This window comes from Pseudanabaena yagii GIHE-NHR1 (assembly GCF_012863495.1).
Classification (GTDB): Bacteria; Cyanobacteriota; Cyanobacteriia; order Pseudanabaenales; family Pseudanabaenaceae; genus Pseudanabaena; species Pseudanabaena yagii.
Genome location: NZ_JAAVJL010000001.1, coordinates 1,326,447 through 1,975,000, shown reverse-complemented (window position 1 = coordinate 1,975,000; position 648,554 = coordinate 1,326,447). Strand labels below are relative to the sequence as shown.

The 648,554-nt window shown below is 42.5% G+C and carries 559 protein-coding genes, 3 tRNA genes, 11 pseudogenes and 1 riboswitch (2 of these 574 cut by a window edge); of the genes and pseudogenes, 309 read left to right on the top strand and 264 right to left on the bottom strand.

Features of this window, described 5'->3' with window-relative positions; all coding sequences use genetic code 11:
• Positions 1–166: the end of a hypothetical protein gene (locus tag HC246_RS09155; protein WP_169363118.1), read on the top strand. It extends 743 nt beyond the left edge of the window; 166 of the gene's 909 nt are visible here — the last part of the coding sequence; the start codon falls outside the window, past its left edge; the stop codon is at positions 164–166.
• Positions 167–272: 106 nt separating this feature from the next.
• Positions 273–767 carry a pentapeptide repeat-containing protein gene (locus HC246_RS09150; protein ID WP_169363117.1) on the top strand — a complete coding sequence of 165 codons (495 nt, stop codon included), beginning with the start codon at positions 273–275 and terminating at the stop codon, positions 765–767.
• A 26-nt stretch (positions 768–793) separates the two neighbouring features.
• On the opposite strand, the gene kaiC is transcribed toward HC246_RS09150, so the two are convergent.
• The 3 genes from kaiC to HC246_RS09135 form a co-directional block, all read right to left on the bottom strand.
• A complete protein-coding gene (gene kaiC, locus HC246_RS09145; RefSeq protein WP_169363116.1) occupies positions 794–2,365 on the bottom strand; it encodes a circadian clock protein KaiC in 1,572 nt (523 codons plus the stop codon).
• Positions 2,358–2,657, bottom strand: a complete 300-nt coding sequence (gene kaiB, locus HC246_RS09140; RefSeq protein ID WP_009626105.1) for a circadian clock protein KaiB — start codon at positions 2,655–2,657, stop codon at positions 2,358–2,360. Before kaiB ends, kaiC begins: the two co-directional genes overlap by 8 nt.
• Before the next feature lie 191 nt (positions 2,658–2,848).
• Complete coding sequence (locus HC246_RS09135; RefSeq protein ID WP_169363115.1) at positions 2,849–3,715, bottom strand: circadian clock protein KaiA; 867 nt, start codon at positions 3,713–3,715, stop codon at positions 2,849–2,851.
• 163 nt (positions 3,716–3,878) lie between these two features.
• Between HC246_RS09135 and HC246_RS09130 the strand changes: the two genes are divergently transcribed.
• Both HC246_RS09130 and HC246_RS09125 read left to right on the top strand, forming a co-directional pair.
• Complete coding sequence (locus HC246_RS09130) at positions 3,879–6,272, top strand: ATP-binding protein (RefSeq protein ID WP_169363114.1); 2,394 nt, start codon at positions 3,879–3,881, stop codon at positions 6,270–6,272.
• A gap of 517 nt (positions 6,273–6,789) precedes the next feature.
• The gene (locus HC246_RS09125; protein ID WP_169363113.1) at positions 6,790–9,822 is read left to right on the top strand and encodes a transporter substrate-binding protein; all 3,033 of its coding nucleotides are present in this window, start codon (positions 6,790–6,792) and stop codon (positions 9,820–9,822) included.
• Positions 9,823–9,997: 175 nt separating this feature from the next.
• Here HC246_RS09125 and HC246_RS09120 read toward each other — a convergent pair whose 3' ends face one another.
• Positions 9,998–10,771, bottom strand: a complete 774-nt coding sequence (locus tag HC246_RS09120; protein ID WP_169364537.1) for an MBL fold metallo-hydrolase — start codon at positions 10,769–10,771, stop codon at positions 9,998–10,000.
• Between the two features lie 644 nt (positions 10,772–11,415).
• Between HC246_RS09120 and HC246_RS09115 the strand changes: the two genes are divergently transcribed.
• The 4 genes from HC246_RS09115 (at position 11,416) to HC246_RS09100 (ending at position 15,773) form a co-directional block, all read left to right on the top strand.
• Positions 11,416–12,876, top strand: coding sequence for an ammonium transporter (locus HC246_RS09115; RefSeq protein ID WP_169363112.1), 1,461 nt, complete (start codon positions 11,416–11,418; stop codon positions 12,874–12,876).
• Positions 12,877–13,058: 182 nt separating this feature from the next.
• Positions 13,059–13,733 carry a GAF domain-containing protein gene (locus tag HC246_RS09110; RefSeq protein WP_169363111.1) on the top strand — a complete coding sequence of 225 codons (675 nt, stop codon included), beginning with the start codon at positions 13,059–13,061 and terminating at the stop codon, positions 13,731–13,733.
• A gap of 127 nt (positions 13,734–13,860) precedes the next feature.
• Positions 13,861–13,977 carry a photosystem II reaction center protein I gene (locus HC246_RS09105; protein ID WP_071590106.1) on the top strand — a complete coding sequence of 39 codons (117 nt, stop codon included), beginning with the start codon at positions 13,861–13,863 and terminating at the stop codon, positions 13,975–13,977.
• Between the two features lie 2 nt (positions 13,978–13,979).
• A complete protein-coding gene (locus HC246_RS09100; RefSeq protein ID WP_169363110.1) occupies positions 13,980–15,773 on the top strand; it encodes an ABC transporter ATP-binding protein in 1,794 nt (597 codons plus the stop codon).
• Between the two features lie 25 nt (positions 15,774–15,798).
• On the opposite strand, the gene smpB is transcribed toward HC246_RS09100, so the two are convergent.
• Together smpB and HC246_RS09090 are read right to left on the bottom strand one after the other, a co-directional pair.
• Complete coding sequence (smpB, locus tag HC246_RS09095; protein ID WP_169363109.1) at positions 15,799–16,257, bottom strand: SsrA-binding protein SmpB; 459 nt, start codon at positions 16,255–16,257, stop codon at positions 15,799–15,801.
• Positions 16,258–16,277: 20 nt separating this feature from the next.
• On the bottom strand, positions 16,278–16,622 hold the full coding sequence (locus HC246_RS09090; protein WP_169363108.1) for a hypothetical protein: 345 nt from the start codon (positions 16,620–16,622) through the stop codon (positions 16,278–16,280).
• Positions 16,623–16,978: 356 nt separating this feature from the next.
• On the opposite strand from HC246_RS09090, the gene HC246_RS09085 reads away from it, so the two are divergent.
• Positions 16,979–18,775 (top strand): protein kinase domain-containing protein, encoded by a 1,797-nt coding sequence (locus tag HC246_RS09085; protein ID WP_169363107.1) that lies wholly within the window; start codon positions 16,979–16,981, stop codon positions 18,773–18,775.
• 262 nt (positions 18,776–19,037) lie between these two features.
• Positions 19,038–20,786 (top strand): zinc metalloprotease HtpX, encoded by a 1,749-nt coding sequence (locus HC246_RS09080; protein ID WP_169363106.1) that lies wholly within the window; start codon positions 19,038–19,040, stop codon positions 20,784–20,786.
• A 92-nt stretch (positions 20,787–20,878) separates the two neighbouring features.
• Here HC246_RS09080 and lnt read toward each other — a convergent pair whose 3' ends face one another.
• The 4 genes from lnt to metH all read right to left on the bottom strand — a co-directional run bounded on the left by lnt (position 20,879) and on the right by metH (position 27,974).
• Positions 20,879–22,471, bottom strand: a complete 1,593-nt coding sequence (gene lnt, locus HC246_RS09075) for an apolipoprotein N-acyltransferase (RefSeq protein WP_169363105.1) — start codon at positions 22,469–22,471, stop codon at positions 20,879–20,881.
• Positions 22,472–22,550: 79 nt separating this feature from the next.
• A complete protein-coding gene (locus tag HC246_RS09070; protein WP_169363104.1) occupies positions 22,551–23,189 on the bottom strand; it encodes a DUF3226 domain-containing protein in 639 nt (212 codons plus the stop codon).
• 3 nt (positions 23,190–23,192) lie between these two features.
• Positions 23,193–24,263: an AAA family ATPase gene (locus HC246_RS09065; protein WP_169363103.1), complete on the bottom strand. Its 1,071-nt coding sequence runs from the start codon at positions 24,261–24,263 to the stop codon at positions 23,193–23,195.
• A gap of 147 nt (positions 24,264–24,410) precedes the next feature.
• The gene (metH, locus tag HC246_RS09060) at positions 24,411–27,974 is read right to left on the bottom strand and encodes a methionine synthase (RefSeq protein WP_169363102.1); all 3,564 of its coding nucleotides are present in this window, start codon (positions 27,972–27,974) and stop codon (positions 24,411–24,413) included.
• Positions 27,975–28,199: 225 nt separating this feature from the next.
• Between metH and HC246_RS09055 the strand changes: the two genes are divergently transcribed.
• Together HC246_RS09055 and HC246_RS09050 are read left to right on the top strand one after the other, a co-directional pair.
• Positions 28,200–29,153, top strand: coding sequence for an NmrA family NAD(P)-binding protein (locus HC246_RS09055; RefSeq protein WP_169363101.1), 954 nt, complete (start codon positions 28,200–28,202; stop codon positions 29,151–29,153).
• A gap of 322 nt (positions 29,154–29,475) precedes the next feature.
• Positions 29,476–29,775 carry a DUF6825 family protein gene (locus HC246_RS09050; protein WP_169363100.1) on the top strand — a complete coding sequence of 100 codons (300 nt, stop codon included), beginning with the start codon at positions 29,476–29,478 and terminating at the stop codon, positions 29,773–29,775.
• 180 nt (positions 29,776–29,955) lie between these two features.
• Here the strand turns inward: HC246_RS09050 and HC246_RS09045 are convergent, their stop codons facing one another.
• Entirely contained in the window at positions 29,956–31,566 is a 1,611-nt protein-coding gene (locus tag HC246_RS09045) for a NupC/NupG family nucleoside CNT transporter (RefSeq protein WP_169363099.1), read from the bottom strand.
• Positions 31,567–31,690: 124 nt separating this feature from the next.
• Here HC246_RS09045 and rpsT point away from each other — a divergent pair, with 124 nt between their 5' ends.
• From rpsT to HC246_RS09025, 4 genes are all read left to right on the top strand, one after another.
• A complete protein-coding gene (gene rpsT, locus HC246_RS09040; protein ID WP_126389201.1) occupies positions 31,691–31,984 on the top strand; it encodes a 30S ribosomal protein S20 in 294 nt (97 codons plus the stop codon).
• 313 nt (positions 31,985–32,297) lie between these two features.
• Entirely contained in the window at positions 32,298–32,531 is a 234-nt protein-coding gene (locus tag HC246_RS09035) for a DUF7219 family protein (RefSeq protein ID WP_169363098.1), read from the top strand.
• Between the two features lie 332 nt (positions 32,532–32,863).
• Positions 32,864–34,393, top strand: a complete 1,530-nt coding sequence (locus HC246_RS09030; RefSeq protein ID WP_169363097.1) for a DEAD/DEAH box helicase — start codon at positions 32,864–32,866, stop codon at positions 34,391–34,393.
• Positions 34,394–34,601: 208 nt separating this feature from the next.
• Complete coding sequence (locus HC246_RS09025) at positions 34,602–35,858, top strand: MFS transporter (RefSeq protein WP_169363096.1); 1,257 nt, start codon at positions 34,602–34,604, stop codon at positions 35,856–35,858.
• A gap of 81 nt (positions 35,859–35,939) precedes the next feature.
• Here the strand turns inward: HC246_RS09025 and acsF are convergent, their stop codons facing one another.
• Positions 35,940–37,019, bottom strand: a complete 1,080-nt coding sequence (acsF, locus tag HC246_RS09020) for a magnesium-protoporphyrin IX monomethyl ester (oxidative) cyclase (RefSeq protein ID WP_169363095.1) — start codon at positions 37,017–37,019, stop codon at positions 35,940–35,942.
• A gap of 511 nt (positions 37,020–37,530) precedes the next feature.
• Here acsF and HC246_RS09015 point away from each other — a divergent pair.
• Complete coding sequence (locus HC246_RS09015) at positions 37,531–39,219, top strand: type I restriction-modification system subunit M (protein WP_169363094.1); 1,689 nt, start codon at positions 37,531–37,533, stop codon at positions 39,217–39,219.
• Here HC246_RS09015 and HC246_RS09010 read toward each other — a convergent pair.
• Positions 39,159–39,446, bottom strand: coding sequence for a hypothetical protein (locus HC246_RS09010; protein WP_169363093.1), 288 nt, complete (start codon positions 39,444–39,446; stop codon positions 39,159–39,161). The two genes, HC246_RS09015 and HC246_RS09010, sit on opposite strands and share 61 nt — an antisense overlap.
• 33 nt (positions 39,447–39,479) lie before the next feature.
• Here HC246_RS09010 and HC246_RS09005 point away from each other — a divergent pair, with 33 nt between their 5' ends.
• The 9 genes from HC246_RS09005 to HC246_RS25480 all read left to right on the top strand — a co-directional run bounded on the left by HC246_RS09005 (position 39,480) and on the right by HC246_RS25480 (position 48,152).
• Positions 39,480–40,085 carry a Uma2 family endonuclease gene (locus HC246_RS09005; protein ID WP_225902931.1) on the top strand — a complete coding sequence of 202 codons (606 nt, stop codon included), beginning with the start codon at positions 39,480–39,482 and terminating at the stop codon, positions 40,083–40,085.
• Positions 40,086–40,289: 204 nt separating this feature from the next.
• Positions 40,290–40,676, top strand: a complete 387-nt coding sequence (locus tag HC246_RS09000; RefSeq protein WP_169363092.1) for a GIY-YIG nuclease family protein — start codon at positions 40,290–40,292, stop codon at positions 40,674–40,676.
• A 40-nt stretch (positions 40,677–40,716) separates the two neighbouring features.
• The gene (locus tag HC246_RS08995; RefSeq protein ID WP_169363091.1) at positions 40,717–40,896 is read left to right on the top strand and encodes a hypothetical protein; all 180 of its coding nucleotides are present in this window, start codon (positions 40,717–40,719) and stop codon (positions 40,894–40,896) included.
• Positions 40,897–40,916: 20 nt separating this feature from the next.
• Positions 40,917–41,069 carry a hypothetical protein gene (locus tag HC246_RS08990; RefSeq protein ID WP_169363090.1) on the top strand — a complete coding sequence of 51 codons (153 nt, stop codon included), beginning with the start codon at positions 40,917–40,919 and terminating at the stop codon, positions 41,067–41,069.
• A 20-nt stretch (positions 41,070–41,089) separates the two neighbouring features.
• Entirely contained in the window at positions 41,090–41,242 is a 153-nt protein-coding gene (locus tag HC246_RS08985; RefSeq protein WP_169363089.1) for a hypothetical protein, read from the top strand.
• Between the two features lie 331 nt (positions 41,243–41,573).
• Positions 41,574–42,803: a restriction endonuclease subunit S gene (locus HC246_RS08980; protein WP_169363088.1), complete on the top strand. Its 1,230-nt coding sequence runs from the start codon at positions 41,574–41,576 to the stop codon at positions 42,801–42,803.
• A gap of 46 nt (positions 42,804–42,849) precedes the next feature.
• Positions 42,850–43,131 (top strand): DUF2281 domain-containing protein, encoded by a 282-nt coding sequence (locus HC246_RS08975; protein WP_169363087.1) that lies wholly within the window; start codon positions 42,850–42,852, stop codon positions 43,129–43,131.
• Positions 43,124–43,483, top strand: coding sequence for a type II toxin-antitoxin system PemK/MazF family toxin (locus tag HC246_RS08970; protein ID WP_169363086.1), 360 nt, complete (start codon positions 43,124–43,126; stop codon positions 43,481–43,483). The genes HC246_RS08975 and HC246_RS08970 overlap by 8 nt, the downstream gene beginning before the upstream one ends.
• 163 nt (positions 43,484–43,646) lie before the next feature.
• Entirely contained in the window at positions 43,647–48,152 is a 4,506-nt protein-coding gene (locus HC246_RS25480) for a DEAD/DEAH box helicase family protein (protein WP_211167658.1), read from the top strand.
• Between the two features lie 113 nt (positions 48,153–48,265).
• Here HC246_RS25480 and HC246_RS08955 read toward each other — a convergent pair whose 3' ends face one another.
• From HC246_RS08955 to HC246_RS08945, 3 genes are all read right to left on the bottom strand, one after another.
• Positions 48,266–49,951: an alpha/beta hydrolase gene (locus HC246_RS08955; protein WP_169363085.1), complete on the bottom strand. Its 1,686-nt coding sequence runs from the start codon at positions 49,949–49,951 to the stop codon at positions 48,266–48,268.
• A gap of 129 nt (positions 49,952–50,080) precedes the next feature.
• Entirely contained in the window at positions 50,081–51,694 is a 1,614-nt protein-coding gene (locus HC246_RS08950; RefSeq protein WP_169363084.1) for a sensor histidine kinase, read from the bottom strand.
• Entirely contained in the window at positions 51,687–53,075 is a 1,389-nt protein-coding gene (locus HC246_RS08945) for a TldD/PmbA family protein (protein WP_169363083.1), read from the bottom strand. The genes HC246_RS08950 and HC246_RS08945 overlap by 8 nt, the downstream gene beginning before the upstream one ends.
• Positions 53,076–53,423: 348 nt before the next feature.
• Between HC246_RS08945 and HC246_RS08940 the strand changes: the two genes are divergently transcribed.
• From HC246_RS08940 to adhE, 5 genes are all read left to right on the top strand, one after another.
• A complete protein-coding gene (locus tag HC246_RS08940) occupies positions 53,424–53,963 on the top strand; it encodes a hypothetical protein (protein WP_169363082.1) in 540 nt (179 codons plus the stop codon).
• A 9-nt stretch (positions 53,964–53,972) separates the two neighbouring features.
• The gene (locus tag HC246_RS08935) at positions 53,973–54,173 is read left to right on the top strand and encodes a hypothetical protein (RefSeq protein ID WP_169363081.1); all 201 of its coding nucleotides are present in this window, start codon (positions 53,973–53,975) and stop codon (positions 54,171–54,173) included.
• 306 nt (positions 54,174–54,479) lie between these two features.
• Positions 54,480–56,708: a formate C-acetyltransferase gene (pflB, locus tag HC246_RS08930; RefSeq protein ID WP_169363080.1), complete on the top strand. Its 2,229-nt coding sequence runs from the start codon at positions 54,480–54,482 to the stop codon at positions 56,706–56,708.
• A 50-nt stretch (positions 56,709–56,758) separates the two neighbouring features.
• Positions 56,759–57,499, top strand: a complete 741-nt coding sequence (gene pflA, locus HC246_RS08925) for a pyruvate formate-lyase-activating protein (protein WP_169363079.1) — start codon at positions 56,759–56,761, stop codon at positions 57,497–57,499.
• 91 nt (positions 57,500–57,590) lie between these two features.
• On the top strand, positions 57,591–60,221 hold the full coding sequence (gene adhE / locus HC246_RS08920; RefSeq protein WP_318655961.1) for a bifunctional acetaldehyde-CoA/alcohol dehydrogenase: 2,631 nt from the start codon (positions 57,591–57,593) through the stop codon (positions 60,219–60,221).
• Between the two features lie 125 nt (positions 60,222–60,346).
• Here the strand turns inward: adhE and HC246_RS08915 are convergent, their stop codons facing one another.
• From HC246_RS08915 to HC246_RS08905, 3 genes are all read right to left on the bottom strand, one after another.
• Complete coding sequence (locus tag HC246_RS08915; protein ID WP_169363077.1) at positions 60,347–62,416, bottom strand: thioredoxin domain-containing protein; 2,070 nt, start codon at positions 62,414–62,416, stop codon at positions 60,347–60,349.
• Between the two features lie 143 nt (positions 62,417–62,559).
• A complete protein-coding gene (locus HC246_RS26725; RefSeq protein WP_169363076.1) occupies positions 62,560–65,724 on the bottom strand; it encodes a PAS domain S-box protein in 3,165 nt (1,054 codons plus the stop codon).
• 130 nt (positions 65,725–65,854) lie between these two features.
• A complete protein-coding gene (locus tag HC246_RS08905) occupies positions 65,855–67,339 on the bottom strand; it encodes an MFS transporter (protein WP_169363075.1) in 1,485 nt (494 codons plus the stop codon).
• 218 nt (positions 67,340–67,557) lie between these two features.
• On the opposite strand from HC246_RS08905, the gene HC246_RS08900 reads away from it, so the two are divergent.
• Positions 67,558–68,124 carry a thioredoxin domain-containing protein gene (locus tag HC246_RS08900; RefSeq protein WP_169363074.1) on the top strand — a complete coding sequence of 189 codons (567 nt, stop codon included), beginning with the start codon at positions 67,558–67,560 and terminating at the stop codon, positions 68,122–68,124.
• Positions 68,125–68,152: 28 nt separating this feature from the next.
• Here the strand turns inward: HC246_RS08900 and HC246_RS08895 are convergent, their stop codons facing one another.
• The 3 genes from HC246_RS08895 to HC246_RS08885 all read right to left on the bottom strand — a co-directional run bounded on the left by HC246_RS08895 (position 68,153) and on the right by HC246_RS08885 (position 72,016).
• Positions 68,153–69,727, bottom strand: coding sequence for a serine hydrolase (locus tag HC246_RS08895; protein WP_169363073.1), 1,575 nt, complete (start codon positions 69,725–69,727; stop codon positions 68,153–68,155).
• A 77-nt stretch (positions 69,728–69,804) separates the two neighbouring features.
• Positions 69,805–70,548, bottom strand: a complete 744-nt coding sequence (locus HC246_RS08890) for an RNA methyltransferase (protein WP_169363072.1) — start codon at positions 70,546–70,548, stop codon at positions 69,805–69,807.
• Between the two features lie 82 nt (positions 70,549–70,630).
• Positions 70,631–72,016 (bottom strand): cation:proton antiporter, encoded by a 1,386-nt coding sequence (locus HC246_RS08885; RefSeq protein ID WP_169363071.1) that lies wholly within the window; start codon positions 72,014–72,016, stop codon positions 70,631–70,633.
• A 240-nt stretch (positions 72,017–72,256) separates the two neighbouring features.
• Here HC246_RS08885 and HC246_RS08880 point away from each other — a divergent pair, with 240 nt between their 5' ends.
• The 8 genes from HC246_RS08880 (at position 72,257) to HC246_RS08845 (ending at position 77,839) form a co-directional block, all read left to right on the top strand.
• Entirely contained in the window at positions 72,257–72,823 is a 567-nt protein-coding gene (locus HC246_RS08880; protein ID WP_169363070.1) for a sigma-70 family RNA polymerase sigma factor, read from the top strand.
• An 8-nt stretch (positions 72,824–72,831) separates the two neighbouring features.
• Entirely contained in the window at positions 72,832–73,638 is an 807-nt protein-coding gene (locus HC246_RS08875; RefSeq protein ID WP_169363069.1) for an anti-sigma factor, read from the top strand.
• Positions 73,639–73,910: 272 nt separating this feature from the next.
• Positions 73,911–74,183, top strand: a complete 273-nt coding sequence (locus HC246_RS08870; RefSeq protein ID WP_450091440.1) for a hypothetical protein — start codon at positions 73,911–73,913, stop codon at positions 74,181–74,183.
• A gap of 168 nt (positions 74,184–74,351) precedes the next feature.
• Positions 74,352–74,876 (top strand): DM13 domain-containing protein, encoded by a 525-nt coding sequence (locus HC246_RS08865; RefSeq protein ID WP_169363067.1) that lies wholly within the window; start codon positions 74,352–74,354, stop codon positions 74,874–74,876.
• Positions 74,877–74,926: 50 nt separating this feature from the next.
• A complete protein-coding gene (locus tag HC246_RS08860) occupies positions 74,927–75,544 on the top strand; it encodes a thioredoxin family protein (RefSeq protein ID WP_169363066.1) in 618 nt (205 codons plus the stop codon).
• A gap of 5 nt (positions 75,545–75,549) precedes the next feature.
• A complete protein-coding gene (locus tag HC246_RS08855; RefSeq protein WP_169363065.1) occupies positions 75,550–76,239 on the top strand; it encodes a cytochrome c biogenesis CcdA family protein in 690 nt (229 codons plus the stop codon).
• 56 nt (positions 76,240–76,295) lie between these two features.
• Entirely contained in the window at positions 76,296–76,895 is a 600-nt protein-coding gene (locus HC246_RS08850) for a cytochrome b/b6 domain-containing protein (RefSeq protein WP_169363064.1), read from the top strand.
• Between the two features lie 182 nt (positions 76,896–77,077).
• Entirely contained in the window at positions 77,078–77,839 is a 762-nt protein-coding gene (locus HC246_RS08845; protein ID WP_169363063.1) for a molybdopterin-dependent oxidoreductase, read from the top strand.
• A gap of 150 nt (positions 77,840–77,989) precedes the next feature.
• Here HC246_RS08845 and HC246_RS08840 read toward each other — a convergent pair whose 3' ends face one another.
• Positions 77,990–78,337, bottom strand: coding sequence for a DUF805 domain-containing protein (locus HC246_RS08840; protein ID WP_169363062.1), 348 nt, complete (start codon positions 78,335–78,337; stop codon positions 77,990–77,992).
• A 378-nt stretch (positions 78,338–78,715) separates the two neighbouring features.
• Between HC246_RS08840 and HC246_RS08835 the strand changes: the two genes are divergently transcribed.
• On the top strand, positions 78,716–79,825 hold the full coding sequence (locus tag HC246_RS08835) for an adenylate/guanylate cyclase domain-containing protein (RefSeq protein WP_169363061.1): 1,110 nt from the start codon (positions 78,716–78,718) through the stop codon (positions 79,823–79,825).
• On the opposite strand, the gene HC246_RS08830 is transcribed toward HC246_RS08835, so the two are convergent.
• From HC246_RS08830 to gap, 3 genes are all read right to left on the bottom strand, one after another.
• Positions 79,757–80,197, bottom strand: a complete 441-nt coding sequence (locus HC246_RS08830) for a hypothetical protein (RefSeq protein WP_169363060.1) — start codon at positions 80,195–80,197, stop codon at positions 79,757–79,759. The genes HC246_RS08835 and HC246_RS08830 overlap by 69 nt on opposite strands.
• 274 nt (positions 80,198–80,471) lie before the next feature.
• On the bottom strand, positions 80,472–81,533 hold the full coding sequence (locus HC246_RS08825) for an IS4 family transposase (RefSeq protein WP_169362074.1): 1,062 nt from the start codon (positions 81,531–81,533) through the stop codon (positions 80,472–80,474).
• A gap of 140 nt (positions 81,534–81,673) precedes the next feature.
• Complete coding sequence (gap, locus tag HC246_RS08820) at positions 81,674–82,699, bottom strand: type I glyceraldehyde-3-phosphate dehydrogenase (protein WP_169363059.1); 1,026 nt, start codon at positions 82,697–82,699, stop codon at positions 81,674–81,676.
• A 416-nt stretch (positions 82,700–83,115) separates the two neighbouring features.
• Here gap and HC246_RS08815 point away from each other — a divergent pair, with 416 nt between their 5' ends.
• From HC246_RS08815 to HC246_RS08795, 5 genes are all read left to right on the top strand, one after another.
• Positions 83,116–83,868 (top strand): DUF561 domain-containing protein, encoded by a 753-nt coding sequence (locus HC246_RS08815; protein ID WP_169363058.1) that lies wholly within the window; start codon positions 83,116–83,118, stop codon positions 83,866–83,868.
• A 239-nt stretch (positions 83,869–84,107) separates the two neighbouring features.
• Positions 84,108–84,350: a hypothetical protein gene (locus HC246_RS08810; protein ID WP_169363057.1), complete on the top strand. Its 243-nt coding sequence runs from the start codon at positions 84,108–84,110 to the stop codon at positions 84,348–84,350.
• Complete coding sequence (locus HC246_RS08805) at positions 84,337–84,789, top strand: HNH endonuclease (protein ID WP_169364534.1); 453 nt, start codon at positions 84,337–84,339, stop codon at positions 84,787–84,789. The genes HC246_RS08810 and HC246_RS08805 overlap by 14 nt, the downstream gene beginning before the upstream one ends.
• 87 nt (positions 84,790–84,876) lie before the next feature.
• Positions 84,877–85,104, top strand: coding sequence for a hypothetical protein (locus tag HC246_RS08800; RefSeq protein WP_169363056.1), 228 nt, complete (start codon positions 84,877–84,879; stop codon positions 85,102–85,104).
• Between the two features lie 300 nt (positions 85,105–85,404).
• The gene (locus tag HC246_RS08795; RefSeq protein WP_169363055.1) at positions 85,405–86,229 is read left to right on the top strand and encodes an abortive infection family protein; all 825 of its coding nucleotides are present in this window, start codon (positions 85,405–85,407) and stop codon (positions 86,227–86,229) included.
• 59 nt (positions 86,230–86,288) lie between these two features.
• Here the strand turns inward: HC246_RS08795 and HC246_RS08790 are convergent, their stop codons facing one another.
• Both HC246_RS08790 and HC246_RS08785 read right to left on the bottom strand, forming a co-directional pair.
• Positions 86,289–86,864 carry a Uma2 family endonuclease gene (locus tag HC246_RS08790; protein ID WP_169363054.1) on the bottom strand — a complete coding sequence of 192 codons (576 nt, stop codon included), beginning with the start codon at positions 86,862–86,864 and terminating at the stop codon, positions 86,289–86,291.
• 36 nt (positions 86,865–86,900) lie between these two features.
• Positions 86,901–87,551, bottom strand: a complete 651-nt coding sequence (locus tag HC246_RS08785) for a Uma2 family endonuclease (protein ID WP_169363053.1) — start codon at positions 87,549–87,551, stop codon at positions 86,901–86,903.
• Between the two features lie 191 nt (positions 87,552–87,742).
• Between HC246_RS08785 and nagA the strand changes: the two genes are divergently transcribed.
• Positions 87,743–88,798, top strand: a complete 1,056-nt coding sequence (gene nagA, locus HC246_RS08780; RefSeq protein ID WP_169363052.1) for an N-acetylglucosamine-6-phosphate deacetylase — start codon at positions 87,743–87,745, stop codon at positions 88,796–88,798.
• Positions 88,799–88,803: 5 nt separating this feature from the next.
• Here nagA and accD read toward each other — a convergent pair whose 3' ends face one another.
• From accD to HC246_RS08745, 7 genes are all read right to left on the bottom strand, one after another.
• Entirely contained in the window at positions 88,804–89,778 is a 975-nt protein-coding gene (gene accD / locus HC246_RS08775) for an acetyl-CoA carboxylase, carboxyltransferase subunit beta (RefSeq protein WP_169363051.1), read from the bottom strand.
• Positions 89,779–89,968: 190 nt separating this feature from the next.
• Positions 89,969–91,828 carry a molecular chaperone DnaK gene (gene dnaK, locus HC246_RS08770; protein ID WP_169363050.1) on the bottom strand — a complete coding sequence of 620 codons (1,860 nt, stop codon included), beginning with the start codon at positions 91,826–91,828 and terminating at the stop codon, positions 89,969–89,971.
• 127 nt (positions 91,829–91,955) lie between these two features.
• Positions 91,956–92,720, bottom strand: coding sequence for a nucleotide exchange factor GrpE (gene grpE / locus HC246_RS08765; protein WP_169363049.1), 765 nt, complete (start codon positions 92,718–92,720; stop codon positions 91,956–91,958).
• 143 nt (positions 92,721–92,863) lie between these two features.
• Positions 92,864–94,807: a pentapeptide repeat-containing protein gene (locus tag HC246_RS08760; protein ID WP_169363048.1), complete on the bottom strand. Its 1,944-nt coding sequence runs from the start codon at positions 94,805–94,807 to the stop codon at positions 92,864–92,866.
• On the bottom strand, positions 94,804–95,739 hold the full coding sequence (locus HC246_RS08755; protein ID WP_169363047.1) for a protein phosphatase 2C domain-containing protein: 936 nt from the start codon (positions 95,737–95,739) through the stop codon (positions 94,804–94,806). The genes HC246_RS08760 and HC246_RS08755 overlap by 4 nt, the downstream gene beginning before the upstream one ends.
• 66 nt (positions 95,740–95,805) lie before the next feature.
• Positions 95,806–96,147: an MgPME-cyclase complex family protein gene (locus HC246_RS08750; RefSeq protein WP_169363046.1), complete on the bottom strand. Its 342-nt coding sequence runs from the start codon at positions 96,145–96,147 to the stop codon at positions 95,806–95,808.
• 66 nt (positions 96,148–96,213) lie between these two features.
• Positions 96,214–97,017, bottom strand: a complete 804-nt coding sequence (locus HC246_RS08745) for a TIGR01548 family HAD-type hydrolase (RefSeq protein WP_169363045.1) — start codon at positions 97,015–97,017, stop codon at positions 96,214–96,216.
• A 60-nt stretch (positions 97,018–97,077) separates the two neighbouring features.
• Between HC246_RS08745 and HC246_RS08740 the strand changes: the two genes are divergently transcribed.
• Positions 97,078–97,377, top strand: coding sequence for a 30S ribosomal protein PSRP-3 (locus HC246_RS08740; protein ID WP_009627931.1), 300 nt, complete (start codon positions 97,078–97,080; stop codon positions 97,375–97,377).
• 79 nt (positions 97,378–97,456) lie between these two features.
• Here the strand turns inward: HC246_RS08740 and psbC are convergent, their stop codons facing one another.
• Together psbC and psbD are read right to left on the bottom strand one after the other, a co-directional pair.
• A complete protein-coding gene (gene psbC, locus HC246_RS08735) occupies positions 97,457–98,848 on the bottom strand; it encodes a photosystem II reaction center protein CP43 (protein WP_169363044.1) in 1,392 nt (463 codons plus the stop codon).
• A 221-nt stretch (positions 98,849–99,069) separates the two neighbouring features.
• Positions 99,070–100,137: a photosystem II D2 protein (photosystem q(a) protein) gene (psbD, locus tag HC246_RS08730; RefSeq protein WP_169363043.1), complete on the bottom strand. Its 1,068-nt coding sequence runs from the start codon at positions 100,135–100,137 to the stop codon at positions 99,070–99,072.
• A 575-nt stretch (positions 100,138–100,712) separates the two neighbouring features.
• On the opposite strand from psbD, the gene HC246_RS08725 reads away from it, so the two are divergent.
• The 4 genes from HC246_RS08725 (at position 100,713) to HC246_RS08710 (ending at position 103,730) form a co-directional block, all read left to right on the top strand.
• A complete protein-coding gene (locus HC246_RS08725) occupies positions 100,713–101,360 on the top strand; it encodes a type IV pilin-like G/H family protein (protein WP_169363042.1) in 648 nt (215 codons plus the stop codon).
• Between the two features lie 15 nt (positions 101,361–101,375).
• Positions 101,376–102,314, top strand: a complete 939-nt coding sequence (locus HC246_RS08720) for a pentapeptide repeat-containing protein (RefSeq protein WP_169363041.1) — start codon at positions 101,376–101,378, stop codon at positions 102,312–102,314.
• 20 nt (positions 102,315–102,334) lie between these two features.
• The gene (locus tag HC246_RS08715) at positions 102,335–103,129 is read left to right on the top strand and encodes a sterol desaturase family protein (protein WP_169363040.1); all 795 of its coding nucleotides are present in this window, start codon (positions 102,335–102,337) and stop codon (positions 103,127–103,129) included.
• 61 nt (positions 103,130–103,190) lie between these two features.
• The gene (locus tag HC246_RS08710; RefSeq protein WP_169363039.1) at positions 103,191–103,730 is read left to right on the top strand and encodes a rhodanese-like domain-containing protein; all 540 of its coding nucleotides are present in this window, start codon (positions 103,191–103,193) and stop codon (positions 103,728–103,730) included.
• A 35-nt stretch (positions 103,731–103,765) separates the two neighbouring features.
• Here the strand turns inward: HC246_RS08710 and HC246_RS08705 are convergent.
• Positions 103,766–103,839 (bottom strand) — tRNA-Pro (locus tag HC246_RS08705).
• Positions 103,840–103,922: 83 nt separating this feature from the next.
• Between HC246_RS08705 and HC246_RS08700 the strand changes: the two genes are divergently transcribed.
• From HC246_RS08700 to HC246_RS08690, 3 genes are all read left to right on the top strand, one after another.
• The gene (locus tag HC246_RS08700; RefSeq protein ID WP_169363038.1) at positions 103,923–105,038 is read left to right on the top strand and encodes a glycosyltransferase family 4 protein; all 1,116 of its coding nucleotides are present in this window, start codon (positions 103,923–103,925) and stop codon (positions 105,036–105,038) included.
• Positions 105,039–105,131: 93 nt separating this feature from the next.
• Positions 105,132–106,388 (top strand): Era-like GTP-binding protein, encoded by a 1,257-nt coding sequence (locus HC246_RS08695; protein ID WP_169363037.1) that lies wholly within the window; start codon positions 105,132–105,134, stop codon positions 106,386–106,388.
• A 235-nt stretch (positions 106,389–106,623) separates the two neighbouring features.
• On the top strand, positions 106,624–109,005 hold the full coding sequence (locus tag HC246_RS08690; protein ID WP_169363036.1) for a PAS domain S-box protein: 2,382 nt from the start codon (positions 106,624–106,626) through the stop codon (positions 109,003–109,005).
• Positions 109,006–109,044: 39 nt separating this feature from the next.
• Here the strand turns inward: HC246_RS08690 and HC246_RS08685 are convergent, their stop codons facing one another.
• Positions 109,045–109,377, bottom strand: coding sequence for a sterol desaturase family protein (locus HC246_RS08685; RefSeq protein ID WP_318655960.1), 333 nt, complete (start codon positions 109,375–109,377; stop codon positions 109,045–109,047).
• 42 nt (positions 109,378–109,419) lie between these two features.
• Here HC246_RS08685 and HC246_RS08680 point away from each other — a divergent pair.
• The 6 genes and pseudogenes from HC246_RS08680 (at position 109,420) to HC246_RS25850 (ending at position 112,289) form a co-directional block, all read left to right on the top strand.
• Positions 109,420–110,462, top strand: a pseudogene (locus HC246_RS08680) (IS630 family transposase).
• Positions 110,463–110,465: 3 nt separating this feature from the next.
• Positions 110,466–110,789 (top strand): type II toxin-antitoxin system PemK/MazF family toxin, encoded by a 324-nt coding sequence (locus HC246_RS08675; RefSeq protein WP_169364532.1) that lies wholly within the window; start codon positions 110,466–110,468, stop codon positions 110,787–110,789.
• A gap of 92 nt (positions 110,790–110,881) precedes the next feature.
• Positions 110,882–111,148, top strand: a complete 267-nt coding sequence (locus tag HC246_RS08670) for a hypothetical protein (RefSeq protein ID WP_169363035.1) — start codon at positions 110,882–110,884, stop codon at positions 111,146–111,148.
• On the top strand, positions 111,145–111,543 hold the full coding sequence (locus HC246_RS08665) for a type II toxin-antitoxin system VapC family toxin (protein ID WP_169363034.1): 399 nt from the start codon (positions 111,145–111,147) through the stop codon (positions 111,541–111,543). Before HC246_RS08670 ends, HC246_RS08665 begins: the two co-directional genes overlap by 4 nt.
• 111 nt (positions 111,544–111,654) lie before the next feature.
• Positions 111,655–111,891: a hypothetical protein gene (locus tag HC246_RS08660; RefSeq protein ID WP_169363033.1), complete on the top strand. Its 237-nt coding sequence runs from the start codon at positions 111,655–111,657 to the stop codon at positions 111,889–111,891.
• Positions 111,888–112,289, top strand: a pseudogene (locus tag HC246_RS25850) (putative toxin-antitoxin system toxin component, PIN family). Before HC246_RS08660 ends, HC246_RS25850 begins: the two are co-directional and overlap by 4 nt.
• 215 nt (positions 112,290–112,504) lie before the next feature.
• Here the strand turns inward: HC246_RS25850 and HC246_RS08650 are convergent.
• Positions 112,505–113,409: pseudogene (locus tag HC246_RS08650) on the bottom strand (IS982 family transposase).
• 237 nt (positions 113,410–113,646) lie between these two features.
• Here HC246_RS08650 and HC246_RS08645 point away from each other — a divergent pair.
• The 3 genes from HC246_RS08645 to HC246_RS08635 all read left to right on the top strand — a co-directional run bounded on the left by HC246_RS08645 (position 113,647) and on the right by HC246_RS08635 (position 116,633).
• Positions 113,647–114,843 (top strand): SGNH/GDSL hydrolase family protein, encoded by a 1,197-nt coding sequence (locus tag HC246_RS08645; RefSeq protein ID WP_169363032.1) that lies wholly within the window; start codon positions 113,647–113,649, stop codon positions 114,841–114,843.
• A gap of 199 nt (positions 114,844–115,042) precedes the next feature.
• Positions 115,043–115,966, top strand: coding sequence for a methylenetetrahydrofolate reductase (locus tag HC246_RS08640; protein WP_169363031.1), 924 nt, complete (start codon positions 115,043–115,045; stop codon positions 115,964–115,966).
• A gap of 148 nt (positions 115,967–116,114) precedes the next feature.
• A complete protein-coding gene (locus tag HC246_RS08635; RefSeq protein ID WP_169363030.1) occupies positions 116,115–116,633 on the top strand; it encodes a DUF3172 domain-containing protein in 519 nt (172 codons plus the stop codon).
• Positions 116,634–116,729: 96 nt separating this feature from the next.
• On the opposite strand, the gene isiD is transcribed toward HC246_RS08635, so the two are convergent.
• The 3 genes from isiD to HC246_RS08620 all read right to left on the bottom strand — a co-directional run bounded on the left by isiD (position 116,730) and on the right by HC246_RS08620 (position 118,215).
• The gene (gene isiD, locus HC246_RS08630) at positions 116,730–116,963 is read right to left on the bottom strand and encodes a protein IsiD (RefSeq protein WP_169363029.1); all 234 of its coding nucleotides are present in this window, start codon (positions 116,961–116,963) and stop codon (positions 116,730–116,732) included.
• Positions 116,964–116,984: 21 nt separating this feature from the next.
• Positions 116,985–117,076 (bottom strand) — tRNA-Ser (locus HC246_RS08625).
• 245 nt (positions 117,077–117,321) lie between these two features.
• On the bottom strand, positions 117,322–118,215 hold the full coding sequence (locus tag HC246_RS08620; protein WP_169363028.1) for a class I SAM-dependent methyltransferase: 894 nt from the start codon (positions 118,213–118,215) through the stop codon (positions 117,322–117,324).
• Positions 118,216–118,297: 82 nt separating this feature from the next.
• Here HC246_RS08620 and HC246_RS08615 point away from each other — a divergent pair, with 82 nt between their 5' ends.
• The 3 genes from HC246_RS08615 (at position 118,298) to HC246_RS08605 (ending at position 120,368) form a co-directional block, all read left to right on the top strand.
• The gene (locus HC246_RS08615; protein ID WP_169363027.1) at positions 118,298–119,413 is read left to right on the top strand and encodes an AAA family ATPase; all 1,116 of its coding nucleotides are present in this window, start codon (positions 118,298–118,300) and stop codon (positions 119,411–119,413) included.
• Positions 119,400–119,927: a hypothetical protein gene (locus HC246_RS08610; protein WP_169363026.1), complete on the top strand. Its 528-nt coding sequence runs from the start codon at positions 119,400–119,402 to the stop codon at positions 119,925–119,927. The genes HC246_RS08615 and HC246_RS08610 overlap by 14 nt, the downstream gene beginning before the upstream one ends.
• A 150-nt stretch (positions 119,928–120,077) precedes the next feature.
• The gene (locus HC246_RS08605) at positions 120,078–120,368 is read left to right on the top strand and encodes a hypothetical protein (RefSeq protein WP_169363025.1); all 291 of its coding nucleotides are present in this window, start codon (positions 120,078–120,080) and stop codon (positions 120,366–120,368) included.
• 44 nt (positions 120,369–120,412) lie between these two features.
• Here the strand turns inward: HC246_RS08605 and HC246_RS08600 are convergent, their stop codons facing one another.
• From HC246_RS08600 to HC246_RS08580, 5 genes are all read right to left on the bottom strand, one after another.
• Positions 120,413–121,252 (bottom strand): metal ABC transporter permease, encoded by an 840-nt coding sequence (locus tag HC246_RS08600; protein ID WP_169363024.1) that lies wholly within the window; start codon positions 121,250–121,252, stop codon positions 120,413–120,415.
• Between the two features lie 23 nt (positions 121,253–121,275).
• The gene (locus HC246_RS08595) at positions 121,276–121,602 is read right to left on the bottom strand and encodes a hypothetical protein (protein WP_169363023.1); all 327 of its coding nucleotides are present in this window, start codon (positions 121,600–121,602) and stop codon (positions 121,276–121,278) included.
• On the bottom strand, positions 121,602–122,093 hold the full coding sequence (locus HC246_RS08590) for a CFI-box-CTERM domain-containing protein (RefSeq protein WP_169363022.1): 492 nt from the start codon (positions 122,091–122,093) through the stop codon (positions 121,602–121,604). Before HC246_RS08590 ends, HC246_RS08595 begins: the two co-directional genes overlap by 1 nt.
• 144 nt (positions 122,094–122,237) lie before the next feature.
• Positions 122,238–123,554 carry a HEPN/Toprim-associated domain-containing protein gene (locus HC246_RS08585; protein WP_169363021.1) on the bottom strand — a complete coding sequence of 439 codons (1,317 nt, stop codon included), beginning with the start codon at positions 123,552–123,554 and terminating at the stop codon, positions 122,238–122,240.
• Between the two features lie 126 nt (positions 123,555–123,680).
• Positions 123,681–123,827: a DUF6888 family protein gene (locus tag HC246_RS08580; protein ID WP_169363020.1), complete on the bottom strand. Its 147-nt coding sequence runs from the start codon at positions 123,825–123,827 to the stop codon at positions 123,681–123,683.
• Between the two features lie 180 nt (positions 123,828–124,007).
• On the opposite strand from HC246_RS08580, the gene HC246_RS08575 reads away from it, so the two are divergent.
• A complete protein-coding gene (locus tag HC246_RS08575) occupies positions 124,008–124,409 on the top strand; it encodes a rubredoxin (RefSeq protein WP_169363019.1) in 402 nt (133 codons plus the stop codon).
• A 75-nt stretch (positions 124,410–124,484) separates the two neighbouring features.
• On the top strand, positions 124,485–125,486 hold the full coding sequence (locus HC246_RS08570; protein WP_169363018.1) for a photosynthesis system II assembly factor Ycf48: 1,002 nt from the start codon (positions 124,485–124,487) through the stop codon (positions 125,484–125,486).
• Between the two features lie 110 nt (positions 125,487–125,596).
• Here HC246_RS08570 and HC246_RS08565 read toward each other — a convergent pair whose 3' ends face one another.
• The 3 genes from HC246_RS08565 to HC246_RS08555 all read right to left on the bottom strand — a co-directional run bounded on the left by HC246_RS08565 (position 125,597) and on the right by HC246_RS08555 (position 127,347).
• Positions 125,597–126,268 (bottom strand): lysophospholipid acyltransferase family protein, encoded by a 672-nt coding sequence (locus HC246_RS08565; RefSeq protein ID WP_169363017.1) that lies wholly within the window; start codon positions 126,266–126,268, stop codon positions 125,597–125,599.
• Positions 126,269–126,399: 131 nt separating this feature from the next.
• Positions 126,400–127,029: a nuclease-related domain-containing protein gene (locus tag HC246_RS08560; RefSeq protein ID WP_169363016.1), complete on the bottom strand. Its 630-nt coding sequence runs from the start codon at positions 127,027–127,029 to the stop codon at positions 126,400–126,402.
• A gap of 21 nt (positions 127,030–127,050) precedes the next feature.
• Complete coding sequence (locus HC246_RS08555) at positions 127,051–127,347, bottom strand: BolA family protein (protein WP_169363015.1); 297 nt, start codon at positions 127,345–127,347, stop codon at positions 127,051–127,053.
• 260 nt (positions 127,348–127,607) lie between these two features.
• On the opposite strand from HC246_RS08555, the gene HC246_RS08550 reads away from it, so the two are divergent.
• Positions 127,608–130,085 (top strand): dynamin family protein, encoded by a 2,478-nt coding sequence (locus HC246_RS08550; RefSeq protein WP_169363014.1) that lies wholly within the window; start codon positions 127,608–127,610, stop codon positions 130,083–130,085.
• Positions 130,086–130,135: 50 nt separating this feature from the next.
• Here the strand turns inward: HC246_RS08550 and HC246_RS08545 are convergent, their stop codons facing one another.
• Positions 130,136–130,726, bottom strand: a complete 591-nt coding sequence (locus tag HC246_RS08545) for a Uma2 family endonuclease (protein ID WP_169363013.1) — start codon at positions 130,724–130,726, stop codon at positions 130,136–130,138.
• Between the two features lie 163 nt (positions 130,727–130,889).
• On the opposite strand from HC246_RS08545, the gene HC246_RS08540 reads away from it, so the two are divergent.
• From HC246_RS08540 to HC246_RS08515, 6 genes are all read left to right on the top strand, one after another.
• Entirely contained in the window at positions 130,890–131,177 is a 288-nt protein-coding gene (locus HC246_RS08540; RefSeq protein WP_169363012.1) for a type II toxin-antitoxin system TacA family antitoxin, read from the top strand.
• The gene (locus HC246_RS08535; RefSeq protein WP_169363011.1) at positions 131,177–131,683 is read left to right on the top strand and encodes a GNAT family N-acetyltransferase; all 507 of its coding nucleotides are present in this window, start codon (positions 131,177–131,179) and stop codon (positions 131,681–131,683) included. The genes HC246_RS08540 and HC246_RS08535 overlap by 1 nt, the downstream gene beginning before the upstream one ends.
• Positions 131,684–131,780: 97 nt before the next feature.
• The gene (locus HC246_RS08530; RefSeq protein WP_169363010.1) at positions 131,781–132,116 is read left to right on the top strand and encodes a KGK domain-containing protein; all 336 of its coding nucleotides are present in this window, start codon (positions 131,781–131,783) and stop codon (positions 132,114–132,116) included.
• Between the two features lie 171 nt (positions 132,117–132,287).
• Positions 132,288–132,512, top strand: a complete 225-nt coding sequence (locus HC246_RS08525; protein WP_169363009.1) for a KGK domain-containing protein — start codon at positions 132,288–132,290, stop codon at positions 132,510–132,512.
• A 33-nt stretch (positions 132,513–132,545) separates the two neighbouring features.
• Positions 132,546–133,013: a DUF29 domain-containing protein gene (locus HC246_RS08520; protein WP_169363008.1), complete on the top strand. Its 468-nt coding sequence runs from the start codon at positions 132,546–132,548 to the stop codon at positions 133,011–133,013.
• 8 nt (positions 133,014–133,021) lie between these two features.
• Positions 133,022–133,273: an HNH endonuclease gene (locus HC246_RS08515; protein WP_169363007.1), complete on the top strand. Its 252-nt coding sequence runs from the start codon at positions 133,022–133,024 to the stop codon at positions 133,271–133,273.
• 12 nt (positions 133,274–133,285) lie between these two features.
• On the opposite strand, the gene HC246_RS08510 is transcribed toward HC246_RS08515, so the two are convergent.
• Positions 133,286–133,996 carry a ribonuclease H-like domain-containing protein gene (locus HC246_RS08510; RefSeq protein ID WP_169363006.1) on the bottom strand — a complete coding sequence of 237 codons (711 nt, stop codon included), beginning with the start codon at positions 133,994–133,996 and terminating at the stop codon, positions 133,286–133,288.
• Positions 133,997–134,235: 239 nt separating this feature from the next.
• A complete protein-coding gene (locus tag HC246_RS08505) occupies positions 134,236–134,928 on the bottom strand; it encodes an NUDIX hydrolase (RefSeq protein WP_169363005.1) in 693 nt (230 codons plus the stop codon).
• A 109-nt stretch (positions 134,929–135,037) separates the two neighbouring features.
• Here HC246_RS08505 and HC246_RS08500 point away from each other — a divergent pair, with 109 nt between their 5' ends.
• The 8 genes from HC246_RS08500 (at position 135,038) to HC246_RS08465 (ending at position 142,169) form a co-directional block, all read left to right on the top strand.
• Positions 135,038–135,919: a protein phosphatase 2C domain-containing protein gene (locus HC246_RS08500; RefSeq protein WP_169363004.1), complete on the top strand. Its 882-nt coding sequence runs from the start codon at positions 135,038–135,040 to the stop codon at positions 135,917–135,919.
• A 149-nt stretch (positions 135,920–136,068) separates the two neighbouring features.
• Positions 136,069–136,842, top strand: a complete 774-nt coding sequence (locus HC246_RS08495; protein ID WP_169363003.1) for an ADP-ribosylglycohydrolase family protein — start codon at positions 136,069–136,071, stop codon at positions 136,840–136,842.
• On the top strand, positions 136,836–137,624 hold the full coding sequence (locus HC246_RS08490; RefSeq protein ID WP_169363002.1) for an ADP-ribosylglycohydrolase family protein: 789 nt from the start codon (positions 136,836–136,838) through the stop codon (positions 137,622–137,624). The genes HC246_RS08495 and HC246_RS08490 overlap by 7 nt, the downstream gene beginning before the upstream one ends.
• Before the next feature lie 10 nt (positions 137,625–137,634).
• The gene (locus tag HC246_RS08485) at positions 137,635–139,488 is read left to right on the top strand and encodes a hypothetical protein (protein ID WP_169363001.1); all 1,854 of its coding nucleotides are present in this window, start codon (positions 137,635–137,637) and stop codon (positions 139,486–139,488) included.
• A 19-nt stretch (positions 139,489–139,507) separates the two neighbouring features.
• Positions 139,508–140,560: a cysteine hydrolase family protein gene (locus HC246_RS08480; RefSeq protein WP_169363000.1), complete on the top strand. Its 1,053-nt coding sequence runs from the start codon at positions 139,508–139,510 to the stop codon at positions 140,558–140,560.
• 27 nt (positions 140,561–140,587) lie between these two features.
• On the top strand, positions 140,588–140,749 hold the full coding sequence (locus HC246_RS08475) for a hypothetical protein (protein ID WP_169362999.1): 162 nt from the start codon (positions 140,588–140,590) through the stop codon (positions 140,747–140,749).
• Positions 140,750–140,772: 23 nt separating this feature from the next.
• On the top strand, positions 140,773–141,285 hold the full coding sequence (locus HC246_RS08470) for an opioid growth factor receptor-related protein (RefSeq protein WP_169362998.1): 513 nt from the start codon (positions 140,773–140,775) through the stop codon (positions 141,283–141,285).
• Between the two features lie 110 nt (positions 141,286–141,395).
• Positions 141,396–142,169 carry a hypothetical protein gene (locus HC246_RS08465; protein WP_169362997.1) on the top strand — a complete coding sequence of 258 codons (774 nt, stop codon included), beginning with the start codon at positions 141,396–141,398 and terminating at the stop codon, positions 142,167–142,169.
• Between the two features lie 42 nt (positions 142,170–142,211).
• On the opposite strand, the gene HC246_RS08460 is transcribed toward HC246_RS08465, so the two are convergent.
• A complete protein-coding gene (locus HC246_RS08460) occupies positions 142,212–143,690 on the bottom strand; it encodes a BCD family MFS transporter (RefSeq protein ID WP_169362996.1) in 1,479 nt (492 codons plus the stop codon).
• A 209-nt stretch (positions 143,691–143,899) separates the two neighbouring features.
• On the opposite strand from HC246_RS08460, the gene HC246_RS08455 reads away from it, so the two are divergent.
• The gene (locus HC246_RS08455) at positions 143,900–144,370 is read left to right on the top strand and encodes an ankyrin repeat domain-containing protein (protein ID WP_169362995.1); all 471 of its coding nucleotides are present in this window, start codon (positions 143,900–143,902) and stop codon (positions 144,368–144,370) included.
• A 23-nt stretch (positions 144,371–144,393) separates the two neighbouring features.
• On the opposite strand, the gene HC246_RS08450 is transcribed toward HC246_RS08455, so the two are convergent.
• Together HC246_RS08450 and ykgO are read right to left on the bottom strand one after the other, a co-directional pair.
• Positions 144,394–144,987: a PAP/fibrillin family protein gene (locus tag HC246_RS08450; RefSeq protein WP_169362994.1), complete on the bottom strand. Its 594-nt coding sequence runs from the start codon at positions 144,985–144,987 to the stop codon at positions 144,394–144,396.
• A gap of 75 nt (positions 144,988–145,062) precedes the next feature.
• On the bottom strand, positions 145,063–145,188 hold the full coding sequence (gene ykgO / locus HC246_RS08445) for a type B 50S ribosomal protein L36 (RefSeq protein WP_126385240.1): 126 nt from the start codon (positions 145,186–145,188) through the stop codon (positions 145,063–145,065).
• Positions 145,189–145,497: 309 nt separating this feature from the next.
• Here ykgO and HC246_RS08440 point away from each other — a divergent pair, with 309 nt between their 5' ends.
• The 4 genes from HC246_RS08440 (at position 145,498) to HC246_RS08425 (ending at position 150,828) form a co-directional block, all read left to right on the top strand.
• Positions 145,498–146,622, top strand: a complete 1,125-nt coding sequence (locus tag HC246_RS08440) for a glycosyltransferase family 4 protein (RefSeq protein ID WP_169362993.1) — start codon at positions 145,498–145,500, stop codon at positions 146,620–146,622.
• A 78-nt stretch (positions 146,623–146,700) separates the two neighbouring features.
• On the top strand, positions 146,701–149,049 hold the full coding sequence (gene hsdR / locus HC246_RS08435; RefSeq protein ID WP_211167654.1) for an EcoAI/FtnUII family type I restriction enzme subunit R: 2,349 nt from the start codon (positions 146,701–146,703) through the stop codon (positions 149,047–149,049).
• A 6-nt stretch (positions 149,050–149,055) separates the two neighbouring features.
• Positions 149,056–150,480, top strand: a complete 1,425-nt coding sequence (locus HC246_RS08430; RefSeq protein ID WP_169362991.1) for a class I SAM-dependent DNA methyltransferase — start codon at positions 149,056–149,058, stop codon at positions 150,478–150,480.
• 60 nt (positions 150,481–150,540) lie between these two features.
• Positions 150,541–150,828 (top strand): hypothetical protein, encoded by a 288-nt coding sequence (locus tag HC246_RS08425; protein WP_211167653.1) that lies wholly within the window; start codon positions 150,541–150,543, stop codon positions 150,826–150,828.
• Between the two features lie 88 nt (positions 150,829–150,916).
• On the opposite strand, the gene HC246_RS08420 is transcribed toward HC246_RS08425, so the two are convergent.
• Positions 150,917–151,279 carry a DUF5615 family PIN-like protein gene (locus HC246_RS08420; protein ID WP_169362990.1) on the bottom strand — a complete coding sequence of 121 codons (363 nt, stop codon included), beginning with the start codon at positions 151,277–151,279 and terminating at the stop codon, positions 150,917–150,919.
• Positions 151,276–151,515 (bottom strand): DUF433 domain-containing protein, encoded by a 240-nt coding sequence (locus tag HC246_RS08415; protein ID WP_169362989.1) that lies wholly within the window; start codon positions 151,513–151,515, stop codon positions 151,276–151,278. Before HC246_RS08415 ends, HC246_RS08420 begins: the two co-directional genes overlap by 4 nt.
• Before the next feature lie 257 nt (positions 151,516–151,772).
• On the opposite strand from HC246_RS08415, the gene HC246_RS08410 reads away from it, so the two are divergent.
• Both HC246_RS08410 and HC246_RS08405 read left to right on the top strand, forming a co-directional pair.
• The gene (locus HC246_RS08410) at positions 151,773–153,419 is read left to right on the top strand and encodes a restriction endonuclease subunit S (RefSeq protein ID WP_169362988.1); all 1,647 of its coding nucleotides are present in this window, start codon (positions 151,773–151,775) and stop codon (positions 153,417–153,419) included.
• 60 nt (positions 153,420–153,479) lie between these two features.
• On the top strand, positions 153,480–153,818 hold the full coding sequence (locus HC246_RS08405; protein WP_169362987.1) for a hypothetical protein: 339 nt from the start codon (positions 153,480–153,482) through the stop codon (positions 153,816–153,818).
• Between the two features lie 137 nt (positions 153,819–153,955).
• Here the strand turns inward: HC246_RS08405 and HC246_RS08400 are convergent, their stop codons facing one another.
• From HC246_RS08400 to HC246_RS08375, 6 genes are read right to left on the bottom strand one after another with little or no spacing between them, the layout of a single operon-like run.
• Positions 153,956–155,485: a hypothetical protein gene (locus HC246_RS08400; RefSeq protein ID WP_169362697.1), complete on the bottom strand. Its 1,530-nt coding sequence runs from the start codon at positions 155,483–155,485 to the stop codon at positions 153,956–153,958.
• Positions 155,482–156,264: a hypothetical protein gene (locus HC246_RS08395; RefSeq protein WP_169362698.1), complete on the bottom strand. Its 783-nt coding sequence runs from the start codon at positions 156,262–156,264 to the stop codon at positions 155,482–155,484. Before HC246_RS08395 ends, HC246_RS08400 begins: the two co-directional genes overlap by 4 nt.
• A gap of 7 nt (positions 156,265–156,271) precedes the next feature.
• A complete protein-coding gene (locus HC246_RS08390) occupies positions 156,272–156,637 on the bottom strand; it encodes a hypothetical protein (RefSeq protein ID WP_169362699.1) in 366 nt (121 codons plus the stop codon).
• A 2-nt stretch (positions 156,638–156,639) separates the two neighbouring features.
• Complete coding sequence (locus tag HC246_RS08385) at positions 156,640–157,098, bottom strand: hypothetical protein (RefSeq protein ID WP_169362986.1); 459 nt, start codon at positions 157,096–157,098, stop codon at positions 156,640–156,642.
• Between the two features lie 56 nt (positions 157,099–157,154).
• Positions 157,155–157,514, bottom strand: coding sequence for a hypothetical protein (locus tag HC246_RS08380; RefSeq protein ID WP_169362985.1), 360 nt, complete (start codon positions 157,512–157,514; stop codon positions 157,155–157,157).
• Between the two features lie 6 nt (positions 157,515–157,520).
• On the bottom strand, positions 157,521–157,895 hold the full coding sequence (locus HC246_RS08375) for a hypothetical protein (protein ID WP_169362702.1): 375 nt from the start codon (positions 157,893–157,895) through the stop codon (positions 157,521–157,523).
• Between the two features lie 249 nt (positions 157,896–158,144).
• On the opposite strand from HC246_RS08375, the gene HC246_RS08370 reads away from it, so the two are divergent.
• Positions 158,145–158,741: a tyrosine-type recombinase/integrase gene (locus HC246_RS08370; RefSeq protein WP_169362703.1), complete on the top strand. Its 597-nt coding sequence runs from the start codon at positions 158,145–158,147 to the stop codon at positions 158,739–158,741.
• Here HC246_RS08370 and HC246_RS08365 read toward each other — a convergent pair.
• Together HC246_RS08365 and HC246_RS08360 are read right to left on the bottom strand one after the other, a co-directional pair.
• The gene (locus HC246_RS08365; RefSeq protein WP_169362984.1) at positions 158,721–159,254 is read right to left on the bottom strand and encodes a hypothetical protein; all 534 of its coding nucleotides are present in this window, start codon (positions 159,252–159,254) and stop codon (positions 158,721–158,723) included. The genes HC246_RS08370 and HC246_RS08365 overlap by 21 nt on opposite strands.
• Positions 159,255–159,313: 59 nt before the next feature.
• Positions 159,314–159,553 (bottom strand): helix-turn-helix transcriptional regulator, encoded by a 240-nt coding sequence (locus HC246_RS08360; protein WP_169362983.1) that lies wholly within the window; start codon positions 159,551–159,553, stop codon positions 159,314–159,316.
• Positions 159,554–159,949: 396 nt separating this feature from the next.
• On the opposite strand from HC246_RS08360, the gene HC246_RS08355 reads away from it, so the two are divergent.
• The 6 genes from HC246_RS08355 to HC246_RS08330 all read left to right on the top strand — a co-directional run bounded on the left by HC246_RS08355 (position 159,950) and on the right by HC246_RS08330 (position 164,268).
• Positions 159,950–160,168 (top strand): hypothetical protein, encoded by a 219-nt coding sequence (locus HC246_RS08355; protein WP_169362706.1) that lies wholly within the window; start codon positions 159,950–159,952, stop codon positions 160,166–160,168.
• Positions 160,155–160,757: a hypothetical protein gene (locus HC246_RS08350; protein WP_169362982.1), complete on the top strand. Its 603-nt coding sequence runs from the start codon at positions 160,155–160,157 to the stop codon at positions 160,755–160,757. The genes HC246_RS08355 and HC246_RS08350 overlap by 14 nt, the downstream gene beginning before the upstream one ends.
• A gap of 209 nt (positions 160,758–160,966) precedes the next feature.
• Positions 160,967–162,199, top strand: coding sequence for an IS110 family transposase (locus tag HC246_RS08345; protein ID WP_169362981.1), 1,233 nt, complete (start codon positions 160,967–160,969; stop codon positions 162,197–162,199).
• Positions 162,200–162,374: 175 nt separating this feature from the next.
• Positions 162,375–163,106, top strand: coding sequence for a translation elongation factor Ts (gene tsf / locus HC246_RS08340; protein ID WP_211167652.1), 732 nt, complete (start codon positions 162,375–162,377; stop codon positions 163,104–163,106).
• A gap of 173 nt (positions 163,107–163,279) precedes the next feature.
• Positions 163,280–163,888, top strand: a complete 609-nt coding sequence (locus HC246_RS08335) for a hypothetical protein (RefSeq protein ID WP_169362980.1) — start codon at positions 163,280–163,282, stop codon at positions 163,886–163,888.
• 50 nt (positions 163,889–163,938) lie between these two features.
• Entirely contained in the window at positions 163,939–164,268 is a 330-nt protein-coding gene (locus HC246_RS08330; protein ID WP_169362979.1) for a translation initiation factor, read from the top strand.
• A gap of 30 nt (positions 164,269–164,298) precedes the next feature.
• Here the strand turns inward: HC246_RS08330 and HC246_RS08325 are convergent, their stop codons facing one another.
• A complete protein-coding gene (locus HC246_RS08325; RefSeq protein ID WP_169362978.1) occupies positions 164,299–164,526 on the bottom strand; it encodes a Uma2 family endonuclease in 228 nt (75 codons plus the stop codon).
• 329 nt (positions 164,527–164,855) lie between these two features.
• On the opposite strand from HC246_RS08325, the gene HC246_RS08320 reads away from it, so the two are divergent.
• The 7 genes from HC246_RS08320 to HC246_RS08290 all read left to right on the top strand — a co-directional run bounded on the left by HC246_RS08320 (position 164,856) and on the right by HC246_RS08290 (position 173,240).
• Entirely contained in the window at positions 164,856–166,691 is a 1,836-nt protein-coding gene (locus HC246_RS08320; protein WP_169362977.1) for an NAD(P)H-quinone oxidoreductase subunit F, read from the top strand.
• Positions 166,692–166,720: 29 nt separating this feature from the next.
• Positions 166,721–168,238, top strand: coding sequence for an NADH-quinone oxidoreductase subunit M (locus HC246_RS08315; protein WP_169362976.1), 1,518 nt, complete (start codon positions 166,721–166,723; stop codon positions 168,236–168,238).
• Between the two features lie 91 nt (positions 168,239–168,329).
• Positions 168,330–169,646: a CO2 hydration protein gene (locus HC246_RS08310; RefSeq protein WP_169362975.1), complete on the top strand. Its 1,317-nt coding sequence runs from the start codon at positions 168,330–168,332 to the stop codon at positions 169,644–169,646.
• 116 nt (positions 169,647–169,762) lie between these two features.
• Positions 169,763–170,212: a fasciclin domain-containing protein gene (locus HC246_RS08305; RefSeq protein ID WP_126385063.1), complete on the top strand. Its 450-nt coding sequence runs from the start codon at positions 169,763–169,765 to the stop codon at positions 170,210–170,212.
• A gap of 476 nt (positions 170,213–170,688) precedes the next feature.
• Entirely contained in the window at positions 170,689–171,186 is a 498-nt protein-coding gene (locus HC246_RS08300) for a hypothetical protein (protein ID WP_169362974.1), read from the top strand.
• Between the two features lie 70 nt (positions 171,187–171,256).
• Positions 171,257–171,865, top strand: a complete 609-nt coding sequence (locus HC246_RS08295; protein WP_169362973.1) for a hypothetical protein — start codon at positions 171,257–171,259, stop codon at positions 171,863–171,865.
• A gap of 181 nt (positions 171,866–172,046) precedes the next feature.
• Positions 172,047–173,240: a hypothetical protein gene (locus HC246_RS08290; RefSeq protein WP_169362972.1), complete on the top strand. Its 1,194-nt coding sequence runs from the start codon at positions 172,047–172,049 to the stop codon at positions 173,238–173,240.
• Here HC246_RS08290 and HC246_RS08285 read toward each other — a convergent pair.
• Entirely contained in the window at positions 173,229–174,575 is a 1,347-nt protein-coding gene (locus HC246_RS08285) for a class I SAM-dependent methyltransferase (RefSeq protein ID WP_169362971.1), read from the bottom strand. The two genes, HC246_RS08290 and HC246_RS08285, sit on opposite strands and share 12 nt — an antisense overlap.
• Before the next feature lie 196 nt (positions 174,576–174,771).
• On the opposite strand from HC246_RS08285, the gene HC246_RS08280 reads away from it, so the two are divergent.
• The 5 genes from HC246_RS08280 to HC246_RS08260 all read left to right on the top strand — a co-directional run bounded on the left by HC246_RS08280 (position 174,772) and on the right by HC246_RS08260 (position 180,726).
• Positions 174,772–176,382, top strand: coding sequence for an IS1/IS1595 family N-terminal zinc-binding domain-containing protein (locus HC246_RS08280; protein ID WP_169362970.1), 1,611 nt, complete (start codon positions 174,772–174,774; stop codon positions 176,380–176,382).
• 151 nt (positions 176,383–176,533) lie between these two features.
• The gene (locus HC246_RS08275) at positions 176,534–177,298 is read left to right on the top strand and encodes a class I SAM-dependent methyltransferase (protein ID WP_169362969.1); all 765 of its coding nucleotides are present in this window, start codon (positions 176,534–176,536) and stop codon (positions 177,296–177,298) included.
• Between the two features lie 39 nt (positions 177,299–177,337).
• A complete protein-coding gene (locus HC246_RS08270; protein WP_169362968.1) occupies positions 177,338–178,558 on the top strand; it encodes an acyltransferase family protein in 1,221 nt (406 codons plus the stop codon).
• The gene (locus HC246_RS08265; RefSeq protein WP_169362967.1) at positions 178,551–179,168 is read left to right on the top strand and encodes a TVP38/TMEM64 family protein; all 618 of its coding nucleotides are present in this window, start codon (positions 178,551–178,553) and stop codon (positions 179,166–179,168) included. The genes HC246_RS08270 and HC246_RS08265 overlap by 8 nt, the downstream gene beginning before the upstream one ends.
• Positions 179,169–179,301: 133 nt before the next feature.
• Positions 179,302–180,726 carry a phospholipid carrier-dependent glycosyltransferase gene (locus HC246_RS08260; RefSeq protein ID WP_169362966.1) on the top strand — a complete coding sequence of 475 codons (1,425 nt, stop codon included), beginning with the start codon at positions 179,302–179,304 and terminating at the stop codon, positions 180,724–180,726.
• Here HC246_RS08260 and HC246_RS08255 read toward each other — a convergent pair.
• Together HC246_RS08255 and HC246_RS08250 are read right to left on the bottom strand one after the other, a co-directional pair.
• Positions 180,675–181,460 (bottom strand): glycosyltransferase family 2 protein, encoded by a 786-nt coding sequence (locus tag HC246_RS08255; RefSeq protein ID WP_169362965.1) that lies wholly within the window; start codon positions 181,458–181,460, stop codon positions 180,675–180,677. The genes HC246_RS08260 and HC246_RS08255 overlap by 52 nt on opposite strands.
• Positions 181,457–182,710 (bottom strand): glycosyltransferase 87 family protein, encoded by a 1,254-nt coding sequence (locus HC246_RS08250; protein ID WP_169362964.1) that lies wholly within the window; start codon positions 182,708–182,710, stop codon positions 181,457–181,459. The genes HC246_RS08255 and HC246_RS08250 overlap by 4 nt, the downstream gene beginning before the upstream one ends.
• 212 nt (positions 182,711–182,922) lie before the next feature.
• Between HC246_RS08250 and hpsA the strand changes: the two genes are divergently transcribed.
• From hpsA to HC246_RS08225, 5 genes are all read left to right on the top strand, one after another.
• Complete coding sequence (hpsA, locus tag HC246_RS08245) at positions 182,923–191,493, top strand: hormogonium polysaccharide biosynthesis protein HpsA (RefSeq protein WP_169361593.1); 8,571 nt, start codon at positions 182,923–182,925, stop codon at positions 191,491–191,493.
• Positions 191,494–191,645: 152 nt separating this feature from the next.
• Entirely contained in the window at positions 191,646–192,350 is a 705-nt protein-coding gene (locus HC246_RS08240; protein ID WP_211167651.1) for a prepilin-type N-terminal cleavage/methylation domain-containing protein, read from the top strand.
• Between the two features lie 93 nt (positions 192,351–192,443).
• Entirely contained in the window at positions 192,444–193,763 is a 1,320-nt protein-coding gene (hpsC, locus tag HC246_RS08235) for a hormogonium polysaccharide secretion pseudopilin HpsC (RefSeq protein WP_169362963.1), read from the top strand.
• A gap of 83 nt (positions 193,764–193,846) precedes the next feature.
• Complete coding sequence (locus HC246_RS08230; RefSeq protein ID WP_169362962.1) at positions 193,847–194,416, top strand: pilus assembly FimT family protein; 570 nt, start codon at positions 193,847–193,849, stop codon at positions 194,414–194,416.
• Between the two features lie 97 nt (positions 194,417–194,513).
• Positions 194,514–195,107: a type II secretion system protein gene (locus HC246_RS08225; protein ID WP_169362961.1), complete on the top strand. Its 594-nt coding sequence runs from the start codon at positions 194,514–194,516 to the stop codon at positions 195,105–195,107.
• Positions 195,108–195,146: 39 nt separating this feature from the next.
• Here the strand turns inward: HC246_RS08225 and HC246_RS08220 are convergent, their stop codons facing one another.
• The 5 genes from HC246_RS08220 to HC246_RS08200 form a co-directional block, all read right to left on the bottom strand.
• Positions 195,147–195,857: a hypothetical protein gene (locus HC246_RS08220; protein WP_169362960.1), complete on the bottom strand. Its 711-nt coding sequence runs from the start codon at positions 195,855–195,857 to the stop codon at positions 195,147–195,149.
• A complete protein-coding gene (locus tag HC246_RS08215) occupies positions 195,854–196,711 on the bottom strand; it encodes an ABC transporter permease (RefSeq protein ID WP_169362959.1) in 858 nt (285 codons plus the stop codon). The genes HC246_RS08220 and HC246_RS08215 overlap by 4 nt, the downstream gene beginning before the upstream one ends.
• A gap of 283 nt (positions 196,712–196,994) precedes the next feature.
• Positions 196,995–198,395 (bottom strand): NAD(P)(+) transhydrogenase (Re/Si-specific) subunit beta, encoded by a 1,401-nt coding sequence (locus HC246_RS08210; RefSeq protein WP_169364529.1) that lies wholly within the window; start codon positions 198,393–198,395, stop codon positions 196,995–196,997.
• Positions 198,396–198,413: 18 nt separating this feature from the next.
• Positions 198,414–198,704 carry an NAD(P) transhydrogenase subunit alpha gene (locus HC246_RS08205; RefSeq protein ID WP_126385158.1) on the bottom strand — a complete coding sequence of 97 codons (291 nt, stop codon included), beginning with the start codon at positions 198,702–198,704 and terminating at the stop codon, positions 198,414–198,416.
• 46 nt (positions 198,705–198,750) lie between these two features.
• Entirely contained in the window at positions 198,751–199,896 is a 1,146-nt protein-coding gene (locus tag HC246_RS08200; RefSeq protein WP_169362958.1) for a Re/Si-specific NAD(P)(+) transhydrogenase subunit alpha, read from the bottom strand.
• Positions 199,897–200,144: 248 nt separating this feature from the next.
• Here HC246_RS08200 and HC246_RS08195 point away from each other — a divergent pair, with 248 nt between their 5' ends.
• On the top strand, positions 200,145–200,303 hold the full coding sequence (locus HC246_RS08195) for a hypothetical protein (protein ID WP_169362957.1): 159 nt from the start codon (positions 200,145–200,147) through the stop codon (positions 200,301–200,303).
• A 138-nt stretch (positions 200,304–200,441) separates the two neighbouring features.
• Here HC246_RS08195 and HC246_RS08190 read toward each other — a convergent pair whose 3' ends face one another.
• On the bottom strand, positions 200,442–201,350 hold the full coding sequence (locus HC246_RS08190) for an O-fucosyltransferase family protein (RefSeq protein ID WP_169362956.1): 909 nt from the start codon (positions 201,348–201,350) through the stop codon (positions 200,442–200,444).
• Between the two features lie 554 nt (positions 201,351–201,904).
• On the opposite strand from HC246_RS08190, the pseudogene HC246_RS26885 reads away from it, so the two are divergent.
• A pseudogene (locus tag HC246_RS26885) lies at positions 201,905–202,126 on the top strand (type II toxin-antitoxin system HicB family antitoxin).
• Positions 202,113–202,256 carry a type II toxin-antitoxin system HicA family toxin gene (locus HC246_RS08180; protein ID WP_169362955.1) on the top strand — a complete coding sequence of 48 codons (144 nt, stop codon included), beginning with the start codon at positions 202,113–202,115 and terminating at the stop codon, positions 202,254–202,256. Before HC246_RS26885 ends, HC246_RS08180 begins: the two are co-directional and overlap by 14 nt.
• Positions 202,257–202,323: 67 nt before the next feature.
• Here HC246_RS08180 and HC246_RS08175 read toward each other — a convergent pair whose 3' ends face one another.
• Entirely contained in the window at positions 202,324–203,409 is a 1,086-nt protein-coding gene (locus HC246_RS08175) for an Mrp/NBP35 family ATP-binding protein (RefSeq protein ID WP_169362954.1), read from the bottom strand.
• Between the two features lie 189 nt (positions 203,410–203,598).
• On the opposite strand from HC246_RS08175, the gene HC246_RS08170 reads away from it, so the two are divergent.
• Entirely contained in the window at positions 203,599–203,922 is a 324-nt protein-coding gene (locus tag HC246_RS08170; protein ID WP_169362953.1) for an STAS domain-containing protein, read from the top strand.
• Positions 203,923–204,022: 100 nt separating this feature from the next.
• On the opposite strand, the gene HC246_RS08165 is transcribed toward HC246_RS08170, so the two are convergent.
• Positions 204,023–205,048, bottom strand: coding sequence for a 30S ribosomal protein S1 (locus HC246_RS08165; RefSeq protein WP_169362952.1), 1,026 nt, complete (start codon positions 205,046–205,048; stop codon positions 204,023–204,025).
• 431 nt (positions 205,049–205,479) lie between these two features.
• Here HC246_RS08165 and HC246_RS08160 point away from each other — a divergent pair, with 431 nt between their 5' ends.
• The gene (locus HC246_RS08160; protein WP_169362951.1) at positions 205,480–206,238 is read left to right on the top strand and encodes a Uma2 family endonuclease; all 759 of its coding nucleotides are present in this window, start codon (positions 205,480–205,482) and stop codon (positions 206,236–206,238) included.
• 21 nt (positions 206,239–206,259) lie between these two features.
• On the opposite strand, the gene HC246_RS08155 is transcribed toward HC246_RS08160, so the two are convergent.
• Positions 206,260–207,615: a 16S rRNA (cytosine(967)-C(5))-methyltransferase gene (locus HC246_RS08155; protein ID WP_169362950.1), complete on the bottom strand. Its 1,356-nt coding sequence runs from the start codon at positions 207,613–207,615 to the stop codon at positions 206,260–206,262.
• A 254-nt stretch (positions 207,616–207,869) separates the two neighbouring features.
• Between HC246_RS08155 and mraY the strand changes: the two genes are divergently transcribed.
• The 7 genes from mraY (at position 207,870) to HC246_RS08120 (ending at position 216,120) form a co-directional block, all read left to right on the top strand.
• Positions 207,870–208,970, top strand: coding sequence for a phospho-N-acetylmuramoyl-pentapeptide-transferase (gene mraY, locus HC246_RS08150; RefSeq protein ID WP_169362949.1), 1,101 nt, complete (start codon positions 207,870–207,872; stop codon positions 208,968–208,970).
• Positions 208,971–209,233: 263 nt separating this feature from the next.
• The gene (locus HC246_RS26720) at positions 209,234–210,841 is read left to right on the top strand and encodes an AAA-like domain-containing protein (protein ID WP_169362948.1); all 1,608 of its coding nucleotides are present in this window, start codon (positions 209,234–209,236) and stop codon (positions 210,839–210,841) included.
• A gap of 9 nt (positions 210,842–210,850) precedes the next feature.
• Positions 210,851–211,267 carry an element excision factor XisH family protein gene (locus tag HC246_RS08140; RefSeq protein WP_169362947.1) on the top strand — a complete coding sequence of 139 codons (417 nt, stop codon included), beginning with the start codon at positions 210,851–210,853 and terminating at the stop codon, positions 211,265–211,267.
• Entirely contained in the window at positions 211,255–211,590 is a 336-nt protein-coding gene (locus tag HC246_RS08135; protein ID WP_169362946.1) for a XisI protein, read from the top strand. The genes HC246_RS08140 and HC246_RS08135 overlap by 13 nt, the downstream gene beginning before the upstream one ends.
• Before the next feature lie 12 nt (positions 211,591–211,602).
• The gene (locus HC246_RS08130) at positions 211,603–215,283 is read left to right on the top strand and encodes an AAA-like domain-containing protein (protein ID WP_169362945.1); all 3,681 of its coding nucleotides are present in this window, start codon (positions 211,603–211,605) and stop codon (positions 215,281–215,283) included.
• 273 nt (positions 215,284–215,556) lie between these two features.
• Positions 215,557–215,814, top strand: coding sequence for a ribbon-helix-helix domain-containing protein (locus HC246_RS08125; RefSeq protein ID WP_169362944.1), 258 nt, complete (start codon positions 215,557–215,559; stop codon positions 215,812–215,814).
• 6 nt (positions 215,815–215,820) lie between these two features.
• Positions 215,821–216,120, top strand: a complete 300-nt coding sequence (locus HC246_RS08120; RefSeq protein ID WP_169362943.1) for a type II toxin-antitoxin system RelE/ParE family toxin — start codon at positions 215,821–215,823, stop codon at positions 216,118–216,120.
• Positions 216,121–216,808: 688 nt separating this feature from the next.
• Here HC246_RS08120 and HC246_RS08115 read toward each other — a convergent pair.
• On the bottom strand, positions 216,809–217,102 hold the full coding sequence (locus HC246_RS08115) for a helix-turn-helix domain-containing protein (RefSeq protein ID WP_169362942.1): 294 nt from the start codon (positions 217,100–217,102) through the stop codon (positions 216,809–216,811).
• A 166-nt stretch (positions 217,103–217,268) separates the two neighbouring features.
• Here HC246_RS08115 and HC246_RS08110 point away from each other — a divergent pair, with 166 nt between their 5' ends.
• On the top strand, positions 217,269–218,330 hold the full coding sequence (locus tag HC246_RS08110) for an IS4 family transposase (protein ID WP_169362074.1): 1,062 nt from the start codon (positions 217,269–217,271) through the stop codon (positions 218,328–218,330).
• Here the strand turns inward: HC246_RS08110 and HC246_RS08105 are convergent.
• From HC246_RS08105 to pruA, 6 genes are all read right to left on the bottom strand, one after another.
• Complete coding sequence (locus HC246_RS08105) at positions 218,327–218,611, bottom strand: type II toxin-antitoxin system RelE/ParE family toxin (protein ID WP_169362941.1); 285 nt, start codon at positions 218,609–218,611, stop codon at positions 218,327–218,329. The two genes, HC246_RS08110 and HC246_RS08105, sit on opposite strands and share 4 nt — an antisense overlap.
• Positions 218,612–218,836: 225 nt before the next feature.
• Positions 218,837–219,295 carry a DUF29 domain-containing protein gene (locus HC246_RS08100; RefSeq protein WP_169362940.1) on the bottom strand — a complete coding sequence of 153 codons (459 nt, stop codon included), beginning with the start codon at positions 219,293–219,295 and terminating at the stop codon, positions 218,837–218,839.
• Between the two features lie 108 nt (positions 219,296–219,403).
• Entirely contained in the window at positions 219,404–219,913 is a 510-nt protein-coding gene (locus tag HC246_RS08095) for a GNAT family N-acetyltransferase (protein ID WP_169362939.1), read from the bottom strand.
• Positions 219,904–220,200: a type II toxin-antitoxin system TacA family antitoxin gene (locus HC246_RS08090; RefSeq protein WP_169362938.1), complete on the bottom strand. Its 297-nt coding sequence runs from the start codon at positions 220,198–220,200 to the stop codon at positions 219,904–219,906. Before HC246_RS08090 ends, HC246_RS08095 begins: the two co-directional genes overlap by 10 nt.
• A gap of 32 nt (positions 220,201–220,232) precedes the next feature.
• Positions 220,233–220,367: a hypothetical protein gene (locus tag HC246_RS26325; RefSeq protein ID WP_263972458.1), complete on the bottom strand. Its 135-nt coding sequence runs from the start codon at positions 220,365–220,367 to the stop codon at positions 220,233–220,235.
• Positions 220,368–220,445: 78 nt separating this feature from the next.
• Positions 220,446–223,478, bottom strand: coding sequence for an L-glutamate gamma-semialdehyde dehydrogenase (gene pruA / locus HC246_RS08080; RefSeq protein ID WP_169362937.1), 3,033 nt, complete (start codon positions 223,476–223,478; stop codon positions 220,446–220,448).
• A gap of 281 nt (positions 223,479–223,759) precedes the next feature.
• Here pruA and HC246_RS08075 point away from each other — a divergent pair, with 281 nt between their 5' ends.
• The 6 genes from HC246_RS08075 to HC246_RS08050 are packed head-to-tail and all read left to right on the top strand — an operon-like array spanning position 223,760 to position 227,609.
• On the top strand, positions 223,760–225,859 hold the full coding sequence (locus tag HC246_RS08075; RefSeq protein ID WP_211167648.1) for a tetratricopeptide repeat protein: 2,100 nt from the start codon (positions 223,760–223,762) through the stop codon (positions 225,857–225,859).
• A 59-nt stretch (positions 225,860–225,918) separates the two neighbouring features.
• The gene (locus HC246_RS08070; protein ID WP_169362936.1) at positions 225,919–226,176 is read left to right on the top strand and encodes a DUF2281 domain-containing protein; all 258 of its coding nucleotides are present in this window, start codon (positions 225,919–225,921) and stop codon (positions 226,174–226,176) included.
• Positions 226,176–226,568 carry a type II toxin-antitoxin system VapC family toxin gene (locus HC246_RS08065; RefSeq protein ID WP_169362935.1) on the top strand — a complete coding sequence of 131 codons (393 nt, stop codon included), beginning with the start codon at positions 226,176–226,178 and terminating at the stop codon, positions 226,566–226,568. Before HC246_RS08070 ends, HC246_RS08065 begins: the two co-directional genes overlap by 1 nt.
• Positions 226,569–226,606: 38 nt before the next feature.
• The gene (locus tag HC246_RS08060) at positions 226,607–226,879 is read left to right on the top strand and encodes a hypothetical protein (RefSeq protein ID WP_169361592.1); all 273 of its coding nucleotides are present in this window, start codon (positions 226,607–226,609) and stop codon (positions 226,877–226,879) included.
• A complete protein-coding gene (locus HC246_RS08055) occupies positions 226,876–227,214 on the top strand; it encodes a type II toxin-antitoxin system PemK/MazF family toxin (protein ID WP_169362934.1) in 339 nt (112 codons plus the stop codon). Before HC246_RS08060 ends, HC246_RS08055 begins: the two co-directional genes overlap by 4 nt.
• A gap of 23 nt (positions 227,215–227,237) precedes the next feature.
• The gene (locus HC246_RS08050; protein ID WP_169362933.1) at positions 227,238–227,609 is read left to right on the top strand and encodes a XisI protein; all 372 of its coding nucleotides are present in this window, start codon (positions 227,238–227,240) and stop codon (positions 227,607–227,609) included.
• A 28-nt stretch (positions 227,610–227,637) separates the two neighbouring features.
• Here HC246_RS08050 and HC246_RS08045 read toward each other — a convergent pair whose 3' ends face one another.
• Positions 227,638–228,498: an Rpn family recombination-promoting nuclease/putative transposase gene (locus HC246_RS08045; RefSeq protein ID WP_169362932.1), complete on the bottom strand. Its 861-nt coding sequence runs from the start codon at positions 228,496–228,498 to the stop codon at positions 227,638–227,640.
• A 112-nt stretch (positions 228,499–228,610) separates the two neighbouring features.
• Here HC246_RS08045 and HC246_RS08040 point away from each other — a divergent pair, with 112 nt between their 5' ends.
• Complete coding sequence (locus tag HC246_RS08040) at positions 228,611–229,717, top strand: iron-containing alcohol dehydrogenase family protein (protein WP_169362931.1); 1,107 nt, start codon at positions 228,611–228,613, stop codon at positions 229,715–229,717.
• A 31-nt stretch (positions 229,718–229,748) separates the two neighbouring features.
• Here HC246_RS08040 and HC246_RS08035 read toward each other — a convergent pair whose 3' ends face one another.
• The 3 genes from HC246_RS08035 to HC246_RS08025 form a co-directional block, all read right to left on the bottom strand.
• Entirely contained in the window at positions 229,749–230,189 is a 441-nt protein-coding gene (locus HC246_RS08035; RefSeq protein WP_169362930.1) for a SufE family protein, read from the bottom strand.
• A gap of 132 nt (positions 230,190–230,321) precedes the next feature.
• Positions 230,322–230,705: a type II toxin-antitoxin system VapC family toxin gene (locus tag HC246_RS08030; RefSeq protein WP_169362929.1), complete on the bottom strand. Its 384-nt coding sequence runs from the start codon at positions 230,703–230,705 to the stop codon at positions 230,322–230,324.
• Positions 230,702–230,926, bottom strand: a complete 225-nt coding sequence (locus HC246_RS08025; protein ID WP_169362928.1) for a hypothetical protein — start codon at positions 230,924–230,926, stop codon at positions 230,702–230,704. Before HC246_RS08025 ends, HC246_RS08030 begins: the two co-directional genes overlap by 4 nt.
• A 163-nt stretch (positions 230,927–231,089) precedes the next feature.
• Here HC246_RS08025 and HC246_RS08020 point away from each other — a divergent pair, with 163 nt between their 5' ends.
• From HC246_RS08020 to HC246_RS08005, 4 genes are all read left to right on the top strand, one after another.
• Positions 231,090–231,332, top strand: coding sequence for an AbrB/MazE/SpoVT family DNA-binding domain-containing protein (locus HC246_RS08020; RefSeq protein ID WP_169362927.1), 243 nt, complete (start codon positions 231,090–231,092; stop codon positions 231,330–231,332).
• On the top strand, positions 231,326–231,661 hold the full coding sequence (gene mazF / locus HC246_RS08015; protein ID WP_169362926.1) for an endoribonuclease MazF: 336 nt from the start codon (positions 231,326–231,328) through the stop codon (positions 231,659–231,661). Before HC246_RS08020 ends, mazF begins: the two co-directional genes overlap by 7 nt.
• A 69-nt stretch (positions 231,662–231,730) precedes the next feature.
• Positions 231,731–233,041 (top strand): AAA family ATPase, encoded by a 1,311-nt coding sequence (locus HC246_RS08010; protein WP_169362925.1) that lies wholly within the window; start codon positions 231,731–231,733, stop codon positions 233,039–233,041.
• Entirely contained in the window at positions 233,038–233,634 is a 597-nt protein-coding gene (locus tag HC246_RS08005; RefSeq protein WP_169362924.1) for a hypothetical protein, read from the top strand. The genes HC246_RS08010 and HC246_RS08005 overlap by 4 nt, the downstream gene beginning before the upstream one ends.
• Here the strand turns inward: HC246_RS08005 and HC246_RS08000 are convergent.
• The 3 genes from HC246_RS08000 to HC246_RS07990 are packed head-to-tail and all read right to left on the bottom strand — an operon-like array spanning position 233,599 to position 234,342.
• Positions 233,599–233,778 (bottom strand): hypothetical protein, encoded by a 180-nt coding sequence (locus HC246_RS08000; RefSeq protein WP_169362923.1) that lies wholly within the window; start codon positions 233,776–233,778, stop codon positions 233,599–233,601. The genes HC246_RS08005 and HC246_RS08000 overlap by 36 nt on opposite strands.
• Positions 233,756–234,091: a type II toxin-antitoxin system PemK/MazF family toxin gene (locus HC246_RS07995; protein ID WP_169362922.1), complete on the bottom strand. Its 336-nt coding sequence runs from the start codon at positions 234,089–234,091 to the stop codon at positions 233,756–233,758. Before HC246_RS07995 ends, HC246_RS08000 begins: the two co-directional genes overlap by 23 nt.
• Positions 234,088–234,342 carry an AbrB/MazE/SpoVT family DNA-binding domain-containing protein gene (locus tag HC246_RS07990; protein WP_169362921.1) on the bottom strand — a complete coding sequence of 85 codons (255 nt, stop codon included), beginning with the start codon at positions 234,340–234,342 and terminating at the stop codon, positions 234,088–234,090. The genes HC246_RS07995 and HC246_RS07990 overlap by 4 nt, the downstream gene beginning before the upstream one ends.
• 155 nt (positions 234,343–234,497) lie before the next feature.
• On the opposite strand from HC246_RS07990, the gene HC246_RS07985 reads away from it, so the two are divergent.
• The 7 genes and pseudogenes from HC246_RS07985 (at position 234,498) to miaA (ending at position 244,086) form a co-directional block, all read left to right on the top strand.
• Positions 234,498–234,812, top strand: a complete 315-nt coding sequence (locus tag HC246_RS07985; protein WP_169362920.1) for a hypothetical protein — start codon at positions 234,498–234,500, stop codon at positions 234,810–234,812.
• A gap of 131 nt (positions 234,813–234,943) precedes the next feature.
• On the top strand, positions 234,944–235,540 hold the full coding sequence (gene clpP, locus HC246_RS07980) for an ATP-dependent Clp endopeptidase proteolytic subunit ClpP (protein ID WP_126384272.1): 597 nt from the start codon (positions 234,944–234,946) through the stop codon (positions 235,538–235,540).
• Positions 235,541–235,811: 271 nt separating this feature from the next.
• Positions 235,812–237,203 carry a phosphoglucosamine mutase gene (glmM, locus tag HC246_RS07975; protein WP_169362919.1) on the top strand — a complete coding sequence of 464 codons (1,392 nt, stop codon included), beginning with the start codon at positions 235,812–235,814 and terminating at the stop codon, positions 237,201–237,203.
• 134 nt (positions 237,204–237,337) lie between these two features.
• Positions 237,338–240,724, top strand: a complete 3,387-nt coding sequence (locus HC246_RS07970; RefSeq protein WP_169362918.1) for a PAS domain-containing sensor histidine kinase — start codon at positions 237,338–237,340, stop codon at positions 240,722–240,724.
• Positions 240,725–240,812: 88 nt separating this feature from the next.
• A complete protein-coding gene (locus HC246_RS07965) occupies positions 240,813–241,247 on the top strand; it encodes a response regulator (RefSeq protein ID WP_211167647.1) in 435 nt (144 codons plus the stop codon).
• A gap of 155 nt (positions 241,248–241,402) precedes the next feature.
• Positions 241,403–242,694 (top strand): annotated as a pseudogene (locus tag HC246_RS07960) (NF041680 family putative transposase).
• A gap of 468 nt (positions 242,695–243,162) precedes the next feature.
• Positions 243,163–244,086 (top strand): tRNA (adenosine(37)-N6)-dimethylallyltransferase MiaA, encoded by a 924-nt coding sequence (gene miaA, locus HC246_RS07955; protein ID WP_169362916.1) that lies wholly within the window; start codon positions 243,163–243,165, stop codon positions 244,084–244,086.
• On the opposite strand, the gene HC246_RS07950 is transcribed toward miaA, so the two are convergent.
• Positions 244,076–245,056, bottom strand: a complete 981-nt coding sequence (locus HC246_RS07950; protein ID WP_211167646.1) for an AraC family transcriptional regulator — start codon at positions 245,054–245,056, stop codon at positions 244,076–244,078. The genes miaA and HC246_RS07950 overlap by 11 nt on opposite strands.
• 189 nt (positions 245,057–245,245) lie before the next feature.
• On the opposite strand from HC246_RS07950, the gene HC246_RS07945 reads away from it, so the two are divergent.
• From HC246_RS07945 to HC246_RS07930, 4 genes are read left to right on the top strand one after another with little or no spacing between them, the layout of a single operon-like run.
• Positions 245,246–246,304 (top strand): NAD(P)-dependent alcohol dehydrogenase, encoded by a 1,059-nt coding sequence (locus tag HC246_RS07945; RefSeq protein WP_169362915.1) that lies wholly within the window; start codon positions 245,246–245,248, stop codon positions 246,302–246,304.
• A gap of 53 nt (positions 246,305–246,357) precedes the next feature.
• Positions 246,358–247,002 carry a TMEM175 family protein gene (locus HC246_RS07940; protein ID WP_211167645.1) on the top strand — a complete coding sequence of 215 codons (645 nt, stop codon included), beginning with the start codon at positions 246,358–246,360 and terminating at the stop codon, positions 247,000–247,002.
• Positions 247,003–247,037: 35 nt separating this feature from the next.
• Positions 247,038–247,889: an aldo/keto reductase gene (locus HC246_RS07935; RefSeq protein WP_169362913.1), complete on the top strand. Its 852-nt coding sequence runs from the start codon at positions 247,038–247,040 to the stop codon at positions 247,887–247,889.
• Between the two features lie 41 nt (positions 247,890–247,930).
• Positions 247,931–248,938, top strand: a complete 1,008-nt coding sequence (locus HC246_RS07930) for an aldo/keto reductase (protein WP_169362912.1) — start codon at positions 247,931–247,933, stop codon at positions 248,936–248,938.
• A 51-nt stretch (positions 248,939–248,989) separates the two neighbouring features.
• On the opposite strand, the gene HC246_RS07925 is transcribed toward HC246_RS07930, so the two are convergent.
• From HC246_RS07925 to HC246_RS07910, 4 genes are all read right to left on the bottom strand, one after another.
• Positions 248,990–250,198, bottom strand: coding sequence for a type II secretion system F family protein (locus HC246_RS07925; RefSeq protein ID WP_169362911.1), 1,209 nt, complete (start codon positions 250,196–250,198; stop codon positions 248,990–248,992).
• Positions 250,199–250,261: 63 nt separating this feature from the next.
• Complete coding sequence (locus HC246_RS07920) at positions 250,262–251,416, bottom strand: type IV pilus twitching motility protein PilT (protein WP_169364526.1); 1,155 nt, start codon at positions 251,414–251,416, stop codon at positions 250,262–250,264.
• A gap of 180 nt (positions 251,417–251,596) precedes the next feature.
• Positions 251,597–253,609, bottom strand: coding sequence for a GspE/PulE family protein (locus tag HC246_RS07915; protein ID WP_169362910.1), 2,013 nt, complete (start codon positions 253,607–253,609; stop codon positions 251,597–251,599).
• 363 nt (positions 253,610–253,972) lie between these two features.
• The gene (locus tag HC246_RS07910; protein ID WP_169362909.1) at positions 253,973–255,922 is read right to left on the bottom strand and encodes a D-alanyl-lipoteichoic acid biosynthesis protein DltD; all 1,950 of its coding nucleotides are present in this window, start codon (positions 255,920–255,922) and stop codon (positions 253,973–253,975) included.
• Between the two features lie 177 nt (positions 255,923–256,099).
• Between HC246_RS07910 and HC246_RS07905 the strand changes: the two genes are divergently transcribed.
• Entirely contained in the window at positions 256,100–257,071 is a 972-nt protein-coding gene (locus HC246_RS07905) for a sensor domain-containing diguanylate cyclase (protein ID WP_169362908.1), read from the top strand.
• 34 nt (positions 257,072–257,105) lie between these two features.
• Here HC246_RS07905 and HC246_RS07900 read toward each other — a convergent pair whose 3' ends face one another.
• The gene (locus HC246_RS07900) at positions 257,106–260,156 is read right to left on the bottom strand and encodes a DUF4114 domain-containing protein (protein WP_169362907.1); all 3,051 of its coding nucleotides are present in this window, start codon (positions 260,154–260,156) and stop codon (positions 257,106–257,108) included.
• A gap of 506 nt (positions 260,157–260,662) precedes the next feature.
• Between HC246_RS07900 and HC246_RS07895 the strand changes: the two genes are divergently transcribed.
• The 5 genes from HC246_RS07895 (at position 260,663) to HC246_RS07875 (ending at position 271,117) form a co-directional block, all read left to right on the top strand.
• Positions 260,663–261,604: a pentapeptide repeat-containing protein gene (locus HC246_RS07895; RefSeq protein WP_169362906.1), complete on the top strand. Its 942-nt coding sequence runs from the start codon at positions 260,663–260,665 to the stop codon at positions 261,602–261,604.
• A gap of 200 nt (positions 261,605–261,804) precedes the next feature.
• Positions 261,805–263,919, top strand: a complete 2,115-nt coding sequence (locus HC246_RS07890; RefSeq protein ID WP_169362905.1) for an ATP-binding protein — start codon at positions 261,805–261,807, stop codon at positions 263,917–263,919.
• An 11-nt stretch (positions 263,920–263,930) separates the two neighbouring features.
• Positions 263,931–264,632 carry a response regulator gene (locus HC246_RS07885; protein ID WP_169362904.1) on the top strand — a complete coding sequence of 234 codons (702 nt, stop codon included), beginning with the start codon at positions 263,931–263,933 and terminating at the stop codon, positions 264,630–264,632.
• Entirely contained in the window at positions 264,610–265,617 is a 1,008-nt protein-coding gene (locus tag HC246_RS07880) for a ComEC/Rec2 family competence protein (RefSeq protein ID WP_169362903.1), read from the top strand. The genes HC246_RS07885 and HC246_RS07880 overlap by 23 nt, the downstream gene beginning before the upstream one ends.
• 406 nt (positions 265,618–266,023) lie before the next feature.
• Positions 266,024–271,117 carry a diguanylate cyclase domain-containing protein gene (locus HC246_RS07875; protein WP_169362902.1) on the top strand — a complete coding sequence of 1,698 codons (5,094 nt, stop codon included), beginning with the start codon at positions 266,024–266,026 and terminating at the stop codon, positions 271,115–271,117.
• On the opposite strand, the gene HC246_RS07870 is transcribed toward HC246_RS07875, so the two are convergent.
• The 5 genes from HC246_RS07870 to HC246_RS07850 all read right to left on the bottom strand — a co-directional run bounded on the left by HC246_RS07870 (position 271,092) and on the right by HC246_RS07850 (position 277,574).
• Positions 271,092–271,949, bottom strand: a complete 858-nt coding sequence (locus tag HC246_RS07870) for a hypothetical protein (RefSeq protein WP_169362901.1) — start codon at positions 271,947–271,949, stop codon at positions 271,092–271,094. The genes HC246_RS07875 and HC246_RS07870 overlap by 26 nt on opposite strands.
• Positions 271,950–272,005: 56 nt before the next feature.
• A complete protein-coding gene (locus HC246_RS07865; RefSeq protein WP_169362900.1) occupies positions 272,006–273,391 on the bottom strand; it encodes a DUF2330 domain-containing protein in 1,386 nt (461 codons plus the stop codon).
• A gap of 78 nt (positions 273,392–273,469) precedes the next feature.
• Entirely contained in the window at positions 273,470–274,345 is an 876-nt protein-coding gene (locus tag HC246_RS07860; RefSeq protein WP_169364525.1) for an RnfABCDGE type electron transport complex subunit D, read from the bottom strand.
• Positions 274,346–274,522: 177 nt separating this feature from the next.
• Positions 274,523–275,008, bottom strand: a complete 486-nt coding sequence (locus tag HC246_RS07855; RefSeq protein WP_169362899.1) for an allophycocyanin subunit alpha-B — start codon at positions 275,006–275,008, stop codon at positions 274,523–274,525.
• Between the two features lie 220 nt (positions 275,009–275,228).
• Positions 275,229–277,574 carry a transglutaminase TgpA family protein gene (locus HC246_RS07850; protein WP_169362898.1) on the bottom strand — a complete coding sequence of 782 codons (2,346 nt, stop codon included), beginning with the start codon at positions 277,572–277,574 and terminating at the stop codon, positions 275,229–275,231.
• A 561-nt stretch (positions 277,575–278,135) separates the two neighbouring features.
• Here HC246_RS07850 and HC246_RS26320 point away from each other — a divergent pair.
• Complete coding sequence (locus HC246_RS26320; protein ID WP_169362897.1) at positions 278,136–280,076, top strand: sensor histidine kinase; 1,941 nt, start codon at positions 278,136–278,138, stop codon at positions 280,074–280,076.
• 187 nt (positions 280,077–280,263) lie between these two features.
• Here the strand turns inward: HC246_RS26320 and HC246_RS07840 are convergent, their stop codons facing one another.
• Complete coding sequence (locus tag HC246_RS07840; RefSeq protein ID WP_169362896.1) at positions 280,264–281,073, bottom strand: prohibitin family protein; 810 nt, start codon at positions 281,071–281,073, stop codon at positions 280,264–280,266.
• A gap of 60 nt (positions 281,074–281,133) precedes the next feature.
• Positions 281,134–286,248, bottom strand: a complete 5,115-nt coding sequence (locus HC246_RS07835; RefSeq protein WP_169362895.1) for a WD40 domain-containing protein — start codon at positions 286,246–286,248, stop codon at positions 281,134–281,136.
• A gap of 123 nt (positions 286,249–286,371) precedes the next feature.
• On the opposite strand from HC246_RS07835, the gene HC246_RS07830 reads away from it, so the two are divergent.
• Positions 286,372–287,703 carry a transporter substrate-binding domain-containing protein gene (locus HC246_RS07830; RefSeq protein WP_169362894.1) on the top strand — a complete coding sequence of 444 codons (1,332 nt, stop codon included), beginning with the start codon at positions 286,372–286,374 and terminating at the stop codon, positions 287,701–287,703.
• 450 nt (positions 287,704–288,153) lie between these two features.
• Here the strand turns inward: HC246_RS07830 and HC246_RS07825 are convergent, their stop codons facing one another.
• The gene (locus HC246_RS07825) at positions 288,154–290,100 is read right to left on the bottom strand and encodes a P-type ATPase (RefSeq protein ID WP_169362893.1); all 1,947 of its coding nucleotides are present in this window, start codon (positions 290,098–290,100) and stop codon (positions 288,154–288,156) included.
• Positions 290,101–290,112: 12 nt separating this feature from the next.
• Positions 290,113–291,453: a hypothetical protein gene (locus HC246_RS07820; RefSeq protein WP_169362892.1), complete on the bottom strand. Its 1,341-nt coding sequence runs from the start codon at positions 291,451–291,453 to the stop codon at positions 290,113–290,115.
• A gap of 228 nt (positions 291,454–291,681) precedes the next feature.
• On the opposite strand from HC246_RS07820, the gene HC246_RS07815 reads away from it, so the two are divergent.
• Positions 291,682–292,521, top strand: coding sequence for a glycosyltransferase family 2 protein (locus HC246_RS07815; RefSeq protein ID WP_169362891.1), 840 nt, complete (start codon positions 291,682–291,684; stop codon positions 292,519–292,521).
• Between the two features lie 439 nt (positions 292,522–292,960).
• Here the strand turns inward: HC246_RS07815 and HC246_RS07810 are convergent, their stop codons facing one another.
• On the bottom strand, positions 292,961–294,070 hold the full coding sequence (locus tag HC246_RS07810; RefSeq protein ID WP_169362890.1) for a DegT/DnrJ/EryC1/StrS family aminotransferase: 1,110 nt from the start codon (positions 294,068–294,070) through the stop codon (positions 292,961–292,963).
• 340 nt (positions 294,071–294,410) lie between these two features.
• Here HC246_RS07810 and HC246_RS07805 point away from each other — a divergent pair, with 340 nt between their 5' ends.
• The 5 genes from HC246_RS07805 to HC246_RS07785 all read left to right on the top strand — a co-directional run bounded on the left by HC246_RS07805 (position 294,411) and on the right by HC246_RS07785 (position 301,384).
• On the top strand, positions 294,411–295,718 hold the full coding sequence (locus HC246_RS07805) for a hypothetical protein (protein WP_169362889.1): 1,308 nt from the start codon (positions 294,411–294,413) through the stop codon (positions 295,716–295,718).
• Between the two features lie 114 nt (positions 295,719–295,832).
• A complete protein-coding gene (locus HC246_RS07800; RefSeq protein ID WP_169362888.1) occupies positions 295,833–297,485 on the top strand; it encodes a B12-binding domain-containing radical SAM protein in 1,653 nt (550 codons plus the stop codon).
• 351 nt (positions 297,486–297,836) lie between these two features.
• Positions 297,837–298,985: an FIST signal transduction protein gene (locus tag HC246_RS07795; protein WP_169362887.1), complete on the top strand. Its 1,149-nt coding sequence runs from the start codon at positions 297,837–297,839 to the stop codon at positions 298,983–298,985.
• A gap of 8 nt (positions 298,986–298,993) precedes the next feature.
• The gene (locus HC246_RS07790) at positions 298,994–299,980 is read left to right on the top strand and encodes a sensor histidine kinase (protein ID WP_169362886.1); all 987 of its coding nucleotides are present in this window, start codon (positions 298,994–298,996) and stop codon (positions 299,978–299,980) included.
• A 177-nt stretch (positions 299,981–300,157) separates the two neighbouring features.
• Positions 300,158–301,384, top strand: a complete 1,227-nt coding sequence (locus HC246_RS07785) for a diguanylate cyclase domain-containing protein (RefSeq protein ID WP_169362885.1) — start codon at positions 300,158–300,160, stop codon at positions 301,382–301,384.
• A gap of 23 nt (positions 301,385–301,407) precedes the next feature.
• On the opposite strand, the gene HC246_RS07780 is transcribed toward HC246_RS07785, so the two are convergent.
• Both HC246_RS07780 and HC246_RS07775 read right to left on the bottom strand, forming a co-directional pair.
• Positions 301,408–303,744, bottom strand: a complete 2,337-nt coding sequence (locus HC246_RS07780) for a CHASE2 domain-containing protein (RefSeq protein WP_169362884.1) — start codon at positions 303,742–303,744, stop codon at positions 301,408–301,410.
• A 217-nt stretch (positions 303,745–303,961) separates the two neighbouring features.
• Positions 303,962–304,840, bottom strand: a complete 879-nt coding sequence (locus tag HC246_RS07775) for a DUF928 domain-containing protein (RefSeq protein ID WP_169362883.1) — start codon at positions 304,838–304,840, stop codon at positions 303,962–303,964.
• Positions 304,841–305,377: 537 nt separating this feature from the next.
• On the opposite strand from HC246_RS07775, the gene HC246_RS07770 reads away from it, so the two are divergent.
• Positions 305,378–305,467, top strand: coding sequence for a cytochrome b6-f complex subunit PetN (locus tag HC246_RS07770; protein WP_126389856.1), 90 nt, complete (start codon positions 305,378–305,380; stop codon positions 305,465–305,467).
• A 55-nt stretch (positions 305,468–305,522) separates the two neighbouring features.
• On the opposite strand, the gene grpE (HC246_RS07765) is transcribed toward HC246_RS07770, so the two are convergent.
• Both grpE (HC246_RS07765) and HC246_RS07760 read right to left on the bottom strand, forming a co-directional pair.
• Positions 305,523–306,176, bottom strand: a complete 654-nt coding sequence (gene grpE, locus HC246_RS07765; protein ID WP_169362882.1) for a nucleotide exchange factor GrpE — start codon at positions 306,174–306,176, stop codon at positions 305,523–305,525.
• A gap of 253 nt (positions 306,177–306,429) precedes the next feature.
• Positions 306,430–307,659 carry an S-layer homology domain-containing protein gene (locus HC246_RS07760; RefSeq protein WP_169362881.1) on the bottom strand — a complete coding sequence of 410 codons (1,230 nt, stop codon included), beginning with the start codon at positions 307,657–307,659 and terminating at the stop codon, positions 306,430–306,432.
• A gap of 959 nt (positions 307,660–308,618) precedes the next feature.
• On the opposite strand from HC246_RS07760, the gene ribBA reads away from it, so the two are divergent.
• Positions 308,619–310,322: a bifunctional 3,4-dihydroxy-2-butanone-4-phosphate synthase/GTP cyclohydrolase II gene (gene ribBA, locus HC246_RS07755; protein ID WP_169362880.1), complete on the top strand. Its 1,704-nt coding sequence runs from the start codon at positions 308,619–308,621 to the stop codon at positions 310,320–310,322.
• Here the strand turns inward: ribBA and HC246_RS26315 are convergent.
• Both HC246_RS26315 and HC246_RS07750 read right to left on the bottom strand, forming a co-directional pair.
• Positions 310,273–310,404, bottom strand: coding sequence for a hypothetical protein (locus HC246_RS26315; protein WP_263972455.1), 132 nt, complete (start codon positions 310,402–310,404; stop codon positions 310,273–310,275). The genes ribBA and HC246_RS26315 overlap by 50 nt on opposite strands.
• Positions 310,405–310,563: 159 nt before the next feature.
• Positions 310,564–311,193 (bottom strand): HAD-IB family phosphatase, encoded by a 630-nt coding sequence (locus HC246_RS07750; protein WP_169362879.1) that lies wholly within the window; start codon positions 311,191–311,193, stop codon positions 310,564–310,566.
• Positions 311,194–311,416: 223 nt separating this feature from the next.
• Here HC246_RS07750 and HC246_RS07745 point away from each other — a divergent pair, with 223 nt between their 5' ends.
• Positions 311,417–312,628 carry an acetate/propionate family kinase gene (locus tag HC246_RS07745; protein ID WP_169362878.1) on the top strand — a complete coding sequence of 404 codons (1,212 nt, stop codon included), beginning with the start codon at positions 311,417–311,419 and terminating at the stop codon, positions 312,626–312,628.
• 98 nt (positions 312,629–312,726) lie between these two features.
• Here the strand turns inward: HC246_RS07745 and HC246_RS07740 are convergent, their stop codons facing one another.
• The 19 genes from HC246_RS07740 to HC246_RS07650 form a co-directional block, all read right to left on the bottom strand.
• A complete protein-coding gene (locus HC246_RS07740; RefSeq protein ID WP_169362877.1) occupies positions 312,727–313,098 on the bottom strand; it encodes a clan AA aspartic protease in 372 nt (123 codons plus the stop codon).
• Positions 313,095–313,370 (bottom strand): hypothetical protein, encoded by a 276-nt coding sequence (locus tag HC246_RS07735; RefSeq protein WP_169362876.1) that lies wholly within the window; start codon positions 313,368–313,370, stop codon positions 313,095–313,097. The genes HC246_RS07740 and HC246_RS07735 overlap by 4 nt, the downstream gene beginning before the upstream one ends.
• 112 nt (positions 313,371–313,482) lie before the next feature.
• A complete protein-coding gene (locus HC246_RS07730) occupies positions 313,483–314,772 on the bottom strand; it encodes a CHAT domain-containing protein (RefSeq protein ID WP_169362875.1) in 1,290 nt (429 codons plus the stop codon).
• Between the two features lie 409 nt (positions 314,773–315,181).
• Positions 315,182–316,543 carry a bifunctional UDP-N-acetylglucosamine diphosphorylase/glucosamine-1-phosphate N-acetyltransferase GlmU gene (glmU, locus tag HC246_RS07725; RefSeq protein ID WP_169362874.1) on the bottom strand — a complete coding sequence of 454 codons (1,362 nt, stop codon included), beginning with the start codon at positions 316,541–316,543 and terminating at the stop codon, positions 315,182–315,184.
• A 247-nt stretch (positions 316,544–316,790) separates the two neighbouring features.
• A complete protein-coding gene (locus tag HC246_RS07720; RefSeq protein ID WP_169362873.1) occupies positions 316,791–318,179 on the bottom strand; it encodes an aspartate ammonia-lyase in 1,389 nt (462 codons plus the stop codon).
• A 146-nt stretch (positions 318,180–318,325) separates the two neighbouring features.
• Positions 318,326–319,117, bottom strand: coding sequence for a DUF4335 domain-containing protein (locus HC246_RS07715; RefSeq protein ID WP_169362872.1), 792 nt, complete (start codon positions 319,115–319,117; stop codon positions 318,326–318,328).
• On the bottom strand, positions 319,117–319,704 hold the full coding sequence (locus HC246_RS07710; RefSeq protein ID WP_126384517.1) for a DUF3038 domain-containing protein: 588 nt from the start codon (positions 319,702–319,704) through the stop codon (positions 319,117–319,119). The genes HC246_RS07715 and HC246_RS07710 overlap by 1 nt, the downstream gene beginning before the upstream one ends.
• Positions 319,705–319,810: 106 nt before the next feature.
• Positions 319,811–320,419 carry a 30S ribosomal protein S4 gene (rpsD, locus tag HC246_RS07705; RefSeq protein WP_126384520.1) on the bottom strand — a complete coding sequence of 203 codons (609 nt, stop codon included), beginning with the start codon at positions 320,417–320,419 and terminating at the stop codon, positions 319,811–319,813.
• Between the two features lie 277 nt (positions 320,420–320,696).
• On the bottom strand, positions 320,697–321,989 hold the full coding sequence (locus HC246_RS07700) for a PDDEXK family nuclease (protein WP_169362871.1): 1,293 nt from the start codon (positions 321,987–321,989) through the stop codon (positions 320,697–320,699).
• Between the two features lie 92 nt (positions 321,990–322,081).
• Positions 322,082–322,294, bottom strand: coding sequence for a hypothetical protein (locus HC246_RS25835; protein ID WP_169362870.1), 213 nt, complete (start codon positions 322,292–322,294; stop codon positions 322,082–322,084).
• A 44-nt stretch (positions 322,295–322,338) separates the two neighbouring features.
• On the bottom strand, positions 322,339–322,599 hold the full coding sequence (locus HC246_RS25830; RefSeq protein WP_169362869.1) for a DNA-binding protein: 261 nt from the start codon (positions 322,597–322,599) through the stop codon (positions 322,339–322,341).
• The gene (locus HC246_RS07685; RefSeq protein ID WP_169362868.1) at positions 322,586–324,667 is read right to left on the bottom strand and encodes a ribonuclease catalytic domain-containing protein; all 2,082 of its coding nucleotides are present in this window, start codon (positions 324,665–324,667) and stop codon (positions 322,586–322,588) included. Before HC246_RS07685 ends, HC246_RS25830 begins: the two co-directional genes overlap by 14 nt.
• 116 nt (positions 324,668–324,783) lie before the next feature.
• A complete protein-coding gene (locus HC246_RS07680; RefSeq protein WP_169362867.1) occupies positions 324,784–324,963 on the bottom strand; it encodes a hypothetical protein in 180 nt (59 codons plus the stop codon).
• 592 nt (positions 324,964–325,555) lie between these two features.
• Positions 325,556–326,440 (bottom strand): LbetaH domain-containing protein, encoded by an 885-nt coding sequence (locus HC246_RS07675; protein WP_169362866.1) that lies wholly within the window; start codon positions 326,438–326,440, stop codon positions 325,556–325,558.
• A gap of 112 nt (positions 326,441–326,552) precedes the next feature.
• A complete protein-coding gene (locus HC246_RS07670; RefSeq protein WP_169362865.1) occupies positions 326,553–328,583 on the bottom strand; it encodes a ribulose bisphosphate carboxylase small subunit in 2,031 nt (676 codons plus the stop codon).
• A 146-nt stretch (positions 328,584–328,729) separates the two neighbouring features.
• Entirely contained in the window at positions 328,730–329,038 is a 309-nt protein-coding gene (locus HC246_RS07665; protein WP_169362864.1) for a EutN/CcmL family microcompartment protein, read from the bottom strand.
• 114 nt (positions 329,039–329,152) lie between these two features.
• Positions 329,153–329,494 (bottom strand): carbon dioxide-concentrating mechanism protein CcmK, encoded by a 342-nt coding sequence (locus HC246_RS07660; RefSeq protein ID WP_126384540.1) that lies wholly within the window; start codon positions 329,492–329,494, stop codon positions 329,153–329,155.
• Positions 329,495–329,608: 114 nt separating this feature from the next.
• Positions 329,609–329,917: a carbon dioxide-concentrating mechanism protein CcmK gene (locus HC246_RS07655; RefSeq protein ID WP_169362863.1), complete on the bottom strand. Its 309-nt coding sequence runs from the start codon at positions 329,915–329,917 to the stop codon at positions 329,609–329,611.
• 616 nt (positions 329,918–330,533) lie between these two features.
• Positions 330,534–331,280 (bottom strand): carbon dioxide-concentrating mechanism protein, encoded by a 747-nt coding sequence (locus HC246_RS07650; protein ID WP_225902930.1) that lies wholly within the window; start codon positions 331,278–331,280, stop codon positions 330,534–330,536.
• A gap of 361 nt (positions 331,281–331,641) precedes the next feature.
• Here HC246_RS07650 and HC246_RS07645 point away from each other — a divergent pair, with 361 nt between their 5' ends.
• Together HC246_RS07645 and fabD are read left to right on the top strand one after the other, a co-directional pair.
• Positions 331,642–332,649, top strand: coding sequence for a diguanylate cyclase domain-containing protein (locus tag HC246_RS07645; protein ID WP_169362862.1), 1,008 nt, complete (start codon positions 331,642–331,644; stop codon positions 332,647–332,649).
• A 392-nt stretch (positions 332,650–333,041) separates the two neighbouring features.
• A complete protein-coding gene (gene fabD / locus HC246_RS07640) occupies positions 333,042–333,923 on the top strand; it encodes an ACP S-malonyltransferase (protein WP_169362861.1) in 882 nt (293 codons plus the stop codon).
• A gap of 117 nt (positions 333,924–334,040) precedes the next feature.
• On the opposite strand, the pseudogene HC246_RS07635 reads toward fabD, so the two are convergent.
• The 4 genes and pseudogenes from HC246_RS07635 to HC246_RS07620 all read right to left on the bottom strand — a co-directional run bounded on the left by HC246_RS07635 (position 334,041) and on the right by HC246_RS07620 (position 336,140).
• A pseudogene (locus HC246_RS07635) lies at positions 334,041–335,200 on the bottom strand (IS110 family transposase).
• A 249-nt stretch (positions 335,201–335,449) separates the two neighbouring features.
• Positions 335,450–335,752, bottom strand: a complete 303-nt coding sequence (locus tag HC246_RS07630) for a hypothetical protein (protein WP_169362860.1) — start codon at positions 335,750–335,752, stop codon at positions 335,450–335,452.
• 20 nt (positions 335,753–335,772) lie between these two features.
• Positions 335,773–335,949, bottom strand: coding sequence for a hypothetical protein (locus tag HC246_RS07625; RefSeq protein WP_169362859.1), 177 nt, complete (start codon positions 335,947–335,949; stop codon positions 335,773–335,775).
• A gap of 2 nt (positions 335,950–335,951) precedes the next feature.
• On the bottom strand, positions 335,952–336,140 hold the full coding sequence (locus HC246_RS07620) for a hypothetical protein (protein ID WP_169362858.1): 189 nt from the start codon (positions 336,138–336,140) through the stop codon (positions 335,952–335,954).
• A 226-nt stretch (positions 336,141–336,366) separates the two neighbouring features.
• Between HC246_RS07620 and HC246_RS07615 the strand changes: the two genes are divergently transcribed.
• Positions 336,367–336,615, top strand: a complete 249-nt coding sequence (locus HC246_RS07615) for a helix-turn-helix transcriptional regulator (RefSeq protein ID WP_169362857.1) — start codon at positions 336,367–336,369, stop codon at positions 336,613–336,615.
• Between the two features lie 6 nt (positions 336,616–336,621).
• Positions 336,622–336,885 (top strand): hypothetical protein, encoded by a 264-nt coding sequence (locus HC246_RS07610; protein WP_169362171.1) that lies wholly within the window; start codon positions 336,622–336,624, stop codon positions 336,883–336,885.
• A 309-nt stretch (positions 336,886–337,194) separates the two neighbouring features.
• Here HC246_RS07610 and HC246_RS07605 read toward each other — a convergent pair whose 3' ends face one another.
• Complete coding sequence (locus tag HC246_RS07605; RefSeq protein ID WP_169362172.1) at positions 337,195–337,422, bottom strand: hypothetical protein; 228 nt, start codon at positions 337,420–337,422, stop codon at positions 337,195–337,197.
• A 606-nt stretch (positions 337,423–338,028) separates the two neighbouring features.
• Entirely contained in the window at positions 338,029–338,172 is a 144-nt protein-coding gene (locus tag HC246_RS07600; RefSeq protein WP_169362856.1) for a hypothetical protein, read from the bottom strand.
• Between the two features lie 263 nt (positions 338,173–338,435).
• On the opposite strand from HC246_RS07600, the gene HC246_RS07595 reads away from it, so the two are divergent.
• The 9 genes from HC246_RS07595 (at position 338,436) to HC246_RS07555 (ending at position 344,107) form a co-directional block, all read left to right on the top strand.
• A complete protein-coding gene (locus HC246_RS07595) occupies positions 338,436–339,497 on the top strand; it encodes a replication initiation factor domain-containing protein (protein ID WP_169362855.1) in 1,062 nt (353 codons plus the stop codon).
• A 293-nt stretch (positions 339,498–339,790) separates the two neighbouring features.
• Positions 339,791–340,126: a hypothetical protein gene (locus tag HC246_RS07590; protein WP_169362854.1), complete on the top strand. Its 336-nt coding sequence runs from the start codon at positions 339,791–339,793 to the stop codon at positions 340,124–340,126.
• 265 nt (positions 340,127–340,391) lie between these two features.
• Complete coding sequence (locus tag HC246_RS07585; RefSeq protein WP_169362853.1) at positions 340,392–340,700, top strand: hypothetical protein; 309 nt, start codon at positions 340,392–340,394, stop codon at positions 340,698–340,700.
• Positions 340,697–340,852 carry a hypothetical protein gene (locus HC246_RS07580; RefSeq protein WP_169362176.1) on the top strand — a complete coding sequence of 52 codons (156 nt, stop codon included), beginning with the start codon at positions 340,697–340,699 and terminating at the stop codon, positions 340,850–340,852. Before HC246_RS07585 ends, HC246_RS07580 begins: the two co-directional genes overlap by 4 nt.
• A 20-nt stretch (positions 340,853–340,872) precedes the next feature.
• A complete protein-coding gene (locus tag HC246_RS07575; protein ID WP_169362177.1) occupies positions 340,873–341,133 on the top strand; it encodes a hypothetical protein in 261 nt (86 codons plus the stop codon).
• A 76-nt stretch (positions 341,134–341,209) separates the two neighbouring features.
• The gene (locus HC246_RS07570; RefSeq protein WP_169362852.1) at positions 341,210–342,205 is read left to right on the top strand and encodes a hypothetical protein; all 996 of its coding nucleotides are present in this window, start codon (positions 341,210–341,212) and stop codon (positions 342,203–342,205) included.
• Positions 342,202–342,501, top strand: a complete 300-nt coding sequence (locus tag HC246_RS07565; protein WP_169362179.1) for a hypothetical protein — start codon at positions 342,202–342,204, stop codon at positions 342,499–342,501. The genes HC246_RS07570 and HC246_RS07565 overlap by 4 nt, the downstream gene beginning before the upstream one ends.
• A 260-nt stretch (positions 342,502–342,761) precedes the next feature.
• Positions 342,762–343,640, top strand: coding sequence for an ATP-binding protein (locus HC246_RS07560; RefSeq protein ID WP_169362180.1), 879 nt, complete (start codon positions 342,762–342,764; stop codon positions 343,638–343,640).
• Positions 343,640–344,107 carry a DUF192 domain-containing protein gene (locus HC246_RS07555; RefSeq protein WP_169362181.1) on the top strand — a complete coding sequence of 156 codons (468 nt, stop codon included), beginning with the start codon at positions 343,640–343,642 and terminating at the stop codon, positions 344,105–344,107. The genes HC246_RS07560 and HC246_RS07555 overlap by 1 nt, the downstream gene beginning before the upstream one ends.
• Positions 344,108–344,220: 113 nt before the next feature.
• Here HC246_RS07555 and HC246_RS26715 read toward each other — a convergent pair whose 3' ends face one another.
• Positions 344,221–346,584 (bottom strand): EAL domain-containing protein, encoded by a 2,364-nt coding sequence (locus HC246_RS26715; protein ID WP_169362851.1) that lies wholly within the window; start codon positions 346,582–346,584, stop codon positions 344,221–344,223.
• A gap of 415 nt (positions 346,585–346,999) precedes the next feature.
• On the bottom strand, positions 347,000–348,292 hold the full coding sequence (locus HC246_RS07545; RefSeq protein WP_169364407.1) for an NF041680 family putative transposase: 1,293 nt from the start codon (positions 348,290–348,292) through the stop codon (positions 347,000–347,002).
• 176 nt (positions 348,293–348,468) lie between these two features.
• Here HC246_RS07545 and HC246_RS07540 point away from each other — a divergent pair, with 176 nt between their 5' ends.
• On the top strand, positions 348,469–348,933 hold the full coding sequence (locus HC246_RS07540) for a pentapeptide repeat-containing protein (protein WP_169362850.1): 465 nt from the start codon (positions 348,469–348,471) through the stop codon (positions 348,931–348,933).
• Between the two features lie 49 nt (positions 348,934–348,982).
• Here HC246_RS07540 and HC246_RS07535 read toward each other — a convergent pair whose 3' ends face one another.
• The 8 genes from HC246_RS07535 to HC246_RS07500 form a co-directional block, all read right to left on the bottom strand.
• The gene (locus HC246_RS07535) at positions 348,983–349,591 is read right to left on the bottom strand and encodes a thermonuclease family protein (RefSeq protein WP_225902929.1); all 609 of its coding nucleotides are present in this window, start codon (positions 349,589–349,591) and stop codon (positions 348,983–348,985) included.
• A 144-nt stretch (positions 349,592–349,735) separates the two neighbouring features.
• The gene (locus HC246_RS07530; RefSeq protein ID WP_169362849.1) at positions 349,736–350,107 is read right to left on the bottom strand and encodes a 2Fe-2S iron-sulfur cluster-binding protein; all 372 of its coding nucleotides are present in this window, start codon (positions 350,105–350,107) and stop codon (positions 349,736–349,738) included.
• A gap of 50 nt (positions 350,108–350,157) precedes the next feature.
• Entirely contained in the window at positions 350,158–350,709 is a 552-nt protein-coding gene (locus tag HC246_RS07525; protein ID WP_169362848.1) for a LeuD/DmdB family oxidoreductase small subunit, read from the bottom strand.
• A 119-nt stretch (positions 350,710–350,828) separates the two neighbouring features.
• Positions 350,829–351,332 carry a DNA recombination-mediator protein A gene (locus tag HC246_RS07520; RefSeq protein WP_126384309.1) on the bottom strand — a complete coding sequence of 168 codons (504 nt, stop codon included), beginning with the start codon at positions 351,330–351,332 and terminating at the stop codon, positions 350,829–350,831.
• Positions 351,333–351,379: 47 nt separating this feature from the next.
• The gene (locus HC246_RS07515) at positions 351,380–351,916 is read right to left on the bottom strand and encodes a pyridoxamine 5'-phosphate oxidase family protein (protein WP_169362847.1); all 537 of its coding nucleotides are present in this window, start codon (positions 351,914–351,916) and stop codon (positions 351,380–351,382) included.
• Between the two features lie 4 nt (positions 351,917–351,920).
• Entirely contained in the window at positions 351,921–352,688 is a 768-nt protein-coding gene (locus HC246_RS07510; RefSeq protein WP_169362846.1) for an SGNH/GDSL hydrolase family protein, read from the bottom strand.
• 60 nt (positions 352,689–352,748) lie between these two features.
• Positions 352,749–353,918, bottom strand: coding sequence for a pyridoxal phosphate-dependent aminotransferase (locus HC246_RS07505; RefSeq protein ID WP_169362845.1), 1,170 nt, complete (start codon positions 353,916–353,918; stop codon positions 352,749–352,751).
• A gap of 288 nt (positions 353,919–354,206) precedes the next feature.
• Complete coding sequence (locus HC246_RS07500; RefSeq protein ID WP_169362844.1) at positions 354,207–355,118, bottom strand: NAD(P)-dependent oxidoreductase; 912 nt, start codon at positions 355,116–355,118, stop codon at positions 354,207–354,209.
• Positions 355,119–355,405: 287 nt separating this feature from the next.
• Here HC246_RS07500 and HC246_RS07495 point away from each other — a divergent pair, with 287 nt between their 5' ends.
• Positions 355,406–356,287, top strand: coding sequence for a class I SAM-dependent methyltransferase (locus HC246_RS07495; RefSeq protein ID WP_169362843.1), 882 nt, complete (start codon positions 355,406–355,408; stop codon positions 356,285–356,287).
• A gap of 49 nt (positions 356,288–356,336) precedes the next feature.
• Here HC246_RS07495 and HC246_RS07490 read toward each other — a convergent pair whose 3' ends face one another.
• The 4 genes from HC246_RS07490 to HC246_RS07480 form a co-directional block, all read right to left on the bottom strand.
• On the bottom strand, positions 356,337–359,048 hold the full coding sequence (locus HC246_RS07490; protein WP_169362842.1) for a CBS domain-containing protein: 2,712 nt from the start codon (positions 359,046–359,048) through the stop codon (positions 356,337–356,339).
• Positions 359,049–359,076: 28 nt separating this feature from the next.
• Positions 359,077–359,250: a response regulator gene (locus HC246_RS26880; protein ID WP_404822267.1), complete on the bottom strand. Its 174-nt coding sequence runs from the start codon at positions 359,248–359,250 to the stop codon at positions 359,077–359,079.
• Positions 359,251–359,405: 155 nt separating this feature from the next.
• The gene (locus tag HC246_RS07485; RefSeq protein WP_169362841.1) at positions 359,406–363,287 is read right to left on the bottom strand and encodes a GAF domain-containing protein; all 3,882 of its coding nucleotides are present in this window, start codon (positions 363,285–363,287) and stop codon (positions 359,406–359,408) included.
• A gap of 822 nt (positions 363,288–364,109) precedes the next feature.
• Positions 364,110–365,501 (bottom strand): aldehyde dehydrogenase, encoded by a 1,392-nt coding sequence (locus HC246_RS07480; RefSeq protein WP_169362840.1) that lies wholly within the window; start codon positions 365,499–365,501, stop codon positions 364,110–364,112.
• 89 nt (positions 365,502–365,590) lie between these two features.
• Here HC246_RS07480 and HC246_RS07475 point away from each other — a divergent pair, with 89 nt between their 5' ends.
• On the top strand, positions 365,591–366,388 hold the full coding sequence (locus HC246_RS07475; protein ID WP_169362839.1) for an E3 ubiquitin ligase family protein: 798 nt from the start codon (positions 365,591–365,593) through the stop codon (positions 366,386–366,388).
• 11 nt (positions 366,389–366,399) lie between these two features.
• Here the strand turns inward: HC246_RS07475 and HC246_RS07470 are convergent, their stop codons facing one another.
• Positions 366,400–367,782, bottom strand: a complete 1,383-nt coding sequence (locus HC246_RS07470) for a Fic family protein (protein WP_225902928.1) — start codon at positions 367,780–367,782, stop codon at positions 366,400–366,402.
• Between the two features lie 53 nt (positions 367,783–367,835).
• Positions 367,836–369,377 (bottom strand): family 10 glycosylhydrolase, encoded by a 1,542-nt coding sequence (locus HC246_RS07465; protein WP_169362838.1) that lies wholly within the window; start codon positions 369,375–369,377, stop codon positions 367,836–367,838.
• Positions 369,378–369,501: 124 nt separating this feature from the next.
• On the opposite strand from HC246_RS07465, the gene HC246_RS07460 reads away from it, so the two are divergent.
• A complete protein-coding gene (locus HC246_RS07460) occupies positions 369,502–370,458 on the top strand; it encodes a tetratricopeptide repeat protein (protein WP_169362837.1) in 957 nt (318 codons plus the stop codon).
• A gap of 63 nt (positions 370,459–370,521) precedes the next feature.
• Here HC246_RS07460 and HC246_RS26710 read toward each other — a convergent pair whose 3' ends face one another.
• Positions 370,522–372,183, bottom strand: coding sequence for a pseudouridine synthase (locus HC246_RS26710; RefSeq protein ID WP_450091439.1), 1,662 nt, complete (start codon positions 372,181–372,183; stop codon positions 370,522–370,524).
• Between HC246_RS26710 and HC246_RS07450 the strand changes: the two genes are divergently transcribed.
• Positions 372,184–373,611: a protein adenylyltransferase SelO gene (locus HC246_RS07450; RefSeq protein ID WP_169362836.1), complete on the top strand. Its 1,428-nt coding sequence runs from the start codon at positions 372,184–372,186 to the stop codon at positions 373,609–373,611.
• Positions 373,612–373,664: 53 nt separating this feature from the next.
• On the opposite strand, the gene HC246_RS07445 is transcribed toward HC246_RS07450, so the two are convergent.
• Positions 373,665–374,381 (bottom strand): ACT domain-containing protein, encoded by a 717-nt coding sequence (locus HC246_RS07445; protein ID WP_169362835.1) that lies wholly within the window; start codon positions 374,379–374,381, stop codon positions 373,665–373,667.
• A 385-nt stretch (positions 374,382–374,766) separates the two neighbouring features.
• Between HC246_RS07445 and HC246_RS07440 the strand changes: the two genes are divergently transcribed.
• The 9 genes from HC246_RS07440 (at position 374,767) to HC246_RS07400 (ending at position 386,184) form a co-directional block, all read left to right on the top strand.
• On the top strand, positions 374,767–375,264 hold the full coding sequence (locus HC246_RS07440; RefSeq protein WP_126390489.1) for a GNAT family N-acetyltransferase: 498 nt from the start codon (positions 374,767–374,769) through the stop codon (positions 375,262–375,264).
• A 96-nt stretch (positions 375,265–375,360) separates the two neighbouring features.
• Positions 375,361–375,588, top strand: a complete 228-nt coding sequence (gene rpmE / locus HC246_RS07435) for a 50S ribosomal protein L31 (RefSeq protein WP_126389807.1) — start codon at positions 375,361–375,363, stop codon at positions 375,586–375,588.
• A gap of 90 nt (positions 375,589–375,678) precedes the next feature.
• Positions 375,679–376,785 carry a peptide chain release factor 1 gene (prfA, locus tag HC246_RS07430; RefSeq protein WP_169362834.1) on the top strand — a complete coding sequence of 369 codons (1,107 nt, stop codon included), beginning with the start codon at positions 375,679–375,681 and terminating at the stop codon, positions 376,783–376,785.
• An 81-nt stretch (positions 376,786–376,866) separates the two neighbouring features.
• On the top strand, positions 376,867–378,390 hold the full coding sequence (locus HC246_RS07425; RefSeq protein ID WP_169362833.1) for an isochorismate synthase: 1,524 nt from the start codon (positions 376,867–376,869) through the stop codon (positions 378,388–378,390).
• 131 nt (positions 378,391–378,521) lie between these two features.
• The gene (locus HC246_RS07420; protein WP_169362832.1) at positions 378,522–378,698 is read left to right on the top strand and encodes a hypothetical protein; all 177 of its coding nucleotides are present in this window, start codon (positions 378,522–378,524) and stop codon (positions 378,696–378,698) included.
• A gap of 168 nt (positions 378,699–378,866) precedes the next feature.
• Positions 378,867–380,087 (top strand): HlyD family secretion protein, encoded by a 1,221-nt coding sequence (locus HC246_RS07415; protein ID WP_211167644.1) that lies wholly within the window; start codon positions 378,867–378,869, stop codon positions 380,085–380,087.
• Positions 380,088–380,612: 525 nt separating this feature from the next.
• Complete coding sequence (locus HC246_RS07410) at positions 380,613–382,880, top strand: glycosyltransferase (RefSeq protein WP_169362831.1); 2,268 nt, start codon at positions 380,613–380,615, stop codon at positions 382,878–382,880.
• A 109-nt stretch (positions 382,881–382,989) separates the two neighbouring features.
• Positions 382,990–384,288, top strand: a complete 1,299-nt coding sequence (locus HC246_RS07405; RefSeq protein WP_169362830.1) for an endo-1,4-beta-xylanase — start codon at positions 382,990–382,992, stop codon at positions 384,286–384,288.
• Positions 384,289–385,026: 738 nt separating this feature from the next.
• A complete protein-coding gene (locus tag HC246_RS07400; RefSeq protein WP_169362829.1) occupies positions 385,027–386,184 on the top strand; it encodes a coiled-coil domain-containing protein in 1,158 nt (385 codons plus the stop codon).
• Between the two features lie 468 nt (positions 386,185–386,652).
• Here HC246_RS07400 and HC246_RS07395 read toward each other — a convergent pair.
• The 6 genes and pseudogenes from HC246_RS07395 to HC246_RS07370 all read right to left on the bottom strand — a co-directional run bounded on the left by HC246_RS07395 (position 386,653) and on the right by HC246_RS07370 (position 393,744).
• Positions 386,653–387,695 (bottom strand): annotated as a pseudogene (locus HC246_RS07395) (IS630 family transposase).
• 86 nt (positions 387,696–387,781) lie between these two features.
• Positions 387,782–388,015: a hypothetical protein gene (locus tag HC246_RS07390; RefSeq protein ID WP_169362828.1), complete on the bottom strand. Its 234-nt coding sequence runs from the start codon at positions 388,013–388,015 to the stop codon at positions 387,782–387,784.
• Between the two features lie 46 nt (positions 388,016–388,061).
• Positions 388,062–388,469: a type II toxin-antitoxin system VapC family toxin gene (locus tag HC246_RS07385; RefSeq protein WP_169362827.1), complete on the bottom strand. Its 408-nt coding sequence runs from the start codon at positions 388,467–388,469 to the stop codon at positions 388,062–388,064.
• Positions 388,456–388,716: a hypothetical protein gene (locus HC246_RS07380; protein ID WP_169362826.1), complete on the bottom strand. Its 261-nt coding sequence runs from the start codon at positions 388,714–388,716 to the stop codon at positions 388,456–388,458. Before HC246_RS07380 ends, HC246_RS07385 begins: the two co-directional genes overlap by 14 nt.
• An 11-nt stretch (positions 388,717–388,727) precedes the next feature.
• Positions 388,728–392,339 carry a tetratricopeptide repeat protein gene (locus HC246_RS07375; protein ID WP_169362825.1) on the bottom strand — a complete coding sequence of 1,204 codons (3,612 nt, stop codon included), beginning with the start codon at positions 392,337–392,339 and terminating at the stop codon, positions 388,728–388,730.
• A 25-nt stretch (positions 392,340–392,364) separates the two neighbouring features.
• Complete coding sequence (locus tag HC246_RS07370; RefSeq protein ID WP_169362824.1) at positions 392,365–393,744, bottom strand: AAA family ATPase; 1,380 nt, start codon at positions 393,742–393,744, stop codon at positions 392,365–392,367.
• 184 nt (positions 393,745–393,928) lie between these two features.
• Here HC246_RS07370 and sbcD point away from each other — a divergent pair, with 184 nt between their 5' ends.
• On the top strand, positions 393,929–395,215 hold the full coding sequence (sbcD, locus tag HC246_RS07365) for an exonuclease subunit SbcD (RefSeq protein ID WP_169362823.1): 1,287 nt from the start codon (positions 393,929–393,931) through the stop codon (positions 395,213–395,215).
• Here the strand turns inward: sbcD and HC246_RS07360 are convergent.
• Positions 395,177–395,893 (bottom strand): TatD family hydrolase, encoded by a 717-nt coding sequence (locus HC246_RS07360; protein WP_169362822.1) that lies wholly within the window; start codon positions 395,891–395,893, stop codon positions 395,177–395,179. The genes sbcD and HC246_RS07360 overlap by 39 nt on opposite strands.
• Before the next feature lie 17 nt (positions 395,894–395,910).
• The gene (lpxD, locus tag HC246_RS07355) at positions 395,911–396,972 is read right to left on the bottom strand and encodes a UDP-3-O-(3-hydroxymyristoyl)glucosamine N-acyltransferase (protein WP_169362821.1); all 1,062 of its coding nucleotides are present in this window, start codon (positions 396,970–396,972) and stop codon (positions 395,911–395,913) included.
• Positions 396,973–397,320: 348 nt separating this feature from the next.
• Between lpxD and HC246_RS07350 the strand changes: the two genes are divergently transcribed.
• Positions 397,321–397,530 carry a chlorophyll a/b-binding protein gene (locus HC246_RS07350; protein WP_169362820.1) on the top strand — a complete coding sequence of 70 codons (210 nt, stop codon included), beginning with the start codon at positions 397,321–397,323 and terminating at the stop codon, positions 397,528–397,530.
• Positions 397,531–397,841: 311 nt separating this feature from the next.
• Here HC246_RS07350 and HC246_RS07345 read toward each other — a convergent pair whose 3' ends face one another.
• From HC246_RS07345 to HC246_RS07325, 5 genes are all read right to left on the bottom strand, one after another.
• Positions 397,842–398,291 carry a hypothetical protein gene (locus HC246_RS07345; RefSeq protein WP_169362819.1) on the bottom strand — a complete coding sequence of 150 codons (450 nt, stop codon included), beginning with the start codon at positions 398,289–398,291 and terminating at the stop codon, positions 397,842–397,844.
• 106 nt (positions 398,292–398,397) lie between these two features.
• A riboswitch (cobalamin riboswitch) is annotated at positions 398,398–398,568 on the bottom strand.
• 65 nt (positions 398,569–398,633) lie between these two features.
• Positions 398,634–399,761, bottom strand: a complete 1,128-nt coding sequence (locus HC246_RS07340) for an ISAs1 family transposase (RefSeq protein WP_169362818.1) — start codon at positions 399,759–399,761, stop codon at positions 398,634–398,636.
• Positions 399,762–399,898: 137 nt separating this feature from the next.
• The gene (locus tag HC246_RS07335) at positions 399,899–400,846 is read right to left on the bottom strand and encodes a DNA polymerase III subunit delta' (RefSeq protein ID WP_318655916.1); all 948 of its coding nucleotides are present in this window, start codon (positions 400,844–400,846) and stop codon (positions 399,899–399,901) included.
• Positions 400,847–400,848: 2 nt separating this feature from the next.
• Positions 400,849–401,373 carry a hypothetical protein gene (locus HC246_RS07330; protein WP_169362817.1) on the bottom strand — a complete coding sequence of 175 codons (525 nt, stop codon included), beginning with the start codon at positions 401,371–401,373 and terminating at the stop codon, positions 400,849–400,851.
• 127 nt (positions 401,374–401,500) lie between these two features.
• Positions 401,501–401,755: a hypothetical protein gene (locus HC246_RS07325; protein WP_211167643.1), complete on the bottom strand. Its 255-nt coding sequence runs from the start codon at positions 401,753–401,755 to the stop codon at positions 401,501–401,503.
• A 250-nt stretch (positions 401,756–402,005) separates the two neighbouring features.
• Here HC246_RS07325 and hisS point away from each other — a divergent pair, with 250 nt between their 5' ends.
• The gene (gene hisS, locus HC246_RS07320; RefSeq protein ID WP_169362816.1) at positions 402,006–403,301 is read left to right on the top strand and encodes a histidine--tRNA ligase; all 1,296 of its coding nucleotides are present in this window, start codon (positions 402,006–402,008) and stop codon (positions 403,299–403,301) included.
• On the opposite strand, the gene HC246_RS07315 is transcribed toward hisS, so the two are convergent.
• The 4 genes from HC246_RS07315 to HC246_RS07300 form a co-directional block, all read right to left on the bottom strand.
• Positions 403,240–407,055, bottom strand: a complete 3,816-nt coding sequence (locus HC246_RS07315; protein ID WP_169362815.1) for a PAS domain S-box protein — start codon at positions 407,053–407,055, stop codon at positions 403,240–403,242. The two genes, hisS and HC246_RS07315, sit on opposite strands and share 62 nt — an antisense overlap.
• A gap of 563 nt (positions 407,056–407,618) precedes the next feature.
• The gene (locus HC246_RS07310) at positions 407,619–413,894 is read right to left on the bottom strand and encodes a PAS domain S-box protein (RefSeq protein WP_169362814.1); all 6,276 of its coding nucleotides are present in this window, start codon (positions 413,892–413,894) and stop codon (positions 407,619–407,621) included.
• Between the two features lie 686 nt (positions 413,895–414,580).
• Positions 414,581–415,021 carry an RrF2 family transcriptional regulator gene (locus HC246_RS07305; protein WP_169362813.1) on the bottom strand — a complete coding sequence of 147 codons (441 nt, stop codon included), beginning with the start codon at positions 415,019–415,021 and terminating at the stop codon, positions 414,581–414,583.
• A 410-nt stretch (positions 415,022–415,431) separates the two neighbouring features.
• Positions 415,432–415,809 (bottom strand): hypothetical protein, encoded by a 378-nt coding sequence (locus tag HC246_RS07300; protein WP_169362812.1) that lies wholly within the window; start codon positions 415,807–415,809, stop codon positions 415,432–415,434.
• Between the two features lie 77 nt (positions 415,810–415,886).
• Here HC246_RS07300 and xseA point away from each other — a divergent pair, with 77 nt between their 5' ends.
• Together xseA and xseB are read left to right on the top strand one after the other, a co-directional pair.
• Positions 415,887–417,113: an exodeoxyribonuclease VII large subunit gene (gene xseA, locus HC246_RS07295; RefSeq protein ID WP_169362811.1), complete on the top strand. Its 1,227-nt coding sequence runs from the start codon at positions 415,887–415,889 to the stop codon at positions 417,111–417,113.
• Complete coding sequence (gene xseB / locus HC246_RS07290) at positions 417,097–417,312, top strand: exodeoxyribonuclease VII small subunit (RefSeq protein ID WP_169362810.1); 216 nt, start codon at positions 417,097–417,099, stop codon at positions 417,310–417,312. The genes xseA and xseB overlap by 17 nt, the downstream gene beginning before the upstream one ends.
• 155 nt (positions 417,313–417,467) lie before the next feature.
• Here the strand turns inward: xseB and HC246_RS07285 are convergent, their stop codons facing one another.
• Complete coding sequence (locus HC246_RS07285) at positions 417,468–417,902, bottom strand: gamma-glutamylcyclotransferase family protein (RefSeq protein WP_169362809.1); 435 nt, start codon at positions 417,900–417,902, stop codon at positions 417,468–417,470.
• Positions 417,903–418,278: 376 nt separating this feature from the next.
• On the opposite strand from HC246_RS07285, the gene HC246_RS07280 reads away from it, so the two are divergent.
• Complete coding sequence (locus HC246_RS07280) at positions 418,279–420,171, top strand: AAA family ATPase (protein WP_169362808.1); 1,893 nt, start codon at positions 418,279–418,281, stop codon at positions 420,169–420,171.
• 193 nt (positions 420,172–420,364) lie between these two features.
• On the opposite strand, the gene HC246_RS07275 is transcribed toward HC246_RS07280, so the two are convergent.
• The 4 genes from HC246_RS07275 to HC246_RS07260 form a co-directional block, all read right to left on the bottom strand.
• Entirely contained in the window at positions 420,365–420,649 is a 285-nt protein-coding gene (locus HC246_RS07275) for a hypothetical protein (protein WP_169362807.1), read from the bottom strand.
• Positions 420,650–420,929: 280 nt separating this feature from the next.
• On the bottom strand, positions 420,930–421,736 hold the full coding sequence (locus HC246_RS07270) for a hypothetical protein (RefSeq protein ID WP_169362806.1): 807 nt from the start codon (positions 421,734–421,736) through the stop codon (positions 420,930–420,932).
• Positions 421,737–421,890: 154 nt separating this feature from the next.
• A complete protein-coding gene (locus tag HC246_RS07265) occupies positions 421,891–422,607 on the bottom strand; it encodes a DUF3386 domain-containing protein (protein WP_169362805.1) in 717 nt (238 codons plus the stop codon).
• A gap of 397 nt (positions 422,608–423,004) precedes the next feature.
• The gene (locus tag HC246_RS07260; protein ID WP_169362804.1) at positions 423,005–424,717 is read right to left on the bottom strand and encodes a DUF3352 domain-containing protein; all 1,713 of its coding nucleotides are present in this window, start codon (positions 424,715–424,717) and stop codon (positions 423,005–423,007) included.
• 824 nt (positions 424,718–425,541) lie between these two features.
• Here HC246_RS07260 and HC246_RS07255 point away from each other — a divergent pair.
• Complete coding sequence (locus HC246_RS07255) at positions 425,542–426,774, top strand: response regulator (protein ID WP_169362803.1); 1,233 nt, start codon at positions 425,542–425,544, stop codon at positions 426,772–426,774.
• Between the two features lie 49 nt (positions 426,775–426,823).
• Here the strand turns inward: HC246_RS07255 and HC246_RS07250 are convergent.
• Positions 426,824–427,866 (bottom strand): annotated as a pseudogene (locus tag HC246_RS07250) (IS630 family transposase).
• A gap of 111 nt (positions 427,867–427,977) precedes the next feature.
• Between HC246_RS07250 and HC246_RS07245 the strand changes: the two are divergent.
• Entirely contained in the window at positions 427,978–429,237 is a 1,260-nt protein-coding gene (locus HC246_RS07245; protein ID WP_169362802.1) for an IS1096 element passenger TnpR family protein, read from the top strand.
• Entirely contained in the window at positions 429,209–429,352 is a 144-nt protein-coding gene (locus tag HC246_RS07240) for a hypothetical protein (RefSeq protein WP_169362801.1), read from the top strand. The genes HC246_RS07245 and HC246_RS07240 overlap by 29 nt, the downstream gene beginning before the upstream one ends.
• A 26-nt stretch (positions 429,353–429,378) precedes the next feature.
• Here the strand turns inward: HC246_RS07240 and HC246_RS07235 are convergent, their stop codons facing one another.
• Positions 429,379–430,857, bottom strand: a complete 1,479-nt coding sequence (locus tag HC246_RS07235; RefSeq protein ID WP_169362800.1) for a serine/threonine-protein kinase — start codon at positions 430,855–430,857, stop codon at positions 429,379–429,381.
• 101 nt (positions 430,858–430,958) lie between these two features.
• Between HC246_RS07235 and HC246_RS26705 the strand changes: the two genes are divergently transcribed.
• From HC246_RS26705 to HC246_RS07215, 4 genes are all read left to right on the top strand, one after another.
• Entirely contained in the window at positions 430,959–431,273 is a 315-nt protein-coding gene (locus tag HC246_RS26705) for a chlorophyll A-B binding protein (RefSeq protein WP_211167642.1), read from the top strand.
• Between the two features lie 172 nt (positions 431,274–431,445).
• Positions 431,446–432,444 (top strand): competence protein CoiA family protein, encoded by a 999-nt coding sequence (locus HC246_RS07225; protein WP_169362799.1) that lies wholly within the window; start codon positions 431,446–431,448, stop codon positions 432,442–432,444.
• Positions 432,445–432,624: 180 nt separating this feature from the next.
• Positions 432,625–433,980 (top strand): IS66 family transposase, encoded by a 1,356-nt coding sequence (gene tnpC / locus HC246_RS07220; RefSeq protein ID WP_169362798.1) that lies wholly within the window; start codon positions 432,625–432,627, stop codon positions 433,978–433,980.
• A gap of 191 nt (positions 433,981–434,171) precedes the next feature.
• Positions 434,172–434,921, top strand: a complete 750-nt coding sequence (locus HC246_RS07215) for a metal ABC transporter ATP-binding protein (RefSeq protein WP_169362797.1) — start codon at positions 434,172–434,174, stop codon at positions 434,919–434,921.
• Here HC246_RS07215 and HC246_RS07210 read toward each other — a convergent pair.
• Positions 434,910–435,224, bottom strand: a complete 315-nt coding sequence (locus tag HC246_RS07210; protein WP_169362796.1) for a hypothetical protein — start codon at positions 435,222–435,224, stop codon at positions 434,910–434,912. The genes HC246_RS07215 and HC246_RS07210 overlap by 12 nt on opposite strands.
• Positions 435,225–435,315: 91 nt before the next feature.
• Here HC246_RS07210 and HC246_RS07205 point away from each other — a divergent pair, with 91 nt between their 5' ends.
• Both HC246_RS07205 and HC246_RS07200 read left to right on the top strand, forming a co-directional pair.
• Positions 435,316–435,705 carry a tautomerase family protein gene (locus HC246_RS07205; protein WP_169362795.1) on the top strand — a complete coding sequence of 130 codons (390 nt, stop codon included), beginning with the start codon at positions 435,316–435,318 and terminating at the stop codon, positions 435,703–435,705.
• Complete coding sequence (locus tag HC246_RS07200; protein ID WP_169362794.1) at positions 435,706–436,158, top strand: GNAT family N-acetyltransferase; 453 nt, start codon at positions 435,706–435,708, stop codon at positions 436,156–436,158. It begins immediately after the preceding gene.
• Positions 436,159–436,814: 656 nt separating this feature from the next.
• Here HC246_RS07200 and crtH read toward each other — a convergent pair.
• Together crtH and HC246_RS07190 are read right to left on the bottom strand one after the other, a co-directional pair.
• Positions 436,815–438,329, bottom strand: coding sequence for a carotenoid isomerase (crtH, locus tag HC246_RS07195; RefSeq protein ID WP_169362793.1), 1,515 nt, complete (start codon positions 438,327–438,329; stop codon positions 436,815–436,817).
• A gap of 259 nt (positions 438,330–438,588) precedes the next feature.
• Positions 438,589–439,635 carry a hypothetical protein gene (locus tag HC246_RS07190; RefSeq protein ID WP_169362792.1) on the bottom strand — a complete coding sequence of 349 codons (1,047 nt, stop codon included), beginning with the start codon at positions 439,633–439,635 and terminating at the stop codon, positions 438,589–438,591.
• Between the two features lie 207 nt (positions 439,636–439,842).
• Between HC246_RS07190 and HC246_RS07185 the strand changes: the two genes are divergently transcribed.
• The 9 genes from HC246_RS07185 (at position 439,843) to tyrS (ending at position 448,178) form a co-directional block, all read left to right on the top strand.
• A complete protein-coding gene (locus HC246_RS07185) occupies positions 439,843–440,481 on the top strand; it encodes a CDP-alcohol phosphatidyltransferase family protein (protein WP_169362791.1) in 639 nt (212 codons plus the stop codon).
• A complete protein-coding gene (locus HC246_RS07180; protein WP_169362790.1) occupies positions 440,472–441,425 on the top strand; it encodes a phosphatidate cytidylyltransferase in 954 nt (317 codons plus the stop codon). Before HC246_RS07185 ends, HC246_RS07180 begins: the two co-directional genes overlap by 10 nt.
• The gene (locus HC246_RS07175; protein WP_169362789.1) at positions 441,422–442,075 is read left to right on the top strand and encodes a lysophospholipid acyltransferase family protein; all 654 of its coding nucleotides are present in this window, start codon (positions 441,422–441,424) and stop codon (positions 442,073–442,075) included. Before HC246_RS07180 ends, HC246_RS07175 begins: the two co-directional genes overlap by 4 nt.
• Positions 442,076–442,117: 42 nt before the next feature.
• Complete coding sequence (locus tag HC246_RS07170; protein WP_169362788.1) at positions 442,118–442,984, top strand: class I SAM-dependent methyltransferase family protein; 867 nt, start codon at positions 442,118–442,120, stop codon at positions 442,982–442,984.
• Between the two features lie 136 nt (positions 442,985–443,120).
• Positions 443,121–443,453, top strand: a complete 333-nt coding sequence (locus HC246_RS07165) for a type II toxin-antitoxin system PrlF family antitoxin (protein ID WP_169362787.1) — start codon at positions 443,121–443,123, stop codon at positions 443,451–443,453.
• Between the two features lie 2 nt (positions 443,454–443,455).
• Entirely contained in the window at positions 443,456–443,953 is a 498-nt protein-coding gene (locus HC246_RS07160) for a type II toxin-antitoxin system YhaV family toxin (protein ID WP_169362786.1), read from the top strand.
• A 237-nt stretch (positions 443,954–444,190) separates the two neighbouring features.
• Positions 444,191–445,903 carry an ABC transporter ATP-binding protein gene (locus HC246_RS07155; protein WP_169364516.1) on the top strand — a complete coding sequence of 571 codons (1,713 nt, stop codon included), beginning with the start codon at positions 444,191–444,193 and terminating at the stop codon, positions 445,901–445,903.
• Between the two features lie 32 nt (positions 445,904–445,935).
• The gene (locus HC246_RS07150; protein WP_169362785.1) at positions 445,936–446,835 is read left to right on the top strand and encodes an Rpn family recombination-promoting nuclease/putative transposase; all 900 of its coding nucleotides are present in this window, start codon (positions 445,936–445,938) and stop codon (positions 446,833–446,835) included.
• Between the two features lie 128 nt (positions 446,836–446,963).
• Positions 446,964–448,178 carry a tyrosine--tRNA ligase gene (tyrS, locus tag HC246_RS07145; RefSeq protein WP_169362784.1) on the top strand — a complete coding sequence of 405 codons (1,215 nt, stop codon included), beginning with the start codon at positions 446,964–446,966 and terminating at the stop codon, positions 448,176–448,178.
• A 45-nt stretch (positions 448,179–448,223) separates the two neighbouring features.
• Here the strand turns inward: tyrS and HC246_RS07140 are convergent, their stop codons facing one another.
• Complete coding sequence (locus HC246_RS07140) at positions 448,224–448,922, bottom strand: hypothetical protein (protein ID WP_169362783.1); 699 nt, start codon at positions 448,920–448,922, stop codon at positions 448,224–448,226.
• Between the two features lie 78 nt (positions 448,923–449,000).
• The gene (locus HC246_RS07135; protein WP_169362782.1) at positions 449,001–450,188 is read right to left on the bottom strand and encodes a hypothetical protein; all 1,188 of its coding nucleotides are present in this window, start codon (positions 450,186–450,188) and stop codon (positions 449,001–449,003) included.
• Between the two features lie 422 nt (positions 450,189–450,610).
• On the opposite strand from HC246_RS07135, the gene tilS reads away from it, so the two are divergent.
• Positions 450,611–451,549 (top strand): tRNA lysidine(34) synthetase TilS, encoded by a 939-nt coding sequence (gene tilS, locus HC246_RS07130; RefSeq protein ID WP_169362781.1) that lies wholly within the window; start codon positions 450,611–450,613, stop codon positions 451,547–451,549.
• Between the two features lie 250 nt (positions 451,550–451,799).
• Here tilS and HC246_RS25820 read toward each other — a convergent pair whose 3' ends face one another.
• On the bottom strand, positions 451,800–453,899 hold the full coding sequence (locus HC246_RS25820; RefSeq protein WP_225902927.1) for a SpoIIE family protein phosphatase: 2,100 nt from the start codon (positions 453,897–453,899) through the stop codon (positions 451,800–451,802).
• Between the two features lie 387 nt (positions 453,900–454,286).
• On the opposite strand from HC246_RS25820, the gene HC246_RS07120 reads away from it, so the two are divergent.
• The 5 genes from HC246_RS07120 (at position 454,287) to HC246_RS07100 (ending at position 461,234) form a co-directional block, all read left to right on the top strand.
• On the top strand, positions 454,287–455,294 hold the full coding sequence (locus HC246_RS07120; protein WP_169362780.1) for a VWA domain-containing protein: 1,008 nt from the start codon (positions 454,287–454,289) through the stop codon (positions 455,292–455,294).
• Positions 455,295–455,630: 336 nt separating this feature from the next.
• A complete protein-coding gene (locus HC246_RS07115) occupies positions 455,631–458,111 on the top strand; it encodes an OmpA family protein (RefSeq protein ID WP_169362779.1) in 2,481 nt (826 codons plus the stop codon).
• 234 nt (positions 458,112–458,345) lie between these two features.
• Positions 458,346–458,660, top strand: coding sequence for a DUF6679 family protein (locus HC246_RS07110; RefSeq protein WP_126388656.1), 315 nt, complete (start codon positions 458,346–458,348; stop codon positions 458,658–458,660).
• Positions 458,661–458,752: 92 nt separating this feature from the next.
• Complete coding sequence (locus tag HC246_RS07105) at positions 458,753–460,630, top strand: Rqc2 family fibronectin-binding protein (RefSeq protein WP_169362778.1); 1,878 nt, start codon at positions 458,753–458,755, stop codon at positions 460,628–460,630.
• A gap of 46 nt (positions 460,631–460,676) precedes the next feature.
• Entirely contained in the window at positions 460,677–461,234 is a 558-nt protein-coding gene (locus tag HC246_RS07100; protein ID WP_169362777.1) for a Uma2 family endonuclease, read from the top strand.
• Positions 461,235–461,299: 65 nt separating this feature from the next.
• Here the strand turns inward: HC246_RS07100 and HC246_RS07095 are convergent, their stop codons facing one another.
• Entirely contained in the window at positions 461,300–462,079 is a 780-nt protein-coding gene (locus tag HC246_RS07095; RefSeq protein WP_169362776.1) for an ABC transporter ATP-binding protein, read from the bottom strand.
• A gap of 124 nt (positions 462,080–462,203) precedes the next feature.
• Here HC246_RS07095 and HC246_RS07090 point away from each other — a divergent pair, with 124 nt between their 5' ends.
• The 13 genes and pseudogenes from HC246_RS07090 to HC246_RS07030 all read left to right on the top strand — a co-directional run bounded on the left by HC246_RS07090 (position 462,204) and on the right by HC246_RS07030 (position 475,234).
• Positions 462,204–463,223, top strand: a complete 1,020-nt coding sequence (locus tag HC246_RS07090; protein ID WP_169362775.1) for a FecR domain-containing protein — start codon at positions 462,204–462,206, stop codon at positions 463,221–463,223.
• 211 nt (positions 463,224–463,434) lie between these two features.
• Positions 463,435–464,478, top strand: a pseudogene (locus tag HC246_RS07085) (IS630 family transposase).
• An 85-nt stretch (positions 464,479–464,563) separates the two neighbouring features.
• The gene (locus HC246_RS07080; protein ID WP_169362774.1) at positions 464,564–465,595 is read left to right on the top strand and encodes a restriction endonuclease; all 1,032 of its coding nucleotides are present in this window, start codon (positions 464,564–464,566) and stop codon (positions 465,593–465,595) included.
• Positions 465,588–466,868, top strand: a complete 1,281-nt coding sequence (gene dcm / locus HC246_RS07075; RefSeq protein WP_169362773.1) for a DNA cytosine methyltransferase — start codon at positions 465,588–465,590, stop codon at positions 466,866–466,868. The genes HC246_RS07080 and dcm overlap by 8 nt, the downstream gene beginning before the upstream one ends.
• A gap of 61 nt (positions 466,869–466,929) precedes the next feature.
• A complete protein-coding gene (locus HC246_RS07070; RefSeq protein ID WP_169362772.1) occupies positions 466,930–470,217 on the top strand; it encodes a HEAT repeat domain-containing protein in 3,288 nt (1,095 codons plus the stop codon).
• Positions 470,218–470,249: 32 nt separating this feature from the next.
• Positions 470,250–470,624: a hypothetical protein gene (locus tag HC246_RS07065; RefSeq protein ID WP_169362771.1), complete on the top strand. Its 375-nt coding sequence runs from the start codon at positions 470,250–470,252 to the stop codon at positions 470,622–470,624.
• Positions 470,625–470,650: 26 nt separating this feature from the next.
• A complete protein-coding gene (vapB, locus tag HC246_RS07060; protein ID WP_169362770.1) occupies positions 470,651–470,896 on the top strand; it encodes a type II toxin-antitoxin system VapB family antitoxin in 246 nt (81 codons plus the stop codon).
• Positions 470,893–471,279: a type II toxin-antitoxin system VapC family toxin gene (locus HC246_RS07055; RefSeq protein WP_169362769.1), complete on the top strand. Its 387-nt coding sequence runs from the start codon at positions 470,893–470,895 to the stop codon at positions 471,277–471,279. The genes vapB and HC246_RS07055 overlap by 4 nt, the downstream gene beginning before the upstream one ends.
• A gap of 78 nt (positions 471,280–471,357) precedes the next feature.
• Positions 471,358–471,669 (top strand): hypothetical protein, encoded by a 312-nt coding sequence (locus HC246_RS07050; protein ID WP_169362768.1) that lies wholly within the window; start codon positions 471,358–471,360, stop codon positions 471,667–471,669.
• On the top strand, positions 471,662–472,099 hold the full coding sequence (locus HC246_RS07045; RefSeq protein WP_169362767.1) for a PIN domain-containing protein: 438 nt from the start codon (positions 471,662–471,664) through the stop codon (positions 472,097–472,099). Before HC246_RS07050 ends, HC246_RS07045 begins: the two co-directional genes overlap by 8 nt.
• An 8-nt stretch (positions 472,100–472,107) precedes the next feature.
• The gene (locus HC246_RS07040; RefSeq protein ID WP_169362766.1) at positions 472,108–472,800 is read left to right on the top strand and encodes a DUF433 domain-containing protein; all 693 of its coding nucleotides are present in this window, start codon (positions 472,108–472,110) and stop codon (positions 472,798–472,800) included.
• Positions 472,797–473,240, top strand: coding sequence for a PIN-like domain-containing protein (locus tag HC246_RS07035; protein WP_169362765.1), 444 nt, complete (start codon positions 472,797–472,799; stop codon positions 473,238–473,240). The genes HC246_RS07040 and HC246_RS07035 overlap by 4 nt, the downstream gene beginning before the upstream one ends.
• 203 nt (positions 473,241–473,443) lie before the next feature.
• Positions 473,444–475,234, top strand: a complete 1,791-nt coding sequence (locus tag HC246_RS07030) for a proline--tRNA ligase (RefSeq protein WP_169362764.1) — start codon at positions 473,444–473,446, stop codon at positions 475,232–475,234.
• A gap of 114 nt (positions 475,235–475,348) precedes the next feature.
• Here the strand turns inward: HC246_RS07030 and HC246_RS07025 are convergent, their stop codons facing one another.
• Positions 475,349–476,158, bottom strand: a complete 810-nt coding sequence (locus tag HC246_RS07025; protein ID WP_169362763.1) for a cupin domain-containing protein — start codon at positions 476,156–476,158, stop codon at positions 475,349–475,351.
• Positions 476,159–476,366: 208 nt separating this feature from the next.
• Here HC246_RS07025 and HC246_RS07020 point away from each other — a divergent pair, with 208 nt between their 5' ends.
• The gene (locus tag HC246_RS07020; RefSeq protein ID WP_169362762.1) at positions 476,367–477,605 is read left to right on the top strand and encodes an ABC transporter substrate-binding protein; all 1,239 of its coding nucleotides are present in this window, start codon (positions 476,367–476,369) and stop codon (positions 477,603–477,605) included.
• 673 nt (positions 477,606–478,278) lie between these two features.
• On the opposite strand, the gene HC246_RS07015 is transcribed toward HC246_RS07020, so the two are convergent.
• Together HC246_RS07015 and HC246_RS07010 are read right to left on the bottom strand one after the other, a co-directional pair.
• Entirely contained in the window at positions 478,279–479,001 is a 723-nt protein-coding gene (locus HC246_RS07015; protein WP_169362761.1) for a hypothetical protein, read from the bottom strand.
• 194 nt (positions 479,002–479,195) lie between these two features.
• Positions 479,196–480,830: a photosystem II high light acclimation radical SAM protein gene (locus tag HC246_RS07010; protein ID WP_225902925.1), complete on the bottom strand. Its 1,635-nt coding sequence runs from the start codon at positions 480,828–480,830 to the stop codon at positions 479,196–479,198.
• 734 nt (positions 480,831–481,564) lie between these two features.
• On the opposite strand from HC246_RS07010, the gene HC246_RS07005 reads away from it, so the two are divergent.
• Together HC246_RS07005 and HC246_RS07000 are read left to right on the top strand one after the other, a co-directional pair.
• Positions 481,565–481,927, top strand: a complete 363-nt coding sequence (locus HC246_RS07005; RefSeq protein WP_169362760.1) for a DUF1830 domain-containing protein — start codon at positions 481,565–481,567, stop codon at positions 481,925–481,927.
• 50 nt (positions 481,928–481,977) lie between these two features.
• On the top strand, positions 481,978–483,423 hold the full coding sequence (locus HC246_RS07000; RefSeq protein ID WP_169364513.1) for an MBOAT family O-acyltransferase: 1,446 nt from the start codon (positions 481,978–481,980) through the stop codon (positions 483,421–483,423).
• On the opposite strand, the gene HC246_RS06995 is transcribed toward HC246_RS07000, so the two are convergent.
• Positions 483,404–483,601, bottom strand: a complete 198-nt coding sequence (locus HC246_RS06995) for a hypothetical protein (RefSeq protein ID WP_225902924.1) — start codon at positions 483,599–483,601, stop codon at positions 483,404–483,406. The two genes, HC246_RS07000 and HC246_RS06995, sit on opposite strands and share 20 nt — an antisense overlap.
• A gap of 204 nt (positions 483,602–483,805) precedes the next feature.
• Between HC246_RS06995 and HC246_RS06990 the strand changes: the two genes are divergently transcribed.
• Positions 483,806–484,495 carry a DUF928 domain-containing protein gene (locus HC246_RS06990; protein WP_169362759.1) on the top strand — a complete coding sequence of 230 codons (690 nt, stop codon included), beginning with the start codon at positions 483,806–483,808 and terminating at the stop codon, positions 484,493–484,495.
• A 178-nt stretch (positions 484,496–484,673) separates the two neighbouring features.
• Positions 484,674–487,508: a HEAT repeat domain-containing protein gene (locus tag HC246_RS06985; protein WP_169362758.1), complete on the top strand. Its 2,835-nt coding sequence runs from the start codon at positions 484,674–484,676 to the stop codon at positions 487,506–487,508.
• 712 nt (positions 487,509–488,220) lie between these two features.
• Here HC246_RS06985 and HC246_RS06980 read toward each other — a convergent pair.
• Complete coding sequence (locus tag HC246_RS06980; protein ID WP_169362757.1) at positions 488,221–488,721, bottom strand: DUF427 domain-containing protein; 501 nt, start codon at positions 488,719–488,721, stop codon at positions 488,221–488,223.
• A gap of 215 nt (positions 488,722–488,936) precedes the next feature.
• On the opposite strand from HC246_RS06980, the gene HC246_RS27115 reads away from it, so the two are divergent.
• Positions 488,937–492,122, top strand: a complete 3,186-nt coding sequence (locus HC246_RS27115) for a CBS domain-containing protein (protein WP_169362756.1) — start codon at positions 488,937–488,939, stop codon at positions 492,120–492,122.
• Between the two features lie 2 nt (positions 492,123–492,124).
• On the top strand, positions 492,125–493,264 hold the full coding sequence (locus HC246_RS06970; RefSeq protein WP_169362755.1) for a hybrid sensor histidine kinase/response regulator: 1,140 nt from the start codon (positions 492,125–492,127) through the stop codon (positions 493,262–493,264).
• A gap of 287 nt (positions 493,265–493,551) precedes the next feature.
• Here HC246_RS06970 and ovoA read toward each other — a convergent pair whose 3' ends face one another.
• The 6 genes from ovoA to menE all read right to left on the bottom strand — a co-directional run bounded on the left by ovoA (position 493,552) and on the right by menE (position 499,688).
• The gene (ovoA, locus tag HC246_RS06965; RefSeq protein WP_169362754.1) at positions 493,552–494,871 is read right to left on the bottom strand and encodes a 5-histidylcysteine sulfoxide synthase; all 1,320 of its coding nucleotides are present in this window, start codon (positions 494,869–494,871) and stop codon (positions 493,552–493,554) included.
• A 39-nt stretch (positions 494,872–494,910) separates the two neighbouring features.
• A complete protein-coding gene (locus HC246_RS06960) occupies positions 494,911–495,948 on the bottom strand; it encodes an acyltransferase family protein (RefSeq protein ID WP_225902999.1) in 1,038 nt (345 codons plus the stop codon).
• A 118-nt stretch (positions 495,949–496,066) separates the two neighbouring features.
• Positions 496,067–497,077 carry an L-histidine N(alpha)-methyltransferase gene (egtD, locus tag HC246_RS06955; protein ID WP_169362752.1) on the bottom strand — a complete coding sequence of 337 codons (1,011 nt, stop codon included), beginning with the start codon at positions 497,075–497,077 and terminating at the stop codon, positions 496,067–496,069.
• A gap of 70 nt (positions 497,078–497,147) precedes the next feature.
• Complete coding sequence (locus HC246_RS06950; RefSeq protein WP_169362751.1) at positions 497,148–497,621, bottom strand: TspO/MBR family protein; 474 nt, start codon at positions 497,619–497,621, stop codon at positions 497,148–497,150.
• The gene (locus HC246_RS06945; protein WP_169362750.1) at positions 497,618–498,064 is read right to left on the bottom strand and encodes a thiol-disulfide oxidoreductase DCC family protein; all 447 of its coding nucleotides are present in this window, start codon (positions 498,062–498,064) and stop codon (positions 497,618–497,620) included. The genes HC246_RS06950 and HC246_RS06945 overlap by 4 nt, the downstream gene beginning before the upstream one ends.
• A 58-nt stretch (positions 498,065–498,122) precedes the next feature.
• Positions 498,123–499,688: an o-succinylbenzoate--CoA ligase gene (menE, locus tag HC246_RS06940; RefSeq protein ID WP_169362749.1), complete on the bottom strand. Its 1,566-nt coding sequence runs from the start codon at positions 499,686–499,688 to the stop codon at positions 498,123–498,125.
• 95 nt (positions 499,689–499,783) lie between these two features.
• On the opposite strand from menE, the gene HC246_RS06935 reads away from it, so the two are divergent.
• Positions 499,784–500,152 carry a phasin-related domain-containing protein gene (locus tag HC246_RS06935; RefSeq protein WP_169364512.1) on the top strand — a complete coding sequence of 123 codons (369 nt, stop codon included), beginning with the start codon at positions 499,784–499,786 and terminating at the stop codon, positions 500,150–500,152.
• Positions 500,153–500,190: 38 nt separating this feature from the next.
• Here HC246_RS06935 and HC246_RS06930 read toward each other — a convergent pair whose 3' ends face one another.
• On the bottom strand, positions 500,191–501,879 hold the full coding sequence (locus HC246_RS06930; protein ID WP_169362748.1) for an alpha/beta hydrolase: 1,689 nt from the start codon (positions 501,877–501,879) through the stop codon (positions 500,191–500,193).
• A 78-nt stretch (positions 501,880–501,957) separates the two neighbouring features.
• Here HC246_RS06930 and HC246_RS06925 point away from each other — a divergent pair.
• Both HC246_RS06925 and HC246_RS06920 read left to right on the top strand, forming a co-directional pair.
• Positions 501,958–502,029 (top strand) — tRNA-Thr (locus HC246_RS06925).
• A gap of 57 nt (positions 502,030–502,086) precedes the next feature.
• Positions 502,087–502,404 (top strand): hypothetical protein, encoded by a 318-nt coding sequence (locus HC246_RS06920; protein ID WP_169362747.1) that lies wholly within the window; start codon positions 502,087–502,089, stop codon positions 502,402–502,404.
• A gap of 208 nt (positions 502,405–502,612) precedes the next feature.
• Here HC246_RS06920 and HC246_RS06915 read toward each other — a convergent pair whose 3' ends face one another.
• Positions 502,613–503,074, bottom strand: a complete 462-nt coding sequence (locus HC246_RS06915; protein ID WP_169362746.1) for a single-stranded DNA-binding protein — start codon at positions 503,072–503,074, stop codon at positions 502,613–502,615.
• 507 nt (positions 503,075–503,581) lie between these two features.
• On the opposite strand from HC246_RS06915, the gene HC246_RS06910 reads away from it, so the two are divergent.
• Positions 503,582–504,154, top strand: coding sequence for a hypothetical protein (locus tag HC246_RS06910; protein ID WP_169362745.1), 573 nt, complete (start codon positions 503,582–503,584; stop codon positions 504,152–504,154).
• A 117-nt stretch (positions 504,155–504,271) separates the two neighbouring features.
• A complete protein-coding gene (locus HC246_RS06905) occupies positions 504,272–505,273 on the top strand; it encodes a zinc-dependent alcohol dehydrogenase family protein (RefSeq protein ID WP_169362744.1) in 1,002 nt (333 codons plus the stop codon).
• 28 nt (positions 505,274–505,301) lie between these two features.
• Here HC246_RS06905 and HC246_RS06900 read toward each other — a convergent pair whose 3' ends face one another.
• From HC246_RS06900 to HC246_RS06880, 5 genes are all read right to left on the bottom strand, one after another.
• A complete protein-coding gene (locus HC246_RS06900; RefSeq protein ID WP_169362743.1) occupies positions 505,302–505,985 on the bottom strand; it encodes a Crp/Fnr family transcriptional regulator in 684 nt (227 codons plus the stop codon).
• Between the two features lie 132 nt (positions 505,986–506,117).
• Entirely contained in the window at positions 506,118–506,894 is a 777-nt protein-coding gene (fabI, locus tag HC246_RS06895; RefSeq protein WP_169364511.1) for an enoyl-ACP reductase FabI, read from the bottom strand.
• Between the two features lie 60 nt (positions 506,895–506,954).
• Complete coding sequence (locus HC246_RS06890; protein WP_169362742.1) at positions 506,955–507,233, bottom strand: YggT family protein; 279 nt, start codon at positions 507,231–507,233, stop codon at positions 506,955–506,957.
• Between the two features lie 161 nt (positions 507,234–507,394).
• Entirely contained in the window at positions 507,395–507,715 is a 321-nt protein-coding gene (locus HC246_RS06885) for a hypothetical protein (RefSeq protein WP_169362741.1), read from the bottom strand.
• Between the two features lie 371 nt (positions 507,716–508,086).
• Positions 508,087–508,989, bottom strand: coding sequence for a DUF928 domain-containing protein (locus HC246_RS06880; RefSeq protein ID WP_169362740.1), 903 nt, complete (start codon positions 508,987–508,989; stop codon positions 508,087–508,089).
• A gap of 1,405 nt (positions 508,990–510,394) precedes the next feature.
• Here HC246_RS06880 and HC246_RS06875 point away from each other — a divergent pair.
• The 3 genes from HC246_RS06875 (at position 510,395) to HC246_RS06865 (ending at position 512,522) form a co-directional block, all read left to right on the top strand.
• Positions 510,395–511,405, top strand: a complete 1,011-nt coding sequence (locus HC246_RS06875; RefSeq protein ID WP_169362739.1) for an RNA polymerase sigma factor, RpoD/SigA family — start codon at positions 510,395–510,397, stop codon at positions 511,403–511,405.
• 320 nt (positions 511,406–511,725) lie between these two features.
• Positions 511,726–512,076, top strand: a complete 351-nt coding sequence (locus HC246_RS06870) for an NAD(P)H-quinone oxidoreductase subunit M (RefSeq protein ID WP_169362738.1) — start codon at positions 511,726–511,728, stop codon at positions 512,074–512,076.
• 38 nt (positions 512,077–512,114) lie between these two features.
• Positions 512,115–512,522 carry a DUF2996 domain-containing protein gene (locus HC246_RS06865; protein WP_169362737.1) on the top strand — a complete coding sequence of 136 codons (408 nt, stop codon included), beginning with the start codon at positions 512,115–512,117 and terminating at the stop codon, positions 512,520–512,522.
• 28 nt (positions 512,523–512,550) lie between these two features.
• On the opposite strand, the gene HC246_RS06860 is transcribed toward HC246_RS06865, so the two are convergent.
• From HC246_RS06860 to HC246_RS06845, 4 genes are all read right to left on the bottom strand, one after another.
• The gene (locus HC246_RS06860) at positions 512,551–513,351 is read right to left on the bottom strand and encodes a hypothetical protein (protein ID WP_169362736.1); all 801 of its coding nucleotides are present in this window, start codon (positions 513,349–513,351) and stop codon (positions 512,551–512,553) included.
• Positions 513,352–513,356: 5 nt separating this feature from the next.
• Entirely contained in the window at positions 513,357–515,231 is a 1,875-nt protein-coding gene (locus tag HC246_RS25815; protein ID WP_169362735.1) for a peptidoglycan-binding protein, read from the bottom strand.
• A 99-nt stretch (positions 515,232–515,330) separates the two neighbouring features.
• Positions 515,331–516,509 carry a peptidoglycan-binding domain-containing protein gene (locus tag HC246_RS06850; RefSeq protein ID WP_169362734.1) on the bottom strand — a complete coding sequence of 393 codons (1,179 nt, stop codon included), beginning with the start codon at positions 516,507–516,509 and terminating at the stop codon, positions 515,331–515,333.
• Between the two features lie 313 nt (positions 516,510–516,822).
• A complete protein-coding gene (locus HC246_RS06845; RefSeq protein WP_169362733.1) occupies positions 516,823–518,307 on the bottom strand; it encodes a DEAD/DEAH box helicase in 1,485 nt (494 codons plus the stop codon).
• Positions 518,308–518,445: 138 nt separating this feature from the next.
• Between HC246_RS06845 and HC246_RS06840 the strand changes: the two genes are divergently transcribed.
• Positions 518,446–519,414 carry a glycoside hydrolase family protein gene (locus HC246_RS06840; protein WP_169362732.1) on the top strand — a complete coding sequence of 323 codons (969 nt, stop codon included), beginning with the start codon at positions 518,446–518,448 and terminating at the stop codon, positions 519,412–519,414.
• Between the two features lie 63 nt (positions 519,415–519,477).
• Here the strand turns inward: HC246_RS06840 and HC246_RS06835 are convergent, their stop codons facing one another.
• The 3 genes from HC246_RS06835 to HC246_RS06825 form a co-directional block, all read right to left on the bottom strand.
• Entirely contained in the window at positions 519,478–521,733 is a 2,256-nt protein-coding gene (locus HC246_RS06835; protein ID WP_169362731.1) for an amylo-alpha-1,6-glucosidase, read from the bottom strand.
• Between the two features lie 70 nt (positions 521,734–521,803).
• Positions 521,804–523,288, bottom strand: coding sequence for a glycosyltransferase family 4 protein (locus tag HC246_RS06830; protein WP_169362730.1), 1,485 nt, complete (start codon positions 523,286–523,288; stop codon positions 521,804–521,806).
• 16 nt (positions 523,289–523,304) lie between these two features.
• Complete coding sequence (locus HC246_RS06825) at positions 523,305–524,381, bottom strand: glycosyltransferase family 4 protein (protein WP_169362729.1); 1,077 nt, start codon at positions 524,379–524,381, stop codon at positions 523,305–523,307.
• 246 nt (positions 524,382–524,627) lie between these two features.
• On the opposite strand from HC246_RS06825, the gene HC246_RS06820 reads away from it, so the two are divergent.
• The gene (locus tag HC246_RS06820; RefSeq protein WP_263972452.1) at positions 524,628–525,380 is read left to right on the top strand and encodes a sucrose-phosphate phosphatase; all 753 of its coding nucleotides are present in this window, start codon (positions 524,628–524,630) and stop codon (positions 525,378–525,380) included.
• 55 nt (positions 525,381–525,435) lie between these two features.
• On the opposite strand, the gene HC246_RS06815 is transcribed toward HC246_RS06820, so the two are convergent.
• On the bottom strand, positions 525,436–526,245 hold the full coding sequence (locus HC246_RS06815; protein ID WP_169364509.1) for a TPM domain-containing protein: 810 nt from the start codon (positions 526,243–526,245) through the stop codon (positions 525,436–525,438).
• A 138-nt stretch (positions 526,246–526,383) separates the two neighbouring features.
• Here HC246_RS06815 and ylqF point away from each other — a divergent pair, with 138 nt between their 5' ends.
• The 5 genes from ylqF (at position 526,384) to HC246_RS06790 (ending at position 533,918) form a co-directional block, all read left to right on the top strand.
• Entirely contained in the window at positions 526,384–527,223 is an 840-nt protein-coding gene (gene ylqF / locus HC246_RS06810) for a ribosome biogenesis GTPase YlqF (protein ID WP_169362728.1), read from the top strand.
• Between the two features lie 148 nt (positions 527,224–527,371).
• A complete protein-coding gene (locus HC246_RS06805; protein ID WP_169362727.1) occupies positions 527,372–530,671 on the top strand; it encodes a GAF domain-containing protein in 3,300 nt (1,099 codons plus the stop codon).
• A complete protein-coding gene (locus tag HC246_RS06800) occupies positions 530,661–532,400 on the top strand; it encodes a response regulator (protein ID WP_169362726.1) in 1,740 nt (579 codons plus the stop codon). The genes HC246_RS06805 and HC246_RS06800 overlap by 11 nt, the downstream gene beginning before the upstream one ends.
• A 176-nt stretch (positions 532,401–532,576) precedes the next feature.
• Positions 532,577–533,500, top strand: a complete 924-nt coding sequence (gene rnhA / locus HC246_RS06795; RefSeq protein WP_169362725.1) for a ribonuclease HI — start codon at positions 532,577–532,579, stop codon at positions 533,498–533,500.
• A 73-nt stretch (positions 533,501–533,573) separates the two neighbouring features.
• Positions 533,574–533,918: a XisI protein gene (locus HC246_RS06790; RefSeq protein ID WP_169362724.1), complete on the top strand. Its 345-nt coding sequence runs from the start codon at positions 533,574–533,576 to the stop codon at positions 533,916–533,918.
• A 42-nt stretch (positions 533,919–533,960) separates the two neighbouring features.
• Here the strand turns inward: HC246_RS06790 and HC246_RS06785 are convergent, their stop codons facing one another.
• Entirely contained in the window at positions 533,961–535,160 is a 1,200-nt protein-coding gene (locus HC246_RS06785; RefSeq protein ID WP_169362723.1) for a GNAT family N-acetyltransferase, read from the bottom strand.
• 1,313 nt (positions 535,161–536,473) lie between these two features.
• Between HC246_RS06785 and tpiA the strand changes: the two genes are divergently transcribed.
• From tpiA to tuf, 5 genes are all read left to right on the top strand, one after another.
• Positions 536,474–537,223 carry a triose-phosphate isomerase gene (gene tpiA / locus HC246_RS06780; protein WP_169362722.1) on the top strand — a complete coding sequence of 250 codons (750 nt, stop codon included), beginning with the start codon at positions 536,474–536,476 and terminating at the stop codon, positions 537,221–537,223.
• 198 nt (positions 537,224–537,421) lie between these two features.
• Positions 537,422–537,835, top strand: a complete 414-nt coding sequence (gene rpsL, locus HC246_RS06775) for a 30S ribosomal protein S12 (RefSeq protein WP_126384375.1) — start codon at positions 537,422–537,424, stop codon at positions 537,833–537,835.
• A 69-nt stretch (positions 537,836–537,904) separates the two neighbouring features.
• Positions 537,905–538,375, top strand: coding sequence for a 30S ribosomal protein S7 (gene rpsG / locus HC246_RS06770; RefSeq protein WP_126384378.1), 471 nt, complete (start codon positions 537,905–537,907; stop codon positions 538,373–538,375).
• 79 nt (positions 538,376–538,454) lie between these two features.
• Positions 538,455–540,533 carry an elongation factor G gene (gene fusA, locus HC246_RS06765; RefSeq protein ID WP_169362721.1) on the top strand — a complete coding sequence of 693 codons (2,079 nt, stop codon included), beginning with the start codon at positions 538,455–538,457 and terminating at the stop codon, positions 540,531–540,533.
• Positions 540,534–540,639: 106 nt separating this feature from the next.
• Positions 540,640–541,872 (top strand): elongation factor Tu, encoded by a 1,233-nt coding sequence (gene tuf / locus HC246_RS06760; protein ID WP_169362720.1) that lies wholly within the window; start codon positions 540,640–540,642, stop codon positions 541,870–541,872.
• Positions 541,873–541,921: 49 nt separating this feature from the next.
• Here tuf and devC read toward each other — a convergent pair whose 3' ends face one another.
• From devC to HC246_RS06745, 3 genes are all read right to left on the bottom strand, one after another.
• Positions 541,922–543,091, bottom strand: coding sequence for an ABC transporter permease DevC (gene devC / locus HC246_RS06755; RefSeq protein ID WP_169362719.1), 1,170 nt, complete (start codon positions 543,089–543,091; stop codon positions 541,922–541,924).
• 69 nt (positions 543,092–543,160) lie between these two features.
• Positions 543,161–546,328: a SpoIIE family protein phosphatase gene (locus HC246_RS06750; protein WP_169362718.1), complete on the bottom strand. Its 3,168-nt coding sequence runs from the start codon at positions 546,326–546,328 to the stop codon at positions 543,161–543,163.
• Positions 546,329–546,678: 350 nt separating this feature from the next.
• Complete coding sequence (locus tag HC246_RS06745) at positions 546,679–547,182, bottom strand: pentapeptide repeat-containing protein (RefSeq protein ID WP_169362717.1); 504 nt, start codon at positions 547,180–547,182, stop codon at positions 546,679–546,681.
• Positions 547,183–547,501: 319 nt separating this feature from the next.
• Here HC246_RS06745 and HC246_RS06740 point away from each other — a divergent pair, with 319 nt between their 5' ends.
• Positions 547,502–547,930, top strand: coding sequence for a YraN family protein (locus HC246_RS06740; protein ID WP_169362716.1), 429 nt, complete (start codon positions 547,502–547,504; stop codon positions 547,928–547,930).
• Positions 547,931–548,125: 195 nt separating this feature from the next.
• Here the strand turns inward: HC246_RS06740 and HC246_RS06735 are convergent, their stop codons facing one another.
• The 3 genes from HC246_RS06735 to HC246_RS06725 all read right to left on the bottom strand — a co-directional run bounded on the left by HC246_RS06735 (position 548,126) and on the right by HC246_RS06725 (position 551,459).
• Positions 548,126–549,439 carry a glycosyltransferase family 4 protein gene (locus HC246_RS06735; RefSeq protein ID WP_169362715.1) on the bottom strand — a complete coding sequence of 438 codons (1,314 nt, stop codon included), beginning with the start codon at positions 549,437–549,439 and terminating at the stop codon, positions 548,126–548,128.
• A gap of 202 nt (positions 549,440–549,641) precedes the next feature.
• Positions 549,642–550,589 carry a prolyl aminopeptidase gene (gene pip, locus HC246_RS06730; protein WP_169362714.1) on the bottom strand — a complete coding sequence of 316 codons (948 nt, stop codon included), beginning with the start codon at positions 550,587–550,589 and terminating at the stop codon, positions 549,642–549,644.
• 90 nt (positions 550,590–550,679) lie between these two features.
• Positions 550,680–551,459, bottom strand: a complete 780-nt coding sequence (locus HC246_RS06725) for an ABC transporter permease (protein WP_169362713.1) — start codon at positions 551,457–551,459, stop codon at positions 550,680–550,682.
• Between the two features lie 258 nt (positions 551,460–551,717).
• Between HC246_RS06725 and HC246_RS06720 the strand changes: the two genes are divergently transcribed.
• Positions 551,718–552,776, top strand: coding sequence for an AI-2E family transporter (locus HC246_RS06720; protein WP_169362712.1), 1,059 nt, complete (start codon positions 551,718–551,720; stop codon positions 552,774–552,776).
• Between the two features lie 122 nt (positions 552,777–552,898).
• Here the strand turns inward: HC246_RS06720 and HC246_RS06715 are convergent, their stop codons facing one another.
• The 6 genes from HC246_RS06715 to HC246_RS06690 all read right to left on the bottom strand — a co-directional run bounded on the left by HC246_RS06715 (position 552,899) and on the right by HC246_RS06690 (position 555,826).
• Complete coding sequence (locus HC246_RS06715) at positions 552,899–553,180, bottom strand: YciI family protein (protein ID WP_169362711.1); 282 nt, start codon at positions 553,178–553,180, stop codon at positions 552,899–552,901.
• Between the two features lie 72 nt (positions 553,181–553,252).
• Complete coding sequence (locus tag HC246_RS06710) at positions 553,253–553,426, bottom strand: hypothetical protein (RefSeq protein ID WP_169362710.1); 174 nt, start codon at positions 553,424–553,426, stop codon at positions 553,253–553,255.
• A gap of 150 nt (positions 553,427–553,576) precedes the next feature.
• Positions 553,577–553,915: a hypothetical protein gene (locus HC246_RS06705; protein WP_169362709.1), complete on the bottom strand. Its 339-nt coding sequence runs from the start codon at positions 553,913–553,915 to the stop codon at positions 553,577–553,579.
• A gap of 29 nt (positions 553,916–553,944) precedes the next feature.
• Complete coding sequence (locus HC246_RS06700; protein WP_169362708.1) at positions 553,945–554,808, bottom strand: IS110 family transposase; 864 nt, start codon at positions 554,806–554,808, stop codon at positions 553,945–553,947.
• Between the two features lie 209 nt (positions 554,809–555,017).
• Complete coding sequence (locus HC246_RS06695) at positions 555,018–555,611, bottom strand: hypothetical protein (RefSeq protein ID WP_169362707.1); 594 nt, start codon at positions 555,609–555,611, stop codon at positions 555,018–555,020.
• Complete coding sequence (locus tag HC246_RS06690) at positions 555,608–555,826, bottom strand: hypothetical protein (protein ID WP_169362706.1); 219 nt, start codon at positions 555,824–555,826, stop codon at positions 555,608–555,610. The genes HC246_RS06695 and HC246_RS06690 overlap by 4 nt, the downstream gene beginning before the upstream one ends.
• 399 nt (positions 555,827–556,225) lie before the next feature.
• Here HC246_RS06690 and HC246_RS06685 point away from each other — a divergent pair, with 399 nt between their 5' ends.
• Both HC246_RS06685 and HC246_RS06680 read left to right on the top strand, forming a co-directional pair.
• Complete coding sequence (locus HC246_RS06685; RefSeq protein WP_169362705.1) at positions 556,226–556,477, top strand: helix-turn-helix transcriptional regulator; 252 nt, start codon at positions 556,226–556,228, stop codon at positions 556,475–556,477.
• 44 nt (positions 556,478–556,521) lie between these two features.
• Positions 556,522–557,055, top strand: coding sequence for a hypothetical protein (locus tag HC246_RS06680; protein ID WP_169362704.1), 534 nt, complete (start codon positions 556,522–556,524; stop codon positions 557,053–557,055).
• Here the strand turns inward: HC246_RS06680 and HC246_RS06675 are convergent.
• Positions 557,035–557,631, bottom strand: coding sequence for a tyrosine-type recombinase/integrase (locus HC246_RS06675; protein ID WP_169362703.1), 597 nt, complete (start codon positions 557,629–557,631; stop codon positions 557,035–557,037). The genes HC246_RS06680 and HC246_RS06675 overlap by 21 nt on opposite strands.
• A gap of 249 nt (positions 557,632–557,880) precedes the next feature.
• Between HC246_RS06675 and HC246_RS06670 the strand changes: the two genes are divergently transcribed.
• From HC246_RS06670 to HC246_RS06620, 11 genes are all read left to right on the top strand, one after another.
• Positions 557,881–558,255, top strand: coding sequence for a hypothetical protein (locus HC246_RS06670; protein ID WP_169362702.1), 375 nt, complete (start codon positions 557,881–557,883; stop codon positions 558,253–558,255).
• A 6-nt stretch (positions 558,256–558,261) separates the two neighbouring features.
• Complete coding sequence (locus tag HC246_RS06665; RefSeq protein ID WP_169362701.1) at positions 558,262–558,558, top strand: hypothetical protein; 297 nt, start codon at positions 558,262–558,264, stop codon at positions 558,556–558,558.
• A 118-nt stretch (positions 558,559–558,676) separates the two neighbouring features.
• Complete coding sequence (locus tag HC246_RS06660) at positions 558,677–559,135, top strand: hypothetical protein (RefSeq protein WP_169362700.1); 459 nt, start codon at positions 558,677–558,679, stop codon at positions 559,133–559,135.
• A 2-nt stretch (positions 559,136–559,137) separates the two neighbouring features.
• Entirely contained in the window at positions 559,138–559,503 is a 366-nt protein-coding gene (locus tag HC246_RS06655) for a hypothetical protein (RefSeq protein ID WP_169362699.1), read from the top strand.
• A 7-nt stretch (positions 559,504–559,510) separates the two neighbouring features.
• Positions 559,511–560,293 (top strand): hypothetical protein, encoded by a 783-nt coding sequence (locus HC246_RS06650; RefSeq protein ID WP_169362698.1) that lies wholly within the window; start codon positions 559,511–559,513, stop codon positions 560,291–560,293.
• On the top strand, positions 560,290–561,819 hold the full coding sequence (locus HC246_RS06645) for a hypothetical protein (RefSeq protein ID WP_169362697.1): 1,530 nt from the start codon (positions 560,290–560,292) through the stop codon (positions 561,817–561,819). The genes HC246_RS06650 and HC246_RS06645 overlap by 4 nt, the downstream gene beginning before the upstream one ends.
• A gap of 195 nt (positions 561,820–562,014) precedes the next feature.
• A complete protein-coding gene (locus HC246_RS06640) occupies positions 562,015–562,317 on the top strand; it encodes a nucleotidyltransferase family protein (RefSeq protein WP_169362696.1) in 303 nt (100 codons plus the stop codon).
• Complete coding sequence (locus tag HC246_RS06635) at positions 562,307–562,654, top strand: HepT-like ribonuclease domain-containing protein (protein ID WP_169362695.1); 348 nt, start codon at positions 562,307–562,309, stop codon at positions 562,652–562,654. The genes HC246_RS06640 and HC246_RS06635 overlap by 11 nt, the downstream gene beginning before the upstream one ends.
• Before the next feature lie 97 nt (positions 562,655–562,751).
• Complete coding sequence (locus HC246_RS06630) at positions 562,752–563,132, top strand: Pepco domain-containing protein (protein WP_169362694.1); 381 nt, start codon at positions 562,752–562,754, stop codon at positions 563,130–563,132.
• 5 nt (positions 563,133–563,137) lie between these two features.
• Complete coding sequence (locus HC246_RS26700; protein WP_169362693.1) at positions 563,138–564,862, top strand: SUMF1/EgtB/PvdO family nonheme iron enzyme; 1,725 nt, start codon at positions 563,138–563,140, stop codon at positions 564,860–564,862.
• A gap of 498 nt (positions 564,863–565,360) precedes the next feature.
• The gene (locus HC246_RS06620; protein ID WP_169362692.1) at positions 565,361–565,957 is read left to right on the top strand and encodes a Uma2 family endonuclease; all 597 of its coding nucleotides are present in this window, start codon (positions 565,361–565,363) and stop codon (positions 565,955–565,957) included.
• Positions 565,958–566,007: 50 nt separating this feature from the next.
• Here HC246_RS06620 and HC246_RS06615 read toward each other — a convergent pair whose 3' ends face one another.
• The 9 genes from HC246_RS06615 to sfsA all read right to left on the bottom strand — a co-directional run bounded on the left by HC246_RS06615 (position 566,008) and on the right by sfsA (position 576,786).
• The gene (locus HC246_RS06615) at positions 566,008–567,624 is read right to left on the bottom strand and encodes a B12-binding domain-containing radical SAM protein (protein WP_169362691.1); all 1,617 of its coding nucleotides are present in this window, start codon (positions 567,622–567,624) and stop codon (positions 566,008–566,010) included.
• A 132-nt stretch (positions 567,625–567,756) separates the two neighbouring features.
• The gene (locus tag HC246_RS06610; RefSeq protein ID WP_169362690.1) at positions 567,757–569,343 is read right to left on the bottom strand and encodes a B12-binding domain-containing radical SAM protein; all 1,587 of its coding nucleotides are present in this window, start codon (positions 569,341–569,343) and stop codon (positions 567,757–567,759) included.
• A 90-nt stretch (positions 569,344–569,433) separates the two neighbouring features.
• Positions 569,434–569,895 carry a YlqD family protein gene (locus HC246_RS06605; protein WP_126384435.1) on the bottom strand — a complete coding sequence of 154 codons (462 nt, stop codon included), beginning with the start codon at positions 569,893–569,895 and terminating at the stop codon, positions 569,434–569,436.
• A 60-nt stretch (positions 569,896–569,955) separates the two neighbouring features.
• The gene (locus HC246_RS06600; RefSeq protein WP_169362689.1) at positions 569,956–571,842 is read right to left on the bottom strand and encodes an AMP-dependent synthetase/ligase; all 1,887 of its coding nucleotides are present in this window, start codon (positions 571,840–571,842) and stop codon (positions 569,956–569,958) included.
• A gap of 166 nt (positions 571,843–572,008) precedes the next feature.
• Positions 572,009–573,118, bottom strand: a complete 1,110-nt coding sequence (locus HC246_RS06595) for a hypothetical protein (protein ID WP_169362688.1) — start codon at positions 573,116–573,118, stop codon at positions 572,009–572,011.
• Positions 573,119–573,259: 141 nt separating this feature from the next.
• Positions 573,260–573,481 (bottom strand): Hfq-related RNA-binding protein, encoded by a 222-nt coding sequence (locus HC246_RS06590; protein WP_169362687.1) that lies wholly within the window; start codon positions 573,479–573,481, stop codon positions 573,260–573,262.
• A gap of 324 nt (positions 573,482–573,805) precedes the next feature.
• Positions 573,806–574,948 carry a tetratricopeptide repeat protein gene (locus HC246_RS06585; protein WP_169362686.1) on the bottom strand — a complete coding sequence of 381 codons (1,143 nt, stop codon included), beginning with the start codon at positions 574,946–574,948 and terminating at the stop codon, positions 573,806–573,808.
• A gap of 43 nt (positions 574,949–574,991) precedes the next feature.
• Positions 574,992–575,516 carry a hypothetical protein gene (locus tag HC246_RS06580; RefSeq protein WP_169362685.1) on the bottom strand — a complete coding sequence of 175 codons (525 nt, stop codon included), beginning with the start codon at positions 575,514–575,516 and terminating at the stop codon, positions 574,992–574,994.
• A 562-nt stretch (positions 575,517–576,078) separates the two neighbouring features.
• Positions 576,079–576,786, bottom strand: a complete 708-nt coding sequence (gene sfsA, locus HC246_RS06575; RefSeq protein ID WP_169362684.1) for a DNA/RNA nuclease SfsA — start codon at positions 576,784–576,786, stop codon at positions 576,079–576,081.
• Between the two features lie 487 nt (positions 576,787–577,273).
• Here sfsA and HC246_RS06570 point away from each other — a divergent pair, with 487 nt between their 5' ends.
• The 12 genes from HC246_RS06570 (at position 577,274) to hisG (ending at position 597,726) form a co-directional block, all read left to right on the top strand.
• Positions 577,274–578,161 carry an ion channel gene (locus tag HC246_RS06570; protein ID WP_169362683.1) on the top strand — a complete coding sequence of 296 codons (888 nt, stop codon included), beginning with the start codon at positions 577,274–577,276 and terminating at the stop codon, positions 578,159–578,161.
• 381 nt (positions 578,162–578,542) lie between these two features.
• Positions 578,543–580,486 carry a sensor histidine kinase gene (locus tag HC246_RS06565; RefSeq protein WP_169362682.1) on the top strand — a complete coding sequence of 648 codons (1,944 nt, stop codon included), beginning with the start codon at positions 578,543–578,545 and terminating at the stop codon, positions 580,484–580,486.
• Positions 580,479–580,931 carry a response regulator gene (locus HC246_RS06560; protein WP_169362681.1) on the top strand — a complete coding sequence of 151 codons (453 nt, stop codon included), beginning with the start codon at positions 580,479–580,481 and terminating at the stop codon, positions 580,929–580,931. Before HC246_RS06565 ends, HC246_RS06560 begins: the two co-directional genes overlap by 8 nt.
• Before the next feature lie 34 nt (positions 580,932–580,965).
• On the top strand, positions 580,966–582,090 hold the full coding sequence (locus HC246_RS06555; protein ID WP_169362680.1) for a sensor histidine kinase: 1,125 nt from the start codon (positions 580,966–580,968) through the stop codon (positions 582,088–582,090).
• Positions 582,087–582,509: a response regulator gene (locus tag HC246_RS06550; RefSeq protein ID WP_169362679.1), complete on the top strand. Its 423-nt coding sequence runs from the start codon at positions 582,087–582,089 to the stop codon at positions 582,507–582,509. Before HC246_RS06555 ends, HC246_RS06550 begins: the two co-directional genes overlap by 4 nt.
• 62 nt (positions 582,510–582,571) lie before the next feature.
• Positions 582,572–584,569, top strand: a complete 1,998-nt coding sequence (locus tag HC246_RS06545) for a response regulator (protein ID WP_169362678.1) — start codon at positions 582,572–582,574, stop codon at positions 584,567–584,569.
• A gap of 290 nt (positions 584,570–584,859) precedes the next feature.
• Positions 584,860–586,167 (top strand): DEAD/DEAH box helicase, encoded by a 1,308-nt coding sequence (locus tag HC246_RS06540; protein ID WP_169362677.1) that lies wholly within the window; start codon positions 584,860–584,862, stop codon positions 586,165–586,167.
• Positions 586,168–586,713: 546 nt separating this feature from the next.
• The gene (locus tag HC246_RS06535) at positions 586,714–588,930 is read left to right on the top strand and encodes a PAS domain S-box protein (RefSeq protein ID WP_169362676.1); all 2,217 of its coding nucleotides are present in this window, start codon (positions 586,714–586,716) and stop codon (positions 588,928–588,930) included.
• Positions 588,931–589,448: 518 nt separating this feature from the next.
• The gene (locus tag HC246_RS06530; protein WP_169362675.1) at positions 589,449–592,820 is read left to right on the top strand and encodes a CHAT domain-containing protein; all 3,372 of its coding nucleotides are present in this window, start codon (positions 589,449–589,451) and stop codon (positions 592,818–592,820) included.
• A 233-nt stretch (positions 592,821–593,053) separates the two neighbouring features.
• The gene (locus tag HC246_RS06525) at positions 593,054–593,989 is read left to right on the top strand and encodes a trypsin-like serine peptidase (RefSeq protein WP_169362674.1); all 936 of its coding nucleotides are present in this window, start codon (positions 593,054–593,056) and stop codon (positions 593,987–593,989) included.
• 103 nt (positions 593,990–594,092) lie between these two features.
• Positions 594,093–596,981 (top strand): CHAT domain-containing protein, encoded by a 2,889-nt coding sequence (locus HC246_RS06520; RefSeq protein ID WP_169362673.1) that lies wholly within the window; start codon positions 594,093–594,095, stop codon positions 596,979–596,981.
• 112 nt (positions 596,982–597,093) lie between these two features.
• Positions 597,094–597,726 carry an ATP phosphoribosyltransferase gene (gene hisG / locus HC246_RS06515; RefSeq protein WP_169364508.1) on the top strand — a complete coding sequence of 211 codons (633 nt, stop codon included), beginning with the start codon at positions 597,094–597,096 and terminating at the stop codon, positions 597,724–597,726.
• A 27-nt stretch (positions 597,727–597,753) separates the two neighbouring features.
• Here the strand turns inward: hisG and HC246_RS06510 are convergent, their stop codons facing one another.
• The gene (locus HC246_RS06510) at positions 597,754–598,659 is read right to left on the bottom strand and encodes a phosphoribulokinase (protein WP_169362672.1); all 906 of its coding nucleotides are present in this window, start codon (positions 598,657–598,659) and stop codon (positions 597,754–597,756) included.
• Between the two features lie 179 nt (positions 598,660–598,838).
• On the opposite strand from HC246_RS06510, the gene dusB reads away from it, so the two are divergent.
• The gene (dusB, locus tag HC246_RS06505) at positions 598,839–599,870 is read left to right on the top strand and encodes a tRNA dihydrouridine synthase DusB (RefSeq protein WP_169362671.1); all 1,032 of its coding nucleotides are present in this window, start codon (positions 598,839–598,841) and stop codon (positions 599,868–599,870) included.
• Here the strand turns inward: dusB and HC246_RS26865 are convergent.
• From HC246_RS26865 to HC246_RS06490, 3 genes and pseudogenes are all read right to left on the bottom strand, one after another.
• Positions 599,848–600,084, bottom strand: a pseudogene (locus HC246_RS26865) (type II toxin-antitoxin system RelE family toxin); the annotation flags it as partial. The gene dusB and the pseudogene HC246_RS26865 overlap by 23 nt on opposite strands.
• A gap of 4 nt (positions 600,085–600,088) precedes the next feature.
• Entirely contained in the window at positions 600,089–600,346 is a 258-nt protein-coding gene (locus HC246_RS06495) for a hypothetical protein (RefSeq protein WP_169362670.1), read from the bottom strand.
• A gap of 36 nt (positions 600,347–600,382) precedes the next feature.
• Entirely contained in the window at positions 600,383–600,724 is a 342-nt protein-coding gene (locus HC246_RS06490; protein ID WP_211167640.1) for a CU044_2847 family protein, read from the bottom strand.
• An 80-nt stretch (positions 600,725–600,804) separates the two neighbouring features.
• Here HC246_RS06490 and HC246_RS06485 point away from each other — a divergent pair, with 80 nt between their 5' ends.
• The 5 genes from HC246_RS06485 (at position 600,805) to HC246_RS06465 (ending at position 610,710) form a co-directional block, all read left to right on the top strand.
• Positions 600,805–601,887 carry a caspase family protein gene (locus HC246_RS06485; RefSeq protein ID WP_169362669.1) on the top strand — a complete coding sequence of 361 codons (1,083 nt, stop codon included), beginning with the start codon at positions 600,805–600,807 and terminating at the stop codon, positions 601,885–601,887.
• Positions 601,880–604,228 carry an nSTAND1 domain-containing NTPase gene (locus HC246_RS06480; protein ID WP_169362668.1) on the top strand — a complete coding sequence of 783 codons (2,349 nt, stop codon included), beginning with the start codon at positions 601,880–601,882 and terminating at the stop codon, positions 604,226–604,228. The genes HC246_RS06485 and HC246_RS06480 overlap by 8 nt, the downstream gene beginning before the upstream one ends.
• An 870-nt stretch (positions 604,229–605,098) precedes the next feature.
• Complete coding sequence (locus tag HC246_RS06475) at positions 605,099–605,614, top strand: transposase (RefSeq protein ID WP_169362667.1); 516 nt, start codon at positions 605,099–605,101, stop codon at positions 605,612–605,614.
• Between the two features lie 243 nt (positions 605,615–605,857).
• Positions 605,858–606,985 carry an LPS export ABC transporter periplasmic protein LptC gene (gene lptC / locus HC246_RS06470; RefSeq protein WP_169362666.1) on the top strand — a complete coding sequence of 376 codons (1,128 nt, stop codon included), beginning with the start codon at positions 605,858–605,860 and terminating at the stop codon, positions 606,983–606,985.
• 350 nt (positions 606,986–607,335) lie between these two features.
• Complete coding sequence (locus tag HC246_RS06465) at positions 607,336–610,710, top strand: PAS domain-containing protein (protein ID WP_169362665.1); 3,375 nt, start codon at positions 607,336–607,338, stop codon at positions 610,708–610,710.
• A 96-nt stretch (positions 610,711–610,806) separates the two neighbouring features.
• Here HC246_RS06465 and HC246_RS06460 read toward each other — a convergent pair whose 3' ends face one another.
• Positions 610,807–613,935, bottom strand: a complete 3,129-nt coding sequence (locus tag HC246_RS06460; RefSeq protein WP_169362664.1) for a CHAT domain-containing protein — start codon at positions 613,933–613,935, stop codon at positions 610,807–610,809.
• Between the two features lie 460 nt (positions 613,936–614,395).
• Here HC246_RS06460 and HC246_RS06455 point away from each other — a divergent pair, with 460 nt between their 5' ends.
• Positions 614,396–617,014 (top strand): cation-translocating P-type ATPase, encoded by a 2,619-nt coding sequence (locus tag HC246_RS06455; RefSeq protein WP_169362663.1) that lies wholly within the window; start codon positions 614,396–614,398, stop codon positions 617,012–617,014.
• Positions 617,015–617,082: 68 nt separating this feature from the next.
• On the opposite strand, the gene menA is transcribed toward HC246_RS06455, so the two are convergent.
• Together menA and HC246_RS06445 are read right to left on the bottom strand one after the other, a co-directional pair.
• Positions 617,083–617,997, bottom strand: a complete 915-nt coding sequence (gene menA / locus HC246_RS06450) for a 2-carboxy-1,4-naphthoquinone phytyltransferase (protein ID WP_169362662.1) — start codon at positions 617,995–617,997, stop codon at positions 617,083–617,085.
• A gap of 109 nt (positions 617,998–618,106) precedes the next feature.
• Positions 618,107–618,862 (bottom strand): Uma2 family endonuclease, encoded by a 756-nt coding sequence (locus HC246_RS06445; RefSeq protein WP_169362661.1) that lies wholly within the window; start codon positions 618,860–618,862, stop codon positions 618,107–618,109.
• 248 nt (positions 618,863–619,110) lie between these two features.
• Here HC246_RS06445 and pds point away from each other — a divergent pair, with 248 nt between their 5' ends.
• The gene (pds, locus tag HC246_RS06440; RefSeq protein ID WP_169362660.1) at positions 619,111–620,574 is read left to right on the top strand and encodes a 15-cis-phytoene desaturase; all 1,464 of its coding nucleotides are present in this window, start codon (positions 619,111–619,113) and stop codon (positions 620,572–620,574) included.
• Positions 620,575–620,578: 4 nt separating this feature from the next.
• Complete coding sequence (locus tag HC246_RS06435) at positions 620,579–621,466, top strand: phytoene synthase (protein WP_169364506.1); 888 nt, start codon at positions 620,579–620,581, stop codon at positions 621,464–621,466.
• A gap of 42 nt (positions 621,467–621,508) precedes the next feature.
• Here the strand turns inward: HC246_RS06435 and HC246_RS06430 are convergent, their stop codons facing one another.
• The 4 genes from HC246_RS06430 to ftsH form a co-directional block, all read right to left on the bottom strand.
• Positions 621,509–622,399, bottom strand: a complete 891-nt coding sequence (locus HC246_RS06430; protein ID WP_169362659.1) for a bestrophin family protein — start codon at positions 622,397–622,399, stop codon at positions 621,509–621,511.
• A gap of 14 nt (positions 622,400–622,413) precedes the next feature.
• Positions 622,414–622,821: a fluoride efflux transporter FluC gene (locus tag HC246_RS06425; RefSeq protein WP_169362658.1), complete on the bottom strand. Its 408-nt coding sequence runs from the start codon at positions 622,819–622,821 to the stop codon at positions 622,414–622,416.
• Positions 622,822–622,843: 22 nt separating this feature from the next.
• Complete coding sequence (gene crcB / locus HC246_RS06420; protein WP_169362657.1) at positions 622,844–623,227, bottom strand: fluoride efflux transporter CrcB; 384 nt, start codon at positions 623,225–623,227, stop codon at positions 622,844–622,846.
• Positions 623,228–623,386: 159 nt separating this feature from the next.
• Positions 623,387–625,273 carry an ATP-dependent zinc metalloprotease FtsH gene (gene ftsH / locus HC246_RS06415; RefSeq protein WP_169362656.1) on the bottom strand — a complete coding sequence of 629 codons (1,887 nt, stop codon included), beginning with the start codon at positions 625,271–625,273 and terminating at the stop codon, positions 623,387–623,389.
• A gap of 335 nt (positions 625,274–625,608) precedes the next feature.
• On the opposite strand from ftsH, the gene HC246_RS06410 reads away from it, so the two are divergent.
• From HC246_RS06410 to HC246_RS06400, 3 genes are all read left to right on the top strand, one after another.
• Complete coding sequence (locus HC246_RS06410) at positions 625,609–625,773, top strand: hypothetical protein (RefSeq protein ID WP_169362655.1); 165 nt, start codon at positions 625,609–625,611, stop codon at positions 625,771–625,773.
• A 252-nt stretch (positions 625,774–626,025) separates the two neighbouring features.
• Entirely contained in the window at positions 626,026–626,613 is a 588-nt protein-coding gene (locus HC246_RS06405) for a rhomboid family intramembrane serine protease (RefSeq protein ID WP_169362654.1), read from the top strand.
• Positions 626,614–626,791: 178 nt separating this feature from the next.
• Positions 626,792–627,370: a rhomboid family intramembrane serine protease gene (locus HC246_RS06400; RefSeq protein ID WP_169362653.1), complete on the top strand. Its 579-nt coding sequence runs from the start codon at positions 626,792–626,794 to the stop codon at positions 627,368–627,370.
• A 52-nt stretch (positions 627,371–627,422) separates the two neighbouring features.
• Here the strand turns inward: HC246_RS06400 and HC246_RS06395 are convergent, their stop codons facing one another.
• Both HC246_RS06395 and HC246_RS06390 read right to left on the bottom strand, forming a co-directional pair.
• Entirely contained in the window at positions 627,423–627,800 is a 378-nt protein-coding gene (locus HC246_RS06395; RefSeq protein ID WP_126388235.1) for a response regulator, read from the bottom strand.
• 137 nt (positions 627,801–627,937) lie between these two features.
• Positions 627,938–629,089 (bottom strand): UDP-sulfoquinovose synthase, encoded by a 1,152-nt coding sequence (locus HC246_RS06390; RefSeq protein ID WP_169362652.1) that lies wholly within the window; start codon positions 629,087–629,089, stop codon positions 627,938–627,940.
• A 403-nt stretch (positions 629,090–629,492) separates the two neighbouring features.
• On the opposite strand from HC246_RS06390, the gene HC246_RS06385 reads away from it, so the two are divergent.
• Positions 629,493–630,632, top strand: coding sequence for a hypothetical protein (locus HC246_RS06385; RefSeq protein WP_169362651.1), 1,140 nt, complete (start codon positions 629,493–629,495; stop codon positions 630,630–630,632).
• Positions 630,633–630,741: 109 nt separating this feature from the next.
• On the top strand, positions 630,742–631,380 hold the full coding sequence (locus tag HC246_RS06380) for a hypothetical protein (protein ID WP_169362650.1): 639 nt from the start codon (positions 630,742–630,744) through the stop codon (positions 631,378–631,380).
• A 25-nt stretch (positions 631,381–631,405) separates the two neighbouring features.
• Here the strand turns inward: HC246_RS06380 and HC246_RS06375 are convergent, their stop codons facing one another.
• Together HC246_RS06375 and HC246_RS06370 are read right to left on the bottom strand one after the other, a co-directional pair.
• Positions 631,406–631,696: a hypothetical protein gene (locus HC246_RS06375; protein ID WP_169362649.1), complete on the bottom strand. Its 291-nt coding sequence runs from the start codon at positions 631,694–631,696 to the stop codon at positions 631,406–631,408.
• Between the two features lie 2 nt (positions 631,697–631,698).
• A complete protein-coding gene (locus tag HC246_RS06370; protein ID WP_169362648.1) occupies positions 631,699–633,063 on the bottom strand; it encodes a DUF3084 domain-containing protein in 1,365 nt (454 codons plus the stop codon).
• A 362-nt stretch (positions 633,064–633,425) separates the two neighbouring features.
• Between HC246_RS06370 and HC246_RS06365 the strand changes: the two genes are divergently transcribed.
• Positions 633,426–634,364 carry an AAA family ATPase gene (locus HC246_RS06365; protein WP_169362647.1) on the top strand — a complete coding sequence of 313 codons (939 nt, stop codon included), beginning with the start codon at positions 633,426–633,428 and terminating at the stop codon, positions 634,362–634,364.
• Between the two features lie 56 nt (positions 634,365–634,420).
• Here HC246_RS06365 and HC246_RS06360 read toward each other — a convergent pair whose 3' ends face one another.
• The 5 genes from HC246_RS06360 to HC246_RS06340 form a co-directional block, all read right to left on the bottom strand.
• Entirely contained in the window at positions 634,421–634,753 is a 333-nt protein-coding gene (locus HC246_RS06360) for a type II toxin-antitoxin system PemK/MazF family toxin (protein WP_169362646.1), read from the bottom strand.
• Positions 634,737–635,009, bottom strand: coding sequence for an AbrB/MazE/SpoVT family DNA-binding domain-containing protein (locus HC246_RS06355; RefSeq protein ID WP_169362645.1), 273 nt, complete (start codon positions 635,007–635,009; stop codon positions 634,737–634,739). Before HC246_RS06355 ends, HC246_RS06360 begins: the two co-directional genes overlap by 17 nt.
• A 122-nt stretch (positions 635,010–635,131) precedes the next feature.
• On the bottom strand, positions 635,132–636,124 hold the full coding sequence (arsS, locus tag HC246_RS06350; RefSeq protein WP_169364505.1) for an arsenosugar biosynthesis radical SAM (seleno)protein ArsS: 993 nt from the start codon (positions 636,122–636,124) through the stop codon (positions 635,132–635,134).
• A gap of 28 nt (positions 636,125–636,152) precedes the next feature.
• Positions 636,153–636,584, bottom strand: a complete 432-nt coding sequence (locus HC246_RS06345) for an Hpt domain-containing protein (protein ID WP_169362644.1) — start codon at positions 636,582–636,584, stop codon at positions 636,153–636,155.
• Positions 636,585–636,755: 171 nt separating this feature from the next.
• A complete protein-coding gene (locus HC246_RS06340) occupies positions 636,756–637,913 on the bottom strand; it encodes a pyridoxal phosphate-dependent aminotransferase (RefSeq protein ID WP_169362643.1) in 1,158 nt (385 codons plus the stop codon).
• 223 nt (positions 637,914–638,136) lie between these two features.
• Between HC246_RS06340 and HC246_RS06335 the strand changes: the two genes are divergently transcribed.
• Both HC246_RS06335 and HC246_RS06330 read left to right on the top strand, forming a co-directional pair.
• Positions 638,137–640,149, top strand: a complete 2,013-nt coding sequence (locus tag HC246_RS06335; protein ID WP_169362642.1) for an NAD(P)H-quinone oxidoreductase subunit 5 — start codon at positions 638,137–638,139, stop codon at positions 640,147–640,149.
• A 672-nt stretch (positions 640,150–640,821) separates the two neighbouring features.
• The gene (locus tag HC246_RS06330; RefSeq protein ID WP_169362641.1) at positions 640,822–641,733 is read left to right on the top strand and encodes a class I SAM-dependent methyltransferase; all 912 of its coding nucleotides are present in this window, start codon (positions 640,822–640,824) and stop codon (positions 641,731–641,733) included.
• 11 nt (positions 641,734–641,744) lie between these two features.
• Here the strand turns inward: HC246_RS06330 and HC246_RS06325 are convergent, their stop codons facing one another.
• The 5 genes and pseudogenes from HC246_RS06325 to thyD all read right to left on the bottom strand — a co-directional run bounded on the left by HC246_RS06325 (position 641,745) and on the right by thyD (position 647,296).
• On the bottom strand, positions 641,745–642,119 hold the full coding sequence (locus tag HC246_RS06325; RefSeq protein ID WP_169362640.1) for an STAS domain-containing protein: 375 nt from the start codon (positions 642,117–642,119) through the stop codon (positions 641,745–641,747).
• 193 nt (positions 642,120–642,312) lie between these two features.
• A complete protein-coding gene (locus tag HC246_RS06320) occupies positions 642,313–643,638 on the bottom strand; it encodes an NF041680 family putative transposase (RefSeq protein ID WP_211167767.1) in 1,326 nt (441 codons plus the stop codon).
• A gap of 19 nt (positions 643,639–643,657) precedes the next feature.
• A pseudogene (locus HC246_RS06315) lies at positions 643,658–644,937 on the bottom strand (ISNCY family transposase).
• A gap of 86 nt (positions 644,938–645,023) precedes the next feature.
• Positions 645,024–646,094, bottom strand: a complete 1,071-nt coding sequence (locus tag HC246_RS06310; RefSeq protein ID WP_169362639.1) for an IS4 family transposase — start codon at positions 646,092–646,094, stop codon at positions 645,024–645,026.
• A 281-nt stretch (positions 646,095–646,375) separates the two neighbouring features.
• On the bottom strand, positions 646,376–647,296 hold the full coding sequence (gene thyD, locus HC246_RS06305) for a thylakoid membrane protein ThyD (RefSeq protein WP_169362638.1): 921 nt from the start codon (positions 647,294–647,296) through the stop codon (positions 646,376–646,378).
• A gap of 145 nt (positions 647,297–647,441) precedes the next feature.
• Here thyD and HC246_RS06300 point away from each other — a divergent pair, with 145 nt between their 5' ends.
• Positions 647,442–648,554: the 5' end (the start) of a response regulator gene (locus tag HC246_RS06300; protein WP_169362637.1), read on the top strand. The gene runs 1,818 nt beyond the window's last position; only the first 1,113 of its 2,931 coding nucleotides appear in the window; its start codon is at positions 647,442–647,444; its stop codon lies beyond the right edge, outside the window.

Here is a 648,554-nt window from a genome sequence, read left to right as displayed (position 1 = left end):
GGCGGCGTCAAACAGTGATTCGGTGATAACAGTGAGTTATGTTTCGTTGAATGCTAAGAAACAAGTAGAGGCTAAACAGCTATTGGAAGGTTTGATTTCGGAATCTCAGCGATCGCAACTTGTACCACAAATATCATCTCAAAATGATGAGAGCGTTGATGCCTAAAAATATAGACTGTAGTGAATTTTTGATGTTTCTATAAGTTGCCAAAAGAAGCTTTATACTGAAGGTTAATATTTATTAGCAATACAAAAATTATTCTTAATGGATTATGAAATATTACAGATTAATTGTAAGTGTCTTTGTGGCAGTAGTAATGTTTGTAATGCCATTGTCAGCTCACGCTGCTAGTTCTTCGAGTGTTACGAAATCAATTTTAAATGCAGTAGGAGGTGAAGACTTTTCGGGAAAAAATCTAATCAGAGCAGAGTTTACAAATGCGACCTTTAAGAATACTAATTTTAGTAATGCTGATTTACGCGGAGCAGTCTTTAACGGAGTTTTTCTCGATGGAGCTAATTTACATGGGATCGACTTTAGCTCGGGAATAGCTTATGTTTCTAGATTTAAGAATTCAGATTTAAGTGATGCGATTTTGGCTGACGCTAATATGCTGCAAGCAACTTTTGATGGTGTAAATATTATTGGTGCTGACTTTAGCAATGCACTTTTAGATGTGTTGCAGGCAAAAAAGCTCTGTCAAGTAGCTTCTGGTGTTAACTCTAAAACTGGGGTTGATACCCGTGAATCTTTGGGGTGTGAATAAAAAAGTGGGGCGAAAGCCCCACTTTTTTATTCTAGAGGTTCTACTGATACCCCACGAATGATTCGTGATAGTTCAGATTTTTCATCGACGGAGACTCTAGTGGGTGAACCGCTGAGAATTCTCTCGAAGCCTTGGAAGGAATCCTTAATCTGTGCGCCTTGATCGGTAATGATGTATTCACGAATGCGGCTGTCATGGCGAGATCCGCGCATTTTGAAGACGTTGACAGCACGAGACATTTGACCGCGAATTTCTACATATTGCAGCAGAATGATCGTGTCGGTAATTGTGGAAATATGGGATTCGGTAATCGAATGTGAACCCATGAATTGATCAGTGGTATTAGTAAACAAGCCAGTAATTTCTTCTTGTTTGACATAGCCAGTAAGACCAATCACAAATTGACGGAAGGTATTGTTGCTAACCCCTCTAGCAAGTGCTGAAAGAGAGTCGATCGCAATACGAGAGGGCTTAAAGGCTTCGATTTCGGACTTAATTACTTGTAAATGATCTTCTAATCCAGAGGATTCAGGATATACGCAGATAATTTTGAGTAAACCTGAACTTTCCCACTTGTCGAAGTCTGTACCCCAAGACGAGGCATTGCGTGTCAGTTGTTGCCGAGACTCCTCATAGGCAAACAGGATCGCCCGTTCACCATTTTCGCAACCATTTTCGATAAACTTACTGACCATCAGGGTTTTACCAGTACCTGTTGCCCCAGTAGTCAAGATGATTGAGTCCTTAAAGTAGCCTCCTCCACACATTTCATCCAAAGTGCTAATACCTGAAGATACTCTGGTGTTAGAAGATTTTTGGGTAAGTCGCATTGCACCTAGGGGGAAGATATTGATCCCTTTGCTGGTCATTGTAAATGGGAACTCGCCTTTCATATGAGTTGTGCCACGCAACTTGAGAATTTCGGCGGTACGGTGGCGGCGTTCTCCATCTAAAACGTTTCTTAAGATGATGACATTATCGGAAACAAATTCTTCAACCCCAAAGCGGGCTACTGGTCCATATTCTAATTCTCTCTCGGTGGTCATAACTGTAGTGACACCAAGGGATTTGAGCCGTGCAACTATACGGAAAATTTCTCGACGGACTAAGCCTAGAGAATCATATTGTTGAAATATAGCAGTCATCGAATCAATGGAGATTCGTTTGGCTTTGTACTTAATAATTGCGTATTGAATGCGTTCGATTAAAGCTGATAGATCGAAGTCCCCAACTACTTCTTGACCTTCAGGGTCAGGAGAAGCATCAAGAATAAATAATCTACCTTGATCGATTAATTCTTGAAGATCCCAGTTAAAGCTATAGGCATTTTTGATAATGTCTGAGGGAGATTCTTCAAAGGTGACAAATACGCCATGCTCATCTAACCCTGTAATGCCGTTGTAGAGAAATTGCATGGCTAAAAGTGTTTTACCAGTACCAGAAGTACCGCTTACCAGAGTCGATCGCCCCTTTGGTAGACCACCATGAGTGATGTCATCTAACCCCTCAATCATGGTGCGTAACTTCTGTACACCTAGCTCTTGCCTTTTGTTATCGTTAATTTCGTTGTTATTATTTGGGGTGGTTGAGCTAGTCATTGCCAATTAGTTCCTCATATAGTAAATCTAGTCCAATTAAAACCTTTTCGCGATCAGACAAATCGCCAATAATTTTTCTAACAGGGGGTGGTAAAACCTTAGCTAAAGTTGGGGTCGCCAATATTTTATCTTCTTCAGCTAATTGTGGGTTTTTCAGCACATCAATTACCTTTAATGTATAAACTCCTTGAAATTCTTTTTCAAGGATATCGTTAAGCATCTTTAGCGCCCTTACTGAGTTGGGCGTATTTCCTGCGACGTAGAGTTTAAGGACGTATGTTTTACGAATCATTTCATTAATTTGGTGTGCTTCGGCTATTTATAACTTAATCTCTTAAACTTCTATAGTTCTATAGATTAGATTTTTGCATTTAGTCTGGAGCTACGGGCAAATATTGATAAAGTTTCAAGATTTGAGATGGTTTTTCATATCGATACCAATTCTGATTAAGATTTTATTTGGAATTGGAATTATTAGTTGGCTTAGGATCTGGGGATAGAACGGCGGTATAGCTCGCAAAGATGAGCAATCATGTCAATCAACGTAATCCGATAATCTAATAAAATTTCATCATTTCTACCTTCTAGTCTTAACTGTTTAGCAAATTCGTCCATTAGTTCCATATGAATTTCGAGAACCTGTGAGACAGAAATATCTGCGAAAAAAGAGAGGTTAACGAATTCATCGATTTTCTGGTTTAAATCATTATTTTTTTCGGAGAAATATTCCAATATGATGGATCGATAGATGCTTCTTAAGCGTCCGAGATACTCCTGCCTATCCTCGGGAGATAGGTTGCGTAGGAATAACCGTGAATCGCGTTTGTAATACACCCCCAAATACCCTAATCGCTCATTGAGTTTATCAGCTAGTCTTTGTTGTTGGACACTTAAGGATTCAGAAACTGGAGTATCAGGAATATTGACATAGACTTGGTGGCGAACTTGTGGAGAAATCTTAATAAAGGTGGCGATCGCCTGATCGATAATGGTTGGTAAATCATGGAGCTGATCGAAGCTGATGCTGATACTGGCTCTATAAAAGTCTTTTGATTCGCTTTGTTCATGAGGTTCGCTTTGTTCATAAAGATCTTCTAGAACAAGTATGGTAGGCATAAAAATATTTAGCATACCGAGGTGCTCGACAACAGCCTCAACATCTCTGAATATAACTAAACAATCTTGTGCATTTTTGTTTTTTTTCAATAAACTTACAAGAGATTCTAAGTCCGAAACAACCGTTACGGTGTATCGATCCTCTGGCAAAAATTTTGCGAGATCTGATTTTGTTTGGTTGACATCAGTTTCTGCCACCAAACAGCATACTTGTAAATTAGTCAAAACAGGCACAGGCTATTGGTGGTTTGAATGGCACGAAGTTTATCTTAAGCTTTATTTTCGCACTTAAATAGCAAAATCATGTGAGATTGATGATCGTACTATATATAGAAATGTATCAGCCGTCAGTGACAAGTGACACTTAATTAACAATAACCTGTAAGGGTTTCAGCATATGGACTCCCTCGTCTTAAATCAGTCTTTAGAAATATATGGACAGTCTCTGGTGGCAATTTGCCGACTGCCTACCAGAACTTCTGAAGCATTAAACCTTCTGAAAAAGGGTTGGTCTAGTGTGGTGGTGCTGGATGCAAATGAGCTGCCTCAAGGTTTATTTAGTGCGCGTTGTTTATTAAATTGGCAAGATGAGTCTGATAGTTGTACTTTTGTTGCCCCTGCGATCGCTTTAGAAAATATTGATCTTGAGCCATTGCCATCCATCTCTCTCTCGATGACCGTGGCTGATTTTCTGCAAAGAATTTCACAATATCGGCATTCGGCGGAGACATGGGCTTTGGTAGATAGTGATGGCAAATTTGCAGGTGTTTTAGAGGTTTCTGTCCTATTAAGAGCCATTATCAAAACTGAACAAACTGATCAATCTGCCATGGCTTCATTATTGTTGCCGCTCATTTATCAGTTGCCTCTACCTGTGAGGGTGAGTGATCAAAACGGGGCGATCGTGGGGATGAATTCTTCATGGCGCAATAGTTTATATGATTTATCTCCTCGCTCAGGTGCTCAGAACCATACGATTTCGGGTGATGCATCTGGTGATTTTGTGGCTCCCGAAGATGCACACCAATTGCTTCAGACCCAGATCCCAGAAACCCATCAATTTTGTACAACTGATGGGCAATCCTTTACTTGGCAGGTGGTGAATGTCCCACTCCAAGGAAGTCTCCAAGGTCTAGAGCTATCGATCGCCTATGATATCAGCGCTCAAAAAAATCTGGCACAAGAGCTATCAGGTTTAAGCCGTCTCAAGGACGAATTTTTGACCTGTATTAACCATGAGTTAAAAACACCTTTAACTTCGGTGATTGGGATTGCCAGTTTGCTGAGTAACAATACTTTTGGGGAGTTGAACGATCGCCAAAGTCGCTACGTGAAAATGATCCATCAAAGTGGTCGTCAATTAGTTTCTATTATTGATAATATTTTTGACCTTGCCAAAGCTGAAGCAGGGCAACTAGAGCTATATTCCGAGACAGTTTCGGTTAAAGATGTTTGCCTCAAAAGTATTCAACAAGTGCGGAAATTAGTCCAGCAAGATTCAGCAATTTCTCGTAATTACAACTTTGAAGAAGGTTGGGAACTAGATATCAATTTGGATATCGATCCTACGATCCAGACAATTTCCGCAGATGAGACGCGATTACAGCAAATGCTCGTCAATTTGCTATCCAATGCGTTTAAATTTAGTGTGCTGCCATCGGGATTAGTTGGAGATTTGCCCCATAGCTCTCCTAAAATTGGTATTACTGTGCGTTGGTGGGAAGGTTGGCTGGCGCTCACCGTATGGGATCAAGGTATTGGTATTCCTGAAGAAAAACAATGTTTGGTATTTCAAAAATTTCAACAGATGGAAAATGTGTTAACCCGTCGGTTTGAAGGTACGGGTTCGAGTTTACTGTTAACCAGACATTTAGCCCGTTTGCATGGTGGTGATATTACTTTTGTCTCTCAAGTAGATGTGGGGAGCCAGTTTACAATTTTGCTGCCCCCTGAACCTACCAACTCTGATCAACAAACTTTGAGTAATAACGGTGTTCGTAGCCGCTTAGTATTAATTGTCGAAACCTCCTCTGAGGTGGTGGACTGGCTGAGAACGACGCTAGGGGACTTGGACTATCAAGTGGTAATTGCGCGATCGGGGACTGAGGCTTTGGAAAAGGCAAGACGTTTACAGCCTTGTTTGATTTTATTAAGTCCAGATTTGCCTATGCTGTCGGGATGGGATGTGCTCGCGCTGCTGAAAGGCGATCCGATCACACAGCATATTCGGATGGTCATGATGAAACGTGCGGATGAACCAAGAATTACTGTGCATCAGGCTGATGGTATTTTGCTGAAGCCAATCAAAGCCGCAGAATTACATGTTTTTCTGCCCCACTCCTTGACTATTCCCAAGCCCCTGAAATTTTTATATTTAAATCACAATCTGGATGATACGGTAATTAATTTGTTGCAGGATTTGGGGCATTGTTTGCTAGAAGCCGATGATTTGCCCCAATGCGAAGTGTTATCAAAAATTTGGCAGCCAGATTTATTTTTATTGGATGGCGATCGCCAACTCCTATTGACCTATTTAGAAACTATTAGTCAACTGGAAATGTTTGCTGATTTACCGATTTTGATAATCACGCGGGCATCGGTAGTAGAAATTGATTGGCTAAAAAATCGATTTGCAGGGTTAAGTTTGCATGAATGTGCGGGGTTAAGTCTAGAGGAGCTAGATACAAATCGGGCTGAAACTTTGTTAGTGCTACATCAGTCAATTGCCAAAGCGATTTATTTGAGGAATTCTCACTTATTGGCAAATACTGTAAATATTGGCAACATCTAATATTTACAGCATCTCAAAGCGTAATCTTTTGGCTTTTTTGGCAGAAATTTAAAATACGCAATTTGATTTCCTGTCCACGAGCAGGAAGTTAGTTTGAGCCATTTCGCCGAACATAATTTGTGGTAGATCGAGCTAAATTAAAACCGTGTAGGATATTTCCTAGGCAATTTTTTGATTTTTTTTGTAATTTATTTATTAATTATGAGGATTTAAATTATATTTTGAGACAAAAATTAAGATATATAGTCCATAAATCACTAAAAAAAGCCGCATAAATATATAGATCTTATAAATACACATTCATGCTTGTAGTGTAGTCAGTTTAACTATCATCTGCTTAGCGATCGTCTTAATTTAGATGGCATTAACAGATTTCCGCAAATATAGAAGATGCTCATGCACATATTACTCAGAAAAACTGTATCGCTAATACCAAGAATGATGTGAATATCACCCAGCCAACATTGGCATTTTTATGATTAGAACTCGCGTTAATGTTTAAGGAGTATCAGCCATCATGAATCAAGAGACTAAGTCCTTAAATACTGAAAGCAATCAGGGGACTGATGTCATGAGAGTTGGGATTATGCATTTTCTCAGTGGCAGCTTGGGTACTAGAGAGATGCTAGTTAAAGATGCGACATTGATGGCGATCGCAGAAATAAATCAATCTGGGGGAATATTAGGGAAAACGATTGAGCCAGTGGTGTTTGATATGGCTCCCCATGAGCAAAACATCGCTGTACAAGGGAAATACTTCCTTGATGAGTTCGGAATTAGTAATTTATTTGGAGTTTGTACATCGTCAGCGCGTAAAAGTCTGATTCCAATCCTCGAAAAACAGCATGTGCAACTTTGGTATCCCTATGCCTATGAAGGATTAGAGTTTTCTAAAAACGTATTTTATACAGGCGCATGTCCCAATCAAGTTGTGCAGCCAGTGATTACATGGCTGTCCCAAAATAAAGGTGATCGTATCTACATCATTGGGACGGATGGTATTTATTCCCGCACAGTTAACAAAATTATTCGCGCTCAATTAAAACAACAAAATGGCTTGTTGTTGTGTGAAGACTATGTGCCGCGCAATATTTATGAATATCAAGATAGTATTGCCAAAATTAAGAATATTGCCCCTGATATTGTTATTAATACGCTAACCCCCGACAATTCGATCGCCTTTTTGCAACAGTATGCCATTGCCGATATCAAAGCCAGAGATATTCCTGTCCTATCCCTTCGCTTGACAGATGTAGAACTCCATCAACTCACTCAAAGTCTATATCCATCATCGCTGGCTGGTCATCTGCTCAGTGCCAATTATTTTCAGGTTTTGGATAGTCCCCAGAATCAAGATTTTTTGCGTAAAGCCGCAGCTTGGTTTGATGTAGATAATGGTGCAGTTCCTGTAGTCAACACGCTGATGCAGGCTGCCTATGCTCAGGTGTTTTTGTGGAAGTTGGCTGTTGAAGCAGCGCAAACTTTTGATGTTGAAACAGTACGGCAATCGGTGTATGGTCAAAGTCTTTTGATTCCTGCGGGTAAGATTACGATGGAGCGTAACCATCACATTTCCACGGCTTGTCGGATTGCTGAAGTAACATCGACAGGAAAATTGGAAATTGTATATACCATTGACCCAATTAAGCCACTGCCTTGGTTAGGGGTGGAGGATCTGCAATCTAGTACCTCATCGGTGGTAACAGAAATGCTGGCAGAAATTCCTCAAAGTATTCACCAAACTTGGCAACTGGAAAAGGATTCCCAAGAACTAGAATTTACGATCGCTGAGTTACTGGGCAGAGGTCATGGAAAAGGTCGAAACCAGCTTGCACCTGAAATCACTCGCGCTGCGATGTCGAAATTGTTTAAGGCAAATCAGCGTTTGATCAAGGCACAGGCAGATCTACTCAATGTTGAGGGTGCTTTGCGTGAGGCAAATGAACTGTTAGAGCAACGCATTGAGCAGCGCACGATCCAATTACAAAAAACGATCAAGCGGCTTCAAAATGAGGCAGCGGAACGGCAACAGGCAGAAATACTACTAAGGGAGAGTCAACAACGCTTTTCGGCGATCGCGGACAATGTCCCCGGTGTGGTTTATCGAGCAGTGCTGCATCCTAATGGTGAAGTCTCTATGCCCTATATCAGTCCACGGACTCAGGAGATTTTCGGTATATCCGTAGAAGAATTTTCAGAGCATTTGGAATGGGTCTTTGATATGGCACATCCAGAGGATCGGGCAAAGTTGAATGAGATTGTGCATAAATCGGCTGAAGAACTAAGCTTTTTTGAGCATGAATATCGGGTTTCCAGCTTATTTGTGAACGTGAAGTGGGTACGCATCATCTCTCAGCCCCATCGTCATGAAAATGGCGACACAGTTTGGGACGGTGTGATTATTGATATTAGTCATCAGAAACAAATTGAAGACTCACTGCGTACCGCCGAAGAGAAGTATCGCAGTATTTTTGAACATGCGATTGAAGGTATTTTCCAAGCACAGCCCGATGGTTGCTATGTCAATGCTAATCCCGCTTTAGCAAAGATTTATGGCTATGAATCAACCGCCGAGCTGCTCACTGGTGTGGCTTTGGACGAATATCGCCTATTTGTAGAGCCTGAGCATTATCGAGAATTTTTATATCAGATTGAAACGCATGGCTCGGTCGTCAGTTTTGAAACCTTAGCTTACAAACGCGATCGCAGCATAATTTGGATATTGATTAGTGCTAGTGCCAATTATGACGAGGACGGTAATTTAGTTTCCTATGAAGGCATTGTCCAAGATATTACGGAGCGTAAACAATCGGAGCAGGCACTCAAGGCTGAGCAAGAAAAATCAGAAAATCTCCTATTAAATATTTTGCCTAAGGCGATTGTGCATCAACTTAAGCATGGTGATAGTACGATCGCTTCTAGATCTGATAATGTCACGATTTTATTTGCGGATATAGTGGACTTTACGGAGCTAGCGACAAACATTTCTCCTAATGAACTAGTCAACAAACTCAATGGTATTTTCTCCTCATTTGATCGACTGGCGGATCAGTTAGGTTTAGAGAAAATTAAAACCATTGGTGATGCCTATATGGTGGTAGGTGGATTGCCCACATCGCGACCCGATCATGCTGAAGCGATCGCGGAAATGGCTTTAGCAATGCAAAAAGAAATAGCGAACTTTAAACGCGGTGACGATGGAACTCCTTTCCGTTTACGCATTGGCATTAATACGGGTTCTGTTGTCGCAGGGGTAATTGGTATCCGCAAGTTTATCTATGATCTATGGGGTGATGCTGTAAACCTAGCTAGTCGCATGGAATCTCACGGTTTAGCTGGAGGTATTCAAGTGACAGAGGCAACCTATGACTTACTCAAACACAATTATTCTTTCTGGCATCGTGGCAAGGTGTTTATTAAAGGTCGCGGTGAAATGGAAACCTATATGCTGCTCGATAGGAAATCAAAATCTAAACCTCTTGAGCATCCTGCGGAAATGCCAGCAATATTTTTAGAAGAGCCACATTTAGTTACATCTAAGTTTCCATAAAAGAAGAGGGGCAATTGCCCCTCTTCTTTTATGCTTTACAGCACGTTGGGCTGAATTACAGCGCTTTGCGCTCAAAACCAAACCAAGAAAAATTTTGAAAGCCTTGCGAAGCAAGGCTTTCAAAATTTTTCTTGTGGTTCGTTTGATCGGAAATTGCTGTAAAAACAGAGAATTTCTAAGCTGCTATTTTTTGGAGCTTGACTTCAAAGCGTTCCCAAGGCTTAGGTTCGATGATTTGGGTTGCAAGGTTATTTGCCGCCAATAGCGATCGCAAGGATTCGGCTGTGCCTTCTGCTTTCAAAAACTTGAGCAAAAAGCCACTGAAGCTCAAATCACCGCCTGCGGCAGTGGGTAAGATAAATTGAGGCTTTAGCCACTGAGCTACTTTTACGGCGCTCTGTTGACCTTTAATGACCGTACCAACCAGAGGCAGCTTTAAATCAATAGTTGGCGTAATTACTACATCGACGGGTGCGAATTCTTGGATAGATTGGGTATGATATCCATGGGGTTCGTAATAAATAGCAGTTCCTGCTACCAAGTCTCGCAAAATATAGCCATTCTCCATTGTGGTGGGGCCAGTCGGAGAACCAATTACTGCTCTGATTTCTAAGAGATGGGGGATACTAAATACTTCACCATGATTAAGGGCTGTAACTTGCGTATAGCCTAACTCTTTGACTAATTTTGCTGCACTAGGTGAACCAACGACGGGAATTTGGCGATCTAGTTGCTGCAATGTCGCGGGATGTGCATGATCTTCCAATCCTTGAGATAACAAAATCAAATCAATATTTTGGGGGATTTCTCTAGGGGTGAGACGCTCGGATTTAAAGAACCATGCAGCATTACCAAACATCAGTGAACCAACTAGCCAAGGATCGAGCAAAATGCGTTTATCTGCAATTTCGATGAGCCATGAATTACTGTCTAGCCATGTTAAATACATAATTCCCTGCTTTATTCCTTGCGTTGGTAACTGTGCTTTCAATATTGTAACGAATTGTTTACAAAGACCGCTATAAAAAACCCGCAGGAGGCATTCTTGCGGGGAAAAATTATGTAGATACGTCGCTAGTAGTTGTAGTATCGTTTCTTCTTTGATTGTTCGCAGTGATGGCACTCACGCCTAACCTGCGATCTTAAAGCACTCTTTCTGTGACTGCGATCACAACAGCTTCAGCCTTTTACGCTGAACTAACAACGAGAGAAATTTTTGAAAGTGCTGCAAAGTGGCTCTTTCAAAAATTTCTCTCGTTGTTCTAATGATGCAAGGTGCTGCATGTAATGAGTTTGACTGTACTAATCGACACTTTTGCAGAGTGGTCTTAAACGTATAAGAAATAGTGGCTCTGCTGATATTACTAAATTCTAAAGGAATAAGTCTCAATATAGAAACATCTATTGAGCGTAGCTTTTCAAGCAAAATACAGAGGTTTGTGTTCACGCAAAAACGGGCAAACAAACCGCTAGATTGGAAAACGCTATGCTTGTGCGGCTGAATATGGGCTATTGCCGTAGATATTAGATAAATGTTAATCCTAATGAAAGGTAGTCGCTCGGTGAGTCAACTAGCGGTGTATGGATATAATCATGGCAAAGGTAATCAAAAAAAGAAATCATTGGGCACGTTTTGTGGCGATCGCGATCGGGGCAGCGATATTTGCCGCGTTTACGCCAACGATCGCTCAGGCGATCGACACGACTACATTAGAATCCGTTAGCAAAACTACTACTGAGCTAAGGCTTTCGGTTGATACAAGTTGGGTATTAATTACAGGCTTTTTAGTTTTCTTCATGCAATGTGGTTTTGCGATGCTAGAGGCAGGACTAGTGCGGCAAACCTCTGTGGTGAATACGCTTGCTGAAAACTTTGTGGATGCAGCAACTACCCTATTAGCATGGTGGGCTACTGGCTTTGCGATCGCCTTTGGCACAACTAGCAATGGACTTTGGGGGACTGACGGCTTCTTTTTAAGTAATGCCTTGAGTATCAACAGCAGTGGGGCGATCGAATATGCGATGGGGGCAGGTGGTTCCAGTGCTCCGATCAGTACATTAACTTTGTTCTTCTTCCAATTTGCTTTTGCTGCCACCTCCAGCACAATCACCACAGGCTCAATGGCGGAGCGTACAGATTTTAAAGGGGATTTAATCTACACCACGATCATGGGCGCAATTATGTATCCCATTGTGGTGCATTGGGCTTGGAATAGTGGCGGTTGGTTGAATAAATTGAGCTATCACGATTTTGCTGGTAGCTCCGTTGTCCATACTGTAGGCGGCTGGACATCGTTAGTCGGAGCCTATTTACTTGGTCCTCGTCCCGATCGCGTTTGGGGGCAAATTCCACCTGCACATAATCTTGGCTATGCCACGATTGGGGCAATGATTTTATGGTTTGGGTGGTATGGCTTTAATCCTGGTTCCGCATTGACGATGAGTAATCCTGGACTAGTGAGTCTCGTGGTTGTAAATACATCTTTAGCGGCGGCGGCTGGGGCGATGTCTGCTTTTCTTTATATCTATTTTCGCTTCCGTCAGTGGCACTTGTTTTGTGGTCTGAATGGTTCACTAGCAGGATTGGTCGCTATTACCGCAGGTTGTGCCTATGTCATGCCTTGGGCAGCAGCTTTGATTGGACTAGTAGCTGGTGTTCTAGTTTTAGTGGTGGTGGATATTATTGAGTGGTTTGAAATTGACGATCCTGTGGGTGCATTTGCGGTGCATGGTTCCTGCGGGACAATGGGAACGATCGCTGTTGGTTTATTTGGACATCCAGCCCTAACGATTAATAAAAAAGCTGGTTTATTTTTAGGCGGGGGATTTGATGTCCTTGGTGTGCAGCTTGTCGGGGTAGCAGCGATCGCCACTTTTTCCGTTATTTTTGCCTTTTTGATGTTTGGCTCTCTTAAAGCTTTAGGAATGCTCCGAGTTCATCCTGAAGCAGATCGAATTGGTATAGATGTCTATGAGCATGGTGCATCTGCTTGGCCAGATGTTTATCCGATTGATGATCTTCAATTTAGTGAAGATGAAGCTGAAGACGATTAAAAAGAAAACTTAAAGGGTAGTATTTAGCTCTACTCTTTAAGTTTTGTTTTTAGTGTTTTTCTTAGGCGATTTTGCTAGTATTGTTCGCATAGATTGTATTGCTGGCACTAAGACCTAATAATTTAATTTATTTAGGTTTTATTTAGATTTGCAGAGCATTACTACAGATATTGGCAATATCCATGACTCCTGATTTAGGTTGGCAAAAAGAAACATCTGAAGATCTGTCTCTCTTAGATCCTCAGGTACTAACAGAGCAATTGCATTATTACAAATGGTTGCTTAGTGATTTGCTTGCTTTATCTATGTCCTTGTCGAGTACTGATGACTTAAGAACTTTTTTGGAGTTTTCGTTAGAGACTACGCGGAAAATGACGAGGAGTGATGCAGGTAGTATTTATCTGATTGATCGCTCTGCCCCTGTGCATACGGTCTGTTTTGAAGTTTCTCAAAATTCTTCCCAGCCCGATCGCTCATTGGTTAACTTTGCTGTGCCATTGAATCAAGACAGCATTGTTGGCTATGTGGCGCTGACGGGAGAAACTCTGAACCTTTCGGATGCCCATGATTTACCAGAGAATGCTAGCTACCGCCATCACAAAACCTTTGATTACGATATTGAATATCACACTCGTTCGGTCTTGGCAGTGCCGATGTTTGATTCTCAAAAAAGAACAATTGGCGTATTTCAGTTAATAAATCGTAAAGTTCAGGATATTTCAATTACAAAAGAAAATGTGCAAGAAGTTACGCTTGCCTATTCAGCATTCGATGAAAAATTGTTGCTGGCGATCGCTAGTCAGGTGTCTTTATATATCGAACGATCTCAACTGCTAGGACAGGTCTTTAAGGCTTAAGCAGTACTGAGTATAAATACTCAAATCCAAATAGCTGTTCTGAAGTAAGTATAAGGAATTCCCATCTTTTCCTATAAGATTGAACATAGGATAAATTATTAGATATTTATACGGAGTTATTTTATTTATGCTCACTTTAAAAATAGTGGTCTACATCACCGTCATATTCTTCATCAGTTTGTTTGTGTTTGGTTTCCTTAACAGCGATCCTTCTCGTAATCCTGGTAACAGAGACCTCGAATAATAGTGGTACACACCTCCAAAGCTAGCTCTGCTAAGGCTCAACCTGTAAATCGTTCTAACAGTAATGATTGGCGATTGCTGTTGAGTTTATTGCCCTATGCAAAACAAAATTCTCAAAAGCTGATCATATCGCTATTTTTACTTGTACCTTTGTCGATCGCTAGTGCGGTGCAGCCTATTCTTGTGCAGCAGGCGATCGATGGTCCAATTAAAAGTGGCGATTTGTTTGGTTTGCGCTGGATTTGTGTGGTTATTTTGCTAACAATTGCAGTGAGACTCATGTTTCAGGCATGGCAGGGCTACTTGGTGCAAGAGGTTGGGCAAAAAATTACAGCGGATATCCGCCGAGATTTATTTCAGCACGTTACCTCGCTCTCGACTAGTTTCTTTGACCGTACTCCCGTAGGCAAATTGATTACGCGCTTAACTAGTGATGTTGAGGCGTTAGGTGATGTCTTTGCAACTGGGGCTGTCGGTGTGCTTAGCGATTTGGCGGCGATCGCTACCATTGCGGCGTTTATGTTTTTGCTGCGGTGGGATTTAGCATTGCTGCTGGTGATGATGGTCTTACCCGTCACGGCTCTAATCGTTTATTTTCAGTATGAATATCGCAAGGCGAATTTTAAAGCACGCGATCGCCTATCCGAACTAAACTCAATTCTTCAAGAAAATATTATTGGCGCAAATATTGTTCAGTTATTTCGCCGCGAAAAGTTTAACTCCACGCAACATCTTAAAGTTAACCAGCAGTATGCCAATGAGGTGAACCGCACAGTCTTCCACGATTCGGCAGTGTCCGCAACGTTGGAATGGATCGCCCTAGTAGCGATCGCGGGTGTACTCTGGCTTGGTGGTGGACAAATTGTGCAGAATAATCTTACCTTTGGCGAACTCTCAGCATTTGTTCTGTTTTCACAGCGTCTCTTTGATCCGATTCGACAACTAGCCGAAAAATTTACTACGATTCAGTCGGGATTTACGGCGGTTGAGCGAATCAATGTCATTCTTCAAGAACCGATTGAAATTCGTGATCCTGAACATCCTAAATCTTTACCCCTTGATGGCTCTGGCGAAATTTGTTTTGACCATGTGTGGTTTGGTTATAAGCCTGATGAATATGTGCTTAAGGATGTCAACTTTACTCTGAAAGCTGGTGAAAAAATTGCGCTCGTTGGTCCAACGGGAGCAGGTAAAAGCTCAATTATTCGTTTGATATCACGCCTTTATGAGCCAACTAAGGGCAGAATTTTAATCGACGGCATTGATATTCGCGAAATTACCCAAGCGGAACTGCGGAGATATGTGGGTGTGATATTGCAGGATGCCTTTTTATTTTCTGGGGATATCAAAGAAAATATTACGCTCGGTGAGGATTATGCGATCGAGCAGGTGATCGCAGCTGCCGAATTAATGAATGTCGATCGCTTTATCCAAGAGTTGCCAGATGCCTATGCAACGCAAGTGCGTGAACGTGGTACAAATCTGTCGGGTGGACAAAAGCAATTACTCGCCTTTGCTAGAGCAGCAATCCGCGATCCCCGCATTTTAATTCTTGATGAGGCAACGGCTAGCCTTGATGTCAGCACCGAATTTTTGATTCAACAGGCGTTAGATCGCTTGTTGCGCGATCGCACCACGATCATCATCGCTCACCGTTTATCGACGATCCGCAATGTGGATCGCATTCTTGTCCTCAAGCAAGGCGAAGTCATCGAATCAGGCAATCATGATCAACTAATCTCTAAGAATGGTTTATATGCCAGTCTCTATCAATTAGAAATGATGGCAACCCATTAAAAAAGCGGCGCATCGCGCCGCTTTTTTAACGATTTTTCATGACACGTTCGATATCGCGTTTATCATCACGCTTTTTCATATCGTCGCGCTTATCGTGGAGTTTCTTCTGTCTTACTAAGGCTAAATCAACCTTGATCCAGCCATCCTTTTGATAAACCTTAAGTGGTACGAGAGTTAAGCCCTTTTGTTGTACCGCCACGATCAACTTACGGATTTCGTCCTTATGCATTAATAGCCGACGGGTGCGGGTTGGCTCATGATTAAAGTACAAACTTGTAGTGTGGTGTGGGGCAATATACATATTTAGCAGCATAATCTGCCCCTTGCGGACAATGCCGTAAGCGTCTCTTAAATTTCCTTTTCCTGCTTTGATGGATTTAACTTCAGTACCAAGTAGCTCGATCCCTGCTTCGTGGGTTTCGAGAATTTCGTAATTAAATCTAGCTTGCCGATTCTCGGCGAGAACACGATAATAATTTGCCATTTATTCCCATTACAGACTGTCTAATATCCCGAAATTTCTAATAGCTTCCATTCTGTGCTGTCACTGAATGCTTTAGAAACGCGATCGGAGATGCCTTGACAGTGATTATTAACGCGCAGTGGTAATTCGGCGTTTTTGGTAACGCTAGTCAACTTTGCTTGATTGCCTTCGATTTCAGAGCGATGGATCAAAACTTCTACGGTCACGATTTTGGCGTGAGAAGTGGTTTCTGTCTCTTGGGCAATTACATAGTCGTCGGTTTCATAGGTAATTACCAAGCCGCAGGATTCCAACGTTTTGATAATCGTTGAATGCAAATTTTCGGGAGCGATTTCAACTAAGAAATGTTGAGTGTATCTAGCCATAAATCATCAAAACAACTGGTTCGGCTAGCAGTTTACTAGTCCTTGTCTACAAACCGTTTCTAAACGCTATATGTCTATTCTAGGCTATGTCATTTTAGGACATAAGCATTTTAAGTGATATAGACATTACAGCCTAACCATCATAAACCAACGTGTACTTGTATTGTTTAAGGATATGGGGCTAAAGCGAGTGCGGGATAATTTACAACTGGCTTTAGGAGAGGGTTAGTATCGTAAATCCTCTCCTAAAGCCGAGAACTAAAATCCTTGTGATGTGGAAGATCCTCCCATTGGTGCACTCTTCCACAAACCATTTAGGATTGCTATATTTATTGGAAAATTTGGAGTGAGCGAGCATGATTGGTCAATTACTAGATGGGCGCTATCGCATTGCTAGCAAACTAGGTGAGGGGGGCTTTGGGCATACATATTTAGCCCATGATACGCGCATACCCAATGAGCCACTTTGTGTAGTTAAGCACCTGAAGCCCGCTAGTGACGATCGCGAATATCTCAAAGTAGCCAATCGCTTATTTACCAGTGAGGCGCAAGTCCTTGCAAAGTTGGGCGATCACGATCGCATTCCGCGCTTACTTGCCTATTTTGAGCAGTCAGGAGAATTTTACTTAGTAGAAGAATTTGTCGAGGGGCGATCGCTAGAATTGGAATTAGTACGCGGCTATCGAATGGGTGAAGCCCAAGTAATTCAAATATTAGATGATTTATTAAGTATTTTGGAATATACCCATGCTCAAGGGGTAATTCACCGAGATCTGAAGCCAGACAATATTATTCGCCGTAAATCTGACGGTAAATTGGTACTGATCGATTTTGGTGCGATTAAACAGGTGCAAAATCAGATGGCGCAGGAGGGACAAACTGTTGCCACAGTAGCGATCGGTACTCTAGGTTATATGCCCAGTGAGCAAGCCCAAGGCAAGCCGCGCCCTAGTAGTGATTTATATGCGATCGGTGTAATTGGTATTCAGGCACTCACTGGTTTACAGCCTCGTGAACTGCAAGAGGACTATCAAACGGGGGAATTAATCTGGCAGCATCTTGTACCCAATAAAACAGGGCTAGTTGGTGTATTAACCAAGATGACTCGTTATCACTACAAAGATCGCTATGAATCGGCGGCGGAAATTCGTAAAGTGCTAGCAAATCTGGGTTCCCATCATTTACCAACCCATCAATCAGTGCAGTCTGCCAATGGTATTCAGTCCACGATTGTGAGTACCAATAGTGGTAATGATTTGGGGACTGAGATTTTACCTAAGGTTCCGCCGACGCAGCCCTATAATCCTGCGATCGCCCAATCGCCAATGCCATCAATTCAGCCTTTAGTCCAGCCATTACCTGCTCCGACCACACCATTACCACCACCCACTACTCCCGTTAATCTCCATTCTGCTCCCTCCGAAAATCCTCCACAGCATACGGTACAGGTGTCTGCTCCCTATCAAACTAGTGATCATAAAGGTAGTAATAAGGGCTTATGGATTGCGGTTTGGGTGGCTGCCTTTGCTACTGCGATCGCGATCGGTGCGGTGATGGCAACTCGTAATGGCTCTAGTACCTTGAGTCCTGTTACCAATAACTCAACTAGTAAGCCTACGGTTACACCTAGCCCCAATTCTCCACCTGTTGCCAGTCCTTCAACGCCTACTGAAACTACTAGTCCTACCTCTACTCCTAAGGCTTCTCCCTCTGCTACGGTTAGTCCCACCGCTACACCTACTACTAAGCCAACGAAAACAGCGATCGCGTCTTTATCAGAGTCGGAAGCGGTGGATCTTGTGAATAATTTAGTAGCGGCTAAAAATCAAATGTTTGCTCCACCCTTTGATCGGCAGCTATTAGCGGAACTGACTACAGGTGAAGCCTACGAAAAACGCAAAGGTTCGATTGACTGGCTGCAAAGCAATAATGCTTTTTATCGCTACGGTGACTTTAAGGTAAGTCGCGCAGGATCGTTTGGCATTCAAGATGATCAGGCAAATGTAACTGTGGAAATTTTTGAAAGTCCCACCCTTTATGTCAATGGCAAAATTGATCGATCGCAGTCGCAGCCATCAAGGGGGCGATATATTTGCAACCTAAAGTTTGAGGATGGCAAATGGAAAATTGCCAACTTAACTAAGGTGGACTAATACCAAAGATAACTGTGATGCAAAGCATCACAGTTATCTTTGGTGAGGCTTAATCTTGGTTAAATATCTTGATTTTGGCGATCGCTATATCATAAATGTATTGAATTTCATAACTAGAATTTGGGTACTGTTTTGTATAGCTTAAATTCTAGAAACCTATAGTTGAATTATGGTGATGTTTTTTAGCAATTGAGCAACAAAAACATTACAACACGGGACTAATTACTCAAACTAGGACTCAATAAACTGAAGAGAGGATTGTATGTCCACACCAGAATCAGAATTTCCCCATTCAGAATTACCTCATAAGGCGGGGCGTGCCGATCAAGTTGGTGCAAGCCTCGTCACAGCTAAAATTGCAGGTAATCTTGCCTTTGCCTCTAGTATTACGATCGCCCTACTTGTGGGGATTGTATTTTCCCTAGTCACGGCAACAATTTTTATCGTCAATAGCCCCAATCCGATCCTTGGATTTGGCGTTGCGGTAATCGTCACTGTTTTAGTCAATGCGATCATCTTCTTTGTATCGCCTTGGATCATGGACTTGACTCAAGGTTGGCTCTATCACACCCGCTGGGTCAAGATCGAAGAAATTGAACGCCTCAGTCCTGAATCAGCCCGTACCATTCAACGTGTGTGTAATCTCAAAAAGATTACCCAGCCACGTTTAGGGATCATTGATGATAACAATCCGACTGCTTTTACCTATGGGGCTTTGCCTAATAGCGCTCGTCTAGTGGTTAGTGCAGGTTTATTCAAATATCTTGATGATGACGAAGCTGCCACTGTCTATGCCCATGAGCTAGGACATATTGTGCATTGGGACTTTGCGGTGATGACCGTTGCCTCGACCTTGGTGCAAATTACTTATTTGCTCTATGTCACCATTCGCGAGGTTGGCAAAAAAATTAATGATGAACGGGCAGAAAATGCCGCTATGATTACTGCCTTTATTGCCTATGGTTTTTATATTGTTGGCACATATTTGCTGCTCTATCTATCGCGCACTAGAGAATATTTTGCTGACCATTTCGCCGCCGAGCAAACGGGCAATCCCAATGCTTTGTCACGCGCTTTGGTGAAAATTGCCTATGGCATTGTCCAAGAAACTGAAAAAGCAACGGAGCCAAGTCGTTTGATGCAGGGTACTCGCGCCCTTGGTATCTATGATTCTAAGGCAGCAGCTTCTACGGGTACGGCTTATCAAATTTCATCTTCTCCAGAAAAAATTGGTCGTCTCTTCCTGTGGGATTTGTTTAATCCTTGGGGTTGGTGGATGGAGCTAAACTCGACCCATCCGCTCACGGGCAAGCGAGTGCGTGCTCTCAGTAACTATGCTGAGCAGCTTGGGTTAGATATGGAGTTTGATATGGGGCGTGTGGTTGCCGAAGGTAAACGCCTCGACAAAAAACGGCTCTATGGAACTTTCTATCAAGATGTTCTGCTCTATGGTGCAGAATTCATTGCGATTATCCTTGGTTTAGCGATCGGTGCAGTTCTATTTAAGAGTATTGGTGGCTTAAAAGCATTTGTGGCGATTCCATTACTATTGTTAGGTGTCGTGATGATATTTAAGCGATCGGTCATGTATCCCAGTTCCAAGAATGCGCCAGCAACTGATGTAATTACCCTGATGTCCGATGCCTATGCTAGTCCTCTGCGTGGTCAACCTGTGCAATTGGAAGGAAATCTGATCGGTCGTGGCGATGCAGGTTATGTGTTTGGCTCCGATCTGAAGTTACAGGACAAATCAGGCATGATGTATCTGCTCTATGCTTCTCGTTGGGGACCTTTTGGTAATTTCTTTTTTGGTATGAAGCGGGTACAGGGTTTGATTGGAATGGAAACTACTGCTAAAGGTTGGTTCCGTCGTGGTGTTGCCTCTTGGATGGATTTAGAACTTCTATCTACTGCTAATGGCAATAAAGTATCTAGTCATCCCGCTTTTTGGGGACTAGTCTGGTCAATCATCTTTTTAGCGATCGGTGTATTGTTATTTCTTGCTAAGTAGCTCAGGATAGTTACAAACCCAGATTGTTTAGCATTCTGCTACGCAGGCGAAGCAAACAAAGAGAGGCGGCGCATTGCACCGCCTCTCTTTGTTTAGGCAAAACGATGTTTGGCATAGATTGCAACACTGGTAATGCAAAGCAAAGGTGTTAACCAGTCACCCCACATGACATATAGAGTCTTGGTATCGCGCAAATAAACCGTTTCTAAATGGGTTTCATAGGTATTCACATCCGATAGCCAAACTGTGCGCCCATTGGGATCGACAAAGCCTGAATAGCCTGTATTAGTTGCCCTCACCGCCCAGCGATCGCTTTCGATCGCTCTTGCCACATCTTGGGCATGATGTTGTGCCGACATATAGGAAGCGAAATGAGCATTATTAGATGCTGAGAGAATTAAGCGACCACCTGCGGCAGTTTGAAATCGGAAAGTGGCGGGATAAGCAGATTCATAACAAATGCCAACGATAAAACGTCCCCAAGGTGTATCGACTAGTTGCTCGCTGGAACCTGCTTCTACTTCGCCTCGTAATGGTGATAGACGCTTGATTAAACTTCCTAAAATTGGTTTAAAGGGAATATATTCCCCAACAGGAACGAGCCGCACCTTGTCATATTGACCGAGGATTTTATTGGAACCATCGATCAGAAAGAGGCTATTCGTATAGTTATTCGGGTCTTCAGTATTAGGATTGCGCGTTTTGCCAAAGCCTCCTAACCACACAGGAACGCGATATTTTTCGACTACTTGATCGAAAGGTTCGCGTCTGGCATCGTAATTGGGATAGAGAAAAGAAATCGCTGTTTCAGGGGTGACGATCATTTCTGCGCCCGACTGAGCTAGTTTCTCATAGCCTTTAGTGTAATTATTAACAGCGATTTCCCATCCTTTCGGCTTTACCGTCAGCGCATTAGGGAAGTTACCTTGAATGATTCCTGCTTTAATTGCTTGAGAGTTGGTGCTGATCATGCGATCGCTTTGCATTTCCCATGCGCCATAGCCAGACATTGCTAATAACATCACAATTGCGGCGATCGCATAGCGCCATTGCTTAGCCCAATTTAGTAAAACTATGGACTGCTTTTGTTGGTTCCATAGGGGCTGGCGATCGCGCCAAGGTTTATGTAATAGGGTTTCTGCTAATAATCCATTGATTACCACAATTGCAGAAGTCATCGTCTGTTGTCCAGAGAGTCGGCTAATTTGGAGCAACAGTAAATCATGGGGACTCTGGGTATAGCCTAATGCTGTCCAATAAAGGGGACCCCAACTCCAAACAATTTCTAATCCACTAAAAATCGCGCAAGCAATAATAATCCGACTTGGAACATTCAGTTTGTGCGTAAGTAAAGACATTCCGCCTGCCCATAGTCCTGATAATACGGCTCCCCATCCTGTAATCAGTAACCAAACTAATGTCGCAATCCAAAAGCTAGTCCACCAAGGTACGCCCATCCATTCCATCGGATGCACTGATGTAATCCAAAATAACGCCATGCCGTGATAGCAAAACCCCCATACTGCGCCCATTGCGATCGCGCTTTTGAATTTTAGCTTCTGAGCTAGCATCCAGAGAGGAATGAGAGCAATCCATGCTAGCCACCATTGACTAAAGGGATCGGGCGTAAGCCCCATGAGTACACCACCAAGGGCAGCAAATAGAAGGTTTTGCAAATTTCTCATAGGAACTAGTTTTCGGTGCTGAGGTGTTTATTGGGAGGATGTTGTCGTCGGGGAGTAGTTTTAGGATTTAGGCGATCGCTCACAATCCATACAAATCCTTAAACCATTTCACAAATTTCTGAGCATTAGGATGTTGAGGATCAAGAACCGTTTCTTTGACCGCTTGATGTAATTGCCGACCTGGGGGATCTTGCCAAGCAAGCCAAGTGTAAATATTAGCTTTGTCATATTGTACTTCTGTCAGTTTCGCGCCCCTGCTTATTGCTTCTTGGACTGACAATTGAGCAAATTGCCATAGCGGTTCGTTGTCGGCAGGAATCATATAGGCTAGAAAAGTCTCTAACATCCCTCGTTGAAAATTGTCAGGCATCAGCCAAACTCCAAATTTAAGCTCTTTTGTGACTTTGCAAATTAAGCCATCTTCAGGCAATTTATTAGGCAAATTTGGAATACTTGCTTGACATCGATTTTTGATGCTTTCCCAACGACCAAGAGGGTTATCATCTGCATCAATAATTACTCCAAGTTGAGACAGAGAAGATTCTTTTAAGCGAGGTTTAATCTGATTTAATAATTTGGGATATCCTCCGCATGAATGAATATGAGGAATGAGAGGATCGTCTTGAGTCCATGCCACGCCATTTTTTTCAATTAATTCAGGGATTACACGCTTATCGTCATCTCCTTCCACAAGCAAGAGCCTTGTTTTTGTAATCATGACCTAGCGTACCTCAATCCCTTCTTCAGCAGCGATCGCAATTTCATCTTCAGTAAAGACAATACTGTGAGTTTTCCCTTTCTCAACTCGATGAATCGTAATACCATCTTCACTAGGATTTTCAGCATTAGCAATATCCGCTAAACTCTGCCAGCAATCATTGCTATGGGTAGTCGCAAAAATCTGGACGTTAAGGCGCTTTGCAGTTTCCCAGAGCATTTTCCACATATCAGACATCACCGTAAAGTGCAGACCCGTATCAATTTCATCCACTAACAAAACGCCATCTTTTGCATTTACGATCGCTAAAGCAAGTCCTAAAATCCGCCACATTCCATCGCCCATGCTACCAATTGGTATACGTTGGGGTTCGTCAGTAAGTTGAACGATAAATCCACTATGCGCTCCTTCATACCGATACTTACCAGAACTAACATTTGCAATTCGTTTGATACGATGCTCAATTATTTTTAATGCATCTATTACAAGATCTTCTTCTGGTGTAATCACTATGCGCTCAAACAGCTCGATCATTTGTTCAGACGAAAAAGAAGATGAACTTACAAAGCGAGTTTTTGGTGGTAATCTACTAAAACTTTTTTCCCAATTAGCTTTTCTTTGTGAATCAATAACAATGATTCCATCTTGAGAAATTGGCAGACATAGGCTTGTATTTTGGACTCTATTTTCTACATCATCCCAATGTAAAACATACAATTCAGGAGATCCATCATCTCTATTCTTCTGACCTTTAAGAAGAGTTTGTTCTGATTTGCCAGAGCTATCTATGCCAGTAATCGAAATTTGAAAACCTTCATCGATTTTGTGATTGTAGAAAAGATGGCGAATAGCAAGATGAGTATCACTATTTTCATTGATATATTCACTACGATCAACAGTAATATCACTCAATATTGCGTGATTTGTTGGTAAAGCAATTAATAATTGAATGGCTTCTAGGATAGAAGTTTTACCACTGTTGTTAGTACCAACTATGAGATTTAACCTGCCAAGTTGTTGCATCTCAAAGGATTGGAAGCAACGGAAATTTTCGATTTTGAGGGATTTCAACATAATTGATTACTAGGAATATAAGTAATTACATGTAGGATGGGTTAGCGATCGCGTAACCCATCATCTTTAAATATTTAGAGATGCGTTACGTTACACTAACGCATTCTACAAATGATTAAGACTTCCTACTTATGACTTTTAATCGATTTAAGCACTGAAGTACTTAGCCACAGGATGATGCACAATCAATGCAGTAGTTGACTGTTCAGGATAAAGTTGTTCGCTCTCATCCATTTCCAAACCAACACGCTTGGCATCGAGCAGATCGAGAAGCTTGTACTGATCCTGCATATTCGGACAGGCGGGATAGCCAAAACTATAGCGAGAGCCATGATAGCGCTGGGCGAGAATATCGCGGATATTATCGGGATCTTCGCTACCAAAACCGAGTTCATGACGAATGCGTGTATGTGTCCATTCCGCCACTGCTTCCGCCATCTGCACCGCTAAGCCGTGAAAATAGAGGTAATCGGTATATTGATTCGCCTTGAATAGTCCTTGAGCAAACTCAGTGGCAATATGCCCAACGGTGACCGCTTGCAAGGGCAAGACATCAATGATTCCCGAATCCTTGGGTGAGAAGAAATCGGCAATGCAGAGACGGCGTTGAGACTTTTGGCGAGGGAATACAAAGGAATTGATTGGCTTCGCGTTCTTGATATTGTCGATATCTTGAGGATTGTAAACATAGACCGTATTTCCTTCCGCTAGGACGGGGAAATAGCCATAGATAGAGGTTGGCGCTAGTAACTTCTCATTGATGATCCGTTCTTTCCATGTATGCAGAATTGGATAAACGGTTTCTTGCAGAAATAGATCATACTCCTCGCGAGGCTGACCTTGGGGCTTGCGAAATTGCCATTGACCTGCAAAAAGTGCTTGCAAATCGAGATTCCAGAATAGTTCCTCAATAGGAATATCTGTACCTTGCAAGATCTTCGTTCCCCAGAAGGGAGGTGTGGGACGGGGAATGTTGATATCAACTGCATCAGAACGACCAGTATCTAAATAGCGTTCCGCAAGCGCCGCCTCTTTCTTCGCCTTATCCTCAGCCGCAGTGGTGGCACTTTCTGCCGAATCTAGCACCTCGTCAAGGGCAAGATTCTCATCTAAGAAGCCTTTAGTATCTTCCCATTTGCCTTCAGCCTTGGCTGGCATATATTTATCCATGAAGTTTAGGTCAGAGAAAGCATCTTTCCCATAAATGACCTTGCCGTTATAGACATTCTGACAGTCGTTATAGACAAATTTAGGGGTGAGTGCTGCGCCGCCGAGAATGACGGGAACAGTGATGCCACGGTTATTAAATTCCTGTAGGTTATCCTTCATGAAGGCTGTGGATTTGACCAATAAGCCACTCATGGCAATGCAATCTGCTTTGCATTCTTCATAGGCTTGAATGATGTTCTCTACCGATTGCTTGATGCCGATATTGACGACTTTGTAGCCATTGTTGGAGAGAATGATATCGACGAGGTTTTTACCAATATCGTGAACATCACCTTTCACGGTGGCAATCAGGAATACGCCTTTATTGGAACCTTCGGCTTTTTCCATGAACTTCTCTAGGAAAGCAACTGCCGATTTCATGGTTTCGGCAGATTGCAGCACAAAGGGAAGTTGCATCTGTCCTGAGCCAAAGAGTTCGCCAACCACTTTCATGCCATCAAGGAGGAATTGATTGATGATTGTCAGTGGTTCGTAGGTTTTTAGCGCCTCAGTGAGTGCGTCATCTAAACCAATGCGATCGCCGTCAATAATATGATTTTTGAGTTTCTCCTCAATCGTGAGATTATCATCAACGACTTTAACGCGCTTTGCCGAAACTCCTTCAAATAGCTTCGTAAATTCGCCAAGGGGATCGTAGGTGCAGATATCACCATCAAATTGACGCTGATCAAAGATTAATTGCCTTGCTACTTCTAATTCTCTTTCAGGAATGCGATTTAGCGGTACGATCTTGCTAGCATGAACAATTGATGAATCCATACCGACTTTCATCGCTTCATGCAAGAATACCGAGTTAAGAACAATCCGAGAAGCAGGATTTAAACCAAAGGAAACATTGGAAACGCCGAGCAATACATGGGTTTCGGGCATCGCTTCCTTGATGCGGCGGATTGATTCGATGGTAGCAGCAGCATTCTGACGATCCTCTTCGATCCCTGTCGAAATCGGTAAAGCCAGCGTATCAAAGAAAATCTCACTGGCGGGCATCCCTAATTCTTCCGTCGCCTGTTTGTAGGCACGGGAAGCGATCGCAAATTTTTTGTCAGCAGTTCGCGCCATGCCTTCTTCATCAATTGTACCGATGACGATCCCCGCGCCATATTGCTTGGCGAGACTTACAACTTTGCAGAAGCGTTCCTCCCCATCTTCGTAATTAGTCGAGTTGAGAATACATTTACCACCCGCAACTTTCAGTCCTGCTTCCATCTTTTCCCATTCGGTGGAATCCAGCATCAGAGGTAAAGTCACATTAGTGACGAGGCGCGATACTAGTTCATGCATATCGCGCACGCCATCGCGTCCCACATAGTCCACGTTCACATCGAGGATATGTGCGCCTTCTTTTACTTGCGATCGCGCGATCGCGACTAGTCCATCCCAATCCTCAGCATTGAGCAAATCGCGAGTTTTCTTAGAACCACTTGCATTTAATCTTTCTCCGACAATGAGGAAAGAATTATCTTGAATGTAGGGCTGGGAGCTATAAATGGAAGCTGCTGACGGAACGACTAGGGGTTCGCGCTTTTTGGGCTTGAGAGTCTTGGCAGCATCGGCTAGAGCTTTGATGTGGGCGGGTCTTGTGCCGCAACAACCACCGATAATCTGCACGCCTAAATCTTCGACAAAGTGAGCTAGATGTCCTTTGAGATCGTCGGGAGTAAGGCGATAAAAAGCTTGTCCACCAACATTTTCAGGTAAGCCCGCATTCGGTACGCAGGACACCACGAAGGGAGAATGGGCGCTCAAATACTGGATATGCTCTTTCATCAAGTCGGGACCTGTGGCGCAGTTCAACCCTAAGATGTCGATGGGATAGGGTTCGAGAATGGTCACAACGGCGGAAATGTCGGAACCGACGAGCATTGTGCCAGTAGTTTCCATCGTTACCGAAACCATGACGGGAATGCGGGGTTTGCCTTCGGCAGTTTTTTTGTCGAAAAATTCAGCGATCGCATTGAGTGCGACCTTAATTTGCAGGACATCCTGACATGTCTCCACAATTAATAGATCTGCGCCGCCATCGTACAGCCCTCCGATCTGCTCGATAAAAGACTCCTTCATCGTATCGAAATCAATATGTAGCAGAGTCGGTAACTTTGTGGTTGGACCGATCGAGCCTGCCACAAAACGAGGTTTCTCAGGGGTGGAAAATTCAGCAGCAACGGACTTGGCTAATTCTGTCGCCTTTTTGCTGAGTTCGTAAGCTAAATGCCCCAAATTATATTCATTCAAGACGATCGACGTACCGCCAAAGGTATCCGTCTCGATTACATCGGCTCCTGCCTCTAAAAAGTCACGATGTACTTTGGCGACTGCTTCAGGCTTCGTCATCACCAGATACTCGTTGCAACCCTCATACTCTGCGCCGCCAAAATCTTTGGCGGTAAGGTTTTGGACTTGCAAATTTGTTCCCATCGCACCATCAAAGACAATGACGGGGCGATCGCTGCTATGAAGACGTTCCAGAAACAGACTGGTCATGTGATGTATACCCTAGGCTAATGAAGCTACTCTACCAAAAAAACATGTAGTGATTTTGCGGGTAGGTGGTACTTTGTGCTGCCTTACCTCAAAATTTAGATCGCGTGACTCTCAACTCTATCTACAGCCAGATATCGCGATCCCTAGTCTCGCTTACCAAAAGATGTCACCAAATATCTGTTAGATTTATATATGTTTACAAAGTTATTTTAATAAAAAAATTTTATGAGCTTACTGATCGTAGGTGCGACAGGTACACTCGGTCGTCAAATAACCCGTCATGCACTGGATCGGGGGCTAAAAGTTAAATGTCTAGTTCGTTATCCTAAAAAAGCGGGCTTCCTCAGAGAGTGGGGTGCTGATTTAGCCGCAGGCAATCTGATGAACCCTGAAAGTATTGATGATGCACTAGAAGGTGTCACTGAGGTAATTGATGCCGCGACAACTAGGGCAACTGGTTCTCTGAGAATCAAAGATGTTGATTGGCAGGGTAAGGTTTCCTTGATCCAAGCAGCCGAACGAGCCAATGTTCAGCGATTTGTATTTTTCTCGATCCTTAATGCTGAGAAATATCCTGCTGTCCCATTGATGGATATCAAAAACTGTACTGAAAAATTTCTTGCATCTACTGATCTCAACTACACCATTCTCAAGCCCTGTGGATTTTTCCAGAACTTGATTGGTGAATATGCGATCCCCATCCTCGAAAATCAAACCATCTGGATTGGCGGCGAATCTTCACCGATCGCCTACATGAATACTCAAGATATCGCCAAATTTGCGATTCGGGCGCTAGAAGTTAAAGAAACTGAACGGCAATCCTTTGCGATCGCAGGTCCCAAAGCATGGCAACCCAGCGAAATCATCAAACTCTGCGAAAGAATGTCGGGACGCACCCGCCGCACAGCTAATATGCCCCTCGGACTTTTGCGATTTGCCCGTAAGTTTGCCCTAGGCTTTGAATGGGGTTGGAGTTTTGCCGAGCGCATGGCATATGCTGAAGTCCTTGCCAGTGGTATTCCCCTTGATGCCGACATGACGGAGACCTACAAAATCTTTGGTCTTGCGGAAGAAGACATGACTACCCTTGAGTCCTATATGCAGGAATACTTTAGCCGTATTCTCAAGAAACTGAAGGAGCTAGATTACAAAGAACCAAAAATTAAAGCTCCTTTTTAATATGTCTCATAGCATTTTTCAATCAAGGAAAGTATTTTCCCTCCTTTGGAGGGAAAATACTTTCCTTGATTCACTAGACTAGGAAACGCTATAAGTAGAAAGACTTAATTATAGGAGTCTTTGCTTTACCTACAGCACAATGGAAACTTCTATAAAAAGTGTTGTGTATTTACCACACCTTCTAATCTCTAACTTTATTGCTATATTTTTAAGTAGCAGTTAGACAAACAGCTTCCAAGCCAATTTCAATTGACGAGTGGTAACTAGTAGTTAAATCTAATACCTAATAATTTAGATTCATATAGATCCAATAATTAAAATTATGAGCAAAACTCCATTAGACGCTTTCTTTATTGGTAGAGCCACTGCTGAGGCTGTAATCGATCGCATTGAACATACCGTAACCGATGCCCTTAGTGCCTTGGGAAAATTTGATGCTGAGCAACGCGAACAAATCCGTATCTTTGTTGAAACCGTTCTCGAAAAGGCTGAGCAACAAAAGGGTAATGTAGTCACCGAAGATAGCGATATCGATGCCGATGAACTACAAGAAACTATTGATAACCTCCGCGCCGAAATTGCTCAACTAAAATCAGAACTACAGCAATATCGCGATCGCTAAAAAAGCCTAACAAAAAAGCCTCGCGATGCGAGGCTTTTTTGTTTTAACGTGAGTTCGGGATTTGAGAGAAGGGTTGCGTAGTAACCCCTCTCTTAAATCCCAAAAGTAAAAGCCTTGCTATGCAAGGCTTTTACTTTTGGGATTTTAAAATTTGCCAACTTAACCCGAATTGACGTTGTTTTAGCGTAATGAAGGTGACGCTTTGGGAGAAAAAGTCGGTGAAGCGGAAGGATTAGCACTACTCGGAGAATTAGGAGATGGACTAGGAGGGGTGCTAGGTGAAGTTGACGGGTTAGCACTAGGAGCAACTGTCGCCGCAGGTTTAGCCTGTGATGGATCAGCTTTTTTCTTCTCTCCCAAAATACTAGGACTGCCATCGTCAAACACCCCTGCAATACAAGCAATCATCATCGTTGCCAATGTGCCTACAAATAGAGCCTTCCAGCCCAAATCAGAAATATCACGCCGACGCGATGGGATCAAGGCGATCGTGCCACCTACGAAAATACCAACTGACGCAAGGTGAGCGAATCCCGATAAGGCATAGCTGACAATAATCACAGTGCGATCGCTAATCAGTCCATCTTTCGATGCTTGAGCCAAGGCTTGATAGGGTGGAATCGCTGTCTCTAACAAACGCCGACCAATAATTACCGAAGCAGTCCAAGAGTCATCTAGTGATACTCCAGTAAGCAAAGTCAAAGGATAAAACAAAGCGCCTTGGATATTGGGCAGATTAATCACTTTGAAAATATCGCTGACAGTAGCCAGTGAAGCAAAAATTTGATTGATCAGATCCACTAAGCCAACGATCAAAATCAAAATTGCAGCGATCGATGCTGCCATCTTCAAACCATCCAATGCGCCAATAATCGTGGCATCCATCGGACTCATTCGCTTCATCGTCTCGCCACCAGCATTTTCTAGCTCGCCATCATCTTTAGGCTTCGCTGACTTATCTTCCTTAGGAATCCCACCCATAGTTAAGGGGACTTCTGTTTCTGGAACAAGGATTTTCGATAGTACAAAACAGGCGGGGATCGCAATAATCGAGGCTGAAACTAAGTGTCCCAGAATATTGGGGAAAACTGGCTTTAAAAAACTCGTATAAATTGCCAAGGTCGAAGAAGCCGCTGTCCCAAAACAACAAGCCAAAATGGCACATAACTCACTGCGAGTCATTTTGGGTAAGTAAGGCTTAACCACGATCGCTGCTTCAATACCAACAAAAATATTTGCCGAGCCGCTTAGAGCTTCTGCTCCACTCAAACGCATCGTCCAGAAAAATATCTTGGCAAATACATTCACAATGATTTGGATAACTCCAAGATTTTCTAGCAACGCCATAAAACCTGAGAAAAAAATCACCGCAGGCAATGCCCGAAATGCAAATACATAGGACAAACGATTTGTCGTACAGTACTTCGCCGCCGCATTGGCTGCACTAGTGAGATCATCAAGCAAAACCTGCCCAGGGGCGCAAGTACCATCAGGCTTCACAGGCAGCAGTGCATATGGCTCCTGTCCTGTCGGTGGTACGAATAAGCGCCCAAACACAAATCTTGCCCCAGTATCCGCCGAGTCAAATAAAGCATTCAGCAAATCGCTAAATCTCTGCAACAGATCTCTAGTTGCAGGTAGCTGAAACACAAAAAATCCTAGAACTAATTGTAAGCCGATGCCCCAGATAATGACGCGCCAAGGAATGACCCGCCGATCCTCAGAAAAGATCCAAGCCACAAAGCACAAGCCAAAAATGCCGAAAAAAGAAACAAAATTCAGATAGGTCATTGGCGTTTGAGGAAGAGATTAGTCAAAGATTAAAAAGTAAATTGGTTTTACTATTGCAAAATCTAATCAAAATGTTACGATGATAAATGCTTTAAACCATGTCATTTCGTTAAAGGAATAAACTGTGGCAAATATCAAGTCCGCAAAAAAGCGCATTCAGATCGCTGAGCGCAACCGTCTGCATAATAGATCATATAAGTCAGCCGTCAAGACCCTAATTAAAAGCTATTTAGAAGCGGTCGATACCTATAAGGCAAATCCTACGCCTGAGGCTTTAGAAGCAGTGAACGCAAAACAGTCTCTTGCCTATAGCAAAATAGATCGCGCTGTCAAGCGTGGCGTGTTACATGGCAACACAGGTGCACGTCGTAAAGCAAAACTCGCAGTTGCTTACAATAAAGCTACTGCTGCCAAGTAAGTTCCATTGTCTTAATCAGCATTAAGCACTAATGTTGCCTGATCATGAGCATTTGCAATTAATCACTGGTGGAAACGCAGTATTAAATTGTATTTGAGTAGTCTAGATTACTAGCTTCTTAATATGAATTTGCTATGATTAATTTGGTAATGATTTGAGATTGATCAACTTAGATGATGGTCTGATGACATTTTGTTGATGACCTGCGTATTCGGGCAGGTTGCAGAATAATCGCTTTTCCCCACATCTGCATCCGTCTGCGATCTTGAGATCTTCTCAGCCTGTCCCGCTTACACCTATTGGCTAAACGCCCATGTCTAATATTGACAAAGATCGGTTTTTAAACCCTATCCCAAGTTATAGGGGCGAGTTTTCTCCAGAGAATTTAGCTTTTAATGCTAACTTGCAAGAATTTACGAATCGCGTGTCGATCATATGTGCCTTAGAAACTGGTGGTAAGATCTCACCCAATGAAGCTTATAAACAGATCAAGGATCTGTGGACAGAATTGGATCAATCCAAACAAAACCTTTTGGCTGATGACTAATTTTAATTTGAAATCTAGTCTCAGCAGTGACTATTGGCTCAAACTAACCCTTACCATAGGTATAAATCCTCGAAAAGTTTGTTTACAATCTTTAACATAGGTTTATACTAGAAACAATTAACTTCATTTTGCTGACTTCTCCCATTGCATGACTATCCAAAGCAATCTTAATCTTTGGAAGCTGAGGTTTTCATAAAAAAGCTCTTTTTAAACTGCTTAAAATTTAGGGCAGAGATGTCCTTCGGCTTTGTTATTGATTGTTTATCGCGTGCGATTGGCAGAATAGGCGAACTGTTCTTAGAACAAATTTGCTGCAAATCTTAGGATCATCCATGCCCTCATCTTTTATTTCTCTCGGTATTTCAGAAGCGCGAGTTGCTAAGCTCGAATCCATTGGCTTTACAGAGCCTACAGCTATTCAAGAACAAGCAATTCCCCAATTACTCGCAGGCGCAGATGTACTCGGTCAAGCTCAGACTGGTACTGGTAAAACTGCTGCTTTTGCTTTGCCGATTTTGGAACGTTTGGATCTCAATGACGACTCTTTACAAGCCCTGATCTTGACACCCACTCGCGAATTGGCGATTCAAGTCGGACAGGCTTTGCGTAGCTTTAATACAAAGCCCGGCGCAAAAATTCTCACTGTATATGGTGGCTCCGCAATCGATCGCCAAATGATTCAATTGGATCGTGGCGTTCATGTTGTTGTCGGTACTCCTGGTCGAGTCATCGACTTGATGGAGCGCGGCAAACTAAAACTAGATAAACTAGCTTGGTTCGTTTTAGATGAAGCTGATGAAATGCTCAATATGGGCTTCATTCAAGATGTTGAAAGAATCTTGGTAACAACTCCTTCAACTAAGCAAAGCACTTTCTTCTCGGCAACGATGCCTCCTGCGGTCAAGCGTTTAGTGAAGAACTTCTTGAAATCTCCTGTGACTGTGAAGGTAGAGACTCAGGATTCTACTCCTACTCGTATCGATCAACAGATTTATCTTGTTCCTTATCACTTGACTAAGGAAGAAGCTTTATTGCCTGTTTTGGAATATGAAGCGCCAACTTCGGCAATTATCTTTGTTCGTACTAAAGATTCTGCAAGTCGTCTGACAGAGATTCTGCAATCCTCTGGACATAGCGTTGATGAATATCATGGCAACCTTTCACAGTCTCAGCGTGAAAATCTCTTGCGTCGCTTCCGTAATCAACAGGTGCGTTGGGTAGTTGCGACTGATATTGCGGCGCGTGGTTTGGATATCGATGGTTTGACTCACGTATTTAACCTTGATATTCCTGATGATCCTGAGCGTTATGTTCACCGCATCGGTCGGACTGGTCGTGCTGGCAAGAAAGGGATTGCTATTACCTTGATTTCTGGAAAAGAGCGCTACAAGTTGCGTCAATTGGAACAACAAGTGGGAATGCCTCTTCCTCCTCAGCCTTTGCCTAATATTGCTCAAATTCAAGAACGCCGTATCGGTCGCTTTACTGAGCAAATTCTAGAAGCATTGGCAGGTGAGCGTTTGGCTTCTTTCTTACCTTTGGTATCGCAATTGGTTGAGGATTACGATCCCCAAGCGATCGCTGCTGCTGCCTTGCAACTCGCCTATACCCAATTGCAATCTGATAAGGCTGAGCAAGCTGCATTGCAAGTCTTGGCAAAACAGCCTCATAGTCCTTCTGGACGCGATCGCGATGGTGGTTCTTACAACAGTGGTAGACCCATCAAGCGCGGTCAAAGCGGTTACCGTGGTGATGGTGGTCGTTCTGGCGGCGGTCGTGATGGTGGTGGTCGTGATGGCGGCTATGATTCCCGTCGCCCTTCCCGCGATCGAGATCGTTCTTCCGCTCCAGTTAAATACTAGGAAATCAATTACAAGCTTTGTTTAGCAAAGCTTGTAATTGGAAAGTATTTCACCCTATCGCTTGATATTTTTCATTTGGAACTTAAGAGATAATCATAAGTACCGAATCTTAGCCCAAGCCGTTTGTGGAAGCTCCTTTCAAATGGAGTTATTACAAATTGCTTGGGTTCTATATTTTTGTGATCATTGAATGATCATTTTTGAGAACATGCAGTCCTTTAATACTTTTTCAACACTTGATACTGACCTTCGCAAAAATCTGACTGCGGTTTTTTGGGCAGGACTATTTTTCTGGTCGAGTATGGCATCACAGTTGCCAACTATTCCTTTATATATCAGTACCTTAACGCATTCCTATGACCAAATTGGGATTGTTATGGGTTCCTTTGCGATCGGTTTACTCATTTTCCGTCCCTATTTAGGTAGACTTTCAGATCGGAAAGGAAGAGTCTACACGATGCGTGTGGGTTTAATCGTGGCAGCGGTAGTTCCCCTATGCTATGCCCTATTGCCTTCTATTCCTTTGTTGATCTTCTTTCGAGCAGTGCATGGGATTAGTATTGCCGCCTTTGCCTCAAGTTATAGTGCTTTGGTTGCTGATCTTGCGCCAATTGAAAAACGTGGTGAAATCATTGGCTATATGAGTTTGGTGAATCCATTGGGGTTGGCGTTTGGTCCCGCAATAGGTGGTTTAATGCAGGAATTTTGGGGATATCAGCCTCTATTTGTCACAGCTTCATTGCTATCAGTGGCAGGGCTATTGCTGACAATGCAGATTGGTCGTGAGGGCGATCGCCAAGTGCTATCTTCTAAAACAACTGCTAAATTAGGCTTTTGGCAAACTTTCCTCAATCCTAGGGTGAGAGTACCTTCTACCGTTCTCTTATTGGTTGGGCTAGCTTTTGGAACTCTCAGTTCTTTTATGCCTTTGCTAATGCAACAGAAGCATATTCCGCTCAATGCGGGGCTATTCTATATGGCGGCGGCTTTGTCTGGATTTATCATTCGCTTTCCTGTAGGGCGGCTCAGTGATGAATGGGGACGTGGCATCTTTATTTCCATTGGGATCCTGTTTTATGGCATATCCATGGCATTAATCTATTTCGCTAGCCAAAGTTATGAATTTCTGTTGTCGGGCATTGCTGAGGGCATCGGTTCAGGAATTGTGATTCCTGCTATTGTCGCCTTGCTTGCCGATCGCACAGTTCCTCAAGAGCGTGGCTATGTATTTGGGATGACATGGGTTGGCTTTGATGTGGGAATTGCTGTGGCAGGTCCAATTATGGGCAAGCTAATTGGAGTTGTGGGAATCACAAATATCTTTGCGATCGCTACAGGACTTTGTATGGTGGGACTTGTGATTTTTGCTACCCAGTCTAATAAAACTGTAGCTGAGTCATTTAAATTTGCGATCGGTCAAACTAGCGATCGCTACGCAATCAAAGGCATCGTATCTCATGCTTAAAAAAATGAAGCACCGTAGCAATTACGGTGCTTTGTTACCCCAAAAAAGAAGCGGTACTATGTACCGCTTCTTTTTTGGTAATTAGAGAACTACGCCTTTGGGTGTAGGAATAGAAGGCTGAAGATACATGGTCAAGAATTGGAAACCATTATTAGCAAGGAGAGGAAGCTTTTGCAGCTTCTTCACCCATTCTGGAGCATTGGACTCATCAATCTTCGAGAGCTTTGCATTATTCTCTTCGCACTTCTTGAGGCAAGACCAGAACTTAGGATTCTCCAAATCCATAATTACTGGGAAAGCCTTGGCTGCATCACGATTAGTTTCACGAAGAACTTCATCGACATACTTTCTGGTATCCATGCCGATCGACTCGTAGAACTCATTGCGAACACAAATATCATTTAGATACATGGTTGCAAATACGGATAGTAAAAAGAACTTACTCCAGAGATTGGCTCTAATACCCTTGATATTATTCTTTTCACTGCGGAGCAACAAGCTGCAGAAGTCACCGTGGCGGCTTTCATCTTGACACCAATTTTCAAAGAAATTGAAGATGGGGTAGATGCGATATTCAGGATGGGCAAGGAAATGCTGGTGAATTTTGATATAGCGCCAGTAGCCAATCTTTTCCGAGAGATAGGTAGCGTAGAAAATAAACTTTGGTGCGAAGTAAACGTATTTCTTGGTTTTTGATAGGGTCGAAAGGTCAAGTTGCAGATCAAAGTCTGGCATGGCTTTATTCAAGAAACCAGCGTGACGTGCCTCATCACGGCTCATCAGACTGAAAATCTCTGCCATGAGAGGATTTTTGTCCTTGATTTTGACTGCAATTTCTTTGTATAGCAAAAATCCTGAAAATTCAGAGGTGCAAGAACCTTCTAGGAAAACACGGAAATGCTCTCTTACCTTAGGATCGATATGATCCCAGTTTTGGTTGAAATCAGCAGTACGGACAAAGTGACGACGGTTATAGTCAAATTTGAACTCTTCGAGGATAGCTTCATAGTCTGGCTTGAGGTCGAAGATGTCCATATTTGCCATCGCTTCAAAGTCAGTGGTGTAGAAGCGTGGAGTGAGGATGGTTTCGCGTCGGCCAGTCCCGTTAACCTTTTGTTGGGTTGACTGGCTTACATCGGGTTTAGAAGGAGTAGCTACCATAGTTCGTGCGTTTTCTTAAATTCTGTTAGAAGATTTTGCTGATAAATTGCAGTTTATATACCTATATAACTGCCTATTTTACGACTACTGTTTAGTTTATGGGTAGTTATATCTAGAAATAAGGTTTGCTTGTTAAGAAGCGTTAAGCAAGATCCCTGAAGCAAGCTGTGAGATTTGCAACTGTATAGCGGTTAGGGACTTGCTATTAATTAAAGTACCTGTGGCTTCGACTCCGCTCAGCGGCTTCGACTCCGCTCAGCGGCTTCGACTCCGCTCAGCCAACGTTAGCTTCGACTTCGCTCAGCTAGCTGAGCGGAGTCGAAGCTAACGTTGGTGGGACATTTTTTATCCGCAATAGCCTTACCAGCCTAGTGAAGTATGGGTTTGTTTCCTCCCCGAAGGCAGGGAAGCAAACCTCCGTACCCCGTTAAAAATCTAATAGCTTGTTAAAAGGGTGTAAAACTGTTAATTGCCCAGAATTTTTAGAATCAAGTAGATAAGCAGGCTAACTATGATCTCAGGGGAAATTAAGAGTCAAATCGATCGCATTTGGGATGCTTTTTGGTCGGGTGGGATATCGAACCCGCTTGAGGTGATTGAGCAAATTACTTATTTGCTGTTTTTAAAGCGCCTTGATGAGCTACATACCCTAGAAGAAAACAAGGCAAACCGCACCAAGAAACCAATGGAGCGGCGGATTTTTCCAGCGGGAAATGATGATAAGGGACGTGCCTATGATGAAATGCGCTGGTCTAGGTTTAAGCACGTTGCGGCAGCGGAGATGTATGAGCTTGTTAACGATCATGTGTTTCCGTTTTTGCGATCGCTAGGTGGTGACGGTTCAACTTACGCGCACCACATGAAGGATGCAAGGTTTACGATTCCGACTCCTGCGCTGTTGGCTAAGGTGGTGGATGCCTTGGATGGTGTGCCGATGGACGATCGCGATACGAAGGGCGATCTCTATGAATATATGTTGGGCAAGATTGCCAGTGCTGGTCAGAATGGGCAGTTTCGGACACCACGCCATATTATTCAGTTAATGGTGGAGCTAACTGCTCCGACGGCGGGGGATGTGATTTGTGACCCTGCGAGTGGGACTTGTGGCTTTTTGGTGATGGCGAATGAGTATTTGAGATCGCATTACCCTGAAATTTTGCGCGATACCAAGCTCAAGGATCATTTTCACCATCGGATGTTTCATGGTTTTGATTTTGATAACACGATGCTGCGAATTGGCAGTATGAATATGCTGTTGCATGGGGTGGAAAATCCAGATATTCGCTACAAGGATTCACTGGCTCAGGAACACGCAGGGGATGAAGGGGCTTATACGCTGATTTTGGCTAATCCTCCGTTTGCGGGTTCCTTGGACTATGAGAATACGGCTAAGGATTTGTTAGAGATTGTCAAAACTAAAAAGACGGAATTGCTATTTCTAGCGTTGTTTTTGAGGCTTTTGAAGACAGGCGGACGGGCGGCGGTGATTGTGCCTGATGGAGTTCTATTTGGTTCGTCTAAGGCTCATAAGGAACTTCGCCAAGCTTTGGTGGAAGAGCAGAAGTTAGATGGGGTGATTTCTTTGCCTAGTGGGGTGTTTAAGCCCTATGCGGGAGTCTCGACGGCGATCTTGTTATTCACAAAAACGGATTCGGGTGGAACGGATTTTGTCTGGTTTTATGATGTGAAGGCGGATGGTTTGAGTTTGGATGATAAGCGATCGCTTTTATTGTCTGATGATAAGCAGGGGGCTGTACCTGTGACACCGTTGACGGATGAGGAGCATTCTAAAAATAATTTGCCTGATGTGTTGAGGCGTTGGCGTAGTTTGTCTTCGACTTCGATGGCTTCGACTCCGCTCAGCCATCGGCAAAAATCTAGCTCCCTGAGCGAAGTCGAAGGGACGGTAAACGAAGCAGGAGATTCTGGTGAGGTTTTGGCTTCGACTCCGCTCAGCCAGCGTAGTTCTGAATACGATCGCCCTAGAACTGCTCAAAGTTTTTGTGTGCCGAAGGCGGATATTGTGGCGCAGGGCTATGATTTGAGTTTGAATCGTTATAAGGAGGTGGTACATGAGGAGGTCGATCATCGCGCTCCTAAAGATATCATTGCGGATTTGGCGAGGTTGGAGGCGGAGATTCAGGAAGGAATGAAGGAGTTGGAGGGATTGCTGGCTTCGGCTTCGCTCAGCCAACGATAATCTAGCTCTCTGAGCGCTTGCCCTGAGCTTGTCGAAGGGTAGACGGTAAACGAAGCAGATAAGTCTCTGCCGCAGAGATAAATGGTCTGTCTGCGTTGTTGTTCCCTTCGACTCCGCTCAGGGAACGGCTTTGTATTTCGCTCAGGGAATGGCTTTGTACTTTGCTCAGGGAACGGCTTGCTACTTCGCTCAGCCATCGGGCGATCGCACTCAGCTAGCCATCTCATATAATTACTACATAGCGCATAGAAGGAAAGTCGATGACTATGGCGATCGCAAAACCAACTTCTCCAGAGATCAGCCAAGAAAGTTCGCAAAAAATCACCTTTGAGGAGTTTCTTGAGTTTGATGATGGTACGGACTTTATGTATGAGTTGGAGCATGGAGAATTGATACAAATGGCTTCTGAGAGTGAGATCAATCAGCGTATTGCGTCTTTTTTGTTTTCTTACTTTTTGCAATTGGGCATACCTTACTATCGGCTCAGGATGAAGAGTGAGATCGCGGTAAATAGCCAAAGGGTAGGGGTGCGTGTGCCTGATTTGGTGATATTTTCTGAGGAGTTGGCGGCGGTGATGCAGGGGGCAAAGCGATCGCTAGTGATGTTGGATATGCCTGCGCCTGAGTTGGTGGTGGAGTTGGTCAGTCCTAGTCAGGAAAGTCGGGACTATCGCTATAAGCGCTCTGAGTATGCAGCGCGGGGAATTTTAGAATATTGGGTTGTCGATGCGATCGCGCAAAAGGTTACTCTTTTTCAATGGGTGGAGGGGTTTTATGATGAGTTTGTGTTTACAGACGATATGGTAATTAATTCGCCTTTATTGGGTGAGTTGACTTTGACGGCGGCGCAGGTTTTGCAAGGATAGCGATCGCGTTTTGGCTGAGGCGATTTATGTATAGAAATCTAGCTCCCTGAGCGAAGTCGAAGGGACGGTAAACGAAGCAGACAAACTACTGCCGCGCGGATAATTGGTCTGTCTACGTTGTTGTTCCCTTCGACTTCGCTCAGGGAACGGCTTTGTACTTCGCTCAGCCATCGGTCTTCTAGAAGAAGTAGCTTAAATGGATTTATGGCACATATGTATATTTTGGAGTGTGTGGATGGGAGTTACTATACGGGTAGTACTACGGATTTGGAGCGGCGATTGGAGCAGCATCAGCGCGGTGAGGGGGCAAGGTATACGGCGAAAAAGTTGCCTGTGAAATTAGTGTATTGTGAGTTTTTTGAGCATGTGGCGGATGCTTTTTATCGTGAGAAGCAGGTTCAGGGCTGGAATCGTAATAAGAAGCAGGCGCTGATTGCTGGTGACACGAATTTGCTGCATGAGTTTGCGGCTTGTCAAAATGAGTCACACTACAGTTGCCTGAGCAATTCTAGCGATCGCAATAAATCTAGCTCCCTGAGCGAAGTCGAAGGGACGGTAAACGAAGCACGAAAGTCTCCGCCGCGTGGATAAGTCGAAGGGACGGTAAACGAAGCAGGAAAGTCCCCGCCGCGTGGATAATTGGTCTGTCTACGTTGTCGATGGCTTCGACTCCACTTCGACAAGCTCAGTGCATCGCGCTCAGCCATCGGGCGATCGCATTCAGTCATTGAGGGATCGCAATAAATCTAGCTCCCTGAGCGGAGTCGAAGGGACGGTAAACGAAGCAGAAAAGTCCCCGCCGCGTGGATAATTGGTCTGTCTACGTTGTCGATGGCTTCGACTCCACTTCGACAAGCTCAGTGCATCGCGCTCAGCCATCGGGCGGATCGCATTCAGTCATTGAGGGATCTGATAAAATCTAGCTCCCTGAGCGAAGTCGAAGGGACGGTAAACGAAGCAAAAAAGTCCCCGCCGCGTGGATAATTGGTCTGTCTACGTTGTCGATGGCTTCGACTCCACTTCGACAAGCTCAGTGCATCGCGCTCAGCCATCGGGCGGATCGCATTCAGTCATTGAGGGATCGCAATAAATCTAGCTCCCTGAGCGGAGTCGAAGGGACGGTAAACGAAGCAGAAAAGTCCCCGCCGCGTGGATAATTGATCTGTCTACGTTGTTGATGGCTTTGACTCCACTTCGGCAAGCTCAGTGTATCGCGCTCAGCCATCGGGCGATCGCATTCAGTCATTGAGGGATCTGATATTATCTAGCTCCCTGAGCGAAGTCGAAGGGACGGTAAACGAAGCAGAAAAGTCCCCGCCGCGTGGATAATTGGTCTGTCTACGTTCATGTTCCCTTCGACTTCGCTCAGGGAACGGCTTTCTACTTTGATCGGCGATCAGGCGGATCTATAAATAAAGCAGTAACTTGCTCCCTGAGCGAAGTCGAAGGGAACACACTTGGTAAGAATAATTTAGATGAGAGGCAGAAATGAAAAGCAATAAATCTCTTCCACTTTCAGAGGCATATTGGTTTCAAGAAGGTCCAGGGGTTCGTAAATGGCAATTTACAGACTCAGGAATCAAGCTTTTAAACGTTGGAAATATTGAAAAAAATGGGACACTAAACCTTGAAAAGACTGATCGCCATTTAAGTAAGGAAGAAGTAGCACAGAAATATTCACATTTTTTAGTTGACGAAGGCGATCTTGTAATTGCTAGTTCAGGGATATCGTTTGATGATGATGGATTGCTGCGGACTCGTGGAGCATTTGTAGAAAAGCATCAATTGCCACTTTGTCTAAATACAAGCACGATCCGATTTAAAGCAGTTGAAGGTATTTCAGAGCTTTCATTTCTAAGATTTTGGCTTGATAGTCGTGAGTTTCGTTCGCAAATAACAAAATTAGTTACTGGTTCGGCTCAACAAAATTTTGGTCCATCGCATCTTAAAGCGATTAAAATCAAACTCCCTCCGATCGCTGAACAAAAACGTATAGCAGAGATACTCGATCGCACTCAGTCACTAATATCAAAACGCAAAGAGGCGATCGCAAAACTCGACACCCTCACCCAATCAATCTTCCTAGAAATGTTCGGCGATCCTGTCATAAATCCGAAAGGATGGAATGAAGACAAAACCTTAGGAGAAGTTGCTGATATAGTTTCAGGAATTACAAAAGGACGAAAGCTAAACGGTCAGAGTGTTCGAGAAGTTCCTTATTTAGCTGTTGTTAATGTTCAAGATCACAAACTTGATCTGAGTGTAATAAAAACAATTGAAGCCAAAGAAGATGAAATCGAACGCTATAGATTGCAAGTAAATGATTTAGTTCTCACTGAAGGAGGCGATCCTGATAAGTTAGGCAGAGGTACTATTTGGCATGGTGAACTACCTGAATGTATTCACCAAAATCATATTTTTCGAGTTCGCATTAAATTAAATGAACTGCATCCAAGATTTTTGATGTGGTTGATTGGCAGTAAAAGAGGGAAAAGCTACTTTCTCAAGTCAGCAAAACAAACAACAGGTATTGCATCTATCAACATGACCCAATTAAAAGGTTTTCCCGTTTTGATACCACCTCTCCAACTACAAAAAGAATTTGCTCAACGAGTCGAAGCCGTAGAAAAACTCAAAGCGACACATCGCGCATCCCTTAGCCAACTCGAAGCCCTCTTTGCCTCATTACAGCATCGTGCCTTTAGAGGAGAGTTGTAGCTTAGATAAAATTCATTTAAAGTATAGAAATAATGGAGAAAAAGCCATGCAAACCACCACAGCGATCGAGCAAACAATCTTAAATAACATCCGCCAACTACCACCCGAAAAGCAACAAGAAGTCCTCGACTTCACCGAAGCCCTTCGCAAAAAACTTGTACCAAAAAATAAGCTATCCATGCGCCAAATCGCCAAACTGCCTCTAGCCCAAAGGCATAAGTACCTCGCGCAATACATCCCCGCAACCGCCCAAGACTTTCGTAACGACCCAGAACTAACCGAATTTTCGGTACTCGACACCGCAGACTGGGATATTGGCTATGAGTAATCCCAATCGTGGTGAAATATGGCTAGTTGACCTCAATCCAACCAGAGGACAAGAGCTTCAGAAAATCCGTCCAGTAGTAGTTATTAGTGCTGAATCCTTTAACTCTATTCCTTTAAGGATTGTCATCCCGATTACAAGCTGGCAAGAAAAATTTAGCGATCGCCCCTTCATGGTCAAAATTGAAGCCAGTTCAGATAATCAACTAGACCGCGACTCGGCAGGAAACGTCTTACAAGTTCGCAGCCTGTCCACAGAAAGATTTGTCAAACAGTTGGGGCAAGTATCCGATGAAACTCTACAGGAACTCTTATCTTGTCTAATTGTTTGTGTCGATTATGAGCCAAGCGATTAGATAGCATCAGTATTAGTACGTTCAGCATCTAAAGCTCAAAACTAGCAATAAACTTTTTAAATTAAGGTTAACAAGTTTTCAAAATGCTGAATAGACAAGGTTTTCTAAAGCATACTCTTAAAACTTTCGGGCTATAGATTGCAGTTTACTAGGATATAGAAACATGGCACAATTCACCTTTCTCAAACCAGAATTTCCCGCAATCTACGAATCCGCCCACAAAGCCTTTAGAACCGCCTACCGCGATCCGCGTACAGCCTGTTTCTATGCCCGTCGCGCCCTAGAACTAACCGTAAATTGGCTATACAAATACGACACAACCCTGAGACTCCCCTATCAAGACAACCTCAGCGCCCTAGTCCACGAGCCAACCTTTAAAACCCTAGTCGGCGAAGCCGTCTTTTACAAAGCCAAATACATCATCCGACTAGGCAACCTCGCAGTCCATAACGAGCGAGCCGTCCCCGCCAACGATGCCATTAATGCAGTTCGTGAATTTTTTCATGTCGCCTACTGGTTAGCCCACAACTACGGACGCACCCACAAACCCGATCCATCCCTCAAATTTGATCCAGAATTAATACCCAAGGCTTCGACCTCGCTCAGCCAACAGAGACAACCTAGCTCCCTGAGCGGAGTCGAAGGGACGGCAACCACAGCCGCACAACTCAAAAAACTAGAACAAGATCTAAGCGATCGCGATGAAAAACTATCCATACTGTTAGCCGATAAAAATGCGATCGATGATGAACTAAAACGCCTCCGCGCCGAACTCGCCGAAGCCAAAAAAGCGAATACCTCGCAACCAGATACCCACGACTATTCTGAAGCTCAAACCCGTGACCTATTTATCGACCTGTTATTACAGGAATCAGGATGGGTATTGGCTTCGGCTCCGCTCAGCCAGCGTAGACAACCTAGCTCCCTGAGCGAAGTCGAAGGGACGACAAACGCAGCAGGAAATATTACAGGGAACGAAGGGACGACAAACGCAGCAGGAGATGCTAGTGGGGTATTGGCTTCGACTCCGCTCAGCCAGCGTAGTTCTTCACTCAGCCAGCGTAGACAACCTAGCTCCCTGAGCGAAGTCGAAGGGACGACAAACGCAGCAGGAAATATTACAGGGAACGAAGGGACGACAAACGCAGCAGGAGATGCTAGTGGGGTATTGGCTTCGACTCCGCTCAGCCAGCGTAGTTCTTCACTCAGCCAGCGTAGACAACCTAGCTCCCTGAGCGCCAGCCCTGAGCGGAGTCGAAGGGAAGTCGAAGGGACGGTAAACGTAGCAAGAGAATTCCAAGTCTCAGGAATGCCCAATGAGACAGGTAAAGGCTTTGTCGATTATGTCCTCTGGGGCAACGATGGCAAGCCCCTCGCCCTAGTCGAAGCCAAACGCACCAAAAAAGACCCAAGGATAGGACAACAGCAAGCAAAACTCTATGCCGATTGTCTCGAAGCCCAATTTGGACAACGCCCGATCATCTTCTACACCAACGGCTACGAGCATTGGCTATGGGATAACACCAACTATCCACCCCGACAAGTACATGGCTTTTACAAAAAATCTGAACTAGAACTACTTATCCAACGCCGCACCACCCAGAAACCTCTCGCCGAGGCAAACATCAATCCTGCGATCGCCTCCCGCCATTACCAAGCCCGCGCCATCCGCAAAGTCTCCGAAGCCTTCGAGCAGAACAAAGAGCGCAAAGTCCTAATTATCATGGCGACAGGCGCAGGCAAAACTAGAACTGCGATCGCCCTAGTCGATTTACTCATGCGTTGCAACTGGGTCAAACGCGCTCTATTTCTCGCTGATCGCATTTCCCTAGTCAACCAAGCGATCAACGTATTCAAAAAACATCTACCCGACTCCGCACCCGTCAACCTACTTACCGAAAAAGACACCGAAGGGCGCGTCTACGCCTCTACCTATGCCACGATGATGGGGCTAATCAACGGTACTACAAACGGACAAAAGCGCTTTGGTGTCGGACATTTTGACCTAATCATCATTGATGAAGCCCATCGCTCTGTCTTCCAGAAATACCGTCATATTTTTAATTACTTCGATTGCTTACTACTTGGACTCACCGCCACACCAAAAGATGAAATCGATCGCAACACCTACGGCTTATTTGACCTCGAAAACGGTGTACCTACCGATGCTTATCAACTAGAAGATGCTGTCAAAGATGGCTATCTAGTCCCTACACAAGCCATATCCGTACCCCTCAAATTTCAACGGGAAGGTATCAAATATGATGAACTTTCGGAAGCAGAAAAAGATGAATGGGATGCACTGGAATGGGATGAAGAAGGCAATATTCCCGATCGCATTGAAGCAGGGGCATTAGACCAGTGGTTATTTAATCAAGACACTGCGGACAAGGTGCTAGAGCATCTGATGACCAGAGGCTTAAAAGTAGCAGGAGGAGATCGGCTTGGTAAAACGATCATCTTCGCCAAAAATCAAAAACACGCTGAATTTATCGAAGACCGCTTTAATGCCAATTACCCACACCTCAAAGGTGAATTTGCCCGACTGATCACCAATAGAACTCCCTATGCTCAAAGCCTAATCGATGACTTTTCTAAAAAGGATAAAGCCCCACATATCGCCATCTCTGTCGATATGCTCGACACAGGCATCGATGTCCCTGAAGTCGTTAACCTAGTCCTTTTCAAACTGGTACGCTCCAAAACTAAATTTTGGCAAATGGTCGGACGCGGCACTCGTCTTTGCCCCGATCTATTTGGCGATGGTCAAGACAAACAATTTTTCTACCTATTCGACTACTGCCAAAATCTCGAATTTTTTAAACAGAATATTCCAACCATTGACGCGCCTATCCCTAAGTCTCTAGGCAAGCAACTATTTACCACCAGACTAGACCTAATCGCTGCGCTAGACAAAAAATATAGCTCCCTGAGCGAATCAAGATCTAGCTCCCTGAGCGAAGTCGAAGGGACGGCAAACGAAGCAGAAAATCTCGAAGGGAGTCAAGAAATAATCGCCGCAGTCGAAAATGCTAGTGAGGTTTTGGCTTCGACTTCCCTTCGACAAGCTCAGGGCATCGCGCTCAGCCAGCGTAGAGCATCTAGCTCCCTGAGCGAATCAAGATCTAGCTCCCTGAGCGAAGTCGAAGGGACGGCAAACGAAGCAGAAAATCTCGAAGGGAGTCAAGAAATAATCGCCGCAGTCGAAAATGCTAGTGAGGTTTTGGCTTCGACTTCCCTTCGACAAGCTCAGGGCATCGCGCTCAGCCAGCGTAGAGCATCTAGCTCCCTGAGCGAATCAAGATCTAGCTCCCTGAGCGAAGTCGAAGGGACGGCAAACGAAGCAGAAAATCTCGAAGGGAGTCAAGAAATAATCGCCGCAGTCGAAAATGCTAGTGAGGTTTTGGCTTCGACTTCCCTTCGACAAGCTCAGGGCATCGCGCTCAGCCAGCGTAGAGCATCTAGCTCCCTGAGTGAATCAAAATCCAGCTCCCTGAGCGAAGTCGAAGGGACGGCAAACGAAGCAGAAGATGCTAGTGAGGTTTTGGCTTCGACTTCCCTTCGACAAGCTCAGGTCATCGCGCTCAGCCAGCGTATATCCCAATTAAAAGATGATGGAGCCACCTACAATCCAACAAGTAATCCCGAATCATCACTCCGCAACCAGATCGCGCAGATCCTTTACTCAGAGGTTGCTGCAATGAATATTGAAAACTTCATCGTGCGCCCCAAGAGACGACTTATTGAAAAATACAATAATCCCGAAGTGTGGCGATCGCTATCAGAACAAGACCTAAACGAACTCAGCCAAGAAATTGCAGGATTACCCGCGCAAACTGAACCCGAAGCCGAAGAAATTAAAAGGTTTGACATTCTCATCCTCAAATTACAACTAGCTATCTTGCGATCGCACTCATCATTTACACGGCTACGCGATCAGGTTAAGGCGATCGCTAATCTACTAGAGCAAAAGTCATCTATCCCCCTAGTCCAAGCCCAACTAGAACTAATTCAAGAAATCCAAACCGATGAATGGTGGCAAGACGTAACCTTGCCCATGCTAGAAGCCGTCCGCAAACGCCTACGCAGTCTAGTTAAACTCATCGAAAAACAACAGCGTCAACCGATCTATACCAATTTTGAGGACGAGATGGGTGATGAAACGATTGTCGAATTACCTCACTTCACCTCATCCGATAGCTTTGAAAAATTCCGAGCTAAAGCTAGAGACTTTTTGCGATCGCATCAAGACCAGATGGTTATTTTCAAACTCAGAAACAATAAACAACTCACAGCAACCGATCTATCAGAGCTAGAGACAATCTTGCTGGAAAACGGTTTGGGCAATGCTGAAGACCTAGACCGTGCTAAGCAAGAATCTCACGGTCTAGGCTTATTTGTGCGATCACTAATTGGACTAGATCGAGAAGTCGCTAAGCAAGAATTTGGTAAATTTCTCACCGATAAAACTCTAAATGCTAACCAAATCGAGTTTATCAACATGATCATAGACTACCTCACCGAACGTGGCGCGATCGATGCAGCAAGTCTCTATGAATCACCATTTACAGACTTTGCACCTCAAGGAGTTGATAGCTTATTCACATCTTCTCAAACAGATGAATTATTCGCTCTGCTAGATGATGTTTCTGCCAAAGCTGCTGCATAAAGTTATAGTCATTTTAAATAGCAGAGGGGCTTCGACTTCGCTCAGCCCTCGGTGTAAGGTAGCTGAGCGAAGTCGAAGCTTAAGGTAGCTGAGCGAAGTCGAAGCTGTAGTTTTTATTTACTGATCGCCGCGTCAACTTGCTCCATGCTGAGCGATCGCAATAGGCTTGCCTGTGCGGAGGGGGAAGAGATATTTACAAAATATTCAGTGGTTAGGTAATCGGCATAGCTAGGCTCTTGGGCTAGGTGATTCTTGAAGAATGCTACACTTAACAACTTCAAATATCCCTGTGAAGCGATCGGATTTGCGCCTGCTAAAGCGTTACTCACTTCGGGACTGAGGCGATCGCCTGAAGTAATGGCAGTTACGGCGGTATGACCTGAGCCATTAAATAGTAATAAGTACCGACTGGGATTAGTTAACCATGTAAAGGGGACGATTTGCTCCGAGGCTACAGGTGCAAAGGTATCGCCTGAGCTGCCGACAATTGCGATTGGAACCGTGATTTTACTGAGAGCCGCTTTACCTAGTACGTGACTGGTTACAGGGTTAACTGCGATCGCCGCCGCAATACGTTTATCTCCCAACTTATATTCTTGTTTGGGGAGTCCTAGGGCAACACATTGCAGGAGCAAAGAAGCATTCCATTTATATTTACCTTGGCAAACTTCTTCTAAATCAGAGAACTGAATCTGAGCATCACTCACTAGTGCAAGGGCTGCATAACCACCAAAGGAATGTCCAATCATGCCCACATTTTTCCAATTAATATTGGCGATATTGGGATTGTTTACGTTTGGTGATGCTTCTAGGAAATTGAGGACTGCCGTAATATCATTGGGTCGGGCGATGAAGCTCTCTGGTGGGGCGATCTCACTAGTAACACCAATAATTAATTTGTCCAATTGCTCGGCACTACTAGTGGGGGATACTGTTAAAACTACTGCAAATCCGTAGGAAGCTAGATGTTCTGCCAAATAGAGCAATGGTTCTCGACTAGAAATTAGTCCAGGATAGATAATGATTGCGGGGAGCTTGGCTTTGGTGGTGGAATTGGATGATTGAGGAATGAAGAGATAAAATGGAATCTCATAGCTCTTGTTGAGAGAAGGTGCTTTTAAGCTATATCGATCCCATTTACTGTTTCCTGCATTCCGCAAATCAGGTAGTTGATTGGGAGATTGCGCTGGTGATGCTTTCGCCTGTTTAGTAGCTTCACTATTAACCATCTGCACTACCTGCTGAGTGTTTTGCAGTAGATCGCTTAGTTCGCTAACGGTTTGTAATCCTGCTTGAATGTCAAAATAAATATCTGAAGTAGGGAATTTGCGTAAGAAGTTGAGTAACGATAGTCCATTCTGTTTATCAACAGTCGCTAGAACCGCAGCAGCACGAATGGCACGATTGCCTGATAGATTGGGCCCCGTTTTGATAAATGTGCCAAGGATATCTAGCGCTCTTTCCCCTTGAGATGTGTAGAGAAATCGTGATAGCAAAACTACAGAAATATCTGCTCTTTCAGTTAAGATGCGCCGAAAATTTGCCATATCTGCTGCGGAAATATAGCGAGATGCCATGTCTAATGCGCCACGCAATTCGCCTGTTTTGGAGAAAGTTTCTAAGTCATCAACTGAGACGGAAACCTCAAAAATATTAAATTGGAAATTGAGTGTTTCGGCGGCTTCGCTAGGTTTGACGTTGACCCCTAAGCCAATTGCACTTAGCAAAATCATCAAAGCCGCAGATCGGGTAACCAATTTTGAGGAAATATTGGCGATCGCATTAGGTAAATATTTCATATAGAGCAACCTGTGAGGATTTCCCTAGAGGTTAACATGCAAATAATCTTGGCAGAATTTAAGTAGCATGAATCTATAGAATTTGTTTATTGTTGGTTTTTAATTTAGTGCAACGTACAAAAAATATCACTATAGGTTTGACTCGAAGATGAAATGAAAACTTGTACCTGTATCACAAGATAGATCTAATTTGGCTCTGAGTTGCTGCGTCAGAATCTTCACTAATCTGAGACCCAAAGAAGCAGTGGAATTCACATCAATATTTTGAGGAATACCAACGCCATTATCACGAATAGTTAATTGCAACCTGCGAAGCTCAGTATCAGTATCTTCATACAAAATTACCTCGATTAATCCCTTCAGGTTATTGGGAAATGCATGTTTAAAAGAATTAGTGAGCAACTCATTAACAATTAAACCTAAAGAAATTGCTGTATCAATGTTTAGTAAAGTTGGCTGCAGGTCTAACTTTAGTTCAATTTGATCAATATTAAAATTACTCGAACTATAGAGATTGACAACGAGACGTTGCAGATATTCACAGAAATCAACTCTGCCCACATCTTGGGAATGATATAACTGCTCATGAATGAGAGACATGGTATGTATGCGGCGTTGACTATCTGAGAGAGATTTCAATGCTTCGATGTCACTGACATACCTCGCTTGCATCGATAGTAAACTGTCAACGACACTCAAATTATTCTTGACGCGATGATGGATTTCTCTCAACAGGACTTCTTTTTCTGCTAGAGAGGCTTGGAGGCGATTTTCGACCTCTTTTAATTCTGTAATATCTGAAGCAGCACCAATTGTTTGTTTGACTGTGCCATCGGGATTGCAGAGGAAGACTGTTTCTTGACTATAGAACCATTTCCATTTGCCATGAGAATCTTTCATGCGGTATTCAAATAGAAATAGGTCATCAAATTTTTTATGACGGACGCTTGCATAATGCTCTTTGATTTTCGATAAGTCGTCGGGATGGATGACGATATTGAGCAGCGAATCTCCCATCGCTTGAATTTCTAAGGGGGTATAACCAAGAATATGATGGATAGTCTGATTGCAATAGACATTGCGATTTTCGTCAATGTCGTAAATGTAAATAATGTTGGGGGTTGTATCGGTAATTCTTTGGATAAATTGTTGACTTTCTTTGAGTGCTTGCTCGGCTTGCTTGCGAGTGATGGCGATCGCAATATAAGTCACAATGGTTTGCGTTAATTGCACCTCCTCATCATTAAACTGGCGTGGAATATCAAAATACGCCACAATATCGCCAAGATGTCGATTCTCGTATTCGAGGGGAAATACCGCCCATGCACCGATATTTTCTGATTGACAAATAGTTTGTAAAAAGCGATCGCTAGGAAATACGGCACAGTGAGGAAAGAGTCTTGCTTTTAACTCTACTCGATGCAATGGATCATCAAAAAAGCCTTCGATCGCTTGTTTGAAATCTTCACTAATCCCGACGGACTCTTGATATTTCAAACTATAGTTAGCGTCAGAAGTCATCAGGGCAGCACGGGAAGTTCGCAATGCAGGACAGATACAATTTAGGGCAATTTGATAAATCTCATTGAGGGTTTGAGCAGCATTCAACGCTGACACAAAGTCGTACATTAATCGCAGTCGTGTGAGTTGCAAATTTAACCGATCTTCGTTTCGCTGTTGCTCTGCGATCGTTTCTACTAACTGTAGGTTGACTTCTTTAAGTTCTGTACGAATTTTAGTCATTTGCTTCACCTCCGACGATCGCATTTCTAATTCTCAAACTAGGAGAACCGCAACCAACGGCAAGCCCACTCTGTCCGCCTTTGCCACAACCGCCCGACTCATCCCACAAAAAGTCATCACCGATCGCTTCAATATCCGCTAAGGTCTCAAATACATTCCCTGAAAGGGTGACATCTCTGACTGGTTCGGCAATTTTGCCATCACGAATCATCCAAGCTTCTCCAGCCGTAAAGGTAAACATCTCACCATTGGTCATCCCCTCTTGCCAATTTTTGGCATATACGCCAACGGGAATATCATGGAATAAATCGGCTACGGGCGTTTGACCGCGCCCAATCCAAGTATTCGTCATGCGAACAATTGGAGGATAGTGATAATCCAAACATCTGGCATTGCCTGTCACCTGTTCACCGAGTTTGCCTGCGGTCTCGCGAGAATGCAGTCTACCTACCAATACACCATCCTTAATTAACTGGGTGGTACTTGCAGGGACACCCTCATCATCATAGAGATAGCTGCCGCGATGTTCCGCAGGTGCAGCTCCATCAAAAATCTGTAGATCCTTGGAGCCAAATCTGCGACCAATGCTCATCGTTTCCAACATATCGGGATTTTCATAGAGCATATCTGCTTCGGAGAGATGTCCAAAGGCTTCATGGACAAATAGTCCCGCCAAAATGGGATCGATGACGACGGTATAGCTATTGCCTTGCACATTAGGTAAATCTAGGGCAGTCACTGCTCGCTGGGCTGCACCGATCACCTGTTGATCTAAATTCAATAAATCTGTATAGGTACGCCTTGAGCCAAAGGTTTCGCGACCTGTTTGCACAATATCCCCTTTTCGCGCCGTTGCGGAGCAGCGCATTTCCCAATCTGCCCATTCTTGCTCGATCATTGTGCCTTCGGAATTGGCAAATATCACTTGTTGCGTGCAATCTCCGTAGCGAACAGCCGTACTCACGACGTGATCAGAAACCGATCGCAAAATATCACTGTAATGAGCGCATAGGTCTTTTTTCGCCATTAGGTCGATGCGTTGAGGGTTTTCCTTCACTAGAGAGACCTTTGCCTGCACAGGGGCAACCTCAGCAAGAATCGTTTCTTCATTACCCACCCATTTTGCTGCGGCGATCGCTTCTTGGAGTTTACTTTCTAAGTTATGGAGATTGTTAAAGCTTGCAAATCCCCAACCGCCTTTGTGACAAGCTCGCACCTGTCCGCCAATGGAGATGCCTGTACTCAAGGTTTCTACTTTACTACTGCGTAAAAAAATATCCGCACCCTGCGATCTCTCTAAGCGAATTGCAAAAAAATCTACTTGAGATTTGTACTTGTTCACTAAGTCTGAAAGTTGATCCTTAACTTGCCATATATCCATATACGAAGCTCACAAGAACAGGTGGGGAATGTGTCTCATCTGCGATTATGGCACAAAAATATCGTTTTTGTGTACTGGGATCATAAATTCATAGCTGTATTTCTATGAAAATTAAATATGTATGTCTATTGATTTTGTCCTTAGGGACTTGCTGATAAAAAATGTCCCACCAAAGTTATCTAGCTTCGACTCCGCTCAGCTAACGTTCGACTTCACTCAGCTAACGTTGGCTGAGCGAAGTCGAAGCCACAGGTACTTTAATTAATAGCAAGTCCCTTACAGTCTGCATTTAGGGAACATTTGGGTGGAGAAAACGACTAAAATAGAAGTTAAGGAGGTGATGCAATTATGCTGCGTACCAATAATCTCCTCAAAGATATGGCGATCGCTTTGTTAGTGATTTCCTCAAGCTTGTTCGCAAGTTCTTCAATTAATTCGCAAACCCAACCACAACAGGCGATCGCTGCTTTAGGTAATGGCAGTTATCAATTTTGTAGTAAGCCCAAACCTCAAAAGCTCGATGGTGCAGGTGTCTGTTTTAACTTCACGAAAATAGGCGATCGCGTGGATGGATATTATGGCTATCCGCATAGTGATGACTTGATCTGCCTAAGGGGGGAAATTCTTGGCAATACAGTTGCGGGGGAAGCCCTAGCAGTTTCTTGGGCTGGTAGGGAATGGACTAATATTCCTAAAACTGAATTTAAATGGGATGAAGAAGGTCATTTAAGCCTCAATCATTACAAAATTATTCGTAGCTCCAAGGGCAATGATAGAGGCGATCGCAATGAATGGATTTTATTCCAACAAGCTACATTAGACATTGCAGGATTCTATCGATATTCACAACCTTTAATGACTTCCCCATCCCAACTTTGTCAATGGTAACAAAAGCTAATGTGTCGCTCGCTACGCAGACGGTACATTGGGGATCTGCTGAACATTCTCACTGATGTTACATGGAAGTCTTCTAAAGCCCTCTCCCACTTCGACAGGCTCAGTGCATCGCCTAGTCCCTCTCCCGCAGGAGAGGGGGATTTAGGTTTTGCTCCCCTTCTCCTGCGGGAGAAGGGGTTGGGGGATGAGGGGCGATTCTAGTTCCACGTAACATCAGATTCTCAATAAGAGATTCACTTCGCAATACTATCTTTCTATTGTCAATAATCACTTCCTTCCATAGAAGAGACAAGTAGCTAAACCTAGAATCGTGAGCCGCCCGCATAGCAGGCAGCTTGCAGAATGGGTTTTTTTGAGTCTGCATCCCCTGATTGGATTAGATTTTGCGAGTTAACTTTTGTAATAAGATTCCTGCTATTTCCTTGAGAGATTAATTGGTAAACCTATAATAGAACTGAAAGATAAAGACACTCTTATCTTTCAGACACAACATTGGAGGTTAAAGCAATGTATGTAGAATGGCAGGGCTTTACAGAAGGCAGTTGGACAAAAGAGATTAACGTTAGAGATTTTATCCAAAAGAATTACACACCCTACGAAGGAACTGCTGAGTTTCTGGTTGCACCAACCACTAGAACCCAGCAGCTTTGGAGTGAAGTGTTAGAACTGATGAAACTAGAACACCAAAAGGGAATTTTGGATGTTGATACGAAGGTTCCTGCTGGGATCACAGCCCATGATGCAGGATATATTAATCGTGAACTAGAACAAATTGTTGGTTTACAGACAGATAAGCCCCTCAAACGCGCCATCATGCCCTATGGCGGTATCCGAGTGGTGAAAGCGGGACTGGAAGCCTATGGCTATCAACTTGATCCCGCTACAGAGGAAGTTTTTACTAAATATCGCAAAACCCATAATGATGGCGTATTTGATGCCTATACCACGGAAATGCGGAAGGCAAGGAAATCGGGGATCATTACAGGCTTGCCCGATGCCTATGGACGGGGACGGATTATTGGCGATTATCGTCGGGTAGCGCTCTATGGTGTCGATCGCCTCATCGATGACAAGAAGACCCAAAAGGAATCCCTTGATGTCGATGTCATGGATGAAGAAACCATTCGTCTAAGGGAAGAGCTATCGGAACAAATTCGCGCCTTGTTTGAACTCAAGGAAATGGCAGCGAAATACGGCTTTGATATTGGTCGTCCTGCCATGACCGCTAAAGAAGCTGTGCAATGGCTCTATTTTGGCTACCTAGGGGCAGTCAAAGAACAAAATGGGGCTGCGATGTCCCTCGGTCGGGTTTCGACGTTTCTAGACATCTATTTCGAGCGTGATTTGCAGAATGGCGCGATCGCGGAAGTGGAATTGCAAGAGTTAATCGATCATTTCGTAATGAAGTTACGCATGGTGCGTTTCTTGCGTACCCCTGACTACAATGATCTATTCTCAGGCGATCCCACATGGGTGACTGAAGCGATCGGAGGGATGAGTGCTGATGGTCGGACTTTAGTTACCAAAAACAGTTTCCGATTCTTGCATACATTGGTCAATCTGGGAGCAGCGCCAGAGCCTAACTTGACGGTTTTATGGTCAGAACATTTACCCGAAAACTTTAAACAGTTCTGCGCGAAGGTATCCAGCGATACTAGTTCCATTCAGTATGAAAACGATGACCTGATGCGTCCCACCTATGGCGATGACTATGCGATCGCCTGTTGTGTGTCAGTCATGCGAATTGGTAAGCAGATGCAATTCTTTGGTGCGAGGGTCAATCTTGCCAAGACGCTACTCTATGCAATCAATGGTGGTAAGGATGAGAAGTCTGGGGATCAAGTTGCGCCCAACTTCGCACCAATTACTAGTGAGTATCTGAATTATCAAGAAGTTAACGATCGCTTGCAGCAAATGATGGCATGGTTGGCGAAGGCATATATCAATACGTTGAATGTCATTCACTACATGCATGACAAGTATTGCTACGAGCGCATCGAAATGGCATTGCATGATCGCGATGTCTATCGAACGATGGCTTGTGGTATTGCAGGTCTATCGGTCGTCACCGACTCGCTCTCGGCGATTAAATATGCCAAGGTGAAGGTGATTCGCAACGAGCAAGGCTTGGCGGTAGATTACGAAACCGAAGGCGAATATCCCAAGTATGGCAATAACGATGATCGCGTCGATAATATCGCTGTTGACCTCGTGGCAAGGTTCATGAATGAGATTCGCAAACATCCCGCTTATCGCCATGCCGTACCTACGCAATCGGTACTCACGATTACTTCTAACGTGGTCTATGGCAAGAAAACGGGTAACACTCCCGATGGACGTAGGGCTGGTGAACCCTTTGCCCCTGGTGCAAATCCGATGCATGGACGTGATTGTTGCGGCGCGATCGCCTCGCTCTCATCGGTTGCCAAATTGCCCTACAGCGATTGTCAGGACGGTATCTCGAATACCTTCTCGATTATGCCAAGTGCCTTGGGTAGACAGGAAAGCGATCGCACAAATAACCTCGTTGGCTTGCTCGATGGCTATTTCCACGATGGTGGTCATCACATTAATGTGAATGCCCTCGATCGCAGTACCTTAATGGATGCAATGGAACATCCTGAAAACTATCCACAGTTGACAATTCGGGTTTCGGGCTATGCCGTGAACTTCATCAAGCTCACCCGAGAGCAGCAATTGGATGTGATTAAACGCACGTTCCATGAACGAGTATAGTTTTAAAAAAGTGCCGCAAGCGGCACTTTTTTAGACAAATAGGAGATTCTATGGCTGGAATTGGACGCATTCATTCGATTGAAACTTTTGGTACGGTAGACGGGCCGGGGATCAGATTTATTGTATTTACTCAGGGCTGTCCCCTCCGTTGTCTCTATTGTCATAACCCAGACTGTCGCAATGCCCATGATGGGAAAGAAGTTACCGTTGACTATCTGATTGATGAGATCAAAAAATGTAAATCCTTCATTCGCAAAGGCGGCGTAACCGTCAGTGGTGGCGAACCGCTGATGCAGCCAGAATTTACCAGAGAAATCTTTAAGCGTTGTCATGAAATTGGCTTACACACAGCCCTTGATACATCGGGGTATTGTGCATTAGAAGTGGCGCAACCCGTTCTCGCCGAAACCGATTTGGTGTTACTGGATATTAAATCCTATATTCCCGAACTCTATTACCAAGTTACCAGTGTTTCCATCGAGCCAACCTTAGCCATGGCAAGATATCTCAGCGAGATCAAGAAACCTGTTTGGATTCGGTTCGTTTTAGTACCGCATCTCACCGATAACATTGCTAATGTTAATCAACTTGCCGATTTTATCGCCACCTTAACTAATGTCGAAAGATTGGAAGTTTTACCATTTCACAAAATGGGGGAATATAAATGGGAGCAACTAGGCCTGCCCTATTCCCTCAAAGACACACCACCAGCACCACCCGAACTAGTGCAGCAAACGGTTGATATCTTCCGCGATCGCGGAATCAATGCACTTGGGGCGGTAGGGATTTAACTGTTAGCTATTAGCTGTTAGCTATTAGCCACAATAGAATTAAAAATCTGTTACCAATCACCAATCCTAAAAAGCTAAAAGCTAAAAGCTAATAGCTAGAAACAAAAACGAGGAGTATTCACAGATGAAAGTTACGAATGTTGAAGAATTGGAATTGTTGATTCAGAGGGTAAAGATTGCCCAAGCGGAATTTGCTAATTTTACGCAGGAACAGGTCGATCGCATTTTCAAACAGGCAGCATTAGCCGCAAACGCGGCGCGAATTCCCCTTGCTAAGGCAGCAGTGAAGGAATCGGGTATGGGTGTCATTGAAGACAAGGCGATTAAGAATCACTTTGCTTCGGAAATGATTTACAACAAGTATAAGAATGATAAAACCTGCGGTGTTATCGAATCGGACAAGCATTTTGGCTATGAACGCATCGCCGAACCTGTGGGAATTTTAGCGGGGATTGTCCCTGTGACTAATCCCACTTCGACTACGATTTTCAAGTCCTTGATTGCGCTGAAAACCCGTAATGGGATCATCTTCTCGCCCCATCCCCATGCGAAGGAATGCACGATCGCGGCGGCAAAAATTGTCCTTGAGGCAGCGATCGCGGCGGGTGCCCCCCCCGACATTATTGGTTGGATTGATGAACCAACCGTACCATTGTCGCAGGCGTTAATGCAGCACCATGACATCAAGTTGATTTTGGCAACGGGGGGGCCTGGTATGGTCAAAGCTGCCTATTCTTCGGGACATCCTTCTATCGGTGTTGGTGCGGGGAATACGCCTGCCATCATTGATGAAACTGCCCATATTCAAATGGCAGTTAGTTCAATTATTCTCAGCAAAACCTTTGACAATGGCACGATTTGCGCTTCGGAGCAGTCAGTTGTTGTCGTCGATGCTATTTATGACGCAGTTAGAGAAGAATTCATCAAGCGTGGTGCTTATTTCCTCAATGAGCAAGAACGCGATCAAGTCCGTCAGGTCATTCTTACCGATGGACGTTTGAATGCGGCGATCGTTGGTCAGTCGGTTGCCGCGATCGCCCAAATCGCAGGATTTGAAATCCCTGACAATACAAGGGTTTTAATAGGAGAAGTCGAGGCAATCAATAAAAACGAACCCTTTGCCTATGAGAAGCTATCGCCAATCCTTGCCATGTATCACGCCAATGACTTCCATGATGCGGTTGATAAGGCAGAAGCATTAGTTCTGTTTGGTGGACATGGACATACTTCGGTGCTGTATACGGCTCCCAATAACCAAGATCATATTCGCTATTTCGAGCATAAGCTGGAAACTTCGCGGGTACTGATTAATACGCCATCCTCTCAAGGTGCGATCGGTGATCTCTATAACTTCCGCCTTGATCCTTCGTTGACTCTTGGTTGCGGCAGTTGGGGCGGGAACTCTGTCTCGGCAAACGTCACCCCCCATCATCTGCTCAATGTCAAAACTGCCGCCGAGCGTCGCGAGAATATGCTCTGGTTCCGTATTCCCCCCAAGATTTATTTCAAATCTGGTTGCTTGCCTGTGGCTCTGCGCGATCTCAAGGATCGCAAACGCGCTCTCATTGTTACCGATCGCCCTTTGTTTGAATTGGGCTTAACCAAAGAAGTGACCGACAGTTTAGAAGAAATTGGCATTGCCCACTATACCTTCTACGATGTCGAACCTGATCCTTCTCTCGCCACAGTCAATAAGGGCTTAGCTATTTGCAAGAGCTTCAATCCTGATGTGATTATTGCCTTTGGTGGCGGTTCGCCGATGGATGCCGCCAAGGTGATGTGGTTGATGTATGAACATCCAGAGATTGAGTTTGAAGGTTTAGCTATGCGCTTCATGGACATTCGCAAGCGCGTTTACGAATTGCCACCCTTGGGCGTAAAAGCCATTATGGTCTCTATTCCTACGACATCGGGAACAGGTTCGGAAGTAACTCCCTTTGCCGTTGTCACCGATGAGAAAACAGGGATCAAGTATCCTCTCGCTGACTATGCGCTGACACCCAATATGGCGATCGTCGATCCCTCGCTGACTTTGAATATTCCTAAACGCCTTACTGCTTATGGTGGTATTGATGCGCTCACCCATGCCCTTGAAGCCTATGTGTCTGTCCTTGCTTCGGAATATACCAATGGCTTAGCATTGGAAGCAATTCGCTTATTGTTCAAATATCTGCCTAGTGCTTACAAAAATGGGGCTAACGATCCCAAGGCAAGGGAAAAAGTGCATTACGCGGCAACGATCGCAGGGCTTGCCTTTGCTAATGCTTTCTTAGGAGTCTGTCACTCGATCGCGCACCAGTTGGGCGGTACTTGTCACATTCCCCACGGTTTAGCAAATGCCCTGATGATTTCCCATGTGATTCGCTACAATGCAACCGATGTGCCCTTCAAGCAAGCGATCTTCTCGCAAAATAAATATCCTAATAGCAAGTGGCGTTATGCAAGGATCGCGGACTATCTCAGTTTAGGTGGCGAGACGGAGGAGGAAAAAGTGGTAAATCTGATCGCAGCAGTGGAAGATCTCAAGCGGCAAGTGGAAATTCCTGCCACGATTAAAGATGCACTGATTGCACAGGGTACGAGTGCGGACTTGTTCCTATCCCATGTGGAGGAAATGGCAGATCGGGCCTTTGACGATCAATGTACTGGCGCAAATCCTCGCTATCCTTTGATTGCTGATCTTAAGCAACTGATGATGCAGGCTTATACGACCACAGCATAATCGCTAAATAGAGTTGTGGCACGAGCCACAACTCTATTTATAGATAATTCAAATAAAAAATAGGGCTTCGACTCCGCTCAGCCATCTATATACGTTGGCTGAGCGGAGTCGAAGCCTCTTTTACCTTATTTAGAACTGCTATAATTTAAGCCCACTCTAGTTGTACTGCGTAACAACTGCCGATCGCATATTTCTGGAGTAGTGGCAGGTTCTAGACAGGCAAACCCCTGACAGACCATCGCGATCGCATCGGGACTTGGTAAATGTTGATCGATGCGTAACATCACTGAGGGCAGATATTGTTGATTGAGATAAGCATATTGCTCAGGATTTGTCCGCACCAGCGTATGGTTACGGAACCAATCAAAGGCAACTAATAAACTAGGACAGGCTATAGGATTATTGGCAATTACTAGTCCAAAGCGTTTGAGAGCTAACTCGGCGCGATCCAGATATTCCAATTTCCCAGTGACACTTGCAAAACGGACTAAATTGGCGATCGCTACCCCATTGGGTGAAGGGGTGGCATTGTCTTGATAATTACGTTCTCGCAACAGCAAATGCTGACTAGACTCACTGGTAGTGTTGAAATAACCACCAGAGAGGGCATCCCAGAAATCACGATCAAATTCTGCTTGGATCGCGATCGCCTGTTGTAAATAGAAATCAGCATTTTCGGGGAGCGCTTGATGTAGATCGAGCAGGGCTTTAATCAAGAACGCATAGTCCTCTGATTGTGCTGCAACTGCCTCCTGCCCTTCGTAATTAATGCGTTGGAGATGTCCTTCAATCCATTGATGTTCGAGAATGAATTTAGCTGCATTAACGGCTAGTTGCTTATAGATTGGGTTTTGAAAAGCACGGTAAGCAGTCGCCAAACCTGAAATCATCAGGGCATTCCAAGCAGTAATTGCTTTAGTGTCGGTGATCGGTGGGACACGACCTTCCCACTCAATTTCCCGAATATCGTCTTGACTCCGCGCCACAGGAAAAGCATCGGTTGGACGGGAATATTCACCATAACGCCGACGGAATAACTTCAAGAGACAGGCTTCGGTTTCTGGGGATAAGTCTCCCAGCTTTTTGCGTTGTAAAACATTGCTTTCTTCAAAGTTGCCATTAACGGAAATTGTAAATTCCTTAATTAACAGATCAAGTTCCGTATTGCTAAAAATTTTCTTCAGTTCGGCAAAACTCCAGACCCAAAACTTGCCTTCTCGACCTTCACTATCAGCATCCTGTGAAGCATAGAAGCATCCTTCTTCGGCTAACATTTCTCGCTGGAGCCAAGTAGCTGTGAGTTCACAGGCTCTGGCGATCGCAGGTTCCTGTAAGCCTGATAACCAGAGATTGGCTAGATATTCCATGATCAAGCCATTGTCATAGAGCATCTTCTCAAAGTGGGGAACTGTCCAAGTATGATCGACAGTATAGCGATGCCATCCCCCTGCCACATGGTCAAAAATTCCACCCAAAGCTAAATCTATTCCTCTTTGCTGTGATTTGTCCTTGAGAATAGTTGTTTGAGATTCGAGATTGGCTGCCTCAAAGCGACTGGCTCGCAGTAGCAAATTGGCATAGGGAATCATCGGAAAACAAGTTCCATAATCGCGATTAGTGACGACTTCCGCACATTTAGCGATGCCATTAGTTAACACCTCATCACTAATGATCGGCACAGGAATCATCTTATTGATTTGGTGCAGATTCTTAACGATCTGATCTTTATAATCTTGGATATCTTGATAGCGATCGTAATAAATTTCGCAAATTGATTGCAATACCCGCAAGAACCCCGGTCTGCCATAGCGCGGCTCAATGGGAAAGTATGTACCACCATAAAAAGGAACTAAATCTTCGGGTACAAGAAACAAATTTAAGGGCCATCCACCACTTTCGCCCATGATCTGCACTGCTTGCATATAGATGCTATCAAGGTCAGGGCGCTCCTCGCGATCCACCTTAATGGCTACAAAGCGTTCATTCATATAGTCGGCAATCACCGTATCCGAAAAAGCCTCATGCTCCATCACCGTGCACCAATGGCAACTGGAATAACCGATCGATAAAAAGATCGGTTTATTTTCATTTCTCGCTTTTTCTAAGGCTTCATCGCCCCAAGGATACCAATCAATCGGATTATCGGCATGTTTGCGGAGGTAGAGACTTTGCGATCGCGCGAGACGGTTGGGCATAGGGCAAAATTGCGATGGGGTTTGGGTGCAGGTAACAGTAACTAAAGAGTGTAACTCTTTGTGAGTGATGGAACCAAGTGTCATTTGTAGCAAGTTATGTGAAGCAAGGGGTTGTTTTTTCACGAAGGTGAAAAAACAACCTGCTAGCTACTTAATAATGTCTGAATAGTTTCAGACAAATGTTTTAACTTGACGGGTTTAGTTAAATACTCAGTCGCACCAACCTGTAAACATCTTTCGCGATCGCCTGACATTGCTAAAGCTGTGAGGGCAATAATGGGAGTAGCGATTAGCTCTGGATTCGTGCGAATAATTTTAATTGCTTCTAAACCATCCATTTCTGGCATTTGAATATCCATTAAAATCAGGTTTGGCTTTTCGGCATTCGCAAGATCGACAGCGGCTTGACCATTGTGGGCTGCCAAAAGTCGATATCCTCGGCTTCTCAGATAGTCCCACATACTAGAAATATTCGCCTCATTATCATCAACGATGAGAATTAATTTAGAGTTGATGCCTGCTTCTGTTGTCAGTGGTGATGAGGATGATGCGGATATTGAGCTTGTAGATGGATCTGCTACAGGGGTTTGCGGCAATGGGCTGTATAGACTTGGATCATAGGGAAGGCGAATCGTAAATTTGCTCCCCTCATTGACCTTACTTTCTAAAAATACGGTTCCGTGATGCAGCTCAGCAATGCGCTTGACCAAAGATAGTCCTAAGCCCGTACCTGTATATTTACGATTGAGATCACTATCAATCTGCACAAAAGTTTGGAACAGTCTACCAATATCTTTTTGGGCAATCCCAATACCAGTATCAATCACTGAGAAGTCAATGAAATCTTGGGGAAAATTGTTTTGAGTATCAAGATGAGGAATATGGATAGTTTGAACTTCGAGCGTGATGCTACCATCTTCGGGCGTGAACTTGACCGCATTGGTAAGTAAGTTAATTAAGGCTTGGCGAATACGAAGCTCATCTACACAGATAGAAATAGGGTTAGAGGGGATTTGGGTGAGGAGACGAATATTTTTCTTGAGTGCCAGTTGTCTAACAAAGGTAAGGCTATCATTACAGATAGTTTGCACTATGTTTTCTTGGAGATGCAGTTCTAATTTACCTGCTTCAATTTTAGCAAGGTCGAGAATGTCATTAATTAGTTCTAAGAGATGATAACCACTCCTTTCAATAGTATTAACTGATTTTTTCTGGCGCTCATTCAAGGCTCCTAAGATCTCATCTTGCAAACTCTCAGCCATTCCTAAAATGGCATTGAGTGGAGTGCGTAGCTCATGGCTCATATTGGCGAGAAACTCATCCTTGAGACGAGTTGCGCGAATTAGTTCCGTATTGGCGAGTAATAATTGCTCCTCTACCTGCTTGCGATCAGTGATGTCACGGATTGAGGTCAAATAGGATAGCTCATTATCCCATTCGATCTTGGTCACTAATACCTCTGCTATTTTGACTTTGCCTGTACTAGTGTGGAAGTCCATTTCAAAGGGACGATCTATGGTGATGGGAATCCCTAGATCGACATCTTTGAGTTCGCCAATATGCAGGTTAAAGATTTTTTCGGCGGCAGGATTCGCAAAGATAATCCGTCCCTGTTGATTGAGAATGACGATGCCATCAGAGCTTTGGCTCACAATCGTTTGTAAATGTTGTTCGCTCTCTTGTAATGCGATCGCAGTTTGATAGTGACTGGTCAGATCGACAAAAGTGATAAAGTGTAATTCGTCAATGATTGTGCAATATACATTGACATGTTTGACACTACCATTCTTGGCGGTAATTCTTGATTCTATCGGTTCGGGGTCTCTATGTTCTCTAATCGCTTCAGCTAGTTGCTGATTAATAGTTGTCGCTACCCATTCGCGATATTCTGGATCAGGATAGGCAAGGGGCAGCCACTTCTCAAACGTCGAGACTTCCGAGAAGGAATAGCCAAACAACTGCTTAAAGCAGGGGTTGTAGTAGCGCATTTTTTGATCAGCGCCCTCAGTAATAATTACACCAGCGGGCAAATGTTCGAGGATTGTACGCTGTTGCATCTCGATCTCTTTGAGTCTCTGTTCCGCCAGTTTTCGCTTCGTGATATTCTGAGAATTACCGACGGTCTGCTTTACCTTACCATCAGCATCTCTAGCAAATACAGAAGATCGATCATAGAGCCACCGCCATTCGCCATTCGCATGTCTTGCTCGATATTCTATTTCAACAATAGTTCCATCCTTAGTAGTATCAAATTTCTTTTGCGATTCAACTACTTTCTTGACATCATCGGGGTGGATGATAATTGAGAAAAGATCTGAACCCATAGCTTGGATCTCTTCAGATGTATATCCAAGGATGGAAGATATGGCACTGTTAACATAAACATTGCATCCCTCTTGTAAGTCATAGATATAAATGATGTCAGGAGAGACATCAACAATACGCTGTGCGAAATATTGACTTTCCTGAAGCTTGACTTGAGCTTGCTTGATATTGCTAATGTCTAACGCCGCGCAACTAACGCCAATAACTGCACCCGATTTATCCAATAAAGGTTCTACGGTTAAGTCATAATATTGAGTTATCTGTTCCGAGGGAATTGCAACTTCATGACGTTCGCGAAGTCCTGTGTCTAATACCCGTTGTTTAATTTCTGTAAGCTGACGCGCCGTTGCATCGGTTGGCATGATATCGCTGTCGAGTTTGCCGATCACCTCATTTGCTTTGTAGCCCAATGCAGGGTTATAAATCCATGTATACCGTAAGTCTCGATCTTGATGAAAGACGACTATAGGGGCATTTTGGAGCGCAAAGGAAAATCTTTGCTCGGTTTGACGTAATTCGCGATTTTTTTGGATGATTTTGGCAATGATTTTTTCGTGGAGGCGTTGGTTCTTTTGCTCTGATATTTTCCGAGATGCAAGTTCATTTGTGATAGCAGTGAGCAGATTTTTCGTAGTAATTACCCCCATTGGATACCCTTGATCATCTAAAACTGGTAAATAGTTAATTTGATGTTTCTGCAATAGCACCATAACTTCATCGGGTTTACGAATTTGCGATCGCCTGATGGTGATTGGTGATTGGTGCATTACATCAGCAGTTTTTGTGTCTCCTAAATTTATCCCCGCAGCACAAAGCTGAACAATATCTTGTTCTGTTAGTATCCCCACTAGCGTTTCCCCCTCCATTGCCAACACACAACCAGATTGTGCTTGACCCATAAGACTTATTGCTTGAAGTACAGGTGTATGGGCGGCGATCGTAATGGGACTTTTATCATTTATCCAATCTAAATTATTAGACACTGGACGTAAAGACTTATAGTCTCGATCATATGCATTATTAATTATATATGCTAATTCATAGGCAATTGGTTGACCACTTCATGATTCTTTGGGTGATTTATATCCGAAAGCACCCATGGGGTGCTTTGATTTATTCGCTCGATTCACTTCCTTGTCTTCTTCTTTCTGCAAGACGCATCAATATCTCTGTATGCACTTCGCGAGTAATAGGGTAGAAATACGCCAACCCTAGACCAATGATTAAAGCGATCGTGGGTAAGGGGCCGATCGCTACTCTGATCGCAAACAAAGCAGAATCTGGCTGTACAGGCAAAGGTTGACAAGGAACACTTTCCTTAAACTTTGCCCAAGATAAACCGAGTCCTAGCAAGAACAAACCGAGCGCTAGACCGAATTTTTGCAATAGCACCATGAAGGCGTAGAAAATACCTTCACGACGTTGCCCTGTTTCTAGTTCATCCAGATCAGTGACATCGGGAATCATTGACCAAGGAATGAGATAAGCTGTAGAAACTCCAGCACCCGCCATAATTGCTAGTATGTAGAGCAATACCACTTGTCCTTCTTGCAAGAAAAACAATCCTGCTTGAGCAATAATCCAAATGCCAGACCCCATGAAATAGGCAGCTTTTTTACCGAATCTTTTACTAATTGCACTCCATACAGACAGCATAATTAGGGCAGTACCTTGAACGGCGATCGTAACAAGGATAAAATCACTCTCCTGCATTTTCATCCAATTGACAACAAAATAGGGAATGATCGAAGCAGTGATTTGTAGAGATAGCCAAGAACAGAAGTAAATTCCAATTACAAATAGAAATGGACGATTGTTAAAAACTATTTTTAACTGTTCTCCAAAGCTTAATTCTTCGTTATGCGTATCTAGAGATTCGTTATGGAGTCGGTGGCGATCGCTAGCGATCGCTCTCCTTTTAATTCCAAATACACACCAATAAATCGAAATGCTAGAAATAATCGCACAGACTGCGCCTAGCACAATATATTGCATTCCACCTGTATTACAACTACCAGTTTGCCGCGCAGGATCTTTGAAAAAGGCAAAGATGATTTGGGCAATAATGAGAGAGAGAATACTGCCGCCAATGGAGAAGGTAAAACGGAAAGTATTCAGACTAGTCCGTTCATTATAATCTTGAGTAATTTCAGGAGTGAGTGCGGTATAGGGAAGGTTAACGGCAGTGAAGAAGGTATTAAAGATGATACCGATAATCGCGTAATACCAAAAAAGAACCGTTTTGTCAGTACTAGGCACTAACCATTGCGCGAGGAATGTCAGTCCAAAGGGAATTGCCGAGTAAATCATCCAAGGCAGTCGTCTGCCCATTTTGGACTTAGTGCGATCGCTGAGGACACCGATAATCGGATCATTAATCGCATCAAAGATTTTGCCGATTAGTAGGACTAGTCCTGCGAGAGCGGGATCAAGACCTGCGACATTGGTAAAAAAGAATAAAAGAAAGAATGAGAGCAGATTAGTGGTAATGGAAGTACCCAGATCACCTGCACCATAGGCAAGTTTTTCACCAAAAGTTAGTTTGGCTTGCGTGAGGTCATAGGGTGAGGCATCAAAGGAATTCTCAGAATTACTCATAGGTTAATTGCGTAATTACAGTTTTTAGATAGTTGCTGCCAGTCTTGTTAGGACTCACCCTCGAAGACGAGTGGCGGCGCAAAGTACTGCTACTCGTCTTCGGGGGGATATGCAAGTGATGATAGCTATATCTGTTGTTTTTTAGAATTGCTATAGCATAGTGCAAACCTTGCTCGGCATAATGGAAATAGTCTTTTCCTTACTTTTGCTTAAGTGTTATGAATTCTGAAAATCCAACTAGTCCCCCACCTGCATCTAATCAGTTACGCAATTTATTAGTGGCGATCGCAGCAATTATTCTGACTACTGCCCTCTTTTTTGGTTTTCAGGCGCAGCAAAGCAGTACCTCACTGGATGCAGTTGCTGCCGCTGCCATGCCCATTGATGAAGCTCTGGCAAATGATAAGCCCACCACCATCGAGTTTTATGCGGATTGGTGTAGCAGTTGTCAGTCGATGGCGGCGGATAATTTGTCCCTCGAAAAGGAATATAGCGATCGCATGAATTTTGTGATGCTAAATGTGGACAATACTAAATGGTTGCCAGAGGTGACTAAGTACCGCGTTGATGGGATTCCCAGATTTATTTTTTTAGATCGCGCTAATCAGGCGATTGGTGATACGACGGGAGCCATCCCCCGCGAAATTATGGCAGCGAATATCGAAGCGGCGATCGCCAATCAGCCCTTGCCCCACAATAGTATTAGTAGCGATCGTACCTCGCCGATTACTGAACCCAAGGCAGCCGATATTTCGCAACCTAGAGATCACGGCACAAAGTCATAAAGAAAGCCCCGCATTTGCGGGGCTTTCTTTATGGTGTATTTGGTGACAACCTAGGGGATGCGCTAGGAGTTGAATTGGGCAGTGGTAGCTGAATATTTTCAATCACGCTAGTAGATCCTGCGTTAGTGCTTGTGGAATTGGTGGGATTATTGGCAGGATTAGCGTTATTAGTAGGGGGCGTGTTGTTCGAGGTGCTGGAACTATTAGAATTCGTTGCATTAGACGCATCGGGCGTACTTGTAGGATTAGAGTTATTATTCGCAGGCAATTTACCACCAGCAAGGAAATAGTCATAGGTTGCCCGTGAGATCTGCCGAATTAACTCATTGGCTCGTTGATCGTTATCAGGACGCTTGACCATCACCGCGATCGCATAGCGCTTGCCATTGGGCATATCAACGATACCTGCATCACCAACGACTGAGCGAATATCACCTGTTTTATGGGCAATTCGCGCATCTTCATCAATTCCCTTCGGTAGGAGCGTATTCGTAATAGGACGACGCATGATGTCCATAAAGCGATCGCGACTGCGTGGCTCGATTAACTTACCTTTATCGATCATCGCTAATAACGTCACCATATCTTGGGTACTGATAGTATTTGTACCTTCGAGATCGGGTAATTGATTATTAATGACAATATTATTCAGACCCCAAGATTTGAAGCGCTGATTTAGAGCTGCAACTCCTCCCAAACGTTTAATGATCATATTCGTGGCAGTATTGTCACTAATTACGATCATTTGTGTTGCTGTGGTAATTGCAGAGATCTTTGTACCTGTTTGTAAAAATTGAAAATCTCCCGCTTCCCCAACCTTGACATCAGGTGTTATTTCTAGGAGTTCATCAAGCTTGATCTTGCCTGCATCGACATCTTGGAAAAAAGCGACCAGAATTGGTGTTTTGATTGTGCTTGCGGCGGCAATTGTCTGATTTGAACCAATCTGGACATATGCACCAGAGTCTAGATCTACCACCATCATTTGCATGGATAGATCTTTTTCCTTGGCTGCTAATTCTTTGATCTTGTTAACCAGTGGTATAGCTTCAGTTTTGAGGCTAAGCGGCACAATCTCTTGAGTAGTTTTATTCGGATCTTCCTTAGCAATTGCTTCAGGTACAACTGCCTTGGCACGGGTTAACTGTTGGGTTTGCCAAAAGGACAGGGCTGTACCTGCGATTACGCTCAAGCCAACACCAGCGATCGCTAATCGAAGCAACTGCCAACCCAAGGATTTAGCAGGCGAAGATTTAATCGGAATCGGTCGATTGGTAGGCTTTTTGCGAGTTCGGACTTCAGTGCGATTTTCAGGACGATTTTCTGTCCTTGGCTCAGGACGAGCTTCGATTTTGCCTTGACGATTGGGTAAAGGCTTGACTTTATTTTCTAGGCGATTGTCGAAACGGGGATCAATGATTGGGTCAGGCGATCGCGTAGAATCTCGCAACAAACGAGGTCGGGAGTCACCACCAACCATAGGACGGGGAACGGCTTCACTATTGCTTGTCACAGCCTTGGTGCGACGCTCGCGCAATTTATTTAGTCGCGCTTCTCGACTTTTTTCGTTAGCGTCAGGCGATGAAAAGTTTCTTGGTTCCACTGCTATTTGTAACTCCGATTCAAGAATGTCTCTAAAGTTCTTTTGATGATGATTTGGAAAGCAAATCATCTAAAAAGTTATTGATCCGTAGCCCAATTGACTTGGCGCAAAATCCCCCGCAGCATGGCAACTTCTGATGGACTCAGATTCGCGCGATCGAAGATATTCCGAAACTTTCGCAACCGATGAGCGGCGGTATGTGGGTAAACATAGCCGATCTTTAGCAGTACTGCTTCAAGTTGCTGGTAGCAAGCTTCTATATCCTCGCGGGGTGCAAGGTCTATGGGTGCTGACTTTAGCAAATCTTGCGCGATTTGGCTAGTCAAATTTTCGTGACTTTTGGGATCGTCTCGCAGTAGTTGCCATTGATAGCAACAAACCCCCACGGCTTGGGCTAAATTTAGCGATGGATAGTCTGGATTGACAGGGATTTGCAGCACCTGTTGGCAATGTTGAATTTCGGCATTGCTCAAGCCACGATCCTCTGCACCAAAGACGATCGCACTAGTTGCAACCTGTGATAACCAACTCAATCCTTGAGGAGGGTTAGTTACTTTCATGTCTCCCTTATCGATGCGCCCTGCGGTGGCGATCGCCCTTTGGCAACCCATCAGTGCTTCAGGTAAACTCTCTACAATTTTGGCATTTTCTAAAATTTCACGGGCATGGACTGCCATATGGATCGCTTCATCACTGAGGCGATCGCATTGAGGATTAACTAGCCACAATTCTGACAGTCCAAAGTTTTTCATCACCCTTGCCACTGAGCCAAGGTTCCGCGCCCCCGCCGTCTCTACTAAAATAATTCTGGGATTTGGCATGGTTCGTTAATTTATGGTTTCCAGAAGAGAGTTGCGGCGCGAAGCGCCGCAACTCTCTTCTGGGTTTCATTTATTGCTATATCTACATTTGCACAGGTTCATTCATATTTATATCCTTGGATTGACCAAAGGCGACACGCAAAAACGGTGGGGCTAAGAAGGTGGTGAGAATAACCATAATGATGATCGAGACTTCGAGGGGTTTGTTGAGAACACCACTGGCGGAACCAATACCAGCAAATACCAGACCCACCTCGCCACGGGGGATCATGCCCACCCCGATCGCAACTCGATTGATATTAGGGATGCCAAAGACTGCCCAACCTGTGACCAATTTGCCAGCGATCGCGATTAAGACTAGGAAAATTGCAATCAATAAACCAGCGCGATTTTCGGGGATCGCAGGATTTAACACGCCCAAATCAGCCCTTGCGCCAACGGTGACAAAGAAAATGGGGACGATCAAATCAGCGATCGGTTTGATTAATTCATCTAATTCTTTACGAGCATCGCTTTCATCTAATACTAGCCCTGCCGCAAATGCACCCAAGATCGCTTCTAGATGAATGGCATTACCAATAAATGCCATTATGAAAGCAAAGATAAAGGCGGGAATAATGATATTGCCGCGAGTTTGCAGTTTGGCAACCAAAGCCACAAAGGTTTTATTGAAAAGCCCGCCCAAGAGAATTGCGCCCAACAAAAAAGTAACAGCGCTAACGATCAGGTAAAACACATTGATAATGTCTACTTCACCTTTTTTTGCCAAGCTGGCGACTACTGCTAAAACAATGATCCCTAAAACATCATCGATGACAGCTGCCCCGACGATGATTTGTCCTTCCTTCGATTTCAGTTGACCAAGTTCTGCTAAAACCTTAGAAGTGATCCCAATACTCGTAGCCGTCAGAGCCGCCCCAGCAAAAATTGCAGGAATGGCTGCCACATGGAAAAAGTACATCAGTCCGAGCGTCCCTGCGGCAAAGGGAACCGCGACACCAACACAGGCGACCACAATTGCTTGAATACCCACCTCTTTGAGTTGGCGGAGGTCTGACTCTAAGCCAATCTCAAACAGAAGGATGATCACGCCTAATTCTGCGAGTACCGAAATCACTTCACTTTGAGAATCAAATATGCTCTGAACAGCTTCAGGTGTGAGTTGATTTAGAGCCTGTAGTGCAGTCATGATCAGTGAATCAGAGCCTGTGAATCCACCTTCAGGGAAAATAACTAGATGTAACGCCGATACGCCCACGATCACGCCAGCAACAAGCTCTCCTAAAACAGGAGGAAGATCTAAGCGCTTGGCAACTTCACTACCAACTTTGCTAGCTACATAGATAACTACAAGGGTTAGCAATACCCCAGACAAGATGATTGGTGAATTTTCTGCTGCGGTAGTTGCCAGTAGTGGCGCAGGGAGATGCCAACTTAGCTGATAGGCGATCGCATGATTCAAAAACATAAGCTGTGATTCTTGATACAGGTTTACTGATTCGGAGGAGTAGCATCTTGCGCCCCACCTACTTACTGATTTTCAATTCATCCATTTTCGCTTAGGATGCGTATGTATATTACAGCTTGCGCTTAGGGACATGCAGAAGAATAAAGAACCGATTTTTTGTGACGCGGCTTCGCCGCGTCACAAAAAATCTGGTTCTTTATTAAATCGCATAACCCTTACCACCGATATTTCTATGATCCTATGAAAATCTCAGAGCAAACTGATGTGGAAGTATTGCAGGCTTGGCGATCTGGAAGCAGTCAGGCTTTTGGTATCTTTTACGATCGCTATGGCGAGCTAGTGTATCGTCTCTCTCTCAGAATCTTGGGCAATCTGCAAGAAGCAGAGGATCTCACCCAAGAGATCTTTATCTTGCTCAGTCGCGATACCAACTATGACAGTAAGCGCGGATCGATCGCCGCTTTTTTGTCGGTGTTGACGCGATCTCGAGCCATTGACCGTATTCGCAAAACGCGATCGCAACAGCAGCATCTCCAAAAATGGGAACAAAGCATTTCCTCAGACCATGACACCAGTAACTCATCACTCATGGAAAATGCGTCACTTTCTGAACGCTCAGAAAAGGTAAAAGCTGCCTTAGCTGACTTACCTGATAAACATCGCCAAGTTTTAGAGATGGCATATTTTGACGGACTCAGTCAAACGGAAATTGCTAAAGCCCTTGATACACCTTTGGGAACGGTTAAATCTTGGGCGCGTAATGGGTTGATTCGATTGAGAGAAAGTTTGAAAGATTCGCTGGAGTGAAAGTAATTATGTCAGTATCCAATTATCCCCATGAATGGGAAGAGTTATTAGCAGGTTATGTCTTAGGGGATTTGACCACAGAAGAAGTTACGGAAATGCAGCAGTTGATCGTTGAGCATCCCGAAATCATTCAAGAAATCGATCGCTTGCAAGAAACATTAGCACTTTTGCCCTTGAGTTTAAATGCTTCCCATCCTTCGCCAAATCTGCGCGATCGCATTGCGGCGACGGCAATCCCTGTAGCTGAGAATGTCACTAATAATATTGCTGATTCGCTAGACTTATTAACTGCTCCCCAAGCACTAGAGTCTAGGCAAGTACCGCGTCGTCAAAATTTCTGGAAATTATTGGGGATTGGTTTAGGTAGTATTAGTGCGATCGCGATCTTTGGTTTGGGATTTGATAATTACCAAATGCGTCAACAAATCGCGACTAATCAAATAGAACTGCAAAAATATAAACAAGCGATCGCTCTCTTGCAAGCCTCTGACAATCGCATGATTTCTCTCAAGGGGATGGGTGCAATTCCTGCGGCAACAGGTAGTGTGATGATCGCACCTATGGAAAAAACAGCCATGATCAATATTCAAAATCTCATGCCGATTCCCCAAGAAAATAGCTATCGACTTTGGGCGATCGTTGATGGCAAAAAGATTGATTGCGCTCAGTTCCGTCCTGACGCACAGGGAAACGTATTTTTAAAAGTGCCATTAGGTAGCGCCCTCAAACAATCTAACACCCTCATCATCACAATTGAACCCAATAAAGATATGCCTGAGCCCACTGGCGAAATGGTGATGAAAGGAGAAGTTTAACCTCTAATTTGCAAGCACATGAAATGTGCTTACAAATTAATCTCATCCGATTTCTTCCCTGCTCCGTATATCAAATAAGTGAACCAAACAAGGTTTTTTCTCCATTACTTCTTATTGAACGCGAGCTAACAAAAATGAACTACAAATTTCTTGGACTGATTGCTGGTTTGGCTCTGACCACTGGACTAGTTTCCTGTAGCGCTACATCTACTCCTACTGAGCCATCCACGCCCACAGTCCAATCTACTCCCGCGACAAAGCCCACTGATGCGATGAAAAATGACGCAATGAAAGGTGATGCAATGAAGGATAAAACTGGCGATGCAATGAAAAATGATGCAATGAAGAAAGATAAGCCTGCGGATGCCATGAAAAATGACGCAATGAAGGATAAGTCTGGCGATGCAATGAAGAACGACGCGATGAAGAGTGACAAACCTGCGGATGCCATGAAAAATGATGCCATGAAAAGCAATAAGCCTGCGGATGCGATGAAAAACGATGCGATGAAGAGTGATAAACCTGCGGATGCTCCTAAACAATAATTATCCAAGGTAGGCAAAAGAAACCCATATGCCCAGATCTCCGACTTTTGGGTTGCTTGACGAAGGTAATTCATTCTTTTTGCGAAAAAGTCGGGGAAATTAAATTGACTTGGACTGACATATAAAGATCCAATTGATAACGATTCTTGGAATAGAAAAAATCTATCTATGCTTAATAAAAACCTGATCTTAGTCACTTTAACAGTGATACTTCTAGGATGTGCTAATCGTTCAACCGTATCCCAAGTCGAGTCTATTCCCACATCAACAACGGCGAATGCAAAATCTCTGCAAACTAAATCTACTGTCGTAACTGACACTCCCAAGGCTATCAATCAATTGAGAACTGGAAATTTCGTCAATGGCGAACATCCCACTAGTGGCAAGGCTAATCTTGTCTACGAAAATGGAACTTATTTTGTTGAACTTGATCAAACCTTTCAGACATCAGATAAGGGACCAGATTTGTTTGTGATTTTGCATCGATCTCCTGATGTTTTAAAAACGACTAAGCCGCCATATTTTGCGATCGCTGAGGGTGACTACATCGTAGTTGCGCCTCTCAAAAGCTTTAACGGCAAACAACGCTATGCAGTTCCCAAAGATATTCAGCCCGATCAATATCAGTCTATTGCCATCTGGTGTCGCCAGTTTAACGCTACCTTTGGTGCTGCGTCTCTTACTTCTTCTTAACGAGCAAAGGATGGCGTGTCTCTACTTAGCAATCCTTTAGGATATATATTATGAGCAATGGACTCTTGCCTCGTCGTCGGTTATTGACCTATGCGGGTTTAGGAGCTTTAGGAATTGGTAGTGCAGCGATCGCTACTCAGATCAGTTATCCAAAACCCTCTCCTGATATAGTCTCTAACCCCAATATCCCAAAATCTAATAGTTCAGTTAATTCAGTGGCTATTAATAGCAGCGCCAGTCAATCACTACCAGAATTTCAAGGCATTGCCCAATGGCTAAATTCTGATCCCTTGTCAATTCAAGACTTAAAGGGAAATGTGGTCATGATTCAGTTTTGGACTTTTAGCTGTATAAACTGTCAGCGTACTTTACCCTACGTGACTAAATGGCATGAACAATACGCTGCTAAAGGATTAAAAATCATTGGTGTCCATACTCCCGAATTTGCCTTTGAGCGTGAGGCAAACAATATCAAAGATGCGATCCAAAAACATGGCATTCGTTACCCAGTGCCAGTTGACAATGAGTTTCAAACTTGGAAAGCCTATGGTAACGAGTACTGGCCTCATCTCTATTTAGCCGATCGCCAAGGTAATCTTGTCTATGACCATATTGGCGAAGGTGCTTATGCCAAGACAGAACAAACCATTCAAAAGCTATTGGGATAGAAGCTATGGGACTCTCTCCTCTGGCGATCGCCTTATCCCTAATTGCTGGTTTGTTAACTGCATTTTCACCCTGCATATTGCCGATCTTGCCGATTTTAATCGGGCGATCGCTACAAACGCATCGCTATGCACCGATCGCTTTAGTGCTAGGTACGATCACTGGATTTGCGATCGCAGGTAGTCTTTTAGGGATTGCTAGTATTTGGCTGACGGGATTCGCCAATGTGATGCGAATTTTAGCGATCGCTGTTTTACTAGTCCTTGGTTTGTTCTCAATATTTCCCAAATTAAATTATCTATTGCTCTCCAAGTTACCTATTCCTAAATTCAAAGAACCAACCCGCATCAATTTAGCTAGTGAATTTCTCTTAGGTTCTCAATTAGGGCTATTGTGGACTCCCTGTGCAGGCTCAGTATTAGGAAGTATTTTAGTTTTAGCGGCAGTCAATCAGGAAATTCTTAGCGCCTTTATTTTATTGATTTGCTATGGGATTGGCGCAGGTATTCCCATGTTACTACTTGCCTATGCCAGTCGCTATTTTAGTAAATCATTCCTCAGATTTCGCGTCCATAGTCAACTTTTACAAAGAATTGGTGGTGTGATGATTGCAATTACAGCGATCGCAATTATTTTGGGATGGGATGTCAAAATCCAACTTTGGTTAGCACCATTCTTTCCGACCTTAGCTTTATAAAGTTGAACGAGTCTGCGAATCTCCCGCAATACTAATTAATTAACTCAGCTAAATCCATGAGTCCAAAATCTCCAAATCCCAAATCGCCCCCTGCTCCTAAGCAAGCAATATTCATCAAGGCATTTCATTCCATTAATCTCATCGCCTTGATCTTGATGACAGCAAGTGGTCTGCAAATTTATAATGCAAATCCTGTCTTTGGTGGACGCGCAGGATGGCGATTTCCCAAAGAGATACTCTTAGGCGGATGGCTTGGCGGCGGGAGGAATTGGCACTTTGCTTCGATGTGGGTGTTTTCCATGAGTTTATTGATTTATGGTATTTATATCTTTCTAACGCGCCGATGGAAGCATCGCTTTGCTTCTGAAAAAGATATTCAAGCCCTACAAGCTAAAAATCCTAAACGTAAAAACTACGCTTGGCATCGTATTGCCTATACTGCGATTATTCCGATTTTGCTCTTAGCGATTCTCTCTGGTTTATGTATGTATAAACCTGTGCAGTTTGCATGGATTTCAGGACTATTTGGCAGTTGGCAAAATCTCCGCATTGCCCATTTCCTCACCGTGCCGATTGTGCTGATTTTTGCGATCGCGCATATATTTCTTTCCTTTAAAGTCGGTGGTTTCAAAATGATTCGTTCTATGTTTGTTTAGCCTTTAGCTATTAGCTTTTAGCCTTTAGCTATTAGCTTTTGGAAGATTTACTTATACCAAATAAAGAAATGGCGTAGCCATTTCTTTATTTTAAAACCCCTACTGGGTTTGGTTTCCAACTCAAAAAAGTGTAACTACACTTTTTTGAGTTGATATTAAATGATTGATTAGGATTATTCAGCATGAAATTTGACCCATATCCACACCATCGGTTTTCCCGTCGTCAGTTAATTAAATATGCCAGTTTGTCAGGCATGGGTTTGTTTTTGGGAAGTTGTGCGAATGAGGCGAGTCGAGTGAGTCCCATTTTTAAACCTCTTAACCAACAATCTGGAAATGTCAGAGCTTTATTCGAGCCACTCAATCAAAGCATTGAAGAATTAATCTTTCAAGCAAAAAATCCTGCGCCAGAATATCCGCTTAGTGCGATCGAGCCTAATGCTTTATTGATTAATTCCTATGACATTACTCCTCTTATCGATCCTAATTCCTTCAAATTGGTAATTGATGGCGCAGTCAATAATCCGATGCAATTGAGTATGCGAGATATTCAGACCTTACCCTTAACTTCGATGGTGATTCGTCATGTCTGTGTGGAAGGATGGGCAGCGATCGTGCAGTGGGGTGGCATACGTCTCTACGATCTGGCGAAGTTAGTTCAACCGAAGGCGGGAGCACGTTATGTCTATTTTGAATCCGCCGATAATTATTACGAGAGTTGGGATATTGCTTCGGCTTTACATCCCCAAACGCTACTGGCTTATCAAAAGAATGGTCAAGATCTCCCCGTTGAGAATGGCGCACCTCTGCGGTTAGCTTCTCCGATTAAGCTTGGCTATAAGCAATCAAAATGGATAACTCGCGTCACTTTTACTAATGAGCTTTTCCAGCAGCGTCGAGGCTATTGGGTAGAAGAAGGTTATGAGTGGTTTGCTGGACTGTAATATCTCAAATTCAGTCAAACACAAGAATTGTGGATCATGGATCTCAAGCTGTATAAAGCTAACAGAGCTTCTGGAGTTGTCTTCCAAACAAATCTTATAGATTAATTTAGATTAGTTTCTCTACTAACTAAAACAGCTTGAATTTATACCCTATGCGTCATATTGATTGGGTTCAGGTTGACTTTCTGAAGCTAAAAAGACGATCAAAATAATGACACCAACAAATGGAATGAATCCGATCAATAGCCACCATCCACTGCGACCTGTGTCATGTAATCTCCTAATGCCTGCTGCAATTCCAGGAACTAAGACAGCCAAAGAATACAAGCTACCAAGTACACCAAGTCCACCTGCAACAGTCAAATGGAGAAGTCCGTCGATAAATCCTAGTACTAGTGCAATTAGAAAGTTGAATAGAACAAAGTACCAGTATTCATTTCGCTTTGCCCTTCCATTAAATTCTGCATACTTTTTTAAAGCCAGTAAATACCATTCCATATTATTTCCTCATATCTATTTATAATTCTGTAAATTTTGAATTCGGGATACAATAGTCGCAATACTACAGTGAGACTTTAGCCATGTCAACGAATGATCAAATTCCTTGATGATTCTCATTAATATTAAATAAGTTTAAATAAGTTAAACAAAATATTGTTTATGAATATCTGTAGATAGCGGGATTTTAGGGCAAAATGGATGATTATTTGCATCAACTTATATTGCCATAGCCCAAATTTCTCACATAATTACTGGCAATAAGTTTTATGATTGAGAAGGCATAACTTTTAGGAATTTTGAGAAATACAATTGAGACGCAGCAGATTGTTACTTATCAAATCCAATTTATCGCTTGGCGATATTTAAAATGCAACTATGCTAAAACTCTTTACTTCAAATCGACAGACTAATAATGCGATCGCTCAAGCAGTAAAGTCTTTGAGTCAATATGAAATTGACATTCGTGTACAAGAGCATTTCATTACTTTTCTCCAAAATCCTGATAGCCGATCGCTTTATCACGCAAATCCACGACTAATTGCTGAACAATTACAACTCTCGGAGCGGGACACCTTAAAATTATTAGTAGTTGCCTTGAAGGAAGGAATCGTTACTCTTAATTGGGATATTCAATGTCCCATGTGTCAGGGAGTTGATTTTGCGGCAACCCAATTAGGAAAGCTGAAAAGTTTCCATGTTTGCCCAGTCTGTCGTCATAAACATCAGTCAGATGCGGATCATCAGGTGCGTGTTACCTTTAGCATTGACGAAAGATTGCGATCTCTTCCCCAAGAAGCCAATGATCCTGAATTTCGGAATCAGATTGATGCTCAATATGGTGTGGTCTCAGGACATCGCCTCTTAACTTTGCAGATGTTCCGCGAACTCTTTCCCCGTGAAACTATTCCACCTAACGAAAGCTTACTGATTCGCCAAGTCACGATTTTATTTACAGATCTAGCTGGTTCAACGGCTCTCTATAGTCAAAGGGGGGATTCCCAAGCCTATAGTTTAGTCCGTCAACATTTCAATCTTCTCTTTCAAATAGTCGATCGCCACAATGGAGCCGTGATTAAAACCATTGGGGATGCAATTATGGCTAGCTTTACATCACCCGATGATGGTCTGAAAGCCGCGATCGCGATGCAAGAAGCCATGCAGTATTTCAATCAGCAATTTGAGTCAACCGATCCGCAACTCATTCTCAAAATTGGTATTCATGCAGGGGCTTGCATTAGCGTTAACCTCAATGATCGATCTGATTACTTTGGTACAACGGTCAATACTGCTGCTAGAGTCGAAGGACTCAGCCAAGGTAATGACATCGTATTTACTGAATCATTGCTGAGCTATGCAGAGGCGATCACGAATCCAAACAATTACCATCTTTATAAGAGTTCGGCGAACTTAAAAGGATTAAGCGAACCGCTCACTGTCTTTCATATGAATGTTTCTTCCATCACGCATCCATTGCCAAGCAACTAGATTAATCAACAACCCAATGATCAATAAAATCAGCATCAAGACAATTTGATACCAAATGATTGGTTGCACCATCAGATCGGCAATCACATGCGATAAATTTAGGAAGCTATACAGGACTGTAAATCCAAAATGGAATGTTCGATATTGTCTGTTATTAGTTAAAGTCGTGCCAACAATTTCTGCCATTGGTAGTGCAAAAAAGACAAGCATTAACCACATCACTGGGGCGATCGCGTCCATATTTTGAGCCTGCGATACGACCACATTCAGCCCATGAAATAATGGCATCAATCCTAGTTGTGTATGGAAAAGTAAACCGAGTAAGAAAACGCTCCACAGGGAAATGATCTTTTCTTGATAATGACGTACCATAAGACTATTACCTCCTAAGCATTGTGTATTCTACAGACGACAAAATTCACAATATAAAACTTTATTTAAGTTGATTCTTGAGGTTTCGCAGGAGAATAATAGAAACAGTCTTATCTACTCTAATTGTAATACTAATCAGAGATTTAGTGTGGGAGAAGCTCGCGCTAAATGTGCTCAAAAACCAGTAAATTCGTTTTAATAAAGAAGCGATTTTTGTAGCGTGGCAAAGCCACGCTACAAAAATCGCTTCTTTATTTTCTTTTGTATCTTCAAGCTAAGTACAGGACAAAAATTTAATGGAGTTAAAGAAGGCTTGAGAATTGAGATGTAAGTCAAAGATGATGTGACGAAGGAAATCAAAACCAAGGCGAAAAATGCTTTTAGGAAGACGACCGTGTTTTTTAGGCTTGAGGGGATTTAGTTGAGCCAACCAAAGCCCAGAAGAAAAAGCCCAACATAAAGCCAGAGTAAGCAAAGCAATTAGTTTGGAAAGACGTTCAGGATCTTGAAGATGAGTGGACTCCAAACAAAAGCCACGGGTTTTAAAGCACCCGAATAAAGTCTCAATAGCCCAACGCTTAGCATAGTCAGCAATAGCCGTATCAGGGTCATGAGTCGTCGCGACAATTAATAAATCGCCATCATCAAGACGCATAGCGGCTATACGAAGCCAATGGTTCCAAACCTTTCTGGGCTTGGACAATACTTTGGACTGACCAACTTGGAGGTCTTGAAAACAAATGTCGGCACGCAGTTTTTTCTGCCCGTCATTGAGCAAAGTATTTTTACGAATGCGGATACGAAAACGGTTACATGGTTCACACAACAAGTAATCTAACCAATCCTCACCGACAAACTCTCGGTCTGCACTCAAAAAGTCGATTTTGCGGTCTCCAAATATTTCCAGAAATCGATTACACAATTCACAGCGCTCACGGGTGTTTGAGTTACCTTTTTTGTCCAGCATCATCCATACCAACGGGAATGCAATACCGTAATGCACTATTCCCAATGTCAGCACATTAAACACGGTTTTACCGAATTCCCAATCGGTGCGGTCGATAGAAATTACCCAAGGTTCGGGGATTTGCATGACTTTGACGACCATGAGTGCGATCTTTTCATAGTCCACTTCAAAGTCTCGAAAAAATCTCTGTAACCTCTTATAGTGTGATTCGACTTTGGCATAACCACTAAATCCTGTGGCAATTTCAGCTAGGTTTACTGTCTTTACTCGCATTAGCGCGATCAAGAACATGGACACAAAGGCTAGTCTTGCTCTATTCCATTGCAGATGTTGCTGCAACTTTTCTCGGAATAGGTTAATCTCTTTCATAGGGGTTTTATTTACGATGTGGTTATCTTTTATAAAACCCCTCCCTGCCTACTTTTGCAACTTTTTGTCCTGTACTAAGATCTTCAAGTCTAAACTTGATAATAAATTGCTGCGCTACGCGCGGCAATTTATTATCAAGTTTAGAGAATTTCTTCCTTTTGTGCCATCGATATCATCAGATCGACGACTCGACAGGAATAGCCCCACTCATTGTCGTACCAAGAAACGACTTTGAAGAAGTTAGGATTTAGCTCAATGCCAGCACCAGCATCAAAAATGCTCGATCGCGCATCTCCTCTAAAATCAGTTGAGACTACCTCCTCATCCGTATAACCGAGAATGTCCTTTAAAGAACCCTCCGAGGCATCCTTCAGCGCTGCACAGATTTCTTTGTAGCTGGTAGGTTTTTCTGTCTTAAAGGTTAAATCAACTACTGATACATCAGGAGTTGGTACACGCAAAGCCATTCCTGTTAATTTCCCTTTCAGTTCTGGCAAAACTAAAGCTACTGCCTTCGCTGCACCTGTGGAAGAAGGAATAATATTTTGCCCTGCGCCACGTCCACCACGCCAGTCCTTTTTGCTAGGTCCATCAACTGTTGGCTGGGTTGCGGTCATCGCATGAACCGTGGTCATCAATCCTTCCGCAATCCCAAAGTTATCATTGAGAACCTTGGCGATCGGTGCTAAGCAATTGGTGGTACAGCTTGCATTAGAAACGATCAAATCATTGTCAGGATTGAACTTATGGTGGTTAACGCCAACTAGCAATGTGGTTACTTTCTCAGGATCTTTGGTGGGAGCCGAAATAATCACGCGCTTTGCACCTGCATGAATATGCGCGATCGCCCCTGCATAGTCGGTAAATAGCCCTGTAGATTCCACCACATAGTCCGTCTTTAGCTCACCCCAAGGTAGTTCGGACGGATTGCGAATAGCAGTACAGGGAACAAGCTTGCCATCGATCTCAATACCTTCTGGCTTAGCAGTGATCGCGCCGTCGTAGAGACCATGCGTAGAGTCATGTTTGAGTAGATAAGCGAGGTTATCAGAAGGAACTAGATCGTTGATTCCGACAATCTCGATTTCGGGATGCTTGGCAGCAACACGAACCACTAATCGTCCAATTCTGCCAAATCCATTAATACCAATTCTGAGCTTAGCCATATGTTGCTTATCCAGCAGTTCTATATTGCGTCGCGATCATGCTAGCCTAAGTTTTAAGGGCTAATGTCTGGAAACCCTTGATATGTCAGGGATTGAATATAAAAAGCTGATTAATTTTAAACTTTAAATTTGATTCTCTTTCCCAAAAATATGCTGGTGTTGATCCAAGTACCTCTGAGGAGGCTAAAAATACCTATTTATTACGCTCTATGTTGAGTTAAGTTTTTTTAAAACCAAAGCAATAAGCTGTGGCGCACGCACAGCGTGCGCCACAGCTTATTGCTTTGGTTTTAAATTTCCCTCAGCTACTTATTAAAGCTCTCAACCATGTCAAAATATCCCAAATAGGCTGAAACAGAGTGCAAGCTCTAAAAATTTGCAATAAAGTAAATTAATTAACTAGGATTACAACAACTATGTCCCGTTTACCCCTTACCTTAGCAACCGCTTTTAGCCGCCGCAGCGCTCTCAAGATTATTAGCGGTCTCCATAACTTTGATCGCGACTCTGTGAAAATGGTTGTGCAAGCAGCCGATCGCGGTGGCGCAACATTTGTTGATATTGCGGCTGATGCAGAACTAATTGCGATCACTAAGGCTAATTGCTCCTTGCCCATTTGTGTATCGGCTGTCGAAGCTCACAAGTTGGCTGAGGCTGTAGCTAATGGTGCTGATCTTGTTGAAATCGGTAACTACGATAGTTTCTATGCTCAAGGTCGTGTATTTACTGCCGACGAAATCATTGCTCTGACCGCAGAAACCAGAGAATTATTGCCCCACACTGCAATTTCCGTCACCGTTCCTCATACATTGCCCCTCGATGAGCAAGTCACCCTCGCTGAGAAACTCGAAGCAATCGGTGCAGACATCATCCAAACTGAAGGTGGTACAAGCTCTGCTCCAACCCATGCAGGTGTCCTTGGTGCGATCGAAAAGGCATCGCCTACCCTTGCTGCTGCCCATGCTATCAGCCGCGCAGTTTCTATCCCTGTAATGTGTGCTTCTGGTTTGAGCAATATCACTGCACCAATGGCGATCGCTGCTGGAGCGTCTGGTGTTGGTGTTGGTTCTGCCGTTAACCAATTGAATGATGTGGTTTCGATGATTGCGACTGTTCGTGCTCTTAGAGAAGCAATTGATAGCAATGTTGCAAACCAAGCAGTTGTGTAATCAATATTTGCTTAATTTCTCGTCAGTAAATTAGCAAAATCAATAAACTATAAAGGCGATCGCTATGAGTTTTCTAAAAGTTCAAAGCGATCGCCTTTCCCATAAAATCAGCTAGCCAAAAGTGCGATCGCCTAATCTTGTAGTCAAAATACGATGAGTATCTTTTTGATGTTTACCCATAAATACTTTCTGATGCCAGATGCTATGATACTTGCATATTAGGCTGTTACAAAAATTCTATGGTTACAACTCTTACTAAGCCTTCGCTATTTCTCCATGAGATCGCTGTTAAGAAAACTGGTGATCTCAGTCTGTTTACGTTTAGCGATCGCTTACAAGATCGAATGGAACTACTTTTAGATAAAAAGAAAGCAGATGAACTTGCATTGGAAGAAATTGCGGAACTAGAAGCGATAGGTGAGTTAGATCGGATATTTACACATATGAATGCGATGCTAATTGCTCAAAATACCAATCCCTGATTCAACTAGACAAATTATTCGGGAAAGAGCAGGTTTTCTCTGTGAATACTGTCACTCATCTGAAAGACTCAGCGCATCTCGATTTACGATTGATCATGTCATTCCTGCTTCGCTAGGTGGATCTGATGATGTTGATAATCTTGCGCTTGCTTGCCGTCGTTGCAATGAAAGGCGATATAACTTTGTGGCTGGGTTTGATGTAGAAACGCAACAAATTGTCCCTGTTTTCAATCCGCGAAAACAAGATTGGGCTGAACATTTTATTTGGACTGCTGGCGGAACTGTAATTAAAGGTGTGACATCAATCGGAAGGGCTACTTGCGATCGCTTTGATCTAAATGATATGCGTTACCCCGAAGGTGATTCGATCCGCAGTACAAGGCAATTTTGGATCCAAACAGGGCTACATCCGCCATCACTTGATCCAATTGAAACATAATGCGATCGCCTTTCTCATAAAATTAGCTAAAAGTGCGATCGCCTAATCTTGCAGCTAAATTATAATGAGTATCTTTCATATTTACTTATGAATACTCTCACTCCAACGCGAAAACAGATTATTGAGTTAATTGATAACTTGCCAGAGGATTCTTTCCCTGATCTTGTCACTTTTATTGGCTATCTTCGCTACAAGACTGTTGAGATAAAAGAGGCTCTACCTCACAATGTAGGTTTGGGCGCATCAAATGAAAAGGATATCCTAGAGATAGATGAAGAGATTTTAGCAAATGAAGTGAATCCGATTCGTAATTAGGGATTTCGTTTCGATGGAAAAGTATGATACTAGTCTAGCTTACTGAAAAAATAGTTAGTTGACCATATTTTGAATTTGGATAGACGTGATTTTGGGGTTATGTGTCCAAGACATTATAATGAATTTGAGATACTGCTTTAAATATGGGGAATTATCTTTCGTATGCAATAAACTATTTCAAGATTAAAGTTAAGATTCTAGTAACCAATCGACAGATGGTTATATGAATTAGATAAACTTGCTTATAAAGGCTCCAACTATTATCTGTTAGTATAACCAGTTAGATTTAAAATATATTATATGTCTCGTGATTTAATTAGCAGGGTAACTCGTCGTGCATTTCAAGAATGGCTTGTTGACTGGACGTTAAGGACAATTGCAGAGCTTTTTGAAAATCATAATGTACAGTGTGTAGCTTTACCTGAAGACAAACTTCCGACTGGTCAACGTCGCTCACTTGTAGAGTGTTACTATGCGTCATTAGATTGGAGTAATCCTCAAGACATTAGAAAAATACTGAACGCTTACGAAGATATTCTTATACAAGCTCCATCTCAATATGAAGAAGGAAAACAAAAGCTTATTCGCTACTTAGAAAGAGATGGATACAAGTATGAAAATGGACGTATAGAATCAAATACCTTGGATGCTCTATTTATCGAAACCATTCCAAGTGCGGGCTTAGATGCAGAACACTTGTACATATATATTGATAGAATTAATGCATCAATTAAAACTGATCCTTCATTAGCGATTGGCTCTACAAAAGAACTTATTGAAGCTACCCTAAAAACAATCTTGAATGGATATAAAGAGAGTTATGATGAAAAAAAGGATGACATACCAAAATTATTGAAACAAGTTCAAAAATTATTAGAACTTGCCCCTGAAGAAGTAGATAACGCAAAAAAGGGTTCAGATACTATTAAGAAAATTTTGAATAATCTTGGCTCTGTTGCTGTCGGAATTGCTGAATTAAGAAATCTCTATGGTTCTGGACATGGAAGAGGTCAGCAATCTAAAGGTTTAACCTCAAGACATGCAAAACTTGTCGTTGGGGCTGGAACTACCCTATGTTCATTTTTGTTGGAGACTTATGAATACAGAGAAAATTTTAAACCTTAATATTTATACAAAGATGATCAACAAGTCCTATGACTCTCACGAACAAAAAAAGCTATAAATTAAAACAGTTCATTCCAATTGAAAGTCACATCAGGAAAAGCAAGAATTGATAGAGTATCATTCTCATCGTAGCGTCTGATTAACTTATATCCATTTGCCGATGGTTGCGAATATCCCTCGATCGCTTTTTTATTCACATCAAACAACCACATTTCAGGAATTCCCGCCACCGCATACAGAGGAGCTTTGACATCGCGATCATAGTCAATGGAACTATCAGCAACCTCGATAATTAACAGAATATCTTCTGGGATTGGCAATCCATCAGCGTAGAAATCCTCACGACGTTTGAGAATGGCAAGATCGGGCTGAGGCTCTGAGCCATTATTCAAAAGAATAGGATTTTGTGACCAAACCTGTACTTTGCCTAATAAACGACTAATAAATAGTTCTTGTAAACGGGTTACACAGACTGCGTGTTTTCTACCAATTGGGGACATAGTTTGAATTTCTCCGTTAATTAGCTCAAAGCGATCGCCCTCTTGAAAAACACCAGCTTCGTGCATGAGATGATATTGTTGAGTCGTCAATAGGAATTTATGCGCTAACTTATTCGTGAGCATTGGAACTGTCATAAAGATAACTCTCCCTCTCAATTTAGGTAAATTTAGTTAGTTTAATTGCTGCGAAAACCAGATTGCAGCTTCTGTATTAGTTTTTGTATCTAACATTGCCATTGTTTGTTCTAGTAAAGCGATCGCTAAATTTGGTAATACTTGAGAAACTTCGCACTGCTGATAGACGCTTGATTCATCCAAGCGAAACGCAAAAATCCGAGCAGCTAGTACATCAATTACCCAATATTCCGCAATTCCTAAACTTGCGTAAAGTCTCTTCTTTTCATCCAAATCGATCGCTAAAGTGGTATCAGAAATCTCACCCACGAGATCAGGCGATCGCCACTGATCGAGATCAATAAATCGTGATTGCCCTGACTTCCAAACGGGAATATTATCGCCAACATATACCACGATGTCAGGAGCAGCAGCCCTTATGCCTTTTTTTTCGATCTGACAGCCTCCAAAGGTACTCAATTTGAGATCGGGGAATTTGTCAGCCAAAATGTACAAAATAAACGCAAATAAATCGCCAAATTTAGAGTGATTGATACCTTCTGCGCCCATTTCTACCCATAAATACTCACAATTAAAAAATAACTTACGGCGATCACTCTGTTGATCATCGCGCAGTGTTTCATAGTCTTCCCAAGTTGCCTTTTCCCAAGTTTGCCTTTTTTGAATAGGTTTAGTGGCTGTAATCATTGTTTGATGCTCCTTATCAATAAGCTGTATAAGCGCAAAATGGCAATCTTGCGATCGCGATTTATTGAACTGTCATAAGATTATTAGATGACTTGAGTGGTATGTAGAATCATCATAACTCAAGCTCATAAATGCCATAAAAACTAAATTTGCAAGCATTTCCACAACATACTTAGCGATCGCGAGAAATCATGACAGGTTTACACCAAATTATCTGTTCTACTCAAGGGGCAATTGATCTCCAAATTAATGGAGCATTAGGAATTCCATTTAATGATCTAAATCGCGATCGCGCAGCTAAGTTACCAGAAATTTGTCGATTTCTCTATCAACAGGGACTAGATGGATTTTTGCCTACTCTCGTTACTGCCTCTATTGAGCAGTTCCATCGATCGCTATTCTTCCTAGCCGAAGCGATCGCCCATCAAAAGCAAAATCCCGATCCTCAAGAAGCCAAAATTTTAGGAGTCCATCTAGAAGGACCTTTTCTGCATCCCGATAAGCGGGGCGCACATCCCCAACAGCATCTATTACCCCTTAATCTCGATACATTACGGCAGGTATTAGGTGATTACACCGACATTATTAAATTAGTCACCCTTGCCCCCGAACTCGATCCATCAGGGGAAACGATTCAATACTTACGCGATCGCCAAATTATCGTTAGTCTTGGTCACTCTACGGCAAATGCTGAGCAAACAAGAACTGCGATCGCCCAAGGTGCAACGATGGTCACCCATGCTTTTAATGCCATGCCGAGTTTTCATCATCGTGATGTGGGGCTATTGGGTGCAGCAATATTAAGCGATCGGGTTTGGTGCGGACTAATCGCTGATGGCGTTCATGTTTCGCCCGAAATGATCAAACTCCTCTATCGGATGAAAAAACAAATTTTTCTAGTCAGTGATGCCCTTGCGCCCCTTGGTTTGCCCGATGGCACATATCCTTGGGACGATCGCCAAATTACGATAAAAAACGGCACAGCGAGATTACCCGATGGCACGCTTTCAGGTACGACGCTGCCTCTGATTAATGCGGTCAATAATTTGGTTCAGTGGGATATTTGCACAGCCTTAGAAGCAATTAATTTAGCAATCAATATGCCACGTTATGCGATGAATCTAGCGATCGAGCCCGAAGCACATCAAAGATTAACTTGGACTCAGGTTACTTACTCTTGCGAATCAAACATTCCCATACCGAACTATGAACCCGTCAGAAGCTACTTAGGTTGCGAAGTCAATTGATAGAGCTAAACTTCAGCAGCTAAACTTGCCTCGGACACAATATCAATTCCCGACTTAACAGCACCATTAAGATGGCGTTCGCTAGACATATCAACTGGTGGTTGATGCATTTTTAAAATCATGGCAAGGCTTTGCTTGAGCTTAGTTCTTGGTACAACCGCATCCACAAACCCATGATCGAGCAAATATTCCGCCGATTGGAAACCTTCGGGAATTTTTTGCTTAAGCGTTTGCTCAATAACGCGCCGACCTGTAAAACCAATTAATGCCTTTGGCTCAGCTAAAATCAAATCCCCCAGCATTGCAAAACTTGCAGTTACGCCGCCCGTTGTCGGATTCGTCAAAATGGGAATATACAAGAGATTTGCTTGACGATGGCGCTCTAAAGCCGCCGAAGTCTTCGCCATCTGCATCAAGCTCAAAATTCCTTCCTGCATCCGCGCCCCACCAGAAGCACAGAAGATCAGCGCAGGATAGCGCTTTGCTGTCGCAGTTTCGAGCATACGGGTAATCTTTTCGCCAACGACCGATCCCATACTGCCACCCATAAAGCGGAAATCCATTACCGCAAGGGCAGCATCACAACCATCGATCTTGCCAGTGCCAGTGATCACCCCATCGCTTAAGCCTGTTTTTTGGCGATATTCTTTGATGCGATCGATATAGGGTTTACGATCTTTAAAACCTAGAGGATCACAGGAAGTTAAATCTGCATCCATCTCTTCCCATGTGCCTTCATCGATCAGTTGGGCTATGCGCTCATAGGCATTAACTTGATTGTGATGACCACATTCAGGACAAACCATCAAATTAGTTTTCAAGTCCTTAACGTAGGTCAAAGCGCCACAACTAGAACATTTGTGCCACAAACCATCAGGAATTTCACGTTCTTGAGAGTCTTGATTTAAATTAGGGGTTTTGCGGCGATATGCTTCACTAGCACGAGAGCGTGTTTCAGCAAACCAATCAAACAGTGACATAGCGGCTCACGGTTCACAGTATAGGCTTTCAGTTGTCAATACTTAGTCAATGCTAGTAGAGGACAACTGTAACCAAAAATACAACTATAACTCTGTAATCATACAGCGCTTTGGACTTCAGTTAAAGCGATCGCTTTTAAGCCCACAACAGAAATCAAAATAATAAAAGAGGGCATTTTGCCCTCTTTTATTATCCTAAAGTGTCGCTAGACTTTTGTTTGACTCGCTCAACCTGAGAGTATTTTTCCACCGCTTGAGTTAGCTCGAACAATGACTGTTGCAGAGGCTTAATCGCAATTTGTATATCTTCATAGGTTGCATCGTCGGACTCATACAATTGCTTGAGTGTGTCCATATTTTTGAGAGGCTCTTCGCGCATACTTTGGCTAATTACCGTTGGACCATTGTCTTTGAGGATTTCCTCAACTGTACGAATCAGGTTAGATGCTTGGTTACGCATATTAGCCAACTCACGACGAGCTGTATCTTCCTCAGCATAGACCTCAGCTTCCATCCGCATTCTTTCAATTTCGCTAGGACTCAAGCCACCCGTATTCGTAATGCTAATACTTTGCTCAACGCCAGTATCCACATCTCTTGCTGATACCTTGAGAATGCCGTTGGCATCAATATCAAAGGAAACCTCAATTTGAGGAATACCCCGTGGCGCAGGACGAATACCTTCTAGCTCAAACTTACCGAGGCTCTTATTATCCTTTGCCATAGCCCGTTCACCTTGGAGAACATGAATTTCTACAGCGGATTGGTTATCGACGGCAGTGGAGAAAATCTGGGACTTACTGGTAGGAATTGTGGTGTTGCGTTCAAGGTTTTTGGTGAATACACCGCCTTGGGTTTCTAGTCCAATGGACAGGGGAATTACGTCTAGAAGCAAGAGATCCTTAACTTCACCACCTAAGATCCCTGCTTGAACGGCCGCACCGATAGCTACAGCTTCATCGGGGTTGACTGACTGATCAGGCTTTTTACCATCAAAGAATTTAGAGATTGCTTCTTGGACGGAAGGGATTCTTGTCGAACCACCAACCAAAATAATGCGGTTAATTTCTTTTGGTAATAGTCCCGCATCTTTCAAGGCTTGGGCTGTGGGTTCAAGGGTTGCTTTGACTAAATTTGCAGTAATCTCGTCGAACTTGGAACGGGTAAAATCTAACTCAATTGTCTTTGGACCCGTTTCATTAGCAGCAATGAATGGCAAGCTAATTAGGGTTGATGGAGCACTAGATAGCTCGATTTTTGCCTTTTCTGCAGCTTCCTTGAGGCGTTGGATCGCAGTTTTATCTATGGATAAATCAATACCTTCTTTTTCTTTAAAGTCAGCAATCAGCCAATCTACGATCGCTGCATCAAAGTCATCCCCACCGAGGTGATTATTCCCTGAAGTTGCCTTAACTTCAAAAATTCCATCCCCTAATTGAAGTACGGACACATCAAACGTACCGCCGCCAAGGTCAAATACTAAAACAATTTGATCTTGATCCTGCTTGTCTAAACCATAGGCAAGAGATGCTGCCGTTGGCTCGTTGACAATCCGTAAAACCTCTAAGCCCGAAATTGCGCCAGCGTCCTTAGTCGCTTGACGTTGCGTATCTGTAAAGTAAGCAGGCACAGTAATAACTGCTTGAGTTACCTCTTCGCCGAGATAGTTTTCAGCATCCTGCTTAAGCTTTTGCAAGATCATTGCCGAAATTTCTTGAGGCGTATAGGTTTTATCGCCGATTTGGACATCGACAGTTTCATCCTTGCCCTTAACTGTCGTGTATGGAACCCGACGGCGCTCACTTTCGGTCTCTGTCCAGCTACGTCCGATAAATCGCTTGATACTGTAAATAGTATTTACCGAGTTCGTAACGGATTGGCGCTTGGCGACCTGACCAACAATCCGTTCATTGCTATCTTTGACAAAGGCAACAATACTTGGTGTGGTGCGTCCGCCTTCTGCACTAGAGATGACAACAGGCTTGCCACCCTCTAAAACCGAAACACAACTGTTTGTCGTACCAAGGTCAATCCCAATTACTTTCGACATAATCGCCAGTTCCGTGAAAAAGCTTTTCTAAAAGTTTAGCTTAGTGATTTTCTGAATAATGTACCCTAAGAATGCATTTCAAGATGCAATCGCGATCGCATCTTGAATGATTTATTAACAATGTTGTCTAGTTAGCTTCGCTAGATTCATTGTTTTGTGAACTTTCTGATCCATTCTCAGGTTCGCTCTCAGCCCCGTTAATCTTACCTGACGATACTTTAACTAAGGCGTGACGTAAAACGCGATCGTCACTTACCAAGTAGCCAGGGCGCAATTCTTCGGTAATTATACCCTCGTCATATTCTGCCGAAGGTTCTTGCATGATCGCTTCATGGAAGTTCGGATCAAATTCTTGACCAACGGCTTCCATTCTTGCCACACCCGTTTCTTTAAGGCATTTTAGTAATTGTTTGTATACTGACTGATAGCTCTTGTGAATTGCAGCTTCACCATCATTTTTAGGCGAAATCTGTAATTGTGCTCGTTCAAAGTCATCAACTACGGGCAAGATTTTTTTAAGAATTTTGCCTGTAACTGTGCCTTCTAGCTCTTCTTTATCGCGCTCTGTACGTTTGCGAAAATTCTCGAAGTCGGCATACAAACGCAAGTATTGTTGCTTGCGCTCATCTAACTGTTCCTTCAGAGCGGTGGACTCAGCGATCAAACCGTTGATTTTTTCAAGGGTAGCGGCAGCAGCAGTACTAGCTTTGCTAGCTTCAGCTTTAGGTTCGCCAGATGTTGCAGCAGGATTTGGGCTTTCTGCGCTTGTCTCGTCTTGGTTTGAGAGATGCTTCAATTCTTCGGTTGCCAGTTGTTGTAACCTTGACTCAAGAACATCATCATCTTCGTCGATGAGATCATCAGAGTTGGATAAGTTTTCTTCTTCGATCATTGCGGTAATACTCTTTTCGCGCTTTTCAGACTAGCAGTAAATTGCTAAGAGTTGATATTTATGAGGGTTAGTTTTGACGATTTTTGTCAATTAATCCGATTTTACTCTTTATTTGGGTCAACGTATAGCTTGCTGTATGGCATTTATAGTGAACAATTGAGGCTTGTTTTGGTGGGGATAACAGTTTCAGTGATATTGCCAGACGCTAAAGTACAGAGATATTGGCGTACATTAGTCGCCAGATTGAGCGTATTCGTAAAGTCCGCAGATTCAATGCTGCCAAGATCCTTAACCGTCACATTCCGAAAATTTGCCCCATTCAGGTTTGCCCCTGACAACTCAACTAGGATGAGATTCGCGGCGGTGAGGTTAGTACTACTAAGATTGGCATTGGTAAAAATTGTTTGGCGGATTTCCGCCGATCGCAAATCGGCGGCAGTTAAATCAGCATTTTCGAGAATTGCCTCACTGAGATTTGCGGCGGATAAGTTACTATCACGCAGATTTGCCTTAGTTAGATTAGTTTTCCGCAGATTGGCAAGGGCTAAATTTGCGCCACTGAGATTGGCTGAGTTGAGATCAGCTTCACTAAGATTGCTCTTCATTAATTCAGCTTTTTGTAATATTGCTGAGCCAAGCTTGGACTGAGCTAGATTTGCCCGTAACAAGCTAGATTGAGTAAAATCAGCCTCTGATAGGTTAGAGAGTGCTAAGTTTGCATCAATTAGGCTGGCATTACTGAGATCTGCTCCTCGGAGATCGACTTTGATTAACTTAATGCCGTTTAAATTGGCGTTTTTGAGGATTAATTGGCGGAGGTTTCCTCCTTCTACGGTGGATTTACTGAGATTGATATTGCGTAAATCTTGACCTTGTAGGCGATCGCCTTGAGTCCCTGTTAACTGAACATAGGAAAAATCACGCCGCCCCTTGGCATATTGCTCTAGTAAGGCAGACACAGTAATCGGAGTTAACTTAACAGGCTTGTCTAGAACAGGAGTGGGTGAACTAGTTGGTTGTAGTGGACTGGGGGAACTTGTCGGTTTTGGCTCAGGGGTTTTGCTAATTAGAGCTGAAGTTTTATTCTTGGAGAACATTAGCAAAATACCGCCAACAGTAGCTAATGAGACGATGATGCCCAATAGTCCCCATAGTAAAGCTCTATTAGGTAGAAGCCTGAAAAGAGATTTTGACTCTTGTTGTTTTTGCTTAGCTTCGTGGTCTTTGCCGTGACATTGACGGATCAAGCGATCGCATAGTTCGCGAGTCTCATCATCGGGAATATTGGCGATCGCCTGAAATACAGGTGAGGCATCAGGCTCTTGAAAGTCATTTTGCCGAAAAATTAAATTTTTATTGTCTTCGTGAAAGGTTGCCCACAAATGTGGCTCTGTGGCTAAAGCACGCAGTGATAGGGAAATTACGGCGAAAGAAAATTCATCAAGGCGATCTCCAAAATCTTTGGTTGAGCGCTTGGGCGGCTGATAGTTAGGATGTCCCACTTCAAGGGGTGGTGAACCATGCAATGCAGGTACATACATCCCGTCATAGTCAACAAGTTTCAATTCCCCATGATCGTCCACCATGATATTGCCATGCTGCAAATCACCGTGGGCAATCCCTACCCGTTGCAAATCTTTTTGGAGTTGTTGCAACTGCCGCTCTAAACGCAGTAATACCTGTGAATCGTCAATATATTCGCCAATATAGCGATCTAGCTCTGTTCCCTCGACCCAATCCATTTTTAGAATTGGATACCATTGTCCTTTCACCAAAATTCCCTGAGCTAAAAATTCAAAATCTACTAAATAGGGAATCTGATGTTTACTGAGATATTCACTAATTAACTGATAGCGTTCCTGTACATCGGCTTGAGGTATGCGCGTAAAGCACCGCACTGCCCAAGAGCGATCGCCCTTTGTGAGCTTATAAACCGTGGCAAAATTACCTGACCATAGTAAAACTCTACCCCGTGAATTCTTGGATGTACTAGCTTGCTTGAGATCGGGATCGGCAAAGCAAAGCTGCGGATTTTGTACCGCGATCGTGAAGTCAATATTTAACGGCCAAGTTTGGATATCGGTCATGACTCACGGCGAATTTCTAGGCATAGTAAGGTTGTATCGTCATTGGCGATCTCATGGCGATCGCGTAACTTATTTACCCAGTTTGCAAACTCATCTTGCGTATTAATCTCACCTAATTTTACCCAAGGATCTTGATTAGCTTCGATCTGCTTAAAAATCCAACAGGCGATCGCATCGGTGGTCAAATAAAAGCGATCGCCTAATTCCGCAACCCCATGAGCTTGATTCATCTGGATATTTGCAGCTTCGGTATATGTGCCAATTAATTTTGGGCGATGATTAAATTCATGGCTATTTTGGATTGGAAAATAGAGGTTTGCTTGCTGGTTGCGAACTATAAATAAGCAAGAATCCCCAGTTGCTAAAGCATGCCAACTCAAATCTGACAAAATTTCTAAACCTAAAAAAGTTGCAAAAGCCCCTGCGCCTGCTTTGCGTTTGGCAAACCAAGTCAAATTTTGCTGGACTAGCCATTGTTGCCAAGTTTGTTGTACGGGCTGGAGCCAACTTTGGAGATTCTGTTCTTGTCTATAAGCGTGATCACGATTTACAAAAGCAGTTACTAATTCTTTTGCCCATTCCTTTGCAAAGGAAGATTCCGTCGCGCCATCGGACAGGGCGATGGAAATTTGCCGATCTCCTTTAGCATAATGCCAAATATCTTCACATTCAGCGATCGCATTTCCCGCCTTTTGGATGCAGAAGGTTTGAGCTAATTCAAACCTGTAATCTAACTGCTGTGATTTTAAATTTTGCAGTTTAACTTTAGGAATGACAGCATATAAATTGCGATCGCCATATTTGTAACTCTGACCATTTGCAGCGATCGCTTTAAAACCAAAATTGGCATACCCATGTGGGGAAGGCAAGCTAATCAAAGGATCTCTGCGAAAAAGGCTAGACACAATATTGGAGATAATCGTCAATTTCAAGGTCACACCTTAGCACATATCCTCAATAGAAAAGCCGCCCTAGGGCGGCTTTTCTATTAGTCGCTATTAGGCGATCGCCAAAGATGCTAAAGGATTGGGGATGGAGGCACTAGGAGCAGTGAATTCACCCGTTGCCACAAACTCAAGTCTCAGCTTTAGCCAACGCATCGTGTTGGGATCGGTGGTCACAATTGCTGCCGCAGGTTGAGGAATTTGCTTTTTGACACTTGCTAGCTCAGGAGCTTCCAAAAAAGCAGGCTGCTCGATCAACCAAAAGTTAACTTCTAGATTGCGAGCTTCAAAATTGCGACGACGTTCCGCTAGTGTCTCACCCAAAGGTTTCCCTTCGTCTTCACACAAATACTTACGGCTAGCGGCAACAAAATAATATTGCTTAGACTCTGACATAAAGATTGATTTTTAAATGCTTAACACAGTGATAGCTTGTAAAGCTAGATCTATGTTAACGCTAATTCAACAGCTAGGACTTTGCGATAGATTAAGCTGTGGCGTTAGTTCCAACACACTGTTTAAAACAATGTCTGCACCATTTTCTTTGAGCAATGCGGCATAGCGATCGCGCAAATTCTCAGTTACATGGGGCGGAATGACCCCAACGCCAACATACTGGTAACTTGGGTTATGATTCCTTGCCTTGATCACTGTGATCATATCGGCAACCGTGTCACCGATATAGACAATTAACTCTGTAGGGTTGTCTTTTTTACTATCAATTTGTTTTACAGCCAGCAAAAGTCCTGTGGGGTCAGGCTTGCCAGATGCATCCTCCATCGCCACTAAAATAGGATCAACAATTTTTAACCGCTTCAAAACATAACTAGCCGAAGCCCTAGTTGCCCCACTAAAAAATCCCCAACAAATGCCTGCTGTTGTCAAGCTCTGAAAATATTCTGTTGTCGCAATCAGAGGCTCTGTCGCAATATATCCATCTGACCAATCAGGATTACTACCCCGATAACGACTCTGAAAAAACGCAACAATGTCGTCATAATCGATCTTGGTGACCTTTCCTAGCCCCTGAAAATATCTTTTAATTAGCTCTTGAGATGCTTCCCAGTCATTGTTCCAGATCCCCTCAGCTTTTAATTCATCAATTTCTTCAGGGCTAGGGCGATATGCTGAATTTGTAAAATATTCAACCGTGTCAGCTAAGGCGCGACGATAGGAACCCGACACATCTCGAATCACGCCATCAATATCAAATACAAAAGTTTTGCTGTTTGTTGAGTCTGAGGCAACTTTTGAGGTTTCAATCATGTTATATTGCAAGATCGCTACTTTAATATGTAATTTAACTTTTCTTGGAGGTAGGTAGCATTGTCCCAGTTTATTCTAAAAATCTTATGGTTAGAGAATAACGTAGCTCTTGCCGTCGATCAAGTCGTAGGCAAAGGTTTCAGCCCTCTCACCAAGTATTTCTTCTGGCCCCGTGATGATGCTTGGGATCAACTTAAATCAGAAATGGAAAGCAAGCCTTGGATTGCCGATCAAGATCGGATCGAGATTTTAAATAAGGCAACCGAAGTAATTAATTACTGGCAGCAAGAGGGCAAAAATCGCCCCATGACAGAAGCTCAAGGTAAATTCCCTGATGTCATATTTACTGGTAGTAACTAGAAAATATAAAAGGGGCGCAATGCGCCCCTTTTTTTATTTAAAAAGGTTTCGCATTGCGAAACCTTTTTAATTTTAGAAACTATTTATCGAGTGCAGGCATCGAAAGTACAGCTTCAGTCTCGCGGTCAATACCCTTTTCAAAACCAGCAACTGCTGCGCGTGCGCGACCAGCGTGCCATAGGTGACCAACTAAGAACATGAAGGACAATACAAAGTGAGAAGTTGCCAACCAAGAACGAGGAGAAACAAAGTTTACCGCGTTGATTTCAGTGATAACACCACCTACTGAGTTCAAAGAACCCAAAGGAGCATGGGTCATGTACTCAGCAGCGCGACGTACTTGCCAAGGCTGAACGTCATTCTTTAGTTTGTCGATGTCCAAACCGCTAGGACCACGGAGAGGCTCTAACCAAGGACCACGGAAGTCCCAGAAACGCATGGTTTCACCACCGAAAATAATTTCGCCAGATGGAGAACGCATGAGGTATTTACCAAGACCTGTAGGACCTTGAGATGTTGCAATGTTTGCACCCAGCTTTTGGTCACGAACGAGGTAAGTAAATGCTTGAGATTGAGAAGCTTCAGCACCAGTAGGACCAAAGAACTCACTAGGATAAACGGTGTTGTTGAACCATACAAAGCAAGTAGCAATAAATGCCATCAAACTCAAAGCACCAAGACTGTAAGAGAGATATGCTTCACCAGACCAAACGAGAGCACGTCTTGCCCAACCAAAAGGCTTAGTTAGAATATGCCAGATACCGCCACTGATCAAGATTAAGCCGAGCCAAATATGTCCGCCAACTACATCTTCAAGGTTGTCAACACCAACGATGTTACCTTCACCGCCAAAGGGCGAATTTAACAAATAGCCAAAGATGATAACAGGGTTAAGAGTAGGGTTGGTGATCACACGCACATCGCCACCACCAGGTGCCCATGTATCATAAAGTCCACCAAAGAACATCGCCTTGAATACGAGTAGAAGAGCACCAAAGCCCAACAAGATCAAGTGATAACCAATGATGTTGGTCATTTGGTTCTTGTCTTTCCAGTCGTAACCAAAGAAAGAAGAATAATTTTCTAAAACTTCGGGACCACGCAAAGCATGATAGATACCACCAAAGCCAAGAATAGCAGAGGAAATCAAATGTAAAACACCAACTACGAAGTAGGGGAAAATGTCTACAACTTCGCCGCCTGCGCCAACACCCCATCCTTGAGTCGCAAGGTGAGGAAGGAGAATCAAGCCCTGTTCGTACATTGGCTTTTCGGGTACAAAGTGAGCGACTTCAAATAAAGTCATTGCCCCAGCCCAGAATACAATCAGACCAGCATGGGCAACGTGTGCGCCCAGCAGTTTGCCAGAAAGGTTAATGAGTCTTGCGTTACCAGACCACCAAGCAAAGCCAGATGAATCTTGTGTACGCCCACCCACTCCTAGCGAGTTTAAGTTAATGGTCGTCGTCACGAGAGGTTATCTCCAGAAAACTTTTTATAGGTTTAAAGTGCAAATAATTTTTAAGCTATCAGATATCAGCTTATTAGCTGCTAACGTCTAGAGGTTTGATGAGAATCATCATAATCTAAAAACTAGTCCAACTGTGCTGATATCTGATAGCTAAGTTGTTACCAAAATATTTTGCATATTGGATTTATAAAATCTATGCAAAATATTTTGAAATGTGGAGATTACAGTGCGTTACCACGAGGTAGTACTTCTTCAGGGAAGATGAATTTTTCGGCTGGTTGGTCTTGAGGAGCCATCCAAGCACGAATACCTTCGTTCAAGAGCAAGTTCTTGGTGTAGAAGGTTTCAAATTCAGGATCTTCTGCGGCGCGGACTTCTTGAGATACGAAGTCATAAGCACGAAGGTTCAATGCTAGACCAACGATACCAACGCTGCTGAACCATAGACCAGCTACGGGTACGAATAGCATGAAGAAGTGCAACCAACGCTTGTTGGAGAAAGCAATACCGAAGATTTGGCTCCAGAAACGGTTAGCTGTAACCATGGAGTAGGTTTCTTCTTCTTGGGTTGGGTTGAAAGCTTTGAAGGTGTTTGCGTTGTTACCATCGCCATCTTCAAACAAGGTGTTTTCTACGGTTGCACCGTGAATAGCACAAAGTAATGCGCCACCAAGGATACCTGCTACGCCCATCATGTGGAAGGGGTTCAGAGTCCAGTTGTGGAAACCTTGTAGGAACAAGATGAAGCGGAAAATGCCAGCTACGCCGAAAGTAGGACCAAAGAACCAGCCAGATTGACCCAAGGGGTACATCAAGAATACTGATACGAATACGGCGATAGGACCAGAGAAGGCGATCGCATTATAAGGACGGATACCAACTAGACGAGCGATTTCAAATTGACGGAGCATGAAGCCGATCAATGCAAATGCGCCATGTAGTGCGAGGAATGTCCATAAACCACCAATCTGACACCAGCGAGTAAAGTCGCCCTGTGCTTCAGGTCCCCATAGGAATAGCAAGGAGTGACCAACGCTCAATGCAGGAGAAGATACAGCTACGGTCAAGATGTTGCATCCTTCAAGGAAGCTAGAAGCTAAACCGTGGGTGTACCAAGATGATACGAAGGTGATACCTGTAAACCAGCCACCAATAGCTAAAAATGCGGTGGGGAATAGCAATAAGCCACTCCAACCAATAAATACAAATCTGTCGCGTTTCAGCCAGTCGTCGAGGAGGTCAAACCATCCTCTTTCGACTTCTTGCGACCTGCCCATTGCAATGGTCATATTCTTAAATCCTGCTTTAACTACGAGTATTTATATGGATTTGAAATTAGCTTAACACATCTTTACGTTTGCCTTCTGACAAAATGATCACATACCTCAAACCCTCTCCGAACAAGGGATCTAGGTATGTTTACAAAGTATATACATCCGACAATAAATCTTAAAAAAGTGTTAAGGAGGTGTTGATATCCTCCCAAGGGAGTAAATACCAGTAATTTAATATATTAGTTAACAATATAGCAGGACTAGATCAAGTCGTTTTAAAAATGACTTAAAGCACAAAGACAAGTACAAATACTGATGTTTCTAAGTTAAGTATTTGTACTTATATAAATAGCTAGGTGCAACTAATATATAAAACCCAAAAACTGTGGCGCACGCTGCGCGTGCGCCACAGTTTTTGGTTATGTTTTTTTAATTGTTGATTTGAATGATCGCCGTTTTAGCTCGTCACGTAAGTTCGCGATCGCGATCGCACCTTTGTACTCAACCCTAGGGCAAGATTAACCTAAGCCTGTCGCAGGAATCCCGAAGTGTGTTTGGCTAGTTAACTTTTAGGTCAAGAGGTAATCGAAATGGTTCAGCAAACTAAAAAAGAACAGCCTGAATTGTTGTTGCAAGTTGACGATGATGATCGGGAAAATCAATTAGTCTTGGAAACTGAACAAGAGGCGATCGCTGATTTACCTCAAGATGAATTACCACTCCAGAAGCCGAAAAAAACTAAGAGATCTCTTTTACGTTGGATTGTTTATGGTGGCTTAGGTTTTGGCATCCTTGCTATAGTATTACCTGCTTTTTTAGGTCAGTCTGTTGGTTGTGGCAACAAAGCCCGTAATTATGAAGGCAAAACCTATGTGGGTAGTATGAATAGAGCGCAACAGGCTTTTTGGCTAGAAAAATCAGCCTTTGCTAAGTCTATTCCTGCTTTAGATCTCGGTATACAAGAAGAGACGAGCAATTTTAAGTATGAGATTCAGCGTTTGCCACTTGTGTCCTATCAATATGCAATTCCTAAAAACGACAAAGTGAAAGGTTTTGTTGGTGCGGTATTTGTGGTTGCGCCAGAAAATAATCCTGAGAATAATTCTGAAAAAAGAGAGATTACCACTGTCGCTATCCTTTGTGAATCTCAAGGAACAGGATTGCAAGAAAAGTTGTCCAAACCATCATTGCAAAACGGGAAGCCAACCTGTGCTGAAGGAACGCTTTCACTAAACTAAATCTGAGGTTTACCAATGAATAGTTATGTCAATTATCGCTATCAGGATTTCCAAAATCAGTCATTTCGTGATGAATTTCGAGTAGACAGTGGTAACTATGCTGACTTTACTGGTTCTAGATTAAAAAGTTGTGATTTTCGCGGTGCAAGTCTGGTGGGTGCTGATTTTTCAGAAACAGTGATCGGGCGCGATGAGAAAACATTTCAATCGGCGATCTGGCAAATCACCTTACATATTGTCTTGGGAATTCCTCTGGGAATAGCATCATGGTTTTTGAGCCAATTTACCCTTGCGGGTTGTGGGGTATCAGAGGCTAATCCCTATGCATGGCTGACAGATCCTTTTATTTGGATTGCCGCTTTTGCGACGGCAGCCACTATTTCTAAAGGAAAGGCTTTAATGCTCTTTTTAGGACTGGCTTTTTTGATGGCTTTAGCAAGTTCACTTCATAGCGGTGTTTTAGCTGGAATAAGTGGAATTCTCATGGTACTAGGCGCATTAGGGATGTCGCTATTTGGAATTTATCTGGGCTACTCAAAAGGCTCGATCGCTGTGGGTATGGTATGGATGGCAGTGGGAGTATCTTCAGCAATTTCCGCAGGTTATAGTTGGTTACACTACCAAGAAATTCATTACGCAATCTTGTTCGCAATTCTGACGATTATTCCAGCTATTTTGGCAACTAAAGCTTTTAACCTCCATTTTGCTAAGGTAAAGAGGTCGGCGATGACTTCTTTTTGTGGCGCAAATTTAACTAGATCAAGATTTGTAAATGCAGTTTTGCAGAATTGTGATTTTACAATGGCAAAGTTAGAGGATGTAGATTGGTGCGGTGCAACCTTTAATAATTGCAAGTTTCCTAAAGGCTGGTCTCCTAATTGGAAAAAGGAGATCGCCCAAGATATTAACGCTAATCAATCGGTTGAAAAATTAGCTGCTAAAGAATCTCAATAATTAAAATTTATCTTGACTAAATGCTAGAAATACCTGATGTCATAAAAGGGATATTGATTCTAATTTGTGTATTTATTCCACTTGAGAAAGTATTAGCTTTGCATCAGCAAAATCTATTTCGTGAAGGTTGGCTAACTGATCTTTGTTATTATTTCTCAGGCTATTTTATTGGCAAAGGAACGATACAGATTTTAATAGTATTTGCCTTGCTTAGCCAAGGTTCAATACCGATGCTATCTAGGTTTGTATCTCAACAACCACTTAGCTTGCAAGTAGTAGTTTCTATCTTGATTGGTGATCTTTGTTTTTATTTTGCCCATCGCCTATTACATACTGTGCCTTGGCTATGGCAATTTCACATAATTCATCATAGTTCAACCAATATCGATTGGCTAGCGACAGTTCGAGTGCATCCTTTCGAGCAGATATTTACTAAAGCTTGTCAAATGATTCCCCTTTATTGGCTAGGATTTTCGACAGAAGCTTTAGCAATTTATGCAATTTTTTCTAGTGCGATCGCCTTTTTTGTTCATGCCAATATTCGTATTCAGTTTCCCGTTGTAAAGTGGATTATTGCGACACCAGAGTTTCATCATTGGCATCATGATCGCAATCCTAAAATATCTAATAAAAATTTTGCGGTTCAGTTGCCAATTATTGATTATATATTTGGCACTTGGCATATGCCTCAGGGTGAAAATCCAACTAAGTATGGCAATAAATTGAATATTAAGACTAGTTACTTAAATCATTTAATCTATCCATTTCAAAGTATTAGAAATCGTTTCAATATCAAAATTAGGGAAAAAATTTAGAGGTGATATGGGGTGCTTCGCACCCCATATCACCTCTAAATTAAAATATTACGAGGGAATAATGAATTCCAATATAGACCACATCAAAACACATAAATTCCAGCAAGTTTTTGCTAACCGTAGATATTTGCTTCCTTTAGCGGTAGTTGGCGCTCTCTTGGTAGCTGGGACTGGAACCCTGAGCATTCTTGCTTATCAACATCAAATGAGTTTACCTGTCTATTTGCAAAGCTTTAGTACGCCGCAAATTTCTGTGCAGGAGTTAGCTAGTGGCAAGTTCAAGTCTGTACTGCTAATCGATGTGCGATCATTTGAGGAATATCAAGAGGATCATATTGGCAATAGTCAACTTGTCTCACTTACAGATATTGAGTCAGGTTTGGGTATTTCACAGGTGAAAACTATTTTGCAAAGTTATGAAAGAACTCACCGTGATAAACCAACAATTATTTTGTACTGCACATCGGGAATGCGATCGATCAAGGCAAATCACCAGCTTAGCCATAGTGGCTACCAAGCCTTGACTCTAACGGGTGGCATTACGGCATGGCGTAAACAATTTACGCGATCGCAGGATTTGCAAGTATTAGCAGCCAAATAAAAAAGCACCTTGCGGCGCTTTTTTATTTATTTAAGTCGGGATGATAGGATTCGAACCTACGGCATCCTGCTCCCAAAGCAGGCGCGCTACCAAGCTGCGCTACATCCCGTTGCGAATATCTATGTTACAACAGAAAGCGCAAAATAAGCAAAAATAATCCCAAAATAATTTTTATGGGTTTGATGGGTATAAATGATTTTCAAAAATAAAATTTATCATTGTTCTGCTAGTGCTGCTGTCGCTGGTGGGGGCATCAAAACCTATATTAATGGCTTGTATGCAGCGATGCCTGATACCTTTGCGGAGGAGATCATCGCTAATCCTTTGGATTATGATCAAAGTCATTTTCAACTGTTGCATATCCACGAATCTAATGGATTACTGCACTTAAGAAATCATTGCCCTGCGGTATTTACAGCTCATAATCATGATGTTTACTGTGCCAGTGGCTCGAAATATTTTACGGTTACAAAATCTAGTTGCGATCGCTTATTAAATGGTTGGGGATGCACATGGGGACATTTTGTTGATGGTTGTGGTAGTCGGCGACCACCGCAAGTACTGAAAAATTGGCAACGAGCAATTACAGAACTCAACGCCTTGAAAAAACTTGAAATCTTAACGATCGCTAATAGTGAATATGTGCGATCGCAATTGATTGCCAATGGCTTGCCTGCATCTCAAGTAGTGACCTTACGCTGTGGGATTGCCGAGCCAACCAGTATTCATAGGGAGCTTACCGAAGAAGTTCACCAACAAAAAAGGATTTTATTTGCTGGTCGGATCGTGCCAGATAAAGGTTTAGATTGGCTGCTCAAAGCAATGCCTCTAATAGATCCACAGATTCAGCTTGACATTGCTGGCGATGGTTGGGCGATGCCTAAAGTGTTTCAATTAGCTGAAGATTTAAAGATTTGCGATCGCATTACTTGGCATGGCTGGTGTCAGGGCGAAAAATTAGAGGATTTGTATAGGAATAGTTTTGCGGTTATTTTTCCGAGCGTTTGGCCAGAACCTGCGGGCTTAGTCACATTAGAAGCTTATGTAAGGTTTCGAGCTGTGATTGCTAGCGATGTCGGAGGCATTCCTGAGCATATTCAAGATGGCAAAACTGGTGTTTTAGTGGCTCCTAATCAAGTTGAACAGTTAGCAACGGCAATTAATGAGCTAGCTATTAATTTTGATAAGGCTCGTGTACTTGGTATCGCTGGAAATGAGCTATTTCACAATGAGTTTACCCTTGCTATTCATGCACAGAAACTAAGCGAGATTTATGAATTAGCGATCGCTCAATTTAACCAAAAGTAGCGAATTAGATTAATAAAGAATTGATTTTTGAGATCTGGCTTCGCTTCACCACAAAAAATCGATTCTTTATATAATATTTGTGTTGTTCTAACCTTGATTGCATTGTTTCCCCAGAAAACTGACATAAATAAGCTCATCTATACATCCCTTGCCCATGAACTGCTGGTCAAATATCGTGACTTATTTCAATCAGAGCTAACAAATCGAGAAACTGAGGAAATAGCCTTTTTGCAAGAGAAGCTAGACCAATTTACGATCGCGATCGCGGTTTTTGGAATGGTATCCAAAGGTAAAACTTCCCTATTGAATGCTCTATTTGGGCAAAAGCTAGGAGAGACAGGAGCAATCCATGGAGTTACTAAGGGAACTAGCATTTATGAATGGAAGATCCCGATGGACAATCCTGAAAATGGAGAGCAGTATCATAAATTAGAATTACAGCTTATTGATACGCAAGGGCTAGATGAAGTTGGTGGAGAAATCGGTGGAGCTACTGCCCTTGAAGCAGCTAAGCGTGCGGACTTGATTTTGTTTGTGATTGCGGGAGATATGACTCGGCTAGAGCAGGAAGCGATCGCACAACTCCAAAGCTTCTATAAGCCAATTTTGTTGGTTTTTAATAAAGCCGATCTTTATCCTGAAAGTGATCGTCATGCGATTTATCGTGCCTTACAAAATGAGGAAATGCGTAAGCTCATTTCGCCACAGGAGATCGTCTGTACAGTAGCTGACCCTTTGCCAGTGAAAGTCCGACTGCAATATAGTGATGGTAGGGAAAGCCAAGAGATTTGGGAAAAGCCACAACCTGATGTATATGCCTTAAAAACAAGAATTCTCTCTTTGCTTAATACGGAAGGAAAAGCTCTATTGTCAGTTAATGTATTGCGAGCATTATTAGAAATTCAAGATGTTCTCACACAGCGTCATTTACAGAAAGTGCAATCCTTAACGGCAATCACTGCATTAGTATTTAGTGTTGAGTCACTCGGTCTATTGATATCGCCTCATCTATGGCTTGATAGCATAATTAGTGGCACTTGCCACAGCATATTTGCACTGTGGCTCATTGGCAAATATCCTAGTCAAAAGAAATATCTGTGGTTACTGCTTATTGTCGCGATCGCTTGTCTATCTGGAGAACTAGGCGGCAATAGCGAAGTCATGCGTTACCTACAAATCCTCTGGACTGGTTTGGGTATATCGATACTCTTCCAAGGCATTGTTGCTGATCTGAACCGTAGTCGGGGTTATGGAAAGTTTGGCGCAAAAAAACTAATGGAAGTAATTTTTCAATCTGTTCCCACTAATTCAATATTGTGGAGATTTCACAACCATTCTGACCAAGATTAGGGACTTGCTATTAATTAAAGTACCTGTGGCTTCGACTCCGCTCAGCCAACGTTAGCTGAGCGAAGTCGAAGCTAGATAACTTTGGTGGGACATTTTTTATCCGCAAGTCCCTTAACGCATTGACGCTGTAATTTTGTGGTCATTTCATCTGGGAGTTAACAACATTTGCTGAAAAATTGTAGAATTGTTTCAGGGTTTTTATATTTCATAATCTTCCCCTAAGGCGATCCTAAATATGCCAAACAATATTTACATCGATCTGGCGATCGCGCAAAACTTCATCACTGTTGAATCAGATGTAGCGTTACTGGACGTGATTCGGATCATGAATCAGGCAAATGCGGTGACGCGAGAGCACCAATCTGAATATGGATGGTTGTTAGATCAGGAAATCTGTGTTTTGGTGACTACTCACAATAGTTTGATGGGGATATTTACAAAGGGGGATGTACTGCGGTTAATTGAGCAGCAAGTGGATTTGCAGAAATCAAAAATTGCCGACGCGATCACTCAGCCCGCGATAAGCATTAAGTATTCGCAGATTCCAGATCTTGCTACAGTGTTGAGTCTCTTAGAGAATTCACCTAATCGCTACTTACCTGTAATAGATGAATTTGAGCAAATATTGGGAGTTGTGACACCAGAGAGTTTTCTCTTGGCAAAAAATAAACAAACTGAAGATACTTTAAATAATGTTGAAGCTCAAAAAAGAGCAGTTTTAACGGCAATTCCTGACTTAATCTATCGTATTAGTGCAGATGGGACTTATTTAGAGTGCTTTTCTAGTAATTATGTTGCTGATTTGCTTCCTGATGGCTTGGATATTGTCAATAAACATCTTTCCGATGTTTTACCTCCAGAGCTAGCCTCCCGTAAATTGCAATCGATTAAACAGGCGATCGCTACTGGTTACATTCAGTCATTTGAACAGCAATGGAATATTGATGGCAAGGTGCAATATGAGGAAGTTCAAGTTGTCAAAGTCACTGATCAAGAAGCCTTGACTATTATTCGTAATATTAGCGATCGCAAGCAGTCTGAAGCTGCCTTACGAGAATCAGAAATGCGATTTAGAAGTGTCTTTGATTCTGCGGCTGTAGGCATTTCCTTAGCAACTGTCGATGGTCAACATATTGCGGTCAATCAATCCCTATGTCAGATGCTGGGCTATTCGGAAGATGAGTTAATAGTTTTAACCTTTCAAGATATTACTCATCCTGATGATATAGAACTTGATCTCTATCACCATCAAAAATTGCTCAGAAATGAAATTGATAGCTTTCATATCGAAAAGAGATATCGCCACAAAAATGGGCATTTTATATGGGTAATGCTGAGCGTTTCGATCGTACGTGATTTTCAAAACCAGCCTCTATACGATATTGCTTTAATTCAAAATATTAGTGATCTTAAATTTGCTCAACAGGAATTATCTAATCTCAATAAAGACTTAGAAATGCGAATTCAGCAAAGAACTGCTGATCTAGCAGAGAGTGAAATGCGTAAACAGCAATTAATTAATGCAATTCCTGATTTACTGCTTAGGCTGAAACGGGATGGAACCTGTATTGATTGTATCTTGCCGACAATTCCTGATAAAGAAGCTTTTGTGCCCATTAAGCATCATATTTCGGAAGTCTTATCTCCTAGTGTTTTAGTGGAACAACTTGAAGTATTTGATCGGGCGATCGCTACAGGAGAGGTACAGATTTATGAACATAAACTCCTAAAGTATGATGAATGGGTATATGAAGAAGTGCGAATTAGTCCCTGTGGAGAAGATGAAGTTCTAGTATTAGTGCGGAATATTAGCGATCGTAAGCAAGCAGAAGAAGCTCTATACCTGAGTAACGAAAAGCTGATCGCTACTAATAAAGAGCTAGAGCGGATGACTCGGCTCAAGGATGAATTTCTGGCGACGATGAGCCATGAATTGCGTACTCCACTCAATGCGATTTTAGGGATTTCGGAAGGACTACAAGAGCAAGTTTATGGGGAACTGAATCAACGGCAAAAAAATTCTCTTGCCACAATTCAAAAAAGTGGTCAACATCTCTTGGCACTCATTAACGATATTTTAGATGTTGCGAAAATTGAGTCAGGAATGTTTACTTTAGACCTAACTTCAGTTTCACTAACTTCTCTATGTGAGAGTAGTCTGAGCTTTGTAAAACATCAAGCGGCTAAAAAAAATATTCAATTACAACTCATTATTAATCCAGATCTCCCTAAGGCAATCATGATTGATGAAAGGAGAATGCGCCAGTTACTGATTAATTTGTTAATTAATGCGGTGAAATTTACACCTAAGGGGGGCATGGTCACATTAGAAGCCAAATTAGCTGATGGTTCTTACTGTGAAATGGAAGAAACGTATAAAAGTAAACTGAGCTTTTCTGTGTCTGATACAGGAATTGGCATATCTCAGGAAGACATTTGTAAGCTATTTCAGCCTTTTGTGCAAATTAACAGCAATCTCAGTCGCCAATATGCAGGTACTGGCTTAGGACTTAACTTAGTGAAAAAGCTGGCGGAATTGCATGGTGGATATGTCAATGTTGAGAGTAAAGTCGGGCAAGGTAGTTGTTTTACAGTCACTTTTCCCTATGACCTGTAGCAATGCCTAAAAGATGATTAGTATTGTTTTGCGCCATATTCATACTTTAGATTTGCGAAAAGGATAAAGTAATTGCTGCCAATAAGTACTAGGGATAATTTCATCAACTCCATATTTGATAGGAATTTTACCCTTAGGGACATAGTATGTGCCAAACATGAAATCGATAATCGGGAATCCTGAAAAATTCTTATCCCTTGCTTCTAAATCGTTGCTGTGATGCCAGTGATGGAAGTCAGGGGTAGCAATGATGCGGTTGAGAAGTGGAAACTGGAATCTTGTATTGGCATGATTTAAAATTGGTAAAACTGAGGCAAATACAAGATATGCGCCAAAAGTTTCCCTCGTGAATCCTAATAAAAATAGAGGAATTCCTAAGAGTAAAGATGGAAGAAACGTTAACTTTTCTCCAAGATGCTCCGAATAACATTTACCAAAGAAGAAATAGATGCGCTACATTACGAAAGATTCCATCACCCGCATCCACGAGTGCAGAGAAAAATGGAAGCACTATACCTAAAAAGCCAGAAATACCCACACAAGGAAATTACGAAACTACTAAGAATCACTGAACCGACACTGTTGAGCTATTTACGAGATTATAAAGAAGGTGGGATAAGCCAACTCAAAGAACTGACCTTTAATCGCCCCCAGAGTGAACTAAAACAGCATCAAGAAAGTTTAGAGATATATTTTCGAGAACATCCACCTAAAACGCTGGCTCATGCAGCAGCAACAATTACCGAGTTGACAGGGATTGTCCGTAGTCGAGAACAGGTGCGTCATTTCCTGAAATCGATGGGAATGAGTTGTCGTCGAGTGGGGCTAATACCTGCAAAGGCTGACCCAGCAGCACAAGAGGAATTTCTTAAAAAAAACTAGAACCGCGCTTAGAGGAAGCTAAATCTGGACAAAGAGCCGTTTTCTTTGTTGATGCTGCTCACTTTGTCCTTGGAGCCTATTTAGGCTTTTTGTGGTGTTTTGAACGCTTGTTTCTTAAATCTGGGACGGGAAGGCAGCGTTTTAATGTCCTCGGTGCACTTAATGCTGTTACTCATGAGTTGATTACTGTGACTAATGATTCTTACATCAATGCTCAAAGTGTTTGTGACTTACTCCACAAACTTGCGGCTTTGGGTTTGACTATACCCATTACTCTTGTCTTGGATAATGCTCGTTATCAAAAGTGTGTTTTAGTTTTTGAGTTGGCTCAGTCATTAAATATCGAGCTTCTTTATTTGACTACTTACTCTCCAAACTTAAACTTGATTGAGCGTCTTTGGAAATTTGTGAAGAAACAGTGTCTCTACTCCGTCTATTACCCTGATTTTGATTCTTTCAAGTTTGCTATTGCTTCTTGCCTTGAGAATTCCCGCACTACTCATAAAGCAGCTTTGGATTCTTTATTGACTTTGCGCTTTCAGTCTTTTGATAATGTTAAGTCTATTCCCTGTTAAGGTATAGTTCAACTCAATCCCTCCGTTGGCAGTGAAATCGGCAAAACCCGTCCAGTCGTGATTGTCAGTAACAATGCCATAGGGATTTTGCCCCTAAAAGTGATTATTCCCATTACTGATTGGAAAGAAAGATATGCAATTCGTACTTGGATAGTAAAACTGGAACCCACAACAGATAATGGACTGAGCAAAACCTCTGCGGCTGATACCTTTCAAGTACGTTCACTGTCTCAAGAGAGATTTGTCCTCAAGCTAGGACAGCTAGACGAGAAATCTATGCAGGATATTCAGCAAGCCCTAATCGTCGTTTTAGATATTTTCCCATAGATAAAATATCGATTTTGACAACATCCGCCACGATCCAATCTTTTCAAGCCTTGATACAATCAAACTAACCACAGCGATTTAATTTCAACCCTATGGAACAAATAACTATTGAACTACCCAAATCCATAACCGATGTTCTTACCACCTACGCCCAAGAACATCAAACCTCATCATCAGCCACAGTCCAAAAAGCAATTCAACAATTTCTCATCCAAGAAGGATACTTAGCAAAACCTAAAAAGCCCTTTCGTTTAAAGCCAGCAACACAGGGGAGTGGATACACCGATACATCTATTAATCATGATGCCGTATTAGCAGAATTCATCTATGCACACAAAATCCAACCCAATCAACCATGAGAGGATTGATTGCTGATACAACGCCCCTCTTTGGAGCGATCGACCCTAACGATCAATATCACTCTAGAGCGCAACTTGAACTAGAAAGAATTGAAATAGAAGATCTAACAGTTTTTATACCTTTTCCCGTTTATGTGAAAACATACAGCTTATTGCTATACCGTCTAGGTTTCAGCTATGCCTATAGCTTCACTCAAAGTTGCATTGACTCCGTGCATCTAATTAATCCAACAGAAGAGGAATATTTAGCGGCTGTTAAAAAAGTATCTCGATATCCCGATCAAAAAATTACCCTTGTAGATGCGATTATCGCAGTCTTATCCGAAAAAATGAATTTGCCAGTTTGGTCATATGATTACCACTTTGATGTCATGGGAATTCCCATATGGCGATAAAAATGGCAAATATAGGCTCAGATTTTGACAGCATCCGCCACGAGCCACTCTTTCAAGCCCTGATACTACAATAAGATCAGTAAACTCATTCATCTAACTCCGTGAGAACCAATGGAAACCTACAAGACCTACATCACCATAGAAAACCCAGAGCGAGTTGTCCTTTCAAACTTACCATTTCAGGCAGGACAGCGTGTAGAAATCATCGTCTTACCTGAATATGACCGAGTTGCAATTAGCCAAAAGCTCAAAGCCCTATTTAAAAAGACTCAAGCCCTACCCGAAGTCAACGAAATCACAGACGCAGATATCGAAGCAGAAGTTAACGCATATAGAAATGGACAATGAAAGTAGTTATTGACACGAATATCTTAGTATCTGCGGCAATTCGTGATGGCATACCTGAGACAGTCATTCAATTTATAGTCGATCACCCTGAATTTGAATGGATTGTCTCTCAAGAAATCATGACTGAATATACAGAAGTTTTGCAAAGGTGAAAACTCAAGTTAAGCGAAGAAGTTCAGCAAGAATGGATTGATTTACTCCAAACCGTTACAAGGCTAATTGAAGTCAATATCGAAGTTGACTTTCCCAGAGATCGCAAAGATGCTAAATTTCTCGCTTGTGCGATCGCTGCCAATGCGGACTTTTTGATAACAGGCGATCATGCTCAAGTATTAAAGACCAATTCAGATTTCGACAACATCTGCCACGCTCCACGCTTTAAAGCCTTGCTCAAATAGGAGAAGCACATGATCACAACTATTTTCTTGGCAGGAAGTTTTTGAAGAACATTAAGAACTGGGATAGTTAGTGCTGCGATCGCAATAGTTTGAAATGCAGAGACTCTGAAGGTTTAGTTTCTCACGATCAATTCGTCCTCGCCAATAATCAACCCTTTCATGAATTTCGCAAGGCGATCGCTAAATAAGGAATTTTTAATTAACGTGAGTTCGGGTTAAGAGGCAGAGGGTAAAACCCAATCCATATGTAAAGAAGGCTTCTTGGGTTGATGGCAATAAGCAATCAGCCCACAAATGACATTAATCATGGCATTGATGGGACTGCGATGACGAGAATACTTCGACAAGCTCAGTAACCATGTTCAATCTGGGAAATATTTTTGAGTTGGTCAATGATCGCTTCAATAATAGAGCGTTTGCGAGAAAGCAACTTATCAGTCAAGCGCATCAAGCGATTTTTCATATTGCGTTTGGGTTTAGCGAAGAACTCAATGCCAAAATCTTGGAACAGTTGAGATGCTAAGGATTGAGATACATAACCACGGTCAGCAAACACTTTACCAAACATGAATTTGAGCAAATCAGGGATCGGCTTACGGTCATCAACATTGCCTGGAGTAATTTGGATATTCAGCAGTTCACCGCATTCATTAACGAGTAAATGCAGTTTGAAACCAAAGAACCAATCCACTGATGTCTTACCACGGGCTGCTATCCCTTTAAAGACTTTGTGCTGGTGTATCCGTCGATTGTGACAGACATCTAGTGATGTTGAATCTACAAAACTAATACCTGTACATTCGCCAAAACAATATTTCAGGTATATGCACAATGGCATCATTGCTGAACCCATATACTCGACAAACCTGTTGTAGCTTGGTAGTCTGGGAAACTCCTTCTGCCAATATTTGCACACTTGTTTTTGATAGAAATGCTTGAAGTCTCGGTAGTGGTTTTGGTGAAAGGCGATCAGGATCGTCATGATTTCACTCATACTCAGACCTCTTGACCTTTGTCTTTGTTGTAAGCCATTACCCAGCAACATTTGTCGCCATTTTGGTTCAAATATTTTGCAAAAATCATCGACATGGCAGAATAGGGCTTCTAAACTATTAGTCATGGGAGTTACTTCGCTGAACTTGTTTTACTTATTTTCAGCTTATCGGTTTCTCCCTTTTTTTGTCCTTTTCCTTATCCCGAACTCACGTTAATTACGGCTTGGGATAAATGCAATCGCTAAAAGGTCGTTTTAGTTAGATTATGAGACTCTTAATATTAAGAAATATGTTATTTCTGATATTGGCTGGACTTAACATCAGAAATAAATATCATATTATAATGATTTTAAGGTAGTGTTATGGGAAAAGCTATTCACTTTACTGATGAACTCTTCAAATTTCAGTTCAAATACCAGCCTAAGCCCAAGTTTACAAGTATTTATATATTTGGAGATAGTCTCTCTGATAATGGGAACTTGTCTTCATTAATCTACAAAGCCTCAGGCGGTACAATTTCATTTCCACCTAGTCCTCCCTACTTCAACTCTCAACCTCTTCTATCTCCACCTCAAATACGTTTTTCTAATGGATTAGTTTGGGCTGATACTTTACCAGCATCTTTAGGCATATCTTCCACAAAAGTTAATAACTATGCCTATGGTGGAGCAACTTCAGGATTTACCAACGGACTTCAACCTCTTTTTCCCAATCTTCCTCTTCTCGGACTACTTACGGAAGTGAATAGCTTCACAAAAACTACTTTAAAGGCTGATCCCAAAGGACTATATGTAGTGTGGGCAGGAGCAAATGATGGCTTTAATCTAGCAGGTTTACTCGCCAGTCAGCCACCTAGCAGTTTGCAGGCGGCATTCCCTATTATTACTGATGCCGTTAAGACTGCAATTAATAACATTACAACTGCAATTACAACCCTAGCGAACTCTGGTGCACGTACTTTCCTTGTTCCAAATCTACCTAACTTGGGTAAAACTCCTCTTCTGAGCCAAAATCAGGCATCCGCTTTTGTTGGCAAAGCTTTTAGCGTTCTGTTTGATATTGGATTAGCGATTATGCTACCCAAATTGGAGCGATCGCTCAAGATTGATATTGTGCAACCCGATGTTTATTCCCTTGCCGAGGATGTATTTAATCGTCCTGAAGAATATGGATTTAAAAATGTGACCGATCCTTTGATAGGGCAGAATCCACTCACTGTGAATTCAGAGAACTTTTTCTGGTTTGATTCCCAACATCCAACGACGAAAGGACAGGCAATACTCACAGATTTCTTTCAAGACAGTTTATTTGCTGCTGGTTATGGGAAGGGATTTGGCTATGGCAAGCATGAATCCGACTCAAACTTGACTCAACTACTAGGAAGTCCATTAGCTAAGGATGCAATAGAGCTAGCTCTAGGTAGTGGCTTATTCCAAGGTATATCCGATTTCAAATCTTTGGGTTTAGGCAAAGATTTATTGGGGCTAATTGGTGATAAATCCTTCCTATCATTTGGGAATACCTTGAATTCATCGGAACTACTAGCACCTCATGCATAAATAGCTAGAACCAAAAATTGTGGCGCACGCGAAGCGTGCGCCACAATTTTTGGGGTTTTATATTTAATTGCACCCAGCTACTTAGTTAGTCACTTGAGAATCTATGATTTGCACCATCATCCTTGTGGTGCAAATCATAGTTATTTCACTAGCGATCGCAATAGTTTAAAATGCAGAGACTCCTAAAGTTTTGTTTCGCATGATCGATTCGCCCCAGACAGTAGTTGAACACCCCTTTTATAAATTTCGCAAGGCGATCGCCAATAAGGAATTTTTAATTACGGCAGAGGTGTCTCCTCCCAAGGGCAGTGACCCCACGCATATGCTCACACAAACGCGATCGCTCAAGGGGAGAGTCCATGCCGTAAATATTACCGATTCCAGCCGCGCCGTAATGAGCATGAGTCCTGTGGCTGCCTCGGTCTTAATCCAGCAGCAATTTGGCATTGAAACGGTATGCCAGCTTGCCTGTCGCGATCGCAATCGCATCGCCTTACAGGGAGATCTGTTGGGAGCCGCAGCTTTAGGCATTACCAATATTTTGGCGTTGACGGGCGATCCTGTAAAAGCTGGAGATTATCCCGAAGCGCGATCGGTATTTGACTACGAATCAGTGCGCCTATTGCAATTAATCCAAAAACTCAATCAAGGTTTTGATGCCAATGGCAAAGCTTTGCCGCACCAAGGTACAAATTTCTTAGCAGGAGCTGCCGTCGATCCGCAGTCACGCAGTTGGTCTGGTTTGCAAAGACGCTTTGAGCGCAAGATTAATGCGGGGGCACAATTTTTTCAAAGCCAATTAATTACGGATTTCGAGCGCCTCGATAAATTTGTCAATCAAATTGCCAACCAGTCAGATAAACCTGTGCTAGCAGGCATATTTCTCATTAAATCTGCAAAAAATGCCATATTTCTAAATAAATATGTGCCGGGGGTACAAATTCCTGAACATATTATCGATCGCCTAGCCAAAGCCAAATCACCTTTACAGGAAGGACTAGCGATCGCCGCCGAGCAAATCCAAACAGCAAGGCAAATCTGTCAGGGTGTACATATCATGGCAATTAAAGCCGAGCATCTCATTCCTGAGATCCTTGATCGCGCAGGTGTGGCAACTCTATAAAATTTGTTTGTCTCCCAGCCAGAGGATGGAAGACAAACAAATTGGTAAGCACTATAACTTTGGATAGGTTTGCTAGGCATTTACTCAGTAAATTTCTCAAAAGTTCAGCACTTTCGGTTAATCTAGGGAATAACCCTAACTCACATCTATGGCAAGACGTAGATATTCTTCAACTCTGAACACACCTCCCACTGAACCAAGGTCGAATGGCACAACGACCAAACTGGCGATCGCAGGAGCTATTTTTGCGGTCGGTATTGGTGTTGGCATTGCCCTTTCTACGCTCAACCCTACCCCCCGCACCGTTGATGCGATCCGCCTTGATAATCTCGCCCCTAGTCGCGATTTTTGTAATAACTATGGTGCATCAGCGATGGTGATGAGTAGCCGTGTCTATGTGACGCTCAACCCCTTTAACGTATTTATCAGTCAAGCTGAGCCAATCCCCGGTTGTGTCGTTTTACCTAACAACTGGAATTTGCTCTTACAAAAAAACGTAATCAAAGAGGCTGATATTCGTCAATGTAAAGACAGAATGAATACCTTTGGCTTTACAGGCGATCTCGAAAAAAATCCTAGTGTTGACTGCATTTACGAAAGTAAAAACGCTACTGAGAAATTTACCAACGGTTTACCCGCAACACCTAGCCCCAGTCCAAAACCCTAATATAGCAATGTAAGTTTTGCTTAAGACATAAGTGAAGGCGGCACGAAGTGCCGCCTTCACTTAATTAATAAAAAAGGGACGCGAAGCGTCCCTTTTTTAGCATTCATCGAATGCTTCTAAATCTAGTAAATGTCGATATGGCTCAACTAAGTCCGAGCCTTTAAAAGCTAGCGATCGCAGAATATGCCAATCTCTGAGGCTCTCAAAAGCACTGGCATAGTCATCACGCTCTAGACGATCTGCAATTTCTGCAACATCTGTCGCATTAAACTTACTAGGATCAACTTCTGGAGCTTCGCCTATTACATCCTTTGAGGGGTTATCAACCATATCCTATGACAGGCTTGTGAACGGAGAGAGAGGGATTCGAACCCTCGGTACGGAGTTACCTGCCGTACAACAGATTAGCAATCTGCCGCTTTCGTCCACTCAGCCATCTCTCCAAATTTATTAGGAATTATATCTTAGCAGACTGCGGAAATAATGCAACCTAATTATTAAATTTAATAAATTTAACTTTGCGATTATTGGTAACGCAAAGTGCTGCCACTCTCTATTGGTATAGTTTGGCAACGTTATATAGCCATAGCCGAGTAAGTTAAGACATAAAACCCAAAAGAGAGTTGCGGCGCTTTGCGCCGCAACTCTCTTTTGGGTTTTGTTTTTGTCATAACATAACTAGCTATGGCTATATTTTACGGGCAACGTGAAAAGCAGAGATAAATGATAGCTTTAGGCGATCACCTCGATGGTGGCGGAGTATTTCCTGCAAATTGGCAAACAACTGAGTGCGTTTCTCTGGGGATAAGGCGATGTAAGGCGAAAGTGTACTCAAAAGCATCAGATAGTCCTCAAGGCTATAAGTCACATGATGAATACTATGGTCATATTTGACATTGGCGAAGTATCCCGAATTGATGATGCTCTCGCTAAACTTGAGAAAATCCGCTTGATGAGTTTCCTTCCCCTCATGTCTAGCATAAAGAGGAATTTCAGGGGCTAGTGCTTGATAAACTGCATCAACAAGTTGATAGGTTTCGGTATCTAACTGTGGTGGCGTATTCCATAACAAAATGAGATGTCCTTCAGACTTTAATGCTGCTGCCGATTTGCGATAGGCGATCGCAGGATCAAGCCAATGCCAAGAGGTCGCCGCTAGCACAGCATCAAATTGATTTTCTATCAGTTCCCATTCCTCAAAGGATGTATTGATGATTTGTACTTGGGGATGATCTGCACAGCTCTGTTGTGCTATTTGTGATGCTTCTAGATTTGGCTCTAGACCGACCACCGAGAAACCTAATTCCGCCAATGGAACCGTAGCGATCGCAGGACCACATCCTATTTCCAGAATTTTTGCCGAATGATGAAGCTGAGCAATAGCGATCGTACGCGCAATTATTTCCTGAGGGTAGCGGGGACGCACTCGGTAATAAGCATCGGCAACAGCACTATACCAAGTCTTTTTTGATTCCAGATTTTTACCACCATAATCCCTTAATACTTCCGTCCAACTTTTGCGATCAGTATAATCTTTGATCTCTGAGGCTGGAATAGATTGCAAATCCGATAAGTCACTCATAAACGCCTCATGGACTAGGAATAAACAAAAATATGATAAATTACCTAAACAAAGATTATAAGGGATAGCTTAATATCACTATATGCTAAATAGAATATATATAGATAATTTTCGCTCTCTTGTAAATTTTGAGCTTTCATTTGATTCTATCAATCTATTTCTTGGTGCAAATGGTTCAGGTAAATCTACCGTTTTTGACGCGATAAATAGAGTTAAAGATTTAATGTCTGGTTTATTTAAGGTAGAGAATCTATTTAGTATCTTTGATTGTTGCCGTTGGCAGACACTTAAGGAACATAATTTTGAAATTGAAATAGATGGAAACGGTGGCAAATATAAATACGATCTTTCTATCCTATATAACGAACAGCAGAAGCCATTTATTGCTCATGAAAGATTATGGTTTAATAATCAGCCATTACTAAAATTTGAATTAGGTAGCGTATACATATACGATGACGATTATGCAGAAATATCGAAGATTTCTTACTTTGATTCTTCTCAATCATTTCTATCTCTTTTACCACCAACTAATACTAATAAGAAACTAACTTGGTTTAGAACTCGTATACTACGTCTTATAGTAATACAGATTACTCCTTCTCTAATGAATGGAATTAGCGAACAAGAACTATCTTATATACATCCCAGAATGGAAAATTATGTATCTTGGTATCGTTATCTTTCTCAGGATCAAGGCAAAATATTTGAGCTTACAAATATCTTACGTGATGTTTTAGATAAATTTATATCTTTTAAATTTGAGAGATTTAGTGAAACTAATTATGGATTGAAACTAATATTTGAAAGTGAATCTGATACTAAAAAAGTAATTGAATATTACTTTAATGAACTTTCTGATGGTCAGAAAGTTCTCATAGCTCTATATACATTAATTTATGGCACTCAAAATGAAGACTACACGTTGTGTATAGATGAGCCAGAAAATTTTCTGGCATTGCCAGAGGTACAACCTTGGCTAGATCGACTTTATGATTTTTGTAGTGAGAAAAAACTACAAGCTTTGCTGATTTCACACCATCCGAAACTTATTAATTTTCTAGCCGCCGATTCAGGTTACTGGTTTGAGAGAAAGGGTAATTCTCCAGTTCGAGTTAAGAGAATTAAAGATGAGGATGATACTGGACTACCAATTTCTGATTTAGTAGAGCGTGGTTGGCTTTATGACCCAGAATAGACAAACTATTGTAATTTTGTGTGAAGATCGTCAACAGTATGTCTTTGCTCGTTACTTTCTCCAGAAGAAAGGATTAACAGGACAATTTATTGATAGAAGTTGTCCTAGTGGCAAGCAAGCAGGAGAACAATATGTTCGCGATCGCTATGCAGCAGAAGTTAAAGCGTATCGTCGTAAAAACTATCTCAATATTTGCTTGATAGTAGTCATAGATGCTGATAGAAGTACTGTAGCTGAACGGATACGACAATTAGACTCAGTTCTTGAAGAGAAACGTCACCGTAAAGAAAAGATAGCTATATTTGTTCCAAAACGAAATATTGAAACTTGGATACATTACCTCCAATCTGGTGAGCCAGTTGATGAAACTGTTGCCTATAGTAAATTAACTAATCAAGGAGAATGCAAACCATTTGTTGAGAAACTAGCTGAACAATGTGTGCAGGGACTACCGCCAAGCGCTCCATCATCAATGCATGAGGCTTGTTTAGAAATACAAAGAATTATTGGCTAATTTTTATGAGCTTTGTTAAGAATCCAGATCAGTCATTCACATGATGATTTCTGCAACTTGATCTAGGGTTACTGATTAGCTACTTTTTTGTCGCGATATTATCCCTAAACAGGCTAGGATACGAATACATCAAGTAATTAGGAATTAACAATGGTAGAACGTCCTATCAAAAAAGCAGATCGTCAACCTAAACCAGAAGGTAGCGAAAATACTAGTGCGAGACGGTCTGATGACTCAGACAAAAAGCGTTCTAGCCGTGATGGGGGTAAAGGCAAGAGAGATAAAAAAGGCGGCAGAGATGAAGAAGTAAAAGCACCCGTAAATCTCGCTTTAGTAAGGGGACCTAAGCCAACGAAGCTACAACCAGTTGTCGAGGAAGTTGTTGCTGAAGAATCCGCAGTCTCTGAAGAAGGCACAACTGAAGAAACGACTGAATCTTAAATATTTTGTGATCAAATAAAAAAGCTGCCCCTAGGGCAGCTTTTTTATTTGGTACGTGTTAGTAAGCCTTGGCTGGGACTAAAGACGAGAGTTAATAGAAATAAAACGAGAACAGACAAGACGATCGCAGGGCCAGATGGCAAATTTAAATAGTAGCTGGTATATAAACCGATCGCACTTGCCATTACTCCTATCCCCGCACCAACAAAAATCATGTGGTGTAATTCTTTCACTAATAAATAAGCGGTAATCGCTGGACCAACTAGGAGAGACACCACTAAAACTACGCCCATTGTTTGCATACTGGCAATAATCGTCAAAGTTACGCCTGCCATTAAGCCCAAATAGATCAGATTCACTGGTAAGCCTAGTGCTTGTGCCCCAGTGCGATCAAAGGTGTAAAACAGTAGTTGCTTGTAAAACATAGCGATCGCCATTAATACAACCCCTGTAATAATTGCGGCTCGAACTGTGTCGGTTGAGGAAACGCTGAGAATATCGCCAAACAAAAAGCCATGCAGGTCGATTTTGATTTTTAGCAGAGAAATTAACAAAATGCCGATCGCGAAAAAACTTGAAGATGTTAGTGCCATTGCTGCATCAACCTTGACGCGAGTTTGCGATCGTAACCATGCAATTAAAAATGCGCTACTAATTCCTGATATAAATGCCCCGATCGCTACATCAATTTTATAAAAAAAGGCGATCGCCATCCCCGGCATCACCGTATGCGTCATCACATCCCCTAGCAATGCCATGCGCTGGACGATCAAGAAGCATCCGATCGCTGGACAGATAATTCCTGCTAAACCACCTGCAATCAATGCATTTCGCATAAATTCTAATCCAAGTGGTTCAGTGATCCATTGCCATACATAAAACATGTTATTTACTCTAGCGATCACTTTTAACTTTGTTCTTCTAAATATGCGGCAACTGCTTGCAAATCTGCTAAGCCTCGATTCAGGCGATCGCGCATTGCTTCATCAAGTTTAGGATTTTGCAAAGCGACTGCTTGAATTGCTTCTAGCCATTTGGAGATTGGCACATGGTGTACGGCTTCACGAAGTCCCATGTTTGCCAAGATGCCAAGATAAAAGCCTGTGAAGTCTTGCCCTCCATACTCATAGAATCCGTCCCATAGTTCTAGTTTTTCGGGTGTGTATTCAAAGTACTGATCGGAGTTGATTGGGGTGCGATCGAGTTGAGGTTGGGGGAGTGGTGGTTTAGTCATCAGTGATTCCTTTTTGATCTAAAAAACAAACTAAGTACGAAAACTATTGGCTTAATAAAAAGCCATCGCGTAATTTTTTTCAGTATTGGCGAGTCTCGAATTACATCTGCAATTGCAGGGCTAAATGTGTAGTAAAGCTTAATAAATTTTTTCCCCAGCATAAAATTTATTAGATATTTGTCACGAAAATAATACAGAGTAATTAGTTCACCCACATTCGCTGAGCAGGCAGTAGCAATGAAGCAATTACTAGAATTAGACCCCGTTGAAATATAACCTGTTTCTACTGCCTGTATTTCATCATGTCTAATTTGCACATAAATAGTTTTACCTTGATAAGCAAGTCTAGCTTTGTACCAGAGTCTTCCGTCTAGTTTTGTTGCTTCTTCATCATTAGAGTAATCCCAAACGGAAATAGAATCTCCTGAAAAACCTAGTCTTTCTTGACCAGATTTTGTCAAATGCAAAATAAAATATTTATATCCAGACATTTGTAGTTACCCAATAAAACTAAAACTTCTCAAACTACTTGTGAAAATGAATGCTAAATCTCTCTACTATTTCGGTGACAGTATTCGCAAAAGTTGCTATGCCTTGAGAAATACCCCAAAGAGTAAACAAATTAGACTTCATATCTAATGACTATCAATACTAGATATAATTATTTTTTCATCTTCCTCATGAAATATTGTAAATATATTTTCAAATATTGCTTTAATACCACTCCAATCAAAATTATTAATCAAAGAGCGATCATTTTTACATAACTCTAATTGTTGCTTAAATTTCTTTTGAAGAGTATCTTTCTCCATGAATTTACCTTGATATTTTTTTATGCTCTCCTCGTAACCAGTCAAATGCAGTGGAATATAGTTACCTTCATCATTACGCAAGATATTTTCGCCCAAATAAGCTTCAATCCCCCCTGCCAGTCCGTTCACATTCATAAGAGTGATAGTGTTGTCACTTAGTGTTGGATAGCTATTAAGAATATCAATTTCTGGCAGAGACATTATCTTGATATTGTTAGAAACTCTTATTTTTCTCAACATTTTAAGTGCTACGTGTGCAGCAGTATCATTATCAAAAACCGCTATAATTCTATTGAGAACCCCTGCTCCAGAAAAAGATTTAACCATTGTTGCAAGACTATCAGCACCACCACCAACCTTGGCTCCGTCAAAATCCATGAAAGAAAAGTAGTCAGATAAATGAGGATACAAAAGTTCTAGAGACTCAGAAAGAATAAAAGTATCGGATTTCCCCTCTGTCAAAATAATTATCTTTCCCTTATCCCCAACTAGACTAGATGTATAGTCAACAAAATCGTCATCTAAGTCAAAGCACTGCCCTAAAATAAGATCTGTTAGATCATAGATAAACTCCTCATCTTCAATACACGTTTCAAGTATTAATCTAAGAGCAATACAAATATATACATCAGGACTTCCATAGTAACCTATACAAGGAAATCCATACCAATCATGGCTGCACATATAAGAAATGAAAGGATTCTCATTCTTCTCTCGATCATATGGCTTATTTCTTATATTTCTAACACGTATTTCCTTAAGCATTGATAACCAATACTCTACATTCATTGCACTGAGTATATCTAGGTAGGGTTCAAATCTTTTTTTATAATCATTAAGCGCTTTTTGCAAATATACTTCATAGACTTTCTTAGAAATTTCTAGTGAATATCCACTCAGCTCCAATCGATCCTTAATAACCTTTGTGGATGTAGAATAAAATACCATATTAATTTCATCATCTTTTTCTATATATTCAATCCAACGACTCAATTGATTGGGCAGCTTACTTTTATCTTTTACAGTAATTATTTTCTTGTCTGTCGCTCTAAATAAACTCATTAGAGACACATCAACATCCCCCTCCCATGTTGAACCTACATAAAAGTTATTTAACCAGCATTCAGCGTAACTTCCCATATCACCATATCAATAGTTATTATTTATCTTTACAATTTTAGCAATCCAATATTTATTAGTGTTACTAATTTTTTGCTAATTGCAAAATAAAATTTTGTCATACTTTTTTGGTAAGGATTTAAAAAATTAAATTTCTTTGTGGCGAAATAATAAAGACTCTAACAAAACTGTATTAGTATTCGCATTGTAACGAAACATATGTATGGACTGATAGCCATTTGAGAACATTTGGAAAACTCTAACATAGGCGATCGCTTGATCTACCGTTGGCATGATTGACTGATAAATTTGATAAGCCTTACTTTACTAGACTTTAAAATTTCAGACTTAAGTTTCATTTTCAGGAAACTTGTGAGACTTTAGGCAGCTAGGCAAGCCTGTCAAAAAGATGTAATAATTTGTAACAGAATTGACAAGCGATCGCTTAACCATACGTTCAAAACGATCAAACCCATGGAACCCGAATCAATAAATACGGAAACCTCTGACGCAGAAACTAAGCCCGTACTCAATATCACCATAGTCGAAGCCCCAGAAGTCAAAGAAGAACCCCATCGTCATGAATGTGGCGTATGCGGCTATATATACGAACCATCAATCGGTGATGCCAAACGGAATATTCCTGCGGGTACACCCTTTGAAGAAATTGCCGAAGATTGGCGTTGCCCCGTCTGTAACACCAAGAAAAAATCATTCTCAGATATTGGTGTTGCCTCCAAGCCTTCAGGATTTACCGAAAACCTTGGCTATGGCTTTGGCGTTAATGTCCTAACACCTAACCAAAAGAACCTACTTATCTTTGGATCATTGGCGCTTGCCGTCATTTTCTTTATCAGTCTTTACGCACTCGATTAATTACTTAATTAACTAATTCGATATTCATTCGGCATTATTCAGCATTATAAATTTACGGACTTTTATTAATTTTTTATGAAAAAAAGCATAAAACGCTTTCTTAGCTCCTTAGTTGTTTGTGTATTGCTCTGCGTGACCCTATTGGGCGTAGCAATGCCTAGTGCCTCCGCAAATCATGGCAACTGGCACAAAGTGGATCTACCCGTAGCCATCACACCTCTCGATCTCTGGTTTGACAAAAATGAACCAAATCACGGCTGGTTAGTTGGCACTGAGGCAACTTTACTAGAATCAACCGACGGGGGCAAAACTTGGGAAGAGCGTCAACTCGACCTCGGCGACGGCATCTATCGTTTCTCATCGATCAGCTTCTCTGGTAACGAAGGTTGGATTACAGGTCAGCCCGCTCTTTTGCTCCATACTACTGATAATGGTCAGTCTTGGTCACGCATCGGGCTTAGCTCCAAACTCCCTGGAGATCCCTTTAAGATTGTGGCTCAAGGTCGCAACTCTGCGGAAATGGTCACTGACTTAGGCGCAATTTATAATACTCAAGATGGTGGTCAAAACTGGAGAGCTTTAGTTACCCAAGCCGTTGGTAATGCACGTAACCTCAACCGTAGTGATGATGGTCGTTATGTAGCTATTTCGGCTAATGGCAACTTTTATTCCACATGGCAACCAGGCGATATGACTTGGATTCAGCACAATCGCAATAGCTCTCGCCGTGTGCAGAACATGGGCTATACTCCCGATAATCGCCTCTGGATGCTCAATCGTGGCGGTCAAGTTCAATTTAGTGAAGTTGCCGAGTTTGATAAATGGGACAAAAAGCAAACTCCTAAAGATGGTGGCGGGTTTGGTCTGCTCGATCTTGCCTACCAAGATGAACAGAATGTCTGGATTTCTGGTGGTAGTTCAAGATTGCTCCATAGCGAAGATGGTGGCAAAACTTGGAAGCGTGATGAGTCCGCAGCAAATGCAGGCGCAAACCTTTACAAGCTTTACTTTTTCTCGCGCGATCGCGGTTTCGTAGTTGGACAAAATGGCACATTGCTAGCCTATTCCCCAGACTAAAAAAATCGTGCTAAAAAAGGAAAGGAGGAGGGGCGGCGCTTCGCGCCGCCCCTCCTCCTTTCCTTTTTAGGATTACCCTAAAAAAAATCCCCGCGAAGCGGGGATTTTTTTTATCTGCCTAATGCGTGGAGTGCGTTAATTGCATCCGCACATTTTTGTGTATATGCCTCAAGGGTAGCGCGATCGCCTGACTCTGGTGCAGGAATCAACTCCCCGATCCGCACCGTCACAGGTTGAAATAATTTAGGAAATTTGGCTCCTTTCGGTAAAATCGTCTCCGTGCCCCACACACATACAGGCAAAAAAGGTGCATTGGTTTTCGAGGCAATCATTGCTGCTCCTAATTTAGGATTTGTAATCTTGCCATCAAGGGTGCGTGTCCCTTCCAAGAAAATACCCGTCGCCCAGCCCTTATTAATTGACTCGATCGCCGATCTAATTGCGGCGCGATCACCTGCCCCACGTTTTACTGGGTACGCCCCAAAAGCTGTAATAGCTTGCTTTAACACTGGTATTTCAAACAATTCTTCCTTTGCCATAAAAGCAACAGGACGCGCCATACAGCTACCAACGATCAAAGGATCAAAGTCACTAGCATGGTTACTAACCACGATGAGATTGCCAGTGAGTGGCACATTTTCAGTGCCGTAAATACGCTCTTGGTAAAACAAATACAGCAGTGGACGTACCACTAGCCACTTAAACATCATATATAGAAGATGATTACCGCCTTGAGCCTTTTCGTTATCTTTGGTAGTTGTAGGGGTAGTTTCGTTTTCCATTTACCAATTGTCCAGAACTTTGCTACTTAAACTTAGTACGAATTAGGTACATAAGGTTCTGCAATTTAATAAAGAACCAAAAAATTTGTGGCGCGGCTCCGCCGCGCCACAAATTTTTGATTCTTCATTCTTTATCCAAGAGATTTTAAAAGCGATACCAATTTTGCTTTTTCGACAACATACACATTTTTTAACTTATCCCCTTGAATTGATACCCTCGCTGTGGAAAAGGCAACGATGGGAGTTACAAAAGGTAAATCTTTTTGTTGCTTGATCTGTAAAGCCTGTTTTATCACTTGTTGGATAAAGTTCTTTTCAAATGGATATTTCTTGTTTCCCATCCGCCGATATAACTCTTTCCCATCGGTGATGACTTCTCCTCTGTGGGATTTCACATCGATCGCAAAGGCTTTGCCTTGAGGAGAAATGCAAAAAATATCAAGATCACCTAATCGATTTCCCAACTGAATCCCATACTCAATTTGCCAGTCCTGATTCTCTAATTGTGCGATCGCTTGAGCAATATCCTCTTCTCCCTTAGCTCCTTGATCCGCATGATTCGCTCTCTTCCATAAAAAAGCTCCATTCGCAATCAATCCAATGGCTATGATGATCAATGGCACAGAAAAAATAGAAGTAATTGAATTTATCCAGATAACACCTATCAATCCTGCCGTAATATAACTTGCAAAAGCTTCTGCTCTTCTTCGCATAGCAAGTTCCCGTATATTTTTCCCAGCATGGCGACTGAATTTAGACATAAAAATAAATCAAGTATAAATTTAGGTATTTGTATTAAGTTGTTGCCATTGTTCGGGAGTGTAGGTTTTTAAGGCTAGTGCATGAATTGTCGTTTGCATTTGATCGGCGAGCGCTGCATAGACCATACGATGTTGCTGCATCATCGTTTTACCTGCAAAACTTTCTGAAACAATGATCGCGTCATAATGACCACTGCCAACTGGGGAATTCATTCTTCCCTGATGATGTTTATGCAAATCGCTACGATCTTCGATTTCAACAAAAGTAGCGCCGATTTTTTCTGCCAAGGTATTTTTGATGGTGGTGATGGTATCCATTGCTTTTTAGTGATTGGTTATTGCTTTAGTTTAATAGTTTAATATTTATTTTTTAGAAGTACAGCCTGTTGAATCTTGAAGTAGGGCATAGAAATTTTTAAAAGCATGGCGAAGCCATGCTTTTAAAAATTTCTATGGGTTCTAAACTAATCAAAGATTGAGAATTGCTCGACAATACTGGATTTTATGAGATTAAGGGATGATATATTTGTGGTGGGGCTTCGGGATTTCTTCTCTTAATAAACGAAGTAGTGGTATTTATGACTTTGATTGATAGTTTTCCACAATGTCAAGATTTACAATCACAGGTTGAATCAATCTTGCAACTTTTGCAACAGGAGCCAACCTTACGATCGCAACAGGACGGCAGCATTGTGCAGTCATCTCTAAGGAAAGCGATCGCGCCGACCTTTGAGATTGTATTTGCGGGGGCATTTAGTGCGGGTAAATCGATGTTGATTAACGCACTCTTAGAGCGGGAATTACTTTATAGTGCTGAGGGACATGCGACGGGGACAGAATGTAAAATCGCCCATGCCAAAGCTGGTGAAGAACGGGTGGTTTTAACTTTTTTAAGTGAAGTGGAAGTACGCGAACAAATTAAAACCCTGTCGCAGTTAATTGGACAGAATGCACCAGCAAATATTAATCAACTGGAATCACTCAAACAGTTACAGACCTTGACCTTATCTGTAATTGAACAGGAAGGGGGCAAGAGCAAGTCGAAACGGGCTAAAGATGCTGATGCCTTGAATCTATTGATCGAGGGGTTTATCAATAATCGCGATCGCATTAGTTCGATCGCTAATGCGACATATTCCATGGAACAGTTTGGCTTTGAGAATCTCAAAAAAGCTGCTGACTATGCTAGAAGAGGCGCTAATAGTGCAGTTTTAAAGCGTGTGGAATATTATTGCAATCATCCACTTTTGCAAGATGGTAATGTGATCATTGACACTCCCGGGATTGATGCGCCCGTTAAAAAAGATGCAGCCTTGACCTTTGAGAAGATTGAAAATCCTGATACTTCCGCAGTGGTCTTTGTGCTGAAAACCGCAGCAACTGGAGAACTTACTTCCGAAGAAACGGAACTCAGCGAAAAGATCCAAGGTAATGCAGGTATTCGCGATCGCGTATTTTATGTCTTCAATCGTATTGATGAAACTTGGACTAACGATCAACTGCGCGATCGCCTGAATTACACAATTTCCAGTCAATTTCGCAATAGCTCAAAAATCTATAAAACTAGCGGTTTACTTGGTTTCTATGGCAGTCAAATTCGACATACTAGTACTGGCGATCGCTTCGGTTTAGATTCTATTTTTGCCGAAAGTGTGAAGTCAGTGGGTGGTGATGAAGGCACACCGCAGTTTGTGAATGAGTTCAATAGCTATTGCTTGGTTTCAGGTAAGTTGGATATTGACAAGTTCCCAATTCCTTACAATGTCCTACAAACCAGTATCAAGAATGAGAAATATATCCGCTTGTTAGGGGAATTAGGAACAGGGCTAATCGAGCAACTGATTAAGGATAGTGGAATTGAGGAATTTCGCAATGCGATTACTCACTATTTGACCAATGAGAAGCGTCCCCTATTATTTGCCGATCTTGCCGATGACTTACAGCCCATTTGTATTGACCTGCGCCAGTTTTATCTAGAAGCATGGCACAAGTTAGAGAGCCAGCCTCGCGATATTGAAGCAATTAAATTGCAGGAGTTGCAAAAGCTGGGTCACGACCTCAAGCAAATTGGCGATCGCCTGCGTGAACATATTGCTCAAGAGTTAAATGATGCGGTGGCAAGCAATAAAAATCAAGGTTTGGAGGCAGACTATCGCAGACTCAAAGAGAATATGGTGCGGCGTTTGGATGAGTTGATTGGTTATTTCTCCGTTGCTGAGGTACATCAACGCGCCCAAGCTAGTCACCGCCGTAATTCCGTTGTGCCTGTGATGGGGATTTTGGCAGAGGGTTTCTACTACTTAGCCAATGAGCTAGAAGATGTGTTGGTGGAGAATTCACAAAGGATTGTGGAAAACTTCTTCCAAAACTTGATTGAGTCAATTAAGAAAACGGAATATTATCGAGAACTCTATCGCCTATTGGGCAATGATGGGGGCATCGAATCTCGTCTCGAAAAGCTCGCTATCACGGCATCTGATGCTTTGGTCAATGAGGCGCGGACAGAATGCGATCGCTATGTGCGCGAACGTCCAGAGTTTTATGCAGAAGGGACTAACTCCATCTATCAGTTGCGCCAAACCTTGCAACAAGCCTGTCGTGGCTATGACTATCAAAGCATGATCGAAGCGGAGCCAGCAATTCGGCAGTTGTTAAAGCTTGATTTTGAACTGAAGGTTAAAGATACGATTATTCGCACTTTCCGCCAGTCAATTAATCAAACTTTGAGTACGCATTTGCTAGCAAGTGCTGACAAACAATCAGATGCCATTTTGCAACAATATGATCATGCGCGTGATTATTTGGCACAAACTTTGGAGAGAGAAGCCCAAGTTAAACTTGATAAAAATCGCAGTTTACAAGTTGCTGTAGAGAAAAATATTGCTATTTACAATGAAGCAGTTTCTGGCATCAATCAATGTTTAGAAGCACTAGATTTATCCCGTAAAAATCTGCCAATCATCAGTGAGTCTGATTTATTAATTCCCACAGTTATTTCTGATGTAATTGATGCCGAGTCTTTTGTTATTGATGAAGCTAGCGACTCAGAAGTATAAATGATTTGTTTGCATACAGATCTCAGTACTGTATGCAAACAAACATTTTGCTATCCCAAACACAACAAATTAAATACGTCATCCACTGTTACCTGCCAATTTAAAATATCCAAAACTGGCAAAATATCCTTTCCACTCATCTTTTCGGGAAAGCGATCGCCTTGATAAACCATAATAAAATCTTGGGCTGGAGAAATCAGCCAACTAATCTCAGAACCATTGGTAATAGCAGAACTGATTTTGTTCATTACCCGCAAAGGCGACTGATCTGGTGAAAGAATCTCAATAATCCAATCAGGAGCTACGTTAGCAACTCGTTTGTTTTCTAAAAAAGGGATATTCGCCCAACGCATCACCGCAATATCAGGCACAATCGATATATCGCCAAAATTACAGCGCAACTCAGGAAAAGCAAAAGCAAATTTTTGAGGTTTACCAATCAAATTAATCGCAGTCGCAATTTCTATCTGAAAGGTGCTGTGCTGAAACTGTGGCATAGGTTTCTGATAAATTTGACCGTCAATATATTCACTTGCAGGCTTAGTTTCTGGCAAAGTCAAAAACTCTTCGATTGATAAGTGATTTGTGCTTAACGATCTAGTTGGTTCTAAATTTTGATGTTGCTCTGATGCGATCGCCATTACCTAAACCTCTATAAGAGATAGAAAGTTCATACCCAAAAACTATTCTAGATTAGATGGAGTTTTGTTTGACATACGGCATTATGCCGTATATATTTATAGTGCTTGTAGATTAAAACGCTCTAAAAGTAGCCCAATTTATTGAGGCAGAATAAGAGTAAATATGATTAATTTAAACTCCCCGAAAGCGATCTCCAGACTTGAAGCTCGGATCAGTCCAGAAACTAAATTGTTACTGCAAAAAGCTGCTGATCTGGAAGGACGCACTCTAACTGATTTTGTTGTTGCAAGTGTTCAAGCAGAGGCTTATCGAGTCATTGAGAAACATCAAAAGCTCAAACTGAATCTTGAAGATAGTCAAGCTTTTGTTGATGCTTTACTCAATCCGACAGTACCAAATGATGCTCTCAAAAAGGCAGCTTTAATCCATGAGCAATTAATTTCAAGTTAATGGTTCTCAGAATAGAAGTTTTTGATAGTCGTAGGCATTGTCGGACAAATTTTTATTGTGGACAAGAGAGCCTAGATAACTATATTCGTAAGCAAGCATCTCAGGACATTAAGCGAAAGGTATCGACTGTATTTGCGTTGATTGATGATGTTGATCCTAAATTAAATATTTTGGGTTACTACACACTTTCTTCTTATACTGTCGAGATTGAAAATTTAGATCAATCTTTTGCAAAAAGTTTGCCAAGATATCCACAATTACCTGCAACTTTATTAGGTCGTCTTGCTATTGATAGCCAGCACAAAGGTAAAGGGTTTGGAGCAGCTATTTTGTTTGATACTCTTAAAAAAGCGATCGCAGCTTCTAAACAAGTGGCATCTTTAGCTGTTGTTGCTGAAGCTTTGGATAAAAATGCAGCAAGGTTTTATCTAAAATATGGCTTTAAACAATTTACACAAAATCCTATGAAACTATATATTTCAATAAAATCAATAGACAGTATCTAGAGCATTAATATTTAAAGTAAAACAGCATAAGTGTTGAATGCTTGCAAAATACAGTTTTAAAATTATAGAATTAACTTGATTAATTAATTAGAAGAATATGATAGACAATATTGAAATTTTACACTCAGAAGATGTTGTAGAACTTAGAGATTCTAGCAACCAACCTATTAATGATTTGCTCAATGTCATAGAAATTGCATATTTATTTAAAGTAGAAGATTTTATCGAGTCTTTGGTTGAGCCATTAAATATTGATGAAGAAGCTAAAATTGCTTTGAGGGAAGGAATTGCTTGTCGTGTAATGACAACCCGCCAAAAAGGTTGGATTAAAGGCAAAGTAAAGCTGGGATTACATTTCATTCCTGAAATTGATGATTTGCCAACCGCAGAATCTAAAAACCCATTAGATGAGATTCGTAATACCTCTATTTAGGATTCACATGAGGTTATCATCAAACAGGATGAGTTAGTTATGAATGAAAAAGTAGAAATTTTAAACTCAGATGATGTTGTTTGTTTGACTGAAGATGATGGATATGGTAGCCCTGTCTATAATATTGAGTAGAGATTTAATATTGCTAGATTATTTGAATTTGGCGAATTTGTGGATGGCATATCTAGAGTTATAGGACTTTCTTCTGAAGCAATAGGACTTTTAAAAGAAGGTATTTCATGCCGTGTGATGACAACTCAACAAACAGGTTGGAGATTTGGGAAAATTAGGCTAAAAATAGAATTGCAATTTATTCCTGATGAATCATCTACAGAAGAAACTGTTGAAAATTTTGACAGTCCATTAGATGAAATTCGTAAGACTGCGGAATTATAATATTTTTAATCAAGATTGATTGAGCGCAAAAAAATGGATCTATTAACTCCAACTAAAAAACGAGATTTGTATAATAGTGATTTTTTGGCTTGGACAGAAGAAACCGTAGAACTTTTGCGATCGCAGCAATGGCAAGACCTAGACCTAGAAAACTTAATAGAGGAAATAATAGACTTGGGCAAAAGTCAACAACACGCCTTACAAAGCTCACTGAGATTGATATTAATGCACTTACTCAAATGGAAATATCAAAGCGATCGCCAAAGCCATAGCTGGAAAATCACCATCAATCGCGAACGATTGAATATAGATGAATATTTAGAAGAAAGCCCCAGTTTGAGACGATTTCTTAGCGATCGCGAATGGATAGACAAAACCTATCAACGCGCTCGGCGTGAGGCAATGGTGGAGACAAACTTAGCATTGGCAACTTTTCCAGTCGCTTGTCCTTTTAGTATTCTCGAAATACTAGATTTAGACTTTTATCCTCAACCTGACTAGCTCAATCTATGGCAGACAAAACACCACGCATTAGCTTCCCTCCCGAAGTTAGAAAATATGTCTTCGATCGCAACAACTACCAATGCCAAAGCTGTCATAAAACCGACCTTACGGCGAAGACACTCCAAGTCGATCACATCATTCCCTTAGCCCAAGGTGGAACTAATGACTTCAGTAACCTCCAAACCCTCTGTGCTAAATGTAACCGTAAGAAGAGCGCTAAAATTGATCCCCGTTTTCGTAGACTCTATAGTGACTAGTACGCACCACAATTAAGAAGGTCTTTGTAAAGCGGCTCTGCGAACTGAGTTAATGCGTTGCTCTGAGCGAGCATCGATTTTGAGATTGATGGTTTGATGCTTATTGCGATCGACTAAAGGAAATTGAGTTTGCCAATTACTAATAATGTGAAAATAATTTTCGGCATCCTCTAGACAGTATTCATAGATTTCATTAAGAATTGTTTCGTAGCCTTTCTCTTTTCTTAATACTTTTATCCCATTCCGAAAAACATAATATCCTTTAATTCTTTTATAAATCGGAATTCCTAAATAAGCAAAGAGATTATTTAATCCTTGATTAAGATCGGTACGCTGACTTGTTCTTTGTAAATCAAGGATTCTAATACTATCAATTTTAGGAATAAAGTCTAGAGCCTCAATCCTTTTACGCAGACAAAACATATCACTGGTTGATAGCCCATAACCAATGAAATACTTTCCCTGTAAGCTATGTAGGTCATTTAAAATATCTTGGATTATCTTTTTCTCTTGAGTACTTGATTCAATAAATTGAATTTTAATGTACTGCTCATTACTATCTTCTAAAATGCGAGTAAGTGTATATCCAAATATCTTTTGTACTAGTCCATCCTTCTGAAAATCGCGACACCATTCTAAGTCTAGAAATACAAGATCATAGATTGAGCCATCGTAGAAATTGTTTATATATTGACTTGGAAGCTTAAATTCCCTTTTATACATAGAGTTTGGCTCAGAGGTGGGCTAGGAGAATAGCTAGCAGGCAGATCAATACCATTTATATATCCTAATACCAAAATACAAAATGGCTACGCTATTTTATGTTTTTCAAATCCTTACTGGGTGTGATTTTTAATTCATAAAAGGGTTTTCATACTTTTGTAAATTGGTATAGCGCTTTCCAAGCAAGCAAGGTACAGAGGTTTATTTCCACCAAAGCTAGGTAAATAAACCCATAGTTTTTAAATCTCAAAATTAAAGCCTTTCTGCTTGAGTTGTAGATATTTAGTCTCATCAAATTGATATAACTTCGCGGCTCGATGGGATACACCCTGTTCTAGCTCCCCAGTATCGAGGAGTAAGTCCATACTGAGTAGTTTTTTGCGAAAGTTACGTTTATCAAGATCGCGAGCTAGGACTGTTTCATAAAGTTTTTGTAACTGCGTTAAGGTGAATTTTTTGGGTAATAATTCAAATCCAATTGGCTCATAACGAATTTTGCTACGGAGTCTAGCGATCGCCTTTTGTAAAATCTGCTCATGGTCGAAAGCTAAGGATGGTATTGCATGAAGTGAAAACCAATCAGCTTCTCGCGCATCGGTAGAGGCTTGGATTTGTTGTTCTATGAGATTAATAAGAGCGTAATAGGCAACCGTAACTGTGCGATCGCGGGGATCACGCTCTAGGTCGCCAAAGGTATATAGCTGCTCTAAATAAACATCATGAATCCCTGTTTCTTCTTGCAGTTCGCGCAAAGCTGCTTGCTCTAAGGTTTCATCCATGCGGACAAATCCCCCCGGGATCGCCCATTGTCCTTGAAATGGCGGGATATCACGCTGAATTAACATAACTTTGAGTTCTAGCTTAGCATCAAGTCCAAAGATGATGCAGTCAACGGTGAGGGCAGGTCGGGGGTATTCGTAGGTATGTGGCATAGGTTTCGGATAGGCAAAGTTTCTGCTACGCAGAAACTTTGCAAGTGATAGTTGACATAGTGTAAAAATAACACTATAGTAGTTTGTGTAGTTTATACACTATATCGCGATGCAAGAACAAGTAGGTATTCTCGATGAGCGATCGCCACAAGTTTCTGAGTTAGAGCTTTCTAATCTGGAACCTGATAACTTAGCGATTCAGTTTCAATTTGCTGCTGGATCGGTGATTGGACGTAATCATGTTCTTGTTGGCAAAAATAATCAGGATGCCTATCGAGTTATGCTGCGAGAGCAGTTTATTGTTGCGATAGTCTGTGATGGCTGTAGCGCAGGCAGGCATAGTGAAGTTGGTGCAAAAATTGGGGTAAGGATGATCGCCGAGGAGATTGCCACTCTTCTTGATGGAGGACTAGCAATCTCTGAACCTGAGTTTTGGCATCGATTAAAACATAATCTATTACAAAAGTTAAAAGATTTCGTAGCGCTCGCTAGTGGTGGTGCAGAGCTATCTAAATCAGTAACAATGGAATTTGTGAATGATTATTTGTTATTTACAATTGTGGTTGCCATAGTCACACCTAGAGAAACTGTCACATTCTCCATAGGTGATGGTGCGATCGCAGTTAATGGCAAATTTACAGAAATTCCACCCTATGCTGATAATGCGCCCCCCTATCTTGCCTATGGTTTATACAATCCTGAAGCAATTAATTTTGAGATTCGCGATCGCCTTCCCACATCAGAATTAGAATCACTTCTAATTGCCACCGATGGAATAATTGATTTAGCTGTAGTTGAACCTATCGAGCAATTTTGGCAAGAATCCCGTTATTTCAAAAATCCTGATGCCATCCGACGTAAGCTCGCAATGCTCAATCGTGAAGAAGTCAAACCTGATTGGCATAAACAAGAGTTAACTAAGCGATCGGGCGTTTTGTCAGATGATACGAGTTTGGTAGTGATTAGAAGGATTTTAGCTGTTAGCTGTTAGCGATTAGCTGTTAGCTGTTAGCTGTTAGCGATTAGCTGTTAGCTGTTAGCTTACACAGAAAAAATCTCAATCACCAATCACCTATTCCCAATCACCCAAAAAGCCAAAAGCCAAAAGCTAATAGCTAATTACCCCAAAAAGAAAAAACTATGTTAGGCGCAATTGTTGGAGATATCGTAGGTTCCGTTTATGAATTTGATAACCATCGTTCAAAAAAGTTCCCTCTTTTTGATAAAAAATGCAAATTTACTGATGACACAGTGCTAACTATAGCTGTTGCAGATTGCCTGATGAATAATGGCAACTATGCAGAATATATAAAAAGCTATGCTCGCCAATATCCTTGGGCTGGCTATGGTGGAATGTTTACCCGATGGATTCGCTCCGATGATATGGAACCATACAATAGCTGGGGAAATGGCTCTGCAATGCGGGTTAGTGCTGTAGGTTTTGCCTTTGATGACTTGCAAACAGTGGTGTCAGAATCGAAATGCTCAGCCGAAGTTACCCACAATCATCCTGAAGGAATTAAGGGAGCGCAAGCAACGGCTGTTGCTATTTATATGGCACGAAAAGGTCAAAGCAAAGAGCAGATTAAAGCGGCGATCGCAAAATCCTTTAACTATGACTTAGATAGAACTTTAGACGAAATTCGTCCTACTTATCAATTTAATGAATCCTGTCAAGAAACCGTTCCCGAAGCCATCATTGCCTTCTTAGAATCAACGGATTTTGAAGATGCTATTCGCAATGCTATTTCCCTTGGTGGTGATAGCGATACACTTGCCTGTATTACAGGTGGTATTGCTGAAGCCTTTTATGGTGGTGTTCCTCAAGATATTGCTAAAAAGGCATTGAGCTATTTACCCAAAGAACTGCGTGAAGTAGTTAAAGAATTTAGAAAGAGGTATGACCTATGTTAGGTGCGATCGCTGGTGACATTATCGGCTCGATTTACGAAGTAGTGCCGATGAAGCGTAAAGACTTCAAGCTGTTCTCCTTTGGTAGTCATTTTAGTGATGACACGGTTCTCACCTATGCGGTTGCAAAATCCATTCTGACGGGAACTAGCTATGTGAGTAACTTCAAGAAATGCTTTTGGCGCTATCCCCTAGCAGGTTTTGGACAGAGGTTTACTTGCTGGGCAATGAGCAATCGGAAAGAAGGCTACAACAGTTGGGGTAACGGTGCAGCAATGCGAGTGAGTCCGATCGCATGGGCGTATGACAATCTTGAAGATGTTCTCAAAGAAGTAGAACGTTGCACCGCCGCAACTCACAATCATCCTGAAGGCATCAAAGGCGGACAGGCAACTGCGGCGGCGATTTTCTTGGCGCGTCTAGGTAAGACTAAGCAAGAGATTCAAGCTTATATTGAGCAAACTTTCAATTACAATCTGCATCGCACCATCGACGAAATTCGCCCCACATATAAGTTTGAGGTGTCCTGTCAAAAAAGCGTCCCTGAAGCAATCATCGCTTTTTTAGAATCAACGGATTTTGAAGATGCTATTCGCAATGCTGTATCTCTCGGTGGTGATAGCGACACGATCGCCGCAATTACAGGAAGTATTGCTGAAGCCTTTTATGGTGGTGTGCCTCATGAGATCGCCGTCCAAGCATGGAAAAAACTAGATCGGCAGATACGGAACACAGTGCTGGAATTTAATGGAACTTACAATTTGCCTTGTTATTTAAAATATTAGGCGCAAAATCATGGATATCTATCTCAATCAAAAGCGAATTAAAGTTAATCCTAAAAATGCGATCGGCAAGGGTGGCGAAGCAGATATCTATGACCTCAAAAATGGCAAGGTTCTCAAACTCTTTAAAACTGCCGATCACCCTGATTATCAGTTATCACCTCAAGAACAATTAGCGGCTCAAGCAAGATTATCGATCCATCAGCAAAAGCTCCCTGCTTTTCCACAAAATCTACCTGTGAGGGTGATTAAACCTGAAGCTTTAGCCACAGATAAACAGGGAATGATCTTGGGCTATGCGATGCCCTTCTTGCAGAATACAGTGCCGCTTTTGAAATATAGCGATCGCACCTATCGCCAAACTAACGGCATCTCGCAGCAATTTGTAACTAACCTATTTAGCGACTTACACGAAACAGTTCTCAAAATCCATCAAGCAAATGTGACCATTGGCGATTTTAATGATTTGAATTTGTTGGTTCACCAAAATCAAGTCAATATTATTGATGCAGATTCTTTTCAGTTTGGACAGTTTCCCTGTCAGGTTTTTACGGCACGATTTGTCGATCCGATGCTATGCGATCGCAACGCTAATCAGCCAATTCTCATCAGTCCCCATAATCCTGAATCCGATTGGTACGCCTTCACGGTGATGTTGATGCAGAGCCTCCTCTATGTCGATCCCTATGGCGGCGTATATAAGCCAAAATCCCAGTCAGACATGATTCCCCACAGTGCGAGACCACTGCACCGAATTACCGTTTTTCATCGTGATGTTCGCTATCCCAAACCCGCAATTACACAAAGGGTTCTCTCTGACGATTTGCTAGATCATTTCTATAAATGTTTTGAACAGGATTGGCGAGGTGTTTTCCCTCAAGCCCTGCTTACCTCAATGCATTGGCAAAAGTGCCAACAATGCGGAATTGAGCATTTAACAAATACTTGCCCAGTTTGCAAACCTTTGATTTTGAGTATTCCTTCTATCTCTGGAAGAATTTCCTATGGTGGTATGTGTAAGGTTGTCCAGATATTTCAAACGGAAGGCGTAATTCTTAAAGTTGCGTTGCAAAATAAGTTGCTTCAATATCTTTACCATGAAAACCTTGATTTCAAGAGAGAAGACAACAATGTATTACTATCAGGAGAACTCGATGCGAATATTCAATTCGCCATCTTGGGCAAGTCCACAATCCTTGCTAAGCAAGGCACAGCGCTTACTCTTACTCAAGGACAAGCACAAGCGATCGCCGCCGATCTGATTCGTACCAATTCCTTCTCTCGCTATTGGATTGATCGAGGTCAATTACTCCGCGATGGTAAGCTAGGGAATGAATATATTGGCGATATTCTCGAAGGACAAACGCAATTCTGGGTTGGTGAAACCTTCGGCTTTGGCTTCTATCGCGCAGGTGCGATCAGTGTCGCTTTTACCTTTGGGGCTAAGAGAGCAGGAATAGGCGATCGCGTAAAGATTCCACCAATTCAAGGAGAATTAATCGATGCAAATTGTCTGTTTAGCAACGACATCTGCTGGTTCTTCACCATCACCCAAGAGCAAGGCAACATCATCCATCGTGTTTCCGTATTGCGTCCCACAGGTGAGTTCGTTACCACAATTGCCGCACCTAGAGGTGATCTCGCATGGTTGACGAATATTCATGGATGCAGTGCGATCGCTAGTTGGCTATTCGTTCCCACTGATGAAGGTATCGTTAGACTTGAGGTCAATCAGGGGAAAATTATGATTACTAAAACTTTTCTCGAAACTGAACCCTATGTCGATAGTGGATGTTCTCTCATCGTTGGTTCACAGGGAATTTATGTAATTCATGCACAGAAGATTTTGCAGTTACAGTTAGCTTAAATATAAGGAGACTTAAAAAATGACTACTCAAATTGTTACCCAACTTCCCATTCCCGCATTCTTCGACCGCCACAAAGTCGGCTCAGTATGGCGCGTTCCTTACCATGATCGGGCAAACCAAGCCGAAGCATGGGCGAAACAACATGGTATTGCGCCTGCGGCAAAGGATCGTAAGAAAATTTGTTTGATGGCGATCGATGTGCAGAATACCTTTTGTATTCCTGACTTTGAGCTATTTGTCGGTGGACGATCTGGCACTGGTGCGATCGAGGACAATGTGCGGCTGTGCGAATTTATCTATCGCAATCTCCACCACATCAGCGAAATCGCGCCCACAATGGATACCCACACCGCGATGCAAATTTTCCATCCTATTTTTTGGGTGAATGATGCAGGTGAACACCCGATTCCTAATGCTACTTCGATTACTTTAGAAGATGTGCAGCAAGGTAAGTGGAAAGTAAATCCTGCGATCGCCTATAGTCTCGCCAAAGGTAACTACATGGCAATCCAGCGTCACGCCTTGCATTATGTGCAGAAACTTAGCGATGACGGCAAATTCCCCTTAACAGTTTGGGCATATCACTCCATGCTCGGCGGTATCGGTCACGCACTCGTATCTTCTGTTGAAGAAGCAATGTTTTTTCATAATATTGCAAGGCATAGCCAGACTAACTTTGAGATTAAAGGCGGCAATCCTCTCACTGAGAATTATTCGGTATTGCGTCCTGAAGTAATGGATGGAGCCGATGGCAGACCGATCGCCCAGAAGAATACGCGCTTTTTGCAAAAGTTATTGGAATTTGATGCCGTAATCATTGCAGGTCAAGCCAAGAGCCATTGCGTAGCATGGACAATTCAAGATCTGCTTAGCGAAATCCTTGCTCACGATCCTAAACTTGCGAAGAAGGTCTATCTACTTGAAGATTGCACTTCGCCTGTGGTCGTTCCCAATATTGTGGACTACACCGATCAAGCTGATACTGCGTTTCAACGCTTCGCAGATGCAGGTATGCACTTGCTGAAATCCACGACTGCGATGGAATCTTGGGCAGATCTCAATCTTGCTTAAAGCGATATCTAACAAGAGGTTAATCTTATGATGAGTATCAATTTGGACTATGAAACAGAAAAATATCTAGTGGCAATCCTTGCGAAAGAAAATACTACCAGTTCGGAATTGATTGAACGTTTGCTCAGAGAATATTTGGAATCCATTCAACCCAAGAAAGGATTTTTTGAGCGCCTGTTATCTAGCTAAAATCTAATTATGAGGTGTAGTCTATGAACGCTTTGCTCTCTTTTTATCGTGGTGAATCGGCTAATCCTGAAGGACGCAAACTCGAAGATATTTGGATTTGGCAGCGCGATCGCCTTGAAAATGTGCATAACTACATTCAATGGCTATTTCCCCTTCCCGAACCGAGCAAATTTAGCGCTAATGCTCCTATCCTTGATGAATCTGTAATTGCCGCATTTCTTGCTGACAAAGAACTTCGCAAAAATTTGTATCGTTCCTTCAAGTTATTACTTGATTTTTATGGTTTACAATGCGTCACTTCTCAAGAGTTAGGAGTACAAATTACCAAAGCAGCCAACTTTGATTCACGCCGACAATATTGGCTCCGCCCAATGAACCATAACCATCTGAGAATTACCCGTATTCTCCGCAGTCTTTCCCTTTTAGGTTTAAAAGCCTATGCCAAAGCATTCCTAGCCTGTTTGCAAGAACTCTATCGAGAAAATCCTAAAGCGATCGATCCCAAGACAATGGAATTTTGGACAAAAGCAGTTTAAAAAAGGAAAAAGGAAAAAGGGGAAAGGGGAAATTCCCCTAATTGTCAATCAGCTAAGAGCTAAAAACTAAAAGCTAAAAGCCAATCACCAATTACCAATCACCAATCACCATGACAAACATCAACGACCTCTTCCAATCTGCATTAGATGACGGAACCCTTTCCAATGAATCTTTGCAAGCATTGACAGTTTATGACCTCGGCGCACAAATCCAAGCTGGGCTTGGCATCCGTGTTGATGATGTCATGTCTAGCGAAGTCATGCTAGTGACGATTATGCCCGATGATTCTGGTTCGATTCAATATGCTGGAAATGCTCAAGCAGTGCGCGGCGGACATAATTCTGTTATTGATGCGCTGACTTCTTCGCAGCAACAGGATAATATTCTCATTTACAATCGTTATTTGAATGGAACTATTCTCTATCCCTACTGCCCGATCACACGGGCAATCAGGATGGACACTAAAAACTACTATCCGAATAAAGGTACACCTCTTTACGAGCAGACAGTGGTACTATTAGGTACGGTATTAGCGAAAGCGCAGGAATTTTCGGATAATGGTGTGCCAGTGCGTACCGTGACTCTGATTATCACCGATGGTGATGATTGCAGTTCAACCAGACATTCAGCGAAAGATGTGGCAGCGATCGCCCATGATATGTTGCGGATGGAGAATCACATTATTGCGGCAATGGGTATTGATGATGGTTCTACTAATTTCCGACAAGTATTTAAAGAAATGGGAATTCGTGATGAATGGATTCTTACTCCTGCCAATAGTGATGCTGAAATCAGAAAAGCCTTTCAAGTCTTTTCGCAGTCGGCAATGCGAGCTAGTCAGAGTGCTGCTAATTTCAATTCTCTTGGAGGATTTGGTGGTTGACTTCGACTTCGCTCAGTCAGCGCTAACTGAGCGAGGTCGAAGTTAATCAATTTCGTTGGCGAATACTGTTGCGATCGCCTGTTTCGCATCGGTGCGAAATTCTTGGACATTCACCCGACTGAGGAACCATACTGCAAGAATCATCACTGAGGCTTCGCAAACAAACACAAAACTATAGGCTAAGGTGCTGGAATCACTAAAGATTTTTTTGCCAATATCCAGCACTACGCCGCCTGTGACTGTCGCTAGTCCTCTAGCGATCGCCTGAGATAATCCCCAAGCGCCAACGAAGGTTCCCGCTGTTTCGGCGGCTGTCAGGTCAAGCATGAGACTCAATGCGCCCGAAGTTGTAATCCCTGAAGCAAAGCCAAATAGAGTGAGGGAAGCTTGTAAAGCCCATGTCTTTTGGATAAAGCCAGATACTAATAATAGAGCGCAGCTTGCAGCAACGAGATAGCATCCTAATCTCGTAGATTTCTCTTTACCGAGTTTGGGAACAATTAAAAATCCTGAGGAACTTAGACCAATCAAAGTACCCGTTCCGAAGGCGGCATTAAGTTGAGTTGTCGCGCAAATACTCATACCGAATACTGCACCGCCAAAGGGTTCCATAATCGCATCTTGCATAAAAATACCAATGGTCATCATCAGCAAGAAGGAGAAGAATAATCCCGTTTGTTTGCTGGCAGTCAAAACCTGTAAAGCTTTGCCAAGACTGAGTTTATCCTCAGTTGCAGTTGTTCCATTAAGAATATGATTTTGAGCAACCCGTAATTTGTAACGGGAATATTTTTGTTCAATGCCATAGGTCGCAGCAAAGGAAAGAGCGACCACTGCGGTCGGAATAATCACAAATACGGTATTAATTGCTTTTTGGAGTTGGGCAAGGCGATCGCCATTAGCATAAATTGAAATTTCGTTGGGCGGCGCACCTGTGCAGGGCAAGAGTTTTGAGACTGCGATCGCCCCAATTACGATTCCCACCATCAGCATCGACCAGACGATACCCACTAATTTGGAGCGTTCCTCTTCATCAGAGATATCCACTAACAGAGCTGCAAAGGGAGTGGAACTAAAACTAATTGCCATGCCATAGATGGCAAACATTGCACCTAAAGCGATCGCCCATCCATAGGTCATGCCATTCCAGCCAATCTCATGGACACTGCGCCCTAATTGCCACATCACCTGTGTAGTCCAAAAGGCAATTATCGCGAACACCACCGCCCCAATCCAAACATAGCCCGATCGATGGGTTCCAAAAATAGTTTTAGCATCGGAAGTTTGTCCAAACCAAACGCGAGCTGGCGAAACAAACAGAGGCATAGCAATAAAGGCAGCAGCAAGGGTAGCGGGAATCGTTAATTCATTAATCATCAGCCGATTGAGTAACCCTGCAATCAGCAAAGACATAATTCCCAAACCCATCTGAAATAGCCCAATCCGAAACATTTGGAGTAACGGTAGTTTTGGTGGTCTTACCTCTAAATCTACATCAGCGATATCTACTTGGTTATTCATGGTTGGATATCTTGCCAGCTTGAAATAAAAATTTAATAAAAAAGCTATTATCTCAAACTTCCGCAGAATTGCGCTAGGCGATCACGAAACCATTATCTAGACTCTAACCGATGCTAATAGCTGATTGTCCTATGTGCTTTGGGGATAAACCGATGAACTCTGTTATAAGAAACTCCCATTTTTGTATAGCTCTAACTCTTGTTCTTTGCTTGAGCAACCAGATCAATACATCTGTCTATGCGGGTGAAGTACCTAATGGTGTATTTAATAAGCAGGTTAAACAGGAATCCATTAAACAAAATGTTAATGCCCAGCTATTAATTGCGGCGCAGAATGGAAAGACTGCTGAGGTGCGATCGCTAATTTCCCAAGCCACCGATGTGAATGTTCGTGATGAATATGGCTGGACACCAATATTATGGGCAGCGATGAATGGACATACCGATGTGGTGCGAGTTTTGCTAGCTGCGGGCGCAAATCCGAATACACGCAACAAGTATGGCTGGACTCCCCTCATGTGGGCAGCAGGACAAGGCTATGGCGAAATTGTGCGATCGCTAATTGCCTCAGGCGCAAGACTAAACGCTCAAGATCGCAATGGCTGGACAGCAATCATGTGGGCATGGGATGGCAAGCAAGAGGAAACCGTAGCAATTTTACGAAGCGCTACCCGTGAATAAAAAAGAGGGCTTTGCCCTCTTTTTTATACTTTTCGTAAAACGAATAAATTTCCTTCGTTACCGCGACCGATTCGTAAATCTTGATCGATATAAGTTGTTTCCAGCCAGCCCTTTTGATCTTCGCGCTTGATTTTGAAATCGATCGCTAATAATTTCTTGGGCGATCGCAAAGTATCAATAAAGCTATTCACATCCTGATAGCCCACTAAAGTTTGAGAACCAGCTACTAATCGCTCAAAATTTACCTTAACCCGTTTCTCATTTACTACAGAGAAATTGGCACAGACACTTACTAATCCGCCCAATAGTGGCAAACCCTTAATTTCCGCAACATTAAAGATCTTGCCTTCAGCTACACGCAAGCACTGATAAATATTGCCTAGTTTATAAAGCGGGAAGCGATCGATCCCTAACAACTCTTGGCTGGTCGTAAATAGCAACAACCAATTCCCATCTAACAATTCAGGGCTTTGGGTTGGTGCAGGCGTGGGGTTTAACTCTTCAAGATAGGCAACCGCTGAAAAAATTGCTTTGCGCTGATCCTCAGTCATACTCAAACCGCGATTCACAGGGGCGATCGCATTGAGGAGATTTGCTTTGCGAGTAGTACTAGTCATATGCCTATTCTACAAAAAAAGAGATATCGCTTAGCGATATCTCTTTTTTTATGATAAATAACGACAAGTCGTTGATTATCCTTGACGAGCTTTGAACTTTGGGTTTGTCTTACAAATGACATATATTCTGCCGCGACGACGTACAACTTTGCAGTCCTTATGGCGAGTTTTTGCCGATCTGAGGGAGCTAACAACTTTCATGGATTAATCCCTAACGTTTACTTATGATGAAAATTTTTCACACGGCTTACAATTCTAACATGATTTTGGGCACAAGTCCGAAACCCTAATTTTAGGGAGATGCTTCTCACGCATTCAATTAAGTAGCTAGGCGTAATAAAAAAACAGAACCAAAATCTGTGGCGCACGCTGCGCGTGCGCCACAGATTTTTGGGTTTTATATTTAATTGCCCCAGCTACTTATGAGGTTTAAAGTGTGCATTTATCCAATCCAATGCTATGCTTGCAGCATAAATTTGCCCAACCTCAATATTAAATTTTATTCTTGTAATGCTGCATCCAACTGCCATTCCTTACTTGGTCGCCTTTGCAGTATCTGCGATCGTGGTGTGGCTGAGTACGCCGATTATTCGCTATTTCGGACTCAAAGCAGGATTAGTAGACAAGCCTAACCATCGCAAGATGCATACAACGCCTGTAGTGCGTGTTGGCGGCGTAGCGATTTTTATAGGAAGCGTTACCGCTCTATTATTGGTTTGGGCTGGCGGATATTTTGGGATCTTGCCACAAACTAGAGAATACGAAGTTTGGGGTGTCACGATTGGTGGCGCAGCCTTTTTCTTAATTGGTTTTGCAGATGATTTATTTAACCTGCCACCATTACCGCGCTTAATTGCTCAGTTAGCCGTATCCGCTGCCGCTTGGCGTGTTGGCGTGCGTATTGACTTTATCTCAATACCATTTTTGGGAATTATCAAGTTTGGTTGGTTTAGCTTACCGATCACGATGGTGTGGCTATCGGGCATGGCAAATGCGATCAATTGGTTGGATGGTTTGGATGGACTTGCCGCTGGTGTAACCACGATCGCTGCTGCCGTAATTTTAATCACCAGTCTATTTATGAATCAACCTGCGGCGGCTTTGATTGCGGCGGCGCTTGCGGGTGGATGTTTAGGATTTTTGCGCTATAACTTCAAACCCAAAAGTTCGGCGGAAATTTTCATGGGGGATGGCGGCGCGTACTTTTTGGGCTTTACTCTCGCGGGGGTCAGTGTGATTGGTTTAGTCAAGGCTGTGGCAACGGTTGCCCTAATTATGCCCTACATGATTCTGGCTGTGCCAATTGTGGATGCGACGGCAGTAATTTTGCAGCGTATTGGTAGAGGTGAGTCACCAATGACGGCAGGTAAGCAGCATTTGCATCATCGCCTAGTTCAGGCAGGTGTATCAAAGCGTCTCACAGTCCTATTTATTTATGCGCTGACTCTCTGGGTGGGCAGTATTGCGATGGCGGTGTCGGGAATGCCTGCGGGCGGAACCTATGCAGCGATTAGTACTTTGTTGATGGTCTATGCTTGTTGGAAGGTGTGGCAAAGAATTAGAGCTAAGGAATTGCGATCGCAACAAGAGAAATCCGCTCAATCTGCTCAAGCCTCTCAACTGAGTGAGCACTAAAATAAAGCTAGAATAAAGCTAAAATAAAAGAGAGTCACTGCTTAGCCGTGACTCTCTTTTTTAAGATTGGCTCAAGTGATGACTAGCACTAATAAAAAATCCTTCAGTGAGAGGGATATTTGCACTAAATTCATTACGCCAGCTTTGCAGAAAGCGGGATGGGACTTGCTCGAACAAATTCGCGAAGAGGTGACACTGACTCAGGGGCGGGTATTTGTGCGCGGCAAGGGGATGACCATGCGTGGCGATCGCAAAAGAGCGGATTATCTCCTTTCTTACAAACATAATTTGCCCTTGGCTGTGATTGAGGCAAAGGATAATAACCATTCTGTGGGGGCGGGAATGCAACAGGCGATCGCGACGGGAGCCTTGATCGATGTGCCATTTGTGTATTCATCGAATGGGGATGCTTTTTTAGAGCGCGATCTGAGTAATCCTGAACGAGTTACGGAGAGGGAAATTGCGCTAGATGCTTTTCCTTCGCCAGAGGAGTTGTGGTTGCGCTATTGTGTGGCTAAGGGGATTACGAACGAACTTCAGCCATTGGTGGAGCAGAGTTATTATCCCAGTGCCGATCGCCGACAGGCGCGATATTACCAGACGATCGCGATTAATCGCACGGTGGAAGCGATCGCTAAGGGACAGAAGCGAATTTTGTTAGTCATGGCAACGGGAACGGGTAAAACTTATACGGCTTTTCAGATTATTTGGCGATTGTGGAAAGGCAAGAAGGCAAAGCGGATTTTGTTTTTAGCCGATCGCAATATTTTGATCGACCAAAGCAAAAATAATGACTTTCAGCCCTTTGGTGGCGCGATGACCAAAATCAAAAAGCGGCAAATCGATAAGTCCTACGAGATTTATTTGGCGCTATATCAGGCGATTACGGGTAATGAAGAAGACAAGAATATTTATAAACAATTTGCGCGGGATTTTTTCGATCTGATCGTGATTGATGAATGTCATCGGGGTAGTGCGGCGGAAGATTCGGCATGGCGGGAGGTGTTGGAATATTTTTCTAGTGCGACGCAGATCGGCTTGACGGCTACGCCCAAGGAGACGGAGGATGTCTCGAATATCGATTATTTTGGCGAACCGATTTACACCTATTCGCTGAAACAGGGCATTGATGATGGCTTTCTTGCGCCCTATAAGGTGATCAAGATTGATTTGGATCGGGATTTGGATGGATGGCGACCCAAATTAGGACAGCGTGATAAGTATGGCAACTTGATCGAGGATCGGGTTTACAACCAGAGGGATTTTGATAAAACTTTAGTGCTGGAGGAGCGCACGCTGTTAGTGGCGCAATTGGTGACGGACTATCTCAAATCCACTGATCCCTATGCCAAGACGATCGTATTTTGTGAAGATATTGACCATGCGGAACGGATGCGACAGGCGCTAGTGAATGCCAATGGCGATCGCGTCAAGGAAAATGCCAAGTATGTAATGCGAATTACGGGGGATAACGATGAGGGTAAAGCACAGCTAGATAATTTCATCGATCCTGAACAGCGCTATCCCGTAATAGTGACGACTTCGGAGCTTTTGACGACGGGTGTAGATGCGAAGACTTGCAAATTGATTGTGCTAGATCAGCGCATTCAGTCGATGACGAAGTTTAAGCAAATCGTGGGCAGGGGAACTCGCATCGATGAGGAACATAACAAGCTGTTCTTCACGATTATGGATTTCAAAAAAGCGACAACGCTATTTGCCGATCCTGAGTTTGATGGCGATCCTGTGCAGATTTATGAACCACAGCCCGATCAGCCTGTTTCGCCGCCTGAGCCTGTGAACTATGACGATGATGATTTTGCCGAAAATCAGCGTGTTTCCGAAAGGCGCGATCGCTATGTGGTGGCGGGCGAATCGGTGGATGTGGTGGCGATCCGCGAGCAGTATTTGGGTAAGGATGGCAAATTATTAACTGAGGCGATTCGGCTCAAGGCTTCGCAAGCGATTCAAGGTAAATATGGCACGATCGCTTCCTTTTTGCGACGTTGGCAAGAACTGGAACGCAAAGGGGCGATCGCTACGGAATTAGAGGAGCTAGGAATATCGGTAGCGATGCTCGAAAATGAGGTGGGTCAAGAGTTTGACCTATTTGATTTGATCTGTCATGTTGCCTTTGACCAGCCGCCACTAACTCGCCGCGAACGGGCTGCCCAAGTGCGAACCCAAATGCAAAAGCAAAACTATTTTGCGAAGTATGGCGATCGCGCAAGGCAAGTTTTGGAAAAGCTCTTAGAGAAATATGCAGATTCTGGAATTGAGGAGATTGAGAAGCTCGACCTGCTGAAAGTGCCACCATTTACGGAGTTTGGTAAACAGTTGGAAATTGTGCGACTATTTGGTGGTAAGCAGGGATATTTTCAGGCGATCGCTGATTTAGAAAATGCTTTGTATCAGGAGGTTAGTTAATTCACAATGTCTATAAGTACTACTGTTAAAGCAATTCAAGACATCATGCGGAAGGATGCGGGTGTGGATGGGGACGCACAGCGCTTGAGTCAGTTGGTGTGGATGATCTTTTTGAAGGTGTTTGATGCGCGAGAAGAAGAATTGGAACTGGATGATGATTATAAATCGCCGATTCCTGAAGCTTTGCGTTGGCGGACTTGGGCGATCACTGAGGATGGGATTACGGGCAGTGAATTATTAGATTTTATTGATCGCCAGTTGTTTCCGACCTTGAAGGGGTTAGTGGCGAAGGCGGATGAACGGGGGCGCATGGTGGGGCGTGTGTTTGAGGATGCCAATAACTATATGAAAAATGGCACGCTGATCCGTCAGGTGATCAATAAACTGAATGCGATCGATTTTAATAAGCAGCAGGATCGGCATCAGTTTGGTGATATTTACGAAAAGTTATTAAAGGATTTGCAGGGGGCTGGTAATGCGGGTGAATACTATACGCCCCGTGCAGTGACGCAATTTATTGTGGATATGGTGAATCCCAAGTTGGGCGAGGTGGTGCTCGATCCTGCCTGTGGAACAGGTGGCTTTTTGACCTGTGCCTTGGAGCATTTACGCCAGCAGTCACAATCGGCGGAGGATGTGGTGACTTTGCGCGAGACGGTGCGCGGTGTGGAGAAAAAGCCTCTGCCCTATCACCTTTGCATTACCAATTTGATTTTGCATGATCTCGATTTGCCAAGATTAGAGCATGACAATACGCTATCCCGTCCGTTGCGCGATTACAGCAATCGCGATCGCGTGGATATCATTATCACTAATCCACCCTTTGGCGGTATGGAGGAGGATGGGATTGAGAGCAATTTCCCTACGGCATTGCGAACTCGCGAGACTGCGGATTTGTTTTTGGTGTTGATTATGCATTTGCTCAAGGATGGCGGACGTGGGGCGGTGGTGCTGCCCGATGGCACCCTCTTTGGTGAGGGTGTGAAGACAAGGATTAAGGAGAAGTTGCTGGAGGATTGCAATTTACATACGATCGTCCGCTTGCCGAATGGGGTATTTAATCCCTATACGGGCATTAAGACAAATTTGCTATTTTTTACGAAGGGTGAGCCGACTAAGGAGATTTGGTATTATGAGCATCCCTATCCGTTGGGTGTGAAGTCCTATAACAAAACGAAGCCGATTCATATTAGTGAGTTCGATCGCGAAAAGTCTTGGTGGGGCGATCGCGTGGAAAATGAGCTTGCTTGGCGAGTAAGTATTGAGGAGATTCGGGCAAATAATTACAATCTCGATATCAAGAATCCCCATGAGGCGGAGGTTAATCATGTGGATTTTGAGGATCTGTTGGCGGATTATGCGTCGTTGATGGCGGGTTTGAGTGAGACGAGAAATGCGTTGAAACAGGAGCTTATGGAGTCATTAAGTTAGCGGTTGGTGTAGATTGATCTGACGGAGTACTATAGCTAGGAGGTGGATAAATAAAGCATTATGAAAAATACTCGTTACATAACTGCAACTGTTTTAGATGGCAATCGCCTTGAGATTGAAACACCTGATTTACCGATTGGGCAAACGATTGAGGTGATTCTAGTAATTCCTGAAACTTTACAGGCTTCTCTTACGCTGAGCGATCGCTATGCTTTTTTGAAACTGCCGATCGCTGAGCGTCAAAAGGTTTTGAGTATGCAGGCTGAGGCGATGATAGAGCATTATGAAAATAATACTGAATGGAAAGATCTGATGACGGGTGACATTGTTGAATATTCAGAGCCCTGAGGGACAAAGCATTTCCGCAGAAATTGATAAATTCTAAGATAATTTTAATTTGGCAATGCTTTACCCAAATCTCGCTTTTTGGGTGAGATTAAATTGGTAAGTGCCTTAGCCGATAACGTTCGTCAGAGACTACGATTACGGCTCCTGTAATTAATTCTTCAGAACAGCTTTCTAGAATGGTTTGCAATCGTTTAAGTACAAACTGTGGAGATGTATTTTTGAGGCGAAAGATAATGACACTGGGTAGATCTGCCTGACTAATTGCCATTAATTCACCAAAATCAAGGTCAAAAGTTAGGATGATTCGATTTTCTAATCTTGCTTTCTCAACAATTAAAGGATCGGGTAAACGTTGCAATTCCTCATCTCTAAGGTGTTTTGCGTCAAAGCCCATTTGACAAAGAGCTTTGACAACTGTTTGTGAAACTCCCATGTCTGCCAGAATTTTCATGCACTGATTCCAGCAAAACTACGAACTTCTTCATCGGCTAAAAACGCGGCATATAAAAGACTTGCTTTGATGTCTTCTACCTCAAGATCGGGATATTCGTTTAAGATTTCCATTGTTGTTAACCCGTTAGCAATTAGGCTGAGAACTAGTGAAACTGTAATTCGCATTCCTCGAATACAGGCTCTACCGCCCATGATCTGTGAGTTGAAGGTAATCCGATCGCTGAACTTTTGCATGACTTTAGCTGGTTAGCAATTTGTAAAGTTTGCTAATGATAAAATAGCATTTTAAGCATGACATTGATGCGATCGCGTCTTGTGGATAAGCTTGACCAGTCTAAGAACCGAAGTAATTTTTTACCTAAGACAGGAAAACTATAAAATGCACAGATCCCCGACTTTTTCTTTGCTTGGTAAAGATAATCTATGATTGTGTAGAAAAAGTCGGGGATCTCAATCTCTGCTTTTTGAATTGGTTAATGCTTGGTTACTGAATGGATATCGCTGATACTTTTTTTAAACAATTTGAGATTCTTGCGGATGCGCCTAATGCTGTGCCGAAGTTACGTGAGTTGATTTTGCAGTTGGCTGTGCGCGGTAAGCTTGTCTCTCAAGATCCAAATGATGAACCTGCTTCTGTTTTGTTAGAGAAGATTCAAAATCAAAAGAAAGATGTAGTTATAAAAAAATCAAAACAACCAGATGAGGAGAATTACAGTTTGGGTAATTTACCTGATAGTTGGATGTGGTCAAACTTATACAGTATAGGAATTATTAACCCTCGAAATAATTTTTTAGACGAAGAAAGCGCTTCATTTATCCCAATGAATTTAGTTCCTCAAACTTTAGGAGGAAAGCTTAGATGGGATGTGAAAAAGTGGGGTGATATTAAGAAAGGATTTACACACTTTGCTGATGGAGATGTAGTTTTAGCTAAGATAACTCCTTGTTTCCAAAATGGGAAAGCGGCTGTAATGCGCGGTTTAGAAAATGGGATAGGAGCAGGTACAACTGAGCTATTAGTTTTTAGACCTACTAAAGATTTAATTTGTCCTGAATATGTACTAATTCACTTTAAATCACCAATATTTGTTGACAATGCTATTCCTAGACTGACTGGTACAGCAGGACAAAAAAGAGTTCCTACTGACTATTTTGTTTATAGTCCATTCCCACTTCCTCCGCTTAATGAACAGAAGAGGATTGTGGAGAAGGTTGATAAATTGATGGAGTGGTGCGATCGCTTAGAAAAGCAACAGCAACAACGCCGCGAAACCTGCATAAACCTCAATCGTGTCGCTTTAACCCAACTAACCACTGCAAAAACTACTGACGAATTTAGCGATCGCTGGCAAAAAGTCCACGACAATTTCGACCTGCTCTACAGTCTCCCCGAAAATGTCTCCCAACTCCGCCAATCAATTCTCCAATTAGCCGTAATGGGCAAACTAGTCAAACAAGATTCAAATGATGAATCTGCTCTTTCTATGCTTAAAAAGCAAAATCCAAAAATAGATAAGAATAATTATTTTTTTTCTATCCCTCAAAACTGGATACTAGCAAAATTGGAAGATTTAGGTGATTTCATAGGTGGAGGAACTCCATCAAAATCAAATCTTGAATTTTGGAATGGAGATATACCTTGGATTAGCCCAAGAGATATGAAAAAAGATTATTTGTATAGCGGATTGCATTTTATTACTACAGAAGCGCTTAAAGAATCTACGGCACAGATAATTCCAAAATCTTCTTTACTTATAGTTGTTAGAGGCATGATTCTAGCGCATTCATTTCCAGTAGCAATATCAATGCAACCACTATCTATAAATCAAGACATGAAAGCTCTCAAACTATCTAATAATGAGGCTGCTGAATATTTATTGATAGCTTGTAAAGCTCTAAAGTGCTATTTTCTTGCTAAAGTTGCAAGATCCTCACATGGCACTTGTAAGCTAGATTCAAGAGATTTAACTCAGTTTCTTGTTCCTATTCCTCCACTCAAAGAACAAAAACGCATAGTTGCGAAAGTTGAGGAAATGATGAGACTTTGTGATGGATTGGAAGCAAAGCTCAAGGATGCAGAAACAAATCGGCAAAAACTACTAGAATCAGTTATCCGTCAGGTCTTGAGCCAAATTTGAAACCAGCCAAATCGATATGTATAGATATAATATTTATAAGCTCATTACAAGCACAAGCAAATGACTTGGACAGATGAAAGGCTCGATCGCTTTGCCGAAAAAGTAGACACTTTAATTGATGGCATGAATCAGCAAGGAACACGCATAGACAGCCTTGTTAGGTCAATAGATCAACTCATACAAGCTTTTTACCTAGAAATCCCCACACTCAAAGCCGAGATTAATAGTGCCGTCGAAGAAGCAAGGGAAACCAGAGAAGTCCTTGATGCCAAATTTGATCGCATTTCCGCAACAGTCGAACGTCAAGCGATCATATCCGAACAACAAGCAGTAGCAGCCACCCAACAAGCCGAAAGCATCCGACTACTCATCGACATGCTCAATCGCAAACAAGCCTAAACTTTTATCTTTTTAAGTAGCTAAAAAACAAAACCTGTGGCGCACGCTGCGTGTGCGCCACAGGTTTTGTTTTTTAATAGTACTTACTACTTACCCTTTACTTTAAAACCAGACGTACACGGAATCCCCAAAAAGGACTAGGGGGCATTGACAACAGTATTAAAAGCATCTGTATACCACTGGTTAAAGTTTCCAGCACATTCAGGGTGATTTAGATAATCCTGTGATGATGCCAATTCAGCTAATTTATCTTGTAATGCTGTTTCTAGATTCCAACCAACAGATTTAAAGTAGGTTGCATCATTGGTTCCCCAAGTGGTGTACTGCTCTTGATAAGTCGTACAGTCAAAGGAATATGCACAGCTACCATCATCAATAGTTGCAAGAGGGTTGTAATTTAGAGCGTTTGGATCGGTACAACCATAGAAATCTGTTGATGGACTGCAATCATAAAGCTGCACAGATTTGAAAGAGCGATCGCTACCACACCCGCCAAATTCAACCACAGATACATCAACCAAACCGCCTGAATCGAAAAGCTGTACAGATTTGGATGAGCGATCGCTACCACACCCCGTAAACTCAACCACAGATACATCAATAGACTGACAATCAAAACTACAGCTACCATCATCAACGGTTGCATCAGGGTTGTAATTAGTCGCATTTGGATTAGTACACCCATAGACAGGGTAAATACAACTCCCGTCATTAATATTCGCGTTAGGGTTGTAATTAGTTGCTAAAGGATCGGTACATCCGTAATGAGGACAAAGCGGATCATCAGGAAAAAGAGAGCAAAACTCAGGAGGAGGAGGAGGAGGGGGGATTGGAGTGCAAGGGGGAATGAAATAGGAGGGTAGTGTACCCTTCTGAACTCTTACCCCGTTGACTGTGTTATATGAATCGGTTGTATCAGTTTCTTTTATTATTTCGACGGATGGCGAATTAGTCCAAAAACCCTGACCGTCAGCATATCCCGCTATTGGTGGTGTTACAAACTTAGTCCCATTAAGTTCCGTGACGACAAACTCAGTTTCAAAAACAAAGACGTTGTTATATAGAATCACCTGCCCCAAGTAATTCTTTTTGATAATTCCGAAATCATTAGCAGCTCTTTCTCTGGTATAACCTGCGGGGCATTTATCAAACAGCTTAGGCGGCGAGGGTGGCGGAGGTGGAGTATCGGGGGGACATGGTGAGCATTCGCAGTTCTCATACCACTTTTGATAAAGCCAAAACCCAACAATTTTATCTAGGATTTTTGTTGAATTTCCCTGCAAAATATCATTTGCAGTAAAAAAGTAATTGAGAATGGGAACTAATTCCGCTATGAACTGAAACACATCCTGATAAGTGATGTCATCAGGCAAAGGGGGCGGGTTTTTGGCGCAAAACTGACTAACATCAATTTGCCCCGTTATTTCATCGATAACGATTTCAAAACCCTTTTTAGCAACCTTTTTGAGAATATCGCCAAACACCTGATCAGCATTTTGTAAATCAGGATTAAGTGAAGCTACTTTTTTAATAGCGGCTGGAACTACATCCAACAATCGACACAGATTACCCTCTAATCCAAAGAGAGCGCAAAGCACACCTATATCAACGGGATTAATAAAATCTACAGCCCCGCTTTGTTTCTGAGAGCCACACTGACAAGTCATATTGACCTCATAAATTTGACTGTCGCGGTAACTTGATTGCTAAGGTATAGAGAACCGTAGCGACGATAAACACCTGATAAATCCGATAAATCAAACCATTGACTTTTATATTCAACTTTCTTGTCAGAATTCCAGTAAACATTATCGGAACCTTCTGTTTTAAATCCCGTACTAAGAGTTCCTAAAAGTGAGTAGTATTTCTCTAGATTGCTATCACTGCTATTAAATCTTTTACCGTACCAATCAGGAATATTAGCCGCAATAATTACCAAGCTTTCGGCATCATAAGGTATTTGAAAACTCGCTGAAGCGCTTAAAGATATCGTGCCGTATAAATATTGTTTTTTCCTATTTAGCCGTTTTTTAATTTCTTCTAAAAGAATCTCTTTGAGGAAATCAATAATCAAGCTTGCAATGAACTTAACGGGTGCTTTATAACCAACCAAAATAGCAATTAACTTAGGTAGCCAAACTAAAGCACCGCCGTTAGGATAGGGAATAATACTGTTGTCGCCTAACGCTTGCACATACTCATTTTCAATGCTTTGAATAACCGTAAATGTTGCGCTAATCGCTTCATTTACTTCTTGTTGAGCTTGTGATATTTCTTGTAGAGAATCTGGATTATCAAGCTGTATTGATGGCGGATTCCAACTGTTATCTAAAATGGTTACATTGTATAAAACTGATGATTGAGCATCACTACCAAGATTGCAGAATTTATCATAAATATCTGCAATCTTAGAGTAAATATCTTGGAGTGTTTCAAGCTGTGACATCAGTAAACTACATCTCTATCCCAGAATTTTCTGAGTACCAACGTTCATCAATAGTGCTGTAATGCTTTTCCTGGATAGGTTGGGTTAACAATCCTCTTAGGCGTTCGGTTTCCTCTTCGCCTAGTACTTTGCGTTGGAGCTGTGCAACGCGCTCATCGACTCTGACATAGAACTTAGAAAGCTCATCAAGTCTATGATCGTGGGCTGAAAGTGTATCAGAAACAGAATCAAATTCTGTTTCCAACTTTTTACCTAAATTATTAGTATCTTTTTCCAGTGCTGCTAGTCTTGCGTCACGCTCACCGAAGGCGTAGACAACACTCAAGACAGCGATCGCAAATGTTGCGATCGCTATTAAATCTTGAATGGGCATATCTACACCTTAACTTCGTTGACTTTCTGGATGATTCTGTATTCAGCGCTTGCTGTGCCATCCCAACTATGATTGATCGTCATGGTTGTGAATGGCTGAACTAGACCGCCTAAAGGGTCGTATTCTTGCAATTGCTGAAATTGTTCAAGAGTCAGAATTGGCACTTCTAAACGCCGTTTTAGTTTGGTTCCAAAACACGCTGAACTTGTACCATTTGTAATCAATTCCAGAACAACATGACGGGGATGAATCCCATACTCATTTTTATTCTTATTGAGTTTGATATGTGCAGGAATCCTTGGAGCGCTAACATTTTGCGTCTCATTGATTTTTGCCGCCGATGTCCCAACATTGTAAGTATCCAAACTTACTTTCATTAAAGCGGCGATACCTAACACACCATTGCCATCTTTGAGTTCAACCTCATAGGCAAAATCTTGTTTTTGAATGCCTCTAGCCATTTTGCTTTATCTCTGTCTACTAATTTATTTACTTACTTTTTACAAACTTGTTAATGCTAACGCATTTGTTCACTGACGATACTGCCTACAATCCATTGACGACCGTTAACAGTTATCTCAGAGCCTGCAGGTGGTGTGGTTGCAGGATCGAGAACGATTACGCGCTTTGTAGTCTGTGAAGGTGGCAATAAACAGCCTGTGCTTGCTGCCGTAGACTTCAAAGTTAAAATGCAATGTCTAGGTTTACAGCCAACAGCCTTAGCATTTTTGGAAAATTCAAAAGTAATATTTTCGGTCGGTGTGCCCGTTGGCGCTGCGCCTCTAACGCTTGCCAGTTCAGCACTATCATCTGTACGAGCATAGAAAATATTGCCTTTATCGGTCTTATATTTATATCTACTGGTTCCGCTTGCCATAGTTATTTAGGGGCTATCGTTTTGGTACGTGTCGATGAGCTTGGCGGTATATTTGGCGCGTTCAGCCTTTCGCTCACCAATTGTAAAAGTCTGCATACTTCCGTCTTGGTAATCTCTTAACTGAATTGTGCTTTGTGAGCCTGTCCATAATGGGGCGGTAACAGATTGGCAGATAATATCCCGTTTAATTGGTCTGGTTGGATGATGAGCAATTACATATCGTGGCTCTATATTTCTGGGTAAATACGGTAAGCCTAGATCTGATGATGTAATAGCTGTGAATCCCGTTCCAGTCGTCAAACAGTTGGATTTATCAAGTCTAAGTAGCCATGAATTTCCTTTGTTATCTGTGTATTTAAAATCTGCTAAACTACCTGCCATTTTTTGGATGTCCTCGCGGCGTTAAATGAAATTAAATTGCACCGCGCCATTGTACTTACCTTGTCAAGTCATGCTGTATTTTTGCCTGTGCAGCTCGGCGGCGCAATTTCGCGGAAATAGATAGAAATGAGAAGATAGCTAAACGGCTGATTGCTATACGGGGAGAGACTTTATAGGTATAGTAAGGGGTGGGTGGTAACTTCTATCTCTCACTTATTTATCATTTCATTCTTTAAGTGAGAGGTTTGAATGGGGAAAAATTGCCGCAATGGTCAAGCTGAAATTTTAGATGATCGGGAATTGGATCGGATTTTTCGCCATCTTATCTCGCGTGAGCATAAATTATTTTTCACCATTGCCAGATACACGGGTGAGCGTTTCGGTGCGATCGCTCAATTGCGGGTTAGTGATGTTTATGACGATCATTGCAAACCACTCCAAGAAATTACTTTTCCCGCGTCGATTCGTAAAGCGTCCCCTGATGGTTCCCGCTCTACGCGCCAAATGATTTGTTATGAGCGTTTGGCTGATGGTCTGGCAGCACAGCGCCCAAAAAGTTGCGATCGCTTCTGGTTGTTTCCATCGTCTATCAAAACTGGTCAGCCTATAACTTGGTCTGCTGCGGATAAGTGGTTACGCGCTGCCGTCGAAAGAGCGGGGCTTGAGCATCGTGGTATTTCTGGGCATAGTCTGCGCCGATCATTCATCACCAAGCTCTATGAGTCTGGTATGGATATTCACGCAATCCAACAAATTACAGGTCATAAGTCGATCTCTGTGCTGCAAAAGTACATCGGCAAAAATCCCGCGAAATTGAAGGAGGCTTTAGGCGCTATCTTTGCCTAGATACTTTTTGCCGATCGCCACACATATTTCTTTGGCACTTTTCCCCCCGGTCCACATGGCTGTAATTTTCTCGGTTTGCTTTTGGGGGATGTGGTGGTGTCGATAAACCCCCTTTGCATCGAGGTAGACATATCGCTGATATTTGTAGAGTTTCCCGTTGCGTCCTTTGGCTTGATAAGTCTCGATTGTCCCGTGTTTTCTAGGGTTTAACTCTGTTTCTGGGATATCTGCCATACCGTCAAATATCCCAGAAACATCTACATCGATGTCATTATTACCAACGCGATCGCCTATCTCAATTTCGATGGGCATCACTGCCTGCGTGTGGTGATCGCTTTTCCCATTTCCCGCCCGTTCCTCTGGTAACTGGTCTAGTCGTATTTTCCCTATGACTTCCGCAAATTTGGCGATCGCTTTTTCTTCTGTGTCTGCCACGGCTATCTTAAATCGTGGCAATATTTCCAGAACGTTCTGGGGTGGTAAGTCTAAAACACTTAGCTGTAAGGCTTCCATACTTTTCTATGGCGGCGCAACGCGCCGCTAGTTTGGGCGATATCCAGTGCGCTTTAAGGTTAATCTGAATTTTTCTGAATTTGATGTTTACCAAAATCATCTGGTAATTCATCCAGTGTTATTCCTAGAGCTTTGCATAAGTCTTTAGTTTGCCTTGGAGAAAGCCTTGGGTGTGCAAGTCCGTTTTCCCATTTATGAATAGTGGTTTTAGACACTCCAAGAATTTTCCCTAATTCTGCCTGAGAAATATTTCTATATCGCCTTAACATAGCTAACTCTGAATCTAAATCATCATTCATATTGTATAACTGAAATTATAATTTGACTAACTACAGTTGACATATGTATAACTAGAGTTATACTAATTACCATGACGAAAAGCGGCGTTTAACTAGAACATAGTTAAACACCGCCCCCGTTAGTATTAAGCCAATTGTCGCAAGTCATATATATCACGGTCTAGAGATTCCCTATCCATTAGGTAGTCGTGATTTTTATGCGACTTGTTTCTTACACCAATCTAAAACCTATATGCCTTACGAAATACCGCCTAACTCTCAAGGTTCGTTTTGTGCTGGTTGCAAAGCTCGGATTTTCTGGGCAAAAACTGAAGCGGGGAAGTGGATACCACTGAACACCGATAAGTCACCACACTTTTCAACCTGTCCCCAATCCAAACGATTTAGAAAACCAAAATGCTAAAAGGTCAACCCATCATGCACCCAATCGGACGTTATTGGAGTTCCCGTACTCACCCTATGCCCGCTAATACTGAAGCATGGATCGAGCGCTTACCGATGGCGCAAAAAATGCAGCTTGCATCTGCACTGATGCAGCAATGCTGCACTGTTTTCCAAAATGCATCAACTCTCTCAATCCTCAAACCTACTATTCAAGGAGATGACGCTTCATGATGTCCGAACCGTTCAAACCATTTTAATCAACGATCGCTCTAGTGCCTTGATCAATTTCATTGATGCTAGCCAATTTACCGAGAGCGAGTTAGTCGATGTTTATCTCGGTATGTGCGATCGCCTAAAGCATCTCATTGAACTCAAACCGACTATGAGTTTTGAGATTCATCAGCCTTCACCAGAACTCACAAATGAGACAGTGAAAGGGCTTATGCAAGACTTAAACACCGATGAAAAATTGTTGTTTGAGGTTGAGCCACTTGAGGCTTATATGATTTTGGGCATGATGCAGGCGGCGATCGTCTCGTTGGGTATACCTGAAAACCTTGAAAAGTTCGGACGGAAGTTTATCAAAGCATTTTGCGATCGCTATCGGATTATGTTCCCTGATGTTGTTAAAACTCTTGAGATGGGTTGGACAACCTGTATGACATCAGAAGAGTTTGACGATCTAATCGATTCTGATGAAAACGAGCTATCTGTTGAAGACTTTCTAGGTAGTGGTGTCTTGATTCGTGTTGGTAATGATTTCCAGATGCCTGATATACCAACTCATTTTCCAGATGACTATGTAGACGACTTTGCCTAGACGACTCAGCAACGGGCGCGGCTTAAACTCCGCGTCGCTTGCTGAGTGTGTCCAAAGCACTCGGCATAGAGAGTCGGTTTATACACGGAATAAAGCCTAAGAGCTTCCACAATTCACAAACCGACTCTCTATTTACCTACAGAATGAATGAAGCCATAAGCGCTTATGGGTGATTCCTAGGTCTAACAAACATAATCACTCGCGACATCATGAATATCATCGGTTTAGACGTTGGTCGTAACAACGTCACTGCCTGCTTGTTGACTGGATATCCAGATCAACCGCTTAAGCATTTCCAAAATATCAAAAAAGACATTATCAAATGTCAAGCTGATTCTATTGGAGTACAGAGATTACTTGATCTAAAACCTGATGGCGTGGTCATGGAGCCTACAGGTATTTGGTATAGCAATTTTTGGAAACACCTTGCCGAATTTCACAAAATCCCGATCTATTGGATTGGTCACGGTGACTTAGCAAATCAACGCGGCGCGTATGGTTTCAAGAACAAAACTGACCCCGAAGACGCTTATTGCTTAGCACTGACTTACTTTGACGATCGCTTTGTCGATGTCCACGGGAAAAAGCGATACCTAGAATTTGAGACAGGTAAAGTCGCTTTGGTTCGTGACTGGTTCTTTGAATGTGAACAGCTTGATAAACTTCTGAACTCATTGATTAATCAATGCCGTCAAAGATTGACTATGGAGTTTCCAGAAATTGCACAGACGGATTCAAGAGTATCCCAGAAATTAGGCTACGCCCCTATGTGGGGATATGTAGCAGGAATTAGAGAATATGCTGCTATCAAGAAACTTTACGAAAAAAGCGCCGCCCGTGCCATTGGTATCGAGATTAGTGAATACACCAAAGAACACGCTAAGAAGATCTGCGAACTGCAAAAACAACTCGATAAAAAAGAGCGTGACCTTGCTCTACTCATGCAATCCGATGAGTTTGCACCATACATCAAAATCTTTAAAAAGTTTGGCTTTGGACTGCGTAACCAAGCCTTGCTACTTTGCCAGTGCTACCCGTTTGAGCGCTTCCTACTCGACGGTAAGCCATGGGTAGATTACGAGGATGGCATCAATAAACAGGGCGTGCCAACATCCCAGAAACGTCACCGATCGCTCAGAAGTTTTCAGCTATTCCTAGGACTTGGATACACTGAAAAACAATCAGGTGATAAGCGGATTAAAGCTCTGGGAGGTTCTGAGGTCACTAGAGCTAGTCTCTATGCTTGGACACTTACCAGCGTCTTACCAGCCCGTCGAGAAACATCATGGCTAGGTAAAAAACTAAATGAGGTTCGCGGGGATGGTTGGACACTCAAGGGTTTAAAAGAATCTAAGATTTCTGGCAAACAAAAAATAATCAGAATCCTGTTCAAAGTAGTTAGAATGCTTTTCTATGAGCTTTGCAAAGAATTGACTTCGTAATTTAAAGCGATCGCAAAAACTGCGATCGCTTTTTTCATGGTTGGAAAATTATCCTAGAATGAATTGTGATAACTTAGAGTACTGCAAACAACATTTTAGAGATATTTTCGGCAACGAGCAAAACTCCACGCTCCTCGAAATGTTGCCCTAGAGATCCCAAAACAAGCTTATTAATATGGCAGACATCACAACCAAACAAATTCAAGAGCTACGTGCCAGAACTGGCGCAGGTATCAAAGACTGTAAAGCAGCCCTCGTCGATTCTGAAGGCGATTTCACCAAAGCAACCGAATACCTCAGACAAAAGGGCTTAGCCTCGGCTGTCAAAAAAGCAAGTCGTGCTGCCACCGAAGGTATCGTTCATAGCTATATCCACTTTGGTAGCCGCATTGGCGTGCTCGTCGAAGTTAACTGCGAAACCGACTTCGTAGCCCGTCGCGAAGAACTCAAAGAACTAGCTGATAGCGTAGCTAAGCAAATTGCTGCTAGCCCTAACGTAGAGTACGTAAGTGTCTCCGACATTCCTGCTAGCTTCGTTGAAAAAGAAAAGCAAATCGAAGCAGGCAAAGACGACCTCGCCAGCAAGCCCGCCGCCATCCGCGACAAAATCGTACTTGGTCGTATCGAAAAGCGCCTCAAAGAATTGTGCCTACTCGATCAGCCATATATTAAAGATCAAAGCATTACCGTTGACGAGTTAGTTAAACAAACTGGCGCAAAACTCAGCGAAAACGTCAAAGTACGTCGCTTTGTCCGCTTTGTAGTCGGTGAAGAAGTCGAATCTGACAATGCAGCCGAAGCACCTGCCGAAGCACCAGCACCAGCACCTGTAGAAGCCGCAGCACCTGCTGAAGCTCCCAAAGAAGAAAAGAAAGACAAAAAAGACGACAAGAAGAAAAAGAAATAAGGTTTGTGATTATTTAGAGGTTGCCATCGGTAAGGGACTTGCTATTAATTAAAGTACCTATGGCTTCGACTACGCTCAGCCAACGTTAGCTGAGCGTAGTCGAAGCTAGATAACTTTGCAGCCTAACCTCTAAATGTCTATGACTGTGTTATGCATTTTTATTGATGTGAACTATGGCGATGCTATTGCGTATTGATCAAGACATTCAAGATATTCAGAAGGCGATCGCCGATGTCATCAGTCGGATCGATACTATTCATCTTGAATATGCTCAAGCGATCGCTCAAGCCGCAAAGCAACAAATATTGCTAGCAACCTTTAATTTCTGCACCCAAAAACGTCCCGAAGCATTTCTGGCGCTCTCCCTATCGGAGCGTCAGAAATTGCAAGAGGCTTTGCGTCAAACGATCCAGTCTCTCAGCGATCAGATGCAAAAAACCTTAGAAGAATGCGATCGCGAAAGTCGTACTAATCAGGAAAGCCTTGATCTCCTACTCAGCAAAAGCCTTAACGAGAGTATGGAGACATTGAACCAGCTTTTCGTGAAGCATAAAATTTTAAGTGTTGATGATAGTCAAGCTAAGGATGACAAATCCGCACAAATTAGTATTCGGCTCACAGAAATTGAGTTTACCGATCGCCAAGTGATGTCTTGTCGCGGTGAGTTGCGGGTCTTGTCAGCAAGGCTAACTCATTTGCACAAGGAACTAGAGAAAAAAAATCAACAAAGAACAATCGCTGAAGCCGAACTCGCATGGCGATCGGCATGGATAGAAGCATAATAAAAAAATGGCTTTAGCCATTTTTTTATTATGCTTGACAGAAAAAAGCTATGACCAAAAATCGTGTAGTTTACCGAGAATTCGGCACACCCGAAGAAGACGATGCCGATAATAATGTGGTTGATTTGCCACCACAACAGCAAAATATTAGAATTCAAGCTACCCGTCGCGGTCGTGGCGGTAAGACCGTAACTGAGGTGACAGGCTTTCAAACTACACCCGAAAATCTCGCTAAGCTCACTAAACAGCTAAAAAATCAATGCGGGGCAGGTGGTACGGCAAAGGACAAAGCGATCGAGATTCAAGGTGATTGCGCTCAGAAAATATTGCAAATCTTGCTAGGTTTAGGCTACAAAGCCAAAGTAAGCGGTGGTAAATGATAAGGAGAGGTCGCGTCTGACTTCTCCTTATTAGCGTTTTAGCCAACCAAAAACCTGATTGGGCGTAAGTTGTAAAGCCATCTCATCTAAAACCGTTAAAGCCATATCTCCTCTAGCCAGTAGTAAAGGCTGATCAGGTACAAAAACCATAATCACCTCTTCTTGGCTATCAATTAACCAACCAAGTTGCGTACCTTCGGCTAAACAATCCTGAATTTTGGCAATTAATTTAGTAACGCTTTTGAAACCATAAGCCAAGAACCCACAAATAGGATCAATTTCTAAACCCTATCATAATCAGTACTTATGAAACTTAACCGATCACTCCCATACTTGACTTAACACGTCAATTAGAGGCTAAGCCAAAAAATACTCCTAACCAATACCTAGTAAAGATTTGGAGGTTTTAGCGCATAGTTAATGACATGGTAGAGCGCTGATCAAAAACTACTAAAAAATATGACCCAAGCCCTCTCTTATAGTAACCATAGAAAAATACTGATGAAGCTAGGTATTTTCATTTAGAGATATCTTTGCAATAATCATAGAAATTTAATTATGGTTTTTTGTAAATAAATAGAGTTTATATGATAAACAACTGGCTGGACACGATCTGGCTGATTCCCTGCTATTCCCTGATAGGAGCGATGCTATCGATCATCTGGTTTCCCGCGATTACCCGCAAAACGGGACCAAGACCAGCAGGCTACGTCAATATCTTGATGACCTTCTTCTCCTTTGTTCATGCGATCGCCGCTTTGACCGTAGCTTGGGGACAGCCAGCATACTCACTATCCTTCCCTTGGCTAGCAGTGGGCGGGCTAAACTTCACCATTGACCTGCAAATTTCTGATCTGAATATTGGCGCGATAGTTTTGATTGCTGGCATCAATCTTCTCGCGCAGATTTATGCAGTGGGCTATATGGAGATGGATTGGGGCTGGGGCAGATTCTTTGCTTTACTCGCACTCTTTGAAGCAGGGATGTGTTCTTTAGTTCTTTGCGACTCCCTCTTTTTTAGCTATGTCGTGCTCGAAATCCTCACACTAGGAACCTACTTGCTGGTTGGTATTTGGTATAACCAATCCCTCGTGGTTACTGGTGCAAGAGATGCCTTTTTAACTAAGCGCGTTGGGGATTTATTCCTGTTAATGGGTGTAGTTAGTTTGCTACCCCTCACTGGTACTTGGAACTTTAGCGAGCTAGCAGAATGGGCAAAGACCACCGATATCAATCCAACGACCATTTCTCTTGTGACCCTTGCCTTGATTGTTGGTCCTATGGGTAAATGCGCCCAATTTCCTCTACATCTTTGGCTCGACGAAGCAATGGAAGGGCCTTTACCTAGCACCATCCTGCGTAATTCCGTAGTTGTTGCAACAGGTGCTTGGATCTTAATCAAACTTCAGCCTCTCATTGCCATATCTCCTTTAACCCAGCAGGTAGTCATCGCCATCGGTGCAGCAACTGCCTTCGGCACGGTCTTAATCTCTATTGCCCAAATTGATATCAAGAGATCGCTATCTTATTTGACCAGTGCATTTATGGGACTAATTTTTATCTCCGTTGGTGTTGATGATATTCACAGTGCCTATACATTGATTTTGTCCCATGCCTTAGCGATCGCACTACTATTTATGGCGATCGGCAGCATTATCTCCAACGTAATTACCCAAGATTTGACTTTAAACGGTGGATTATGGAAGCGCCGTCCCATCACTGCTTTGTGTTTCTTAGTCGGAACTCTTGGCTTGATTGCCTTCCCTCCCTTTGGTGGGTTCTGGGCGATGCTGGATTTGATTTCTGGACTATGGGACAAGAACATCGCTCTTGCCGAACTCTTACTATTAATTAATGGACTGATTGCCTTCAGCTTAATGCGGGTATTTGGACTGATTTGGGGTGGTAAACCCAATCAAATGACCGAAAGATCCGTAGAACCCCTCTGGCTCATTGTTATGCCAATGACAATTATGGCTGGTATTGTTTTACACACACCACAAATGCTGACAGATTGGGGCATTATTCCTGACTTGGCAATCATCTTGAAACCTGAATCTTTGCTACTCCTAGGCTCAAGCAGCATGGGACTAGCCGCAGGTGCATATCTCTATCTCAATGAGAAAGTCAGCAAGCCAATTCAACTACCTTGGCAAGATCTGCAACAGTTCTTTGCCTACGACTTTTACACATCCAAACTCTATAAAGTCACAATTGTGGGATTGGTAGATAGCGTCTCCCATGCGATGTCCTGGTTCGATCGCTTCTTTGTCGATGGAGTTGGTAACCTCTTTGGTCTCGCTACTCTATTTAGCGGTCAAAACCTACGCTACAGCACCTTTGGACAGTTACAACTCTATACGCTAACGATCATGGTTGGTATTGGCGTTCTCCTGTTGTTGCTATTCAATCAGACTCTCTAAATCTGGATCTTTCAATTGGACATAAAACTATGCTTAGTGCGTTAATTTGGCTACCAGTAATCGGTGCTTTAGTGATCGCCTTACTACCCCAAAGTCAATCAAAAAAAGGCGCAATCATTGTTGCTAGTGCCATCCTTATCCTCGATGTGCTACTTCTCAAGCAATTTGATACTAATCTTGCGGCTTTCCAGCTATCCGAGAACCTACCTTGGCTCGAAAATATTGGCTTAAACTATAGCCTTGGAGTCGATGGACTTTCCTTGCCTTTGGTTGCGCTTAATGGATTACTCACTTGGTTGATTATTTGTTTTTGCGAAAACCAAATCAAGGAACGCTTCAAACTCTTCCAAGTATTAATGCTATTAATTCATGCAGGGGTAAGCGGAGCTATGCTCTCAACTAATACCCTCTTGTTTGTCCTGTTTTACGAATTAGTATTAATTCCCCTATATCTCATCATCGCAGTTTGGGGAGGTTTACAGCGTAGCTATGCTGCTATGAAGTTTCTCATCTTCACCGCAGTCTCAGGCGTACTCGTATTAGTTGGATTCTTGGCGTTAGGTTGGCTCACTGCTAATCCCACCCCAATCTTTGACTATTCCACCCTGCAAACCCTTTCCTTGCCCCTAGAAGTACAGATTACTTTGCTAGTAGTTCTGCTCTTAGGCTTCAGTATTAAGGCTCCCTTTGTGCCATTCCACAGTTGGTTGCCTGATACCTATGTGGAATCAGCAACTCCAACAGTAATGATGCTTGGTGGAATCGTTGCGAAACTAGGAACCTATGGTCTATTCCGTTTTTGTGTAGGTCTTTTCCCCGATGCTTGGGCACTGTTGGCTCCCTATATCGCGATCTGGGCAGGTTTAGGTGTCTTGTATGGCGCAATGGTGGCGATCTCCCAAAAAGATATCAAACGGATGGTAGCCTATAGCTCGATCGGTCACATGAGTTATATTCTCTTGGCTGCTGCCGCCGCAACACCTCTAAGCCTCATCGGTGGTATTGGTCAGATGGTCAGTCATGGCTTAGTTCTTGCCCTATTGTTCTATCTAGTTGGTGTAATCGAAGAGAAAGTGGGAACCAGAGATTTAGATTTGCTTAATGGATTGCTCAATCCTTTACGTGGTCTGCCAACTACAAGCGCTCTGTTGATCTTAGGTGGGATGGCGAGTGCGGGTATCCCTGGGCTAGTTGGATTTATTGCTGAGTTTCTAGTCTTCCAAGGTACTTTCACAAAATTCCCCATTCCGACAATCTTCTCCATCATTGGCACAGGTTTAACTGCCGTTTACTTCGTAATTTTGCTCAATCGCACCTGTTTTGGCAAATTGGATAATGCTACAGCATACTATCCAAAAGTGAGTGGTCTCGAACAATTACCTGCCCTAATTTTGACTGGATTGATTATCTTCCTAGGAGTTCAACCAGTATGGCTAGTCAAATGGAGTGAAAAGGCAACAGTCAAGATTGCTGAGCAGGTAGAAGGTAATATCCTTGTTTCCCAAAATCTAACTGAATCTTTGTCATCTCCTCTCATTAAAGACTAATGAACTAATTACCTCAATTAGCTTCTGAGTCACCATTGAATGCAAGGTGCTCTCTTAATACAGGAAAGATCAATACAGGAAAGATAAAACTATGACAGCTACTTTAGTGCCACCAGCCACAAAACTACCTCCATCCACACATCCCTATGCCGATGTCATCCATCGATTAGAAGCAGGTGGCTCTATGCTACCTGACACGCCCGAAAACTTAATGCAAATAATCGGACTCTATAAGGCTTATGCCGTGCCGATGGATTTCTATTGGCGTGATCTGCTCTACATAGCGGAACAGGTATTTCTAGAGCCACTTCCTGCATTTAAGTACTTTTTGCCTCAGGAATACCTCGATTTACGTAATCACTATGCAGGTGATGATGCTGATTGGCGCTTTTGGCGTGGTGAGGCAACAGCTCATCCTGAGTTGTTAGAGTTTATGTCTAAGGGAGAACTGAATACGAAAATCCCAAAGCTCTTCCATCATCTCTATCACGATCGCATCAACATGGAGTTTGCCGAAGAATGTATGCGAGCAATGTTCTGGCATCGCAATATGGGTGGTGAACTAGAGCCTTATATGGATTCGGAGGAATATCGCCAAAATGCCGATCGCGCTATTCGGGCATATTTTAAAAATAATCCTGTCATGTTGGGGCTATATAAACTCTTTCCTGAGATGTTTTTAGAGCAATGCCGTCAATCCACTATGACCTCAGTTTTAGGGCTGTTCTGGGAAATCATGGCTCCTGTGTTTTTCGAGATGTCCGATATTTACGATGAAGGTGGCTTTAAAGGTGTACCCGATGCGATGAATTTCTTGGTAAACGGAATTTTTGCGATCGCGGGTCGTCCAATTTACCATCGTGTCAATATTCGAGGTGAGTGGTTTGACATTGTGCCTAAATCTAAAGGATTTACTTGGCTATATGAGGCAGCCTTCCCCTATGTTGAAGCGGTGTTTTATCGTACTTCTCCCTTCCGTGGCACAAAGTCCTACAATGCTCAGGCTAATGAAGTTCCTAAGGATCAGAATGATTTCCACTATGGGATTTTATATGCAGATAAATTCCCTGTAGGTTCAGCAGGCATCCCTCCAACTCTGTTACATCAAGACATGTATCACTTCTTGCCTCAGTACCTAGTGGACTACTACAAGCAATTTTGTCGTGGTGAAGATGACACCTTGATTCAATTAGGCGTTAGTTTTCAGAGATCGATGTACAACGTTACTTCAGCCGTAATTCAGGCAGGTAGAGCTGCATTTCTCTATCCTCTGGATGATCCTAATCCTAAGCATCTCTTGGCCAATCGTCATTATTTTGAGGGACAACTGAATCGCTTCTGCAACCCTAAATACGGCATGGATAAAGCTGCGAGAATTGGTATGGTTCAAGATCAAAACTATCGTTAATTATGCTCAGACCATAGAAATTCTTTAAAAGTGTAGTTTTACAACACTTTTAAAGAATTTCTGAGTTCAGTTTTAGGCAAAACACGCTGTAAGTAATTCAACCTCAGAAAATAACTATGACTACAATCGTTGATATCGCTGTTAATAATGAAGGCTTCTCTACCCTTGTCACCGCAGTATCGGCAGCAAGTTTAGTAGAAGCATTACAAAGTCCAGGACCTTTTACAGTATTTGCTCCTAATGATGCGGCTTTTGCAAAACTCCCTGCTGGCACAATTACTACCCTAGTTCAAAATATCCCTCAACTAGCACGTATTCTGACCTACCATGTAGTTGCAGGCAGGTATAAAAAAGAAGACTTAATCGGCATTAAATCTCTCACTTCCCTTGAAGGTTCTCAAATTGATCTTGATATTTCAGAGGAAGGGTTTGAGGCAAATAACGCTACGGTAATCGCTGCGGATATTGAAGCAGATAATGGTGTTATTCATGTAATTGATACAGTTATGCTGATGCGCCCCCATTGGTTTTATCCAATTATGGAGTCGGGCAAAGTCGGCGTATAGCGGTTTGTTTTACTTACAGCAAAATCCAACTTAAAAATTTTAGAACTTACGCAAGTGGATGTGGTGCGGGCTTCGCCCACTTCACATCCACTCAAAACCAGAGAAAAAACTGGGGCGCACGCCGCGTGTGCGCCCCAGCTTTTTTATATTCTAAGCAAACTTGTATAGATAATTCAAATAAGAACTACAGCTTCGACTTCGCTCAGCTAGCTTACACCGATGGCTGAGCGGAGTCGAAGCCCCTCTGCAAATTATTTAAAACAACTATATTTCTATAGCAGTCTTAAATCTTTTGTAAATTTTTGAGTTTTGTGGAAGCGCACCCTGAAGGGATGCGCTTCCACAAACAATTTAGGATTGCTATAATTTGTTGAAATTAAATGCAGGATGGGTAAGCGATCGCATAATCCATCATGAGATGTCATTAATTTAAATAATTTGGTTTAGAGGAGTTTCTGAAATTAAGAGCAATTGTTATGACTATAGAAAGCCTTCTCACACTTTATAAGTTGCCCGTTCTGCTGTTAATGATTTTGACTCCTTGGATCGCTTATTACATTTGTGTACTCATTCCAGGTACTAAAGAAGAACCTTTTGTATTAAGCGTAAATTTAAGTCTTTCTGCCTTTGCTGCTATGGTCTTTGCTGGTTATATCGCCTATGCCAGTAACACAGGAGGATGGGGAAGAATAGGCAAAGAAGCCGATATCCTCCTATTATTATCTGCCCCATATCATGTAATTTGCTCAATTATTCTTGCGAAGAAGCGCTTACCCCTCAACAGGATTCCTGCGTTTAAGTTTATTCAGGGATTGATGTTGATGTCATTGGTTTTCATATTCTTTTCGTGGATTTCTAATCGAATTCATTTCTATTTCTTCTCATATATTCCCTTCAATGTATTCTTGATGGTCTTAGGGGTTGTTCTGTTGATAGGATATATCGGATATACCAAGGTCTTTGGAGAAGATTAAGACAATTTTTTGTAACATTGATGTTTATTGATGTTGGACGCGGGCATAAATTAAAAACTGGTGGCATTTTATGGCACTCAAAATTGGTAGGGTTGAAGTTGGGCTGCGGTTATTGGTCTCTTTCACGACCATCGCGATCGCCTATGGATACTTAGGTAGTTACATCAGTACATTAATCACTGATCGTAATTACCCGATCGCAAGTTTATTATTGGGTTTAGCCGTTGCGGGAATATTTGCCATACCGCAGAGTCTGGGTGGACTACTTGCCGCGATCGCATCGGTGATAATTGTCTATTGGCAAGCTAGTCTGATTCCCAGCCTGATCACCTTGGGTGTATGTCTAGTACTGTACTGGTTAGGTTTTGCGGATGTTGGTTATAGTGCTGAGCCTGACAAAAAACTTTCGATCATTGAAATTCTCTCGACAATAGTTACTTTTGCCCTGTCGATCGCCTTTACCATTTCCCTATTTCAAATTCCATCAAGTTGGATTGCTAGTTTAGCGATCGGGTTACTCGCTGCGACGATCACCCTGATTGGTAAGCAAATCCAGTACCTCGAATTAAGCACTATTAAAAATTTCATCATTCTGGGCATCCTTACAAGTAGCAGTCTCGCGATCGGCTTTGCGATCAGAGCCATCTTTTACACCCCTAAACCAACAGATTTTCTGTAACTGGTGAAGCCCTTTGCACCTTGCGAAGCAAGGCAAAATGGTAAAAATCGCTTTGCGATTTTTACCATTTTGCTCTTTGTTGAACTGACGTTATGTAAACTTGCATTTCAATCTTTTGGAGCTTTTGGGCAAAATTTGGGGTGTACTTTACACTGCATTTACACCTGTCTAACTTGTAAATATGACTATGACTATCTCTGCGGTAAAACAAGATCTAAAACAGGTTTTGCTATGGATTATTTTATGGATTCTTGTACCCTTTGGCATTTATTTCTGTTCTCATCTTGTCCACCCAGATTGGTATAAGCACTTTGTCTATCAAGCCTCAGGACTTTTGCAAGGGCGGCTCGATCTGTTTAATTTACCTGACTATTATGTGGATTTAATTTACTGGAAAGACAAGATTTATCTGCCTAATCCACCCTTGCCATCAATTTTACTGATGCCTTTTGTGGCGATTTGGGGCATTGCCACAGAACAAATTCGAGTATGTATGTTGTTTGGGGCTGTCGATGTCTTTTTAGTATGGATATTATTGGGGCGGATGACCGTGCAAGGTGCTATACGCGTCGGCTTAACCATTCTTTATGGCTTTGGGACTGTGCATTACAGCGCAAGCATCATTGGCACAATTTGGTTCTACGCCCATGTTGTCGCTGAGTGGGGAATGTTATTAGCCTTGGTGGAGTTTTTTGGGAAGCGAAGATTTGCGCTGATAGGATTCTTTATGGGGCTTGCCTTTCTCTCACGTCAAGCTACCGTTTTGGGATCGCTATTTTTCTTAGGTTGGCTAGTATGGGAGCGTCCCGAAAAATGGATTCAAAAAGGCATTAGCTTTGGAGCAGGTTTCACACCACTTTTTTTATTCCAATCTTGGTTTAACTGGGCAAGATTTGGCGATCCGATGGAGTCGGGATATATGCTGCAAAACTATTATTCGTCAGTGCAAGCACCTGCCATTGATAAGTATGGTTTGTTCAATAAAGCCTATATTCCTAAGCACATCAAGCTGATCTTTACAGAAATGCCTGAATTCTTACCGCAGTTTCCTTTTGTGCGCCCAAAACCAGAGGGGATGAATATCTGGCTAACGACACCTGCATTTTTTGCTCTATTTGCGGCTAACTGGTTTGATGTATTTGTGATTTTGGCGGGATTATCAGCATTTTTAATCTCTCTGCCTGCGATGATCTATACCGCAACGGGTTGGGTGCAGTTTGGCTATCGCTATGCCCTCGATTATTTACCATTTCTATTTGTAGCGATCGCCAGTGGTCTACAAAGAATGCCTCAAGCATTGGCATGGGTATTAATTGCTTTATCTGTGATTGTCAATGTATGGGGCGTTTATTGGGTAGTCAAACTAGGATGGTAATTCAATGAGAATAAGGTGATCTAAGACGAGTTCATTTAATAAAAACTTGAGTTCATCTTGAGCTTGGCGATCGCTGAGTTTGCCAACTGGTGCAACTGAGCCACCGATAATAGTCGAAACTTGGCGATAGGCTTCCAATCTGGGTTTGTGGCTACACCAATAGGTGACAAGCTCTGCAAATTTACAGGGACGCTGCCAGAGAAATCGCAAGCAAAGAGTTACTGTGAGCGCATCAAGATGAGGTCGATGTAATTTTTGCAGGTTGGGATCGGGGCGCATTTGGACGATCGCTTGATCGAGGGTTTGAAAAAACAGATCTGTTCGCAAAGCAGGATGCAAATGTATCTTTGCTGAATTCCACATCCCTTCTGACCATTGACTGATCTCTACATATTCAGGTGATCGCCCTGAGTGCCCGCACCAAATATCCAATAGACGGTTAACGGGTTGCAGCAGTTCAAAGGCATGGAGATTTTGCTCAGCCGTAGCCTTAGCCAAAAATTGAGTGAAATGCTCTGGCATTCCATTGGGAAATATATTTTGCCAACGCCAGTCCGCAGGATTGATCATGCTCACAAATTCTAAATTTGCCGATTGCAGCATTTGAAAAACATCTGGAATCGTAAAGCCCTTATCTTCCTGCATCACATAATTCATCAATACAAAGCCAAAGGATTTATCAGAGGGAGTCCAAGTACTTGCTTTGAGCATTGTTCCATCGCCTAAGGCTTCCATAATTGCGTAAATTTGCCTGTACTCTGTTTCCGTAGGATTACCGTCCAGAAATCCTAACAATTTGGCAAAGGTTTGGGCGCGAAAAAAATCGGCTCGTTGATACAGACTATGGACATTAGTTCGTAATAAACCTTCAGATTTGAGAACTGATCGCATCGCTTGCAATCCTTCTGCTGGTTCAGTCAAAAAATAGAGCGTGTCTTCGCAGTTAATATAGTCAAATTCGATCCCCTGTTCTTCTTTGAAGCGTGGAAGCTCAGCGATAGGCAAATTATAAAATTCGGCATTAGGGAAACCATGATAAGTAAGGCGATCGCTTGCCAATTTTAAAGAAGCCTCCGATAGATCGATGCCCACAATTCGCGCCTTAGGATTTGCCATCGCTAATGCCAAGGTGGTTACGCCCGAGCCACATCCAATATCAAGGATCGTCAAATCTTGGCGATCGCAAACCCGTTGAGTTTTGGCATACCAAGCCGTTACAAAAGAATGCAAAATCAAACCGCGATCGCCATCTCCCCCCATTTGTGATGCAGGCAAATTAGGATAGGGCATTAAGTCAAATTGCTGACGAATTTTTTCATTTGGGTCAGTTTTCATTCTATTTAAAAATAGTATTTTGCACCTTATGCTATATCTTTAGCATAAACTTTGAAACTATAAAATAAACGAATGTAAATTTTCATAAGTTGATAGAATATCTACAAAAATTAGAAGTAAACAATGTAATTCTATCTACGCAACGTGAAAAAGATTTGTTAAACTAAGCTATCACTTTTCCAAGCACCTAACCCAAATGCCTTGCCCTTTATGCGATAGTACACAATTAAAAAAATATGGCAAATTACCAAATGGCTCTCGAAAATATGTTTGTCAAGTTTGCAATAATATTTTTATAGATGGGATCGGGGAAATATGCTGTAACCCTGAAATTAATTTTCTAAGATTTAAAAAGAGAAGCATTAGAGAAATAGTAACTTCCCAATATTATCGACATGCTTCTAATTTGAGATATTTAGTATCAAGGATTAATCACACACTAGAAAAAATCAATGAGATAAAAACACTAATTTATGAAAATATAATCCTAAGATTACTTGGATATATTGTTTTAGTTGTTTCTACCATTTTCATATCCATCGTTATAGCTCTTGTCAATACATATAAACTATTTCAAAAATCTAAAGATTATATCCTCAGCTATATCTCAAATTACAAATTTTGGCATGGATTAGCAATAATTAGTTTTTGTGCAACCATCACATTCCTAGTTTCTTATTCCATAAGTGGCAATTTAGATGGAAGAAGTGGTGCAATGTTCTATATGCAAGCTGAAGCCTTGTTACAAGGTAGAACTAATCTTGATGTAACTTGGACTCTCGATCTAATTCCATTTGATGGCAAGCTATTTCTAGCAATCCCACCCTTAAATGGCTTTTTGATGTTACCATTTGTCCATTTTTTTGGTGGAAGATTTACAGAAACAGTCTTTTCTCTAGTTTTGTATTTTCTTCTAATTATTGTTCAGTTTATCTATGTGGAAAAATTTGCATCATCACAAAAAAATAGTCAACGTAGACTACTATTTATCTTTTTAACATTAGGAACCATGATTTTCCCTTGTGCAGTAATAGCTTCATCTTGGTTCAATGCTGTATTGGGTAGTTGTTTATTTCTTTCTTTAGCTTGGATTACTCTTTATTATGCTCAAGGATTAAAACAAGATATATTTGCCATTACTTTACTAGCGATCGCTTCAATTGGGCGATTTCATTTAGCAGTAATTTTTCCAGCCTTTATTCTCAAAGCTTGGTTTAGTCGTTATGCAGGGAATATTAAAGCACTAGTTGCCTTATGTGTCCCAGCCGTTATGTTTATTATTTTTGTAGCTTGGTGGAACTGGGTGCGTTTTGGCAGTCCATTTTCGATTAAGTATGAAGAACTTCTCTATGCAGATTTTTTCAAGGAAAATATTCAGAAGTATGGATTCCGTAATTTAATCTATATTTTCCCAAATATATACCACGGCATTATTGCTATCCCCAAACTAGTTACTCAATTTCCTTTTTTCAAGATTGATGATATGGGTAATGGTATTTTGGCAATTAGTCCTTTATTCATCTATATTCTGAGGGATAAAAATAGAAGTGATTCTTGGAAAAATTTTGCTTGGTTATGTATGGCAATTATTGCAGTACCTATATTCACGCATTGTTCAACTGGTTGGCAGCAATTTGGCTATCGTTACTTTTTAGATTTCTTTCCATTTGCCTCTTTTCTATTGCTGAAATCTAGGGTTAATCCTACCCACTTACTTCCACTCACCTGCATCCTAATTTCCCTTTGGTTTAATATGTTTGGTGCAGTTCTATTCCTAAATCCCGAACTATTTGGCGCTCAATCTTAAAGTTTAAAGCGCTATAAAATTTCTTATGTCTAAACTTGATATTTCTAAGTTTAAACTCCATAAATATCCATGTCCCATATGTGGTGGAGCAAATTATAAAAAACTATATTCGATACAGGGTTTTGATATTGTGAGATGCTCGGCATGTAGCATGTCATTTGTTAATCCTAGAATTAGTAATAACTATCTCTTTGATATTTATCGTCATGAATATTTTCATCGTAAACAAGATGGATATAATGACTATGAAAGTATTGCTAATTTAAGAATTAAAACCTTTGAGAAATGGTATAGAGATCTTGATCCATACTGCATAAATAAAGGAATCGCTCTAGATATTGGTTGTGCCGCAGGATATTTTCTTGATGTTTTACAAGAACATCAATGGCAGGTCGAGGGAATAGAACTGGAGCATCGTATGTATGATTTGCTTATTCAGAAGGGATATACCATCAGTAATGAACCTCTAGAATATTTCACTGCCGCACATCAATACGATCTGATCACGATGTTTGATGTAATTGAACATTTGCCTGAGTTACAGAAGGATTTTGCGAAAATTAGTAGTTTACTTTCAGATCAAGGTATTCTTGCAATTTCCACACCTAATATCGAGAGTCTCCAATATAGAATTTTTAGAAGACGATGGTTTCAGTTTAAGCCTGTGGAACACTTATATTACTTTTCTCCTTCAACATTAAAACGACTGGCACAAGATCATGGGCTACGGGTAGAAGTGATGAAAAGATCTGGTCAATACTCAAATATACCCTTTATTGTCGATAGACTAGAGCATTATGGATTTTATAATCTGGCAAGATTATTTAGTCTGATTGTTAAATTATTTGGTTTGGACAATCTGAATTGGTATGCTGATACTGGAAGTATATTTGTTATTCTTCGTAAAGTTGAGTGAACTAAAAATGTAATTAGAAATGTAATAAGAATGTAAATAATGATCACATTACAAAGGTTTCTATTTCTCTCAAAAAATATATTTAATAGGGGAATTGGGTTAGAGGAGAATAATGAGAAATCTCATGTTGCGGTAATGGATGGTTTACGGGGAATTGCCATTCTACTAGTATTTATTTTTCATGTTTGGCAACTATCTTGGCTGGACTTTACAACAGTATTGAATAGTCCTGTATATATAAACTTTATCGCCCGCTTTGGATTTCTGGGAGTTGAAGCCTTCTTTTTTATCAGTGGATTCTGTCTCTTTTATCCCCATGCGCGCCATTGCTTCGAGCAGTATCCTTTGGCTTCATGGCAAGACTATGCACGTAAACGAGCCTTAAAAATTTTGCCGTCCTATTTGTTGGCAATCCTGTTAGTTCTGGTCTTGTTTGAGTGGGAATTTCCTAAAGAGCAATTGTCTTGGCATTTAATCTCTCATTTCCTCTTTATCCACAATCTTTTCCCTGAAACCCATTACTCGATTAATGGAGTATTTTGGTCTTTAGCCGTGGAGGTACAGTTTTATCTGATCTTTCCTGTAATTGCAAAATTTTTTCGTGCTAGACCTCTACTGATTACGGGCTTGATGACAGGTATTACGATCGCCTATCGTCAATATATTGTGACAACGCAACATGGTAGCGGAATGTTAACCCCATACCTCAGCCAGTTGCCTGCTTTTTTAGATTTATTTGCGGCGGGAATGTTAACTGCCTATATTTTGGTGTGGCTACGTAATTACGAAAATATCAAGCGTTATATGCCATTCTTTTCGATAATTATGCTTTTAGGCTTGACGGTCTTTGTTTTGCTGATCAGAGATGTGGGTACAATGGCAAAGATGCATGATGGCATGATCCTGTGGCAAGCCCGCTATCGATCGCTGATCGGCATATCGCTAATGCTTGCGGCGATCGGAGGACATTTTGCTAATCCTTGGATGCAAAAGATTTTGAATAATCGCTTTTTAGCATTTTTCTCGTTGATTTCTTATAACCTATACATCTGGCATCAGTTTATTGCGGCAAAATTATTTAATGCCCGTTTCCCTGAGCCAATAACGCCTGATCCGCATGATGATCCGCAGTGGCAAGTAGCCTTTACGATCTTTACTATGGGCTTAGCAATTGTGATTGCGACCTTGCTCACTCTATTTTGGGAACGTCCTTTTTTACGTCAGAAACTTAACTTTTTGCAGGCGAACCAACGTGAATAAAAAACTGCTGATTGGTATCTTTGCTCTGACTGTAGTTAGTGGCTGGATTACCTTTACCCATATTGATGGACTGAACCAGATTCAAGATATTGTCCAAGATGCGGGGATTTGGGGCTATGTCATTTTTGTGATTGCCTATGCGATCGCCACTTTACTGATTTTGCCTGTGACCGCTTTTAATATCGCAGGTGGAGCACTCTATGGCAATGTCGAAGGACTATTACTGACATCCCTAGGAGCCTTACTTTCAGCATTACTGGGTTTTATATTGGCGCGATCGCTGAAGTTTAGCGCCGATGATGAGCGTTGGGCAAAGATTAGCCAAAATCTTGTGGCTGGTGGTATTGCCTACTCCTTTGCAGCAAGACTATTGCCGATCATTCCCTATGGAGTGGTGAGTTTTGCCGCAGGATTGAGTCCAATCAAGCGTCGCGATTATTTACTCGGGACTTTACTGGGTACGCCATTGGGAATTGCTCCCTTTGTGTTTTTGGGGAGTACAGGGGTACAAATGGGAACTAGTCATGATGTGTTACCTTTATTGGCTAGTAGCATGGGGCTAGCGGTACTGATTGTAGTGGGTACGTGGTACAAATCCAGCCAAAACTGATCCCAAATTACAGCGCTCAGCGCTCAAACCCAAACTAAGAAACTTTTAAAAAAGTGTTGCTTTGCAACACTTTTTTAAAAGTTTCTTAGGGTTCGTTTAATCCAAAAAACTTTGTGGGTTCTACAGAAAGATTATGCAAAATTTAGAGAATAGCCTCAGTAAGGATATTGATAGTATTGAGCAAAGCCGATCGCAAGGATGGGATTGGTATTTGGTCGCGGGAAGTTTAGGGATTTTGGCGATCGCCTTATTTCTCCATTTTTGGCAGCTAGGTACAATCCCCTATCCTGTATTTGATGAATCTCTATTTGGTCAATATGCCAAGGAGTATCTAGAGGGAAATCCCACTTGGGAAGGGCATCCACCACTCGGCAAATACTTCATCATGTTGGGGATTTTGCTATTTGGGCAGAATGAAATTGGCTTCCGCTTTTGGGATGCGAGCTTTGGTTCGATCCTGCCCCTATTGGTAATTGGGTTAGTCTATCGCCTCACTGCCAAACGCAATTTTGCACTCCTTGCAGGTTTATTTGTATTTAGTGATGGTTTATTTTTAGTCGAGTCGCGTTTAGCCTTACTCAATATCTTTTTAGTTTCCTTTGGATTAGTTTCCCAAATGTTTTTGGTGTCAGGTTTAGCTCATCAAGGCAAATTACGCACCCTATTACTCTGTTTTGCTGGACTGATGTTGGGGGCGGCGGCTTCGGTGAAATGGAATGGCTTAGGATTTAGTCTATTGGTATTTTTATTGCTGTTGCTTGTAGGTGCGATCGCTAAATTCTTCCCACAGCAACTCTCTAAACTAGGTGTTCTGGCTGAAATTACCAAACTACATTGGTGGCAATATCCACTATGTTTTGTGGTGATGCCGATCGCTTTTTATTTAATCCAGTGGCTTCCTTTATTTATATTGAATCCGGGAGTACCCTCTGGCGAAAATATCTGGCAATCAATAAGTGCATTTCCCCACTTTCTCGTGGCAATCCATCAACATATTCTCTGGTGGCATTCCACTGACATTGTCACCAGCATTGACCCTGCTCATCCTGCCCACCCCTATTGCTCATCAGCAATTTCTTGGGCAGTTTTAGCGAGACCAGTGGGTTACTATTTCCAAAATAGCAATGCATATTTTGCAGTAATCCAAGGCTTGGGTAATCCTCTGCTGTGGTGGTTCTCAACCTTAGCGATCGTTGGTATCACACTTGGCTCCATTGTGCCAAAATTACAGAAATCCACGAATATTGGCAGCAACAACTATCTACTATTAGGATATTTTGCAAATTATGTCCCTTGGCTTATCGTCAAGCGCTGCCTCTTCCTATACCACTATATGTCTGCGTCAATTTTTAGCTTTATCGCCCTCGCATGGATAGTTTATCAACTGCTAGAACAAAAGGGGAAACTCCGTTATCTCGGCTATGGCATTATTGTCACAGTTGTAATCAGCCAGCTCTTCTTTCTGCCACTTTGGTTGGGGCTTCCCATCCTCCCCAAAGATTTCTATCAGCGCATTTGGTTTATGCCAGACAGTTGGTCAGGTTTTAACTGGATTTGAGCCGAGTCCCGACAGGATTGCTTGAGTTGCCAACATTCCCAAAACATCTTGAGAATAACTTTGATATTCGCACCTGTGGCAACACCAAATTTGCGTGGGAAATGCTGCACGGGTAACTCGATAATTGGTGCAATATTCTGTAATTGCTGTAACTTCACCAGAAACTCAGCGCTAAATAAAGCACCATCGGATTTGATCGGTTTTACGGCTTGATAAATGTTGCGGGGAAATAGTTTAAAGGCACAGTCAATATCTTTGACCTTCAGTCCGAGCACCCATTGAATGAATAGGTGATACAGCCAAGCATTAAGCGATCGCACAAATACATCCGCCCGTTTCGCCCGATAGCCAATCACGATCTGTGAGGTCTGAGAGTTGTCGATATATGGCATAAACCGATCCAGATCGCTAATGGCAAATTGACCATCCCCATCGGTCAAGAAAATATATTCATTTACCGCTTGATCAAAGCCACTGCGTAAAGCTGAGCCATAGCCCAAGTTGCGAGGATGGTTAATTAAGCGAATCCTTGCATTTTGTGAGCATAACTGGTTAACGATCGCTTTAGTTGCATCGGTGGAGCCATCATTCACCACTATAATTTCGTAGGGAATTTGCCGATCGCTTAAATAATCAACAGCGTTGGCAATCACCCGACCAATATTTTCCGCCTCATTATAAGCAGGCAGTACTACAGACAGAGATAGAGAATGGGTCATAGGTGCATAGCTCATAGTGCTAACTGTTTGCTTGGCAATGGTTGCGATCGGAATGTGTGGGAGAGAAGCACTAAAAACAAAATTATGTTTAAGGCACTCATTGAGTAGATTAAGCCCTGAAAGAACATTTCAGGGATGGTATTAAATAAAGCTTCATGGTTATAGCGCAGATAAACATAACCCACATTTACGGCTCCCGTCAGGGTAAAGCCCCAGTAGAGCCATTGCACGATGGGAAATATCGCTAAAGCGATCGCCAAAAAAGCTAATCCATACAACATGTAACGTTCGTGCATTCGCGTCGGCAACATAAAGAATCCGATCAATAATGTGGCAACGGCGATCGCCTGAGTCTCAAAATGACGCTGTTGATAGAGAAATATCCCCAACCACACCAAGAGGATTCCCAAAAAGGCTAGACCAATTACCTTATAACTAATTCCCAAAAATTGCGTATAGTCCCGTTCCCAGTTTGCCCATCCCCAGATATTAAAGGCATTGACTGAGGCAAAGTCATAATAATTCGCTGTGCTTTCTAAGCGTTGATAGAGTAATACAAATGGCGTAGCCAAACCATATGCTTTCACTCCATAAAATGGCAAGATCATTAGCCAAATTAGGGTTAATCCACCCAAGGCGATCGCCACCCATTTCCACCAAGCTTGGCGAAACCATTGGGACAACAATAAAAATGGAGCGAGAAATAATCCTTGCGGTTTCATAATCACCATCACCGCAATTAATAGTCCTGACCTCACCAGATAATTTTGTTGAATTAAATAAAAAGCTCCTAGCATCAAAAAAATCATCACCTCATCTACCTGCCCCCATATCGCCGACACAAATAGCATCAAGGGGTTAAAGGCATAGATGAGCGCAACCTGATAAGCCCTGTCTACCGTGGTGTGAGGCTTGAGGATTTGAGCAATTAACCACGCTGCGCCAATATCCGCCAATATAGGTGGTAACTTAATCATCGCCATCAGTAATAACCCATCGCGATGACTCAGAGTTGGATCAAAAACCTGATAAATCTTGCCGATCAGCCACAGCACATAGAGATAGGCAGGCGGATAGTCACAGTTGGAGTAACCATAAAAATTGGCTAAACCTTGCTGGACTAAATCTAGTGACCAAGCCTTAAAGAGATTCATGTCAATCCAAAAGGCTATAGGAAAACTAATTAATACTAGATGTAAAACTAAGGCGATCGCTAATCCTAGATAAAATCTTGGCGCATCTAATTTGAAAGGGGATTGAGCCATATTGGTCATTGGTGGCTCAGAAAGCTGAGCAGCATCTTGTCACTAGACAAGTAATATAGCAAAACCCCAAAGGGAAAGGCGGCGCTTCTTGCCGTCTTTCCTTTTTAGTTCAAGATTGTCTAAAAGGATTGCTGTAGTCACAAAATCAAAATATTTGCAACTTTTACAACTTGCTTGGGTAATATATTTCAGTCAGGTTGGTAGAAACTTTTATGTCCGACTCTAAGCAAAGCCGCAAACTCAATCGTTTTTTTGCCGAATTTCTCGCCAAGATTAGAAAATGGTTAAATAAAATCGGCAGCCCAATTCGGATTAGTCGTCGCTTTATTCGTCTATTGCTCAATGGCAGTAGTGGCAAAAAACGTAAAGCGGGCGGTTTCATCTTGCCAACTGTGACCATGGTGACTCTAGTTACCACCTTGCTGGTGGTATCGACAGTTGCGCGATCAACTGATCGCGCTCGCGAAGCATCAAACACTAGAGTCGAACAAGTTTATCGCAGCGCTAATACCGCCATTCTTGATCGCGCTAGGGCAAAAATTAGCGCGCTCCTCGAAGATCCCACACTCCCCGGCGGTACTCCACCTGAATCTTCACTCTATCAGGCAATTACTCAGGACAATGGTAACTACACCTTTGCCGATGAGGTACGTTTGCAACTTGCCGACCCCGCAGCAAACGCATCTAGTACTGCGGTTGACTGGTTCCCATTGGGAACATCCCTCCTTTCTAATAATGATGTTGTCAGTACTGCTTGGAAGTTCCCAGTTGACACTGATAGCAATGGCAAATATGACTCCTTTGCTATTTACAGCATTCTCTTCCGTTCCACACCACGCGATAGCGTTACTAACCTCAATACTCGTGCAGTAAGCCCGATCGAAGTCCGCACTCCTCCAATGGATAATGGGGTTTTAAGTGGTGCTTGTGTGAGTGCTGCTACCACTGGAGCTAGTACCACTGAAGGTTGGGTCACAACATCGGATAATATTCTCAAAAAGAGTTTCTTTGTTTATGCGCTTACAGTTCCAATTACAACACCGCTTAACGATGCCAGTAGTCCATTAACGGTAGCAGAACAATCAAGTGGTAACTTTGAAGTCTATAGTGGTAATCCCTCTTTTAGTGCTCTCGAATTGCAACAAGACCGTGGACGATCGCCTCAAAATAACAACGCGGTCTGGTTTGAAGGCGACTTGGAATTATCCCGTGCTGCTCAGTTTGACTTAAATGGTAGAATCTACACCGCAGGCAACCTCATGCTAGCGGTTGAAACCACTCCCATCCGTCTGTTTCAGGTTAGTAGCCCCTTCTCCTGCTATTACAAGGAAGAAAATAGCAAAATCATCGTAGGAGGCAATCTTGTTGAAGGTGATGCACTAGTTAGTGACAACTCCCTCAGTAATGATACTGCCAATGGAAATATTTCTACAGTTGCAGTACACTTGTTCCGAGGATCGGGGGTAGATCCTACTGGTGGTAATGCAAGTACGCTCATTGGTACGAATACTGGTTCTGGACTGGGACAAATCAAACTAGTCAATAATACGACGCAAAGCTTAGCAGATAATGATTCAAATCGTGGGCGTGATGTAGCTTTTAATGACTTTGCTTATAATGTCCGAGTGCAGAAGCTAGTTGACTTGGCAGATGCCACATTTTCCTCAACAGCTAATGTCGTTACGGCTGGGTTATCCTCATACGCAACAATTACAGACAAAAATGTTCTCACCAACGATCCCCTCTCTGTCAAGTTAGATATTGTTTCCCGTATTAAGGATGAAGGCTTAACTACACAGGCTGACTTTAGAACGGCTCGTCTAAAAGCTCTAGATGCCTATTTCAGACTAAGGACTCGTAAAGTTCCATTTAGAGAAGTTCCATATGGAGCTGCGACTAGTGTTATCTATGGCGGAATCACACCAACCCTTACTAATATTACGACAACTAGTGGAAATGAATGGCAGCCTCCTTTGGAATGGATGATTCCGGCCTATACCAATACCACTACAATTACCTCAACAACACAAGCAGATATTGACGCTGGCAAGGCTTTACGTAGAGGATCTTCTAATGCAACACCAGCCTCCCCCCAAAGCCCTGTCATCAAAATTGGAGACTTGACCTTAGCTCAAACTACGGCTGCATCAATTGCTGCTCTTCCTGCAACCAAGCCCGAAGATGAGAAAGTTAATTATGAGCAGTTCTTAGGCGATCGCGTTTTAGTGGGGAATAACCTACCTGCGTTGTGGCTCAAGAATGATAGTGGCATCAATCGCTATGTTGCAAATACTGAGCCTTACTACCTCACGACTGATAGTTCCGTTTTTTGGAATGGAACTGAAACTGCGGCAGCTACTCCCAATTCTGCTCGGTATCGTTTTACTCAAGCCAGTTCACTCAAGTCTTTGGGGGTATCTGATCGTGGTGGTTTCTGGGAACTCAATGCTGCTGATAACCCTGGAGTTGATGCTACTGGTAAATCTACTCCTACCGCAGTACCCGTTAGTGGTGGACTTAGAGTAGTTACTGGTGCTGGGGTCTACAGCCGCAAACCAACTCAAACATTTTTACCCGCACCACCTGCTCTTCTCGATAATCCCGTTACTGCTAATGACACAGCTGAACCCGATCCTCGTTACAGATTGAATGAGTCGAATTTCACTGTGGTGTGGAGTGATGCGATGCCCATGACTGGCTCCGTGAAGTTGGACACTTCCGTTACTCCAAATGTCTACCGCCCTTGGAACTGGACAGCAGGTCGCTGGGCTAATAGTTCAGATGCAGCAACTGTAACTATCGATGCTCTTGGTAATACTGCGTCTAATCCTGATAATCGTCAGGGTGATTTACAGATGCGAGCAACTGCGGTCTATCACTACAAAACCTCAACCTATGACCCATCTGCTCCTGCTACCTATCAAACACCGATCGCCTGTGTCAGTAGCTACTACGATCCAACTAACTCTGTAACTGCTCTCGATAAAATCACTCAAGGTACTTCTGGAGGGCGCTCGAATAATGGATATGCCTATCCAGTAGGTACTACTGCTGCTGGCATCACTAGTGGAATTACGTTTAATAGTTCCACTGGATTATTTACAGTAGCAACTGGTGGAGATGATCCTTCTTCAACCTCTGCTTCTTTAGCAGCACGATTGTCCTATCAAGCTAACTTGATGTTCCCCAATGGCAGATTTGTGAATGAGCCTTTGCGGAATGCGTTGATTAAGGTTGCTGCAAGCCAAACACTGACATTGCAAGATCAGTCCGCTATGGACTCAACACTTTGCTCCTTACAGATCCTTGATGGAACTCTCTCAAGGAGTACATCGGCTTTCCCAAACTTTGCCGTTAAGGAAGCTGCATTCTTGGACGGTCGCGAAGTCAAGGCTCTCAATCAAGATGAATCCTTGACAGGTTCACGTCCCGATCTCTATGACCTCGAAATAGAACAGCGACAACCGCTAGAGATTCGGGTGACAGATCTGGATATGGACATCCTGCGAGGGCAAACTATCTCTGGCACTACTAACAATAGCTCTAATGGTTTGGCTACTGATTATTTACTGCCCTATAGTGGTGTTGTCTATGCAACTCGTGATGATGCATTACCAGATCTAAGCTATTTTTCTGGCAATCCCACAAAGATGAGCGACAGAAAATCACTTAGTTCGACTGATTTTGTTCTTGATCCAACACGCCGCCCTAATGGAATTCGTCTGGTTAATGGGCAGCGTCTCTGGCGTGGTACAGGAACCGCACAACCAAACTACAGCACAGCAACTCAAGGCGAAAAGGGCTTGATTTTAGTCTCTAATGAGCCTGTATATGTCAAGGGTGACTTTAATCTACATACAAAAGAGGAATTTACAACAGCGCTAGCTTCGGATTGGAGTAACTTCTATACAAGGGCTGCAAGCACACTTGATCCTAACTTTGCCTATCGTCCGGGACAGGCTCTAGCGACTGCTGGTGATGAATGGCGACCTGCGACCGTAATCTCTGATGGTATTACGGTACAGTCTGGTAGCTTTAACGACGGATATCGCAATCTAGGTGACTATGACCTTCGTAACAATCGCAATACATCAACTACTGTTGGTTGGGAAAATCGGAGCTTAACGACTAAATTAACCAGTCAAACCGTTGGTTTGGGTAGTAGCGCTTTGGCGGAACGTCAAGATTTCCCTGTGATCAAACGCCTCAGTATGGGCTTCTTGAACAATAATTTTGTCACTAGCTCGAACTGGCTGCCTGATGCTACTGTGGCAGATGCAATCTCCAATCCTAGTATGAGTACTGGGTTCCCCGACTATACAGAGATGGGTGGTGCAAGTACTGCATCTGATGTCAGTTCAAATCTCTGGGTAGGTAATACATCGACGGCTAATAGTTCCTTATCAAATAGTTATCTATCCAATGGAGTTACGCCTGTACAGCGCCGCGTGATTTTTGGGGAATATGGCATGGAGATATGCCGTAAGGTTCCTGCGTCGGAATGTACTTTTAGTGATTGGGTTAAGGATGGAGCAGGTACTACAGCTCTAGCGAATGCTGCTGGAACCGCGGCAACGCCGACTACTGCGCCTCGATATATTGATCCTGCGGATGAGCGTTTCCCTCGTCGTCTCTCATTCTTGCGCTATGACGATATCTATAAGGATGGTAACGAAGCGCTAATTATGGCGGCAGGTGCTTGTCCTGCCCTAAATAACTGGTGGCCGATGCCTATCGGGGTTGTCCGAGGCAATGCCTCTGCAACCGCAGCAACCGCATCTACTGCTGGTTATACCTATCCTAAGGTTCTAGGTGGACTCATCACGCCTTTTAGTAATGCGAACTCTTCAGCATATGGTAATGTCGGTTGCCCTGCGGCGAAACCTATAATCGGGTTTGAGAGGGCTACCGATATTCAAGATGCTGAGGGCAGAAGAATTTATAATTTGCCCCAGTTTCCTGCTGATAATGCTGCTGGCGATCCTCTCATTGCAGTTGCAGCAACAGGACTTGGTAGTAAAACTAATGGAGATTTCCAAAATCCACCTCTGCGACAAGGCGACAATATCCCAACTGCTTATCCTGCAGCGACTACGCTAAATACAACAGCCTCCGACTATGTGAAGACTGCTGCCTATGCCCCGATCGCTACTAGTGGCAACCTCCCAGCACCTTTCTTTGATAATCGTCCATCTACCAATGCTGTTGGTGCGAATCCAACTCCATCGTGGCAGGCTCCTTCTACTCCCTATCGAAATGTTGTCCGTCAGTTTCCTCTTGCTACTGGTGGAACATCTAATGAAACTACAGGTAGTAATGTCAATCCCAATGATGGAGAAGGAAATACAGCATCTAATCCTCCAAGCAACCTGACATTTAGCAATAACGCAGTTTATCGTCCATATACCTTTGCAGTTGTGGTTACTAACCCTAATACTGCGAATAACTACGCCAATCTTTCAGCTACTAATCCAATGACTGTAGAAATCTCTACAGAAGATCCTCTACTTACTACCTTACCCACAGCAGCAAATTCTGCCAATGGTAAATCTCAACGGGCGAAACGGGGAGCATATCTCGGTACGGGCGCAACAGGATTGCTACCTCAAGTCAAAAATACTCGTTCGGCTGGAGCTAACTTCAATCCGCCTTTTACAGCTTTAAATGGAATTGGTGATGAAGAGAATCCACCTTCTGATCGCAGTGAAACCTCTGGCGTAGACTATCTCTCGACAATCTATAAATGGAACGGCACAACTTGGGTTCCTGCGGACTACGCTAGCACCATTGCCACGCCTCCTAGTACAGGTGTTGCAGGCGCAACACAGGTACTCAAGTTCCCTGATGCCACAAATCCACATTGTACAGCGACGACTCTTGCCGCTGGTAGCTGCTGGCAATGGGTTACCGTCTTGGTTGTACGAGACAGTGCTGATGAGGAACAAGAAAGATTCCGCGTTAAGCTTGCAAATCCGAATACTGCGGTCACAGGTGCAACCTTAAGAACTACAACTGCTAATACAGCTACAAATAGCACCTACGATTATCGTTGGGTTGTCATTGATAATGACGATACTCCTACCGCATTTGGTACTGCAACACCAACACCAACACCAACACCAACACCGACACCAATCCCAACACCGACACCAACACCAAAACCCGTCACCCCAACACCAGTACCTACACCTACACCTACACCTACACCAGTACCTACACCTACACCGAAGCCAACACCAACGCCAGCACCAACGCCAGTACCTACACCTACACCAATCCCAACACCGACACCAACACCAAAACCCGTCACCCCAACACCAGTACCTACACCTACACCTACACCGAAGCCAACACCAACACCAACGCCAACACCAGTACCAATTGGTCCTGGAACTTTATTCCCACCCAAGACATTTAGTCATGGTCGTTTACCATTCTCGGCAATCATGCCACGCATACCTACGTCAGGTTCGATAGCTGCTGCCTATCCCGCCGCACCTGTGGGTGGAACTAACTATCCTTTCCCTTCTTTCCCTGCAAATAGTTACTCATTTACTCCCGGTTCTAACATCAATAGCGTTTGGGGTGTGCCTACGGCTAGTCAATTCCCTGACATTGCACCTGCTCAAGCTCCTTTGCTGCCTTCTGGTACTACTGGCTATAATGCTAATACTGAGAACGGACAAATTCCGATGCTCCCTGGTATGGAAGATTTAATTCCTCAAAGGGTAGCGCGATCGCTATGGTATAGAACGACTACTGCAAATAATCAACCAACAGGCGATAGTGCCGATGTGGAATATGGTAAGTCTAAAGACTTATTTATCTACAACACTAGCTATGACTCAACCGTAGCCAATCCCGCAGCATCAGGTGCTACATTCAATACCAATCAGCCTGCGCCATTAATCCTGCCCTCGACAGTTTGTATTGATACAGCAACAGGTTTAGTTGACAAAACCTGTGCTAGCACTCCAAGTACGACTATTACTACTGCAAATGCCTCATACCTCAGCCTCAATGCACCAGTCAACAATATATTCCCCAGTGGCACTAATCAACCTGCATCTTCATTTACGGTGTGCGGGGTCACTGGTAATTCCAGAAGATATCAAGCCTATGAGCAACGTGGAACTTCTTTAGGGGCTGACATTACAGGTAGTTCTTGTCCAACTACAGTGGGTAATCCACGTCAGGCGATCGTGACTTTTGCCTCTGGTTTAAGTGCAACAAACTTCACTACTGGTCAAGCCGTATCTCTAAGTGGTACTGCTCCGAATTTCACAGTGAATGCAGCTAGCAGTACTCAAGTAAATGTCCTAGATTTGACGGCAGCCAACTTCACCTCCTTACTAAATTCGACCCTCACATTAAGTGCCAATGGTAATCCCGATCCTACCTTCGTACTTCGTGCACCTAACTCTGATGTGACCATTGATGGTCTGTATGTCAAGTTGAAAGGTGTTGATCCCAATAAGGTATTTTGGCTATTCCCTAAAACTGGCCCCACGGCTCTGACAATTGGGCGATCAGCAGCAACTATTGCAAGTAGCGGTCAAAACAGTAACCCAACTGTATTAGTTGGTAACTTCATCGGTACGATGCCTGCTACTGGTGGTACAAAGGCTGACTCCACAGGGCTAAACATTGGTCCTACCTATGATGGTAAAGGAGTTGCGATTAGAAGTGCGCGATTCCTTGGCTTTAGGGCAGTTACGGTTGCTACAGCTCAATCTTCTGCGGAGTTGACTGCTGCACCTGCTTCGCCACCTGCTGCTGCTGCGATCGGTGTTGACTCTACTGCCACAATCACCGCAATGACTACGGTCGATCAACCAATTGTGGTTCCAGTTCTCCAACTGCACTCACCAATCACGGCAACAGTTCCCACAACCTCTCTCTCAACAATGCCTCAGTTAGGGTCTGTAAACAAATACACTGGTGGTATTAATGGTGTACCAACTACTACCGATGGTATTGGACAATGGACACAGAGAGCGAGTGCAACCAAGGTTAACATCTACTTCGTGGCTGGTAATACACCTTCGCGCTCCTATGTCCCCTACACCACATCAGCAACAGCGGTTTCTGCTGGAGTTCCCATCTTTACGGCTGAGACAGGTGGAGGATTACACAACTTTGTCAGATTTATGGAGAACTGGAGAGGACAGACCTTAAATATTTCAGGTGGATTCATCCAAAACACCCGAAGTGTCTTTGCTACTGCACCTTTCTCATCTACGGCTCCTTACACCAGCCTGTCATTGTCTGGATGTTATAGTGGCTTGACTTATGCAACTCGTAACACCTGTATTGAGACCAGTAGCGATATGCAGACTTGGTTTACCAATCCCAATGCAGTTAGCGATCCTCTAAGCAACTTCTCGAAGTACTACCAGTCCGCTACAGTGCAATCAGTTCCTTTCTATGCACCACCAGTTAGAAAATGGGGATTTGATGTTGGCTTGCTAGTACAACAGCCTGACTTGTTTGCACAACGATTCTCGCAAGCATTGCCTAATCCCAATGAGTTCTTTAGAGAAGCACCTAAAACCGATCCTTGGGTACAAACAATGCTCTGTGCCTTGCAACCTGCACCAGCATCGCTTAATACAAATAATCCTGCAACCTCTAGCGATCCTAAGGCAATTAACTCAGGCTACGCACAACGATTAGGTACAAAACCACCAAACTACACAGCCTATGCTTTAGGTAAGAATGAAAGGGCTTCTGCGGGTTGCACAGCAACATCTCCATCCTTGACTTATAATCCTGCTAGCTAGTAATGATTGTTAAAGATGCTATTTTTACAAAGTTTGTAGAAATAGCATCTTTGCAATTTTTAGGAAATATTTGGGTAATACTTTATTAGCGTAGAATCTAAGGCAAATTTGACAGACTGGTATTAACTACTCCTCATTTAAGGTGATCCACTATGCGAAAAATAAATACTCGTTTATTCCTGATCAAGTATTTAATGTCGAATCAATCAGGGTTTTCGCTACTAGAAGCGTTGATGGCTGTAGTGGTGGTCAGTATTCTCATGACTGCAATTTTGCCGATGATCGTTTTGTCAACAGCAACGAGAGTCAATTCAAGACGAGTTGACTTAGCTACTCAAGCTGCTCGTGGTTATATTGATGGGGTACGTTCTGGTGCAATCAACATTATTGATCCAACACCCGCTTTCCCAACAGTATTCATTAACAACAATAGTGTAGACTCTGCACGCAATCAGTATTTTCAAAGTGTAGCTGCACCAAGTAGTTCTAATATTGCGAGTTTGAATGGGATTCAAGGAATCAAGGTTGATACTAATAGCAATGGCTTCAGCGTTACTGATTCACAAGACTTAGTGGTTCAACCAATGAGAACTGGTGGTTCAGATTTGGCAACACAAGGTTTTTATATGCAGGTACGAGTATATCGGGCTGATGCATTTACACAGGACAGTTCAGGTAATTTGAATGGAATTCAATCAGGGCTAACATTGCAAACTGGCAACAATGAGGCTCTTTGTCCAAATGGTCGCAGAGTTATTACTAGTACAGGTGGCGGAAAAGATTGTCCTTTAGTAGTGATGAAGGTTGATATTAATCCATCGACAAGTACGATGAGCCAGATTAAGAGTCGTTTATAAATATGACTACTGTATTTAAGCCTGTATATGTAAGCGTAAGCTTTTCTGGAATATCTTTAATCATAACTTCTATCCTAATTCTCCCGTACTGCCATGATATTCTCAATTCACAAACTATTCAGGACTAATCGTTCTCATCAGAAATTCCAACGCGATCGCTTTGGACGATTGATGTTTGAGTTAAAGATATTTTTTAAACGCTTGATTGCTAGGTTATTTGCAGTAGGTGATCGCATGAGTGCGAGGGTAAAAGGTTTTACTTTAATCGAACTGCTGATGTCGATGTTAATAGCATCGGTAATTATCAGTACTTTGCTTGCCTTTACGGTCAACATTATGGAAACTGATCGCAAAGAACAAGCAAAAGTAGAATCGCAGTCGGACGTACAAGCTGCCCTCAACTATATTGCTGATGATATGCAGGAAGCTGTCTATATCTATGATGCTGACAGCTTAAATACGGTTAGCCCAAATGGTATCCAAGATCAACTTCCAACTTTTACCAGCAGCACCCCTATTTTAGTGTTCTGGAAACGAAAGTACTATGCTCCTACAGATGATGTGTATGTAAATGCAGGAAAAACAATCACAAAAAAAGTAGGGTGTTTGGAGTATGGCACAACTACAACTAATGGAACATGTGACCCTAATGCGCCAATTGGTTCTGGACGATATGCTTATTCTCTGGTTGCATACTATGTGATGTATGGCTCAGACTCAAACTTCTCAAATGCAGTAAGATTAGGTCGATGGGAACTAAATGATGGCATCCGTTCATCTTGCCAATCGAGTGATATTACTACCTGTAGTGATCCAAAACCATATGCTCGGATCGATGTTACACCACCAACAGCGATCGCAGGCTCTAGTATGGTCAACTATTGGTCTGTTCCCGATCAAGGTTTTGCACCATTTGCATCTACTGGTGGTACGGTAGATGCCCTGATGAATAAGTGGACTAGAGCTACTGCTGGTTTTGCATCTACTAATACGCCAACGGTTTTGATTGATTACCTTGATGACTCGCCTTACTCTGCTGATCAAGATGATGGAACTTTAGGCAGCAATACACCAGCAGGCAATCCAGCAGTTGTTATTCCAATCAGAGCAAATGTCGCAGGCACTCCTTCAACTAATCCTGACTGCTACAAAGAAGATGTTGGTACTGGCAATGGTGGTTCGATTAATACCGCTGCTTCCTTAAGAGTTCCTAGTACTTTTACTGGTATTCCTAGTAGTTTTTATGTATGCGTGAACCCAACTCAAAACGTTGCAAGAATCTATTTAAGGGGAAATACACTTGCAAGATTGAGACCTAACCAAACTGAAAGTCAAAGAAGGGTTTTTGATTCTACATATCTGTCAACGGGTAATATTAGAGCATTTGGTCGCGGCAGGGTCTACACTCAGTAGCCTTGATGAAGTCTGTCATGTTGCCACAGGTCAAATGACAGACTTTAATTCTTGTAGCATTAGATCTTTAAGGAGGTATGCAAATGCTGTGGCTATCTAAAAAGCGAAATAATCAAAAATTATTACGGTGGATATTATTACGAAATCGCGATCACGGATTTACGTTGATTGAGGTTCTAGTTGTTATGGTGATTGTCGGTGTCTTATCGGCGATCGTTGCTCCTGGATGGCTGGGTTTTGTAAATAACAATCGACTCAGCGCTTCTCAAAGCCGCGTATTTAGCACAATAAAAGATGCTCAAGCTGTAGCTAAGCGCAGTGGTACTACAGTTGATTTTAAAATTGGCAATGACCCTACTAATGGGGCTTATGTAGTAACTAGTAGATCACAAGCTCAATATTTAGAGCAAGGCGTACAGGTTCTATCGGTTACAAAAAGTGGTACATCATGCAGTCTTTCTTCTACAATCCCATTAACAATTACATTTAGCGCCCAAGGAGTCCCCACCACTGTCAATAATTGTTCTAATTTTACTGATTATCCACTTAAAATCACTTTAAATGTTGCTAATACTCCTAATCGTAAAAGATGCACCTCAATAACTACGATTCTAGGTTCTATGAAATCAGGAGCAGATACTGATTGTCCTTAATAAATATTTTAGGTACAAATATTTTAGATACAAATAAACTGATAATTTGTTAAACTGCCAATTGTCAGATAATTGCATCTAAAAATCACAAAATACTATGTTGTGGGCTATAAGAAGATATCGCCAAAGGAAACGCGATCGCTATAGTAAAAATCTTGGTTTTACACTGATTGAAATCTTAGTAGTTCTGACTATCATTAGTGTCCTTGCGGCGATCGCTGCGCCATCATGGTTAGGCTTTGTTAGCAATCAAAGATTAAACGCTGCCCAAAGTCGAGCCTATAGCGTGATGCGCTTAGCTCAGAGCAATGCCAAACGTAGCAACACTATGTGGCAAGCAACTTTTAGAAATACGCCCAATGTTTCCCAATATGCTGTGCACCAAGCACCTACTTCAACGACCAATCAAGCTTACTGGGATAGTCTACCTTGGCAAAATTTTGATGATGGGGTGCGAATTGTTGATGATACAGAACCCCAGCCACGGACAACCTTAACAAAGCTGACGGCAATTCCTGAACCTGATGTATATCGTGTGCAGTTTACATCTCAGGGGAATCCTAATGGTCTTGGGGAATTAGGTCGCATTACCTTTGCTGCAAGAATTGGCGATCGCAAAAAATGTGTGATTATTTCCACCTTACTCGGTTCATTACGCCAAGCTGAAAGTTCAGGATGCAATCAGACTTAGAGCTAAAGAAAGAGATAAAGACATCACTAAGTGATGTCTTTATCTCTTTCTGGGCTTAGGAATAACTGTTTCAATGGGTAAGTCTTCACTGAGTAAATAAGTAACTGCTTTTTCACTGAGGAGCATGGCTTTGGAAAGCAGTGATCGCGCAGTGCTATATTCAGGCAAATACAGTTTCAGGATTTTGTGTTTAATTAAGGGGGATTGAAGCGCAAATTTACCTCTAGCATTACGCCATTCAGCATCGGAGCGACAAAATAGGCGCAGGGCTAGATCCACTGTGGGTTGTCGGCAATTGATATCGTCATTATTTAAAAAAGTATAGAGTCTTTCATAGCGACGACTGATTTCGGGAGCAAGACAGAGAATCAGTAAATCACGCTCAAAATGACCTAGCTCAAGGCGATCGCATAGGGTGGGAATCGCTAAGCTAATATTTTGATGACGACTTGCCTCAAGGCGATCGCCATAGCGTCCGAGGGGATGCTGATTTTGAGGAGTTTGTGGCGGAACAAGGCTGCCGCCTTTGGAAGGATCGATCGCCATAAAGCCTTTCCACCAATGACTGGTCGAGCGATCGACGGGTGACTTGGCAACGCGATCAATTTCTTGATTGCTCTGACGTTGTTTTGATAGCGATCGCATCAATACGCGATCGAGCCAAGCCAGTTCCGCCTTGAGATATGACCAGTTATCGGCAAAAGGCTGTGCATCAGGAAAAGTGGGAACTTCACCTGTTTCCGCAATCATGCTATGCCTCGACGTAAAGTTCCACGAATGAATACACCTACGAATATACCGAAGCTCAGTAAAGCGATCGCAGTATTCAGAATGGTCATATTTCCCCAAGGTGCAGTGAAAACGACGCTATCCCATGACCATACGCTGTGGCTATAGACATAACGGATTGGCTCGATTGCCCAAGATAGGGGATTGAGGCTAGCGATCCATTGCAACCAAGTGGGCATGAAACCAAGGGGCGCGAGGGCAGTACTGGAAAACAGCAAAGGTAAATTGACTAAGAAAATAAACGCTAGCATTTCTTGGTGTCCGGGCATGGCAAAGGCAAGCCCAAGACTCAACATTGTGAAGTCCACAATTAAGAGAATTAAGATTAATGCCATTACGGCTAATCCGCTAATACTGGGAAAACCTGCTCCCATTAAGCCACTGACAGAAACGATCGCGATCGTTTGCACCATGCTCAAGGCAATGATAAAAACTGCGGAAGCGGCAATGATCGAAAATCGAGATATGAGGGGAGCAACTAAGATGCGATTGAGGAACCCAAATTCGCGATCGAACAGCATTGGCAATCCTGAGTTAAGAGCACTGCTAAAAGCAGTAAAGACAATGATCCCCGCCGCTAAAAACTGGACATAGGTTTGACCATCACCAACTAGCCCCTTAGGCAAACCACTAAACAATGCTCCAAACAAGAGTAACCACATCAGAGGTTGCAATACACCTGCGATCAATGTCGTGGGGCGGCGGCGTAGTTGAATGAATAGTCTTTTGGTTAGCGCTGAAACCTCTTGCCAAAATTCGGCGGCACTGGAATTAGGAGATTCGATTAATTCTTGGTTTGTAAGGGTTTGAGTCATAGTTTCTTCAGACAATTTAGCCACTTTAACTATGATAACTCTAATCAAATCGGTATAGGCGACGCTTCGCGTCGCCTATACTTTATAGCGTTTACCCACCTAGTGAAGTATAGGTTTGTTTCCCCGCCGAAGGCGGGGAAACAAACCTATTTACCTCGCTTGCTTGAAAAGCGCTATATACCAAAACTAAAAATGGCATAGCCATTTTTAGTTTTGAAAACCTTTACTAGGTTTGGGTTTTAATTCACGAAAGTGTGACAACACTTTCGTGAGTTGGTATTACTTATATCTGCTTCAGCTCATTGGCAAGCTTGCCTACCATGTCCTTGGCTCCACCAAAGAGCATCATTGTTTTTTGCTGATAGAACAGATCATTCTCTACGCCAGCAAAACCTGCACTCATACCGCGTTTAATCACGATCGCATTTTTAGCACGATCCACTTCCAGAATAGGCATTCCGTAAATAGGACTAGCTTGATTAGTCCGTGCCGCAGGATTAACCACATCGTTAGCACCGATAATCAAAACGACATCAGTATTCTCAAACTGTGTATTGATATCATCCATGTCATAGAGTTGCGAATAGGGAACATTTGCTTCAGCGAGTAACACATTCATATGTCCGGGCATCCGTCCTGCCACAGGATGAATCGCAAACTTCACTTCTACGCCTTTGCGTTCGAGCATATCGGACAATTCGCGGACAGCGTGCTGGGCTTGGGCAACTGCCATACCATAACCGGGGACGATGACGACCGATCGCGCATAGCCCAACATCATCGCGCATTCTTCGGGATCGATGGTTTTGACGCTCTTATTGGCATTGTCACCTGCATCACCACTAGTAGCAACGGGGGAACCAAAGCCACTAAATAGCACATTGGTGAGGGTGCGGTTCATGGCTTTGCACATGATCTGGGTGAGGATTAAACCTGATGCACCAACTAATGCGCCCGAAATAATCAACACATTGTTCATCACCACAAAACCTGCTGCACTGGCGGCAACCCCTGAAAGGGAGTTAAGCAGCGAGATCACCACGGGCATATCACCGCCACCGATGGGGATCACAAACAGCACACCGACGAGGAGGGAAACGACATTAATCCCAATGAAGCCCGCAAGATCGGCAGGATTGATAATTAAGAGGATCGAACCAAAGACAAAGGCAGCTAATAGGAGAATGTTGATAGTCTGCTGATAGGCAAAGCGAATCGGTGCACCCTTAATGATCCCCTGTAATTTAGCAAAGGCAACCATACTTCCTGTAAAGGTAATATTGCCGATGAGGATGCTGATGATAATCGATAGGTTATCGGCTAGGGCAAGGGTTTGCCCATGACTGATGACTTGCCAATATGCTCCCACGGCAACTAAAGAAGAAGCTAAACCACCTAATCCATTCAGTAACCCGACCATCTGTGGCATATCGGTCATGGCGACTTTATAGGCAATCAGCGCACCAATGACGGAACCGATCACGATCGCCACTAAAATCAAGCCATAGCTTAAAACTTGTTTATCGAGTAATGTTGCCACGACCGCCAGTAACATAGCGATCGCTCCTAGCAAATTGCCCTGACGCGCAGTGGCTGGTGATCCCATCTGTTTGAGACCGACGATAAAGAGTGAGGCTGCAACTAGGTAAGTTAACTGAATCCCAGTTGGTATGTAGTTCGAGATATTCTCTAACATCGCAATTTATGCCTCTTTCTTCTTGAACATTTGCAACATGCGATCAGTGACTAGAAAGCCGCCGACAACGTTGATGGTGGCGCAGACCACTGAGATTAGTCCGAGAACTACGGAGAGATTGGGATTTACATCGCTACCTGCGACGATGAGAGCGCCAATGACCGAGATTCCTGAAATGGCATTGGAACCTGACATTAGCGGTGTATGCAATGTTGGTGGAACCTTGTTAATTACTTCAAATCCTGCAAAGGAAGCAAGTACAAAGACAAATAGAGCGCTAATTAATGATTCATTCATAGTTTTTTGATTCCCCTTCTCCCTTAGAGAAAGGGGCTAGGAAGGGCTAGGCGGTAACTGCTAATTGTGATAGAGCATCTTTCACGCGCTGATTGAGAATTTCGCCAGCGTGGGTAATGCAAGTACTGCTGATAATGTCATCAGCAAAATCAAGATGCAGTTCGCCTTTCTTAATTAAATGGTTGAGAAGATTGAGTAAATTCTTCGCGTATTTCTGAGAAGCATGGATGGGCATCGTTGCAGGCAAATTAATTGGCGAGATGATGGTTACACCGTGGGAAATCACATCCTTTCCTGCAACCGTTCCTTCGCAATTACCACCCTGCTCACCTGCAAGATCAACGATAATCGAACCGCGCCGCATTTGCGAAATCATGGCTTCCGTCAACATCATAGGCGCTTTGCGTCCAGGGACTTGGGCAGTGGTGATCACAATATCTGCTTCCTTGATGTGTTTAGCTAAAACCACCTGAGCATGATGCTTTGCCGCCTCAGAAATCTCCTTAGCATAGCCACCTGCGGCTGTAGTATCTTCTTGCAAAATTACATCAATAAACTTTGCACCGAGGCTTTGAACTTCCTCCCGCACCGCAGGACGGATATCGTAAGCTTCGACTTGAGCGCCGAGACGACGGGCTGTAGCGATCGCCTGAAGTCCTGCCACCCCTGCACCCAAAACCACGACCTTAGCAGGCGGGATCGTGCCTGCGGCGGTGGTTAGCATCGGTAAGTATTTCGGTAAGGCGGCGGCGGCGAGGAGTACTGCCTTGTAACCTGCGATCGATGCTTGCGAAGAGAGCGCATCCATACTTTGGGCGCGACTACTGCGGGGGATCATCTCCATACTCAGAGCGGTGACTCCTTGATGGGCAAGGCGGCGAATGAGTTCGGGTCTTCCTAATGGATTGAGAAAGCCGATGGTGATTTGTCCTTGTTTGAACATACTCACTTCTTCTTCGCGGGGTGCTCCCACCTTAAGCAGAATATCTGATTCGTTAATGAGAGTGCTTTTATCGGTAATAATCTTGGCTCCTGCTTCTGTATAGGCAGAATCCGCGAAAAAGGATAATTCACCAGCATGACTCTCGACAAAGACTTCTAAACCATTTTTGGTCAAGCGACTAACAACTTCAGGAATTAGCGCGACTCTACGTTCACCAAATTCTATTTCTTTGATAACGCCTATCTTCATTCATGCACCTTAATTCACGTATGTTCAATTTCTGCACTCAACAGAACATCACATCCTTATAGATGGATTACTCTCAAATCTGTTGAAAGTGGTCATAATATAAACATTTATTTAAGGATGCTCTATGTTGGTCTAAGCGATTCTTTAGGAAATCTTTACTATCTTAACGAAAATAACGAGAAAATACTTAACTTTTATAAACAAGCGTATCAATATATAACGGGATCAACTCTTTAAAGTTTTATATATTGAGCGATCGCCTATTTCTCTATCCAAAATTTAAACAGGCGATCGCTCCTCAATTCCTTATCTTTGCGGTGAAACGCACCCTGAAAGAAATCACCAATAACTTATCCAAACTCAACAACGAAGTAGAGCATCTTGGGTTGCCTAATTTCTTTGGCTAAAAGCATACAACTTTAACAGACTTATAGGTTAGGTATACAGTAAGCGTCATCGGTTTTAGAATACTATCATGAAGAAAAAAGACTGATGAGCAGTTCGATGGATGCAAGTATTAGGTCTAATCAGTTTTACTAGCATTTTCAATTAATTAATTTCTTTATGATTTTGGGATTAGAGCGCAGTGATTCTGCAAGAAGAGCAAATCCAGATGCTACACCTTGATTGGTTATGCAACTATAAAAATTTTCAGAAGAAGCTAAAACAAATAAATCGATTAATACTTCTAAATTTAGGGTATATTGGTCTGTCGCTTTAAACTCGTGCAATGGCAGTCCAGCCATGTCTGGAACATTATGAATGACAACTAGTTTACTGCCCCAAAATTCCTTGGCATACTGTTGGCAATTGAAGTCATCTGTGCATACAACAACTTTACTATTGATTTTGTCTTTTAATTTATCAAAAAAATATTTATAGTCTGTTGTATAATCAGTGTTTCTAATATGAATTGAGTCGTATCTGCCAAGATTTTCAATGATATGCTTTATTTTATGTTTGATATCTTGCTTTAATTGTAAGAGTGCTAAAGTTTTAATTGAGTAGTCTCCACCACCACATTGTTCATGGAGTAATACACTTTCATCATAATGTGCGTTAAAATCAAATGTTAACGGATTTCTTGTTTCTTTATCTACAAAATTCATGATAGAGCTATCCCAATCTGCCTCATAAGAATCAAGTTTATGAGTTAAACATTCGGGGAAGCATGAACTATCGTTGCATAATTTTTTGATAGGTGAACCAAAATTAAATACTTTACTAGGTTCAAAATAATTACCTAAACAATCATGCAAACCAGATAGACTAGTATCAACCCATAAATCTCTATTACTTTTTATTGCATAAATCCTACATTTTTCTATCTGACAGAGCATATCATTCAACCCACCCCTAGGTCGGCAGAAAACTATTTTACCTGTACGGTGAGGATGCCAATAAATAATCTTAAGTATAAGCTCTTTAATTTGGTTTATTATTGTTAACTTCATTTGCCATTTTAAATTCGAGTCTAAATAGTGATTTAATTGCTAGATCTAATTATAGTATTAGGCAGAAAATTCAGCTTAATTTGATTATATGGCATACAAACTAAAATTTGACTGTCAGACGATATGGCCTATATGGAATTTTATATAGAAAGTTTCTGACTCAGATAGCATTTTGAGGTGAATAGAAGGAAAGTTTCTGCCTAGTAAGTTAAAATCGCTTAAATTGGTGTGTTAGGCAGAAATTTTCGTGTATTACTTAACTATATAAACCCGATGAAATTGTACGAAAAAAGGCAATTTGAGTCAAAACCCAGCTATTTTTTAAATTTTGGTACATAGACAATCAATAAGGATGATTTTACGCTTGGAATTTAGCCACGGTTTTAGCAATCTCCTTCAATGCCTTAGCCGATGCGGAATCAGGATGAGCTAAGAAAATTGTCACACCGCGATCTCTTACCTAACAGTGATCGCGTTAACATAGGGATGATAGAAAAATTGTGTTCATCATTCCCGATACATAGATGAAAAGTCACATTAAACTTTAGCAAAACATCAAGTCATTTATTCGGTCAAACCTAGAAGGCGGCTATGTTGCCAAATGCTTGGAAATATCAGTAGTTACACAGGGAAACACCTTAGATGAAGTTGTTGAAAATCTCATCGAAGCCGTTGGCTTACACCTAGAAAGCGAAAATCCTTAAGACTTCGGCTTGGTCGCAAATCCATCAATTTTCGACACCTTTGAGCTACAACCAGAATATGTCAAAGCTTAAACGTCTCTCTGGTGCAGATGCAACTATTCCTAACCATCGCGAATTAGCCACAGGCACTTGTCAATCAATCTTTCGACAAGCTACCCGCTATATTCTCGAATCAGAGCTATTTCCTTACTTTTATGAATAAACTAGCGTAAGTTCGGGTTAATCTCCAAAAAGTTAAGACATAATCTGAAATTACCCCGAACTGAATTTTAGTTATCTTGTTCTTGGATTTTAGCCGCGATCGCTTTAGCGATATCCCTTAATGCCTTAGCCGAAGCAGACTCAGGATGACCTAAGACAATTGGCACACCGCGATCGCCACCTTCACGCAGACTAATTTCTAGAGGCACACAACCGAGCAGCTCCACACCAAGCTCATCGGATGCCTTCTTACCACCACCTGAACCAAAAATATCGTATTGCTTATCAGGTTGATCGGGTGGAATGAAATAGCTCATATTTTCGACAATACCTAAAACAGGAATGCCCATATTCTCAAACATCTTCAATCCTTTACGCGAATCCAAGAGCGAGACAGTTTGTGGAGTAGTTACGATCACCGCTCCTGCCAATGGTACGGACTGGGTAAGGGTTAACTGCGCGTCACCAGTACCGGGGGGCATATCCACAATTAAATAATCTAGTTCGCCCCAATTTGCCTGATAGAGAAACTGACGAATTACACCATTGAGCATCGGTCCCCGCCACACTACGGGCTGATCCTTCGCAATCAAAAATGCCATCGAGATGGTTTTCACACCATAGTTAAAGGCTGGCTCAACTACATCTGCACCATTTTCTGCTTTAACCACCTTTACTTGTGCAGCTTCTACCCCAAGCATCAGTGGCACATTTGGTCCATAAATATCCGCATCAAGTAGCCCTACCTTTGCGCCCATATCCGCAAGCGCAACTGCTACATTGACGGCTACCGAGGTTTTCCCGACACCACCTTTTCCACTAGAGATCGCCAAAATATGTTTTACGCCTTCGATTCCTTGTAGCGCATTGGTTGGTGGTACTGGCGTGGCAACAGCAGGACTATTCGCAATTACCTTCACCCAGACATCGGTAACTGTTGCGATTGCCTTAATGGCATTTTTACATTCTTGGATTAACGGGTCGCGTTTAGGGCTATTGGGATCATTTAACAAAAGCGTAAAGCTGACCACCCCATTGGACTTAATGGCGATATCTCTCACCATATCCAGTTCGATAATGCTTTTTTGGCGATCGGGATCGATGATTGGTGTTAATACGTCCTTTATCGCTTGCAAATCATGTAAATCAGCCATAGATTTAGAAAGTTCAAAAATTAAAAAATTTGCTTAATACTGCCAAGATTTCATTAAAGCCCAAATAAGAGCCAAAGTTATCGATAAAGATTTATGCTTATGATGAAATATTCTCTTACAGCATTTATTTAGTATTCCGCGCCCCTCAATTATCTCAATCAATAAATATCTAGGTCAGGAAATAAATCCATGAGTAATGAAGTAAAAGTTATACAACCTTCAGGAAGACTTGATGTCACAACTGCGGCTGAGTTTCGTCGTCAAGTTAACGATATTGCCTTAGCCTCAAATTCTCCCAAATATTTATTAGTTGATCTGCAAGAGATCTCTTTTATGGATAGTTCGGGGCTAGGCGCTCTCGTGTCTGCCTTAAAGTCAATTCGTAACAGCAATGGGGAGATGGTAATTTGTGGTGCCAATGATCAAGTGCAAATGCTATTTGAACTAACCAGCATGACCAAGATTTTTAAAATTTATCCAACAATCGATGAATTCAATGCGACCTTAAGTTAGGACAGGCTGAGCATAAGAAATAGCATAAAAAAAGCAGTGCTAAGCACTGCTTTTTTCGACTAAAAAATCAAGGCTAGTGCTTAGCACTAGCCTTGATTTTTTAAACTTCAGCCGTAGCTTCTACTGCTTCAGCAACAACTTCTTCAGGAATTTCAGGCTCTTCCATAGCATCAGGAACTTCATAATCATCATCTACTGGAGGCAAAGGAATTTCCATTACCGCAGGAGGAGCATTTAGCTGTTCGCGATATTTCGCAGCCATTTCTTCTGCCTTAGCGTAAACCAGTTGAGGATCCTTGACCATATCACCAGGTTCAGCTTCGAGTTGCTTGGTGGAGAGAGAAATCCGTCCACGCTCTGCATCGAGATCGATGATCATGACCTTCACTTCGTCATTGACGTTGAAGACGTTATGAGGAGTTTCGATATGCTCGTGGGAGATTTCGGAAATGTGCAACAAGCCGCTAACACCACCGATATCGATGAATGCACCGTAGGGCTTGATACCACGTACTACTCCAATAACGACTTCGCCAACTTCGAGCTTGTTCATCTTGCGCTCGACAAGAGCACGACGATGGCTAAGGACAAGACGGTTACGGTCTTCGTCTACTTCTAAAAACTTGAGTGGCAATTCTTCGCCAACCAACTCTTCCTTGGGTTTGCGGGTGCTGATATGAGATCCAGGGATGAATCCACGTAGACCTTCGATTCTGACTAGAGCACCACCACGGTTGGTTGCGAAAATAAGCGATCGCACAGTTGCGTCTTCTGCTTGCAACTGACGGACACGTTCCCATGCTCTCATGTACTCGATGCGGCGAATCGAAAGAGTTAATTGTCCTTCTTCGTTTTCGTCGGCGAGAATGAAAAACTCACGGGTTTCATTGTTCTGCAAAACTTCTTCAGGCTGGTCAACTCGGTTGATCGACATCTCCTGAATGGGGATGTACGCTGCTGTTTTTGCGCCAATGTCAATAAGTGCGCCCCTAGGCTCAATGCTGAATACCGTACCTGCAACAATGTCGCCGGGGCTAAAGTGATAATCGTACTTATCTAAGAGTTTGGCAAAATCTTCATGTGTAAAGCCGACATTGGTGGTAGCAGTTTTTGTCCGATTGACCATAACTAAATTTATCCTTGTTCCTGTTCTCCTTGAGATTTTTTTGTTTCCTCCCGGAAATGTAAGAGCAGCAAGCCTTGCAGCCTGTTGCGGTTTACATCCTATGTCTATATTTGGTGTTCCTAGCAAGAGAGTTCTAGTTCAACCTATAGTCATAGGTTTTTAATTATAGCGTAGTTCAGCTTTATCGCAAAAGTACTAGCAAATATTTTTTTACTTTTATTGCTTGAATTTCTTGATTTGGCTGCGAAAGGGGGATAAGTAGGTGGGCATAATTAAAAACCAGAACCAAGACCTGTGGCGCACGCTGCGCGTGCGCCACAGGTCTTGGGGTTTTATATTTAATTGCGCCCACCTACTTATCTAATTAGCATGCGACTCGAAAGAAGTTATAAAATCTTATTTAGATAGTATTAATTGAGGCTAGCCATACCATGTATGAGCCAATTCATCCGAAATCGCCCCTTGAGACGATGCCCACAATGTACGATTTGCCAAGTGAGTTGGTAGGAGAATCTGGTTTGCCCGACGAATTTCATATAATCCAAGCGGATTTACTAACTGAAACCTGCAAACCAGTGGGTTACGCTTCAGAAGAAATATTATTGGCAACCGATCTCAATCTTTATTACGATCCTCGACATACTAGTTGGTACAAACGACCCGACTGGTACATGGTTCTAGGAGTACCAAGGGCTAATGAGCAGAACGAGCTAAGACTGAGCTATTTAATTTGGCAAGAGGGAGTAACGCCTTTTTTAGTCGTAGAGCTACTATCCCCTGGCACGGAAGATGAAGATTTAGGTCAAAGACTGAGAGAAGTGAATCAACCACCCAGAAAATGGGAGGTGTATGAACGTATTTTGCGAGTGCCTTACTATGTTGTTTACGATCGCTACGAAAATAATCTACGTGCCTTCGAGCTTTCGGTTAACGGTTATAAGCCAATTACCCTGACTGAGCAACGCTTTTGGATACCCAGTTTGGGATTAGGGTTAGGACTATGGCAAGGGGTGTATCAGGAAACTAAAGGGCTATGGCTGCGCTGGTATGACCAAACTAGCTGGATTCCAACCTTGGCTGAGAGGGCTGAAGCTGAGAGTCAAAGGGCTGAAGCTGAGAGTCAAAGGGCGAATAGATTGGCGGCTTATTTGCGATCGCAAGGCATTGATCCTGATAATTTGCCAAGCTAACTTGTCAGTTTCTTATAGGATTCAACCACCTAGCCTTTGCAACTTCACCATAAAAAAACCATCCATATCATGTTCATGGGGTAGGACTTTTACCCAACCGCGATCGCTGGCAAAATGTGCCGCAGGATTATCGGCACTTGGTGGCACAATTTGCCAATCGGGATGATTGATTAAAAACTGGGTAATTACTTCTTCATTTTCAGCAGGATGGATCGTGCAAGTGCTGTAGACAATTACGCCTTCGGGTTTGACCCATTGAATAGCACTTTCGAGAATCTCAGCTTGAGTTTTGGCTAATTTATAAGGCTCATCAGGGGTTTGTCGCCAACGGGCATCGGCATGACGGTGCAATGTGCCTAAGCCAGAGCAAGGCACATCTAATAAGACGCGATCGCATTTGCCTTCTGGAATACCTGCAAACTCACGGGCATCAATCTCAAGGGTTTCCACATTAGTGATCCCTAAACGAGCGGTATTTTGATCAACTTTTTTGAGACGGTTTGCAAGACGATCGAGGGCATAAACTTTGCCCGTATTTTTGAGGCGATCGCTAATATGCGTAGTCTTGCCACCGGGGGCAGCACAGGCATCAATAATAATTTCATTGGGCTGTGGATCTAATAGATAGGTAACTAACTGAGCGCTAGCATCCTGAACCGACCACCAACCATCTTTAAATTTGGGCAATTGACTGACATCACCCGCACCTTGACCCACACGGATACCGTCAGGAAGGTGGGGAATCGGCTCGACAGGAATTTTTGCTTCGGCAAACGCTGCTAATACTTGATCCCTTGTCGCATGGAGCAGATTTACCCGCAAATCGAGATGGGGCGTTTGATTAAACCAATTGCAAATATTTGCGATCGCTTCTTGACCAAATTCTTTTTGCCATAGCTCGATTAGCCATTCGGGGTAACTATAAAAGCTAGCGGGATCGCTAATATTGGCGAGGATATCTTCCTTCTCCTTGGCTCGGAGTATGGATCGCATGATCCCATTCGTAAATCCAGATAATCCCGTTAAATTATTTTCTTTAGCTAGCTCCACCGTCGTATGCACAATGGCTGAGGGCTTAATGCGATCGAGAAAACATAGCTGGTACACACCTATCTGTAGAATTATTAATAGATCTGGTGGTAATTTTGTGGTTGGTTTTTGTGAGAAGTTTTGCAAAACCGCTTGCAGGGTTTTTTGGCGGCGCGTACATCCATAAACTAACTCAGTGATCAGACGGCGATCGCTTTCTGGGAGAATTATGTTATTCTGGCGCGCACGTGAGAGCGTACAGTCCAGCGCAACATCAGCATATGCATTTCGTCTTTGAATGAGGCGGAGAGCTTCTAAAGCAATCTGTCGAGAGTTCTTACTCGTCATCGGCAATTTATAAAGTCAAGTTAAAGGGCTATTTCCAAAGCTATTTAATGAAGCTATCTAAATAATTGATGGCAGAATTCAAGAATTAGAAAAATTCAATGATTGCACAGTAGACAAATGCAGCCATTATTTGGTATCTAAGAGCGTAGATCGAGGTGGTTATTAATCATCTGTTACAAAGCTGTAAAAAAACTACAAAACGGCTTCATATTTCGAGAAGGATTTGGTGATTATTGTGGGTGTGAGGAGCGGCAATGGTTGATACTGGTGTAAGAGTTAGGAGAGCAAAATTCCCGTCAGGGAGTAGCCTAGCACTTGGGTTAGCAATCGGTTTAATAAGTTTAATTGTTGGTGTCGATCTTTTCCTGCATCCAAATATAAGTTCTAGCCTGTTATTGCCCTTTACCTTTGGTGGTGGTGGGGTTGCCTTCTTAGGAACTTTTGCTGTACCTGCTTTACGTCGCCTTAAGGCTGGTCAGATTATCCGTGAAGATGGTCCTCAAGCTCACCTCAAAAAACAAGGTACGCCGACGATGGGGGGGATATTCATTATACCTGTCGGGATCTTGTTGGGTTTAGTCTGGTCTGGCTTTAACGACAAAGTAATTGCTTGCAGTTTACTCACCCTTTCCTTTGCATTTATCGGTTGGCTTGATGACTGGAAAATCTTGCGTCGCCACTCCAATAAGGGACTTTCACCGCGTGCCAAGTTATTACTACAAGCTGGATTTTCCGCTTGTTTCTGTGCTTGGTTAGGTTTCACCCAAAATTGGCAGGCGATCGCCACGATTAATTTGCCATTGCATTTTGTCATTCCTCTAGGATTACTGTTCTTTCCCCTTGCGCTGTTTGTCTTTCTTGGCAGCAGTAACGCCACTAACCTCACCGATGGTTTAGATGGTCTCGCAGGTGGTACGGGAGCGATCGCTTTGTTTGGAATGGGGCTATTGCTATTCCCTAACAACAAAGAACTTGCCATATTCTGTATGTGTCTCAGTGGTAGCTATTTGGGCTTTCTCTGGCACAATCGCTATCCTGCCAAGGTATTCATGGGGGACACGGGTTCACTAGCATTAGGAGGCGCATTAGCATCTACCGCAATTCTCGGTAACTTGCTCTGGGCTTTCTTGATTGTGGGTGCAATTTTCATCTGGGAATCAATCTCGGTAATTGCACAGGTTTCCTACTACAAGGCAACCAAGGATGAAACGGGGATGGGTAAGCGACTTTTTAGAATGGCTCCTTTTCACCATCACTTAGAACTAAGTGGATGGCATGAGTTACACGTAGTCAGAGCTTTTTATCTGACAGGCGGATTTCTCGTTGGAGTAGCTCTTTTGATTAGCAAACTTTAAATTCTTTGAATTTATGTTTCCTGAAGAGACGGTGCATAGCACCGTCTCTTTTTTTTTAGATATTATTTATTGAATCGCTAGCTGGGATATTAAAATTACCTTAGGCTCTTGCGGATAAAAAATTTCCCACCAAAGTTATCTAGCTTCGACTCCGCTCAGCTAACGTTGGCTGAGCGGAGTCGAAGCCACAGGTACTTTAAATTAATAGCAAGTCCCTTATCGCCTATAGCCCTCCAACCTCGATCGCAACCATAGCTAAACAAGTGGATAAGAAAAAAGTACTGCTCCTGTCTGCCAATCCCTCGAATACCGATCGCCTAAGGGTGGAGGCAGAATTTCGGGAAATCGAAGCATGTTGTCAGAAGTCGAGTTTGCGCGATCGCTTTGCGATTGTTGCTAAGGGCGCAGTACGCATTGATGACCTACAGCCAATTTTGCTTCAGGAAGTGCCGCGTGTGGTGCATTTCTCAGGACATGGGGCAGCCGAAAATGGTCTGGTTTTAGAAAATGATGCGGGGGATTGGCAGCTTGCACCGACGGATGCTTTAGCAGAATTATTTCGGATTTTACAAAATGGGATCGATTGCGTGGTGTTGAATGCTTGTTTTTCGCAGGTGCAGGCGGAGGCGATCGCTCGTTATGTGCCTTATGTGTTGGGGATGAATCAAGCGATCGGGGATGTGGCGGCGATTGAATTTGCTAAGGGTTTTTATGGCGCGTTATTTGAGGGGAAATCCGTTAAGGATGCTTTTGAGCTAGGTAAAAATCTCATTGCCTTAAAAAATATCCCTGAAGTGCAAACGCCTGTGTTGTTAGAACGCAGTTATGAAAGACAGGTCTTACCAAGGGTGAATCTGGCGATCGAGGAACCTGAGGGGGCAGTCAGGATTGGCTCACAATTTTATATTCCGCGATCTCCCCAAGAAGAACAAGCTTTTAAAGCGATCGCCATGCCCCATGCCCTAATCCGTTTAAAATCTCCCGATCGCATGGGTAAGTCTTCGCTATTGGTACGGGTATTAGAAGAAGCGAGGCAGTTAGGCAATCGCACCACATGGCTAGATTTGCAAAAGTGCGATCGCAAGTTTTTTGAAAATATGGATCGTTTCTTGCAGTGGTTTTGTGCGGTGATTGGGCGCGATTTTGGGGTGAAGGCGAAACCGACCGATGATTGGGATGAGATGTTTGGGGCAAATGGGAACTGTGAGGAGTTTTTTGAAAGATATTTATTGAATGATGATGACGATCGCCCGTTAGTGATTGCGATCGAAAATCTGGATCGCATATTTCTCCATGAAGCGATCGAGGTGGATTTTTGTGGTTTGTTGCGTGGTTGGCATGAGCAGGGCAAGCATGACAAAACATGGGGCAAGTTGCGGCTAGTGCTTGCCTATTCGATGGAATCTTTTTCAACTAAGGATATTAACCAATCACCATTTAATGTGGGTACGCCAATTGATTTGGATGAATTCACAATTGCTCAAGTTCAAGAATTGGCAGCATTGCACGGATTATCAGCCGCACAAATAGAACCGATCGCTAATTTGGTGGGTGGTCATCCTTACCTTGTACGGATGGCTTTCTATAATTTAGCTAGTGGTGCAAATTCCCTTGAGCCGATTATCCAAGGTGCGGCGACGGAAGTGGGACTTTTTGGCAAACATCTCACCACTCGCTTAGCCAAGGTCGAAAAAGATACTCATCTTACGGAAGTTTTGCGATCGCTGGTTAATTCACAGCAACCAATCCGTTTTGATTTGGCGACTACGGCAAAATTGGATGGAATGGGTTTAATATTACGCACAGAAACAGGTGTAAAGATCCGCAATGAGCTATATCGGCGCTATTTCCAAAACCGTTTAGGAGTGTAAATTAGCCTTATGCCAGCCCTTGACATTTATCACAATGCTGCTAGACAAGCCCTCATTAAAGATGGTTGGAAGATCACCCATGATCCTTTACATCTGCGCTGGGGACGCAAAGATATGTATGTCGATCTGGGTGCGAAAAGGTTGATTATTGCCGAGCGTTCAGAGCAGAAAATTGCTGTGGAAGTTAAGAGTTTTCTTGGTGTGTCTGAAATGCAAGCTTTCCGTGATGCAGTGGGACAGTTTGCTATCTATCGTGCTGTTTTACGCCGCACATATCCAGATTTCATTTTATATCTAGCAATCCGCGATGTTGTGTATAGTTCTTTTTTTGAAGAGCCAATTGGACAAATTTTAATTGAAGATGAAAATCTGAAACTAATCGTATTTGATGCTGAAAAGGAGGAGATTCTACAATGGAAAAGCTAGCTAAATATCGCAAAATTATTCAGTATATTTTACTGACTTATACTGAAATTCCCTATTCTCATGGTGAATTAATTTGTAAGCCCCTCTTTGACGAAGTTCATGATAGCTATTTATTAATAACCCTTGGTTGGGATCGTAAAACTCGCGTGCATGGTTGCTTAGTTCATGTAGATATTATTAACGATAAAGTTTGGATACAACGTGATGAGACTGAGGATGGGATAACTCCTGAACTTGTAGCAGCAGGAATCCCAGCTAGTGATATTGTGTTAGCTTTTCATCCTGCGGATGTGCGTCCCTATACTGGCTACGCGATCGCCTGAGTAAAAAAAACTATGAGTAACCAAAATTTTAATTATCAAGTTGGTGGTAGTCTCCCTGCGGATGCGCCTAGTTATGTAGAGCGCCAATGCGATCGCGACTATTACGACTTACTCAAGGAGTGTAAATATTGCTATGTGTTTAACTGTCGGCAGATGGGGAAATCGAGTTTGCGGGTGCGGGTAACGCATAAATTGCAAGCGGAGGGGATTGTGTGCGCGACCATCGATCCGCAGAAGATTGGGGTGGAGGTGACTTGTGAGCAGTGGTATGCCAGCGCGATTCGGAGTTTGGTGGGGGATCTGAATTTAAAAAGTAAGTTTGATTTGCGAAGTTGGATTAGGGAACGGGAGTTGCTGTCGCCTGTGCAGCGCTTTGCGGAGTTTATTGAAACAGTCGTGTTGCAAGAGATTGATGCGCCGATTGTGATTTTTGTGGAAGAAATTGATCGCCTGTTGAGTCTCAAGTTTGGGATGGATGATTTCTTTGGATTAGTGCGATCGTTTTTTGAAGATCGTCCGACTAAGCCCGAATATAATCGCCTCACTTTTTCGTTTTTGGGTGTGGCGACACCGACGGATTTGATTCAGAGTCATAATACTTCGGCGTTTAATATTGGCTATGCGGTGGAGATGGCGGGGTTTACGCTGGCGGAGGCTTTGCCTTTGATGCAAGGTTTGGCGAGTAAGGTAGCGAATCCGCAGGATTATCTGGAAGAGGCGGTGAAGTGGACGGGGGGACAGCCTTTTCTGATTCAGCGATTGTTGGGCATGATGGAGAAGGAGCTAGCAGGAATTGCTACCCCTGAAAATATTGCAGCATGGGTTGAGAATTTAGTACAGGAGCGGATTGTCACGAATTGGGAATCGCAGGATGCGCCGCCACACTTGACGACGATTAGGGATCGCGTGCTGAGTGTGGAAGAGAAGTTGCGGGGGCGGATGTTGGGTTGCTATCAGCAGGTGTTGGCGGATGGGGAGTTGGAAGATGATCGCAGTGAGGAGCGATCGAAGTTGCGGTTGACGGGGTTGGTGGTGCGACGGGATGGGCGGTTGATTTCTTACAATCCAATCTATGCGGCTGTGTTTAATAATGCATGGGTGGAGGGTCAGTTAGCGGATTTGCGTCCAGAGTTTTATGCTTCGGCGTTTCGGGCTTGGCAGGGGTCGGAAATAAAAGATGGTTTTTTGTTGCGGGGTGAGGCGTTGAGGAATGCGGAAATATGGGCGAGGGGAAAGCGGCTTAGTGATGGGGATGAGGATTTTTTGCGGGAGAGTCGGGAGGTTGAGAAGGTAGAAGTAGTCCTTAAATTGGAAGCGGAGCGTTTGGCAAGAAAATCAGCAGAAGAGGCTAATCAAATCTTGATTGAAGCAGAGCAAATTGCAAGGAATAGAGTCAGATCTGGCACTCTGATTTTGGCGGGGATTTTGACAGGAACTGTGTTGGCTGCGGGACTGGTGATTGCTGGGGCTTCGTTATCTTTGAAAGAGGCAAAACAAAGTACTGAACAATCAGAAGTAGCCAAGGAGACAGCGCTAAGACAAATTGCACTAGCGCAAGTAAAACTAGAGAGTGTTAATGCAAAAGTTGCATTTTTAGATAATCGTGGAATTGAATCTCAATTATTAGCGTTGAGAGCGGGTTACAAGCTAAAACAGATTGAGAAGAGCTTAATAGATTGGCAGGAAATAAAACAGTCCGATGTTGTCCCAATCTTGCAACAGACGATTTATCGAGTACCCCAAATCAACCATTTTGGACAGAAGTTAGTTAGTGCGAATTTCAGTAATGATGGAAGTAAAATTTTTACTACATCGGAAGACAAAAAGATTCGCACTTGGGATTTGAAAGGGAATATAATCACAGTTATTGAACTTACAGGTTACACAAAACAAATCTGGAATGCAAATTTTAGCTCAGACGGCAGTAAAATCCTCACTTCTTCTAACGATGGAACTGTGGAAGTATGGGATCTCAAAGGAAGTCTAATCGCGTCTTTAAAAGGTCATACAAGTGAAATTGCGAGCGCAAATTTCAGTCCTGATGGAAGCAAAATTGTCACTGCGTCCGCCGATAAAACTACGAGGATATGGAATACTAATGGCAGTCAAATTGCCGAACTAAAAGGTCATACAGATTCTGTCTATAGTGCAAATTTCAGTCCTGATGGTAGCAAAATTATTACTGCTTCTTGGGACAAAACAGCGCGATTGTGGGATCTTGATGGTAATCAAATTACCGAATTCAATGGTCACACAGATCCTATCTTGAGTGCAAATTTTAGCCATGACGGTAGCAAAGTCATCACTGCTTCTTGGGACAAAACGGCGCGATTATGGGATCTTGATGGTAATCAAATCACCGAATTTAAAGGTCACACAAAAAGGCTTAGTAGTGCGAATTTTAGCCTTAACGACAACAAAATTGTCACGACATCAGACGACGGAACCACTCGGATATGGGATAATAAAGGTAATCAAATCGATGAACTAAAAGGCAGCATATCTACAAATGCAAGTTTTAGTCCAGATGGAAACAAAATTGTCACTGTATCTGCTGACAAAACATTACGGGTGTGGAACATTAAAGGGAGCCAAATTGCTGAACTAAAAAATAATAAAGATATTGTCTGGAGTGCAAATTTTAGCCCTGATGGCAGCAAGATTTTCACTACATCTATTGATACTACGGCAGAAAGCATGATAGGGCGTGTTTGGGATATTAATGGTAATCAAATTGCTGAACTAAAAGGTACATTCATTAAAAATTTTAGCCCTGACAGTAGCAAAATTATCACAACTTCCATTGACAATAAGGCGAGTCTATGGGATTTTAACGGAAATCTACTTGCTGAGTTCAAAGGTCATCAAGGTCAGGTCAATAGTGCAAATTTTAGTCCTGATGGCAGCAAAATTGTTACTGCATCTTTTGATAAAACTGCGAAGCTCTGGGGTATCAAAGGTAATTTAATTACTGAACTAAAAGATCATAAGGGTATTATCTGGAATGCAAACTTTAGTCCTGATGGCAGCAAAATTGTCACTGCATCTTTTGATAAAACTGCGAAGGTCTGGGATATCCAAGGTAATTTAGTCGCCGACTTAAAAGGTCACCCAGATATTGTAGGTGATGCAAATTTCAGTCCTGATGGCAACAAGATTGTTACTGCCTCTTTTAAAATTGCGAATGTATGGGATATCAAAGGTAATTTAATCGCAGAATTAAGAGGTCATACAAGTACTGTAAGAAGTCCAGCTTTTAGTCCTGATGGCAACAAAATTGTCACAAGCTCTGATGACAAAACTGCACGAGTATGGGATGTAAAAGGTAATTTAATCGCTGAACTAAAAGGCGATATAGATATAGGTAGTAATGCAAATTTTAGCCCTGATGGCAGCAAAATTGTCACGACATCTGATAAAACAGTACAAGTGTGGGATGTTCTTGGGAATCTAATCACCGAACTCAAAGGTCATACAAAAAGAGTCAATAGTGCGAATTTTAGCTCTGATGGCAGCAAAATTGTCACTGCCTCCGTTGATGGAACCGCACGGGTGTGGGAAGTTAAGATTGAGGGTGATCTTCATCGCCTATTAATTCTAGGCTGTGACAAACTACACGACTATCTTACCAATAGCGAAATTGCCAGTGATGAGGACAGACAGATGTGTGGCATTGCTCCAAGGCAAAAGTAAAAAGGTAAAAGGGAAAAAATTTTGTAGGGGTTTTGCATTTGTGCCACTATTCCCAAACACCCCACATAAATCTCCATTTGCAAATGCAGAACCCTCTTCGCCTTCACCGATAAATTGTCCCTGCGTTGTCAGGTATTGGGCATAGCATTCCCAAATCAAAGGAACCTGAGAATTTAGAAATTGTCGCGGGAATGCTCTGCCCCTACGAATGTTTACTAATCCCAACACTAGAGATAAAGATATAATCGATATAATGATCGCATCAACTAACCTATGCCTATCACCCTACAACCCGAACAAGAGCAATTCATTCAAACCCAGCTTGCCACAGGGCGCTACGCCAACGCCACTGAAGTAATTGCCGAAGCATTGCAACTTCTAGAAAAACGCAACCATTATGATCTCTGGGTCGAAGAACTCGGCAACAAAATCGACATCGCCGCCGCAGAACTTGATCGCGGTGAAGGACTTGATGGCGAAACAGCTATTAATCAGCTAAGAGCAAGACTTCACAAAAACCGCGAAGCTTAATTTCCCATGCCTCAATACACCATATCCCCCACAGCTATCCGCGACCTTGAAGACATCATCGACTATTTCACAGAAAGAAACGTAGAAACAGGCGATCGGCTACTCAATGAATTCACCAAAAAATGTCGGTATCTCACCCAATTCCCCTTAATTGGTCGAAGCTATTCCCAGATTCGCAATTATCTGCGTGGTATTCCCATGCAAAACTACATCATCTTCTATCGCGTCATTGATGAAGACATAGAAATTATGCGAGTGATTAGAGGCGATCGGAATCTAGAAGCTATGTTTGAAGAAAACCCTTAGTTCCTTGTTATGGAGGTCTACACATTGCAAGCCAAACTTCAAGCAACACCTCATTAAGGCTATGGCGATCGCCCTATACATGGATGAAAATGTTTTAAAAAGCACAGATTTAAGATCTCCGACTTTTTTTGTGAATTCGTAAATTGTCTTTGCTTGCTTAGAAAAAGTCGGAGATCTGTGCATTTAGAGGTTTCTGGCGATCTCATCGATTCTCTCAATATTGTAGGGGTTTTGCATTTGCGCCACCATTCCCAAACACCCCACATAAACCTCCATTCGTAAATGCAGAACCCTCTTTGCCTTCACCGATCGCTTGTCCCTGCGTTGTCAGGTGTTGGAGCCTAGCATTCCCAAATCGAAGGAACCTGAGAATTTAGAAATTATTGCGGGAATGCTATACACCTACGCATGTTTACTAATCCCAACACTAGAGATAAAGATATAGTTATTTTAAATAATTTGCAGAGGGGCTTCGACTCCACTCAGCCATCGGTGTAAGCTAGCTGAGCGAAGTCGGAGCTGTAGTTCTTATTTGAATTATCTATACTATTGCAAGCCAAACTTCACAATCACTTTTGAATAGGCTAAAGGAAAGCGATCGCCTCTTCTAAACACAAACTGCGATCGAGATCGTACAGATTAGATTTCTACTTGATAGCCTGTGTCATAGGTTTTAGTTAGGGATGATTTAAATTACATCAACCAGATCTATCTTAATTCTTTTACCCACTGCCCTAGCTGCCTTATCTAAAGTTCGTAAAGTTACAGAATCATACTCAGGATCAAGTAAGCGATCTAGTGCTGCGCGGCTAGTTTGCATAGACTTAGCCATCTTGGATTTAGTTAAGCCACGTTCTTTCATTGCTTGCTCAACTTGCCAAGCCAAAACACGCTTCAACGCAGCTTCTGTTACTTCGTTTAAGATTCCTTCCTGTTCTAGAAAGTCATCAAAAGCAGAACCTAAATGACAATTGTTAGACATGGTTAACTCCTAGCTTTATTTTTAAATTCAATTTGGCGCTTGATAGCTAAATTCAAATCTTCTTTAGATATTTTTTGTGTTTTCTTACTTAGTACAGGACAAAAAGTTGCAAAAGTAGGCAGGGAGGGGTTTTATAAAAGATAACCACATCGTAAATAAAACCCCTATGAAAGAGATTAACCTATTCCGAGAAAAGTTGCAGCAACATCTGCAATGGAATAGAGCAAGACTAGCCTTTGTGTCCATGTTCTTGATCGCGCTAATGCGAGTAAAGACAGTAAACCTAGCTGAAATTGCCACAGGATTTAGTGGTTATGCCAAAGTCGAATCACACTATAAGAGGTTACAGAGATTTTTTCGAGACTTTGAAGTGGACTATGAAAAGATCGCACTCATGGTCGTCAAAGTCATGCAAATCCCCGAACCTTGGGTAATTTCTATCGACCGCACCGATTGGGAATTCGGTAAAACCGTGTTTAATGTGCTGACATTGGGAATAGTGCATTACGGTATTGCATTCCCGTTGGTATGGATGATGCTGGACAAAAAAGGTAACTCAAACACCCGTGAGCGCTGTGAATTGTGTAATCGATTTCTGGAAATATTTGGAGACCGCAAAATCGACTTTTTGAGTGCAGACCGAGAGTTTGTCGGTGAGGATTGGTTAGATTACTTGTTGTGTGAACCATGTAACCGTTTTCGTATCCGCATTCGTAAAAATACTTTGCTCAATGACGGGCAGAAAAAACTGCGTGCCGACATTTGTTTTCAAGACCTCCAAGTTGGTCAGTCCAAAGTATTGTCCAAGCCCAGAAAGGTTTGGAACCATTGGCTTCGTATAGCCGCTATGCGTCTTGATGATGGCGATTTATTAATTGTCGCGACGACTCATGACCCTGATACGGCTATTGCTGACTATGCTAAGCGTTGGGCTATTGAGACTTTATTCGGGTGCTTTAAAACCCGTGGCTTTTGTTTGGAGTCCACTCATCTTCAAGATCCTGAACGTCTTTCCAAACTAATTGCTTTGCTTACTCTGGCTTTATGTTGGGCTTTTTCTTCTGGGCTTTGGTTGGCTCAACTAAATCCCCTCAAGCCTAAAAAACACGGTCGTCTTCCTAAAAGCATTTTTCGCCTTGGTTTTGATTTCCTTCGTCACATCATCTTTGACTTACATCTCAATTCTCAAGCCTTCTTTAACTCCATTAAATTTTTGTCCTGTACTTAGGTTTTCTTAGTAAACCCATGCAGAAGAATCATTTGCTCGCCTTCCACACAAAACAGAACTCTGGTAATCGTATTCTCAAGGTTAGTACGCACCTCATACAATCCTTTACCCATAGGGCGACAGGTAGGCATTCCGATAGGAAATCCAAACTCAATTGTTTTAATATCTTCTCCTATTTTTTGTCTATCTTCTTTCGATAAAGTCATCAGCCAATCCCTAACAGGTTCTTTGCCAGATTCGGTTTTAAAAAAGCTTGCTTTAATTCTCTTAATATTGCTCATAGGAAAATTACAGCAGAAGCTCTCAAAATTTAGGAATTAAGTGATAAATAAGTGAGTATTTAACTTTGATTGTACTATTGTATCATTTTTGGTACGTTAAAATAAAATGTCAAAAAATTAGAAGAATATAGCGCTGTTTTTCCAGATATTCGCCTATTCTAACCACAAATTAAGATCGCGATCATATAGCGTAGATTTTTGCTCGATAGTTTGAGTCATAAGTTTCTAAACACTTGTCCAAAAATTTAAATTTAAAACTTTCTTAGCATCTCGGCTAAATTGCCATACATTAGGAAAAGTAGTATCAGAATATTCTAGCTTTACGAGTTTGAGGGCAGTGTCAAAAGCTCGGTCAAAAACCTGTGAGAAATGACCTTTCAGACTGGGAGACTGCTCCAATAGTGTAGTTAATTCAGCCCTTTGATTAACGATTGTAATTTCCCAACCTCGATAACACTCAGGCAGATTTACATAACAACGTTTGAGGATATGCTCAATCAATCTAGTCAAACGTGATTCTAATTCGCGCCGATCTCTACCCGCCAAACCCTCTAACTCCTCAATTAAGTTTTCGACATCTAAATTTTGAAAATCACCTGCTTTTAACTTTGCGATCACTTCTTCTAACCACAAATTAAGATCGCGATCGTATAGCGTGGATTTTTGCTCGATAGTCTGGGTCATAGGTTTAGGTGATGCGATACAGCATTTATCAAGTATATCCCCAAGAACAAGGGGCTTAAGCCCCTTGCCTGAATCTGATTACTCAATCCGATCAAAATAAGCCACGATTTACGCGAATACTGCGATCGCATCTTTAATCCTGATCATAAGAGTCATCTCATCAATCGGCGAAGCTGTAAACCCACATTTCTCATAAAAAAGCTTCGCATTCTCAGAAATAGCATGGACAAGGATAGCGCGTATTCCCGCAATTTCAGACGCTTGTAGAGTTCTTAAAATCGCGTCTCTTAGCAAGGCACGACCAAGTCCTTTCCCCTGCCAACTGCGATCAATTGCTAATCTTCCGATCACCATTACAGGAATCGGATCGGGCATGTTTCGCCGCACCTTACCCGTAGCGACAGATTGAAACACTGAGCCATTAGCGAGGCAATAGAAACCAATCACAACATTACCATTACACAGAACATAGGTACGCGAAGCACCTTCTATTTCATTTTTAATCGCTCTGTTCTTTAACCAGTCGTCTAGTTGACTATTGCCAGAGTCAAAACCCTTAATCTGGTGAGATAAATTAAGCTTTTCAGGCGATCGCAAATTATCTAAACTTATTCCCACGGAGATTTAGTTGTTAGTAACTTCTGTAACTTTTTATTTGGTTGAGGAATTCTATCCAATAACGCTGTAAATTCTTGATACTTCGATGAGTCTAAATCAAAGAAAGTCCAATCTAAAAGAACATCTTGTGCTTTCTGATATGCTGACTCAAGCATAAATTCAGAGCGCGTTTTACCCTGTACTTCGGCAGCACGATCAATGATATTCCGTTGCTCTTGTTTTACACGAATGTTAATCGTTACATCGCGATTTTGGCTAGAAGTGGTGTTATCTATTGAAGTAGACATAGGAGTTTGCCTAAAATAAGCACTTCCCTAGTCTAATGTTTTGTATATACAATGTCAACACATTGTCGGATTTCATTAAAAACTGGCGAAGTAGCGATCGCCTCTTCTAACCACAAATTAAGATCGCGATCGTATAGCGTAGATTTTTGCTCGATAGTCTGGGTCATAGGTTTAGGCGATGCGATACAGAATTTCTCAAGTATATCCCAAAGAACAAGGGGCTTAAGCCCCTTGTCTGAATCTAATTACTCAATCCCATCAAGAGGCGCAAAGCCCTGACGCTGAGTATTTTCAGTGATTGACCTTGGCTCTAAGAACTGCAATAGATAATCGCGTCCGCCAGCTTTGGAACCGATACCACTTAGCTTGAAACCACCGAAGGGATGGCGATCTACCAATGCGCCAGTGATGCCGCGATTGATGTAGAGATTGCCCACTTCAAACTCGCGATAGGCGCGTTCGATATGGGAAGGAGTGCGCGAATATAAGCCACCCGTGAGTGCGAAGTTTGTACCATTGGCGATCGCTAATGCCTCATCAAAACTCTGTGCCTTGATTACCGCCAGTACAGGTCCAAAGATTTCCTCTTGGGCGATCGCACTGTCAGGATCGACATCACTAAAGATGGTCGGTGGCACATAGAATCCGTGATTGGGAACTTCTCCTTCAAAGGCAAGTTTGGCGGTTTCTTTGCCCTTGGCGATGTAGTTGAGAATGTTCTGCTGAGCAGCTCCATCGATCACTGCACTGAATTTGGTGTCAGGGAGATGGGCTTCACCAACTTTTAGCGATCGCGTGGCTTCCACCAGACGCTCTAGGAAGTTGTCGTAAACGGGAGCGAGGACGATCGCTCTGGAACAAGCGGAACATTTTTGTCCAGCAAAACCGAAGGCGGAATTCATTACACCCACTACGGCATGATCGAGATCGGCGCTTTCATCGATGATGATGCCATTTTTGCCACCCATTTCCGCAATGACGCGCTTCATGTGTTTTTGTTTAGGGCGCAAAATCGAGGCTTCGGTGACGATTTGACAGCCGACTTGTTGGGAACCTGTGAAGGCAATTAAATGCACATCAGGATGTTTGACCAAGTGAGCGCCTACGGTGGAACCCTTAGCAGGAAGATAGGTAAATACACCTGTGGGTAATCCTGCGGCTTGGAGAACTTCAGCGATTTTTGCGCCTATTACGGAGGATTGTTCGGCGGGTTTGAGAATGACTGTATTACCTGCGGCGATCGCAGCCACACTCATACCCAAGGCGATCGCAAAGGGAAAGTTCCAAGGCGAAATCACGACCACCACGCCGCGAGGTTGATAGATGTAAGTATTATCTTCCCCTGGGAGATTGCGCTGTACGCCCGATTCAAGACGTTCCATTTCTTTGGCATAGTAGCGGCAGAAGTCGATCGCTTCGGAGACTTCGCCATCACCTTCGCGGATTGGTTTGGCAACTTCCCAACAGATCCATGCAACTAATTCTTCGCGCTTCTCTTCCATGATGTCAGCAGTTTTACGGAGAATATCACCCCGTTCTTTAGCGCTGAGTTTCTTCCATGAGGAGAAGGCATTTTTGGCAACTTGAACAGCTTCTTCCGCTTGTTCAATGCTGGCTAGACCGATTTTTCCGACTACTTGCGAAGAGTTCGCAGGATTAACGGATTCGATATAGGTTTCCGTTTCTACCGCTTGACCATTGATGATCGGCAAATAGGTTTTACCAAGTTGGCGGCGAACTTGTTGTAAAGCAGTTTGGGCGGCTTCCCTCTCATCATTAATCGCATAGTCGCGATCGCTAGAATTGACAAAACCATCAAAAATATTCAGAGCAGGTGCGCCATTGTAATTCGCATCCCGTTCCGTCATCACAGGCGCAGCAATTAGTTTACTGATATCAACACCTTCTCCACTAATTCTCAAAAAGGAACTATTGGCGGTATTTTCCAACAGGCGGCGAATTAGGTAAGACATCCCTGGAATCAAATCACCAAAGGGGCAGTACACCCGCACGCGATAGCCCATATCGGCGATCGCTTTGGCAAATTTATCACCCATGCCATAGAGACATTGAGTTTCAAAGGCGCGACTGGGGATATTCAGGGTTTGGACAATGGCAACGGCTTTGGCAAGCGATCGCGCATTATGACTTCCAATTGCCGCATAGAGATATTGATGATTTTCTAAGAGAATCTGAATCAAGCGCTCGTAATTGGCATCGGTGGAAACCTTATCGGAGAAAACTGGCAAAGCCCAACCCTGTTGATAGGAACGAATCGTTTCCCGATCCCAATAGGCTCCCTTGACTAGGCGTACTGTCACAGGCTTACCACGCAATTTTGCCCATTCCACTAAATCGCGCAAATCCTGCTCACTGTCGCGCAAATAGCCTTGCAGCGTAATTCCCACATCCGTGCGATCGCGAAATTCGGGTTCCATTAAGACTTGCTTGAGGATTTGCAATGTCAGCGACTTAAACTCGTACTGCTCCATATCAAAATGGATACCACAGCCTAAAGCTTGCGCCTTACGCAATAAAATCCTTGCTGGTTCGCTGACTTTCTCGGTGGTTTTAACTGGATCAAGAGGATCGAATTGAGAATAGAAGGCGCTCAATTTCACGGAAACTTGAACCCGCTTCAGTTCTTCACCATCGGCTTTATCAATTTGATCGATCAAGCCCCAAGCCTTCGCCTTGCTAGACAAATCTTCCATCATCGCAATATAGCGATTGAGATATTCACCTGCCTCTACTTCGCTAATCACGGCCTCACCGAGCAAATCCATCGTAAAAGCAAAGCGATCGCGCCGCAGTTTCTCAATGGATTTAGTCGCCTCTGACAAGTTCTCACCGCAGATATAGCGCTTGGCGAGAGTTGCTACCGCCGTCGAGAGGGTAGTCGCCGCCGCCGTTGCAGGAATCGAATTAGGATTGTCGGTGCTGAAATTCAATAAAGCCCGCAGAGCAGGAACTTCCACTGCATCACTGGCGAGATATTCCTGCATATGTCGCGCAATCTCGGCTTTACTTTGCAACGCAGGCAAGCAATCGATCAATCTAAATAATTGCACGCGCAAGCCTTCATTTTCCATTGTCCAAGCCATCAGCTTGTCATCGAGGCGCAATTCATCCTTAATTTGCGATAACTTAGACCAAAAAGAACTTTTCTCATTGCCACTTAAAATCTTCTTGGCGATTTCCTGTGTCTTCGCTTCATATTTAGAGACATCTAGAGAAGCATCAAAACTTCTACCTGCTTGCTGCGTTTGGCTAACCACGACTTTTATCCATAATCCTTGCAATCAATTAGTATAGCCAGCAACCATCCTGAACTTATTTTAAGCTTTTTTAGTTGAAGTTAGAAACTTAGAGGTATTGATTCGCTCTCTATAAGGGTTAGCAACGATCGCAATAGTTTAAAAGTCAAGTTAAATTGTAGAGAAGCCATGACAAAAAGAGGGGGTAATGGCGATCGCAGATTTGCTTATGGAAACTATATAGCCTTGTAATTAATCAAAAAATTGATGATAATTGGTTTAGTCAGATAATATTTACTTTTATGACCGATCCTTTAGCCGAAAAACTTGGTATTAATGTGCGAGACGGAACGGTAAATGTCCAAAACCTCAATCTTGGCATTGCGGAAAGGCTTGAGCAGTCGGGCGATCGCGTCAGAATTTTAGTGGTAGCGGCTAACCCTTTGGGTTCATCACCTCTAAAGCTAGACCATGAGGTGAAGACCATCCAAGAGGCATTAAGGCGATCGCGCAAGCGCGATAATTTTGCGGTGGAATATCGGCTGGCGGCGACACCTTCAGAGTTGCGCCGCGCTTTGTTGGATTTGGAGCCTCATGTTTTGCATTTTAGTGGTCACGGTGCTGGGGATAGGGGTTTACTGTTTGTAAGTGATGAGTCAATGGGTTCGCTGTATCGTTCAGATGATGGGGCGGTGCGATCGCGTTCGACTAATTCTGATGAAATTAAATTTGTTCCCGCGCAACCACTGGCGAATTTGTTGCAGCTTTGTGAAGACCATCTGGAATGTGTGGTTTTGAATGCTTGTTATTCGGATGTGCAGGGTAATGCGATATCAGCAAATATTCTGTTTACGATTGGGATGCGCGATCAGGTGGCGGATAATGTGGCAATTAAGTTTTCGCAGGGGTTTTATGATGCGATCGGGGCGGGGAAGGGTTATGAAAAGGCTTTTGAATGGGGGAAGGTGGCGATCGAGTTCGATCTTGCCAATAATGAAGCATCTCAAATTCTCGTTTTAAGAAAGAAAGGTGAATCATTTTCTCAATCTATTCCCGTTCCACCGCAGATTCCTGTTTCTCAGCCAAACCCACAGCGTTCTTTATCGGCTACTGAGTGCTTCGATGGCGCTTATGAGAAGTATGAATTAGGCGACAAACAAGGTGCGATCGCTGACTACAACGAGGCACTCCTCCTCAATCCTAATGATGCTATTGCTTACTCCAATCGCGGGGTAGCGAAGTATGAATTAGGCGACAAACAAGGTGCGATCGCCGACTACAACGAAGCCATCCACCTCAATCCTAATCTTGTTGCTGCTTACTCCAATCGAGGGTTAGCGAAGTATGATTTAGGAGACAAACAAGGAGCGATCGCCGATCACAACGAAGCCATCCGCCTCAATCCTGATTATGCTACTGCTTACTACAATCGAGGGTTAGCGAAGTATGATTTAGGAGACAAACAAGGAGCGATCGCCGATCACAACGAAGCCATCCGTTTCAATCCTAGTGATGCTGATCCTTACAACAATCGCGGGGTAGCGAAGTATGAATTAGGCGACAAACAAGGTGCGATCGCCGATCACAACGAAGCAATCCGCCTCAATCCTAATCTTGCTGCTGCTTACTCCAATCGAGGGTTAGCGAAGTATGATTTAGGAGACAAACAAGGAGCGATCGCCGATCACAACGAAGCAATCCGCCTCAATCCTGATTATGCTACTGCTTACTACAATCGAGGGTTAGCGAAGTATGATTTAGGAGACAAACAAGGAGCGATCGCCGATTACAACGAAGTCATCCGCCTCAATCCTAATCTTGCTGATGCTTACAGCAATCGCGGGATAGCGAAGTCTGTATTAGGTGACAAACAAGGAGCGATCGCCGACTACAACGAAGCTATTCGCCTCAATCCTGACAATGCTAATGCATATAACGGTTTAGCATGGATAAAATATCTAATGGGAAATAGCCAAGAAGCATTGCTTGATGTCGAGCAATCCCTTCGCTTTAATCCTAGTTATTCCGCCGCATACCATACACGTGGAGCCATCTTGTTTTATGGTCTTCGCCGTCCACAAGATGCTATTGCTGCTTTTACAAAAGCTATTTCTCTTGAATACAATGACTCTGAATCGTACTGCGATCGCGGAATAGTTATGGCAAGCTTAGGAGATACTCAAAAAGCTATAGCCGACTTTAACCAAGCAATTCGATTTAATTCTTTTTGGGATGCGAGAAGTCTTGCGGATGCTTACCATAACCGAGGAAATGCATATCAACAGATAGGTGAGGGACGAAATGCATTAGTGGATTTTCGGAAAGCCTCGGAACTCTATCAACAGCAGGGTAGAGCATCAGATTATGACGATGTGCAAAATAGAATTAGAGAACTAGGATGATGACTGAGGCGATGGAATACAATGTTAAGACCAAAGCAATGAGGCGATGGAGGTAAATTATGAGTCCCTTATTAACTAAAGTTTTAGCCGACGCGACGCAACTTAACCCCCAAGAGCAACTACAACTAGTTTCACATCTGATAAATATTTGGCAGCAACCACCACACCTCAATGAAATATCTAATCAAATATCTACCGATAAAACCACTACAATCCCAACATTAAGCCGTAAAGATCTTTTTGGCTGTATGAAAGACAAAATAAAAATGGCTCCAGATTTCGATGCTCCCCTTGCTGATTTTGCTGAGCATATGTGATGAAATTATTACTGGATACTCATATTTTGATTTGGTTGTTAGAAGGCAATCAAAACCTTAGCCCTAGAGTCAGACAGGTAATAGAAGATGAAACCAATAGTCTGTATATCAGCATAGTGAGCTTATGGGAAATTGCGATCAAAACCAGCCTTGGTAAACTCCAATTAGAAACTCCACTAGAAAAAATTATCTGTGATTTTGTGTTGCCTAGCGGAATCAAGATTTTACCAATTGATATTGCACACTTACTAACACTACAAAACCTACCGTTTCACCATCGAGATCCATTTGATCGTCTATTAATTGCTCAGGCAAAATCAGAAACTTTAACCTTAGTTTCAGAAGATCACATCTTTTGTCAATATCAGGTAAATGTATTTGGGCAGAAGTAAAACAGATAAAATATGATAGGTAGAATTAAGATTAACTCATGAATATGACACAACAAGAACTATTCAAAGCCTTCGAGTCATTACCCATCGAAGCCCAGCGCCAAGCCCTTAACTTTATCGCCTTCTTACAACAAACATACGCCCCAGTTACAAGTTCTCCCAATATAGCGGTCAAAAGCTCAGATATCAACGCACAGCATCAAAAACTAACCCTTAATGACCTAATATCCACTATTCCCAATAACTTTACATATCCTGACGATGTAACGGAATTTGCTGAAAGTGAACCACTAGGGCGCGAACTTCTATGAATATCCAAAGAGGTGAAATTATCAGAATTAATCTTAACCCAACCCAAGGAAGAGAACAGGCAGGAAACGCTCGTCCATGTTTAGTAATCAGCCACACGCAATACAATCAAAAACGTCAGGGAATAGTAATCGTTCATCCCATTACCAGCACGATTAAACCTGAAATCAAAATGATGATCCCTATTCCCGAAGGTTTTAAAATTCAGGGTTCGGTTATTGCCGAACAAATAAGAACCCTCGATCTCAATCAGCGCTGGTGGAAAACAACTGGAGAAATTTTGCCCAAAGATTTTGTTGATTTAGTTGTCCAAACTTTTAGCGTTATCATCAGCTAAACAGAAAAAGAGGAAATAGAACAATGGATCGATTAGAACGTTATCGCCAAATTGTGCGTACATTTCTCGAAGAATATGCCCAAGAAAGCGTCTCACCTAACGAAAACGTCACGGCTGAATTAGTATTTGATGAAAAGCGCGATCGCTACTTATTAGTTCATATTGGCTGGCAAGACGCTCGACGAATTTATGGCTGTCCCATGCGGATTGACATCATTGATAACAAAGTTTGGCTACAACATAACTCTACTGAAATATCTGTCGATCAAGAACTCATTGCTAGAGGCATACCCGAAGACGACATGGTGCTAAGACTACAATCACCTCGCATCCGTAAACTAGTCTCCGCAAAAAAACAAAATGCAATGGTTGAATCAATTCCTTTTAGAAATTAGGTCAATTGGATAAGAAAGCAACAAGCAGCTACTTCTTCTTGTTCAACCAAAGTTCCAAATCAGCAACACTCTCAAAATCCAAAATCGCCTCCGCAAGACTCTCTAAACGGGGAATCTGTAGCCTTGCAATCCTTGTATGCAACTTTGGTGGCAAAGTCCCAAACTTGCGCGTCAGCAATCGTAAAATAATAGTCAACAAACCTTGCTTGCGTCCTATAATTTCACCCTCTTTAAGCCCCTCTTTAAGCCCTTCTTGGCGACCCTCACGAAGAATTGCTTGATATGTTACAGACTCCTGCATGATATCTCTCCTTAAAATTTGCTTAATTATATTTTCCTCCAAAACCATACCAGCTAAGACATAAGTTGCTGCTGAGATGGTTTCACGAGTATTTAAATCATCAATGTGATCAATTTTTTCGGCAATACCTTGTAACAAGCGTTCTTTATCACCTTGCCCTACAAGTATAGCAAACGGCAACATTCCTACATATTCTAAAAATTTGCCAACAGGTTGTTCCCACAGGCGGATGACTCCAAACCTGTGGTAGGTAGAGTCATCTTGAAACGCTTGCTGAAAAACTAAATTTGAGCTTGTCTCTCTTAGATAAATCACGAATTGGCGGATCTTTTTATCGGGAAAACGCCTTTTGCCACGTACCCAATAGTCCAGCATCCGAAACGGAATTTGCGGGTCAGCTTTGGTTTGAAACTCCAAATGCAATAGCAGACCTTCAGCTTCCAGCAAAATCAAACTATCCGCACGAATTGGCTCAACCGCTAACTCTTGAGGTTGTACTTGGGTAAGTGAAATTGACTCACCGAGTAACCATGAGGCAATGTCACTAGAGTAGGTTTCAGCAAGGTATTTGCAAATATTGTCAAACATTGACCGATTTTATCGTTGAAATGGATATGCCGCCTATCTTTGCACGGCAGAATTGGCAGATTTAGAAGCAGAAGAGATAGAATAGAGCTTATGTTTACCAAGTCTTAACCTGATGTCAGACACACTTACGGTGGAAGCATTACCGATTTTGGCGATCGCACCAGCCCAACTTTTACGGGGAAACGGGATTTTATCGCAACTCCCGAAATATTTGTCACGCTATGGGAATAAAGCTCTAGTCATTGCTGGGGAAACCGCAGGTCAAGTTACTGCAAGCTATTTTCATAATACCGATCGCGAAATTATTTATGCACCAGCGATCGCCGATTGTAGTGATGAAAATTTAGCGATGCTGCGTCGCCTCGTGCAGCAAGAAAATCCCCATGTAATTGTGGGTATTGGTGGCGGCAAAGTCCTTGATACAGCGAAATTAGTTGCCCATCAATGTCAGTTACCGATTGTCACCGTGCCGACCACGGGCGCAACCTGTGCCGCATGGACAGCCCTTAGCAATGTCTATGATGCTCACGGAGCCTTTGACTATGACGTGACCCTCGATCGCTGTCCTGACATGATGTTTGTGGACTACGACGTAATTGCTACGGCTCCTAAGCGCACCCTTGTTTCAGGCATTGGCGATGCGATCGCTAAATGGTACGAGTCCTCGGTCAGTAGTGGCAGTAGCGAGAAAACGATGGTCATTGCCGCCGTGCAAGAGGCAAGAATCCTGCGTGATATTTTGTTTCAAAAGTCTGCCGAAGCGATCGCTAATCCCAATAGTCAAGCATGGCGCGAAGTTGTTGATGCATCGGTATGTCTGGCGGGAGCGATCGGTGGGATCGGTGGCGCAAATTGTCGTACTGTCGCCGCCCATGCAGTTCACAATGCGTTAACTCATCTGCATCAAACCCACGGCACATTGCATGGCGAAAAGGTTGCCTATGGCATTTTGGTGCAATTGCGTCTAGAGGAATTTCAAGGCAATCAACTCGCTGCTTCGTCGCGTCATCAATTGCTGAAGTTTTATCAAGAGATTGGCTTACCGACTACCCTTGCCGATCTTGGCTTAAGTCAAGTCACCCTTGCCGAATTAGAACATATTGCCGCGATCGCCTGTCAGCCAAATTCCGATATTCATCGCTTACCCTTTACCGTTTCCCCAAGCCAAGTTCTGGCGGCAATGGTTTCTACTACCAGTCCAATTACCGCCACCGTTTAAATAAAAAGCCTCGCTTTGCGAGGCTTTTTATTTAGCGAACACTGGGTAATTCAATTTCGATCGCCTGTTGTTGCATTTTTTTGAAGACGTTATAAAAGCCATTGGCGCGAGATGGCGTGAGGCTAGCGACTAAACCTGTGTCTTTAATAAAATCGGGGGTGAGCAACTCAATTTCCTTTTGGGTTAAGCCGCCCATACAGACCGAGAGCAAACCGACAAATCCTTTACTAATCAACGCATCCGAGTCCCCTGCAAATACGACTCGCTCGTTGCTATCTAGTTTCGCTACCACATATACCTGTGATACACAGCCCTGCACTTTGTTTTCAGGGGTTTTGAGAGTTTCGGGAAATGCTTCGAGTTTCTTCCCGTATAAAATCAATTGCTCATAACGTAGCTTTGGATCGGAGAGCCTCTGAAATCGCTGGACAATGCGATCGATGGCTTCAGGTAAATGGGTCGGGCTTGACATTAGCTTTGGAAATATTTGGAAATGATTTTCAAGATTTAGACAGAAAATCTGAGAGCTATTCCAGTTTAAAGGATCTGATCGCATCTTGTGGGGCGATCGCCTAAAATCTATCATCACGAGTTATAGCAATCACTAAATCAAAGAACATTCATAATTTTTAAAAACTAAGTCTCGACTGATTAATGTTGCATTTTCAACTTTAGTCTGAGCTATGAGAATTCTATCAAAGGGATCTTTATGGTGCAAAGGTAAAGTCTTTAATTCTAGAACGTGAGAAAATGTTACAGATATCAGACTAATATTATTTCGCTCCTGCTGAATCTTTACCATAACTTCTAGATCGTCTCTGAGAGTAAGTTTACCTAACTGAATTTTGATTTGCATTTCCCATAAACTGACTACGCTAAGCATTACTTCATGGTCGGGATCTTGAAGTAAGCTCAGGGTGTTTTGAGTAATACATTCTGGCTCGCTATGCCACCATATGAAGGTGTGGGTATCCAGCAATAATTTCATGATTCGCCAATCCAGAGTTCGTCTGGTAATGGATCATCAAAGTCAGCCGTAAATGTACAAGATCCTAAACCTAGTCCTGCTTGTCGTAATTGTTTAGGTGACAAGTCTTTAGGCTTTTGATTGATTTTTATTTCTACCCATTGCAATAACTGTGTAGCTAGTTGAATTTGCTCTTGTAGGTCTAAGTTTTTAGCTTCGTTTAAGAGTTCTTTTAATAACATATAATCACCTCTCTTACAAAGTTTTATGTTGCCGATATTAATCATTTTAGCGCGATCGCCTAAGTCCATCATCACGAATTAGCAAGGCGATCGCTTCAAAGAAACCAAAGATCGTAAATTAAGCTAATGTAGATACAATATAGATACATTGACGGTGATTTTTATGACTGCCGCGATCGCGAAGTGGGGTAATAGTTTAGCTGTACGCATTCCGCAAGCTATAGCTGAACAGGTGCAAATTCAAGCTGGAAGCGAAATCAGTATTGATATTATTGATGGCAAGATTGTTTTGACTCCGCATCGGCGTAAAAAATATACTCTAGATGAATTGCTGGATGGGATGACTTCTGAGCATCTCCATGCAGAAGTTTCTACGGGTGTTTCTGTTGGGAATGAAGCATGGTAAAGCCATACATTCCCGATCGTGGTGATATTGTTTGGCTAGATTTCGATCCACAGGCTGGGCATGAACAATCTGGGCATCGTCCTGCTTTTGTGATTTCACCGATCGCCTATAATCAAAGGTCAAATTTGGCTCTGCTTTGTCCGATTACTTCTAAAACTAAGGAATGGAAGTTTGAGGTTCTACTCACGGATACTAAGACTAAGGGAGTGATTCTTGCGGATCAGATTAAGACTTTAGATTGGCAAGCGAGAAAGATAGATTTTATTGAGAAGGCTTCTGTAAGTATTATTGATGAAGTTATCGGCAAAATTGAGGCGTTATTAACCTAGTGGTTAAGCTGTGAGCAATCAAGGCGATCGCCTTTTTAGGAATTACAACTAGAGTATGTGAGTGTTTAAATGTTAAAAAGCTTACGCTTAGAAAATTTTAAAAGTTTTAAAAATGCTGAGCTTTCACTTGGAGATTTGACAGTTTTAGTAGGGACTAATGCTTCAGGCAAGAGCAATATTCGCGATGCATTTCGTTTTTTGCATGGTATTTCACGAGGCTATAGTATTGCCGAAATTATTGGTGAGAAATATGGTGAAGGTGGTGAGCTGCAATGGCGTGGCATTCGTGGTGGAACGAAGGAAATAACTTATTGTGGTACTGATTCTTTTGCGATTAGTGTCACATTTTCTATTATCTATAATGGTAATGAACTCGATATGAATTATCATATCGAAATTAAACTTAAGTCATCAGAACCTTTCCCCCGCATTGTATTTGAAAAACTAACTTGCTCAGGATTTGAGAAGCCAATTTTTGAATCCCGACCAATCATTAATTGGGAACGGATTGGGACTCACTATATTTCTGTGAGCTTTTTTAATATCTGGTCGTCTGCAAATGAAAATCAGGGTTTACTTAATTACATTCCCGTTCTTTGGCAAGTCGCAACTGAAACATCGTTTGAAGGAATAAATGTTGATGATCGACAAATCATAATATCAAGAGCTAGAGAGCTTAGAGAGCTTTGTGATAGAGCTTTGATTGCCATAGGTAATATGAGATTTTTGGATCTCAGCCCTGATTTGATGAGATTGCCGACTTTTGCGGGACAAAATATTTTGGGCGATCGCGGTGAAAATTTGTCGTCGGTAATGTTAGATATTTGTCGTGACGAAACTCGTAAGGCGATTTTATTAGATTGGTTGCAAGCCTTAACGCCAATGGATGCGAAGGATTTTGACTTTCCAGAGGACTTTACAGGCAAAGTTTTGCTGAGAATCGAAGAGGCAAGCGGACAGAAAACAACAGCTTATAGTGCATCCGATGGAACATTGCGATTTTTAGGTTTACTCGCTGCACTATTGGGAAATCAGCGATCGCGCTTTTACTTTTTTGAAGAACCTGAAAATGGCATTCATCCCAATCGTTTGAGCTTGCTGCTGCAACTCATGGAGCAAGAAGTCACTAATGGCTCTATGCAAATTGTGATTACTACCCATTCACCACTTTTGTTAAATTTCCTCAGCCCTGCCAGCCTCGAATATGCCTCTTTGATATATCGAATAGGCGATCGCGCCGAGTCACGCATAACTAAAATCATAGATATTTCCAATGCTAGGGAAATCATTGCTAATGACGGATTATCGAGCTTACTAGATTCAGGTTGGCTAGAAGATGCGATGTATTTTCTCGAAGATGAAGAGGTACAGAACGCATGAATGTCCTGATTATTCTTGAAGATTTTGTTAATGACGAAAGTATGGTGCTACCGATTGTAAAAGCGATGATGGTAGCAATCGGAAAACCAAAAGCAAGAGTCACAGTCTGTAAAAATCCGCGTCTTCGAGGTCATGCGGAAGCGTTGAGATGGGAAAAGATTCAAGAAATTTTGGAAAGATATGGAGGTATGACTGATTTGTTTTTGGTATGTATAGATCGCGATGGCAATGAAGATAGAAGGGCTAAACTTGATGGTCTAGAAAAGAAGGCACAGGAATTTTTAGATGATAAGTACAGAACTCCAAAAAAGTTTTTGGGTGAAAATGCTTGGCAAGAGTTAGAAGTATGGGTTTTAGCAGGATGTGAAGATCTTCCTAAAATCTGGAAATGGTCGGAAATTCGTGCCGAGAAAAAATCTAAAACCAGCTATTTCATACGATTTGCAGAACAGCGATCACTATTAGAAGCACGTTGTCAGGGCAGAGGTATCCTCGCTGAAGAAGCAGCTAAACGTTACGATCGCATTCGTAATCGTTGCCCTGAAGACATTCAAAAATTAGAAGAAAATATTCGCCAATGGTGCGATCGCTGAGATTAAGTCACGATAAAGATGTTTCAATCGCTCCTTCAGCACTGTTAGCGATCGCTTAAATTTATCATCACAAGTTAGTAAGGCGATCGCCCCTTCAGCATCATTCGCGATCGCGAAATTACTAGGGACTAAATAGAGTAACAATCCTAGCCAAAACATCATCAACGATCGCATCTGGCACACTCTCCAACTTTCGAGCCTTACGAGCAGATAAATCAATAGGACGGGGTTGATCGCAACGAACTACACCTTTGGTTCGAGTTCCAACAGAATCCAGAGAAACAGCAAAACCTGCGGTTCTTGCAAAACTTCCACCCGATGTAATTGGAACCACGATCGGAACTTTGGTTAAAGCATTGAATTTATCAGGAGAGACAATCAGAACTGGTCTAGTACCTTGTTGCTCATGTCCTTCCGTTGGATCAAGCGAAACAAGATAAATATCACCACGCTTCACAGTTCATTCCCCACAGGTTCTACATCTAGCCAACCGCGATCGTCTTCCGTTATCGGCGCATTCGGATTGCATTGTGCTAAAAGCTCATCCAGTGAATATTGTGGTTTCAGTTGAGGTTCAATAATCAGTCTGCCATTATCAACCGCAACCCCCACAGTTGTTCCTGATTGCAGGTTCAAAATTTCGAGAATGGCGGGAGGAATCGCCAACATGATCGAGCCACCGACCTTACGGAGATTTGTGGTGTGCATAATTTCTCTATTAGTTATATTTAAATATAACATTAGCAAAAATCTTAAGAGACATTACCGCAAAAAATAACTTGAACCTTTTGGCTAGGAGCAAATGTCTAAATCAGCGTAAATCGTTAAACACTCGATTCAAGGCGATCGCCAAAGGTAACATTATGAAAAGCTTGATTCTGCCCATTCTTGCTATTACTTCAGTAGTTAGCACCTTCAGCCTAGTCAATCCCAGTTCCGCATCCGCAGGCACAATCTATAATCGCGAAGTTAATCAACAGGAACGCATTTACAAAGGCGTACAACAAGGCACAATCAGCCAGCGCGAATACCAAAATCTAGAAAGACGCGAAGAACGCATTGATGCTCAGCGTCGCTATTATCTCAGGGATGGACATTTGAGCCGTCAAGAAGCCGCCCGTCTCACTCGCGAAGAAAACCGCGTTTCTAAGGCAATTTATCGCGATCGCCATGATTAATCAAAAAAGCAGTACTTGGTACTGCTTTTTTTGATGAGATTGCTACACGGGGTGAAATCCGAATAGAGAGAGAGGTTAGCGGTGATTACATATCAGTACAATAGACTGAGAGTAAACCGTAAAGATTAATTATGATCCCAACCGTAATCGAACAGTCTGGTCGTGGCGAAAGAGCCTTTGATATTTTTTCGCGCCTGCTGCGGGAGCGGATCGTATTTTTGGGGCAACAGGTTGACGACAGCATTGCCAACATCATTGTTGCTCAGTTGCTTTTCCTCGAAGCCGACGATCCCGAAAAAGATATTTTCTTGTATATCAACTCCCCTGGGGGATCTGTGACCGCAGGTATGGCAATTTACGATACGATGCAGCACATTCGCCCTGATGTTTCGACCATTTGTGTCGGTCTAGCGGCAAGTATGGGGGCTTTCTTGCTCACTGGTGGCGCAAAGGGCAAGAGACTATCTTTGCCCCATACCCGTATCATGATTCACCAACCTCTCGGCGGCGCACAGGGGCAAGCAACAGATATCGAAATCCAAGCTAAGGAAATCCTGTATCACAAGAATCGCCTGAATGAGTTGATGGCTTTCCATACTGGTCAGCCCATCGATCGCATTGCTGAGGATACCGATCGCGATTTCTTCATGGCTCCTGATGAGGCAAAGGCTTACGGATTGATCGATGAAGTGGTTAATCAACGCCCAAAGTTTGAAGTTGCAGCATAGTTTTTTCACAAGAAGGCTCACGATGTGAGCCTTCTTGTTTATTGCTATTGACTTTCATGGCAACTTGATTAGAAATATATAGGTCATTAATTTCTAGTAAGGTGCTTTGCGATCAAACGAGCCAAAAGAAATTTTTTAAAAGCGTTGCTTTGCAACGCTTTTAAGAAATTTCTGGGTTTGGGTTTAAGCGCAAAGCGCAGCAGGTTGACTCCTACGGAGCCAACCTGCTCAGAGTTCATCAAAATACTGTCTGGTGTGTGGAGTTTAGGTTATGAAATTGTTTGGTACGGATGGCATTCGTGGTCATGTCGGTAGTTTTTTGACTGCCCCATTAGCCCTAGAAGTAGGAATTAGTGCGGGTAAGATTTTAAAAGAGCGGGTGGAATTGGAGCGCGATCGCCTTAATGCTTCAGGAAATGCGGCAAAGGTAATTGCGATCGGGCAAGATTCTCGGACATCGGGCGATATGCTATCGGCAGCAATTTCCGCAGGTTTGACGGCAGCAGGCTGGGACGTGTGGCATATCGGGCTATGTCCTACGCCTGCGGTTGCCTATCTCACTGCCAATTCTCCCGAAATCTTTGGCGGCGTAATGATTTCCGCAAGCCATAACCCCCCCGAAGACAATGGGATTAAGTTCTTTGGCGACAATGGCACAAAGCTGTGTAGCGAAACGCAACAGGCGATCGAAGCTTTACTCGAATCCAGACTTCATGCCGATCTCGTTAATTCCTCGACAGATTGGGGCAAGTATCACGAAAAAGCGCATTTAATTTCTGACTATCAAGATTCTCTGCAAAACTCGATCGCGACAGACTTACAAGGTATTAAGGTAGTTCTGGACTTGGCTCACGGCTCCGCGACTCGTGTTTCCCTAGAAGTATTTCAAAATCTTGGCGCAGAGGTGATTTGCCTCCACCAAGAACCCGATGGCGATCGCATTAATGTTAATTGCGGCTCCACCCATCTCGAACCATTACGCGCAGCCGTGAAAGCACATGGCGCAGATATGGGCTTTGCCTTTGATGGCGATGCCGATCGCGTTTTAGCTGTGGATAGCAATGGGCGTGTCGTTGATGGCGATTACATCCTGTACCTCTGGGGTCAGGAATTGCTAGAAAATAATCAACTGCCCAACAATGCGATCGTTACCACGGTCATGGCAAATCTTGGCTTTGAACGCGCATGGCAAAAGCTGGACGGTAATTTTGTGCGGACTGCCGTGGGCGATCAGTATGTTCATGCAGAAATGGTGCGATCGGGCGCAATGCTCGGCGGCGAACAGTCGGGTCATGTGCTATGTCGTCACTATGCCGTCAGTGGTGATGGTTTACTTGCAGCTTTGCATCTGGCGGCTCTTGCCAAGCAAAAAGCTCCTCTTGCCGAACTGATGGATCAGAGCTTCCATCCCTACCCTCAATTGCTGAAAAATGTGCGTGTCGAGGATCGTGAATTGCGCCGCAATTGGCAGACCTGTGATGCACTCGTGCAGGCGATCGCTTTAGCAGAACAGGACTTAGGCGATCGGGGCAGAGTGTTAGTCCGTGCTTCGGGTACAGAGCCATTGATGCGGGTCATGGTGGAAGCTGAAACTCTTGATCTGGCTCAACATTGGACAAATAGCCTCACGGGACTAATTGAAAAACAACTAGTTAAAGTCTAAAAAAATAGGGAGCCGTAGCTCCCTATTTTTTTAGACATGTTACCTATAATAAATATAGCCGTTGCCGCTTGAGTTCAGATATGAGTCACGTCCAAGCATTCATCCATCCGTCTGAAAGTTGGGGAAATCAGATCATGGATAACCTTGACGTGATGATTTGGTCACTGTCTCTGCCCGATCTCACTCCCCTTTATTTCAATGCAACTGCTACCCAAATTTATCAATGCGATCGCGAAGAATTACTTGCCAATTCGCAGCTTTGGTTAGAGGCGATTGCTATTGAAGATCAGCCCAAAATGCAGGAGGCGATCACCCAAGCGCAAGTATCAGGAACGTCGCGTCTCAATTATCAACTGCAAATGCCCAACGGCGAAAGATGTAGGTTTTCGGTACGTTGGAAAATATTTAAAGATGAATCAGGCTCACCTATTCGCCTTGATGCGATCGCGACGGCAATTAGCGACTTACATACAGTTGCCTTTAAACATAAAGAAACTGAAGTAATTCTCTATCAAGGTGAGAGTTATTATGATCAAGCGATCCAAAGAAATAGTGAACTAATTCTGCGGTCAAGACCTGACACTACCATCACCTTTGCAAATGAAGCCCTATGTCGAATCCTAGAATGTAAACTAGAAGAATTGATTGGGCGGAAATGGATTGATTTTGCTGATCCTAATGTTTTAGAAAGTGTCCTCGAAAATATCTCTCTACTCAATCCTGACAAACCAAGTTTTATCTTAATAAATCGCGATCAACGTCCTAATGGACAAGTGGGCTGGATTCAGTGGATTAAACAAGGGATTTTTAATGAAGATGGGAAGCTAATTGAGATCCAGTCAGTGGGGCGAGATATTACAGATCTGAAACTAGCAGAGCTTGGCTTGCATAATCTAAATTTAGAACTAGAGAAGCGCATCACTCAAAGTAATGCAGACTTACGCCAGAGTGAAGCCCGTAATCTAGCAATTCTTCATGCCCTGCCCGATCTATTACTCTTACTCAAGCCCGATGGCACTTGTCTACAGTGCATCATGCCGACATCTCAAGACAAATCCAAATATTTACCCATTCAACATCACATTTCGGAAGTATTAGATGCAGAGGATCTTCAAACTCAGTTAAGAATATATGAAACCGCGATCGCTACAGGTGAAGTCCAAATCTATGAACATCAGTTAACGAAATTTGGCAAAACTGTCTATGAAGAAGTACGAATTGCTCCCTATTGTGAAAATGAACTCTTAGTAATTGTGCGTGATATTACCGATCGCAAACAAACTGAGCAAGAGCTTCAAAATGTCACCGATCGCCTGACCCTTGCCTTAAAATCCGCATCCATTGGCATTTGGGAATGGGATATTGCCAATAACTGTCTAATTTGGGATGAGCGTACCTATGAACTCTATGGCATTAACCCCGATCATGAACTTGATGCCTATTTAGCATGGGCTAATCGTGTCCATCCGAGCGATCGCCAATTCACTGAAAACGAGGTACAGCTAGCTTTAAGCGGCGAAAAGGACTACGAACCAGAATTTCGGATCGTGCTACCCGATGGCAGTATTCGCTATATCAAAGCCTATGCCATAGTTCAGCGAAATGATGAGGGTATACCCCTGCGAATGCTTGGAATCAACTTTGATATTACCAATCGCAAGTTAGCAGAAGCGCAGTTAATCAAGACTGATACCCACCTCAAAACGGCTCAGCGAATCGGGAAGCTAGGCAGTTGGGAATTTGAAACTAGTACAGGAACTCTCACTTGGTCAGAGGAAGTGTTTCGGATTTATGGACTCGAACCGAATACTGAGCCACCCAGTTATGAAGAACTCCAGCAATATATCCATCCAGATGACTGGGAAAATTTTAATAGCACAGTTCAAACAGCGCTCACTTGTCAGAAAGCCTACGATCTAGAACATCGCATCATTCAATCCAATGGCAGATTGATCTATGTATTAGCTAAGGGAGAAATGGTGTATGACAACTCAGGAAAATTAACGCATATCATCGGCACTGCCATTGATATTACAGATCGCAAAGTAGCTGAGCAAAATCTCCAAAATCTCACCGATCGCTTAACTCTCGCCTTAAAATCAGCAGCGATCGGCATTTGGGAATGGGATATTCTTCACGATATTATCCTTTGGGATGATCGGATGTGTGAACTCTATGGAGTCAGTCCAAATCAATCGATCAGCAACTACTTAACTTGGCGCAGCAGTATTCATCCCCATGATTTAGCGATCGCTGAATCCGCTATCCAATTAGCTCTCCGAGGCATCAAAGACTACGATGTCGAATTTCGGATTGTCTTACCCGATGGCAATACGCGCCATATCAAAGCCTATGCCCTGATCCAACGTAATGATCAGGGTGATCCCTATCGCATGATTGGGATTAACTTTGACATTACCGATCGCAAACTCGCCGAAGCAGCCTTAAATCATAGCCATGACCTGCGAGAGGCAATATTTAACGAATCTACAGATGCCCTCTTTTTAGTTGATACCACCACATTACTAACGATTGACTGTAACCTTCCCGCCGTACAACTCTTTGAAGCATCCGATAAAAATCAACTGATTGGCATTAAAGGGCATATCCTTCAGCGCTATCAATTTTCTGATCTAGAAATTGCGGCTATTAGCCTAGAGCTTACTAACAAAGGTTTTTGGAGCCAAGAAGTGGAATACGTTACTTGCCAAGGTAAACTCTTCTGGGGGAATCTTGCGGTTAAACCAATCACAATTGCAGGCATTACCTTGAACTTAGTGCGCGTCACCGATATTAGCGATCGCAAGCAGGCGGAAGCACAGATTCTCCAAACATCGCAACAACTAGAAAGTACCAATCGCGAATTAGAATCCTTTTGCTATTCTGTTTCCCATGATTTACGCGCCCCATTACGTCATATCAACGGATTTGTGAATGCCTTACAACAAAGGATTAAGAAGCATGATGCACTAGATGATCCTAAAGTGGATCACTATTTGCAAGTAATTGATCAAAGTAGCCACAAGATGGGTAATTTAATCGATGGATTATTAGTTCTCTCGCGCTATGGACGCAAACCCCTAGAGAAAAAACAAATTTCCATGCGAGAACTAGTCGATGAAGCAATTGAAATTGTCCGCAGCGATCCTCACCATAATTCCCGCCTTGAATTTGCGATCGGAGACTTACCAAATACTGTTGGCGATCCGATTCTCTTGCAACAGGTATTTCGTAATCTCATTGGCAATGCCGTCAAATTTAGTCGTAATCAGCCTCAACCTCGGATCGAAATTGATAGTTTGCCCGATCAAACGATTAGAATTAAAGATAATGGCGTAGGCTTTCAAATGGAATATGCTGATAAACTTTTTGGAGCCTTTCAAAGGTTACACAGCGAACAAGAATTTGAAGGTACAGGCATTGGTTTAGCGATCGTGCAACGTATTATTCAACGACATGGAGGTTCTATTTGGGCAGAAGGATATCCCGATCAAGGTGCAACTTTCTTTCTCAAGCTTTAACTAAAAGGTAAGGATAGGCGAAGTTGATCGCCACCTATCCTTAAGCATATAAATCCTTGGCTCTAAATATATGGAATATATGGAATTTATGGATCCAACCCACATTTTGCTAGTTGAAGATGACCCCAATGATGTCGAGCTAATTCAAATTGCTTTAGACAGTTACAACTTTGTCAATAAAATCGACGTAGCCGCAGATGGTGAACAAGCTGTGCATTATCTTTTTGGGCGCAATGGTCAGCCTCCCACTCAACCCTTACCAAGGCTAGTACTTTTAGATTTAAAGCTCCCCAAGATTGATGGTATTCAGGTATTAGAGATGATTCGTAGTAATCCTCTTACCCGTAACCTTGTAGTAGTAGTAATGACTTCTTCAGCCGAGAATCGTGATTTAAAAGCTTGCTACGATTTGGGGGTCAACAGTTATATCGTCAAGCCTTTGGATTTCCAACAATTTGTTGAGATGTCGCGACAGGTAGGTTTTTACTGGATGATGCTCAACCAGTTGCCCTCAAATAATTAATGTGACGCGGCGAAGTCGCGTCACATTAATTATTTGAGGGCATTTGTGCCTGACTTCGCAAGGCCTGGAGTTTAGACTAAAAAAGGTAAAAAAGGCAGAGTAAAAGAGATACAAACTGCCTAAAGTAGATGAAAAGTAAAGAGACATCTACAGCCATGATTATTGATAAACTACAAGACTTTCGTCAACAGGTATATAGATTTTTAGGGAACGGACGGGATGCAATATTTGACTTGATGGATGCAGTATTGACCAGTCCGAGAGTGAAATCATTTGTAGAATTATCGTTATCCGCAGTGTATCGAAGAAAATGGTCAAGTCTGTATGAATCATTAAAAGACAGTCGCCCCAACCGAGGCAGGATAAGACGGTTATGTGTGGAACAAATACCCAAAGACATCCGCCCTTTGCTAGCAGGAGACCATACAGGATGGGGAAGACCCCATGCCAAAACGCTAAAAGACAGGAGTTTTGTGCATCAACCGAATTTGGTAGAAGGGAACAAACCGATCGTGTTAGGGCATGACTACAGCACCTTGGCATGGATACCAGAGATGACAGGGAGTTGGGCAATCCCGTTATGTCACGAGCGGATCAGTAGTTTTGAGACAGCAGGGCAAAGAGCCGCATTCCAACTGAGTCAAGTATGTCGAGATTTAACGGTAAGACCAATCGCTACTTACGACAGTGAATATGGCAGTGCCGTCTTTATGAATTTGACTGAGGATATCCCTGCCGATTTACTAATACGTCTACGTCCTAACCGATGCTTATACAAAGCCCCTGCGCCCTACAGTGGTTATGGTCGTCCTCGTAAGCATGGGGATAAATTCCAACTTGCCAATGCTGATAGTTGGGGAGAGCCATCGGCAACTTTTAGCTTAGAAGATGAGACGGTTGGACAGGTGCAAATCCAGCAATGGTCTAACTTACACTTTCGGCAAGCAGCCCAACGACATATTCAAGTTATTCGAGTTACACATTCTCATTGCTCTGGTTTGTGGTTAGCTTGGGTGGGTGAACAGATGCCGACTTTAGACTCCCTTTGGCGCTTGTACTTACGTCGTTTTGCCATCGACCATTGGTATCGTTTTGCCAAACAAAGATTACATTGGACTCTTCCCCATTTGTTGACTCCTCAGCAAGCTTTGCGTTGGAGTGACCTTATGCCTTTACTCTCTTGGCAATTGTGGTTGGCTCGTCAACTGGTTATTGATACTCCTTTGCCTTGGCAGAAACCTCAAACCAATCTTAATTTTGGTCGAGTCGCTCAGGGCTTTGCCGCACTTTTGGTCAGGATTGGCTCTCCTGCTTGTTCTCCCAACCTCGTGGTAAGTCTCTCGGTTGGAAATCTGGACGCAAGCGTTCTCCTTTTTCTCGCTTTCCTGTCGTCAAAAAACGAGCTTCTCGCTCGAAAAAGGTCAATCAAGACTACCTTAATTCCTAACTTTCAATATTCTCTTTTTCTCTCTCTTGCTTTTTCTCAGTTCTCCGTTTTCTGGGTCACTTTTTCCTGCTCTTTTTCTGATTCTCTTAATCAACTTAGTCTAAATTCCAGTAAATTAAGACATAAAAACAAAAAGGAGTTGCGGTGCAAAGCGCCGTAACTCCCTTCTGATTAGGGATGAAAATTAATTCTAATAAGGGTTTGCTTGGCAAGTAAAACAAAAGTAAATAATACTTTTTATAGCAATTTATGTAAGTAAAAATACTATTTAGATGCCTTGATAAAAATGGCATAAAGTAAAATGCATCCTATTGATGTTTAAAGTAGTACAGAGCAAATTTTGAAAGTGTGGCTTTACCGTGCTTTCAAAATTTACTTCGGATTTTCAGTTAGCGCAAAGTGCTGTATTTAATTAAAATTATTCTGTTTTTGATGGGGACTGTAGAGTTAATTTATGATGAGTCAGTTATGGAATCTGTAAAACAGAATGTTGGGCTAATTGTGATTTTAGGGGCAACGGCAACAGGGAAGACGAGCCTAGCGATCGCTCTGGCGAAACATCTCAATGCGCCAATTTTGAGTGCTGACTCGCGCCAAGTTTATCGCTATCTCGATATTGGGACAGCCAAGCCAAGCATCGAGGAACGTCAAGGAGTTCCCCATTACTTGATTGATATTATTGAACCTGACCAAACCTTGACCCTTGCCGATTATCAAGATCAAGTCCAAACTTTGATCGCCAAGTTCCATGCAGAAGGCGTTACACCCATCTTAGTTGGTGGGTCGGGGCTATATATTAAGGCAATTACCGCAGGACTAAAGATTCCCCGTGTCCCACCGCAACCACATCTGCGATCGCAACTTGAGGAATTAGGACAACACTATTGCTACCAAGTCTTACAACAGGTCGATCCTGTGGGAGCAACAAAAATCCATGCCAACGATCAAGTCAGAACTTTGCGATCGCTAGAGGTGTTTTATGTAACGGGTCAGCCTCTCTCATCTCAGCAATACGAGCAACCACCAAGTTATCCCATTGTCCAGATTGGATTGGATTGTGCTGATCTGGGTGCTTATCGGAAACTAGTAGGCGATCGCACTGAGCAAATGTTGGCACAGGGTTGGCTTGATGAAATTCGTGATTTGCAACAGCGCTATGGTGTATATCTGCCGCTTTTAAAAACCCTTGGCTATGGTGAAATGTCTGATTATTTAGCCAATAAAACTGATTTAGCAACGGCAAAAGAACTCACGATTATCCATACCTGCCAATTTGCCAAACGCCAAAGGACATGGTTTCGCGGTTCGGGTAATGGTGATTTACCAATTCATTGGTTGCCGACAGGTAGTACTTGGGAAGATGCGATCAGCATTTTCATAGCTAGAGTGTAACAGTCTCCCTAGTCGATTCTCTCAGTCTCTCCACATCGCGCATCGGTGGTGTCCCAAAGAGTCGCTTGTACTCTCGGCTGAAGTGAGAAGAATCGTCATAACCCACACGGTAGGCAGCACTGGTAGCATCGAGGTTCTGCCCTAGCATCAAACGGCGAGCTTCTTGGAGCCGCAGTTGCTTCTGGAACTGTAAGGGACTCATTGCGGTGATAGCCTTAAAATGATGGTGGAAGCTTGAAACGCTCATGCCAAGCTCTTGTGCGATGCTTTCAATCCGCAGGGGCTGATTAAAGTCCTTACGAAGGCGATCGACGGCTCTAGCAATTTGATGGGTGTTACCACCCAGAACGGCAATATGACAGAGACGACTACCTTGATTTCCCATCAGGAGTCGATAAATGATTTCCCTTGTGATCATGGGTGCGAGCATATGAGCTTCCGCAGGAGAATCTATCAGTCTGACCAGCCGTACTACAGCGTCTAAAAGATTGACATCCAATGGACTTACATCAAGTGCTTTCACATTAGTACGGCTGTGCGATGATGGATGCTCTGCTTCGACCATCACTGAGCCAACTAGGGTAGGATCGAGATCGAGTCTAAGGCTAAGGTAAGGTTTCGCCTTGGATGCTTCTAGAATCTGGCTGACAATCGGCAGTTCGACTGTCGCCAGCAGATAATGCATTGGGTCGTACTGATAGCGATCGCTGCCTAGAAAAATTTCCTTACTGCCTTGGGCAATCACACAAAAGGCAGGGATAGAGACACTATGAATGCATTCCGAAGGTGCGGAGGCGCGGTTGAAGTGCAGTCCTTTCAGTGGCTCAATCTTCCCATCATCACGAATAGTCTGTGCAATCCTCTCAGTTAGCTCGTCTCTATAGGCTTGCGCTCTTTCTGCCTCGCGCTTTGCCTGAGGATCATTGACTAAATTCATATCAGATGTGGCTCCTGTTCTGACAACATTCATTTTTGAGATTTGCAGGATCGTACAACTATCTTAGACGATTGTTCTATTGCTTTAGCCTCAGGATGTCTAGAATAAAGCTAAAGCAATGAAGAATGATTTCGGATTCTTACAGGAATTCTGGATTTTTATTCAAGAGAGACCTTGGCTTTTATTGGGCAGCACACGCATCTTTATCAGGAATATGAACCCATGTATAAAACGAAAGCATACTCAGCAGCTAGTTCAACATCGCCCCTGTCATCCACCCAGATCGTGCGACGCGACCCAACCGAACACGACGTTCAGATCGAGATCCTCTTCTGTGGTATCTGCCACTCCGATATTCATTCGGTGCGTAACGAGTGGAGCAGCATTATGTCTACGGTCTACCCGATTGTCCCCGGTCATGAGATCGTCGGTCGCGTCACCAAGGTCGGTTCGGCAGTGACCAAGTACAAGCTCGGCGATCTCGCTGGGGTTGGATGCTTAGTTGACTCGGATGGTACTTGTCCTCATTGCAAAACGGGGCTTGAGCAGTTCTGCTCGAATCTGACGCTCACCTTCAATTCTCCTGACAAGCACCTCGGAGGCGTTACCTATGGTGGCTACTCCGATAGTATCGTCGTCGATGAACGTTTCGTTCTGCATATTCCCACTAACCTCGATCTCGCTGGAACTGCGCCGCTCCTCTGCGCTGGGATCACCACCTATTCTCCCCTGCGCCACTGGGGCGTTACCAAGGGTAAAAAAGTTGGTGTGGTCGGTCTTGGTGGGCTGGGTCACATGGGTGTGAAGTTCGCCCGTGCTTTCGGAGCGCATGTCGTCGTCTTTACCACTTCGCCCAACAAGAAGGAGGACGCACTACGCCTTGGTGCTGACGAAGTTGTCGTCTCCCACAATACCGATGAAATGCAGAAACACGCTGGCAGCTTCGATTTCATCCTCGACACCGTCTCTGCTAAGCACGACATCAATGCCTATCTCAACCTGCTCCGTCTTGACGGCAACATTACCCTTGTTGGCGCACCTGAGAAGCCTTTAGATGTCTCGGCATTTAGCCTAATCATGGGTCGTCGCAGTCTCTCTGGCTCTAATATCGGCGGCATTGCGGAAACCCAAGAAATGCTTGACTTTTGCGGAGAACATAACATCACTGCCGATGTTGAAATCATCCCAATCCAGAAGGTCAACGAAGCCTACGAACGGCTGCTCAAATCTGATGTGAAATACCGCTTCAGTATTGATATGGCATCCCTTAAATCTGAATAAGCGAGGTGAATCTTCAGAATAAACATGAACGACTACTCGCAGAGGAGGTAAACGTGGATACCAACCGCTTGGAGGCATTCAGCGATGGCGTTTTCGCGATCGCCATCACTCTGCTGGTGCTCGAAATTAAAGTGCCGCCACCCAGCACGGCTCTTGGGATAGCACTCCTCCAGCTTTGGCCGTCCTATCTCGCCTACATAGTGAGCTTCTTGGTGATTGGCGCAATCTGGATCAACCACCACGCTATGTTCAAACATATCGTCCGCGTGGACGGAACCCTGTTGCTACTGAACGTTCTTCACCTGCTGCTGATTGCATTCTTGCCGTTTCCAACCGCCGTGCTTGCGGAAGCGTTCCACCGTGGCATGGATGAGTCAATTGCCGCCGCCTTCTACGGTGGAGTTTTGACCATCATTGGTATCTTCGTCAACGCTATGTGGTGGTATGCCTCTCAGGACGGGCGGTTGATCAGTGTCCACCTCACCGTGACAAAGATTCGGAAAATCAAACGGCAGTACCTCGTCGGTCCGATCGTTTATGCGATCGCTACCGTGGTTGCGTTGGTCTTACCTTGGCTGGCAGTACTACTCTTTATCCTCCTGAATATCTTCTATCTATGGCCTCGCTGGGGGCATCAGATCATCCCATCTTGCATCGATGATTCCACGGTGAGCAGCGATCTCAGCGAAGACGACTGACAGAAACTAGATAGATCGACATCAAAGGAGAAATTATGCAGAAGGTTGTCTTGAACAACGGGTTGGAAATGCCCATTTTGGGATTCGGTGTCTTTCAAATGAATGATCTGGAAGAATGCGAAAGAAGTGTCTCGGACGCGATTGAAGTCGGCTACCGTCTGATTGACACGGCAGCTTCTTACGGTAACGAAGAAGCTGTTGGCAAAGCCATCCAAAAGAGCGGCGTGGCGCGAAATGAGATTTTCATTACTACCAAACTCTGGATTCAGGATGCTGGTTACGAAAGCACCAAACGGGCTTTCCAGCGATCTCTAGACAAGCTGAAGTTGGATTACCTAGACTTATATCTGATCCACCAGCCTTACGGCGACATTTACGGCGCGTGGCGAGCCATGCAAGAGTTGTATCGAGAGGGTCGCATCAAAGCCATCGGTGTCAGCAACTTCTATCCCGATCGGCTCATAGACTTGATTGTTCATAACGAAGTGGTTCCTGCGGTTAACCAGATCGAAACCCATCCCTTCCACCAGCAGATCGAAACCCAGAAGTTCCTGAAGGAAAACAACGTCCAAATCGAATCATGGGGACCGTTCGCCGAAGGCAAAAACAACATTTTCCACAACGACGTTTTGCTGACTATCGCCAAAAAATATGGCAAAAATGTGGCTCAGGTCATCCTGCGCTGGCTGATGCAACGCGATGTGGTAGCGATTCCCAAGTCGGTTCGCAAGGAACGTATGTCCGAAAACTTCAACATTTTCGACTTTGAGCTAAGCACCGACGACATGGATGCAGTTGCGACGTTGGATAGCAAACAAAGTGCCTTCTTTGACCATCGCGATCCTGCCATCGTAAAAGCGTTGGGCACTAGAAAGATCCATGACTGAGCCGATTTTCAACAAATAAAAACGAATAAAGGAGAAGTATCATGCAAAAACGTATACTTGGAAAAAGCAACTTAGAAGTATCGGCGATCGGGCTAGGCTGTATGGGAATGAGCTTTTCCTATGGCCCGCCTAAAGACACGCAGGAGATGACCACTTTGCTTGGGGCTGCTATCGATCGCGGTATTACATTCTTTGACACCGCCGAGGTCTATGGCCCGTACTTGAATGAAGAGCTTGTGGGCGAAGCCCTCGCTCCATTCCGTGAGCAAGTGGTCATTGCCACTAAATTTGGATTTGATCTCAGTCCTAATTCCGATCCTCGTGGGATGAATGGTGCGCCCAAACTGAACAGCCACCCAGAAAACATTAAGCTAGCTGTAGATGGTTCACTCAAACGACTTAAGGTTGAGGTGATCGACCTACTTTATCAGCACCGAGTTGACCCAAACGTTCCCATTGAAGACGTGGCGGGAGCGGTGAAAGAACTAATTCAAGAAGGTAAGGTGAAGCATTTTGGACTCTCTGAAGCAGGTGTGCAAACAATCCGTCGTGCCCACGCAGTCCAGCCAATCACTGCGCTCCAGAGTGAATACTCGCTGTGGACGAGGACTCCTGAGCAGGAAGTGATACCGACCCTTGAGGAACTTGGCATTGGCTTTGTTCCCTATAGCCCACTAGGTAAAGGCTTTCTCACAGGTAAGATGGATGAAAAAACGACCTTCGATAGTTCCGACTTCCGCAGCACCCTACCTCGCTTCACAACTGAGGCTCTCAAGGCGAATCAAGCCTTGATTGATTTGCTCGGCAGCATCGCAGAAAAGAAACAGGCGACACCCGCTCAGATTGCGATCGCTTGGCTACTAGCGCAGAAACCTTGGATCGTGCCGATTCCAGGAACTACAAAGTTACATCGCTTGGACGAAAACATCGGAGCTATCTCTATCGAACTCACTCCCGACGATCTGCGTGATATTGATGCCACCGCTTCAAAGATCACGGTGCAAGGAGCTAGATATCCCGAAAAGTTGGAGCAAATGACTGGACGCTAGTGCCCAAAAAAAGGGGGTGCTTAGCACCCCCTTTTTTGGAAAGATTTATGATTACTTGATTTTGTCCATAATCGAGAAGATCGGTAAGTACATCCCGACGATAATCGAACCAACCATGCCGCCTAATACCACAATCATCAAAGGTTCCATTAAACTTGTCAGTGCTTTGACCGCTTCCTCAACTTCATTTTCATAGAAGTCAGCCACCTTCATCAACATCTTGTCGATTTCCCCAGTTTCTTCACCAATGCTGACCATTTGCAAAGCCATTACAGGAAATACTTCCGTTTTTTCCATCGCAGGCGCAATTTGACCACCTTCTCGCACCGCATTTCTAGCGGACTCGATCGCATTCGAGATCACCAGATTACCTGCTGTCTCGGCAGTAATTTCCAGTGAAGCCAAAATTGGTACACCTGCACGGGAGAGTGAACCAAACGTCCGTGCAAATCGAGCAACCGCAGTTTTGACGACGAGATCACCAAACAAAGGCAATTTCAAGAACAGACCATCAAAATAGAGCTTCCCCGCAGGGGTTGCATACACGCGATTGTAAGCAAAACCCAATCCAAAGAAAGTAATCGGCAAAATCAAAACCGAGGGACTCTTTAAGAAGTTACTGATATTGACCAATATTTGCGTAAATGCAGGTAACTCACCACCTAAGCTCTTAAATACACCATCGAAAATAGGAATGATGAAAATACACATCGCTAAGAAGATAATCACCGCGATCGAAGTAACTACAATCGGGTAGGTCATTGCTGACTTAATTTGGTTAGTTAAACGTGCCGAGTCCTCAAGCAATGTCGCTAGACGGGCTAATACATCATCCAGCACACCACCCGTTTCCCCTGCTTGCACCATTGCACAATATAGTTTGTCAAAAACCTTGGGGTGCTTCCGCAGCGCATCGGAAAAGTTAGTACCTTGCTGTACATCATCAAGTACTTCCGTGAGGGCGATTTTTAGCCGAGGATTGGAACATTGATCAACCATGACCCCCAAACCACGTACCATTGATACCCCTGCATTGACCAAGGTAGCTAATTGTCGTGAAAACAACGCTAAATCCTTGACCGTTACCTTTTTCATGGTAATGCCAGAAAAACTAAAACCGCTCTTTACCTCTTTGATTTCTTGAATAACAAAGCCTTTTTGTCTCCAAGTATCACGAGCTTCTTTGAGGGTTTCGGCAACCATGGTTTGCTGTACAGATTTGCCCTTAGAGTCCTTTAAATTGGCTTGAAACTTTGCCATGATGACACCTCTTTATAAAGAAATTACAGGTTGAAATAGATAGAAATACTCAACAAGCAAAAACTAACCATTAATTGACTTTGAACGCACCATATCTTGCGATCGTATATCTCCTGTAGCTTTGCGTTTCATTACAGGTGCAGGGTTAGGTCCAACTACCCGTAGTAATTCTTCAGGACGTGAAGTTTTAGACATCGCCGCTTCAAAGGTGATATCTCCATCCAGATATAACTTGGCTAATATCGATTCAAGGGTCTGCATAGAGTCTTTACCACCTGTTTGGATAAAGCCATACATTTGGGCTGTCTTACCTTCACGAATGAGGTTAGCGATCGCAGGTGTAACTACCATGATTTCCTGTGCCATTACCCGTCCAAACTGTCCAGGTTGAGGATTATGACGAGGGATAAGGGTTTGGCTCAATACTGCTACGAGGGAGTTGGAAAGCTGTACGCGAATTTGTCCTTGCTGCTCTGGGGGAAATACATCAACAATACGGTCTACGGTTTGAGATGCGGAGCTAGTATGCAACGTTCCAAATACGAGATGTCCTGTTTCCGCAGCAGATACTGCGAGCTGAATTGTTTCTAAATCGCGCATTTCTCCTACAAGGATGACATCAGGATCCTCACGTAAGGCTGCTTTCAAAGCATTCGCAAAGGTTTTTGTATCTTCCCCCACCTGACGTTGGTGAATCACACTCTTGACAGATTCATATACAAACTCAATCGGATCTTCGACTGTAAGGATATGTTCTGCACGAGTTTTGTTGATCGTTTGGATCATTGCTGCGAGAGTGGTGGTTTTCCCCGAACCTGTGGGTCCTGTTACCAGTACTAGTCCCCGTGGCTTTTCGCTAAGTTCACGCACAATAGGCGGTAGGTTGAGATCATCCATATCAGGAATCTTGGAAGATAGCGCCCGCAGGCAAGCCGCAATGGTTCCCCGATCCTTATACACATTCACCCGAAATCTAGCTAATCCTTTTACACCGTAAGAACAGTCCAATTCCCAAGTTTGCTCAAGGGTTTTGCGCTGATTATTATTTAACATCGCGAAGATCAATCGCTGACATTCTTCTGGTGTAAGGGGATCGCGATCAGTGCGGGTGAGGTGACCATTAATACGAATGTAAGGTGGAAGCCCTGCGGAAATATGTAAGTCTGAGCCCTTGCGCTCTACCACTTCTTCCATCAAGTCTTCGATGATATAGTCCATTACCATAGCGAATAATTCTCCTGATCAAATCCTAATAAGTTGCATAATTCCCTGTATCTTGTTTAAAACTTGCGCTTTACCCAAGTTATCCCAACAATTTCTCAACAAGTGTCTCAAATAATTATCTAAAAGATTCTTAGCGGTGAAAGTAACTACTAAAAGCTTTTCACCGCTAAATATTTAGAAGGTTCTAGGTGTAGTGCAGTACGGACATTCAACGGTTTCGGGCGTGAGCATCGCATCACAGTTGTCGCACTCCAGCCCTTTACCGCGACGAGCGCGTTCTTCGGCTTCTCTACCTTTATCGGTATAAACCACGCGCAATACTTCATCAAGGGTGGTTGTACCTAGTCTGACGAGATCAAAGGCATATGCCATCAGGGTTTTCATGCCTTCTTGCACAGCAATTTCCTTGATGACTTCGGTAGTAGCTCCCTTGTTAATCGCGCTTTGCAGACGCTCGGTCATCTTCATGATTTCATAGACCCCTGCACGACCTTTATAGCCAGAGCCGTTACATTTAGGGCATACACGCTGACCGGGAAGCATGGCATCACGGTTAACAATGTTGGCGCGGTAGAAGGTCTTTTCAAGATCGCTACTGGGTAATCCAAAGCGATCGAGTTCTTCTTGGGATGGATTGTAGGGGATGCGGCAGTTGTCACAGACACGGCGCAATAAACGCTGGGCGAGTACACCAATGATGGCGGTACTTGCCATAAATGGCTCGACACCCATTTCTTCAAGACGGGCAATACAACTAGGCGCGTCGTTAGTATGGAGGGTGGTCAGTACTAAGTGACCTGTCAGCGCTGCCTCGATCGCAGTTTTGGCTGTTTCTGCGTCACGGGTTTCACCCACGAGGATTACGTCAGGATCTTGGCGCAGGAATGCTCGGAGAATACTCGCAAAGGTCATCCCCTTTTCACGCAAAACTTGACATTGGGTCAGTCCAGGCAAGTTATATTCAACGGGATCTTCGGCGGTACTGATGTTAATACCAGGGTCGTTACATTCAGCGAGGGTTGAGTATAGGGTGGTTGTTTTGCCTGAACCCGTAGGACCTGTAACAAGGATCAATCCATAGGGACGTTTGGCAAAACTTTGCATCAGTTCTAAACTTTCGGGATCACTGATTAACTTATCGAGCCCAAGTTGGGTATTGGAGTTATCCAGAATCCGCAGACAGACTTTCTCACCATTTTGAGTAGGGCAAGTATTGACGCGAAAGTCTACACGACGACCTTGGAAATTACGCTTGAGTTTGCCATCTTGGGGAACCCGTTTTTCCGCAATGTTGAGGTTAGAGATAATCTTGAAGCGGGAGATTACTGCATTGATAATGTTCTTAGGTAAACGCTTGTTATCACTAAGGAAGAAGTATTCACGGAGAACGCCATCTTTCCGCAGGCGGATACATAGGTCTTTTTCCTGTGGCTCGATGTGGATGTCTGAACATCCTTCCTTGAGTGCTTTGACAAGAATTTTATCGACGAGGCTGATAATTGGGGCGGAGTTTTCACCGCCAACCATGAGTTCATCACCTTCATCCGCATCAGATATATCTTCGCCAAAGACATCATCCTTGACTTGGAGATCTTCGTCACTGATGGCTCCTTCAGCCTTGGCACTCTTGTTGACTTGAAACTGGACAATGCCGTCAAATATATGGTGGAAATCTTCACGAGCAATCACGCGCCTAATTACGGTGATATTTTTGAGCAGGCGGGCGATCTCATTTTGGACTTTATAACTATCGGGGGCAACTACGGCAAGGGTAATGCTATTTTCAGTTTTAATTAGCGGCAGCATCTCACAGTCGCGGCAACTGGAGATGGGGAGGATATTGGAGTCGAGTAGGGCACTGAGGGTGGGGATGTCAAATTTATCAACTTCAACATCGGGATCAATTGGCTCAATGCCATAAAGAACACGTAGTTCAAAAAGTTGCTGGCGCTTGTAGTAGCGGGTAATGTCGGGGGCGAGTTGCTGCCCCAAAATTTGCTCTAGGGCGTTGAGAAATGGAACGTTCTGTTCTTGGCTATCCTTGACAGCGCGATCGAACTGGTCGGAGGTAGCATGTCCTGCTTGAATTAGTTTGCTCTCAAAGGGAGTACGACCTCCTCGTTTGGCAAGAGCTTTGGTTCTGTTTCTGCTGGCGGCGGTGGATGGCGCTTGATCTGATGTATTCATAGCCCAAGAGTTCCTAAGATTTCATTACCCAAGTAATAAGTTTACGATCGCCTAGAATTGTAGATATTTATTGGGGATATTTCTTTAGAAATTTATAGATCGTTTATGGAGATTTATTTCCAAGATTGTAAAGAAATATTGCCAAAAACCTTCATTTCCAATTGATCACAAAGCCATGTAAGGCGATCATAGGCGATCATAACTTTTTACATAACTATATGGGGCAAAAATACCATAACTGTTTCATAGTTTTTACAAAACATCGAGTTTTCTCATCAAGATATAGCAGCCCTAAATCATTTGTAGATTTTGGGGTTTGTGGAAGCGCACCATTTAGGATTGCTATTTTGTAGAGAGGGTTTGCTATGGTTTTCTGAGAGATTGCCAACGGATTTTGGGATGCTGGACGAGCATTTGTGCGATCGCGATCGCACCTTTTTGATTTAAGTGACTCGGATCAGAAAAAAGTTCTGCTTGATTTTGGATTGCTTGGGAAATATCGAGATAGGTAAAGCCTTCTCGCAGAGCAAGTTCCTGCATTCTGCTGTTAAAAGTCGCTTCATAGCGGGTGCGAATCGCATCAAGGTAAGTGTTATGTAAGGGCATATTCACCACCAAAAGCTCAATATTATTGCGGCGGCAAAAATCGACGACATTGGCAAAGGCATCAAACTGGGAACCAGTGGTCTCGAAATTGCGATAGTCGAGATCGTAGTCCCCGGGTACTTGGGGAAATTTCTGGAAATAGGTTTTGGGATCAAAAGTGACATCGAAGGCAACAAATCCTTTGGAATCAAGGGCAGTAGCTGTACTTGGCATTGTTGCGGCAATCAAGGCTTCACTGTTGCTCAGCATATGGGTATTGCGATCAAAGCCTTTGACAACAGAAGTTCTCACCTCTTGACGGTTTGCCGTGGTCGCAAAAATGCCATTAAAAACTTGGTTGAGAGGGTTTTCGGGTTTAGTGGCAATATTGGGCGACTGTGGTTCGGGATTGATCCCATTATTTTTTAAGGTTTCCTGCAATTGCTTATAGCCTGTGGAAGCGGTGATTTCGTCATAGGTAATGTCGCTACGACTGCTATTAAAAGCTCTGAGACCATCTGCCCAAATAATCATGCGGGGAAGTTGGGGACGGGAAAGGATTTGGGTGACTTGCAAATTGACGACCTTGGCAGTTGCCCCATCAATACCCAGATTAAAAACACTGGCTCCCTTGTAACCTCTATTAACTAATTCTTTTTCGAGAATGTTTGGTTCTACGCCCCGTAATGCTCTCGAACTACCGACGATTAGCACATCAGGCGATCGCTTTTTGTTGGTGATCTGCCAATCTAGCAAAGCCAATTTTTCATTAAATAACGCGATATTAAAATTCAGCGCAGGTTTGTTGGTAATGCCTTTATCTGGAGGATTTTCTTGCAGATTGATCTTAGAATCGGCGATGACTAACTTTGTTTGCTCTTGGGGCTGAGCATAATGATTGAGGGTGCGATCGATCGCTACAGTTGCCCCAATCCCGATCGCTATACTCGCTACACAGACAGTGACGGAAGGCATTTGTGGGGAAGTGTGACCAACTATCTTGGTAGCTGCCATAAAGCGATCGCCTAGATAGCCTATTAATCGCTGCCAAGGACTCAGCTCAACATCTTCGCTTTGACTAGCGATGAGGTCGGGGGACTCTGTTACTAAATTCTCTTGTATATCAGGATTGGAATCAGCCGTGCCGATCGCTAATAAATCGATCTCAAATGACCAACTCGGCTTTTTTTGACCCAGAATCCGACTCGATACGGTGACTGACTGAAAATATTCTGATGCTTTGACCTTGCGTAAGGTATTCAACATGGGCAGAGCTACTTCAGCCTGCAAAAGACTAGTGCGAGTCTCACATAATAAATTGAGGCAATTGTTTTGCAAAAGTAACTTGAGCTTAGTTTGCGCGAGTTTTGGATCTGACTGAAAGACCGTTAGTAAAGCGGCGATTACCTCAGCCGCCACGATCGCTGATGGTGCGATCGGTAAGTCCACCCCCAAAGCCCATGCCTTGCCATGTAACTTGAGCCGCCGAATTCCTTCGGCAAATAAAACTGAACCCTCTAAATCCTGAGTACTTGGGGCGATCGCCTCTAAAATTTGGGTGGCACATCCCACTTCAGGATCTTGACTATAAATATATAAGCAATCCCCCTTTTGCTTCGTATGCGAAAATTTCAGCCCTGATAGACTTTCGGGCAAAGCGATCGCTGCTGCTGATTCCCTTCCCAAATCGGCATCTGACTCTGGACTCTGATCAGTAATTTTACTCAATCGACTTATAGTCAAACTTGTGTTTACACTAGGTAAATCTGAACTTGCGTCCGTTGATATTGGATTTGCATCTAAGGATGTTATTTCCATTGGATATAGAGAGGTCAGCAGGATGAAAATTTTGCTATAAGGTTAGCACGGCGAATTCACGACGGTATAAAAAGTTATTAGGTTTCTATGCAAGAACCCAACTATCCTCAAAATGAATCTATTCGCATTGATACCCTGCGATCGCTAAATATTCTTGATACACCGTCAGAAGAGCGTTTTGATCGTCTTACTAGGCTAGCTAAGCGATTATTTGCAGTGCCAATTGCCTTAGTTAGTTTGATTGATGTTAATCGTCAATGGTTTAAGTCCTGCATTGGCTTAGAGGTAAAAGAAACAGCCAGAAATATTTCCTTTTGCGGTCACGCGATCCTCGAAAATGATATTTTAATGATTCCTGATGCCACCCTTGATGAGCGATTTTATGACAATCCTTTAGTGACGGATGAGCCAAGAATTCGCTTCTATGCTGGGGTTCCCCTCGTTGTGGCAAATGGCAGTAAAGTCGGTACGCTATGTCTCATTGATCGCCAACCTCGAACCCTCAATGATGAAGAGCAAGAGCTATTGCGTGATTTGGGGCATTTAGCTGAACAGGAGCTAGCCGCCATCCATCTTGCTACTATTGATGAACTAACTCAAATCTCCAATCGGCGCGGGTTTAAAGCCCTGTCTACCCATGCACTCAATCTATGTAAGCGGTTGAATAGGACTGCATCACTATTTTTCTTTGATTTGGATTTCTTCAAGGAAATTAACGATCGCTATGGACATGCCGAAGGCGATCGCGCCTTGATTGGGTTCAGTAAAATTTTGCAAGAGACTTTTCGGGAGTCAGATGTCATTGGTCGGTTAGGTGGCGATGAGTTTGTTGCCCTATTGACCAATGCCGATCAGACAGATGGTCAGCTAGTCCTCAAACGCCTTGATCAAATCCGTACCGATTTTAATCAAAGGGAAGCGCGTGGTTATGATATCCAGTGCAGTGTCGGCATGGTGGAGTTCGATCCTCATCGCCATCAATCCATTGATGATCTTTTGCAAGATGGCGATCGCTTGATGTATGCCCAAAAGCAAATGAAGCGTAAATCAGGCAATTAGAAGAAGTTTTCGCTTTGCGAGAACTTCTTCTTGTTTAGAAAATGAGGCTATTACTGACCGCATTGATATTGGTATTGTTAACAGTTACCAAATTGACCAAGTTATTGGCATTGCCTAATCCGTCGGGAGAGACTTGGACAACCGTGTTTGTACCAAGTTGCTGGAATCGGACAAATCCATCAGCGATTGCATTAGAGCCTTGGTAGTTGATGGAACTCAGTACACCCTTGAGATTAATGGCATCACCAGTAGCGAAATCGAGGACTGTATCACCTGCCTGATTGATATTGTTAAACAGGAATGTGTCATTACCTGCACCACCGACAAGGATGTCATTTCCCTTGCCACCGATGAGGATATCGTTGCCAGCACCGCCAGAAATATATTCATTGGCATCGGTTCCTTGCAAAGTATCACTCCAGCTAAAGCCAAAGAGAAATTGAGAATTGGTAGTAGCAGAGGGATTGCTTGCGTAGTTGAGCAGGGTTTGCCCCATTTCAGTCGATCGCCAATCTTTGTTAGCTGCCATCACGCGATCGAGGGTATCGGCACTGATCGCAGCATCGCCTTTAACGCGGAAGATAATATCGTTGTAATCGCGATCGCTTACGCCATCAAGACGCTGATCTTCAATGGAGAGCACAAATGAACCATTGCCGACATCGGTTTTGCCCATTTGGAAACTGCGGCTAGGATTGTTATCGAGCATGGAGAACAAAGGACGCTTAGTGCCATCAATTGCTGGATTTGCTATCACTTCGCTGATTGTGCCATTGGGAACTTGGAACACACCATAAGAAGCATTAGGTGCAAGATTGAGGGTTCTCGTTCCCTTATAAATACCAGAATTATAGTTTGATTCCCAATCAAGTCCACTGGTGAACTTTGCAGCATCGGTATTATCAGACACGATGACATAACCTTGAGTGGAATTACTCGCAACACGTCGAGCAGCCTCAGCAATGAACGCAGTAGAACCCGCAGCATATGCATCCATGCCATCAAGGCTGAAAATACCGACATCACCTTTATAAGCACCACCATCGTAGAGGAATTCCACTTCGATCTTGCCAGTTGAGCCAGCGTTAATCACGCCTTTGTCATATTCGGCACGGTTGGCATAGGCAAGTAATTCTTTGCCCCCATCAGAGGTACGCCAGTCACGTTCAGGATTGACCAAATTATTCATCAAAGGTACGTCACTGGTTGCTCCCTTGACTTGAATCACGATGTCGTTATAGTCGCGATCGGAAATATTGGGCAAGTCTAAACGATTATCTTCAAAGGCATAGGTGTTTTTGCCATCGACATTAACCATTTGTCCGAAGGCTGTTCCAAAGGGATTTGCTTCTGGAATTGAGAACATCGGCAAGTTGCCAGTTTGATTAATGATGCTTATATCATTGGCGATCGCCGATATTGTATTGTTCTGCACCAGCATAAAGGCAAAGTGACCACGGGGAGCCATGTCAAAGGTTTGCGCGCCCTTGTATGTGCCAGAGTTGAAGTTCGCTTCCCACGCCACTTGATCGGAGAATTTTGCGGCATCAGTTTGATCCTTAATAACTACATGTCCAAGATTAGATTCACTTAAAGCCCGACGTGCTGCTTCTTGAATGAATTCTGTGGAACCAGCTTTGAGGTTATCCATCCCATCAAGGCTGAAAATTGCTAATTCACCTTGATACCAACCACCATCATGGAGATAGTCAATGCGAACCTTACCCGTTTCTCCTGTATCGAAAATACCGCCACTATATTCTGGACGTGTGGCATATTGAAGTAGTTCTTGCCCTACCGAGGACTTACGCCAATCGCGATCGCTATTAACATCATTGTCCATTGAGGATGCAACACCCTTCGCACCTGTGAAGCGGAAGACCATATCGTTGTAATCCTTGTCCGACATCGTGCCCCAATCGGTACGCACATCTTCCATGCCAAAGGTGTCGCCTTTACCTGTCACATCAACGATTTGACGAATGTTGCTTGGTGCACCGATATTTGCTTGAGGAATTGAATAGATCGGTAAGCGATTGCCAGACCACATTTTGGTCACATCATAGGCAAGTTCTTGCACGGTACTATTCTGGATTAGCATTACCGCAAAGTCTTCACCTGCATTCATCGCATAGGTTTTAACTCCCTTATAGGCTCCAGCACTGAAGTTATCTTCCCATGCAAATTTAGCATTGTATTTGGAACCTTCATTGCGATCCTGAATCACGATATGACCTAGGGTAGAATCGCTCAAGGCACGACGGGTAGCTTCTTGGGCAAATTCATAGGAATCAACCTGTAAGCCTTCCATTCCTTTGAGGCTAAAGATTGCCATTTCGCCCTGATACCAGCCACCATCATAGAGATAGTCCACACCTACTTGACCAGAATCATCAACGCGAAATACTCCAGAGTTAAAGGTCGAACGGCTAGCATAATCCGTAATTTGCTTACCGATCGCATTATCGATCCAATCTTTGGTAACTGCGCTCACATCATCGACTGCGAGAATCCCATTACCTTGAGCACCAGTTAATTGAAAGACTAGATCGTTATAGTCATAGTCGGAGCCATTCTTGAGGCGGACATCTTCCATGGCAAAGACATTGCCTCTGCCTTCGATTCCCTCGACTTGCGTAAATTGTGTACTGCTATCAGGATTAGCGGCACTAATGGAAAATAGAGGCACGCGATCGCTAACTAGTTCTAAACTATTAGTTAAACTACCAAAAGTTTGGTTAACGGTTCCATTAGGAATTAACATGAAAGCGACTTGATCGCCTGCCTGCATGGAGAAGTTTTTTATACCTTTGTATGTGCCACTATTAAAGTTATCTTCCCAGTCTAATTGAGCACTAAACTTTGCACCTTCAGAACCATCAGAAACTAATATTCTGCCTTGAGTAGAGTTAGTCAGGGCGCGACGAGTCGCTTCTTGGATAAATGCGGCTGAGCCAACCTCTAGGTTTTCCATTCCCTTTAGACTAAATACCGCGAGTTCCCCTTGAAACTTGCCACCATCAAATAAAAAATCAAAGCTGAGTTTGCCCGTTGCCCCTACTGTGAATGTCCCTTGTGCTGCCATGACCTTATTACCTTTAACTTACAACCAACTGTTAACTTGTTCTTGACTTCCTATTCCCTTGGGAGGACTTAGTTTTTGGGCGATTAGTTATCCCATGACTCATAGGTTAGGACTTGCAGCTAGCTTCAAGGTCAAGATGGACAAAACCAAAATTCCTATAAAAAAAACTTATCAATCGATATAGCAAAAAAAGAGTTAGCTAGTACAAAACAAAACTGAAGAAGAGGAGTTGCGGCGCGAAGCGCCGCAACTCCTCTTCTTCGGTTTTATGTCCTAAGCAAAACTTACATTGCTATATTAATTAAAGTGCCTGTGGCTTCGACTTCGCTCAGCCAACGTTAACTGAGCGAAGTCGAACATTAGCTGAGCGAAGTCGAACATTAGCTGAGCGAAGTCGAAGCTAGATAACTTTGGTGGGACATTTTTTATCCGCAAGTCCCTAACTTGATCAATCTATGTTGATTTCGGCGTTACAATTTTGACTAGAAAATGCATTCCGTAAAATTATGGAACCCAGCGAAGGCGATCAAGTTATTAATGTTCGTGGTTGGTTGATCGGGGAGCTAAGCCGTTTAGTCGAAATTCCTACAGCAACGATTCGCTATTACGAACGTTTGGGATTGTTGCTCAAACCATTGCGATCGCCACAGGGTTATCGTCTTTATGCGGCTGATGCGTTAGAGCGATTGTTATTTATTCAAAGTGCTAAAGCCTTTGGGCTATCCCTTGAGGAAATCAAACAATTACTAGACTTACAAGCATCGCAAACTATTCCCTATGCAACTTTTCAGCAGATGGTGAAGCAATATCTAGGCAAGCTGGATCAGCAAATTCAAGAGTTAGTATCTCAACGTCAAGCGGTTTCCCAACGACTTGATCGCATTGCCGAAGCTCTACCTGATTGTGATATCACTATGACGGAACTAACTCAAAATCCTCTGCTCAATCTCATGAGTGAAGCTACCGATGCGATCGCTTTAGAACAAAATCAAGGCGAGATGCCTCGGTTGGGTAATCTATTTAGCAATCGCAGTCAGGAGGTTCTCTATATGTATTCCGTCGGTAAGCGGAACTTTCGGCTGATGAATTTGGTGAGTGCAAAACTCAATGGGGCAAATTTGAGTGGTGCGGACTTTACTAATGCCAAATTAATGCTGGCGGATTTATGTGAGTTATCAGCGATCGAGACTCGGTTTGTGGGGGCAAATTTAGCGGGGGCAATGATGAGTGAGGCTTGTTTACAAAAGTCAAATTTCACGGATGCTTTATTGATGGGTGCAGATCTCAGTGGTGCGGATTTGGAAGATGCAAATTTTACGGCGGCGAATTTGGGAGGTGTGAACTTTGCTGGCGCAAATTTGCAGGGAGTGAATTTCCATGATGCGATTTTGGCAGGTGCAGATTTTAGTAATACTGCTGTTTCCATTACTCTGCAAAGCAAAGTTTGATAATTGCGATTTTTGGATGCAAATAAATTAAAAGATTATCAATTTTCTTAGGTGTGTTCTAACTGTATGGAATCAAAAGATAATAAAAGGATTACATAAAGGACAATTTGATAATCTGTTGGGACATAGCAATGATCTAAACACAAAATTTCATTTATACTTGAGATCTAAGCATTGCTTTGTATCATAATTAAGACCATATGCATTTCAAATTTTCTCCAAGTATCCTTAGCAGGCTAGGAGAAGAACTAATTCCTAACCCTGATCAGGGAATCTTGGAGCTAGTTAAAAACTCCTATGATGCAGATGCCACAGTATGTGAGATCGAGTTATTTAATACCGAGGAGATCGGTGGTAGCATTGTTATCTCTGATAACGGTATGGGGATGGATCTTGAAACTCTTCAAAGCGGCTGGTTCGTTATTGGTAAATCGGAGAAAGAGGGAGCTAGCGATCGCACACCAGTTCATAATCGTTTGCGAGTTGGCTCTAAAGGTCTAGGAAGGTTAGCTGCGTTGCGTCATGGAAGCCATGTAGAACTTACAACACGCCCTAAAAGTAAACCAAATATAGAGTATATTGTCAGTGTTTGCTGGAATGATTTTGATACTGTTGATTCTGTTGAAGATGTGTCTCTATCACCAAATATAAGGCAAACAGAATTAGGACATGGCACAACAATTATCATTAGTAACTTGAAGGTGAAAATTGGCAAACTAGAGATTAATAGACTTGCTAGAGGTCTGTTACTATTAGCCGATCCTTTTGAGACCAATATATCATTTCGACCTAGACTGATTGGTACTGGGTTCACAGATATAGAAAGGCAAGTCAATGAGCAGTTCTTTGATGATGCTGAATTCTTTCTTAAAGCTTCACTTGATGAAAATGGATATGCTTTAGCTAATTTGTTTGACCGCAAAGGCGCACTTGTTGCTTCAGCATCACATTATGACATTAGTAAGCATCGAAAACAAATAGATATAGCTGAGCGAGCATTAGATGAAGAAAAGTTTTCTACTGATAGCCCTTATCTAAAATCTGTACCTGTCGATTTTGAGTTATGGATCTTTCAGTTGAACCCACAAAGTTTTTCTCCTCTTGATCGTCATCATCTTCCCAAAATTCGACACTGGTTAGAAGCTGTTGGTGGTGTACATCTGTACCATCGAGGATTGAGAGTAGCCCCTTATGGAGATAAAGGAGATGACTGGCTAAAAATCAATTTTTCGCGATCACGTAATCCTCAAGTTCGTCCTTCAAATAGCACTGTTATTGGTAGGGTTATTGCCGAAGATTCAAATAGTCAGTTGTTACAAAAAACAGACCGTCTTGGATTTCTAGAAAATGAGACATTTCTCAATTTGCAGCAATTTGCAATGAATACGCTCGAATGGGTTGCAGATTTTCGCTTACAAACAGTAGAAGTAAAACAGGAACAAGTAAAAAGAGAAATAAAGCCCAAAATTGCTGAAGCAAAGAAAAATATTGAGGATATTATTACGACTTATATTCTAGAACCAAAACCTCAAGAAGAGACATTATTGGCATTCAAAGGTTATGACAACATTAGAGAAGAGGAGGTTGATATTCTAAATGTAGAGTTACAACTATATCGCAGTTTAGCAACAGCAGGGACTACTGCTGCTATTTTTGCCCATGAGTCAGGTAGAGAAATTAATACGTTGAAAGGACAAGTTGGTATTTTAAATGCAAAAATGCAGAAATATATAGAAAATGAAATATATGTCAAATATTTTGCAAAAACTTTCACAACCATCCAAAAATTGGCTGGTTCAGTTCAGAGCTTTGCCAAATATCCAATATATCTATTAAAAAAAGAAAAACGATCTAGAAGGAGTGTTGAGATACATCAAGTGATTAACGATGTAATTAGCTTGTTTGATCCTTTTCTCGAAAGTTCCAATACTACTATTGAGCTAGATAGAGTCGATAGTGAACTTAATTTGAGGGGAAGTACGGCTCTTGTAGAGGCGATTTTAATAAATCTAATTACTAATTCAATTAATGCTTTTAATGAAAAAAATGCACCTATTCAAAATAGGAAGATTGTAATCCGAACGGAATCAAATGAAGAATTTATTTGGCTAAGAGTCATGGATAATGCGTTGGGTATTCAAGGGCTAACAATAGATGAAATCTGGCTAGCTGGCAAAACCACCACACGTTCAGGTACTGGATTAGGATTAAAAATAGCAAAAGACTCAGTTATAGATTTAGGAGGGCAAATTAGTGTGATAGCCAATGGTCAATTAGGTGGAGCCGAGTTTATTGTCCAATTACCTTTAAAATAGGATAGTTTATTATGAAAATCGCGATCATAGATGATGAATATAGGTCGAGAGAGACATTAGCTGAGACTCTTGAACTAGTTGGGTTTGAAACTTTTATAGTTGAGAATTCATTTGATGAAATTGATGAATTAGTTCAATATATCAAAAACAATGCTCAAGCTGCTATATGCGATCACCGACTTTCTGATCATGGTTTAGCTCAATTTACAGGGGCTGAATTGATGCCTTCACTTTATCAAAATAAACTTCCATTTCTTCTAATAACTCAATATACTGATCAAGATATTAATGATTCTATTCGTAAATATAGGGATAAAATCCCTATTGTCTTGAAACGGGAAGAGTTAATTGATCTATACGATATAGATACTATTGGTAATAAAATCAAAAAAGGTCTTGAAACTTGCTCTCAAGAGTTTCAAAATATTATGTCGTCGTCACGCCGACCTCATAGAACATTTATCCATATCGTTAACATTAGTAATGGTCTTGTAGATGCTTTTGTTCCTAGTTGGAACCCTTACCATGCAGTTAGCTTTCCAGTGTCACTGATACCAGAAGAAATTTTCCCTAATATAGAATCTCGTCTTAAACAAAAAGAGGATACTTGGTTAATTGCTTGTGTTAATACAGGGGCAGACAAAGCAGATGATCTTTACTTTACAAAATTTGAAGTAGCACCAGAGTTAGATGACAATGACGGACTTGCCTAGACTATTTGTTTTAGATGTTGCTCACGGAAACTGCTCAATTCTTCAGGATACTGAGGGTAATATCGTTATTGACTGTGCCCATGGTGACACATTGATTCAAACACTTCGTCATATTGGGATTTCGCAAATTGATCGCATCATGATTTCTCATGCTGATCAAGATCACTTTAAGGGATTTATTGATTTGCTTGCAGACGAATCAATCACAGTAAAGCATATTCATATTAATCCTGACACTATAAAAGATAGTCAGGTTTTTATGGCAATGCGTTTAGCAATTAAAGACGCGCAAACACGTGGCAATGTAAGCCACAATTATCTAGATACAGATATGACAGGAATGTTAGATGTGGGTGAAGTTAGAGTAGAAGTCCTTTCTCCAAACAAAGATATTATGGGCTATTCAGGTGGTAAAGATTTGAAAGGAAGAACTTTATCATCTAACTCGGTGTCAGCGGTTATTCGGTTAGTTTATAAATCTCGTGGTGTAGCTCTACTTGCAGGCGATATTGATCAGATAGGATTAGAGAATTTACTCAATAATATTTCTAAGATTGAATCTGACGTTCTCATTTTTCCACATCACGGCGGAAACACAGGATCTGGCAGCACAAAAGCTAATCAAGATTTTACTTCAAAACTATGTCAGCAAGTCAATCCAAAACTAGTAGTCTTCTCAACTGGTAGAAGGAATGAAGAACCACATTATCCTCGTCAAGAAATTGTAAAGTCTGTAATTGATACACTGCCTAATGTGCATATTATGTGTACTCAACTTGCAAAGACTTGTTCTCCTGAGATATTATCAACTACTCCTACTCACTTAAACACACTGCCATCAAAAGGACGAGACGATAAACACTGCTGTGGTGGAACAGTTGTCATCAATTTGAGTGAAACTGAAACTAATTATTCTCCAAGTTCTAAGCACAAGCAATTTGTGAAAGAAAGAGTGATCTCTGCTTTATGCATACCTAATAAGTAAAATTTACTACACCAAATAAATTTTTGCTTGTGTCGATATCTCTAAGTATTGCTCCTCATCGGTACATAAAGCATAAAAAAATCTGTGCTTTTATCAAAAAGATAGACATATAACATATATAAAATTAGCATTTCTGAATCTATAAAACAGAGTTAGATTTTTGCGAGCAGTCTATTCGTTATTCCTCGTGAATTAGATAGATAGAAGCATTGAAACCAGAATATGCTTATTCTAAATTAGCAAAGCTAAAAACGCAGAAATTAATTTGAAAAGAAATCTGTATGGTGCTTTTGTGAAATGTTTTTATCGGTGAAGATTTTAGGGAATACTAAATAAGGTAATCGCTATAACTAATATTATTGTTATTACTTATAGGTATATTTAAACTGTCTTTCAAGCGATCGCTATGACCATTCTTTCTAAATACGAAGAATTAACGCAAATCTATGATGGTGAAAGCTCACAAGTTTATAGTGCTCGACATATAGAAGATGGTCAATCAGTAATCCTCAAAGTTTTAAAAACAGAATATCCAACCCCAGAACAAATTCGTCGTTATCGGCAGGAATATCATCTCACACATCAACTACAACTACCCAAAGTAATCAGAGCCTTTGGCTTAGAAGAATGGCAACGAACCCTCGTAATTGTTTTTGAAGACTTTGGCGGTATTTCTCTTTCTCAATTATTAAAGCAATATCCTCAGGGTTTACCACTAGATCTCTTTTTTACGCTAGCTTTCAAGCTGTCTAACGCCCTAGGACAACTCCATAGCCAATCAATTATCCATAAAGATATTAATCCTGCCAATATCGCTTTTAATCTCGAAACCAAAGTACTTAAACTGATTGACCTCGGCATCTCTACCCAACTCAGCCGAGAAAACCCCGTACTGCAATCTCCAAATTCTCTAGAAGGAACCTTGCCCTACCTTTCACCCGAACAAACTGGGCGGATGAACCGATCGCTAGACTATCGCACTGATTTTTATTCATTAGGGGTAACCTTCTATGAATTATTGACAGGACGATTACCTTTTCAAAGTTGCGAGCCGATCGAGCTAGTTTATTGCCATATTGCCAAACAGCCAGACTCCTTATTAGAGGTTAAAAAAGGACAGATTCCCTTAATGCTGGTGGAAATAGTCAATAAGCTCATGGCGAAAAATGCCGAAGATCGCTATCAAAGTGCATGGGGATTAAAGGCTGATTTAGAAGAATGTTGGGCGCAGTGGGAAAGAACAGGCACGATCGCAAGATTTACATTAGGGCGGCTCGATATTCCCGATCAATTCCAGATCCCTCAAAAACTCTATGGGCGTAAACGGGAAATCAATCTTCTCCTATCATCATTTGAACGGGTTGCTACGCCAGCGTTAGAAGTAGATGAGGATAGCCATAATGCTGAATTGGTATTGGTCACAGGTTATTCTGGCATTGGTAAATCAGCAGTTGTGCGATCGCTATATCAACCGATTACCGCGAAACGAGGCTATTTTATTACGGGCAAGTTCGATCAGTTTCAACGCAATATTCCTTACTCAGCTTTAGTTCATGCCTTAGCGGAGTTAGTCAAACAAGTACTAGGGGAATCGGAGGCATTACTGCAACAATATCGCGATCGCTTAGTAGTCTCCTTGGGGAGCAATGGCAAAGTGATCACAGATATCATTCCTGATCTGGAATTGATCATCGGTGCTCAGCCTCCCTTACCGATGTTAGGCGCGGCTGAAACTAAAAACCGCTTTCATCTAGTATTTCAACAATTTATCCAAGTGTTTTGTAGCCCCGAACATCCCTTGGTGCTATTTCTCGATGATATGCAGAGAGCGGATCTTGCGACTCTAGAATTATTAGAACGTCTGTTAGGCGATCGCCAAATTCAAAATCTATTAGTAATCGCCGCCTATCGTGATAATGAAGTGTCAGCAGGTCATCCCCTGACTTTAATAATTAATCAACTACAGGATAAAGGAATCAATGTAGAACGGATTACGATAGCACCATTGACAATTGAGCAAATCGAGCAATTGATTGCCGAGACATTGCATCAACCGACTCTCAATATCAAAGGTTTAGCCGAATTAGTCATCCGCAAAACTGAAGGCAATCCTTTTTTTATTAATCAGTTTCTCAAAACTCTCTACAATGAGAACTTACTGAGTTTTAATTATAGTTTTAGGGAATGGGTTTGGGAATTAGACAAAATTGAGCAAATGGGTTTCACCGATAATGTGGTGGAACTGATGGTCGGGCAATTGCAGAAACTCCCCAAGTCTGTGCAGGAAGTCCTATCGATTGCGGCTTATTTAGGCACAGAGTTTGATCTCAGCACCCTCTCACTAGTCCAAAATCGCCCTTCACAGGCTATCTTCGAGGATCTCAAACTTGCCATCAAACAGGGATTTGCGATCGCGCGATCGCCCTTTGATGACAATATCCTCATTCAAGATTATCAATTCGGACATGATCGCATTCAGCAAGCCGCCTATGCCCTCATCCCAGAACAGGAGCGCAATTCCACCCACTATCGCATTGGTCAGTTATTGCTGCAACATTGGTCAGAGGCAACCCAATCCGAACAGATTTTTACGCTAGTTAAACATCTCAATGATGGTATTGCCTTAATCACTAATCAACCTGAACGTGATCGCTTAGCCCAACTCAATCTCTTAGCCAGTCGCAAAGCCAAGTTAGCAACCGCCTATCAAGCCGCCTATGAATATGCTGAAATTGGACTAGGCTTGCTGGACAGTTCATCTTGTTGGCAAGAGCATTATGCGATGACTTTACAGTTACATGAGCTTGCCGCCGAAACTGCCTCTCTATGTAACCAATTTGAGCGCATGGATTTGTACGTGAATACGATCATTCATCACGCTAAAAGCATCATTGAGCAAGTACCTGCTTACACTATCAAAATTCAAGCTTTAACCTTTCAGAATCAATTTGCTGATGCGATCGCCATTTCCCAATCAATTCTCCAAAAACTAGGAGTGCAAATCCCAGAAGTGATTACTTCCGAATTAAGGCTACAGGCGATTCAACAGATCAAAGATTTAATCGGTAATCGCATAATTGCTGATTTAGGTGATTTGCCTGTGATGCGAGAACCCAAAGCTCTGGCGATGACTCAGATTGCGGCGATGACGATTCCTGCCTGCCATATTCTCAGCGCACCGATCTATCCCTTGGTGATGACCTTACAGGTGCGGTTATCAATTCAATATGGCAATAGTCATAGCTCTGCTTTTAGCTATGCAGCCTATGGAGTTTTTCTGATTATCAGTTTGCAAGATATTGATGCCGCAGTAAAGTTTAGCCGCCTTGCTTATCATCTTGCTTCTAAACCCGAAGCCAAAGATATTCGTTCGGAAACCTTTGCCCCGATTGGGCTATTTCTACACCATCGACAGTTCCATCTTCACGAAACCTTGCCTATCCTTCAGGAAGGCTATCAAACTGGATTAGAAACAGGAAAATTTGAACATACGGGCTATTGTGGCTATGGATATTGTATTAATGCTTTCTGGAGTGGACTCCCTTTTAGAGAAATAGAAACGACAGTTCATACCTATGGACAACAGTTACATCATCTTAAGCAGATTACTAATGCGAACTATTGCGAAATCATTAAGGCTGCCATAGCTGCTTTGCTAGGCAATCCCAATAAGGTGGAAGAGCATTTTGCTCAAACTACCCAAACAGAAAAATTAATTGCCGAATCTCTAGCCGCAAACAGTTGGCTACGATTATTTCTCTTCTATTTACATCGTGCTTTCTTACGATTTTTAATGGAAGAACTAATTGATGCAAATAACGATATTACCCAAGCCAGATCCTACGTTACCTCAATTGTGGGGATTATTTGCAAAGCTAACTTCTACTTCTATGACTCTTTAATTTTGTTAGCGACGATCGGCAATTCTGAAGTTGGTTTAAAAAGCCAATATCAACGCATTCAAGATAATCAGTCTCAGTTAAAGTTTTGGGCAGATCATGCTCCGATGAATCACTTGCACAAGTGGCAACTAGTCGAGGCAGAAATCTGTCGCGTACTAGAGCAGAAAGAACAGGCGATGGAACTTTACGATCTAGCGATCGCAGGAGCAAGACAAAATCAATACCTCCAAGAGGAAGCTTTAGCCAACGAGCTTGCAGCTAATTTCTATCGGAACTGGAACAGGTTAACGATCGCACGAACCTACATGATGGAAGCGCGTCATGCCTATTTGCGTTGGGGGGCGATCGCTAAGGTCAAACTGCTGGATAGCCAATATCCACAGTTATTACATATGCCCGTAAGTAATTCCTCCTCACGCTTCCCCCATACGACCTTGAATACGTTAAATACACAGGGCGGTAGAAATTCTGGAGCCGATCTTGATTTGGCTACAGTGATGAAAGCCTCGCGAGCGATCGCTAGTGAAATTGTCCTCGAAGACCTCGTTCAAACCTTAATGCGAATTCTCCTAAAAAATGCAGGAGCGCAAACGGGTTGTTTGCTACTGCCCATAGAGTCCCCTGTAGATCCTGCTGAGAACTTAGCGATCGCCATTTATATTAGTGGTGATCATGCAAACATTTTTCCAAAGCAAGCGCTGAATCAGGTCTTACCCGAGTCAGTTTTGTATTATGTGACCCGCAGTCAAGCAAGTGTTGTCCTTGACTATGCCACCCTTATTGGTGACTTCACTCAAGATCCTTATATCCAATCGGTGCAGCCCATGTCGATTATCTGCTATCCCCTCATCAATCAGGGGAATTTAGTGGGCGTAGTTTACATGGAGAATCAAGTGACGATCGCTGCCTTCAAGAGTAACCACATTGAATTCTTGCAATTAATCAGTGGTCAGGCAGCGATCGCTATTACCAACGCTCAACTCTATGCGGAGAAGGTGCAGTATACCTATACCCTAGAGCAGAAGGTCGAGGAACGTACCGCCGAACTGCAATGTGCCAATGAAGAACTATATCGATTAGCCACATTAGATGGACTTACGCAAGTAGCTAATCGTCGTTACTTCGATCAACAGTTAGATCAAGAATGGCATCGCCTCAAACGCGAACAATTGCCGCTCTCGCTAATTTTATTTGATGTGGATTATTTCAAACGCTATAACGATTGCTATGGGCATCAGGCGGGAGATGCTTGTTTGATTCAAGTTGCTCAGGCCGCCAAGGAGGGAAGTAGTCGGTCTGCCGATCTTGTAGCGCGTTACGGTGGTGAAGAGTTTGTGATTATTTTGCCTAATACCGATCGCAAGGGGGCGATCGCGATCGCCGAGCGCATTCAAAAGTCCCTACGTGCTAGAGCCATTCCCCACGAGCGCTCAGAGGTAAGTGAAATTGTTTCGATCAGTTTAGGGATTACCTCCGTCATTCCCTCGTCAGATCGCTCTCCTGAGATGCTCATCTCCACTGCTGATGAAGCTTTGTACGCAGCTAAACAACAGGGACGCGATCGCTATATTTTCAATTCCCCGACTTGGGTTGATTGAAAAGATTATTAAAGTTCAGATTTTCTTGACGACTTGCTTGAAACCTTGTGGTTTCATCATCTATCTGTTGAGCGATTTCCTGATCGCTCTTCGCAGCCGCAGGCGAAGATGCCATCACATTCAACTTAAAAGTCACCTGTTTCACCATTAGTTGCTGCGTATCTAGATCAATATGAATTGCATTATTGCCAAGGATTTCCGCAAGTTTGCTATTAACTAGAGATTCGGTGATTTGATCTAGGGGTTGATTAAGCAATTGATGATCGCCGATGAGGGTTTGCTTCACCAATTCCTCAATATCCCCAAATTGCAATAGCTTGGCTAACTGATCGGCGATCGCCAAGGCATCATCGCCAACAACTTGCGCTAAAGCATTTTCCCACTTAAATTGTGATGCTACCTTTTGAATTAATGATGTAGTTTCTAGCTGATGGAGTTGTGCGTTCTCGACTAAAGGAATAATCGATAAAATCGTCTTAGCTACATCGGGCATCTGCTCAGGCTGAAATTTCTGCACATAGGCATTGAGGGTATTCAATACCTGATGCTCTAGGGTCTGCTGCCATTGATTCACGCCCTGCACTAAGGTTGCTGTGGCATTATCTGTAACAGAATTGGCGATCGCATTGATATCAAATTGACTAGATACCTGCTGTACTAGAGACTCAACCTGAGTCGGTGATATTTCAGGAATACCGAGTTGTTTTTGCTTAAATGTGACAATTGAACTAGCGATCGCCATTACTTCTTCAGGCGAAGTAGGTACACCAAAGCTTTTGGCGTAGGCATTTAGACTATTGAGTAGCTCTTGCTCAGTAATTACATCATTCATAGCATCATTCTCCTTAAGAATTATGGAGGCACGCGCTCTGCGCGTGCCTCCAGTAGTTATTTCCAAATATTTTCCCAGAAAGGAACCTCTATTGGCTCAGGTAAGCTAGAGAGATTCATCTTGCGGCGAATATCGGCAATATTCCAACCTGTTAAGCTAGCTAGAGTTTGGGCTTCTTTTTCAAAGCGTGGACGTAATGATTTTTGATATTCTCGACCAGCATCACAGTTTGTCTCACCTTTAAATGGATGGCGTAACACATAGCGACCTTGGAAAGATTCTTGATTAGATGTTTCCTTAAAGCTCAAATCTTCAGGAAATTTATCGCGGTTATAGCGAATATGTAAGCGCGTAATGAAAACTCGACCATCATTAGGAGGAAAGATTGGACGAATTCGCCGACTTGAGGGCTGATTAGAATTTGGGGAATCCAGCCAAAATACGCCTGCTTTGCGAAGTTCTTCCTGCGATAGAGGTTCAGCCGAACAGGGGTCACAGCTTGACATATCCCACGCATATTCTAAGAATGCGACTTTGCGTCCTTCTTTGTTATAGGAAGTCTTGAACATGGACTTATAGAATTCGCCAAATTCATTCTTCACATAGACAGGAATATCATCACCTGATGGGACTTTAATCGTGCGATAGTTGGCGACCTCGGCTTGTCCCTTAGGGGAGAGAATATAAACCAGCAAATCTTGATCACCATTAGCATTCAGCATCCCTAAGCGAATAGGTAACATGAACTTAGGTGATTCGTAAGCCATCATCAGAGGACGGAGGACTTGCGAACCTGTTTTGTTCAATTCGGCAATATTCACCTTTGCCACAAAGAACTTCATGTTTTGGCGAATATAGGGCTGAAGTAATTCCTTAGCACCTTTGGGAATTTTATAATCATTGTCAATTAACCAAGCTTCTAAACCATCGGATTCCTTGGCACTGAGAATGAGAATGTCATATTCACCAACAGAAAACTTCGCTTCAATCGTAACTTGATAATTATTACGGCTAGCTTTTGCTTCCATCATTGGCGCAGACGCTCTTGTTGCTCCTCCCACTCTCATTCGGTCATAGGCTTCATATCTCGCACAGGGATCGGAGTCAAAATATTCCACTAGGCGAGGGGCGCTAAAGGAATCAAGGCGATCGATGATTTTCTGTTCACCAATGCGAACTTGCTTCTCTTTCAGTAATACTGGCACTGGCACAACGAGCGCAAAGTCCTTAACATCGCCTTGATAGTCATTCGCCATCGTCAAAACTGTGCGCTTGCCATCACGGGCGATCACCACCTGCGAAGCCTTGTTAAAAAGACTGGCATCAGATTGGGATACATAAAATCCGCAAAATGCAAATACCGCAGGGGAATAGGCAAAGACAACCAAACAGGCAAGGGCGGTACTGATAAGTACTCGCATCCAATTCAAAAAGCGTTTCATAATATTGATAATTGCTAGAAAGACTAAATGGGTTTCTAAAATCTACTAACAAGAGGCTTAAGCCCCTTGACTGTTCATTTAGGTCTGGATGCTAAAGCGTCTTGGCAACCATTGAAATCTCGGCGCATTCCATAGGCGATCGCATAAAACCGTAAGAGGTGAGATCAGAAATAACGCATAAAACATCGCGTCAGCATTAAAGAACACATTGCGGAAAATGAAAGCTAAAACCGCGATCGCTACTGCCCAAATTAATCTGGCGATCTTGGCATTGGGAATGGAACGCGGATCGGTGATCATAAACAGCGCAAACAGCAACAAAGAGCCACTAGTCAAACGATGGGCTAGCACATCCCAAGTCCAGCCCAGCCAGAGATTGCGTAATCCTTCTAATAGGGAATAGGCAACTAAAAACATGAAGCTCGTATCCCAACGCCCAACTTTTTTGAGAACGATGCCACCTAAACCGAGAAATATCAAAGCGTATAAACTATCTTCGCCCCATTGCCCGTTAGAAACCCATGCGTGATTGTCCCAAACAAAACTATCTAGCAACAAAACAACCACGATCCCAAAATTTGCGGGATTAAACCAATGCTTGCCATTGGTACGAAAAATAAATTTGCTAGCGATCGCCAAAAATGACGCACAGGCGATCGCGCCATAGCTATCGGAGCGTAGTAACAAACTTAATCCTAAAGCTGTAATCGTGGCACTCTTAAGCGATAACCAGCGCTCCTGTTTGGATGCTTCTGGTGGAAATATGCTGACCATAGCTATTTGCGTAAGCCAACAGGTCACAAAGGTCAGCGCGATCGCTATTGGCTTCAGTGACCAATCACGAGTACTCACACCTAAAATCAAAAATACAGATAGAAAAAGAATTTGATAATCGCGAGCATCTTTGAAAAGACTGGTGCTAACTGCGAAAAATCTGGAAAGCGATCGCGGCATCGCGAAAGGCAACTTCAATGACTGCATAGCTTTCTGATCAACAATAAAGTTTGCATCAGTATAGCCACTCAAATCTTAGGAATATTGACTGTTGCAATTTTTGTAACGATCACTCGCAATCTTATCTCTCAATGATGTCCAAATAAGAAAGGGGTGCATTGCACCCCTTTCTTATTTCTAGGATAAAGCCTGAACGATATAGTCGAAATAAGGCTCAGCGGTGTCAGCATCTTCCTTGCTCAGTAATGCAAGAGACGCATTCTTAAGCGCACGTACTGCATCAGCCATACCAACTAAAGGCACACCGAGAGAGTTATACATTTCACGAGCGCCAATGATCCCGATTTGTTCAATTGGCTCCTTGTCACCTGCCAATACCCCGTAAGTAACGAGGCGGATGTACCAAGTGAAGTCTCTCAGGCATTGGTTACGTTGCTTTTGACCATAGGCATTACCACCAGGAGAGATGTAGTCAGGGTGAATTCTAAATAGTTCTGTGGTTGCTTTCTTTACGATTTTGTCTTCGCTTTCTGCCAAGACTGCGGCAATCCTCACTCTTTGAGCACCAGTAGCGAGAAAGTTCTTCACACTCTGTAGCTCAGCAATGGTGGGATAACGAAGTTCTTCGTCGGCTCTTTCTAAAACTTGAATAACTACACTCATGATTTAAAATAGGAAATTTAATATATTCGCCATCTAGTCTACCAAAAGCGGTGGATGCGCTAAGACTTTGTAATAAAATCACAAATCTTCACGTAACTTTACAGCGCTTGGCGTGGTGATAAAAGGGAAAGATTTTTTTGAAAAGCTTATTTTATAAGCTTTTCAAAAAATACTTAGCGCTAGCAGACTCTAAATAGACTGTATAAGAATAGTTACAATTTTAAAGCTTAGATTTTAGTTGCTTCAGTAGCATTTGTAGCTCCGTATCTAAACTGTAATCACTATGACGATCGCCATAGCGCCAGTCTTGATAAATCTGAGTAATTTGAGCGATCGCCGATGCCTGTTGCTCTGATACGCGATCGCGCAGGCTTGCCTCATATTCTTGGGGCGTTTGTTGAGGTGATTTAGGTTTACCTTGCTCGGCGAGCCATTGCAACATTTGTTGATAGGCACGTTGGGGGATTGGCATTTTCCCTAAATGTCGTACGCGCCACCACCAGAGGAGCAATTGCCACAATGCCCAGCCCCCAATGCCAAACCCAAAGGCGATCGCTAGCCCAAAGGCAAGTCCCACCCAACCCATCTCGATGAGCCAGCTAATCACACCACCGATAAACTTGCCAATGCTATCAAATAGACTGGCGAAGAAATTCGTCACTGGACTAGGCAAAAGCTTTGCGATCCAACTCCAAAAAGTTTGGATTACGCCGAAGGTGCGATTGTTTTCAATGGATGGAGGAAATAGAGGACGACCGGGGACTGGATCAAAGGCAACCCAACCATAAACAGGGAAAAATACTTCAACCACTGATTGCGTATCTGTATTTTGCACCTCATATAGTCCTGTAAATGGGTTGAATTTCCCTGAGGCAAAGCCAACCACATATCGGGTAGGAATACCGAGCGATCGCAACATAACCGCTAGTGTGGACACAAAATGACTCTCCTCTCCACCACCCTGCTCTACAAATTGTGATACCAAATCGCCTTTGGTTTCATCAAATTTGAGCGGTTTCACCACAAAGTTTTGTTTTAGCCCCTGTGTGATCTGTACCGCTAGATCGTAGGGATTATCCACAGCGATCGGCTTACCCTGAGCATCTTGAGCATTTGCAATTAGACTCAACGCCTTATCCCGCACCTGTGGTGACACATTCGGAGGAAGTTTTAAATAATAATTACGAATTGCGCGTGGATATTCGTTAGGCATCTGTCGCAATAGTTGCGGATCGCGTTCAGGCACATTCGAGATCACCGTATAGGTCATATCTTCGGGCAATGGTCCTGGCCCACGAATCATCCCTTCAAGATCTACATCCAACTCCTCACTAGGGAAAAAGATGCGATTGGGCACTGCTGCCGCAGGGACAAGGTTTGGAAAATTTTTGGAAGTAATCGTGTAGGTTTGGACAACCTCTTGGAAGGCGATCGGCTTTATGGCTTTATTAGAACCGATAAAAGCATAGGTCGGTATTGGTAAGAGAAATTCGTAGTTAAGTGGATTACGTTTGATTGTGCGTAGTTGCTGTGGATTGTTCCGAGAAATGCGCCATCCTTTGCCTGTAAATTCGTCGTATGCCATCACCCGCCAAAATAGCTCTGCTTGCGATCGCACCCGCATCACTAATTCAGGTTGGCGCTTCTTATTGAGTTGGCTCGCCCCCGATGAAGCCGTATCAATCTCAGGGGCAAATAACGGTGGCAAAGTATCTTGATCATTATTATCGCCAGTATTGCCAGTACCACCAGTTCCCGTGCCATTAGTCCCAAATTGTCTCTGTTGATTTTGTTGCTGTCTGTTTAAAATCCCCCCACGAGGAATCTCGCGCTGAATCGAAAGATTGACACTGACAGGAAAGTTGCGTAGTTGAAACCCCGGTAAACGTGGCAAAAAGGCAAATATCGTTAAGCCCAAGACTAAAACGATCGCTAGTAATCCCAATAGAGGTTTTGGGGAGACTCCCATCTTTTCGGGCTGGAAACTCTGAGTCTTTACGCCTAAACGCGATCGGTGATCAAGCAATAAAATCGGTAGTCCGACGATCAAAAAGCCGATTAACCACAGGGAAAAGATCATCGTTTGGCTCAAGGTGGCAGCAACTGCCATCAGGATTAAACCAATCACAATCGAATAGCCCAAGTCTTTGCGACGTGGTAGGTCAAAACTATGCAAAACCTGTAGCTGAATCAATAATCTCGCTAACAAGAGTTTTGTATCTTCAGCCATTCGCACAATGTCGTTGAGAAAGATCACCAACATGGCAATCATGGCGATCGCAATGAATAATTTCACAAGAATATTGCGTTTACGTCGGGCATACCATGCCCAGACTGCGGCGATCGCGCTGAGGGGAATAGCCCAAGTACTGTTATTTGTACTTGCCACCGCATCGATCGCCCCAATGCTGATAAATACAAAAATTTGCACCATCACCCGCAAAGGAATCGAGTCTTCAACCCCTTTGACTGTAAATTCTGAGGCTTGTCGCAATTTATCGAATGCACCAGTCTTTGATCGAGGCTTTGATGGGGGATCTACTTGGGTTTGCCGAATCGTATCCATAGCTCTGTAAAAAATTGAGAGGAGATGGCGCACAATGCACGTCTTTCTACTCTAACTCGATCTTATTGGTTTCGTTTTGCGACTATCTCATACAGCACTTTCCAAGCTCAAGAAGAGAATGGCTTTTGTTCTAGATATAGCAGTCCTAAATTATTTGTAGATTTTGGGTTTTGTGGAAGCGCACCCCTTCGGGGTGCGCTTCCACAAAACAGTGGCGCACGCGCAGCGTGCGCCACTGTTTTGTTATGACAAAAGTTAATTATAAAAAAATAAATAAACTGTAAAGGCTAAGCAGGATTTAGTATTATTCATACTGCAACTAAAGTTATGACACTCGGTAATTATCTGCCACAATTGGTTATTAACTTGTTACGCCTTTTTTAAGTTTATTGCCAGTAAATCATGGGGGATAAGCGGATTTTCAAGCCGAAGTAAAGAGGTTTGCTTCTTCGCCTTCGGTAGGGAAATGAACCCGTATTTCACTAAACGGGAAAACGCTATATTGGCTAGGCGAAAGTAGGTTAATTGCTAAAACATCACTATCTCATGAGTCTGAATCCTATGCAGAAATTACAAGAGCCTGCAAATAAAAGCGATCGCTTATTTGCTTTTGAGCGTTTTGGCATTTCTTCTATTGGCACTCGCTTCTTTTTATTAGTGATGACACCTTTTTGCCTTGCCCTAGGTAGCTTAGGGGTTTTATTGTATAGCAACTTTGAGAAAGATAAACTCCTCCATCTCACCATCGAAACAGATGTTACGATCCGAGAATTGGATGCAGAAATTCGTACCAGTGAAAGTTTTTTAAAGAGCTTAGTCGCAACAACGACCTTCCTACACAATAGTGGAGAGCGATCGCCCAAAGCCTATGACCAATTAGTCTTATCATTGATGTCTGTCCGTCCTAAGCTAATTACAGGCTTTGGCATTATGCAACTTCCACAAGGTTTAGTAGACCGTCAGTGGTTTGGCTCTTATATCGAGGAAACTCAACCAAATCGTGGAACCCCGTTAGCAAATGATCCTAAATATAGTCTGGTTGAGCTTTGGCAAGTGGATAAGTATCCTGAATTGCAATACTACCAAGATGCTGTAAAGGCTAATAATTATTTTTGGTCGAAACCTTACATTAATGAAGTTTATCCTGTTCCCTTAATGACCTTTGCAGGTCCCATTCGCGATCGCGATGGTAAATTAATTGCCGTGATGAATGGGGACATTAATATCAGAGATCTCAGTAGCAATAAGTCCATTGGCTTAACTAACAACGATGACGATGAATATACTGCCTTGGTGACTGAAGATGGAACCTTCTTAAGCTACAGTCTCGATCCTAATAAAGCTTTGAAGTTAGAGAATATTACTTCAGTTAACAATTTTAAGCCAGTTTGGCAGGATATTCAGCATGAATTAAGTCAAGGCAAGACTCAAGGATATTTGCGATCGGATTTAACTAGTAGATATTGGGTTTATCAAAAAGTGCCCAGCAGTCAATGGATAATGCTCAAATCAGTTTCCTATAACGATATTATCAAACCTGCGCTATTCATCTCAATTAGTGCCACTCTCTCGGTCGGTATCATCCTAGCTATTACTATTTTTCTATTTGTGCGTTCTCTCAATCAGCGCTTAAAACCAATCTTAGATGTTTGTGATATAGCTCTATCCGAAGAAGAAAATCCAATTCCCTCTACCGATGAAATTAGTCATTTGTCAAATGCTTTTTTTAGTATGGTCAAACGCCAAAATAACCTTTTGACACAACTACAATTAACTAATAATCACTTGATTGAGTCACATCGCCTGAAAGATAGTTTTTTAGCCAATATGAGTCATGAGCTACGGACTCCCCTAAATGCTATTTGGGGATTGAATGAAGGATTGCAGGAGGAGATCTTTGGTGCATTAAATGAGCCACAACTAAAGGCATTACAAACTATTGAGAGTAGCAGTAACCATTTACTCAATTTAATCAATGACATTCTAGATCTAGCCAAAATAGAGTCTGAACAGATTCAGCTAGATTGCAAGTTAACTTCCATTCAGCACCTTTGTGAAAACAGTTTAACATTTGTGAATCAGCAGGCGCTCCAAAAACAAATTCAAATTAATTGCAATGTGGAGGAAAATATTCCTGATTTATTAGTAGATGAACGACGCATCCTTCAGGTCTTAATTAACTTACTGAATAATGCAGTTAAATTCACTCCAGAAGGCGGCAAAGTCACCTTAGAAGTTTCGCATCAAGAAGCCAACAGTTGTATTCTCTTTGCGATCGCAGATACAGGTATTGGCATTTCCCCAGAAAACATGAAGAAGCTATTTCAACCCTTTATCCAGATCGATAGTAATTTAAATCGTCAATATGAAGGAACTGGTTTAGGACTAGCTTTAGCTAAACGGATTGTGGAGCTACACAATGGCAAGATCGGACTAACGAGTACAGTAGGAGTTGGTAGCTGCTTTACAATTGAGCTTCCATATTCCACAATTAGCAACTAAATAATTTGAAACTGGCTTTTAGAGAGGGTTTGCGTAGCAAACCCTCTCTAAAAGTCCAAGAGTAAAAGCTTTTACTCTTGGACTTTTAAAATTTGCCAGCTTAACCAGAACTGACGTTCTTATAGCATTTAATAACTCAAAGGAGAGACAGGTGGCGCTTGCGCCACCTGTCTCTTCTTTGATGTTATTACTTTTGTGATTTTGTAATATCGAGATTTAGAAAGGGAACTGCACCATTTCCTCCTAAAACTTGGGGAAACTTGCCATCCCATTTCTCGATCGCCTGTTTTTGCAACAGCTCAGAAGTCAAGGTTTCCCGTAATAAGCGTTGAGCTTCTGCCTGACCCTTAGCGCGGTTAATTGTTGCCTCTGCTTCTTGTTCAGCTTCTCTGGCAATGTATACAGCCCTTTGAGCGCGTTGTTCGGCAATTTGTTTTTCTTCTACTGCCTTAGAGAACTCCGTGGAGAAGTTCAAATCAACAACACTAGTATCTAATACGATGATGCCGTATTTGCTCAATCTCTGGCTGAGAGCTTCATCAAAATCTAACTTCAGTTCATCACGCTTGGTAATTGCCTCTTCTACTGTGCGTCTAGCGGCAGCGACTTTAAAAGATTCTTGGGTCTGTGGGGCGATGATTTTGGAGACAATATTTTGCAAAGTGCCTTGAGTACGTCGAATTGTGACAACTTCGATGGGATCAAGACGAAAGTTAATCGCAAAACTAGCTGTAAGCTGTTGCAAATCCTTGGTAGAACTTTGGGCAGGTACTTCAAATTTCTGGACGGTCAAGTCATAGACATCGACCTGTGAAATTACAGGCGGCTTGAAATGCACACCTTCTAACAACACACCATCCTTTGCTTTGCCCAAGATACTCAATACTCCTGCCTCACCAGGGTTAATAATCACGAAGGAGTTAAAACTGATAAGCGCGAGAATTCCTAATATGACAACTAGGATTAAAGATTGCCAGCTTGTTTCTTGGTCTTGCATTACTTTTTCCTAAAAGAAATATATAAAGAGGCAGCGCAAAGCGCTACCCCTTTATATATTCTATTGTTGACAAAGCTGTTTTTGTTCTGGGGGCAATGTTGGTGTGTAAGTGAGATAGTTCTCTAATAGGCTACAACCTCTCTGGACGAGTTCATTAAAACTCAAGGTCTCCGCATTCCATAATTTGAGTGTACTGTCACGACTGGCTGATACTAGATATTCACCATTGGGACTAAAGCTCACCGCATTCACCTCCGCAGTATGTCCCACCAAATTTTTGAGAATCTCTCCCGTCGATAGGTCAATGATTTTAATGGTTTTATCGGCATTAGCAGTAGCGATCGCTCTACCGTTAGGACTAAAGTTAATACCAAAGATCCAAGAATCAGCATTAACCGTAATCACCTTTTCTAAAACACCTGTATGGGCATTCCATAATTTCAATTTGCCATCTTTGCCCGCCGAAGCAATTATTTCACCATCAGGACTATAGGCAACAGCTAGCCCACCATTGAGATGCGCTTCCATCGTGTGAGTATTTTGTCCAGTTTTCACATTCCAAATTCTGACCGTTTGATCGTTACTCGTTGAAGCTAGGGATTGGCTATCGGGGCTAAAGGCGATCGCCCAAACTTCCTTCTGATGACCATCGAGTACTTGTAATAATTTGGGATTGTTGGTGTTGTCCCATTGCCAAATTTTAATTTTGCTATCTATCCCAAGGGTCGCGAGGAGTTTTTGGTCAGGGCTAAAGGTAGCATAGACCAATCCTGAACCATGAATATTGAGGACATTTACTGACTTACCTGTGTCAATATCCCAAATCCTCACAGTTTTGTCATTACTCGCTGAAACCAATTTCTTCCCATCGGCACTAAAGCTAACTCCGTAAACCGTATCTTCATGTCCTTTGAATTCTTGGAGGAAACTACCATCGGCATCCCAGAGGCGAACGCTTTTATCAACACTACCTGATGCAAACATTGTGCCATTGGGACTAAAGTTTACTGACCAAACATTATCGGTATGTCCATAAATGGTATCGAGCAAGGTTGCTTTGAGATCCCAGAGCCGTACCGTGCGATCTTTACTAGCTGAAAGGAGGTAACGACCATTGGGACTAAAATTGACATCAAAAATGGCATTGTTATGACCACCAAGTTTCATTTCGATCGCCCCCTCGATATTGAAGATTTGAATCGAGTTGTCTTGAGCGCCAAGGGCGATTCGTTCACCATCAGGGCTAAACTTGACACTCAAAATATCCGTGGAATTAGTTTTAAAAGTTCGCACCATTTGCAATTGATAGCTCATAGACTTTTGAGCAGATGGTTCTTTAGTGATGCTACTCGTTTCGGTAGCTCCATCATTACTCTCTTCGGTAATGTTTTCCTCAACAGGCTTGGCGATGGGCTTTTCCACAATTTGCCATAGTTTTACAGTTTCATCGCCACCCGATGATATTAACTGCTTGCCATCGGGATGAAAATTGACACTATGGATTTTTTTATCATGGGCGATCGCACTAGCTAATAAATTTCCCTGTAAGTCCCAGAGTGAAATCGTTCTATTTTGGGCAATAACAATCAAGTTGCCATCATTGCTAAAGCTCGCATCTTGAATTGCAACGGAAGGACGTTTTTTGGAATTAGCATTATTCCCCAGATCCTGCGGACGCATAGTGATCAATTCGATACCGCGATCGCGATCCCACAGCTTTGCCGTACCATCTTTACTAGCTGTCAGCAATAGCTTGCCATTACGATGGAAATGGACTTTAAAAATATCGTCCTGATGAGCATAGAATTTGCTCACTAATTTGCCAGTCTCTACATCCCAAATCCTGACACTCTTTCCCTGTCCTACCGAAGCAATTTGGCGATCGTCTGGACTAAAGCTTAAGCCACGAATTTCAATGGTATTCAGACCAATTAGCCGCGAGATCGGCTTACCATTATTTTGAAAGAGATAAACACTGCCATCATAGCTACCAAAAGCCATAACATTGCCATTATGACTAAATTTCGCAACATAAAAGGGCGCATCCATGTTTTGAGGATTAAACCGATAGCGCTCACGCATACTATAGACAATCATTTGGAGAGCTTCTAGATTTAACTGCGTGATTCTTGTCTTTTCTTTCCCTGTACTTGTAGTATTTAGTTTCTTTGCCGCCTTCACAACCGTCGTTAAGGCTTCTAATTGATTATTGAGCAGAAAGCTAGATTTTGCCGAAGATACCAAGGCTTCAATTTCCCCAAATTCGGCAAGTTGACGCTGACGATTAGCTTGAAATGCTAGTCCCGCCATAATAAATAATCCAAACACCGTACCAATCAATGCAAATTTAGTCAGACGATTAAAATTATTTTGACTACGCTGTGCTGAAGATCGGACTTTTAATAACTCTGCTTGTAAACCTGATTCCTGATTAGCACGAATAAAGGGAACGAGATAGTCATGGACAAGTTGATAACTATTGCTGTCTTGGGAAACTAAACCTGAGCCAATTAGAATTTCTAGAACTAGGTCTAAATCTTCAGTATTACTAGAATAGGCTAAAGTGCCTGTTCGTAATTCGTTATAGGTGCGTAATGGGCGGGTTCCCTGTTCATCGGTCAACAAAACTAAGACCTGTTGCGCGATGAAAGCAGACTTCCCACAGGCTTGAATTACTTCTTCGACGGATTGCTCCACAAGGCGTTGTTTACCACCAGCGAGGCGATAGCTAGTGAGATTCGTAATATTGCGATCCTGTAACTGTGAGCCAACTAATTGCAATTCAATCGGTCTGACCGTGCCGCGATCGCCTGCTAAGTCCCTAACTAACTCATCGATTAAGGCAGACTCAAGGGGAAAATTAGCTTGTTCCGTCAGGTTTTTGATGAGGGATTTTGCATCAGAGGTAGAGAGATTTCCTAGGGCATAGCGAAACTCACGGCTCAAAATATCTACATCTCCATAGGCAGATTCCATTTCTAGCAATAGATAGAGATAATCTTCACGAATGGAAAGTACTAATTTCAATAATGGAATTTTGAGGCAATCTTGCAAAAAGGCGATGAACCTTTGTCTTTCCTGTGGCTGGGTATAGGTAAAAAACAACTCTTCAAATTGATCGAGAATGAGAACGATTTGAGTGCTACTAGCTGCTAACTGTTTTAGTCTATTTAGTAAATTAGCAGGATCGCGATCACCTTTTTTGCGTCGATCACTAAATTTACTGCGCGATATAGATACACGGAAGTCATTATTGATGGACTGCTCAACGTATAGGGCAAATGAAATTGCATTCACCCAGTTAGTATAGGTTCTAATCTGGATGGGAACTAGTTCTTGCCCTGTCAGCGATCGCTGTAATAGAGCAGGAACCAATCCCGCCCTTACCAGAGAGCTTTTACCCACGCCTGACTCTCCATGAATGACCGTTAGTTGATGTTCAACGGAGAGAATACGCTCAACTAAGCGCTCAACATCTTGATCTCGTCCTGAGGCAACGATTTCACTAGCATTAATATCTAATTTACTGGCATCAATGGCAGTAATATTAGAATTGGGAGAAATTTGTTTGGGTTGGAGCACACCTGCACCGACGAAGGCTCGTAGACCATATTGTTGCTCTAGCGATCGCTGTTTTTGCCGTGACTGAAAGGCTTGAAGATACCTTCCTTGGGCAAAGGCAATGTCATGAAAAGTATCGAGAAAGCGGATATATAATTTCGGCTCGTCGCTCAGATTAAAACTGGCGATCGTTGCCTCAATTAATGCCGCAGCCATATCCAACTCCCTTAATTGGAAATGACTCTGGGTTAATAGCAGTTGCGATTGACCTAATTGAATCTGACGTAAGCGTTGCCAATTGTATGTAAGTTGCTCATCGGCAAAATTAGGGGCTTGCTCTAAAGTCGCGATCGCAGATTGGGCATATTCCTTAACTTTTAGCCAATCTCCACGAGAGATGGCGATTTTGGCTAAATAAGCATAATCTTGCGCTAGTTCGAGGGGCATCTGTTGATGTAATCCCAGCAATGATTGAATCCATGTTTCCAATTCTTGCCATTGCTTTAGTTGCTCTAGTACACCACTATATGCACGGCTATATTTAGCAATTAAATCAGGGCGATCCGCATTTTTAAAGGCATTGATCGAATCTTGAAAGAATTGTTTCGCTTTGAGCCAAGATTCATGGGCTTGTCGTCCGTGGACAAAGGAATTATGCCACCATAAATTACCTATATAAAATAGAACGATGCCACTCTCAACCAGTTTGTTGTGTTTTCGCCAATAGACAAGACTGCATTGATAATAGATTTGCGATACGCTATGCACCTCACCTTGAGATTCTTCATATACCTCGTTAGCAACTGCTTCAGGAGATCGCCACAATAAGCGTCCCAAAACAAAATCTAATTTTGCTTCCATTTCTGGACATATCTGTTTTTGCACATCTTGCTCTGGCTGATTTTGCATAATCAGTCGCAATTCTCGTCTCGCAATTTCCAACTCGCTATAGGAAAAAGCTTCGCGGTCTATATCAATTTGGGTATCTTGCCAAAACAGGGGAATCTGAGGATCTTTGGTAATCTCAAAAAGTCGTTCGACTTGCTGATGCACTTCACGCGTTAACTCGACGGGTGATGGCTCAAATTTAATCGGTGGTGCAGCTAAATTCGCTAATTCAGGAGCCGTAACTAAAAATTGCTGTAGATGCTGATCGTCTAGCCATAGCACTAAGGGACAGTTGAGATGTTTCTTTAGGCGATCGCGAAATAGATTTGCCTCAACAAATAAGTCGAGTAAATCTTGAGAATCATTGACCCTAACCTGCTCCAACCCTAAACACATCAGGGCAGGAATATTTTCGATTTCCCCATCACGCAAAATATTTTGTAGTTTGCCATAGAGGGTCTCATGGGACTCGCGCCACCAGACTTCACGACATAGCAAGCCCGTTTTGGAAACAAAGGCAGTCAGAATCTTTTGGCGTAGACCACGGTAGTTACAATTAACGATAATCAGCGAAAAAGATCCCTTAAATAAATTGATCGCTCTAGTTAAAGTATCTAGCGATCGCTCATTGAGGGAATATAAGTCTTCCAGATTCCTGATCGATTGATCGGTCTGAATCACTTGATTTCGCTTAATCGCTGTGGCGATGGTAACTATACACGACACATATTACTACATTTATATTCAGTACTGTGTCGCTGCATGGTGGGGCACTTATACTAAGATCCATGTCAGAATCGTTGTAACATCAATCAATATCAGCAAAACCATAGATTAACCGCTAAATACATGAGCTTAATGCCCAAGCATTTGCCTAAAAACTCTTTAACAACTGCCAAGATTTATAAAAAAGTACCTCTACGCCAGCTGCGTCAATGGTGCTTTTTTGCGAGCTTAACGATCGCACTCCTATCAGGGTGTCAGAACCAATCAACACCAACGCCCAGTGCGACATCGACTCCCACTGCCAAACCAACTGCGGCGATCGCTAAGGAACCTGAAGGCATTTTAGAGAGGGTGAAAGCCCGTGGCAAAGTGATCTGTGGTGTAAACGGCAAATTACCGGGGTTCAGCTATGTTGATGACAAAGGTGTTTGGAGTGGATTAGATGTAGACTATTGCAGAGCGATCGCGGCGGCTGTCTTGGGGGATGCTAAAGCCGTTGATTTTAGACCATTGCTAGCTAAGGATCGATTTACCTCTGTCCAAAATGGAGAAGTCGATATCTTAATGCGAAATACGACCCGCACATTAACCCGTGATGTCACTCCCAATATTTCCTTTGCACCCACAACTTTTTTTGATGGTCAGGGTGTAATGATAAGAATCGGTGCAAAACCTAATGCACCCAATAGTTCGTCCAGTAGCTCACCCAGTAGCTCACCTAGTCCAAGCACAACTTCTACTGATTCAACCACAACTTCCCCCACCCCTACCAGTACTCCCACTTCTGACAAGGCTAGTAAGTTCGACTCCAAGGATAGTAAATCCGATAAGCAGGCAAAATCTAATGAAGATAACACCCCATCGCTAAAGGAAGTAACTGGTAAAAAAGTCTGTGTGGAAACAGGCATCAATGCCACCAATCTTGAATCGTCGATGAAAGAAGCCAGCATTGATATGGAGTCGATGATTTTACCTGATATGGATAGTGTCTTGAATGCCTATGCCAAGGGTGACTGTGATGCAATCTCTTCGGAAAAATCGCAACTTGCTGCATGGAGGAGCAAGCTACCACGTCCTGCGGATCACAAAATTCTGGATGTCAGCTTTTCTAAGGAACCCCTAAGCCCTGTAATAGTCGGAAATGATAAACGCTGGCGCGATGTTGTAACTTGGGTCGTTTATGCCACCTTTTATGCTGAAGAATTGGGCATCAGCATGGACAACTACAATATTTTTAAAGAGACCAAAAATCCTGAAGTATCAAGATTTCTCGGTACATCCGACTCACTGGGCATTGAGTTAGGACTTGCTCCAGACTGGACAACTCAAATTCTCAAGCAAGTGGGCAACTACAGCGATATCTATAGTCGCAATCTTTCACCACTAGATATCCCTCGCGGTATAAATCGTACTTGGAAGCAAGGTGGTTTACTCTATTCGATGCCTTTTAGATAAATTAATGCCACGCGGCGAGTTTCTGAGAGAGAGTTTGCTATGCAAACCCTCTCTCTCAGTCCAAAACCAAAAGCCTTGCTTAGCAAGGCTTTTGGTTTTGGACTTGTAAAATTTTCAAGCTTATAGCAGTTCTAAATAAGGTAAAAGAGGCTTCGACTCCGCTCAGCCATCTATATACGTTGGCTGAGCGGAGTCGAAGCCCTATTTTTTATTTGAATTATCTATAACTCACCTTACGCAGATGGAAGATTTGCCCTCACCCCCCAGCCCCCTCTCCCGCAAGGCGAGGGGGAGAAAGATTTAATTATTTTCTTGTTCCCCTCTCCTGCGGGAGAGGGGCTAGGGGTGAGGTCTTTACTAACCTTCTGCGTAAGATGACATCTATAACTCAAACTGATGTTGAGTAAATTTTTTGTGGCACAGTTTCACTGTGCTACAAAAAATTTGATTTTAGCCAGTTTTGATTAGTTCCTGTACCCAGAAAACCGCAGTAGCACTCAGAATGGCGATCGCCCATTCAACGCCACTTAGAGGTACAGTTGACATCATGTCACCAAACCAAGGCAGTTGCACAAACATCACTTGGCAAACCGCAACAAAGGATATACCTAGCAACAGTGGCAAATTGCTCAAAATGCTATGGCGAGCGATCGCACAGGCATGGAACACTGGACTGAAGGCAAGTGTGATAAATGCCATCGATCTTGCCTGTGAAAACATGGCAGCTTGCCCTTGATATTTCAACCAAAAGACTACAGCAATGGCAGTGATCGTTGCAGAGACCGCTAGCAAAATCCGTAGATAATTGCTAGGGCGGAGCATGGTTTGAAAACGCCGTGCTGGCTGGAATAGGAGACTCTCGTGGGTAGGCTCTAATACTAGAGGAAATGCAACAATCGGAGTAGCGATCGCGCCGACCCAGATTAATTGCAATGGGGGGATGGAGAAACCTGCGGCGGTATCCATCAGCGTCAGTACAGCTAAGGTAAAGGAACTCGAAGCAGTAAGTAGAGCCGTCCGTTGTAAGCGGTCAAAGATAGCGCGTCCTTCGAGAATTGCGATCGGTAAATAATGGAAGTCTTCTTTAGGCAAAATCAGCCCAGAGCTATCCTGTAGTTCCTTGCGGCAGGTGCGATCGCAAATTCCCACATCCGCTAAGCGCAAGAGGGGAATATCTTCAATATCACTGCCAATTACCGCAACAGCATCCCTTGTTTTTGGCGGATCGCCTTGCCATTGCCGAATTTTCTCTTGCGGTGCATCAAAGTAACTATGGATATCAATGCCAATTACTTCGCTAAAGGCTTGAGCATCTTCTTCAGAAGTTCTAAGCAGTCCCCGCCACTCAATCCCTGCTCGCCGCAAATTATCAAAGCTTAGCACCACATCTGATTCTAGAATTGGCACAATTGTCGTTACTCTGGCTAGACCATCTAAAACCGATGGAAATCTTGCCCAAATGCGCTGTTTAGCAAGATCCCGCATTCCTAATAGTTGCACCTGTGTGGCGATGCGGAGCAGATTTTGCGGATAGGTACTCACAATCAGGGCAGCAGCAGTCATCGCATTAATGACGATTCCGCGTTGCCATGCAAAGGCGATCGCAATCAGTGTCACTAATCCCAATAGGCATAACCACACTTGTCGTAGTTGGCGCAGTTCTACATGGACAGCCGAAAATGAACGTTCTTTAATCAGGGAAATTTGCTCATAGGTAAATCGCCCCGTAGCAATTACTACTCCCTTAGCTGTTCCTGAAGAAATTTCCGTTCCCGCATAAACCATATTTCCCTGTTCAAGTGGTGGCGTATTTTCTTCAAAGGAGAGCAATTGCTTAGGACAAATTGCTTCACCTCCTAAATTAGTTTGATTAACGAGAAAATCCTCTGACACTTCCAGTAGACGGATATCCACATTTGGGCGATCGCCTTCCCTTAGGATCAGAACATCGCCAAGTACCAAATCCCTCGATGGTATTTCCATCTCTTCTTGATCGCGTAGAACAATCACTGAATTAGACAGATCATTTTGATGGCGTTGAGGACGATCTCGGCTCACTTTCTCGCGCGTTTTCATTGCCCACAAAGAGATCCCAATGCCAATTAATCCATGCAAGACTCCCACTAAAATTAAAGCCCATCCTTCAGCTCCATTCCATTGCAGATAAATAGCCGCAATCAATAGCAGATAGGTCAAGGGATCAAGCAAAGGTTGTAATAGGACTTTGCTAATTGGACGCGATCGCGGTAGTTTATTTGCCCCCAGATACCGCAATCTTTGCCTTGCATTGACATAGGATAAACCTTCTACCGCCGACTCCAACGATGTCAATACCTGCTCCACATCCATGTGATGCCAAGATTTGTGAGTATCCGATAGAAAGTCAAATTTTGTCATTGGTTAATCCTACTATTTTGCTTGCTGCAATAACTTCAATTGTTGCTGCACTTGCAGTTTTACTTCTTGCGCTTTCAAATAAACTGTAGTTCCATTTTGGACTTTCTCTAAGTCATTGTTAATTGCCATAAAACTAGCGATCGCTTGATTACGATTAAGATCTTTACCATCCTTGGGCAAACTTGCCCACAAAGTTGTTAGTTTCTGGTTTGCCCGATCCAGAGCTTGGACTGATTCCTGCTCATTTTTTAAGCGTACCTTTACTTCTGAAAGACTAGCACGATATTCTGCAAGACGCTTTTGCGCCTCAGCATAACCAACTACATCTTCTGAGGGGATATTTTTAAGGCGTTGAATTGCCTCCTCCCACATACCCGCAACCTCAATCCAGCGATCGCTAGAATGGGGCGGATTCCGACCTGCCTCGGCAGCTTTTTTCGCAAATTCCTCAGCCCCACCTAGCAGATAGGTCACCTTCTCATTCCCAATGGTCAGTCCTGCTAATGCTTTTAAATCTCTTGTAGATGTATTGACTAACTGCTGAGCCTTACGACCTGCCAATGTCTGCGGAGGAATCTGACTTAGTTGATCGATCGCCGCTTGCCAATTCTGGACAGCCAATTTTTTGTCTACAGGTGATGTCGCCTGTTGTAACTGTACCTTTGCAAGCGCCACTGTTTTTTCAGCTTCAGTCAGTGAGATCTGAGCATTTTTCTCTTGAAAAACCTTTGCCTCTAGCTGTCCTGCCTTAATCCTTGCCCCCTGTAAACCCGCAGGCGAAAACTCCCAATAGCCCCAATATCCCCGCGAATAGTCTGCCCAGTCAGCAACATACCATGCAGGAATAGCATCTAGGGCGCTTTTACCATCCTTGAGCTTTAACTCTCCTCGATCTAAGTCAGCCGCACTAGTTGGTGATTCAATTAACTGTCTAGCTTCCTCAATAGTTGCCTGTCCTTTTTTAAAATTTGCATCGATCACCATATTGCTAGGCAAGAGCAATATAGGTACAGTTTTCGATACTGGTTGGCGAATTACAGGATAGGGTAGATTCACCACATAAATGATTCCCGCAGGAACACCCAGTAAAATCCCAGTCCAAAATAATCTTTTCCCAAATTTCTTAAACCCGCCGTTATTTTGAGGAGGATCGATAGACTTGGTTGACAAAGCTTGGGGCGATCGCGTCAAGGATGCCTCTAGTTCTGTATAACGTTGGGCTGCTGAACTTTGCGGTGTTTGAGGTTGGGGAGGCGTTGAGCTAGGATTTGCAATAACTTGGATATCTGGATCACATCCTCCCCCCTGTTGAGGATGTTTCCATTTCGCAAACATTGAATTAAGAATACCCATGAGTATTTCCCAAAGCGGATATGCTTATTATAATTAGAGTCGGCATCAAGAATTGCTAAGTAGTTAGACATAAAACCTAAAACCCAAATTTCTGTTTCGCCCGCATAGCGGGCGAAACAGAAATTTGGGTTTGGTTTATAACTATGCTGAGCTACTTACTACTTTTTTGAACTTTACTGACCATCGCTACAATTTGCCCAACTACTTTGCTGTTTTAGTTTATCCCATATGATTAGTGTGATTACCCCTGTATACAATAGTGAACAATTTATTGAAGGTTGCATCCAAAATGTGATCGAACAAGAGTGCAATCAAGTTGAGCACATAATTATCGATGGTAATTCTACAGATAGAACCGTAGAAATCATCAAGAAATACGCTAACCAATATCAACATCTTAAATGGATTTCTGAGCCAGACCAAGGTCAATCGGATGCCATGAATAAAGGAATCTCTATGGCAAATGGTTCCATAATCTCATTTTTAAATGTAGACGATTATTATAGTCCCAATGTCTTAAATAGGGTTTTAGAAGTATTTACTTCTCTTCTAGAACCAAGCTTGTTAGTTGGTAATTGCAATGTATGGAATGAGAAGGGAGAGATTATCGAAGTTAATAAACCCCATCGATTAAGTTTATTTGATCTCTTAACAGTACAATTTCCCAATAACTTTCAAGTTCAAATGCCAACTAATCCATCGGCGTATTTTTATCATACTTCTCTACATCAAAAAATTGGGTTGTACAATACTCAAGAACATTACGCTTTGGATATCGACTTTCTATTGCGGGCTGTTCAAGTTGCTACAACAATATATTTAGATGAAGACTTTGGTAATTATCGATTTATTCCTGGTACTAAAACATTTCAAGATGCCCAAAATAATCAAAGATGGCAAAGGTTTGTTAATTTATTAAAGTCCTATGAAAAAGATTTATCGGGTATGCTCCGAATTAAGTTTTATGCTTTAGGGACATACATAAAGATTAAGCATCGTTTGTGGCTATTGAAGAGGTCTTTTATGGCTGTAGTCAGTAATATTATGACAAAAAACAAACCCCAGTAAGTAGGTGGGTGCAATTAAATATAAAACCCCAAAACCTGTGGCGCACACGCAGCGTGCGTCACAGGTTTTGGCTCTGGTTTTTAATTATGCCCACCTACTTAGAGAGTTTCGGCACTTAACATCGCAACTCTTTACTGGGGTTGTCTTAATCTATAGCAATGTAAGTTTTGCTTAGGACATAAAACCCAAATAAGTGAAGGCGGCACCGAAGTGCCGCCTTCACTTATTTGGGTTTTGATTTGTCCTAGCTATCTCTTACATTGCTATAGCTGACTAAAGATTTTTAACGTCAGTTCGGGTTAAACTGGCAAATTTTAAAAGCACAAAAGTAAAAGCCTTGCTTGCGTAACAAGGCTTTTACTTTTGTGCTTTGAGAGAGGGTTTGCGTAGCAAACCCTCTCTCAAAGCACGTTGCAAATTATTCTGAACTCGCGCTAGTTTAGATTAAGCCTTTTAAAGTAATAACAACTCGATCTTGCTGTTCTTCGCTCAATTCAGGAAACATTGGCAAGGATAAAACGCGATCGCAAATATCTTCAGTAACTGGGAAAGTACCTTTTGTATAGCCTAAGTCCTTGTAAACAGATTGCAAATGTAGAGGCAAAGGATAATAGATCATCGTGATAATATCTTGCTCGCGCAACTTAGCTTGAATATCATTACGCTTACCATCACCAATGCATATCGTGTACTGATTCCAGACACTTCCCGGACAATGATGAGGAGTCACGAGATTAGGGATATTAGCTTCCTTGAGCAGTTGTGTATAGCGATCGCTAATTTCCCGTCGTTGAGCATTCCACTTATCTAGATAGGGCAACTTCACCTGCAAGAGTGCAGCTTGCAGTGAATCAAGGCGTGAATTCATCCCAATATATTCATGATAATAGCGTTGGGGACTACCATGTTCACGCAAAATTCTCAGCTTTTTATCAATTTCTGCATTATTGGTAGTCATCATGCCACCATCCCCACAACCTCCCAAATTTTTGGTGGGGTAAAAGCTAAAACAACCTACATCCCCGATATTTCCCACCTTTTCCCCATTAGAGATTGCTCCTGTCGCTTGAGCGCAGTCTTCAATCACATAAAGATTATGTTTTTTAGCGATCGCCATCAGCTTTGGCATATCCACAGGACGACCAAACAGGTGTACAGGCATGATTGCCTTGGTGCGCTCAGTAATTGCAGCCTCTAGTAGATCTAGATTTAGGTTAAAGCTATGGGCTTCAATATCAACAAATACAGGCTTTGCCCCTGCCATACTGATCGTCTCAGCACTGGCAAAAAACGTAAATGGTGAAGTGATTACTTCATCACCCTCCCCTACATCTAAAGCTCGCATTGCTAAATACAAGGCATCTGTACCTGAATTACAAGCGATGCCATGCTTTGAGCCAATATAACTAGCAAACTCACTCTCAAACTGACTTACAGTTTGTCCGCCAATATATTGCCCCGATGCGAGTACAGCTAAAGCTGCCTGATTTAAGCGATCGCCAATTTGTTGATACTGCTGCGATACATCAAAGGGAGGGATTTTGTTCACGTTGAAACGGTTCTAGATTATCTCGACTATTTTAAACGTTATCCAGCAACAATTAGCTTTTAGTTTCAGCATTATGGCGCTTGGCAGTAACTTTATATTTAAACTTAATTTTTAATAGCTGTGAAATATATACTCTTATAGCTTTCACAACTTCTTTATGAATTGAATAACATACATATAACTTCTATATATCTTTTTAATAACAAATTTGTCCTCAAGACTGTTTTTCAGTCATTAAAAGGGTGAATAATATTTATAATAAGTACTGTATAAAGCTTGATCCAGTTTCAACTTTAAGCTTTGAGTACTGCTATTTGATATTTGGAAGAATGAAATTATCATGTTCTGGACAGCAGATCGCATTTACTCTCAAGGTATTGAACAGGCTCAACAAAGAATTTACGAATTCTTTTTAGAAACTGTCCGCCGTCAAACACCAGATGAAGTGTTGGCAGTTTTTAAGTGCTTATTTATCAATTTTAATGATCAATCTAACCCTGAAATAACAGCCGCACTTGATCAAATTCTAACTGCTTATAATGAGAAAGAATTCTTTTATACATTAAAGCGTTGTTGCTATATCCTCATTAACAATTGGACTGTTAGTAATAACCGAGTTTATATTCAATCTCTAATTGATGTTTTCAAAGACTCCTCAATCTATAAAAAACCAACCTCAATTAAATTACGCACCTTAAGAATTTGGCTACAGTTTTTTATTAAAAGTGAAGATTTTAAAACCTTAAAATTATTTACAATCAGTCTGAATCCTGTCTCTAGTCTCGATCATAATTGGAGCAATCGCTTTGCTTCATATTTATTAACAGATCAATATACAAACCCTACAAGTTCCCTAGAACAAAGGCAAGCTGCTAATTTATTGGCACAGGAAATGAAGGCGAAGTTTCAGTTTAATCTAGCTATGTATACGGCAAGGTTAAGTAATCATCACTCCAGTCAAAGCAAACCTAATAACCCTACCAGCTTAAGTAGTAATGTTTTAAATCTAGTCACGCTTATGTTGACTAAAAATAGTGTCTTGAATTGTCAATCTCAAGCAAATAATTTCTTGGCAAGTATTAAAGAACTAACTTACTACGATTTTAAAGTTCGTTTGTTGCAGTATCTTGATTTTTCAATTGCTGATCCAGAAATATCGGAGACAGTACAAACTAAATTACATGATGATTTATTCAAATTGAAAGCAGAGCACCATGATCATTTAGTCAATCCATATTTGATTTTAAAAACTTCTAAATTTTTAATTAGTCAAATGACGAGTAGTGATCATGAGCATTTAACTGAACTATTTAATATTTTATTACATCATACTAATCCTCTTAATTTTGTAGTATTACTCCTCAAACTTCTCTTGATTAATGATGCTGTTCGTTCTCATTTAGAACTGAGAATCGCGTTGATTATCAAATACTACAGTAGATATAGTGAGTCAAAATGTAAGTCGGTAATTGCATTTATTGATATGCTCAATATTGCTTTGGCAGTTTATGCTGGAGAAACTCGCTATAATATTGTGAGAATGCATACCCATGAGACATCTATTTCTCAGGAGAAAGATATGCATCAAGATTCACAAATTTCTAAATTTGACGAAAAGAAGTATCGGATTTTTTCACAGGTTCGATAATTTAATTTTGAAAGCGCGGCTTAGCAGCGCTTTCAAAATTTTCTCTATTTTTTAATTCAGCGCAACGCGCTGTACTTTTTGAGGTTAACCCGCAAATTGTGTAGTATAGCAATAATGCGCTCTATTGCCGAACCCTTGAATCAATCTTATTTCCAGTCCGAATATTTACTCTTTGAACCAGCTACACCTGATCGCGATGCGGTGAATATTGTTTTTGCTTTTCCTAGCACCTACACTGTAGGGATTACGAGCTTGGGCTATCAAGGGGTTTGGGCAAATTTAGCCACACGATCGCAAGTTAATGTTCGGCGCTGGTTTACTGATGCCCATGAGGACTTACCGCGTCAGATTGAGATTTTGGGTTTCTCTTTTTCATGGGAATTGGATTATGTCAACATTCTTACTGCATTACAGAAGTTTGATATACCCATTGATACTTGCGATCGCACCGATGAACATCCCTTAGTATTCGGTGGTGGACCAGTTTTAACCGCCAATCCTGAACCATTTGCCGCATGGTTTGATATTGTCTTGCTCGGTGATGGCGAAGAATTAATTGGGAACTTCCTCAATGCTTATCAAGAAGTCCGTCATGCTAGTCGAGAAGTGAAATTGCGTCATTTAGCTAAACTAGAAGGAATTTATGTACCGCAACTCTACGAAGTAACCTATGAATCTGAGGATGGAGCGATCTCCTCAATTCAACCCATAGATTCTGATATTCCCGCAATCATCCATAAGCAAACCTATAAAGGAAATACTCTTTCAGCTTCCACTGTTGTTACCGAAAAAGCAGCTTGGGAGAGTATTTTTATGGTGGAAGTGGTAAGGAGTTGCCCAGAAATGTGTCGTTTCTGTTTAGCAAGTTACCTCACGCTTCCGTTTCGGACTGCCAATTTGGAAACCAGCTTAATTCCTGCGCTCGCCAAAGGATTAACTGTCACTAAACGTTTAGGGCTTCTTGGCGCATCAATTACTCAACATCCTGAGTTTGATGCTTTATTGGATTATCTTGCACAGCCACAATTTGATGATGTCCGTCTCAGCCTTGCCTCCGTTCGCACTAATACACTAACAGAAAAATTAGCGCGAATTCTCTCTAGCCGTGATAGTCGCTCTGTGACCATTGCGATCGAAAGTGGTTCTGAACGATTGCGAGAAATAATTAATAAGAAGTTGCACAATAATGAAATCAAACAAGCCGCGATCAATGCTCAGGCTGGGGGATTAAAGTCACTAAAGCTTTACGGTATGGCAGGTGTTCCGATGGAAAATGATGATGATATTGAGCAGACGATTGAGATGCTGCTTTCTCTTCGTAAAATTGCTCCAAAGCTCAAAATCACCTTTGGCTGTAGTACCTTTGTTCCTAAGTCTCATACCCCTTGGCAATGGCAGGGGGTTAGCACTACCGCCGAAAAGAAAATGCAGTATTTCCGTAAGAAACTTTTACCGAAAGGGATTGATTTTCGTCCTGAAAGTTACAAAGATTCAATTGTGCAAGCGCTGATTTCTAGAGGCGATCGCCGCTTGACCAAATTATTGCGCTTAGCTTGTAGCTATAGCGATGGTGATGTCCCTAGTGATGGTTCTTATAAACGTGCCTTTAAGGAATTGCGAGGACAGTTACCACCTTTATCTTGGTATGTCCATGAGAATTGGGATATTCAACAAGTTCTACCTTGGCAACATTTGCGGAGTGCTTTGCCCGTAGAGACATTGATTAAACATCGTGAAGCATCTTTTCTAAAGCAAGAAACCTTTTGAAATTATGGATTTGCCATAATTTCAAAAGGTTTCTTGCTTTATTGACCATACTTTTATAGTTGTCGCTTGTTAGGATATAAAACCCAAATAGTGTAAGGCGGCGCAAAGCGCTGCCTTACACTGTGAATAAGGGTTGTAAGCCACTTGTTTTTTTACGAATGATTTAGGATTACAATATAGTCTTTAAAAATAGCAGTTTTGTTTACAGCCTGTTGAGGCTTAAAGTAGTACAGAGAAATTTTTGGAAGCGCGGCTAAGATTCGCTTCCAAAAATTTCTCTAGGTTTAAGTCACCGCAAAGAGCTGTAGCTTTCATTATTTATAGACATTTATAGACTTTAGGTAAGAAACAATGTTTAAGGTTGCTGTTGGTCATAGTAACGATCCTGATAGCTTAGAAGCTATTGACGAAATATTAGAGCAATGTCAACAAACCCTTGATGGTGTAATACCTCAGGCAGGGATTTTATTTGCAGCGATCGATTTTGACCATAGCTTAATTCTGCAACGTATTAACGAGACTTTTCCCAATATTGAACTCATTGGTGGCACTACCGATGGCGAAGTCTCTTCCATTTTGGAATTTCAGCAGGATTCGTTGACCTTAATGCTCTTCTGCTCTGACGAAATCGAAATTCGTGCTTCTGTGGGGAGAAATGTCTCTCAAGCCCCTGTGGATATTGCCCGTCAATCAGTTGAAGAAGCTAAACAGCAACTCACTTTACCCATCAAGTTTTGCATTGTGATGATGGAAAGTCTCACAACTAGTACAGTTTCCATCTTGCAGGGTTTAGCTTCGGTTCTCGGTGATTTACCCATCTTTGGGGGAGCCACTGCCGATCAATGGCAGTACCAACGCACCTATCAATTCTATAAAAACGAAGTACTTAGTGATGCTGTTACCACATTACTGTTTGCAGGCAATATTCTGTTTTCCTGTGGTACTGCTAGTGGCTGGCGACCAATTGGTAAAAGAAGCATTGCAACGAAGGTTGATAAAAACGTTATCTATGAAATAGACCATAAACCTGCGCTCGATTTTTATCATTACTACCTAAATATTGATGAGCCTGATGCTGTCTATCCTTTAGCAGTATTTCCTCCGAATGAAGATACATTTTTTCTGCGGGGGGCGATCGCCTACGACAAAGCTATTGGCAGCCTCACTATGTCAGGTGATATTCCTGCAGGTTCTATAGTGCAAATTACTGACACCTCCCTCGAAGATGTAATCACTGCCTCACGAGTCTCATTTGCCGAAGCTAAATCCCATTACACAGGTCAAGAACCTGAGGCTGCCCTATTTTTCTCCTGTGCTTGGCGTAGACAAATTATGGGGACAAGAGCCAATGAAGAATATCAAGCGATCGCAGGTTCACTCAAAAATTTACCTAGCAGTTGTGGTTTTTATACCTATGGGGAAGTTGCGCCATTACGACAAAATGGTCAAGCCTTTTTCCACAACACCACTTTTGTCACGTTGCTACTTGGTAATCAGTAATAGCTCCTATGGAAGTTGAAGATGACAAGCTGATCATTAAACGATTAGAGAAAGAGAATCGAATTCTCAAGAAGAAATTGGAGCGCTCAGAAATTGATCGTGCCACGCTAGAAACCACTAATCGGAATAAAGAAGCTTTGCTAAAAAAAGTGATTTGTGACTTACAAGAATATCAAAGTATTCTTGAGAAAAAAAGTAGTGATCTTGAGCAAACCTTAGCAGATTTATCATTAATGCAAACTAAATTAGTAGAAGTCGAAAAAATGGCGGCTTTGGGTGGTCTTGTAGCAGGAGTCGCTCATGAAATCAATACCCCTGTAGGTACAAGTATAACGCTTGCCTCCACCCTGAGGGATGAAACGCAATTGTTAATGACATTAGTAGAGTCTGGTTGTTTAAAAAAATCATTACTCAATCATTATTTAGACGTTGCTAATGAGGTAAGTAGTTTGATTTTAAGCAACTTAAATCGTGCAGGTGAATTAGTACATAGTTTTAAGCAAGTTGCGGTGGATCAGTCTAATTCTGAGAAAAGAATCTTTAAAGTTAAGGAATATATTGAGGAAATAATGATCAGCATTTCACCTCAATTTAAACATAATCTACATAACGTATCGATCACAGGTGATGACTCTATATCTATTGATAGCTACCCTGGTGCGCTAGCTCAAGTAATTACTAACTTTGTCAATAATTCTGTGCTTCATGCCTATTTGCCCAATACATCTGGCAATATTCATATTCATATTCAGCAGCAAGGCGATCGCACCATTATTCAATACAAAGATGATGGTTTTGGGATAGATCCGCAAATATTCAATAAAATATTTGAGCCATTTTTTACTACTGCTCGTGATAGAGGAGGTACAGGATTAGGTTTAAACGTTACCTATAACTTAGTCACTCAAAAACTTCAAGGAAGTATTGATTGTGAAAGTGAAATCGGAAAAGGTACACTATTTACAGTAAATTTGCCAAACTCTATAAGTACTTAGGTTATATAGTTTGGACTTTGGGCTAATTCAGACATTATTTGTTGATAACTTTCGTTATACGAGAAAGCACATCTCGAAGAGGTGCTCTTCCTCAAACCATGAAGGATTAATATATGTTTTTAGCAATCAATCTCATCAGTAAATCCTTATAGCTCGCATTTATTCTTTGTCATATCTATGTCATTTCCCAATGTCTCATGTAGTTCTAAACCGCATCATAGCCAGATCGATATTTTTCCATCTAGCGAAGATGATGATGAAATTACCTTCAGTGATGAAGATGATGCTGTAGAGACACCACAAAATGTAGGTATTAGTCAACAAGAATTAAACATAGATCAGTGGAAAGTAATTATTGCCGATGATGAGCCTGACGTACATCGTGCAACCCAGCTAGCATTGAGAAATCTTATCTTTGAAGGTAAACCAGTAGTTTTCTTTTCCGCTTATTCGGCTGAAGAATGTAAAAAGTTAATTGCGGATATTCATCCTGATGCTGCCTTGATTTTACTAGATGTAGTCATGGAAACCAATGATGCAGGACTACAGTTAATCAGATATATCCGTGAACAGTTAAACAATCATCAAATTCGGATTATTCTACGGACGGGACATCCAGGCGAAGCTCCTGAGGAATCTGTAATCTTTAATTACGATATTAATGACTATAAGCTCAAGGTGGAGTTGACAAGGCAAAATCTGCTGACAACGCTCCTCGCATCCCTAAGAGCCTATCGAGATATCACCATCATAAAACAGCAAAAGATTAAACTCGCTCAGACACTTGCCAATTTGAGAGAAGTGCAAATGCAACTGAAAGAATATGCCTATTCTCTAGAAAAGAAAATTGCTGAGAGAACATCGGCTTTGGAGTCAGCAAATCGACAACTGCACCGACTCGCCCAAATGGATGGCTTAACTCAAGTTGCCAACCGTCGAGGCTTTGATGAGTATTGGCTACAACAGTGGACTATCCTGCAACAGGAGCGTCAACCCATATCATTAATCTTGCTGGATGTGGACTATTTTAAGAACTACAACGATCATTATGGTCATTTAGCGGGAGATGAATGTTTAAGACAGGTTGCCCAAGGAATTAGTCAATTGTTGATGCGTGCTCAAGACCTATTGGCACGTTATGGTGGTGAGGAGTTTGTCGTGGTATTGCCCCATACATCGATTGAAGGAGCACAGAAAGTAGCGGAGACAATTATGAATGCCATTTATGATCTCAATCTTCCTCATGTCAAATCCCTAGTCAGCGATCGCATTACGGTCAGTATTGGCATTGCTTGTGTTGTCCCTAATGTTAATATTTCGATGGAAATGCCTATTTCTTTAGCGGATAAGGCTTTATATCAAGCGAAACAGGAGGGGCGTAATCGGATTGTATTAGCGAAGTAAATATTGCTGGCAGCAATATCAACCTATATACTTGTTTGCCATTTCAGCCATGCTTTGAGGTGATCGGGAACTGTGGTGAAATGCACATAAATTTGCTTAACGGGGCGTGATCGCTGTTTAGGAATTGTGGAAATGGTCAGCTTGTTTTCTAATACCAAATCCCCTGAAACTGACTGATCTAAGAACATTGCCTGATTTGGGTGTTGATGTTTTAGGACTTTGGCATAGATTTCACCTTCGATGTCGATCTTGTGAGTAGGATCATCTAAGGAGTTCGGGAAAGAAACTTGAAGATGGATTTTGAGATTAGATAATACAGGCACATCCTGATCGGCAAAAATTTCTGCACCATAGGGCGATAGTCTTCGTAGTTCACCTGCAAAGTTATCTGTGCCGAGATGCTTCTCTTCTAAAATGCGGTAAGTCACGGGAATTGGCATGGGTAATACTTGGAGCGAATCATTAATAGAAGGAAGCTCTAGATTATAAGTACCGCCAATTCCGCAAACATCATAAATGGAAATGGGGTGAGATACGCCCTTAGGCTCTACCTGCATAGAGCCATTGGTTTTGACGATTTCCTGTATTTCGTTGTAGGTGGTTTCCGAAATTAAGATCTGACCACCCACGGTATAGGATTCTATTCTTGCGGTGAGATTGACATGATTCCCAACAACGGCATATTTGGCGCGAGATTGGGAACCAATATTCCCCGCGACTACTTCACCTGTGTTAATGCCAATACCCATAGCAATTTCGGGTAAGCCCATCTGGGTAAGTCTTTCGTTGACCGATCGCATGGCGAGTTGCATGGCGATCGCACTGGCGACCGCACGAGCAGCATCATCCTCACGATGAATGGGCGCACCAAACAGCACTAAAATCGCGTCACCAATAAATTCATCAATTGTGCCTTCATAGGTAGTGATCGCTTCCGTCATCGTTCCTAAAAATACATTGAGGATTTCCACTACCTTTTCAGGTGGCATCTTTTCGGAAATTGTGGAGAAGCCTCGCAGGTCACACATGAGAATTGTGACTTTGCGGCGATCGCCTCCCAGTTTTAAACCCTCAGGAGTTTCTAGTAAGCTCTTAACGACTGCATCAGTTAAGTAACGACTAAAGTAAGTCCGAATCTGTGCTGCTGTGAGCGCTAGATAGCTAGTCACAATCACACCTCCACCCACAAAGCCAATCATGGCAGGTGCAAAGGGCAACCACCAACCATAGGCAAAGGCTATAAAACAAGTTGCAAATAGGCTACCACCGACGATCAAGACGCTAAGTGATCGCCCAATTAATACCCGAAGTTCACGGTTCTGGGTCTTGACATTGCGCCATTGCCAAATCAAAAGTGCGCCCGCCAAAGACCAACCAACAATCCACAACCATTCCCAAGGCTTTTCCCAAGTGAGAATTCTTGAGCGTCCGTCAAGGGTACTACTGAGAATATGGCTCACTATTTGAGAGTGAACTTCGATTCCTGATGTGGAAATGCGCGTGCTGCCAATGCCACTATCGAGGGGAGTGAAAAACCAGTCTCTTAAACTGACCGCAGTTACTCCAATCATGACGACGCGATCGCGCAATAAATCGGGAGAAACTCTTCCTTCGAGAACATCCGCCATCCGCACTATCTGAAAGCCTTGCCGCGATCTACGATAGTTAATGATAAATTGATGTCCACCCACATCAGCATGGCTATAACCACCATCATTCATGCGTAATCTAGGGGGACTGAGGGCTTGCTCAAAGGGAACTACTTTTTCCCCATCAAGGTAGAGTAGAGCTAGTTGCAAACTAAAACTAGTGGCAATCTTGCCATCGGGCAAACCTAAAGCCATTAATCCCCGCCGAACTCTCCCATCAGCATCAACAAGAATATTGATTGCACCAATTTGTTCAGCAGGAAGGGCTGGGGGTGGCTCGATATTAGAACTAGCGATCGCAAAATTAGAATTTACTAAATCGGCGGTTTTGGTTGCCCCAATCAGGTTTGGCGTACTTTTAAATAATGATGCTAATTGTGAATAGCCAGTACCGACGGGCTTATCACGGGCAAGATCTAAACCAATCGCACGGGGTTTTTGTTGTCGTACCTTGTCTAATAACTGAGTCAGCAAAGCATCATCAATCGGCCAAGCATATTGACGGACATCGGCTTCATCAATGCCAATAATTACAATTCGACTATCTGTAGACTCAGGCGATCGCCATCGAAAAAACTGATCGAGCATCGCTAACTCAACTGGCTCTAGTGCTCCAATGAGGCGTAATCCGATTACAACCAAGGAAATGGCTGGTGTAGCGATCGCCACACCACGCCATTTCCATAGAATATTTTTGAAGTGCCCAGCCATGCTAATGCTCCTAATACAGCAGTTTGCAAATAGTTAAGTAGCTGAACATAATTAAAAAACAGAATCAAAAACCGTGACGAAATCATAGCTTGTGCCACAGTTTTTGTTTTTTATATTTAATTGCATCCAGATACTTACACACTCATTTGACAACAAAAAATTAATCCCCTATGGAGGTTTTTATTTTGCCTACGGCAATATGAAAACCTCTTATAGTCTAATAATTAGAATGTGTCACACCTGATTGCTGTAAGACAAAATTAGCCTTAATAACAAGTTCTTGAATCGGTGGCTTTTGATTTTGTTGATCTGGAGTGGTTGATGTTTGCATTGGCGCTGGTATAGTTGTCGAATTCGTTGAGGATTGAATACTCTGGTTTTTAAACGCAACTTTTAATATCTCAACCCATGCTTTTCTCACTTCTGCATTGCTAGGCACAGTCGTTTGGGCTTCGGCTAAAACTTGCAACATATCAAACCAAATCCCCTCTTTAGCAAAAGATGCAGCTCGATCTATTGCCTTGGATGATTTTGATAGTTCTTCTGTCAATTGTTTGCTTGGTAAAATCCGACGTACTGATCCCTCAATGGTTGCGAATTGATTGAGATTGAGATCGAGGCTACTGAATTTCATACGCCATATATATATTTGACCAACTTCTAGAATTGGCGCATCATCGGGTAATTTAAATGCAATGATTCCTTCGTCATTATTAATCTCAAACTTCTTGTCATAGACTTTACCCTGTGTTGATAAAGCCGCATCTTTATCCTTGTCAAGTCTGAAAGTTACTGATCCCCGAAATTTAGGAATTCGGAAATAAATCGTAGGTCTTTCAGAAATAGTCTGTGGAATTGGGGGAATATTGATTTCCGCCTGTGGTGTCAAAGCGATGAATTCTCCTTTGGAAGTACGTCTAGCTCCTGCTGCAGAAGTGAGGGGAGAATCGAGACTGCTTGGAGGAACATATATTACTCTGCGGGATTGAGCTTGAGCTTCAGAGTTTAAGAACCATAAGGGTGAAACGATGCTATTACTGGTAACTGCTAAGCAAGAACAAACCGATGCTATTAAGATTTTTTTTGATAAAGACATGATGCGATCGCCTCCAGAAAAAGTGCTCTATACAATTAATCTATAGTTAATCTATAGAGTTATGTCCTAAGTCTCGGTGCGCTAAAGATCATAACCTTGAGATCCTAAATAGTAAGAATGCAACCTCTCCTAAAAAGTTGCTACGGACATTCGACTTAACATTAGGGAAATGTAGAACAAATTTTTTGTAGCACGAACTCGCTGCATCATAAAAAATTGGGGTCTTTATAGCAATCCTAAATGAGATGTGAGTGGCTTCGGCTTCGGTTTATGGTGGCTGAGCGAAGCCGAAGCCACCATAAACCGAAGCCGAAGCCAATGATGCTAACAACTGATTTAAGACTGCTATATTAAACAGCAAGCCCTCATAGCATTTCCCTGTCTAGTGAAGTACGGGTTTTTCCTACCTTCTGTAGGGACTTAAACCTCTATACCTAGCTTGCTTGAAAAATGCTCTAGCAACCTTAGTTATTTCCCTTTAGTACAGGAAAGCGTATTATAGTATTTAGAAAAATTTATTTAAATCGTTACAAAACTATGGATATCTTGTCATTTGGTTGGTTTAGCTTACTTGGTATGTTCACCCTATCGATCGCTTTTGTTGTTTGGGGACGTAACGGTCTATAAAATTAATTTTTTGAGATAAATTCCTTACGAAAGGGGCGCGTTGCGCCCCTTTCGTCTATTCGGCATCTGTGCTTTTGATAGCGACTCTAGCGCGATACAATAACTTCTCGCCTTGCATATAGCCAATGTATCGGATGATCACAGGAGTGCCTACCGCAATTTCATCATTACCTTCTATCAATTGATGCCTTTGTGGATCGTAGGCAACCTCTGCACCAACAGCACCAATTACCGTGATGCCCCATCTTTGTAAGAGTGTATCTAAAGGGCGTAATAAAGGCAGGATATTTTTAGCCAGCATATTGGGATTTTGCTGGGCGGCATAGGCAGCCGATGGCAATTGCAGCAGCAGAGATTCCAATTGCTGAAGAGTTTCCCTTTCAAATTGCGATCGCAATTCTTGTTGTTGATTTGCTAACGTTTGCTGTAAGCGTTGATATTCTTCACGTAAAGCAGCGATCGCAGAAACAACAGATTCATCATTAGTAGAAGAATCATAATTAATAAAGTTGGCAATCAACTCGGTCAGTTCAATTTGCAAAATTGCCGCTAACTTGGCTAGGTCGGCATATTTTAATGTTTTGGCATTCCCTTTCCGTAGGGTATCGATCGCCCGACGTGATACCCCCGTGCGTTCACTTAATAACTGAAAGCTAGATACTCCAGCTAGTTGCATATATTGACGTAATATTTCCGTGCGATCGCTCATGGTTTTATTAGAATTTACAAAAATCTAAAGAGCCTTGCTAAGCAAAGCTCTTTCTCAACACAGTTTTGTGATTTTCAGATTGTCTATGACAATCTGAAAACTTTTATATAGCAGTCCTAAATCATTTGTAGATTTTTGGATTTATGGAAGTGCGCCCTCGATGGGTACACTTCCTCAAACCATCTAGGGTAGATTTTTGGATTTGTGGAGATACACGCCGCATGGGTGCACTTCCATAAACCATCTAGGATTGCTATAGGAGTAGATCGGAATTCAAGGTTACTGTTAGGTCAGTATTCGGATTCACAGAAGCGAGAGTCACGCTATCACGACCTAAAAATAGACCAAGTAATGTACCAATACCTGCACCACCAAGGACTTCCTCAGTAGCGATCGCCCGATCACCAGTTACGGCTGAGATTGCGGCGGCGGCAGCAGCACCGAGGGCAGCATTTTGTACAACTTTGCCAACGCTGATACCCTTATCAACTTTCTCAGTGGTAGTCACTACTTTGGAAGTGCCATTGATGGCTACTTGCTTGCCATTGGCAAATACAAGTTGACTTGCAAAGAACTGAGCACCTCCCGATACAGTCCTCAATTCACCCACCACTTGTGTACCTGAGGGAATCAAAATTACCCCTTGAGGATTAGCAATATTTTGGGAAACTGTGAGAGTCAAAGGTACCTTTTCATCAGGACCTAACAGGATCTTATCCTTGGAATACTGCACAGCAATGGTATTGCCTGCGGGAATTCTGACTTGATTTTGGACTGGTGGGGTTGTGCCATTTTGTCCCACGATATAGGGAGAGGCGATCGCATTTACCTGACCAGATTTCACTAAAGCTTGATAAATAAAGGCTGCCACTTCAGCTCTAGTTGCAGTTTGGTTAGGATTTAAGAACAGCACATTGGGATAGTTCACTACTAAACGATTTTCCGTTGCTGCTGCTACGCTATTTCTGGCATAGTTGGGAATGCTAGACGAATCAGAATAAGCCTGCAAAATCGTTTCAGGAGCTTGACTAGCAGAATAATTTAGTCCATTCGCTAGAGATACTAGAATTTGTACACGGGGAATATTTTGAGAAGGCTCGAAAACGTTACCAGGATAACCAGACAAAAAGCCTGTTGTATATGATTTCTGAATGGCTGTTGCTGCCCAATAGTTGGAACTAACATCAACGAAGCTTACTTCCCCACGAACTGGTGCTTTGTTTGTTGCTTTGCTCAAAATTGCTGCAAATTGCGCTCTTGTGACTGGATCATTTGGACGAAATCCCCCATCAGGAAAACCTTTAAGAATATCTCTGGAAGCTAGCTCTTGAATAAAAGGCTGTGCCCAGTAGTTAGGAGGTACATCATTAAACGTAGTCTGAGCAAATGCCGATGTTGCACTAATTAAAGGAATTACAGAACTACCAATAAAACTAACAGCAACAAGTAATGCAGTGCTAGAACGTCTAGATTGATTTGTCATTTTAATTTTTTCTCCCATATACATTCGTGTATACCCCGAATGAGACTGTATACGCAAATCAAAAGTTCCTCATAATTTTTTGTATTTTTCACTGTTACAGTTTAAAAGTTTTTATCAATTCTGCTTGCTAGTCAAATAAATCAAACAAGTCAAACGTATATATCTTGGAAAGAAGTAATCGCGAATTAAGTCAAACTCAAAAATCAATCAAATCAAACATAGGTAAGATTTTGTGACTTCAAAAAAATTCTTTAGAGTTCGCCTAAATCTAAATATTACTTAATATATAGCAGTCCTAAAGCATTTGTAGATTTTGGGGTTTATGGAAGCGCACCCCTTCGGGGTGCGCTTCCATAAACCCATTTAGGATTGCTATATCCATCACTACAGTAAAAAGGAAAGGAGGTACGAAGTGCCAACTTTCCTTTTTACTGTAACTAGCTTTGGAGTTTTTAATATTGCTCCTTCCAGCGCGTTACGCTGAAATAAAAACCGAAAGTGAGACGAAGCTGCGCTTTCAAATTTCTCGATAATACTTTTAGCAATCTTGTGAATCGTTAGGGACTTGCGGATAAAAAATGTCCCACCAAAGTTATCTAGCTTCGACTTCGCTCAGCTAACGTTGGCTGAGCGAAGTCGAAGCCACAGGTACTTGAATTAATAGCAAGTCCCTTACTGCTGCTGATTTAAAGGAGGGATTGAGAAATATGTCAAGCAAATTCTATACAATTACTCTCTAAAATTGAGACAAACTGACTGACAGCAATCCAAACCAATAGATTTTTTGAAAGTGTTGCGAAGCAACACTTTCAAAAAATCTATTGTGGTTCGTTTGATCGGTAATTGCTATACATCTCAATAAACCAGAGAATGTTTGTCCTCTCTATTTTTTCTGTTTTAAGCTCTATAGAGATTGCTATATGATAGATATAAATAGCTAGAATCCCTGATAGTAAGCCTTGACAAAGTTTCAATTTGATTCCATTCCCGATGCCCTGAACGATCTCAAATCTGGTCGCCTCATCGTCGTTGTCGATGATGAAAACCGCGAAAATGAAGGCGATCTGATTGGTGCAGCCCAATTTGCCACACCTGAAATGGTGAACTTTATGGCAGTCAAGGCACGGGGTTTGATTTGTTTAGCGATGACAGGCGATCGCCTCGATCGCTTAGATTTACCCTTAATGGTCGATCGCAATACCGATAGCCAACAAACTGCCTTTACCGTGAGCATTGATGCGGTGGAAGGCACATCTACAGGTATTTCCGCCGAGGATCGCTCCCGCACCATTCAAGCAGCAATTAATCCTAATACTCGTCCTAATGATCTGCGTCGTCCGGGGCATGTTTTCCCCTTGAGAGCAAAGGATGGTGGTGTCCTCAAGCGGGCAGGACATACCGAAGCCGCAGTGGATCTAGCACAGATGTCAGGGCTATATCCCGCAGGTGTTATTTGTGAAATTCAGAATGATGATGGCTCGATGGCGCGGTTGCCTGAGCTAATCGAATATGCCAAGCTGCATAACCTTAAATTAATTAGCATTGCGGATTTAATCAGCTATCGTCTAGAACACGATCGCTTTGTAAAGCGTGAGGCGATCGCCAGTTTGCCATCGTTATTTGGTAATTTCCGCGTTTACGGTTATCGCAATACCCTAGATAACACCGAACATTTGGCGATCGTCAAAGGTGATTTACAGGATTTCCCAGAAAATGAAGTCCTAGTTCGTGTTCATTCCGAGTGTTTGACGGGTGATGCCCTCGGCTCCTTGCGTTGCGATTGTCGCGGACAGTTACAAAGCGCCTTGAAAATGATCGAGTTTGCCAATTGGGGAGTAGTTGTTTACCTGCGTCAGGAAGGTCGCGGCATCGGCTTGATTAATAAAATCAAGGCATATTCCCTCCAAGATGGGGGACTCGATACAGTTGAAGCCAATGAAAAACTGGGATTTGGCGCAGATCTGCGTACCTATGGTGTTGGGGCACAAATTCTGCATGATCTGGGTATCAAAAAGATGCGCTTGATTACCAACAATCCTCGCAAACTTGCAGGACTCAAAGGTTTTGATATTGAAATCGTGGGACGCTTGCCCCTCTTGATCGAAACCAATGAATATAATTTGCGCTATCTGGAAACTAAAGCCGAAAAACTAGGGCATTTGCTCTTACAAACAAAGCTTGTGACTTTAGGTATCCATTGGACAACCGACAAATCAACGGAATTGCTTGACCAATTGCGTGAAGCTGCTGCTAGTAACGATCTCCTTTTGCAGGAAGAAACTTCTACTGCCTTTGCAAGTTTGTTTGCGGATGCGGATACGCAAGAGGTAAATAAAGAGTCGGAGAAGGATCTAGCTAATAAGTTCACAATTGTGCATTTAGGCTTTGATAGCTCTAACGAAATTTCTGATGATTGGTATGCCGAGCCAAATCATCCCTATCGTCAGGCAATCATCCGTGTGCTAAAGCATCTCAAACAATGGGAACAGGTTAAAAACTTTAAATTTTGCGTAGCCAGTAATGATGCTGAAACACCCACAGGTTTTGCGGAAACAATTAACCTTGGCTTAGCATGGCATACACCTTGGCTCACGGATCGCATTTATGAGTGGTTTAACTTTTTCCACCACGGCGACGACGATCTTGCCATTCTAAATAAGTAAGGTAGCCCACCCCACCAGTAGCGATCGCCAGTAATGCTGCGGCAATCCAAAAGAAAGAGTTGAAAAGAATAACCTCTGTCATAAAACTTGCTTAGTTGGTTCTATTTTTAATTTTTTCTATATTGCTACTAGTTTACAACTTGATCGCAATCAAACTCTAAGGAGATAGACATCTCCTATGACAAGAAAGCGCGGCAAAGCCGCGCTTTCTTGTCATAGGAATAGCGGCTTTGCCGCTTTGCTATTTCCATGATGCTTTTAAATAATCACGCACATCAAAGAAATCATTCCAAGGAATATAGGCTTTTTGGTGTTGATCAAGATAAACCGCAAGGCGATCGCGAGCAAATACCGTCGGGGCGTAGAGCGCCATATTCAAATCCGTAATCGAGTCACCAATGGCGATCGCTTCCGTTGCTCCATATGCCTCGATCACCTTTACCTTAGCAACTAGTTCTGTCCCATATTCATAGTCGGAATGAAGTTGTAAATATTCCTGACTAGGATCAATGGCGATCGCATGGATGGCATGAACACGTTGTTTTAGATCTCCTAGGACTACTTCCACCATGCCTTGCAATCCGCCCGAAACGACGATCAAAGGCACTTTTTCGACATCCAGAAAATCGAGCAGTTCGATAAAGCCAGCTCGCATCGGTTGCGATCGCGTAAATTCGAGAATTTCAGGATAGAGTCTCGAAGGAATAGATTCAAGAATTTGGCGTACTCCTTCCCGCAGCGTTAAGGTCTGATCATAAATTTGTGGTAGTAGCTGCTGCGAAACATCTGGGGCAAATTCTTTCAAGATCGCGACAAAAGTTTCCACTGCCGTAATTGTGCCATCGAAATCACAGAATACTATGCGAGTCATTACACCTCTGAAATATGGGGCTTCATCCACAAACCTAGTAATTTATAACAAGCCTCACTTGCCAAGACTTGTTATAAATATATAGCAGTCCTAACCTCAATTATCTAAACCTGCTCAGTTGTGCTCATCCATCTAAACCTCCAAGAAGCTGCTTTGCCCACGATGCAAGCTAGTCAGCTTTTTGGGGAGATGTACTTATCTAAAAATAATCATCCCCAAAAACATGAAAATATTAGTTCTCAATGCAGGATCGAGTAGCCAAAAAAGTTGTTTGTATGATTTAGGGAATGTATTGCCTGACACACCACCTGAACCGATTTGGGAAGCGATGGTAGACTGGACGCACCATACGGGATTTGCCGAAATCAAAGTTAAAACCCATCAGGGCAAAGTTCTTCAAGAAGAAATTGCTGCAACCTCACGCCCAAAGATTATCGCGCATATGTTAGAGACTTTGTGGAATGGAGAAACCGCAGTCATCAAAGAGCCTTCAGATGTAGATATCATCGGGCATCGAGTGGTGCATGGCGGAGCAGAATATCGCCAAAGTACCATGCTTAATACAGAAGTCAAAGAGGCGATCGCGAAACTCTCAGTCTTTGCCCCTGTCCATAATCCTGCGAATTTAGAAGGTATTGCCGCAACGGAAAATGTATTTGGGAAGATTCCCCAAGTTGCTGTATTTGATACTGCCTTTCACGCTCATTTATCACCTGCCGCCTACACCTACGCAATTCCCAGTAAATATGCAGAGCAAGGAATTCGGCGTTATGGCTTTCATGGGATCAGCCACCAATATTGTCGCGATCGCGCCGCCCAAATTCTCAATCGCCCAGTTAACGATTTACGCTTGATTACCTGTCATTTAGGAAATGGATGTTCCTTAGCCGCGATTCGTGACGGTCATAGTATTGATACAACTATGGGATTTACACCGCTCGAAGGTTTAGTCATGGGTAGCCGTTCTGGTTCCATTGATGCAGGGATTCTCATCCATTTACTGCGTCAACCAAATATGGATGTGGAGAAACTCGATCGCCTACTCAATCGCGAATCTGGGCTATTAGGCATCTCAGGAATTTCTGCGGATTTACGCCCAATTCTCAAAGCGATCGCGGAGGGTAACTCACAAGCGCAGATTGCATTTGATGTTTATGTGCATAGTTTGCGATCGCATATTGGTGCAATGCTAGCTAGTCTTGGCGGCTTAGATGCCCTAGTCTTCACCGCAGGTGTTGGCGAAAATGCTCCAGACATTAGAGCCGCCACCTGTGCAGGTTTTGAGTTTTTAGATCTCAAACTGGATCTAGAGAAAAATAACCAACGGGCGATCGATGTTGATATTGCATCTCCCGATTCTGCCGTGCGAGTTTTAGTGATTCATACCCAAGAAGATTGGGAAATTGCTAGAGAATGTTGGAATATTCGGAATTGATATTCACCCTGTGCTGAAGAGTTAGCGATCGCCTCAACATCCATTTTCTAAAGGCGATCGCAATTATTGTGAGTCTTGATTTCTAGGCGATCGCTTTATCAAGCTAATGCAACAATTGTAACTAAGCCTCTTTCAACTACTTCTATTTGTAATTTGTATCCATAGAGCAAGCCCATACCAATCAGAGGTTCTGTTTCTGATTCAGCAACATCAATCTCACGAAATTGCCCATCCCATATGATTCTTGCGGAATAGATATCAAATAGAGTCTCACTCCCATCCCCCAATGTAACAGTATCTGAACCATTCCAAGACAAATCAAGTTGAGTGATGATATCTGATGGCAAGGTCAAAAATCCATTAAATCCTGTATCTATAACTGTCTCAATAATCTGTTGTTGTCCGCTGGCATTATCGACAACTAGTGGAAGCATCGCTTCGCATCTCAAGCTAACATTTCCCAGTATCATTGTTTTTGGGCGAGACTCCTTGCTCCAAAGTGATAAACCGCACGATGACCGATACGGATTATCCAAGGTTGGGCGGTAGGACAGCGATCAAATAATTGGTTAGTGGCAAGTAAAACTGTGTCAGCGATCGCAAAGTCTCCTGTTTCAATGTCGATCGCTACGATCTTGCCATAGTTATCAGCTTCTACTTTTTGCTTGATTTGCGTTTCGTAGAGTGCTTGTCCACGTTTAGATATTTCTTCTTTGCTATAACGTCTTTGTCGAACTGTCATAGTTTTTCTACGATTAAGTTACTTAATCATTATAGCGATCGCCTCAATAATAAAATAATAAAATAAGTTGCGTTACATTTCATTAATGCACCCTATAAGATCGGCGATCGCACTAATTAAATTCACGTTTTGGCAATTCAAGAATAGCCTCGCTTAAATCTTCTACGCTTGCATAACCTCTCAAAATATTATTCATAATCTCTTCAAAAGAGCTATCAAATGAGGGGGTATTTAGAGGGTTTTCTTTAGCTGCGACAACTAAATTATAGGAGGATAAGTATCTAGTTCTTAACTCAGATGCTTTCCAATCTAAGTCTACAATTTTTCCATCAATATTAGCAGCACCATCATCATACTCAGAGCGATTAACCAAAAACTTTCTTTGATAAACCGCAAATTGCTCAGAACAGTATCCATATCTTCCTATTTCATCCTGAATCTCCTTTTCTTCTGTCCAAGCATAAAGACCGCTAGGTTTCATTGGATATGTTTCAATGTATACAAAACATTTATAATAACTACGGGCATTCACCGCTACAACTTCCTTAATTTTCAACTCTTGATTATCTATCAAAACAATGTCATCTTCTAGATGTTCAAAAGATTCTATTTGAAAGTTTCTATCACCTCTAAACCACCATACTGGACAGTAATGCTTATTAAATTTTAAAGGATCTTCTAGAAGTTTACTCAACCTTGTAATTGCTTCGCTAGACGAACAAAATCTTTGAATACCTCTAACGCCAGGAAAAGAACTTGAAAATCTTTGCGAGAAAAAGGAAGTGCTACTAACTGGTACATTTTGTTTGTTGTGTGCTATCTCATCTTCCTTTATTATTATTTCTTTTTCTAATAGAATGGGTGTCAAGTACTCAGGAATACCTTCTAGCTGAATTTCCACACAAGCAAATTCATAAGCATCTTTAACCGAACGACCTGCTCCTAGCGCTCTATAAAATCCTACTGAAAATGCTATTGCAGCATTGTCCCCAATAGCTTGATTCATACCAATAACGAAAGGAATATGTTTGGCAATAGATCTTGCTTGAGTCTCTGAATAACAGGCATTTAAAACTACGCACCTTACTTGACTAGCCAATAATTTAAATAGATTAGCAAGTGCATCAGGTTTTATTGGTTTTGTCTTCCCCTGACTATCTTCAAAACAAAGTTCTCCAGCACTAGTACCATGTCCTGAAAAGTGAACAATTTGAGGCTCGATATCAAAAATAGCTTGACTTATATCTCCAGCACGTACAGATTCACGTGATTCTATGGAGTAGCTATCTCGATGTTTTGAGAGTTGTAATTTTTCACGAATATCCCTCAACTCTTGCCCTAAGCGTAATCTGACTGCATCAGTAGGATCGGCTGCTAGAAACAAGATTTTTATAGTATTCATCAATTATCTACATATGTCTTAGTCCAGAATATACACCCAAAAAGTTATTCTGTAACCAAGTTAAACACCAATACTTTATCGGTATAACTTAGCAGCTTAGGGTGCGTTCATGAAATGAACCCCACCAAATAAATCTAATTGGAACCTATCGTATTATTCCAGATATCTCCATTCAAACAAGCAAGCGATTTTCTCAAATTTGTGAGTGATCGCTTGTTGGGATTTGTAATTGTAAAAGCGATCGCTTAAGGTTGAAACTTATTAAGATTCCTTTTCGGTAGTGGTGTGATCGCCTTAGAAAATATCAGCAGGATCGGCAGTTTAGATATAGCCATTTGCACTGTGAGAAGCATAGTGCAAATGGCTATATCTAAATCACGTGAGGTTAATTTTTACTAGCTCTTTAGCATCACTTCTTACGACCTTCTTGATCGTAATAATCGGGTTTCACAACTTGCTTAGCCCTTGCGATCGCCAAGGAATTATCTTCCACACTTTGCACCAGTGTAGAACCCGCAGCAATATTCACATTCTCGCCAATTTGAATTGGCGCAACTAAAACAGAATTGGAACCAGTCTTGCTGCGATCGCCAATTATGGTTTGATGCTTTTTGAAGCCATCATAATTGGCGGTAATCGTGCCAGCACCAATGTTTACCTGCTTGCCGAGCGTCGCATCACCGAGATAGCTCAAGTGAGCCGCATTGGTGCGATCTCCGACCTTGGCATTTTTTAGTTCCACAAAGTTACCAATGCGGCATTTTTCGCCCACTACCGACTCGCCCCGAATCCGCGCAAAAGGTCCAATCCGACAGTTATCGGCAATTTGACTATCTTCGATTACCGAGAATTGAATCGTACTATTTTCGCCAATAATGCTATTGGAGAGCAGACTGGAAGGACCAATAATTGAACCTGAGCCAACTTTAGTATTACCGCGTAAATGGGAATGTGGCTCGATAATCACATTGGGAGCAAGTTCCACTTCATCATCAATGGTAATCGTTTCAGGAAGTAACATGGTCACACCAGCCCGCATCCATTTTTCCCTAGCTCTCTTTTGCAGAACATCATAGGCATGGGCTAACTGGAGGCGATCGTTAATGCCTAAGCTTTCATCGGGATCTTCTAAATCACTGGCATAAACCGATTTCAAGTAATCAAATACTTCCGTTAGATAATATTCTTTTTGAGCATTATTAGTGGTGAGTTTTGGTAAAGCTTGAGCTAATTCTTGCCAATCAAAGCAATAGACTCCTGTACTTACTCGCTGATTGAGAAGTTGTTCGGGATTGCAGTCACGATGCTCGACGATGCGTTCGATCTTCATATCGCGATCGCAAAATACGCGACCATAGCCAGTAGGATTGGGCAGAAGTGCGGTGAGTACGGTTGCCGAAGCTTTATGTTGACGATGGCTATCGATTAATGCTTGGATGGTTTCCGTTCGCATTAATGGCGAGTCTCCCGTGAGAACGACGAGTTCTCCTTCAAAACCTTCTAGGGGTTCTAATAATTGCTGAATCGCATGACCCGTTCCCAATTGTTCCGCCTGTTCGGCAAATTCTAAATGGGGATAGTCGGCGAGGGCTGCGCGAACTTGATCGCTGCAATATCCGATGATCGCAATACGGCGATCGGCTTGAAGGGCATCAGTCGCATTGAGAACGCGCTCCACTAGTGACTTACCGCCAAGGGGTTGTAATACTTTTGGCAAGGCTGACTTCATCCGCGTTCCCTTACCCGCCGCCAATACTGCTACTGCTAACATTTTTTATTTCTCCATTTAAGTACTAAATCAAAGACCCTCATCCCTCATCCCTTTGCCAAAACTCTATTTTCGTTTCAATGTATCTAAGCCCCCTAAATCCCCCAATTCTGGGGGACTTTGAAAGAATGTTATTTTCTTGTTCCCCCAGAATTGGGGGCTAGGGGGCGATTAATTGTTGACTTAGCTAGTTTTTATGACTTGTATGGATAAGGTAGATCCCATTGGGGGATGGGGCTAGAGGTGAGGGCTAACCGTTCGGACGACTCATTTGTTCGAGATTGAGAACTTCGGCTAATTTCTCTTCGGTCATCAAGCCTTTATCGAGAACGACCTGACGCAATGACTTACCTGTAGCAAGCGATTCCTTCGCTACATCTGCCGCGTTTAGGTAACCAATATGAGTATTCAAGGCTGTTACTAAGGAAAGACTACCTTCAGCATAGGCAAGACAACGATCTTCCACTGCGGTAATACCTCTAATGCACTTAGTCGCCAAAGTATCGATCGCCTGTCCTAAAATCTCAATGCTATGAATCAAATCATAGGCAATCAAAGGCATCATCACATTCAATTCCAATTGACCAGCCTGTGCAGCAAAGGCGATCGCTGTGTCATAACCAATCACCTGATAACAAACCATATTCGTCATCTCGGCAATTACAGGATTATATTTTCCAGGCATAATCGATGACCCCGGCTGCACTGGGGGTAACATGATTTCCCGCAAACCTGTTTTGGGCCCCGAATCCATCAAGCGTAAATCGTTAGCAATTTTGCAGGTGTCTTGGGCAAGGTTGCGAATCGCACCTGATACATTTACAAATGGAGCCATGCTTTGCATCGCTGCCATTAAGTTGCTAGCAGAGGTTAGCTCAAAGCCTGTAATTTCGCTTAGCTTTTCGGCAACGCGATCGCAATATTGAGGATGGGTATTTAACCCTGTCCCTGAAGCACTACCGCCTAGACCGAGGGTTTTGAGATCACTAGCCGCTTGGTGAATCCGTCTCACATGATCACTAATAATTTGGGCGTAGGCTTGAAATTCATCGCCAAGTCTGACGGGAACAGCATCCTGTAAATGGGTACGTCCCGATTTGACGATCCCTGCAAAGGCGATCGCTTTAATGCGTAACTGCTCATTGAGATTAGCGAGAGCGGGAAAAAGTACGTGATGTAACGCTAATAATGCCCCAATCCGAATCGCGGTAGGGATCACATCATTAGTTGACTGACCATAATTAACGTGATCATTAGGGTTCACATTTTGGTAATTGCCTTTGACATCGCCCAAAATTTCAAGGGCACGATTGGCTAAGACCTCATTAATATTCATATGATGCGATGTGCCAGCCCCCGCTTGGTACACATCCACCACAAATTGATCGCGCAAAGCTCCATCTAAAATTTCATCCGCCGCTGCCGCGATCGCCATACCCATCCCCACAGGAATACAACCCAGTTCAGCGTTAACTAATGCGGTTGCTTTTTTGATCAATAAGCAAGCATCAACAAAGGTGGGGAGGGGCTTTAGTCCACTAATCTTAAAGTTATCGATCGCCCTAACGGTTTGGATACCATAGTAAACATCATCGGGCAGGGACATTTCCCCCATGGAGTCGCGTTCGGTTCTGGTCATAGTTTTATGAGGCTTTTAGCTCTTGGCTTTTAGCTTTTAGCTTATGGTAGTTTGGATAATTTGGATTAAATCGATTAAGACCATTGTCATTTTTTTGCGATCGTCCCGTCAAGATAAAAAAGAGATGTGCTAAGCACATCTCTTTTTTAATTGTTTCTAGAGCTAGGACTTGATGAACTAGTAGGACTTGCCGAACTAGTAGGCGTTGGGGAGCTTTCAGGACTCGCTGAGCTGCTAGGAGTTGGAGAACTCTCAGGGCTTGCTGAGCTTGTGGGAGTTGGAGAACTCTCAGGACTTGTCGAACTGCTAGGAGTTGATGTACTTTCAGGACTGGCGGAAGGTTTTGGTGGTGTTGACACCTTCGGCAAGGGGTTAGTTTGGGTGGGTACAGGTTGCGCGGGCTTGGTTTCTGGCTTCGGTGTGGGGACAAAGTACAGAACCGTTGCCGCGATCGCTAAACTGATCACCCCAGCGATCGCTGGTACGGCTTGACTATTTAACTGAGCCTGCGCTCGATAGTCAGAAATTTGAGTTACTAAACGCAAATCTGGCAAAGTTGTCGAATCGCAACAGAGACGATCCAAACTCTCCATCAAGTCAAAAAGCTGAATTGTATTTAGTTTAATTTCAATCTTTTGGGTGGTATTAGCATTAGCTTCATTGGCAGTAATCGATAGCAAATGCAGATGTTTTCCCTCTGGTTCCAGACGTACCTGCCCTTCAGGAATTGTCAAAGGAGTATTGCTTTTTAAAGCTTGAGCATAGGCTCCCACAACTTTAACTAAGGCTTTGAGAAGATCGAGACCACCTTCGATAGCTTCAGACTGATGACTAAAGCGACAACTAAACCCGCTTAGGATGGATAGGGTATCCCCAGAGGTGCTAATGCCATCAATCAGTAAAGTACAACTTGGCAAACTATAGCTGCGTTGAATCATTAGGCGATCGCTCCATCAAACAGACTATGCCATAGGCGATATTCACCCGCGACACCACTACATAGCAACAGTCGCGTTAGTAGTTGTAGGGCTAATTCACGGATTTCTTCATTATTTAGGGGCGAAGGCGATCGCATCCGACCGATATATAACGACTTGAAGCGATCAATATAGGTCTCTAAATAAGCTTGGTTTTGCTGCAACCCTAATGCCTCAATTTTGCCTTCACTAATTTGTTGCTGCGTACTAATCAAAAAGCGCAAACCTGTATCTAGCTGCTTAGTCAAAGTACAAACAATCTTTACTAGAGCCTTTAGCTCATCCCAGCTAAGACTTGCACGCTGATAGTTGCGTCGCAATGGATTGGTATTACGCAGTCGCCAAAAAGCGACACGACTAGGAATCGTCTTTTGTAAACCTAACTGCTCAATTAAGACGAGCATGACTTCTACTGCTTCTAAATCCAGCGCCTCGATCGCTAGAAGCAGATGATCAATATCCATACGGACACTGCGGGGACAACCCCTAACAAAGTCTTTAGGAACGTGTAAATCGAGGTTTGCAGGAGCAGAAATATTTAACTGCATAATTCGCAGTGAAGTTGAACCTAATAGAGTTTACCCAATGGCAAGGCTTTCAGCTACAAGCAATTTATCTAAGATACAACAAAGCCCGTAGCTGATTGCTTTAACCTTAAGCTTGGCGTGAGTAGTACTCAATAACCAGCAGTTCGTTCACTTGCAATGCCACCCATTCACGTTCAACAACGCCATTGACCTTACCAGTCATTTTTGCTTTGTCAAATTCTAAATGGCTAGGAATGTTAGATAGACCGGGGAATTCGAGGTTACGCTCGACGATCTTTTTCGATTTTTCGTTGTCTTTGACGCTAATTACTTCACCAGGGCGAACACCATAGCTAGGAATGGTGACACTCTTGCCATTGATGGTGATATGTCCATGATTTACTAGCTGACGAGCCGCAGGAATCGTTGGTGCTAAACCCAAACGAAAAACGGTATTGTCTAAACGCATTTCTAGCAATTGCAACAATACAAGTCCTGTAGAACCCTTAACTCTTCTAGCGCGACGCACATAGCGGAGTAGTTGAGTTTCGGTTAGACCGTAGTTAAAACGTAATTTTTGTTTTTCTTCGAGACGCACTGCATACTCAGAACGCTTTTTGCGATCTTGACCATGTTGTCCGGGTGGATATGCGTGCTTAGGTTGTTTGCGACTTAGACCGGGAAGCTCTCCGAGTCTTCTGACGATTCTGAGGCGCGGACCTCTATAACGGGACATAGCTCCTTCCTTGTTACTGTTGAAAACTTGACAGCCTATCTAGTATATTGCAATTTTGCGAAAAAGCTTTACAAAAAAATGAGTTTTGGATCAATGCTTGTATACAGGGCATTTGAAGACAGAATCAGCCCTAATAGTGAAATTTTAATGTTGATGGATTTAGGTTCGATGTGATCGCTTTATATATGTGACTACTTAATAACGATAGTGGAAATGTCTTTCAATGATCAATGTATGTAGATGTGATACAAGTGCTTTAAACCTTATATCGAAAGGTTTAAAACAGAATAGATTTCAACTTATTTTGCAGCCTTTTTTCGGTTAAATTTTCGTCATACCGAAATTCAATCAACTTATAACCAAGAGACTTACAAAGTTCTTTCTTCTTTTGATCATTTTGTTTTCTTTTTCTAAGACCATCTTCTCCTCCCCAATGTTCAATAATTTCAAAGTGCTGAATCCCTTGATACTCGATCCCAATCTTTAAACTAGGTATCCATATGTCAATTTCTAAACCTTCAAGCTCTTTACCTCTGTAATGATGTATTACATCTAAGGATGGAAAAAGTACTTGAACCATCTTATAAAGAATAGTTTCAGAGATCCATTTTTCTCCGATTTTTGGGTAGTTAAATGCTTCTCTAACTTCATTTTCTATTTCTTTATACTCTTTTTGCGTTGGGAAAATAAATGTTCTATATTTTTTTAACGAGAAAAGGTATTGATAAGGCATATATCTTTTTAGAAAAGCAGATGGAGTAGGAGAGCATAAATACTCTTGCCTTGGAATATCTCCAGTACATAAGTGACATATATTTTCCTTGACTGTTATATCTATACCTCTTACTGTTAATCCATTTTTTATATTTAGATATTCTTCAAAACAAGAACATGTTAAAACCTTGCCGCAGTTTCTACAGATGAAGGTGACAGGGAAAAAAGAATTATCAATTCTAATCTCATCTAAGATTTCTGGCAGATGATTACACTGAATTGTGGATTCTTGGAAAATATTTAAAATAATATCTTTGCTAAAGTGAATTCCTAGTAAACATATATAGGATTTTCTTTTTCTATCGGAAATATCATAAGTATATCCAGCTAAGTTAATTCCTTCATCGGTTTCGATAGCTATTTGATAATTTTTATTTTCAATTAGTATTGCAATATTACCCAGAGAAAAGTTTTCAACCGCTCGAAATGGTAAAAGTGAAGGTAGTGCAAGCATCTCCCTATCTATATAATTAATCGCTCGTAGGCTATAGTCATCATGTCCATATCCAGCACAAAAAACCGCATCAATTTTTACTAAAATATCTTTTTTGCTGTTGATAACTTTAGTGATAGGAGACATATTAAACAAATTAGAATTCTTTGAAAAATTTGTATATCCTAACGATTGATTTCGATTTACTATTATCCCTTGTTTCTCAAATAATGTTTCTAGTTCTGCCTTAAAAGCTTTTCTAATATCACTAAAAAAATTACCCCTTGTAATTTTAGGATATGATAAGGCATTGCGAAATGATATTTCTACAATTTCTTTTGGTATTTTAATAACGTAATTCATATCTTATAAAAATTTATAAAAATAGTCTATAAATCTGAGTAAGCCATAAAGTATAGATTAATTAAATATTCTTAGGTTTATTAATCAAACAATTAAATCTTTAGTATTTTCTTGAATCTCTTGAGCTGATTTTCCCAGCTTCTAGCAAGATTAAAATTCATATTGGTTTTAGAAACTTCTAACAAAGCTTTATCAATTTCATAAGTTTTCTCATTCCGTAACCAAATGAGAATATCTGCTAAACACCAAATTGAAGGAGTCCCTTCATAAACAGTGAAAGGAGAGATTATCTTATCTTTGATCATGAGATTTCTTGCGTTTTGCCAAGAACATCCAAGGATTTTACAGTTTACGTTAAACTAACACAATCTGTAGTTGCTTCAATTAACCTTGATTTGGGAATCACTGCTTTTACATCAGTAATAGCACTGTAAATTGCCTCATAAGCTGATGATGCCTCACGGATGAAATCAAGAGCAATATATCCCTTAGTTCCAATACCAATTAAGGCATCGTCACAGCCATTTTCATATAGTTTCTCAATATAAGCATTAGGATCAATTTGAGAATTTGGGAGACTAAACTTTAAGGTAAATTCAAAGAGTGGCATACTCTGATTCGATCCGATCGATATTTCTTTCCATCTCTATTTCTAGAGGAGATGTGGACTGCTGCACTTCTTGGAAATAAATTATGTCCTTGCGGGGATCGACATCGGAGGTTCTGATTTGGAGATTGTCGCCCACTTGGATCTGGCGATTAATTCGCATCGGTAACTTCAAGCCCAAATCTTCGATCAAGACTAGAGCCAGCTTTTCATTTTCGCGCAACCAATCCAGCATCAACGCTTCCCACACCACATCCTTATTACGACGCAGATATTCTAAGCTCCAATATTTGACCGATTGTCGCTCAACCTGATTGGCATCCCAAATCGCAGGATCGATCGCCTGTAAAATTGCTGTCAGCATTTCTGCCGTAAAGGGCAGAGGCTCACCACGCAAGAAAGCCTTGATTTGCCAATGGGCTAGCAAATCACTATAGCGACGAATTGGGGATGTCACCTGTGCATAGGCATCAAGTCCCAAACCTGCATGGCGCGAAGCATATAGCCCTAGTGAGCCTTTAGTCATACAGCGACAGATCGCAAATTCGCGCACAGGCCCCGATGGTAACTGCATCAAGGTATCGAGGGGCGGTAATTCGGGTTGTTCTTGGTAGCGATAGGGGATAGGAATGTTATTTGTTTGTGCAAACTTAGCGGCGACCTCGCCAGCGAGGATCATCATCTCGGCGACTAGTTGTCGAGAGAATGTATCTTCCATCAGTTCTAAGGTCAGGCGATCGCCATTTTTCGAGTCAACCTTGACGCTGGTATCGGGTAAATGAATTTCGATCGCACCCTGATCAACACGCCATTTTTTGCGAAGGCGAGCAAAGTCGGCAAGGCGATCGAGATCATCCTCTACGCCGAGTTGCAGCATTTCTTCGACATCTTCATAGGTGAGGCGATAGTTCGGCTTCACCAAACTTGTCACAATTTCGTAATGAGCAACTGCACCCACCTCATCAAGATCGACCGCAAAAGAAACCGCATGACAGACCTTATTCTCGATCAAGCTCATGGGACCTGCCGCTAGTTCGATGGGGAACATTGGGATCACACCTGTGGGCAAGTAGACACTTGTGCCACGCTTACGCGCATCCCGATCTAAGGGACTGTCGGGATCAAGCCAGCGTGTGGGATCAGCAATATGAATCCAAATCCGCTTGCGACCATCTGCTAAGGTCTCAATACTCAGACCATCATCGATTTCGGTGGTGCTGATATCATCAATCGTATAGACATGCAGATGGGTGAGATCGCGGCGCAGGTCTCCCATATGGTCAGGGATGGGCGCAGTGAAACATTCCTGTGCAGCAGCAATCAATTCATTAGCAAAGCGAATCGGAATCTGGCTACGCAGCAAATTCAGGTTTTCATGTTCGCTCCAAATGCCAAGGTCAACCAACATTTGAAATGCAGCCTGTTCATTTTTAGGACGTTTAGCAAAGCTCAGTAACTCTTGGGCGGCGGCTTTATCGGAGGCTTCATCACCATTAAGTGCGTAACGTTCTAGACAATCTAACCGACTGCGATCGCTCGTAGTCCATGTGACTTCACCACCCGATAGCTTCGTCGTTAGCTTATTCTGAAACTCCTCAATTAATTTAGCGCGTTGGGCGGCGGCTTCCGCTTGATGTTTTAACTCTGAGACTTGGGAATTTGAGCGGGGTTCGTAGAGATCGCCCTTTTGTTTGAAGTAAATTTTGTCACTACTTAATAGGCAATAGGAAGCGTAGGACGTAACCGCAGAAACTTCTGAAAATAGGAGATTGGCAAGATTGCTAGGGTTAGTGGGTTGATTGTCTTCGATCAAAATTTCCCAAGCAACTTCGAGGCTAGAGGGATCGAGAAAGTTTTCTACTTTTTGCAAGAATGAAGGGATTTGTGTGTAGGTAAAGCTAGAGCTTTCACCACTAGCCTTAATAATGTAATTAATCTCGCGGGGGTGGATCGTGTGGGTATTGCCATTTTCATCGATCGCTTGAAAGTGCTTTTTGCCTTCAGGACGATCAATCACGACAAGGCGGCGATCGCCATGCAATTTCACTTCGACTAGCGTACCTTTTTCCAAAATAGCCCCTTGTCCACCAAAGCCAAAAATTTTCTTTAGTATTCTACCTTTTTAAACTTAGTTTTCAAAAATAAAGGCGGCGCGATGCGCCGCCTTTATTTTTGAATTTATAAATACTAAGTAACTTCATACTGCATAGCATTAGCGATCGCCCCCACCGCAGAAGCAGCGATCTCTGGTTGGTAAGAAATGAGTGCATCTGATGTTGATTGTACTGGTTGCTTGGGAGATGCCATCATCGCAGCACCCAGAACTAGCAAGGCAATACTAGATTTAAGGCTAAAAGTGCTATTCATCTTCATATCCCTCCAACAACGTTGTCCCAACGCCAATAATGACAAATTTACGTCTTTTTGTTTCCTGTGCCTTAATACGAGCTGTGTCTAAAAATTACTCGGTAATTTTGTCAAAGCATCAATACTCTACTGACAATTACTCATCACAATTTAGCTGTAAATATTCTCGCAATCACAAAAAAGTCGCTTTTGTAATACTAATGATAATCGCTAAATTTAAATAAGGATGTAATTTAAGTATCAAATTTGAGTGATCTTTATCACTGATCTTGTAAGCATGATTACAAATAGATAATCGAACTGACAAAAGCAAAGATAATCTCAAAATTAGATATATCTAAATTTATCGGTTCTAAGACAGTCTGCCCAGACCTTATTGGATGACATTTGATACCTAACGTCAGTTCGGGTTAAGCTGACAAATTTTCAAAGCACAAAAGTAAAAGCCTCGTTTAGCAAGGCTTTTACTTTTGTACTTTGAGAGAGGGTTTGCGACGCAACCCCTCTCTCAAAGCACGTTTCAAATTGTCCCGAAAAAATATAGCCACGTCGTGCTTTGCACGACGTGGCTATATCGAAATAACGTTAAAGTTTAGTTTTGTGGAAAAAGTCTCTTAATGTAGCGGTTGATTTGAGCTTGAGCATATGCCTTAGCCTGTGCTGAATTTGCTGCATTGATGGTGGTCAAATCAGAACCTGTCTGCTCTGGACTAATTGACTCATCACTTAACGCTTGCCCAGAAGCATCTTCAGAAATTACTGTGGATTCCACAGACTGCTCAGCAATAGGCTCATTCGGAATTTCCACCTGAGTTTCGGTGACTGTGCGCTCGACCGAGTTGGCAATTACACTCTCAGGCGTAGCAGTGACACTGGTATGCACATAGGTCTCTGTGGTCGATCGCTCAATAATATTGTCACTATTGAGATTGTCAGATTGCTCCAGAGACACAGGCGACTGGGCAAAATTCGCTGACACAAATTTGTTTTTTAAAGGCTGAGCAGCAGAATAGGTATGGGTAAATGAATAATTTGTGGGTGAAGGAATTTTATTTGTTTCTAAACTTGTTTCTAAATCTTGGGCGATCGCAGGACTTACCTCTTTCTCCACGGCAGTTTGATCTAACCCACTAATTAACGAACAGGGAGGTACGATCGCCCCCTTAGCAATTACCGCCCGCACAATGGAACTAGAAGCCCCAATACAAGCACCTTCACCAATTCTGCTAGTGCCATATACTAAAACCCCCGCTCCCAGATTTGCACCTGCCCCAATTTCTAATAGTCCCCCTTGAGCGTGCAGCACTGCTCCCATACCGATACATACCCCTGCACCAATCATAATCTTGCCACCCTGATCTGCTTGGATTAATACTCCAGATGCGATCGCTGCCGTCTCATCGATCACTACATCCCCACAAACATAGGAGCGAAAATCTCCGATGGGTTCTAAAGGTGGTAGGTAGTTCGATTGCATGATTTTTAAATTCTCTAAATTCATCAAGGACTTCGCTAAGTTCTTGACAACAATTACTCGCTAATTACTTTTCTAAATAGAGAACCTCGCTTTGCGAGGTTCTCTAAACACGTTACTTTGCAGGACGTTGAATGATTCCTTCAAATACACGACGCTTAGCTTTAGGATCAATACCTAGTAAGCGCACATATTCATCACCATGCTCATCTAAACAAGCTTCCAATGCACGAATTACTTCCGACTCATTAGAGGTAGCGATCGGTGAACAGCTAAACCAAGAACTAGTGCGGAAATGGCGCTCATCGGCATGTTCAGTACCAATACGGTAGCCCTGAGCCAATAGCTGACGAATACGAGATAGCATATCAGCGCTAAGCTTGCCAGCACCGCCACCATAGGAGCTATTGCTAGAGTTGCTGACCTTAACCGCAGTACGAGTTGCCGCTACGGGCTGACCGCCAGGACGATGTACTAGTAGTTCAACGACACGGCGCTTTAACTTGGTGTCAACACCAACAAGACGCACATATTCATCGCTATATTCAGCAATGTAATTATCTAAAGCAGCGATCGCGGCGGCTGGGTTGTTAGCAGTAATCGCAGGAAGAGTCTGCCAAGAAGTAGTACGGAAATGGCGCTCATCCGCATGTTCAACACTAAGGCGATAACCTTGAGCCAACAGTTGACCGACAGTAGATGCAACATCACCACTCGTAACACCATTGGCGCGAGGAGCAGTGGAACTTGCCGATGCACCATTGCCATTCGATTGACCAATACTTACAGCTTGGCTATCAGCACGTTGAATGATGGTTTCTGTAACACGACGCTTTGCCTTAGGATCAACACCAACTAAACGGACATATTCACCTTCATGCTCAGCAAGAATATTATTTAAAGCGGCAATCACGCTAGATTCACTGGATGCATCGATTGCAGGACCAGTTTGCCATGCGGCAGAACGGAAACGACGGGCATCAGCATATTCTGTACTAATGCGATAGCCTTGAGCTAAGAGTTGACGCACCTGACCTGCAATATCGGCACTGTTAGCACTAACCGCAGAACCGTTCGAGGCTGCTTTAGGTGCACTACCATTGCTGACGCTAGGTGCAGCATTGCTGATTACTGCTGCTTTATCACTGGGACGTTGAATAATAGTTTCGGAAACACGACGCTTTGCCTTGGGGTCAACCGCAACCAAGCGAACATATTCACCTTCATTTTCTACTAAAGCATTTTGTACAGCCGCAATTACTGTTGAAGCTTCAGATGTATGTGGAATAGCAGAAGATTGCCAAGAGCCACTACGGAAGCGACGCACATCTGCATACTCAACTGCAACATGGTAGCCTTGACCTAAAAATTGTCGTATTTGCTGCGCTAAATCCCCAGCCATAGATCCATTCCTCTGTGCTTGTATATCTGTAAAGTTCTGATTAATTTGATTAGAATGTTGCGTATTAAGCTGTGTTTTAAAACTGGCAACAGAATTGCTGCTTGATGATGTCGAGTTTTCTTGTTGTTGGCGGATCGGTGTAATGCAGGCAATATCAGCAGCACAGCGATAACCTTGTCTCAAGGACTCGTTGATACCGACAACATGACTCGCAAAGTTTTGGTCTGATTCCCGCACATTCGGTAGCAGATCGGCTTGTTGCTGCGTTGTAATCACTGCACCAGAAGGAACATATTTACCCGCAGGAATTTCTACATCTTGGACAAGAGCATGTAAGGAAATAATGCAGCCGTCACCGACCCGCGCATTAAATACCGTTGAGCGGAACCCAATAAAGCAGTTATTGCCAATATAAGCTGGCCCATGGATAAGAGCCATGTGCGTGATGGAAGTACTATTTCCAATCCAGACGGAATATTCTTTGCCGTCATCGCCAACCACGCGACCTTTTTCTAGACCATGAATGACAACACCATCTTGGACGTTCGTACTATTACCAATATGAAAAGGATTGCCCTCGTCCGCACGAATCGACGTGCCTGGGGCAATCAAAACATTAGCGCCGATATAAACGTCGCCAATTAGATTGGAAAAAGAATGAACGTAGGCGGATGGATCGATTTTGGGTTCTGCCAAATTCCTAGACCAAGGTGTAGGGGGGGCAGCAAAGCTACGAACTACCATAGTGAACCTGCACTTTTAAGTCTTACCGATATCCTGACTATCAAAATCAAGATGATCAGTGGCTCAAAAGCGCACCTCCAAATAACAACTTAAGCTACAACGTCGGAAAACTTTTTTACTTATCTAGCGCCAAGATCGGCATATCTCTATAGCATTCTTTCATTGTATTTTTTGCTGTAGAGAGTGCGATCGCTCAGGCTCACAGTATCGATGATGGCGACAACTGCGGCATCAATCGGACGGTTTGTGCTATCTCGTACCTGTCTCGCACCACTCCCACGAGTAAATAACACCCATTCATCTACGCCAGCACCGACAGTATCAGTGGCAACTTCGTAATCTGGAAGTAACTGTCCTTGGAGATCGACAAGCTGCAAGAGCAGAAACTTGCTTCCAGATAGATTTGACTCTTTGTAGGTACTGACGACCGTACCGCAAACTCTAGCAATTTGCATGTTGTTATAAGTACGTTTGCAGAATGAATGAAATGAAGATGCGAATACGAGATGCCAAAGTTTGAGCAGACAAACCAGCAAATTTATAGCGATCGCGCTAGTTAAGTCCCAATACTATGGGCGGTTGATAGGACGGATGGAGTTTACGTTGTCACGGAACTGCTCGACTTCTTCGGTGTAGCGAATTGGTAGAACGTATTCGAGGTTTTCGTGAGGACGAGCAATGATGTGTGTGGAAAGAACTTGTCCACCGTTTACGCGCTTTACGGAATCGGTACCTGCTGCAACTGAAGCTTGTACTTCGGAGACATCGCCACGAACGATAACGGTCACACGACCACTACCGATCTTTTCGTAGCCAACTAAGGTAACGCGAGCAGCTTTAACCATAGCATCGGCTGCTTCTACAACGGCAGGGAAACCAAGGGTTTCAATCATTCCAACTGCGATCGCCATAATTCGTGTTCTCCTAAGAAATAAATAATGAAATTAATGAAAATTTAGTCTTTTGATACTGTTTTTCGAGGGTCTTTTTGAGACAATCAGAAAAAGCAACAAAATAAAACAACTCTAAAAAGCAAATTGCTCTACTTCTCGCGTATAGCGAATAGGTAGCACATACTCTAGGTTTTCGTGTGGTCGAGCAATGGTATGAGTCGAAACAACTTCGCCCCCATTTACTCGGTTTGCACCGTCAACTCCAGCAGCGATGGATGCTTTCACCTCAGAGATATCACCTCTGATGATGACTGTAACCCGCCCACTACCGATTTTTTCGTAACCCACAAGGGTAACGCGAGCAGCTTTGACCATGGCATCCGCTGCTTCTACAACTGCGGGGAAGCCTCTAGTCTCGATCATTCCAATAGCGATCGGCATAATTTAAGCCAGTGTCCTTACGACTCTCTAAAAAACTGAAGTTCTCGCGTTTTATCTATCAATCATATGTAGATGCACGAGCGCAACTATTGATCTTAGCTACGATCGGTTCGCTTAAAACATCAAATTTCAAATTTTTAAAACAAAATAAAAATGAGATGACGTTAGGCGCACTTTTGTAGCTGACTTAATGCAGCTAGCTTTTCGCAGCTAATTTACAGATATTTTTTGACCTGTTATGGTAATTCCCTATCGATAAATTTATAAAAATTATAAAAAAATCTATAAAAAATATATTGATAGGTATTTATTACTACAGACATAGCCATTCTAAATCTGAATAATCAAAGAAAATGAATATGATAAATATATTCAACTCTATCTTTATATCTACGATAACTAGTGGCGGTACATTTGACAATATAAGCCGTCATGATAAATCTAAATAGTGCATATAAAGCTGGCTTATTTGCATGATTAAACGTGATGTTTGCATTTTGAATATCTCTTGGGAATTAATTAGGGTCGGTTAGTAAAATAAGAGACCAAAATTTTCGTGGCTCAGCTTCGCTGAGCCACGAAAATTTTGGTCTCTTATACTTAAATTGAAGAAGCTTTAGCGATCGCCTATGGAAATAGTTTCAACCTCGGCAATCTCTAAATTAGGTAATTGTACTAATTCCCTTTCTTGTTCTTGGAGAGCAATCATCGGAATATTTACAGGCACTGGGGTTTCAATCCAATATTCGGAAGTTGGTAATGTTTCTTCGAGATCATCAAGGGGACGAGGAATAATCATCAGGGTATGGAATTCACCGATACGTTCAGCTTCATACATACCTGCTTCGATCGCGATCGCCACATCCGCAACATTGCCACGAATAATCGCTGTACATAGTCCTGCTCCAATGGTTTCATAGCCAGCAAGATGGACATCTGCTGATTTCAGCATCAAATCGGCGGCTCCCACCATCGCAGGAAAGCCGCGTGTTTCCAATAGTCCAATCGCCTGATTACTAAGCCGACTATAACGCCCATCGGTCAACTGGCTCAGTCGATTACTAATCGGTAAAATCGCCTCTAAATTAGGGTATGGACGGGGAATGACGATCGTAGAAACTAGTTGTCCAAATTCTCGCGCAGTTTCGGCTCCTGCCTCCACAGCCATACGTACATCTGTAATCTGTCCCCGTACAATCGCTGTACAAAAACCATTGCCAACTTTTTCGTAACCAACTAATCGCACCGTTGCGGATTTGAGCATCATGTCGGCAGTGCCCACAATCGCAGGGAAACTAATAGTTGAGACCATTCCCAAAGCGCTTCCTGAGAGATCGATTCTTTGAGATGCACTACTAGACATTAGAAAATAGGGGGAATAAACAAATTTAAGTTTTCATTTTGTGGTAAGCAAAATGAAAATCGTTCTATAGTGTGTATCTTAACTGATATAGCAATCGATGGTGAAGTAAGATTGTAATGAATGTATCTCTCACTTGTACAAATTTTCAGGTAGAAATAGTTTAAAGTTTAGCAATTGGGACAGTTCAAGAGTAGATAAACAACCTAGTGAGCAATTAATGAGTAAGCAATTGAATTATCTGCATGTTTCAATGTATAGGGTATAGATTGACGAACTTCTCAAAAGCCTTGTACAAAACTATACATTGATAGAGTTTTTAGTATTGCGATCCAAATGTCCAAGATGTCCTGATGATAGCAAAATGCAACTGCTTGAAGCCATCCAAAAGAAAGAGTACATCTTAGTTGTAGATGATACACCGCCTAATCTACAACTATTGTTAACTATGCTGTCTCGTAAAGGTTATGAGGCTCATGGTGTCACCGATGGGGCAACAGCATTGGCTAATGCTAATGAACAGTTACCTGATTTGGTACTGTTGGATATCAATATGCCGAATATGAATGGATTTCAAGTTTGCCAAAATTTGAAATCTAGCGATCGCACCCGTGAAATCCCCGTTATTTTCATTAGTGCGCGGGATGAGGTTTTAGACAAGGTACAAGCTTTTGCGGTTGGGGGGGTAGACTACATCACCAAGCCATTCCAAATTGCGGAAGTGCTGGCAAGAGTCGAAAATCAACTGACATTACGAAGATTACAAAGACAGTTACAGGAACAGAACGAACGATTAAAGCAAGAAATTCATAGTCGGATTATTGCTGAGACCTTGCTCCAAGAGGCTAATGCCAAATTAGAGAGATTAGTTAACTTAGATGGCTTAACCCAATTGGCTAATCGGCGTTGTTTTGATGAATACCTTGAACAAGAATGGCAACGGTTGGCGCGGGAGAGGCAGCCTTTGTCTTTGATCATGTGTGATATTGACTTTTTTAAAAACTATAACGATACCTATGGGCATATTGCAGGAGATGATTGTTTACGCAAAGTTTCGCTTTTGATCAAGCAATCGGTGCGTCGTCCTGCGGATCTTGCCGCAAGGTATGGTGGCGAAGAGTTTGTTTTAGTATTGCCAAATACGGATATTGAGGGTTCGATTCAAGTTGCTGAAGTGATTCGGCAAAAGCTCTTAGATTTGAAACTTCCTCATGAAGATTCAGCTGTTAGTAAGTTTGTGACCTTGAGTATGGGGGTAACGTCTTTAATTCCTAAAATCGATTCCCAACCGTCAGTATTGCTCACTTCGGCTGACTATGCGCTGTATCGAGCTAAAGAATTAGGGCGCAATCAAACCTATCAAATTGGTTAGAACCCCAAAATGAATAAAGGTGGCGCTTAGCGCCACCTTTATTCATTTTGGGGTTTGAGTGCAAAGCGCTGTATGTCCTCGCTATATATAGTTGTTTTAAATAATTTGCAGAGGGGCTTCGACTCCGCACAGCCATCGGTGTAAGCTAGCTGAGCGAAGTCGAAGCTGTAGTTCTTATTTGAATTATCTATAGCAATCCTAAATGGTTTGTGGAAGCGCATCCTGAAGAGATGCTCTTCCACAAATCCAAAAATCTACAAATGATTTAGGACTGCTATATATGCGAAGATCAATAGCTAACCTATTTTTTATGAAAAATTAGTAGCACTTTATGCCACTAATTTTTGTTCTCAGATCACTACTAAAAAAATTACTAAAAAAATTACTAAAAAATGACAAAAAACGTATGGATATTCCCTGGGCAAGGATCTCAGGCTGTAGGCATGGGTTTAGATCTTGCGGAAGTGGGCAAAGACAAGTTTGCTAAGGCTGAGCAAATTTTGGGTTGGTCAATTTTAGAAAAGGCACAAACTGACGCAGCAGAACTTTCTAAAACGCAATTTACCCAACCAAGTTTGTATGTAATCTCTACAATTCTCGCGGATGTTCTGAAATCGAAGGGCGCAAAACCCGATGCGGTGACTGGACATAGCTTGGGTGAGTATAGTGCGCTCTATGCTGCGGGTGTATTTGATTTTGCGACAGGGTTGGAATTGGTGAAGCAACGATCGCTATTGATGTCTGAGGCGAGTGGCGGCGCGATGACTGCTTTGATTGGGTTCGATCGCAGTCAACTAGAAGCAGCGATCGCTCAAACTGAAAATGTAATTCTTGCCAATGACAATAGCGCCGATCAGGTTGTCATCTCAGGAACGGAAACTGCGGTCAAATCGATTGTGGAACAGGTAAAAACGAAACGCGCCATTCCCCTTGCTGTCAGTGGTGCATTCCATTCTCCTCTCATGGCAGATGCCGCAGCAAAGTTTGCCCAAGTTCTCGAACAGACGATCTTTAATGATGCGGAAATCCATGTTATTTCTAATGTTGAGCCAAATGATGCCACGACTGCTGGTCAGGTATTGCGTGATCGCCTTACCCAACAAATGACCTCGCCCGTCCGTTGGCGCGAAATTTGCTTGTATCTCGCTGAGCAAGGTTATGAACGTGCGATCGAAGTTGGCTCAGGCAAGGTCTTAACGGGACTTGTTAAACGGACTGCTCCTAGCTTGGCACTCGTCAACGTCAGCACCCTAGAGCAGGTGATCGCTATTTAGATTCGCCCTTTAGCTCTCTCTTGAAACGATGAGGGGGAATGCTGAGCGTTCACTCTAGTAAATTACCTAGATTTTTTAAGAGGTAATTCTCAAACAATATGAAAATTACCTCTTAATTTATTCCAGTATATCTACTAGGTCTTTAAATAATAGTTTAGTAGCTTTAGCGATCGCAGTCATTCTTATAAGTCTAATTGGTCTACCTCCTTGTTTCATATCGTCCACGATTCTGCCTATTGTTTCCCCGATATCATTTTTCGGTCTGTATTTTATCGGCTCAATCCTCGTAAATAACCACTGCCATAGAGCAACTCGGCATACATCAGATCCGCCAACAATTTTTTACTCTCCTTGTCACCAGAGCTTCTTTCAGTAGGAGCACAACCAAGAGCTTTAGTAAACCGTCTCAAGCTGATATGACGCTTAATACGTTTATCCTTTTTCCTGCGAGACTTGCCCCATTGAATAATAGGTTTACCATCATCATCGAGGAAACTTTCAATCGGGAAAATCTGACTTAAAAGAATAGCTTGAACCCTTCGACCAAATCCCCACTTATCAAACACCTGACGATATTTAATAAACCTAGAATCAGCCATTAACTCTTCAAGTTCCGCCTCAATTTCTCTCTCTTCAGCCCAAATATCAATCAGGCGTTTAGCATGACGGTGTGTACTGGTTTCAATACCTAGACCTACAGTTTCGCTGTAAATCCTGTCGTATCTCTTGCTTTCCTTTTCCAGTGCTAACCATTCCCACATCACTACACCTTGACTCATAGCAACCTCTGGGAATTGCCAAGCAAGATCTTGACGAATTCGGTTAATGATTGGACTTTGCACTCTCGCAAGATGTCCTAATCTCAGCACCTTTTCTCTAATCTTTGCAGATACTTGGTCCCGGTCTTGTAGAAATCTACGAGGTTGATCGTGATAGTCCCACCAATAGCAAGCAAGAGCAAAGGCATCAGATTCATCTGATTTATCAGGCATATCTAGATGTTCCCGATGTCTGGCTAACTTGTTATGTGAAACAAGCATTACACGACATCCAGCTCTAACTAGATGAGTTCCCCACAACTTAGAGTAATTAACTCCAGTGGGTTCCATGACTGCTATATCAGGCTTTAGGTCTAATAAAGTTTTTAGACCAGTAACATCAGCTTTGCAATTAAAGAACTCAGTCTTAAATAAAAATTGTCGAGGTTCATTTGGACGCTCTGTAAGAAGGCAAGCGACAACGCTACCCTTGCAGATATCAATCCCAAGAATACGCATAAAGATATTCCATTGTGGCTAAGTGTTTAAATTCCAATCCCTTACGGGCAGGTTTAAGAATCACCCTAGAACCCTCACTATATCGGGGTTCGATTCACTCAATCTAAACCGAAATAAGGCTAACGGGGTCTTTGAACGCTCTTAAGCTCTACAGCTTGTTTCCCTCTCTAGACCCTCATTTACCTGCTGATGCTTTGGACACATCAGCATACTGCCTAGTTCAGAACTAGACAGGTGCTGATTAGTCATTTAGAAAGGTATACCGCCTTTTTCTTCTACCTCTGCTATATACCCTTCCATTAACTCTTCAAACTCATCACTATCAACTAGCTCTTCTACATCATTCTCATCATCTGCTAACTCTTGGCTTACTACATAGTCTTCACTCAGTACACCGCTTCCACCACATTTAGGGCATTCCCAGTCTTCTGTATCATCAGTTGACTCAATGTATCCACTTCCTTGACACATATCACATGCATACATCATTGGGTCATCAAAACCAATAGGTTTAAATACACTGTTTGGATAATCAGGATAATCCTCTATCATCTCTTCAACTACTTCACTAGTTAGTGTTTTTTGCTAGGAAATTTTCCTTTTTCCTCATCCCTTACAATCTCTGCAATTTCAGAGATTCGATTGAAGATACCATCCCAAACATCTCTAAGTTCAGACTCAGACAACTTGAAGGCATCAATAAGATGTAGTAAAGCTCTAGACCGTTCATTGATTAGGAACTCAGCCATGATTAATTCACCTCGTAAATAATTCCTGCTACTGGTTTGGATGGTGCGCTGAAAGAGTCATCAATCTGGCTAAGTAAAGCCTTGGCAATCTTCACTTTGTGAATAGCGGGAAGATTTTCGAGCCAATTTTCGACATCTTCAGGCATAGGCTTGATGCGAGAACTGTAGTAATAGCTGATCGGTTTTGTCATAACTACCTCAATTTTTAGTTAGAAGCCAATGTCTCAGAATCAACAGCTACCTACGGTGTAGGGAGTCTCTAGCCTGTGGTGATGTATATGCGACAATTGGCTTAATACAACTGGGGCGGCGTTTAACTAAATATGGTTAACCGCTGCTTTTTGTTTGTTTTCTCAGATTAAAGCTAGCTTGAATAAATGTCAAGCTAGATAGACAAAATGTAAATTTAGGTTTAATATGGACTTAGTTAAAAAAATTTCTCCTTATGCTGAACTTATGGCTAGAAATGGTGTTACTCAGGCTCAAATAGCTGACTCTTTGGGTTACAGTCGTCAGTCTGTTAATTCTTGGTTTACTGGCAAGGTTGATCCAAAGTTGACTCTTCGCGAGTGGCGTAAACTTGCTTCTTTACTTGGTACTAGTCTTGATCATCTTCCAGATAGTTTTGCCCCTCAACCTATAGACCAATCACAGCAAGGTGACTGAAAGCAAATGAAATACTGTCAATTAGCGATATTTCCAGAATCAGAGATAGAAATAGAAATAGAGCCAGAAGTCAAAGTAAATTCTGAACGATTTTATTTCCCAGTTATTGTTAATGGTTCTATGTCCGTTCACTGGACGCTAGCATTATCAGAATTAGAAGCAATATCTATGCATACTAGCTCCAACCCACATCGTAGAATTTGGATAGATAGCTCTACTTGGGGCATAAAAACTGAACAAGGTTACCTTTGCTGTCTTATTGGAGACTAGTTACACTAAATGAAATACTGTCAATTAGCGATATTTCCAGAATCAGAGATAGAAATAGAAATAGAGCCAAAAGTAACATTAGAAATGGCTCGGCGATCAATGAAGTCACAGGTGCGATCGCTATCAAAATATTATGGAATACCAGATTATATAGTTCACATAACACTTACTACAGACTATATAGCAGCATTAGATTACGAGTCGATGAACATATATTTTGTATTATTTTTGTCGTTGATACACTTGCCAGAATAGTATTGGTGAGTTGTTCCACTTTCCTTTTTGCAGACATGTGCAATCGCGTTCCTCCTACTTTTTTTCGCGGAACGTGGCTGGCGATTGCACCGAATTTTTTTGCACTCTATCCAATATTTGCTTTTCACTAGAATTTCTGTGCAAAAAAATTCCCCAGTAAATTAATTCCTTTCGCGTAGCATCCTTTTTAAAGATTTCCTTTGCTTGTTGTATTATTTTTGTCGTTGATACATTTGCCAGAATAGTATTGGTGGGTTGTTCCACTTTCCTTTTTGCAGACATGTGCAATCGCGTTCCTCCTACTTTTTTTCGCGGAACGTGGCTGGCGATTGCACCGAATTTTTTTGCACTCTATCCAATATTTGCTTTTCACTAGAATTTCTGTGCAAAAAAATTCCCCAGTAAATTAATTCCTTTCGCGTAGCATCCTTTTTAAAGATTTCCTTTGCTTGTTGTATTATTTTTGTCGTTGATACATTTGCCAGAATAGTATTGGTGGGTGGGCGGGGTTGGCAACACCTTAAAACCCTAATAGGGATTAAAAACTAAAGCAGTCACATCAAAAATTTTAAGTATTCATGGGTCGCGCGTCATAGCGCAATGAATGCTTAAAATGTTTTGATGCAGCCTCGCGGCTAGGAGCGTAGAGAGATATAGGTATATCAGGCGGATTTTTTTGCATGACGGGTAATGCCTAGCGCATAGTGCTGCAAAAAAATCCGATAAACAAAAAGCGAGTTATTTTTTGCGGTGCGACTCGCCGATCTGTGCGCTTTAGGAGAAGAGAAAGCAAAAAATCTGTTCGAGCAACCGTTGTTTCTGAGCCTCGCGGCGTATGAGCGTCGGGTTATGTAACTAAGCAGAACAATCTACGCCATTTCATCAAAATCAATTATTTAGACTTTTTCCCATTTCAATTCCTTGCATTATTCCTTTGGCTTCCGTCTGTACTTCAAGGTACTTAACCTTGAACCCGATCACTCCTCCCAATACAAGGCAGATAAGACCGATTGTAAATCCTTTAGCAATCATTACTATTTTCCTCCTGAGCTTTTTCTTTCAATCTCTGACAACTTTCTATTAATTTCTGTTGATGCAAACTGGTATCCAAAGAAACCACCAATAAAGAGGCAAGTTAAAGCAATGCACGCTCCGCGAATCATAAGTATTGTTTATAGGTAGTTAGGAAATTTTAGCAATTTTAGCTTATCAGTAATTCTGATAAGGATATCAATCCATAACTGAAATTGATATAAACGGATATCACTCAATCTAAAACTGAATAAGGACTGCTGATGGAAATTTATGAAACCCCGTTAGGTAATACGGGGTCGGTTCTCTCAGAAGCTCCAGCTATGGAGAACCAATTTACAGCCGTCTTGGACTGGCTCCAAGGATGTTTCAAACTCTCTGACTATGGAGAGTTTGAATACTTTCTAAGTTTAGTAACCGATATTTGTAGCGACGAATGGATAAGAGACGATGATCGTCCCCTCTATAAAGGTAGACACTTCACCCACTCAATCCGCACCATAAGAGGCTCAATCCTCGGCTGGAATATTGACGACGACAATAAACTAGACTGTTGGCTAAGTCTCACAGGAAAAACACTGATCGGCGCAAACTTCGACAACCTGCGCCAATTCCTCCTATTTCTAATCACCCTAGAAACAAGATTTACCAGAATTGACCTAGCAATTGACGACTACAGCAAATCATTAAAGCCCCAATATTTCAAAACCGCCTATCAAAGAGGACATCATCACGGATTCCGCAAGATGAGCTTCATTGAAAACTTCGAGAGTTCTGACTCAGAAGAAGAGCAAGGCTTCACCGTTTACATGGGTCGTCGCAACGGCAACAAACTAACCCGCTTCTACAACAAATCCGTAGAAAGCAAAGGCGAGATTGATGCTTACCGACTAGAAGTCGAATATAAAGACGACTACACCAAAAACGTTCTTGACTATTTACTCTCCGCCGAGAGTTTTGCAAAAGCGATCGCAAACTTAGTAGTATCCGCCATCGACTTTCGAGACAATGACATACAGCTTCTGTGGTGGAATGCCTTCATTACAAGACTTGAAGCGCACCCAGTCCACCTACTATGTCGGCGAGCAAAGCCAACAATTGAAGCATCCATGAACTGGATAGAGCATCAAGTTGAAACGACATTAGCAGTAGTTGAAGAATTTTGCGATCGCATAACTTGCAACTTTGACGACTGGCTAAAAGAAAGAATTGCATCAGGACGGCAAAGAATGAAATCAGTTCACCGCGGCGCAATCAACGAAGCATTAAGACTATATGACCGATACATAGATCCTCGTCCATTGCCACCACTAACACCATTTTAAAAAATGTCAGTATATTTCTCAGTTAGAGTAAACCGAGAATTGGTATGTGATTGTAAAGCTTATCGATTTCCACATAAGCCAGAATCAGCACTATGTAAAGTTAAAGTGCCCCCAATTCACACAATACCCTATCAATTTCGCATCACATCAGAACAGCTACAGTATGTCTCTGAACTATTGAATACTATCAATCAATCTAATAATAACCATAGATAAACCTTTCATACGTCGGACGTTATTGAGTTCTCAATTTAAGGATGCTTAAGTGAACATATAACGTTCAGATTAAATATATGACCTTACTAACCTGTATAGGGTCTTCATACTACGATTACGTTAAGCAAGATACAGGAGAGCGCAAGCAGGGCGCATCCTTTATTTATCTTTCAAAAGCCTCTTCATCTGGGGGTAGTATTCGTAGTGGATGGACACCTATTGAAATGCGAATTCCTTTTGATATGAGGAATGCTTTTGATAAGCCTGCCATTTATGACATTGAATTTGGCTATGTGCCGCGATCTATTCAGCGCGGTGGTGGGGTTGATCAGATATTTGTTGGCGCGAAACTTATTCGACCTGTTGAGTTAGATTTTCCATCTTTGTTTGCAAAAGAACAGGCGAAAGCCTAGCAGGTCAACTATGGATCCATCACCAAGCGCTGAGATATATACACAGATTATAACCCTGTGTAAATGGTCGATAGATATTGGAGCAAAGATGTATCCGACATTGTGGGGCATATTGCTATTTAGAAGATACTTCAAGTATTAATCCAGACCATGACCTATATAGACATACATCCAGCCTTAGCAGAATGCCTCATGTGGGCAATATGGGCATTAATGTTCCATTCTGTTTGTTGGGTAATAACTAAAATGCTAGCTGGTTATTAATATGGAACGTACTCTAATAGCTCAGTCTAACCCTACTACTGGAACCTCCCCTAGTGACTGTCCAATTGGCAATCTTGATTCAGACTTTAAATGTCGGGCTAACAATATTGTTATAAATGGTTCTTCTCCTACCTTAGTCTATCCAAATTTTTCAGTACCAAGTGGTGGCATTATAGCGACTCTTCCTAATTATATGGATGCTTCCTTTTATGGAAAGTTACAGGAAGGATTCGTGCAATCAGTAGTACTAGCCTTAGTTTACCTAGGAGTGACCTTAGTTATCAAATATCTAAACTCATTAAAAAAATGATTACCTCGCTAATCATCTCAACAGTGCAATTTAACATTGCAGCAAATGCCCAAATCGCCGTTCAGTGGGCAGTCGGCTTTGCAGTAGTGGTCTTTGGAATGCAAGGCATCCTCTGGTTAATCTCCAGAGTAATCCGTTCACTTTATCAATAGAAAAAGGAAAGTCTAAATCTATGGACACAAAATTGACCGAAAAACAATTTAAAACCAATCGCCTAATTCTCTTAGGAGCAGGTGCATCTACAGCAGGTGGTGCAATCACCTTATTTGGTGAACCAAGTAATGCACAGTCCACCGCATCAACAGCGATCACCCAGATGAACACTGATGCCGCCGCCATCGGTACATTGGTTGGAGTAATTCAGCCTATTGCCGTAGCTGCCGTAGTCTTTGCCGCTGCCGCATTGCTATTTAAACGCTACCTCTATTCGTAGAGTTAACACCTACACCGTATCCAACTAAAACTTTATGACAAAGTACTCCTTGAAACGAAGAGCCACAGCTGTAGTGATGGGAGTACTTTTTTTATTACTACAGTTTTTAGAACCTGTTTACTCTCAAACTTCTTTGAATGGTTGTTTTACTAATGCAGCAAATGCTCAGAGTTGTGTTAGAGATGGTTTAATTTCTCCCTCTAATGCTGCTAGCGCCGTTCGTGGTGCAATTGTTAATCCAAATCCTACAAATCCTTTTTTTGCTGGAACTCTTCCTAGTAAAGAAGCAATTACTATTGCGGGTGGTGTTGCAGCTTTAGGTTACTTAGGTTCTCAGGCTATGCAGAACCTCCAAAATCAGGCAATGTCCCAAGCTCCTGCGGATTATTCATCCTGTACAGTTTGGTATCCTGTTCCTGCCTTTTCTGGAGTTCCTTGGATGGGTTCGGGTTCTTTTCCCTCAGCAACAGACCCTGTTGGATTAGCTTTTTGTGCTCGGTTAGATCCTTCAGGTTGTTATATGGCTCCCTCTCCCTCCTGTACAGCATCTCCAGCTACTCCCCAATCTGCCGCGCAAGGTTTAACAGATCCTCAGATATATGCAGAAGCCGCCGCCGCCGCCGCCGCTGCTGCCCGGGACTTTGCAAATAAGAAAGATGTAGCAGGTGCACAAACCGCAGCCGCCGCAGCCGCAGGTGCAGCAGGACTTGTAAATGGTAATCCTGCTGCAACACAGGCAGATAAAGATAAAGCCAATGGAGCCGCCGCCGCTGCCGCCGCCGCCGCCGCCGATGCAGCAGATCCAACTAAAGCACCTACTACACCACAAAATCCGGGTTTTGTATTTTCCCGTACTAACTTTTTGGCTTATGCAGTAAGTGCTCAAGGATTTGGTAACAAATTCCCCTTTGGCATGTTTGCGCCACTACCTGCAAGTAATACTCAGATGGCTTGTCCAGTTATTACAAGTTGGGGCACATCTGCTCAGCTTTGTTTTATTAGGGATATTGTTCGCGTTATCAAATGGATAGTTTGGACTAACTTTGCAATTTACTGCTTTGTAAACTTATGAGCTTTTTAGCAGATTGGTGGTTTGCCACCTTCGCCATAATCTTCTTTTTGATATTGGCTTGCATCATCGATCCAAATGGTGCAGTTAACACCTTCATGATCATGTTGATTGACCTTGTTAAAGGAGTATTTCCAGACACACCGCAAGGAATGACCATAGCTTCTTGGGTTACATCATTTCAGCAATCATACCCAATGATAGGTGGTGAGGTATTGGTAGAGGTTATCAACGGCGTTTTAGGCATGATTTCATTATTGATGATTTTCAAAATTTGGAAACTTTTACCCTTTGTATAGATGGTGAATAAAATTATGCGTTTTTTATCTATTCGTTTGATATTTCCTCTTTTTGTTTATCGCATTTATTTTGTTTCTCGCAATATTTTTCTTTATTTTTGGACTTTCCCTCAATATGCTCGGGAATATTTCAAGCCTTATGTACCGATGTCTCCATCTGATTGTCTTTGTGGTAATTTTGAACACTGCTCTAATAAGGTATTTCCTAGCTGGTGTATTGATGAAAAATGTAGATGGTATAACGATTAATTAAGAAATTAATGGCTAAAGAACTACAAGTACCAAACCTTACAGCAATCATTGGTGAATTTGGTTCAGGTAAATCCTTATACTCCTTAGAACTTGGTCTATATCTTGCCAACAAATACCATAAGCGAATAGCTACAAATATGCTTCTTAACTATGAAGCACTTATCGTTTATTGTCGTTCTCAAGGTTTGAACTGGTTATTAGAACATAGACCATTTTATTACTATGGCAACCTTGAACCCTCATCTTTACTAGACTTCCGTAACTCAGTAGTAATCTGTGATGAAGCTGGCAGCCTATTTCATGCCAGATTTTGGAAAAGCACTACAAAAGACTTTCTTTTAAAGTTATCTCAGCTAAGGAAACTAAACATACATTTGATACTTACATATCAATATGTAGAGCAAATTGACAAAACCTTTAGAGAACAAACTCAACACTTTGTATTTTGCTTTGCTGAGACAAAATACAGCAAAAAGTTAAACCTTCCTCAATTGTTATTTAGGTCTAGATACCACTTTAATCGAAGAAGATTCGAGCAATATGAAACTGATCTACCTTTTAGACATCATCCTATTAAGCCTAAGCTTGCAGCACTTAACTACGGCATTGACCTTCCCCCTCTCGCTTGGTTACTGGCAGAACTTCGTAAGCTTATTTTTCTTTTTTTTCTTATCCCTCGTAACTGGGATATCCCTAAAGTACGGGATTATCTACTAGTAAACAGTGATAGATTTACCCTGTTATTTGCCTGTTTTGATAGTTCAAAAGCCATTGCTGTACCTACTTCAAATGTTACTCACCTTTTTGTACCCCTCTCACCTTCCCGATCTGTCCAGAGTCCCCCCACTGTTGCCAAATTTATATCTGTGCGAAAGGTAAATAACTGATGTACTCCTCTAAAATTGTTCCCGTTGCCTTGTTGTCCATATCCCTTGTATCCTGCGCCCCTCATCTTCCGCAACCACTTCCAACAGTTCCCCCTCAGTTTTTGCCCATATCATCATCAGTAACTATTTCCGATCATAAAATTGACTTAGAAGTAGCATCTACTGAAGAGCAGCTATCAAAAGGTTTAATGTCTAGAGAAGCCTTACCAGATAACCGAGGTATGCTTTTTGTCTTTAATCCACCTAGACCAGTAACTTTCTGGATGAAAAATACTATCGCTCCCCTTGACATTATTTTTCTCAACCAAGGCAAAGTACTTTTTATAGCCAATGATGTTCAGCCTTGTAAATTGCCTACATGCCCTGTTTATCCTAGTCAGCCTATATTTGTAGATAAAGTACTAGAGATTAGAGCAGGACTAGCAAATAAGCTAGGTTTACAGACAGGTAATTCTTTATCCCTTTAATTTTTAACTACACACAAATAAGCGGCGCTTCAGCGCCGCTTCTTCTTAGTTAAAAATCAAACTAAAAAAACTCGTTTTTTGTGATCACAAAAAACGAGTTTTTTAGTCTTTATCTATATATCGTTTTTAAACTGTCTGGGGATTCCCTCTAGTAATTTAGCAATTTCGTCAGCCCCTAAGGGCTTGAATAGATAATATCCCTGAGCCGAATGGCAATTATTAGTTTCGAGAAAATCTAATTGACCCGCAGTTTCCACCCCTTCAGCAACTACGTTTAATCCTAAATTGATTCCTAAGGCAATAATCGCTTTGACAATTTCGTTATGTTCAGATTCATGATCGAGACGGGTGATAAATGAGCGATCAATTTTGAGGGTATTAATGGGGAAACGGTGTAAATAGCTTAATGAAGAATAACCTGTTCCAAAATCATCAATACAGACTTGCATATTTCGGTTATTCAGTTCATCGAGAATTTGCCTTGCTAAGGAAGTCTTTTCGATGAGAATACTTTCCGTGATTTCTATCTTTAAATTTGCACCATGCAGATTTGTCTTTTCTAAGATTTGGGCGATTTTATCCACCAAATCGGGCTTGGTGAAATGTTTACCAGATAGATTCACACTTATCGTCAAATTTTTGATCTTGGGAAATAGATCCTGCCATGTCCGTAATTGAGAACAAGCTTCTTGTAATACCCAAAAATCAATTCCACTAATTAGCCCTGCATCTTCAGCAAGGGGAATGAATTCCGCAGGAGCTAGTAAGCCTTGTTCAGGATGTTGCCAACGCACAAGGGCTTCAAATCCCATAATTTCCCATGACTTGAGACAAATAATTGGTTGGTAATGGATGCGAAATTCCTTTCGCTCGATCGCACGTCGTAGATCTGTCTCTAGCCGCAGTTTCTTGAGCGCAGCAGTGTGCATTTCAGGGTTAAATACTTCATATCTTTCCCGTCCCTGTTCCTTAGCTCGATACATGGCTGTATCGGCATCACGTAGGAGTTGATCAGGCTGGGTGTAGGTTCCTGAATTGAGGGCAATGCCGATGCTGGTACTGACAAATATTTCATTCCCATCTAGGTTAATGGGTATTTTTAACATGTCCTGAATTCTATTTACAACTTCAATCACATCATTGATACTTTGAATTCCCTCAAGGAGCATCACAAACTCATCACCCCCAAGTCTTGCCACCGTATCCCCTGCGCGTAAACAATCAACTAAACGTTTTGCCACAATCTTTAATAATTGATCGCCTGCGAGATGACCAAGGCTATCGTTAATCACCTTAAAGCGGTCTAAATCCAAAAAGAGCACGGCGAAGAGTTCGCTGCTAGAATTTTCTGTCTGTGGTTGCGATCGCCTTTGTGATAGTTGTAAAGCATGGCTGAGCCGATCTAAAAATAAGGAGCGATTTGGTAAACCTGTGAGTACATCATGAAAGGCATCATGACGTAGTTGAGCTTCCATTTTTTTGCGTTCCATCAGTTCGGATTGAGCATTTTGGTAAAGCTCTGACTGATGAATAGCGATCGCACATTGATCGGCGATCGCTTTTACGAGGGATAATTCATTATCTGACCAAATTCGTTCGCGATCGTTCTGATAGATGCTAATGCCACCAAAGTAAACTTGTTGATAAAAAAGAGGCGTTATCACCATCGAGCGAATTCCATAGCTTTCAGCAAGTGCTTTGACTGCCACTGGTAGCTGATCATTGATCTGAATAATCGCAATTTGTTTGCCTTGGATTAAGTCATCTTGGTAATAATCGAAAAATTCACAGGGCATTCCAAGGATTTGATGTTTGTCATTATTTCCCCCATTATTGACATAGCTTACTCTCATTTGTTGGTTACTATCGGGCTGAAGGATTAAGCAATAACTAGCTTGTAAAGCTTCATGCAATAGGTTTGCAGTTGTTTGTAAAACATCTTCTAAAACAAGAGTTTCTCGCATGGCTTGGACAATGCGATTAATAATTGTTTCTCGCCATGCTTGCTGTTCGATTTTGGCGATCGCCTCTTTTTGTTGTCGTCTTAAGGTGAACTCCTGCAAGGCTCGTTCTAATACGCTTGGTAAGCGAAATAGGCGATCCTTTAAAACATAGTCAGTCATCCCTGCTTTGATACATTCCACCGCAGCCTCTTCCCCTAAGCTCCCTGTGACGAGAATAAAAGGAATGTCCTGACCTGATTCTTTGAGAAATTTAAAAGCTTGTGATCCGTTAAAACTAGGTAATCGATAGTCCGACAGTACAACATCGTAGTTTTTACTTTGTAAGTACTCCTGACATTCCCTTGCTGTAGCGGCAATATCATAGGTAAAAGATATATTGGCAGACTCTAAGGCGAATATCGTTAGCTCGACATCTGGTGCGACATCTTCAATCACCAAAATATGCAGCGATCGCTGCGATCGTTGTGCTTCTAATTCCTCAAATTCTCCAAACTCCGATGTTACATCGTTCATGGTTTACAGATACAAAGACGCAGATTTAGAGTTACTTAGCAAGTTAAGTTATAACTAGCCACTCCAATTTAATTAGAGCAGTTAATGATTTTGTGAGATACATACAAGCGTTTTAAGCGCCTATTTTTACAAAGTATGTATCTCAAGGAGTACCAAAATTTTTATTCCCAGCGTTTTAAGTAATGATGCCTAATTACTTTAATTATATCTAAAAAAATAATTAAAGTAACGTTAGTTCGCTGAACACAAAAAATGGTAAGAATTGCTTGGCGATTCTTACCATTTTTCGTCATTTACGCCTTGCCTGGAATTTAGACTAAGTTGATTAAGAGAATCAGAAAAAGAGCAGGAAAAAGTGACCCAGAAAACGGAGAACTGAGAAAAAGCAAGAGAGAGAAAAAGAGAATATTGAAAGTTAGGAATTAAGGTAGTCTTGATTGACCTTTTTCGAGCGAGAAGCTCGTTTTTTGACGACAGGAAAGCGAGAAAAAGGAGAACGCTTGCGTCCAGATTTCCAACCGAGAGACTTACCACGAGGTTGGGGAGAACAAGCAGGAGAGCCAATCCTGACCAAAAGTGCGGCAAAGCCCTGAGCGACTCGACCAAAATTAAGATTGGTTTGAGGTTTCTGCCAAGGCAAAGGAGTATCAATAACCAGTTGACGAGCCAACCACAATTGCCAAGAGAGTAAAGGCATAAGGTCACTCCAACGCAAAGCTTGCTGAGGAGTCAACAAATGGGGAAGAGTCCAATGTAATCTTTGTTTGGCAAAACGATACCAATGGTCGATGGCAAAACGACGTAAGTACAAGCGCCAAAGGGAGTCTAAAGTCGGCATCTGTTCACCCACCCAAGCTAACCACAAACCAGAGCAATGAGAATGTGTAACTCGAATAACTTGAATATGTCGTTGGGCTGCTTGCCGAAAGTGTAAGTTAGACCATTGCTGGATTTGCACCTGTCCAACCGTCTCATCTTCTAAGCTAAAAGTTGCCGATGGCTCTCCCCAACTATCAGCATTGGCAAGTTGGAATTTATCCCCATGCTTACGAGGACGACCATAACCACTGTAGGGCGCAGGGGCTTTGTATAAGCATCGGTTAGGACGTAGACGTATTAGTAAATCGGCAGGGATATCCTCAGTCAAATTCATAAAGACGGCACTGCCATATTCACTGTCGTAAGTAGCGATTGGTCTTACCGTTAAATCTCGACATACTTGACTCAGTTGGAATGCGGCTCTTTGCCCTGCTGTCTCAAAACTACTGATCCGCTCGTGACATAACGGGATTGCCCAACTCCCTGTCATCTCTGGTATCCATGCCAAGGTGCTGTAGTCATGCCCTAACACGATCGGTTTGTTCCCTTCTACCAAATTCGGTTGATGCACAAAACTCCTGTCTTTTAGCGTTTTGGCATGGGGTCTTCCCCATCCTGTATGGTCTCCTGCTAGCAAAGGGCGGATGTCTTTGGGTATTTGTTCCACACATAACCGTCTTATCCTGCCTCGGTTGGGGCGACTGTCTTTTAATGATTCATACAGACTTGACCATTTTCTTCGATACACTGCGGATAACGATAATTCTACAAATGATTTCACTCTCGGACTGGTCAATACTGCATCCATCAAGTCAAATATTGCATCCCGTCCGTTCCCTAAAAATCTATATACCTGTTGACGAAAGTCTTGTAGTTTATCAATAATCATGACTGTAGATGTCTCTTTACTTTTCATCTACTTTAGGCAGTTTGTATCTCTTTTACTCTGCCTTTTTTACCTTTTTTAGTCTAAACTCCAGTTAATTTAGTGCATATGGATGAAGACATAAATATTAGTTAAACCGATAATAAAAGCAAGGCATTCCTCAGAGAGAGGAGGGCAAAATGAAAACTAAATTCATCGCAATTCTAGTTTTACTTTGTGGAATTTGGTGGGCAACACCTGCCGAAGCTTATGATCCTGTCCAAGTACAACAACTACTCAGAACTAAGCAATGTGGAGGCTGTGACTTAACAAATGCCAACCTTGCAGGTGTCAATCTCAGTCGAGCGCATTTGATAGGAGCTTCGCTCATGGGAGCGAACCTCAGTAAAGCCAATCTCACAGGCACAAACCTTGAAGGTGCAGACCTTACAGGTGCAAAACTCGACCATGCAAATCTCACTAATGCTTATCTAACTAATGCCATTCTTGATGACAGTAACCTAGCAGGTGCTAATTTTACGAATGCTGCATTGTTCCATGCAAATTTACATCGAGCAAACGTGAATAGCACTGTTTTCAAAAATGCCAAAGTCACTGGTGCAGACTTTACTGGCGCAAACTATAACCTTGCGATCGCCGACTAATTACAGTCCAGCATTATCTTCCCGCCTTTGCAGGGAAGACAATGCAAAGCTAATTTCCTAATTGGCGGCGGAAGTCTCTAGGACTGAGACGTAGGGGATTTTGTGTGTCCCAAATGCCTAACTCTTGCAATCTTGCCTTTGATTGGGCACGACTAATCCTTGCGTCATACTTTACATTGGGCGGATAGGGGTCAGCGATCGCTAAGCCCTCCGAGACTAAATATTGATTTACTAATAAATTATCTTTCCAAATATAGGCAAGCAGGCGATCAGAATTATCCTTTTGCTTCACATCAAATTCGAGGATGACCTTCTGCTCCTTGATCAAGTCTGATAGGCGTTGACGAGAGCGATCGCCCCAAGGAGACTGTTCTTTGAGTGGCGCACTGATACCGAGCAATCGTACTCGCTGCACAGTCATATTCGGATTGCTCAAAATTGAAGCCTCGACGGTTTGCCCACTCACCACGCGATTAATTAGCCATAGCTCACCATTCACCTTTTCCTTAGGCTGCATCATCGTGATCGCAATATTGGCGACGATTAGGAAGGCAAGTAACAAGGCAACTAAAATTAATGGACGGGTCAAAGAATTATCAAGCGATCGCTTCTGCCCAGTTTTAGAATTCATCAACTTTTGCATATTCGCAGCAGTCATATTAAAGCCTAAAAATCGATAAAGAGGTTTACTTAGGGTTGTGCGATTTAATAAGGAACCGATTTTTAGTGGCGCGGCGAAGCCGCGCCACTAAAAATCGGTTCCTTATTTTCCTGCATGTCCCTAAGCAAAACTCTTTATCGATTAATCAGCCTCAATCGGTAAACTAAACTCAAACCACCGCCGTTTCCGCTGAGCAAAAAAGTTACCAAACTGTAAGCGGTAGACCTCATCTTCGTCCTGAGTCTCTAGATCTAGATCTGAGAGCGCATATCCAGAGCAAATCAGCGCATATCCCTCATCCTGCAAGGTCTTAGACAAACCAATGACTTCATGCTGATCGATTTGTCCAGACTTAACCCGCATAGCGCAGGCAGTACAAGCACCATTCAAACAGGAAAAAGGTAGGTTAATCCCTTGATCTTCTAGGGATTCCAGAATATAGCGATCGCCTTCGATGTCAGCTTCGTAGAGCTTGTCATTTTGGCGATCGTGAATGCGAATGTGATAAGACATATTTTTTTATCTTTAAAAGATGTTCAATACTTCGCTCTGGGGCGCAATATTTAAACGCGAGTAGGAATCATGCCCGTTTGACGTGCATAGTCAAATAAGCCACCAGCATCAATCACAGGACGAACATCACCTAAGGATTTCAAAGTAAAGGTTTCGCCCGTTGTCTCATTAATAATGACATTGTTATCAAAATCAATCGTCGCTTCTTCACCAGTCTTAAAATGCTCAACTAAGCGTGCATCGGATTCCCAAGGATATAGCTCACCTGTTGCCGTGCAGTTACGGAAGAAAATCCGCGCATAGGACTGAGCAACTACAGCTTCGAGTCCCGCCGCACCAAGAGCGATCGGCGCATGTTCACGGGAGGAGCCACAACCGAAATTTTCGCCAGCCACAATAATCGAGTAAATTGTCTTGCTTTCGCCTTCGGCAATAAAGCGATCGCTATAGCGATCGGGTAGACCAATCAAGGCATAGCTACCAAGCTTCTCGTATTCATCGGGCTTGGATGGTACAAGGGTCAGATATTCCGCAGGAATAATTTGGTCGGTATCAATATTGTCTTCCAAGACAAATACTTTGCCTTTAATTGTCGTACTCATAATTTAGGTTATTGGAACTAAACGTAGGATGGGTTAGCGATCGCGTAACCCATCATCTTTAAATCAATGGATGTGTTACGTTGCACTAACACATCCTACAAATAATTAAGACTTATTACTTAATCAAAATAGAATAAGGTTACTACCTTGCGCTGTTCTTCGGCATCATGACAGGTCTGTAGCAAGGTCTCACTGCCATGAAATGCAAAGCAAATCAGTTGCTGACATTTAGAAATAATTTCTTGGTTACATCGGCTACTTGCTTCTGCCAAAGACAGCGTGTCATTCTCGCTATGTTCAATTAGATGAATGACATTTTCTAGCTGCTCGCGAGACTCATAGGGCTGTCTATCGAGACTTTGTGGCAAAATCACAGTCAATAGATTGGGGTCGGCACGCAAAGCGCCCCGAATAGCAGCAAAATTTGTACCTGTTGCCCCAGAGGTAATAATACTGTTTCCAGATAGCGCCAAGGCATAGCTGAGCAGTTCGATCAGCAATTGGTGAGTCAATGGCACATGGCGGGAACCTAAAAACGCGATCCGCTTCGAGCCTTGCTGCTGGATCGTCGCAAGCTCCTGCAAAAAGTCGTCTAGCTTGGGTAGATTAATTGACTGAGTCAAACAAATCCCTCTCGTTTACTTACTGAACGAATAACTACACAATATCATTAAATCCCAGTTGGTAAACCATCGATGCTCTGGCGATTCTTGTTCTGACGATATTCATGCACACCCTCTTCACCTTTTGTTTCTGCCCATTCCTTGAGTGTGGGGCGATCGCCTAGAAATTCATAAAAGGGAACCGCAAACCCACAGGAGGTTTGTACTGATTCGACATTGACGCGCACGATTTGTCTTGTACCTGCGATCGCGGGAAATAGGGATAGATATTCCTGCCATTGAGCATCATTAGCGCGGAGGGATATGCCTTGACCATAGAGACGCAGGATCAGCGGCTTTTCGGTAAAGCTACAGAGCATGATCGTAATTCTGCCATTTTCCAGCAGGTGGGCGGCGGTTTCATTGCCACTACCTGTGAGGTCGAGATAGGCAATTTCTGATTCATTAATAATCCTCAGCGCATCCATCCCCTTAGGTGAGAGATTAACGCGCCCATCATAGGGAGCCGTCGCCACAAAGAAAATATGCTGAGCTTTGATGAATGTTTGTAGTTCAGTCGTCAGGCAGTCATAAAATTTAGCCATCCGTTTAACTGTCCAATCTTCGTGAATTACTGTTTCTATAATTTGTGAGTATTTTCAATAACTCCTCATTAAGCATTGTATAACCTTGTTTATTGAGGTGCAGAAGATCTCGGCTATAAATTTGGCGAACTTTGCCACGCTCATCTGCTAAAAGAGCCGCCGAGTCTAAAATAATAACGCGATCGCTTTTGAGTGATTTGATAAATTGATTAACCTCAATAATTGCGCGATCAGCTTCTTCAGGCCATTGGAAGGATTGCGACTCACCTGTCGGGAAAATCGTAGTGAGAATGACAGTTGCCTTTACCTCTTTGGCTAATTTATCAACAATTTTTTGAATATTTTGTTTGCAGTTATTGATGATATTACGTGGTGCATTGGGCAATGTCGCCAAATCTGCTAGGTCGTTTACGCCGACTTGGACAACGACGATTTGGGGTGATAATGATGCAACATGAGCAGATAGCCTTCCTAATACTTGGTCAGTAGTTTGTCCATTAATGCCACGATTGATAAATTCAAAGGGAATATTGGGGATCTCTGGCCAATCTACTGTACGGGAGTCGCCAAAAAATACGACTAAGGGTTTGTTGAGATCGCGTTTTGACAAATCTGGATTAACAGGATAGGTTTTCAATTCGTAGGGATCTGAGCCTAGCAATTCATTTATGCTGTTTCTGAGAGCACGATCATCTAGAAGCCCCAAATTTAGACCTAAATATCCACAAATCAAAATCACAATGATTGCTATAGTGAAATAAATTTTGTTCATAATTAAGGCTACTAACAGAAAAGGCGGCGCACTGCGCCGCCTTTTCTGTTTATTTAGAAACTAAAAATTTTTTTCGATAAATTGGCGAATGCGATCGCAGCCCTCGCGAATTGTTCCCAAATCGGTTGCGTAGGAAAGACGGATGCAATTATCCAGACCAAAGGCAATCCCCGGAATTACCGCAACTTGAGATCCTTCTAGCAGCTTGTCACAAAATTCTAGGGAAGGTATTCCAAAAGCTTTGATGCTAGGAAATAGATAGAAGGCTCCATCGGGTTTAGGGCAGGTAATACCTGAAATGGAAGTTAACAGGTCATACATCACATCACGGCGTTCCTCAAAGGCTTTCCGCATTGTTTCCACACAGTCTTGAGAGCTATTGAGAGCCGTGACTGCCCCATACTGGGCAAAGGTACAGACATTTGAGGTGCTATGTCCTTGGATGATGGTGGCAGCTTTAATAATATCTAAAGCACCTGCAAGATAACCAATCCGCCAACCCGTCATCGAGTAGCCCTTGGCAAAGCCACTACTAATGATTGTGCGATCGTACATAGTCTGGCTAACAGTGGCGATACTGAGATGGGTTGCACCATCATAGAGAATCTTTTCGTAAATCTCATCGGAGACGATGTAAACCTGAGGATGTCGCTCTAGGACATCCGCTAGAGCTTTAATTTCCTCAGGTGAATAGACCATGCCTGTGGGATTAGAGGGAGAATTGAGAACAAATAGCTTGGTCTTAGGAGTGATCGCCGCTTCTAATTGCTCAGGGGTAATTTTGTAGCCATTGTCTTCAGAGGTGACGACAAATATGGGTGTTGCCTCGGCAAGTTTTGCCATTTCGGGATAGCTCACCCAGAAAGGTACAGGAATAATGACTTCGTCGCCTTCATCCAAGATCGCCATCATCAGATTGTAGAGCGAATGCTTACCACCATTGGTGACGATGATTTGTTCAGGCTTGTAAGTTAGGTGATTTTCGCGCAGGAGTTTGGCGGCGATCGCTTGTTTGAGTTCGGGTATACCTGAGGCAGCAGTATAGCGGGTCTTGCCTTGATCGAGTGCTAATTTAGCAGCAGCCTTGATGTGATCGGGGGTATCAAAGTCGGGTTCGCCAGCACTAAAGCTACAAACATCAATTCCACTAGCCTTCATTGCCTTAGCTTTTGCGTCGATCGCTAAAGTTAAGGAAGGCTGAATATTACGAAGTCGTTTTGCCAGTTGCATTTTTTCTGGAGGAGCGGAGGCATCTTTACGGGATTAACTTCGCATTGTATCAAAGCATACTTGTTTGAGTTTGCTAGATTTATAACAAAGTAACAAAAGTACGCTTATAACGTCAGTTCGACGAAAGCGAAAAACGGTAAAAATCGCTTAGCGATTTTTACCGTTTTTCGCCATTTGCACCATGTAAAGTACGATGCAAAGGCTATATCGAAATCACAGCAATTTTCGAGCAAACAAACCACAAGATATTTTTTGAAGGATTGCGAAGCAATCCTTTCAAAAAATATCTTAAGCGCTGTGATAAGCACGAATCATTGCTTGTGTGCCCTGTTCTGCACCTTGACCGTCATCAAGTTGACTCACCTTTTGGAAATTCTCAATGGCGAGGGCGATCGCGGGTAAATTGGTGGCAAAATCTTGGGAATCTGAAATTTGACCAACTCCCTGACTGATTTCTTGGACGAGGCGTAGGTCTTTGAGCATATGTTTAATTGCAAATCCCGGTTGATAATCGCCTGTGGCAACTTTCATCCCAAGATTAGTTAAAGCCCATGAACCAGCCGCACCACTGCCACAAACATCGACGACCAACTGTGGATCGATACCCATTTTTTTCGCCATCTGCATCGTTTCGCAAAGGGCAAGCATATATACAGATACAAGAGTTTGATTGCAGAGTTTGACGGCTTGACCACTGCCGATCGCTCCACAATGCTTAATATTGCTGCCCATCGCCTCAAAGAGTGGTCTACATTCCTGTAAATCCTCAGGATTGCCCCCGACCATAAAGGTTAATGTGCCATTGCGTGCGCCCACATCTCCACCCGATACTGGCGCATCTAAAAATCGTAAACCATCGTGCATTAAAGCATTAGCAATGACTTTGGCGGCATCACTGCCGATGGTGCTGGTATCGATAAATAGGGCATTGGCTTTAGCAAAATTCATTGCCCCATGCTCGCCAATTAGTACCTCGGTGACATCAGGTACATCACCGAGACAGGAAAATATGACATCGGCATCGCTGACTGCTTCTTGTAACGTCTGGGCTAATGTACCACCTGCATTGGTAAATGGGGCAAGCGTGGGGCGACCTTGGGTACGATTCCATCCGATGACTGAATACCCCCGTTTCACCAGATTGGCGGCCATTGCCCCACCCATTAAGCCCAAACCAAGAAAGGCAATCTTTTGAGTCATGTTGAAATAACGTGCAAATATCGTAATTATTCAAGATACAGCACTTTACTCCCTTCCCACTCGAAAAATAGTGAATAACTAGAGGTGTGCGGCAAAGCCGCACACCTCTAGTTATTCACTTCAAGAACAAGGGGATTAAGTCCCTTTTCTAAGGATTGAGATTCGTAATTTGATTTGTAAAGCGAATAATTACGAATCAAATCTCTTTTGTTACGTGCATATCCTGCGATCCAAACATAAACTTGGTAATCTTTAGCAATCTAAATATTAGTTTCACATAACATCGAATGTTCAAACAGAAGTTCAACCGAATTGTGCAGTCATTGCTACGTCCTAAGTTACTGAAAATTCTAGGCATAGCTTTTGCGGTATTAGTGAGTGTAAGCGCGTTAGGAAACTTTGCCAATGCTACTCCCAACGCGAACTCAATTGATTTAGCGCTTAAAAATCCCACCTTAAAAACAGTAGTGGCTAGTCCCCATCGATCGCCAAAAAACCGTGCCCGCGATCGCGATCGCCATCCGATTGAAACCTTGGAATTTTTTGGAATCCGTCCTAACCAGACAGTCGTTGAACTATGGGCAGGAAACGGTTGGTATACAGAAATTCTTGCCCCCTTCCTGCGCGATCGCGGACAGTTAATTGTCACTAATTCCGATCCGAATACAGACAAATACGCTAAAGTTTTGCAGGAAAAATTAGCTTCCAATCCAGCTATCTTCGGTAAAGTGAAAGTCGCCACGATCGCACCACCGAACAAATTAACCCTTGCTCCCGATAATTCTGTGGATTTAGTCCTAACATTTCGCAATATCCATAACTGGGTATCGGCTGGTTACGATCAAAAAGTTTATGAAGCAGCTTTTAAGGCGCTCAAACCCAAAGGTATTTTTGGCGTAGAAGAACATCGTGCGAAGGCAGGGACAAGTGCGAAGGAGAGTGCCAAGACTGGTTATATTGCTGAGGATGCAGTGATCGCAGCAATTGAAAAGGTAGGATTTAAGTTGCTTGGCAAGTCAGAAATTAATGCCAATCCTAAAGATACTAAGGACTACGCGGCTGGGGTTTGGACATTACCCCCGACATTACGCCAAGGTGAAAAAGATAAAGAGCGCTATCTCGCTATCGGTGAAAGCGATCGCATGACATTGAAATTCATCAAGCCATAAGTTAGCAGCTTTGTGATGATAAAAAGAGCGGCGCGAAGCGTCGCTCTTTTTATAAAAGCTTTTGAATGGTGGCGGCGAGTTGCTTGAGTTTAATTGGCTTACTCAGATAATCATTAGCGCCAGCTTCTAGACAGCTCTCGTGATCGCCTACCATTGCCAAAGCTGTTAAGGCGATAATCGGAATATCTACTAAATCGGGATTGAGGCGAATTTGTTTAATTGCTTCAATCCCATCAATAACTGGCATCTGGATATCCATCAAAACCAAGTCAGGATGATGAGCCTTAGCAAGATCGATCGCCTGTTGCCCATCTTTTGCCAAGACAACGCGATAACCTTTAGCTTCTAGATAGCTGGAGAATGTCGCAATATTAGCCTCGTTATCTTCTGCTAGCAAAATCAAGGGTGAAATTAGTTCTTCAGTTTGGCTTTGACCTATCTGAGACTGTCCTGACAAGTCCTGCTCAGTTCGTTCTTCGATTGCTGGGGAGCCGATATTAATGGGAAGATTAATCGCAAAGCAACTACCGACTCCCACCTCACTTGTCAGTTCTATGGTTCCTCCGTGAAGTTCGACAAGCCTTCTGACTAAAGCTAACCCCAATCCCGTGCCTTTATATTGACGATTCAGCGCACTATCGATTTGGATAAAGGGCTGGAACAGTTTCTGCATGTTCTCTGCCGAGATGCCTATCCCCGTATCAATCACGGCTATCTTTAAGTAATTTAGAGGCGTTAGATTAGTTGTACTACTTTCAAGTTGAACTTGCGATACTTCTAAAGTGATTGTCCCTCCTTCCAGAGTAAATTTAACAGCATTATTTAGCAGATTGATTAAGACTTGTCGAATCCGCGTTTCATCTAGCATTATTTCTGGCAAATACTTAGGAACTCTATGTATTAATTGAATTCGCTTTGTTAATGCTTGCTGTTTGATAAATGCTAAGCTCGACTTGCAGAGGCTGTCGATCCCTGTCGCTGTTAGCTCTAGCGTGACTTGTCCAGACTCAATTTTGGCAACATCGAGAATGTCATTAATCAATGCTAAAAGATGCGTACTGCTACTCTCAATGGTTTGCAATGCTTTAAGCTGGCGCTCATTAATACTGCCAAATATTCCATCCTGTAGAGCTTCATTCATTCCCAAAATCGAATTGAGCGGTGTCCGCAGTTCGTGGCTCATATTGGCGAGAAATTCGTCTTTGAGTCTGGTTGCACGGGCGAGTTGTTGGTTGGTTTCGGTTAATTGTTGCTGGGCTTGTTTCCGTTCCGCAATTTCTTGTTGAGATTGCGAATATAGACTAGCTTGCTGAATGGCGATCGATAATTGATTTGCAATTTGTTGGACTAGATTAATCTCATGCTCTTGCCATTGGCGAGTATGAGCGCATTGATGGATGCACACTAAGCCCCATAGGTTGTTGCCACATAGTAAGGGAATCACCAGATTTGCCCGCACCTGAAATTGCGCCAAGACATCGCGATGACAGTCGATCAGCCCAGCATTATCTATATCATTCACGACCTGTATTCGACCTTGGGCATAGGCGGCGGCATAGCCTTCGCCAAAGCAATGATCATGAATGCGAACTTTCATGACGGAGATCAATCCATCGGCAACGGATTCGGCAACAAATTCGCCATCATCAAAATTAGAATCAGGATCGAATTTAAAGATACCGACGCGATCGCATTGCAGCAATTGCTGAATTTCTTGACAAGCGGTATCAAAAATTATTGGGAGATCGAGGGATTGACGTATACGTTGAGTAATTCCAACCTGAAGTTCTAACTCAATATTGCGATTTTCTAACAGAGTTACTTTTTCTGATTCTAGTTGTTCTACTTTTGCTTCTAAAACCTTGGCTAAATTATATATTTCAGTCGGATTTAAAGCTTGGAGCAAACTGGTCTGTGTGACGATTCCTAATAGTTCGCCAAATTCACCTGTCACCGCCAAGCGCCGAATCAACCTCTGCTCCATAATTTGCTGCACCGTCAAGAGGTTATCCTCTGGCTTGACGGAAAAGATCGGCGTACTCATTACCGTATGCGCGATACAGGTTTCAAGGTTTAAGCCTAGAGCTTGAAACTGCACAACATCACGCTCGGTCACTATGCCCACAGGAATCTGTAGGGAGGCATCAGCACTGCTTGTCTCAACAATCATCACCGAACTAATTTTCTGCTCCGCCATCATTTGCGCGATCGCCAACATCGAACGATCAGGAGCAGCACTCACTACATCAGGAGTCATTACCTCCGCCACCAATCGCAGCCGCATGAGATCGATGGGACGAGAAATTTGTCGTAAGCTTTCGTGAGTTACCATTCCCACGAGGAGATCTTGATCGTCGAGAAGTGGCAAATGGCGAATATGGTATTGCTGAAGTAAATTGACTGCTAACAACAAATCTGTAAGGTCAGACTCGCGCAAAGTAACCACAGGATGTGCCATCACCTCTCGGACTAATAGACGATTGAGGTCTTGCTGCTGAGCGCTGAGGCGAACCACATCTCGCTCAGTCATTATGCCGATTAACTTTTCACCTTCTAATACCAAGACACAGCTAGATCTTGCCTCTTGCAGAAATTGTTGCCGATGATTGTCACTATGATTCTCTGCATCACATTGAGATCGCCTACTACTCATTAAGGCGATCGCATCCATGACAGTTGCATCGGCAGACACCACTAAGGGATTTGGAATGATTGCCGACTTCAAATCATTAGGGCGCTTAGAATGTGCGAGAGTAAGCATAAACAATTCGTAGAATCTAACGTGTATTCTACTTCCTGTTGCCTAAAATACTCCAAATTGTATCAGCTAATGTTTTTAGCTTAACTGGTTTAGCTAAGTAATCACTAGCACCTGCTTCTAGACATTTTTCGTGATCGCCCACCATTGTCAAAGCTGTTAATGCAACGATCGGAATATTTACTAAATCGGGATTGAGGCGAATTTGTTTAATTTAGGACTTACGCAATGCTAACGAGTTTACGGGGTTTTGAGGAGATGTGATGAGGGCGAAGCCCTCATCACATCTCCTCGATGCGTAAGTCCTAATATTTCAAGACTAGAAATGTTAAGGCTAGAACAACACCCAAAAATTACACGTTACTTTTTCTCTGCACTTAAAATTTGTTGAATACTAGTATTCAATTGCTTAAGCTTAATAGGCTTGGTTAAATATTCATTAGCTCCTGCTTCCAGACATATCTCTCGATCGCCTGTCATCGCAAGAGCCGTAATCGCAATGATGGGTACATCAGTAGAATGATTGCTGCGAATCCATTTTATTGCTTCTATCCCATCGATTTCAGGCATTTGGATATCCATAAGTATTAAGTCAGGATTATGCGATCGCACTAAATTAATCGCTTGTTGCCCATCCTTAGCCACAATCAACCGATAGCCCTTTGCCTCTAGATAGCAGGAAATAGTAACAATATTGGCTTCGTTATCTTCGGCTAATAGAATGAGCGGTGATTTGCTATGACTGTCATCATGTTCAATGGGATTTTCAGAGGATGGGGTAGTATTTTCCACCTCTCTAGAGAATTGGTGGTTTGATTCTCGGCAGGGAAGCTCGATCATAAAGCGACTACCAACACCTATCTCACTAGTAGCACTCACATGACCACCATGTAGTTCGACAATACGTTTGACTAATGCTAAACCCAATCCAGTACCTTCATATTTGCGATTGAGCGCACTATCGATTTGGATAAAGGGCTGAAATAATATTTTTAATCCCTCAGCGTCAATGCCAATACCTGTATCGATTATGGAAAATCTCACCGATTGTGTAGATATAGATGTGTCATCTCTATCAGTCACACTTTCTAAGGTTACTTCGAGGTTAATGCGTCCTCCCTCTGGTGTAAATTTCACCGCATTATTGAGCAGGTTGATGAGGACTTGGCGAATACGACGCTCATCGATCTCTAGATCGGGTATAGCTTGAGATATTTGCATTTCTAGCTTTATCTGCTTTTGCATTGCCTGTTGCTTGACAAACATGATGCTGGACTGGCAGAGCTGCTTGACATTGGTATCTGTGCATTCCAAGATCAGTTTACCTGCTTCAATTTTGGATAGATCGAGGATATCGTTAATTAGCTCCAATAGGTGATTACCGCTCTTTTCGACTGTTTGCAACATATTATTCTGTTGTTGATTGATCGAACCAAAGACTTCTTCGATTAGACCTTCAGTAATCCCTAAGATCGCGTTGAGGGGAGTGCGAAGCTCATGGCTCATATTGGCGAGAAACTCATCTTTGAGACGGGTTGCACGGGCGAGTTCGTGATTAGAGATTGATAGCTGTTGATTGGTTTCCGTCAATTGTTGTTGAGCGAGTTTACGTTCCACAATTTCCTGCTGAGATTGCTCAAAAAGAGTTGCTTGTTGAATGGCGATCGCTAATTGATTTGCCACCTGTTGCAGGAGTTGTGCTTCTGACTCTTGCCATATTCGGCGTTCTGCACAGGCATGAACGACCAAAACCCCCCATAGCTTTTTCGTTCCTGCGGTTGTAACCCAACGCTGGGTTTGGTCGATATGAGTATCTTGGATAATTGGTGCAACAATTTTGGACTGAATCCGACCTTCGACTGAATATTCTACTAAACATTCTGTCCAGACATCATTCATCACATCAGGGACGATGCGGGGAATGCCTTGCCAATAGTCATCGAGAACTTCCTGAGACCAAACTTCATCTTCCCAACTCATGTCTTTGAGTGTAGGGAAATCACTATGCACAGATTCTTCGACAATTTGGCTTCGACCATCTGCAAATAATTGGAAAACGATCACGCGATCGCAATACAGTGCATCTTGGATTTTCTGAGTTACTGTCGCAAGGATTTCTTGAATATCTAGTGACTCGCGAATTTGTTGGGTAATTTCCTCCAAAATCTGTTGCCGTCGCAATTGTATAGATATTTTCGCTTCGGCTTGCTGACGGATCAATAGTTCTGCATGGAGCTGCTCGTAGAGATCAGCTTGTTGAATAGCGATCGTTAATTGGTTGGCAATTTGTTGAATCAGATCAATCTCACGCTCTTGCCATTGGCGAGTATGGGCGCATTGATGGATGCATAGCAAGCCCCACAGATCGTTACCACATAGTAATGGAATCACGAGATTTGCTCGTACTTGAAACCTTGCCAAAACATCACGATGGCAGTCCGTCAGTCCAGCATGATCAATATCATTTACGACCTGAACTCGACCTTGGGCATAGACAGCGGCATAGTTTTCGCCAAAGCAATGGTCATGAATATGCTCTTCCATAGCTGAGCTAAATCCATCGACAACAGCTTCGGCAACAAATTCACCATCATCAAAATTAGATTCAGGATAGAACTTGAAAATGCCAACGCGATCGCATTGCAGTAATTGCTGAATCTCTTGACAAGCGGTATCAAAAATTATGGGAAGATCGAGGGATTGACGGATACGTTGAGTAATTCCGCGCAATAAAGCTTCTTGATTTGCCTGTTGGAGAATAGTTTGCTCAGCTTGTTTGCGATCGCTAATATCTTTCCTGACACTTAAAAAGCCAATCGTTTTTTCATCATCATCCTTTAGAGATGTCACGGATAACTCTACGGGAAAGCGAGATCCATCTTTGCGAATATTTATCCATTCATTACTAAGGATACCCTGACTTGCCATAGCCAAGAATGATCTAAATCCCCAAGTATTTCGCTCTCCTTCGGGCAATATATTAGAAGACCTATCAATGAGTTCTTGATGATCGAAAAAGATTTCGGGTGTAATTTTACCAATCACTTCTCCCATGCTGTAACCAAACATCTTTTCAGCCCCAGCATTAAAGGTCTGGATAATTCCATTCAAGTCAGTGGAGATAATTGCATAATCTGCACTATCGAGGATTGCCCGTTGCAGTTTATTGACTTGCCATAAGTCTTGAGTTCTTTCTTTAACTTTCAATTCCAGTGATTGATTAGCTAGCTGAAGTTCTTGCTCAGCGTGCTTGCGATCGCTAATATCCCGAACCATCCACAACAGTTGAATCGATCTATCGAGGAGATTGATATTTTGGGTTATAGTAATTTCCGCAGGAAAATTCTTTCCCTGATGTGTGATCAGATTCATCTCCTCAGATATTTTGATATGCTCTGGAGATAGAAAGTAATTAAGTTGATTATAGAAAAGATCTATATGGTTAGTGTCAATAAAAACAATGAATGGCTTTCCTAAAATATATTCATGGCTAATTGCAAGCATCTCTAAAACTGCTTGATTTGCCTCCAAGATTTTGCCTGATGAATCTGTTACAAGATAACCATCAGGAGCAAAGTCAAATAAATTTTGATAGCGCAAATGTTCATATTCATTCTGGCGATGTTGCACGATTAGTTCTTCAGTACTAACTCGCAGCTCCTCGATAGTGCATTGCAATTCCTCATGTGTCATAGCCAATAGAGCATTACGCGCTTCTAGATCTGCTTTTTGCCTTGCAATCATAGATCCAGATCCCAAACTCTCTGATAAGTTAGACTTTTCTAAACTATTCAGAGCTTGTAGGAAACTTGTCTGGGTGACAATCCCAATTAGCTCTCCGCGATCTCCAACCACTATCACTGCACGGAGAGCATGACCATATATCAGCTTTTGAACATTGCCGAGCAACTCGTCGAGCTTAACCATAAAAACTGGTGTATGCATCACCTCCCGTATCACTAGGTGATCCATCGGTTGCTGCTGAGCAGTCAGACGCACCACATCTCGCTCAGATAAAATCCCGATCACCTGTTGATTTTCTAATACCAAAACACAGCTAGATCTCGCCTCTTGCTGCAATTGCTGCTGCTGATTGTCACTATAGTTTGCCGCATCACATTGCGATCGCGCACTACTCATTAAAGCGATCGCTTGCATAACAGTTGCATCAGCAGGAACCTCTAAAGGTTCATGAATAATCGCTAATTTTAGTTCTGATAGTCTGAGCGTCGATGTAATCACAAATTTTTACCGACATATATAAGAAAAAGCAATTAAAAAACCTTCATACTAGTAATTTGGGTAGTCCTAACAAGGAAAGGATTTATTTTGGTAAGGATGGGCGGCGCGAAGCGCCGCCCATCCTTACTCATTTAGCACTACCATAATTTGTTCTAGCAAAAATACTAAGACAGCTTGAAAAACAAGTGAAGCATCTACAGAATATCGAAATAGAAATTTAAGAAACTGCTCAATCAATTCTCCAAATATCCTAACAGTCTATATTTCAATACGTCTAACAATCACTAATTTTATAGACAAAAGTCGCTAATCTATCGCGTTTACTATCTTAAATTCTATTGAGGCTTGAAATTCAGAGAAATTTTTGAAAGCTTGACAAGCCGTACTTTCAAAAATTTCTCTGAATTTCAAGTCATCGCAAAGCGCTGTAGTTTAACGTCAGTTCAACAAACAAAAGCCTTGCTTAGCAAGGCTTTTGTTTGATTTTGGGCGACCGCCCAAAATCAGTTGCAAGAATCATTGACTTCGACTTCGCTCAGCCAACCATAAACTGATGGCTGAGCGAAGTCGAAGCCACTCGCATCTCATTTAGGATAGCTATTAGGTTTATGGTTGGCTGAGCGAAGTCGAAGCCACTCGCATCTCATTTAGGATAGCTATATCGAACTCACATTCACTTAATCACTGATGTTACGTGGAAGGCTGTAAAACCCTCACCCCTTGCCCCTCTCCCGCAGGAGAGGGGAACCAAGAAAATAATAGGAGTTTTGCTCCCCTTCTCCTGCGGGAGAAGGGGTTGGGGGATGAGGGTTCCACATAACATCACTTAATCATCTTCTTTAAGGTGTCTAGAGTCATCGTGTAGGGAGGATAGCGCCATTTAAGATCGAAGCGGAAAGAGTTTTTCAGAATACTCTTGCGATGAGAGAACGTATCAAAGCTAGCTTTGCCATGATAGCTACCGATACCGCTATTACCAACACCACCAAAGGGAAGTTCAGGATTACCAAGATGCATAATGGTATCGTTGAAGCAGCTACCACCAAAGGCAACTTCTTGAACAATCCGCTGTTGAATTTGCTTATTTTTAGAAAATAGATAGAGAGCCAATGGTTTAGGTCGCGCATTGATAAAAGCGATCGCCTCATCAAGTTGGTCATATTCCAAAATCGGTAGGATGGGACCAAAGATCTCATCTTCCATAATTTTGGAGTTGGGAGATACTTGATCAATCAATGTAGGCGCAATAAAGCGATCGCCTTTATCACTTTGTCCACCGATCAAGATTTTACCTTCATCAAGTAAATTCACTAAGCGATCGAATTGACGCTCATTGACAATCCTCGCAAAGTCTGGACTTGCTTGAGGATCATCACCAAAGAATGTTTTGACACAGGTGACTAACTTCTCAATTAGTAAGGGTTTAATACTCTTCTGGATTAAGAGATAATCTGGCGCAACACAGGTCTGTCCAGCATTGTAAAATTTACCCCAGATAATGCGCTTAGCAGTAATGTCTAAATCACAGTCTGAATCAACAATACAGGGGCTTTTGCCACCGAGTTCCAAGGTTACGGGAGTTAAATGTTTTGCCGCAGCTTCCATGACAATTTTGCCAATCGCTGTGCCACCTGTAAAAAATATATGGTCAAACTTTTCCGCAAGTAAAGCTTGATTGGTTTCTATGCCCCCTTCGATCACAGTGATAAAACTCGGATCGAAGTTATTGTTAATGATTTTGGCGATCGCTTTGGAAGTATGCGGAGTATGCTCAGATGGTTTGAGAATGGCACAATTGCCTGCGGCGATCGCGCCAATGAGGGGCTGAATCATCAAAGAAAAAGGATAGTTCCAAGGTGCTACGATTAAGACTACACCTAAAGGCTCTGCATGAATATAACTAGAACTAGGGAATAAAGTGATAGGGGTTCCTACCTTAAGAGGTTTCATCCAAGTTTTGAGATGTTTGAGCGTATATCTGATTTCTGCTTGGGTAATCAAAACCTCGCTACCATATGCCTCGATCGCAGGTTTACGAAGATCGGCATAAACAGCATCTAGAATTAACTGTTCATGTTCTTGAATTACACCTAAGAGCTTATTGAGTTGCGCTACCCGAAAATCATAGCTTTTGGTCTTACCAGTGCCAAAAAAAGCGCGTTGTTTAGCGATCGCTTCTTGAATATGAATACTACTCGTAAGTGTTGAAACCATAATTTGTAAATTCCGTAAAGTTGAGTTAAATCTCAAGATGCCTATGTTAATTTTAATCCATAGCAAAAGCGTATTACTATTACAATCCTATGGCAATTTTTGGTGGTATTCTCATTGTAATTGGCATCATTCTATTTTTTGTGCAAAAGAACTACAGCACAAAACTCCAAAGCATCCGCTCTGCGACTTCGTCAACGATAGCAGAATTACAAAGGATTGCCAGTGAAATTGCAGGCGAAATCGGGAGCGGCAATTTACGTGAGTATGTGAAGGTGCGCGGGATGATCCGTAGCGATCGCCCTTTAATTTCCGAGCTTAAGCAATCACCTTGTGTGCATTACAGCATGAAGGTTGTCAGAGAATATGAGGAGCAATACACCACCCGCGATAGCGAAGGCAAATCCCGCACGGAAACTCGGAGTGGTTCCGAAACAGTTTCTAGTAATACGCAATCCATTCCCTTTAGCTTAGTAGATAACTCTGGTGAACTAATAGTCAATCCCGATGGCGGCAACATCGACACTGTACAGATATTAAATGAGTTTCGGAGGGAGAATACTACTGGTACATCGATATCTTTTGGAGGCTTTACATTAGCCCTTGGTTCAGGGATGGGCGGTAGGCGCACAATTGGTTATCGTTACACAGAGTCGATTTTGCCATGCGATCGCGAGGTTTTAGTAATTGGCACAGCCGCCGATGAGGGAGGTAAGTTAACACTGCGTAAGCCAATTCAATCTGACAAAAAATTTATCATTTCTCTTAAGAGTGAAGAAGAACTCGCAAAATCTACTGCTAATGCAGCGAAAGGCTTTTTCTATGGAATGGTTGGATGCTTTGCAGTAGGTGCAATCTTATTAATTATTGGTTTAGTTTTGAAGAAGTAATTCCTTACTTTTTAAAGTTTTAATCTTGACTTTAGGTTGGCTGGAGCAATATAGATTCTGGTTTTACCTTGCTTAGATTGAGCTAAAATCAATAAATCTTTGTCTACTAGAGTTTTAAGATAACTTCTCGCTGTATTCTCTGTTACCCCAAAATCCATCGCAACTTGTCTTGAGGTAAATTCTTTCCCAGGGGATTTTAGAGCTTCTTTTAATATTTCTAACTGTCCTCTCATTAATGTTTTTGCCACAGGACTCTGATCGATCCAAGTCATAAACTCATAGAAATCACGTTTTTTCCTGTCTATATACTCATACAAAGATTTCACTGCTTTGGTGATCGTGCCAACTTGGTTATATAGAAAATAGGTAAGGTCAAAATCATCAGTTTCAGTATAGATAAATGCCTTGTCATAGTCACTACGTTTTTCTTGGATAAATTTACTAATGGATATATATTCAAATAGCCAATAATTTGATCTCAGAATACTCCAATAGAAAATAGCTCTGGCTGTTCTGCCATTGCCATCACCAAATGGATGGATATAGGCAATCATAAAATGCAGAATGATCGCCTTAATAATTGGATGAACAAAGTTGTTACGCTCAATTTGTCCATGCCCACTATTGGCAAAGTCACATAAACTCTGTAATCTAGATTCAATAGTTGTCCAGTCAGGGGGGTAAAAAGTATAGTCACCTTGAAAATCTGTAACAAAAACTTTGTTGTCTGTTCTTAATTGCCCCGATATCGCTTGATTATCAATAGCATCGTGTGTAGCAATTTCATGTAGTTCTAGAATCAATTCAATCGATAATTGTTCATCTTTCTTCTCAACAGCTTTTTTCATTAATCGATAATTGTTGAGGATCATTTGCTGTGATTTGTCTTTTGGAGCAAGACTCCTCTCTAGCATTTCCTTTGCAACTTCACGAGTGGTTGAGGCTCCTTCTAACTGTGATGAAGTAATTGCTTCCTCTAGCATCAGACTTTTAATGAGATAACGATTTTTCTCGTTAGAAGAAACCAAATCTTCATCACTAATTTCGCGACCTCCTCCTGTCATCTTATCAATGGTATGTAATTGAGCAAAAAGTGAGTCGGGTACACAGTAACTAAATTGCATATCTCCTTCAGCTTGCAAGAGTTGTAAATTCTTAGTGATTGCTTTTCGAGAAACTTTAGTTGCTAACCATGCAGCAGATTCATCGTCACCTTGCTCTACTCTCCATTTAAATTCATTCCAATGTAAGTATCTTCCTTGGGTATCCGTTGCTCCATATTTCCCAAGAAGAGGTATAAAGTTTTCATATTTTATTTCCTTTAAGAGTTGTGTAAATGGCTTAGGTTGCCTAATTCTCGCCATAGAAAATATAATTAATATAATTAAACGCAATTTTGATTTTTTTAGTTTACTTGATCTTTAGTAAGCACCTTGGCACAATATCGCTACAGCTTACAAAATTGGCGCGATCGCGTAAAAGCTAATTCTCTATTATGCCAACCGAAAGTGAAGTGACTAATGGAACTTACGGAAGGAAAAGTATCATGAATTGCTTGCATTTGTACTTCTAGAGCAGGACGATTATTAGAGTTTTCACCCCACTGACCTACTAAAATTGGTGAAATGCGAGCATCACTAGGAGCATATTGGAATACTCGACGCACTAAAGCAACAATGCAGTCAGGCTTGCCACAGGCGGCATATGCCATCGGCTGAAACTCGTAACTACTTGGGAACAAATGCCAAGGCTGCATCCGCGAATCGAAACCTTCGCCAACTGGTTGATTACCATCAGCAAAAAAGGCAACTCCAGCAGGAAGTCCTTGACGAAAAACGGGTTTGGAAACAATGCCCAAATAATAGGTGACACCAATAAAAGCATGACCAACTGCTAGCCGCCAAAGCTCACTTTGCCAGTAGGCGATCGCGGCATCTTTGTTTAAGGCATTTGACTGCATCGGAAGACGACCTTGCCATAATGGTTCTGATTCTTGAGGATAGAGTTTCTTGATAGTTTGTAAATCAGTTGGTGTGACATATCCCTGCTTGAGAAAGCGATTAATTAGCTCCCTTCCTTGAAAATTCTCAGCGCGATCGCGTAATGCTTGTAAAGAAGCCTGACCATAAATCCAGAGATAGCGCACATTACTCACCACCGAAGCTGCACCCGCACCACGCTTGTAACGCACATAGTCAAAAACCACGCCATCAGGTTTGCGCTTGACCACTTCATTTACTGCTAAATACAAATCACTTTGAGCTTGATAATTATAAGGGTCGATAAATAACTGATCCCTTGTTGGCACTTCACCTTCAGGATTTTTACCCAAGTTCTCAACGATTGACATGGTATTGTCCCCGTTACCATTCAGAGCGATCGCCTGTTGTCTTGCCACAGTTTGACGTGATAAGCCACTGCGATCAAAGCCTTGTCCATAAGCCTTACTCACATTCATCGTAAAGATCCAAGCATGAACCTTAAGTCCACGTTCTCTTCCCTTTGCGATCGCTAGTTTTAATAAGTCTGCATTTTTATATTTTTCCGATTGCACAAGAGAGTCCCAAGCCGTAATATTTTCCGATTGGGGTAAGAGAATCTTCCCTTCCGAAATAACTTCTACAAATACTTGGTTATAGCCACGGTTCACAATCCGATCCATCACTTCATCCAGTTTCCCTGCCTGCAAATCACAGGGATAGAGACGGAGCCAAATCCCCTGCGTCTTCAACCAAGATTTTTGGCGACAGATATTAAGATCTTGACTATGCTGTTTCACAATTGCCAGATATTCCTTGTCTGCCGCAAGTTTGATATTACGATCACTCGTATTTTGCAAAGTTGCCGCCCTTAAATTATCTTTATTCGCGATCGCCTCATTATCAAATTGGCAATATTCCCCAACTTGAGACCAAGCGGGTTGGGTCACAATACTTGCGAGAGTAAATAATGTGACCGAAAAGAAGCGAGTTGTGAAGTTAACTGACATAGGGAAACTGCGATCTTGATCAGGACTGAAATTGCTGCAATGTTTTGGGGAAATATGGTATTAAATTTTTGACATAGCGCCAAGCCTTTTCCTCACCATTCCACAATATCTGACTGTGCCCATTATGAGTGATGTTATCAATTCCGTAAGCCCATCTGTTGAATCTCCCGAGACCTATCTGCAATTTGGCGATCGCTATCTCGCCGCTAATAATCTTCCTCTGGCTCTCAAAAATTATCAACGCGCTTTAGCGATTAATCCTGAATTTGCGGCTGCCCATGAGCGTATTGGGTCAATATATCACCAGCAAGGCAACTTTATGGAAGCGATCACTAGTTTTAGTAAAGCTGTCCAACTCAATCCACAGTCCCTAGAGTCTCAATTAGGTCTAGGAAATGCCTATCAACAAATGGGATGGAGTGAATTAGCCATTACCCATTTTCAGAAAGCGCTAGAACTACATCCTGATCGCTTCTTAGCAGAGTACCACTGCAAATTGGGTGATAGTTTCAAGGAAAGAGGTAGACTCGCCGATGCCATAGATAGCTATGAAAGAGCAATATCGACAAATCCTGATTATGTGGATGGCTATCGAGCGATCGCACAGGTACATTTCCAAAGCAATGATCCTGAAGCAGTTAATACCATTTATGAACGCGCTGATAATCATAGCTCAGAACTATTGCAAGCCAAGGATTACAATGCACTTGGGGTAGCGTATTTACAAAAAATAAGTTCCATTAGTTCTGATCAAGAATCGCTCAAAGAAGAATTAGAAAGTAAAGCGATCGCTTGTTTTGAAAAAGCAATTCAGATCGATCCCGCCTATGCCGATGCCCACTGCAACCTCGGTAGTACTTTCCTCCGTCGCGACCAATTAAAAGATGCCATCTTGGCTTATAAAGAAGCGATCGATATTGATCCAAATTTCGCTCAGCCCTACTTCAACCTCGGCATTGTCTTAAATAATATTGGCAAGGTTGACGAAGCGATCGCGTGCTTTCAATCAGCAATTAACCTTGTCCCCACTTGGGCAGAAGCACATCAATATCTAAGTATGCTTTTATCTCGAAAAGTCTAATCTAAACATCTGATCACTATCTTCATCTGCTATCTAATAGGCGAAATTAGTTTTTCGAGTTTCTCAAAAAGGAACTGATATTTGGAGATGGACTAATTTTTGCGATCGCGGATGTCTAAGAGTTAACTCCCTTGCATGGAGATGTAGGCGACTTGTTGATGCCTGACAACCATATAGGCGATCGCCTAAAATTGGGATTCCTAAACCTTGCGGATCAGCAGAGTGAACCCTTAATTGATGGGTACGTCCTGTTAAGGGAATAAACTCTAAACGTGAATAATTCCCTTCGTATCCCAATAAACGAAACTCAGTCACACTTGGTTTACCGCATTGAAAATCCACCTGTTGGTATGGTCGATTTTCAGGATTTCCCCATAGCGGCAAATCGATTTTTCCCTGCTCACTCTCAACCTTACCTGCTAAAATCGCCTCATAAGTCTTGTGGATTTCTCGCTTCTGGAATTGCTCGCTCACATTACGAAGAGAGTCTATATCGAGAGCAAACAACAAAACACCTGAAGTTTGGCGATCAAGACGATGTACTGGATAAAATTCTCTTCCATTGCCGTAAGCTTGACTTAATCGGCTTAATACACTGTCTTGAGTGTCTAAATATCGTCCGGGGATAGAGAGAAGTTCGGGAGGTTTAGCGATCGCCATTAAGCAATCATCTTCATAAATGATTTGAAGATTTTGCGCCGTAAAATCTCCACATATAGGAAGAGACGGAGAAGATTGTCTTCCTGATAATAGGAATCCCATCAAAGGTTGACATCGCTCTGCACAAGCACCATAAAACTCACCCTGAACTTTGTAGCCATCAAGTGAAGGATTACCCCACCAAAATTCTGCCATAGCTAAAGGCGTTAAGTCATGAGTCGCTGCATAATGCAATAGTTTTGGAGCACAACAATCTCCCATTCCCGTTGGCATTGCTCCTTCTGTAATTATTTCTCGCAGCGATCTCGTTTCCCCTGCAAAATTAGTTAAAACATAGGCATTATGCATCTGAGCTTGCAAAGTCCGCGATAACTCTCGACGTTGTTGTTTCAGGACTTGCATTTTTGCCTCAGCTTTAGCAATAACATCTTGCAAAGGGGATAGAACCAAATCGAGATCGCGTTTAAAATTGCGTCTTACCATCTTTTCCAGTTGGCTTTCTTTGTCTAAATTTTTGAGAGCAGTTTCTAATTCTGCACCTGTTAATGATGTTAGTAATTGCGATCGCTTAATTTGCCTTTCCTGTTTAGATAACTGATGGCGATCGCGCAAGACCTGCAACTGTGATACATATTCTTGCGATTTCTGCTCATATTCCCAACGTTCAGGAATCTCGCTCAGTCCAATTAATTCTCTTTTAATTTCCGCTAATTTATTTAAAGTAATCGATTCTTCAATCGCAACTTTCTCTCGTCCTGCAATCGGGGGAACCCAACCCTCAATCTGACTTTTTCCATTGAATAGACCAGAAAAAGCTTTAAGAGTTAATTTGTCGCCCGTTGCGGATTCTGCAATTAAAATGCCATACATTTTTCCTTCTATACCATTTGGATAGATCTGCCCTAATGATTGCATGAGATTTTTCGCGATCGCCTCCGCCTGCAAAGTTCGTGGCAGCCGCAATCGTTCTCCACTATAGGGACAAATCCCCTCATACCAATAGCTAACAACTTGATCGCCATCTGGAGCAAGTATTATGGCAGAAGCATCTAATATTTCTTCGATATGAGTCACCCCAGCAACCCTTTCCTTAATCTCAAATACGAATCTGCGATCGAATCCTTAGCAGACTATCATGATGTCGTGACTGCTGCTGAATTTCCTCTTCACAAACTGCGTTGGCGCAATGATGATCTTTTGCCAACCTTAGGACTAGATCCCTCTCAGGTCAGTGACGATGACTTTATCGAAGCTTTTGGACATTTCCAATCTGTACGTCCATTTCTAGCCCTACGCTATCACGGTTATCAATTTGGCGAATATAACCCCCAACTCGGTGATGGACGTGGCTTTATTTACGGACAAGTGCGTGGCGTTGACGGCGAACTTTATGACTTTGGCACTAAAGGCTCAGGGAGAACTCCCTATTCTCGCACTGCGGATGGGCGACTCACCCTCAAAGGCGGTGTACGTGAAATCATTGCCTCAGAAGCATTACATCGTATGGGTGTCAAAACTTCCCGATGCTTGAGTTTAGTTGAGACTGGCGAAGAACTATGGCGTGGCGATGAACCTTCACCCACCCGTTCCTCGGTAATGGTGCGCTTTTCGCGATCGCATATTCGTTTTGGCACATTCGAGCGTCTAAGCTGGATTAGGCGCGATGACCTTGCCCGTAAGCTCCTCGATCACGTTTTACAAATTTACTATCCACATATCTGGGGAAAAGAAAATCAAGATAGTATCTTCTATTTAGAATTAGTAGAACGAGTTGCGACCCTTTGCGCTCAATGGATGGTGGCTGGCTTCTGTCATGCAGTTTTGAATACTGACAATATGTCGATTACAGGCGAAAGCTTTGATTACGGACCTTTTGCCTTTATCCCCACCTACGATCCCCGCTTTACAGCCGCCTATTTTGACTACGGAGGTCGTTACAGCTATGCTAATCAACCTGCCGCTTGCTATTGGAATCTTGAAAAGCTGCAAGATCCCCTCAGCATGATTATGGATAAAGATGATATGCAATCCTCATTACAGAAATTCAAAGATTTCTATCGAGTTGCCTATTGCGACATGATGCTGAAGCGTTTGGGATTCACCAATCTCTCTGAGCCTGAAACTGAGGAATTAATCGGTGCAACTTTAGAATTGTTATCGAATGTCCAAGCGATCGGTTATAACCAATTCTTTGTCAAACTCCGTCAAGCCTTCCAAGCCAATTGGCGCGAAGATGCTCAGAATATTTTTGCCAACCATGATTGGGAAATCACAGAGGAACAATTACCTCTATTAGCAAAATGGCGCGAAGTCTATCATCAATTACTGATTCGACAACCGATCGCAGAATTAGAAAATATCACCAAGCAACTTCAGCAAGCCAATCCTACGATTATTTTCTTACGTCCCAAAATTGAGGAAGTCTGGGACAGAATTACTGTCGATGACGATTGGCAACCTCTTTATGATGCGATCGCAAAATTAAAAGAGTAAAAAATACAAGTGGCGGCGCGAAGCGCCGCCACTTGTATTTTTAGGAAAAATCATTAATCAGACAAACGTTGTTTCAAGCTCTCGGCAATTTTCACACCTAAATATTCAGGAATTAAATTTTCGTTAGGTCCAAGTAAATACAAAATTAACCTTGTGCGTCCACGCCAAACCAGTAAATTAGCATTTACCACTAACAAATCTTCCTGCCAAATCGCATTCATCACCTTATAAAACAAACCTGGTTGGCTATCTGCCTCAACCAACAATGCAGGTAAATGAAACACGCGATCGACGTAAAAATTAGTTTCTACTTTTTTGAGTCCACTATCAAGGTTAAACTCCAGCGCTAGCATCTCCTCCACTTCAAAGCGCCCCAACAAAGTCTCCTTAATCGCCTTCCGCACATTTTCCGCCGTCTTCGGAGGCAAAGCCTTTCCCCCACGCGAGATCACCAGCTTGATAAATACCAGCATCGGCGTATGGATCTGTCCGTACAAGCTCAGATTATGAATAGTTAAGCCATAGGCAGCTAAAACCCCAAAAATATCATTTAACAGAAATGACTGATTACGGTAGGCAAAATACAAGACACTCTTGCTGCTCTCAGACTTCAGTTCAATTACCGCTTCCTTAGTTTGATAAAGCTGATAAGCCAAACGCAAATTTTGTAGTTGAATGTCACTACTAACAAATTGCTCATAAAACTGCGGAAAACTAGTATTAAAACGTTTTAGTAATTCGATCGTTGAGGTTTTAAGACCAAATGTCATGGACAACCTCCTGAATATTCGCGGTTAGATTTCCACATCCAAAATGTCTCGATCAACAATATCAAATACTTATAGCCTCGAAATAGTACGATCGGTTTTAACATTGCAGGTCTTAGGAGTGAAAAAATAAGGGCTAATATCTCTGTCTTACTAAAAGCTTAAGCAAAATATCGCAATGATGCTCTAATTTTACCAACATAAGGTCAGAGCTAAAGCTAAGAGAAACTTTGATTAAAACTATTTTGGGCATTTATTTTAGTATTTGCGATCGCCTGCTTTCAACAAAACCATATACAATGCAGATACAATAAATAGGTGCTTAAAGTATCTGTAATAGCTCTGTCACTCACAGAGCGATCGCTGCTGTATACAACCAATGGGGCAAATGGGGTTCTGGAAAAACTTATTTGGTTCTGACACCCTCGAACCTACAAAAAAAACAAGACTTCGCCAAGTGCCAAACCAAAGCGGACAGATTTTCTTTAGCACTGAAAAGGATATTGATCTCTACGAATTAGAAGAATTATGTGACTCTGTTGGTTGGGCAAGGCGACCAATTCGTAAGGTTCGGATTGCTTTACAGCATAGTTTTGTAGTCCTTTCCATGTGGGAGCATCGCGGCGGCTTTAAGCGTTTGATTGGTTTTGCCCGTGCTACATCTGACTATGCCTTTAACGCGACATTATGGGACGTAGTAGTTCACCCCGATTTTCAAGGTAGGGGTTTAGGCAAAGCCCTCATGGAAGAAATGATCCGTGAGTTACGAAAATCTGACATTAGCAATATCAGTCTCTTCGCCGATGCCCATGTGGTCGAGTTTTACAATCAGCTAGGTTTCAACGCTGATCCCGAAGGCATCAAAGGTATGTTTTGGTATCCATAAAACAAGATGTAGAGCGAAGCTCTACATCTTGTTTCAGATTGCATAATTCTGTGTTAGTCTAGAAAAGCTTAATTTTTGATTTTTATAGCTAAGACTATGCCTAAAGCTGGAATTCACCCGACTTGGTATCCTGAAGCAAAGGTAATTTGCAACGGCGAAGTGGTAGCCACTATTGGTTCTACCCATCCTGAAATTAATGTTGACGTATGGTCGGGCAACCACCCCTTCTATACAGGCACACAAAAGATCATTGACACCGAAGGTCGTGTAGAGCGCTTCTTGCGTAAATACGGCATGTTTGATGAAAACGCTAAAGACGCATAGTTATAGCCACATTAGAATTGATTTTAGAATTGATTCAGTATTTTGTTGGCTTACTAATTTTTCACGTTCTTTTGTGGTATTTCCAAACCCATGCCTGCTGCTTATCTAATTAAGAAACTTGAATCTGTTGAACAGACTTTCAATGAACTGACTCGTCGGATGGGTGATCCTGACGTGGCGACCGATCACGGCGAGTTTCAGCGCATTGCGAAGGTGCGTGCGTCCTTGGAGGAAACCGTTTTAACATACGATACTTTTCGCAAGGCAGAACAAGATTATAAGGAAGCTCAAGAAATCCTCAAAGAGTCCAATGATCCTGAACTAAAGGAGATGGCGGCTCTAGAGGTCGAAGATTTATCCAACAAGCTAGAGGAATTAGAGCAAAAGTTACAGATCCTGCTGCTGCCCCAAGATCCTAATGATGACAAGAACATCATGTTGGAAATTCGTGCGGGTACGGGTGGTGATGAAGCTGGTATTTGGGCTGGAGATTTAGTACGTCTCTACACACGCTATGCCGAGCGTCAGGGTTGGCGAGTGAAGATGGTCAGTGAGACCCTTGCCGAAATGGGCGGATTCAAGGAAGCGATCATTGAAGTGCAGGGCGATCGCGTTTATAGCAAACTCAAGTTTGAGTCGGGCGTGCATCGCGTACAACGGGTTCCTGCGACAGAATCACAGGGACGTGTACATACATCGACAGCGACGGTGGCGATTATGCCTGAGGTCGATGAAGTGGAAATTCACATCGATCCGAAAGATATTGAAATGTCTACGGCGCGATCGGGCGGAGCTGGTGGTCAGAACGTTAACAAGGTGGAGACGGCTGCCGACCTATTTCACAAACCGACGGGGATTAGAATTTTCTGTACGGAAGAGCGATCGCAGCTCCAAAACAAAGAGCGAGCCATGCAGATCTTACGGGCTAAGCTCTATGAAATGAAGTTGCGGGAACAGCAAGCCGAAATTACGTCAATGCGGAGATCGCAAGTTGGGACTGGTTCTCGCTCCGAAAAAATTCGGACTTATAACTACAAAGATAGCCGTTTAACTGAGCATCGTTTAGGTCAGAACTTTACTTTGCAGCCGATTTTAGAAGGGGATCTCGAAGAAGTAATTCAAAGCTGTATTTCTAAGGATCAACAGGAGCGCTTGCAGGAATTGGCGATCGCTACAGGCGACGATCTAGTTTCCTAAAAGATGTAATGGTAATTCATGAATTACCATTACATCTTTTTTAGATATTAACTGTGCTGGCGACTGCTATAAAATATAACCATGCAAGTTCGTCAGAGTGTCACCTATAGCAGCATCGATTCTAAATCTCTGCACGATTGGATTGTTAAAGCGATCGCTAAAGCGCAGATCACGGGATCACCGATCTTATTTAGTTACTCCCAGAGTTGGGAGTGCATTAATCCTCTATTGTTGTTGGCAAGTAAGTCTGATCCCCAACAACCAAAATTTTATTGGGAACAACCGAATGCCGATTTGGTATTAGCGGCGGCGGGTTCGGTTGCCGAAGTCTCAGTCCCTAATCATGATTTGAGCGATCGCTTTGATTGTGCCAAAAAGTTTATTAGGACACATCTAGAGGATGCGATCATCGCGAAGCATCCAGAACTTGATCTACAGCGCTCCGAACTTTCTATACATATTTTCGGTGCTTTTTCTTTTTATCGAAATGGTAGCAACCCTAACGAGTGGGTTGATTTAGCTGTACCTAGTGACTATCAATCTCAATATCAACAGGACTATCAGCCAGCGATCGAATTTCCGACTTTACTATTTTTCATTCCCCGTTGGATGATCAGGTATACGCAACAAGCTTGCACCTTGACTCTCAATGACTATATTCAGCCTTGGGATCATGCTGATGAGGTCATGGATCGCATTCTAAATTTGCGATCGCATTTGTCCGAAAGCTCCCATTATGAATCACCCACAGTCCATGAAGTAAATAAAATCATTGAGGTACAGGGACAACAAATCTGGACAGAGATCGTCGAGCGTGCCTTAACTTTGATTCATCAAGGGCATTTTGAAAAGGTGGTCTTGGCTAGAGCTTTAGATGTGTTAGCCGATCGCGATTTTGATCCATTTCAGGTACTGCATGTATTACGGTGCGAATATCCTGAATGTATTTCCTTTTTACTTGACTATGGCGTAGGTAAAACCTTTTTGGGTGCGACTCCTGAAGTAGTGTTGCAATTTAAAGCCCAAAGCGATCGCCTTTGGTTACGCAGTGATGCCCTTGCGGGGTCGATCGAGCGTGGTAAGTCGGTACAGGAAGATCAAATGCTGGGTGAGCTATTACTTAATAGTGAAAAGGATATGCGCGAACATCAAATTGTAATTCGCTCGATCTGCGATCGCTTGCAAAGTATGGGCGCTTCAGTCGATCCACAGGTAAATACCAGCCTGTTAAAACTGTCGAATGTGCAGCATTTACATACACCAATTACTGCTCAAATTGATGATCCTGATTGGTTGATTGCCTTAGATATTTTGCAGCAGTTACATCCAACTGCCGCAGTCGGTGGTGAGCCAAGGGATCGCGCCGTCTGTTTTATGCAGCAATGGGAAGCCTGCGATCGCGGTTGGTATGCTGCGCCCATTGGTTGGCTAAATGGCAATGGCGAAGGAACTTTTGGTGTGGGTATTAGAGCGGGATATATTCAAGGCGATCGGGCAAGAATTTTTGCAGGTGCAGGGATTGTGGCAAATTCACAGGTAGAAAATGAGCAAAGCGAAACTACGATTAAATTTGCTGCATTGTTAAAGGCTTTAGGCGCAATTTAATCTCTTAGGGTAAATTCCCCGAAGCTCTGTGGCGAAAGATAGAAATTGCAATGCTAAACAATGTGTGAAGCAAAACATTCTCTATATTACGTACGCTTGTGGCGGGTTAGTTAATTTAATTTTCTGAACTTATGAGAACCATAGAATCAATTCTTGTTGATATTGATCGACTCAAATTAGAGCTAAATACTTTACGTCAATCCTTAGACAATGCCACGGTCACGATTAAAGAAGCATTAGAAGTCGAATTTCTGTATGAAAGTAATCGCATTGAAGGTAATACTTTAACCTTGAGAGAAACGCAGTGAGTTATCAATCAATGACGGAATAACGACTATTAGCGAGAGTATGCGTAAGCATTTAGAAGCAGTTAATCATGAAGAAGTTAATCATAAACAAACCATTTTATTCTTAGCATGGTATTTTTTGTATCTTTACTTGATTGTAAAAACTTTAAACAACGGTTAGATTATAAAGTGGCAAAGAACGAAGAATCAAAGATGCAAGGCTCCAGTCGCTCTCTTGTTGCAAATATTGTGATTGTTATCGTTAGCGTGGGGTTGATTGCTTGGGCAATTCGTTTGGTACAATTAAAATTTACTTCTGTTGCAAGTTTAGATGCAGTGGTTAATGGTGTAGTCATTGATATCAAAACACCACAAGAAGGCATTATCACATCTTTGAATGCAGATACAGGTAGCATTATTGAAAAAGATAGTGTTTTGTTGTCTATTAAAAATGATCAAGTTAGCAATCTTCAAGTCAAGCAAACTAGCAGCCGTCTTAGTAGTCAACAATCCCAACTTGCCAGTGCTGAAGGACAACTTAATCAATTACTGAGTTTGATGGAGTTATTGCAAGCCGATAACCAAAATCAAAAGCGTCTGGAGGTGACTGAGTACAGTGATCGCATTGAGCAATTTGAGTCAGATCTTAGAGGTGCGATCGCCCGTTCTCAACTTGCCCAAGTTAATTATGATCGTGCAGTGTTCCTTCAAAAAGAAGGAGCATATTCTCAAGCAGTGCTTGACCTAGCCAAAGCTGAGCTTCAGGCTCGTAAAGCGGAAGTTGAGAGTCTTGAAGCTCGTAGGCAAAGTATACTTACTAATCGAGAAGCTGCTTCCATAGGATTAACTCTTGATCGGACTCGGAGTAACTATGATCCACGGGTTCGATTAGAAGAAGTTCAGTTACAAATTGACAATCAACAACGCACGATCTCCGCCTTGCGCCAAAGTATTGCTGATGCCAAAGGTGAACTTATTGAAGCTAAAGCTGATGTTGAACGTCATCGCAACGTGATCGTCAAAGCCCCTGTATCTGGGGTAATTTGGAAACTGGATGCTCGTAAGGGACAACTGGTTCGTCAAGAGCAGTCTGTAGGACAGATGCTCGATTGCTCTAGACGTTGGGTAGATGTATATGTCGAAGAACAGTCGCTTGAGGCAATTCAGATAGGAATGCCTGCCAAAATAGAGTTATATGGTTCGAGAAATCTTGTTTTAAAAGGTACAGTCAGTCTCATTCGCTCTGGTTTAGGACGCTTTAACGCTGGGGAAGATGTTGCCATTACAATTCCCCAAAATTTGCCACGTACAACACAGATAAGAGTTGACCTTGAGAGAAATTCTGATTTAGGCGCTCCCAACGTATTTTGCTATGTTGGCTATACGGGTAAAGTGACGCTAAACAAGTAACATCAAAGCAAAAAAAGTAGCGTCAAAGCACAAAATAATAGCTAAGCCATTTTGTGCTTCAAAACCTTTACTGGTTTTAGTTTTGCATTAAGTTACTAGACTGAATTAAGCAGGCTTAATTAAATAAAAAGCCCTAAAAGTTATAGCGCACGCTGCACGATCACTACAATTTTTAGGATTCTATATTATGCTGAGGTACTTATATAACTTTTGAGTAACCTTTCCAATACTAAAGTTGCTGTATATAGAAATCTTTATAACTTTTGTATAACTTTAAGCAATTGCCAGACTAATTGATGTCAAAGATAATGAAAATACTTAGGATTAGAAATCTATAAGTTTAAACCTAAATCTTTGAAGATAATTTCAATATAACAATTTATCGTTTTTGATACCTCTATATGTTGAAGACGGTACCAGAAATGAGCGTTTCAGATAAATTTTAAAGTAATTCAAGACGGGGCTGGCTATAGATCATCTGCGATAAATTGTAACTTCAATCTATTATATAATCACTTTAGATACATGAAAGTAGCATTACAACCATCAAAGTTAAAGTCGAAAAAGATTGGCTTTCCCTCATCAATATTGCATTTAGGAACTAAACAAAAGTCAATCACTCAACAATTTATTTCCCCTTGGGTTTGGGGCTTTTTTATTGTTAGTATTACGATTTTTATAGCTTGTGCATTTGTAGCGTTAAATCGCCCAACTTTATTACCATTTCAAATAGTTAATCCCCTAGTATTTCGACCCTTACCTGAGTTTTTGAGTTTGCCAATATCCTTTGACGATATCCTGATACCTGCGATCGCGATCGCAGCTTTTTGTTTGGCTTTAATTCATATACCTGCAAATAACTTCACTCGACTCATTGCTCACACAGTGATCAGTATCTTAGCCATTCGCTATTTAGTATGGCGAGCTACAGTTACACTAAATACGGCACACTGGTTGAGTGTGATTATAAGCGTTATTTTACTGATGAATGAACTGGTCTGGATCGGTACTTATTTGTTGTATCTTTTCCAGACAACTTGGACAACGGAATCTAGACGCAAGAGAGAAGCCGATCACTATGAAGCAGCAGTAATCGCAGGTGAATATTTACCTTCAGTCGATGTATTTATTCCCACCTATAAGGAGCCAGATTTTATCGTTCGACGTACAGCAATTGGCTGTCAGGCGATGAATTATCCGAACAAGACTATCTATATTCTGGATGACACGCGCCGCCCTCATATTCAGAAAATGGCGGAAGAACTTGGCTGTAAATACATTACTCGTCCTAATAATAATCATGCTAAAGCTGGGAATCTCAACAATGCCTTACCCCAGACTGATGGTGAACTAATTACAATTATGGATGCGGATTTTGTCCCTTTTACTAACTTTTTGATGCGAACTGTTGGTTTCTTCCAAAATCCTAAATACGATCTAGTCCAGACCCCTCAATTTTTCTATAATCCTGACTACCATGCTCGAAATCTGGGGCTATCTGACAAGATGCCCAATGATATGGAACATTTTTTTGGTCATGTTCAGCCTGGACGAGATAACGGTAACTGCGTGATCTGTTGTGGCACATCCTATGTAGTGCGTCGAAGTAGTCTTGAGGCGATCGGCGGTTATTACACTGGTTGCTGCGTGGAAGACTATCAAACGTCCATAAAGTTACTTACCAATGGTGGGTGCATCGCCTATCTGAATGAACTATTGAGTATGGGTGAATCTACGCGGATGTTTGCTGATTTTCTCGATCAACGGTTGCGTTGGTTACAGGGAAATATGCAGGTTTATTTTCGTAAAGATTTACATATATGGACTAAATTAAACTGGATTCAAAAAAGCTTTCATGTTTCTTTGATTTTCTTTTGCTTTAATCCTGTTGTTCGCTTCATTTCGCTGGCTATGCCTCTGTTGAGCTTGTTTTTTGGTACATCACCTTTAATTGCATCCGTGTCTGAATATATATATTACGCAGCACCATTTGCGATCGCCTTCTTATTTGTATTTGGCTGGTCAACAGGCGATCGCCTGTCCGCGATCTGGAATGAAGTGTATGAAACTGCATTTTGTTTTCCTGCAATGGGTCGTTTAGCTTTAATTTTAAGAAATCCCTTTGCAAAAGCATCGACGGCTACACGTAAAGGTGTGAAAGCAGATCGCAAAAATTATAATTTCTGTCATACATATCCTTTGTTAATCATGATGTCCCTAACTCTGATTGGAGTCGTCATGCATTATGGAGGATATTTGCTTGGTATTTGGGAAATCAATCAACATGAGTATATGGGTAAAGAGTTTCTGCTCTTTTGGTTGATCTACAACTTTATTGTGATGGCGGTAGCCTTACTTTCGGCGATTGATCAACCCGTACGTCGTGATGTGGATAGGTTCCCATTATGTACTTTTTGTAAGTTAACTGTTAAAGATCGAGTGTACTGGGGCTATACCAATGACCTATCTGAAGGTGGAGCCAGTCTAACCCTGAATAAAAATAATGAGCTTGTCAATCTTCAAGGTACTCAAGAAGGTTTATTAGAGTTTGTGGAGCATGGTTTTACGGTTAAATGTACGGTAATTCGTTCGGCGAGTCGAGATAGATTCGCGAATGCATCCCTAAAATTTCAGGATGTTAGCCTTGAGCAACATCGTAAATTGATTGTTTTACTATATTGTTCACTAGAATGGTGGAAAGAGAGGAAGAAGCCCAACGGTTTAGATGCCAGCTTAGAAGTTCTAGCAGCAATTTTTAAGAGTAAGCCGCTATTGAACGTTCATACTAATTAATATCAAAGCTAACAATGGCAATGCCATTGTTAGCTTTGAAAGATGACTTGCCGCGCTATGCGTAGCAAGTCATCACACTAAATCCCCTTGGTAATATGCCATGACATTCTTGAGTAAGTCTCGTTGGTTTGTATGGATATTAGCGATCTCTGTCTGCATTGGGCTATTTCAGTCGTCAGTTTTGCAGATGTTTGCTGTACCTCAATCTCAGTTAATTGAACCGACAATTAGTCAACTTGAGGCAAGGATTCGCCAAATTCGCATGGGAGACTTACAGATCAAGGTGATTGATGACAAGCAAAATCCCATTGTCAATGCCGAGGTTTTAGTCGAGCAGCTTGCTCACGCTTTTCAGTTTGGGGTTTCTTTGCGTACAGAGATGTTTCGTGATGATGCAGATCCAGCTTCTCAAAGGCAATATTTAAAAATAGCCCAAGAACTTGCCAATAGCAGTGTTCATGAAGATGCCCTCAAATGGTATTCCACAGAGTCAAATCGAGGACAAGTAACCTATGCTGAGTCCGATCGCATTTTGGACTGGAGCGATCGCCATTATCCCTTACCAATGCGTGGACATAATCTGTTTTGGGAGGTCGAACAGTGGCAGCAATCATGGCTCAAGCAACTCAGTAACGATGATTTACATCAAGCCGTACTTAAGCGAGCAAACGATGTTTGTACTCGCTATCGAGGTCGCATCACTGAATACGATGTTCTCAATGAAATGCTGCATGGCAACTTTTTTCGAGGTCGGCTAGGTGATCGCATCGTTGATGAGATGTTTGCCAAATGTGCCAAAGCTGATCCACAAGCTCGTCTTTACCTCAATGAATATGACATCCTCAACGGCAAATTAGTTGATGCCTATAGCAAACAAGTTCGCACCCTTTTAGATCGCGGTGTCAAGGTTGGCGGTATAGGCATACAAGCCCATATTCGTGAAAATATTTCGATCGCCAAAATGCAATCAAGTATTGATCAGATGGCTAAGTTAGGTTTACCAATCAAAATCACAGAAGTTAGCGTGCTTGCTGATACTGAGTCTCGCAAAGCTCAAGTTCTCACCGATCTATATCGGGTTGCCTTTGCTCATCCCGATGTCAAAGGCATTACCCTATGGGGATTTTGGGAAGGTGCCGCATGGGAGCCAAAAACGGCTCTATACGATCGCCAATTTAAGCCACTACCCGCAGCCCAAGCCTATCGAAAACTAGTTCTAGAACAATGGAGAACAAATATACGGGGCATCACTAGTTATTCGGGTAATCAAGTAGGTATGTATTCAACAAAAGCCTTCTTTGGGACTTATCGAGTAACTGTTAAAAGTGGAGATCGCCAGATTCAAAAGACAATTACTTTTAATGATCGTGACCAAGCACCTTATGTTATTCAAGTCTCAGCTTTATAGCGATCATGTATAGAGTTGCGGCGCTTCGATCCGCCACTCTATACATGGGTTGACTTGTGCCAATATGTCAAAGTTTCTCTGATAAGTCTGCCTTACAGTCTAGTTGCGATAAATAGGACATCATCACTTTCTTATTAACCACATTATCTTCTGCTAACAGAATTCTTAAATCACTTAAATTCTCTATGCCAGTTTTTCTGTACTCTATTGAGACAATTGAACTATTATATTGGGAACTTTTATTAGACAAAGACAATTCTATCTTAACGTGAGTCCGAAGAATTTTGATAGATACAATCGTTATCTGACAAGCATTGTAAGGAATTCTATTAAATAAAAGTGTTCGCGGCAATTGAGAATGAAGTCAATAAAACTAGATAGACACCTTATTGACTTCATTCTCAATAAAGCTAGGTTTTGCTGTATTCTTAGATCCCAAGAATTTTGTTTTATAAGGATTCTGAAGTCTAAAAATCGTCGAACTCACTTTATCTTAAGAACCGAAAATATTGTCGCTAATAATCTCTCTTCTTTTAAAGGCTTGGCAATTATTTTGCGTGACCACCAGAATAATTTTTGAAAGCACCGCAAAACTGTGCTTTCAAAAATTATTCTGTACCAATCTAAGACCTAACAGGCTATATTGATTTCAATGGTGAAGAAAAAACTTGCAAACTGAGCAAAGTCTGCTAACCTTTGTCTTGTAAAAATACCTCGGTATTGTGGGTGAGGTTGTCCGTGAGTGAATTGAAACGCGAAGCAGCACTACGAGAAGTTTTGGTTAAGGCAGAAACCGTTAACGATGATGATGAGCTTGATATGCTCTTAGAAAGTGAGATGCTAGGCGAAAAAGAGATCGCCGAAATTACCAATATGCTGGGAAACCTAAATAGCCTTGAATCTTTCTCTGATGATTGGCTATCAGATAATCTTGAGAAGAATCCCAGTCAAACCACAGAAATTGCTGAATTGGTCGCCGATCGCGATCGATTGCAAAAAGAATTAGAAGATTTGCGATCGCAACATCAATTTGAATGTGAATATGTCGATCAGCTAGAACAAGAAATCACTAGCGTCACCAATGATCGTGATCGCCAAGTCGCCGAACTCACCAAGCAATTAGAGCAACTACAAAAACAAGTTACTGAACTAAGCACCAATCCACCTGTTGATGACAAAATCTTAAGCGATCGCTTAGGAATTCATGTTTTACAAATCGAGGAAGAATTTAAACATCGTTTAGAACTTGCCCTAGAAATAGAATCTCAAAAAATTACCCAGCAATATCTGCAAGAACTTAACGAAAAAACTGAGTTAATTAATCAATTGCAATGCCAAAATACTGCCCTTGATATTTCCCAACAAACTCTCACAGAAGAGTTGGAGTCAACGCAATTGCTATTGAAAGAATCCACAAAAACTCTAGAAATTGCTCAAACCAAATTATCAGAAGTCACATCACAACGCGATCAATTTGAAGAAGAACTAATTAAACATCTCTCCAATCAAGCTCAACTACATCAATCCCTGCGCGGTCTAGAGAATGAATATGTTAGCGATCTCACAAGGGTGCAAGAACTAGAGCAACAAATCGAGGAATTGCAAAATCAAGTCCTCCAACAAGCTTCTAAAGCATCTGAATATGAAGCGGCAATTCAACATTGGAAAGAACAATCAGTACGCCATCAACATCATGCACTTCAACTCAGTGGCGCATTAGATCGCCTGCTAGCCGAACGTCCCGTCAAACATTTAACACCTACTTCTGCTCAAGGAAATGATGGGCAGCCCGAACATATCTATGCACAGGAGCCTATAACCGAATCAAGACCAGTGAGATCGCCTTTTCCCACATCCAAGGTAGACTTACCATCTTTTCTAGTCAGACCTCGCTAATGCAAAGTATGAATGCTGCAAAGCACCCCTCATACTTTGCGTTAGGGACTTAACAAAAAAAGGTACCACCGAGTTTGTATGGCTTCGACTTCGCTCAGCCAACGTTGGCTGAGCGAAGTCAAAGCCGTAGGTACTTTAATTAATCGCAAGTCCCTTAGCGATACAATAACATTGCAGAGTCTGGAAACATTGCCATGAAATTTGTGACTGCTTTTTTGGTGCTTTGGCTCTTATTTGGCATTCTCGAATGGTTATTTCCCCTCAGAAAAGAGCAAAAGCACTTTCGCCAAGGTTGGCTAACAGACGTTGCTCATTTTTTCTTTAATCACATTCTTGTAAATGTAGGGACATATCTAGTAGTTATATTCCTATACATCTTTTTTAAAGGCTTGATCTCCCCTACATTACAAATATCAGTCAGAAGTCAACCTGCATTACTGCAATTTGCTGAAGCTTTTTTTATATACCTTAACAGGGAATAGACTTAACATTATCAAAAGACTGAAAGCGCAAAGTCAATAAAGAATCCAAAGCTGCTTTATGAGTAGTGCGGGAATTCTCAAGGCAAGAAGCAATAGCAAACTTGAAAGAATCAAAATCAGGGTAATAGACGGAGTAGAGACACTGTTTCTTCACAAATTTCCAAAGACGCTCAATCAAGTTTAAGTTTGGAGAGTAAGTAGTCAAATAAAGAAGCTCGATATTTAATGACTGAGCCAACTCAAAAACTAAAACACACTTTTGATAACGAGCATTATCCAAGACAAGAGTAATGGGTATAGTCAAACCCAAAGCCGCAAGTTTGTGGAGTAAGTCACAAACACTTTGAGCATTGATGTAAGAATCATTAGTCACAGTAATCAACTCATGAGTAACAGCATTAAGTGCACCGAGGACATTAAAACGCTGCCTTCCCGACCCAGATTTAAGAAACAAGCGTTCAAAACACCACAAAAAGCCTAAATAGGCTCCAAGGACAAAGTGAGCAGCATCAACAAAGAAAACGGCTCTTTGTCCAGATTTAGCTTCCTCTAAGCGCGGTTCTAGTTTTTTTTAAGAAATTCCTCTTGTGCTGCTGGGTCAGCCTTTGCAGGTATTAGCCCCACTCGACGACAACTCATTCCCATCGATTTCAGGAAATGACGCACCTGTTCTCGACTACGGACAATCCCTGTCAACTCAGTAATTTTTGCTGCTGCATGAGCCAGCGTTTTAGGTGGATGTTCTCGAAAATATATCTCTAAACTTTCTTGATGCTGTTTTAGTTCACTCTGGGGGCGATTAAAGGTCAGTTCTTTCAGTTTGCTTATCCCACCTTCTTTATAATCTCGTAAATAGTTCAACAGTGTCGGTTCACTGATTCTTAGCAGTTGTGTAATTTCCTTGTGCGCGTATTTCTGGCTTTTTAGGTATAGTGCTTCCATTTTTCTCTGCACTCGTGGATGCGGATGATGGAATCTTTCGTAATGCAGCGCATCTATTTCTTCCTTGGTAAATGTTATTCGGAGCATCTTGGAGAAAAGTTAACGTTTCTTCCATCTTTACTCTTATGAAAAATAAAGTCTACCCCCTGTCAAGGTATAGCCAGATTTCACCTCTATTCATATTTGTAAAAGTCCTCGCCATCAAGGGCAGTTAGGGCTGTTAGTTCTGGATCGTTGATGTAGTCATCAACGGCAAGTAAGGCGGCGATTTTTAGCTGTTGGTTGATTTGGGTGCGGGTAGGTTTTGTTTGAGTTAGTAGTCTTTGTAAAAGTATTTCTGCGATTTGGAAGCAGTCTTCTTGAGATAGTTTGGGAATGGTTTGGAGGATTTCTGTAGTTGTAATCATGGTGTTTTTCTCCTATTGTATCAAGGCTTGAAAATGGGGATAATTGCTAAATCAAAAGGTTCTCAAAGGGTTTATTGTTCCAACGATAGACAGAGAAATCACGGCGATCGACGGTCAATATGCGTCCACTGAACTGCTCTGCTAAAACGACTAAGGAGGCATCTGCCATATCCATTGGGAGATCTGCGTATTTTTCCATGAGAACGATCATGCGATCGATGTGATTTGGTTCAAGGTCGAATATTTGAAAGGCTCCTAAGACAAAGCTTTTAAGAAAGTTGGATTGAGCGGTGTGGCTGGCTGTTGCGGCTAGGAAGTAACAGGTTTCCGTGATGACAGGGAATGTCGTAATCATTGGTTCTTGGATTGTTTCAAAGGCTCTTTGGGCTGCTAAATGGGCAGAATCGCGGCGATTGAAAAGTGCGACAAAGGCTCCTGTATCAATGATGATCATGTTTTTTGAGAATGTAGGATTTGACTACGGATTTGTAGTTAGCTGAGAGATCGGGTTCTCCTTCAAAACATCCAACTAAGCCGAGTTCTGTAAATATTTGGAGAGGACTTTTTTGTGTGGGTGCTTTATTGACTTGTTGATGCTGTGGTCGGGAAATTTCTTGCAGGATTAGTTGTGCTAGTTGGTCTTGTCTCTCTTGGGGGAGTTGAGTAGCGGCGGTAAAGGCTTGTTCGAGTAGGGTAGTCATGGTGTTTTCTCCTATTGTATCAAGGCTTGAAAGCGTGGATCGTGGCGGACGTTGTCAAAATCTGAGTCGGTCTTTGCCAGTCTACGATACTCTTCGAGATTGAGTTGGATTGCTTTTTGGAGGTTCTCTAAGGCAAGTTCAATCTGGTTTTGAAGAGAATAAGCACAAGCTTTGTTGTAATAAGGATTTGGATCGTCAGGGTTGATTTCTATAGCTCTGTCATAGGCGGTGATTGCTTCTTCATATCTGCCTAAATTACTTAGCGCAATGCCTCGTTCAGCCCATGCATGTTGGAAGTCAGGATTGAATTCTAAAGCCTTGTCAAAAGCGTCGATCGCTTCTTCATATCTGCTTAAGTTAGCTAGTGCTACACCTCGATCAGCCCATACCAAGTGGTTTGCAGGGTTGATTTCTATAGCACGATCACAGGAAATAATTGCTTCTTCGTATCTGCTTAAGTTAGCTAGTGCTACACCTCGATCAGCCCATACTAAGTGGTTTGCAGGGTTTATTTCTATAGCACGATCACAGGAAATAATTGCTTCTTCGTATCTGCCTGAGTTAACTAGTGCTGCACCTCGATTAGTCCATACCAAGTGGTTTGCAGGGTTGATTTCTATAGCACGATCACAGGAAATAATTGCTTCTTCGTATCTGCCTAAGTTAACTAGTGCTGCACCTCGATTAGTCCATACCAAGTGGTTTGCAGGGTTGATTTCTATAGCACGATCACAGGAAATAATTGCTTCTTCGTATCTGCTTAAGTTAGCTAGTGCTACACCTCGATCAGCCCATACTAAGTAGTTTGCAGGGTTGATTTCTATAGCTCTGTCATAGGAAATGATTGCTTCTTCGTATCTGCTTAAGTTAAATAGTGCTGCACCTCGATTAGTCCATACCAAGTGGTTTTTAGGGTTGATTTCTATAGCACGATCACAGGAAATAATTGCTTCTTCGTATCTGCCTAAGTTAAATAGTGCTGCACCTCGATTAGTCCATACCAAGTGGTTTGCAGGGTTGATTTCTATAGCACGATCACAGGAAATAATTGCTTCTTCGTATCTGCTTAAGTTAGCTAGTGCTACACCTCGATCAGCCCATACTAAGTAGTTTTCAGGGTTGATTTCTATAGCTCTGTCATAAGAAATGATTGCTTCTTCGTATCTGCCTAAGTTAACTAGCGCAACGCCTCGGTTGTACCATGCTTCATGTTTGTCAGGTTTGATTTTGACGGCTTTCCCATAGGAAGTGATCGCTTCTTCGTATCTGCCTAAATTACCCATCGCAATGCCACGGTTATACCATGCTTCGTGTTTGTCGGGTTTGATTTCAACGGCTTTCCCATAGGAAGTGATCGCTTCTTCGTATCTGCCTAAATTACCCATCGCAATGCCACGGTTATACCATGCTTCGTGTTTGTCAGGTTTGATTTCGACTGCTTTCTCATAGGAAGCGATTGCTTCTTCGTGTCTTCCTAAATTACCTAGCGCATTTCCTTGGTTGTACCACGCTTCGTGGTATTCAGGTTTGATGGCTAGAGCATGATCGTAAAAGATGACTGCTTTTTCATGTTTTTCTAAATCAAATAGAACATTGCCCCCTCTGTACCATGCGTCGTGGTCGTCAGGATTGATATCAGTTATTTCTTTGTAAGGTAATATAGCTTCTTCTACTCTATTTTGATTACCTAAGATTGCAGCGCGGCTTTGTAAAGCACAATAGCATCTAGAATTTATATTAGTAGCTTGGTTATAAGCAAGAATTGCTTCTTCGTATCTTTCTAGAATTTTCAAGATTTCGCCTTTCTGGAACAAGTAGCTACAATTAAGATTGATTTTAATTGCTTCTTCCAAAGAAATTAGCGCATCTTCGTATTTTTCCAAATTTTTTAACGAATAGCTTCGGTAGTACCATGCTTCGTGATATTTCGGATTGATGGCTAGGGCTTGGTCATAGGAGCAGATTGCTTCCTCGTATTTCCCTAAGTTAAATAGCGCATTACCTTGACCATTCCATGCATAATCATAGTTAGGATTAATTTCTAAAGCCTTTTTATAAGATTCAAGAGCTTCTTCATTTCTACCTAGATCCCGAAGCGCATTACCTTGACCATTCCATGCATAATCATAGTTAGGATTAATTTCTAAAGCCTTTTTATAAGATTCAAGAGCTTCTTCATTTCTACCTAGATCCCGAAGCGCATTACCTTGACCATTCCATGCATAATCATAGTTAGGATTAATTTCTAAAGCCTTTTTATAAGATTCAAGAGCTTCTTCATTTCTACCTAGATCCCGAAGTGCATTACCTTGACCATTCCATGCGCTATCGTAGTTGGGATTAATTTCTAAAGCCTTTTTGTAAGATTCAAGAGCTTCTTCATTTCTACCTAGATTCTGAAGTGCATTGCCTTGGTTATTCCATGCACTATCGTAGTTGGGATTAATCTCTAAAGCCTTTTTGTAAGATTCAAGAGCTTCTTCATTTCTACCTAGATTCCAAAGTGCATTGCCTTTTTTATTCCAAGTTTCATAATCATCAAACTTTAGTTTTAGTTTCTCAATACAAGTTGCTATTTCCCAATATTTACTTGCCTCATTATATTTGCCTAAACTCAAAAATGAATTACCCAAGTTGTACCAAATTTGACGATTTTCAGAATCAAATTGCAAAGCCTTATCATAGGAAATGATCGCTTCTTCGTATCTATCTAAATTCCCTAATTCAATACCTCGGTTAAACCATGCTTTATTGTCATCAGGTCTGATTTGCAAGGCTTGATCATAGGCAGCTATTGCTTCTTCAGATCTACCTAAGTTACCTAGTGCAACGCCTCGATTGTTCCATGCTTTATGGAATTCAGGCTTGATTTCTAATGCTTGGTCATAAGAAATTATAGCTTCTCCATCTTGCTTATTCGCTAAAAGGATATTTCCTTTTTCTAGGAGAAGAGATGCTTGATAGTTTAAGGTTTGATTTGGCTCAATCAGTAACTCTTCAATTTCGATAATTCTCTCTATACGCTTTTTAACACTCCAGTTTAAATATGTTTCTTTGTCTCCTTCAAATACAATACGTTGTGATTCTTGTTCTAAAAGCTTGTTGCTAGTCGGAAAATCAATCTTCCCAGATCCCCAATCAAAAAAATCAGGTGCTCGGCGGATAATATATTTGATGGCAAAGCGTGGCAGTAAAAACACAAAACAGAGATGACGAAATTTATCTTTAAAGTTTTCGCGTTGCCAATTGAGATGGCTGAGGATTGGTGGCACAGTATCAAGATTGTAGTAATCTCCTTGTCCTCCATAGCCCGTGCGAATATATTCAACTATAGACTTCTCTAAACCTATTATAAATAAAATTTTGATGTTATCAATATTCGGGAAAGCCGTAACCAGATCGATCAGATTTGCAATAGGTTCCTTCAGTTCCAAAACATCGGCTTGTTTTTGTGACACATCTGCACGAACTCTCTCGATTAATTCCAGCCCACCCACAGGCGAGCAACGTACAAAAAACAAACCAAAGCCCGTTTTGCGTTGTAGTGATCGCACGAGAGACTGATACTCCTCATCGGGAGTACTCTCAACATCTTCATCCCATTCTGTCCATTGATATTGCATCGTTAATACCTCTAAGTGATGCTATCTAAGAAGTTGGTGCAGTTATTCGTTGCCAAGCTTCCTTAAATTCTTGGATACCATAAATCACAGGATGAATATCATACCAACGGCACATTTCACCCTCATCATCCACATAGCAATATTCCAAAATCGACCGATTGAGCAACAACACGCTGTGCTTATCATCATTGGGCTTACGCTTAGATTTCGCGACTTGCGCTAAAATCTCCCACTGAAGCGGCTCGATCGCATTACGATAAGTATCTCGCGTTTCCGATATAGCACGTTTGACAGCGAGGGATTTAATCGGTAGCCTTTCAGTCCTTTCGATCGCCTTTTGAATATATTGCATCAAATTCCGCGAATGCCCGCCACTCATCAAACACAATTGATCCAAAGTTTGTACATTCTCAAATAGTTGGGAATCCAAAGCATTTGCCAAAGCCTTGCTAATATTTCCATCAGTTTTAATCTGCGCGATCCGCTTCGCAATAATCTCCTTCATTTTTGCTAAACCCGCTTCATACACATTACCATCCTGATCCTTGACCATAATCATTGGTAATACTTGTGGCTTTTTATAGGTATCTTCCAATATCGTCGCCTTAGTAGAGTAAACCATCGAGATCGGAATCGTATAGATGACATGACAATCAAGGGATTTTAGCTGCTCAACGCGATCTATAAATATCTCATCATAGTTACTCCCTTGGGTTTCATCGCGCTTGATATAGGTAATCCGATCCAAGTTGTCAACAATCACCACAATGTCATCACAAGGTTCAGGAAGTTTTTTCTTTGCATCTCTGATAAATGTATTTAGCGCCTCTACCAAGCTAGGCGTATGAGCATCTAATTCATTTCGCAGCTTTTGACGGATTTTGGGGACAGCCCGTAAACTTGCTGTAATTTTTGCAAATTGAGGAATCCAGCCAAAACTGGGAACAGTCGCTTCAGCACTAAATTTGTCTACTTCCAATTCAGGAATGGCATCCTTAAATGCTACGAGCCTTCCACGCACCCACTCTAAAATAGTTTCAGGATTACCACAATCTTTTAATTCTTCGAGAATATGCCGCGTACAAGCCAACAAAACATCTGTATATTCAACATCTTCTGGCTCAATATCTTCCTTATCTGCTGCAAAATAAACCACAAAATAGCCCTTACTTCGCAAATCTTCTTGCAGACGCAATAATTCTGTCGATTTACCAACGCCTCGATGTCCTGTGTATAACTGACAAGTCTTTTTATCCTTGGCAAGATCTACCCTCCGCCCCAAATCTGTCAAAACATCGCCATCTCCTCGTACCGATCGCAAATCCACATAAGCAGGATCGCCAGCTTTCAAAGGCTGAAATGGGTCGAAAGCGTTATAAATTTGAGACAGCAGATCTTGAGCCATTGGTTTAGATTGCGGGAGGTTTTGACAGCATTATAAACCAACCGTTTAATTACTGGGCAGGTTAGCCATGCGATCGCCATTCAGTCAGATCAAACTATGCCAAAATAGTCTCAAACCAACGAGTTTAGGTATCACCACCACCAAAGAAAAATTAGCGTTCTTATGTTATTAATCCCTTAAGCGCATGGCTATAAAAGTTTTACATCTTTCTGATATCCATCTCGGCAGCACGACTCACGGCAAAGTCAATCCTCAAACAGGACTAAACACTCGCCTAGAGGACTTTGTAGCAGCACTGACCATCTGTATCGATCGCGCAATTAACGAACCCGCCGATATTGTTCTCTTTGGTGGCGATGCCTTCCCTGATGCCACACCGCCACCATTAGTCCAGCAAGCCTTCGCCAAACAATTTCGCCGCCTCGCCGATGCGGGAATTCCCACAGTGCTATTGGTAGGCAATCATGACCAACATTCACAAGGGATTGGCGGTGCGAGTTTAGCCATCTATCGCAGTCTCGCTGTGCCGAACTTCACCGTCGGCGACACGATCGCTACCCATCGCATTGCCACCAATGCAGGCGATATTCAAATTATTACGTTACCTTGGATTACGCGATCGACCTTGCTTACGAAGTCCGAAACCGAAGGATTCTCCATGAGTGAAGTTAGTCAATTTCTGATCGATCGCTTACAAGTAGTTCTCGAAGGCGAAATTCGTCAACTTGATTCCCAAGTGCCGACGATTTTATTAGCCCATGTAATGGTCGATACCGCAACCTACGGCGCAGAGAGATTTCTCGCCGCAGGCAAAGGATTCACAATCCCTCTATCTATGCTCACCCGTGAAGCCTTTGACTATGTAGCACTAGGGCATGTGCATCGCCATCAAATTCTTGCCACGCAACCGCTTGTGGTTTATCCGGGGAGCATTGAGCGTGTGGATTTTGGAGAAGAGAATGAATCCAAGGGCTATTGTTGGCTAGAAGTAGAAAAGGGGAATGTGAGGTTTGAATTTTGTCCTATTCCTACTCGCGCCTTTCGGACGATGGAAGTTGATGTGACTCAATCCGAAGATCCGCAGGGGAAATTACTCAAAGCGATTCAGAAAGGAAAAATCGACAATGCGATAGCCCGTTTAATCTACAAAATCAAAGCTGAGCAGTTAACCCTGATTGATGATCGCATCTTGCATGAAGCAATGGAAAGCGCTCATAACTATTCCCTAATCCCTGAAGTTGTCAGCCAAAATCCGCGCACTCGCCTACCTGATCTCAGTACCGCCGAGGCGCTCGATCCGATGACCGCGCTTAAAACCTATCTCAGTACTCGCGAAGACCTCAAAAATCTTGAACCTGAAATGCTCAATGCTGCCCAAGAATTACTCAGTGAAATTGGATTAGGAATGGATGGCATCGATCCTGCTCCTGAATCAACTCAATCTAGTCAATTGGTAATAAGTTTCGAGTAATTGCGTTTGCAAAGTTTCTAGGGACACTTGACGCAATGTAGCAGCACGATCGTAAATTTGTTCGATACTTATATCCTGTCGATCATCAGTTTCGAGGAGAAATCTACCATCGGGAACATTAGCGATTGCCTGAATCACAGGAGAGCGATCGCTTAAAATTGCTGTCCCAAAAGAGAAGTAAAAATCATGCTTGAGCAATTGCTGAAAGACTTCCATCTTTTTATGAAAGCCATGAATAATCCAAGGAACAGAAGATTTAGAGCTTTTCTTAAGCGCAATTAATTCAGCAAAGGCTCTTACACAATGAATTACCAATGGTTTGCGAATTGACTCTGCAAGTTCTAGATGTTTCTGGAAAATCACGGTTTGTACTTCTATTGGCAAATCAATATGACGATCTAAGCCACATTCCCCGATCGCTACTACTTTGTCTAAGCTAGCCAATGCTCCGAGATTTTGCCAAGCATCTTCCCACGATTCATCAACAAACCAAGGATGCAAACCGAGACTGCAAATAAGCGGTAAATCTGCCTCCTGCAATGCAGTCGTCACATGAAACGTTTGCAAATTAATGCGGTCTGGCGATTGGCGATCATAATGTGTATGGAAATCAATAAACATTTGAAACCCCAGATAGCGGTTTCCATTTTGACGCAGACAATTCGAGAGAGATGCCAAGCGTCTCTCTCGATAGATTAATCAGCAAGTTTTGCTTCTAGTTCGGCAATTCTCTTTTCCAACTTGCGAACGGTATGCAACAAATCAGGAAGTTGACGCTCAGAAATGACAATTCGCTTCCAGTCCTTTTCGGGAACCACAGGATAGCCCATCATTGTCACACCTGCGGGAACATCACTCGGAATGCCTGACTTTGCGCCGATGATTGCGCCATCGCCAATGTGGATATGATTTGCTGCGCCAACCTGTCCTGCCATCACCACATGATGACCAAGCGTAACACCACCCGCTAAGCCCACCTGTGAGGCAAGAACAGAATGTGCTCCTACTTCCACTCCATGACCGATTTGCACAAAGTTATCCAGTTTTGAGCCTTTACGAATGACAGTAACGCCAACGGCTGGACGATCAACAGCGCAGGAACAACCTAGTTCCACATTGTCTTCAATAATGACATGACCAATTTGCGGAACTTTGTACCAAGTCCCATTGGGGGATATCTCAAAACCAAAACCATCGCCACCAAGCACAGTGCTGGGATGGAATAAGCAATTTGCGCCGATTTGGGTGCGATCGCTAATTACACAATTGGCATGAATCGTCGTATTTGCACCAATTTCCACATCGTTATATATGGTGACATGGGGATAAATCGTGACGTTATCGCCAATTTTAACGCGATCGCTAATGACGACATAGGGTGCGATCGCGACATTTGCTCCTAGTTGCACATCTTCTCCCAAAATCGCTGTGGGATGAATGCCAACGGGCGGCGTAGGTGGTTGATAAAACTTTTCGAGAACCTTGGCAAAGAGAATACGAGGATGCGCGGTACGGATACAGGGCAGAGGTGACGGGGTTTTCAGATCGAGAATCACGGCACTGGCTTGAGTATCCTTCAGGCGGGCGACAAATTTCGATGAAGACACAAAGGTAATTTCTCCAGATTGCGCCTTATCGATCGCGGCGACACCTGTAATAATCGGATCATCGCCATCGGATTCAAATCGACAATCGGGTAGGGTAGCGACAAACTCGGCTGCAAGTTCCGAGAGTTTGAAAGAAATTGTTTGTGTCATGGATCTGATGTCGTATCAAGAATGCGCGATTACCATAATACTTAATTGTGCCCAAGCAGGTAGTGTTAGTGATATTTAAAACATGAGTTAAGAGATAGTTTGCGTGGCAAACTATTTCTTAACTAACAGAATCAAAACCTTGCTTAGCAAGGTTTTGATTCTGTTTTTTAATTATGCCTATCTACTTAAGCACTAGCAGAGCTGGTGCTTAAGTAGATAGGCTCATCTTTTTGCATACCTCTTTGTATAGGTGCAGCCAATCTGTCATCCATGTCTTTAGCTAGATTAACATCTCGAAATATTTTGTTATATTTCTTTACATAAGGAACTAACACACAGGTTAATGCAATGGCTAACAGTTACAGAGTTGATGAAAGAGGTGTTCTCAATAACTTCGCAGTTGAACCAAAGATGTATGTCGAAGATACCGACAAAGCTGGTTTCACTCCTTATGCAGAATTACTAAACGGTAGACTTGCCATGATTGGTTTTGTCTCTCTCCTTATTCTTGAAGTATCTACGGGGCATGGGTTGATTTGGTGGTTGGGGAATCTATAGACTTTTCCTGTTTCCAATCAAAGTGTTTAAGACTAAGTAAAAACGATTCTTCATCCCTGCCTTTTGGTGGGGATTTTTGATTAAATAACTGGTGTTACGTGGAAGGTTGTAAAGCCCTCACCCCTAGCCCCTCTCCCGCAGGAGAGGGGAACAAGAAAATAATATGGGTTTTGCTCCCCTTCTCCTGCGGGAGAAGGGGTTGGGGGATGAGGGTTCCACTTAACATCAGTAAATAACTTCAGTTCGGTTTCAGCTTGCAAATGATGATAGAAGTTTTCCACAATTACCTGTGTAATTGTGGAAAACTTCTATCATCGAGTTTGAGTTTCTAGGCAAGGCTGAAACTCTTCCCAACGACGACTAACTTGCGAATAGCAGTCGGGTGGAAAAATTTTGAGATTCTGAAAAAGATTGATTTCGATATGTTCTTCCATTTTCATCAGCAGAACAATTTCGCGATCGGGTGCATAGTTGCCGATTGCTTGTGCGAGTACAGAGATTAGCTCTTGATCGAGAGAAAATGCTTGGATTGAGGTAACTAATTCTTGCTCAGCAATGAATTGCGATTGAAATGGTGTAACCGTTAAACCTGTATTACTGGGAGCGATCGCTTGGCGATCTACCTCACAAATCACAACTCCGCGACCATGTTGCAAAAAGCCTCTCCATGCAGCATAGCCAATCATCATGAGGTTGTTGTGAATAAAGCTTTTTTGCCAGTACCCAAAATTCCCTTGCCAGTCACTATCTTTAAGCTTCATGGACAAGTCTCCATTGCTGCAAGTTGAATTTGTAAGTCAGAATGGAATTTCGTTCCCATTTGTAAAAATATGGACTCATCATCTATAACCTCGTAGATGTAGATTTATGTGGAGATGCGATTCGGCGGGCATTCTGACTCTTTTACATCTATCGTAAAACTCGGAGTTCTTAGATAGATCAAAATCACAGTTGCGGGACAGCGCTGGACTTGCACCAAACTTTCCCCATTACTTTTAGTGACTGCTCTTCACTAAAACCGAAATCTGGGTTTTCATCATAGCACTTTTGGGGTTTGAGAGAGGGGTTGCTATGCAACCCCTCAGGGCAACCGCATAAAAAAGTCAAAGGTTAAGGAGATGAATTAGATAAGCCAGATCCCAAGCCGCCTTATTACGTTTCGCCCGCATACTGAACTTAGAAGACTTATCGCGACTTAAGAGATTAAGAGCAAAGTGACGCAGCATCGCCATATTTTCAGGAGAATTATCTTTGCGAATACGGGAAGCATCTTCGTGAAAAGAGACATCTAAAACCCAATGCAAGGAATTTTCAATCGACCAATGAGTACGAACAGCATTGGCAATAAGAGCAGCATTAGAAGGCAAGCTAGAAATGTAGTAGCGATTTTCAGTGGAGACTTTCCCATTGATTCTGCGTTCACTTTGAACTAAGGCAATAGTCTGTAAACCAGCCCATAGAGGCAATTGAGTCAGGTAATCCAAGTTAGATAAAGTCCAACAACGTCGAATTTCTAAACGCCCATGTCCTTTATCTATGGACTGGCAAAAGTCATGGTCTACATCCACAAAATCAGTGTTTATAGCTTGCTCAAATAACCACTGCACATCTTCAAATAGTCCTCCCTGATTACCTTTGAGCGCTAAGACATAATCGGCTCCTTGTTGCACGATTTGGCTAGCTATTTCTTTCTGGCAGCCCATTGCGTCAATCGTCACAATACAACCTTTAATTTCCAGCAGTTTTAATAACTCTGGTATGGCGGTGATTTCGTTGGATTTTTCATCGACTTTGCATTGACCTAATATCAACCGATTTGCGCTTGCCCATGCACTCACCATGTGAATTGCGCCTTTGTCTGCTCCTCGGTCGTAGGATTGTCTCAAGGTTTTGCCATCAATGGCTACTACCTCTCCCTGCAGCGCTTGACTTACTGATTTCACCCAACTGATGAAGCTATTTTGCATCTGTTGCGGGTTCACTCGTGCAAACACTCTTGCAAATGTGTCATCACAGGGTATCCCATTCGGTAGTTCAAGAAATGTCCCCAGCCATTCTTGTTTTGATGCTCCAAATAGCGCTATATCTTCCCAGTTTTCTCCCCCACTTATCACCGCGCAAATTGCGATTACGATTATGTCTAGCAAGTTATGCTCTTTCCCTCGATTATCTCGCGGGTCTTCTACTCCTTCAAAGTGTCTTAGTAAACTGACTTCGATAGGGTTATTCATTGCTGTTTTACTTTTGTTATTTTCTCCTAATTTTATTCACTTTTTTATGCGGTTGCCCTGTGCAACCCCTCTCTCAAACCCTGTTTCAACTCTTAGTGAGCAATACAAAGGTCTGTGCTTTAAGTTTACTTATATCGTTAAATCTTGCCTGCAATTTGTAGCAGTGTTACTTCCCAAACTAGTCGAGGCTGGACATAGCGAGCAATTAATTCTCTTGCTTTATCGAGATGTTGCAAGATTGATTTCGATTTTTGTTGTTCCCAGAAATAGTTTTGTAAATAGTCAATCAGCCAAAGCTGCAAATCGACTTCTAACTCTTTTGTAATTTGTTTGGCGATCGCCATTGCACTACGGGCATCTTGAGGAATTTGGCGCACGGAGTTTAATAATTCGATGGGAATACTTTTAAATCTCTCAAAAGAATCGATCGCCTGTCCTGCGGAACCTTGAGCGAGGGCAACCACATCGGCGGGGATGTCTGTATGTCCTTCACGGGTGAGAACTTCCTGCATTTGAGCTTGATTCAGTCTGGTGAAAGGAATGCGTTGACAGCGTGAAACCAGCGTGGGCAAAATCGAGCCTGCATCGGGAACAATCAAGATAATTGTGGCGTAGAGAGGTTCTTCGAGGGTTTTTAGGAGGCTATTAGCGGCGGATTCTGCCATTGATTGTGCTTCTTCGATAATCACAACTGATCGCTTACATTCGAGGGGGGCACGGCTGACAAATTCGCTAATTTCCCTAATTTGCTCAATGCGGATCTGGGGCAAGGCTCGACGTTTTAACCCTGCTGCCTCTGCTTCCTTAGCTGTGAGCATTTTGCCCTTATCTAAATAGGTTGGCTCGACCCAGAGTAAATCAGGATGATTCCGATCGCTGAGTCGATTTGCGGATTTGCGATCGCCTAATAAAATTTCCGCAAATGCCGAAGCGGTTTTACTGCGCCCCACACCACTTGCACCTGCAAATAAGTAGGCGGGGGCAATGCGATCGCGTTTGATGGCAGCTTTTAGTAAAGTGATAGCTTGTGATTGCCCAACGACAATATCAAAGGGCGAGGTTAAGCCTGTACTGAGCGCACTCACAGCTAGTCATTCCACAAATCTTGCTGCGATCGCTTGGAGCTATATGACCTCGAACTAAGGCGATCGCGGCGATCGCGATCGATGGATGTCTCTAGGGCATTTAAAGTGCGACGACGTAACCACCAGCGAATTGCCTCATCAACTGTTTCCGCAGGATTATTCGAGATTTCCAACAATTCTGTGAATAAATCTGGGGAAATCGCTACTTTGTACATATCAGATTCAGGGTTAGCGTCAGGGCGATCGCCTGTCTCGTTCTGCATATCTGTGATTAATTCTGGTAAATCAATTGAAATTGACGTATTTAGCTCATTAATATTGCGAATACTGGATGTGTCACCTTCGAGATGATCTATGGGTTTGAGAATAGCATTGAGCCGACTGGCGGCGATCGCCGCAGATGACGTGGGATTGGTGTTGGATTTAAGGCTATTGTTGCTCATATTCGACTTGCCTAGCTTGCGCTGACTAAGATTAATGATAATGAACATCATGAGGACTAATCCAAATTGAGATAGCCCAATCATCACGAGTAGCTTGTTTTGTATCAAGAATTCAAACATAAATCTTTGGGATCAGCCTACGCAGCATTGCGAATCAGTCTTGGGTTTGGATTGAGAAAATTAGCAAAAATTAGAGCATTGGTTAATGCTCTTAGTCATTCCACTCACCACGGGGGGGCACAACAGGGTTCATGGTCAAGGGACGAGAGCGATCAGCTTCCTTGATGGCACGACGTTGTAGCCATTGACGGATTGCGGTATCGATCGCCTGTTCAGGATCATTGGTCACTTCACCGAGTTCCGCTAGCAAAGCAGGATCGATTTCTACACTTTTTAGCACCTCATTAAATACTGCTTCATTAGCCGCTTGGGTTGTTTGCTGGTCGTTCGCGTTATCTTCTGGCATAAGGACTGTTTAAATTAACTAGCTGAGATTAACTGGCACTATGCAGATTTTACCTAGATTTGTTACCGTCTGAATGTACAGTGCGATCACAATCTTGCTAAACCCTAAAGCATGGCAGCTTTGTGTCTCCTCCTATTTGCGAGAAACGATTGCTTTGCAATACTTTCAACAAATATTGAAGTTTTGATGACCAAAAACTCTGTATTCTGGAATAACATCACAGTTTCCTGTAAATCACACGTTAGTATCCATGTCTTCACTTCAGGTCACACGCGGCACTCGCGATATCCTCGCCCCCGAAATTTATTCCTGGCAGCAGTTAGAGACAACTGCGCGTCAAATCCTTAAGCAAGCCGCCTATACCGAAATTCGTACCCCCATTTTTGAAGCAACTGAGCTATTTGCGCGGGGCATCGGTGAAGCCACTGATATTGTCGGCAAAGAAATGTATACCTTTAATGATCGTGGCGATCGCTCTTTGACTTTGCGCCCTGAAGGGACAGCAGGGGTGGCGCGATCCTATATCGAAAACAAATTGTTTGCTCAAGGTGGGGTTCAGCGTCTTTGGTATATGGGGGCAATGTTTCGCTATGAGCGCCCTCAAGCTGGTCGTCAGCGTCAATTTCATCAATTAGGGGTGGAAGTATTAGGAAGTGCCGATCCGCGTGCTGATGCGGAAGCGATCGCGATCGCGAGTGACTTTTTGCAAGCTGTCGGTTTAACCGATCTCGTGGTTGACCTTAACTCGGTCGGTAGTTCCGAAGATCGGGTTGCCTATCGTCAAGCTCTGGTGGACTATTTCACGCCTTTTGTTGAGGAAATTGATGCGGATTCTCGCGATCGCCTCACCCGTAATCCTCTCCGCATTCTCGATAGCAAAGATAAGCGCACTCAAGAAATCTCTCAAGATGCACCGAGCATTCTCGATTATTTAAGTCCTGACTCCCAGCAACATTTCGAGAAAGTCCAAAATCTCTTAACGGATTTGAAGATCTCCTATCGCATTAATCCCCGTCTTGTGCGTGGTCTCGACTACTACACCCGCACTGCCTTCGAGATTCAATCCAACCAACTCGGCGCACAGTCCGCAGTCTGTGGTGGTGGTCGCTACGATCGCTTAATTGCCGAACTCGGCGGCGCGGATGTGCCTGCGGTCGGCTGGGCGATCGGCTTAGAGCGTTTAGTCATTCTCATGCAACAGGTTGCCGAACAAAAGCGATCGCAAGTTGATTTCTACATTGTCTCGCGTGGCGAACAAGCGGAAGCAAAATCTCTATCTATTGCTCAAACGCTCCGTAAAGCAGGATTTACCGTGGAACTCGATCTCAGTGGCGCTAAGTTCGATAAACAGTTCAAACGCGCCAGTAATGCGAATGCTCAAGCTGCTGTCGTCATTGGTGATAGCGAGATTGAAGCTGGTCAAGTCCAAATCAAGTGGCTAGAATCAGGTGAGCAGGAAGCCGTGGCGATCGCTGATCTCAGTACTAAATTTGAGTCCTTGCGAGCAACAAGCTTTGAATCATCGTCTCCAATTGCTTCAGCTTGACAGGCTTAGCAAGATATTCATTTGCGCCAGCATCTAAACATCTGGCGCGATCCTCTGGTGTATTCAGGGCTGTCACGGCGATGATTGGTAGGTCATTCAAATTATGACTGCGGAGAAGTTTAATCGCTTCAATGCCATTCATCTTGGGCATTTGGATATCCATCAATACTAAGTCTGGTTGTGCTGATAACACCAGATCCACAGCTTCCTTGCCATCTTTGGCGATGATCATCCGATAGCCCTTGGCTTTGAGATAATTGGAAATAGGCATGATGTTGATGTCGTTATCTTCTGCAAGCAGAATTAGGGGTAAAGATTCAGTTTTACTCTTGGTTTTTGCAGAATCTGTTTCAGCGGGAACTAACTCAAGGCTTGTGTCTAGGGATGACGGTTGCTTTTCTTCGGTTAAAGGTAGTGATGTATGGGGATAGGGCAGGTTGATCGCAAAGCAACTACCTACACCCAACTCACTAGTTAAATCTACCCAACCGCCATGTAACTCGATGATCCGTTTGGTGAGGGCAAGTCCTAAGCCAGTGCCATTATATTTACGATTGAGGGCGCTATCGATTTGGACAAAGGGTTGAAATAGCTTTTCGATGTTGTCGGGAGCAATGCCAATGCCAGTATCTCTCACAGCAATGCGTAGGAATTTCTGTGGGGTTTGAGCATCATCATGGGAAGCGATCTCTAAACTAGTAACTTCTATAGTGATTTTTCCACCTTCTGGAGTGAATTTGACGGCATTATTGAGCAAATTAATTAATACCTGACGGATACGACGCTCATCGACGCGAATTTCTGGTAGATCCTGACTGAATTTAGTTTCTATATGAATGTGCTTCTGGAGAGACTGTTGCTGAACAAATGATAGGCTCGAACTACATAAACTATCAATGGAAGTAGTCTTTAAATCTAAGGTGATTTGTCCCGCTTCGATTTTTGATAAATCCAGAATGTCATCGATCAGCGATAGGAGATGGTTTCCACTTGTTTCAATGAGTTGTAGAGCTTTAATTTGTTCTGGAGTTACTGCCCCAAAAATCTCTTCTTGCAAGCTTTCGGTCATGCCTAAAATCGCATTTAACGGCGTGCGAAGTTCATGACTCATGTTGGCGAGAAATTCATCCTTGAGTCGGGTTGCACGCATTAGTTGATCATTAGTTTGTCGTAGTTTCTCCTCTGCATGTTTGCGATCGCTAATGTCTTGATAGGTTCCCAATACGCCAATTATTTCGCCTTGGAGATCTCTCAAGGGCAATTTGTTCGTCTCTAACCAGATCGTCTGTCCATCTGGGCGATGTTGGGTTTCGATAATGCCCAGTTTGGTGCTACCACTGGCGATCACTGAGGCATCGTCCTTACGATAAAGATCCGCTTCCGTCTCTGCCCAAGGCATCTCGTAGTCTGTTTTGCCAATAACTGCCGTAGAATCTGCGACTCCAGCCGATATCGCAAATTTTTGATTGCAACCTAAATAAGCCAATTCGCGATCTTTCCAAAATACAAATAGTGGGAAAGTATCTAATACTGTTTTGAGAAATTGTTCTCGCTCTTGCAGTTCTTTGGTACGCTGTTGCACCCGCATTTCTAAATCTTGGTTCCAGCGCTGGAGTCTGTCATTAGCTGTTTTGCGCTGCAATTCGGCAGAGGCTCTTGCCGCAAATACCTGCAAAATGGAGATTGATTCAGCACGCTTATGTTCTGATATGGGTTTGGTATCTAAAATACAAAGGTTGCCAATCCCATTACCATGTTCATCTCTGAGAGATATACCTAAATAGCTTTCAGCATTCATCATCACAAGGTCAAAGTCCTCTGGGAAAAGGGCTTGAACGCATTGCTCACAATGATATTCCCCTTCTTGCAAAGAAATTTCGCAGGGAGTACGTGCTGGTATATAGGAAATTGCAGGCTGTAAGCTTCCATTTGCCCAAAATCCTAAGGTCTGGAGATGATCTTCGACGAGTTCCGTAATTATTGCATAGCTGATATCTAAGGCTTCGGCAATGTGACGTACTAGAGCAGGGAAAAAGTCTTCCCCAGTAACGGCAGCAGTTCCAGTGATAATTTTTTGGAGAGTTAACTCCGCTCTTTTACGATCGCTAATATCTGTAATCGTCCCCACATAGCCGATGATTTCGCCGTGGATATTGCGCTCCGCTAAAGCTTGCGAAAACACCCAAGTCGTCACCCCATCTGGGCGCAAAAAACGACACTCAAGCTTAAATGGACGATTGGCTTGCACAGCTTCATACCATGCGGCAGCAACCATCTCGCGATCGTCAGGATGCAAGGCTCTTGCCCAGTTACCGCCGGCAACTTCTTCGGCATTGAGTCCTGCAATTTGACACCAGCGATCGTTAACGTAAATACAGTCCCCGATCTGATCTGTGCGAAAAATTCCCACAGGCGCTGCTTCGGCTAAGGATGCAAAAATCTGCTGACTTTCACGTAAGGAAGTTTCGATTTTTTTGATTTCATCAATGCTAATCCCAACTCCTAAAACCCCGATCGCATCTGAGTTGGGTAGACGAATTGGACGCTTTTGCCATTGCTGCCATTGCTCACCAATATGTTCTCGATAAGCTTTTTCTTCGGAGAGAAATAGGTTCTGTTGAGTTTCAATCACTAGCCGATTCTCGCGAAGATAGCGATCCGATTCTTCAGAGCTGATGTGCAGTTCTGCATCGGTTTTGCCTAAGATTTCCTCAACAGTCGTGTTATTAAATTCGGCTACGGCTTTATTAGCTAGGACAAAACGCCCTTCCCAGTCTTTGATAAAAATAAAGTTGGGATTGCTATCAATGACTAAACGGAAGAATTCCTGCTGTTTTTGGAGGAGATCGTGACTCTCTCGCAGTGATGCCTCCATTTTTAAGCGCTCTTGATTTTCCTGCAGCAAATTAGCGATCGCTTTCTCTAGTTGACTTGTCCGTTTCCAAACAGTTTCCTCTAAATTCTCTTGAGAATTTCTTAAATCGATTTCAATTTGCTTCAAAGGGGTAATATCACGAATTAACCCAACTCTATTGAAGCAAGACTGCTCTTGGACACAAGATTCCGAGATTAAGGCGAAAAAAGATGTGCCATCGTTGCGATACATCTCAATTTGACCTTCTATCGTGTTACCAGATATAGGACAGGTATCAAAAGAATTCAGCCATCTCTCCAGTTGCGGTTGTGCTAATACGCTAACTGGTTGACCGATCGCCTCTTGAGCAGAAATATTGCTGAGTTTCGCAAGGCTATCGTTGATAAATTGTAAAAGACCCGATTCATCAATAATGTAGATTCCATCTTCAATGCTCTGCATTGCTCGATTAAGCAGATTTAGCCGCCGCTCGATTTGATGGCGATTCAGAGTTTTCTCTATGGAGATGGGTAAAATCTTGAGATAGTTATGCTCAGAATCTTTAATTAGATAGTCAGATGCCCCTTGATTCATGAGCTTTATGGCAGTTTCCTCATCACCTCTACCTGTCAAGATGATAAAGGGGCAATGTTGGGATTGGAGCGTGGGAAAAATTTCAGAAGAATAACCATCTCGCAATAAATAGTCTAAAACTACAATCTGAAATTTTTGACTTTCGAGAATCGCTAAAGCTTCGGCAACTGAGCCAACCAGCGTATATTCATAGGGTAATTGAGATTGCTTCACATATCTAGTGAAGGCAATGCAATCAAGACGGTCATCCTCTACATATAAAATCCTGATTTTGGATGAATTACTGACCGATAAGTTAGCTCTCATAAATCCCATGTGGATGAAGAAAAGAGGATGTATTTAAAGGGCATATGCTGAATAAATTTCTTCGGTTTATTCGCTCAACTCTTTACTCAACATAGATATAGCACTTTGCACTCCAAAATGCACATGATCAACATGGGAGTAATTTAAGAATTACTGCTAACTGTACAGATAGATTCTCAGTGGACTGTATCTTATTTGCATATTGAACATATTGTCACACAAGTATTCCTTTGGGAGATTGCGTCACAAAATTTATGTTGTAGATGTTTTAGAGCAATATTTAAGAGATAGCTAGGACAAATCAAAACCCAAATAAGTGAAGGCGGCACTTCGTGCCGCCTTCACTTATTTGGGTTTTATGTTCTAGGCAAAACTTACATTGCTATATGAGAGATTGATGACGCAAATTACTTCTCAAACATATGTTCAACGAAAATGCAAAACGAGAAAAATCGCTCTGCGATTTTTCTCGTTTTGCGCCATTTGTGAGGTGCGATCGCATTCACGGTTCTCGAATAGACTGCTAAATCAAAATATGCGGCACGAAGCGACGCATATTTTGACTATAAATGCTGTTGAATTGTGGTGGCGAGTTGCTTGAGTTTGATGGGTTTGCTCATATAGTCAGTTGCACCTGCTTCTAGACATTTTTCGCGATCGCCTGCCATCGCTAGAGCAGTCAGGGCAATAATCGGTAAGTCCAGTAGATTCTTGCTACGGATTAGTTTGATGGCTTCGATGCCGTCCATACTGGGCATTTGGATATCCATCAAAACTAAATCTGGCTCCTCTGAGAGCACCAAATCAACCGCCTCTCTACCATCCTTTGCAATAATCAGCCGATAGCCCTTTGCTTGCAGGTACGCAGAAATAGTAACGATATTTGCTTCGTTATCTTCTGCTAATAAAATTAGTGGCGGGGCAATGGTATCGTCGTTATTATCAGTGATGGACATAGGTTCTACGGGTTCTGGGGATGATTGGGTAAGGTTGGAAGGTAGAGTGTCAGCGAGATAGGGAAGTGAAATCATAAAACGACTGCCCACCCCGAATTCGCTAGATGCGTTAACATAACCGCCATGCAGCTCGACAATACGTTTGACTAGAGCTAAACCTAAGCCAGTACCTTCATATTGGCGGTTAAGAGCGCTATCAACTTGGATAAAGGGCTGAAATAATTTTTTCAGATTTTCAGGTGTAATGCCTATGCCCGTATCAGTTATTGTAAATGTTACCCAATATTTGACATTACCATGACTACTATCATTGATATTGGCATCAATATTGTTACTAGGATTGGATTCTAGATTTACATCTAAGCTGATACGTCCCCCCGATGGAGTAAATTTTACAGCATTGTTGAGGAGATTAATTAAGACTTGGCGAATACGACGCTCGTCGATAATTAGATCTGGCAGTTGAGAACCAATATTTAGAGTCAGTTGTAATTGCTTTTGGAGTGCTTGTTGGTTGATAAAAACTACGCTAGCTTGACAGAGTTGACGAATATTGGTTGATGTAACTTCTAAGGTCACTTCGCCCGATTCGATTTTAGCGAGATCGAGAATGTCATTGATAAGTTCTAATAAATGGTTGCCGCTCTTTTCAATTGTTTGTAAGACATTTTTTTGTTGATCGTTGAGACTGCCAAATACTTCCTCACATAGACCTTCGGTGATACCTAAAATCGCATTGAGAGGGGTACGCAACTCATGGCTCATATTGGCGAGGAATTCGTCTTTGAGTCGGGTCGCACGGGCTAGTTCTTCGTTGGAGAGGGCTAATTGTTGATTGGTGCGCGTTAGTTGCTGTTGAGCTTTTTGCCGATCGCTTAATTCGCGTTGGACTTGCTCAAATAGGCTTGCTTGCTGGATGGCGATCGCTAATTGGTTGGCGATTTGTTGGAGTACTTGTGCTTCTGCATCCTGCCATACCCTTTTTTCTTGGCAAGCATGGACAACTAAAACCCCCCAAAGTTTATTGCCTTGGGAAGCATCAACCCAGCGATGATTTTCGCGATCATGTAGCTCCTGTAGGATGGGGGCGACGATTTTCGACTGGATCTGACCTTCGCGGGAATAGTCCACTAAGCAATCTGTCCAGATATCATTCATCACATCAGGGACAATGCGGGGCTGACCTTGCCAGTAGCAATCGAGAATTTCTTGAGACCAAACTTCATCTTCCCAATGCTGATTTTTGAGGCTAGCAAATTCACTGGATACTCTTTCTTCCACAATTTGACTGCGACCATCGTGATAGAGGCGGAAGACAATTACGCGATCGCATTGCAAGACATCTTTGACCTGTTGGGTTACGGTTGCAAGGATTTCGTTGATATCGAGGGATTCGCGAATGCGTTGAGTAATTGCTCCTAAGGTACGTTGTTGGTTGAGTTGTTGAGCAATAGCGGCTTCAGCTTGCTGACGGATCTTTAGCTCTGTTTGGACTTGTTGATAGAGATTGGCTTGGTAGATCGCGATCGCTAATTGACTGGCAATTTGTTCTAATAGGTCAACTTCTAATGCAGTCCATTCATGGGGCTTGCTATTGTCATACATCGCAAATAGTCCCCACAGCCTATCACCCACAAAAATAGGAGTGATTACATAGGCTCTGGCTTGAAATTGCTTTAGCAGGTCAATATGGCATGGTTGTAAGCCAGCTTGATAAATATCATTCACCGTCATAGTTTCATGGTGACGGAAGCGACCACCTTGGGTTTCTTGGAGATAGGTATCTTCCCAAATCTTGTTAACATCATCCCCTACTAGTTCTATCCAACCATTGGCTCTAGATTCGATAATAAATTCACCACTCCAATCGGACTGAAAACGATAAATGGCAACACGATCTACTTCTAATAGCTGTCTTACTTCATTTACGGCTGTATGGAGAATGTCCTCAGTATTCAGGGACTGACGAATGGCATTAGTGATATTAAAGAGTAATTGTTTTTTCTTTGCTTGCAGTTGAAGTTGTTCTTCTATTTGCTTGCGATCGCTAATATCTACGGCTAAACAGACACAACTACTATCTTTTTCAGATAGTAACGCCGCCGCAAGCAGAATATAGACTAAATGCCCATCTTTGTGATAGTAAGCTTTTTCAAAGGGATCGTTTACACGGTGTTTCTCTAAATTTGCGATGATCTCAAGATCCTGTTGGGCATATTCAGGTGGAGTCATGGTTGCCCAGTTGATTTGTTTTGCTTCTAGTTCCGCTCTGGTATAGCCAAGCATCTCCAAAAAACGATCATTAGCATCGGTAATGATACCGTCAAAGTCGGTAAACATCATGCCGACGATGTTAGACTCAAACACGCGACGGAAGCGGATTTCACTCTCGCGTAAAGCTTGTTCAATCTTTTTGCGATCGCGAATATCACGGAAAATTCCTTGAGCGATTGGCTTGCCATCAAATTCGATTACTGAAGCAGAAATATCAACGGGAATGACTTCTCCATTCTTACTCAGGAAATTGACATCAAATACCTGAGCGATCTCTTGCTTGGTGAATTGCTCAAAAGCCTTAATCAGATGTGGTAAATCCTCTGGAGGATGCAGTTGACTAAAGTGCATGGTGGCAAGCTCATCACGGCTATAGCCCAATAGCTCTTCTGCCTTGCTGTTGACCTCTAAGATATAACCTTGCGTATCAGCTAATATAATCGCATCACTGGCTCCATCCATGAGGATGCGATAGCGGGTTTCACGTTCTTGGGCTAATCGGTTGACTCGCTCCTCTAGCTCAGCATTGATACTTGCTAGTTCTAATTCCGCCACCTTTAGATTAGTGATGTCTATTACTGTTCCTTGCGCTCGGATAGGACTACCGTCATTGGCATACAGGGTTTCACATTGAGCCTGTACATATTTAACTCTGCCGTCGGGCATCAACAGACGATGGACGAGGTTGTAGGGAATGCGATCGCTTATGGATTTTGTATAGGTCTTATCCACTATTTCGCGATCATCAGGATGTATCCCATTGAGAACTACTTCATAGGATACAGTTTGCTGTGGAGCAACCTCAAAGATCCGAAAAACCTCATCCGACCAATACACAGTATTTTCAATTAAATTATGTTCCCAATTTCCGCAATGGGCAATGCGCTGAGCTTCTCTAAAGAGTTGAGTAGTGCGCTTGAGATCGTTTTCGGCTTGTTTGCGTTCAGTCACATCTAAGACGATTCCCACCCAACTAACTTGTTGATTCTCTAATCTTTCAATTTGGGCGTTAGCTTGTAACCATTTTATTTTTCCTGATGGGGTGATAATCCGCCATTCATGCTGAAAATTTTGCATATTAGCGCGACTTTGTTCGCCTGCTGCAATATAACCAGCTAAGTCATCAGGATGTATTTGGTTAAGGAGAAGACTAGAATCAGCCAAGGCTTCAGCAATATCAATTTCTAAGATTTCTGCTGCGGGGGGACTAATGTAAGTGAACTCCACAGCTCCATCAGGATTTTGCACTAAGGTATAGAGCATCCCCGGGACAGTTGTGGCAATTTTTTGTAAATGGGCTTCACTCTTGGCAAGTTTTAGCTCATTGATCTTGCGATCGCTGATGTCGCGGGCGAGTAATAGCACTTCATTTTCGTTATAGGGAACGACACGCACCTCTTCAATGTGAATATTATCTTCTGTCGAAAAATCCTGCTCATAGGTCTGCAATGACTGGGTTTGCAATGCTCGCTCTACAAACTCCATGCGTTGTTGTGCCGCTTCAGGTGAGAGAGTTTCTGATACATGAGTCCCCCGCATATCAGCTAAATTTCCCACAATGCGATGCCGATCAGGAATACTGGCGAACTCTAAATAGATACCTTCGCGATTAGCGCGCATAAATAAATCGGGTATCGCCTGAAGTAAAGCGCGTTGATGGGCTTCACTTGCCTTGAGTGCCTCTTCTGCTTGTTTGCGATCGCTAATATCCGCGATCATCCCCACCAAACCTATACCTTCGCCTTCGCCATTCATCAACCATTGATTACGATCTTCCACCCAAATGTAATGACCTGCTTGATGTCTAATCCGATATTGCCCCAAAAATGGTGTTTTGTTAGTAAAGGATGGCTCGACTAGTTGCTGAAAATGGGCTTGATCTTCGGGATGAATCAACGCTAGCCAATTATTAAAAGTATTGGGCATTGACGCAGGAGAATAACCCGTAATTAGTTCAGCATTTGCCCCCCAAACGATAGCATCATTCACATAATTATATTCATAGAGCATTTGACCACTTGCTCGTTCGGCGGCTTCGTAGCGATTGCGCCATGTGGTTAATTCCGCTAATTGATTCTGAACTTGTTGATAGGCGAGGGATTGCTGAGTAGCGATCGCTAAATGTACAGAAATATCCTGTAACAACTTTGCGTCATCACTCAGCCAATGCCGATAGTCATTACATTGATGGGCGATTAATAGTCCCCATAATTGACCCGATAAGTTAATCGGAACAACAAGATTTGCTTTAACTTGATATCTTTCTAGTTGTTCAATATGACAGGCGCTATAACCGACGGCATAGATGTTATTTACTAAGATGGATTGATTTTGGTTATATAAAGCGATCGGCCGATCATGAAAACAAAAGTCATTAATCTGATTACCTAACGAAGCACTTACACCATCCTCCACTGATTCCGCGAGAATGATGCCACTCCAGTCAGGCTGAAACTGATACACCAATACGCGATCGCACTTGATAAATTCGCGCACTTCAGCCACACAGATATCCAAAATCTCTTGGAGATTGAAGGAGTGGCGAATGTGATCGGCAATTTCGGCGACTAGTTTTTCCCTTGCAGCTTTGGTGACTAAGGTCTTGGTGCGAACTTCGACTTCTTGCTCTAACTCAGTATTGCGGTTTTCTAGTAGCGCCATTTTCTCCGCTTCGAGACGCAATACCTTACTTTCTAAAATCTCTGCTAAGTTATATAGCTCTAGAGGATTAAGAGCCTGCAACAAACTGCTCTGAGTAATAATTCCTAATAGCTCCCCTTGTTGCCCCGTGACCGCTAAGCGACGAATCAATTGCCTGTCCATCAACTCCTGCACCGACAATAGCGAATCATTGGGGGAGATCGCAAAAACTGGCGTACTCATCACCGCCTCTGCCGTGCAATTTGAGAGGTTTAAGCCCAATCCTTGAAACTGCACTAGATCCCTTTCTGTGACTAATCCCACGGGGCGTAGTAATTGATGCTCAGATGAATTTTGAGTGTGGGGACTAATTGGCTCGACGATGATGACACAACTGACATGATTTTTTGACAGCAGCTTGGCAATCTCTAGCATCGAACTCGTCGGGGCTGCACAAATTACCTCTTGGGTCATCACATCAGCAACGATGCGTAAACGCAAGAGATTGACGGGTTTAAAGATTTGGCGCAAACTTTCATGGGTAATTAGACCCACAACACAATTTTGATCATCGACGACAGGCAAATGGCGGACATGGTGATGCTGAAGTAAGTTGACTGTCTGGAGGATGTCTGTAAAGTTTTCCTCTTGTAGGGTGAAGACTGGAGATGCCATCACATCGCGGATGATCAGATGATCGAGGGAAATATATGTGGCACTGAGATGGACGATATCGCGTTCGGTCAGAATGCCTATTACCTGCCCATCTTCTACTACCAACACACAACTTGAGCGCAATTCTGCATGTTGCTCATCGATCGGATTAATGCCTGCATAGACATTACATTGCGATCGCTCGTTAGTCATTTGGGCGATCGCATCTGTGACCATCACATTAGGAGTAACTACTAATGGATTCCGCACAATTGCTAATTTCAACTCAGAGGGTGTGAGTGTTGTTACGTTCACAGATGCTTACCACCAGATGTTTAGCTATTTATAAAAAATTAGTTAAATTAGTTCAGTTAAATTTGTTTATGCGAATTGCGCTCAATCCCCATATATGCCTAGCTTTTGCCATATTTTAGAGCGTGTTTGAGAAGTTAACAAATAGAAATTTTTCGTCTAAAGTTAATACTTCCGCCCCCTAAATCCCCCAATTTTGGGGGACTTAAATCTGGTTCCCCCCAGAATTGGGGGGCTAGGGGGGCTAATTTAAAACTTCTCAAACACGCTCTTAGTAAATCTAGCCGTTCTATCCTCCAATATTGTCTAATATTGATTGACATACAAATTCATCTGTAAATCAATACATTGAAATAATTCTAAGTACACCGTAGCTTGCCAATGAGTAGTCATTTACAAACTAAAGTAGTTATTTCGCAGCAAAGTTTTTGAAGTTGAACTTAACTACAGATAAATTGCATATTGCGATCGCTATTACGAGTATTACTAGTAACAAAGACGTGACTAGCATTTATTTTCCTATTCCCACCTATCTTTAATTTACCCTATCCTATACATACTAGATCCTCTGCAAAAAGATTGATTGCTTTGTGAGAAACCCATAGAAATTTTGAAGGCATGGCTTAGCCATGCCTTCAAAATTATTAAATAGTTAAGGAAGCACTGCCCTTCCCTAACTATTTATATGTTTATATGTAATACATCGTGGTGGCGATTTGGCGTTGGCGTTGGCGATCGCAGAGATCCTTCAATGTACAGCTATCTAAAACATGAGAAGCCGCCTTTTGAGCAGCCTCCCACGCTTCACGAATTACTGACAGAGACGCACTCTCTTGCCCTGATTTGCTATTGTTTTCCGTGATCGGATCGTAACCTTCGATGCCCTGAATAATTTCCAATAAGCTAATTTCCCAAGGCTCACGCGCTAAGATATATCCCCCTTTTGAGCCACGCTGACTTTTGACAAGTCCCTGACGCTTGAGTGTGGCAAGTAACTGCTCTAAATAGCGATCGGGAATATTTTGTTGGTTAGCGATTTGACGAATCTGGAGAGGCTGATCGATCGCAAAATGATTCGCTAGCTCCAGCATAGCCAAGATTGCATATTCACTCTTTAAAGAAAGTTCCACAACTGTCTATAACTCTTATTTTTGAAGGTGTTTTTTAAGGCTTATTTAAAATTTATGTGGTTGTAATCGATAACAAAAAATGTTAAGCGATCTTCAACTACTGCATTCTATGATACTACGGCATAACACTGTAAATTCTGGATTTAATTGCTATTTTGAAGCAAGGCACGACGCGCCTTGTTTCAAAATATAGCAATGTAAGAGATAGCTAGGACAAATCAAAACCCAAATAAGTGAAGGCGGCACTTCGTGCCGCCTTCACTTATTAAGCAAAACTTACATTGCTATAGTTCTAGGGACTTGCTATTAATTAAAGTACCTGTGGCTTCGACTCCGCTCAGCCAACGTTAGCTGAGCGAAGTCGAAGCTAGATCACTTTGGTGGGACATTTTTTATCCGCAAGAGCCTAACTATCTAGGGGTAAATGGCTGAATATAGCGACTATTAGCGCGGACAAAACAGACATCTTCGCTTCTTGTCCCACGGACTGGCATCCAAGGTCTTCCATTGCGATCAATCGGATTAATTAAAACTTCATCGGAGCCGCCGCGATAAACCTCTACCTCCAGCAATGAGCCTGACGCATAGGTACGCACTACGTCACTACTAAGACTTGCCGATCGCCTACAGTTTAGCCCATCAACCCTCACTAGCCAGAGCGATCCAGCCGATAGCTTAGAATCTCTACTAGCTGCCTGCACCATTGTTTCATTTCTAAAGTAGTTTCCTTGCAGGTCAGCTTGGGCTTGCGCTTGGACTGCGGCTGGCAAGACTCCAAGGAGCAGCATAGAATAGGTCAGAGATTTAAAAAAGTATTTGGAAAGAGTTTTCATATTAGGCGATCGCAGGATGAGCAGTGGGTTATATGGGTAGTTCTAAAAATGCGATGACAGTAGCTAATTTGACGCAGGCAATTACGCTTTTGTTGCGCGAAGAAATTGGCATTGTGCGCGTGACGGGGGAAATTTCAGGCTTCACGACGGCTGCTTCGGGACATCGCTATTTTACCCTTAAGGATGAGTCCGCTCAGATCGACTGTGTGATGTGGGCAAGCCGCAGTTTATCCTTTCGTCCTAAAAATGGAATGCAGGTCGTCGTACAAGGGCGATTAACGGTATATGCCCCACGGGGTCGCTATCAAATCGATTGCGATCGCATGACTGCCGCAGGTGAGGGTGATTTATATCTAGCCTTTGCCGCACTTAAGGAAGAATTAGCAGAACGTGGCTATTTTGATCCTGAACACAAACGCGATATTCCCAGCTTGCCCCTCAAAATTGGTGTCGTCACTTCCCCGACAGGAGCCGTAATTCAAGATATTCTCAGCACATTAAATAGGCGATCGCCCCATTGTCAGATTTATCTATGTCCTGCCACTGTCCAAGGCGAAACTGCTCCCGATGAAATTGCTGGGGCGATCGCCACTTTGCAAAATACCGATGCTGATGTTTTGATTGTGGGGCGTGGTGGTGGTTCCATCGAAGATCTCTGGGCATTTAATACTTTGCCTGTCGCTGAAGCTATTTATCATTCGCGCATTCCCATTATTTCCGCAGTGGGGCATGAAACGGATTTCACGATCGCTGATTTTGTCGCCGATTTACGAGCAGCAACACCGACGGCGGCGGCGGAAATTGTGTCTCAATGCGATCGCGATACGCTCTTGCAACAGCTTGACTTTTGGGAAAATAGCCTTACTCGTAGCGTGCAGCAAGAAATGCAAAATTATCGTCAAAGGTTAAATTCCCTCACTAATAGCTATGCTCTCCAAAACTTTAGTGATCGCCTCCATGATCGCGCTCAACAGTTAGACGAAGCCGAGCAATCAATGCAAAAGTCTTTAATCCGCCATCTCCGCCAATCCTCGACCAAACTCGATCGTATTACTGCCCATTTGCGATCGCTACATCCCCTATCTCCATTACATCGTGGTTTTGCGCTATTAAAAGTAGGCGATCGCTTACTGACTAATGATCAATCTCTCTCAGAATTTGCGGGGACATTTGCTAAAGTGGAAATCGTGAGAAGTTCTGAAATCGCCCAAGTTAGCATCGAGCAAGTAATCGAGAAAGCATATGACCGACCTGAATGATGTCAAAAAAAATCTAGAAGATCTCTCCTTTGAGGAACAAATGCAACGCCTCGAAGAAATCGTGGAAATTCTCGATGATGGGGAAGCGGCTCTCGATGAAATGTTAGCGCTCTATGAAGAAGGAATGCAGCGATCGCAGTATTGCCGTGAATATCTAGAAAAAGCCGAACAGAAAGTTACGTTGATTCAGAATTCCTAGCATTTTTGCAGAGATTGGCAATTCTTCAATCCAGTTAACCCATCATGCTCTGAGTCATTCATTTATATATAGATAATTCAAATAAAAACTACAGCTTCAACTTCGCTCAGCTAGCTTACACCGATGGCTGAGCGAAGTCGAAGCCCCTCTACAAGTTATTTAAAGCAACTATATATCCCACTCCAATATCCATCAAGTTGAGCAATACCACCAAATGTAATGACTTTCTCTAATGTCATAAAGTAAGCCCATGCTAAACCTAGAGAATTTCTCTCCAAATCAAAAACTTCTATCTCATATCGATTATATAAATTTTCAGAATCAGGGCGCGTACTTTGATAATCTTCTAACTCATCCAGAGATTCCAAAATACTGGTATCAGGGAATGAGAGTAAATAGCCCTTAACAGGAGAATGACCACTAATCATCGCAGGATATCCCATCGGCAGGGCAAATAATTCTCCATAGGCGATCGCCTGTTGCTGTGCGATCGCTTTACCTGCACAATATGCTGCATAGTTAGACTCATGGGGCTTGAGAGTTCCGTAGACAAAAACATTACAAAGAGCCGTATCTGAATTATTAGTCATAAATGTTTCACTAGGTAGGTAAGTATGGGCGGCGCTTTGCGCCGCCCATACTTACCACAATAAATCCTTAGTTCTTGTTGGTTGAGCGAAGCTGCAAGCTGTTTCTACTTTATGCTGATGCGATCGCCTCTACATCAAAGTTAGAATCTAGATCAGGGGTAGGGGACTTGCGGATAAAAAATGTCCCACCAAAGTTATCTAGCTTCGACTTCGCTCAGCTAACGTTGGCTGAGCGGAGTCGCAGCCACAGGTACTTTAATTAATGGCAAGTCCCTAGCTTTTCCGACTTAGGCGAGAAAAGCTACCTCTGATTGAAAAGCGCTATAACATAGAATGTAATCGCCGCCCAGAAGATTAGCAATAGGAACCAGCCTCGATGAGTAATGACAAAGATAGTTTTAAGGACAAATTTGCCTTTAAAGTCGAAGGCTTGGAATCTCTAGTGGATGATGTCAAACAGTTGCTCAATCTTGATCAACTCATCGATCTGGCGCAAAAGTTAGATGAAAAGCAAAAAGCAGGCGAAATTCATACTGAGGTCAATGTCACCTCGCGCCCCCTATCCAGCATTCCCCGACGCGGTAATATTCCCCGATCGCGTGTAACCACTGTATCAGGAGGCGAGCGCGAAGTCACATCTCCTGATGTCGTCAAACCTGAACCACCTCAAGATATTGCTACCAAAAATAAGCCCCAAGCGATCGCTGAATTAGTGGGCGGCTTAGGTGATACCTTAGCGCAGTTACGAGATTTAGTAGAAATTCCTCTCAAGCGCCCTGATGTACTCGCTAAGTTAGGACTAGAACCACCCAAAGGCGTGCTACTAGTTGGCCCCCCCGGTACAGGTAAAACCCTCACAGCGCGATCGCTAGCAAATGTTTTGGGCGTAAATTACATTGCGATCGTTGGTCCTGAGATTATTAGTAAATACTATGGTGAAGCCGAAACTCGCTTGAGACAGGTTTTCGAGAAGGCATCGAAATCTGCTCCCTGTTTGATCTTTATCGATGAAATTGATGCCCTCGTTCCCAATCGGTCTAATGTGGAAGGAGAGGTTGAAAAAAGACTGGTCGCACAGTTACTCGGCTTAATGGATGGATTTGCGGAAACTAAGGGAGTGATCGTCTTAGCCGCAACTAATCGCCCCGATGCGATCGATCCTGCCTTACGTCGTCCAGGGCGCTTTGATCGCGAGATTATATTCCCCATCCCCGATCGCAAAGCTCGTCGCGAAATTCTAGAAATCCATACGCGATCAATGCCTGTGACTAGTGATGTGGATTTAGATGATATTGCCGATCGCGCCTATGGTTATGTGGGAGCCGATATTAAGGGGCTATGTCAAGTTGCCGCGACTAATGCACTGCGGCGACAGGTCGCAAGTGTGGCGGATATTCCTGAGAATCTAGATGTGAATCGCGAAGATTTTGAAGTTGCACTCAAGCAAGTCCAACCTGCCGTCTTGCGATCGCTCCAGATTCAAGTTCCTAAAGTCCTATGGGCAGAGATTGGTGGACTCGCCAAGGTGAAACAGACTCTCCAAGAAGCGGTGGCGGGAGCCTTGGTCGATCCTGCCCTCTATGCCCATACTCGTGCCAAGGCTCCACGCGGTGTGCTGCTTTATGGTCCTCCCGGCACAGGCAAGACGCTGCTCGCAAAGGCGATCGCTACCCAAGCCCAAGCGAACTTCATTTCCGTTGCAGGTTCTGAGTTACTCACTAAATGGGTGGGAGCATCCGAACAATCGATCCGCCAACTATTCGCGCAAGCAAGACAGGCTTCTCCCTGTGTGATTTTTATTGATGAGATCGATACCCTTGCCCCTGCGCGAGGTAGCTATCAAGGCGATAGTGGTGTGAGCGATCGTGTCATCGGTCAATTACTCACAGAACTCGATGGCTTGCAATCAGCAGAGGGACTACTCGTAATAGGGGCAACTAATCGCCGTGATTTCATTGATCCTGCATTACTGCGATCGGGGCGCATTGAACTGCATATGATGGTGGATTTACCTGACACCGATAGTCGTCGGTCGATTTTGGAAGTGCATAATCGCGATCGCCCCCTTGACGCTCATTTAGATTTAGGAATCTGGGCAGAACGCACAGAAAATTGGAATGGAGCTGATCTTGCCTTCTTAAGTAACCGTGCTGCGATTTTTGCGATTCGTCGTCATCAGTGTGATGCTTCCAATCTAGTCGAAAATTTACGGATTACGAATGTAGATTTTGAACAAGCTTTTACAGAACTTCTCGAACAACGTAATTAACAGAACTAATTCTCAAAGGGCGCATTGCGCCCTTTGAGAATTAGCATCACTTCGAGGTAAACTTGCAAATTTTATAAGACCAAAAGTAAAAGCCTTGCTATGCAAGGCTTTTACTTTTGGTCTTTGAGAGAGGGGTTGCGTCGCAAACCCTCTCTCAAAGACCGTTTTAAATTATCCCGAACTCGATTAAGCATTAATATTCAAATACCCAAATTGCCCAGCCTTTTTTGATGCTTGTAATCACATAAGCAGCCGAGAGACGATTAGTTATTTTTTCTACTTCATTCCAGTCAAAGCTGGTACGAAATAGGCTGTAAGTAAAACCGTTATAGCTAATCGCGGCAACAGGCTTATCAAAATCATCTACCTTAATGTGCTTATATTTAATTTCAGCAGGCAAAATTACAAAGTTTGACTTTTTCCCCCCTAATCTAAATAGTTCACTTTCTTCTAAGCGATCGTTTTGTTGATTATTCATAAATATTTACCTAATGAGATGACGAAAGATAATCGAAGTTTGGGATTAGGATGAATGCCATGCAGCGCCCCACCTATCAATACATGCTGCATCTCTATCCAGTTTAATATAACTTAACATCAGTTCGATGAAAGCGCAAAATTGTAAAAAGCACAAAGTGCTTTTTACAATTTTGCGCCATTTGCATTAACTTAGCATCAGTTCAGGCTAAGCTGGCAACAATAACTTTTTGAGAGAAGAGTTGCGTAGCAACTCTTCTCTCAAAAAGTTATTGTTGCGTCTAAATCACATTCTGCAATTCAGCCATAGTTTTCTGAACATCGATCGCGATTTGCAAGGTAGTATCAAAAATTCGCCCATATTCCTGAGCCTGTGCTCCCATCTGCATTGATTCAAACGCAGTTAAATCAATATCAAAGTGGTCGGGATGAAAATCAGGATGTTCTCGTAATATCCGTTCAGTTTTCAAAGCTCTGACTATATCATTCCGCGTCATGCGTAAAGCTGCGATCGCGGATTCACGCGACTCTAGCTTAATGGTATTGCCAGCCTCCTGCAATTGGTCAAACACATCAATATCCCGCACCGCCTTATTGCATTTATCCACTTCTGCAAATAGACGCATCACAACTCGCGGAATTTGCCATGTCGATTGTTTTGACTCTTTCCACCTCTGATCAATCCACTTAATTAAAAACCAAGCCAAAACTCCACTAGCGATCGCTAAAATCAAACAAAGGCAAATCAACCCTAAGGGTGCACTCATGAGGACATATAGGGAGTAAATCGCCGAGGCTAAGGCAATCCCAAAGCAGACAACCGTAACTTCCGCAAATTCAATTGCTACACCCAAGGCTCCTAATAATAGGCTAATCAGAAAGATGGTTCCTGCTAACCGTAATGCAGGCAAAAAAATACTCGCAAATAAGGCAAAAGCGATCGCGCCAACCCCAAAGGCGATCGCCCGATGGATCATGATCTGTCGCGGAGTCAACTGATGTGATTGCAAAATCTTTTGGCGATCAAAACCAGTCAATTCCAAAAGTTCTGCTTCAGAAATTAATAACCGCTCCAGATCAGCTCTCATAAATTTAGCTATTTATCATTGTGATGGTAATGCAAAAAGTGATTTAGAAATAATCCAATTTTTTGTGGTGCGGCTTTTTGCAATACCACAAAAAATTGGTTACTTTATGTTCTTTGTTGCATTACCCAAATTTGCAAATTTCCAAGGTGTGACTCTAGCCTAATAGCTGAATATCACTAAAGATGATTTCATAGTTCTTGGTTTTGCCTTGCTCATTGGATTGAACAACCTGCTTGGTCATCACATAGTAATTGCCCACCTTTTCGTAGATATCTTCAAAGCGAGCTTGACGGACGATTTCATCATTCATAGGATTACGGAAAACCGCAGTATAGAGTGAAGAAATGTAGCCTTCACCCGTATCTAAATGACCAAGGTGATTAATCACAAAGCCAATTCTACCCATCACGCGACTTACCATCGAGATCTCATTACCACGTACCTTGTAATTCGATCCCATCGAGTCACCAGTTACCAAAATTTCCACAGCCCCTGAATCATCGGTTTCACCAAAGGCAAAGCTGGACTTACCATGAGCTTCTTCAAAGGTTTTACGTTTGCGATGGGTGACGACATCCCGCAGTTGGTTGTAGAGCCATTCTTGACCTTCATCAACGGATACGGTCTTTTCTTCGCCACTAGGAGTGCGGCTGGTACGTTCAACCAATTGTGGCTCATCCATACTCACTTCCACAGTTAAATCGCCATTGATGCGGGCTTTACCAGTGCGAGCCACGCCATCGATCGCTACCGATACATTAGCGGTCAGTCCTGGGAAGTTACTATCCCATGTATATCGATTTTCATAAGCTGCCTGAAATAAATCGCGAGCCTTAGTATCGAATTTAGTATCTGATGCTGTTGTAACCATTTTTTGTTAAAAGTGTTGAAGTTTCTTATATCTTACCCACATAGTTCATATAGCGGTTATCAAATAAGTATTGACTTATTTGATAACCACAAATCAATCCTAGTCAAAGCTTTGAGTTTTTATTTTGACTTAAGGGACTTGCGGATAAAAAATGTCCCACCAAAGTGATCTAGCTTCGACTTCGCTCAGCTAACGTTGGCTGAGCGAAGTCGAAGCCACAGGTACTTTAATTATTAGCAAGTCCCTAAGTAACTAGTGTTACGTGGAAGGCTGTAAAGCCCTCACCCCTAGACCCTCTCCCGCAGGAGAGGGAATAAGAAAGTAATATACAAATCGCTCTTTAGGTTTCGATAAATTTCCAAAGAATGGCTTTTCCATTCTTTGGAATAACTTCTATCTAATTTCCGGGGGTGGGTTTAAGTGTGAATAGGAAGTCTAAACGGGTGGTTTTAGAGTCCACATTAGTGGAAGTCACCGCAATACCGTTAATCGCATCAAGAACTGCCCGAACTTCGGTAAAGTTAGGATTGGACTTGACTTCGGGAGGTAATAGTCGATCAGCGAGGGTTAGAGCTGTGGTCATATTCAAATAGAAATAACCACCGTTGGATTTGGGAAGCCCAGTTGTGAGGATTTGGAAAGGACTGCTTGCGGGTAAGCTATTCGCAGGCTTTGGTACAAAGGTATCGGCGAGATCACCCATTGACCAGAAGACAAAATTGTTATCTAAAGTGCCACGGGTTGCGACATTAGTATTGGCGATCGCCCAAGTGACTACAGATTTATCGCCAATTTGTTTTTGCTTTAACTCAACACCTTTGGGTAATAGTCCACTCGAAGACTGAGCCGCTTTATCAATTTTGTCGAGAGCAGTTTGGGCAGCATTCTGATCGCTAGCTTGAGCGATCGCTACAAAACCAAACCCGGGGCTAACGAGGATACCTTGATTATTGGGAATTGCCGCGATCGCAAACTCACCATTCATCCATTTGAGAATATCTTGATCAAGATCTAGCTTCGTTGCATCTTTAACCCCTTTACGAATCTGATCAATCAGTTGGGATGAACTAGCATTTCCCTTCGCTTGAGCAACTAGCGACTGCCAAGATTGATAGAGGTTTACACCTGAAACTAATAGAAAAGTTTCCTGTGGCAAGAGATTGAGAACTTTCGCTTCGTTATTAACTAATGGATTGGAATTGTCATTCTTGAGATAAGTATTAATCTCAAAGCGTAAACCTTCCTTTTGTGTACCACCAGTGAGGGTCATCGCATCCAGTTCTCGTCGAGACTGAGTGATAGCGGATTCATTCAAATTCAGCTTTGCTTGAGAACCAATAAATTCGAGAGCTACTTGTCCATCGAGATAAACCTGTAGCAATGGTTCAGCAATTTTAGTCTGATTCGCTGAGCCGTAGATTTTGGCAAAGATGGGTTTCTTGGCGAGGGAAGGATTGCTACCTTTGTAAGTATCGATCGCCTGTTGAATTAAGTTAGGACTTGTGGCGATCGCTACATATTGCCCGCCAATATCTGCTGTGACCACACTGTTGTTGGGATCACGGGTTGGGGACTCATAATAGGTGACATCTTTGTACTGCTTGGGGCTAAATCTTGCCCCTTGTTGGGTCAAAGCTTCACGATATTTTGATAAAAAGGCTTCGGACTTACTGCGATCGCGAGTTGGGGCAATCACCAAGGTTGCCGCAGGTGCTTGGGGCTGGGCAGCATTGGGAACGAGTGCAGTCATAATATAGCCTTCTAGCCAAGGCTGAACATCACGGCTATATTCAGTCTTACTTTGCACTAATAAAGAATTTAGCGGTGACTTGGTAATTCCTTCACCCAGTAGCTTTTGGGAAGCTGGTGTACCAAACTGAGCCAACTTATTCCAAGGCTCAGATTTGGTGTTAAATGCCATAACCACCTGTGCTTCTTGGGGGATCACTGCCGCCGCTCCTAAAATCCCTTTCGTTGCTTGCGATCGCTGAGCAAAATAGAAATAGGCTCCCCCTGCTCCTGCGGCAACTACAGCAGCTCCGATGCCTATATACATCAGCGTCGATTGTTTTTTTTGTGCAGATTTGTTGATTCTAGATGACTTCGACATTGGTATGGAATAAACCTAAAAGTTGCAAGACATTAAAATAGAAGAGCGCCAAGTCTCCATCAAGATACTACAGAATTGGGTACAGGCGATCTAAATATCGACTTGTTGTAGTATTGCAGCTTTTATTTGACTTAAGTAGCTCAGCATCGTTATCAACTAACCCATATATTGTTATACCGCTCGCATAGTGGGCGGTATAACAATATGCAGATTTAAACAAATAAAAGCTCAAAAATCTGACTGAGATAGATTTTTGTTTGTATAACCATGCAATTTTAAACGCAAAAGATGAGTGGCGGTGCAGGGACTTGCGATTAATTAAAGTACCTAAGGCTTCGACTTCGCTCAGCCAACGTTGGCTGAGCGAAGTCGAAGCCTTACAAACTCGGTGGTACCTTTTTTCTCGTCAAGCCCCTAAATGGTTTGAGGAAGCGCACCCCTTTGGGGTGCGCTTCCTCAAACCATTTAGGATTGCTATATATAACCTTGAAGTAGTACAGAGGAATTTTTGAAACCATAGCTTCGGTGCACTTTCAAAAATTTCTCTGAATTTTTAATTCAATGCAATGTCCTATAGACCAGAATTTATACATTAAAAAACTGTTATAGCCTTTAAGGTAAAGCCTTAGCCTTCTAATTTCGTAGTTTATTGTTATATGCTTTATGTTGATTTTGATATTGAGGAATTAATTCACCAACAATTAATTTTTTGCTCAGTTAGTAAAAATTTTGCGATCGCCTGATTTCATAATTTTTAAAATTAAAAGTCAACTTTTCGATCCTTCTCACTAGAAAAATTAATTTCTAAGACGCATGGATGGCAAATGGATACAGATAACCTAGCTGTTTATAGCCTTGTTGAGCAATTACGTGGCTATGGACGAAAACAATTTACTGGCAAACTAGAACTTCACAGTGTCAAAGAATATAAATGGAGTATTTACTATTGCCATGGCAGATTGGTATGGGCTTCTGGGGGTGTCCATAACCATCGACGTTGGCGGCGGTTAATGGGGCAATATAAATTACAAATCGACTTTAACAAAATCTCTCTGCGTACTGCTGAGGAAATTAGACTATGGGACTACCATGTGCTGGTGATCCTCATGAAGCGGATGGTCTTATCTCGTGAGCAAATCTCGCCAATTATTGAAAGCTTCGTTCATGAGGTGCTATTCGATATCATCCAATGTGCGGCAAACGAAAGAATCACCTATTACTGTGATTTTGAAGATGAAATTACACCTGTGATTGCTTTAATCCATGCTGAACATGCCATTGAGCAGGCTCACGAAGATTGGATTACATGGCGTAAATTAGGCATTGCTGACTTTTCGCCAAATCTGTCGCCTTGGATTAAGCGTCCTGAACAACTTAAAGAAGAAGCATCAGAACTAACCTATAAAACTTTAATTACGATCCTTGATGGTCGGCGATCGCTACGAGAGTTATCGACATGGATGAAAAAGGATTTACTCACTCTCGTCCAGTCGCTCATGGTCTATTACCATCGAGGTCTGATTGGACTAGCCGAAGTTGCTGATATCCAAGCCCCTATTCCTGCGATCGCGCCCAATAGAGAGTCTAGCCCTGAATCTACACAACAGTTGCCAGAAAAAAGACAAGAGCAATCCATTTTGTCTCGTCCCCTCATTGCCTGTGTGGATGATAGCAATCAAGTATGCGCGACAATTGAGCAGATTGTTACAGGCTTTGGCTTTGGCTTCTTAGGAATTAAGGAATCAATCAAGGTCTTACCTCTACTGATTGAACATAAGCCTGAAATGATTATTTTGGACTTGATCATGCCCATTGTCGGTGGTTATGAACTTTGTGCCCAAATTCGCCGTATTCCAGAGTTTAAGGACACACCGATTTTAATCCTGACCAGTAATGATTCCCTCATTGATCGGATCAGATCCCATTTTGTTGGTGCTACAGCCTTTATCTCCAAGACATCAGGTAATGAAAAAATTGGTGAGCAGATCAAGAGATATCTACTGAATGCTAAATCTGAGCCTGAAGAGAAAGTCTTTATTGATGATTTACCCAGTTAAGGTTTTAGAGTTAGAGTGATTTGCGTTCAACCCTAAACCAAGATATACCTTAACAGGGAATAGACTTAACATTATCAAAAGACTGAAAGCGCAAAGTCAATAAAGAATCCAAAGCTGCTTTATGAGTAGTGCGGGAATTCTCAAGGCAAGAAGCAATAGCAAACTTGAAAGAATCAAAATCAGGGTAATAGACGGAGTAGAGACACTGTTTCTTCACAAATTTCCAAAGACGCTCAATCAAGTTTAAGTTTGGAGAGTAAGTAGTCAAATAAAGAAGCTCGATATTTAATGACTGAGCCAACTCAAAAACTAAAACACACTTTTGATAACGAGCATTATCCAAGACAAGAGTAATGGGTATAGTCAAACCCAAAGCCGCAAGTTTGTGGAGTAAGTCACAAACACTTTGAGCATTGATGTAAGAATCATTAGTCACAGTAATCAACTCATGAGTAACAGCATTAAGTGCACCGAGGACATTAAAACGCTGCCTTCCCGACCCAGATTTAAGAAACAAGCGTTCAAAACACCACAAAAAGCCTAAATAGGCTCCAAGGACAAAGTGAGCAGCATCAACAAAGAAAACGGCTCTTTGTCCAGATTTAGCTTCCTCTAAGCGCGGTTCTAGTTTTTTTTAAGAAATTCCTCTTGTGCTGCTGGGTCAGCCTTTGCAGGTATTAGCCCCACTCGACGACAACTCATTCCCATCGATTTCAGGAAATGACGCACCTGTTCTCGACTACGGACAATCCCTGTCAACTCAGTAATTTTTGCTGCTGCATGAGCCAGCGTTTTAGGTGGATGTTCTCGAAAATATATCTCTAAACTTTCTTGATGCTGTTTTAGTTCACTCTGGGGGCGATTAAAGGTCAGTTCTTTCAGTTTGCTTATCCCACCTTCTTTATAATCTCGTAAATAGTTCAACAGTGTCGGTTCACTGATTCTTAGCAGTTGTGTAATTTCCTTGTGCGCGTATTTCTGGCTTTTTAGGTATAGTGCTTCCATTTTTCTCTGCACTCGTGGATGCGGATGATGGAATCTTTCGTAATGCAGCGCATCTATTTCTTCCTTGGTAAATGTTATTCGGAGCATCTTGGAGAAAAGTTAACGTTTCTTCCATCTTTACTCTTATGAAAAATAAAGTCTACCCCCTGTCAAGGTATATTGTCATCTTTAGTCCTATCACCCTAGATAGCAACTGATATGCTGAATTTACTGTATCTCTTCCCCAAGGATAGTTCTAATAAAGAACCTTTATCCCTGTTGGCGCAGCAGTTGTTGAGACAACAGACTTTTTCTGCAAATCAGCCAAGTGCAATTGTGCAAGATTTTGAAGCAATGATTGAGTTTTTGCAACTGCACAAAGTTGAAGTGAGTGCAAATCAACATGCGATCGCTCCCAAATATCTTGCCGATCTTAACAGTCGTCTCAGTCACCCCATCACTATCGATTTTCAGCGTCCGAGCCAGAAGTCTTATCCCTATATCCATGGACTTTATTTGCTTTTGAGGGCTTCAGCGATCGCGCAGGTACAACTAGACAAAAAGAAGAATATATTACGCATTGATTCTCAAGTTTTAAACTCATGGCAGAGATTAAGCGCGATTGAGAAATATTTCAATCTACTTGCCACATGGATTTATTATGCCAGTGAAGACATCATGGAAGATACGAGACGAACTTTCCCTGAATGGTTCTATGTGTTTAATACTTGGGATCAGTTACAAAAAGAGGATTTAGACTTTACAGAGGGTACTAAAAACAACGAATGGTTGAGCCGCCTGAAGCTCCATAATCTTGCCTTATTAGATTTGTTTGGATTTGTAGAACTAGAAGATGCGGCTCCCTTATTAGGTAAAGGATGGAGGATAATCAAGGTCAAGGCTTTACCGTTTGGGAAGGTAATTATGGAATTGTTGAGTAAAACTAATTGGAAAAAGGGACTGATTGGTGAATCGGATAATGAGTTTTTAGAACTGTTAGCAGAAGAGACTAACCAAAACCTCAACTTAGATATTGTCATGCAGCAATCAACTCCCACCGAAATTTTGCAAGAGGAATTTCAAGCCCTCGATTTATTTCCTGAATGGGAGAATAATTTGCAGCTACCTGAGCCTGAAGCTCGCAATGGGATCTTCATCTTCAAAGTATCCCTCCAAATCCATATTCCAAAATCTAGGGATAAATTTTCTACCGAGACGATCTGGTGCAAGATTGCAATTCCTTCTCATCTCACACTCTATGATTTTAGTTCCGCAATTCTCGAATCCTTTGATTTTGATAACGATCATCTCCATCAATTTACCTACAAAGATCGTCAAGGCTTTCAAAAGAGTATTTATCATCCTTATACTCAACATGGTGAAGATGATGGCTTTACCGATGAGATTTTGCTGAGAGACTGGCAAATTAATATTGGCGATCGCATTACCTATGTGTTTGATTTTGGCGATTGGTGGTAAATTTAATGTGGTCTTAGAAAGTATTGAAGAACCTAATCCTAAGCTCAAACAGCCTAAGGTAATTGAGCAAAAAGGTAAAGCTCCAGCGCAATATTCTGATGATGATGACTACTAGTGGCTGATTGGTAAAGCAGGGGCAATTCATGATCTGCTTTGGCGACATATCTCTAGGCGATAAAGCACTATATCTACTAAATTAAAACCTTCCCAAAAAAATAGGCTCGGCAAATGTCCGCGTGGAGCTGTGATCGCAAAGATCAGATTTTCATATTTGCGCCAGATCTTTGGAGACAGGCCGAGATTGAGCCAGCGTGGTCTGCGCCACCCGACGCGATCGCTAAACTTCTCATAGATATTGGCAAATTCCCAATAGGTAGATTCTTCATAAATCAACCTGCCACCGATACTCTTCCAAATTTGTTTTTGAGTACTCCAGCCAAAGTGCTGATTACTAAACTCCATCCATGCTTGATCGATCGCCATCCAAACATCACAGGCAATATTATCAATATCATCGGCAGTAAGTTCAGCGATTTTATGTTTATTCGCTAGTGCCAAAATGATTTTATTTGTAAGGCGATCGCCTTCTTGCCATTGCCCTAAACTGAGTAATTCTTGAAGTTGTTTAATTTGGGTATAGGCTTGAGAATAACTTTGAATATAGGAACTAGCACGAGGAGTGATCGCATTAGTTGAAGATAGATTTAAAGATCGCAGATCTTGCAATACCTCATTCGCAGAACGATAACGATTGGCAATTGCTCTGGCTAAGAGGCGATCGAGAATATTTGCCAAATGACTAGAAATAGGAGCTTGTAGCTTTTCGCGCCAAATCCAGCGATCACTAACATCGTCATACAGATCAAAAGGCGAAATCCCCGTTAATAAATGAATACAAGTCACTCCCAAACTATAAAGATCACTTTGAGGCACAGCCTTACCTCTCGCTTGTTCTGGAGCCACATATTCCGCACTCCCGATTAGAGTCCCTGTGCGACTCGCAGTATCCATAGTAAAAGCTTTAGCCGCACCGAAATCGACTAGGACAAGGCTAGGCACTGGTAATTCGTAATTCGTAATTCGTAATTCGTAATTCGTAATTGAGTTTTTCCTAACAATATTGTCTGGCTTAATATCGCGATGGATGACTTGGCGATCATGGATAAATTGGAGAACGGGCAGAATATCTGCTAGGAGTTGATAAATCTTGGTTTCGCTAAAGATGCCTTGACTCTGCAACTCGTTATAGAGATTTTCGCCTTCGATGAGTTCTTGGACTAAATAGAGACATCCATCTTCTTCAAAATAGGCGATTAATTCGGGGATCTGCGGATGCGAACCAAGGGCTTTGAGTTGGGCAGCTTCACTTTCAAAAAGGGCGATCGCTTTTTCCATTAACTGTGGTTCTCGAAATTGCGGCAAAAATTGCTTGATCGCGCAGGGTTGCCCCAACCGTCCAAGATCAACTGCTCGAAAAGTCCGCCCCATTCCACCCTGCCCAATTAAAGCGATCGCCTCGTATAAACCCTTAAGTTGCAAATTTTTACCGCAATTCATGCAAAATCTGCATCCTTCAGGATTGTTCGGCTTCTGACAGCTAGGGTTGAGGCAGTAGGGCATATTTCCGACGGTAGATTTACATTTGTTTACAGAAAATGTAAAGTTTAGTTAATTAATATAAAGTTAGCACTCACTCAACTTCTGTAGGAAAGCAATTCATCATGGTATCTACACCAACCAAGACCCCAATTAGCGATAACGATACTTCCGAAGCAGTTACCCCAGTCGGTCTTAATGTAAATCCTACAGGGGCAGGCGTATTTGGTTTCAGTAACTTTGCCGAAACTTGGAACGGACGCATGGCAATGATTGGCTTAGTCGCTGGTTTTGCGAATGAGGTAATTACAGGTAAAGGTATTCTCGCCCAAGTCGGTATTACAGGCGGCATCAGCGTTTTGTTTGCCCTATTCTTTACTGGTTTCACCATTGCGACATTGCTAGGCTACTACGCAGTCAAAGCCACTAAAGACGCATAGTAGTTATAGCTAGCTATTGCTACTTTTACTGAAATATATAAACCCAAAGATGAACGGCAACGACTGATGCTGGTTTAATTCTTTGGGTTTCTGTATTTGTAAGGTATTTTCTCTAATCTCTCTACAAGTAAGGAAAAGTTATTATTTAGTCATTACTTTTATCGTTATCGTTATGGCTAATGAAATTCTTTACTCTATTGGGGAAACACCACTAAAGGATTTGATCAATGCAAAAGATGCAGACAAAAATAGCTCATACTTTTGTCCAGACTGCAAACAGCCCTTTATTCTCCGTAAAGGCTTAAAGAAACGACCACACTTTGCTCATAAGTCTATTAGTCCTAATTGCACACCAGAATCAGCTTTGCATTACGGGTTTAAGACTCTACTCCACAATAAAATTCAACATCACTTAGATCAAAATCTACCTTTAAATATTCATTGGAAATGTGCTATTTGCAATGATATACACAAAGGGAACCTATTGAAGAAAGCAACACAGGTTAGGCTAGAGCATGATTTAGGAATCTGCTGTCCTGATATTGCACTATTAGATAAAGACGGAAAAGTAATTGCCGTAATTGAGGTGATTGTAACTCACAAGCCTTCAGAATCAACGATTGAATACTACACCAAGAATAAGATTACTCCTGTTTTATACATTCTAAACTCCGATCAAGATGTAGATCGCCTAAATCATGACGATCTAAAACCCGACCGAGTTGACTTATGCACTACTCATCCAAAATGTCCAAAGTGTAATCACTATAAGCAGAAAAAGCAGTTGATTATTGTTGATGCATCATGTTGGAAATGTCACTCACCAATGAAAGTTGTGGCTGTGCAATCTAATATGCATATGGACTTGAATAGCTTATCTACTGATGAAATTCAAATTGCCAATGACAATGGATGCTTTTTGAAAAAGCAATACAGCAATATTGAAAAGGCTAGTTATGTTGCTAATACTTGTAAGAAATGTAATCGTTTTATCGGGGAACATTATCTTTTTAGTGATTATATTTCAGATCCTGATCTTGACCGTCAACTTATAGATATTGGGTTCAGTTGTCCTGATTGTGACACTAACCCAAAACTTCAAAAATCTTCTCCTGAATATACATCTGCTTCTAGTTTTGCAAATTCTATATTGAAGCGTATGGGAATGTAGACATGGCATTGGTCAGCTAATGTGTGATGGGTTCTGAAACGTCCATTTCATAACGATAAAAAAGACGCAAATACGTCGATCACGATTTAACTGACCAGTGCCGTAGACATAGATAACTTAAATCGTAATAGCTCAACGTAGGAAAATTGACAAAAAGGCAAAAGCTGATAAATTAAAGAAATGAAGGAACTACCCAACCTAAAAGAACTAACAGACGAGGCAAAAGAAGCCTTGATAGTCAAGCTATGGGAAGAACTACAAAAACTACAGAAACAGCTAGAAAAGAAACCAAAGAAGACCGCAAAGAACTCAAGTTTGCCCCCAGCCAAAGGATTTAAAGCAGAGATTAATAATCCAGAAGAAACAGAAGGCAAACGAGCAGGAAGCATAGGTAGAGACGGAGGAGGTCGTCAACTGAGTGAAAATCCAGACCAAACAATCAAAGCAACCGTGAAAAGTTGTACAGAATGCGGGAAAGAGATTAGCGAGTCAATACAAGTATTACTGGAAAGATACGACAAGATCGACATACCACCAATCAAGCCAATCGTGACCAGAATCGAAAGGTATGGATGCAAGTGTGAGCATTGCGGACAGGAACAAATCGCAGCAGTACCCGTAGGCTTTGAAGTAGGAAGTCCCTTTGGAGATCGAATCGCAGCCCTAGTGACAACGATGAGATACAGTCACGGGATAAGCTATGGAAGAATGCAGCAAATGCTGAGCGAAGTATTTGGGTTAAAAATATCGGAAGGAGCAATCTCCAACCTCTTAACAAGAGTAAAAGGACAACTAGAATCTGAAATATCAGGAATAATCCAAGCTCTGAGGACATCTCGATTAGTATGCAGTGATGAAACCAGTGCAAGGGTTAATGGCAAAAATCAATGGGAATGGGTATTCCAGAACGAGCAAGTATGTTTTCATATCATCCGACCTTCTAGAGGTGGAGATGTCATCACCGAAGTAATGGCAGAGCATCAACCAGAGGTATGGGTATCAGATTTATTTAGCGCCCAAAAGACGAATCCCGCGACAGCATGGCAAGTTTGTCTTGCCCATCAACTCAGAGATTGTCAGTATGGAATTGATGCAGGAGACCATATTTTCTCTGGCAGGATGAAAAAACTGCTGCTACGAGCTTTGGTGCTGCGAAGGCGATGGTCGGATTTAGCTGACTCTACCCGTTACCAATACCGATGTCGATTGTATCGAGACCTCGACAGTATGCTCGATTTGTTACCGACTCAAGAAGATGGACTTAGGTTACAGAAACGTTATCGAGAATTACGAGAAAACTTATTCCTGTTTTTAGATGACCACACCATCCCACCGACTAATAACTCTAGCGAACAGGCTTTGCGTTGGAGTGTCATTTTTAGAAAAGTTACGAATGGGTTTCGCTCTGATTGGGGGCGTGATTTATTTGCGGCTGTTCGCTCGATTGTCAATACTGGAAAAAGACAAGGCTTTTCTGCTTTTGAGTCCATTATCATCGCTTTGAACCCCGCCAAACCCTTGTTTGCTTTAGGTTGAGCTATTACCTTAAATCTAACAGAGTATTTGTGGAATCAGGCAAGAATCCTAAGATAGGAAAATAGCTGACTGTAAGCTGTGGCTTTTAATAAACTCTTGGGGCAGTAAATTTGAAATACTACTTTTTTATATGCGAATTTCTAAATTTGTGAGTATAATTTTGAAAACGATTATCATTTCTTGAGCTGCTTATGCTTGAAGTGCAAAACCTATCTGTGAAATATCGCGAAGTGACCGCACTATCGAATATTTCCTTTAGCCTCAGTTCTGGTTCATTAGTGGGGTTGATCGGGGCTAATGGCGCAGGCAAAAGCACCTTACTCAAAGCAATGCTGGAATTGATTCCTGCTCAAAGCGGTCAGATTTTTTATTACGAACGTCCTCTGAAGCAGCAACGTCACAAAGTTGCCTATCTGCCACAGCGATCGCAAATTGATTGGGACTATCCTGTGACCGTGTGGAATGTGGTGATGATGTCACGGACGATGCACAGTGGTTGGTTTGGTCGGACAAGTCGCCAATCTCAGGAAATTGTCAAAGCTGCCTTAGAACGAGTCGAGCTTTATGATTTACGCGATCGCCCAATTAAAAATCTTTCAGGTGGGCAGCAGCAACGGGTATTTTTAGCGCGAGCCTTGGCGCAACAGGCAGATATTTTGTTATTGGATGAGCCTTTAACTGCCGTTGATAAAAAGACCGAGGCGTTAATGTGGCAAATTTACAACGAGTTAAGACAAGAAGGCAAAACTTTACTGATTAGCTGTCATGAATGGGGCAATACCCTTGATCGCTACGATCAGTTGTTATTACTCAATCGTCATTTAGTCGCCAGTGGTACACCTCGACAGGTATTAACTCCAGAAAATATTCAGAGTGCCTATGGCGGTGCGATCGCACCTAGCACCCACGACGATCATTCTGAAGAACTATTATTTTGCTAAGTAGTTAGAGTTATCTGCTTTGCGTTGATCAAATAGCTCGACGAGGGCAATAGTGCCAGCAAAGAAAGTATAGATTCCGTATTGGATGGGTGGTTTTTGGGAAGCAGGTGCGTAAATATAGGCAATCACTGCTTCAATACAATGGATGGTGAGGGCAAATCGTCCAAATAGTGATATTGGAATAAGGATAGACATTTGAGGCTCAATTACTCCACCATAAATCTTCCATAACTCCAATCCAATCACGCTAGCAATGAGAAGCGTTGATGTCCATTTAATCGCGAAAAAAATTTGTTTTCTCATGCTGTTTTGATTGTCTACCTGTACTGTCGCAACTTGCTGTAAATGAAACTATACTAGAAATTTACCAAGTCTTACTCTCAAACCCTAAGTTATGCCACAAACTAAGATCTATGGAAATGCTGATTTCATTCAACAGCATCGAGAAGTTCTATCATCGACAATTCATTCCTGTGTTGTGGATGCCCTAAACTATCCACCCGAAAAGAGGTTTCAAAGATTCTTTCCATTACAAGCTGAAGACTTTGAATCTCCTAGCGATCGCAGTGAAAAATATATCATTATCGAAATCTTACTATTCTCAGGACGTTCTGTAGAAGCAAAAAAATCCCTATATCGCTTATTGTTTGAACGATTAAAAGAAAAGCTGGATATTGCCCCCATAGATATTGAGATAATCCTAATTGAGACAGCTAGCCATAATTGGGGGCTTCGGGGCATGGCAGGTGATGAACTAAACCTAAGTTACAAGGTCAATGTATAAATGAGTAGCGATATTAATTTTCGGTTAGCACAATTTATTGATGTCGATCCCCTGATGGAACTAGTACAGGAGTTCTATCAATTTGATCAAATTGCTTTTGATGACAATGTAGTTAAAGCTTTTATGGCTCTACTCAGCGATGAGAAGTTTGGATTGATTTGGCTAATTTGCGATCGCGATCGCCCAATTGGTTATGTAGCTCTAACTTTCTTTTTTAGTATGGAATATCATGGTCGCTGTGGACTTGTTGATGAGCTATATATACGCGAAGACTATCGTGGTAAAGGCATTGGCAAAAGTGTATTTGTTTTAATTGAGGATTATTTAAAAAGTCAGAATATGCGATCGTTATCTCTAGTTGTCGATCATTGGAATAGTCCTGCCGAAGCACTTTATACCAAGTTAGGCTTTCACCGAGAGAAGCGTCATTTAATGATTAAACACCTTACTTAAAAAAGTAAATATGGCAGCCCAAAAGGATAAGTGGTGGCGCTTTGCGCCACCACTTATCCTTTTTAACGTCAGTTCGGGTTAAGTTGGCAAATTTTAAAAGCCCAAAAGTAAAAGCCTTGCTAAGCAAGGCTTTTACTTTTGGGCTTTGAGAGAGGGTTTGCGTAGCAAACCCTCTCTCAAAGCCCGTTTCAAATTATCCCGAACTCGCGTTTTTTATCTTTTAAGAAGACATCCTCTTCTTAAAAGATAAAAAATACCCTTTCGGTCTAGTGAAAGGGTATTTGGATATTTTTGCGGAATTTTAATAAACGGGTAATAGCACGAAGATACAACCCATTAAGTCCTAACTATACCCAACTGCCCATAAAAATTGCAGTTCCATCAAATTTTCCAGTTTTTCTTCCTGAGAACATCCATGAGTGTAAAGATAAGTATAGATAATTCAAATAAGAACTACAGCTTCGACTTCGCTCAGCTAGCTTACACCGATGGCTGAGCGGAGTCGAAGCCCCTCTACAAATTATTTAAAACAACTATATCTAAACATAAGTAAACTTAAAACCCAAATTTCTGTTTCGCCCGCATAGCGGGCGAAACAGAAATTTGGGTTTGGTTTATAACTATGCTGAGCTACTTAGGTATTAAGATATCAGTTGCTATACAAGTCCTAAAGATGATGCCACCAAATGCCCACAGGCAAAGCCAGAAAATGCTACAGCATTTAAACCTTGACCGGGGAAAGTGCTATCGCCGACACAATATAAATCAGGAATCGAAGTTCGATTAAAAGGCATTCCCAATAGTCCTAAAGGTTTACCAGCAGGAATTGGTCCATAGGTTCCATCAGTACGACCGAGGAAGCGGCGGTGGCTGCGGGGTGTACCGACTTCTTGATAGTCGAGACAGTCTTCTAGTTTAGGGAAAATTGCTAGCAGGCGATCGCATAATTTTCTCGCTGCCTCATTTTTCTTCGCTTCATATTCCGAAGGCGATAAACCTTCCCATTCACTCATCCAGCTAGGCGTAAAGGTATGCACAATGTGATGACCTTCAGGAGCAAGAGAGCGATCGAGTAATGTGGGAATCGACACAAAAATCGTGCCTTGTTCTTTCTGCATATCGTTCCAATCTTCCAGCAAGATATGGTGACAAGCTGCATCATCGGGAATTGCGGAAGCTTCAACACCAAGATGCAAGCTCAAGAAACTGGGGGATTTTTGATAGCGCGATTGCCATCCCTTTTCACCACTTGGCAAAGGTTCATCCTTAAGCAAGTTCCCAAAGGTATCCCAACGTGTGGCATTAGAAACAACCTTCTTCGCATAGAGAGTTTCACCACTCGCCAGCTTTACACCGATCGCACCTTTACCCGACTTTGCTTTGGGTATAATCTGGGTCACCCTTGCCCCATAGCGAATCTCTCCACCCGCTTTGTCCAAACCTTCCGCCAATTTTTCAGCAATCTTGCCCACGCCACCGACGGGATAGTTAATGCCACCGTAATGGCGATCGCTAAACACCATCCCTGCATTAATCGCTGGTGTGCGATCGGCGGGAACCACTGACCAGCAGTAGCATTCCATATCGATGAATTGTAACAACTCAGGATCGAGAATATATTTCTTGGCGATATCCCCTGCATTTTGGGGCAAGTAAGCAGCTAAACCCAAACAAGCAAAAGGATTCTGGAAAAATACGCGCATCAAGTAGCGCCATTCTTCGAGGGACAGCAACTCGATCGCATTTAAGCAATTAAAAATCTTCCAACATTCATCGTAAAACTTGCGAATTCCCTCACGTTCATGGGGAAAGCGATCGCCTAATTCTTTAATAAACTGCTCATAATCACGATGCACCTCGATTTCCAGATTATTCGGCAAATGGTAATGGATCTGCACAGGATCGGGAATCGTCTCCATTTTCATATTCACCGCCGCCAGCGCACGGGTGAGGAGATTCGTCGTGCCGCGATCGCCAAAACCAAAGATCATCGATGCGCCCACATCAAAGCGGTAGCCATTGCGCTCAAAATAGCCGCCACTCCCCCCTGCAATCAAGTAGCGCTCTAGGACAATTACACTTGCCCCCTTCGCCGCCAATTGGGTCGCGGTGACTAATCCACCAATCCCTGAGCCAATTACAATTACATCCGCATCGAGTGTTTGCGCCATTACATTTCTTAATCAAAATCTCTACTTACTATACAGCGCTTCGCGCTGATCTAAAACCCTAAGAAATTTCGGAAAGGCTTACAAACTAAGCCTTTCCGAAATTTCTTAGGGTTTTAAAAACTCTGACACTATAGGCGTACAGCGCTAGCTACCTAGCTATTTAATTTGTTGAGGTGCGGCGAAGCCGCACCTCAACAAATCTGATTTCCTACAGCACTTCTCGATCAAACGAACCACAAGAAGATTTTTAAAAATTTTCTTAGTTTAGGGACTGCGCGTCCCTCATTAAGTTTTGCATATCAAGTTTCAAGAATCGATCGACGGCTTGATACATCCAATAGAGAGGCATTTTGGGATCGGCATTAGTCTTTTGAAATCCCAATGCTAGACTTAGTTCTGCATAACTGGGATGAATAATTAACGTATACATATCCCACAGGTTCGGGAAATCTTGCTGCATTTTCTTCATGGTTTGTTGGGCATCTAGCAGAAGTTCCATTTGGGCTGCTTGTCGATAGTCACTATCAATCACCCAACTTCTCACAAAAAGAGATCGACAAGTCTCATCTCCTGCCAAAGCCATTTGAAATGGATCGACATCCGCAACTTGACTCAGATGCAGACCTCGACTAGGCGGTTCAAAAAATTTAACTTCTGACTCGCGTTTGGTGGGATAGAACGCATAAAAACCAACAGGATTCTGATTGTCGCTGCGACGTAATACCCTTAAGCCTGCTGTGTATTGACTTGCCCAGTCACGCAGAATATTCGCAATGCGATAGGTGACTGCATCGTTATTACGATTGAGCCAGTTGTAATTATTCGCTAACAAATTTGCGATCGGAATTGCATCACTACGAGGATCAAAGGCATCGATCGCAAAGCTTATATGGAGATTCTTGGCATCACTTTTCAGTAAATCTGGCATTGCATGAAATTTCACTTGAGTGCAGTTGCCGTCAAATTGCTTTTGAATTAATCCTAAATCGACTAACTTATTCAGCATCATTCCCGCTGCGCGATCGCCCCCACGATCGCGATCGCTATAAAACACATCTGCGGCTTCGAGGCAACTGCACTCCACCCATCCCTGCGGAAAAGATAACTCTGTCAGTGGTGGTTTTGGAAGTTCCTTGCGAGATTGGCAATTTTTCAAAAATAAATAGAGCGCTAGTCGTACAAAACAATCGGCTCTGCGCCTTGTCATTCCTATGCGTCGTAGCAATAAGTCTACATAATGGTTTTGGAGTGTTCGGGGAAGCCATTGCTCAAGGGCTTCGGGACGAAATGCTGGTAGTCCTGACATATTGACGACTAATTAACTAATAGTTTTACCTTGTACCTGAGGAGCAAGGTAAAACTGATTACTAATATAACAAGCTTTGCAAAAAAACTTCGCCCTAGTTCGATCTACTTCTTTAAACTTCGTGGCGATCGTAGCTTCATCGATCAAGTCATTCTCATTACATAGGTACAAGCTGCATGATTAAACCATGAGTTCTCGGAGAAGCTAATGGTTTCCATCTATCAATGCAAATCAGCATTTCAAAATCTACTGCGTCCGCTAGTCCAAAAATTAGCAACGTGGCAAATTTCTCCCAACCAAGTGACGATCTCGGCGATTTTGTTGTCGGGGTTGACAGGGCTAGCACTTGTGCAAAGTACACAACTGTCGATACCTTTTTTGCCTACTACTCAATCAGTTTTATTATTTCTGCCGATCGCCTTATTAGTACGCATGGCTCTCAATGCGATCGATGGAATGCTTGCCCGTGAATATGAAAAGACTACTAAATTTGGATGCATTCTCAATGAGGTGGGAGATGTCTTGTCCGATGTTTTGCTTTACTTACCCTTTGCTCTAATTGCAGGCGTTTCTGCTCCCTTGATTGTCGGGATTGTGATTTTAGCGATTATCACTGAAATGGTGGGAGTCTTAGGCTATGAGATTGATCATAAACGTCACTACGAAGGACCAATGGGCAAAAGCGATCGCGCCTTAGTTTTTGGGTTAATTGGCTTGATATTAGGTTGGGGAATTGATCCTACTCAATGGCTAAACATCCTTTTGAGTGGCGTGATTTTTCTTCAGCTTTGGACAATTGGCAATAGCGTTCAAGGAATGCTTCAGGAGGTGGATTCATGGAAATAAACTTGGCAACTCCAGTACTTTATACCTTCGCAGGCATTTTTGGATTGCTCGCGATCGCCTCATTTACAGTCCTCGGCTTAGCATTCAGTCATCAGGAAAATGACTATAGCGAACTGAAAGCCCGCATCAAATCTTGGTGGATTATGGTGATGATTTTCAGTTTTGCCATATTACTGAAGCAACCCATTTCCATTGTCTTTTTTATGGTGCTCAGTTTTATTGCCCTCAGAGAATATCTCTCCCTTATTCCTACTCGTTTGAGCGATCGCCGAGTTTTACTTTGGGCTTATCTAGCGATCATACTCCAATATTTCTGGATTTACATTGGCTGGTATGGCATGTTTCTGATCTTCATTCCCATCTATATGTTCCTGTTCTTACCGATGCGAATGTTGCTCAATGGAGAAACTGAAGGATTTCTCAATGCGATCGGTACGCTCCATTGGGGACTGATGTTAAATGTCTACACCATCAGCCATCTTTCCTACCTAATCATGCTGCCACTAAACGGCAATCCGATCGCAGGAGGGACAGGTTTATTAGTTTATTTATTACTGCTGACGGAAATCAATGATATCGCTCAGTACATCTTCGGCAAACTATTAGGTCGTCACAAAATTATTCCCAAAGTCAGTCCCAATAAAACTGTTGAAGGCTTGCTGGGTGGCATTCTCACAACTACGGGATTAGCGATCACCTTAGCACCTTGGCTGACTCCCTTTGATTTACTCCATTCTGCTTGTTTAGGGCTACTGCTTAGCCTGACGGGATTTATCGGTGATGTCAATATCTCGGCGATCAAACGAGATTTAGGCATTAAGGACAGTGGCACTCTCATCCCCGGTCATGGTGGCATTTTGGATCGCATTGATAGTCTTACTTACACTGCTCCTTTATTCTTCCACTTCACCGTTTATTTCTACTACCACGGGCAATTACTATGAAACGAATTCTTAGGATTATTTTCTTTCTGACCACAAAAATCATCGTCTTGATTCTTTTGGGATTACGCATCCAGCATCGGGAGAGATTACCCAGATCAGGAGCCGCGATTCTAGTCGCTAATCACAATAGTCATCTAGATACCCTCGTTCTCTTGTCACTATTCCCATTATCAAAGGTGCAGAATCTCCGCCCCGTGGCAAACGAGCAGTATTTCCTACAACAAAGTCCATGTTTAGCATGGTTTGCTCGACATATTCTCAACATTATTCCTGTCTCGACGGAAGCAGGTAACTGCCGAGAAAATAGTTGTCATCATCGCAACTTCTTTAAAAACTGTGCTGAGGCGATCGCTCAAAATCAGATCCTGATTCTCTATCCCGAAGGCACGAGAGGAGCACCTGAAAGCCTTAGTGAGTTTAGAAGTGGCATCGCTCATCTAGCTAAACAAAATCCTGATGTGCCGATTATTCCCATTTTTCTACATGGGCTTGGCAAATCACTTCCTAAAGGTGACTTTCTTCCTATTCCCTTACTATGCTGGATCTGCATCGGTGAGTCGTTGTACTGGAATGGACAGAAGCAAGTCTTTCTCCAGCAACTGACAGAGCGTATCCAGAAGTTATCAGACGACAGGCTAATTTCAATTTGAAGCAATTCTTTACCCACTTTTACTTATCTTCGAGAATTCAAAATGTTACTACAAAAATCATCCCTCACTTACGAACAACTCTTGCGTCCTTTACCAGTCTGGAATCCTAAAGCGTGGTACTACGGATTAATGAACCTTTCTCTCAAAACTATTGGAAAGCTCTCGCAAGGGATTCAGATTGGCTTTCAGTATGGTTTTGACTCAGGTGTGATGTTGGAGTATGTTTACAAAAATAGACCGAGTGGGATTACCCCATTAGGAAATCTGATTGATTGGTTTTATCTCAACTCGCGGGGATGGTGTGGTATTAGAGCGCGATCGCAGTTAATGAAATCGACTCTCCGCAAGGTATTACGCTCTTATCAGCAGCAAAATATTCCCTGTCATTTGTTGGATGTTGCTTGTGGTGGTGGTCGCTACGATCTGGAGGTATTGCAGGAATTTACATCTGATGCGATCGCGGCAACCCTGCGTGATTACAAATTAGAGAATGTCACCAAGGCGCGTCAGCTTGCGCTGCAATTTGGAGTTACCGCCCAAATCGAACAGGCTGACGCTTTCAATGACGTAGATCTAGATCGGGTAATGCCTAGACCAAATGTGGTGATTGTTTCGGGTTTGCATGAGATTTTGCCCAATGATGATCTGATCAAGCATCATTTTCAGCAGCTTTATCGACTTCTCGATCCAGAGGGTACTTTGATTTTTACAATTCAGCCGCAGCATCCGCAACTAGAAATGATTGCCCGTACCTTGCCTGCCCATACGGGACTGCCTTGGGTGATGCGAGTACGATCTTGGGAACTAACTCGCCGATGGGCTGAAGAGGCTGGCTTTCACAATTTTCAGGTGCAAATGGAACCCAATGGCATTTTTGGAGTTGTTACCGCCAAGAAACCGTTGATATAGCTTCAACCCCAAAAGATAAAGGCAGTGCGAAGCGCTGCCTTTATCTTTTGGCTGCCAATTGAGTAATGCCATTGACAAGACAATGCAATTGCATTACCTTAAAGATGATATTAATCGACATATTAAAAAATTTGCTATGGCTGTCACCCTAGCTCAACGCTCAGAATCTACCCTAACCGATCGCTATCAGACCACAATTCCTGATCCGATTCGTAAAGTGCTGGGATTAAACAAACGGGATAAAATTTGCTACACGATTGAGCCAGATGGTCGCGTTGTAATTTCGCGTGCCGATCAAACCGAGAGCGATCCCATCATTGGTCAATTTCTGAATTTTTTGGCTCAAGATATCGAAAAAAATCCTCACCATGTGCAAGTTTTAAGTACAGATTTAGTAAGTCGTGTTCAGGCTTTGGTATCTGACGTTGATTTGGATCTAGACGCGCCGCTAAGAGAAGAGGATGAATAAATTTGTCTACCAGTCCGCCTTTAGTAATCAATGGATGGAACATATTTGCCCATTCTCTTTTTCTAGATCAGTTGGAAACACTTCTACAACAAGTTGAAGGATTACGTCAGAAATATCCCAATAATTACAAACAGAAAAATGCCACAAAGCGTCTAGCTGCGATCGCCAAATTAGCATTTGAGGTGATTCCCCAAGATCCCACCCGTAGCGAGTATCGTCAAGGTACAACGCTTGGTAACGAATATAAACATTGGTTTCGAGCGAAATTTTTCCAGCAGTACCGATTGTTTTTTCGATATCACCAAGAGAGTAAAATCATCGTTTTTGCTTGGGTAAATGACGAGGGTTCTAAAAGAGCCTATGAGAGTAATACAGATGCTTATCGAGTTTTTAAGAAAATGCTCGAAAGTGGTCATCCTCCAAATGATTGGCATGATTTGCTTAAAGAAGCAGAGGGTGAAGCCCATCGCCTAAAACAGCTAGAAAAAATAATTAATTAACAACCAAATTTGAGGTATTGAGTTGAATCGTAAAGTAGTACAAAGAAATTTTGGGAAGTGCAACTTCGCTGCACTTCCTAAAATTTCTTTGTTGATTATTCGGCGCACTGTGCTGTAACAGCTATGCGATCGCGTCAAATTGGTGCGATAAAGTGAGAAACTTATCCTTGGTGAATTGCAAACAGTTGAGCTACGAGTTTGAAACAAAAATCTTCAAAGCGATCGTCGTATTGGCAGATGCGGGATTACGTGTATCCCCAGCGTTTTCTAATCGCTAAAGCCTTTTTATGCACATTAGTCTTTATTGGTACGATGCCCCTCCTTGCGGAATTACTAGGGCGTGTAGCTCAAGCTTTGGGTAAGGGAGATGTGAATGGCATTTTACAACTCTCGGCTTTCACCGTAGTTATGTTTGTATTTCGGGGATTGGGGCAGTATGGGCAGGACTCCATGATGTCGCAAGCGGCTCTAAACGCAGCAAGAGATTTGCGAGTTGATGTGTATACCCATTTGCAAACCCTTGATTTAGACTATTTTGCCGAATCGCGTACTGGGGACTTATCCTATCGCCTCACTGAGGATATCGATCGCATTGGCGAGGTCATCGGCAAATTTTTCCATCAATTTGTGCCGTCAGTATTGCAATTGATTTTTGTGCTGGCGTACATGATCTATTTGAATTGGATTTTGACGCTGACTACGCTTGCAGTTGCACCTTTGATTGCTTTGTTAATTGCATGGTTTGGCGAACGGATGTTAAGCCTCAGCCGCCGTAGCCAAGATCAAGTTTCTAATCTCGCCGCCTTGCTGTCGGAAATTTTTAGCGGTATTCGCCTTGTTCGCGCCTTTGCTACCGAATCCTATGAAATCGAAAGGTTCAAGCAGGAAGCAGAACAAAATAGCCGCCGCAAATATGCCGCCGATCGCGTGAGAGCGATTCAATATCCCGTAGTTGGTTTTTTGGAAGCCACAGGAATTTGCTTTTTGTTTTTATTAGGAGGTTGGTTAATTGCCAACAACTGGCTCAAACCAGAGCAATTTGTCGCCTTTGGTGCGGGTGTGGCATTATTAATTGACCCAATTTCTAATACCACCAATAGCTACAACGAACTCAAGCAAGCGGAAGCATCCGTTGATCGCATTTTTGAGATGTTTGAAATTCAGCCTGTTGTCATCGAGAAGCCCAATGCGATCGCCCTTCCTGAAGTTACAGGCAAAGTCGAATATATTAACGTTGGCTTCCATTATCAAAGCGATCGCTCAGTATTGACAGATATTAATCTAGTCGCCAATAAAGGCGAAGCGATCGCCCTAGTCGGTGCATCAGGTGCAGGGAAATCCACCTTGATGAGCCTCTTGATGAGGTTTCATGATGTGAAGTCTGGACAGATTCTCATTGATGGCTATGACATTCGCGATATCCAACTCAAAAGCCTACGCCGCCAATTAGCCCTTGTTCCCCAAGAAAACATCCTCTTCTCAGGAACCGTTGCCTCGAATATTGCATTCGGACAGAAGGATTATGATACTCAAGCAGTAGAAAATGCCGCAAGAATTGCCAATGCCCATGACTTCATTATGGAACTTCCTCAAGGGTACGATACTTGGGTAGGAGAGCGCGGTGTAAATCTCTCTGGCGGTCAGCGTCAACGGATTTCCATCGCTAGAGCCGTTCTCCATAATCCCAAGATTCTGATCCTTGATGAAGCAACTTCGGCACTCGACACAGAATCCGAAAGTCTTGTCCAAGAGGCATTACAGCGCTTAATGCAAGGTCGCACGGTATTCATCATCGCGCACCGCTTAGCGACGATTAGAAATAGCGATCGCATTATCGTTTTAGAGCAGGGTCAAATCGTGGAATCAGGAACCCACGATGAACTGCTGCAAAAAGCAGGACGCTATGCCCAATTGCATTCTCGCCAGTTTGATACAATAGGTTTTGGTTAAAAGTTCATAATGTCGTGTCAAGGTAACTTCCCATGATCTTCATTAACCCTAAAATTGACTTTGCTTTCAAAAAAATCTTCGGTTCCGAAGATAGCAAAGATATCTTGATTAGCTTCTTAAATGCGCTCATTTATGAAGAAAAGTCAGTCATTCAAGATCTAGAAATCTTAAATCCTTACCTTGCGCCCAAAATTCGTGGCGTTAAGGATACTTATCTTGATATCAAGGCAAAAATTAGAGATGTGGATGGTAGCGATCGCACTGTAATTATCGAGATGCAGGTCTTGAATGTAGAGGGCTTTGAAAAGCGCATTTTATATAATGCTGCAAAATCCTATTCCACCCAACTCACATCAGCACAAAGCTATAACCTACTTAATCCCGTCATTGCGCTAACAATTACTGATTTTGTCATGTTTGCCGAGCTAGGAAGCGTCACTTCAAGATTTGTTCTCAAAGAAAAAGATTTCTTGATTGACTATCCGATCTATGACATTGAATTGATTTTTGTAGAACTTCCTAAGTTCAAAAAACAATTATCAGAGTTAGAAACTATCGTCGATAAATGGCTGTTTTTCCTCAATCAAGCACGATCGCTCCCTGATATCCCTGAAGTCATGGGTGAAATTCCTGAAATCAAAAAAGCCTTTTACATTGCAAATCAAGCAAATCTCACACTTGAGGAGTTAGAAGATCAGGAAAAAAGTGAAATCTTTATTCAGGATCAGCGTGGTGCTATTTCTAAGGCGATCAAGGATGGATTTCAGCAAGGTATCCAGCAAGGTATTGAGGAGGGCATTCAGCAAGGTATCCAGCAAAATAAAATTGAGATGGCTAAAAAAATGTTAAACCTAGTTGATGAGCAAACAATTTGTCAAGTTACGGGTTTATCTCTTGCGGAGATAGAAACACTAAAGCAATCCAATCTTTAGCGTAATATGATCAAACGCTTGTAGTTTTTGAGGTTTGTGGAAGCGCACCCCCCGAAGGGGGTGCGCTTCCACAAACCATTTAGGATTGCTATATAGCTCGTAAAAATTTTTAATTAACTGTTTTTAGAATGTCTCCAAGTACCGATCCCAAAAATCTATCAACCCTATTAGAACGTGGCGTTGTCGAAATATTTCCCAATAATGAATCCGAGAACCTCCGCGATCGCATTCAAAAGAGCGATAGCCCCCTCCGCATTAAATTAGGTATCGATCCCACCCGTCCTGACCTGCACCTCGGACATACCGTTGCCCTGCGGAAACTGCGCCAATTTCAAGATGCAGGACATAAGGCAGTATTAATTATTGGTGACTTCACGGCTCAGATCGGCGATCCCACAGGACGCTCCGAGGCACGCCCTCGCCTCACCCCTGAAGAAGTTGCCTACAATGCTGAGACTTATTTAGATCAAGCGAAGAAAATTCTCGACTTTTCCAGCGATCGCTTTGAGTTGCGCCGTAATGGTGAATGGTTAAATAAACTTGATTTGCAGCAAATTATCACATTACAAGCTAGCATGACCGTGGGACAAATGCTTGCTAAAGAAGGATTTAGCGATCGCTACGAAAAGGGCAATCCCATTTACCTGCATGAATTTTTGTACCCACTTTTGCAAGGCTATGACTCCGTAGCGATCGATTCCGATGTGGAGCTAGGTGGCACTGACCAAAAATTCAATATTCTGGTCGGTCGCGATCTGCAACTAAAAGATCCCAATCGTCAAGGCAAACCTGCCCAGTTTGGGCTGTTACTACCCTTGTTAGTGGGCTTAGATGGCGTTCAAAAAATGTCTAAATCCCTCGGCAACTATGTCGGACTCACCGATGAGCCTTTGAGTATGTACTCCAAACTCGAAAAAGTCCCCGATGCCCTTGTAGATAAATATTTCGAGCTACTCACCGATATCGAACTCGCCACTCTCCCCGAAAATCCTCGCGAAAAGCAAAAACAACTCGCTCTCGCTATCGTTAGTCAATACCATAGCCCTGAAGCCGCACTCCAAGCCCAACAGGATGCCGAAAAAATCGTCCTCGCTGGAAATACTACCGATCTTGGTGATATTCCTGAGTTTGATCTGGCGCAAATTAATTTCCCTGCTCCCTTGCATTACTTAGTGAAAGCTTCGGGACTTTGCAAAAGTAATAGCGAAGCCCAAAGCCAAATCAAAAATGGTGCTGTCAAACTCGATGGTGAAAAATTAGGCGATCGCACCTTTGCCAATGTTGAAGAATTATCAGGCAAGGTTTTACAAGTCGGTAAGAAAAAATTTCTACGCTTAATCTAATCAAAAAGAGGGACCGCATAGCGTTCCCTCTTTTTGATTAGATATTTATCTGGTTTCTTCTTTGCTTTCTTTGTCCTTTAACTGTTCTCTTAGGGCACGTAGTGTGGAAGAAATGGAGTTAAACGTCTCATCTTTCAATAGAGCATTGAGGGTGGCTTGAGCTTTAGCTGCTTCAGGACCTGTACCATTGGCGGTATTGACCAGTTCATTAACTAATGAGTTAAAAGCGGTAATCGCTTGATAAAACTTGGTCCCATCAACCGCAGCAACTCCAATGGTCTCCGAAGGTGTGGCTTCATTACCAAAAGGAATCAACAAGGTTAGTGCTGCAACCAATTGTCTTGCAGGTCTGCCATCACCCAAATCTAGCCCTAATCCTGTCAATCTACCAACTAAGTTGGCTTGAGACTTGTCAATTTCAGGACTGTTAAAGTTGACTTTTCCCTTGTCGCCTGTGAGCAAAAATACAAAGTCTTTGATTGCTGGATTGCCTTGAGCTAAAGGATTTAAGACTGGCAGACTCTTGGCATTAAGTTCACCAAGAATAAACTTTTGACCTTCAAGGGTGATGAATACCTTGGTTCTTGACATATTGTCAAACAAACCACCGTCAGGAGCACCCGAACCAAAGTTATTGTACAAAATACAATTTCCAGGTGAAATGGGTGTGGTTCCTGCAAAAACGGGTGCTATTCCTGCAAAGCAGAGCGAAGAAGCAAGCAGTGATAGAAATGTTTTCTTCATATTGATTGTGGGGCTAGGTTGTATTCAGAGCGATCTCAACTCGTCAAATGGATGTAGCGCCAAGGCACATGGTGCAGCTTACTTACGACCAGTATAGTTAAACCCATAGCTAACGCCTAAGATTAGCTGAGTACCTGCATCGCTATTGTTGGTTACATCGGAATAGGTCAGCGTAATATTCAAGGGCAAAGTGGGGTCTGGCAAAAATCCTACGCCAAAGTTCAATCCCTGACCTGACCATGCTGTACTAGCTCCCCATTGTGGGGCAAACTGATATCCAAGGTTAGCAAAAACGCCAACTCCACCATTGCTTGTGGACTTACGATAAGTACCACCACCAACACCAAGAGTCGCGATTAAGGGTTTAGGGCTATCCAAATTTTCAGGATCGGTTAACTGGGAAATTGTTGCTGCCCCATAAACTGAGGAAGGTGTGCCGCCTGCATTGGTTCCGTAGTTAGCAAAGTTCGTCCAGCCCACAGAAACACCAACCTGTCTATAAAAGTCTTCATAAACTATTCTGTGTACTTTGAGATCAAAGGAACCGTTGGAGCCAAAGTTACGAATACTGTTGATATTGAATACACCTTCAACGGCAAGATACTTGCTGGCATCTCCCAATCCAGTACCCATTGAGATACTGCCATCAACTGTATCCCGCAATCTACCTGCGGTGGAACCAAAAATACCAATAAAGGCATCACCAGTTTCTAAACCAAAGCCAACGGGTGTACCAGCATTTAACGATGGCGTATAGATCCGCTTGATAAATACGTTGGTGGTTTGAGTGGTGATAGGTCGAATGAGTAATTGCTGACGAATCAGGTCAGGTGAATTAGATGTTGTTGTTCCTGACTGGGCAACCTTTTGAGTGGATTGGGCAATGTCTACCAAATTACTATCAAGCTTGGTAGGTAGTGAGATAGAAGAACTAGTCTTAAAGGCAATAGGACTAGCAAAAAGATCCACTTGCTTATCTTTTAAATCTTTAGCAGAATGTGGCAGCCTATTGGTTACAACTGGAGCCTTAGTGACTTTAGCTTTTGCAGTTGTGGAACTAGTTAGTTTGTTTTTCGTTGTAGAGGTGACTACTTTATTTTTGGTAGATCCAGAATTGTTAACTTTATCTCTGGTAACTTGTGATTGGGTGGAGACAGTGCTTGACTGAGCAAAGACCTCATTGACCTGCTCGATCGCACCCAACCCAATCATTGCTCCTGTGCATACCAGAAGCAATTTCTCTATCGTAAAGCTTCTTTTTAGCATTTATATTCCTCACCCATGAGCTAAATTTGCTGAACTTAACGAAATCGTGCAATCCTAGACTCAAGACACTCAGAGAAACTATCGATTCTCATCAAAACAACACAAAAATGAAATATTTTTCGGGGCTTTAGCACGAATTCTTTTGCGCCGAAGGCTTCCAATCTTACATTATGATGCCCTTAGATGTCATTAAATTGTTGTTTTTTGTTGGATTTTATTATTTAGATAGGACTTATAGGTTGGGTAAATGCAGTACAACCGAAGTCCGCACTACATCTACCCTAAACCTAGTAAATTGTTAGTGCTAAATTAAGGATTGGCGGCGCTTCGCGCCGCCAATCCTTAATTTAGATTTGTGGAGTTACATATTGGGTCTGGCTAGGTACTTTACTAAGCGATTACGTGCTGAGATAAATGTAGTTATGAGATCGCATCTCGATTTAAGAGGGGCAAATCTTTTAGTAGCGGTATCTGGGGGACAGGACTCTCTATGTTTAGCCAAAATCCTGTTAATGCAGCAGGCAAAATACAATTGGAGGCTAACGATCGCACATTGTGATCATCAGTGGCGCAGTGACTCCAGTGCCAATGCTAGTCATGTCGAAAAAATTGCAAAGGCCTGGGGAGTTCCTTTTTGTATGAGAGTTGCTGAGATACCATCTAAAAGTGAGGCAGGTGCTAGGGAATGGCGCTATGCGAAATTAGTGGAAATGGCGCAGGTCAATCAATGTAATTATGTGGTGACAGGTCATACCCGTAGCGATCGCGCTGAAACCTTGCTATATAACTTGATGCGGGGTAGTGGTGCAGATGGTTTAGCTGCTTTGACTTGGCAGCGATCGCTTACGCCTGAAATTAATTTAGTGCGACCTTTATTAAATGTTAGTCGTCATGAGACGGCAGAGTTTTGTCGGGAAAACCACATTCCCATTTGGGAAGATAGTACTAATCAAAATCTCGACTATCGCCGCAATCGCTTACGGTTAGAGACAATCCCCTATTTGCAGGAGCATTTTAATCCCCAGCTAGAAACAGCGATCGCTCAAACCGCCGAGATTTTACATAGTGATGTGAGCTATTTAGAGAGTCAGGCTCGTAAATTTTTTGAAGAGGGGATTTCTGTAATCTGGGATGCTCACCAACCTTGTTTACAGCGCCAACTTGTACAGCATCAGCCTTTAGCTTTGCAAAGAAGAATCGTTAGACAGTTTCTATCTCATTACTTAATACATCAGGTAAATTTTGAGGATGTAGAGCGTTTTTTAAATTTACTAAATGCGCCGAATCGCTCACAGAGTGAACCATTTAAGGGTAATATTACGGCTTTTATAGAACATCCGTGGATCTATCTGCGGAAATGATGTCAGTTCGGGTTAAGTGGCAAATTTTAAGAATTCAAAAGTAAAACCCTTGCTTAGCAAGGGTTTTACTTTTTGAGAGAGGGTTTGCGTAGCAAACCCTCTCTCAAAAAGTAGAGACAATTTGTGAAGTTTGTTGTGGGTTAGGGACTTGCTATTAATTAAAGTACCTGTGGCTTCGACTCCGCTCAGCAAACGTTAGCTGAGCGAAGTCGAAGCTAGATAGGTGGGACATTTTTTATCCGCAAGAGCCTTACTGCCGCTTGAGAATTAATAAAGTAATATCGTCAAATACTTTCTGCTCACCAATATGTCGTCTTACGTCAGCAATAATTGCATCCTTGATCTGCTCAGATGGTAAATGCCAATGCTGACTAATGACATTACACATTCGTTCGATACCATAAATATTTTTATGAATATCACAGGCTTCGGTAATACCATCGGTATATAGCACTACCCCATCACCATGCTGTAACTCCACAATCACCTGATTAATAAAAGCGGTAATGTCACCATCCAATGCGATCGGAAATCCCAAATCCATCGTGTCAATCCGCTCGATCGCACCAGACTTTCGTACCACAATTGTTTCTTCATGCTGACCGCTAATGCTGACCTGTCCGTTGGCATAATTTAGAATCGATAGCGTTAAACATTTCTCAGAATTAATGCGTTGTACATTTTTATAGAGAGTGCGATTTAAAATATCCAGAAACCTTACAGGATTACCTTCACCACTTTCCTTAAGGGTTCTCACTGCCGTTTGTGTCATCAGCATCAAAATGCCACTCTCTAGCCCATGTCCTGTCACATCCCCAATCCCCAAGGTAACGATCCCATCGCTATTGAGAACTTCATAATAATCACCACCAACATCCGCCGCCGCATCCATATAGGCAGCAATATCTAAGCCTTCTATTTCTAACTCTTCGGCATTGGGTAAAATCATCGTCTGCATCTGGCGCACCACATCGATTTCCGCCCCTAGCCTCAAATTGTCTTTACGCAGATTTTCATTGAGGGTAATGATTTCTTGATTAGCGATCGCTAAATCCGCAGTGCGTTCTCTTACCTTATCTTCTAAAGTCTCAAAGGATTCCTTAAGCTGTTCCGACATCTTATTAAATGCATTGGATAGCTCGTTGATTTCGGCGATCGCGCTAGGGGTAACCTGTTCACCTAAATCCCCTTTTGCTAATCGATTAGCCGCTTGATAAACGCGCAAAATCGGCGCAGTAATTAGCCTTGCTGTCAACATCCCAAGCACAATTACTACAACTAAAGCTACTAGACTCAGCAGCATTGTATTCTGGGTATTTTGGTTGATTTGTTCCATAAAGTCTGATTCTGGAACCACTACAACTACTAACCAATCAATACCTTTGCCATCGGAATAGGGCTGAGCCAGTAAATATTGACGTTTTCCATCCATATCAAAGGCAAGTTCGTGCAGTTCCCGAATCCGTTTGAAGTCTCCAAACTCTTCCTGCAAATATTTCACGGCACTTGAAGTTAGAGGGTTTTGACTTTTGATCGCCTGAATTTGTTGCAAACTTCCATCTGTACCATTAGGAAGAAAAGAATGTTCACCCGTTGAAGTGGCAATCAACAATCCTTTCTGATCCATCACAAAAACTTGTCCAGTAGGGCTAATTTTCAGACTAGTTAGGAAATCGGAAATCCCTTGCAGCATAATGAAATTAGAAAATACAGCCACAAGATTTCCCTGTTGGTCATAATATGGCTCTGCTGCCGCCGTTCCTAAATTCCGAATGGTGCGTGACTGGTAAACTCCCGACCATGATTGTCCATGCCTCTCAGTGGCGGCTTTATACCAAGGACGGGTGCGGGCATCAAAGGTATCAAACTTCTCAAATTTGCTGTGATTGCCTAAACTATCCAATTGATAGAAGGCTCGTTGGGGAACTGCGATCGTGGTTGCTGCTAGTAGGCTGCCATCGGATTTTCGACCGACATAGATCATTGTGCCATCAGGCTGACCGACAAAAATTTCCCCTAACATTGGATAAATCTGCAATTGCGCTGCAAAGTATCGCTCTACAGTTTCCTTATCTTCCAGATTAATATGATTGAGTTTTAATGCATTAATGTTGTTTTTTGTAATTTGATAGGGAGTTTTGAAATATCCCTCTAAAACTTGATTAGTGCGTGAAGCTACCTCTGTCCTGATCTGACTGGCTAATCGATTGACCGATTCTTGACCATTACGATAGGACAGATAGCCAACTAGTCCTACTGCTGCAACAATTTGTAAAACGAAAGGTACAACTATTGTGGTGCTGAGCCGAAATTTGGATGAGCTATTGCCGACTAGTTTGGGGAGGTTCATGGACTAAGTTGAGATAAACAAAAATGAATCACTAAGGCTCCTACAACATCCTATAAGTATCTGGGCATAATTAAAGTGACCCACGCGCATTGTGTGTCATAGGTTTGTGCTCAAAGCCCAAGAAGAGAATGGTGGTGCGAAGCACCACCATTCTCTTCTTGGGCTTTGATTTTGTGCGCCGATAAATCAACAAAGACGGCGTGAAGTGCTGTCTCTGTTGATTTGGGCTATAGCAAAAATACCAACTCACTGAAATGAAAGTGAGCAAACACTTTAGTGAATTAAAAAAACAAATCCAGTAAGGTTTTGAGATTCAAAAAATGGCAACGCCATTTTTTGAATCGGTATAAGCTACTATTTTGGTGTGAAATATCAGAGAGTCCGAGTATGCAGTTAAAAAGTGTCGTTCAACCCTTTGGTGAAGTCAATGTCTATCCCCAAAACAATGGAGAAATTGACATCGTTGCAACTATTCTGATGGTTCCAGACATCGAGGGCGCAAGAGTTGGCTTAGCTCTAGATGGATCGGCATCAATGAAAAAAATGTATGGCATTAGCGGCGTTGTTAGTAGCTTTTTTGCCAGTGCTGCTGTTACCCACAATGTCGTCGAACCAGTCACAAGGGTGATGGTCAAATATCTTGCCAACTTTGCGGCAACGGGTAGGGTTGATCTGATTAATTGGGCTTGCGGAGCAGCAGGTGAACTCATCGAGGATTTAGGTAGCTTTAGCGGTGAGGAGATCGAGCAATTTCCAGTTAAAGGTCCTAAAATTCCTTGGGGTACAGGTACAAAACTATTACCGCCTTTACGATATTTCATTAACAAATATAAAGATGCACCTGCGATCGGAGTGAAGCAACCTGCGGCAATCTGTTTGATTATCACCGATGGCATTATCGAAGATCTCGAAGATGTTAAGGAATATTGCTTTAAATACGCTCTTGAAATTGCTGATAAAACTAAACCATTTATCAAGCTGTTACTGATTGGAGTAGGCAATGAAATCGACGAAAAGCAACTGGAAGAACTGGATAATATGTTTGAAGGTAGCTTTGTAAAGGATGATGCAGGTCGTGATATTGACCTGTGGGATTATCAAGTTGCTGATGATATTCAAATTTTGGAACAGATTTTTAAAGAATTCGTGTCTGCGGAAACGATTGTCACCCACTATGGACGGATTCTCAATCAAGCGGGAACGGTCTGCGAAGAATATAGTATGGGTGTGCCAGCACTGATGCGCTTTAAATTGCCTGCTGGTTCTACTGCTTTTACTCTAGAGTTTTCTGGCGGTAATGTGACCCAAGATATTACTGAAGCTTTGCCCAAGGATCTAGAAGTTCCTCTCATTCCTCAATCTGAACAGTGGAAAGATGTTGTTGATTTCGTATAAAACAGTAGAACTCAGATATAAAACCTTGCATTGCAAGGTTTTATATCTCTCCATTTGGAGATAGCATAAAACCTAAGCAATTAGGGACTTGCGGATAAAAAATGTCCCACCAAAGTTATCTAGCTTCGACTTCGCTCAGCTAACGTTGGCTGAGCGGAGTCGAAGCCACAGGTACTTTAATTAATAGCAAGTCACTTATAACGATTCCTGAAAGTGCACCAACACTTTTGCGAACTAAAAAACAAATCCAGTAAGGGTTTTCAAAACTAAAAATATGACTATGTCATTTCTAGTTTTGGGATTAGTCATTCTAAGAAGCGAGAGAAATAGATTGCCATGCTACATGAAAATAATTCCGCGACTAATGAATTAGAACGTGAAGTCAATGGTGAAGAAAAAAAAGATGAAATTAACAATAAATTGAGCAGTAATCTCAAAGACAATTTACAAGGTAATTTGCAAAGTAGTTTAAAAGGTTTTCAGATGCCCGCGAATCTGATTGCCGCAGAATTTGGTGAGGTGAATGTACTGCGATCGCAACCGAGTGCAAAGGCGGATGAGTTGGAATGTCGGATTGACTTTACGATCGCGATGGAACCGCAGGGCAGATTTGCGGAAGGGTGGCGAACAGGTTTAGCGCTAGATGCTAGTGCGTCGATGAAACGAGCCTATGGGCGGAAGGTGGAGGCTCGCGTCGATCCTGAGTTATTGACGGACTATATCAAACAGGGTCGATTATGGGCTTATATGGAGGATGGTGAACCGACGCGGAAGATTCAGCGTGAGGCTTTTGCCGAAATCCAAGAGCGTGGCTACGAGATTAACTATACAGAAAATATTTTGCAGCCCTTAGTACAGGATTTTACGGCTTACCTAGCAGGAAGTTTGGATGGGACTGGTAAGACTTCGCTGATTTATTGGGGCTGTGGTAAGGGTGATGAAATTCAAGTTTTGGGTGAGTTTGATGCGGATAGCTGTCAGGGGATAGCAATTACAGGCCCCGCTAGTTTTAAACTTGGTAAGACGACTAAGCTATTACCCGCGATCGCTTATTTTGTCGATCAATATCGTGAAGCACAACGGGGGATGTATATCTTTTTGACCGATGGCAGGATTGATGATTTAGAGAAGGTCAAACTCTATACGAAGGAATTAGCTTTAGAGATCGCGGTTGGTAAGCGCAATTATTTGAAATTGATTTTGATCGGAATTGGTAATGATGTTGATCGCTATCAATTGCAAGAGTTAGATGATTTTGATACGGGCTTAGATATCGATCTCTGGGATTACAAAATTGCTAGTGAAATGCATAATCTCACCCAGATTTTTGCAGAAGTGGTGAATGATAATCAGATTATTGCTGAAAGTGGCTTTATCTATGATGACGCAGGTAATTGTGTTAAAACCTATACCAATGGTTTACCTGCGAAAGTTGATTTTGCGATGCGTGATGATTCGCAATGGTTTGAGCTAGAGGTGGGCAATCAGCGCATTCGTCAGTCAGTGGTTTTAGGGGCTATAGCGATCGCACCTTTAGCTAAGAAACAACTGTTTGACTTTGAAATTCAAGCGAAAGAAAGTCGAAATGCTGCTCTATTTGGAGATGCAACTGAAGAGGAACAAGATAGCGACGAAAAGACATCCCATCCTTGGTGGAAATGGTTAGCGGCGGTATTTATTGGTGCTGCATTTATCGGTACGGCGATCGCCTTTGGCATTTTAATTAAGCGATCGGATGATACTAAACTCCAAAATCTCTCTACATCGACTGTCAATAAAGAAACTGAGACTAATTCCTCGGCTACGAATAGAGCAAATTCTCAACTCGCTAATAATGTTGCGAAGAATAATGCTTCTAAACCGAATCTGAATAGTTCTAAGCCTAACGATAATGGCTCTAGCAACTCAGCTACTAAGTCTCAGACTCTTGCTAGTAGTAGTAATCAGCAAAAGTCAGTTAGCGATAGTAGCACTACTTCTAGTAATTCTAGTAATAAGTCACAGACTAGCGTCAGCAGTAACAATCAACAATTAGCAAAGGCTTTTAATGATATTCAGACTACAAAAGTTGCTAGTTCGGTAATGCCATCGCCTAATGAGTTACTGCTAGACAAATCAGATAGTAGTAATAAATCAGCAACTAGCCCTGTCAACAACTTTGTAAAAATGGTGGGTGAGTTAGCGGAGAAGAATTCTCTTAACAATTTCCTGAAATTAAGCAGTACTAATTCTATGAATAATTCTCTAAAAGAATTAAATAATAGTCCTAGCAATCTTAATAATAATTTGGGGAAACAACCAAGCGATAATTCTAGTAATAATGCTGAAAAAAATATCGCTAGCAAATCGATAAATGATTCTAGCAAGAATTCAGTTTCTACTAATAGTTCTAGTAGTGCAAATAATAATTCGGCTAACAGCAATGCTCGTAATAGCGATCGCAATATTAGTCCTTCGATTTTGCCGATTACCAATCCTGACCTAGAGGTAACTATATTTTTTCCCTCTGACGAAGCGCAACTGATGCCACCTGAAGAAACTAAAATTGATAACTTCTGGTCAAAAATTCAGGGACGACGCGGCATCATTCAAGTTAGTGGTCACACCGATAAAACAGGTGACTATGCCTATAATCTCGATCTTTCCCAAGCAAGGGCAAATGAAGTGGTGAGGTTATTACGCGATCGCGGACTTGATAATAATTACAAAATCACTTTTGAGGCGTTATCGTGGTTGCAACCATTGCGAAAAAATAATACGGCAACGGACAATGCCTTTAATCGTCGAGTTGTCATCCAGTTTAAAGAACAAAGATAATTAAATCTCAGGATTGTTGGTGAGTGGTGAAGCCCCTCACCAACAATCCTTGAATAGAGAAGAATTAAAAATCTATCTTTTGAATGATCAATACTAGGGGCTATCCCCCCAATCAGCGTATAAAATATATCTCTTAAATGTTTGTGTAGTCGTTTACAATGGTAATGGTTAGTTTTTTACCTTTTAAGGTATGCTCTAACCTTAAAAATTATGTAACCCTGAGGACATAAGCGAATGCTACATCGCAAAATATATCAACTTTGTGAAGCCAAGAGCGATGTTTGGATTTACCTGAGGGATCAGGGACGTTGGCTAGAAAGAGCCAGAATACTAGATATTGAAGGAGACGTAGTAACAATTCGTTACGAGACTGAAGACGAAGATGAGGTTTGCTCTTGGGAAGAAATGGTCAGATTAGAGAGTATTGGTGCGGTAACGCAAAGACTATCGTCGGTCACAAAAACAGGGATGTCATCCAGCGATTTATTAGTGTCCGATGATTGTCCTGAAGCTGAACAAATCCGACCCCGCCTCGATCCTGACAAATAATTGCCAACTGGGGGAAATGCTGCCTCCTTTATTATCAGCCTAGAGTGGGTGCATTGCGCCCACTCTATTTTATGAGATGAGATTCTAGAACCATGCAACCTGCTGACCTGACAACACTTGTGGCTTTGACCCATGAGCTAAATACAGCTTGTGTGCCTGCGAGGTTAGAGCAGGTGCATCAAAGCGATCGCCATACGATCCATTTACAATTACGAACTTTAGAAAAGAAACAATGGCTATTGCTGTCATGGCATCCACAGGCCGCGAGACTCCACCTCAGTGCGCCACCACCAAGACAGCCTGATACTTTTACCTTTAGCCAACAGATTTTGCATCAAGTCGCAGGATATGCCCTTGTCTCTGTGCAGCTAACTAGTCCTTGGGAGCGGGTAGTTGATCTGCAATTTGCTAAACGTCCCGATGATGTAGTGCAGTGGCATCTCTATCTAGAAGTAATGGGCAAATATAGCAATGCGATTCTGGTGAATGCCGATCGCGAAATCGTCACGGCTGCCCACCAAGTAAATAGTAAACAGTCACGAGTCCGTCCAATCCAAACAGGCGATCGCTACGAGTTACCGCCTGCCCTCCTCGAAGCAATTCCTAGCTTAAATGAATCCTTTGACGCATGGCGCGATCGCCTCATTTTGATTCCCAAGGAAATTAAGCGCAACTTACTGAGCAATTATCGCGGTGTGAGTTCGTCGCTAGTGCGATCGCTATTGGCGATCGCGGATATTCATGGCGACAAGAACGTTGTAGATTTAACTTTCGCTGAATGGGAATCTCTCTATCGGGCTTGGCAAATTTGGCTGACCTGCATTGATAAAAAACAGTTCTATCCACGTTTAGAAGGGAAAGGATATGCCCTCACCCCTAGCCCCTCTCCCAAAGGGGGAGAGGGGGACAAGACCCTCACCCCTAGCCCCTCTCCCGCAGGAGAGGGGAATAATATTTTGACTCCCCTTCTCCCCCCTTGGGAGAAGGGGTTGGGGGATGAGGGTAATTCTTTATCCGTGAATGATTTTTGCGATCGCTACTATTCTCAACAAACGGAACAGGTCGCTTTTCAGCAGTTGCACCAGCAGATTAGTCAAGCGATTCAAAATCAGTTAGGCAAGTTAAGTCTTAAGGAAACAGAATTTCTCGAACGGCTGCAACTCTCAACTCAAGCCGATGATTTTAAAGACAAAGCTGATTTGTTAATGGCGCATTTGCACCTCTGGGAAATTGGGATGAAGGAGATTTCCCTTCCTGATTTCCATTCAAGTGAATTAATAACTATTCCCCTCGATCCCACTCAGAATGCGGCACAAAATGCCCAGTCCTTTTACAAAAAACATCAAAAGCAAAAACGGGCTGCCCTTGCGATCGCGCCCTTATTAGAATCTGTGCAACAGGAAATCGCTTATCTAGAGCAGGTTGCCACGGCTGTTAGTTTATTAGAACAGAATGAACTCTCGGCTTTACAGGAAATTCGCGCGGAACTAGCTCAACAGGGCTATCTCAAGGTGACTGCCGAATATGTGGCTCGGACGAAAGGGAATTCTAAAAATAATAAGGGTGGCAAGAATAAAAGTAATAAAGGTAAGCAGGACGAAATTCCTGATTGTCACCGCTTTATGACTCCCAATGGCTTTGAAGTTTGGGTAGGTCGCAATAACTATCAAAATGATTTGATTTCTTTCCGCATTGCAGGGGAATATGACCTCTGGCTCCATGCTCAAGAGATTTCTGGTAGCCATGTGTTGCTACGTTTACCCGCAGGGGCGATCGCCGATGACCAAGATCTCCAAGTTGCTGCTAACTATGCCGCCTATTACAGTCGAGCGCGTCAAAGTGATCAAGTGCCTGTGGTCTGTACTAATCCCAAACATGTATTCAAGCCCAAAGGCTCAAAACCGGGGATGGTGGTCTATACCCATGAAAAGATTATTTGGGGAAAGCCGACTAGTTTAAGAATTGAGTAAAAGCGATCGCTGTTAATATTAAAGGAGTTTTGTAGGGCATAGGGCTATGACTATTACAGCAACTAAACCCATAACGATAGATGAGTTTTTGCAACTGCCAGAGACGAAACCTGCCTCTGAATTTATTCATGGACAAATCACCCAGAAGCCGATGCCCCAAGGAGAACATAGTCTATTACAAGGTACACTCTGCGAAACTATTAATCAAATCGCTAAGTCTCAGAAAATTGCCAAAGCCTTTCCAGAACTGCGCTGTGTTTTTGGTGGGTTAGCGATCGTTCCAGATATAGCTGTATTTCGTTGGGAGAGAATTCCCCTTCTACCATCAGGTCGCATCGCTAATCGTTTTGAAATTCATCCTGACTGGGTAATTGAAATTCTATCTCCAGATCAAAAATATAAACAAGTTTTAGGTAAACTTTTACACTGTGCGGAATATGGTACTGAGCTAGGTTGGTTACTTGATGCTGAGGATGAGAGCATTTTGGTAGTGGATAGCGATCGTCGCGTTAGAGAATTTGCCAATAGTGATCGCTTGCCAGTTCTAAACGGAATTGATTTAGCTCTAACCGTTGAACAAGTCTTTAACTGGCTGAGTCTTTAGAGCAAATTGTTTGTATTGTGGCTTCGCTGCAATACAAACAATTGTTAAATCGCAGAACCCTGAGCTTAATCCCATTCTTCATTTGCGTCTGAGACGACATCACGCTTTAACAAGTCATCGATACTTTGCCAGTTAACCTGTCCTGCTTCTGCATCTTGAACTAGTTCACCCTTGTGTAAACAAACAAGGCGATCGCACCAAGGTTGCACTAGATCGAGTTGATGGTTAATCATTACAACAGTTACAGGCTGGGGTAATTGCGTTAGATCGGTTAAGGTATCTAACAACAAATACGATAAACCCCGATCTAATGCCGAGGTTGGTTCATCGAGCAATAGAACTTCGGGTTCCATGATTAAGGCTCTCGCGATCGCCATCCATTGTCTTTGACCGAGGGATAGCTCTAGCTCAGTGCGATTGAGTAACTTGCGATCGATTTGCAGCTTATCAATCCATTTTTGCGATCGCATATCAATTTCGCTCTGGGGCAAATTTTGGAGCTTAAGAGGATAGCTTAGCGCTTCAGTTACATTCATCCCTAGCAAGCTCGGTTCCTGCGGTATCAGCATCACCCGTCGCCGCAGGGTTTGAATAGGAATTTCTTGAATATTTTGACCATTCAAGAAAATAGTGCCAACGGAAGGATCAGTTAAACGATTGAGTAAGCGTAAGAATGTCGTTTTCCCAGAACCTGTTGCGCCAATTAGCGCAGTTTTGCTACCCTGCGCGATCGCTACTGAAATATTCGTCAAAAGTGTGCGAAATTTAGTTTGATAGCTGACCTGCTCGGCAGCGATCGCTGCATTAGTGGTGAGTAACTCAGATGTTGCTGAAACCTTTTGCATAATTTAACTGTCTTTGCGATAAGCGATCGAGAAATTGGGACGCAGCCTTCAATTTATTAAACCCTTTCTCAAGCTTAATTATGGAGAACTATCGCATATGTTTTTATGGGATCTTTTAAAATCTGTGACCAAAACTTTGGGGGAAGATCTTCCACAGGCTTCTTTTAAGACTTTTCCACAGGGTTTTCCACAGTACCTTTTGAAATTACCTCAACAATATAAACGTCTTGTCTTTTTCTTGATCGGTCTATGTGTTTTTGCCCTTGCTGCACCACAACTTGCCCCTGTATCCGCCCAGTCTACGCAAGCAACTGTGCAGGAAATTCTGGATGGCAATCAAGTTTTTATTCAAAATCAGCAAGCCTACGTTAATGATGTCGCCAGTGCCAATCAACAAGTTCGCACTGGCAATTCTAGAACTGCGCTTTTATTTAATACAGGAGCCGTGGCAAGACTATCGGCAAATTCGGTATTGAGAATTGGGCAATGCGCTCAACTGAGCCGTGGCACGATTTTAGTTAATGGAGCAATCAATGCTTGCTCTTCAGGAATTACGACAGGGGTGAGGGGCACAACTTATTTATTGGAAGTAGATGAGTCAGGCAATCAACAGGTTAAGGTTTTAGAAGGCGAAGTAGTCGTAAAGCGTAATCCGAAACCTTTAGTTGATGATAGTGATAAGCCCAATACTAAACCAACGGATAAGCCTACGACGACAACACCTACCCCCAATCAGGTGAATAAGCCTAATGTTAGCGCTCCAACTATTCCCAAAGTTAAGAGTTCTCCGACTCCTAAGCCCAAAGTTACTCCTTCTCCAGTTCCCAACAGTTCAGGGAAGAAACCAGTTGACTCCAAGTCTCAACCTGCTCAGGCAATTGATGAAGTAGTTTTGAAGTCGGGAGAAAAGATTGAGGTGGCTCAAACTGGTGATTTGGGTATCATCCAAAAACTCACTGAAAATGAGTTTGTCAATCTATTGCAAGGGAATTTATTCCAAGGTTTCACCAATCAAATCCCTGGAATCAATAAAGTTAGAGATGTCTTTAATGGTCTCTTCCCCAATGTGAATTTCCCAATCTCGATTCCCGGAATTCCTACACCTAGTATTCCTATTCCTAGTTTACCTAGCTTCCCATTCTAATTTAGCTAAAAAGAGAGGTGTGGCACGTAGTGCCACACCTCTCTTTTTGGTATATATTTCATTTTTGGTGTCGAAAAGTTATTATAAAGCCAAAATTTTGCCGCTATTTTTGTTGGTTAGGGCAATTTGTTTTGATGGTTATACCTTGACAGGGGGTAGACTTTATTTTTCATAAGAGTAAAGATGGAAGAAACGTTAACTTTTCTCCAAGATGCTCCGAATAACATTTACCAAGGAAGAAATAGATGCGCTGCATTACGAAAGATTCCATCATCCGCATCCACGAGTGCAGAGAAAAATGGAAGCACTATACCTAAAAAGCCAGAAATACGCGCACAAGGAAATTACACAACTGCTAAGAATCAGTGAACCGACACTGTTGAACTATTTACGAGATTATAAAGAAGGTGGGATAAGCAAACTGAAAGAACTGACCTTTAATCGCCCCCAGAGTGAACTAAAACAGCATCAAGAAAGTTTAGAGATATATTTTCGAGAACATCCACCTAAAACGCTGGCTCATGCAGCAGCAAAAAATTACTGAGTTGACAGGGATTGTCCGTAGTCGAGAACAGGTGCGTCATTTCCTGAAATCGATGGGAATGAGTTGTCGTCGAGTGGGGCTAATACCTGCAAAGGCTGACCCAGCAGCACAAGAGGAATTTCTTAAAAAAAACTAGAACCGCGCTTAGAGGAAGCTAAATCTGGACAAAGAGCCGTTTTCTTTGTTGATGCTGCTCACTTTGTCCTTGGAGCCTATTTAGGCTTTTTGTGGTGTTTTGAACGCTTGTTTCTTAAATCTGGGTCGGGAAGGCAGCGTTTTAATGTCCTCGGTGCACTTAATGCTGTTACTCATGAGTTGATTACTGTGACTAATGATTCTTACATCAATGCTCAAAGTGTTTGTGACTTACTCCACAAACTTGCGGCTTTGGGTTTGACTATACCCATTACTCTTGTCTTGGATAATGCTCGTTATCAAAAGTGTGTTTTAGTTTTTGAGTTGGCTCAGTCATTAAATATCGAGCTTCTTTATTTGACTACTTACTCTCCAAACTTAAACTTGATTGAGCGTCTTTGGAAATTTGTGAAGAAACAGTGTCTCTACTCCGTCTATTACCCTGATTTTGATTCTTTCAAGTTTGCTATTGCTTCTTGCCTTGAGAATTCCCGCACTACTCATAAAGCAGCTTTGGATTCTTTATTGACTTTGCGCTTTCAGTCTTTTGATAATGTTAAGTCTATTCCCTGTTAAGGTATATTTGAGGTCAGGGTAGGAGAGAGCGATCGCTCTCAGGTTTTGGTAAACTATAACCAATGGTGAATCAGGAACACAAAAATTGAATTACAACCGTACATTTGCAGAACTGGAGAAAAAAGCTGTCAAGTGGTGGCCGAAAGAATTAGAAGCAACGGTTGCCGCAGAGAGTGTTATTCCCAAGTTAATTGCAACCCAAGATCGATTTATCAGTATTCTGAAACTGTCAGGTGACAATCCCCATCAGGTCTTTGATGTTTTACAAGCATCGGGAATGTCGGCGAATCTATTTCTAAAACATCTGGTTATTCTTGCTGATTATGGAGGCGAACTAATTAAGCGATTGGGGCGGGAGTTTACAGAAACTTTTGCAATTGATCCAGTTACAAATCGGCGAGTGATGCAGTATGTTTTTCGAGAAAAGACTGAAGTATACGAATTTCAAGTGTTACCCATCAATGGCTTAGGAAATGCAAAGCTTGATATTGATGGCGTTTCAATAACTAAAGTCGTTCCATTGTCTCCATTGCATAAAGACCTAATTATGATTCTTTTGTATGGAGCAACTTCGGATGTTGCGCATCTAGCTGCATTAGAAAAATGTGAAATTGGTATTTTACTTGGTGATGAGATAGCAATTGACAAGTATGTGCGTGAAAAATATTTATATGTCAGTAGAATTACTACGGGAGCAAATACGAATAGTCTGGGACAAATTGCTCAAACTTATGTATTAGAGACTTTACGAGGGTTTCTAACCCAAGATTATCAACTAACCAGAAACGGTTCCATTATTCTAAATGGCTATGACAAGAGTGATGGAATGCCATTTGATATAGTTGTCCAAAAAAATGGGAAGAAAATAGGCATAGAAGTTAGTTTTCAAGTGACGACTAATAGTGTGATTGAGCGTAAATCGGGGCAAGCAGAAAACCGCTTTAAATTGATGAATGAAAATGGGTCTTGGATTGCGTATGTTATTGATGGCGCAGGCAACTTCCAAAGATCATCAGCTATCAGGAATATTTGCAATTTCAGTGACTGTACAGTTGCTTACTCAAAAGAAGAAATCGCAATTTTAGCAAACTTTATTCAAGAAAAGTTAAATGATTAATTTTATTGATTTATTTGCTGGTATTGGTGGAATGCGTTTGGGTTTTGAGCAAGCGATGCAAGATCTTGGCATCCAAACTAAATGTGTATTGTCTTCAGAAATAGATAAATATGCTCAAGAGACGTATGAACTTAATTATCAAGAGAAGCCAGATGGTGACATTTACGGTATTAAGCAATTCCCAAAATTCGACTTTCTCCTTGCAGGGTTTCCATGTCAGCCATTTTCATATGCTGGGAAACAAAAAGGATTTGTGGATACTAGAGGAACCTTGTTTTTTGAGATCGAAAAACTTTTAAGCGATTATCAACCAAAAGCATTTTTGCTAGAAAATGTTCGGGGTTTAACTAGTCACGATCAAGGACGTACTTTCAAGACAATTATTGAGCGATTACAAAATTTAAACTATGGGGTATCTTATCTAATTTTAAATAGTTCAAAGTTTGGTATTCCTCAAAATCGTGTCCGAGTATATATTTTAGGGCTGTACAATCAACAGCCAATTTTATCTCTGAAATCTGACTTGGGTGCGAATGATTCCCATGAATTTAAGCGATCGCTTAGTCAACTTACGTTATTTGATTCATTTGCTGATGCTAATAATACTAAAGTAGTTGCTGATATTTTAGAGGCAAATCCAAGTATTAAGTATGATTGTTCTCAAGATTTTACAGCTAGATTATTAAAATTCACAGGCAATAGTCCAGAAAAACTACATGGATATAGATTAATCGATCATCGTAATGGTAATTCAATCCATTCATGGGAATTGGGAATTAAAGGGGAGTGTAATGATTTAGAAATTGAGTTTATGAATGAATTAATTGCTAATAGGCGAAAAAAAAAATTTGGCACACATCAAGATGGGAAAAAGCTTAATCTTGATGAAATTAAAACTTTTTTTGACCATGAGAATCTTGCAGAGATTATGAATGGTTTGATTTGCAAAGGTTATCTCAAAGAGACAGAAGGTAGATATAATCCTGTGGCTGGCAATATGTCTTTTGAGGTATTCAAGTTTTTAGATCCTCAAAGTATATCGATTACGCTTGTATCTAGTGATGCCCATAAGTTAGGCGTAGTTCATAATGGCAGGATAAGAAGAATTACACCAAGGGAATGTGCGAGATTACAAGGATTTCCTGATTCATTTATTTTGCATCCTAAAGATACCTATGCATATCGACAGTTAGGTAATTCGGTGTCAGTACCTGTGGTTAGAGAGGTGATCTTGGATTTGTTCAACCAAATCAATATTTCGAGTGTTGCGTGAAGTAAAATAGCTAAAAACGCTAAACTTCTCAATGGTTGCTGAGATTTGTTTTGATAATTATTTGAGGTCGCTGGTAAGCGCTTATCAGCAGTGGTGGCGCTTGTATACGCTGACGGATGCGACTGGGCAGGAATCGCAACAGGTAGAACGCGATCGCATTACGCCTGCATTTTTTGACTTCGGCTTAATGGTGCAGACGGTGGACAAAGAAAAAGTAGAAAGTCAAAAGGAAAAAGAGGAAGGGGAAAAGGAAAAAATCGAGCGATTGCCTGTGCTGGAGGGGATCTGTAAGTATGCGGTGGATCATGTGTTGCTGGTAGGTAGACCAGGTTCGGGAAAGTCTACGGCTTTGGCGCGGTTGTTGTTGCAGGAGGCGGAAAATGCGTTAAGCATTGCAAGAGCGAAAATCCCTGTGTTGGTGGAGTTGCGGTATTTGCCCTCGGAGGCGAATGAGTCGTCTGTATGCGATCGCATTCTTGCTTTTATGCACAAGCACGATCCTGCCTTGGATATCGATGAGGCGGGGATTAAGCAGCTATTGCGTCAGAGGCAGTTGTTGCTGTTGGTGGATGGGGTGAATGAGTTGCCATCGGATCGCGGTCGCGTCATGGTAAATCAATTTCGGGAGCTTTATCAAAAAACTTGCCCGATGATCTTTACGACGCGGGAGTTGAGTGCGGGTGGGGATTTGGGGATTGCGAAGCGGTTAGAGATGCAGCCTTTGACGGAGCCGCAGATGCAGCAGTTTGTGATGGCGTATTTGCCGACGCAGGGGGAGAGGTTGTTGCAGCAGTTGTCGGGACGGTTGCGGGAGTTTGGGCAAACGCCTTTGTTGTTATGGATGCTTTGTTCGTTGTTTCAGCAGTCGGAGCAGATTCCACCGAATTTGGGTATGGTGTTTCGGGCGTTTACGGTGGGCTATAGAGATAGCAAGAAGGAGTTACTGTCAGAGCGCTTGCGGACATGGTGTGGGCGGTTGTTACAGTATCTAGCGTTTAAGATGACTTGCGGAAAAAATCTGACAGATGCACGGGTGGCGATTTCGCGTCAACAAGCAGAAAGTATCTTGGTTGAGTTCTTGAAAGGAAAAGTAGAATATCCTGATGACTGTGCAATTAGATGGCTAAATGATTTACTAAAGCATCATTTAATTCAGGCTAATAATGATCTCATTGAATTTGAGCATCAATTAATTCAGGAATATTATGCGGCGGAATGGTTGTTTGGACTATTAGAGAATCAACAAATCAGCTATGAACGATTACAGCATGACTATCTCAATTATTTGAAATGGACAGAACCTTTGGCACTGATGTTGGATTTGCTGGAGAGTGACGATGAGGAGAAAGCAGTACGAGTGGTAAAGCTTTCTTTGGAGGTAGATTTGCGGTTGGGGGCAAGGTTGGCTGGGGCGGTGAAGTATGGGTTTCAGGAGAAGACTGTTGAGTTGTTGATTCGGGAAATAGATGAGCGAAAAATTCCTCAGTTATATGCGATCGAGCTTTTTGGGGAAACAAGGTCTGATGTTGCGATCGAATATTTAAAATCATTGAATCAAACATTTAAAAATGAAGACTATATTTTACATAGAGAAATAGCCAAGGTAATTGGAAATAATGGTGGAGATAAAGATATTAAAATACTCATTCAATATCTCAGCAAAGATTACAATCATGTAGTACGCGCAAAAGCAGCAGAGGCTTTAGGTAAGATTGGTCGCGACAAAGACATTCTATCTCTTATTAAAGCCCTCAAAGATGAAGATTTTATAGTACGTGCAAAAGTAGCAGAGGCATTAGGGATAATTGGTAGCGATAAAGCTGTTGAATCTCTTATTGAATGCCTTAGAGATCAAACATCTTTTGTCCGCAAAAATGTAGTAGATGCATTAGCAAAGATTGGCAATGATAAAGCCATTCAATCTCTTATTGATTTTTTCAAAGAAGATTGGGATATAAGTGACTTGGCAATTGACGCTTTAGGGAAATTCACTGGAGATAAAGCCGAGGAAATCCTAATTCAAACGTCTAAGAATGAAAATATCTTAGTACGCCGTAAAGCATTAACAGTATTAGGAAAGATTGGTAGTGATAGGGCTATCGCAACTATAATTCAAGCCTTAAAACATGATAATGAATATTCTATACGAGAGTCAGCAGTACAAGCACTAAGTCAGTTTAGTAGTAATCAAAATATTGATCTATTGATTCAAGTACTTAATAACGATGAAAATTATTGGGTAAGAGAAGCGGCAGCAAAGGCTCTAGGATCGATTGGTAGTTATAGAGCCATTGAACCTCTTATTGAAGCACTTAAAAATAGAAGTTCTAATGTTTCTTCGAGTGCAGCAGACGCATTGGGACTGATTGGAAGTAGCAAAGCTATAGAACCTCTCATTCAAGCACTTAAAAATAGAAATCCTACAATCTGTTCTAGTGCGACAAAAGCATTAGGAAAGATTGGTAGTAACGAAGCTGTTAAACCACTTATTAAAGCTCTTAGTTCTCATAACCATCAGTTGTGTTCAATTGCAGCAAAAGCATTAGGAAAGATTGGTAGTGAGGAATCTGTTGAGCCTCTTATTCATATTCTTCAAACTCAAAATGAAGATATCCGTTGTAGCGTATCTGAGGCATTAGGAAATATTAGTAGTGAGAAATCTGTTGAGCCTCTTATTCAATACCTTGATGATGATTTTGTTCGCAGGAAAGTAGTAGAGGCTTTAGGAAAGATTGGCAGCAAAAAAGCTATTGATCCCATTATTAAAGTTCTTAATTCTGAGATTCAATATTCTGACGATGCAGACTATGTTTTTTGTGAGAAAGCAGCAGAAGCATTAAAAAAAATAGGTAGTGACAAAGCTGAAGAAATTTTGATGCAGCATCTTAATAATGAAGACTTTATTGTTCGTAAGCGAGCAACCGAGGCGTTAGGAAATATTGGTAGTTATAAAGCTGTAGAACTTTTAGTTCAAGATCTCAAGGATAATGATGTTGATGGTGTGCATTGGGTTACTGTAGAAGCCTTACGCAAAATCGCTGTTGCTACTATTGATAAAAACGTAGCTTTTCTCTCTCAAAAACTACCTCAATTAGTGGATCTTATTCCTAAAGTGTTTGTTGAAGAGTCGAATATTTCTGCTGTCATCACCGCCATCCAAACCCGATGCAAATACTACAATTACAACATAGCCCAAACACCTTCACCCCCCGAAGACAAACCCAAACCTACCACAGGCAACACCTACATCTTCAAAGCACCAGTAGACAAAGTAGTTGCTGGAAACCTAATAGTACATGGTAATAATATTGCTACACAAAACAACCAAAAAACAGCACCTGATTCCTAACCAACCACTAAACATTACCCAATGAGAAAACTATGACCTTTAACTTCAACGCCCCCGTAGGACAAGTCATCGCAGGCGATCAAACCGTCACAGGCGACAACATCGGCACACAAAACAACTACTACGGCATAGACGACCCCAACACCCAAGAACTCGCCAACGAACTCGTTGAAATCCTGCAAGGAATCGTCCCCCAAATCTCCGATCCCACCAGTGAAGCAGGCAAAGAAATCATCACCGCCGCCGCAATGGAAGAGATAGAAAAGAAACCAACCCTCAAAGATCGTCTAGTTGCTGCATTTAAAGCAGGTGCATTTGAAGCCATCAAAAAAATTGCCAAAAATGATTTTGTTGAAGTCTTCCTTACCGCCTTCAAAGCAGGACTTGAAGCCAAACCTAAAAAGTAAAATATAGCTATGCAGGAGCTTAGACAATGACAACTACTACACAACCCCTAGACACAGAAATCTTGCAAACCATAGCCCTGATGCCAGAACCACTCAAACGAGAAATTCTGCACTATGCCAAATATCTTCTCGATAACCACTCCAAAGAAATTACTCAAGATGTACCACTAGCTAGAAAACGTCGAGTCGGAATCTTAAAAGGGACATTCGTATTACCCTTGTCCGAGGACTTTGACGAGCCACTAGAAGACTTTAAGGACTATATGGAATGAGCCAATATCTGCTAGACACCCATACATTTATTTGGCTATCAGAAAATAGCGATGAGCTATCCAGCAACCTTAAAGATATCATCGAAGAAGTCGATACCGTTTATCTCAGTATCGTTAGTCTCTGGGAAATTGCCATCAAGTTAAATCTCGGTAAACTGTCACTGCAACAAGAATATGAAACTATAGAAACAGAACTTGAAGCATCAGATATTCTATTGCTTCCCATCACATTTAGCGACACCATCCAAATCCGCGATCTTCCACTACATCACCGCGATCCATTTGACCGAATGTTGATCGCCCAAGCAATTACCAGATCTCTCACAGTGATTAGTCGAGATGTCGCCTTTGATGCCTATCCCATTCAACGGTTATGGACATAAACAAATTGAGTGAGTTACAAAAAATCTACTCGCTAATAATTGCAAAGACTATACTGTAAAGATACAACAGGAGGACTGATGACCTTAACTGAATCAGCAAATACTTCCATGAAAGTCTTCTCTCTACAAGTACAAAAAGAAGGACAAATTAGCATCCCTCAAGATGTGCTAAACACCTTGCAAACCCACGAAGGACAAACCCTCACCCTGCTCCAAATCGGTGAATTTGCCGTAATTGTCCCCAGAATCCCCCAAGTCACAACACTGACAGACAACTTTGTATCCTTAATGAATTCAAATAATGTCACCGTCGATGAACTTCTAGAAGGAATACAAGAAGAACGTCAAGCAATTTGGCAAGAGCAACAACAAACTAAAATCAGTGCGTAGAATATTTTTAGACTCAAGCGTTATCATTGCTGCTTGCGGTTCGCGTAGTGTTGCTAGTCATGCCGTCATCGTCATGGCAGAAATTGGGCTATTTAAAGTTCTAATTTCCGAGCAAGTCATCGAAGAATGCGATCGCAACATCACCAAAAAACTACCCAAAGCCTTACCAATCCTCAAACAAATTCTAAGCGTTATTAATCCTGAAATCTTGCCTAATCCCGCGATCGCAGATGTAGTTAAATGGGAAGCAATCATTGAGCCTAAAGATGCCCCTATCCTTGCTGTCGCCTTATTAGCTAAATGCGATCGGCTTTTGAGTCTCAATACCAAAGACTTTACTCCTAATGTAGCCAAGCAAAGTGGTTTAACAATCCAAACCCCAAGTGAGTTTATTCAAGAAATTCGCTCAATCCTTACTCAAGAACTTTAAAATTAAACATGACAAATGCAACCAAACTTCAAAACCTTCCAGCCTATACAGTAGCCGATGCCGCTCGTTACTTGCGGATTCCATCGGGTACATTACAAGCTTGGCTACATGGGCGTACCTACAACACCAAAGACGGACAACAATTTTCCGCACCTCTCATCCAACGCCCTAGCACCGAATTTTCACAACTCTCATTCATCAACCTCGTAGAAGCCCATGTATTACGAGTAATTCGCCAAGACCACAATATCCGCCTAGATAAAGTTCGCACCGCCCTTGACTACATCGAACGTGAATTTGCCACCCCACATCCCCTTGCAAGCATCGACTTCCAGACCGACGGCGTAAACCTCTTTGTCGAATCCGTCGGAAGACTGATTAACGCCTCCGAAAATGGACAGTTAGCCATGCGTCAAACCCTCAACCAACTCCTCAAGCGCATCGAATACGATCGCCAAGTTGCCATTCGCCTATTCCCCAACCTGCGCCCCAATCAATCCGATAGCCCCAAACTGCTTGTTTTTGATCCAACAGTATCCTTTGGTCGTTTAGCGATCGCTGATACAGGCATTCCCACATCCATCGTTGCCGAACGCTATCGAGCAGGAGATTCTATAGATTTACTTGCTGAAGACTACGGCTGCACAAGACTCCAAATTGAAGAAGCGATCCGCTACGAACTCCCTCCTCAAATCGCGTGAACAAGAAAAACACCAATAAGCCCATCTTTTTTGTAGATAGAGCCTTAGGCAAAAATCTAGTCAAAATACTACGCAAAGCAGGTGCAAATGCCGAAGCGCATATCGATCATTTTGTCCCCAACTCTCCAGATGTCGAATGGTTGCCCGAAGTTAGCCGCAGAGGATGGATTGTCTTGACTAAAGACGCTAATCTTGGACGCACACCCTCTGAGCAAATAGCGATCGCTAGTTCTAACGCCAGAGTTTTTGTTTTAGCGATCGGTGATGCCAGTGGTGAAGAAATGGCACAAACTTTTATTCACGCTCTAGACAGCATCGAGAGATTCATCAAAGGAAATCAATCCCCTTTCATCGCCAAAGTTTATCAAAATAGTAGAGTGACAATGTGGCAAAACCACACAAAACTTTTGAAGATGCTACAACGATCTAATGAATTGTAAGGATATAACGGGAACTTCTTGATATCTTGACAGCCAATGAAATTGCCAATCAATTGCTTTACATTTAAGGTGATCGTCTATCCCCTGACCGACAGCCCCAACGTCCCAAGTCCTGATATGATTGACAGGCAGAATAGTTGTTAACAAATTAACGAAATTCTAGCGAATATCCCTAGCGAACATCAGCGAATACCTCCAGCAATATGCGTCTATCTCAAATGCTCTGGGTCACTCTGCGTGAAGATCCCGCCGAAGCAGAACTCACAAGTCACAAACTATTACTCCGTGCGGGCTACATCAGGCGCGTAGGTTCAGGCTTGTATGTATACTTGCCGCTCATGTGGCGCGTTTTGCAAAAGATTTCGGCGATCGTCCGCGAAGAGATGAACGACACAGGGGCGCAGGAATGTCTGTTGACGCAACTGCAACCTGCGGAACTATGGCAGGAGTCAGGACGCTGGGATACCTACACCAAAGCCGAAGGGATCATGTTTGCCCTCACCGATCGCGCTAATCGTGAAGTCGGTCTTGGTCCTACCCACGAAGAGATTATTACAGCGATCGCTAGAGATACGATCCGCTCCTATCGCCAATTACCACAGCATTTATATCAAATCCAAACCAAATTCCGCGATGAGATTCGTCCTCGCTTTGGGTTAATGCGTGGGCGCGAGTTCATCATGAAAGATGGCTACTCCTTCCATGAAAATGAAGAGAGCCTCAAAGAAACCTACTACGAAATGGATCGCGCTTATCGGAAGATGTTCGATCGCTGTGGTCTGAAATTCCGTGCTGTCGAAGCTGACTCAGGTGCGATCGGTGGTTCGGGTTCGCAGGAGTTTATGGTATTAGCGGAAGCTGGTGAAGATGACATTCTCTTTACCGAAGATAGCAGCTATGCCGCCAATGTGGAGAAGGCAGTATCACTTCCACCTGAGGCTGTACCTTCGCATTTTGACAAGTTCGAGAAAGTGCATACTCCTAAAAAGGGAACTATCGAAACTGTATGCAAGTTGCTGAAATGCGACCCCACCCAAGTTGTGAAGCAGGTTCTCTATCAAGTCATTTATGACAATGGCACAACAGTTTTAGTATTAGTTAGCATTCGTGGCGATCGCGATGTTAATGAAGTAAAACTGCAAAATGAACTGACTAAACTAGCAAGTAACTACGGTGGAAAAGCCGTTATCAACCTCCAAGTTGCCGATCCTGAATCTCAGCAAAAATGGGCGCATTCCAAACTCCCTGTCGGGTTTATCTCACCAAGTCTAGATGACTCCTATATTGATAAAAGTTCCACAGTTTCTCCAAAGTTTCTCCGCTTAGCCGATCGCACTGTTGAGCATTTACAAAACTTCGTCACGGGTGCAGATGAAGCTGATTATCACGTTGTTGGCGCAAATTGGGGCAAGGATTTTACATTACCTACAGTTGTAAATCTTGATAAGGCAAAAGCAGGCGATCGCGCAGTTCACGATCCTTCTCAAATCTTGCAAACCGCCAGAGGTATCGAAGTTGGACATATCTTCCAATTGGGAACCAAATACTCGCAAGCGATGAAGGCGACCTTCACTAATGAGCAAGGCGAAGAACTGCCTTTAGTCATGGGTTGCTATGGTTTAGGTGTCTCGCGCCTCGCTCAAGCTGCCGTGGAACAATCCTACGACAAAGATGGCATCATCTGGAATAAAGCGATCGCACCTTACCATGTGATTGTCACTGTCCCTAATGTGGGCGATGCTAAGCAAATGGATGTAGGTGAAAGGCTCTATACTGCCCTTGATGCCGCAGGTGTGGAAGTATTGCTCGACGATCGCGATGAACGGGCTGGTGTGAAGTTCAAGGATGCTGATCTCGTGGGCATTCCCTATCGGGTGGTTACGGGTAAGGCGATCGCTGATGGCAAAGTCGAAATCGTCAATCGGGCAACAAAGGTGGCGACTTTAGTAGAAATTGAGTCAGTAGTTGAATACCTACAAAACGAACTCAAGTAAACTATATAGTCCCTCGTATAGCCCATAAAAAAGAAAAAGAGTTGCGCCGCAACTCTTTTTCTTTTTTGTTGGATAAAAAGCTGTGACGAACGCGCAGTGTGCACCACAGCTTTTTTAGAAGGAAACTCCTAGAGCCAAACAAGACTGATCTTTAGTCGCGCTAAGCTTGTAAGATTCCGTTTTAATGGTCTTCGCGACAACCAACATATCCTTCTTGAAGGTTCTTCCATCAATATTGCAACTTCCCTTAAGCACAAGTAGATAATTCCCTGAATATCCATAGCTCGTTAGTGACGTACTTTTGATGATTTGAGAACTCATGCCACCCTTAGGATCTAGGGGAATGTTGTAGACCTTAACGCCACTTTTGGGATTAGTAAACGTATATTTGCTTTCCAAATCAGGATCTAACGTATTGATTTGAACAGGCGTATAGGGCTTGATTTTGTCTATGCTCTTGAAATCAGGAGGTGATGCGTAGGCAAGGATAAAGAAGCCCGTACTATTAGAGATTTTGTGGCCACTTTCAGGCGGATTGAAATAGAGAGAACCCGTAGGATAAACGCCTTTTGCATCAGTCTGTGAGCCACTAATTGTATAAACAGACTCAGTCATCGAATGATAATGTAGTCCGACGCTCCCATTGGGGATGGTATACCAAAGGATACTGATATGCTGAGTATTTGCCTCACCAGAAAGAATCAGCTTTTCTAAGTTGGGTCTAAACGTAAAAAAATTGTATTTCTTCGGATTGGCGGTGAGAGCCTTGAGATCAATGATGGTCGAGTTGCTCAGCGCCGAGTATTTGTCTTGGAGTGCGATCGCTGATTTTGGTAAATCCTTGGCTAGCGATTTGCTTAAGTCGTAGCTAAAGCTCGCTGAAAGTAGCCCCAATGTCACGAGTGGAATTCTCAACAGTTTCATTGTCGCGCAATCCTTTTTTTGATATTTCGAGAATAGGCGATCGCAAAGTATCACAGAGTCTTAGCAGACATCTGCCCTAATCGTTACAGAATGATGGTAATGAGAAACTATGGCGCGGCTTTGCCGCGCTACAGTTTCTTGTCAATGTGAAAATTGCAATAAAAGTTATAGACTAATTTGAGAAAAAATAATTGAGGCTTCTAACTTGATGACAAAAACAATCAAACAACTTTGTAGCTTTGCGATCGCGGCGATGATGTCCTGCATCTTAGCGGTAGCCTGCACCCCAACGAGCAATACGCCAACCACCAGCACAACGACTCCTAATAGTCCTAATACAGGTGGCGCTCAAACTGCAATTCCTCTGGGGATCGCGTTTGCCCAAACTAGCAATGTGGCGCTACTTGGACAGGAAGGCGTAACGGGAGCCAAGATTGCTGAAGCCTATTTCAACAAGAAAGGCGGCGTTAATGGCACACCAATTCGTCTAGTTTTTCAAGATACCGCAGGCGATGAGCAAGGTGCAATCAACGCTTTTAACACCCTAATTTCTCAAGATAAAGTGGTTGGTATTGTCGGCCCCACACTTTCACAACAGGCTTTTGGTGCTGATCCGATCGCCGAACGTGCAGGTGTCCCCGTCATTGCTGCCTCAAATACAGCAAAGGGTATTCCTCAAATCGGTAAATACATCTCGCGAGTATCCGCACCTGTCGCGGTAGTTGCACCTAATGCGATCGATGCAGCTCTCAAAATCAATCCCCAGATTAAGAAAGTAGCTGTTTTCTATGCCCAAAATGATGCGTTTAATAAATCAGAAACAGGTACTTTCCAAGAAACCGTCAAGCAAAAAGGTTTGGAACTTGCCACTGTGCAAACCTTCCAAACTACAGATACAGACTTCCAATCTCAAGTAACTAATGCAATTAATGTTAAACCTGATTTAGTAATCATCTCTGGCTTATCCGCAGATGGTGGTAATCTGGTCAAACAATTGCGGGAACTTGGTTATAAGGGTCTAATTATCGGTGGAAACGGTCTCAATACTTCCAATCTACTACCTGTATGCAAAGCGCTCTGTGATGGCATCATTATCGCTCAAGCCTATAGCCCTGAACTGAAGAATCCTATTAATACTGAATTCCGTAAGCTCTATACTGAACAGAATAAAAAAGAACCACCTCAGTTCAGTGCTCAAGCATTTACAGGTGTACAAGTATTTGTCGAAGCTTTGAGTACTCTCGATAAAACTACCAAAATCAGTACTTTGTCATTACCTCAACTTCGCACCCAACTCAATGACACGTTGCTAGCTGGTAAATATGAAACTCCTCTAGGCGAAATTTCCTTCACCCCCGAAGGCGAAATCGTGCAAAAGCAGTTTTATGTTGCCCAAATCAAAATGGAAGCTGACGGCAATAGCGGCAAGTTTACATTTATCCAATAAAAAACAGATTTTTGATGGCGCGGCAAACTAGCTTCGACTTCGCTCAGCTAACGTTGGCTGAGCGGAGTCGAAGCCTCAGGTACTTTAATTAATAGCAAGTCCCTAACAATTTAATCGCATCAAGTAAAAAGCCTTACATTGCAAGGCTTTTTTACTTGATGCCAATAAAAAGCAGTCTATCCTGCTTTATGAATAAACTGCTTTAAATTTTTGTTGGAGATATCGAAACTTTTTGAGTTATAAATTTGAGAGAGTGGCAGCTACAAACAAAAAAGCGATCGCCACAGCGTAATACTTGAAAATAAAATCGCCAATTGTAAGTTCTCTCATATACCTGCCCCTGATTCCCTTAACCCTTGCTTAACTATTATCAGTGGATTTTTTCGTGGAGCTAGTGATTTCAATCTGGTTTTGATGTGATTCTGCTCACAAAGAAATTGTGATCGCGATCATCACTTTGCTAATCCGATATAAGCCTCAATATTTTAAGCAAATCTCTCATCAAAAAGCACTGTATCTCAAGTCAATACAGTGCTTTGTAATTTTCCATACTAAATCATTACCGTTGACCAAAAAAATTTCTAAGTAGCTGGGTGCAGTTAAATATAAAACCCTAAAGCTTGTGGCGCACCCTATGCGTGCGTCACAAGCTTTAGGGTTGGGTTTCAGCTACTTAGGAAGCTTTGGGGGGGACTGATTGGTTATTAGAAGGTTTAGGGGGTGACTGCTCTGGGCGTTGATTATTTTGACGCTGCTCCTGATTATCCTGACGCTGATCTTGACGATTATCCTGACGGTTCTCACGACGGTCTTGACGCTGATCTTGGCGATTATCCTGACGGTTCTCGCGACGGTCTTGACGTTGATCTTGGCGATTATCCTGACGATTTTCGCGACGGTCTTGACGATTATCCTGACGGTTCTCGCGACGGTCTTGGCGATTATCCTGACGGTTTTCGCGACGGTCTTGACGCTGATCTTGGCGCTGATCCTGACGGTTCTCGCGACGGTCTTGACGACTATCGCGACCTTCTTGACGTTGCTCTAAACGTTGCAACTGCTCACGAAGTTCTTGACGACGTTTTTCTTGACGTTGATCTTGGTGCTGGTCACGTTGATCTTGGAGTTTTTCCTGACGTTGTTCCCGTCTTTCCTGACGCTGCTCGCGATGCTCGTCCCGTTTTTCTTGACGCTGATCTTGGCGTTGCTCACGATGCTCGTCCCGTTTTTCTTGACGATTTTCACGATTTTCTTGGCGCTGCTCACGATGCTCGTCCCGTTTTTCTTGACGTTGCTCAGTAGGTTGGGTATTTGTTTGTGCTGACGCAAGATTAGGATAAACAGAAACCGTTCCGAGTAAGGTCGCCGATAGCAACACTAGATTTAAAAACTTCATGATCTATTCCCTATGTATTCCCTATGTAACTGACATCGAATAAAAATTTCACTTTTTGTTATCCCCCCATTAAAATTAAGGATTCCCATCTCCTCAAATAATTACCATTGAAAAGTTATACAAAAGTTATACAGCGCTTGGCTTAGACCTGAAATTTTTGAAAGCGATGCTTTGCACCGCTTTCAAAAATTCTTTTATACATTTACTAACTCTTTCATGGGTGCAGCAAGAGCTTCTTCTAGGGGAGCACGTCCGAGACGCTCTTCTAGAATATTCATCACAGTACGTCCGAAGTCATCATCATCACGTTTCCATGCTTCTAGACACACTTCACCAAAGAAAGAACCTAGTGGCTCAGGATTCCAAAGGAGTTTCTTGGCAGTCCAAGGCATCATACTCATCGGGTTATAGCCTTCCTTGAGAATGTTGTTCTTGAAAGCATAGTCTTCTAGATGAGTATGAGGTTGTAATCCAATAAAGAAAATGGCAGGTTCTACTTTGTCAGCACCAAATATTGCTTCTAGCTCACGATGATAGGCGATCGTTTGGCGAATGGTGTCAAAGGTTTCATCAATGACATTAAAGGAATAGTTAACTGATACCAATTCATTGAAGCCTGCGGATTTAAGATCGCGACAGTTTTGTAAGACGGACTTGAGGTTATAGCCCATTCGCATTTTGCGGACTAACTCTTGCGAGCCACTAGTAATCCCAATCTCGAAATAGCTCATACCTGTTTCCACCATTAGCTGACAGAGATAAGGTGTGAGATTGTCGGCGCGAATATAGGCTGCCCAATGGATGTCAGTCATGCCTGAAGCCTTGACCTTTTCCAATAGTTCTACCGCATCATCAATGAATTTTTTGGCAGGAATAAATTGAGCGTCGGTAAACCAGAAATTACGCACACCACGATCGTAAAGTTGACGCATTTCCTTAATGACTTCATCGGTGGGATTAATGCGAACCTGTTTTCCTTCGATGACCGTGTAAATGCAGTAGCAACAGTTGTGAGGACAGCCGCGCTTGGTTTGCACACCGATATAAAAGTCGCGATCGCGGAAATAGTAATTAAAATCTTCCCAAATCGATTCGATATAAGCGTAGTTACAGGCGCTTTTTTCGATGGGGGCAGGTTCTTCATGAATCAGCCTTGGACGAGGTTTGGTTTCACCAACCACATAGCAGCGATCGCTTTCAATTTCCCGCCCTTGGACTAGTCGTTCTAATAATGATTCACCCTCACCTACAGAAATAATCGTTCCCTTGGGCAATACATTTCCTAATTGCTCATAGAACACACTGACTGCCCCACCACCGATCACGGCTCTGGCTTCTGGGTGATAGCGTCTTGCTCGACTTAACCCACGTCTGATTAATTGCGAATTGCGCCAAAGTTCGGTGTAGTAAGAAGTAAACAGGCGCAAACCATTCACCGCACCCCGCAATTTCTTAACAGGATTTTTGGCATAGTAAAACTCAAAGGCATTTTGGAGAGGGTTGCCGCCACGTCCGCCCACGGGTGCATAGATCTGAATGTCCCGCCAAGAGAATACGAGTAAATTGGGTTGAAACTTGTCGATCGCCCGATCTAGAGCTGCATAAAAATCTAAGGGTGGTACTGTGCCGAGATCAAAAATATTTTGCTGGACATGGGGCGCGACTTTATGGATATGGTCAGATAGATAAACTACGCCAATCGGAAAAATCGGGTTACATGGTAGGCGTACATACAAAATGCGATCGCTGCCTACTGATACTGTAGAGAGAGGTTCAGATATGTCACCAGATGAGGTGCGCGCATCGTTTTGGGGATCATTGGCAGACATAGGATTTAATCTCTAAATTTTAATAATTTTTTAATTATTTGAATTGTTTTTATTATTCTTGAGGCTTTCATGGCGATCGCCAACAATGTACTGGTTCTGTACTGGTTCTATTTTAATCAACAAGTCTTTACATATCTTAATTATATGCACTTTAACGTTACAGCGCGTGTTGACTTGAAATCCTAAGAAATTTTTGAAAGCGTGGCGAAGCAGCACTTTCAAAAATAATTTAAGCGTTAATAGGCTGTATTCACTAAGGATGATTTTGTGTTTAACCTAGCGATCGTTCAACAAACAATAAAGAGTAGGTCAACACATTACTCTGCATTTGCCTTAAGCTCGTCATCAAGAAAAAAGCAAGTTAAAGCCCCGCAAATTTCTAGCTTTAGTTTCACAGTTTTGGTGATTTTTTATACTTGCTATGTCTCTGTGAGTACTTATATTAAAATTTTCATAATTGACTTTGGAGATCCTAGGTGGTGGGGATCAAATTCGTGCTCAGATAACTCCAAGTTGTAGTAGTGTTTACAATCCTTAGTTAGTCTTGAATGTTAGCTTTATGTCTAGATTCAATAGTGAGATCATTTATTCTTGTGACCACCAAACATATCGGCAGGTGTTATTTGGCTCCATTAGGAATATTTTTATTTTGCTAACTAAATCGTGATTACTCAAGTCGAAAAAATCTGGTCTTTTTGGGTTTATTAAACTATATAAATAAAATATAAAATCTTATGTCTTTATTTGATCCCTTACCTGCTGATTTGCATGACAAGAAAATTGTCTGCTCATACGTCAATGCCACTAGCAAAATCCAAATAGCAAGGATTACCGATGTACCCCTGTGGTACTTCGAGCGCGTTGTATTTCCCGGACAAAATTTAATTTTTGAAGCGATCGCCTCAGCTCATGTTGAGATTCACACAGGGATGATGGCAAGCTCCATACTTTCGGATACAATTCCCTGTGTCCAATTACAGGTAGAAGAAGCTAGCTCGACATTACCAAGCTGGGTTCCCATGAAATCACTTGATGATGACCTACTTGATGATCCATCGATGCTACTGGCGATGCCTGAACCTGAAGTAGTCTCCTAGCAATGGATTTTCTGCCCTTCCATTTGTCCCAGTTTTTGATGGGCATAAAAATGGATTTTTTGTCCCTTGATTATGCTCAATTCCTGATTATCACCGCAATTGTTTATTGGCTCCTGCCTAATGTGCAAGCACGCTTGTTAGTTATTGTGACAGCAAGTTTAGTGTTTTACTCATTTATTCAGAGACAATATGTCTGGCTGTTGCTGGTAATGTTGGCGATTAATTTTTGGTTGGGTAAAGAAATTCGGAAAGGAGATAAATTTCTAAAGCAGTGGCTACTATTTGTGGGGGTATTTTTTAATGTACTACTGCTGTTTGGATTTAAATACATTCCCTTTGTTGCTACAGTCATTGGCAATATTACAGGCTTGCCCGTCGGTAGTTCCTTAGCAATTTGGGCAAAATCAAACATTATTCCACCCATTACCCTAAGTTTTTTTGTATTTGAACTGATTGCTTACTTGATCGACACCTATCGGGGCAATACTCCTGCAAGGGATTTCCTCAGCTTTGCTGCCTACAAGTTATTTTTTGCGAAGTTACTATCAGGACCAATTACCCGCTACCAAGAGTTTGCGCCCCAACTATTAACGCGATCGCGTCCAGTATTATCGGACATCGCTGAAGGCGTATGGCTGTTTGCCTGTGGAGCCGTTAAAAAAGGGATCATTGCCGACAATATGGCAAGGTTTGTGGATCTCTGTTTTCGTAATACTGAACGCGCAGGTAGTCTTGATCTCTGGATTGCCCTAATTGGCTATGGCATTCAAATTTACTGTGACTTTAGCGGTTATATCGATATGGCAAGGGGTAGTGCTTTATTACTAGGCTTTAAGCTACCGCAAAACTTTGATTTTCCCTATTTCTCCACCAGCATTTCCGATTTTTGGCGACGTTGGCATATGACCCTCGGTGCATGGATGCGGAATTATCTTTATATTCCCCTCGGTGGCTCTCGTGGTGGGCTGTGGCGTACTTGCCTGAACTTGATGATCATCATGCTTGTAGTTGGTATCTGGCATGGCGCAAACTGGGGCTTCATTATTTGGGGAATTTGGCATGGAGCCGCCCTAGTGGGACATCGTCTGTGGATGGAGCTTTGCTCAGTATTTGAGGGGCTAAATAAGATCTGGAAACATCTACCAATGAAGATTGTGGCGATTTTGATGACCCAACTAGTTGTCTTTGTTGGTTGGATTCCTTTTCGCTTGCCTAATTTGGCGGATACCAACATGTTTTTACAGAGGCTATGGGGCTATCAAAGTGATCCTCAATTTGGTGTAAAAATCTATGTCGAGTCTCTTGGGATTACCTTGGGGCAAATTACTTTATTAATGGGCGGTTTGTTGCTCATGTCGCTAGTTGCCTATCAATGCGATCGCGCCAAGTGGCAGTTAAATTGGCAAATAAAATTATTCCTAGTCCCCATCAGTCTATTTCTCGTCAGCATCCTCAGCCCCGACAAGAAACTGCCCTTTATCTACTTTGATTTTTAGAATCCAGAAAAATAGAAATGCATCCAGATTTTGTCTTTATCATGAAGTGGTTGCGATCGCGACTAACAACGACGTAAGCACTCACGTCTCCATAGCGATAAGGAAGATCGGCATAGTATTGGAGCAAAGTTTCTAGGGTCTTGCGCCATGAGTCTAGCGTGTTATCTGAGGTTGCCATTGAATTATGACCTCTAAAAGGTTGAGATTAAGTTTTCAGAGATCGCTCCTTGAGTCAAGTTTGGTGTAGTTATTGATGCAAGCAAAAGGGTGAAAATCATGCGACAACTGATCGATATTTGGGATATAGCTTGGCGAAGACAGATAACAGGTTTATCGGGTACATTTTGGGGCTTGCTTTTTCTATCGTTTTTATGGGTATGACTTGGCAGCGATCGCTCAGCCAAAACATACGCAGTATGGGTTGGGAACTGCGAAGAACTATATAGGGGGAGTTCCAGCTTCTGTACGCAGTTATTGTGTCGCAATTATTGCTCCTGATGATGGGGGGAGAACTATTGCTGAGCGTCCTCCTTTGTATATATATTTCCATAAACGCAAGTATGCAAACACTTCATCACTGTTAACTCTGAAGTTTAGAATTAGGGAGGATGAATCTCGCGGGCGCAGCCTTTTTAGAGGAAATGAGGAAATTGAAGAAGAAGGATTTTATAAGATTGTGCTGCCTGTTTCTAATTCTTCTCTTTTAAATGGGAAAATCCAACTTTTATCTACTTCTATTATCAATGAATGGAGTGAGCTAGATTCTGCATATGCATATATTCAGAGAGAGCCAGATCTAAATTTGGAGCGAGAAGTTAAGCGTGAAAATACTTGGTTGGGGAAAGCGCGTATCTATGCAAAATATTACTATTGGTATGATGCTTTTGATGCTTATACGCAATGGTTAAAGATAAATCCTACAGATCAGATTGCACGTCGCGAACGGGCAAAATTGTTACAAGAGAGTCGCCGCAATCAATGTAGTGATTACAGATTGTTATCATCAGAGAAATTATTGGAACTGATTGATGCGAAATCGGCTAAGCTGCTTGCCTTTCCGCAAAAGAGATAAAGGCAAGGGCAATTCATGAATTGCCCTTGCCTTTATCGCCTCGAATGGTCAAAATTTAAGTAAAGCAAAAATATCAGCAAAACTTTAGCTGATTTGATACAATAATCACATAGAGCAGGATCTAAAAATTTGCTTTAGCTGGCAAGATCCCTGAGTCATATCCTTGGAGTTTGAGGCGATGATTGATTGGTTGGTAGTTTGGGGTGTGACACAGGCGGCAGGTGTCGTTGTTTATCCCATTTTGGAGACTTTGGCTCAGGATGCGGCAAAGGATTATGGTAAGGACTTTTTTAAAGATTGCCTGAAAAAGGTGATCCGCTTGCCTGAGCCGAATCTGCTGAAGGAAGCCTATGGGAAAGCGCTCAAAGAATTTCTAGAATTGATTGAGGAAGAACTCAAGGATGCGGGTTATCAAGAGGCAATCATTAAACAATACATTCCCTATTTACAAAAGTTTGTTAAGCGCGAAGAGGTAAGCGCGGCGCTAGGGATGGCGTTTAATGTGGAATGTAAGGCGATCAATACGGCACTATTGGTGAGAGTTTGGACAGAGTTGAATTCACCACTTTTGCCAGAGGATATGAATTGGGACTTTTTGAGTAAGTCCTACATCCGAGCCGTGAAGAAGATTGTCCAGAATTCGGATAAGTTGCGTCCGATTTTTGAGGTGCAGACCTTAGATAAAATCGCCGATGCTGTGCAAGAAGCGGTAGGAATTGCGCCAGCTTTTGATTTGGAGAAGTATGCAGAGGGTTTGCGGGAACAGTATGGCAACTTAAAGCTGGAATCTCTGGATACGACTGGGGTTTATTACAACGAGTTGAAGCTGTGGAAGATCTTTATTCCGCAGAATTTGCGGGAATGTCAGGAGTTTATTCCGCAGGTGTATGAGTTGCCAAAGGATCGATCGCGGCTGTTGCAGGAGAGTGGACAGTTGGATGCGTTGGAACTTGCCGAAGCGGAGTTAGAAAATCATCGCAAGCGCTATGTCGAGCAACCGATTCGGGGGGTATTTGAGGTTTTGGGCGATCCGCAGGAGTTGGCGAAGGATGGGGTTGCTAAGTATGCGGTAATCTTGGGCGACCCTGGTTCAGGAAAATCGACGCTGTTGCAATATTTAGCGCTGATTTGGGCAGAGCGACCTGTGCGAGATTTACCTTTGTATCCATTGCCGCTTTTGTTGGAGTTGCGGACTTATGCCCGTGATAAGCAAGCAGGAAAATGTAAGGATATTGTTTCGTTTATTCATGGTGGGAATATTACCTGTCGGCTGAATCAGCAGGATTTGCATGAAAAGCTGAAGAATGGTGATGTCATTGCCCTTTTTGATGGGATTGATGAGGTGTTCGATCCTGCGTTGCGCGATGAGGTGGTGACGGATATCCATCGCTTTACGAATGAGTATCCTGCGGTGAGATCGATCGCGACTTCGCGGTGGTTGGGTTATAAGGCACAACGGTTGAGGGATGCGGGGTTTCAGCACTTTATGCTGCAAGAGTTGAATGATGAGCAGATGCAGGATTTTGTGGTGCGTTGGCATGATCTGAATTTTGCGGAGGGTGCGGATAAGGATCGCAAACGGGAACGGTTGCAGAAGGCGATTAGGGAGTCGCGATCGATTAAGGAGTTGGCGGGAAATCCTTTGTTATTAACGATGATGGCGATTCTTAATCGTAATCAGGAGTTACCGAGGGATCGTCCTGAACTGTATAACCAATCTTCTAGGGTGTTGTTGCATCAGTGGGATGTGGAACGGGCGCTAGTGGAGGATCGACGGATTGATCCGAAAACGATTGACTATCGCGATAAGCAGGCGATGTTGCGGAAGGTTGCCTATCATATGCAGTCGAGTGCGAAGGGTTTGGCGGGGAATTTGATTAGTGCGGCGCAGTTGGAGGGCATTTTGACGGATTATCTGAGGACGATTGAGGTGGAGAAGCCAAGGGAAATTGCCCGTATCATGATTGGTCAACTTCGCACGCGCAATTTCATCCTCTGCGATCTGGGTGGAGATTCCTATGGTTTTGTGCATCGCACTTTTTTGGAATATTTTTGTGCGTGGGAGTTTGTTTGGCAGTTTAAGGAGTCGCAGACGCTGACGATTGAGCAGTTAATCAATGATGTGTTTGGTAAGCATTGGCAAGATGAGTCATGGCATGAGGTTTTACGGCTAATTTCTGGGATGATCGAACCTAGATTTGTTGCGGATATTATTGATTTTCTTTTGGAGCAGAAAGTTGATAAAAGTGCGTATCTAGATGAAGGTAAACTTAAAAAAGAAGGACTATCAAATCTATTATTAGCGGCAGATTGCTTTGTAGAGGTGAGAAATAGAAACTTGATTACTCCTACATCGAGTAAATTACTAAAAACTTTACAACATGAAGCCGAACAAGAAAGTCCTTATGAGTTTAATCTTGAATTAGCAAGGAGACTCATAAACAACATTGTAAGCAATTGGCAAGATAGCTCTGGGATATTAACTTGGTTGAAAAGATGTCTTAAGTTTGAATCACGATTTTTTATACCTATTTCAGCACTAGAAGAGATTGCCCAAGGCTGGAAAGAAGACACTGAAACCCTTCCTTGGCTAAAAGACTGCGCTCTTAACAATGAGAGTTGGTTTGTGCGAATGGTAGCAGTAATAGAGATTGCCAAAGGCTGGAAAGATGACTCTGATAACCTTCCTTGGCTAAAAGATCGCGCTCTTAATGATCAGAATGAATATGTGCGAAGGGCGGCGGTACAAGAGATTGCCAAAGGCTGGAAAGATCACCCACAAACATTTGATTTTTTATGCGATCGCGCTATCCACGATCCCTTTAAACGTGAAAAAGATGACCAAACTAATCCTCGTCAAACTGCACTAGAAGCAATCCTCAAACATTACAGCGACAAACCTCAAACATTGGAGTTATTGAAGACAGTCTCTAACAGCGATCCTGATGAAAAGTTAAAGGAATTTGCGAAAAAGGAATTAGCAAAATTGAGTGAGAATCCCGTAGGGGCATAGCATTTGCGCCACAATTTTTAAGACCCACAACCATATCGATCTGCAAATGCTTTGCCCTCTATGCCTTCACAGATAAATTGTCCCTGCGTTGCGAGGTTTAGGGCATAGCATTCCCAAATTTAGGCGATCTGTAAATTTATAAATTTCTGCGGGAATGCTATGCCCCTACATTTCTATCAATTCTATGCGCTCTGTGCTTTCACAGATAAATTGTCCCTGCGTTGTGAGGTTTTGGGCAAAGCATTCCCGAATAAGGCGACCTGAAAATTTATAAATTTCTGCGGGAATGCTTTGCCCCTACAATTCCTACATTTCTATAAATCCTATGCCTCTATGCCTTCACAGATAAATTGTCCCTGCGTTGTGAGATTTTGGGCATAGCATTCCCAAATTAAGACGACCTGAAAATTTATAAATTTCTGTGGGAATGCTATGCCCTACATTTCCTGCATTTCTATAAATCCTATGCGCTCTGTGATTTCAGCGATCGCTTGTCCCTGCGTTGTGAGGTATTGGGCATAGCATTCCCAAATTAAAAAGAAACCTGCAAATTCCCAGATCTCCGACTTTTTCTATGCAAGCAAAGACAATTTGTAAATTCACAAAAAAAGTCGGAGATCTAAATCTGTGCCTTCAGCGATCGCTTGTCCCTGCGTTGTGAGGTTAGGGCAAAGTATTGCCAAATTAAGGCGATCGCAAAATTTATAGAAAACTACCAACCCCAAGTCCCGACTTCGCCTTTAAAAGGACCCACAATATCGGAAGTAATCCAGCCGCCGTAAAAATCACCTGATTGCGGTGTGATAAGCTCATCATTGACATAGCAAGCATCCATCAAACTACCATAGAAGCTTAGAGAATCTTGAATCTCTACAAAATTGGGCGTAGGGATAGAATATCGCCATGCAGCATTTTGGATGTATTTATCTGCGATCGCAACATCATAATATTGACTAACTCCCTTCCATTCACAGCGAGTACGGCGCGAAGTTTCGACTAGATATTCCATCTTAATATCTTCCATTGGAATGTAGTAGCAAGGCGGATGACTCGTTTCGAGCACACGCTTAGCCCGTTGCGTTTCGGCTAAGACAACTCCATTACAAATTATACGAATATGCTTATCAGTATCTTCCCAGATCGCAGGACGAGGATAATCCCAGACAGATTCCTGCCCAGCTTGCGGTTCAATTCGTTGAGGATACGAATACATTATTAAAAATCCCTTTAGAATTTAATAATCTCTTTATACTTAAAGTATATTCCAATACTAAGGGTAATATTCAAAGCAATGGGGGATTTCAAACTACCTAATCCTAGATGTCTAGATTATTTCAATGAATATTTGAGCGTGTTAAGTAGCATTTTGACCGAAATATAGGAATCCTTGACTATTCTCTCACCTTTAAGGCTGTCATCACAAATCTAATGCTTAGTAGTACGTCTTTTGCTCAGGCAGAATTAAGATCGTTAAATTCTGCCATTATCTGTGACCCATTAACGGTTTCCCCAGAGACCAAGGTAACTGTGGCGATTAGCATGATGAGTACAATGCGATCTGCCTGTGACACCACTAGAAATATGACAGGTCAAGTAGAAGCTATGCAGCTAGAAGCGAGATCGAGCTGTGTATTAGTCGTGAGAGAAGAGAAAGTCGTCGGCATCATCACCGAGAGAGATATCGTGAAATTGACCGCCCAAAAGCTTTCTTTGGATAATTTGCTAGTGCGGGATGTCATGACCTATCCCGTCATCACTCTCAATGAATCTAATTTCCCCGACTTGTTTTTTGTGGTGAATTTACTCCAAAAGTATCACATTCGCCATATACCGATTTTAGATGCTCACAACCATTTGGTCGGACTGTTAACCCATGAGAGTCTCAGGCAAACTGCTAGCCCTGAAGATATTTTGCGATCGCGCACAGTGGCAGAAGTTATGACCCGCAGGGTTATTTGTGCAGAAGCTGATAGCTCGATCCTGACAATTACGCAACTGATGTTTGAGCATCACGTTAGCTCTGTGCTGATTGTGCGACCAGAAGAACAAATGCAGATCCCTGTAGGAATTATCACCGAGCGCGATATTGTGCAATTGCAGGGACTAGGTTTGAACTTAGAGAGCTATCTAGCCAAGGCAGTCATGGGTACACCAATAGTGACCGTTAGTCATGAGGAGTCGTTGTGGGCAGTCTATTGCAAGATGGAGGAAAATCTGATCCATCGACTAGCTGTAACCGATGAGCAGGGGAAATTAATAGGAATTATTACCCGTAGTAGCCTGTTGCAAGTTCTTAATCCCTTAGAACTGCACAAGCAAGCAGAGATTTTAGAGAAGAAGGTATTGCAGCTTGAATCGGAGAAGATGCAACTACTTACCAATCGTAATTTGGAACTAGAACAAGAGGTTGCGGCGCGTACCTTTGCCCTTGAGGAAAAAGTAAAGCAGGAAAGAGTATTAGCTGAGCTATCTATTCAAATTCGTTCTTCGTTCAGCCTACAGACTATTCTCAATACAACTGTGGAGCGTGTGCGTCAAATTTTAAAATGCGATCGCGTTAACATCATCAAGATTGAAGAGAATGCCCAAAATACGATTGTTGCGGAATCTACGGACTCACCGCTATCAGCCTTGGGACAGGTGGTTACTGGAATTAACACCAATCAACTTTATGTAGGATGTGATACCTATTACTCGCGTTGCGCTGTTGGCGATATCCACACCAGTACCATGTCCGCCTATCAGCAAAACATTCTCTCTAAACTGAAGATCTGCGCTCAGATCTTAGTACCGATTTTATATGCCGATGAATTATGGGGATTTCTCAATGTCACTGAAAGTAGTAAGGCGCGAGATTGGCAGGAGGAAGAAATTGAGTTGCTACAGTCTTTGTCAGTACATTTAGCGATCGCTCTGCATCAGGTTGACACCAATCAAAAATTACAAGAGCGGCTCAATGAGTGCCAGTTAGCGGAAATGCGCCTGCGCCAAAGCGAAGCTCAAAGCCATGCGATTTTAGCTACTATTCCAGACATTATGGTGCGGGTTGGTGCTGACGGGCATTATCGCGGTTATGTGACCCCATATCAAGACTTTGGCATTCTCGGTCGTAACATTGATATATCGGGAATGGCAATCAATGACGTATTGCCCCCAGAAATCGCTAGGCAACAGTTACATTACTTACAAAAAGCCTTAGATACGGGGGAGTTGCAAATTTATGAGCAGCAAATCCAAGTCCGCGATCGCCTCCAAGATGAAGAAGTCCGCGTGATTAAATATGGTGATGATGAAGTCTTATTTATGATCCGCGATATTAGCGATCGTAAACAAGCAGAGAGAGAGCTACATCAACTCAACCAAGACCTCGAATCAAAGGTTGAACAACGCACCAAAGAACTCAAGGAAACCAACCAAGAACTCGCCCGTGTCACGCGCCTCAAAGATGAGTTCCTCGCCAATATGAGCCATGAACTCCGCACACCACTCAATGCCATCTTGGGCATGACCGATGGGCTTAAGGAACAGTTTTTTGGGGAAGTTAATGAAAAACAAGTTAATGCATTGCAGATCATTGAGAGTAGTGGCGCTCATCTGCTGGAATTAATTGACGATATTCTCGACCTCGCCAAAATTGAAGCTGGACAACTTGAATTAGATCTCACTTCTATCCCTGTCAATCATCTCTGTCAGACCAGTCTGGCTTTTGTCAATCAACAGGCATTACAAAAAAATATTCAACTGGACTTCCAATTGCAATATAACCTGCCGAATATATTGGTTGATGAACGCCGCATTCGCCAAGTCCTAATTAATTTATTAAATAATGCTGTCAAATTTACACCAGAAGGGGGACATATCACCCTAGAAGCCTCTCTCAAGCATTTAGAGAGTTCAGATACAGATAGTTTGGAATTACGGCAATATTTACATATCGCTGTAATTGATACGGGTATCGGCATCCTACCTGAAAATATCCATAAGCTCTTTCAGCCATTTATTCAAATCGATAGTGCGCTCAACCGTGAATACAATGGAACAGGGCTAGGACTTGCTCTAGTTAAACGCATTGTCGAGATGCATGGCGGTGTCGTCGGTCTCACTAGTGAAATTGATGTCGGCAGTTGCTTTACCATCGATCTTCCCTATACCCACTTCTGCGCGATCATTGACGATAAACAAGATGATCAAGCTGATATTGATGCCTTTGCCATTGATATGAGTACGATTCAAAATTCTCTCATTCTCTTGGCAGAAGATAACGCCGCAAATATCAGTATGTTTTCTCAATGCTTTGAAACGAAGGGTTATCATTTCTTAGTAGCCAAGGATGGGCAGGAAGCCATTGATTATGCCAAAACTCATCGTCCAGACCTCATTTTGATGGATATTCAAATGCCTAAGGTGGATGGCATCGAGGCAATTAAACAAATCCGCTCCGACCCCGATTTACTAAATACCCCGATCGTTGCCTTAACTGCCTTGGTGATGACAGGCGATCGCGATCGTTGCCTAGCCGCAGGGGCTAATGAATATTTAGCCAAACCAGTTAAAATAAAGAAATTAGAAAGAACAATTCAGCAATTTCTAGTGAAGAAGGAGTTCAAAAAATAAGTATGTCTTCTATTTTAGTCATTGATGATGAAACCTATAATTTTGATGTTATCCAAACCCTGCTATCTAATCAAACCTATAAATTAGATTATGCAACTAGTGGTCAAGATGCACTTGATAACCTTGAGTATTATCAACCTGATGTAATTTTACTCGATGTGATGATGCCCAAAATGGATGGGATGGAAGTATGCCGTCGCCTCAAATCAATGGATGCATGGAAACATGTGCCGATTATCATGGTCACATCTCTCACCGCCAAGAAAGATATTGCCCTCTGCTTAGAATCAGGAGCAGATGACTTTATCAGCAAGCCCGTCGATCGCATTGAGCTTGGCGCAAGAGTTAAGTCCATGTTGCGGATTAAACAACAATACGATCAAATAAAAGCGCTATCGAAGTTACAAGAAAATACAATTCATGTTCTCCAAAATAATATGGATGAATTATGTGGGAATTTATCTTCCTCGCTTCCCCATGAACTAAATACACCTCTTAATGGAGTATTTGGAGCAATAGAGATGGTCATAAATGACCATCAAAATATGGAATCTGAGGAAATCCATGAATGGTTAAGTCTAGCCAAGCATTCTATTCAAAGGCTAGAAAAATTGACTAAGAAGTTCATGGAATATACAAAATTAGAGATATTTGCTATTAATCCTAAAATTGATGAGAGTAGAAATACATATTATCTAGACCTACCTACAATGATTCTCATTGAAAATGCTTGTGCAATAAAGGCTAATAATCGCTTAAACGATTTAGTTTTAGATCTTGAAGATATAAATATTTCTATGAATGAAAAAGATTTTGTATCTATGATCAATGAATTAATAGAAAATGCGTGTAAATTTTCTAAATCTGGTACTCCAATTAAAGTAGCAAGTTGGGCAAAAGATGATGTGTTACATCTATCTATTTCTGATCAAGGACGGGGAATGACAGAAGATCAAATCAATAGAATTGGTGCTTTTATTCAATTTGAGCGCAGATATTACGAGCAGCAAGGAATCGGACTAGGATTAAAAATAGCCAAGAAAATCGTGGAAATCTATCAAGGGAAATTCTCAATTTCTAGTAGCTATGGTCAAGGGACTACGATTAACATTGAATTACCCTTGACTACTAGTATCCTCTAAATAGCTGGTGTTACGTGGAACTCAGGGTATGAATTTCTTGCTGCTAGCACAGCAGGGCAACCACGGGGGGATTTGCCCCTACCTAAATAATTTAAATTTTGGGTAGGGGCTGTGCCTCCGTGCCAGCCCCGATCCTTCAACATCGCAGGAATTACTTCCACGTAACATCAGTTACCTATTTAGAAATGTTTGTAAGTGGTTAAACATAAGTAAAACCCAAACCCAAATAGCTGTTTCGTCCGCTATGCGAGCGAAACAGCTATTTGGGTTTGGGTTTATACCTTGAGCTACTTAGCAATTCTAAAACCTGCATGTTGGTAGAAGTTTGGACGGAACCAGTTGCGATAATAGGGATAGGCTTCGGTTCCACTGGTAATCCATGAGCCACCAGCCATCATATTATGCTTATTATCGAAATATGGTGCAGAATAGTTTTCATAGAGGTAATGGGGTTGATATCCATTGAGAGGTGTTAAATGATCGTTTAGCCATTCCCAAACATTACCCCGCAGATCATAGAGACCCGATGGACTTTTTGCTGATTCGAGATAGCCCACAGGACTAGGTGAAGCGAATTTTAAGTTGAGATTAAATCTAGAATTATCCTCAGCCTGTGATGAGCTTAGCCCCATACCATAAGTTGCGAGATGATATTCAGCTTCAGTCATGAGGCGAGTATTGTTTCCTTTCCAGCGACAATAGGCGATCGCTTCGTGATGATTTACCTCCACAGGAAAATCAAAAGGCATCGCGATTTCATTAAACATAGCGCGATATTTGTAGCTATCAGCGTCAGGAATCCAGAATTTAGGATGTTTGACATTATGCTGCACTTTCCAATCCCACGCTGACTTATGCCAATAGTCTTGATTTTCATAGCCGCCATCTTTGACGAATTCGAGAAATTCGGCGTTGGTAATTAGGTATTTACTCGCTTGAAAAGTTGCCACATCGACAGTGCGATCGCCATATTCAATATCCCAGCCATAGATATTGGAGTCTTGGGGCTTACCGAAGCGCACCGTTCCTCCTGCAATTTCGATCATCTCGTTTGGTCTGGTATAGCCATTCGCTGGCGCATATTCCCAACCTTGAGGACGTTGCAGCTTATCCACAGGTAATTGGCGAATCAACATTGATGAGGTCTCAATATGAATATACTGATGTTCGATCGCCATCATTAGCGCCCAAAGCGGATGCTCTTGATTAATGGGCAAAGCGATCGCTACATGATTGATCAAATCGCTGATCCTGTCATAGACCTGCTGACGATATGCCCATACTTCTATCACATCCGCTTGCCGCAAATTATCGAAAATACTCTCAATTTCATCAGGCTTTTCGGGATCGACTCCAATTTCAAAGAGGCTTTCAAAATGTGGATTGATCCGTTCGTTAATTAAGCCAACTCGGACTAGTTTGTTGATGTAAAAGACTGCCGAATGTCCTAAATAGAAGATCAATAAATTGCGTAAAGGGTCGGGATTGAGATAGAAAGTTTCGGGATTAATTAAACTTTTCAGCAATTGGTCTTCGATTTGCCAAGCCTGTTGACAATAGGCAAGAATATCTTGGCGATCGCAATCATGTAAATTGGGAGGTTTCATATTGTTTTAGCTATCTAGATGTTGATTTAAAATTATGTGTTAGCCAGTAAATATAGTCTTAATATTTTTTTGCATCTGAATGTTATTAATCTTGGGTAGAACAAAAGATTGAATAAACCAAACTTGAATAAAAGTTATGGTTACTGCAATAACATAAATAGAAAAGTACTTAATCAAAAAGTGTAAATGTAAATTCTTTAACATATGACTTCCCAAAATTCCTATTATTGGTATATGCCACAGGTAGATCCACAGAGTATTACGAGCAAAAAATAAAATAAACTGCTTCAATAATAGATATTGAGAAATATATGTCCAAATCCTATGACTAGATATCCAAAGAATCATGGAAATAAATACAGCATAAGAAAAGTAATAGATAGATGGAGGATATTTATAGGTTTGGGTGGGGATAAATGTATGTTCTTTAATTCCAAAAAATAGCAAAAATCCACAGAAAACAATAAATGAAAAAGCCAAAACTACATAATTACTTTTAGATTTCATAGAATTGATCCTTAATCCTAAAGCAAAAATTACGGAATAAGGAATTATGTAAAACAGATAAGGAACAACATAAAAATTTATGATTTTACCTACATCTCCAGTTAAGTATATGGATGTAAAAATTTTGATAATTTCATATCCCAGCAATATCAAAAATAAAAAAGTTAGATAATAGTTATCTTTCTTAATATTGAGATGCCATTGATAAATAAATGGTGCAATTAGTGCAACTAGTAAAAATACTCTAATTATCCAAGTGTAAAAACTACCATTTATTAAGAAATATGTGCTAAATAGCACATCGAGGTTATTAATATCAATATCTAATAATGATGGATTAAGTTTTATACAAATAAAATAAATTGTTAAAAATATCCATGTTGGAAATAATAGTCTTTTTATCCGCTTCCATACATATTGAATATAAGGTTCGCTTTTAAAAGACAATCCAAAAGATGCGCCTGATAATAGAACTATTAGAGGCACATCAAAATTTCGCAACTGAAAAATCAGTTGATTTGGCTCTGAATGAGCAAGAATGATCATTGATAAACCAATAAAACGGAGCAAGTCTATTTTTTCGTTTCTCAATTAAGACTCCTTCTGTGTAAGTAGCCTAAGCATTAAATATCGAAATTTTTCCTGATATAACTATACAATAATTAGCTGAAATGTTGATTCTGCGGGTTTAAACCTGACACAGGATTAGACCAAACCATTGTTGAGGATCTGTCCAGATTTTGACGGTTTCTAAACCCTGCGATCGCAATTGTGCTTGCACTTTCTCTAAGTCAAATTTGCGCGAAATCTCCGTGAGAATGCTTTCACCTGATTGAAACTGCACCTTGAGATCGAGAATATCTAATGATGCTTGATGTTCTACTTGCGCGTGCAGATACATTTCAATTTGATGATCTATTTCGTTGTAAATGGCTTGATGCTTAAATAGACTTAAATCAAAATTGCCTTGAAAGCGCCAATTCAAATGGGCAAGCATATTCAAATTAAAAGCAGCCGTTACTTCCTGACTATCGTTATAAGCAGCTTCGAGAATATCTTTGGGCTTTTGCAAATCAATCCCTAATAGAAAATAATCACCTTGCGTTAACGCATGGGAAACTTTATTTAAGAATTCATTTGATTCTGCTTCGTTAAAGTTGCCAATGGAACTACCTAAAAAGAAAATCATCCGCGATCGCGAGTGATTTTTACCAAGATAAAGCAAAGCTTCGTCGTATGTGCCGATTAATCCCTCAAGGTTGAGATCGGGATATTTTTCCTGTAAATGTAATACTGTCGTTTTGAGAATACCGCCACTGACATCAATGGGAATATAACTAAAGGCATCTGGTATGGCTTCTGTTAGGGAATTCGCCACTTTTTGATAGGCACTTAGTAAATAATGGGTTTTGGTAGAACTCCCGCTACCTAATTCCACTAATTCACAGGAACCTGTAATATCAGCGATTTCATCAGCATATTTATTTAATATCCATGCTTCGGTACGGGTTGGATAATATTCGGGAAGTTCGCAAATTTGCTCAAATAGTTCCGAGCCGCGATCGTCATAGAAGTATTTAGGAGGAAGGGTTTTCGGAGTTCCACTTAATCCTTGAATAACATCATGCCCATCCTTCTCAAAGGTTTGCTTTATGTCTGCATTATGTTGATGCAGAATTTTTAAATGCTTAACTGTCATGCTGAGATTTTCACCTGTTTATGTATATACGACTAGTTGGATTATTTTGGATGAATGAAGCCTATTTAATCTAAATTTCGGGTGGGTTAAGTCTTGCCATCACCCATGTTACATAAGTACCCACAGGACTCCATAGCAAATATGGCACAAGGAGCCATCCTGCCAAGCTGGAAACTTGCCAAACCTGAGCCGTTAAAATCACTCCCAATATAAAACCGATCGCCCCCACGATCGCGCCAACCCTTACATTTCGTAAACGGGTCATTACTGGGGTATAGGCTAAAATCGCAATCTCGACAATGCCATAGCTAACCATAAGCAACCATGTGTTAACGGTCGCTGGTTGTGCTTGCCAGAGGAAAGCCGCAGAGGTAATTCCGCAAATAAAAATCGAGATCCAAATAAAAGGAATTGCACCCTCGAAGGTCAACCATCGAGGACGACGTAAGCGCATAAACCATTTGTAGTCCGCAGGAAAGAGTTTGTTTAGGGCAAAGCCAATTACAAAGCAGATGACCGCGATCGCGAACCAAGCAATAATCATGATGTTTCCCTATTACTGATCGCACAACGTTCTTCACAAGCTTTGAGGCGTTGCTCACGTTCCGCGACAACGGTTTTCAAATCAGCACGACCTGTCAGCAAGAGTCGATAGTCCGCCCAAATTCCATAAAGTGTATCGGCAAACCATCCGACTAATGGCAACTTGGTAATCGCATAAATCCAACCAATGCCGAGAATGTCATAGGTTTGGCGAAATACTTCCACATTTTGGATAATTTCCCCATTGGGTAATATGGCATGGATGCGACCCATAGCGGTCTCGAAGTCGATACCTGCATTGTCCTTGGGGTCATAGTCATCGGCGGCGATATCCACAAATTTAATCAAACCGCGATCGCTATCTTTACGCTTTAAGAAGTTGACTTCGCGCACACAGAGTGGGCAAGCGCCATCGTAGAGCAGCTTAATTTTCCATAATGTCATGGGTATGATTTTTATCCATAATACAGCTACCTCTAATTGTAACTAATCCCCTCAGCAGTTATACAGTGTTGGTATTCCCACCTTCGGCGGGAATATCAACACTACAATCTAAATGTTCGCGAATCTTTTGGCGTAATAGCTTGCCCGAAGCTGTTTTTGGCAAAGATTCCCAAATATGAATAGATTTTGGCAATTTATATCGAGCTAGCGATCTTTGTTCACAAAAGCTTCTGACATCATCCAGTGATAACTCTTCTCTAGTCACCATTACTGCTGCCACGACCTCGCCCCATTCGCGATCGCTAATGCCCACCACACAAACTTCTAAAATTGCAGGATGTTCTAACAAAATTGATTCGATTTCCGTAGGATAAATATTTTCACCACCACTGATAATCAAGTCGGAGCGACGACTGACCACATAGAGATAGCCATCGCGATCGCAATAACCAAGATCCCCTGTATATAGCCAACCATTCTTAACCGCATTATTCTCTAACTGATGGAGATAGCCATTCATCACACTTGCTCCTTGAACAAGGATTTGCCCAACTTCACCAATGGGAACTTCTTGTTGAGGATCATCTAAATTTACTATGCGAAATCGATTGCCGAATAGAGGTAAACCCGAAGAACCTTGTTTGAGAGCGACCTCATGAGGTAACAATGTCGTAACTTGAGAAGCCGTTTCTGTCATGCCATAGGTGGGCATAATCGGTAAATTTAATTGCAGACATTGCTCAATTAATTCCTTACTAGCAGGTGCGCCACCCAAGAGAATTGCACGTGGATTTTGAAGATTTTGCCAGTGGGGATGCTTTAATAAGCGAGTCAGCATGGTCGGCACAAGGGAAATGATCGTCACTTTTTCATTAGCGATCGCTTCTAGTACTTCCTGCTCTTCAAACTTCGGTAACAGTGTAATCGCAGTTCCATTAATCACACTCCGCCATGCGATCGCTAGTCCCCCCACATGAAATAGAGGCATACATAGTAACCAGTTGTCATCTTCATAAGTGCCTAGATTTAAAGTTGAAGCGATCGCACTATAAAAATGATTACTATAGGTTAAGGGAACTGCTTTGGGTTTTCCAGTTGTTCCCGAAGTATAGAAAATCCCCTGTATATCCTCTAAGTTAAGTAAGCCATCTACCCCCAACCTTCGCTCAGAGCGAGAAAATCTTCCTGCCCCCCCTCTCCCATCGGGAGAGGGGGCTAGGGGGTGAGGGCAATTCTCAACTATTAAGTTCTCTATATTACTTCCCAAATCATGAGCTATTAACTGAGTAAATTCATCACAAATAAGATATTTAGTCTGACTATCTTCTAATTGCCAACGTAATTCATCAACCGTAAGGCGAATATTTAAAAAAACAGCTACGGCTTCACATTTCACCAACCCATGAACCAAAATGATGTATTGGGGCTGATTAGTTAGTAACAAACCAACGCGATCGCCTGATTTTATCCCCAAGCATTGTAAATGCTCTACCCAACGATTAACTTCAGTTTCCAATTGGGCATATGTCCAATGTGCTATTGGATGATTAGGAGACTTGAAGATAAGTGCGATCGCTTCTTTTTTTTGAATAGCTCTTTGCGATAGCCAATTGGGAAATTGCATGATTTCAGATTGATCACGATATAATGTAATGAATTCAAGGATGAGTGGTGTTTTGTACTACCCATACTAAATTTATTACATTAGGAGTAATGGCAATGAATCCATTTGGTGGCATCGTCCAAAAAGCATTTTATCTAGGTCTAGGCTTGGCGACGGTCGCAGGTGAAAAAGCAGGCGAGACTCTCAATGAACTCCGCACTCAAGCTAGTAAACTGGCTGATGAATTAGTGGAAAGAGGTGAAATGACCACTGAGGAAGCTAGAAAATTTGTAGATGACCTTGTCAAAAACTCTCAAAAACCAATCAGTGAAAGCTCTCCAAATCCTACAGGCAAAGACGAACCCCGCACTATTTCCATTGATGATGAAGAGGATGGTAGCTCTAATCAAACAGTGAATGATGTAGATCAGCTAAAAAGCAAAGTTCAAGCTCTACAGGATGAACTCAAGCGTTTGCAGAAATAAAATTGGAGATGGTGCAAAGCATCGCCATTATTTTAAATCTAGGGTTTTAAATCTAGGGATTGCAAGAGTTGTGATTCTGAAAAATTGGTAGTTAACGAAGCAGGAAATCTTGGCGAGGCGATCGCTTGGATATAGTTATTAGTTAAATAACTAGTAAATTCGGGACGTTGATTGAGATAGGTTTGAAAAAAGGCAAGACTTAAGGCTTTGGTATAGGGATGAGTAAATTCTGACTTCTCACCTACTACACTTTCTGGGACAATCAGCACCCCGCGATCGCTTCTTTCTAAAAATGAAAAATGCGTTCCCTTAGGGAAAGTTACTAAATATTTATGGGGATTCGTGAGCCATACAAAGGGGAAAAACTGTTCAGGAACCGCAGGGGTAAATATATCCTCACCACTAGCAAAAATGGCAACGGGAATCTTGATATTTTGCATTCCCTCTTTACCTAATAAAGTGCTTCCACCAAGAGGGTTTAGGGCTAAAACTGCTTTGATACGGCGATCGCTGAGATTAGTATTATTGGTGTCTAAGGAGCTAAAGCGGCATTGCAAAATTTTGGCAACATTAAATGAAGAGATATTTGGTTCAGGGGTACTGCATTCTTGATTAATTTGATTGAAGTTTAGTTGAGCACCTCCTAAGGCTAAAACTGTATAACCGCCAAGGGAATGTCCAATTAACCCAACCTGTTCAAGATTCAAGCGATCTCGCCAGATTGGCTCAGTTTTAACCTTCTGTTCTAGTTCATCTAATAAATATTTCACATCAAGAGGTCGTTGAATTGCTTCTTCAGCCTGTGGAGCCTTACTCAATCCAGAGAGAAAAGCCGCAAAGTCACGACTACCTGTTTTCGGGTGTTCTAGTGCTGCGACGGCAAATCCGTAGGAAGCGAGATGTTGGGATAGATATTGAAAAGTATCAGGATTAGAGGCGAGTCCGTGGGAGATCACAATTAATGGTGCAGGTTTGGTTAAGTCCTTGGGTAAATATAGATCTGCTGAAATCCTGACATTGCGATCGCGTTGTAAATAGGTAAATTTTTCCTTTGTCCATTGCACATTGCCCATCACGCGCAGATCGGGTTTAGTAATATCTAGAGACTTATTTTCAGTAGGATTAAGGCTTGATTCAGCGATCGCTTGTTTTTCGATGGCAGCGATCGCCTGTTCCTTTTTGTAAAGCAATTGTGAAACTTCCGCATAAGCTTGCAAACCTCGCGGCAGATCTAGATAAATAATCGGTACGGGATATCTTTGTAGGACATTGAGAATAGTTAGCCCTTCATCACTTTGAGCTGAGAGAATCAGAGCTGCTCGGAGCGCTGAAAATCCATTCTCTTGGGGAGTGATCTGCAAAATCCTCCCCAGTCGCCGCATCAAGATCTCACCAATAGGCGAATAGGCAAACTGAGCCGCCGTGACATGACTGATGTTGTAACGAGTTGCTAGGGTTTCGCGCAGTTGATTTTGTTGTTCCGAGGATAAGCGTCCGAGATAGAACTCTAAGCGCTTACTCAATTTTCCTTGCTTAGCAAATTGCTCTAAATCGTTGATGTAAATGGTAAATTCGCCAGCAGGGGGATACCAAAAGCGGATTTGTTCAGCACTATGGGCTGGTTTCGCTAAAATATTAGTACAGGCGATCGCGATGCCCATACTTAAGGAACCGATGGTGACAATACGACGCAAGCCTAACCCCAATTTACCTAAGACAAATCCCATAGTCTGTAAGTTTTTCTAGATTTTATAAAATGTGCGATGATGCTATAATAGCTTTCGCAAAAAATTTGTGTTTGACTTGCCGATGTAGCACAGGGGTAGTGCAGCTGATTCGTAATCAGCAGGCCGTGAGTTCAAATCTCATCATCGGCTCTTATAACATTAGAATAATTGGCGCTTTGCGCCAATTATTCTATAGCTGGCTTAATTATGAAGTACTTTTTTCTGGCTCAAGGTTGGCGGGTGCGGAGAGTATGGGATGTCTCGGGCTTATGGAACGAAATGGCTTGGCGACGGAGACCGATCATAATTCCCATCGGGGTTTATTTGGTTGACGATAGAGAAGAAATGGTTCTCTATAAAGTTGAAGAGTCAATCCAAGCGGTAGAGGCGATCCCCGAGGATTTATCGAATAATCGCGATCGCGTTGTGAGTAATGATGGCAGTAAGGTTGCGATCGCACAGGTACGCATTTCAAGGCTTTTATCTGCGGAGCAAGTTTTAGAGAGGATAACGCCTCTTAAATAAATAGAGGGCGCTTTTGCGCCCCCTATTTATTTTACTGATGTTGTGTGGAACCCTCATCCCCCAACCCCTTCTCCCGCAGGAGAAGGGGAGTAAAACCCATATTATTTTCTTGTTCCCCTCTCCTGCGGGAGAGGGGCTAGGCGATGCACTGAGCATGCCGAAGTGGGTGAGGGCTTTACAACCTTCCACGTAACACCAGTTATTTTATTTAAAATGGAATATCGTCATAGTCAGGCGCATCGGTTACGGGAGATGCTACAGGCACATAGCTTGATGTCGGCACAGCAGCACTAGGCGCTGTAGATGGATTTGCTCTAGGACTACGCGCAGGTACAGCAGTTGGTGTAGCGGCTATACTTGCCGTGCTGCCAGATCCAAAGCTATGAACTCGTTGGGCAACCAATTCAGTGCGTTTTTCTTTGTAAGTACCGCGATCGACTGTATCAAGGCGGAGGCGACCTTCTACGACAACTTGATCGCCTTTATGATATTTCTCCATAATCTCGTCCGCCAAATTATTCCAGCCCACAACTTTGATACGATAAGGGGCTTCTTCGGCACGTCCGCCTGTAAACTGGACAAGAAATGAGGCGATCGAACTTTGGTTATCAGGAGTACGGCGCAGTTCTGGATCAGTTAGCACTTCTGCCATCAAGACAATAGAATTCATAGAGGTTTATCAAAAGCTTATGGCTTATTTTTAAGTATTTATCATATAGCAGTTTTTGGTAGTCCTAAATAAGTGCCATGTTCTTTGCAGCACTTCGTTTAACATTTGAAAGACTTTTTTGGGTAGTCCTAGGTAATGCTAAGGATGGGCGGCGCTTCGCGCCGCCCATCCTTAGCATTACCATCTTTCCTTACTTAGCAAGGCTTTTGATTTCGGGCTTATAAAATTTGTAAGCTTAACTCGAACTGACGTAACAATAAGTAGCTGGTCACAATTGTGACCAGCTACTTAATTAACGACAATATCTTGAGTGCAATATCCTACGACTACATGTATACTTTTGCAGACCATCAAGACACAATGTTGTAACTCGGTGTCACCATGATTTATTAACGCAAAATCAGCATAGTCTCAGCTAAGGCATTAACATTTTGTTAGGATTGGCTGTCTCACACCGCTAATCCTAAGTACTAAAATCATGCCATCTCAAGTACTCGTCAAGCACATATGCTGACCATCAACGCAATCATCATAAGTACTATAATTCTCGATGTTGGGATTCAGTCCGTGATTATCGACAGAATATTTCGAGCAAAACAAGGTAATAAGCGGCGGGAAGAAGTGGAAGAAGAAAACCTCACTCGCTATGAGTCCAATACGTCTAGCGATCAGCCTAAGGGCTGGGAATTTAAAATCTTGCGTACTAGTAGCGGTGGTTTCCGCAGTCGCAAAGTATTGAACCGAGTTTGTGCTGAAGAAGCTCAAGCAGGTTGGATTTTGTTAGAAAAGCTAGACGATCATCGCTTACGGTTTCGTCGCCCCATCATTGCCCGCGATCGCGATAATCAGTGCAAGATCGATCCCTATCGCACTCGCTATGGCATCTCTGAAATGGTCGAGACTTGGACAACTATCATTGTTTTGTTAATAATCATGAGTGGTGCGGCAGTCCTAGGGTTTACTGCGATGAATCGCTTCTTTGGGGATTGGCAAACCCGCTCAGTTCAGAGTGCCCCTCGCACAGGTGATAACAATGCTATACGTCAACCACCTTCACCTAGTGCTAAACCCAACAATTAATCGCCTTTCAATCATCTTTCTGACAACACATTCTAAAAATCAATGATAGTTCTATCAAATAGTCTGTGCGAAGCACAGACTATTTGATAGAACTATAAAATTACTCCGTAAATAGCAATGAAAGCCATTTTGATGACCGCAGCAGGTGCGCCCAACGTGTTGCAACTTGCTGATGTAAATGAACCCACAATTCAATCGCCTACTGAAATTCTGGTGCGCCTCAGAGCCGCAGGTATTAACCCCATTGATACCAAACTGCGTAGTCGTGGCACATTTCAGCCCGATCGCTTGCCATCAATTCTTGGCTGTGATGGTGCAGGGATTGTCGAAGCGATCGGTGCAGATGTTACCAAATTTAAAGTTGGTGACGCGGTTTACTTCTGTAACGGTGGTTTAGGATCACATCAGGGTAATTATGCAGAATTAACTACTATTGATGAAAAATTCGCCGCCCATAAACCTCAATCCCTCAGCTTTGAAGAAGCTGCGGCTGCCCCACTAGTTTTACTCACCGCATGGGAAGCTTTATACGATCGCGGTAGGCTCGACGCATCAGCAAGTGCCCATGTCCTGATCCATGCAGGAGCAGGTGGCGTGGGGCATGTTGCGATCCAACTAGCTAAGCTTAGAGGTGCTAAGGTCGCGACCACGATTGGCTCTGAAGCTAAAGCAAGATTTGTGAGGGGGGTAGGGGCAGATTTAGCGATCGCCTATAAGCAAACTGATTTTGTTGAAGCGGCGATCGCATGGACAAATGGCGAAGGTGTCAGCCTTGCCTTTGATACTGTCGGTGGTAAATTAATCGAGCAAACCTTTCCTGCGGTGCAGGTATATGGCGATATCATTACCATTCTGGAACCACCCGCCGATATAAGCTGGAAAGTTGCCCGTACTCGCAATCTTCGCTTTAGTTTCGAGCTAATGTTGACACCCATGTTGCTTGGACGAGTTGATCTGCAAGTTCATCAATCGAACATTCTCACTGAATGTGCCCAATTATTTGACTCAGGCAAACTCAAAATCCATGTTAGTGAAGTATTTCAGCTTGCCGATGCTACCAAAGCTCACCAATTATTAGAAACAGGCTCCATAACAGGAAAACTTGTACTCACAATCTAAAAAGCAAGGGGGCTTAGCCCTTTGCTTTTTAACGAAATGTTGCTAGCTGTGCCATTTGCCTTTCATTGGCGATCGTCATTACTTGCCGTTTAGAATCAACAGCAATCCACCCCTTATCTTTGAGCTTTTCTAAAACTTTATTAGTATCCTCAGGATTAACTTCTGAGAGATCCGCAATATCTGAAACAGGTAAATTAAAGATTTCCACCCCCGCCTCAGTTTTATTGCCGTAGGATTCTCCTAAGCCCGTCAAAACTGAGGCAATTCTTACCGCAGGCACTTGCTGACGTAACTGTGTCCTCTGGTTAGTTTTGCGTAACCGTCTCACCATTAGTTGCAACATGCGATGGTGGAGTTGCGGATCTTTAAACAAAAACTGAATAAACTTTTGAGCAGGAACCGTAAGCACACGCACTGGTGTAAAAGCAACCACATCAGTAGAACGCGGAGACTCGTCAAGGATTGCCATTTCCCCAAAGAAATCGCCCTGAGCCAGCACAGCCAGAGTTGCAGCATCCTGACTGCGAACAAATCTAACTTTTACCCAACCAGAGAGGATGAAATAGACAGCATTGCCCCAAGCATCCTCCATCAGCACGGCTCGTCCCGCAGGATAATCTCGTTCTACTGCTTCTGCGAGGAGCCATTCCAAAGTCTCGACACTAGCGGCATCAAATAGTGGAAATAGCTCTTTGAAGATATCCGTTTGCATGGGAATTTTTTTAAGACTGAATCTTGTAAGAACCTGAGCATAGGCACTTTTTGCCTAAAACTATTAAAAGTGATGCAGGCAAGATGCCTGCACTACAAATTCAAGGTAGATATTCTAGGCTAGTCAAAGAAACTAAGCGCCCATGACTTCATAGCCAGAATCTACATAAATAATTTGCCCAGTTACGGCACTAGACAGATCGCTACCTAAGAAAGTTGCTACATTACCAACATCTTCAGGAGTCACTAAACGGCGCAAAGGTGCAGTTTCTTCGTAATGGTGCAACATTTTGTGGAAGTCACCGATCGCAGCCGAAGCAAGAGTCCGAATTGGCCCAGCGGAAATTGCATTAACACGGATGTTATTAGGACCTAAATCAGAAGCCAAATAACGGACATTCATTTCTAAGGCTGCCTTTGCTGCCCCCATAACATTGTAATTAGGTACAACTTTAGCCCCACCGATATAGGTCAGTGTGATAACACTACCACCATCTTTCATGAGGGGCTTTGCTGCACGACATAGGTGGATCAATGAGTAAGCACTCACATCCATAGCTAGTTGAAAACCTGCGCGGGAAATATCTGTAAAATTGCCAGACAAGTCTTCTTTGTTCGCAAAGGCGAGACAATGCACCAAAATATCGATCTTTTCCCATTTCTCTGCTACTGAAGCAAAGAGCGTATCAACCTGTGCATCATCCTGAACATTGCAAGGCAATAAAAAATCTGGTGTCAAAGGATCGGTCAACTCAGCAACTTTACCTTTGTTGCGATCGCGATCATCTGGTAAGTAAGTTATACCTAGCTTTGCGCCAGCCTGATGTAACTTTTGGGCGATACCCCAAGCGATCGAGCGATTGTTGGCAATCCCAGTCACAAGAGCAGTTTTCCCGCTCAAATCTAACAAACCCGTCATGTATGTTTCCTAACGTGAACCAGCATAAATAAGCTTTAATTCAAGCTTACCTTAAAAGCCCATCGCGTTTCTGGCAATCAGACCAAGAGCATTTTGCATGAGGTTGAGCGCTAAAAAGGCAAGTATTGGCGAGAAGTCCATGCCACCGAGAGGAGGAATGATGGAACGAAATAAGTTCAAATAAGGGTCAGTTACTTGACTGAGGGTAGCAAAAGGCTGCTTGTACCAATCAACGTTAGGGAACCAAGTCAGTAAAATGCGAATAATGAGGAGAATCGAATAGATTTGCAGAAACTTACCGACTGTATCAACAATAATAAGAGATGGCATAGGAGTTTGTTAGGTTAGAGAATAGTTAAAGAAAGTAGCTAACATTATTCTAATGAATACAGTCAAGCTCTGAGGTTTTTGTTATCACTTGTACTAAATAAAAATCACTTGTACTAAATAAAATAAGAGGTGTACGGCGGAGTCTTACACCTCTTATTTATTTACTGTTTATCATCAACATTCAAATCACGTAAAGACTCAACGGATGTTTGCTTACGACCATTCTTGCCCTCGGTCATCGCCAGCTCTTGGCTGACCGAATCGATCGCAGCATTAAGTTGGGCAATTTTCTTTTCGAGGTTACGACGCGCAAATTCATTAGAAGTCTGAGGCTTATCAAGGAGTGGATCACCTTCTGATTGGCGATCAATAGTCTCATCTTCTGGTTCAGTGAGCTTAAGAGCCACTAATGCGCCAACTGCGCCGCCAATAGCAGCACCGAAGAGAAAACCTCCCCAAAAATTACCTGAATTATCTGCCATAGCTTTGCCCTAACGATCTCAACAACCTTAAATATCGAGACTTTTGGGACATCATATCATTTTGATTAGCTCTGTAGATATGAAACTTCTGGTTAAGTATAGCTGTCGCCATTCTTGTTAGGACATAAAAACCAAATAGTGTAAGGCGGCGCGAAGCGCCGCCTTACACTATTTGGTTTTTGATTTGTCCTGATACAGGTGACTATAGCTATAGCTAGGCATAATTAACGTCAGTTCGGGTTAGGTTGGCGAATTTTAAAAGCTCAAAAGTAAAAGCTTTGCTTAGCAAGGCTTTTACTTTTGAGCTTTGAGAAAGGGTTTAGGCAGTAAACCCTTTCTCAAAGCTTGGTTCAAATTATTCCGAACTCGCGTTAATTAAATTTTTTAGGTTCCAATGCTATTGATGTAGCAATACTTTTATCTAATTTATTGAGGAATTGGTCATATTCGGTTTGTCTGAATTCTTCAATGGCAACACCTTGCTGATCCTTGATGGTGTTACCTCTCGCATCTGTCTTCACAGTTATAAATGCTAAGTGTTTTTCCAGCCCTGCTTTAAAGAGCTGGCTGCGCTCAAGGATAGCTTTATCATCCTTAGGCTTTTTGGATAGCCAACTGTCATATGCCTCGATCGCATCATACCAATAGAAATTTTTGGCATAGATTCTTGCTTTTTCTAAATCACTCTTGGCAGAAGCGATCGCTTTTGTCACATTATCATCAGACTCAAGACGAATAACCGCATAGGTGTTAGATGCCCCATTGTTATAACGGATCTGCCAACGCTGTTCTTTTTTCTTAGCTAGGGCAGGTGCATTTTCTGGCAAGGTAAACTTGTATAGCCCAAACTTGTCGGCTTTAACTTCGGTTGTAAAAATAGGTTTTGATGATGATTCATTACCATCACGCAATAGAAATGTAAAAGTTATGGGTGTATTTTTACGCTCACTAATTTTTTTAGTTGAAGTGGCTGTTGTGGATTGCTCAGGCTTAACCTCTGGAGGATTGATAGACAAGAAGAATGTAGGGCGAGCAGATAGAGTTTTTGCCCCATCTTTTGGAACCAGCAGAATAATTGTAGGGTTCTCTGGACTCCGAGTAGCCCCACCAACACCTGATGATTTCGGTAGACCTAGACCATATTGAGCAAAGGCTTCAGGAACGAAGCTTAGGGAACTAGCGACAGAAGTTAGACAGACTGTACCGAGACAGATTGCGCTTAAAGTTATCGCCTTTATGTTTGAGTTTTTAGTTGCAATCCTAGTCAAAATCATTGGTGTAATCTTCCTATTCAGTTATATTTGCTAGTATATTTCCCAGATCTCAGCAGCGGACAACATTAATTCACCCACTCTACCTAGACTATGGTTAATGTATGTTTCTAATACGATAAGCAAGGCTAACAAGTTCCCTAGTTACAAAAATACTTGAAAAATATTTATATTTTACGAGCTAATTCGAGCCTAGAGAATCCAAACGAAACAAAAGAAGCAAATAGCGTCGATCACAATTTAACTTTCCATTGCCCCGAGACTAGATCATTACAGAATTCTTTATCAAACAAGTTACATCAAATCTAATTTATTTAGTAGCATCCCAACAAATTAGGGCTAAATCATTTCTTTTGATGTTTGACTTCACCCAAAAGAGCGATCACATTCTATCATTTCCCTGCTGTTATCAAGGTTATCAAACTATGTCGTCACAAAAATGAAGCATTTGCAACAATTGCATATTCGAGGTGTCTCCAAAGGGTAAGGTTCTATACAGATATACAAGGGAGTAATCATCTTTAATTTTCTTAAACAAAATTAAAGATGATTAACTTCGATTACAGGGAATAATTACTGTAGATTTTTATTCTTTAAATTAATATCAGCAAAGATTTATAGGTAAGCCCATAGGTAAGATTATGGGGGAACCTAGGCATTCCAGCTTTCGTCTTTTCTAGTCTGGCAGTCAGTAGCTCGGTTTCCCATTATTTGCCAATAGTTATTCCCAAAGTTACATATAGATTGTTTCGGACTTATGTATATTCTGCTTTAACAGAAATTATTTCTTTGTTTATCAGTAGTCTCACTTAAGCTTCAGCTAATCCTTTATCGAAACCATAAGTCTTCGACAACTATATTGATTTTTTGATTTTTGCGTTGATTGTTAATTAACTGATCTTTTTGTATAGCGGACAAGTCCAAACTAGTAGTTACATACGTAACTCTATTATTATCCGCTACTCCTAAGAAGCATTTATTAGCTTGTAGCAGTCTTTGCAGATTAAGGCTTTTAATCACATTCCTAATATTTCAGATGAATGTACTCAGCATCGTTAAGTAAAGGTGAGATCAATGAGTGTAAATACCTAGTCAAAATCGCTCAAATCCTTAGATAGATAGTGATAGCCGCCCTTTGACTTTTTTAGTTGGTTTGTAATAATATGTAACTCCAGACGCAAAAGACAAAAAGGTTAACCCTTAATTGTACAAAACAGTCTTATTCCTAATGATAGATTAGCACTGTAACTTTATAAAACTTAAAGATTGTGATTATTAGCTGTCAAGCTCATTAGCCTGAAATCTATAAGTTTAGTTATTTAAGTCTGAATAAGTCTTTTTGGTCTCAGCCTTCTGGTCTTGGAGAAGCACTCTTGGAAAACGCTTAGTTTAAAACATTAGGAGCGATATGTCTGAAGAACCATTGACCCAACCCACATCACATCCAGTGGATAGGCAAGCTAACAAGCAGGTCGGTCTGTCTGCTGACATGGTTCGCACGTATTTGCACGAAATCGGAAAAATCCCTCTACTTAGTAATGAAGAGGAGATTATCTATGGCAAGCAAGTGCAGCAGATGATGGTGCTGTTTGAGGCGCAGGAAAAACTTGCCCAAAATAGCGATCGCTTACCAACTGAGCAAGAGTGGGCTGAAGCTGTGGGCTTAGAGCCAGCAGTTTTGCATAGCAATATTCGCCTTGGCACTAGAGCTAAGCGCAAAATGATCGAAGCAAACCTTCGCTTGGTTGTTTCTGTGGCGAAGAAATATCAAAAACGTAATTTAGAACTTCTGGACTTAGTACAGGAAGGAACTCTAGGCTTAGAACGTGCCGTAGATAAGTTTGACCCCACTAAGGGGTTTAAGTTCTCGACCTATGCCTATTGGTGGATTCGTCAGGCAATTACCAGAGCGATCGCTCAACAAGCGAGAACGATCCGCTTGCCAGTTCACATTACCGAAAAGCTCAATAAAATCAAAAAGGCTCAACGTCAGTTATCGCAAGATCTCGGTCGAGTAGCTACGGTCGCCGAAATCGCCTATGAACTAAATATCAAAACTGAACAGGTACGCGAGTGTTTATCGCTATCGCGTCAACCAATTTCCCTTGATCTACGCATTGGCGATAATCAGGATACAGAACTTGCGGAACTCCTCGAAGATACAGGGCGATCGCCTGATATTTACGTTGAGCGCGAGTCTCTGCGTACAGATATTCAGAGCTTGCTCAAGGAATTACCTGAAAAGCAACGTCAAGTTATGATTTTACGTTATGGCTTAGATGATGGACAGGAAATGTCTCTAGCGAGCATCAGTAAACGCATGGATTTAAGTCGTGAGCAAGTAAGGCAATTAGAACGTCAAGCGATGGATTATCTTCGCAAGCGCAAAGCCAGAATGCAGGAATATCTAGCTAGTTAAAAAGAGGAGGTGCAAAGCACCTCCTCTTTTTAATTAAAGGAAAGTTCGGCAAAGCCGAGCTTTCCTTTAATTCGCGGCAACACGCTATGAACTAGGTAAGGCTCTTGCGGATAACGCCAAAGTTATCTAGCTTCGACTTCGCTCAGCTAACGTTGGCTGAGCGGAGTCGAAGCCACAGGTACTTTAATTAATAGCAAGTCCCTAAAGTTTGCATTGCTATATATAGAGAAATTGTTTGGTTAGTAACCCTTCAAAGTTTGCAATAATCTAAAGTTAGTTCTTAGATATTTCAAACAACTCAATTAAACCCATCAACCTCTATGCCGCTCAAATCTACAACTCGTCACATTCAGATTTATGCAGCCATCGTGGATCAGGACAACGATGAACTCATCGATAGTGAAAATACATTGACCCTAGATGTTGATCCAGACAATGAACTGAACTGGACAGATGGCGCTATCCAAAAGGTATATCGCAAGTTTGATGAGCTTGTGGCGGACTATAAAGGTGCTGATCTTACTGATTACAACCTACGCCGCATTGGATCAGATTTAGAGCATTTTGTGCGATCGCTATTGCAACAGGGCGAAGTTACCTACAATCTCAATCATCGCTCGCTCAACTACAGTATGGGTTTACCCCAAATCGTCAATACGGAAGCTCAATAAATTTCTTTAGTAATTATTTAGCAATATTTCAAAAACCTATGTCTGAAACTGCACCAACCTCTGAAGAACCTAAGGCAAAACCTGCGGCGAAACCTAAAGCCGAGAAGCCCCCTGCGATCGAAGATTTGCCATTTGATGAATTTATTAACACCCATTACCTACCAGCTTTGACCAAAGCCTTTGGTAAGCAGGGTGTGAGTGACCTGCAATTAGAATTTAGTAATTCTCAAGTACGTGGCTTATGGGCACAGGGTTTACGTCAATTTACAGTTTATTTTTCTAAGTCAGATATCAATGCACAGAAGGCTTTTTCCTGTGCCGATGCAGGGCGATCGCCAAGCACCATCGAACCATTTTTGATCGATGAACGTAAAGCTCCTCTCGATTTGCTCGTATTTGGTGTGATTCAACGCTTAACTGCCCAAAAATGGCTACAAGCTAATTAATAAGAAAGGGGTGCTTTGCACCCCTTTCTTATTTAGAGGAATTTTTTGGGACAATAACTAGTCTGTCATTTTGAATTTCGATTTTCATGCCCAGCTTCTCTACCTCTTGAGCAACAATTTGTACTGTTTTCTTATCTACAGCATTTTGTAAAACTAGAGACCAAGCTCCTACCTGTGCTTTGGTGAGATCCCGATCCTCTTCTAACCACTTTGCTGATTGACGAGATAGATCTGCTGCTAGCTTAGGATCTTCAAAGGTTTTTGCAGTTGGACTAACACGATCAGCCCATTCAGACGCTTTGAGATATGACTCTCTCGCACCTTTGGCATCGCCGAGAAATAATAGATGATCAGTGGCTTTATATCGCCAAATAGTATAGGCAGTGGGTTGGATATCGGGATTAAGCGATCGCAATCCTTTTTCATAAATATTGATGGCATCTCTCGGTGCTCCTGCAAACATTGATACGCTAGCTGACATATATAGATAGCTACTCAAGAAGCGAGGGTCGCGCTCGATGATATTTTCAAAATAGCGTGGACTGAGACTATATCCAGTTTGAAATTTATTTCTGGAAATATCGTCGCCAAAGTATTGCAGAAATTGTAAAAAGGTAAAGTTGGCAATCATGTTGTTAAAGCCAAAACCACGGGAAGGTAGCTGCCGAATTACCTTCAGCCGAGCTTCTTCTTCTCTGACCCCCTTACGAGTTTCTTCTAGGGTCTGTCCAGTTAAGCGTTGATTTAACTTAGGAAATTGCAAGCTGAGTGCGATCGCAGCAAAAAAGGCGATCGCACTCAAGTTAATCGCAAGATTACGGAACCGCATCTGACTTAATTGCCTTCAGAAATGAATGTATCTTTACTAAGACTATCAATCAGTTTATTGCTTGGTGAGCCATCGGCAGGTGTAATCGTGTAAAAATTTTGCGCCCTGACGATCGCATTGCGAGTTTCAGCCGTTAAGACACCATCAGCCTTGCCATTATAGAAACCGCGCTTAGCCAATAGGTTCTGCAACTCAACAATCTGAGCATTACTGGCACTTGCCTGTGGCGTTGCAGTTGCAGTTGCGATTGGGGTGGCGGGAGTAGGCTGAACTTGAGGTTTAACCGTTGCTTGAGGTTGGGCAGTAGCTTGAGGTGTAACTTGGGCTTGAGGTGTAGCTTGAGTTGCAGGTTGAGTTGCCTTCGCTTGCGGTTGTACCTGTGGAGCCTGAGGCTGTACTTGAATCTTGGGCTGTAACTGAGGCTGAGGCGTAGCTTGTGGGGTGACTACTTGTGGTTGTACCCGTACAGTGGGGGTGTTATTTACAGTAATCTGCTGTTGGCGAGGAGCACCTGATTCTAATGCGGCAATGGTCTGTGCACCTGCAACCCCATCAGGAGTTAAGCCATAGGCTTTCTGGGCAGAGATGATGGCGGCTTTAGTCCGAGGACCGAGAAAACCTGTGATTGGTCCTGAGTAAAATCCGCGATCGGTGAGCAGATTTTGTAAATTAGCAACATTCTCATCTGTTGTCGCACTTGACTTAGCTGCTTGGTTGGTTGGAGCGGTTGCTTTAGTTGCGGTAGAGGATGTCGGTGCATCTTTCTGTAAAGCCGCTACGGTTTGAGCACCTGCAATCCCATCAGGAGTCAAGCCATAGGCATTTTGAGCAGCAATTATTGCTGCTTTAGTTTGATTGCCCTTGATACCGTCGATCGCACCATTATAAAAACCACGTTTGGCAAGCAACTGTTGTACTGAGGCAACATTGCTATCACTAGCTTTTACCGCATCTTTAGATTCTGTGGTAGTGGTGGTATTTTTAGCCGCAATATTGACCTTACTACTTCCTGACTCCAAAGCCGCAATAGTCTTAGAGCCAGCAATGCCATCGGCGGTTAAGCCATAATTTTTCTGAGCCGCAATGATGGCGCTACGGGTCTGATTGCCCATGATGCCATCGACTGCACCATTGTAAAAACCACGCTTGCTGAGTAGCTCTTGTAAATTGGCAACTTCAGTACTTTTAGTCGTAGAGGTATTACTAGTACTAATAGCAATAGTTGCTGTTTTGCTACCATCGGACTCTAGCGCTGCGAGGGTTTGAGGACCTGCCACACCATCGGGGGTAAGATTATAGGCTTTTTGAGCCGCAATGATAGCATTACGGGTTTGGTTGCCCATGATGCCATCGACTGCACCATTGTAAAAACCACGATCTGCGAGTAACTTCTGAAGATTCATCACCGATGAACTAGGAACTGAGGCGCTAGTCGTATCACTTTCACTAGCTTTTGCCTCCACTTTGGCAACAGGTGCACCATTTTCAAGCGCAGCGATCGTGCGGCTACCTGCCACACCATCGGGAGCTAGTCCGAGGGACTGTTGAGCACGGATGATGGCATTTTTAGTAGATGACCCAGCAACACCATCGATCGCTCCTGGATCAAAACCATTTTTAGCTAGTAATGATTGGACGTACTTCACATCTGACGATGGTGTAACTTCAGCGATCGCTGTTAGAGTCGAGCCTAATCCAATAAGGAGTGTGGTACTGGCAAGAATTACATTCAAGCTTAGTTTGGCGGATTTAGTCGTTAACTTTTTGAGCCAAGTTTGAAAAGTAGTTTCCATATTGGCATTTGTAGAAATATTGTCGGCTGTAGCGATCGCTTGATCATCACAGACAAATTCTTCTTGAATATAAGCTAGGAGTTCCATAATTAGACCTTATTGAATTATTGAGAGGGATTAATGAGAAAGCTTTAAGCAGATGTTTTGAGATTGCTTAGATGGTTCGATGTTCCGAAAAGTTTCTAGTTAGGATGAATTTGTATTTTGTGAAGTTGGCGTAGGTAAGTTTTGGCTAGAAGTTGGCGGCACTTGAGAATCACTCCTTGATGGAACATTAGGGCTAGGTCGAATATCGTTAGTATTGGTAGAGCTTGGTGCAGTTTGGACATTTTGAGAGGCTTGAACATTGCTCGTGGTTTCAATCGTTTGTCCGTTGAGGGATGCAACTAATTCTGGACTTATGTCTCCTGTAGTTTTTTGTCCATAGGCATTTTGAGCATCAACAATGCTGTTTCTAGTACGCAGGTCATATTGCCCGTTAAGTTCTCCGTCATAAAAACCACGCTTTTGCAGTAAACCTTGAATTTCCCAAATCTCTTTACTCGCTTTTCCTATGGGTGTGGGGCTAAAAGCAGGTAGAGAAAGGGGAACATTAGTACCGCCAGCTAGCAAAGCCCGAATTGTCAAAGGACCTGCAAATCCATCTAGGGGTAAACCATAGGCTCTTTGTGCTTTCCAGATTGCATCAGTAGTAGACTGCCCCTGTTGCCCGTCAATTACGCCCTGATAAAAGCCCCTCTGTTTGAGTAAAATCTGCAAGTTACCAATCTCTGAGCCTTCAGAAAAACCTATAAGTTGAGGATTAGGGCGCGTAATTACTATTGCGCTATCAATCGGATCTCGCCCCGTAGATTTTGGACTAGGTGATACATAACTTCTAGAACCGTCTTTAGCCGCATTTCTCAGCAAAGCTAGAGTTTTTGCTCCAGGGATACCGTCAATTAACAAATTTCCTTGGGATTTTTGAAAGGCAATTACTGCTCTCTTGGTTTGCCTGCCATAAACGCCATCAATTTCACCGACAGCAAACCCCTGTTGAGCTAATAATGTCTGTACCTCTAAGACATAGCTAGTATTGCAAAGATATAAATTTTCACACCATGGAGCCGTATTTACCGATGGCTCAAGGTATCGTCTCGCTTCAGCAGTCTGACTGAAACTTAAGTTCAAGCTATTCATTCCTGTAATAGCGATCGCTGATAGCACATACGAACGCCACCTCTTCATCGCTAAATTCCAGACAGGTTGCTCTACCTGAGATTTAGGATTGTCCGTTGCATTACAAGTCAGCAGATCTGCATCTGAAGATTCTAATTGAGCCTGTTCATAAGCCCACGCATCATAGATATAGGCTGCAAGTTCCATAGCTACCACTAAATTAATGATCGCTTGATCGCTTTCTAAATACTGATTCCCAAAAATGAATTTACAATTTCAGGAATTGGCATAACTTATTTTAAACGATCTTTTCTGGCTTCTTACGTCAAAAAATGTATATCTTTCAAAAGTAGAGGTTTTTCATCATGTGTGGGTCTTCGCACCGTAGGTGATTACACTCCTTAACTAAGAGACTTGCGGATAAAAAATGTCACACCAAAGTTATCTAGCTTCGATTTCGCTCAGCTAACGTTGGCTGAGCGAAGTCGAAGCCACAGGTACTTTAATTAATAGCAAGTCCCTAAGGAGTGTAATCTCTAGGTTCTTCAGCAGCGATCGGCTGCGTTTTTTGCATGTCTTTACCATAGTGAATTCCTATCTGAATTACCTTGTCTGACTGTGGCTCTGGGCGCGATCGCTCAATGCCCCTCCGACGTTCAGAGGTTCTTTCTTCACTGGTATCTTCAGTCACAACTTCATAGAGAATTGCTTGTTTATTAGCTTCACTACCGCGTCTGAGTACCCTTCCTAAGCGTTGAATATATTCACGGGCAGAACCTGTACCTGATAGGAGGATGGCAATCCGAGCATCGGGCACATCGACACCTTCGTTTAGCACATGGGAAGTAACGAGGGTTTTATATTTACCTTCGCGAAAGTAAGTCAGGATTTCATGGCGTTCTTTGACAGGAGTTTGGTGGGTGAGCGCAGGAATTAACAAATCTTTAGAAATGCGATAAACCGTAGCGTTGTCATTGGTAAAAATTAAAATGCGCTCAGGAAAGTGCTGCGCTAGTAGATCAGCGAGAACTCGCAATTTTGCCTCTGTACCGAGTGATAATTCCTTTGATTCCCGATGGGCAAGCATGGCGCGACGACCTGCCTGCGATCGCGCACTGGCTTGCACAAATCTTTGCCAGCCTTCTAAACTACCAAGGGAAATTTTGGCTTCTTTGAGAAATTGATTACGGGTTTTAATTAGGGCATCGTAGCGATCGCGCTCTTGAGCAGAGAGAGAAACTTTGATCTGCACAATTTTGTGTTCCGCAAGGGCTTGCCCTGAAAGTTCTTCGGCAGATTTGCGATAAACTTCTTCGCCAATGAGCAGTTCTAAATCTGCGTGTTTGCCATCGCTACGTTCAGGAGTGGCGGTTAAGCCCAGTCGATAGGGGGCGATCGCATATTCAGCAATCACCCGAAAGAAATCCGTCGGTAAATGATGACATTCATCAAATATGAGTAAGCCGTAGAGATTGCCTAGAGCTTCCGCTTGAATGGCAGCACTGTCGTAGGTAGCAACTAAAATCGCGGTGCGATCGCGTGAGCCGCCGCCCAATAGTCCAATCTCTACATCAGGAAAAGCCGCCAATAAATGCGCGTACCACTGATGCATCAAATCTAGGGTTGGCACGACGATCAAGGTACTGCGGTTAGTTGCTTGCATGGCTAACTGCGCTAAATAGGTCTTACCTGCGGCAGTAGGCAAAACGACTACCCCTTGTTTCCCCACCCGCTGCCATGCGGCTAAAGCCTGACTCTGATGGGGATATGGTTCCATTTGGGTATGAGCAGTCAGGTTAATCTCGCTATATTTCCGTGATTTATCCTCGATCGCAATTCCCTCTGATCGCAAGGTCAAGATTAATTCGCGGTAGTGGTATGCAGGGATGCGAAATTTCTCAATGCGATCGTCCCATGTGGCAAACTCAATCCATGCTTTGCCCTTAGGTGGTGGATGAAGGATGAGCGTCCCGCGATCGTAGGTTAATTGAGGAATACGCGGCATTATGGCTTAGCAGTAAAATCGTGAAAGTTAACGTCCGTGGGTTATTTGTAACATCTTAAGCTGAACTGCTTATTAAGCTCGGATGAACTCGCGTTAAAATCATATAGATTTGTTAAGTCCTTTAAATCTATAGGCATTATGTTTCCAAGCATGAGACATCCCTATCGATATGTTTGGGATTTTTGGTATTACTTTGAGCCTGAGACGGCTCTATATCATGTGTTTTATCTCAACGCTGATGAGATTCTAGTACCTTCTGAGAAACATCATCATGCAGCTTGTGTTGGTCATGCTGTTACCTCTGATTTCTTGCGGATGGAGTGGGGCGACGAGAAAGAATTCGATATTTTGAAGCCACCGAAGCACCATTGGGCAAATACTTCTATTTGGAGTGGTGATGTCATCAAGATCAAGAATGGATTTTTATTGTTTTATACCTCGCGCAACCGTGAACAGGACGATGGTATGACCCAAAATATTGGGGTTGCCTATACCGATAATATTTGGAGCGATCGCTGGCAGATGTCCTCAATTCGGATTCGCCCTGAGTATTGTTACCAAATTAAAAGCTCCCTTGGCGATCTTTCTCCCCATGCTTGGCGCGATCCGTTTTTATTTCAAGATCAAGGACAGGTGTATATGTTACTCTCTGCCAAGTCAACGGATGATCCAATCGGTCGTAATGGGGTTGTGGGTTTACTTAAACTCAAAGAAAATAATTTCTCGAAAGGAGAATGGGAATACCTCGATCCGATCCTCAAGCCCTGTTGTTATTCAGAAATGGAAGTGCCCCAACTGTACCTTGATTCCCAAGGTAAATATGAACTAGTCTTTTCTTCATGGGCAAAGAATGATTTTTCGGCGGTGACTAGGCAGGCTGGTGGGTTACAGGGATTTACGGGATCGGATTTTCAGCAATTGCAAGGTAGACCCCATGTATTGATGCCTGAAAAATATGGTCTATATGCCTGTCGCGTAATTCCTGAGTTAGAGGGTGAGATTGTGGGGTTTGATATTCATGATGGAGGTATTCGCCGCAGTGGTGTCAAGACCAAGTTTCAGTCAGTAAATCGCGATTTTTCCAGATTTAGTTTTGAACTAGCATAAGCTTGTATCGATCAAAAGGAGTGGCGGCGCATCGCGCCGCCACTCCTTTTCTAGCAGATATATTTATGCTTCAATGACTACGCGCAGATTGCCTCGCTTATCGGTGACGCGGCAAGCAGTAGTTCCTATCGTGGAGGTGGAATTTTGACGGACAAATTCGAGATCGAGCCATGTGGAACCTATTCGCAAATTTTTGAGGGATAGATAGTCGATGGATGCGGGGAGGGCGGGATCGATGATGCGTAGATGATTTTCGGGAGCATTGGGAACTAGATTAATCATCATGTGCAGCAATTGGAAAATTGTGCCAGATGCCCATGCTTGTGGGGAACAAGCCACAGGATATTGCACAGGTTCGCGATCGCCTGTCCGTTCATAGCCACAAAATAGCTCAGGTGGACGCTGATAGGGCTGGTGAGCCGTCATAGCAAAGATGCCTTGGGCAACTTCGAGAGCTTGATCAATTAGTCCTAGCGATCGCAAGCCTTGGGCAATTAAGCTATTGTCGTGCGGCCAGACGGAACCAACGTGATAACCCATTGGATTATAGGCGGGAGATTGATTACTAAGGGTGCGAATTCCCCAACCGTTAAAGAGATCGGGAGCGCGAAGACGTTCGGCAACACTACGGGCTTTTTCGGGGGTGAAAATGCCGAGGTTGAGGCAATGACCGGGGTTAGAGGTGATGCTATCTACGGGTTTCCCTTCGCCATCAAGGGCAAGGGCGCAATAGTCGAGATCGGGCAACCAAAAGTCACGATTAAAGCGCATTTGCAGATCGCGAGCGTCCTTTTGCCAGCGATCGCTTAAGTCGTGGCGCTTTTTCAAGATGGCAAGTTCGCTCAAGCGGATTTTTGCAGCGTAGACATAGCCTTGCACTTCACACAGGGCGATCGCACCCTGCGCGAGTTTGCCATGTCGATCAACGATGCAATTGCCTGAGTCCTTCCAACCTTGATTTTGCAAACCTCTTTGGGATTGGCGATGGTAGCGGAGATAGCCCGTCTCACGCATATTGCGATCGATCCATTCCATGGCGGCGATCGCATTGTCCCATAGGCGATCGAGGGTATCGAAATCCTGCGTCCATGCGAAGTATTCAGCATAGAGCATTAGCCAAAGTGGAGTAGCATCAATCGTGCCATAGTAGGGTGTATGGGGAATTTCTTGACATCTTGCCATCTCTCCAAATCGCATTTCATGAAGAATTTTCCCTTCTTCTTCCTCTCGCCACTGATCATCAATCTTGCCCTGATACTCTGCCAAAATATGCAGCGTATCGCGAGCGATCGCAGGATCGAGAATTAAGGTCTGAGCCGCCGAAATGATGGCATCACGCCCAAAGAGGGTGGCAAACCAAGGAACTCCTGCGGAGAGAACTTTGCGCTCGCCAAAGCTCTGGCGCAATAGATAGATATCATGTTCAGCGCGTTCGATAATTTGGTTAAAGGTGCGATTATTGGTACGGATTTGGGTAATAGCCGATCGCCATTCCTGTTCTTCGATCAATTCGGCAGCCTTAGCTTGCAACAAGGTCATCGGCGCATGAACGTTAGAAACGGGCTGATGATTCATCAGCATTTGTAGGCGATATCCCAAACGCACTGTTTCATGGGGAGCAAGAGCGATATTCCAAACCGATGTATAGCCTGACAGGTAATCAGGAAGGCGATGCATAAATTGAATATGGGATTCCATTAATGCACCATCAAGTCCTTGATATGCCATTGTCAATTCGTGGCAATGTTGCGGCAGTTGATAGGAATTGTGGGAATCGAGAGAATTTGATTCTATTTGACGGAGAATTGTGCCGCGCTGTTTGCGCTCAAAGCCCCGCACATCAAATAAATCAACAAAATCGGCATCAAAGCTGAGACTTAATTGAAATGTAATTGCTTCAGTACCATAATTGGTCAGCGTAATTTCTTCAAATAAGCCTCCATTCAGCGCAATTTCCCGTTGAATCCCGATAGTTTCCGCAGGAATCCGATCATCAATGCGCGGATTTGCACATAGGATAGAAAGGGCAAATCCCTTTTGAGCGCTACTACTCAATAAAATTGGAGATCGCCCTTCAATTTGCAGTTCTAAACGACTCAAGAAACGGGTATCTCGACAAAACAATCCCAAACTAGCGATCGCCCCATCGGTAATGCAGCCTGAAATATTGCCAAGGATGTCGGTAATCAGAAATAGGTCGTCATCCTTAAGGGTTAAGGTCGGTTGCAAGCGATCGCTAAGGACACATCCCCATTCAGGAATTGGCAAGCGATCGGCGGGGACAAAATATCGCCCTTGCAGTTCTATTACATCTGACACAAAATAAATTCCCCGAAGTAAATTTTAGTTCATAAATTGCCGCGCTTTGCGCGGCAATTTATGAGATGGATTATGATGCTTTAGCCATTTCCGCTACAGCGAGAGAAGCTGGTGCAGGAATAAATGGAGAAGAAGGCATAAAGGACTTGTGGGATAGCGATCGCGCTAACAGGCGGCGATAGAGATCGCTCAACTGAATGGCAACACCATTCCAACTAAAGTTTTGCTGTACGCGCAAGGATGCTTGCTCGCGCATTTTCGTGACCGCAAGGGGATCATTGAGAGCGAAGGAAATCGCCTCCGCAAAGGCTCCCACATTTTGGGGTGGCACTAGCCAGCCCGTCTCTCCCTGCACCACTGTAAATTTCAAACCGCCCACATCCGAAGCGACAACGGGCGTACCGCAAGCCATCGCCTCGATCGCCACTAAACCAAACGGTTCATAATGGCTAGGAATCACGCAAACATCCGCCGCCGTATAGTACAGAGGTAGGCGATCGTGTCCCACCTGCCCGACAAATTGAGTAACAGCCCCTAAGCCACAATCACGCACTAAAGCCTCAATGCGCGATCGCTCCTGACCATCGACTGCATCAGGATCGCTACCACCGACAATCAACAGTCGCAACTTCTGAGAGTTATCACTTTCCTTTAACTGAGCAAAAGCCCTCACCAAAGTTTCAATCCCCTTACGCGGATCGAAACGACCAACGTATAGAACCACCTGTTCATCATGAGGTAAGCCTAATTTTGCTCTTGCTTCCTCCTTTGGCATCAGGTGAAAGGTTTGAATGTCCGTACCACAGGGAATCACTTCAATCATTCCTTTTGAAGATACTAGCGATCGCAAATGTTCCACTTCTTGTGGACTCGTTGCCACCACACAATCTCCCTGCTCCAAAATTTGGCGTTCAATTGCCAGACGGGTATCAGCGATCGCTGGGCGATCGCTCACGGACTGATATTTCACCGCCCCAAGGGAATGGTAGGTATGCACTAACTGCACATTCATCCTTTGCTTTAGTTGCAAGCCGACCCACGCCGACATCCAATAATTCGTATGGATTAATGGATAATTTGTCCCTTCCTTCGCTTGAAATTTCAAGAAGGCTTCCACAAAAGCAGGCATTTCTGGAAAGAGGCGATCGCGAGGAATATGGGTTTCTGCTCCTGCCTTCAATCGAATCGTGCGGCAATGGGGCGAATGCTGGACGATCATCGGCTCATCGGGATGACGCTTGCGGGTAAATAAATCCACTTGCCAGCCTAATTTGGCGAGCGCCTCTCCCACTTGCCTTACATAGACATTTTGACCACCTGCTTCTTCTTTCCCAATGACTGCCGCAGGATCACCATGATCGGAAATTAAGGCGATCGCTTGGCGATGGGTCGATGGTCGATGGGTAGTTTTAAGAGACTTTGGGAATGGTTTGGTATTGCTAATGGAATTTCGAGAAAGGGGGATAGTCGTGGTGGCACTAGGAATTGAAATAAATCCTGAATTGAGACTATTTGGACTGCTATTTAATGGGGAAATTAATGGTGAAAGGGACATATTTTTACCTCTGGGATTAAGAAACTAAACTCACAGCCCGTTTGGAATGACCATTTCGTGAGAATCGCTCACCGAGAATCTTTTGATAGACCGCTTCATAACCATCTGTCATACGTTGAGCGCTGAAATATGTCTTCACATGGTTACGGCAGGCTTGACGATCAAGTTCTGCTGCTTTAGGAATGGCGGCGACACATTCCTCCACGGTGTTACAAAGGAATCCGCTTATACCATGAGCAACTACTTCAGAAGTAGAACCAAGGCGCATCGCAATCACAGGAGTTCCTGCTGCCATTGATTCGACCATGACTAATCCAAAGGGTTCGCGCCAAGTAATCGGGAATAGGGTTGCCACGGCTCCACCCATGAGGGCATTTTTCATGGCATGGTCGGCTTCACCCAAATATTCAATTTGCTTCCCATCAATTAAGGGTTGGACTTCTCTCTCAAAGTAGGCGCGATCGACGACATCCACTTTGCCTGCCATCTTTAACTTCCAACCTGCGGCTTTAGCGATCGCGATCGCTAGATGTGGTCCTTTCTCAGGAGACATCCGACCTAAAAATGCTAAGTAGGGAGGTTCTTCAGGTTGGGCGTAGAAATGATGGCTATCTACATCAATTCCGTTATAAACTGTCGCTACATAATTCAGTCCTAATCGAGGTTCCCTTTGTGTGTCTGAAATGCTGACATAGGGTTGTTTTTGAGCATGGGTAAAGATTTTCTCATTATCAGGCGTAAAGATGCCATGCAAGGTATGGACGGTCGGGGTTTTGACTAAACCTGCATAGGGCAAAGCCGCACAACCCATATGGGAATGAATGATGTCAAATTCTTCAGCACGTTCATATACACGGCTCAGTTGGAGCATTTCGTAGACCCCATATTCCTTAACATCGGGGTCGAGCCGTAGCGATCGCGGATGGACGGAATCTAATTTTGCTAAAGTGATCGAATCACCTGATGCAAACAATGTCACCTCATGTCCGCGCCGCACCAGTTCATCGGTCAGCAATCCCACTACCAGTTCAATACCACCGTAGGCTGGTGGTGGTACTCTTTCCCAAAGTGGGGCGACCTGAGCAATCCGCATAATTAACCTCCTTAGATCGGACTCTATAAATAGATCGGATTTAAACAAGAAAAAAATGGATGCTTACAGTCAGGAACTGTTAAGAAAATCTAAACAACTCTAAAACAGAATTTAGAGAACTCTTCTATTGATGGTCAATAGGGTTATCCTCACTTCCATTAGTACGGTAAACCCCTCTTCGTTTGGGAGTAAAATGTATAAGTAGAAACAGAAATTCCTTTTAATATCTTGCTAAGAAATAAAAATTTGCCATCTTCTCATCTAATGTCTCTCGCTATATTTGTAACTGATTTGGATAATACCCTTGTTGGTGATAAGGAGGCGCTAAGGGAACTCAATCATCAACTCAGCGATTATCGTCAAAATCAAGGTACTAAAATCGTCTACGCAACAGGACGATCGCTGACCCTATACCATCAATTAGCGATCGCCGAAAATCTACTTCCTCCCGATGCACTTATTACTGCCGTTGGTACAGAAATCTATGATCACATCCTGAATCCTGATCATGATTGGGCAACTCTTATTAGTCAAGGTTGGAATCGTGATTTAGTCTGCGAGATTGCTTCTCAATTTGAGGATTTAATTCCTCAACCTGAATCTGAACAACGTCCATTTAAAATTAGTTACTTCCTTTCCCAAGAGCTAGCGGATGAGATTATTCCCCTGCTAAAAACTGTTCTCATTTCCCAAAATGCGACCGTAATTTATAGCGGTGGCAAAGATTTGGACATTTTGCCGAAGGATGTCGATAAAGGCAAAGCTGTCTCCTTCTTAAGTAAAAAGTGGCAAATTGAACCTAGTCAAACCCTCGTTTGTGGCGATTCGGGCAATGACATTTCCCTATTTGCGATTAATCAAGTTAAAGGAATTATCGTTGGTAATGCTCATTTGGAATTACGCGATTGGCATTACCAAAATCCATCGAGCGATCGCTATTTTGCTAAGAGTAATTACGCTCAAGGCATTATGGAAGGCTTAAAACACTTTAATTGGTAATGAATTCCATGAATAGCATGAAGAAGTAGAAGGGGTGCACCGCACCCCCATGATTTTACCGTGCTTCAGGGGATGGTGTGGCGCGTTTTGGCGAAGGAATCAAATAGGCAATCACTGCACCACCGACAAAACCAGCGACATTGCGAACAATCGGAACCCATTCATTCGTGCGAGTGAGGACGGGACCTAAACCAAAGGAGATAAACAACATTCCCCATAGTGGTGTGAAAATGAGCGCCCATTTCCAAGCAAAGATTTCGCCTTCCTTACGAGGATGTCCTGCAAAGCCAAAAACCACGCCGCCAACGATGGAAGTAATCAAGGTGAGAATCCATTGCTCTTGGGGAATTCCGGGAACGACCGCACAGCCATCCTGTTCTAAACAGGTGGTGATGGCATCAATGGATGACAAAATTGATTGATCGTAACCCTGTTCGCGCACATAGAATTGATTGCCGTAGCGCGATTGCAACTCGATCCAAAAGCCTCGCGATAGCAAGGGATAAACCTCATCGCCAACACTGAAATTTAATAAATTACGACCGCGAGAGTCCGCAACCAGCATCACACTGCGATCGTCAAGTCCCCAGAAATCTTTTACGGCACGACCGGGGGTGCGATCGACTTGGGTGAGGACTCGTAATTTCCAGCCTGTTAATTCTTCAAATTTGGTTAGTTTTTGATCGAGCGCCAATTCTTCCGAGTCAGTCAAAAAGCGACCGAGATCGATCACATTCGTATATTTTTCTGGTAAAAGCTCTGGTGCGTCATAGGCATGAGCCGCAGGAACATGACTAAAAATAAGGGCTAAGGGCAGAATTATGGCGATCGCGATCGCGCCAAGTTTCCGCGTCAATTTCTGCATAAATCTCGGCATAAATTTTAATGGCGTGGGCTGAATCATGATTTTTATTAAAAGTGAAACTAAAGGCGGATCTTAATATTTCTTAATATCTTAACAAGAGTATATAGTTAAAAATACTCCTTCTCCGTATTATTTCCTATGGCAAGCCCAATTCAGTGGTATCCCGGACATATCGCCAAAGCAGAAAAACAGTTATTAGAACAACTGAAATTGGTTGATGTGGTCATTGAAGTGCGTGATTCGCGCATTTTGATGTCTAGTAGGCATCCCAAAATTGAAAAATGGGTAGAAGGAAAATCGCATATTCTCGTGTGTAATCGCATTGATGCCATCTCCTCAACGGCAAAATCGCAATGGACACGCTGGTTCACCGAGCAGGAGCGCATGGCATATTTCACCGATGCCCAAGCAGGTAAAGGGATGGTGGATTTGCTGAAGGCGGCTCAAGTAGCTGGGGAAAAGGTTAATGAACGGCGGCGCGGTCGCGGGATGTTACCCCGTCCTGTGAGGGCGGTAGTGGTGGGCTTTCCCAATGTGGGTAAATCAGCATTGATCAACCGTTTACTTAAGAAAAAAGTTGTAGCAAGTGCCAATAAACCGGGGGTAACGCGCCAATTACGCTGGATCAGGATTTCCGATCAAATTGAGCTACTCGATACCCCGGGGGTAATTCCGCCTTTACTCCACGATCAAGATGCTGCATTGAAATTGGCGATTTGTGATGATATTGGGCAGGCTGCCTATGACAATGTGTTGGTGGCTGCCGAGGCGGTAGATTTATTACTTCAGCTAAATGTCAATTTAAAGAGTCGCTATGAAATTGACCCAGCTAACTCAACTTCAGGGATTGAATATATTCACCAAGTTGCGACTTTAAATAAATTTCAAGGAGATCTCGATAAAGTCGCACGATTGATTTTGTATGATTTTCGCAAGGGAAAATTAGGCGCGATCGCTTTAGAGATGCCTCCTCTGTAAATATTTTAAGCAACTTTACTTATGAGTTCAGCAACGGGCATAATTACTTACAACTAGGCAAAAAGGTAAGCGGGGGATCAGCAATATCAATCGCATACTTTTGATGTTTGCGATCTAAAAATAAATTAATTTGGGGATTTTGCTAGAAATGTCCGATCCGTCCGATCCGTCTGATCCATCTAATCAACAACATAATGCCCAAGCTGCTCAGCAAAAAGCATTGTTTGGTGTGATTGCAAAAATCCGTGAATCCCTTGACCTAGAAAGTATTTTTAAGTCAACTGCGATCGAGGTGCGCCAGCTATTAAATGCTGATCGTGTGGGGATGTATCGTTTTGATGAAAATGCTGAGTTTAGCTGTGGTGAATTTGTGTCTGAGTCAGTGCTGCCTCAGTTTGATTCCGCCTTAGCGGCAAAAATTAGCGATCACTGCTTCGGTGAAAATCACGCCAAATATTATCAGCAAGGCAAGATCTGGGCTTGTGCAGATATTTATCAACAGGGGCTACCCAGTTGCCATATTCAAATTTTAGAGAGATTTCAGGTTAGGGCGAATCTCGTTGTGCCTTTGCTCAATAGCGATCGCCTCTGGGGTTTGTTATGTATTCATCAATGCTCTACGACAAGGCAATGGCAAGAATCAGAAATTGACTTTGTTAAGCAAATTGCCACCCATCTAGATGTAGCCTTAAAGCAAGCTGAGTTTGTTGCCCAATTGCAAGCCCAGTCTGAAGATCTCACCCGTGCCGTTGAGCAAGCCGTAGGAAGAGAGAAAGCAGTCGCTGCCATTATCAACAAAATCAGGCGATCGCTAGATCTCACTACCATTTTCACCACCACCACCGAAGAAGTCCGCCACCTGCTCAAAGCTGATCGCGTCACCATTTATCAGTTTCACCCTGATTGGAGTGGCGAGTTTGTCGTCGAGTCAATGGCAGAAGGCTTAGTCTCCCTCGTCACATCTCAAGTGGAACATCCTGAACTCAATTTCAACATTAGTGAATGTAGTCTTAAATCCTTAGCTACACCAAACGACACGGATACATATTTACAGGAAACTCAGGGAGGTGACTTTAATAGCGGTCAACTGTTCCGCGTCCGTGATGATATTTATGCAACAGGTTTTTCCGATTGCTATATAGAAGCATTAGAACGCTATCAGGCAAGAGCCTACGCCATCATTGCCATCTACAAAGGCAAAGACCTTTGGGGCTTACTAGCTGCCTTTCAAAGTAACGATATTCGGCATTGGCAACAGTCAGAAGTGAATTTCTTAGTGCAAATCGCCAGTCAACTCGGTGTTGCCATTCAACAGGCTGAACTATTCGGGCAAGTCCAAAAGCGTTCCACTGACCTCCAAACCACATTAGAAATCGAACTCCAAAAGCGCGCTGATAAACTCGCCAGAGATGCTGAACAGGAACGTGCCCTCGCGAGAGTCATTGAAAGAATTCGGCAAACCTTAGATATTGACACTATCTTTAGAGCTACTACCCAAGAGGTCTGTCAAAACTTGAAATGCGATCGCGTAGTTGTGTATCGCTTTTTTGAAGATTGGAGCGGCGAATTTGTCTTCGAATCCAAAACCGATGAATGGCTTCCCTTAGATCAGCTGCATCAAACTGCTAAGGTCTGGTGTGATACCTATCTCCAAGAGCATCAGGGTGGTCGCTACCGCAATCACGAATCATGGGCAGTCAGCGATATTTACACAGCCAATCTCACTGACTGCCATATCGAAATTCTTGAAAGTTATCAGGTTCGCGCCTTTATTACGGTTCCTGTCTTTGTAGGCGATAAATTATGGGGACTATTAGCTACCTATCAACATTCTGACAAACGAGAATGGGAAACCAGTGAGCTAAGTTTGCTGACCCAAGTTGGCAATCAACTAGGGGTCGCTGTGCAGCAAGCAGAACTTCTAGAACAACTCAAAAAAGCTAAAGAAAATGCTGACGCGGCAAATAGCGCTAAGGGCGATTTTCTCGCCCATATGAGCCATGAATTACGCACTCCGCTCAATTCCATTTTAGGCTTCACCCAAGTACTATCTCGCGATGAATCCCTTACGCCTAGTCAAAAAGAACATCTAGAAATCATTGCCCGTAGTGGTGAGCATTTGCTCACCTTGCTCAATGATGTATTAGAAATGTCCAAAATCGAAGCAGGATTAATTGAGCTAAACACGAACAATTTTAATCTTTACAATCTATTAGAAAGCCTCAAGGAAATGTTCCTCCTCAAGGCAAAAGCCAAAAATTTACAACTTGTATTTGATTGCACCGCTGATGTTCCACAATATATCCAAACCGATGAAAGTAAACTGCGTCAAGTCTTGATCAATCTGGTGGGCAATGCGATTAAATTCACCAATCAGGGCAAGGTGATTCTAGTAGTTAGAGGTTGCCCAAAAGCCCTAGATTGGCAAAACCTTGACAATCCTCCACAAGAACAACAAAGTGATGATGGTCAATCCTCAGACATCAATCAATGTCTCTGCTTTGAAGTAATCGATACTGGTCCAGGAATTGCTCCAGAAGAGTTAACGAAGTTATTTGAACCTTTTGTACAAACGGAAACAGGACGCAGATCGCAAGAAGGGACAGGATTAGGGATGCCCATTAGTAGACGCTTTGTGAGGCTCATGGGTGGAGATATTCATGTTAGGAGTACCCTTGGTCAGGGAACAATCGTCAACTTTAACATTGAGGTAAAAATGGCAAAAGCCAGTGATGTCCCATCATCACAGATCAAACGCCGTGCGATCGCCTTAGCCCCCAACCAACCTCAATACCGTATCCTCTTAGCCGATGATAAATGGGAAAGTCGCCATCTGATGACCAATCTCCTTTCCCCCTTGGGCTTTGAAATTCGTGAAGCCGAAAATGGACAAGAAGCGATCGAGGTATGGCAAGCATGGCAACCCCATCTCATTTGGATGGATATGCAGATGCCAGTCAAGGATGGCTATGAAGCAACCCGTGCTATTCGGGCTGCCGAATCGACTGGATCAAATTGCAAAATTATTGCCTTAACAGCCAGTGTGTTTGATAAACAGCGCTCAGTCGTTTTGGAATTGGGCTGTGATGATTTTGTAAGTAAACCATTGCGAGAGGAATTAATCTTTGAAAAGATTGCTGAACATTTAGGGGTGAAATATATCTATGCGGATCGCCATCAACAAGTAGATATACTCACTCAAACACCAAGCGACATTCAACCATCTATTCAACAGGAATTGTCACAGCTAGATACGGCATGGCTCATACAACTACATCTTGCGGCTAGAGGTGCAGACGAAGAGGCAATTTCTCATCTATTAGAACAAATACAAGACAGGCATCCTACAATAGCAAGTATCATCCAAGATTTCGTCAACAACTTCCATCTCGAACAAATCGTCAGTCTTGTCAAACCATTCATCAATCCCAGCACCAATGACAGCTAAACCAGAAGAAATATTACAAGCAGATATCCTCGTTGTTGACGATCGCCCAGAAAACTTGCGCCTATTATCAGAGATTTTGTCGAAACAACGCTATAAAGTGCGTAGGGTGACGAGTGGTAGACAAGCGATCGAGGCAGTAGAAATTAATCCTCCCTCGATTATTCTTTTAGATATCATGATGCCTGATATGAACGGCTATGAAGTCTGTAAACATCTGAAATCCCAACCTCAATCTGCCGATATTCCCATTATCTTTTTAAGTGCCCTTGATCAAACCTTTGACAAAGTTAAAGCCTTTGAAGTTGGGGGAGTTGACTATATCACCAAACCTTTTCAGGTAGAGGAAATCCTTGTCCGTGTTAAAAATCAACTTACGATTTTACAGCAGAAAAATAGTTTGAAAGAACAACAAAAGCTGCTTGCTCAACAAAATGAACAACTCAAACAAGAGATTCAAGAACGTCAACAGATAGAAAGAGAACTAGCTCAAGCCAAGGAAGTTGCAGAGTCAGCCAATAGAGCTAAAAGCGATTTTTTAGCCAATATGAGCCATGAAATCCGTACACCTATGAACTGTGTATTGGGGATGGCTCAATTGCTAATGATGACAGGGCAAAGCAAAGAGCAGCAATACTATACGCAGCTCATTCAAGACAGTGCGAATTCTCTCTTAAGTATCATTAATGATATTCTTGACTTCTCTAAAATTGAATCTGCTAAATTAGAACTTGAAAATCGCGAATTCAAATTGGAAGATAGTTTAAAGTTTGTTTGTGATCTTCTTTATCCATCTGCTTCTGCCAAGAATATTCACTTGGAGTATGGAATGCAGCCGCATTTACCACTCACGATTATTGGTGATGAGCATCGCTTACGCCAAGTCCTCCTTAATTTGGTGGGCAATGCAATTAAATTTACGAATCAAGGGAATGTCAGCCTTTATGCCAGTTATTTAACTCAAAACATTCCAAGCGATTGCCAACCCCAAACCAAAACCTTCTTACATTTCCAAGTTACTGATACAGGTATTGGCATTCCTAGCGATCGCATGGCGATGTTGTTCAATCCTTTTACCCAAGCCGATAATTCCATTAGTCGTCAATATGGAGGTACAGGACTAGGACTAGCCATTTGCAAAAATCTGGTGGAATTAATGGGTGGCAATATTTGGGTAGAAAGCTTGACGCAGGTAGGTGGTAATCCACCATTAAATTGGCAACCTAGTGCATCTACTCAAGGTTCGATCTTTCATTTCACGATCGCTATCTCTATACCAGTCCTCAATCGAGAATTAACGACAGTAACTAATCCAGCAATTCACCCAGCAGCGATCGACTTATTTGCTAATCATCCTCTAACAGAGAATAAATCGCAGCTACGCATTCTCCTAGTTGAAGACAATCCGATGAATCAAAGATTGATTTTCTTGATTATGCAAAAGTTTGGATACATTATCGATACAGTGAACAATGGACTGGAAGCTATTCGAGCTTTGCAGGCTCAAACCTATGACATGGTACTCATGGATGTGCAAATGCCAGAGATGGATGGGATTACTGCTACGAAATGGATTCGGCAAAATCTCGCTAATCAGCCCCATATTGTGGCAGTTACAGCAAGTTCGTCGGGTACAGATCGACAAAGCTGTTTAGCAGCAGGCATGAACGATTACATCAGGAAGCCTGTTAATATTCAAGAAATTATACGTGTAATTTCCCAAGTTAATTAGGCTAGCCTCAACTTGGTATATAGCTCTTTGCAATCAAGCGCGTTACAGAGTTTTGTTTTCTTGCTGAAGGCGAGGAAATAAAACCGTACTTCACTAGACTGACAAATGCTATCGCAGTTTTCAAATGAACATAGGTTCACTTGAAAACTAAAAATCAATCACCACATTTGACATACATGACGAGCAAAATTTATTTAAAAGGCGTAAAAGCATACGGGTACATAGGGTATCTGCCAGAAGAAAATGTATTAGGGCAATGGTTTGAGGTTGATGCGACTCTATGGGTTGATTTTGAGAAGTCTACCTATAGCGATGAACTTGAAGATACTGTCAACTATATTTCTTGCATTCGCAAAATTGAAAATCTGATTCAAACCAAGAAATTCAAGTTGATTGAGCGACTCGCTGGCGCGATCGCCGATAGCCTCCTCGAAGATCCCAAAATCTCTCAAGCTGAGATCAAGATTATCAAACATCCCCCAATCCCTGATTTTCTCGGTTCTGTAGCTGTTGAAATCACGCGATCGCGTGATCAACTTGCATCCATAAATCCCACGGAATCCATCACGACATCAAAAGCCCAAGATGTAACCCCTAAACCCTCTCTCAAAACTTTACCAATCCCCAATCCCCAATCTCCAGATGATTCATCTCCATCCAAAATTATCAGTATTCATACCGATGGAGCCTGCTCTAAAAATCCTGGACCTGGGGGCTGGGGCGTAGTTGTGCATTTTGCTGATGGTAGTACTAAAGAGCTTGGTGGTGGTCTGCGTGAAACCACTAATAATCAGATGGAGTTACAGGGTGCGATCGCGGCGCTAGAGTTTCTCGCTACTCACAAGCAATCCACACCTGTCGATCTCTACACTGATAGCAAATATGTCCTAGATGGCATTACCAAATGGATTAAAGGCTGGAAAAAGAATGGCTGGAAAACCAAAGATAATAAGCCTGTCAAAAATCAAGAATACTGGCAACAACTCGATCCCCTCAATACTTCTAATATCCGATGGCATTGGGTAGAAGGTCATTCTGGTGATCCTGATAACGAGCGATGCGATGCGATCGCCCGCAGCTACACCGCCAAGTATGCCTAAAACAAAAAGAGACTCGCTATGCGAGTCTCTTTTGTATTGTTGTTTATGACGTAAATAATGAGGTGATCGTCACATGGAAAATCTAGAGAAAATCCACAACTACCGCACCATTATCAAACGAATTCTTAGCCAACACGCATCTCATAAACCCTCGCATGGCGAAATTGAAATGCAAACTCTATTTGATAATGAGCAGGATCGTTATCAAGTATTAGCAATTGGTTGGGATCAAGAAAAACGCATCTATGGCTGCTCGATGCATCTGGACATTAAGTCAGGAAAAATCTGGATTCAAGCCAATAATACAGAAATAGATATTGCTGAAGCTTTAGTTGCTCAAGGAGTACCCAAAGAAGATATCGTGATTGGCTTACAACCTGCTTATCTAAGACAATATACGGGATATGCGATCGCCTAAATGCCGTTTAACAAAAGAGCCTCGCTATGCGAGGCTCTTTTGTTAAACATGAAGATCAGGTGGCGCAAAATCAAACGGTAGTTCGTTGTTAATCGCTTGAATTTGTTTAGCTTCGTAAGCATTGACCTCATTGATGTAGGGAACCAGAATTTGCTTGAGCCGATCGCGATAAAAGCGATGCAAACTGTAATTTGGTGTGGCAGGAAACCCACGCCGTTTTTTATGTTGTCCACCTGCCCCCGGGTCAAAGCGTTTAATCCCTTGAGAAATTGCCCATTCAATCGGCTTGTAATAACAAGCATTAAAATGTAAACAATCAATTTCCTGAACACATCCCCAATAGCGCCCAAAAAGCTGATCGTCCTTGCGAATACAAAAAGACATCCCCACAGGTTGCGGATAATCTTCGATTTCACCAGCCACAAACACAAGGCGATCTCGGAAACTATGGGCTAAATGTTCAAAAAACTTGCGATTTAAATATTTACTGCCACCCCAGAATTTATTGCAATGATCGTTATATAGCTCATACATATAGCCATAGAAATAATGGGGAATCTCTTCACCTGTATATACCCGCATCTTGATCCCCGTACTTTCTACCGACTTGCGCTCGCGCTTAATATTGCGGCGTTGATTCGCATTGAAATTTTTGAGGTAATCATCAAAATCCTTAAACTCTTGATTTTCCCAAACATAACTATGGTGCATCCAAGTCGTAAACCCTCGCGACTCCAACTCATGCTTCCAACTAGGATCAACATAAAGAAAGTTACAACCCGACATCTGGTAGCGATCGCAAAGTTTGTCAATCTCCGCCAACATCAAGTCATAGATTTTAGATAACTCATCAGGGCGATCGCTCAAATCAGGATGTACCAAAAAGCGATAGCCCACCGCAGGCGTAAAGGGAGCCATCCCTAATAATTTGGGATAATACTCAATTCCTAACCGATAGGACAAATCCGCCCACTGATGGTCAAAGACAAACTCCCCTTGGCTATGTCCCTTCATATACAAAGGCGCAGCCGCCACCAATACATCCCCTTGCCACACCAATAAATGACTCGGTAGCCATCCCTGCTGCGCGATCGCACAGCCTGAAGCTTCTAAATTCGAGAGCCATTCCCATTCAAAAAAAGGAGTTGCCAAAGGTTTCGCAAGAATATTCCATACTTCAGCCTTGACCTTGTTAACTGTATCTACCCAAGTCGTCGTATAACGGAAAGCCTGTTGCAGCATAGTAAAAGTCTTGGCGATGTTTAGGTAAGTTATTCAGTATACATAGCTTAACAAATGCCAACAGCAAACAACAGCACCAAAAAGCTAGAAATACATCTCCACAATTCTTCTACCTTCTAATTTTTTGAGACTTGAGAAACGTATGAATTTATGTAAACAAAAGGTGTCTTGCAATACCACTTGAGTTAATGTGTATACATAGCACAAGAGATAAAGCAACTCAATCCAAACGCAGTTCCAGCTTACATATTGAAATTAAGCTTTCAATAGGAGGAGGAAGCAAAAGAAAGAGTTAAAAGTCAAATCGGATTGACGCTTTATTGCTCCCCACGATTCTTCGATCTTTACGGGGCAGTGCTTATTCCAAAGATCGGTGTAGTTTTGATAGCTTCGATAGCCTACATTGTGATTAGGGTCTCTTAAATTTTTCTAGTATTTGTTTAGGTTTTAACCTAGTACTACGAGTAAATGAGACAAACTTATGTAGTTAAAAGAAATAAGGGCTACAGCGCACAGTTAATCAATACCTAACACGCATTAGCAAACTCCTAGTACGACAACTAATTGAATTATATTGAAACATGAGTCTAGCAGCCTTCTGCTAGACTCATTGAGTTTTTGGAACAAATTATGCACAATAAAACAAGTGTTTATACTCAATGAATTGGGCATTTTATAGGTGTTTTTATTAGGTATTTATACAGGCAAGAAACTTGTGAATTTATGTAAACAAATAGCTTCAAGTAACACCCTCTAAGTTAATGTATATACATGGCACAAGAGACAGAGCAACTCAATCCAAACGCAAACCCAGCTTGAGTTCCGAAAGCAACCTTTTCATTAAAAAAGGAGGAGAAGCAAATAGAAAGAGTTAAAAGTCAAAGTCGGATTGACGCTTTGTTGCTCCCTGCGATTCCTCGATCTTTACGGGGCAGTGCTTATTCTAAAGATCGGTGTAGTTTTGATAGCTTCGATAGCCTGTATTGTGATTATGGTCTCTTAAGTTTTTTGTTCGATGTATCTGTAGGTTTTGACCTAGCATTGTAACAAGTGAGACAAACTGATTTAGCTTAAAAATAAGGGCTACAGCGTACAGTTAATCAATGCCTAACACGTCCAGTTAAACCTCTAGTAGATAACTAATTGAATTATTTTAAGACATGAGTCTAGCAGCCTTCTGCTAGACTCATTGAGTTTTTAAGGGGAAAACAAACGTATTGCATTGCGACAGCTTTGCTATGAATGATCCATCTTTCGGTAAAATAAACAACAATTCATTATTTTCATAATCCTAACTCAGGGGTAAACGAGCCTTGCCTAAAATCGTTATTGCTGGCAACTGGAAAATGTATAAAACCCAGTCCGAAGCCAAAGCATTTTTCTCAGAATTTCCCGCACATCTTAAAGCCACCGCATCCCAAGCGGCGATCGCTGATCAGCAAATCCTCATTTGCGTGCCTTATACCAACCTCGCGATCCTTCAGACCCTTGTACCATCACTTGGTCAAAATAACTTAAGTATTGGTGCTCAAAATGTCCATTGGGCAGAAAATGGCGCATTTACAGGTGAAATTTCTGCGCCAATGCTAGTCGAGCTTGGCATCAAATATGTAATCATTGGTCATAGCGAACGTCGTCAGTTTTTTGGTGAAACTGATGAAACCGTGAACAAACGCCTTAAATCAGCACAAGCTCATGGCTTAACCCCCATCCTCTGTGTTGGTGAAAGCAAACAACAAAGGGATGCCAATGAGACTGAATCTTGGATTTTCTCGCAACTTGCCGCCGATCTCGTTGATGTTGACCAAAATAATTTGATCATCGCTTACGAACCAATTTGGGCGATCGGTACAGGTGACACCTGTGAGGCAACTGAAGCTAACCGTGTTATTGGACTGATTCGTAGTAAGTTAAGTAATCGCGATATCACAATTCAGTACGGTGGTTCAGTTAAGTCTGATAATATCGATGAGATTATGGCACAACCTGAAATTAATGGTGTGTTAGTTGGTGGAGCCAGTCTTGACCCAGCAGGCTTCGCCCGTATCGTCAATTATCGTTAACCTCGATTCAGATTGACTTTTCGTCTTTAAAATTTACTCGCTGTCTATATACCCAACATAAATACAGCGATTGCTACAGCTTGCATAACCGTAACAAATTTGATCAAGTTATAAAAATTGACTTTATGAGATCAACTTTGTTATAATTATGTGCTGTTGATTAGAATACACAGCCGCAGATATACCAAATCATCACTTATGCCCACGATCCAACAGCTCATCCGCAGTGAGCGCCAAACCATAAATACAAAAACAAAGTCTCCTGCTCTCAAGAGCTGTCCTCAACGCAGGGGAGTATGTACGCGCGTCTACACTACAACACCCAAAAAGCCCAACTCTGCACTTAGAAAAGTGGCACGGGTACGCTTGACTTCTGGATTTGAAGTCACCGCATACATCCCTGGAATTGGGCATAACCTCCAAGAACACTCCGTTGTGATGATTAGAGGCGGTCGTGTAAAAGATTTACCAGGTGTACGCTATCACATTATCCGTGGGACTCTTGATACTTCAGGTGTAAAGGATCGCAAGCAAGGACGCTCCAAGTATGGCGCGAAGCGACCTAAGCCCGGTCAAGCCCCAGCCGCAAGCACTGGCAAGAAGAAAAAGTAAAAGTCAGGCATTAAGCAAGTCATTTAGTAAAATTAGCAATTCATTTTATAAGGTGAATTTAGTACCGTAATGTCCCGTAGAACCAAAGCGTCAAAGCGCATAACTCCCCCTGATTCGGTTTATAACAGCCGCCTCATTAGTATGCTTATCCGTCGTGTTATGTCACGCGGCAAGCATTCCGTGGCTTCCCACATAGTTTACAAAGCTCTCGACACCATCGGCGAGCGTACAGGCAATCCACCTCTAGAAGTGTTTGATCGCGCAATTCGTAACGCCACACCACTAGTAGAAGTAAAGGCTCGCCGTGTTGGTGGTGCAACTTATCAAGTACCAATGGAAGTCCGTACCGATCGCGGTGTTGCTCTAGCTCTTCGTTGGTTAGTTCAATATTCTCGTGCTCGTGCTGGACGCAGTATGGTCACTAAGTTAGCAAACGAACTGATGGATGCTGCAAACGAAACTGGTCAAACCATCCGTAAACGTGAAGAAACTCACAAAATGGCAGAAGCAAACAAAGCTTTCGCCCATTACCGCTACTAACTTTCTTGAGCCATAGCTTACCTCGCTATACTATTCTTAACATAAATTCTAAATTCCTGACAAACACGAGGAAACTATTGTGGAACGCTCTATTGCCTTAGATAAGGTACGCAATATAGGTATTGCAGCGCACATTGACGCTGGTAAAACCACAACTACAGAGCGCATTCTGTTTTATTCTGGCGTTGTTCACAAAATAGGTGAAGTTCATGATGGAACCGCAACGACAGATTGGATGGCGCAAGAACGTGAACGCGGTATTACCATTACGGCAGCAGCTATTAGTACTAGCTGGAAAGACCACCGCATCAATATCATCGACACACCTGGACACGTAGACTTCACCATCGAAGTAGAGCGTTCTATGCGTGTACTTGATGGTGTAGTTGCTGTTTTCTGTGCCGTCGGTGGTGTGCAACCCCAGTCCGAAACTGTATGGAGACAAGCAGATCGTTATAAAGTACCTCGCCTAGTATTCGTCAATAAGATGGATCGGATGGGGGCAAATTTCTTACGAGTAAGAGAACAAATTCGGGCTCGCTTCGGTTCTAATGCTGTTCCTATCCAATTACCTATTGGTAGTGAAGCAGAACTGATAGGCATCATTGACCTAGTCAAAATGAAAGCCTACATCTATAAAGATGAGATCGGCAAAGATATCGAAGAAACAGATATTCCTGCTGACATGACTGATCTCGTTAACGATTGGCGTGCCCAGTTGTTAGAATCGGTAGCTGATTCTGACGATGTCCTGATGGAAAAATATCTTGAAGGTGAGGAACTCACTGAAGATGAAGTTAGAGCAGGACTGCGTAAGGGAACTCTGAACGGCAAAATTGTACCCATGACCTGTGGCTCGGCATTCAAAAATAAAGGCGTACAGCTTTTACTAGATGCCGTCATTGATTATCTACCTTCGCCTAGTGATGTTAAACCTGTTCAAGGTTTACTACCTAATGGTGAAGAGGCTATTCGTGAATCTAATGATAACGCCCCAATGTCAGCACTTGCTTTCAAGATCATGTCTGACCCCTATGGTCGTCTTACCTTCGTGCGTGTTTACTCTGGAGTCCTGAAGAAGGGATCATATGCGCTCAACTCCAGCAAAAACAAGAAGGAAAGAATCTCACGACTGATCGTACTGAAAGCTGATGAGCGTCAAGAGGTTGATGAGCTCAGAGCAGGGGATCTTGGTGCTGTATTAGGACTCAAGGACACCTTTACTGGTGACACTCTTTGTGATGACACCGCACCGATTGTTCTTGAGACTCTATTTATTCCTGAGCCTGTTATTTCTGTTGCAGTTGAGCCAAAGACAAAGCAGGATATGGAAAAATTATCCAAGGCTCTGCAATCTTTATCTGAAGAAGATCCTACATTCCGTGTCATGACAGATTCAGAAACTAATCAAACGATTATTTCTGGTATGGGTGAGCTACACCTTGAAATTCTTGTTGATCGGATGAAGCGGGAATTCAATGTTGAAGCTAACGTTGGCGCACCTCAGGTTGCTTACCGTGAAACTATTCGCAAGACTGTCTCTAATGTTGAAGGCAAGTTCATGCGTCAGAGTGGTGGTAAGGGGCAATATGGTCACGTTGTGATCGATTTGGAACCTGCTGAACCAGGTACAGGATTTGAGTTTGTGTCGAAAATCGTCGGCGGTGTTATTCCTAAAGAATACATCAAGCCTTCGGAACAAGGCATGAAGGAAGCCTGTGAATCAGGTATTCTGGCAGGTTATCCTCTCATTGATGTTAGAGCAACCCTCGTCCATGGTTCTTTCCATGATGTGGACTCTTCAGAAATGGCTTTCAAAATTGCTGGCTCGATGGCAATCAAGGAAGCTGTAATGAAAGCTCAGCCTGTTTTACTTGAACCAATGATGAAGGTTGAAGTAGAAACACCAGAAGACTACATGGGTGATGTCATCGGAGACCTCAGCCGTCGTCGTGGCAACATTGCTGGTATGGAAGACGCTCCATCTGGCAAACGGGTTGAAGCAAGAGTTCCCTTGTCTGAGATGTTTGGTTATTCTACTGACCTTCGCTCAGCAACTCAAGGCAGAGCAAGCTTCTCAATGGAATTTAGCCATTACGAAGAAGTACCTAGAAACGTTGCTGAAGCCATCATTGCGAAAAGCAAGGGCAAAGAGTAGTCCTGTAAATTACTCTACAGATACTCTATAAACTAGAGTAATAAATACCCAAAATACTCTATAAACTAGAGTAACAATTACCAAAGTTAAGGATAATTAGGAAAAAATGGCACGCGCTAAATTTGAAAGAACCAAGCCCCACGTTAATATCGGTACTATCGGTCACGTTGACCATGGTAAGACCACTCTAACCGCTGCAATCACTATGTCTCTTGCAGCAGCAGGACAAGCAACGGCAAAAGCATACGACCAAATTGATGCTGCTCCTGAAGAAAAAGCTCGTGGTATTACCATTAACACTGCTCACGTTGAGTACCAAACCACTGAGCGCCACTATGCACACGTTGACTGTCCCGGCCACGCTGACTATGTTAAGAACATGATCACTGGTGCTGCACAGATGGACGGAGCTATTTTGCTCGTATCTGCTGCTGATGGTCCTGAGCCTCAAACCCGTGAGCACATTTTGCTAGCTCGTCAGGTAGGTGTACCTAACCTAGTAGTTTTCTTGAACAAAGAAGACCAAATGGAAGGTGAAGACGAACTCGTTGAACTCGTTGAACTCGAAGTTCGTGAATTGCTATCTTCCTATGACTTTGATGGTGACAATATTCCCATCACTCGTGGTTCTGCATTGAAAGCAGTTGAGCAAATGACTGCTAATCCTAAGACCCAACGTGGGGAAAATCCTTGGGTAGACAAGATTTGGGCTTTGATGGATTCCGTTGATTCCTACATTCCTACTCCTGAGCGTGCAGTTGATAAGCCCTTCTTGATGGCTGTTGAAGACGTATTCTCTATTACTGGTCGTGGTACTGTTGCGACTGGTCGTATTGAGCGTGGTACTGTCAAGGTTGGCGATGTTGTTGAACTCGTTGGACTTGGTGATACTCGTTCCACTACCGTTACTGGTATTGAAATGTTTAAGAAGAGCTTGGATGAAGGGCTTGCTGGAGACAACGCAGGTCTCTTGCTCCGTGGTATTCAAAAAAGCGATATCGAGCGTGGTATGGTTTTGGCTAAGCCTAAGTCCATCACTCCTCACACTCAATTTGAAGGTCAAGTATACATTTTGACCGAAAAAGAAGGCGGTCGTAAGACTCCTTTCTTCCCTGGCTATCGTCCTCAGTTCTATGTGCGTACAACCGACGTAACTGGAACCATTGTTAGCTTTACTGCCGATGATGGTAGCGATGCGGAAATGGTTATGCCTGGAGATCGTATCAAGGTAACTGTTGAGTTGATCAACCCGATCGCAATTGAACAAGAAATGCGCTTCGCAATTCGTGAAGGCGGTCGTACCGTTGGATCTGGCGTTGTTACCAGTATCTTGAAGTAGTTCTAGATTTTCTAACAAAAAAGCCTCGCAATGCGAGGCTTTTTTATTTTCAGTCAAATATTTCCGCAGGATCAGCCCTTTGGACTTTGCGAAGGGATAATGTTCCTGATATGGCACACATGGCAATAGTGAGTACAAATAACTGCAAAATGCGATCGCTACCTAACTCCATCAACAAACCTGTAGCACTCTGAGTAATGTGATAGAGGAGTGCACAAACTGATATAGCTGGCAGAAAGCCACATAAAGCCAAAAGTAAGGACTCTTGTAACACGAGACTAAACAGATAAAAGTTGCTGTAGCCCATTGCTTTGAGAGTGGCATATTCTGCAAGGTGATCAGAAACATCTTTGTATAGGACTTGGTAAACAATCACAACTCCGACGATAAAACCCATAGCTACACCCAAGCCAAAGATGAAACCGATGGGGGTTGCTTCTGACCAATAATTTAGCTCTAAGTTAATGAATTCCTGTTTAGTCAATACTTTTACGTCTTGATCTAATTGCGATCGTATGGCATCTCGAATAGCAATCGCATCGGCTCCTTGTTCTAATTGCACTAGCCCTAAGCTAATATTTCCGACAAGGCGATCGGGAAAGATTCGCAAAAAGTTCTGTTCACTGGTGATCAGCGTACCATTGGCAGCAAAGGAAACTCCCATGTTAAATAGCCCACCGATGGTAATGGCTCGGTTTGCAACTTCCTTAGTAAGACTTTTACCTCTGGCGATCGCTATTTCATATTCCGAGGCTACCGCACCATAAAAGTCTTCTCGCGAACCGCGATCGAATAAAACAACATCAGGCAGTTGGGTTTTGTCGAAGTCTGGTTTGATATTGGGAAACAAAAAGGGATTAGCCTGTGGGGAAACGCCGATCGCTAAAATATCTTCTTTGACTCCAAGTTCAGGGGAGTTCCAAGGTGCTAAGCCAATATATACAGGGTGTACGGACTTGACACCTGCGAATCCATTAGCTTGATAGAGCCGACGACGCGAAAACTGCTTCAGGTTGAGCAAGTTATTGGAGCTAGGGTGAATCAGGATGAGGTCGCTCCGTAAATTCAGGTGCAATAATATAGAGCTTTTAAATAGAGCTTCCTGAAAACCAAGTTGCATAGCAATCAAAATTACCGCAAACATGATGCCAAGGATGGCGATCGCTAAACGCCCCTTTTGATAGGTAAGTTGCAGCCATGCTAAAGGAATCGCCAACATGAATTTTAAGGTGATTTCAATGTAGATATGTGTGCTGTGCTTTGCACAGCACACATATCTACATTGATTTTAAGATGGCGGTGTAGATTTGAGATATTTATAGAGCCAAGCACAGCCACCTAAACAGGTGCGTTTATCCTCTTCGGAAACGTTAATATTCGTTCTTAAATATTCTTGTAGCCACTGACAACCACGCATCAATAGGTTTTCCAGATCGAGATTCCACATGATGATTTTGCGATCTTCACCCGTTGATACTAAAATTTTGCCATTAGGACTGAAGCATACACTTCGCACAGGTCCCTGATGACCATTAAAGGTGCGTAATAGAGTCCCATCACCACTCCAAAACTGAATTGTGGAGTCTTCGCTTGCCGAAACAATCGACTTACCATCGGGACTGAAACAGACACTAGTTACCTCAGCACTATGTCCATTGAGGGTTTTAATTAAGTCTCCTTCAATGCTCCATAGTTTGACACTTTGATCCATACTGCCGCTAGCAATCATCTTGCCATTGGGATTAAAGCAAACCGTATAGACTTCCGCGCTATGTCCGTCTAAGGTTTTGAGAAGAGTGCCATCCCAACTCCAAAGATTGATCAGTTTGTCTTTACTGGCTGAGGCAAGCATACTACCGTCAGGACTAAAGGCAATGCTATAGACTTCTGCGGCGTGACCTGTGAGGGTTTGTAACCATTTGCCATCAGCACTCCATACTCTCACAGTCCCATCTGCACTACAGGAGGCAAAAACCTGACCATCACAGCGATAGACAACGCTATAGATTTCGGCACGATGGGCGCTGATCGTATCAATCAGGGTTCCATCCGTCCGCCAAAGTTTGATTGAGGTATCTGCGCCTGCGGTGAGAATAGTGGTGCTATCGGGACTGAAAGTAACACAATTGACCTTATCGTTATGTCCTTCTAGTACAGCTTCTAATGTGCCATTGGCATTCCAGAGATTGACTGTTTTATCCTTACAAGCGGAGGCAAGAAACTTGGAGTTGGGACTAACGACGATCGAGTAGACTTCGTCCGTATGTCCCATTAAAGTGCGTAAAGGCGTACCCCGAATTGCCCAAAGTTTTACCGTTGTATCCCTACTAGCAGATGCGAGGGTTTTTCCATCAGGACTAAAGGCAATGCTATGCACAACATCACCATGACCTTGGAAGGTGTAGAGTAAGCCTTGTTCAATATCCCAAACTCGAATAGTGCGATCAAATCCACTGGAAGCAATGGTGTGATTGTCATTGCTAAACGCTACACTCCAAACTTTATCGGAATGTCCATAAAACGTTTTAATTAAAATGCCATCGGAACCCCACATTTTAACGGTGCGATCGCGACTACCAGAAACGATCGCTAGACCATTGGGCGCATAGGCAACACTTTCGACAAAGCTATCATGCCCGCGTAAATGCCTGATTGGTACGCCCATAGTATTCCAAATAATCAGGTTGCGATCGGCACTGCCCGATACGAGGGATTTGCTATTGGGATGAAATGCTACACAGGTAACCCAGCGATCGTGACCACCGCGTAAAGTCCGAATTGCCGTGCCATCACTTTTCCAGAGCTTGACGGTCGTATCTTCGCTAGCCGAAGCAATCATCTCGCCGTCATGGCTGAAACAGACATCTAGCACAGGTCCTTCATGTCCTTTCATAGTTGCGATCGGCTGTGGGTCAAATTCACCTGTCTGAGGATTGCGTTGCCACAGCTTAACCATATTGTCACGGCTACCTGACACTAGTAAGTTGCCATCGGGACTAAAAGCCACACTCGTGACCCAGTTAGTATGCCCCACTAAGGTTTGTAATAATACGCCTGCAACATTCCAGATCTTAATGGTGCGATCGCTACTGGCTGAACCAATAAACTGACCATCACGGGAATAGCAAACCTTGTTAACCCAGAATCCATGTCCTTCGAGGCGATTATATTCATGGGTCCCATAGACAACTTGCTCTAGAGCCGTAATGGCGCGAATTTGAGTATTTGCCCGCAGATTTTCGAGCGCACTTTCATCAACTTGGGTGGTGAGGCGCTTGAGCTGTACCCCACCAATTACGCCTGCAATCATCGCCTCAATATGATTGTTAGACAGATAGAGAGCTTCCGAAGAAATTGTGAGCGCTACGATTTTTTCATTGATTTCGCCCATCTCCGCAATTACACGTTGACGACGCTCAGCATCTAGGCTTTTTTCGAGTTCTTGACTTAGCTTTTCAAGGCGATCGGCATCGGCAGCCCGTGCCGCCATTAACTGTTCGCGCTCATTGATTCTTTGCGATGCTTCTAGAAAATTACGATCAATTTTTGAGAGATCTGGCTGCCCATCTGCCCAAGCGATCGCCTCAGCCAGACGAGTCCCCCTTAATAAAGCAGACTCATCGGTTTCTTCGGAGCGCTCCCACGCCTGTAAAGCCTCAAGGTATGGGCAATTCCGCATTTCTGAGAAATGTACTTTCTGCTTGAGTTTGATCACAACTATAGATACATCATCTTCAGGGATATCTAATCCTGAAAAGACATCAAGGGCTTGCTTTAAACCATGCAAGATCTCGCTCGCTGATTGTTGCGATAAGTTAATTACGGTCTGACGTAGTGGCGAAATATTTTCTCCCTGAGATCTGCCAAATTCCTGACCTTGAGCATTAGCCGCTTCAAATAGACCATCACTAAAAAAGATAACGATATCTCCTTCGTTCAGGGCGCGTGATGTGGAGCGATAGGAAGCACTATCAAAACGACCAAGAGCGATCGCAGGATTAACGACTTCTTCGCAAGTGTTAGTTTTTGCGCGATAAATTAGTGGTCCAGGAATACCTGCATTCCCTAAATGCAGTTCATAGGTAATAAAATCCAGCGCTCCATAACATAGCGCTACTGCGTCATCAGTACCACTTTTACAGAGTAATTGATTTAACGAATTCAGTACTGATGAAGGATTTTGTAATCGCCCCTGCTGGGCATAAGCATCAAGCTGTCCCTTAAATAAAGCAGCATGAATCGCTCCTGCGACCGACTTACCTGAAGAGTCGGCGATCGCTACTGCTAATATTCCTGATTGTTCTAAAAACTGATAATAGTCCCCACCAAGATCTACGGCTGTCCAAACCTCCGCAGCAATATCTAGCCCAGGGTAAGAAGGCAGACTCTGTGGCAGCAAGCTTCTTTGGAGCAGTCTGCCACTTGATAGATCATTGGGAGTTTCATTTAACTGCATATACTGATAGGCAGAGCGATCCTGAGAACAAATACTAGCAACAATAACCTTAAGTATTTTGAATAGTCTAACCGTTCATTAAAGGCTATTTGCCAAATCGTGATGCTATGCACACAGAGCATCATAACCTCTAAAACCGAATAAATTAATACAAGTAAAATCTTAATTGTGATTTTGCTTACTGGCTAATTCACCATCAGAAACTTCTGAAGGTTATAAAGAGTACAAATAACTTTCAATAACCCTCAAATAGTTAAAATCTATTAATTTAATGAACTTTCTATGCATAGAGTAGACAGGAGACTATCAGGCATTATTTTTCCCAAATAGATATATAAATCTATCTACGTCTATTCACATTCAAGGGTTTCACGGGTTAGTCTTTTGGTCTTTGGATTTTGTCCTTTTGCCAATTGACAAAGCTTCTTGCGTACTGGGGGGCGTAAATCCACATCGGTAAAGTCAGCTCCATCAATAATTACATTATTAAAGGAAGTACCATAGGCAAAAGCACCTTCCAGTACAACATTGGTCAAGTTTGCCTTGTCAAGACGAGCATTATCAAGAGTGCTATTGCTGAGATTTGCACCTGTCAAGTTCGACTCTTTCATATTGGCGGCAAAAAAGCTTACTCCTTGGGCATCAGCATTCACAAATGAAGAATCCCTGAGATCTGATTCATTAAACTGATAACCTTGGAGCGATCGCCCTGAAAAATCGGCTCCTTCCAAAAAGGCTTTGACATATACATCAGCACTAGCAGGATTTGCACCAACCACGATCAGAGCCAAGCACAGTAATATATTGATGGCTTTAAAGATAAAATTGCGTAAGATCCGAGCTGCGATTTTCATAATCTTATTTCCGTATGTTATTGAGACTATCACAAGCGGGTAAGTAGCTGGGCATAATTAAAAACCAGAGCTAAAACCTGTGGCGCACTCTGCGCGTGCGCCACAGGTTTTGGGATTTTATATTTAATTGCGCCCATATACTTACAGCGCTTTGCGCTCAAAACCAAACCAAGAAAAATTTTGAAAGCCTTGCGAAGCAAGGCTTTCAAAATTTTTCTTGTGGTTCGTTTGATCGGAAATTGCTGTAATACCGAATCGGGACTGCGCCAAAGTGAGGTGTTCTCAATTTTATAGACTAGGGATATGCAGAGAAGGCAGCATGACTAAGCAAGTAGGTGATCGCGGCGAGATCTTAGTGGCGCAACTCTTGCGGAGCAATGGTTGGCAAATTTTGGAGACGCAATGGCGCTGTCGGTGGGGAGAGTTGGATGTCATCGCCAAGGATCATCAATGGTTACTTTTTGTGGAGGTTAAGACTAGAAGCGATCGCAACTGGGATAGCGATGGCAGTCTGGCAATTACGCCCCAAAAACAAGCCAAACTAATTAAGGCTGCATCTCTATTTTTAAGTCAGTACCCAGAGCTTGCAAACCTGAATTGTCGCTTTGATGTGGCACTGGTACGTCGGCAAAATAGCGATCGTCACCAACTAAGAGCAACTGTCCATGAGACTGAAGCAACGCAAATTACATCAGTCTTTTCTTTACAAGCCTATATTGAGGAAGCCTTTCTTGCTGATACCTTCTAAAAAGGATAGGCGTTAAGCACCCCTCATCCCCCAACCCCTTCTCCCGCAGGAGAAGGGGAGTAAGAGCTTTTTCTTGTTCCCTTTCTCCTGCGGGAGAGGGGCTAGGCGATGCACTGAGCCTGTCGAAGTGGGTGAGGGCAAAGAGTACCAAGTATATGAATGCCAAAGGATAGGGGGAAGCGCCCCCTATCCTTTCTAGAAATATTCGTGTTTACAAAAACTCGGTTGGCTTTGGTGTAGTTGATGAATTTGCTCAAGGTATGACCGACTTTGCTCTTTTAACCCCAAAGCCTCAATATATTTAGGGATCGCTTGGTCAATGGTGTAATGCATTTCCAGTAATTTACGGGCATTCTTGCCAAGTTTTATTTGTCTAAGAGGATCGGCGGCAAGCAAACGAATGTAATCGGCTAAGCCCTGTGCATCACCATTATCAAAGCAACTGCCACAATCTCCTTGACTAACCATTTCGCGTAAATAATTATCCTGAGGACAGATTACCGCCACAGGTCGCCCTGCTGCTAAGATGCCATATATTTTCGATGGGGCGATCGTGTCACCGACATTCGGCAAAATGCTGACTAAAGAGAGATCACAGGCGGTTAAGGAAAAGGGTAAAACTTCTCGATCTTGATAAGGCAATTGCAGCACATTTGGCAATTCTCCTGAGGCGATCGCCTTGGCAATCATCTGTGAGCCAACCCCATTACCGATAAAGACAAACTTAATATCAGCACGATGGCTCAGCAATTGCATACATTTGATAATTGTCCGACTATCATGACAACGACCTAAGTTACCTGAATACAGCACGACAAAACTATCGGTTAGTCCATATTGATTGGAAAACCAATTGTCTAACTTAGCGATCGGATTGATAAATTGCGGATCTGCCCAGCTATGAATCACATGAATTTTGTCCGCCAGATGTTTGTTTTTTTGCACTAATAGCTGCTTCATTGGCTCACTTAGGACAATCAATGATTCGGCTCTGTCCCAAACCTTACGATTTACAAATTCCCAAAATTTGACGATCCAATGATTTGGAGCAACAACTCTCAGGCGCACTGCCACTTCAGGATAAATGTCATAAATAATGCAGCTATAGGTATGCCCAAAAATCTTGTTATAAAACCAACCAATTAAACCGAGAAAGGGTGGTGCAGAAGTAAGTACTAAATGAGAGCCACGAATACTTTTACGCCGAAATTTAATTATGCATCGCAGCAGAAACAAGAGACTACTGATGAGTTTATTGCGAATCCGCTTAGACATAATGTGTACTGAACCAGTACGCCGCACAAAAACACCATTACTTAGTTCTTGATGTTCTACATTGGTTTGCCGAAATGCATATCCTGGCATACCAGTAAATACACTCACATCAAAACCCTCTTGCGCTAGCGCACCAGCTAGATCATAGATAAATTGTCCAGTCGCTGCATAGTCAGGTGGATAAAACTGAGTAATGATACTAATGCTAGTTTTTACGTGGTTTTTACCTGCCATTATTTTACTCATCAGTTATTCTTAGCCCTCACCTGTTACAACTAGCTACGTATCAGGTTCTGTCGAATGGCTCACCGCAGCTATGGAGATAGCCTTTGATCCCCAAACCTACACTTACAGGTTGGATAGCATTACATAAATGTCTGCGTAACTATAACGTAAATTTGATTTAGTGGCGTTATTTAGTGTGATTTTGTCTGAATTAGTCACCTGACATACGATCGCCTGCCTCGATCAACGCGCTCCTGATGCCCGCTTCAGTCATGGAGTGCCCAGCATCGGGGACAATCACAAATTCGGCTTCGGCGAAAGCTTGATGTAATTCCCAAGCTATAAACATGGGGCAAACCATGTCATAACGACCTTGGACAATCACCGTTGGAATATGGCGAATGCGATCGATGTTTTGCAGTAGTTGATGTTCAGATGTGAAGAAGCCTTTATTCATAAAGTAATGGCACTCAAGACGGGCAAAGGCATCGGCGAAATCCTCAGTTCCAAAACGCTCAATTAATGATGCGTCAGGAATTAACTTACTAGTACTTGCCTCCCAAATTGACCAAGCACGGGCAGCTTGCGATCGCACTTGTTGGTCATCACTGGTAAGACGACGATAGTAAGCGGAGATCATGTCATCACGTTCATCGATAGGGATCGGTTGCAGGTATTCTTCCCAAGCATCTGGGAAAAAGTAACTTGCCCCCTCTTGATAAAACCAATCCAGTTCTTTTTTTCGCAGCAGAAAGATGCCCCGCAAAATTAGAGCCTTGCAATATTCGGGATAGGTTTGGCTATAGGAGAGCGCAAGGGTACTGCCCCAACTGCCTCCTGACACAGTCCAGCGATCGATGTTCAGATATTTCCTCAAAGTTTCAATATCCTCCACCAAATGCCATGTGGTGTTTTCACGAAGTTCAGCATGGGGTGTACTTTGACCACAGCCACGTTGATCAAATTGGACAATTCGCCATCGATTAGCATCAAAATACTGTCGATATATCGGTTGACTACCACCTCCGGGACCGCCATGCAAAATTACAACGGGTTTACCTTGAGGATTGCCTGACTCTTCAAAATAAATTGTGTGTAAATCTGAGACTTGGAGGAATCCTTGGTGATATGGCTCGATCGCTGGATATAGTTCGCGCATAGAAAACAAGAATTTATAGCTCGGTAAATTATGGAAATGCTAAATATAGCGCCAAAAATGAGAAAGGGTCGCAAAGCGACCCTTTCTTTCCTATAAATGACTTTCTTTTCGTAACATCCGTTTATAGGCAAGCCAACCTGAAGCGATCGCCACAATAAAAAATCCTGCTAAAAATCGCAAGTGGATCAGCATGTCTGTACTGGTTAAAGATTTGCTATCGGTTGAGAGGGCGGTAAAAGCTTCGCTCATGTGATAGACAGGATTGAATTGGGTGATTAACAGTAAATCCTTCGATAAAAAGGTGGTAGGAAAAAATGCACCCCCTAACATCAATAGTGGTACGCCAAAACCTGCCACGAGCGAATTCACATCCTCGACCTTACGCGCAAATTTGGTCGCAAGGACAAATCCCATCCCCACGTAGGAACCAATGCTCGCCAAAATCACCAAGGCTCCCACAGCGATCGAGCCGCTAAAGCGCACTTCCCAAAAGGCAGCTACGGTATAGATAATCAGGGTTTGCCCCACACCGATCGCTGCATAGGCAAAGAAAATACCTAAGAAATAGGAAATCCCGTTAATTGGAGAAATTAATAAACGTTTAATGGTCAGACTTTCCCGCTCAGCAACAATGGTAGACATCGTGCCGCCGAGACAGCTAAAAAATAGGGCTGAGCCAATTAATGAGGCAGGAGCCGCCAGTTTGAAAGATTCGGCAGTTGTAATTTTTGAGCCTTCCGCCAAGACAAAGCCATTGAGCAAGAGCATCGAAATGGGGAAGATTACCCACAGGAGCAAGGTGCGGTATGTCCGAAATAGTTCTAATAAAATACGTCGCCCGATCGCGATCGCTTCATACCCATAGTTCATGTGAGCTTTGCAGTGATTGATTACTTGTATAGTAATTGTAAAAGTAGGATCAGCTTTCCAGTCATAACGGGGTGTATTTTACCTAATAAAACCCCAAAAGCGGTGGCGCACGCTGCGCGTGCGCCACCGCTTTTGGGGTTTTATGTTTTTATTAAAAATATTGCAAAACAAAATTTTTAATAAAAATATTGTGATTTACCTGACGACCAAGTAATGTAAATCAGACAAAGATCAAAATCCTAAGATAAAAGCATAATTGTGTTAGATGGCAAAACTATCTTTAGCAAATACCTCAAACGCTTTTTAATTGCAGCGATCGCGATTTATCTTGCCTTTCGCCTGCGTCAGACTTTGCAATTATTACTGACCAGCTTATTTTTAGCTGGCGCAATTTCCCCCATTATTGAAAAGATCACCAGCATTCGGATCAATGTCCACAACTGGCGCATTGGTCTAAATCGGGTCTGGGCAGTTGTATTACTTTATCTAGTTTTATTAATCGTCGTGGTCTTAGCGATCGCCCCCGCACCACAGATCATTTTAGAACTCGGTCAATTTTTTATTAAGCTTCCCAATCTACTAGAGCAAATCCAACTTCCCAAAGGCGGCCTATTCAATCTCAGCCAAGAACAACTCAATCGCATTCTCCAAACTCAACCACTCATCGATCAAGCTCAAAATTTTGGTAAGGAAATTGTGAGCCAGACCTTTGGATTTACTCTCCAAATTTTTAATGCGATCGGTGTGGGCATTTTAAGTCTCTTGATTACTGCCTATATGGTGATCAATTCCAGTAGTTTAATGCGGCGATGTTTAAGTCCTTTTTCTAAGAGAGTTCGCCATGAAATCGAATTTCTGATTCCTCCTATTACCCGATGTCTCGGAGCCTATGTGGTCGGTCGCATCGGTACTTCGACTTTGCTAGGATTCTGTACTTACTTAACCCTTTCTCTATTTGGCATTCCCTATTCAGGAGCATTAGGGTTATTAGTGGCGATCTCCAACCTTGTACCCTATATTGGCGGCTTAGTTGCCCTAGGTGCGATGTTTATTGCCGCATGGGGTGTAGATTTTAATCGAGGGGCGATCGCTCTTTTTATCTGCTTTAGTCTGCAACAGATTGAAGCTTTTATTCTGCAACCTTGGCTCGTCGCGCCTTATCTCAACCTCGATCCCTTTGAACTTCTACTTTCCATCATTGTTGGTGCAGAGCTATTTGGAGTAGTCGGCGCAATCATCGCTCCACCGATCGCAGGTACGGGCAGAATACTCTTCAATCACTTTGCTAGTCCTGCTACAACTGATGCGGAAGAATAAAAGGGCGCTTTGCGCCCTTTTACAGCAGTTTTCCAAAACAACCAAAAGAAACTTTTTAAAAGCGTTGCCTTGCAACGCTTTTAAAAAGTTTCTTGGTTCGGGTTTGAGCGCAAAGCGCTGTATTAGTAAACCTGAAGCCATTCATGAACTTCATAGTCTGTCCAAATCCCATTTTGCCAATAGGGATCGGCTTCTACGAGTTGCTTTGCGGAATCTAAGTCAGGAGCCGCATATACGGCAAATACTTTAGTGACATCTTGAGTTGGTCCAATGGTTAATAACTTCCCTGATTCGTACAGAGCTTTCAGATTATCCAGATGTGCTTGGCGAAAGGGAGCGCGTTTTTCGAGGACATTTTCGCAATAGCTGCCCCACACGACAAATTTCTTTAATTCGGTACTCAATTTCCTAAAAATCCCAAAAAATAAATTAAATAATCAAAAAGACTGCTCAGCAGTCTTTTTGATTATTTAATTTTAGTTGAAAAACAAGCGATCGATGATCAAAGCGACGGCTGTGGCGAAAGCTGTTACCCCGATCGCTACAAAAACATTTTGACCTTGACTCACACTAAAGCAAGCAACTGCGCCTGCACCCAAACCTGCTGTAACTGCGGCAACTACAGGATCTTTAGTTGATTTATTGTACATTTTATAAAATACCGACCGTTGAAATTTTTTTTAATAATGGTTAGCCTACAGCAGTCAACAAAATCCGTTGAGGGTTCTCAATAATTCTTCATTCTAGGATAATTTTCCAACCATGAAAAAAGCGATCGCAGTTTTGGCGATCGCTTTAAATTACGAAGTCAATTCTTTGCAAAGCTCATAGAAAAGCATTCTAACTACTTTGAACAGGATTCTGATGATTTTCTGCTTTCCAGAGATCTTAGATTCTTTTAAACCCTTGAGTGTCCAACCATCCCCGCGAACCTCATTTAGTTTTTTACCTAGCCATGATGTTTCGCGACGGGCTGGTAACACGCTGGTAAGTGTCCAAGCATAGAGACTAGCTCTAGTGACCTCGGAACCTCCTAGAGCTTTAATCCGCTTATCACCTGATTGTTTTTCAGTGTATCCAAGTCCTAGGAATAGCTGAAAACTTCTGAGCGATCGGTGACGTTTCTGGGATGTTGGCACGCCCTGTTTATTGATGCCATCCTCGTAATCTACCCATGGCTTACCGTCGAGTAGGAAGCGCTCAAACGGGTAGCACTGACAAAGTAGCAAGGCTTGGTTACGCAGTCCAAAGCCAAACTTTTTAAAGACTTTGATGTATGGTGCAAACTCATCGGATTGCATGAGTAGAGCAAGGTCACGCTCTTTTTTATCGAGTTGTTTTGCAGTTCGCAGATCTTCTTAGCGTGTTCTTTGGTGTATTCACTAATCTCGATACCAATGGCACGGGCGGCGCTTTTTTCGTGAAGTTTCTTGATGACGCTATATTCTCTGATTCCTGCTACATATCCCCATATTGGCTCATAGCCTAATTTTGGATTGAGTTTAGACTGTCTCTGTGCAATTTCTGGAAACTCCATAGTCAATCGTTGACGGCATTGATTAATTAATGAATTGAGAAGTTTATCAAGCTGTTCACATTCAAAGAACCAGTCGCGGACAAGTGCGACTTTTCCTGTCTCAAATTCTAGGTATCGCTTTTTCCCGTGGACATCGACAAAGCGATCGTCAAAGTAAGTCAGTGCTAAGCAATAAGCATCTTCAGGGTCAGTTTTGTTCTTGAAACCATACGCGCCCCGTTGATTTGCTAAGTCACCATGTCCAATCCAATAGATTGGGATTTTGTGAAATTCGGCAAGGTGTTTCCAGAAATTGCTGTACCAAATACCTGTAGGTTCCATGACCACGCCATCAGGTTTTAGATCAAGTAATCTCTGTACTCCAATAGAATCAGCTTGACATTTGATAATGTCTTTTTTGATATTTTGGAAATGCTTAAGCGGTTGATCTGGATATCCAGTCAACAAACAAGCTGTGACGTTGTTTCTGCCAACGTCCAAACCGATGATATTCATGATGTCGCGAGTGATTATGTTTGTTAGACCTAGGAATCACCCATAAGCGCTTATGGCTTCATTCATTCTGTAGGTAGATAGAGAGTCGGTTTGAGAAGAATTGAAGCTCTAAGGCTTTATTCACCCTATAAACCGTCTCTCTATGCCGAGTGCTTTGGACACACTCAGCAAGCGACGCGGAGTTTAAGCCGCGCCCGTTGCTGAGTCGTCTAGGCAAAGTCGTCTACATAGTCATCTGGAAAATGAGTTGGTATATCAGGCATCTGGAAATCATTACCAACACGAATCAAGACACCACTACCTAGAAAGTCTTCAACAGATAGCTCGTTTTCATCAGAATCGATTAGATCGTCAAACTCTTCTGATGTCATACAGGTTGTCCAACCCATCTCAAGAGTTTTAACAACATCAGGGAACATAATCCGATAGCGATCGCAAAATGCTTTGATAAACTTCCGTCCGAACTTTTCAAGGTTTTCAGGTATACCCAACGAGACGATCGCCGCCTGCATCATGCCCAAAATCATATAAGCCTCAAGTGGCTCAACCTCAAACAACAATTTTTCATCGGTGTTTAAGTCTTGCATAAGCCCTTTCACTGTCTCATTTGTGAGTTCTGGTGAAGGCTGATGAATCTCAAAACTCATAGTCGGTTTGAGTTCAATGAGATGCTTTAGGCGATCGCACATACCGAGATAAACATCGACTAACTCGCTCTCGGTAAATTGGCTAGCATCAATGAAATTGATCAAGGCACTAGAGCGATCGTTGATTAAAAATGGTTTGAACGGTTCGGACATCATGAAGCGTCATCTCCTTGAATAGTAGGTTTGAGGATTGAGAGAGTTGATGCATTTTGGAAAACAGTGCAGCATTGCTGCATCAGTGCAGATGCAAGCTGCATTTTTTGCGCCATCGGTAAGCGCTCGATCCATGCTTCAGTATTAGCGGGCATAGGGTGAGTACGGGAACTCCAATAACGTCCGATTGGGTGCATGATGGGTTGACCTTTTAGCATTTTGGTTTTCTAAATCGTTTGGATTGGGGACAGGTTGAAAAGTGTGGTGACTTATCGGTGTTCAGTGGTATCCACTTCCCCGCTTCAGTTTTTGCCCAGAAAATCCGAGCTTTGCAACCAGCACAAAACGAACCTTGAGAGTTAGGCGGTATTTCGTAAGGCATATAGGTTTTAGATATTGGTACAAAATTTCCCATACCTACGCGATCGCCTACCGATATTTGGGAGTCTCTAGCCCGATGGTATGTATGGGAAAATATCAATCAATCAGTTTTCACAGAGACAGCGCCCGATCATCTAAGCGATTTGGTGCTGTCTTTGTTTTGTTTCTTCAATGTAAAGCACGTTTTCCATACTGTCAAGCGTGTTTGACTTATTGTAAAATGGGTTTATTATAAAATGACTAATCTAGAATCCCCCCTTATGAGACTTAGAACACTTAGAAGATGCTCACAGCAGGAATTAGCTAAGGCTATCGGAGTTAGTCGTCAAACAATAAGTAACTGGGAAAACGGGAGAGAAGAGCCAAAACTCAAGTTATCTCAGTACAAAGCACTGTGTTTAGCTCTAGGACTAGACTCTATAAACCAGCTACCTGATAGCTTTGCGCCACAACCAATTAATAGCAGTCTTGAACAAACCCCGAATTAAGCGATCGCCAAAACTAGCGGCGCAACGCGCCGCCATAGAAAAGTATGGAAGCCTTACAGCTAGACCTTTTGGAATTGCAGATTAATGATGGGGAATATGCCGATCAATTTGAGATAGGCGATCGCGTGGTAGATAACAGCCCCCCACATCCCCATGCAAAGCCCAAAGGATTTGGGCAAGTTATGAAGATCGAAGGCGGCTTTATTTATGTCCGATGGGACAATAATCCTGCATGGCATAAATACGGGAAATTATTTATTAATCAGGATAAGTGGTTAGCAAAAGTTGTCATCGAGGTAGATGTTTCTGGGATATTTGACGGTATGGCAGATATCCCAGAAACAGAGTTAAACCCTAGAAAACACGGGACAATCGAGACTTATCAAGTCCAAGGACGCAACGGGAAATTTTACAAATATCAGCGATATGTCTACCTCGATGCCAAGGGAATTTACCGACATCACCACATACCCCAAAAGCAAACCGAGAAAATTACAGCCATGTGGACCGGGGGGAAAAGTGCCAAAGAAATATGTGTGGCGATCGGCAAAAAGTATCTAGGCAAAGATAGCGCCTAAAGCCTCCTTCAATTTCGCGGGATTTTTGCCGATGTACTTTTGCAGCACAGAGATCGACTTATGACCTGTAATTTGTTGGATTGCGTGAATATCCATACCAGACTCATAGAGCTTGGTGATGAATGATCGGCGCAGACTATGCCCAGAAATACCACGATGCTCAAGCCCCGCTCTTTCGACGGCAGCGCGTAACCACTTATCCGCAGCAGACCAAGTTATAGGCTGACCAGTTTTGATAGACGATGGAAACAACCAGAAGCGATCGCAACTTTTTGGGCGCTGTGCTGCCAGACCATCAGCCAAACGCTCATAACAAATCATTTGGCGCGTAGAGCGGGAACCATCAGGGGACGCTTTACGAATCGACGCGGGAAAAGTAATTTCTTGGAGTGGTTTGCAATGATCGTCATAAACATCACTAACCCGCAATTGAGCGATCGCACCGAAACGCTCACCCGTGTATCTGGCAATGGTGAAAAATAATTTATGCTCACGCGAGATAAGATGGCGAAAAATCCGATCCAATTCCCGATCATCTAAAATTTCAGCTTGACCATTGCGGCAATTTTTCCCCATTCAAACCTCTCACTTAAAGAATGAAATGATAAATAAGTGAGAGATAGAAGTTACCACCCACCCCTTACTATACCTATAAAGTCTCTCCCCGTATAGCAATCAGCCGTTTAGCTATCTTCTCATTTCTATCTATTTCCGCGAAATTGCGCCGCCGAGCTGCACAGGCAAAAATACAGCATGACTTGACAAGGTAAGTACAATGGCGCGGTGCAATTTAATTTCATTTAACGCCGCGAGGACATCCAAAAAATGGCAGGTAGTTTAGCAGATTTTAAATACACAGATAACAAAGGAAATTCATGGCTACTTAGACTTGATAAATCCAACTGTTTGACGACTGGAACGGGATTCACAGCTATTACATCATCAGATCTAGGCTTACCGTATTTACCCAGAAATATAGAGCCACGATATGTAATTGCTCATCATCCAACCAGACCAATTAAACGGGATATTATCTGCCAATCTGTTACCGCCCCATTATGGACAGGCTCACAAAGCACAATTCAGTTAAGAGATTACCAAGACGGAAGTATGCAGACTTTTACAATTGGTGAGCGAAAGGCTGAACGCGCCAAATATACCGCCAAGCTCATCGACACGTACCAAAACGATAGCCCCTAAATAACTATGGCAAGCGGAACCAGTAGATATAAATATAAGACCGATAAAGGCAATATTTTCTATGCTCGTACAGACGATAGCTCTGAACTAGCAAGCGTTAGAGGTGCAGCGCCAACAGGCACACCTACCGAAAATATTACTTTTGAATTTTCCAAAAATGCCAAGGCTGTTGGGTGCAAGCCTAGACATTGCATTTTAAATTTGAAGTCTACAGCAGCAAGCACAGGCTGTTTATTGCCACCTTCACAGACTACAAAGCGTGTAATCGTTCTCGATCCAGCAACCACACACCGCAGGCTCTGAGATAACTGTTAACGGTCGAGTATGGATTGTTGGCAGCGTCGTCAGCGAACAAATGCGTTAGGCATTGTCAAGTTTGTAAAAAGTAAGTAAATAAATTAGTAGACAGAGATAAAGCAAAATGGCTAGAGGCATTCAAAAACAAGATTTTGCCTATGAGGTTGAACTCAAAGATGGCAATGGTGTGTTAGGTATCGCCGCTTTAATGAAAGTAAGTTTGGATACTTACAATGTTGGGACATCGGCGGCAAAAATCAATGAGACGCAAAATGTTAGCGCTCCAAGGATTCCTGCACATATCAAACTCAATAAGAATAAAAATGAGTATGGGATTCATCCCCGTCATGTTGTTCTGGAATTGATTACAAATGGTACAAGTTCAGCGTGTTTTGGAACCAAACTAAAACGGCGTTTAGAAGTGCCAATTCTGACTCTTGAACAATTTCAGCAATTGCAAGAATACGACCCTTTAGGCGGTCTAGTTCAGCCATACACAACCATGACCATCAATCATAGTTGGGATGGCACAGCTAGCGCTGAATACAGAATCATCCAGAAAGTCAACGAAGTTAAGGTGTAGATATGCCCATTCAAGATTTAATAGCGATCGCAACATTTGCGATCGCTGTCTTGAGTGTTGTCTACGCCTTCGGTGAGCGTGACGCAAGACTAGCAGCACTGGAAAAAGATACTAATAATTTAGGTAAAAAGTTGGAAACAGAATTTGATTCTGTTTCTGATACACTTTCAGCCCACGATCATAGACTTGATGAGCTTTCTAAGTTCTATGTCAGAGTCGATGAGCGCGTTGCACAGCTCCAACGCAAAGTACTAGGCGAAGAGGAAACCGAACGCCTAAGAGGATTGTTAACCCAACCTATCCAGGAAAAGCATTACAGCACTATTGATGAACGTTGGTACTCAGAAAATTCTGGGATAGAGATGTAGTTTACTGATGTCACAGCTTGAAACACTCCAAGATATTTACTCTAAGATTGCAGATATTTATGATAAATTCTGCAATCTTGGTAGTGATGCTCAATCATCAGTTTTATACAATGTAACCATTTTAGATAACAGTTGGAATCCGCCATCAATACAGCTTGATAATCCAGATTCTCTACAAGAAATATCACAAGCTCAACAAGAAGTAAATGAAGCGATTAGCGCAACATTTACGGTTATTCAAAGCATTGAAAATGAGTATGTGCAAGCGTTAGGCGACAACAGTATTATTCCCTATCCTAACGGCGGTGCTTTAGTTTGGCTACCTAAGTTAATTGCTATTTTGGTTGGTTATAAAGCACCCGTTAAGTTCATTGCAAGCTTGATTATTGATTTCCTCAAAGAGATTCTTTTAGAAGAAATTAAAAAACGGCTAAATAGGAAAAAACAATATTTATACGGCACGATATCTTTAAGCGCTTCAGCGAGTTTTCAAATACCTTATGATGCCGAAAGCTTGGTAATTATTGCGGCTAATATTCCTGATTGGTACGGTAAAAGATTTAATAGCAGTGATAGCAATCTAGAGAAATACTACTCACTTTTAGGAACTCTTAGTACGGGATTTAAAACAGAAGGTTCCGATAATGTTTACTGGAATTCTGACAAGAAAGTTGAATATAAAAGTCAATGGTTTGATTTATCGGATTTATCAGGTGTTTATCGTCGCTACGGTTCTCTATACCTTAGCAATCAAGTTACCGCGACAGTCAAATTTATGAGGTCAATATGACTTGTCAGTGTGGCTCTCAGAAACAAAGCGGGGCTGTAGATTTTATTAATCCCGTTGATATAGGTGTGCTTTGCGCTCTCTTTGGATTAGAGGGTAATCTGTGTCGATTGTTGGATGTAGTTCCAGCCGCTATTAAAAAAGTAGCTTCACTTAATCCTGATTTACAAAATGCTGATCAGGTGTTTGGCGATATTCTCAAAAAGGTTGCTAAAAAGGGTTTTGAAATCGTTATCGATGAAATAACGGGGCAAATTGATGTTAGTCAGTTTTGCGCCAAAAACCCGCCCCCTTTGCCTGATGACATCACTTATCAGGATGTGTTTCAGTTCATAGCGGAATTAGTTCCCATTCTCAATTACTTTTTTACTGCAAATGATATTTTGCAGGGAAATTCAACAAAAATCCTAGATAAAATTGTTGGGTTTTGGCTTTATCAAAAGTGGTATGAGAACTGCGAATGCTCACCATGTCCCCCCGATACTCCACCTCCGCCACCCTCGCCGCCTAAGCTGTTTGATAAATGCCCCGCAGGTTATACCAGAGAAAGAGCTGCTAATGATTTCGGAATTATCAAAAAGAATTACTTGGGGCAGGTGATTCTATATAACAACGTCTTTGTTTTTGAAACTGAGTTTGTCGTCACGGAACTTAATGGGACTAAGTTTGTAACACCACCAATAGCGGGATATGCTGACGGTCAGGGTTTTTGGACTAATTCGCCATCCGTCGAAATAATAAAAGAAACTGATACAACCGATTCATATAACACAGTCAACGGGGTAAGAGTTCAGAAGGGTACACTACCCTCCTATTTCATTCCCCCTTGCACTCCAATCCCCCCTCCTCCTCCTCCTCCTGAGTTTTGCTCTCTTTTTCCTGATGATCCGCTTTGTCCTCATTACGGATGTACCGATCCTTTAGCAACTAATTACAACCCTAACGCGAATATTAATGACGGGAGTTGTATTTACCCTGTCTATGGGTGTACTAATCCAAATGCGACTAATTACAACCCTGATGCAACCGTTGATGATGGTAGCTGTAGTTTTGATTGTCAGTCTATTGATGTATCTGTGGTTGAGTTTACGGGGTGTGGTAGCGATCGCTCATCCAAATCTGTACAGCTTTTCGATTCAGGCGGTTTGGTTGATGTATCTGTGGTTGAATTTGGCGGGTGTGGTAGCGATCGCTCTTTCAAATCTGTGCAGCTTTATGATTGCAGTCCATCAACAGATTTCTATGGTTGTACCGATCCAAACGCTCTAAATTACAACCCTCTTGCAACTATTGATGATGGTAGCTGTGCATATTCCTTTGACTGTACGACTTATCAAGAGCAGTACACCACTTGGGGAACCAATGATGCAACCTACTTTAAATCTGTTGGTTGGAATCTAGAAACAGCATTACAAGATAAATTAGCTGAATTGGCATCATCACAGGATTATCTAAATCACCCTGAATGTGCTGGAAACTTTAACCAGTGGTATACAGATGCTTTTAATACTGTTGTCAATGCCCCCTAGTCCTTTTTGGGGATTCACCCTAATGCAGGCACACCCCTCTGGGGTATGCCTCCACAAACCCAAAATCTACAAATGATTTAAGGCTGCTATAGCAATCGTGATTTCTACTACAAGTTCTTTCTCAAATGGGAACATTTCCCATCACTTTTTAAGATTGCTATATGATGCATTTATAGCTGACTAAAATAAATGCCAATGAGTAATATTTTAAGGCGTAGTGAAGTATTAAGAATCATTGATGAACATAAGGAAGAGTTGCAAAAACTGGGTGTGCGATCGCTTGATTTATTTGGCTCTGTTGCAAGGGATGAGGCGCATTTAGGTAGCGATGTCGATGTCTTAGTAGATTTATCGCGTCCAACTGGGCTTTTTGGATTCATCAAAATCAAGCTTTATCTTGAAGATATTCTGCACTGTGATGTTGACTTAGGTACTATAGATTCCCTGCGAGAGCATTTACGTGAACCAGTTTTAAAGGAGATTTTTCATGCCTTCTAGAGAGTGGCAATTACGAGTTCAAGATATTTTAAACTCAGCGATCGCAATCCAAAATCGTACCCAAGGTTATACCTACGAGCAATTTTGTGATGATGAAACAGTTAACAAAGCTACACTCTATGACTTTGTGATTATTGGCGAAGCTGCTATTTATATTCCATCAACATTAAAAGAAAAGTATCCTGATATTCCGTGGAGAATGATGGCTGATATGCGTAATGTAATGGCTCATGAATACTTTCAAATTAGATTAAGAACTGTTTGGGAAGGCGTAGAAATGGACATTCCTCTTTTGATTGAACAATTAAACGAGCTAATTAAGCATGAAAATTTGTAATAGTAATTTGGCGATCGCAATCCTAAAAAGCTTTAAAGTGCTGTGTAATAATTGTGATGAAAAATGTATGATAAATGACTAGAGTTTTACAAAATCTATGTCTGAAAATGCTAGTTACGGGATGATTACGATCGCAGTTGAACCATACGAGGAAGAAGCTCAATCTGCGGAAACTTCGGTGGTTAATCCAAGGGGGTGGGGCAAAGAAGCTCAGTCAAATAAAAACTTGGTTAAGCATGAAAAGACTTTGAGTGTTGAAGAACTCGAAGCGAAGATGTCAGGATTTTTGCAGATGGTGGGACGGGTTTTTAGCAGTGCGGAAAAGGAAGCCAAAAAGACATCGGGAATGTGTTTGGATGAGATCGAGCTATCTGTGGAGATCGGTGCTGAGGGAGAAATCCGTTTAATCGGTAGTGGTGCTAAGGCTCGCGGCAAGAGTGCGATCAAGCTCAAGTTTAAGCGCGAGAAGGGAGCGTAAGGTTTGTGGCGAATTGGGCGATCGCGATCGGGGTGAATCAATATGAGTTTTTGCATCCTTTGAAGTATGCGAAAAATGATGCTCTGCATATTTGTCAGTTTTTAGAAAATGAGGCAAAGTTTGATCACATTTTCTATTTTTCCGATGATTCACCCGATTTGGATGGCAAGACAACCAAGCCTTTTCGCAACAATTTGCTAAAGGTATTTAAGGAGCTTTTTGCTCAGCCATTTCTCCATGAAAGTGACAATTTTTGGTTCTTTTTTGCGGGACATGGCATTTTAGAAGATGGGATCGATTATCTGATGCCGAGTGATGGCGATCCTGACAATGTTGCGAATACAGGGATTGCGGTTAATCAAGTAATCCAAAATCTGCGCGGCAGTGGGGCGGGAAATGTCATTTTGGCACTAGATGCCTGTCGCAATCAGGTGCGGCGAAATGGGACTACGCGATCGGGTGAAGGTATTGGTCGTGAAACTGAGCGAGAAGCCAAAATTGCGGATGTGATTAGTATTGCGGCTTGCAGTCCGTCGGAGTATTCCTATGAGGTGGATGAACTGCAACATGGGGCGTTTACCTATGCTTTGGTGGAGGGTTTGGGTGTGCAGGGGCGTTGTGCAACGGCGACGAAGTTGAATAGTTATCTGAAGTATCGTGTTCCTGAGTTGGCAAAGACTAGGCAAACTCCGCGCATGATGCTCGATCCTCAAGAAAAGGGTCATTTGATTTTGATGCCGAAGTATGCGGATAAGTTCGATCTAGAACCGCTCAAGAAGGATGCTTTTAAGGCGCATCGTGACAAAAAGCTTGATATGGCAAGGCGTTTGTGGATGCAGGTTTTGGCGGTGGATGGGACGGATTATGAGGCGATTACTGAGATTGAAGGTTTGGCGGTGGAGCGTTATCTTGGCGGATCTCCACAAGTAATTCCTAATCCTGTTGCTGTTGGGACTAGAAATCGCAATGTAAGTAAATCGCCAGAATCCAATCCGTTAATTCTTGACCTTGGCAATGGGGTGGCGCTGGAATTAGTCAAGGTTCCCGCAGGAAAATTTATGATGGGGAGCGATGAGTATGACAATGAAGAGCCCATTCATGAGGTGCAGCTAAAGGAATTTCTGATTGGTAAATATGCGGTCACTAATGCCCAATGGCAATCGGTGATGAAAACTAAAGGCTCAACAAATTGCGACAAAAAGTTTCAACGGGATTTGCGGCCAGTTGTGGGGGTGTCTTGGCATGATGCTAGAGCATTCTGTAAGAAGTTATCCCAACAGATAGGAAGGGAGGTAAGACTGCCCACTGAGGCGGAATGGGAATATGCTGCGAGAGGTGCGAACCAGAGCAAGGGCTTTATCTATGCAGGTAGCAATAATCTAGATGAAGTAGCTTGGTATCGCGATAATAGCGGCAGTGTAACTCATCCAGTGGGGCAGAAAAAGGCTAATGAGCTTGGGATTTATGACATGAGTGGCAATGTCTGGGAATGGTGTTTAGACGAGTGGCACGATAGCTATACTGATAAACCAGAAAATCTCAAGAAACAGGGAAATCAAGCATGGGGCGATCTCAATATAGATAATAACGATAATCGTTCTCGTTTGCGGCGCGGCGGTTCTTGGGTCATCGATGCGATCATTTGTCGGTCTTCCTATCGTAGCAGTAACGGCGCGCGTAATCAGCTTAACTATCTTGGTTTTCGTGTCGTCTTCGTTTCTTCCTCGTGAGTACTACCAATTGTCAGAATTGTTGGAAGGGATTCCATCGAGCGCACATGGTGGCAGTACAGGCTATCTCCAGTGGTGCGGGTAACTGCATCCAAATATAAAATGAGTCAGTTATTTTAGTAGGGAAACCGAAAGATTGGCTGACTCAAAATTATCTTTTTGTCATAATCCCCATGTAGGGGTTAAGCATTTGCGCCACAATTCCCAAACTCCTCACCAAAATCTCAATCCGCAAATGCTTAACCCTCTCCGCTTTCACCGATAAACTGTCCCTGCACGGAGGTTTTTCATTTTGCCGTAGGCAAAATGAAAAACCTCAATAATAAACTGTCCCTGCATTGTGAGATTTAGGGCAGAGCATTCCCAAATCAAGGGAATCTGAGAATTTATAAATCTGTGCGGGAATGCTCAGCCCCTACGAAATCTATCTCGATCCATAATTCTGACAAATGGGGATGATTGCTATAATCACCTTATCGCTCTGCTTAGGAAAACATCATGACTCAAGCGATCGCACCACCCAATCTCTCAGCCAATGCCCCAGAGGAAAAACTGCTGTGGACAAGTGCCGACCTCGAACTATTACCTGACAACGGCAACCGTTATGAAATTATTGAAGGAGAACTTTACGTGACGAGAGCGCCTCACTGGAAACATCAAACCACCTGTGGCAGATTTTTTACCGTCTTGGATATTTGGTCGCTCACTACGAAATTAGGCAAAACATCTTTGGGTGCAGGTGTAATCTTTGGCAATAAGGATGATGTTATTCCTGATGTAGTGTGGGTTAGCAAAGAAAAATATGAAGCTTTGATTGATCAATCTGGACATTTACTTGGTGCGCCTGATCTAGCGATTGAGGTGCTATCGGCGGGAACTGATAATGAAAAGCGCGATCGCGAAGTTAAGTTAAAGCTCTATTCATCACAGGGAGTTTTGGAATATTGGATCGCTGATTGGCGAGAAAAGAAACTCCAAATCTACCGTCGCGAAAATGGAGTTCTCAAATTAGCAATGACTCTATTTGTGACCGACACCCTCACTTCCCCATTATTACCAGAATTTTCTTGTCCCCTATCCCAGATTTTTGAATAAAATAAAAGAGCCGCGAAGCGACTCTTTTGCTTACGTTGAGACTGCGATCGCTACTTCACTTCTTGCAAATCCAACTTTTTCTCCACAGGTACAACCTTGGGCTGAAGTACAGGAGGATTAGCCAAATAATCGGCAAGTTGAGCTTCAATCTGTTCACGCACAATCGAGCGATATTCGAGGAAATGCTCACCCTGAGCGCAAACCGATAGATAGCTGGTGACCACGTTGGGATAACGCTTCATCAAGTCAAAGAGATTAATCCAGAATTGGAAACGGGTTTTGCGAACAAATCCTTGTCTCCAACAGAGAATTAGTAATGCTCTAATCGCAGTCCAATCAGTTTTCTTCTTCTGATCAGTTTTCTCACGCTTGATGCGCTTGTATGGCGACTCGCCCAAAATCAAGAAATGGCGGTAGGTGCGATTGAGAAAGACAAGGGGATCGTAAAGAGTCCAGAAGGCATGGACATATTCTGTTGCAATATCTTCCAATGGACGAGTGGGCATGAAGTTCATCAAAGTGGTTTGATGCCCATTGCTATTCTGGGTAATCATCCGACCTTCTTTATTCAGACGATGCCACAGACCTGTATCAGGCAAGGCTTGTAGCATACTGAAGAGCGCCGTAGGAACTGCCGTGAGTTCGACAAATTGGACAATGCGATCGCCTGCTCCTTTCTTCTCACCATCAAAGCCGATGATAAATCCTGCCATCACCCGAATCCCTGCTCTGGCGATATTGATCACCGATTCTGAAAGCGGATCGCGATTGTTTTGGAACTTCTTGGTGAGCGCAAGACTATCAGTGTCAGGGGTTTCAATCCCAAGGAATACGGAACCAAAGTTACATTCCACCATCATCTGCATCATTTCAGGATCTTGGGCAAGATCGACCGAGGCTTCGGTGGCAAAGGAGAAGGGATAATTGCGTTCCTTCATCCAAGGCTTTAGCTCTTGGAGCATCACCTTCACGTTGCGCTTATTGCCGATGAAGTTATCATCGACCATGAAAATGCTGCGTCTCCAACCAAGATCATAGAGACATTGCAATTCCGCCAGAATCTGAGCAGGAGTCTTAGTACGAGGCTTACGTCCATAGAGAACGATGATGTCGCAAAATTCGCATTGGAAGGGGCAACCACGGGAGAACTGTACCGACATTTCCGCATAACGGTTCATTTCTAGCAAGTCAAACCGAGGAATCGGCGTATCTGTCACCGCAGGCTTTTCACCATTGGCTCGCAAAATACCACTGCGCTCGCCTCTTTCGATCGCCTCCACAAACATCGGTAACGTAATTTCCCCCTCATCGAGAATCAAGAAATCTGCCCCCGAAACCTTCGCTTCTTCAGGTAAAGCGGTAGGATAGGGACCTCCCACAGCAACTAATTTACCGCGCTTTTTCGCCTCTTGAATTTGCGCGAGAAAGTCATCTTTCTGCACGATCATCGCTGAGAGAATTACCACTTCCGCCCATTCCCATTCGGCTTCAGTGATATCGCGCACATTGCGATCGACGAGTTTAAATTCCCAAGTCTGGGGCAAGATCGCGGCAACCGTGACCATGCCAAGGGGTGGAAGCTGAGCCTTATAACCAACTAATTCCAGTGTTTTCTCAAATGACCAGAAGCTTTTCGGAAATAACGGATAGACGAGTAAAACACGCATTATATTTTGGGGTTAATTGATAAAACAAAACCCTTCTCAATTCCTATGAATAAGACTTGCTCACTAACAAGAATTAAAAAGGGTTATTACAAAATAAAATCTTTTAATAGATAAAAGATTTCGCTACATAGACTAGCTTGCTAGATCTAATTCTCTGGCTGGAGTAGGACTTACAAGCTTTAGACGCTCTTCCTCTTGCCAATAGGCGGCTAATTGCCCTTCAATCTCTCGGCGGACAATATCGCGGTACTCCATGAAATGTTCATTGTGGGCGCAGACGATCAGGTAATGTTCCCATACCGCAGGATTGCGCTTGATCATGCTAAATAGATGATGCCAGAACTTCCAACGGGTATCGCGCTTGATGCCTTGCCGCCAGACGATAATGGCTAATGCCTTCAGGTCGGTAAGGGTGGGAAGTTTTGCTTCTACCTTAACCCTTGGTGCGCCAAGTTTTAGGAAATAGCTGTAAACGCGATCGAGGTAGGCATGTGGCTCATACAGCGCACAGAAGGCTTCCACATATTCGCGGGCAATTTCCTCGACGGGGCGCGTTGGCTCAAAATTCATCAAAGTGGTTTGATTCAAGTTGCCATTTTGACTGCGTAAACGTCCTTCTTTTTCGAGACGATGCCAGAGGGCTGTATGGGGTAATGCTTGCAACATTGCGAAGGTGGTGGTGGGGATGCCCGTGAGTTCGGCAAATCTCACAATGCGATCGCCTGCTCCTTTTTTCTCACCATCAAAGCCGATGATGAAGCCTGCCATAACGCGAATCCCTGTTTTGGTGATCGCTTCCACCGAATCCAATAGCGATGACCTTGTATTTTGAAACTTCTTGGTCATCTGCAAGCTATCTTCATCGGGGGTTTCAATCCCAAGGAATACAGCATCGAAATAGCATTCCACCATCAGATCCATGAGTTCCTGATCGGCGGCGAGATCGATTGAGGCTTCGGTATTGAAGCGGAAGGGATAGCCATGTTCTTTTTGCCATTCCTTCAGTTCGAGCAGGAGTAAGCGCACATTGCGTTTATTGCCGATGAAGTTGTCATCGACCATAAATACACCCCGTCGCCAGCCAAGGCTATATAAATAGTCGAGTTCGGCTAATAACTGAGCAGGACTCTTGGTGCGCGGCTTGCGTCCGTACAAAACGATGATGTCGCAAAATTCGCATTGGAAGGGGCAACCACGGGAGAACTGCACCGACATCGAGTCGTAGGCATCAAATTCTAAGAGGTCAAAGCGGGGCACGGGCGTAGTAGTGACATCGGGCTTTTCATTGGTGCGGAAAATGCCACTGGGTTCACCCTTAGCGATCGCCTCGACAAACATCGGTAAAGTAATTTCACCCTCATCCAAAATCAGGTAATCAACACCTGCGGCTTGAGGTTCTTCGGGCATTGAGGTGGGGTAAGGACCACCGCAGGCGACTTTTTTACCGCGTCTTTTTGCTTCTCTAATCAGGGATAACAGGTCATCTTTCTGCACGATCATTGCCGAGAGAATGACCATATCCGCCCATTGCCATTCCGCCTCCGTAATTGTGCGAACATTGCGATCGACCAATTTAAAATTCCATTCTTGGGGCAAGATCGCTGCAACAGTAATCAATCCTAGCGGAGGTAGTAGCACCTTGCGATTTACTAGCTCTAGGATTTTTTCGTAAGACCAAAATGTTTTTGGAAAAAGTGGGTAAACCAGTAGAACGTTCATACCTTTTGGGGTTTAAGTGGGCGGATATTCTTAATCATATCCCCCAGATCCTTCTCCCTCTCCTGCGGGAGAGGGATGGGGTGAGGGGATTTAGACAGCAGGGAAACCAGTACGGATATCTTCGATTACGCCATCGCGGAGGACAATTTCCACGCGCATCTGAGCAATCAAGTTATCGCCTTTGGCGGCTGGGAAGTAGCTATCAAGTTGTCCTTGAGACACTTCTTGTTCTAGTTCCAAATTTTGCACTTGGGTCAATTGGGTTAGCAATTGATTCTTTTGTTCTAATAATTCGGCTTTAACGCGATTCATTTCTGCACGAATGCCTTCAAGAGCATTGGATACTTCCGCAGAAAATGGCTTGATACTTTGGCGCTCAATTTCATTGATTTGGCGAGAGCCTTGGGCATCAACTTGCTGTACTTGGGCATCGATTTGAGCAATTTGTTGTTGCAGTTGTTGCTGCATTTCCTCTTTCCAGCGTTGCGTCACAATCACTTGAATATTTGCAGTGCGACGTAATAAAAGCTGATTAGAAAAATCGAAACTCACAGTTATCTCCAGTTGGCTAATAATTTATGTTGATGTGAAAGTGGCAAAGCCACTTTCACATCATGAGGTAAACATTTTGACAATAATATCTTGATAACGCTCAAATACGATGTTACGTCGGATTTTGAATGTCTGCGTGAGGAACCCATTTTCGATTGTAAAGGGTTCAGGCAAGAACTCAAAAACACCAATGCGATCGTTAATGCTGTAGCCGGGGCGGTTTTGCACTTCACGATTCAGTTCTTCGCGATAAAGATTACGAATTTTAGGCTGATTCAACTCTGGCAAAACGCTTGCTAATGTTGAATCAGGCGGAATTAAACCCGCAGCTTCTAGTGCTGATAGGTTAGGAACGATTAAAACACCCAATTGTTTCTGGTCTTGCCCCACTAGGACGACCTGATCAATATAAGGACTGCGAATACAGGCATCTTCAATGGGCTGAGGTTCAATATTCTCGCCATTAGTCAAAACGATCGTATCTTTGGCACGACCTGTAATTACTAAGTCATCCCACTTGCTGACATAGCCTAAATCGCCTGTATCAAACCAACCCTCTGGATCGATCGCTTTAGCTGTCGCTTCAGGATTTTTGTAGTAGCCCTGCATCACTTGGGGACCACGAATGAGGACTAATCCCTGATGACCAATTGGCACATCGGCTCTGGTAGACATATCGACGATGCGGGTTTCGGTCTGGGGCAAGGGCTGTCCATCTCCACCACGAATATTGCGATGTGGACGACGTACATGGGTAATTGGTGAGGTTTCGGTTAAGCCATATCCCCCCAAAATTTCGATGCCGACAATTTCATAGAAGTCTTCGAGGTGTTCAGCGATCGAGCCGCCACCACTAACGATGTATTTGAAGTTGCCACCCGTTGCTTCGCGTACTTTTTGGTAAACCAATTTATGACCAAGTTTATGAACTGCCCATAGTCCCAAAACTACCAGTGATGCTTTAAATTTGTCACCTAGAGAAGGATAGAGATTTTCAACATTCAATCCTTGGACAACCCGCTTGGCAGTGATGTATTTTTGGCTAGTTGTGAGGAAAAATTTGACTAAGCGCTGTTTGCTCTCAGGCTGATCACGGAAGTTTTTCTGCACACCTTCATAGATTGATTCCCACAGGCGTGGCACAGCGACCATGTAATGAGGTTTATGTTCTTTTAAATCCTTTTTGATGGTGCGGAGATTGGTGTAAATCTGCGTGCAACCTTGGGAAAAGATGAAATATTCAAAGGTGCGCTCGTAGGAATGCCATGTGGGAAGAATACTGAGAACTTTTTCGTTAACTTGCAGTTTTAAAACTGACTGCGCCCCTTCCACTTCGTAGAGGAAATTGCCGTGGGTGAGCATGACCCCCTTCGGTCTGGCAGTTGTCCCAGAAGTGTAGATCAGCGTTGCAAGGGTATCGCGTTTGATAGTTGGATTACCTAAATCCTTGCTGCTACCTTTATCTAATAATTGCTGAAAGTTATAGGCTCCTTCGGGTGGCGTTTCGTCTGACAGCAAAATAATTTGTTTGACTGGCAGGCTATGCAATTCTGGTTCGAGCTTTTTGAGGGTCGCCAGATTTTCGACCACGATCGCGACGCTATCACTATGCTCGATGATGTAGAGCAGTTCACTCCGCTCGGCTTGCGAACTTCGCGTAGCATTGGCTGCCCCGATCGCTAAAATCCCCTGATCGGCAATTAACCACCTTGGTGAGTTATCGGCAATGAGTGCTACCTTGTCGCCAAAGTTCACACCCAGCGATCGCAAACCTGCCCCAAATTGATTAATTTGCTCAAAGGCATCTTTATAGGAAATTCGCACAGGTGGTTTAGCATGGGGATCGTAGAGTGCGATCGCATCAGGATGTGATTTAGCTCCTTGTTCCCATATTTGCCAGAGACTACTTAGTTGCTTTAATTGCAAAGTCTGAACGGAATTGGGCATAAAAGTCAGGGTTTTACTAATTTTTAATTATTTGGGATTTCTAGAAATCATATTTAAAACTAAGCATTAATTTAAGGATTGCGTAATCCCTAAAAACATAGATTATTTATAATGGTTGCCATTTGCTGTTATGCAGGACGTTCCTTTACAGTGCGTGATGTACTGATCAAAGAACCACTGTTTCATAGATTTCTTTGAGCAATCCTTTTTGAGTGCGACCACTTTTAGTTTTGCCACCAATTACAAGTAGCCATAATTCCGTGAATTGCCATTTGTATATTGGCATAGGATGGGCAGTCAAATTCCGTAATTTGGCAACTTGATCGATTTTGCTGGCGGCTTTGCGATTAGAGCGCAACCATTGCGAAAGGGGATGTTGCCATTGTTCGAGAAATTCATTTACTAATTGGCGATCGCTGGAGGATATTTTCTGATCGTTAAACTTTTGGTAATACAGGCGATCGCGATCGTCACTAGATAAATACTCTTGATTTAAAACTTCTTCACGAAAAGTGTCCCATTCCTTCGCAATCAAATAGGGCAAACTCCCAATTGTATATTTGCCTCGATTTCTCAATGTCACTCCTGCAATTACAAATTCTTTTTGCTGCGAATATTGCTGACACATAAACCGATAAAAACTTTTAAAGAAGCTATGTACAATCTCGCGTTCAACCACACTAGCAATGTACAAGCACGAAGGCTTATAGTCAGAAAAGTTCTCCGTAAAAATATCTGACTCTACTAAATATTTATGCTTGTAGGCACTAAAAAGATCTTTTCGACTCGCCGTTTCTAGCTGATGCCAAGCATTTTTTCCTAGCCTTTTGAGTAATTTTGCCTCAATTTCTTGCTCATCATAGTTAAAGGCGGATGTAGTTTGTTGCTCAGATAAAGCTTTAATTTGATCGCGCAGATGGAGTATTTCTTCTCTTTCTGTATCTGACAAATCAGCCTTTTCTTTAAAGATCGATATCTCTGCATTTAGCAAGCGGATTTGCTCGTCTTTATCTTTGATTAACTTCTGTTTTTCCTCTAGGTCTAGTGCAGTAACTGCTGCCTTGACTAAGTTGTAGTAATTACTTTTTAAAATATCAACTTCTTGGGAGGTAGCACGACTCTTGCCCCGCAAAGCAATTTTTTGTCCCTGCTGCACTGCGAGAATTTCACCTTCAGGATTGCGGATTCTTAATTCTTTAATCTCGCCCTGATCGCTAGAAAGCGAAACCACACTACATTCATATTTACGCTGGCTATAGTAAAACTCCGCTTTCATATTGCGTTATTGCGATCGCTATTTTTAGCCGTAAAGGCATAAGTAGTACAGAGACATTTTTGCAAGTGTGGCTTAGCCGCACTTGCAAAAATGTCTCTGGTTTTTAATTCAGCGCAAAGAGCTGTAAGGTCTTGCTCAAACTTACTTGATAAAGGCGATCGCATGTTGCCAGATCACCACTTTATGTCCCGATGTGTCTAAACAAATACATTGATCATCAATCCAGCTAATTTTGCCGCGAAGTTGATCGCCTGTGAGGAGCTTGATTTCAACCTCATTTTTATCGCGAATGATGCTATGAATGCGGCGAATACTTGGTAGAGAGGTGTTGAGTCCGATTTTGGTTGCTGTTGGTGCGCTCATCGTCTTACCTGTGACAGTTTTACGAATATTATCATCAAACTAGATTTTATTTTTCAGCACCGTAGGTGCTGACAAGCAATTACTTTATTTGAACTTAGGAACTTGCTATTAATTAAAGTACCTGTGGCTTCGACTCCGCTCAGCCAACGTTAGCTGAGCGAAGTCGAAGCTAGATAACTTTGGTGGGACATTTTTTATCCGCAAGATCCTTACTAGATATTGTGTGAAGTCCACACAACAATACTTTCTAGATTTTATTTTTCAGCATCGTGGATGCTGAAAAATCATTACTTTATTTAAGCTTACGCATCGTGTGGGCTTTGCCTACACAACAATACTTGATGTTGCTAGATGGACATGGTGAAAAACAGTACTGCTATATAACTGGAAGCAGTTATCCCACAGGCTGGGTTTAGTTCGCTCAAGGATTACATGGGTTTCTTCGATCGCTTGTAAAAATTCTGGATAAACAATCGACATTTCGGCAAAATTTTGAAAATCACGAGCAGTTTTTGCCGTAGGCATTGTCCGATCAAGCCATTTGCTCAATTCGAGCCAACGCTCTTTGACCGTTGGGGCAATATGCTTAAGCGATCGCTCGACTGGCAATTGCAAACCTAAATCAAAGCGATACTGATTGTCATGAAATCGGATAATACCGCCGCGATCTCTAACTTTGCCATTGACCCGATAACTACGCAAATGTAAATCGCAAATTTGCACCCGATCTAAAATTTGCTCCTTGCGGGCGAGCTTGTGCTTCGCATTAACCACAACCACATCACCAAAGGTTGGCAAAATCCCCTCTACTTTGGTAATGACATCTTGGGGTGTAAAGGTAATTTCATCGACATTAGCGATCGCCTTAACTTGGTAATTGCCCTTTACCTGAAATTCATTAAAATATTCCACCTGATAGATCGGGATTTGGGAAATTGCCTCAATACTTAACCAAATTGCCGCAATCCCATAGGTTTGGAACTCCTCACCATAGGCTTGCATCTCTGCCAGCGTACCTATGCGAATAATTTTGGGATAGCGATTAGGGATTTTAAATCTTGCTGTGTAGGGATCGGTACGAAAGACTCTGGCAATTTTAGCGATCGCCCAGTCTTTTTGCTCAGGAGCTACTGGCAATAGAGCCAGATAGGCAAAACTAGAACCACCCGCAAGTTTGGCGATTTCATCCATCCGCCCTTGGCGAGCCTGCACCTCTGCCATCTCGATTGCGAGCAATCCTTGCCGAGCCTGTGTAATTAACTTTGCAGGTAACTGAGCCTTAAGCAGACGGCGAAAAATTTCCTCAGCTTCATTGGGCTTACCCATCGCATCATAGAGGCGACCCTGCAAAATCTGTAACTGTGGATCGTCAGGAGAATCTGACAGCAATTGCTGAAGCGTTGCTGAAGCGGCGGAGAATTGTTTATCAGCGAACTGACTCTCAAACGCAGCTACGAGATCTTGCATGAAGAAGTTTGTAGAGGTATCAAAATCATTGACAGGAACCTTTCTAGAATCGTAGACCTAAGCCAGTTTGCAAAGAAGTTGCGGATGTACCAGGGGAATTACGATAGGCATCAAAGGCGAAAATGACGTTACCAAATAATACAAGATTGCTATTGGGTAATGTGTAATCAATACCAGGCTGGATAACAAAACTATTTTTGTTGCCGACTGGGGTGGTATCAACGGTATTCGATAAGGCAACACCAGCGCCAATGTAAAGATCTGTATCAAAGTTTAGCGGCACGTCAAAGGAAACAGTCGGCACAACTGCGGTACTGCTACCAATCAAAATTTGGGTGCGGACTGACACAGGAAATTCAAGAAACTTATAACGAGCTGCAACTACACCAGATGTACGCGAACTTTCACCTGCCGCAGCATTACCACTGGTAAATCCAAAACTTGCACCTACACCGATGTAACTACCATAGGCAGGCTGAGCTTGGACGGAGGGGACAGCGATCGCTGATACACATCCTAATGTAGTTAAGCCGAGCAGTATCTTACTTAAGTTAGCTAGATTTTTCACAGATATCCTTTCCTTTTACTAAGAAACGATTTTATTTATCTTTAAGGAATAACCCCTTCAGGCAGACAGACTATCACAAGTTGGTTAAATCGGCGAAAATTTTTCTAACAAATACATACAATATGGGGCATATGGGGCGCGATTGTTGAACTGCTATAGCGAGCAGTCCAACAATCTTTAACGTCAGTTTGGGTTAAGCTAGGAAATTCTCAAAGCCCAAGAGTAAAAGCCTTGCTTAGCAAGGCTTTTACTCTTGGGCTTTGAGAGAGGGTTTGCAGGGAGATATACAATCACCCAAAAGCAGATATACAAACCATAGAGAAAGTTGTATATTAAGATGCTAACGAGTAATACTCGCAACAAGCAAAGACTTTTACATAGTACGCATCTATTGACCTATGGCAGAATTAGCAGTCTATTTTGTTTTGAGCGTCGGAGTGCCTTACACATTCTGGACAATTGTGAGACCCTTCACTGACTCTTAGAACTCAACCACTCCAAAAAGTGTGAGGTAGGCTAATACTCCATACTTTTTGGAATTTAAGGGTTTTAAGCTTTGAGTTTATAGATTTGCTAAGCCCAAATATGTAATTTTTGTCGGTTCAATCTTAAATCGGCAGGGTAATACTTTTACTCCTCTGGCGATCGCCTCTGTGAGCAATCTGTCATATTCAGGATCAGCTTTAGCTCCTGCGGCAAAGCGATCGCAATCTCCCCGATTAATAAAGAAAATTAAAGCAGCGTTAGTATCTTCAGAGATTACTGACATGAGTTCGCGTAGGTGTTTTTGCCCTCGCGTCGTCACCGTATCAGGAAACAAGGCTAAATTGCCAATACACCAAGTTGTATTTTTTACTTCCACATAGGTTTTCTTGTGACAATTATCATCAGTCAAAAGAAAATCTATCCGACTCTTTTCATTGCCATAGGCAACTTCACTCTTGACAGTTGTATATGGCTCTAGTTCTGGTAGCAAATGGCGATCGAGCATATATCCAATCACTCGATTAGGAAGACTAGTATTAATACCTATCCATTCATCATCTAAATAAATTGCTTCCCAACTATAGGCGAGCTTACGTTTAGGATTAGGGTGATGGGAAACTAACACAGGACTACCAAGTTGGCATACCCCAGTCATAGGTCCTGTATTTGCACAATGGGCAGTAATTATTTCGCCATTCTCTAGTTCTATATCCGCAAAGAAACGTTTGTAACGGCTAACCAGACGACCTGCGATTAGCTCAGAATAAGTGTGAACTTGTGTCATTGATTATTAACTTTTTGCTAGCAAAAGAGATTCAAAGAAATTGTTAGAAGGGATGCTTTGCATCCCTTCTAACAATTTCTTTGGGTTTGGGGCATTGCGAAGGAATCTAGTATAGCAACGGTTTATCTTGCTATCACTTATTTTTAGTGGTGTGGCAAAGTCATACCACTAAAATCTGGGAATGGATTTGCTGGTTTAGTTTTATAAGCCTATACTCATTGGGAAATAGCTACAGTGCATTGCGCTGAATTAAAAACTAGAGAAATTTTTAAAGGTTCAGCTTGGGCTCTTGCGGATAAAAAATGTCCCACCAAAGTTATCTAGCTTCGACTTCGCTCAGCTAACGTTGGCTGAGCGAAGTCGAAGCCACAGGTACTTTAATTAATAGCAATTCCCTTGCCGTACTTTCAAAAATTTCTCTGTACTACTTCAAGCTTAAATAGGCTTTATAACAGCAAGAGAAATCCATTAGTGAGGAACTCGTCATATGGGAATCAAACGTAAACTGCATCGTCATTTAATCAAACTAGAACAACGTGATGGCGTGCTACAGGTTGTCGGTGGTAATAGTTGGTATTCCTATTTGCGTGATCCCTACCATCTCCTATTAACGGTTCCTTGGATTGGCTTTTTTGCGATCGTTGTCGGATTTGATATCTTTCTCAATGCAGTATTTGCTATTCTCTATTTACTAGATAGCAATGCGATCGCTGGTATCAAAGAAGTTGGTTTTTTAGAAGCATTTTTCTTTAGTGTACAGACTCTTGCTTCTATTGGGTATGGAGTGATGAATCCCCAAACTCTGTATGCCAACCTAATCGTCACCTTAGAATCGATCGCTAGTTTAATGCTATTTGCTGTAATTACAGGAATTGCCTTTACTAGATTTGCCAAGTCTTCTTCCCGTGTCATGTTTAGCCATGTAGTCACTATCCATGACTACAATGGTATTCCCACACTAATGTTTCGGACTGCGAATGAGCGAAAGAATAACATTCTCGAAGCGAGGTTGAGAGTTTATTTGATGATTGATGAAATTACATCTGAAGGTCAAATGATGCGTCGCTTGCATGAACTAAAGCTAGTCCGCGATCATTCACCGATATTTTTATTATCTTGGACAGTGATGCATACCATCGATGAGAATAGTCCCCTCTATGGCATAACTATAGAGACTATGGAACGATTAAATGCTCAAATTCTCGTTTCACTTACTGGTGTTGATGAAACCATAGAAGGAACAATTCATGCACGACATATGTATTCATCATCACAGATTTTATGCGATCGCCGTTTTGTCGATGTAATCCATATAGGCAAAGATGGACATCGATATTTGGATTACAGCCATTTCCATGAGACAACTGCCGTATGAAAGCAAATAAGGTTTCGACTAAGTAGCTGGGTGCAATTAAATATAAAACCCCAAAACCTGTGGCGCACGCTGCGCGTGCGCCACAGGTTTTGGTTCTGTTTTTTTAATTACGCCTAGCTACTTAGCCGACGATTTAATAGTGTGGCAAAGTCGCACCATTAAAAGCTGGTTATTTATCCCAAATGCTTAGTCTTTTAAGTAAATGCAAAGCAATGTAAACTCAATAATACTTAAAAATCATCGGCAACAATGTGCATAAAAATGCTAGGGACTCGAAAGAAAATAAGGAACCGATTTTTTATAGCTTGGCTTTGCCGCAGTACAAAAAATCTGGTTCTTTATTAAATTGCTGAAACCTAATCCCCAACTAATAGAAAAACTGTGAAAAAACTGCCATCCCCGATTAAACAAAATCTATCACGCAAGTTATTGGTTGGGTTCGGACTATCCCTAGTGATCATTGGGCTAGGTACATTATGGGTAACTTACACTTCCCTCAAACGAGACTTAGAGCAGCAGGTACAACAACGCGCCGAATCGATCACGCGAGGCTTAGAATTTGCCTCTGAGGGATTAATTGAAATTAAGGAAGCATCACTATTAGCCCGTATTGTCCAAAACTATGCCACTTTGCCAACTGTAGTTGAAGTTTCCATTGTTGATCCTGATGGGATGATCATTGCCCATAGTCAGAGCTTTATAAACAGTAATCGCTATGCTGATATTCAGCCATCCCTAGTCTCGGCAGTTAATCAAGCATCCCAATTAGGTAATGAGGTGCATCTTCGTACCACTCTCAATGGGAAGCCTGTCGTCATCGAGATTTTACCTTTTAGTAGCTTGTTATTTGGCAATTCAGGCAGACGAGGTGTAGCGATCGCGATTATGGATCTCGCGAAGATGGAACAAGACACATTGCGGAGTTTTGTCTCTTCGACCATCACAATGACAGTTGGTACGATTATTATCTTACTCTTTCTAGGATGGCTCATCCAAAAATTAGTACTGCGTCCCTTAGCTAAACTCAATCAAGCCATCACCCAAAGCAACCAAACCGAAGACTTTCTACTTCCAGATTTACCTCATGATGAAATTGGATTTCTGGGGGCTAACTTTGCCAAAGTGTTTGGACAGGTCAAGACTTACAAAGAGATGGAATTAGAAATTGTGGAATTGGAACTACGGGAGAAAAATCGATATTTAGATGCAGTCTTACTGGATTTGCAAGACATGAAATATGCGCTCGATCGCAGTGCCATAGTTGCCATCACCAATATTAATGGTGAGATTACCTATGTCAATGATAAATTTTGTGAGGTTTCTAAATACAGTCGAGAAGAGTTGATTGGACAAAATCATCGCCTCTTCAATTCTGGATATCATGCCCCAGAATTTTTTGCGGCTCTGTGGACAACTATCATCAATGGTCATGATTGGCGCTCTGATATCCGTAACCGTGCCAAAGATGGTTCTATTTTTTGGGTTGATACAACCATCGTGCCATTGCTCAAGGGAGCAGAGCATCCCCAGCAGTTTTTATCAATTAGCCAAGACATTAGCGATCGCAAACGTGCTGAGCAAGAAATGCGTCTCTTAACCGAACGTTTGGAGCTAAATAACCGAGAGTTACAAGACTTTGCCTATGTCTCATCCCATGACCTACAGGAGCCACTCCGCAAGATTCAAGCCTTTGGCGATCGCCTGAAAACAACAAATGGAGATGTCCTCAATGAAAGAGGCAAAGATTATCTAGAGCGAATGCTCAATGCCGCTAACCGTGCTCAAGTATTAATCAATGATCTATTAGCATTTTCACGAATCACCACTAAAGCCCAATCCTTTGTCCCCATTTCCCTTGATGAGGTACTAGAAGGAGTTCTCTCTGATCTAGAGGTGCGCGTTGAGCAGACAGGGACAACCATTGTCTGCGCTCCTCTACCAGTGATCGAAGCAGATCCTAGTCAAATGCGGCAACTGTTCCAAAACCTGATCAGTAATGCGATCAAATTCTGTAAGGACAATGTTGCGCCAATTATTCAAATCCTTGTGCAAATGATCCAACAGGACGATCATGACTTTTACGAGATTCGGGTCATTGATAATGGCATCGGACTCGATCCCAAATATAGCGATCGCATTTTTCAGATGTTTCAACGCTTGCATGGGCGAAATGCCTATGAAGGTACAGGCATCGGATTAGCCATCTGCCGAAAAATCGTCGAACGGCATGGTGGTATGATCACAGTCGAGAGCCAAATTGACCAAGGCGCAACCTTTATCATTACCCTACCCTTAAAACAAGCTACAGTAGAAGACTATGACTAAAAAAGGACAATCAGTCACAATTTTGGTTGCTGAAGACGATGAAGATGATCGAATGCTGATGCAAGATGCCCTAGAAGAAAATCGCCTCGCTAACGATCTCCATTTTGTATGTGATGGAGAAGAACTCATGGATTATTTGCGGCATCGAGGTCAATATAGCGATCCCAAAGTTGCCCCACGTCCTAGTTTAATTTTACTAGACTTAAATATGCCCCGCAAAGATGGACGGGAAGCCTTAAAAGAAATTAAATCTGATCCCGCCCTCAGACAAATTCCTGTCGTAGTACTGACTACCTCCAAGGCAGAAGAAGATATCCTCCGCACCTATGATCTCGGGGTCAGTTCGTTCATTGCTAAACCTGTAATCTTTGAATCTATGGTACAGATTATTAAAGCTTTGGGCAAATACTGGTTTGAGATTGTAGAATTACCTGACAAAAAATAGATTTTCATCTCTATTTGGAATTAACCCAATCATCATGGCGCGACAAAAGTGCAAGGTTTTACTAGTAGATGATGACGAGGATGATTACATTGTTACCCGTGATTTTTTAAGCGATGCAGAGCAGTTCAATTTCCAACTAGATTGGGTTGATAACTTTCAGGCAGGGCTAGATGAAATCGCGAAAGATCAGCATGATGTATACCTACTCGATTATCGACTCGGCAAAGAGAATGGTCTAGAACTATTGCAAGAAGCAGTCAAACTCGGCTGCCATAAACCAATTGTGCTATTAACAGGACTTGGAGATCATGACATTGATCAACAAGCTATGAAAAGTGGGGCATCGGACTATCTCGAAAAGGGGCATATGCTCAGTACAATTTTGCTGGAGCGAGCAATTCACCATGCCATTGACCGTAAACGCTTTGAAAATCGGCAACTCGAACTCATGTCCGAGCTTGCCACGGCAAATCAAGAGCTGAAAGACTTTGCCTATATCGTCTCCCATGATCTCAAGGCTCCTTTACGTGGGATTGCTTCCATTGCTACTTGGTTAAGCCAAGACTACCGCGATCGCATTGATGAGGAAGGGCAAGAAATGTTGCAGTTACTGGGTGGACGAGTGCGGCGCATGAGCGATCTCATTGATGGCATTTTGCAATATTCCCGTGTGGGGCGGGTGCAAGAGGAAAAAAGCGCTGTTAATCTTCAAGAATTACTAGAGGACGTAATGGATATGATTGCTTTACCCTCCAGTATCGAAGTTGCCATCAAGACGGAATTACCTACAGTCATAGCTGTCAAAACCCAAATGCAACAGATCTTTCAAAACTTACTGAGTAATGCGGTTAAGTACATTGGTAAGCCAGAGGGAAAAATTTGGATTGGGCATACTCCCAAAAATCGCTACTGGCAGTTTTATGTCAGTGATACGGGTATTGGTATTGATGCTAAATATTTCGATAAGATTTTCCAGATTTTTCAAACATTATCATCCCAAGATTCCAGCGAGAGTACAGGAGTTGGGCTAGCCATTGTCAAAAAAATTGTCGAAATCAATGGTGGTAAAATTTGGGTAACGTCGGAGGTTGGGCAAGGTAGCACATTTTTCTTTACTCTACCCAAGTCTGTTTCAACAATTGAGGACAAAATACAATGAGAAGTTGCGATCCAATTTTACTTGTAGAAGATAGTCTCATTGATATCATGATCCTCAAGCGAGGTCTAAAGGAAATCAATGCCCACAATCCCCTCCATGTTAGTAATGATGGAGAAGATGCTCTCCAGTTTTTAAAAGAACAAACGCAAACACATCCTGCCCTGATTTTGCTAGATATCAATATGCCTCGTATGAATGGGCTTGAGTTTCTGTCCATTATCAAAAAATCTCCTCAGTGGCGGCGAATCCCTGTAGTCGTCCTGACTACCTCTCAAGAAGAATGCGATCGCAAAGCTAGTTTTGACTTAGGCGCAGCAGGATATGTTGTTAAACCATTAAGTTATCCTGACTTTGTTGAGCATCTAAAGGTAATATATGAATATTGGTGCTTAAACGAATCTCCTCAATTACCTCATTAAATGAGGAATGTTACAGGTTCACTGATGGATATCTCTATAGTCAAGAAGGCAAGACTAAATCGATGGCTCCAGATAGTTATGATTCAATATCACCACAACCAATTCGAGTTCTCCTTGTAGAGGATGACCAAATTGACTGCATTGCTTTTGTCCGCAGCGTCAAACAGGAGAAGTTGCCCTATGACTACACAGTGGCATATTCGCTGGCGGAAGCCAAAAATGCTTTAGAATCTCATTTGTTTGATATTGCAATCCTCGATCACTCCCTAAAAGATGGCACATCGCTAGAACTATTTGGTGTACTCAAAGCGCGAAATTGTCCATTTATTATCGCTACAGGCACTGGGGATGAAGAAACTGCGGCGAGGTTGATGAATGAAGGGGCTTATGATTATTTGATCAAAGATCCTGACCTCAAATATCTCAAAATCTTGCCTGCTACTGTCTCTAAAGTCATTAATCGCAAGCAAGCAGAGGAGCAGGTACGCATTCTCAACCATGCGATGCAAAGTGCCAAAGATAGCATTTATATCGCTGACCTAAATGGGAACTTACTGTTTATTAATGACTCTCTTAGGCAAATCTGCAACCTTGAAGGGAAGGATCTAATTGGGAAACCGATGGATATTCTGGGGCAGCCATATCTACAAACTTTGGTCACTGCGCCATCACTTGAAAACTATGCGATCGAAGCCGAGATCTCGATGCGCCGCTCCAATGGCAGTCTATTTCCTGCATTACTATCGGAATCATTCATTCAAGATGGAGAGAAACTGATTCGAGTTGGTTTGATTCGCGATATTACCGATCGCAAAGCTGCTGAGATCGCTCTCGCTAAAGCCAAGGAAGAGGCAGAAGCTGCAACCAGAGCTAAAAGTGCTTTTCTTGCCAACATGAGCCATGAAATTCGCACACCGATGAACGGGATGCTGGGGATGACACAGTTACTTGCCATGACTGAACTCACTGAGGAACAAAAAGACTTAGTACAGACTATTCAATACAGCAGTGATGCTTTGTTGACACTCCTAAATGACATTCTGGACTTTTCTAAGATTGAAGCAGGAATGCTGGAGTTAGAAGAACATCCATTTATTGTTAAAAATAGTGTCCAATCGGTATGCAATCTCTTGAATGGACAAGCAAGGGATAAAGCAATTAACCTTAGCTATCAGGTAAGTGATGATATACCGCATACGCTGATGGGCGATAGTTCGCGTCTACGCCAAATCTTGCTAAATCTGATTAGTAATGCCATTAAATTTACGCAGCAAGGTAATATTGCAATCACGGTCAGCGGTCGAGACCCTGACAATCAGAGTACCTATGAACTCACCTTTGCCGTTGCGGATACAGGAATAGGCATCGATCGCGATCGCTTAGTCAAACTATTTCAACCATTCTCTCAAGCGGATTCCTCGATTAGCCGCAAGTATGGCGGTACGGGACTGGGGTTAGCTATTTGCAAACGCTTAGTAGAACTGATGGGAGGGACAATTTGGGTCGAGAGCGATAGCAATATCGGTGGTAATCCTCCTTTAGATTGGGAATTACGCAGAGTTACCCCTAATACTGAGGGTTCTATCTTCTACTTCACCATCTCACTGAAGAAATCGGAATTACCCGTCGTCGTTACTTCTCCCTATCAAAATGCCAAATTAGCGATCGCCAATGCTCATCCATCATCTTTACAGATTTTAGTAGCTGAAGATAATCAGGTAAATCAGAAATTAGCACTCTTTATGCTCAAAAAGCTTGGTTGTTATGCAGATATCGCTAACAATGGCATGGAAGTATTAGATATGCTCAAGCAAAAACTCTATGATGTCATTCTCATGGATATGCAAATGCCTGAAATGGATGGCATTACTACTACCCAAATCATTCGTATTCAGTCCAAACATCAGCCATGGATTATTGCGATGACCGCCCATGCGATCGGGGATGCCCGCGAGTCCTGTTTAGATGCGGGGATGAATGATTACATTAGTAAACCCATTCGACTAGAAGAACTCACGCAGGCTCTAATTAAAATAAGCAAGCTATCTCCCATCACCTAAAAATCGCATTCACCGATTACAACTACAAATTACGAACCTCTGCTAAGATCAAGACCTACGGTATCGGCTCCCAATTATTGATACTGCTAGAAGTTACATATTTCTGTCTCTGAATCCGTCTAACACCAATTTCAACAATGGGAGCATTCCTGTTGAAGCTTTAAAATCCCCCTGATTAATTTTTCTGTAAGGTTTTAGATTCTTAGAACTGCCGTAAAACTCTAAGAATTGGTACGACTATCAAATGGCAACGCTAACAGCGACAGACCACGTCAAAAAGTTGGAGTTCTATGTCCTTTTCTGCTTTAGGCTTGTCCGATCAAATTGTCCGTGCCGTTACTGCACGCGGCTATACCAAGCCCACACCGATTCAATCTCAAGCGATCCCCGTTGTCCTCTCAGGTCAGGATTTACTAGCTGGTGCTCAAACAGGTACTGGCAAAACCGCAGGATTTACCCTGCCTATTTTGCATTTACTCTCGCAAAAGGTCGTCAAGCGATCGCCAACGGGCAAGATCCCCATTCGAGCTTTAATCCTCACCCCCACCCGTGAGCTTGCCGCCCAAGTCGAAGAAAGTGTGCGGATGTATGGTAGACATCTGCCCCTCACCTCAATGGTGATTTATGGCGGCGTGAATATTAATCCCCAAATTAATCGCCTCAGAGGTGGGGTAGAAATTTTGGTGGCAACCCCCGGACGATTGCTCGATCATGTGCAGCAAGGACGACTAGATCTATCCAAGGTAGAAATCTTGGTATTAGATGAAGCCGATCGCATGTTAGATATGGGCTTTATTCGTGATATCCGTCGGATTCTGGCTCTATTACCCAAGCAACGCCAAAACCTATTGTTTTCAGCGACTTTCTCCAATGAGATTAAAGCCTTTGCCAGTACTTTGCTCAATCAGCCTGTGCTCGTTGAAGTCGCTAGTCAAAATGCAACTTCGGATTTAGTCACCCAGAGAATTTTTCCTGTCGATCGCGATCGCAAGCGGGAACTACTGACCCATTTGATCAAAACTCACAACTGGTATCAGGTCTTAGTCTTTACCCGTACCAAACATGGAGCCGATCGCTTAGTTAAGCAATTGCATCAAGATGACATTGTGGCGATGGCGATTCATGGTAATAAGAGTCAAGCCGCCCGTACCCGTGCGCTCGGTAAATTTAAGGATGGCAGTTTGCAAGTCTTAGTTGCGACCGATATCGCAGCGAGGGGCTTGGATATTAGCGAACTTCCCCATGTGGTCAATTACGAATTGCCTAATGTGCCAGAGGACTATGTGCATCGTATCGGACGCACAGGTCGCGCTGGTTCTGTCGGTGAGGCGATTTCATTGGTATGTGTGGATGAGCGTAAGTTCCTCTCAGATATCGAAAAATTAATTAAGCGATCGCTACCTCAAGAAATCATCGCTGGTTTCGATCCCGACCCTCGTGCTAAACCTGAGCCTATTCAACTGGGAAGACAATCAAAACATCAACCGCGACGTGGACAAAGGGAGCATAATCCTACCACTAAGCCATCATCACAATCACCCAGCAAGTCTCCAAGCAAACCACAAAAGAAAGCACCTAGAAGCGTTAATTCACATTAAGAATTCTGCGATTTAATTTTAGTGGTGTAGCTTCGCTACACCACTAAAATTCGGTTCTTGATTTTCTTACACATCCTTAATGAAGTTATAGATAATTCAAATAAAAAATAGGGCTTCGACTCCGCTCAGCCATCTATATACGTTGGCTGAGCGGAGTCGAAGCCTCTTTTACCTTATTTAGAACTGCTATATTAGCGTTCCGCAATTAAAGAAGAACCCAATTTTTGATGGTGCGGCTTTGTCGCACTATCAAAAATTGGGTTCTTCTTTTACGATAGCAATTCTGAATGTTTTGAGAGAGTGCTTTCTCGAAAGGACACACAATCTCAAATATAGTTGTTTTAAATAATTTGCAGAGGGGCTTCGACTCCGCTCAGCCATCGGTGTAAGCTAGCTGAGCGAAGTCGAAGCTGTAGTTCTTATTTGAATTATCTATAATCAAAAGTGAAGTACAGAGTTGTTTCCCTGCTCGCGGTGGGAAAACAACTCGAATATTCCTATGTTAAGATATAAGACTTAGAAGCCTGACTCACACATGGATTGTATATGGGAATGCACCTTTGTCTCGAATTGCTTGCAACCTCGATTCAGCAACTGCATGATCTAGAGCATATTGCAACATCACCCGTATCAACTCCTACCGAAATTGAAGTAAAAAACATTTCCTTAAAAAATGCACTTCATGTTCTGCAATCTAGCTTAACAGAACTAGAAATTTCACAGCGATCGCTTGCAGGGGAACTAGATCGATATCGTGAACTTTTTGACTTCGCCCCCGATGGCTATTTTGTCACCGATGCCAATGGGGATATCACCGAAGCTAACCGAGCTGCAACATTGATGTTTGGTTCGCATCCCATTGGCAAAAACTTAGAGAACTTTGTCTATCCATCCTACAAAGATCAATTTCAAAGCCTGATCGGGCAGCTTCAACGCGGACAAAACATTAAAAGCCTAGACTTTCGGATGCAATTTCCAACGGGGCAACCCTTTGATGCTAGCTTTACGATCATTAGCATCCGTGCCCTTGATGGAAAAGTAATTGGAATGCGCTGGTGGATTCAAGACATCACCCAACGTAAACAGGAAGTAGAAAAGCTCCAACAGTCCCATCAACGTTTAGAGATTCGCATTGCAGAAATGAATGCCAAACTCAATCTCATGGATCGTCAGATTCGCGTAGAAAGAGAAGAACAAAGACGAATTTCTCGCAGTCTTGCCCGTAATGAAGCCAAATTACGGGCGATGATGCAGCATTCTTCAGATATCGTTAATATTCTTGATATTGATACAACAATTCACTATTGCAGTCCTGCCATCATTAAAGCCCTAGGCTATATGCCTGAAGATGTGATCGACAAGAAGTTTGTGAAATTCATTCATCCTGAAGACTTGCCAGTTTTTCAAAGTTTTCTCGCGCAATCAGTCGATGAGATGTCCGTATCCACCCCAATTGTGATGCGCTATCAACATATCAATGGTGATTGGGTTTATCTAGAGTCAGTTTGCTGTAATCTTTTGCAAGATCCTAATGTCCAAGGCTTAGTGATTAACTCCCGTGACATTACCGAACGCAAACGCACAGAATCAGCATTACAGGAAAGTAAAATCAGACTGGATGCGATCGCGTCGAGTATGCCCGCAACCATCTATCGTCTAGCGATGAACTCTGATGGAAGCATTTCTATTCCATTTATTAGTGATGGATTAATCGATTTAGTAGGCATTGCTCCTCGATATATCCTCTCTAATCCTTATCAGTTACTAGATTTCATTCATCCTGAAGATTTGGATCATTTCAAAGCGCTGATTAAGGCTGGATTTGATAAACTTGCCACTTTCCGCCATGAGTTTCGGATTATTGCCATTTCGGGAGAGGTAAAATGGGTACAAAATATCGCACGCTACTATCATACAGAGTTAGGCAAAGTCATAGCTGACGGTGTATGCATTGATATTAGTGAAAGGGGTGAAGCAGAATCAAGCCTCCAACGGACAAATGAACTTTTAAGAGCAGTAATCAAATCTGTCCCTGTCGCGATCGATATCATTAGTCCCGAAGGAAAAATCCTGCTCTGCAATGCCGCCGCTGAAAAACTCTTTGCCTTAAATACTTTAGCGATCGTGGGTTATCCCAATGCAGCACAAGTACCAGACTTACAAACCGCAATTCTTGATACTTTAGCTGGTAAACCCCTTGATCGGGTACATATGGATATTGAAATTCGAGATGGTAGTTGGATTAGCATCAGTATGTCTACGGTTCTCGTTCATGACTCTAACGGACAAATCATAGGAGTCTTAAGAATTATCGAGAAATTAGGCGATCGCAATGCTCAACATACTTCGCAGAATGGATGGTCAATTGAACCACCGCGTAGTAATTCAATAGTTCCATTGGGAACAGATGCGATCGCTAATGCTGGCGCTATTAACGCGAATGCATTACTCATTCAATATCAAACTGGACAACGTAACTTTGCAGGTTTAGATTTGCGCGGGGCTTATCTCGCTGAAATGGAATTACCGCAGGTAGACTTTAGCGGTGTGGCTTTAAATGGTAGTAATTGCAGTCATACAAACTTCCAATATGCCAATATGCGTGGCGCAGATTTACGTGGTGCAAATTTGCAATATACAGATTTAAAGTGGGCAGATTTGCGCGGGGCAGATTTGCGTGGTGCAGATTTGCGTGGTGCAGATACCACAGGTTCCATAACTGACGAAAGTAACTTTCTAGGCGCTCTGTTATCAATTAGTTAACTGATGTTACGTGGAAGGAATCCTGCGATATTGAAGGATCGGGGCTGGCACGGGGGCACAGCCCCTAACCAAAATTTAAATTATTCAGGTAGTCGCCATCCCCCCTTGGTTGCCCTGCTAGGCTAGCAGCAAGAAATTCATCATCTGAGTTCCACGTAATATCAGTTAATAATGTTTGTTGCTAAATAATCACCAAAATATAGGCGTGGTATATTGACACTTGAGGAATCGAGTGAATGCAAAATTATGGTTGTCGTATCAGTCAAGCCTGTCAGATAGCATCACATCCTTCAAGAAACCTGAGACTAAGATTTTCGTCAAACTCTTTAATTAGATAACTTAACTTTTTAAAGTTTTTAGGACTTACGCAATGCTAACGAATTTACTGGGTTTTGAGTGGATATGGCGCGGGCGAAGCACGCGCTATATCCACTCGATGCTTAAGTCCTAGTTTTATCAATCAAGTGCCAAATGTAAAAGTGCCAAACATAACTTAGTAATCAAGATATTTTATAGCCATGCGTAAAAACTTCAGTGCGATCGCAATTACCACATTGTTGTTGGGTTTGCCTGTGCAAACGCTAATTAGCCCAAATGCTCAGGCACAGGTGCAGCAAGACAGTAAAGCTGAAGCGGAGAAATTTTATGAGCAAGGGAATCAGTTGTATAATCAAGGTCAGTATCGTGAAGCGATCGAGTCTTGGCAAAAGGCTCTAAATCTATATCGAGTGCAACAGAATCGAAATTATGAAGGCGATGCACTCAACAATATTGGTAATGCTTACAAAGGTTTAGGGCAAATCCAAAAAGCGGCTGAGTTCTATCAACAAGCTTTAGCGATCAAACAGCAGATCGGTGAACGTAAGGGAGAGGCTCGTGCAGTAATTAGTCTGGGCAATGTTTACAACGATCTTGGACAATATCAAAAAGCAATTGATATGTTTCAACAGGCTCTAGTCCTCAAGAAGCAAGCTAACGATCGCGTGGGAGAGGGGGATTCTCTGATCGGATTGGGCAATGCCTATAAAAATCTTGGCAAGTACCAACAAGCCATTAACTTTTATCAACAAGCCTTCGAGATTTATAAACAAGCCAATAATCGCTATGGACTAGGGCTGGCTCTGAATAATTTGGGCACTGTTTACACTAGTCTGAGTCAGTACCAAAAGGCGATTGAATTTTATCAGCAAGCCTTAGATATTAGAAAGGAACTTAACGATCGCTATGGTGTTGCGCTTGCCCTGAACAATTTGGGGACTTCTTACAACAACTTAGGACAATATCCCAAGGCAATTGAACTCTACCAACAAGCCCTAGATATCTATAAACAAATCGGCGATCGCTATGGGATTGCCCTTGCGCTCAATAATTTAGGTGCGGGATATGGCAACATTAGCCAGTACCAAAAAGCGATTGATTTCTATCAACAGGCTTTAGAGATCAAAAAGCAAATTGGAGATCGCAATGGGATAGCGCTAGCGCTCAATAATTTGGGCATTACCTACAGCAGTTTAGGACAATATCAAAAGGCTATTGATTTTGCTCAGCAAGCCTTAGAAATTAGGAAGGAAATTGGCGATCGCGCTGGTGTCGGCAGTTCACTCAGCACTTTAGGCGATGCTCATAGCAGATTGGGGCAGTACCAAAAAGCGATTGAGTTTTTCCAGCAATCCTTGGACATTCGGAAGCAAATCGGCGATCGCTATGGAGAAGCCGCCGCACTCTATGGTCTAGGTGGTGCTTACTACAGGCTAGGACAATACCAAAAAGCGATCGCGGTTTTCCAGCAAACCTTAGAGATTAGACAACAAATTGGCGATCGCTATGGTGAATCAGGCGCTCTCGATGAATTAGGCTATGTCTATAGTCTTTTAGGGCAATCTCAAAAAGCCCTTGATTTCTACCAACAAGCTTTAGCGATTAGTAAGCAAATCGGTGATCGCAGTGGTGAAGCAGGTTTTCTCAGTGATGTTGGTACGGTCTACAACAAGATCGGTCAGTACCAAAAAGCGATCGAGTTTTTCCAGCAATCCTTAGATCTTAAAAGACAAATTGGGGCGCGTAATGGCGAAGGCGTGGCACTCCTAAATTTGGGGCTTGCCTACAATAATCTTGGACAGTATCAAAAAGGCATTGAGTATTACCAACAAGCCTTGGAAATTAACAAACAACTAGGTGATCTCAATGGTTTAGGACTTGCCCTCAATAATTTGGGCACTGCCTACAACAATATGAAGCAGTACCAAAAAGCGATCGGGTATTACCAGCAATCCCTAGAACTCGCCCGTCAAACTGGTGAACGTGAGAGTGAAGGCAGGACACTTTCCAATCTTGGTTTAGCTTTTAGCAGGCTCAATAAAGACGAACTCGCTATTCTCTACTACAAACAATCCATCAATATTAGAGAATCTATTCGTAAAGATCTGCGTGGGCTGAGTACAGAGGAACAAAAATCCTATCTGTCCACAGTCGAATATACCTATCGCAATCTTGCGGATCTGCTGCTAAAACAAAACCGTAGTCTCGAAGCCCAACAGGTGCTCGACTTACTCAAAGTGCAAGAACTGAGTAGCTATCTCAATAATGTACAGGGCAATACTCAAACCCAACAAGGTGTTGACCTTCAGCCATCGGAACAGAGCATTATTACGCTTGCGAGTGAACTCAATTCTCTTCAGAAGAAAGATCGTGAAGGTAATATCACGGAAGGAGAACAGAAGCGGCTCACCCAACTCGTGCAGGCTGAACAGTCTCAAAATGAAAAATTTAATTCCTTTCTCAACAGTCCTGAAATCAAAAAACTAACCGATGAAATCCGTCGTACTGAGCAGCAGCAAAATGTGAACCTCGCCAGCTATCGCAAACTCCAACGCGAAGTACTCACACAGTTACCCAGTGCGGTGATGCTTTATCCATTAATTCTCGATGATCGCTTAGAACTAGTATTAGTTTCGGCGAACACTCCGCCCATTCGACGCACAGTTAATCTGAAACGCGAAGAACTGATTCGATTAGTTGCTGATTTTCGTGAGGGACTCAAGGATAAAGGCTCAGAGGATGTCAAAGAACCTGCTCAGAAGTTATATAAAGCAATTATCAAACCCTTTGAAGCAGAACTCAATCAACTAAAAATTGATACGATTATCTACGCTCCTGACGGACAGTTGCGCTATATTCCTCTTTCGGCGCTTTACGATGGTAAGCAATGGCTAATTGAGAAATATCGCATTAACAACATCACTGCCGAATCCCTTACGGGATTTAATCTCAAGCCAATTGCTCCACCCCATGTTTTAGCAGGAGCCTTTGGGGGCAAAGATGGTGACAAACGCTCAGGATTTAATGGTTTACCTGCAACTTTAACGGAAGTCCAAAAGATTGCCGCCCGCTTTGCGAATACGACCACATTACTGGAATCTGATTTTACTAAAACCACGACGGCAACCAAGGCGAATTCCTATACAATTTTGCACCTTGCCACTCACGGATTTCTCTCGACAGAGAAGCCTGAAGATTCCTTTATTCTCTTTGGCAATGGCGATAAAGCTACGATTCGTGATATTCAAGACTGGTCATTAAAGAATGTCGATCTGGTTGTCCTCAGTGCTTGCGAAACTGGTATTGGTAACAAGTTAGGCAATGGAATTGAAATTTTAGGCTTGGGCTATCAAATGCAGTCCGCAGGTGCAAGGGTGGCGATCGCTTCTTTGTGGCAGGTCAGTGATGAAGGGACGCAGGCGCTCATGGATGTATTTTATGGTGAACTCCAAAAAGGAAATGTATCGATCGCCGAAGCCTTGAGAAGAGCGCAAATAGCGCTAATTCGATCCCCACAATATAAACATCCCAACTATTGGTCAGCATTTTTTGCGATCGGTAATGGTTTATAACGCAGTAGTAGAGGGTGAGATGGGTGCTAAGGCTCTTGCGGATAAAAAATGTCCCACCAAAGAAAGGCAGCTAGCTTCGACTCCGCTCAGCTAGCTGAGCGAAGTCGAAGCTAGCGTTGGCTGAGCGGAGTCGAAGCTAACGTTGGCTGAGCGGAGTCGAAGCCATAGGTAATTTAATTAACAGCACTGACCATGCTACTCAAAATGTAAAGTAAAGAGGTTTAGTTAAGACTATGAAAATTAAAAAATGGAAAGTTTGGTTAGGGTTTCTGTTAGGAATGGCGATCGCTTGGTTATGTACCACCTATGCACCCCTTGCAGCTCAGACCCTCTCAGGTTTGTTACCCAAAGAGGCGATCGCACCAACCCAAAGTACATCTCTCAAGGCGATCGCATCTGATCCTGATGGCTTTGTCCCCCCAAAATTAAGTGAGTCTACATCACCAATAGGACGCGATCGGGCGATTATTGGTAAAGATCAGCGCTTACCGATGCTCAGCCGTGAGTATCCTTGGTCTACGGTGGGCAAGATCATCATGATTGGGAAGGATGATAGAGAGTATTCCTGCACGGGCACATTAATTAGCAAAGCGCTAGTGTTGACCAATGCCCATTGTCTGTATGAGAAGGATAAGCTATTTCCTAAGATGTTCTTTTTGCCTAATTTAATCAATGGCAGGCTACGCACACGCAATGATGTGGCGATCGTCAAAAATGTTTGGTCAGGAACCCATAAACCCGATAATGAGCCAGAGAGTGATTGGGCGGTTTTACAGTTGAATAAGCCTTTGGGAGAGAAGTATGGGTTTCTCAAATGGCGATCGGTTCCTCTATCAGTACTTCAACAATATAAGAATCGCATTTCTGTGGCGGGATATTCAGGTGATTATCCTGATCCTAAGGTATATCATGATCTGTCAGCAGGTAAGGGTTATACCGCAGGTGTGCATATGGAATGTAGTGTGTTAGGAGAGAGCGAGGGAATGTTAGTTCATGATTGCGATACGAACCCCGGCGCTTCTGGTTCGGCTTTGATTACAAAGATTGATGGTGCTTATCAGATTGTGGGTCTCCATGCGAGAGGTGGAAAGGATCGGCGTGGTCGTGGGGTTGCGAATTATGCTGTGCGAATTAGTCAGATTGAAGCGGCGTTGAATAAAGAGAATTAACGTTGGTTAAATTTTTTGTAATGCCCACTTGGTTGGGAGAAGATAGCTTTATGCTTTGTAGTGAAAGCTTGCAGATTGTGATGTCACTGTGAGGGTTTTGGTGATGAATAGGTTAATCAGTCTCGCGATCGCGGCTTTGTTGTCTGGTTTACCGATGCCGATCGCGATCGCTGAAAGTGTCCAAACGCAAACAGTGCAAGATCGCAAAGCAGAAGCAGCTCGACTTTTCAAACAAGGCGCTCAGTTATATCGAACCAGTCGCTATCGAGAAGCTATTCAAGTATGGGAATCGGCTTTAGGGATCTATCGAGAGATTAAAAATCGCAATGGGGAAGCAATATCTCTCCGTAGTCTAGGACTTGCATATAGCAGTCTCGGACAGTATCAGAAAGCCATTGACTTATATCAGCAATCCTTAGAAATCGTAAAGCTAATCGGAGATCGCAATAGTGAGGCAATTTTACTCAGTGATCTGGGCAGTTCATACAAGAATATTGGGGATTACCTAAAAGCAATTAGTTTTTATCAACAATCTTTAGCTATCAAAAAGCAAATCAGAGATCCTTTCGATGAACGAGAAATACTAGATAATTTAGGTAATGCATACACATATCTTGGAGAGTACCAAAAAGCAAATGATTTTTATCAGCAATCTTTAGCAATCACAAGGGAAATAAAAGATCGAAGAAGTGAAGGAAGTGTACTTAGTAATATCGGCAGTACTTACAATAGTCTAGGACAGTATGAGAAGGCAATTGATTTTTACCAAAAATCCTTAGACATTGCTAGAGAAGTCGGTGATCGAAGAAGTGAAGGAAGTGCGCTTAGTAATCTTGGTTTTGCATATAATTCTCTTGGGAAGTATCAAAAATCAATTGAGCATCACCAGAAATCTTTAGATATATATAAACAAATTGGGGATAAAAATGGTGAAGGGCAATCACTGAATAGTCTTGGTAATGTATATGAAGCAATAGGTCAATATCAAAAAGCAATCGATTTTTATCAGCAATCTTTAGTTATTAAAAAACAAATCGGGGATAAAAATGGTGAAGGCAATTCACTAAATAACCTTGGAAATGTTTACAATGTTCTTGAAAATTACTCAAAAGCAATTGAATATTTTGAGCAGTCTTTGCTGATATTCAGAAATATTGGGAATTCTATAGGCGAATCAGCTTCAATCAATAATCTTGGTAATGCTTATGCTGCCATAGGTAAGCATCTAGAGGCAATTAAATCTTATCAAGCTTCCTTATCTATTGTTAGAAAAAATAATGACAGCACGCAAGAAGGAAAATTACTTAATAATCTAGGTAATGCTCATACTGCAACAGGTCAATATCAGAAAGCAATTGATTATTTTCAGAAATCTCTATCAATTAAAAAGAGAATAGGAGATCGTGCTGGCGAAGGAAAATCTTTCAGTAATCTTGGGGAATTGTTTGTAAAATTAAACCAGCCTGAACTTGCTATTCTCTTTTACAAACAATCCGTCAATGTGCGCGAAACCATCCGCAAAGATATCATTGGACTAACAAAAGAAGAAAAGAAATCTTACCTCTCTACAATTGAAAAAGACTATCGTGCTCTTGCCGATCTCCTTCTCAAACAAGACCGCATCCTCGAAGCCCAACAAGTCCTTGATTTACTCAAAGTCCAAGAACTCAGCAACTACCTCCGCACCGTGCGCGGCAACAACCAAACCTCTCAAGGAGTCGATCTCCAACGCCCCGAACAAAACATCATCGCCTATGCAAACGAACTCAATCAACTGCAACAAAAAGACCGCGAAGGTAAACTGAACGAAACCGAACAGCAACGCCTTTCCCAACTCGTCCAATCCGAACGCGACCAGAATAAACAATTTAACGCCTTTCTTGACAGTCCCCAAATCAAAAAACTAATCACCGAACTTCGCCGCAACGAAGACAATCAAAATGTTGATATTGCCAAATATCGCAGATTACAAAAAGATCTCCTATCACAATTCCCTAATGCTGTCCTCCTATATCCCCTCATTCTTGATGATCGCCTAGAGCTAGTCATCCTCAACGCCAACACCTCACCCCTGCGCCGCACCGTCAACATCAAACGCGAACAACTGAATCAACTAATCATCGATTTACGCGCAGAACTGCAAGACTCAGGCTCAGAAGATGTTAAGCAAACCTCTCAGAAACTCTATAGCATCCTAATAAAGCCTTTTGAAAATGAACTCAGTCAACTCAAAATCAACACGATCATCTATGCTCCCGATGGGATACTGCGTTATATTCCCCTTGCTGCTCTCTATGATGGCAAACAATGGCTAGTCGAGAAATACCGTGTAAATAACATCACCGCCGAGTCATTAACTGCTTTTAATAGCAAAGCGATCGCCAATCCCCGTATTTTTGCTGGCGCATTTGGTGGTAAAGGAGGTGAAATCCGTTCAGGCTTTAGCGGCTTACCTGCTTCAATTCCCGAAGTTCAGAAAATTACTAGCCTATTTCCCAACACCACCAGTCTGATCGAAAAGGACTTTACCAAGAAAGTGACAGCAGATAGAGCAAATTCCCATACGATTTTGCACCTTGCTACCCACGGTGAATTATTAGTTGGCACACCTGAAGATTCATTTATTGTGTTTGGTAATGGGGAAAAAGTAACGATTGGTGAGCTGAAAGATTGGGATTTAAAGAATGTCGATCTTGTGGTACTGAGTGCATGTCAGTCGGGACTAGGTAGCAAATTGGGTACTGGCATTGAGGTTTTGGGTTTAGGTTATCAGATGCAAGCCGCAGGGGCGCGAGTGGCGATCGCATCTCTCTGGACAGTCGATGATGCTGGCACACAAGCTTTGATGGATGCTTTTTATACAGAACTCAAAAAAGGTAATCTCTCGGTAGTAGAAGCTCTCAGTCGTGCTCAGATCTCTTTGATTAAGTCAGATAAATATAACCATCCCCGTTTCTGGTCAGCATTCTTTGCGATCGGTAATGGGTTATAGGTTTTTGATTGGCTCAGTTTTTAAGACATCAGCAGCTATAAACCCAAAATAGAGTTACGGCAACTCTATAGTTATAAAATGGACTATGACCAACGCTGTAACCAACCATTCCATGTTCACCTTCGCACTGCCCAAAGGCTCACTATTAAAAGACTCCATTCGCTTACTCCAAGGCGTAGGACTCGACTTTAGTGGGTTTCTTGATCCTACCAATCGTCAACTACAAATTTTAGATCCCACAGGAACTGCTAGAGCCTTACTGGTCAGAGCGCAGGATGTCCCTGTATATGTGGAATATGGACAAGCCCAAGCAGGCATCGTCGGTGAAGATGTCTTACGGGAAAAAACGCCAAAGGTTGCCAAATTATTAGACTTAGGATTCGGTGGCTGTCGGATGTCGATCGCAGTTTCAGGAGAGAGCCGCTACCGATCACCCCTAGACCTGCCGCCCCATAGCCGCATTGCCTCAAAATATGTCGGTTGCGCTCGCGAATACTTTGACAGCATCGATTTACCAGTTGAGATTATTCCCCTCTATGGCTCCGTTGAGCTAGGTCCAATCACAGGCATGGCTGAAGCGATCGTCGATTTAGTTTCTACGGGTAAAACTTTAAAGGATAACGGACTGATTGAAATTGAAGTGTTGTATCACAGTACCGCGAGACTGATTGCCCATCCCTTGAGTTATCGCTTATATAGCGATCGCTTTAGCGAGTTAATGGAAAAGATGCAAATTAAGGCATAAAGAAAGGGGCGCTTAGCGCCCCTTTCTTTATGCTTGGAGTTTCTTCGATTCAACTACGAGAGAATCGATTAATGGCTGGAGAATCAATTCCATTGCCATGCCCATCTTGCCACCGGGGACAACCAAGGTGGTATGACGAGACATGAAGGAATCATGGATCATATCTAGCAAATAACGGAAGTCAATTTGGAACTTCTCGCGGAAGCAGCGATTAGTATGGATAATTACAAAGCTTTCATCAAGGGTGGGAATGTCGCGACAGATGAAAGGATTGGAAGTATCAACGGTAGGAACGCGCTGGAAGTTGATGTGAGTATTGGAGAACTGAGGCGCAATGTAATTTACATAGTCGGGCATACGACGCAAAATTGTATCGACGATCGCTTCAGCACTGTAGCCACGTTCAGCATTATCACGATGGATTTTTTGAATCCATTCCAAGTTCACAATGGGAACAACACCCACTAACAAATCAACATACTGAGCAAGGTTAATATCTTCGGCGACTACACCACCATGCAAACCTTCGTAAAACAGCACATCGGTATTAGCTTCGATGCTTTCCCAAGGGGTAAATTCACCAGGTTGATTGCTCGTACCTAAGCGACCATTGTGATACTCGGCTTCTTCAGGGCTGTGCAGATAGTAACGTCTTTGACCACCACCAGTTTGACCATATTCCTGAAACAAAGCTTCGAGCTTATCTAGCAAATTGGCATTCAATCCAAAGTGGCTGAGACTACGACCTTCCGCCGCAGCTTGTTTCATGGCTTCGCGCATTTCTAAGCGGTTGTATTTGTGGTAGCTATCACCTTCAATAACTGCCGCTTGAATATTTTCTAAACGAAAAATATGTTCAAAAGCTCGCTTAACGGTGCTAGTACCAGCACCCGATGAACCTGTTACCGCAATAACTGGATGTTTTTTAGACAAATTTTTTCTCCTTAAATTTATATATAAACCTTTTTTCCCTTATGGGGTAAGGTAAGACGAAATTATTTAGAGATTGTGGAGATTACCAGAGGCACGTCAGCCAAAGGTGCAAATCTCTTAAACCATTTAGAATTACTATACCTTTGTATATAGCGCCAACGAAAGCAAAATTTGCGAACATGATTTCGGCTACATCTAAATTACAGCAAAAATTCGCTGAACCTTTAACTATTGGCAATGTCACCCTCAAAAGTCGGGTGCTGCAATCGCCATTGTCAGGGGTGACAGATTTGGTATTTCGGCGATTAGTGCGGCGCTATGCCCCAGACTCGATGCTCTACACCGAGATGATCAGCGCCACAGATCTGCACCATATGAAAGCTTTGCCTAAGCTCATGGAGATCGATCGCCATGAAACCCCGATCAGTATCCAGTTATTTGATTGTCGTCCCGACTTTTTGGCAGAGGCAGCCCAAAAAGCTGTATTAGAGGGAGCCGATACTGTAGACATTAATATGGGTTGCCCTGTGAATAAAATTACGAAAAAGGGTGGCGGCTCATCGTTATTGCGACAGCCTGAACTGGCGGCGCAAATTGTGCGATCGGTGGTCGAGGCGATCGATATTCCTGTCACCGTCAAAACGCGCATCGGCTGGGATGATGCCGAAATTACGATCTTAGATTTTGCGAAACGCATGGAGGATGCGGGGGCAAAGATGATCACTGTCCATGCCAGAACGCGATCGCAAGGCTATACGGGTAATGCTAAGTGGGAATGGATTTGTAAGGTGAAAGAGGTGCTGACGATTCCTGTGATTGCCAATGGGGATATTTTTTCGGTAGAAAATGCGATCGCCTGTTTAGAGCAAACGGGCGCGGATGGGGTGATGTGTTCGCGGGGAACCTTGGGCTATCCCTTTTTAGTGGGGCAGGTCGATCATTTTTTAAAAACAGGTGAACGTTTGCCTGACCCTTCGCCGATTGAATGTTTGCAAGTCGCCAAGGAGCATTTGCAAGGACTCTGGGACTACAAAGGCATTCGTGGCATTAGGCAATCACGAAAACATATGACTTGGTACGCGAGGGGCTTTACGGGAGCCGCAGTATTACGCGATCGCCTTTGTCGGATTGAGTCATTGCAAGATGGTATGGACTGTCTAGATGGGGCGATCGAGGAGTTGCAGGTAGAGGTGAAACCACTTGATAGATAAGGCGATAGCCGCCGCTTTTTCCTATGGGGATATCACTGTTTTTAGCTCGAACTTTAAAAATGGTGAAGTCTAGCCCAGAAATTTGCTCGCCGATAAGATGTCCATTTTGTAGCTGTTCGATTGCTGGCTGGATATCAGATTGAATTTTTCGATAACGTTTGGTTAGGGGTTTTAATCGGCGAATGAAGGGTAATGTAAAGCGAACTTCGATCATAGAGTTATGCCGTAGCGTCTTCCCAAAGTTGTGATATGGGGAAGGTTTGTCCTGCTGCTGCAAGTCTGACGGATTCTTGTAAGTCAGCTAATATTTGTTCTTTGGGTTCTTGTTCATCAATCCAAGCTAATCCACTAATATTATCGGTGTTTAAGGAATGGATTATCTGTTGCCAGAGTTCTAAGGGGACAAGGACATCGGTTGTTTTACCTTCTGCGTTGGTGACGTAACGAATAAGGTTTTCAATTTGGGCGATCGTCATAGCTTTAATTCTCCTGTTAAGATTTTCGGTGGAAGCTTATTTTGGTGGGAACTTACATTTGACGGAAATCTCAAAGTTGCTTTCGGCTGAGGCTTTGGTGAGGATGGGAATACCTGCTTCGCCACTAATTTTTAAACCGAATTTGAGATTGACTTCTTCAACTTGGGCATCACCGAGATTTTTGAATGCGCCGATCGCATATTTGGTATAGAAGCGAATAGTTTCATGGATTTCTTGCAAACTTTTGATTGCATCTTCTTTAATTCCGTAAGATTCGCGATCGCTATCTGGCTCTACGGGCTGATCATCTTCGGATTCAGAGATTGCAATCTCAAGAATTTCGCCGTCTTCCTGTTCGATATAAATTTTGTGAGCCATAGCAATTGTTACTACTATTTTGTGAGATTTGCCTGTATTCTAGTTGCACAAGGTCGCGATCGCAATAAAGTCAGTACGTTATGGCTCGATATGGGTTGGTAGTAGGTGCAGCCAAATACAAATCTCCGCTTGGCAATCTCAGCAAGACTGAGAGTGACGCTAAGGCGGTGAATGATCTACTGAAGCAGCATGGTGATTTTGAAGATATTCAGGTGTTGACGGGGGAGGTGACGGCGAAGCAGATTGAAGATGCGTTGAAACGGTTGTTGCTGGAACAGGCGGATCGCAATGAGGCTCTGATCTATTTCTCTGGTCATGCGGTGGTAGTGAAGGGGAACTTTGGCAAAAAGCGTGGCTATTTGGCGCTGTCGAATACGGGGCTAAAAACTAGCAATGGTGAAATTACGGGAATTGAGAATGGTATTGCTTTAGACGATCTGAGTGGGTTGATCGGTGAGGCGAAGTTGAGTAATTTGGTAGTGTTGCTGGATTGTTGTCATAGTGAGACTTTGCTGGAAGAGAGTCAGGGATTTTTGCAACGGGCGATCATTAGTCAGGCTTTTGCAGAATTGAAGCAGGATTATTTTTTGGTGTCGGCTTGTCGGAAGTTTGAAGAAGCCTATGCGATGAGAAGTGAGAGTTACAGTATTTTTACGGGGGCGATGTTGCGTGGATTGGCGAGAAATAGGGCGAACGAACGCGGAATAGTTTATGCAGCTACAATGTTTGACTATGTGTTTGATCAGTTGCGCGGTACGGGACAAGAGGCTGTGAGTTTCGGCTATGGTCGAGCGCTGCGAGTTGTTGATTATCGTTCAATGCCAATTGTTACTCCACAAAATGAAACGTACGAACAAGCGGGAAATAGTGCTTCTCAGTATAATTTTTATGGATCTGTGGGGCAGCTAGTCACTGGTAACCTTACTGTGCAGGGCGACAATATCGGTACACAAAACAATCACAAGCCAAAACCTTTACCCCAATCAAATAGCGCTTCAAATTTCAGACAGCAAATACGTCAGAAACAGATCGAATCTCTAAGTCAGGAGATCGAGATAATTCATCAGCAATGGGAATCAACACTTGATGAAGTACAGAGATTGAAACTTGAGCGTCAATTGGCGCAAAAACTAGCGAAACTGGAGGAAATTGAGAATGGCTAGTCTTCAAAAAGAAATCCTCAATCGACAAATTAGTGCTCTCCAAAAAGAGGCTGAGCCGCTCCAAGCACAATGGGAAACAACTCTTGATGAAGGTCAAAGAGTTAAACTTGAGCGTCAATTGCAGCAAAAACTCAAAAAAATCCAAGAAATAGAAAATCAGTTACAAAAAATTGAAAATAATGAGACATCCGTAATACATGAGAATAAATATGAAACTTGTCCCTATGTGGGATTGAATGCCTTTGATGAGTCAACGGCGCAATGGTTCTTTGGGAGAGAGACGGCTTTTAAGCGGTTGATGTCAAAAATTGAACAGAGTCCGTTTGTATTTGTGGTGGGGGTGTCGGGGAGTGGTAAGTCATCGCTGGTGAAGGCGAAATTAATTCCTGAGATGAAGCGGCGTGGTCATCGAATTTTGTTGATGAAGCCTTGGTCAAATCCAATTCAAAGGTTAAAGGATGTTTTTGCGGAGATATTGGAAGAGACTGGGACAGATGTTATTGAATTTGAGCAGCGCATTGATACTGAGGGATTGTTAGCGGCGATCGCGGATCTGCCAAAACCGATCCTGTTAGTGATCGATCAGTTTGAGGAAGTGTTTACGGTCTGCTCACAGATTGCTGAGCGGCGCAAATTTATCCAGATGTTGGTGGATGTGGCGCAAACGCAAACTGCGGATTTTGTGGTTGTGGCGACGATGAGAATTGATTTTTTGGCGGACTGTACCTATGCCAATCTGGATGCGATCGTGAATGAGCAGATGGTGGTGATTTCGGGGATGAGTGAGGATGAGCTAAGGGATGCCATTGCTAAGCCTGCGGAAACTCAGGGCTATCAACTCAGTGATGGTTTGTTGGATGCGATCTTGCAGGATATCGAGGCGGAGCCGAATTGTTTGCCGCTTTTGGAGTTTGCGTTGCAGGAGCTTTGGGAAAATAGAAATCGCCAGCAACGTCGCTTGAGCCTTGAGGGATATCGGCAAATGAAGCGACTGAAGGGGGCGCTCAATCGTCATGCAGATCATCTCTATGAGAAACTGTCGGCAAGTGGTCAGAAGTGGATACGGCGGATCTTTTTGAAGTTAGTGCGGACGGGGAATGATGCGAAGGATACGCGGCAACGGGAGCGGCGACAAGCGATCTTGGACTTGGCGGGGGATGATGGGAATGCGCGTAAGGAAATTGAGCGGATTTTGAAGTCCCTTGAGGGCAAGAGTGGGCGCTTGCTGGTGGCGAGTGAGGAAAATGGGGTGGCGATCGTGGATCTGGCGCATGAGGCGCTGATGGATGGTTGGCAAAGGTTTGCGGAATGGCGGTTAGAAGATCGGGATTTGCGGCGGCTGGGCGATCGGGTGAAGGATGCCTTTGATGAATGGGAGCGGGCGTTGGATAAGGATAAGTTTTTGTTGTCCGAAGGTGTCGTTGCTCAAATTGAGGAAGTGGAAATGGCGATTAATGATTACCTCACACTTGAACAACAGAAATTTGTGCAGCGAAATCGTTATAAATATAAACCTTGGCTCGATCCTGCAAATTTGCCTGAAATGGTGGATATTCCTAGTGGTACGTTCTGGATGGGTTCGCCTGAAGGGAAAGGGGAGAACGATGAGAAACCCTATCACCAAGTCACAGTCAAAGCCTTTTGGATGGGTAAATATCCCGTCACACAGGCGCAATGGCGGACGGTGGCGATGACTCCCAAGGTTGAGATTGATTTGAGCTTAAATCCTTCCTATCATCGTGGTGAGAATAAACCTGTGGAGCAGGTGAATTGGTACGAAGCTCAAGAGTTTTGTGCGCGGCTATCGAAACTAACGGGAGAGAACTATCGTTTGCCCAGTGAGGCGGAATGGGAATATGCCTGTCGTGCAGGGGCAAGTGAATATTCTGAATACTGCTTTGGGGATGATGCAAGCCAGTTAGATGACTATGGCTGGTATGGCAACAATAGCGGCGATCGCGCGATCGATACTGATCAGATTTGGAAAGATGTGAATCAAAATCCTAATCGATATATTGAACGAATAAGGCAAAATAACTGCGGTACACATCTTGTAGGACTGAAGCCAGCTAATGCTTGGGGACTTTACGATATGCATGGCAATGTTTGGGAATGGTGTGCCGATGATTGGCATGACGATTATGAGGGAGCGCCATTTGACTCACAAATTTGGACAAAAGGTATTAAGAATTATAAAGAGAGCGGCGAAACAAAAAAGCTGCTTCGCGGTGGTTCGTGGTACGCCTATGCTCAGAATTGTCGGTCTGCGTGTCGCCTCAACATCTTTGCGCGTGTTCGGAGCTACTTCCTCGGTTTTCGGGTTGTGTGCGTTTTGCGGTGAGGACTCCCTTCTTTGTTCTTTTGCCTCAGCCCTTTGAACTTCTTCGTATTTATCTGCCCTTCTTTGATTAATTCCTTCGCCGTTAGGCGATCAAATTTTTTTCAAAAATCCACCAATGAAAATTGGGGATTGTTCGGTCAAAAATTATTTGCGGTTTGCATAGAAGGGACGAGCACGGGGGCATCGCCCCTACGGGTGAAATCATAAAATTTATTTTCATTCCATTTTATTTACCATTTAAACCAAAAATGGGTAGGGGCGATGCCCCCGTGCTCGCCCCGTTTTCGCCGATCACGACCATTTTTTTATACGGTGATGGATTTGCAATGTGGGAAAAAATTGCGACCAATTTTGACTAATGATAATTATGCGATCGCGAAATCTATTAATGAAATTGGGGATTTTGCGGTCAAAAATTATTTGTGGTTCGCATAAAAGGGGCGAGCACGGGGGCATCGCCCCTACAGGTGAAATCATAAAATTTATTTCCATCCCATTCCATTTATCATTTAAAAATAAAAATGGGTAGGGGCGATGCCCCCGTGCTCGCCCCGTTGTCGCAGATCACGACAATTTTTTTATACGGAGATGAATTTGCAATGTGGGGAAAATTTGTGATCTATTTTGACCAATGATAATTATGCGATCGCGAAATCTATTAATGAAATTGGGGATTTTGCGGTCAAAAATTATTTGTGGTTCGCATAGAAGGGGCGAGCACGGGGGCATCGCCCCTACGGGTGCAATGATAAAATTTAATTCGCATTCCATTTACCATTGAAAAATAAAAATGGGTAGGGGCGATGCCCCCGTGCTCGCCCCGTTGTCGCAGATCACCAAAAATTCCCAAATGCGGAGAAAAATTGCGCCATGCCATACAATCTAGACATCCATCATCGTCGTTCCATTCGTCTCAAAGGATACGACTATTCACAGGCAGGCGCATATTTCATCACCATTTGCATCAACCATCGCCAACCTCTGTTAGGCGCGATCGCAGATGGCATCATGCACCCAAACCCTGCGGGAACAATGGTACAAACAATTTGGGAAGCAATGCCATTCCATTACCCAAACATAGAATTAGATGCCTTTGTGTTAATGCCCAATCACATACATGGCATTATTGTTCTGAACTCAGCACAAATAGAACCTGTGATGATATTAGGAGAAATTATTCATCGGTTCAAATCCTTCACAACCGCAAAATATCGTTATGGCGTTCAGCAGGAACAATGGCAACCATTTATCGGCAGACTATGGCAACGGAACTATTATGAACATATTATCCGCAGTCAAGAAAGCTGCGATCGCCTACGCCAATACATCGCCAACAATCCCCTATCATGGGAATCTGATCGCCTTCACCTCGCAAACCATGCTTAATCTAAAACAGATAAAATAAGGCAAGGATTCTTTGTCTACAAAGAAAGAATTTTATGTTTTAAGTTACACCCAAAATAATCACCTTTAATAAGTTTCTGGATTGATACCCAGATGGTTATAGTCGCTATAAACTATTTATCAATTTATCGACTAGTTGATAGCGAAGTAGCCCTAAAATTTGTAACTCTGCAAATCTAGGCATATAAAATACTGCTAATCTAACTAAACCTATCCCCAAGCATCATGCAACTACTTAGCCGCCGTAATATCCGCCTGTTTGCCATCATCTTTTTTATAACAGTGCTGATTTCTGGGCTGGGCTGGTTTGTATTTTTGCGCCCTGAAGTCACCAGTTTAAACAAACCTGCCCAGATCGCAGGATCGAGCCTCCAAAATATTACCCTTACCGAATTTGATGCGGATGGGAAACTGCTGTGGGAAATAACTTCTAAACAAGCAGACTATCGCCAAGATCGCAAAATTGCTGACGTGCAAGATGTAAAAGGGAAGTTTTATCGCAATGGCGAACCGCTAATGGAAGCAACGGGTGACAAGGGGACAATCGATCAAGTTTCTAAGGAGATTTCCCTAGAAGGCAATATTAAAGCGATCGCTGTGCAAGAAAAAATTGATATGGTCGCCGATCGCATGGTTTGGAAATCAGAGGAGGATTTACTAAAAGCTACAGGCAATATCAAGATTAACAAACCTGACGACAAAATCAAAATGACTGGCAAGGAACTCACCGCTAAGCCTAGTACCAATGTCTATAGTCTCGAAAAAAATGTCATTGTGACTGCCATTGAGCCACCGCTAGAGATGAAAAGTGAGAAGGTAACTTGGGATGCCAAGCGCGATCGCGTCTTTACTGAAGCGCCTATTTCCGTCATTCAAGTTAAGGACAAAATGCAACTATTGGCGAACAAGGGAGATTGGAATATTCAGAAGAAAGAAGTTACCTTTACGGGTGATATCAAAGCTAAAGATCCGAAATTAGATATCGATATTGAAGCAGCACAGGCAATTTGGAATCTAGAGAAGAAACTGGTCACTCTGCCTGTTGCTTTCAAAGGGTCTAGCAAAAGTCGTGGCATCGTCGTTAATGCCCAAAAGGGAGAAGCACAGCTACAGGAGGAACGCATTAAACTCACAGGACAGGTAGCCGCCAGTTTTAGCTCGACTCAAGGGGTTGTGAATGCCGATCAGGTGGAATGGATAATTCCTACGAAAACGATTACGGCGGATGGCAATATCAGCTATCGTCAAACCGAAAAAAATCTCAATGTTCAAGGCGATCGCGCTGTGGCAAATCTAGAACAGCAGACAGTGACAGTTACTGGGGCAAATGTGCTTTCGACATTAAATCCGTAAATTCAAAGTCTGAATTCACAAATAATCTAGATAATATTGAGTATTATGCTGGAATGCAGATTATAAACTATACTTATTGCAAGGCTATAGGTGGTATTGCCGTTTGTAGCCTTTCAAGCTATTAACTCGAGTTCCCATTAATTCAATAGAATTATAGTCAGGCTTTGTCAAATTAATATCATTAAATATTTAGTTGTAGGTGGGGCGGCTAAATATTTTTGATAATTTTTATAGAGGCTTAACATAGCAACGCTGAAGTGCTTTTGATTTGAGGGGAGCTTTTTCGTTGTTTGGAACATCGCCTATTAAGTTTGTTATTATCGCCATCTTGCTATACAGCAGCTAAGTCCATGTCTGATCACTTTAATGCTTTTCCTTGGTGCGAGAATATTTTATCCAAAATAGCGATCGCTGTACCAGCATCTATTTATAGTTTTGCTGAGCGGGTCGATGGATCTATAGCATTTACCTACATTAGCCCTTATGTCCAAGAAATACATGAGGTAACGGTAGAAGCGGTAATGGCAAATGCCAATCTGATTTTTGAACAGATTCACCCCGATGACTCAGCTAGCTATATCGCGGCAGTGGAAACTAGCAAGGTCAATCTACAACCATTCCGCCATGAATTTCGGATTATTACTCCCTCTGGCAAGCTGAAATGGATACAGGCAAACTCTCGTCCCGAAAGATTACCGAATCAGGCGACGGTTTGGTATGGAATGGCTTTGGATATAACTACTCAAAAAGAATCTGAATTGGCTCTAGCAAGGGTGAATGATGAGTTGCGAGAGCAATCGATAAAGCTAAAACAAGCTCAACAAGAAACGGAGAATGCTCAACAGGAATTGCTCAAATTAGGGGAAACTGCTCTGCAATTGACTGAAAATATTCCCGTCGGTACTTATGTGATGAAAGTGAAAACCGATGGCTCGCCACAATTTACCTTTATCAGCGATCGCTGGCTCAAAATGGCTGATTTGCGTCGCGAGGACGTAATTGCTGATCCCTATATAGCTTTTAGGTGTGTACATCCTGATGAATATGATGCATTTATAGCCTTAAATCTAGAAGTAATTGAAAAAGGATTACCTTTTTATTGGGAAGGGCGAGTCATTGTTAATGGCGAGATCCGATGGTACAGTGCCGAATCTAATCCTCGTGTATTGTCGGATGGCAGCTATGCTTGGGAAGGTGTGATGATCGATATTAGCGATCGCATTAAAACGGAGCAACGCCTAATTCAAATCAACAATGAGCTAGAGCAACAGATTTCTCTACGAACGATAGAACTAAAGGAACGGGAAGCAAATTATCTAGCACTTAGGGAAAGTGAAGAGAAGTTCCATCTGTCGTTTGACAATGCCAATATCGGTATGTGTCTAGTCGATCTGCAAGGAAATCTCTTACAGGTCAATCCGACAATGTGCCAAATATTTGGCTATAGTCAAGATGAGCTAATTGGGATGAACGTTGCGACACTAGCACTTCCCGAAGATGATCAGGTTAGTTCAAAATTTATTCAAGGTGCGGTTAATGAACACAGAGATAGCAATGTATTTGAAAAACGCTATCGTCATCGACAGGGACATATAATTTATGGTGAGATATCATCATCACTGGTGCGAGATGCGAATGGAAATCCCCTATATTTCATTTCCCATGTGCAGGATATTACCGATCGCAAAATGCATGAACGTGAACTTCAGAAAGCCCATGATGTGATCGCCCAAAGCAATATTGAGCTAGAAGAACGGGTTTCTCAAAGGACAGCAGATCTACAGGCAAAGGAAACTGCTCTCAGGAAGAGTGAGCGGATATTCCGTAGTTATTTTGAACAATCGCTTATCGGTATGGCAATGACCTCTCCGAGTAAGGGATGGCTCAATGTTAATGACAAACTCTGTGAAATCTTAGGATATTCCTTTGCGGAACTACAGGAATTAACTTGGGATGAAATGACTTATCTCGATGATTTAGCCATGGACTTAGAGCAGTTTAATCGAGTATTAAATGGTGAAAGTGAAGGCTATGAAATTGATAAACGCTTTATTCATAAAAACGGACAAATCATTTATACCAGTCTTTCTGTTCAAGTCCATCGTAAATCTGATGGGCTTGTAGATTTTTTTGTAGTGTTGCTTCAAGATATTAGCGATCGCAAAAAAACAGAATTCGCTTTGCAAGAAAGCCAAGACTTTCTCCAAAAAGTTATTGATGCTTCACCGCACATTATCTATATTTACGACATCCAAGAGCAGCGTAATATTTATGTAAACCGAGAGATTGAAACGATTTTGGGCTATACCTCAGCCGAAGTTCAGGCAATGGGTTCAGCATTCTTTGCTACGTTAATGCATCCCGATGATCTGCAAAATATTCCTGCGGAGTATGAGCGCTTACGAAAGGCAGTAGATGGCGAAATCTATGATTACGAATACCGCATGAGGAATGTCCAAGGTGAATGGCGTTGGCTGCATAGTCGTCATTCCGTATTTAGTCGAGATGCCGCAGGAAACGTTAAATACAACATTGGCTCAGCTCAAGATATTACTGAACGCAAACTGGCTGAGCAAGAAAATCAACGACTCAAGGAGCGGTTAGAATTTATTCTATCCTCCAATCCTGCGGTCATTTTTACCTGTACTGCTGATAGCAAAAATACGGTCACTTTCATTAGTGATAATGTCCAAGCTGTGATGGGTTATAGTGCTGCCGAGATTCTCACAAATCCCAACTTTTGGTCTGAGCATCTCCATCCTGAAGATATTGCTCACGCAATAGATGGAATCTGCAAACTATTTGAACGGGGATACCACATTAGTGAATATCGTTCTTTGCATCGAGATGGCGATTATCGCTGGCTCAGGAATGAAATGCGGATAGTGCGCGATGCTCAAGGTAATCCCTTAGAAATTGTTGGTTTCTTTACCGATATTGGCGATCGCAAAAAAGCTGAAGAGAAACTTCAACAAATCTATGAAAAGCTGCTTCAGGCAACTCGCCTCAAGGATGAGTTTTTGGCATCCATGAGTCATGAACTCCGCACCCCTCTTAATGCCATTCTTGGGATGACTGAAAGTCTTCAAGAGGAGATCTATGGTTCAATCAATGAGCGACAGACGAAAGCACTCCAAACCGTTGAACGTAGTAGTATGCATTTACTCGAATTAATTAACGACATTCTGGATGTTGCTAAAATAGAAGCAGGACAAATGAAATTGGATCTAACTGCTATTTCTATTCCTTCTCTTTGTGAAGCAAGTCTTGGCTTTGTGCGTCAGCAAGCGCTCAAAAAAAATATTCAAATCCACACTATTCTATCGCTGCAACTGCCGCAGATCCACTTGGATGAACGCCGCATTAGGCAAGCCCTAATCAATCTCCTCAATAATGCCGTTAAGTTTACCCTCGAAGGTGGGCAAGTGACCCTAGAGGTAATTTATCCTGCGCCTACAGCTAACTTAGATAGTACTTATCTCAGATTAGCAGTACGAGATACAGGAATTGGTATACCTCCTGAATCGATCTCGCAGTTATTTCAGCATTTTATCCAGATTGATAGTGCTTTAAATCGGAAGTATGAAGGAACGGGGCTAGGATTGGCACTGGTGAAACAAATTGTGGAATTACATGGCGGCGAAGTTGGGGTTACTAGTGAGGTAGGAGTTGGCAGTTGTTTTTATATTGATTTACCTTGCCAGCATTTAAGTAGCTCAACTTAATTAAAACCCAAAACTAGAGTTTGCTTCGTCCGCCTAGCGGGCGGAACAAACTTCTCGATTTTTAGTTTACTGAGATCTTGCACCAGTTCGGCAGAACTACAATCCATTACCGATCGCAAAGAAAGCAGACCAGTAACTCGGATGACTAAACTTTTCTGATTTAATCAGAGCAACTTGCGCCCTATGCAAAGCCTCAATCGGTGTAACATCACCTTTTTGCAGTTCCCGATAAAAAGCCGTCATCAAAGCCTGAGTCCCCTCATCACTGACAGACCAGAGAGAAGCGATCGCCTGTTTTGCGCCGACTTTCTGCACTTGATAACCAAAGCCTAAGATTTCTACCCCAGAGCCAAGAGTACTTAAACCAGTTTGACAAGCACTAAGTACGATTAAATTCACATTGGGAATTTGCCAGTCAGTAAGTTCGCTCAATCGGATCTTGTCCCCATTACCAAAGATGATGAAGGAGTTATCAGGCGCACCTGTATTAAATTCAGCATGGGTAGCAAAATGGAGAATATTATAGTTTTTAAATTTGGCTTCGGTGGTGGCGCGGCTAAAGTCATTTTCAAATAGAGCAAAAGAATTTGGGAATAAATTCGATATTCCCTTAACTTCGGTAATGCTAGCAGGTAGGGCAATTTGTCCAAATTTACGCTCTCCTGCTTTACCACCAAAGGCTCCTGCGAGGATGCTTGGTTCTGTTTTCGGCTGAGGACTAAAATCACTGAGGCTATAGGCAATGAGATTACTAATGCGATATTTCTCGGCTAGCCATTGTTTGCCATCATTGAGCGCAGCAAGAGGAACATAACGCAGGATACCATCAGGAGCATAGAGAATCGTAGTAGTTTTGGCATTGATTAGTTCGGTTTCGATGGGTTTAATCAGGAGCCTATAGAGTTGCTGCGAAGGTTCTCGAAAGTCTTCAAAGCCGCTATCCTGTAAACCTGCTCGAAATTCGGTGATTAATTTTTCTAGATCATCTTTTTTGATATTGACAGTGCGATGAATGGGTAAGGTGTTGGGAGCAAAGAGAATGATTTCTAGTCTGTCGTTGAGGATTAAGGGATAGATCAGCACATTTCCCTGCGGGATTTGGTTGAGATAGTCGGGGACTTTGTTAATTTCGGATTTGGGAAGTTGTTGGATTTGGTTGGCAAGTTGGTTATTGATGTCTTTGCTATTGTCAGAGCTAATGTTTAAGAGCTTATCGCTAAGAGCTTTTTCTGGTGCTAATAGTCTGACTCCCTGCGCTGATCTGTCACTCCCTTTAATATTTTTGAGATAGTCCTCAAGTTCTTGGACTTTGAGCAGATCGAGGATTTGTAGGGCTTCCATGACGCGATCTTGTTTAATCAGGATATCAGCGAGGTCACGATAGCTGAATGCAATGCTAGTAATAAAGGATTGCTGTTCTTCTTTTTTCAATCCTTTGATGTCTTTGCGAATGGCTTCAAAGGTGTTGATAGCCTGTTTGTAAAAAACGATGGAAATATCGGTTTGGTTGAGTTGATTAAGGGCTGCACCCAGATTATTGAGAGACCATGCTTCACCATTGCGATCGCCGATTTGCTTAAAGATCGCTAAGGATTGCTGCAAGAAATCAATAGCTTTCTGATACTGTCCGAGACTGTCGTATGCGTTACCTAGATTATTCAGTGATGTTGCTTCACCATTGCGATCGCCGATTTGTTTTTTGATCGCTAAGGATTGCTGCAAGAAATCAATAGCTTTCTGATACTGTCCGAGATTGTCGTATGCGTTACCTAGATTATTCAGTGACGTTGCTTCACCTTGGCGATCACCGATTTGCTTAAAGATTACTAAGGTTTGCTGATAGTATTCAATCGCTTTTTGGTACTGTCCGAGATTGCTATATGCAACGCCTAGATTGCTTAGCGAAGTAGCTTCACCATTGCGCTTATTAAGTTTCCTAGAAATGTTAAGGGATTGTTGATAGTATTCAATTGCTTTTTGATACTGTCCTAGATTATAGTATGCAACCCCCAAATTACTGAGAGGTGATACTTCACCATCAAGATCGCCAATTTGTTGTGTGATCGCTAATGCTTGTTGATAGTAGTTGATCGCTATCTGAATCTGCCCAAGATCTCTATATACAGCACCCAAATTATTTAAAGATTGTGCTTCACCCTTGCGATTGCCGAGTTCCCGTCTGATTTTTAAAGATTGCTGAAAAAGATCAATCGCTTTTTGATATTGCGAAAAACTATAATAACTGAATCCTAGATTGTTGATTAAAAGTGCTTCACCCTTGCGATCGCCAATTTCCTGTCTAATTTTTAAAGATTGCTGATAAAAATCAATTCCTTTCTGGTATTGTGCCAAGCTGTTGTATGCATCACCTAAACTCAAAAGTGACTCCGCTTCACCCTTGCGATCGCCAATTTCTTTTTGAAGGATAAGAGATTGCTGATAATGCTCAATTACCTTCTGATACTGTTCTAAATTTTCATATGTATCACCCAAACTCAGAAGTAACTTTATTTCACCTTTGCGATCACCGATTTGTCTTTGGATAGCGAGAGACTGTTGATAATATTCAATTGCTTTCTGATACTGTCCAAAGTTTTTATATGCAAGACCAAGACGGCTTAAAGATGCTGCTTCGCTCTTGCGATCGCCGATTTGCTTATAGATTACCAAGGACTGCTGATAGTAGTCGATTGCTTTCTGATACTGTTCTAAATTTTTGTAGGCATCACCCAAGCTAAAGAGCAAATCAACTTCACCTTTGCGATCGCCAATTTGCTTTTGGATCGCTAAGGATTGCTGATAGAAATCAATCGCTTTCTGGTACTGTCCGAGACTATCGTATGCACCCCCCAGATTGTTGAGTGACGTTGCTTCACCATCGCGATCACCAATTTGCTTTTGGATTGCTAAGGATTGCTGGTGGTAATCAATTGCCTTCTGGTACTGCCCAAGACTCTTGTTAACAAGACCTAAACCAAGCAGCGCAATTGCTTCACCCGTGTGATGTTTAATCTCGCGATAGATTCCTAGAGCCGAATCCAATACTTGAATTGCTTCTTGATAACGACTAGCTTGATATAACTTAACTCCTTGCTCTAAAAGCCTCTCTGCTTCTGCTTTGCGATTTTGAACCGTTTGCGCCTTTACGCCTTCGGCGATGATTATAGACGGCACACCCGCCAACAGAGCCGCGATCATCCCAAAACCAGCTAAACGATTCATCATTAAAAGCCTCAAACTGACATCAAAATTTGCAATTTGCAATTATTTACCACAAAGCTTAAAGCTACCTCTCCAAAAACAAATAGCCGTTGCAAAAAACTTAACCAAAAATTTTATGCATTCAGATTTTCATCTTTTGCTATGAATTTACTAATTGCCTCTACAAACAAAAAAAGTTACTAAACTTAGCAAATTACTGTATGAAAATTACAAGCGATTATATATGACGAGTTTTATAGGCGAAAGCCTTGCAATATAAAGCGATTAGACTTCCATATTAGCTACTATTTCTATCTTTTCCTGATTCCTATAGACGATACTTCTCATTAATAGTGCTGTGTGACAACAAGCATGATGCAACGTTTATAGAACTGGCATAAGATCGAAACAGATGCATAATCAAATACTTCGCGATCGCGAATGTTGATTATGCTCCTTCTTACAAAATGTTGGTGATAGACCTATGAGCACTGTAATTAATCCACAAGAGTTAACAGGACTCTCAGAACAGGAAGTTTGCCAACGCCTTCAAGTTGAGGGATATAATGAATTGCCAGCTAGTGATCGCCGCAATATTTGGGGAATCATTTGGGAAATCGCTAGCGAACCAATTTTCTTACTATTACTTGGTTGTGGCGGGATTTATCTATTTCTCGGTGATGCTCAGGAAGCATTGATATTGCTAGGTTTTGTCTTCTTTATTGTGGGAATTAATCTCTATCAAGAACAAAAAACAGAGAAATCCCTTGAAGCTTTACGAGACCTATCTAGTCCTCGCGCCCTTGTCATTCGCGATGGCGAGCGCAAGCGGATCGCAGGTCGAGAAGTGGTGCGTGGAGATTTGATCGTTCTTGCGGAAGGCGATCGCATTCCTGCGGATGGTGTATTGCTATGGTCAACGCACCTCACCGTCGATGAATCGCTCTTAACAGGGGAATCTCTGCCTGTGCGAAAAGTTGCAATGGATGACAGTTTGCCGCTACCAGTCAATCGGTCTGGTGGTGACGATTTGCCCTATGTCTATTCGGGAACTCTGGCTGTGCAGGGACAGGCGATCGTTGAAGTCCAAGCCACTGGCTCAAAAACGGAAATGGGCAAAATCGGTAAGGCTCTACAAACGATTGAACAGGAAGATTCTAAACTGCAACAGGAAACGCGGCGGATTGTTAAACAACTGACGATTATTGCGATCGCTATTTGTATCATTGCCGTAGTGATTTATGGAATTACTCGCGGCGATTGGTTGCATGGCGTATTAGCTGGCTTAGCGCTGGGGATGGCGATTTTGCCCAATGAAATTCCTGTAGTTCTTGCCATCTTTTTAGCATTAGGTGCATGGCGATTTTCGTTGCAAAATGTATTAACAAGGCGCATTCCTGTTGTAGAAACCCTTGGCTCGGCTACGGTGCTTTGTGTGGACAAAACAGGGACGCTCACCCTCAATCAAATGACAGTGCAGCAATTATTTGTTTATCAAGAAGGTTCGCAAAATCCTGCTTTTTACGATCTCACTTTGCATGAGCGTGAAGCCTTGCCAGAGGATTTCCATCGCTTAATTGAATATGGCATTCTCGCCAGTCGTAAAGATCCTTTTGACCCGATGGAAAAGGCTCTGAAATTGGTTGGTTCTCAGCTACTAGTAGGTACAGAACATCTCCATGATGATTGGAATACTTTACGTGAATATCCCTTGTCAGGAGAGTTACGTGCCATGTCCTGTGTTTGGGAACCCATCGCAGGTGGTGCAAAGGAAATCGCCGCGAAAGGTGCACCAGAAGCGATCGCTGATCTTTGCCATTTTAGTCCTGAGATGCTCACGGATTTGGAGCTACAGGCAAATATCATGGCGGCGGCTGGGTTACGGGTACTTGGTGTTGCCAAGGGCTACCTTTCTCCTAATAGTCCAAGGCATCGACCACCTACGGATGGTTCCCTACCTTTGCGCCAACATGATTTTGATTTTGAATTTATTGGTTTAGTTGGCTTAACCGATCCCGTTCGTCCTACGGTTGCCCCTGCGATCGCTGAATGTTATCAGGCAGGAATTCGCGTCGTGATGATTACGGGTGACTACCCCTCAACGGCGCAAAATATCGCTAAACAAATTGGGCTAACCAGTGGGGAAGTGATCACGGGCGCAGAACTCGAACAAATGACTGCAGAACAACTGCGATCGCGGATTCGGAGTACGAATATTTTTGCTCGTGTTGTGCCTGAACAAAAGCTCTTAATTGTGAATGCCCTGAAGCAAAGCGGTGAAATCGTCGCGATGACAGGCGATGGTGTCAATGATGCCCCTGCCCTTAAGGCGGCTCACATTGGGATTGCGATGGGCGGTAGAGGTACAGATGTGGCGAGAGAATCCGCAGATTTAGTTTTACTGAATGATGACTTCACCTCGATTGTGGAATCAGTCAAGTTAGGTCGCCGCATTTTCGATAATCTTAAAAAAGGTATGGCTTATACCCTCGCGGTTCATGTGCCGATCGCAGGGATATCCTTAGTTCCTATTTTTATGCAATGGTCGTTAGTACTTTTGCCGATTCATATTGCCTTCCTGCATCTAATCATCGATCCCGCCTGCACGATCGCCTTTGAAGCCGAAGCAGCCGAAGCCAATGTGATGCAGCGTCCACCCCGCAATCCGAAGGAACCACTCTTTGATCGGCGCACATTATGGTTATCTCTATTTCAAGGATTGAGCGTCTTAGTAGTGTTGGTAATTGTCTATGCGATCGCCAATTATCACGGCAAATTTGCCCCTGATGTTGTCTTATGTAGTGCAGGAGCCTGTGGTGCAAGAGGCTTGGTCTTTACCACCTTGATTGTGTCTAACCTTGCGATGATTCTCACCAATCGCTCATGGACAAGAACGATTCTCAGTACGATGAAAGTTCCTAATGCTTCAATCTGGTGGATTATTAGTGGCGCGATCGTATTTCTGGGATTAATCCTATACGTTCCTTTTTTAAGGCAACTCTTCCAGTTTTCCTATCTGCAATTTGAAGATTTAGCGATCGCCCTCCTATCAGGTATCGCCAGCGTCATTTGGTTTGAGTTCCTCAAATGGAGAAACTCATAAACAAAGATAGGCGACGCTTCGCGCCGCCTATCTTTAATTTTCTAGTGCGTTACAACGTACCGCTTTTGCTAAAAAATTAAGCTAATACTCAGCCCTGAGCCAACGACAAAATGTAAAGCCACTGCGATAAATCGACAATTTAGTAATAGATCGGCTTGATCATGATTCTCGCCAATGAAGGTACATAAATTCCAAGCGATCGGTAAGCTGACTAACACGATCGCTGTCCAGATGGGGAAAAAGTTGCAAATGATCGCCGCGATCGTAATTGCATAAATCACCCCACAGAGCCAAGGTAAAAGCTGAGCCGATCGCTTCGTTCCTAGTCTTACCACAGGAGATTTTTTGCCTGCCGCTAGATCATCGGCAACTTGATTGAAATGGGAGCAGAACAAAATCAAACTGGTGATAATCCCGACAATGATCGCAGCAGCAAGGGAACCAACTGACCAAGACTTAGCTTGACTGTAATAGGCTGCCGAAACACCCAAAGGCCCAAAGGCAAAAAAGCATAAAATTTCGCCTAAGCCTTGGTAGCCCAAGCGAAAGGGGGGGCCTTGGTAGATATAGCCCAGAAAACAACAAATGGCGATCGCGCTGACCACAAATAAATCCTGCTGTAGCCATGAAATCGCCAATACGCCACTAATTCCCGCAAGTAAGCAAATATTGGCGATCGCAAAAATTACATTTTTCTTGCCCGTGAGATTGACCACCGAATGCGCCTTATTGACATCAATCCCCGTCTCCGCGTCAAATACGTCATTACAGAGATTTTCCCAGACCAAAATCAAAATGGCGGAAACCAAAAAGGTCAAAAAAATACTCCAGTTAATTGCCCCAGTATCGCGATAGGCGATCGCTGTACCCGTGGCGATCGGCACGATCGCTACGCTATACATTGGTAATTTAATCGCCGCCATCCATAGCTTGCGAGATGTCTTGGGAGATAGCTCAGGGGAATCAACGAGACTTTTTACCATAATGGCTAAAAATGACTAAAAGACTGTAAATCTAATTTCTGTAGTTTACAGTGGTTTGCACCCTCAATATATATGCCGTTGATGATAGAGGTGCGAAGCAGCTCTATCATCAGATGTCGTCAGGGTTAATCCCCATTGACCTGAGATAATTTTCTAACTTTTCCTTAGCTTGACGCTCTTGCTCATTAGCTTGGCGTTCCTGCTCATTTGCTTCCCACATTGCCAAAATTGTTGATTCCGCTGCCGCGATCTTCTCGCGATCAGTTAAATATCTTTGTCCTGTTTCGTCATACCAAAATAACCATTCCCGTTCCCAGTTGGCATGATCAGCGTGTTCATAACCGATCGCCAAACCAATCTCAGGCAGCCATACAGGATTACCTGTTAATAGCTGATATTTTTGATTGACCAGTTGATAAACCTCTAAAGGTTGGCGTTGCTTATATCTTGATTGCTTTCCCGCTAAGGGATTGTAAATCACATAGTAAAGCACCCCAATACTTTGATAGTCCTCTAGCTTTTTCTCATATTCGCCATTGTATTTTTCAGAGACAACTTCTAGTACCAATTTTGGTAAGACATATTGTTCTTGCCATACTAAATAACTCAGACGACCGCGATCGCCTGTATTTCGAGGTACACCCATTGCCAAAAAGCCGTCAGGGACAATCTGCGGTTTATTGGGGTCGTAATACACCGCCATATCCACACCGAAGAACCAATCTTGGCGATCGCCCCAAATACTGAGCAGAATATTTAATAAAAGATTGGGAATATGATTTTGAAGCTCGTTATCCACGGGGGTATCGTCACTGTGAGGCAGTTCTTCGGCAGTTGGCAAACGCTGACCAGAAATAATGACCATAGTTGTATCTCCACATGAGATTACTAAACATCATACTCCCTTGCCAGTGAAGGATTAGCCGTTGCGGCACAACGGGAAGGGAGTAGCTATAAAAGTTTTGCTTAGAGAGGAATAGTAGTGCGAAGCACTACTATTCCTCTCTTTAGATTTGCCCCAGTTTAGACAAAAAATTAGTAAATTATTAAGCTTTGCAAAGTAAGATGGATTTAAGTAATCAAAAAAATTAAACGTACAGGTACTAGAGCAATATGCGCGTGGCGATCGCTGGAGGAGGGTTAGCAGGATTATCCTGTGCCAAGTATTTGGTGGATTTAGGACATCAGCCGATTTTGCTAGAGCGCAGTAACGTTCTTGGCGGCTTAGTAGCAGCATGGAAGGATGCCGATGGCGACTGGATCGAAACGGGGCTACATAACTTTTTTGGGGCTTATCCCAATATGTTGCAACTGATGGGTGAGCTAAATATCCTCGATCGCCTGCAATGGAAACGCCATGCTTTAATTTTTAATCAACCTGAAAAGCCGGGGGTACTGTCATGGTTTGATGTACCCGACATCCCCTCACCCTTTAATATCATTGTCTCGATTCTTCGCAACAACGATATGCTCACTTGGGAGCAGAAAATAAGGTTTGCGATCGGGCTAATTCCTGCAATTATTCGTGGCGATGACTACGTTGTCTCGATGGACAAATATACCTTTGAGGAATGGCTAGAAATGCGCGGCATCGGTAAGGACATTACTACTGATATTTTTATTGCCGTTTGCAAATCCCTCAAATTTATCGATCCCGATGTGATTTCGGCAACGATTCCCCTCCGCGCTCTCAACAAGTTTTTGCAACAAAAGGACGGCTCGAAAATTGCCTATCTCGATGGCGCACCCCCTGAACGTCTCTGCCAGCCCATCGTTGATTATGTCGTGGCAAAAGGCGGCGAAGTTCATACAGGCGTAGCTCTCAAGGAAATCGTCACTGATGCCGAAGGTAATGTAGAAAAATTAATCGTCCAAGGCACAGATGGTTCACCCAGTCGCGAAATCCTTGCCGATGCTTACGTTTCCGCAATGTCAGTAGACGCATTTAAGAACTATATTCCTGATCCTTGGCAAGGCTTGCCCTATTTTAAACAGCTAGACAATCTTGAAGGCGTACCCGTAATCAGCGTGCAGATCTGGTTCGATCGCAAGCTTACCGATATTGATCACACCCTATTTTCGCGATCGCCCCTGCTAAGTGTTTACTCCGACATGAGTAACTCCTGCAAGGAATATGCCGACCCTGACAAATCGATGCTAGAGCTAGTATTTGCCCCTGCTGCCGATTGGATTGATCGCCCCAATAGTGAAATCGTCGAAGCAACCCTAAACGAGCTTGCCAAACTATTTCCGCAGCATCTCCCCAGTCCCGCCAAAGTCTTAAAGTCCCATGTTGTCAAGACTCCGCGATCGATTTATACAGCAACCCCCGGACGCGAGCAATTCCGTCCTAGTCAAGCCACACCGATCGCTAATTTCTTTTTGTCAGGTAGCTATACAGCACAGCCCTTTTTTGGGAGTATGGAAGGGGCGGTACTTTCTGGTAAGCTAACAGCACAGGAAATCCATAAAGCAAGTCAAAGCTCAAATCAAAAAGCAAGTCAATCTTCTGGAAGTAAAGTCCTTGGTCGAACCTCTAACCAAAACCAGTCAAATCCATCTGTCGTCAGTGCCTAAGCCGATGGGAATGCGTCAGCCAGTCAGTCTGGAGGAAGCCTACGAGATTTGTCGTTGCATCACGGCAAAGTACGCCAAGACCTTTTATCTTGGCACAATGCTGATGTCCGAAGCAAAACGGCGAGCAGTTTGGGCTATATATGCTTGGTGTCGCCGTACCGACGAGCTTGTAGATGGTATGCAAGCAGAAACCACCGATGCGGAAACGCTCTTTAACTGGGAGAAACAGTTGGAGGCGACATTTCGTGGTGATCCGATCCATGCATCGGATATCGCTTTAGCGGACACTGTCAAGCAGTACCCCATGCCCATCCAGCCCTTCAAAGACATGATCTCTGGAATGCGGATGGATCTGAAATATGATCGCTACCAAACCTTCGACGATCTGCATTTGTACTGCTATCGTGTCGCAGGTACAGTGGGCTTGATGTCTGCTGCAATCATGGGCTTTGAGACCAAAGATCCCTCGGTAATTGCGACGGCGACTGAGGCGGCGATCGCTTTAGGTATTGCCATGCAGTTAACTAATATTTTGCGAGATATTGGTGAAGATGCTCAGAGAGGACGCATTTATTTACCCCTTGAGGATTTGCACTATTTCGACTATACCGAAAAAGATTTATTAAATGGTGTCGTCGATGATCGGTGGGTCGAGTTAATGCGTTTCCAAATCCAAAGAGCGCGTGAATTTTATCAACATGCTGAGGATGGTATTTCGGCACTCTGTCGCGATGCTCGATGGCCAGTATGGTCGTCCTTAATTTTGTATCGCAATATTTTAAAAGCGATCGAAAAAAATCACTACGAAGTCTTTAAGCAGCGTGCTTTTGTCCCAAACTCTGGCAAAGTGTTGGCTTTACCTTGGGCATGGCTCAAAGCTCAGACATCTTAAGCAAATAAGAATTAAAAAAGGATTCACTGAGTGAATCCTTTTTTAATTCTTATTTGCCTGAGTATCACTAACAAGGATCAAATCTTCGATATTACGGATCATCGTATTGCAGATATTGTCCAAGGGCAAATCATTAGCATCATGTCCAAAGGGATCTTCTATTTGAATGCCAATCTCTTCAATACCTAAGAGCGTAAAACTAATCAAAGCAACAATTGGGGCTGTCATCCATTCCAGTTGATTAACCATTTGAAATGGTAGTGACAGACAATAAATCATGAGTAACTGCTTAAGGTGGATAGAATAGGCTAGGGGCATTGGGGTTCTGAGAATGCGCTCACAAATGCCCACAACATCAGTCATTTGATGCAATAGGTTAATCATATCGCCTAGCTGATAGCGATCGAGTTTGCCCTGATGAGTTTGTTCTTGCAAATAGCTACTAATCCAAAAGGCAATTTCGAGTGGTGGATGATTCATCGTTTTTAGACGATCAAATTGGGCAGCAGAGAGATTAGCTGCTAGCTCTGCATTAATTGCCTCCGATCGCAAATGTAGTTTTAAGGCGATCGCAAAGGCTGGCAATAGCTTAACTGCGGTGATTTTGGCTTGGCGATCGTGAGGTTCCTGTTCTGAAATTGCGACTAATATTTGTCGGGTTAGATTCCGTACCGTATTTACCAACAGTCCCCATGCTTTACGACCTTCCCAAAATCTTTCATAGGCTGTATTAGTACGGAATACTAACAATAAGCCCAACACAATATTCGGAATGATGCTACCTAAAATCGGAAGGGAAACTTGAATCTTAAATAGATGGAGAATGTAAATTAGACCGCCAAACAATCCACATAATAGAGAGCGGGGCAATACTTCTGGAACAACTGAGCCTCTCCATCGTAGTGCAATGTGAAACCAACTATCTTTTTTCATGCACTTCCATATCTCTAAAAGTTTTTGGCACTTGCCCTTGCTAATAAAACACCAGCTTGGATAGCAATCATACTAACGATCGCACTACCACCTAAATAAATTAATAACATTGTGATATTCCTCTGTTCGAGAAAACCTCTAGCTTCTAATCCATAGGATGAGAAAGTAGTATATGCGCCACAGAAGCCAGTGGTTGTCATGAGGCGTAATTCTGGTGAGATGTTGCGAATATGCTCAGTTGCTAATGTCAGAATATAGGCAATGAGCAAACAACCCGTTACATTGATCAAGAAAGTCCCGTAAAATCCAAAATCCTTACCCCATATTACCTTAGCCAATTCCGTTCCATAAAAACGACTCAAGGCTCCAAATACTGCACCGATCGCGATCGCTATGGCATAACGTCCCTTCAACCAATCCATTAACCTTGTACCTCAATTTATTTTATATAAACTTAGCGATCGCTGCCCCTAAAACCACTGCCCCTAAACCGAATATCACGCTTCCTAACCAATAGAAAACTGTTGCCACGATTTGTTTACTCCGCAATAAAGTGAGTGTATCAAAACCATAGGTTGAGAAGGTAGTATAGGAACCTAAAAATCCAATTCTAATTAATAAATCTAATTCCGCAGGATAACCAGTAATTCCTTTAGAAATGGTGAAAAAGAATCCTATAGCTAAGCATCCAGTTAAGTTAATGGCGAAGGTAGCATAGGGAAATTTCGTACCAAATTTGGCTTTTGTCCATTCTGTAATGTAAAAACGCGACAGTGCTCCAGCAACTGCCCCTAATGCAATCATAAGAACATTCATAATGTCAGACATATTGGCATTATAGCGTTTTCTATCCTAGTCAAGAGAGTTGCGGCGCAAAGCGCCGCAACTCTCTTCTGCACAAAAAAACTGGGAGGTGCTTTGCACCTCCCAGTTTTTTTGATTTTTAGGGTTGATTTATCAATTAAACCTAAGCTGTTTCTTTAGATTTTAGATCTGAGGAACAAAACGTTCTTTTACAGGAACGGTAGTGTACTCAGAGATGATGCGACGAAACTCATCGCCATCTAGCGTTTCTGCTTCAATGAGAAGATCGACAACGCGATCGATCGCTGTGCGGTTTTCATACACAATTTGCAGCGCTGTTTGATAGCATTTCTGCACGATTTCACGAACTTGTTGATCGATCTTTGCTGAAATATCTTCAGAATATTGGGATCCGCCACCCATGCTACGTCCGAGGAATACTTCAGAGCTTTGACCTTCGAGGGCAAGTTGACCGATATTGGACATACCAAAGCGAGTCACCATCTGACGCGCCATGCCACTGACCTGTTGTAAGTCACCACCTGCGCCAGTAGTCACTTCCGCAGAACCAAATACAGCTTCTTCCGCAGCACGTCCACCGAGGGCAGCCGTGATGCGAGCAAGGATTTGACCACGAGAGATCAGGGTTTGTTCTTCATCGGGAGTAAACCATGTCAAACCAGCCGCCTGTCCTCTAGGAATGAGAGTCACTTTCTGCACAGGATCATGCTCCTTCATCAAAGTACCGACGATCGCGTGACCAACTTCGTGATAAGCAATCAAACGCTTATTACGGCTATCAACGAGGGCTTTGCCTTCTAGACCCGCAATGATGCGATCTACAGCGTCATCAATTTCTGCCATCGTCATCGCATCCTTACGACGACGAGCGGTGAGAATTGCGGCTTCATTAAGTAAGTTCGCAAGGTCAGCACCCGCAAACCCGGGGGTACGACGGGCGATCGCTTCTAGGGAAACTTCAGGGCTAATTTTTTTGTCGCGAGCATGAACATTCAATACTTGCAAACGACCCTTGATATCAGGTGGATCGACATTGATTTGGCGATCAAAACGACCGGGACGCAACAGGGCGGAGTCAAGGACATCAGCACGGTTAGTTGCGGCAATAACGATCACACCAGAGTTACCTTCAAAACCATCCATTTCCGTGAGGATTTGGTTGAGGGTTTGTTCGCGTTCGTCATTACCGCCACCGATACCAGCGCCACGTTGACGACCTACCGCATCAATTTCATCGATAAAGATGATGCAAGGTGCGTTTTCTTTCGCCTTCTTGAACAAGTCACGGACACGGGATGCGCCAACACCGACGAACATTTCCACGAACTCAGAACCAGACACGGAGAAGAAAGGTACGCCAGCTTCACCAGCGATCGCCTTGGCAAGCAAGGTCTTACCAGTTCCGGGAGGTCCAATTAACAAAACACCCTTAGGAATCTTTGCGCCAACGGCGGTAAAGCGTTCAGGCTTTTTCAAGAAAGTGACAACTTCTTGTAGTTCTTCCTTAGCTTCTTCGATACCAGCGACATCATCAAACATTACACCTGTCTTGGCATCCATCGCAAAACGCGCCTTAGACTTACCAAAGTCCATAGCTTGTCCGGGACCGCCCATTTGATTGGAACGACGGAATAGGAAAAATAAACCTGCGATTAAAGCAACGGGGAAAACTAAATTGCTAAGAACACTCCAGATCGCGCCATTGTTGCTAGGTGGATAAATTGCTAAGTCCACACCACCTTCATTGAGTTTGTCCATCAACTCTGGGGCATATAGTGGCAAGTCAACTCTAGCGCGTTGCTCTTTGCCCTCAATTTGGGGATCGCTTGCTACGATTACCGCCGTGCGACCACCATCAAAAATATCGACCTTGCGTACTCGATGTTCATCAAGATACTCAAGAAATCTTCCGTAGGCGATGCGGGTATTTGCTGCATTCACCGTTGGACGACTAGGGGCAGGACGAGCAACTAATGTCTGCCAGCCAAAAAAGCCAATTATCGCTATGGGCAGCAACCACAGCAGTGCAGTTCTCCAAGAGGATTTCATATAGCAAAGAGCCTGATGTTCAAAATAATTTCTTAACTAAACTTAACTTACCACGATCCTCAAGTAATGTAATCGTGCGATCGCAAATATCTATCCAAAGGAAAGCGCTCCATATCCATAGCAAAGGCGTTACTTGCGCCTGTTTTTCTTCATTTGAGTCTTGCTTTGTAGGACATTAAAATAGGTAGGGATGGCAGCGCGAAGCGCTGCCATCCCTACCTATTTAGCAATTATGTTAAGTTCTGACAATTTTATAGATTTTATATGTAATTTACTTGACTAATAAAATTTGAAAGGCTTAATATTCGCCATCACGAATTTGCATAAAAATTTATATGGAAATTATTGGGGCTTTGTTAGTTACTGGATGTCTATGGCTTTCCCAACAGATGAATGATTCTGATAAGAAGAAAGAACAAGAGATGGAGAAAAAAATTAAGGAAAAGCTGAAAAACGATCAATATGTGAATATTCGCATTATTGAACAGCCTAAAAACTAATTGGGATATAGCAACTCTAAATGGTTTGTGGAAGTTCTCCCTTTGGGGGCACTTCCAGACTATATCTGAGAAAATTCAGCATCCCTAATCTTGAGACTTTTTGAGCATTGTCTTTGGCGAGATTGTTTATGATAGTTAAGTTAGAAAGGCGATCGCTTTCAATTAACTTTTAGGATTAGTACAGGTAAAGCAAAGCGCTATCTGTACATCAAGATCGCTGTCAAAACTTGCTTTAAGTCTGGAGTAAAAATCGTGAAGCAAAAGCTACAAGCAATTAGTGGAGAACTAAAAACTCAATTTAAGATTTTAGGAAGTTGCGTCATAGTCTTTTGGGCTGTAGTTATTGTTAATGAATTATTGTTTGGTGGCAGGCTTAATGCTTTAGGGATTCTGCCTCATCACTTGATAGGTTTGCGCGGTATTCTGTTTGCTCCCTTTTTGCATGGAGGGTTTTATCATGTTGCCGCTAATACACTGCCCTTTATTGTTTTAGGGTGGTTTGTGATGTTACGAAACATCAATGATTTTTATTTCGTATCTTTTATATCAGCGTTAATCGGTGGTCTAGGAACATGGCTAGTAGGTAGACCTGATTCTGTACACATTGGTGCGAGTGGCGTAATTTTTGGATATTTTGGATATTTGCTATTTCGGGGTTACTTTGAGCGAAGTTTTGTGGCGATCGCAATTTCCGTGATAGTCGCTATGATCTATGGCGGATTAGTTTGGGGGGTATTACCAACACGAGCCTACATTTCTTGGGAAGGACATTTGTTTGGGTTTATTGGTGGAATTATTGCCGCTAAGATGCTATCTGAGAGTAAGAATAATAGACTTTAGTTATAGATGCTTGAAAGCTCTGCTCATATTGTCTCCTAAAGCCTGAGATATTTATCTTGATAAATTTATTTATCAGTAAATTTATCAAGATAAATATCAAAATAATTTTTCACTGAAGCTGACGATACGATTAATTAAAAAATCTTTGTGTAACTCTTTGAGATATGGAGATAAAAATATGAGTCAGAAAATAAACCCATTGAATAAAGAACAACAGAAAAAGATTTTTATTCTATTTCTCTTAGCATCAGTTTTTTGGATTGTAGTAGCTATAAATGAATTTTTATTTAATAGGAGCTTGATCTCATTTGGGATTATGCCTCAAAGTATCGTTGGCTTTCGCGGTATATTCATAGCTCCTTTTATCCATGCAAACTTTTATTCGGTTGCCGAAAATACAGTCCCATTTATTATTTTGGGTTGGTTGGTAATTAACAGAAGCATCAAAGATTTTTATTTTGTGTTTTGTTCATCAGTTATTTCGAGTGGCTTCGGAACTTGGCTAATTGGCAAACCTAATACACTACATATTGGTGCAGGTGGTGTAGTTTTTGGATTCTATGGTTATTGTCTATTTCAAATTTACTTAGAACGTAAATTTGCGATATTTTATACTTCGATTGCTATTGCTATAATCCTTTGTGCGCTTCTATTTTTTGGTATATTACCGAAACAATCTAATATTTCTTGGGAAAGCTTTTTATTTGGATTTATTGGGGGGATTATTGCTGCAAAATTCTTAGCATCTAAACCATAAAAAAGAAGCGGTGCAAAGCACCGCTTCTTTTTTATTTTAAGAAACACTAGTTTTAAGAAACACTTTTAATAGCTTCTAGTAAACTGCGGGTACAGGCTCCCTTATCACAAAAAGCATCGATATTTGCCCCATTCGAGATTGCCTGTGCCTTGCCACCATCGGCTGCTGAATAAGCCACAATCTTGACATGAGGGTATTTATTTTTGATTTCACTGGAAGCTGTCCAGCCATCCATCACGGGCATATGTAAGTCCATGACCACAACATCAGGCTCAAGCTTTTGGACTTTAGCGATCGCCTCTTTACCGTTAATGGCAACCTCTACTGAACCTATACAGGCTTGTAAAGAAAGTGCTAGTTGTAAAGTACATCGGGTGAGTTCGTGGTCATCCACCACCAAAACGCGCAAAGTTTTTGTAGAAGATGTCATGATAGGTACGGTAAGAAGGTCTTGACAATAACTCTGTTATGTAACCTAAGATACCTCTTTTTTGTTCTGAAAGCTTCTATCGCAGGGACTAATAAAAATGAGAAGTGGTGCTTTGTATCGCTTCTCATTTTCGCGTTTTAGCCCCGCCATTTTACTTTCGGTAAAATTTGCTTTTCATCAATGCGATCGCGATATCTAATCGCAAAATTGAGCAACGAATCTAGCAAAGCCTCTGATAGAAAATGAGGCTGAAGTCCGAGATCGAGGAGATTAGTATTTTTGGCGTTGAAATAATGTTCCTCTAGCTCAACACGCGGATTCTCTATATTTTGGACTTCAACTTTAATGCCAAGGGTTTGACCAGCTTTTTGTACCATCAACGCCAGATCGCGGATTGAGAAAAGCTCGGTAAATTGGTTGAACACACGCATCTTGCCTGCTTCCGCAGGATTAGCGATCGCTAACTCAATACAGCGCACGGTATCACGGATATCAAGGAACCCTCGTGTCTGTCCACCCTTACCATAGACCGTCAGAGGATGCCCGATCGCTGCTTGGATACAAAAGCGGTTTAGGGCTGTGCCAAATACACCATCATAATCAAGGCGATTGATCAGTAACTCATCCGTACCAGTCTCTTCAGTTAATACACCGTAAACAACGCCTTGGTTTAGGTCAGTCGCCCGTAAGCCCCAAGCGCGACAGGCAAACTGAATATTGTGGCTATCATGTACCTTGCTGAGATGATAAAAACTACCTGGTTGCTTGGGATAAGGAAGAGTATCTTTGCGACCATTATGCTCAATGGTGATATAGCCTTCTTCGATATCGATATTAGGCGTACCATATTCGCCCATCGTACCTAGTTTTACCAAATGACATTCGGGATTATGTTCTTTGATGGCATATAGCAAGTTCAATGTCCCTACCACATTATTTACTTGCGTGAGTACAGCATGTTCGCGATCGATCATCGAGAATGGTGCTGAACGTTGTTCTCCAAAATGCACGACTGCATTAGGCTCAAAACCACGAAAAGCTTTTAGTAAAAATTCGTAGTTGGTAATATCACCGATAAATAATTCAATGTCTTGACCTGAAACAGCTTTCCACTTATAGATCCGCTCTTGAATAGATGCGATCGGGGTCAGCGTCGCCACACCTAACTCATTGTCCCAATGTCGGCGAATTAAATTATCTAAAACACCAACCTCATAGCCTTTATTGGCGAGATGTAACGCTGTCGCCCATCCGCAATAACCGTCACCACCAATTACCAGTACTTTCATGAATTCTGTGGGTTACAACTATTTTGAGTTACAGTTTCCAAATTAACCCTATCAGGATTTTACCGATTTGTGATGTGCAAGACCGAAATTTATTAACCCCTGTGTATCTAGAAACACATAGAGTATTTGGAATCGGAGGATTTTTAGATTGCGATCGCTACTTAGGAAGTAGAGAAGCAGATTTTTTGAGGCGCGGCTTTGCCGCGCCTCAAAAAATCTGCTTCTCTACTAAATCGTTTCAGTGTATATTCATAACTAGCTCAACGAGATTGAGAATACATAACACACTCACGCAATTTAGCGGATCGCAGCCTTTCCTAGGCAGGTGTAATGTATTGGAATAAGACAACCAAGATTAGCCAAAAGCTATTCACTAGTTAGACTAGGACGATTAGTCAAAAGTATGCTTTCGATTGCCGAACTTGCCCATCAACGAGATCCACAGGCGATCGCCGAAATTATCCGTAAGGAATTACAACCCCTTAACTATCAACATCTTAATGTTGAGGTCACTATTGTTGATAGCAATTTAGAACTACAAATAAGGACAGATTCTGCTATTGATAAGGAAAAACTACTGACATTAATCTCTAGTAACCTCCAAAATTTGCATATAGAATCAGTGGCGAAGTTCAAGGTGCAATGTTGGCGTAATGATGATGAAATACATGAGCAGCGTCTATTGTGGACGGAGCAAGTTATGCTAGAGCCACTACAATCATCTTTATCTCAAACCTTAGAGATGGAGTCAGAGCAGATCGAAGTTCCCAAAATAGATGCTCCTAAAGTTCGTGCCCCTGAAACGCTGCTTTCTAAGGATTCTGTATTAAAAAAGGCAATTAGTAACCTTTCTAAAAAACATTCAACAGAAGAAACGCCTATACAGGTTAATGCTCACCTAATCGATCATTTAGAAGCATCTACATCTGCTAATAGAAATGGTGCATTAGCTAAAGTTCAGAAACAGGTAGAAAAAAAGCGCTCACCTATCAATGATTACTGGCAATTGGTACTCGTAGGATTATCGATTATGCTCCTAGGGCTAGGTATTGGCGCATTTGTTAGAGCAATGACGACGAAGAGAGTTACTGAGCCAATTACCGCAATCTCTTCCGTTAGTTCATCCAATGACAAGCCATCAAGCCCCAAGACTACAACTTCGCAAAACCTCGCAGGTCAAAGTAGTGCTCCAGTTGCAATATCCTCATCTTCCCCAAAAACGCCCCGCGCAAATTTACCTGATATAGCTACCACCGCAAACTCTACAGCTTCAGAAATTGCTCCTGTAAAAACAAGTCCATCAAATAATGGTTCACAGGAAGAGGAAAATCCAATTACCTTAGATAAATTTAATCGTGTGCAGAAAGGCATGACCGTTGAGCAGGTAGAAAAAATCTTTGGTGTATCGGGCAAAGTAATAGCTGAAAATACAGCGAATAATAGTGTGGGTAAGGTTTACTCTTGGAAAAACCCACAGGGCAGTAATGCCATCATTGAATTTAAAGATGGTCAGGTAGTAGCCAAAGCACAAGCTGGTTTATAACTGTGCTGTGCTACCTATTGCTATAAAATTACATCTTGGGTGATCTATCAAGCTATTGATTTAGCGAAGTCAGTCAACTCGAGTAAAAGCCTAGTGGGAGAAGAATTTTTTGGGTATTGATTTACGCAGCTATGTCTACTTAGACAATTTACAGAGACAACATGCTGCTTATTTAGGAACAGTTGCACAAGGCTTTTTACCCTTACCAGGTGATACCTCCATCTGGATCGAGATTTCTCCCGGTATTGAAATTAATCGTATTACTGATGTGGCACTCAAATCCACTTCGGTCAGACCTGGTGTTCAAATTGTTGAGCGCTTGTACGGACTGCTAGAAATCCACTCCGCTAGTCAAGGGGAAGCCCAAGCCGCAGGTAGAGCAATCCTACAAATGCTAGGCGCAACTGAAGAAGATCGGATTAAGCCAAGATTGTTGTCCAGTCAAATTATTCGTAATGTTGATGCCCATCAAACCCAATTAATTAATCGCTTCCGACGTGGGCAAATGCTTTTGTCGGGACAAACTCTATACATCATGGAGGTTGAGCCTGCTGCCTATGCTGCCCTTGCGGCAAATGAAGCCGAAAAAGCTGCTTCAATAAATATTTTGGAAATTGTTGCGGTGGGCAGTTTCGGGCGTTTATACCTTGGTGGTGAAGAGCGCGATATTATGGCAGCTTCGGCAGCCGTACTAAATACAATTGAAAATATTAAAGGGCGTGATATCTGGAGCGATCGCAAAGAGTAATCAAAATTTGTCCAGCAAATTTTGATTACAAATCATCTTCCCATCCACAGCATTTACAACGCCATTGCTCTGGTGGTAGCCGCATCCGTGAAAATGATGTGCGGCATTCAGGACATTTACCTGTAAAGATCGGATGCCAACCGCATTCTGATTCCATGGCGGGATCATAGTTATTGGGATCATCGGGTTCCCATAAATCTGCTGAGACAAAATCTGAGCAAACACCCCATTTGGGACCATAGGGATGTAAGGCACAAACTAAGAAGCTAGTGTGCGAGTAAAAGTCACAGCGATCGCATAGAGATATTTTTGCCATAGTTAACTAAAGCGAGCGATTTCAATACCATTTTGACGGATAACTAACTCTAGAGTAAGCGAACTCGCAGGAAAAATTGCTTCTTTGGCAACAGCTCGAATTTCGTAGGGCGATTTCAACTCACTAGCAATCTTAAAAAGTTCTGTCAAAGCATCGGGGGGGAAATTGCCAACTTGACCTGTCAGCGGATTGGCTAACACCCCTTCACGTCTTGCCCGAAAACTCACTAGTAGGAATAGTTGTTCGAGTCTTGAGGCTAAAGCCTGTGGTGCAAGATTAGGAGTGAATTGTAAAGTGGCAATTTCATCGCCTCGCGCAAATATTTGACGGTTTAGGGTAACATCTGCAGAAATAGCAATCTTAGTTTCTCGTTTCAAGAAATTACCTGCGGAGAGAATCCGAATCACATAGCTCTGTCCATCCTTAATACGATTTAATAGCCCTTCGATTTGTGCCTCCGTAATTTTGATAACTGGTTCCTTAGGAGCTTGATCAGGCAAGAAGTCAAGCAGTTCACGGGCATTGCGTTCCGCTTGTTGAATGAGTTGAATACTTGCCTGACGTAAATCGGCACTACTGAGGTTTGGACGCACGACTCCTATTGATAAAATCTGATCAGCAAAAATTGCCACGTTACCTTTGCGTAAAGCCTCAAGGCTAACAATCAACTGTTCACGAGCAGTTTCGAGTGAGGCGATTTCGGAAGTAAGTTCCGATCTCTGCTTTTCGATCGCAATTAAACGTTGTTCAGATTCATCTACTTTTTGCTTGAGGGTTTCGCGATCGCGGGAAATACTGGCTAACTCACCAGAAATCCGTTCTTTCTCCTGTCGTAATTGACTACTCTCATTTTGAAGATTTTCTTGCTCTTTAGTTAAATTCTGAATGCGAGAGAGCAAATCTGCCTCTTGCTGAGAAGCCTTTTTTAGTTCTTCATCTGCCTTTTGAAATTTATTTTCGACCGTTTGCAACAAAGCTTGAGTTTCTGATTGTTTACGTACAGCTTGGACTAAGGACTTATTAATTTGTTCTAAGCGCTGTTGAGCCTTTTCCTGTTCATTCTTGGCAGCATTTAGCTCAGATTCAACTTTTTGTTTTTGCTCCTGACTACTTGCTAACTCCGAACGAATACTCTCTAAGCGAAATAATCCATCCCTTAGCTGTCCACTTAGTAACAATAAAATACCTAGGGTTGAAGCAGAAATCATCCCACCTGTAGCGATCGTGACTAAGGTCGCAGTATCTCGCGGTCTCAGGTTGAACATACTAAGTCGCGCCCTACCAACCTTAGTGCCAATGCGATCGCCTAAGGTCGCAATGATCCCACCTAAGATCAAAATCGCTAAAATCAGCGTATATCCAGCCATGTAACTCCTAAGTCCTCACGCTGTTGATTTTAGCAGACAAACAAGAGAGACTGCGAATGCCCCAATCATAGAAACCTATTTCATTGTCTATCTTTAAAAATTGATAAGGGCGAAGCCTCATCACAAAAAACTGGCTTTTTTATAGCTGTAGTCAAATGTATTAAGAAGAGAATAGCGGCGCAAAGCGCCGCTATTCTCTTCTTGGGTTTTGATTTTGTCTTAACACAAGCGACAATAACTATATTAAATCGCGGAACCCTCAGTCATAATCATGATGGTGTTACGCTAAAGCAAGCCATAATCAGTAAATTTAGTCCAGCTTGCGCGGGTTATAGATCGGCATAGGTTTTTACGAGCAAAATATGGAAAAGCAACTCAAAATACAACAGTTAGTTGACAATCTCGCAAAGGCGATCGTTGGTAAAGATGAAGCCATTCAACTAGTCTTAGTGGCGCTATTTGCGGGGGGGCACGCCTTGCTCGAAGATGTCCCGGGGGTAGGTAAAACTTTACTAGCAAAATCTCTGGCAGCTTCTATTTCTGGGAAATTTCAACGGGTGCAATGTACGCCTGATCTATTACCTACAGATATTACAGGTACAAACATTTGGAATCCTCAAAAGGGGGAATTTCAGTTTTTGCCAGGACCAATCTTTGCGAACGTCTTATTAGCTGATGAGATCAATCGCGCTACTCCACGTACTCAATCAGCATTACTTGAGGTAATGGAAGAAACACAAGTAACAGTTGATGGCATCTCACGTAAGGTTCCTTCACCATTTTTTGCGATCGCCACTCAAAACCCAATTGAATATCAAGGTACTTTTCCATTACCAGAGGCGCAACTTGATCGCTTTGCGTTATCTTTTAGCATTGGCTATCCCAGCGAAGTTGAAGAATTGGAAATGCTCAAAAGATTGCAATCGGGGCAAATTGGCTCAGCGAACTTGGAACCATGTATTACCCCTGAAGAAGTTCTAGAGATTCGTAATCTTGCTACCCAAGTGCCAGTCAGTGATGCAACTAGCGAATACATTGTTAATGTGGTGCGGGCAACACGCAATGACGAAGAAATTACTCTCGGTGTGAGTCCTAGAGGTACTTCTGCATTATTGCGATCGGCTCAGAGCTATGCCTTAATCCAGCAAGCGCTCGATCCTAGTCGCCAATCTAATTATGTGCTACCTGATGATGTCAAGTTTCTCGCACCCTACGTGTTAGGACATCGTATTATTGCCGCAGGTAGGCGATCGCCTAAGAATATTATTCAGCGCTTACTAGATGTTGTTACTGTTCCTTAGAGTTCTGCGATTTATGGTAGCGTGGCTTTGCCACACTACCATAAATCTTTGCTTGGCTATTCTCCATACATTTCTGTAACTATCCTTCTTAATTGAGCAGCCTGATCTTCAGATAGAATGTCAATCTTGTTTTTTAGTCGAATTTTGCTAATAGTACGAATTTGGTCAACAGCAATCTCCGCCTCGCTACCAGCGCAAATAATCTGAAGACGACTGCGCCATTTTGGATGAAGTTTAGAAGTTAATGGACAAATAACTACTGTGTCTAACAATGTGTTCATCGCATCCTGACTGATTACAACTACAGGACGAACTTTGCTGATTTCACTGCCTAATGTAGGATTGAGATCCGCAAAATATATTTCATATCTTTTAGGAGCCGACTTCATTCATCTCCAATCCATCTAGCAGCGTATTGTCAAAATCTTCCCAATCCTCTTGTTCCTGAGCCATTTCTTGATAAGTTTCCTCCCAAGATAGTTTTGCATTATCCATTTGGCGCAACAAAATACCCTGCTCTGTCTCTTCTAAAAGTAATGTGTCTGAAAATCCATACTTTTGCAGTATAACTTTGGGTAATCTGACACCTTTAGAGTTACCAATTGAAATGAGCTTGATGCTATGAATTCGCGACGGTTTTGTCATGACTGAAATACATGCAATAATTAATATGCCATACCATGTAATTACTGTAGTTACGTTTATGTTCTATGTCAATAAAACCTAGAAGAGAGTTCCATCGGAACTCTCTTCTGGGTTTTATTGCGTCACAATAATGCACCACCGCAGCTAGAGCCACTGCCTGCGGTGCAGCCATAGCAGTAGTCAGCCGTTTGAATTTCTTGGATGATATCCAAAGTTCCCTGCTCTAGAATTTTGGCAATAGTGAGGATTTCTCCATGAGGCGATCGCGCTGGTAGGTTTTCCATCTGATTAAAATCGCAATCATAGATATTCCCTTGATAATCCACTGAAAGCTGATTGCGACACATGACATGACCGAGTGTCGTCGGGTTAAAATTGGTTTCTAAGAAAGATGTATATTCCTCTTCTAATTTGCGATGCTGTAAATGGAACTTACTTCTACCAATGGGAAGATTGGTGATTGTAAATAGATTATTAAAAACAATGCCGAAATGCTCTTGAAGATGGTTTTTGTAAGCGGCTTGTAAATTCTGTTGATTGGGAGCAAGGGAAAATTTATTAGCAGTGGGAAGTTGGGGATTGTATACCAGATCCAAGATTAGCTGAGGATCGCTGCCATAGCCTAAGCGATTGAGCCATTGCAAAGCTTGAATTGACTTGTCAAATACACCTTTCCCACGCATTTTGTCCACATTATCCTCAAGATAACAGGGCAATGAAGCCACAACGCGCACCTGATGCTGAGCAAAGAATTCTGGAATATCCTCATAGCCCTTCTCAAAATAAATTGTCAAATTAGAACGGGTGATCGCTTCTTTGCCCGATGCTCTTGCTGCTTTCACTAATTCACGAAATCCGTACAGCATTTCTGGAGCGCCCCCTGTGAGATCCACTGTCTGGATTTGAGGAAAGCGTTGAATGATTTCAATTAGTTGTTGACAAATTTCTGGAGATAATTCTTCGGTGCGATTGGGGCTTGCCTCTACATGACAATGGCTACAAGCGAGATTGCAAATCTTGCCCAAATTGATCTGTAACACCGAAATATCATGTTTTAAAAGTGGGGCTGAGAGCTTCTGGGAAAAAGGTGTAATCGCGATCGCAGGAACTTGCATATATAGACAATCCAAGTCAATTTCTCACTCATTCTCCCATAAACTCAATCACACGGACTTGGATAGCCTGAATCACTTGTTCATATTCATTAGTTAGTAAATACAAAATATCTGATGAGACACTGATCTTTCCAGTTTTACCAACCTGTTCTAAATATTTACATATCTGCGACAGTCTGACCGCGCCAATACTAGCACTGGTTGATTTGAGAGAATGGGATGACAAGCTAAACTGGTTGGGATCTTGATTAGCAAAGGCTATTTGAATTTCTTCTAGCAAATTTTCCGCAGAATTTAGATAAATCGTAACTAGGTCAGAAAATGCTAGATCATCATCGATTGATTGGCGTAAACCCTGAAATGTATCAACGTTTAAAGTCGGCAAATCAGCAAATTCTGGATAGTTTTGCACTATTGTCGATATATCTATAATCGCCTTGGTTTCTATATTCTCAACCATAGTCTTGCTCCTAACCATAGCGATGTAAATTGCAAAAAAGACTAATAACCTTAGTCTTTTCTTATAGCGTTTTTAATTTTACTGAAAGCAAAATTAAAACTTGGTTTTTTACTAGGATTGATTGTGGATTTTCAAATGAGTGCATACTCATTTGAAAATTACGATAATTGCCTATAATTTTAGTTTACGCAAATTATCAACTGCTAATGCAATCGTGCTATCTTTCTTTGCAAAACAGAATCTTAATCCATTTACTTTGTCTCGTTCAGGATGACTAAAGCAAGTTCCGGGGACAGCCGCTACTAAGGCTTCCTTGGCAAGACGAAAAGCAGCGCTTTCAGCATCCTTGGCGATCGCTGAGCTATCAGTCCAAATATAGTACGCACCTTTAGGAAGTACTGGCGATAAGCCGAGTTCGACTAAGGCTGGATAAAGCAGATCGCGCTTGCGCTTGTAATCGAGTGCCATATTGGTAAAGTACTCGCGTCCAAACTGCATTGCCGTAAGGGCTGCATGTTGTAGAGGGGCAGGCGCACAGATCGTAATGAAGTCATGGATGCGTCGCATGGCAGCAGTTAGGACAGGATTTGCAACTGTATAGCCCAAGCGCCAACCAGTGATACAAAAGGTTTTCGAGAAGCCATTCACTACAATTGTGCGATCGCGCATTCCTTCAATGCTCATCAAGCTAATATGCTCTTGTTCATAGATGATGTATTCGTAAATCTCATCGGTAATGGCATAGACATCGTACTGCTGGCAGAACTTTGCAATTAATTCCAATTCTGTCCTTGTCCAGACCTTCCCTGTAGGATTCGCAGGACTATTGATGATTACAGCCTTAATTCCTTTTTTAAAAGCAGGTTCAAGGATTTCTTGGGTGATTTCCCATTGTGGTGGTTGTAAGGTAATGAATTCAGGGATGCCTCCTACCGTTGTTAAATTGGGAATGTAGTTTTCGTAAAATGGCTCAAAAATTAAAACGCGATCACCTTGATCGATCAGCGACATCAGGGCAATATTTAAGCCTTCAGTTGCGCCACAACATACAGTAACTTCAGTATCAGGATCAACGGTAATCTGATTATCCCGTTGCATTTTTTCGGCGATCGCTACGCGCAATTTTTCCCAGCCCCAGCTATCAGCATATTGATTAAAGTCTGAAGCGATCGCAGCTCTGGCGGATTCCTTAAGTGCTTCTGGTGCAGGGAAGTCAGGCAAACCTTGGGCGAGATTAATTGCACCAAATTTTTCGCAGTAACGGGAGGCTTCACGAATTTGGGATTCTTTGGTTTGCAGGGCGCGTTGTGATAGCGGAAATGTAGTCAAGGTCGTATCTCTAGATTGATTACAAAAAATAAAAGCGGCGCAACGCGCCGCCTTTACTCAATCCTAATTGCGATCGCAATAGGAGGTCAAGCATTAACTTTTTCTAAAATTTTAGCTTCATAAGTAACAATGCTCATAGTTAACACATCGCGCCCGATCGCCCTATAGTACACTAATCATTTAAAAGCGTCTCTACAGTAAACTTTGCGTTTCAACGCGACCTATGGACTTTGCATATCAATACGCATGGCTGATTCCCCTGCTGCCACTTGCCGCAGCACTGATTATCGGCACAGGACTGATCACCTTTAACGAATCAACCAACAAACTGCGATCGCTTTGGTCTGTCCTCAGCGTATCCGCCACAGGCGGCGCAGCCGTCATCGCCTTTAACCTACTCTGGAGTCAGATCCAAGGACATGCTCCTTATACCTACACCTTTGAGTGGGCTCAAGCAGGCTTATTTCATCTGAACATGGGATTTGTGATCGATCACCTCACCTCACTCATGCTCGTCATCGTTACCACCGTTGCCTTTTTGGTGCAAATCTACACCGATGGTTACATGGCTCATGATCCCAGCTATGTCAGATTCTATGCTTACCTGAGTTTATTCACCTCCTCCATGTTGGGCTTAGTTGTTAGCCCCAACTTGGTACAGATTTATATTTTCTGGGAACTAGTGGGAATGTGTTCCTACTTGCTGATTGGCTTTTGGTTCGATCGCAAAGGAGCAGCCGATGCTTGCCAAAAAGCATTTGTCACCAACCGCGTCGGTGACTTCGGGCTATTACTAGGCTTACTTGGTTTGTATTGGGCAACAGGTACGTTTGAATTCACAGAAATGGGAGAAAAGCTGACTCAACTAGTTGAGTCGGGTGGATTGAGTGTGGGACTTGCTACCCTATTTGCGATCCTCGTATTTATGGGACCTGCTGCTAAATCGGCACAATTCCCACTCCATGTGTGGCTACCAGATGCAATGGAAGGTCCTACACCAATTTCCGCATTAATCCACGCCGCGACGATGGTTGCGGCTGGTGTATTTTTAATCGCTCGTATGTTCCCCGTATTTGAGGAAATTCCTGCGGTGATGAATACGATCGCTTGGACGGGGGCATTTACAGCGTTCCTTGGTGCGAGTATCGCCATTACGCAAAATGACATCAAAAAAGGTTTAGCCTATTCCACTGTTTCCCAATTGGGTTACATGGTCATGGGTATGGGCGTGGGTGCGTACGGCGCAGGTCTATTTCACCTGATGACCCATGCTTACTTCAAAGCGATGATGTTCCTAGGTTCAGGTTCCGTCATTCATGGCATGGAAGAAGTCGTCGGACATGATCCCGATGTCGCCCAAGATATGCGCGTGATGGGTGGTTTACGCAAGTACATGCCAATCACAGCCATCACCTTCTTTATCGGTACTCTCGCCATTAGTGGGATTCCCCCCTTTGCTGGTTTCTGGTCAAAGGACGAGATTCTTGCTTCTACCTTCAAGGCAAATCCTGTTCTATGGGGAATTGGCTTCCTGACCGCAGGGATCACTGCCTTCTATATGTTCCGTATGTATTTCACCACCTTTGAAGGTGATTTTCGCGGCACTGACAAGAAACTCGTTGCCGCAGTCAAAGCTGAAAACTCCGTAGGTAAGGAAGTTCAAGCTGATGATGGTCACGGACATCACCATGCTAGCAAGCCCCATGAATCGCCAATTACGATGACCTTTCCTCTCATGGTCTTGGCAATTCCTTCGATGCTGATTGGTTTAGTCGGTACACCCTTGGGTAATTACTTCGAGTACTTTATCCATGCGCCATCAGAAAAAATCACAGAAGTACCTGTTGAAGGCTTCACTCCCGAATTCTTATTAATGGGTGGAAGTTCTGTTGGTATTGGTTTGATTGGAATTTCTCTAGCTATCTTGATGTATTTGCAAAAGAAAATCGATCCCAGTGCGATCGCCAAATCCATCGCACCTCTATACAAGCTCTCCAAGAACAAATGGTACATTGACGAAATTTACGAAGCTGTATTCGTAATCGGTTCCCGCCGTCTAGCCCGTCAAGTGCTAGAAGTCGATGCCAAAATCGTCGATGGTGTGGTTAACCTTGCAGGTTTCGTGACTGTCGTTACTGGTGAAGGCTTGAAGTACTTTGAAAATGGCAAGGCGCAGTTCTATGCTCTCGTCATTTTCATCGGTGTTCTCGGTTTCGTCATCGTGACTTCGATTTAATCAACCATCGATGATTTTGGAAATAAGTAGCTAAGCGTAGTTAAAAAAACAGAACCAAAACCTGTGGCGCACGCTGTGCGTGCGCCACAGGTTTTGGGGTTTTATATTTAATTGGACCCAGCTATTTATCAAAATTACAATTATTGAGACTAGCAAGCTTCTTAATAAATCTTAATTAGTCTCTAACCCAACTCATCCAAGTAAAAACCATGAAAAAAGAGAGTGCAAAGCGCTCTCTTTTTTCATGGTTTTTGCCAAATTTAGGACTCAGGGAATAGTTTAGAGACTTAGAAGTAAATAGCGAGCAAATAATGAATTTATGCAAGAAAAACGAAACTATTTGTGTTGTTTTTGCTTAAAAATACAAAGCTATCAACCGAAAAATGAGTATATATATTTTATAAACATATTTTTTGTAAAAAATATGCCAGTTAAAAAGACTTAAAAGTTAATCATAGTAAACATTCTAGGAATTTATATTCCTGGATTTAAACCAAAAATTGCCATAAAGTCTTTGTTATATCGCGGTATTATATTTATTTCTTTATATTTTTTGATAACATTTATTCATGTGTAAATTCCAAATAATTTGATGGAGAGAATTCTGTATGGATATTCTCCTACTTTCAAATCTTAATTTGGAGTTCTTAGAACGTTTATCAAATAAACTTTATGTCACAAGAAAAAGCTCAAATTTTGCAAGAATATCTGTCATCTGATAAGGCTGTTATCTTTAATGAGAACTCTATTCCAGAATGTCTAATCCCTGAGCCTAGTTCTTGGCTTTTAGCTAATAGTTATTATTTCGGACATCCAGAATGGGCGAAAACCTATTTTGTTGCCTGTCATCGTCATGCAAACTTTAAAGAACGGTGGATTGCTGCTACAGGAGGTTGGGATAATAAAATAGTCATTGACATTGGCTGTGGTCCAGGAAATTTATATGCCACACTGGGTGGAATGCCCAAGATTTTAATAGGTGTTGATGTTAGTCGAGGAGCCTTAGAAATGGCTAGAGAAATTGGCTATACTCCACTATTAGCAGATGCCCAAAACCTTCCATTTGTTTCTAAATTTGCCGACATTGTTGCAGTTAATGCAACTCTACATCATTGTGATGATATGTCCAAAGCTCTGTCAGAAGCAGCTCGACTTGTCCGTCTTGGCGGGCTTTTAGTAATTGATCATGATCCGCAACTAACTGCTTGGGACTTTAAGGGTATTGCGATGCTGTTTTATAAAGTGAGACTCTCAATTTATAAAATGTTTTTGAATAATCTTCACATTCCTAAAGAAGAGAGGCTTTGTGCTTTATCAACTGAAACACATCACAAGCCTGGGGATGGTGTTACACCCAATTTATTTCGCAGCATCCTTGAACCTATGGGTTTTGAAGTTAAGCTTTACCCTCATAACCATACTGTAGGTGCTGATGTACTCTCTGGAAATATTGGGAAACCACCTCATTGGAGATATCGACTAGGTCAGTTCTTATCGGGAATAAATCCCTATTCCTCCGAAGCTGCTCTATCACTAATGTGTATTGCTCAACGGAATAAAGATATCTCCCCAAATGAAGCCTAAAACATCTCTGCTTACTGATTATCTTCCACTTCAGTCTGCATCACAGTTAAGTAGGCATCTAGCTCTTCAGTGCTGGCAAATACTTCAGAAATAGGGACAGCCTTGACAATATCAAATACTTTTTTGACTTGAGGTGTAGGGTTTGTAAAAAATACCTTACCGTTTCTTAGTTTTAGAGTTTTTCTTGCTTTGGCAAATACTCTCAGCCCCGCACTGGAAACAAAACTCAAATTCTGAAGATCAAAAATTAAAGTCTGAGTATCCTGTTGCAGATTAGTTTGAATAGATGTTTCTAAATCATTAGCGGTCAAGGTATCAAGTTGTCCGTCCAATGCTACGGATAATGTGTTGGTGCTAGTATTGTCAATCAGGATTTGCAAAGCCATAGATTTTATCTTGAGAGCAAAATAATTTGTAGTTTAACTTGAGAATGCCTTAGCAAGATTTTTGTTGCTCAAACTTAGCAAACTGGAATTTAGACTAAGTTGATTAAGAGAATCAGAAAAAGAGCAGGAAAAAGTGACCCAGAAAACGGAGAACTGAGAAAAAGCAAGAGAGAGAAAAAGAGAATATTGAAAGTTAGGAATTAAGGTAGTCTTGATTGACCTTTTTCGAGCGAGAAGCTCGTTTTTTGACGACAGGAAAGCGAGAAAAAGGAGAACGCTTGCGTCCAGATTTCCAACCGAGAGACTTACCACGAGGTTGGGGAGAACAAGCAGGAGAGCCAATCCTGACCAAAAGTGCGGCAAAGCCCTGAGCGACTCGACCAAAATTAAGATTGGTTTGAGGTTTCTGCCAAGGCAAAGGAGTATCAATAACCAGTTGACGAGCCAACCACAATTGCCAAGAGAGTAAAGGCATAAGGTCACTCCAACGCAAAGCTTGCTGAGGAGTCAACAAATGGGGAAGAGTCCAATGTAATCTTTGTTTGGCAAAACGATACCAATGGTCGATGGCAAAACGACGTAAGTACAAGCGCCAAAGGGAGTCTAAAGTCGGCATCTGTTCACCCACCCAAGCTAACCACAAACCAGAGCAATGAGAATGTGTAACTCGAATAACTTGAATATGTCGTTGGGCTGCTTGCCGAAAGTGTAAGTTAGACCATTGCTGGATTTGCACCTGTCCAACCGTCTCATCTTCTAAGCTAAAAGTTGCCGATGGCTCTCCCCAACTATCAGCATTGGCAAGTTGGAATTTATCCCCATGCTTACGAGGACGACCATAACCACTGTAGGGCGCAGGGGCTTTGTATAAGCATCGGTTAGGACGTAGACGTATTAGTAAATCGGCAGGGATATCCTCAGTCAAATTCATAAAGACGGCACTGCCATATTCACTGTCGTAAGTAGCGATTGGTCTTACCGTTAAATCTCGACATACTTGACTCAGTTGGAATGCGGCTCTTTGCCCTGCTGTCTCAAAACTACTGATCCGCTCGTGACATAACGGGATTGCCCAACTCCCTGTCATCTCTGGTATCCATGCCAAGGTGCTGTAGTCATGCCCTAACACGATCGGTTTGTTCCCTTCTACCAAATTCGGTTGATGCACAAAACTCCTGTCTTTTAGCGTTTTGGCATGGGGTCTTCCCCATCCTGTATGGTCTCCTGCTAGCAAAGGGCGGATGTCTTTGGGTATTTGTTCCACACATAACCGTCTTATCCTGCCTCGGTTGGGGCGACTGTCTTTTAATGATTCATACAGACTTGACCATTTTCTTCGATACACTGCGGATAACGATAATTCTACAAATGATTTCACTCTCGGACTGGTCAATACTGCATCCATCAAGTCAAATATTGCATCCCGTCCGTTCCCTAAAAATCTATATACCTGTTGACGAAAGTCTTGTAGTTTATCAATAAGTACAGGACAAAAATTTAATGGAGTTAAAGAAGGCAGCAATTCTCATTATGAAAAATTAACTACTGTTGGGAGGGAGATCTAACTCCAAACCTTGAATCATAAAAGTCAAAAGATGATCCCAACTATCAAAAACAAGATATCGAGTCAAGGCGCGTAAATCGTTAAAAAAGGTTTTGCGGGTTGGCAAATGAGAGCGCAATAACTGGTACTTGTCATCGACCAATTCCAATAACGTGTGAAATAGTAGGGACAAAATATTGAGGGTGGCTAGGAATGAAGCAAGATGCTCCTTGCCATGTCCAAAGTTGTGTTCTAGGTTGTAGCCCTTAGTTTTGAGAGTATTGTTATTCTCATTTTCCACTTTCCAACGAGTACGACCAGCCAGCACGATTTCCACCACTGTTTGCTCAGTAATCAGGTGATTGGTGGCAAAAGAGTTTTTGTAAACTACCTTGCCATCAGGTCTAGTCACAGTTAGTTCACACCAGTTAACCAGCAAAGCATCGTCACCATCTTTGATAGGTAGCCCATTGACATATTGGTAGGTATAGGTCTCTTGAACTTTCCCTGTCCACTTATTGACAACCACCGTTGGCAAAGCAATCCCTTCTATATGCTCATAGATAGTGGGGTGAGATTCGGGGCGGCAGACTAAGATGAAGTTGAACTGTTGCTCTAATAGCATTTGGCAGAGGGGTTGGCGAGAATAAAGGTCATCACCCAAAACAGTTACCTTGAATGCACTGTACTTACTGCCATGTTGTAACAACCATCTTTTGGCGGCTGTATTCTCACAGTCTTGCTTGTCATTTCCATCCTGCGGCACAATAAATTCTGGTACTAGGGGAATCACTTGCGATTGATGTGGACTGACGATAACTGGCGTAACTACGCTATGAAAATATGAATTTCTCCTGATTTCATTTTCCTACTCGAACAATGGTGACAGTGTATTTGTTTTGAACTAAAGTACTCTGTCCCATCTAGCGCCATTAATAGATTGTTGGCGAATCCTCGAAATCCTTGCAGTTTCCCCTTTTGCTCTATCGTCTCCAAGATTGTCTCGAACACTGGAAACATTTCTTTAGGTTGCACTGGGTCTAGCAAGTCTCGGATATGGTTATCCGTTGGTATTTTATGCACCCCAAATAAACTTTGGGCGTTGCTTCGCCCTTTTGTCTGCTCCATTGTCCGCTGGTAAGACAAGAATGATGGACTTTGAGTGAAAAATACACTGAATGCACTCATGGCTGCATCTTCCATGCCATAGCGACTATTTTTGCCTGTCCGCTTGTCTGGCAATGATTCTAGTTGTTGTCGGAAAATTTCTACAATTCTGTCGAATGAGCCTTGTGCTTTCAAAGCTCTTCCCCTAAATCAATCATCATGTTATTTACAATATCCCTATATCAACGGTTTGACTAGCCTTCGTTCATAATGAGAATTGCTGTAAAGAAGGCTTGAGAATTGAGATGTAAGTCAAAGATGATGTGACGAAGGAAATCAAAACCAAGGCGAAAAATGCTTTTAGGAAGACGACCGTGTTTTTTAGGCTTGAGGGGATTTAGTTGAGCCAACCAAAGCCCAGAAGAAAAAGCCCAACATAAAGCCCAACATAAAGCCAGAGTAAGCAAAGCAATTAGTTTGGAAAGACGTTCAGGATCTTGAAGATGAGTGGACTCCAAACAAAAGCCACGGGTTTTAAAGCACCCGAATAAAGTCTCAATAGCCCAACGCTTAGCATAGTCAGCAATAGCCGTATCAGGGTCATGAGTCGTCGCGACAATTAATAAATCGCCATCATCAAGACGCATAGCGGCTATACGAAGCCAATGGTTCCAAACCTTTCTGGGCTTGGACAATACTTTGGACTGACCAACTTGGAGGTCTTGAAAACAAATGTCGGCACGCAGTTTTTTCTGCCCGTCATTGAGCAAAGTATTTTTACGGCGGATACGAAAACGGTTACATGGTTCACACAACAAGTAATCTAACCAATCCTCACCGACAAACTCTCGGTCTGCACTCAAAAAGTCGATTTTGCGGTCTCCAAATATTTCCAGAAATCGATTACACAATTCACAGCGCTCACGGGTGTTTGAGTTACCTTTTTTGTCCAGCATCATCCATACCAACGGGAATGCAATACCGTAATGCACTATTCCCAATGTCAGCACATTAAACACGGTTTTACCGAATTCCCAATCGGTGCGGTCGATAGAAATTACCCAAGGTTCGGGGATTTGCATGACTTTGACGACCATGAGTGCGATCTTTTCATAGTCCACTTCAAAGTCTCGAAAAAATCTCTGTAACCTCTTATAGTGTGATTCGACTTTGGCATAACCACTAAATCCTGTGGCAATTTCAGCTAGGTTTACTGTCTTTACTCGCATTAGCGCGATCAAGAACATGGACACAAAGGCTAGTCTTGCTCTATTCCATTGCAGATGTTGCTGCAACTTTTCTCGGAATAGGTTAATCTCTTTCATAGGGGTTTTATTTACGATGTGGTTATCTTTTATAAAACCCCTCCCTGCCTACTTTTGCAACTTTTTGTCCTGTACTAAGAGTTTATCAATAATCATGGCTGTAGATGTCTCTTTACTTTTCATCTACTTTAGGCAGTTTGTATCTCTTTTACTCTGCCTTTTTTACCTTTTTTAGTCTAAACTCCAGTCTCTATCAAAGTAAAAGCCTTGCTAAGCAAGGCTTTTACTTTTGGATTTTTAAAATTTGCCAGCTTAACCCGAAATGACGTGAGATTGGCAACTTAGGAGAAAATTTGCGTTAAGGCTGAGTCAATATCGGGATATTGAAATGTAAATTTATTGATTTGAGCTTTATGGGGCACAACACGCTGACCATCTAATAACACTGTTGCGGCTTCTCCAAATAGCAAAATTAGCGCCGCCGCAGGTACTGGTACAAAGGCAGGGCGTTTAATTGCTTTAGCAAGGGAAACAGTGAACTCGGCATTAGTTACAGGATTGGGCGCAGTCGCATTAATTGCCCCTGTAACGTCAGGATTCTTGATCGCATAGATAATCAGGGCAACGAGATCATCGAGATGAATCCATGAAAACCATTGCTTACCACTGCCTAATTTGCCACCGCCACCAACTTGGAAAATCGGTAACATTTTAGCGATCGCCCCACCCATTCCCAAGACGATTCCTGTTCTCAGCTTGACTAGGCGTACGCCCAAACCCTTGACAGACTCAGCAGTATCTTCCCAGTATTTGCAAATATTTGCCAAAAAGTCATTACCTGCATCGCTATATTCATCAAAGGTTTTATTAGGACTTGTCCCGTAGTAACCGATCGCTGAACCACTGATCAAAACTTGAGGTTTGACTTCGGCTTGCGCGATCGCCTCCACTAAAACCTTAGTAGTTAAAACCCGACTATCGCGAATTTCCTGCTTCCGTTTATCCGTCCAGCGCACACCCGCGAGAGGTTCACCCGCAAGGTTAACCACCGCATCACTGCCAGAAATAACCTTTGCCCAATCTCCCAACTCAAAAGGATTGTAGCCAACTACTTCCACATTGGGAAAAGATGCTTGGGGAAATTGATTGGTTGCTTTTTGGGCATCACGAGCCAAAACGACAATGCGATCGCCTAAAGCTTGTAAACGTTCAACTAATTTAGTGCCGACAAATCCCGTAGCACCCGTTACTACAATTTTCATAATCTGTTTTTGCTTAAATGAATGTTGTTAAGGTTTTAATTGCAGAACTTTGCTATCAAACAAACCATAATAAATGTTTTGAAAGTGTTACTTTGGACTACTTTCCAACAGCATAAGCGAAAACCTGCTTGCAGCAAATATACTCATGGCTAGCTCACAAACAAATAAATCACTAGATAAATTACTCATTGTTGATGATGAAGTAGATAACTTGGATCTGCTAAATCGGATTTTTCATCGTAGTTATCACATTATCCAAGCCAAAGATGGGTTTGAAGCCTTGGCAATTTTGGGAAGTGAGCCAGATATTGGAGTTATTGTTTCCGATCAACGGATGCCGATGATGTCGGGAACTGAGCTTTTAAGCCAAGTTGCTGATCTATATCCTGATACTTTGCGAATTCTACTGACTGCCCATACGGATGTCGGCGATTTGGTGGAAGCAATTAATCAGTCCAAGGTTTTTAAATACATCACTAAGCCCTATCGCGTTGAAGAGTTGATGCAGGTGGTGCAGCAAGCGACGGAAATCCATAAATTGCTCAAGGCAAGAACTTCTAAGTTGCGTAACGACCTTGAAAGTGCGGAAGCTAAATATAAAAGTATTTTTGAGAATGCGATCGAGGGGATTTTTCAGACGACGATTGACGGACGCTATTTAATTGCAAATCCCATGTTGGCAAGAATCTATGGCTACCCTTCCGCAGAATCTTTGATTAATAATGTCACGAATATTGCTAATCAGCTCTATGTCAACCCATCCCGTCGTCAAGAATTTATCGATATTTTGCGTTCCCATGACACAGTTTCCAATTTTGAATCGCAGGTCTATCGGCGAGATGGTTCAAAAATCTGGATTTCTGAAAATGTGAGGGCAGTAAGGGAGCTAAATGGGACTCTAATTGGCTTTGAAGGTACGGTTCAAGACATTACGCAGCGCAAGCGAGCGGAAGAAGAATCTCAACTATTGCAGCGCTTAACGTTAGATATTAGTGCCGTCAATGATTTTCAATCAGCTTTGGCAATTACCCTCAGTAAGATTTGTCAATTTACAGGATGGGATTATGGTGAGGCTTGGATACCATCAGGAGACGAACAGGTTTTGATATGTAGCCCTGCGTGGTATAGCAGTATTGATGGGCTAGAGTCGTTTCGTAAATATAGCGAAAAGATTTCTTTTACTTCGGGGATCGGATTTCCGGGTAGGGTGTGGGGACATCAACGCCCAGAATGGATTTGGGATATTTCTCTCGAATCA

Coding starts and splice junctions, on each gene's coding strand:
- metH (WP_169363102.1), bottom strand. CDS start 27,974: ATGACCAGTCTGTTTCTGGAACGTCTTCATAGCAGCGATCGCCCCGTC.
- HC246_RS08515 (WP_169363007.1), top strand. CDS start 133,022: ATGGCAGACAAAACACCACGCATTAGCTTCCCTCCCGAAGTTAGAAAA.
- HC246_RS07715 (WP_169362872.1), bottom strand. CDS start 319,117: ATGATTCAACGCAGCTATAGTTTGCCAAGTTGTACTTTACTGATTGAT.
- HC246_RS07350 (WP_169362820.1), top strand. CDS start 397,321: ATGGCTAACAGTTACAGAGTTGATGAAAGAGGTGTTCTCAATAACTTC.
- HC246_RS08490 (WP_169363002.1), top strand. CDS start 136,836: ATGTTAGGTGCGATCGCTGGTGACATTATCGGCTCGATTTACGAAGTA.
- HC246_RS26715 (WP_169362851.1), bottom strand. CDS start 346,584: ATGAACGATGTAACATCGGAGTTTGGAGAATTTGAGGAATTAGAAGCA.
- HC246_RS07330 (WP_169362817.1), bottom strand. CDS start 401,373: ATGATTGGGCTATCTCAATTTGGATTAGTCCTCATGATGTTCATTATC.
- HC246_RS07565 (WP_169362179.1), top strand. CDS start 342,202: ATGAGCTTTTTAGCAGATTGGTGGTTTGCCACCTTCGCCATAATCTTC.
- HC246_RS07930 (WP_169362912.1), top strand. CDS start 247,931: ATGCAAAAACGTATACTTGGAAAAAGCAACTTAGAAGTATCGGCGATC.
- HC246_RS07270 (WP_169362806.1), bottom strand. CDS start 421,736: ATGAGAGCTGATCTGGAGCGGTTATTAATTTCTGAAGCAGAACTTTTG.
- HC246_RS06410 (WP_169362655.1), top strand. CDS start 625,609: ATGGAAATTATTGGGGCTTTGTTAGTTACTGGATGTCTATGGCTTTCC.
- HC246_RS07785 (WP_169362885.1), top strand. CDS start 300,158: ATGTCATTTCCCAATGTCTCATGTAGTTCTAAACCGCATCATAGCCAG.
- HC246_RS06700 (WP_169362708.1), bottom strand. CDS start 554,808: ATGAATATCATCGGTTTGGACGTTGGCAGAAACAACGTCACAGCTTGT.
- HC246_RS08115 (WP_169362942.1), bottom strand. CDS start 217,102: ATGTCTAACAATTGTCATTTAGGTTCTGCTTTTGATGACTTTCTAGAA.
- HC246_RS07655 (WP_169362863.1), bottom strand. CDS start 329,917: ATGCCGATCGCTATTGGAATGATCGAGACTAGAGGCTTCCCCGCAGTT.
- HC246_RS08010 (WP_169362925.1), top strand. CDS start 231,731: ATGTTAAAAAGCTTACGCTTAGAAAATTTTAAAAGTTTTAAAAATGCT.
- HC246_RS06460 (WP_169362664.1), bottom strand. CDS start 613,935: ATGATGAATCGTTTAGCTGGTTTTGGGATGATCGCGGCTCTGTTGGCG.
- HC246_RS07460 (WP_169362837.1), top strand. CDS start 369,502: ATGAGTGATGTTATCAATTCCGTAAGCCCATCTGTTGAATCTCCCGAG.
- HC246_RS06805 (WP_169362727.1), top strand. CDS start 527,372: ATGTCCGATCCGTCCGATCCGTCTGATCCATCTAATCAACAACATAAT.
- hpsC (WP_169362963.1), top strand. CDS start 192,444: ATGATATTCTCAATTCACAAACTATTCAGGACTAATCGTTCTCATCAG.
- HC246_RS07535 (WP_225902929.1), bottom strand. CDS start 349,591: ATGACTGCTGCGAATATGCAAAAGTTGATGAATTCTAAAACTGGGCAG.
- HC246_RS07300 (WP_169362812.1), bottom strand. CDS start 415,809: ATGCTGCTCCTTGGAGTCTTGCCAGCCGCAGTCCAAGCGCAAGCCCAA.
- HC246_RS07385 (WP_169362827.1), bottom strand. CDS start 388,469: ATGATCATCATTGATACAGGAGCCTTTGTCGCACTTTTCAATCGCCGC.
- HC246_RS07235 (WP_169362800.1), bottom strand. CDS start 430,857: ATGCCCTACTGCCTCAACCCTAGCTGTCAGAAGCCGAACAATCCTGAA.
- HC246_RS09150 (WP_169363117.1), top strand. CDS start 273: ATGAAATATTACAGATTAATTGTAAGTGTCTTTGTGGCAGTAGTAATG.
- HC246_RS08315 (WP_169362976.1), top strand. CDS start 166,721: ATGCTTAGTGCGTTAATTTGGCTACCAGTAATCGGTGCTTTAGTGATC.
- HC246_RS07510 (WP_169362846.1), bottom strand. CDS start 352,688: ATGAACAAAATTTATTTCACTATAGCAATCATTGTGATTTTGATTTGT.
- HC246_RS08020 (WP_169362927.1), top strand. CDS start 231,090: ATGACTGCCGCGATCGCGAAGTGGGGTAATAGTTTAGCTGTACGCATT.
- HC246_RS06980 (WP_169362757.1), bottom strand. CDS start 488,721: ATGTATTCGTATCCTCAACGAATTGAACCGCAAGCTGGGCAGGAATCT.
- HC246_RS07005 (WP_169362760.1), top strand. CDS start 481,565: ATGTCTTTATTTGATCCCTTACCTGCTGATTTGCATGACAAGAAAATT.
- HC246_RS08875 (WP_169363069.1), top strand. CDS start 72,832: ATGTCAGTATCCAATTATCCCCATGAATGGGAAGAGTTATTAGCAGGT.
- acsF (WP_169363095.1), bottom strand. CDS start 37,019: ATGGTAGCTACTCCTTCTAAACCCGATGTAAGCCAGTCAACCCAACAA.
- HC246_RS08230 (WP_169362962.1), top strand. CDS start 193,847: ATGCTGTGGCTATCTAAAAAGCGAAATAATCAAAAATTATTACGGTGG.
- HC246_RS08645 (WP_169363032.1), top strand. CDS start 113,647: ATGGGAAAAGCTATTCACTTTACTGATGAACTCTTCAAATTTCAGTTC.
- HC246_RS06690 (WP_169362706.1), bottom strand. CDS start 555,826: ATGCTAAAAGGTCAACCCATCATGCACCCAATCGGACGTTATTGGAGT.
- HC246_RS07820 (WP_169362892.1), bottom strand. CDS start 291,453: ATGGGTATTCTTAATTCAATGTTTGCGAAATGGAAACATCCTCAACAG.
- HC246_RS07745 (WP_169362878.1), top strand. CDS start 311,417: ATGAAAATATTAGTTCTCAATGCAGGATCGAGTAGCCAAAAAAGTTGT.
- HC246_RS08845 (WP_169363063.1), top strand. CDS start 77,078: ATGAAATTTGACCCATATCCACACCATCGGTTTTCCCGTCGTCAGTTA.
- HC246_RS08285 (WP_169362971.1), bottom strand. CDS start 174,575: ATGAAAACTGACCCAAATGAAAAAATTCGTCAGCAATTTGACTTAATG.
- HC246_RS07265 (WP_169362805.1), bottom strand. CDS start 422,607: ATGGTTACAACAGCATCAGATACTAAATTCGATACTAAGGCTCGCGAT.
- HC246_RS07895 (WP_169362906.1), top strand. CDS start 260,663: ATGGAACCCAGCGAAGGCGATCAAGTTATTAATGTTCGTGGTTGGTTG.
- HC246_RS08890 (WP_169363072.1), bottom strand. CDS start 70,548: ATGCCAAATCCCAGAATTATTTTAGTAGAGACGGCGGGGGCGCGGAAC.
- HC246_RS08065 (WP_169362935.1), top strand. CDS start 226,176: ATGAAATTATTACTGGATACTCATATTTTGATTTGGTTGTTAGAAGGC.
- HC246_RS07135 (WP_169362782.1), bottom strand. CDS start 450,188: ATGCTAAAAAGAAGCTTTACGATAGAGAAATTGCTTCTGGTATGCACA.
- HC246_RS07030 (WP_169362764.1), top strand. CDS start 473,444: ATGCGTCTATCTCAAATGCTCTGGGTCACTCTGCGTGAAGATCCCGCC.
- HC246_RS08255 (WP_169362965.1), bottom strand. CDS start 181,460: ATGAGCTATGCACCTATGACCCATTCTCTATCTCTGTCTGTAGTACTG.
- HC246_RS08480 (WP_169363000.1), top strand. CDS start 139,508: ATGACTACTCAAATTGTTACCCAACTTCCCATTCCCGCATTCTTCGAC.
- HC246_RS07595 (WP_169362855.1), top strand. CDS start 338,436: ATGGAAATTTATGAAACCCCGTTAGGTAATACGGGGTCGGTTCTCTCA.
- HC246_RS08715 (WP_169363040.1), top strand. CDS start 102,335: ATGCTAGAAATACCTGATGTCATAAAAGGGATATTGATTCTAATTTGT.
- HC246_RS08815 (WP_169363058.1), top strand. CDS start 83,116: ATGTCCCGTTTACCCCTTACCTTAGCAACCGCTTTTAGCCGCCGCAGC.
- HC246_RS06985 (WP_169362758.1), top strand. CDS start 484,674: ATGATTGATTGGTTGGTAGTTTGGGGTGTGACACAGGCGGCAGGTGTC.
- HC246_RS06390 (WP_169362652.1), bottom strand. CDS start 629,089: ATGAAAGTACTGGTAATTGGTGGTGACGGTTATTGCGGATGGGCGACA.
- HC246_RS07915 (WP_169362910.1), bottom strand. CDS start 253,609: ATGAATACATCAGATCAAGCGCCATCCACCGCCGCCAGCAGAAACAGA.
- HC246_RS09085 (WP_169363107.1), top strand. CDS start 16,979: ATGATTGGTCAATTACTAGATGGGCGCTATCGCATTGCTAGCAAACTA.
- HC246_RS07780 (WP_169362884.1), bottom strand. CDS start 303,744: ATGGCTGGGCACTTCAAAAATATTCTATGGAAATGGCGTGGTGTGGCG.
- HC246_RS08690 (WP_169363036.1), top strand. CDS start 106,624: ATGCCAAACAATATTTACATCGATCTGGCGATCGCGCAAAACTTCATC.
- HC246_RS07180 (WP_169362790.1), top strand. CDS start 440,472: ATGGAAATAAACTTGGCAACTCCAGTACTTTATACCTTCGCAGGCATT.
- grpE (WP_169362882.1), bottom strand. CDS start 306,176: ATGAGCGATCGCACGGAAATATTACGTCAATATATGCAACTAGCTGGA.
- HC246_RS07540 (WP_169362850.1), top strand. CDS start 348,469: ATGAAAACTAAATTCATCGCAATTCTAGTTTTACTTTGTGGAATTTGG.
- HC246_RS06875 (WP_169362739.1), top strand. CDS start 510,395: ATGTCTGAAGAACCATTGACCCAACCCACATCACATCCAGTGGATAGG.
- HC246_RS06600 (WP_169362689.1), bottom strand. CDS start 571,842: ATGCCCAATTCCGTTCAGACTTTGCAATTAAAGCAACTAAGTAGTCTC.
- HC246_RS07440 (WP_126390489.1), top strand. CDS start 374,767: ATGGGGTTCTGGAAAAACTTATTTGGTTCTGACACCCTCGAACCTACA.
- pflB (WP_169363080.1), top strand. CDS start 54,480: ATGTATGTAGAATGGCAGGGCTTTACAGAAGGCAGTTGGACAAAAGAG.
- accD (WP_169363051.1), bottom strand. CDS start 89,778: ATGTCACTGTTTGATTGGTTTGCTGAAACACGCTCTCGTGCTAGTGAA.
- rpsD (WP_126384520.1), bottom strand. CDS start 320,419: ATGTCCCGTTATAGAGGTCCGCGCCTCAGAATCGTCAGAAGACTCGGA.
- HC246_RS08130 (WP_169362945.1), top strand. CDS start 211,603: ATGAGTAACCAAAATTTTAATTATCAAGTTGGTGGTAGTCTCCCTGCG.
- HC246_RS09125 (WP_169363113.1), top strand. CDS start 6,790: ATGAATCAAGAGACTAAGTCCTTAAATACTGAAAGCAATCAGGGGACT.
- HC246_RS07850 (WP_169362898.1), bottom strand. CDS start 277,574: ATGGATACGATTCGGCAAACCCAAGTAGATCCCCCATCAAAGCCTCGA.
- HC246_RS07425 (WP_169362833.1), top strand. CDS start 376,867: ATGCAAGTTCGTCAGAGTGTCACCTATAGCAGCATCGATTCTAAATCT.
- HC246_RS07965 (WP_211167647.1), top strand. CDS start 240,813: ATGGATCCAACCCACATTTTGCTAGTTGAAGATGACCCCAATGATGTC.
- HC246_RS08760 (WP_169363048.1), bottom strand. CDS start 94,807: ATGACCGATATCCAAACTTGGCCGTTAAATATTGACTTCACGATCGCG.
- HC246_RS25820 (WP_225902927.1), bottom strand. CDS start 453,899: ATGAACCTCCCCAAACTAGTCGGCAATAGCTCATCCAAATTTCGGCTC.
- HC246_RS26320 (WP_169362897.1), top strand. CDS start 278,136: ATGCAGAAATTACAAGAGCCTGCAAATAAAAGCGATCGCTTATTTGCT.
- HC246_RS06345 (WP_169362644.1), bottom strand. CDS start 636,584: ATGGTTGAGAATATAGAAACCAAGGCGATTATAGATATATCGACAATA.
- HC246_RS07795 (WP_169362887.1), top strand. CDS start 297,837: ATGTTTAAGGTTGCTGTTGGTCATAGTAACGATCCTGATAGCTTAGAA.
- HC246_RS09055 (WP_169363101.1), top strand. CDS start 28,200: ATGAGCTTACTGATCGTAGGTGCGACAGGTACACTCGGTCGTCAAATA.
- HC246_RS07760 (WP_169362881.1), bottom strand. CDS start 307,659: ATGACAAATCAATCTAGACGTTCTAGCACTGCATTACTTGTTGCTGTT.
- sbcD (WP_169362823.1), top strand. CDS start 393,929: ATGGCTATAAAAGTTTTACATCTTTCTGATATCCATCTCGGCAGCACG.
- tuf (WP_169362720.1), top strand. CDS start 540,640: ATGGCACGCGCTAAATTTGAAAGAACCAAGCCCCACGTTAATATCGGT.
- HC246_RS09065 (WP_169363103.1), bottom strand. CDS start 24,263: ATGTTGAAATCCCTCAAAATCGAAAATTTCCGTTGCTTCCAATCCTTT.
- HC246_RS08725 (WP_169363042.1), top strand. CDS start 100,713: ATGGTTCAGCAAACTAAAAAAGAACAGCCTGAATTGTTGTTGCAAGTT.
- HC246_RS06915 (WP_169362746.1), bottom strand. CDS start 503,074: ATGAATTCTATTGTCTTGATGGCAGAAGTGCTAACTGATCCAGAACTG.
- HC246_RS08555 (WP_169363015.1), bottom strand. CDS start 127,347: ATGGATACCATCACCACCATCAAAAATACCTTGGCAGAAAAAATCGGC.
- HC246_RS08175 (WP_169362954.1), bottom strand. CDS start 203,409: ATGGCTGATTTACATGATTTGCAAGCGATAAAGGACGTATTAACACCA.
- HC246_RS06920 (WP_169362747.1), top strand. CDS start 502,087: ATGAAGTACTTTTTTCTGGCTCAAGGTTGGCGGGTGCGGAGAGTATGG.
- HC246_RS06640 (WP_169362696.1), top strand. CDS start 562,015: ATGAGTAATATTTTAAGGCGTAGTGAAGTATTAAGAATCATTGATGAA.
- tsf (WP_211167652.1), top strand. CDS start 162,375: ATGGCAGACATCACAACCAAACAAATTCAAGAGCTACGTGCCAGAACT.
- HC246_RS06860 (WP_169362736.1), bottom strand. CDS start 513,351: ATGCGGTTCCGTAATCTTGCGATTAACTTGAGTGCGATCGCCTTTTTT.
- HC246_RS06655 (WP_169362699.1), top strand. CDS start 559,138: ATGCCCATTCAAGATTTAATAGCGATCGCAACATTTGCGATCGCTGTC.
- ovoA (WP_169362754.1), bottom strand. CDS start 494,871: ATGAAACCTCCCAATTTACATGATTGCGATCGCCAAGATATTCTTGCC.
- HC246_RS08215 (WP_169362959.1), bottom strand. CDS start 196,711: ATGACTCAAACCCTTACAAACCAAGAATTAATCGAATCTCCTAATTCC.
- HC246_RS08520 (WP_169363008.1), top strand. CDS start 132,546: ATGGATCTATTAACTCCAACTAAAAAACGAGATTTGTATAATAGTGAT.
- HC246_RS08310 (WP_169362975.1), top strand. CDS start 168,330: ATGACAGCTACTTTAGTGCCACCAGCCACAAAACTACCTCCATCCACA.
- HC246_RS06680 (WP_169362704.1), top strand. CDS start 556,522: ATGGAAGCCTTACAGCTAGACCTTTTGGAATTGCAGATTAATGATGGG.
- clpP (WP_126384272.1), top strand. CDS start 234,944: ATGATCCCAACCGTAATCGAACAGTCTGGTCGTGGCGAAAGAGCCTTT.
- pflA (WP_169363079.1), top strand. CDS start 56,759: ATGGCTGGAATTGGACGCATTCATTCGATTGAAACTTTTGGTACGGTA.
- HC246_RS06485 (WP_169362669.1), top strand. CDS start 600,805: ATGGCTCGATATGGGTTGGTAGTAGGTGCAGCCAAATACAAATCTCCG.
- HC246_RS08510 (WP_169363006.1), bottom strand. CDS start 133,996: ATGTATAAAAGGGAATTTAAGCTTCCAAGTCAATATATAAACAATTTC.
- HC246_RS07675 (WP_169362866.1), bottom strand. CDS start 326,440: ATGCAATCGAACTACCTACCACCTTTAGAACCCATCGGAGATTTTCGC.
- HC246_RS06665 (WP_169362701.1), top strand. CDS start 558,262: ATGGCAAGCGGAACCAGTAGATATAAATATAAGACCGATAAAGGCAAT.
- HC246_RS07950 (WP_211167646.1), bottom strand. CDS start 245,056: ATGAATGTTGTCAGAACAGGAGCCACATCTGATATGAATTTAGTCAAT.
- HC246_RS07500 (WP_169362844.1), bottom strand. CDS start 355,118: ATGACTCAAAAGATTGCCTTTCTTGGTTTGGGCTTAATGGGTGGGGCA.
- HC246_RS07600 (WP_169362856.1), bottom strand. CDS start 338,172: ATGATTGCTAAAGGATTTACAATCGGTCTTATCTGCCTTGTATTGGGA.
- HC246_RS08950 (WP_169363084.1), bottom strand. CDS start 51,694: ATGACTAAAATTCGTACAGAACTTAAAGAAGTCAACCTACAGTTAGTA.
- HC246_RS06930 (WP_169362748.1), bottom strand. CDS start 501,879: ATGGGATTTGTCTTAGGTAAATTGGGGTTAGGCTTGCGTCGTATTGTC.
- HC246_RS06620 (WP_169362692.1), top strand. CDS start 565,361: ATGACTCAAGCGATCGCACCACCCAATCTCTCAGCCAATGCCCCAGAG.
- HC246_RS09080 (WP_169363106.1), top strand. CDS start 19,038: ATGTCCACACCAGAATCAGAATTTCCCCATTCAGAATTACCTCATAAG.
- HC246_RS06480 (WP_169362668.1), top strand. CDS start 601,880: ATGGCTAGTCTTCAAAAAGAAATCCTCAATCGACAAATTAGTGCTCTC.
- HC246_RS06455 (WP_169362663.1), top strand. CDS start 614,396: ATGAGCACTGTAATTAATCCACAAGAGTTAACAGGACTCTCAGAACAG.
- HC246_RS08005 (WP_169362924.1), top strand. CDS start 233,038: ATGAATGTCCTGATTATTCTTGAAGATTTTGTTAATGACGAAAGTATG.
- HC246_RS08295 (WP_169362973.1), top strand. CDS start 171,257: ATGGCACTCAAAATTGGTAGGGTTGAAGTTGGGCTGCGGTTATTGGTC.
- dusB (WP_169362671.1), top strand. CDS start 598,839: ATGATTTCGGCTACATCTAAATTACAGCAAAAATTCGCTGAACCTTTA.
- HC246_RS06750 (WP_169362718.1), bottom strand. CDS start 546,328: ATGCAGTTAAATGAAACTCCCAATGATCTATCAAGTGGCAGACTGCTC.
- HC246_RS06840 (WP_169362732.1), top strand. CDS start 518,446: ATGTTTCCAAGCATGAGACATCCCTATCGATATGTTTGGGATTTTTGG.
- devC (WP_169362719.1), bottom strand. CDS start 543,091: ATGTTGGCGATTCCTTTAGCATGGCTGCAACTTACCTATCAAAAGGGG.
- HC246_RS06905 (WP_169362744.1), top strand. CDS start 504,272: ATGAAAGCCATTTTGATGACCGCAGCAGGTGCGCCCAACGTGTTGCAA.
- HC246_RS07325 (WP_211167643.1), bottom strand. CDS start 401,755: ATGCCAGAAGATAACGCGAACGACCAGCAAACAACCCAAGCGGCTAAT.
- HC246_RS07280 (WP_169362808.1), top strand. CDS start 418,279: ATGAGTAATGACAAAGATAGTTTTAAGGACAAATTTGCCTTTAAAGTC.
- HC246_RS09115 (WP_169363112.1), top strand. CDS start 11,416: ATGGCAAAGGTAATCAAAAAAAGAAATCATTGGGCACGTTTTGTGGCG.
- HC246_RS06910 (WP_169362745.1), top strand. CDS start 503,582: ATGCTGACCATCAACGCAATCATCATAAGTACTATAATTCTCGATGTT.
- HC246_RS06550 (WP_169362679.1), top strand. CDS start 582,087: ATGAGAAGTTGCGATCCAATTTTACTTGTAGAAGATAGTCTCATTGAT.
- HC246_RS08985 (WP_169363089.1), top strand. CDS start 41,090: ATGGCTTCGACTCCACTTCGACAAGCTCAGTGCATCGCGCTCAGCCAT.
- HC246_RS07505 (WP_169362845.1), bottom strand. CDS start 353,918: ATGCAACTGGCAAAACGACTTCGTAATATTCAGCCTTCCTTAACTTTA.
- HC246_RS07710 (WP_126384517.1), bottom strand. CDS start 319,704: ATGCAGTTAAATATTTCTGCTCCTGCAAACCTCGATTTACACGTTCCT.
- HC246_RS07000 (WP_169364513.1), top strand. CDS start 481,978: ATGGATTTTTTGTCCCTTGATTATGCTCAATTCCTGATTATCACCGCA.
- HC246_RS07480 (WP_169362840.1), bottom strand. CDS start 365,501: ATGGTTTCAACACTTACGAGTAGTATTCATATTCAAGAAGCGATCGCT.
- HC246_RS06425 (WP_169362658.1), bottom strand. CDS start 622,821: ATGGATTGGTTGAAGGGACGTTATGCCATAGCGATCGCGATCGGTGCA.
- menE (WP_169362749.1), bottom strand. CDS start 499,688: ATGCAATTTCCCAATTGGCTATCGCAAAGAGCTATTCAAAAAAAAGAA.
- HC246_RS06545 (WP_169362678.1), top strand. CDS start 582,572: ATGGCTCCAGATAGTTATGATTCAATATCACCACAACCAATTCGAGTT.
- HC246_RS06635 (WP_169362695.1), top strand. CDS start 562,307: ATGCCTTCTAGAGAGTGGCAATTACGAGTTCAAGATATTTTAAACTCA.
- HC246_RS08460 (WP_169362996.1), bottom strand. CDS start 143,690: ATGAATAACCAAGTAGATATCGCTGATGTAGATTTAGAGGTAAGACCA.
- HC246_RS08500 (WP_169363004.1), top strand. CDS start 135,038: ATGCAAGAACAAGTAGGTATTCTCGATGAGCGATCGCCACAAGTTTCT.
- HC246_RS06790 (WP_169362724.1), top strand. CDS start 533,574: ATGGAAAATCTAGAGAAAATCCACAACTACCGCACCATTATCAAACGA.
- HC246_RS08290 (WP_169362972.1), top strand. CDS start 172,047: ATGACTATGACTATCTCTGCGGTAAAACAAGATCTAAAACAGGTTTTG.
- HC246_RS06590 (WP_169362687.1), bottom strand. CDS start 573,481: ATGAGCGCACCAACAGCAACCAAAATCGGACTCAACACCTCTCTACCA.
- HC246_RS08030 (WP_169362929.1), bottom strand. CDS start 230,705: ATGAAATTATTGCTGGATACCCACACCTTCATATGGTGGCATAGCGAG.
- HC246_RS07140 (WP_169362783.1), bottom strand. CDS start 448,922: ATGAAGAAAACATTTCTATCACTGCTTGCTTCTTCGCTCTGCTTTGCA.
- HC246_RS06735 (WP_169362715.1), bottom strand. CDS start 549,439: ATGGCAGGTAAAAACCACGTAAAAACTAGCATTAGTATCATTACTCAG.
- HC246_RS09030 (WP_169363097.1), top strand. CDS start 32,864: ATGCCCTCATCTTTTATTTCTCTCGGTATTTCAGAAGCGCGAGTTGCT.
- rpsG (WP_126384378.1), top strand. CDS start 537,905: ATGTCCCGTAGAACCAAAGCGTCAAAGCGCATAACTCCCCCTGATTCG.
- HC246_RS06365 (WP_169362647.1), top strand. CDS start 633,426: ATGGAAAAGCAACTCAAAATACAACAGTTAGTTGACAATCTCGCAAAG.
- HC246_RS08590 (WP_169363022.1), bottom strand. CDS start 122,093: ATGTCTGGATATAAATATTTTATTTTGCATTTGACAAAATCTGGTCAA.
- HC246_RS09045 (WP_169363099.1), bottom strand. CDS start 31,566: ATGACCTATCTGAATTTTGTTTCTTTTTTCGGCATTTTTGGCTTGTGC.
- HC246_RS07025 (WP_169362763.1), bottom strand. CDS start 476,158: ATGAAACTGTTGAGAATTCCACTCGTGACATTGGGGCTACTTTCAGCG.
- HC246_RS06945 (WP_169362750.1), bottom strand. CDS start 498,064: ATGACATTATGGAAAATTAAGCTGCTCTACGATGGCGCTTGCCCACTC.
- HC246_RS08305 (WP_126385063.1), top strand. CDS start 169,763: ATGACTACAATCGTTGATATCGCTGTTAATAATGAAGGCTTCTCTACC.
- HC246_RS07630 (WP_169362860.1), bottom strand. CDS start 335,752: ATGATAGAGGATTATCCTGATTATCCAAACAGTGTATTTAAACCTATT.
- HC246_RS06880 (WP_169362740.1), bottom strand. CDS start 508,989: ATGATTTTGACTAGGATTGCAACTAAAAACTCAAACATAAAGGCGATA.
- HC246_RS08660 (WP_169363033.1), top strand. CDS start 111,655: ATGGAAACCTACAAGACCTACATCACCATAGAAAACCCAGAGCGAGTT.
- HC246_RS08475 (WP_169362999.1), top strand. CDS start 140,588: ATGATGAGTATCAATTTGGACTATGAAACAGAAAAATATCTAGTGGCA.
- HC246_RS06870 (WP_169362738.1), top strand. CDS start 511,726: ATGCCGCTCAAATCTACAACTCGTCACATTCAGATTTATGCAGCCATC.
- HC246_RS06900 (WP_169362743.1), bottom strand. CDS start 505,985: ATGCAAACGGATATCTTCAAAGAGCTATTTCCACTATTTGATGCCGCT.
- hisS (WP_169362816.1), top strand. CDS start 402,006: ATGTCTTCACTTCAGGTCACACGCGGCACTCGCGATATCCTCGCCCCC.
- HC246_RS07120 (WP_169362780.1), top strand. CDS start 454,287: ATGCAGTTAAAAAGTGTCGTTCAACCCTTTGGTGAAGTCAATGTCTAT.
- HC246_RS07605 (WP_169362172.1), bottom strand. CDS start 337,422: ATGTCTGCAAAAAGGAAAGTGGAACAACCCACCAATACTATTCTGGCA.
- HC246_RS07925 (WP_169362911.1), bottom strand. CDS start 250,198: ATGGCAAAGTTTCAAGCCAATTTAAAGGACTCTAAGGGCAAATCTGTA.
- glmU (WP_169362874.1), bottom strand. CDS start 316,543: ATGTTAGCAGTAGCAGTATTGGCGGCGGGTAAGGGAACGCGGATGAAG.
- HC246_RS09110 (WP_169363111.1), top strand. CDS start 13,059: ATGACTCCTGATTTAGGTTGGCAAAAAGAAACATCTGAAGATCTGTCT.
- HC246_RS08600 (WP_169363024.1), bottom strand. CDS start 121,252: ATGTTTTATGTATGGCAATGGATCACTGAACCACTTGGATTAGAATTT.
- HC246_RS07865 (WP_169362900.1), bottom strand. CDS start 273,391: ATGAAACGCTTTTTGAATTGGATGCGAGTACTTATCAGTACCGCCCTT.
- HC246_RS08840 (WP_169363062.1), bottom strand. CDS start 78,337: ATGGAATGGTATTTACTGGCTTTAAAAAAGTATGCAGAATTTAATGGA.
- HC246_RS08425 (WP_211167653.1), top strand. CDS start 150,541: ATGAAAAATACTCGTTACATAACTGCAACTGTTTTAGATGGCAATCGC.
- HC246_RS07020 (WP_169362762.1), top strand. CDS start 476,367: ATGACAAAAACAATCAAACAACTTTGTAGCTTTGCGATCGCGGCGATG.
- gap (WP_169363059.1), bottom strand. CDS start 82,699: ATGGCTAAGCTCAGAATTGGTATTAATGGATTTGGCAGAATTGGACGA.
- HC246_RS07920 (WP_169364526.1), bottom strand. CDS start 251,416: ATGGACTATATCATCGAAGACTTGATGGAAGAAGTGGTAGAGCGCAAG.
- HC246_RS06370 (WP_169362648.1), bottom strand. CDS start 633,063: ATGGCTGGATATACGCTGATTTTAGCGATTTTGATCTTAGGTGGGATC.
- HC246_RS07775 (WP_169362883.1), bottom strand. CDS start 304,840: ATGTCTTTATCAAAAAAAATCTTAATAGCATCGGTTTGTTCTTGCTTA.
- HC246_RS07855 (WP_169362899.1), bottom strand. CDS start 275,008: ATGAGTGTAGTTATTCAAGTTTTAGAAAGAGCCGACGAAGAACTTCGT.
- HC246_RS08550 (WP_169363014.1), top strand. CDS start 127,608: ATGACTTTGATTGATAGTTTTCCACAATGTCAAGATTTACAATCACAG.
- HC246_RS08865 (WP_169363067.1), top strand. CDS start 74,352: ATGCTTAATAAAAACCTGATCTTAGTCACTTTAACAGTGATACTTCTA.
- HC246_RS08055 (WP_169362934.1), top strand. CDS start 226,876: ATGAATATCCAAAGAGGTGAAATTATCAGAATTAATCTTAACCCAACC.
- HC246_RS25815 (WP_169362735.1), bottom strand. CDS start 515,231: ATGGAACTCCTAGCTTATATTCAAGAAGAATTTGTCTGTGATGATCAA.
- rpmE (WP_126389807.1), top strand. CDS start 375,361: ATGCCTAAAGCTGGAATTCACCCGACTTGGTATCCTGAAGCAAAGGTA.
- HC246_RS06490 (WP_211167640.1), bottom strand. CDS start 600,724: ATGGCTCACAAAATTTATATCGAACAGGAAGACGGCGAAATTCTTGAG.
- HC246_RS08940 (WP_169363082.1), top strand. CDS start 53,424: ATGCTGCGTACCAATAATCTCCTCAAAGATATGGCGATCGCTTTGTTA.
- nagA (WP_169363052.1), top strand. CDS start 87,743: ATGACAGGTTTACACCAAATTATCTGTTCTACTCAAGGGGCAATTGAT.
- HC246_RS07105 (WP_169362778.1), top strand. CDS start 458,753: ATGCAACCTGCTGACCTGACAACACTTGTGGCTTTGACCCATGAGCTA.
- HC246_RS26315 (WP_263972455.1), bottom strand. CDS start 310,404: ATGACAGAGGTTATTCTTTTCAACTCTTTCTTTTGGATTGCCGCAGCA.
- HC246_RS08180 (WP_169362955.1), top strand. CDS start 202,113: ATGTCAAAGCTTAAACGTCTCTCTGGTGCAGATGCAACTATTCCTAAC.
- HC246_RS08320 (WP_169362977.1), top strand. CDS start 164,856: ATGATAAACAACTGGCTGGACACGATCTGGCTGATTCCCTGCTATTCC.
- HC246_RS07475 (WP_169362839.1), top strand. CDS start 365,591: ATGGCAATTTTTGGTGGTATTCTCATTGTAATTGGCATCATTCTATTT.
- HC246_RS08380 (WP_169362985.1), bottom strand. CDS start 157,514: ATGGCAAGCGGAACCAGTAGATATAAATATAAGACCGATAAAGGCAAT.
- HC246_RS07885 (WP_169362904.1), top strand. CDS start 263,931: ATGAAAATCGCGATCATAGATGATGAATATAGGTCGAGAGAGACATTA.
- HC246_RS07315 (WP_169362815.1), bottom strand. CDS start 407,055: ATGAGAGCTAACTTATCGGTCAGTAATTCATCCAAAATCAGGATTTTA.
- HC246_RS06435 (WP_169364506.1), top strand. CDS start 620,579: ATGGGAATGCGTCAGCCAGTCAGTCTGGAGGAAGCCTACGAGATTTGT.
- HC246_RS08870 (WP_450091440.1), top strand. CDS start 73,911: ATGAAAAATGACGCAATGAAAGGTGATGCAATGAAGGATAAAACTGGC.
- HC246_RS07215 (WP_169362797.1), top strand. CDS start 434,172: ATGCTTGAAGTGCAAAACCTATCTGTGAAATATCGCGAAGTGACCGCA.
- HC246_RS09035 (WP_169363098.1), top strand. CDS start 32,298: ATGTCTAATATTGACAAAGATCGGTTTTTAAACCCTATCCCAAGTTAT.
- HC246_RS07670 (WP_169362865.1), bottom strand. CDS start 328,583: ATGGTAGTTCGTAGCTTTGCTGCCCCCCCTACACCTTGGTCTAGGAAT.
- HC246_RS08250 (WP_169362964.1), bottom strand. CDS start 182,710: ATGGCTCAATCCCCTTTCAAATTAGATGCGCCAAGATTTTATCTAGGA.
- HC246_RS07985 (WP_169362920.1), top strand. CDS start 234,498: ATGAAAAGCTTGATTCTGCCCATTCTTGCTATTACTTCAGTAGTTAGC.
- HC246_RS06995 (WP_225902924.1), bottom strand. CDS start 483,601: ATGGCAACCTCAGATAACACGCTAGACTCATGGCGCAAGACCCTAGAA.
- HC246_RS06355 (WP_169362645.1), bottom strand. CDS start 635,009: ATGACAAAACCGTCGCGAATTCATAGCATCAAGCTCATTTCAATTGGT.
- HC246_RS07580 (WP_169362176.1), top strand. CDS start 340,697: ATGATTACCTCGCTAATCATCTCAACAGTGCAATTTAACATTGCAGCA.
- HC246_RS07240 (WP_169362801.1), top strand. CDS start 429,209: ATGTGTTTGATTTTGGCGATTGGTGGTAAATTTAATGTGGTCTTAGAA.
- ftsH (WP_169362656.1), bottom strand. CDS start 625,273: ATGAAATCCTCTTGGAGAACTGCACTGCTGTGGTTGCTGCCCATAGCG.
- vapB (WP_169362770.1), top strand. CDS start 470,651: ATGACAACTACTACACAACCCCTAGACACAGAAATCTTGCAAACCATA.
- HC246_RS09090 (WP_169363108.1), bottom strand. CDS start 16,622: ATGGCTAGATACACTCAACATTTCTTAGTTGAAATCGCTCCCGAAAAT.
- HC246_RS08535 (WP_169363011.1), top strand. CDS start 131,177: ATGGTTCTCAGAATAGAAGTTTTTGATAGTCGTAGGCATTGTCGGACA.
- HC246_RS08800 (WP_169363056.1), top strand. CDS start 84,877: ATGAATACTCTCACTCCAACGCGAAAACAGATTATTGAGTTAATTGAT.
- HC246_RS07945 (WP_169362915.1), top strand. CDS start 245,246: ATGTATAAAACGAAAGCATACTCAGCAGCTAGTTCAACATCGCCCCTG.
- HC246_RS07340 (WP_169362818.1), bottom strand. CDS start 399,761: ATGAATAACCCTATCGAAGTCAGTTTACTAAGACACTTTGAAGGAGTA.
- HC246_RS08440 (WP_169362993.1), top strand. CDS start 145,498: ATGCTGCATCCAACTGCCATTCCTTACTTGGTCGCCTTTGCAGTATCT.
- HC246_RS25480 (WP_211167658.1), top strand. CDS start 43,647: ATGGCACAATTCACCTTTCTCAAACCAGAATTTCCCGCAATCTACGAA.
- HC246_RS07200 (WP_169362794.1), top strand. CDS start 435,706: ATGAGTAGCGATATTAATTTTCGGTTAGCACAATTTATTGATGTCGAT.
- HC246_RS08110 (WP_169362074.1), top strand. CDS start 217,269: ATGAAAGAGATTAACCTATTCCGAGAAAAGTTGCAGCAACATCTGCAA.
- HC246_RS07560 (WP_169362180.1), top strand. CDS start 342,762: ATGGCTAAAGAACTACAAGTACCAAACCTTACAGCAATCATTGGTGAA.
- HC246_RS08835 (WP_169363061.1), top strand. CDS start 78,716: ATGCTAAAACTCTTTACTTCAAATCGACAGACTAATAATGCGATCGCT.
- HC246_RS06615 (WP_169362691.1), bottom strand. CDS start 567,624: ATGCGTGTTTTACTCGTCTATCCGTTATTTCCGAAAAGCTTCTGGTCA.
- HC246_RS08365 (WP_169362984.1), bottom strand. CDS start 159,254: ATGGAAGCCTTACAGCTAAGTGTTTTAGACTTACCACCCCAGAACGTT.
- HC246_RS08810 (WP_169363057.1), top strand. CDS start 84,108: ATGGTTACAACTCTTACTAAGCCTTCGCTATTTCTCCATGAGATCGCT.
- HC246_RS08240 (WP_211167651.1), top strand. CDS start 191,646: ATGCGAAAAATAAATACTCGTTTATTCCTGATCAAGTATTTAATGTCG.
- HC246_RS08505 (WP_169363005.1), bottom strand. CDS start 134,928: ATGCCACATACCTACGAATACCCCCGACCTGCCCTCACCGTTGACTGC.
- HC246_RS07110 (WP_126388656.1), top strand. CDS start 458,346: ATGCTACATCGCAAAATATATCAACTTTGTGAAGCCAAGAGCGATGTT.
- HC246_RS08830 (WP_169363060.1), bottom strand. CDS start 80,197: ATGGTACGTCATTATCAAGAAAAGATCATTTCCCTGTGGAGCGTTTTC.
- HC246_RS07115 (WP_169362779.1), top strand. CDS start 455,631: ATGCTACATGAAAATAATTCCGCGACTAATGAATTAGAACGTGAAGTC.
- HC246_RS07210 (WP_169362796.1), bottom strand. CDS start 435,224: ATGAGAAAACAAATTTTTTTCGCGATTAAATGGACATCAACGCTTCTC.
- HC246_RS08470 (WP_169362998.1), top strand. CDS start 140,773: ATGAACGCTTTGCTCTCTTTTTATCGTGGTGAATCGGCTAATCCTGAA.
- HC246_RS07800 (WP_169362888.1), top strand. CDS start 295,833: ATGCGCTCTATTGCCGAACCCTTGAATCAATCTTATTTCCAGTCCGAA.
- HC246_RS26325 (WP_263972458.1), bottom strand. CDS start 220,367: ATGACCCAGACTATCGAGCAAAAATCTACGCTATACGATCGCGATCTT.
- HC246_RS07225 (WP_169362799.1), top strand. CDS start 431,446: ATGGCTAATGAAATTCTTTACTCTATTGGGGAAACACCACTAAAGGAT.
- HC246_RS07555 (WP_169362181.1), top strand. CDS start 343,640: ATGTACTCCTCTAAAATTGTTCCCGTTGCCTTGTTGTCCATATCCCTT.
- miaA (WP_169362916.1), top strand. CDS start 243,163: ATGGAATCTGTAAAACAGAATGTTGGGCTAATTGTGATTTTAGGGGCA.
- HC246_RS06865 (WP_169362737.1), top strand. CDS start 512,115: ATGTCTGAAACTGCACCAACCTCTGAAGAACCTAAGGCAAAACCTGCG.
- HC246_RS08560 (WP_169363016.1), bottom strand. CDS start 127,029: ATGTCTAAATTCAGTCGCCATGCTGGGAAAAATATACGGGAACTTGCT.
- HC246_RS07525 (WP_169362848.1), bottom strand. CDS start 350,709: ATGAGTACGACAATTAAAGGCAAAGTATTTGTCTTGGAAGACAATATT.
- HC246_RS08850 (WP_169363064.1), top strand. CDS start 76,296: ATGAGTCCAAAATCTCCAAATCCCAAATCGCCCCCTGCTCCTAAGCAA.
- HC246_RS06525 (WP_169362674.1), top strand. CDS start 593,054: ATGAAAATTAAAAAATGGAAAGTTTGGTTAGGGTTTCTGTTAGGAATG.
- HC246_RS08335 (WP_169362980.1), top strand. CDS start 163,280: ATGGCGATGCTATTGCGTATTGATCAAGACATTCAAGATATTCAGAAG.
- HC246_RS08485 (WP_169363001.1), top strand. CDS start 137,635: ATGGATATCTATCTCAATCAAAAGCGAATTAAAGTTAATCCTAAAAAT.
- HC246_RS07730 (WP_169362875.1), bottom strand. CDS start 314,772: ATGAATACTATAAAAATCTTGTTTCTAGCAGCCGATCCTACTGATGCA.
- HC246_RS06800 (WP_169362726.1), top strand. CDS start 530,661: ATGACAGCTAAACCAGAAGAAATATTACAAGCAGATATCCTCGTTGTT.
- HC246_RS07720 (WP_169362873.1), bottom strand. CDS start 318,179: ATGACCAGAACCGAACGCGACTCCATGGGGGAAATGTCCCTGCCCGAT.
- HC246_RS07010 (WP_225902925.1), bottom strand. CDS start 480,830: ATGTCTGCCAATGATCCCCAAAACGATGCGCGCACCTCATCTGGTGAC.
- rnhA (WP_169362725.1), top strand. CDS start 532,577: ATGACGAGCAAAATTTATTTAAAAGGCGTAAAAGCATACGGGTACATA.
- HC246_RS08045 (WP_169362932.1), bottom strand. CDS start 228,498: ATGTTTGACAATATTTGCAAATACCTTGCTGAAACCTACTCTAGTGAC.
- HC246_RS08785 (WP_169363053.1), bottom strand. CDS start 87,551: ATGATTACAGCCACTAAACCTATTCAAAAAAGGCAAACTTGGGAAAAG.
- HC246_RS08200 (WP_169362958.1), bottom strand. CDS start 199,896: ATGAAGATAGGCGTTATCAAAGAAATAGAATTTGGTGAACGTAGAGTC.
- HC246_RS06830 (WP_169362730.1), bottom strand. CDS start 523,288: ATGTCCCTTTCACCATTAATTTCCCCATTAAATAGCAGTCCAAATAGT.
- HC246_RS08385 (WP_169362986.1), bottom strand. CDS start 157,098: ATGGCTAGAGGCATTCAAAAACAAGATTTTGCCTATGAGGTTGAACTC.
- HC246_RS07620 (WP_169362858.1), bottom strand. CDS start 336,140: ATGACAAAACCGATCAGCTATTACTACAGTTCTCGCATCAAGCCTATG.
- glmM (WP_169362919.1), top strand. CDS start 235,812: ATGAAATTGTTTGGTACGGATGGCATTCGTGGTCATGTCGGTAGTTTT.
- ylqF (WP_169362728.1), top strand. CDS start 526,384: ATGGCAAGCCCAATTCAGTGGTATCCCGGACATATCGCCAAAGCAGAA.
- HC246_RS07495 (WP_169362843.1), top strand. CDS start 355,406: ATGTTCAAACAGAAGTTCAACCGAATTGTGCAGTCATTGCTACGTCCT.
- HC246_RS08450 (WP_169362994.1), bottom strand. CDS start 144,987: ATGACTAGTACTACTCGCAAAGCAAATCTCCTCAATGCGATCGCCCCT.
- HC246_RS06630 (WP_169362694.1), top strand. CDS start 562,752: ATGTCTGAAAATGCTAGTTACGGGATGATTACGATCGCAGTTGAACCA.
- HC246_RS08405 (WP_169362987.1), top strand. CDS start 153,480: ATGACTTGGACAGATGAAAGGCTCGATCGCTTTGCCGAAAAAGTAGAC.
- HC246_RS07175 (WP_169362789.1), top strand. CDS start 441,422: ATGAAACGAATTCTTAGGATTATTTTCTTTCTGACCACAAAAATCATC.
- egtD (WP_169362752.1), bottom strand. CDS start 497,077: ATGACAGTTAAGCATTTAAAAATTCTGCATCAACATAATGCAGACATA.
- HC246_RS07050 (WP_169362768.1), top strand. CDS start 471,358: ATGACCTTAACTGAATCAGCAAATACTTCCATGAAAGTCTTCTCTCTA.
- HC246_RS25835 (WP_169362870.1), bottom strand. CDS start 322,294: ATGATCAAAGATAAGATAATCTCTCCTTTCACTGTTTATGAAGGGACT.
- HC246_RS07610 (WP_169362171.1), top strand. CDS start 336,622: ATGAAATACTGTCAATTAGCGATATTTCCAGAATCAGAGATAGAAATA.
- HC246_RS07645 (WP_169362862.1), top strand. CDS start 331,642: ATGCAACTGCTTGAAGCCATCCAAAAGAAAGAGTACATCTTAGTTGTA.
- HC246_RS06555 (WP_169362680.1), top strand. CDS start 580,966: ATGGCGCGACAAAAGTGCAAGGTTTTACTAGTAGATGATGACGAGGAT.
- HC246_RS06400 (WP_169362653.1), top strand. CDS start 626,792: ATGAGTCAGAAAATAAACCCATTGAATAAAGAACAACAGAAAAAGATT.
- HC246_RS08105 (WP_169362941.1), bottom strand. CDS start 218,611: ATGAGCAATATTAAGAGAATTAAAGCAAGCTTTTTTAAAACCGAATCT.
- HC246_RS08100 (WP_169362940.1), bottom strand. CDS start 219,295: ATGACCCAGACTATCGAGCAAAAATCCACGCTATACGATCGCGATCTT.
- HC246_RS08825 (WP_169362074.1), bottom strand. CDS start 81,533: ATGAAAGAGATTAACCTATTCCGAGAAAAGTTGCAGCAACATCTGCAA.
- HC246_RS07100 (WP_169362777.1), top strand. CDS start 460,677: ATGACTATTACAGCAACTAAACCCATAACGATAGATGAGTTTTTGCAA.
- crtH (WP_169362793.1), bottom strand. CDS start 438,329: ATGGCGCAAACACTCGATGCGGATGTAATTGTAATTGGCTCAGGGATT.
- HC246_RS07040 (WP_169362766.1), top strand. CDS start 472,108: ATGACAAATGCAACCAAACTTCAAAACCTTCCAGCCTATACAGTAGCC.
- HC246_RS06645 (WP_169362697.1), top strand. CDS start 560,290: ATGACTTGTCAGTGTGGCTCTCAGAAACAAAGCGGGGCTGTAGATTTT.
- HC246_RS06950 (WP_169362751.1), bottom strand. CDS start 497,621: ATGATTATTGCTTGGTTCGCGATCGCGGTCATCTGCTTTGTAATTGGC.
- HC246_RS07275 (WP_169362807.1), bottom strand. CDS start 420,649: ATGAATAATCAACAAAACGATCGCTTAGAAGAAAGTGAACTATTTAGA.
- HC246_RS06695 (WP_169362707.1), bottom strand. CDS start 555,611: ATGATGTCCGAACCGTTCAAACCATTTTTAATCAACGATCGCTCTAGT.
- HC246_RS08915 (WP_169363077.1), bottom strand. CDS start 62,416: ATGCCCAACCGTCTCGCGCGATCGCAAAGTCTCTACCTCCGCAAACAT.
- HC246_RS06325 (WP_169362640.1), bottom strand. CDS start 642,119: ATGGCTTTGCAAATCCTGATTGACAATACTAGCACCAACACATTATCC.
- HC246_RS07575 (WP_169362177.1), top strand. CDS start 340,873: ATGGACACAAAATTGACCGAAAAACAATTTAAAACCAATCGCCTAATT.
- HC246_RS08280 (WP_169362970.1), top strand. CDS start 174,772: ATGCCTTGCCCTTTATGCGATAGTACACAATTAAAAAAATATGGCAAA.
- HC246_RS08620 (WP_169363028.1), bottom strand. CDS start 118,215: ATGAGTGACTTATCGGATTTGCAATCTATTCCAGCCTCAGAGATCAAA.
- psbD (WP_169363043.1), bottom strand. CDS start 100,137: ATGACCATTGCAATGGGCAGGTCGCAAGAAGTCGAAAGAGGATGGTTT.
- HC246_RS09025 (WP_169363096.1), top strand. CDS start 34,602: ATGCAGTCCTTTAATACTTTTTCAACACTTGATACTGACCTTCGCAAA.
- HC246_RS07660 (WP_126384540.1), bottom strand. CDS start 329,494: ATGGCGATCGCAGTTGGAATGATTGAAACCCTTGGTTTCCCTGCCGTT.
- HC246_RS08540 (WP_169363012.1), top strand. CDS start 130,890: ATGATTAATTTAAACTCCCCGAAAGCGATCTCCAGACTTGAAGCTCGG.
- HC246_RS09000 (WP_169363092.1), top strand. CDS start 40,290: ATGGCACATATGTATATTTTGGAGTGTGTGGATGGGAGTTACTATACG.
- HC246_RS09005 (WP_225902931.1), top strand. CDS start 39,480: ATGACTATGGCGATCGCAAAACCAACTTCTCCAGAGATCAGCCAAGAA.
- HC246_RS06535 (WP_169362676.1), top strand. CDS start 586,714: ATGGGAATGCACCTTTGTCTCGAATTGCTTGCAACCTCGATTCAGCAA.
- HC246_RS07165 (WP_169362787.1), top strand. CDS start 443,121: ATGGCTGTCACCCTAGCTCAACGCTCAGAATCTACCCTAACCGATCGC.
- isiD (WP_169363029.1), bottom strand. CDS start 116,963: ATGGTTGATAACCCCTCAAAGGATGTAATAGGCGAAGCTCCAGAAGTT.
- HC246_RS06595 (WP_169362688.1), bottom strand. CDS start 573,118: ATGAAAGCGGAGTTTTACTATAGCCAGCGTAAATATGAATGTAGTGTG.
- smpB (WP_169363109.1), bottom strand. CDS start 16,257: ATGGCAAATTATTATCGTGTTCTCGCCGAGAATCGGCAAGCTAGATTT.
- HC246_RS08530 (WP_169363010.1), top strand. CDS start 131,781: ATGATAGACAATATTGAAATTTTACACTCAGAAGATGTTGTAGAACTT.
- HC246_RS07015 (WP_169362761.1), bottom strand. CDS start 479,001: ATGAAGTTTTTAAATCTAGTGTTGCTATCGGCGACCTTACTCGGAACG.
- HC246_RS09050 (WP_169363100.1), top strand. CDS start 29,476: ATGAGCAAAACTCCATTAGACGCTTTCTTTATTGGTAGAGCCACTGCT.
- HC246_RS08430 (WP_169362991.1), top strand. CDS start 149,056: ATGTCTATAAGTACTACTGTTAAAGCAATTCAAGACATCATGCGGAAG.
- HC246_RS08710 (WP_169363039.1), top strand. CDS start 103,191: ATGAATTCCAATATAGACCACATCAAAACACATAAATTCCAGCAAGTT.
- HC246_RS26705 (WP_211167642.1), top strand. CDS start 430,959: ATGGTATCTACACCAACCAAGACCCCAATTAGCGATAACGATACTTCC.
- HC246_RS08400 (WP_169362697.1), bottom strand. CDS start 155,485: ATGACTTGTCAGTGTGGCTCTCAGAAACAAAGCGGGGCTGTAGATTTT.
- pip (WP_169362714.1), bottom strand. CDS start 550,589: ATGCGCGAACTATATCCAGCGATCGAGCCATATCACCAAGGATTCCTC.
- HC246_RS07935 (WP_169362913.1), top strand. CDS start 247,038: ATGCAGAAGGTTGTCTTGAACAACGGGTTGGAAATGCCCATTTTGGGA.
- HC246_RS07490 (WP_169362842.1), bottom strand. CDS start 359,048: ATGCTTACTCTCGCACATTCTAAGCGCCCTAATGATTTGAAGTCGGCA.
- HC246_RS08585 (WP_169363021.1), bottom strand. CDS start 123,554: ATGGGAAGTTACGCTGAATGCTGGTTAAATAACTTTTATGTAGGTTCA.
- HC246_RS08360 (WP_169362983.1), bottom strand. CDS start 159,553: ATGAATGATGATTTAGATTCAGAGTTAGCTATGTTAAGGCGATATAGA.
- HC246_RS06560 (WP_169362681.1), top strand. CDS start 580,479: ATGACTAAAAAAGGACAATCAGTCACAATTTTGGTTGCTGAAGACGAT.
- HC246_RS08170 (WP_169362953.1), top strand. CDS start 203,599: ATGAGTAATGAAGTAAAAGTTATACAACCTTCAGGAAGACTTGATGTC.
- HC246_RS06610 (WP_169362690.1), bottom strand. CDS start 569,343: ATGAACGTTCTACTGGTTTACCCACTTTTTCCAAAAACATTTTGGTCT.
- HC246_RS06310 (WP_169362639.1), bottom strand. CDS start 646,094: ATGAAAGAGATTAACCTATTCCGAGAAAAGTTGCAGCAACATCTGCAA.
- HC246_RS07900 (WP_169362907.1), bottom strand. CDS start 260,156: ATGGCAGCACAAGGGACATTCACAGTAGGGGCAACGGGCAAACTCAGC.
- HC246_RS08300 (WP_169362974.1), top strand. CDS start 170,689: ATGACTATAGAAAGCCTTCTCACACTTTATAAGTTGCCCGTTCTGCTG.
- HC246_RS07150 (WP_169362785.1), top strand. CDS start 445,936: ATGATCTTCATTAACCCTAAAATTGACTTTGCTTTCAAAAAAATCTTC.
- HC246_RS08135 (WP_169362946.1), top strand. CDS start 211,255: ATGGAAAAGCTAGCTAAATATCGCAAAATTATTCAGTATATTTTACTG.
- tilS (WP_169362781.1), top strand. CDS start 450,611: ATGAGATCGCATCTCGATTTAAGAGGGGCAAATCTTTTAGTAGCGGTA.
- HC246_RS09070 (WP_169363104.1), bottom strand. CDS start 23,189: ATGATTACAAAAACAAGGCTCTTGCTTGTGGAAGGAGATGACGATAAG.
- HC246_RS08855 (WP_169363065.1), top strand. CDS start 75,550: ATGGGACTCTCTCCTCTGGCGATCGCCTTATCCCTAATTGCTGGTTTG.
- HC246_RS07450 (WP_169362836.1), top strand. CDS start 372,184: ATGAGTCACCCCAGCAACCCTTTCCTTAATCTCAAATACGAATCTGCG.
- HC246_RS06465 (WP_169362665.1), top strand. CDS start 607,336: ATGTCTGATCACTTTAATGCTTTTCCTTGGTGCGAGAATATTTTATCC.
- HC246_RS09010 (WP_169363093.1), bottom strand. CDS start 39,446: ATGAGATGGCTAGCTGAGTGCGATCGCCCGATGGCTGAGCGAAGTAGC.
- HC246_RS08070 (WP_169362936.1), top strand. CDS start 225,919: ATGAGTCCCTTATTAACTAAAGTTTTAGCCGACGCGACGCAACTTAAC.
- xseA (WP_169362811.1), top strand. CDS start 415,887: ATGGGTAGTTCTAAAAATGCGATGACAGTAGCTAATTTGACGCAGGCA.
- HC246_RS08545 (WP_169363013.1), bottom strand. CDS start 130,726: ATGGCGATCGCATCAGAGCAACATCAAAATTTAGAACCAACTAGATCG.
- HC246_RS06740 (WP_169362716.1), top strand. CDS start 547,502: ATGACTAAGCAAGTAGGTGATCGCGGCGAGATCTTAGTGGCGCAACTC.
- HC246_RS08860 (WP_169363066.1), top strand. CDS start 74,927: ATGAGCAATGGACTCTTGCCTCGTCGTCGGTTATTGACCTATGCGGGT.
- lptC (WP_169362666.1), top strand. CDS start 605,858: ATGCAACTACTTAGCCGCCGTAATATCCGCCTGTTTGCCATCATCTTT.
- HC246_RS08140 (WP_169362947.1), top strand. CDS start 210,851: ATGCCAGCCCTTGACATTTATCACAATGCTGCTAGACAAGCCCTCATT.
- HC246_RS06850 (WP_169362734.1), bottom strand. CDS start 516,509: ATGGAACTTGCAGCCTATATCTATGATGCGTGGGCTTATGAACAGGCT.
- HC246_RS08595 (WP_169363023.1), bottom strand. CDS start 121,602: ATGACTAAACCACCACTCCCCCAACCTCAACTCGATCGCACCCCAATC.
- HC246_RS08415 (WP_169362989.1), bottom strand. CDS start 151,515: ATGCAAAAGTTCAGCGATCGGATTACCTTCAACTCACAGATCATGGGC.
- HC246_RS06970 (WP_169362755.1), top strand. CDS start 492,125: ATGTCTTCTATTTTAGTCATTGATGATGAAACCTATAATTTTGATGTT.
- HC246_RS06360 (WP_169362646.1), bottom strand. CDS start 634,753: ATGAAGTCGGCTCCTAAAAGATATGAAATATATTTTGCGGATCTCAAT.
- HC246_RS07870 (WP_169362901.1), bottom strand. CDS start 271,949: ATGAATGATGTAATTACTGAGCAAGAGCTACTCAATAGTCTAAATGCC.
- hpsA (WP_169361593.1), top strand. CDS start 182,923: ATGTCCGACTCTAAGCAAAGCCGCAAACTCAATCGTTTTTTTGCCGAA.
- HC246_RS07545 (WP_169364407.1), bottom strand. CDS start 348,292: ATGATTATTGATAAACTACAAGACTTTCGTCAACAGGTATATAGATTT.
- thyD (WP_169362638.1), bottom strand. CDS start 647,296: ATGAAAATTGTAGTAACGGGTGCTACGGGATTTGTCGGCACTAAATTA.
- HC246_RS08970 (WP_169363086.1), top strand. CDS start 43,124: ATGAGTAATCCCAATCGTGGTGAAATATGGCTAGTTGACCTCAATCCA.
- HC246_RS08465 (WP_169362997.1), top strand. CDS start 141,396: ATGACAAACATCAACGACCTCTTCCAATCTGCATTAGATGACGGAACC.
- HC246_RS08605 (WP_169363025.1), top strand. CDS start 120,078: ATGGTAGAACGTCCTATCAAAAAAGCAGATCGTCAACCTAAACCAGAA.
- HC246_RS07380 (WP_169362826.1), bottom strand. CDS start 388,716: ATGACTACCCTACTCGAACAAGCCTTTACCGCCGCTACTCAACTCCCC.
- HC246_RS07255 (WP_169362803.1), top strand. CDS start 425,542: ATGGATACAGATAACCTAGCTGTTTATAGCCTTGTTGAGCAATTACGT.
- HC246_RS07375 (WP_169362825.1), bottom strand. CDS start 392,339: ATGCAATATCAATGGACAGAATGGGATGAAGATGTTGAGAGTACTCCC.
- HC246_RS08750 (WP_169363046.1), bottom strand. CDS start 96,147: ATGTCAGAGTCTAAGCAATATTATTTTGTTGCCGCTAGCCGTAAGTAT.
- HC246_RS07805 (WP_169362889.1), top strand. CDS start 294,411: ATGTTCTGGACAGCAGATCGCATTTACTCTCAAGGTATTGAACAGGCT.
- HC246_RS08980 (WP_169363088.1), top strand. CDS start 41,574: ATGAAAAGCAATAAATCTCTTCCACTTTCAGAGGCATATTGGTTTCAA.
- HC246_RS08610 (WP_169363026.1), top strand. CDS start 119,400: ATGACCCAGAATAGACAAACTATTGTAATTTTGTGTGAAGATCGTCAA.
- HC246_RS07585 (WP_169362853.1), top strand. CDS start 340,392: ATGGAACGTACTCTAATAGCTCAGTCTAACCCTACTACTGGAACCTCC.
- HC246_RS06520 (WP_169362673.1), top strand. CDS start 594,093: ATGAATAGGTTAATCAGTCTCGCGATCGCGGCTTTGTTGTCTGGTTTA.
- HC246_RS08370 (WP_169362703.1), top strand. CDS start 158,145: ATGGGGAAAAATTGCCGCAATGGTCAAGCTGAAATTTTAGATGATCGG.
- HC246_RS07840 (WP_169362896.1), bottom strand. CDS start 281,073: ATGCAAGACCAAGAAACAAGCTGGCAATCTTTAATCCTAGTTGTCATA.
- HC246_RS07185 (WP_169362791.1), top strand. CDS start 439,843: ATGGTTTCCATCTATCAATGCAAATCAGCATTTCAAAATCTACTGCGT.
- HC246_RS06375 (WP_169362649.1), bottom strand. CDS start 631,696: ATGGCAAAAATATCTCTATGCGATCGCTGTGACTTTTACTCGCACACT.
- HC246_RS27115 (WP_169362756.1), top strand. CDS start 488,937: ATGCTTAGTAGTACGTCTTTTGCTCAGGCAGAATTAAGATCGTTAAAT.
- HC246_RS07260 (WP_169362804.1), bottom strand. CDS start 424,717: ATGTCGAAGTCATCTAGAATCAACAAATCTGCACAAAAAAAACAATCG.
- HC246_RS08375 (WP_169362702.1), bottom strand. CDS start 157,895: ATGGCAGGTAGTTTAGCAGATTTTAAATACACAGATAACAAAGGAAAT.
- HC246_RS06670 (WP_169362702.1), top strand. CDS start 557,881: ATGGCAGGTAGTTTAGCAGATTTTAAATACACAGATAACAAAGGAAAT.
- HC246_RS07905 (WP_169362908.1), top strand. CDS start 256,100: ATGCAAGAACCCAACTATCCTCAAAATGAATCTATTCGCATTGATACC.
- HC246_RS07370 (WP_169362824.1), bottom strand. CDS start 393,744: ATGGCTCAAGATCTGCTGTCTCAAATTTATAACGCTTTCGACCCATTT.
- HC246_RS07825 (WP_169362893.1), bottom strand. CDS start 290,100: ATGACAAAATTTGACTTTCTATCGGATACTCACAAATCTTGGCATCAC.
- HC246_RS07445 (WP_169362835.1), bottom strand. CDS start 374,381: ATGACATTTGGTCTTAAAACCTCAACGATCGAATTACTAAAACGTTTT.
- HC246_RS07830 (WP_169362894.1), top strand. CDS start 286,372: ATGAGCTTAATGCCCAAGCATTTGCCTAAAAACTCTTTAACAACTGCC.
- HC246_RS06890 (WP_169362742.1), bottom strand. CDS start 507,233: ATGCCATCTCTTATTATTGTTGATACAGTCGGTAAGTTTCTGCAAATC.
- HC246_RS08885 (WP_169363071.1), bottom strand. CDS start 72,016: ATGTTTTTGAATCATGCGATCGCCTATCAGCTAAGTTGGCATCTCCCT.
- HC246_RS08345 (WP_169362981.1), top strand. CDS start 160,967: ATGAATATCATCGGTTTAGACGTTGGTCGTAACAACGTCACTGCCTGC.
- xseB (WP_169362810.1), top strand. CDS start 417,097: ATGACCGACCTGAATGATGTCAAAAAAAATCTAGAAGATCTCTCCTTT.
- kaiC (WP_169363116.1), bottom strand. CDS start 2,365: ATGACTAGCTCAACCACCCCAAATAATAACAACGAAATTAACGATAAC.
- HC246_RS07170 (WP_169362788.1), top strand. CDS start 442,118: ATGTTACTACAAAAATCATCCCTCACTTACGAACAACTCTTGCGTCCT.
- HC246_RS07590 (WP_169362854.1), top strand. CDS start 339,791: ATGACCTTACTAACCTGTATAGGGTCTTCATACTACGATTACGTTAAG.
- HC246_RS07410 (WP_169362831.1), top strand. CDS start 380,613: ATGAAAGTAGCATTACAACCATCAAAGTTAAAGTCGAAAAAGATTGGC.
- HC246_RS08905 (WP_169363075.1), bottom strand. CDS start 67,339: ATGAGTAATTCTGAGAATTCCTTTGATGCCTCACCCTATGACCTCACG.
- HC246_RS08025 (WP_169362928.1), bottom strand. CDS start 230,926: ATGTTATTAAAAGAACTCTTAAACGAAGCTAAAAACTTAGACCTACAA.
- hsdR (WP_211167654.1), top strand. CDS start 146,701: ATGACTAGCACTAATAAAAAATCCTTCAGTGAGAGGGATATTTGCACT.
- HC246_RS07875 (WP_169362902.1), top strand. CDS start 266,024: ATGACCATTCTTTCTAAATACGAAGAATTAACGCAAATCTATGATGGT.
- HC246_RS07880 (WP_169362903.1), top strand. CDS start 264,610: ATGACAATGACGGACTTGCCTAGACTATTTGTTTTAGATGTTGCTCAC.
- HC246_RS08790 (WP_169363054.1), bottom strand. CDS start 86,864: ATGACAGTTCCAATGCTCACGAATAAGTTAGCGCATAAATTCCTATTG.
- HC246_RS08190 (WP_169362956.1), bottom strand. CDS start 201,350: ATGAAGTTAACAATAATAAACCAAATTAAAGAGCTTATACTTAAGATT.
- hisG (WP_169364508.1), top strand. CDS start 597,094: ATGTTCACCTTCGCACTGCCCAAAGGCTCACTATTAAAAGACTCCATT.
- HC246_RS06935 (WP_169364512.1), top strand. CDS start 499,784: ATGAATCCATTTGGTGGCATCGTCCAAAAAGCATTTTATCTAGGTCTA.
- rpsL (WP_126384375.1), top strand. CDS start 537,422: ATGCCCACGATCCAACAGCTCATCCGCAGTGAGCGCCAAACCATAAAT.
- HC246_RS08935 (WP_169363081.1), top strand. CDS start 53,973: ATGTGTCGCTCGCTACGCAGACGGTACATTGGGGATCTGCTGAACATT.
- ykgO (WP_126385240.1), bottom strand. CDS start 145,188: ATGAAAGTTGTTAGCTCCCTCAGATCGGCAAAAACTCGCCATAAGGAC.
- HC246_RS06650 (WP_169362698.1), top strand. CDS start 559,511: ATGTCACAGCTTGAAACACTCCAAGATATTTACTCTAAGATTGCAGAT.
- HC246_RS08090 (WP_169362938.1), bottom strand. CDS start 220,200: ATGTCTACTTCAATAGATAACACCACTTCTAGCCAAAATCGCGATGTA.
- HC246_RS08570 (WP_169363018.1), top strand. CDS start 124,485: ATGAAAAAAAGCATAAAACGCTTTCTTAGCTCCTTAGTTGTTTGTGTA.
- HC246_RS06745 (WP_169362717.1), bottom strand. CDS start 547,182: ATGAAAATCGCAGCTCGGATCTTACGCAATTTTATCTTTAAAGCCATC.
- HC246_RS08640 (WP_169363031.1), top strand. CDS start 115,043: ATGATCGATTCGCCCCAGACAGTAGTTGAACACCCCTTTTATAAATTT.
- HC246_RS08575 (WP_169363019.1), top strand. CDS start 124,008: ATGGAACCCGAATCAATAAATACGGAAACCTCTGACGCAGAAACTAAG.
- HC246_RS06660 (WP_169362700.1), top strand. CDS start 558,677: ATGGCTAGAGGCATTCAAAAACAAGATTTTGCCTATGAGGTTGAACTC.
- HC246_RS08945 (WP_169363083.1), bottom strand. CDS start 53,075: ATGGATATATGGCAAGTTAAGGATCAACTTTCAGACTTAGTGAACAAG.
- HC246_RS08670 (WP_169363035.1), top strand. CDS start 110,882: ATGGAACAAATAACTATTGAACTACCCAAATCCATAACCGATGTTCTT.
- HC246_RS08975 (WP_169363087.1), top strand. CDS start 42,850: ATGCAAACCACCACAGCGATCGAGCAAACAATCTTAAATAACATCCGC.
- HC246_RS08350 (WP_169362982.1), top strand. CDS start 160,155: ATGACGCTTCATGATGTCCGAACCGTTCAAACCATTTTAATCAACGAT.
- HC246_RS08125 (WP_169362944.1), top strand. CDS start 215,557: ATGCCTATCACCCTACAACCCGAACAAGAGCAATTCATTCAAACCCAG.
- HC246_RS07815 (WP_169362891.1), top strand. CDS start 291,682: ATGATTAGTGTGATTACCCCTGTATACAATAGTGAACAATTTATTGAA.
- HC246_RS07625 (WP_169362859.1), bottom strand. CDS start 335,949: ATGGCTGAGTTCCTAATCAATGAACGGTCTAGAGCTTTACTACATCTT.
- HC246_RS07700 (WP_169362871.1), bottom strand. CDS start 321,989: ATGAATTACGTTATTAAAATACCAAAAGAAATTGTAGAAATATCATTT.
- HC246_RS08990 (WP_169363090.1), top strand. CDS start 40,917: ATGGCTTCGACTCCACTTCGACAAGCTCAGTGCATCGCGCTCAGCCAT.
- HC246_RS07285 (WP_169362809.1), bottom strand. CDS start 417,902: ATGACTAATAATTCAGATACGGCTCTTTGTAATGTTTTTGTCTACGGA.
- HC246_RS08035 (WP_169362930.1), bottom strand. CDS start 230,189: ATGTCAAGCCCGACCCATTTACCTGAAGCCATCGATCGCATTGTCCAG.
- HC246_RS08050 (WP_169362933.1), top strand. CDS start 227,238: ATGGATCGATTAGAACGTTATCGCCAAATTGTGCGTACATTTCTCGAA.
- HC246_RS06675 (WP_169362703.1), bottom strand. CDS start 557,631: ATGGGGAAAAATTGCCGCAATGGTCAAGCTGAAATTTTAGATGATCGG.
- HC246_RS09120 (WP_169364537.1), bottom strand. CDS start 10,771: ATGTATTTAACATGGCTAGACAGTAATTCATGGCTCATCGAAATTGCA.
- HC246_RS08270 (WP_169362968.1), top strand. CDS start 177,338: ATGATCACATTACAAAGGTTTCTATTTCTCTCAAAAAATATATTTAAT.
- HC246_RS09105 (WP_071590106.1), top strand. CDS start 13,861: ATGCTCACTTTAAAAATAGTGGTCTACATCACCGTCATATTCTTCATC.
- HC246_RS25830 (WP_169362869.1), bottom strand. CDS start 322,599: ATGCCACTCTTTGAATTTACCTTAAAGTTTAGTCTCCCAAATTCTCAA.
- HC246_RS08420 (WP_169362990.1), bottom strand. CDS start 151,279: ATGAAAATTCTGGCAGACATGGGAGTTTCACAAACAGTTGTCAAAGCT.
- fabD (WP_169362861.1), top strand. CDS start 333,042: ATGACAAAAAACGTATGGATATTCCCTGGGCAAGGATCTCAGGCTGTA.
- HC246_RS08395 (WP_169362698.1), bottom strand. CDS start 156,264: ATGTCACAGCTTGAAACACTCCAAGATATTTACTCTAAGATTGCAGAT.
- HC246_RS07055 (WP_169362769.1), top strand. CDS start 470,893: ATGAGCCAATATCTGCTAGACACCCATACATTTATTTGGCTATCAGAA.
- HC246_RS08580 (WP_169363020.1), bottom strand. CDS start 123,827: ATGCCAACGGTAGATCAAGCGATCGCCTATGTTAGAGTTTTCCAAATG.
- HC246_RS06845 (WP_169362733.1), bottom strand. CDS start 518,307: ATGCCGCGTATTCCTCAATTAACCTACGATCGCGGGACGCTCATCCTT.
- HC246_RS08880 (WP_169363070.1), top strand. CDS start 72,257: ATGAAAATCTCAGAGCAAACTGATGTGGAAGTATTGCAGGCTTGGCGA.
- HC246_RS06530 (WP_169362675.1), top strand. CDS start 589,449: ATGCGTAAAAACTTCAGTGCGATCGCAATTACCACATTGTTGTTGGGT.
- HC246_RS08565 (WP_169363017.1), bottom strand. CDS start 126,268: ATGGAAAACGAAACTACCCCTACAACTACCAAAGATAACGAAAAGGCT.
- HC246_RS06330 (WP_169362641.1), top strand. CDS start 640,822: ATGTCACAAGAAAAAGCTCAAATTTTGCAAGAATATCTGTCATCTGAT.
- HC246_RS07420 (WP_169362832.1), top strand. CDS start 378,522: ATGAGAACCATAGAATCAATTCTTGTTGATATTGATCGACTCAAATTA.
- HC246_RS06685 (WP_169362705.1), top strand. CDS start 556,226: ATGACTAATCTAGAATCCCCCCTTATGAGACTTAGAACACTTAGAAGA.
- HC246_RS08955 (WP_169363085.1), bottom strand. CDS start 49,951: ATGAAATATTTACCTAATGCGATCGCCAATATTTCCTCAAAATTGGTT.
- mazF (WP_169362926.1), top strand. CDS start 231,326: ATGGTAAAGCCATACATTCCCGATCGTGGTGATATTGTTTGGCTAGAT.
- HC246_RS08155 (WP_169362950.1), bottom strand. CDS start 207,615: ATGACGAGTAAGAACTCTCGACAGATTGCTTTAGAAGCTCTCCGCCTC.
- HC246_RS08165 (WP_169362952.1), bottom strand. CDS start 205,048: ATGGTCAATCGGACAAAAACTGCTACCACCAATGTCGGCTTTACACAT.
- HC246_RS08900 (WP_169363074.1), top strand. CDS start 67,558: ATGAATTCTGAAAATCCAACTAGTCCCCCACCTGCATCTAATCAGTTA.
- HC246_RS07570 (WP_169362852.1), top strand. CDS start 341,210: ATGGGAGTACTTTTTTTATTACTACAGTTTTTAGAACCTGTTTACTCT.
- HC246_RS08075 (WP_211167648.1), top strand. CDS start 223,760: ATGACCGATCCTTTAGCCGAAAAACTTGGTATTAATGTGCGAGACGGA.
- tnpC (WP_169362798.1), top strand. CDS start 432,625: ATGAAGGAACTACCCAACCTAAAAGAACTAACAGACGAGGCAAAAGAA.
- HC246_RS06710 (WP_169362710.1), bottom strand. CDS start 553,426: ATGTACAATAAATCAACTAAAGATCCTGTAGTTGCCGCAGTTACAGCA.
- HC246_RS08745 (WP_169363045.1), bottom strand. CDS start 97,017: ATGATTGAAACCTCAAAAGTTGCCTCAGACTCAACAAACAGCAAAACT.
- HC246_RS08355 (WP_169362706.1), top strand. CDS start 159,950: ATGCTAAAAGGTCAACCCATCATGCACCCAATCGGACGTTATTGGAGT.
- HC246_RS07515 (WP_169362847.1), bottom strand. CDS start 351,916: ATGGCTAAATTTTATGACTGCCTGACGACTGAACTACAAACATTCATC.
- HC246_RS06570 (WP_169362683.1), top strand. CDS start 577,274: ATGGGAATCAAACGTAAACTGCATCGTCATTTAATCAAACTAGAACAA.
- HC246_RS08795 (WP_169363055.1), top strand. CDS start 85,405: ATGTCTCGTGATTTAATTAGCAGGGTAACTCGTCGTGCATTTCAAGAA.
- menA (WP_169362662.1), bottom strand. CDS start 617,997: ATGGTAAAAAGTCTCGTTGATTCCCCTGAGCTATCTCCCAAGACATCT.
- HC246_RS08205 (WP_126385158.1), bottom strand. CDS start 198,704: ATGAATGAATCATTAATTAGCGCTCTATTTGTCTTTGTACTTGCTTCC.
- lpxD (WP_169362821.1), bottom strand. CDS start 396,972: ATGACACAAACAATTTCTTTCAAACTCTCGGAACTTGCAGCCGAGTTT.
- pds (WP_169362660.1), top strand. CDS start 619,111: ATGCGCGTGGCGATCGCTGGAGGAGGGTTAGCAGGATTATCCTGTGCC.
- HC246_RS06815 (WP_169364509.1), bottom strand. CDS start 526,245: ATGCAGAAATTGACGCGGAAACTTGGCGCGATCGCGATCGCCATAATT.
- HC246_RS07740 (WP_169362877.1), bottom strand. CDS start 313,098: ATGATACTGGGAAATGTTAGCTTGAGATGCGAAGCGATGCTTCCACTA.
- HC246_RS06725 (WP_169362713.1), bottom strand. CDS start 551,459: ATGAACTATGGGTATGAAGCGATCGCGATCGGGCGACGTATTTTATTA.
- lnt (WP_169363105.1), bottom strand. CDS start 22,471: ATGAGAAATTTGCAAAACCTTCTATTTGCTGCCCTTGGTGGTGTACTC.
- HC246_RS07680 (WP_169362867.1), bottom strand. CDS start 324,963: ATGAATAGCACTTTTAGCCTTAAATCTAGTATTGCCTTGCTAGTTCTG.
- HC246_RS06395 (WP_126388235.1), bottom strand. CDS start 627,800: ATGACATCTTCTACAAAAACTTTGCGCGTTTTGGTGGTGGATGACCAC.
- HC246_RS07970 (WP_169362918.1), top strand. CDS start 237,338: ATGGATAACCTTGACGTGATGATTTGGTCACTGTCTCTGCCCGATCTC.
- HC246_RS07890 (WP_169362905.1), top strand. CDS start 261,805: ATGCATTTCAAATTTTCTCCAAGTATCCTTAGCAGGCTAGGAGAAGAA.
- HC246_RS09015 (WP_169363094.1), top strand. CDS start 37,531: ATGATCTCAGGGGAAATTAAGAGTCAAATCGATCGCATTTGGGATGCT.
- HC246_RS07735 (WP_169362876.1), bottom strand. CDS start 313,370: ATGACAGTTCGACAAAGACGTTATAGCAAAGAAGAAATATCTAAACGT.
- HC246_RS07665 (WP_169362864.1), bottom strand. CDS start 329,038: ATGCAAATTGCTAGAGTTTGCGGTACGGTCGTCAGTACCTACAAAGAG.
- HC246_RS08260 (WP_169362966.1), top strand. CDS start 179,302: ATGCAAAATTTAGAGAATAGCCTCAGTAAGGATATTGATAGTATTGAG.
- HC246_RS06540 (WP_169362677.1), top strand. CDS start 584,860: ATGTCCTTTTCTGCTTTAGGCTTGTCCGATCAAATTGTCCGTGCCGTT.
- HC246_RS08410 (WP_169362988.1), top strand. CDS start 151,773: ATGGATATCGCTGATACTTTTTTTAAACAATTTGAGATTCTTGCGGAT.
- HC246_RS06495 (WP_169362670.1), bottom strand. CDS start 600,346: ATGACGATCGCCCAAATTGAAAACCTTATTCGTTACGTCACCAACGCA.
- HC246_RS07650 (WP_225902930.1), bottom strand. CDS start 331,280: ATGTCTAGTAGTGCATCTCAAAGAATCGATCTCTCAGGAAGCGCTTTG.
- prfA (WP_169362834.1), top strand. CDS start 375,679: ATGCCTGCTGCTTATCTAATTAAGAAACTTGAATCTGTTGAACAGACT.
- HC246_RS08495 (WP_169363003.1), top strand. CDS start 136,069: ATGTTAGGCGCAATTGTTGGAGATATCGTAGGTTCCGTTTATGAATTT.
- HC246_RS07615 (WP_169362857.1), top strand. CDS start 336,367: ATGGACTTAGTTAAAAAAATTTCTCCTTATGCTGAACTTATGGCTAGA.
- HC246_RS09130 (WP_169363114.1), top strand. CDS start 3,879: ATGGACTCCCTCGTCTTAAATCAGTCTTTAGAAATATATGGACAGTCT.
- sfsA (WP_169362684.1), bottom strand. CDS start 576,786: ATGACACAAGTTCACACTTATTCTGAGCTAATCGCAGGTCGTCTGGTT.
- HC246_RS07750 (WP_169362879.1), bottom strand. CDS start 311,193: ATGACTCGCATAGTATTCTGTGATTTCGATGGCACAATTACGGCAGTG.
- HC246_RS08665 (WP_169363034.1), top strand. CDS start 111,145: ATGAGAGGATTGATTGCTGATACAACGCCCCTCTTTGGAGCGATCGAC.
- HC246_RS08275 (WP_169362969.1), top strand. CDS start 176,534: ATGTCATTTGTTAATCCTAGAATTAGTAATAACTATCTCTTTGATATT.
- HC246_RS08390 (WP_169362699.1), bottom strand. CDS start 156,637: ATGCCCATTCAAGATTTAATAGCGATCGCAACATTTGCGATCGCTGTC.
- dcm (WP_169362773.1), top strand. CDS start 465,588: ATGATTAATTTTATTGATTTATTTGCTGGTATTGGTGGAATGCGTTTG.
- mraY (WP_169362949.1), top strand. CDS start 207,870: ATGGTTGATACTGGTGTAAGAGTTAGGAGAGCAAAATTCCCGTCAGGG.
- tyrS (WP_169362784.1), top strand. CDS start 446,964: ATGTCTCCAAGTACCGATCCCAAAAATCTATCAACCCTATTAGAACGT.
- HC246_RS08615 (WP_169363027.1), top strand. CDS start 118,298: ATGCTAAATAGAATATATATAGATAATTTTCGCTCTCTTGTAAATTTT.
- HC246_RS07190 (WP_169362792.1), bottom strand. CDS start 439,635: ATGTCAGGACTACCAGCATTTCGTCCCGAAGCCCTTGAGCAATGGCTT.
- HC246_RS08120 (WP_169362943.1), top strand. CDS start 215,821: ATGCCTCAATACACCATATCCCCCACAGCTATCCGCGACCTTGAAGAC.
- HC246_RS08720 (WP_169363041.1), top strand. CDS start 101,376: ATGAATAGTTATGTCAATTATCGCTATCAGGATTTCCAAAATCAGTCA.
- HC246_RS06785 (WP_169362723.1), bottom strand. CDS start 535,160: ATGCTGCAACAGGCTTTCCGTTATACGACGACTTGGGTAGATACAGTT.
- HC246_RS08635 (WP_169363030.1), top strand. CDS start 116,115: ATGGCAAGACGTAGATATTCTTCAACTCTGAACACACCTCCCACTGAA.
- HC246_RS06475 (WP_169362667.1), top strand. CDS start 605,099: ATGCCATACAATCTAGACATCCATCATCGTCGTTCCATTCGTCTCAAA.
- HC246_RS08160 (WP_169362951.1), top strand. CDS start 205,480: ATGTATGAGCCAATTCATCCGAAATCGCCCCTTGAGACGATGCCCACA.
- HC246_RS07205 (WP_169362795.1), top strand. CDS start 435,316: ATGCCACAAACTAAGATCTATGGAAATGCTGATTTCATTCAACAGCAT.
- HC246_RS08225 (WP_169362961.1), top strand. CDS start 194,514: ATGTTGTGGGCTATAAGAAGATATCGCCAAAGGAAACGCGATCGCTAT.
- arsS (WP_169364505.1), bottom strand. CDS start 636,124: ATGCAAGTTCCTGCGATCGCGATTACACCTTTTTCCCAGAAGCTCTCA.
- HC246_RS07065 (WP_169362771.1), top strand. CDS start 470,250: ATGACCTTTAACTTCAACGCCCCCGTAGGACAAGTCATCGCAGGCGAT.
- HC246_RS07095 (WP_169362776.1), bottom strand. CDS start 462,079: ATGCAAAAGGTTTCAGCAACATCTGAGTTACTCACCACTAATGCAGCG.
- HC246_RS06825 (WP_169362729.1), bottom strand. CDS start 524,381: ATGCGGATTGCTCAGGTCGCCCCACTTTGGGAAAGAGTACCACCACCA.
- grpE (WP_169363049.1), bottom strand. CDS start 92,720: ATGATCGAAGAAGAAAACTTATCCAACTCTGATGATCTCATCGACGAA.
- HC246_RS08040 (WP_169362931.1), top strand. CDS start 228,611: ATGTCAGACACACTTACGGTGGAAGCATTACCGATTTTGGCGATCGCA.
- HC246_RS06335 (WP_169362642.1), top strand. CDS start 638,137: ATGGACTTTGCATATCAATACGCATGGCTGATTCCCCTGCTGCCACTT.
- HC246_RS06430 (WP_169362659.1), bottom strand. CDS start 622,399: ATGAAAAAAGATAGTTGGTTTCACATTGCACTACGATGGAGAGGCTCA.
- HC246_RS06585 (WP_169362686.1), bottom strand. CDS start 574,948: ATGCAAGATCTCGTAGCTGCGTTTGAGAGTCAGTTCGCTGATAAACAA.
- HC246_RS08700 (WP_169363038.1), top strand. CDS start 103,923: ATGATTTTCAAAAATAAAATTTATCATTGTTCTGCTAGTGCTGCTGTC.
- HC246_RS07465 (WP_169362838.1), bottom strand. CDS start 369,377: ATGTCAGTTAACTTCACAACTCGCTTCTTTTCGGTCACATTATTTACT.
- HC246_RS07390 (WP_169362828.1), bottom strand. CDS start 388,015: ATGATTACAACTACAGAAATCCTCCAAACCATTCCCAAACTATCTCAA.
- HC246_RS07860 (WP_169364525.1), bottom strand. CDS start 274,345: ATGCCGCGATCGCTTTCCAGATTTTTCGCAGTTAGCACCAGTCTTTTC.
- HC246_RS06385 (WP_169362651.1), top strand. CDS start 629,493: ATGCTTTCGATTGCCGAACTTGCCCATCAACGAGATCCACAGGCGATC.
- HC246_RS06445 (WP_169362661.1), bottom strand. CDS start 618,862: ATGGTCATTATTTCTGGTCAGCGTTTGCCAACTGCCGAAGAACTGCCT.
- HC246_RS07770 (WP_126389856.1), top strand. CDS start 305,378: ATGGATATCTTGTCATTTGGTTGGTTTAGCTTACTTGGTATGTTCACC.
- HC246_RS08330 (WP_169362979.1), top strand. CDS start 163,939: ATGACCAAAAATCGTGTAGTTTACCGAGAATTCGGCACACCCGAAGAA.
- HC246_RS07155 (WP_169364516.1), top strand. CDS start 444,191: ATGCGGGATTACGTGTATCCCCAGCGTTTTCTAATCGCTAAAGCCTTT.
- crcB (WP_169362657.1), bottom strand. CDS start 623,227: ATGTCTGACATTATGAATGTTCTTATGATTGCATTAGGGGCAGTTGCT.
- kaiB (WP_009626105.1), bottom strand. CDS start 2,657: ATGATTCGTAAAACATACGTCCTTAAACTCTACGTCGCAGGAAATACG.
- HC246_RS07530 (WP_169362849.1), bottom strand. CDS start 350,107: ATGTCTTATCACATTCGCATTCACGATCGCCAAAATGACAAGCTCTAC.
- dnaK (WP_169363050.1), bottom strand. CDS start 91,828: ATGTCGAAAGTAATTGGGATTGACCTTGGTACGACAAACAGTTGTGTT.
- HC246_RS07245 (WP_169362802.1), top strand. CDS start 427,978: ATGCTGAATTTACTGTATCTCTTCCCCAAGGATAGTTCTAATAAAGAA.
- HC246_RS06885 (WP_169362741.1), bottom strand. CDS start 507,715: ATGGCAGATAATTCAGGTAATTTTTGGGGAGGTTTTCTCTTCGGTGCT.
- HC246_RS07990 (WP_169362921.1), bottom strand. CDS start 234,342: ATGCACACCACAAATCTCCGTAAGGTCGGTGGCTCGATCATGTTGGCG.
- HC246_RS08060 (WP_169361592.1), top strand. CDS start 226,607: ATGAATATGACACAACAAGAACTATTCAAAGCCTTCGAGTCATTACCC.
- HC246_RS08220 (WP_169362960.1), bottom strand. CDS start 195,857: ATGATTGCGGAAACAGGTGAAGTTCCCACTTTTCCTGATGCACAGCCT.
- HC246_RS07345 (WP_169362819.1), bottom strand. CDS start 398,291: ATGAAGCTTAAAGATAGTGACTGGCAAGGGAATTTTGGGTACTGGCAA.
- HC246_RS07790 (WP_169362886.1), top strand. CDS start 298,994: ATGGAAGTTGAAGATGACAAGCTGATCATTAAACGATTAGAGAAAGAG.